Consider the following 922,746-nt stretch of genomic DNA (forward strand, 5'->3'; position numbering starts at 1 on the left):
AGATGGGGATTAACGCTGAGGTGATGATAGCGGAAACACCTCATGAAGAGCGTCAACTCATGATTCATCGCTTTGAAACGGGCGCAACGAAAATCATCGTCAGTGTGGGCGTACTGGTAGCTGGTTTTGACAGTGATGTTCGCTGCGTTATCTATGCCCGGCCAACTAAAAGTGAAATCCGTTGGTTACAAGCGCTTGGGCGTGGCTTGCGTACTGCACCGGGTAAAGAGTCTTGCCTTGTTTTCGATCACAGTGGCACTGTTCACCGCTTGGGCTTCCCTGACTCCATCGAGTACAACGAACTGCCCTCCAAAAGCGACGGAATGAAAGACAGCGCCAGTCGTGAGACTGAGGAACGCACTGAAAAACTCCCCAAAGAATGCACCGAGTGTCATTTCATGAAGCCTGCGGGTGTATATGTCTGCCCGAAATGTGGATTTAAGCCACTGGCAGGGCAGGACGTGGAGACCGACACCCAGCGCGGACTGAAAAAGTTAGGTAAGGGTAAGCGGGGGTTCACCCAATCTGACAAGCAAGCGTGGTGGAGTCAGATCAAGTTCTATCAGCGTCAGCGTACATCAATGGGTAAGCCTGTCAGCGATGGCTGGTGCTCACACACCTTCCACGACAAGTTTAGCGAATGGCCTAATGGCTTGAGTGATTTCCCGATGGAGATAACCCCCGAGGTCAGCAACTTCATTAAACATAAGCGCATCGCTTTTGCTAAAGGCAGAGAGAAATCTCAGCCACCCCCTCAACAGCGTCATGACGTCAATGCCGACACCACCATGTCGTTGATTAATGCCAAAAATCAGCTTGAAGATATACGTCAAAGTTTAAGGAAAGCAGTATGAAAACAACAGAAGCGTCAAGAGGCCGGTGGGCTGAAATTTTTGAGTATTTTGGCTTACCACCCATCACAGGCAAAAACCATTTTAAGGGAGAGTGTCCGGTATGCGGTGCTCGTGGCAAGTTCCGCATTGATGACCGCGACGGGGTGGGAACATGGATTTGTATCTGTGACAGTGGCGACGGTATGAAGCTGCTTAATCTGACGCAGGGTAAATCATTTTCAGCACTGTGTGCCGAAGTGGATCAGTTGATTGGCAATAACTACCGTCATGTCAGCATCCCCGTCACCAGTTCAGCAGCGAAACAGCGGCAGCGAGTCATTAGTAAGTTTTCAAAGCTGGTGGGCTTACGTGGCACGACGGGGGCAGATTATTTGCGTCAGCGTGGTATTAGCCGTCTTCCGGTTGAAGCTGTCAGGTTTTGCGATAAACAGCGACATGCAGGGCGGGTATATCAGGCGCTTTATTCTTTGGCTACAGATGATAAGGGTGAACTCTGTTACCTACATCAGACCCTGCTTGATGGAGATAAAAAAGCCAATATCGGTGATAGCGCCAAGCGACTTAAGTCACTTCAGGAACAGAACTACCTCGATCACACCCGCTCAGTAGCGATACGTATGTTTCCAGTCGCTTCCACATTGGGGATTGCAGAAGGGATAGAAACAGCTCTGTCCTGCTATCAAGTTTACGGGGTCAATACATGGTCAGTCATTAATGCTGGATTCATGGAGAAATTCAGGGTGCCGGCAGGCGTCAAACACCTCATTATTTTTGCTGATATGGATAAACATTCAGCCACCGGACAGGCAGCGGCCTTTAATTGCGCCACCGCCAATCTCAGAGCAAAAAATGACCTGATATCTGTTAGCGTACGCTGGCCCGATAATGATGATTTCAATGACATGTTAATGAATGGTGATCAAGTTCGTGAGCAGATCTACACAAAGAGGGCGGCATAGTGAAACTAGAATCAGCAATGAAACAGTTCAGCGCCAAGAGCCAGATGATTACCGATTCTTCCCGCGCGACCTCTTCCGATTCGCTTAAGGGACCGGATTTAGCCGCTGCAATGGGAATGGTTGAGGCTCGTGCCAGTTTCGGCATGGCTGCATATCTTGGCAAGGTGGGTATTAGCAAAGAGGACAAGGTAAGAACCGTTGAACAGCTTACACAGTTCGCCATGAAGAATGCCCCGAAACATGTTGGTAAAGCATCAGGCCGCCGAATGGCTCAATGCATGGTTATTCTGGCTAAATTTGCCTACGAGGAATACAGCAGTTCAGCCGCGGCCACTACCACATGCAAATGTTGCGGTGGGCGTCGATTTATCACTGTCACTCGGGATGTTGTTACTTACCCTGGTTACATCGGTGCAGATGGCGAAGAAAAGATATCCCCGACCATCAAAAATGAACAAGTGCGGGAGTTGTGCCAATCCTGTAACGGTAAGGGTGCTATTTCTATTCGCTGCCGCTGTAATGGTACCGGTAAAGTGCGTGACCTTGAGAAATCCAAACGGCTTGGCGCGCCAGTAGAGAAAGAGTGTGAACGCTGCTCAGGAATTGGATACAAACGGACACCCTCAACAACAGCTTACAGAGCGATTACAGCGTTACTTCCAGAACTCACCCAATCATCTTGGTCGCGTAATTGGAAGCCGTTCTATGCGTCGTTGGTGGCTAAATGTGACATTGAAGAGAGTTATGCAGAAGATGAGTTCCAGCGGATTACACGATAACGACATGATTGTGACTAATGGCGACAAGTTTTTAATATATCGCTTGCATTTTGCATAAAGTTGGCGTAATTTCTCTAAATCATGGGCGTTTCTGTAGATGAGCGCCAAGGAAAATTATCAAGACCTCGCTTCGGCGGGGTTTTTTGTTTCAGTATTCACTGCTAGTTGGGTATACTAATTGCGAGGTATGCTCAGATTAATATGTTGGTACGCACTATCGATTATTAAAAAACTGAGCATATTTCACTTGTACGCAGTGACAGCCGGGAAAGACCGGCAACTATTCAAGCCCTTGAGTTAATTGCTCACGGATTTATGGTTTTGTGAGTCATGCCCACTGTAAAGGTAGTTATGTTTAAGGTTTGTTTATAATTGCAATGTAAATTATTCAGTGCTGTGATAGCTACCTTGGTGCAAGGATTGCATTATCATTGATACGGTTGCAGGGTTAACTATCACAGCCCCGAATTTTAAAGCCTCGGTTAATCGCCGGGGCTTTTTCATTTCTACATTCGCATGGGTATCACTGAATAACGGGTTCATAGCCCAATCTATTCGGGCCGCTGCTGTAAACAGTGGTAGGTGCTCAGTCGAATGTGGTGAATGCGCATGCTAAAGCGCCGCAATACTGGAGATGAAGTGACCGTGCAGGCTGGCAAAACTCCAGCAGACGGCCTGCAAGGGAGAGTGTAAAACCACTCCCCGATACACGGAGTAGCGCAGTGAGAATCTGACATATCCGAGATTAGCGCCGGACACCACATACCAACTTTTAAGGCTCACTTCGGTGGGCCTTTTTTATTTCCACTACACACCCAGCCCATATGGGGAGGGGGAGATATGAAGATGCATAACAACCCTGACCTTATGGACATCATCACCAAATGGATAGCCGCACATCGTCTCGAATTGGGCTATGGCGGTATCGCTGGGATTATTGCTTGGTTACGTGGGCGGTATAACGAGAAACCGTGGCGTAGATGCTTTCTCGATGCGCTGATGTGTGCCGCGATTGCGTTTGCAGTGCGGGACGTTCTTGATTTTTTCGGGTTATCGACAGACCTCGCCTATATATCGAGCGTCATTATTGGTTATCTCGGTACAGATTACTTATCCAGCTTATTTAAATGGAAGGTAACAGGCAGGCCGATTGAAGAAGGGAAGGGCAATGACAAGTAATTTCAGGTTCAGTCAGCGCAGTGAGAACAACCTCAAAGGCATTAATCCAAACTTATTAAAGGTAGTTCGCCGTGCGCTAGAGATTTCAGCCGTCGATTTCAGCGTGATTGAAGGACTGCGCACAGTAGAACGGCAAAAGGAGCTGGTGGCCATTGGCAAGAGTCAGACCATGAACAGCCGCCATATCTCTGGTAATGCGGTAGACCTATTCCCCGTAGGTGGTGACTGGAATAACTATAAGTGCTGGTTGCCGGTACTGGATGCCATGCACCGCGCTGGTAAAGAGTTAGGCGTTAAGCTGCGTTTCGGTATTACGTGGACAGATAGCCCGAATGATAAGCCCGCTAAGTTTCTGGATGCGCCTCATATTGAGATACCCGCATGAAAGAAACCCTATTGAGATTGATAGCCATCGTACTGACGATTTCAGTTTTAGTCGGTGGCGGGTACTGGTGGGGTAGCGATAGCAAAGATACGGAGTGGTCCCTAAAGTGGACTAGGCGGGATAAGTCAGACCTAGAGTCACAGCTAGCCGCTAAAAAGAGCGCTGAAGAGAAAGAGGCTCAACTTCAAGCCGCACAATCAGCCGGATTAAAAGCATATCAACAAGGGGTAGCAGATGCTGAGAACAAAGCAAAAGGCACTATTGCTGCTTACCGTGCTGGCAATATCAAGCTGCAAAAGCGCTTCGAGTGTCTCTCCGCTTCAGTTGGGGATATGTCCGTTACTCCCGCCAGTGGACAGCTCACTGATGCAGCCAGAGATTGCGGATTTTCAGACGCAGATGTCGGATTTCTTATTTCAATCGCTGAACGAGCCGACAAGCTAGTTGAGAAGGTCACCGCACTGCAGAAGGTAGTCACTGACGACCGGTTAATCATCAACAGCACCCCACATCAATAGCGCTGGGTTGTCGCAGTCCAAAGGTATTAGCCCTGACGTAGTACCTCTCTATCGAGCGTACCCTTGGAATCAAAAACAACCAATACACCCTGTAGTCGGGCATTGGCGGCAACATCAGCCGTTGTAGGCGAAGCGATGTGACAGTCGGAGAGACGACCTGTATTGCAGCAGTCATTCAATGAGTGATTGCGACAATACACGATAAGTAATGCTACCACCTGTTTCCCGCCGCTCACCCTGAGCATTAACAGGCTGGTGGCATTTTATTTAATTCTGAAATCGGCGATTGGCCAGCGAGAAAAACAGCACAAACACGCTGTATTGGTATCGAGTGGGCTTCGAAATATGCCGGTCTATATTTTACCCACCAGCAGGAAACTCTAAATGAATACGATTGAGATTAAAGTTAAAGTTAACGTTGATACGGCACCATTAGATAGCTTGATTACCAAGTTAGAGCGGGCTGTTGAGCTACAAAAGCAGTTAACGCCGAAGAGCAAGCCCAGATCACTCATATCCATTAGTGTTGAGCCTGCGCCGTTTGGTGTTGTTGTTAGCTGGAGTGAGTGGTGGCCTGGGGCTGCAAGGGTTCGCGTATACAGTAAATGCCTCCGTGGTGATGAAACAGTAGAGACGTGTAGCTGGCCCGTATCGAACTCACAGCAGAGCTATTTAATTAATGGGTTAGCGGCTGGTCAAAGTATTGAATGCCATGTGCGCTTCTATGATAACGATGGTAAGGAAATCTTCCGCAGCGACACAGTAACGGGCAAGGCTAGCTCTGATGCTAGTGAAATCCTTAATGCAGTTCCCACTGGCGGCTATGTCGGTAACAGCAAAACATACTCGCTCCGTACTGGCATTCATATTGATAGCTTTATATTGGGTGGATCAGTTTGTGCCTCAAAGATTGAAACCTCTCTGGCTTCCATTAAAGAGCTTCAGGATAACGTTGCGGCGATTATCGCTACTGCGATTGAGAATCAGCAATACATTGAGCGTGTAAACCATCAGCGCGAGAAAGACTTTGTTGCTCTATCAAAAGCTGTGCGGTCAGTAGAGGAAAGTATCAGCCTACTCATTCATCAGGTAACCCATGAAAGAGCCAAGGGTATACGGTAGCCGATGGGCTAAGGCTCGGGCGGCTTTCCTACGTGATAATCCCCTGTGTGTGATGTGCCAACAACAGGGACGGATAGAAGCCGCCACAGTTGTTGACCACATCGAGCCGCATCGACTCAAAGAAGCCTTGATGTTAGGTAACATAGTGCAGATAGCCAAGTCTCAGAAACTATTCTGGGATAGAAAGAACTGGCAAGCCATCTGCATCCCACACCACGACTCAACTAAACAGCGCATGGAGAAAAGCGGCGTTGTTATCGGTTGTGACACGAACGGTATACCCATAGACCCCAACTCACATTGGAATAAATCATGACGCAAGACCAACAAACGCTACTGATGTTCAAGGGGTTGATTGCCTCACTTCCTGCTGAAACTCAGACCCAAGTTAAAGAAGTTGAGAAGAAGCTGCGAGCTGTCTTGGCTGATTACCCTGAGGGTGTGGCAACAGTCGCTTTCGGTCTGATTGGCGCTGAACTTCAGATGGGTGAAACCGAAATCATCAATAAATGACACGAATTCTCATCTGAAAAGGGGGAGGGGGGAGGTCAAAACTTCACAGCTTTGGACCTAAAAGACCGCTCATAGACCTTTCATTTAACGCTAACCCGATTTTTTCAGTTTTATTAGGTAATTGAAATGGCAGAAAAACGAACCCGCTCGGACAGTTCGACCGCAGCGCTTCAGGCCATGAAAAATGCCAGTGAGGACACCATCCCTCCACCGGCGCATGCTGGTCTGGAGAAAAAAGCCGAACCATTTTGGCATGACAATATTCGCTCAAAAGCCCTCGACAGCTGGACGCCAGCCGATCTGCTTGCCGCCGCTGAACTGGCGAACAATCAGCTCTATGCGATTGAACTTCGTAAGGCGTTAAAGCGTGAAGAGCGCAAACGAGGTGAGGAGCGCGACGAGGGGTTGATAAAAGATTACCGCAAACAGATTGTTGAATTACAGCGGACAATCTTGGCCCAGCGCCGTGATCTTCAAATCCATTCTCATGCGACGAATGGTGAAAGTCGCGACCAAAAGAAACGCAATCAGAACGATCAGAACGCTCGAAAGACTGCCAATCAACACAGCGAAGAGGAAAATAACCTCATCGCCTTTCCCAAACACGGATAATTCATTATGACGCGAGGTGAGCGTGTTATAGCGTTCATTGAACGCTATTGCATTGTGCCAGAGGGTAAACTTGTTGGTCAGCCCATGCGGTTAGACCCGTTTCAGAAAGATTTCATTCTGGATACTTACGATAATCCTGCTGGCACTGATATGGCGATCCTCAGTATCGCCCGTAAGAACGGAAAAACAGGCCTGATTGCTGGCATTATGCTGGCTCATTTGGTAGGGCCGGAAGCGGTTCAAAACTCGCAGATAGTGAGTGGTGCATTAAGCCGTGAACAGGCATCAATTGTTTTCGAGTTGGCTGTGAAGATGGTTAACCTTGGGCCTGAGCTAAAAGATATTGTTCATATCACGCCAAGTGGTAAAAAACTTATCGGACTCCCCTGCAATGTCATTTACAAAGCCTTGTCTGCTGAAGGTAAAACCACTCACGGACTGTCACCTATCCTCGCAATACTGGATGAAACGGGACAGGTTAGGGGTTCACAGGATGATTTTATTGATGCAATTACGACCGCACAGGGAGCGCACGAAAATCCGCTATTAATTGTGATCAGCACTCAAGCGGCAAATGATGCTGACTTACTGAGTATCTGGATTGATGACGCTCAGAAATCGAAAGACCCGCATATCGTTTGTCATGTTTACGAAGCGCCAAAGGATGCTGATATCAGTAAACGTGAGACTTGGCTTGCAGCCAATCCTGCACTTGGAACGTTTCGATCAGAAAAAGACATGGCACGTCAGTCTGAAAAAGCAGGACGGATGCCAAGTTTTGAGAACACCTACCGCAACCTGAATCTTAATCAGCGTGTTTCGACCGTATCACCGTTCATCTCCCGAAGTGTTTGGGAATCCTGCGGTGCCAAACCACAGTCTATTACTGGCGAGTGTTATGCCGGTTTGGATATGTCAGAAAGTAAGGACTTAACCGCTTTTGTCATTATAGGACAATCAGCCGATGGGCTTTGGAACGTTTATCCGTACTTCTGGACGCCTGAAGCGACATTGAAAGACCGGTCGAAAAAAGACCGAGTACCCTATGACGTGTGGGCCAAACAGGGATGGCTCAGGACTACACCAGGATCATTCGTTGATTATGACTTCGTGGTTAAAGATATCGCTGAAATCATCAGTGATTTTGATATCAGTGCGATAGCCTTTGACCGCTGGCGCATTGAGATCCTTAAAAAAGCGGCAGACCTCATTGGCCTGACATTGCCGCTGGTGCAGTTCGGGCAAGGGTTTAAGGATATGGCCCCCGCACTGGATACGCTCGAAGCTGCTTTGTTGAATGGAAAAATGCGCCACGGCATGCACCCAGTGCTGACCATGTGTGCCGGTAATGCAGTAGTGGTTAAAGACGCCGCTTCTAACCGAAAGATAGACAAGGCGAAAGCAACAGGCCGCATGGATGGCATGGTAGCACTCGCAATGGCAACCGGTGCTGCTGGTGGGGATGTGGCTGAAGATAATGGCGACATTGACGATTTTCTTAATAAACCGTTGAGCATGTGATGGCAGATAAAACTAATTACAGTATTGACCTGCGAACCAATAACGGTTGGTGGGCGCGCGCTCAGTCGTGGTTTGTGGGCGGGCGCTTGGTTACGCCAGATCAAGGATCGCAGACAGGGCCAGTATCAGCAGGCGGTTCTGTAGGTGATTCCGTTATCACCGATGAACGGGTGCTGCAAATCTCAACCGCATGGCGTTGTGTCAATCTCATCTCTTCCTTAACCGCTTGCCTCCCGTTAGATGTATTCGAAACAGACGGAAGCGGCAATAGAAGCAAGGTTGGATTAGATAACCCACTGGCTCGTTTGCTCCGTTATTCCCCTAACCAGTATATGACCGCTCAGGAATTTCGTGAGGCCATGACCATGCAGCTGTGTTTTTATGGCAATGCGTATGCGTTGATTGAGCGAAACGCATTAGGGGATGTTATCAGCCTGATGCCGCTTAATGCGGTGAATATGGACGTCAAACTGGTTGGGAAGCGGATCGTGTATCGCTACAAGCGCGACAGCGAATATGCTGATTTTGCTCAGAAAGAAATCTTTCATCTCAAAGGTTTCGGCTTTAACGGGCTGGTGGGAATGTCACCAATTGCTTTTGCGACCAAAACAGCTGGGGTTGCAGTGGCAATGGAAGACCAGCAGCGTGAGTTCTACGCGAACGGGGCCAAATCTCCAAAAATCCTTTCAACAGGTGAACGTATTTTAAGTGCGGAGCAACGGGCGCAAACAGAAGAAAACTTCAAAGAGATAGCCGGTGGACCGGTTAAAAAACGGCTATGGATACTCGAAGCGGGTTTTCAGGCTCATGATATCGGTGTTAGCCCACAGGATGCGGAGACGATGGCCTCGCGTAAGTTTCAGGTCAGCGAGATTGCGCGGTTCTTTGGTGTTCCACCGCATTTGGTTGGAGATGTTGAGAAGTCAACCAGCTGGGGGACAGGGATAGAGCAACAGAATCTCGGCTTCCTCCAATATACCCTGTCACCGTATTTAACCCGATGGGAGCAATCTCTCTGGCGCTGGATAGTGAACCCCGACGATATCGATAAATTTCATGCAGAGCATAATCTTGATGGGCTGCTGCGCGGGGATTCTGCTGCTCGAGCCACCTTTATGACCACCTTGGTTAATAGTGGACAGCGGACTGTGAACGAAATGCGGCGATTGGATAATCTGCCTCCATTGGAGGGGGGAGACGTCGCCACCCGGCAATCTCAAAACATCCCCATCACCGAATTAGCCAATCCGAGCCTCGCCAAAAGCGGGGCTTAGTTATTTATAGGGGTCGCCAATGTTAGGTATACAAAAAACACTCGCCTTTGATCAGGCAGAAATCAAATTTAGTGGCGATGGCACTCAAGGCATTTTTGAGGGCTATGCCTCGGTGTTCAATAACACTGACTCAGACGGTGACATCATTTTGCCGGGAGCCTTTAAAAACGTGCTGGCAGGACAGTCTCGCAAGGTTTCGATGTTCTATAACCATCGTACTTGGGAGCTTCCAGTCGGTAAATGGGAGCAAATTGAAGAAGACAGCAAAGGGCTACTGGTGCGTGGTCAGTTGACGCCGGGCCACAGTGGAGCAGAAGACCTTAAAGCTGCGATGAAACACGGCACCGTTGAGGGTATGTCTGTCGGTTTTAGTGCGTCAAAAGACGATTACAGCATCGGCACATCCGGACGCATTTTTAAGAATGTGACGGCTTTGCGCGAAATCAGTATTTGTACCTTTCCCGCTAACGAGCTGGCAGGGGTGTCATCCCTGAAAAGCCTTGAAGGTGTGGAAAGTATCAGGGATGCGGAACACTGGCTGAGGGATTCAGTTGGCCTTTCCAAATCAGAAGCACAGGGCTTTATTGCCCGTATTAAGTCCGCAGTTCGGAGTGAGTCCGAAGGCGCTGACAGAGATATTTCCGCGCTTGTCGAGCGCATCAAGTCTTTCCCACTCCAATTAGGAAAATAACATGACCGAATTAGCCGAAATTCAGAAAGCGATTGAAGATTCTCACAAAAACGTTTCAGAACTCTTCGCCGCGCAAAAGCAGGAAATTGAAACGACTGGCAAGGTATCCAAGCAGCTGCAAGATGATTTAATCAAAGTGCAGGACGAGCTGAAAAAATCCGGTACCCGCCTGTTTGATCTGGAACAGAAATTATCTGCAGGGCCAGAAAATCCGGGTGAGAAAAAATCATTCGCTGAACGTGCATCAGAAGAGTTGGTGAAATCGTGGAATGGCAGCACTGGCAGCTTTGAAGCCAAAACCTTTAACAAGTCGTTGGGTAGCTCTGCCGCCTCAGCGGGTGCGTTAATCCAACCCATGCAAGTGCCGGGCATCATTATGCCGGGTCTACGCCGTTTGGTTATCCGTGATCTGCTGGCTCAAGGTCGTATTTCCAGTAATTCACTGGAGTATGTGCGTGAAGAACTTTTCACCAATAACGCGGCGCCTGTTGCTGAGAAAGCACTGAAACCTGAGTCTGATATCACGTTCAGTAAGCAGACGGCCAATGTTAAAACCGTGGCGCACTGGATTCAGGCATCTCGTCAGGTGATGGACGACGCGCCAATGTTGCAATCCTATGTGAACGATCGCCTGATGTATGGGTTGGCACTCAAAGAGGAATACCAACTGCTAAATGGTGATGGCACAGGCGACAATTTGGAAGGCATTAACCTCGTAGCCACCGATTATGACACTGCATTGAACGTGACTGGTGATACCCGTGCTGATCTGATTGCTCACGCTATTTTCCAAGTGACTGAGTCAGAATTTAGTGCCTCCGGTATTATTCTGAACCCGCGTGACTGGCATGGAATTGCCTTGCTGAAAGATAACGAAGGCCGTTATATCTTCGGCGGGCCACAAGCATTCACCAGTAATGTGATGTGGGGTTTACCGGTCATTCCAACCCGCGCACAGGATCAGGGTACGTTCACTGTGGGCGGTTTTGATATGGCCTCTCAAGTGTGGGACCGCATGGATGCCAGCATCGAGGTGAGCCGCGAAGACCGTGACAACTTCGTTAAAAACATGCTGACCATCTTGTGTGAAGAACGACTGGCGCTGGCGCATTACCGGCCGACTGCACTGATTAAAGGTGCTTTTTAGCCTGCGGTCGCAGGTAAATCCAGCAAGTAACCGGGAGGGGGCGGCTTGTCCGCCCTGATTGGCAATGACCATAACTGTCACTGACGTTGTGCCAATTGATGAGCTGCGGGAGCATATCGAGTTTGATGGAACTGACCGCGATAAGATGATCACCCGCTATGCTCAGGGGGCGCTGGATTACTGTATCAAATGGTGCGATGAGCCTGCATGGACAAAGGCTGAGGACATTCCCGCGCCAGTAATTAATGCCATGTTGCTTGTTTTTGCAGATCAGTTCGAGCATCGACTTTCACAGACTGAAGTACAGTTGTACACGAATGCGAGCGCAGAAAACCTGATGTGGTTTTACCGTAACTGGAGCAATAAGGCGGGAGGTGAACCCTAATGGAACCCGGACGATTCAGGCACCGAATAACATTACAGGTATTCAGAGAGGTTGGTCGGTTAGACTCGGGGCAACCAGATCAGCAGTGGGTTGATGTTGCAACTGTATCCGCTGAAGTCAAAGCCATTTCAGGTCGTGAGCTAATAGCCTCAAGTGCTGAATTGTCGGAGGCAACGGTCAGGATTTGGATGCGTTATAGACCTGATGTTGATACGGCCGCTCGCATCCTTTTCCGTGGCGACATTCATGATATCCAGGCTGTATTACCTGATGCTCGTTTTACCCGTTTAGAGCTGCTGTGTAAACAGGGGGTAAAACGTGATTGATACACATCTCGATTTCTCCGGCATGCTGGATCTGGACAAAGAGCTTGAATTACTCAGTAAAGCCGAAAGCCGTACCGTACTGCGGCAGGCTGTTCGTGCGGGAGCTGCTGTTATTAAAACGGAGGCCCAAAACCGCGCGCCAGAACGTACCGGAAAACTAAAACGCAATATCATTATTGCCAACGGTAAAGGGAGTGCGACCGAAGCAACCGCCGGTATTCGGGTCAGGGGGGCAAATCCTTCAGGCACCAATAGCGACAACACCAAAAAAGCGATCAACAGGAACAATTCATTCTATTGGCGCTTTCTTGAGCTTGGCACGTCAAAGTTCCCCGCCGTTCCTTTTATCCGCCCAGCATTTGACTCTAAAGCCGACGCCGCTGCACAGGCTGCGATTGACCGTGCAATACAGGCTATTGACGAGGTATTAGCAAAATGACCGAGGCTGATATTTACCCCCTGATCAAACATTTGGCTGGCGGGCAGGTATATCCTTACGTTGCCCCACAAAAAACTGATGGCAGTGGCCCGGCAATATCCCCGCCGTGGGTGGTTTTCATTCTGCCATCCAGCATGACTGATGATGTGTTGGATGGTCAGGCTGCCACAGCATCGATGCTTCAAATTGATGTCTATGCCAGAACCATTGACGAGGCCCGCGCCATTCGCCGTGAGGTGAGGGCGCTTATTAAACCGCTTTCGCCCGTTCAGATGAATGAGATCACAGATTTCGAACCGGATACCTCCCTTTTCCGCGCCCTGCTTGAAGTTCAGGTGTGGGAATAACCCTCAAAGAAAGTTACCAGCCGCCTACGGGCGGTTTTTTTATGTCTGGAGAAAAATATGACCAGTATTTATGAAAAAACGCAGGGCACGAAAATTTATGTTTCTGCTGGTGTGACTACTCAACCGTTGCCGACTGGATCTGTTGTGTGGTTGTCAGCGGCTTGCGCCACCAAAGAGATCAGCTTTACCGGTGGACAAAAGGCGGATATCGACGTCACAACTCTGTGCTCAGAAGAACAGGAAATGACGAATGGTTTGCCTGCGCCGTCAGAAATGACCATTTCGCGCAACTGGAGTCCGGATGAGGAGGCGCAATACTCGCTCTATGAAGCCTACGAAACCGATACTATGCGATCTATCAAGGTCGTCTTCCCCAGCGGCAATGGTTATGCCTATCTTGCTGAAGTGCGTCAGAACAGTTGGAGTGCTGGCACCTCGGGTGTGGTATCCGCATCATTCACACTGCGCATCAAAGGTAAACCGGTTCGTATTGCCGCTACTGATGTTCCTGTTACCAGCGTCACGCTAAATAAATCGAATGTTGCTATCGAAGTTGGTGATACCGGTGTGTTAATCCCGACATTTTTACCGGCTAATGCCACCAATAAAACAGGTACTTTCATTTCGTCAGCGCCTGCCATTGTGAGCGTCGATCCGGTGACCGGTCAGTATGAAGGTCTGGACGATGGCGCTGCAATTGTCACCTTTACTGCGGCAGATGGTGGTTTTACCGCAACATGTAATTTTACTGTTACTGAGGCTGCATAATCATGACTAAAAAGGATTTGCGATCACTGGCTATTGCGCCCCGCGCAGGGTTTCGACACAAAACAGTGGTCGTTCCTGAATGGGATGGTGCCACGGTGATATTACGTGAAGCCTCTTCGGGTGCCTGGCTACGTTGGCGAGAGGTTGCGGTAAAAGGCGAGGCGAACCCAGATGAAACGGTAAAAGCCTCGATTGAGGACCAGATCACCAACAATATTCTCTCCGATGTCACATTGTTTGTTGACGTGCTGCTTGATGAGAGTGGTCTACAGGCGTTTTCCAATGAAGATGTTCGCCTTGTCGCTGAAAGTTATGGGCCGGTGCATGCTCGCTTGCTCAAAGAAGCGCTCGACCTCAGTAAGCAGGATATTGAAACTGCTGAAAAAAAGTAAACACGCCGGGCATGTCCTTTCTCATGATGTTGGCATTGCGACTGGGGCGAACCCTGCATGAACTTGAAACCACAATGACAGCGCGTGAGTTGGCTATGTGGATTGAGTTTGATGCTGGCAGCCCTATTGGGGATCGGCGTGGGGATATTCATGCGGCACAAATAGCCAGTGCGGTATATCGGTCGCAGGGCGGTAACGTCAGTCTTGAAGATTTATTGCTGCAATGGAAAGAGCCTGAAGAGACAGAGGAAGACAGTACCGCCTTGGAGTCTTTCTTTGAATCCCTCATAACCTAACCCGCTTCGGCGGGTTTTTTACTTTACTGGTGTTGATATGGCATTGCGCGAACTGATCGTTAAAATCACGGCTAACTCGTCCTCTTATCAAGCGGAGATGGCCCGCGCCTCACGTATGGGGAGTGAGTATTATAAAACCATGGAGGGCGGTTCGCGCAAGGCGGAAGCAGCTACACGCCAGAGTAAGCGTGCATTAGCTGAACTTAATAGCGAACTGGTCACCGTGAAAGAGTCGGCCAGCGGCATGGTGGGGATGTTTGCCGGGGCATTTGCAGTAGGTAGTCTGATCAGTACAGCAGACCAATACGGACAAATTTCATCCCGAATCAAAATGGCGACCGGCTCACAGGAAGAATATAACAGCGTTCAGCAGCGCTTGATGGAGATCAGCGACCGCACGTATAAAAGTATCGAGGAGCAATCCGAGCTATATATACGCAGTGCTAACTCAATGAAGGAACTTGGCTTCTCCACGGCCAGTACGATTGATTTTATCGATTCAATTTCCAGCGCATTAACCATTAACGCCGCCAGCGCTGAAAAGGGCGAAAGCGCGATTAATGCACTGTCTAAATCCATGGTAAATGGCAAGGTGGCAGGTGATCAGTGGCATGCCGTCATGGAGATTATGCCGACCGTTATTGGTGATATTGCCCGTTATTTGGGGACCACTGAGCTTGAAGTGAAAAAACTTGGCGCGGCTGGAAAGTTATCAATGGATACTTTTTCCAAGGCGGTGATCGCTGCAAAAGACCGTAATGCCGAACTTGCCGAGGCTATGCCGACAACGGTCGGGGATGCCATCACTAAACTGTCAAACCATTGGAAAGCCTATATTGGTGATGCCAATAGTGCAATGGGTGTGACGGCGGCGATCTCCGGCGTGATTGGTACCGCTGCGGATAATATCGATGTGCTTGTTGCAGCCGGTACCGGCTTAGTGGGACTTGGATTAGCGCGTTATTTCGGTGGGTTGGCCAGTAGCGTTACCAGTGCAACCGGCAATCTCATTACGGCAACACGCTCACAACTTGCTCTGGCTGCGGCGCAGGTTGAAGGTGTTCAGGCGTCATTGTTACAGATCCGGACAGAGCGAGAATCGGCAGTTGCCGCACAGCGTTCGTTGGTCGCTCAGTTACAGTTGGCTCAAACCGAAAAGGCCCGAGCAACCATTCGTGCACAACTGGCGGTTAACTCTGCTGCAGTAGCCGCCGCATCCCGCGCAGAAGCGGCAGCAACGGATGCCCTTACCGAAGCACAAAAACGGTTGAATGTTGCCTCCGGACTGGCGAGTAAGGCGCTGGGCTTAATTGGTGGTCCCGTTGGGGCCGCTATGCTGGCTGCTGGCGCAGTTTATTATTTCTATGAAAAATCAGAACAAGCCAAACGTTCAGCGACAGAGTTAGCGGGGGGCGTGGGTGGACTGATTGATAAAATGCGGGAAATGGGGAATGTTCAGTTAGCGGCAGAGATCGGCAAGCTGAATAACTCATTACCGGCGCTCTCTTCTGTAGTTGCTGATGCGCAAAAGAATTACGACAAAGCGACAGAAGCCGTTGAGAGAAATCGCCGTCAAATTTATTTGTGGGGGGAAGGTTCAACCATTGGGAAGCAAGCCAATGAAGAATTGAATATCTCTCTGAATAATCAGGCGATAGCACTCAAAGAATTGACGGATGCGCAGGACAATAAAAGCCGCGCGGTCAATGGGGCTAATGTTCTGAGTGCTCAGTTAAATGATACGCTTAAGCAGGGTGTCGGCATCCTCAAGGTGGAGCAGTTGGAGCTGGGTGTGGCCGCTGGAATAATGGCTCACTTTTCCAACTCTATCAATGTCGCTACCCAAGCCAAAACCGCCTTTAACTCAACCAGTCTCATTCTTCCTGTCAGCGAAGAGCTTAAAAACGCGCAAAAAGTGCAGGATGATAAGCTAGCGATATTAAAGTTGTCGGGCAGGGCGCAAGCGACAGAAATCGCCAGACAAGAAGCTGAACGGCTCAAAATTACTGATCCGACCGAGGTATCTAAATTCGTCAGTGGCGAACTCAGAAACTACGATCAGTCTGAGCAGAACAAGGCAGATGAACAAGCTAAAAGCAAAGCGGCCAGTGCAACAAAAACGGCTGAAAGTGCAACAAAAGCCTATGAACAAGCCATTGCCAATCTGAATAAAGAAATTCAGGTTGAGTCAGTTCGACTCAAACAAGGTGAAGCTGCAGCGTCATTATTTGCCGCATCAATTGAAACCGGCGCGAAATATACTGATGGCCAACGCGCTGAACTGGAACGGCTGAATAAAACCCTCGCAGAGTCAAAGCAGCGCTGGGAAGATCATAATGCAGCGATTGCGTCAGACCCTTACCGCAGCGCCGCTGAGTCACAACGTCAGGCACAGGAGCAGCTACAACGGCAGATTGCCGGGGGTGAGATACAAAGCGCCGAGGAACTTTCCCGCCGTAAACAACAGATCCACACGGACTATCTGACGGCGCTGGCCGACGCTAACCAACGTTACGCCGTCAGTGCCAATGATGAGTTAGCCGGTAACGTCGATCCGGTGCAAAACCTCAGTAACCAACTGGCAAAGCGTCAGGCGCTTATTGAGACTTATGCGGCGGCAGGCGTTATCACTGAGCAGCGAAAAAATCAGCTTATTCTTGCTTCCGAGACGGAAACCCGCGAACAGCAGTATCAAGCATCTTTGCAATTATTCGCCTCACAAGGTGACCTGCAACGCATGGCCGTTGATCTGTTTCAGGACTCACAAGACCGGCTCACTAATATGCTGACTGGTTTAGTGAATAAAACTCAAACAACTAAAGAAGCGTTGTCGAATTTATTCGCGTCATTGTCTCAATCGATTATCAAAAACCTTGTTGATATGGGAGCGCAAGCCTTTGTCACTAGTTCGATCATGCAGACGATTACGGGCGTCTCTGGTGGGTTGTTAGGTGGATTTATGGGAGGCGCAAGCAGCGCGGCAGGGTCTGCCAGTAATGCATTCTCGGGTGGCGCTTATAGCGGGTTGTCATTTAATGCCAAAGGCGGCGTTTATGATTCACCTAGCTTGAGCGCCTATAGCGGTCAGGTTGTCAGTTCACCGACCTTTTTTGCGTTTGCAAAAGGGGCTGGCGTCATGGGCGAAGCGGGGCCAGAGGCGATTATGCCGCTTACTCGTTCCGCTGATGGCTCGCTCGGTGTAAGGGCGGTCAGTAGCAATATGCCGATTAGTTCTTCCGGTGGTTCAGCCGCGCCACAGGTTTATATCACCATCGATGGCAACGGCAACACCTCCACACAAAGCAGCCAAGGCATGGAGCAGTGGGGCAGCGATATTGGGCGATTTGTTGAAGTCAAATATCGTGAATTGTTGGAGAAAGATCTTGGACAGCGTGGTGCAATCACAAATGCCATTCAAGGAGGTAGATAGTGATTAAAACGTTCACATTTTGCCCTCGCGTAGATGCTACAGCTCAAACTCAATTTCGAACTAGGGAAATACAGTTTGGCGATGGCTATATCCAGCGCGCCGGTGATGGGATAAACACCAAGTCAACGGAATGGACACTTCAGTTTATTGGGGATTGGAACTACATCAAGCCAATCCTCGATTTTCTGGATGAACATCAGGGACACACCGCTTTTGAATGGACTAACCCCATGGGCGAGCTTGGCCTTTATGTTTGCAAGGCATATGACCCGACAGCAAAAGGTAAAAACTCAGCCGGAAAACCGATGTTTCAGCTCAATGTTCCCCTCGAAATTGCTTATCATCCGTAAGGTTTAATATGGGTATAAAACACGATTATCAAACGCTGGACCCCGGCAACGAGGTTTGGCTTTATGCGGTTGATTGCACAGCCTTTAATGGTCCTGAACTCTTTTTTCATAACCATAAAATACCGTACACCTCCCAAGAATTACGAGCGGCAAATGGGGATATAACCAAGCTTCCTGTTAAATCTATCTGGTGGCAAGGGGTTGAGTATCTACCTTGGCCGGTAGAGTTGACGGGAATAGAAATCTCTGGAGACGGAACGGCCCCCAGACCTTCACTCAAAGTAGGAAATATCGACGGCACAATTAGTGCGATGTGCCTTGCATATCAAGATCTGGCACAGGCCAAAATTAAGGTACACAAAACCTTTTCTCATTATCTTGATGCCCGAAATTTTTTAGAGGGCAACCCGTCAGCTAGTCCCGATGATGAAACCCTTTATGTCTACTTCATCGACCGCAAATCTGGAGAGGGACCTGATGGTATCCAGTTCGATTTATCCGGCCCTTACAATTTACAAGGGATTAAAATTCCCCGAGAGCAAATTCAAGGAAGCGTTTGCCGTCATTGTATGCGCGGTTGGTATCGAACGGGGCGAGGCTGCGACTATGCTGGATCGCTATATTTTGATGAAGATGATAATCCAACGGATGATCCGAGTCGTGACGAATGCAGTGGATCACTTCGGGCCTGCAAACTACGCCATGGCGCTGAACCTTTGCCTTATGGCGCCGAGCCAGGTTCATCACTCTTAAGGAGATAAGCATGCAGAAGAAAACCCATTCAGCGATTTTTGCGCATGCTGAAAAAGACTACCCCCGCGAGGCTTGTGGTTTAATTTGTCGCAATGGCCGAACGGAAAAATACTTTCCGTGCCGCAATCAAGCCACTGAGCCAAATGATAATTTCATTTTGCATCCGAAAGACTACGCCACCGCCGAGGATTGGGGGAATATCACCCATATTGTTCATAGTCACCCTGATGCAACAACCCAGCCCAGCAATGTTGATCATGCCCAGTGTGACATGTCCGAATTACCCTGGGTTATTGTCAGTTGGCCGGAAGGTGATTTACGAATAGTTGAGCCGGTTATAGGGCCGCGTCCACTCGAGGGACGTCCGTTCGTGCATGGTGTGTGGGACTGCTTCAGTATTATTCGCGACTGGTTCAAGTTGGAGCGAGATATTGATCTCCCCAACTTTGAGCGCTCACCGTGCTGGTGGGAATCCGGTACCGAAAATTTGTACATGGATAATTACAACAGTGCGGGTTTTGTGGAGGTTGGCGGCGAGTTATTACTTGGTGATGTTATTATTATGCAAGTAAGCGCTCCAGTCCCGAACCATGCAGCAATCTATATTGGCGATGGCATGATGATCCATCACATGTATGGACACTTAAGCAAGCGGGTGCCGTATGGCGGGTATTATCAAGATCGCACTACGGTTAAGTTGCGACATAAGTCACTAATGGTATGATTGTTAACAATGAGCTAATCGGAAGTTGGGATAGATTGTCATTGGAGACCTTTATATGCGTTTTTTTATTCTTTTATTATTCATTTTTGGTGTTGTTGGATGTAACGAAGACAAGGATGCTCCATTTGGGTATAAATGGGGCATTACACCCTATTCAGTACAGTCTAAAGGTGCTGCCATATATTCTGAGTCAGAAGAGAAAAATGGAATTATTGTCTCATTTACATCAACAGTTCCTGAAGGTGGTTTTAAGGATGGTTTCTATCGACATTACTTTAAGAATAAAAGATTAAATAAGATAGTATTTAACACTTATGACATTCAGGGTGACAAGTCTAATGGTATATCTAAATATGAATCATTAAAAAAAGAATTGATTGAAAAATATGGGGAGCCAGTAAATACAAGTGAATATGTGTCTAGTGATAGATTTAATTTCTACCCATGCATTATAAATATAAATTGCGGTTCTTGGACGTCCAACTTCGCAACCAAAGATTATAATATAAAATTATATCTTGGGATGGCTAACCAAGGAAATACTTATGGCGAAAATAGAGATAAGGGCAGCGTTTATATAGAATATACTGAAAATTAATAGTAAGTATTTAACACTAAAGCCCGCATTCGCGGGTTTTCTGTTTTATGGGGCATGAAAATGCGTAGAAAAATAGAATTAAGTGGGATTTTAGGCAAAAAGTTTGGTCGGGAGTATAACTGGGAGGTATCAAGCCCAGCAGAGGCAATACAAGCCTTAAGGTTACAAATTAAAGGTTTTAAGCAATTCCTATTAGACAGTGAATCAAGAGGGCTTACATTTGCTGTTTTTAATGGCAAGCGCAATATTGATGAAAATGAATTATCCCTTGGTGGGAATGCCCCCATCCGAATAGTGCCTGTTTATATCGGTAGCAAGAAGGCTGGACTGTTTCAAACGATATTGGGTGCAGTACTCATTGCTGCAACCTTTTGGAACCCAACGGCGGCTTTAATGTCTGCTGGATTTGCCAAAGGTATGTTAATGGCTGGTGCATCAATGGCGCTTGGCGGGGTTGTGCAAATGTTATCACCGCAACAGGGCGGGCTGGCAACTCGACAATCAGCAGAGAACACCCCAAGCTATGCATTTGGTGGGCCTGTGAACACAGTGGCGCAAGGAAACCCGATTCCGATTGGTTACGGCGAGCGAATTATCGGCGGTCCAAAGGTTTCAGCCGGTATCTATACCGAAGATCAAATGTAACTACTAACTTTAATATTGAACCGCCTCCGGGCGGTTTTTTTTCGCCTGGAGAAAAGTATGTCGGCAATTGTGGGTAAAAAGGCGGGTAGTTCAGACAGCCACACTCCGGTTGAATCACCAGATTCATTAATCGCTACTTCTTTTGCAAAAATGTTGCTGGTATTGGGCCATGGTGAGTGGGTTGGTGGGCTTGATAATACCCGAATTTTTCTTGATGGCACTCCCATTGGTAATGCTGATGGTAGCGTCAACTTCCCTGGTGTGCAGTGGGAGTTTCGCCCTGGGACTCAGCATCAAACTTATATTCAGGGAATGCCAGATGTTCAAAATGATATCGCTGTCGGTATTGAGCTGAAATATGAAACTCCTTGGGTTAAGGCAATCACCAATACTGACCTCTCTGCCGTGCGTGTTCGCCTGTCATGGCCAGCATTGCAACAACAATTGGATAATGGCGATATTGTTGGATACCGAGTTGAGTATGCGATTGATTTAGCAACCGGTGGTGGGGCTTACAATGAGGTTTTGCGGTCTGCTGTTGATGGTAAATCAACAACGGGGTACCCACGCTCTCACCGTATTGATTTACCTACTTCAACAGAGGGTTGGCAGCTTCGTGTCCGGAGGATAACACCAAATACGACAAATACAGCCCGGGTTGCCGATCGGATGTTGGTTGATGCCATCGTCGAAATTGTTGATGCAAAATTGCGCTACCCGAATCTGGCGTTGTTGTATATCCAGTTTGATGCAAAACAGTTCCAGAACATCCCGACAATAACGTGCAAGCCGAAGATGGACATAATTCGAGTTCCATCAAATTATGATCCTATTAACAGAACTTATTCCGGCGTTTGGGATGGCACATTTAAATGGGCATGGACCAATAACCCAGCTTGGATTTTTTATGACCTTTGCATTAATGAGGAATACGGATTAGGGCAATGGATAAAGGCCAACAATCTTTCCACTTCAAAATGGGAACTGTACGAGATAGCAAAATATTGTGATCAGCTTGTCCCTGACGGTCGCGGCGGTACCGAGCCTCGCCACTTATGTGATGTTTATATCCAAGGGCAAGAAGATGCAATTAACGTTCTGAGTGACATCATTAGTATATTTTCTGGCATGTTCTATTGGGCTGGCGGCGAAATCAGAGCGCTGGCCGATATGAGCCGTCCAGTTGATATGGTTTACTCTCGCGCTAATGTGAAAGATGGTTTTCAGTATAGCTCTGCCAGTGAGCGAACCCATTACAGCCAAGCTATGGTGTCATACTCAAACCCTGACAACCGTTATCAGGATGATATTGAACCTGTCGTCGCTCGGTCTCTGGTTAGGCGATACGGTACTTTAAACGCAGATATAACAGCCATAGGTTGCACACGTCGAAGCGAAGCCATTCGCCGAGGTAAGTGGGTTCTCTATACCAATGAAAAGGATAGGGCGGTTTCGTTCACAGTGGGGCTTGAGGGTCGCATTCCCTTGCCAGGTTGGGTTGTTGGGGTTGCCGATCAGCTATTGGCTGGGCGGGTGCTTGGAGGGCGCATAAGTAGCGCCGTCGGTCGCAATGTTACTCTTGACCGCAAACCTGACGCTAAGGCTGGGGATCGTCTTATTGTTAACCTTCCGAGTGGGGTGGCGCAAGCCAGAACGGTGCAATCGGTTAATGATAGAGTGGTCACTGTTAGCGTGGCTTATAGTGAGTTACCTGCTGCCGAATGCGTCTGGAGTGTTGACGCCGATGATCTGGCTGTACAGCTTTATCGTGTGGTCGGCATTAAAGACGCATCAAGCGATAAAGAAATAGCCTATGAAATTAATGCTATTGAATATGATGAAAATAAATGGGCCAAGATTGAAAGCGGCGCAATTATTGAAGATCGCCCGATCAGTGTTATTCCGCCTGGCGTCCAACCCCCACCAAAAAACATCGAGATAACCAGTTTCTCTGCGATTGCTCAGGGGCTTGCTGTTACTACGCTACATGTCGAATGGGATGCTGCCGAAAGTGCAATTGCTTACGAGGCAGAGTGGCGGCGCGATAACGGTAATTGGATCGCTGCCCCGCGCACGTCTACACGCAGCTTTGATGTGACGGGTATTTACGCTGGGCGTTATCAGTGCAGGGTTCGCGCCATTAATGCCGCTGAAATATCCAGTATATGGGCCAACGCCACTGAAACAGCCTTAAACGGTAAAGAGGGGAATCCTCCCATGCCTGCTGGCTTTGCGGCGACCGGCATTCTCTTTGGTATTACCTTGAGCTGGGGTTATCCGGAAGGGGCTGAAGATGCGCTAAAAACAGAGATTGAATATAGCCTGTCTGCTGATGGTACTGATGCGATGCTGCTGAGTGACGTGCCGCACCCGCAACGGAACTACACGATGCAAGGCTTAAGAGCAGGGCAAGTCTTCTGGTTCCGTGCTCGAATAGTTGATAAATCAGGTAATCAGTCGCCATGGATAGACTGGGTTCGCGGCATGTCCAGTACAGACACAAGTTCGATCCTTGAGTTTGTGGGCGATGAGTTCATTACAAACACCGTTGCCGGGCAGCAACTACTTAACGACGACTTCATGAATGCTGAGGCTATTCTTGAAACAGCCAACGCCAATAACGCCAGTATTCGCCAGCAATGGGCGCACTATGGGGAGAATAAAGCGGGGATTGTTGAGATATGGACCACTCAGGCTGATGCGGCTAGAGCATTTGCAGAATATCAGTTGGTAGTTACCGCAACATTTGAAGATCAGACAGCGGCTATTGGTCAAAAAATGACGGCAGTTGTTGATGCTGATGGCGCAAGTGCTACATACAGCTTACGAGCAGGGCTTAACTATAACGGTCAGTTTGTCAGTGCAGGTATGGTCATTGGTGCTGAGTTTATTAATGGTGTGGCGAAAGCATCGATTGGATTTAATGCCGATAGTTTTATTCTCTTAAGTGGACCCGAAGGTAATAAATTCTCTCCATGGGCTGTCGTAAATGGACAGACGTTTATTAATGATGGATTTATTCAAAATGGCTCAATAACTAATGCCAAAATCGGTCAGTATATAATGTCTGACAATTACGTGATGGGAATGCTGGGCTGGAAAATAGATAAACTCGGTAACGCTGAATTTAATAACGTCACAGTTAGAGGAACAGTATACGCGACAGCAGGTAAATTCAGCGGAACGATTGAAAGTAATGACGGCTATTTCGGTGGAACTGTATATGCTAATAAAATCATTGGCGATGTGGTTCAGGGCGTTCATTTAAAAGGATATGTAACAAATACAGGCATGTCGGCAGGTGCATCATCAGATAGAGTCCCTAGCGGTGTATTGTGGACGGTATTTTCATTTGATTCTGCAAATTTTGAGAGAGTGCTGATTATTAACGGAGATGTTACGTGGGGGAACATCTACTCTGGAAACGATTTAAATCTACTAATAAATGGCGTGATCGTCCAAAGTTTCATTACAGGCGGGGCGTCAACCCCAGCAACAACAGTGGGCGGCGTTTCATTCAGAGTCCCTGCAACTGTCTTGGGTGGGATGGATGTTGTAAGCATTCGATACAATAACTTTGGCGGCGGGAGTTCAAATGTCACCCCATTGTTTAATGCCACGGTGTTAGTGTGCAAGAAAGGAAGTGCTGGTGTTCTTGTTGGACCTAATAATATCCCCGCTTAATAAACTACCTCATAACCTGTGACGGACGCCTGTGTTATTTCGGTGTTCTAATTTAATTAAATATCATAAATGATAGGGATCACTATGATTGGTGCTTGGTATAGAACTGGGACAATTACAGCCCCATCCGGTCAGAACGTTATTACCGGTTCTGGAACTCAATGGGCTAACAATGTCATGGGTGTTGCTATTGGACAGGCATTGTATGTCACCAGATCCGATGGAAATACATTGGTTTATGAAATATTGGCTGTAGACAGTGATACTAAAATTAGAATTAATGGAAATATTGTTGATTCTTTGACTAATTCAAATTATGCAATTCATACATCTGTTTCTAATTCATATTCTGCATTAGCGCGTGAGTCATCAGCTCAATTAGGATTTTATCAACAGTTGTTTAAAGATTGGCAAAATATAACAACCAGTACTGGCGATGTCACTATTATTGCGCCAGATGGTTCAATTGTAGTTATTCCGTCACTTAATCAAATGAGCGCAGACATAGACAATAAATTGTCCCTTGATGGTGGGACGATGACCGGCCCGATGGTCTTGTCTGGTGATGGTACTACAGCTAAAAGCCCAGCATCTATGGCTCAATTAACGGGGGTGGTTGGTAGTGCTGCTAGCGCTATATTAAATTTCCCCGCCGCTGGTCTCGCGACGGGTATGTTCACTGCCGATGAAGTAGTAGTAGGAGACGCCGCAGGTCTAACTTATAGACTTAGGGGTGTGAGTGCGGGTATTAATATTTCAACAGTTGGCGCGGGAGGGATGGATACAGGAACCCCTCCCACAGATGGATTTGTTGCTATTTATGTTATGTACAATCCAACAACAAAAGCACGAGTTATGTTGGCACGGAATACAACAGGCTCTGTTGCGCCTCTTATATATTCAGGGGCAAATGCTCCAGCGGGTTACACAGCTTCTGCTTTAGTCAGTGTATGGCCCTTGTTAGGTGTTCGCTTCCGGCAAGGCTGGCAAAGGGATAGGCGTATTAATTTCCCCCCAATCACTATTTCTAGCGGAACCATACCCGTCACCTACCAGGCGATAGACTTATCAACCATATGTCCCAAGAATGCTAAAACTGCATTAGTGGAGGGTACGGCCAACGCAGGCGGTGGGGGTGCAAGCACCTCATTTGTTGTTTCAACAGATGCATCAGCAACAGGGAGGATTAGATTTCAAAATAATTCAGCAGTATGTATAGGCACGGGAGATGTATTGATTGGGGCCAATAACACTACTTATTTTACTGTAGGTGCATCGCCTGTCCAAGGCACCTGGGCACTGGTGGTGTCTGGTTATACATTCTAGGGGGTTTATATGGTAAATGTCATTTTTGAAGATGAAACACACGCCGTTATTAAGATGTACTTCGAAATCGCCCCCACTCCGGGTTTTTATCTCAACATGGGAACCGTAGAGGTGGATGACCCCCGTTGGTATGTATTTTTTTATAAGTTTGATGATTTTATGCGAGAGGGCTGGCCAGAACCAACATATGTTCCATCTATTGAGGGTGAGGATATTCTTGCAGAAGACGTAAATTAGAAATACAAAACCGGGCTTAATTGCCCGGTTAGTAAACTTATTTAGTTTTAATATCACAATCAGTATTAAAAGTTATATTTAACTCCTAACATCACCGCAGTATCGCTATAACCTTTGTTGCCGATCTGCTGGCCAACATTACCCCAAAGGTTGACGTTCTTATTCATTTGACCTTCAACACCCACTTTCAACTCACCGATATTTGCAGCACCATCCTGCTTCACTGTTACATTATCCATTGTTGTGCCAAAGTCTTTAGTATTATGGATCCAGTTTGCTTCAATAAACGGCTGGAATACACGGTCTTTGCCTTTATCCTGATCGCTGTAGCCGTTCATAAAGGCTTTTACACCCAGGCGGGTCTGAATATTACCATCACCTTCTCCAGACACATTCGTTCCGTTGGCTTCTTTATGGTCGTCAGCTTTCACACCCATCCAGGTAACTTGCGCCTTAGGTTGAATGAAGTAGGCGGCATTCTTAGCGGCATTTTCACCCACTTTAAAGGTATAACCACTTTCGACAGAAGCTGTTACCCCTTTGGATTTGTATTCTTCAGCAGCTAAGTTCTGGCCTTCAACGGTATTGTTGAACCAGCTGTATTGCACCCAACTGTCAACGTATAGTCCAGCTTTATCTTCGTTGTTCGCGTACCAAGTCCCATATACACCGGTACTATAGCCGTCGGTTGACCCTTTAGCGTTGTAGCCGGATGCCCGTGAAACAGTGGTACTTTTGCTATTACCATACCCAGCCATAACACCCAGATGGAAGCGGTCCGTTGTATTGCTGCTCCATTGAGCTATATCACCGCCCAATTGCACGACATAACGATTAGCCTGTGTACTCAGTTGGCCTGATGTATCACGAGAGCGGTTGTGACCACCTTCGTTACGCAACCACAGGCTGGTTAATTTATGTTCACCGGTCAATGCGTCGATATACTGTGTTTCACCCATGCGGTCATTAAGGTTCGTCACGAACATGTTATTGACTGCAGCCAGGTTAGCTGCATAATTGCTCGCTTCAGGACGTTTGATCATTAATGATGGGTCAACTGGGTCAACTGGGTCAACTGGGTCAACTGGGTCAACTGGGTCAACTGGGTCAACTGGGTCAACTGGGTCAACTGGGTCAACTGGGTCAACTGGGTCAACTGGATCAACTGGGTCAACTGGGTCAACTGGGTCAACTGGGTCAACTGGATCAACTGGGTCAACTGGGTCAACTGGGTCAACTGGGTCAACTGGAATAACTGGGTCAATTGGATCAACTGGAATAACTGTACTTGTCAGGTACCAATTATTTGCATTTGTTCCGACACCACGCGCCAGAGAGTAATCATAGGCGCCAGCAACAATACGTCCTTGTTTAACAAACTCACCGTTCGACAGCCCATTGACTTCAATCAGCTCAATGCCATTCAATGTTGCTGCACCACTGCCACCCAAGTTAGTCACACCCACGCGAGTTGTACCCGAAGTATTGCCGTTAACGACTAATTTATCAGTAGCCGAGGTGTCATTATTCAGTACTGAGTTAAAATTGAGCAAACCATCATTGCCGATGTAATCGCCTGATACTGTCAATACAGTACCTGGTGCACCGTTAAGGCTTACAGTACCGCTGTTGTTCAGACTGTTCAGTGTTTGGTCAAAACCAGCTAAATCCAGTAGCCCCGCTGTATCGACGATATAGTCAGAATCCGCACTGAAACTGCTTGCCGCACCTGCCTTTAAAGTACCCCCATTAACAGTTGTGGTGCCGCTGTAATTATTTATACCATCTAGTACAGTTGTACCGTTGTAAACTGCCACTTTACCACTGCCAGCAATGGCAGAATTAAACTGATAATCAGTATCAATATGGTTAAAGACAATTGAGCTATCACCGCTCCCTAAGGTAATAAGTGGTGTATTAATATAACCGGCTAATGACGCAGTATAATTAGCTGCGCTACCAATATTCAGTACTCCGATTGAAGTTGCATCTTTAGCAATGGTTAAATTATCGGTTTGAACAGTCCCACTGTTATTAATAGTCAGTGAGGCGTTACCGCCAAACTCCCCAAAACGAATATCACCTGTATTAACCCAATTGGAGTTAACACCAGTGACCAAAACGTCACCTTTTGAGCCAGCGGTATAGCCGACATAGCTACCAGAACTACTGAGACTCCCGCCATCGGAGACGACGACAGAGCCATTCCCACTGTTACCAATAACCAAGCTGTTAGCGTTGTGCCAAGAAGAATCTGTACCTGAGATATTTACTCGGCCAGTGGCATCTTTCCCTGCACCAACATAACCAAAACTATCAGTTACAACGCCACCATTAGTGATATTTAGAGTACTATTAGAACCTACTGATGCGTAAAACGAACCAATTTGCAGGGTCTCGGCATTATCCCAACGAGAGTCGGTGCCGGTAATTTCTACCACTCCGATAGAGTCGTTAATATTCCCGCTTTGACTGGTTACTACACCACCATCAGAAACTACCATGGTGGCAGGGCCATTTGTTCCTATATCAAGTAAAGTACCCACTTGCCAGCGGGAACCTGCACCGTTCACTTCTACATAACCGGTTGAAGTCGTTCCTGCCGCAACGCTTGCTTTCGTTGCCGTGGTAACAACGCCGCCATTGGTGATTTTAAGACTGCCATCACCTTCATGGCCGATGAACATACGATTACCGGCATTCCAGATTGAGCCTAGACCTGTGACTTCAACGCTACCGGTTGAACCTGGGCGATACGCAATATCAGCATCATTTTGGTTAGTGACTACAGCACCATCGGTAATTCGCATCATGCCATTACTGTCATTTTCGCCACCAATGCGTAACTCACCGCCGTTGATTAATTGTGAATCAGTTCCACTGACTTCAAGATAACCAACAGCCCCAACACCAAAACCAACATGTGTCGCGTTAACAGGGTTATTTACAACTCCTCCATCCGCTATCAGTAATGTGCCGTTACCGTTATAACCAACAAAGAGCACCCCGTTATTTATCCACTTAGAGTCAGAGCCAGTAATAACTACCTCACCGGTAGCTGTAGAACTATAACCAATATAGCTCCATAGCCCAGCGGCTACATTTCCGCTGGTTAACGTTCCACCACTTCCGCTGTTCAACGGTCCACCATTGAAAATATCCATAGCACCAAATGACGTATTACCAATTATTATTACCCCTGGAATATCCCAGTCAGGTAAGTCGGGTATTACATCACCTGTAAAACCGATGTCAGCATAAGAAGTTGTAGTACTAATCGCAGATATAATAGTTAAGGCGATACAAGATAATTTGTAGTTAAATTTTTTCATTTTAAGTAATGGCCCAGATATAAAATATGATAAAAAGAATAAGTTTATTAATATGAATTCTCGTTTACTTTTTAAAATACACATGAGCATCAAATTTATTACTGCAACGATAATTCATGAACTCACGATAACGTGATTTAGGTCAAAAAATAATCAGATACTAGGGTTGGTTTTGTAGGAATATTCCTGTTTTTCGTTTAAGTATCTAAATTTCCGTATCCAAATAATCAGTTTAAAATAATATTAATAATTGTATTAAGTTTTCATCAATGTGGTTGGCATCATAGAACAGATTCATTGCTCCACAAATACTGGGGGGATATCGGGGAGGGAGTAGCCGGTAGGTAACCGGTCAGATAGAAGGTGTTAAGCCTGAAACCAGTCATCCGCACTTTCCCACGTTTCCTGCAAAATCTCCTGAATCACTTCTTTGTCGTGAGGCAGCCCACCGAATACAGTTAACCCGTCCATACCTGCCAATCTTATTGTAGCCTCAGCCTCTGGATAGCGACGCTTTACGCGATCATTAAACTCGATAGCTAGAGCGGATAGAGCGCCGGCGGGTAATTTCTTGGTTTTATCAACGGTCACTTCGATACGTAGCATGATTTTTACTCCCACATTAATGCACTGGTTTTTTATACAGCACTTTGAGTGGGGAGTTCAATCTGTTTTTACGAACACCAGCCGATAAGATACTAAATATTTACTTCTTCATTTCGCCACTCATCCTTTTATAATGCCCACGCTGACAGGTATACTCAACTTTTAGCAGTGAACAATAAACCGGATAATGAGCCGGATAAAACAAATGGGATTTAAAATGAAAAAACATTTAAATCAATCATTTATGATGTTTAATGCGTATTTCGCTGCGGAATAGATCATGGATTGGTTCACTCTTGGTCCTGGGGTTTTGGGGATACTATTTTTAGTCTCTTTAATGGCCGGATTTATTGATTCCATTGCCGGTGGTGGTGGGTTACTTACCGTCCCGGCATTGTTGGCAGTGGGGCTACCGCCTGCGCAAGTTTTGGCGACCAATAAATTGCAATCTGTCGGTGGATCATTCTCCGCTAGCCTTTATTTTATCCGCCGTGGAGCGGTGAATCTAAAGGATCAGCGGCTGACCATCGCACTCACCGTGGTTGGGTCAATGTTGGGGGCTATTTTGGTCCAACATATGCGCGCTGATCTTTTGCGCCAAATTCTGCCCTTGTTGGTCATTGGTATTGGTGTCTATTTTCTGGTGACACCAAAACTCGGTGAAGTTGACCAACAGCGCCGTTTGTCCGCGTGGCCATTTGCCTTGATAGCGGGTGGCGGTGTCGGCTTTTATGATGGTTTCTTCGGCCCAGGAGCCGGCTCATTTTATGCTTTGGCCTTTGTGACCCTGTGTGGCTTTAATCTGGCAAAATCGACTGCTCACGCTAAAGTACTCAATTTCACCTCCAATGTGGGCAGCCTGATATTTTTTATCGTCGGCGGCAAAGTGGTGTGGAGTATCGGGATGGTGATGCTGGTCGGGCAAGTGTTGGGTGCTCGCCTTGGGGCGCACATGGTTCTGACTAAAGGGCAGAAATTAATTCGTCCAATGATTGTCGTAGTGTCATTTATCATGAGCTGTAAGTTGCTTTATGACAGCCACGGCGCTGAGATTAGTTCTTGGTTAGGATTACACGTTTTCGCATAACTTTAAGGTATCGGGGCAAGGGTAAAGTGATAAATCCTTGTCGATACCGCTCTGACGGACCCCAGCATGACCCATGATTATCAGCAATTAATCGGCATTTTTAATACCTGTTTTAGTGATGAATATAATACGCAGTTGGTAAAGGGCGATGATGAACCCATCTACCTGCCAGCCGATGAACAATTTCCTTATCATCGGGTGATTTTCGCCCATGGCTATTATGCCAGTGCGATGCATGAAATCTCTCATTGGTGTATTGCCGGTGAAGAGCGGCGCAAGCAAATAGATTTTGGCTACTGGTATTGCCCTGATGGGCGTGATGCATTAACCCAGAGCCAGTTTGAGGTAGTCGAGATCAAACCACAGGCACTGGAGTGGATGTTCTGCGTTGCGGCGGGTTTCCCTTTCAATGTCAGTTGCGACAATCTGGAAGGCGATTGTGAACCTGATCGGATAACATTCCAGCGTAAAGTACGTGAACAAGTACTATGGCATCTCGAAAATGGAATATCCCCACGACCTGCGGGCTTTATTCAGGCGCTACAATCGTTTTACAATACGCCGCCGCTGGCACCAGAACTTTTCCCTTACCCGGAAGATTTAGTTTAAACATATCCTTTGCATTTGAAGCCACGAGGTCACTAACCCGTGAGGTCAATTGCGTTGAATACAGAACATAGAATTTACACCCAATAGATTTCAAACCACAGACAGGTGGCAAAGGCGTTCATCTTAATGAGCTGATTCAAGTCAGTTATGCAGGTGATCGAGAGCCGTCAACACGGTGGTGGTTTGAAATATGTGGGTTATTAAGGAAAAGTGATGATCGCAGATTTCGAAACGCACATTTTAGCGCAAATTGACGACATGGTAGAGCACGCCAGTGATGATGATCTCTTTGCGGGTGGCTATTTACGTGGTCATCTGACACTAGCAGTGGCGGAATCCGAAGAGCACGGCGAGACTTCAGCCGAGCAGTTGCATGCACGTGTGCAGCATAGTCTGGACAAGGCTATCAAAGCCGGTGAATTGTCTCCGCCGGATCAGGTGTTAGTTTTGGGGTTGTGGGATCGCTTGCTCGAGCAAGCCCAAAATCCCCTTCGTCCTTGAAGCCGCAGGGGCGTTAGCGGCGTTCACTTACCCGAATCACTTACTCATGTTTGCCTCAGAAGCTGCCGGTGCACGATGCTGCACTGGCCTGCCTTTCAGTAATTTTCGAACCCAGAAACGGTTAGGGTTGAGGGCGGCGAGTGTCGTGGCATCTAACGGCAGCGGCTCACCAAACATTTGTGCTGCCAAAATTTCAGCGACCAATGGGGCGCTGCATAACCCGCGTGATCCCAAGGCCCCGGCCATAAACAGATCTGGATAAACGGGGGCAACATCCACCGGTTCTCCCTGCTTTATTTGCTGTTGTAAATCCTGATACTGCTCTAGTGTTGCAGCATAGTCTGGCACTGCTCCCACCATAGGCAAATGGTCACGGATAGCACACCGCACACCACAGCGAGCCTGATTATCACTAATATCAACCTGCAGCGGCCAGCTCACTTCTGGCAGGCAGCGTAACAGACGATCCCGATTTTCTTGCTGCTCAGTGGCGCGAAAATCGGTGGTGACATCGCCGCGTTGATAGCTGGCACCTATGCAGTGATGCTGGTTGGCCGGATTCACCGGCGTCAGGTAGCCGTCATAGCAAAGCACTTGCTGCAACTGACTCAGCACCGGGGTTGTGGGAATGTGTGAAACCTGCCCACGCACCGCAGACAGTGGCAGATGGCGTGTTTGTTCCCAATCGGCCAGGCGATGACCGGTCGCAAGCACAACCGTGGCGTGCTGTTTGGTTTCTCGTGGCGGCTGGAAGTGTAACTGCCATTGTCCATTAACACGTTCTAATTGAGATAATTCATGCTGATAATGGCAAGCCATGCCATTTTGTTGTGCTAGCACCATCAGCGCGAGGGTGAGGTCTGATGGGCAAAGCCAGCCCCCCGCCGGATAGTGAATGCCATCATGAGCGCAATCCAATCCAGCCAGAGCACTGAGTTGTTCCCGACTCATGGCTTGGGCTAGTGGCTTTGGCCAGTCTATCTGTAGCATTTTATCTATCTTGCCACGGCTTTTGTCGTCAAACGCCAATTGACTGACGCCGCACCATTGATGGTCAAAACTCACGCCTTGCTCAACGAACTGATCGTATTGGCGGCGAGCAAAGGTAAAGGCGCTGGTAAAAAAGGTTTCTAGCGCATCACTTTTACCGTTCAGTAGTGGGTAGAGCGCACCTTGGCGATTGCCTGACGCCCCTTGTGCAGGTTGTGCATCCGCGCAGTAAAGCGTTACTTTGGCGCCACGGCGCAGCAGTGCCAATGCCGTCAACGCACTGACAATCCCACCACCAATAATAGCGACATCATCACAATGGCTTGCCGCAGGGCGGTGATACCAAGGTAGTGATGGGGATGTGTGGTTCTGTAGCCGCGCGCCCGTCAGCATTTCACGTTTTTGCCCGAAGCCTTTGATTTTCGCCACCTCAAACCCGGCTTGTTGCAATCCACGGCGTACAAATCCGGCGGCAGTAAAGGTGGAAAATGTTCCTCCGGGTCTTGCCATTCGCGCCATTGAATTGAACAGCGTGTCATTCCACATATCTGGATTTTTCGAAGGGGCAAAACCATCAAGAAACCAGGCATCCACTTGATTGTTGAGACTGGCATCTAACTGTGGCAGCAGAGTATTGACATCACCAAACCACAAATCCAGCGTGATGGTACCCTCTGCCAATAATATACGGTGGCATCCAGCCAGTGGCAGTGGCCACTGTGCGCGGAGCTGTTCAGCAAACGTGGCTAATTCAGGCCAGCGGCTATGGGCCGCCAGTAAATCAGTGACCTGAAGCGGGTATTTTTCAAAGCTAATATAGTGCAATCGCTGGAGTTGGGCTGTTGGTTGTTGTTGTCTGAATTGAGCAAAATCGCGCCATAATGTTAGAAAATTCAACCCAGTACCGAAGCCTGTTTCGGCAAAAATGCAGTTTGGGCGTGGGTGCTGAATAAAGCGCTCAGGAAAGCCATTTCCCTTAAGAAAAACGTAGTGAGTTTCTTCCAACCCATCTTCATTAGAAAAATAGATGTCATCAAACTGTTCCGATACAGGTGTACCTTGTTCATTCCAGCTCAATGTTGCCGTTTGGATTGGGGAATTACTCACGTTTAAAGACTCGTATCTCAAGGGGTGGGGCGATTCTAACTATGTGACCCGCCTCGTGCAAATCGGAAAATTATCTGGGTATATTACGCTGATCGGACTTGTTCGGCGTACAACTGTACGCTAAAGTGCGTTGCAAAATCCCGAATGTAAAATAAGTGGAAGAGGTATTGAATGAAGCGTGCAGTAATTACTGGCTTGGGTATTGTCTCCAGCATTGGTAATAACCAGCAGGAAGTTCTGGCGTCTTTGCAAGAAGGCCGCTCTGGCATTACTTTCGCCCAGGAATTTAAAGACGCAGGTATGCGCAGTCATGTATGGGGCGATGTAAAACTCGCATCAGAGCCAAAAGACCTTATTGACCGCAAAGTGCTGCGTTTTATGAGCGATGCCTCCATTTATGCATATCTTGCGATGCAAGAAGCGATTGCAGATTCTGGTTTGGCTGATGAGCAGGTATCTAATTTCCGCAGTGGGTTGGTTGTGGGTTCCGGTGGTGGTTCACCGCGCAATCAGGTTGCTGGTTCTGACGCAATGCGCACTCCGCGTGGCTTAAAAGGCGTCGGTCCTTATATGGTGACCAAAGCGATGGCATCCGGTGTCTCCGCATGTCTGGCGACGCCATTTAAAATCAAAGGTGTTAACTATTCCATTAGCTCCGCGTGCGCAACCTCAGCACATTGTATTGGCCATGCATTGGAATTGATCCAACTGGGCAAACAAGATGTTGTTTTCGCTGGCGGCGGTGAAGAACTGTGCTGGGAAATGGCCTGTGAGTTCGATGCAATGGGCGCTTTGTCTACTAAATACAATGAAACGCCAGCAAAAGCGTCTCGTACTTACGATAAAGACCGTGATGGTTTTGTTATCGCAGGTGGTGGCGGTATGGTGGTTGTTGAAGAACTTGAGCATGCGCTAGCGCGTGGTGCACATATCTATGCTGAGATTGTTGGCTACGGCGCAACGTCTGACGGTGCCGATATGGTGGCGCCATCAGGTGAAGGTGCAGTGCGTTGCATGAAGATGGCAATGGAAGGTGTCGACACCCCAATCGACTATATGAACGTACACGGCACATCTACACCGGTAGGTGATGTGAAAGAGCTGGGTGCCATTCGTGAAGTGTTTGGCAATAACACACCCGCTATCTCTTCAACGAAAGCCATGACCGGTCACTCTTTAGGGGCCGCAGGTGTTCACGAAGCTATCTTCAGCCTATTGATGGTTGAGCACGGCTTTATTGCACCAAGCATCAATATTGAAAATTTGGACGAGCAGGCTGAGGGGATGAATATCATCACCGAGACAACAAAACGTGAACTGACCACTGTGATGTCTAACAGCTTTGGTTTCGGCGGGACTAACGCCACATTGGTTATGCGTAAATATCAGAAATAAGGTCAGGAGCAGTTATATCTGCTGATTGATACTTAATAATAAGGCCCACGAGAGATCGTGGGCTTTTTTATTCGCTATAAAATAAACACTATTCCCAAAAAAGAGTGCAATAGTTAGGTAATTGACCCTTTTTTATCAATTTCGTCTTTTTCTATAAAAGAGTGCTGGTTGATCACTTGTTATTCATAAAAATATCTTATACTAAATAACCGAAATAGATAACAACACAGAAAATAGGTGATTGAATACTAACGTATTAGCGTAAATTAACGTTGTTTTGAATGAATTTATACTCTTTTAAAGTCAAATTTTAAGTTAAAAAATCCTTGCCTGCCCAAAAACGTTAATTCACAATATTAAAACAATAATTAAACAAATCTATTTTTTGCTTTTTAATATACTCACACAGCAGGGTAGTTCAATGAGCGATAATCAAAGTGATCAGAAGGTGAAGATTGCCGATTTAAATGAGCGCGTTGTTCATGAAATTCTTGAAGTGATAAGTGATGGTATCTGGGATTGGAATGCAAACAGTGGTTTTGTTTATCGTAATACGGGTTGGTATGAAATGCTGGGTTATCCTGCCCATGCCTTTGAAAATACAGTGCATACATGGGAGAAAATTATCCATCCAGAAGATTTCGAAAGGGTAATGTACCAGTTCGATGCCTATATTAATAATCAAGCCGAAAGATATCAGACAGAATATCGCTGTAGGACGCATGACGGCAGCTATATCTGGATTGAGGATCGTGGCAAAGTGGTTGAACGTAATCGCGATGGTTCAGTATCAAGAATGATCGGTGCTCATCGGAATATTCATGATAGAAAACATCTTCTTGAAAAATTGGAATTAAAAAATAAATCTCTGGAAGCATTAGTTGAAGAAAGAACCGCCGAATTACGCGAAATCAATTTCCAACTTAAGCAGCAGTTAGATATCAAAAAGATTCTCTCCGAAACGGATGTATTAACTTCCGCTGCAAATCGTTATTTGTTGGAAAAAGTACTCAAGCATGAATATCACCGAGCAAAGCGTTTTTGCCAACCGCTGTCATTACTCTCGTTAGATTTAGATAATTTTAAATCTATTAATGACAGATACGGCCATTCTACCGGGGATTTAGCCCTGACACATATTGTTGACATAATTAGGAATAATATTAGAGAGGTTGACATTTTAGGCCGCTGGGGAGGGGATGAATTTATGATTGTTTTACCCAACACACAATTAGCAGAGGCGAAAGGTATTGCAGAGAAAATCCGAAAATTAATTGAGATGATGCCGGTGGAAGGCAATATAAATGTGACAATGAGCCTGGGTGTGGTTGAATTGGAGCCAAATGAGGCGCAGGAGCAATTATTACTTCGTGTCGACAGAATGCTTTATAACTCAAAAGCCTCCGGCAAAAATATTATCAGTGGTTAATGCTGCTGATTTTTGCCGCCGTTTTACAGCGGCATAGTTTTAGATAATATTTATTCAAACTTCAGGGCATACTCTGCGGCAGCGTTGGCATGTATTGCCGTGGTATCAAATACCGGAACATGGGCATCTTGTGCATGCACCAGCAGGGTAATTTCGGTGCAACCAAAGATTATGCCTTGCGCACCTTGCTCCTCTAATTTCCCCATAATGCGGCGATATTCTTGGCGGGAAGTGTCATTGATGGTGCCCAGACATAGCTCTTCATAAATAATACGATTAACAATTTCTCGATCAGCGCTATCTGGTGTAATGACATCAATACTATGTTGTTGTGTTAAACGACCACGATAGAAATCTTGCTCCATGGTATAGCGGGTGCCCAGTAGACCAATTTTGCTTAACCCTTGTCGCTTAATTTGTGCCGCCGTGGCGTCAGCAATATGCAGTAACGGTAATCCGCAGGCAGCCTCAATATCATCTGCCACTTTGTGCATGGTATTGGTACACACCACAATAATGTCAGCTCCCGCACGTTTTAATGATACTGCAGCATTAGACAATACTTGCGCTGCGGTTTGCCAATCACCTTTAGCTTGAAGCTGTTCGATTTCATGAAAATCCACACTGTAGAGAATAATCTTGGCGCTATGCAATCCACCTAATTGTTCTTTAACGTGCTGGTTAATCATACGGTAATAGGGGATGGTTGATTCCCAGCTCATTCCGCCAATTAGGCCTAAAATTTTCATCATTATTATTCCTATCAAGTGATCCATGGCAAGCGAGGGCATTATTTCACGCGGATATCAAGATAACAGCCAGAGATACGCTAAGACAACCAGGTCTTATAATTGCTGGATAGGATTCTTTTGAGATGATATTGCCTCAGGATAACCGCCGAAGCGGCTACCCTGAGTGTGTATGGTTGGTTAGAACCAAGCCTCCCACATTGCCCCGATGTTGAAGGAATCCAGACGAGTATCTTCTGTGTCCGTGGTGGTCGCGGTATGTTTGTTATCGACTTCGCCGCCAGTGACATAGAAGCGCAACATTGGTCTGAAATCAGCCCCCATATCGATGGAGACGTTCTGAGACAGTGTCAGTTTCCAGCCTCTGTTATCGCCGCCAGTATCGTAATCTACCCGTTGATAGCCCGCTTCAAGCCAAGTGGAGTGAACATCATTCCAGAAATGCATCGGGCGGATAATGACACCATAGTTGCGGCGATTATCCTCGCTGTGGTTGCTTCTATCGTAATCATGGAATGCGGCGAGATAGGTGACAGAGGTTTGCGGCGTGAACTTATAAGTCCCCTCGACGCTGGTATAAACTGTGCGAAGATCGCTAGTTTTGTTGTAAACGCTGTTATCCGAGTTGTCTGAATAACGAGTCACCCATTTATTTTCAATGTTTTGGCCGGTATGGCTGAGTACTACCGCCGTTTGCCATGCTTTCAGTTTTTCTTCGCTTTCGATGGCTTTAGAATCAAAACCATAGTTGGTATACAGCTCAAAATTGACTGGCCCAAATTTCACACCATGGATTTTAGATGTCAGAGCATAGTGGCCATTATCACCGGTTCCTGAGCCACCGGTACAAGTAATACGCGATGGGTTGGACTGATCCGCGACGACTTGTGGGCTACAAGATTGTACTGAACCGACCGCTGCAGCATCGAGCTGAAGCACACCCAGATCCAGATTTTTAATCCCGGCACCTTGCCCATCATGGGTCATCCAAAAGTAGTCGTTGATGCCTTGTTGTGGACGCTGATGGAAATCACGACCAGCCCATAAATAGGCGTTAGGCTGAGATTCAAACAAGTTAGTGACGCCAGCGTAGGCTTTTTTCAGGTTAACTTCATCACCCCAGTGATCAAGCATGACCACCACATCCCATAGCGCGCCGTTATTACCTTTAAAGGCTTTAGAAAGTTGGAATTCCCCACCATTGCCTTCATTCCCCAAACGACCAATAGCTGAAGAACCATTATATGAGCCATCGACACCTATGTATTTCTGGTCACCGGCTTGGAAATGCGCGCCATAACGTGCATAAGCATTGAATTTTAGACCATAAGGAATTTCTGTCTCTGGTGAGGGTTTGATTGCTGACGTATCAACGACATCGACATTCTTTTTTTGTACCAGAGTGGTATCTATCTTTTCCTGACGTTCTGCCAGTGCTTTTTCTACAGCTTGAGCAACAATTTGATTTAATTGCTCAGGGGTAATTGTTTGTGCTGCTGTTTGTGTCGTTCCTTGTGCAAATACGGAAATAGGGCAAAGCGCGGCGATAACCGCCATTGTTAATGGAAGCTGTTTAAATATTTTCATCGCTATCTCAATTTAATAAGTTATTATTTAGATAATAATTATCCCGCTCGGATAGGACAGGATAATCATGCCATCACCAAAATAAGGTTTTTATAATGTAATTTTATTGAGCTTAATTTAAATTCTTCGCGTAATAATCTCTCCGTTCAAGATGGATAATATTTTTCTATTTGCGAATGTAATATTAACGCTGATAAAGATGGATAATTTCTTCCGATAATTCCCGTGCTAATAAAGATGTCATTAAATGGTCTTGAGCATGAACCATAATTAATGTCATCGGCTGCCGGGCTTCCCCCGCATCCTGCTCAATTAGCTTTGTCTGCATATGGTGTGCCTGACGAGCAAAGTCGTCAGCCTCTAGCAATAAGCTTTTGGCGCGGTCAATGTCACCTTTACGCGCAGCTTGCAGTGCTTCAAAACAAAGGCTGCGCGACTGCCCAGCATTAACAATAATTTCCATTACTGCTTCTTCTAATTCAATCATTATTCATTCCTGCATTAATCAAAGCCATTATTCTCAGCGGTAGCGGTAAACCATTCTCCGCTTTTTTTGACAGTACGCTTTTGGCTGGCTAAATCTAATTGAATAAAGCCATAACGATTTTTATAACCATTGCACCAAGACCAGTTATCAATAAAAGTCCACATATGGTAGCCAAGACAATTACAGCCTTCGCTAATTCCTTTGTGTAGCCATTTTAAATGGTCAGAAATAAAATCTATTCGGTACTGATCGTTAATTTTACCATCCTGTAAAAAACGCTCTTCGTTCTCAACACCCATGCCATTCTCAGAAATAAAGCAGCGTGGGTTGCCATAATTAAGACGTAAATTAGTCAGAATGTCATAAATACCCGCTTCATAAATCTCCCAACCACGGTAAGGATTCATTTTGCGTCCGGGCATTTCGTAAGCATCAAATAACCATTCGGGCATAAAAGGAGCTTGCGGATTGACTGCACTGTCGCGGCATTTTACTCGCCGTGGCTGATAGTAATTGATACCCAGTAAGTCAATTCTCCCTTCAGCAATTAGCGCCTTATCTCCTTGCTGACGTATTGGCATCTGATCGTAATCGCACAGTAAATCGATCAATTCCTGTGGATATTCACCGCGTAATGCGGGATCAAGAAAACTACGGTTAAACAATAAGTCTGCATATTCCGCTGCTTTTAAATCAGCTGGGTTCTGCGAACGTGGGTATGAGGGCGTCAGATTCAGCACAATGCCAATCTCACCTTCATAATGGCCTGCACGATAAGCCTTGACGGCTGTCGCATGAGCCAACACGGTGTGGTACGCCACGGTTGCTGCGCGTCTGAAATCCACCACGTTAGGGTAATGGAAGTCATACAAATAGCCGCCTTCCACAGGAACGATTGGCTCATTGAACGTGAACCAATATTTAACCCGGTCGCCAAAGAGTTCAAAGCAGACTTGGGCGTAACGCTTCCAGGCATCGATTACTTCACGATTTTCCCAGCCACCGATCTCCTGCATTGCCATTGGCATATCGAAATGGAACAAGGTAATAAATGGCGTAATACCTTGGGCCAATAGTTCATCGATCACCTGATTATAAAAGGTCACAGCCTCTGGATTAATCTCTCCGACCCCATTGGGGATCAGCCGTGACCAACTTATCGATGTACGAAAACTGTTGTGATTGAGTTGCTTGAGCAACGCGATATCCTGTCGCCAGTTGCGATAGAATGTCGATGTGTCATTTGGGCCAATCTGCTGGTGAAAGCGTGTGGGTTGGCTGGCAAACCAGGCATCCCAAGTCGTGGGGCTTTTACCCCCCTGTAGACTTTCACCTTCTGTTTGCAGCGCTGAACTGGCACTGCCCCACCAGAAGTTATCTGGAAATTGGTATTTCATGGTCTTGTCTCTTGTTGTTATCAGTTGCTACGGGCAGTTTCAGAAAGTGACGGGGCAGTATTCAGATTTTTTTCCCCTTCAGTTTTTACCAGTGAACGCTCATAAGCACGCAGGAATGGCAGATAGATAAGTGCCGAAACCATCATACAGACCAGACACATCACCACAGGGCTAAAGGCCCAGTTCGCTGCCCAAGATGCGCCGATAGGTGCTGGTGTCGTCCAGGGTGTCAGGGAAACGACTTGTGCAAGCCAGCCAAATTTGGTGGCGGTATAGGCCAGAACAGCATTGATCATCGGTACGGCAATAAATGGGATGAACATTATTGGGTTCATAATGATTGGCGCACCAAACAAAATGGGTTCATTAATGTTGAAGAAGCTGGGTACAACACCTAATTTGCCAATCGTGCGTAAGTGAGTAACCTTGCTACGCAGCAACAGGAAAGCCAGTGGTAATGTAGAACCCACGCCACCGATGAGCAGATAGTGATCCCAGAAACCTTGTAAGTAGATATGCGGTAAGGTTGCCCCAACGGCAAGTGCTGCTTGGTTTGCTGCCAGATTGGTCATCCAGAACGGACTCATAATACCGGTGACAATCAGCGAGCCGTGAATACCTGAAAACCAGAAAATCTGGCACAGCAATACTGAAAGCAACATCGCTGGCAAGGAGTCTGATGCAGACACCAATGGCGCCAGTAAATGCATAATAGCTTCTGGAATAATCATGCCGGTTTGCGATTCAATGAATAAATTCAGTGGATGCAATGTGGCAATAATGACCAATACAGGGATCAGAATTTCAAAAGAACGTGCTACACCGGTAGGCACCTCTTTTGGCAGACGAATCGTAATATTGTGTTGTTTCAGTGCGGCATAAACACGCGTGGAATAAATTGCTGTAATTAACGCAGTAAAGATCCCCTGACCAGAAAGATACTGGGTAGAGATTTTGCCATCAGCATAAGGGGCGGCAACCAGCAGGAATGCCATAAATGCCAGTAGCCCTGTCATGACCGGATCAAGATTAAATTGCCTCCCTAAGCTTGCGCCAATCCCTACCGAAATGAAGAATGTCATCACCCCCATGCTCAGATTAAATGGCAACATTAATTGTTCGCGATATGTCTGAGAGAAGTCCAGCCATGCCCGAGCGAATCCCATTGTGGTATCGGCAGAAAATGGTGGGAAAATAAACACCAGCATAAATGAACCGATGATCATAAAAGGCAGTGCAGCGGTAAAGCCATCGCGGATAGCAATAACATATTTTTGCTGTCCCAGACGTCCTGCAAACGGCGTAATAGTTTGCTCAATAGCAGCAACCATTGATTGATATAAAGAACTCATGTGAATACCTTCTTAGTGAGTCGCTTCAATGAGCGACAGAGCATAGTCCAGGACTTTATCGGCACGCTGCATTCCGTAGTCCATCATATCGATGGGTTGAACGGGAATACCGTGAACAGCCGCCTTTTCTGACAGCATTCCTAACATGTATTTCACTTGCGGCCCAAGCAGAACTACCTGATAGCGTGGGAACTGAATATCAAATTCAGAGACACCAAACGCATCAATTTCTACCGGGATACCTTTTTCTTCAGCCACGATCCGCATTTTTCTCACCAGCATGCTGGTGGACATTCCAGCGGAGCAACACAACATGATCTTGAACATCTACAACCATCCTCAAAAGATAAAAAAGCATTGCGAAAAACGTGGTAACACTCTTTTTATGACATTTTGACATCTTACGGAAACCGTTTTCCATTTCGAAAAAGCGGTTGTTTCGCGAATGATTGGACATCTTACGGAAACCGTTTTCCATTCGAAATGAGTGGAACTGTGATAGCCATCAAAGTCCAGTGTGTATAGGGATTATTTATTTGATGGACATCACAGCTTTGGAGGTTGGATAACTATTTTGGATCGTGATGGAAATTCGGTTTCCATGCTAAATGGAAACGATTATACTCAAGGCTGGTGTCATCGATAGGACAGAGCTGTATTTAGGAATGACAGGCAAGGACTTCAGCCTGCTAGGAGAGAATCATGTCTACAATCAACGATGTATCACGTTTAGCTGGGGTTTCTAAAGCCACAGTATCACGGGTGTTGAGTGGTTCGCGCGGCGTTAAGGAAGCTAGCCGCCTGGCCGTATTAAAAGCGGTAGAGGAGCTGAATTATCGGCCAAATGTTATCGCGCAATCATTATTAAGTCAGTCAACAGGCTGCATTGGCGTTATTTGCGCACAAGAAAATATTAACCAAACGACAGGTTATTTGTACGCACTTGAAAAACACCTCAGTCAGCATCAAAAGCATTTACTGTTGCGCTTTGCCAACAACAAAGCTGAAGTCATGCAGGCACTTGATGAGCTGACCTGTGGGCTGTGTGATGACGTACTCATTATTGGTGCACGTTTCCCTCTTAATCTCTCAGATGAGAGCATCATTCTCGTCGATTGCATGGATACCGACGCTGCGAACAGTATCCAATTTGACCACGCCTTTGCCGCAGAAACTGCCTGCAATTATTTGATAAAACAAGGCAGAAGAAAAATTGCTTTAATTAACCCTGACACTAGCGGTTATGTGGACGATGTGCTGTTAGGGTACAAGCGCGCGCTAGAAAATAACTTTTTGCCTTTTAATCGCGACCTGATTTTTATGGATTCATCCTCTTCATCGGTTGCGTTGCAAGTTTTGCTTAATAGCAGCGCGACGCTGAATTTTAATGCTTTGCTGGTGGCGGATGAACAGGAAGCTCAAAGTGTTATCCCACAACTTCAAGCGTTTAATAAATCGGTTCCCGATGACATCATGGTCTTTAGTCTGGCCGGTTCATTACATTATCCGGGAATCCCGACGATTCCGGCAATTGAATATTCGATGGACGCCATGGCCGCGAAAATAGTGACATGGCTTAATGAGAAAACCCAAGATGTACTGGGTTCTTATGCGTTACGCGGTGATTTGATTATTCCAGATATGCCCGGTAGAAAATAATGGCTGGCTTGTCGGGGTTTCATTCGTTTGATAAAAACCTACCCAGCAGAGAATAGCACTAGCACTGATTAACCATCAGTGCCGACTGGGGATAACCATCTAAATCTGTGGTAATACCAAGATTCATCGACAAAAAAATCAATTGGTCGACCTGACATAATAAGTGGATCTGTGATGAGACTCCGCTTTTACCTCCCCCCTGCGTCTATTATCTCTGTTGTAACAAATCTGTAGCAATCGAAAGTCTATTGACGACTTAAACCACCAACGGATGATGGAGTTTGGGATGATAAAAATAAAGACGGCGTACGCCCTGACCTTATTAGCAACTCTCTTACCTGCTTCAGCCAATCTTGTGGCTCAAGATAAGGTCGTGGCTCAGGATAAGAACGGTCATTATAAACTTGAACAGGTTTTAGTCATGAGCCGCCATGGGATACGTGCGCCCTTGGTGAATTATGGCGATATGCTCTCCAGTGCCACCCCGGATAAATGGCCTGAATGGAGTACACCTGGTGGTTACCTGACACCCAAAGGGGCCGAACTTGAGGCGATGATGGGGGGATATTTCCGCCAGTGGTTGGCAGAAACCAAATTACTCAAATCGACCGGATGCCCGACACCAACCACGGTATTTACCTACGCCAACAGCTTGCCAAGAACCATTGATACCGCACAGCATTTCTTATTTGGCGCTTTCCCCGGATGTAATGTTCCAGTTACCCACCAAAAAGAAATCGGTAAGATGGATCCTGTCTTTAACCCGATTATTACTTTAGATGTTACCCCTGAATTTAAAGAAAAAGCGTTGGCTTCAATTAATCAACATGCAGGGCCGGGTGGGGTAGAGGGGTTGAACAAACGTTTACAGCCAAATTACGATTTACTGTCTAACATCCTAGATTATAAAAATTCACCAGCATGTCTAGTCGATAAGAAATGTGACTGGAGCATGCAGCCGACTGAAATTGTATTAGTACAAAATAAAGAACCGGGCATTACTGGCCCACTGAAATTAGGGACTGGTGCCTCTGATGCTTTCATGCTGCAATATTATGAAGGCTTCCCGGCGAAAGATGTGGCTTGGGGGCGGATTCAGTCATCTGAAGAGTGGCGTAAATTAATCGATATCAAGAACCTCTACCATGAAACTTTATTTGGCTCTCCTGCTATCGCAGATAATGCCGCCGAGAAATTAGTGGGCTTTATTAGCTCTGCTCTTGATCCTCAGGGTGAGAAAACCCCGAATGAATTAGCCGCGCAAAAAGCGAAGTTTGCAGTATTGGTTGGGCATGACTCCAATATTGCTTCATTACTCGCAGCACTTAAAACCAAAGAATACCAACTGCCTGATCAATACGAGAGAACCCCGATCAGTGGCAAAGTGGTCTTTGAGCGTTGGAAAGATATTAAACAAAATAAAGATCTGATGAAGATTGAGTATATTTATCTGTCGACCGAGCAAATTCGTCATAAAACACCGTTGTCACTTCAGGCACCACCAAAACGTGTCACGTTGGAAATCGAAGGCTGCCCGATTGATGCGAAAGGATTTTGCTCAATGGATGATTTTAGAAAAGCAGTGAAACAAAATACTCAGATCTAGTTTGAAGCGGCTGAATCTTGAGTTTGGCCGTTGACAGATAATGGGGCTGGCATAAAACGATCGGCTGCGCTAACGTGACCTTTCTTTGTCAGCCCTGTTATTTGTAGATTTCCTGATGACATTATTCGCAACGACTCATCGTGCAGTAAAAACAGTATTCAGACCTTTTCTGAAAGACCGCCTGCTGCATATTTTAGTGATACTGGGTATTGGTCTTACGGCCATGATGCCAGCCAAAATTAGCGCCTTTCCACAGTTTATTGACTGGACCACCATTGTGACGTTGTTGGGGTTAATGCTGCTGACAAAAGGGGTTGAAGTCAGTGGCTACTTTGATTTTATTGGTCGCAAGATAATTAATGCGTTACATACTGAACGGCATCTGGCGCTATTTTTAGTCTTGTCTGCGGCGGTATTGTCTTCTTTCCTGACGAATGATGTCGCGCTGTTTATCATTGTTCCCCTGATTCTGACATTGAAGAAAATATCGTCTTTACCCGTTTCCCGTCTGATTATTTTCTCTGCATTGGCCGTGAATGCGGGCTCGTTGTTAACGCCTATCGGTAATCCGCAAAATATTCTGTTATGGAGCCGTTCCGAACTCTCTTTTATTGGCTTTACTCACCAGATGGCCCCTTTGGCAGCAGCTATTTTGCTCACACTCTTGGCGGTGACCTGGTGGCGTTTCCCCGCGCGAAAAATTGTTAAGCAAAGTTCTAGCCCGATTTACCCTTACCAATTCCGCCTATTGCTAAGTTGTTTGGCGCTATATGTAATTTTTATTGTCTGTGTCGATTTGGGGTTGGCAAGTTATGGATTATTCATTGTATTTGCGGGCTTATTGTTATTGGCGCGGCGAGTTTTATTAGCAATAGATTGGAGTTTGATAGTGGTCTTTATGGCCATGTTTATTGATGTTCGCCTACTGACCGAGTTACCTGCTTTGCAGTCATTGTTTGGTGAAATCAAAACTTTGTCTACGGCGGCGGCCTATATATTAGGTATTGGTTTATCCCAACTGATTAGCAATGTTCCGGCCACAATCTTATTGCTGAATTATCTTCCTTCCAGTGCATTGGTCGCCTATGCCGTGAATATCGGTGGCTTTGGTTTTGCTTTGGGTTCGATGGCGAATTTAATTGCGCTGAGAATGGCGGGAGAACCCGCGATTTGGTTGAAATTCCACGCCTATTCACTGCCCTTTTTATTCTGGAGTGCACTGGTTGGTTGGGGGCTATTGGCACTGTAAAATGAGTGGCTCAGATAAAGATAGCCTGAGCCAGTAATCTACGGGTAGCGGCTAATTAAAGAAAAATAGCCAATAAAAATACCATCACAATTATCAGCGTTACAAAAGCCAGTGATGGTTTTTGCAACAAAGGTTGTAATGATTGTGGCAGTGCGGCAATAAGCGGGTTAATGATTGGCTGAAGACTTTGTTGATCTTCAGCCAAGCGCTGGGCGGTATTGGCTCGGTCTAATCTGGCCGCAAATAGCACGTTAATAATGTCGTTCAATTGCGCCTGTGTCAGCGGTGTTGTTGAGCTGGCTTGAAAGCGATTCTGTGTGTAATCAATTAATAACTGCTGCTCTTGCGCATCGGCGGGCTGTTTCAGTACGGTTTGCAGATTCACTAACGTGGGGGCTGTTTGCTGGCTAAGGGCAACTTTGGCCTGTAAAAACTGGCTGAGTATCTGAAAATGGCGTGCGGGTAGCGGGTCATGACTTTTCACACTCACCAAATCAAATAGGGCTTGCCATATTTTGGCTGGTTGCTCCCCAGTAGCGGCACTGAGTTTAGCCACCAGTGATTGAATATGTTGCTGCTCTGCCGGGAGCAACGGTCTGTCAGTTATCGTCGTTAATTGCGGTTGCGGAATATTTAGCGTGCCAGATTGCAGTAATACCAAAACTTGTTGTAATTCGGTATGACTTAACTGGCTTAATACCGTATGACCAAATTGCTGGCGAATAAAATCACTGACTGCTTGCCGGTTATTACCCTGAGGTAGTAACTCGGTCAACTGCTGACGTAGTTGCTGATTGGCGTGATTTTCCTGAGCCTGCGACAACCGGGTTTGCAGTAATTGCTCGGCGGGTTGGAAGTGGCGAGCCAATAAATCACTGGTGCTGCTGAGAGATAAATCATGGCGTAGTGCAGCCCAGATTTCGGCTGATTTTATTGGGCTAAGGGCCATAATTCGTACAATCAGTTTTTCCAGCGTTGTACGCTGTGCAGGAGTTAGTGCCTGATCTTCCACTTGACCCGGAGAGGGCATTTTGGGCAGTGCAACATTGCGATCAGTGGCAATAGGTACACTTGGGCCGTTCAAAGGTTGCATATAACCTGTCCTTCGCAGTGGAGGAGATTTATCGGTGGCCCGGTATGAGATCCAAGCAGTTGGTATAATACCTGTAAATGTGAGCAACCAATATATTCTTATTAGGTTTGAATGAATGTCCTGCCCAAAAATGTATTGGTTTCGTTTGGTTAAGAAGAGATACATAACGCGCTAACCACCGAACAGATTCCCCGTCCGGGTCGCTCACAAGCCGAAACCAGATTCAAAACATTTTCAGCTAAAACCTAAATTGAACCTTTTTGCTGACTATTGTTTACCAACCAACCATTGATAATGGAAATTATATCGTTAAGATGATGCCTAATAACTGAATGAGATTATTAAGTATCAATAATGTTTAAACGACAACGCGCGGCAAAGTGGTTCCTCTGTCTGGCTTGCCTGGTCATACTGGTTTGTATGACTCAGCGCATCGCTAGCTTGCACGCGTTGGAAAAAAATCTTCTCCCGACATCATCGTCACAAGTGGTTACCACTGATGCTGATGAAGCACCAACACCTTGTGAATTGAGTGCCAAATCTTTACTGGCTTCACCGCCGGTTCTGTTTGAATTAGCGATTTTCTCGCTGGGTTTATTGCTGCTATTGCTTGTCCCTATTATCCCCACCAGTATGCGGTTCCCACCGCCCAGAGTCATATCACCCAGTGGTTTGAGGGTGCATCTGCGATTGTGTATTTTCCGGGAATAACCCAACTCTTTGAATAACTCTAGCTCGCGAAGTGCGGTTTTCATTTATCAGCCATTTTTATAAAAACCGTACTGTGCGAATAATCATAGCGACACAATGTGTGGCTGTGCTTAATTTATTCATGGAGAGATTAAATGCGCAATTTAAGCAAAACAGCGCTGTTTTGTCTGTTGCTGCTGTGGATGCCCACCCTTTGGGCTGCAGACAGTGGTTGGTTGGTCCGTCCACAAAATGACCATGCTAAGGTTCAAATTCGTGCCGAGCCTTCTGCTGATGATAAAACCCGTATGTTATTGAGTGTCCAACTGGAAAAAGGTTGGAAAACCTATTGGCGTTCACCGGGAGAGGGAGGTATTGCCCCTGTCATCGCTTGGGCAACGCCACTTGAGTCCGTTAAATGGTACTGGCCTGTGCCACAACGTTTTGATGTGTCTGGGATTTCAACTCAGGGGTATCATGAGCAGGTAATATTGCCGATCGTTATTTCTGGTCAGGTTCCCAAAATCTTAAGCGGTGTTTTGACTCTGTCGACTTGTAGCAATGTCTGTATTTTGACTGACTACCCGTTTAGCGTTGACCTCTCCTCTGCGGTCAGTGGTGAAGAGCAGCAGCAATTCGAACATGATTTTGCCCAGGCGATGGGGCAGGTGCCGATTGCTAACGCATTGACTCAGCAGATTCAGGCGGGTTTTAGTCACAGTGAAGTGCAAATTCTTGCTCATCGTGATGAAGGTTGGCAGCAGCCGGAACTGTTCTTCGATACGCTCGACGATGTGGATCTCGGCAAGCCGATAGTGAGTGTGCAAGGTGCCCAGTTATCAGTGCGAGTACCCGCCACCGATGGTTGGGGAGAGGGCTCCGCCGATCTGAACGGAAAGTCACTGACTATGGTGATTACCGATGAAGGACTAGCGCAAGAAGCCACGGTGACAGTTGGGCCAGCATTAGCGTTACCCCAATCCTCAACCACGTTTTGGTCTTGGGTGTTGATGGCACTTGTGGGCGGATTGATCCTCAATCTGATGCCCTGTGTGCTGCCAGTATTGGCGATGAAACTTGGCTCTATTTTGCAAACAGAGCACCAAACTCGCCGTCAGGTGCGCTGGCAGTTTCTAGCCTCGAGCGCCGGGATCGTCACTTCATTTTGGCTGCTGGCGTTATTGATGAGTGCTTTGCGCCTAGGCAACCATGCCCTTGGCTGGGGAATTCAGTTCCAAAGCCCGTGGTTTATCGGTTTTATGGTGCTGGTTACTGCGATCTTTACCGCCAATCTATTCGGTCTGTTCGAAATTCACCTCTCTTCATCACTGAACACGCGAATTGCTACGCCCCGTGTTGAGAAACCGGGGGCGCACGGTATGGCCGGTCATTTTGGACAGGGTGTACTGGCGACATTGTTGGCTACACCGTGCTCCGCGCCATTCCTCGGCACTGCAGTGGCTTTTGCACTGGCGGCCCCGTTACCCGCACTGTGGGGGATTTTTACAGCTCTCGGCGTGGGAATGAGTCTGCCGTGGCTGGCTGTTGCGGCATGGCCCAAACTGGCGCTATGCCTACCGCGTCCCGGCCGTTGGATGAATCATCTACGTATTGGGATGGGAGTGCTGATGTTGGCATCCAGCCTATGGTTATTGAGCCTAATGACGAGTCATGTTGGCCTGCAAACCGTGATGGTTATTGCTGGAATATTATTATTGGCCCTGTTACTGGCCATTGGCTGGCGTTATGGCATTCGAATTGCTGCTATCGTCAGTTTAATCGGGGTGTTGCTTGTCGGGGGCTTGTTGCTGGTGGGGTCATTGACGGCTGATTTATGGCGTAAACCTCTACATGACAATATCCCGTGGCAGCCATTAACGGAGTCCGCCATTAAACAGGCTTTGGCCGAGCATAAACGTGTGTTTGTCGATGTCACCGCAGATTGGTGCGTGACGTGCAAAGTGAACAAAATTCACGTGCTGATGCGCGATGATGTACAGCTTGCTTTGCAAGCGCCTGATGTAGTAGCACTGCGCGGGGACTGGACTCGGCCTTCTGCCGAAATCACTGAATTTTTACGCAGCCGCGGCAGTGTCGCCATTCCGTTCAATCAAATTTATGGGCCACAACAACCACAGGGCATCGTGCTTTCCCCTCTGCTGGATCGTGATGTGTTATTAAAAGTATTGGCCGACGCTAAAGGAAATGAAAAATGAGAATATTAACTGTATTGCTGTTTGTCCTATTTTCGACGCCATTGTGGGCGGCGGCACCTTTTACCCCAGAACAAGAGGGGCGGATTAAAGAGCTGATTCGTGAAACGTTGATAGCGAATCCCGATATTCTGGCGCAATCGGTCGATGCTTGGCAGCAACAGGCGAATGAGGCTCAGGGGCAACAACTGAACCAATTTATCGAGACCAATAAACACGCTCTGTATCAAGACCCCGGTAGCCCACGATTTGGGGCCGCAGTACCACAGCTCACCTTGGTTTCGTTTACGGATTACAACTGTCCTTTCTGCAAAACATTTGATCCGTTGCTGGAAAAATTAGTGAAAGAGTATCCGCAGGTTGCTGTGGTGATTAAACCCTTGCCATTTAAAGGTGAAAGTTCAGTGACCAGCGCACGATTGGCACTGACCCTATGGCAGCAGCATCCAGATCAGTTTCTGGCTTTTCATCAGCGTTTGATGGCGAAAAAAGGGTTCCATGATGCTAGCAGCATTGCTGCGGCACAGAAAAAAACCGGCGTGACGCCTGTGGAGCCGAGTGAGCAAAGTTTGAATGTGTTGCGCACTAACCTGAAACTGGCTGATCAGTTAGGTATTCAGGGCACTCCTGCCACCTTAATTGGCAACCAAATGGTGCCGGGAGCGATTTCATACTCGCAATTAGAGGAAATCGTTAAGCAACAACTGGCGCAGGCCAGTCAATGAGCCGTTTAAAGCGCTGGGGTAAAGAGTTAGTTATTTTATTGCTCGTGGTAGCCGCTATTTCATTTGGTATGGATTGGCTGCGCAGTCCACAGGCCCCTGCAGACTGGCCAGATAGCACGTTGCATACCTTAGCGGGGAAGCCGGTTTCCCTGCAAGAGATGAGTCAGGAAAAACCTTTGCTTATCTATTTCTGGGCGACATGGTGTGGCGTGTGTAAATTCACTACCCCCAGTGTTAATCAGTTGGTGCAAGAAGGGGAGAATGTCCTGACTGTCGCCTTACGTTCTGGTGATGCGCCGCAGGTAGAGCGTTGGCTGAGTAAAAAAGGCTATCAACTGCCAGTGATTAATGATCCACAAGGCCAGTTGTCGGCACAGTGGCAAATTAATGTCACTCCAACCGTGGTTATCCTCTATCAAGGGAAAATGGTGCAGCACACCAGCGGTTGGACGAGTTATTGGGGAATGAAACTGCGTCTGTGGCTATCAACGCTTGGTACTTAAAAGCGCAGTTAACTCTCCAATGTTTCAATGAGATAGTGACAGCCCGGCCCCTTATGCCGGGCTTTTTTGTGCCTGACACTGGCGGATTGCAGTACTCAGACGGCTGATTCCTTGAGTTATCAGTTCGGGTGAATTAGCAGCGAAATTTAAGCGCAGGCTGAATTCGCCATAGGACTCTTGGGAATAAAATCCACCGCCTTTAGCGAAAGTGACTCCCGCTTGCCATGCCAGTGGCATTAAACGTGAAATTGGCGCATTTTTAGGCAGTTGCAGCCAGATAAATAACCCACCATCTGGGATCTCAAACGTACAATCTGGCGGTAATGTGTGTGTGAGTGCCTCGGTCATGGCATCACGGTGTTGGCGGTACAAACGGCAGGCTCGGCGCAGCTGTTTGTCATAACGGCCAACAGTAACAAAAGCATCCAGCGCCCGCTGGATCAAATTTGAACTGGTAAAACTATCGACATGTTTCAAACGCGCGAGTTGCGTGTAGTGGGGTTGATCCGCCACCAAATAACCAATCCGCATACTTGGCAACAGCATTTTTGAAAATGTACTGACATAGATAACCTCGCCTGGCGCTGCGAGTGAACGTAGTGATGGCAACTTTTTCCCGCTGTAACGCAGGTCCCCCACATAGTCATCTTCCAGAATGACCACCCCAGCAGTTCTGGCTATCTGCAATAGTTGGTGGCGACGGGGTTCACTCATACAGCGGCCAGTGGGATTGTTAAAGTTGGGGATGCAATAGAGAAGTTTGGGTTGGTACTTGTCCAGCAAGCTGGGTAGAGTTTCGAGTTTCATCCCCTGTGAGTCACTGGGCAACGCCACTATATTCACTTTATGCAGGCGAAACAGAGCGAGTGCTTCTGCATAGGTGGGCTCTTCGACTAGAACAGTATCACCGGGGGCCAGCAATGATTGACTCACTAGACTGATGGCGTGTTGTGAACCATTCGTTATCAGCAATTGCTCTGGCCGAGTGGGGATCCCCTGCGCAGAAAGAATGCGGCTGAGGGTATCGCGCAATGGGTAATAGCCACAGTAATCGCCGTAACTGAATGCTTCTTCAGCATGGCGGCGCAATATGGATTGCAGGATCTGGCGAAACTCATCCAGTGGGAAAATCTTCGGGCTGCCAATTCCGGCGGCAAAATTAATCGTATTCGGTGGTAAAGGGATATCAGCATAACCGTCCAACCGCGAAGTCACGGTGGTAAAACGGTCGAGAGGAAATTCATCTTGTACGCGCGCAAGCGGCTGACTGGGCGGTGGCGGAAGATGACGGACATAAGCACCGCTACCACGCCGCTGCTGTAAAAAGCCTTTGGCGGCGAGTTCGGCGTAAGCACTATCAACCGTCAGACGACTCACCGACAACTCAGCGGCCAGCGTGCGAGTGGAGGGCAATTTATCACCGTCAGCAAACACGCCACTGAGGATAGCCCGGCGCAATGCTTCTTCAATTTGTAGATACAGCGGAATGTCTTGTTGACGGTCTAAAGGGATGTGCATGCGATAACGGCCTAAAGTGGCTCATGTCAGAAAAGATGTTTTCACTATACCCCTTGTTAACAAGGCTTCAAGCTAGAAAAAGTGGCCTGCATCAATCTGTAGAGAAGTGGCTCTGGTCGCCTAAAAACGCCAGCGTAGAATGATATTCATTAATTGATGTTGTGAATCCAATGAGGCAGCGATGGCAATACCGGCGGGGTTACCCCCATCTATGATGGGTTCGCCATTGGCGGGCCGTGTTTTTTTTACCGGTAAACGACAAGGTTATGCGCTGGCGATTATCAGTGCCGTATTATTAGGTTTTACCGGGATAATCATCCGCATCCTGACTGCACATTATCATTTGCCCACCTCTGTTTTGGCTTTTTGGCGAGCCGCATTAGTGGCGGCGGTATTATTGCCTATTTTACTCATCATCAGACCGCAGTGGGCCAAACTGCGCCGTGATCAAGTGAAGTTCTATCTCTCATATGGCTTATTGTTGGCGGTATTTAATGGGTTATGGACAGAATCTGTCGCCTTAAACGGAGCATCGATATCCACCATTTTGGTGTATTGTTCGGTGGGGTTTACTGTTTTTCTTGGGTGGATTTTTTATAACGAATATATGGGATGGCGTGAACTGCTGGTGATTATCATCAGTTTATCGGGCTGTTTTCTGGTCAGCGATGGTGTAAATATTACCGCAGCGGACTTTAATTTTATCGGTCTGTTTATTGGGCTAGCATCGGGAGTCGGCTATAGCTTTTATACCTTAGCGGGGAGAATTGCCACTGATCGTCGCTATCCGGTGTGGAATACTATTTTGTATGTATTTGGTTTTTCCGCTGGCTATCAGCTGATATTTAATCAGCTCTTGTTGTGGTTTCCGGTTCAGGGGCTACAGCAAATGGTCGGGGATCTGTTTTTCTTATCTCATGGCGCACAGGGGATTCAATGGTCTGGCTGGTGGCTATTGCTGATTCTAGCCGCAGGCCCGACATTATTGGGGTTTGGTCTGTTTAATCTCAGCTTGAAGACATTACCGCTGGCGGTTGCCAGTCTATTATTAACGCTAGAGTTAGTGTTCACTGCCGTGATTGCTTATTTTCTGCTGGGCGAAGTGTTGTCGACATCGCAATTGCTGGGGAGTGCATTGGTATTATTGGGAGTATTCATGTTGCATAGAAAAGATCATGTGCAGGTGGGCGTTGAGATAGCGGCGGATAATAAGGCCACTATCTCATCTTGATAGTTTATTGGGCCGCTTTCCTGCGCAGTGGGGTGCGCAAACGTTGAGCCAAAATGACCCCGGCTAAGGTAATGCCGCCGCCAATCAGGTGATAGCTGTGCAATTGCTCATGCAAGAAGGTTACGGCGATGACTGCGGTAAATACCGGCGTCAGGTTCATAAATATTGATGCGGTGTTTGCTCCTAAACGCATCACACCGTGAATCCATAAATAGGGCGCAATAATAGACGCAGGAATACCAGCAAATAAGACCAACGGAATATTCTGTGCGGTTAATTGCACATCCGGTGCCAGTAGGAAATTAGGCAACAGCAGCACCACACCAAAGGCGATTTGCATATAAAGCGATTGCCAATTAGGTAACTGAATCGCCCAGCGTTTTGTTAACACGCCGTACAAGGCATAGGATGCCGAGGCTCCAAACATCATCAGTTCACCCTTACCAATACCTTGATGCAGTAATTGTGCTGGATCACCAGCACTGACCAGCCACACTAATCCCCCTAATGACAACACACTGCCCAGAGCAATCCCGACAGTGGGGGCGACGCGTAACAGGAAAATGCTGATAAGCACCGTCAATAATGGGATTAATGAGCTAAGGATCCCCATAAACAGGGCGCTGACACTGTGGGCGGCGTAATAAGCCAGACTTTGGTAAAGCACCATGCCCAGCAATCCCAAAATCATCAGCTTCCACCAATAGACGCGAATTGCTTGCCAGTTACGGATAACCCCCAGCAGTAAAAATGGCGTTAAGGTCAGGAATGCCAGTACCCAGCGATAGAAAGAGATCGCTGCCGGGTCAATAGCTGTGGCTGATATCTTGCTGACAACGGCATTGATTGACCAAATAATCACTGCGAATAAGGGGAACAACACATTCATGCTAATAATTCTCATCAATATACTTATGTGATGTAGTCTACAGTTGTCTGATTTATTCTATATACTGATAACCAGACAATAATTGCTGTGATTAGGACAATTTCAGCCAGCAGATGAGTGACCACGAGAGTATTGACGATGAAAAAACCTGATTTCCCGATGGTTGCTGCCACCGCCCCGCAGAATTTGTCCTTTCGCTGCGAGATATACAATGCCAATACGGAGTTTCTGCCGCACAGTCACACATACGGGCAGTTGATATGTGTCAAATCAGGTGTGTTGGCAATGAATATTGGCGGACAGCGTTTCTTGGCTCCCCCTGAGTTCAGTGTCTGGGTACCCGCAGGGGTGGAACATTCCAGTTATAATCGCAAACCGATGCATTTTCGCGCCATTGATATTGCGCTGGCGTTCTGTAATGGGCTACCGGCATCGGCTTGCCTACTGAATGTCAGCCCAATTTTTAATGCCATTGTTGAGGATTGCTTCGCTCGGGGTTTATTGATGCCGGAGAGTGAGCAAGATATGCGTTTAGCGCATGTGCTGATTGACCAACTTAATCAATCCCCGGTGCAGCGCACCTATCTGCCGACCTCGCAGGATAAGCTGTTATCGCCGGTGCTGATGGCTCTGGAGCGCTGCCCGGCAGATAACACCTCATTGGCGCTTTGGGCTAAACGTGTCTACACCACCGAACGAACACTATCACGCCGTTGCCAGCAAGAGTTGGGAATGGCATTTAGTGAATGGCGACAGCGGCTGCGATTCTTACACGCCATCTCTTTGTTGGAGCAGGGAAAAACAGTACAAAGCGTGGCGCTGGATGTTGGTTATAGCTCGGCATCGGCCTTTATTGCCATGTTTCAGCAGATTTCAGGTACTACACCCGAACGTTATCGAAGAACCTGAAACACCGCATTTTTTGGGTATATACTAGGTCCCCCTGTTTTGTAGGGCAGTAAGCTGCCGGAGAACAACGTGAAGATTCTGGTTGATGAGAATATGCCGTACGCGGAAACGCTATTTCAACGGTTAGGTGATGTGCAGGCAGTGCCGGGGCGACCTATCCCCCTTGATGCACTGGCGAGCGCAGATGCACTGATGGTGCGCTCGGTAACCAAAGTGAACGAGGCATTACTGCAAGGCACCTCAATTGGTTTTGTGGGTACGGCCACCGCCGGTACTGACCATGTCGACGATAACTGGTTACGGCAACAGGGTATCGGCTTCTCCGCCGCACCGGGTTGTAACGCTATTGCGGTGGTGGAATATGTCTTTTCCGCTTTGATGATGATGGCCGAACGTGATGGTTTCCAACTGCGTGATAAAACCGTTGGGATTATTGGGGTTGGCAATGTTGGTTCGCGGCTGAATACTCGCTTGCAAGCCCTTGGCGTTCGGACTTTATTATGTGATCCACCACGAGCCGATCGGGGCGATAATGAAACCTTCTGGCCGCTGGAAAAACTGGTGCGCGAAGCAGATGTTCTCACTTTCCATACACCGTTGAATAAGACTGGGGTCTATCAAAGTCTGCATATGGCTGATGAAGCGTTACTGGCAGCCCTGCCGGATGGACGTATTCTGATTAATGCCTGCCGTGGTGCTGTAGTCGATAACGCTGCCTTACTCCGTGTTCTGGAAAAAGGAAAAAAACTCAGTGTGGTATTAGATGTATGGGAGCCTGAACCAGAGTTATCTTTACCGCTATTGGCGCGTGTTGATATTGGTACACCCCATATCGCCGGATATACGCTGGAGGGCAAAGCACGTGGTACAACTCAGGTATTTGAAGCGTTTAGTCAGCATCTGGGGCAGCCGCAATCGGTAGATCTTGCGACTCTTTTACCACAGCCAGAATTCAGCCAACTGCAACTTAATGGCGAGCTGGATGAAGGCAAATTAAAACGATTGATGCACTTAGTGTATGATGTGCGCCGCGATGATGCGCCGCTGCGCCGTGTTGCTGGCCTGCCGGGCGAGTTTGATCGCCTGCGTAAGCACTATCAGGAACGTCGCGAATGGTCATCACTTTGCGTGCAGTGTGACAACGCGGCCAGCGCAGAGCTATTACAGAAATTAGGGTTTACCGCTCAGTTACGTTAACTCGCTATATAAATTAATCGTTATTGAATATCAGGCGGTATTTTACCGCCTTTGTCTTATCAATCATTAGTGGAGAAAACCAACATGTCTGACGGCTGGAATATTGCTCTGTTAGGAGCTACGGGCGCAGTAGGTGAAGCTTTGCTGGAGCTATTAAGTGAGCGCCAGTTCCCGGTTGGTGAATTGTATCCTCTGGCCAGTGAGCGCAGTGCCGGCGCAACCGTGCGCTTCAATGGTAAAAGTTTGCTGGTCGAAAATGTCGCTGAATTTGATTGGTCTCAAGCACAGTTGGCTTTCTTTGTCGCCGGCCGTGAAGCCTCCGCGCAATATGCTGAAGAGGCAGGAAATGCGGGCTGTTTAGTTATCGACAGCAGCGGCTTCTTCGCCATGGAACACGATGTGCCGTTGGTGGTGCCGAGTGTGAACCCGCAAGTGCTGGCAGATTATCGCAATCGCAATATTGTTGCCGTAGCCGATAGCCTGACCAGCCAGTTACTGACGGCCATTAAGCCATTGACAGAACAGGCTGGTTTATCTCGCCTGCATGTTACTGCGCTGATTTCTGCTTCAGCCCATGGCAAAGCGGCGGTGGATGATCTCGCTGGGCAAAGTGCCAAATTGCTCAATGGTATCCCTGCCGAGCCGGGGATCTTCGCTAAGCAACTGGCTTTTAACGTGCTGCCGCTGCTGGCAGATGAAGAGGGCAGTGTACGTGAAGAGCGCCGTCTGGTGGACCAGGTACGTAAGGTCTTGCAAGATGAAGGTTTGCCAATCTCAGTGAGCTGTATTCAGTCACCGGTATTTTATGGTCAGGCACAGGTGGTTCATCTGGAGGCATTACGACCAATTTCTGCGGAGGAAGCCCGCAGCGAACTTGAAGATTGTGAAGATATTCAGTTATCTGACGAAGATGACTACCCCACTCAGGTCAGCGATGCCTCCGGCAGTGATGTTCTGAGCATTGGTTGTGTCCGCAATGATTATGGTATTCCCGAGGTGTTGCAGTTCTGGTCAGTCGCGGACAACATTCGCTTTGGTGGTGCATTGATGGCGATTGAAACGGCGGAGCGCCTGTTGCAGGAGCAACTATACTGATGTCCGAACTTGAGTTGGCCCAGCAAGACAATACCGTGGCTGAAGCTGTCGGTATAAAGATTGCGCTGGGTATTGAATACAATGGTAGCCGCTATTTTGGCTGGCAGCGGCAACAAGAAGTTGCCAGCGTGCAGGGGTGTCTCGAAGCCGCGTTATCAAAAGTTGCCAATGAACCTATTGGCGTCTTTTGTGCTGGGCGGACAGATGCCGGTGTGCATGCGACCGGGCAGGTGGTGCATTTTGTCACCACGGCGATGCGTAAAGATGCCGCATGGACTATGGGGGTCAACAGCCATTTACCACCAGATATTGCGGTGCGTTGGGTAAAAACAGTTGATGATGATTTTCATGCCCGCTTTAGTGCGACAGCTCGCCGCTACCGCTACATTATTTTTAATCATCGCTATCGTCCGGCCGTTTTGGCGCAAGGGGTCACCCATTGTTATATGCCGTTGGATGCTGAAAAAATGGAGCAAGCGGCCCAATGCCTACTCGGCGAAAATGATTTTACCTCGTTTCGTGCAGTGCAGTGCCAATCGCGTACACCATGGAGAAATGTAAAACATGTCAAAGTTACCCGACATGGCGCGTATATCGTGGTAGATATCAAGGCCAACGCTTTTGTCCATCATATGGTGCGTAATATTGTCGGTAGCCTGATCGAGGTGGGTTGTGGCAATCAAGATGTGACTTGGATGGCCGAGCTGTTGGCGCTTAAAGATAGAACACGTGCGGCAGCAACCGCGAAAGCAGAAGGGTTGTATTTGGTCTCAGTTGACTATCCCGAACACTTTGCTTTACCAAAAGCACCGATGGGGCCACTTTTTTTAGCGGATGACTGATAGAAAAAGTGAATATGAGTTTGGCTGGCAATAATTTGGGGCTAAGGAATACCTAAGAAAGTTCAGTTAAACTCGCCCAATCAAAAATTAGGTTTAGCGACTTACCGAGAGTATTTATGGAATTTATACGTTTCGTTATTGATTTTATTTTGCATATTGATGTTCATCTGGCGGAGTTGGTGTCGCAATATGGGGTTTGGGTTTATGGCATTTTATTCCTGATTTTATTCTGTGAAACCGGTCTGGTGGTCACACCATTCTTGCCGGGGGATTCTTTGCTGTTTGTGGCCGGTGCGTTGGCCTCTTTACCTTCCAATGATATCAATGTGCACATTATGGTTGCTCTGATGGTCACTGCGGCCATTTTAGGGGATGCCATTAACTACGCTATTGGTCGGGTATTTGGCGAAAAACTATTCAGTAATCCGGACTCCAAAATATTCCGTCGTAGTTATCTGGATAAAACCCATCAGTTTTATGAAAAACACGGTGGTAAAGCGATTATCTTGGCCCGATTTGTCCCGATCATTCGTACTTTTGCGCCATTTGTGGCCGGTATGGGGAAAATGTCCTATCGGCATTTTGCCGCGTATAACGTGATTGGGGCATTGGTATGGGTACTGTTATTCACTTATGCTGGTTACCTCTTTGGTAATGTGCCTATCGTGCAGAACAATCTGAAATTGCTGATTGTCGTTATTATTGTGGTGTCAATTTTGCCCGGTGTATTCGAGGTTTGGCGTCATCGGCGTGCAGCGGCACGTCAGAAAAATCAGTAAAAACGTTACCTAAGCCGAGGGTTCGACCAGTTTTTTATCTACACTGTCGAGCCAATATGGTTTAATGAGTGACATTTATGGTCTGTTCCTGCGGACAACCTGAGTATGAGTGCCTTGGTTACGCTGTACCAACGTGTATCTTAGGCATTTTTTATTGGGGTGTTTTCAGGGAGATGGTTAAAGCATGAACAGCGGACTGGCAACAGCCAGGTTCAAACAGAAAGGTCATCGATGAGCTGGATTGAACGAATTCTCAACAAAAGCAATATCTCACAAACCCGTAAAGCGAGTATTCCTGAAGGGGTGTGGACAAAATGCGACAGTTGCGGTCAGGTACTTTATCGTGCCGAATTAGAGCGCAATCTGGAAGTGTGTCCTAAGTGCGATCACCACATGCGTATGTCAGCCCGTGCGCGGTTACATATGCTGCTGGATGCAGGTAGTGAAGTTGAATTGGGTAGCGAGCTGGAGCCGAAGGACATCCTGAAATTCAAGGATTCCAAAAAGTATAAAGACCGGCTTTCTGCTGCGCAAAAAGAGACAGGCGAGAAAGATGCGCTGGTTGCCATGAAAGGAACCTTGCAGGGGATGCCTATTGTTGCTGCTTCATTTGAATTTGCCTTTATGGGCGGTTCAATGGCATCAGTCGTCGGTGCCCGCTTTGTGCGCGCGGTAGAACAGGCATTGGAAGATAATTGCCCACTGGTATGTTTCTCCTCCAGCGGCGGTGCTCGTATGCAGGAGGCATTAATGTCTCTGATGCAGATGGCAAAAACCAGTGCTGCTTTGGCGAAAATGCAAGAGCGTGGCTTGCCGTATATCTCCGTTCTGACGGATCCAACCATGGGCGGTGTTTCCGCCAGTTTGGCAATGTTGGGCGATATCAATATCGCGGAACCTAAAGCGCTGATTGGTTTTGCTGGCCCGCGTGTTATTGAGCAAACGGTACGTGAAAAACTGCCGCCGGGCTTCCAGCGCAGTGAGTTCTTGATTGAAAAAGGTGCTATCGACATGATAGTTCGCCGTCCGGTTATGCGTCAGACGCTGGCCAGCATCTTGTCTAAATTGACTCATCAGCCACAGCCAAGTGTGGTTGAGGCCAAGGCTGATGCAGCGACGACTGATAATCAGGCCGATGCCTGATTAACCCAACGGGCACCTCCTGATAAGGTGGTGCCCGGTATCGTAGCTTGAGCTTTATAGCTTTAAGTCAGAGAAAAAAAGGCCAGTGACGGGACTCATGAACAATCATCTCATTCCCCAAGCCACGTCGCCTTTGGCCGCGTGGCTTGACTATCTTGAGCGTTTGCATTCTCAACCAATCGAGTTGGGTCTGGAACGTGTAAAGCAGGTTGCAGAGCGTCTGGATTTGCTTAAGCCAGCCCCTACAGTATTCACCATTGCCGGCACGAATGGCAAAGGCACCACTTGTTGTACCCTTGAGTCGATTTTACTTGCCGCGGGTCTGCGGGTCGGGGTTTACAGCTCACCTCATCTTTTGCGTTATACCGAACGTGTTCGTATTCAGGGGAAAGAACTCTCTGAAGCGCAGCACTGCCACTCTTTTGCCCAAATTGAAGCTGGACGTAGCAATATCTCATTGACTTACTTTGAGTTTGGCACGTTATCAGCACTGCAATTATTTAAGCAGGCTAAGCTTGACGTGGTTATCTTAGAAGTTGGGCTGGGTGGGCGGCTGGATGCGACCAATATTGTCGATTCTGATGTTGCGGCGGTTACCAGCATTGCAATTGATCACACCGACTGGCTTGGATTCGATAGAGAGAGTATTGGTCGTGAAAAAGCCGGTGTGTTCCGTAGTGGAAAACCAGCCATCGTTGGCGAGCCAGACATGCCTCAGTCTATTGCTGATGTGGCCGCAACATTAGGTGCAAAACTGTATCAACGCGATAAAGCGTGGCAGTTCAGCCAGAACAATCAGAACTGGAGTTGGCAGTGTGATGACCGCCAATGGCAAAATTTACCGTTACCTAATGTGCCTTTAGCCAATGCGGCGACGGCACTGGCGGTGCTGCATTATTCTGGATTATCACTGAGCGAAGATGCTATCCGCCAAGGCTTATTGGCAGCCAGTTTGCCGGGGCGTTTTCAGATAGTGAGTGAACAACCGCGGTTGATTTTGGATGTGGCTCATAACCCTCATGCGGCACGATACCTAACGGACAGGCTAGCTCAACTGCCAAAACAGGGCAAAGTGCGGGCGGTCATCGGGATGCTATCAGATAAAGATATTGCGGGTACGCTGGCGTGTTTATCTGAGCAAGTTGATGAGTGGTATTGTGCGCCATTGGAAGGTCCGCGTGGGGCCAGTGCAGAGCAGTTAGCTGAACATCTGGCACAGTCACGTCAGTTTAGTGATGTAGAAACAGCGTGGCGTCAGGCCATGCAAGATGCCGGACCACGGGATGTGGTCATTGTCTGTGGCTCTTTCCACACTGTTGCTCATGTGATGGCTGCATTGAATCTGTGACAGCGTTGAGTTTGTAAAGACATTGAAGGAGAGCGAGTGGCAAGTAAGTTTCAGAACCGTTTAGTCGGGACCATCATTCTGGTGGCCTTGGGCGTGATTGTGCTGCCGGGGCTACTGGATGGTAAAAAAAAGCATTATGAGGATGAGTTTGCTGCCATTCCCTTAGTGCCAAAACCCGGTGACAGCCAAGAGATTGATGCGGTTCCACCGGTCAGTCAACCCCTGCCTATTGCGCCGCCAGAAGGTGCTGCGCAAGCTGTGGGTATTCCTAAAGATGATTCCGTTTCTCAAGCTGCGAATGATGCCGGTAACTTACCCTCTGAACCCACAATCGTAGCGCCACCGGTAATACAAAGTAAGCCGGTTGAGGTGAAACCTGTTGAGCGAAAACCGGTCGAAACTAAGCCGGTTGAAACTAAACCGGTAGAAAGTCGACCTGTTGAAACCAAGCCCACTCCTGTTGAGAAAAAACCGCAGGAAGTGAAGCCAGAGATCAAACCGCCGGCTGAAGAAAAAGCGCCAGTAGGGCAGGCGTATGTCGTCCAACTCGGTGCACTGAAAAATGCGGCTAAAGTGAATGAAATTGTCGCGACACTGCGTCTGTCGGGCCATCGGGCATTTACGGTGCCAGCGACACCTGTTCAGGGTCAGATTACTCGGTTATATGTCGGGCCGGATGCGTCAAAACAGAAATTGCAATCGGCTTTGCCAGAGCTTAATTCATTAAGCGGCTTGAGTGGACAGGTTAGGCCTTATAGTACCGGGCGTTAAAGTTTGTCCAAGGGTTAAGATATCAGGGTGTACAGGGTTCTAGCGGCTTCTTGGTGCGGCGATGGTTATTTTTAAGTCACCGCACTTTAAGCGCCTATCCCATTAGGGTTGTTTTATTTGCCATTTTGAACCTGAGCAGTGTTCAGAATCCTCACGTACTTCGTGTACGCTCCGGTTCTTGCGCGCTGTTTGTGTTCAAACTGACCGCAACAATCACACCTACTGGGATAAGCTTTCATTTTCGCGGGTAAGAATTCCTCTACGCAAACGTTTTCTTTTTCTGTTAGAATTCGCCGCGAACAGGATGCAGCGGCGATTTCGTCATTGGAATAGTCATGGTCTGGATTGATTACGTCATTATAGGGATTATCGGATTTTCTGCTTTAGTTAGCTTAATCCGGGGTTTTGTCCGTGAAGCATTGTCACTTGTAACATGGGGATGTGCGTTTTTTGTTGCCAGCCATTTTTACACTTACCTTGCTGTCTACTTCACTCGCTTTGAGGATGAGGTGGTACGCAACGGAATTGCCATCGGCATTTTGTTCATCGCGACATTGATTGTCGGGGCTATTGTTAACTATGTGATTGGTTCATTGGTTGAGCGTACTGGGTTATCAGGAACTGACCGGGTGCTGGGGATCTGTTTTGGCGCGCTGCGAGGTGTTCTGATAGTCTCTGCCATGTTGTTCTTTCTGGATACGTTTACTGGCTTTTCGCAGAGTGTCGACTGGAAGCAGTCACAATTAATCCCGCAGTTCAGTTATATCATCAGGTGGTTCTTTGACTACCTGCAGAGCACGTCGAGTTTCTTACCGAATCAATTACCGATTCGGAGCGGCTTATGAGGAAAAGACAACATGTGCGGTATTGTCGGTATCGCCGGTTTTGCACCGGTAAACCAGTCGATTTATGATGCGTTGACGGTGCTTCAGCACCGAGGCCAGGATGCTGCAGGCATCGTTACCATTGATGCCCATAATGGGTTCCGGCTGCGTAAAGCAAACGGCTTGGTGAAGGATGTATTTGAAACCCGGCATATGCTGCGTTTACAGGGGAATATGGGTATTGGCCATGTTCGCTACCCAACGGCAGGCAGTTCCAGTGCTTCCGAGGCTCAGCCTTTCTACGTTAACTCACCGTTTGGTATCACTCTGGCCCATAACGGGAATCTGACTAACGCTCACCAGCTGAGAAAGAAATTATTCGAAGTTTCTCGCCGTCATGTGAACACCACTTCTGACTCAGAAATTCTGCTGAATATTTTTGCCAGTGAATTGGACCGTTTCCAACATTATCCGTTGGAATCAGATAACATTTTCGCCGCTGTTGCTGCGACGCACCAATTAATTCGTGGGGCATATGCTTGTGTCGCGATGATTATCGGCCACGGTATGGTCGCGTTCCGTGACCCTAACGGTATTCGCCCACTGGTGATTGGTAAGCGCACTTTAGCTGATGGTCGCAATGAATACATGGTTGCGTCTGAAAGTGTGGCATTGGATACCCTTGGCTTCGAATTCCTGCGCGATGTTGCTCCGGGCGAAGCGGTGTATATCACCGAAAAAGGCCAGTTGTTCACCCGCCAGTGTGCTGAAAATCCGAAATACAATCCGTGCTTGTTTGAGTATGTTTATTTTGCCCGTCCAGACTCCTTTATGGACAAGATTTCGGTTTACAGTGCGCGTGTGCGCATGGGCCAGAAATTGGGGGCGAAAATTGCCAAGCAATGGGAAGATCTGGACATTGATGTCGTGATCCCTATCCCAGAAACCTCCTGCGATATCGCGCTGGAAATCGCCCGCATCTTGGATAAACCGTATCGCCAGGGGTTTGTGAAAAACCGCTATGTAGGCCGGACCTTCATCATGCCGGGCCAGCAAGAACGCCGTAAATCTGTACGCCGTAAACTGAATGCCAACCGTGCAGAATTCCGCGATAAGAATGTGTTATTGGTGGATGACTCTATTGTGCGTGGTACTACGTCGGAACAGATCGTCGAGATGGCGCGTGATGCAGGGGCGAAGAAGGTTTATTTTGCGTCTGCAGCTCCTGAAATTCGCTTCCCGAATGTGTATGGCATCGACATGCCAAGTGTTAATGAATTGATTGCCCACGGCCGTGAAGTCGACGAGATTCGCCAGTTGATTGGCGCTGATGCGCTGATTTTCCAAGATCTTACTGACCTTATCGAGGCTGTACGTGAAGATAACCCTGATATTGCTCAGTTTGAGTGCTCAGTCTTTAATGGCGTTTACGTGACTAAAGATGTGGATCAGAGCTATCTGGAGTATTTGGAGTCATTACGTAACGATGATGCGCAAGCATTACGTAATCATAATGAAGCAGAAAATCTTGAGATGCATAACGAGGGTTAATATCCTCCTCCATCTTTCAAGGTATAGATGAATCAAAAAGGTGCAACTTGCGTTCAGGCGCGGTGCACCTTTTTTGTTTTTACATAGGACGTTGCAATTCTTAGCAGATAATCACCTAAGACAGTCAATTGGCCTCATTTCTGGTTATACTGTGGATAATTTGTTATCCGTCATTTGGTTGAGGCAGTTCCCATGAAACGACTTATTATTGGTATCAGTGGTGCCAGCGGTGCTATTTATGGCGTTCGGTTATTACAGGTACTGCAACATGTCGAGGGCGTGGAAACCCATTTAATTCTCAGTCATGCCGCGCGTCAAACATTGGCGCTTGAAACGGCGTTCAGTGTCAAAGATGTACAGGCATTGGCGGATGTTGTGCATGATTCTCGTGATATAGCCGCGTGCATCTCCTCGGGATCGTTCAAGACCAGCGGTATGGTTATTTTACCCTGCTCAATCAAAACATTATCTGGCATTGTCCATAGCTATACGGATGGTTTACTGACGCGCGCGGCGGATGTGATATTGAAAGAACGCCGCCCATTAGTTTTGTGTGTGCGTGAAACACCACTGCATCTAGGGCATTTACGCCTGATGGTACAAGCCGCTGAATTGGGGGCGGTGATTATGCCACCTATGCCCGCGTTTTATCACCAACCACAAAGTATTCAAGATATTGTCGATCAGACGGTGAACCGGATTATCGATCAATTCGATATTGAACTGCCTAAAGATCTCTTTATTCGCTGGCAAGGTTCGAATTAACATTATTTCCCTTAATTGATACATTTGTGCAACATCGCACTGAAATGGAGCGGATCATGCACCATAATGATCCTGTTTCAGAACGCGTGCTGTTGCATGGCATTCGCATTCAGTTTCTGTTAACAACCAGATGCCTGCATTTAGTGGCTTTCATGCTAAGAAAACGGCCATAAAATTTGCTTTTCTTCCCAGTGATTACTGGCACGATTACTGCAAATTGATTTATGAACGCTCTGGGTAATACAGAAAACTAACGCGCTTTGTGGCATCGAAAATCAATTTGAGGGTTATGTATGAATAAGAAGATTTTGGTTCTGCCTTTAGTATTAGCATTAGCTGCCGCCAGCAGTGCTTTTGCCGCTATTCCGAAAGATATCAAAATTGGTACAGATCCAACTTATGAACCATTTGAATCTAAAAATGCCAGTGGTCAGTTAGTCGGTTTTGATATCGATATAGCCAAAGAATTATGCAACCGAATTGATACTAAATGTACTTTTGTTGAAAGTGACTTCGATGCATTAATCCCATCGCTGAAAGCTAAAAAAATTGATGCCATTATCTCCTCGCTCTCCATCACAGAAAAACGTCAAAAAGAGATTGCCTTTACTGACAAACTCTACGCGGCTAATGCCCGTTTGATCGCCACAAAAGACAGCAAGATTGAGCCAACGTTGGTTGCCTTAAAAGGCAAACGTGTTGGAGTCTTACAAGGTTCTACTCAAGAAGCATTTGCGAATGCGGAATGGCAGCCAAAAGGTATTGATGTCGTAGCCTATCAAAATCAGGATTTGATTTATGCGGACTTAGCCTCTGGCCGTATTGATGCTGCCTTCCAAGATGAAGTTGCCGGCAGTGAAGGTTTTCTGAAACAAGAAGCCGGTAAAGGTTATGCCTTCGCCGGTCCGTCAGTAAAAAATGATCAATTCTTTGGTGTAGGCACCGGTATGGGTTTGCGCAAAGATGATACAGAGCTGAAAGCAGCCTTGGATAAAGCCTTTGCTGAAATGCGCCAAGATGGCACTTACGACAAACTCGCGAAAAAATATTTCGACTTTGATGTTTACGGCGGTTAATCCCATTTGCCGCTATGGCCTCAGCCTATTCAGGCTGGGGCCAACACAGAGCAATTAACCAGACTCCTTACTCAGTAAAACAGGATAACCCAGATGCTGGATGGATATTCGAAACTGATATTTGAAGGTGCGCTGGTGACGCTGGAGTTAGCACTGTGCTCAGTGTTGCTATCAGTGATTATCGGCTTGATTGGTGCCGGTGGAAAATTGTCATCAAACCGGTTGTTATCTGGCCTGTTTGAGTGCTACACCACGCTGATTCGCGGCGTACCTGATTTAGTCTTGATGCTGCTTATCTTTTACGGTTTGCAGATAACCCTCAATAGCATTACCGAATCACTTGGTTTTGCACAAATCAATATTGACCCTCTTTCTGCCGGGATTATTACGCTCGGTTTTATTTATGGGGCTTATTTCACCGAAACTTTTCGTGGCGCTTATATGGCTGTTCCTGCTGGCCAAATTGAAGCGGCAAGAGCATTTGGTTTTAATTCCAGCCAGATTTTCCGCAGAATCATGTTTCCGGCCATGATGCGCTATGCATTACCGGGGATTGGTAATAACTGGCAAGTGATCCTCAAGGCGACGGCATTGGTCTCTATTTTGGGATTGAATGATGTGGTCAAAGCCACACAATTGGCAGGAAAGGGCACTTATCAACCCTTCTTTTTCGCTTTGGTGGCCGGTGTGGTTTATTTGATTTTCACCACGGTCTCTAATGGTGTTTTGCTATGGTTGGAACGGCGCTATTCCCATGGGGTGAAGAGGGCTGAACTATGATTGATATTATTCATCAGTATTGGCAAGCCCTGCTCTGGAGTGATGGTTACCGGTTTACCGGGCTGTCCGTGACGTTATGGTTGTTAATTTCTTCTGTTGTAATGGGGGGATTACTGGCTATTCCATTGGCGGTGGCACGCGTCGCAGAACGGCGATGGATTCGTTTACCGGTCTGGATCTTTACTTATATCTTTCGTGGTACGCCGCTCTATGTACAATTATTGGTGTTCTATTCTGGTGTGTATAGTTTAGAGATTATCCGAGGAAATGATCTGCTTAATGCCTTTTTCCGTAGCGGATTAAACTGCACAATTTTAGCGCTGACATTGAATACCTGTGCTTATACGACCGAGATTTTTGCGGGGGCTATTCGTTCTGTTCCCCACGGTGAAATTGAGGCGGCCAGAGCATATGGTTTTTCACGATTTAAAATGTATCGCTGTATTATTTTACCTTCAGCACTGCGTATTGCTTTACCGGCCTACAGTAATGAAGTTATTTTAATGCTGCATTCCACCGCACTGGCTTTTACTGCCACGGTGCCGGATATACTGAAAATAGCGCGCGATATTAACGCCGCAACTTATCAGCCGTTTTATGCTTTTGGTATTGCTGCCGTACTTTATCTGATTATCTCCTTTACGCTAATTAGCCTGTTCCGCCAGGCAGAGAAACGTTGGCTGGCACATATAAAACCTCAGGCATCGCATTAAGTATGGAGAGACCATGACTGACACACTAGAAACTAAAATAGCTGAAACTAAGCTGTCTGTGACGGAATTGCATAAGCACTATGGTGAACATGAGGTTTTAAAGGGGGTTTCACTTTCAGCTAAAGCTGGCGATGTCATCTCCATTATTGGGTCGTCCGGCTCGGGAAAAAGTACTTTTTTACGTTGCATCAACTTTCTTGAGAAACCTAGCGAAGGGTCGATTAGCGTTAATAATCAGGATATTCGTTTAGTTCGGGATAAAGACGGGCAATTAAAAGTCTTTGATAAAAAAGAACTGCAATTATTGCGCACCCGACTGACGATGGTATTCCAGCATTTTAATTTGTGGAGCCATATGACGGTGCTGGAAAATGTTATGGAGGCACCGGTCCAAGTCTTGGGGCTGAGTAAGTCTGTGGCAAAAGAGCGTGCTATTCGCTATTTGGATAAAGTGGGTATTGATGAACGTGCTCGCGCTAAATATCCGGTACATCTTTCAGGCGGCCAGCAGCAACGTGTTTCTATCGCACGGGCATTAGCGATGGAGCCGGATGTACTACTGTTTGATGAGCCGACTTCTGCACTGGACCCTGAACTGGTGGGTGAAGTTTTGCGTATTATGCAAAAACTGGCAGAAGAGGGGAAAACCATGGTGGTAGTGACCCATGAAATGGAGTTTGCGCGCCATGTCTCCAGCCATGTTATTTTCTTGCATAAAGGTGTTATTGAAGAAGAGGGGCCGCCAGCCGAGCTTTTTGGTAATCCCAAAAGTGCTCGCCTACAGCAGTTCCTGTCTGGTGCACTGAAGTAACAATTTATTCCCATCATCTTTCAAGCAACAGTGATGTTTACTGCCATCAGACACCCAAGCCATTGAGTTATCTCAACGCCTTGGGTGCATTCTGTTGCCGCTTGGCTGCAACTCGAAATGTATCGGGAAGGGCGGGATAACTCGCAGAGCTATCCCCCAGGCTTTTTCAGTACATTACGCAAAGCATCTTCTAGTTCGAAATAGCGAAAGGCAAAACCGGCTTCTTCTAGCCGTTTCGGTACTGCCCGTTGCCCTCCTAGCACTAAGGCAGCGGATTCCCCCAATAATAAGCGAATGGCTGCTGCCGGAGTACGAATCACCGCAGGGCGATCCAGCACGTCTGCCAGTGTGGCAATAAATTGTTCATTATGGACGGGATAAGGTGAAACCATATTAAACGGACCACTCAGTCCCTCTGTGGTCAGTAAATAATGGATACCGTGAACCATATCATCAATATGTATCCATGGCAGATATTGGCGACCATCCCCAATTGGCCCCCCCAATCCTAAGCGTAATAGCGGCACCATTTTCGCTAATGCACCGCCATGAGGGGCTAATACTATCCCGGTACGCAGTAGGCAGACGCGGGTGTTAGTGCTTTGGGCGGCCAGAGCGAGGCTTTCCCAACGTTCACAGAGTTGGTGAGTAAACTCATCATGTGGCACCTCATCTTCGGTGACCAATGCTTGCCCTTGATCGCCATAAAATCCAACTGCGGACCCTGAAATAAACACCGCCGGCGGCTGGCGGCTGGCTTTAATTAACGTCGCTAATTTCTCGGTTATCTGCCAGCGACTTTGACACAGAATCTCCTTCTGCTGTGCCGTCCAGCGCTTTTCCGCTATAGGTTCACCCGCCAGATTAATCACTGCATCAAAATCGTCGAGGTCATACTTATCATCAAGAGTTGACCAGCAGGTGACTTGTGAACCCAGTACTTCAGTAGCCCGCTGCGGATTTCGGGTTAGCGCGGTTATTTGGTGGCCTTGCGATAAAAGGAACGCGCTGAGACTACGCCCGATGAGTCCTGTAGCTCCAGTGATTAAAATACGCATCGCCAATCTCCGTTTATGCCTTTCTTACTTCAGTGTTATTGTCGTCATGTCTGCCTATCAGCATCTCTTTTAGCATAGGTGATTCTGTGCTCTTCTCATACGATGATGAGCACATCCTGAGTTAATTTTTATCCAGATAAGCCCTCTTCAGACCCGTTAGTCGTGGAGCAATACAGTGCCTATATGTTGTCAGCAACATCATTTGAGAAAATAAAAAAATAATAGCTAAACAAATCATCTGATCTGTCCGATTAATACAGTGTTAAGCGCTCAGGTATTACCAGTTAAAACACCGCGTTGTCTTATTGCTGTTGAGCGCTAACAAAGGTTATAAGCCAGACAAGACGACTTTTAAAACACTGAATTTGTGATTTTCTGCTAGAGTGAACATACACATCTGAATAGAAAATAGGCGGTCAGTCTTTTCGCCTTGTGACGTTGGATGTTTTATAAATAAATATTAGGTGTTTTATAAAAACTCACGGCGGCTTATAAATCCTCCAGCTGAGGTCAAGTTGTGATCTCATTGTTGTCCATACACTTTTCCAGGTGCGCATGAAGCTAAACATCGAAGTTAACTGTACTTATGTGTGTGAACCTATACACAGGCAAGACGGTAGCTTATTAGCCGTTGAGCTATTAAGCCGATTTTCAGCTAAATCGGTCGATTTAGCCATCGATGTCGAACAGTTTATTAAAGAATTGGATATCGGCGGAAAGACTGATTTATTCCATGACCAATTACGCGCGGTCAAAGCTTATAGCGATTGGTTTATCACGAACAATGTTTTGCTCTCTATTAATATCGATTTTGACTTGGCCAGTGTGATTGTTACTGATGATTCAACCCGTCAAATGCTGGACGAAATGCCTTTTTTACGGCTAGAAATCATGGAGACTTTCTCCAATTTATCTGATGGGATGAATAATCCATTACTCCGTGAATTGGCTGGGCGATACCCGTTATGGCTTGATGATCTAGGGAGTGGCGGCTCTACTTTAAATGCAGTAACGGCCAATATTTTTGAGTATGTGAAAATTGATAAGCATTTCTTCTGGCAGCACAATAAGCATACTTTTCCTATCCTGATAAATAACATTAAGAAATATTGCCTCGGAGTGATTGTTGTCGGCGTAGAAAATCAGGATGAGTCAGAACAACTTAAAGGCAGTAATATTGATGCCATGCAAGGATATCTATTCAATCAGCTCACACTGGAAGAACTGGCATCCCGACCTCTATTATAGCGCCGCCCCCTCATTGGAATTTGCATCATGCTGACATTATTCTGTAATGTCGGCGTTGCTTTTTACGATAAAATTTTCTTATGGCAGATAGTGTTTTTTATCGGATTAATCCGACGGATTGGATGATAGAATACGGCCACATTTAGCTTTCATTAAGTGTTATGACTACATGTTAGGTCTGACTTATTGAGGAAAACGATACCATGAAGTTAATGTTTGCTTCTGATCTGCATGGGTCGCTGCCTGCCACTGAAAAGGTGTTGGAGATCTTTGAACGTAGTCAGGCGCAGTGGTTAGTGCTGTTGGGTGACTTGCTCAACCACGGGCCACGTAATGCATTACCGGCAGGTTATCAGCCAGCGGCAGTAGCAGAATGCCTTAATCCCTATAAAAATAAGATTATCGCTGTGCGCGGCAATTGCGACAGTGAAGTCGACCAGATGTTATTACAATTTCCGATGATGGCTGGTTGGCAGCAGATTATTATGTCGGAAACGCGCTTATTTTTGACGCATGGTCACCTTTATCATCCCGCTGCACTTCCTCCGTTGCGTCATGGGGATGTCTTGGTTTATGGTCATACTCATCTGCCTCAGGCGCAGTGGCAGGATGAGGTAATATGTTTCAATCCCGGTTCCGTCAGTATCCCCAAAGGAGGGTATCCAGCAAGTTATGGCATGTTGGATGAGGGTGTTTTACAGGTTCTGACCCTACAAAATGATGAGCCTGTTGTTCAGTTGGCTTTGCGCCCTTAGCTGATAAAAGTGAATCAATATAAATACTTATAATGTTGTTTTTGAAAAACACTGTTGATTAACAATTGCGCGCATCTAAATGCGCCCAGATAGAAGGTTTCAGAGGATGGTGGAGCAAAATCCAGCAGCAGTCATCGAGTGGGTTGATATTGTTGATGAGCAAAATGATGTTATTGCTCAATCCAGTCGTCAACAAATGAGAGCTCAACGACTACGCCACCGTGCTACCTATATTGTGGTGCACGATGGAATGGGCAAAATTCTGGTACAACGCCGCACTGAGGGTAAAGATTTCTATCCCGGGAAACTGGATGCAACCGCCGGTGGTGTCGTGCAAAGTGGTGAAAACTACCTTGAATCCGCCCGGCGCGAAGCGGAAGAAGAGCTAGGTATTGCCGGTGTGCCTTTTGCCGAACATGGCCAGTTTTACTTTGAAGAAGAGTGCTGTCGTGTGTGGGGGGCTTTGTTTAGCTGCGTCTCTCATGGCCCATTTGCATTACAAGCGGAAGAGATAGATGAAGTTCGCTGGATGCTGCCAGAAGAAATCACCGCTCGTTGTGATGAATTCACTCCCGACTCTCTGAAAGCCCTGTCACTGTGGCTAACACGCAATAATGAGCAGGATTACGGAAAAATCACACCACGCGAAGATTAATCCCTATCAGCCATAAAAAAGCCCCTTTCCAGGGGCTTTTCTCTTTCTTGTTTCTATCTTACTGATTATCTAACAATAATACCCAGTAAAATACCCAAAGCACCGAAGTCAGCATCACTGAATGTGGTGTTGGCGAAACCGATGTCACCCAGCACTGGCAGCAGGAACACTGGCAGGAAGGTAATTAACAGACCTTGTGCGAATGCACCCAGAATAGCGCCGCGACGCCCGCCCGTTGCATTACCGAACACCCCAGCAGCAGCACCAACGAAGAAGTGAGGCACAACACCTGGGATAATCACGGTCATGTTCATCAAATACAGCGCAAACATCCCGATAAGGCCTGCGGCAAAGCTGCTCAGGAAGCCAACCAATACAGCATTAGGTGCGTAAGGGAAGACAACTGGGCAATCCAGAGCCGGTTTAGCATTAGGCACTAACTTGTCTGAAATCCCTTTAAATGCAGGAACAATCTCGGCAATAACCATACGCACACCTTGCAAGATGATGTATACACCTGCGGCGAAAGTAATGGATTGCATCAGTGAGAACATGAACCAGTTTTTACCACCGCTGAGGCTCTTCACCACTTCCGGCCCAGCAAACAGGCAGGTTACGATGAAAATAATGCACATGGTAAAAGAGATTGCGACGGGGGTATCACGCAAGAACAGCAGACTTTTTGGCACATTCATGTCTTCAGTCGAATGTTCTTTATTACCAAACTTACTGCCGATAAAACCCGCTAAGACATAAGACAGGGTAGAGAAGTGGCCGATTGCCACGTCATCAGAACCAGTCACCTTTTTCATATAAGGGTGGGCGATGGCAGGGAAGAACACCATTGCAACCCCAACGACCAGCGAACCGATAACAATCAGTGTTACACCACTAATCCCAGCGGTTGCAAGAATTACGGCGACCATCATCGACATAAACAGCGTGTGGTGCCCTGTCAGGAAGATAAATTTCCACGGCGTAAAGCGGGCAATCAGGATATTGATAACCATAGCGAAGAACATAATCATCGCCATTTCTTTACCGAAACTCTTCTGTGCGACGGACACAATGGCTTCGTTATTGGGGACGACGCCCTGAATACCGAAAGCATGTTGGAAGATATTGGCAAAATCACCCAAAGACGATACGACCAGACCTGCACCAGCACCTAAAATCACAAAACCCATGATGGTTTTTACGGTGCCCTTGATGCATTCCGTGACTGGTTTTTTCTGTGCAATCAAGCCGATTAAAGCGATGAGACCCACCAGCACTGCCGGTTCGGAAAGAACATCACTCATTAAAAAGCGGAAGAAATCCATGCCAGCCTCCAGTTACAAAGCGCCTAATTCAGTTAATGCCACAGACAAACGTTCTTTCATGGCTTTTTTATCAATCATGTTGTCTAAAGCAACAATTTTTCCACCGACGGCCTGAGCAATGAGCTGCTCGGCAATATCGTTGGTGCCGATGAAAATATCACTGGGTGTTCCTTTAGCCGAACCCAAGTCAACATGATCAACCTCAGCACTGACCGCCAATTCCTTCAGGATATTTTTGATGCTGATTTCCATCATCAGGCTGGTGCCTAGGCCGTTACCGCAAACCACTGTAATTTTCATTTTTTTCCCCTTAAAATTATTATCCGAACCTAATGTTTTGATTAATAACGCGCAATAACGGACAAAATATCCTGCTGCGTTTTAGCATTAAGCAAGGCGGCCACATCGTTATCGTTATCGAACAACTGAGCGAGTTGAGAAATAGCCTCGATATGGCTCGTACTGTCTGTTGCACTCAACACGATGAGCAGTTTGACCGGATCATTACCTTCTGCGTTGAACGTGACGCCCTCGGTAATAACGGTTAATGCCAGAGCGAGTTTATTCGCCCCTTCTTCTGGGCGGGCATGCGGCATAGCAATCCCCGGCCCGACAACATAGTAAGGGCCAATGGCCTCATGGGAGCGATAAATCGCCTCGACATACCGGGCTTCAATCGCGCCATTATCAATTAACGGTTGGCATGAAATCGCGATGGCATCACGCCAATCTTTTGCCTGGGTGACGACTTGAATGACGTCTGGCGTTAACAGTGTTTTTAACATGATATATATGACTCCCGATGACTGTTAACGTGAGAGTAGATAGTTATCACTGTTATTAATGTGATGAATATCTCAATTGATAGCGCTACCTGATAGCGCTATCAAAATTTGTGATAGCGCTATCATTTGTCGCATCCGGTCCTTTAGCTATCTCGTAATAAGCCATATACAATGCAATGAATTGTCGATGTGAATACGGAATGGTTTGTTGTCGGCAGGCAAGACATTTTAATTAGGCAGGAATTCAGCATGGAAAAAACGCGCAAGCGCCGCAATACCGGGCGGGTCACGCTATCTGATGTGGCGAATTACGCCGGGGTAGGGTCGATGACTGTTTCCAGAGCGCTGCGAACGCCGGAGCAGGTGTCAGACAAACTACGTGAGAAAATAGAACAAGCGGTTGAAAAACTTGGCTATATCCCTAACCGTGCCGCAGGGGCATTAGCATCCGGTCACAGCGATACTGTCGCCGTCTTAATTCCCTCTCTCACTGACAAAGCCAGCTCTCGCTTTATGCAGGCGCTGCAACAGATTTTGAATAAGAATGAGTTCCAACTCTTATTAGGTTGTCACGAATATAATCAGCGTAAAGAAGCTGAAATACTGATGACATTGCTGCAAAGCAATCCGGCGGCAGTAGTGATTTTTGGTTCGCAGTTGGCGGATAAAACTTATCAACTGCTTGAGCGAGCGAACATCCCCACAGTGAATGTGGTTGGGTCTTATTTCAAAGGGGCAAAAATTACTCTTGAAGCGGCTTTTTTTGAGTCAGCCTATGAATTGAGCCGCCATTTGCTGGAGCGGGGTTACCATAATATTGGGTTTATTGGCGCACATATGGATAACCGTTTGCAGCGTCAGCAATTAAATGGCTGGCATAAAGCGATGCTTGAGCATTACAAAAATGGGGATCAAACTGTCACAACGCCAGAGAGTGCCAGTTTGCAGTTTGGCCGTTATGCGCTGACCGAAATACTCCAGCGCCAACCTGAATTGGATGCCGTGATATGTAGCCACGAAGATATTGCCCTTGGTGTGTTATTTGAATGTCAGCGGCGGTTGTTGAAAATCCCCAGTGGTATTGCAGTGGCGTGTTTAGACGGTTCAGACAGCTGTGATCAGACTCACCCAACGCTCACGTCCATGCGTATTGATTACAAAAAGATGGGTAAGGAAGCGGGTAAGATGCTGATTGATATGCTAGATAATGATGACGATGAGATAGATGAACCTCTCAATCAGAGCTTCAACTATAAGTTTGAACCACGACAAAGTACCTGACATGCAGAATCATGAGGTGATAAGTCGATAACCAAATAAAAACGCCAGCACAAGGCTGGCGTTTTTTATATGATTTAACCCGAAGATTAAGACGCGTCAGCTTGTGCTGATTGAATGGCGGTCAATGCCACGGTATAGACGATATCGTCTACCAACGCACCACGGGACAAGTCGTTAACTGGCTTACGCATGCCTTGCAGCATCGGCCCGATAGAGATCAGGTCGGCAGAACGCTGTACCGCTTTATAGGTGGTGTTACCGGTATTCAAGTCAGGGAAGATGAACACTGTTGCTTTACCCGCAACGGGTGAGTTAGGCGCTTTGGATTGAGCCACGTCTGCCATGATTGCCGCATCATACTGCAATGGACCATCGATTATCAGATCTGGGCGTTTTTCCTGTGCCAAACGTGTTGCTTCGCGGACTTTTTCCACATCGCTACCTGCACCAGAATTACCGGTGGAGTAAGAGATCATCGCCACACGCGGTTCGATACCGAATGCTGCGGCAGAATCAGCAGACTGGATAGCGATTTCTGACAGTTGTTCAGCTGTTGGGTCTGGGTTAATCGCGCAGTCGCCGTAAACCAGAACCTGATCAGGCAGCAACATGAAGAACACAGAAGAAACCAGCGAACTGCCCGGTGCGGTTTTGATCAACTGCAACGGTGGGCGGATAGTGTTTGCGGTGGTGTGAACAGCACCTGATACCAGACCGTCAACTTCGCCTTTTTCTAACATCAACGTACCGAGAACTACGTTGTCTTCCAACTGCTCACGAGCAACCACTTCGGTCATGCCTTTGCTCTTGCGCAGTTCAACCAGACGCGGAACATATTGCTCACGTACAGCAACCGGATCGATGATTTCAACGCCTTTACCCAGCTCGACGCCTTGAGCCGCAGCAACGCGTTGGATCTCTTCTGGATTACCTAACAGCACGCAAGTGGCAATGCCACGTTCGGCACAGATAGAAGCCGCTTTCACGGTACGTGGTTCGTCGCCTTCTGGCAGTACGATACGTTTGCCCGCTTTACGCGCCAATTCCGTCAGCTCGTAACGGAATGCTGGAGGAGACAGGCGACGTGAACGTTCAGAGGTGGCAGTCAGAGAGTCAATCCACTCGCTGCTGATATGGCTGGCAACATAGTTTTGCAGCTTCTCAACACGCTCATGGTCATCAGCTGGAACTTCCAGGTTGAAACTTTGCAGGCTCAAAGAGGTCTGCCAAGTATTCGTGTCTACCATAAAGACTGGCAGGCCAGTTTGGAAGGCACGTTCACACAAGCGTTTAATTGGCTCATCGATGGCGTAGCCGCCGGTCAGCAAAATTGCGCCGATTTCAACGCCATTCATCGCTGCCAGACAAGCAGACACCAACACATCTGGACGGTCTGCGGAAGTGACTAGCAGAGAACCCGGACGGAAGTGTTCCAACATGTGCGGGATGCTACGGGCGCAGAACGTCACAGATTTAACGCGGCGAGTTTTGATATCACCTTCGTTAATAATGCGTGCGTTCAAATGTTTGCACATATCGATTGCACGGGTGGCAATCAGCTCGAAGCTCCAAGGCACACAGCCTAGAACAGGCAGCGGGCTATTGGCAAACAGTTGTTTTGGATCGATTTTTGCCACACTGGCCTTGGTTGAATCATCAAAGATTTCAGACAGGTCAGGGCGAGTACGGCCTTGCTCATCCACCGGGGCATTCAGTTTATTAATGATAACGCCGGTGATGTTTTTGTTTTTGCTGCCACCAAAGCTGGAACGTGCTAGTTCGATACGCTCTTTCAATTGATCCGGTGAATCATTACCCAATGAAATTACAAACACGATTTCAGCGTTCAGGGTTTTGGCGATTTCATAGTTCAGGGCATTAGCAAACTGATGTTTGCGAGTTGGCACTAAACCTTCAACCAGAACCACTTCAGCATCTTTGGTATTTTCGTGATAACGGGCAACAATTTCTTCCATCAACACGTCTTGCTGATTAGAACTCAGCAACGCTTCCACATGACTCATATTCAGTGGTTCAGCAGCAGTGATGCTGGAGTTCGCGCGAATGATCGTGGTGGTTTGATCAGGTGCATCGTTACCAGCACGTGGCTGGGCGATTGGCTTGAATACGCTCAAGCGTACACCTTTTTGTTCCATGGAGCGGATGACACCCAAGCTGACGCTGGTTAAACCAACGCTGGTGCCGGTAGGGATCAACATTATTGTACGGGACACGGCTAAACCTCTTTACGGTTTTATACCCGCCATCTTTCGAGTTGCAGAGTTGTTGGCTGCCATCATTCACCCAAGTCATTGCATTATCTCAACGCCTTGAGTTCATTCTGTTGCCGTCTATCTACAACTCGAAATCTATGGGGTATATATACCAGTCATACTTCAAGTTGCATGTGGGTTGGCTACGTTCAATAACCCGAATCACATACTGGAGTAAGTGATTCGGGATGAGTACGTTCGCTACCTGCTTGCAACACCAAATTCTTTGGATATATAAGTATAAAGAATAATTACGCGGTCAGACGAGAGGCGTCTTGCGCGATAACCAGCTCTTCGTTGGTCGGGATAACCAGAGCCAAGCGGCTGCCATCTTTGGTGATGGTGCCAGACTTACCAAAGCGTGCTGCCAGATTGCGTTCATGATCAATCTCAAAGCCCAGCAGTGCCAGTTTGTCCAAGGTCAGTTCACGCACCATTGCGGCGTTTTCACCAATACCACCCGTGAAGACAACCGCATCCAGACGGCCATCCATCAGTGCAGTATAAGCACCGATATATTTAGCCAGACGGTGGCAGAACACATCCATTGCACGGCGTGCATCTGCTTTGGTTTCATAGTTGTCTTCAACATAACGGCAGTCACTGGTGACTTCGGTCAGGCCCAGCAGGCCAGATTCTTTGGTCAATAGCTTGTTGATTTGATCAACGCTCATCCCCATAGAATCATGCAGGTGGAAAATGATTGCCGGGTCAATATCACCACTACGGGTACCCATAACCAGACCTTCCAGTGGCGTCAGCCCCATAGAAGTATCGACACATTTACCGTTACGAACCGCAGTGACAGAACCACCATTGCCCAAATGGCAAGTGATGACGTTCAGTTCTTCCAATGGTTTGTTCAGGACTTTGGCGGCTTCTTGGCTCACATAGAAGTGGCTAGTACCGTGTGCGCCATAGCGGCGAATACCATGTTCTTTATATAAGTTGTACGGCAGGGCGTAGAGATATGACTCTTCCGGCATAGTCTGGTGGAAGGCAGTATCGAACACTGCAACATTTTTATTAGCCAGATTCGGGAAGGATTTCAATGCTTCAGCGATACCGATCAGGTGTGCTGGGTTATGCAGTGGTGCAAACGGGATGGAATCTTTGATACCCTGAATAACTTCTTCGGTAACAATTGCTGATGCAGTGAATTTCTCGCCGCCATGAACGATGCGGTGACCGATAGCGGTCAGTTGAGCGGAAAGCTCTGGTTTTTGTGCCAGAATAGTATTAACAATGAAATTCAGTGCTTCGCTGTGTGCTGCACCAGCACCCAATGCGGCTTCGTGTTTACCACCATCCATTTTCCATTTGAGGCGAGCCTCTGGTAGGTGGAAGCATTCGGCTAAACCTGAGAGGTGTTCTTCACCGTTGGTTGCGTCGATGATTGCGAATTTCAGGGAAGAGCTACCGCAGTTAAGAACCAGTACTAGCTTACTCGACATGGAAGTACCTATTTATAGTCGTGTTTGGTATTTGTTTTTGTCTACTCGATACCAATAGTAGCGGAAGGACAAAAACAGCGAAAAACACGTGGTTAATAAAACGTCAATCTGTCCAAAAGCGTAGCGCATATTGGCGTCGACATTAATGATTAACATCATGCGATAGCAAAAAAGGCATGATGATGAAAAAATCGCTGATAAAACGTTAATGCCTGGTGGTAAAAACCTGTGCGATTTAACAAAATTGATTTAAATGCTGCGAAAAGTTGACATATTTAGTGTCATCTTCTATGCGGCCAAAAGGCCGGACTAGGATACCGATAGCGCCGCCTAAAAACAAAATATATTTAACAGACTAATTTTTAGTTTGTGGATTACAAAAAAATTTTTAATTTTTGCTTGTGAAGTTGAGGTGAGTCATGACAACAAAACCCTCTGATACCGTAAGTTGGTTTCAGATACTGAAGCTGGGCCAGCGCTATATGAAAACTTGGCCGGCGGATAAACGCCTAGCACCGGTGTTTCCAGAGAATCGTGTGTCGACGGCGACGCGTTTTGGCATTCGTTTTATGCCGCCGTTGGCCATCTTTACGCTGACTTGGCAAATAGCCCTAGGGGGCCAATTAGGGCCAGCCATTGCCACTGCACTTTTTGCCTGCAGTTTACCGATGCAAGGATTGTGGTGGTTAGGTAAACGTGCAATTACGCCGTTGCCGCCGACGTTATTGCAGTGGTTCCATGATGTACGGAACAAACTGGCAGAAGCCGGGCAAGCGGTGGCACCGATTGAACAGACACCGACTTACCAGTCGCTTGCCGATGTATTGAAACGCGCCTTTAAACAGTTGGATAAAACGTTTCTCGATGACTTGTAAAACACATTGAGGGCTGATGCGTTTTTTGATGCTCATCGTGGCATGATAGAGGAAGAGATACCGGGGCTTTGTTTGCTGCCGGGGCTTTTTGTGGATCTGTTAACAGCAGCGCAAAATCCCCTGTCAAATCAAAGTATGGCCCCACTCTGTATGCGATGATTTCCTCATTATTGATGTCTTAGGAGTGTAGTGATGGATATGACCAACGCCCAACGACTGATTCTGTCGAATCAGTACAAAATGATGACCATGCTGGATCCGGAAAACGCTGAACGCTATCGCCGACTACAAACTATCGTCGAGCGTGGTTTTGGTTTGCAGATGCGTGAACTGGACCGCGACTTTGGTGAGATGAGCGAAGAGACTTGCCGTACCATCATTAATATCATGGAGATGCATCACGCTTTGCAAGTCTCCTGTGGCAACCTAAAAGACAAACAAGACTTGGATGAGCGCCGCATTGCGTTCCTGGGTTTTGATGCCGCGACGGAATCCCGCTATCTAAGTTATGTGCGTTTTATGGTCAATACGGAAGGGCGCTATACCCACTTTGATTCAGGAACACATGGCTTTAATTCCCAAACTCCTATGTGGGATAAATACCAACGTATGCTGGCTATCTGGCAGTCATGCCCACGCCAGTATCATTTGAGTGCTGTTGAGATTTCGCAAATTATCAATGCTTGATTGGGCGTGATGGTTGGGTGATTGAATATATCCTCCGGGGTATAAATTGGTTTATTGATGAGGATGTGCTTGTGGAGTGTAAAGGTTTTCTTTTTGATTTGGACGGGACTCTGGTTGATTCATTACCTGCTGTTGAACGAGCCTGGATTGGCTGGGCGCAAGGCCGCGGCGTAGATCCATCAGAAGTTCTTGAATTTATCCATGGCAAACAAGCAATTACCTCTCTTCGCCATTTTATGCCAGGTGCAAATGATGCTGAACTTCAGGCAGAGTTTTTGGCATTAGAGCACATTGAAGCCAATGACACTGACGGAGTGACTGCGTTGCCGGGGGCTGTGTCACTGCTGGAACGACTTAACCGTTTGTCTATCCCGTGGGCTATTGTAACCTCAGGTTCAGTCCCCGTGGCTTCAGCTCGTCGTGCTGCGGGCCATCTACCGGAACCTAAAGTGTTTGTGACTGCTGAACAGGTTAAGCATGGCAAACCTATGCCTGATGCCTATCTGTTGGGAGCCGAACGTTTAGGGTTGGCTCCTGCCGACTGTATTGTGGTGGAAGACGCGCCCGCTGGGATTTTGTCCGGGCTGGCGGCAGGCTGCCAAGTGATTGCCGTGAATGCGCCTGCTGACACGCCAAAACTTGACCAAGTCGATTTGGTTCTCAGTTCACTTGAGCAAATTGCCGTTGACGCCACAGCAAATGGCGCAGTTGTTCGTGTTATTAATTAACCACTTTTTCTCGCTTTGATTGAGAGCGCCTTATGGCGCTCTTTTGCTGTGATAAATATAGCGCAGAGATAAATTTTTCAGAAAAAATATAATTTATGCGATTGCGGGATGGTAACCGCATAAATTTACAGCCATTATTGATCTCAAACAGCGGTATTGACTTCATTTAATGCTTTACTACGAGAGTCGGATACTCCCTCTTCACTTTCTGCCAACGAGGCCATTTTGAACAGCGAACTATTGTGGGTGTTGACGCTACTTCTGATAGCTATTGTGCTGTTTACTACCAATAAATTACGAATGGATGTTGTGGCGTTATTGGTCATTATTGCCTTCGTCATGAGTGGCACGTTGTCATTAGGGGAAGCCACTAGCGGGTTTAGCGATCCTAACGTGATATTGATTGCAGCCTTGTTTGTGATTGGTGAGGGGTTAGTGAGAACCGGCGTGGCCTATCAGGTCGGTGATTGGTTGGTGAAAGTGGCCGGTCACAGTGAAACCAAAATGCTGGCGCTTTTGATGGTGACAGTGGCAGGGCTTGGGGCCTTTATGAGTTCGACTGGGGTCGTCGCAATTTTTATCCCGGTAGTCCTGAGTGTGGCTAGCCGGATGAAGATTTCTCCGGGGCGGTTGATGATGCCGTTGAGTTTTGCCGGGCTTATTAGCGGCATGATGACGTTGGTTGCGACCCCGCCCAACATGGTTGTTAACAGTGAATTATTGCGAGAAGGCATCAAGGGGTTTGGCTTCTTTGGCGTCACACCGATTGGCCTTATCATCTTGCTGATGGGCGTTGGTTATATGTTAGTCGCCCGGCGTTGGCTGGGCGGTACACCGGCGAGTTCAGAAAAAGAGCAGCAATGGAAGCGCCGTACTTTCCGTGATCTGATTCGCGACTATAAACTGACGGGGCGCGCGCGCCGTCTGGCAATCCGCCATGATTCCCCCTTAATTGGCCGTTCTCTGGATGAACTTCATTTGCGCTCTCGCTATGGCGCGAACGTGGTCGGGATTGAGCGCTGGAAGCGTTTTCGTCGGGTTATGGTGAGCGCGACGGGTTCATCGGAACTGCGCGAAAACGATGTATTGCTGATAGATATGTCAGACAGTGGCATGGATTTACGTGAATTCTGCACTGATCAAATGTTAGAGCCGATGGTACTGCGGGGTGAGTATTTCTCTGAGCAGTCACGTAACGTTGGGATGGCTGAGGTATCGCTGATCCCTGACTCTACCTTGCTAGGAAAGAGTTTACGCGAAATGACTTTTCGAACGCGCTATGGCTTAAATGTGGTGGGCATTCGTCGCAACGGTAAGGTATTGGAAGGCAAACTGGTTGACGACAAATTGCAGTTTGGCGATATCTTGCTGGTGATTGGCGACTGGAAATTGATTCGCCAGTTACAGCAAAAAACGCGTGATTTCATCGTACTGAATTTGCCTGCAGAAGTTGACGAAGTGGCTCCGGCAATCTCACAAGCCCCGCATGCTTTATTTTGTCTGGCATTGATGGTGGCGATGATGTTGACCGACGAAGTCCCGAATGTGATTGCAGCGCTGGTGGCGTGTTTGCTGATGGGGCAGTTCCGTTGCATTGATATGGACAGTGCTTACCGTTCAATCCATTGGCCGAGTTTGATTTTGATTATCGGGATGATGCCCTTTGCACAAGCGCTACAGAAAACCGGAGGGGTGGATTTAATCGTCCGTGGTTTAATGGATGTTGCTGGTGGAATGGGGCCGCGGGTAATGTTGCTGTGCTTATTTGTATTGTGCGCCACCATTGGGTTATTTATTTCCAATACGGCCACCGCGGTATTGATGGCACCCATTGCAATTGCTGCCGCCCGCGAAATGTCAGTTTCTCCGTATCCCTTCGCAATGATTATTGGCATCGCGGCATCTGCCGCCTTTATGACGCCGGTTTCATCCCCAGTCAATACGCTGGTATTAGGCCCCGGTGGTTATAAATTTGGTGATTTTATCCGAATGGGGGTGCCGTTTACTTTTCTGGTGATGATTGTGAGTGTGATGGTGGTACCGCTGTTATTCCCATTTTAGCTTTTGTTATTGGCGCAACAAGGGCTAACCGCCGACTTGTCGCGCCAATAACACTGGAGCACGTAGGTTTCAATCCAGCGAGTCGAGGCTAATTTCATCCAGCGATAGGCTAAAGCTGGGGACAAATACTTCCATGAAGTAATCCATTTCTGGGCTTTGGCGCATCGCGAGCGTTTTCTCCAATCGCGCTTTAGCTTGAATAAATTCATTATTGCCCGCGGATAACTCCTCCAGACATTTAAGATAAGCGCAAAGGGCATCAGCCTGTTTAACCAGTGCTTTTTCCTCTTCACTGTAATAATGCTCATCCAGTAGACAGCGAAAATCGTGTTGTAACTCTTTTGGTAACATTTCGATCAGTTTTTGCTGTGCAACTTTCTCTATCTTTTTGTATTCATGGGCAATCTGAGGATTGTAATACTTGATAGGGGTGGGCAAATCGCCAGTTATCACTTCACTGGCATCGTGATACATCGCCAGCAAGGCAATTCGGTCGGCGTTAAGATTGCCATTAAATTTACGATTCTTAATGATAGCCAGTGCATGAGCGACAAAAGCCACCTGCAAACTGTGTTCAGAAACATTCTCTGTGCGGACATTGCGCATCAGTGGCCAACGGTTGATCAGTTTCAGGCGGGATAGGTGAGCGAAGAAGTGACTCATAGTGTTCTCTCTTTATCTTTGCAAATGCAGGTCTGCAGGTAGTTTATCAGAGTCGTTATTGAGTATGGGATCTGGTTTTAGTTGATATTGGTTCTGGTGAATAAGTTCAGTTGTGTGAGAATGGATTAGGTTTCGGTTGATATTCATTCAGTGGTCACTTGTTCTTCGAAGCCTGCCATCCTTGTCGGTAATATTCCTGATTGCGCTCAACATCAAAAAAGAAATTCAAAACCAAGAAACATGGCTTTGACCTGAGTGTTTAAAAGCACATTTGAACAGGAGTGAATCGACCGGTCCGTCAGCGAAACGATGAGCCGAGGGCTATCCACGAAGTGGGCTAACGATACGTGCGCAAGCGCGGGGATGACAGAAGGGGTCACACGCTTGTGACCCCTTTGGCGGCTGAGGTGACGGGGATTAAGTTGCCGTTGATCTCATGTCAACCGAACCGATCACCTGAACGATTACCAACCGGACTTGGTAGGCTAAATGAATATCAACCAAACTGAATTTCATTTATCTCGACCAACCCCATAAAACTTACTGGTGGTATGTCTCCAAGAACCGCCCCAACTTCCTCACGGCCATCTCCAACTCATCCACACGGGGAAGCGTTACAATCCGCACATGGTCCGGGTACGGCCAATTAAATGCACTGCCTTGTACCAGCAATACTTTCTCTTGCAACAGCAAGTCCAGCACCATCTTCTGGTCATCATGCAGATTAAATTTCTTGGCATCAATACGCGGGAACATATAGAGCGCGCCCTGAGGTTTCACGCAGGAAACCCCCGGGATTTCATTGATCAGCTCCCAAGCGCGGTCGCGTTGTTCATACAAACGCCCACCCGGCTGAATAAACTCGCTGATGCTTTGATAGCCACCCAATGCAGTTTGAATCGCGTGTTGCATTGGTACGTTGGCGCACAACCGCATCGAGGCCAACATTTCTAAGCCTTCGATATAACCTTTGGCGTGCTTCTTCGGCCCATTCAGTACCATCCAGCCTTGACGGAATCCCGCAACACGATAAGTCTTGGACAAACCATTGAATGTCACGGTCAGTAAATCTGGCGCCAGAGCGGCAATAGAATGATGCTGGGCTTCGTCATATAAAATCTTATCGTAGATCTCATCGGCGAAAATAATCAGGTCATTCTGACGAGCGATTTCGACAATCTCCAACAGCAGTTCTTTGCTGTAAACCGCGCCAGTTGGGTTGTTTGGGTTGATAATCACTATCCCACGAGTTCGTGGCGTGATTTTACTGCGGATATCATCCAAATCAGGGAACCAACCTGATTCTTCATCACACATATAATGCACAGCTTTACCGCTTGAAAGCGACACAGCCGCTGTCCATAAAGGGTAATCTGGGGCTGGCACCAACATTTCATCGCCAAGATTGAGCAATGCTTGCATGGATTGCACGATCAACTCAGAAACGCCATTCCCAATGTAGATATCCTCTACCGTCAGATCGCGCATATCGCGAGCCTGATAGTGCTGCATAATGGCTTTGCGCGCCGAAAACAGGCCTTTGGAGTCGCAATAGCCTTGTGCAGTCGGCAAATTACGGATCACATCCACCAGAATTTCATCCGGTGCATCGAAACCAAACGGGGCTGGGTTGCCGATGTTTAGTTTCAGAACCTTGTTACCTTCTTCTTCAAGACGCTTAGCTTCTTTTAGCACTGGTCCACGAATGTCATAACAGACGTTGTCCAGTTTGCTGGATTTCTCAATGGGGGACATAAAAAATTGAGCCTTTTGCTGGTAAAAGCGTGTCCTCAGCGTGGAACACTGCAAGGTGTTCAATGTACTCCGACGCCGTAGGTTTTTGAAGTTATATGCATATCTTTAGTGCAAAAGTCTGACGAGTGTAAAGAAGAGGGGGCGACACGGGGCTTTTTACTGTTTATCCCTCTTCGGTATATCTGATTGATGAGTTTATCTGAAGTTTTATTCTGATTGATTTCAACAGACATAACTGTAAACAAAATAAAGTTTCTACTGAGACTTTAAGCATTCTCTTTTGAGCGGAGATTTACCCATATAGTGAGTGTGGATACATCATTTTTCTGTGTTGTCGCGATAAGGATCTTAATTCAACAATTTATATCATCATACATATTTAGATTGGGTAAAAAAGAGAGAATTTGTAAATAGGAAAACTATTAAGGATTATTAATGTTAACATTGCGATTCTTTACTAATTCTTAGGCCTTACTGATTGAATTAACTCAATTGGATTAGAATTGAGGGCGAAGATATATTGATATTTTTTAATATTTTTCAACTTTTGCACCTTGCCTATTTAATTAAAATAGAGTGGCTACTTTTTATAAAAGCAGCAAAGAATCAGGGTTACTAAAGAAAAAAATCTTCATTTATCGAAGATTTAGCGTATTTTTATGACCTAATTCACAAACAAATACAGAGTTACACCAATAGTTTTTTTTAAAAAGAGATAGCGGTAACGAAATATAAGTAAATTTTTTGCCCTACTCTAATGAGTGGGGTACTGTCATACTTAGCGTTGTCCCTTATTGATAGCGCTGATACTTAAACACCAGGGTAGTTTGTAATTAGAATTCAAAAAAGTGAAGAATACACTATGACAAATGCAAATCGTCCGATAATTAATCTCGACCTCGATCTGCTTAGAACCTTTGTAGCTGTTGCTGACTTGAATACTTTTGCCTCTGCTGCTGCAGCGGTTTGTCGAACTCAGTCAGCAGTTAGCCAACAAATGCAACGGTTAGAACAGTTAGTCGGTAAGGAGTTATTTGCCCGTCATGGGCGTAACAAATTACTTACTGAACATGGTCTCCAGTTACTTGGCTATGCCAGAAAAATCTTGCGTTTCAACGATGAAGCTTGTACGTCACTGATGTACAGTAATATAGAAGGGTCACTTATTATCGGCGCATCGGATGATACTGCCGATACGCTGCTACCTTTCTTATTAAATCGAGTAGCGACGCTTTATCCTCGGCTGGCAATTGATGTGCGGGTGAAACGTAGCCCACTCATCGCTGACATGCTGAGTCAAGGCGAAGTGGATCTGGCCATTACCACGGCTAAGGTCGACACTCATCCTCATGTGATCTTAAGAACATCACCTACGCTTTGGTATTGTTCCGCCGACTACCAGTTCCAGTCTGGTGAATCAGTACCGTTAGTGGTGATGGACGAGCCTAGCCCGTTCCGCGATATGGCAATAGAACATCTGACCAGAGCGGGTATCGCATGGCGAATCGCCTATGTCGCTTCTTCACTTTCTGCCATTCGGGCAGCGGTGAGGGCGGGGCTAGGTGTGACCGCCAGACCAATAGAAATGATGAGTCCTGACTTGCGTGTATTGGGTGAGACAGAAGGGTTACCCCGCCTGCCTGAAACGCATTATTCGCTTTGTAAAGACAACCAGTGTGGCAATGAATTGGCGCTCGCCATCTTCGATGCTATGCAAACCGGCCATCAACATGGGTTGCAGTCTGGCTCGGATTTAATACTGGATTCTGATTATTTAATAGACGATCAAAGCTAAGTATTTAGGTTATAAAAGCATCATAAGCCCCTTGTTTTAGGGGCTTTTTTATTTTTATTTTTGACTAAATATTCATTTTCACTGATTTCAGTTTAATTTTGCATTCAACTCGTCGTTTTGATTCACTTATAGATGTTTATCTCGATAAGTTTACCGTCGATAAACCAGATTAACTTAATGGTTAATATCTATTTTATTATTAGCATTATATTTTTTATTAAAACATCGTTTCATTTATTTTAAATACTAAATAGCAACTTTTCATACCAAATATTTATGAAATAACACTCAAAACGTGTTCTGGATCAAAAAAATACCCCTAGCTAGTGAGTGGAAGAACCGGTTATTCCTGAGACAATGGTATAGTTAAAGATGACTATCCAAGTTGGTTTATATGTGTATGTTCTGGCTTAACAAATTACTGACTCGATTTAGCTTTATGAGTCGCACCAAATGTTAAGTAAGATCGTGCGTTTGTAAATTAATCTGTTGTTACTTTTGTCAAAGTTGACAAAAGGTTACTGAAAGGAGTAAAAAGCCCACAGTAAAACACTGGCTAAACAGTTGTAAAGACAGTGTGTTTTGTGTGGTTTTTATCCTTCCCTTTGAATCGATGTGGTGCGCTAACTGCCAGTACAAGAGCAGGATGTCCGACGCCACTTTTGATGAGTAAGCAATGAGTATGTCAACAACCACTGAAGTTATCGCTCATCATTGGGCGTTCGCTGTATTCCTGATCGGCGCTATCGGGCTGTGCGGTTTGATGCTGCTAGGTGCGTTCTTTCTGGGTGGGAGAGCTCGGGCCCGCGCCAAAAACGTCCCCTATGAGTCGGGTATTGACTCGGTAGGTTCTGCGCGCATGCGTCTGTCTGCCAAGTTCTACCTGGTCGCCATGTTCTTCGTTATTTTCGATGTTGAAGCCTTATACCTGTATGCGTGGTCAATCTCTATCCGTGAGAGTGGCTGGGTCGGCTTTATCGAAGCAACCATTTTCATTTTGGTGCTTTTGGCTGGTTTGGTTTATCTGGTGCGCATCGGCGCTCTGGACTGGACTCCTGCGCGTTCTAGTCGTCGCGTGAGTAAACCGAGCATAGTCAAATACGCCAGCAGTCATCCGCAAGCGCAAGATAATCGCCAATAATTAATATAGCGAGGCATTAACATGGACTATACGCTCACCCGCATAGACCCTAACGGTGAGAACGACCGTTACCCCCTGCAAACTCAGGAAACCGTCAGCGGCGATCCTCTCGAGCAACATGTCCACCGTAGTGTTTACATGGGTAAACTTGAGACCGCCATGCATGACATGGTGAACTGGGGGCGTAAGAACTCTCTTTGGCCGTATAACTTCGGTCTTTCCTGCTGTTATGTGGAGATGGTGACATCATTCACTGCTGTACACGACGTGGCACGTTTCGGGGCCGAAGTATTACGCGCCTCACCGCGTCAGGCCGATTTCATGGTTGTGGCCGGTACTTGTTTTACCAAAATGGCTCCGGTTATTCAGCGTCTGTATGAACAAATGCTGGAACCTAAATGGGTTATCTCTATGGGCGCCTGTGCCAACTCCGGCGGCATGTACGATATCTATTCCGTAGTACAAGGCGTGGATAAATTCCTACCGGTAGACGTGTATATTCCTGGTTGCCCACCGCGTCCGGAAGCTTATATGCAAGCTTTGCTGCTGTTGCAGGAATCTATCGGTAAAGAGCGCCGTCCTCTCTCTTGGGTTGTGGGTGATCAAGGTGTTTACCGCGCCAATATGCAACCAGAAAGAGAACGTAAGCATGCTGAACGAATTGCAGTAACTAACCTGCGTACTCCTGACGAGATCTAAGCTGACTATTTCTACGGGAATAGTCGCGTAAGATTTTGGTACGTAAGTGATTTGTTTTTGGATAGAACCGTTTTCTTCCAGAACATGTGTGCGGCAAAAGACCACAAAATGACACATTCAGTGTGGTGAAAAAACAGTGTGGTGAATAAATAATGACCGATTTAACGACGTCCGACAGCACCCAGCCTGCGTGGCAGACCCGAGATCATCTTGATGATCCGGTGATTGGTGAACTGTCGAACCGTTTTGGGCCTGAGGCCCTTGTTGTTCAGGCTACCCGTACCGGGATGCCCGTGGTATGGATCAAGCGTGAACAATTACTGGAAGTAATGTCGTTCCTGAGAAAACAACCGAAGCCGTATGTCATGCTGTTTGATTTGCATGGTGTTGATGAGCGCCTTCGTACTCACCGCCAGGGCCTCCCTGCTGCGGATTTTTCTGTTTTCTATCATCTGATTTCCATTGAGCGTAACCGTGACATCATGCTGAAAGTGGCACTGTCTGAAAAAGACATGCATGTGCCCACAGCAACCAAGATTTTCCCTAATGCCAACTGGTATGAGCGTGAAACTTGGGAAATGTTCGGTATTACCTTTGATGGTCACCCGCACCTGACGCGCATCATGATGCCGCAGAGCTGGGAAGGTCACCCGCTGCGTAAAGATTACCCCGCGCGTGCCACGGAATTCGATCCCTTTGTGCTGACCAAGCAGAAAGAAGATCTGGAAATGGAATCACTGACCTTCAAACCCGAAGATTGGGGCATGAAGCGCGGAACCGAAAACGAGGACTTCATGTTCTTGAACCTCGGCCCGAACCACCCCTCTTCACACGGTGCGTTCCGTATCGTGTTGCAGCTTGATGGTGAAGAGATTATCGACTGCGTGCCAGATGTGGGTTACCACCACCGTGGCGCGGAGAAGATGGGCGAACGCCAATCTTGGCACAGCTACATTCCTTATACCGATCGTATCGAATACCTTGGCGGTTGTGTGAACGAAATGCCTTATGTGCTGGCAGTGGAAAAACTGGCTGGTATTGAGGTTCCGGATCGCGTCAAAACCATCCGAGTGATGTTGTCTGAACTTTTCCGCATCAACAGCCACTTGTTGTACATCAGTACCTTCATCCAAGACGTTGGTGCCATGACACCGGTGTTCTTCGCCTTTACCGACCGGCAGAAAGTGTATGACTTGGTGGAAGCTATCACTGGTTTCCGTATGCATCCGGCCTGGTTCCGCATTGGTGGTGTCGCGCACGATCTCCCACGTGGTTGGGAACGTCTACTGCGTGACTTCCTTGACTGGATGCCAAAACGCCTTGATTCCTACGTCAAAGCCGCATTACAGAACAGCATCCTAAAAGGGCGTTCTATTGGTGTGGCGGCTTATAATTCTAAAGAAGCGTTGGAATGGGGTGTGACCGGTGCTGGCCTGCGTGCGACAGGTGTTGAATTTGACGTGCGTAAATGGCGTCCGTATTCCGGTTATGAAAACTTTGATTTTGAAGTGCCAATCGGTAACAACGGCGACTGTTATGACCGCGTGATGCTGAAAGTGGAAGAGTTGCGTCAAAGCCTGCGCATTCTGGAGCAATGTTATAAAAACATGCCAGAAGGACCATTTAAGGCTGACCATCCACTGACAACGCCACCACCGAAAGAACGTACGCTGCAACATATCGAAACGCTGATCACTCACTTCCTGCAAGTTTCATGGGGTCCAGTGATGCCAGCTAACGAATCATTCCAGATGGTTGAAGCGACCAAAGGGATCAACAGCTACTATCTGACCAGTGATGCCAGCACCATGAGTTATCGCACCCGGATACGTACACCAAGCTATGCCCATTTGCAGCAGATCCCATCGGTTATCCGTGGCAGCTTGGTATCTGACTTGATCGTCTATCTGGGCAGTATCGATTTTGTAATGTCTGATGTGGACCGCTAATTATGAGTGATCAAAAAGAGACTCAGGTAAATAACGAAAGCCAAAATGTGGCGAACCTGGCAGTCAATGCGGCTGAACCGGCGACCACAACTGACGTTTTCGAATTGAGTGCTGAAGAACGTGATGCTATCGAACATGAGAAGCACCATTACGAAGATGCCCGCGCCGCGTCAATCGAAGCACTAAAAATTGTGCAGAAGAAACGGGGCTGGGTACCGGATGGTGCGATTCATGCTATTGCTGATGTGTTGGGTATCCCAGCCAGTGATGTTGAGGGTGTGGCGACATTTTACAGCCAGATCTTCCGCCAACCCGTTGGGCGTCATGTGATCCGTTACTGTGACAGCGTGGTGTGCCACATCACAGGTTATCAGGGGATTCAGGCTGCGATTTCGAAAAAACTCAGTATTCAACCGGGGCAGACGACTTTTGATGGCCGCTTTACATTGCTGCCGACCTGCTGTCTGGGTAACTGTGATCGTGGCCCGACGATGATGATCGACGACGATACCCACAGCTACTTGAAACCTGAAGATATTGAAAAGTTACTGGAGCAATATCCATGACCATGACTTCAGGTTTTACCAAAGAGATCGTCCGTACCCCGGAAATGCACCCGCTGACTTGGCGTTTGCGTGATGACAAACAACCCGTGTGGCTGGATGAATATCGCAGCAAAACCGGGTACCAAGGTGCTGAAAAAGCCTTAAAAGGCATGGCACCACCTGATGTTGTTAGCTTGGTCAAAGACGCTGGCCTGAAAGGGCGTGGCGGTGCTGGCTTCTCCACGGGTTTGAAGTGGAGTCTGATGCCAAAAGACGAAAGCATGAATATTCGGTATTTGCTGTGTAATGCCGATGAGATGGAGCCTGGCACCTATAAAGACCGCTTGCTGATGGAGCAATTGCCTCATCTGTTGGTGGAAGGGATGCTGATCAGTGCCTTCGCGCTGAAAGCCTACCGTGGCTACATTTTCCTGCGTGGCGAATACATTGAAGCCGCTGCTAACCTGCGTCGTGCCATTGCTGAGGCTAACGAAGCGGGTTTGCTGGGCAAAAATATCATGGGCAGCGGTTTTGATTTCGAGCTGATTGTCCATACCGGTGCTGGCCGTTACATCTGCGGTGAAGAAACCGCGTTGATTAACTCGCTAGAAGGTCGTCGAGCTAACCCTCGTTCTAAACCACCTTTCCCTGCATCTTCTGGTGTTTGGGGCAAACCGACTTGCGTGAATAACGTGGAGACGCTGTGTAACGTCCCCGCCATTCTTGAGCATGGTGTTGAGTGGTACCAAGGGATCACTGCCGGTAAAAGTAACGATGCCGGTACTAAACTGATGGGCTTCTCTGGCCGGGTGAAAAATCCAGGTCTGTGGGAACTGCCGTTTGGTATCACTGCCCGTGAAATTCTAGAAGATTATGCGGGCGGTATGCGCGATGGTTTGAAATTCAAAGCTTGGCAGCCAGGTGGTGCAGGGACTGACTTCCTGACCGCCGACCATTTAGATTTGCCGATGGATTTCGAGAATATTGCTAAAGCAGGCAGCCGTTTAGGAACTGCACTGGCGATGGCGGTAGACCACGAAATTGGTATGGTCCCGCTGGTGCGCAATTTGGAAGAGTTTTTCGCCCGTGAATCTTGTGGCTGGTGTACACCTTGCCGCGATGGTTTGCCATGGAGCGTGAAGATCCTGCGTGCACTGGAGCGCGGCGAAGGTCAGCCGGGCGACATCGAGACGCTGGAGCAACTGTGCCGCTTCTTGGGGCCGGGAAAAACCTTCTGTGCTCACGCGCCGGGCGCGGTAGAACCACTACAAAGTGCGATCAAATATTTCCGGGAAGAATTCGAAGCCGGGATCGCCGCTAAAGACTATGGCAACACCCGAGCCATAAGTGGTATTCAACCGAACAACTTGCTGAAGCAGCGCTGGTGACACCTTGGCTCACATGAGATGCATTAAATGTGGCGTCTCGGTGTGCCAGATAAGAAAGTTTTTATAATTAATGCCTGAACATAACCCAATAATTTGCGTGGCGGCCAACGTCGCAGCAACGTAAAGGACAAGGATTATTTCAGGCCACTTGGAAGCATGCTGATATGGCTACGATTCATGTAGACGGCAAAGAATACGACGTAAACGGGGCCGACAACCTGTTACAAGCTTGTCTCTCCCTTGGACTCGATATTCCTTATTTTTGCTGGCATCCGGCGCTGGGAAGCGTCGGCGCTTGCCGCCAATGTGCGGTAAAGCAATACCAAAATGCAGACGACACCCGTGGGCGTTTGGTGATGTCCTGTATGACCCCGGCTACCGATGGAACCTTTATTTCCATTGATGACGGCGAAGCCAAAGCGTTCCGTGAGAGTGTGGTTGAATGGTTGATGACTAACCACCCACATGATTGCCCGGTCTGTGAAGAGGGAGGGAACTGTCATTTGCAAGATATGACAGTGATGACCGGTCACAGTTTCCGCCGTTATCGCTTTAGCAAACGGACGCACCAAAATCAGGATCTCGGCCCGTTCATCTCACATGAAATGAACCGCTGTATCGCCTGTTATCGCTGTGTGCGTTACTACAAAGATTACGCTGATGGCACAGATTTCGGTGTCTACGGCGCGCACGATAACGTCTATTTTGGTCGTACCGAGAGTGGCACGCTGGAAAGCGAGTTCTCAGGTAACTTGGTCGAAGTGTGCCCGACAGGTGTCTTCACCGACAAAACTCACTCCGAGCGTTATAACCGTAAGTGGGATATGCAGTTCGCGCCAAGTATCTGCCAGCAGTGCAGCGTGGGTTGCAATACCAGCCCAGGTGAACGTTATGGTGAATTGCGTCGCATTGAAAACCGCTACAACGGTACGGTAAACCACTACTTTATGTGTGACCGTGGCCGCTTTGGTTATGGCTATGTCAACCGCAAGGACCGCCCACGTCAGCCACAGCAATTGCGTGGCAATGACTGGATCCACCTGAACGCGGAACAAGCGATGCAAGGTGCGGCGGATATTCTGCGTCAGGCGAAGAAAACCATCGGTATTGGTTCACCGCGCGCCAGTTTGGAAAGTAACTTTGCGTTGCGTGAATTGGTGGGGGCTGAAAACTTCTACACCGGGATCGCCGCAGGTGAACAACAACGCCTACAACTGATGCTGAAAGTGCTGCGTGAGGGCGGTATTTACACGCCTGCATTACGCGAAATTGAAAGTTACGATGCCGTGCTGATTCTGGGTGAAGATTTGACCCAGACAGGCGCACGCATCGCCTTGTCTGTCCGTCAGGCAGTGAAAGGCAAAGCGCGTGAAATGGCCGCTGCACAAAAAGTGGCTGACTGGCAAATTGCCGCCATTATGAACATTGGTCAGCATGCCAAACACCCACTGTTTATCACCAACGTTGATAACACCCGCATGGATGATATTGCGGCATGGAATTATCGTGCACCAGTGGATGATCAAGCTCGCCTAGGCTTTGCTATTGCCCATGCGCTGGATGAATCCGCACCTGCGGTTGATGACCTGTCAAAAGATCTGAAAGGTAAAGTGGATATCATCGTACAGGCGCTGGCCGGTGCGAAGAAACCACTGATTATTACCGGTAGCAGTGCGGGTAGCGATGCCATTATTGAAGCGGCAGCCAACGTGGCGAAAGCGTTGAAAGTCCGTGGTTCTGATGTGGGCATCACCTTTGTTGCCAGTGCTGCCAACAGCATGGGTCTGTCAATGATCGGTGGCGGTTCACTGGATCAAGCGCTGGAATTGTTGACTCAAGGTGATGCGGACAGCGTTATCGTGATGGAAAACGACCTGTATCGCCACGCAGCAAAAGACAAAGTCGATGCTGCATTGGAGAAAACAGCCAATCTGATTGTGGTCGATCACCAGCGCACGGCGATTATGGATAAAGCCGATTTGATTCTGTCTGCGGCCAGTTTTGCAGAAAGCGACGGAACATTGGTCAATCAGGAAGGTCGCGCTCAGCGCTTCTTCCAAGTGTATGACCCGACTTACTATGATGATCCGAAAAAACCTGAAAACCGCAGCATTATGCTGGAGAGCTGGCGTTGGTTGCATTCCCTGCACTCAACTTATACCAGCCGCCATGTGGACTGGACTCAGCTTGACCACGTGATTCAAGCTTGTGTGGCTGCATTGCCGCAGTTAGCCGGTATTGTTGATGCCGCACCCGATGCCACATTCCGCATTCGTGGTCAGAAACTGGCACGATCGCCGATTCGTTACAGTGGTCGTACTGCTATGCGCGCAGATATTAGTGTGCATGAACCGCGTCAGCCACAAGATATCGACACGCCGTTTGCCTTCTCAATGGAAGGGAACAACAGCCCACTGGCGGATCGTCAGCAGATTCCATTTGCTTGGGCACCAGGTTGGAACTCACCGCAAGCATGGAACAAATTCCAGGCAGAAGTGGGTGGCAATTTGCGCTTTGGCGATCCCGGTGTCCGCCTGATTGAAGCGGGGGAGGGAACGCTCGGTTACTTTGATTCAGTTCCTGCGGCCTTTACCGCCCATGCTCAAAGCTGGCAGATAGCACCTTACTACCACCTGTTTGGTAGTGAAGAGATGTCTCAGCGTTCAGATGTGATTCAACAACGGATGCCTGCACCTTACGTGATGGTCAATCCGGCTGATGCTGCCACACTCGGGGTTAATCTCGGTACGCTGGTGGAGTTCAACTGCGCGGGTCAGACTCTGCGCCTGCCAGTACGTCTGAGTGAAACCTTGGCTCAAGGTCAGGTCGGCTTGCCGCTTGGCTTACCGGGCATTCCACCAATTATGGTGGGTGCGCGTGTTGAGAATCTGCGGGAGGCAGTACTATGAGCTGGTTTACCCCTGAATTGATTGAGATTTTAATCTCTGTCCTGAAAGCGGTAGTGATTCTGTTGGTGGTAGTGACTTGCGGCGCATTTATGAGCTTTGGCGAGCGCCGCCTGCTAGGCCTATTCCAAAACCGTTACGGGCCAAACCGTGTTGGTTGGGGCGGGTCATTGCAGCTGGTTGCTGACATGATCAAAATGTTCTTCAAAGAAGACTGGGTACCGCGCTTCTCTGACCGGGCCATCTTTACCTTGGCACCGGTTATCGCCTTTACCTCACTGCTGCTCTCTTTTGCTATTGTCCCAGTCAGCCCGACTTGGGCGGTTGCAGACCTGAATATCGGTATTTTGTTCTTCCTGATGATGGCGGGGCTGGCGGTATACGCCGTGCTGTTCGCCGGTTGGTCCAGTAATAACAAGTATTCTCTGTTAGGGGCGATGCGTGCATCTGCACAAACCCTGAGCTACGAAGTGTTTCTCGGCTTATCGCTGATGGGTGTCGTGGCACAAGCAGGCTCGTTCAATATGCAGGATATTGTTAACTCTCAGGAGCACGTCTGGAATGTTATCCCGCAATTCTTTGGCTTTGTGACCTTTGCCATTGCGGGTGTTGCAGTCTGTCACCGTCATCCCTTTGACCAGCCAGAAGCTGAACAAGAACTGGCCGATGGTTACCACATTGAATATTCCGGGATGAAATTCGGTCTGTTCTTCGTCGGTGAATACATCGGTATCGTGACCGTCTCTGCTCTGATAGTCACCTTGTTCTTCGGTGGTTGGCAAGGTCCGTTCTTGCCGCCATTTATCTGGTTTGCGCTGAAAACGGCTTTCTTCATGGTGATGTTCATTCTGATCCGTGCATCCTTGCCGCGCCCACGTTATGACCAAGTGATGTCATTCGGCTGGAAAGTTTGCCTGCCGTTGACCCTGCTGAATCTGCTGGCGACAGCCGCGGTCATTTTGTACAACGCTCAATAAGGGGTGAATGAACCATGACGTTGAAAGAGTTAGTGGTTGGTTTCGGCACCCAAGTGCGCAGCCTGTGGATGATTGGCCTTCATGCCTTCCACAAGCGCGAAACCCAAATGTATCCAGAAGAACCGGTGTACCTGCCACCGCGCTACCGTGGTCGAATTGTGCTGACGCGCGATCCCGATGGTGAAGAGCGCTGTGTTGCCTGTAACCTGTGTGCTGTTGCTTGTCCGGTTGGCTGTATTTCATTGCAGAAAGCCGAACACAAAGATGGCCGTTGGTATCCGGAGTTCTTCCGTGTCAACTTCTCCCGCTGCATTTTCTGTGGTCTGTGTGAAGAGGCTTGCCCAACGACCGCTATCCAGCTTACGCCGGATTTCGAAATGGGTGAATTCAAACGCCAGGATCTGGTGTATGAGAAAGAAGATCTGTTGATCTCGGGGCCGGGTAAATATCCGGAATATAACTTCTACCGGATGTCCGGTATGGCGATTGATGGCAAGCAGAAAGGCGAAGCCGAAAATGAAGCCAAACCGATCGACGTTAAAGGTCTGATGCCTTAGGAGCCAGCTTCCATGGAATTTGCATTTTATATTGCAGCATTGGTGGCAGTGGTGGCGACTATTCGCGTTATCACTCATACCAACCCGGTACATGCGCTGCTGTACCTGATTATCTCCCTGCTGGCTATTTCGGCAGTGTTCTTCTCGCTGGGGGCTTACTTCGCCGGTGCGTTGGAAATCATCGTGTACGCCGGTGCCATTATGGTGCTGTTCGTGTTCGTGGTGATGATGCTCAACCTTGGCAATGTCGAACAACAAGAGCGCGACTGGCTGAAACCAAGCTTGTGGATTGGTCCTGGTTTATTGGCCTTGGTGCTGTTATCAGTGCTGATTTACGCCATTAGTTCAGTCAGTGACTCGGGTATCAGCGGTGAAATGGTGGATGCCAAAGCCGTCGGTATTAGCTTGTTTGGCCCTTATGTGCTGGCCGTTGAGCTGGCTTCAATGCTATTGCTGGCAGGGCTGGTGGTTGCCTTCCATATCGGGCGTGAACATAAGCCGGGTGAAGTGCTAGGTGCCAGTGAATCAGCGAAAAGAAAAACGGAGGAACAAGCATGATCCCTCTACAACATGGCCTGATTTTGGCGGCCATTCTGTTTGTGCTGGGGCTGACAGGGTTGCTGATTCGTCGCAACCTGCTGTTTATGCTGATAAGCCTTGAAGTGATGATCAACGCAGCGGCGCTCGCCTTTGTTGTGGCGGGCAGTTATTGGGGTCAGGCTGACGGTCAGGTGATGTATATCCTGGCGATCACACTGGCAGCAGCGGAGGCCAGTATTGGTCTGGCATTGCTGTTACAGCTGTATCGTCGCCGTCATACTCTGAATATCGACACAGTCAGTGAGATGCGCGGATGAACCTATTATATTTAACAATTCTGCTGCCACTGCTGGGCTTCTTGCTGTTGGCATTCTCCCGTGGGCGTTGGTCTGAAAACACCTCCGCCACTGTCGGGGTTGGCTCTATTGGTCTGACGGCGCTGGTGACTCTGTATGTCGCAGTGGATTTCCTGAGCCAAAAGGCAACCGGGGTACAAGTGTTTAACCAAACACTGTGGAACTGGATGTCTGTTGGTACGTTCAACATTCCGCTGACGCTGACACTAGACGGCTTGTCACTGACTATGTTGTCTGTGGTCACTGGAGTGGGCTTCCTGATCCACATGTACGCCTCTTGGTATATGCGTGGGGAAGAGGGCTACTCACGCTTCTTCGCTTACACCAACCTGTTTATCGCCAGTATGGTGGTCTTGGTGTTGGCGGATAACCTGATGCTGATGTATTTGGGTTGGGAAGGGGTAGGGCTGTGCAGTTACTTGCTGATTGGTTTCTACTATACCAATCCGGCTAACGGTGCAGCAGCGATGAAAGCCTTTATCGTGACCCGTGTCGGTGACGTGTTCTTGGCCATCGCCTTGTTTATCCTTTACCAAGAACTGGGTACGTTGAACATTCGTGAGCTGATGGTATTAGCACCGCAGAAACTGGAAATGGGCTCCACCGCCATTACTTGGGCGACGCTAATGTTATTGGGTGGCGCAGTGGGTAAATCGGCGCAGTTGCCGTTACAAACTTGGTTGGCGGATGCGATGGCGGGTCCAACACCGGTTTCCGCTCTTATCCATGCGGCAACCATGGTTACCGCTGGGGTCTATCTGATTGCCCGTACTCACGGCCTGTTCCTGATGGCACCGGAAGTTCTGCATCTGGTAGGGATTATTGGGGCGGTTACCCTAGTGTTGGCAGGTTTTGCCGCCTTGGTACAAACCGATATCAAACGGGTCTTGGCCTATTCCACCATGAGCCAGATTGGCTACATGTTCTTGGCGCTGGGCGTTCAGGCGTGGGATGCGGCGATTTTCCACCTGATGACCCATGCTTTCTTCAAAGCCTTACTGTTCCTCTCTTCCGGTTCAGTCATTCTGGCCTGTCACCACGAACAAAATATCTTCAAAATGGGCGGTCTGCGTAAGACTATCCCGTTGGTTTATATCTGCTTCCTGGTGGGTGGTGCAGCGCTGGCAGCATTGCCAATCGTCACCGCAGGCTTCTACAGTAAAGACGAAATTCTGTGGGGCGCATTGGCCAGTGGCCATATCAATCTGATGGTTGCAGGCTTGGTTGGGGCATTCCTCACCGCGCTGTATACCTTCCGTATGATTTTCATTGTGTTCCACGGCGAGCCAAAAACCAAAGCGCATCCGGTCAAAGGGATCACCCATAGCTTGCCGCTGATTGTGTTGCTGGTGCTGTCAACATTTGTTGGTGCGCTGATAACACCACCACTGGCGGGCGTATTGCCAGAGCTTCACTTCGGTGAAGAGGGCAAAATGCCGCTGGAGATCTTCTCTGGCGTACTGGTTGTGGTAGGCATTGCACTGGCGGCGGTACTGTATCTGGGCAAACGTCAGTGGGTAAACAGCATTGCGCAAAGTGCACCGGGCCGCTTCTTTACGGTCTGGTGGTTCCATGCGTGGGGTTTCGACTGGCTGTACCACAACGTATTTGTTCGCCCGTATCTGTGGATTGCAAGACTGTTGCAACGTGATCCGCTGAACTCACTGATGAATACCCCAGCGATACTTTCGCGCTGGAGTAATCGCGGTCTGACCGTCAGTGAAAATGGACAGGTGCGTTGGTATGTCGCGTCTATGGGTTTGGGTGCAGTCGTTGTACTGGCTCTGTTGCTTTTCGTTTAATTAGGGACACAAAACGCCATGCTATTACCTTGGCTAATTCTTATCCCCTTTATCGGCGGCTTACTGTCTTGGCAGTGTGAGCGCTTCGGTACTAGAGTACCGCGCTGGATAGCGCTACTCGCGATGGGGCTGACATTGGTGCTCTCTCTGCAACTGTGGGTGCAGGGCAGCTATTCACTGATTAATCCGGCGGGTATCCCGCAGTGGCAATCAGAATTCACCTTGCCGTGGATCCCACGGTTCGGCATTGCTTTCCATCTGGCTTTAGATGGGTTGTCACTGCTGATGGTCGTGTTGACCGGCCTACTGGGTGTGCTGGCTATCCTCTGTTCGTGGCGTGAAATTCAGCGCAATCAGGGGTTCTTCTACCTGAATCTGTTGTGGATTCTGGGTGGGGTTATCGGCGTGTTCCTTGCCATCGACATGTTCCTGTTCTTCTTCTTCTGGGAAATGATGTTGGTGCCGATGTACTTCCTGATTGCCTTGTGGGGTCACAAAGCATCGGATGGTAAAACGCGCATCGCGGCAGCGACCAAGTTCTTCATCTATACCCAGGCCAGTGGCCTGATTATGTTGATTGCCATTTTGGGGTTGGTGTTTGTGCACTACAACGCCACCGGCATCTGGACATTCAACTACGAAGACCTGCTGAAAACGCCGATGTCCCACAATGTGGAATATCTGCTGATGCTAGGCTTCTTTATCGCTTTCGCGGTAAAAATGCCTGTGGTGCCATTACACGGTTGGTTACCCGATGCGCATAGTCAGGCACCGACAGCAGGTTCTGTCGACTTGGCTGGGATTTTGCTGAAAACCGCCGCTTATGGTTTGCTGCGTTTCAGCTTGCCATTGTTCCCAAATGCCTCTGCTGAATTTGCCCCTATCGCCATGTGGTTGGGTGTTGTCGGTATCTTCTATGGCGCATGGATGGCATTCTGCCAGACGGATATCAAACGTCTGATTGCTTATACCAGCGTATCGCACATGGGCTTTGTCCTGATTGCCATTTATACCGGCAGCCAACTGGCCTACCAAGGTGCGGTTATCCAGATGATTGCTCACGGTCTTTCTGCCGCGGGTATGTTCATCATTTGTGGTCAGCTATACGAGCGCCTGCATACACGTGATATGCGCCAAATGGGCGGCCTGTGGGGTCGAATCAAATATTTGCCTGCGCTGTCGTTGTTCTTCGCGGTAGCCACTTTGGGGATGCCGGGCACCGGTAACTTCGTGGGTGAATTTATGATCCTGTTCGGCAGCTTCCAAGTCGTTCCAGTTATCACGGTTATCTCGACTTTCGGGCTGGTTTTTGCTTCGGTTTACTCGCTGATTATGATGCAGCGTGCTTATTACGGCGCGCCAAAATCACAAGAAGCATTACCGGGCATGAGTGCAAGGGAACTGTCCATCATCCTGCTGTTAGTGGTGTTGTTAGTCTTGCTGGGGGTTTACCCGCAGCCAATTCTCGACACTTCACATGCTGCGATGAGTAATGTACAGCAGTGGTTCTCAGCTTCATCTATTCCAACAACAAGGCCGTAATTCGCCATGACAATAACTCCTCAACAACTGATCGCAATGCTACCGCTGTTGATCGTCGGATTGACGGTGGTGGTTGTGATGCTGTCCATTGCGTGGCGACGCGATCACTTTATTAACGCCACTCTGACGGTTATCGGGCTTAACCTGGCACTGCTGTCACTCTACTTTGTCGGTCAAGTCGGGCCGATGGATGTCACGCCGCTGATGCGGGTTGACGGCTATTCGATGTTTTACACAGGGCTGGTAATTGTTGCCAGTCTGGCAACCAGTACCTTTGCTTATCCGTGGCTTAATGGCTACCCAGATAACCGCGAAGAGTTCTATCTACTGGTGCTGATCGCAGCCATGGGCGGCATTCTGTTAGCCAGTGCTAATCATCTGGCCTCGCTGTTCTTGGGTATCGAACTGATCTCCTTGCCGCTGTTTGGTCTGATTGGTTATGCCTATCGCCAGAAGCGTTCGCTGGAAGCCAGTATCAAATACATGCTGCTGTCGGCGGCAGCCTCTTCATTCCTGCTGTTCGGGATGGCGCTGCTGTATGCAGAATCCGGTAGTCTGTCTTTCGCCGGTTTGGGCAAAAGCCTGAGTGACTCGGTTATCCATCAGCCGCTGATTCTGGCCGGCCTAGGAATGATGATTGTCGGCCTCGGCTTTAAATTGTCACTGGTGCCATTCCAACTTTGGACGCCAGATGTGTATCAGGGCGCACCAGCTCCGGTATCGACCTTCTTGGCAACAGCCAGTAAGATTGCCATTTTTGCCGTCGTGATGCGCTTGTTCCTGTATGCGCCAGCGGCTGACAGTGAAGCGGTCCGTTTGGTGCTTTCACTGATTGCGGTGGCATCGATTCTGTTCGGTAACCTGATGGCAATCAGCCAGACCAATATCAAGCGTCTGCTAGGCTACTCCTCAATTGCGCATCTTGGCTATTTGTTGATTGCGCTGGTGGCAGTCCAAACCCACCAGTTAGCACTGGAAACAGTGGGTGTGTATCTGGCGGGTTACTTGTTCAGCAGCTTGGGGGCTTTCGGTGTGGTCAGCTTGATGTCCAGTCCGTACAAAGGCCCGGATGCTGAGTCGCTGTTCTCCTATCGCGGGTTGTTCTGGCATAAGCCAATCCTGTCTGCAGTGATGACCGTGATGATGCTGTCACTGGCCGGGATCCCAATGACTCTGGGCTTTATCGGTAAGTTCTTTGTCGTCGCAATGGGTGTCAGTGCAAACTTATGGTGGCTGACCGGTGCGGTGGTATTGGGCAGCGCTATTGGCCTATATTACTACCTGCGTGTCACTGTTAGTTTGTACCTTAGCGCGCCAGAAACATTGGTTCGCGACACACCAAACAACTGGGCACTGACAGCCGGTGGTGTAGTGGTACTGATTTCCGCGATTTTGGTACTGGTGTTGGGTATTTATCCACAACCGTTGATTACACTGGTTCAAATGGCCCAGCCGCTGATGTAACTGTGCGCTGAAGCCAAACAAAACCCTCTGTGAGTTTCGACTGACAGGGGGTTTTTCTTTTATAGGCTATTAAGATTATTTCAAGTTATTCAGATTTTTTCGCGACTCAAGCCATAAAAGTACAAGAATGGTATTTGAGATAAAAATCACATTAAATATGAAATTAAATTATTTGTGTCATTATTAATGTGATTTAAATCGATAAATTATGACCTAAACTCAGGTAAACTGCGCGGCTTTCATCCAATGAACGTTTTGTCTCACTCTTTTGCGCGGGTACACACTGATGAACATTATTCTGATGATTGCCATTACCACTGGCATTCTCTCGGGTATTTGGGGCTGGGTTGCGGTCAGCTTGGGGCTTATCAGTTGGGCGGGTTTTCTTGGTTGCACCGCGTATTTCGCTTGCCCGCAAGGGGGGCTGAGAGGGTTGCTTATCACGTTGCTCACCTGCATGAGCGGTGTGTTCTGGGCGATGATGATTATTCAGGGCAGCGCATTGCAACCTGAATGGACCATACTTGGATATATGTTGACAGGCATTGTGGCATTTTTGATGTGTATTCAGGCGTGCCAGCAGTGGTTATCGTTTGTCCCCGGCACGTTTATCGGTGCCTGCGCCACCTTTGCAGGCAATGGGGATTGGAAATTAGTGGTGGCTTCATTGTTAGTCGGAGCCGTGTTTGGTTATGCCATGAAAAATAGCGGGTTATGGCTGGCCGCTAGACGGAGTCGTCCGGGGAAAGAGGCTTCTTTATCACCCTCGGCGGACACAAAATAAGAGATGAAATTTGGCTAACTGGCTGATTCGGTTGTCAGTGCCCCATCGCTTATGGTGCCACGCATGAAGCTATGCGTTTTAACAACCGAACGGTCATTTCGCTACAACTCAAATGACATCACAGCAGATGATGAGCAACCTTAACCACCAGCTTGCGTAGTGGGGTAATTTCGGCCAATGTTCCCATTGGACGATGCAATTCACCGGGGAACAAAATCGCGATATCTCCGGGGGCCAGAGTTAGCAGGGTTTCTGTGGTGATCCCTTCAAATAAGCCATAATCTCGCTCAGTATCAAAATCCATTGTCGGACGCTGGCCCTGAGTGGTGGGGGAAGCACCAATCACTTCATTACCTTCCAGCAGAATATGAATATCAATGTAATAATGATGTAATTCAGGGGGTTGTTCATACAATGGCTTAGTTGTAGCAATAATATGATTGAGATAAATCTCCCGACCTTCAATATCGCGTTCACCGGCAGGCAAATTGGCTAAATCCAGTTTGTTGATTGCTGCCAGTGTACGACGGATAGCCTCAGGGTAGAGTGGGTTATTCACTGCGTTTTTCAGTTCATCAAGTATCATAATAATTCCTATATTCTTACATCAGCATTGTTTTTATATCAGCATGGTACTGGAGGAGCTTAAGCGCAGTGGCTCACCTTGCTTTCTTGTTTTAACGCGGTGATGCAGTGTTCAACCACACCGACAATGTCAGGCGAAATATCAATGGCAACCACATCAGGCTCGCGAGCATCGGGTACTTCGAGTGTTGCAAACTGGCTTTTTAACAGGCTTTCCGGCATAAAATGTCCAGCCCGCTGCTGCATTCTGTGCAATACCAAATCGTAATCGCCAGTCAACCACAAAAAACGAATCCCCTGATTACCTTCGCGCAGACGGTCGCGATACTGCTTTTTCAATGCCGAGCACACGAGAAAACCCACTTCATTTTTTTGTTGCAGGCTATAGGCCACATCGCTTAGCCGTTCCAGCCAAGGCCCACGGTCTTGATCATTCAGAGGCTGGCCTGATGCCATTTTTTGAATGTTGGCGCGTGGGTGCAAATCATCGCCATCAATAAATTTGGCATTCAATTTTTGCGCCAACGCCTGCCCGACACAGGATTTTCCCGTGCCGGAGACGCCCATGACAATAATGCATTTACCGGACATAACTTCCCTCAGTACCTATCAGACTGCAACCAGCATGCCGCCATCGACAAACAGCAGGTGACCATTAACAAAATCAGAGGCTTTTGAAGAGAGATACACCGCCGCACCAATCAACTCTTCTGGATCACCCCAACGGGCCGCTGGAGTCCGTTTGCACAGCCAATCAGTGAAGGCTTTATCATCCACCAGTGCTTTCGTCATCTCTGTTTTGAAATAACCCGGAGCGATCCCGTTGACCTGAATGTTATATCGGGCTAGCTCGACACACATTCCACGAGTCAACATTTTGACTGCCCCTTTAGAGGCGGCATACGGGGTGATAGTGTCTCGGCCTAGTTCACTTTGCATCGAGCAAATATTAATAATCTTGCCGCGTTGGCGCTGAACCATATAACGAGAGACCGCTTGTGAAACCAAAAATACAGATTTTTGGTTTACGGCAATAACGTCATCCCAATCTTTTTCTGGGAATTCAGTAAAAGCATGGCGGCGTTGAATACCCGCATTATTAATTAAAACATCAATAGTACCAATGCGACTTTCTATTTGTGTAATAGCCTCATTCACTGCATCATGGTCAGTCACATTAAATGCTGCTGCATGAGCAATAACCCCCTCGTTACGTAATTCAGCCACCGCTTTTTCTGCACGTTCAGCGGTAATATCATTAATAATAATTTCGGCTCCAAATTCAGCGAGTCCTTTTGCCAATAAAAATCCAATACCTTGTGCCGAACCGGTAATTAATACTCTGCGTTTTTCTAAAGAAAACAAATTTTTCATAATAAATTCCTGATGGCGTTAATTAAACGTCATATACAATAAGTATTGTTGCCGAATAAAAATAGTGGCCGATTAACTGTTATTAATATAAAAATAGTCAATTGGCTGCTTGAAAACATATGCCTATCAGACCGTTTTTCACTTTAGTAAACTGTGATGCAGATCACTTTAAATCATGTTACAGCAGCCTGTTACCGCTAACGTGAGCAATATCGCCTTCATGAGGAGAAAATAACGCTATCCGCACGGAGTTTACTCACATGGGGAGATAGTTACAGATTAACTTATTGATAATAAAATAACTTAATAATAGAGCTCTTGGCTGTTATGCCATTTTTAACCCGTAACATGCTTTTCATTATCCGCACTAACAGTGCATAATCATTTCACTCTTCCCGCACTCTTGTTCCAGGTATATGCCATGAAAAACCAGCGTGTTACGTTACAGGATATCGCGTTACTTGCAGGCGTGACCAAAATGACTGTCAGCCGCTACTTACGCACGCCGGAAAAAGTGGCTCCAGAGACCGGTGAGCGTATTGCTCAGGTGATGACAGAAGTCAATTACAGTGCTGATTCTGACGGGGAAACCAGCCTTAATCAAAAGACTCCGCGTATTGGCATTTTAGTGCCTTCCTTTAATAACCAGATTTTCTCCGATCTACTGGCTGGAATTGAATCAGTGACGGCGGCCAGCGGCTACCAAACGCTCGTGGTTAACTATAACTACAATAAAGAACGTGAAGAGGAGCAGATAATTAATCTGCTGTCTTGCCAAATTTCAGGGATGATTTTGACTGACTCTGAACATACATTACGGGCTGATAAGTATTTGAATGCCGCAGAACTTCCGGTAGCGCAAGTGATGGATTTGGAACCTCAGTTCGACCGTATTACGGTGGGGTTTAATAATTATCAGGCCGCTTATGACATGACAGCAACGCTGCTGGCCAGTGGGAAACAGAATATTGTCTACTTTGGTTCCATGTCTGATGTACGAGATCGCAAACGTTATCAAGGATATAGCCAAGCAATGAGTGATGCCGGTTTCTCGCCTTTGCATATTACACCGAACAAAGTTTCTTCAGTCTCTATTGGGGCTGGTATGTTGGCATTGGCACGGCAAATGTATCCGCAGGTCGATGCAATTTTTTGCACTAATGATGATATGGCGGTTGGCGTGTTACAGGAATGCTTAAAATTGGGCATCGCAGTACCAGCAGAAATGGCAATCTCTGGCTTTCATGGCTTGGATATTGGTCAGGCAACCACGCCAGTATTGGCCAGTGTCACGACGCCGCGTTTTGAAATGGGTAAAGTTGCCGCTGAAATATTGATTAAGAAAATCAAAAAAATACCGACAATTGAACAGGTTGACCTTCATTATCGTATCTCACTCGGTGGGACTATCTAAGATCTCCACGGCCATTCGAAAGCCGCGTTCTACAGCGACTCACTATTATTGTGCTACGTAAACAGTGAGTCGCTTCCAGTGATTTCCCCATCATCAGGCTATCTCTCGCCATAACAAACAGTGCCAACCGATAACATTTTGGTTAAGGCATTACATGACTTATTAACGCGTATTTGATTAGCTGAAACAATTCAGCCTTGGCAATGATAAGTCGGTCACGTTACCGGTAACATGTTTTCTTAACATGATTTACAGTGACCCACATCACAAAATAAAACATTGAAAACAGGTCTCATAACGATATTCGCTGAATGGCTCAATCATCCGATGATTACCTGTCGCCATTCTGGTTTTTGATTTATTGACATAATCAGGTACTCGTAATGAAAAACAGCAAACAAGCCGTATTGATCATCGCTCCAGTAATGGACTATTTAACGCAGAAGCTGGAACAAAATTTTACGGTTCATAAACTTTTCCAGATGACTGATCCCACTGAATTTCTGGCAGAGCAGGGCAAGAATATCAAAGGCATTGTGACCCGCGGTGATATCGGTGTAACCAACGAAGTGCTGGCGTTATTACCCGAAGTACAGATTATCTCAATATTCGGTGTGGGCACGGACGCAGTGGATCTGGATATGACGCGTGAGCGCAATATCATTGTGACCACAACGCCGGGTGTACTGACTGACGATGTGGCTGACACCGCGCTAGGACTGATTATTGCCACCTCTCGCCGTTTATGTCAGGCCGATAAATTCCTGCGTGCCGGGCAGTGGCCACACAGCAGCCTACCACTCTCCTCTAAAGTGACCGGCAAGCGTTTGGGGATCTTCGGGATGGGGCGCATAGGCCAAGCGATTGCCCGCCGTGCCGTGGGTTTCGATATGCAAATTGCTTATACCGACACGGTGCACATCGAGAGTTTGCCCTACCAATATGTGCCAGACTTAATGAGTCTTGCCCAGCAAAGCGATATTCTGGTCGTTGCTATTTCAGGCGGGAAAGACAGCGCCGGTCTGGTGAATAAAACCACTTTTGCTGTGATGCCAAATCATGCGCTGCTGATCAATATTGCTCGCGGCAGTATGGTTAATCAGGATGATTTAATTCATGCATTGCAACAGCAAGAAATTGGTGGTGCTGGTTTGGATGTCTTTGCAGATGAACCTAATGTGCCTCAGGCCTTAATTGAAATGGATAACGTTGTGTTACTGCCGCATATTGCCAGCGCCACGACAGAAACTCGAATTCAAATGAGTGATATTGTCTTCTCTAATATTCTTGCTCACTTCTCGGGTGAAAAAGCGCCAACGGCCATCGTTTATAAATAAATTAAATAGTCATCATAATAAAAATATTTCGTGAAATTTAATTAACAGCAGCAAATATTATTATTTGCTTTCGCCCTACCTTGCACCTTTATTCTTGGTGCAGGGTAATACTTTGCTATTATCATAAGGCGTATATATATGGACAGCAAGATCCCTAATGCCCGTTGGTTCCGCGTTATTGTTCCAATAATGATTGCTTGTATTATTTCTTTTATGGACCGGGTCAATATTAGTTTTGCCCTACCGGGCGGTATGGAAAGCGATCTGGCTATTACCAGCCAAATGGCCGGTTTAGCGGGCGGTATTTTCTTTATTGGTTATTTATTTTTACAAGTACCCGGCGGCCGTATTGCCGTTCATGGTAGTGGCAGAAAATTCATTGCTTATTCTCTTGCTGTCTGGGCAGTTGTATCGATTCTGACGGGTTTTGTCACTAACCATTATCAATTGTTATTCCTGCGCTTTGTTCTGGGGGTTTCTGAGGGCGGCATGTTGCCGGTGGTATTGACCATGGTCAGTAACTGGTTCCCAGAACGTGAGATTGGTCGCGCGAATGCTTTCGTGATGATGTTTGCCCCGATAGGAGGCATGTTCACCGCTCCGCTATCTGGCTTTATCATTAATGCACTCGATTGGCGTTGGTTGTTCTTTTTGGAAGGGTCACTATCAGCCGTGGTGCTGGTGATGTGGTGGTTTGTTATCAGTGACCGGCCAGAAGAGGCCAAATGGTTGTCCGCCAAAGAACGTGATTATTTGGTCACAGAGCTGGCGCGGGAGCGTGCTGAACGGATGCTGGATACGCCAGTAACTAACGCCCCACTCAAAGCTGTTTTCCTCAATAGAGGTTTGATGAAGTTGGTCGCACTAAACTTTTTTTATCAGACAGGGGATTATGGCTACACCTTGTGGTTACCCACTATTTTAAAGAATCTGACTGGCGGCAATATGGCCTCCGTGGGTGTTCTGGCGATTTTGCCTTTTATTGCGACTACCGCCGGTATTTACGTCATCTCTGCGTTGTCGGATAAAACCGGGAAACGCCGCCTGTTGATTATGATTTCCCTGTTTTGTTTTGCCGCGGGTCTGGTGACATCGGTGATTTTCCGTCACAACGTACTGGTCTCGTATTTGGCGTTAGTGGTGTGTGGTTTCTTCCTTAAAGCAGCAACGAGTCCATTCTGGTCAATTCCGGGGCGCATTGCGATACCTGAAGTGGCGGGGGGCGCGCGTGGTGTGATTAACGGGTTAGGTAATCTGGGCGGATTCTGCGGCCCGTATTTGGTGGGGGTGATGATTTTCTTCTACGGCCAAAGTGCGGCAGTTTGCATGTTAGCTGGCTCCTTGATTATTGCCGGGCTGATTACGCTTACCTTGCCAAAAGAGTGTGACGTTGAAGTCACCACCAAGGGAACAGGAATGGCTGACAAAAACTTAGCCAAAGCCAAACGCGCTTAAGCCAGATAGGCGGTATCGATGGGAGATAACCCAGCCGCCGCTCATCACCGGAGAATCTCATGAACTTACAGCAGCAACTCACCCACTGCCAACAGCACCAACAGCTTTTGCAGTTGACGCATTTCAATCATGAAACAGCTTGGCAGTTAGGTGAAAAAATCAAGCAGCAGGCCGAACGGCAAGGTGTGGCTCTGGCTATCAATATCACCGTGAACGGGCAAACATTATTCAGTTACGCCATGCCAGGCACCACTGCTGAAAACAGTGACTGGCTACGGCGCAAACGCCATATGGTGGAGTTACTGGGTATCAGTTCTTATGCCGCCGGGTTAATGCTGCAACAGCGCCAGACCTCGCTGGAAGCGCGTTATGGTGTCAGTTTGCGAGATTACGCCGCGTTAGGTGGTGGATACCCACTACAGGTTAGACAGGCCGGTATTATCGGCAGCGTTAATGTTTCCGGCGCGCCACATCTGGATGATCACAATTTGCTGTTGCTGGTATTGGCGGATTTTATCGGCCTCCCTGCGGGCAGTATTGAACTTTTGGCTCCCTTGAGTGAATAAGGAATGGCGATGAACCCGACTCTCATCCGCGTCACGCAGCGTATTACTGCGCGTTCTGCGGCGACTCGCACGGCCTATTTGCAACGCATTAGTGCAGCAAAGGGGAATACCGTTCACCGTTCGCAACTAGCCTGTGGCAATTTGGCTCATGGTTTTGCTGCCTGCCAACCTGATGATAAAACCGCATTGAAAAATATGGTACGTAGCGATATTGCCATTATTACTTCCTATAACGATATGCTGTCCGCCCATCAGCCTTATGAGCATTACCCACAACAATTGAAAGAGGCACTGCATGATGTCGGTGCGGTCGGGCAGGTTGCGGGGGGAGTTCCCGCTATGTGTGACGGAGTGACACAAGGGCAAGATGGCATGGAGCTGTCACTGATGAGCCGTGATGTCATTGCCATGTCTGCGGCAATTGGCCTGTCTCACAACATGTTCGATGGGGCTTTGTATCTTGGGGTATGTGACAAAATTGTGCCGGGGTTACTGATGGCTGCTTTGTCATTTGGCCATTTACCGGCGGTTTTTGTTCCTGCGGGGCCAATGAGCAGTGGTTTATCTAATAAAGAGAAAGTGCGGGTACGCCAACTGTATGCCGAGGGTAAAGTTGACAGACATGCATTGTTGGAAGCGGAAGCCGCCTCTTATCACAGCGCTGGCACTTGCACATTTTATGGCACCGCCAACTCGAATCAGATGGTAATGGAAGTGATGGGGCTGCACTTACCCGGTTCTTCATTTATTCAGCCTAATACGCCACTGCGTGATGCTTTGACCGCGGCGGCGGCGCGTCAGGTCACGCGTTTGACACAAATTAGCGGCAACTATCTACCAGTTGGCCAGTTAGTGGATGAAAAAGTGGTAGTGAATGGCATCGTGGCACTGCTGGCCACTGGTGGCTCGACCAATCACACCATGCATCTGGTGGCGATGGCGCGCATGGCAGGCATTATCATTAATTGGGATGACTTTTCCGAACTGTCAGAAGTGACCCCGCAGCTATGTCGCATTTACCCGAATGGCCCGGCAGATATTAACTATTTTCAGGCTGCGGGGGGAGTGGCATTGCTGGTAAGAGAGCTACTGCAAGGTGGTTTGCTGCACGAAGATGTCCATACGGTGGCTGGGTTTGGTTTACAGCGTTACACCCAAGAACCCTATCTGGCAAAGGGGGAACTGCAATGGCGCAGCGGGCCTGTGCGGTCACTGGATGATCAGGTTATTGCCCATTTGGCTCAGCCTTTCTCGCCACATGGGGGGACCAAAGTATTAAGTGGCAATTTGGGGCGTGCGGTGATGAAAACGTCAGCAGTGCCTCATGCGCATCAAATTATCGAAGGGCCTGCGGTGGTATTTGAAAACCAGCACGACGTCGGGCCAGCATTTGAATCTGGTGAGTTGAACCGCGACTGTGTGGTGGTCGTACGTTATCAAGGGCCACGAGCCATTGGAATGCCGGAGTTACATAAGTTGATGCCGCCACTGGGCGTATTATTGGATCGCGGTTTTAAAGTGGCGCTGGTCACCGATGGCCGTTTATCTGGTGCATCAGGCAAAGTCCCCTCGGCAATTCATGTGACGCCAGAAGCTTATTGCGGTGGTTTACTGGCAAAAATCCGCAACGGCGATCGGGTTCGGGTGGATGGTGTTAGCGGTGAACTTTCATTGTTAGTCGATGAAACCGAATTGGCCAGCCGCCCTGTGGAACGGCCAGATATCTCGGCTTTCCATGCCGGAGCTGGGCGAGAATTATTTGGTGCGTTGCGAGAGCAATTTACCGGGGCAGAGCAGGGGGCATGTAGTGTTTATGGTTGATTTGGGTGATTTGGTTCAGTCGACATGAGATTAGTGGCGACGGAGGTGCCCACAAACTCATCATCAATCCGAACTCATCCCCGCCCCTCCCCAGATAGACTATCCTTATAGGATGCTCTTTTTTCAATCATGGAGAACGCATATGAACCGAGATAGAGAACAGCAAACTTCACTGGATGATGATTTGACCATGTTGACGGATACATTGGAAGAGGTGCTGCGGGCCTCGGGTGATGCTGCCGATGAAAGTTATCAGGAAATCAAAGCGCGGGCGGAGAAAGCCTTAAAGGAGGTTCAATACCGTTTGAGTGGCCGCAGTGAATGCTATATCAAACGGGCAAAAGCGCTGGCGTGCTGTACCGACGATTATGTCCGCGAAAAACCGTGGTGCAGTGTGGGAATCGGCGCCACAGTAGGGTTGGTTATAGGGCTATTGCTCGCCCGCCGCTAGAGTGTTTTCTCTGTGTATTTCGCTCACCACTATCCCATGCTAAGGGTAGGTGTACTCCTGCCCTTAGCCCCCATTAAGAGGTAAAGATTTGTGCCGATATCAAATATTAGTGTGATAACGAACAATAACTTTTCAATCTGACTTTTTTTATTATTCATGGCCCGTATAATCCCACTCTTTCTGTTGATTTGCCGAGGTGGTCGTGAAGCAACTTTCTGGTTTGTTAGGTGAATTACGGCAAAAGTTGCGTGCCGGTTTCCCTGACCAGGCCGGTATTCGGCAAATTATCTTGCCCGCGCCGGGACAAGTGGGAAACCAATTATTGGAGTGGTTAGCTGCTCAGTGCCATTTCCCTCAATTTTATTGGCACCACCGTGAAGGCCATGAAGAGGCTGCTGTCTGTGGCCAAACCCGGCAGTTTAATGATGTGCAATCCGCTGATCAGTTTATTCAACAGCACAGTGCTACCATCGGGCTGCGAGTCTGGGGTTTGAATGCATTTGAGCCAGTCACTCTTGCTGCCTCTGGTGCTGATAGCCTTCATTCTGAAGCTCAAGGCACACAAACCAGCTTTCTGTTTTTACCGCGTATTGAAATATTGCGCCGCGGCAATAACACGCATTTGACCCTTAACCTGGTCAGTGATTCCTCCCTACAGCAAGATGCCTTGCGTGCTATCACCTTTATTGACCAACTACTTGCCGCTAAACCGCTCCCCGCACTGGATACCGTGGTTGAACAGGCCAGCCATATGCCGGAATACCCGCAATGGAGCCGCTTGATTCAGCAAGCTCTGGGCAGTATTGAGCAACAAAAAATGGAAAAAGTGGTTCTGGCGCGGGCGACTCGCTTGCGGCTGGACAAACCGCTCTCCTGTCCGGCTTTTATGGCCGCCAGCCGTCAGGTTAATCACCACTGTTTTCATTATCTGTTGCGCTTTGATGCATCACGGGCATTTTTAGGCTCCAGCCCGGAGCGCTTATATCTGCGCCAACTTTGCCATTTGGAAACCGAAGCCTTGGCGGGGACGGTGTCAAATGATGAAGATACTGGCCAAGCTACTGAATTAGCTCATTGGCTGATGAGTGATGAAAAAAATCAGCGCGAAAATTTACTGGTAGTCGATGATATTTGTCAGCGTCTACAAGGTGGGGTTGAAGCGGTGGATGTGATGCCACCAGAGATTATTCGATTACGCAAAGTACAGCATTTGCGCCGCCGCATTCATGCGCAGCTTAATCAGGCCAGTGATACCGATTGCTTGCAACGATTGCAACCCACCGCGGCGGTGGCGGGGTTACCACGGAATATCGCTCGGCAGTTTATTGCCGAAAACGAACCCTTTTCCCGTGGCTGGTATGCGGGGTCGGCCGGCTATCTTTCACTCAAGCAGAGTGAGTTCAGCGTCACCCTGCGTTCGGCATGGGTGGAGGAGCAATGGCTGCATCTGTATGCCGGAGCCGGTATCGTGGCGGGTTCTGACCCAGAGCAAGAGTGGCAAGAAATTAACAATAAATCCGCTGGATTACGCACGTTGCTGGTTAATCAATCACGCGATAATGATGAATAAAATACGGTAATTAACCGCACTTGTTATGTGGGCGGATTGTGACCCCCATGCCGCAGGTGTAAACTGTTAAACTCGGCAAAACTAAACCACATGTGTGGTATAGGTCGGTAAAATTTTAACCATTAATCAGTCACTCCGGGCTATTTCAAAGGGCAATGTTTGTTTTTCATGCCGATTATCGGGATCGCAGTGTCTGTTAACTGACTTTTGGGCGAATCATGTCGACAAGCGTTTTTAACCGTCGTTGGGCGGCATTACTACTGGAGGCGTTGACGCGCCACGGTGTACGTCATATTTGTATTGCGCCAGGCTCCCGTTCGACACCGTTAACCTTGGCGGCTGCCGCGAATTCATCCTTGGTGTGCCATACCCATTTTGACGAGCGCGGTTTGGGGCATCTGGCGTTGGGGTTGGCGAAAGCCGCCAACGAACCCGTTGCCGTGATAGTTACATCAGGTACTGCTGCTGCCAACCTCTATCCCGCCTTAATTGAGGCCGGGCTGACAGGGGAGCGCCTAGTATTACTGACCGCCGATCGCCCACCAGAGTTGATTGATTGCGGTGCCAACCAAGCGATTCGCCAACAAGGGCTGTTTGCCAGCCATCCTCAGGTCACACTGAATCTGCCTCGACCCACACCGGATATTCCGGCCCGTTGGCTGGTATCGACGCTCGATAGCGCCATGGCGCAATTGCATCATGGTGGCCTACATATTAACTGCCCATTTGCGGAACCGCTCTATGGCGGTGACGACCAACACTATGCTGACTGGTCTGGCGCGTTAGGTGACTGGTGGCAGGATTGCCATCCGTGGCTGCGTCAATCGCGCAATTTGCCGCAAATAGAACAAGCTGACTGGTTTTCATGGCGGCAAAAACGTGGTGTTGTCATTGCCGGGCGTATGACCGCTGAAGAAGGGCGGCAAGTTGCTGAATGGGCTGAACTGTTGGGTTGGCCATTGATTGGTGATGTACTTTCGCAAACGGGCCAACCGTTGCCTTGTGCTGACCTGTGGCTGGGGCATCCGGGAGCGCAACGCGTGCTTGCGCAGGCGCAGATAGTTCTACAATTTGGTAGCAGCTTAACGGGCAAGCGCCTGCTGCAATGGCAAGAACAGTGTCAGCCGCAGGAGTATTGGCTGGTGGACACCTTACCGGGCCGCCTTGATCCAGCTAACCATCGTGGGCGTAGAATTATTTCGCCAGTGAATAAGTGGTTGGAACAGCATCCTGCACAGCGCCGAACCCCGTGGGCTGCGGAACTTATTCTGTTGTCGAAAAATGCCCATGCCTATGTAGCAAAAGCGCTGAATGACCAGTTTAGTGAAGCGGCAGTGGCGCATCTACTGGCTGAACTTTTACCAGAAAACGGTCAGCTTTTTGTGGGTAACAGCTTAATTGTCCGCTTGATTGATGCTTTGGGGCAATTGCCGGTGGGGTATCCGGTTTACAGTAATCGGGGAGCCAGTGGCATTGATGGTTTGCTATCGACCGCTGCGGGTGTTCAGCGCGCAACGGCCAAACCGACACTGGCGATTGTCGGGGATTTATCGGCTTTATACGATCTCAATGCGCTGGCGTTGTTACGCCAAAGTTCAGCGCCAATGGTGCTGCTGGTGGTCAATAATAATGGCGGGCAGATTTTCTCCCTGCTTCCGACTCCTGAAGCTGATCGCCAGCGTTTTTACTGTATGCCGCAGAATGTGAATTTTGAACATGCCGCCGCCATGTTTGGCTTGGGTTATGCCCGGCCGGAGAGCATGTTGATGCTTCAGCAGCAGGTAGAGCAATGTTGGCTGCGCGGTGGTGTGACACTGATTGAAATCGTCGTGCCGCCAAGTCAGGGTGCCGAAACGTTGCAACAACTGGTGCAACAGGTGGCCCAATTATGACGTTGGCTTGCCGTAAGCTCGATCCACACCCTGATTCGTCTACGCGGCAACATAGTGGACCATGGTTAGTGTGGCTGCATGGTTTACTGGGCAGTGGTGAAGATTGGCTACCCGTCGCTGAATTGTGCGGCGATTATCCCTCACTGCTTGTCGATTTGCCGGGGCACGGTAAATCAACTGCCGTGAAGACTCGCGGTTTTGCTGATATCAGCCAGCAGCTAGCCGAAACATTGCAGGCTTATGGTATTCGCGAATATTGGCTGGCAGGCTACTCTTTAGGCGGCAGGATTGCGATGTACCACGCCTGCAATGGTCACCATCAAGGGTTGCTGGGGCTACTGGTAGAAGGCGGAAACCTCGGGTTGGAAAGTGATGAACTACGAGCGCAGCGCTTGCAGCACGATAGACAATGGGCGCAGCGTTTTCGTCACGAACCTTTGCCACAAGTCTTGGCCGATTGGTATCAACAGGATGTTTTTGCTGATTTAGATTCACAACAGCGGACGCAATTGGTGTCACTGCGTGCGGCCAATCAGGGACCTGCAGTGGCAGACATGTTGGAGGCAACCTCACTAGGGCATCAACCTTGGTTGTTACCGGCCTTGCAACGGCTCAGCGTTCCCTACACTTATCTGTGTGGCTCGCGCGACCAAAAATTCCAGCAGTTGGCACATCAATATCAGTTGCCATTACGTACACTGGCCCGCGCTGGGCATAATGCGCATCGGGCAAATCCCGGCGCTTTTGCGGCGCAGGTACTTTCATTTTTGTCACAGTCTTCATTTTTGTCCCTCTCCCGATAAAGGAATGCTAACTATGCTGTATCCGAGCGAAGAACAACTGTACGCCGCCATCGAGTGGCATGAATGCTCCGCCGGGTTTGAAGATATTCGTTATCACAAATCCAGCGATGGGATCGCTAAAATAACCATTAACCGTCCTCAAGTGCGTAATGCATTTCGCCCGTTAACGGTGAAAGAGATGATCCAAGCGCTGGCAGATGCCCGCTATGATGACAGTATCGGGGTGATCATTCTGACCGGTGAGGGTGAGAAAGCCTTCTGTTCTGGCGGTGATCAGAAAGTCCGTGGTGACTACGGCGGTTATCAAGATAACAGCGGTGTTCATCACTTGAATGTGTTGGATTTCCAGCGTCAGATCCGTACCTGTCCGAAACCCGTTGTTGCAATGGTAGCCGGTTATTCTATTGGCGGTGGGCATGTATTGCATATGATGTGTGACCTGACCATTGCCGCAGATAACGCTATTTTCGGCCAAACAGGTCCCAAAGTCGGCTCATTCGACGGCGGTTGGGGAGCGGCGTATATGGCTCGTATCGTCGGCCAGAAAAAAGCGCGCGAAATCTGGTTCCTGTGCCGTCAATATGATGCCAAGCAGGCGCTGGATATGGGGCTGGTTAATACCGTGGTCCCGTTGGCTGAGTTAGAAAAAGAAACTGTACGCTGGTGTCGTGAAATGCTGGAAAACAGCCCAATGGCACTGCGTTGTCTGAAAGCAGCATTGAATGCTGACTGCGATGGTCAGGCTGGTCTGCAAGAGCTGGCGGGTAACGCCACTATGTTGTTCTATATGACCGATGAAGGCCAAGAGGGGCGTAATGCATTTAATGAGAAACGCCAACCAGACTTCAGCAAATTCAAGCGTAATCCATAATGCGCGCGGCCACGCTTTACCGCTATAGCATCCCGATGGACGCTGGGGTGATACTGCGCAATCAGCGGTTGAAAAGCCGCGATGGGTTATTGGTGAAGTTGCAGCAAGGTGAACAGACAGGTTGGGGCGAAATTGCCCCCTTACCGGAGTTCAGTCAGGAAACGTTGGCGCAAGCGCAAGCACAAGCCACCTGTTGGCTACAAAACTGGGTGGCGGGTGAGGCCCCTTTGCTTGGTGCATTGCCATCCGTGGCTTTTGGCCTCAGTTGCGCGCAAGCCGAGCTTGAGCAATCCTTGCCAATGGCGGCAAACTACCACAAAGCGCCACTTTGTACGGGAGACCCTGACGAGCTGTTCGCTGTGCTAGAAGCACTGCCCGGTGAGAAAGTTGCCAAGGTGAAAGTCGGGCTGTATGAAGCGGTGCGCGACGGCATGATTGTCAATGTGCTGCTGGAAGCTTTGCCTGACTTAACTCTGCGACTGGATGCTAACCGCAGTTGGACCCGAGCGAAAGCCGATGGGTTTGCCAAATATGTGAACCCTGAACTGCGCTCACGTATTGCTTTCTTGGAAGAACCCTGTAAAACCCGCGCCGAATCCCGCGAATTTGCCCGTGATACGGGGATTGCTATCGCTTGGGACGAAAGTGTCCGTGAGGCGGATTTTCAGGTGGAAGCCGAGCCTGGGGTGGCGGCGATTGTTATCAAGCCGACGCTGGTGGGCAGTATTGCACGTTGCCAGCAATTGGTGCAGCAAGCGCATCAGGCGGGGCTGGTGGCAGTGATCAGCTCCAGTATCGAATCCAGTCTGGGGTTGACGCAATTGGCGCGATTGGCGCATTGGTTGACACCAACCACCCTTCCGGGGCTGGATACGCTGGATTTGATGCAAGCGCAGTTAATACGCCAATGGCCTGAGAGCCGCTTGCCGCTAGTGACCGCAGACCAACTGGACGTGCTATGGCACAGCTAAAGGACTGGCCTTGGCAACATTGGGCTAATCTGCGACCTCAGGCAACAGCGCTGCACGTAGGGTCACAACTGATCAGTTGGCAGCAGTGGGTTACTGATCTTGATAACCTGACGTCCAGTTTTCAGCGGCAAGGTGTGACTCCCGGTAGCACTATTGTGCTACGGGGCAAAAATAGTTATTCATTGCTGCTGGCCTATTTGGCGGCGTTGCAGTGCGCTGCTCGGGTTTTACCGCTGAATCCTCAATTACCTGCGCCACTGCTGACTCAACTGCTGCCACAGCTCGATATCGATTTCATGCTGAATCTGGCGGATCCATTACCTGCGTCATTAACCTTTCTTCCACTAAATCTCAGTACCGAAAACGCTGCGCCAGAGGCGGTGATATGGGATAGCCAGCGGCTGGCAACCATGACATTAACCTCTGGTTCTTCAGGCTTGCCTAAGGCGGCGGTACATACGCTCGCGGCCCACTTGGCCAGTGCTGATGGCGTATTGCAACTGATGAATTTCGCCGCGAATGACAGTTGGTTGCTCTCATTACCACTGTTTCATGTTTCAGGGCAGGGGATTGTCTGGCGCTGGTTAAGGGCTGGGGCTACGTTGGTGGTGCAAACGGACGTAACATTATTGGATGCGTTGAATGGGTGTAGCCATGCATCGTTGGTGCCAACTCAACTTTGGCGTCTGCTCGATGCTGCCGACGGTCATCTGAGTTTGAAAGAGGTGCTGCTAGGGGGAGCGAATATTCCAACCGAGCTAACCGAACAAGCGGAAGCTCGTGGTATTCGCTGCTGGTGTGGATATGGCCTGACAGAAGCTGCCTCGACGGTGTGCGCCAAGCGCGCTAATGGCATGCCGGGTGTCGGGGTCGCCCTTGCAGGGCGGCAAGTGAAGTTGGTCGAGGAGGAGGTCTGGGTCAAAGCCGATTGTCTGGCTGCTGGTTATTGGCAACAGGGGCAGTTACGGCCGATTACCGATGGTGAGGGTTGGTTTCATACCCGTGATCGTGGCGTTTGGCAAAAAGGGGAACTGCGGATCCTTGGGCGGCTGGACAATGTATTTTTCAGCGGTGGTGAGGGCGTGCAGCCAGAGGATATCGAACGCATTTTGGCGCAGTACCCCGGTATACAACAAGCATTTATCCTCCCCGTCGAGGATGCTGAGTTTGGTCACCGCCCGATAGCCGTGATTGACAGCGAGGTGGCCGTGGATGAACTTGCGCTCGCAAAGTGGCTTGCGCCACAGCTCGCCGTCTTTCAGCGTCCGGTGGCTTTTTATCGCTTACCGGATGCGTTAAAAAACGGCGGGATTAAGGTTTCTCGGCGGTTGCTAACGGAGTATTTTGAGAAAATACACCCTGCGTAATGTGAAACCGCAGGGGATCAAACTTAGTTAAAGGTGATGAGCATTTCAGCCGAGGCAGTCACGTCACCATTTTGCAATTCGCTACCGCCTGAGCATATTCGCCATGTCACCTGATTGTTCATATTCAGACTGGACTGAGCACTGGTGATGCGGCCAATTTTGAGCGGCGTATTATCAAAAGGGATGGCAAAGTAAAAACCCCTCAAAAGAGGGGTTTTAAATAAATGTCTTAATTTAATCCCAGCGCTTTCTTCACGCCATTACCGTAATCAGGGTGAACCTTAGTAAACAGGTCTACCTGACGGCGTTGGATCTCTTCAGGAACTTGTGAAAGCTCCCCGGCAATCCGAGCAAACATCCGCTGATGTTCTTCTTCACTGAGCAGATTGAATAGCGCTCGTGGTTGTGAGTAATAATCGTCATCTTCGCGGTGATTCCAATGATCAGCGGCCCCTTCCAAAGTTAATGGCGGTTCGCTGAAATCAGGTTGCTCTTGGAACAAACCAAAACTGTTTGGCTCGTAAGTTGCCGTATTACCACTGTTACCATCAACACGCATTGCACCATCACGATGGTAATTGTGGAATGGGCATTTAGCACTGTTCACTGGGATCTGATGATGATTAACCCCTAAACGATAACGCGCCGCATCACCGTAAGAGAACAAACGGCCTTGCAACATGCGATCTGGTGAGAAACTCACCCCGGGCACTACGTTAGCTGGGTTGAAGGAGGCTTGCTCAACTTCAGCGAAGTAGTTTTCTGGGTTGCGGTTCAACTCGAAGAAACCAACATCAATTAATGGGTAGTCACCGTGTGGCCAGACTTTGGTCAGGTCAAACGGATTATATGGGGTTTGTGATGCTTCATGCTCTGGCATCACCTGAATCTGTAATTTCCAACGTGGGAAGTCACCACGTTCAATCGCCTCATACAGGTCACGCTGAGAGCTTTCTCTGTCTGTGCCAACCAGTTTTTCAGCTTCATCATCCATAAGATTTTCAATGCCTTGCTCGCAGCGGAAATGGAATTTAACCCAAAAACGCTCATTCTTGGCATTGATAAAACTAAAGGTATGGCTACCGAACCCGTGCATATGGCGATAGGATCTTGGTAAGCCACGGTCACTGAAGTCGATGGTGAGCTGGTGCAGAGACTCAGGGAGTTGGGAGAAGAAGTCCCACTTGTAAATCGGGTTACGCAGGTTAGTGCGCGGGTCGCGTTTTACAACATGGTTGAGGTCGGGGAATTTTAGCGGATCACGCAAGTAGAATACGGGGGTATCGTTACCGACTAAATCCCAGTTACCTTCTTCAGTGTAATATTTCATGGCGAAACCACGAATATCACGTTCAGCATCAGCAGCACCGCGTTCGCCTGCAACGGTTGAGAAGCGAACAAACATTTCGGTTTGCTTACCAATCTCGGAGAAAATTTTTGCTCGCGTATATTGGGTAATGTCGTGGGTCACCGTAAAAGTACCGTAAGCACCAGAACCTTTAGCGTGCATGCGGCGCTCTGGGATCACTTCGCGATCGAAATGAGCCAGCTTCTCTAAGAACCACACATCTTGCAGTAGCATCGGGCCACGTCGGCCAGCAGTCACAACATTATTATTATCAACAACGGGAGCACCTGCTGCAGTCGTTAAACCTTTCTTTTTGCTCATCATTTTCTCCAGTATGGCTGTTGAATTGATTGCTTTTTCGGGTATTTAAAGCATTACATCGCGTCAAAAGTCTAATTGACAAGATAATAACTTAAACAACATCAGGGATTTATTCTTTGATCTCCACACTAGTTGTAGCCGTATTGCTGATATTCAGCAAATAGGTACGCCTTATCATTATCATCGCTAGCATAAAACATATTAATGACATGATTATTGACAATCATTTGAAATACTGTGGTATTTAATCGGTTTTTCCGTGTGTTTATGGTTTTTTTTTCGGTTAAACTCGAGGCAGGAAAAACCTGTTAGCCAGAGTTTGCTCATGGGTAACATGACGAATAATGAGAGAGAAATATGAATAAGCATTTAATTGCCTGTGCTGCCAGCCTGTTGTTTGTTACAGGTTCCGCCAGTGCGGTAAGTTTTAACGCTGAAACTGGGCGTCATTACACCAATTTAGGGTTTGGTCTTGGTACTAACACCGGCGGGTTGGCTATCAGTGGCAACTGGGCGCGTAGTGATCATGATGGTGATGTTTATGGTATGGGGCTGGGTTTTAATTTGCCGATTGGTCCAATGATGGCAACTGTTGGCGGGAAAGGCATTTATATGTCGCCGGAAGAGGGGAGCAATGGCGGCGCAGTAGCGATTGGCGGTGGGCTAACTTATCCAATCAACAAGTCATTTACTTTATACGGTGAAGGTTATTTCGCCCCTGAAGAGTTGACCAGCGGCATGAAATCCTACAGTGAAGCCAATGGTGGCTTGCGCTGGAGTGTCTTCCGCCCACTGACTGTTGATGTTGGCTATCGTTATATCAATATGGAAGGTAAAGAAGGCCATCGGGATAATCGCCTAGCGGATGGGGTGTATATCGGTGCGGGCTTAAACTTCTAATTCCCCTACGCCCTTGACGCTACAGCGTTGTTGGCTGCATTCGCTCACCCGAATCACTGACAGGTGTCAGCTCATCGGGATTTACTCGTTTGCCGCCTTGCTGTAGCGCCAATGGCTGTGGGTTGCAGTCGGCTACTGCGCGTCATCACGTACATTGCGCTGTGCCCGCCTCCGCAGTGCGCGACGTATACACTGCGGGGACTCCGCGCTGGGCGTACTCAATTGACCCAGCTCGCTACGCCTTACGGGGTGCAGTTACACTTACCCAACAGCGGGTAGTGCGCCAGTGACAATCCCGACTTGAATTCCAATGACCACAACCCCACAAGCAAATACCGCTGCGAGTGCCGGTTTCCCGCCCCATACGCGATAACTTCCTTGATGAATCTTACGTGCTTTCCACGCCAACATGGCAGGCAGAATTAATGCTAATACCGATAATGCGACAGCGGCAAAACCTAAGGCCATAATAAAACCACGTGGATAAAACAGAGCGAACAGCAGCGGCGGTACAAAGGTAATTGCGCCAGTTTGCAGGCGGCCTCGTACTGAATTACGGCGTTTAAACAAATCCGCCAGATAATCAAACAGCCCCAATGCAACCCCTAGGAATGAGGTCGCCAGTGCCAAATCGGCAAACAGATGGACGGCCAACTCGACATGAGGGGAGGCCACCACATCACGCACGGCTTGTAATAAGCCATTCAACCCAGCTTGCTGTGCCAAAATACCAACGAAGGTATGAGACGAAATGGACCCTAGCGTGGTCAACTGCCAGAAAATATAAGCAATAAGTGGGATTGCACTGCCGATAATAAATACCCAACGCAGTTTACGAATATTGCCACCCATATAATTGACAATACTGGGTACGCTGCCATGAAAACCAAATGAAGTGAAAATGACCGGAATAGCTGAAAGAGCCAGCCCTTGTTCCAATGGCAACGTCAATAAATTGGTTTTCTCTATATGCGGCATCATCAATGCCAACATTACAATCAGGAAGATAATTTTAGCGCTGAACAAGATGCGGTTAAATAAGTCAACGGAGTGGGTTCCGATACAGACCACACCACCGGCAATCAGTGTAAACAGCAATACGCCAAGTGAAGTTGGAAACGAATGTTGAGTCCACTGACTAATGCTGGTGGCCAGCAACTCACCAGCGCCACTAATATAGGCGGCGGTCAGTGCATACATCAGAAACATCATGCTAAAACCGGTGAGCCACTGCCCTCGATGACCGAGATAACGTTTAGCCAAAGTCCCCAGCCCAGTATCTGCCGCTTCGTGCTGGTACACTTCAACCAAAAGTAATGCGGTGTAACACATTAATAACCAAAGAGAAATTAATAATGCGAGGGTGACGCCAAAGCCCACTCCCGCAGCAGCCAGTGGCATAGCCAGCATACCTGCACCAATGGTGGTGCCAGCAACGATAAATATACTGCCCAGGGTGCGATTCTTCACGCTTTCCTCTATTACATAACAATTTATTGGAATTATTGAGTGCAGCAGGGTAGTAGATTGGCTTATTTGTGTCAAATCGTCGTTACGCGGCATGTAAACATATGATTACATGTGTAGAATAAAGCGAAATGGATATATTGATTACGTCTATTCCCAATAGATTCTCTGATGTAGGAAGGCGATAAACGAGAACACCCTAATGAGTTAATTCAATCGGGTGGCCGAGAGCAATCAACACTCCTGTATCTTGAAAGATGAAGAGTATATTTATTGCCGCCGCGGGAAATGATTGTGTTTGAGTGATGGGATTCATAAAGTACATCTGCAACTCGAAACCGACTGGGTGGGGCATGGGGTTGAACGGAGAAAAAAATGATTAGAGTTGAGATGTTGAGTACCGGGGATGAAGTGCTGCATGGGCAAATTATTGATACCAATGCTGCATGGTTAGCAGATTACTTATTTAATCAGGGATTGCCCATTAGCAGTAGAGAAACTGTCGGTGATTCACTCTCAGCGCTTATTGAGGTATTCACCGAGCGCAGTCAGGTTGCGGATGTCTTGATTGTTAACGGCGGGCTGGGGCCGACGAGTGATGACTTGAGTGCTTTGGCCGCTGCACGGGCTGCCGGAACGGAGTTGATCGAACACCCAGAGTGGATTGCACGAATGGAGGCTTTCTTTAAAGAGCGCGGCAGAGTGATGTCGTCGACTAACCGTAAGCAAGCGCACATTCCGGCCAATGCAGAAATGTTAGATAACCCGGTCGGAACTGCCTGTGGTTTCGCACTGCAGCTAAATAAGTGCTGGATGTTTTTCACCCCCGGTGTGCCATCAGAATTTAAGGTGATGGTTGAGCAGCAGATTATGCCGCGTTTGCGTCAACATTTTGATGTGGCGGAGCCTCCATTGTGTTTACGAATGACCACCTTTGGCCGCTCAGAAAGTGATTTAGCGCTGGAGTTAGACCCTTTGCCACTCCCTGAGGGGGCTGTGCTGGGTTATCGCTCATCTGCACCTATTATTGAATTGAAGTTAACGGGGCCTGCCTCGCAGCGCACAGCGATGGAACAGGTGTGGCAACAGGTTAGAGCGGTAACTGGCGATAGCACGATATTTGAAGGTACTCAGGGGTTACCGGCATTACTAGCCGAGCAGTTAACACAGCGTGGTTTGTTGCTGGCCGTCAGTGAACAATTTACTGGTGGATTGATGCACTGGCAATTGCAGAGCGCGAACGCGTCATTGGCGGGGGGCGAGTTGTTGCCAGCCCATTGTCAGGAATCCTTACCCGAAGTCGCGAGCCGTGCTCAGTCACTCTCTATGCTGTGTGGTGCGCAGGTAGTGCTGGCTGTCAGTGCAATGCAAAATGATTGTCTTAGTGTTGCGCTGCACACCTCTGATGGGACTTTTGCCCAGACAGTGCGTTATCAGGCGAGCCGACATAGTTTACGAATTCGTCAGGAAAGCAGCGCTATGCTGGCATTGGACATGCTGCGGCGTTGGCTGAAAGGTAGCCCAGTCTGCGGCCAACACGGTTGGCTTGAAGTGGTTGAGATTTTGTAGTTAATTTTCAATTAATAGATATATCTCTAAATAAGTAAAAGGCGCATCATTTAAATGCGCTTTTTATTTAAATATGGCATATGAGTAATATATTAATCCATAAAGTGTTATTGTTAATTTAATTGTATTCCCACCTTAATATAACTCTATTTGTTTCTTGTTTGATTCTCATTTTAGATCTAGATTTTTGTTTTAACAAATGAGGTCTCTAATGAAATTACTCTATATAAAATATGCATATTTAAAATTAGTTCGTCATTTATTTTTAATTTGTATTTTGTTTTTAATAATATCGCCGCTAAGTTTGGCGGATAACCGACCGGGGTTTGTCTGTGGGAAATTTAATGGTCATGTGATGGAAGTCCCGAACAGCTATATTATTTACTGGGCGGAATATGAGGGAAAAAGCTCTTTTGAACCAGGTTTTAGCAAAAATAAAAAAGGTTGTGATGCTAATTTTACCTCTCTACCAATGATAACCGGTTGGCCAGATATGCAGCCCGGAAATAAGTTGCAATGGTATGAAAAGGGGGAAGAGTTTGGGGGTTTAAGAATCAGTGTTGAGCCGATGAGACGACCTGATACTGATATCACCTATATGCGTGATTTCTATTTGGAAAAACGTAAGAATAAAATATTTGATCCGGTTATTTATCTTGACGAATTAGGGCTTTTTTTTGTCAAGAAAACCGAAAAATTAAATAGATTTCCTCCAGTGGAAAAAAATGACCCTTATCGGTTTGATGAAGATATTGATGGTTATTACTGGTCAGAAGTTAATGGCCGTGTGCCGGTAGTATTTAACTGCCTTTGGCTCCCTTTAAGCAAAAGATATTATATCTGTGATACCACTTTTGTCATGCCAGAAATAGGTGCACGTGTTGAAGTGACTTTTACTGTGGAAAAATTACCGCAATGGAAAGCCATCGTGAGCCGTACCCAGCAGTTTCTTTTATCGCATATTAAACATTAAGGAAGATAATTATGTTGCAACAAAATAGAAATTCAAGTGAATTACAACTCAATACCGCTGATTTGGCTCGTGCCAGAGAAATATTAGAAGCCCATAAGGAGAGTAAAGACCCCAGTCCGATGTATGATTTTTTGGCTGCTTATGGTGATTGCTATGCTAATTTGGCTAATGGGGTAGTAAAAGAGAACTCCCTTGCCGGCAAGGTGGCAATTAATCACCTAGTAAGTGTTGCTACTAATTATGGTAAACCGTTGACTGAAGTTCAGCTTAAAGATCTTCGTTTTGATTTAGCGAACGAATATCTCAATATACTGGATAATAGATTAAAGGCCAGTAACGGGACTATTTATGGCAATATTGACCATAAGCAAGCATCCTTATTACATAAACGTGTTTTTAATCAATATGAATTACCCGACAAAGCATGGACGTTAGATGCCGTTTTTAAGACTCTAGATGAAAAAGAACACGTATCTTATTGGGGGCAAGTGCTGAATGCGGCGGGCAACCCAGCAGAAGAACTTAAACTCTCTTTTATTACTTATAAAGAGATGGTGTATTACTCGACATTTGCTTCGGAGGACATCAAAACAATCGCTCGTGAATGGTTTACCACTGTTGATTCTCCTCCTAACTATGGAACAATAACAAAAGGCACCATCAACCAGCTATTTAACCCCCCCACCGAAGACGCGCTGGTTTCCCCCCCGCAGTGCAATACTGACATCAGCATTACCCCCAGCCCGCAAGCCGTTCAGCGTGTTATCGATGAGGATCAAGTTCGGCGGGATGTCTCCAACGGCTATCTGGTGAATAAACCCACCCACAGTTTCTCCTTTACTGACGCCACCTTAGATAACACGGATTTTACCTCCGTGCAGATGGGGGGAATGGCATCGGGTGGTATTCGCCCTGGGGAGATTCAGTTAGACCCCAATGTGCAGCCCAACCGCTATTTATCTGAATATTACCTTGAGCGCCCTGCCTATATGTTGCCGGAAACCGGCTTATTTGATGCCGCGACACTCAATGGCCTGTCGGCGCAAACCACAATCAATACCTACGTTGATCCACTGCTGCTGGATTTAAGTGGTCGCGGCGTGGCCATGACGGGAATTGAGAATGGAGTGCTGTTTGATATCGATAACAGTGGCACCCTAAAACGTACCGGCTGGGTTGGGCGGTCGACCGGTATATTGGTTGTCGATAATGGCAGTGGAAGAATTGACAATATGAGTCAGATGTATTCGGAATATTATGGTGGCGTGGCGGGTGTGAATGGTCTGCCAGGAGAAAAACGTTATAGCGATGGTTTTGCCGCTTTGGCCAGTGATGATGCTGATGGCAGTGGCATTATTGATAGGCGGGATCCTATCTGGTCAAAATTGCGTATTTGGCAAGATGTATCCCATAACGGCAAAGTTGATCCCGGTGAGTTAAAAACACTGGATGAATGGCAAATTTCTCAAATAAAAGTCGAGTCCATCCCGGTCAAGAATCACACCCGTAATGGTCATCGGGTAATGGCATACGGTATTTTTGCCATGAATGGTCAGCGACGCGAAATGTTATCCGTGAATTTTGCCAGTTCCCCAGTCAATCACCGTATGACCCAACGAGATGATTATGGCGTGTTTATTCGTTCTGATAGCGGTGATTCAACGACGACAGCCTATGCCCAGCTCACTGATCGCGCCATGGTGTTATCTGCCGAAGATTTGAGTGTCGATAATATTTATGGCAGTCATTCAGGCGAGGTTTTAAAAGCCAGTGCCAAAGGCAGTTGGTTGGTGGGGCGCGGTGGCAGTAATCGCTATATTGGGAATACCGGTGACGATGTTTTTGTTATCAGTGCCAGCGATGATCCGGCTGATATTGCTGGGAATGGTGGCCGTGATACGGTGCTAATTGTCGGTAATGAAGGGGTGGCACTGAATATGGCACGCAGCGGCATCACCATTGCTCAAGAGGGAGACGGCGACGATATTATTGTCAGTGGTGGACATAGCAGCGTCTTTATTAAAGGGGGGCGTGGAAATAGTCTACTGGTCGGGGGCGGTGGTAATGATGTGTTGGCCGGTGGCCGTGGAAAAAATAAGATAGTCGGGGGCAGTGGCAAAGCGGTTATCTATTCGGGGCCACAGGGCGATATTATTTATGCCGCAGAGCAGGGCAGTATTATTTACGCCGGTGGCGGTGAAGACCGTATTTATGGCAATAAAGGGCATGATGTTATTGAGGCCGGTCAAGGGGATGCATGGGTTGACGGTGGTGGCGGTATTAATGTGGTGGTATTGCATGGCACGCATGATGAATATCTTATTAGCCGAACGGCACAGGGTTTCCAGGTTGCCGATAAAGTGGCGGGTCGAGATGGCACTCTGACACTGAAAAATATCCAAAAGATTAATTTTTCGGATATTTCAGCCATTGATTTAAATACGCATAATAGTATTCCGGTTGATGATGCTGTGACACTCACCGCATCTGGTGAACCGCTTAAACGCAACCGGGTGATAACGCTTCGTGCTCGCGATTTACTCGCCAATGATATTAATTTTAACTCGGGGCGTCATTACATATTTCTGCAGTGAGTGATGCTATTGGTGGCAGAGTTTTCCTGAATGCGACGGATAGCAGCATCCAGTTCATTCCCGATAGAAAATTTACGGGCATGATGAGTTTTAAATATAAAGTGATGAGTGCAGCAGGGGATGCTGCTATTTCTGTGGTGGACTTAGCTCATGGTGAGGAGGCAATAAAAAGGGCAACCGTGAGCCTATTAACTTCCGATCTTCCCACGGATCCACAAGCGGCCAAACAATACTACTTAAGTGAGATCGATGTATTCCCAGTCTGGCAAGATTATACCGGTAAAGGTATTCGGATTGGGCAGTTTGAACCCGGCGGTGAGTTTGCCACGGGGCCGGAAATTTTTGATATTCAACATCCCGATTTAGCCGCTAATGTCTCCCCTACTTGGCTGGATACACAGACGAAAACGGGAACACTACCGGCGGATATCTCTCATCATGCCACCCGAGTGGCGGGTGTTATGGTGGCGGCAAGAAACGATATGGGTGGAGTGGGTGTCGCTTATGACGCCCAGCTAGGTGGCCATTATCTGAGTAATAATGGTCATGACCTGACCACGCTAGGCAAGATGTCCAGCTATGATGTGGTTAACCATAGCTGGGGATTCAAAAATGAATTTGCCTTGAGTCATTCCCCTGGTGGGGGGGTTAATCTCCCCAATACCCTCAATACCACCGTGCACTATGTTGCGGCCAATGGCCGTGGAGGATTAGGCACGATTATTGTGACGGCGGGCGGTAACCAACGTGAACAAGGGGGGAGTGCACAAGGGTCATTAATGAGTAATACCCGCTTTGGTATTCAAGTAGGCGCCATCAATGCTAAGGCCGATCTCTCTACACTGAAAACTCACTCACAGCCTTTCTCTAATCCGGGGGCCAGCCTATTGGTCTCAGCACCCGGTAGCCATGTCCTCTCCAGCAGTCTCCAGATTAAAACAGAACGCGGTGCGGTGTTTGGCGCGAAATACAGCACCGAACAAGGAACCAGTTTTGCCGCCCCGATTGTCTCTGGTGTTGCTGCATTGATGTTGCAGGCCAATCCTAATCTGGGCTATCGCGATGTGCAGCAGATCCTTGCGGTGTCGGCACGCGGGGTTAATGACAGGAATACCCAGTGGTATATTAATGGAGCCAATGATTGGAATGGGGGTGGGATGCATGTCAGTCATGATTATGGTTTTGGTCAGGTCGATGCGCGGGCGGCGGTACGTCTGGCTGAAAGTTGGGTGAGTCAACAGACTGATGCTAATCAACAGAAGATGGAGAGACATTATCAGTACGTGATGCAAAAACAGCTCTCTGCTGGTGGATTGGATACTTCATCGGTCACTTTGGCAAGTGGCTTGAATGTCGAGCAGGTCGAAGTGGATTTCAGTGCTAATGTGGCGCGCTTGGGGGATTTGACAGTGAAATTAGTCTCGCCCAGTGGCAGCGAAAGTATTTTGCTAGACCGGGCGGGGAAAAAAACGGGAAATGATGCGGATGAGACCGATACCGGTAGCGCTCTGTCAGGTGATTTCAACTATACATTTATGTCTACACATCACCGCAGCGAGGATTCTGCCGGGCAGTGGCGATTAGATGTTAAAAATGCCCAAGAGGGTTTGCCCATCAGGTTAAACAGTTGGTCTCTACGACTCTTTGGCCGCGAGGTGAATATGGATAAAACCTATTTTTACACCGATGAGTTTGCCGCTCTGGCGGCACAACAGCCCACACGGATGATGCTTGGTGATACTGACAGGTTGGCTGGTGGTCGTCATACGCTGAATGCCGCAGCGATGTCAGCGGATGTAAGGATAAATTTAGCCACGGGCGAGGCGAATCTTGCTGGCACGGCGCTGACTATTCGCTCACCACAAACATTGCATAATTTGCTCAGTGGTGATGGGAATGATGTGTTAACTGCGGGGGCGCATCATAGTTTGCTTGATGGCGGACGAGGAAGAAACACTTTGGTGGGTGGGGCGGGTAAAGAGATATTTGTGGTGCGTAAACGTGTCGGTGGCCATGACAATATTGTTAATTTTGAGGCAAACAAAGGTGAGGTTATTCACTTAGTCGGCTTTGCAGATAAAAGATTCAGTGAGTTGCAATTAAGGCAGTTGAGAAATGATGTTCAGATTCAACTGACTGATAATCAAACCATCACTATCAAGAATCGACAGAAAGCGACATTACAGGCGCAACATTTTAATTTTCAAAGTACCTTTTCGCCCCCCGCCAGTTATTTCGATAGCCAGATTACGATGGATACACCATCCGTGCGTGTACCATCGGGGATTATGCTAAATGGCGGTGGGGGTGGTGTCAGCTTACGCACTGATAATCAAGGTAAAATGGTGGCTTCATTAGCGGGAAAAGTTTATCAGCGGGAAAATGCTGAACCCAGTATTTTCGTTCTGGTTTCTCAAGAGGGACAATCAGATTATAGAAATTCAGTCCGAGGATTTCGGCATGGTATTGATAAAATTGATGTAAGTGCGGTTGGTATCCAGAATTTCAGTGAATTAACGGTGACTAAGCGCAACTCTATGGTTATTAATGGGTTGGCCATTATTCAAGGTGTCAATGTCCATTCAGCGGTGCCGGCAAAGGAAAGCATTCACCTGATGTATCTGGATGGGTTGGATGTTGAGCAACTTAGCGCTAACGATTTTATTTTTGCCGACGCCGAGCCAATGCTGGCGGATGCCCCTTTTAATGATGACGACATGGCTCGTTTGATTGATGTGACGCCCTATTTTGATAGGGTTGTACGTGAATATGAACCTCTCTATTCCCCACCTAAAATAGTGCAATTCCTATCTCATGCATTGAGCGCCAGCAGTTTTTAAACGCGGGTTTATTATGATCAAGATGACTTTTTTTAATACCCACTCAACTGAATGGGTATTTTTAATTTCAACGAAGGCAAGTGGTTGTTATTTCACCTGCGCATTTCTGACGTCGTCGCCTGCTTCCCAAATCCGGTATTTCACATCGACCCCTTGCGGAACATAAACCACAATAGGCAGTCGGCTGTTATAGCGTTGCATTCCGGCATCGCCCAGATTAGCGGCCACAAATTGTGGGCGGCGAGTATTATCTGGGCATGCCATCATGGTTGAAGCCGGTTCTGAGATTTTATCCATTACCAGATAATCAAATCCCCAACCTGACAACGTTCTGGTTTCCAGATTGCCGCCGAGCATATGGCGGTTACAGTCCACTTCAATCGTTTTGCCGATCAACAATTCAACTTTAAAACGGCTTTCATCTTCTTGTGGATCAAGGAAAATTACCTGGCGGCTCATGCCTTTTTCAGCTTGTGGATAAGGCGCAATCTTCTCTAACGGTTGTTGCCGATCAAGTGGCTGCTCTGTCGCGGCAAAAGTGCTGATTGATGCTGCCATTAACAGGCTGGTTATTGCGATTGACACTATTTTCATCTTTTGTCCCTATGGTTTGTCAGGTAATACCGGGTGCAAAATATCATACAACCGAGCATCTGATTATAGGTGAAATCCTAACTTTCTAAATGAGGAATAAGCCAAGCTTATGTTTTGAAGGCAATATCTTAGAGGATATGGCTAGAGTTCGATTTCAATATCGCCTTTGGGTTGACAGCAGCAGGGCAGAATTTCATCGGTTTGAATAAAGGCCAGCGGTTGCTGTTGATAGCAGACCTCGCCCTTGAGTAATCGCAAGCGGCAAGAACCACAATAACCGGACCGGCATTGGTATTCGATTTGAACTTGATGGTATTCGAGCGTTTCCAATAAATTGCGGCTATTGGCAGGGCGGTTAAGTTGAGCACCGGTGGTGCTCAACGTCACAGTGTTCCCCACATCGAGCTCACTGACTCGAAATTTGTTGGGTAGAGACTTCATGGCTTACAGCTCGAAATCACTCAGGTCATCAGCACTGACTTCTGAATCAATCTGACCGACCAAATAAGAGCTGACTTCAACTTCCTGCGGCGCAACTTGCACGTTATCAGAAACTAACCAAGAGTTGATCCATGGAATTGGATTGGTGCGAATAGCAAATGGCACACCGAGACCCACGGCTTGCATGCGAATATTAGTAATATATTCAACATACTGGCACAAAATATCTTTATTCAGACCAATCATGGAGCCGTCACGGAACAGATATTCGGCCCACTCTTTCTCTTGTTCTGCGGCTTTCACAAACAGTTCATAACACTCTTTCTGACACTCTTGCGCAATCTCAGCCATTTCTGGATCGTCTTCACCTGAGCGCATCAAATTCAAGATATGCTGGGTGCCTGTCAAATGCAGGGCTTCATCGCGCGCAATCATTTTGATGATTTTCGCATTGCCTTCCATCAGTTCGCGCTCTGCAAAGGCAAAGGAGCAGGCGAAACTGACATAAAAACGAATCGCTTCCAGTGCATTCACGCTCATCAAACACAGATAAAGCTGTTTTTTCAGCTCACGTAAACTGACCACCACGGTTTTACCGTTGACTTGGTGAGTGCCTTCCCCCAGCAAATGGTAATAGCTGGTCATCTCAATCAGATCGTCATAATACGCCGAGATATCTTTTGCGCGTTTAAGGATCTCTTCGTTGGTCACGATATCATCGAAAACAATCGCTGGGTCGTTAACGATATTGCGGATGATATGGGTGTATGAACGTGAGTGAATGGTTTCAGAGAATGACCAAGTTTCAACCCAGGTTTCCAACTCAGGAATAGAGATCAGGGGTAATAGGGCAATATTCGGACTGCGCCCCTGAATGGAATCCAGCAAGGTTTGGTATTTCAAATTGCTGATGAAAATGTGTTTTTCGTGTTCTGGCAGGTTCTGATAATCAATACGATCACGGGAGACGTCAATCTCTTCCGGGCGCCAGAAGAACGACAGTTGTTTCTCAATCAGTTTTTCGAAAATAGCGTGTTTTTGCTGATCGAAGCGCGCTACGTTGACGGATTGACCAAAGAACATCGGTTCGAGTAACTGGTTGTTTTTATTTTGCGAAAAAGTGGTATAGGCCATGATTTCCTCAGGGAACAGCAAAGGGCAAATGAAGAGAGGCCCGCAACATTCTGTATTCAGCGACAAAATGAATCATCCCCCAGTGGGCGCATGAGCATGCGCGGACTGGGGGAGGGCCTGAACTAAAAATCAGATCTTACATGCACCGCCTTCACAGTCATCATCACCCGGCTGACTTTGAATATCTTCCTGCACATCATCAGCACCATCACGGGTGTTTTGATAGTAAAGGGTTTTTACGCCAAATTTGTACGTTGTCAGCAAATCTTTCAGCAACTGCTTCATCGGCACTTTGCCTGATGGGAAGCGAGTCGGGTCGTAATTAGTGTTGGCTGAAATTGCCTGATCGACGAATTTCTGCATCAAACCGACCAACTGCAAGTAACCGTCGTTATTTGGCATATCCCACAGCAGTTCGTAAGCCTCTTTCAGGCGCTCATATTCAGGAACCACTTGGCGCAAAATGCCATCTTTCGAGGCTTTAATACTGACATATCCCCGCGGCGGTTCAATGCCATTGGTGGCATTGGAAATTTGTGAAGATGTCTCTGAAGGCATTAATGCCGACAATGTAGAGTTACGCAGCCCAAAGGTCTGAATATCCTTACGCAGCGTTTCCCAATCGTAATGCAGGGGTTCGTCACTGATGGTATCCAAATCTTTTTTGTAGGTATCAATCGGCAAAATACCCTGTGAATAGGTGGTTTCGTTGAACCATGGGCAAGCACCTTGTTCACGAGCCAGCGCATTTGAGGCTTTCAGCAAATAATACTGAATAGCTTCAAAAGTGCGGTGAGTCAGATTGTTGGCACTGCCATCGGAATAACGAACACCATGCTTCGCCAGATAATAAGCAAAGTTAATGACACCAATACCCAAGGTGCGACGGCCCATAGCACCGCGCTGTGCTGCAGCAATCGGGTAATCTTGATAGTCCAACAGGGCATCTAGCGCGCGGACGGCCAGCACGGCCAAGTCTTCTAAGTCATCAAGGCTGTCAATGGCACCTAAGTTGAACGCCGACAAGGTACACAGCGCGATTTCGCCATTTTCATCGTTGATGTCATTGAGCGGTTTCGTTGGCAATGCAATTTCTAAACACAGGTTTGACTGGCGCACCGGCGCAATTTTCGGGTCAAACGGGCTGTGGGTATTGCAGTGATCCACGTTCTGAATATAAATACGGCCAGTAGAAGCACGTTCTTGCATCATCAGAGAGAATAACTCGACGGCTTTTACTCGCTGCTTACGGATGCTGTCATCTTGCTCATACTTGACATAAAGGCGCTCAAATTCATCCTGATCGGCGAAGAACGCATCATACAGGCCCGGAACATCCGATGGACTGAACAGAGTGATATCTTCACCTTTCAATAGGCGCTGATACATCAGTTTGTTGATTTGTACGCCGTAGTCCATATGGCGGACGCGGTTGCCTTCAACGCCACGGTTGTTTTTCAGAACCAGCAGGCTCTCAACTTCCAGATGCCACATTGGGTAGAACAAGGTGGCTGCACCACCACGTACACCGCCTTGTGAGCAGGATTTTACTGCGGTCTGGAAGTGTTTGTAGAACGGAATACACCCGGTATGGAATGCTTCACCGCCACGGATTGGGCTACCTAAAGCACGGATCCGGCCAGCATTGATACCAATACCCGCACGTTGTGACACATATTTCACAATGGCGCTGGAGGTGGCATTAATAGAATCCAAACTGTCACCACACTCAATTAACACGCAAGAGCTGAACTGGCGGGTTGGCGTACGCACACCGGACATAATCGGTGTTGGCAGCGAGATTTTAAAGGTCGAAATTGCATCATAGAAACGCTTGATGTAATCCAGACGAGTTTCACGTGGGTAGCCAGAGAACAAGCAAGCAGAAACCAGAATGTACAGGAATTGGGCACTTTCATAGATCTCGCCGCTGACGCGGTTCTGCACCAGATATTTACCTTCTAACTGCTTAACCGCAGCGTAGGAGAAGTTCATATCGCGCCAATGGTCGATGAAAGTGTCCATCTGTTCGAATTCTTCTGCGGTGTAATCTTCCAGCAGGTGTTTGTCGTACTTACCCATTTCCACCATCTTCGTCACATGGGCGAATAATTTTGGTGGTTCAAACTGACCGTAAGCTTTTTTACGCAGGTGGAAAATGGCCAGACGGGCGGCCAGATACTGATAATCCGGTGCATCGCGTGAAATAAGATCGGCGGCAGCTTTGATGATCGTTTCATGGATATCGGCAGTTTTAATGCCATCATAAAACTGAATATGTGAACGCAATTCTACTTGAGATACTGAGACGTTATGTAAACCTTCCGCGGCCCAGTCGATGACCCGGTGGATTTTATCCAAATTGATGCGTTCTTTGCTGCCATCGCGTTTAGTAACAAGTAGGCTTTGGTTCATGTGTTCGTGACCTTTGTTCCCCTGACTTTATGCCCATACAGCACAAATTTACGTTCTCCATGATTGCAATAATCATTGAGGGCGTAGTGTATTGTTCAGTATGTAAACACAATATATAGGGGGTGGGTAGTGGATAGATAACAAGATAGTGAGTATTGAGACTTTTGGCAAGTGAACAAGATCGATGAATTGTGTGGATAACTTGGGGGTGAATTGTTACGAAACCCTCACAGACACCGCCATTGCTGGGGCTTACCTTCCCTTCACCTAGGGGATAAGATTTTACTGAAAATCTTAAAAATTTGATCGTTTGCCGTTTTATTAAACATTATAAAAAAGTGGCATAACTTATCGCTTTTATTGTTTAAAAAAACGGTTTCTGCCCGATATTTCGATTGACGGCGTATAAAGCAACAAATTGGTGCGGTCAGTCACAAAAAATGCCCACATTAAGTGCAACCACCGGCCAAGGAGCGACCAAATGCGCTCGCTCCTTGAGTGAAATAATGACCGTTTTATAAGTCATCCCGTTGAGTATGCACCATATAATTCACGTCAACGTTGCGACCGAGCTTGAAATGGTCTGTTATCGGGTTGTAATGCAGCCCAATAATGTGGCGTTCGCGCAGAGGCGTTTGGTCAACCCAACCAATCAGTTCTGATGGGCGGATAAACTTTTTCGAGTCATGCGTGCCTTTCGGGACCATTTTCAGAACGTATTCCGCACCGACAACCGCCATTAACCAAGATTTGGTATTGCGGTTAATGGTTGAAAAGAAAACATGGCCACCAGGTTTGACTAACTGTGCACAAGCACGAATAACAGAAGCAGGGTCAGGTACGTGTTCGAGCATTTCCATGCAAGTGACAACATCGTAATGTTGCGGGTGTTTTTGCGCGTGGCTTTCGACTGTTTCCTGCACATAATCCAGTTTAATACCGGTTTCCAACGCATGCAGGCGGGCGACCTGTAAGGGTTCATAACCCATATCCAACCCGGTCACTTGTGCTCCTTCACGCGCCATGCTTTCCGCCAGAATGCCACCACCACAGCCTACATCCAGCACTTTCTTATCGAAAATACCGCCTGAGCGCTGCAAAATATAATCAAGGCGCAAAGGATTGATGCGGTGGAGAGGCTTGAATTCACCCTCTAAATCCCACCAACGAGAGGCAACTGCCTCAAACTTAGCGATTTCTTGTTCATCAACATTATGATGGGGGGCTTGGGTATCAGCACGCATGATGGAATCTCACTGTTATGTTTCTTTGCGCGGATTATACATGTTCCCCATCAATTGGCGCAGTTTTGTGTCCGAGACTTAAGCGCAATGACGTTTCTCTTGAACGTAATGTAGTTTCGCCAAAATCAGGGTTTTGTGATATAGTTTCGTACCTTTAAATCCGGTAATTAGTAGAGGGATAGCGGCTCAATGAGCGACCTTGCCAGAGAAATAACACCGGTCAACATCGAGGAAGAGCTGAAAAGCTCCTATCTGGATTATGCGATGTCCGTTATTGTCGGACGTGCTTTGCCAGATGTCCGGGATGGACTGAAACCGGTTCACCGTCGCGTACTGTATGCGATGAATGTACTGGGTAATGACTGGAATAAACCATACAAAAAATCGGCCCGTGTAGTTGGGGACGTTATCGGTAAATATCACCCGCATGGTGACAGCGCGGTCTACGACACAATTGTGCGTATGGCCCAGCCGTTTTCACTGCGCTATATGCTGGTGGATGGGCAGGGTAACTTCGGTTCCGTTGACGGCGACTCCGCCGCAGCGATGCGTTATACCGAAATCCGTATGTCTAAAATTGCTCACGAGTTGTTAGCGGATTTAGAAAAAGACACCGTTGACTTCGTGCCTAACTATGATGGTACGGAACAAATCCCAGCAGTCATGCCGACCCGAATCCCTAACCTGTTGGTTAATGGTTCGTCTGGTATTGCCGTCGGGATGGCAACCAATATTCCGCCACATAACCTTTCTGAGGTTATTGATGGCTGCTTGGCCTATATCGAAGATGAAAACATCAGCATTGAAGGGCTGATGGAATATATTCCGGGGCCAGACTTCCCAACCGCTGCGATTATTAATGGTCGTCGCGGTATTGAAGAAGCTTATCGTACTGGCCGTGGCAAGGTGTATATCCGCGCTCGTGCTGAAGTCGAAGCTGACGCAAAAACAGGCCGCGAAACGATTGTTGTTCACGAGATTCCTTATCAGGTGAACAAGGCGCGGTTGATTGAAAAAATCGCCGAGCTGGTTAAAGAAAAACGCGTAGAAGGCATCAGTGCGTTGCGTGATGAGTCTGATAAAGACGGCATGCGTATCGTGATTGAAATCAAACGTGATGCGGTAGGGGAAGTGGTTCTGAACAACCTCTATTCTCTGACGCAATTGCAGGTGACTTTCGGTATCAATATGGTGGCTCTGTCGCAAGGGCAGCCTAAATTACTTAACCTGAAAGACATTCTGGTTGCCTTTGTTCGTCACCGCCGTGAAGTGGTGACACGCCGGACTATCTTTGAACTGCGTAAAGCACGTGACCGCGCGCATATCCTTGAAGCACTGGCAATTGCTCTGGCTAACATCGATCCAATTATCGAGTTGATTCGCCGTGCAGCAACCCCAGCGGAAGCGAAGGCTGGCCTGATTGCCAATCCTTGGGAATTAGGTAACGTTGCAGCCATGTTAGAACGTGCCGGTGATGATGCTGCCCGCCCTGAATGGCTGGAAGCTGAGTTCGGTATTCGTGACGGCAAGTATTACCTCACCGAGCAGCAAGCTCAGGCGATTTTGGATCTGCGTTTGCAGAAACTGACCGGTCTGGAGCATGAAAAACTGCTGGATGAGTATAAAGAGCTGCTGACCTTAATTGGCGAGTTGATCTTTATTCTGGAGAACCCAGAGCGCTTGATGGAAGTGATCCGCGAAGAGTTAGTGGCTATTAAAGAGCAATATAATGATGCTCGTCGCACTGAAATCACAGCGAATACCTCTGACATCAATATTGAAGACCTGATTAATCAGGAAGATGTGGTTGTGACATTGTCCCATCAGGGTTATGTCAAATATCAGCCGTTGAGTGATTACGAAGCTCAACGTCGTGGTGGCAAGGGTAAATCGGCAGCACGTATCAAAGAAGAAGACTTCATTGATCGCCTACTGGTCGCCAACACCCACGATACAATCTTATGCTTCTCTAGCCGTGGTCGTCTCTACTGGATGAAGGTGTACCAGTTACCGGAAGCCAGTCGTGGTGCACGTGGTCGCCCGATCGTCAACTTATTGCCGCTTGAGCCGAATGAGCGTATTACCGCTATTCTGCCGGTTCGGGAATATGAAGAAGGTCGTCACATCTTTATGGCGACCGCCAGTGGAACCGTGAAGAAGACAGCATTGACTGAATTTAGTCGCCCACGCAGCGCCGGTATTATTGCCGTCAATCTGAATGAGGGTGATGAGCTGATTGGTGTGGATCTGACCGATGGCAGCAATGAAGTTATGCTGTTCTCCGCACAGGGTAAAGTGGTTCGCTTCCCAGAAACACAGGTTCGCTCAATGGGTCGTACTGCAACTGGTGTTCGCGGTATCAACCTCAATGGCGATGATCGGGTTATTTCTCTGATTATCCCGCGTGGTGATGGCGAAATCCTGACGGTAACTGAAAATGGTTACGGTAAGCGTACCGCAGTGGAAGAATATCCAACGAAGTCTCGTGCGACTCAAGGGGTTATCTCCATTAAAGTCAGTGAACGTAATGGTAAAGTGGTGGGTGCCGTCCAAGTGACACCGACTGACCAAATCATGATGATCACTGATGCAGGTACACTGGTGCGTACGCGTGTCTCTGAAGTGAGTATCGTGGGCCGTAATACTCAGGGTGTGACACTGATCCGTACTGCTGAAGATGAGCATGTGGTTGGTCTGCAACGTGTAGCGGAGCCAGAAGAGGATGATGACATCCTTGATGGCGAATCATTGGAAGGTGAAGAGGGCAGCGAAAACGCCGCACTGAATACACCAGAAGAAGATGATGCTGCCGACGAAGCAGAAGACGATAATGCATAATATGCAGTAATCAATAAAAGCCAGCTTACGAGCTGGCTTTTTTATGGGTTATGGGTAGTGTATTCTGTTACTCACACTGCCTGTCCGGCGATGCTTTCACCATGGTATCAGATTGAAATATCTCTCTTCATTTCGCACGACACTGAAAATATCCCGCTACCTGTTCCGGGTATTGGCCGTCATGTTATGGTCGCTGGGTGCATTGCTGACAACCTTTTATATCCTGAACATCCTTAATGAGAAAAAATCTGATATTCGTCAGGAATATAATACTAACTTTGAACAAGCACAGAGCTATATCAGGCACTCATCCGATATTATTCGTGATATCAAGTATATGGCGGAAAATCGGTTAAACCAAAATGCAGCGAGCAGTGACATCGCGGCTGGCGCATTTATCAAAAATAAAACAGTACCAAAGTATTACCCTCTCAATTCACAGGCTGATTGTGCTGCGCTTAATTCATCCCGCCACTCGTCATTAGATTCTCTCAGCAATCTCATCTTGTACTGGAAAGAGAATTTCGCCGCAGCCTATGATCTTAATCGGATATTTTTTATTGGCAGTGACACCATGTGTATGGTGGATTTCGATATTCGTAATACTCCGATGGATCAGGAGAGTTTACTTAAATCACTGAATGAACATATTTTAAAATATCGTGAAGCAAACAATCAGGATAAAGATAGCACGCTGTATTGGATAGTTCCGGGTGTGCGCCCTGAAATTGGTACGCTATATGTTCTCAGCCCGATTTATGTTGGTAATAAATTAGAAGCTTTAGTGGGGACTGAGCAAACTATTCGGCTGGAAGATTTTATCTCTTCAGGGCCGCTGCCGGTTGGGGTGACATTACTCAATCAGAATAATGAACCAGTTTTGCAACTGGCTACTGGCGAGCGTTCTGCTTCTATGCTGGATAATTACCCTGATTCGCCCTCTTATTTCGGCTATGTTGATGATTATAATTATCTTATTCTGAAAAAGAACTTGCTGCCATCCCCGCTCAGTATTACCTATTCTTTACCTGTTAAAACCATTATCGAGATATTTAAGCTATTAATTTTTAATGCATTATTATTGAATACGCTTTCTGCGGTGGTGATATTTACGTTGGCCTGGTTATTTGAGCGAAAAATGTTCCACCCGGCCGAAGATAATGCGTTAAGGCTGGAAGAGCACGAGCAATTTAACCGTAAAATTGTGGCTTCTGCGCCGGTAGGTATTTCTATCCTGCGCATAAGCGATGGCACCAATATTCTCAGTAATGAATTGGCACATAACTATATTAACTTGCTGACAAATGAAGATCGTGAGCGAATTACGCGCATTATTTGTGAGCAGCAAGCGAACTTTGTTGATGTGATGACCAGCAATAATAATAATCTGCAAATCAGCTTTGTTCATTCGCGTTACCGTAATGAAGATGTGGCCATTTGTGTGTTAGTGGATGTCAGTTCGCGAGTGAAGATGGAAGAGTCACTGCAAGAGATGGCGGCCGCGGCAGAGCAGGCCAGTCAATCTAAATCGATGTTTTTAGCAACTGTCAGTCATGAGTTGCGGACCCCACTGTATGGTATTATCGGCAATCTCGATTTGTTGCAAACCAAAGAGTTACCTCAGGGCGTTGACCGATTGGTCACAGCGATGAATAACTCATCGGGTTTGCTCCTTAAAATCATTAGCGATATTCTCGATTTCTCCAAAATAGAATCGGAACAACTGAAAATTGAGCCAAGCGAGTTTTCAACTGTAGAGGTGATAACTCATATTACGGCGAACTATTTGCCGCTGGTGGTGAAAAAGCGCTTAGGTTTGTACTGTTTCATTGAACCAGATGTTCCTCGCCTGATGCTGGGCGATGCAGTTCGACTGCAACAAGTAATTTCTAACTTATTGAATAATGCTATTAAATTTACTGATACAGGCTGCATCATCTTGCAGGTGCGGGTCCGCGGCGACTATCTGGAATTCCGGGTGCGGGATACCGGTGTAGGCATTAATGCACGCGAGATAAATCAGTTATTTGATCCTTTCTTCCAGGTGGGAACAGGGGTACAGCGCCATTTCCAAGGCACGGGGTTAGGTCTGGCTATCTGCGAGAAATTAGTCAACTTAATGGATGGGGATGTGGAGGTCGTTTCTGAACTGGGGATGGGCAGTATTTTTGCCATTCGCATACCGCTGTATCAAGCGAAAAATACGGTATTGCCGCAAAGTGATCGTTGGCAAGGGAAAGTATTGTGGTTGGATATTCGTAATACCCGCCTTGAAAGCTATTTACTTGATCTATTGAGCCATTTTGGTGCCACAATTCAGCGTTATAGCAATGAGCAAACCCTGCAAGACCAGGTGCTTATTTGTGATTATCTGCCACAAGTCAGCGCACCTTTATCAACATGGATACAGCTATCCATCGAGCATATTGGTTTGCCGCAAGAGACACGCCCAGGCTATTGGTTGCTGAGTACCTCTACTCTGCTGGAAATCATCCCATTGTTGGACCAAATATTGCTGGAACAGCCCTTGGTTGAGGGAGCTCCATTGCAATTATCCTCGCCGAAAGTGAATCAGGATGATAATGCTGATTTACAAATATTGGTTGTGGATGACCATCCGATCAACCGTCGGTTACTGGCTGACCAACTGACAACATTGGGTTACCGAGTGATAACGGCAAATGACGGGCTGGATGCACTGGCTGTGTTGAGTGCCAATAACGTTGATATCGTGCTAACTGACGTTAATATGCCAAATATGGATGGTTACCGATTAACACAGCGCTTACGGCAACTGAATCATCATTTCCCGGTCATTGGTGTTACGGCTAATGCATTAGCTGAAGGCAAACAGCGCTGTATTGAGGCAGGAATGGATAACTGCCTCTCTAAACCCGTTACTTTAGATACCTTGCGTCAAATGTTGCGTTATTACGGCGATAAGGTGAGGCGAGCACGTTAAACCCGGTAAATCAGAAACGATATAGATATAAGTTCAGGGATAAAGTTAATTGATGAATTGATAATATGAATGGAATCGGGAAAGAAATAAATAAACCCGTGGTGTTGTGAATAACACCACGGGTTTAGGAACAAAAGTTATTCTTTATCTTGGCCGATAGTTACGGATGAAAGATAATTTAACAGGGCAATATCATTATCAACGCCCAGTTTCAGCATCGCCGATTTCTTCTGACTACTGATAGTTTTAATGCTGCGATTCAGTTTTCTGGCAATTTCGGTGACCAGAAAACCTTCAGCAAATAGCCGTAACACTTCACTTTCTTTCGGGGATAAGCGTTTATCACCGTAGCCATTTGCGCTGATTTTTTCCAGTAATTTAGCGACACTTTCAGGCGTGAATTTCTTCCCTTTCTGTAGTGCAGCTAACGCCTTAGGTAAATCAGCAGGCGCGCCTTGTTTTAATACAATCCCATCAATATCCAAGTCCAAAACGGAACTGAGAATAGCGGGGTTATTATTCATTGTTAGTACAATTATGGCTAAGTCTGGGTAATGCCGTTTTATATATTTTATCAATGTGATGCCATCACCGTACTTATCTCCAGGCATGGAGAGGTCGGTAATTAGCACATTGGCATCAAGTTTAGACAAACTGTTAATAAGCGCTGTGGAGTCTTCAAACTCTCCGACAACGTTTACCCATTCAATTTGCTCAAGCGACTTTCGGATGCCAAACAACACAATTGGATGGTCATCAGCAATAATTACATTAAGGTTGTTCATGGTTATGGGTTACCTTGCTGCAACAGTCTGGTGACGAAAGAATCAATTTGACTGATGCTATTTTCGATCTTCAACCGATCGCCATCTGCGATATGCTGTTCTAGTGTTTCACATAGCTGTTTGCCGAGAAGCAGGTTCAACATAGCAAATACGCCTTTCAGTCGATGTGCGGTCTGCGAAAGCGATATGAAATCATGTTGCTGAAGTTCAGTATACAGTTTCTTCAGATCTACCGGTACTGTCTCAACAAATAAGGAATAATAGTCACTGGATTTAAGTTGTTGCTCGTATGCACTTATATCATCATCAGCAATAGATTCAGACACTTCAGAGGATTCATCTGATAGGATTCGCTGCTCAATTAATAATAATACGGCATCAATGACTGCACTTCCTAAATTATAATTTACCCGAATATAATTATCCTGCAACTGCTGCAAACCCACCTCATCAGAGGCTAGCAATAAGGTAAAGTTATCATAGTGTTGCGGGTTATCCGTTACTGTCACGTCGTAGTCTCTTCCCGGCAGACGGTCATCCACAATAATGCAGTTAGCGCCGAACGAATTCAATAATGTTGTGATGATGGAGCGAACTTCTTCTGACGTTATATCTAATAATGCCGTGACTCCGTCCAATAACTTCTCTTGCTCCTCCTGTTGATCATTTTCTACGTCAATTGTAACTCGAATAGTATAACGAGTACCTATATCAACTTTGCTACGAATTTCTAATTGACCGTTTAATTTTTTACATAATTGGTTACATAAAAAGAATGTTAGCCCTGAGCTGTGATTGTATCTGTCGACCAATGTCTGGCTGAGGAAAGGGTAATTAAGATTACTGATCTCTTCATCAGAAATGCCTACACCGGTATCAATTATCTGAATGATGAGTTGTTCCGGATGCTCTGGTTCATGGTCAACATTCAGGGTGATTTTGCCGTAAGCCGTCGTAATAACCGAATAATGCAGCAGTAGAGAAAGTATTTTACGTAATACTTTTTCATCACCGATGTAGTTTTGGTCAATATTAACGCGATAGTGATTAAATAGAGTTAACCCTTTTTGGTTAATTGCCGGGAGCATATCGAGTAGAAGTTCATCAATTAATGCTGACAGCGAGAAGCGATGTTCCTCCGGTTGCCAGTCTTGTGTTTCCAGACGCGTCAGTAGGGTAATGTTATCAATCAGTTCAATGACAGCGTCAGATTGTGCAATTAATTTAGCTGTCAGGGTATGCCGCAGCTCATCATCAGTAGTGTGCTGTAACTCTTTGGCTATCTGATTGAGGTGACTGACCGGTTGGTTTAGTTCAATCCCTAAATTATGCAGCATTAGTTTCCGCGCTTGCAGGCTCTTATCATATTCGCGCCTTGCCTGTTGCAGCCTTTTGTTGACTAACACTTCTTTGTCTTGATCATGAAGCAGGAAAAGATAAGTTTCCGGTGAAATCTTACTGTGGAACATGCGAATTTCGTAAACTTCATTGTTCACTGTTCCCTGAATCACACCATGGTGCTGCTCCGCCATATGGGCAATTTTTTGCAGATTAAGGTGTGGCATCAGATTATCGGCTATCTGGTTGCTGGCAATAACCGCGTTATTGCTGAAATTATAAACCAGCAATCCTTGTGGCAGGCTGGTAATAATTTCCTGACTCAACGATTTTTGCGTTTCCAATTGCTCAACCATGTCCGCACTGGGGTAAACAAATTGGCGGCGAATAAAATAGATACCCAAAATAGCCAATGACAGCAGTAATAGGTTGGTTAGGATCAGCCAGAAATTGTTCTTCAATAAATCAATCGCCAGCACACTGATAGGAACCCGATAAACAATTTTAAGGGTGGCGTTCGCTAGGGGAGCGGAGAACTCAAGCCAGTAGCCATTAAGTGTCACGCTAGCGGTGGTGATATCCTCTGGTGTCATCCCCTCATTGATTGGCGTTTTATCCTGTTGCAACAAGAAGTTGGCGCGCGCCATATTAGGGGGAATTAAATCATTAATCGGTAAGTCAAAAGCGATCACGGTGGCCAGATGACCGGGGTGATTAAAGGTGGTTCTCAGCGTAAAATAGTAGGCGTTCTGAAAGCGTAATTTTCGTAGTGGTGAGAAACTTTCTCTTTCATCTAGCGTATTGGCTTGCTGGAGCATCTCCGCGCGCCGCGATTCTGCCGCTGCCGTCAAATAACTTTCTTTAAAGCGCGATGTGACTTCTTTCAGCGCCTGTGTCGTGATGAGCGTTAGGCTATTATCTTGACCATTAAGATAATACATGGAGTAAGTATCATTCTGTGACCCCCAGTGGCTGTCGAGATACTCAGACAACCGCAATGTCATAGGGAGTGTCAGGGGTTCGTGATTGCCAAAAATGACGGCATCCGTTTTTCTGCGCGGTTTTTCAATATAGTAAATATCAGGGCGCAAGCGGACTTCTTGGACATTCAGCATGCTCTTCTCAGACATGCTCGGATTATTGGCTAAATCATATATCTGATAGGTATGGTAGCGGTAATCATCAATACGTTGTTGCAACCCAGTGGCTATGGCGGTTAAGGCGTGCTTTTTATCCGTCAGGTAAGCATTGGTATAGTTATAGCCATACAGCCCAATGGTGATGAGCAACAATACGATAAACAGCCAGAAGCAGCGGGTAATGTTGGCTGAACTGGTAGATAACGAGTTATTTTGCATAAAGGTAATGCATATTCCTTGGTTAGCGCGTCACGGCTCTGGCGCTGGCGGTAACGGTCAGTAACAACAGTGCCACACAGCCAAAAGCGACTGATAAATTACTGAGTTGGGCAACAAAGCCAATTGCCGCTGGGCCTGCCAGAATCCCGGCATATCCGATAGTCGTGATGGAGGCGACAGCTAAATTGGCTGGCATCACGGTCTGGTTACCGGCTGCGGTGAACAAGATAGGCACCACGTTTGATGCGCCCAACCCCACGAGCATAAAGCCAATCAGGGCAGCAAGTGCGCTATCAACACTGATTGCCGTGATAATCCCGATCGCTGCACACAGACTTCCCCCTAATAATACCTTGTATCGGCCTAATCCGTTGACAATCCGATCACCATTTAAACGGCCCAGTGTCATAGCTATGGCAAATACGGCATACCCCATACCCGCCTGTGATGGCTCCATACCACGTAATGTTGTTAAGAAGACCGCACTCCAGTCGAGCATGGAGCCTTCAGCCAGAAACATAACAAAGCATAAGAAGCCGATGAACATCACCCAGCCACGGGGTAAAACAAAGAGCGGGCCGTCATGGGGTTCACCGCTGCCTTGCAATAGGTTTTTGTTGGCAGCTAACAACAGGATAATCATTAATACGACGGTCGCAATAATGGCCGCTAAAGGACTCAGCCCTAGCCACAGTAAAGCACTGACGCCGCCCGCCCCGGCAATCCCGCCGACACTGAATAGCCCATGAAATCCCGACATCATTGCTCGGCCGCTGGCCTTTTCGACAATGACTGCCTGAATGTTCATGGCGACATCTATTATGCCCATCGCGGCCCCGAAGACTAAGAGGGCGATAGCCATCGTGACTGGGGTATTCATCAATGCAAGCAAGGGCAAATCGAGGCAGAGTACCGCACCTGCCAGTAAAATGACGGCCCGACACCCCCATTTTGCTGTCAGCACGCCCGTCAGGGGCATGGCGAGCATTGAACCGACACCAATACACAACAGCAGTAAGCCAAGAGAAGCATCATTAAGGCCAATACGCTCCTTAGCAAAAGGCACTAACGGCGCCCACGCGGCCATCCCTAATCCGGCAATAAAAAAAGCTAGCCGAGTAGAGACTTGCTGTGCAACACCGAGCTGCAATGTTTGTTGGAGTGTTTTGGTGGTCATGAGGTATCGGATCTGCGATTGGTATGAATAATAAATATAGACAGACGTTTCTATCACAAAGCGAAATGCCGGTCGAAGGGATTTATCTGGAATAGCATAATACTTGCCGCCTTTCCTTGGTGATTGGCCTATTTCACTCACAAGTAGGTTAAATATTGCACAGATAAAGGGTTGGATTCATATTCTGCAATAAATCTAAACTATCCTATGGTGATAATGAGACTTTGTTGCAAAAATGTAATCTTTATTGATTAATTTTGCTTATAGTTATGGATTGCGCTTAGTTGCACCTATTTTGACTGATACTGGTAATGACATTTTCAGCTGAAACGATTAATTTTTAATTTTATCAAGTAGTTAACTTGATTGTTTTTTGCTTTATCTCTTAGTGCTAGCCTGATTTTTATCATTTCAATTATTTATGATTGTAAATTAAATGAAAAATTTAATTGTACAGTCATGAAATATCTACTTATATCTAAAGAGTGGCTCGCCAACTTATTGTTCGAGATCACATTAAAAAATATGTATAAAAAAAGAGATGTGCAGATCACGCTGATTTTTTGCTGTTGTTAACCACACCAGAAACAAGCTCAAACCCTCTTTATTGAGGTGTTTATATACCCTCCAGCGTCCGACTTATCCGGGGAACCCCCGGATATGTTCTTACGTGGAGATACCGTCTTGCTTGATTTTTGAGGTTATCCATGGCGAATTCAGTAGCGGGTTCAGTTGATATTATTTCGCGGCAGAATGGGGCGCTTATCTCTGAGGTTGCAGGCAACCAAGCTGTTGTCACGCTGAACGGATTGAGTATCGTCCGTATCCATGGCACGGCAGAAAGTGTAGCGAGCTATGAGCGTCAGGGTAGTGATCTGATTTTGCGCATGAAAGACGGTACAACCGTCCGCTATCAGAATTTTTTTATCACCGACGGTGAAGGGCATTACAGTGAATTGGTGTTTGATGATGGCGTCAACCCGCCTGTTCATGCCAGTTTCCCTGCAGCTATGGGCGCTGCTGCTTTCGGCGATGCCATATTGGTACCGCAATTTACCGCAATTGATGGGGTGGCCGGTCTGGCCCTAAGCGGCAGTAGTAGCTCCGCTGGGCTATTGGCCGGATCATTGGGTTTTCTGGCGATCGCCGGCGGTATCGGTATTGCCGCATCGCATAGCAGTAACAACAATAGTGGCAGTGCGGGGGGGAATAATGGCGGTAATATTGAGCCACCGACAGGCAATCCCAACCCAAATCCCAACCCAAATCCCAACCCTGACCCCGACCCCGTCGTGACATTGAAAGTGAATCCGTTGACCGGTGATAACCGTCTTAATGGCAGTGAAATCACTATCAGCCAAACCTTGAGTGGTACAACAACCGGTGTCGCTGCTGGGCAATTGGTCAATATCACGATTAACGGTACGACCTATACTGCGAAAGTGGCTGCTGATGGATCCTGGCATGTTTCGCTTCCCGCCTCGGTGTTGCAAGGATTACATGACGGTAGCTATAACGTGGTGGTCACTGTCAGCAATGGCAGTGGCCAGACGGCGGAGCAAACTATCACGGTGGTGGTGGATACCACCGCCCCCACACTGACAATTTCACCTGTCGCGGGTGATGGCATTATCAACGCCGCCGAAACCAAAGCGACCGTCGCCATTAGTGGGACGTCTACTGCCATTGGTGCCACCGTTTCCGTTGTTTTCAATGGCAAAACCTATACGGGTACGGTACAGAGTGACGGCAGTTGGAGTGTCAATGTTCCAGCGAGCGCACTCGTTGGGTTGGCGGACGGCTCACAATCCATCTCTGCCACGGTAACGAATAGTGCAGGCAACAGTGCCAGTGCCTCTGGGCATGTCATCATTGATGCCGACCCTGCCAACCTCCCTAATTTGGCGATAAACGACTTTGCTGTAGATAATCACCTTAACGGGGCAGAGCAAAAAGTTAGTCAGACATTGAGCGGCACAACCAGCCATGTTGAGGCTGGCCGATTAGTCCTCATCACATTGAATAATAAAACCTATACTGCCACTGTTGGGGCTGATGGTAAGTGGAGCACTCAGATTCCGGCCGCAGATTTGGCGATGATTGCCAATGGTACCGCCACTATTCATGCTCAGGTTACGGATATCGCCGGTAACCCGGCCAGTAAAGACAGCAATATCCTCGTCGATAGCACCCAAGGTGGTTTGGGTATCAATACCGTTGCGGGCGATAACCTTATTAATGCCATTGAAGCACAAAATGACCTCACCGTAACCGGCACGTCAGCAGGCTTGGCACTAGGCACACAGGTTACCGTCACGTTAAATGGCATACTTTATACCGACTTTGTTGATGCGGATGGCAACTGGAGTGTGCTTATTCCTAAAGGGGATTTAGCGAACCTGCTTGATGGTTCAGTAACATTAACGGTTAAGGCCACCGGTGTGCCAGACAGCACCTTGCCACTCGGTATTTACATCCATAGCTTACCCGTCGTTACCATTAATCAGCCTTTTGGTGATGGGAATCTCAATGGTGCTGAAGTCAATTCAAGCCAAACAGTCACGGGGTCAACGGGGGTTACGGGAGCGGGGCAGACCGTTTCGGTGAGCTTTAACGGTGTGACTTATCAGGCAATAGTCGATATTAATGGCAGTTGGTCATTAGTTTTACCCACTGCAGCCCTACAGGCATTGGGCCAAGGGAACCTGCCGCTGGTGGTGACGGTCAGCGATGCCGCAGGTAATAGTGATAGCAAGCCGTTGGTGGTGAATGTCGATACACAGGCACCGACACTGGTGGTCAACCCTGTGGCCGGTGACGGCATCATTAACGCGGTTGAAGCCGCCGCAGTGATAACACTCAGTGGGCGCAGTTCTGAGATAGGCGGCACAGTCATCATCACTTATGCAGGGAAAACCTACACCGCCGCCGTCTTGCCAAATGGTTCTTGGGCGGTTGATATTCCGGCCGGCGATCTCTTTGCCACTGCCGATGGGCGCTACCCATTCAACGCGACTATCGCTGACGCCGCGGGTAATACCACCACCGTTACGTCGACCGTCACTCTGGATGCTAATCCTGCTCATTTGCCAACGCTGACCATCAATCGCTTTGCAGGTAATGATATTTTGGATGGTGCAGAACAGCGGATTGACCAGATAATCAGTGGGCTAACCACGAATGTGGAAGCGGGTCGTGTAGTGTCCATCATACTGAATGGCAAAACATACACCGCGACGGTTGCGGCGGATGGCAGTTGGAGTGCCAAGGTCAGCGCGGCAGATTTATCCCTTCTGGCGAATGGTAGCACCAGTATTACGGCGACCGTTACAGACGTGAGCGGTAATTCTGCCGTAGGGACTCATAACATTGTTGTCGATAATAATTCGTCGGGACTCGGTATTAACCTGATCACGGGCGATAACCTGATTAATGCAGCAGAAGCGGCGGCTGGGGTGACGGTCAGTGGGACCTCGTCCAATGTGAATGCCGGGCAAACCGTGACCTTGATGCTGAATGGCAAAACTTATACTGCCACAGTCGGGGTGGGCGGTAACTGGAGTACCCAGATTCCTGCAGGCGATCTGGCCCAGCTAGCGGATGGCACTGCGGCGTTATCAGCCTCGGTTATGGATGCCGCTGGTAACATCATCAACAGCACAACGACGCTGGGGATTTATACCCATACCTCTCCGGTTGCCAGTCTGACACTGCCTTTTGGTGATGGCACGCTCAACAGTGCGGAAGCCGCACTGGGGCAAACATTAAGTGGGAGCACCGGCATCACGGGCAGTGGTCAGCACGTCAGTGTGAAACTTGGCGGTGTGACCTATTCGGCGACCGTCGCGACGGATGGCAGTTGGTTACTCGTGTTGCCCGCCAATGTGCTCCAAGGCTTGGGGCAAGGCAACCAGCCACTGGTGATCACCGCCAGTGATGCTGCTGGCAATAGCAATACGCTGAGCACCCAATTTAACGTGGATACTCAAGCTCCGGGTCTGTCTGTTTCACCGATTGCGACGGATAACATCATTAATGGCGCAGAAGCAGCGACAGGTATTTCAGTCAATGGCAGCAGCACAGAAATAGGTGCCATTGTGAAAGTGACCATTGGCGGCCAGACCTATACCGGAGTGGTGCAAACCAATGGTAGCTGGAACATCACTATTCCTGCAGGGGCACTGTCGTCTCTCAGCGATGGGACCTACGTGGTCAGTACACAGGTGCAGGATGTGGCCGGTAATAGCACAACAGTGACACAAAATGTCACGCTGGATGCCGATCCGCTCAATTTACCTAGCCTGACGATTAATACTTTCGCCGGAAATAATATTCTTGATGGGGCTGAACAGTTAGTCAGTCAGGCTGTCAGCGGTAGCACCACAGGGATAGAAGCTGGGCGGGTGATCACCATTTCGCTTAATGGCCGAAACTATACAGCAACAGTGGACTCTTCGGGTAATTGGAGTACCCGCATTCCTGCCGCTGATCTGGCGTTGCTAACCAATGGCATGACGAATATTACGGCAACAGTTAGTGATATGAATGGCAATGCGGCCAGTGGTAGCCACAGTATTATCATCAACAATGCCCAGAGCGGAATTGGGATAAGCCTGATAGCGGGCGACAATCAGATCAATGCGCAAGAGGCCGCGGCAGGTGTCACGGTTAACGGTACCTCCAGCAACCTCAATCCTAACCAGATAATTACCCTGACACTGAATGGTAAAACCTACATTACTGTTACTGGCGCGGGGGGAAGTTGGAGCCTGAATTTACCTGCGGGTGATTTGGCGCTACTCGCGGATGGCAAAGCCACATTGACCGCCACCGCCACTGACAGCGCGGGCAACACTGTCTCGACCAGCAGTGAGTTGGGTATTTATATCCATAATTTACCCGCCCCGATAACCAACCTACCTTTTGGCGATGGCACGCTGACAAAAGGCGAAGCGGGCATCAGCCAGAGCTTAAATGGTTCCACGGGGATTTCTGGGGCCGGGCAGACAGTAACGGTGACGGTGGGCGGCAAAACGTATCCGGCATTAGTCGGCAGTGACGGTCAATGGTCACTGACGTTACCCAGTTCGGTATTGCAGGGGCTGGCGCAAGGTGGGCAGTCCATCACGGTGCAAGTAACCGATGCAGCCGGTAATACCAATAGCAAGGTGACGGCGATTACGGTCGACACGTTGGCACCTGAATTGTCCGTCGGACCGATCGCCGGTGACGGTGTGATCAATGCCAGTGAAGCTGCAGCAAACATCCCGGTATTTGGCACCTCCAATGAAGTAGGGGCCACTGTTAATGTGGTCATTAATGGGCAAACTTACAGTACCACGGTGGGGCCTTCCGGCAGTTGGAGTGTGGATATTCCGGCTAATACCCTGAATTTATTGGCGGATGGATCCTACCCCATTAGCATTTCGATTCAAGACAGTGTTGGCAATACTACCACTCAGGTTAGCAATGTGACGCTGGCAACGCAGTCACTTCCTGCACCAACACTGAGTACACCGTTTGCTGATGGATACCTGAACGCAGCAGAAGTCACGACCAACCAAACATTAACTGGCTCCACAGGTGTCAGTGGTGCAGGGCAAAAAGTGGTGGTAACGGTGGGTGGCGTGGAACACCAACTGGTGGCCGATAATAACGGCAATTGGCAATTAACCTTAGCACCGTCTGAATTGCAAAATCTGCCTAATGGCAATCTGACTATTATAGTCACTGCGACGGACAGCGCCGGTAACAGTAATACGTTCACCGGCAATGCCACAGTAGATAAAATCGCACCGGATTTGGTGGTAGATCCCATCAGCACCGACAACATTGTCAATGCCACTGAAGCTCTAAGCACCGTCAATATCACCGGCAGTACGCCACTGTCAGAAGTGGGGCAAACGGTCTCTGTGGTGCTTAATGGCATAACCTACACCGGTTTGGTTCAACCGAACGGCAGTTGGAGCATTCCACTGAGTAGTGCCTTGCTGCAAAGCCTAGCAGACGGTAGTTATCCGATTAGCGTCACGCTCAGTGATAGCGCTGGCAACCAAAAGACCGTCGGTAGCACGCTGATCATTGATGCTGATACCACTCGTTTACCGACGGTCACTATCAGCACCATTTCCGGCGATAATTTCATTAACCGGAATGAATATTCACAAGATGCGCTGATCAAAGGGGTTTCTACTCATGTGGAAGCCGGGCGCACTGTCACTGTTACCCTTAATGGTAAGAGCTACAGCGGCCAAGTACAAAGTGACGGCAGTTGGCAAGTGACCGTCCCTGCCGCCGATGTGAGTCAATTGCCTGAGGGGGCATCCACCGCGCAAGCGACGGTGACGGACTTGGGGGGGAACCCTGCGAGTACCAGTCATCAGGTGACGGTGATAGCCTCTCTTGCTGACCAACCGTCGTTAACGGTTGCCACGGTCACCAGCGATGACATTATCAATTATCAGGAAAGTCAGTCAGCACTGACCATTCATGGCAATAGCCTGCATGTACAAGCCGGGCAAACGGTGACCGTGGGTTTACACGGTAAGTTCTATCAGGCGCAGGTGCAGGCGGACGGCAGTTGGAGTGTCTCCGTTCCTGCCGTGGATGTGCAGGCGCTGCCACAGGGTAACAACGTCATTACCGCCACGGTTAATGATGTCGCGCAAAACCCGGCTAGCACCACCCACAATGTCACGGTAGATACGCAAGCCCCAGTTCTCACCGTCGATGTGCAAACCAACCTCGATAATGTTTTAAATCTGGCCGATGCCTTGCTGGGTGTGGTAGTGAAAGGAACTTGCACCGGAGATGCCGGGTTGACGGTGACCGTCACACTGAATGGTCATGACTATAAGACGACAGTGCAAAGTGATGGCAGTTGGAGCTTAACCATTCCGTCGGCTGACTTATTGCTGTTGGGGGATGGCCCGCTGGCTGGCGGGATTAATGTCAGTGTGACCGACACTGCGGGTAATGAAAGTCACAATGTCACGAGCATCACGGTCGCTATCCACGATGTTCCGACACTGACATTAGCGCCCTTATTTGCTGATAACATTTTGAGTGTGGGCGAGATAGGAGCGAATGCCACCTTGACCGGCAGTTGCAGCAATCTGGCGATTGGCACGGCGGTAGTGGTGTCCATTAATGGTAAAAATTACCCCGGTAGTGTGACGTCAGCCGGTGTCTGGTCGGTGAATATTAGCGCCACAGAGTTGCAAGGCTTGGCTGATGGAATGACGAAAGTAACCGTCAGCGCCACTGATGCCGATTCGGGAAACGTCGCTTCAGCCAGCACTAACCTCGATATCTTAATCCATAATGTGCCAAATATTACCCTGCCAACATTACCGTTTGGCGATGGCTATCTGAATAAATTAGAAGCGGCCACCAGCCAAATTTTGACGGGAAATACCGGAGCCACAGGGAGTGGACAGATCATCACACTGAAAATTGATGGCGTAACCTACCCAGCGACTGTCGCTGCTGATGGGACGTGGGTCTGTGCTCTGCCTGCGGGGGCATTAAGTTTGTTAGCTGATGGGTCACACACGATTTCGGTCACGGTCACCGACCGGGTGGGTAATAGCGATACGGAGTCCGTTAACTTCAATTCTCAATTGATAATTAGCCCAACCCCAACGCTGGATACTGGGCCGATCATCGACGGTTATCTCAATGCGGTGGAAGCGGCCGCCGGTGGAATCTTAACTGGGACCACCGGGATTGTGGGCGATACGCGACAGCAGGTCACCGTCTATATTAATGGCACCGGTTACGCGGCAATCGTCACGGAAGATGGCAAATGGACATTGGCTTTGACCCCCGCCGTGCTGCAAGCCCTGCCGGAGGGGACATGGAGTGTGGCTGTCACCTCGAAGGATGCGGCGGGTAATAGCGGCACCTTGACGGGGCAGGTTGAGGTGATAACCCATGATTTACCCCAGCCAACACTGACATTGCCGTTTGGCGATGGGGTGCTGAACCATGCGGAAGCTCTGCTTGGGCAGACATTGAGTGGTAGCACGGGCGTTGTGGGTAGCGGGCAGAGTGTGGCTATTTTTATTGATGGTAAGTTGATCAATACCATTACTGCTGACCCTGATGGCAGTTGGAGTTTGCCGCTACTATCGGGGGTATTAACCCTGCTAGGGGCGGGGTCACATACGATTGGTGTTACCGTCACTGATCGTGGCGGGAACGTGGTGGATATTCTGCCAAATCAGCCCATCACCTTTATTTCTCAGCAGTTGTTGCCACAGCCCACAATCAATCTTCCTTCCTTTGGCGATAGCATTAATATTGCTGAAGCTGGGGCGGTGACCACGATCAGCGGCAAAACCGGAATTTCGGGGAATAACCAGAATGTGCAGCTGAAAATCGATGTGGGTGGAATCATCTATATCGGCCAAGTGAACTCGCTGACTGGGGACTGGACAGTTACTATCCCATCAGGGGCGCTAAATAGTCTGGTTAATGGCGCGCACCAAATCAATGTCACTGTGACTGACTCCGCCGGAAACAGCAATACTGGCTCATTGGGCTTTGACAGCTTCTTGACACTGCCACAGCCGACCATTAACACACCTCCCTTTGGTGCAGTGCTGAATCTGAGTGAAGCGGGGGTTGATCAAATATTGACAGGCACCACGGGTTTGCTGAACACGGCCCAAACTGTGAAAGTGACTCTCAATGGCAAGCAATATGATGCGAATGTGAATATCACCACGGGGGTATGGTCTGTCACGGTGCCAACGGCAGATTTAAAACTCATTCCTGATGGCTCACCCGCTATTCAAGTGGATGTACTTGATGGCGGTGGAAACAGTGGCAGCCACTCACTCAATATTGGTGTACAGACACACACGTTGCCAACAGTCACCATCGATACTCCACTTTTTGGTCCTGTTTTGGACTTCCTAGAAAGTAAAGTGCCCCAGATTATCAGCGGCACCACCACCAATATGGCTATTGGCAGCCAAGTCAATATCACCTTTGGTGGCCTTAATCTCACGGCCACAGTGGGGGCTAATGGTGCGTGGTCAACCACAGTGAGCAGTGCTCAGTTGGGGAGTTTGGCACCCGGAAATGTAACGATCAATGCGTCAGTCACCGACAGTGTGGGTAATGAGGGCCATACCCTCAATCCAATTAACGTTGATGTGAATATCATTGTTCCTCCGGTGGTGCTGACTATCGACCCTATCAACACCAATAATATTATCAATGAGCTAAGTGATCCGCTGACCATCACGATTGGCGGTAAAGTGACCAATGCGCTGGGTGACAACGTTATTCTCAAAATCGATGGTGTCACCGTCGGTTTGCCGATCGCCATCGCGGTTGACGGGAGTTGGTCAGTCACCTTGCCCAAAATCACTTTCCCCGATGGAAATTATCAAATTACAGCATCATTGGAACTTGGTACTGCCTCTGAACAGGTCGGGCTGCTGGTTGACCGTGTTCCTCCCACCTTGACGGTAGAGCCATTTGCCATCAACAACACATTAGATGCGCTGGAATCTAAAGTGCCACAACAGGTCAGTGGTACAGCTTCAGTTGACGATATTGGCCGCACGGTAACGGTGACGCTAAACGGTAAAAATTACTCGGCGGTAGTTGTAAGTGCAGGTCTAGGTGCAACATGGAGTGTCACTATTCCAGTGGTCGATTTGCAGGCGCTACCCCAAGGCAATAATACCCTGACGGCGACACTGGCCGACCTGGCAGGAAACCGTGCCAATATCACGCCGATTACTGTTTTGGTTGATACGGTGCCAACACTGATCACCTTGGACGTCAGTGCGCCCATCCTTAACAACAATATCCTTGGTTCAATATTGTCTGGGACAGCGTTGGGATCCGAAGGGCAAACCTTAAGCCTGACCCTGGGGAGCACGACACTCACCACACTGGTAGGAAATGACGGTAAATGGAGCATCAAGGTGCTGCCACAGAACCTCTCAGGAATTGCGGATGGCCCATTGGTGGTGGGCTTGAGTGTGACGGATACTGCCGGTAACCCAAGCGGCAGCAATGTGACAGTGAATATTGCGCTCAATAAAGGACTGTCACTGGCGGTTGACCCACTCTTTAACGGTGGCTATCTCAACGCGGCTGGCGCGTTGCTGGATCAAACGTTATCGGGCACGGCACAAAATGCTGGGTTGGGTGCCAAGGTGAAACTCACCATTAATGGTGTCGAACTGACGGCTGATGTGGGGGCTAATGGCAAATGGTCACTGACGCTACCAACGGCACAACTGAGTCAATTAGCCGATGGCCCACTGTCATTGGCGCTCACCATAGTTGATGCTAATAATAATGTGGTTCAGGTGAATCCCGCACCAGTGTTGAATGTGCTGACACACAATCTGCCAACGTTTGGCTTATTAGACCCACTGTTTGGTGCCGATGGCATTCTTAATGCGGTGGAAGCGACGACAGCTCAAACACTGAGTGGGGTGATAAATAATGTCGCCGTTGGAACAACGGTTACTGTGACCATCGGAACTCAAATATTGACCACGCAAGTACAGGCTGGTGGTGTGTGGCATGTTGACTTGCTGCCGTCCCTGCTTGGTGGTCTGCAAGACGGTAGCTTGCAGGTCAATATTTCGGTCAAAGATGTGGCAGGTAACATCGTCAATACCCAAGTTGGGGCTACTGTTCTTATCCATAATCTGCCGCAGGTTAGTCTTAATCCAATCTTTGGTGATGGCATCCTCAATGCGGCTGATTTGCTGCTCAATCAAACCATCAGTGGTACGGTTAAGAATTTGCCCGCAGGGGCGAAAGTCACTATCAAACTGGGGACGGTTTCGCTAGAGGCCACGGTCAATGCGGACGGGACTTTCAGTGTACCAGTTGACGCTCTCACACTGAATGGGCTGCTGGCAGGTACGCTCAATGTTACAGCTTCGGTGGAGGATTCTGCGAAGAACACTAGCACAGTGACTGGCTCATTACTGGTAGATGTGACCCCACCGGTTATCGCGTTAAATCCTATCTTTGGTGACGGAAAGCTCAGTCTGGCCGACACTGCCATTGCGCAAATAATTAGTGGCACCGTCAGTGGAGTGACAACCGGAACACAGGTGAGTGTCACGCTAGGAGGGAAAACCTTCTTTGGCACCACCGCCGCAAATGGCAGTTTCACGATCACCTTGCAACCTGCGGATTTGACTGCACTGCTAAATGGTAACCTCAAGGTGGACGTCTTTATCACTGATCAGGCGGGCAACACTGCAAGCGCATCGGGCAACGTTAATGTCATTATCAACAATGTACCTAAACTGGTGCTGGACCCTATTTTTGGTGACGGGCTGCTGAGTATTCTGGATAGTCAAACCGTGCAAATCATTAGTGGGACGGTGCTCAATGGCACGGTTGGTGCGCAGGTACAGGTTCAAGTGGGCGCGTATCAACTGGTGGCAATCGTCGGGGTTGGGGGCGCTTGGATTGCATCAGTTCCGCCCATCATATTAAGCGGACTATTGGATGGCAACCAAACTATCAGTGCATCGTTGGTTGATGGGGCCGGCAATACCACCAGCGCCAATGGATTAGTCAATGTCCTGATTCATGCCCAGCCTACGCTGTCAGTCAATCCTATTTTTGGTGATGGCATTCTCAGTGTGGCAGATTTACTGGTAGCGCAGACCATCAGCGGCACCACCACCAATGTGGCGTTGGGCACCCAAGTCAATATTGCCCTCAATGGCAAAACCTACACTGCCACGGTAGGGGCCGGAGGCAATTGGAGTGTGCTGGTCCAGCCGATTGATTTAAAAGCAATGCTGACAGACGGTAACTTGACACTCACCGCCGGATTGCAAGATGCGGTGGGCAACCCTGCCTCCAGCACTGGCATTCTGAATGTTATCGCCAATGGCTTACCGACACTGACACTGGACCCTATTTTTGGTGACGGTTTGCTCAATGTGGCTGATGCACTTTTGACCCAAACTATCAGCGGTCATAGTACATTCGCCGCCGGTTCTACGGTAAATGTGACTGTCGGTAATTTGACACTGAATACCACCGTCAAAACCGATGGTTCGTGGAGTATTCCCGTTTCACCATTGATGTTAGCCGGCCTGCTTGATGGCAGTTTTACGGCCAGTGCCAGTCTGACTAATGCCGCCGGGCATAGCACCTCAGCCAGTGCACCGGTCACTGTCGGTATCACTTTACCAACGATCACACTAAACCCATTCTTTGCCACTGATCACTATCTCAGCGGTGCGGAGTCGACAGCGGCACAAGTGATCTCAGGAACCAGTACTCATGCTGTTGGTTCGCAAATTAAGGTGACAATTGGCGGGACAACGCTTCTCGGCGTCGTGGGCAGTGATGGCAGTTGGAGTGTGCCTATTACCCCGTCAGCTCTGACGGGGTTGTTGGACGGTTCGGCCAAAATAGGTGTTTCAATCACTGATACCGTCGGCAATCAGGTTGCGGTGAACACCGATTTCACGGTGAAAACCCATGCCCTGCCATTATTGGGAGTCGATGTATTAGGCAATGTGGGCAACTTGGTATTACTGCCGATCAACGGATTAACCGTTTCTGGTTCCAGCGTAAATGTGCTGCCCAATACTAAAGTCAAAGTGGTTTTGCTGGGGCAATCCCTTGAGGGCACCGTTGATAGCACCGGGCACTGGAGTGTCAAATTCTATGGATCTTTCCTCGGGGCGCTGAATGTTGTCAGCATCCTAACCACCACTGTGGCGGTCTCGGTCACAGATGAAGCCGGTAACTACAAAGAGATATCGGTTGGTTTGCTCTCAGGTTCGGGTATTCAACTGCTGTCGGCTGATAGCGATATTCAAGCGACCAGCATGATGGTCACTCCAGATACCCAAGCTGCGCATACCGCCGGTGTCGAGAGCCAGACCGTTAACACTTCGACGGCTAGTGACACTTCGGCAGACTCAACAGCAGCGCAATCCGCGTCAGCTCAAACACAATCCATGGTCGTCGAACCACTGGCTGAACCTATCGACAGCATGCTGTCCACCACGGTGACGGAGGGGGGCTATACCATCGGCGGAATTACGCTGAATCTGGCCGATGGTGTGGTGATGTCTGGTGAAGCGCTGACCGGGAGCAGTGGCGCAGATATTTTCACTGTCAATTCACTGAATTTTAGCCATATCGATGGCGGTTTAGGAATGGATACTTTGCTGTTAGGTGGGACGCATCAGGTTCTAGACTTGACCAGTCTGGGGCTAAAAGTGGAGCACATCGAAGTCATAGATTTGGGGCAAAGCGGCACCAACAGCATCCGGTTGGATTTGCACGACGCATTAACACTGACCGATAAACCGCAAGATGACTTGTTGATCAAAGGGGCTGAAGGTGGTCAGGTCACCCTCAGCAATACGCCCGAGGGGGTCTGGAGCAGTGTAGGGCAACGCAACGTTGATGGGCAGGCGTTTGACGTTTACCACAATTCCTCTCTGGATAGCAGCAACACATTGGGAGATGTGTTGGTTCAACATGGCTTACAGGTGCATTTGGTGTGAAACCATGGATGAGATTAAGAACAAAAAAGCCCCATAAAATAGGATCGGCACAGGAGTTTGTCGGCGATGAAAAGAAAAATAAGGTGCTTAACTCGCCGGGATATTCCCGGCGCATTATGGGCGGTGACGATGTTAATGGCCGTGGGGACGCCGCCGGTATGGGCGGCAGAAACCCCACCAGTGGCAGTTTTTAACTGGCAGGCGGCCCCCAGTGAGGAGCAATTGGCCCAACTGAGTTTGCGTGAGGCCATTTTGCGGGCATTTGCCCGTAACCCGCAAATTGCGCAAGCGGCGGCGCAAATAAAAGTGGGGCAAGGTGATTTGGATGTCGCTGAAAGTGGCTGGTATCCGCAGATTTCCCTACAGGGAACGACGGGAAAATCGCACCAAACAGATTCCGCTGGCAGTCTGAATAACAATGCTTCTGCCGGGATCCAATTGAGTCAATTGTTGTATGACTTTGGTAAAACGGGCGGCAGCATTGATGAACAACAAGCCTTGTCAGATGCCTATCGCTATGAACTGTTTAACACCATGACTGCGGTGGGGTTGAGTACGGTTCAGGCGTATTTGCAAGTTAAACGCTATCAGGCATTAAGTGTGGTGGCGCGCAGCAATATTGCGTCACTGGAGAAAGTCAAAGAAACCGCCCAGCTCAGGGCTGATGCCGGCCTGAGTTCACAATCAGATGTGTTACAAGCAGAAACCCGAATCGCTGGCATGGTGGCGACGCTGGAGCAATATCGCGCGCAGCAGCGCTCGGCTCAGGCGCAACTGACAGTGCTAACCGGGGTGGTCTCCGATAACTTACCCGATCTGCCTAAAGATCTGCTCAAGCAAAAAGTCACGCTCAATGCCATTCCCTATGATGCCAGCAGTGCAGTACGCAGCGCCGAGGCAAAACAGCAGGCCGCAATGCAGCGGGTGCGGCAAAGTCAGGCACAACACTGGCCGACCTTAAAGATTCAGGCGGGCCGAACTCGCTATGAAAATGATTCACGCTCTTACTGGGATGATCAGGTGCAACTGGCAGTCGAAGCACCGGTTTATCAAGGAGGCGCGGTGAGCGCTAAAGTACGCGCGGCAGAAGGTGCGCGGGCGGCGGCACAAGCGGAAGTTGAAAAAGCCAAACTGGATGTGAATCAAAAAGCCGCGATGGCGTACGCCGACATGATTGGTGCCATCCAACGTCAACAAGCGGGAGAACAGCAATTGGAAAGTGCCCGCCATACCCGCAGTGTTTATCAGGATGAATATAAGTTAAGCAAACGTAGCTTAAATGACCTGCTGAGTGTTGAGCAAGATGTGTTGCAGGCCGACTCAATGCGGCTGATGGCGCTGTATGACGGCTGGGATGCGACAGCACGCTATGCCTCGGCTGTCGATAACTTGGTGGACATGCTGGGTATTGATCGGGTCGCTCAGAGTGGTGAAAGGTTGCCGACGCTCTGAAAACGCCCAAACACCCCCGTCCATTGACGGGCGGTTTCGGGTTTAACTGACCGCAAATGCGCACGCGACAGAGGTAACATGACGACGCAATCTACGCCAACAGAAGTCTGGATAACAGCAATGGCGAGAGTTGCCAGCCGCTATGGCAAGCCCGCTGATGTTAACTTTCTTGCCCAGCAAATGCGCTGGTTTGAGCAATTAAGTGGCTTACGCCAACTGGAACGACTCAGTGGTCTGCTGGGGTTGCAGGTCAATGTGATGCCATTGAAAAAAGTACGCTGGCGCAACGAGTTGTTGCCAGTGTTGCTGGAGCTGGAACCGGGCAGCGTAGCTGTTTTAGAGCACATGGGCGATGACGATTTAGTGAGCTATTGGCTCAGTGAAGGGGGGGACGTGGTGCGGGAGGCGAGCTTGCAAGAATTGCTGGCACGCAGCCAAGGTCAGGTGGTGATGGTGGGAATGGCCAATCGGGGCCGTGATAAACGGATTGACGAATTTGTCGGGCCGTATCGTAAACACTGGTTTTGGCAAAATTTCCGTGGAGCGGGGCGTAAAATTGCCGAAATCTCTCTCGCGTCGGTACTGGGTAATGTGCTGGCGTTGGGCGGCATCCTGTTTTCAATGCAAGTCTACGATCGGGTGATTCCAGCTCAGTCATACGCCACGTTGTGGGTGCTGTTCTTTGGTGTGTTACTGGCGGCATTTATGGAATATGTCATTCGCCTAACCCGGACGCAGATCTCTGATTTAATGGGCAAAAAAATTGACCTCAATGTGTCGTCGATGCTGTTTGTCCGCGCTATGGCTATTAAAAATGAAGCACGGCCTAAATCGACGGGGTCGTTTATTTCCCAATTGCGCGAAATCGATCAAGTTCGAGAGTTGCTGACGTCCACGACAGTAGGGGCCGCGGCCGATATGCCTTTTGTGCTGCTGTTTCTGGCCATTATGGCGTTTATGGGAGGGCCATTGGTGGTCATTCCGCTGTTAGCAATCCCGTTGATTGTTATCCCCGGCTTATTAATTCAATTCCCACTGGCAAAGTTGGCGAAAGAAGGGATGCGTGAAGGGGCGTTACGCAATGCCATCTTGGTCGAAACCATTGAGGGGATTGAAGACATTAAAGCGTTACAGGCCGAGCCTTATTTCCAGCGCCAATGGGAGCAAACCCACGAGGTAAGTGCGGCGGTTGGGATGAAGCAGCGGCTGTGGGGGGCGCGCCTTACCGGCTGGGCCTCAACGGTTTCACAATTGACCTATGCCGGAATGTTGGTGTTTGGCACCTATTTGGTGCTGGCTGGAGAGATAACCACCGGTACGTTGGTCGCCAGCAGCTTGCTCTCCTCAAGAACCATTGCGCCGTTAATGCAATTGACGATGGTGTTCTCGCGTTGGCAACATGCGAAAAGTGCCATGACCGGCTTGAATGAATTACTCAAAAAACCGTTGGATCGCCCTGAAGAGGGTGAGCTGGCTCATTGCCCGATACTCAATGGTCACTATCAACTGCGGAATGTGCAGTACACCTATGATGAGGAAAAAGGGCAAAACGTGGTTGCCATTAGTTCACTGGAGATAAAGCCCGGTGAGAAAGTGGCGATCCTTGGCAAAGTAGGGGCCGGTAAATCCACTTTACTGAAGTTGCTAGCCGGCCAGGCTAGTGCGACCCAAGGCAAAGTGGTCATTGATGGTGTTGATATCAAACGCATTGAACCGGCGGATCTACGCCGCCAACTGGGTTTTTTATCGCAAGATTCCCGCCTGTTCTTTGGTTCATTACGACAAAACCTAATGCTGGGGCACCCTCATGCGACCGAACAGGAAATGATTCAAGCGCTGCGCATCAGTGGCGCAATCACTATGGTGCAGCAAGATGCGGCTTGCCTTGACCGGATTATTAATGAAGGTGGGAAGGGGTTATCGGGGGGGCAGCGGCAAATGGTATTACTGAGCCGCATGATTTTGCGTAATCCACAAGTAGTGTTGATGGATGAACCGACAGCATCAATGGATGAACAACTGGAAGATTATGTTATTCGCCAAATGCGCACTTGGTTAGATGGACGCATGTTGGTACTGGTGACTCATAGACCCGCATTACTAAAATTAGTGGACCGCATCATTGTCATGGACAACGGCCATGTCGTGGCTGATGGCCCACGAGACCATATCCTTAATGCGATGGCCAATAAATCTCAACAAGGTGCAGCCTAACAGGAGTTGGTCATGAGCAATTTAAGCCTACAACAAGAAAGGGCACAGCAGGAACGGCGCATGTCGGCCATTGTGTGGCTCATGTTGGTGGGGATGATAGTCATGTTTCTCTGGGCCTATTTCGCCATTCTGGATGAAGTTACGGTTGGCACCGGGAAAGTGACACCGTCGAGTCGTGCACAGCTAATAGAGAGTCTGGATGGCGGTATCATCAATGAGTTGCTGGTCCATGAAGGAGCTATCATCAATAAAGGGCAAATACTGGCCCGCCTCGATCCCACGCGTTTTCAATCTAATTATGGTGAGGCTGCCGCCAGAGTGCGGACGTTACGGGCCTCCGCTGAACGCTTACGGGCCGAACTTACTGGCGCGGCGCTGGTTTTCAGTGTCGATACCTTGAAAGAGCCGGAGTTGGTGGCGAGAGAGACTCAGTTTTACTTATCTCGGCGGCAAAACCTCAATGAGACGGTTAGCAATTTACAGCAGTCACTCAAGCTGGTGCAGCAGGAATTACGCATGACGGAACCTTTGGTGGCTAAAGGGGCAGCCAGTCAGGTCGAGGTGATTAGGCTACAGCGGCAAGTCAGTGATCTGCGAGGTAAAATTGACGAGGCTCGCAATCAGTATGCCGTCAGAGCTAGAGAGGAGCAGTTGAAAAACAATGCTGATTTGGATGCACAATTGCAGGTGGTCTCCGGCAAACAGGATCAGCTCACTCGAACGACACTGATCTCTCCTGTACGTGGGATCGTAAAAGATATTCAGGTTTCGACGGTCGGTGGGGTACTGCAACCCGGCGGTAAACTGATGGAAATCGTACCGATTGAAGAACAATTGTTGATCGAAACGCGTATTAACCCTCGTGATATTGCTTATATTCGGCCCGGGTTACCCGCTACAGTAAAAATCACGGCTTATGATTCATCAATCTACGGCAATCTGGAGGGCGTGGTAGAAACGGTTTCGCCGGATACCCTGCAAGATGAGGTCAAACGGGACCAGTTTTACTATCGTATCTACGTTCGTACTAATCGGGCTGAGTTGACCAATAAAGCTGGTAAATCGTTTCCTATATTACCGGGAATGGTTGCCAGCGTAGAAATTAAAACGGGTCAGAAAACAGTTTTAGATTACCTAATAAAACCGCTAAATAAAGTGAAGGAATCATTGCGGGAGCGCTAATATTACTGTTCATTATTTATCACTATGCGCCTTTTACTCTCAGGGCTGAAGAGTGTTTATTGGCGTAAAAAGATGAAGTTATGCAGTTAAATAATTGATTGATCATTAACCTATCAGGCTAATTATTAGTCTGTGATTATTGAGCTATTCGTGCTTAAATATAAATACGAAACTATATACGTAACCTATTATTTCATTTTGGAAATATACCAGCCACTATAAATATACTTTACTATATATATTGCAGGAAATAAAAAAGCCGGTCAATTGACCGGCCGTAACACTAACGAATTATCTGGCTGCGTAAGCCACAATGTAGGTAATAGTAAAATAATGATGATAGCGGATTTATTATAGCCTCTGTTTTTCGAATGTCACTTGTCAATTTGGTGCGGTTTGTATTTGTCTACATATCTTTGATTTTATTATAAAAATAATTATTTTTGATTATGCGTGCTCTATTTTTAAGTATTTTTTGTTTTTGTGAAAGTTCGCTCTCATTTACATTTTGAAATGCTTTTTGGTCATATGAAACATTATTCGAGACTTGGTAGCATTTTCTGTATAGATTAATCCTAATCTTATTACCACAATAGAATCACCCCATTGGGATTATATGCTCGCAAGAGCAGTGGCATAGTTAGATCTAATAATTAGAGGATAATAACGATGAAACTTCGAGTTCTTTCCCTGCTTGTTCCGGCCTTATTAGTCGCAGGTAGTGCAGGCGCGGCTGAAATTTACAACAAAGACGGTAATAAACTGGATCTGTACGGTAAAGTCGATGGTTTGCATTATTTTTCTGATGATAAGAGCAAGGATGGCGACCAGTCTTACATGCGTTTTGGTCTGAAAGGCGAAACTCAGATCAGCGACCAACTGACCGGTTACGGCCAGTGGGAATATCAGGCGAATCTAAACAAAGCAGAAAGCCAAGACCAAGATAACTTTACTCGTATTGGCTTCGCTGGTTTGAAATTCGCTGATTACGGTTCTTTTGATTATGGTCGTAACTATGGTGTGCTTTACGACGTAACTTCATGGACCGACGTACTGCCAGAGTTTGGTGGTGATACTTACGGTGCGGATAACTTCCTGTCACAGCGTGGTAATGGCATTGCGACTTACCGTAACAGCAACTTCTTTGGTCTGGTTGATGGTCTGAACTTCGCACTGCAATACCAAGGCAAGAACGGCAGCGGTACTGAAACCAACAATGGCCGTGATGTACAAGGCCAGAATGGTGACGGCTACGGTATGTCCGTATCTTACGACCTGGGCTGGGGTGTGAGTGCATCGGCTGCCATGGCAAGCTCTAAACGTACCGATGATCAAAATAACCTGGCATTTGGTCATGGCGATCGCGCTGATGCCTATACCGGTGGTCTGAAATATGATGCGAACAATGTTTATCTGGCGGCAACTTATGCCCAGACTTACAACTTGACTCGCTTCGGTAAGTTCAACAGCGATCCTACTGCAATTTCCGGTTTTGCTAACAAAGCGCAAAACATTGAATTAGTCGCTCAGTATCAGTTTGATTTCGGTCTGCGCCCATCTGTAGCTTACCTGCAATCTAAAGGTAAAGACTTGGGTAACGGCTATAGCGACCAGGATCTGGTGAAATATGTTGATGTCGGTGCAACTTACTTCTTCAACAAAAACATGTCCACCTATGTTGATTACAAAATCAACCTGCTGGACGAAAATGACTTCACCAAAAAAGCGGGTATCAACACTGATGATATCGTAGCGGTTGGTTTGGTTTACCAGTTCTAATCCTGCTAGCAGGATAGGTTCTGATAAAACGCGGTCATTTGGCCGCGTTTTTTTGTTTTTGTTAGTGCGTAAACCGAGTTGTCGCCTAAGCTAAAATAGGTGTGTTTTTGACCGGAGTGACTTTTTTTGACCAGTTTTGGCGTGAAGTTTAACCAAACGAATCGAATTTCAATTTTTTCTGAATGAAACACTAGACATATCATTACGCTATAGATGATAATGCCGCCCATTGGAAGGATGGCCGAGTGGTTTAAGGCAACGGTCTTGAAAACCGTCGACTGTAACAGGTCCTAGAGTTCGAATCTCTATCCTTCCGCCAAATTACGCCGGCATAGCTCAGTTGGTAGAGCAACTGACTTGTAATCAGTAGGTCCCGAGTTCGACTCTTGGTGCCGGCACCAATTAAAAGCCCGTTATCTGAATAAGATAACGGGCTTTTTGCTTTCTGACTGATGATGATCGGCGGCAGTTTTTAGCTCCGCCGCCGATGGTATTAGCCGTTCTTCGCTAGCTGAGCAACCAGTTGATTGACGCCATCGCTCATATTGGTGAACCTGGTCAATTGGGTGCGGGTGACCACCACAAAGACGCCAATATTCTTCTCAGGTATCATCGCCATGTAGGTAATAAATCCGCCACCCCCGCCGGTTTTTTGCATGATGCCAGGCAGCTCAGCATTGGGGGCCATGTAAACCCAGCCTAAACCTAACGCATCGGCCTGACCGGCAACATCCATCCCTTTCAATGAAACTAAGTCGCGGCGCTGGAAATACATGGCTTGTTCACGTTTAGCTGAATTCTTGCGTGCATTCTTATCTGAAGATAAAAATTGTTGCATCCACCGCTGCATATCTTCCGGTGTTGAGTAAACCCCACCGCTACCCGCTGCCGCAGTGGTGTTCTCACAGCGGCTGCTGCCAACACCGACCATCAGACGGCTGCATTGCTCCGCTGTTGGGGTGAGGGTGGTGTTACGCATTCCTAGTGGAGCGGTGATTTTATCGCGCAATAAGCTGGTATAAGGTTTTCCTGACGCCCGTGATAGCGCATCAGCCAGCAAATCGTAGGCTAAATTGGAGTAAGCCGCTTTGACTCCGGGCGGAACAGTCACCGTGGCCTGTTTCAGCCATTGCCAGCGGTTATCCTTAGTTGGCCAGGTAAACACCGGCCTTTTTTGCGGGCCACCCGGTTGCTCACGTGGCAGGCCGCTGGTGTGGCTGGCTAGATTCAGCAGGGTAATTGGCTGTTTCGTATTATAAGCCGGAACCTTGGCCCCACTCGGCGCATATTTTCGCAGCGGGTCGGTCAATTTTACTGTGCCATCTTCGGCCAGTTTAACCATCACCTCACTGGTCATTAGCTTAGTGATGGAGGCAATACGAATTAATGAGTCTGGTCGCGGGCGAAGATTGTTACCGGGTTTGGTTTCGCCAAAACTCCGGTTGACCACTTGGTTATTATCAATCACCACCAGTGCCATACCCATGGCTCCGCTGTTATAGAAAATATGTTCGGCGTATTGGTCAACAACTTGTGATGTCAAAAGTGCCGTATCGGCGTAGCTGTGCATAGGTATCGTCAATAGCGCGGCAGACAGCAGTGAAGCAGAGAGATGTTTCAGCAATCGTTTATCCATGTTCAAAAAACTAAATAAGTGGTCGTGGACTTATAGTAATCGGATATTTGTATAAAACATGCTGAAATTTTCAGGTAGACGAATAATTTACATTACAGGGGGAGGCATTACCCGGAGGGATAAAAAAACCGCATCAAGGAGGCCGATGCGGTTTGATATGATTACCAGAGTGAATTAACTCTCAGTCACTGGTTTAGGAACGACATTTGTGGACTCTTTCATACCAAGAGGGTTGTTGCCCCAGCATTGTTCATATTTCCAGCCAGTAAGTTCTTCCGCCACGGCGCGGGCATGAGCCGGGATATCTGCCATGGCACCGCCACCTTTAATTCGCTCAATTTCTTCCAGCAGGATTTTGTGATTCTTGCGGTCGAGTTTCATCTGTGTGGTGTAGTAAATTGCCACCAAGGCCAAGGCAATGACACCGATGGCGAACACACCGACAATCGCTTGTACCGCAACTTCTGGCTGGCTCGATTGCCCGGAAACAAAACCAAAGCGACTTAATGTCCACCCCATGGCGAAGACGATAACTGAACGCACCATTTTACCCGCGAAAGTCATGGCACCTGCGTAGATACCTTCACGGCGACGGCCTGTTAATACTTCATCTACATCAGCCAGGAAAGTGTAAACCGTCCATGGAATATAGTAGATACCGCCGGTACTTAGGCCAAAAACAGCGGTAATACAGAACAGCACAATCACGGTCGTAGTTTGAGACCAGCCGGTAAAATAGAGTGCGGCATAGGCGATAACACTGACAATAACCACTTGCAGCGCAATACGGAATGGGCGAGCAAAACCCATTTTGACGCAGATGCCAATAAAGACCGCGGTTGAAATCAACTGCATGATTGAGCTGAAGCTATTGAGTTGAGAAACCAGCGCCGCGTCTTGGCCCAAGCCAAAAATAATGAAGTAGGTAAATGCGGAAGCGAATAGCCATTCAGCGCCGAAACCAAACAGGTACATCCCCAGATGTTTACGGAAAATACGCAGATGGAAAGTCGATGCCATATCCACACACAGCTTTTTCAATGCTTGACCTAAGCTGCTGGTGGTCTCTCTAACCACTTCACTGGCAGGACGCTCCCAAGATGAACTATAAAGCCAGATCATCGCGCAGCACATAATGAGACCATAAGCGATACCGGTATAGAGGAATGGTGTTGCCGAATCTTTACCGTAAATAGCAATAAACTGGCCGGGAATAAAGGCGGCCAAAAAGTTTGCAACTTTGCCAAAAATAGCTTTGGAACCGGTTAGTTTTGAGCGTTTAGCAAAATCGGTTGTCATCTCGGTTGCCAATGTTTCATAAGGCACCATGATAGACGTGTAAATGAGTTCAAACAGCGCGTAGGTCAGCAGGTAATACCAGAAACCAAAGCCGCTCATCCATAGCATTGGATAAACCAAGACCAGGGGGATCCCTAGCAAAATAAAGAAGCGACGACGACCAAATATACGGCCAAGGCGTGTGTTGTAAAAGTTATCAGTGATATAACCCATGACCGGGTTACTGATGGCATCGAGAATACTGGCGATTGAAAAGATAGTGGCCGCTTCGACGACAGACAGTCCGCAAAAGGTGGTATAGAAATACATTAACCAGGCACCGCTAATTGCTAATGCCCCACTTCCCAATAAGTTGGCGCTCCCATACGCCAACGTATGTCTTGTTGTTATAGCTTTACTCATTTTTACCACCACCTCAAATTAAAACAATGTTTCATTAATAATGGATAAGCGTTTTCTTTATAAAGGTATGGTGTTCATAAAAATGAGTGGTCGATCACGAAAAAGGGTTTTGTGGCCTGAAAAAGCGCGTATTACAGTAAAAAATTGATATGAATCAAATTAGTGGATAGAGGAAATATTCGGCAAAAAAACAAAATATCCATAAGAATACGAATAAGCGATAATGCACGCTTACGGCAATCATCACCGTGACAAAGGTGGCAAGATTTTAATCAATAGTCTGAAATATCAGCAGTAGTGAAGGATGTAAGATGGCGAAGAAAAACCCGTATTATGATGCCAGTAAGCCACACCACACTGAGTTTGGATTTCAGAATCTGGAACCCGTCATCCACCATCCACAGGATTTAAAACGCTGGCGCGAAGAGCGTAAACGTCAGTCACTACCCAAACCCCCGCAACAAGGCTATGCGCAGTTTGTTGCTGACTGGTGGCAATCGGCAGATTTCAGCGGCCAGCAAGATGCCTTATGGTGGTTGGGTCATGCCTCTCTATTGTTACGTGTCGCGGGGAAAACGGTATTGTTTGACCCGGTACTGTCTTGTCGTGCTTCCCCTCTCAATTTTTACGGGCCTGCGCGCAGAACTCCGGCACCCGCCAGTGTGAAGGAATTACCGCATATTGATGTTGTCGTTATTTCCCACAACCATTACGACCATCTGGATGTCACGACGATTACCCAACTCATTCGTCGCTTCCCCGAGGTGATTTTTTTGGCACCACTCGGGCTAAAAAGTTGGTTCGTGCACCATGGAGCTAAACATGTCCATGAGTTAGATTGGTGGGATAAGCATCAGGCCGCTGAATTTGAGTTTCATTGTGTTCCTGCGCGCCATTGGAGCATGCGCACGCCGTGGGATCGGAATCAAAGTTTGTGGTCGGGTTGGGTCGTTAAGCGCGATGAGATTAACTTCTATTTCACCGGTGATACTGGTTATTGTCAGCAACTGCTAGCAATCGGTGAAAGGTTAGGGCCATTTAATTATGCGGCCCTCCCCATTGGCGCTTATGCTCCACGTTGGTTTATGAATGCACAGCATATGGATCCGCAGCAATCAGTACATTTATTTGCGCAATTACAGCAGCCGATAACAGTCCCAATTCATTGGGGGGTTTTTGAATTGGCTGATGAATCTCTGGATGAGCCGCCACAACAATTGAAAATGGCCTTAACTGAAGCAGGTATTCCACAAGATAATTTTGTACCCATTAAGATTGGTGCATGCATCGTGCTGGAATAGGGGAATTTCAGCGGGCTGATGATAGCCCGCTGAAACTACAGGTCTGATGGACTAGATTTTGAATTGGTTCACCGCCCCAGTTAAATCTGCCGCCTGGGCCTGTAGCGCTGCAGATGCTGCGGTTGATTCCTGTACCAGTGCGGCATTTTGTTGCACCATGGTATCCAATTGCGCGACCGCGCTATTGATCTCATGAATGCCACGCATTTGCTCATCAGCGGCATTAGTGATTTCTGACATAATGGTGGTGACGTCAGATACGCTACCGACAATTTCGGTCATGGTGTTGCTGGCCTGACGGACTTGACCAGAACCTGAAGCTACGCTGCTGACAGTTGATTCAATCAATGTTTTAATTTCTTTTGCTGCTTGCGCACTGCGTTGCGCCAGTGTGCGAACTTCCCCTGCCACGACGGCAAAACCTCTGCCTTGCTCACCTGCGCGTGCCGCTTCTACAGCGGCATTCAGCGCCAATATGTTGGTTTGGAATGCAATACCGTCAATGACACTGGTGATGTCGCCAATTTTGCCAGATGCGGCCTCAATCGATTCCATGGTTGTGATTACTTTCGCAATAACATCCCCTCCGCGAGAGGCATCATTTGCAGCAGAGAGCACTGCGGTATTGGCTTGCCTTGCCGCACTGGCTGACTGAGCCACAGTTGCCGAGATTTGTTCTAATGCGGCTGAGGTTTGTTGCAAACTGGCGGCCGCTGATTCTGTTCGACCTGACAAATCCTGATTACCTGCTGCTATTTCATTGGCTGCAATCCGTACCGACTCGCTAGTGTCACGAATTTGCGCCATAACCGCACTGAGTTTGTCGGCAAAGTTGTTGAATGAAAGGGCTATCTTGGCCACTTCATCACGGCCTTCTATTGGCAAACGCTGAGTTAAATCTTCGGTGCCGGAACTGATTGCATCCATGGCTTTGTGCACATGGGTCAGGGGAGCTAATGCACGCTGAGTAATCAGACCAATGATAACCGTCGCTATCAAAATAATAACAACTAAAGTGACCAAAGATGTTGTCAGCAATGAGCGCATGCCCGCCGTGGCTTGAGCTTTGTCCAATGCGACAACGGTAAACCACTGAGTACCTGGGACGGCTTGTGCCAGTAGCAACTTACTGCTGTCGCCAATATCGACAGTCATGGGCTTCGTTGCCGTCAACAGTGCGTTCAAGTCCAGTGAGGGGGCAATTTCACTTAAGGGTTTCAGGGTTAGTTGTGCATCTTGATGCGCGATGATTGTGCCATCGGCATCAATTAACATGCCGAAGCTATCATCAGTCGGGTGTATCGATTTTACATTAGCAATCACACTATCCATGGTGACATCGGCAGCCAATACCCCTTTAACATGTCCATCTTGATTAATCGGCAATGCAAAAGTGACCACCAGCTGGTTGGTTCCCGCATCGACATAAGGGGGAGTGACCACGGGTTTGCCTGCTTTCACTGCTTGTAAATACCAAGGTCGGCCAGTGGGGTCGTAATCTGCGGGAATACCATCAGGGTTAGAAAAGATAGCTGTCTTATTGGCGTAACCAATATAAACGTTAATGAAGTTACCGGCGGCGGCAACTTGGCGTAGTGCGGTCGTTGGGTCTGCTGCCAGTGCGCTGTCTTTCAGTGACACAATCATTTGGGTTTTAGATGCAACCCAATCTGCAATTCCTACACCATGACTCGCTGTTACCGCAGTGAGGGTATTATCAATGGCACGACTATTGTATTTGTTAGCAACTGAATAGTTAAAGTAAGTGTTAATGGCCAAAGAACCCGCCACGATGAAGATACAGGCAGCCAAGATACGTGAACGAATAGAATCAAGCATAGAGCGTCCTAAATAGAAGGGAAGGCATGATTCAAGTAACGGCGTGGTTTAGAAAAACTTGAGCTGAGTCACGGTTACAAAGTGTAATTTATGCACCATTGTTAATTATTTTTTATGTGATGGTGACAATATAGAAGGATTTTGTTGATGTTAATTTCTAATAAAAACATTAACTTGATCGTTTTTTGATCTTGAAGGTATTGCGTTGACACGGGGTAAAGTTGAAAAAAATAGGGAGATAAAAATAAAGATTAGCACCAATCCGTAAGCATAAAGGAGGCAGGATTGATGCTGAATATGTGTAGTTATACTCTTTCAGAAAGATTAAAACGTATACTGCAAACCGACACTAATACTTTGATTTTGATGAGATATTCCCGAACCTTCAGAGAATTTGGCTGAAGCACCCGTGGTGCGGTCAAGTATTTGTGTGCCCCCTTTCCCTTCGGAGTAGCGGTTCCAGGCGGCTTCAATCAATAATTTAGTGTTGTTAGTGATGTAATAACCAGCATTAATAACAATGCCGTAATAACGTGATTTTTTGCTGCTATCTTTGAATGAAAGATTGCGTAAGTAATGCTCATCATGACCTTGAGCATTAACCCATCGGCTATATTTCACTAAGGTATTAAATTCGTAATCCTGGTAGCGATAATGACTCGCTAACCCGACATAGGGCATATCAAATTTTTGTTTATAACCGAGACCTGCAACTTCATCAGGTTGCGGTTTTGTATAATTGCTGTGCCCACCATATGCTGTCCAACTATTATTATACCGCTGGTAACCATACATTAAGGAAATTCGGTAATTATGTTGCTGTAAAAACCAAAACTTAGCATTGACGTCCATTTCATTGGCATAATTTAAGTTGCTTTTTTCATGGTGGGACCAATGAGACCATTGGGTTTGTTTTGAATTAAGCCAATCATAATCATCCATCAACCCATGACTGGATGTTAATGTACTCCAGCCTCTAGCACTCAATGTCAATCGAGATAAAAAATCCCATGAGATCTCAGCTTTAATAATAGGTGTGTTTTTTGCCTTCCAATCTAGTTGGCTTAATTTACGACCATTACCTGGCACATTGTAAACAAATTCACGAGATTCTGAATTTAATAAACCTAGTGAGGTACTGACAATAACATTATTTGTGATATGACTTTGCTGGTTTGCGGCGGCAGTATGGCTCGCCAGCAGTAATGCTAATGTACAAACACTTTCTTTAGTGATTAGCGTGATTTTCATTATTAACCTTTACTCTGTTTACGTTTCTGTAAGGAAACCTAATATCGATAAAGTATTAATTTTTTAAAATAAAGATTAAAAGAAAATCAAAAAAATTAATTTATCACTAAATAATGTCTCTAGGATAATAAAGAATATCACTGAGTCAGTTTAACAGATTTTAATTTTCTCAGAATTCACTGACTAACCACTCATCTGCCTCATCAAACATTTCTTCAACTAAGCGGTTGAGTACTGATTTCTCTTGTTTACTCGCATCCGTGTTGATGCCGTTAGCCTGCATTGGTTTGACCCTAACGTCGGCATCTGGAAATACTTGATGCACTCGCTTGGTTAGTTCGGTCTTAATCATTTCATTCGCATTGGCAAGGCCAGCAACATTACGTTTGTCGTAGATTAGTTCAACTCGCATGGGTTCTTTCCTGAGTAAATAATACTGTTTTAATATACAGTATTTTAAGTGTGAGGCAATAGGATTTTAGTCATTTTAGCGAGAGAACAAGCTAACTTTCTGTTTAATGAGTGGTTTTTGTTATTGAAAAATAACCGCAGGTGATTTATTGGATAATAACTGGCGGTTATTTTTTTTGTGTGAATTTATCTGCTTGTTTATATAGATAATTTAAATTTTTTGCCGTGAGAGTGCGTTCTCAAAAATAGATGCTTTTGGCTAATCTATTTCCAACCAGCGGGCATCAACGACGACGCCAAGGATCTTACAGTTACCATTAAGTTCGATTAAACGGTAGGCTGGATTCAATGGTTTCAAGTACTTAACGCCAGCATCAACAATTAATTTCTTAAATGTGGCTTCGTTGTCATCTGTTAATTTGGCAACAACAAAATTACCCGGCATCGGTTCTTTTTCTGGGTCGATGAGGATAATCATGCCTTCTGGAAAGCTGATGCCCGACGGTGAGGTCATGGAATCGCCTTTGACACTCAACCAAAAGGCACTGTCATGCGCATTCTTGGTCGACTCTGGCCAAATTTCAATATCACGCAGGGTATAAGGCTCTATTGCTTCATACCAATTACCCGCGCTGATCCAACTGATCAGTGGGTAACTGTTGGCGACAGAGCCTACCGGTTTGTCATTTAGCCCACCGCGAGTCGGGATCGATAGGCTCTCGGCCATCTTTGCCAGCTCTTTTGCCAATGAGGGGCTAAAGCTACTGATAGGCTCATTCAGTACTTTCGCGAAAGCAGCAGCGTTGGTCACATTGAGCGGATTGATGCCGTTCAAGAATTGGTTGACGGCACTTTGCCCCACGCCCAATTCGTGCGCAACAGACTCTTGGGATATACCCAGTGCTTTTTTCTTGGCATTAAACAGCTCTTTCAGCCGTTTAGCGTCGTCTAACTGTTCTGGCGTCAGTGGCTTCTTTTTCATGAGTCAATTTTATTACCGTTAGCAATAATATCCAATCACCTGCGGTATTGACTATAAAATCACTTGCGGTAATAATCAATCAAAATATATAAGAGAAACGCATAGAATCGCATCGGTAACAGGCACTCTCTGCAGTGCTACAAGCCTACGCGATGTGAGTTGCTCTGGTTATCACAAGAAGACGGCGGCCTTATTTACCGGTGGTTTCCGTTGTTGAACAATTGATAGGTTGAGGTGTCACCGTGTGGCCCCGCCTTTGTGGAGTAGCTATATATGAGTTCAATCAACAGTCCGCAAGCCGGAAACACCAGCCAGAAGAACCAGGGCATAAGAGACATTCAATTAGTACTTGCCCGCTGGGGTGTGTGGGCAAGATGCAGCTCAGGGCTGGATTATTCCTCCATCGCTGCCGGTTTCAAAGGCCTGCTTCCTGATACTTCGAAAAGCAAAGCATCCTGTTGTGATGATGATGGTTTAGTGGTGGATGGTTGTGTTGCTAGGCTAAAACAATATCGGCCAGAAGAATATGAATTAATTATCCGTCATTATGTTCTTAATCAATCAAAACGGGCGATTGCACGCCAGCAAAAAAGAGATGAAAAGCTGGTAAGGATTAATATGCAAATGGCGGAGGGTTTTGTTGATGGTTGTCTGGCAATGTTGAATGTGAAATTAGAAATGGATCCGTTGATCGAAAACTTACATATTTATGAAAAAACATTAACGCGGTCCGCGAAAAGTGTATTAGTCTGAAATGAGTGGTTAGTCGGTTACGTAAGACTAATTATTTGAAATCCTGCTTTGGCAGGATTTTTTTGTTTTTGTATTTTCTATTTTTAATGAAAGAAAATAAAATTAAAAATAATTAAAAAAAGCTAACGCGGTCCCAAAAAGTATATTAGTCTGATACCACTGCTTGATTACATACTGATTAACTAACAGGAAATCCCCGCAATGTCGGGGCTTTCCTGTTTCTGTTGATTATATATGCCGGTGGGTCAGGGAGGGAGGTTATAAATGAATGAACAAAATCAACTACCCTATTGGTGGACAGGCGCACTGGCATTATTCTCGGCTCTGAGTTTACAGGATTACATCTTTATTCTCGGCACGGTAATTAGCGTCATATTCACCATCAAAACGTATTACGTCAATCTGCGTGAAAAGGACGCAATAATTAAAGAGGAACAGCGCAGAACTGAGATTTTACGTGATTTTCTGAAAAACAAAACAGCCGAGAATATTCCAGCCGCTATTGCAGTATGCAATGACGCATTAAATAAGATGGAGAGTTGAGATGACGCCAGCATTGCGTAACAAAATAGTTGGTGCGATCGCTGGCGGTGCAATTGCTATTGCGAGTGTTCTACTTGGTGGGCATGAGGGGGTCGAGGGCCGTCAATACCGTGCTTATTATGATGTTGCGGGGGTGTTGACGGTGTGCGATGGGCACACTGGCAAAGACATTATTCGCCATAAACAGTACAGCGACCAGGAATGTGATGCATTGCTGCAACAGGACTTACTGCCAGTAAAGCAGCGGGTAGATAGTGCAGTGCATGTCCCTTTGGGGGATTACACCCGTGCTGCACTCTATTCCTTTACCTACAACGTCGGCAGCACCGCATTTATCAATTCAACCTTATTAAAGAAATTGAATAGCGGAGATATTGCTGGCGCATGCGACGAATTACGGCGCTGGATCATGGCAGGGGGAAAACGTTGGCAGGGCTTGGTCAATCGCCGCGAGATTGAACGTGAACTCTGTTTGATGCCGCCGCAAATCACTAATAGCACGCAGGAGAGTAAATGAAGACGCGAATCGTCACGGCGGTAGCGCTGCTGTTATTGCTGCTCGGTCTGATGGCAAATGCTGTTCGCCTGAGTGCTAAACAGCGGCAAGTATATGCAGAGCTGCAAGCCCAGCAAGTAGTGAATCAAACGCTAGGGAACATCATCGATGCCTATCAGTTAAACGATGCGGCGAATCGAGCCGCTGTTGCCAGACAGTTGGAAAGTGAAAGGACGTTACGACATGAAACTGAAGATCGTCTCAAGCGTTTTGCGGCTGCGGCAGCAACTGATAGTTGCGCTGCTCACCGTATGCCTGAGTCTGGTATTAACATCTTGCGCGAATAAACCCGGCACAATTTTAGCCAAAACTCCGGTGCTACTACCACCAGAGTCGGCAATGACGGAATGTGAAATTCCCGAATTTACCGGTTCAACATGGGGGGACAGTGCGCTCTATGCTCTGGCCCTGAAACGGGAATTGCGCATCTGTAAAGGGCGGTTAGATGAAATTATCTCTTGGCGTGCAACCCTTCGCCCTTGAAGTCTTCGGTACGTTAGCGGCGAGAATTCACTTGAATGACTTCTTGCGCTGAGTGGTTTACAGCGGATCTGCGGCTCGAATGACGTTGGGTCTCGTTAACGTTTTATCCCCTACGGGCAACTATTTATCAGGAGAATAATCATGGCATGGATTGATATCGGAATATGTACTTTTTGTCAGGTGGAATCATGAATGCAACTCAAATCAGGCAACTGGCCGCCGCCGCGTTAGTGGGAAAAACGGATGCTGAAGGCAGAGTCTATTCAACTGACGCATGGCCAGTCACCACGTATCCGGCCATTTTGTTGCAAACGCCGATGGAAGTTAAAGAGTCCATTGGTCGGCATGCGCCGCAGTTTAAGACCATGACGACCTTGCGAATCAGTGGACATATCCAACTGAGCGAGGCGATAAATCGGGTCACTGAAGCAGCATCCGCGCTTGAACGTTTGTGTGAGCAAATTCAACGTGCGGTTATCAACAGTTATGAGCTGACTCGTCAGATTCAGCAATTCGCCAAGGTGCGCACCACCATGGGCATCGACACTAGCAGTGAGCAGCATTTTGCTGAAGTTAAAATGGAGTTGGATCTTGAATATTACCAAGGGCCGGAGGATTTCTTCCCGCTGGAAACTACCCCATTGGAGGGCATTGACGTCACTCTTTCTATGCCCGATGGCACCACAGATCCGCTGATCGCCATTACCTTCCCGGAGTAACTCTATGTTCGTAAAACCTACGGCTGGCCGCGCGGTGCGCGATCCGGTCAAGGGCACCTTTTTGCCTAAATTCGGTACTGAGGTTCCTGATAACGCATTTTGGCATCGTCGCATTCAAGACGGTGATGTGGTGCAGATAACCGCTAAATCAGTGGTGTCTGCATTTGAAGTATCAACAATGGAGAGTACAAAACTATGAGCATTCCTTTCACTAATATCCCAAGTAATCTGCGCACGCCGCTGTTTTTTGCAGAGTTTGATAACTCTCAAGCCAACACGGCGAGCACTACCCAGCGCACATTGATTATTGGACAAACATTATCGGAAAGCACTTTGCCCGCCAATGTTCCGGTACTGGTTTCATCCACAGCGACGGTTGCTGGTTTGGCGGGAGCCGGCTCGATGTTGCATGGGCAAATGGCGGCCTATCTGGCAAACGACACGGCGGGTGAAATCTATCTGCTTTCCCTGAGTGAAACTGATGCCATGGTGGCAGCCACCGGTAAAATCACTGTGACTACGCCCGCTTCGGCGACGGGAGTGATTTCGCTCTACATCGGCGGTATTCGGGTACAAACCACTGTCGTGGCGACGGATGATGTGGCCACGGTTGCTGCGGCACTGGCTGCGGCAATTGAGAGTCAGCCTGAATTGCCAGTGACGGTTGTTCATACCGAGGAGCAGGCATCTGAAGGGGGCGTTATCGTCTTAGCGGCAAAGAACAAAGGTGCGCATGGCAATAACATTGACTTGCGTCTGAACTATCTTGGCAGCGCTGGTGGGGAAGCAACACCAGAGAGTTTGATGCTAACGATGACCCCAATGGCCGGTGGCGCAGGGGCGCCAGAGCTGGCGAGTGGTTTGGCGAATTTACAGGATCGCACCTTTGATTTCATCATCAACCCCTACACCGATACAGCGTCATTGGATGCTATTCAATCTTTCCTTTCCGATAGCACGGGGCGCTGGAGCTATAGCCAACAACTGTATGGGCACAGTTTCGCCGCGCAATCTGGCACCTATGGTCAACTGACGGCTGCCGGAGAACTACGTAATGATCAGCATGCTTCACTGTTGGGTGTTCATCACTCACCGACACCGGCCTACATTTGGTCGGCGGCTTATGTGGGCGCTATTGCACAAAGTCTGCGCAATGATCCAGGTCGCCCACTGCAAACACTGGCTATCAGCGGCGTCTTGGCGCCACCATTGTCCAGCCGTTTCACGCTGACGGAACGTAATAACTTACTGCACAGCGGTATTTCCACGGTGACAGTGGCGGATGACGGCAAGGTTCAAGTGGAAAATATCATCACGACTTATCAGACCAATAAATACGGTACTGAAGATGATAGTTACCTGCAAATCGAAACTTTGTTCTTACTGATGTTTGTCACCCGTTATCTGCGCACGCAAGTAACCTCTAAGTTTGCTCGCATGAAGTTGGCCGCCGATGGCACCCGTTTTGCTCCGGGTTCGGCCATTATTGCTCCGAATGTGATCCGCGCTGAACTGATTGCCCAGTATCAAACATTGGAATTTAACGGCTACGTGCAGGATGCCAAAGGTTTCGCTCGTGGGTTGATTGTTGAGAAAAACGCCAGTAATCCGAATCGAGTTGATGTGCTGTGGACTGGGGTGCTGATTAACCAACTGCGTATTTTTGCAGTACTTAATCAATTCCGCCTGCAAGCGGCTGTTTAACTCTCAACATTTTAACAATAAATAAGGAAATAAATTATGAGCGATTCTTCAAACCGTCTGGCGGGTACTGCCTATGTCACTGTTGATGGCATTACGATTATGGTAGCTGGTCAGTTCAAATACAGCCCATCAAAAGTGAAACGCGAAACCGTGATGGGGATGGATGGCATTCATGGCTATAAAGAAACCGTGGTTGCACCGTCAATTTCTTGCACTATCCGCGACAGCGGCGGTGTTTCCATCAGTGACTTCAATGACCAAACTAATGTCAATATCGTGTGTGAATTAGCTAATGGCAAAACCATTATCGGCAGTGGTATGTGGTCGGTTAGTACTTTGGTGGTGGATAGCACCGAAGGTACAGTTGATGTCAGTTGGGAAGGCGGTTCGGTGACGGAGAACTAAGATGGCTGAATTGGATCGCAGTAAAACCATTTCGCTAGTGAAACCCATCTCGCACGAGGCCACTAAGACCACCTATGAGGTGGTCGAACTCAGCGAGCCGACGTTATTGCAAGTGCAGCAATTTTACGATGAGCAAACCAAAACCGGCTCGCTCAGTGGTATGGGATTGTTGATTGCATTGGTGTCTGGGGTGCCGCGTGAAGCTATCAAAAAGATGGCTTTTACCGACTACAAAGCTTGCGAGGTCTACATGATGGGTTTTTTAGCCTACTCCCCAATGGGGGACGATGGCGCGAAATAATCGCTGACGTCACTTACTACTATAGCTGGGGGCCGGGCGATGCCTGGTCCCTGACCTACAGTAAATTAATGTGGTGGTGTCAGCAGGCCGAGCGGATTAATAAAATTAAGGCTGGCAAAAATGGCTGATAAAAACAGTATTGATGGGATTCCACCTTTGGACGATATCGCTGGGGGTAAAATACCGGCGTATAAAAAAATTCCGGGGGCCATGGTTAAGGCTTATAAGCTTGCTAATGGTGTACATACAGCCTATACCATTAGTTCTGAATTATTAGGCTTAATAAATAAAGGTGCAAGTAATGCACTCATTGTTAACAATGCAGCTCAAGGTGTTGGAGTGCCTGTTGAACAGTTCGGTGATGTTACTGGTGCCATGAGAATTCGTGGTGTTGATAATATTGAGGCCATCAAATCCACACAGAAACTATATAAAAGGCTCAATGATATAGCTTGGGGCCATAATAAGCCGGCATCTGAATTATTCACTAAGCATAAAATCGATATTATCCTCAATGATAATGGCACCGTTGATGCTCCTAAAACGATGACAAATTATGCTACTGCTTATGCACCATTGTCACCAAGAGATAAGAGCGAATTAGATAATGTCATTGAGTTCGACAGTAATGAAATGCTATTGCCACGTGAAGGCACTGATCTTAACTCTTTATTTACTCGAGTTAAAACTTTCGGACTTGATGTCGATCCTGAATATAACAAAAAAGCAGTCACTTTGGAGCATGAAAAAACCACACTAAAAGCGGCTAAAGAGGGATGGTTGCAGCAGTTTAATAACAATGTAACTAGCCCATTTTTATTTGATGATATTCTTGCAAATATAACAGGCCGGTTTGCTGATTTAATCGCTTATGACTTTGATGAAAGCTCATTTATTACAAACTGGATGAATATAGATGGCTATAATTTATTAAAGAAACAACAAGCACAGAGTGATCCTGATTTTCTAGATAAACTTAATACGTATGAGCTTTTCATGCTTAACTTTCCTGGAATATCAGGCAGTGTTAAGAAAAAAATGCATGAACACGAAGCTTTAAAGAAAAATACGCAAAGAATAGGCTCGCCAGTAGCTGATAGTACTATTAGTCAAACTCCTTATCCACAGGCTAATCTTAATCAGCAAGTAGAACGATTTAATCAGAGTATTGATGATATTTGGATGAGTGATAACAGCCAAGTTAGTGATTCTGATATACGTGATACTTATTCGATAGAGCCAGCTACATCACCCAACGACAATATCGTCAGTCATGTTACCAATATATCGCCTATTTATTCTGAGGCGACGGGGGGCTTTAATGCTGATGTGATTGCCGATGTTATTGCGACTGCTATGCAGAATAACCGAGTGGAGATCGAACTGACACTTATTGATAGCCGGACGGGTGAAACGTCAGAGATTCAGGCGCAGGGAGGCGGGCGGATTAGCTACGCCATGGTCATGCCAATGTAATTACGCGAGTCATTTCCCTTCCTTTCTGTCATCACCCGCTTCGGCGGGTTTTTGCTTTTCTATCGTAAGAATCCTAAACAGGAGAACGCAATGTCACTTATCGGCGATACCTTATCCACGCTACTCGGTGGCGGTGATGACAACTGGCAATGGTCGGATCATCTACATCAAGCCTCGTTTCGCGGTGTACCTTTTGTCATCAATAAAAGTGTTGATACTTTTGGCCGGCGTCAGGCGGTGCACAGTTACCCTTATCGTGATACCAGCTATATCGAAGATCTCGGCCGTAGCGCTCGGAGCATTGTGCTAACGGGATTTCTGGTGCAAAACAGCCAGATTTATACCGCGCCAGATGTGATGACTCAGCGTGATTCATTGATTGCTGCATGTGAAATGCAAGGGCCGGGGACGTTAGTACACCCAACTCTCGGCGAAATGGCCGTCAGTGTGAGTGAATTGCAGATTGATGAGAATACCGCCGCTGGGCGGATATTTTCATTCACTATAAAGGCGCATGAATCCGGCTTACGCGCTTTCGCCATCACTGGTGCGGCAGAGATGGGGGCATCAATCCAATCTTCCTGGCTGGGTTTGAGTGCCAAAGCGGTTGCCGGTTTTATTGCCACAGTAAAGGGTGAGATGCGCTCTGCGACTCAGGCGATAAAAACGCTGAAAAATACGGCGGCATTTTGGGGGAGGATGGTAACAAGCACCGCCAATGAGGCCAGCAATTTGGGAAATGCGTTACGCTCAACCTTCGGTAGCAAGCGGTATGGCCGCTATCACCACGGCACCGTGGGGGGCAGCAGTTCAGGGGCGACACAAACTGTCAATTTGACAAGTGATACTGCGGACCTCGCACTCTTGGTATCGCAGCGGCTGGCATTAGCGGTTGAAGGGCAGTCGGCAGTTAATTTTGCAGTAAATGACTTGCTTGATGCCAATAGCATTGATGCCCATGCCAGTAAGCTGTTGGCGCTGGTGAATGCATTGCAAAACAGCGGTGTCAGTATCTTAGATGTGATTCGCATGATGGAAATATTGGCAACAATGCAAGACGACACCTTTCGTGCCAATGAAAGTGAGGCGGCAGTTGCCGATGCCAGTCATCAATTAATGGCGACATTGTGTGCTGGGGGGATGGTTTATGCTGCAGCGCAATATCAGCCGGAAAGCTATGACGATGCGGTGACCATTTTAGGACGGGTGTGTGAAGTCATTGATAACCGAGCGCTGGCTGCTGCCGATAGTGGAAATGATGATGTATACCGTTCACTGATGTTGATGCGGGAATCCATTGTGTTGCGTTTGCAACAAGCAGGAGCGAATTTATCGCGGGTTGGCGATGTAAGTTTTACTCGTGCGCTGCCTGCTTTGATGCTGGCAAATCGGTTGTATCAAGATGCTTCTCGCGCAGAGGCGTTAGTGAAAATGGCCAATCCTATTCATCCGGCATTTATGCCCATTAGATTTAAGGCATTGAACCTATGAATGATGAATGGGTAAACGATGACTTAACACTAGAAGTGGGCGGCAGGGCAATCACCGGCTGGAGTAAAATTCAGGTCACCAGAGGCATTGAAACGTTACCCAGTAGTTTTGAACTGTCATTGATGGATCGCTATCCCGGCAGTGAAGGACTGCAATGGATAAACCCCGGAGATCCCTGTGTGGTCAAACTGGGCAACGATGCCGTCTTGACCGGCTATATCGACAGCTGGGATAGCACCATCACGGCCACCAGTCGTGAGGTTACTGCGAAGGGGCGGAGCAAGTGTCAGGATTTGGTCGATTGCTCTGCGCAATGGCCCAACAGCGTAATCAGTCAGTCCACGGTATTGCAAATTGCACAAAAATTGGCCGATCCTTATGGCATTAAGGTGACCTCTGACGTTACCGATTTGGTGGTAGTGCCGAAATTCACCCTTAACTGGGGAGAAACCGCGCAGGCGGTCATTGAGCATGCAACCCGCTGGGCAGCACTGCTCTATTACGACCAACCAGATGGCAATTTATACCTCACTCGTGTCGGTACATGTAAAGCGGCTAGTGGCGTAGAACAGGGAGTCAATATTCTGAGTGCAAACCTGCATACGGATATTAATCAACGTTTTATTGACTACACCGGTGTAACCCTGTCGAGCAATACTGTCGCCCGCCGTTCTGCTTCGGGCGGCAATAACACCTCGGCTTTGGTGAAAAAGCAGGATACACAACTGGCTGAACAGTTTCCCACCCGTTATCGAAACAAAATAGTTATCGTCGAAAGCACCATGGACTCACCCGATTTGGTGAGAAATAGCCTCGATTGGAGCATCAACCGCAATAATGGCCGCTCTAAAGCCCTTAAGGTGCAAGTTGATAGCTGGCGCGATCGCGAGCACCGACTCTGGGAGACCAACTCACTGATTCCTATCTCCATTCCAGCTTTGGGGCTAAAAGATGAGTTATGGCTGTTGTCGGAGGTGATTTATCTAAAAGACGCTAAGGGCACAGTGGCAACTATGACGCTGATGCCCCCAGAGGCTTTTGCTCTTCAGCCCTACAAAATCAAATGAAACAGGGGGTTATATGCATGATGTCAGTGGACAATTCTCGACTCTATACCGACAGATAAAAATGCTGTTGGGGATCGGGCGAGCCGCTACCTTTGATGACAGTGAGGGGGTACAAACCGTGCAGTATCAGACCTCACTGGAAGTTCACAGTGACACACCACGGCTAGCTGAATTCGGCTTTTCGTCAGGATTACCGGCGGGTAGTGATGTGGTGATGGGGTTTCTGGGGGGCGATCGCTCCAGCGGTATGATCATTGCCTCTAATCATCCCTCTTACCGGCATAGAGAATTAAACTCCGGGGAAACAGTGATTTACTCTCAATGGGGGCAGTTTATCAAATTGACGGAAAGTGGGGTAATCATTGAGGCCAATAATCAGCCAGTGATCGTGAATAACGCTACTGACGTGACGGTAAATGCATCGGTAAAAGTGAGGCTAAATACCCCGCTATTAGAAGTGAGTGGCGATATTGTGGATAACGCAGGCAGTAATACCACGACACTTAAAACCTTGCGAGATACCTATAACAGCCACAATCATCAACTCAAAAACGTACAGTCGGGTAGTGCAACACTCACCAGTGAGGCACCCGCTAAGGTGGTGCGATGACAACGGATATTAAAACAGTTTGGGATGTCGATGCCTCTCTGGGGGATTGGCGGACAGGCCATGGTGGATTGCTAGAGGGGGATGATCTGCATACTGCCATTTTGTTGAGTTTATTCACCGATCGCCTAGCTCGGGTTGATGATGATATCGATGGCGATGATCGTCGGGGCTGGTGGGGGGACAGTGATGCGGTATCCGCGATAGGTTCGCGACTTTGGTTATTACGGCGACAAAAACTGACCACCCAGATTGCCATCAAAGCGGAGGACTATGCGCGGGAAGCGTTGGCATGGCTGATCGAGGATGCCGTTGTGGCTGTAATCACCGTTCGCGCACAAATCATGTACCCCAACACATTGTTGCTTGCTATTGCGTACCAGCAACCAGACAAAACTCAATCTTCAGTTAAATTTTCATGGGTATGGGAGGAATAATTCATGCCATTTAATCGACCCACCTTAAGCGAATTACGGCAACGAAATCAGTCCTATATGCAATCGGAACTGAAAACGGGTGGTAATTTATTGCGTTTTTCTAATATTGGCGTGATCAGTGACGCAGATGCCGGAATGGCACATCTGCATTACGGTTATCTTGATTATATTGCCCGGCAAGCGACCCCCTACAATGCGAGCGATGAATATCTTGCGGCCTGGGCGGCACTAAAAGATGTGTTTCGCAAAGCAGCGAATCCAGCCAATTGTACTGATGTGCGTTTCGGTGGTCTTGCCGGGCGGGTCATTCCTGCCGGGCGGCGTCTTAATCGGGCTGATGGCTATCAGTATCAACTCGATAATGCCGTGACGATCGCCGCTGATGGCAACGCAATCGGTAGAATTACCGCGATTTTACCTAGCCCACTGGAGGATGCGACAGGCGGTGGCAACCGAGGGAACAGTGCAGCAGGAACCGTGTTGACACTCGATATTGCTATTGAGGGGGTGCAAGCTACTGCTACAGCACTGAGTAAAATCACCGGGGGGGCAGACATTGAATCTGAAGATGCCTTTCGCTCGCGAATGTTATTGGCTTACCAAAACATTCCGCAAGGCGGTAATGACACAGACTATCAATCTTGGGCATTGGCAGCACCGGGAGTGACGCGATGCTGGGTTAAACGGCGCTTGATGGGGGCCGGCACAGTCGGAGTCTATATCATGTGTGATGATAATGATTACGCTGGCTTCCCGCAGGGCAGTGACGGCATTTCTTCACTCGAACAGTGGGGGGCCGTCAAAGCCACGGGAGATCAGAGGCGGGTAGCCGATGCTATTTATCCGCAGCAACCCATTATTGCCTTGGTATATGTCTGCGCTCCCATCGCACAACCCATTGATTTCGTCTTCAGCGGCATTTCTCATGTAGATGGCACCACCACGGCCGCCATCAATGCCGCGATCGACGAGGTTTTTTTCGCTGAGGGCGAGCCCGGTGGCAAAATTCTGTGGTCATCACTGTTGTTGGCCATTGGGGAAGTCCCTGGCACTGGGGGGTTTATTATGCAATCTCCGGCAGCCAATATTGAGCTGCAAACCGGTAAACTCCCCATTAGGGGTACAGTGAGCTACTTATGAGCCGCTATTCTGTCAGTGAATATACTGAAGCTTTGCAGGCATTAATGCCAATGGGTTTGGTTTGGCCACGACGATCTGATGGGGTGCAAACTGAAGTTTTACGGGCATTAGCCAGTGCTTATCGGCGCAGTGATGAAGATGCACAAGATTTGTTATCTGGCGCTTTTCCGGCAACCGCTACGGCGATGTTGCCGGAGTGGGAAGCGGCCTTGGGGCTACCGGATCTGTGCGCCATCGGTGAAGTCGATAGCATGATCCAACGCCAGCGTGCCGTGGTGTCTAAATTGTTTGGTATGGGGGGGCAGTCAGCGGCTTATTTTATTCGAGTCGCAAAAGCCCTGGGTTATTCCATTACGGTCACTCAATATCGGCAAGCTTGTGCAGGAATGGCAGTTTGTCATGATGCACTTAACGGCGAAGAGTGGCCCTTTACTTGGCTCATTACCGCGCCGGAAACCACCATCCATTATGCTCAATGTGGCTTAACTTATTGCAGCGACCCTCTGCGTTCATGGGGTAATAAACAACTTGAATGCAGATTAGCGGTATTAAATCCGTCTCATACAAATTTGAAGTTCGGCTATACCCTTATGACTTGATGCTTCAGCGCCGCTAGCTGCAACACCAATTCATTCGGATATATATCAGTTAATTAATTATCGATACAGATCGCTTTCACTAGTGAGGATTTTCTATGCAAAAAATTGGCGATATTCCTAATACGCGCGCCGACAACAATGGCGAATTTACCGACGGCAATGTTGCTGCCGGTGTTCCCCCAACGATATTACCGGCTGAATGGTTTAATACCATTCAACGTGAATTGATTAATGTTTTGATCTCCGCAGGTATTGAACCTGATAGCGATAAGTTTGATCAAGTAGCAACCGCCGTCACTAAATTAATCACTGACGGTGGATTTTTAAAAACAGCGAATAACCTTTCGGAGATTAAAAATGCCGGGGCCGCAGCGGTTGCTACTGCTCTCGCAAACCTTGGTTTGGGGACTGCGGCAACCAAAAATGTCGGAACCGGTGCGGGACAAATACCCGATATGAGCGCGTGGTCATTTGTCAAAAATGCCGATAGCAGCAAGTGGACGCTGACCTTACCCAACGGTTTTTTACTGCAAAAATGTACGGTGGTCACTCCCGGCCCATCAGCAACGATTAACGCTGTCTGGTTAACCCCATTTCCGATTGAGTGTTTAGGCGTTTGGGGGATGGATGGTTCATCCGGTACTGCGGATTTGTCATCATCGGCCGCAGGTTCTCTACCTGTCGGACGGGTTTACGCCGTCGGCTCAACCAATACTTATGCCCCTGTCGGCGGCTATGGCGGCATTGATATCTACGCAATAGGACATTAACCATGAAATATTATTTTTCACCCGCCACACTTGGTCTGTACCGTGAAGAAATGAAACCGCGCTATATTGCGGCCGAGTCATGGCCCAGTGATGCAATAGAAGTCACGCAGGATATTTATGACCAATACACCAATGCAGCCCCAGCAGGGAAAGAAATCGGCATCGATAACGCCCAGCCTTGTTGGGTGGATATTCAAATTCCACCGCTAACCCCCGACCAGCTAGCGGCAAAAGCTCGCTCTCACCGTGATAATTTTATTATTGCCACCGATCCCATGATGGTCAGTGATTACTCGATTGGCGACACGCCATTGACTGAGGCACAACGTTCCGAATTAACCACGATCCGCGCAGCATATCGCGCATGGCCGAGGCAGGAAGGCTGGCCGCTGATTGAGTTGCCCGAACTTCCACAATGGCTGTTGATTGAAGCGGTAAATCAAGGTTATCGCGTGCCCGCATGGCCGCCGGAAGTGTAAACACAAATTGGCTTAATTAGACAATAAAACCGGGCTTAATTGCCCGGTATCCCGTCAATTGGTTATTATCTCTATTCCCCCGATAAAACCCTTATCAATCTTCATCAATCCCCTCGTGACGCTCCTCATTTCATGCTAAATTCCCATATCTTAAGCCATTACATCGTTTTTCGGGGACCAGTATGTTTACCTATCAAGAAATATCTTCGTTAAACGAACTGGAACTGATTGTCTATAACTACATCATAAAAAATACTGACAAAGTGATGTATATGACTATCAGGGAACTCGCCGATTCTGCTGGTGTTTCCACTACCACCGTTTTGCGTTTTTGCAAAAAAATGAATTGTGATGGTTACTCTGAATTCCGCGTGCGTTTTAAACTGTATTTAGAGCATGACGAAAAACCACCGATTAGTTTTGGTATCAGTGAAATAATTAACTATTTTAAAAGTATCAATAATAGTGAATTTGATGAACTACTTGATCTGGCTGCAGCACAAATAGCACAAACACGGAGAATTATTTTTGTTGGGATAGGCACATCTGGTGCATTAGGTAAATATAGTGCTCGATTCTTTTCTAATATTGGTAAATACAGTACATACATTGATGATCCTTATTACCCGATTAATAGTGATATGTATCAGGATGCGATTGCCATCATACTCTCCGTTTCTGGAGAGACCGAAGAAATTATCCGTATTGCTAATCAGTTCAGTTTGCAAAACTGTAAGATTATCAGCCTGACCAATAGTGATAATTCAACATTGGCTAAGATGGCTGATTTAAATATCTCTTATCATATGCCACCTATTGTATTAGAAGGTCATTATAATATTACTACCCAAATACCTGTGTTGTATATTATTGAAACCATAGGTAAGAAACTCCCTCCGCTAATGAATGAAAAAACGCCATAAAACAAGGTGTTTTTTATATGTTACATATTCCAAGTCACGACTTTTGTTATATCGTGACTTCAATTCTCTTTTTGTTAAACTTCAGTCTTAATCGACCAAAAATATTAATAATAAATCGCTAATACTCTGTTTATCTTATACTCAGTATCCTTGACAGGAGATTAATAATGGCAATTGATTACTCATTAACCGCTCAAGAAATTATTAAATATATCGGCGGTGATAATAATGTGATTACCGTCACACATTGTGCGACGCGTTTACGTTTTATATTGAAAGATAATAAAGCGGTCGATAAAGAAAAATTAAATCGTGTTAAGGGTGTTATTACCGTTATCGAAGCTGGCGGGCAAATGCAGGTGGTGATTGGTAATCATGTCGGTGATGCCTACAAACATGTCACTAACCTGATTAATATAGATGAAAGTGCAGCTGTTGCTGCACCGAAAGTCGGTATTATTAGTCGTTTGATGGATATTATTTCCAGTATTTTTGCACCTTTCCTTTATCCGTTAGCGGCCTGCGGTATTTTGCAGGGGATTATTTCTTTCCTTGCAGCCATTGGTTGGATGGATGCTGCTAGTGGTACTTATCGTATTTTGAACTTTGTCTCTTGGACTGGGTTCACTTTCCTGCCAGTGATGGTGGCCTTTACCGCGGCAAAAAAATTCAATGTGAATCCGTTTACTGCTGTGATTACAGCCTGTGCGCTGATCAGCCCAGATTACATGAATATGCTGACAGCCAATAAGATAGTTACTGTCAATTCAGCGGATCCTGCGGTTCAACAATTAATGCATGAAGCCGTGAATAACCCACAAGTTGCTCAAATTTTGAATACTATTGCAGGTATCCCTTTGTCTTCACCGACACTGGATTTCTTCGGTATTCCTGTGCAATACCTGAGCTATACCGCCTCGGTTATTCCGATTATCTTGATGGTTTGGGCTATGTCTTATGTGCAGCGCTTTTTTGAACGTGTCCTGCCGATGGTTGTGCGTAACCTGTTCACTCCAATGTTCTGTATTGCCATTATGGTGCCATTAACCCTGCTGGTTTTCGGCCCAGTAGGTAATTTGATTGGTGGCGCTATCGGTGGTGTATACAACACGCTTTATAACCTTAGTCCCGCAGTTGCCGGGTTTATGGTAGGTGCATTTTGGCAACCCTTGGTCACGTTAGGGGTTCATTGGGGTATCACGCCGGTGACAGTAGGTAACTACGCAACCCTGGGTTATGACACTTTCACTGGTCTACAAGCTTCTGCTGTCTTCGCTATGGCCGGCGCTATGTTTGGGGTCTACTTAAAAACGCGAAACAGCGAAATGAAAGGTATTTCTCTGTCGGCGGGGATTACCGCTTTATTCGGTATTACCGAGCCGGCTATTTATGGTGTGGCATTGCGACTGAAAAAACCGTTCCTGTGCAGTTGTGCCGCGGGCGGAATTGGTGGGGCTATCGCCGGAAGTTTTAATGCGGTGTCGTGGAGCTACTGTTTGCCGGGTATTGCCGTGCTGCCCGTCTTCTTTAAAGAAGGGCATATGACCCAATTCTTGGGTTTCTTAATATCAATCACTGTCGCTTTCGTATTGGGTGCTGTGTTCACTTGGCTGGTTGGCTTTACCGATGAGGTTGAGAGTGTAGAGGAAAAAGCATCATCGTCACCTATTACTCAGGCGCAAATGAATCAGGGTTAAAATAGCCTTAATGTTTAGGCGGGCGACCCCCGTCATTGAATTTTATTTTCAGGGTGGGTACTTGCCTACCGCACTATGGGAGAAAGTTATGAATTACAAACAATTACCGAAGGATTTCTTATGGGGTGGCGCAGTCGCAGCACATCAGGTTGAAGGTGGCTGGGATAAGGGGGGTAAAGGGGTAAGTATCGCCGATGTACTTTCCGGCGGCGCGCACGGCGTTGACCGTGTGATGACGGATGGTGTGCTAGAAGGCTATCGCTATCCGAACCATGAAGCCGTTGATTTCTATGGTCATTACAAAGAAGACATCGCATTGTTTGCTGAGATGGGCTTCAAATGTTTTCGTACTTCCATTGCTTGGACACGCATTTTCCCTAAGGGTGATGAGTTACAACCGAATGAAGCGGGCCTGCAATTTTACGACGATATGTTTGATGAGCTGCTGAAATACGGCATCGAACCGGTTATTACTTTGTCGCACTTCGAAATGCCATGGCACTTGGTTAAAGAATACGGTGGCTGGAAAAACCGCAAAGTGGTCGACTTCTTCGTTAGGTTTAGTGAAGTGGTCATGGAGCGTTATAAAAGCAAAGTTAAGTATTGGATGACGTTCAACGAGATTAACAATCAGCGCAACTGGAAATACCCATTATTTGGCTATTGCTGCTCTGGCGTGGTGTTCACTGAACAAGAAAATCCAGAAGAAACAATGTACCAAGTGCTGCATCACCAGTTTGTTGCCAGTGCTAAAGTGGTCAAATTGGGTCATGCAATTAACCCTGAATTCAAAATCGGCTGCATGGTTGCCATGGTGCCGCTATACCCATTCTCTTGCCACCCTGACGACATGATGTATTCCGTGGAAGCTATGCGTGAGCGTTATCTATTCGGTGACGTCCATATGCGTGGTTATTACCCTTCATATATTCTCAATGAATGGGAACGTCGTGGTTTTACTATCCATATGGAAGAGGGCGATCTCGAAGTGCTGCGTGAGGGGTGTGCTGACTATATGGGGCTGAGTTATTATATGAGCAATGCAGTTTCGGCGACCAATCCCGGCAGCGGTAACTCATTGTCTGGTTTTGAGGGCAGTGTGCCAAATCCACACGTTAAAGCCTCTGACTGGGGATGGCAGATTGATCCCGTCGGCTTACGTTATTCACTCAGCGTATTGTATGAGCGTTATCAAAAACCGCTATTTATTGTCGAAAATGGCTTTGGTGCTATCGACAAAGTGGGCGATGACGGCATGGTTCACGATGATTATCGCATTGCTTATCTTAAAGCGCATATTGAGCAGATGAAAAAAGCAGTGTTTGAAGACGGTGTCGACTTAATGGGCTACACCCCGTGGGGTTGTATCGATTGCGTGTCATTCACGACTGGTGAATACAGTAAACGTTATGGTTTTATCTATGTAGACAAAAATGATGATGGCACTGGTACGATGGCGCGTTCGCGAAAACTGAGTTTCGACTGGTATAAAAAAGTCATCGAGACCAACGGCGAAGAACTTTAACGTTACTCAACTCTAGGTTTATAGCAGGTCATCAGGGCAAGGTCGCGTGCTATCGAGCGACCTTCTACCCCGACGTTCAGTTCCTATCACACAAACAAAAAAACCAACCCTAACAGGTTGGTTTTCTTTAGGTATTTTGGTCGGCATGAAAGGATTTGAACCTTCGACCCCCGACACCCCATGACGGTGCGCTACCAGGCTGCGCTACATGCCGATACAGTGGCATTTATACTACATTTTACAGTGACTAATGCAATACCGGATAAAAACGTTTGCCGTTTTTTTAAGCACGTAATGCCCGAATTTTAGAGCTAGTTCGCAATAAAACGTTTTATATCCGTCAGTACTTGCAGTAGCAGTGGGAGCTGCGGCTTTTCATCTTTAATTTCATTGCCTTGCTCATCATAAGTACGGTATTGGCCATTACTATCTAACACAATCGTTTGTGTCGGTGTTGTAATCACTAACATTCCGTTATCACCCGTAGCAACCCAGTTATGATGACGTCGCGCGGCAAATAGATCTTCACCTTGTGAATAATCCTCCGATGCCGTCTTAACATGCAATAACCGTTGCATCAGTGTCGTCATAATATCTTCGTGGTTAGTGAGCTTGTTCACCGTCTGTGCTGGCGTACCTGGCCAATGGACAATCAGTGGGACTTGCAACTGTTGACGATTAAAACTGCTACCCGCCCCCCAATTATCATTACCGTAATCATTAAATTCGACACCATGTGCAGCAGTGATAATAACCACGGTTTTATCGAGTTGGCCACGCTGTTTCAGGGTGTCCAGAATCGTTGCAATCTGCTGATCCACATCTTGTGCGCCCGCCTTATAGTGACGGACAAAGTTGTTCGGTGATGCAATTTTCTCACCCTTGATAGGATCTTGTGCTTCAGCGGCCCCATTCAGATTAATGTATGAGAACCATGGCGCATTACTGGTCAAGGTTGACAACCATTGTTGCCATTGCGCCGTAGTCTCGCTGTCAGTCTGTTCTGTGGGAGCCGGTAAGGTGAAATCGGACAACAGGGCTTGGCGGTAAAGTGGCGATGCAAAGCCATCGGACGAGAACAGGCCAAACTGGTAACCTTGCGCACTCAATGCCGTAATGAATGCCGAGGGTTTCCGGGCAGAGAGAACACCGTCCAGATAAGTTGGGGATATGCCATAAAACAGGCCAAATAAACCGGTATCTTGGCGATTACCCGAACTGTAATGTCGGTCAAACTGAATATTCGAGTGACTAAACTCGGCCAATGCTGGCATATCTTTTTGCAGGCTATCGACACGAATTCCATCAACGACAATTAACAGCAGATTATAGCCACTGCCTTTATCGCTAAAAGTCATTGGGCTGAGAGGATATTCAACCGTCAGCGCGTCTGGATTCCCCTGCTCGACTAAGCGCCTCTGATATTCCTGTTGGTCAAGCAGACCATGTTTCTCTAGGAATTTACGGGCCGTCATCGGATATGAAAGTGGTAAGTTGGCGCGTTGCATGCTGATCGGGCGATAGAAGTTTGCATCAGCCCAGATATACATCAAATGTGAGGCAAAGAATGCGGAAATAAACACCGCAACCAATGGTTTAACAAAGCGCTGCCGGTTGAGACTGCGCAATTTTTGCCATGCCCAAGTACCGAAAAGCATCTCGACCAGAAAAATAACTGGCACGGCAATAAACATCAATTGCCAATCACGCGCCAACTCAGTTTGGTCTGGGTTAATCACTAATTCCCAAACGACAGCATTAAGGTGTAAGTGGAAACGAGTGAAAACCTCTGTATCTACTAATAATAGCGTTAAACCCGCCGTCGCAAAGGCAGCTGAAAGGAAACGCAGCAGCCGCTGCGACATCACCACAAAGGTCAGTGGGAATATCACCAATAAATAGGCAGCAAAAACGATAAAACTAAAATGCCCGAGCCAGCTGACAAGGGCATAGATACGGCCAATCAGCGATGAGGGCCAATCGGAAACAAACAAATAGCGGCTACCCAGCACCAGGCTGAACAGGATGTTAAACAAGGCGAACCAGTGCCCCCAGCTGATCATCTGGGAGACTTTTTCACGATAGCGCTGACGATTTGTCACCATATTGAGATTGCAGTCTTGGCCGATAAATTAATGAGCTTTATCTTCACGTACTGAAGCTTGAAGGGCCTCAGCGAAAGAACGCGCCAATACTTTGCGTTGCGCGGGGGCAATGCTGGTATTGATCAGATTTGTTACCATATTCCCCAAAACCATTAAAGAAAGGTCGGTTGGGGTACGGTGTTTTTCCAGTACGCTGACCAATTCAGATAGCAATTGTTCAACGTGTTCGTCGCTATAACGGGATGATTGTGGCATAAAAATTGTGCTCAACACCTGACAAAGTCCCATATCTTACCGTATAGAGACGCGCTTTTCCGCTATTTTATAGCATTAAGAATCATTAGCCATTAATTGAGGGACGCGATAGCTTTTGGGTTGCAGCTCTCAGGCATCAGTGATTGAATACGCCCCTAGCCAAAAGGAGTATTTATCATGAGTCTGGATATTGACCAGATAGCCTTACATCAGCTTATCAAGCGTGATGAGCAAACGCTTGATGTGGTGTTGCGCGATTCACTGTTACCAACCAATGCTGTAGTCGAAGAAATGATGGCCGAGCTGCATCGGGTTTACAGTGCCAAAAGCAAAGCTTACGGGCTGTTTAATGAGCAAAGTGAGTTAGCTGAAGCACTGAAACGAAGCCGTAAGGGTGATGAAGACTTCCTCAGCTTTAGTCGCGCAGCAACCGGGCGTTTACGTGATGAGTTAGCGAAATATCCGTTTGCTGAAGGTGGTGTGGTGCTGTTTTGCCAATACCGCTACTTGGCTGTGGAATATTTGCTGATCTCGGTGTTGAGCAGTTGCAATAGTATGCGAGTGAATGAGCAGCTTGATCTGAGTACCACCCATTATCTCGATATCAATCGTGCTGATATCGTGGCCCGTATCGATTTGACAGAGTGGGAAAATAATCCAGAGTCAACCCGCTATTTGACCTTCCTGAAAGGGCGGGTTGGGCGCAAAGTATCTGACTTCTTTATGGATTTCCTGTCTGCGTCTGAGGGGCTGGATACTAAAGCACAAAACCGTGGTTTATTGCAGGCGGTTGACGACTATTGTGCAGATGCAGAGCTTGGCAAAAATGAGCGTCAGGCATACCGCCAGCAGGTGTATAGCTACTGTAATGAGCAGTTGCAGGCGGGTGAAGAGATTGCTTTGCAGGAGCTTGCACAAGAATTACCTAAGTTGGGCGAAAAGGATTTCCAGCAATTTTCTGTCGAGCAAGGTTATGCACTGGAAGAGAGCTTCCCAGCGGATCGCGGAACACTGCGTCAGTTGACCAAATTTGCCGGTAGCGGTGGTGGGTTGAGTATCAATTTTGACGCATTGTTGCTGGGGGAACGTATTTTCTGGGATCCCGCGACAGATACATTGACTATCAGAGGCACGCCACCAAACCTGCGAGATCAGTTGCAGCGTAATGCGGGCAAGAAGTGACTGTATTGTATCAGTAAAATGTTTAGCCAATAAAAAACGCCGCATAAGCGGCGTTTTTTATTTCGGCGTCCCGAATATCGAAAGCGACGCGATTAAACGCGAACGAAGTCGATATGAGTCAGTTTTGGCTTGAAAGCGTGACGCTGAACAGCCTGTACTTTAACTTTGGTTTCTTTACCGTCAACAACCAGAGTCAGTACTGAATCATAAAAGCCCGGTTTCAATTCAAGGTTCTTGGTGGTGTCATGATCAAGTTCAATAGCGATTGCTGCTTCTGAACCACCGTAAATGATTGCCGGAAATTTATTTGCTGCACGCAGGCGGCGGCTCGCACCCTTACCCTGGTCTTTACGTACTTCTACATTGATAGTGGTCATTTGGTTTTCTCTTAAAGAAAATTTACCCTGCTACAGGCGACCCAGCAACAGGTTCGATAGTCGGCTTTGATCGGGTAAACCCAGAGCAAAGCGGGCGATATTCTAGCGAAGTCTCAGCCAGACAGCAAACAATACCGCATATAACCTGCGTTCTTGGCGCTACAGCGGTGTTGGCTGCATTCTCTCGCCCGAATCACTTACTGATGTAAGCTCATCGGGACTCTTTCACTTGCCGCCTTGCTGTAACGCCAATAACTGGGTTATCTGCTTCGCATGGCGCTACAGCGGTGTTGGCTACATTCTCTCGCCCGAATCACTTACTGATGTAAGCTCATCGGGACTCTTTCACTTTCGCTTGGCGCTACAGCGTGTTGGTTGTATGTGTTAAGCCAACGAGTCTGCTTTTCTAAAACGCCCCTGATAATCAAATATCTTTTCTCGAATTTGCCACCATTGTCCACGGCGCCGGGCGACAACAAAATCTGGATAACGCAATAGTGCTTGTTGAGCAATAATATCTGCTGCGGTTTGCCATTTTAGTGTAATTCCCGGCGCTCGTTGATGGGGGCGTAGGAAAATTTGCTCAAAAGCCATCCGCTGTGCTGGTGTGGTTAACCGAAAACGTTCGCTGGTATTGGTGCCATCTTCGTCGTAATAGGTCATTTTTAGCCATTCGCCCTTTGCATCATGCCCAGACTCCAGACTCATGCCGCCACAGCGCAGTACTAATGCGTCTTTCAATTTCAATGCGGCTTTTAGCATATCGTCGGGGTCTACCAGCACTTCCTGACACTGATGACAGCGGCGCGCAGCAATATCATTTTCAGCCCCACAATAAGGACAGGATTTAAAGCGGAAGCGGTAGTCACATTGCGCTCTGCTACCGCTGTCATCCTCAAACCAGCCCTGACAGCGGCGGCCAAAGTGTTCGATAATTTTGCCTGACGCGGTGCATTTCCCCCAAAAAATATTGGCAAAACCACAGTCCGGGCAAAAAACTTGCACGGGTTGGCTATCGCTATGGGGTTTACTGGTGCCAACTTCGGGTGTGAAAAGATCATGGGGATTACCCGCATAATCTAGAATCAAACAGTCTTTTTTGCCCGGAAAGAGTCGCAAGCCACGTCCGACAATTTGTTGATATAAGCTGACTGATTCCGTCGGGCGAAGAATGGCAATTAAATCAACATGAGGAGCATCAAAACCGGTCGTCAATACAGCAACATTCACCAAGTAGTGTAATTGTTGTGCTTTAAAGGCGGTAATTAATGCATCGCGTTCCGCAGGGGGTGTCCCGGCACTGATCAGCGCCGCTTCACCCTGAGGCAGTAATCCGTAGACCTCTTTGGCGTGTTCGACGGTGGCGGCAAAAATCATCACTCCACGGCGCTGGGCGGCATATTCAATTATTTGGCTAACAATATGTGGGGTGATTCTTTGCTGCTGTTTAAGTTCACGGTCTAAATCTGCTTCACGGAACATCCCGTCACTGTTGCTGGTCAGGCGGCTGAAATCGTATTGCACTACCGGCATATCTAACCGCTCTGGGGGCACCAGAAAACCGTGTTTGATCATATAGCGCAGGGGTAATTCATAAATACAATCGCGGAACAGTGATTTTCCATCACCGCGCGTAATGCCGTGATAATGGAATTGATAAATCCACCCCTTGCCCAGACGATAAGGTGTGGCTGTCAGCCCCAACAGCCGCAGGCGCGGGTTGGTGCTGCGTAAATGTTGAATAATTTGCTGATATTGGCTGTCATCTTCGTCACTGATGCGATGGCATTCATCAATAATTAACAATGAAAAAGCACTATCAAATAGGGAAAGATTTCGCGCGACTGATTGCACGCTCCCAAACACAACTTTCCCTTCACTTTGGCGTTGCTGTAAACCCGCGGCGAAAATATCAGCTTCTAAACCGTAGGCACAGTATTTGGCATGATTTTGCGCAACCAATTCTTTGACATGCGCCAGCACCAGAACGCGGCCACGAGCCAGCTTTGCCAGTTCGGCAATGACCAGACTTTTACCTGCCCCGGTAGGCAAAACAATCAGAGCGGGTTCGGCATGTCGACGAAAATGGGCAAGGGTGGCATCCACCGCCTCTTGCTGATAAGGGCGTAATGTAAATGCCATTACAGGTTATGGCCGTTGGCGGAAGACATCATTCGCAACACTCTTTTACCGGATATAAACAACATTTCTCTCTACCCGTAGTGAAAAAATTTCTACTCTCTATTATGCCGATTGGCGGGGCTGGGGCGATAACTGAATTTTACCACGATGCAGTTTCTAAATAAGGGGCTGGTTGCAACTGTTTCTAGGATGATATGACAACCGCCGCTATACTGGTGGATTAGGTTGGTTAGACAGCGAATAATTTTCCTCTATATAACTTTACGGCTTCATTCATTCCACACCGTATAATTCCCCTCATTTTTCAAGATGTAGGCGTGATTACGGTATCGTGCCTGTCACGGGCACGACTATACAACAGGCAAAGTAGATTCAATGCGATTGGACAAGTTTTTATCTCAGCAATTAGGTGTCAGCCGGGCGTTGGTCGCGCGCGAGCTACGGGCAAAGCGAGTTACCATTGATGGTGAAGTGGTTAAAAGTGGTGCCATTAAGCTAACCCCAGAGCAGGACGTGAGATTTGATGGCAACCCATTACAACAAATGGTTGGTCCACGTTACTTTATGCTGAACAAGCCACAAGGCTACGTGTGCTCAACCGACGATCCGGATCATCCTACGGTGCTATATTTCCTTGATGAACCTGTGGCATACAAACTTCATGCTGCCGGTCGGTTAGACATTGATACTACAGGGTTGGTACTGATGACCGACGATGGTCAGTGGTCACACCGTATCACCTCGCCGCGCCACCATTGTGAAAAAACCTATCTGGTGACATTGGAACATCCACTGGCCGATGATACGGCGCAGCAATTTGCTGACGGCGTACAACTGCATAACGAAAAATCCCTGACCAAACCGGCACTGCTTGAAGTTATCGAGCCGCAGTTGGTGCGTCTGACCATCAGCGAAGGGCGTTATCATCAGGTTAAACGGATGTTCGCGGCCGTCGGAAATAGGGTAGTAGAACTGCACCGTGAGCGAATTGGTGAAATCAGGCTCGATGATGATTTGGCACCTGGCGAGTATCGCCCACTAACGGCAGAAGAGATTGCGAGTGTCGGCGCACCACATCTGTAAGTGATTTTTCTATTGCAGCGTGGGCGAATGGTTTCCACGCTGTTTTGCCGTTGATATAACCGACTACAGGTTATTGAAGGAGTTATTGAACGTGCTTGCCAGTAATCAAGAAGAGAAAAATCGGACATCCCACTTTGGCTTAATCTTTATCCTGGGCTTGTTGTCGATGCTGATGCCGCTGGCGATTGATATGTATCTTCCCGCCATGCCCACGATTGCCCAAGAGTTTGGTGTAGAGAGTGGTTCGGTGCAGATGACCTTAAGCGCATACGTGCTGGGATTTGCTATCGGGCAGATGTTCTATGGGCCAATGGCCGATAGCCTTGGGCGCAAGCCGGTCATTTTCTGGGGGACGCTAATCTTCGCGCTTGCCGGGATGGCTTGTGCTATGGCGCAATCGATTGAACAATTAATTAACATGCGTTTCCTGCATGGTTTGTCGGCAGCCGCCGCGAGTGTGGTGATTAATGCCTTGATGCGAGACATGTTCACCAAAGACGATTTCTCCCGCATGATGTCTTTTGTGGTTTTGGTGATGACTATCGCACCGCTCTTGGCACCCATCATTGGCGGGGCGTTGCTGGTGTGGTTTAGCTGGCATGCTATCTTCTGGACTATGGCGGGTGCTGCGTTGGTGGCCGCGATATTGGTTTCACTGTTTATCAAAGAAACTTTGCCGCAAGAAAAACGACAGCGGTTTCACTTGCGTACCACTATTGGCAATTTCGCCACTTTATTCCGTCATAAGCGGGTCCTGAGCTACATGCTAGCCAGCGGCTTCTCTTTTGCTGGGATGTTCTCATTCCTGAGTGCCGGTCCTTTTGTCTATATCGATTTAAACGGCGTTTCTCCGCAGAACTTTGGTTATTATTTCGCGCTGAATATTGTCTTTCTATTCTTGATGACACTGATTAACAGCCGCAATGTTCGCCGCTTCGGAGCATTGAAAATGTTCCGCTTTGGTATGTTGGTGCAACTTGTTATGGGAATCTGGTTGCTGGTGGTTTGTGCTACCGGCTTGGGGTTCTGGGCACTGGTATTGGGTGTAGCGGCTTATGTTGGCTGTATCGCGATGATCACCTCGAATGCCATGGCTGTTATCTTGGATGATTTCCCGCATATGGCAGGTACGGCCTCTTCTCTGGCCGGGACTTTGCGCTTTGGTATCGGCGCGATTGTGGGAACGTTGTTGTCGATGGCACCATCGCGTAGTGCCTGGCCTATGGTCAGCTCAATGGCATTTTGTATTATTGTCGCCATGCTGTTTTATCTTTATGCCAGCCGCCCTCATAAAGATGCGGTGAAATAATTCATACTTAGGCATGAGAGGAGGTGCTCGAACCTCTTCTTATGTCTTTTATGAGTCACTAGCCATTAATTAACATCATGCTTAAATCCTTCCTCTGCTTCCCTTCACTTTGTTAAATATCGCTCTAATTGCCACGAAAAAGCAGCAGATTCTTGCGCTTCATCAACATAATAAGCATGCATATCATTATTCATTGCATAGTTATGCTTGGCACCATATTGTTAACTTTTTGAGCAATATTATAAAAACATCTAAATTGTTGCGACGTAATTTTTATCTGTTATTTCTTCGCGTAAAAAGGTGACGGATATCAGTGAATGTATATATTTATCAATTAATTAATTGAACTTTATTCGCAGGGTATGACGCTGATTTGTTCCTGAAATGTAAAATATTGGCTGGTATTAGGTAACGTGTTTGCAAGAAAAATGGTTGAGATAGCCGCCATAAAGGTATAAATATAACGAAAAATGGGATCTAAATCCCAAACCGGCAGTCTCGGGCTTGGCACTGATGACTGAATCAAGGTTGAAAACAGCACAAAAGTAGCATTGTTGGTTTTTAGTTTCTAAATTGTTATCAATGTTGTGTTTTGATGAGGTTTGAATCAAGCACAATACCAACTTAGCGGCTATAACTTTAGTGAGTGTGAGTCATTGTGGTGCTTTTATGGTTTTTTGATTTTTTATTTTAACTAGGAAAAATACGTGAATAATATCCAACTTTCGGTAGTACATCGTCTGCCGCAAAGTTACCGTTGGTTATCTGGTTTCATCGGCGTCAAAGTTGAGCCGATACCACTGACGGCGATAGACGATACCAATAATGACCTTATGGGGCTGAAATTACTCAGCCACGATGGCACACATGCGCAAATTATCATGCAGCGGCTCCATCTCTCGTTACAAGAGATACAAGTGGATTCCGCCATTGTTGAATGGGAAGGCGAGCCTTGCTTGTTTGTCCATAATCAAGATGAAAGTGCCACTATGTGCCGTCTGAAAGATGTGGGTGTTGCTATTGCTGAAACGATGACGGCGCTCTATCCCTTCTGACGTGCGATCGCGTTCGTCAGCGCTACTCGTCAGTTATCCATGCTGGCGCTTTTTTATGTCTTGATTCCCGATCTTCATCAAACTAGTCTGCAAATTGCAGCAATTGCTGAGTATATTGCTGTTTGGGCGCAGCAAATATCGCCCGACAATCACCTTGCTCCACGACTTCGCCTTGCTTTAACACAATCACCTGATGGCAAAGTGAGCGTACAACTTGTAAGTCATGGCTGATAAACAGATAACTGAGCTGGTAGCGTTGTTGAAGGGATTTCAGTAAAGCCAAAATTTGCGCCTGTACTGATTTATCCAATGATGAGGTTGGCTCATCGAGGATCAGCAACTGAGGTTGCAGAATGAGTGCTCGCGCAATGGCAATACGCTGGCGCTGCCCGCCTGAGAACTCTGTCGGGTAGCGATAACGGCTCACCGGATCCAACCCAACTTCTTCCATAGCTTTGATCACTCGCTGTTCGCGATGTGTGGCGCTGAGTTTCTGATGCACCTCCAGCCCTTCAGCAATAATCTGCTGAACATTCAAGCGAGGGTTAAGTGCTGAGTATGGGTCCTGAAACACCACTTGAATGCGGCTACGATAGGGCAGCATTTGCTTTGGTGAAAAATTGTGTAGCGGTTGACCACTAAACCAAATCTCGCCTTGGGAGGGCAGTAAGCGCAGCAATGCCAACCCGGTGGTGCTTTTCCCTGAGCCTGACTCACCCACCAACCCTAAACTTTCGCCGGGTTTTAAATCAAAACTGAGATCTTTCAGCGCATAGTGATGAGCGACGGTGCGGCGTAATAAACCTCGCTTGATGGGAAAAGCCACTTGCAACCCTTTAACTTCAAGCAAGGGTTGCAAGTTGGTGTTCAGCGGTAATGGGTCACCTTGTGGCTCGGCATCCAATAGCTGGCGAGTATAAGGATGCTGTGGTGTGCTAAATAGAGCCTGACGACTATTTTGCTCAACAACGCGTCCTTCACGCATCACCGCCACGTTGTCTGCTAACCGGCGCACAATATTCAGGTTATGAGTGATAAACAGTAAACTCATCCCCATTTCTTGCTTTAACTCTTTCAGCAAACTCAAAATTTGAGCTTGCACCGAGACATCCAGCGCCGTCGTTGGTTCATCGGCAATCAATAACTTGGGTTGCGTCAAGACCGCCATCGCAATCATCACTCGCTGGCGTTCGCCCCCGGAGAGTTGATGTGGGAAATCGGCTAATCTGCTTTTGGCATGACGAATCCCCACCCGATCAAGACACTGAATAATCTCAGTTCGAGCCACTTCCTGACGCATACCCCGATGCAGCGACAGCACTTCTGCCAGCTGTTTCTCAATGGTATGTAATGGGTTTAATGAGACCATCGGCTCTTGAAAAATCATTGAAATCTGGTCACCGCGAATACGGCGTAATGTTGGTTCATCAGCGTGTAACAATGATGTTCCCGCAAACAGAATATCGCCGGTTGGGTAAACGACGGGGGGCGAGGGCAGTAGACGTAAAATAGACAGAGCTGTGACACTCTTGCCAGAGCCGGACTCCCCGACCAAAGCCAGTGTTTCACCGGTTTCTATCTGTAATGACAGTTCGCTGACAACTTGACGATCAACACCGGCTTGGCGAAATGCAACACTGAGATTTTGAATATCCAGAAGTGGGGAGGTCGCCATATCAGTACACCTTACTTGGGTCAAAGGCGTCACGTACCGCTTCGCCGATAAAAATCAACAGAGATAACAGCACGGCCAATACCAAAAATGCAGTGATCCCAAGCCAGGGCGCCTGAAGGTTATTCTTACCTTCCAGCAGCAGTCCGCCTAGTGAGGGAGAACCCATTGGTAGGCCAAAACCGAGGAAATCGAGTGAGGTAAGGGTGGTGATTGAGCCACATAGAATGAAAGGCAAAAACGTCAGTGTGGCGACCATGGCGTTAGGCAGCATATGACGTGACATAATCACTCGGTCACGCACTCCCATGGCCCGCGCCGCGCGGATATAGTCATAATTTCGCGTGCGCAAAAATTCTGCACGAACGACACCGACTAACCCCATCCAGCCGAATATTACGGTAATGGCCAATAACCACCAGAAATTTGGCTGCACAATACTGGACAGTAAAATCACTAAAAACAGTGTTGGCATACCGGACCAGACTTCAATAAAGCGCTGGCCCCACAGGTCAACCCGGCCACCGTAATAGCCTTGGACCGCGCCCGCGCAGATACCAATGACGCTGGAGAATAGCGTCAGAGTCAGGCCAAATAGCAGCGAGATACGAAATCCATAAATGACTTTAGCCAACACATCACCGCCGGTGCTGTCCGTACCCAATAAATTGGTGCGGCTGGGAGGTGAGGGGAAGGGAACATCAGTGGCAAAATTAATGGTGTTATTGCTAAAACGGATAGGTGCCCAGATAGCCCAGCCATTTTCTTTAATTCTGGCCAGCACATAAGGGTCTTGGTAATCGGCTGCCGTGGTTAAAATACCGCCAAAGGTTGATTCGCTGTAATTGGTCATAAAGGGCATATAGATTCGCCCCTGATAGTTCACCAGCAGTGGTTTATCATTGGCGATAAACTCGGCAAATAGACTGATAATAAACAGTGTCAGGAAAATCCACAGTGACCAGTAGCCACGGCGGTTTTGACGAAATCGCGCCCATCGGGCCTGATTAATTGCACTCAGCCGTATCATTATTGGCGGCCCTCAAAATCAATCCGTGGATCAACCAGGGTATAGGTGATATCGCTGAGAATGTTTAGCAACAAACCAATCAGAGTGAAAATATAAAGGGTGCCAAACATCACCGGATAATCGCGCTGCAAGGTAGCGTCATAACCTAACAATCCTAAGCCATTAAGCGAAAACATCACTTCTATCAGGAGTGAACCGGTGAAGAACATGCTGATAAAGGTGGCAGGGAAACCGGCTATCACCAACAACATGGCATTACGGAATACATGACGATACAGAATTTTTTCTTCGGGCAGCCCTTTGGCGCGGGCAGTGACAACATATTGTTTGCGTATTTCGTCGAGGAATGAGTTTTTAGTCAGCATAGTCAATGTAGCGAAGCCACCAATCACTGTCGCCAATACCGGCAAGGTGATATGCCACAGATAGTCCGTTATCTTGCTATACCACGGCAGTGTGTCCCAGTTGCTAGACACCAGTCCACGCAGTGGGAATAAATCGAAATAGCTGCCACCCGAAAACAGCACAACCAGCAAAATAGCGAACAAGAAAGAGGGGATGGCATAGCCAATAATAATTAAGGTGCTGCTCCAAGTATCAAATGCCGTACCATTTCGGACCGCTTTTTTGATTCCTAGCGGAATGGAGACCATATAAATTATCAGTGTGCTCCATAGCCCGAGGGAGATAGATACCGGTAGGCTATGTTTAATTAATGACATGACAGATTCGCCGCGGAACAGGCTGTCACCAAAATCAAAACGCACATAGCTCCATAGCATGTCGAAATAGCGCTGATGTAGCGGTTTGTCGAAACCAAAACGTTGTTTAATTTCGGCAATGACTTCCGGGTCTAATCCGCGTGAGCCGCGATAGTTACTATCACCCACTTGCGCGGCATTTAGGCCAACTTTTGCGCCTCCTAAGCCCGCATCACCGCCACCAGTGCTATAACTGCTGGAATGACCCAGTTCAATGTTGGCGATGGCCTGATCAACCGGGCCTCCAGGGGCGATTTGCACAATAAAAAAGTTAATAGTAATAATCGCCCACAACGTGGGAATGACCAGCAACAGCCGTCGTAACAGATATGCGCCCACAACAGCCCCCTAGTGACGTTCTGCTGGCAGGCGAGCTGCCTTATTGACATCAAACCACCAGCTATCAAACCCTAGCGAATAAGTGGGGCGTTCCGCAGGCGTTGAGAATTTATCCCAATAAGCAAAGCGGGCATGATTGGAGTACCACATCGGAATCATCAAATAGTTCCAGGTCAACACGCGATCAAGCGCTCGGCCTAGAGACTGTAAAGCCTCCGGCTGTTCTTGATGTTTAATAATCTGTTCGATTAAGTGATCAATCGCGGGATCTTTAATACCCGGTGCGTTGTAGCTGGAATCAATATAAGCCGAGCCCCACAAGATTTGTAAGTCTGGGCTAGGGTAAGGGAAGGCCCTGTAAACCGTCGGGATCATATCGTAATCCCGGCTACGCAGGCGGTTAACAAATTGAGAGCTGTCAACCTCGCGGATATTCATGGTGATACCCAATCGCTGCAAATTATGTTTGAACGGTTGGACATACTGGAAATTGCTGCCGCTAAGTAACAGCAATTCAAACTCAAAAGGTTTACCGGTTTCGCTGTTAACCAATCGTTGATTTTTAACTTCCCAACCCGCTTCACTCAGTAATTCACGTGCTTTTAATAGATTATCCCGCGAGTCACCACTGCCGTCAGTTTGTGGTGGCTGATATATTTGCGTGAAGACTTCTGGCGGTATTTTGCCTTTGAGTGGGGCTAACCAAGCTAATTCCGCGCTGTCTGGATAACCTTTTGCGGCATATTCAGTATTCTGGAAGAAGCTATTTGTGCGCTGATAACTATTGAAATAAAAGGCTTTATTCATCCAGTCAAAGTCAAAGGCCAGAGTCAGTGCTTCACGGACTCGCCGATCGCTAAAAATTGGGCGCTGGACATTAAATGCTAACCAGCGAGTATTTTGCGCCGAATTATCGAGGATATCCTGTTTGACGATATAGTTTTTTGCGAAGTTACCGCCCACATATTGCGTGGCCCAACTTTTTGGCGAAGTTTCTTCGCGGAAATCGAACGCACCGGCTTTAAAAGCTTCCAGTGCGACTTTATCGTCTAAATAGTAATCATATCGAATGGTATCAAAATTATACTGGCCGCGATTGACTGGCAAGTTAGCTGCCCAATAATCTCTGACTCGCTCGTAGGTAATAAACTGGCCCATTTTATATTTACCAATACGATAAGGACCACTGCTGACAGGTGGTTTACTCAACGGGTCACTGAGTTTATGGTCTTTCCAAAAATGCTCGGGCATGACAGGTAAGCCAAACAGGCCCAGCATTTTATCTTTATTAGGTTCCGGGAATTCAAAACGCACAGTTAGGCGAGAAATAGCTTTAACTTGTACACCTTTATAGACAATACGAAATTGTGGTACGCCTTCCGTCATAAACTTATTGAAAGTAAACGCCACATCCCGCGCAGTAATTGGGGCACCATCATGGAAACGTGCACGGGGGTTAATATCCACTTCAATCCAGTGAAAGTCGGGAGCAAAACGCGCTGATTCAGCAATTAAAGGGTAATAGCTGCCAATCTCGTCATCTGATGTAGTAAATAGCGAGTCATACAGCCGCTCAGTACGTATGGCCGCGTTACCACGCAATGCATAACGGTTAAAGTTATCAAAGGTGCCAATAGCAGACAGCGTGATGTTACCGCCTTTAGGGGCCGCAGGATTAACATAATCAAAATGGCTAAAATCTGATGAGTATTTAGGTTCGCCCAGGATGGCAAAAGAGCTGCCTTCTTTAATTGTTTCGGCCTGTAAGCCAAAACTGAGGGTTGCAAGCATCAAGGCAGCAAGTAGGCGTAACAACATATTGGTGATTATCTCCTGCCGTTATTCAGATAGTCATACTCTTAGATAAAATTACCAGTTTGCAGGGGTAAAGCAAACATTAAGGCGACGCGTTTTTGTTACGAATTCTTTTTCTTACAAAACTCGATTAAATCCTCAACAGACAATGGCTTGCTAAGTAAATAACCCTGTAAGAAGTTAACCCCATGCTGTGTTAAATACTGGAGTTGTTGTTCTGTTTCGACGCCTTCGGCAACGGTTTCAATATTGAGTTTGTGCGCTAGCATTAATACTGCATCCAATACCGGTGCCGCAACAGTATTAATACCGATTGTGCTGACAAAACCACGATCAATTTTAATATAGTCTAGAGTAAAACGTTCTAAATAGATCAGCGCACTGTGTCCCGTGCCAAAGTCATCAACAGCAATTTGTATTCCTTGGGAACGCAACCAGTCAAATTGCTTAATCGCCAATTCTTCTTCCACCATACCGCGCTCGGTAATCTCAAATATAGGGGCAAAGATGTCGGTATTTAATTGCTGCAACATGTGTGAGACATCTTTACGGAAGTCATCATCAGCAAGGTGAATAGGTGAAATATTAAAGGCCAATTTTGTTCCAACAGAAACATGACTTTCTATTAATTTACTGTCTTTGATGATTAACTCAAATAAATGCCGGGTTAGTGGTTGAATCAAATGTTGAGCTTCAGCATAGGGAATAAAAAGATCAGGGGAGATTCGCCCTTCAATGGGGTGCTTCCACCGGATCAATGCCTCCAAGCCACGTAATGAACGATCCTGTGAGCTAAATGCCGGTTGATACTCCACAAAGAATTCACCACGCCGAATACCGCGTAAAATTTCAGCTTCAGCACTTTGACTGGCAATCAAAATATAATATGCCAGTATCCCCACCAAACCTGAAAGTAACAGTCCGCCTAATAGGGTCATGCGAATATCATCCGCTGTGAGGCTGGAGTGATAAATCAATATTTTAATTGGGTAACCGGGTAATTGCACTTCACGCGAAGCCTTGGTGGGTAGCTGGCTAACGGGGATGACTTTAGAGTCAAGAGTGGTTACGGCCAAATCATCAATCACAATCGCTAAATCGTTAACTTGGTTTTCAGCGTAATTTAATAATAAATAAGGATGTAATGTTAATTCCAGTGTTGCCAATACTCCGGAGTTACCACGACCGGCTTCACGAAGCCATACGCCAATTGCCGGTTTACTTGGCATCATAGGCGTACCTTGTTGGATTTTAAAATCCAAAGGCTGGGATGTAATGCAGAGCTGGCTTGTTCACATGTTTTTGTACTCAGCGGGATAAGCTGAGACATGGTTGTCGTCAGTTCATTAAGGAACTGGGACGAATAAGAGATAATATGATCGCTTTGTGTTGTTAATTTTCGTTCGCTACTGCGATAAAGTAATGACAACGTAATAATAACGAAACAAATAAAGAAGCAGAGTGCGAGGATGACACTTTTTTTTACAAGATGACGACGGGATAGAATATTGCGGGAGAACGCACTGTTTGAACTCATGTTACGTCGCCCCTCAGCATGATAAAAGTGTAATGAGTATAAGTAAGTTAGTAGCGCAGCGCTACCGGTTTGCTAGGGAGTATTATTGGTATTAATAAGCTTATCGATTTGAATTTCATCCAATATAAAGAAAACATGCTCTCTAAATGCATCAAATACGTAAAACAAGCAGACTTAATTTGTACCGATGTATTTTAGGGATATATCAGTAAAACAAACTTTCAGCTTATTAACCTAATCGACTTAATTTTCGAAAGGAGAATCGTTGGTTAATATGCCTTAGTACCAGAAAAATCTCGGTTAAGCGGAGCGAATTTTACACAGAAAATTCTTGAATTTCGCGGTTCTTAAAAAAAAAGGACATTTCCTACAATCAAACAGGAAAAGGGGTTAGAAAGGAAGGCCTACCCAAAATCGGTTAGAGACGTATAAATAATAAAAAACGCCACCAGAAGGTAGCGTTTCATCGTTTCGTTTGGTATCTCGGACAACAGGAATAAAAATCTGCTAGCTGCGCGAACCGCTACTTAGCACTCGGCGCCCATCGCGATAACGCTTATTCCAATAATCTTCATTTAGGCTCGATATTGTCACGCCGACGCTGGTCGAAGCATGAACAAATTTATCGTTACCTAGATAGATACCCACATGGCGACCTGTCGAACCAGCTCTGAACAGCACTAAATCGCCGGGGCGCAACTTGGTACGTTGGATTTTCTTGCCAAGATCCTGCTGCTCAGATGTTGAGCGTGGCAAATCCATTCCAAATTGTTCACGGAAAGTCGTTTGTACAAATGCGGAACAATCAATACCGCGTTTGGTGCTACCGCCTAAACGATAACGAACCCCTTTCCACCCTGCATACTGTTCTAAAATTTTCGACTTGACGTCAACGTTGCGCACCATCGCTTCGAATTCATCCTGAGAGGCTTGCAGTAAAAGCCCATCTTTGTCATTAACTGCACGCATCTCAGTTTGCGTATTTAAGTTCGAAGTCTGTGGTGTAGTACACGCGGATAACATGACCGCTGCTGCAACCGCAGGAATGACCCGCAGAATATATCTCATAATAGGTTGAGACTTGACCATTGTTGTTGTTTTCCCTTGCTGTCCTTACGACGGATGTCGCTACCAAAATGCCAAACGAATCGAGATTATTGATTGTGGTCTGATCAGACAATCACTTAACCAAATAAATGTGCGGGAACGCACAATATTAATCAGGACAGTGATGGAATAGCGATATCCGAGCACAAACGCTTTTGAGATTACCGTAATGGTTAATAAAAGGCGAGCGCTTTTATAACCATTATTTTACTAAATGTTAATGCAGCATGAAATTTGATATTAAAACGCGGATAGCTGAATTTGTAACCATTTGGTAATAACAATGAGGGGGATAAGCGAATAGCGATTAGGGCAAAAAATAAGCTTTTTTGCCCTAACATTAAGGCGATGATGGATTAATGGTCTTTTGAACCGGGTAAATTTCGGTTAATGACATCAATTATTTTGTCACTGAGTGGTGTGAGCAAAACCCAGCTTGCCCCAACCAGAACAACGGCAAGAGAACCAACAGCAATATCGGTAAACCAATGCGCACCAATCATGACTCGCGGCATTGAAAAAATGACCACAATCAACAGAGCGATGGCAAATGCACCACGAGAAAAATAGCGCAACATAAAGCAGGCAAATATCATCAGCATCATGCCGTGGTCACCAGGAAAACTGTCGCTAGAGGCATCTTTGGTCGGAATGCCCGTCAATTCACTGACGCGATTGATATTCTCAAAAGTCAGTGTCGGGCTAGGATGAGAAACCGGTAGCAGATGACCTAGCTGGTTGAGGATAACCGCAGTTAACAACATCACCACCCCTGTGACGATTAACCGACGGCGACCTGTGGGGGGTTCCTTAATATAGAAGTACAAGTACAGCAGGCCCATGCACATCAGGGAAATAGCGTCAAAACCTCGATTGTTGGTGATAGCCACCAAGTGTAAAAATGGGGGGCTGGACAGCAAGTGTTGGTTAAAATAGAAGAATATTGCAGAATCTATTTTGAACCAGAAACCGTGGTTTACTGGGATATACCAGGAAAAAAATAGAGCAATTCCAAGCAAGTTGAGCAGTAGTATTGTCGGTAAATTACGACGGGTCATGCGATGGCCTATACATAAATTGTGTAACGAACAAAAATCGGGGCATATTATACCCCTTTAGTTAACCTAATATTCAGTAATTGATGCTGTAGTGCATTCCAATCAGCTTCATTTGCACTAATGAGTTCGATTCGGCTATCCAACGGGGGAATTTGGCGCGTTTCTATTTGCAAGTCATTACCTTGGCGATTAATTACCAAGGTTCCCTCGGCAATACGCATCACGCCTTTTACTCGCTCCACTGGGTTCAATCGTACCCATTCCAATAAGGGAACTGTATCAAATACGGTATCGGCATTAAATACCCAGCCACAACTCAGATAACCTTGACCCTTATTCAGCGCCCGACGCCAAGGCTCAGTTCCTTTTAAACTTAATGCTGCCAGCCCTTTTTGACGTGTTGAACTGTGATGATGTGCCCCATCGGGCAATTCATTATTATTACTATGGGATATATCGAGTAGGGCAACATCAATTTCACCCTGTTCAGCATAATAGAGAGGGCGTGATGGTGATTGTTGCTCATGCCATTGTTGTAGTGCGTTGTAATCTGTGGCGCTGTAAGTATCTTGTTTATTTGCCACAAGGATATCAGCCGCCGCCAGTTGGTCACGGAAATTCTCATTGCTGGTATAACGATCATCACTTAGCTGGCGCGCATCAAGTAAGGTTACCGTGGCTCGCAGATCAATCCATGGCTGATAAATATCTGAAGTCAAAAGGGATAGGATTTGTTTTGGGTGACCCAATCCAGTTGGCTCGATAAGTAAACGATCGGGTTTTGCCTGTTGTAGCAACATATTCAAGCCAACTTGCATGGGCAAGCCATTTACGCAGCACATGCACCCACCGGGTATTTCTTTTAATACCGCGCCACTGTCTGCTAATAGAGCACCATCAATACCTATTTCGCCAAATTCATTGACCAGAACCGCCCATTTTTCGTTCTCTGGTTTTTGTGCCAATAAATGTCTAATTGTAGTGGTTTTTCCACATCCCAAAAAGCCGGTAATCAAGTTGGTTCTTGTCATATGGATCTCCGCGATGAAAATTTTTTTTTAATTAGCTATTAAGTTAATCCCATTTTAGCCGTTGTTATTAGAAGAGGATATAACAACAAGCAGGCTAATTATTGAACGAAAAAAGTCCAAATTAAGAGTATTTCCTAGGAAATTTCAGAACCGCGCCTAATGGCGGCCCTCGGAGAAGAAATATAATGAGCTTATTCCGGGGATTTTATTGAGTTATGGAAAGAGTAGAGCAATAAAAAATGCTCTACCGTTACCATTACTCGCGCTGAAATCCTCTATCTTTAAAATGACAGATATGAGAGTCGAGGTGATTATGAACAATTATCGAGTACTAATTATCTTAGCGATAATGTTTTCATGGACAATATCTTTTACTGCAAGTAGTGCGCAATCAAACCTGTCTGCTTCAGGAACAATTACATTTTCTGGAGCCATTGTAGACAGTCCATGTGATACTGCATTCGTGGGCCAAACGATAACAACCCGCTGTTATCGTAATGGTGAAACACTGACTCAGCGACAAACACTCTCACGTAATATGCCTCTGACATCCCGATTGCCAGGGAATTTAGCTTCTTCTCATCTGGAATGGCTGAATCCACAACGTAATCTGGGAATTTTAACCGTCACTTATCTTTAATATTTCAGACCGCATTATTAATTTCTGTAAATACACATCGCTGTAGAAAAGAATATCTATAAACACGGTTTATCATAATGATAAGCCGTGTTAGCTCGTTGCATATTTTGGCGTCAAGACACTATATGACCACAATGAAATTGTGTGACCACATGGTATACTTAGTGCCAATCAGACACCCCTTTGGTCAGGCCAATTTGGTATTATCAACGCCAATGCTTGATATAGGAACTTAAGGTTATGCGGTTATATCAGGAAGTGGGCAGTCAGTTACGTGCAGCGATTGTCAGTGGTCAGTATCATGTCGGTGACCGTTTACCGCCAGAGCGAGACATTGCTGAAAATTTCAGTGTCAGTCGCAGTGTGGTGCGAGAAGCACTGATTATGCTGGAACTGGAAAAATTGGTGGAAGTGCGCAAAGGCTCCGGTGTTTACGTGGTCAATGTACCCGATATGCTTGTAAATGGAGAGTCAGCTGTTTCAACTGACAGCGGTTATGGCCCATTTGAACTGCTACAAGCCCGCCAATTGCTGGAAAGTGAAGTGGCTGCTTTCGCTGCTATGCAGGCCACTAAGGCCGATATTATCAAAATGCGTGAGGCCATCGAGCAGGAAAAACGGGCATTAGAAGCCGGGGCTGTGGATGAAAGCGCGGATGAACTGTTCCACTGTCTGCTGGCGCAATCGACACAAAATAGCGTGTTGGCCAATATGGTTGCAGAAGCTTGGCAGGCACGAAAAACCAGCGCAATGTGGCTCGGTGCTCACGGTCATACTGTTGATTTCAGCTATCGTTGGCAATGGTTGGAAGATCATCAAAAAATCCTGCAAGCCGTGTTACGACGTGATAGTAAAGCCGCCAAGCAAGCCATGTGGCAGCATTTGGAAAATGTTAAAATGAAATTACTGGAACTTTCTGATGCTGACCATCCTGACTTCGATGGCTATTTGTTTGAGTCGGCACCTTATCAGCTTGAAGAATAGAACGTCTTTGATAAATGTATTGGCTGAATGACGAAGAATGCTCATCCAGCCATTACGCAACAATGAAATTAAGCCTGTTCTGCCAAACGTTTCACACTCTCTTTCGCGCCAAATTGTTGCAGGCTGAGATAGGCTTCGGTTACCGCTTGGACGAAAGCGTGCTGCTGTGGCAAGGATTCACCAAACAAGGCTTTCAGTGACAGTAAACTCTGTACTCTGGCCACGCCATCTTCGCTGTTGGCCACACATTTCTTAAAGCTGTCAACCATTGGGTCACGGATATCAATAACCTGGCCATTATCATCGACACCACTGACATAACGCATCCAACCTGCAATACCTAATGCCAAACAGCGGTAGTTGCCGCCATGCTGTAAGTGCCAGCGCACGGAATCCAGCATCCGCTGCGGTAATTTTTGGCTGCCGTCCATGGCAATCTGCCATGTGCGGTGTTTCAGTGACGGATTGCTGTAACGTTCGATGAGTTGATCGGCGTAGGCATTAAGGTCAACACCGGTGACGCGCAGGGTTGGCGCTTGTTCATCTATCATCAAGCGGCGGGCAGTAATACGGTAATTATCATCAGCCATACAATCATTAATATGCGGGTAACCGGCCAGATAACCCAGATAAGCGAGGTAGGAATGGCTGCCGTTTAACATGCGCAGTTTCATTTCTTCAAAAGGCAATACGTCATCCACCAACTGGGCCCCAGCAATTTGCCAGTCAGGGCGGCCAGCGACAAATTTGTCTTCAACAACCCATTGAATAAATGGCTCACAGGCAATACCGCATGGGTCAACGACACCTAATTCGTCGGCAATCTCTTGCAAGGTTTCGGAAGTGGCTGCAGGCACAATGCGGTCGACCATGGTGTTAGGGAAGGTCACATTCTGGCTAATCCAATTAGCCAGCTCAGGATCACGGGCAGTGGCTAAACCCAGAACTGCATTTTTCACGATATGACCATTTTCTGGGATATTATCGCAGGAAAGCACGGTAAAGGGTGGCAGGCCGCGCAGACGACGTAACCGAAGGGCTTCAACCAATACACCCGGTGCAGAAGTTGGGGCATCAGGTATTGCCAGATCAGCACGGACAAACTCATTTTGCAGGTCCAATTGGCCGGTGCCAGGTTCGATGCAATAACCTTTCTCTGTGATGGTCAGCGAGACAATCGCCACTTGCGGTTCGGCCAATTTCTCTAATACTTGCATGATGCCATCTAGCCGGGCATGTAGTGACTCACAGACAGAACCGACAATAATTGCTTGATTACTTTGCGCCCCTTTTTCCAAGACAGAGAAAAGATGGTCTTGCTGACGCAAATTTTGAATCAATACGTCGCCACCCAATAAGCTGACTTCGCAGATACCCCAGTCTCCACCTTGTTTATTCAATACCCGGTCAGTGAGGAGTGCCTGATGGGCACGATGAAATGCGCCAAAACCAATGTGAACAATGCGACTTTTTAGCGCAGTCCTATCATAAGTCGGCAACTGTACGGTTGAGGGGAGGGGGCTGTTAGCTATGGTGTTCATACGTGGCTCCAAAATCATTCACCCCACAGTAGCTGCAAGGGGCTGACGTAAAAGGTGGCAAATAAAAAGTTGTTAGACCAGTTTTGGTGAGCCATCTGTAGGAAAAAAGCCACACCATCGTGATCATTTTCTTTTGCTCGTTGCCATGAATATCGGCTTGCAGTGTAAAGCCATATGACAGAAAATAAAATTGGTAAGTCCAATATTGATAATATTCGTGAAGTGGATCAACCAATGAGGTTTTGCTTTTTGACACTTAGCCCTGAAAGAGTAAGGATAAAGCTGAGTGATACCTCTTGGAAATCTGTATAACAGCATTTTTAGCACACCTGAATAGTTTACATAGAAGGTAAAAAAATAAATGGAACAAACATGGCGTTGGTATGGCCCGAATGATCCGGTGTCCTTAGATGATATCCGTCAGGCTGGCGCAACTGGGGTAGTGACCGCGTTACACCATATCCCGAATGGCGAAGTTTGGCCGGTGAGTGAAATCGAAAAGCGTCAGGCTGAATTGGCGGCGAAAGGTTTGGTCTGGTCGGTCGTGGAAAGCGTGCCGATTCATGAAGAGATTAAAACGCACAGCGGTAACTATCAGCAACATATCGATAATTACAAGCAAACGCTGCGCAATTTGGCTGCCTGCGGTATTGATACCGTGTGCTACAACTTTATGCCAATACTGGACTGGACACGTACTGATCTGGAATATCAATTACCGGATGGTTCCAAAGCATTACGTTTTGACCAAATCGCGTTTGCCACTTTCGAATTGCACATCCTCAAGCGCCCTGGTGCAGAGAATGATTACACGGCTGAAGAGCGTGCGCAGGCGGCAGATTATTTCAAAGCCATGACTGAAGCGGATATTGCCAAGCTAACGGGTAATATTATTGCCGGTTTACCGGGCGCTGAAGAGGGTTACACGCTGGATCAATTCCGTGCCCGTCTGGCTGAATATGATGGTATTGATAAAGCGCAGTTGCGTGAAAATATGGCCTATTTCCTGCGCGAGATAATTCCGGTTGCTGAACAGGTCGGTTTGCGTATGGCGGTACACCCGGATGATCCACCGCGTCCAATTCTGGGCCTACCGCGTATCGTTTCAACGATTGAAGATATGCAGTGGCTGAAAGAGACCGTCGATAGCATTCACAATGGTTTTACCATGTGTACCGGTTCTTATGGCGTACGTGCTGACAATGATTTAGTGAAGATGATCGAAACTTTCGGTGATCGCATTCACTTCACGCATCTGCGTTCAACCTGTCGTGAAGGGAATCCAAAAACCTTCCATGAAGGCGGTCATTTGCAGGGTGATGTCGACATGTACTCCGTCGTTAAAGCTATTTTGACCGAAGAACAACGTCGTCAGGCGGCGGGTGATATGCGTCCGATCCCGATGCGACCAGACCATGGTCATCAGATGCTGGATGATTTGCAAAAGAAAACCAATCCGGGCTATTCCGCCATTGGCCGCCTGAAAGGGTTGGCAGAGGTTCGTGGCGTGGAGTTGGCGCTGAAGCGGGCGTTTTTCCCTGAGCTAAAATAGTATCCATACCCGTCATCTTTCATGTTACAGCGGTGTTTTAGGATGAAAAAGCAAAAGGGCCGAGAAATCGGCCCTTTATTGTAGGTATACCCAATAGATTTCGCGATACAGGAAGGCGGCAAACGAACTCATCCCGATGAGCTTACATGAGTAAGTGATTCGGGTGAGTAAGAGCAGTCAACACACCTGTAACGTGAAAGATGATGGGGATATTATTCGGCGCGTCCCATATAGCGACGTTCTGCAATATGAATACGGATCTTCTCACCAGGGCTGATATATTCTGGCACCTGAATGGATAGGCCGGTACTCATCACCGCCGGTTTGTTACGGGCACTGGCTGATGCGCCTTTGATGCTCGGTGCGGTATCAACAATTTCCATATCAACCGTTTGTGGCAATTCCAATGCCAGCAACTGACCGTCCATTGTCAAAACTTGCATCCCCGGCATACCGCCTTCAGGAATAAACAGCAACTCTTCTTCAATTTGTTCTTTTTTGAAGTTGTAAGGCGTGAAATCTTCATCATCCATAAAGACGTATTCGTCGCCATCGATGTATGAGAAATTCACTGAGCGGCGGGTTAGCGTGATGGTATCGAGGATTTCATCACCTTTAAAACGCTCTTCAACTTTCAAACCTGTACGTACGTCAGAAAAACGCATTTTATACAGTGTACTTGCGCCACGGGCACTTGGGCTTTGCACATCAATATCTTTCACCAGCAATAATTTGCCGTTGAGGTTGACCGCCATACCCCGTTTTATTTCGTTCGCTCTTGCCATTTATTAACCGCCAATCAGAATTGAAGATAAGTTGCGACAAGTTACTCGTGCCGTGTGTTTCAGGCAAGCAGATAGCGCAAAAAAGAGTGAGATTTTCGGTATCAAACTGGCCTTATGCAAACACCGGCAACAGGCCGAATAATGCCGCAATATGAGCCACCGCATTGATCAGACCAAATAAGATAATAAAGCCAATCATAAGACGGCCACCCGGAGCTTGATAACCGGCCTGTGGGAAGCGTTTACGGCTGGCGCGTGCCATCAACGCAGGAACAATGACGGCCCAAATGGTGGCCGCTAACCCGGCAAAGCCAATCGCATAAAGAAAGCCATTCGGGAACAGCAGAGCACCGACGGTCGGCGGTACAAACGTGATTAATGCAGATTTAGTGCGCCCACGACGATCATCGGCAAACTTAAAGAAGTCGGCAATATAATCGAATAACCCCAGAGACACACCGAGGAATGAGCTGGCCAATGCCATATAAGAGAAGGCGTTGAGGAGTTGGCTGGTGATCTGGCTGGCCGAGACCGTATCCATCTGTTTCAGCAAACTACCAATATTACCGCCATCAGCAATCACTTGTTTGAATGCATCCCGGGCAATATTGCCCTGAATGGCGTACTGCCACAGGATATAAATGACTAAGGCAATCAAGGTACCATACAGCAAGCTCTGCACGACAGCTTTGCCGTCCTTGTGGTAATACTTTACCAGCCCCGGCACGTTACCGTGATAACCAAACGATGTCAGCAAATAGGGTAGCGCTGCCAAGGCATAAGGTAAATAGCTGGCATTACTGTCAGTTTGGTTGAATAGAACCGCACTTTCTACATGGCTAAACATATCACCGATGGACATGACAAATGTGATGACCATCCCACCGATTAATATCGTACTTAAGCGATCCACTGCTCGAGTGGATAACCAAACAATAAACGCCACCAGTAAAGCAAAAATAAAGCCCGCACCGGTCTGACCAATCCCCACGGTATTTTGCAATGTATGGGTAATGATTGAACCACCAGCAGAGATATAGGCGTAGGTCAGAATATAGAGAACAAAGGTGATCGATAGCCCATTGATTGAGCTCCAAACCTTACCAAGCAGGTCTTGCACCATGGTGTGGAAACTGGCACCTGTTGGGTAATTTAAGTTGGCTTCCAAAATCATCAAACCCGAAATCAGCATGCAGGCCCAAGTATAAATCAGCAGTGCCACTGAGCCGCTAAACCATACACCGGCTGTCACGATTGGGATTGAGAACATCCCAGCGCCCACAGCGGTGCCAGCAACGATCATGGCTCCCCCCAGAACGGAAGGTCGTGATAGGGATTGGGCTAGGTCTGTTGACATCTGTCACTCCGCATTTCTTTCGTGCTTGATGTTGCAGGGGCTGATGGCCCTGTTGCAACGTCAATAACGTTGGATATTGATAATAGGTTAATTGTTCTTTTGTACTAGCCTAATGGTACGGGGTGACGCTGACGCTGTAAACAGATGAATATGCTTACGGGGTTCATTTGGTTAGTGATTAGTCTGGTCATTAGAATTAATGCTGATTAAATATCGTACAAAACTATCTGAGACACAGGCGGTTGACTGCCATCATTCACTTAATTCATTGAGCTATCTCAACGCCTTGAGTTCATATCATTACCACCTACTTGCAGTTCGAAACTTATAGATTTTCAGGTCGTTCCAGTTAAAAACAGACATAACGTGCACAATGAAAAGACAAAAGCTGTGGACGGCGTCAGCTATTCAGCCATTAATCAAGGATAGTGCTGGTAGTTGATGAGGGCGGTTGCTATTGTCCGCTGTTATTCCACCAGCCTACAGGAGCCTGCTGATGGACTGTCGCTCAGATTGCGGTGCCTGCTGTATTGCTCCTTCGATTTCCAGCCCGATCCCTGGTATGCCTTTAGGCAAACCAGCCAACACTCGTTGCCTGCATTTGGATGATGCCATGCGTTGCGGTATTTTCCATTCGCCTTCCCGTCCGGCGGTCTGTGCCAGTCTGCAAGCGTTACGCGAGATGTGTTTTGATACTCGCGACCAAGCTCTGGTGTATTTGATTCAACTGGAAACGGATACCGCGCCTTAAAGACAGTTGAGGGTAATCCTCAACTGTTGTCGAATGATACAGCGCTGTTTCTTAGTCAAAGATGGCGTAAAACTGCTGATTTAACCATAAATTAATAGCATGGCGGCTGGCTTCAAAATGTGGCTCGGGCAATTCTCGCGGGTCACACCATATCCATTGCTGACATTTATCAGGTTCTTTCAGCTCTGGCTGTCCACCGGGGTGCTGCGCCTGCAAACAGACAGAAACGGTGTGTTTACCTTCTGCACGCCAGGTTGCAAGATTATTACACAATGCCACGACATGCATTTCATTGATATATAAGCCAGTTTCCTCGAGGATTTCTCGTTGAGCGGCTTGCTCAAAAGACTCTCCAGCCTCCATGTGTCCACCGGGAATAGACCAATAAGGCGCGTGCTGACCACAGCGTTTGCCCAGTAAGACTTCGCCTTGTTGATTGACGATAATGACGCCCACACCGACCACTACAGACATCGTATTAACTCCTTTATAATGTGCGTCAGCAACTATCAGCCATGGATGCTATTTTGCTGCTGATACAAACTCATTCACCATGAAAATGTGCGGAATGTCAAAAAATCATCAAGAATAAAAGCAGAAAACTTGCATATATTCTTAGTCGGAAACACACTCCTTGAAACGTTTCAGCGTTATCTCGTCACCAGATGATAAAGGGTAACGCTCCTTTTTCTCATTGAAGCTGAAACGATTCAATTTCAGCAAGAGAGGAGACATAATGTTCCAGTTATCAACTAAAGATATCCATCTGGCTGCACAAGCAGACAGCAAAAACGAAGCGATCACCCAAGTGGCCGCCGCGCTGACTCAAGCCGGGTGTGTTGCCGCCGGGTATGTCGATGGTATGTTAGCCCGTGAGCAACAAACTTCGACCTATCTGGGTAATGGCATTGCCATTCCACATGGTACTACTGATACCCGTGATCTGGTACTGAACACCGGCGTACAAGTTTTCCAATTCCCGCAGGGCATTGCGTGGGGCGAAGATCAAACGGCTTATATTGTTATCGGGATTGCCGCGCGTTCTGATGAGCATTTGGCATTATTGCGCCAGTTAACACATGTATTAAGTGATGATGCCGTCGCTGCGCAGTTAGCAAAAACTACTTCAGCTGAAGAGCTGCGCAGTTTGCTGATGGGTGAGCAAAAAGCAGCTGAATTCCATTTTGATACCTCACTTATCGCGCTTGACGTTGCCGCAGACAACTTGATCACACTGCAAGCGCTGAATGCGGGTCGTTTACAGCAAATCGGGGCAGTCGATGCTCGCTTTGTCAGTGATGTCATTACCCGTGAACCGCTGAACCTAGGGCAGGGTATCTGGTTGAGTGACAGTACTGAAGGCAATTTGGTCAGTGCCGCTACTGTCAGTCGCCCAGCGACTGCATTTGAGCATAACGGAGAAAAAGTAGCGTTGCTGCTGACATTGTCCGTTGCCGATGACCAACCTCTCTCCGTGTTGAATTATTTAAGCGACCTGTTACTGGCGAAAAAAGCTGACGCGTTGCTGAACGCTGATGCGGCAGCACTGTTGGCATTGCTGACCAGTGAGTATGTCGAGCAAAACGAAGTATTGAGCGCTGAGTTTGTTATCCGTAATGACCATGGATTACATGCGCGCCCAGGGACGATTTTAGTCAATACAATCAAACAGTTTACCAGTGAAATCACCGTGACCAATTTGGACGGCACCGGTAAACCCGCTAATGGACGTAGTCTGATGAAAGTTGTGGCTTTAGGGGTTAAAAAAGGGAATCGCCTGCGCTTTACCGCGAGCGGTGAAGACGCACAAGCAGCACTGGATGCGATTGGTGAAGCTATCGCCGCCGGTTTAGGTGAGGGGGCAGCATGAGCAGAAGAGTTGCAACTATCACACTAAACCCGGCTTACGATCTGGTCGGTTTTTGCCCGGAAATTGAACGTGGCGAAGTGAATTTGGTGAAAACGGCCGGTCTGCATGCCGCGGGTAAAGGCATCAATGTCGCCAAAGTACTGAAAGACCTTGGTATTGATGTCACGGTCGGCGGTTTCCTCGGTAAAGATAACCAAGATGGCTTCCAACTGTTGTTTAGCGAGCTGGGTATTGCCAACCGTTTTCAAGTGGTGCCGGGCCGCACTCGCATAAACGTCAAACTGACTGAAAAAGATGGCGAAGTGACTGACTTTAACTTCTCTGGTTTTGAAGTCACTAAGCCGGATTGGGATCGCTTTGTAACCGACTCATTGAGCTGGTTGGGGCAATTCGACATGGTTGCCGTTAGTGGCAGTCTGCCTGCGGGCGTTGATCCTGATGCATTTACTGATTGGATGACGCGGTTACGTTCCCATTGTCCATGCATTATTTTCGACAGCAGCCGTGAAGCGCTGGTTGCGGGGCTGAAAGCATCACCGTGGTTGGTAAAACCCAATCGCCGTGAGCTGGAAATCTGGGCCGGTCGCCCATTACCTGAATTGGGTGATGTGGTGGATGCCGCGCACGCACTGCGTGATCAGGGAATTGCCCATGTGGTGATTTCTCTTGGCGCGGAAGGGGCACTCTGGGTCAATGCCTCTGGGGCATGGTTAGCAAAACCGCCTGCTTGTGAAGTGGTCAGCACCGTGGGTGCCGGCGACTCCATGGTGGGGGGCTTGATCTATGGGTTGCTGATGCGCGAATCCAGCGAACATACGCTGCGTTTGGCAACCGCTGTCGCCGCTTTGGCTGTCAGTCAGAGCAATGTGGGTATTACGGATCGCCCGCAGTTGGCAGCCATGATGGCGAAAGTTGACCTGAAACCCTTTAATTGATCTCCGGAGGCGAAATGAAAACGCTACTAATAATAGACAGTTCGCTCGGGCAGGCCAGAGGCCACCTTGCGACACTGATGTTGGGTGCTGCGGCGGCAAAAGCAGGACTGAGCTGGGTAGACAAAGCCGCTGATGCCGAGTTGGTGATTGTCGCAGGGCAATCAATCCCAGCTGACGCTGCGCTGAACGGCAAAAAAGTGTATCTCGGTGATGTGGAAAAAGCGGTTCGTGACCCGGAAGGTTTTCTGGCGCACGCGATTGCGCAGGCAAAACCTTATCAGGCGACTGCAACAGCAGCACCTGCGGCCTCAGTGACAACTGGCCCTAAACGGATTGTGGCGATTACCGCCTGCCCAACCGGCGTGGCGCATACTTTTATGGCGGCAGAAGCCATTGAAAGTGAAGCAAAAAAACGTGGCTGGTGGGTGAAAGTTGAAACACGCGGTTCCGTTGGTGCGGGCAATGCTATCACTCCGGAAGAAGTGGCAGCCGCAGATTTAGTGATTGTGGCCGCGGATATCGAAGTGGATCTGGATAAGTTCGCCGGTAAACCGATGTATCGTACTACTACAGGTCTGGCACTGAAGAAGACCGCGCAAGAGCTGGATAAATCCTTGGTAGAAGCTGAAGTCTATCAGCCAAAAACCGGCAGTAGCACTGGGGTGAAGAAAGCAGAGACTGGCGGCCCGTATCGCCACTTGCTGACGGGTGTGTCTTATATGTTGCCGATGGTGGTTGCTGGTGGCTTGTGTATTGCACTGTCATTCGTGTTTGGTATCAAAGCGTTTGAAGTGAAAGGCACTTTAGCTGCGGCCTTGATGCAAATCGGTGGCGGTTCAGCCTTTGCCTTGATGGTGCCGGTATTGGCAGGTTTCATCGCCTTCTCCATTGCTGACCGTCCGGGTCTAACTCCAGGTTTAATTGGCGGTATGCTCGCTGTTAGCACTGGGGCGGGCTTCCTTGGGGGCATTATTGCCGGTTTCCTTGCCGGTTATGTAGCAAAAGCTATCAGCACCAAGCTGCACTTGCCGCAAAGTATGGAAGCGCTTAAGCCGATACTGATTATCCCGCTGGTCGCTAGCTTGATTGTTGGTTTGGTGATGATTTATGTAGTCGGTACGCCGGTGGCAAAAATCATGACAGGCCTGACTAACTGGCTGCAATCTATGGGTACTGCGAATGCGGTACTGCTGGGGGCCATTTTGGGCGCAATGATGTGTACCGATATGGGCGGGCCGGTGAACAAAGCTGCTTATGCTTTTGGTGTGGCACTGCTGAGTTCGTCAGTTTATGCACCGATGGCGGCCATCATGGCGGCGGGGATGGTTCCACCGTTGGCGATGGGGCTGGCAACACTGCTGGCGCGTAATAAGTTCGACAAAGGCGAGCAAGAAGGGGGCAAAGCGGCGCTGGTACTGGGCCTGTGCTTTATCTCTGAAGGGGCGATTCCATTCGCGGCTCGTGATCCAATGCGTGTCTTGCCGTGCTGTATCGCCGGTGGCGCACTGACGGGTGCTCTGTCTATGGCATTCGGTGCACAACTGATGGCACCACACGGTGGTCTGTTCGTGCTGCTGATCCCGGGCGCAATTCACCCAGTCCTACTGTATCTGGTGGCCATTATCGCCGGTACAGTATTGGCCGGTGGCCTGTATGCGCTGCTAAAACGCCCTGATGCTGCGGTTGCGAAAATCGCTTAATCACGTGCTCAAGTTGTATTACCCAATAAAAACCGGCCTCAAGTGCCGGTTTTTTTATGCTGACTCAAGATGATACGGTTAAGCTTCAGCTTGTGATTTCAGCCAAGCTATCTCTTCTGCCCAGATATCTGGATTCACGGTTTCCAGAATCAGCGGAATATTGTCAAAACGCGAGTCGCGCATAATATAGCTGAACACTGTTTTACCAATATTGCCTTCACCTAAGCTGTGGTGGCGGTCAACACGGCTGTTAAATTCACTTTTGGCATCATTAAGATGCATGCCACGTAGATATTGGAAACCGACGATATCGCCCAGTTCAGCAAAAGTATGCTGACAATCGGCTTCGGTCCGTAAATCATAACCGGCAGCAAAAGCATGGCAGGTGTCAATACAAACGCCAACGCGGCTTTTATCTTCTACACCGGCAATGATGGCGGCCAGATGCTCAAACTTAAAACCGAGATTACTGCCCTGACCCGCGGTGTTCTCAATGACGGCCGTTACCCCTTCAGTTGCGTCCAGCGCAATATTGATAGATTCAGCGATGCGGGCCAGACATTTGTCTTCATCAATTTGTAGCAAGTGGCTACCAGGGTGGAAGTTCAGTAATGACAACCCCAGTTGCTGGCAACGTGCCATTTCATCGATAAAAGCGTCACGGGATTTTTCCAGTGCTTCGGTCACCGGGTGACCAAGGTTAATCAGATAACTGTCATGAGGCAGGATCTGGGCTGAGGTATAACCGTACTGTTCGCAAGCCTGCTTGAATTTCTCAATAACATCATCTGCGAGCGGCGCGGCGCGCCATTGACGCTGATTTTTGGTAAACAGGGCAAAGGCAGTGGCCTCAAGTTCGTGCGCCCGAATCACAGCCTGATCGACCCCCCCTGCTGCGCTAACATGTGCACCGACAAATTTCATTCCATTCTCCTTTGATAACCCGGTCATTATGGCATTGATAGCGGCATGATTGAATGGGATAAACTGCGGAGAAAGAAAAGGGCTGCCAATGCAGCCCTTGAATCAATGCGCTATGCCGCGAGATGCTGAACCAGCAAGTTGATGCCAGTACCGCCGATCAGCAACCAAGCAAATAGCATGAAAGCCAGCAACAGTGGTTTGATCCCCGCCTGACGTATGGAGCCGATATGAGTGGTTAATCCCAGCGCCGCCATCGCCATCGCCAGCAAGATGGTATCCAGTACAATCAGGTGGTTGACCCATGCCGCTGGCAACAAGTTAAGTGAGTTGAAACCGGCCATCAGAATAAATATCACCGCAAACCACGGAATGGTGATGGCACTTTTCTCACGTTTTTCTCCGGGGGCCTTCGTGCCATTACGGCCTAAATAAGCTGAAAGCAACAGCAAAAACGGAGCCAGCATCATCACGCGGATCATTTTGGTGATAACCGCCGCATTTTCAGCATCAGGCCCCATCGCGTGACCTGCCGCTACCACCTGTGCTACTTCATGAATAGTCGAACCAGCAAAAATACCAAAGGTTTCCTGAGTCAATGGCAACCATTGATAATGCAGGTTCAACTGATACAGCCACGGGTAGATAAAAATAGCCAGCGTCCCGAAAATGACCACTGTCGCGACAGCAACCGCCACTTTACTGGCATCGGCTTTCAGTACTGGCTCAGTGGCCATAATGGCCGCCGCACCACAAATACTGCTACCAGCACCAATCAGCATGACGGTTTGCTGGTCCAGACCAAATAGGCGTTTACCCAACCAGCACGCCAGCACGAAAGTCGAGCTTAAGGTTAAAAGGTCGATAATCATGCCAGTAGCTCCGACATCAGCAACTTGCTGAAAAGTCAGCCGGAAACCGTACAAAATGATCCCCAGCCGCAGCAAATGCTGTTTGGCGAGCAGCACCCCATCAGCACAGACCGGTTGTGCCCATGGATACAGCGTGTTACCCACCACGATGCCGAATAAAATAGCCAGAGTCAGTGCCCCCAGCCCCATGTTGATAAACCACGGCATATCACCCACTTTAAGTGCTGCCCCTGTAATCACACCGGTCAACACCAAGCCCGGTATATAGCGGGTTAGGGCAAACTGCTGTGGTTGGGAGAGTCCTTTAGTTTGAGAAGTCGCCATGTTATCTCCTGTGTCCCGTAAAGATTGCGCACAGTTTACCTGCTCACGATATAATAGATAAATTCATTATATCTTTATAATCAATCTATATAAGTGGTAAGTCTATTTGAAAACGATAAGAAAAACGGGTGATGCTATTGATGATGCAGGCCAGGACCCAATATGTCCGCTTAGTGTTGGCGTTATTGTCCTGTCGCCTCACTCACCTCAGGGACGGGCTGGTCATAGGTATACGGGGGCGAGTCACCGAAATAACAACCCTCATCTATATCTCCGGATGGAAGTGTGCAGGCAATAGCACATTCACTCGGCTCTCCTCCATCTTCTATACAAGCATTTGCAGACAGCGGAATAATTAATGAAAGCAGTAAGTATTTAATAGGATTATTCATGAGAAACACCTCAATAAATTAAATATATCCACAGAATGAAGATGTGATAAATTCAAGAGGAATACTCATTTCCATGTTAATTAATAATGTTTATACCTAATATATACAATGAGTTACCACATCAAAGAAAGAATATGACGATAAAGCTCACAGCGCAATGAACTAATACTGGTATTAATGGGACTAAAGCATCGGAATAACCTGCAGGTGGTGGATGAGACTTGCGGGGAAAACGGGTAATTATGCTACAGTGGTAACATTAAATAGGCGATATAAGGTTTTAGTATGAAAAAAGGAAAACCAGAAAAGTCGCTTTGGGTGATATTAGTCATTGCACCACTTATTTATTTATTGATTCCACCTTATATAGTCGCTTATTTTTTCAAATTATATAACTTGAACCCTTTCCATATTGCGTTGCTACCACATTTTAATCCGTTTAAGACTGAGCGCGGTATTCCACTCTCGTATGTATTTAGTTATCTTTTAATTATGTGGTTGATTTTTAACGTGGTTATTAGTGTGATTTTTGGGATTATTTATCGTATCTTCTTTCACTCAGATGACGATGACTAGTATTTTTACTGTTTAATTTCATCCCTGATAACCTCCCGATTTTACTCAAAGGTGTTAGTCTTATACGGTAATTGAGACTATATAATCTGTTCGTCAACTCCATAGTCACTGATGAACAGAGTGATAATAGCGTCCTCCATTTTTTACGACAGAGACCGTTATGCACATAACCTTACGTCAACTTGAAGTCTTTACTGAGGTGCTAAAAAGCGGCTCCACAACCCAAGCATCGGTTGTGCTCGCGCTTTCACAATCGGCAGTCAGCGCAGCGTTGGCGGATTTGGAAGGGCAATTAGGAGTGCAACTTTTCGATAGGGTCGGTAAGCGTTTAGTGACCAATGAACATGGGCGGCTGCTTTACCCCAAAGCGCGTGCGCTTCTTGATCAATCCATTGAAATAGAACAACTTTTCCTACAGGATTTAGGTGCCTTACGTATTGCTGCCAGTAGCACTATTGGCAATTATATGTTACCGGGCATGATTGCCAAATACCGACGTGATTTCCCCGGCACGCCGCTGGAGCTGAATATCGGCAACACTCAGGATGTGATTGAAGCGGTTGCTGATTTTCGCGGTGATCTTGGTCTGATTGAAGGGCCGTGCCATATGCCTGAATTATTGACACAGGCTTGGCAGCGAGATGAATTGGTGGTGTTTGCAGCACCGGACAATCCGTTATGCCACAGGATGCTGACTTTGGATGAGTTAGCCAATGCAGCGTGGATCCTACGTGAGCGGGGATCAGGTACACGTGAAGTGCTTGACCATTTACTACTGGCGAAATTACCCCATTTTAAACTCGTCATGGAGCTGGGTAACTCAGAGGCCATTAAACGGGCGGTGCGTTACGGCATGGGGATCAGCTGTTTGTCACGTCGGGTCATTGCCGATCAACTCGCCAGTGGGGAACTGGTCGTGCTTAACATTCCTTTGCCGCCACTTTTTCGCACGCTATACCTGATTCATCATCGGCAAAAACATATCTCCAACGCCTTGCAACGTTTCCTCAGTTATTGCCAAGAAGAGACGTGAATTGGCGGGTTTTCGTACAAGCGTATTAGCCGCATCATAGAGAGAGTTTTAAGTGTTTTACACCAGTTAAAAGGGGGATTGTGGCTTGAATACCCTGTTGCCATGAGATTCTTCTGACAATCGAGCTTTTGCTAATAATAGGGTTGGGATCATGAAGGTATCTTATATCAGCGCATTGTTACTCACAGAGCCGGTGGGATTTGTTACAATCCCGCCTCATTTTTAAGGGCGGATTAGGGTAAGAATGACTCAGCAACATACTAAAATCCCAGCGCAGCAGGGTGCACAGCGCTTACGCCGGGAGCTTAAATCACGGCATTTAGCCATGATTGCAATCGGTGGTTCAATTGGTACTGGTCTATTTGTGGCCTCAGGGGCGACAGTATCACAGGCAGGCCCAGGTGGAGCATTGCTCTCCTATGCATTGATTGGCCTGATGGTCTATTTCTTGATGACCAGCCTCGGTGAATTGGCGGCGTTCATGCCGGTATCGGGTTCATTCTCGACTTACGGTTCAAAATACGTTGAGGAAGGATTTGGCTTCGCCCTCGGCTGGAACTACTGGTACAACTGGGCGGTAACTATTGCCGTTGACTTGGTTGCTGCACAGCTAGTGATGAATTACTGGTTCCCTGAGACTCCCGGCTGGATTTGGAGTGCGTTATTCCTCGGCCTGATGTTTTTACTGAACTGGATATCAGTTAAAGGTTTTGGTGAAGCGGAATACTGGTTCTCACTGATTAAAGTAACCACCGTTATCATCTTTATCATCGTGGGTGTGATGATGATAAGCGGCATCATGAAAGGCGGCGAGAGCGCAGGTTGGCACAACTGGACTATCGGTGACGCACCGTTTGCAGGGGGATTCTCCGCAATGATTGGTGTGGCAATGATTGTCGGGTTCTCTTTCCAAGGGACGGAACTCATCGGGATTGCGGCAGGTGAGTCAAAAGATCCGGGCAAAAATATTCCCCGTGCAGTGCGTAAGGTGTTCTGGCGTATTTTGCTGTTCTATATCTTCGCTATCCTGATTATCAGCCTGATCATTCCTTATACCGACCCAAGTCTGTTGCGTAACGATGTTAAAGACATCAGCGTCAGCCCGTTCACTTTGGTCTTCCAGAATGCAGGTCTGTTGTCAGCGGCAGCAGTGATGAATGCGGTTATTCTGACAGCAGTATTATCGGCGGGTAACTCCGGAATGTATGCTTCGACCCGTATGCTGTTTACGCTGGCGTCAGAAGGTAAAGCTCCGCGTATTTTCGCCAAACTTTCTAGCGGCGGCGTACCGCGCAATGCGCTATATGCGACGACTGTTGTAGCAGGGTTGTGCTTCTTAAGTTCCATGTTTGGTAATCAAACAGTCTATCTGTGGTTGCTGAATACCTCAGGGATGACGGGCTTTATTGCTTGGTTGGGTATTGCTATCAGCCACTACCGTTTCCGTCGTGGTTATATGATGCAAGGCCGTGATTTGAATGACTTACCCTATCAGTCGGGTTTCTTCCCGTTAGGGCCGATTTTTGCTTTTGTGCTGTGTTTGATCATTACTTTGGGTCAGAACTATCAAGCATTCCTGCAAGATCGCATCGACTGGTATGGGGTGACTGCAACTTATATCGGTATTCCATTGTTCTTGGTGATTTGGTTCGGCTATAAGCTGACTCGTGGTACTAAGGTCATTAAATACAAAGAGATGGAATTCCCGAAATGGCGTGATGAAAGTCATGATGATCAAGAACCGAAAAAAGCGGTACTGATTTCTGACTAACATAAAGAACCAATAAAGAGTAGGGCGATAATCTTATCGCCCTTTTTTTATGCCCCAAATAGGTGTTTTCTTCATCTTCTTCCGCAAAAAATTTCACTGATTTTGCCATATTTCCCTCATAACATCATGGGTAAAATGCGCCTCATTGATTAAATGATTTTACAAAATAAGCAGTTACATAGAATTATAGCAAATCAGTTATAGTAATCTTATTGATAAGTATTATCGTTTGCTTTATTGTTAGCGGCAATTGATAAGAAAGTGTAAGGGCGCTGGATATCCTGAATCTGCAAAAGGTTCTGCCGATAACCCCATCATCTCTATGACGCCCGCAGCAGGTAGCAGACATAAATGAGTATAACCACTGAACCCATGGCAAAAACACCGCAGCAAACTGATGTCAGCGTTATGGGAAGTTATAAGAATATTGTACGTCACCGTTTGCTCATTATGGGTGTTTTGGTGTTGGCAATTGTCGGTTGTTTGTTGCTGGACTTCACTATGGGGCCGTCGGGCCTCACATTGTCGTCGTTGTGGCAGACACTTATTGATCCGGCCAGTGCCGATGCAGGAACTCGGGTGATTGTTTGGGATATTCGCTTACCTTATGCCTTGATGGCCGTGGTGATTGGTTTATCGCTCGGGCTTGCTGGGGCGGAAATGCAGACCATCTTGAATAACCCGCTGGCGAGCCCCTTTACTTTGGGTGTTTCCTCTGCGGCGGCCTTTGGTGCGGCGTTAGCGATTGTGTCAGGGATTGGCATTCCGGGTGTGCCTGATCAGTGGTTTATCTCTGTAAATGCGTTTATTTTTGCCCTGTTTGCTGCACTGATGCTCGATGGGATTACGCGCTGGACGCGGGTCGCGACCTCTGGTGTGGTGCTGTTCGGCATCGCACTGGTCTTTACCTTCAATGCGCTGGTCTCGATGATGCAGTTCATTGCCAGTGAAGATACGCTGCAAGGCTTGGTATTTTGGACGATGGGCAGTCTGGCGCGGGCATCATGGGCCAAACTTGGTATCATGTTGGTGGTGTTCGCCCTGATGCTGCCATTGTCGATGATGAGTTCGTGGAAACTAACCGCATTGCGTTTAGGTGAAGACCGAGCCATCAGTTTTGGTATCGATGTTCGTCGCTTGCGCTTGGGAACTTTGCTGCGTATCAGCATGTTATCAGCACTGGCCGTGGCGTTTGTCGGGCCGATTGGTTTTATCGGTCTGGTCGCCCCGCATATTGCCCGCATGATGTTTGGCGAAGATCACCGTTTTTATCTGCCTGCCAGTGCTTTGATTGGCGCACTGGTGCTGTCCATGGCATCGATTGCGTCGAAAAACCTGATCCCCGGCGTCATTATTCCGGTTGGGATTGTAACCTCGCTGGTGGGGGTGCCGTTCTTCCTAAGTATTATTTTGCGCCATAGGGGGAATGTATGACTGCTGGCTTATGTATTGAACACTTTAATGCGGGTTACCCGAAACGCCCGGTGATTCAAGATTTAACCGTGCCATTGTTACCGCGCGGCAAAATCACGGTATTGCTCGGACCGAATGGCAGTGGCAAGTCCACCTTACTGCGTGCATTAGCGGGTTTAAATCGCGCCCAAGGCCAATTGTGGCTAGAGGGTAATGATCTGATGCAGATGCCGTTTGCCCAGCGGGCAGAAAAAGTGGTGTATTTGCCGCAATCCTTGCCAGCCGGAGTCCATCTGCATGTGCTGGAGTCGATTATCGTGGCCCAGCGCGCCTCTGGTGGGCGCAGCAATGCCAGTAGCGAAGCCGAAGTGATGGCACTGCTGGAGCAATTGGGTATTGCTCATCTGGCACTCAGCTATCTGGATCAACTTTCTGGTGGTCAGAAGCAGTTAGTGGGGTTAGCACAATCCCTTATTCGCCAACCATCGCTGCTATTGCTTGATGAACCGCTCAGTGCGCTAGATCTTAACTATCAATTTCATGTGATGGATCTGGTGCGTAAGGAAACCCGTAAACGCAATATTATTACCGTGGTTGTGGTTCATGACATCAATATTGCTCTACGCCACGGTGACCATGTACTGATGCTGCAAAACGGCACACTGATTGCCGATGGTTTACCGGAAGAGGTGATTACGCCACAAAGTTTGGCCAAAGTGTATGGCGTGAAAGGGCGTATTGAGCGGTGTTCACAAGGAACATCACAAGTATTAATTGATGGGTTAGTGACTGAACCCACAATATAAGTCAGTTATTTTGATGCCTTATTCTTACGGTGGGTAATAGCATCGTGATGTAAGGCATATATTTGAGAAGTCATTGGTTTAATAAAACAATAATTATGTATTAAGCAGAAATCGTTGGAAGCGCTATTTCTGCTTTGGTGAGCTATTGCCGGTTTTTATAAAAATAATATTTATCACCTGCCCGTCAGGCGGCATCGCCACAGGCAAAAAGAACCTGATGGAAAGGCTCTGAGTAAATTATATCTCATGGAGAACGTACAATGGCGAAGGCCAATAAGAGTTTTAGGAAAACTAATGCTGCGGCATGGGTGATAGCGACAATTGTTTCATCTCAGGCATATGCAGCTGAAACCAATACCACGACAACAGACACCATGGTAGTAACTGCGTCGGGCTTCCAACAACGTATTCAAGATTCAGCGGCGTCTATTTCTGTTGTGACTCGCGAACAAATTGAGAATAAAGCATATCGTGATATTACCGATGCGCTGAAAGATGTTCCGGGTGTAGTAGTCACTGGTGGTGGGAGCCACAGTGATATCAGCATCCGTGGTATGGCGGCGAAATACACGCTGATTCTGGTGGATGGCAAACGCGTTGATACTCGTGGTACACGACCAAACAGCGATGGTTCCGGTATCGAACAGGGCTGGTTGCCACCACTAGCAGCGATTGAACGCATTGAAGTCGTCCGTGGCCCAATGTCCTCTTTATACGGCTCAGATGCGATGGGCGGGGTGATTAACGTTATTACCCGTAAAGTGGGTAAAGAGTGGCACGGTACGGTGCGTGCTGATGCCACATTGCAGGAAGATTCTAAATCTGGTGATATTTATCAGACCAATGCTTATGCCTCTGGCCCATTAATTGACGGTTTACTGGGATTAAAAGTCAGCGGCCTACTTTCTCATCGTAGTGAAGATAGAATTGTCGATGGTTATAATGAACAGCGCTTAAGAAATGGTGCGGCGACATTTACTCTGACCCCCGATGATAAGAACGAATTTGATTTTGATATTGGCCATTATGTGCAAGACCGAAATTCAACTGCCGGACGTTCAGTGGCATTAAACGGTAAAAGCAGTGATGTGCAATATGACCGCAATAATTATGCTGTGACTCATCACGGTTATTATGATTTCGGTAATTCAACCAGCTATGTTCAGCGTGACGAAACTCGTAACCCATCGCGTGAAATGAAAAGCGTCGATAATGTCTTTAATAGCCAAACCTCATTCTTATTTGATAGCCACACATTAATTCTGGGCGGCCAATATCGCTACGAGGAATTATATGATGAGGGCAATCAACTTGCCTCCGCCAGTGATTTGACTAAATTAACACGCTGGAGTTGGGCCTTGTTTGCCGAAGATGAATGGCAGATGACCAATGATTTTGCCCTGACCGGCGGTATCCGTATGGATCAGGATGAAAACTATGGCACTCACTGGACACCGCGTTTATACGGCGTTTGGCATCTGGCAGAGCAATGGACATTAAAAGGTGGTGTCTCCGGCGGTTATCGTTCACCTGATTTACGTCAGGCAACTGAAAACTGGGGGCAAATCACCGGTGGTGGCCGTGGTGATCCGGCAATCATTGTCGGTAATGCTAACCTGAAACCAGAAAGAAGCCTTAGCCAAGAAATTGGCATTCTCTGGGATGATCAGGAAGGTATGAATGCGGGCGTAACACTATTTAATACTGATTTTAAAGATAAAATCACCGAAGTTCGTCGTTGTACAGATACTACCGGTAACGCGTCTGGTCAGTGCATGATCAACGGTACACCGTATAAGTTTATCAGTGATCGCACCAACGTCGATAAAGCCATGACCCGCGGCGTGGAAGCAACTTTCGGCTGGGATATCAATAAAGAGTGGTCCCTGACCTCCAACTACACCTTCACTCAATCTGAACAGAAGAGTGGGCAGTTCTCTGGCCAGCCATTGAACCAGATGCCAAAGCATATGTTGAACGGCACACTGAACTGGCAAGCCAGTGAAGAACTGGCCACCTGGATTCGGGCTAACTATCGCGGCAAAACCTCGGAATATCTTGACCGTACCAGCATGGGCACCCAAACCCCGTCTTATACATTTGTTGATATCGGGGCAAACTACCGACTGACAAAAGAGTTCCGTCTCATGGGCGGCGTCTACAACGTGTTAGATAAACGTGTGGATATTGAAGTTAACGATAAAGTTCTGGATGGGCGTCGTTATATGGTTGGGGCGAGCTATGATTTCTAAATCCCCTTTGTCCTTGGCGCCGCAGGGGTGTTAGCTGCGCTTACTCACCCGAATCACTGACTTGAGTCAGCTCATCGGGATGTGTTCGCTGGCTGCCTTCCTGCAACACCAATGACGTCGGGGATGGGTTTTGTCCTTGGCGCCGCAGGGGTGTTAGCTGCGCTTACTCACCCGAATCACTGACTTGAGTCAGCTCATCGGGAATGGGGTTTTTCCTTGAAATGTCAGGGGTTAGCTATATTAGTTGACCCCTGTTTTCTTGATTAGCTCAGGCCAATATCAATGACTTTCTTGAATGCTGCTCTTTGGGTCAGGTCATAATACCAGCGCTGTAAATGGGGTAATTCTGGGCGCTCGATAGCCAGATTAAACCAAGCATAAGCCAGACATCCCAACGGAATATCGCCAATCCCGAACTTATCACCAGAAAGAAAATTCTGTTGGCTAAGGGCTGCATCCGCAATTGCCATTAAGGTATTGAGCTGCTTAATGCCTTGAGCGATTTTTGCTTTATCTTGTCGTTCTGGTGCCGTGCGTACTAATCCAATAAACACGGCTTTAAACGGCTCCACGACACTGGTCGACGCCCAATCCATCCATTTCTCTGCGCTGGCACGTACCTGCGCATCTGCTAAGTAAAGGGCATTTTCCCCATATTGCGCCGCCAGATAGCGCACAATGGTATTGGACTCCCACAGAATGAAGTTATCATCTTGCAGGCAGGGAATCAGACCATTTGGGTTCAATGCGCGGTACTCTGGTGAGCTAAGGTCGCTATATTGACCGCCAGCATCCGTACGCTCATAGCTAAGGCCCAACTCTTCCAGACACCACAACACTTTTTTGACATTGGTCGAATTATTCCGACCCCACACCTTCAGCATATAAATCCCCTTGAGTTAATTTAGCGCCGTTGCCAATGATGAATTTCCCAGTCATGTAAAATGGCTAAGTCCACCAATTCTGTTCCCGGATTGATGACGGTGGCGCGATCGACATATTCCAGCAACGGTTTGTCATTGATTGAATCGCTGTAACCATAAGTGCGTTGGAAAGCTAATTGGGGCGACTCTGCAAGCCACTGTTTCAGCCGCTCGACTTTACCTTCGCGATACGTCAGGGTGCCATAGGTCTTACCCGTGTAACGGCTGTTTTCCACTTCCACGCCGATAGACAGTGCTGCATTGGCGGAAAAATGCCGTGCAATGGGGGTGACTAAATGCTCACCTGTGGCTGAAATAATCACAATATAATCGCCACGATCACGGTGCCAGCTCAGTAATTTTCTGGCTTGAGGATAAATACGGGGCAGGATATCGCGCTCAATAAAACGCTCAACCCAACCCGCTACTTCCAATTGGTGCTTCCCCACCAAGGGCGACAAGGTCGATTCCATATAACAGGACATTGACAGGCTCCCCTGATAATACTGTTTCATTAAATATTGTTCTTGTTCTGCCAGCTCTACGGGAGCAAGCCCCTCATTAACCAGCCAGCGCAACCATAGGCCAGAGCTGTCATCGCTGATCAGCGTTTCATCAAGATCAAACAGGGCCAAATCCATTAAGCCACCTCTGGGTTGATAAATCGAATGAAGTGAAACCTAACAGTGCTTGTGCTGGACATCAGTAAATTCCTCACCGGAATAACGAGCATCAATGATTAACCTAATACTTTCTCCCTAAATAGGGAAGTTAAGCAGGTTAGTGAATCATTAAGACAACATTGTGAACGAGCCGATGTTAATGCGGATAATGATGAAAGAAATAACATAGAACGGATTGATATTGGTGCGTCGATAAAATTCGGTGTTAATTGTTTTATATCGTTTGGGTATAGATTGTTAAATATCTAGTCTGAAACGCTCTTAAAATGACTTTTTACCGCCACAGCTCAGGAGCTAGTTATGCTGATTATTCGTTTGTATGGTTGTCCAGTTTTCATTGGTTCTGAGCAAAAAAAGCAGCCAACTGAACATTCTGGAGTCAAAAATGAGCCACCAACCCTTAAGCAATCCACTATTTGTTAATCAATCAGCAACGAGTACGGCAGCCACTAACGCATTACCGTTATTGGATATTTCATTACTCAACGGCAGCGAAACTGAACGTCAGGAATTTTTAACGGCTCTACGCCATGCCGCTCGAGATATTGGATTCTTTTATCTTACCGGGCATGGAATTGACCCCGCGTTATTACAGCAAATTCAAACCCTCTCACGTGAATTCTTTGCGTTGCCAGATGAAGAAAAATTGGCGGTGGCGATGGTGCACTCCCCCCATTTCCGCGGCTACAACCGTGCGGCATCTGAACTCACTCGTGGCCAACCCGATTGGCGCGAACAGTTTGATATTGGTGCTGAACGAACCCCATTACCCCACAACTCAAGCACCCCAAGTTGGGCGCGACTACAAGGGCCAAACCAGTGGCCTGAGGCGTTGCCTGCGTTAAAGCCCGCATTACTGCAATGGCAGAGAGAGATGACCGGTATGGCACTGCGGCTATTACGCGCTTTCGCTTTGGCTTTGGACTTGGATGAAAACGCCTTTGACGAGTTGTATGGCGACAAGCCGAATGAACACATCAAACTTATTCGTTATCCAGGGCGAGAAACCACTCAAAGTGGGCAAGGTGTTGGCGCGCATAAAGACTCGGGTTTCCTCAGTTTCTTATTGCAAGACCAACAACGCGGTTTACAGGTTGAAGTCGAAGAGGGGCATTGGATTGATGCTGTTCCGCAAGAAGGGACTTTTGTTGTCAATATTGGCGAGTTATTGGAATTGGCCAGTGACGGCTATTTGCGCGCCACAGTCCACCGCGTAGAAACCCCACCCGCAGGGACGGACCGTTTGTCTATCGCTTTTTTCCTTGGGGCGCGTCTCGATGCGGTGGTGCCGCTATATCAGTTGCCTGCATCGTTGGCGGCACAAGCTCGTGGGCCTGCCAGTGACCCACAAAATCCACTGTTTCGTGACGTCGGGTTTAATTATCTCAAAGGGCGTTTGCGCTCGCATCCAGATGTTGCCGCGCGCTATTACCCTGAAACCCTTGGTTCTTAACACTAACCTAATGACCTTAGGTTAATTAATGATAAAAAATTTATTGTTGGGATGATGATGATGACTAAAACACCTGTTTCCGGCTGGGTACGTACTGCACTACTGACTGCATTGGTATCAACATTGACATTATCAGCGCAGGCTGCTGAAGCACTGCGGGTTGCCGCTGATCCGGTTCCTCATGCAGAAATTCTGCAATTTATCCAAAAACTGGATCCGTCGTTAAATCTGAAAGTCATAGAGATCCCAAATGGGGTGAACTCTAATGAATTGTTAGCGCACGGTGATGTGGACGCCAACTACTTTCAGCATGTCCCTTATCTGCACTCTCAAGAGCAAGCGCTAGGACAAAAATTTGCTGTTGCCGCGACGGTGCATATTGAGCCACTTGGGGTCTATTCCCATAAACATAAAACTTTTGCGGATGTACCAGAAAATGGCACCGTAGCGGTGCCCAATAACGTCACTAACCTCAGCCGTGCACTCTATTTATTGCAAGATCAGGGGCTGATTACCTTGAAACCGGGCTTTACCGATCCGGCGAAAAACCAGGCAACACCCAAAGATATCGCCAGTAATCCGAAGCAGTTAAAAATTCTGGAAATTGAATCACCGCAGATTCCACGCTCACTCGATGATGTTGATTTAGCTGTAATTAATGGCAACTATGCACTGGAAGCAGGTTTGAATCCGGCAAAAGATGCATTGGGGTTGGAGAAGGCGGCAGGAAATCCATACGCCAATATTTTGGTGACTACGCCATCGTTGGCCAATGATCCGCGAATCAAACAATTGGCAAAAGATTTGCAATCTCCGGAAGTGGCAAAATTTATCACGGATAAGTACGCCGGCTCGGTCATTCCAGTGGCAGGCATTAAATCATGATTAGCATCGAACGCCTGAGTAAAACCTATCCACAAGGAGGGCTACCGATGGTGGCCTTGGAGGAGGTCTCACTTGAGATCCCGACCGGCTCGGTGTTCGGTATTATTGGCCGTAGTGGGGCAGGGAAAAGCACCTTGATCCGTTGCCTTAATCTACTGGAACGGCCCACTTCGGGCCGTATTCAGGTTGATGGCCGTGAGCTAACCGCATTGTCTGATAGCCAATTGCGTTTGCAGCGACAGAATATCGGTATGATTTTCCAGAATTTCCACTTACTTCATTCACGTAACGTATGGGATAACGTCGCTGTTGGCTTAGAAATTATTGGCATGCCGAAAGCACAGCGGCAAAAACGAGTGGCTGAGTTATTAGACCTAGTGGGGTTGAGTGACAAAGCTCGCGCCTTCCCTTCGCAATTATCCGGTGGGCAAAAGCAGCGAGTCGGCATTGCCAGAGCGTTGGCGGCCAAACCCTCTTATTTGTTATCCGATGAAGCGACCAGTGCGCTGGATCCAGAAACTACCGCCTCGATACTGGCGCTGCTCAGTGATATTAACCGCCAGTTGGGGTTAACCATTGTGCTGATCACCCATGAGTTGGATGTGGTGAAATCCATCTGCGATAACGCAGCGTTACTTGAGCGTGGGCGGGTGGCTGAAACCGGTGTCATCGCAGATTTGTTGGCATCGCCTCACTCCCGTTTAGGGCGCTCATTACTACCGGCACGTGGCCCGGTGTCAGTCTCTGGTTTGCCAGTGGCAGAACTGACTTTTTTCGATACGCTATCGGCTTCGCCAGTCCTCAGTGAATTGGCTCAGCAACATGCTGTGGGGGTGACTTTGCTTGGTGGTGGCGTGGAATCGATTGGCGGTCAGCGGGTAGGGCGCTTGCAAGTTGATTTCAGCCACCCAGACGGCGGGTTGAACTTGACGGAAGTCCTGCAATTTCTTAATGAACGGGGTGTGAGGGCTGAACTGATATGAACAACACAATGAGTTGGCAGGATCTGCTAGCACTGGTGGCCAATGCAACGGGGGAAACCCTATACATGGTGGTCATTGCTACCTTTTTCACTGTATTGATTGGTTTACCCTTGGGCGTTTTATTATTTGTCTCGCGCCCTAATGGCGTGTTGCCAGCGCCCCGGCTAAATACCTTGATAGGTGCCATCGTCAATTTAGGACGATCGATGCCGTTTGTGGTGTTACTCATTGCATTAATTCCTATTACGCGATGGATTATCGGCACGACATTAGGCAGCACCGCCGCCATTGTCCCCATCACGTTGGGGGCGATTCCCTTTTTTGCCCGTGTGGTTGAAGCCGCGCTGGATGAAGTGGATAAAGGGCGTATTGAGGCCATTCTATCCATGGGCGGATCGGCGCGGCATGTGATCCAAAAAGTTTTATTACCAGAGGCGTTACCGGCGCTGTTAGCCGGGATAACCTTAACTGTCGTCATGCTGGTGGGGTTCTCGTCAATGGCGGGAGTCATTGGTGGTGGCGGTTTGGGTGATTTGGCGATTCGTTATGGTTATCAGCGATTTAATAATGAAGTGATGGTCGCGACGTTAATCATATTGGTGATTCTTGTTCAGGGTGTCCAAAGTTTGGGGGATAAGTGGGTCAGGTCACTGGCCCATCGGCGCTAAGGTTCTCACCTTATATTATTGATTTACCCCCACGCCTATTCGAGCGCTGTATGTGGCGTCTCTCGATGAGTTCCGAGATACGGGCCATTTCTTACGTATATTGGCAGATTCTGAAACACAACAATCAAGGGGAAAATTAGTTTTCGAAGAGGGCGGACATGTTTGGCAACGGACGGTGTTGTGTGCATTACCGTGGTTTTTGGGTAGGAGTGCGCTCTCCTACCCGATTGAAAATTAGCTGTTTAATGCCTGTGCCAAATCGGTAATCAAATCTTCTGTATCTTCAATGCCAATAGATAAGCGCAGTAACTGCGGAGTAATGCCGTGTTTGAGTCGAGTTTCTAATGGAATTGAAGCATGCGTCATACTGTAGGGCTGGCTGATTAAGCTCTCGACACCACCCAGACTTTCAGCCAGCGTAAACAGATGTGAGCGCTTAATCACTGCACGAGCAAAGGTATCATCGCCTTTCAACCGGACTGAAATCATGCCACCAAAACCGGCCATCTGTTTGGTGGCCAGCGCATGTTGTGGGTGACTTTTCAATCCCGGATAATACACATTTTCCACTTGTGGTTGTTGTTCAAGCCACTCAGCGATGCGTTGAGCACTCTGATTGTGTCGCGCCATTCGTAAAGCCAGCGTGCGTAAGCCGCGCAAGGTCAGGAAGCTACTGAAGGGGTCTAGAATGCCTCCCACGGCATTGTGTAAAAAGCCCAATTGTTCTGCCAGTTCAGGGTTATTTCCTACCGCAGCAACACCTGCAACCACATCAGAATGACCATTAAGGTATTTGGTGGCTGAATGCACCACAATATCAAAGCCCAACTCTAGCGGGCGCTGAATGTATGGTGAGGCAAAGGTATTATCCGCGACACTGATCAGGCGATGTTTTTGGGCAATTGCAGCAATGGCGGCCAAATCCGCCAGTTTTAATAATGGATTGGTTGGGGTCTCCACCCAGATCATTTTGGTATCAGGTAAAATGGCTTGCTCCAGTGCTGCTGTATCCGCTGGAGAAACATAGGTTACCCGCAAACCCGCGGTGCGGCTGCGGACTTTCTCCAGTAGGCGATAAGTCCCACCATATAAGTCATCAACGGCAATGATATGACTGCCTTGATCCAGTAGTTCCAGAACAGTTGAACACGCAGCCAGCCCTGAGGCGAAAGCGTAACCTCGCGTGCCACCCTCCAATTCTGCAATAGCTTGTTCCAGCGCAGTTCGCGTGGGATTACCACTACGAGAATATTCATATCCGGTGTGTTCGCCGGGGGCGGGTTGCGCAAAAGTCGATGTCGCATAAATGGCGGGCATCACCGCACCCGTGCTGTCAGGGGTATAACCGGCGTGGACGGTTAATGTGTCGAACTTTGCCATAGTAAAAATCCTTAATAAGAGAAGATTAAGCCAGCTTTTGACGCCAGGTATTCAGGACATCGGTACGAGTAATCAGACCAAGGAAACGGTTGCCATCAAGCACTACCGCGACATGCCCATCATTGAAGGTGGTCAGGAGCGAGTGGTAATCCGCCTCTTTTTGCAGCGTGTTAACCTGACGTGTCATCGCGGTACTGACCGGTAATTTAAAGTGGTCGGCATCGGCTTGAACTGCATTCAGCAGATCCCACTCATCAATCAGCCCAACGACTTTTTCACCGTCTAATACCGGTAACTGTGAGATGTCATAGAGGCGCATTCGGGCATGGGCGATGGCCAGAGTGTCTTCTGGTGTGACCGAGACGGTCGCCCCATCTTGATGGCTATAAGTGATGTAATCGCGCAAATCTCCATGCTGAGGTTTGCTTAATAATCCCTGTTCCAGTAGCCAGTAATCGTTGAACATTTTCGACAGATATTTATTCCCGCTATCGCAGACAAAGGTCACTACCCGTTTTGGTGTAGTTTGTTCACGGCAATAGCGTAATGCTGCAGCCAGCAAAGTGCCGGTTGACGATCCTGCCAGCACCCCTTCTTCACGCAGTAAAGTTCTCGCGGTGCTGAATGCCTCAGCATCATCAATTTGATAAGCTTTTTTCACCTGAGAGAAATTACTGAGCGGTGGGATGAAATCCTCGCCAATACCTTCAACCAACCAGCTTCCGGCATCATTAATCTGTGAGCTGCCGACATAATCAGCCAGAATAGAACCCGCGGGGTCAGCTAATACAAACTCTGTCGTGGGTGAAATATCGGCAAAGTATTGGCTTAGCCCACTCAATGTGCCGCTTGAGCCTACGCCCACCACAATGGCGTCAATATCTTCCCCCATCTGCTGCCATAGCTCTGGACCAGTGGATGTCCGGTGGGCCGCTGGGTTTGCCGGATTATTGAATTGATCGATGTAGAAAGCGCCGGGAGTCTCTTGAGCCAGGCGTAGAGCATAATCCTGATAATAAGCTGGGTGACCTTTACCGACATCTGAGCGGGTTAGCAGCACTTGCGCGCCTAATGCCCGTAAATGGAAAATTTTCTCCTGGCTCATCTTATCCGGCACCACCAAGACCAGTTTATAGCCTTTGAGTGCCGCAACCAGTGCTAGCCCAAGACCGGTATTGCCCGCAGTCGCTTCAATAATGGTGCCACCAGATTGCAGCAGGCCATCTCGTTCCGCTTGTTCAATCATCGAGAGGGCGACCCGGTCTTTAATCGAACCTCCTGGGTTTTGATTTTCCAATTTGACAAACAGTTGGCACGGGCCGGTATCAAAGCGAGTCAGCTCCAGAAGAGGGGTGTGGCCGATAAGGTCAAGCACCGAGCGAGGGATAGCCATGATTTTCTCCAGCAAAAATATGAGTTAACAGAGTGAGTTCGATTAACAACCTATGGCGGGATAATAGCGCTGGCAGCTTAGGCACTAAAAAGAACAAATAACCCTCTTATATTCCTTTTTGGAATATATTTGTTTGTTTTTAGATGTTTAGGTGCTTAAACGTAAAGACGTTTAGATAGGGAGATGGTTAGCCGTATGGCCATCACTAGGTGGTGAAAAAGTGCATCTTTACAAAACAAAACGTAAAACTACGCCCAATTGACTCAGCAATGGGATAAATTTAGAAAAGGTGCTGAAGTATGACTAAGCTAATATTTCAGTATCAGTGAAAAGACGTTACTTTTTCGCTAATTGGACTGTGGTTTGTTCTGTGGGCACCACATATTTCCGATTATTTGCAAGGATACTCTGGCGATCTCATGATGAAATTTACCCTCCCGTTTAAGATAAAAAAGTTTACTTTCAGTGCCGGATTATTGCTTTTGGTACTGCCTGCGGCCCATGCGGCTGATGACCCGGCACCTCCTGCGGTAGATGCCAAAGCGTATGTGTTGATGGATTACAACAGCGGCAAAGTGCTGGCTGAGGGTAACAGTGATCAGCGTCTCGATCCGGCCAGCTTGACGAAAATTATGTCCAGCTATGTGATTGGGCAGGCGATTAAAGCCGGTAAAGTGCATCCGGATGATTTAGTGACGGTTGGGAAAGATGCCTGGGCTACAGGTAACCCGGCGTTGCGCGGTTCTTCGCTGATGTTTTTGAAACCGGGCGATCAGGTGAAATTATCTGATTTGAACAAAGGCATTGTGATTCAGTCAGGTAACGATGCCAGCATCGCGTTGGCCGATTATATTGCCGGGAGTCAGGATAGTTTTGTTGGCTTGATGAATAATTACGCCAAAGCGCTGGGTTTGACTAATACCCATTTTATGACTGTTCATGGCCTTGATGCGCCGGGGCAGTACAGTACCGCGAGTGACATGGCCGTGCTGGGGCAAGCCTTGATTCGCGATGTGCCTGAAGAATATGCGTTGCACAAAGAGAAAGAATTCACCTTCAACAAGATTCGCCAAATTAACCGTAACCGTCTGTTATGGAGCACTAATCTCAACGTTGATGGGATGAAAACCGGTTTCACGTCTGGGGCAGGGCACAATCTAGTGGCTTCAGCAACCGACGGGCCGATGCGGTTAATCTCCGTCGTGCTGGGTGCTCCCAGCGATAGAGTCCGTTTCAGTGAAAGTGAGAAACTCCTGACTTGGGGATTTCGTTTCTATGAAACCGTGGTACCCATTAAAGCCACCAAGCCTTTCGTAACGCAGAAAGTCTGGTTTGGCGATACGGGGCAAGCAGAGCTGGGTGTTGCGCAAGACGCAGCGATCACTATCCCCAAAGGGCAGATGAAAAACCTGAAGGCCAGTTATAAGTTGGATCAAACTGAACTGCGCGCACCATTGGCGAAACATCAGGTAGTCGGTACCATCGATTTTCAGCTGAATGGCAAAACGATTGATCAGCGCCCGCTGGTGGTATTGAACGAAGTCAAAGAGGGAGGCTTCTTTAGCCGTATTTGGGACTTCGTGATGATGAAACTCAGTCAGTGGTTCGGTGCAGTATTAGGTTAGTTTTACCCATTGATGACTCAAAAAGGGGCGACATAGTTGTCGCCCTTTATTGTTGAAGCCGCAGAGAGTTAGTTACACGCCACTATCTTGATTGCCAAGCCACCACGAGACGTCTCGCGGTATTTTGAATTCATGTCTTTGCCGGTTTCATACATGGTTTCGATGACTTTATCCAGACAAACACTCGGTTCACTGGTCCGGCGCAGCGCCATACGGGCTGAGTTGACGGCTTGTACGGCAGAAATGGCATTTCGTTCAATGCATGGAACCTGAACTTGCCCTGCCACCGGATCGCAGGTCAGGCCGAGGTTATGTTCCATGGCGATTTCAGCGGCAATGCAGACCTGAGCAGGGCTGCCACCCATTAATTCAGCCAGTCCAGCTGCGGCCATTGAACAGGCAACCCCTACTTCTCCCTGACATCCCACCTCTGCGCCAGAAATGGATGCATTCATTTTATACAGTGCACCAATAACCCCAGACACCAAGAAATAGCGACTGTAGGAATTCTCATTCACTGGGCGAATGAATTTATCGTAGTAAGCCAAAACAGCCGGGATAATACCGCAAGCCCCATTTGTTGGTGCCGTCACGACTCGCCCGCCTGCGGCATTTTCTTCGTTAACGGCCAAAGCGTACATATTGATCCAATCCACCACCATCATCGGATCGGCATTATGTTTATCTGTCGTGACCAACATACGGCGCAGTGCCGCAGCACGGCGAGGAACTTTCATTGGGCCGGGTAAGAGGCCCTCAGTATTAATACCGCGCTCAATACCTGCACGCATCACATCCCAAATCGCCGCAAAGTGAGCACTTATCTCGGCTTTACTGTGTAAAGCCAGCTCATTTTGCATCACTAAACCGGATAGTGACAACCCAGTATCTTTACAGTGTTTTTGTAAGTCACGGGCAGAATTGAATGGGTAGGGCACAGAAACCGCATGGGTATCTTGCTGGCCAAAATGCGCCTCATCGACAATAAACCCGCCGCCGATGGAGTAGTAAGTTTTACTGAAAATACACTCATCACCTGCATGTGCGCTGATGGTCATGCCATTTTCATGTAACGGCAAGTTGGTTTCATGGAAATTCATTCCGCCCTTTGCAGGGAAATCAACTTCATGAGCACCATTGGCGAGTAACAGGCGCTCGCGCGATTCTACATCGCGGATAAATCCGGGGATTGCATCAATATCAACAGTATCGGGCAGATTCCCTGCCAGCCCCATGATAATGGCAATATCGGTATGGTGACCTTTACCGGTAAGGGACAAAGAACCATAAACATCAACAGTGATTCGGGTGACAGCGGAAAGATGCCCTAAAGCGATTAAATCATCGGTGAACAACTTCCCGGCCTTCATGGGGCCGACGGTATGGGAGCTGGAAGGACCAATACCAATCTTAAAAATGTCAAAAACGCTGACCATATATTCGCCTCCTTCATGTTAAAGGCGTTATACCCGTATTGGGTAATATTATTAAAATGCTTACATTGCCGTGGAGTAGAAAGCCGGCGCGGACGCACCGGCTTTTGAAACGAATGACAACAACGGATGACGATAACAAGCTGGCCGTGGAAGTTGGCCAGCGTCAGCATCATTAACCGAACAGGCTGTACAAGATTGCTGAGATAGCAATGAGGCCCATAATAACCACGAATACGTTGCTGATGTGACCGCTGTACTTACGCATCGCTGGAACTTTATGGATGGCATACATTGGCATCAGGAACAGCAGCATCGCGATGATTGGGCCACCCAGTGTTTCAATCATGCCCAGAATACTTGGGTTTAAGGTAGCAACAATCCAGGTTGTTACTAGCATGAACAGCGCAGTAATGCGGTTTAGTTTGTCATGATTGATGGTTTTGCCTTTGCTACGCAGAGACTTGATCATCATGCCGTTAAAGCCTTCACGGGCGCCCAGATAGTGGCCCAGGAAAGATTTAGTGATGGCGATAAAGGCAATCACTGGCGCCATGTAGGCAATCATTGGGGTGTTAAAGTGGTTAGCCAAGTAAGACAGAATAGAGATGTTCTGGCTTTTTGCTTCAGCCAAATCGGCTGGAGACAGGCTCAATACGCAGCTGAATACGAAGAACATCACCGTAACAACCATCATGATGTGAGCAAAGGCTAAAATGCGAGAGCATTTTTTCTCAGCATCAACGCCGTATTCTTCACGTTTTGCTACCGCAAAAGCAGAGATGATTGGGGAGTGGTTGAATGAGAACACCATCACTGGAATGACTAGCCACAATGTCATCCACAGGCCACTGCCCGTACCGTTGCCGTCCATTGATACATGTTCGAATATTGCGCCTGACCAGTTAGGGATCAGGTAGACCGCCAACAACATCAATACAGCAACAAACGGGAAGACCAGAATACTCATTGCTTTCACAATGGCATGCTCACCAAAACGCACGATTGTCATCAAGCCGATAATCAAGATCAGCGACAGAATGGCACGCGGCGGAGAGGGGAGATGCATCTGGTGCGTGATGAAGCTATCAACAGTGTTGGTAATAGCCACACTGTAGACCAGCAAAATAGGGTAGATAGCGAAGAAGTAAAGCAGCGTAATCAGTTTGCCCGCGCCTTTACCAAAATGTTCTTCAACCACTTCAGTGATGTCTTCGCCAGGATTTTTCCCTGACAGCACAAAGCGACATAGACCACGGTGTGCGTAGAAAGTCATCGGGAAGGCAATAATCGCCATAACGATAAGCGGCAGAAGACCGCCGATACCCGCATTGATTGGCAGGAACAAGACACCTGCCCCGATTGCTGTGCCGTACAAACCCAACATCCACATGGTGTCACTTTTGCGCCATGTGCTTGTTGAAACTTTTCCCGTTGAGGCAATAGTGCCTGTTTGAGTAGTGTCCATGAAAAATCTCCATAGTGAACACGTTAATTTAAAATTAAGAGCCGAAAGTTAGGTGCCTGTAATGCCTTATTTGGCGACATCATCAGGCGAAAAATTCAGTCAAAACGATTTGTTTAAAATGTGTGCCCTGGTTATTGCGTTGGTGCCGTAGCCGTGCATTATATCTAAAAGTAAAAGTGCAAAATTTAACCGATATTAAGAGCGTCAATTCGCTTTATCGGATATTTTTGTTGTTCTAATGAGAACTCTAGTTTTTGCTGGCGGCAAGATAGCGATTTGTAGTGAAAACTACCGTGATCCTGCTCTCAAATGCTCAATAAAATCGTTCTTTATCACTTGTTGCGAATTTATGGCTGATTGTTATGTGAATGTTTATAATTCATCACTAAAAATAATAAAAATATCCATCTCTATAGTGATTAATAAATAAACAATTCATTTTTTATCCCCCGACTTCTTGCGGGGCAATATATTTTAACCATACGAATGAATCTAGTGAAAATCAGTTTTTTCACTGATTTATTGATGAATATCATTAATATAGAATAATGATTTAAATTTAACTTATTGATATCTATCTGTTTTTTATTTTTGTCTGCTTATTGATGAAACTAAGGTTGGAGAGGGGTAGAAACCGTTAAATAAGACCTAAAATGAAAGTTTTGCTATGAAATAAAAATAAGTCAGCGCGTGATTATTGGCAGCTTATACTTTATTTGTCATATAAATTTTTGCTGTTGGTAATTTGTCTGACAATAAAATAACGCTATTCTTTTACTCGAATGCATTAAAAGAATACAAAATGTTAAATTAATTTACTTTATGTTCGGGTTGCGCTGAAAAGCTAATTTCATAATGAAATTGTGTTTTAAAATTTTTATAGATTACAAATGGCATTTGGCCTCAATTAATATAAGGTTATTAGCTATGACTTATCTTGCTTAAATATAATACAGTTTTTAGATAATGCGCGGTTAACATTACCCACTCATAATTTACTGCGCTAAGATTTTTGCTATGTAATCAAGGCTAACACGCTTGATTAACTGCATAACGGGCATAGGGCTGCATCATAGGCAATATATCCGTGTAGTGAAGTAAGATGCGCATAAAACACGCATCTCTATCAGTAATGGGAGTCGTCAGTGGGGAGGGGGCGAGCTTAACGGTGAGTTATAATACCGTGCTGTGAAAAGAACTGACTGAATTCATCGTCCGGTTGTCGGTCAGTGACTAACTCATCAAAGAGTGTTAAATCACCAATTCTGGCGGGTTTCATCTTGCCAAATTTACTGTGGTCAGCGACCAGGATTTTATATTGGGATTTGGCTATGGCTTTCTGCTTCAATGGTAGTTCGTCGAAGTTGAAACAGGTGGCACCATACTCAACAGAAACACCCGCAGCGGAGATAAAAGCCTTGTTCGGGCAGACATTGTCCAGCTCATTGTGCTGGCTAATCGGGGTGAAAATATAGTTATTGGGCTTGAACTCACCACCGCACAAGATAACTTTGCAATTGGGTTTATCTTGTAGTGAAAGGAACGTGTTAAGGGAGTAACAAATGGCAGTAAATGACAGTTCTTCGTCTATTTCATCAATAATAGAAGGAATGGTGGTGCCGCAGTCAAAAAAAACCGTATCATTTTCCGCAATAAGACGGGCTGCCAGTTGGCCGATTCGGCGTTTTTCTTCCACCTGTTTGGCCTGTTGATCCGAAACAAAATAGTTATTGGCGTTATTGCTTTTGGGATCCATCACCACATAACCGCCCAGTAAAATAACGGCAGTAGGCTCGGCGCTGAGATCTCGCCGAATTGTCATTTCAGAAACACGCAACAAATTGGCTGCGTCTTTTAGATGGATTTTGTCGGAACGCTTAAGGGCCTGAGTTAGTTTATTGATTCGTTCAGCACGGCGAGTTTCCATAAGCTATCCCTGACAAGTTATTTTCAACGCCATGTATTATAAGCGATTTTTTGAAATGCAGTTTTGATGCGTGGTTGCAAAACAAAATAATGCAAAATAGACACAGCAATAAGTCAGCCCGGTAATCACCGGGCTGACAATAATTTAGTAACTTGATGCGGACACTGATTGGCCTGAAACGATAGCCACGCCAGAACTGGTACCAATTCGTGTCGCCCCAGCCTTAATCATAGTTTCAGCTGTTGCTCGGTCACGAACAGCACCCGATGCCTTAACCCCCATCACTGGGCCTACTGCGGCACGCATCAATTTTACATGTTCTTCTTTAGCGCCACCGGTACTAAAACCTGTTGAGGTTTTAACAAAGGCAACGTCAAGTTCACGACATATTTCACAAACTTGCACGATTTGTTCGTCGCTAAGCAAGCAAGTTTCTAATATTACCTTCAACGGTGTGGAGGCGCAATTATCGCGCACGGCCTTGATGTCAGCTTTAACAGCATCAATCTTACCGCTTTTTAACCAACCAACATTGATAACCATATCAATCTCTTGCGCACCGGCTTTGATAGCTGCCTGTGCTTCAAAGGCTTTGGCTTCGGTCAGCCCCGCCCCCAGAGGGAAACCAATAACTGAGCAGACTTTTACCGGGCTACCCGCTAATTGCTGTACCGCCAATGGAACGTATCCCGAGTTAACGCACACAGTATAAAAATGATGCTGTTTTGCTTCGTCACATAGCTTAATAATTTGTGCTTCAGTGGCGTCCATTGCCAGTAGAGTATGGTCAATGTAAGTCGCGTAATTGATCGTCATGATTATTATCCTTTGTTCATCTGTAAGTTAGTTCTGTTGTTATAATAATAACATTTTGAATGAAAAACAAAGATAATTATCACAATTTAAGCTGTTTTAGATTTTATTTTGTTATTTTAATAACATTTATTTTGATAAAATGAGCCAAGCATACATTCAGATTTAAATGTAATTAATTGATTTTAAGTTATTTTAAATGTCTGTCGAGCGATGAGAAAAGACATTGCCGGTCCTTTAGTTGACCGACAATGTAAAATAAATAACTTGAGAGGACGCTAGCTTCTGACCCACCCGCGGCTGATAGGTAAGGAAAAGCTCATGTGATAAAGGCGTTTCATGCCATTTGAGATAGCTTCTCCGAATAAATTCCACACCAACTGGGCGAACAGGCAGCCGACGATCCCGAGTAAAAAGGCCCCGACCATATCTAGTGGCCAATGGACACCCAGATAAACTCGTGACCAAGCAATTGCGATAGCCACACTCATCATCGTGATGGCAGACCAGAGTTTGTGCCAAAAAACAAAAGCTAAGGCAAAGGTAAAAATAGCGGTGCCGTGGTCACTGGGAAAAGAACTGTCCGGAGCGTGTGGCATGAAGTTGTAGCCGAAACCGACGACAAAAGGTCTGTCATGAGGGATCAACATGCCAATGCATGCGGCTGAGAGCATAGAGAATGCAAGTGCAATGGCGGCTTTGGTAACCATAGTACGCTGTATATCCATAGTCTCTTTCGGCCCCCACAACCAAAGTCCTACCAATAAAACGGGGATAATCATAATGACGTCACGCGCGATAAAAGTCGCCATAGAAATTAGCCATGCTGGGGATGCAGGGGTTGCATTTATCATGGAAAAGAAAAAATAATTCATCTGTTCTATCATTTTGTACCTTTATCACGGTTGTAATAACCGCTAATTATCCAAAACCCTGTTAACTGACTGAGCCATACCCACCAACCAGCCCACAGGTTGTGCGTTAGAAAATGTGCCCCTCGCATGATCTGACCAAACCCCATCAGCATGCCAAGACCGACACCGACAAACCAACACAGTGTGGCCAGACGTGGTCGCTCAGGGTAAAACAAGAAAAACAATGCCATGACTGCAAAACCGCTAGATGCGTGACCACCGGGGAAGCAATGACCGGGGCCTGCACCGACCGGGGCTGTTCCCATCAGTACATAACTGAAAGATTTACCGCCATATTCCACTAAATCCCAAGGGCAAGAGTGTGCACTGGTGGCTTTTAAGATGCCGACGACTAACGGGCCAACACCGAGTAGCAACATGGTGGTTATCAAACGCCCATTGCGACGATAAATTCCCCATAGCAATGTGACAATAGCCGCGCTGATAATGGCCTGCTTCAGTAACCGGTGATTCAGCAAATCGAGCCAGACATTATTCTCCCATGGAAAATTCTGACCAACCGGATCAAACCAGTAATTGCTAATAAGCCAATCCAACTGCTCATTGCGGGAAAGCCAGAGAAACAGCAATCCACTGATCAACAGACCAAAAACCTGCCAAAAATAAAAGGATAACGGCAATGAGTAAAGGGAGTTTGTCCTAATTATTGGTGCCGTTGAGGTATTATTTAATATCGACGTCACTACGTCAGATTGGGCGGTGGATTTGTTGGTCTTCACGAAATAACCTGAAGCAGAAGTAATGATGTGGGTACTGTAATAATGTTGCCTTAAGAAAGCCTTAAGAGCGAATAGGGAAAGGGAAAGTGGGGGCGCTTGAATTTCAGACAAGAAAAAACCCGATTAGTCTTGAACCTAAGAAGGCGGGACTATCGGGCTCCTCAATATGGGGACATCAAAGAAAAGCAGTGGCATTAATTCAGACCCCAACCTGGTAAGAAAGTTCTGGTCAAATGAAAAAAGTATAAAATAATGTTTAGCTTTCCCCTAAATGCACCTTTTTATGTGTTAGTTATGTGTTAGCCCAATATGCCCGGCCAGACAATCACGATTAACGAGCCTGCTAATGTCAACAGTACGTTCGCGATGGCATAAGTTCCTGCGTAACCCAGAGCTGGGATATTACTGCGGGCGGTGTCGCTGATGATATCCATCGCCGGGGCACAGGTACGTGCGCCCATGATTGCGCCAAAAAGCAGGGCGCGGTTCATGCGCAATACATAAGCACCAAAGATGAAGCAGATAACCACCGGCACTAAGCTGACTATCAGGCCGGAAATCAACATTTGCCCACCGACAGCGCCCAAGCTGCTGTTTATACCGCCACCCGCACTTAGCCCGACTCCCGCCATAAAGACCATTAGCCCGAATTCTTTCACCATATTAAGCGCCCCTTGCGGGATATAGCCAAAAGTGGGGTGATTAGCACGTAAAAATCCAAGCATGATGCCGGCCATGAGCAGGCCAGCCGCGTTACCAATACCGAAACTGAAATTACTGAATTGGAAGGTAATCAGGCCAATCATTAATCCCAAAATAAAAAATGCGCAGAAGGCCAGCAAGTCGGTAACTTGGCTGTGAATGGAGATGAAGCCGATTTTTTCCGCCACACTTTTTACCCGGCGAGCGTCACCACTGACTTGTAATACATCGCCTTTATTCAACACCACATTGTCATCAATCGGCATTTCAATCTGGCTGCGGATCACACGGTTAAGGAAGCAACCGTGGTCAGTCAGTTTTAAATGGCTAAGTCTTTTACCGACGGCATTACTGTTTTTGACCACAATTTCTTCGGTCACAATGCGCATGTCCAACAGGTCACGGTCAAAGACTTCTTTACCATTGCGAAAGCTCGGATCAAGGCGTGAGTGGGCATCTGGATAACCAACCAGCGAGATTTCATCACCCACTTGCAGTACCGCATCACCATCGGGGTTTGCCAGAATGCCATTGCGGCGAATACGTTCTATATAGCAACCCGTTTGACGATAGATCCCTAATTCACGGAGGTTTTTGCCATCAGCCCAAGCCACTAATTCCGGGCCAACCCGGTAGGCGCGAATAACGGGTAAATAAACTTTACGTTGGCTATCGGTATCAAGACCACGCTCACGAGCAATTTGCTGGGCGCTGGTGGGTAAGTCTTGGTGCTGAAGTTTTGGCAGATAACGCGCACCTAAAATCAGGCTGACCAGCCCGATAAGATAAGTCAGGGCATAACCCAAACTCAGATTGTCTTGAGCATGTTGCAGTGCTGGGTTATTGGCGATGGTATGGCGCAAAGTATCACCCGCCCCCACCAACACCGGGGTTGATGTCATGGAGCCTGCGAGCATCCCGGCGGTTAGACCGATATCCCAGCCAAATAGTTTGCCCAGACCGAGGGCCAAAATCATGGCGCTGCCAACCATGACTAAAGCAAGCATCAGGTAGTTTTTGCCGTCACGGAAGAAAATGGAGAAAAAGTTTGGACCGGCTTCAACGCCGACACAAAAAATAAACAGCATAAAGCCCAGATTCAGTGCTTCTGTATTAATGGTGAAATGCTGTTGTCCAAGCAACAGTGATACCACCAGCACACCGATGGCGTTGCCTAATTGGATAGGGCCGAGCCGCAGTTTTCCTAGGCATAATCCCAGCGCTAAAACTACGAATAACAGCAAGATGTAGTTGCCGTTTAACAAATTTGCGACGTTTATATTCACGAGTATGACTTTCTATTTTGCCCGGATGATGATTTACGATGCACACGCCCCTGAGTGAATGCCAGAGCGACACATATCTTTAAATTCAAAAGTTTTATCGCCAACCAAGAGATAAATATAGGCGACAGCGGGGTTATTCTAATCGGTCTGTTACGAGACAGCCAGTAGTAAGCAGAAAGTTTGGCACAGCCAGATAATTATGCTTGGCTATTTAACCGCCGCGGGCAGATATGCTGTCAATAAAGGGTAGGGGGGCAATAGTGGGGAAATGTTTTACTGTATCGGCTGTCATGGCCGCAATAAAAAAGGGTGTAAAAACACCCTTTATCGGTTCAGACTCGCCAAAATTGACGATAACCCTAATATGGGTATAGATAATTTCGGCTTTTTGCCCGTCAGATTACTGGAATAGGCTCAGATTTTGTTTAGCATAGGCTTCAAAATCAGTACAACCGCCAATGTGTTTTTCATCAATAAAGATTTGTGGCACGGTTTCTACTGGTTTACCAACAGTCTTTTCCAGATCCGCTTTAGTGATACCTTCCGCATGAATATCGATATAGCGGAATTTAAAATCGTCACGTTCAGTTTCCAGTTTCTCTGCCAGTTCTTTGGCACGAACACAGTAAGGACATCCAGGACGCCCGAAAATCACAGCAAACATGTAAAACTCCTTGATTAAATTGAGATAATCACTTCGCCAACAGTTACTGATATATTCAACTGTTAAATGACTTCTAGCGTATTACTCACTCTCACTGGGGTCTACTATGCCCTTTGGCGCAGTGAAAAAAAAGCAGGAATTGCCTGTTATTCTGATTAATCCTACCTATTTGCATCTCGATACTGTTACAAATAGTGGGTATTCAATACACTGGATAAAAGTTGGTACAGAGCTTATCGGAGGTAAAGATGCGCTCGTTAGGAGATATGCCCCGGATTGTGATTATTTCAGAAGCATTGGGGATGCTGTTACTGGTTGTGGCCTATTTGAGTATTAATGACTATTTGTCATTACCAGGCTCAATGGGAACACCGGCGGTTGCCGTGGCGATGATTTTTATCGGAATTGGCCTAATGCTGCCGGCTGCCGCTTATATTGTTTGGCGCGTTGCCAGTGGTTTTGGCCCGCTATTAGGCAGTGCGGATAGAATATCAAAGCCGCAATCCAAGAAAGAGTTAGATGAAGCACGAATCAAAAAGGAAAACAAATCAGAGTAAGGCCATATTGGTCTGTAGTGGGGAGCAAATTAGTCGGGATTGAAGTAGCGCTGTCGGTCAATATTCCGTAAGCTATGGCACTTTTCGTATTGTGAGAATCGTGAGGTAGGTAGTTATGGATTCACTCATCGTCCCGGATTTAGCCTTATTACGGCGTTGGCTGGATCAACTCGGTATCTCATTTTTTGAGTGCGATTCCTGCCAGGCGCTGCATTTGCCGCATATGCAAAATTTTGATGGCGTGTTTGATGCCAAAATCGATTTGGTTGATAACGTCATTTTGTTCTCGGCATTGGCTGAAGTCCGGCCAACTGCATTGATTCCACTCGTGGCGGATCTTAGCCAAATCAACGCCAGTTCGCTGACTGTGAAAGCCTTTATTGATATTCAAGATGATAATCTGCCGAAACTGATTGTCTGCCAGTCATTGACCGTTGAAGTTGGCGTAACTCTCGCTCAATTTGGCTATTTTATGCAACAGAGCGAAGAGCAGATTTCCATGATTATTCTGGAAGCGCGTAGCAATGATTTACTGTTCATTGGGAACGGTGATGATGATGAGCAGCCACAAACCGCTACAGCATACCCCGTTATTCATTAATTTATCCCCATATCAATATTCAGAGTGCTGCTGGTAACCAGTGGCACACTGCCATTCTCCCTGTAAACCATAAGATATTCTGCTTTTTACCCTCCTTTGCCAGATATTTATCGCCGTTTATGCCGTTAGTGGCGCATTACATAGATAAAATATGCATAAAAAATCGATAAAAGGCGTTTTTTACCCTAGAGTCTGGTGCAGATTGCGAAGTGCGGTTATGCTGCTGTTTCTGCAAAGGGCATAATATTTCCCACAAAATTTGTGATTGTTATTGTTAGGCTCATAATCACTCACCGTGCATAGTCATGCATCGGTATTTGTGGTAATCGCGCTCGGCAGGACAACGGTGTTGTATCCCCTCGGGTACAAATTTAGCGTACGACCTCACCCCCTATTTTGGAGGAGTTAACGGATGTTCACCCAACGTAAAAAGTGGTTATCGGGTGTTACTGCTGGCCTGTTAATGGCCGCGTCCGTCTCAGCATCCGCTGAGGAAAAAACACTGCACGTTTACAACTGGTCTGATTATATCGCGCCGGACACGCTGGCTAATTTCCAAAAAGAGACCGGCATTAAGGTTGTCTATGATGTGTTTGACTCCAACGAGGTGTTGGAAGGTAAGTTGATGGCAGGGAGTACCGGGTTTGACTTGGTGGTGCCATCAGCCAGTTTCCTTGAACGCCAATTGTCTGCTGGTGTATTTAAGCCGCTCGATAAAAGTAAATTACCTAATGACAAAAATCTCGATCCCGAACTGTTGGCTCTGGTCAGCAAGCATGATCCTGAGAACAAATTCGCTATCCCTTATTTGTGGGCAACGACAGGTATTGGCTATAACGTAGAAAAAGTAAAAGCAGCACTGGGGACTGATGCGCCGGTAAACAGTTGGGATTTGGTACTGAAACCTGAAAATCTTGAAAAACTGAAAAGTTGTGGCGTCTCTTTCCTTGATGCCCCGAGTGAGATTTTTGCTACGGTACTCAATTATCTGGGCAAAGATCCAAACAGTATTCAAGCTGCGGATTACACCGGCCCTGCCACTGATTTACTGCTGAAGTTGCGACCGAATATCCGCTATTTCCACTCGTCACAATATATTAATGATTTGGCCAATGGTGATATCTGTGTTGCGGTAGGTTGGGCTGGTGATGTTATGCAAGCCTCTAACCGCGCTAAAGAAGCTAAAAATGGGGTCAATGTGGCTTACAGCATTCCAAAGGAAGGGGCATTGGCTTTCTTTGATGTGTTTGCGATGCCATCGGATGCTAAAAATCAGGATGAAGCTTATCAGTTCTTGAATTATCTGATGCGCCCTGATGTGATTGCGAATATCAGTAACCACGTATTCTATGCCAATGCCAACAAAGCGGCGACTCCGTTGGTGAACGCAGAAGTGCGTGATAATCCGGGCATTTACCCGCCAGCAGATGTGCGCGCGAAAATGTTTACACTAAAAGTACAAGAGCCGAAGATTGATCGTGTAATCACCCGGGCTTGGACCAAAGTGAAAAGCGGTAAATAAGCCGATGGTGTGAATCAGTCATCTGGCGATGGCTGTTAACCCATTGATAAAAAGTAAAATAGACCATGGTAGGAACAGGGAGTATATCTTCCTGTTCCTGTTTTTTATTGTGCCGCACCTTGAATGCGGCCTGTTCTGCTTTTACGGAGAGCACGCTGAGTGAATGATGTAATTCCCCGCCCGCAGCCAAAATCTCAGAAGGTGTTTACCCCCTTGCTGGAGATTCGTAATTTAACCAAATCATTTGATGGTCAGGCTGCGGTAGATGATGTCAATTTGACCATCTATAAAGGTGAGATTTTTGCGCTGTTGGGGGCGTCAGGCTGTGGGAAATCCACCCTGTTGCGTATGCTGGCCGGTTTTGAGCAGCCGACTCAGGGGCAAATAGTTCTTGATGGGCAGGATTTATCGCACGTACCGCCTTATCAGCGCCCAATCAACATGATGTTTCAGTCTTATGCACTATTCCCACATATGACTGTTGAGCAAAATATCGCGTTTGGTTTGAAGCAGGATAAATTACCGACTGATGAAATTAAAAGCCGGGTAGCAGAGATGCTAACACTGGTGCACATGCAAGAGTTTGCCAAACGTAAACCGCACCAGTTATCTGGTGGTCAGCGCCAGCGAGTGGCTTTGGCGCGCAGTCTGGCCAAACGGCCAAAGCTGCTGCTGTTGGATGAGCCAATGGGGGCATTAGATAAAAAGCTGCGCGACCGCATGCAACTGGAAGTTGTGGATATTCTGGAGCGGGTAGGCGCGACTTGCGTCATGGTGACCCATGATCAGGAAGAAGCGATGACCATGGCTGGGCGCATTGCCATTATGAATCGTGGCAAGTTTGTACAAATTGGCGAACCTGAAGAGATTTATGAGCATCCAAACAGCAGATTCAGTGCTGAATTTATCGGCTCGGTGAATGTGTTTGAAGGCGTGCTAAAAGAACGTATGGATGAGGCGCTGATCATTGATAGCCCCGGTTTACGCCATCCGTTAAAAGTGGATTCTGATGCTTCGGTGGTTGACGGTGTCCCGGTCTTCGTTGCACTGCGCCCTGAAAAGGTCATGCTGTGTGAGCAGGTGCCGGAAGATGGGTGTAACTTTGCGGTGGGTGAAGTGGTGCATATTGCCTATCTGGGTGATTTGTCTATCTACCACGTAAAACTACACAGTGGGCAGATGCTCAGCGCGCAACTCCAGAATGGCCACCGTTACCGTAAAGGGATGCCAACCTGGGGTGATGAAGTGCAACTTTGCTGGGATGCTGATAGCTGCGTGGTGTTGGGAGCTTAATATTGTGATACCAGAATCTACCCGTGGAGCCGCAGAGCCACCGGCCCGAACCGTCGGGCCACTCAAGGCGCTGATACAACGTTTCCAGATGTTGCATGGCCGCAAGGTGGTCATTGCGATGCCTTATTTGTGGCTATTCCTGCTGTTTATGTTGCCATTTCTGATTGTGTTTAAAATCAGTCTAGCGGAAATGGCGCGTGCAGTTCCTCCTTATACTGATCTGGTGACCTGGCTTGACGGTAAGTTGGATATCTCGCTCAATTTGGGCAACTATCTGCAACTGCTTGATGATCCACTGTACATCGATGCCTACTTGCAATCACTCCAAGTGGCGGCGGTGTCGACGCTGTGCTGTTTGATTATTGGTTATCCATTGGCTTGGGCGATCGCCCACAGTAAATCATCCACACGCAATATCTTATTGTTGCTGGTTATCCTGCCATCATGGACATCATTCCTGATTCGGGTTTATGCCTGGATGGGCATTTTGAAAAATAACGGCATTCTAAACAACTTCCTGATGTGGGCTGGAGTTATTGATCAACCATTGGTCATTCTGCATACCAATTTGGCGGTATACATTGGTGTGGTCTATTCCTATCTGCCTTTTATGGTATTGCCTATCTATACCGCATTGACCCGGCTGGATTACTCATTGGTTGAAGCCGCGCTGGACTTAGGGGCCAAACCATTTAAAACCTTTGTCAGTGTGATTGTGCCGTTGACCAAAGGTGGGATAGTGGCCGGATCTATGCTGGTCTTTATTCCAGCCGTCGGTGAGTTTGTTATTCCTGAACTGCTCGGAGGGCCAGATAGCATCATGATTGGCCGTATTTTGTGGCAGGAATTCTTCAATAACCGCGACTGGCCGGTGGCCTCTGCGGTCGCGACTGTCATGCTGGTATTGCTGATTGCGCCAATACTCTGGTTCCATAAGCACCAGAATAAAGAGATAGGAGGCTCGGTATGAATAACCTGCCGGAAGTGCGTTCGGTTTGGCGCCGGGCTATTTTGATTGTCGGCTATACATTCTTGTATGCACCAATGCTGATGTTGGTTATCTACTCATTTAACAGTTCAAAGCTAGTCACTGTATGGGCGGGGTGGTCAACACGTTGGTATACCGAGCTTTTTAATGACTCGGCGATGATATCAGCCGTCGGATTAAGTCTAACTATCGCAGCGGCCTCTGCCACGATGGCGGTGGTACTGGGGACGATAGCCGCAGTCGTTATGGTGCGTTTCGGGCGTTTTCGAGGATCCACTGGTTTTGCTTTTATGCTGACAGCCCCACTGGTGATGCCCGATGTTATCACCGGCTTGTCTCTATTATTGCTGTTCGTGGCGATGGGCCACGCGATTGGCTGGCCAGCGGAACGCGGGATGTTCACTATCTGGTTGGCTCATGTGACTTTCTGTACCGCCTATGTGACGGTGGTGATTAGCTCTCGTTTGCGCGAGTTGGACCGCTCAATTGAAGAAGCCGCAATGGATCTAGGGGCGACACCATTGAAAGTCTTTTTTGTGATTACTGTACCGATGATAGCGCCGGCGTTAATTTCCGGTTGGTTGTTAGCCTTTACTTTATCACTGGATGATTTGGTCATCGCCAGTTTCGTGGCCGGGCCGGGGGCGACAACCTTGCCGATGCTGGTGTTCTCCAGTGTCCGTATGGGGGTTAACCCAGAAATAAATGCGCTGGCGACGCTTATCTTACTGGTGGTTGGGATTATCGGCTTAATTGCGTGGTGGTTTATGTCTCGTTCGGAAAAACAGCGGTTACGCGAATTACGTAAAGCTGCCCGTAGCTGATTAGCCTGAAAACTGTTAGTCTTTCATCATCTTCTGACGCCGTGTAAAAACGGCGTTATTGTCAGGGATAACATTAGGTTGCAAAACCCTAACAGGGAGACAGACAGGGCAATATGAGATCGTTATTTTCATCCCCAGCGTTTTCATCTGCAGCCACCACTCCTGTGCCGGTATTAATTGCCGGAACGGCCATTATTGCTACCCGTATTCTCGGGGTATTGTTGTTAGTTGCCGAACTGGGTTGGCGTGGTACTGGCAGCTTTATTCATGAAAGCCTGCAAAGCTGGGATTCTGGTCTGGTCTTTGTTATCAGTATATTACTGCTGCTACTGGAAATTGTGTGTGGCGTTGCGGTGTGTCTGCGGCAAAACTGGGCGCGTTGGTTTTATCTGGTTTGCCAATTACTTGTCATTATCTATTTGTTAATGGTCTCACTGGATTGGTTAACGTTGGATGTGGATGTTTTCCGCGTTGATGGGGATACCAGCGCTGAAATTTTGCATAGTCTGCTGTTACAGAAAATCCCGGATGCAGTGATTATCGGTTTGTTATTTTTCCCTTGGCACCGCTATTCCCGCGCGTCAAAATGAGTGTTTAGCGTTACACAGTGCTACAATCCGTTCCCACCAACAGCCTCGGCTGAAAATTATTCAACGTCTCAGATTATAACGGTTAATTATTAATGCATTGCGCACAGTATACGGCGGGTCGCTGCCGTTCCTGTCAGTGGCTGGAGAAACCTTATTCTCAGCAACTGGCCGACAAACAACATCATTTGGACAGCTTATTATCCGGTCACGCCGTAGCTCAATGGCTTGAGCCGGTTTTTGGTCGTGAAAGTGCTTTTCGTAATAAAGCGAAAATGGTGGTCAGTGGCAGTGTCGAGCGCCCGCTATTGGGGATGTTGCATCGTGACGGTAGTGCCGTTGATTTATGCGATTGTCCACTTTATCCAGCCAGTTTCGCCCCCGTTTTTACGGTGCTTAAAACCTTTATCGCCCGCGCGGGGTTGACGCCCTATAACGTTGCCCGTAAGCGCGGTGAGCTGAAATTCCTGCTATTGACTGAAAGTACGTATAGCGGTGAGTTAATGCTGCGCTTTGTGTTGCGCTCTGAAACGAAATTGGCGCAACTGCGGGCGGCTTTGCCGTGGTTGCAGCAACAATTGCCTCAACTGGCGGTTATCTCGGCCAATATTCAGCCAGTCCATATGGCGATTTTGGAAGGAGAGCAAGAGATTGCATTAACGGAGCAGCAGGCGCTACCGGAGTTATTCAATCAAGTGCCGCTATTTATCCGCCCACAAAGTTTTTTCCAGACCAACCCGCAGATGGCAGCCTCACTGTATGCCACAGCGCGCCAATGGGTGCGTGAGCTAAATATTGAGAGCATGTGGGATTTATTCTGTGGGGTAGGAGGCTTTGGTTTGCACTGTGCTGATGCCACCACTCGGTTGACGGGCATCGAAATTAGTGCCGAGGCCATTGCCTGTGCACAGCAGTCAGCGAATCATTTGGGGCTAAAGAATGTCAATTTTGCCGCGCTCGATTCAACCCGTTTTGCAACCAGTGAGGCTCAAGTGCCCCAGTTGGTTTTGGTCAACCCGCCGCGCCGAGGAATTGGTACTGAATTGTGCTGTTATCTCAGCCAGATGGCACCTAAATTTATTCTCTATTCAAGCTGTAATGCACAAACGATGGTAAAAGATATTGGCCAGTTAACGGATTATCGTATTGAACGGGTTCAGTTGTTCGATATGTTCCCGCACACCAGCCATTATGAAGTGCTGACCCTACTGGCCTTTCGCCCTTAAAGCCGCAGGAGGAGCTGTGCTCACTTACCCGAATCACTTACCTGAGTAAGTTTTACGGGATAAGTTCGCTGGCCACCTACCTGCAACACCAATGACGTTGGATAAGTGTTTCAAAAGAGGAATCAGTTAGGGAACCATTTATCATTGATGGCTTTATACGTCCCATCTGCTTTCACTGCATCAATTGCTTTATTCAATTTTTCTAACAACACGGTGTTATCAGGGCGCACGGCGATACCCAAGCCAGTACCGAAGTATTGCGGATCCGTCACATGCTCACCCACGGACGCCAGATTCGGGTTGGTTTTCAGCCACTCATTTACAACGGCTGTGTCACCGAACACCCCATCAATACGGCCATTTTTCAGATCGATAATCGCATTTTGGTAGCTGTCATAAGCCACTGTTTGAATTTTAGGGTGCTTATCTTGCAAGTATTTCTGATGCGTGGTGCCATTTTCCATACCGATCTTTTTACCTTTCAGGTCAGCAATAGAACTGAATTTACCTTTCGTAGCGATGACAATGGCAGAGTTAGCATAGTAAGGCTGGGTAAATGCCACTTGCTTGCTACGTTCAGGCGTGATGTCCATACCGGAAATCACGGCATCGTAACGTTTGAATTTAAGCGCCGGAATCAAACTATCAAAAGCCTGATTGGTGAAAGTACAGTTGGCTTCCATCTGTTTGCATAATGCTTTTGCCAAATCCATATCGAATCCGACAATTTCGTTATCGGCACCGATAGATTCGAAAGGAGGGTAGGTTGCTGACGCGGCAAAACGGATGGTGTCTGCGGCAGTTGCGCTAAAAACCATACCACTTAAGATTGATGCCAATAGTAACTTTTTCATGCTTAAACTCCTGTCTGAATTTTTTTAATAGAATAGGCTGTTAGTTATTGATTTTATTATTTCTGGTGATGCTTTATCGCGATTTATTCGGATGATTGATGGTATTTACATTGCCATTTTATGAATTTATATGCAAGTAATGTGATTAAAAATTTAGTTTTTATTTTTGTGATAAAAGAAGAGGGAGATATTTTGATGGATATTCATTTAGGTGTTCGGTTCGGTTGTTAAAGCTCTACTGCTCACTTAATCTCGGATGAACCAACCGCCAAAGGGTGTGAGCGCACACCCTTGTGGAATCCCACGCTTGCGCGAAATATTGCCCTGCGGGTAAACCTCCGGCGTCTCTCGGGCTTAACGAGCCAGCGCGATGGGCATCATGGCCCGCTCACTCTACCCGCTATCCTTGTCGGCAATATTCCTGATTGAGCTTAACAACAAAGTCCAAAAACCCTGGTTTGTAGGTTTCGATGTTAAAAGCACATTTGAGCAGCCGAGTGACGAGATCAGGCAAGGAAAATGGGCAGGACGCCCGTTTTAGGCGCCGCGCGGAGGGGCCCGCGTAAAGCCGTCTGCCAGCCGAAACGATGAATGAGAGGACCCACGGAGTGGGTTAGCGATACGTGCGTAGGCGCAGGATTGTCAAGGGTGTGCGCCAACACACCCTTAACCGGTTGAGGCGATGGAGATTAGGTGAGCAGTAAAACTTTAACAACCGAGCTGAGCACCTAGTTCAAGCAAAACCATGAGGAAAAGCGCCCCACTAATTACGCCGCTCAAATGCCAATGCTCTGCGCTCCACCAACCGCATCAACAAGGTCAGTAAACCATTTACACACAGGTAAACTATCCCCGCCGCGCCAAATACCATCACGTCATAGGTCCGGCCATACATCAATTGGCTGTAACCCATAACTTCCATCAATGTGATGGTGTAAGCCAGTGAGGTACTTTTGAACACCAAGACCACTTCGTTGGAATAGGAGGATAATGCGCGCTTAAAGGCGAAGGGCAGCAAAATACGCAATGATTGTGCCTTCGACATCCCCAGTGCTTCACAGGATTGCCACTGACCCGCAGGAATGGCTCGGACAGCACCATAGAACAACTGAGTTGTATAGGCCGCGCTGTTCAATGCCAACGCAATCATTGCACACAGCCATGGTTGCGATAGCAGACTCCATAACCACGGATATTCACGGATAGCGGGGAATTGCCCTGGTCCGTAGTAGATCAAAAAGATCTGCACCAGCAACGGAGTGCCAGTGAACAGCGTGATATAAATTTTGACCAGCGGTGTGATGATGGGGGTTTTTAGTGTCAGCACAATGGTAAATAGCAGCGACAACACTAAAGCCACCAACAAGGAGGCGATGGTCAACGTCAGACTGGTGTGCAGCCCTTTGAGGATCTCGGGTAAATATTCCAGCATCAGGATGCGCTCCGTTCGAAACGGGTGGTACGAAGCTCAATCCATTTGAGCACATACTGACTCAGCAGGGTCACCACCAGATAGATCGCCGCGGCAATCATATACCAAGTGAAAGGTTCCTGAGTTCGGGTGGCAATGCTTTTGGTTTGCAGCATTAAGTCATTGACACTGATCAGCGACACTAATGCGGTATCTTTGAGCAGCACCAGCCATTGGTTGCCTAAGCCGGGTAAGGCATGACGCCACATCTGCGGCATGATCAGACGGAAGAAAATAGCCGCCTGACTTAATCCCAGCGCCTGGCCTGATTCCCATTGCCCAACGGGCACCGCTTTCAGAGCGCCGCGTAAGGTTTGTGAAGCATAAGCCGAATAAAGCAGGGCTAAGGCGATAACACCGCACAAGAACGGACTGACCTCGAAATCATCGATATTGAGCTTAATAGGTAGCTCAAACAGGTAGAGATTTAGAGTGAAGCCGTCAGATAGCATCATCAAGAGCTGAGAGGAGCCAAAATAGATAAACAGGACCACCAGTATCTCTGGTAGCCCGCGCAAAATGGTAACCCAGCCGGTGGTCAGGTAGCTGACCACTTTCCAACGCGATGATTCACAGACGGCAAACAGCATCGCCAGAACCAGACCGAGGGCTAGGGCACAAACGGCAAGGCCGACGGTCATGCCGGCGGCGCTTGCTAAAGGTTGAAATTCATTCATGGGTGCTTAAATTACTGCTGGAACCATTTTTTGTAGATTGTCTGATAGGTGCCATCTGCTTTAACTTTCGCCAGTGCAGCATCTAACTTACCCTGTAATTCGGTGTTGTTTTGACGAACCGCAATACCTAAACCAGTACCGAAATAGTTAGCGTCAGTCACTTTGTCACCCACCGCAACCAGTTGGTCATTCTGCTTAAGCCACTCATTGACCACGGCAGTATCACCAAACACAGCATCCAGACGGCCATTTTTCAGATCAAGAATGGCATTCTGATAGCTGTCATAAGGCACTGCGGTAATTTCAGGGTGTTTCTCCATCAAGAATTTCTGATGAGTGGAACCATTTTGCATACCTACGCGCTTGCCTTTCAGCGCAGCCATGTCAGCAACTTTGCCTTTCTCTGCAATAAACAGTGCGGAGTTTTCATAGTAAGGTTGGGTGAAAGCCACTTGTTTTTGGCGCTCTGGGGTGATGTCCATCCCAGAGATAACCGCATCAAAACGTTTGAATTTCAGGCTTGGGATCAAGCTGTCAAAGGCTTGATTGGTAAAAGTACATTCGGCTTGCATCTCTTTACACAGCGCATTAGCCAGATCGATATCAAAGCCCTGCATTTTATTATTAGCATCAATAAATTCGAATGGCGGGTAAGTTGCTTCAGCAGCGAAACGGATAGTTTCAGCGGCAGAGGCAGACAAACTGATACTGGCGAGGACTGCAGCAATTATTAATTTTTTCATCGCAAATTCCCAAATAGATATCAATGTGACAGATAGCTGGCAAAAGCTTCAGTTGTTGGTTGTGTAAAGTGGCTGGCATCGCCTTGTTCCACTACGTGACCATTTTCCATATAAACCACGCGGCTGGCCGTTTTGCGGGCTACTTCCACCTCATGGGTAACAATCACCTGAGTGATGCCCGTTCCGGCCAATTCACGGATGATACTGACGATTTGCGCGGTAATTTCTGGGTCAAGTGCCGCGGTGGGTTCGTCAAAAAGCAAAACCTGTGGCTCCATCATCAATGCACGGGCAATCGCCACACGCTGTTGCTGACCACCAGAAAGGTGCAAGGGGAAGCGATCGGCAAAATCAGTCAAACGCAGACGCGTCAGTAACTTTTGCGCACGTGCCATGGCTTCATCTTTTGACAAACCCAGCACACGGCAGGGGGCTTCAATCAGATTTTGTACCACTGACAGATGCGGCCAAAGATTATATTGCTGGAAGACCATACCTACATTCTGACGCAATTCGCGAATAGCTTTTGCGCCCGGAGCTTGAGTAAAGTCGAAGTGATTTCCAGCGATCTGCAAGGTGCCTGAACGAGGCATTTCCAGCAGATTAAGGACTCGCAGCAATGAGCTTTTACCGGCGCCACTTGGCCCTAATAGCACTAAGGTCTCGCCCGCAGGGCAATCCAATGTAATGTCGAACAGCGCCTGATGCACGCCGTAGTAACAGTTAATTCCGTTAAGTTGAATACTCATGCGCCAAATCTGAATAGCCAATGATGCGGTGAATGGTAACTTCCGCGGCATACTTATGCAATCTTTGTGCGTTAAAATTTATTAATAACCCGTGTTACAGCGGTATGGCAGCATAACATTTGGATTTGAATGCTATCCAAGGGAATTTGTCATGCGATGAATAAATCTGACAGAGTATCCGCAGTGTGGGCTAAAAAATAACCAAAATAAGTTTATTCTTATAAATCAATACGTACCGGTTTGATGGAATAAAACCGGTACAATTTTATGTTCGTTATCTTTTAAGCGGCGGAGGTTTATCGATCACCCAAAAGTTGGCGCAAGCTGCTGGCTGGGGCAGAGACGCCCATAAAGCGGATATCATCAACAACCCAGCATGTTCCCTCGCGGATCATCAACACTTCATCTTGCCATGCTACCGATTTCCCGCCTGCGGTTTGATGGGTCAAATTGACGCGTAACGGAATATTCCGGGCATCGGTATTGGGAATGGTTGAGGCGCTGGCAACCTCAGCGCTGGTGCTACCTTCACGCAGGCTGGTAAATATATCGCCATTAATGGTTTGTGTTGGATTCGCTTGGCCGGATGTGCGATGACTCGCTTGTTTTCTGACCGTTTGAATTCTTTCGTAGAGTGCTTGACTCAGATAAGGGCGGAATTGAGCAGATAAATTATCATCAGGTAAACCATTTAGATGCCCAATTTGCTGAATGCGTAGATCATAGAATTTTTGTGCTACCTGATCGGGCCCGCCTTCAACGCAAGGTGCGCTGCGGCTGCTGATATCCTTAAATGCCGGAGAGACGGTGTTGGTACAGGCGCTAAGTAAAACAGCGAGGGGAAGAATTAGGGCAATACTTTTCTTTTTCATATAAGGACCTTAAGTGAAAGAATCTATTATGAAAGTGATTGTAGTATATACCCAAAGAATGTGGAGTTGCAGCCCGGCAGCATGAATGGCAAATCAGCATCAACTTCAGTAACGATGGTTGCTATCAACCGCGCAATTTACCGTGTTCTCTTAGCCAGCGGGCAGTGCGAATAATGCCTTCGTCTAACGATACTATTGGGCGATAACCTAATTCCAACTCCGCACGGTGGGTGTCCAGTGTCAGATCAAAATTGAGTTTGGCGACACCATAATGTGTCAGTATCGGCTCTTTTTTTGCTTTGTTTCCCAGCTTCTCCATCGCTCTGGCCATGATATCCATCATAGGATAAGGCACGGACCGGATACGGCAGGTCATCTGTAACTCTTCCAGCAGATGTTGCACGATAGTGCGTAGAGGGCGGGGTTGTTGATTGGTAATATTATAGGCTCGACCGGACAAGGTCTCTTGGCTTTGGGTTGCTCGCCACATGGCATGTACTGCATTTTCCAGATAAGTCATATCCACCAATGCATCGCCACCACGGGGCAGCAGCAGAGTGCCATAATACTTAATCATTTGTAGCAAGCGTGGGAGCATCACGGTGTCATGGGGGCCGAACAAACCTTGCGGACGCAAAATAGTGAAATGGGTCTGCGGATTGGACAGCGCCAATTGCTGAATAACTTCTTCTCCAGCCGCTTTACTGCGTGCAAAATCATTGGCAAAACGCGCCGGACGGAAATCTTCCAGAATATTACGATGATGATGGTAATCGAAATAAATGGCTGGCGAGGAAACATGAATGAAATTCTCGACACCATAAGCCGCAGCCCATTCACCCAAGCGGCGTGTAGCGCGGACGTTTGCCAATTCAAAAGCCTGCTCTGTGCCCCACGGTGAGGTGAAACTGGAACAGTGCCATAATGTATCGACACCCGCCAACATGGCTTTTGCCTGTGAAGAAACCAAATTCGTCAGGTCTGCGTGAATAAATTCAGCGCCCATTTTTGTCAATAATGCGCCCATCGCCGAGTTGTTGCCGGTGGCGATGACTTTGATGCCCTGACGACGGAGATATTCAACGGCATTTCGGCCTAACCCGCAGGTTGCACCGGTAACCAATACCTTCATAACGAATTCGGTTCCCACCAAGAATCAGAATGCTAGAGCTTCGAATTATTCGCCCAGCAAATAAGATGCCATTCTTCCGTGAAATGATGCGCTATGCAATCAGAAACGACTTATACCTTTCATCTTTCAAGTCACCGGGGGGGGTTGGCTGCTCTCGCTCACCCGAATCACTGACTGATGTAAACTCATCGGGATTAATGAACCTCATCCTTGAGGCGCATCCTGCTGACTCGCGCAGGCGCTGCTCAAATCGGTTCCCGACCGATTTGTTTCTCCTTTGCCGCCTACCTGTATCTTGGAATCTATTGGGTATGCTTGTCATTCTTTGAACTGGGCAGAGCGCGACTTTCTTGGTTTTTTTCGCGGTCATATTGTTCGGCTAAGGTCGTGATTCGTTTGGCCATACCCCGGAAAATAAATAGGTGCGCTGGCATCATCACAAACCAATACAGTAATCCGTTAAAACCGGCCGGATGCCACCATGCCCGGACATCAAAACTCCGACGCCCACCCAATTCTTTGATAGTAAATGTCAAACGCCCTAAACCCGGTGCTTTCATGCCGAACATCATCGCTAATTGACGTAAGGGTTTTAGCGTAATCACTTTCCAGCCATCAATCAGGTCACCCAATTCCAGTGTTTCTCGATCCGGGCGGCCATAGACAACGCCGCCGCCAGCAATATCATCCATCCAGGCTCGGATTTTCCAGAGTGGATTACCATAGAAATAGCCCTCTTTGCCGCCAATTTGTTGTACCACATGCCACAGTGCTTCACTGGATGCGGTGGTATAGAGTTGGCAGCCGGCCTGTTTAGGATAAAAACCATAACCCGGCCGCCAGCGAGCACGCGCCTCAGGGTCATATCCCCAATCAGGTGAATCTACGACTTCATCCTCACGACGCAATGTCTCTTTGACTGCATCGTCAAACCGGATGAGTTGTTGGGGGATAAGCGCCTGTAACGCTTGGCCGTCAGCCGGTAAATCGTGGTTCAGTCCTTCAATCAATGCACTGGCAATCGAGGTGGGTACAGAGGTGATCATGCTGATGAAGTAGACTGAGATAAAACGGGTTGGCAATGGAATAGGGACCAGCCAGCGCCGTTTACCACTGATGGCAATAAAGCGCTCAAATAGGGTCTGATAGCTAATATATTCCGGCCCAGCAACATCAAAAATACGGTTTTCGGGGGCCGGATGATTGAGTAATTCGGTTAAGTACACCAGCAAGTTTTCCAGCGCAACTGGGGATGATTTTGAACGCACCCAGCGCGGAGGCGTCAGGATGGGCAAGTTGTAAACCATATCGCGCATCACCTCAAAGGCGGCAGAGCCAGGGCCGACGATGATACTGGCGCGCAGTTCTGTCACGGGGATACCGCTTTGACGCAGCAAGTCGCCGGTCAGTTTACGGGCAATCAGATGAGCGGAGCTATTATCATCCGGCTGCAATGCGCCCAAATAAATGATCTGCTTTACCGAAGAGGATGCGTCGGCTAGATGTTGTTGAAGCGCTGTTTTCACATTGTTGGCAGCAATACGTTCCTGCTCAATCAAATCTTGTCCGTCTCCCATGCCATGCACTAGATAGTAAATAACATCAATATCTTGCAAGGCGGCACTGAGGGTTGCGGGTTGATAAAGGTCAACAAAGCGGCAATCAACACCTAGCCATGGTTGCTCTTTCAGCCACTCAATACGGCGTGCAGCAGCAACGACATGGTGCCCTTGCTGACTGAGTCTGGGCACCAGATGTTGGCCGATATAGCCACTAGCACCTAGCACTAATATCCGTTGTGGCGTCATGAGCGCTGCTCGGCCAAAAATTCGCGCCACAATGCAACCACTTTTTCCAGATCTGCACGACTGATATTGATGTGAGTAATCATCCGAGTGATAGGGGCTGCGCTGATTAATACGCCACGTTCGCGCATCCAAGGGCCAAGTTTGGTAGCGAAATCGGCAGATTGCTTAATATACAGCACGTTAGTTTGTGCTCCGGGGGCCACAATTTCGACATCCAATGCGCGCAATTGCTGCTCTAGCCAGAGCGCATTATCGTGGTCATCTTTGAGCCGGGCGACGTTATGTTCCAATGCGTATAACCCCGCAGCCGCTAGAATGCCGGCCTGCCGCATGCCACCGCCGGTCATTTTGCGCCAGCGACGGGCACGATGAATATATTCAGCACTGCCGCACAGCAGGGAACCAACAGGTGTTCCCAAGCCCTTGGAAAGACAAATGGTTAGCGTGTCGCAATATTGGCTGATTTCACTCAGTGGAACATTCAATGCTACAGCAGCATTAAATATACGTGCGCCATCAATGTGCAGCGCGAGTTTCTTTTCACGAGTCAATGCCCAAGCTTGCTGCAAATAACTGAGTGGCAAGACTTTACCACTGTGGGTATTTTCCAAACTTAACAGCCGAGTTTGGGCAAAATGAATATCATCGGGTTTGATAGCTGCCAGAACCTTGTCCAAAGGCAGTGTGCCGTCATCATTGGCATCAATAGGTTGCGGCTGGATGCTGCCGAGAACTGCAGCTCCACCCGCTTCATATAAGTAGTTATGCGCCTTTTGGCCAACAATATACTCTTCTCCGCGCTGACAATGAGTGAGCAGCGCCACCAGATTTGCTTGGGTGCCGGTCGGCAAAAATAATGCCGCTTCTTTACCGGATAACCGCGCAGCTTCTGCCTCCAAAGCATTCACCGTTGGGTCATCACCATATACATCATCACCCACTTCGGCATTGGCCATAGCATTGCGCATCTCAGCGCTTGGTTGCGTTACTGTGTCACTACGTAAATCAATCAGCATAATTTTCTCACGGGCTAGATAAAGAAAAGAGTTGTTTCATCATAGCGAGAATATTGAAACAAAAAAGCCTACTCACACGTTATTTGTTTTAAATAACAGATTACGTCTGAGAGTCCGGTTTATTTGCTGATTTTATTCTGTTTTTTATTTAATTGCGTGTGCGATAGCCAGCGCTGTATTCAGTCGCCCTAGCGGCTTGCCTTCTTTATTCGTAAAAAATTGCTGTTCCAGCGCGTTGGCATCCATCTCATCAAGCAGTTTTAGATGATGGCTATTTAGGAAAGTCTCCAGATGTTCTTTCTCTATACCAAAAATCCAATGTTCACCAATATTTCTTAACCCTTCAAAGACTTCTATTGAACCATATGAGGTGTTATCTCCGGTGAGGACATCGGAATAAACATAGTCGAAGATAATTTCACTGCCAGTGGGGGCATATGAGCTAATCGCAGAGAAAATACTCTCCACAGTGTCAGGGGGTAAATACATGATTAACCCCTCAAGAAGAAACAGGTGTTTTTCTCCTGCTCGATTTGGAAATTCCTGCAAAATTTCAGCCAAATTTCTCTGATTAAAATCAGTGGGGATATAGCGCAGGTTTGGTGGAGTGGGGATACTAAGCTCTTGTAACTTTGCTATTTTATTCTTTTGCGATACTGGATGGTCAAATTCATAAACACAGCTTTGTTGTAGCTGGTTCTGAAATCTGATCACTCTGGAATCAAAACCGGCACCAAGAATAAAGATATTGGCAAACTCACTGGCATGTAATTGAAAAAATTCATCTATATATTTTGTTCGGCTAATTAAAAATTCATAACTGCCTGCCGGTATCTGTGGCGAAAGAATATTGCCTGGCATCAAGAATGATTTTTGTGTCATTGAAAAAAATGAGGTTAAGGAGTGTGAGATTAATAATGATATATAGTCATCTGTTTTGTATCCTTCCCTTTTTTCGCCATAAGATTTTGCTCTGAGTATGCAAATTAGCTCCGCGGAGGGCGAGAAATCTGACATAGTGTTTTTTGCCATTTTATTTATCCCCGAGAAAGATTCGATTGTATTGTGATTTTACGCCGCACATGATTGATATAAAACAGCCTCATGCACCAGCTCAATTTTCATCTGTATGCAATATGAAAACTGTTAGCTGAGGGAGAAAAATACAATCATTATTTGCCAATGATATCGGTATAAAGCCGATATCATTGGCCGGAAAGACAAAGAAGATATTTTATGAATTGGCGTGTCGGCACTTAACGCAGCCAGTTAGTTTTTGCCAACTCGACCACCTCATCACCTCGGCCATTAATGATTGCCCTAAGCATGTAAAGGCTGAATCCTTTGGCTTGCTCAAATTTGATTTGTGGTGGCATTGATAGCTCTTGCTTGGCGGTGACAACGTCCACTAAGACTGGCCCCGGATGGGCAAAAGCGCTCTCCAGTGCGGCATCTAATTCAGAGGCTTTTTCTACCCGGATCCCTTTGATGCCCGCAGCATTAGCAATGGCGGCAAAGTCTGGGTTATGTAAGTCAGTGCCATCGGTTAGATAGCCCCCGGCTTTCATCTCCATTGCTACAAAGCCCAGTACACTGTTATTAAATACCACAATTTTTACCGGCAATTTTAGTTGCGCCAAGGTGAGGAAATCCCCCATCAGCATGGTGAATCCGCCATCACCACACAGAGCAACCACTTGTCTATTGAGGTCGGTGGCTTGTGCTCCAATAGCTTGTGGCATGGCATTGGCCATTGAACCGTGATTAAACGATCCGAGTAAGCGCCGTTTGCCGTTCATTTCCAGATAACGGGCAGCCCACACCGTGGGAGTGCCAACATCGCAAGTAAAAATGGCATCATCAGTGGCATGGCGGCTGATTTGTTGTGCCAGATATTGTGGGTGAATGGGTTGATTGTCATTAGCTGTTGCCAGCCCATCGAGATCTTTACGGGTGGTGCGATAGTGCTCCAGCGCTTTGGTCAAAAATGTGTTATCACTTTTAGCTTCCAACTGGGGCAATAGGGCACCCAGCGTCGTTTTGATGTCACCAACCAGAGCCATATTGACCGGGCAGTGAGCCCCGATACTCCCCGGGTTGATGTCAATCTGGATGATATTTGCGTTGGTTGGGTAAAATGCGCGATAGGGGAATTGTGTTCCCAGCAACACCAAGGTCTCGGCATTGATCATGGCGTGATAGCCAGAGGAGAAACCAATCAGGCCGGTCATTCCCACGCTGTAGGGATTATCCCATTCAATATGTTCTTTGCCGCGCAGGGCATGCACCACAGGCGCTTGAAGCATTTCAGCTAATTTCACCACTTCATCGTGGGCATCGGCACAACCACTGCCGCACATCAAAGTGATGTTTTTCGCCTTGTTCAATGTCTGTGCCAAAATATTCAACTCGCTCATTGGCGGCTGAACTAGCGGTAATTTAGGTGTTTGCCACACCACGGCGGCATCCTCTGGTGCAGCTTGCAACGCTACATCACCGGGTAACACAATCACTGAAACCCCTCGATTAAGGATGGCTTTACGCATGGCAATTTCCAGCACTCGGGGTAATTGTTCTGGGTTGGAGACCAATTCACAGTAGTGACTGCATTCGCGGAACAGTTCTTGCGGGTGGGTTTCTTGAAAATAGCCGCTACCAATTTCGCTGGAGGGAATGTGTGCGGCGATAGCCAGAACCGGGACATGGTTGCGATGGCAATCAAACAAGCCATTAATCAGATGCAGGTTGCCAGGGCCACAGGACCCCGCACATACGGCCAGTTGCCCGGTGAGTTGCGCTTCAGCGCCAGCAGCGAAAGCAGCAACTTCTTCATGGCGAGTGCCCAGCCATTCAATCGTGCCCATGCGGTGCAGGCTATCACTCAAGCCATTGAGTGAATCCCCGGTTACCCCCCAAATTCGCTTAACGCCAGCTTGTTCCAACGTTTTTGCGACCAGTGTTGCCACAGTTTGCTTCATTGTTGTTCCCTCAAGGATTAATGGCGAGTCATTATTCTATGAGGTCAAAGTATGGCGCGTTTAACAATATTTGCCCCATTAATGGTAGAGAGAGACCGCGATGGGGCAGTTAAAAATAGACTTTAGGCCAGTTGAATATCCCCTTGTAACTGACAACTGCAAGCCAAAACATAGCCTTGGGAAATCTCTTCTGGCGTTAATGTCATGGTGCTGGTCGTGGTATATTCGCCATGTAGAATGCGCGTTTTGCACGAACCACAAACACCGGCACGACAAGCTGCCATCACTGGGACTTTGTGCTGCTCCAGCGCAAATAGGAGCGACGCGCCGACTGGAACTTTCACGCTGCGCAGCGGGTGGCTGATGGTCATTGTCAATTCATTGCTGGTATCAATCGCCTCATCAGTGGGGCGGAATTGCTCTTTCTGAAAATGATCACTGGGAACCGACTGTTCGCGACAATATTGCTCGACCCAATCCATATAGGGAGCAGGCCCGCATGTCATGACGCGACGGCGGGCAATGTCTGGGGCAACTTGTTGCATAACCTGCGCATTGATTCGCCCGGCAATAAACCCAGCAGTGGCTTCTGACTCAGCCATTAATGTGAGTTGTAATTGCTGTGGATAGTGTTGCAATAGTCTTTGCCATTCATCTGCAAAAATGACATCCGCAGGTGTTCGGACATTAAAAATCACCCGGATATCAGCTTGCGCGCGTCGGGCTAACAAGTCGCGACACATCGACATGACAGGAGTGACACCGCACCCAGCGGCGAGCATCAGATAATGGTCGTCATCAAAATGGGCGCAAGTAAATTCACCTTGAGCATCTGACAGCCACAGATAATCCCCCTCATTGACCTGTTGAGTCAGCCAGCGGGAACCTTTTCCGTCGGCCAGACAGCGCACTGTTAATTGGATAAAGGGACTTAAACCGGGAGTAGAAGAAAGCGTATAAGCCCGCAGAGTCTCATCACTGTTACAGATGCTGACTAAGGCATACTGCCCCGGCAAATAGGGGTAAAAATCATGATTAATTAAGTGCAAGCTCCAGACATCGGGGGTTTCTTGCACGATAGAATGGACTTGCATGCGATTTGGGCAGAGGGGCGTTGGGCAATCGGTTGGGATAAAATCGGTCATCGGGGCCTCACAACGAATCTGGATAATAGGCAAAAAAAACAGTAAAAAACCATGAGTAAAAGCCCGGTCAGAGATAAGAAATGCATTAACCGGGCAGGTTGTTTTCGGCTTACTGGCCCAAAATCTCGTTCATATCCTGTTCTACGGTAGTGATTGGCCGCATACCAAATTTCTCATAGAGAATGGCCATCAGATTGTCGGTCAGGAATCCCGGCGCAGTTGGACCGGTATAGATATTTTTTACGCCCAATGACAATAAGGTCAGTAGAATAACAATGGCTTTTTGTTCAAACCAAGACAGCACCAAGCTTAGTGGCAGGTCATTGACGGTACAACCTAGTTTTTCTGACAGCTTCACTGCCAGCATAATCGCTGAATAGGCATCGTTACATTGACCGACATCCAGTAAGCGCGGCAATCCTTCCAACGTCCCAAAATCCAGTTTGTTGAAGCGATATTTGCCACAAGCCAGAGTCATGATGATGCAGTCTTGCGGTACACTGCGGGCAAAGTCAGTGAAGTAACTGCGCTCTGTGCGACTACCATCACATCCGCCGACCAAAAACACGTGGCGTAATTTTTTACTCGCAACCAAATCAATGACAGTGTCGGCAGCATTCAGTAGTGTTTGGCGACCAAAGCCCACCGTAATCAGATGTTCTAGCTCATTGTATGGGAAACCCGCCATGCTTTGTGCTTGTTCAATCACGGGTGCAAAATCCTCACCTTCCAAATGATTGACACCTGGCCAGCCAACGATACTACGTGTCCAGATGCGGTCGCCATAATGGCCCACATTCGGGTCAATGATACAGTTGGATGTCATCAAGATAGGGCCGGGGAATTTGGCAAATTCCGTCTGCTGATTCTGCCAACCGCTGCCGTAGTTACCCACTAAATGCGGGTAGCGCTTCAATTCTGGATAACCGTGGGCGGGCAACATTTCACCGTGGGTGTAAATATTCACTCCGGTTCCCTGTGTCTGCTCCAGTAGCATTTGTAAGTCTTTGAGGTCATGGCCGGAAATCAGAATGGCTTTACCGGCAACTGGGCGCACGTTAACAGACGTTGGCTGTGGATCACCGTAAGCTTGGGTTTCACCACGGTCTAAAATAGCCATGACATTGAAGTTCATTTTGCCAATACCCATGGCGTTATTGAGCAGGGTATCGACATCACGTGGCTGTGTGCCCAACCACGCCATATAGGCATGGTATTGGGCATAAATTTGTTCATCATACTGGCCCAGCACATGTGCGTGCTCCATGTAGGCCGCCGCTCCCTTCAGACCATACAAACACAGCATCCGCAAACCATGAATATCATCACCAACATCGGCTTTGTCACTGTTCAGCGCAAATTGTTGTGATTGTTGTAGCAGGGTAGGAATGTCGTCTGACTGCAATTGCAGTTCGGCCAGCGGATGATCGACAGTGATGGTGCTATCGAGCAGGCGGCAACGGATAGCCAGTGACTGGCGTAATAGAATGGCTTCTTTGGCATAACCGATGATGCGGTCAGAATCAAAGTTTACATTGGTTAAGGTTGAGAAAAAGGCTCTGGGTGCAAAGCTATCAATTTGATGGTCAACAATACCAAGCTCGCGGGCTGTCAGTGCCCACGCTGAAAGCCCTTGTAGTACGGCAACCAATAAATCTTGTAAATCAGAGGTTTCGGCGGTTTTTCCGCACATACCCTGCGCATAAGAGCAGCCATTGCCCGCAGGTGTTCGGATGGTTTGTTCACATTGCACACAGAACATAATTGTTTTTCCTTTTAAAGTTGCATTTGTAATGCGTGTTTAAAAGCATAGATGCGCTATGGAGGTTTAAAAAGGCTTTTCTTATGCAACTTTAACTTGTTTTGATTTGGCGCAACTTTTGCTGCGAATGAGAATTTATTCAGTTTTGATGGGAATGTAGCGCAGTGAGCCAAGAGACCCTCTGCGCAACAGGAAGATTAAGAGGAAAAGAAAGCAATCAAGACAGGAGCCAGCAAACTCAGTAAGAAGCCGTGTACGATAGCTGCGGGAACCATTTCTATACCACCACTGCGCTGTAATACCGGCAGAGTAAAGTCCATTGAGGTCGCACCACACAAGCCCAGTGCTGTGGAGCGACTACGGCGTACCAAGGTTGGAATCAGCATAATAGCCACTAATTCGCGGGCCAAATCGTTGAAGAATGCGGCACTTCCAATTACTGGGCCGAATGTGTCGGTTAATAAAATACCTGACAATGAATACCAGCCAAAGCCAGAAGCCATAGCCAATCCAGTTTTAATTGGTAACCCCATCAAGACTGCGGCGAGTACACCGCCAGCTAATGCACTGACCGCCACCACAAACGCTACAATGGTGCCTCGGCGGTTTAAGACAATTTGGCGTAAAGTCATGCCACTGTTACGTAATTGAATGCCCACTAAAAAGAGCAGGAAGATCAACGCCAATTCGCTACCCTGCGCGGCAAACTGCAACCATGCCCATTGGGTCAACCCCAGCAGAAAACCAACAATGACCACACCGCACAGTTTTAATGATTCCAACGCCATATGCAGACGTGACGGTAACGCTTCCTGACGATGCGTGTTTTTCCAAGGAGTTTTGCGTTCAAGTAAAAACAGGGCGAATAAATTGGCGCAAAAAATACACAGAAAAAAGACGCTGGTATATTGGAAAATAAGCAGCAAGTTAGCGCTGAGATTTTCCAGAAATGCCAGGCTGATGCCCATAAAAAATAAAATAACGTAGACCATCCAGCTCAATAAGCGGTTGATCAACTGAATTAATGATTTGCGGCTAAGTGGGATCAGATAACCAATAATTAACGGCAAAAGAATGATTAGCAATCCTGAATACACGAGTTATACCGTCCTATACCGCTTTTCATTGAGGCTTACTGAAATGCCAATGACTTTGGGTATTATTTGCAGATGAATAATGGGCTGTGGCGCAATAAGCTATCTAAAATCAGGGAAAGAGTAAAGCAACACCGGTTGCCGTGGTACTTGACCTATAAGGTTTTTTTGTTTCAGATAATCAGGTAATAGATTAAGCCCGCTATCTGATAATATCAGTATGAATACATTCGCACCGGAGGCGTAGCATGTATCTTGAACGTGTCGATATTGTTGGTTTTCGCGGAATTAATCGCATTTCATTGAATCTTGATGATAATACAGTGCTCATCGGTGAGAATGCCTGGGGCAAATCCAGCTTATTAGACGCCTTAACATTACTGTTGTCCCCCGAACCTCAACTTTATCATTTCACCTCGCAGGATTTTTATCACCCAGCGGGCGATGAAAGTGCCAAAGAACGTCATTTACAAATTATCTTCACGTTTTGCGAAAAAGATATTGGTCACTGGCGAGCCCCCCGTTATCGCCAGTTAGCGCCGCTATGGATAAAAAACGACGATGGTTTACATCGTATTTATTATCGTATCGAGGGGGAGTTGGCGGACGACGACACGGTGTGCACTTGGCGTAGTTTCCTCGACTTAGAAGGGCAACCACTCGCTTTGCACGATATTGAAAAATTGGCGCGGGGAGTGATTCGTATTCATCCCGTATTGCGATTGCGGGATGCGCGTTTTATCCGTCGTCTACGCAATACCGCTGCTGAAAATAATCGTGAACCTGATAAGGCCGCATTGAATCAACAATTGGATCAGTTGAGTCGCGAGTTAGTGCGTAATCCACAGAAACTGACGAATTCTGAGCTGCGCCAAGGGTTGGAAGCGATGCGCCAGCTGCTGGAGCACTACTTTGCCGAGCAGGGGTCGCAGTCAGCAAATTTGCGTAATCATCGCTATCGTCCGCAGCCGGAGCGTGAGGCTTGGCTCGCTCTCGATAGTATTAATCGCATGGTCGCGGAGCCAAATAGCCGCAGTATGCGATTAATTCTACTGGGAATGTTTTCAACATTGCTGCAAGCAAAGGGGCCGTTAAGCCTTGACCCACATGCTCGACCACTGCTGCTGGTAGAAGACCCTGAAACCCGTTTACATCCGATTATGCTGTCTGTTGCTTGGGGGCTGCTCAGTCAACTTCCTCTGCAACGCATCACCACCACCAACTCAGGTGAGTTAATCTCATTAGTGCCAATCGAGAGTATTTGTCGGTTGGTCCGTGAGTCTTCTAAAGTTGCCACTTACCGTCTTGGCCCACGAGGAATGAGTTCTGAAGATAGCCGCCGCATCGCTTTCCATATTCGTTTTAACCGCCCTTCAGCACTGTTTGCTCGTTGTTGGCTACTGGTTGAAGGTGAAACAGAAATTTGGTTACTCAATGAATTAGCACGCCAGTGTGGTTATCACTTTGAAGCTGAGGGGGTCAAAGTTATTGAATTTGCACAGAGTGGTTTGCGCCCATTGTTGAAATTTGCCAACAGGATGGGAATACAGTGGCATGTTCTGACTGATGGTGATGATGCGGGTAAAAAGTATGCCGCGACGGTACGGAATATGGCGGATGATGGCCGTGACCATGAACGTGATCGCTTGACGATATTACCGGCACCCGATATGGAGCACTTTTTGTATCGCGAAGGTTTTGACGGGGTGTATCACCGGATCTCCGGCATTCCGGATAATGCCAAAATGCAGCCACGTAGGGTGATTGAGAAAGCGATTCATCGCACGTCCAAGCCAGATTTAGCCATTGAGGTTGCCAGCCAAGCGCGGGACTGGGGGGTAGAGTCGATCCCCCCGTTACTGAAAAAAATGTTTTCTCGTGTGGTGTGGTTAGCGCGCGGACGTGCTGATTAGCGGGAATGTAGGCGGTCTGAGTTTAGTTGCGGGTAAAATGCGCGCTCAGACCGCTCTCAAGCTGTTCAAGCAACTGATAACGGCGGCGATATTCGGCACGTTTTTTACTGGCAATATCTTCAATCGGCTTACGTGCAATTCTGGCCGGTAAGCGGAAATGACCATCCGTGCACTGTGTTCCACCCAGAGAAATCCAGAAATTATCGTAATCTGCGTGCAATTTATCTTTTTTCTTCGCCCGGTAACGCCAGTTTTGATAAATATGAGTGGCATTTCCTACAGCGATAATATTAGTTATTCCCATCAATTCAGCCAAACAGCCAGTGGCCTCCAAAACTAAACGTTTAGGGAATAAGCCGTAACAAGCTTTAGTGCTGGTTTGAATTTCGCTGTGCGGGGTTCCATTATCTGCGCCCTGTAACCCACCAATAAATAAAGTTTTTTGATTTTGATAATAAAAGAGACTGAACGTCAGCAGTGCCAGTGTTTGCTGTTGCTCATTGGCGAGCATCAGCGTAATTTCGCCTTCTTTATTGAGTTTCGGAAAACAGCCCAAATAAAGAGAATACTTTTCATCATTTTTGCCCGTTAACTCTGCCAGTTTATAAGGCAAGTAATGCAAATAGTTATGACGTAATGATTCAGGCATACATTGATTCATCAGCTGGAAATGATCCTGTAGTACCCCAAGTTTCTGGCGGTTATTAAGTGTATTGGCCAGATACGGACGATGTAATTTACAAGGCAAATCAGGTTGAGCGCGTAGTATGCTGTTGAGAAGAGGCTGCTTCACCAAAACACCGAGGAAGTTAAAGGTCAACCTTGGGCAGATTAAGGCCCGAGCAATAAATTTAAGCCGAAACTGTAATTCTTTCCATGAACCACCGAGTGCTTGATGACCTTTGAATAGCAATGTAATTAACCCCCAACGGTTAATATTGTTAGGGATTAATGCGGTATTGTTAATGTTATGCATGATGAAATCCGTTATATCAATATATTTCCAGCGACATTGAAACAAACAGGAACTAAACGGAGTCTCAATGCATCTTAGATTTCACCTGTTGCTCTATGGGCATTGATATCTGGTTTAGCTAAATGAGAATTTCCGATGCTATTTTCAGCGGATTAGTTATTTCAATTTAAGGAAGGTAATTGCTTTGATGCAGTTAAGTAGAAGTCAGCGCCGATGGTTTATCGCAATTGCTGCGTTAGTTATCGGTGGCTTTTTCATTATTAGGCACCTAATGGCGCCTGCACCGGTTCAATTTCAAACCGTAAAAGTGGCTAATCGTGACCTGCAACAAAATGTACTGGCAACCGGTAAACTTGATGCTGTGCGTAAAGTCGATGTTGGTGCGCAGGTCAGCGGACAGTTAGAAAAACTGTATGTGGAAATTGGCGATCAAGTTAAGCAAGGGCAATTGCTAGCGATGATTGACCCACAGCAGGCGCAAAACCAAATTAAAGAAGTGGAAGCCACATTGCAGGATTTGAATGCACAGTTAGGGCAGGCGAAAGCCGAGATGCAACTGGCTGCAGTGACACTGCGTCGCCAACAAGACTTAGCGAAATTACAGGTGGTTTCACGTCAAGACTTGGATCAAGCAACCACGACTCTGGCGGTGAAAAAGGCGCAAGTTGAGACTATCAATGCGCAGATTAACAAAGCTAAGGCCAGTCTGGATACCGCCAACATTAATCTGGACTACACCAAGATTTCGGCTCCAATGGATGGTGATGTGGTGCAAATCACAACCTTACAAGGCCAAACTGTGATTGCCGCGCAACAAGCACCCAATATTCTGACGCTGGCAGATATGAGCACTATGCTAGTGAATGCACAAGTTTCAGAGGCTGACGTTATTCACCTCAAACCGGGAATGAAAGCGTCTTTCACCGTACTGGGCGATCCTGGGAAACGCTTTGATGGGGTATTAAAAGACATTCAACCTACACCAGAAAAAGTGAATGATGCCATTTTCTATTCAGCGCGTTTTGAAGTACCGAATCCGGATCGATTATTGCGCCTGCAAATGACTGCGCAGGTATCAATTCAGTTAGCGAATATTCCGCAAGCGATGGTTATCCCGTTGTCAGCGCTAGGGGATGAGTTGGGGACTAATCGCTATCAGGTCGCGGTACTGAAAGATGGCAAGGAAGAAAAACGCGAAGTGACCATTGGCATCCGTAATAACGTCGATGCGCAGGTGGTTTCGGGCTTGAAAGTGGGTGAGGATGTCATTGTGAGCCGCGGCGGGGCGGAGGAAGCATAATGTCGGCATTGCTTGAACTAAAAGGCATCCGTCGTAGCTATCAGTCCGGCGAAGAAACCGTTGATGTTTTACAGGATGTCTCACTTACTATCCATGCTGGCGAGCTGGTAGCTATCATTGGTGCTTCCGGTTCAGGTAAATCGACACTGATGAACATTCTTGGCTGTTTGGATAAGCCGAGTGCCGGTGTTTACCGTGTCGCCGGCCAAGATGTTGCGGCATTAGATAATGATGCGCTGGCGGCATTGCGTCGTGAGCATTTTGGTTTTATTTTCCAGCGCTACCATCTGCTGCCTCACTTGAGTGCCGCTCATAATGTGGAAGTCCCTGCTGTTTATGCTGGTTTGGGCAAAAATGAACGCCGTGAACGGGCGACCATGTTATTAACCCGCTTGGGGTTAGGCGAACGTGTTGGTTATCAGCCTAATCAACTCTCTGGTGGGCAACAGCAGCGAGTCAGTATTGCCCGTGCATTGATGAACGGCGGGCAGGTGATTTTGGCTGATGAACCGACTGGGGCACTGGATAGCCATTCCAGTGTCGAAGTCATGGCTATCCTGAAACAGCTACAACAGCAAGGGCACACGGTAATTATCGTGACCCATGATCCGAATGTTGCTGCTCAGGCGGAGCGGATTATTGAAATCAAAGATGGCCGCATTATGGCCGACTCTGGTTCGAAAGCAGCGCAAACAGTCACCACGTCGGAAGCTATCAGCCTGACGCCACCAGCACCATCATGGCAACAATTAGCCGGTCGTTTCCGTGAGGCGCTATTGATGGCCTGGCGTGCAATGTCAGCCAACAAAATGCGTACTGCGCTGACGATGCTGGGCATCATTATCGGGATTGCATCTGTCGTCTCCATCTTGGTCGTTGGTGATGCGGCGAAACAGTTGGTATTGGCAGATATTCGGGCAATTGGCACTAATACGATTGATGTCTATCCGGGCAAAGATTTTGGTGATGACGACCCCAGTACCCGGCAAGCGCTGGTCCACGATGATATGACTGCATTGAAAGCGCAAGCTTATGTCAGTGCCGTATCCCCGACTATCGCCGGTAGTATGCGGCTGCGGTATGGCAATATTGATGTGGCGGCCAGCGTCTCCGGGGTTAGCGAACAGTATTTTCGAGTGTATGGTATGAAACTCGAACAAGGAACGGCCATCACCCGTGAGCAGGTTGAACGCCAATCGCAAGTCGTGGTCATTGACCGTAATACTCAGCGCCGCTTGTTTCCGCATCTTAAAGAGGTGGTCGGACAGGTCATATTGATTGGCAATATGCCTGCAACGGTTGTGGGGGTGGTGGAGGAAAAGCAATCCATGTTTGGTAGCAGTAAAGCGCTGAGAGTATGGGTTCCTTATAGCACCATGGCGAGTCGCTTGATGGGCCGTTCCTATTTTGACTCGATCACTATTCGCATCAAAGAGGGCTATAGCAGCAAAGAGGCCGAACAGCAGTTGGTCAGGTTATTGACTATGCGCCATGGTAAGAAAGATATCTTCACCTACAACATGGATAGCTTGCTGCAAACCGCGGAGAAAACCACTCGAACCATGCAACTGTTTCTGACATTGGTGGCAGTGATTTCGCTGGTGGTTGGTGGGATTGGTGTCATGAATATTATGCTAGTGTCGGTAACGGAGCGTACCCGTGAAATAGGTATTCGTATGGCCGTAGGCGCGCGTTCCAGTGATGTTATGCAGCAATTTTTAATTGAGGCGATCTTGGTTTGTCTGGTCGGTGGGGCGCTCGGTATTTCACTCTCCTTTGCTATTGGTTTGGTTGTGGAAATGTTTTTACCTAACTGGCAAATTGCTTTCCCTCCAATGGCATTATTCAGTGCTTTCCTGTGCTCAACGGTAATAGGGGTAGTGTTTGGCTATCTACCGGCCCGCAGTGCTGCACGGTTAAATCCTATTGATGCATTAGCACGTGAATAATTGACATTGAGTCAAGGGTTGATATTAGCGACGTTGGCCGCATAATAGGAAAGTAATAAAGAAAAATGCCAGTCATTGTTGGCTGGCATTTTGAACAGATGTTTGAATGGTTATCGATGTAAGATAGCAACAAATCGCCTTGGCAATACCTTTGGCACCAGCGTGTTTTAGGTGATGGTATGCTTGAGATAAACAGGCAGAGAAGTGCGCGGTGTCAGGCCAATGCAGCGAGTTCCTGCGGTACAGCTTCTTGCAATACCACCTCTAACCCGATTGGAACAATGAGGCTGGCATGGTTTCCTTTTGGTCCCTGATGGACATCAAAGTTAACCATCTGACCTGCTTTTAACGTTCGGTAGCCATCCATCTGGATAGTTGAATAGTGAGCGAAGATATCTTCGCCGCCGCCCTCAGGGCAAATAAAGCCAAAACCTTTGGCATTGTTGAACCATTTAACAGTACCCGTCTCCATACTTCTACGTTCCTCGCAAGGCTATTCTAGTTCGAGATGAGGTAATCACTGGTTAAAGTGAGCGCGAATTGGTTAAAACTCCAACAGCTCACGAAAATACACTCTAGTGGAAATGGCCTTAACGTCAAGGGGGCGGCTTTTGTCTTACTGAGGCAGTTCTTCAAAGTTTGATGTAGCTAACGCTATTGTACTTATTTGGATACAATTTAACCGTTTTTAATGCGAATACACCAACTTCTTTCTCTGGCGGCGTTATGGCATAAGTGATGTTAAAATAATAATAGATATCTGCATGAAATGGTCTTATAACCGGAGTGAGATGTTGCTCCTGTATGGTTCAGTGAAATGATGGGCAGGCAATGGGCAAGAACAACGACTGGCTGAATTTTGAACATTTAGTCAAAGATAAACAAATCGAGGCGCTCAAACCGCCGTCTATGTATAAAGTTATACTAAACAACGACGATTACACACCGATGGAATTTGTGATTGACGTTCTGCAAAAGTTCTTTTCTTATGATATTGAACGTGCAACACAACTGATGCTCAATGTGCATTACCAAGGAAAGGCGATTTGTGGTGTTTTTACTGCCGAGGTGGCAGAGACCAAAGTCGCACATGTAAATCAATACGCCAGGGAGAACGAGCATCCGTTGCTTTGTACGCTGGAAAAAGCCTGATTAAGGCAATTATTGGGAGGTGCCTATGCTCAATCAAGAACTTGAACTCAGTCTCAATATGGCTTTCGCCAGAGCGCGCGAGCACAGACACGAGTTTATGACCGTGGAGCACCTACTGCTGGCATTGCTAAGCAATCCAGCCGCGCGGGAAGCGTTGGAAGCGTGTTCAGTTGACTTGGTGGCATTACGCCAAGAACTGGAAGCGTTTATCGAACAAACCACACCGACATTACCTGTGAGTGAAGAAGAGCGCGACACCCAGCCGACGCTCAGTTTCCAGCGCGTGTTACAGCGTGCGGTTTTCCACGTCCAGTCATCAGGGCGCAATGAAGTCTCTGGTGCCAACGTGCTGGTCGCCATCTTCAGTGAACAAGAGTCTCAGGCGGCCTATCTGCTACGTAAGCATGATGTCAGCCGTCTGGATGTAGTGAACTTTATTTCCCACGGCGCCCGTAAGGACGAACCGGGTCAAGCACCGAATGCAGAAAATCCGGTGAATGAAGAACAGGCAGGAGGGGAAGACCGTATGGAAAACTTCACCACCAATCTGAATCAACTGGCCCGCGTTGGCGGCATTGACCCGCTTATTGGTCGCGACAAAGAACTAGAACGCACCATTCAGGTATTGTGCCGTCGTCGTAAAAATAATCCGCTGTTGGTGGGGGAGTCTGGCGTCGGTAAAACGGCTATTGCGGAAGGTCTAGCCTGGCGAATAGTGCAGGGCGATGTTCCTGAAGTCATGTCAGAGTGCACATTATATTCATTAGATATAGGTTCTCTGCTCGCCGGTACTAAATATCGTGGTGATTTTGAAAAACGCTTTAAGGCGCTGCTGAAGCAGTTGGAAAATGACAAAGATAGCATCCTATTTATCGATGAAATTCACACCATTATCGGGGCGGGTGCTGCTTCAGGTGGGCAGGTCGATGCTGCTAACTTAATCAAACCACTGTTATCCAGTGGCAAGATCCGGGTTATTGGCTCTACGACCTACCAGGAGTTCAGCAATATCTTCGAAAAAGATCGTGCGTTGGCGCGACGTTTCCAGAAAATTGACATTACTGAACCAACACCGGAAGAAACTGTTCAGATTATCAATGGCTTGAAACCAAAATATGAAGCGCATCATGATGTGCGTTATACCGCGAAAGCAATACGTGCAGCGGTGGAGCTGTCGGTTAAATATATCAATGACCGCCACCTACCAGATAAAGCAATTGACGTAATTGATGAGGCAGGGGCGCGTAGCCGTCTGATGCCGGTAAATAAGCGTAAGAAAACGGTCAATGTGTCGGATATTGAATCCGTGGTTGCCCGTATCGCCCGTATACCGGAAAAAACGGTATCTGCGAGTGATCGCGATGTACTGAAAAATCTGAGCGACCGTCTGAATATGTTGGTATTCGGTCAGGACAAGGCCATTGAGGCACTGTCAGAGGCCATCAAGATGAGTCGTGCAGGGTTGGGCCATGAGCATAAGCCTGTTGGTTCTTTCCTGTTTGCTGGTCCAACTGGGGTCGGTAAAACGGAAGTCACGGTGCAATTGGCGAAAGCACTGGATATCGAACTGCTGCGCTTTGATATGTCAGAATATATGGAGCGTCATACGGTTAGCCGCCTGATTGGTGCACCTCCAGGCTATGTTGGCTACGACCAAGGCGGTCTATTAACCGATGCGGTCATAAAACATCCGCATGCTGTTCTGTTGTTGGATGAAATTGAGAAAGCGCATCCAGATGTGTTTAATCTGTTATTGCAGGTGATGGATAACGGCACACTGACGGATAACAATGGTCGTAAAGCTGATTTCCGTAATGTCATTCTGGTAATGACCACCAATGCCGGTGTGCGGGAAACACAGCGCACCTCTATTGGTTTTAAACAACAGGACAACAGCACTGACGCGCTGGAAGAGATCAAAAAAGTGTTTACGCCGGAGTTCCGTAACCGGTTGGATAACATTATTTGGTTCAACCACTTGTCACCGGCCGTAATCCAGCAAGTCGTCGATAAATTTATCGTTGAATTGCAGGCGCAATTAGATGCTAAAGGTGTGTCGCTGGAAGTCAGCGAAGAAGCACGCAATTGGCTGTCTGATAAAGGTTATGACAAGGCAATGGGCGCACGACCAATGGCGCGGGTCATTCAGGAAAACCTGAAAAAACCGCTGGCAAACGAGTTACTGTTTGGTTCTCTAGTTGATGGTGGTTCGGTCACCGTTGGGCTGGATAAAGAGAAACAGCAACTGGCTTATGAGTTTCAGAGCGCACAGAAACGCAAAACTGAAGGTGCGGTTCACTAAGGTCAGTCAGTAGCTAATACTGTAATAGTTTGATATTCAGAAAAATAAAGGGCGATAAGCTAATTTAGCTATCGCCCTTTTTATTTTTTTGCACATTTTGCTTTTGTTTGTTCGATAAATAAGTTTTGCGATGAATGGATCGCATCAAACCGACAAATAAAAGAAAACGCAAAACGCCCTTGCCATGATAGGAAGGGCGCCGGAGGGGGACTACATCCTCAGAGCTCGCGAGTCGGCGACTTGCGACAGATTAGCCGATTAACGGCTACGGAAGACAATGCGGCCTTTGCTCAGGTCGTACGGGGTCAGCTCTACAGTGACTTTGTCACCCGTCAGGATGCGGATATAGTTTTTACGCATTTTACCGGAGATATGAGCGGTTACCACGTGCCCGTTTTCCAATTCAACACGGAACATGGTGTTCGGCAGCGTATCAAGAACGGTGCCCTGCATTTCAATATTGTCTTCTTTGGCCATCGAATCCTCTAGGTGTAACTACCTTAGTTTTTAACCGGCAAGATAATGCCGAAAAACCCACATTATGTAAAGAAGTGTTGGCGGTCATCGCACCATTTCCGCAAAATTAGTCTGCCGGTAAGAGGGGGATAAAGCCTAATGTGGGGTTCTTTATCAGTGGTTGAGCTTTACTGCATCGCGGATGAAACATTCAACGATTGCGGTAACCAGCATTCAGCCGGTAGTGGACTAAACTGGAGTTGACTCAACTGCTGCAAAAAAAAGTTGCGTGGGATCTCAATCGCACCCAGCGACGCAGTGTGAGCGTTGAGGACCTGACAGTCAATCAGTTCTCCACCATGATGGGTAAAATGATGACAAAAAACCATTAATGCGCTTTTTGACGCATTGTCAGCACGGCTAAACATGGATTCACCGCAAAACAGAGAACCGACAGCAATCCCATACAAACCGCCAACCAGTTCATTTTCCAACCAAACCTCAACTGAATGGGCATGACCCAAAGCATGAAGTTGACTATAAGCTCGCTGTACATCTTCACCAATCCAAGTTCCCTCATCGCGTTGAGAAGCACAGGCGCGGATGACATCTTCAAAAGCATGATTGAGTGTAAAACGATAAGGACAACGGCGCAGAAAGCGCCTCATGCTTCGACTAATATGTAAATCTTCAGGAAACAACACCGCCCGAGGGTCAGGCGACCACCATAAAATCATCTCACCTGGACTGAACCAAGGGAAAATCCCTCGTTGGTACGCTGCCAGTAAGCGAGGTGCAGATAAATCCCCGCCAAGAGCTAATAGCCCGTTGGGTTCGCGCAGAGCCAGCTCAGGGGAGGGGAACACGAATGATTGAGATGAAAGCTGTGTGATGCGCATAAATCCCCTTGGTGACGTTTACAGGCCCATATCCTTCGCGTTTGGCGTGGCAGATATTAGCTTGCTATCTGCCACGTCATAAGGTTGGATTTAATCATCAATGACAGACAATACTGCTTTGGTTTCAGCAGCTTTACTTAATATTAGCTACAAATTTGTTGATTATCTGCCTGTGTTCCATTGGTGATCACACATCACCTTTGTCTCAGTGCCGTTGATGGAATTGGTAATAGCGCCCTTTGTTCTGCAACAAGCTTTGATGATCACCTTGCTCAACGATTTTTCCACCATCCATCACGCAGATTCGATCCATATACTCCAGACCGTGTAAGCGATGAGTTACAATGATTAGGCTTTTTTCCTGACAATGCTGACGCAATAGCGACAAAATCTGTTGCTCGGTTTCCGCATCCAAACCTTCAGTTGGCTCGTCAAGTAGTAAAAGTGGCGCTGGATGGAGCAGTGCACGGGCAATACCTAGCCTCCGCTGTTCACCACCAGACAATGGACGTCCGCCATCACCCATCCAGGCATTTAGCCCCTCGCTGTTATCCAGCAAGTTCGCTAAACCAACTTGCTGCAATACCACCTTTAGTTGCGCATCAGACGCATCTGGGCAGGCCAGTAGTAGGTTTTCGCGCAAGGTGCTGCTGAATATATGCACCCGTTGACTGACCACCGTCATCATCCGACGCAATGTAGCTTCATCATAGCTGGCTAAAGGTTTCCCATTCAGTGTGATTTTGCCCTTATTGGCATCCCAAGCCCGTGTTAATAGCTGTAATAATGTGGACTTGCCGCAACCCGTACGGCCTAATAGTGCAATATGCTCTCCTGCGGTCACTGACAGCGATATGTTCTGTAAAACAGCTAAGGGTTGCTGTGGATAGGTAAAACTCAACCCTGTCACTTCTAGCGCCACCTGTGAGCCTGGCTCAGGGCCACGAGTAGGGAATGTCACTTCCGGTTTTTGTTCCATTAACTGACCAACACGAGTTGCGGAGGCAATGACTTGCCCCAAGTGTTGGAACGCGCCCGCTACGGGTAGTAGAGCTTCAAATGCCGCTAAAGAAGTAAAGACAAATAAGGCCAGCAATGCATCTGGTTGGCTATTTCCACCGATCCCTGCCGCAGCCAACCATAACATCAGTGTTACTGTCAGACCTGAGGCCAGAATCATTAATGCTTGTGCTAAACCTGCCAGAGAAGCCTGCTGCTTTTGGCGGCCCATCCAACGTTGTTCAATATCTTCTAATGAAACACGAAAGCGATGTAATGCACCAAAAACTAACAACTCAGCCTGACCCTGTAGCCACGAGGTCAGTTGTGAACGATAAAGCCCGCGTAAATCAGTCAAATCGTGGCCAATAGGCCGACCTGCACGATAGAAAACCAGCGGAACTAACAATAATAACCCAAGAAGAATGGTACCCAGAGTCAGGGCCAGATTGACATCCAGATAACTCAGACCAAAAGTCACAGCAGCGATGATGACAATGGCGGCAACCAGCGGTGATATCACCCGTAGATAGAGATGATCGAGTGTATCAACATCGGCGACTAAGCGATTCAGTAGCTCACTTTGGCGAAAACGAGCAATACCGGCAGGGGATAGCGGTAGGATCTTCTGGAATGCAAATACCCGTAGATGCGCCAATACACGGAATGTGGCGTCATGGCTGACAACTCGCTCGGCATAGCGGCCCGCAGTGCGAGTTATTGCAGCCCCACGCACGCCAGCTGCTGGTAGTAGATAGTTAAACGTATATAACCCTGCGGGACCTGCAATGGCTGTTCCCGCTAGAAACCAACCCGATAGCGTGAGTAAACCTATACTGGCGAGCAGGGTAATAATAGCCAGCACTATACCCAGACAAATCAGGAACCAATGACGACGATACAGCGCCAAAAAAGGAAGAAGTACGCGCATAATTAAAGCTCCTCACTGCGATGGGACAACAGATTGGCAAACGAACCGGCAGATTGACTTAAACTGGAGTAATCACCTTGTTGAACCAAAAGGCCACTATCCATGACCCAGATTTGATCATATCCCACTGTATCTTCCAACTGATGGGTGACCAACAGCGTGGTTTGCTGGCGTGAAGCTTCCTCTAATGCTTTCATGACCAATTGTTCACTGTGGGCATCCAGACTGGCAGTAGGTTCGTCCAGTAACAATAAACGGCATGGATTGAGCAGTGCTCTGGCAACGGCAACCCGTTGGGCTTGCCCAACAGAAAGTCGAGCAGAGTGGTCGCCTACTTCCGTATCCAATCCTTGCGGCAATTCATTGAGAAACTCATTGATGTACGCACGTTCAACCGCTGACTGTAATTGACGGCTATCAGCATCAGGCTGGCCCAGCAAAATATTGGTCATTAGCGTTTGTTCAGGTAAGTGCGGGTTTTGGCCGACCCAACTCAATTGGTTTCGCCAAGCTTGTGGATTCAGTTCGCGTAGTTCTACTCCGTTGACTTTTAGCGAGCCACGGTAGGGTAAAAAACCCAGAAGCAGATTTAGTAATGAGCTTTTGCCGGCGCCACTTAGGCCAACAATAGCAACGCGCTTGCCCGCAGGTAGAGAGAAGGTGAGTGGCCCGGCCAAATGAGCACCTGTTGGTGCCAATATCTCTAATTCATCAGCTTCAAGAGCGATGGCATCGGTGCCATTTAGCACTTTGTCACCTTGGCCGATAGCTTCGCTCTCACTGCTCAAAAACGTCACTAGGGATTCAGCAGCCCCAACGGCTTGTGCTTTAGCATGATAAAACGTGCCTAAATCTCGCAAAGGCTGGAAGAATTCAGGCGCTAATATCAGTACCAGAAAACCGGCAAACAGAGTCACGCCAAGACCATAACTACCGAAATTCAATTCCCCCAAATAAGAAAAACCAAAATAAACGGCGACGACAGCAATGGATATGGCGGCGAAAAACTCCAAGACGGCGGAGGAGAGGAATGCCATCCGCAACACTTCCATCGTACGACGACGGAAATCTTCTGAAGAGTCACGGATTTGATCGGTTTCTGCTTTAGCGCGGTTAAATAGTCGCAGAGTGTCTAAGCCACGTAAGCGGTCAAGGAAGTTGCCACTTAGGCGAGCCAGTGCGACAAAGTTACGTCGGTTGGCATCTGCCGCGCCCATACCGACCAGCGCCATAAATAGTGGGATCAGGGGGGCGGTGACAAATAAGATTAAACCTGCTGCCCAGTTAATTGGGAAGACAGCGATCAGAATGAGCACTGGAATAAAAACAGCTAAATACATCTGCGGCAGATAGCGAGAATAGTAATCTTGCATATCTTCAATTTGTTCCAAAATAATTGTCGCCCAGCTGCCAGCGGGTTTGCCTTTAACCCAAGCAGGGCCGAGTTGTTCTAAGCGGTCTAGTACTATTTTGCGGATTTGTTGCCGCACTTTCATGCCACAAATAAACCCTACTCGTTCGCGTAACCAACTGATCACGGCACGTACGGCAAAAGTTCCTGCCAGCATCCCAAAATCGGCAGTTAATGCCGCACGGGGTACTTTGTCAATAATCAAAGATTGTAGCAAGGTGGCGAGTAACCATGCTTGGGCGATGATCAATAACCCGCTGAAGAGGCCAAGTAACATGGACAGGCGGAGCCAACGTTGCGCGGGGGCGCTTTGTCTTTTCAGCCAACGAATCAACTCATACTGTCGTGTTTTATTCATCGGGCAATTTTTTCTGCACAGAGTACTGGAAAATATCAAAAAGTGTTTGTCACCATTGAAGGTGGTACACCAGCGAGGGGCAATATTACCTCGTCATGTCATGAGGTGAAACCATAATGGTCGTGATAGTTGCCGCATTAGCGAATATCAATAATTTGCTGTTTTTCATTGACATGAGCACGTACAAAAATAAAGGGTAAAAACAGAAAGTAAAACGGGCAGCTCACATATCTGTCAGCTGCCCGCTTGTATTTGGCTAAACAGTGATGCCAATAGTGTTATTTATCGTTGACTAACCCATCCAGATAGCGCTCGGCATCTAGTGCGGCCATACAGCCTGTCCCAGCAGAGGTGATGGCCTGACGGTAAATATGGTCCATGACATCGCCAGCAGCGAAGACCCCTGGAATAGAGGTCTGTGTAGCATTACCTTGAATGCCGGACTGCACTTTGATGTAGCCATTTTCCAGTGCTAATTGATCGCCAAAAATAGCAGTATTAGGGCTATGGCCAATCGCAATGAACACACCGGCAACCGCCAACTCTTCGGTCTCGTTACCTTTGGTTGATTTCAAACGCACACCGGTTACACCCATTTCATCACCCAGCACTTCATCTAACGTACGGTCAGTGTGCAGTACGATGTTACCGTTTTTTACTTTTTCCATTAGACGGTCAATCAGAATTTTTTCTGAACGGAAGCTATCACGACGGTGAATTAGATGAACTTCAGCAGCGATATTTGCCAAATACAGAGCTTCTTCAACGGCGGTATTACCCCCACCAACAACGGCTACTTTCTGGTTACGGTAGAAGAAACCATCACAAGTTGCGCAGGCGGAAACCCCTTTCCCTTTGAACGCTTCCTCTGATTCCATGCCCAAATAGCGTGCAGATGCACCTGTTGCAATAATCAGTGCATCACAGGTGTATTCCGCGCCATCACCAAACAGGCGGAATGGGCGATTTTGCAAGTCAACTTTGTTGATATGGTCGAATACGATTTCTGTATCGAATTTTTCTGCATGCGCATGCATCCGTTCCATCAGTGCTGGACCAGTAAGACCTTCAGGATCACCCGGCCAGTTTTCTACGTCGGTGGTGGTGGTCAATTGACCGCCTTTCTCCATTCCGGTAATCAATACAGGTTTCAGATTGGCGCGTGCTGCATAAACAGCTGCGGTATAACCCGCAGGGCCAGAACCTAAAATAATCAATTTGCTATGTTTAGCCGTGCTCATGAATACCTCTTTCCCACAATGGCGGATAATGTTAGCGATTGTAGGGAAAATTGATCATTAAAAAAAGCAGACAAAAATGTTGTTAGCGATTTGTTTAATAGGTAATGCCTATTTAATAAACTAAATGTATTAAGAATCGGCAGTTAGCCAGTAAAAGAATTAGAGTGGGTCCCAAATTCGACCAAAATTGATTTTTACGTTATGGGTAAAAAAGGACTAAAAGCCCTTAACCCCATAAAAGATGTGGCTTGCAAGCCAATAGAACCTTAAAACACTCGGAATTACGATCTGTCTAATTGCACCATTTTATAGCAAATAAACGGTGAAAAAATAGGTTGGGGGAGGGGACTGCGATTTTAATTCTGGCACGTTCCACTGATTTAACTTCTTTTACTTTGACAATCGGCTGTGCATTTGCGAAAACATCATAGGAAGAAGAAATTATCTGCGCGCCATAGTTTCAGATTTGGTGTCAGTGATGCCAAGCGAAAACCCTGGAATGTTTTCGATTAATACTGGATGGCATGTGGAGTATATTCACGAATAACTGCAGGGGGATTTTTTGCAGTTGGTTGTGATGCGCTATCTCTTCCTCAACGCTAATAATCATCGAGTACCTCGCATACAGTTGGACAGACAGGGTGTGAGATAACAACGTATTGATATATTTGCATAAAACAGGCTGCGGGTCGTTGTTTGCAGCATGCTCTGAATTTATTGACGTTAGAGTATGTCGCAGACTCAAGGAAATTAAGAGAGACTATAAGATGATAGATAATAAAAAACGCCCGGGGAAAGAGCTTGATCGTATAGATCGTAACATCCTGAATGAATTACAAAAGGATGGGCGCATTTCTAACGTCGAGCTTTCAAAACGAGTAGGGTTGTCACCAACACCATGTTTGGAACGGGTTCGCCGCTTAGAGCGTCAGGGCTTCATTCATGGCTACACCGCACTGCTTAATCCACAGTATTTGGATGCATCATTGCTGGTTATCGTTGAGATTACTCTGAATCGTGGCGCTCCGGATGTGTTTGAGCAATTTAACGTCGCTGTAAAAAATCTTGAGGAAATTCAAGAGTGTCACCTGGTTTCCGGTGATTTCGACTATTTGTTGAAAACCCGAGTACCTGATATGTCTGCTTACCGTAAATTACTCGGTGAGACCTTGCTTCGCCTACCGGGCGTTAACGACACCCGTACCTACGTGGTCATGGAAGAAGTGAAGCAGAGTAACCGTTTAGTTATTCAAACGCGGTAAACAGGCAGGTGCAAAACCTGAGTAATTTGGTTACACTCCTGTTTATTCATACAGTTTCAACGCCGGGAGGGTTCTCGGCGTTGTCACTCATACTAATCAACAGGAACCTGGAGAGCCTTTCTTGAGCCAGGAATATACAGAAGATAAAGAAGTTACTCTGAAAAAACTCAGCAGCGGGCGCCGCTTGCTTGAAGCTGTTTTGATTGTAGTAACGCTATTGGCAGCCTACCTGATGGCCGCGCTGCTCAGTTTTAATCCTTCGGACCCGAGTTGGTCCCAAACCTCATGGCACGAACCAATCCATAACCTTGGTGGGAGTGTGGGTGCCTGGATGGCTGATACGCTATTCTTCACTTTTGGCGTTCTGGCTTACGCCATTCCTGCCATTATGGTGATGTTGTGTTGGGCGGCATTCCGCCAGCGTGATACCAGTGAACATGTCGATTACTTTGCGCTTTCATTACGTCTAATCGGTACATTGGCGTTGATCTTAACGTCATGCGGATTGGCGGCATTAAATATTGATGATCTTTATTACTTTGCCTCAGGTGGAGTCATCGGCAGTTTATTCAGTAATGCGATGCTGCCTTGGTTCAACGGTGTTGGTGCGACGCTGACGTTGCTCTGTATTTGGGCTGTTGGTTTGACACTCTTCACTGGTTGGTCATGGTTGGTTATTGCTGAAAAAATTGGCGGGGTAGTTTTAGGGTCATTGACCTTTATGACAAATCGCTCACGTCGTGAAGAACGCTACGACGATGAGGATGATTATCCAGCTGATGAAGCCAATACTGCAGAACAAAATACGGATGCAGTATCGAATAAAACCGTGGCGGCAGGTGTGGCGTCAACAGTACTGGCTGCAAATCCTGCTCTGGCAGATGATGATGACGTTTTATTCTCAGCTCCGTCGGTTACAGACAAATTGGCTGATACACAGCCGATTGATGGTGGCGCGCCGGCCAAAATTGAAGATAATTATGATCCTTTATTGAGTTCATTACGTGCGACTGATCATGGTGACCTACCTCCTCTGTCTGCGGCATCTACAGAGGGGCCAGTTGAGCCAGTTATCAGCACTAGCGTGGGGCATAGTCATAATACAGTGCCAGCGACTGATAATGAGATACCGACACCACCACTCTATTCTTTTGAAATTCCAGCAGAAGCGATATCTCCAGTACCCACCCATGTTGCACCAGCAGAGCGTCTGGAGCCACAACTGGGGGAATGGGATAAGCCTGCAAGTTCTACCAGCCATTCACCATTTGATTTTTCAGCGGCACAACGGCATAGCGATCAGGTAGAAAGTACACCTCATATTAATCCAGGGCTGGCTACTGATGATGAGCTAACCTCCTTAGGATCAATAAATCGTCCTGTGTCTACCTCTGAAATCGTGGCGGCAAGTGCTGCTGCCGCGACATTTATGCCCGCATTTACGGCAACCAGTGATAGCAGTTCTCAGATTAAACAAGGCATAGGACCTGAGTTGCCTCGGCCTAATCCTGTTCGTATTCCAACGCGACGTGAACTGGCATCCTACGGTATAAAATTGCCATCTCAACGGATGGCCGAGCAGGAACAGCGTGAACAGCGCGAAGAGGGTACTCAAAATCCGTCTTCAGTTACTGGTTCTCAATTTGATGCAGGTGTTGTATCTGAAGATGATGATGCATTGCAGCAGGCAATCTTACGCAAAGCCTTTGCAGAACAACAATCTGAGCGCTATGGGCAAGTTTCAGACTCGGGCGTTAACACGGTCTCAGCACCTGAACCTGAAGATGAACAAGCGTTGCAAGAAGCAGCATTGCGTGAGGCTTTTGCTGCACAACAGCAACATCGTTATGACGCTATTCATAGCGGAAATAACAGCGCTCAAAGTACGGTAATTGAAAATACGCAAGCTGAAGAGATGCAGTTGGTTGATACGAATAGTGCTTTCACTTTTTCACCAGTGGCTGATCTTGTGGATGATAGCCCGCGTGAGCCACTGTTTACGCTTTCGCCTTATGTTGAGGAAGCCACGTCGCCAGCAGCAACTCAAGGCGCTTTTGCACCTCATGATGTTAAGCAGGCGCCCGCCTACCAGTCGTCAGCAGGGCATCAATCTCATTCAGGACAATCAATACCGGCTCAGTCGACTGCACCAGTACAGCCGGTTTCACCAGTACAACCCGCACCAGCGATGGATAGTTTGATTCATCCATTCCTGATGCGTAATGACCAACCGTTGATTAAACCTACGACGCCATTGCCTACTCTTGATCTTCTTTCTTCTCCTCCAGCGGAGGAAGAGCCAGTCGATATGTTCGCATTGGAGCAAACTGCTCGTTTGGTTGAGGCGCGGTTAGGAGATTATCGGGTAAAAGCCGAAGTCGTTGGCATTTCTCCGGGGCCAGTTATTACCCGTTTTGAGCTGGATTTGGCACCAGGTGTTAAAGCTTCGCGCATTTCTAACCTGTCCCGCGATTTAGCACGTTCTCTATCTGCTATTGCCGTACGAGTAGTCGAAGTTATTCCGGGTAAACCTTATGTTGGCCTTGAACTGCCAAACAAACACCGTCAGACCGTGTACCTACGCGAAGTGCTGGATTGCGCCAAATTCCGCGATAACCCTTCACCTTTAGCTATCGTGTTAGGCAAAGATATTGCCGGGCAACCTGTGGTAGCCGATCTGGCTAAAATGCCTCATTTGCTAGTGGCGGGTACGACTGGCTCTGGGAAATCGGTTGGGGTGAACGCCATGATCCTCAGCATCTTGTATAAAGCCACCCCAGACGATGTGCGCTTTATCATGATTGACCCGAAAATGCTGGAACTGTCTGTGTATGAGGGTATTCCTCATCTGTTAACCGAAGTTGTAACAGATATGAAGGATGCGGCGAATGCATTGCGCTGGTGTGTCGGTGAAATGGAACGGCGCTATAAACTGATGTCTGCATTGGGCGTACGTAATCTTGCGGGATATAACGAACGAGTTGCTCAAGCTGAAGCGATGGGGCGGCCAATTCCAGACCCATTCTGGAAGCCATCCGATAGTATGGATATCTCTCCGCCAATGTTGGTAAAACTGCCTTACATCGTAGTGATGGTGGATGAGTTTGCTGACTTGATGATGACAGTGGGCAAAAAAGTTGAAGAGCTTATTGCGCGTTTGGCGCAGAAAGCTCGTGCTGCTGGTATTCATCTGGTATTGGCAACTCAGCGTCCATCAGTAGACGTCATTACGGGATTGATTAAAGCTAATATTCCGACCCGTATTGCCTTCACCGTGTCCAGTAAAATTGACTCACGGACTATCCTCGATCAAGGCGGCGCCGAGTCACTACTGGGAATGGGGGATATGCTCTATATGGCACCTAACTCGTCGATTCCAGTGCGTGTCCATGGTGCCTTTGTCCGGGATCAGGAAGTTCATGCCGTAGTTAATGATTGGAAAGCGCGCGGTCGTCCTCAATATATCGAAAGTATTCTCAGTGGGGGGGATGAGGGCGAAGGCGGTAGCCTTGGGCTGGATAGCGATGAAGAGTTGGATCCACTATTTGACCAAGCCGTCAGTTTTGTACTGGAGAAACGCCGTGCGTCTATCTCTGGCGTTCAGCGCCAATTCCGTATCGGTTACAACCGTGCTGCACGTATCATTGAGCAGATGGAGGCTCAACAGATTGTGAGTACGCCGGGTCATAATGGTAATCGTGAGGTTCTGGCGCCACCGCCACATGAGTAATATCTGGTTTTGAAGCAGTGAACATAAACAGGGCCGCTTTGCGGCCCTTGTGCAAAGAAGCGTAAACCCCGTATTTATCAGATTAATATGCTAACGCGAAAGCAATGCTTCAGCTAAAGTGCATAGGTCTGTCGAAATAGGTTTGTAGTATGTATTCAGTTTGCTCGCCATAGACTTAAATGGCGCATAGCGTGAGAATATACTTGCTTACTGAATTCGCCTTTGTGGCAGCCCTGTAAGGGGGCAATGAATCTTATAAGGTATGTAGAATAATGAAAAAACTGCTTGTTGCTTGCTGTCTGTTGTCGGGTTTAATTTCGGGTTCGGTTCTGGCCGATGCCAGTACCGATTTGCAAAGTCGCTTGAGCAAAGTGAACAGTTTCCATGCTAATTTCTCACAGAATGTCACCAGCGCAGATGGTACTGCGGTACAAGAAGGTGAGGGAGAGTTGTGGGTAAAACGACCAAATCTGTTTAACTGGCACATGACGTCTCCAGACGAGAGCGTCCTGATTTCTGATGGTGAAACACTGTGGTTCTACAACCCGTTTGTTGAGCAGGCGACGGCGACTTGGCTGAAAAATGCGACAGGAAATACACCTTTCATGCTGATCACCCGCAATAACCCGGATGATTGGAAGCAATACAATGTGAAACAGAAAGGTGATGATTTCGAACTGACGCCAAAGAGTGCTAGCGGCAATCTCAAGCAATTTGCTATCACGGTGACACCAACAGGCACCATCAAAAGTTTTACGGCGGTTGAACAAGACGGGCAACGCAGTGCGTATACACTAAAAGGTCAGCAAAACAGTTCAGCGGATGCCAGCAAATTTAAATTTACCCTACCAAAAGGCGTGACGCTGGACGACCAGCGGCAGTGAGGTTTGCGTGAGTAATATGTCCCTCGACTTTTCCCAGAATGAGTTTCAGCCACTGGCCGCGCGTATGCGGCCTTTGACGCTAGAACAATATATTGGTCAGCAACATTTGCTGGCCCCGGGTAAACCGTTACCGCGGGCAATCGTTGCCGGGCAATTACACTCGATGATCCTCTGGGGGCCGCCAGGAACCGGCAAAACGACATTGGCCGAAATTATTGGTCGTTACGGTCAGGCAGATGTTGAGCGTATTTCTGCGGTGACCTCCGGTATTAAAGAAATTCGTGAAGCGATTGAACGTGCACGGCAAAATCGGGATGCGGGTCGGCGAACTATTTTGTTTGTCGATGAAGTCCATCGCTTCAATAAAAGCCAGCAAGATGCCTTTTTACCCCACATTGAAGACGGCACTATCACCTTTATTGGTGCCACCACGGAAAACCCTTCGTTTGAACTGAACTCGGCTTTACTCTCCAGAGCGCGAGTCTATTTACTCAAAGCATTAACTGCCGCCGATATCGAAAAGGTTATCGATCAGGCAATGTCCGATAGCAGCCGTGGTTATGGCGGACAAAATATAAAGTTACCCGCTGAAACTCGCCGTATGATGTCTGAACTGGTGGGAGGGGATGCTCGCCGAGCATTAAACAGCCTTGAGATGATGGCAGATATGGCAGAAATAGATGCCAATGGGGTGCGAGTGTTAACCCCTGATTTGCTAAAAGAGGTTTCTGGTGAGCGTAGTGCCCGCTTTGATAATAAAGGTGATCGGTATTACGATCTTATCTCGGCAGTGCACAAATCTATTCGTGGTTCAGCCCCGGACGCGGCCCTATATTGGTATGCGCGCATTATCACAGCCGGTGGTGACCCACTCTATGTTGCGCGACGTTTGTTGGCGATTGCTTCGGAAGATATTGGCAATGCAGACCCTCGTGCTATGCAAGTGGCTATCTCTGCTTGGGATTGTTTTACTCGTGTCGGTCCGGCAGAAGGTGAACGAGCAATTGCTCAAGCGATTGTTTATCTGGCGTGTGCGCCGAAAAGTAACGCTGTTTATACCGCATTTAAAGCAGCCATGCAGGATGCGCGTGATAAACCTGACTTCGATGTGCCAGAACATCTGCGCAATGCCCCAACTAAGTTAATGAAAGAAATGGGTCTGGGTGCCGAGTACCGTTATGCCCATGATGAACAGCACGCTTATGCTGCGGGTGAGAACTACTTCCCTCCAGAAATGGCTGCCACTCGCTACTACTTACCGTCATCCCGAGGTCTGGAAGGTAAAATTGGTGAAAAGCTGGCATGGTTGGCTGAACAGGATCAAAATAGCCCGATAAAACGCTACCGCTAGCCTTGCTGTTGCGGTAAGGTTAGCGCTATAAGTACTTTGTAAGCGACTGTTTATACCGCTTACGTCGTTAATTTCTCCTTTCATAACTATTTATCAATAACTACAAGCACAGGACTAGCATGCTCGATCCCAATATGCTGCGCAATGAGCTAGACGCAGTTGCCGAAAAACTGGCTCGCAGAGGTTTTAAACTTGATGTTGAGATGTTGCGCCAACAAGAAGAGCGCCGCAAAGTTTTACAGGTTGAAACAGAAAGTCTGCAGGCAGAACGTAACTCTCGATCGAAAATGATTGGCGCGGCCAAAGCACGTGGCGAAGATATCGAGCCATTACGCCTGGAAGTGAATGCGTTGGGTGAAAAGCTCGATGCAGCTAAGGCTGAGCTAGATAAATTACAAAACGAAATTCGCGATTTGGCATTGTCTATTCCTAACCTGCCAGATGATTCTGTTCCTATGGGCAGAGATGAAAATGACAACGTTGAAGTCAGCCGCTGGGGTGAACCACGCAAGTATGATTTTGAAGTGAGAGATCATGTTTCTCTGGGTGAAATGGCCGGTGGTCTTGATTTCGCTGCTGCCGTGAAGCTGACAGGTGCCCGTTTTGTGGTGATGAAAGGGCAAATTGCTCGCATGCACCGCGCATTAGCACAATTCATGCTGGATCTGCACACTGAAAAACACGGTTATCTCGAAACCTATGTCCCTTATTTGGTTAACCATGCGACGTTGTACGGAACAGGTCAGTTGCCTAAGTTTGGTGGTGATTTATTCCACACCAAACCATTGGAAGAAGAGTCAGATAGCAGCAACTATGCATTGATTCCTACGGCTGAAGTACCTGTGACCAACTTGGTGCGTGATGAGATTCTGGAAGAGGAATCTCTGCCATTGAAAATGACCGCTCATACACCGTGCTTCCGTTCTGAAGCCGGTTCCTATGGCCGTGATACTCGTGGCTTAATTCGTATGCATCAGTTCGACAAAGTCGAAATGGTACAAATCACGCGCCCAGAAGATTCAATGGCGGCACTGGAAGAACTGACGGGTCATGCCGAGAAAGTTCTGCAATTGTTGGAATTACCTTACCGTAAAGTATTGCTGTGTACTGGCGATATGGGCTTTGGCTCCAGCAAAACTTACGATTTGGAAGTATGGTTACCCGCGCAAAATACGTACCGCGAAATCTCTTCATGTTCCAACATGTGGGATTTCCAAGCGCGCCGTATGCAAGCTCGCTGCCGTAATAAAACGGATAGAAAAACCCGTTTGGTTCATACACTGAATGGTTCTGGCTTGGCAGTAGGGCGTACGTTGGTTGCCGTGCTGGAAAACTACCAGCAGGCTGATGGCCGTATCCAAGTTCCCGACGTTTTACGCCCTTATATGGGTGGGTTAGAATTTATTGGTTAATAAAAACAGAGGGTATTTTGCCCGGTTTTTGTTACCACGCTAAAAGCGCCTTCGGGCGCTTTTTCTTTTTGGATAGCTGTCAGCGTGCTGATTCAGGAGGATTGATATCGATGGAACAACATATTGTGCTATCCCCTATTGAGAGGTAATTGACTTTTTTATCGCCAGTGGCATGATGCGCTCACTTCCATCATCCCGACGGTTTCTGTCTTATTATGTCCGCATATTCTCGCCCGGTGCTGCTTTTGCTCTGTGGGCTTTTGCTGTTTACGATTTCTATCGCGGTTTTAAATACATTGGTTCCCCTCTGGTTATCTCATCAACAGTTGCCAACCTGGCAAGTGGGGATGGTTAGCTCATCATATTTTACCGGAAATCTTGTTGGGACATTGATTGCTGGGCGGTTGATTCAACAGCTCGGATTTAATCGCAGCTATCACTACTCCTGCATTTTATTTGCTGTCGCGACCTGCGGGCTGATGTTGTCAGTCGATTTTTGGAGCTGGTTAGGATGGCGCTTTTTTGCTGGTGTTGCCTGCGCGCTGATTTGGGTGATTGTCGAAAGTGCATTGCTGCGCAGCGGTACATTAACCAATCGTGGTCAACTGCTAGCAGCTTACATGATGGTTTATTATTTGGGGACTGTAACCGGGCAACTACTCTTGGGTGTGGTTTCAACACAATTGCTGAATGTTATTCCTTGGGTCAGTGCGTTGGTCATCACGGCAATGCTGCCACTGTTATTTGCCCATTTCTCGCATCAAGGTAGTAGTGAGTCATCGCATGTTGCCGTTTGGCCAATGCTAAAACGCCGTAGCGCGCGTCTGGGCATTAATGGCTGCATTATCTCAGGTGTGTTGTTGGGGTCGCTCTATGGGCTGCTCCCGCTGTATTTATCACATCAGGGAATGAGTGATGCGAGCGTCGGGTGGTGGATGGCACTGCTGGTCAGCTCTGGCATTATCGGGCAGTGGCCAATAGGCAAAATGGCGGATCGCTATGGCCGTTTATTGGTGCTGCGGATTCAAGTGTTTGTCGTCATTCTTGGCAGTGTCGCTATTTTGGGTAACTACGCACTGGCGCCAGCACTGTTTATTCTAGGGTGCGCTGGTTTTACGCTTTATCCCGTGGCAATGGCGTGGGCGTGTGAAAAAGCCAGCGCTGATGAGTTGGTGGCGATGAATCAGGCTTTACTGATGAGTTATACCATCGGCAGCTTGGCCGGGCCGACGATGACCTCACTGCTGATGCAGCGCTATTCAGATAATTTATTGTTTGTGATGATTGCGGGTGTGGCGCTAGTGTACTTAATGATGTTACTGCGCAAACCTGACCAACAACACACGCCTTTTGCGGCAGTGTAGTGGAAAAAAAATGCCGCCTGCGGGTTAATCCAGCGGCGGCATAACTTCAATGATATCTTTAATTGAGTATCAATAGATCACTTTGTGACCATAACTTTCCAGAATACCTTTTACTCTATCCATGATTTCCTTGGAAGGCGGTTTAACACCATCCAACTTGTATTCTTCGCCCATGGCAACCCATTTATGCTTACCCAGTTCGTGGTAAGGCAGTAATTCGATTTTCTCAATATTGGTCATGTTCTGGGTAAACTCACCCAGCATATGGGCTGATTTGTCATCATCTGACCACCCCGGTACAACCACATAACGAATCCAGGTTTTCTGGTTACGCTTTGCCAAATAACGAGCAAATTCCAGTGTCCGGTGATTGGAGACGCCGACCAGATTTTGATGCACGCTGTCATCCATCTGTTTTAAATCCAGCATGACTAAATCTGTGGCATCCAATAATTCATCAATAACTGGGTCATAACGACGCACGAAGCCATTGGTATCTAGGCAAGTATGAATGCCTTCTTCATGACAGGCGCGGAACCAATCACGTACAAATTCGGCCTGCAAGATAGCTTCGCCACCAGAAGCCGTTACACCACCACCGGAAGCATTCATAAAGTGGCGATAGGTGATGGCTTCTTTGACTAATTCTTCAACGGTAACTTCTTTACCGCCGTGGGTGTCCCAAGTATCACGGTTATGGCAATACAGGCAACGCATCAAGCAGCCCTGGAAGAATACGATAAATCGGATGCCAGGGCCGTCAACGGTGCCACAGGATTCGAATGAGTGAATACGACCAAGTACTGGTTTGGTAGCCCCCTCTGTGGCGGGGGTTTCCGTTGTAATACAATCTATTATCTTGTTCATAAAGTTCCAGTTAGTGCCATTTGGTTCTGAATGGTGGACATTATATGGACATTCCATTTATGGGATTCAGTGCTACCGCATCTTGCAAAAAGTCAGGTGCAAAGTGCGCATACGTCATCGTTTGTTGTATTGTGGAGTGTCCTAAAATTCGTTGTAGTGTAATAATATTACCTCCATTCATCATAAAATGCGTTGCGAAAGTGTGCCTCAATATGTGCAATGCCTGACCGTGAGGGATGTCAGGTTTCATTTCCCTTAGTATTCTACGGGTTTTAGTATAGTTTGACTTGAATAGTTCCTCAGAAATAGGAACAGATCGCCGCTTGCCGTTCTTAGTTTTCATAAAAGTAACCATGTTATTAAATACATGTTCACCTTTCAGAGCTGAAACCTCACCCTACCGCGCACCAGTAGCCAGGCAAACTAAAGCCACTTTCCGATCATCATCCTCTAATAACCCCAGCAGTTTGGGTAATTCATCGGATGACAGAAACGCCATTTCTGATTCAGGTTCTTTCAGCTTCTTAATCCCGCTAAATGGGTTTTGACAGTGATATTCACCCGCGTTAATTAGCTTGGTGAATAGCCCCATCAAGACAGAACACTCACGGTTAATGCTCGATGTCTTAAGCCCTGTATTTAGCAAGTGAACCCGATAGTCTGTGATGGTTTTTTTTGTCAGTTGGTCGGCCCTGATAACCCCCATTGCGGCTAATTTTTTCATCGTGGCAATTAGCCGGCCTTTCTCAACCTCCCCGCGTGTATGGCTCTTACCGTGATATATCCACCACAGATCAAGTAACTCAGTTAATTTTCTACGGTCTGCGGGTTTCTCTAGAAGAATAAACGCAACGACGCGCAAAGCCAGACGCCGCAAGGGTTTGCGCCAAATGGCTGGGAAATTTTCATACTGTAAAAATGAGTACGAAATTTACAACGGTCACTGGCGTGAATCACGTCGTTAAGAGAAGGGAAGTTATCAGGTAAAAGACTGATATGAGAAGTTTAGCTTGTGGCTATAGTTAGATTCTGGGCTTTAATTTAAGGAACTCTATATGCATTTTGGCGTTAATTCATGTCTCTGTACTTCAACTCAAAGTTTGGTATCAGATGTTGATAAACCATATAAACAGCAAAAATTACCTGAACACAATATTTCCTCAGGCGGTTATGTTACGACTAGTAGCACAGTTCGAGCATCAGAAATTAAGCCATTGGTTTCGAGCATCCATCCCAAAACAAGAATGAGTGAGAGTGAGTATTTAGAGTACAAAGAAATGATGAAAAATTTGGGGTGTCTGCAGGAAAAAAAAGTCTCATTTAAAGAGCCAGATGACTCTTCTAGTAAGAAATTAGTAATTTCCACAGATTACGATATTCCAAGAGAGCATCCAATATCCGCGGATTATGATATTCCGAGAAAACATCCAATATCCACAGATTACGACATTCCAAGAAAATACCCGATATCCGCAAATTACGACATTCCGAGAAAATAGCGAATGTCCTTAAATTAAAAAAGTCCCGCAAGCGGGACTTCTTTTGTCGACATGGTCAATATGTGGACGAGACCTGAAATTAATCCTTTAATTTCAACTTGTTAACCTTGTTTAAAAGTCACCAAGTACTGACATAGCAGGATTTCTCCAATGCTGGATGAATAAAGGCCCCACTAAAGTGGAGCCTTTAAGTTTATGCCATTTTACTGCAGCAGGGAATTATATCGACTGTGTAAAGGTACGAGTAATCACATCCTGCTGTTGTTCTTTGGTCAGTGAGTTAAAACGAACAGCGTAACCTGATACACGGATTGTCAACTGCGGATATTTTTCCGGGTTTTCCATCGCGTCTAACAGCATTTCGCGGTTCATTACGTTCACGTTCAGGTGTTGACCACCTTCAATGGACGACTCGTGATGGAAGTAACCATCCATCAGACCTGCCAGGTTAGCTTTACGAACTTCATCGTCTTTACCCAGCGCGTTTGGCACGATAGAGAAGGTATAAGAAATACCATCTTTCGCATAAGCAAACGGCAGTTTAGCAACAGAGGTCAGAGAGGCAACAGCACCTTTCTGGTCACGGCCGTGCATTGGGTTAGCACCTGGACCGAATGGAGCACCAGCACGGCGACCATCTGGGGTGTTACCTGTTTTCTTACCATAAACCACGTTAGAGGTGATGGTCAGCACAGACTGAGTTGCTACGGCACCACGGTAAGTACGCAGCTTCTGAATTTTCTTCATGAAGCGCTCAACCAGGTCACAAGCAATATCATCAACGCGTGAGTCGTTGTTACCAAACTGTGGATACTCGCCTTCGATGTTGAAGTCGATAGCCAAGCCATCAGCATCACGGATGGTGCTTACTTTGGCATATTTGATAGCAGACAGGGAGTCAGCAGCAACAGACAGACCTGCAATACCACACGCCATAGTACGGTAAACATCACGGTCATGCAGTGCCATCAGCGCAGCTTCATAGCTGTACTTGTCATGCATGTAGTGAATGATGTTCAGCGAGGTAACGTATTGTTTAGCCAGCCAATCCATAAAGTGGTCCATGCGGTCCATGACTTTGTCATAGTCCAGCACGTCGTCCATCATTGGCGCTTCTTTCGGACCAACCTGAATTTTCAGTTTTTCGTCAACGCCACCGTTGATTGCGTACAACATGGTTTTCGCCAAGTTTGCACGAGCACCGAAGAACTGCATTTGTTTACCGACAATCATCGGGCTAACACAACACGCGATGGCATAGTCATCGTTGTTGAAGTCAGGGCGCATCAGGTCATCGTTTTCATACTGTACAGATGAAGTATCGATAGACACTTTAGCGGCAAATTTTTTGAAATTCAGTGGCAGTTTTTCTGACCACAGGATGGTCATATTCGGCTCTGGAGAAGGCCCCATGGTGTACAGGGTATTCAGGAAGCGGAAGCTGGTTTTAGTCACCAGAGTACGGCCATCAACGCCCATACCTGCCAGAGACTCAGTTGCCCAGATTGGGTCACCAGAGAACAGCTCATCATACTCAGGCGTACGCAGGAAGCGAACCATACGCAGTTTCATAACCAAATGGTCAATCAGTTCTTGCGCTTCTTCTTCAGTCAGTTTGCCTTCTTTCATGTCGCGTTCAATGTACACGTCAAGGAAAGTAGACACGCGACCGAAGGACATTGCAGCACCGTTCTGAGATTTAACCGCAGCCAGATAGCCGAAGTAAGTCCACTGTACAGCTTCACGTGCGTTAGTCGCAGGACCGGAGATATCACAACCATATTTGGCTGCCATTTCTTTGATCTGAGCCAGAGCACGATGCTGTTCAGCAATTTCTTCGCGCAGCTGGATAGTCATTTCCAGATCTTTACCGTTTTCCAGGTCATCCTGTAAAGAGTTGAACTGAGCCAGTTTGTCTTTCATCAGGAAGTCGATACCGTAAACGGCTACGCGACGATAGTCACCGATGATACGGCCACGGCCATAAGCATCTGGCAGACCAGTCAGTACACCAGACTTACGGCAGTTCAGGATATCTTTGGTATAAACGTCGAACACACCTTGGTTATGCGTTTTACGGTATTCGGTGAAGACTTTTTTCAGTTGCGGGTCAAGTTCACGGCCGTAAACTTTGCAAGAGCCTTCTACCATTTTGATGCCGCCGAATGGAATCAGGGCACGTTTCAATGGTTTTTCAGTCTGCAAACCAACGATGGTTTCCAGATCTTTGTTGATGTAGCCAGCATCATGGGAAATGATGGTTGAAGCTACGTCGGTATCAAAATCAACTGGCGCATGGGTGCGGTTTTCCAGTTTGATACCTTCCATAACCATGTCCCACAACTTGGTGGTCGCTTCGGTAGGGCCGGCAAGGAATGACTCATCGCCTTCATAAGGAGTGTAGTTTTTCTGGATGAAGTCACGAACGTTGACTTCATTCTGCCAATCGCCTTTGGTAAAACCCTGCCATGCTTTGGCCAATTTTTCATTAAGTTCGGTCATAATGCATCTACCTTTTAATGTGAATTTCTTCGAAAACCGTGTGCGGCCACTCAGTGTTGCTGGTCACCGCGCAGATAAATTACCCAGTAAGTCAAACCTACCAATAATCCGCCGCCAATGATGTTACCGATAGTGACGGGGATCAGGTTATCAATAATAAAGTTACTTACGGTTAAGTGAGCAAATTGCTCAGGTGCAGCTCCTATGGATTGCCAAAATTCAGGCGAAGCGAAGTTTTTAATCACAATACCCATAGGAATCATAAACATATTTGCGATGCTATGCTCAAAGCCGCTGGCAACAAACATTCCCACCGGTAAAATCATCGCGAACATCTTGTCCATTATGGTACGGCCGGAGTAACTCATCCACACCGCAAGGCAGACCATCAAGTTAGCCAAAATACCCAAGCAGATGGCTTCAATAAAAGTATGGTGCAATTTATGGTCGGCGGTTTGTAAAACATTCAAACCCCATTGACCATTGGCCACCATATATTGACCTGCAAACCAAATAAGGCACACAAAGAATAGTGCACCGACTAGGTTCCCAATATAGACATTAACCCAGTTGCATCCCAGTTGGCGCCAAGTAATTCGGCCACTGGCTTTGGCGACAGTTGTGAGTACAGTCGAAGTGAAAAGATCACCACCACATACCACTACTAACATTAGCCCCAGGGAGAAACAAATACCACCCACTAACTTGGCAAAGCCGAAAGGCACGCCCGCAGTACCGGTAGTCGCAGTAATATAAAAAACAAACGCAATTGAAATAAACACACCAGCAGTAATCGCTAAATAAAAGGTTTTTAGCGGATGCTTGGTGGCTTTATAGACACCGGCATCTTCGGCTACTTTAGCCATTGCCGCAGGTAATAATGCATCGAAGGGGTTGTCAGCTTTCACACTAACTCTCTCTTAAGGGTTAATAAAGCACAACGAGATACTAGCAAAGCAGTATAGCGTGAAAATTGATATGGATCATATTGCGCGAGTTTAGTTCGCTATAAAACACTACAAAATGTGTGTCTAATGAAGTTAAGTTGTTGATTTTTAAAGTGAAAAAATATTTTAAGATTTACAAAAAATTTTGATTGCTCTGTTTTAAAGCCGTTGGAAACGTTAATTAAAAGGAGTATTTGTAGCTATTTTTATTTTTCGCCATCATTAAAAATTAACGCTTTATTCACCTTTGCAGCTATTTTATCTGAATGACAAATAATGTTTGTTTAAAGGTGCTATTTCCACTCAACGTGGCGTCAGAAAATAACGTTTTTTTATGACAAAAACAATTATTGCTTTTGGTTATTTGTATTTATTTTCATCAGGAATAATTGCAAAAATTAAATAGAGGGGGAACGTGCCGTGAAAGGGAAAAGTAAAGCGACAATTGCCGCTTTACTTGAAGGGTGTTTATTCGCCTTTAGACCAATAGCGGCGTTTAGCCGCTTGTAATTTGGCATAGGCACCCAACAGGGCTTGATGCGCAGGGAGGGCTTTCAGCTCTTCATCAACACTGAATAAACCATTAAAGCGCACTTCACCGACGAGTGCTGCTGAGGCTGTCTCTACAGCTTCCTGACCATACATCTTCACAAAGGCGCTGTGATATTGCACAGGATCACGATCTGGCTCTTGGGTCAGCAACAGTAAGGTTTGCAGGCAACGGTAATAATTGGCCTGTTTTGCAGTGAAGACCGAAGAGTTGAAATCTTGTGTCCATTCTACCCAAATCAGCGCTTGTTCCAAATCACCGCCCGCCAGTGCCAGCATAGATTTCAGTTCACCGACACGCAGGGTATACCAGCCGTTATCTTTGCCAGAGGCGATGCCGAGCAGTTCACGCACCCGCGCGAAATCATCCAAACCGTCGTCGTCCAATTTCTGAATGAGTTCCAGATACTGCTCTGGCTGCCAGTCACTGTCCGGTAGCGCTAGAATTGTGTCGCGCAGATGTACACCCATAGTGTTGTTTGCCATTAACAAGTCTTCGGCAGGATAAATATCTGACATCCCCGGTACCAGAATTCGGCAAGCATAAACACCAAGATGTTCATAATCAGCGATATACACCTCAGCGTCTTCTTGCTTAAAGATGTCCATCAACGTTGCGAACTCTTCTTCGGTAGTGCCTTTAAAGCTCCAATCAACAAACGGATAGTCAGCCTCTTCTTTAAACATATCCCAACTGATCAGGCCGCTTGAATCAATAAAATGCGTTTCCAGATTGGTATGTTCAGCGACTTCTTCATCGTCAAAGGTTGGTGCAGTAAAGACATCCAAATCTTTCAGGCTGCGGCCTTGTAATAACTCAGTCACGGTACGTTCAAGGGCAACACCAAAGTCAGGGTGTGAGCCGAATGAAGCAAAACAGGTGCCATTTGATGGGTTAAACAGCACCACACAAATGACTGGGTAAGCACCACCTAATGACGCATCGTAAGAGAGGATTGGGAAACCTTCTTCTTCCAGTTTGGCAATGGCCTCTACGACGCCTGGATAGCGATTGAGCACCTCAACTGGGATTTCTGGCAAGCTGATTGATTCCGCGATAATGCGATTTTTTACCGAGCGTTCAAACACTTCTGATAATGCCTGCACACGAGCCTCATTGGCGGTATTCCCGGCAGACATGCCGTTTGATACATACAGATTGCCGATAATATTCATAGGAATATAGACGGTTTCTAAATCTGACTGGCGAGTGAAAGGCAGTGAGCAGATTCCTCGTTTGGCATTACCCGACTGCAAATCCACCAGATCACTGGCAAGCAACTCTTGCTCTGGATCGTAAAACGCCAACAGGCGCTCATCCAAAATACCTTCTGGCAGTAAGTCATCTTCAGGGATTGGGAACCATTTCTCGTTCGGATAATGAACGAAATCGCCCTCTGCAATGCCTTTGCCCAGATAGAAATCGGCGAAGAAATAGTTTGTTGATAAACGCTCGAAATATTCCCCCAAGGCCGAAGCCAGTGCCGCTTTCTTGCTGGCACCTTTGCCATTGGTAAAACACAGCGGGCAGTCACGATCGCGGATATGTACCGACCAAACGTGAGGAACCGGGTTCAGCCAGGAGGCTTCTTCAATATTAAAACCGAGGTCGCTCAGTTTTTGCTGAAAGCGGGAGATGGAGTCTTCCAGCGCGGCGTCTTTGCCGGGAATAAAGGTTTGAGTCATTGTCTTCACTTTTTGGCGGTACTAAAAACGCGCAATCATACGGGGTTTTGGTTAATAGCTCCACGTATTCCTAAAGCACAGTAAATGTCACAGTTTTTATATGGATATTCCGGATAATTCACTAGCTTATAAATAATGGAGTCATAATATGAAATCTATAAAGCTAACTGTCTTAGCCGGAATCTTAGCAGGGATCAGCGGTTCGGCCTTTGCTCTACCTAATATAACCTTGTTGGCAACTGGGGGAACTATTGCCGGTGGCGGTGATTCAGCGACCAAATCTAACTATACTGCCGGAAAACTGGGGGTTGATGCTCTGGTCAATGCCGTGCCAGAAATGAAAAAACTCGCCAATATTCAAGGTGAGCAAGTGGTGAATATCGGTTCTCAAGATATGAATGATGAAGTCTGGCTGAAGTTGGCGAAAAAAATTAATACAGACTGTGCCAAAACTGATGGATTCGTAATTACTCATGGTACTGATACACTTGAAGAAACTGCGTATTTTCTCGATTTAACCGTCAATTGTGATAAACCTGTGGTGATGGTTGGGGCGATGCGCCCGGCAACCGCTCTTGGCGCTGATGGCCCGTTGAATCTCTACAATGCTGTCGTTGTCGCCAGTGATACCAATTCGGCTAAACGCGGTGTGCTGGTTGCCATGAATGACCAAGTGCTGACTGGCCGTGATGTGATGAAAACCAATACCACCTCGGTACAAACCTTCCAATCCCCGAACACTGGCCCGCAGGGCTATATCTATGATGGCAAGGTCAATTATTTGTATCAGCCAACACCAAGACAACCTGCTTTTGATATCAGCAAGTTGGATACCTTACCGAAAGTCGGCATTATCTATAACTATGCCAATGCATCTGATTTACCTGCTAAGGCATTGATTAGCGATGGATATCAGGGAATTGTCAGTGCCGGTGTCGGCAACGGAAACCTTTACCATACTGTGTTTGATACATTAGCAACGGCGGCACATAACGGCGTTACCGTGGTGCGATCATCTCGAGTGCCAACAGGCTCTACCACGGAAGATGCCGAAATTGACGATACCAAATATGGCTTTGTTGCTTCCGGTTCACTCAATCCACAAAAAGCACGGGTATTGTTACAACTGGCATTAACACAAACGCAAAAACCACAAGAAATCCAAAAGTTATTCCATACATACTGATTTAATTCATCTTTAGCGGAGGCTTCGGCCTCCGTCTATTTTTTATTACCTGTAATCTGAAATTAAAAACGCAAATACTTTCTGCCAGCTACCTTTAATAAATATCAGGCAAGGATTTGTGGATCTTTTTAGACAGCAGGAAAACAATAAATGAAAACGTTCGATTTCAACCGGATGGCTTTGGATAAATTCCCTATCGAATTTTTAGCCGAGGTGGGTATCCGATGTTTATTTACCTTTGTCTTAGTATTCTTATTTCTTAAATTGAGCGGCCGCCGGGGTGTGCGGCAGATGTCACTATTTGAAGTCGTGATTATTCTGACACTCGGTTCCGCGGCAGGTGACGTCACCTTTTATGAAGATGTCCCTATGCTGCCGGTTGTTATGGTCTTTATCAGCATTATGATTATGTACCGCTTATCCACTTTCTTGATGTCACGCAGCGAAAAAATACAACAATGGATGGAAGGTAAACCATTGATTATTGTAAATGACGGTGTGTTTGCTTGGGAAAGTATGCAGCAGGAAAATATTACTCATGATGAGTTTTTTATGGAATTGCGCCAGCAAGGCGTAGAACACTTGGGTCAGGTGCGGTTGGCGATTCTAGAAGTCAATGGTGCTATTAGCGTCTTTTTCTTCACTAATGAACAGGTTAAACCCGGGTTGCCTGTTCTACCAAAATGTTGTGTTAAGTCATTTAATACCATAAAGAAAAGTGGTGAATATGCCTGTAGCCAATGTAGCCTCATTATTACATTATCAGCGGGTTCACACGCCACCTGCCAACGGTGCGGTCACCACCACTGGGTAGAGGCTTTGCACCATCAACGGGCAAAATGAGTTATCTATTGTGCTGTAAGAGTATAGTGGGGCTACTTTTGGTGAATAATTTCAAATTAATGACAAGATAACGCACAGCATGCTGAGGCCGATGCTGAGAGTTTCTCCCTCACCAGTGAATAACCGTTGCAGCAGGCTGACTCGGATGATAAAACCGAGGGATGGGTTATGACGATGGCAATCTTAGTTAAGTGTGGTGAGGGGAAATGACACAGGTTTATAATTTTAGTGCAGGGCCTGCAATGCTGCCGGTTGAAGTTTTACGTCGTGCAGAACAGGAATTACGTAACTGGCATGGGCTGGGTACGTCGGTCATGGAAATTAGTCATCGTAGCAAAGAGTTTATGCAGGTGGCTGAAGAGGCAGAAAAAGATCTGCGCGATTTGATGCAGATCCCTGCTAATTATAAAGTGTTATTTTGCCACGGCGGTGCACGCGCACAGTTTGCGGCGGTTCCACTGAACTTGCTCGGTGACAACAATACCGCTGATTATATTGACGGCGGTTATTGGGCGCACAGTGCCATTAACGAAGCACAAAAATATTGCACACCAAATGTCATTAATGTGAAAACTGATGATAATGGCGTGGTTGGCATTCAATCAATGAAACAATGGAAGTTGAGTGAGAATGCGGCCTTTGTGCATTATTGCCCAAATGAAACCATTGATGGTCTTGCTATCGATGAAGAACCTGACTTTGGGAACAAAGTCGTGGTTGCTGACTACTCATCATCTATCCTTTCTCGCCCGATTGATGTTAGCCGTTATGGTGTTATTTATGCCGGCGCCCAGAAAAATATCGGCCCAGCAGGGCTGACAGTGGTTATCGTGCGTGAAGATTTGCTGGGCAAGGCCCGTAAGGAACTGCCATCAATTCTTGATTATAAGGTTTTGGCAGACAACGATTCGATGTTCAACACCCCACCAACTTTCGCTTGGTATCTCTCAGGTTTGGTCTTTAAATGGCTGAAAGAGCAGGGTGGTTTGGCTGAAATGGAAAAACGCAATCAGGCCAAAGCAGAGTTACTGTACAGCGCTATTGACCGCACCGGTTTCTACCGCAATCAGATTGCTGCTGCTAACCGCTCGCGAATGAATGTGCCGTTCCAAATGAAAGATGCTTCGCTAGACAAACTCTTCTTAAGTGAAGCTGAAGCTCAAGGGCTGCAAGCATTAAAAGGCCACCGGGTAGCGGGGGGAATGCGCGCTTCTATTTATAACGCTATGCCAATTGAAGGTGTTAAAGCATTAACAGATTTTATGGCTGATTTTGAACGCCGCCATGGTTGATCTCTGTACGCGGATATTTATCTGCACCAGTTTATTCATCGCCATGATTTAAATAATTATTTTTTTCAGTAACAATAATGTATCAGTAACAACAGCCCCGTCCTGTGCGGGGCTGTTGCTCATAAAAGACTGGAGAGTGTTTTTCCCATGCTGGAATCCCTGACTTTACAACCCATTGCCCTGATTAATGGCACCGTTAATTTACCTGGTTCTAAAAGTGTTTCTAACCGTGCACTTCTTCTGGCAGCGTTGGCTGAGGGGACGACCCAGCTAAGCAACTTATTAGACAGTGATGACATCCGCCATATGCTCAATGCCCTTGAAGCATTAGGCGTAAAATTCCGCCTTTCTGCTGACCGTACCCGTTGTGAAGTGGATGGCCTTGGCGGCAAATTGGTCGCTGAGCAGCCATTGGAGCTGTTTTTGGGCAATGCTGGAACGGCAATGCGCCCCTTGGCGGCAGCTTTGTGTTTGGGGCATAGCGATATTATTTTGACCGGTGAGCCGCGAATGAAAGAGCGACCAATTGGTCATTTAGTCGATGCATTACGTCAGGGCGGTGCACAAATTGATTATCTTGAACAAGAAAACTACCCGCCATTACGCTTACGCGGTGGTTTCCGTGGTGGCAAGCTGACGGTAGATGGCAGTGTTTCCAGCCAATTCCTGACGGCATTATTGATGACGGCTCCACTTGCTGAACAAGATACTGATATTCAGATTCAAGGGGAGTTAGTTTCCAAACCTTATATCGACATTACCCTGCATTTGATGAAAGCTTTTGGTGTTGATGTCGTGCACGAAAATTACCAAGTCTTCCATATTAAAGGCGGCCAGACTTATCGTACGCCGGGGACTTATCTCGTCGAGGGGGACGCATCATCTGCCTCCTACTTCTTGGCGGCGGCGGCGATTAAAGGTGGCACTGTGCGAGTTACCGGTATTGGTAAGAAAAGTGTGCAGGGTGATACCAAATTTGCCGATGTGCTGGAAAAAATGGGGGCTAAAGTGAGCTGGGGCGATGACTATATCGAATGTAGCCGTGGTGAATTACACGGCATTGATATGGACATGAACCATATCCCTGATGCAGCGATGACCATTGCAACCACCGCATTATTTGCCGACGGCCCGACAGTTATTCGCAATATTTATAACTGGCGAGTCAAAGAAACGGACCGTTTATCCGCGATGGCGACAGAGTTAAGAAAAGTCGGTGCCGAAGTGGAAGAGGGGCAGGATTATATTCGCGTTGTCCCTCCTGCGCAGTTAATTGCAGCAGAAATAGGGACTTACAATGATCACCGTATGGCGATGTGTTTCTCTTTGGTGGCGTTGTCCGATACTCCGGTCACGATTCTGGATCCTAAATGTACCGCCAAAACTTTCCCAGATTATTTTGAACAACTGGGCCGTTTGAGCCAGTAATGCAAATTTGCTACTGACATAATTTAGTTGTGGAAATGGGTGCCAATCGGCGCCCATTTTTATGTGATAAAGGTCAGCTGCAAACAAGTAATCGCTGGTCTTTGCCCCTGACGTGTTGGCTCGCAAATTAACAAAAGATAAATATTTTTACTGTCTATCTTCCCCATCTCCTCTACACTTTCGCTACAGCCTATGGTTTTATTTTCAGCAACTAAACCACGGTAGGGTAACAGTTCACTCCGATGCAGCGTATAATACTGCTCCTGTGTTTGCCCTGTCGGGTAGACAAGAGGTTTTGCCTACCGAAAGGAGAGATAAATGACGGCGTCAGCCCCGGTGATAACCGTTGATGGACCAAGTGGTGCAGGTAAAGGGACGCTTTGTAAAGCACTGGCTGAATCGCTGGGCTGGAATTTGCTTGATTCTGGTGCGATTTACCGTGTTTTGGCTTTGGCAGCGCTGCATCACCACGTTGATATCAGCACCGAAGAGGCACTCGTTCCACTAGCTGCACATCTCGATGTTCGTTTTGTCTCACAGAATGGGCAGTTAAAAGTGATTTTGGAAGGTGAGGATGTCAGTAATGAAATCCGCACTGAAACTGTAGGTAACACAGCGTCGCAGGCTGCAGCTTTCCCGCGAGTGCGTGAAGCATTATTGCGCCGGCAGCGAGCATTTCGCGAGGCGCCAGGCTTGATTGCTGATGGCCGCGATATGGGTACAGTGGTCTTTCCTGATGCACCAGTGAAAATATTTCTTGATGCAAGTTCGCAAGAACGTGCACACAGGCGCATGCTACAGTTGCAGGAAAAGGGGTTTAATGTTAACTTTGAACGTCTTTTGTCCGAGATACAGGAGCGGGATGACCGTGATCGTAATCGGGCTATTGCTCCTTTAGTCCCTGCGGCAGATGCATTGGTACTGGATTCAACCAGTATGTCCATCGAGCAGGTGATTGAACAAGCACTGGTTTACGCCCAAAGAATTCTAGCGTTGCCGTTAAAAAAATAACGACAATGCCGTCCGTTCTGAGCTCTCAACGATTTATTTTTTAATTAAAATTATTTTTGATGAGCACTTTAACCTTGCTGCAAGGATGTGTGGCGAGGCATGTGAAACAACCCCATCCGGCGGGATGCTAGATGGACGTTAAACTTAAGAATCCTGAAGATTATTAACATGACAGAATCTTTTGCTCAACTCTTTGAAGAATCCCTGAAAACAATTGAAACACGTCCGGGCTCTATCGTCCGTGGTGTTGTTGTTTCTATCGATAAAGATATCGTACTGGTTGACGCCGGTCTGAAATCTGAGTCAGCAATTCCAGCAGAACAGTTCAAGAACGCGCAAGGTGAACTGGAAATTCAAGTTGGTGACGAAGTTGACGTTGCTCTGGACGCTGTTGAAGACGGCTTCGGTGAAACTCTGCTGTCCCGTGAAAAAGCTAAGCGTCACGAAGCTTGGATCACGCTGGAAAAAGCTTACGAAGAAGCTGAAACCGTTACTGGTGTGATCAACGGCAAAGTGAAGGGCGGCTTTACAGTCGAACTGAACGGCATCCGTGCGTTCTTGCCTGGTTCACTGGTTGATGTGCGTCCAGTTCGCGATACTCTGCATCTGGAAGGCAAAGAGCTTGAGTTCAAAGTCATCAAGCTGGATCAGAAACGCAACAACGTCGTTGTTTCTCGTCGTGCAGTTATCGAATCCGAGAACAGCGCTGAGCGTGATCAATTGCTGGAAAACCTGCAAGAAGGCATGGAAGTTAAGGGTATCGTTAAGAACCTGACTGACTACGGTGCATTCGTTGATCTGGGTGGCGTTGATGGCTTGCTGCACATTACTGACATGGCTTGGAAACGTGTTAAACACCCAAGCGAAATCGTCAATGTGGGCGACGAAATCACTGTTAAAGTTCTGAAATTCGACCGCGAACGTACTCGTGTATCCCTTGGCTTGAAACAGCTGGGCGAAGATCCATGGGTTGCTATCGCTAAACGTTACCCAGAAGGCACTAAGCTGACTGGTCGTGTAACTAACCTGACTGATTACGGTTGCTTCGTAGAAATCGAAGAAGGCGTTGAAGGTCTGGTACACGTTTCAGAAATGGATTGGACCAACAAAAACATTCACCCGTCTAAAGTTGTTAACGTTGGCGACGTAGTGGAAGTTATGGTTCTGGACATCGATGAAGAACGTCGTCGTATTTCTCTGGGCCTGAAACAGTGCAAATCTAACCCATGGCAGCTGTTTGCAGAAACCCACAACAAAAACGACCGCGTTGAAGGTAAAATCAAGTCTATCACTGACTTCGGTATCTTCATCGGCCTGGACGGCGGTATCGACGGCCTGGTTCACCTGTCTGACATCTCCTGGAACGTTGCAGGCGAAGAAGCAGTTCGTGAATATAAGAAAGGCGACGAAATCGCAGCTGTGGTTCTGCAAGTAGATGCAGAACGTGAGCGTATCTCTCTGGGTGTGAAACAACTTGCAGAAGATCCATTCAATAACTACCTGTCTGTAAACAAGAAAGGTGCTATTGTTACTGGTAAAGTCACTGCAGTTGACGCCAAAGGTGCTACAGTTGAATTGGCAGGCGGCGTAGAAGGTTATCTGCGTGCTTCCGAAGCAACTCGCGATCGCGTTGAAGATGCAACGTTGGTTCTGAACGTCGGTGATGAAGTTGAAGCCAAATATACTGGCGTTGACCGTAAAAACCGCGTAATCAGCCTGTCTGTTCGTGCTAAAGACGAAGCTGATGAGAAAGATGCTATTGCTACAGTTAACAACAAGCCAGAAGAAGGTAACTTCTCTAGCGCAATGGCAGAAGCGTTCAAAGCTGCAAAAGGCGAGTAATAACGGGGGGCGGTCTTTCCGCCCCTATACGGTAGTTTAGCTGCAAAGCTTGGAGGTAATATGACCAAGTCTGAACTTATTGAAAGACTTGCTGGCCAGCAATCTCACATACCGGCGAAAGTCGTTGAGGATGCAGTGAAAGAAATGCTTGAACATATGGCTGGAACACTAGCTGAAGGTGAGCGCATTGAGATCCGAGGATTTGGCAGTTTTTCTCTTCACTACCGTGCTCCGCGTGTTGGCCGCAATCCAAAGACTGGCGATAAAGTTGATTTGGATGGTAAGTACGTTCCGCACTTTAAGCCAGGCAAAGAACTGCGCGATCGCGCTAATATCTACGGTTAAGCTGTTTACGGCTTACCGCGTTATTATTTATACCCAAAGTGCTTGGAGCGATTGTTCCAAGTAAAATAGGTATAACGCTGATACGAAACGGTGCCTTTAACGGCACCGTTTTTATTTTGCACCTCATTTCTTCATTTTTTATGTATCCACCACTCCAGAACGTACTTTCCTTTCAATAATGCCCGCTCGTTTTAGAGGCATCCCGCATTTCCATGATTAATTTTGCAACAAGATAAAGCGGTTCGCGAACCCACTCTAAATGCCTGTTTTTAATGCTGGCTGTATTCCCTCGCTCCATAGAAAATCAGCATCTTACTTACGAAGTAACGGATGGCAATGATGCTATCTGGTAATAATAAAATGGACGGTCTCATATCACTTTATCAATTGATCATGCCGCTACGGCGATAGTTGTCGGGTTACTCCCTCTCATGTTTTTGCCTCAACTGCCAGGGACTATCACCATTAGCACACTCCTGCTCTTGGCTGCATTGCTATGGACCCGCAGTCATCTCTATTGTCAGTGCCTTACGCTGGCCCTAATTAGCTTCGTTTGGGGCAGTTGGCACGGAGACAGGGTATTGAAGCAAATTGCTCAGTTGACTCAAAGGGAGTTACACGTTGTTGGAATAATAAAAAGCCCGCGCTTGGCAGAAATAGAAAGCAATCAGGTGCTATTAGATATTCAGCAAGTTAATGGGCAGCGAGTCTTTCCACCGATGACTGTGATGATTAAGTGGCAAAAGAACCTCGCATATTGTGCCGGTCAGCGGTGGAACTTGCAGCTAAAGATGCGGGGCGTGCACAGTTTACTTAATGAGGGTGGCTTTGATAGCCAGCGCTGGGCGGTAGCTAATCGTCGCCCATTACAAGGACGAATGATTCATGCTCAATTACTTGACGCACGCTGTAATCTTCGCCAACAGGCAATTCAGACGATCGAACAGCAGCTTGAACCCTATGAGCAACGAAAAGTATTGCTGGCGCTGGCTTTTGGGGAGCGGCGGCAAACAGAGACTCAATTCTGGGCGCTATTACGTGATACGGGCACGGCACACCTCATGGCCATTTCTGGTTTGCACATTGCCATGGCTGCGTTATTCGGTGGGGCAGTGGCGCGCTGTGTACAATTTTTCCTTCCTGTGAGTTGGATCCGACCATTGTTCCCTCTGTTGGTTGGCTGGCTTATTGCAATGGTCTATGTCTGGCTGGCGGGCGCGAATCCACCTGCGGTTAGAGCTGCTATTGCCTTAACACTATGGCTGTTGCTCAGATTGATGGGGATATCGTGTAGTGCATGGCAAGTGTGGTTGTGGGCGTTGGCACTCATTTTACTGAGTGACCCACTTGCCGTCCTTTCCGACAGTTTCTGGCTCTCCTGCCTGGCGGTCTTTAGCTTGATATGTTGGTTCTATTGGATGCCGCTTTCACCCTGTTTTAAAAGAGGCTGGCGTGGAGGGGTTATCCGCTGCTTACATTTGCAATTGGGCATGATGTTATTGTTGATGCCGATACAAATCGTTCTTTTTCATGGCATCAGCTTATTTTCAATACCCGCGAATCTCTGGGCAGTTCCTCTGGTTTCTTTGGTTACAGTCCCTTGTGTCTTGTTGGCATTGGCTTTTGCACTATTTCCGGCTATTGCTACTGTGTTTTGGTCTTTGGCCAATGTATCGCTAACTGCTGTATTTTTACCTCTTAATTATTTGAGTTCAGGGTGGTTTTATACTGGTGCCGCATTTGTCGCTTTGGGGGCTGGCGGCTGGCTAGCAATGCTTATTTGGCGCTTTCAATGGTGGCGTAGCTATCCCATTGGGATAATAGTCCTTTGCGTAAATGTGGCACTGTTCATTCAGCGGCGTGATGAATATCTCTGGCGCGTTGATATGCTGGATGTTGGACACGGTCTGGCGGTGGTGATTGAGCGAGGAGGAAAGGCAATCATATTTGATACAGGCAACCGCTGGGCTACCGGCAGCATGGCATCAATGGTTGTTCTACCTTATTTACGTTGGCGTGGTATTACCGTCGAGCAAATTATCCTTAGCCATGACCATCAGGATCATACTGGCGGGTTGATCGAGCTTCAGTCTGCTTTTCCTCTGGCTACAGTCCGAGCTTCATTCCCTTTAAAGAATGTCATCAATGCATTGCCTTGCAAGAAAGGAGAAGTATGGCAGTGGCAAGGCTTAAATTTCGAGGTTTTATGGCCTATGACACAAGTGGCTAATGCACAAAATGATTATTCATGTGTTATTCGCATTGATGATGGTCAGTACAGTTTATTGCTGACGGGGGATCTGGAAATGAAGGGTGAACATGAATTAGTTAAACTTTTTCGGGGAAAATTAGCATCCACAGTGCTACAGGTTCCCCACCATGGCAGCAACTCATCTTCAACTGCGCCCTTTCTGCGGGCGGTGAAACCAGAATTGGCATTTACTTCTGTTGCACGCTATAACCAATGGCACCTGCCCGCCAGAAAAGTCCTGAAACGTTATCAAAAAAATAGCATTATCTGGCGTGATACTGCGGTCTCAGGGCAACTAAGTGTGCATTTTTACAGCGATAGTTGGCAAATTAATGGCTATCGAGAACAATTAATGCCACGTTGGTATCACCAGCAATTTGGCGTTGGAGGTCATAATGAGTAGAATGGGCCGCTATTTCTTCTGGTGCTGGTATTTGCATGATGAATGATAAAGATCTATCCACTTGGCAGACGTTCCGTCGCCTCTGGCCAATGATCTCTCCTTTTAAGACCGGTCTTGTAGTTGCGGCGATAGCATTAATCCTTAATGCCGCCAGTGACACGTTTATGCTGTCATTACTGAAACCATTGTTAGACGATGGTTTTGGTAAAGCTAACAGCTCAATTTTAAAATGGATGCCTCTGGCCGTAATTGGTCTGATGGTTGTTCGTGGTGTGACCGGCTTTATTTCAAGCTATTGCATCTCATGGGTCTCTGGCAAGGTCGTGATGCATATTCGTCGCCGCCTATTCAGCCATATGATGGGAATGCCGGTGTCCTTTTTTGACCAGCAATCGACCGGTACTCTGTTATCACGTATTACTTATGACTCGGAGCAAGTTGCTGCATCTTCTTCTGGTGCACTGGTCACCGTCGTGCGGGAAGGGGCCTCGATTATCGGCTTGTTCATCATGATGTTTTATTACAGTTGGCAGCTGTCGCTGATTTTAATTGTCATCGCACCGATTGTGTCGGTCTCTATCCGATTGGTTTCTAAGCGTTTTCGTAATATCAGTAAAAACATGCAAAGCACCATGGGGGAAGTGACGACCAGTGCAGAGCAAATGCTGAAAGGGCACAAAGAAGTTTTGATCTTTGGTGGGCAGAAAGTTGAAACCGAGCGCTTTGAAGCGGTCAGTAATCGTATGCGTCAGCAAGGAATGAAACTGGTTTCTGCCTCTTCCATCTCAGACCCGATCATTCAGTTGATTGCCTCTTTTGCCTTGGCATTTGTGCTCTATGCGGCAAGTTTCCCCAGCGTAATGGAAACGCTAACGGCGGGGACGATTACTGTCGTGTTCTCAGCCATGATTGCTCTGATGCGTCCATTGAAGTCATTGACCAACGTGAACGCGCAATTCCAGCGTGGTATGGCGGCTTGCCAGACGCTATTTACTATTCTGGATATGGAGCAGGAAAAAGATGATGGCAAATTGGAAGTGGAGCGCGCTAAAGGCGATATAGAATTCCGTCACGTGACGTTCTACTACCCTGGCAAAGATACCCCTGCATTGAACGATATCAATATGCACCTCGAAGCGGGTAAAACCGTAGCATTGGTCGGGCGTTCTGGTTCTGGGAAATCGACAATCGCCAATCTACTGACGCGTTTTTATGATGTAAGTGAAGGCAGTATTTTGATGGATGGTCATGACTTGCGTGAGTATCGGTTGGGTTCGTTACGTAATCAGGTCGCGTTGGTTTCGCAAAATGTTCATCTATTCAACGATACAGTTGCCAATAACATCGCTTATGCACGCGATGAGCATTACAGCCGTGCAGAAATCGAAGAAGCAGCCCGAATGGCTTATGCGATGGACTTTATCAATAAAATGGAAAATGGCTTGGACACAGTCATTGGTGAGAATGGTGTCATGCTTTCTGGTGGTCAGCGCCAGCGTATTGCCATTGCGCGTGCTTTATTGCGTGATTGCCCAATATTGATCCTGGATGAAGCCACTTCGGCGTTGGATACTGAATCTGAGCGGGCAATTCAATCCGCATTGGATGAGTTACAAAAGAACCGAACTTCATTGGTTATTGCCCATCGCTTATCCACCATTGAAAAAGCCGATGAGATTCTGGTTATTGAAGATGGCCGTATTGTTGAACGTGGTGTGCATGCCGAATTGTTGGCGAAAAAGGGCGCTTATGCCCAACTTAACCGTATGCAGTTTGGCCAATGATTGAACGTATCTGGTCTGGGAAATCGTGGCTGTATTTATTGCTGCTACCGCTATCCTGGCTATATGGTGCAATCACTTGGCTAATCCGAACCAGCTATACACTGGGGCTGCGCTCAAGTTGGCGCGCTCCAGTGCCAGTTATCATTGTGGGCAATCTTACTGCTGGGGGGAATGGTAAAACTCCGGTGGTTATCTGGTTGGTGGAACACTTACAATCACGGGGCTACCATGTTGGTGTAGTGTCTCGCGGTTATGGTGGCAAGTCAGATGTGTACCCGTTGTTGCTCTCCAATGAAATAACCACTGCACAGGCCGGTGATGAACCCGTGTTGATTTTTCAGCGCACCGGTGCGCCAGTTGCTGTCTCGCCAACACGTTCTGAAGCGGTCAAAGCCTTACTGAAAAATCACAAGCTGGATTTCATTATTACCGATGATGGTTTACAACATTACGCGCTACAGCGTGATTTTGAGCTAGTGGTGATTGATGGTGTGCGCCGCTTTGGTAACGGCTGGTGGCTTCCTGCGGGGCCAATGCGGGAACGGGCCGGGCGATTGCACAGCGTGGATGCGGTGATAACCAATGGCGGTGTTGCAGCCACCGGCGAAATACCCATGCAGTTAGTCGCACGGGAGGCTGTCAATTTGGTCACAGGCGAGCGCCTTTCGGCACAGCAGTTACGGCATGTCGTTGCTATGGCCGGAATTGGCCACCCGCCGCGTTTTTTTGCCACGTTGAAGCAGTTGGGCATTGAGCCAAAAAATGAATATGCCTTTGCAGATCATCAAGATTATTCATTAGCTCAACTTAGCCCACTCACATCAGGGCCACAAATTTTGCTGATGACCGAAAAAGATGCTGTCAAATGCCGTGCTTTTGCTCAACCTAATTGGTGGTATCTACCTGTAGATGCACAGTTGCCACTGGATCAGGCTGAACAATTGCTACTGAAAATTCAGGCTCTCTCCCGTCATTCGTCGTAATTCAATTTATAAACCCAGTGACGCACGTTTCAGCGCTTTTGCACATGCTGCTAGCGAGCGCTGCTGAGTTTGTTCGTACAATTGCAGTTCATCAATGACTTCAACGCCCAAATCACGTTGAAAATCCTGCTGGTTGGAATGTCCAGCAAAGTGACTTTGCCCTTTATCCCCTAAATTGGATTGGAAAATCCCCGCAGCACTGACTGGTAAAAAATCCTCGTAAACCAAAGGCTCATATCGAATGAACTCGGCGTGGATTAATTCATCCAAGGTTAAATTTTGGATGGATACCGCAGCAACACTGAGACTTTTCTCTGTGGGAAAATAACGGAAAAAGGCGAGTTTTTCTGCTCGCATCGTCGGATAATCATCAGGAAACTGGCGAAACTGCTCGCTGAGAATAGCGCTATATTGCTCAGCATTTTTCTCATTCGCTGGAACCTGTAGTTGATCCTGTGCGGCCTGCAATAAACAGTCATATAGAGCACGTCCTTTCGCCGTCAGTGCGGCACCACGCTGTTCTATCTCTCCGAAACGGGCGGTGTGGTGCCCTTGAACTAACAGCCCATCGGTAGAGACGAAGGCGACTTTTTCTTCCAATGCCTTAAAACTGGTTTGTCGCAACAGTATTGGGCAATGACGTGGCGGTGGGCCTTCGATCACGGCTTTTGGAGTAATGTTATGTTCCGGCATCGCCGTTTGCACGGCATCTATATTCAGTGTCCGTGGGGTCAGGTGATTAATATGTGGCCCCTTAAAAGCGACGACATCAGCAATTAGGCGATGTTGATCATGCAGTTGCTGATAAACCTCGACACTGACTGTAGCCTGATTATGCCAGCGGAATATCTCCAACGCTTGGGTGATAAAATCAGTCGCGTCATCATCAGTTAGCCCACCTGCTGTTTCATTTTTGACAATTAATTCGATAACACGCGAGGTGAAAATGTTTCGTTTAGCAAGAATATCAGCAGCTTGCTGCCTCAGTTCAGATTGTTCTATTAACTCTAGGCGCAACAGTGAGGTGAAAATTCTAAATGGACAGGCTTGCAGTGAGGCCTCATGTATGGCGCGAAATGCTGTGGAGTGAACAGGCACACCTGCGGGGGCCAGATCATAATAGCCCACGGGGACCATACCCATGACAGCAAACAAGCGACGTAAGGTGGCAAGTTCGGCAGCCGTTCCTACCCGGATAGCACCATGCCGCTCCATACCAAGCCGCTCGATTTCCCCGGTTTGGCGTAAATGGCGAGTCAGTTCGGGTTGTTGCTCCATGTTGTGATTGTTAATGTCAGCAACCAATTGCAATAAGGTGCCGTACAGTGGGACTTCGGTCTGATACATGTCGGACATGGCACGAGAGAATCTGGCACGGATTTCATCGGGATGAACAAATGGTTGGTGAGTCATAATCAGATTGCTCCTGTAGCCTGGTTATCGCGTCTGTTAAACGTGCATATTCAAATTTTATTTTAGGTTGATATTGGTAAATTGGAGGGTAAGCAGCGGAGAATATTGAATTTTTATGCGTAGCATCTCATTGATGCTGCCCTGTGATACATATTCCCAGATAAAATGGTTGCATGGTGGTATGTTTTATGAGTAAATAGCCGTCGGCCTGTGATACAGACCTATTTATGTGTAAGAGTGTACGAGAGTAAAGCAAAGCAGTTCCTCCCAAGACGTTATCTTCTGATGCCGCTTCAAAGACGAACCTCCTAGTATCTCCGATAAGTAACTCCCATAAGTAATGTTTCTGATGCAGACCCGCTATCTTGATAGCGTAGAGTGCCTTATGGCAGATTTATTAGTATTTGTATTTGATAGTAAAGGTAAAAGTTATGTCTAAGAAAACTGGTCAGGTTAAGTGGTTCAACGAAGCTAAAGGTTTTGGTTTTATTGAGCAACATGATGGCGGTAAAGATGTGTTTGTTCACTTCTCTGCAATCGCAACTGATGGTTTCAAAACTTTGGCTGAAGGCCAACGTGTTGAGTACACCATCCAAGACAGCCCGCGCGGGCCGGCTGCTGCAAACGTTGTTGCTCTGTAATTCAGAACGATAATGTTTGAATAATCTTGGAAACCGATGATGATACTGATGTGTTAATCATCTATCCGGATAACAAAATTCTAAAACCCGCATATATGCGGGTTTTTTCATAAAATCAAGCTCATAGAGGTTTAATCAGAAAACTTTAGGATGGGCAACTGCATCTAAACAATAAATAAAAATGAGTTGTTAGGATGCCCAGTAAAAGGAAATTTATTATGACGTTAAAAATGGGTCGAGTGAAATGGTTCAACCAGTCCGAAGGCTACGGTTTCATTTCTCCGCATGATGGTAGCTTGGATGTGTATGTCAGCAAGACAGCCATTGCCAACACCAAAAATAAATCACTGAGTGAAGGGCAGCACGTTGAATTCTCTACTTATCGTAGTATTCATGGGCCGTCAGCCGCTGATGTGATCGCTTTCTAAGAAAACGGCTACCCAAGGGTAGCCGTTTTTACTCTTCTTACTTGACGTCGTAGCGCCAATTATTTTGAGTTGTTTCGCCTCTATTCGACTTATTTTCGTCGCTGGGCTGTTTTGCAGGTGCTTCTATTTGTATTTTTGCGGCTTAGTTGCTGAAGTTAGCAAACAGCGCAATAATTTTATGGAATACTTTCATTTCTTACTCGATGTACATAATTGTGTGATGTCAGTCACAAAATAATACTCTTCGATATTCAACATATCAATAACAAAACCAACATTTATCACTCCAATTGCAGAGAGTATTTACTTATATTAATGCTGATTAACATAACTGCTTGTTATTAATCGCTGATGCTCATGACGGCGTCGGCGTTGTTACCCTGCAACAGCAGTTATGGTATCCTCGACCACTTTCCCGCTGGCTAAACTCCATTTTGGAGGATGTATGGATCACCGTTTACTCGAAATCGTTGCCTGCCCGGTCTGCAACGGCAAGTTATACTTCAATAAAGAAAATCTTGAACTGGTGTGTAAAGCAGATAACCTGGCTTACCCAGTGCGTGATGGTATTCCGGTCTTGCTAGAGAACGAAGCTCGCCCACTGTCAATTGATGAGAAGCACGCATGAGTTTCATTGCTATAATTCCCGCCCGCTATGCCTCAACCCGTCTACCCGGTAAGCCACTGGCTGATATTGCTGGCAAACCGATGGTTGTTCATGTGATGGAGCAAGCGTTGGCGTCAGGTGCCACTCGGGTGATTGTGGCAACAGACCATCCAGATGTCGTGAAAGCGGTTGAGGCTGCCGGGGGCGAAGTCTGTCTGACCCGTGCTGATCATCAGTCTGGTACCGAGCGTTTAGCGGAAGTCATTGAGCGTTATGGTTTTGCCGATGATGACATTATTGTCAATGTGCAGGGTGATGAGCCACTGGTTCCTCCAGTGATTATTCGTCAGGTCGCTGATAATCTGGCGGCCTCTAGCGCGGGTATGGCCACTTTAGCTGTGCCAATTGAAAGCAGTGAAGAAGCCTTTAATCCTAATGCAGTCAAAGTGGTAATGGATGCTCAGGGTTATGCGCTCTATTTCTCGCGCGCGACCATCCCATGGGAAAGAGAGCGTTTTGCTCAATCCAAAGAAACCATTGGTGATTGTTTCTTACGCCACATTGGCATCTATGCTTATCGCGCCGGTTTTATTCGCCGTTATGTTAATTGGGCACCCAGTAAACTTGAGCAAATAGAGTTATTAGAGCAACTTCGTGTGCTGTGGTACGGTGAAAAAATCCACGTTGCAGTGGCAAAAGCTGTACCCGCAGTGGGGGTTGATACTCAAGAAGATTTGGACCGCGTTCGGACGATTATGCTCAACCAGCCATCCTAGCGAGAGCGACACACGCCAGTCTTAATTGAGGCTGGCATTGTCATTTTCCGCCGATCGTTCGATTTTTATTGTGGATGTTATTTGATCTGCATTCTAGAAATATCCCGCCCAGCATCCCATTATAAAGAATCATTTCCAGATAATCGGACAAAGCCTTATGGAACAGCTGAAAGCTGAATTAAGTGTAGTGATTGGGGAATCGATCACTCGCCTTGAACGCATCAGCGAACAACCTTATGCCCACTTGTATGCGATGTATAACCAACAGGGGCAGGCTATCCCATTATTAGCAAAAAGTTATGTCTGTCAGGGGATTGCACAGCAAGAGGCTTATAAATTGTCGATGCTGTCGCGTGAGGGCGATATCCGCTTACCGACCGTGTACGGCTTGGTCATGACCCATCAATCCCCATATAAAGAAATTCTTCTAATGGAGCGCTTGCGTGGCGTTTCAGTGGAAGCACCAACTCGGACGGGAGAGCGTTGGGATGCTCTGATGGATCAGATAGTGGAAGGGGTATTAGCCTGGCACCGAATTGACAGCCATGGTTGCGTTGGCAATGTTGATAGCACACAGGAAAATGATTGGTTCAGTTGGTATCAGCAGCGAGTCGAAGTGCTGTGGGCCACGCTGTCTAATATGAATTCCCCAGTCATGACCCTAGAAGACCGCGCGGTGCTTTATCGTGCTCGAGCGTCCTTAAGTTCACTTTTTGTTGGTTTTGACGACAGCTCTGTGTTGGTTCATGGCAATTTGACATTACGCAGTATGCTGAAAGATGCGCGCAGCGACCAGTTACTGGCGATGCTTAATCCTGGCCCCATTCTTTGGGCACCGCGTGAATATGATCTTTTCCGCCTCAGTGAAGAAGGGATGCCGAGTCAGCTATTTTACCGTTATCTCAATAAAGCACCGGTTTCTGAATCCTTTGTTGCCCGTCGTTGGCTTTATACCCTTTGGGAATTGGTCTCTCGCTTTATTCATACGGGCAATTTGGATCGGACTTTATTTGATAGTGCGGCCCGGCAACTTTTACCTTGGTTAGATTAAATACCCCTGAACTTGTCATCTAAAATCTATTGGGTATAGCTCTGCCTCTATGCTCAATTTTCCGGAGCATGATTTTCAGTTAATTTTTGCCATATCAATCCCAATGTCTCATACCAGGCCCGTTCTGAATGCCCTAAATAAATAGCGGCTGGAATGGCACGCTCCCAACTATGCAGTGGCGTAGTAATGGCCAATTGATTGGCGGGCGCCGGGATTGGGTGTAAACCTTTGGCTTCAAAGAATTTTATGGCTCGCGGTAGGTGACTGGCAGAAGTGACTAATAAAAATGGCTTATCACCGACCACGTTGGCAACAGCGGAGGCTTCTTCCGCTGTGTCTTTCGGCTGCTCTAACGCAATAATATCCTCCATCGGAACGCCCAAACTTTCTGCCACCTGCGCTGCTGTTTTGGCACTACTTTGGCTGTTGGGGCCTGCACCGCCGGTAAATATCATTTTCGTATTGGGGTGCGCGCGATAAAGCCTGATGCCTTCTGTTACCCGCGGCAAACTATTCGAGAATAAATTGGCACTGGGTGCCCAATTCGGATTAAACGTGTAGCCGCCACCGAGGACAACAATGTAATCTACGGGGTCGTTGCCGTGATAAGTGGCGTAGTGTTTTTCTAATGGCAATAGCAGGCGATCTGCGACAGGTTGCAGGCTAATAAGCAATAATACCAGCCAACTTAATGCAAAAAGCGTTTTGCCGCTTTTCTGCCAACGGGTAAACCACAATAAGATTAATGCCAGCCCCATAAGTATAAGCACTAAGGGTAGGGGCATTAATAAGCCGCCAACAAACTTTTTTAGGGTAAAAAGCATAAAAACAGAGACCTTTTGGCTGAAAAAACGGCATTTGGTGATGATTACGGGCCAAGAAGATTTATTCTAAGTCAGGCTGTGCCAAAATAGCAGGTTGGTAGTTATTCTTTTTGCTGTAGCCATTGATTTGCACGTCTCTATCAAGGCCGGTAAATCAATAGTTATATTGATGATGGTGGAACAGTTATCCATGCAGGATCGCAATTTCGATGATATTGCCGAGAAGTTCTCCCGCAATATCTACGGCACGACGAAAGGAATGATTCGTCAGGCGGTAGTTTGGCAAGATATCACCGGGCTGTTAGCGCAGTTACCGCAACGGCCGTTACGGATTTTAGATGCGGGTGGCGGTGAAGGGCATATGGCTTGCCAATTAGCGGCATTGGGCCATCAGGTTCTATTATGTGACTTGTCCGCTGAGATGATTCAGCGAGCAAAAGTGGCCGCCGAGGAAAAAGGTGTGAGCCACAACATGCAATTTGTACAAAGTGCGGCACAAGACATCACACAACATTTAGAACAGCCAGTTGATCTGATATTGTTTCATGCGGTTTTAGAATGGATTGCAGAGCCTCAACAAGTTCTGCAAATACTTTGTAATGTATTAAATCCAGGTGGCGCGCTTTCATTAATGTTTTTCAATGCCAATGGGCTGGTGATGCGTAATGCGGTATTAGGTAACTTTCAGTTGGCAATACCGGGCGTCAAAAGGCGCCGACAGCGCTCGCTGTCACCGCAATATCCTCTGGACCCACCGGTTGTATATGGCTGGCTTGAGCAAATGGGTTTATCCATTAGTGGTAAGACAGGAGTCCGGGTGTTTCACGATTACATGAAGAATAAACAGCAACAAGTTGATGAGTTTGCTGAATTATTGGAGCTGGAACAGCGCTATTGCCGGCAGGAACCCTTTATCAGTTTGGGGCGCTATGTGCATGTCTCTGCGTTCAAGCCGAATCTGAAGGACCCATTATGAGTGAATTTTCCCAGACAGTACCCGAACTGGTCGCCTGGGCGCGAAAAAATGATTTTTCGATTACTCTGCCAACGGAGCGTCTGGCCTTTCTTATGGCGATTGCCACCTTAAACGGTGAGCGGCTGGACGGCGAAATGAGCGAAGGGGAGTTGGTTGATGCATTTCGTCACGTCAGTAAAGGTTTTGAACAGACGAGCGAAACCGTGGCAGTGCGTGCCAATAATGCCATCAATGACATGGTGCGCCAGCGTTTACTGAACCGCTTTACCAGTGAAATGGCCGACGGTAATGCTATTTACCGCCTGACGCCATTGGGCATTGGTATTACAGATTATTATATCCGCCAGCGTGAGTTCTCGACTCTACGGCTATCAATGCAGTTATCGATTGTGGCACAAGAGCTGCAACGCGCAGCAGAGGCAGCAGAAGAGGGCGGCGATGAATTCCACTGGCATCGCAACGTCTTCGCCCCACTGAAATATTCAGTTGCTGAAATTTTTGACAGCATTGATATGACGCAGCGTTTGATGGATGAGCAGCAACATAGCGTGAAAGAAGATATTGCCGCGCTGCTTAATCAAGACTGGCGTGCTGCCATTGCCAGCTGCGAAATGTTGCTATCAGAAACCTCCGGCACTCTGCGAGAGCTGCAAGACACGTTAGAAGCGGCGGGTGATAAACTTCAGGCGAATTTATTGCGCATTCAGGAAGCCACCATCGGCAATGCGGGGCTGGATCTGGTTGATAAACTGGTGTTTGACCTGCAAAGCAAACTTGACCGTATTATCAGTTGGGGTCAGCAGGCGATTGATCTGTGGATTGGCTATGACCGCCACGTACACAAGTTTATCCGTACTGCAATTGATATGGATAAAAATCGGGTATTTGCCCAGCGCTTGCGCCAATCAGTACAGAACTATTTTGATAGCCCTTGGACCCTCACCTACGCTAACGCCGATCGCTTGCTAGATATGCGCGATGAAGAGCTGGCGCTGCGCAGTGAAGAGGTCACAGGGGAGCTGCCACCGGATCTGGAATTTGAAGAGTTTAATGAAATCCGTGAGCAGTTAGCCGCCATGATTGAGCAGGCATTGCTGGTTTATCAAGAGCAGAAATTGCCGCTTAATCTGGGGGAAGTGATGCGCGATTACCTCGCGCAATATCCGCGTGCTCGTCATTTTGACGTGGCTCGTATCCTGGTCGACCAGGCAGTTCGCCTTGGTGTGGCCGAAGCCGATTTCTCAGGGTTACCAGCCGAATGGTTGGCAATCAATGATTACGGAGCCAAGGTGCAGGCACATGTCATCAACAAATATTGAAGTAGTAATGCCGGTTAAACTGGCTCAGGCATTGGCCAACTCACTGTTTCCGGCGCTCGACAGTCAATTGCGTGCTGGCCGCCATATTGGTATTGATGAGCTGGATAATCATGCTTTCCTGATGGATTTTCAGGAGCAACTGGAAGAATTTTATACCCGCTATAACGTGGAATTAATCCGTGCTCCGGAGGGTTTCTTCTATCTGCGTCCGCGCTCTACCACTCTTATCCCACGCTCGGTGTTATCTGAGCTGGATATGATGGTTGGCAAAATTCTCTGTTATCTGTATCTCAGCCCAGAGCGCTTGGCCCATGAAGGGATTTTCGCGCAGCATGAGCTATACGAAGAGCTGTTGAGTCTGGCCGATGAGAGCAAATTGCTGAAGTTCGTTAACCAGCGCTCAACCGGTTCAGATTTGGATAAGCAGAAGTTGCAGGAAAAAGTACGAACGTCACTCAACCGGCTACGGCGCTTGGGGATGATCTATTTTATGGGCAATGACAGTAGCAAATTTCGCATCACTGAGGCGGTGTTCCGCTTTGGTGCTGATGTACGCAGCGGTGATGATCCACGTGAAGCCCAGTTACGTATGATCCGTGATGGAGAAGCCATGGCGGTAGAGAACAGTCTGTCACTCCATGATGAAAGTGATGAAAACGATATCACCATGGGCAATGCAGCGGACAGTGCAGAGGATGAACAGGAATGATTGAACGCGGAAAGTTTCGCTCACTGACCTTGGTTAACTGGAATGGCTTTTTCGCCCGGACATTCGATCTTGATGAGTTAGTCACCACTTTATCTGGCGGTAATGGTGCAGGTAAATCCACCACCATGGCCGCTTTCGTCACGGCATTAATTCCTGACCTGACGTTGCTGCATTTTCGTAACACCACAGAAGCCGGAGCCACCAGTGGTTCCCGCGATAAAGGTTTGCACGGTAAGTTGCGTGCAGGGGTGTGCTACTCAACACTCGATGTGGTCAATTCTCGCCATCAGCGCGTGGTAGTTGGCGTGCGCCTGCAACAAGTTGCCGGGCGTGATCGAAAAGTTGATATCAAGCCGTTCACCATTCAAGGATTGCCAACCGCGATTCAGCCGACTGAAATTCTTACTGAAGTTGTGGGTGAACGTCAGGCGCGCGTGTTGTCTTTACAAGAGCTGAAAGAGCGCGTTGAAGAGATGGAAGGGGTGCAGTTTAAGCAGTTTAACTCCATCACTGATTACCACTCGCTGATGTTTGATTTAGGGGTGATTCCGAAGCGTTTGCGCTCTTCGGCTGATCGCAGCAAGTTCTACCGTTTGATTGAAGCGTCATTGTACGGCGGTATCTCCAGCGCCATTACCCGCTCATTGCGCGATTATTTATTGCCAGAAAATAGCGGAGTACGAAAAGCCTTCCAAGACATGGAAGCGGCGCTGCGTGAAAACCGCATGACCCTTGAGGCGATTCGTGTCACCCAATCTGACCGTGACCTGTTTAAGCACCTGATCTCAGAGGCGACGTCTTATGTTGCGGCTGACTATATGCGCCATGCTAATGAGCGGCGTATTCACCTTGATGATGCTTTAGTACTGCGTCGTGATTTGCTGGCGAGCCGCAAGCAACTGGTGACCGAGCAGTATCGGCATGTCGAAATGTCCCGTGAGTTGGCGGAGCAAAGTGGGGCAGAATCTGATCTTGAGACCGACTACCAAGCTGCCAGTGATCACTTGAGTCTGGTGCAAACCGCGATGCGCCAGCAGGAAAAAATCGAACGCTATCAAAGTGATTTGGAAGAGCTGACTTACCGACTGGAAGAGCAAAACGAAGTCGTTGCCGAGTCAAGTGAGCAGCAAGCTGATAATGAAGCGCGGGCCGAAGCTGCCGAGCTGGAAGTGGATGAACTGAAAAGTCAGTTGGCTGATTATCAGCAAGCGCTGGATGTGCAACAGACGCGAGCTATTCAATATCAGCAAGCATTGCAGGCTTTGGATCGCGCGCGCGCGTTGTGTCAGTTGCCGGAGTTAACCGCAGATAATGCTGAAGAGTGGTTGGAAACTTTCCAGGCCAAAGAGCAGGAAGCGACCGAGTCTTTATTGCAGCTCGAACAAAAACTGAGTGTTGCCGATGCCGCACACAGCCAATTTGAGCAAGCTTATCAGTTGGTGGTTGCGATTGCCGGTCAGGTCAGTCGTAGCGAAGCTTGGCAGACCGCCCGTGAATTATTACGTGACTGGCCATCCCAGCAACATTTGGCCGAACGTGTCCAACCATTGCGCATGCGCCTATCCGAGCTGGAACAGCGCTTGCGTGCCCAGCAGGATGCTGAGCGTTTATTGCAAGAGTTTTGCAAGCGTCAAGGGCAGAACTATCAACCAGAAGAGTTGGAAGAGTTACAGCGTGAGCTGGAATCACAGGTTGAAGAGCTTTCTCTTAGCGTCAGCGATGCCGGCGAACGGCGCATGGAAATGCGTCAGGAACTGGAACAGCTGAAACTGAAAATTCAGGAACTGACGGCGCGAGCCCCCGTTTGGCTGGCAGCGCAGGATGCCTTGAGCCAACTGAGTGAGCAAAGCGGTGAAGCGCTGGAAGACAGCCGTCAGGTCACCGAATACATGCAGCAGTTGCTGGAGCGCGAACGCGAAACCACGGTTGAACGTGATGAAGTAGCGGCAACCAAGCGCGCCATTGATGCGCAGATCGAGCGTTTGAGTCAACCAAGTGGTGCTGAAGATCCACGGATGATTGCGTTAGCCGAGCGTTTTGGCGGCGTATTGCTCTCTGAGATTTATGACGATGTGACTATCGATGATGCGCCATACTTCTCCGCATTATATGGTCCATCACGCCACGGTATTGTGGTACCAGACCTGTCATTGGTGCGTGATCAATTGCTGGGGTTGGAAGATTGTCCAGAAGATCTCTATCTCATCGAGGGGGATCCACAGTCATTTGATGACAGTGTTTTTGCCGTTGAAGAGCATGAAAAAGCGGTCGTGGTGAAAATTGCGGATCGCCAATGGCGATATTCCCGCTACCCGGAAGTGCCCCTGTTTGGCCGTGCGGCCCGTGAAAATCGCCTGGAGTCGCTGTATCAAGAGCGCGATAGCTTGGCAGAACGTTACGCGACGTTGTCATTTGATGTGCAAAAAACGCAGCGTTTACATCAAGCATTCAGCCGTTTTATAGGTTCCCATCTGGCGGTGGCATTTGATTCAGATCCCGAAGCTGAAATTCGCTTGCTGAATACTCGCCGTGGTGAAATTGAGCGAGCGCTGAGTGCGCACGAAGACCAAAATCAGCAGCAACGTCAACAGTTCGAACAGGCCAAAGAGGGGATTTCAGCCCTTAACCGATTGATACCGCTGGTTTCATTGCTGCTTGATGATACGTTAGCCGACCGTGTTGAAGAAATTACGGAAGAGTTAACCGAAGCACAAGAAGCGGCTCGGCATATTCAGAAACACGGCGCTTCTCTGACCAAACTGGAACCCTTGTTGGCGGTGCTGCAAAGTGATCCGCAGCAACATGAACAATTACAAGAAAACTATGTGCTGGCACAAAACAGCCAACGTCAGGCGAAACAGCAAGCTTTTGCCCTGACGGAGGTGGTTCAGCGCCGCGCGCACTTTAGCTATACCGACTCTGCGGGCATGCTGACGGAGAACTCTGATCTTAACGATAAATTGCGACAGCGTTTAGAGCAGGCTGAAGCCGAGCGTACTCGCGCCCGCGAGCAGTTACGTCAGTATCAGGCTCAGTTCACTCAGTACAATCAAGTGTTAGCGTCATTGAAAAGTTCCTATGACGCCAAGCGCGACATGCTCAAAGAGTTGAGTCAAGAGCTGGTGGATATTGGTGTTCAGGCTGATGCGAATGCGGAAGCCCGCGCCCGTGCTCGCCGTGATGAATTACATGCTGCATTGAGTACCAACCGTTCGCGTCGTAATCAGTTGGAAAAACAACTGACGTTCTGTGAAGCCGAGATGGACAGCTTGCAGAAAAAACTGCGTAAGTTGGAGCGAGATTATCATCAGATTCGCGAGCAAGTGGTGAATGCTAAAGCAGGCTGGTGTGCCGTGATGCGGATGGTGAAAGATAATGGTGTTGAGCGCCGTTTACATCGCCGCGAATTGGCTTATATGGATGGTGACGAGCTACGTTCGATGTCGGATAAGGCGTTGGGGGCACTGCGTTTGGCTGTGGCCGATAACGAACATCTGCGTGATGTGCTGCGGTTGTCGGAAGACCCTAAACGACCTGAACGGAAAATTCAGTTCTATATCGCGGTGTATCAGCATCTGCGTGAGCGAATTCGGCAGGATATTATCCGCACCGATGATCCGGTTGAAGCCATTGAACAGATGGAAATTGAGCTGGGTCGTCTGACGGAAGAATTGACCGCCCGTGAGCAGAAACTGGCGATCAGTTCAAAAAGTGTGTCGAATATCATCCGTAAAACCATTCAGCGCGAACAGAACCGCATCCGTATGCTCAATCAGGGCTTACAAGCGGTGTCATTCGGTCAGGTGAAGAGTGTGCGGTTGAATGTGAATGTGCGCGAAGCCCACGCCACCCTGCTTGATGTGTTATCTGAGCAACAAGAACAGCATCAGGATTTGTTTAACAGTAATCGGCTGACCTTCTCTGAAGCACTTGCAAAACTGTATCAGCGCCTGAATCCACAAATGGATATGGGGCAACGTTTGCCACAAACCATCGGTGAAGAGTTATTGGATTATCGTAACTATCTGGAGCTGGAGGTTGAGGTTTACCGGGGTGCAGATGGTTGGTTGCGAGCTGAGAGTGGGGCATTATCAACTGGTGAAGCTATCGGTACGGGGATGTCTATTCTGGTGATGGTTGTTCAGAGTTGGGAAGAAGAGTCTCGTCGTTTACGTGGCAAAGATATTTCTCCTTGCCGCTTACTGTTCCTCGATGAAGCGGCGCGTCTGGATGCGAAGTCTATCGCGACATTATTTGAGCTGTGCGAGCGGTTGGAAATGCAATTAATTATTGCTGCGCCGGAAAATATTAGTCCGGAAAAAGGGACAACCTACAAGTTGGTGCGAAAAGTCTTCCAAAATCATGAGCATGTACATGTGGTCGGTTTACGTGGTTTTGCGAACGAAATACCAACACTGCCATCGAAGCCCGTTGAGCAACAGCAGCCTGGTTAATTATCAATCAGCAAAGACGTAATAATAATTTATTCCCTTTAATGGCCGCTAAGCGGCCATTTTTTATTTGCTATCACATTTGAGGGTTATATTTTATAACCAGAGGAAATCTGTTAGCGTAACGTAAATGGCTAAATTTATAATATTGGTCACTCAGTGGCATTTCTGTTTGTATAATATGGTTAATACCCAATAATAGGAGGTATTGCCGTCAACGAACAAATCGTGCTGGGTGGGTACCCGTCAGCCACTCGGGCAAGAAAGCCGCTAGCATGCTGCGACTTCAGGGAAGAAAGGTAACGACAGACTATGACGTACTTAGACAAGCATACCGGGGGCATAGAATGTCGCTAAAGAAAAGAAATACGCAACGTACATTCGCGTTATATTGCGCTTTAATTTGTAGCGTGATGCCAATATTGACTGCATCAGCGACTGCGCCAGTCATGTCTATAGATTCATCTTCAGCATTGTCAACGTCGCCGCAAAGTATGACGGTCGCACAAAGCCGTTCTCAGCTTTTGGCGACGCTGCCGAAAAACGTCACTCCGCACTATTTTTCTGAGTTAGCGGTACTTTATGCCGCTAATCAAATGCAGCCCATGTGGCAAGATAGAACGGCTGTTCAGCATTTTCAGCAACAATTGGCGGAAGTGGCGCTCTCCGGTATTCAACCGCAATTTATGCAATGGGTGAAATGGCTCAGTGATCCTGACATTACTGGCATGGCTCGTGATGTCATTCTCTCCGATGCGATGTTGGGATATTTACACTTTATCTCAGGCGTCGGGGCCAACGGCAGTGTCTGGCTATATAGCAATGTGCCGTACAAAATGGCGATGCCGCCGGCCACAATTTTAAATCGTTGGCAACAAGCAGTACACGAAGGAACCACTGCACCTTATCTGGCGTCACTGGCTCCCCAACATCCGCAATATGAAAAAATGCATCAGGCATTGAAGCAGATGCTGGCTGACCGTCGCCCATGGCCACAAATGACCAATGGTCCGAGTTTGCGCCCAGGTCAGCTTAGTGACGATATTCCTGCTTTGCGAGAAATTCTTGACCGAACTGGCATGCTGAATCCTGTGGCATCAGCGCCAGTGAAAGCCCCAGAAGTTATCCCGGCCGATAATCCTGCGGTTGCGGCAGTCAATGATGATCTCTCGGTTGATGAAGAGAAAAGTCGCGCCCAAGCGCATAGTCTGGTGGTTAGCCCATCGGCAGCTCCTGTCGCTGACGTTCCGGTGACTGAGGGCGTGGTTGCTCCTGCATCGACAGCTCTGACATCTACTGCCACAGTGACTGATAATGTCTACACACCAGAGTTGATGGAAGCCGTTAAACGTTTTCAACGATGGCATGGGCTGAGTGATGATGGTGTTATCGGCGTCCGTACTCGCGAATGGCTGAATGTTTCTCCACAAATGCGAGCCACGTTATTGGCACTGAATATTCAGCGCTTACGCATTTTGCCGGGACGAGTGGATAACGGCATTATGGTTAACATCCCAAATTATTCTCTGAATTATTATAAGAATGGTACAGAGGTGCTTTCATCCCGCGTGATTGTTGGCCGCCCAAGCCGCAAAACACCGCTGATGAGTAGCGCATTGAATAATGTAGTGGTTAATCCGCCGTGGAACGTGCCGACGTCTTTGGTGCGTCAGGATATCGTGCCGAAAGCGCGTTATGATTCCAGTTATTTCCAGCGCCATGGCTATACCGTGTTGTCTGGTTGGAGTAATGATGCTGAAGTTGTTGACCCGTCAATGATTGACTGGAGCATGATTTCACCGAACAACTTCCCATATCGTCTGCGTCAGGCGCCAGGTGCTAGCAATTCATTGGGGCGATTCAAGTTCAATATGCCAAGCTCTGATGCTATCTATCTGCATGATACGCCGAACCATGGTCTGTTCCAGAAAGATATCCGTGCACTGAGTTCAGGTTGTGTGCGAGTGAATAAAGCTTCTGATTTAGCCAATATGCTGTTGCAAGATGCGGGCTGGAATGATGCGCGAGTTTCATCGACCTTAAAACAGGGAGATACCACTTATGTCAACATTCGCCAGCGTATCCCGGTGCAATTGTATTACCTAACGGCGTGGGTTGCTGATGATGGTAAACCGCAGTTTAGAACAGATATTTACAATTATGATATGACGGTGAGATCAGGTTCACAAATCTCCCAACAGGCTGAACTTTTGCTGCAATAAATGCAGTAAAACTCAATAACTAATGGTCTCAATATCGGGTTGTCTTGTGGGCGCTCAACAGTGAGCGTCCTCTTCCCTAAACTAAACGCACAGTGAATGCGTGCCGAATGCGGGTTGACTGGTTTTCCGTAGGCGGTTATGGTTCGGGACGGCACATTATATAGTGCTTACTTTTGACATTCTTGCCGGGTATTAACAGAGATCATGGATAAAATTGATAATTATCGCCGTAAATGGCTAACGTTAGGCGGGGCGGCGTTGGGTATATCGCTGCTTCCGGGGCAAGCATTCGCTACCCTCTCTACTCCTCGTCCACGTATCTTGACCCTGAATAACCTGAATACAGGTGAGTCCATAAAAGCCGAATTTTTTGACGGTCGAAGCTATAACAAAGATGAACTTTCCCGCTTAAACCATCTATTCCGCGACTATCGGGCCAATAAAGTTAAAACTATCGATCCTCGCTTGTTCGACCAACTCTACCGTTTGCAAGGTCTTCTCGGAACAACTAAACCGGTACAGCTTATTTCAGGCTATCGCTCACTTGATACGAATAATGAACTGCGCGAACGTAGCCGGGGAGTGGCTAAACACAGTTTCCATACTCAAGGGCGAGCGATGGATTTTCATATTGAAGGTATTCAATTGAGTAATATCCGCAAAGCGGCATTAAAAATGCGCGCAGGTGGTGTAGGATATTACCCTCGCAGTAATTTTGTGCATATTGATACTGGGCCGACACGAACCTGGTAAGACGCATTTTTCTGCCAATGCTTTGAGTTTATGGGTTATGGCATTGGGGTTGGAGCTTTATGAAATATCAAATTATTCCGGTGACGGCTTTTAGCCAAAATTGCACTCTCATCTGGTGTGAAGCAACAGGGCAGGCTGCACTTGTGGATCCTGGTGGTGAGGCGACTAAAATCATTGCTGAGGTTGAGCGTCAGGGTGTTAAGGTGAGTCAGATTCTACTGACTCACGGTCATCTGGATCATGTGGGCGCTGCTGCTGAATTAGCCGCACATTTCCAAGCCCCTATTTATGGTCCAGAGAAAGAAGACACTTTTTGGCTAGAAGGCCTACCTGCACAGAGCCGAATGTTTGGTTTAAGCGAATGTGAAGCTTTCACTCCGACTCGCTGGCTGGAAGAGGGTGATAAAATCACGGTGGGTAACATCGAATTATCAGTGTTGCATTGCCCTGGACATACGCCAGGACATATCGTTTTTGTTGATCAACAAGACCGGCTTGCATTGGTGGGAGATGTTATTTTTAATGGTGGTGTTGGGCGCAGTGATTTTCCACGTGGCGATCATCAACAACTGATTAACTCTATCCGGACCAAATTGTTACCTTTGGGAGATGACATGGCCTTTATTCCGGGGCATGGCCCGATGTCTACATTAGGTCACGAACGGCAAACCAATCCATTTATACGTGAAGAACCCGCAATTTGGTGATACGCAGAGTTAATTTTATACTCAACGTTATTGAATAGTAGAAGGGCACCGTCAGGTGCCTTTTTTGCGTTATATTTAATGTTAGCGATTACAGTATTTTGTGAACCAATGATCAGCTATTCGTTGGCGCTACGAACATAATGGCGATTACCATTAGGTCAATATGATGCCTATCCACAGCAAGGCGTAACACAACAACATAAAAGAAATAACTGATATTAACTCGGCATCGTTAGTTGTTGCCGCTTTGAGTTCGTCGTATTACGAGTGCTTTCAATGGAACCTACTATGCCATTTCGTCGTTTCAGACCTAATAAGTTACTGTCCCGGCTCGGCTTTTCTTGCATGGTTTTATTACTATTTCTACTGTTAGGCGCTGTCGTGATTTACGGGCAGACAAAAGCCAATATGCATCAGGATGCTGAGGCCAAGTTATTGCAGGGTAGAGCGCGCTTTGATCAGATATTTAATAACTTACAGCATGCCGCTATTCAGGTCGAAACTGGATTAGGGAAACCCTGCTTACAAGTTGTGCAGAATTTACGCGATCAAGTCGTAATGATTCCGGATGTTCGTTCTGTTTCTTTAGCGAAAGGCACTACGATTTATTGTTCATCTATATATGGCCCGCTCGCGACATCTTTTCATTTAGATGTGTTTATTGATGGGCAATTAGAATTAATGTCGGGTAATGATGTTACCCCTGATCGCGCTTTGATGGTTTACCGACAAGAGCGGGGTGATTACAGCATTTTGGTTGCAGTTGATGGTTATTACTTGCGAAGTATTTTGAATCTCTTAAGTAACGATATTGAGTTGCGACTGAAAGTCGGCAATAAATGGATGGATTCTGCTGGGGTGGTCCATTCAAGTAACCCGACAAATGGAGGCGAGCCTCTATATCTGGCTTCAGAAAAATATGCCTACTCATTAAGTACGACACTCTCACATCAACAATATTTAAATTATGCTTGGCAATATGCACGAGGCAGTTTAATTTTCTTTGTGCTAGTGAGCGTTGGTTCCGCGGTGCTTACTTTTTGGTTATCCGGTAGAGCTGCATCACCTACATTGGTATTAAGGCACGCATTAGAAAATAACGAATTTATTCCCTATATGCAGCCGATTGTTTCCGGCAAAGACCAATGCTGGGTGGGCTGTGAAGTATTAATGCGTTGGCAACACCCACGTCAGGGGCTTATTCAGCCGAATAAGTTTATTCCGATGGCTGAAGACAATGGACTCATTGTGCCGATGACTCGCTCAATTATGCAGCAAGTGAGTGCAAAATTTGCACCTTATGTGAATCAATTACCTGAAGGTTTCCACTTTGGCTTTAATATTAGTGCTAGTCATTGCCGCGATTTAAGTTTGGTAGATGATTGTCGAAACTTTATTCAGGCTTTTGGTGGCAATAAGATTAATATCACGCTGGAATTAACTGAGCGTAAATTGATTATTGCAGATGAAACCACTGACAGATTATTTGCAGAATTGCATGCTTTAGGGGTTTTTATTGCCATTGATGATTTTGGTACTGGGCATTCGAGTCTGACTTATTTGCAAAAATTTAAAGTCGATTTTATAAAAATTGACCAAAGTTTTGTTGGGATGATTGGTTCAGATGCTCTGTCGAGCCACATTGTGGGAAATGTTATCGATCTAGCTACTCGGCTGGGGTTGCAAACCATTGCCGAAGGAGTGGAAAACGATACCCAAATGCGTTACTTGCAAGCCCATAAGGTGGATTATCTACAAGGTTATATGTACGGACGACCAATGCCAATGGCAGAATTTGCCAAATATATGTTCCATTAAGATTTTTTGTACTGATATATAAAACAAAGGGTGCCTAAGGCACCCTTTTTACAATCAGTCACGGAGTTTTATTAGAGCACAGCAACGATAGCTTCACACAGTGGAGCCATATTGTCTGGTGTCATGCCGGCAACGTTAACACGGCCAGAGTTTACGGCGTAAACAGCAAACTCATTGCGCAGACGCAGAACTTGTTCTTTGGTTAGACCGCTGAACGAGAACATGCCGTTCTGGTTAATGATAAAGCTAAAATCTTGCTGAGCGCCTTTTTCCTGCAAGGTATTAACAAACAACTGACGCATGCGGTGAATACGCTGGCGCATATCAGTCAGTTCTTGTTCCCAAATTGCGCGTAGCGCAGGGGTGCTGAGTATAGTCGCAACCACAGAAGCACCATGGGCTGGTGGGTTGGAATAGTTAGCACGGATAACGGCTTTAACCTGACTAAAAGCAATATCTGCCACTTCGCTGTTCGCGGCAACGACGGTACATGCCCCAACACGCTCATTGTACAGGCCGAAGTTTTTAGAATAAGAACTGCACACGATCAGTTCTTGATGCTTGGCGGCAAAAATACGTAGGCCCTGAGCATCTTCTTCTAAACCTTTGGCAAAACCTTGATAGGCAAAGTCAAACAGTGGCAACCAACCTTTCGCCACAGACAGTTCAGCCAATTGGCTCCACTGGGCCTCTGTCGGGTCTATCCCTGTTGGGTTATGGCAGCAGCCATGGAACAACACTACGTCGCCTGCTTGCGCTTCTGACAGGCTATTTAATAAGCCATCGAAGTCCAGTGCATGGTTTGCTGCGTCATAATAGGCATATTCAACCACTTCTAATCCGGCTGCAGCGAAGATGTTTTTATGGTTTGGCCAGCTTGGATTGCTGACCCAGACACGTTTGGCGCTGGTTTGGTGGGCAATAAAGTCAGCAGCGATACGTAATCCGCCAGTCCCACCCGGGGTTTGAGCCGTACGCGCACGTTTATCAGTAATGATGGCGCTATTAGCACCGAATAACAGTTCCTGAGTGCAGCTAGCGAAAACGGGCAGGCCATCAATACCCAGATAGTTTTTAGTAACTTCATTTTCCAGCAAATACTGCTCAGCTTTTTTTACGCTGGTCAGCACCGGCGTCTTCCCGGTTTCGTCTTTGTAGACACCGATCCCCAGGTTGATTTTATTAGGGCGGTCATCCGCGCGGAAAATATCGGTCAGGCCCAGAATTGGGTCCGCAGGTGCAGCAGTGATTTTTTCAAACATGTCAGAGGCTTCCATGGCTTAGCGTTAAGCAAACAGAACCCTCAGGGTAGCGCCAGTTGCGGTCTTTGCCAACCGTTTGCGAGAAAAAGAAATGAATGTTGTGAGGCAGGAGGATTCAGGGTGAAAAATCGGCACAATAGGCCAATCTACAGCGGAATATCCCTATATTGGCGATGGGATAAAACAAAAAGACAGAGCCGAGGCTCTGTCTTTTTTAACTTACTTCAGCAGGTAAACTGCATGATTAAGTCTGACTTAGAACTGGTAAACCAAGCCAACACCAACAACGTCATCAGTGTTCAGACCGTTAGCAACGGTAAACTTGTCTTCGTCCAGCAAGTTGATTTTGTAATCAACATAGGTAGACATGTTTTTGTTGAAGTAGTAGTAAGTACCAACAGAAACATATTTCAACAGGTCATGGTTAGTATCTGTGTTGTTGTTCAGATCCTTACCTTTGGACTGAACGTAGCCCAGAGATGGACGCAGACCGAAGTCGAACTGGTACTGTGCAGTGATTTCAATATCACGAGTTTTGTTCGCGATAGCGTCGTTACCGAACGGAGTCAAGTTCTGAGTTTCTGCATACATTGCTGCCAAGTATACGTTGTTAGCGTCGTATTTAGCACCAACGTTCCATGCTTGAGCTTTATCACCTTCAGCAACATACAGATTACTCAGGTGAGCATTTTTCTGAGCAGTGGTACGGTTAGCTGTAGAGTAACCAGCACCGAAGCTTACGCCGTAACCGATGTCATAAGTAGAAGACAGACCGAAGCCATCGCCGTTCTGAGTAGTCAACAGACCATCACGGCCATTTTCGTTTTTGCCTTGGTATTGCAGGGCAAAGTTCAGGCCGTCAACCAGACCGAAGAAGTTGGTGTTACGGTAAGTCGCCAGACCAGTAGAACGACCAGTCATGTAGTTGTCAGAGTTGGAGATTGAATCACCACCGAACACTGGCAGCATGTCAGTCCATGCGTTGACATCATAGATAACGCCGTAGTTACGGCCGTAGTCGAATGAACCGAACTCAGCAAATTTCAGACCAGCGAAGCCCAGACGAGTTTTGTTGCCATCAGCGCCTTGAGATTCAGCGTTGTTAGCCTGAATGTTGTATTCCCACTGGCCGTAACCGGTCAGTTGGTCAGTAATTTGGGTTTCACCTTTGAAGCCGAAACGAACATAAGATTCGTCGCCGTCTTGTTTAGCGTTATCAGAGAACTGGTGACGCGCGTCAACTTTACCGTACAGGTCAAGTTTGTTGCCGTCTTTGTTGTAGATTTCTGCTGCATTAGCCGCGCCAGCCACTAACAATGCTGGGATTACTACTGCAAGAATATTGCGCTTCATCATTATTATTACCCTCATTGGTGTTATTCGGACACCTGCCACTGCCGCCAATAATTTTTTTGGAACTATTGTTGAGAGTTTGGTGTCGTCTGTGTCTGAACGCAGTGTTCCATTCACAGGCCCTATAATCCACACCGAAAATGCTACCAATTACCAGAATATGTTTCATTGGGATACTATGTGTTACAAAATGTAAATATCAGGGAACTTTGTGACTTGGATCGAACTTTGAAAAATGAAAAAAGCCAGCAGGGCTGGCTTTTTTTTATACAAAAAGACAATTATTTTCTAAATGACAAACTTAGAAACTGGCATTTCTTGGTGTGCGTGGGAATGGAATGACATCCCGAACGTTTTGAACTCCTGTTACATATGAGATCAAGCGCTCAAATCCAAGGCCAAAACCTGAATGTGGCACAGTGCCGTAGCGACGCAGATCACGATACCACCAATAATCTTCTTTATTGAGGCCCATTTCCGCCAGACGGGCATCCAACACATCTAAACGTTCTTCACGCTGTGAACCACCGATGATTTCACCAATACCTGGAGCAAGAACATCCATTGCTGCCACGGTTTTACCATCTTCATTCATACGCATATAGAAAGCTTTAATGTCTTTCGGGTAGTTTTTAACCACCACCGGTGCTTTAAAGTGTTTCTCAGCCAAATAGCGCTCATGTTCAGAGGACAAATCAATGCCCCAAGACACGTCGTTCTCAAATTTCTGGCCGGATGCCAGCAAGATTTCAATGGCGTCGGTATAGTCAACTTGAGCAAAGTCAGAGGTGACAAAGCGCTGCAAGCGATCGACAGCATCTTTATCGACGCGCTCGGCAAAGAATTTCATATCATCGGCACGTTCGTTTAGCACAGCCTGGAAAACGTACTTCAGCATTTTCTCGGCCAAACCGGCAACGTCATCTAATGAAGCGAAAGCAACTTCAGGTTCGACCATCCAGAATTCAGCCAAATGACGACTGGTGTTGGAGTTTTCCGCACGGAAAGTTGGGCCAAAAGTGTAAACTTTTGATAACGCGCTGGCGTAGGTTTCGCCGTTCAACTGGCCAGATACAGTCAGGAAGGCTTCTTTACCGAAGAAATCCTCGCTGAAATCAACTGCACCCGACTCTGTGCGTGGCAAGTTTTCCAGATCCAATGTAGATACACGGAACATTTCACCAGCCCCTTCAGTGTCTGAAGCGGTGATCAATGGGGTAGAAACCCAGAAATAACCATTCTCATCGAAGAAACGATGGATGGCTTGCGCCAAAGTATGGCGAACACGTGCAACGGCACCGATCAGGTTGGTACGTGGGCGCAAATGTGCAACTTCACGTAAATATTCGATGCTGTGACGTTTAGCGGCCATAGGGTAGGTATCGGGATCATCCACCCAACCGACCACTTTGATAGCCGTTGCCTGAATCTCAAAACTTTGGCCTTCACCCGGTGATGCAACCACGGTTCCGGTCACTTCAACGGAACAGCCGGTAGTCAGGTGCAGCACTTCATCCTGATAATTCGGCAAAGTATTATTCACGACGGCCTGTAACGGGTCAAAGCAGGAACCGTCATAAACGGCAACGAAGGAGATACCCGCTTTAGAATCTCTCCGGGTACGCACCCAACCGCGTACGGTGACTTCACTGTCAACCGCAGCACGGCCTTGCAGTACGTCGACTACAGGCACTACGCTCATAGATTTCTCTCTTTAATAGTTAGCCCTTTGCACTTGAAGCGACAGGGAGGGTTAGCAGCCTACCTGTTGCGCCAATGACTTTGGGTATAAAAATAGTGAATAACCCAACAAAATGGGGATATTGCTATGTTACTTGTGGCAGGGCAGGACACAAGTAGAAATCACCAGATCAGTGCAACATTTCTGTCGTTAGCTTAAATAAAGACGGCATAAATCGAAGTGAAGTTTAATCGAAGGGAAAGTTGCGGGTGGAAAGTGTCTGTATTTGGGATAGTCGGATAATATTAACCCGACTATCCCTCAACGTATTGGCAGTATATTAGCTGGCTTTTTTAACCAAGGGCAGGGCAAAGGCTTCACGCAATTCAGCTACAAAAGCGGGATCCTGACAAATAGTTTTACCTGGGCTGTCAGAAAGTTTAGCGACTGGCTTATCGTTGCACTCAACCAACTTAATCACAATATTAAGTGGTTTCACTCCTGGGATATCACAGGTGAGCCGCGTGCCAATCCCAAAGACTAATTTAATCCGCTGGTAGAAATGGCGATACAGCGATAGTGCCTTTTCCAAGTCCAAATTATCCGAGAACACCAATGTTTTGCTCATAGGGTCAATGCCCAGTTTTTCATAATGAGCAATGGCTTTTTCACCCCACTCAACAGGATCACCTGAATCGTGTCGCAAACCCTGATAACGATTAGCGAACTCTTCACCAAAATCGCGCAGAAATGCATCCATGGTTATGCAGTCGGTTAATGCGACCCCAAGTTGACTGGGATACTCATCTAACCAAACTTGTAGCGCGACGCGCTGGCTGTTAGCCAGAACCGGGCTTATCTGTTGGTGAGCCTGAAACCATTCATGGGCCTGAGTGCCAACCGGCGCTAAAGCCAACTCGCGTGCTAAATCATAATTACTGGTTCCGACCAGATAGGGGAACTCATCTTTCAAGCTGCTGACAATCGCATTTTGTATCTCGCGAGAGAAACGACGGCGAGTACCAAAATCCATCAACTTAAAATGAGTAATGTCGATATCGGCACTGAGTGCTTTAAATTGCTGCAATTTGTGGCGTAATTGCTCGACAGCCTGGGCTGGCGTGACATGCACAGAGCGACGGCGATGTACTATTTCGCTGATAACCGCCAGTAATGGTACTTCCCATAGAATCGTTTCACACCATAGCCCGGTAATACGAATATCTAATTTTCCCTCTTTATCCGATACGGTGACTTGCTCAGGGTTAAAACGGAAATCCCGTAACCAGCTCAGGTAGTCATCTTGGAAGAAAGGTAAGCCCGAGAGATAGGTAAACTCGTCATCAGACAGCGCCAATTGGCTCATCAGCGTTATTTGATGGCGTATCTCGTCGGCATATTCGCCCAGCAACTCATCACCACGGCAGCGAAATTCCGCGGCAACGGTAATATGGCGATAACGATGGAACACTGCTTGTTGCATATGAAGCTTATAAGCATCTGTATCAAGCAATGAAGTCAAAATCGGTGAGGCGTCTTGGGTCATGGCGCTATACAGCATCCTCGTAGGAGCATTTTCCACAGTCGGCATAATCTAAAAGTCGCAGGAGTATACCGGTATTATCCTGTTATTGAAGCCTCATCACACCATAAATGCTAATCAGAGGTCTAGGATTAAACGTGCCATTATCCGCCAAGTGACTCTTTTCTTAAATGAGCAGTGCGATAAAAGCTAATTTTTTAGGCAGTTAGATGAAGCAAAGAAATATATTGTCTTAAAAAAGATAGGGTTATTAGCTTGATCCGCATGGGTTATCAACTAGGTTTTTTTCACAGTTGTGATACATTGAAAAACTATCTGAGTCTGGGGCAAAGCCGCTAACTGCATGGCTTTTTACTGAGCGATATTCTCTGTCATTCCGCGCTTCTGAGCCTAAACAATCATAACGGCAGACTGGATAACCATATTCACTGATGACGTCAAAAGGGTTTTTATGACACAACAGCCGCAAGCTAAATACCGTCACGATTATAAATCGCCGGATTACACCATTACCGATATCGATCTGGACTTCGCGCTAGATGCGCAGAAAACGACAGTAACGGCGGTCAGTAAAGTTAAACGTCAGGGAGTAGACGGAGCACCGCTGGTCCTCAATGGTGAAGATCTCACGTTAATCAGTATCAGCGTAGATGGGCAAGCATGGCCTCATTATCAGCTACAAGATAATTCGCTAGTGATTGAACAGCTGCCAGCGCATTTCACACTGACAATTATTAATGATATTCATCCGGCGAAAAACAGTGCGTTGGAAGGGTTATATTTATCCGGTGAGGCATTGTGTACACAATGCGAAGCTGAAGGTTTCCGTCATATTACCTATTATTTAGACCGCCCAGATGTGCTGGCTCGTTTTACGACACGCATCGTTGCGGATAAATCGCTTTATCCATATTTACTCTCTAACGGTAACCCGGTGGGGAAAGGCATTTTAGACGATGGTCGCCATTGGATTAAGTGGGAAGACCCATTCCCAAAACCTTGCTATCTATTTGCGCTAGTGGCCGGTGATTTTGATGTCCTACGTGATAAATTTATTACTCGTTCTGGCCGCGAAGTTGCTCTGGAGCTTTTTGTTGACCGTGGTAATTTGGATCGTGCCGATTGGGCAATGACCTCGTTGAAGAATGCCATGAAATGGGATGAAACCCGTTTTGGCCTAGAATACGACCTCGACATCTATATGATTGTGGCGGTTGATTTCTTCAATATGGGTGCAATGGAAAATAAAGGGCTGAATGTATTTAATTCAAAATATGTTTTGGCAAAGGCTGAAACAGCGACAGATAAAGATTATCTGAATATCGAAGCTGTTATTGGTCATGAGTATTTCCATAATTGGACTGGTAACCGTGTGACTTGCCGAGATTGGTTCCAGTTAAGTCTGAAAGAAGGGTTAACCGTATTTCGTGATCAGGAGTTTAGTTCTGATTTAGGTTCACGCTCTGTTAACCGCATTGAGAATGTGCGGGTCATGCGTGCAGCACAGTTTGCAGAAGATGCCAGCCCGATGGCTCATGCCATTCGCCCGGATAAAGTGATTGAAATGAACAACTTCTACACTTTAACGGTGTATGAGAAGGGTTCAGAAGTTATCCGCATGATGCATACATTATTGGGTGAGCAGCAATTCCAAGCGGGTATGCAGCTCTATTTTGAACGCCATGACGGCAGCGCGGCCACCTGTGATGATTTTGTGCAGGCAATGGAGGATGCTTCGAATGTTGACCTGTCTCTATTCCGTCGCTGGTATAGCCAATCGGGCACGCCAATACTGACCGTTCGTGATGATTATGATGCCGAAAAGCAGCAATATCATTTACACGTGAGTCAAAAAACATTACCAACCGCTGATCAGCCGGAAAAGTTGCCACTGCATATTCCATTGGATATTGAGTTATATGACAGCAAAGGTAATGTGATTGCACTACAGCGAAATGGTTTGCCGGTGCATCATGTGTTGAATGTGACGGAAGCTGAACAGACCTTTACCTTTGATAATGTTGAGCACCCACCGATTCCTTCTTTATTGCGTGAGTTTTCCGCGCCGGTCAAATTGGATTATACCTACAGTGACCAGCAACTGACGTTCCTGATGCAGCATGCGCGCAATGAATTTTCTCGTTGGGATGCGGCACAAAGTTTGCTGGCAACCTATATCAAACTCAATGTTGCCAAATACCAACAGAAACAACCATTGAGCTTACCGAGTCACGTGGCAGATGCTTTCCGCGCAATATTACTTGATGAAAATCTTGATCCGGCTTTAGCTGCACAGATCCTGACATTGCCATCGGAAAATGAAATTGCGGAGCTGTTTACCATTATTGATCCGCAGGCGATCAGCGCAGTACATGAAGCGATAACCCGCTGTCTGGCGAATGAATTGTCTGATGAGCTGTTGGCTGTTTACGTGGCGAATATAACGCCGGTCTATCGTATTGAACATGGCGATATTGCCAAGCGAGCACTGCGCAATACGTGCTTGAATTATTTGGCGTTTGGTGATGAAGACTTTGCTAACAAGCTGGTCTCTTCACAATATCATCAGGCTGATAATATGACGGACTCTCTGGCAGCCTTGGCCGCGGCTGTTGCTGCGCAGTTGCCATGCCGGGACGAATTACTGGCGGCCTTTGATGTCCGCTGGAACCATGATGGCTTGGTGATGGATAAATGGTTCGCACTGCAAGCAATGAGTCCTGCCGTGGATGTATTGGCGCAGGTGCGTGGGTTGCTGAAACATCCCGCCTTTAGTTTGAGTAATCCAAACCGTACTCGTTCACTGGTAGGTAGTTTTGCCTCCGGTAATCCAGCAGCTTTCCACGCAACAGATGGCAGCGGTTATCAATTCCTGGTGGAAATACTCAGTGACTTGAATACCCGTAATCCGCAAGTTGCTGCTCGCTTAATTGAGCCACTGATTCGCTTGAAACGCTACGACGCAGGGCGTCAAGCTTTGATGCGCCAGGCATTGGAACAACTCAAAGTACTGGAAAATCTATCCGGTGATTTGTTCGAGAAGATCACCAAAGCCTTAGCGGCATAAGATGTAGGCACATAAAAAAATAGAGGGCAGTGATGCCCTCTATTTTATGATTACCACGGCAGTTGATATCAATACTCTTTGCATGGCTTTACCTCGCAAACGTTTACTTTCCTGAAAGATGAATTTACCATTCCCGCATCAACGGCTTGTCATCGCTCGCTCAGGAGATTACATGTACTATCCTCTCGTCAAAAAAGCACTGTTTCAGCTTGATCCAGAACGTGCCCATGAGTTCACTTTCCGTCAGTTAAAACGAGTCACTGGCACTCCGCTTGAGTTTCTGGTTCGCCAGTCAGTGCCAACCAAAACGGTAAGCTGTATGGGATTGTCATTTAAAAACCCAGTGGGCCTGGCTGCGGGTCTGGATAAAGACGGCGAGTGTATTGATGCTTTAGGCGCTATGGGATTTGGTTTTATCGAAGTGGGGACTGTGACACCACGGCCACAATCAGGTAATGACAAGCCAAGACTCTTTAGGATCGTTGAAGCCGAAGGCTTGATCAACCGTATGGGATTTAATAACCACGGGGTTGATAACTTAATTGAAAACGTCAAGAAATCACATTTCGGCGGTATTTTAGGCATTAATATTGGTAAGAATAAAGATACTCCGGTAGAACAAGGTAAAGACGATTACTTGATTTGTATGGACAAAATATATCCTTACGCTGGATATATTGCGATTAATATCTCCTCACCTAATACACCGGGGTTACGCTCCTTACAGTATGGTGAAGCTCTGGATGATTTGTTAGCTGCAATTAAAAATAAACAAACTGAATTACACCAACGACATCATAAGTATGTTCCAGTAGCAGTAAAGATCGCCCCGGATCTTACTGAAGAAGAATTGATCCAAATAGCCGATAGTTTGGTTCGTCATAATATAGATGGTGTAATTGCTACTAATACAACTTTAGACCGTTCTCTCATTCAAGGTTTAAATTATTGCGAACAAGCCGGTGGTTTAAGCGGCCGTCCATTACAATTACACAGTACTGAAGTGATTCGTCGCTTATCACAAGAACTGCAAGGGCGTTTGCCTATTATCGGTGTGGGTGGAATTGACTCTGTTATTGCCGCCCGTGAAAAAATGGCTGCCGGTGCTTCATTGATTCAAATTTATTCCGGATTTATCTTCCGCGGACCAGGTTTGATTAAGAATATCGTTACTCATATCTAATTATTTATCTTCTTTACTTGTCTGGGGGTTTATTTATTCCCCCAGCTCGTCTATATTTTGTTCCATAGATTAAATATACACCAAAAACCTTATATGAATTTAGTCTCATTTGATGGGTGAAAACCCAGTCATTGAATCAATGATGTTGGCAGTATGGCGGGAAGGATAAAATATGCGGATTAAACCAGACGATAAATGGCGTTGGTATTTTGATACCGAACATGACCGACTTATGTTGGATTTAGCTAATGGTATGATATTTCGTTCGCGTTTCCCGTCAAAAATGCTCACTCCTGATGCTTTTGGTGAAGCTGCATTCTGTGTTGATGATGCTGCGCTCTATTTTGAATTCGAAGATCAATGTCGCCAAATTAAAATGGGCCATGAACAACGTTCAGAATTGATATTAAATGCTCTGGTTGCATTTCGCTTTTTAAAACCATTAATGCCTAAAAGCTGGTATTTTGCACAACAGACAAAAAACTGGGTGCCGCAAAATGCTGAACTGGCCGCAGTCAAAGTTTTGGACAGTGGTGAAGAAATTAGTTTGTTGGTGGTTGAATCTGGCGACTCTGCCAGTTTGTGCTTATTAGCACAGCCTCAGGTAATATTAGCTGGGCGTCAGCTAATATTGGGTGATGCAATAAAGATAATGAATGACCGTTTGTTGCCGCTAGTGATTGAAACCAGCTACATCGCACCAGCCTATGACCGGGCGATGTAATTCCTTTCATCTTTCAAGCCCAATGGCGTTGGCTGATTGTGTTATTAAGCTGTTTATTTGCCGCCGAGGGTAATATCCCCTTTGGGTATACAGCTACAGCAAAGAATCGTCCCATCATTACCGATAGCACTCTGTTTTAAAGGTGCGACCTCGCCATTGACCAAGGTAATTCTGCAACTACCGCATATCCCCGCCCGACAAGAATAGGGTATACGAATATTTTGCTGTTCTAATTGTTCCAACAATACTTGCTGATTATTACCGTTAAAACGGATACCGTTATATTCAATAGAGACAGTTTTCGATTGATCTTGTGGTGCTGCAAGGCTTTCAACCACGGCACCGGCACGGTATGGACGTGGCGGTTTGGTTGACAGAATTTCGACCTCATCCCCAACCCGAATAATACCGCTGTTTCTGGCCACCATATTCTGACCAAAATCAATATCACCATTTTCAGCGGTTCGGAATGTCTGTAAAGTCTGCAAAGGTTCGCCGGTAGGGTGTTTTCGTCCGCGTTCAACACTGACGGTCGTTAATACACAGCGGCTGCACGGTTTAACCAAATCAAAGGTAATATCACCCACTCGGATGACCTGCCAACCGTCTTCGGCAAATGCCGTAGCACCCGTCACCACTAAATTGGGCCGAAACTGTTCCAGCTTAATACTGCCAGGGCAACGTTGCTGTAATTCTTTAAACGATGCTTCATTGATCAGTAAATAAGGGAAGCCATCAGCAAAGGTGAGTGGAATTTCCGGCATCGGTTTTACCCGGCGGGTTAATTCTGGTCCAAGCCAGCGTAATTGGACTTCGCGCTGAAAATAGTCACTGAGCCAGTTGTTGATAGCGGCTGGAGCGATGAGCGCGGTAAAATGGTTCCCCCATACTTCAGTCGGTTCCGCATTGGCTAAAAAATCACTAAAGCGGATACTGGCACTCTCGCCATCGGGGGCAGTGAGATATAAACCATCTGGCATTAATGCCGGGGTAAACATGACCATCTTCGGATATTGGCGCGCAGTAATGAAAGTGCCATCCGGTTCGGTAATCATAAATGCGCGGTCAAAAGCCAGCCCACTGCTGCAAACTTGAGCATGAGAAAGCTGCAAGCCGCGCATGGATTTCACTGGATGAACATAAAGTCGGGAGAGGGTAATCACCATTATCTCCGTGCGAGTATTAAATTAGAGGGAGCAACTTTATGACAAGCTGCTGGGATTAGCTATAATGCGCAACAATTTTCTTTTTGGTGATAGTGCGATATGAACTCTCTGTTTGCCAGCACGGCGCGTGGACTGGAAGAACTGTTAAAAAGCGAACTCGAAGCGCTGGGCGCTCACGACTGTAAAATAGTACAGGGTGGGGTACATTTTCAGGGCGACGATCGACTCATGTACCAAAGCCTGTTGTGGAGCCGTTTGGCTTCGCGCATCTTGTTACCGCTTAACGAATTCAAAGTTTACAGTGATTTAGACTTGTACCTTGGTGTACAGGCAATTGATTGGCCGTCAATTTTTGGTGTGGATAAAACATTTGCCGTGCATTTTAGTGGCGTCAATGACGAGATCCGCAACAGTCAGTACGGGGCATTAAAAGTCAAAGATGCCATCGTCGATAGCTTTACTCGTAAATTGGAACAGCGCCCAACAGTGGCCAAACAGCAACCTGATATTCGGGTCAACGTATTCCTGCAACGAGAAATGGCCAGTGTGGCACTCGATCTGAGTGGCGAAGGCCTGCATCAGCGCGGTTACCGTGATCTGACAGGGCAGGCACCATTGAAAGAGAATCTGGCAGCGGCCATTATTTTGCGTTCTGGCTGGCAGTCAGGCACGCCAATGGTTGACCCAATGTGTGGCTCCGGCACGTTACTAATTGAAGCGGCAATGATGGCTTCTGATCGTGCGCCGGGCCTGCATCGGGAACATTGGGGCTTTACGGCTTGGAGCGCCTTTAACGAGGAACTCTGGCGTGAATTGACTACTGAAGCACAAGTGCGCGCTCGCCGCGGTTTACAAGAGACTACATCGCGTTTCTTTGGCTCAGATATTGACCGGCGAGTCATTGAAATGGCTCGGGCCAATGCCCGCCGTGCTGGGGTGTCAGAACTGATTACCTTTAATGCGAACGATGTCAGTAAACTAGTTAATCCATTACCAGAAGGGCCGGTAGGTACGGTTATCAGTAACCCACCTTACGGTGAACGGTTGGAAAGTGAACCGGCATTGATTGCCCTGCATAATATGCTGGGCCGCATCATGAAAAGTGCATTCGGTGGCTGGCGTTTATCACTGTTCAGTGCGTCACCTGAATTGCTAAGTTGTTTGCAATTACGTGCAGAGCGCGAATTCAAAGCCAAAAATGGCCCGCTTGATTGTGTGCAGAAAAACTATCAGTTGGCCGCGAACCCACAAGGTGCCGCGGGGGTTCAGGTCGCTGAAGATTATGCTAACCGTCTGCGCAAGAATGTGAAAAAGCTGGATAAGTGGGCGAAACAGCAGGGTATCGAATGTTATCGCTTATATGATGCTGATTTACCAGACTATAACGTCGCCGTCGATCGTTATGGCAGCAAAGTCGTGGTACAGGAATATGCCCCGCCGAAAACCATTGACGCGCAAAAAGCACGTCAACGCTTGTTTGATGTGATTAATGCCACTCTGGCGGTGTTGAATCTGCCGTCAAATCAATTGGTACTGAAAACACGAGAACGCCAAAAGGGTAAAAGCCAATATGAAAAATTGGCTCAGAAGGGTGAATTCCTGTTGGTGAATGAATATAACGCCAAACTGTGGGTCAACCTGACTGATTATCTTGATACAGGCTTATTCCTCGATCACCGCATTGCGCGTCAAATGTTGGGCAAAATGAGTAAGGGTAAAGATTTCCTTAACCTGTTTGCTTATACCGGAACTGCAAGTGTTCATGCAGGGCTGGGAGGCGCGCGCAGTACGACCACGGTCGATATGTCACGGACTTATTTGGAGTGGGCAGAGAAAAACCTGCGGGTGAATGGCTTAACGGGCCAGCAACACCGTTTGATCCAAGCTGATTGCCTGTCTTGGCTCAGTAACACGGATGAGCAATTCGATGTGATCTTTATCGATCCGCCGACGTTCTCCAACTCCAAGCGTATGGAAACCACCTTTGATGTGCAGCGCGATCATGTCGTGCTGATGAAAGAACTTAAACGGTTACTGCGTCGTCAGGGGACCATCATGTTCTCTAACAACAAGCGCGGTTTCCAGATGGATTTGGCCGCTATAGAGGCGTTAGGGCTGGAAGCGAAAGAAATAACAGCACAGACGCAATCTGAAGACTTTGCCCGTAATCGTCAGATCCACAACTGCTGGCTGGTCACTCACAGCCGCGAGGAAAAGTAAAAACTATGTCGTTAATTAGCATGTCCGGTGCTTGGCTGTCGTTCAGCGATGCACCTTTATTAGATAATACTGAATTGCATATTGAGGCAAACGAACGCGTTTGTCTGGTGGGCCGTAATGGCGCGGGCAAATCCACCTTGCTGAAAATTCTGAGCAAAGAAGTGCCTTTGGATGATGGTCGCATCATTTATGAACAGGATTTGATTGTTGCCCGTTTACAGCAAGATCCACCGCGCAATGTCGCGGGCACAGTGTTTGATTTTGTGGCTGAAGGCGTGCAAGAACAGGCAGAGCATCTGAAAGCGTATCATGCAACACTGCATCAGGTTGAACTTGACCCGAGCGAAAAAAACCTTAATCGGCTGGCGGCCTTGCAGGAAATTTTGGATCATCAGGGATTATGGCAGCTAGACAGCCGTATTCAGGAAGTACTGGTTCAGTTAGGCTTGTCGGCTGATGCAGAACTTTCTTCTCTGTCAGGGGGTTGGTTGCGTAAAGCGGCATTAGGTCGCGCGTTGGTCAGCTCACCGAAAGTGTTACTGCTGGACGAACCGACTAACCATTTGGATATTGAAACTATCAACTGGTTGGAAGGCTTCTTGAAAGAATTCCAAGGCAGTATCGTCTTTATCTCCCATGACCGCTCCTTTATCCGCGCAATGGCCACTCGCATTGTCGATCTGGATCGTGGCAAATTAGTGTCATGGCCGGGTAACTACGAATTGTATCTGGCTAGCAAAGAAGAAGCGTTGCGGGTTGAAGAGCTGCAAAATGCCGAATTTGACCGCAAATTGGCGCAAGAAGAAGTATGGATTCGCCAAGGCATCAAAGCACGACGCACGCGTAACGAGGGTCGTGTTCGCGCCCTGAAAGCATTGCGGATGGAGCGTTCACAGCGCCGTGAAGTGATGGGCACGGCCAAGATGCAAGTGGAAGAGACCGTGCGCTCAGGCAAAATCGTCTTTGATCTGGAAAATGTTAATTATCAGGTCGATGGCAAAGTGCTGGTGAAAGATTTTACTGCTCAAGTACAGCGTGGCGATAAAATTGCGCTGGTGGGTCCAAACGGTTGCGGTAAAACCACCTTGCTGAAACTGATGCTCGGTCAGCTTAAAGCAGATAGCGGTAAAGTGCATTGCGGTACTAAGCTGGAAGTCGCCTATTTTGACCAGCATCGCGCAGAACTTGATCCAGAACGCACAGTGATGGATAACCTAGCGGAAGGTAAGCAGGAAGTGATGGTCAATGGCCGTTCACGCCATGTGTTGGGCTATCTGCAAGATTTCTTGTTCCACCCGAAACGCGCGATGACCCCAGTGAAAGCGTTATCTGGCGGTGAGCGTAACCGCCTGTTATTGGCAAAATTATTCCTTAAGCCAAGCAACTTATTGATCCTCGATGAACCGACCAACGATCTGGATGTAGAAACACTGGAACTGTTGGAAGAGATGGTCGATAGCTATCAGGGCACTGTATTGCTGGTCAGCCATGATCGCCAATTCGTTGATAACTCAGTAACTGAATGCTGGATCTTTGAAGGGAATGGTCAAATCAACAGCTTTGTCGGGGGCTATTATGATGCTCATCAACAACGCGCTGAAGCAAAACCTATTCGTCAGGTTGCCGCTAAAGCTGAAGAGACCAAAGCGACTGCGCCGGTAAAAAATACGACACCAGCGGCAAAACGCCCTGGCAAGTTGAGCTATAACCTGCAACGTGAGTTGGATCAATTGCCTCAGCAATTGGAAAAGCTGGAAAATGAAATCAGTGAGTTACAGGCTCAGGTCAGTCATACTGATTTCTTCTCTCGCCCACATGAAGAGACACAGCAGGTTTTAAAGGCACTCGCGGATGCTGAACAGGCATTAGAGGTCGCATTTAGTCGTTGGGAAGAGCTGGAAGCTCAGAAAAACGGTTAAAAATCTGTAATAGCCGTTCTGTCTGATGAGGTGCTGTGCAATATTATGTCTATTGTTATATTAGGCCCCCTGACAAAACGGCACTCAGCGATATGAGTACTACCCAATAAGATTTCCAAGTACAGGAAGGCGGCAAGCAAAAAAGTACCGATAAGCTGGCTGAGGTGAGCGATTCGGGTCAGTGAGTGCAGCAAATACACCTGTGCTTGGAAAGTTAAAGGGTATTGAGGAATGAGATATTGTGTTCTGTAATTCAGCCTGAACACTCCGGGCAGACAGGGAATGTGATCCTGTGCCGGCAGTGTGATATGTCAGTGGTCTTACCCTCACTGCCTTATGGTACTAAAGCGGTATGTCCGCGTTGCAAAACGACACTAACGGCGAGGTGGGATGAGCCACGTAAGCGCCCCGTCGGTTATGCTTTCAGTGCATTATTTATGCTACTGCTGGCAAATATGTTTCCCTTTGTCAGCATGCGAGTGGCGGGGATCACCAGCGAAATCACTTTGATCCAAATACCCAAAGTGATGGTGGCAGATGATTATGCCAGCATGGCGACGCTATTTATGGTGTTGGTGCAGTTAATACCGGCTTTTTGTATGGTGGCCATAATTCTGCTTTGCCTACGGGTGCGTATGCCGACGCGTTGGAAAACATTCATAGCAAAAATATTATTTCAATTTAAAGCTTGGTGCATGGTTGAGATTTTCCTCGCCGGTGTATTAGTGAGTTTTGTTAAATTGATGGCCTATGGCGATATTGGCGTTGGCAGCAGTTTTATCCCTTACTGTATATTCTGCGTGTTGCAAGTTCGTGCTTTTCAATGTATCGACCGACATTGGATGTGGCAGGATATCGCGCCCGCACCTGCATTACCTTACCCTCTTATTGCGGGGCGTACCGGGCTGCGTCAAGGTTTACGCTCCTGTTCGTGCTGCACGGCCATCTTGCCGCAATCCCAAGAACAGTGCCCACGCTGCCATAGTCATGGGCATGTCCGTCGTCGCAATAGCTTGCAATGGACAATGGCATTATTGACCACATCAATATTGCTATATATTCCTGCCAATCTAATGCCCATCATGATCACAGAAAGTTTAGGCAGCCAGATGGGATCCACCATTATGTCTGGGGTGATTTTCCTATGGAGTGAGGGCTCTTATCCGGTGGCGTTGGTGATTTTTATTGCCAGTATCATGGTACCGTCCTTGAAAATGCTCGCGATCGGTTGGCTATGCTGGGATGCAAAAGGTAAAGGCAAAACAGACACTGAACGAATGCATTTTATTTATGAAGTCGTCGAATTTGTTGGCCGTTGGTCAATGATTGATGTCTTTGTTATTGCTGTGCTTTCATCATTAGTTCGTATCGGGCAACTGATGAGTATCTACCCGGCGATTGGTGCACTACTATTTGCAATGGTAGTGATCCTGACCATGTTTGCTGCATTAACCTTTGATCCCCGGTTAACCTGGGATCGAATAAGTGAAACAACCCAAGAAGGAGCCGCAAGGTGACGGACAATAATCCCAGCCAAGGTGTGGCAGAAATAGAAAAAATCAAGCGATGGTCCCCGGTGTGGATAATCCCTATTGTGACTGTGCTGATTGGTGCATGGATACTGTTTTATCATTTTAGCCATCAGGGACCTCAGGTGGTAATGACCACGTTGAATGCTGAAGGCATCGAAGCGGGTAAAACAAAAATAAAAAGCCGTAGTGTGGATATTGGTATCGTTGAACAGGTCACTCTGAGCGAAGATCTTAACCATGTTATCGTACAAGCGCGGCTGAATTCAGGCATGAAGAATTTGCTGCACAGCGACACCGTTTTCTGGGTGGTTAAACCACAAATTGGCCGTGAAGGTATTTCTGGTTTAGGGACGCTGCTCTCTGGTGCCTATATCGAACTGCAGCCGGGTGGTAAAGGCAAGGCATTAGATAAATTCACATTACTTGACTCCCCCCCACTTGCAGCTCCTGATGCAAAAGGGCTGCGCATCATACTCGACAGCGAACAAGCGGGGCAGTTGAATGCCGGGGATCCGGTACTGTTCCGTGGTTATCGAGTCGGTTCAGTGGAAACCAGTACTTTTGATGCTAAATTGCGCCTGATGCGTTATCAGCTCTTTATTGGCGCACCTTATGACAGCTTAGTGACGACCAATGTTCGCTTTTGGAAAGACAGTGGCGTGGCCGTCGACCTCTCCTCGCAAGGAATGCGGGTAGAAATGGCATCGCTGGCAACATTATTCAGCGGTGGTGTCAGTTTTGATGTCCCGGATGGTCTGGAGCTCGGTAAGCCTATCACTCAAGAAAAACCGGAATTTAAACTGTTTGATGACCGCAGCAGTATTCAAAACTCTCTGTACACTGAACATGAAGATTTCTTGTTATTCTTTTCTGATTCTGTTCGTGGCTTGCAGGCGGGCGCACCCGTTGAGTTCCGAGGGATCCGTGTCGGTACTGTGGGTGAAGTTCCCTTCTTTGCCGAGGGGATGAGGCAGCGTGTTGATAATGATTTCCGTATCCCAGTGCTTATTCGTATTGAGCCAGGCCGTTTCCGTAATGATTTAGGACCGGATGCCAATTTCGAACAAACATTGAAAGCAGCGAAAGAGCGTGGCCTGCGTGCATCCTTGAAATCAGGAAACTTGCTGACTGGCGCGTTGTTCATCGATCTGGATTTCTACCCAGATGCTAAACCGTGGAAAGGGCCTTTGGAAGTCGTGGGTTATCCATTACTGCCAACCGTCAGCGGTGGTTTAGCGCAAATTCAGCAGAAACTGACGCAAACGTTAGATAAAATCAATAATTTGCCGTTGACGCCAATGCTTAATGAAGTCACCAAAACACTGGTCGAAAGTCAGAAAACGATGCATGAAACTCAGAAAACGCTAGAGTCACTGACTGCGATTACCTCCAGTCCGGCCATGCAAGACCTACCAAAAGATCTGCAAAAGACGTTGAATGAGTTGAATCGCAGCATGAAAGGCTTCCAACCAGGATCACCGGCATACAATAAAATGGTGGGTGATATGCAGCGGCTAGATCAGGTCCTGCGTGAATTACAACCGGTATTACGGACGTTGAATGAAAAGAGCAACGCGCTAGTATTTGAAGCGGCGGGAAGTCAGGATCCTCAGCCTAAGAAGGCCAAAAAATGATGAAATGGATGGCAGTTATCGCCGCGCTATTACTTAGCGCATGCAGCAGCGAACCGAGCAAGACGTACTATCAATTGCCCGCGCTGAGTGCACCCGCAACAGCAAGTAGCAGTGTTGCATCACGGCAATTATGGATTGAGCATGTCGGTGTTGCTGATTATCTTGCTGCAGCGGGAGTGGTGTATCAAACCAACGATGTGCAGTATGTGATAGCCAGTAACAACCTTTGGGCCAGCCCACTGGATCAGCAATTGCAGCAAACGTTGGTGACAAATCTGAGCAGTGCGTTGCCGGGGTGGTTGGTGTCTTCACAACCCCTTGATAGCGATCAGGATGTTCTCAATGTGACTGTCACTGGTTTTCATGGCCGCTACGATGGGCGCGCTATCATCCGCGGTGTCTGGATACTAAAACATCAGGGCCAACTGATTAAGCAGCCATTCGATTTAGAGCTAAAACAGAGCGAAGATGGTTATGATGCGCTTATTCGCACTCTGGCTCAGGGGTGGCAACAGGAAGCTAAGACGATTGCCGCTCGTTTACAACAAGTTAAATAATATTTTGTTCTAAATCGGTCTAACCCTCTTTCATTGATAATAATGAATTTATCGTGAAAGAGGGTTGTCAATAAATATCAAGTAGTTACCTTCGTTCATCTCAAATCAATCACTTAGCTAATTCTGCGTGCCTAGCTCACAAATGTGACATTGGCGTGAATATTGCGCATTGCTTTTCTGTTTCCTAAGGTCTATCACTTAATTGTGACTGCACATAAAGTGGTCACTGTTTTCTTTCCACCAGACAGAAAGATGAGGGAAACGAGGCATGAAGAGACAGAAAAGAGATCGCTTGGAAAGGGCGTTGTCACGTGGGTACCAAGCAGGTATTTCTGGGCGTTCAAGGGAAATTTGCCCTTACCAAGCTTTAGACGCCAGATCACATTGGTTAGGAGGTTGGCGACAAGCCATGGAGGACAGGGCTGTGACCGCTTAAGCGGCTCTCTGTCAGACTGAGGGAACACCTCCGCTTTATGCGCATATCGCGGAGGTTGTTAATCGTACTTACCAGCGTTTCAGTAGTATGCTCGCATTGACCCCACCGAAACCAAAACCATTGGAAAGCGCATAAGTGATTTCACGGGCTTGAGCGTGGCCCGACACCACATTGAGTCCATGAGCCGCAGGATCCAGATTTTCCAAATTCAGCGTTGCTGGAACAATTTGATCCCGTAATGCCAAGACTGTAAAAATAGTTTCCAGCCCGCCTGCCGCCCCCAGTAAATGTCCTGTCGCTGATTTTGTAGATGTAATCGCTAAAGTCGCATTCTCGCCAAACAAGTGCTTAATCGCATTGATTTCGCCAAGATCACCAACCGGGGTTGACGTTGCATGTGCATTGAGATGCTGAACCTGTGCTGGTTCAATGCCTGCCTGACGCAATGCAATTTTCATCGCACGATAGGCACCATCACCATCTTCTGCGCCCGAAGTCATATGGTAAGCATCGGCACTGGTACCGTAACCGACAATTTCGGCCAACGGTTGTGCACCACGAGCCAAAGCATGCTCTAGTGCTTCAATAATCAGCAGGCCAGCACCTTCGCCCATTACAAATCCATCACGCGCACTATCAAAGGGGCGAGAGGCTTTCTCTGGTGCGTCATTAGAGCCTGTTGATAAGGCTCGAGCCGCGGCAAAACCGGCCAGACTGACCTTATCAATCGCGGCTTCAGCACCACCACATAGCGCAATATCTGCTTCATTATTGCGAATCATCCGCACCGCATCGCCAATCGCTTGAACACCTGCCGCACAGGCCGTCACCGGGGCACCAATCGGCCCTTTAAAATGATGCTTGATAGAGACATGGCCAGCGGCCAAATTCACCAGAAATGAGGGCACAGTGAAAGGCGATAGCCGTTTTGGCCCGCGGCTATCAGTGGTGCGAACCGCATGTGCGATGGAAGGAAATCCACCAATACCCGAGCCAATGACTGTCGCCGTGCGCTCTTGCTTCTCTAAATCATCGGCTTGCCAACCCGCATGAGCAATAGCCTCATCTGCCGCAGCCATTGCAAACTCAATGAAACGATCCATTTTCTTCTGGTCTTTTGGTGCAACAGCTTTATCGGGATCGAAGCCAGCATCAGGATCTTCTGCAAGGGTAGGGACTTGCCCACCAATTTTTGCCGGCAAATCGTCAACAATTTCATCTGGTAGAACACGGATACCTGATTGCCCCGCCAGCAGACGTTGCCAAACTATCTCAGTACCACAGCCTAATGGGGAAACTACTCCCATGCCTGTAATTACTACACGACGTGTATTCATCATTTTTCCTTTTGAGACTTAATTGAATGAGAGGGGTATCTGGCATCCGCTGATCGTTTGTCCTGCATCAGTGCCAACCGTTTATTAATTATATCGCTCCTGACGGAGCCTGCCGCGAGGGTGACATTTTGTGCGTGGATAGGTTGTCGGCTCGCGTTGTCCAGCAGGATAGGTTCCACAGGAACACCTGTGCGGCTATCTGCGAGCATCGCCACAGTTCCTTCTGGGGCAAAATGCTGATTCCCCCAGTGAAATAATGCGGCAATGACCGGGAAGAAATCATTACCACGTTCAGTCAGCAGATACTCATAACGAATAGGGCGAGTATGGTAGAGGCGTTTTTCAAGGATGCCGCTTTCCACCAAATACTTTAAGCGACGAGTTAGGATGGTCGGAGAAAGTTGTAAACTTTGCTGGAATTCATCAAATCGAGTTAGTCCCTGAAAGGCATCTCGAATGATCAGTATGCTCCACCACTCTCCCACTCGTTCTAGTGCACGGGCAACTGGACAGGGCATGTCTTGTAGGCGAGTTCTTTGCATACCACTCCTCGAATGATGGCATATCACGGGCTGCTACCAACAAGTCACTACATTTATTGTAGTCACTTGCGGTAAAAAAAATGCCATTGGCATCATGATAACAATGCAGGGGATTTAACTGCCCCTGCATCAGAATAACGGATAAAAAGATTAGAAAGCGTTAGTGTCTTTAAACAGGCCTACTTTCAAGTCGGTAGCGGTATAAATCACTTTGCCATCCACTAATACTTCGCCATCAGCAACACCCATAATCAATTTACGCATAATCACGCGTTTAAAATTAATACGATATGTCACTTTCTTGGCGTCAGGCAGTACCTGACCAGTAAACTTCACTTCACCGACACCCAAGGCGCGGCCTTTGCCTTCGCCACCCAGCCAGCCAAGATAGAAACCAACTAACTGCCACATGGCATCAAGGCCCAGACAGCCGGGCATTACTGGATCGCCGATAAAATGGCAACCGAAGAACCATAGATCTGGATTAATATCCAGTTCCGCTTCCACATAACCTTTGTTATAGAGGCCGCCGTCTTCTGTCATTTTAACGACACGGTCCATCATTAACATATTGCCTGCCGGCAATGGTGGCCCGCCAGCACCAAACAGTTCGCCACGGCCTGATGCTTCAAGGTCTTCTTTCGTATAGGATTCGCGTTTATCTACCATGTTCTCAGTAAGCCTTATTTTAATGAAGTGCGCAGAATAGCGTACAGCTGTACGCCGAGCAAGTCCGATCAGCCCTGGTTGAACCAGTTCAGCCAACGTAGTGGCCATGGCCAACGGTGCCTGTCCTGCGGATTTACTTGTGAGATTCGCTCTTGAATTATACCTAACAAGCTGGGTTGTTGCTCATCGGCATAAATCACACCCGTTAACAACGGTAATGCTTCAGCGGCTGTATCCACAGCCCACAAATGGAATTGACCGTTCTGCACCGCATCAACCACTGCTTGATTCAAACACAAATGACGGACATTCGTTGTGGGTAAGATAACCCCTTGATTACCCGTTAGTCCACGGCGTTGGCAAGCCTCGAAGAAACCTTCGATCTTTTCATTCACACCACCAATAGGTTGTACATTACCAAATTGGTCGACCGAACCTGTCACGGCGATTTGTTGATTGATTGGCTGCTGTGAAAGGGCACTGATCAGGGCACAAAGCTCTGCCAGCGATGCACTATCGCCATCAACCTCACCATAGGATTGTTCAAAAACAATAGAGGCTGAGAAGGGGAGCGGCTGATCAAGCTCCAATTCTGAAATCAAGAAGGCTTGCATAATCATCATGCCTTTAGCATGAATATTGCCGCCCAGTTCTGCTTTCCGCTCCACATCAACGAATTCGCCGTCACCTAAATGGACGACGCAACTGATACGTGCGGGTTCGCCAAAGGCATAAGGATGCCCAGGATATTCCAATACTGACAGACCATTAATTTGACCAACAACTTGCCCTTCGGTCTCGACCAGTATTTGCCCCAGCTCAATCTCATCTTGCATCCGTTCGGCAAGGTAGCTATTGCGCCAATCGCGGGCATTCTGTGCAGTCTCGAGCGCATTAGCAGTGATGATGTCTTCTTCAGTATAAAGCGCTGCTTCAGCAAGTATGCGAGTTAGCCACTGTGGACACAATGGCAGGCTACCCTGATCACCGCTATAACGCACCGCTTGCCGAAAGAGCACAGGCCAAGCATCGGCAGATAATGACGGCAACTGTTTTTGCTGCAACAGTGTATTGATGTAACCACACCATAAAGTCATGCCATCAATATCGACCAGCGGTAGTTCAACTTCGAACTCGCCATAAATGGCCAACTCACCCAACTCGGGTTCCATGTCATGGAAGTCGCCTAGTCCTAAGCGGTCACCCACAAGGATCAGGCGTAAATCGAGTGGCATAGAGGGAATATGCACAGGCAGAGGGCGGGTTTCATCCGGTGACAGCCAGTCAAAGCGTTGCTGAACAATCATCTGCTTTAGCCGTAGCCACATTAATGGCTGCGCCTGCAGTGAACGCACCGACAAGATCAATATGCCGCCATTAGCCTGGTGAACCAAACCGGGTTGTAGACTGATTTGATCTTTATGCCACCTGACACAACCAAATAGCTGTTCTGGCTCGACCCACTCCTGATAGAGACAGCGTGAGATAGCCGCAAACGGCTCGTCACCACGCTGTGCTGGTTGCCAAGTGACTTGGTGACCATGCACCTGATAATCACCGCCAAACAGGGCAGCGGCCTCAGGTTGCAGCTCTTTAACAGCTTGGGCGATCAATGCCAAGTACTCAGTACTTTCCTGTGCTTTGATCAGCATAAAACGCGGTTTAAATTGTGGATGACAGAATAATGTCATGCCATTTTCTAACCGGGGTTGAATTGCCGCGAAAGGAACAGGTTCCAACTGGGAGGCAGTAGCAAATAACGCTTCATATGGCGTTGTGTTCGGCAGCAGTGACTGCCATTCAAGTCTGTTATTGGTCAAAGTGATAGATGCAATCGTCAAAAAGGGAAAGTGCGATTATACAAGAATAAAGCAGACTGCATATACGTAGAGTGGTAGTTGATGGTAAGGAGTAAGATATCGACAGTGTTCCGTACAAAAAATAAACGAATCATGTGCTTTTAGTAGGGTGAAATTCTGTGTAAAGCTGTTATGCTTGCGTTAAGTTACACGGTCACTAAAGAGCTCACGATGAAATATCAACAACTGGAAAATCTGGAAAGCGGTTGGAAATGGGCATATTTGGTAAAAAAACACCGTGAAGGTGAGGCCATTACCCGCCATATCGAAAATAGTGCAGCGCAGGAAGCTGTCGACCAGCTGCTGAAGCTTGAAAATGAGCCGGTAAAAGTGCTGGAATGGATTGAAACCCACATGAATATGCAACTGGCCAATAGGATGAAGCAGACGATCCGTGCCAGACGCAAGCGACATTTTAATGCAGAACATCAGCATACCCGCAAGAAATCAATCGATTTAGAGTTTTTGGTATGGCAACGTTTAGCGGCCCTTGCCCGACGTCGCGGTATCACTCTGTCAGAGACGGTAGTTCAGCTAATTGAAGATGCTGAACGCAAAGAGAAGTATGAAAGTAAAATGTCATCCTTGAAACAGGACTTACAGGATATTCTTGGTAAGGAGATTTAATCCGTTTCGGTATGACTGAATATTAAGATCATTGAGACACCACGATTAAGAGATTAAAAAATCCGGCATGATCGAATTTAGCTGAATAATTTTTTTAGAATTAGATGATAAAAAAAAACCCCGCAAAGCGGGGTTTTTTATGAAAGCCGTAAACTTAAGCCTGTGGCTGAGTTACAACTTCTTTGTAGCCTTTAACTTCGATCTCTACGCGACGATCTGGTGCCAAGCACTCGATCAGAGCAGCACGTGGTTTCACGTTGTCACAGGTGTTGCCTGTAACTGGGTTTGCTTGACCTTCACCGCGTGCGGTGATTTTGTCAGCAGGGATACCTTTAGAAACCAGGTAGTCACGCACGCTGTCAGCACGACGCTGAGACAGAGCTAAGTTAGGAGCTGGTTGACCGATACGGTCAGCAAAGCCCAGAACAACTACAGAACCGTCTTTAGGATCGATAGAGCTCAGCTGTGAATACAGTTGGTCCAGAGCTTGCTGGCCTTCTGGTTTCAGAGTTGACTTGTTGAAAGCGAACAGCACGTCTGATTTCAGAGTGAAGCGCTTAGTGTCAACAACTGGAGCTGGAGCTGGAGCTGGAGCTACTGGAGCTACTGCATCGTCCTGACCGAAACGGTAAGAAACACCTACGCTCAGCATGCCGTTGTCTGGACGAGCACCAACGGTACCTTTATCACCGATGTTGCTAACCCATTGGTATTCCATACGAGTAGCCCAGTTTTTGGTCCACGCGTATTCAGCACCCAGAGCTACCAGTGGAGATACACCGGTGTCATGGTTGCTAGAACGTGCGCCAGAAGTCGCGTCAAACGCGCTTGAGTCTACACGCCAAACCAGACCACCCAGACGGGTGTACAGGTCCAAGTCCTGAGCAATTGGGTAGCTCAGTTTAGCAGCCAGCTGAACGCCTTGTGCTTTAAAGTCGCCGTTACGAACGTCGCCTTTGTAAGGCATACGGCCAAGCCAGTCGTATCCCATTTCAAAGCCCAGGTATTGGTTGGCTTGGTAACCCAAGAACGCACCAGCACCTAATTGGTCTTTATGGGTAGGACCGTCGTTGCCAAGGTCGCCATAGATACCGCCAGTGCCAGTATCTTGATACTGGGACCAGCCCAGTTTACCACCGGTGTACCAGGTGTTATCTTTCGGTGCGGCTTGCGCTACTGTAGCGAAACCAGCCAGTGCCACTGCTAATGCGATAGCTGTCTTTTTCATTTTACGCCTCGTTATCATCCAAATAGGCAATGAGCTTTAAAAGCTAAGCCCTTGGTTAAAATTCTTCGTCAAGGTATTCGCGCTCCCGTTAATCACGCTGCCAGTATAATTTGGCGTTTTAGAGCAACCTTGGCGATGTAAAGTCTACAACGTGGCGAGAAAGTTACAAGTGTGATGTGATAAACCGCCTGAAAAAAAAACGAAATTGTGCATAATCTTTAACGATTTAGCGGTAAAAGGCAGCTTTTTCTAGACGTTATTTTTTGCTGTAAGCCGCATTCTGACTCGCTTTATGCCGATTTTGCAGGAGTAAGCGCTAAATATTGTAAAAATTCATGGGATAAATCCTAAATTTACTTAATGATACAAAGAAGAATGAATTTTTAACGTTGCGCACTGTCCTTGATTCGATTTTGTGTCATCCAAAGGATGCATCACAAACCCATAAGCATTCCCTAACTTTGCTGCCAAACGTAATCGGATACGATCATTTTCTGACAACTCCGGTAGCCAACCAAGAACGACACTATAATTTCCCGTCAACAAGGCTTTTTCCATCGCATCGACTGTTGATAATGGATTTATCTGCCTTACCTGAACGATTTTGCTCGCGGGCAAACCAGATTGCTGTATCCATGAACGGCTTAATTTTTGTTGTGGTGTTAACCATAGGAGCCACCGTGATTGCTTGCCTAATTGTTGTAATAGAGGAAGCAATAGCTGGGTTACCGCAGGCTGGTTTTCACTGTACACAAGTTCACTGATAAGGCCACTATCTGTTGGTGCATCAACTCGCTCCTGCGTATTTCCGGTAAGAAGAGAATGATAATTAGCATGATAAGGTTTTAGTGATTGAGTACGCATTATGAACCTCGCCTGTAGTGTGCTGTATGCATATACAGTAGTCACTGTTTATTCGAAGATCAACTAAATTTTTACAAGGCGCTTCGCATTATTGCGATGTAAATGGGCGCAAAACCATTTTGTGTTTGGCTCGGTTAGCTATATTGCGTATTTTTTAATTAGTTGTTCCTCTTACACTTATTGCAACAAAACAGGGACGATAGGTCAGATTTTTACTAAAGGAGTAGTAATGAAATACGTATCAGAAAACATGATAAGGCGGGCGCAATCTCGTTTTGATTTTTTAGGTCAAATCGCTGCTCGCTCACAATTTGGCGGTTATGGCCTACTAGCCAACGGTATTATGTTTGCTGTGGTCTCGGAGGGGGAACTTTATTTACGAGCGAATGACCAGATTGAATACCGCTTTCGCCTCAGAGGAATGGCCAATCTTGTGTATGCCAAACGTGGGCTTCCTGTTTTACTGCGTTATTATTGGGTAGATACAATATTGTGGGATGATGACCTCGTTCTGCGTAATTTTGTCTGGCAGGCCCATCAAGGCGCCAAAACCGAGGTTCTCAGTAAGAATAGTTCCTCTATTCGTTTGAAAGACTTGCCCAATATCAGTGCTAGCCTCGAACGGCTCTTATGGAAAGCAGGGATTACAAGTGCGGATGAGTTGCGCCTTGAGGGGGCTAAACGCTGTTACCTTAAATTGCGTACTTTAAGGCGCTCACTCGGGGTGAATGTTTTGCTGGCTTTAGCGGGGGCAATCAGTGGCCATCACTCTGCTGTGCTGCCACTGATGATGCGCAGTGAGCTTATCGAATGGTTTGAGATACATATTCGTTCCCCCAAGGCGGCACAATACGAGGCAGCATAGCGATGGTCCATAGATAGAAAATGGCCCGAGATGTTAGTGTGTTGGTGGTTGACCAATACGTTTATTAAGCTCGCTAAGTTCAGGCAACAGTTCCAGCAATAGGCCAATTTGTTGTAAAACCAATTGGTCTATGCTTTCCGGCTCAGGATTGCAATTTTGTAGCCGGGTAGATAAACCCGTCAGCACTCGCGCCATTTGGGTGCTGTCAGGTTGTTCTTGCTCCAGTGAACCTTCGATATAGCAAATCGCATCATTGAGTAGGTTCAGTGTGTCGGCGTTACTCAGCTTTTCACGATGAGCACCCAAAGCCGATATATAACTTAGCATGGTGTGGTTTAGGCAAAGCAACCGAAATGCTGCTTCATGAGTCTCTTTGTCGTTTTGCGGCTCCGCTGACATATTTGAAATAACGGATGCGAGTTCTGCATCACAATTGTGTGCGTCACGACGGGCGATACGGTAGGTAAGGCTATTATCTTTGCCTTGATGATATTGCACTAAAATAGCATCGAGGTAACGGCAGTTTGCATTCAGTGTTTTATGCACAACCGCAGGGAGATGGCGGAATTTCCAGTCCGGCCAGATATAGCTTACGGCGACCCATGCGATTGCACAGCCGAGCAGCGTGTCAAACACACGTGGAGCGGCGACCTCGAATCCTTCTCCTAAAAGGTTAAAACACAATAAGACCAGCAAAGTAATAAACATCGTTGCATGGGCATACTGAACATTGCGAAAAGCAAAAAACAGCACCCCACTGATAACTATCAAGATTAATTGCCCCTCAATTGAAGGCACAAAATAAAGGATAGGTAACCCGATAAGTATGCCTGCGAGGGTGCCAACAATACGCCGGGTTAGGCGGCTACGTGTTGCGTTGTAGTTTGGTTGGCAGACAAAAAGACTGGTTAATAGGATCCAGTAGCCATGGCGCATACCAGTCAGTTGAATAAATGCGTATCCGACACAAAGCACGACTGACATGCGTATGGCATGACGGAAAAGCGCAGATTGTGGCGTCAGATGGCGGCTGATACGCAGCTTAATATCACTCCACCCGGTGAGACGATCATCAGATAAGCGACTCTCAGACTGCGGGCCTTCAGCTAATACTTGCTCCGATTCAATCCCTGCCAGTTGCGCATCAATGGCGCGTAAGTTTTTTAGTAACAGTGATAAAGCCTTCACTTGTGGCACATTCTCATTTTGAGCCAACTCTCTGGCTAACGCAGCATCTAAGAATGTAAAAGCACGCTCAAAACGCGGGTCATGCTGGTATTTTTGGCGCATCAAAATGGATTGGGACAGCTGCATACACGCTCTGGCTTGCATGCTGAGGAGGCGCTGAAAGCGGAACAAAACATCGCTATAGCGGAATTTTTCCCGAAGTAGCTGATATTGAACATGCGATGAACTGGCACGCTCATGAATATCTTGCGCAACAAAATAATAATGAAGAGTTCGCCTGGTTTCGCGTTGCCCGCGGTCACCTTTCAGACGTGAAACCAGAGATATTCTGGCCTGATTCAATGTTGATAGCAGAATGCCGTTTGCCATTGCTACATCAATCAGTGGCTGATCCACATCAGATTCAATATCAGGATCAAATAGGTTGGCTTTGGCTTCCAGATAGTGAGAGAGCTGCTGATAGCAACGAGCGAGGTTATCTTGCAAGGGCCGAATGGGGAAAATAAGATGCCCGCACAAGGTCAGAAGATTATACCAAACAGCCCCCAGTATCAGTAACAGAGGCTGCTGATACCAGATATGGTACATCGAAGTACCCAACATGGTGTAAATGGCAATTAATAATGCACCAAAGGCTATTGTTGCATAACGTTGCCCTAAGGCTCCCAACAGGATAAAACCGCAGGTCGATAGGGTGAGCCCAAGGGCAAAGAACCATGGGTAAGGGAACAACAGCTCAATAGAGGCTGATGCAACAAAAAAGCAAATTAAGGTGATGAATAAATTACGTAACCGCCCAGCTAGGCGGTCATCGAGATCAGTCAGTGCTGCAGCGACAACACCCAACGTTAAGGGAATGGTCAGTTTAGGCTGATCAATCCACCATGGCACCGCCGTTACTCCTACTAATGCGATAAAAATCCGAACATGATAGAGCAGGCTGCTGTTGTAGACATAACGGCGTAAACCAGTAACGAAAGTGAGCACAAAAAACCTCTAAAAACAGAAAATTCAGCGTTGCTGATACTGGCGCTGGGCGTTGGCTATTCTTGCCTGTTGTGCCATTTCTACAGAAACGACACGTCGACCCACCGGCCATAACGCAATAGCTGCGATTTTAAAATTGGCGATACCGACCGGAATGCCAATGATGGTTATACATTGCACAATCCCGGTTGCAATATGTGATAAACACAGCCACCAACCAAATAAAATAAACCAAACGATATTCAGTAGAGAACCGCCTGCGGATAACAGAGGATTACTTTTTTCTGGGTATAATTCATTGACATGGATCGCCTCATTACCATAAGGCAGAAATGATAACTTAGTAATCTCCCAGCAAGAGCGGGTTAATGGTAAGGTGAAAATCAGGATAACACTGACCACTGTTGCTAATAGCCAGCCTAATGTGGTGAAGAAACCACCTAAAACAAAGTTAAGAATATTGAGTACAGTACGCATAGTGATTAATCTGCCTAGCTGAATAAAAAAACCGCAATGCGGATGAATAATAACAGGTGCTATCTATTCTATAGAGATAGCGCAAGTTAGTTTCTTTAAACAACTATCGGATACCTGTTGTTTAAACTCAATTATTATATTTACACTCCTATATGTTATTTCAATTCACTTAATACGAGTTATGGCGCGCAGATATGGAACTTAAAGCGACATCTTTTGGCAAGCATTTGGCTCAACACCCCTATAATCGGGTGCGTCTGCTCAATGCTGGCATCGAAGTATGCGGTGATAAACATCAATACCTGATTCCTTTTAATCAGTTGGTCAGTATCCAATGTAAACGCGGTATCGTCTGGGGCGAGATGGAATTTGAATTACCAAACCAGCAAGTAGTCCGTTTACATGGCACTGAATGGCAGGAAACTCAGCGTTTTTACCATCACTTACTGGGCATCTGGCAGCAATGGAGTGAGGAGATGAGCCAGGTTTGTGTTGACGTTTTGCATAAACAAGTCGAATCAATCAAGCGAATTGAACATCAGGATAAATGGTTTAAACGCAGTGAATTAGGTCAGGTACAAGCATCCATTCGCGAGGCTTTTGCATCACTACCCATGCCGGTTCAGCGTTTAACTGAATTCGAGTCTTGTCGCGCCGATTACGAACTCTGTTTGCGCTGGTTGCAGCAGGGTAACCGCAGTGTTGATAGCCGCAATCAACAATGGACCCTCCGCATGTTGGAGGAGTATCAAGATTTCTTCCAAAGTGTAGAAACTTCTCCGCTGAATGAGTCGCAAAGCCGCGCTGTAGTGAATGGTGAAGATTCAGTATTAGTCTTGGCGGGGGCGGGAAGTGGCAAAACATCAGTGCTCGTTGCTCGTGCCGGTTGGCTATTGCGCCGTAATGAAGCATTGCCAGAACAAATTTTACTGCTGGCTTTTGGTCGTCAGGCGGCTGATGAAATGAACAGCCGCATCAAACAACGTCTGGCGGTAGAGGATATTCAGGCCAAAACTTTCCATGCTCTTGCTTTGCAGATAATCCAACAAGGCAGCCGTAAAACACCCGTGATCAGTAAGCTTGAGTCTGATAGTCAGGCCAGAAGAGCATTGTTGATCAAAAATTGGCAACAACAGTGCAGTGAGAAAAAAGCCCAAGCGAAAGGGTGGCGCGAGTGGTTAACTGATGAGCTGGAATGGGATGTTGATGAGGGCAATTTTTGGCAGGATAAACGATTGGCGGCCCGGCTAGCAGGGCGGCTTGAGCGCTGGTTAGGGTTGATGCGCATGCATGGAGGGAGTCAGGCTGAAATGATAGAGCAGGCTGATGAAGAAGTGCGTGATCTTTTCCAAAAGCGTATACGGCTAATGGCACCTTTATTGAAAGCATGGAAAACAGCCCTGAAAGAAGAAGGGGCTGTTGATTTTTCCGGATTGATTCATCAGGCCGTTAATTTGCTGGATAAAGGGCGTTTTGTTAGCCCGTGGAAGCATATTTTGGTTGACGAGTTTCAAGATATTTCACCACAACGCGCGATGTTACTTACGGCTTTACGCAAACAAAATAAACAAACCTGCTTATTTGCCGTTGGTGATGATTGGCAGGCTATTTACCGCTTCAGTGGCGCAGAACTTTCTCTCACGACCGCCTTTAACCATAATTTTGGTGAGGGTGCGGAATGCGCACTGGATACGACTTACCGTTTTAATGATCGTATTGGTGAAGTGGCTAACCAGTTTATTCAGCAGAATCCCTATCAACTGAAAAAGCCGCTAAACAGCTTGAGTAAAGGAAATAAAAAGTCAGTCGTTATTCTGCCAAGCGAGCAGCTAGAAGCTCTGCTGGATAAATTTAGTGGTTTTGTTAAAGATGATGAGCGTGTACTTATTTTGGCGCGATATCACCATTTGCGGCCAGAAATCTTACAAAAAGCGGAGACTCGCTGGCCAAAATTATCCATTGATTTTATGACGATTCATGCCAGCAAAGGACAACAGGCTGACTATGTGATTATTGTTGGCTTGCACGAGGGAAATGACGGTTTTCCCGCGGTAGCGCGCGAGTCAATTTTGGAAGATGTTTTGCTGCCCGCTCCAGAGGATTTCCCTGATGCAGAGGAACGGCGGTTACTTTATGTGGCAATGACGCGAGCAAAAAATCAAGTCTGGTTACTGCAAGACACAGCCAACCCCTCTATTTTCGTGCGCCAGCTTAGTGAGCTAGGTGTACCGACTCTGCGTAAACCGTAATAGACTTAACTGTTACACATCGATAATGAAACCCGGTGCCATAAACACCGGGCTTCATATTTATTTCAGTCGTTGCTGTAAATAGCGATCATAATCAGGGATGGCAATAGTCACTTCACCGCTAAACAAAGCTGAACCAATTAAGAAATCGGCAGTAGAGCGGTTAGTCGCGACGGGAATGTTCCAAACCGTTGCCAGACGCAGTAAGGCTTTGACATCAGGGTCATGTGGAACGGCATTAAGTGGATCCCAGAAGAAAATCAAAATATCAATTTTCTTCTCAGATATCAGAGCGCCCACTTCTTGGTCTCCGCCCATCGGACCACTGAGTAAACAGTGAACATCAATACCTGTTGCATTCTGCACCAGATTCCCCGTTGTGCCAGTTGCATAAAGTTCGTGCTGAGATAATAGATCTCTGTTCTCCATCACCCATTCGAGCAGTGATTTTTTGCAGTGATCATGGGAAACAAGGGCAATATGCTTACGTGCCGCAATAGTGCGGGTAGTGAGTTCCATCAAGATATCCTTCAATAAATGCCAGCGGTTTGCTGACAGATTACTGAAATGGCAATTTTGTGCATAGTAGTAGCGCAAAGAAATGCGAAGAAACAAGCATAACCTGATGTTTAAGAACGACCTTGATGTTGTAAGGCTATTTCGTGGGTGGGTTTTTGGCCCATAAAAGGAAACGTTTTTGAGTTTCTTTGTCTGCTTGTAGGAACCAGTATTGCAACATCTGCTCTGCGACATTCTCACCCTGCAGATTAGTTTTTTGCGCAGCATTCGTCCCGGCCACGGGAATAGTGGTTCCTGGCACGGCACTCACTGGCGAGGGCGGGATGGTGGCAAAAGAGGGGACTGAAGCACTGAATTGCCCGACATTATAGGTTGCCATCGCTGTTTCAAGTGTTGTGGCAGTATTGAGATTATCCTGATGCAATATGTCGTGGCGTACAGATAGTGGGCGACCATTATCGCCGATAAGCTGATATACCGGGTTTTTGGAGAATTTATGTCCATCGTGTTCTGTTTCAATCGTCGGTAATTTTATGGCCACGGAACGCACATTACGGGTATTGAATGCCACGACTAATGGTGGGGAGGCATACAGTATCTTCGGATCCGCTGGCAGTGGTTTTGCAACTTTAAACAAGATTTGGTGCTGACCACTGTTAAGCTCTAGGCTATCAGCACCTTTGAGCAAAGAACCCGACATATTCTTTCCATCGACCACCAACAGGTCAATTTCCGGCGCGAGTTTTAAGGTCGTGGCTAGAGCTGAAGCACTACAGCAAACGGCCAAAATCCCTGCGACCACCAGACCAAATTTCATGTGTTACTCCTGAAGGTGTTATCTGCATACATTGTCAGATCAGCTAGATTATGTGTCAAAGTCTTTCCGGCTGCCCATATTTATTTACGTTTTGAAATATTCAGTATAAAGAAGTCGCTTTTATCCTAATGAATTCTAAAGATAAAAAGGATAATCTAACAGCGATTACTTCTCTATCTATTAAACCAAATCAATTAGGCAGCATTTATCATCGTTTTTTCGCATGATGCTAGGGAGTCGCCTAATATTTGTAAATCCATCCGGATGCAAATGGACTAAAAACCTTCTTTTAGCGCATCAGAGGAACTGAAAAATGCACGATAAAGACATTGCCGACATACTCCAACAGGTAAAAACAATCGCACTGGTGGGGGCGAGTGATAAACCATCCCGGCCTAGTTATGGTGTGATGGCTTATTTGTTACAACAGGGATATCAGGTGATACCCGTTAGCCCTAAACTGGCGGGAACGTCGTTGCTGGGTCAGCAAGTATATGCTGAGTTAGCCGATATTCCACATCCCATTGATATGGTAGATGTCTTTCGTAATGCGGAGGCGGCATATGGTGTTGCACAGGATGCGATTGCGATAGGAGCCAAGGTACTTTGGCTACAAATTGGGGTTATTAACGAATTGGCAGCCACATTGGCAGCAGATGCTGGGCTAAAGGTGGTTATGGACCGTTGCCCTAAAATTGAAATCCCACGGCTGGGGTTAGAGAAAGCGTAATATTTTCTATTCTCGATAAGCTAAATTTTGGTGATAAAAAACCCGGCACGATAGCCGGGTTTGATTGATGAGTCTCAGACTTAGTTGCGCAGACGCGGAGCCTGTAGTTGATGACGAATAGACGCGGCCAATTCATCCAATGAAGGCTGCTCCGGATGAGCATCCATATCTTCGTAAGTCAGTTGTGCTTCAGCCAGATAGGTGTGTACCGGTTGCCCCTCATCATCCTCAATGACCACATGATACCAAGGTGATGAACGCAACATATCGTTGTTTGCTACCTCATCAGGTTCCGGTGGCTCAAGAGAATATTCAGGATCGATATCAATCACCACACCCAAATAGCCATGTAGGCTATGGCGAACCTGCTGCCCAATACCGAATTTGCTGGCGATCATGATAACCTCCTGAGAAACATTACTCTGCCTTCTATATGAGGGCAGTGTAGGGCATTTCAAGTCACATTATCCGACACGCAAACCCTTTCAGGTATAAACCTTCTGGATATGTCGCGATAACAGGGTGATCCGCTGCCTGACGGAACTGCTCTATAAATTGTATATCATGGCCTGCATCTAACGCAGCGTCAGCCAAAATTTTCTGGAACAAATCAGTTGGCATTAAGCCTGAGCAGGAGAAACTTAACAAGATCCCACCAGGGCGTAACAGTTGTATTGCGAGCATATTGATATCTTTATAGCCGCGACAAGCACTGGCCAACTGGCTTTTGTTTTCCACAAATTTCGGTGGATCCATGATAATCATGTCAAACTTTTCCCCTTGTGCGCGGTAATTGCGCAGCAATTGGAAGACATCATCACGAATAAATTCGGCTTTGCTTAAATCTAATTGGTTTAGTTCAACGTTTTGCTGGGCAATATCCAGTACCGATTGTGAAGTATCAACACTGATAACTTGTTTGCAATTCCCCATGAGTGCAGCGACCGCAAAGGCGCCGGTGTAGGAGAAACAGTTAAGAACGCGGCGGCCATCAGCGTAATTACGCGCCGCAAGGCGGCTATCTCGTTGGTCCAAATAAAAACCAGTTTTATGCCCCTGCTGAATATCAACCAGCAATTGCATGCCATTTTCGGTAATTGGCAGCAGTGCCGGAGGCATTTCACCATAAACGGTGCCTTGCGTCAGTGGTAAGCCTTCTTTTTTACGCACCGAAACATCTGAGCGGTCGTAAATAGAGCATTCTGGGTAGCATTTTTGCAATGCGCTGACCAGCGCTGCACGTTGATATTCAGCGCCTGCTGACAATAATTGCAGCACCAGAAAGTTCTGGAAGCGGTCAATGGTGATACCCGGCAAGCCATCTGATTCACCTGCAATTAAGCGATAGCCATTCAAACCATCACGTTGTGCCAACCAATCCCGCCAATTTTGTGCTTGCTGTAGACGGCGAACAAAGAATTCGCTATCGATAACTTCATCTTGTTGGAACGTCCAAACTCGTGCCAGAATTTGTGATTCAGGCGAGTAGGCGGCACGGGCCAGCCATTTTCCTTGGCTATCAAGAATATCGATGGTTTCACCGGGAAGCGCATTGCCTTCAATGCGTTGAACCGCCCCAGAGAAGATCCATGGATGGCGACGAAGTAAGGATTTTTCACGTCCTTTGGCAAGAATCAGGCGTACGGTCATAATTAGGTTGCTGCCAGCTAGGTAAAAAAGAGCGGTATTGTCGGAGTATGAGCCGGAAAATGCAAATTATCACGTAGATAAGGAATCGATATGCCAAAAGTATGTACTGCGGCCTATGTTTACGGAATCGTTCAAGGTGTCGGTTTTCGCTATAGCACTCAACGACAGGCACTGGAACTGGGAGTAACGGGGTATGCTAAAAATTGTGATGATGGCAGCGTGGAAGTCGTGGCTTGTGGCGAGCAGCAAGCCGTTGAACGTTTGATGGAATGGATTAAGCAGGGCGGGCCGCGAGGTGCGCGCGTGGAGCGTTTGCTGACTGAGCCGTATCCTCCCACGCAGTTTGAGACATTTAAAATTCGTTATTAACTTGAGTGCAATGCCAGAGCAAGAATTGCCACTTGTGGCCAGTTAAATGCATTTCACTGGTTTTGGTAAGCCTGCAATTTTTGTTGCTTGTTTTGCTGGCCCTTTAGGGAATAAGCGGTATAGATACCGGCTGTTACCTTTTTCTTCGCCATATTTTTGTGCCATAGCTTTAACCAGCATACGTATGGCCGGAGATGTATTGAACTCTTGATAAAAAGCACGCACAAAACGCACCACTTCCCAATGTGGCTCAGTGAGTGCAATACCTTCTTGTTCAGCGAGTAGGGGGGCTAAAGCCTCGCTCCAGTCCGCACTGTTTTTTAGATACCCTTGTGCGTCGGTTTCAATTACCCGACCTTCAAACTCCAACATACGACCTCGGTGATTCAATGAAGGGAACGGTGGCTAATTTAGCAAAAAATGGGCGATTCCCCAAAGGAGTCTGTGCTTTTCCTGTGTGAGATTTTATTGATGCCATCGAAAGGTAGGGGTGTTGTACAGTGAATCACCAGTGATGACGATTAATTCAGCATTTGATAATCAGGTGGCGGCTTTTTGGGCAATTAATCACAAACAGGCTTTACAAGCGGCGGTGCTCTGTTTATAGTTCGGCTCGTTGCGGAGGGGTGGCCGAGTGGCTGAAGGCAACGGTCTTGAAAACCGTCGACGGGAAACCGTTCGAGAGTTCGAATCTCTCCTCCTCCGCCATCACTTCTCTTTATCCTTCTGTTTTCTCAGCACCACTCCCCTCACACATAATTAAAACGACGTCCGTTTATAGAGACGGTATTGCGGATGCCAGAAATGCTTGGTGATAGCCGTTTTCAACATTTCATCCGGAATTTCAACAGCAACTTGTGCGAGTTGTGCCTCTTTAGCAACGCGATAAGCAATAGCCTGTGTAACTTGTTGGATATCTTTAATGTCCGGTAGCAATGGACCATCGCCATCTCGTGCCCGTGGTGAGAACTCCGCCAGCGTTCGGCTTGCTGCCATCAACATACTCTCTGTTACACGCCGCGCCTGACTGGCAATGACACCAAGCCCTATGCCAGGGAAAATATAGACGTTATTACACTGGGCAATAGGGTAGAGCTTCTCTTTATAGTTGACGGGTTCGAACGGGCTGCCAGTCGCGATAATGGCATTACCGTCCGTCCAGCGGAGAATATCTTCCGGGCGCGCTTCCATGCGCGAGGTAGGGTTAGACAGCGGCATAATGATCGGCTTGTGGCAGTGGCAATACATCGCTCGAATAACTTCTTCGCTAAATAATCCCGGTTGACCCGTAACCCCAATGAGCACGGTAGGTTTGACGTTCTGGATAACATCAAGGAATGTGCAGTTTTCGCCTTGATTGTCCCAACTTGCCAAGTTTGAACGTGGTTGTGCCAAATGGTGCTGAAAAGGCGCAAGATGGGTCTGATCGTCGGTTAACAGGCCAAAACGGTCGACCATATAGATATTGGCGCGCGCTTGTGCGTCGGTTAAACCTTCTGACACCATTTGTGCCACGATATGCTCAGCAATACCGCATCCGGCAGAGCCTGCACCAAGGAAGACCACTCGCTGATCCCGTAGCTGATGTTGAGCTGCGCGGCAGGCGGCTATCAAGGTGCCAAGTGTGACAGCTGCTGTCCCCTGAATATCATCATTAAAACAGCAGATCTCATCCCGATAGCGGTTTAGCAGGGGAATAGCCGTGTGTTGGGCAAAATCTTCAAACTGTAATAATACGTTGGGCCAGCGGCGCTTAACGGCGCTGATAAACATATCGACAAATTCAAAATACTCATCGGCGGTAATTCGTGGATGACGCCAGCCCATATACAGCGGGTCATTGAGTAATTGGGAATTGTTGGTTCCCACATCAAGTAAAATAGGCAATGTCTGAGCCGGGCTGATGCCACCACATACGGTATATAAAGACAATTTGCCAATGGGGATCCCCATCCCACCAATGCCTTGATCTCCAAGGCCAAGAATACGTTCACCGTCAGTTACCACAATAACTTTAATATTCTGCTTAGTTGCATTATGCAAAATATCATCGAGCATATGCCTATCAGGCCAAGAGATAAAAAGCCCTCTGGCTCGGCGGTAAATATCAGAGAAATGCTCACAGGCATGGCCAACAACTGGGGTATAAATGATCGGCATCATTTCAGAAATATGTTTGCCGACCAGATGATAAAATAGTGTCTCGTTGGTATCTTGGATATTGCGCAGATATATATGGCGAGCAATATCGGACTTGATGTCGAGAAATTGCTGGTAGGCCCGCTGCGACTGTTCTTCGATGGTTTCTACCGCGGCGGGTAGCAGCCCATGCAAATTAAACGTTTCCCGTTCATGGCGGGTGAATCCACTCCCCTTATTTAAAAGGGGAGAATCCATCAATAATGTGCCCGTGTACGGAATATAGAGTGAATCTTTGCTTTCTTCATGGAACATATTAAATATCCAAATACCAACGATGATGAAGAGTCTTAGGTCTAGAACAGCAGGTAGTTAGTTACCATCATGGTGATGATACCGCCGAGTGCCGGAATAAGTGTTCGCCTCACAATCATAAACGGAGAACATTCACCCGCCTTGCTGACCGCGATGATGATACCGGCAACTGGGGAGATAGAGCGCCCCATTCCTGCCATTAACTGCATCGGCAGAATCATGCTGACAGCTTCTTGACCAAACTTGCTGGCGATAGAAGGGGCCATCCCGGAGAAAGAGAAGAAGGCGGCGACACCAGAGCCGGTTAATACTGCGGTCACACCCACCAACAGTGTCATCAGAACGGTCATACTGGCGAAGCCAAAGCCGGCGTTTTGTACTGACACCAGCAAGTAGTCTATCGCACCGATTTTCTGCATCCCTTGTGCGTAGATATCAGCACAAACCAGTAACGAAACGATGCTGGTAAACATGCCCCCCATACCTTTGAAGAAGACCTGAACCCCTTTACAACAGGCGCGGAAATCACGTTTCACCAGAAGGTCACAAACAAACGCCGTCAACGTACCGATAATCATGGCAGTGACCACGTCTATTTTTATGGTATCAACGAACAGTGGGCTGAATATCAGCACTAGTGCAACCGGGAAAATAGGTAATAGTGCGTAGAAAGTAGGCACTTTCTCCTCGTCGGCCGTTTCGACGTTATTCACCTCTTGAACGACGACCGTGTGGCCATCTTTCTTGTCATAGTATTTAGCAGTAAAGAAGACTAAGACTGACACGACTATCATAACGCCAACCGCCACCGGCATCTGATAATGGGCAAAGTAGATGGCCGTTTCCATACCTGCATGTTTTGCTGCGAGGTTAGCTGTACCCACTGCAGGGCCGAGATCCATAAAGGCACAAAGACCAATCATGGATGCTGCCGCAGCTTTACTGACACCTAAGCGCACTAGCACCGGGAAGAAAGTCACCAACAATAACATGGCTAATCCGGCGGCACTGGAGATAGCCACGTGTAGCAGCTGTGCGCAAATATAACCCAGAGCCAGAATGAGGTAAGGTGCTTTAATCAGCTGCAGAGGGCGAATGCAGACATTTACCATGGCATTTGAGGCTTTAATATGGTCCATATAGCTAGCAAAACCGCCGGCTGCCATGATAATCAAACCGATACCAGCCACTTGAGTGGAGAGTGAATTTTTTGCAAAGGCAAAAATATCAACCCAAACAGAACCTGTTGACTTCGCTTTATCGTATAAAATGCTATGGTCTGGGTAAAAAATAGCGGTGATAGTCAGTAAAGAAATACCGGCCAGCAGCAACACCGTTTGAGGTTGATAATTCTTAATGATTAACCATGCAGCAATGATAGTAATCACTATTGCGATTATAAATGCAATCATGAGATGAGCCCTTTTTATTTGTTTTCCCGAGTGGAAAAACCACTGTTAAATAAAACTTTACAGATATATCTCAGGCGGGAACGGTTAATCTGTATGCCTGCTTATAATGTTGTCATAGTAGAAGTAAGCAACCGTTGGCAGAATGAGAAAATAGTTTTCTCACAGTAATTTGTGCGCAGTGTCTCATAACTTGAAATTCTTTGTTACATCGATTAATGATTTCATTTTACCTGTAGTTTGCATGATCATTAACAATGATATTCTTTCAGAAATATATTTATATGTCAGTGAGTCAAATTGGATGTCAAGAGGCAATAATGGATGAAAATTAATAATTTGTTGACACTTGAGAAATATATTTCACAAACAATACAATTAAATTCATTAACAGAATCGGAATGTCGCCTAGATGCTTATATTCAAGGGCATTTTAATGAATTACCTTTTCATGGCATTGTCGATCTCGCGCGTAATGCAATGGTGAGTAAAGCCACGGTCGGGCGTTTTTTAAATAAGTTGGGGTTCACAGGGTATTCATCTTTCAGGCGCGAGCTGGAAAAGGCCCTGTCACAGCAGAAACTGGTCCCCCCCTTTGAGCTGGTTTCTCGTGCTCAAGAGAAAACCAACATCACCACAGCAGAGATTGTTTCTGAGTTTAATAAAAATGTGACCATGTTGTTTGATAGCTTCAAGGATAATATTGATATTGAGAGTCTGGATCAGTTTATCAGCCTTATTTTGGACACCGATAGGCATCTCTATGTTATTGGCCCTTCTTCGTCTCATGCGATGGCGAAACATTTCACCACACTGGTTAAATATTTTAGGGATAAGGTGACACTTCTCTCTGTCGATGTCGGTGATTTACCGAAAGCTTTGCTGAATATATCCAGTAAAGATGTTTTGATCACTTTCTCCTATTATCGATTTAACCGTGTTGTCATTCGTGTGACGGAGTGGTTTCGTAAGAAAGATGCAGTAGTGGTACTGATAACTAATTCAGAATCAAATCCTTATGGTAAATTCTGTAATCTGCAGTTTGTGTTGCCAAGCGATGTACAGTCGGTATTTAAAAGCAGAATTATCAGTTTCTTTTTTGTCGAGTTAGTTCTGCATTTGGCATATGAAAAAGGGGAGGGTGAAGGAAATTTTGAGCAGTTGGAAGAGCTATTTGTCTTTTTTGAACTCTTTTCACCCCTACCTAAGTAAGGGGGTTAAGATTTCCCCCGAGGGATATTCTCAGGGGCATCTTTAGTATTAAATCAATTGGTTGACGGTATTTCTTTATTCGTGGCATCAAAAAATGCCACCGTCTCTTCTATCAGCGCGTCATTACAGCCAAGATAAGAAGATGGATCACAAGCGGCAATAATCTCTTCTTCTGTTAAGAACTCGCGAATTTGAGCATTACCGAGCACTAATTGCAGCAAGTCTTGGGTGCCATCTGCCTCTTTTAATAACGCTTTCATTATGTTGTATCCCTGATCCCGGCCAATTTTATCAGCCAGTTTCATTGATACGGACTCTGACATAATGAAATATTTCGATGTATTGAAATTGTCATTCATTTTTTGCTTATCAACCACCAGATGAGTGATAAGGCGACAAGCGCGATCAAGGCTGGTGGAAAGACTGAGCGCCGATTCAGGTAGCAGCGTCCAATTGAGTACCCGCATTGAGGCGGCTCGCACATCTTGCTGGTCAAGCAAGTTGGTCGCACCTGAGGCATACATCCAACCCATACGGGACAAGGTTTGGATCATATTACTGGCCCGAGGGTTTGTTTTGTGCGGCATGGTACTGGAGCCACCACCACCTTCACCTTCTCTGACTTCGCCAAAAGCGGGCCTGCCCATCGTTTCCACATCATTGGCTATTCGGCACAGGGTGCCGTGTACCAAGGCAAAAAACTGCACGACTTGGACCACATTATCTTGGCTGGCATTCATCATGCCCACTGGTGAAGATAATCCCAGCGATTTCATTAGATTATCTCGAGTCTCCATCCCGTGATGACCTACGGAGGCAAGGTTTCCTACTGCGCCACCAAATAGACCGGTAATGGCAGTTGGATAGAGATTATCAAGGCGATGAATGTGGCGAGTTAGCTCACTCAGATAACTGCTGACCTGCAACCCCCAAGTGGTGGCAGAGGCATCCACAGAATTGGTTCTGGCGACCATGACTGTGTTTTTATGTTCCAGCGCCATGGTTTTCAGGCACTCTCCCAGCTCAATCAACTGACGGCGCAGCAATAGCAATGTCTCTTTCATACGCATGGCTAGCGCAGAATCTAATAAATCCTGCGTGGTACATCCCCAATGGAGATATTTTTTTACCAGCGGTGTGCCAGCATCAGTGATTTGGTCAACCAGCGGTTTTATCGCCATTCCAACTGAACGGGTTTCTGCTGCTAATCGCGGCCAATCAATCTCTAACGATTGGCAAGTCGCGACGATCTCTTCAGCCGCTGGTGTCGGAATTATCTCTAATTCTGCTTGTACGCGGGCTACCGCCATTTCAAATGCCAGCCAGCAGCGAATTAAATTCTCATCAGACCAAATCTGTTTCATTTCCGGGTGAGTAAACAAGGACGAATACAGTTCCGAATCAAATACTGAACTATGACTACCTCGCATTATTGACTCCAAAATAAGTAGATGAACGATATCAGTGAGTTGGTTCTATTTATATCTGTTTACTGGCTGAAAGTCTGGTCTAATTTCTTGATGATAAAAATGAGAATATGAATTTCCCTTCTGTTACCTCCATTTTATTACTGAAAACGTGACAAACTTAACACAAAAGTAATATTGCTAACTTTTTGTATAATACAAAGAATGGAGAATTACTTAACTTTTATTTATCACTTATTAAATTTGACGGTGAAATTATGTTTTGAATTAGATTTGATTAATGTTTTGGGCGGAATATCACGTTTTAAAATGAGAAAGAAATATTCCCATACCCCACATTGCTTTTTGATATTAATAATTTCCACGATAAAAAATATTTTTATCTTCTTATCAGTTGAATTTTCTGACTGGGGTGCTCTACACGTTTTTAATTATAGGTAAAATATGAAAATTAAAATAATGCCGATTATTGTTTTAACCTGTATGAGTTCATCTGCATTAGCGATGAACGTCTATAAAGATAATGAAACGACGCTGGATATATATGGGCGTTTGGAATATCAGTTTGCACATGGTGATACTTCATTCGCTGGAGATGATGTGCGAAATCAACTGGGCGGGCGCATAGGTATCTATGTTACTCGTGATCTTCCATTGCTTGAAGATACTAAAATTATTGGTCGTCTGGAATGGCAGGTGAGAACCGAGAAAAACGATAATAAAACCAAGGATAAAGATCTGGATGCTCGTTATGCCTGGCTCGGTGTGTCTCATGCGCGCTATGGTGACTTAATTGGTGGACGTACTCAGAACCCGCTGTATCAGGTGATGAGAATGACTGACAAATATAAAAACTTTACGCCAAATGTTTATAACTACGGTATTAGCACAATTGATACTTCATTCCAATATAACCGTCAGGACGCCACTCTTCAGTGGAATGGTCAATTTGACGGGCACCAAATTCAGGCCGCCTACGTCGCAGGTAACGGTAACAGCGACAATGAAGGGCTTGATAACGGCATGATGATTAGTTATCGCAAAATGATTAAGGTGGGTGATCTAAAAATAACACCAGCCGTCGCTGTCAGTGAGTTTACACGTAAAGAAAACCCGCAGAAAAAAACCACCGATGGCCGTAAGAAACATCAACAAATAATGGGCGGATTACAGCTTGATTACGATGCCATGTCTTTAGCGATAACGGCTGGTAAGCTCTCCATCGAACGTGATGACAAGCCAGACAACGATTATTTCAGTTTTGATTCAGTGGCCTCATATCAGTTTAAACATATTAAAATTCTGGGGGGATATAGCTTCTTGGATGAAGACGGCAAAGATATTTACGAAAAAGAGGGCTGGAGAGCAGAAGCACAGTTAACCGTGGCTAAAAATGCTTATCTATCGCTGACCTATGACAGAGTACTGGCCAATAACAACCTCAAAATTAACGATGACGCCGTTATTCTTGGGTTACGCTACGACTTCTGAGGATAAAAATAATGAAGAAAATAATGTTGCTGCTGGCATGTGGATTAATCACGATGGCCAGTGCTCAGGCTGATACGCTTATTGCGCCACAGCCTCAAGCTAAAATGGACGGAGAAAGAAAAACATTCGCGCTCTACGGTAATTCATACATGCATTACAACAACCATGTGAATACCCGGTTGCGTGATTTAAGCCGTTCATTACTGCCTGATCAAGCGAAAGACTATATGTTCCGAGGAATTACCATTTCCAGTGGGCAATTAGGGTGGCATGTTCCTAACCTGAATTTCCAGAATTCTCTTCGCAAATGGGATGTGGTTATTCTACAGGGTAACTCTATGGAGCCTATTTCAGCCAAAGCCGAGTCACGCCAGTATTTTACTGATTCAGCCCAAACAATGGCGGATACCGCTCATCAAGCCGGATCTAAAGTTGTCTATTTCATGACATGGGCCAATAAGGATAAAAAGGAGCAAACGGACAAGTTGGCGAAAGCCTATATTGATATTGCCAGTAAAACAGGAGGTTACGTTGCTCCAATCGGTTTAGCGTTTAGCCGTGCAATCGAACTTCATCCAGAGATAGATTTGTACCACAGTGATGGTAATCACCCCTCTTTGGCGGGCACTTATCTGGCTGCCAGTGTGCTGTTTGCCACCATTTATGATCAATCCCCAGTGGGGGGCGCGCTGCCGGTAGACAGCGACATGACAGAACAGACCGCTCGTGCTTTACAACAGGTTGCTTGGGATACCGTGACGCAGTTCCGCCAACAAGGAAAATAAGTTTTTCCCGCCACACCCTCTTGAAATATCTCCCTTATCGATATCCGTTAAGGGAGATATTTTTTTTAGGGTTGGGCGACCCCATCAGACAGTATTGTCATCACCTACCTCTAAAGAGGTATATTGTTGATTTTATGAAATATTTGATCGATGGAGTGAGTTTTTTTTGAGCTAGTTCATAAAAGCGAATACCCACACAATAATTGTTTGATCTAAAACAAGCATTCTCATTACTACAAATAATTTGCAGAAAATCCCCCTTACTATCTCCACAACCCCACAGGGTGATATCCGTCATGGGGGTCTATTGACCGAATGCGTTTCATCCTATTGCGGGTCTAAAAATATAAAAATAACTGTCTGGTGCGGACATTGGCAGCGTCCGGTATGGAAAAATACACTGGAGTACATATTGTGAGCAAATTTATAAGGCAGATGTCGGTAGGGATATTGGCTTTTTTCGTTCTGGGCGGGGTATGGACTTTGTCGGCTGCGCCAACGCCGCCGATTGAGGCCCGTAATGATAAATTCGCCGAGCAACATGTGGATCAATTCACCTCTTGGCTGAAAACCAAAGAGAGTGGACCACGAGAAGATGCTTTGGCGGAAGATCCCAATCTGGTCATTCTATGGGCGGGTTATCCTTTCGCGAAAGACTATAACAAACCTCGTGGGCATGCTTTTGCCGTTACCGATGTGCGCGAAACCTTGCGAACCGCTGCGCCAAAAACTGCAGAAGATGGCCCATTACCCATGGCATGCTGGAGCTGTAAAAGCCCAGATGTTGCACGCTTGATCAATGAACAAGGCGAGGACGGGTATTTTAAAGGGACGTGGGCTAGAGGGGGGCCGGAAGTGGTCAACCAACTCGGTTGTGCTGATTGTCATGATACCGCGTCGGCTGATTTTGCTGCGGGGAAACCGGCACTGGTGTTATCACGCCCTTATACCGAGCGCGCCCTGCAATCTATCAATAAACCGTTTGAGCATGCCAGCCGTTTAGACCAGCAATCCATGGTCTGTAGCCAGTGCCATGTTGAATATCACTTTGCCGGTAAAGATAAAGCAGTGAAATTCCCATGGGATAAAGGCACCGATGTGGAGTCCATGGAGAAATATTACGATGAAATTGCGTTCTCCGATTGGATTCATCCACTCTCGAAAACACCGATGTTAAAAGCCCAGCATCCAGAGTATGAAACTTGGCGTGCGGGTATCCACGGTAAAAATAATGTTACCTGCATCGATTGTCACATGCCGAAAATCCAAAACGCAGCAGGCAAAATGTATACCGACCATCAAATCCGCAATCCATTTGATAGCTTCGAGACCACTTGTGTTAACTGCCATACCCAAGACAAAAAAACCTTGCAGGATATTGTGGCCGAACGTAAAGCCAGCATTCAGGAGCTGAAACTGAATGTTGAGAAGCAGTTGGTTCATGCGCATTACGAAGCGAAAGCGGCTTGGGATGCTGGGGCGACTGAGCAGGAAATGCAGCCGATTATGCAAGATATTCGTCACGCGCAATGGCGTTGGGATTATGCCATCGCCTCTCACGGCATCCATATGCATGCACCAGATGTTGGCCTGAGGGTGCTCGGCGGGGCGTTGAATAAAGCGGCCGATGCCCGCACCAAGCTAGCACGTTTACTTGCCACCAAAGGGATTAGCCACGAAATTCCACTGCCAGACATTTCCACCAAACTCAATGCGCAAAAAGCCTTGGGGATGGATATGGACAAGTTGAACAGTGAGAAGCAGGAGTTTCTGCAAAAAGTGGTGCCTGCTTGGGATGAGCAAGCCAAAAAAGCGGGCCGTTTGAGCCAGTAAGAGGCGTTCCGGTGTGGTGAGAACGCCAGCCGGAGCTATTCCAGGGACAAACTGGCTCCAGTGTGGGGCCATAGCAAAGGTGGAATAACTATGCGCGTTTTACGTTCATTCTGTCACGCAGTGTTGCTGACAGTGTTGGCCTTGTATCAGTTGCCGGCACTTGCCACAACACAGGCTGATACGCTGAAAGCAACCGACTCGCGTCATGTTGTTGAGCCGCAGCGTAATCCGGATGCTGCTTGCGTCCAATGCCATAAAGAGCAAAAAGATGAGCTGCACGGCAAGCATGCCAGCGCCATAAATCCGAACACACAATTAGCGGTTACCTGTACTAACTGCCATGGTAAAGCATCGATTTTGCACCGTAATGGCGTCAAAGATGTGATGCGCTTTAACAGCGATATGTTGAATGCGGATAAGGCAATGTACAGCGTATCGCAACAAAACAGTGTTTGTATGAGTTGTCACCAACCTGAGAAATTGCGTGAAGCTTTCTGGCCACATGATGTGCATATGCTGAAGCTTTCCTGTGTCAGTTGTCATCAGTTGCACCCGAAAACCGATCCAATGCATGGTTTGGATGATAAAGGGCGGGTCAAAATCTGTGTGGATTGTCACCGCCGCCAGCAGGAGCTGATACCGAAGGACGCGCCATGAATACGAATCGTCGTCATTTTATCGTTGGTATGGGGGCGCTGATTTTCATGACGGGTTCATCCAGTCGTTCGCTGGCTGTCAGTGGCACTATTGATGGCGTCCGTTACGGCATGTTGCATGACGAAACCCTCTGTATTGGTTGCACGGCATGTATGGATGCCTGCCGTGAAGTTAATCATGTGCCGGACGGAGTCTCGCGCTTAAGCATTATTCGCAGCCAACCCATTGGCGAGTTTCCGGCGGTGAAATATCAATTCTATCGCCACTCTTGCCAACATTGTGATAAAGCACCGTGCGTGGACGTGTGCCCAACAGGTGCATCATACCGTGACAAGGAGACCGGGATTGTCGATGTTGATCCTGATCTTTGTGTCGGGTGCCAGTACTGTATTGCGGCTTGCCCGTATCGGGTGCGTTTTATCCATCCAGTGACGAAGACCGCCGACAAATGTGATTTTTGCCGGAAAACCAATCTCAAGCAAGGCAAGCAACCGGCTTGCGTGCTGTCGTGCCCAACCAAAGCACTGATTTTTGGCAATCTGGATGACCCTAACAGTGAGTTGGTGAAGCTGTTACATCAACGCACCGTCTATCGCGCCAAGCTACATCTGGGAACACAACCGAAGCTATATCGAGTTCCTTTCCAGTACGGGGAGATAACCGGATGAATCCTGAACTGAATACGCCATTTCATTTTGACTCACTCGTCTGGGATTGGCCGATCGCCATCTATCTGTTTTTGATAGGCGTTTCTGCTGGCATGGTTGTGGTAAGCCTGCTGGTTAAGCAGCGTGTATTGGGGGACGATGCTCCACAGAGCGGGCTGCTTAAGTCCACGGCGATTATCGCGCCACTGGCGGTTATCTTGGGCCTATTTATCTTGATTCTGCACCTCACTCGACCTTGGACGTTCTGGAAACTGATGTTTTTCTACAGCACCAGTTCAGTGATGTCGCTGGGGGTCATGCTGTTTCAGCTTTATATGGTGGTGCTTTTGGTCTGGCTGGCGGTGATATTTCGTCATTGGTTAACGGCTTTACTACAGCCTTATCGAAAATTAGTGTGGGTCGGTACGTTGCTTCACCGGTTGGCCCCGATTGAACGCAAACTCGAACCGGTGATGATGTTTCTGGCCGTAGCGCTGGGTGCTTATACCGGTTTTCTGCTATCCGCATTGAAGAGCTATCCATTACTGAATAATCCGGTCTTGCCGGTGTTATTTCTATTCTCGGGTGTCTCTTCTGGTATCGCCGCAATGGTGCTGTGCTCGGTCACTTTTTTCAAAGAGCCTCCCCACAGCCCAGCCTTGGCTTTTGTGCATCGGTTGGAGAAACCGGTGGTCTGGCTGGAGCTGTTTCTGTTGCTGGCATTCTTCACGGGGCTTTGGTTCGGTGGCGGTCAAAAAGAAGTGGCTGTGACGGTGGCACTCGGTGGCGGTTTCTGGGCATTGATGTTCTGGTTTGGGGTGATAGGTTGCGGCATGGTGCTGCCAATGGCGTTAAACCGCTATTGCAGCCATAACGTACGACATCGGGTTTCATTCTTACTCGCCGTTTCTGGCCTGAGTTTGTTCGGGGTCTTTATATTACGCTTTTTCATTCTTTATGCCGGTCAGATGACGGTCGTGTGATGTGATAGGAAAAATTCAGTGGCGAGTAAAATGGCATGATAGGTGAGTTGGGGCTGTTGTCACTGCTGGCAGCGACGTCATTGGCGCTATTGCTCGGTTGTGTGCCCTTTATTGCTTTACATGGGCGGCGGCTACCTTTGCTGTGTTGGTTGCCGTCGCTCAGCTATGGCATCACTTTATTTATCGCACTAACCCTATTGGCACTGGGGTGGTGCTTTGTCACTGATGACTTTTCGGTGCTGTATGTTGCGCAGCATAATAATAGTCAGCTTCCGTTGTTTTATAAGATTGCAGCCATTTGGGGTGGGCATGAAGGCTCCATGTTGTTTTTGTTGTTTGTATTGAGTGTGTGGAGCAGTGTACTGACGGTGTTTCGTCGCCACTATCCACTGCGTTTTGTGGCCCGCGCCCTCGGTGTTATGGGTTGGCTGCTGGTTATTTTGAGCCTGTTTATCCTCTTTTTCTCTAATCCATTTGAGCGATTGTTTCCCACTCTGGCCGAGGGGCGCGACTTGAACCCCATGTTGCAAGATCTCGCGCTAATATTTCATCCCCCCTTGTTGTATCTGGGCTATAGCGGCTTTGCTATCAGTTTTGCTTTTGCTATGGCGACTTTGCTGGAGGGGAGTTATGGTCAAAATACGGCGCACTATAGTCGCCCGTGGGTACTGGCGTCTTGGTGCTTACTGACTGCGGGCATTTTGTTAGGTGCGTGGTGGGCGTACAGTGAATTGGGCTGGGGCGGCTGGTGGTTCTGGGATCCGGTCGAAAATGCTTCGCTATTACCTTGGCTGACCGCCTCGGCATTACTGCATGTGTTAGCTATCAGCGCGCGTCGTGGTTTGTATCATCAGTGGGGAATTTTGCTGTCATTGGTGACTTTCCAACTCTGTTTGTTAGGAACTTTTATCGTTCGCTCAGGGGTGTTGACCTCAGTGCATGCTTTTGCTGTTGATGCTGCTCGAGGGGAGGCTTTACTGGCATTATTTGGCACTGTAACACTGATTTCATTGACATTATTTGCCTTGCGCGTGCGCGGAAATCCTCGTCGTGCCGATTTTAACGTGTTCTCATTGGAAACACTGTTACTGGCAGCGCTGGTGTTATTGGGGATTGCGGCTATCACTGTGCTGATTGGTACACTATATCCGTTGATTTTCAGTGCATTAGGGCTGGGAACATTATCCGTTGGTGCGCCATATTTTAACCAGACACTGACACCTTTTGTCCTGCTAATGTTGTTATTGATGGGGTGGGCACCTTTTGCTCATTGGCAGCAAAGCCCCAAAACAGACTACTGGCGTCTTATGGTTCCTGCATTATTAGCGCTCAGTGGTGGATTACTCAGTTCGGGGTTGTTGAGCCAAACTTGGCATCCGGGAATGATTCCGGGTGTAGCCTTAGCTCTCTGGGCATTGTCCGCCCCTCTTTTTGCACCTCAGATACGTTGGCGTTCATGGCTGATACATGGTGGCGTTGCCGTCAGTTTGTTGGGGATGCTGTTTGCCGCATATTACTCGGTGGAGCAGGGCAGTCGCCTTTCTCCTGGTCGTCAGGCTACGTTGGCGGGATATCAATTTACATATCATGAAACGGAGCTATTAGTTGGCCCAAACTATACCAGTGAACGGGCGCTCATCACGGTAAGCCATGAAGGACAACCCATAGCGACGCTACGCCCTGAACGGCGACACTACAGTGTACGAGAAATGTTGATGATTGAACCTGCTATTGTCAGTGGCCCATTGGCTGATTTTTATGCGGTTTTAGGCGACAGCCTCGGGCGTGGGGAGTACAGCGTGCGTTTGTATCATAAACCGCTGGTGAGTTGGATTTGGGGGGGCACTTTGATGATGGTCTTCGGGGGATTACTGGCGCTATGGCATCGAACCCGCGGCTCCCATGAAAGTAAGGAGGTCAAATGAAACAACGGTGGCCTTGGTTGATTGTTCCTCTGCTGGGTTTGATTTTAGGTATTGTGCTTTACAGTGGCTTAAGCCGAGATCCGCATCGCATTGAGTTAGCAGAGCAAAATCTGCCTTTCCCGGCTTTTTCATTATCTGAATTAGAGCAGCCAACACAAAAACTCACCCGGGAGCAACTGCTGGGTAAGGTGACCGTGATTAATGTCTGGGCCAGTTGGTGCCCTAGCTGTCAGCAAGAAATGGCGGCATTGGCCCAGATTTCCAGCAGGCTACATGGCGTGCAGTTCTATGGATTGAACTACCGCGACTCTCGTCAAGCAGCATTGAATACTCTTCAGCGCTATGGCAATCCTTACCAAAAGAGCTTGTATGACCCGCAAGGGACGTTAGCCTTGGCAATGGGGGTCTATGGTACGCCTGAAACCTGGCTAATTGATGCCAATGGCCTTATTCGCCAGCGCTATGCAGGAGTGATGACGCAAGAGATATGGCAGCAGCAGTTTATGCCGCTATTGGCGCAATCAGCAACGACAGGAGCACCATGAAAACCTTTTTGCTGATGCTATCTCTGCTATTTTCAGCCGGGGTTTCGGCAGATTTAGTGGACACTTATCATTTTAGCTCGCCACAAAATCAACAGCGGGCATTAGCGTTGGCCAAAGAACTGCGCTGCCCGCAGTGTCAAAATCAGAACTTGCTGGAGTCAACCTCACCGATTGCACAAGATTTGCGCGTAGAGGTTTATCAACTGGTAGAGGCCGGGCACAGTTCTGAAGAGATAGTGGCCCAGATGACTCAGCGCTATGGTGACTTTGTTCTTTATCGACCTCCACTGAGAGGGGCAACGCTGGTGCTGTGGTTTGGGCCTGGCGTGCTACTAGTCTGCGTCTTGGGGGGTGTCGTGTGGCGAGTCAGGCGCCGAGCTCGCTCACCTTCGCGAGGGGCACACTAATGATACTGGCTGCCGGTCTGGCAATATTTTTACTTCTCATTCTGATGGGCCTTTGGTGGCCTTGGTTGGTGCAATATGGTCGTTTGAGTTGGCGCTGGCCTTTAGGCTTTAGTCTGTTGGTACTCCTGCTTATTCTGCTGGGATATCAACAGTTAGGACATTACACGGCGGTACAGCAGGAGGCTTTGCGTCAACAAGAAGCCAAGCGGCTGAATACGATGCTGGACAAACAGAGCAATGACCCAGCGCTATTTCGGTTACAGCAACGCATCCGTCAGGAACCCGATAAGGGAGAGTTGTGGTTCAGTTTGGCGCAATATTATTTATATCGTAATGAGTTTGAGGATGCGCTGATTGCGCTGCAACAAGCTGAACGTTTGCAGGGAGCCAGTGCGGCATTAGATGCGGCGCGGGCGACCATATTTTATTACCAGTCAGGGCAGAGAATGACTGGCGATGTGGCCTATTGGTTAGAGCGGGCGTTGGCAAAAGATCCTTTGCAATATACCGCGCTGATGCTGCAAGCCAACGACGGTTTTACCCATGCCCGTTATGGTGAAGCCATCGCTATTTGGCAGCGGCTCCTTGAGAGTGATAACCCAGAGATTGACCGCGCGATGATAATCCGTGCCATCACCTTAGCGCAGATCATGCAGCAAACACCTTAGTTCCTCCTCGCGTTTAACCCAAATAATAGGCAAAAAAAACCCTTACCAATCTCATTTGGTAAGGGATGCCAATTCGGCCAACACCAGGGAAACATTATAACCGTTTATTTATCATACGATTAATTTGTGTTAGTGACATGACTTAAGTCAACTTTATCTAGATTACATTAATATGTTTAATGTTTATATGTCATTAAAGAATATTTTTTACGAACAGGTGCAGTTGAAGCCATAAGATGGGTTGCTAACACGCATGCGCGTGATGAAAACGGTAAAATAATTGTTGAAAAGTCGTACACATTGGTGAGTTTTGTGGCGATGAATTGACGGAATTTTCACCGGTATGGGGGGAGCACTTTAGGAGGAGATGGTCGCCATCTGAATGTAAAAGCATCCAGATGGCGGGGTAAAACCTGGTATTGGCGAAAATATATTCTTTGCAGACTAACTTTCTGAGCGCCAGTGCGCTAAGATATTAGTTCTATTATATTGAAAACTAATTCTGTAAAGCAAAAACAGTTTAATTAACATAGGGCTATAATAATAGCTAGCCTTAAGTCCAGCTTACAAAACTAACCTTTGGTCTAGGTTTTTTTTAGTTTATCGAATAAGCGAATTTTATATAAGAAATGTCTGTGTGGGGATTCTATACTGTATTTTCTATTGAAAACAATGTGATAAAAATGTATTGTTACATTATGCATTGGGTGAATTTGGTCTGTTATGATAATTGATTATTTTGATAATGAAAGTATTAATGAAGACATAAAAAACTATATTCAAAGAAGAATAAAGTCTTATGGTGATCTCCGCTACTCTTATTTAGTTATAAATAAGAAAACACCTTTGCATCCTACTATTATTTCTAACTACCCATTAGATTGGGTGAAAAAATACAAAAAGAATAGTTATCATCTTATTGATCCTGTTATCTTGACCGCGAAAGACAAAATTTCCCCTTTTGCATGGGATGACAACTCCGTTATTAATAAAAAATCAACAGACTCAGCCGTGTTTAAGTTGGCTAGAGAGTATAATATTGTTAATGGCTATACTTTTGTGCTTCACGACAATAGTAATAATATGGCAACATTAAACATTTCTAATGGCAGTGATGACAGCATATTCTTTGATGAACTTATTGAAATAAATAAAGAAAAAATTCAAATGCTGCTCATTTTTACACATGAAAAAATGTTAGGTCTTTATCATAATAATGATGAAAAGAATCAGCCGTGTAATAATAAAATTGAGAGAGACATATTTTCCCCTAGAGAAAATGAAATTCTGTATTGGGCTAGCGTGGGTAAAACTTACTCTGAAATCTCAATAATATTAGGTATAAAAAGAAGTACAGTTAAGTTCCACATTGGCAATGTGGTCAGAAAACTAGGTGTTTTAAATGCCAAGCATGCAATAAGACTTGGCATTGAGTTAAAGCTAATTAAATCTATTTAACAATGTCGGGCACGACCAGAGGCCAATTTTCAAGAGTACGGGGTTCTATTTTATGAATTCTCCGTATTTTATTTATTAGCTTTTGTTGACTATCAATATCAACACCAAGGTGTAAAAGGTAAATAACCTCATTCTTCTCCGATTCACCTTGGTTTAGCACTGTGATATTCCAGCCAGAGCGTTTCAGCAAGACAAACATTCCTCGACTGACGACAGTGAGAATCCCTTTATATCCATGATCTTTTGCATAATTGACCATGGCTAAAAAAAGTATCGTACTCAGAGAACTATTATTACCCACCATATCTCTGGCTAATGCTTTCTCCACAAAAAAACGACTGGACTCGATAAACCCATCAATAGGCAGATCGACATCCGAAAAATAAGGAGAGAATGGCCCTGTTATCATTGTTGGGTGTTTCATTTCAATAAATCGAACACTACAAACAATGGTGTTATCTATTGTTCCCAATATATAGTTGGTATTCTCATCATCATATTGGTCGCTTTCTTTGCCATCAATGCAGGTCACTTTCCAATCGAGCCGATCTTTGAATGTTATTTTTCTGAGTGAAAAGACCTCGTCCAGCTTTCTTTCCGGCATATTATTAAAGTTTACGTTAAAGAGTTTTAACATAATAAAAACCAAAGTTATTTAGTTAAAACAACATCGTACACGATCTTTGATTGTTAGTGCAAACATTGCGCGACGCGACCTACCCGCCTAAATGGTAAATAAATGTCCACATGGCTGTACACATATTGTGCAAACCGCACTGAGACCTGTGAGGGTTTTAGGCCAATCATGGGCAATTGATGCGAAGCAACGGTAGGGTTGTGATCTTTTTAGGGAAAAGGTGACATCAGACAGGACTTTTTAATGAGAAATGGTTATAACGAAACAATGTTTCATTTCATGATTGAAAAGGATGTTGACGTGGACAGTAGTCCTCCGCTTTTTACGAATAAAAAATTTGTTTTTCTCGTCGCAACATTCTGTTGCTTGCTTTGGGGGAGCGCCTATCCGGCCATTAAGAATGGTTATGCGCTATTTCATATTGCTCCAGATGATATTCCAAGCAAAATGGTTTTCGCGGGTTATCGTTTTTTATTGGCCGGGATTGTGCTGCTCATTTTTGCAATTGCCAGTGGTAAGGCAATTGGGCGCCTTAGAAAAGGCCAGTATAAGCAGATTGCTATTTTGGGGTTAACTCAGACAGCTTTGCAGTATGTTTTTTTCTATATTGGCTTGGCATACACCACGGGTGTAAAAGGGTCAATTATGAATGCAACTGGCACATTTTTCAGTGTGCTATTAGCTCATTACATTTATAAAAATGACCGACTGACATTCAATAAAATTATTGGGTGCGCATTAGGTTTTGCCGGTGTCATGGTGGTTAATTTCGGCTCCGACTTGATGGACTTCAATTTTTCGCTGATGGGGGAAGGCAGTGTGGTCTTGGCCGCATTCATTCTTTCAGCAGCCAGTATCTACGGTAAACGTATTTCGCAAACCATGGATACGACTGTGATGACAGGCTATCAATTGGCGATTGGCGGGCTGGTATTGACGGTTGGCGGTTATCTCTTTGGCGGTAACTTAAGTGGATTTGGATGGCAGGCATTATTGTTACTGGCATATCTGGTGCTGTTATCGTCAGCGGCTTTTGCATTATGGAGTCTACTGCTCAAATATAACCGAGTTGGTATGGTTGCCCCATTCAACTTCCTTATCCCCGTATCCGGAGCTGTACTGTCGGCCATTTTCCTGAACGAAAGTATTCTCGAGTGGAAAAATGCTATCGCCTTAGTATTGGTCTGTGTGGGGATTATTTTGGTTAACCGCATTAAGCCGAGCAGAGTGTAACTTTTTGCCACAAAACGATTGTTTAAAATGAGAGCATTCCTCACCATTTTTGTCACTACAGCACTACACTAATAAGTCACTGCCAGCAATTATTGCTAGTGATAACTATCTGGCCTCTGCATCACAATGATTGTGTTCAGGGGCTTTAACGAGGGCAAAATCATGTTGATTCAGCCTTATTTATTTTTTAATGGTGACTGTGAAAACGCCGTTAAGTTTTATGCCGAGCAATTGGGCGGCGATGTGGTTGCGATGATGCGTTATAAAGATATTCCTGATCCCGAAAGTTGCCCACCCGGTACTAATCCTGAGTCCATCATGCATGCCCGCTTACAAGTGGGTAGTAATGTGATCATGGCGTCTGATGGTTGTGCAAGTGACGGTGACAGCCCACATAAGGGCTATTCACTCTCAATTAATGTGACCGATATGGATAAAGGCGAAGCGCTATTCAACGGTTTATCTGAAGGAGGGCAAGTGATTATGCCATTTGGCGCAACATTCTGGGCTAAGGGCTTTGGGATGCTGACGGATAAATTTGGGGTCGGCTGGATGATTAATGTTGAGTGACAGATTATGCTGGCATGCCGTGTAATCAGCTACGGCATGCCAGAGTCGCAGTGTGAGAATCAGGCTTTATCCGTCACTATCTTCACCCCAACCCGACTGACGCGATCAGACTCCATTTCGGCAATGGTCCAAGTTAATCCATCCCACTCAATCTGATCACCGATAACCGGTTCGCCGCCAAAGAGATAAAGCACAAATTGGCCGAGGGTTTGTTGCTTATCGACACCGGGCTCCAGATTGAGGCCATAAATCTGAGAGATGTCATGAAGCTTTGCATCAGCATCGAGAATAAAATCACCAAAGAAGCGCTCGTCCAATTGAATGCTGGGGGATTGGCTAAACAGTTTCCCCAGAGCAGGTAGATGATGCTCCTGACCAATGACACACAAGATATCGCCTTCTTTCAGGCGGGTACTGCCATTTGGGTGTAACAGATCCTTTCCTCGAAATAGTGCGGCAATTCGGGTTTCCTCCGGCATTTTTAAATCACGCAAGGCAGCACCAATGCACCACTTGTCGGAGCTGAGTTGGTAAATAAATTGCTCCCACTGATTATTCTTATCAATGTCTAAACCAATACGCGCCACCGGAGCCAGTGCTGGGGGGACCACCAATTTTGTCTTACGCGCAGCGAACGACAGGCTGGTACCTTGCAATAATAGCGAGACCAACACGACAAAAAAGGCGACATTGAAGAATAAATTCGCATTGGGAATACCCGCCATCATCGGGAATACGGCCAAAATAACCGGTACTGCACCACGTAGGCCAACCCATGAAATAAAGATGCGTTCCCGCAGATTAAAACTTGGGAAGGGCAGTAAGCCGATAAACACCGACAGGGGGCGGGCGAACAGAATCATCCACAATGAAAGGATCAGCGCCGGGATGGCAATTGGCAGCAATTCACTTGGGTTAAGTAACAACCCCAATACGACGAACATTCCAATTTGACTGAGCCATGCCAACCCATCGAAGGTTTGCAAAATGCCTGCGCGGTTGCGAATTGGGCGGTTACCTAACAACAAGCCACAGAGGTAGACCGCCAAAATGCCACTACCATTCATGGCCGTGGCGAGTGAGAAGACTAAAATCCCGCCGCTGACGGCCAATAATGGGTATAAGCCACTTGGCAGCTCAATACGATTAATGAGCAACAGCAGCAGCCCACCGCCGCCTAGCCCAATAAAAATCCCCAAGCCAAATTGCTGTATTAAGTGGACCAGGAACATCCAACTGAGGCTGGTTTCACCGGCGGAGATCATGGCGATCAGAGTAATGGTTAAAAAGACTGCCATCGGATCGTTGCTACCCGATTCAATCTCCAGCGTTGCACTGACGCGCTCATTCAGACCTTTACCCCCTAATAGCGAGAAGACTGCGGCGGCATCAGTGGAACCTATAATCGCACCAATTAATAAACCCTGAATAATATCTAAATCAAATAACCACGCGGCGGCTAAACCGGTCAGCCCCGCCGTAATTAACACACCGACGGTTGCCAACGAAAGGGCGGGCCACAGTGCAACACGGAATGATGACGCTCGAGTGCGCATTCCGCCATCCAGCAGGATAACGGCTAACGCCAAGTTACTGACCAGATAGGCGGCAGGATAATTATTAAAAGCAATACCGCCAATGCCGTCGGTGCCCGCCAACATGCCAATACCGAGGAAGATAACCAAAATAGGAATACCTAACCGGGAAGAGAGTGAGCTTAATAAAATACTGGCTCCCACCAGCACTGCGCCGATCAAAAAAAGGCTATTGATAGTGATGGCGTCCAAGGTGGGAGGTCTCCTGAGATAAATATAACGAAATGAAAGGGGGCGAAATTATTATACACAGATTTGCTGGAATCTATGGGTAGATATGACCCAATTCAATGGGTTATTGAGGCAGAAACAGCAATGATTTTGGTCATAGGACGAGAAAAAAACAAAACTGTACAAATAAGAGGCAGGTCGCTCACCTTTAATCGCCCGCGGGGAATCAAGGGTGAGCGTTGTATAACAACTAGTCGCGCTTGATCGTTGCCAAAGCTCTTCGCAGGGCTTCAGCCGTCACGAGTTTTTCCTGTTCAGGAAGATTATCGGTTGAAAATTGTGAGAGTTCTGTAATTAAGACACTGCGATCTTTACCGGTGATCGCGCTATCCAGTGCACCGCTAAGACGGCTAATGAGGGCCAGTAGAGTACCGAACTGCGCAGTATCCGATGTGGGATTATTCTCAATAGATTCTTGCTTATTCATCACAATTCCTCTTTTTTTTGTCACTGCAAGTGAAACAAATCCTGCTAGGAATCAACAGGATAACTACTCTAAAAACAGAGCGCACAGTGAGGCATTTACCATCCCGCATCAACATGATGGCCTGACAGTGTAGCGGTTTTATGACCAAAACGGTATGCAGATAACTCAATCACTTAGCAATAACATTATTCGTTTGAATAATACTTTGATTACGCCGTTTGCTGCTGGGGCTTGCCAGAAAACAAGAATTTCAGCAATGGAATACGGCGATGAACCTCATATAAAGCAAACGAAATTAGGCAAACAAAGACCATACCAAGTATGAAACCCAGAGCGTTATTGTCAATTTGTGGCGTGATAAATGCTCCATAAACCAAGGTTAATGGGTGATGCACCAGATAAATGAAGAGGGAGGCGTTAACCAGATAAGTGATACGGGGGGAAGGGTAGTTGAGCAACCGATGCCCAAGAGAATAGACAACGTTGGTCATGGTAACCCCCATTAATGCCTTAATAATAAGATCCAGCTCAAAGGCAAAAAACTCAGAAGTATTAATATGTTGGTTTAGATAGTAGGCACCAAACAATAGCACGGAGGCGACTAATGCGCCGGGCGAAAACGTGAGAAATACCTGTTTAAGTGGGGGATAGATAAAACTGTAGGCACCCAGAAGAAAGAAAGGCAGATAAAAAAGTGTCTCCATAACAACGAAATTGAAAACACTATTAAAGAGAATTTCAGGGTTAAGAAGAAATATTATTCTCCGCACTACTGAATAAACAAACACAAATAGAAACAATGATAGTGAGATTTTTCCTATATTATTCATTCCTTTTATCAAAGCAGGAATTGCGTGTTTTTTATTCTTCATTTTCTGAAACAGATAAAAGCACAGCCCCGTGAGTAATGCGAGAGTTAACAAAAACCATAAGTGTGAAACAACTTCCCAAATAGCAATATTTATTTTTTGATAAATTGTAAATGAGTTCCAATCTTGTAATTTATTAGTGTAATTCTTGAGTAAGAAAAACTGCGGTATAGTAATCAACGGAATAGCGGTAACTAACGGAATAACCACACGTTCTAGGCGGACCTGAAGCCAGCGCTGGCGCTCATAGCGCTGATATAGCATGAACGAAAAATAGCCTGAAATAACAAAAAATACCTGCATACGAAAGGCGTGAATGAAATCGTTCAGGAAGGTAAATGTCAGCGAGGGATGACCGCTGTTAACGGCCCAATGATTGCTGGAGTATATAAGAGAAAGATGAAAAGGAATGCCGAGTAACATCAAATAGGCGCGAATGGCGTCTAAAAAGTACTCCCGTTGGTTAGTATTTTTTTTCATACTTATTCGCTAGTTGTTATCTGAATTAGAATAACCTATCTGATTTTGCCCAGACTTTTTCTTTATAGTAAATATTCATTGTTAACTATATACGTTATCAATGGATCAGGACGACGAGAAACACTACTATAAGGGTTAATAATTTTCCATAGCGTATTTTAGCCTAGCTTGTTAGGCTTATGGCTTAGCCACAGGTTTACACAATGAGCGGGCAGTATAACTCCAGACATAACAATAATCTGGATTTATCTACCTAGTCTGCGGGATAAACCGTCAATAATTTGGCTATTGTGATTTAGGGGGAGATGTGGGAGTTAATATTTTGTCGGACGCAAATAGAATGTCAAAAGGGTTACGCGCGAACAGCGCCAGATGGTTGGGAGTGACTCTCCTGCTGTCATTATTCACTTCTCAGGCAATGGCTTTCTCGTTAGATGATGTCGCTAAACAAGCTCAGGCTCTGGCGGGTAAAAGTTTCGAAGCACCAAAAAGTAATCTTCCATCGCAATTTCGTGAAATGAAATTTGCCGATTATCAGCAGATTCAGTTTAACCATGACAAGTCATATTGGACCAAACTGGATACGCCATTTAAGTTAGAGTTTTATCATCAGGGGATGTATTTCGACACCCCGGTGCAGATTAATGAAGTCACGGCAACCAGTGTTAAGCCCATCAGTTATAGTCCCGATTATTTTAACTTCGGCTCAGTCAAACATGATCCTGAGTCCGTGAAGAATTTGGGTTTTGCTGGGTTTAAAGTGCTTTATCCCATTAATAAAGCGGATAAAAAAGATGAAATCGTCAGTATGCTGGGTGCCAGCTATTTTCGTGTGATTGGTAAAGGTCAGGTATATGGTCTTTCTGCTCGCGGGTTGGCGATTGATACCGCATTGGCCTCTGGCGAGGAATTCCCACGTTTTCGTGAGTTCTGGATTGAGAGACCTAAACCGAATGATAAACATTTGGTTATCTTCGCGTTACTGGACTCACCACGAGCTACCGGCGCTTACCGTTTTGTCATTTATCCGGGGCGCGATACCACCATTGATGTGCAGGCTAAAGTCTTCTTGCGCGATAAAGTCGAGAAGCTGGGGATTGCCCCCTTAACCAGTATGTTCCTGTTTGGCCCAAGCCAACCGTCTGCGGTATTGAACTATCGCCCGGCATTGCATGACTCCAATGGTCTTTCTATTCATGCTGGCAATGGTGAATGGATTTGGCGACCACTGAACAATCCTAAGCATTTGTCGGTCAGTACCTATACGGTAGAGAATCCTAAAGGATTTGGTCTGCTGCAACGTGGTCGTGAATTCTCACAATATGAGGATTTAGACGATCGTTATGATTTACGCCCAAGTGCTTGGGTGGAACCGCGTGGCGATTGGGGCAAAGGGAAAGTGGAACTGGTGGAAATCCCTACAGCGGATGAAACCAACGATAACATCGTGGCGTTCTGGACCCCTGATGTGTTGCCCGATGCCAAAACATCGCTGGATCTGAATTACCGTCTGCATTTTACTCGTGATGAAGAGAAATTACATTCATCGGATATTGCCTACGTGAAACAGACTCTGCGCTCAACGGGGGATGTGAAACAGTCAAATCTGATTCGTCAACCTGATGGTAGCGTCGCTTTCTTGGTTGATTTTGTCGGCCCAGTGTTGAAATCACTTGATGAAAATGCACCGCTGTCTTCGCAGGTCAGTATTGATGAGAACGGTGAATTAATTGAAAATTCAGTCCGTTATAATCCTGTCACTAAAGGCTGGCGTTTGACACTGCGGCTGAAAGTTAAGGATGCCAAAAAACCGATAGAGATGCGCGCAGCGCTGGTTAACGGCGATAAAACCCTGACTGAAACCTGGAGCTATCAGCTACCTGCCGATGAATAAGTCAAATCAATCCCCCGTACAGGATTACATTGCGGACTTGCCCCTGACTGCGCAGCAGCTGGGGGCGTTGCGTGATGCTTTACCTGAGGATGTGCTACTGGCCAGCACGCCAGATGCTATACCACGTGTGCATCAACAATTGGCCGCCAACATCTCTGATCCGGTGGCTTTCAGTGAGCAAGACAGTGCGTTGGCCTCTGTCAATGCGCGCTTGCAAGCCGCATGGCCAGATGCACTGAATGATGGCAAATTATTGGCGCGAGACGCAGAAGGGCGCACGGTTATTCATGCCATGCCGCCCATTAAACGTACCAGTATGGCGCCGCAGGCATGGCGCACCAATCCGGTTGGGCGTTTTTGGGATTCGTTGCTGGGCCGCAGTCCTGTTTCACGAGCACAAACTCACGAAGAAGCCGCCGCTGAGAAAAAATGGCGTAGTGTAGGTTCATTGCGGCGCTATATCTTGCTGATACTGATTGTGCTGCAAACCACCATCGCCACCAGCTATATGAAGACTATTTTGCCGTATCAGGGCTGGGCATTAATCGATCCTTTTGAGATCTGGCAACAGAACTGGCAGGTTTCGGTGATGCAATTACTCCCTTATTTACTGCAAACGGGCATTCTTATTCTGTTCGCTGTGCTGTTCTGCTGGGTTTCTGCGGGTTTCTGGACCGCGCTGATGGGGTTCCTGCAATTACTGATTGGCAAAGATAAATACAGCATCTCTTCCACCATTAAAGGGGATGAGGCGTTAAATCCGGCGCACCGAACGGCGCTGATTATGCCTATTTGTAATGAAGACGTGGAACGCGTCTTCGCTGGGCTGCGGGCAACCTATGAGTCAGTGGCTGCGACCGGGCAACTTGAGCACTTCGATATTTATGTCTTAAGTGACAGTTATGACCCTGATATCTGTGTGGCAGAACAGAAAGCCTGGCTGGAATTGTGCCGTGATGTTGATGGTCATGGCCGTATTTTCTATCGCCGTCGTCGGCGTCGGGTGAAACGTAAAAGTGGCAATATTGATGACTTCTGCCGCCGTTGGGGCGGTCAATATAGCTATATGGTGATTCTGGATGCTGACAGCGTGATGAGCGGTGGATGCCTAACGGGATTGGTGTGTTTAATGGAAGCCAATCCTAATGCCGGGATCATTCAGTCTGCTCCGAAAGCATCCGGAATGGATACGTTGTATGCCCGTATCCAACAATTTGCGACCCGAGTTTATGGCCCACTGTTTACTGCTGGCTTGCATTACTGGCAGTTAGGCGAGTCTCATTATTGGGGCCATAACGCCATTATCAGAGTCAAACCTTTCATTGAGCATTGCGCATTAGCGCCATTGCCGGGGGAAGGCTCGTTCGCCGGTGCTATTTTGTCTCATGATTTTGTCGAAGCAGCCTTAATGCGCCGTGCTGGATGGGGAGTCTGGATAGCTTATGACTTACCGGGCAGCTATGAGGAATTGCCACCTAACTTGCTCGATGAATTAAAACGTGATCGCCGCTGGTGCCACGGTAACTTGATGAACTTCAGGTTGTTTTTGGTTAAAGGCATGCATCCGGTTCATCGGGCGGTGTTCCTCACCGGCGTCATGTCTTATTTGTCTGCACCGCTGTGGTTTATGTTCTTGGTGCTGTGTACCGCGCTGCAAGCGGTGCATACCTTGATGGAGCCGCAATATTTCCTGCAACCGCGCCAACTCTTCCCGGTTTGGCCTCAATGGCGGCCAGAGCTGGCAATTGGTTTATTCTCTACCACCTTGGTCTTGCTGTTCTTGCCCAAGTTACTCAGTATCATTTTGATCTGGGCCAAAGGTTCGAAAGAGTACGGTGGGGCAATACGTCTGTTGCTGTCGATGTTGTCTGAAATGCTGTTCTCCGTGCTATTGGCACCGGTACGGATGCTATTCCATACGGTATTTGTGGTCAGCGCTTTCCTGGGCTGGTCGGTGCAATGGAATTCACCACAACGTGATGATGATGCGACCCCCTGGAGTGAAGCCATGGTGCGTCACGGGCCACAACTGTTACTGGGGTTAATTTGGGCGGGCGGTGTGGCGTGGTTGGATCTGCGTTTCCTGTGGTGGTTATCGCCGATTGTCTTCTCGCTGATTCTCTCACCAGTGGTCTCGGTGCTCTCTAGCCGCCGTACTTTGGGGCTGGCCAGTAAACGGGTTAAGTTGTTCTTGATCCCGGAAGAATACAGTCCGCCACGGGAGTTGGTGGCGACGGAAGAGTATCTGAAGCTAAATCATCAGCGCGCGCTCAGTCAGGGTTTCTTCTACGCCGTGATGAACCCATCGTATAACGCATTGGTCAGTGCCATGGCAACTGCACGGCATCATACTCGTGCAATTATTGAGCAAGTTCGTGTCGAGCGGGTGACTGCCGCGCTGGAAGCCGGACCGGAAAAACTGGGTAAACTGCAACGTCTGGAGCTGCTCAGTGATCCTGTCCTGATGTCTCGCCTACACCAGCAAGTCTGGCAACAGCCGGAACAGTATCGAGTCTGGAACGGATATTATCGCCAACTGGCGCACAATATGCGGGCATTCCCTGTCGCGAAATCTTCGTAATCTTAAATATAAAGCGGGCATACATTTTGTATTGCCCGTTTTTTTAAGGCTTATTAAGTGGTTTTTTAACACTTTCCGCACGGTATCTTAACATGCCGCTATGATAAACTGCATTCCGCCCTGAATTTCAAAGAGCTTATTGCTCGATCGCCAATAGTGTAAATTCCATGCCCAAACCAACAAATACCTTAGTCGCTATGATACGAGTTTTCATGCTGGGGGCCGGTATCATGCTGCTATCTGGCTGTGGCAGCATTATCAGCCGTACGGTGCCGGGGCAGGGGCATGGACATCAATATTATCCCGGCGTGCAATGGGATATGCGCGACGGGCCATGGAAATATGTCACGGTGATTGATGTGCCCTTATCAATGATTGTTGATACTTTTATGCTCCCCATCGATGCCCACCACGGCCCATACGAATAAAAATAGGTGATATATGATACCCGCCATGCCGCCTGTAACTGATTTGCCGGTATTACCACAAAATGCAGTAATGCGTGTTGCCAGACCGACAGATAATCTTGATGTTATCAGTGAGATGTATTGCAGTGGTTTGGGGTTTACCCGGCTTGGTAGTTTTTATGACCATCAAGGATTCGATGGCATCATTCTCGGCCATCCACACCACGCTTATCATTTAGAGTTTACGCATCATCGTGGGGTAGAGGTTGGGCGAGCCCCCACGGCGGATAACTTATTGGTTTTTTATATCCCTGATGAGGATGTGTGGACTCGTCAGTGTCAACAAATGTTATGCGCAGGTTTTAGCACTGTAGCGTCCTACAATCCTTATTGGGATGTGAACGGCAAAACTTTTGAAGACGTCGATGGCTATCGGGTTGTATTGCAACAACGGGAATGGCCGTTATAGCGTATTAATCAAAAACCCGCCAAACAAGGGGCGGGTTTTTGAATCAAGCTTGGTTGATCAATGAGTCTCAGGCGGTCTGTTGGCCCTGAGTATTGTTCATCAAGCGGCGAATAGGCACGATAAGCAAGATAAGCACTGCAGCACAGATAACCAAGGCAATTGAGCAGCGTGCAAACAAGGTTGGCAGCATATCAAGTTGATCAGCTTTAACCTGACCACCAATTAAGCCTGCAGCCAGATTACCCAGTGAACTGGCACAGAACCACAGCCCCATGACCTGACCACGCATTCTGTCTGGAGCCAGTAATGTCATCGTCGCCAGCCCAATAGGGCTTAAGCACAATTCACCCAGCGTCAGCAGCAAAATACTCATCACTAGCCACAACGGTGAAACCCCTTCACCACCACTGCTAAGCACATGCTGTGCAGCAACCATCATCACGCCAAAACCGGCAGCGGCACATAAGATACCGATGACGAATTTAGTAATACTGCTCGGTTGAATGTTTTTCTTCGCCAATGCAGGCCATGCCCAGCTGAATACCGGCGCTAATAGAATGATAAACAGGGCATTTATGGATTGGAACCAGACTGTTGGAATTTCAAAGTTCATAACAGTACGGTTGGTATAGTCATTAGCAAACAGGTTAAATGACGTTGGTTTCTGTTCAAACGCAGACCAGAAGAATGCCGCTGACACCAACAGAATAAAGCACACCAGCAGACGGGCGCGGTCTTTACGGTTCATATTGGCAAAAGCGAACAAATAGATGAAATAGAGAGTCACCGAGGCGGCGATAACATACACCAGTAAACTAGCAACTAACACCGGGTTAATCGGAATAATACCTTGTGAAATTAAAGCAATTATCACCACGATGCCCGCTAAAATAGCGGTAACCCACTTGCCAACACCTTGGCGTTGGACTGTCGGTTTATTCCAACTTGAATCTAGGCCGACTTCAGCGTCATAACGCTTCATTGCCGGGATAGCAAAACCACGGAAGATAAGCAGGGCCACCAACATACCTATCCCGCCGATACCAAAACCCCAGTGCCAGCCATGGGAGCGTAGCAGCCAACCCGAGATCAGTGGCGCAATAAACGACCCCATATTGATACCCATATAAAACAGTGAAAAGCCACCGTCACGACGGGCATCGCCCGGTTTGTAGAGAGTACCGACCATGACTGAGATACAGGTTTTGAATAAACCCGTACCGAGAACAATAAACACTAAACCAATAAAGAATAGATTGTTACCAAAGAAGGCGGATAGGGCAATCGACAAATGGCCCAAGGCAATCAGGATGGAACCATACCAAACTGCGCGTTGTTGCCCAAGCCAGTTGTCAGCCAGCCAGCCGCCCGGTAATGCAGCCAGATACATACTCCCGGCAAAAATCCCGACAATAGCCGACGCTTGTTCACGGGGCAGGCCCATACCGCCATCAAAAACAGTGGCGGCCATAAATAAAATTAAGAGGGGACGAATGCCGTAAAACGAGAAGCGTTCCCACATTTCAGAAAGAAACAATCCGCTGAGCGGGTAAGGATGGCCAAAGAACGTTCGACCGCCTTGGTTGTTAATCGTGGTTTGCATAAAGTCTTCCCATAGAATCGCTGTAAAATGAGCGAATAAGCCATCGTCGAATGTTACCTTTTTGGTGTTGCGACCAACTCTTAGGCTTAACACTCGTTATAGTAGAATTTAACGCAATAATAACGTCATTTTTTAATTTACATCGGGGTTATAGCGTATTTTTAGATGAAATGTCGATACGTCACGCATATCTCAGGGTTATGTTTCTGTCTTAAGGTGAATTTTGGCACAAAAAGTGGCCTAATTTCTTTGTGATGAGTGACTTATTAATTATATTTATCAATAAGTTAAAATAAATACTGATGGTTTTACTGATTATACTGAAAATTTTTAGCTGTCTTGCGGTTGTTGAACCTCTCGTTGGCGCGCTTTTGAGGGCTGACGTTGTAAACACCAGTAAGAGTATATGGCGTTAAATAGCACAACGACCGCCGTGACACAAAAGACGGCGCGAAAGCCATAGCTGGCAGAAACGGCAGCACCCAAAAGTGGTCCACTGACATTCCCGACATCGCGAAATGATTGGTTATAGCTAAAGATTCTACCGGCGACCTGATTAGTACAATTATAAATTAATAATGTTTGTACTGCGGGAAGTAATGCGCCATCTGTTGCACCTAATAAAAAGCGCAAAATACCCAATTGCAGCGGGGTCTGAACAAAAGCCATTGGGATCAGAATTAGCACTGACAGTGCCAACATTGCAATCAGGATTCGCTCCGGGCCAATTTTATCGCCGAGTTTCCCTAAACGAGGTGCACTCATTAGCGCGGCGACACCGGGCACCGAGGCAATCATGCCGCTGACAAACGCTAGATTATGAATATCTCCTGCGAGTTCCCGGACATACAGCGTAAGAATCGGCGCAATAGACCCGGTTGCAATCTGGATAATCATGGTTGTGACAAACAGGCTGAGAATTAACTTGGGATTTTTTAGCGAGTTAAACACCTGCCGCCCGTTGAGCATATCTTTTTTCAACACTGGGGCAAATTGCTCTTTGACACACAGCCAAGTCATGGCGAAGCAGGCGAACAAAACTCCCGCAGTAATAAAGAAGACGGGCCGCAAACCATAACTATCTGCCAGTAACCCGCCAATCAACGGCCCAATTAATGCACCACTGACCCCGCCAGTGGAAAGTGTACCCAATGCCCAGCCACTTCTATTACGTGGGACTTGAGTGGCAATAAGCGCATTGGCATTGGGAATAAAACCCCCCAACAATCCCAACAGTGCGCGTAGCGCCAAAAACTGCCAGATATTCTGTGCCATCCCCATCAGCACCATCACAATCCCCATGCCGAGTGCAGAGCGCAGCAGCATGATTTTACGGCCTTTACGGTCAGCAAGGCTGCCCCAAAACGGCGCTGCAATGGCAGAAAACAGGAACGTGATACTGAAAACTAAACCGGACCACATGTTGAGTGACTGGTGACCGCTCACACCCAACTCTTCCACATACAGTGGCAAGAAAGGCATGATCAAACTAAATGCCGCGCCGGTGAGAAAACAGCCTAACCAGGTGACAAAAAGGTTTCTTTTCCAGTTAACAGGTTGTGGGGCCGAGGTCATAAATTACCGATTAAGCAAGTGATTGCTTTGTGTCTCTTTATTCGTCGATAGGGGCGTTTGAAGGGGCAACAAAGCACAAGAAAAAACAGTTAGCTTGATAAGTATGCGCCCATAATGCATTTACATCAATGAGATGAATATGAGTTTTTATTAAAGTGGAATGAAGGTTTGAAAAGGTGAAATATGCTTATTCAGTTGGGGAATAACAGAATTTGGCGCGGTAATCTGAATGTTATATTTGATGCAGATGAAAGACAGAAAAAAGCCACCCGCTAGTTGGAGTGGCTCAGTATCATATCAATTATTAGCGCGGATTCTTAGCGATAGGCTTCATTTTTGGTCACGGAATAACGACCACTGCCCAGCAACATAATGGCGACGCCACCCAAGAAGTACATGGCTTCGTTTTCCAAACCCCAAGCCCCCACCTGAGTCAGAGTAAAGAATTTACCCGTACCAACCATTAAAACGGCAACCAACAGATTGACTGCGTAAATAAAAGCGGCAGGGCGGGTAAACAGACCAAGAATAATCAGAAGTGGGGTAATAATCTCGCCAATGTAAACGCCATAAGCGACAAAACCGGGAATTCCCTGAGCCTGTAAAGACTCCGCTATCCAACTGGTGCCGTGCTGAATTTTTGCCACACCATGGAATAACATCAAAATACCAAACGTAAGACGTAATAACAGTTTGCCGCCGTCCGGATGGTTAGTTAACCGCGTGAACCAGAGATTAAGTGTTGCTAGCATGTGTATATCCTTATCAAGAAAAAATAACCAGATAATAACTAGGATTAATTATTTGCATTATCAGTCAGATAAATACTATGTTTCTAGCGGATAAAACTGACAGATTGTATCAAAAAAATTGATATAAACTAATTCTCATTATCATCTGTAATATCTTTTTCGACTATATTATGCCCATGACTTCTGGGCATTAGGATAGTTACTCATACAGCGAAGGCGCACCTTCGGGCCGAGTTTTAAAGCGACGGTGTAGCCACATATATTGATCCGTAGCACGAACAATCTCTTTTTCCACCACTTTATTCATAAAGGCTGCGGCTTCAACTTCATTATCCAGTGGGAAGTTCTCCACCGCGGGCTGTAAAATCAGTTGGTAACCTTTGCCATCAGGTAATCGACGGGGAGTAAAAGGAATAATCGCGGGTTTCCCCATACGTACCAGCAGATAAGTCCCGGTGGTGGTGGCCGCTTGCTCAACGGCGAACAATGGCACAAATACACTGCTGCGTGGACCGTAGTCATGATCCGGTGCATACCAGATAATCTCGCCTTGCTTAAGGCTGCGGATCATCCCTTTCAGATCCCTGCGGTCTAGCATGGCTTTATTTGACCGCATCCGGCCCCATGTCTGCATCCAATCCATGGCTTTATTATCGTGCGGGCGATAGACGCCAATGCCGGGGTTATAGATGCCAAAAATACGGGCGCCCAGTTCCAGCGTCAGGAAATGCAAGCCAATCAACAATACCCCTTTACCCTCATCACGCGCTCGTTGGATATGCTCCAGCCCACTAACACTGCACCAGCGCTGAATGCGCCAATCTGGCCAAAACCATGCCATGCCCGTTTCAAATAGCCCCATACCGACCGATTCAAAATTCTTAACCAGCAGTTCATCACGCTCAGTTTGAGGCATATCGGGAAAGCACAACTCGAGATTACGTTGGGTAATTCGCTTGCGTCGTTTGAGAAAACGCATGGAAAAACGCCCAAGAGAAGTTCCCATGGTGTAAATAACCGGATAGGGGAGTAGCACCAGCAAGTAGAGAATACCGAGGCCGAGCCAAGTCAGCCAATAACGTGGGTGCAGTAGTGAACGATCAAAAGAAGGAACTTGCATATCTGTTCTCAGCGTCATTGTAATTCATTTAGACAGGTGACTATTTATTTCCGAAGATTCAGTCCTGTACCAATCTGTTCATCTGTCGTTTTAAGGTAGACTATTGTGGCATTTTTAGGGGCTTACAGGAAAAAAGACCGCACCAAAAAACCATTTTCACTCTTTTTTGTTGAATATTTCATCAGTCAACTCAAGGGTGTGATTATTCTTTAACCCGTGCTGATTGGGCTATTTTATCGGATTTAGCATGCAGACTAACTCAGCTAAACTATTGGCTGCCATTTTTTCCATCACTTTAGCCCGGTGGACTTCCACTGTTCTGACCGAAACACAGGCTTTGTCGGCAATTTCGCGATTAATCAATCCTTGCATAACCCACTGAGCAATCATCTGTTCTCTGGGCGTCAAAGAAGCATAGCGTTGTTGCACCTGTCGATTGTTCATCAGTTGATCCGATTGCACAAAACCCCGTTGCAGTGCTGCCATTAAGGGTGTCGTGGCCACGGGTTTTTGTAAGAAATCAACCGCCCCCCACTTCATTTGTTCAACAGCCTGTGGCACATCGCCATGGGCGGTAAGGAATATCACCGCCAACGTGCTGTTTAGCTGACGCATTTGGGCATAAACCTGAGTGCCATCAAGCAACGGCATGCGAATATCTAGCAATAATACGCCCGATAAATATAAATCAGCTTGTGCCAGAAATTCTTCACCGCCATGCCACACTTTGACTTTGTAGCCGAGGCTCTCCAGTAAAAAACGGCAGGCATCAGTGACAGCGATATCGTCATCAACCAGATGAATCAGTGACAAAAGTAAGCTCCTTGCTTGGGTTTATAGATAATGTCAGGGTGACTAGCACCCCCAGGTGGCCATTGGGGGATTGGTGGTTACGCAATGAAAGACTTCCGCCCTGACTGTTTATCAGCCGTTGGCAAATGACCAATCCCAGGCCAAGGCCATCACTTTTGGTCGAGCGGAAAGGGGCAAAGGGCTGATTGAGCTGTTCCGCGGTTAAGCCCCCGGCATCATCTTGTAATGTCAGTGTCACCCGGTCTGTTTGTTGATGGGCATTTAACCATAACTGGCTGGCCCCAGCTTGTAAGCTGTTAGTTATCAGATTACACAACACTTGCTCCAGTAATGTAGGGGGCAAGCGTAAGTCGATATGTGGATCGATATCGGTGTGAAGTTGACAAGGGGGTTGGTGCTGTTCGGCCTGCAATAATTGCCACAGGTGCATCAGCAGTTGATCCAGCGGCTGGTTTGTCGTGATGTTATTGGTCACCTGCACCTGCGTGGGTTTTTTCCCCACCCATAGACGCAAATTGGCAATAGTATCGGCCCCGCGCTGGGCCTGTTGGCTGATGTGCCCCAAAATGGGTAGTAACGGATGGTCATCTTGCTCTCGTTGCAGGCGAATGGCGCAGCCATCGGCGTAGTGTTGAATGGCACTGAGGGGCTGATTCAGCTCATGGGCAAATCCAGACGCCATTTCCCCTAAAATACTCAACCGTTGGGCTTGCTCCAGAGCGCTTTCTCTGATGCGAAGTTGCTGGTGCAACTGCTCTAACTGGCGACTGCGGCGACGGACTAAAAAGGCAACCCAAATATGATTGGCACCCAGCAACAGTAAAACCACGGCAATAGCGGCAAGCAATAATCGGTGCTGCTGCGCCCAATCTAGAATTTGCTGCCCAAAATGCGGTTGTTGTGGGTGTTGATTCACCGCGCGCAACAGGTTTTCTACCTGATTGGTTGACGAGGGCGCTCCCCACTGTGGGGCTTTATTGTTTGCCGGGGTGAGCAACGTGCGTGTCACATTATCAGCGAGTTCATCAGGGACGTGCGCTAACGCAGCAAATGACCAGTTTGGGTATAGCTCAGTACTGGTCAGGCAGGGAATGGTCGATTGCTTTGCTAATAATGGCCGAAAATCGCGGGCATGAACCAACCCTTCTGCTTGCATATCTTCCAACAAACAGGTGGGAACGATGGCGGCAGAAATGGCATGGTCGCGCAGGAGATAAATTAACGCATCAACGGGGAAACCGGTGAAATGCAATTGAAAATCTTGTTCAGGCTGTAGCCCCATATCACGCAACGCTTTGTATCCCAATAAGTAACCGCCAAAGGCTTCGGCGGAAACTGCGCCAACGTGTTTGTCGATAAGCGCCTGCGGCGAGTGAATATCACTGTCTGCGCGCACTAAAATCACACTGCCAATCACATTGCGACTGGTGCCATCCGGTTCATGACTTGAACGTAAAGACACTAACCAACGCAGAGGATAGTGATTATCAATTTGTACATATTGCGCCGGATTGGTGAGCAAAAAATCAATACGATTTTGCGCCACGGCGTTTTTCATTGCCGGTAAATCCAGCGGTAATAATTGAAAATGCTGCTCCGGCAATTGCTGATTCAGGCTATCAACCAAGGGTTGCCAATGCGTCTGTGCTTGGGCATCGCCACGTAATGCCAACACGCCAATCGTCCAATCTCGGGCATGGGCATTAGAAACACACAACCACAGCATTATCGCCAGTACCCTGAAGTTCATGATGTTCCTTTTTATGATCCCGATCGCAGTGCTCAATTGTCCTGGATCAAGTCCCTAAAGGGAATGTGGAAAACCACAATAGGGCTTCTGTTTGTCAATTTCTACAATCCTTATCACCAAGAAGATTCTTATTAAAAAGATGAGAAGAAAAATGGATCAAGGGAAAAGAGCATTTTTACAGCGGCTGGGTGTTTTAACCGCAGGCGCTGCACTGGTACCACTGGCAGATGCTGGCTGGCAGATGGAGCCGGTGCGAAAACACGGCGATATTAACCGGCGTTATGCCATGTTAATTGATTTACGACGCTGCATTGGCTGCCAGGCTTGCACCGTCAGTTGCGCTATTGAAAATCAACTGCCGCAAGGCCAGTTCCGTACCACGGTCAATCAATACCAAATTGCCCTATCTGGGGCTGACAGTGTGACTAACGTGTTGCTGCCTCGCCTGTGTAACCACTGTGATAACCCGCCTTGTGTGCCCGTTTGCCCAGTGCAAGCAACCTATCAGCGCCAAGACGGCATAGTGGTCATCGATAATACACGTTGTGTCGGTTGCGCCTATTGTGTGCAGGCTTGCCCTTATGAGGCCCGATTTATCAATCACAGCACCCAAACAGCGGATAAATGCACATTCTGTGTTCATCGTCTTGATGCTGGTTTATTGCCAGCTTGCGTAGAGTCTTGTGTTGGCGGTGCGCGAATTATTGGTGATTTACGTGATGGCAACAGCACATTGCGCAAAATGCTGCTAGAGCATGCTGTCGATATCAAGGTGTTAAAACCGGAGCAAGGTACTCACCCACAGGTGTTTTATCTCGGATTAGACGAGATATTTACCCGGCCATTACAGGGCCAACCCGCACTTTGGCAGGAGGTACATGCATGATCCGCGAAATGTTAGCCCGACCACAGGACATTGCTTGGCTGCCTTGGGCCGTGCAGTATTTTTTCTTTATTGGATTGGCGTGTGGTGCGGTGTTATTTGCCGGCGGGCAACGAATGTTTTCCCGCCGCAAGGGATTATCTCCGCAACAAAGCCAATTGGAGTTTTCCGCGCTGATGCTGGCAGTGACAGCAGTTGTCGTTGCTCCACTGGCGCTTAATGCGGATCTTCATCAACCGGCCCGAGTTTGGCATTTTTATGCACACTTTACGCCGTGGTCGTGGATGTCATGGGGTTCTCTCTTTTTACCGCTGTTTAGTCTCTGTGTTGTAGGCTATTTTTTGGCGCTAATTTATAGCCGCTTGAAAGCCAGACCCTTGCCGCGGTTATTGAAAGGGTTAGCCTTCCTTTGTGCGCTTTCCGCCATCAGCATTTTGCTTTACACCGGTCGTGAGGTGTCGGTGTTACGCGCCCAGCCGCTGTGGTTCAGTCTATGGTTGCCACTGTTTATTTTCCTCACGGCATGTCAGGCCATCCCTTCTTTATTGGCTATATGGCTATGGCGTGAGCCGCAATATCAACCGTTATTGGCACGTTGGCAGTTCATCAATTTAGTCCTACTGGCCTTGGTCACTTTGTTGTGGGCCAGCGGAGATAACCTGTCGGCACAGGCTTTGCGCCAATGGGCTGCCCAGTCTGTGACTATGGCGGCTTTCCCTGTGGTGCTGTGGCTGATGTTGTTGGGATTGTCCCTCTTTATGTGGAAGAAAACATTACCCATTAGTGTTGTGGTGCTACAGGTGGCGGTAGCCCTGACACTGTGCTGGTCAGTACGGTGGTTATTACTGATGCAGACACAAACATTGCCTAAATACAACGTGCTCACCAACCCTTATTCCCTGCCTCTTGGCAGCGAGGGATTGCTGGCAATTATTGGTACTTTCGGATTATGGATAGCAGCAATCATTACAATCCGCGAAAGTGTCAGATGGCTTGAACTGAAAGTATCAGGCGCAAACAGAGTTGAAGGGGAAAGACATCATGGCTAAGTCTACGCGGCGTCAATGGTTAAAAGGCGGTCTGGCCTTGGGGGGCGTGTTGGCATTCGGAGCCAGCTACCACGACGTGGCGCGTAAAACACTGGCCGGGCTGGTGGATGGCAGTGCCGGAAAACTCACTCTCGACCCTATCAGTGGGAATGCGTTGCCACCTGAAGGGCAAGTTGGGCCACAGTGGCGGGCCAATCCACAACAGGCGGTATCGATGACGCAATGTTTTGGTTGCTGGACACTGTGCGGCTTACGAGTGCGGGTCGATACCCAACAAAATAAGATCTTGCGTATTGCTGGCAATCCTTATCATCCATTATCCCATGATCATCACTTTCCTTATCAGTTGCCGCTAAGTGAAGCCTTACAGCGTTTAGGTGGCGAGCAGGGGTTGGCTGGACGTTCGACTGCTTGTGCTCGTGGCGCAACCCTGTTGGAAGGTGTCGATAGCCCTTATCGTATTACTGAACCGATGAAGCGAGTTGGGCCACGAGGCAGTGGTCAATGGCAGCGAATCAGCTTTGAGCAACTCGTCACCGAGGTGACGGAAGGCGGTGATTTATTCGGCGAAGGGCCTGTGGAAGGGCTGCGGGCAATTCGCGATTTAGTCACCCCCATTGATGCCAAACAACCGTCACTTGGGCCGAAAGCCAATCAGTTGTTGGTTACCAATGCCGGTGATGATGGGCGCGATGCTTTTATCCGGCGCTTTGCCAATCAGGCCTTTGGCACGAAAAATTTGGGTAGCCACGGGGCATATTGTGGGCTGGCATATCGTGCTGGCTCTGGCGCACTGATGGGGGATTTAGATAAAAACGCCCATGTTAAACCGGATTGGGATAACGTACGTTTTGCGCTGTTTCTCGGCACGTCCCCGGCACAATCGGGCAATCCGTTTAAACGTCAGGGCCGCCAGTTAGCCAATGCTCGTCAGCGTGATGACTTTAATTATGTGGTGGTTGCACCCGCTTTACCACTCACCACCACACTAGCCAATCAGCATAATCGCTGGGTGCCAGTATTGCCTGGTACGGATGCTGCTCTGGCGATGGGGATGATCCACTGGATTATCGAACAAAAACGTTTTAATCACGATTATTTGGCGGTGCCCGGTGAAACGGCCATGAAAGCCGCCAGCGAGCGCAGTTGGACGAATGCCAGCCACTTGGTCATCACCACTGAATCTCATCCGTTAGCAGGGCAGTTTCTGCGTGCTAGCCAGTTAAATGGTCAGCCAGTGGCACAGGAAGAAGAAAGTCCGGTGTTAGTGCAAGTGGCGGATGGCTCATTGCAGCCAGCCCCGCAGGCGCTTGAGGCGGAGCTATTTGTGACTCGGCAGGTCACTTTGCATGATGGGCAGCAGGTTCAAGTTCAATCGGGTATGACGTGCCTCCAGCAAGCTGCTACACGTTTCTCACTGGCGCAATACAGCCAGCAATGTGGCGTGCCGGAGGCCACCATTATTGGTTTGGCGCGCGAATTCACCGCCTATCAGCGTCAGGCTGCGGTGATTTCTCATGGTGGGATGATGGGCGGCAATGGGTTTTATACCACTTGGGCTGTCATGATGCTGAACGCGATGATTGGCAACTTGAACCTGAAGGGCGGAGTCTCAGTTGGCGGTGGTAAATTTGATGGTTTTGCTGATGGGCCGCGTTATCAGCTAGCCACCTTCAGCGGGATGGTGAAGCCAAAGGGGTTACCATTATCGCGCAGCAAGCAGCCTTATGAACAGTCGGAAGAGTATCAGCAAAAAATTCAGCAGGGCCAACCGGGCTATCCCGCTCGTGGACCATGGTATCCCTTTGTCGGTGGGCAGTTAACTGAGCAATTAGCTCCCGCTCTGGCCGGTTATCCGTATCCGTTAAAAGCCTGGATAAGCCACATGACTAATCCACTGTACGGGGTCGCGGGGCTACGTCATTTGATCGAAGAAAAACTACAAGATCCACATCAGTTACCCCTGTTCATCGCCATCGATGCTTTTATGAATGAAACAACAGCCCTGGCTGATTATATTGTCCCGGATACTCACAATTTTGAGAGTTGGGGATTCAGCGCACCTTGGGCTGGAGTGCTAGTGAAAGCCAGTACCGCTCGCTGGCCGGTGGTGGAATCACGCACTGCCCGCACTGCGCAGGGCGAACCGGTCGCCATGGAAAGCTTCCTAATTGCTGTTGCTAAGGCATTACAACTGCCGGGGTTTGGCCCCAATGCGATGCAAGATAGTCAGGGCAATGATTTACCGCTGGACCGAGCGGAAGACTATTACTTACGGGCCGCAGCCAATATTGCTTATGGTGGCGAAAAGCCGCTGCCTCCGGCAGAAGATGACGAGCTGAGATTAACCGGCGTTGATCGTTTATGGCCTGCTTTACAACAGAGTTTACACGCTGATGAACAGCGTCGCGTGGCCTACTTATTGGCGCGCGGCGGGCGTTTTGCCCCTTACGAGAAAAGTTGGAATGGCGATGCGACTGGGCCACAGTGGAAAAAGCCGCTACAAATTTGGAATGAGGATGTAGCGAAACATCACCATGCCATTACGGGTGAGCGTTATAGCGGTTGCCCGACGTGGTATCCCCCACGTCTGGCTAATGGATCGGATGTCTTTGAACATTATCCGGCAGCGGATTGGCCACTGCGCTTGATGTCATTTAAATCCCATCTGATGAGCAGTTCTACAGCGATGATTGAACGCTTGCGGGCAGTTAAATCAACCAATCTGGTGGCGATTAACCCCATCGACGCTCATCGCTATGGTGTCCAACACGGTGATATTGTGCAGTTGACGACGCCGGGAGGGCAGATGGCGGTGCAGGTTAGCCTTTTGGATGGTGTTATGCCGGGGGTAGTGGCGATTGAGCATGGTTATGGACATCGTGAGATGGGGGCCAGAACACATTCACTGGATGGCATTATGATGGCGGCAGACCCGCGAATCGGCGAAGGTACTAATCTGAATGATTTAGGTTTTACTGATCCTACGCGAGAAATCCCCAATACGTGGTTGGATTGGGTAAGTGGTGCGGCTGTCCGGCAGGGATTACCGGCGAAACTGCAATTGATAAGTTAACACGCAAAAGAACCTATCAGGCTAATGAATAAATCCCTCGTTATTTAAGAGGGATTTATTATTTCTGAATTGGGATATTTTCAGTGTATAAATTAGGGATATAAATCATTACGGAAAAACAAACGATGTCAGTCGCGAAACTCAGTGCGAGTTTACTGCTTGCTGGTGGCCTGTTGGGCTACGTTGGTGCCTATTGGCAGAGTAAATTATTACTGATTACGGCTGCCATTGCCCTGTTGGCCGGTATTGTGGCATCCGGTTTTACCGATCGCGACATCGCGGGCAATAGTTGTCGCCGCCGGTGATTTAAAGGTGCTGTGGCGGCCAATAAAGGGGGCCACACTATGCACAATCATTCCTACCACCACCAAACCTATTCCCAACAATGATAACCCCGTTGGTAACGGTGCAGCCAGCCACAGCATCTCGCCGAGCAAAGCAAACAGCACCTCACCGGATTGGGTTGCTTCTACCGCTGCCAGTTTCGAGTAGTCTTTTTTCACCAGATTAGTCGCTGCAAAAAACAGCAATGTGGCAATAACGCCGGAAAATAAGGCCACTAACAAGGATTGATTGATTTGCATCTGTGATGGCCAGCCGGTCTGTGACCAGCCGTAGTACGATAGCAGCAACCAAAAAGGCAAGCTGGCGAGTGTCATATTGAGCACCCGTTGCAAGGTATCCACATCGCCTTGGCAGATATCCATCATTTTGCGGTTACCTAATGGATACATAAACGCTGCCAATGTGACGGGCAAAATACACCATAAAGCTTGCTGTAGGCTCAGAGCTTGCGCATGCTGCCACTGCATCAGTACCACACCAAGTAAAATTAATAATGACCAGCGCAACCCTTTAAAGGGTATCTTCCCCCGTACCTGCTGAGTGCCATCAGGCGTTGATATTGGTTGTTTAAATAGAGGGATCAGCAAAGAACCCGCAATGATGGTAATTTGCCATGAACCGGCGACCAGCCAACCCTCGCCATAAGCCCCTGCCAGACTGAGTGGGGCATAAAACAGACCGAAACCCACCGTACTCCACAGCAGATAGCCGGACCAATATTGGCGTAAGTGGCGCAAACTTTGCGCTAACTGGCCGCGCAGCAATACCAATAACAACAGCATCGGTGCCATAAAAATAAAACGCAGTGTGGCGCTCCAAACCCAGTTTCCCCCACCGAGATCCATGGCGCGATTAAGAATAAAAGTAAAAGCAAAAAAGAAAGAGGCTGCCAGACCATAACAAATCGCGCGCATTATCTTCACTCATTAGCGCTGAAAGGAATAAAACAGGAATATCGATAATTGCCGTTGGCGTCAAGTCTTACGCCACGGTCAAAAGCGCTAAAGATGTGCCGTGGCGGTGTTTCGGGTATGATATGCGCCGCACGGGGTGACCGGTGCCAAAATATCAGTTCTATTGCGCGATGACTTGCTATGGTTAGCTATCGAATGGCTGACGTAACCCATTGAGCAGTAAATAACTATTTTACAGTAACCTCTCTGAAAAACAGGAAAGTACACCATGCCAGTGTTACATAACCGAATTTCTAATGAGGAACTTAAAGCGCGCATGTTGGCTGAAACCGAACCGCGTACCACAGTTTCTTTTTATAAATATTTTACCTTGGAAGATGCGAAAGCCTTCCGCGACAGCCTCTATAGCCAATTTGTCAAACTCGGAGTATTTGGCCGGGTTTATGTGGCTAAAGAGGGGATAAACGCGCAAATCAGCGTGCCAGCCAATCGCTATGACGAATTTAAAGTCGCGCTATTTGCCTCTCATCCGGCGTTGGACCAAGTGCGGCTGAACGTGGCACATGAAGATGATGGTAAGTCATTTTGGGTACTGCGGATGAAAGTTCGCGAGCGTATCGTGGCTGACGGTATCGATGATGACAGTTTTGACCCCAGCAATGTCGGGCATTACCTGAAAGCGGATCAGGTTAATCAGATGATTGATGACCCTGATACTTTATTTGTCGATATGCGCAATCACTATGAATACGAAGTGGGCCATTTTGAAAACGCGATAGAAGTGCCTTCAGATACTTTCCGCGAGCAACTGCCGATGGCGGTTGATATGCTGCAACATGACAAAGATAAGAATATTGTTATGTATTGCACTGGCGGGATTCGCTGTGAGAAAGCCAGCGCCTATATGCTGCACAATGGCTTTAAAAACGTTTATCACGTTGAAGGTGGAATTATCGAATATGCTCGCAAAGCCAAAGAACAAGGGTTACCGCTGAAATTTATCGGTAAAAACTTTGTTTTTGATGAGCGTATGGGGGAGCGGATCTCTGAGGATGTCATTGCACATTGCCATCAGTGTGGAACGCCAAGTGATACTCATACCAACTGTAAAAATGATGGTTGTCATTTGCTGTTTATCCAGTGCCCGAGTTGTGCGGAAAAATTCGAAGGTTGTTGTAGCCAGATTTGCCAGGAAGAATTGAAATTGCCGCAGGAAGAACAACGTTCTCGGCGGGCAGGGCGTGAAAATGGCATTAAGATTTTTAATAAGTCGAAGGGATTACTGCAAACAACGATGCATATTCCAGTGCCGGGTAATAGCCCAGATAAGAAGTAATCATACCTAAAGTTTTTGGTATTGCAGCGAACACTGCTACAACTTCAGGTTGAAAAGAAATACATCACTTAACCTGCTGGTGGTGCTATTAAAATAAGACGTTGTCGGTTATTTTATCCGGTAGCGTCTTTTTTTTGCCATTTTGAGCGGTGGCAGTTCTAATACAAGGATTAATAATGACAACACCTGGGGTAAGTAGCCAAGGTTTACGGTTAGTTGCAATGTTGGCAATGCTGGTCGTGATTATGGCTGGGATTAAGGCCGCATCACCTATTGTCGTTCTATTTTTATTGGCAATTTTTCTCGCTATCGTATTGAACCCTCTAGTTAAATTACTAGAGAAAATAAAAATCCCTCGAACCTTGGCTATTGTTTTACTGGTCACCATTATTGTTTTACTCATGGCATTACTCTTTAGCCGCTTAGGTTCTTCATTAAATGAATTTGCCCGTTCAATACCGCAATACCGCGGCATGATGCTCGAGAAAATGCGCGACCTACAAGAATTCGCGATGCGTTTTAATATTGAGTTTTCTGTGGATGACATTATGAAGCATGTCGATCCCAGTATGGCTATGAACTTTATTACCCGCCTACTGAGCCACTTGTCTGGCGCGATGGCCAGTACTTTCCTGTTGTTGATGACTGTCGTCTTCATGTTATTTGAAGTGGAGCGCCTGCCTTATAAAATGCAGTTGATGTTTGATAACCCCGAACAAGGGAATGCGGTTCTTAAAAAAGCACTGAATGGCGTAACGCATTATCTGGTGATTAAAACCATTATAAGTATCGCGACGGGGATTGTTATTTGGTTATTTCTGGCGGCAATGGGGGTAAGGTTTGCTTTCTTGTGGGGGTTATTGGCTTTTGTCCTGAATTACATTCCCAACATTGGCTCAGTCTTGGCGGCCATACCACCGATTATTCAGGCTTTATTGTTTAACGGCTTTGCCGATGCCTTTGCTGTAACCGGTGGTTATATTTTGATTAACCTGATCGGTGGCAATATCATTGACCCTCGAATGATGGGGCGAGGCTTGGGCTTATCAACGCTGGTGGTGTTTTTGTCATTAATTTTCTGGGGCTGGTTATTGGGACCTATCGGCATGTTGCTTTCAGTGCCGCTAACCATTATTGCTAAAATTGCCCTTGAGTTAACGCCTGCGGGTTATAAATTTGCGGTGCTGTTGAGTGATGGCAAACCGACCAAAATTGAGTCTGATAAGGCTGGTTGATGGCGTGATTTAAAACTGAAGAGGGCCACAGAATCTTATATCTGCTGGCCCGACCTAAAACGTCGGAAGCTATGAATGGAAATTAATAGAAAAAGAAATAAATATCGAGTGCTAACAGAATCAACCATAAGCAGATATAGAGTATCAGATGCTCCCGTACATTATTGATAACTATTGAGAGCAATTTATTTAACATACTCACTGCCTGTGGTTAAAAATGTCACTCATTATAAGGGGTTTTAATATTGTAAACAATAAGCTGACAGATGAAATGATCACATTTTAAAATGATAAAATAACGCATGAGATAATATATGTTGGCAGGGGATTGAAAAAATTGGCTGCGAGGTCATACTTAAGAAATAAGTGAAATGTAACCGATCCTTTAACGAAAAAAAATTTAACGCTATTTTTCCGGTTACATTATTTATAGCTAAAATTCACACTCTATTTTTTTATGAAAGCTAATGCTTGCTAGACAATATTTTACCTAGACTAGAGTGTCGGCTAATATAAATATTTAAAAACATTATAAATAAAACATAGCTCTAGGCGGTTTCTGACTTTTATTTTCTCAGTAATATGACGTTTATGCGAATAAACAGTGCTGTCACTGATGTTCAACTTTCTGGCTATGCGATAATTGGGCATCTCAGTCATCCAATAGCACATGACTTTGTGTTCTTGTGGACTAAACAACGATGAAGCGCACGCAGGGTTTAGATTATCTATATCATCTGAAAAGTCAGATAGCATTTTTAATAGTTTAGGTAAATGCCTCTTCGCCAAGATTGATACTGAGTCAGTTAAAGGGATAGGCGTTTCACTAAATGGATATGATGCATCCAGATAAATATAAACTTTTGCCTGACTACAGCAACTGAGAAATTGCTCTAATAAGGGACAATGTCCACCGAATCGACAATATTGCGTTAGATTAACAATGATTATCTCGGGATTAAAATCATGAATAGCCAATGTTGCCTGTTTAACAGTAGGCACATCCATTAAATTAAGAGATATTGAGTTGTTTAAATAGGTATTTACCCCAGAGCGGGTATAAAAGCATTCGTCGATAATTAGTATTTTCATGTGACATACATCCTTGTCTAACAGCAACCATGCCTGATTGCATACAAGGAGTAAGTTAATCCTCTGATGACTAAGACGTCAATTCGGGATTTACGAAGTTTTTTTACGGATTTTACGAATAAAGAACTGACAATGACTGTAGTTTAAGTATTTCATACTAAAGAGGAAATGTCAGCATAATGAATGAAATGCCGATGACTTATTTAAAGTATAAATAATCATCGGCAGGCATTATGGCGGATTACAGGTACTTTCTAATGCGACTAATCAGCAAAACGAGATAATGAAAAGGCCGAAATGTCGATAGGTGACGGTTTATTTTGTGCGAACAGCGCCGCGATTTCACCAAGAGCGGTTGCAAATTTAAACCCATGACCACTTAACCCTGTCACAACCATAATGTTGGCGTTGTCAGGCAAGGTATCGATAATAAAATCTTCGTCAGGGCTCATGTCATAGCTGCATGCAGCACCGTGTAGACAAACCCCCACACCAGGCAAGAAATTACGTAAAAAGCTAAAGACTTCGGTGCCATCCTCAGCATAACTGCCGAAAGGTTTTCGTTGTGCGGCAGACTCAATAGGCTGTCCACCATTATGTTTACCGAGTTTCAGTTCATCATTTTGTGAGGGAAAACCGTAGTAATGGATATGGTCCGGTGTTTCTACCGTGAATGCCGGGAAATGGTTGTTCTCACTGTAGCGGCCATCGGCATGATACCAAGAAAAGACTTTTCGGACGGCAGTCACTGGCAGTTCTGGTAGCAATTCCTTGACCCAAGTTCCCGCGGTGACAACGACCTTATGGGCACTGTAAGTCCCGTCTATGGTCACCACATCAACACCGCCATCGAATGGCTCAATCGCCGTGACGGGGCAGTTGAATAGAATGCCGCAACCCGCTTCAGTCACCGCTTTTATCAGTGTTTTTATCGCCAGCTCGGAGCGCAAAAAACCAGCTTGGGGTTCGAACACACCAATATAATTATCCGGTAGGGTAAAAACGGGCCATTTTTCACGGACCTGCGCCGCATTTAATGTTTCTACTGGCAAATTATATTGTTGAGCGCTGTGCTGCGCATTTTGCAGGAAAGTTGAATCATCAGGCCCTAAATTCAGTACACCACAGGCTTGAAATAATTTTTCGTCTGTTTGGACTGAGAGTTGGTTCCACAGTGCTTGAGCACGTAATACTAAGGGAACATATTTCTCACCCTCGCCATATGCATGGCGAATGATTCTGGTATCACCATGGTGGCTCCCCGTCTGGTGTGGAGGCATGGCACTATCAACCATCAACACCTTTAACCCTGCTTGTGAGGCGTAATATCCAGCGGCAGAGCCAACAGAGCCGCTACCAATAACAATTAAGTCGTAATCCATATTTTGCACCTTGGGGACTATCACCGTTGACCTAATATAACTCTCTCTGGTTAGTAGGTCATTTTGAACCTAACAATAACCAAAATGATTTAAATTAAAGCTAGCAAGTCGCAATAAAAATTAAAACGCTAGTAATAGCACGGGAGTTAGAGGAGAAAAAGCGATGTTATCCCTATTAGGAGAGGAGCGCTTAATAAAAAGGCACCAAGTGATATTCACGGGTGCCTTTTTACAACGCTGGGAATTAATAAGTGGAAAAAATTAATGCTTACGATGATCAAGATCTTGATATTCTGATGACTCAATTTTAGCAATGCCTGCTTCTAAGATATTTATTAATTGGCGTGCAACATCAGTCGTCAGCCAGAGTGTTCTATCAACGAGTGCATCTTCTGGCGGTTGATCCATGGAAGACAGGTAATGAAGACGTATCATCATCGCGTCATATGCATCTACTGTGCTGATATCCCAACCTACGAGCGGGTGAGTCTGGATAACTTCATCATTTCTGTCCATAAAGACCCCTTATATAGTAGTTACTGACTGGAGTGACTAACGAGGATCAATGCGGCTCATTACTGAGTGAGCTTTTTTAGTATACGCAACCGCTGATGAATGTGGAGATTATCCACAGATCTTTACAAATTATTTATTTATCGATGATTAATTAATCAAGTATCGACAAAGACTAATATGGGGATGGAGATAAACAATTTAAAGGTACATATAAAAAAGCCGAGGAGCGACTCCCCGGCAAAAACAGCATTACCGTGGGTTACTCCGCATCGAACCAGTCGTCAGCGCTTTCCCATATTTCTTGTAATATTTCAGAGATCAGATCTTTATCTGTTTTAGCTCCGCCTAAAACAGAAAGATTATTGGCACCAGCATAACGAACTTGTACTGCGGTGGTTGTGTCCGGGAATTTATTATTCAGCCGTTTGCTCAATTCATGGGTTAGTGCTTCGATAGCACCAGCGGGTAATGGATTTTTTTTATCAATACTGACTTCAACACGCATATTTGGCCCTCCGAATATTTATACTGTTTATTTATACAGTATAAATATTCAGGCCGCAACTAGACGAGAGAAAAAGTTTTGACTGTAGAGAAAAGGCTTCTCTACAGTGTGTTATCACGCTTTAACAGACCAATTGATGGTTTGGCCCGCAAGGAAAGGAATAACAGATTCATTTCCTAATGGGATGTCTTCTGGCTGTTGGAACGGAGCCCGGACTAGCTCAACGAAGTCTTCGTTAACAGGCAAGTTATAGAAGTGTGGACCATTTAAGGAACAGAATGCTTCCAGATGCTGTAATGCTTTCATCTCTTCAAACACCGTTGCGTAAGCAGGGAGTGCAGATGGTGCGTTGAAGACGCCAGCACAGCCGCATGATGACTCTTTGCGATGTTTGGCATGAGGGGCTGAGTCTGTACCAAGGAAGAAACGGTCAGACCCGCTAGCGACTGCTTGGCGCAAAGCTTCCTGATGAGTACTGCGTTTCAGTATTGGTAGGCAAAATAGGTGAGGGCGGATGCCACCGACCAGCATATGGTTACGGTTAAACATCAGATGCTGTGGGGTAATTGTCGCCCCAAGGAAACGATTGCCTGCCAACACATACTCAGCCGCGTCTTTGGTCGTAATATGTTCAAAGACAATTTTCAGTTCTGGGAAATGGCGACGAATCGGTTCCAGAATTTGATCAATAAAGCGAGCTTCACGATCAAAGATATCGACGGCGGCGTCTGTGACTTCACCGTGAATTAATAGTGGCATACCTATCTTCTGCATTTGTTCAAACAGAGGATAAATGGCTGGAATGTCTGATACACCGTGAGTTGAGTTAGTGGTGGCATTGGCGGGGTATAGTTTGGCGGCAGTAAATACGCCTTCGGCAAAACCACGAGTTAGTTCGTTGACATCCAGTGTATTGGTTAAATAGCACGTCATCAAAGGCGTGAATTTATGGCCTTTAGGTGTTGCCGCCAAAATACGTTCCCGGTAAGCAATCGCGCTCTCAACTGTCGTAATCGGTGGCGTCAGATTGGGCATCACGATGGCGCGAGCGAATACCTCGGAAGTATAGGGGAGCACGGTACTGAGCATTTCGTCATCACGCAAGTGAATATGCCAGTCATCTGGGCGGCGAATTTTCAGGATGTTAGGTTGTGCAGTCATTCAACTAGCTCCGCAGTCATGATGAGGTATTGGGATTTTTATGCTGTTACTGGCGGGGTCTAAGGATAAGCGGAAAGTGCTCAGGATGCATCTGATTGTTAGGGTTAAGTTGAAAACAATGCAAAAAGGGCATCTTATAGAGAGGCTCGGGATAAAATTGCCCGATAGGGTGAGCGATTGATTAGCATGCAAATGTGCTGATTGAATGTATAACATGGGAGAATAACTATGGAAGTCCGTGTCATCGCCAGCTTAGTGGCAAAACCAGAATTTATCGCTGAAGTTAAAGCGGCAGTTCATCAAGTGATAGAACCAAGCCGTGAGGAAAAGGGGAATCTGCAATATGATCTCCATGCTGAAAGTGATCAGCAGGGTTCTTTTGTGTTTTTCGAGCGCTGGGCATCTGATGATGCATTGGAAAAACACAATAAAACTGAGCATTTTAAGGAGTTTGTTAAATCGATAGAGGGCAAGCTGGAAAGCCTTGATATAAAAAAAGTTAAGCAGATTGCCTGATAAATACGAAATAAAAAACCCGCCATATGGCGGGTTTTTGCACTTTAGGGGGTGAACAATATCGCTATTATTCGACCGATTGCGGTTTTGTTGCTGGAGCCGTTGCCTGAGTAGCTGCAGCATGACCACCGGCAGAACCTTTACCTGCGAAATCAAAGGCTGGGCGTTCCCAATGGCCTTGACTTGGTGCTGCAGGAGCATAATCAGGTGCTGGTGCTTTAGTCATTGGTGCTGAAGCATAGTGTTTGAATACTACGCCTTCAGGATGAGCAACTATCGGTTGTTGAGGTGCAGCAACAGGTTCAGCCACGGTCGTTTCTTCAACGACAGCTTCAGTGATTGCCGGTGCTTCTTCAACCGTGTTTTCTTCAGCAGCAGGAGTGATGACTGGCTCTTCAACTGTGGTCTCTTCAACTACGCCTTCTTCAAGCGTTGTATTTTCAACGACAGTCTCTTCAGTTACAGCGTCTTCGACAGCCTCAGTAACGTCATCGGCCACAGATTCGACAGCGGTAGGCGCTGGTTCAACGGTGACGGCGGTTTCAGCCTCAGGTGCAATATCGGCAACCGGAGCCACTGTTTCAGCGACAGTTTCTGTAGCAATAGTATCTTCAACCGCAATGGCTTGCGCTACTGGCTCTACCGCCGGTTCGGTGATAACAACAGGTGTCGGAGCAATCACTGGCGCACGGCCAGGAACGGCTGCAGCTGAAGATGAAGAACCACCAGGCCTATGCTGTGGTGCTGGTGTCGGTGCCGGCACTTCAGCCACCGTAACAACCGGTGCAACAACAGGGGCAGCAATCAGCGGCGCTGCAACAACGGCGGCAGGTGCTTCAGCGACGACAGCCACTTCTTGCTCGTGATCAACGTTTACTGGCAGTTGCTCTTCAACCGGATTTTCCACAAAGGCTTGTTCCATCGGTTGAGCCACCGGATAACGCACCCACACTTTGCCTGATGCCATTTCTGGAGAGGCAAAAGCACCGGCCAGAGGCATGGCAGATTGTGTTGGATAACGCTCATCACGATAGCGACGACGGCGCTGACCACTGACGCGCAGGTGGCGAGGTGAACGACGAGAGCGACGTGGCATGCCATTTTCATTGCTGGCATTACGGTCATTCGTTGCGTCCTCATCAGCCTGAACACTGCTGGCCTGCGGTAATAATTTCACTTCTTCCTGCACTACTGGAACGGCAATGTTAACCGCCGGTTCGCTGGCAGGATTTTCCAAGACATTCAGCTCATCATTGGCAGATTGAATACGTACTTTCTGATTCAACTGGCGACGTTGACGGCGTTGCATGACCTGTTGACGTTCTTCTTGCTCTGGTTGCGCTTCTTCTACAACACTGACTGGTGCTGCATCAACCTTAGCTTTAACATCCTGTGGTGCCTGGCGTTTATCATCTTGACGACGACGCTGGCGATCGCCACGACGTTGCGGCTGCTCTTCACGCTGCGCTTTATCCGCGTCAACAACATCAGATTGCGCTTGTGGCGCAGCTGCTTGCTGAGTCGGGCGCTTGTTCCGGCGTTGATCTTCACGGCCTTCGCGATTGGTATTGTCACGGCCAGAGTTAGAGTTATCACGGGTGCTGTTATCACGACCATTATTATCGCGACCTTCACGTGGAGTGCGGTCATTGCGATCTTTACGGCCATTGTTCTGGCGACGAGGATTACGACGATCGTTACGACGATTTTCGTTAGTTTCAGTTTTTTCAACTTCAACCGGCTTAACTTCCACTTCTTCAGAACCGCCGAAAATACTTTTCAGACCACTGAACAGGCGGCTAAAGAAGCCGGGTTGAGCCGTTGTCGTTGGTGTCGCGGTTTGCGGGGCAACTGTTGGCTTAACCGCCGCAGCAGGTGCTGTTTCTGGCGGCACTTCAGTCGGCAGAGAGAATGTCGCCAACGCAGGTTGTTCTGGGCGTTTGCGCTCAATGGTGGCTTCTTCCAGTGGCTGTGCCATTTCTGCTTCATGCAGTTGTGGCAGCAAGTAACTGAGGGAAGGAACCTCTTCACCTTTACGTACACGGAGCACCGAGTAATGCGGCGTTTGCATCTGATCGTTTGGTACGATCACCGCACGCACACCACCTTGGCGTTTTTCGATAGCATTAACGGATTCACGTTTCTCGTTCAACAAGTACGAGGCAATCTGTACCGGCACAATCGCGTGAACTTCATGGGTGTTTTCTTTCAGCGCTTCTTCTTCAATCAAACGCAGAATAGAAAGTGACAGGGATTCGTTGTCACGTACAGTCCCTGTACCGCTACAGCGTGGGCACACATGGTGGCTTGACTCGCCCAGTGATGGGCTGAGGCGCTGGCGGGACATCTCCAGTAAACCGAAGCGAGAAATACGACCAATTTGAATACGCGCCCGGTCTTGGCGAACGGCATCACGTAAGCGGTTTTCGACTTCACGCTGATGGCGCACCGGTGTCATATCGATAAAGTCGATGACAATCAAACCACCCAAGTCACGTAAACGTAACTGACGGGCAATTTCATCAGCGGCTTCAAGGTTAGTATTGAACGCGGTTTCTTCGATATCACCACCACGAGTTGCTCGCGCGGAGTTGATATCAATCGCGGTCAAGGCTTCAGTGGTGTCGATAACGATGGAGCCACCGGAAGGTAGACGCACTTCACGTTGGAATGCAGATTCTATCTGTGACTCAATCTGGTAGTGGCTGAATAATGGAATTTCACCACTATACAATTTGATTTTGCTACTGAAATCCGGACGACCAAGTGCTGCAATATGCTCTTTAGCCAGTTCGAGAACTTTAGGGTTATCGATCAGGATTTCGCCAATGTCTGGGCGCAGATAATCACGGAAAGCACGGACAATCACGTTACTTTCCTGATGAATCAAGAATGGCGCAGGGCGACCTTCAGCGGCTTTTTTAATCGCATCCCAGTGCTTAAGACGGAATGATAAGTCCCATTGCAGCGCATCAGCAGATTTACCAACACCCGCGGTACGCACAATCAGACCCATACCATCAGGTAATTGCAGGGAGGATAGCGCTTCTTTCAGTTCAGTACGGTCATCACCTTCGATACGGCGTGAAATACCACCGGCACGTGGGTTGTTTGGCATCAGAACTAAATAACTACCGGCCAGACTGATAAACGTCGTTAGTGCGGCACCTTTATTACCGCGTTCTTCTTTATCAACCTGAACAATAACTTCTTGGCCTTCCCGCAGGACATCTTTGATGTTCGGGCGGCCATGAGAGGAATAATTACTAGGGAAATATTCGCGAGAAATTTCTTTTAATGGGAGGAAACCATGTCGTTCAGCGCCGTAATCAACAAAAGCGGCTTCCAGACTGGGTTCGATTCGGGTGATTTTGCCTTTGTAAATATTCGCTTTTTTCTGTTCATGACCTGGGCTTTCAATATCCAAATCATACAGCCGCTGTCCATCTACAAGGGCAACACGCAACTCTTCTTGCTGAGTTGCGTTAATCAACATTCTTTTCATCTTTAACTTACTCGTTATTTTTACATTGTCATTAGAACTGCGGGCAAAATAACCTCATGGCCGGGTAGACCGATGGCCCCGAGTCTTCTAGCAAAGTCGTCAACCTCACGGTTGTCGCCTGCATAGGGGCGCATTATTTCGGTAAGCCTGTGTTTCTTTCTGAAAAACAGCGCTTTTATATAAAGGGTAGCTTCTGAATATAAGACAACAGAGCCTTACCCATTTGCCGGCCAAGCTGCAACCCGCAGCCCGCTAATTGCTTGATTTCACATTACGTCTTACGCCATTGCTGCGTTTTTGTGTGATCAGGCAAAGTTTTATTATTCCACAAGTCTCTTGGTCTAACGAGAATCAACGCAGAATTAATCACATTATTCCATTGCTGACACTGATATAGCAAGATGACTTTAGCTGTCTACGTAAAGATTCTTTTACTGTTTTCACAGTGTTGGCGGCTATCGTTGTCTTATTAAACAATAAATGCACGCAAACGTTATCTTTAAATAGCCAGATTGACAGTTAAGCACATAAAAAGGGGTGGCGCTAATTCCTCGGTGTATTTAGAATCGCGCCCCATGAAAACGAATAATCCAGCAGTACAATTAATCACCATTTCTGCCGACGAAGCCGGTCAGCGGATCGATAACTTTTTGCTCACTAAATTGAAAGGTGTGCCAAAGAGTATGATCTACCGAATCGTTCGCAAAGGTGAGGTTCGCGTCAATAAAGGGCGTATTAAGCCAGAATATAAATTGGCTGACGGTGATGTGGTACGCGTGCCACCGGTACGTGTTGCAGAACGTGAAGAGGTTCAGGTATCAGCTAAACTTGATAAAGTTGCAGCGCTGGCCGAGTGTATTTTATTTGAAGATGATTATCTGTTAGTGCTGAATAAACCTTCAGGCACTGCGGTGCATGGCGGCAGTGGTTTGAGTTTTGGTGTTATTGAAGCGTTGCGGGCGCTGCGACCTGAAGCGCGTTTCCTCGAGTTGGTGCATCGCCTTGACCGTGATACTTCCGGCGTCTTGTTGGTTGCCAAAAAACGTTCGGCATTGCGTTCTTTGCATGAGCAGCTGCGACTGAAAGGGATGCAGAAAGATTATTTAGCGTTAGTACGGGGTCAGTGGCAGTCCCATTGCAAAGCGGTGCAAGCACCTTTGCTGAAAAATATTATGCAAAGTGGCGAGCGCATGGTGAAAGTCAGCAGTGAAGGTAAACCATCAGAAACGCGCTTTAAAATTGAAGAGCGCTTTGAGCACGCAACTCTGGTTAAAGCCAGCCCGATTACGGGGCGAACGCACCAGATTCGTGTTCACGCACTGCATGCCGGTCACCCTATTGCTTTCGATGATCGCTACGGAGATCGCGAGTTTGACCAGCTGTTACAAGGAACGGGATTACATCGTTTGTTCCTGCATGCCGCGGCCTTACGTTTTGAACACCCGAACACGGGTGAAACCATGCGTATCGAAGCCCCATTAGATAATCAGCTACGCCATTGTTTGCAGGTTTTGCGTAAGAAAGCGGCAGTGTAACGCTTTTATTTCAAAAGTAATGGATTCACCCCTTGCTCGATTAACATTTGGGTGAGGGCGATTAATGGCAGGCCGATGAGTGTATTTGGGTCGCGGCCTGATAACCTGTCAAATAATGTAATACCCAAACCTTCACTTTTAAAACTGCCCGCACAATTCCACGGCTGTTCCCGCACTAAATAATTTTCTATTTCTTCTTTACTTAGCGTGCGGAAATAAACATCAAATGTTTCGCAAAGGCAATCATGGGTCTTTGTTGCCGTATTTAGCAGCGCCAGCCCAGTATAAAAAGTGACGCATTGACCACTGGCTTGTGCTAATTGCGCTACTGCGTTGGCATGATTGTGCGGTTTTCCAACGATGTTCCCATTGATTACGCAGACTTGGTCGGAGCCAATAATGAGATGCTGTGGGTAGCGAGTGGCCAGTGCCTCGGCTTTTGCTCGTGCTAACCGTTGTACCAGATCACTAGCAGCTTCTGCCGGCAATGGCGTTTCATCGGTCTGCGGTGCATCAGCAATAAAGGGTAATTGCAGCTTTTCAAGTAGTGCACGACGGTATGATGAGGTTGAGGCAAGAACCAGTTGCTGCATAATATTTTCCATAAATCGTAGCGTAATTTAATCAGGCATTTTAAACTGTGTTCCGCTTCGGAAGCGAATATTGGTGAAAGGTGCGGTAAAATGGCCTTTTTCTTTGACTCTATGTCGTTACAAAGTTAATATGCGCGCCCTATGCAAAAGGTAAAATTACCCCTAACCATTGATGCGGTTCGTACCGCTCAGAAACGTTTAGATTACGCAGGTATCTATTCACCTGAGCAGGTTACACGTGTAGCCGACTCAGTGGTCAGTGTGGACAGCGATGTCGTGGCCTCATTATCGTTTAATATCGATAATCAGCGTCTGGCGGTTATTACAGGTCATGCGGACGTCGATGTAACGTTGATGTGTCAGCGCTGTGGTAACACGTTTGCACACCATGTTCATACAACGTATTGTTTTAGCCCGATCGTCAATGATGAGCAGGCTGAAGCATTACCGGAAGCGTACGAGCCGATCGAAGTCGACGAATTTGGCGAAGTTGATCTGCTGGCAATGATTGAAGACGAAATTATTCTTTCACTGCCTGTCGTTCCGGTACATGATTCTGAACACTGTGAAGTGTCCGAGGCGGACATGGTATTTGGCAAACTGCCTGAAGAGGCGGAGAAACCTAATCCATTTGCCGTATTAGCCAGTTTAAAGAAAGTAATTAAGGAGTAAGGTCAATGGCCGTACAACAGAACAAACCAACTCGTTCCAAACGTGGCATGCGCCGTTCACACGATGCGCTGACCACTGCCACTCTGTCTGTGGACAAAACTTCCGGTGAAACTCACCTGCGTCACCACATCACAGCCGACGGTTTCTACCGCGGCCGCAAGGTTATCGGCTGAGTAGTACTTGCTAATCTTTAGCAAGGCGATACCTTGACTTGTCTAACCCTAGTGTTAGATGCAATGGGTGGGGACTTCGGTCCCTGCGTCACAGTGCCTGCTTCATTGCAGGCACTGGCCTCTAATCCAAAGCTTAAACTCCTGCTGGTCGGGAACCCCGACACCATCACTCCGTTACTTGTTAATGCCGATCCTTTGTTGCTGGAAAGGTTACAGGTAATCCCCGCTGAGCATGTTATTGCTAGCGATGCTAAACCTTCACAAGCTATTCGTGCCAGCCGTGGTACGTCCATGCGTATAGCATTGGAGCTGGTTAAAAACGGTGATGCCGCAGCCTGTGTCAGCGCAGGAAATACCGGAGCACTGATGGGGTTGGCGAAGTTGATGATCAAGCCACTAGATGGAATAGAGCGCCCAGCGTTGATGACCGTTATCCCAAATCAGCAACGCAGTAAGACTGTGGTACTGGATTTAGGGGCCAACGTTGAATGTGATAGCACGATGTTGGTGCAATTTGCCGTCATGGGTTCGGTGATGGCAGAAGAAGTTGTTGGGATAACAAACCCCCGTGTTGCTTTGCTGAATATCGGTGAAGAGGAAACCAAGGGGCTGGATAATATCCGCGAAGCCGCCGCAGTATTAAAAAATACACCGGCGATCAACTATATTGGTTATCTGGAAGGCAATGATTTGCTGACTGGCAAAACTGACGTCATGGTTTGTGACGGCTTCGTGGGTAACGTCACTCTAAAGACCATGGAAGGTGTGATAAGAATGTTCTTGTCATTGCTCAAATCATCGGGCGATGGCGGTAAACAATCCTGGTGGCTTAAACTCATTGGGCGTTGGCTGCAAAAACGCGTGGCGAAGCGGTTCGGTCATTTGAACCCCGACCAGTATAATGGCGCATGTCTGTTAGGATTACGGGGCATCGTAATCAAGAGCCACGGCGCGGCAAATCAACGTGCATTTGCCGTCGCAATCGAACAGGCTGTGCAGGCGGTGCAGCGGCAAGTCCCTCAGCGGATTGCCGCGCGCCTTGAAGCGGTATTACCCAAGAGTGACTGATCGTACATGTATACTAAGATTCTCGGTACGGGGAGTTATCTGCCCGTACAAGTGCGCAGTAATGCTGATTTAGAAAAAATGGTGGATACCTCAGACGAGTGGATTGTGACTCGGACAGGTATTCGTGAGCGTCGTATTGCTGGCTTGGATGAAACCGTTGCTACCATGGGTTTCCACGCAGCTGAAAAAGCGCTGGAAATGGCCGGTATTGATAAGAACGATATCGGGTTGATTATCGTTGCGACCACCTCTTCAAGTCATGCTTTCCCAAGCTCGGCTTGTCAGGTGCAGCAAATGCTGGGCATAAAAGATGCAGCTTCTTTTGATTTAGCTGCAGCTTGTGCCGGTTTTACCTACGCACTGAGTGTTGCTGATCAGTACGTTAAAAATGGTGCGGTTAAGCATGCAATCGTCATTGGCTCAGATGTGCTTTCCCGTGCGCTGAATCCAGAAGACCGTGGCACAATTATTCTGTTTGGTGATGGGGCGGGTGCAGTCGTATTGGGCGCATCTGAAGAGCAGGGGATTATTTCGACCCATTTGCATGCTGATGGTCGTTATGGCGAATTGCTGGCGTTACCGTATCAGGATCGCCAACAGCAAGACCAACCAGCCTATGTCACGATGGCGGGTAATGAAGTGTTTAAAGTTGCGGTGACGGAACTTGCCCACATCGTGGACGAGACATTGCAGGCCAATAATCTGGATCGCTCGGCGCTAGATTGGCTGGTGCCGCATCAGGCTAATCTGCGTATTATCAGCGCAACGGCTAAAAAATTAGGCATGGGGATGGATAAAGTGGTGATCACACTTGATCGCCATGGCAACACCTCTGCGGCATCTGTACCTGCGGCGTTAGACGAAGCGGTAAGAGATGGGCGTATTCAACGTGGGCAGTTAGTGCTGCTGGAAGCGTTTGGCGGCGGCTTTACCTGGGGCTCTGCGCTGGTTCGTTTTTGATTTAACAAAACCTATTTTGGTTTAACAGGAAAGTAGAATGTCAAAATTTGCTTTTGTTTTTCCAGGCCAGGGTTCTCAATCCCTTGGCATGCTGGCTGATTTAGCTGCGCAATTCCCGATTGTAGAAGAGACCTTCAATGAAGCCTCCTCGGTTCTGGGTTACTCACTCTGGCAATTGGTGCAACAAGGCCCAGTTGAAGAATTGAATAAAACCTGGCAGACACAGCCAGCCTTGCTGACTGCATCCGTCGCTATCTGGCGTGTTTGGCAACATCAAGGCGGTAAACTGCCTGCGATGATGGCAGGCCATAGTTTGGGTGAATATTCAGCGCTGGTATGTGCAGGCGTTCTGGATTTCAAACAGGCAGTTAGTCTGGTTGAGTTACGTGGCAAGCTCATGCAGGAAGCTGTACCTGAAGGTACGGGCGCAATGTATGCCATTATTGGCCTCGATAACGAGTCTATTGCTAAAGCGTGTGAAGAATCCGCGCAAGGGCAAGTTGTGTCTCCGGTCAACTTTAACTCACCAGGTCAGGTTGTGATTGCCGGTAATAAAGAGGCAGTAGAACGTGCGGGTGCTGCTTGTAAAGCTGCTGGTGCAAAACGCGCATTGCCTTTACCGGTCAGTGTGCCATCTCATTGCGCGCTGATGAAACCTGCAGCCGATAAGTTGGCTGTTGCACTGGAAAATATTGAATTCCAAGCACCGTTATTCCCGGTAGTGAACAACGTCGATGTGAAAATTGAAGTGTCTCCAGAGGCTATCCGTAGCGCGCTGGTGCGTCAGTTGTATAACCCGGTACGTTGGACTGAAAGTGTTGAATTTATCGCAGCAGAAGGCGTTGAGCTGCTGTTAGAGGTTGGGCCAGGTAAAGTCTTGACTGGCTTAACCAAGCGTATTGTTGATACGTTAGCTGCGGCACCCGTAAACGATGTTGCCACACTGACCAACGCGCTTGAAAACTAAGAAAGAGGGTAACATGAGCTTCGAAGGAAAAATTGCGCTGGTAACTGGCGCTAGCCGCGGTATCGGCCGTGCGATTGCAGAATTATTGGCTGAACGTGGTGCCCGTGTTATTGGTACGGCGACCAGTGAAAAGGGCGCAGAAGCAATTAGCGCCTATCTGGGTGAGCAGGGCAAAGGTTTAATGCTGAATGTCGTAGATCCCGCGTCAATCGAGTCAGTTTTGGCAACGATTCGTGCGGAATTTGGAGAAGTCGACATTTTAGTGAATAATGCAGGTATTACGCGTGATAACCTGCTGATGCGTATGAAGGATGAAGAGTGGCAAGATATTATTGACACTGATCTGACTTCCGTATTCCGCCTGTCAAAAGCGGTAATGCGCGCTATGATGAAAAAGCGGTTTGGGCGTATCATCACCATTGGGTCTGTAGTTGGGACAATGGGCAATGCAGGGCAGGTTAACTACGCGGCAGCTAAAGCGGGTCTGATTGGTTTTAGCAAGTCTTTGGCGCGTGAGGTTGCTTCACGTGGCATTACTGTCAACGTTGTGGCACCTGGCTTTATTGAGACGGACATGACGACGGCGTTGACAGATGATCAACGCGCAGGCATTTTAGCCCAGGTTCCAGCTAACCGGCTTGGGCAAGCAAAAGAAATCGCCAGCGCTGTTGCATTTTTAGCCTCTGACGAGGCCAGCTACATCTCTGGTGAAACATTACATGTCAATGGCGGCATGTATATGATTTAAAAATCACGAAAGTATTTGCGTTATTTGAGGTGAAAACCGCAAAATAGCGTAAAATCGTGGTTTGACCAGCCTAGATTTAGTTGCATCTTTTTCAACATTTTATACACTACGAAAACCATCGCGAAAGCGAGTTTTGATAGGAAATTTAAGAGTATGAGCACTATCGAAGAACGCGTTAAGAAAATCATCGTTGAACAACTGGGTGTTAAAGAAGACGAAGTGAAGAACAGCGCTTCTTTCGTTGAAGATCTTGGCGCGGATTCTCTGGACACCGTTGAGCTGGTAATGGCTCTGGAAGAAGAATTTGATACTGAGATTCCAGACGAAGAAGCAGAGAAAATCACTACTGTTCAGGCAGCTATTGATTTTATCAACGCTAACCAGCAGTAAGCGTACATGCTTTAAGTTTAGATAGTTAGGCGGTCACTCGACCGCCTAAGTTTTTTTTGTCCTAAGTGTTATTTTCCCTCCTTGGAGGACAACCGTGTCTAAGCGTCGAGTTGTTGTGACTGGACTGGGCATGTTGTCTCCTGTCGGTAATACAGTCGAATCCACATGGAAAGCTGTTCTTGCCGGGCAGAGTGGCATCAGCCTGATCGACCATTTCGATACTAGTGCCTATGCAACGCGATTTGCTGGCTTAGTAAAAGATTTTAATTGTGAAGAGTACATTTCGCGTAAAGATGCACGCAAAATGGATGCTTTCATACAGTACGGTGTCGCTGCGGGCATGCAAGCTATGCAAGACTCCGGGCTTGAAGTAACAGAAGCCAATGCTTCACGTATCGGTGCCGCGATTGGTTCCGGTATTGGTGGCTTGGGTCTGATTGAAGAAAACCACACCTCGCTGGTGAACGGTGGGCCACGCAAAATCAGCCCATTCTTCGTGCCTTCAACCATTGTTAACATGATTGCCGGCCATCTGACCATTATGTATGGTCTGCGTGGGCCAAGCATCTCTATTGCCACGGCATGTACTTCTGGTGTGCACAACATCGGTCACGCAGCTCGTATCATTGCTTACAATGATGCTGATGTTATGGTGGCGGGTGGGGCTGAAAAGGCCAGTACGCCACTCGGTGTCGGCGGTTTTGGTGCTGCTCGCGCATTATCGACTCGCAACGAGAATCCACAGGCGGCAAGTCGCCCTTGGGATAAAGACCGTGACGGTTTCGTGCTGGGTGATGGCGCAGGTATGATGGTGCTGGAAGAGTACGAACACGCGAAAAAACGTGGTGCAAAAATCTATGCTGAAGTTGTTGGGTTCGGTATGAGCAGCGATGCTTATCACATGACCTCGCCACCGGAAGATGGTTCTGGCGCAGCTCTGGCAATGGTAAATGCATTACGTGACGCGGGTGTGAGCACATCGCAAATCGGCTATATCAATGCCCATGGCACATCAACTCCTGCTGGCGATAAAGCCGAAACGCAGGCAGTTAAGTCTGTATTTGGTGAAGATGCCTATAAAGTGATGGTCAGTTCCACCAAATCCATGACTGGGCATTTGTTAGGTGCAGCAGGTGCAGTCGAGTCTATCTTTACTGTGTTAGCTCTGCGAGATCAGGCCATTCCTGCAACTATCAATCTGGATAATCCAGATGAAGGTTGTGATTTGGACTTTGTTCCGCATGACGCTCGGCAGGTAAAAGATATGGAATACACCCTGTGTAACTCCTTTGGCTTCGGTGGTACTAACGGTTCTTTGGTTTTCCGCAAGGTATAACCTGTACTGTGTAATGCCAACGGCTAAAAAGACCCGGTTCTCCGGGTCTTTTATTAAGTGCGCTACGCATTATTCATAACATCCCGCCATAAAAATTGTCTTAAAATAGCTATTGGCTTAAATCTGATACTGTACCCATTCCATTTAAAGAGAATCTGAATGTTCTGGATTAATGGCATTGAACAAAGTTTGATTTCAGCTTCAGACCGCTCTGTTCAGTTTGGTGATGGCTGCTTTACCACCGCAAGAGTCTCTGATGGTCGTGTTGTCTGGCTTGATAAACACATATCGCGCTTACAGCAGGCCACTAAGCGGCTATTCATGCCCACTGTAAATTGGAGTGCCCTGACCAAGGAAATGGTTGAAGCGGCAAGTCATACTGAAGATGGTGTGCTGAAGGTGATTATCAGCCGGGGAACTGGAGGGCGTGGTTACAGTGGTACCGCATGCCAACACCCGACACGAATTATGTCTCTCAGCGACTATCCGGTTCAATATGATAGTTGGCGTGAGCGCGGGATCTCGCTGGCACTGAGCCCGATATGCTTGGCGCGAAGTCAATTGCTGGCAGGTGTTAAGCATCTGAATCGACTAGAACAAGTCTTGATTCGTGCGCATCTTGAACAGACAGATGCGGATGAGGCGCTGGTGCTTGACACTGAAGGCATGCTGGTGGAATGCTGTGCGGCTAATTTATTCTGGCGTAAAGGTGATAAGATTTTTACTCCGGACCTGAGCCAATCAGGTGTTGATGGCATTATGCGCCAAAACATTATAGCGTGTTTGGCTGCGCGGGGCAGGCACGTCGCAATTGTGGCGCAACCGGTGAGTGTGCTGGCTGATGTCGATGAGGTCATTGTGTGTAACGCACTGATGCCGCTACTGCCGGTGAGCCGTGCCAATGAGTGGGTTTATCACTCGCGGCAGTTGTTTGATTTTCTCAATCAACATTGCTGTGATGTATGAATGACAGTGTTTATGACGACCTTTAATGTGAAGATGGCCGCCCGATGAAAATAAAAAGCACCAGAGCGTTAATCCTGTTTGTTGTTATCTGTTTAGGGTTGCTGCTATTGGGTTACCAGAGAGTACAAGAGTTCGCGGACCAGCCGTTGGCTATTCAGCAAGAAACCCTTTTTAAACTGCCAGCGGGAACGGGGCGGGTTGGATTGGAGAATTTACTGCAACGCGACCATCTGATTAAAAGCACTCGCTGGTTCCCGTGGCTTCTGCGCCTGGAGCCTGAGCTGGCTCAGTTTAAAGCCGGAACTTACCGCTTTACCCCCGGTATGACCGTGCGCGGTATGCTAGAACTGCTCGCCAGCGGTAAGGAAGCACAATTTACAGTACGCTTTGTTGAAGGCAAGCGGCTACGCGATTGGCTGGATGAATTACAGCAATCAAAATATATAAAGCATGTGTTAGACGGTAAAAGTGATGCTGAAATCGCAGTCTTGCTGGGATTGAACGACACTGAACACCCTGAAGGGTGGCTCTACCCTGATACTTACTCATACACTGCTGGCACCACCGATTTGGCATTGCTCAAACGCGCCCATGCAAAAATGGAAAAAACGGTTGATGAAATTTGGCAAGGGCGAGACAAGTCGTTGCCGTACAAGACCCCCAGCGAGCTGGTTACCATGGCGTCAATCATTGAAAAAGAAACAGCGGTAAATGAAGAAAGAACCAAAGTCGCCTCGGTCTTTATCAACCGCTTGCGCATTGGGATGCGCCTGCAGACCGATCCGACGGTAATTTATGGTATGGGTGACAAGTATAATGGCAACATTAGTCGTAAAGACTTAGATACCCCGACGCCTTATAATACTTACACTATTTCCGGCTTACCGCCGACGCCGATTGCTATGCCGGGGCTGGCATCGTTAACTGCGGCTGCGCATCCGGCCAAAACGCCTTATCTGTACTTTGTAGCCGACGGCAAGGGCGGTCATACCTTTACCACTAATTTAGCCAGTCATAACCAAGCGGTACGGGTTTATCGCCAATCGCTAAAGGATAAAAATGAACAGTAAATTTATCGTTATTGAAGGGCTTGAAGGGGCAGGGAAAACCACCGCCAGAGATACAGTGGTTGCCACATTACGTGCCCAAGGGATTAACGATATTGTCTTTACCCGCGAGCCGGGGGGGACGCCACTGGCGGAAAAGCTACGTGATTTAATTAAGCAAGGCATTGATGGTGAAGTCCTGACGGATAAAGCTGAAGTACTGATGTTGTATGCAGCCCGCGTACAATTGGTTGAAAATGTGATTAAACCGGCACTGGCTCAAGGGTGTTGGGTGGTCGGTGACCGCCATGATTTATCATCACAGGCTTATCAGGGGGGAGGTCGAGGGATTGATAGTCAACTCATGGCCTCATTACGTGACACAGTATTGGGTGAGTTTCGCCCCGATTTGACTCTGTATTTGGATCTACCACCGGTTGTTGGCCTAGCGCGTGCCCGTGCCCGTGGTGAGTTAGATCGTATTGAACAAGAGTCATTGGCTTTTTTTGAGCGTACTCGTGCACGCTATCTTGAATTAGCTGCCGCAGACTCCAGCATCAAAACTATTGATGCCTCCCAACCTCTGGAGCAGGTTAGTGACGCTATCAGCCAGGCACTTAAGCAATGGTTGGCACATCTGGAAACGGCATAATGAAATGGTATCCATGGCTGACCGCGCCTTATCGTCAATGGGTAGGGCAGCAGATTGCCGAGCGTGGTCATCATGCATTATTGCTACATTCTTTGCCCGGAAATGGTGAAGAGGCGTTGATTTATGGCATTAGCCGCTGGTTGATGTGTCAACAACGTCAGGGCGAGAAAAGCTGCGGTGAATGCCACAGTTGCCGGTTGATGTTGGCGGGTAATCATCCTGACTGGCATGTGCTGGCACCCGAAAAAGGCAAAAGTAGCATCGGCGTTGAACTGGTACGCCAGCAAATTGAAAAACTTTATTCTCATGCCCAGCAAGGCGGCGCAAAAGTCGTCTGGCTCCCTCATGCTGAATTGCTGACCGATGCAGCAGCGAATGCTTTGCTGAAAACGTTAGAAGAACCACCAGAGAAAACCTATTTCCTGCTGGATTGTCATCAGCCCGCCAGTTTATTAGCTACCTTGCGCAGCCGTTGCTTTTACTGGCACTTGGCTTGCCCTGATACCGTGTTGAGTCTGCAATGGCTTAATCGACAGATTCAGGCTGAACCGGTCTCAATGCTCGCCGCTCTAAAATTGAGTGAAGGTGCGCCGTTGGCGGCAGAACGTTTGTTGCAACCGGATAACTGGGCTATCAGAACTTCTCTGTGCAGCGTACTGAGCAACGCACTGCACAGTACGGATTTACTGTCGTTGTTACTACCACTTAATCATGATGACGCGCCAGAACGTTTACAATGGCTCTCCTCGTTGGTGTTGGATGCTTTGAAGTGGCAACAAGGTGCAGGGGAGTTTGCCGTCAATCAGGATCAATTGCCGCTGGTGCAACAGTTGGCGCAAATGGCGACCACACCGGTATTGCTTCAATCAGCAAAAGCGCTGAGTCATTGCCGCCATCAATTATTATCTGTGGTCGGTGTTAATCGTGAATTATTACTCACCGAGCTACTGCTCAATTGGGAAACGGCCCTGACGACAGGCGCTTATTCCTCCTCATCCTCATTAGATATCTAGAAAACTTGGATTATTATGTTGTTAGTCGATTCTCACTGTCATCTTGATAGCCTTGATTACCAAACGCTGCACAGCAGTGTTGATGATGTATTGGCCAAAGCGAATGCGCGAGGTGTCGGTTTTGTGCTGGCGGTAGCCACGACATTGCCGGGCTTTTCGGCCATGACATCCCTCATCGGAGAGCGGAAGAATGTCGCATTTTCCTGTGGTGTTCACCCGCTGAACCTTGATGGTGGCTATGATTTTCAGCAACTTGAACATTTGGCGGCAGCAGATAATGTGGTTGCAATGGGCGAGACTGGGCTGGATTACTTCTATCAGAAAGACAATATCCCGCTACAACAAGCCTCTTTTCGCGAGCACATACGTATTGGTCGTAAATTAAATAAGCCAGTGATTGTGCACACCCGCGATGCTCGTGAAGACACATTGGCCATTTTGCGCGAAGAGCAGGCGCAAGACTGCGGTGGCGTTTTACATTGCTTTACAGAAGATAAAGCGACTGCAGCCACTTTGTTAGACTTAGGTTTCTATATCTCTTTCTCAGGGATCCTCACATTTCGCAATGCCGAACAATTGCGCGATGTTGCCCGTTATGTGCCGCTGGACAGATTACTTGTTGAAACGGATTCACCTTATCTGGCTCCCGTCCCTCATCGTGGTAAAGAGAATCAGCCAGCCTATGTCCGTGATGTTGCAGAGTATATGGCGGTACTGAAAGGCGTGAGTTTGGCATCATTGGCTCAGGCCACCACAGATAACTTCTGCCGGTTGTTTCATCTGGAATCATCGAACCTCTCCAGTGATTTGCCCCAACTTCCTTAATAATACTTTTTTTTAAGCTCGTAATTAATCGCCGAAACGAGTAATGTTCTCACCCGATTTATTGGGTGAGGGCAGGTCTTGTTGACGTTTTTTTACAAAAAATGCGCGATTTGAACCAAATTAGGCGCTTTCTTGAAAGAAACGTGACTGCCATCAAACATTAAGCAGGCTATTTATTTTACTCTTCGTAAAAATTAAAAGGGTGCTTTAGACACCCTTATTCGCAAAGGCTTACTCCCCCCTTTGTAACGCCAATAAACGCGAGAAAAAGCAGAAAAAAGCACTATTACTCAGGAGCTCACTCAACTATGTTTAAGAACGCATTTGCAAACCTACAAAAGGTAGGTAAATCGCTAATGCTACCGGTATCCGTTTTACCCATCGCAGGTATTCTGCTGGGTGTCGGTTCCGCGAATTTTAGCTGGCTACCATCGGTAGTCTCTCACGTAATGGCAGAAGCGGGCGGTTCCGTTTTTGCTAACATGGCATTAATCTTTGCTATTGGCGTTGCACTTGGCTTTACCAATAACGACGGTGTGTCCGCGTTAGCGGCAGTTGTTGCTTATGGCATCATGGTGAAAACCATGGCTGTTGTCGCACCGCTGGTCTTGCATTTGCCAGCAGAAGAAATTGCTGCCAAGCATTTAGCGGATACCGGGGTACTGGGTGGGATTATTGCAGGTGCAATAGCCGCTTATATGTTTAACCGCTTCTACCGTATTCAGCTACCTGAATATTTGGGCTTCTTTGCGGGTAAACGCTTCGTTCCGATTATCTCTGGTTTTACCGCGATCTTTGTGGGCGTGATTCTGTCATTCGTATGGCCGCCTATCGGTACTGCGATCCAGACATTCTCTCAGTGGGCTGCTTATCAGAACTCAGTCGTTGCCTTTGGTATTTACGGCGTTGTTGAACGTGCGCTAGTTCCATTCGGTCTGCACCATATCTGGAACGTACCATTCCAAATGCAAATTGGTGAATACACCAATGCGGCAGGTCAGGTATTCCACGGCGATATTCCACGCTATATGGCGGGTGACCCAACTGCGGGTAAATTGTCTGGCGGCTTCCTGTTCAAAATGTACGGCTTACCTGCAGCTGCGATTGCAATTTGGCACTCCGCTAAACCGGAAAACCGGGCAAAAGTGGGCGGGATCATGATCTCCGCAGCACTGACCTCATTCTTAACCGGTATTACCGAGCCAATCGAATTCTCCTTCATGTTCGTGGCGCCAATCTTGTATGTTATCCATGCAATTCTGGCTGGTCTGGCATTCCCAATCTGTATCCTGCTTGGGATGCGTGACGGTACCAGCTTCTCCCACGGCTTGATTGACTTCGTCGTCCTGAGCGGTAATAGCAGCCGTATTTGGCTGTTCCCTCTGGTGGGTATCTGCTACGGTCTGGTGTACTACACCATCTTCCGTGTGCTGATTGCTAAACTGGATCTGAAAACACCAGGCCGTGAAGACAACGCGACTGAACAAACTGTACAGGGCAGCACCGAAATGTCAGCTGCACTGGTCGAAGCGTTCGGCGGTAAAGAAAACATCACTAACCTGGATGCTTGTATCACTCGTCTGCGCGTCAGCGTGGCGGATGTTTCCAAGGTTGACCAAGCGGGTCTGAAGAAATTGGGTGCTGCGGGTGTTGTGGTTGCAGGCTCAGGCGTTCAAGCCATCTTCGGGACTAAATCTGATAACCTGAAAACAGATATGGACGAGTACATCCGTAACCATTAATTCAGGTCAGGGGAGTGCAAAAGGGAGGCGAAAGCCTCCCTTTTTTTGTGCTCAGAAAATTTCAATAATTCTTAAGAACGCTATATTTCTCTACGAGTTCTTAAATTTCTTGATGAATATTTTTTGTGCGGGAAAATCGATTAGTAAGGCAAATTTATCAAGAAAGTTTTTCCCGATTAGCCCATCTGTATCCATCTGATTAAATGTTCCGTCTAACAGAACTGCTTTAAAATTAATTTCCTTGGTGCCCATTTCATTAAGTTGGAAATCTGATGCGACACATCCTTCATGTTTCATCCCCGTCATGACTTCTTGGCAGGATATGCTAACAAACGGGTTTTTAATTCTTTCTTTCCAAAATACAGAGACGGTTGCGCCAGTATCAACCACCATGTTGTATTCTTTTAAATTCTTCAACACGTTGATTGCAATCCCTTCTTGCGTCATTCGTAACGGCAGTGAGATCCATCCATCAGCCATATTAATGCCTAACGCTTGGGTAGTATCAGCAACCGACAGCCGCTGATTTTTGTAATCAATAAGCACCGCCTTTTCCTTGAATAAATCCAACCCAATCATCATGGTATGAGGAATGATGCTATCTGATGTGAGAGGCATTCCTCGAGGGGTAGCCAATGATATTCCTTTCACATCCTTAAATGTCATGCCATTAATCGAAAGTTGTGGAATATGGAATTTATCGTTTAAAAATATTTTCCCTGTCAAGTCAGTCGTGCGCTGTTTACCGGGTTCTGGTATTAAGCCGGGAAGTTGCGCCATGACATCCTTGAATAAATGTAGGGCAATGGTGGCGCCAGTATCGATCATAAAAGTTTGTCGCATGCCGTTGATTTCAACATTGACCACTGGTACTGAAGTGTCATCCCATTCAAAAGGCATATGCATGACCGAGTCGGCAGTGTGAGCTGCGGGAGCCGCCAGTGAAAATACGGAGAATAAGAGGCTAATTATCATCGTTCTGATATATTTATTGGATAAAAAAAGCATGAGGATTATCCTTTTCCATTTCAACATTTTTGCTGAGATCAAATACCCTATCCGCCATGGCAATCATTGTTGGGCGGTGGGCGATAAAAACCCGGGTTATGTTCAACGCACGTATCGAATCATTAATTCGAGTTTCGTTGTCGATATCCAAGTCACTGGTTGCTTCGTCAAGAAATAATATTCGTGGGCGTTTATATAAAGCTCGAGCCAGAGAGATACGTTGGCGCTGCCCACCGGATAGAGTGTTCCCCATGTCGCCGACCATCGTTTCATACTTCATTGGCATGGCTTCAATCTCAGAATGAATTGATGCCATGCGAGCACATTCAAATACCCATTCATTTTCAGGATGAATATCAAATGAACTGATGTTATCAAGCAAGGATCCGGCAAAGAGCCTATCCTCTTGTAATACATAGGCAATGCTTTTACGGTAGACGCCTAAACCCAATCGTTGTACATCTACGCCATCTAATAAAATAGAGCCACTTTCCTGAGGCGCTAAACCCCCCATTATTTTAAGGAGGGTTGATTTACCGCAACCCGATGGCCCGATTATGGCAATGCTTTCCCCGGCCTTGATAGACAGAAACACATTTTCAAATACGGCGGGTTCACCGTCGCCATAGCGATAACTCAGGCCCTTAACTTCAATGTCGCCAGCAATGGTATTGGGCGTAGCCACATTTTTCTCACCTATTTCAAGCTCTGGAAGGGCAAGCGCGACGTCGGAGAGACGCTCACTGTGCATATCAATCAAACGTAGTTTGATAATAGAATCAATGACTCGTATGGCTCGAGTGATGTACATATCCGAATAAATCAAGAAAGCAAACAGCATGCCTGTAGTCGCCGTGCCTTCACCGATCAGTTTAGCTCCTAACCATAATGTTATCGCCGAGGACAAGCCGATTAACAAAAGACCTATAGTCTGTGTCGCCAGATCTATTTTAAAAAGGTAGGCTTTGGCATTAGCTTCATCGATAACTAAATTGAGCCAATCAGATCGCCGACGTTCAACTAGATCAAAGATTTTGACGCACGCGATTCCGCGAATGGTTTCGAGGAAATGCGACTGTTGTTTAGCTTCGTGAGCAATAGCTTCCAGATTGGCAGAACGATAGGCACCAAAAAGAAAGAATTTGATGGCAGCATAGAGAACGGATATCAATACAACAATGACTACGAGCTGGCCATTATAGGCCCACATCAGAAAGAACAGCCCAATGATCACCACAATATCCAGCAGCGATGCCACCATTTCCGCGGTAAAAGCATCTTGCACAACTGACAGCGAGTTAAAGCGTGAACTGACATCACCAATATGGCGCTTTTCGAAATAGGACACAGGTAATCGGATCAAATGACTAAAAAGTCCAGAGTTCCATTGGATGCCCAATGTGTATTTAACAGAGATAACCGCCCAAGCTCGAACTAGGCTGAACAAGGCTCTAAAGAGCAATAAAGCAATAATTCCCCAAGTTATCAGTGATACCAAATCAATATCGCCAGACTTTAACACCATATCGATAGTGAATTGAGCTGCCATCGGTACGACCATAGCAAGAAGTTCGATGCATAGCGAAAGGGTTAATACTTGGGTTAAAGCCCGTGGCAACCCTGATACATTTTTGAACATATCCAGCAGCCGAATGGTTTTTTTTTCAGTCCGGCGCTGAAAATTCTGATTAGGCCAAACTTCAAGTGCGATACCGGTAAAATGCTGGGATAACTCAGTAAAAGAAATTCGGCGTTCACCTTTGGCTGGGTCTAGGATGATGGCTCCGTGGCGAGAAAATTTTTTCAGTACCACAAAGTGGTTAAATGACCAATGCAGGATACAGGGGGTTCTTAGCTGATGAGCGCTGTCCATATCAGCCTGCACGGGACGCGAACCTAAGGATAAGCGATCGGCAAGCACGATAAGATTCCGCAAACTCATCCCTTTCAGCGACACTTGAAAGTGTTTACGCAGGGCATGGAGATCCATGTTAAGACCATAATAGCTTGCAATCATCGCCATACAGGCCAGCCCGCACTCTGTTGCCTCGGTTTGCATCACTAGTGGCAAGCGTTGTCGGAGAGGAGAAAAGTAACTTTTCATGCGGCATCTCTCGGCTTACTTTGAGTGGTGATATGACTATTTTTGAGGGGAAAAAGTAACCATTGGTAGAGTGGTCGTTTCCTGATGAAGATATCAGTTTCAACACCGATTCCTGGACGTAGAGGATAGGTTTTCCCTGCCAGAAGTACCCCGTTATTTTTAGGACTCACTCGCACTTGGAAATACCGCAGTGGCAACTGACGAGCCTACCCTCTATTTACATCTAAGTTTTGCTCGATTGAGGTAGCCGAAATTGACTTTACTGTGCCGCTATATTGCCCAAACCATTGGTAGGGGTAGGCGTCGAAGCGCAATCTTACTGACTGGCCCTCACGTAATTCACCGATAGCTTCGGCAGTGGCAAAAATCTCCACTTCGGCGTGCCCCGATGCTGGTACAACACTTGCCAATTCTTGGGTTGCCTGAACAGTGTGGCCGGTTAATCCTGTAATACCGGTTAATGTGCCAGTAATAGGCGATGTTACATGCAATTCTCGTCGCTCTTCAACCGATACTAAATCTTGGTCCAACCGTGCAGTCTGCCGGAGTAACATCTCTAGTGAGGACTCAACCTCGTTGCGAATTACTGCTAGCCTAGCTTTGATGCTGATAATTTCCCCCTGTAGTTTCACCTTTTCTCGTTGGAAGGCAGCAAGCTGAATTGAGGCATTGTAATACTCGGAGCGGCGGCTCATATGTTCTGTTTCAAGGGCTATCCCTTTGTGAACTAATCTCTTGAAGTGCTCTGCTTTTTTCAGTAACCATGATGTTTGTTGTGCTGATTGAGTAAGCAAACCATTCATTTTTTGCAGTTCAACTTCTTTATTTTTTAGGTTCTGGGCAAGAAAGCTTTTCTCGGTATCTGCTGCCGCTGATTTGAGTTTTATTTCTCGCTCAATGGTGGCTTTCTGAGATTTTAATGATGAAGTTATTTGATGTTTTGTGCCGCCATTCGCTGTTTGCGTTTCCATGTTCACGATAAAAATCACCTCCCCTGCACGAACCATTTTCCCCTCCGCAGCGAAGCTGCTGACAATAACTCCATCATGAGAGGGGGTTATTCGCGCCACGGCAGGGTGGTGAATAACGGTACCGGTCAGAGTGACTCTTTGCGTGTAATCACCTACGACCAAAAATGCAATGAGGCCGATAATAAGCGCCAGTGCGAGCATGACCCAAATAGACGCGCCAACAGGGGTAATGACTTGCGGGCTACCTAGCCAATGATGAAAACTATGTTCTATAGCTTCCGGTCTGAAAATAGGGTGTCTATTAATCAATTTGAAGGCGCTCCTTCACCATGTATCCAGTTATTGGCAAATTGATGTCATAATACGTTCTTCCTTGATGCCCATATTCAGTAGATGGGCAGATGCGCGGCTTAGAAAACTTCTTATGGAATAACAATAAACGGACTTGTGCTTAAAGCGCTCTTCAGATGAAAATCGATTGACTAAACGCCCACCGGTACAGATGTTTTCCCAAATACAACCTTTACATTCGTTTGGCAGGCATTGTCCAATGGAAGAATATTCTTGGGCTTGTGGACTATTTAATACATCAGACAGATTGATTTCAGAAATATGGCCAATAGTATTGAATATTCGGTCTGATGTTGATCGTAAGGTATCATCCACACGTATAGAGCCATCTGAGCTGACAGTAAAGGCATATACCCCAGTGATATTTGATGACTGCCCTAAAATACCAATATTTTTTACACCGAGTAGGCTGGCAAAGTGCGTTTGGAAGTGGCGAACAAATATCTTGGGATTATTGTCCTTCACCCACTCATCCAACGCCTCATTGAGAAATCGACCAATTCCGATAGGATCAATATTCACATCGTTGTAAGAGTCATCAGGTATTAGAAAATCAAAACCGTAAACACCCAAATCGTCAACGAAGTGTCGATAGATTTCAGCGTCGTTTGCCTGAGCATTAGCGACACACAAAATTCCAGGGGCGGAGGGGAGCCTACCTTGTTGATAAGCACTTTGAAGCAGACGGAGGCCACGAACAGTGCCTTCATAAGTGCTACGCCCTTTGGTGTCTAGGCGATGACGATCATTAATATGTTTAGGGCCGTCAATTGAGAGACTGACATTCACTGAATACTTTTCGAATAACGATATCCATTCATCGTCAATAAGTATGCCGTTGGTTTGCAATGCGAGCCTGATATTTGAGCCACAATAGTTACCTGAAATTAATTGAATACACATATTGGCGAAGTGTTCTTTTTTCATTAGTAGTGGTTCTCCACCATGAAAATCAATTTGTAAAGTATCAATCTCATACTCCAAACAGGCTCGTTGTAAAAAATTGGCTAGATGACCAATGTTTTTATTGGAAATTCTAGCTGGATTGTTATCAGCATCTGAATTTCCTTTGTTAAATACATAGCAATAATCACAATTTATATTACAGCGCTCACTTATTTTTAAGATTATTTCAAAATGTTTAATCCTTTTTTTTGTTAGTAAATGACCCATACCTCTACACTCCTTCCAGAAATTGAAATTCTGGACTGTAAAGCAAGTTAAATAGGGGCCACCAATTGGTAGCCCCGTCGTTTAGCATTTAAATCTAAAAGCTTCTAGACCAGTTTAAGAACGCATTTACCCAGCCACCAGCGATCTGATCAAGGAGATCATCAGCGAGATGTTGAGGTTGATTTTTTTTAGCTTTATTGGTGCCAATTGCAGTTTTAGTTTCAGTGATTTCTTTTTTTAAACGAGACATAGTGTACTCCTCCATTGATTACTTATGCCAAGAAATCATTTCTTGGTTTAGTCCATTAAGGAAAGTATTTCTTGTTATTATTTATTTTAAGCTATGAATTTATTTTAATTATGTATGTTTAATGTTGTAATTTAATAACCAATACTCTTACTTCCCTTGAAGAGTAAATACCATTCAACCATGATCGCCGTCAAGAAATAATAACGAGCTTTCGCCCTGGTTAACGGCTGTTGCTAAAGGTCGTTGTTAAATCATAAAGTTAATTTTACGCGTTAGTTTAAATGATATTTTTAAATGGAACTTAAATTAAATATTTATATAAAACCACTCGCTATCTTCTGCAATATTAATATTTGCTCTTAATTGATTCTACCTTGTTAATATCAGTCATTGTTATTCTGGCTCTAGCCAAGTGGTTTGGAAATCAAACCAACCGAGGTTATTCAAGTGAGCACCTTGGGCTTGCTCGGGGGCTTTGAGGCGCATCCAGTGGTGGAATAATGGCTGCAACCAGCCAGTGGCAATGACATCTCTGATCAATTGTTCGACGTTGAGGGATTGGTTGCGCCAATCATTGAGGTAGGCTTGTAAACGATCTTCATCACCACCAGTGATGGATTGGCGCAGTAATGGGGAACCCAATAACCAAGCCGCGACATTCCACTCTTCGGGAATAGCAAAATTGACTGTCCCCAACCACAAATCAACATTCGCATCACCGCTGGCCCAAGTGGTGTAATCAAGCTCGGATGCTTCCAGACGGATGCCTTGTGTCGCCAGAATGTGCGTCATTTCCGTCACTAACATGGCATATTCTGGGTGTTGTGCATGATAAGCCAGCGTCAGTACCGGCATTTCATCGGGAGTAACGGGAGGAGTAGTGAAAGGAGAGCATTTATCCCCGGAATCAATGCCGTGAAACCATGTGGGTAACACACTACTCGCAGGGACCCAGAAAGGACGAATAGGGTCAATTAAACGTTGAATGAGATTATAGGGATTGAGGGTTTCTCGTAACCAGCAGCGCTGCTTAATGCTACGCCAGTGTGGCGAGCGGCTATCACACAGTAAAAAGTATCCGCCTCGCTCCAGAAACATTTCTTGCGTTGCATCGGATGGTTTACCGGTCAGGCCAGCAGCAAAACCAGAGACATAATCAATATCACTGATACTGGAACTCAGCCAAGTCGCACTTTGGATATTCGCTATGCTCAGTTGCTCTGATAATGCCTGTGGGGAGGTACTTGGCTGACGGGCTAGATCAGGAAAGATAAGGACTTCAACTTCGTCTAACAGACCACGAAAACCAAAATAGTGGTCAAAAGATTTCATCTGCAAATGCCAGTCATCGTTTTCGGCGACCCGATAGGGGCCGGTTCCTACAGGGTGCTTGGCAAAATCTGGTTGTGAAACAGAGTCTTCAGGCAAAATCAGTGCGCTATGATGGGCCAGCAATAAGGGAAGCTGAGAATCTGGCTGATTAAGCTCAATAACCACCCCCAGCAACCCATGTTGACTAACTTGGCGGATATGTGAAAACAGAGGCAGCTTGGCGCAGCGGGTTAATGAGCTGACGACATCACGGCTGGAAAGCTCTCGTCCATCGTGGAACTGCACCGCAGGGCGTAAATAAAAGCGCCAGTGCAGAGGGGCTAATCTACGCCAACGATGAGCTAAATCTGTCGTTACCTCACCGGTTTCCTCGTCTATTCGCGTCAGTCCATTAAAAATCTGCCGTACTAAATGCCGTTCGGAGCGACGCAGTGGCGTGCCGGGACAAAGGTTTGGCATGGTTCGATAGTAAGGGATACGTAATGCTTGATAGTCATCCCGCACCCGATATCCCAGCTTAGTTCGCAGCAACGGAGTGATAAGCTGTTTATCTTTTCCGAGTAGTGCAATAGCGCCATTAAAATCACCCGCATCAAGCAACTGTTCCGCTTTTTCGATCAATAATTGATGAGTGTTCCGCAATAGTTGCAGATGTGACCGACGGCCACGACCAGCTTCCGCCTGCCAGATTAACCAGCCAGCTTGCTGCATTTGAACTAATAATGTCCGCATGTGGCGCTTGGAACAACTGAGTTTATCGGCGAGTTCTTGCAATGTAATCTCAACCGGCTGTACACCGACCAGGTTCAATAATCGTAAATATTGTTGTTCAAGGCGTCGGCTGGTCATAAAAGAGGAACTCAATTGACGAAAAGTCAGCAGTTTTTAATATCATCTTTTTAGCCGATAATTTTTATCACAGCAAGCTTAATTATTTAAGGTGAGATGATGACCCGATATTTAAACAAAGACACCAAGGTGTGTATTTCTTTGGCTGCTAGACCCAGTAATTTTGGCACTCGTTTCCACAATTTTTTGTACGATGCCCTGGATCTCGACTATCTGTATAAAGCCTTTACCACGACAGATCTGACAGCGGCAATTGGTGGGGTGAGGGCGCTAGGATTTCGTGGTTGTGCCATCTCAATGCCATTCAAAGAGGCGGTTATCCCGATGGTGGATGAGATGGATCCATCAGCCGCAGCAATTAATTCAGTTAATACCTTGGTTAATACGGATGGATATCTGAAAGCGTACAACACCGACTATATCGCTATTGCGAAACTGCTCCAGACCTATCAGGTATCACCCAACAAAGTTTTTGCTTTGCGCGGCAGTGGTGGAATGGCGAAGGCGGTGGCTTTTGCGCTGAAAAATGCCGGTTTTAAACAGGGATTTATTATCGCGACCAATGAAAAGACCGGTAAGCAACTTGCTGAACAATCTGGCTACATCTATCAGCCTGATATGCAAGGTGTGCAGGCCGATATGCTTATTAACGCTACCCCTGTGGGCATGGCTGGTGGCAAAGATGCCGACAACATGGCTTTTACCCAGAGCGAAGTCAATCAAGCGGAGGTTATTTTTGATGTTGTGGCACTGCCCGCCATTACGCCATTAATAAGCGATGCCAAAGCACAAAATAAAACGGTAATTACTGGTGCTGAAGTCTTTGCTATTCAGGCAGTTGAGCAATTTGTGTTGTATACCGGTATTCGTCCGGATCAGGCTTTGTTTGAAAAAGCAGCGGCTTATGCCCGTGGCTGATGATTGAGGTTGAAATCAATAGAAATTGTCGCTCATACTACGCATTCCCTATTTTTATCATGATCAAGGAAATGCGTTATGGCCGAAGAAACGATTTTCAGCAAAATTATCCGCCGTGAAATTCCTGCCGACGTGGTTTACCAAGATGAGCTGGTCACCGCGTTTCGTGATATCGCCCCGCAGGCACCCACCCATATCTTAATCATTCCCAACATTCTTATTCCAACTGTGAATGATGTCACGGTAGAACACGAGGCAACACTAGGCCGAATGATCACCGTGGCTGCTAAACTTGCAGAGCAAGAAGGTATTGCTGAAGATGGCTATCGCCTCATTATCAACTGCAATCGCCATGCTGGGCAGGTGGTCTACCATATCCATATGCATTTGGTTGGTGGTCGTGAGCTAGGCCCTTTGTTGTCTCATGAATAACGACATTTAACTGAGGTAAGCCTATGCGCCGCACAAAGGCGTTTTTATTACCGGTGATTGCGTGCGTGAGCATAGCAACGTTGCTGGGGTGTAGCAGCCCGAAAGGGATTGCGGTGAATAAACAGCAAACTGTAGTAATGGATTCGTCGGTACTGACTGCGGGCATTTTGGCCTCACAGCCAGCAGTCTCAACATCCTCAGGTGATAATGTTGCACGTTCGGTTCTTACCAACAGTCAGAATAAGCCGATAAAAATAAACTACCGCTTTTATTGGTATGATGCGCAGGGCTTGGATGTTCCGCCGCTGGAAGCGCCGCGCTCGATTGTTATTGCACCAGATAATGATGTTAATATTCAATCAGTTAATAATAATTTTAATGCGCAGAGTGCGCGCCTACATCTATTTTTATAACCGCTAGATTTTTATACCCGAAGAATTGGCGTTGCAGATAGCCAGTAAGTGAACGCCCTGCAATGTCAGGAAGAAGGGGATATAATCGTGCCGTTGGAGTGAAACAATGAAAAGGTATTTATCTGTGGCTCTGGCAGCCTTAGTGCTGACGGGGTGTATCACGCGCCCCCCTGTTGAGCCAACAACGCCACCTGTCACTATCGAACCGGTGACTCCGCCCGTCATTGAGACACCCCCCCCTGTAGACACTGTGCCACAGCCACCCAAGATGCAGCAGTCGATTGACTGGACTGCCAGTGTCGAGCCTTTAGTTGCCCAAATGGTTAATAGCAATGATGTGGCCAATGGCAGCATATTGCTGCTTGATAGCGTCAAAAATAACACCAATGGTGCGCTACAAACGGCAAAGGCCACCTCGGCATTGCACCAAGTGCTGACATCCAATAAAAAGTTTGTCTTGATCTCGCCACAGCAGTTGGCAGTTGCCAAACAAACATTGGGATTATCGGAAGAAGATAGCCTAGGTTCGCGTAGCAAAGCGATTGGTCTGGCTCGTTATGTCAGCGCTCAATATGTGCTGTACAGCGATGTGAGTGGTGATGTGAAATCACCGACTATCGAAATGCAATTGATGCAAGTGCAAACTGGCGAAATCATCTGGTCAGGTAATGGCCCAGTCAAGCGTTGATCCCTCGCTGTATGCGTTGATAGAAAGCATTCATCCGGCGGTGAAAATCGCCGATTGTCAAATTAGTCCGGTGTCTGGCCTGACCGGCGAGAGTTGGCGTATTTCTCACCGGTCAAATACCGCCCCGAATATTGACTGGCTGGCGCGCGAACAGTCAGTGCAGAAAACGCAGTTGGGTGTGAACCGGAGACAAGAGCGTAAGTTGCTGCGACATGTGGCCAATTGCCATGTATCACCAACAGTTATTGCAGCCAACCCACGGTGGTTGGTGGTCAATTGGCTTGAAGGTGACGTTGTCACTCAAGAGCAATTCATTGAATTATCAGATAATGGTCAGTTGTCGCTATTACTGGCTCGCTTGCACCATTTGCCCGCTAGTGGCTATCGTCTGGATTTGCGCACCCAGCTCATGCGTTATGGTTGCCTGATTGATTCGCGGCGTCGTTCGCCGGAATGGCTGCGCCTTCACCATCATTTTATCCGCAGTCCATTACCACAACCGGTGAAACTCGCACCTCTGCATATGGACATTCATCCCGGGAATCTCTTAGACACCCCAACGGGGCTGAAATTAATTGATTGGGAATATGCCGCGGATGGTGATATTGCACTTGATATTGCCGCGTTGTTTTGTGGGAATGGTTGGTCAGTGCAACAGCAGCAAACTTTTTTACAGCACTATTGCCGCTGTGAGCAGGGTTATCATGACATTGAGCGCCTATCGCGCCAGATACTGCGCTGGATGTCATGGATTGATTATCTGATGCTGATGTGGTTTGAAGTGCGCTGGCAGCAGACTGGGAACAGTGAATTTTTACAATGGGCTGCGCCGCTGCGTCAGCGATTTAATCTGTCTTTCTGATGTTAAAAATAAAATTTATGGAGTTGCCGTGGGTCCAGTGATGTTAGACGTTGCCAGCTACGAGCTGGATGCTGAAGAACGCGAAATTTTAAAACACCCGCTGGTGGGCGGTTTGATTTTATTTAGCCGTAATTTTCATGATGCCGAACAGCTACGTGAGTTAGTTCGCCAAATTAGGGCGGCATCTCATGAGCGTCTGGTGGTGGCCGTTGATCAGGAAGGTGGCAGAGTCCAACGTTTTCGTGAGGGTTTTACTCGCCTACCCGCGGCTCAGTCGTTTGCAACTATTAATGATGCAGCGACGGCGGCTCAATTGGCGCAAGAGGCGGGGTGGTTGATGGCGGCTGAAATGATATCTATGGATATCGACATTAGTTTTGCCCCGGTATTGGATATTGGTCATGTCAGTGCAGCCATCGGTGAGCGTTCATTTCACAGTGACCCGCAGCAGGCGCTGAATATGGCTGAGTGTTTTATCCGAGGGATGCACAGTGCTGGCATGAAAACCACAGGCAAACACTTCCCAGGTCATGGTGCAGTGACGGCAGACTCACATAAAGAAACGCCACGTGATAATCGACCACTGGCAGAAATCCGTACTCATGATATGGTTATATTTCGCGAACTGATTGCACGAGGATTACTTGATGCCATTATGCCGGCGCATGTGATTTATACTGAAGCAGATGCGCGGCCTGCCAGTGGTTCATCCTACTGGCTGCAAAACATACTGCGTCAAGAGTTAGGATTCGATGGCATCATTTTCTCCGATGATTTATCGATGGAAGGTGCTGCAATCATGGGCAGTTATGCCGAGCGTGGGCAAGCCTCTTTGGATGCGGGCTGCGATATGATTCTGGTGTGTAATAACCGCAAGGGCGCGGTAAGTGTGCTAGATAACCTGTCTCCGGTCAAAGCAGACCAAGTGGCGCGCTTGTATCATTCTGGGCAGTTCAGCCGCCAAGTGTTGATGGCATCATCGCGTTGGCAGCAGGCGAATAAGGCATTAACAGCACTCAGTGAGCGTTGGGATGCGCATAAACAAATGTCGTAGCGAGGATAAATATGATCGTCTATTTACATGGTTTTGATTCCAACAGCCCGGGTAATCATGAGAAAGTCCTGCAACTGCAATTTATCGACCCGGATGTGCGTTTTATCAGTTACAGCACATTGCATCCGCGCCATGACATGCAGCATTTACTGAAAGAAGTTGATAAAGCCATCCAGCAGGGTGGCGATGCTAAGTCGCTGATTTGCGGTGTGGGTTTAGGTGGTTTTTGGGCTGAACGTATTGGTTTCCTGTGTGGGATCCGTCAGGTGGCTTTCAATCCAAACCTTTATCCGCAGGACAATATGAGCGGTAAAATTGATCGCCCCGAAGAGTATGTCGATATCGCCAGTAAGTGTATTACTGATTTTCGTGAGAAAAATCGCGATCGCTGTTTGGTTGTACTCTCACGTCATGATGAAATGCTCGATAGCCAACGGACAGCCGGTGATTTGCATCCTTATTATGAAATTGTCTGGGATGATAAACAGACACACAAGTTTAAGGATCTTTCTCCTCATCTGCAGCGAATCAAGGCGTTTAAAACACTCGGTTAGTCAACGCAGAGTGGGTCAACAATTCACAATCAAACGGACTTTTTGTTAATGATTGGTTAATTGTAGTGCGGCGTAGACTTTATGACTTGGCTTGAAAAAAGGTAGCAATAGACTTTTTTCAGGCCATTTTTATGACTTAAAGCGCTAGAATGGTTTTTTATTCCACATCAAATAGAAAAATCGCAAACTGTGACTAAGTGCTAACTATTTGAATCCTCTTCCAGAAAAATTCTCTCTGCTGCCACTTTAATCAAAAAAAGTTGATATATATCAATTTTGGTATGACCAAATAACCCTGCATGATATTCTGACAGCAGATTATTGAATTAGCATCAGCGAACCCTATGTTATCTAAGGATATTATTAGTTTACCCTTAGCTAACAATTGGTTCACATTTAGGGGGTCATTTTGACAACGCCGAAGAAAAAAATCGTTATTATTGGTGGTGGTGCTGGCGGTCTTGAGCTGGCAACCAGTCTGGGTCACAAGCTGGGCCGTAGCAAAAAAGCCGAGATCGTTTTAGTGGATCGTAACCATAGTCACTTGTGGAAGCCGTTGTTACATGAAGTGGCCACCGGCTCTCTGGATGATGGTGTTGATGCACTGAGCTATCTTGCTCATGCCCGTAACCACTATTTTAATTTCCAATTGGGTTCTTTGACCGATATTAATCGTGAAACCAAAACCCTTAGTTTGGCTGAAATTTGCGACGAACATGGCGATGTGCTGGTGACGCAACGTGAATTGACCTATGACATTCTGGTGATGGCGCTGGGCAGTACCTCGAATGATTTTGGGACGCCGGGTGTAAAAGAGCACTGTATCTTCCTTGATAACCCACATCAGGCACACCGCTTCCATAATGAGATGCTTAACCTATTCCTGAAATATTCAGCGCAACCGGGTGAAAAGGGCAAAGTTAATATCGCCATCGTCGGCGGTGGGGCCACTGGTGTTGAGCTGTCTGCCGAACTGCACAATGCAGTGAAACAGTTGCATAGCTACGGTTTTGAGGGCTTGGACAATCAGGCGCTGAATGTCACGCTAGTTGAGGCAGGTGAACGTATTTTACCAGCCTTGCCACCGCGTATTTCAGCGGCTGCTCATCAGGAACTGATTAAACTGGGTGTTCGTGTATTGACCAAAACCATGGTGACCAGCGCAGATGAGAAAGGCCTGAATACCAAAGAGGGTGAGTTCATCAATGCTGATCTGATGGTGTGGGCGGCGGGTATCAAAGCGCCAGACTTTATGAAAGATATCGCTGGGCTGGAAACCAACCGCATTAATCAATTGGTGGTTGAGCCGACCCTGCAAACAACCCGTGATCCGAATATTTTTGCGATTGGTGATTGTGCTTCTTGCCCACAACCAAGTGGTGGTTTCGTACCACCGCGTGCGCAATCTGCACATCAGATGGCTAGCCGCTGCTACAGCAACATTCTGGCCTTGCTCAATGATCAGCCGCTGAAACCTTATATTTATAAGGATCACGGTTCACTGGTTTCACTGTCGAAATTCAGTACCGTCGGTAGCTTGATGGGTAACCTGATGCGCGGTTCAATGATGGTAGAAGGGCGTGTCGCCCGTGTTGTCTATATCTCACTGTATCGTATGCATCAGGTGGCATTGCATGGTTATACTAAGACCGGCTTGATGATGTTAGTGGGCGGGATTAATCGGGTTATTCGGCCACGATTAAAGCTCCATTAATGACTTTTATTATTCGATACCCAAATAATTCGAGTTGCAGGAAGGCGGTAAACAAGAGAAGCCCGATGGGCTGACGGTGGTCAGTGATTCGGGTTATTGAGCGTAACTAACGCACATGCAACTTGAAGTATGACAGGTAAACAAGCCGCTACCATTGTTGATGGTGGCGGCTTTTACGTTTATCAGCGCACGGAAAGCTAAAGTCATTCGCACGTAATGCTAAATTTTCAGCATAAAACTCCGCAATAACAAATCTCAGCAGTCGGATTACTCCTAAACACATTCATTCACACCTATTATCTGGGTGTTTAGTCCATTTGTCTTATTGCTAGGTCAAAGTAGATTGTGCAGACTCACATGTGTTTACAGACGGCAAGTCATGCACGCCGTATTCCGGAAATAAGAGGCAATCCCTCAACTGCCGGACGCTGTCAGATTTTCATTTTTTACCTTGGAATTCTGGGGCATAAGATGCGTGGTAACACTTTCAGGAGGATTTCCTGTGAACAAATCAATGTTAGCAGGTGTGGGTATCGGTATTGCGGCTGCTCTGGGAATTGCCGCTGTCGCGAGTATGAATGTCTTCTCTGGCGCACCGCAATATGCACAAGTTCTTACTGCGACACCGATTAAAGAGACGATTAAAACACCTCGTCAGGAATGTCGTAATGTGACCGTCACGCACCGTAAGCCGGTTCAGGATGAGCATCAGATAGCCGGTTCGGTTTTGGGTGCCGTGGCTGGTGGGGTGCTGGGCCATCAGGTTGGCGGAGGTCGAGGTAAAGATATTGCTACGGTTGCTGGCGCATTGGCGGGCGGATACGCCGGTAATCGCGTCCAAAGTAATATGCAAGAGGGTGATACTTACACAACAACTCAGCAACGTTGCCAAACTGTTTACGATAAGTCACAGAAAATGTTGGGATATGACGTAACCTACAAAATTGGTGATCAGCAGGGAAAAATTCGCATGGATCGTGATCCAGGCACGCAGATTCCAATCGATAAAAATGGTCAACTGATACTGAATAACCGAGCATAATACAAAATCTGTTGTCCAAAACCTTGAATTAAGAACCCGTGTTTAGTGTTAATTCTGATCGTTTAACGTGCTTGATAAGCGAGTGGCATTAGCATTAACACGGGTTTCTCTTTGCTGAAACCCGTGTTAATGAGCTTATTGAGCCACGCGATGTTGAGCAAAAGCGGCTAACAGTTCACTGATAAATTTCAGCCGCTGTGTCCGATCACTCAAGTCCTGCATAAACTTCAGTTTGGTTGGCCCTTCTAATCGGTATATCTGTGGTTGGCGCTGTAACAAACCAATCAAATAAACCGGATCCACTTTGTTTTTGTCACCAAACTCGATGAAACCACCGCGCTCATTACCTTCAATGCGCTTGATACCTAACGACTGAGCTTGTTGGCGCAACTGTGCAGTATGGAGTAGGTAACGGGCCGCATCCGGCAGTTTGCCAAAGCGGTCGATAAGCTCAACTTTTAACTCGTAAAGCTCGGTTTCATTACGTGCACTAGCAATACGCTTATAGAACGAAAGACGGACATTCACATCTGGAATAAAGTCTTCTGGCAGTAAAACCGGCATGCGCATTTCAATTTCGGTTTGATTGCTGGTCAAATCTTCCAGCGATGGCTCCCGGCCTTCTTTCAGTGCGTCAACCGCGCTTTCCAGTAGCTCCATATACAGTGAGAAACCAATAGTGGTCATCTGGCCACTTTGATCTTCGCCTAATAGCTCGCCGGCACCACGAATCTCCAAATCATGGGTCGCTAATGCAAAGCCGGCACCAAGATCTTCCAGTGATGCAATGGCCTCTAACCGTTTTTTGGCATCGGTGGTCATCGCTTTTGGGTTCGGAGTGAGCAGGTAAGCATAGGCTTGATGATGAGAGCGCCCGACTCGGCCTCGTAATTGATGTAACTGCGCCAGACCAAAATGATCAGCTCGTTCGATGATAATGGTATTGGCACTAGGAATATCAATCCCAGTTTCGATAATCGTAGTGCAGACCAGAACGTTAAAGCGCTGATGATGGAAATCATTCATCACTCGTTCAAGGTCTCGCTCACGCATCTGGCCGTGGCCGATGGCAATGCGCGCCTCGGGGACTAACTCTGCCAGCCGTTGTGCGGCTTTTTCGATATTTTCCACATCATTATAGAGATAATAAACTTGCCCGCCACGCAGAACCTCACGCAGAATCGCCTCTCGCACCACTAAGCTGTCGTACTCACGAACAAAGGTTTTTACTGCCAGGCGGCGTGCCGGTGGCGTGGCAATAATCGACAAGTCGCGCATGCCGCTCATCGCCATATTCAGTGTGCGCGGGATAGGCGTGGCAGTCAGCGTCAAGATATCCACATCGGCGCGCATGGCTTTGATTCGTTCTTTATGGCGAACCCCGAAGCGGTGTTCTTCATCAACAATCAATAGGCCAAGATCTTGCCAACGAAGGTCACTTTGCAGCAATTTATGGGTGCCGATAATAATATCGACTTTCCCTTCGGCGGCTTGCTCCAGAATCACTTGTTGCTCTTTGGCGCTACGGAAACGGGACATCATTTCTATCCGTACCGGCCAGGTTGCAAAGCGGTCACGGAAGTTGTCAAAATGCTGTTGGGCGAGCAGGGTGGTCGGTACCAATACCGCAACTTGTTTATTATTCGCCACTGCAAGGAAGGCCGCTCGCATGGCGACTTCGGTTTTACCAAAGCCCACATCGCCACACACCAAGCGATCCATCGCTAATGGTTGACACATATCGCTGATAACGGCATTAATTGCCTGTTCTTGATCCGGTGTCGTCTCAAAAGGGAAACTTTGGCAGAATAACTGGTATTGCTCACGATCGAGTTTAAATTTAAAACCAGATTTAGCCGCACGTTGCGCATAGATGTCCAGCAGCTCTGCTGCCACGTCGCGTACTTTTTCTGCCGCTTTTTGGCGTGCTCGACTCCAGGCATCGCCGCCTAGTTTATGCAGTGGCGCATTCTCATCGGCCCCGCCAGAATAACGGCTAATCAGATGTAATGAGGATACTGGGACATACAGCTTATCTTCGCCAGCATAGGTCAATATTAGGTATTCAGCTTTGATGCCGCCAGCTTCAAGTGTGGTCAAACCCAAATAGCGGCCAACACCGTGTTCTAGATGAACCACTGGCTGACCGGGGCGCAGCTCTGCCAAGTTGCGGATCAGCGTGTCAGTATTAATCGTCCGGCGATTATCCTGACGGCGGCGGCTGACGCGCTCGCCCAATAAATCACTTTCACAAATCAGCGCTAACTGTTTATCGGTATCAAGAAAACCGCGTTCAGCAGCACCAATCATCAGATAATGACCAGGAGCCTTGGCTTGAGATAGCTGGGCTATCAGCGTTGGGCTGATTTTTATTCGTGCCAGTAGGTCTTGCAGTGTTTCACGCCGGCCTTCACTTTCAACCGAGAACACAATACTGCCGCTGAATGACTCAATAAAACGCCGCAGATTATCCAACGGGGACTTTTGCTGGGCCTGCACGGCTAAATCAGGTAATGCCTGATAATCCAAGTTGGTATTAGCGGTTTTGGCTGGCAATACATCCGTCTTAAACTGCACGCGTGGCCAAGATTTTAGCTCACTAAAGAGTGAATCAACGCGCAACCACAGAGTTTCAGGTGCAAGTAATGGCCGCATTGGGTCAATGCGGCGGCTTTCAAAACGTTGGTTAACATCCAGCCAAAAACGTTCTGCTGAGTGCTCCAGATCGCCGGTATTAATCAGTAAGGTATTTTCAGGTAAATAGCTAAAGAGTGTCGGCAATGGCTTGCTGAAAAACAATGGCTGCCAGTATTCAATACCCGCAGGCCAGATGCCTTTACTCACTTGCTGATAAATATGTTCAGCATCGCGACGAACGTCAAATTGCTCGCGCCACTGGCTACGGAACAGCTCTATCGCAGTTTTGTCTATCGGGAATTCATGGGCGGGCAGTAAGTTTATCTGCTCAACTTCCGACAGTGTGCGCTGTGAATCAACATCGAATACACGCAGGCTATCAATATCATCATCAAAAAAATCAATTCGATACGGTTCTTCGCTGCCCATCGGGTAGAGATCTAGCAGTGCCCCACGAGTGGCAAACTCACCGTGTTCCATCACCTGATCAACACTGCGGTATCCTGCTTGCTCAAGTTGTGCACGCAACTTATCGCGTGACAGATGCTGGCCCTTTTTCATGACCAACGCGTGACCATGCAGGAATTCATGCGGGCAAACCCGTTGCATCAGGGTATTAATTGGAAGAATAATAACGCCGCGTTCCATCGATGGAAGATGATACAAGCAAGAAAGACGGGCTGAGATGATATCCTGATGAGGCGAGAAGCTGTCGTAAGGCAGAGTTTCCCAATCAGAGAGGGTGCTCACTGGGCGCGGAGAGAATTGTTGAATCTCATCACGCAGGCGCAGTGCCGTTTGCATGTCAGGGGTAATTAACATTACCGGGCCATCATGGCGCTCAATGATTTCTGCGCATTCGACTGCACAAGCCGATCCGGTCAACTGGCCTAACTGACGTGTATCGCCACGCCGTGTCGGTAATGAATAACGATGTTGTTGGGACATAAGCAGTTAAACAGTCTCTTCTATGTGGTTTACCTTTCGTCCTTGACGCCGCAGGGATGCTTGATAGCGACCAACCTGCAACACCAATCACTGGGGTATCATTGACCCGAGTTTCAATATCAGCATAATTCTCGGCGGCTATCCTAGCACGTGCGAGGGGATAGCCACAGATTGGTGCTCTGATTTGGAATAAAAGCCGGAGATATAGACGGTTAATGGTTCCATAAAGCGGTTGTACCCTTTATTATCCTCGATCACTTTGCTTTAGCAACAGGATCTAAACAGATTTCATGTATCAACCTGTCGCACTATTTATTGGCCTGCGTTATATGCGCGGGCGTGCATCTGACCGTTTTGGTCGGTTTGTCTCGTGGCTTTCTACCATTGGCATTACGCTGGGCGTGATGGCATTAATTACAGTGTTGTCTGTGATGAATGGTTTTGAGCGCGATTTGCAGAATAATATTTTGGGGCTGATGCCACAGGCGCTGATCACCACGCCACAAGGTTCTCTCGACCCAAACAAAATTCCTGCTTCAACATTGAAATCATTGGTGGGAGTCACTGATGTTGTGCCCTTGACCACGGCGGATGTGGTGTTACAAAGTGCACATAATTTAGCCGCTGGCGTCATGCTGGGCGTTGATCCAGAACAGCATGAACCGCTAGCAGACTATTTGGTCAATGTGAAACTAAAGGATTTGCAGCCGGGAAGCTACAATATGATTCTCGGTGAGAAACTGGCGGGTCAATTGGGGGTTAAACGGGGTGAGACATTGCGCTTAATGGTGCCGAGTGCCAGCCAGTTTACTCCGATGGGCCGCATTCCCAGTCAGCGCCTGTTTAATATTATCGGGACATTTGCCGCAGACAGTGAAGTTGATGGTTACCAAATGTTGGTTAATCAACAGGATGCGTCGCGGCTGATGCGCTATCCCGCAGGTAATATTACCGGTTGGCGTTTATTCCTTTCTCAGCCACTGAGCGTTGATAGCTTGAGCCAGCAGACTTTGCCGGAAGGCACGGTGTGGAAAGATTGGCGTGAGCGCAAAGGCGAGCTTTTCCAAGCCGTGAGGATGGAGAAAAATATGATGGGGCTGCTGCTGAGTCTTATCATCGCTGTCGCGGCCTTTAATATTATTACCTCGCTAGGCCTGTTAGTCATGGAAAAACAGGGCGAAGTCGCTATTTTGCAAACTCAGGGGTTAAGTCGCCGCCAAATCATGTTGGTGTTTATGGTGCAGGGGGCTACTGCTGGGGTCATTGGCGCGTTGCTTGGTGCTGGGTTAGGTATTTTACTGGCCAGCCAATTGAATACCCTAATTCCGGTTCTCGGTATATTGATTGATGGTGCCACATTACCGGTTGAGATTAACCCTGTTCAGGTCATTGTTATTGCTCTGGTAGCAATGGCGATAGCTTTGCTGTCTACGCTTTACCCTTCCTGGCGCGCTGCCGCCGCACAACCTGCTGAGGCTTTACGCTATGAGTAACCATCCTTTATTACAGTGTTTAAACCTGTGCAAACGCTATCAGGAGGGCCAACTACATACCGATGTATTGCGCAATGTGTCGTTTACTATCGAAGCTGGCGAGCTGATGGCAATTGTTGGTAGTTCTGGTTCGGGCAAAAGTACCTTATTGCACCTGCTGGGGGGGTTGGATTCCCCTACCTCTGGCGAGGTTATTTATCAAGGGCGCTCACTAAACCAGCTTTCTTCTACTGCAAAGGCAGAGTTACGTAATCGAGAATTAGGTTTTATCTATCAATTCCACCATTTACTGCCCGATTTTACCGCGTTGGAAAATGTCGCCATGCCACTGTTAATTGGTGGCGCTAAACCGAGTGAAGCGCAAGAAAAAGCGCGCGCTATGTTAGCAGCGGTTGGTTTGGAAAAACGCAGTAAACACCGTCCATCAGAATTATCGGGCGGGGAACGTCAACGAGTCGCTATCGCGCGTTCATTAGTCAATGACCCCTCTTTGGTTCTGGCCGATGAACCGACGGGCAACCTCGATCAGCGTAATGCCGATAGCATCTTTAATTTGCTGGGTGAACTGAATGTTCGCCAAGGGACAGCATTTTTAGTGGTGACTCATGATTTACATTTGGCTAAGCGAATGAGTCGCCAGTTAGAAATGCGTGATGGTCAGCTACAGCAGCACTTGACGTTGGTGGGGGCAGAGTAATGGGCGTTTCGCCACTGTCACTGTTAATCGGTTTGCGTTTTAGCCGTGGCCGCCGCCGCGGCGGTATGGTGTCGTTAATCTCGGTCATTTCAACACTGGGTATTGCTTTGGGTGTTGCGGTATTGATCGTCGGTTTAAGTGCAATGAATGGTTTCGAACGTGAGCTAAAAAACCGTATTTTGGCCGTCGTACCCCACGGTGAGATTGCTGTGGTTAATCAACCGTTCAGCGGCTGGCCCCAAACCTTGCAGCGCATTGAAAAAGTTCCCGGCATTGTGGCAGCGGCACCTTATATCAATTTTACGGGCTTGATTGAAAACGCGACGCAATTGCGTGCAGTATCAGTCAAAGGTGTTGACCCACAGGCAGAGTCGCGTCTGAGTGCATTGCCAGGTTTTGTGCTTGACCATGCTTGGGATAATTTCAAAGCGGGTCAGCAGCAGATTATTTTGGGTAAAGGTCTGGCAGAGGCTTTGGGGGTCAAGCAGGGATCATGGCTGACAGTGATGATTCCCAATAGCGATCCTGAGAATAAATTGCTGCAAGCTAAGCGCATTCGTTTACAGGTCGCTGGCATTTTTGAATTGAGTGGGCAGTTAGATCATAGTCTGGCATTAGTGCCATTAGCAGATGCTCAACAATATTTAGATATGGGTGACAGTGTCACTGGTATAGCCATAAAAGTTGATGACGTCTACAACGCGAACAAACTGGTACGCAGTGCTGGTGAAGTCACGAATGCCTATGTGTACATCAGTAGCTGGATTGGTACTTATGGCTATATGTACCGAGATATCCAAATGATCCGTACAATCATGTACTTAGCTATGATACTCGTGATTGGCGTCGCCAGTTTTAATATTGTGTCCACGCTGGTCATGGCGGTTAAAGATAAAAGTAGCGATATTGCGGTACTTCGTACGCTCGGGGCCAAAGATGGCCTGATCCGCGCGATTTTTATCTGGTATGGCTTGCTGGCCGGTCTTATCGGTAGTGTCAGTGGGGCGGTGGTGGGCGTGATAGTCTCTTTGCAATTGACCAACATTATTCGTGGGTTAGAAAAGTTGATCGGGCATCAATTTTTATCAGGCGATATCTACTTCATTGACTTTTTACCGTCAGAATTGCACTGGTTTGATGTGGCCTGCGTGTTGGCAACTGCGCTGGTATTGAGTTTGATTGCCAGTTGGTATCCTGCTCGCCGAGCCAGCCGTATTGATCCGGCACGGGTACTGAGTGGGCAATAGATTTCATCTTTAATAAGGGCAAACTTATGTATTACGGTTTTGATATGGGCGGCACCAAAATTGAGCTAGGTGTTTTTGATGCCAACCTGCAAAGAATCTGGCATAAGCGAGTCCCTACACCGCGTGAAGATTATCAGCAATTACTCCAAACATTACAGGACTTGACGCTGGAAGCAGACGGATATTGTAAAGTGCGGGGCAGTGTAGGTATTGGCATTCCCGGCTTACCCAACGCAGATGATGGAACGGTGTTCACCGCCAATGTTCCTGCGGCAATGGGGCAATCGTTGCAGGGCGATCTTTCGCAACGGATTGGGCGTGAAGTTAAAATTGATAATGACGCTAACTGCTTTGCACTATCTGAAGCTTGGGATCCTGAGTTTCGCCACTATCCCACCGTCTTGGGTTTGATTCTGGGTACGGGTGTTGGCGGTGGGCTTATTGTCAATGGCAGTATTGTTGGTGGACGTAATCATATTACGGGTGAATTCGGCCATTTTCGTCTACCGGTAGATGCACTGGATATTTTGGGGGCTGATATTCCGCGAGTGCCCTGCGGTTGTGGTCATCATGGCTGCATTGAAAATTATATTTCTGGGCGTGGTTTTGAATGGATGTACAAACATTTCAATCAACAATCCTTGCCAGCCGTAGAGATTATTGCTCACTATAATGCGGGTGAATCTAAGGCTGTGGCGCATGTCGAACGCTTTATGGATGTGCTGGCGGTGTGTCTGGGCAATTTGCTGACAATGCTTGATCCCCATTTAGTGGTGATTGGCGGTGGGTTATCAAACTTCGAACAGATCTATCAGGAACTGCCAAAACGTTTGCCGCAGCATTTATTACGTGTAGCCCGATTGCCACGCATTGAAAAAGCGCGTTATGGTGATGCAGGTGGCGTGCGTGGCGCTGCGTTTTTGCATCTATCTAAATAATATAATGACAATATCCAAACGTTGAGTTGAAAGGGTATCAAAAAAGGAAAAAGTTATGCGCATTCGCCATCGGCTATGTCGGTTTCGCAAGAATAAGCATTTGCGGCATCAACGTTTTCGCTCCCGCATTTTTCATCGAGACAGTGCGGTAACATCTGAAATGAAGAAACCGTTTGTGGTGGTTCTTACTGGTGCCGGTATTTCGGCAGAATCCGGTATTCGAACTTTTCGTGCTGCTGATGGTTTGTGGGAAGAGCATCAGGTGGAAGATGTGGCCACGCCTGAAGGGTATCGTCGGGATCCTGAGCTAGTTCAGTCTTTTTATAATGCGCGCCGCCGCCAGCTACAGCAGCCGGAGATTGCACCAAATGCTGCCCATTTCGCACTGGCTGATTTGGAAGCAGTGCTAGGTGATAATTTTGTGCTAGTGACACAAAACATTGATAACTTGCATGAAAGAGCCGGTAGTAAGCGAGTTATTCACATGCATGGTGAGTTACTGAAAGTGCGTTGCACGCAGTCTGGTCAAGTGTTGGACTGGCCTGGCGACCTCAGTCCTGAGGAACGTTGCCATTGTTGTCAATTCCCTTCGCCGCTTCGGCCACATATTGTGTGGTTTGGTGAGATGCCAATGGGAATGGATGAAATTTACAAGGCACTGGCTGAGGCTGACTTCTTTATTTCGATTGGAACCTCCGGCCACGTTTATCCTGCTGCTGGGTTTGTTCATGAGTCAAGTTTGCATGGCGCTCATACTGTCGAGTTGAATCTGGAACCCAGTCAGGTGGAAAGTCAGTTTGATGAAAAACATTATGGTTTAGCCAGTAAAGTGGTGCCGGAATATGTGCGTGAGTTTCTCACCACGCGGGGGGAGAATCGTCAGGGCGATTAATTTATCCTGCTTAATTGGCATATTTAAGTCAGGTTGATGTATAAATAAGCAATATCCTCTGTCGGTTGATGAATAAATCACCCGGCAGAGTTTTCTGCATTGCACCTTATTATTCTGGCTTAAGTTTGTCTAAAGCTGACCTGACGCAATATTTGATCATGATCACTTCCCCATAATGATATTCACTATTATGAGGGTGGGAACCATGGACAAATTACTCGACCGCTTTTTCAACTATGTTTCTTTTGATACACAAGCAAAAGCCAATGTAAAATCCGTGCCGAGCACTGAAGGGCAGCGTAAGCTTGCTCAGGCGTTACAACATGAGTTACAGGCGTTGGGCTTTTCTCAGGTTAGCTTGAGCGACCATGGCTGCGTAATGGCAACTTTGCCTGCCAATGTTGCCTGGCCGGTCCCCACCATTGGCTTTATTGCCCATCTTGATACCTCTCCCGATTTCTCGGGTAAAAATGTTAATCCACAGATTGTTGAAAACTATCGTGGTGGCGACATTGCCTTGGGAATGGGGGATGAAGTGCTGTCTCCAGTCATGTTCCCAGTGCTACATCAGTTACTTGGACACACTTTAATTACCACTGACGGTAAAACGTTACTGGGTGCCGATGATAAAGCCGGTATTGCCGAGATTATTACCGCGATGGTGCGCCTAAAGCACAGTCATGTCCCTCATGGGAATATCCGCATTGCATTTACGCCAGATGAAGAAGTGGGGAAAGGTGCGCGTTTCTTCAATGTGGAGGAGTTTGATGCTCAGTGGGCCTATACCGTAGATGGCGGTGGCGTCGGTGAGCTGGAATTTGAAAACTTTAATGCGGCATCAGTGACAATAAAAATTGTGGGGAATAATGTTCATCCCGGCACAGCCAAAGGGGTTATGGTGAATGCGTTATCATTGGCAACCCGTTTCCATCAGGAATTACCGGTAGATGAAACCCCAGAATGTACCGAAGGCTATGACGGTTTTTATCATCTACAAAGTATTAAAGGTACTGTTGAGCGTGCAGAAATGCACTACATTGTGCGAGATTTTAGCCGTGATGGTTTTGAAGCACGCAAGAAAAATATGGTCGATATCGCCAAGCGGGTAGGTAAAGGTTTACACCGAGACTGCTATATCGAAATCGTTATGGATGATAGTTATTACAATATGCGTGAGCATATCATTAAGCACCCGCATATTATTGAACTGGCGCAGCAGGCGATGCGCGATTGTGATATTACGCCAATTATGAAGCCGATCCGCGGTGGCACTGATGGTGCACAGTTGTCTTTCATGGGGCTACCTTGCCCGAATATCTTTACTGGCGGTTATAACTACCATGGTAAACATGAGTTTATTACGCTGGAGGGGATGGAGAAAGCAGTTGCGGTTATCATGCGAATTGCCGAACTGACCGCTAGACGAGCCAAAGATGCATGAGATTAGTTGTGTAATTAAAAACGCCCCGTTTATCGGGGCGTTTTACATCGTAAGCTGGAGATATTAGTCGTTAAAATACCAATAACCACTATTCACTAACGCAGTTAACATTGCCAAGAATGAAGGGTCTTCCAGCGCGTCACCGAGTTTTTCTGCATCAACACTGAAGTGCTGGCACAGTGCATCTGCTGCCTGGAAATGTGGTGTGTCAATTAACTCACCGTTAACGAAGCATTGGTTGCCAATGCGCAGCACACGAAGACCACTAAGTCGTTGTAATTCTTCACCTTGCAAGAGTAATTGATATACATCTCCAGCCGGATATGGTGGCTCAGGTGGTGCAAGGTCCAATTCATGGCGAGATTGAGAAATAAATTCACCAAACCAGCTTTGGAAATCTTCTGGTTGTTGGACTAACTCCAACATCATCGTCCGTAGTTTATCGACCTCTTGTGACTTAATTTCTGCTGGGTGTTCCCGCAATTGCAAATCAGGATCGCTGTAGCGGTAGCTGCCTAGCTCACGAGAAAGCACATAGTCGGCAAAACCACTGACCAGTTCTCGTGCATTAGGTGCACGGAAACCAACCGAATAATTCAACGCATTTTCAAGCGCATAGCCTTCATGTGGAAAACCTGGTGGGATATAGAGAATGTCACCCGGCTCCATTTCTTCATCAATAATGGCATCGAAAGGCCCTACTTGCAGCAAATCGGGGTGTGGACAATGCTGCTTCATTTCTGTTTTTTCGCCGACTCGCCAGCGACGACGGCCAGTACCTTGAATAATAAAGACATCATACTGGTCAAAGTGTGGGCCAACACCACCACCAGGTACTGAGAAGGAGACCATTAAATCATCCATGCGCCAGTCTGACAGAGGGCGGAATGGGCGCATTAATGCGGCGGCAGGCTCATGCCAGTGATCAACTGCTTGCACGAGAAGAGACCAGTTGGTTTCACCTAAATGATCAAAGCTCTCAAATGGACCATGACTGACTTGCCAGCGACCCTCCTCATGACTAACCAGACGGCTATCTACTTCATTCTCCATCGCCAAGCCAGCCAGTTCATCAGGCGAAAGTGGGTCAATAAAGTTTTTAAAGCCACGTTTGAGGATAACAGGGCGTTTCTGCCAATAGCGTTGCAGAAAATCAGGCCAGTCGAGATCGAGTTGGTAATCCATGTTTATTCCAGATAGGGGTGAGCTTGCCAGTGATTATAACGGATGCCAGCCAACAGTATCAGGGGCTGACAGGCAAATTTTATTAATCAGTGTGATAATCATGTTGCTGGCCAAAAGTCACCATCATTCTGGCACCGCCCAAAGGACTTTCAGTGATGGTTATCTTACCTTGATACTGTTCAATAATTTCTGCGGCAACAGATAGCCCAAGCCCTTGCCCTGGACGTAAAGTATCGACGCGCTGGCCTCGTTGAAAGATTAACTGTCGTTTACTTTCGGGAATACCCGGTCCATCGTCGTCAACGACAATGGTAAGTTGTTTTTCAGAGTGCAGGGCGGTTATCTCGACGAATTCGAGGCAGTACTTGCAAGCATTTTCCAGTACATTTCCCATGACTTCCATGAAGTCATTTTGCTCACCAAGGAAAGTCACCTCGGGTGAGATATCCAGTGTAAGTACTACGCCTTTGCGCTGATAAACCTTATTTAGTGCACTGCATAGGCTGTCTAGCAGCGCGGGCACAGAGTGAATTTCACGAATGAGGACATTATGTTCGGAACGCATACTAGCACGGTGTAGGTAATAGCCAATCTGCTGAGAAATACGGCTTATCTGCTCAAGCATGATAGGTTCTACTTCTTCAATGGTGGTCTGTTTACCGGTACGTAAAGAGCGAAGCGTTGTTTGTAACACTGCTAGTGGGGTTTTGAGGCTATGAGTTAGGTCTGACAGTGTTGTGCGGTACTTGGTATAACGTTGGCGTTCATTTGTGAGCAGAATATTGAGATTTCGCACTAAACTTTGCAATTCACGCGGTGGATTCTCATCTAACTGTTCACGCTCGCCTTTTTCTAACTGACTTATCTGACTGACGAGAGCTTTAATTGGCCTGAGGCTCCAATATGCGGCTAACCACAGTAATGGTAATACTAACAATAAGTTAGCCAGTAGGACGTAGCTGAACCAGTTCCAAACCAAGTCTGAACGTTGTAATTCCTGTGGAATGGTATCGACGACCACAATAGTCAGTTGTGGTAAGCGGGACGTTGCTGGATAAGTATTAACCGAAACAGTGTGGGTTAATGCGCTGCTGTCGGTGTCATCGTATTTTTTTAGCTGATCTTGGGCCTTGGGATTATCCCCTAGCATCATACTGCTGATATGAGTTCCAGTATCAAGCTCGTGAATGCCCGGTTTTTGCAACCAGCTTTTTTCGATGTGAGATTCAAGTTCAGGTACATGGCGTTGACGCCATAGGATATTGCCATCTTTATCGTAAATCAGAACCTGTGTGGGAATGTTCAGTTCGAGTTCTGGGGGGACCGAGATGCTGAGTTTATTGTTATGCCACTGAGCCAGACTGAAAAACAGATTACTTTCACTGCGATGCGCACTAAAAGTATTTTTTTGAAAGCTGACAATATAACCCACTACAGCGACCATACCATAAGATAGCGACAGCGCTAAAATGACACCGGCTGTCGCCATAAGAAAACGTGCACGAAGGGAGAATGGTTTGCTATTTTTTCTGAACATGGTGTCTAGTTGGCGTCAAAACGGTATCCCTGACCACGGATGGTCATAATCACTTCGCCTTCATGTTCTGCTTGCAGTTTTTTACGCAAACGGCCCATTAATACATCAATAGTATGACTTTCACGCAGCTCGGCATCCGGATACAGTTGCAGCATTAATGTATCTTTGCTGACCACTTTACCAGCATTGCGAATAAGCGTTTCAATAATGGTGTACTCGAAAGCTGTCAGTTTAATTTGTTGCTGATTAACGCACAGTTCTCTGCGAGAGAGATCAATCTGAAAAGGAGGGAATTCAATAACTTGTGATGCGAGGCCAATATTACGTCGCATCAAAGCCTGTATCCGTGCGATGACTTCCTCCAGATGAAAAGGCTTGGTCACGTAATCATCTGCACCGGCTTCTAGTACCGCGACTTTATCTTGCCAACTTTCCCTTGCGGTCAACACTAGAATGGGTAGGTTTGTCTGATGGCTACGCCAGCGGCGGATAAGACTCAATCCATCTTCACCCGGTAAGCCAAGATCGATAATTGCGATATCAGGAGCATGTTCCTGCAAGAAATAGTCTGCCTCTTTGGCATCTTCTGCAGCATCAACTTGATGGCCCATTTCACGCATTTGCACCGTAAGATGGTGACGCAACAAAGCATTATCTTCAACAACCAGAACCCGCATACCACATTCCTCGATATTCGTTAGTCGGGTAATTTAATATTACCCGACAAGTCAAAATTAAAACAGTGACTTAGAAGTTATAACGTAAACCTACTTGCATTGCCTGATCGTTCACTTTCCAATTATGGTAGGTATAACCGACTTCAGCAGCAAGATTTTGTGTTAGCGAATAATCTGTCATGACTCGTGCTTCATGGAATGCACGGCCATCATAGTTCGCTAAACGGTAGGCAACATCCAGACCAATATCCTGTGATAACTTGCTTTTAATTCCGACTTCACCGGTAGCGCTATTATACGTATTAGTCTTTTTACCATCTTTGCTGGCATCAAATACCATTGCGTGGCGACTGCCACCCACTAAGGTATAAAAATCAACATTAGGAGAGAAAGCAAAATGGTAGCCCAGGCCAAGGACGGCTTCGGCAAGCCCACGATCATTATTGGCAATGCTGCTGATGCGAGCATCAATAAATAGATCATTATCAAAACCATAACCGCCGTTCAGGTAAAGCCCACCCATGTCGCGTTTGCCGATATGGCTGTAATTACTTTGGTCAAATTGCTTGTCGAAACGCGAATTGCTGCTGATGGAACCGTATTGCAACCCACCTGCTACGTAGGTGTAATCAGCCGCCATTGTGGCAGTACAGGTACCCATCAGGGCAACGGAAAGTAGTGTTTGCTTCAACATAAAAATAATAGCTCCTGCGGTTGTAACGTCCTTTTGACATTGCCGATATTATCAATGATAACGGCTAAACCGGGGCTAAACAGGGGCAGTACGTAAAGGAATAGGAAAAGAGAGGGGATACACAGGTGACATTGATCTGCCACCTGTGTTTAAGATTACAACATTACTTCAGTTCATCGACCATCGTTGTGGCACGACCAATATAATTGGCTGGGGTCATTGCCTTTAAGCGAGTCTTCTCTACTTCTGGCAAAGCCAAGCTATCGATAAATGCCTGCATACCTGCGGCATCGACACGTTTTCCACGCGTCAACTCCTTCAGTTTTTCATAAGGTTTTTCAATGCCATAGCGACGCATTACTGTTTGGATTGGTTCAGCCAGAACTTCCCAGTTATGATCCAATTCTTCCAACAGGTGCGCTTCGTTGACTTCCAGCTTGCTAATACCTTTCATGGTTGCCTGATAGGCAATCACGGCATAACCCAGACCCACACCTAAATTACGCAGCACAGTGGAGTCAGTCAGGTCACGCTGCCAGCGTGAAACCGGCAATTTACTGGCCAAATGACCGAGTACTGCATTTGATAACCCAAGATTGCCCTCGGAGTTTTCGAAGTCGATTGGGTTTACTTTGTGCGGCATAGTACTTGAACCAATTTCACCAGCGATAGTTTTTTGCTTAAAGTGATTCAGTGCAATGTAGCCCCAGATATCACGATCAAAATCGATCAAAATGGTATTGAAACGAGCAACACAATCAAACAATTCAGCTATGTAGTCGTGAGGTTCGATTTGTGTCGTGTATGGGTTCCAGTTGATCCCAAGTGATGTCACAAAACTTTCACTGAACTGATGCCAATCAACTTCAGGATAAGCAACAATATGAGCGTTATAGTTACCTACAGCGCCGTTGATTTTCCCTAAGATTTCTACTTGCGACAACTGGTGGAACTGGCGTTCCATGCGGTAAGCGACGTTCGCCAGTTCTTTACCAATAGTGGATGGTGTTGCGGGTTGACCGTGAGTTCGGGACAGCAGTGGTAAGTCGCGGTACTGATGTGCCAGCGCTTTAATTGAATCAATAATCTGACGCCACATCGGTAATACCACATCCTGACGCGCGGTTTGCAACATGAGGGCGTGGGACAGGTTATTGATATCTTCTGACGTACATGCGAAGTGAATAAATTCTGATACGGCGTGCAGTGCCGGGATGCTTTCTACTTTTTCTTTTAAGAAGTATTCAACCGCTTTCACATCGTGATTAGTGGTGCGTTCAATGGTTTTAATGCGTTGCGCATCTTGCTCATTGAATTCTTGCACGATCTTATCAAGGTAAGCGTTTGCGTTTGCATCAAAAGCGGGAACTTCTTTGATTTCTGCACAGGCGGCCAGTTTTTGCAGCCAACGTACTTCGACCTGCACACGGAATTTCAGCAAACCAAATTCGCTGAAGATTGGGCGCAGTGCGCTGACTTTGTCGCCGTAGCGTCCATCAATCGGGGAAACGGCGGTCAGTGAGGATAATTCCATCGGTGGCAACTCCTGAGATCAGATTTCAATTATGAGCAAGAATACTCTGCGCCTGTTTAAACAGACGATTTCGCGAGAACATTAACTGCAAACGGCTTCCGCCGACTTGTTGCCAAAGCACGGCAGAACGGATACCCGCCAGCAGGGCAGCACGGACTTTTGCCTGCACCAATGTGCTTTGTAAAATAGCAGGTGAACCTGTCACCTGAATGCGCGGGCCAAGCGGGCTGATGACATCAGTATAAATCGCCGCCAGCGAACTCATCATGGTTTCGGATTCAAGATCGAAATGTGCCAACTGGCGATCAAGCTGACTAATACGATCTCCTAAGGTATTCATGGCTGACTTGTTGGCATGGAGCTTTCTTTCCAGCACCATCAAACTTAGGGTATAACGAGTGAGTTCAGCAGCCGGCCCCTGACGGTTGGCGTTTAAGACACTTTGCAATGTTTCCAATCCCATTTTCAGAGACTGTTCGTTTCCACCATATACCGCCAAGGTTGAAGGCGGATTGGTTTGTAGCAGCCCGCCCAGTACCGTGTTCAATGCATCATTATCGCATTGGCCTTCATGAGCCAATTGCTGTACTAAGCGAGCAGACTGGCAGATCCCCGCCAGTGCTAACGTAATATCGTAATAATTTTTCGCCACGATCACTCCTGTAAACGTTCTGATGACTGATTTAGTTGATTACCGAGTCGGTCAGTGGATAACGCGCTTCAATGATACCACCACCAAGACAGACCTCACCTTGGTAGAAGACCGCAGACTGTCCCGGCGTGACCGCCGCAACGGGGTCATCAAACCGAACCTCAACGCGATCGTCATCCAGTGGCGTCACGGTGCAAGGAATGTCTTGTTGACGATAACGGGTTTTCACTACACAGCGGAAAGCCGCCGTGACCGGTTCTCTGTCAACCCAATGTAGCTGTTGGGCAATTAGGCCAACAGACATTAAACGTGGATGTTCATGCCCTTGAGCAACCAACAAAATGTTATTAGCCACGTCTTTGTCTACGACATACCACGGGTCATCACCACCGTCTTTAGTACCACCGATGCCTAAACCTTTACGCTGGCCTAGCGTGTGGTACATCAAGCCCTGATGTTCACCCATATGCTGACCATCTACAGTCATAATTGGGCCGGGTTGAGCTGGCAGATAGCGCCCCAGGAAATCCCGGAATTTGCGCTCACCAATAAAGCAGATGCCGGTGGAATCTTTTTTCTTCGCGGTAACGAGTTCTAATTGTTCAGCGATGCGGCGAACTTCTGGTTTCTCTAACTCGCCCACAGGGAACAAACTTTGGGCGAGTTGTTCGTGGCTCAAAGTATAAAGGAAGTAACTTTGATCTTTATTGCCATCTAAACCGCGCAACAAGCGGCTTTTACCATTCACGTCTTGGCGACGAACATAATGGCCGGTAGCAATGTAGTCTGCGCCCAAGTCTTCGGCTGCAAACTCAAGGAAAGCTTTAAATTTAATTTCTTTATTGCACAGAATATCGGGGTTGGGAGTGCGCCCAGCTTTATATTCTGCCAGGAACAGTTCAAACACATTATCCCAGTATTCTGCTGCAAAATTGACGGTGTGCAACTCCATGCCCAGTTTGTCACATACTGCTTGAGCATCGGCCAGATCGGTCGCTGCTGAACAATACTCTTCGTCATCATCCTCTTCCCAGTTCTTCATGAACAAACCAGCAACTTGGTAACCCTGTTGCTGGAGCAGGTAGGCGGAAACGGAAGAATCAACACCGCCGGACATACCGACGATGACTTTTTTCTGGCTGTTATCTGACATGGGAGTCTCACTAACTTAAACGCCGGGTGTGCCAAATACGGATTATCCGTATTACATTGCGCGGCAAACAAAGCATTATAAAAACAAGCGCCGGATTTTATCACGTTGGTTGTCTGCGCGCATCGCAGAATCGGTGCTTTGGCCAAATTACCTGAGTAAATCAAATCTGTCTTTTATAAAGGCCAATTAAATGTGCCAACTAGATCAAGGGAATAACGCTCTGGTTGCTGGTAACAGCGGATACTTTCCGCAACCAAAGGGGAGCGTAAGTTAGGCGCCTGTAATATTTCATCGGCGGTGAGCCACAGACAACAATCAATATCGCTGTCATGCGGTTTGGTCGGCAATTGATCTGCCAATTCTACGACAAAAGCGAAACGTAAAAATGGTGTTTTGTCCGGCGCTAACCATTGATGCATGCGCAGAAAAGATTGTGGGATAGCACGAATGCCAGTTTCTTCCCACAGTTCTCTCTCTGCGGCTTGCAGTAAAGTCTCATCTGCTTCCAAATGACCAGCAGGCTGATTCCATAATTTTTTCCCATTAATCGTCTCTTCGACCACTAAAAACTTCCCTTGAGCATGTACAACACAAGCGACAGTTACGTGCGGCTTAAACATGGTTTATCTCCTTCCATTCGCCGGGCTGTAGGTTGCCAAGGCTCAAATTTCCCATACTAAAACGTATCAGGCGCAGAGTTGGGAAGCCAACATGGGCTGTCATTCTGCGAACTTGTCGGTTACGGCCTTCAAAAAGTGTGATCTTTACCCAAGTTGTCGGAATATTTTTACGCTCCCGGATAGGTGGATTTCGTGGCCACAACCACTCTGGCTCATCAACCAACTCAGCCCCGGCAGGTAAAGTAGGGCCATCTTTTAGGGTTATTCCCCGTCGGAGTTGAGCCAACGCATCATCTCCAGGTACGCCTTCTACTTGGACGAAATAGACTTTCCCGGTTTTCTGCGCGGGCTGGGTGAGTTTGGCTTGTAATTTTCCATCGTTGGTTAATACCAGCAAACCTTCACTATCACGATCAAGCCGACCAGCGGCATAAACATCATTAAAGGGGATAAATTCCTTCAATGTTGTGCGCCCGGACTCATCAGTAAATTGAGGTAATACGTCAAAAGGCTTGTTGAATAACAGTACTCTCCGCGGGGCGATAGGCTTCCCCGACTTAGCCGGAGTCTTGGTGCTGAATCGGTTAACGTTGTGATTTTTAACAGAGAATTTATTCATGATTATTGCGATTCCGAATGATTAGCGCATTATACCTCAATCCGTTTCGGATTGGCGTGGAACGAATATTCAAGTAGTATTGACACGAATCTTACAAGGCATTAACAAAATTGCGCTGAAGGAGAGGTTGATGGAAAGCAAAGTAGTTGTTCCGGCAGAAGGTAAGAAAATTACTGTCGATGCTCAGGGTAAACTGGTTGTTCCGCATAATCCGATCATTCCATTTATTGAAGGTGACGGCATTGGTGTTGATGTGACTCCAGCCATGATCAACGTGGTGGATGCTGCGGTTAAGAAAGCCTATAAAGGTGAGCGTAAAATCTCCTGGATGGAAATCTACACCGGCGAGAAATCAACACATGTTTATGGTAAAGATGTTTGGTTGCCAGAAGAAACATTGGATCTGATTCGTGATTACCGTGTGGCAATTAAAGGCCCGCTAACCACGCCAGTGGGTGGTGGTATTCGTTCTCTGAATGTGGCTTTGCGTCAACAACTCGACCTGTATGTGTGCCTGCGCCCAGTTCGTTATTACGAAGGGACTCCTAGCCCGGTAAAACATCCTGAATTGACTAACATGGTGATTTTCCGCGAAAACGCAGAAGATATCTATGCGGGCATTGAATGGAAAGCCGGTTCACCAGAAGCTGAGAAAGTCATCAAGTTCCTGCGTGAAGAGATGGGCGTGAAGAAAATTCGCTTCCCTGAGCAATGTGGTATTGGTGTAAAACCTTGCTCGGAAGAAGGGACTAAACGTTTGGTACGTGCAGCGATTGGGTACGCTATTACCAATGATCGTGAATCAGTCACTCTGGTTCATAAAGGCAACATTATGAAATTCACCGAAGGCGCATTCAAAGACTGGGGTTACCAGTTAGCGCGCGAGGAATTTGGTGGTGAGCTGATCGATGGTGGTCCTTGGGTTAAAATCAAAAACCCAAACAATGGCAAAGATATCATTGTGAAAGACGTCATTGCTGATGCTTTCTTGCAACAGATCCTGCTGCGTCCTGCTGAATATGATGTTATTGCCTGTATGAACCTGAACGGCGATTACATTTCTGATGCATTAGCTGCACAAGTCGGCGGTATTGGTATTGCCCCAGGCGCCAACATTGGTGACGAGTGTGCTTTGTTTGAAGCCACACACGGCACTGCGCCAAAATATGCGGGTCAGGATAAAGTGAACCCTGGCTCAATTATTCTGTCCGCAGAAATGATGCTGCGTCACATGGGCTGGTTCGAAGCGGCTGATTTAATTATCAAAGGCACCGAAGGCGCAATTCAGGCCAAGACCGTGACTTACGATTTCGAACGTCTGATGGACGGCGCTAAACTGTTGAAATGCAGTGAATTCGGCGACGCCATTATTGACCACATGTAATTCTGCTGTTGATGTCATATCTCACGGGGGCTTCGGCTTCCGTGAGTTTTTAGTACCCGTTTCAACTCTTCTGCAAAACGCTGCTCCAAAATAATCACGTCCTGCTGGTGGTGTTGTTATTCAGTCTTCAAAGATGAAAAACTAAAATGATCAGTCATTTGTTACTCATATCCAGTCATCGTTGACACAATAATGTGAAGAAAATATTTGACTGATCAGGTTAACTCTTTATCCTTTACCGCAAAGTTATTCGGCATATATCTGCTTTCTACTCGCATTGAGTTGATTTAATCATTAGTTTCCAAGAAATTATAAAAATTTATTTTTATTTTCTCTCTTAAAACAGAGGCTTATATTGTGACAAAGGATGTAGAAATCGTTAAAGCACGGCATCCGTTAGATAAGCAGCACATCAAACTGACTTATGTAACTCATTTTTATTGTAATCAGGGGAATATGGATTCGGTAGAGTCCTTGTTGAAGGAATATGAATCTTATCCTGACGATATTAAGGATGCTGTAGAATTTGTCATCGTCGATGATTGCTCACCATTAGAGTATGAAGTAAAAGATTACGATTTGAATTTCACGTGGTTGAGAATCACCACAGATATCCAGTGGAATCAGGCTGGCTCCCGTAATCTTGGGGTGACTTATGCAAAATCAGATAAGATTATCATCACTGATTTAGATTGCCTGCTGCCTGAAGACACGATGCGCTATCTGGTTAATGCTGGTAATCCTGGGCGTTCACTGTATCGTATTTACCGTACAGATGAAGAAACAGGGAAAGCCTATCGTGGTCATCCTAATTTGTTCTTCATGTCCAGAGCACGTTTCTTTAGGCTTTATGGTTACGACGAAGAGTTCGCTGGCCACTATGGTTCGGAAGATTATCGTTTTGTAAAATTCCATAAAGATCACGGTACTACACCGCGTTATCTGCCAAAGAAATATCGATGCATTGAACGTAATGTTGATAGGAAGAAAAGCTACCATTCACTGGATCGTGACTTGACGTATAACGCGCCGATTGATGACCGGAAGAAAAGTGAAATTGCCCGCTTTGGTGCAGAATATGGCCACAGCAGAATTTTCCTTAACTTTAATTGGGAAATCAAAAAAGTGCATTCACGTCCACCGACAGTACCTGCGCGTAAGGTGTGGTGGCGACCACTATGGTGGTTCCGTTATCTGTTCCGTTCACTCGCGGCATAACGAAATACCGGGTAAAATATCCCATCGCTAACTATTATCAACGAGTTGGCGATGTCATCGCTTGAGGCTGCGACACTTGGTTAACCCAAGTCAGGCAGCCTCTATTGTTTATTCATCTGAAGTGAGTGACTTATGATTTCTCCTGCTTCTTTGCCTGGTTCACCACCGGCGCATCGATATGTTGGCATGTTCTCTTGTGCAACTGCATTTCTACTAGGTATTGGTCTACCCACTTCTAATTTTATAATGAACTTGTCGATGGTATTGGCCGTCATCTGTTTGCTGTTGAGCCGAGATACCCGCTATGTGAAAGTTTTGGCAAAAAATCCGCTGATTTGGCTACCTGCCCTCATGGTGGTATTACTGGCGATCTCTTTGCTCTGGCATCACAATCTGTACGGCAAGGTGATGGTCAGTAAGTATTCTAAGTTGCTGTATATCCTGCCATTAGCTATGTTTTTTGTCCTTTCTCGCACATTAGTCGGTTATTTTGCCAAAGGGTTTTTATTGGCAAATGCCGTTATTCTGGCGGCGAGTTTGTGGGTAGGGGTCTTGCATATGCCGCTAGGTCATATTGATCCACTGAATCCATCTGTATTTAAACTACAAATTACACATAACTTCTTTATGGCACTGGCAGCAGTGATATGGCTTTCACTGGCATTCAAAAACCAAGGGCTTAAACGTTGGGGCTATGCCCTGTTAGTGTGTTTGGCTGTCTATAATATTGTGTTTATGGTGCAGGGCAGAACGGGTTATGTTGCGTTAGCGGCAACGTTTGGGGTATGGGGGCTATTATCGCTATCAACCCGCCAGCGCTTAGGAATGGTTGTTTGTGCCTTGGTCATCGGGGTTATTGTGCTAATAGTACCAAACCGGGCGGTTGATCGGTTGCAGAAAGGTGTGACTGAGATTCAATCTTGCCTGACGGTGAGTGAGGGCAGTGCGGATGAGTCATGTGACTCTTCAATGGGGTTACGGACTGCATTCGCGCTTGAGTCGATCAAGCTGATAGAGAAAGCACCTATTCTAGGGCATGGTGCCGGAGGTTTTTGGTACAAAAATAATGAGGCCGGTTTTTATAGCATCAACCCACATAATGAATATCTGATGCAGACCGTTCAGTCAGGAATTGTCGGTTTAGCTTTATTCTTGGGATGGATGTGGTGCTTTTTCCGCTCGGCTTGGCGTTTGCCTACCCACATTAGAAATGTGTTGATTGCTTTGCTTAGTGGTTATCTGGCTTGTCATCTGTTTAACTCCTTTTTACTGGACTCTTCAGAAGGTCACTTATTTATCATTCTTACGGCGATTGTTGCCAGTTACTCGGTGTTACCGCCCAAAGAACAGCCAGAAACAAGGCAATCAGAATAAAGTTACTGGTAGAGTGAAACCAAGAGTTAATTAAATCAACAGGTGCACAGTGTGGCACCTGTTTTTTATCAGTCAATTTGCTGTTTCTGCGGGTAAGCTAAAGCCTAAGCTGTTGTATCCCTCGTTGAAACCAAATAACTCCAAGAATTCATAAGCTGTTGAATACATATGATAGGGTGAGAAGAACATCCAGACAAAAAGTGATAATAAAACCATAATGGCAAGCAGTAAGATTTTATCCAGCAGCACTTTTCCTCCTTATAGTATTTAAGCCAATAAACCTTATCAGACTGGCGATGATATTGAATACGCTTCATACAATGACGATAACGCAAAACTTATAAAAATTCATGGATCAAAATGAGCTTTTTACCATTATGACGATGAAACCCTATTCAACCCGCCATTTTAGGCACTTTTTGTAGTTGATAGATAATTAGCAAACCCTCTTTCCTTGGTAATATACAACTCCCTTCTGAGTAGTTTATTTTCGTGAAATACATCACATAAAATACTTGTTAACGTTAACATTAGTGATTAACATCACATATTCAATCCAGTCGCTCTTCTCAAAATTAAAAGTTAACGTTAACAATAGACGTAAATCTCCAACAGGACATCGCCATGAGACATTCTGCCCGCAATCAATATCTGATTTTAAGTGGCTTATTGTTTACGTTCTTTTTTACCTGGTCGTCGGCCTTCTCTTTGTTCTCTATCTGGCTCAATCAATATGTAGGGCTAAAAGGAACAGAAACGGGTGCAACTTTTTCGGCTATCGCCTTAACGGCATTGTGTGCTCAACCGCTATATGGAGTGGTGCAAGATAAGTTAGGGCTGAAAAAACATCTTTTATGGGCCATTGGTATTTTGCTGCTGATCAGTGGCCCTTTTTTTATTTATGTTTATGCCCCTTTATTACGGGTCAATACGCTGGCTGGCGCGGTTGTCGGCGGCTTATATATAGGAATGACGTTCTTCGCCGGTATTGGCGCTCTGGAATCTTATACTGAGCGAGTGAGCCGAATTAGTGGATTTGAGTTCGGCAAAGCTCGGATGTGGGGGTCATTAGGGTGGGCGGGGGCAACCTTCTTTGCTGGTATGTTATTTAATATCAATCCTAATATTAACTTTTGGATGGCCTCAGCATCCGCAACACTGTTTTTACTGTTGTTGTGGCGTTTGCATGAAGTAAAAGCGGATGCGATGGGGCAGTTGGAATATGGCAAAAGCAGTGCCTTAACACTGGGTGACACATTGTCATTATTCCGAATGCCGCGCTTCTGGGCGCTGCTGGTGTTTGTCACGGGCGTGAGTGTTTATAACGTTTATGATCAGCAATTCCCTGTTTATTTCTCCTCGCTATTTGCTAACCCACGGCACGGCAATGAGATGTACGGCTTCCTTAATTCGTTACAGGTATTCCTAGAGGCCGGGGGAATGTTTCTTGCTCCTTTCTTGGTTAACCGTATTGGCGCTAAAAAAGGTTTGCTGCTGAGTGGATTAATCATGGCGATGCGCATATTTGGCTCTGGACTGGCACAGGATGCAATCACCATTTCACTGATGAAACTGTTACATGCGGTTGAATTACCTATCCTGCTGATCGCTATCTTTAAGTATATTGCCGCCAATTTCGATCCGCGTTTGTCAGCCACGCTTTATCTGGTGGGCTTCCAATTTATCACCCAAGTCTGTGCTAGCGTATTTTCACCGCTGGCAGGCAAAAGCTATGACCAGATAGGCTTTGCTGATACCTACATGATCATGGGGGGAATTGTTCTTGGATTAACCGTAATTTCCTGTTTTATGCTGCGCGATGAGTCGCGTACCGATGACCCTTCTCTACAATTAACGACCAAGTGAGTCACGATGAATCCATTAATTGAGCGGGCAAATGATGCGCTGCAAACTCTAGCTTCCCAAGTGGACCTGAATTTTTATCCACATATTCATTTGGCTCCCCCGGCTGGTTGGATGAATGATCCGAATGGGCTGATTTTTTACAATGGGCAGTATCACGCATTCTATCAACACCATCCTTATGATGAGAATTGGGGGCCGATGCATTGGGGGCATGCCACCAGTCGCGACATGCTCAGTTGGCAGCATCAGCCTATTGCTTTGGCCCCCGGAGATGCGTGGGATAAAGATGGCTGTTTTTCCGGCTGTGCTGTGGAGGAGGATGGCATTCTTAGTCTTATCTACACCGGACATGTTTGGCTCAAGGGGGAGGGTGATGATAGTGCTATTCACGAAGTGCAATGCCTAGCCACCAGTCAGGATGGCGTCCATTTTGAAAAACAAGGTGTTGTGCTTACACCGCCTGAAGGCATCATGCATTTTCGTGACCCCAAAGTATGGTTTGAAGAGGGCTGCTGGTGGATGGTGGTCGGGGCGCGTGATGCACAAGATCACGGACAAGTGTTGTTATACCGCGGCAGTTCACTGCGTCAGTGGCAATTTATTCAGGTGTTGGCGCGGGCAGATGACCGCATGGGGTATATGTGGGAGTGCCCAGATTTCTTCTCATTAGGTCATGAGCGAATTTTGATGTTTTCACCACAGGGCCTGATGGCGAAAGGTTACAATAATCGGAATCTGTTCCAGAGCGGGATATTACGTGGTCAGTGGCAACCGGGGGCTGATTTTATCCCCTCGCAACCCTTTACCGAGCTTGATCACGGCCATGATTTTTATGCTCCACAATCCTTGCTTACTGCTGATGGGCGGCGAGTAATTATTGGCTGGATGGATATGTGGAAATCCTCAATGCCGACGAAAGCAGATAATTGGTGTGGCTGTCTGAGCTTACCGCGAGAATTAAGTCTTGATCCTCAAGGGCAGTTATTGATGCAACCAATCCGAGAGGTGGAAGCATTAAGGTTGCCTGGACAATCAATTGCGCCGATGGCATTAGCGCAGCAGCAACAGCTTTTGAATGAGCATTGCCGCTGCTTGGAACTGCAAGTAGATTGGGACATTGCTGCCAGCGACGCGGAGAAATACGGTTTACATCTGGGGGAGACTCAGGGCACGGGTGGCAGAGCCTCTGTCTATGTGGATAATCAGGCGAGTCGGTTGATATTAGAGCGACATTATCCGCAGCACGGCTTAACGGGATATCGCAGTGTGCCATTACCTGAGTCAGGAATATTGTCATTACGAGTCTTTATTGATAGCTCTTCGTTAGAAGTTTTCATCAATGATGGACTGGCCTGCATGAGCAGCCGTATTTATCCGGCTGAACATGAGCGTTGTTTGTCACTGTTTGCTGAGAATGGTCAGGCACAATTGCTACGTGGCCAACTGTGGCCGTTAATGACGCGCTAACTATCCATTATCTGTTTTAAATCAGATGGATGCCCGCTCCAATAGTGGGCAAGATAACCGCCGTATTAAGCGTGATTCACGCCCTTCAATCAAGTGAAGGGCTGCTTCCCGCCCAATATCATAATGAGGAAGTTGCACTGTGGTCAGAGGGGGCAAGAATAGCTCGCCAATGCCGACCATATTGTCATAACCGACCACGGCAACCTGCTGTGGGATAGTAATGCCTTTGGCGAGCAGTACTTGGTAAGCCAGAAAAGCAATGCGGTCGTTACCACAAATAAGCACATCGAAATCAGGCTTACCGTCAGGGCAGTTGCGGTCTAGCAGTGAAATAACATCCTGATAATGTTCATCCCCCCAAGCTAAGTGATGCTGGCGCAACTGCGCCATTGGCAATGCAGACTCTTGCCAGGCTTTTTCCGCGCCCGCTCGCCGGGCCTTTCCGGCCAGCGTGCATTCGGGGAGATAGATGCATAATGGTCGCTGATACCCACGACGCAACACTAATTTCATCGCCTGATATTGACCATCAAAGTCATCAGGAATGTAGCTGGGAATGGAGTGCTTTTCACTGACACAATTGGCCAGCACAATATTTTTATCCTGCAATCGGTCGGGGATGGTGACTTGTCGCAACCCCATTGACGTAAAAATGATGCCATCCGGGCGTTGAGCCAGCAGTTGATTCACTGCCCGCTCACTGTCTTCCTGCGAGGTCAAATTAACCAGAAAACTATTCCAGCCAAATTCACGAGCAGTGAGTTCAATGGACAGTAATATTTCAACTGAAAAGGGGGTGGTGGCGGTGTCCCAAGCCAGCACGGCCAGAGTGGAGGTCTTGGTTGTATTGCCGCGCATTTTTCGCGCTGAGAAATCAGGGACATAATTGAGTGCTTCTATGGCCTGCATCACGCGCTGATAGGTTTCTGGGCGCAGTTGTTCCGGGTTATTGATTGCCCGCGAAACTGTCATTAATGAAACTGACGCCAAGTGTGCTACTTCTTTCAGCGAAGCCATATCTTCCTCAGTGGGTCGTGTTGCCGCTTTCATCAGTTGATTATCGTGTTCTTGTCGGCGTTGATCAACCGGCCAAGTTGCTATCTTTAGTTGGTTTATGGCGATGGAAATTTGCCGCGGGCGCGACCAATAAAAAGCCCTCAATGGGTGAGGGCTGGAGACTAACGGTTGGCTTTATCATCAGCCTCATCGAGCAGGCCATTAGCTATTTTGCTGGCATCAAGATAACGGGAGGTATTCAAAATGCCGTTTAGAGTCTCTCGGACACTAAAGAGAAATTGATCGTTATCTGACTCATTAGCACATTCAACCATTAATGCGACAAGCAAAGCTTCATGGGCGATCAAATGATCTTCACCAGGTAAGTTTGCACCGGTTTCACCTTGCGTAGCGCGAACAGATGTTTGATTAAGTGATGACATAAAACTCCTTATTTAATAATTGAATAACCTCTCACCCACTATAGCGGGGTTTCTGTTTATTGCTATGACAGATAAGCGTTCTACCATCACGCCCATAACAGATAAGGTGTTGGCTGCACAAATCTCCTAAATTTATTCACATTATTTCAATGAGATATTATTTAAAGCATATCTTTATTTGGTTGGGCGATAAATGCGTACCGCACCTGTCAGGCGTACAGTGCGATGAGCCAACTCTTCTGCCGCCCCGGCATATTGCTCGACCATAGCGGCATTCTGATGCGTCATTTGATCCAACTGGCCTATTGATTGACTAATTTGACCCAATGCCTGCGTTTGCTCATGAGTTGAGATGCTGATTTCGCTGATCAACGTGGACACCTGACCGGCTTGTTTGACGATATTATCCATGGTGGCTCCGGCATTTTGGACCAGTGCGCTACCATCGCGTACTCGCTCTACGCTGGTTTCGATGAGGTGTTTAATCTCTTTGGCCGCAGTAGAGGAGCGCTGTGCTAAATGCCGAACTTCACTGGCCACCACGGCGAATCCCCGACCTTGCTCACCGGCTCTGGCGGCTTCAACTGCTGCATTGAGTGCCAAGATATTGGTTTGGAAAGCGATACCTTCAATTACGCTGATGATATCGACAATACGATGACTGGAGTCATTAATTGTCCCCATAGTTTCAATCACTTGATGCATTAGCTCACTACCTTGCTCCGCTGCGTGGCTACTCATCGCCGCCAACGAGGTTGTTTCGTTTGCTGTGTTCGCACTATTTTGGACAGTAGCAACGAGTTGTTCAGTGGCACTGACAATATGCTGTAGATTAGCAGTTGCTTGTTCTGTCCTGACTTTTAACTCACGGTTTCCGGCGGCGATTTCACGGCTAGCGGTATTAATACCATCAACCTGGCCAGCAACATCATCGGTTAGAGAACGAAGATTGAGACCCAGTTGATTAACGCTACGCATTAAATAACCAATTTCATCAACACGGTTTAGCTGCACATAATCCCCGGCCTGCCCGGATGAGACATCTTGCGCTTGCTGTAAAATTGCGGCTATCGGGTGTGCAACCTGACGCCCCAGCCAAAATGACGTGATGATGCTGCCAGCAAGGGCCACGACACCTATGGTCATTAATGGCCCCCCCGTTACACCGGTGATACCAGCTGCGACAGTCGGCAGCAATGCTGCACCCAATATGGCACTGCGTAAACGCCAACGCAGCGGCAGAGTTTGGAATAGTGAGAGTAAAGAGAGCCAACCGGTACGAACAATTAATCCGCGATATAGCGCGATACGGCGTTGCTTCGCCTTCCCAGAATTAAAATCAACATACAGCGCTTCGGCTTGTTTAATTTCTTCACGGGTTGGTGCAATTCGCACTGAAATATAACCGGTTAAACGACCATTGTGCCGCAAGGGGGTGGCATTGGCGCGGACCCAGTAATAGTCTCCATTTTTACGGCGATTCTTCACCAGCGAAGACCAAGATAACCCATCATTTAGGGTTTGCCACATATCGGCAAATGCGCCAGGCGGCATGTCCGGATGACGCACAATATTATGAGGTTGCCCCAACAAGTCATGATATTCAAAACCACTGGCACGAACAAAGGCCGCATTGGCATAAGTGATATTTCCATGAATATCGGTAGTAGATTGCAAGGTGGTATCACTTCCAATGGGATACTCCTGCCGACTGACAGGCTTGTTGACTCTCATAATAACCTCAGTAAATGGGGGGAGTTCCCTGAAAACAGGTCAATACAATAATTACTTACGGTCATCGGCATTCTTAGATAAAACTTTATACTTTTATTTGTTACATTATTTGTTCCCTCCAAAGGTGCTATTTATTAATCGATTTGCACTTTTTTGGGGCGTTAAATTTAATTTTGAAGTGATTTGATAGATTGAATTTATTATTTAAACTTAACTTTTACTTTGTTTTTTTAATGGCTTATTTGTTATAAAACCCTTTTAATACAGTAATTTATTTTATTTCTATTTGTTGCGAATGTGATTTATTGATGAGAACTTTAAATGGATAACCATACTCAGTAATATTCCCCAGTCATTTTGATAAAATATGTTTATTTTTTGCTTAAAAGTTACATGACATGATGCTTGTTGGGGCGTTAACTTATGGCATTTGTTAATTGTGACGGTAATAATAATTATTTGTTACAGCTATAGATGGTGTTGTTCTGAGTAATATTAATTAGGAATAAAAAATCCCCGCGAGTGCGGGGTGATGAAACGTTAAAATGGATACCGAATACAATTTACTGGGAATCAAAGGTATTGTGGCTTTTCTTCAAACCTTCGATTTTCATCAGAAAGTGATAGATAGGGGCTAGACGCCTAAAGTCCTTGCTCAATATATCGACCAATTGTGCAGAAAATAATGCATCCATATCTCTATGATGGCTAATTAATGCCCATGATTTTTTGTTGTACCATGCCGCGAGTGCCGGTGGTTGCTCTTTAATCAGTGGTCGTTTATAGCTTTCCCCTTCAATTGAGAAGTTTGGATGGATACATTCAGCAATTTTGAGGAAGCTAGCGGGATCGCGGACTAATTGTTGACGAAAAAGATCCATTGTTGCGCGTGAAGCACTGTAATAGCCAAGCCCATAGCGCCACCAATCGGGGCCAAACTCAAAAAAGTAGGTGGGGGCGTCAGTCCAGTTTTTACGCGAACGTTTAAATGTCAGCCACAGATTATTGCGATAGAGAGACTTATCCCGAGAAAAACGGGTATCCCGATTCATGCGGGAAATTGTCTTGCCAATGGCAGGGCGAACTTCGAATAACTCATCAATAATCAGCATGTCAGAGCTTAAGTCAGTCACCAGTTTTCGCATGGGTTGCAGAAGATGCTCATCATAAATATCACGATGTTCCTCAAACCACTCCTTGGTGTTGTTCTGACTAATCAGTTGCAAAAATGTAAGCCCATCCTGAGTAAAACCGGTAAATCCACCCATAATATTCTTCCTCTCTGCTCCAGTCAGACTGAGCTTATACTCATCAGTTAGTGGGGTTTTCCACGATAAACGAGGGTTCTACTCTACACATTTAGCCACCCTATCTTATGACTGCTATCGGATAATCTTTGACTCGAGTGGTATACGCTGGTGATAACATTCCACGTTTCATTTGCCATTCTTGATTAATTCCTTGCCCGGCAAAGGCGATCTTACATTCAGATTGATTAATTTTGTCGATTGTTGCCATCAATTGTTCACTATGAACACGCGGTTTGCTTTCATCAAACAGACCCAATTGTACGATTCCTTGGCTCGAAAAGTCGCCCAAGATAATTCCTGCTTTCAGGTAACGATGACCGGGCCGCCAAATGGCTGCCAGGCATTTCAGGGCTGCGGCAATAATGTCCCGTGAATCCAGCGTTGGAAAGGTGAGGTGGGTACTGGCAATATTACTGTAATACACCTCATTAGGTGCAAAGGGGCTGGTCTTGATAAAAGTGGAAACATGACAGCAATACTGATGCTCTTTTCGCAGCTTTTCTGCGGCTTTTTCGGCATAGCTGCAAACTGCCTCATGTAGGTTTTGATATTCAGTAATTCGCGCACTAAATGAGCGTGAACAGATTATTTGTTGCTTTGTGGGGGCAAATTCCGCCACCATCAAGCAAGTTTCTCCGCGTAATTCTCTAACTGTTCGTTCCAACACGACACTAAAGTTTTTACGAATCAAAGAAGTATTGGCTTCGGACAGTTGAAGTGCAGAGGTTATCCCCATCATCTCAAGTTTTTTTGCCGTACGCTGACCCACTCCCCATACGTCGCTGACTGACATCAGCGCCAATAATTTGCGTTGTCGTACAGGGTTAGATAAATCAACAACACCGCCTGTTTTACGCCATAGCTTGGCTGCATGATTTGCCAGTTTGGCTAATGTTTTGCTGGGGGCAATGCCAACACCAACATGTAAACCAGTCAATTTTCGGACCTGATCACGTACATATTGCCCAAATTCTTCCAGCACAATTGAATGCTGTACACCTTTAAGATTAAGAAAAGCCTCGTCGATTGAGTAAATTTCAATACCGGGAGACAACTGCTCAAGAATAGTCATCACTCGAGCAGACATATCGCTGTAGAGTGCGTAATTGCTGCTGAACGCAATGACATTGTGCTGACGCATGAATGGTTGAATCTTAAAATAGGGTGCACCCATTGGGATGCCTACAGCCTTGGCCTCTCGGTTACGTGCAATGACACATCCATCGTTATTAGATAATACGACGACAGGGCATCCATACAAATCGGGTCGGAATACCGTTTCGCAACTGGCATAAAATGAATTCACATCCACTAAAGCAAACATTATCTTAACTTATTGATACTAAATGTAATTATACCAAAAATAATCAACTCTTCATCCCCTTCACAGAGTATCAAGGGCAGTGACCCAGCATTAAGTGCTTCAAGGCGAGGGGTCGGCCGTAAGTAAAGGCGCTTAATACTGAATTCCCCACCGATAGTGGCGATGACCACATCTCCGTGTTTTGCTTGCAAACTGCGGTCTATCACTAATATTGCGCCATGGTGAATACCCGCCTCACTCAGAGATTCACCCTCGGCAGTCATAAAGAACGTGGCTGCTGGGTGTAAGACACAATGCTCATTGAGATCGATTCCTTTCTCAATATAGTCTTGCGCAGCATGACCAAACGCACTCATAAAGCCTCCGAAATTACTCGCCATGTACTGTTTATATATACAGTGTATGGCGAGATTGAAGAGCTGAAAAGCCCTGAGATTCGGTTGTCATCCAGCGTATTGATTTGTAAGAAAAGAAAGTTATTGAATGATGAGATGGGGCAAACACCACCACGATGGCTGATAACGCGATGCCGATAACATTTAATTATAATTAATAGCTAAATAATTACTTTTGTCTGTAGGTATCGCTCATTAATTCCACTATTGTTAATCGCGTTCTCATATCTGTGTTATCTATAAATTATCTGTCTGACTCAGGGCTGCAGCATTGTTTATCGCTCCATAATTCTCGGTATTATCATGTATACAAAGGATAAAGAATGAAATTAGAAACGTTATCTATTCATGCTGGTTATTCGCCGGATCCAACGACCAAAGCTGTTGCGGTGCCTATTTATCAAACCTCTTCTTTTGCCTTTGATGATACCCAGCATGGGGCTGATTTATTTGATTTAAAAGTGGCAGGTAATATTTACTCGCGCATCATGAACCCAACCAATGATGTACTGGAACAGCGTGTCGCCGCTCTGGAGGGCGGAATTGCTGCTCTGGCGGTGGCATCAGGAATGGCGGCCATTACTTATGCGATTCAAACCATTGCTGAAGCTGGGGATAATATCGTGTCGGTGGCCAAGTTATACGGTGGGACATATAACTTACTGGCTCACACCTTGCCGCGTTATGGCATCGAAACCCGTTTTGCTGACCATGATGATATTGAAACATTGGAATCCTTAATTGATGATCGGACAAAGGCGGTTTTTTGTGAATCAATTGGTAATCCAGCGGGCAATATTGTTGATTTGAAGACGTTGGCTGATGCAGCCCATCGTCATGGTGTGCCGCTAATTGTTGATAATACCGTTGCGACGCCTATTCTTTGCCGGCCATTTGAGCATGGTGCGGATGTTGTGGTTCATTCCTTAACTAAATACATTGGCGGTCATGGTTCCAGTATTGGCGGCATTGTGGTGGATTCCGGGAAATTCCCTTGGTCACAATATCCAGACCGTTTTGCGCAATTGAATACACCGGATCCGTCCTATCACGGTGTGACTTATACCGAGCAATTTGGTGCCGCCGCTTATATTGGACGTTGCCGGGTTGTCCCGCTACGTAATACTGGCGCGGCGTTATCGCCGTTTAATGCATTCTTGATTTTGCAGGGGCTGGAAACCTTGGCACTGCGCATGGAGCGTCATACGGAAAATGCGCTGAAAGTTGCCCATTACTTAAAAAATCATCCGCAAGTCAGTTGGGTTAAATATGCGGGCTTACCCGACCATCCGGAGCATGAATTAGCGCAACGCTATTTTGGTGGTAAACCGGCAGCAATATTATCATTTGGTATTCATGGTGGTCAGGAAGCGGGTGGGCGGTTTATTGATGCGCTGAATTTAATTGTGCGGTTGGTGAATATTGGTGATGCCAAATCTTTAGCTTGTCACCCAGCCTCCACCACACACCGTCAGCTTAATGATGAAGAACTTATCAAGGCGGGTGTACCGCGGGATATGGTGAGGTTGTCGATCGGCATCGAGCATATTGACGATATTCTGAATGACCTTGCTCAGGCACTGGACGCGGCTAAATCCTAAGTGATAGATATGACCGGTTACTTGAGCGTGACCGGTCATCATGATGATGGCAATATTTAACGTGCGGCCAGTGTGGCGGCAATCACCTTGGTATAAGGCGTGGTTGGGCGACCAATAAGTTTGCTCAATGTGTGGCTGTCATCAAATAACCCACCTTTAGCCGCTCCCGCATCAGAATCGGCCAGCAAACCTGCGAATCCATCGGGTAAGCCCGCGCCAATCAGCGCTTGTTTAAAATCGGTTTCTGACAAATCTTGATAGACCACGGGTTTGCCTGATTGGCGCGCAATTTCTGCTGAGAACTCAGCCAATGTATAGCTGTCATCACCGGCTAATTCGTAAACTTTGCCAGCGTGATTTTCTTGAGTCAGTACTGCCGCGGCAGCCTGCGCATAATCTTCACGTGTAGCAGAGGCGATCCGCCCATCCCCTACAGCACCGATAAACACACCGTGTACTAAGGCGGGGGCAATGCTGGCGGCGTAGTTCTCGGTGTACCAGCCATTACGTAATAGCACCACAGGCAGACCAGACTCCCGTAACAACGTTTCTGTGGCGCGATGTTCTTCGCCTAATCCGAGCGAACTTTTATCAGCATGTAATAAGCTGGTATAGGCCAACAGTTTGACCTTTGCGCGCTTAGCGGCTTCGATCACCGCTGTGTGTTGAGCCACACGCTGACCCACTTCACTCGAGGAAATTAACAGCAGCTTATCAACTCCTTCAAAGGCCGTATCTAAGGTTGCAGGTTGACCATAATCGGCTTTGCGCACCTGAACTCCTAACGCAGCCAAATCGCTGGCTTTTTCAGGGCTACGGACGGCAGCAATAATTTCACTGGCTGGGACTTTTTTCAGTAATGCGTCAATAACAAGGCGGCCTAATTGGCCGGTAGCACCGGTGACTGCGATCATTGAGAAGCTCCAAATTATGTCTTATGGGAAAGGTGATGTGCTGTTTCTAAGAAATAAACGATGTTATTCGTTAAAAAAACTGCCCTTAAGATCATCATATGCAATATACTAACTTTAAGTAAGTACGTACCAAAAGGTTAGTATGAAAATAATGGAGTCGCAAAATTTAAGCAGCAATATTTCGTTTCCGGAACAAGTTCGGCGCGGCGAGTTGCTCAATGCCAAGTGTCCGTCAAGAGAAGTCCTCAAGCGTATCACTAGCCGTTGGGGCGTCTTGATACTGATTGCTCTAAGTAATGAAACCCTGCGCTTTAGTGCGTTGAGGCGCAAAATTGGTGGCGTTAGTGAAAAAATGCTGGCACAGACGCTCCAACACCTTGAAGAAGACGGTTTTATTGACCGCATTGCTTATCCGGTCGTACCGCCTCATGTGGAATATAAGTTGACGCCATTGGGAAAAGAAGTTCAAGAAAAGGTCGAGGGGCTGGCTCTTTGGCTTGAGGATAATCTGCATCGCATTATGGAACAGCGTCAGCAACGGGCGGCGTTATCCTCTGAAGATACTGAGTCGCTGTAGGCCATGGTATCAACCATGGCCGCTATTATGGTGAGTTATTAACAGCATTACAGTGTTTTTAATGCTTCAACTGACTCAATGGCCATGGACGGAATAAACTCAACGACCTCATAATGAGCCACTGCATTAAACGGATCTTCAGCCAATATCTTATCCAATTCTTCGCGAGCAATACTTTTTGCCAGAATAATCCCCCCTGTACGTGGCACTTTCCGGCCTGACGCAATAAAGGCACCTTGCGCATAATATTTTTTTAGCCACTCTTTATGGCTTTCTGTAAGGGGTTCAACAACGTCGATTGGTTGGTGGTAAGTTAGGGTGATGACAAACATGCGTTATTCCTCTGGGTTTACCCTTGGTTTTTGCAGCCTATTTGCAGTGCCGATGACTTTGGGTGTATTTGGAGTGTATTCAAGATAACGCCTTGAGCTATCACTGGCATCCTGAAAATTCTAAATTCTTCGTTTCTATCCCAAGCTTGGGCTGAGATATCTAAATTTTGTATATGAAAAGCAATAATGTTTATTTCATTTATTGCGTAGTTCAGCGTTTACTCATAGTCAGTCCACCCCATGAGATAAATAAGCAGAGGCGAAAATGGCTAAGATAGCGGCATGGTTTACCGGCTTTTCCCTGTGGTCATCAATACCGGCTCAAGAGGCAGAAAATGCCGCTCCTCAAGCTGATGGCGCGCATTTGCTAGAAACAATAAATGCTATTGGTGGGCTATATGGCATTGAATTTATTCATCATTAAATTACTTTTTTATTGAAAAACTAACAGTTAAAACGATATTGCTAATAAGACAGATAATCTTCTGATCGAAAATTTTAATTTATTTCTCACCAGGTAAATACACATGAAACTGACAAAAGCTTTATCCCTGAGCGGGATATTGAGTGCATCGCTATTGTTAAATACAGCCCTGTCATTTAATGCGGCGGCTGCGAGTTTATTAGATAAAGCCAAAAATAACGAGGTGTTGATTGCGGGGATTGCTAATGAGCAACCTTATGGTTATATCGGCACGGATGGCAAGGTGACCGGGGCTAATGTGGAAGTCCTGCGTGCCGTGTTGAAGCCGCTAGGAATTACCCAGATAGAAACCCCGATTGTTGATTTTGGTGCATTAGTCCCCGGTTTAGCCGCCAAGCGATTTGATGTCATTGGTGCCGGGTTATTTATTAATCCGGCGCGCTGCAAAGTGATTGGTTTCTCTAATCCGGTGACACGTTCGGGCGGAGCCTTTATTGTGAAAAAAGGTAATCCACTGAATTTACACAGTCTGAAAGATGTGGCGGCCAATAATAAAGCTCGCCTTGGTACACAAAATGGTACTAATCAAATCACGGAAGCGAAAGACAGTGGTATTGCTGCAGGTAATGTGGTGCTGTTTGATAAAGACACCGAAGCATTAGCGGCTCTGAAAGCCAATCGTGTCGATGCGGTGTATTTCCCTGACGCTGAAATCATCAGTTTATTGAAAAAATCAAATGACCCGGCAGTTGAGCGCGCGCTGCCTTTCGAGCAAATTCCTGATGCACATGGCAAGCCTAGCTACAACTTCCATGCGTTTGGTTTACCGCACAATGACCCCGCCTTTACTCAAGCATTTAATGCTGAATTAGCGAAATTACGCACTTCAGGAGAGTTACTGAAAATCCTGCAAAAATATGGCTATACCGAAAATGAACTGCCACCAATAGACGTTCAAGCCAGCCAAATTTGTGAGCCACAGGCATAGTTTTCAGAAATAGTTTTCGCTGAGATGTATAGGTTATTTATGTCAAAAAATTTAGTCAGTCCATCATATTCAAAGCATGTCGTAGGGCAGACTGGGACATTGAGCTGGGGAATGTTGTCTTTCGCTCACCCAACGCTGGCCACACTAGAATTACCCTATTTTGATATTGAGGCCCCACAAGCGGGGCCTTCACTTGCCATTATCGCTGGAATGCATCCGAATGAAGTATCGGCCATGGAAGCAGCCTTGCGCTTAAAAGACTATTTTGCTGAAAAGTTGGTGCGTGGCTCAGTAAGCATTTTACCGGTGCTGAATATGCCCGGTTTGTATTTGCATTCTGAGTTTGTCTGTCCAGAAGATAATAAAAATATTAACTTCCTTTCCCCCGGTTCCCCGCAAGGGAGCTTCAGTGAAGTTTTGATTGATGCGGTGCTGAATAGTTGGGCGAAAGAGGCGGCGGTATTTATTGATTTGCATGGCGGTGATTTGCGCGAGGATGTTGCCAAATTTGTTATGTGCCAGCGGGTTGGCAATGATGAGTTTGACAATATTACCACCTCATTGGCTCATCAATTTGATGCTGATGCGATTGTGGAGTTTGCGGTGGATCAAACCAATAATCGAGGGAGAGCGACTAATGAATTGCCGTGGTTGGGGCGTCATGCAGTGATGTCTGAGGGCGGGGCAAATGGCATTCTTGATGAGGAAAATACGCAATTTCATTTTAATGGTGTAGCCAATATTGCCCGCCAGTTAGGGCTGACGTCAGACCCTGTCGCAGTGCGGATACGGCGCAATAGGGTGGTTGATAATTTCGCTAAAGTTGAAGCTCCCTTCAGTGGTCGCTGGTATCTGGACATCGTCGCCGGAGAGCAAGTGAGTCGAGGGCAACGCCTTGGCGTGATTAAAAATTTGTACGGTGAATGGGTAGCTGATGTGATAGCGCCTTTTTCTGGCCTGATATTGATGATAGTGAATCATAACATCGTCAATCAGGGTGAATGGTTGATAAGCCTGGCTCCGACACCGTCCGAGCGAGGGGAGTAGGTTAGCGTACACTGAGTTAACATTATGGAATTGAGCAATATACCGTTTGTGGTCGGTGAGCTGGCTCACGGGGCATGGGTCACTGTGCAAATTACTTTATTATCCGCCGTATTGGCTTTGGTGCTCTCGTTTGTTTTTGCTTTATTGCGCCTTTCCCCTTTGCGGTCCGTGCGGTTGATAACCGGCGCCTGTATTGAGTTTTTACGCGGTACCTCAGCACTGGTACAACTGTTTTATCTGTTTTTTATTTTGCCTTTGTTTGGCATCAGTATTAGCCCGATGGCTACAGCGGTGATTGGTCTCGGGCTTAACTTTTCTTCTTTTGGTGCTGAAATTGTTCGCAGCGCTATCGTCAATGTTAGCCAAGGGCAGCGTGATGCTTTGCAAGCGCTCGACTTTCCACCGCTGATGGCTTTTCGTCGCATTATTCTGCCGCAGGCATTGCCTTTTATGCTGCCACCATTGGGTAATTTACTTGTGGAGCTGCTGAAGTCTACCTCACTGGTTTCTTTAATTACGCTCAGTGATTTGACCTTTGCCGGGGCCTCACTGATTACGACGCTCGGTGACCAGACGCTGATCTGGAGCATAGTGCTGCTGTGCTATTTTGCCATGGCATGGCCATTGACCCGTCTGGTGGCATATTACGAACGGCATCATACTCGCTACCGTCAGGTCGGGAATCTTTAGTGCTATTGGGCTGGTGATGAGTTTTGTAGGGAAATAGCTATGGATTTTGATTTCGCGTTTGCCTGGTCAATCTTGCCGGATTTATTGCCCGGTTTGCTGGTGACTTTTGAGGTGGTGCTGGCCGGTTTTATCGTGGCAACTCTGCTGGGAATGCTGGTGGCTGTGCTGCTGCAACTCCCTTCACGCATCCTCACCGCCGTGTGCCGGGCGTATGTCTCATTTTTTCGCAACACTCCGCTGTTGGTACAACTCTATTTTCTATTTTTTGCCTTACCACTCAGTGGATTAACACTACCTGCGATAGTCACCGGCGTGGTCGGTATGGGGCTTTATTATGGTGCCTATATTGCCGAAGCATTCCGTGGTGCTATCAACGGTGTACCACAAGGGCAGTGGGAAGCGGCTCGTGCGCTCGATTTTTCGCCCGTGACGCAGTGGACGCGCATCATTTTACCGCAGGCCTTGAAACCGATGCTGCCGGTGCTGGGGAATTACCTGATTGGTATGTTTAAAGAAACGCCTTTACTGGCGGTGATTACTATCCCGGAATTGTTTCAGGCAGCAAAACAGGTTGCTGGCCTGACTTACCGCTATAACGAGCCATACACTTTAATGGCGATACTGTTCCTACTTATTAGTTTACCAACCTCCTTATTGTTTAGTTATCTGGAAAGGCGGCGTGCACATGTTTGAATCTTCGATAACTTCACCGACTCAGATCACATTATCGCAAGTGGTGAAGAACTATGGCGAAACACGGGTGTTAGACCACCTTGATTTATCGATTCCAGCAGGGCAAAAAGTAGCGTTGATAGGCCCCAGTGGCTCCGGGAAATCAACCATATTGCGGCTGATTAAGGGGTTGGAAACTTTTACCTCCGGGCAGATAACTGTTGAGGGCGTGCCGGTCAAAGCGAATAGGCGTTCATTATTCCAACGCCGCCTACCAGTGAGTCATGTGGTTGGCATGGTATTTCAGCACTTTAACTTATTCCCGCATCTCACTGTTGAGCAAAATATTACGGAAGCTCCGCAGCGAGTTCTAAATGTAGAAGCCGAGGAGGCGAGGGCGCGCGCTCACCATTACTTGCAACTGGTTGGACTGGCGCATAAAGCTAATGCCTGGCCAGCCACTTTATCGGGTGGGCAGCAGCAGCGAGTGGCGATTGCCCGCGCTTTGGCAATGCGCCCTAAAGTGATGTTATTCGACGAGGTGACGTCGGCACTGGATCCCGAACTGGTCAGCGAGGTTTTAGGTGTCATTCGCCACATTGCCCATGAGCAGCAAATGACCATGTTATTGGTGACACATGAAATGAATTTTGCCCGTGATGTGGCGGATAGGGTGATTTTTATGGAGCAAGGCAAAATTGTGGATGACGGTGTGCCGCAGGATATTTTAGTGACGCCGCGTCATGCTCGAACCCGACAATTTCTCAATCTTTTGAATGATCGCTGAGTATGGTCGAATAGAGATTGGCAATATGAATGAGCGTAATTTACTTTTTATTCAATATGTTAATAACAGACTTTGATGATGAATATAGGGATAAGTTATCTCAGCGGCTGGCGTGGTTATGTGGATTTTGATGGGCGGGCAGAGGACAATCTGCCCGCTTTTCTATTACAACGTGACACCACTTTTGAAAATGGCCAGTTCGCGAAAGTCATTCACTTCATTACGCGCTCGCTGACCATTGGCAATAGCCACAATGAGATCAATAAACTCTGCCAGTAACTCCTCCATATTTACCCCATGAATAAGCTGACCCGCATCGAAATCGATCCAATGCGGTTTTTGCATCGCCAGTTCAGTGTTGGTAGCCAGTTTAACGGTAGGAACAAAACCACCATAAGGTGTCCCACGGCCCGTACTGAACAGCACCATATGGCAACCTGCACCAGCGAGCGCACTGGTGGCGACGGCGTCATTACCGGGAGCACTAAGCAGATTCAATCCCGGTGTTTTCAGTCTTTCTGCATATTTCAGCACATCAACCACCTGACTTTGCCCCGCCTTTTGGGTGCATCCCAGAGATTTTTCCTCCAATGTGGTAATGCCGCCCGCTTTGTTTCCTGGTGAGGGGTTTTCATAAATTGGCTGGTGGTGGTCAATGAAATATTGCTTAAATTCATTGACCATACTGACTGTTTTATCAAAGGTGGTGATATCGCGACAGCGACTCATCAAAATACGTTCTGCCCCAAACATCTCTGGCACCTCTGTCAGCACCGAGGTACCGCCATGAGAAATGATGTAATCTGAGAACCGCCCCAGCAGTGGGTTGGCTGTAATACCCGATAACCCATCAGAACCACCGCATTCCAGACCAAATTTCAGCTCCCCGAGATGGCCAGTAACGCGTTTATCATCGCGTATCGTCTCATACAGCATCTGAAGTTGCGCCACGCCAGCGGCCACTTCATCCCCTTGTTGCTGACAAACCATAAACCTCACCCGCTGTTCATCAACAGGGCCAAGAGTTTCGCGAAAGGCATCAACCTGATTATTTTCACATCCCAAGCCTACCACCAGTACTGCGCCTGCATTAGGATGTCGCACCATATTTTGCAGCATCGTGCGTGTGTTCTGGTGATCGTCACCGAGTTGTGAGCAACCAAATGGATGGCTAAAAAGATAAACGCCATCAATGTCTAATGCGTTGTTGTTAGCACGTAAGAAACGTTGCTGAATTTGTCTGGCAATTCCATTGACACAACCTACGGTCGGAATGATCCATAATTCATTTCGGATGGCGACATCACCTTCACTCCGCCGGTAAATTTGTACTTCGCGACAGGCCATTTGGGGCGGTAATATCGCCACTTCTGGCTGATAGCGGTACTTATCTAGGTCACTCAGATTGGTTTTAGCATTCTGCGAGTGTATATGTTCGCCAGTGGTAATATCACGGATTGCATGTCCAATCGGCAGGCCATACTTAATGATATTTTGCCCACAACGGATAGGTTGTAAGGCAAACTTATGCCCGCGACTCACTGCTTGAGGCAGCGTAATGACGCCGCCACGCACTTCATGCTGCGAGCCTGCATCCAGTGCACAAAGCGCGACGGCGACATTATCAAGCGGGTGTATTCTTATTGTTTTTTGCATATGTATCGGCTTCTGTGTGCGGGACTCAGCTGTATGCGGCTAATGCTGCCCGCATCCCTATACGCTCAATAGTGAGTAACTGTTCGGTAATTTGATCAGTCAGATGAGACGTCTGATTAAGGTCCTGGTCCCAATGAGAGCTATCGGCTAACACCTGTTGCACCAGATCTCTCATCGTCAATGATCCCTCTTCGACACCCTGCCAAAGTGAGGCAAAGCGGCTTATCCAGTGGTCATCATCCTGTAATGGGTAGCTCTCTTCCCCCCGTTTTCCACGGTAAAACATCAACAATGCGGCAAAGGCAAAGCTCAATCGTGGCGGCAGCGCGCCATTATTTTGTTGGTTGGCTAATAATTGCGGCAAAATACGTGTACGGAATTTGGTCATACCGTTAAGGGCTATCGATAACAACTGGTGCTGAATGAACGGATTACGAAAACGGCTTAATACTGCTTGGGCAAATGTCTGTAACTCATCGCCGGGTAAGTCCAATACCGGGATAATCTCTTCATTTATGAGCTGTGTGACAAATTGACTGATTTGCGGATCGGTCATCGCTTCACCGACAGTATTTAATCCTGCAAGGTAGGCGACGGGGACTAATGCAGTGTGCGCACCATTGAGAATGGCGACTTTACGCTCTTTGTAAGGTTTAATATCATCAACAATACGAATATTTAGCGGGTATTTATCCAAACGTAACTCTTGTGCCAATGACTGTGGCCCCTGAATAACAAACAGATAAAAGTGTTCGGCGGTATCAAGAAAAGTATCGTGATAACCGAGTTGGTGTTCCAATGCAGCCGCTTCATCACGGGGGTAGCCGGTCACAATACGATCCACGAGTGTTGAGCAGAATATATTGTGTTGCACCAGCCATTGGCTGAAAGTTTCGCCGAGTTGCCACTGTTGTGCATAACGTAAAACCAGTTTTAGTAAAGCTTCTCCGTTATAGTCGATCAGCTCGCATGGTAATAATACCCATCCCTTATCCGCTGCACCGGCAAAGTGAGTAAAGCGCTCATACATCAGACGGGTTAATTTCGCAGGGTAACTGGCCGCAGGGGTATCACTGAATTGATCCTCTGGCGAATAACTGATGCCTGCTTCGGTGGTATTGGAGAAGACCCAACGAATATTTTCATCATGGGCGAGGGCCAGATAGCTCTCGAAATCTTGATAAATATTGATTTCACGATTAACCGAGCGAATAATTCGCGCATCACTGACTTTTTCACCTTGTCCATTCAGACCACGAATGATTGTGGTGTACAACCCTTCCTGAGTGTTGAGCGACGGGGGAAAGTCACTGTTAATTGGGCGAATGACCACCACTCCGGCATCAAGGTCAGTGTGCTCATTCAACAAATCTAATTGCCAATCAACAAAGGCACGCAGAAAGTTGCCCTCACCAAATTGAATGATCTTATCCGGGTGCTGGCGGCCAGGAAATGCCTGGCGATTTAACGTTAACATAGTGCTATATCCTTAAAATATGGAGTATCAGAACTGAATGACACCTTTGATAAGATCTTTATTGTTCACGATTTGCTGTTCATAGATATTGGCCAATGTGTTGAATTCAAACCGATGAGTCAGGATCATGTCGGCTGATAGCTTACCTGCGGCCATTAATCTTCCTACTTTGGCAAAGTCTTCAAATGTGGCATTTCGGCTGCCCATCATGGTGGTTTCTTTCTTATGGAAATCAGGGTCAGGGAAGCTAAGGTCTCCCTTAAATAAACCGACAAATACGATACTGCCGCCATGACGAATAAAATTGACGGTGTTATTCATTGCGCGTTGGTTGCCAGTGGCATCAATAACTTTCAGTGGCAACATGCCAGAAAATTGCTGACGTAAGCGTGGTTCAAACGCAGAGTCACTTGGATCTAATGCTCGGATATCTAATAGATTCTCCACATGTTCACGGCGTTGTATGCTGGTATCCGCCATCACGACATGAGCCCCGTCAGCCTGTGCAATTGCCGCCACTCCCAACCCTATAGGGCCAGCACCTACCACCAAAACATGTTCATCTGGATGAACATCGGCCCGACGCACGGCATGGGCGCTGATAGCAAAAGGCTCAATCAGTGCAGCAGAGACAGGGTCAACATCGTCAACAATCAATAAATTGCTGGTCGGGACACATAAATACTCACTAAATCCCCCATCCTGATGGACGCCGATAACTGAAATATTCTCGCAGCAATTTGTTTTTCCACTCAAACAGGAATTACAGTGATGGCAAGCAACATAAGGAATAACAGCCACACGTTGCCCAGCATTTATATTATGAACATTGCTACCTAGCTTAATTATTTCCCCACAAATTTCATGGCCTAATACTCGCGGATAACTAAAAAAGGGTTGATTTCCAGCCCAAGCATGTATATCCGTACCACAAATGCCGACGTTTAAAACTTTTATTAGAGCTTCATTGTCTTTAGGGCTGGGTAATTCTCGTTGTTGATAAATTAGCTTAGTGGGTTCTTCACAAAGTAATATTTTCATCGTATTTATATTTCTCATAACGGGGGCCTCTTGATAGATGGACTCTTTATTAAATAAAAAAACGCTCCCCAGATGAATCAATGCTGTTATTTGTGAACTAGTGCTGACTATTCAGCTTTAAATTAGTTTTAAATGAATAAAAAACCTCAGGAGCCATGATGAGCAGAACCCAAAACCTTCGCCATAATGTGATAAATCAGGTCATCGATGGGATAAGTAAGGGGCATATTTTGTCTCCGTTACCCTCCCAAGCAGCGTTAGCCGAAATGTATAACATCAGCCGGACTACCGTGAATCACACTCTGAGTTATTTGTATGAGCGAGGGGTGTTAGAAAAAGTGAATGGCAATTATCTTATTGTGCGAGAACCTAATGAAATGGATGGTTTTGACAGTGTTAGCCAGCCCATTGAAGAACAAACCATTATCTTTGAACGTGCATTCTTCCATATGATTAATCAGAGGAAATTACGTGCTGGCGATAATTTCTCAGAGTTACAGTTAGCAAGAGAGGCGATGGTTAGCCCGATTGTAGTACGCGAATTTTTGCTGCGTTTTTGCCGCTACAATTTGATAGAAAGTGTTCGTCGTGGGCAGTGGCGGATGAAAAAGTTTGATAAGAACTATGCCGAAAAATTATTCGAATTGAGAGAAATGCTTGAGACACACGCACTTAATCGTTTTATGAATCTCCCGGCGGATGATGAACGTTGGTTAAAGGCTAAAGAGCTGCTAGGGCGCCACCGGCAGTTACGTGAGACCATCGGTGATAACTACCGAACCTTTTCCCAACTTGACCAAGCCTTTCATACGCTTATTTTATCTGCAGCTGACAATCCCTTTTTTAACCAGTCTCTTGAAATCATATCAGTGATATTTCACTTTCATTATCAATGGGATGAGTCGGATTTGAAACAAAGAAATATTGTCGCTACTGAGGAACATATGGCCATATTGAGTGCCTTGATTTGTCGTAATGACCTCAATGCTATGCGTGAATTGCGCCAACATTTGGACACGGCAAAACAATCGATGATGCATTCAATCAGCCAATATACAGATTGATGCTGTTTTGAAAAAAAGTATAAGAAGCGAGCAAGTAAAGATCCTATATTATTGATATAAAATGATAAATTAAAATAACAGGTGATTTATTATCTCTTTTATGAAAATTAAAAACCGATAAAAAACACGTTAAAAGCAGATTAAAAACAGCAAAATAGTAGTTACCGCACGAATCTGTCATAAAAAAGATGAAGTGGATATTTATCTCTCTATCCTCAAAATCAATTGATTGACATTGTTATTATCGAAATCCGAGAAGGAGAATTAAATGATACCTCAAATTTAGTGACTCTCAGGTATTATAAAAAGTGAGCTTTCTGTATGAGTTCATTATTAATTACATTAAATTGTAATGTAATTTTGGTGCGCGAATAAAATTATTGTACAGGATTAATAATCTATCCACTGAATTCGTATGAATTAATCTTGCTGAAAACAGTAAAGATACCCGGTATCAATATCGATAAATTACTCTACCAGGGAATATTTTTCGATACACGTACGTCTTTAATGTGTTGGCAGTATGCAATGACTGATTTTTAAACCGAGGAATAAAATGAAAAGCAAAATTATTAATATTGAAGTAAAAGATATTCGTTTTCCTACTTCTAAAAATCTGGATGGCTCTGATGCCATGAATGCCATATCTGATTATTCGGCAACTTATGTCACGTTGAGAACAGATGCGAATGATGATTTGGTGGGAAATGGTCTTACTTTTACGATTGGTCGTGGTAACGAACTGTGTGTACAAGCGGTAAAATCGCTGGCTGCTCTGTTTGTTCAAGACCGTTATCTGGAAGATATCACGGCTAATTTTGGTCGTTATTGGCATGAGTTGGTGGCTGGGGATTGTCAGCTACGCTGGGTTGGCCCGGAAAAAGGGGTTATCCATCTGGCCACTGCGGCGATCATTAATGCGATTTGGGATCTGTGGGCGAAAAAAGAAGGCAAACCGGTGTGGAAATTGCTGGCGGACATGTCGCCAGAACAATTGGTTAATTGTGTCGATTTCACTTATCTGACCGATGTGCTGACACCAGAAGAAGCCATTACCATGCTGCGCAAAGTCTCTACTACTAAAGCTCAGCGTGAAGAGGAGATGCTGCGTGATGGTTTCCCTGGTTACACTACCGCGGCGGGTTGGTTGGGGTATTCCGAAGAGAAAATGCGGACTCTAGCACGCCAAGCAGTGGCGGATGGTTGGACACATTTGAAGCAAAAAGTGGGGGCGGATATTGAGCAAGATATTCGCCGTGCCACCATTCTTCGAGAAGAACTCGGTTGGGATTACAAATTAATGATGGATGCCAACCAAATTTGGGATGTCGATCAGGCAGTGGAGAACATGCGCCGTCTGGCAGCATTTGATCCTTGGTGGATTGAGGAACCCACCAGCCCGGATGATATTTTAGGCCATGCGGCAATCCGTCAACGTATAGCCCCGATTGGCGTGGCAACTGGCGAGCATGCGCATAATCGAGTTATGTTCAAGCAGATGTTTCAGGCCGGCAGTCTTGATTTCTGCCAATTAGATCCTGCTCGGTTGGGGGGGCTAAATGAAGTCTTAGCTGTATTATTATTGGCCGCAAAATTTAATATTCCTGTTTGCCCACATGGGGGAGGGGTTGGTTTATGCCAATATTCCCAGAATATTGTTTTATTCGACTATATCGCTGTATCAGCATCATTAGATAAAAGAGTGCTGGAATATGTTGACCACTTACATGAAAACTTTATTGAGCCAATCACCATTAATCGTGGGCGTTATATGCCACCCAAATTACCGGGTTATAGCGTAACGATGAAAGAGGCATCGCTGGCGCGATTCGAGTATCCCCATGGCGAAGAGTGGCGTGACTGAGTAAATTGCCTTTTATAACAATTTGTTATGTTTTTATAAAGGGCCGCTTTGTCATCATAAAAATGATTGAGGAGTGGGAAAATGTCACCGAACGATAAAAGTGAAATACTATCGTCAGCGATAAAAAAGTCAGTCAGAAGATTATTACCCTTTCTAGCCATGATGTATATCATGGCGTATCTTGACCGAGCTAATATTGGTTTCGCGAAAGATACTTTTCAGCTAGATACAGGGTTAAGTAATGCAGCATATGCCTTTGGTGCCGGTATATTCTTTATTGGTTATGCCATATTCGAAGTGCCAAGTAATATATTTATGTTTAAATATGGTGCTCGTATTTGGCTAGCGCGAATTATGGTTACCTGGGGGGCTATTTCATCCCTCATGATGTTTGTGAATTCAGAAGTCAGCTTCTATGTACTGCGTTTTTTACTTGGCGCATGTGAGGCCGGTTTTATGCCTGGTGTCATGCTATATCTAACATTCTGGTTCCCGATTAATGTGCGTGCCAAAGTTGCCGGGTTCTTTTGGTTTGGGCCACCATTAGCATTTATTCTTGGTGGGCCGTTGTCGGGCGGGTTGTTATCAATGCACGGTGCATTTGGTTTACACGGTTGGCAAATTATGTTTCTGATCACTGGGTTGCTAACAATTTTGGTCGGGATTTGGGCTTATTTCTATCTTGATGATCGGCCCTCAGATGAACGTTGTACGTGGTTGACCAAACCAGAGCGAGACGTACTATGTGAAACTATGGCAACGGAAGAACACGACAAACTTCATCACGGACCAAAGAGTATTTTACAAGCATTATTTGATCCGAAAGTGCTTTTCCTATGTCTGATTGCTTTCACTATTCAGGTTGGCTCTTACGGAATTGCGTTCTTCCTGCCAACACAAGTGGCCAATATTTTAGGGACAAAAGTTGGGTTCTTAGTAGGTGTGGTGACCGGTATTCCATGGTTATGTGCATTAATTGCCGCTTACTATATTCCGCATTTCTCAACAGTTATTCGTGAACGTCGTTGGGTCGCATCGCTCACCTTATTAGCGGGGGCTGCCGGGGTTGCAGGTTCAGCAATGTTGGCAGGAACACCATTACTAGCCTTTATTGCTCTGTGCATTGGTTGTGCCGGTTTACTGGCAGTACAGCCAATATTCTGGACATTCCCTACCGGTTATTTAGGTGGTGCGGCGGCAGCATCGGGTATTGCATTGATTAACTCATTGGCAAACTTGGGCGGATTTGTGGCACCTAATATCCGGGTCTGGGCAGAGAGTGCATTTAATTCGTCAGTCGCAGGTTTGTATTTATTAGGGGCTATCGCCTTGGTTGGATCCGTAATGATTCTGGCGGTTTATCGGTTAGGTATTGGTAAACAGGAAGAGAGAAATAGTGTTGCTTCAGTCAGTAATAGTCAAAAAGCGTCACAGTTATAAGCGGATTGTTTGTTGAGATAAAATGCACCTCAGAGTTTGGGGTGCATTTTTATTAATAAAATTTGAATAAGACGTTATCCCAATGATGGTCGCTTAAACCAAGATTGCACCATGCCCGGTCGAGAGAACATCACCAAGTTACCCAGTAGGATAAGGATCAAACCAATAATGGCATTGAGATGCCAATGATAACCCTCATAGAAGGTTGAGATGGTCAGCGCGACTAAAGGAAATAACAATGTGCTGTAGGCGGCACCACTGGCTCCGATGCGGCCAATTAAGCTGAAATAGGCGGCAAAGGCAATAACAGAACCAAAGATGGCTAGATACAGTAATGAGCCGAGGTAACGTGGCGTGAGTTCGATAGTGAAAGAGTGATGCTGAAACAAGCTGAACAGCCCCATTAATACAGCCCCGTAAGTCATTGCGTAGGCATTGGTTGACAGAATATCTAGTCCACGACGCTGATGGCGGCTGCTTATCATGTTACCCAGTGAAAACCCGTAGGTTCCCAACAGGCTCAGACCAATTCCTTTAAGTAACTCTGGCGCAATTTGTGTTGCGGTTAAGTCGTGCCAGAACAACGAGATAATGCCCGTCATCCCGAGAATACTGGCCGGTAGCAGATTCGGACTGAGCCGTTGACGGAAGAAAATCATGCCATTAATGGCATTAAATAAAACCGCCATCGAGAAAATAACGGACTCCAAACCGCTGCTGATATAAGCCGCGGCATGATAAAAACAGTAAAAGTTAAAAGCGAAAACACAAAATCCCTGCGCAATGCAAAAAAGGTGGTCACCCAGAGCGAGATGGCGTAAGCGCCGGGCAAGCAGTAAAAAGATCATCATGACACCAGCCGCTAAAGCAAACCGATAAAATATTGATACTGTAATGGCAACACTTCCTTGCTGTTGCAGGGTTATTGCAATCCATGTTGTGCCCCAAATCACGACAACCAACAAATAAAGCAGCATGTTCATGGCGGTTTCTCATTATTTTTGAAAAACATGAGTATCAATCATACAAGGAGAGCCTGCTTTCATTAGATTGCTGTGAATTGCAAAATCTTGCGCATTTCTGAGATAAATAGCTGGAAAACATGGTTTGCATTACACCAAGCCATTAAACTGGTGGCGTCAGTTTTAACCACAGGAAGTCAGTGTGATGTTACAACGGTATCAGGCCTTTGAAACCCTTAAAGAACATAAAGCTCGCTTGCATGATTGCGTGCAACTTGGTTCGGGTATTCAACTGGCGGCCTGGTCTAATCGTGATGATTGCGTGACTCAAGAAAGCCCAGATCATCACACGTTGAGTCTCTATGTTGCCGACGGTTATGAGTGCTATCACAAAACACGAGGTGGGTGGAAAAACGGTGGTGGGCCAGATCGTTTTTGTCTTATGCCCAAGGGCAGTCTATCTAGCTGGGATGTGCGCGATGATTTGTCATTTGTGCATTTATATTGCACTGATGAACATTTACGGCAATTAGCAGAACAGATTTGGGAAAGAAGCCCACAATCTATTCAGGTGGATGAACGCATTTTCGCAGAAGACCCGCAAATAACGCTGTTATATCGCCAGTTTTTACTGAACTGTCATTGGCAAGAACAAGCGAATCATTTGGCTCTCAGCAGTGCAACCACCTTACTGATGACTCATCTGCTGAAGAATTATACCCAGTTGCAGTGGGCAATTCCTGCCATTCGAGGTGGTTTAGCGCCAGTCGTGTTAAAGCGGGTCAGGGAATACATAGATGCCCATCTATCTCGGCAATTGCTATTGTCAGATCTTGCTGAACAGGCGGGCTTGAGTGAATTCCATTTTGCACGGATGTTCAAACAAAGCACTGGATTAGCGCCACATCAGTTTGTGCTAAAGGTTCGCTTAAGTCATGCAGAGCAACTAGTAAAGTTCAGTTCGATGCCGCTTATCCATATCGCTTTGGCGTGTGGCTTTAGTTCGGCCAGTCACTTTAGCAACTGTTTTAAAGCGGCTTATGGTTTGACTCCCTCAATTATGCGGCAAAATAAATCCTAGATGCCTCTCATTACGGAGAAAGGCTATTGCAAGCTAGAGAGGGCAGCTTAAATCGCCTTCTGGGCAGTTGAGGAAGGATTTTAATAGTGCGGTACGCTCTTTGGTTTTTTGGGTTAAACAAGCAGAAATAATCATTGGGTGTACTGAGCCACCTTCAGTGGCTGATGATTGGAAGGTACAGTCGGCGTCACGGTATTTTATCCACGTTAGTTGCGCGCTTTTCAGTAATGGCCTCTGGGCCACCGATGTTTTGGCTAAAACGTCTTGGTAAATTCGATTAAGTTCTGCATCTGCTTTCTTATAATCTGAATTTGCGCACTGATTCATATCCAGTTGCGTGACGGCACTTTTACAATCAATCGCTAAAGCCTGATTGATGGGTAATACCAGCAATGATGCCAATAAAATTATTTTTAACATACTTATCCCTCGAAAATAATAATAGCCCCACACAATGAATACGGGGCTAATAATGATATTACACTGATAGTTTGATGGTTATCACCATTCCTTTTTCACATCTGTGACTTTCTTATCCGGTGATTTCTTGCAAGAGTCAATTATTTTTGGCGTATAAACAGTATCTATTTCTTGAAAATCGACATTATCCCCTTTCTTGTACTGAGTATCCTCATTGAGGATCCAGAAAGCAACGGGTGTCATACTTTTAGGATTAAGATCTAGAAATTCTTTGCAGGTCATATCTTTTGGCGTTGTGGGGGAGGATGCCGCAAATGCGGATGTTATTATTGCCAGTAGAGCAGTTACAATAATAATGCTAGGGAACGTTTTATAAAGCATAATTATGTCCTTATTTGTTTGTTATCTTGAGGCTGATACTGCTGATGTATTCGGATGAGATTATCTCGCCATTTAGCATGAGCGATAAAGTAATATCTTGCCAGTATGGAATGCAAAATTAATCATGGCAGGGGAAATAAAGTTTTTTATTATTAAATTTACTTTTGCTATGTGTCTGATTTTTATGAGGTGACTCTAAGTTATTTTTTAACTTAGCGTGATTTTATTAAATGTAGCAATACAAATTATATCCAGTTAAATGTATTATATTGCTATTTTTTTGGAGGTGAGAGTAGGTAAATAAAGCCATCCTTGGCTAAAGTTAGGATCTATTATAAATAATGCCTAAATAGGCAAATACTAGAGTTTAGTCCCTGATTTTTTTATCCTCAGGGGGTGGACAGTGATGTTTGCTATCATGAGGTGGCTGTCCCTTTGGTGGGTGGTTTTTATCATGCTCTTTGGGTGGCGGTAAGGGATGGCCATTCTTATCTTTTGGGGGCTCAGGTGGGCGCTTACAGGTCTCGCTAGGTTGTTTATTAATAGATTGTTTATCAACTGATTCCTTATTAACAGGTTGTTCTGCAAAACTGGTGGTGGCATTTAATAACAATGCTGTCGACAAGAAAATCATGAGTAATGTCTTCATTAGAGCTCCAATGGTTCAACAATAATCCGCATTACCATGGCGGATTATTGTTTCAGGTTTCTTGGCAATATTTGTAATGATTTTATTAAGTTGAATGTCATTCGTTATCAAATAGGGCCGACCTTCAGTACAGATCTACACTGATCCAGTGGCGTATGTTATAGTTAGCCATGTTATTATTGGTTTTTTCAAGTATTTTCATTATATTTCAATGAGTTGTTTTTAGGCTTTAAATAATAGGTGATTTATCTTTATGTCTTTATTTTCTTTTTGTCATAACTACCTGAGGTCTTTTGCCAAGAAAGTATTGGACCAGCATCAAAAAGGTAATCCAGTGAAGAGAGAGAATGGGGAAAATGAATTATCTAATCTTCAACTGGATGTCTTGCTGAATGCTGAAAAGCAGGTTGCAATCATTACTACTGACTTAGATAACCGCATTACTATATTTAATGTAGGTGCGGAAAGAATGTTTGGTTATTCTAAGGATCTAGTCTTGGGGTATCCTATATCTAATATATTATATATTCCAGAAAAAGGTGATGCCCAAGCTGAGTTGGATTATTTATTACATAACCGGCGTGATGCCAGTGAATGGTGTTATCAACGTAAAGATGGAAAACGTTTCTGGGGAGCGCTCAGTGTCCATGAAATAATGTCAGACACAGACCAAGTCGTTGGTTACATTAGTGTTATATCTGATATTTCAGATAGAAAGTCTTTGCTCATGAAACTGGAGGAAAGCAAGCAACTGCTAGATAGATTAACTAAAAATATACCAGCAATGATCTATGCTTATTATTTAAATACAGAGGGTGAGTCCTATTTTAAATATTGTAGTGAAGGCGTGCGTAAAATATTTGATCTATCTCCTGAGGATGTTTTGTACGTCCCCAGAGAAAAGAACCCGTTATTTAGTCGTATTCATGCCGACGATCTAGATGCACTAAAACAGGCAATTGTCACATCACGGCAAAATATGTCGGTTTGGCACTGTGATTTTCGAGTTGTGCTACCCGAGAAAGGAACACATTGGCTGCATGGCGAATCTTTTCCTACTCGGCAAGACGATGGATCTGTTATGTGGTATGGCTCATTTTTTGATATCACAGAACTCAAACAGTCTGAATCAATCTTAAAGGCATTGTCACAAACTGATGTATTGACGGGGGTAGCAAATCGTCGTCACTTTGATTTTCTTTATCAGCGGACTTGGAAGAAGCATCGCATTGAGGGAGGTGCGCTATCTGTCTTGATGATTGATTTCGATAACTTTAAAAGCTTCAACGATCTCTATGGGCACGCGATGGGCGATGTTTGTCTGAAGAGCATTGTCGAGACATTATCAAAATCTATTCGTGGTGGATCAGATATTCTGGCCCGTTATGGCGGTGAGGAGTTTATCGTCTTGCTGGCACCGAGCACTCTCGTGGATGCGACGGCAGTTGCGGAACGTATGCGTCATTCTATTGAAGAGTTGGATATTCCTCATGGTATGTCTCCACAGGGGCGAGTGACTATCAGTGTTGGTGTGGCATCTGTCTCTGAACCCGGTGATCACCTTTCAGCGACAGATTTATCGAATGCAGCAGATAAAGCACTGTACCAAGCGAAGACTGCGGGGAAAAACCGAGTAGAGTCCATAGCATTGAGTTGATGTAGACGGATTGATATAAAACATCGGAGTTGGATGATATGGGGCAGGGAGAGAATATTGCTGCCCCACAATATGCTGTCTATAACAAAAATGAAAATTTAATTACTCCTCCGCTTGATCTAATTTCTGAGATGGAAGTTAAAAAAGGAGTGATTGTATGTCTAAAGGAGTGAATAAATTCAAACCTATTAATGCCATTATTTTAATATTAAATATATCATTAATAAATCCGATTCAGGCAGATGATAAAATAGTCTACAAATCCATATACAATATCAAACATGGTGCTTTAATATATAGCAATGGCAGTCATGGGACTTATAGTAATAATTATCTCAATCGTAGAAATAATGATAGAGAAAGTAGTTATCTTTGGGGTGACTATGCCCACACTTTTTCAGGTAATTGGAAACAAACACCTAACTGGGGGATTTTATACCAACCAGATGGAACGATTTCCTTTGTTAATCAATACTCTGGACTATGTCTTCAGCATTATGGGAGAAATTATCAGATAGTAGAAGGGCCTTGTACATCAAATCACAAAAAACAGAAAGTTAACTTTCAACTTATTAGCACGGGTGCCATGCTCATAAAGTTCGCGCATAATGGTGAATGTATTTATATGTATTCTGGTACATCATATTACTCTATATACAGTGATGTTTGCGATCAAACAGACAAGCGTTTTTATTGGGCTATCATCCCAGCGCTCATCCCTTAGAACAAAAATAAAATCGGAGGGAATATGAAAAAATTATTTAAAGGGATTTTTTATAGCCTTTCAATCCTGTGTATGGCTGCTCAAGCTGATATTACAGATTATAAATTAGCCTCTTGGAATATGTAGGGGGCACAAAGTGGTCATGGTAGCCATTCCAAATGGGTGACCAGCATCATGGGAATGCTTACCACTCATGGCATGGATATTATTTCTTTGCAGGAAACCGGAGCTGCGCCCCCCACCGCTATTGTTTTACCTGTATTGACGGGCCAGCATTCTGAGATAGAAAGAAGAATACCTCGAACAGATGTACAAGTCGCAGTGACATCACTTCCAGGTGGGAGTGACACAGTAATAAATCCCAGTCGTCGAGGGGTAGCAAGCCATATGGTGCAAGAATATCTATGGAATGTCGGTACCACTAGACGCCCGAATGATTTTTATATTTACCACTTTGATCGTGGCCGAAGTGGTGCCGCATCGCGCATTAATTTGGCTATTGTCTCTCGCGCTCGAGCAGAGGAAATCATTATTGTGCCACCCATGGCCAGTGGGAATAACACCAGGCCAACATTGGGCATTCGTCTTGGCAATGACTATTTTTTTAGCATACATGCTGAGGCCAGAAGCAATAATGAAGCACCACAAATTGTACAATTTATAAATAATTACATGACATCAACAGTGCAAGGGGCTCGGCCAGAAGCGAGTTGGATTGTGATGGGGGATTACAATCGTACTCCTGATCAATTAACCGCTGCTCTTGATACCTTAAGCCCTGCATTGACGGGCCAATATCAGATAATTTCCCCCAATCAGATGACGCAACAGTCAAATAGAACAATAGATTATGCTGTGATGGGAAGATTACCCCAAGCGAATAACGCGGGCGCATTGGTCACGGTGCCCTTAATTGCTGCCTTACTGACCTATGCGTCTGATCATATGGCGGTGCGATATTTGCTGAAATGAGGGGGAGGGTAAAGTGGGTAAGTGAAATCGCGAGTGGGAGCATTTCACTTACCTTTTGATATTCAAATATTACGTAGAGATGGACTATAGCTGACGTTAGTAAGGGTCCTGAGCTTCACGCAGGCGTTCTTGCTCTTCCTCGATCACCGCTTTGATCTCCTCTAATACGCCATCAACATCGACAGTTTGCGTACTTTCAGCAAATTCACCGGTCAACGGAGTTTCGGGGTGAAGTTTGCCATCTTCATAAAGCGCCCACATCTCTTTGGCATATTTACGATTGAGTAATTCGGGGGCATATTGACCATAGTAGTGCGTCATATTTGCCACATCGCGCTCTAGCATGGATTTGGCGTGATTGTTGGCAGCGGCATTGACCGCCTGTGGTAGGTCGATAATGACCGGACCATCTTTATCGATTAACACGTTAAATTCTGATAAGTCGCCATGAACCAAGCCGGCGCACAACATCCGAACGACATAGCGGATCATGATGGCGTGATCGATCAAGGCTTGCTCTTTGCTAAATGGGACATCACTAAGTCGCGGAGCTGCTAGCCCATCCTCATCAGTGACCAACTCCATGAGTAAGACACCATCAAGACAGGCATAGGGTTGTGGTACACGAACATCGGCATTGGCTAACAGGTATAAGGCATCGACCTCAGCAGTTTGCCAGGTTTCTTCTTGCTGTTTTCGGCCAAATTTAGAGCCTTTTGCCATGGCGCGAGCATCACGACTATTACGTACCTTCCGGCCTTCCTGATATTGAACTGCTTGCTTGAAGTTGCGGTTTTCAGCTTCTTTGTAGACTTTAGCGCAGCGAATATCTTGCCCACACCGGACAACGTAAACATCGGCTTCTTTGCCACTTTTTAAACGACGGATGACTTCGTCAACCAAGCCGTCATCAACCAGCGGTTGGATTCGTTTTGGAATTTTCATGGCGTCCTTGTACCCTATTTAAGCCCGCGATGGAATGGTTTTGGCTGAATTTTCCTCCAGTTTACCATTCGGGTCCATCTGCGGGTGGGTTTTTACTGAGTATCAGGCAGCACTAAACTGGGCATTATGCAATTTAGCATAGGCCCCTTTACGGGCGAGCAATTCGTGATGATCACCTTGTTCTACAATACCTTCTTTATCGACCACAATGATGCGGTCAGCATTTTGTATGGTGGCTAGGCGGTGAGCGATAACGAGAGTGGTACGCCCATGAGATAATTCAGTCAATGCCAATTGAATGGCTTGTTCTGTGGCGGTATCCAGCGCAGATGTTGCTTCGTCCAAAATTAAAATAGGCGGATTTTTTAGGAAGATACGCGCAATAGATAACCGCTGTTTCTGACCACCAGATAATTTTACGCCACGCTCACCGACCACGGTATCTAGGCCATCTGGCAGGCTTTCAATCAATTCATCAAGCCGAGCTTGTCGTGCCGCTGCCATGATTTCGTCATCACTGGCATCCAGCTTGCCATAGGCGATATTCTCACGGATAGACCCGCCGAATAAGAATACATCTTGTTGAACAATACCGATGTTATTACGCAGTGACTGTTGGGTCATATCACGAATATTGATGCCATCTATGGTGATTGTACCGTCATCAAGTTCATAGAAACGGGGTAATAATGAACATAGTGTGGTTTTACCTGCACCTGATGGCCCAACGAATGCCACCGTTTCACCCGCACGAATTTGCAAATTCAAATCAGTAAAAATTTTATTCTGTGGTGAGTAACCAAAACTGACATTTTGGTAACAAATATCACCGTGTAGGTGACCGACAGGGCGCGCATCTGGCTTATCAACAATATCAGGCAGCGTATCAATCAATTGAGTGAATCGTTTGAAGCCGGCAATTCCTTTCGGATAACTTTCCAATACAGACGTGATTTTGGCCACCGGGCGGAAAAAAACTTCAACTAATAGCAGGAAGCCCACAAACCCCCCATAGCTCAATTGGTCATGAACCACATACCAAGTACCAACCACCATCACAATCAATTGTACCAAACGAGTACTCAGGTAACTCATGGTCATGCTGGTGGTCATGATGCGGTAAGCCCGCAATTTAGTGGTGCGGTAATCTTCGTTATCTTTTGCGAATAATTTCTTTTCATGCGTTTCGTTAGCGAAAGCTTTTACGACACGAATCCCACCAATACTCTCTTCAATGCGGGCATTAAAGTTACCGACTTGACCAAATAACCTGCGCCAGGTGTCCGTCATTTGTGCACCATAGCGACTGACCAAATAGGTCATAAACGGCACAATAATGATTGTGAGCATGGCCAGTGGCAGATGTACCGATGCCATCAGAATAAAAGCACCAATGAAGGTCATAACGGCAATAAAAAGATCTTCTGGGCCGTGATGGGCAATTTCCCCAACTTCTTCAAGATCTTTTGTGACATGTGTAATGATATGACCGGTTTTCACATTATCGTAATAGCTAAATGATAACTTTTGGAGATGACTGAACGCTTGGCGGCGCATATCGGTTTCGATGCCGACGCCGAGTGCATGGCCCCAATAGTTGACTATTGCCATTAGCGCTGTATTGAGCAGATAAATGAGTAATAAACCGGTAGCCGCCCAAACTATCAACACCCAGTCCTGATTGGGGAGTAGCTTATCAATGAATAGCTTGACGGCCATCGGGAAGCTCAGTTCCAACAATCCAGCCAAAATGGCACAACCAAAATCCAGATAGAAAAGCCCTTTGTACGGAGCGTAATAAGAAAAGAAGCGGCGGAGCATTGAGACATCCTTACAATTACAGAGGAAAAAAGGTACAAATATTAAAAAAGCTATCGGCAGCATTATAAATGTAAATGGTTCTTAATAGCATTTATTTCACCAGTTATTGGTAGCTAATAGAATTCCCATCTGCGGAAATGGCATTGTTACAAAGATAATATCGAGTCTTGTTAATAAAAATCATCATAAGGAGCATGACCATGAAGTTAACACTCACTGACGCCCCAACAAATGAAGATGTTGCGGATATCATTGCGGGGCTGAAAGCATTTAACCGCAATTTTGTTGGTGATCATGCTCGAAAACCGCTAGCGGTGTTTATTACCGACGAGCAAGGTGAAAAGTTGGGTGGGATTACGGGCTACACATTAGGCAATTACTTAAGTATCGAATTATTATGGGTATCAGACGTATTACGCCATTCAGGGGCGGGTAGTAAACTGATATATGCTGCTGAACAGGAGGCTGTACAACGAGGGTGCCGGTTTGCCCAAGTCGATACATTCAGTTTTCAAGCTCGACCTTTTTATGAAAAACAGGGCTATCAATTGAAAATGACGCTAGAAAATGTCGTAGGCGAGTATCATCGTTATTATTTAACGAAAAATCTGATGAGTTAAATTGTGCATTAAATAAGCTTGTATGGTTTTAATTTTAACAATACACAGCCTTATCTCCAATCGGTTGAGCTTTAGTATCCTTCCTCCTAACAATGCACCAGATCATTACGGGCAGTACTGCGTGCATTATTTGTCTTGCTATACTCAATTTATGAATATTCAACTTTTGATACCAACTCACGTTTTCACTGAATATCATCTATAGGACTTAGTCTTTCATTAGGTTAATCTGTTTTATCTGGGATTAATCGATACAAATGGAAATGAATATGGCGGCCTCATCAAATAAGAAATTGTCCCTGTGGTCATTAACGTCACTCGTTGTTGGTTCAATGATAGGTGCCGGTATTTTCTCTTTACCCGCGACATTTGGTCGCGCAACCGGCGGCTTTGGTGCCCTGATTGCTTGGGTCATTGCTGGTGGGGGAATGCTGACTCTGGCCTTTGTTTTTCAAACATTGGCGCAGCGCAAACCTGACTTAGATTCTGGTGTTTATATTTATGCAAAAACCGGGTTTGGTGATTATGCCGGTTTTGCTTCAGCAATTGGCTTTTGGGCTGGGGCATGTATCGGCAGTGTGTCTTATTTTGTATTGATTAAATCGACGCTCGGCGCATTTTTCCCATTATTTGGTGATGGGAATACACTCTCTGCGGTATTAATAGCTTCGTTAATCTTATGGAGCTTCCACTTTATGGTATTGCGGGGGATCAAAGAAGCGGCGGCGATTAATACTATTGCTACTTTTGCTAAAGTTATTCCGATATTTATATTTATCATTGTATTGGCGTTTGCATTTCACACCGATACTTTTGCTTTAAACTTTTGGGGGACTCAGTCTTTAGGGGCTGTCGGTGACCTCTCCCACCTGGATGATTATGGCTATACCGGCCATGCGGCCTTAGAAATAACCGCAGGATCCGATAGCTTGTTTTCGCAAGTACGTAGCACGATGCTAGTCACAGTCTTTGTTTTTGTCGGCATTGAAGGCGCGAGCGTTTATTCCCGCTACGCTAAAGAACGTAAACATGTTGGTATCGCGACGGTGTTAGGCTTCATTGGTGTTCTATGTTTGTTAGTTTTGGTCACGATGCTTTCATATGGTGTGCTACTTCGTCCAGAACTCGCCGCGTTACGTCAGCCATCGATGGCTGGGGTGTTAGAGCACATTGTTGGCCGCTGGGGCGCGATATTTATTAGTATCGGGCTGATTATTTCTGTGATGGGGGCTTATCTGTCATGGACACTGCTGGCCGCTGAAGCACTGTATAGTGCGGCGAAAAGCGATATTATGCCGAGCATATTTACTACTGAGAATAAGCGTGGTGTGCCGTCAGCTGCGGTTTGGATGTCTAATATTTTTATCCAATTATTCTTAATCATTACACTCTTTACTGAGTATGCATTCCAACTTGCTCTAGAGTTAACCAGCTCGCTGGTGTTGATTCCTTACCTGCTGGTTGCGGCCTATGGGTTGAAATTGGCTTGGACTCGAGAAACTTACCCGACTGATTCGATAGACCACAAGAAAGATTTAATTTTTGCTTTGATAGCCACGTTATACGCCATATTGATGGTTTATGCTGGGGGCTTAAAATACATATTATTATCGGCTGTGATATACGGTCCCGGAACGTTATTGTTTATAATTGCTAAACGTGAACAGAAAAAACCAATATTCTCTTCTTTTGAGAAATGTCTCTTTGCTGTAGCACTCATCGCCGCTCTCGTCGCACTCTACAGCTTGGCGACAGGGATTATTTCAGTGTGATAAGATTACGTTATTAAGTGCAGGCCGGTAGGGTGTAAAGAAACCCGAATATCACATGCAATACATTATCGACTTTAATGTGTTGGGGCAATGCCCTTATTTTTACAATGGTTGGGCTTGATCTATAACACAGACTACGACAGGATCGCGTTGGAATAACCTATTATCAGGTAGGTGTTGGTAGGTTTTTCAATAAAACGGTATCCAATAAAAGACGCGGTTTTTCTTATGCAGGGTCACGGCTGGTGTGTTTTACCAGTAGGTATTGCTTTGAAAAAACGACAAAATATTACCCAGAATAGTGATTATTCTTCGGGAATTGGCGATGCACAATTTGCGCTCGTGGTTTTACTTACAACATCATGTTTACTGATTGCAATTACGTTGATTGTGATCCTATGGTTAATCTAGGGTGCCATAGAAATTAGGGAGAATGTATGGATAAGGGTTTGTTTGATGACAATAAAGTTATTGCATTGATTGGTTTGCTATTGGCCGCACTTATTGTGGTTAGCACCATGTTTGTGATGACCTATATGGCGGACCGCCAACGTAACGAAGTGCAAACCATCGATGTGCAAAACTGCTACAAGAAAACCTGAGAACTTTATTCACCTGATAGAAACCAATACTCAGGCGAATAGTGCCATTGTGGATGTCATGCTAGCTTTTGGTGAATAGCATGTAAGGGTAAGGCAATATTAAGGTCAATATCGGTATTTTGCCTGAAATCATAAGGGGTTATGCCGTAACGTTTTCTGAACATATAAGTAAAGTGGGACTGTGAGCCAAAGCCAAAATCCAACGCAATGTCAAAAATGGTGCTATCACTGCTTCTAAGCTGATAAACCGCCCCAGCTAAACGTCTTTCCCGGATGTATTTACCTAACGATATCCCCGTTACTTCTTTAAATATTTTCTGCATATGCCAAAGAGAGTAGCCAGAGTATGTGGCTAACTCTTCAAGATAGATGACCCGGCCCAGATGGGTTTCGACCCATTTACTGAGGGCGCAGACTAACGCGAGATGATTTTCTTGTGACATTATTTAGTCTGTTTTTTCTGGTTAGGAGTAGTGCAGTATACACAAGTTGAATCTAACAACACAAAACACCAAATTGGCCTCTATCGACAGAAATGTTCCCAAAAGACTTTTCAGCGCGTGTTTGCAAAAGAAATTTCAGCTGCCATAGTAATAAGGGTAGTGTCGTCCAAATAGGAAATATCTCAAGGATAAAAGGTTTAGTTTGGAAAAATAGAAATTAAAAATGATGAGGTGATCGCATGTTGATAACAGTGATTATGACTCTGATAGCGGTTGTGGGTGTAACCGTCTTTCTCAAGATGCCAGTAATGGTTCTGCATAAAGGTAAAGGCGCAGGAGGTGATGAATTGTGAGGTTAGGAATATTGTGACCGGTGTATATAAAATGACTTCTTCTTCGAGCCAGGTAATTGATAACTATCATACCTGGTTTTTTTATACCTAATTTTTATGCGCGTGCATGACACTGTGGGCTAAAGAAATATTTCAACGGGCGTGATATCCTTGCGCGATATTTTTGTGAAGGAATTATTCATGTCTGAAATGTTCACTAATGACCAAGAGTTGGTCTCTGATCTTGTTGCTTGCCAATTGGTTATCAAACAAATCCTAGATGTGATCGATATTATCGCACCAACAGAAGTGCGGGATAAGATGTCACATCAACTTAAATCGATTGATTTTTCTACTCATCCTGCTGGGGCTGATCCGGTCACTAAGAGAGCTATTGAGAAAGCCATTGCATTGATTGATATGAAATTCACGCAAAAATAGCGGGTATCAAGGCTTTGGTAGGGTTTATGGCAGTGATAAGGCGCTATAAGTGATGGAAGGCGGGTTGATAGCGAACCCGCAAACCGATTATTCGAATATGTTGTTGCCTATCTTTTTGATTAAAGGGCAATGGCTAACACCAATGATGCCATTTTCACCGTTTATAAATTGAGCAGTGGTTATTGTTCTGGCAGTGAGATATTTACACTGTAAACCTATGCCTGCTGCGTTCTTCTCACTGCCAATAAGTACGCCATAACCAGAAAAAAGTAGACCGAGGTATATGATTGCTGCGACCAGAAAAAGCCTGAATAGACTCATGTAATCACCTCTTGTAATTAGTTTTACTTATTTTGTCGTGAGTATATTTAATAGTTTAACTTGTAATGATGAGTGGGTTAATAGTAAAAATCCTAAATCATTTTGATTTATAGGGTAAGCAATGAGTCAAAATTTTGTTCTAACATGATAACAAACACGAGTAATTACATCTTGGCTATAAATGGTTGATGTTTAATACAGTATAATTCAAGAAAAATGTTAAATAAGGTGCCCGATTTGAACATAAAAAAACTTGTTGCAGCGGTAGGGATCATCGCCGTTTGTTGCTTGTTTTATCTATTAGCCCTTGATAGCTATTGTGACCAAGGGGGGAGTTTCTCGACCGGTATTTGTACTATTACGTCGATTATTCCATGGTAAGGATAACCTATTACTTTTATATATAATAACATTTAATAACTATTACTATAAGTTATCGTCATTAATCGTTAATAGCCTACATGGATTTACCTATGTTGTGGGCGGAGTGATAAGATACTCTCTTCGCCACACATGCAACATGTATAGGGTAGTCAATGTTAGATACAAATATGGGCGCACTGGGTGCCATTCCAATCGCTTTATCACTGTTTACTGTCATTTTTTTCTTGATAGTTTGGTTCTTTTTGAGCCGTGCCAGTGTGCGAGCCAATGAACAGGTCCGCTTGTTACAAGACATTGTCGAACAGCAAAGGCAACAAACAGAATTGCTCAAAGCGTTGTTGGAAAACGCCACAGGCGTGAGTGATGGGCAAAGTGATAGCGATATTGTCTCTCCGCTTGATTTTAAGGGCTTTATACCAGAGAGGTAAACTTCTCTTAATTCTGGCACCCCCAGCAGGGGGGGCAGATGATTGCTACTGCCTGTGGGCGATATGTTGCTTTTCTCGCCCACACCTTTCTCTCTTTGCTCTCTGTCCCCTTAGATTTTCTCCTCTCGGTAAGCAACAACAAACTTTGTTGACTGTCATGAATTTGTCTTAATTTCGCCGTAATGTAGCCAGAACTTTTCAGGAGAACGGTGATTCGGATGATTAAATGGTATGAAGAAAGTGACAGCGAGGTGAACAGAAGCATTGCGTTACTTACCGGTGAAGACCCAGATAAGTGGTATCCCTATGGTGGTATTAAAGGTAAGGATTACTGCAAAAACCCTTCCGATGCATGGCCTATCATTTGCGCCAATAAAATTGGTATCTACTCCCCAGAAATTAATGATAATAATCAGTGGAATGCCAAGATCACCAATCCACAAGGCGAATGGCAAGCCTACAGCCAAAGTCCATTACGTGCGGCAATGATCTGTTATTTGCTCAGTCGAGAAGCGTAATCAGCGGCGTTGATAATTTTCAGCAAAATATGCCGCAAGCGCTCAGTGACAGGAATCACAAACGGTAAGCGTTTTTTAACTACTTTCGCGGAGCTGATGATGAAACGTATCATTAAAGGCGATTCAAACTTATCGCATCTGGTCATTGCGCATGCCGCCATTGACTGCCACCAGAAATCCTATGGAGAGCGGCGGCAGGGCTGGCCTTCAACTTACCTTATCCGTTATAAAAATAATCGTGTTGCAGTGGAAGTTGTCACACGGCGCCAGTCATACGTGGCGACACTCATGATTGGTGCGCGTAATTTGAGTAAACTCTGTGGTATTTCTGCGCTACACCCCTGAGATGGGGTAAGAGTTCATCAATAAACTGGCAACCTTATATAACGTAAGTTGATGGATTCTTGTCCAATTGTCAGCTAACCACCTTTATCCTTGATGCAATCTGGTTTAAGTGTTAAAAAACCGCCGCAGATTCATTTACGAAAGGCGCTGTTTACCACGCCAGTGTGTAACAGGTGCGGCAGAGGATAGGATGGAACAGCAGTTGCAGGACTCAACACTAAAACGTGGTTTAAAAAATCGTCATATTCAACTTATTGCTCTGGGTGGAGCGATTGGTACAGGGCTATTCCTAGGGATAGCACAAACCATTAAGATGGCTGGCCCCTCAGTTATACTGGGTTATGCCATCGGCGGTTTTATCGCATTTCTTATTATGCGCCAGTTGGGCGAAATGGTAGTTGAGGAGCCAGTTGCGGGGTCATTCAGCCATTTTGCTTATAAATATTGGGGCGATTTTGCGGGCTTCCTATCTGGCTGGAACTACTGGGCCATGTTTATCCTAGTCGGTATGGCAGAATTGACTGCAGTCGGTATCTATATTCAATATTGGTGGCCAGAAATACCCACTTGGGTATCAGCTGCAGTATTTTTTGTTCTGATAAATGCGATCAATCTAGTTAACGTACGTATGTATGGTGAAACCGAATTCTGGTTCGCTATCATTAAAGTGGTTGCCATCATTGGTATGATTGTGTTCGGGGCCTATTTGCTGGCATCTGGGTCCGGTGGACCAAATGCTTCTGTTACTAACCTCTGGGCGCAAGGGGGCTTTATGCCTCATGGCTTGACTGGGTTAGTCATGGCAATGGCCGTAATTATGTTTTCTTTCGGCGGGCTGGAAATGGTGGGTATCACCGCAGCAGAAGCCGAGGATCCTCATCACAGCATTCCTAAAGCGACCAATCAGGTTGTCTATCGTATCCTTATTTTTTATATCGGCTCATTAGCCGTGCTGCTTTCCCTTTACCCATGGGGCAAGGTTGTCGAAGGTGGCAGTCCTTTTGTCATGATTTTTCATGCATTGGACAGTAATCTGGTGGCGACAATTCTGAACGTGGTGGTTTTGACCGCAGCGCTATCTGTGTACAACAGTGGTGTTTATTGTAATAGCCGTATGCTCTTTGGTTTGGCATCGCAAGGGAACGCGCCCAAGGTGCTAACCAAGGTGAACAAGCGTGGTGTGCCAATTTTGTCGATTGCTCTTTCGGCGCTAGCGACTTCGGCAGGGGTGGTGATTAACTATGTGATGCCAGGCAAAGCTTTTGAGTTGCTGATGGCGTTGGTGGTATCAACGTTAGTCATCAACTGGGTTATGATTTGTTTAGCTCATTTGAAGTTTAGGGCTGCAAAGGTACAAGAAGGCATCGAACCCCGCTTCAAAGCGTTATGGTATCCCTATGGCAACTATCTGTGTCTGGTGTTTCTGGCATTGATCTTGGTTATCATGTACCTCACTGACGGCATTCAGATCTCCGTGCTAATGATGCCTGTCTGGATAGCACTATTATGGTGCGGTTTTATGCTGACTCGCCGTAGAGATAAGAGTAATCAGACACAAGCCAATGATTCAAACGCGGCCTGATTTGGTTACTGTGTGATGCTAAATAGCCGGGCATTAATACTGCCCGGCTATTTAGTTGTTTGGAATGACTTTCTAAATGTTATCTATTGTTTAAATTCCCAACAATAAATAAAGTTGAGATCGAATACCTATAATAGGTTATAGCTGTCATCTCATTTGGCGCCAATCAAAGTTAATTGAGACTAATTCCTAATAACAAATATAACCACTTTAGCAATATGGTTAAAAAATGTTGGAATAGTCTGAATTAGAATTGCCACCGCATCCAAGTAAACAAGACATTACCATTATTATAAGTGCCGGGAATATAGGTGGTTTGCAGAGCAAACCTATTATATTCAATAGAGAGCAGTGGCAGGGGTAATGGAATTGGAATGTAATGATATTCATGACGTGCGGTAATACTGGCGGTAAAGCCGATACCAAAACGCCAACCGTCCATTTCTCCAGGTATCCACATTTTTTGATAGCCGTAACCTATAATCGGCTCAATTTCATTATGTGAGTCCATGAACGCCATCGCATACACTGCATGCCAGTTGTTATCTTCATCATAGCGATACTTGCCATAGCCGAGACCCCAAGGCCGCTCATTGTAGGACTCTATCTTGTCATCATCATAGGTCCAGCGGTTATGCCAAGTATTCAGCGGGATGTACAGCTCTTGATTAGGAGAGTCCCAAGTGAGGGATATGTTATTCACCAAACGTTGCCATAGGCTGTCATTGCGGGCAGACAGTGCAGTTTTGTTTTCTATTGAGGATTTGGTTGATGGACTTTTGTCATCGGCAAGTGCTATTGAAGCCTGACTCAACCACAGACCACTACACAACACGGCCTTGATAATATGTTTGTAATTCATGGAATAACTCTCTGATGCTGATAAGGTGAAATAAGATTTCTTGGCATCAGATAATCTTTGTACCTATCAAAACTAATGACGAATAAAACATTATTTATAATAAAGCAGAGGGTATAACCCTAAACCTAAACGATTCTATAACGAGCAACTAAAATAGTGTTTTCAACTGCGCGCCAGAATAATTAAATTTTAATTCCTGAGCATCAAGAAATGTCTCAATCTGTTTTCTATAGCACAAATTGTTGACGTTTTTCGTTAGATTTTATCGCCGTAAACTGACTAAAAAAGTGTAATTGTCAGTATATTTATACAGATTAAATAAAACAAAAATGCACTTTCCTGGTGCGTTTTTTCCAAAATGACTAAATTAATGCACCTATATGACACAATAAAGTGTGATTGGATTTATGTGGTTTTCTCTCGCTGGATTTTTATTTAAATCTATTTTTCTCATTAGAAACTAGGCCAGCTATGGCGAACTGAGTGGTTATTTTTTCATCTCTGATGCGAATGGAAAAATAAGATATTTATGTATTTCTTATGCGAATAACGCAATGAACATAACCTGAGGTTAAGTAAGGAGTTAGTTTGGTGGGTTTCACGTGAGAGAGCAGCGGTGTTAGCTGGCCTCGGGACCAAAACAGAAGCCGGCATAAATTTAATTATTATATATTTAATGCTAATAAATTTTATACCAATGCACTTTTTTATCATCAGTTTGAGCTGGAAACCACAAGAGTTTCACGTAAGCAGCATTATAAAAAGTGTTAGCTTAAATGTTAAAAACCAGTAAGAAAGCGGGGCGGGATAGTATAAAAAAATAGAGCAGAAAATACGATGACCTTCAACAAATTTTGGCATATTTACGCATTCTTTATGCGCAACCGTTTCAAATATGTGCGACAGGTTCACCCTTGATTAAAAATGGCTTGCCATCGAATACAGAGTATGTGATAACGCATATGGGTAAAACGAGGTACAGTTCTGTATATGTGTGGCATTTTCAGTAAAGAAGTTCTGAGTAAAGACGTTAGCGTTGAATACCGCTTCTCTGCCGATCCTTATCTTAGTGCCTCAAGCAGTAACGACTCTAGTTTGTCTATGTAAACGCCCACGGGCGAGTTAAACAATCCAAAGGAAATACTCAAGATGGCAAAGATCAAAGGTCAAGTTAAGTGGTTCAACGAGTCTAAAGGTTTCGGTTTCATCACTCCAGCTGACGGCAGCAAAGATGTGTTCGTACACTTCTCTGCAATCCAGGGTAATGGCTTCAAAACCCTGGCTGAAGGCCAGAACGTAGAGTTCGAAATCCAAGACGGTCAGAAAGGTCCGTCTGCAGTAAACGTTACTGCAATCTAATCAGCTCTTTTGCTGTTAAAAACCCGCCTTTGTGCGGGTTTTTTCGTTTCTGTGGTCTGAGAAATCGGCGCACTAAGGCAAAATAATTAAGCCGGAATACTGATTGCGGCCCTTAATTCCCGGATGGGCAGGGTCAATGGCCTGTCGTTGAGTGGTGCGCCGAAAGCTGGTGTATTTGAAATGGGGCTGGTTATCATCCTCGCCATGGGGTGTGGTCGTGCATATGGTGCAACTCCCGACACGATCAACATGACTAATACCCGCACCACGCAATTGGTACTCAGCAATCGCCGTGAGGTTGAGGTGGCGAAAGTAAGGTGAGATGACATTTTTTGCCAACGGTAGTTCGCGAATAAACCGTTCGGCCAATTCTTCATTCACTTCATAACAACAAGCGTGGGCGGCTGGCCCTATCGCGGCGACCCAATTCGCAGGGTCATCATCACAGGCAATGCGCTCAACCATGTTTAAGATGATGCCATCTAGCAATCCACGCCAACCGGCATGAACCACAGCAATACCTTTTCCTTGCCGTTGACTGAAGATAACCGGCAGACAGTCTGCGGTCAGCACGGTTAATAAAATACCAGCCTGAGTGGTATAGAGGCCATCGGCTTCGCCGCACTCTTGCCCCGGCTCTGTCACATCGATAATCGTTGTGCCATGAACCTGTTTTTTATTCGCTTGGGTCATCTGATAGGGTTGCAGACAGTCCGGTAATAGGGCGGATTTATTGCCAAAACCATGACAGATTGTGGTGATACGGCTGAATTGGGGGGAAAAATCAGTCATTGGACTTACCTAATGAAAAATAAAGTACGCCATTTAGTGTAAGCCGTTTTTTAACTTATTGACCAGCCACCTTTTCTTTTAAATTGTCGTTAGCGAATTGTTGCAAAATAACGCATCTTGTATCACTGTTTTGGCACCTATTGACGTGGGGTATAGGGTTTAATGGCAGCTATAACTCATGCACTTCTTTAGGATTGAACTCTGTGATATCTAAACCCAAAAATGACGCTCACAACTTTATTCAATGGCGCTTTGGCTTGCTGTGTAGTTGTATTTTACTGTCATTTTTAGGGCTAATTGTTCGAGTTGCCTGGTTGCAAGTTATCGAACCGGCCCCACTGGTAAAAGAAGAAGATATGCGCTCAGTGCGGGTGGTGGCCACACCCAATACGCGTGGAATGATTACTGACCGCAATGGGCATCCGTTAGCTGTCAGTGTACCGGTTGAGGCTATCTGGGCTGATCCGAAATCGGTATTAGAGAAGGGGGGAGTGGGCGTTTCTGTGCGTTGGCAGGCATTGGCTCAGGAACTCAATATGCCACTGGATCAGTTGAATGGCCGTATCAGGCAGAATCCCAATGCACGTTTCGTCTATCTTGCCAGACAGGTGGAGCCTGATGTTGCTGAATATATCCAACGGCTGAAATTACCCGGTATTGCCATCAAAGAGGAATCAAGGCGTTTTTATCCTTCTGGTGATGTTGCGGCCAATCTTGTGGGTTTTACCAATATTGATGATCAAGGTATTGAGGGGGTCGAAAAGAGTTTTAACTCACTGCTTAGTGGCACAGCAGGCAGTCGAGTGGTACGCAAAGACAGATTTGGTCGGGTAGTGGAAGATATTTCGTCTACAGATAGTCACCCCGGACAAAATGTTGAACTCAGTATTGATGAACGGCTACAGGCGGAAACATCACATGCGCTGACCAATGCCGTGATGTTCAATAAAGCAGACTCCGGCTCTGCCGTGGTGATTGATATCAATACAGGCGAAGTGTTGGCGATGGCAAATTATCCGACTTTCAACCCGAACAATCGCGCATCAACACCGGAGGAAAATTTTCGTAACCGGGCCATCAGCGATATTTTTGAACCGGGCTCGACAGTTAAACCTATGGTGGTTATGACGGCATTACAGCGCCACTTGGTGAAACCTGACTCTGTGCTAGATACCCACCCTTATATATTAAGCGGACATCAAATTAAAGATGTGGGTTTTTACCCTGCGCTGTCGCTCACGGGCGTTTTACAAAAATCGAGTGATGTGGGTGTCTCTCGTCTGGCGCTGGCTATGCCGGCTTCGGCACTTATGGAAACTTATACCTCATTTGGCTTGGGGGAACCCACTCAGTTGGGGCTGACGGGAGAGAGCCGTGGATTGATGTCGCATCGCCAGCGCTGGAGTGATTTAGACCGTGCAACGTTCTCTTTTGGCTATGGTTTGATGGTGACACCACTGCAATTGGCGCGAGTCTACGCCACTATTGGCAGCTTCGGTATTTATCGGCCCTTGTCGATTACTAAAGTTGACCCGCCAGTGTTGGGGCAGCGGGTATTCCCCGAGGTGTTGGTGCAACAGGTTGAACATATGATGGAGAGTGTGGCATTGCCCGGTGGTGGGGGGGTGAAAGCGGCGGTGCGTGGATATCGAGTGGCGGTCAAAACCGGGACTGCCAAGAAGATTGGGCCCAATGGTCAATATATCGATAAATATGTGGCGTACACTGCGGGGGTGGCTCCAGCCAGTCAGCCTCGCTTCGCATTGGTGGTGATGATTAATAATCCCCAAGGTGGAAAATACTACGGTGGTGCGGTTTCAGCTCCGGTATTTAGTGACATTATGGGGCAAATTTTACGAACCATGAATGTTGAGCCTGATGCCATTCCTGTTGGGGGAGTTCGACACAGCTAATCTTCCGTGAATTCACCATGTTAAACCGCGGCTTGCATCAGTACCGGGGCTTCTTTAGACTAACTCCGCGTCTGCCGGTGACTCTGGCGGTTATTTATCTGTTATCTGGAACTCAACCATGTCTTATCTGTGTCCCCTTTGTCATCAGGCCATGCAGCAAAGTCCGCAACAGTGGCGTTGCAGCAATAATCATCAGTTTGATTGTGCCAAAGAGGGCTACGTCAATTTAATGCCGGTACAGCATAAGGGATCAAAACAGCCCGGGGACAGCCCAGAGATGATGCAAGCGCGTCGGGCATTTCTTGATGCAGGTTATTATCAGCCTTTGCAGCAGCGTATCTGTGAGATTCTAGATACGGCACTCCCTCTGGATGCTGCCATGTTACTTGATATCGGTTGTGGCGAGGGGTATTACACTGCTGAGGTTGCAAACCGACTCAATCGGCAGCGCCAAGTATCCGTATTTGGATTAGATGTCGCTAAAGTGGCCGTAAGATATGGAGCAAAACGTTACCCACAGGTGAATTTTTGTGTGGCCTCTAGTCACCGGTTGCCCTTTGCTAATCAGGCGCTTGACGCCGTATTACGTATTTATGCACCTTGCAAGGCCGCCGAGCTGGCACGTACTGTCAAGCCCGGTGGTATTGTGGTGACAGTAGCCCCTGGCCCACGCCATCTGTACCAGTTAAAAGCACTGATCTATGCCCAAGTACAACTCCATGACGATAACCAAGAGTATCTAGATGGATTTGAGTTAGTCAGTCGTGAAGAATTGGGCTATGAGATGAAGTTAACGGGTAAACAGGGTTTTAATTTATTGCAGATGACGCCTTTTGCCTGGCGTGCCTCCATTGACACGGGGCAAGAGCTGGCGGCGCGACAATCTTTTATCTGTGAAACAGACTTTGTTATCGCTCTGCATCGTCGTAAAGAAGAACCTGCTATCGAGAGTAATTCGGTAGCGGAAAGTTAGACTTATCTGTGCCTGCTTGGCCCGTTAGATTTTGGGCCACAGGTATATATAAATTGATATTCGCTATATAATTATTTTTGAATACCACAATGAAACGCCCCTAAGGGAAATATTATTATGGTGATAATAGTATGTGATTATTCCCTGGTGTAGGATTACTTATTAACTTAAGTCAAATTTGTAGTGTGTTATTTTTATAGCGATATTAATTTATTTTAGGTCCAGATTTCGCCAAGTTCTTCCGCCGGATTCAGTCACTAGAATCGAGGGGATAAAGCGTATCTGTTCTGCAACTTTTAGCGCTAAATCAGCGACTTCCTGTTTGTTAAGTATGCCACTGCCGTAATTGAACTCTCCCTCCGGTAATTTATAAACTTTTTCTCTGCCGATAAGACGGGTAAATCCTGCATCAATCATTTTTTTATTCAGAGTCTCGTAATCGCCTTCCACTGCATTATGCAAAACGACACTGACCGTAAAGTACGGCATATCTATTTTTCCAATCAGTCATGTGATGATATTTATATATCATATCGCTGTTCACGATATTTTGACCGGTGTCTAATTGCGAGAAATGAGGTGAGAATCACCTTGATAAGTTAGTGGGCATACGGTGAGGCCCAAATGTTTTATTGCGTAACTAATACAACTCGGCGGTGAGAAATTTCTTGGTTACGATAAAGAATCATAGGCTTTGCTGAGATCAGGTTTATTACACAACTGATCCTATTTTTTTACTCATCAAAAAATAATCCCCTTGAAATGCAGAAATGCTTGCATCAACTGATGTTATCAGGATAATTCCGAATCTTTATAATAAGCATTCTCATTAGTGGCTGTTTTGCAAAATTCAGGGGCATCAATACGATGAATAATACAATTTCTATCCGCGTGAATCAGAAACGGCATGCACCGCGTCTGTTGTGCGTTATGATTGGTGCTGCACTCGGCACTTTATCTGCATCTTCATGGGCTGCAACGACAACAGCTGATGCAGCTGAAAACGTAAAAAAAACCAGCACAGTGGCAGACACGGCGAAGGTTGATGAAAGCCAAAAAACCGACACCATCACAGTTGTCGGGACGCAAGATACTTTCCGCGCGGGTGGTAATGACTTAATTCCAACTTATCTGGATGGTCAGGTAGCGAATGGTGGCCGTATTGGCTTCCTCGGGCAGCAAGATGCCCGTAACGTACCATTTAACGTTATCAGCTATACCTCCAAAATGATCGAAGATCAGCAAGCAAATTCCATTGCTGATGTTGTCAAAAATGATGCTTCAGTCCAGAACGTTCGTGGCTATGGCAACCCATCACAAAACTACCGTATTCGTGGCTATAACCTCGATGGCGATGATATCTCATTTGGTGGTTTGTTCGGTGTTTTACCTCGTCAGATCGTTTCAACTAGCATGGTTGAGCGGGTAGAAGTGTTTAAAGGTGCTAACGCCTTTATTAACGGCATCTCGCCAAGTGGTAGTGGTGTAGGCGGGATGATTAACCTAGAACCTAAACGTGCGGGTGATACGCCGCTGACTCGTGTTAGCGTGGATTATGGTTCATCTTCACAAGTGGGCGGTGCGCTGGATGTTGGGCGTCGCTATGGTGATGACGATCAATTCGGTGTGCGGGTGAACGTATTACATCGTGAAGGTGAGAGCGCCATTCACGACCAGAAAGAGCGTACTACGGCTGTATCGACTGGCTTGGATTATCGTGGTGATCGGGCTCGTACGTCACTGGATGTCGGTTATCAGAAGCAAACAATCCATCATATGCGTACCGATGTTGCTATTGGTGGCGCAACCGTTATTCCTGAACCGCCATCCTCGACCTTGAACTATGGTCAGTCGTGGGTGTATACCGATCTGGAGACCACCTTCGGTATGTTGCGCAGTGAATATGATGTCAGCCAAGATTGGACGGTATATGGTTCCATTGGGGCCAGCCACAATGAAGAAACTGGCCAATATGGTTCACCGACACTGACAAGTGCCAATAACGGCGATGCCACTATTTCTCGACTGTATGTTCCTTATGCATCCGATTCTATTGCAGGTCTGGGTGGGATTCGTGGTCACTTTGATACCGGCTTTATTACTCATAAAGTGAACTTGGGCTATGCTGCTAACTATCGTACAGCCAAGTCAGCTTGGAATATGTCGAACCCTGTTAATACCAATATTTATAATCCGGGCGTCATTGATTTCCCACCGACTGCGTATAGCAGCACCAGCCAAGACCCACAACTGAATAGTCAGGTGCGAGCTTCAGGTTTTTCATTGTCTGATACCTTATCCATGATGGATGATAAGTTGATCGTGATGTTGGGGGTTCGTCGTCAGGAAGTCACTATTCGTAACTTTGACAGTGGAGTGCCAAACAGCGCTGGGTCATTGGATGCAATGAAGGTCACGCCTATCTACGGCATTATGGTGAAGCCGTGGGAGAAAGTGTCTCTGTACGCTAACCATATTGAAGCCCTCGGTCCGGGTAAGTCAGCCCCCTTTACTTATAGCAATGCGAGTGGTGTAACGACAACCGTAGCTAACGCCGGTCAAATCCCAGGGATTGTTCATTCAAAACAAAATGAGATTGGTGTGAAGTTTGATAACCAGCGTTACGGCGGTACATTGGCGCTGTTCGAAATCACTCGCCCAACGGGGACAGTTGATCCAGAGACTAGCATCTATGGCTTCTACGGCGAACAACGCAACCGGGGTATTGAACTGAATGTGTTTGGTGAACCGGTCTTTGGTACTCGTCTGCTAGGGAGTGCAACGTGGTTGGATCCTAAACTGACCAAAACCCAAAGTGGTGCCAACAACGGTAATGATGCAGTGGGTGTGGCCCGTTATCAGTTAGTGTTTGGCGGCGAATATGATATCCCTGCTGTTGAAGGCTTAACCGCGGCCGGCACTGTGGTGCGTTCAGGTTCTCAGTATGCTAACGAAGCCAATACGCTGAAATTGAAGCCGTGGACCCGTTTGGATCTGGGCGTGCGTTACACCATGCCGATGAAAGACACCACTCTGACATGGCGTGCGAATGTTGAGAACGTCACCAATGAGCGCTATTGGGAATCTGTGGAAGATACTGGGACATATATCTATCAGGGCGATCCACGCGCGCTGAAGTTGTCAGTCTCGATGGACTTCTAATCAGCAACAGATAACCACCCAGCTGATGGGTATTTCAACAATAAAAAACCCCGCCATTCTTGATGAGTGCGGGGTTTATTTTTAGCTTTTGCGACTGACCGCTGCCGTTCGCTTTATTTTATGATGAGAATAAAATAGCCACTATCAGGCTGCGATGCGGTAAATATGTTCGTAAAGAATATTAAAGCCGATGGCGATGAGTACGATGCCACCAGCAATTTCAGCGCGTTTACCCAGTAGTGGGCCAATATAACGACCAATTAGCATACCGAGTGTCGCCATAATCATTGTGGCTAAACCAATAGCCATCGCGGTATGAACGATGTTCACTTGCAAGAACGCCAGACCAACACCAATGGCCATAGCATCAAGGCTGGTGGCAATGGCCGTCATCACTAAGACCCAGAAACTGTGGCTACGCATTTTTTCGGTTTCTTCGACTTGCTGTTTTGCGCCTTCAAAAATCATGCGGCACCCAAGAATGAACAGCAGGCTAAAAGCGATCCAGTGATCCCATTCCAAAATGTATTGACTGGCAAATAGACCTATACCCCAACCAATAAGTGGGGTAATCGCTTCTATCACACCAAAGATAAGACCGGTGCGTAGTGCTTCTCTAAAACGGGGTTTATGTAGACTGGCGCCTTTACCAATAGATGCCGCAAAAGCATCCATAGACATCGCAAAAGCAAGAACAAGAGTTGCAGATAGATTCATAGAAATAGTCTCGGCCGGGCGGCTCCATATACACGTAACCCACCCCCAACCTAACGACGGAGCTACGTGTCTATGGTCTCGCCAACCTTACCTGGCTGCCCGCACCACGTTCCAGAAACAGAACGAGTATGTTGATACGGGCGTTTCTATAATATGAATATATTAATTAAATATATCGTATAGAAACCGGCTACTCCCCATGAACGGCGCAACCTTAACATATAAATTCCAGTATGGACAACCCCAAAGATAATATGCCAACTTAGTCATATTGATAATGATTTTCATTATCGAGATTATAGTGGAAAATAGCACATATAAGCATCAAGAATGGTGTGGAAATAAGCGGTAAAGGGGAAGGGGATGATGTCGGGAAATTAATCAATTAATTAAAAGATTAACTTCCCGCGGAACTGGGTTTATGCTTGATTTTCAATGAAAAAATTATAAATCTTTTCTAAATCATCTAATTGCTTGACCTGAATAAGTAATCTGCGCTGCTCTAACTCAATCACTAAAATTCCATCTTCAGATAAATTCATGCTTTTTATTCGATTATATTCAATAAAAGCATTAGCGTAGAAGAACCCTGTATTTTTAAACAACAATTTAGGCCAACGGATATAAGAGATATAAACCGCCACTAACGCTAAACCCACTAATAAATAGGTGGTTAAAGGTGCGCCATTCGCCATGACATTATTGTAAATAAGGATTGCAATTAACCCGACAAAAATTGCGCAGTCGATTTTGTTTTTACGTTTCAGATGAATTTGTAGCCGGGTTTTGCCTTTCATCATATTCATGATGAATTCATCGTAGATGGCATAAGCCAGCAGCAGGGCAATAAAAACAATTAAGACAAGATCAGTAACCGACATGCAATAACTCCTGTATACCCGTCATCGTTCACATTTCAGGTGTGTTGGCCGTGCTCGTTCGTCCAGAGTATCGGTTATCGGGTTGAACGATTTTACCGTCTTCCTGCACGTTGAAATTTATAGAGTATAGGATGAGGTTTTATCAAAAATAAATAACCGGGAGCAAGCTCCCGGTTTGAGTTGAATCTACGACCAATCCCGGTTTACAGCCCCAGGAAGCCAATCCAGTAGCCGAAGATACCGATGGCGAAGAAGCCCATAATGATCCACAGTGCGTTAACTTTACGACGTAGTAGCCACATACAGCCGAAGGTTAACAGCAATGGTACCAAGCCAGGCATCAACTGATCCAAGATGGTTTGTACCGTTGTGACGGTCGTTTCGCCATTTTGGTTGGTTATCCTGGACACCACGACCGGTATGTTGACGTGTGTCCACTTGTTAACCAAGGCCCCCATGACAAACAGGCCGAGGATAGACGCCCCTTCCGTCAGTTTTTGCAGGAGACCACCGTCCATATCGCTAACGATATTGACACCTTTTGAATAGCCGTAGGCCACACCGTAGTAACGGGTCAGCAAGCGTACAACGTTAAACAGTACAAAGAACAGCAATGGACCCAGTAAGCTACCGCTCATTGCGATACCCGCACCGAGGGCGGCAAATACCGGACGTACAGTCCCCCAGAAAATAGGGTCACCAACGCCGGCCAAAGGCCCCATCAGACCAACTTTGATACCGTTAATTGCCGCATCATCAATTTCTGCACCATTGGCTTTCTGCTCTTCCATCGCCAGTGTTACACCCAAAATCGGGGCTGCAACGAAAGGTTGGGTATTGAAGAATTCCAAATGGCGTTTAATTGCCTGCTTACGCTCTTCCGAGTTCTCTGGGTACAAACGACGGATCGCTGGCACCATAGAGAAACAGAAACCTAGCGCCTGCATACGTTCGAAGTTCCACGACCCTTGGAAGAGGTTAGAGCGGAGAAACACACCGCGAATATCTGCGGGCGTGAGTTTCTTTTCACCTGTTGTTGCCGTAGTAACAGTTGTTGTATCAACCATTTCTCTCACCTTTTCCTAGTCTAATTCGTTATCAAGATCGTTATTGGCCGGGCCAGACTGCACGACAACCTGAGACTTGTTGTATTTCGGGCTGAGCTGGATATAAAGAACGGCCATAACCACACCAATAACACCCAGTGCCACCAGGTTGAAGTTAGTAAATGCGGCAGTAACGAAACCTAAATAGAAGAATGGCATCAGGTAGCCAGCACGCATCATGTTGATAACCATGGCGTAACCTACTACGACGATCATACCACCGGCGATATTCAGGCCACTGGTAACCACTTCAGGAATCGAGCTGAGCATCATCTGAACTTCAGATGTGCCTACAGACAGAGCAACGATCAATGCAGGAATCGCAATACGCATTGCTTGCAAGAACAGCGCAGAGATGTGAATCCAGGTGATTGCGCGTAGGCTGCCTCGTTCGGCTGCGCCATCAGCGGCATGCTGGAAAGCAACGGTAATGGTACGTACGATAATGGTTAATACCTGACCAGCGGCTGCCAATGGAATCGCCAGTGCGATACCCGCACCAATGTCTTGACCGCCAGCAATGACCAGAATGGTAGAAATAATCGATGCCAGAGCCGCATCTGGTGCCACTGCGGCCCCGATGTTCATCCAACCAAGTGCGATCATTTCCAAAGTACCACCGATGATGATACCGGTTTTCATATCACCCAGAACCAGACCGATTAAGGTACAGGCGACGAGAGGGCGGTGAAATTGGAACTCATCCAGGATGGATCCCATCCCGGCGATACAGGCAACAATAAATATCAGCACAATCTGAAGAGTTGTGATCTCCATTGTACTTCTCCTATGACCAAAAAAGCTGAGTAAAAATAACCGTGTTCCAAAACAGAACAGGGCATAACTTTGCTACGTAGTTTTACTAAAGCTATTTATTAAGTTTGCTAATTAAGTCCATCATTTTGAGCCGGCTGTCCGAAGACACTTTTCGAACTTCCAGCTCAATACCACGAGCATTTAATTTATTAAAAGCTTCAATATCTTTTTCATCAACGGAGACCGCATTGTTCACCTGGGTTTTACCCTGACGGAATGCCATACCACCGATATTGACTGACTTAATATCCACGCCACCCTCAACCAAACGCACAACGTCTGTTGGGTTGGTAAAGAGCAACATCACCCGATCATTGGCATATTTCGGGTTGTTATAAACGCGGATAGCTTTTTCAACATCAACTACGTGCGCAGTCACGCCCGGAGGAGCAACTTGTGTCAGCAGTGTTTTACGCATTTTATCGGCGGCAACTTCATCACTGACGACAATAATGCGTTTTACGTTAGTTTCTTTGGTCCAACGAGTAGCGACCTGACCATGGATTAAGCGATCATCAATACGCGCCAGCCCGATCTTCATATGATCATTCGGGCCTAAAGCAACGGCAGGAGCCTTGGCTTTTGGCGCAGGAGCAGTTTGTTGCGTCTCGGGCTTATCACTCTTCACTTCAGGCGCTTTCAGTGCTTTCACGCCTTCACGACCGGTTTCTACTGCGACTGCAACCAATTCGGCAAATGATGGGTTATCATCACGGGCCATAAAGGTTTCAGCCAGCATCGGAATGTTAACCCCGGTGACGACCTCATAGTTCTCTTTATCGATAGCAATTCGACTGGCAGCGTTAAACGGACTACCACCCCAGGTATCAACCAGGAATAGCACACCTTTACTGGTATCTAGTCCGGTCAATTTACCGTTGTATTTCTCAATCAACGTTTCGGCATTCTCACCTGGGACGAAATCGATATAAGCGACGTTATCTTGCTCGCCTAAAATCATTTCAGCTGTTTTCAGCAGTTGTTCTGCCGCAGCCCCATGTGTGCCGATGATAATAGCTATACTCACTCGCTACCCCCTCTGTTAACTCAGAATTGAGTTCTCGCACGTAACAGTAAAACCAGTTTTCCCCAACAACATTTCAGTACGTAATTTCAGTACACATTGAATCTATTATGATAGTCACAATGTCAGCGTACTGCTGACGTTTTATTCACAACAGCAATGAATCGATTCAGGTACATACCGCAATGTGTTGGATGTGATTTATTTTAGTCAGTGAAAAAATAAATTATGTGACGATGCTCATTTATTGGGACATGTTATGAATCATTTTGCTCATTTGGATAATATTTAGACACATAGATGAACAAGATTGATGTGTTTGCCTCTAACTCACTCATCACAGTATGATTGTTGTGCTTGGAATTTGTGCAATTTGCATAAATTTTGACAGGTGGGCTATTTGGGGTGAGGAAAATTTTTAGTGATAAAAAAATAGCAGCATAGTTGATAGTGAATCGTCATTTCATGCCATAGAAGGTTATCGTCGACCAGATAACAAATCAGACTATGCTGACAAAAAAATTCCTGATAAAGTTAGCGGCTCGATTAATTGTCAGGAGTTAAGGGCCTCAGCTCTCCCTATGGACTGTCACCGAAGTTACTGTTTCTCTAGTGTTAATACCCAGCCAGTGGGTTTAAATCTGGTTATCCAATCACGCACTGTTGCTGCGTTTAATCTCACCCGATCTTTCTGCGTATCTATACTGACAACCGTGCAGCGGCGTTTTGCTGCGTCTGTTGCAGGTCGCACATCATCTGAATCGTGTTCTTATTATCGGAGTCTGACATGGAATTTCTAATGGACCCCTCAATCTGGGCAGGGTTACTTACGTTGGTGGTACTGGAAATTGTTCTGGGTATCGATAACCTGGTGTTCATTGCGATACTAGCCGATAAACTGCCGCCTAAACAAAGAGATAAAGCTCGAATTATCGGCCTGTCTCTGGCACTGATCATGCGTTTAGGCTTGCTGTCGGTCATTTCCTGGATGGTCACACTGACGACGCCGCTCTTTAGCCTCGGCAGTTTCAGTTTCTCCGGGCGTGATCTGATTTTGCTGGTGGGGGGGCTATTTTTGCTATTCAAAGCCACCACAGAGCTACATGAACGGCTGGAGGGTAACCAGCACGATGACAGTACGAATCGCGGCTATGCCAGTTTCTGGGCTGTCGTTGCGCAGATAGTCGTACTTGATGCCGTCTTCTCCCTCGATGCGGTGATTACTGCGGTGGGGATGGTCAATGACTTAGCCATCATGATGACTGCGGTTGTGATTGCCATGGGCGTGATGCTATTGGCATCCAAATCACTGACTAACTTTGTGAATGCGCATCCGACCGTTGTCGTGCTGTGCCTGAGCTTCTTGCTAATGATTGGCTTGAGCCTGATTGCCGAAGGTTTTGGTTTCCACATTCCAAAAGGCTATCTGTACGCTGCAATCGGATTCTCTATTCTGATTGAGCTGTTTAACCAAATCGCACGGCGCAACTTTATTAAGCATGAATCTCGTTTGCCAAGACGTCAGCGTACGGCAGAGGCGATTATTCGTCTTATGGGTGGGCGTGCACAGCAGGAACCACAAAATGGTGACCCGCAGTTGGCATTACCGACAGAGGCTTTTGCTGAAGAAGAACGCTATATGATCAGTGGTGTGCTGACGTTAGCATCACGTTCACTGCGCAGTGTAATGACGCCACGTACTGAAATTTCGTGGGTAGACTGCCATCGTTCACAAGAAGAGATCCGCGAACAGTTATTGGATACACCACACAGTTTGTTCCCGGTATGCCGTGACTCACTGGATCAAATCATCGGTGTGGTTCGTGCCAAAGATCTGTTGGTGGCAATTGAACGTGGTGAGTCTATTTGTGAGTTCGCCGCGGCGACACCGCCAATAGTGGTGCCAGATACCATGGACGTAATTAATCTACTGGGTGTATTGCGAAAAGCAAAAGGCCGCTTAGTGGTGGTTAATGACGAATTCGGTGTGGTACAGGGGCTGGTGACACCGTTGGACGTACTAGAAGCGATCGCCGGTGAATTCCCTGACGAAGATGAAACACCGGACATTATTGTTGATGGTGATGGTTGGTTGGTGAAAGGGGGGGCAGATTTGCACTCGCTGGAACAAGCGCTGGATTGTCAGGAGTTGGTAAGCCCAACGGCTGACTATGCTTCACTTGCTGGGATGCTGCTGTCTCATTCAGGTCATATGCCGACGGTAGGCGATGTGATTGAATTGCATAACTTGCGCTTCGAGATTATGGAAGTGTCAGACTACCGCATTGAGCTGGTACGTATCACCAAACTGCATAATGAGCTGGAAGAGTAAACCGCTAACAGCGTCAAATGAAAAGGGGAGCTTCGGCTCCCCTTTTTTGATGGCGAATTTTGCCACTAAAAGAAATTAATTACATTGCACTTTAATAGCCAAACCGCCGCGAGAAGTCTCGCGATATTTGGCATTCATATCTTTACCTGTCTCAAACATCGTTTCGATAACTTTGTCCAGCGAAACCCGCGGCTCGCTGGTGCGGCGCATCGCCATACGTGCAGAGTTAATCGCTTTAACCGAGGCAATGGCATTGCGTTCAATACAAGGAACTTGCACCTGACCCGCTACTGGGTCGCACGTCAGTCCCAAATTGTGCTCCATGCCAATTTCAGCAGCGATACATACCTGCACCGGGCTTGCACCCAGTAACTCGGCCAAACCTGCCGCCGCCATAGAACAAGCCACACCGACTTCGCCCTGACAACCCACTTCTGCACCGGAAATTGACGCATTCATCTTATACAAAATGCCAATCGCCCCTGATGACAGGAAGTAACGAATAAAGATTTCCGGGGTCACTGGTTCAATAAAATGATCATAATAGGCTAATACCGCAGGGACGATACCGCAGGCTCCGTTCGTAGGTGCGGTTACCACACGCCCCCCGGCTGCATTTTCTTCGTTGACCGCCAGCGCGAACATATTGACCCAATCAATAACATTCATTGGATCGCTGGACAGTTTATCCGAAGAGACCAATAGACGTCGCAATGCGGAAGCACGGCGGGGAACCCGCAGCGGTCCAGGTAACACGCCTTCGGTATTCAGGCCGCGATCAATACAAGCACGCATAGTCTGCCAAATCGCAGTGAAGTAGGATTCAATATCTTCTTTGCTGTGCATTGCCAGCTCATTCTGCATCACCATACCGGAGATAGACATACCGGTTTGCTCGCAGTTTGCCAGAATTTCTGCCGCAGAATTAAATGGATAGGGGACGCTAACGGCATTGACTGCCGCTTTACCAAAATGCTCTTCATCGACAATAAAACCACCGCCGATTGAATAATAGGTTTTGCTCAGGACTTTCTCATCCCCAGCAAAGGCGTGGATTTGCATGCCATTCTCATGCAGCGGCAGATTATCACTGCGGAAGACCATCCCGCCCTCACGAGGGAAATCAACTTCATGCAAGCCATTGGCTAGCATCAGTTTCTGGCGTAACTCTACATCACGAATAAAAGCAGGAATGCTGTCGATATCAACGGTGTCTGGCATGTTGCCAGCCAGACCCATAATAATGGCGATATCAGTGTGGTGACCTTTCCCGGTCAGTGACAGTGAGCCGTAAACATCGACGGCGACACGCGTGACCGATGGCATCAACCCTTGAGTCACCAGCAAATCGGCAAACTCTTTACCGGCTTTCATTGGACCCACAGTGTGTGAGCTGGACGGGCCAATACCAATCTTGAACATGTCAAAAACGCTAATCACGCTAAAACTCCTTAACAAAGCTTTTTGTTATTCCCAGTACACATGTTTATGGCTGAGAATATTTGTATTAAGTATAAGAGCTCTGTGGAAAGCAGCAGGTTACTTCGGTTAAGTATTGCTACCACAAGCCCTGTTAATTTGGGTCCTACTGGTGTTAGCCGCACCTAATTGATGCCGCAACAGTGATATATCGCTACCAATTTATTGTTATCACTATCAGGCTTTAACCTTACATTTTTAGTGGTTTATAGTGATGAAAGATATTTTACAGATATTTCATAACGCTGACAGGCCAGTTTACAGTTTTTTTAAAATGGTTGTGCAGAGAAAGTAGAGTAAAAATCGATATGATGGGGTGATAGGGATCGCTTTATGCTGCAATTCAGACTTTTTAGCGCAGAGGCTGTGAAGTTTGTCACTCATTACCCATACTAAGTATCTGGCTTTAATGTCAAATACTGACCTGCTGTGCCAAGCGACGAATAATCGCGGCAGTCAAACCCCAGATGAATTGGCTTTCATACCATGAAAGATAGATCCGATGATTGATTCCTCCTCTATGGATATCCAGCGAATAGTAGCGAGATAAACTTAGGGCCTCATGCAAGGGAATCTCAAACAGCCCGGCGACTTCATCTTCATTGCCATGAAAGGCAATATTATCAGGAACTAAACCGACGATAGGTGTGACCTGATAGCCACTGGAGCTATCCAGTGGTGCCAATTGACCCAACACATGTACAGCCGCAGAGGGAATGGCAACTTCCTCTTGTGCTTCACGCAGCGCAGTGGCAATTAACGAGCTATCTTGTGGGTCTGCTTTACCACCGGGGAAAGCGACTTGCCCCGCATGCTTGCGCAAGTGGTCTGAACGTTTTGTCAGCAATAAGGTGGGTTCAGGTCGGCAAATAATCGGAATTAATACTGCCGCATGGCGGCTATGGGCGGAAAAGATACCCGGTTGCGGCTGTTGCAGTTGGAATCGACTAATAAACTCAGCCAGTGGTTTACCAACAATTGATTTATTTATAAGTAATTTATTCATAGCAGATTGATTCACAAACAAGTCACTCACGGAATAGCTCACTCATTAATTATATATTTTCCAGTTGAGGTAATATGCGAGCGATTTTATCAAATGTTTCCTGATATTCAGCCTGTTCCTGACTATCAGCCACAATGCCCCCGCCAGCAGAGCAATATATTTTGCCGTTTTCTGTTAGCAGGGTGCGGATAGTAATATTGGTATCCATTGTGCCGCAGCAACTAATATAGCCAATGTTACCGCAATAGGCATTACGACGCTGCGGTTCTAATTGTTCGATGATCTCCATCGCGCGGATTTTAGGCGCTCCGGTTATCGACCCGCCCGGGAAACAGGCCCGAAGCAAATCTGTTGCTGTCGATGCGGCGGGCAGTGTCGCGGTAATAGTGCTGACCAAGTGATGCACCGCCGGGAAAGGCTCGACCACGAATAGCTCTGGAACACGCACCGTGCCGGGTTGGGCGACGCGGCCAATATCATTGCGCAAGAGGTCAACTATCATCAGATTTTCCGCGCGATCTTTTGTCGAATTTGCTAATCGCTCCGCTTGTAAACGGTCCTGCTCAGGGTCATTCAAGCGTGGCAGCGTACCTTTAATCGGGCGGGTCTGAATCTGACGGTTCTCCAGCCATAAAAAGCGCTCTGGCGAGACACTCAATATAGCGTTGTGTGGCAGGCGAAGAAAAGCCGAAAAAGGGGCTCTATTACTGCGACTTAATGATAGGAAAGCTTGCCATTCATCACCCTGATATTTTGCACTGAATCTTTGAGCCAAATTGATTTGATAGCAGTCGCCACTGTGCAGGTATTCTTGAATTTGACGGAATCTATCACCATATTGCTCGCGCGACATGTTGGCTTGCCACTGACTGGTCAATTTGAAAGGCGTGGAGGCGATAGGAGCTTTCTGCTGCTGTAACCACTGAAGGCGCTGTTCAGCATCACCGTGGCAGACCAAAGTCAGTTTCTGCAAATGATGGTCGGCAATTATTGCCCAGTCATACAAGCCGACAGCCATATCGGGCAACGCGATATCTTGCTCTGCCAATTGAGGTAATTTCTCGACCCGGCGCCCGAGGTCGTAACCAAATAGCCCCAATGCCCCCCCCAAAAAAGGCAAGTCAGGGTGAGGAGGTATTGAGGGAGAGAATTTATCCAGTTGTTGCTGTAGTAAAGAAAATGGATCGTCAAGAGAGAATTCCGACCCTTGCGCACTAACAATTTCTGTTTGCTGGCCGCGAGTCGTCAGGGTTACCCGTGGGTCGGCAACCAAAATATCAAAACGATTATGGGTGTGTTCAGCAAATCCAGAATGCAATAGCATGGCCCAAGCTTGATGGGCGAGCGGCGCAAATTGCTGGAGTAGGGCATCAGGCTGATAGGGTAAGATTTTGCAGGTCAGGGATTTCACACTCATGAGTCACTATTCTTTTCTTTCGGGTCGCGGTTAGACGGTGGCGAAATTGCATGTTCGCAACACGCGGTGCGGAAGATTAACATAAATTATCACAATATTTGGTGTCAGTTTACTTGGGGCAGGCAATTCACCTGAACTAAGAATAAACAGGTATACTTAATCAATTATATGTAGGAGATAAATCAATGTTAGCGGGTATGCCTTCACTTTCTCATGAGGAACAGCAAGAAGCTGTCGAACGTATTCACCAATTCATGTCGGAAGGGATGAGCAGTGGTGAGGCGATTGCCTTGGTGGCCGCCGAAATCCGTGAACGGCATCAGAACGATCCACAAGCCATGCCTATCTTTGAAGACACTGACTTTGATGACCATGGTGAGTCAGATTATCGCCGTGATGATGAACCGGATGCTGACGAAATAGAAGACCACTACGAGGGGTAGCCCCTTGCAGGATGCCTTTAAACCCGCCGTACTGGCGGGTTTATTTATGGAGTTAATAATTATTTCCCACTCACAATGACAGCGGCTGCACTCTGCTTCGCCACTTCAATCGCGGTATCAATGTCATCAGCTACCGCCAATGCCACACCTAAACGCCGCTTACCCGCAATCTCTGGTTTACCAAATAGGCGAATTTGCGTATCACCTACCAAGGCAGTTTCCAGCCCATGGTAAGCAATATTCTGGCTGGTTAGTTCAGGTAAAATGACGGCTGATGCCGCCGCGCCATACTGGCGGATAGTGCCGATCGGCAGACCGAGAAATGCGCGGACATGCAAAGCAAATTCAGACATGTTTTGCGAAATTAATGTCACCATTCCGGTATCATGTGGTCGCGGTGAAACTTCGCTGAAAATCACCTCATCGCCACACACAAACAGTTCTACGCCAAATAGCCCGTAACCGCCCAGTGCCTTCACTACGCGTGAAGCGATATCTTTTGCTTGCGCCAGCGCGGTTTCGCTCATCATCTGTGGTTGCCAGGATTCACGATAATCGCCATCTTCTTGGCGGTGGCCAATAGGCGCACAGAAATGAATACCATCAACGGCACTGATGGTCAGCAGGGTAATTTCGAAATCAAAGCGGACCAAACCTTCAACAATGACTCTGCCTCCACCGGCCCGGCCACCTTGTTGCGCATAATCCCACGCAGATTGAAGTTGCTCCTCACGGCGGATCAGACTCTGGCCTTTGCCTGAAGAACTCATGACTGGCTTAACAATGCACGGGTAGCCAATGTCATTAACTGCTTGGCGGAATGCACTTTCAGTATCGGCAAATTGGTAACTTGAGGTGGGTAATTGCAGCGTTTCTGCCGCCAGGCGGCGAATACCTTCGCGGTTCATGGTCAGGCGAGTGGCTTGCGCACAAGGCACGACGTGCTGCCCCAAACTCTCTAATTCAACCAGCATATCGGTGGCGATAGCTTCAATTTCGGGCACGATATAGTGTGGTTTTTCCTGTTCGACCAACTGTTTTAGCGCTGTACCATCCAACATATTAATCACATGGCTGCGATGGGCGACATGCATCGCGGGCGCATCGGCATAGCGATCAACGGCAATTACTTCCAGCCCCAATCTCTGGCATTCAATCGCCACTTCTTTACCCAGCTCACCAGAGCCTAGCAACATGACACGGGTGGCGTTTGGACGCAGAGCGGTTCCAATAGTCAGCATAGTTAGATACCTACATCAGTGGGAAAATTTTACCGGCGTAGTATAGGGTAAAACCGCGACGAAAACGATTGCGTATTCAGTGTGTCACAGTATAGTTCCGGCAATGGCTCCATCTCTGGTATTATCGCGCCAAAATCTTGCGCTTGCCTTCAGGCCATCGCTGCCATTCCATCCAGTTATAAGAGTTACTGCCGTGAGCACAACTTCCTTTTCTTCCTTGACGCTGCCAACTGAGCAGTTGTCCAATCTTAATGAACTTGGCTATACCGAGATGACACCGGTACAAGCCGCAGCACTACCGGCAATCCTCAGTGGGCAGGATGTTCGGGCAAAAGCCAAAACCGGCAGTGGTAAAACTGCGGCATTCGGCATTGGTTTACTCGACAAAATTGCGGTGGGTGAGTTCGTGACTCAGGCGCTAGTTTTGTGTCCTACCCGCGAATTAGCCGACCAAGTCAGCAAAGAATTACGCCGTTTAGCTCGTTTTACCCAGAATATTAAAATCCTGACGTTGTGTGGTGGCCAGCCTATGGGTCATCAACTCGATTCTCTGGTTCATGCTCCGCATATTGTGGTAGGAACACCGGGGCGTATTCAGGAACATTTACGAAAGAAAACACTGGTGCTTGATGAGCTTAAGATTTTGGTCTTGGATGAAGCCGACCGCATGCTGGATATGGGCTTTACCGATGCCATTGACGATGTCATTGCCTACACCCCGCCACAGCGCCAAACTTTATTGTTCTCTGCCACTTATCCGGCCGGTATTGAACAAATCAGCGCACGGGTTCAGCGCCAGCCATTGAATGTTGAAGTTGATGATGGCGATGAAGCACCAGCCATTGAGCAGGTCTTTTTCGAAACCACCCGCGAAAAACGCTTACCACTGTTGATTTCAGTCCTTAGTCACTACCAACCCGAGTCTTGCGTGGTGTTTTGTAACACGAAGAAAGATTGCCAAAGTGTGTATGAGGCTTTGGAATCACGTGGTATCAGTGTGTTGGCCTTGCATGGCGATTTAGAGCAACGTGACCGTGATCAAGTATTGGTGCGCTTCTCTAATCGTAGTTGCCGGGTTTTAGTCGCTACGGATGTTGCGGCCCGCGGCTTGGACATTAAAGATTTGGCTCTGGTGGTTAACTTCGAGTTGGCATTTGATCCCGAAGTTCACGTACATCGCATTGGTCGTACCGGGCGAGCAGGAATGAGCGGTCTGGCAGTGAGCCTGTGCACACCACAAGAAATGGCTCGAGCCCATGCGATTGAAGATTATCTGCAAATCAAACTGAAATGGACGCCAGCGGAGCAGGTGAGTCGCAGTGCCAATACTTTGCTTGAACCTGAAATGGTCACGCTGTGCATCGATGGCGGGCGTAAAGCTAAAATTCGCCCAGGAGATATTCTCGGGGCATTAACCGGAGATGCCGGTCTGACTGCGGCGGATGTCGGTAAAATCGACATGTTCCCTGTTCATGCTTATGTGGCCATTCGTAAAGCATGCGCCAAACGCGCATTGGCGCAGTTACAGCAAGGTAAAATCAAAGGCAAAAACTGCAAAGCCCGGTTATTAAAATAATCACAGTGGGGCGATGGTGGTTGCATCGCTCCAAATAATTACATTATACTGTGTTTATATACAGTTATCTGTAAGAAAAAAGGACCCGTATCAATGGCCGTTGAAATAAAATTCGTCGTGGTAAGACAGGGTGAGGAAAAAATGACTTTCACAACCAAAAAAGAAGCCGATGCCTACGATAAAATGCTGGATTTGGCTGACAATTTGTCTGAATGGTTGTCGCAGGCTCCTTTAACGCTCGAAGAAGAGCAACGTGAAGCATTAGGTTTCTTCCTTGCAGAAAACAAAGACGCATTGGGGCAAATTTTACGCGGTGCCAATCCGGTCGTGTCTACAGACGGGCAAGCGAAAATCAAAGCTGAAAAGAATGCCGCTGATAAAAAATCCAAACCTGAAGAAAATCAAGCTGCTTAATCTGCCAACTTTCAGCAGAAAGTGGAAAAGGGATCTAAAATGAATCGTGAAATCACCTTCTTTCGCCGGTTTGAGGCGGATATTCTGGCTGATCGTAAAACGATCACTATCCGGGATAGCAGTGAGTCCGATTTCCGCTCAGGTGAAATCCTGCGTGTATGTCGTAATGAAGATGGCGTATTTTTCTGTCATATCGTGGTCAAGTCCGTCACGCCAATCACATTGGATGCACTGTCTGAACGCCATGCTGAACAAGAAAATATGTCGTTGGATGAACTGAAAAAAGTGATTAAGGATATCTATCCCGGTTTGGAACAGTTTTACGTGATTGAATTTACACGGTGTTAATTCAGTAATATTAACTCTGTAACCTACCTTTCAGTCATCGTTCCTGCCATAGGATGGAGATAATAATATGTGGAGGAATGATGAGAAAGACAGGACTCGCTTTGATATTGGCCACGGCATTGGCAGGGATTACCCACAGTGTACAAGCCCAAGAGCCACGGGTAGCAAAAGTACCTGCTTGTCCGGGTTTAAACCAATCTCAGGTCGCAACACAGGTTAAACGGGACTTTTTGCAAAACCGGATAACGCGTTGGGAAGCCGATAAAAAGCAATTGGGCACTGATAGCCCGGTGGTTTGGATTAGTGCAGTTGACATTACAGGTAAAGATGATGTCTGGCAGGTTCCATTGACCGCCCGTGGTAATAAAGGCGATAAAACGTATCAAGTGGTGCTCGATTGCAAGGCCGGCTCTATTATTTACAATGGGCCTCAATAACTGTTATTAAATAAAATGACGCTTTGCAACAGGCGTGGGTGATAATTTTCCTGCGCCTGTTGATATCCCCTTCATTAAAAATGCTTTCACACCTTTTAAATATCTTATTTATCATTTATTTGATTCAATTTAACTAATTTATCGGCATAGGCGAATGCTTGGCATTAGCAAGTAATCATGTCACTCTCGCGATAACGAACACAGATGGACAACTCAACGAAAATGACCAAACCTCCAAAGGCAGAAAAACGTCCTTATCCAATGACAATACACGGTGACACCCGTACAGATAACTATTATTGGCTACGTGATGATGAGCGTACCGATGCTGATGTTCTGAGCTATTTACAAGCGGAAAACGATTTTACTGAGACGGTTTTACAACCACAGCAGCCATTACGTGAAACCTTGTATCAGGAGATGGTTTCTCGTATTCCGCCACAGGAAGAGTCCGTTCCCTATATTCGCAATGGCTACCGTTACCAAACTCGTTTCGAGCCGGGTAATGAATACGCTATCTATGTACGCCAACCCGTTTGGGCTGATAGCAGTTGGGAAACATTGCTAGACGGAAACCAGCGTGCCGCAGACAGTGAGTTTTACACTTTGGGTGGCTTGGATGTTAGCCCGGATAATCAATTACTGGCTGTTGCTGAGGATTTCTTATCACGACGCCAATATGACATTCGAGTCAAGCAGCTACAAAGTGATACTTGGCACGAAGAGGTGATCAGCAATACGTCAGGTAGTTTTGAGTGGGCGAATGACTCAAAAACGCTGTACTACGTGCGTAAACATGAAAAAACATTATTGCCCTACCAGGTTTATCGCCATGTGGTGGGAACGGATCCTAAGTCGGATCAATTGGTTTATCAGGAAGCTGATGACACATTCTATGTTGGTTTAGAAAAAACCACCTCTGAGCGCTTTATCGTTATTCATCTGAGCAGCACCACCACATCTGAAATCTTATTGCTGGATGCTGATCAGCCTGAAGCGCTACCTCAAATGTTCGCGCCTCGGCGTAAAGATCATGAATACGGTTTAGACCACTATAAGCAGCATTTTTACATCCGCTCAAATAAAGATGGCAAGAATTTTGGGTTATACAAAATGGCCGAAGAGGGGCCGGTACAATCTGATTTTGCTGATGAATCACGGTGGGAATCCCTTATTGCACCCAGAACGGATGTTATGTTGGAGGGGTTTAGCTTATTCCGCGACTGGTTGGTGGTGGAAGAACGTAGCGAAGGGCTAACGCATTTGCGACAAATTCATTGGGTCACGAATGAAGAGAAGTCCATTACTTTTGATGATCCAACTTATGTGACTTGGCTGGCGTATAACCCGGAACCCGAAACGGAATTGCTACGCTATGGTTATTCATCCATGACCACACCAAGCTCAATGTATGAGCTGAATATGGACACGGGTGCCCGTCAGTTACTTAAGCAGCAAGAAGTGAAGAATTTCACACCGGAAAAATATCGCAGTGAGCGAATTTGGGTCACCGCATCGGATGGTGTAAAAGTCCCAGTCTCTTTAGTTTATCACCGCGATCACTTTATTTCTGGGCGTAATCCGCTGTTGGTCTACGGCTATGGTTCATATGGTAGCAGTATGGATCCCGCATTCAGTGGCAGTCGTTTGAGCCTATTGGATCGTGGTTTTGTCTTTGCACTGGCCCACATTCGAGGGGGCGGTGAACTGGGGCAACAATGGTATGAAGATGGAAAACTGCTCAATAAGTTGAATACATTTAATGATTTTATTGATGTGACTAAAACCTTGGTCGCGAAAGGTTATGGTGATGCTAAGCGTGTCTTCGCGATGGGGGGGAGCGCGGGGGGCCTATTGATGGGGGCGATTATTAATCAGGCCCCAGAATTATATAAAGGTATTGTCGCGCAGGTGCCATTTGTTGATGTGGTCACGACTATGCTGGATGAATCTATCCCTTTGACGACGGGGGAATATGATGAATGGGGCAACCCGAATGATCAGGCTTATTATGATTACATTAAGCAATATAGCCCATACGATCAGGTTAAGGCCCAAGACTATCCGCACATGCTGGTCACCACAGGTTTGCATGATTCCCAAGTTCAATATTGGGAGCCTGCCAAATGGGTTGCCAAGCTCCGTGAAATGAAGACTGATGACCATTTGTTGTTGCTTCACACCGATATGGATTCAGGGCATGGTGGTAAATCTGGGCGCTTTAAAGCCTATGAAGATATCGCTTTGGAATATGCATTCATTCTTTCCTTGGCATAATTGCATACAGGATATTACGCCAGATAATGCGTCAGTGTGTGGCGCATATCAGGAGTAAGGTCAGAGATTGATGCTAGCATCCAGCGTAGATAGTCCGGGTCTTGCCGGGCTATCTGCTCAATACTTTTTCCCCGATATTTTCCGAACTTAAATGTCTGCAACAATAATGGTTGCTGTGTTAGTTCCACCATCTGCTCGGCACTCCAACTAGAGTCTTGCATAATCCGTTGCAATAACGCGGCAGTGACATAACAGTCATATAGAGCCCGGTGCGGATACAAATTATCGGGCACAGAAACATTCAGGCGCAAAGCATAACGCAGATATTGATTACTGTGCTTTATATCAGGGTAAAGCATACGAGCCAGCTTAAGCGTACAAATCCATTGTCCCCCCATCTCAGGTAACACACCTCGGTCGAAAGGGGCATTGTGAGCAACATAATAGGGGCTGTCTTGATATTTTCTCACAGCCACGGCAATTCGAGGTTTGCCTTCGACCATATCTTCAGTGATATGGTGAATGACCATGGCATCAATACTGATTGGTCTATCTGGGCTAACCAAATCACTCATCGGATTGCGCAATACACCATCAACCACATCGATAGAGGCGATTTCGACAATACCGCCCTCTAAGCCGCAAGTTTCAGTATCGATAACACGAAAATACATATTTCCCCCGTAATTCTTAAAGATTAGTAATAAAAAACCCGCCGTTCGTGGCGGGTTGACTGACGAGATGAAAAGTCCGTTATTCTGCGCTGGTGGAAGATGACTTCTTAGCGCGTTTCTCAGCTTTTTTCTCAGCCGGTGTTTTTAGTGGTTTTTTCTTCGCGTTCTTTTTGCTGTCCATTCCCTTACTCATGGCTTGCCTCTCTTTACCTTAGGTTAGGTTGGTACGCCCATCTATTAACCACCTTCTGAGGGGGAGTTGCAAGGGAAGAAAACATCAATATGCTTAATGTATTGTTTAGCAAGAGTATTATTAAGTCTTAATATTCCTTGTTACTGTTTACTCTTCATTATTTTTGCGACGTGGATCCTGAAAAGGCATTGAGATATGGCGTAATTATCACCAGTTGGTGGAATTAATGGACTGATTGGCGTAAATGTCATGTTTTATCGTTGACCCTGCGTGCTGTATAGGCTTTGATAACTTTAATGTCTTAACAAACATGGAAACATAATGGAACAGTTACGTGGGCTTTATCCAGCGTATGAACCTTACGACAGTGGGTTACTAGACACGGGTGATGGTCATCAGATTTACTGGGAACTCTGTGGCAACCCTGAGGGTAAACCTGCGGTATTTATTCATGGTGGGCCTGGTGGAGGAATAGCACCTTACCATCGGCAACTTTTCGACCCCAAAAAGTACAAAGTATTGCTGTTTGATCAACGCGGATGCGGGCGTTCAAAACCCCATGCCAGCCTAGATAATAATACGACCTGGCATTTGGTCGATGATATTGAACGGCTGCGTAAAATGGCTGGTGTAGATAAATGGCTAATCTTTGGAGGGTCTTGGGGATCGACCTTAGCATTAGCTTATGGCGAAACACATCCGAACCGGGTCAGTGAGATGGTGTTGCGTGGGATATTCACTCTGCGCAAAAAAGAGCTGTATTGGTATTATCAGGATGGCGCTTCACGTTTCTTCCCAGACAAATGGCAACGTGTGCTCTCTATTTTGTCGCCAGAAGAGCAGGGGGATGTAACGGCTGCTTATCGTAAGCGATTGACCTCTCCTGATAAAGCGGTGCAACTGGAAGCGGCTAAGATTTGGAGTCTGTGGGAGGGTGAGACCGTCACGTTATTACCAACCAGAAGTTCAGCTTCGTTTGGTGAAGATGATTTTGCCTTAGCTTTTGCCCGCATTGAAAATCACTATTTCACTCATTTGGGCTTTTTGGACAGTGATAATCAGCTCTTGGATAATGTGACACGCATTCTTCATATTCCCGCGGTTATTATCCATGGCCGATATGATATGGCATGCCAGCCACAAAATGCGTGGGATTTAGCGCAAGCTTGGCCGGAAGCTGAATTGCATATCGTTGAAGGTGCTGGGCACTCATTTGATGAACCGGGGATCTTGCATCAGTTGATTTTAGCAACAGATAAATTTGCCCGTAAGTCTTAATGTTTTCTCTGATTAACTCCCGCATACAGTTTGCGGGAGTCTTTTGCTCATGACTTCATTTTGGGTTCATACGGCAAACGTGAGAATTTAATTGATTCACTGCGATAATGCGTTAACCGCTGTAAAAAATAGTCGCGCAGCTCATCTGGCTGTTCCCTTGCAACCATTTCCGGAATCACTGGCATGTTGTAGCGCTCTTTAAATGCGACGCCTGAAGCCGCCAGATCAACATTCATTTTCGCCGTTTCTTCATCAGAAAGCTCTGCCAGATTATACCCCATTGTTTTCTCCATATCGGGCTGTGGGATGCCTATGGCGCAAAAGGTAATGCAGAGCGCATCGATTGGCAAGTGTCAGGCATGACTAAACAATTTTTGCTGATGGCCATTTTATAGAGATAATATTAATTTTCAGATAAAGAGGTTAGTGCTTATTTGAACTTTATTTCAAATAAGAATCATTCTTTTTAGTATTACAATCTGTAATTTTAATGACTATTATAAGAATTACCAAATATTTAATTTTCAATAATTTCAATTTAAAAACAATGGGTTAAATATTTATCATTTATTAATGTGAATAGGGTGTTCTTATTTTGTTTTTATCTTGGCATAATGCGCCGAGTGAATAGTGACTTACCTGCATTATAAAAACTATGAAATTATTATGTTGAAAAAAGAAATGGCGCAAAAGCTCAATGAGCAGCTGAATCTAGAATTTTACTCAGCTAATCTTTATCTGCAGATGAGTGCTTGGTGCAGCGATAAAGGGTTTGAAGGTGCAGCCGCCTTTTTAAAAGAGCATTCTCAAGAAGAGATGCAGCATATGCAGCGCCTTTTTGAATACCTCAGTGGAACTGGCTCTATGCCGGTTTTGGGAACCATCAGCGCACCACCTATTGATTTTGCGTCACTGGCCGATGTATTCAAACTGACATATGAACATGAGCAACTGATTACCACTCAAATTAATGAGCTTGCTCATGTTGCGATGACAACTCACGATTACTCCACATTCAATTTCCTACAATGGTATGTTGCTGAACAGCATGAAGAAGAAAAACTGTTCAAATCTATTCTGGATAAATTAGCGTTGGTGGGTAATAGCGGCAATTCACTGTTCTTCGTCGATAAAGATTTGAAGACAATGGCTGCTCAGAGCCACGTTCAGGCTTAATTCTTGATTTAATAGACACAGGCCGAATATTTGCCGCAGTTTCTGATTCCTTACCAGTGGAACCCGACGCTGCGGTTTTTCATTTTAATCCGGTGTTCACGCCTTTTTATCTTATTGTTTCGCGCTAATACTCTCTTGTTTAGTTATGGTTTCTCGACTTGCCATACTCAAATCGTTATCATTTGCATTCATAATAAAAGTACGTGAGCTTAATCACCGCTCAACTATTGGTGATATTTCAATCACCGTTCAGAATTTGGCGTTTTATTTTGTGCCCTACCTCACAGGTAGTGCAATTGACTGGAAGTGATAGGGGTTCGTGCTGCCAATATAGGATATGGTTGGTAGCAGACTGATTCTTCTCCCCATCGATTAAGGGACATTATGTTTATTCGCAAAGTACGTTCTTCTTGCCGTATGCTTTCGGCACTTATTGTGTTGTTTGTGGGGTTATCAAGCCAGCAAGCGCTAGCCCATGCGCATCTGAAAATCGAGTCACCAGCTGCCGATACCACAATTGGTTCAGCGCCGGAATCCCTGACACTCGGGTTCTCGGAAGGTATTGAATTGAATTTCAGTGGTGTGAAAGTGACCGGCCCAGATAATAATGTGGTAAAAACCGGTGAGCTAAAACTGGATCCTGTCAATAATACGCAATTGATTCTGCCTATTGATCATGCATTAAAAGCAGGAAAATATAATGTTTCATGGCATGTCGTGTCTGTTGATGGTCATAAAACCAAAGGCACATACAGCTTCACAGTGAAATAACATGTCTCTGGCGACTCTATTCGTTCTGTGTCGCTTCCTGCATTTTTTGGCGGTGATGTTGATGTTTGGCATCAGCATCTTCACCGCCTTATTAGCGCCAGATAGTTTCTCTTCGACACTAAAAAATCGTTTATCCCCCTTGCTTATCTTCAGCACCTTTTTGGGGCTGATTTCCGCTATTGGGCTTCTTGCTATTCAGGCGGGGATGATGGGTGATGGCTGGTCTGATACCTACAAGTTGAGTGTCTGGTGGGCGGTATTTAATACCCGCTTTGGCCAGATATGGCAGTGGCACCTCGGTTTATCTCTCTTGAGCATGTGGCTCGTATTACTTGGCTCTACTCGTATTTACTCTCGGCTAATGGTCGGTTGTTCAACGGTATTACTGGCCAGTTTGGCGTTCACCGGACACGCGGCAATGCATGATGGTGCTTTGGGGGGGATTCATCAAATCAATCAAATCATACATTTGTTGAGTGCGGGTTACTGGCTGGGGTGTCTACCGCCACTTTTAATTTGTCTTGCTTATACACAGCATAGTGATGTTAAACGTGAAGCTATCACTACGCTGATTCGTTTTTCAAGCTGGGGACATTTAGCGGTGATTTTGGTCTTAGCAACGGGGATAATTAACAGCATTATTATGCTGCGAGAGACGGCATTAGCGCTGACGTCTGTTTATCAGAAGCTCTTACTAAGCAAAGTGTTATTAGTCTTATTGATGATTGTTGTCGCACTGATTAACCGCTATCTCATTGTTCCTATGCTGCGACAATTGCCGGTGAAAGCTCATAGCTGGCTGGTTGTTAACAGTTGTGCTGAAATCATCCTTGGAGCAGGAGTGTTGCTGCTGGTGAGTATTTTCGCAACAATGGCACCGGTATAGTGCAGCTATAGATTCAGCAGTGCATCCACTGAGCTTGCATCGACTCCTTAGTATGAGAGAAAATCAGAACAATCAGTTAATTAAGGGTATTTATGATGAAGAGTTTTGTGCTGACACTATCGCTACTCATGTTATCGGTTAACGCTATGGCTGCCGGGAAGATTATTACGGTCAGTAAGTTTGAATTTGGCAAACAATGGGCATTTACTCGGGAAGAAGTGATGTTGGAATGCCGCGCCGGTGGTGCCTTATTTGTGATAAACCCCAGTACATTGGCGCAATACCCGCTAAATGATATTGCAACAGAGCAGATGAAGTCCGGTCATGTTTTGGCGAAGCCACTCGATGTTTTATTATTGGATGACAGTGAGAAGCCAGGCCAAAAGATGAGCCTAGAACCCTTCCAGCAACGCGCCATGACGTTATGCCAAAAATAGGCTGAGAACATGGGGGCTATGAACATTAGCTTATATTTAACAGATAATTAAATATGCCTAATGTGAAGATTGATTTTCTATCATCTCAATTAGTTTGCAACCGTTATTAATTACTTCTGCTGCTAAGTTGGCGAAACACATGTACTCGACTACGCTTAAGGAGTACGGCTGAATAAGCCTACGTTAATGCCAACTTTTAGCGCACGGCTCTCTCCCAAGAGCCATTTCCCTAGACCGAATATAGGAATCGTATTCGGTCTTTTTTTAATGTGTTGATTTATATGGTTTTTTCTCTCTTCGTCCGAAAATGTCCGAAATTTGTCCGAAATCTTGATATCCGGCCTAAATTTCTACCCACTCATTTTTACGTGAATCAAGGTATACATTCGTCATTTTCATCGACTTGTGGCCGAGTAATTTCTGAGCAAATTCTTTACTGTATTCTGCCTCATAGAGCCGTGAGGCCAGGCTGCGAATTTCATGAAAGCTGCGAGGGGATATTTCATAAACTAGATCGGTAGCCTTCAATGCTTTAACAAATGCTTTAGTGAGTGAGTCGGCATTTAATGCCCCCGGTTCTCTGCCTGAACTTTTACTAGACGAACTGATGAGATATTCACTTTTACTGTTGCTCATGCATTTTTCTATGACGTCTCCAACTGTGGTACTCATTATTTCCAACCGAAGTGATAGCGATATAGCTATTTGCATCTTGGTTTTACTCTGGACTACCCAAAGTTTGCCGTCATGAACATCGCTTCTTTTTAATTGCCGCACATCGTCACGGCGCTGGCCGGTAATCAGCGCCAGTGCCAGGCCGAGTTGAACCCATTTCTGTTGTTGACTGGCAGCCTCGTAAATCTTGCAAAAAGTTGCATAGTCGAGCCGTTCCCGCTTAACTTTTGGTGAGGGCGTGCGCGTTGCTTGTACTGGGTTAACGAGAGCGGGATATATCACTAAAGTTTGTTATGGATTTAAGCACGCCCAAGCACAGATTCAATATTACTTATCCTAAATTAATTATAAAAATGGATGTTTAGGTTCTTTTAATCGTATTTAATGCCCATGCTTCAATTTTCATTAATTTCAATTGGTTATTATATTTTATAATAACGTAACGTCATGTAATTAATGTTTTGGGATTTCAATCACGGAAGGTTAATATTTAGTTCCATTAGTTGATATGCGACGGGTTGGGCTGTAATTTATCTGCAAATAAAATTTTTTAAGATAATCATGAGCAATAAACCAGCCGAGCAACAATTCTTTTGGGTTAATCACAAACAAACATTCAAAATTGCGCGTAAAGAGGGATTTATCTGGGCCCCTCGTCGAGCAAAGGACGGAAAACCGAGAGCAGCATACGATACGCTGCAATTGGTCAACCCTGGTGACGTAATATTTTCCTATGCATCCACTAAAATAGGTGCAGTCGGTGTTGCTAAGTCCAATTGCTATGATGCTATGCAACCTCCTGCCTTTGATAGCTTTTGGGACGACCAAGGGTGGAAGGTTGATGTAGATTTTACAATGTTAAATACTCCTATCTTGCCAAAGGAACATCTCGGGGAAATTGCTCCATTATTACCTGAAACTCATTCACCGATAAAACCGCTTAATGGCAATGGTAATGAGATGTACTTGTCAAAAATCAGCCCTGAGCTCGGCCATTTACTGTTAAAACTATGCCAATTAATCAGTTTAATACAAAAAAAAGATACTTCTGATTATAAAGAAATTGAAAAGGATATCGCTGAAATCAAGGCTCATAAACTTGGAGACCCCACCACGGTAGAACGATTGATTCAGGCTCGAATGGGGCAAGGTTTATTCCGGCAAAATGTGCTGGCCCTCTATCCTCAATGCCCTGTTACAGGTGTATCTATGCCTGAGTTGCTTAGGGCTAGTCACATTAAACCTTGGCGAGAGAGTACTGATGAAGAGCGATTGGACCCTTATAATGGATTAATGCTAGCCCCACATGTAGATGTATTGTTTGATCATAGATTAATTAGTTTCATGGATGATGGGAGTATTGTTATTAAGAATGATCCAAAGATATACGAAGTTGTCCATGCACTTAATGTACCCACTGATGTAAAAATCCATATTTATGAAAAGGCTAAAGTATATTTGGCTTGGCATAGAGAGAAGTTACTAGGGTATAGAAAATAAATAAATTCACTTTACTAGTTGGAAATGTAGTTAATAATGTAATTCCCGGTAGTACATGGAAGGATTTATTATTAATTCTCAAAAAAAGTGTATGATGTGGCAGGAGTAAAAAACTGAATTCAAATCATAGATTTGGATAGTTATACTTCCTAGCTAGAGTATTAGATTAAAAATGTACTGTTTACAGTGCTTACATGATCCTAATCATTCGGTTCCCTGAATGAAGTGTTATGTTGTTTATTGAAGTTGCTAAATGCCTTCATTCAAATACATACCTTCTTTCGGAGATTGATTATGTCGGTCATAAACCCTACTACGTTCGACTATTTTTTACGCCATCTATCACAAGTTGCACAAGATAAAAAAGTTGTTCCATACAATGAGTTGGAAAATGCTTTTGGACTAAGCCATAACATGGTCGGAGAGTATGCCGGGGCTGTTGGGAAGTTCTGCATGGATAATAATTATCCACTTCTTAATGCATTAATAATAAACATTACAGATTGTGCCCCATCCGACGGTTTCCATGTTTGGTGCTTGGAAGCTGATGTTGGTGATTCACGTTATCCTTATACAAATTTATCGTGGGGAGAAATGATCTCCGCATGTTGGCGTTTTTTTCACGTTACGTCTTCCAGAACCAAGCAAGTTCAGAATTTTTCAGGTATGACTCCAGTGCATAAGTCTTGGGCAGAAAAATATATTCAGTAATAAGTAATCTCACATCATTGTCGTATTTTAAGCCCTGTATTCGCAGGGTTTTGTGTTTTATCCCACCAATTAATGACTACACACTCATGCTTATGAGTGGCTGCTTTGGTGTACTTGGTTCGCTGTTTTTTTATGGCTTTCACTTTTTTACTCAATGCTGGTGTGAAAATTTAAGATAGGCGTTATGGCTATAAACCGGATGGTGAGTGATGGCGCCGATAAAAACCAAACTCAACGGCGCAGTTTTGGGTTTAGTTATAGCTCGCGCGCCAGCATCAGTCAGTTTCTTGATAAAAAAGAGGGTAACAGGCTGGTGGCTTATCCCGATAGGAAGAATATTTGGACTATTTGCGGTGGTGCCAGGCGAGTTGATGGCAAACCCGTAGCGAAAGGGTGAACGTAATCACCTAATAGCCGGTTTTGCACTATTAGCTGACGGCCATATTTCTAATGCCTTAATAAAAACGCCGTCAGGCCTGTCAGAGGTCATACACTTTATTTCTTCTGAAACTCTCGTACCGCGTGCAATCCCGCCAGTGAAAAACGCTTAAAATGCTCGGTCAGTACCGTGGTTTGCATAGCGGCAATTTCGCGGACCGGACCGGGGATTCTATTACCTGCCACTATTAGCATCATGCAGGGGGCGACAACACTTATCATGCAGGGTAACAACGCTGGGTCATTTTCACTTATACCCGCAGCTTCACTGACAATTTTTTTCACCGACTGAATTTTTCCCATACCTTCGTTGTTCACAAAGTCTGACAGCTGTACTGAGGGGGCGAGTAATTCCCGTGCAAATACCCGCCCATGCCAGCTATTTCCTTCATTTAACTTTGAGATAAACATTTCTAGGAACATTCCCAGCTTTTCTTCCGCCTGCAGATTGCTCGCAGCCAGCGTCGCAAGCTTTTCACCGTCCAGATAGTGTCTGTGCGCCCGCGATAGAACGGCCAGATACATACCATCCCGACCACCAAAGTGATAGTTGATAGTCGCTAAATCAACCTGTGCTGAGCTGGCAATCGCCTTATTCGTGGTTTTGGCAAGCCCTTGTTCGGCGATGAGTTCGCCCGCGGCTTCCAGAATTCTTTCCCGGGTGAGTTCACCATCACTACGACGTGCTCGGTTCATAAATCAATCCAGCGTTGAGAATTTTTTTGCGATTGACTTTATACTCTCATAAATTAAGTTTAAATTAAATTTAAACTAAGGGTGTGTCGTGAGCTGCAATGGAAGGAATTCGTCGTGATGAACAAGAAGATAATAGCCGGCGTGGTGGTGGCCGCCTTGGTGGTTGTGGGCATAGCTGTCTGGCTGAATGGACGTAACAATGATGATAAAAATCAACTGACTTTGCATGGAAATGTGGATATTCGGCAGGTCTCTCTGGCTTTCGAAGAAAGTGGTAGGATCAGCGCGTTAATGGTTGACGAAGGGGATAGCGTGTCGGCGGGCCAAGTGGTGGCTATGCTCGATACTCATGCTCTGAAGATTCAGGAGAAGCAGGCTCAGGCGCGGTTGGATGCAGAAAAGCAAACTGTACGGGAACAGCAATCTGGCGCACGGCCAGAGGAAATCGCTCAGGTAAAGGCGCAACTGGCTTCAGCTCAGGCTCAACTGATCAAGGCCAATGAAGATCTCTCACGCATCCAGCGCATCGCCTCCAGTACAGGGGGAAGGGGCATCAGTAAACAAGAGCTGGATACTGCCAAAAATAACCAAAGTGTTGCCCAAGCTAACGTTAAAGAACGTCAGGCTAGCCTTGAACTGATGGTAAAAGGTGTCCGTACTGAGCAACGAGAAGCGGCCATTGCACAGGTAAAAGCGTTGGAGGCCGACCTTGAGTTACTTCGCTACCGGATTTCACAGGCTGAGTTACGTTCTCCGGTAGATGCCATTGTCAGGGCTAGACTTCAGGAGCCCGGAGATATGACTAGCCCCCAAAAGGCGGTTTATACCTTGGCGCTGACAGAGCCGAAATGGGTACGAGTCTGGGTTAGCGAAAGCGACTTAGGCCGAGTTAAATCTGGTATGGCAGCGCAGGTTGTCACTGACTCTTTCCCTGACAAACCGGTATCCGGCAAAGTAGGTTATATCTCATCGGTTGCTGAATTTACGCCGAAATCTGTTCAAACTGAAGAACTCAGAACTAATCTGGTCTATGAGGTGCGTATTGTTGTCAGTGACCCTGATAACGTCTTGAGGATGGGGCAACCCGCCACTGTCAACATCAATACGGCTTCCGTCAACAGTGGAAACTGACAGAGTGAGTAATCATTATGTCGTTATCGCTCAGGATCTTGTGCGGCTCTTCCCCGGGGCAACAAAAACCGCGGCAGAAGTCCGGGCAGTCGATAATCTGACGATGAATATTCGCGCTGGAGAACTGACGGCGCTCGTCGGTCCAGATGGCGCAGGAAAAACCACCTTTCAGCGGCTCATTGCCGGGCTGTATGCGCCTTCTTCCGGCAGTCTTACTGTATTGGGTACCGATGTCAGCATCGATCCGCAGGCAGTACAAAACCGCATCAGTTACATGCCTCAACGTTTCGGGTTATATGAAGATTTGAGTGTTCAAGAGAATCTCGATCTGTACGCCGATCTGCATGGTGTCGACCAGCAAACTCGCAAAGAACGATTCGATAAACTTTTGTCTATCACTGACCTTACCCGTTTTACCGCCCGGCCAGCAGGCAAACTCTCTGGAGGTATGAAGCAGAAGTTGGGCTTGGCCTGCACGCTGGTGCGCTCGCCAGACTTGCTGCTGCTTGATGAGCCCAGTGTGGGGGTTGATCCTTTGTCACGCAGGGATCTGTGGAAAATCATTGAGCAACTGGTCCAAGATGAAAAACTGAGCGTGATTATAAGCACAGCATACATGGATGAAGCGGAGCGCTGCGCTCAAGTGTATGTCATGTATCAGGGCAAAATTCTCGCTCAGGGCACTCCTGACGCATTGCGTAGCAAAGCTGAAGGTCTGACATGGCAAGCGATACCAACAATAGGGATGAGAGCCCGGAGTTTGCAGGCAAGTCTGCTGGAAAATCGACAGCAAATCATTGATGCCGTGCCTAAAGGGGATGCAGTTCGTTTTATCAGCCAATCGGGCAGCGATGATACTCTTGCCCGCAAGATACATGCCACGCGCCGTGAGGCCGAGCTAGAAGATGGCTTCATGGTTTTGCTTCACCAAGCTCAACATCAGGATAAAAAGACAGTTTCTCAGCCCGTCAAAGCCGATATGGTTTCCCGCCAGGATAACTCTGGTGACGAGGGAAAACCGGTCATTGTTGTCCGTGATCTGGTCCGTCAGTTTGGCGATTTTACTGCTGTAGCCAGCACTTCTTTTGATGTCAATCGGGGGGAGATCTTTGGTCTGCTCGGGCCAAATGGGGCAGGAAAAACCACCACCTTCAGAATGCTTTGTGGGCTATTGCCTGCAACCAGTGGTCATCTTGAAGTTGCCGGAATGAATCTGCGAACGGCAAGGGCCAAAGCGCGAGCGCGGATCGGCTACGTTTCGCAAAAGTTCGCCTTATACGGCAACCTGTCTGTGCGCGAGAATTTAACGTTTTTCGGCGGGGCCTACGGTCTGTCTGGTAAACATTTGACGCAGCAAATAGAGACATCTCTTGCCCAGTTTGACCTTGATCCTAATGCTATTAGCGGCGAACTCCCCGGTGGGTTTAAGCAGCGTTTATCGATGGCGGCGGCTTTACTACATGAACCCGAAATCGTCTTTCTGGATGAACCCACCAGTGGGATTGACCCACTAGCAAGGCGCGCTTTCTGGTACACGATTGGTGAGCTGGCCAACAAGGGCATCACGGTTATCGTGACCACACATTTTATGGAAGAGGCTGAATACTGTGACCGCATCGCGATTCAGGATGCGGGAAAGATGTTGGCGCTCGGCACCCCTCGTGAAGTACGTCAGCAGGCTGGACTGGAACATGCGGCAGATATGAATACGGCCTTTATTGCGATTGTCGAGAATGCCCGCGCCCAGAATCATAAAGCGGAGGCACAACGATGAAACGCTCCACCTTCATGAGCCGATTGGTCTCGTTGACCCGTAAAGAAACACGCCAGTTGCTACGGGATAAAAGTAACCTTGCTGTGGGGCTTCTTCTGCCTGTTGTTTTGATTCTGTTATTTGGCTACGGGCTGTCGTTTGATTTGTCGAACGCCAGAATTGCAGTGGTACAGGAACAGCGTACGCCACAGTCTTGGCAGATTGTCACCGCATTACAAGGCAGCCGTTATCTTACTGTTGAAGAATATGCCAGCTTAAATGCTGCTCAGAATGCGCTGCGCAAAGGAGAAACTGATGCAATTCTGCGTATTCCTTCAGATTTTGCTCAGCGCCTGACAGCAGGAAATGCGCAGGTCCAGCTTTTATTGAATGGCGCATCGACCAGCGTCGCCAGTGCGGCGCAGGCTTATGTTACCGGGGCGCTGGCAACTCAGGCGGCCATTGTTGCTGACCGTGGCGGGAACGCCATCAACACCGGCAGCGTCATTGTTGAGCAACGTATGTGGTTTAACGAATCCGGTAATAGTACCTGGTTTATCGTTCCGGGCTTGGTGGTGCTGATTCTGACGCTGATTGGTGCATTTCTGACCGGGTTGCTGATCGCACGCGAACGCGAACGCGGCACGCTCGAAGCGCTCTTTGTGACACCCGTACGCCCGCTTGAAATGGTGTTGGCGAAACTCGCGCCCTATATGGTCCTCGGTGCAATAGACTTGGTTATTTGCCTACTGGCTGCACATTATTTGTTTGAGGTTCCGGTCCGCGGCTCCCTTTGGGCCATTGCAGTTTCTTCTCTGCTTTATCTTCTGGTTTCTCTGGGGTTGGGGCTGACTATCTCTGGTTTTGCCCCCGGGCAGTTTTTGGCCAGCCAAGTTGCACTTATCGCCAGTTTTATGCCTGCCATGATGCTTTCCGGATTCGTTTTCGATATCCGCAACTTACCGGTTGTTATTCAGGTGATAAGCCAAATCCTACCCGCCACGCATTTTATGTCGCTTATCAAAACACTGTTTCTCGGGGGCGATAACTGGACGATGTTTTTTAAAGAGTGCGGGATTTTATTGTTTTACGCTCTGGTGCTGATAAACGCCTCGCGTATTTCTCTGCGCAAACGACTGAGATAACCGCTGATGAATACCATGACCCTCTGGCTACGTCATATCAGTTTTCTTATTCATAAGGAGATTTTGGCGATCCTGAAAGAGCCGGCAAATCGGGTGATTCTTTTTGCGCCCGCATTCTTGCAGGCGCTGTTGTTTGGCTATGCTGCGACTTATGATGTCAACCACGTGGATTATGCCGTGCTTGACCAAAGCCGGGGGCAGGCATCCACGGAGCTGCTGGCTCATCTAGATGGCACCGGAGTTTTTAACCGTACGGCAACTCTGACGTCGGCTTCACAGATACAGGATGTTGTGCTGGCAGGTGGTGCTTTGTTAGTCCTGACCTTCCCGGCTGATTTTGAGGATAAACTCAACCGAGGAGAGTCCTCTCCATTACAGATGATTCTGGATGGGCGCAATTCCTCAACCGCAGGTGCTGCAGCCAGTTATGTCAGTGCGGTAGTCGCCGATTTTAATCAACGTAAAACGGGCAACAAACCCGCAATCTCGGTGGAAACCCGCGCGTGGTATAACCCCAATCTGGAATCGCGCTGGGGGCTGATGCCGACGTTAATTGCGGCATTAAGTATGATGCAAACTTTATTGCTTTCCGCTCTGTCCGTTGCCCGCGAGCGTGAGCAGGGAACATTTGATCAGTTGCTGGTCACGCCTTTCACGCCGATGCAGTTACTGATTGGTAAGGCATTGCCTTCGATTATGGTGGGGCTGGTCCAGTCGACCATTATTTTGCTGATTATTCTGTTCTGGTTCCGTATTCCCATGAATGGTTCGATAACACTGCTGTATCTCGGCTTGGTCAGTTTTAACATTGCTGCCGTTGGGATCGGCCTGTCGATATCTGCTGTTTCAATCAATATGCAGCAAGCGATGCTTTACACCTTCCTGCTGATGATGCCGCTAATGTTGTTATCCGGCATGCTGACACCAGTGCAGACTATGCCCGCTATTCTCGACACCCTGACCTACGCCAATCCGCTGCGATTCGCCATCGATCTGGTTAGAAGAGTCTATCTGGAAGGTGCCGGATTTATGGATATCGCGTTTAATTTTATTCCGATGCTGGTGATGTCTGCCATCACACTGCCATTGGCCGCATGGCTTTTTCGTAACCGACTTTACTGATACAGGTATCCTGATGAAACGCCGTTTTTCTTGTGTTTTTGGTAATAAATTACCAGTCCTAGTGACATTAATGGCTATCGCTGTGCTGAATGGATGCACCGTGGGGCCTGACTATCAAAAGCCAAAAACAGATGCGCCTGCTGACTGGACAACTTGGCGCAGTGGCGATGCTTCACTTCATGCGGTGAACGGGGTGGAAGTGATGGTCGACCACCAGTGGTGGAAGCGTTACAACGATCCGGTACTCGACAGTCTGGTCAATCGGGCACTGTTGGCCAGCCCTGATATCAAAACTGCAGCGCTGCGCTTCTCCAGCGCTCGCGCTCAGTACCGCATCACTGCGTCATCTCAGACACCTGATATTAACGCCACTGGCAAAGTCAGCCGCGAGCAACTGAGTGAAAATAGCCCTTCTACACGGGCACTTAAGGAGGTGTTACCACAGCCCGATGAGCTGATTGACTTAATGACTGAGCCTTATACTTGGTATCAGGCGGGTCTGGATTTCTCATGGGAAATCGATCTTTGGGGTCATGTTCGCAGAGCTATAGAAGCCTCCGATGCCGACATGTCCTCACAACAGGCGATGTTGGAGCTTGCTCGGCTCAGTATCATCGGCGACGTGGTGAATAATTACTACAACCTCAGGGGTATCCAGCAGCAAATAGCGCTGGCTAAAGAGGATGTGCAGGCGATGGAAGAACGTCTGTCTCTTATCCGAGCCAGAACAGACGGTGGTGAGCTGGATTATACCGATTTCGAAAGGCAACAAAGTGAACTGGCAGCCACCCGAGCCAACTTGATTGAACTCCAACAGCAGGAGGGCGTCGCGATGAACCAGCTATTACTGCTGTTGGGGGAGCATCCCGGAGCATTGCAGCAGGAGTTAGCATTCAAACCCAATTTATTGACCCCGCATACTCTACCGCCACTAAATTTAGGTATTCCATCCGAAGTCGCCCTGAATCGCCCGGATATTCGTGCTGCCGAAGCTCGTCTACATGCTGCTACCGCCAGAATTGGGGTCGCGGAGGCGGAGTTGTACCCGAGCATTACGTTGGGTGCCCATCTCGGTTTTGATTCTTATAGTGAAAACAACTTTGCCGAATGGGGGAGCCGTTCCTGGTCGGTAGGCCCGAGTCTAAATCTGCCGTTGTTTGACCAAGGTCGCCGCAAAGCTACCGTTGTTTTGCGTGAGACTGATCAGCAGCAGGCTGCTGTCGATTTTCATAAAACTGTACTGAAAGCATGGCAAGAAATTGATGATGCGCTTAGTCGATACGCAGCCGCGCAGCAAAAGCTGACTGAACAGGAACAACGTGAGAAAAGCGCCAGAGAGGCAATGTCTCTGATTCAGGCGCGTTACGACGGCGGGCTGACAAGCTTTATCAATGTACTCGACAGCCAGCGAAGCTACATTCAGGCCCGACAATCACTGGCAATGAGCCAGCGTGATTTAAAAACGGCGTGGGCTGCGGTTAACCGCTCAGTGGGTAACTATCCGCGCTGAGTAATTTAAGACGAAAATTTGACACAAGTTTTGATAGAGCAGACTGATGCACCGTATGTTAGGGCTGTTTATCGTTGGCATCACGTTGCATTTGCGCTAAGAAGGGCGATTCACCGGGAGTTTTATAGAGGTGTTTACCGAGGCGCTGAATTGTCAAACGAGCTTTATGCGTAGCGATCCCTTTGTTGGCAGAATAAGTATGCCGGAAGATCTCTAAATATGAATGGCTTGATTCTGCGGGATACTGGCAATGACAAAGCTGCAGCGAGGTTATCGCTGCATCATCAACAGTTAAGCTAATGCCCTATTTGTAACAGCGGTAAGCCGTTGGGGAATATTAATGCATGGTCTGCGTCGGTCTGACGACTATCTCGTTTACATCCACATTATCCGGCTGCTCAATAACATAGCGTACCGCGCGGCCAATAGCATCTGGTTGTAGTGCAATGGCACGGTAGCTTTTCATCGCTTCAGCGGCTGTCGGATCAGTGATGCTGTCGGCCAGTTCACTTTCGACGACCCCAGGATGTACACAGGTTACCCGTAGCTGACTATTTTCCTGACGTAAGCCATCGGAAATTGCTCGTACCGCAAACTTCGTGGCACAGTAGACCGCTGCGGTTGGTGACACCGTCAAAGCCCCGACTGAGGCAATATTAATGATATGTCCTGAGGAGCGCTCCAGCATCGACGGTAATACTGCAGCAATACCATAAAGCACCCCTTTAATATTCACATCGACCATTTGATCCCACTCATCCACTTTAAGCGAGGCCATGAGCGATAGCGGCATGATACCAGCATTATTGATTATGACATCTATGCGGCCCCATTTTTCCAGTGCGAAGGTAGCAAACTGCTCCACTGAGCTACGGCGAGTCACGTCTAATGCATGTATCTCGACTATTGCTCCGTTAAAACGTAGCTCCTCAGCCAGCGCGGCTAAACGTTCTTCGCGACGGGCGCCCAATAGCAGTACAGCATTAGTTTTTGCCAGCTCGCGCGCGATTCCGGCACCAATGCCGCTAGATGCTCCGGTAATTAAGATCACTTTATGAGTCATACATCTCTCCTGTTTACATTGTGCTGGTGATCTTACGCCGGCAGGACTATAAAGATAATCCGCTCATTACTTAATAGGCTGGTAACGGTGGCTAACCAATGACAGTTGATAAGAACGCGCTTGAGGTATTTGTTATCGTGGCGCAGACACGTAATTTTCGGATAGCGGCAGAGCGGTTAGGGGTGACTCGCTCAGCAATCAGCCAAACGTTACGTCGATTGGAAGATCGACTGAACATTTCACTGATGCAGCGAACAACACGCAGTATCAACCTGACCGAAGCAGGGAAACGACTCTATGCTGACGCCGCTCCCGCCATTGAACAATTGAATTGTGCAGCGACAGATATCGCGGACCAGATGGCGGAGCCGCGTGGTCAGTTACGGCTGGCAATCTCCTCGATTGCGGAGAGAATAATTGGCGGAAAGCTACTGGCGGACTTTATCTCCGCTTATCCGCATGTCGAACTGGACATTACTATCACTGATGAAGAGTTCGATATCGTTGAGCAGGGTTATGATGCTGGTGTGCGACTTGGGGAGGTCATCGGACAGGACATGATTGCGGTGCCTGTTTCAACCATGCAGCGGCAGGTTGCCGTGGCATCCCCAGCCTATATTGCGCAACATGGCATTCCGCAGCACCCGAACGAGCTTATCCATCATCGCTGTATTGGCTGGCGAAAATGCCCAGGAGTTTCGCCCTATCGCTGGGAGTTTGACGATAAGGGCCGTGATTTTAATGTGAACGTCAATCCCCAGCTCACCACTAACGATATGGGCGTGATGATCCGTACCGTATGCGCTGGAGGGGGGATTAGCTTTGGTATGGCAGAAACTTTTCAACCTTACATTGAGCGCGGTGAACTGATGACGTTATTAGATGAGTGGTTACCGACATTCCCCGGTTTTTATCTCTACTTCTCCAGTCGGAAAAATCTGGCACCAAAACTCAGAGCGTTTATTGATCATGTGAAGATGTGATGGTTGTGTTGTTTGGCGTGCCACACTTTGATAGATATACCGAAGGTCGTTATTGTGACTAATACAAATAGGAATCAAAAATGGTCAATCTTGCTAACACGAAAGGTAACAACACTACTGGTGTGCATATGCTTCAGCGCGACAAGAACGGAGGTTTCCGGATCCGTACTAGTCCAGATAGTTTAAAACGCTTCACTTCCGTGGATGTGCGTCCAGAACATCGTGGTTGGTTCAAAGGGAAAAACGAAATTTACGGTTCAGAACCTTACAATACGATTGAAGATGGCGCTGTAGCGCTTTGTGCGTTCATTGAAAAGGTGTGTGGTGTTCCATGTGTGTGGGAACCGGCGAAAGAAAATAGCGCAACACTCGATGCGGGCATTATTAGTTGAGCGGTGTCTTCACACTTAAGCCACACAGCGTTCAGATCCTGCAATCTGGTACAGCCTTAAAGATTACAGGTATAATCCCACAAATTATTCAACTGGTTTAGAAACGAAGATGACAAAACTCACGCTACAAGAGCAGATGCTCAAAGCTGGATTAGTGACCAGCAAAAAAATGGCCAAAGTCCAACGAACGGCTAAAAAATCACGAGTTCAGGCTCGTGAGGCGAGAGAAGCAGTGGAAGAAAATAAAAAGGCACAACTTGAGCGTGATAGACAGCTAAGCGAACAACAAAAACAAGCTGCTTTATCTAAAGAATATAAAGCGCAGGTGAAGCAACTCATTGAAATGAACAAAATCGACATTTCAAAAGGCGATATAGGTTTTAACTTCACTGATAATAATTTAATTAAAAAAATAGTTGTGGATAAGGTGACTCAAGATCAGTTAATTAGCGGTCGTCTTGCTATTGCTCGTTTGGTGGTTGGTAACAGCGGTGAGAGTGAATACGCTATTATTCCCGCAAGCGTAGCCGATAAAATTGCGCAGCGAGATGCGAACAGTATTGTATTAAATAGTGCGCTGAGTCAGGAAGAGCAAGATGAAGAAGATCCGTATGCTGATTTTAAAGTACCCGATGATCTGATGTGGTAATTAACGTTTTGCCAATATTGATAAATGAAAGGCCCCTCGGGGTTTTTCATTCAGATTTTATGTTCAGCCAGTTTGTGGATAACACAGGGTTATTCTGAGTAGATACTTTGGTATTCAGAACGGACTGGCATTATGGGTTCTGATCCACTCTTTGCTCACGGGATGAACAAAATGTAGCTCACTGGCGTGCAACATCAGGCGCGGAGCTTGTTCGGTGCCTGGCAGTAGGAGACCACCATACAGGTCGCAGCCCAAAATAGGATGGCCCAACTGCTGGCAGTGGATACGAAGTTGGTGCGTACGTCCGGTCTCTGGAGTGAGTTCTACCCGCGTCAATGGTAGTAACGTCCCTTCGTCTAATTCATGATAAAAGCGCTCAATAACTCGGTAGCTGGAGCGCGCCGGTTTCCCATGGGTTGCACAAATCGACATCAGCGGAAACAGCGCCGGATCTTTGCTAATCGCTGCATCTATCATCCCTTCGTTGTTAGCCAGATGCCCGCAGAGCAGTGCCCTGTACACTTTAGTCACTGTGCGTTGGCTGAACTGCTGGCAGAGGGCGGCATTTATAGTCTTATTGCGGGCAATCACCATTAGCCCCGAAGTACCGAAATCAAGGCGGTGGACTAGGGTACAATCGGGAAAAACCTTTACCAGCCGATGATGCACCGAATCGAGATTTTGCGGGTTTTTCCCCGAGAGACTGAGCAGCCCTGTGGGTTTATTGATAAGCACGAGGTGATCGTCCTGATAGAGAGTCTCGATCTTGTCATGACACGGTGGAGCAATAAAGGTATCGATAATCTTAGACATCAGGCGACCCAGATGGAGAGCGGGAGCGGATGATAACGAATTTTAAGCCGGCTGGCGAATTTAGCTATTGGCTTAATGGGGCTGTTGGTGGCGATTAACGAATTTTATATCGAGTCATAGTGCTGATATATAAATATGATCAAATAAGAAGAATATTCCATGCAGGATGCACCATTGCAAAGAAACCTTGCCATTTCGACGAGATTTCTTTGTTAAGGTGAATCGCTCACTTTGGGTTATAGGCGCTATTAACGCACAACCAGAACGGAGCATTTGGCATGACGAACTACCGCTGCTGCATTTGAGCCCAGTAAATAAGTCATGATGCCGGGGCGGTGGGAAGCAATAACAATTAAGTCAGCTTTGACGACATCGGCAACTCTCAGTATTTCGTCTTTGGGGGAACCTGAGGTAATGTGTTTTTTGACTCGATCTTCAGGGATATCAAACTTAGCAATGAGTTCGGAAAGTTTTAATAATGCCTCATTTTTGATCTGCTCTTGATCTGGGGCTTCTCCTGAATAGGCGAGACCCAAAGAGGCATAATAGGGAAACGTTGGAATGACTGTCAGGAAATGAACATGAGCGACATCAGTAATATTTGCTTGTGCTTCAACATGTGCAATAACTTGTGAAGTGAACTCAGGATCTGAGATGTCCACAGGTACCAAAATAGAGTGATACATACATCCTCCTATTTGTTTTATGTCCCGCTGTAATTATAACCATTAATCTCAACGTCATTGTAGTGTTTTTAATGTGGTTTTAATCAGAACAGAGAGAGTAGTAAGGCAACCGGCAAGCTCAAAGGCCAAGTTATACCGATAAGAAGTGATGATATCAGCCTGATAGCCAAACTCTGATCACGGGTGAGAGGGAAGATGATGCAAGTTGCGGCAATAGCTCCAATCGCGTAAATGTAAAGAAGGACGACTCCGGTACTCATGGGGCAATTTTCCTTTTGTCCACGTTATTTGTTTATCATCTTCCAAAGAATTTGTATTTTCTCAAGGTAAGCAAAATCATGTGGCTGTATAAGGGTGAAACAGTCTAAATGTTACAGCTATTTAAGCGGGCCGTAAAACCTATGTAAAGGGTTAAATGCGAATAATGGTTATGTTCATACCTATTTACCCTCTTTCGATAAAAAAGTGAGCAAGTGAGTCAGAAAAATTGGTTTTCATATGGCTATCGTGCTTGCGCGCTCCCGTGGTTTCTGACAGAGATGGGAGGATAAAAAGAGGGGGGCAAACCTTGAGATAGCGTAATAAAATACGCACTAAAATTAATTTAATATATTTTTTATATTTCCACCTATTACATTATTTTTTGAGATATGGCGCATCGATAATATCTATTCATTTAATATTCGTTGAGTTACTCAATGTGAACTTTATTATCCTTATGGTTAATTAGGTTATTAATATGAAATTTATTACAGCAATATTGATTATTTCAGCACCCGTGTTTTCATTATCAATGCAGATAAATGAACCTATTGCTGTACCTGCAATAACAAGAGTTTCTGAAGCGGTATGTAATCGTAATTATGTTAACAAAGAGTATATTGCGTGCATAAAGTTAGTAGATTCATCTCTGCTTAAAGCGTATTGGGCAGGGAAAATGAATGTTTTCTGTCAGTCTAAATTTAATGATCAACCCTCTAAAGAAAAGCAATGTATCACCATCATGATGATATCAAATGCTCTGGATGAGATGGGCAGTCATTATCTTGAAGAATAAATAAACGATAGAAATAGTGGGGGCCGCTGAGGCGGCCTTTTTAAATTTATCTGCCGGATAATATAGTTAACATTAGTACATAACTTTACTCTGACTAACTACTGAAAGTGGGCAAAACTCTGTTCGCCGATGAGTAAGAGGGCGATGACAATCATAATAATCCCTGAAAATTGGCTCACTCGCCGGGCAGCGCTTGGGCGTGTTCGCAGAACTATTTTTGAACCGATCCCTACGAGAGAATAAACCACACCACAATTGATAATATGCGCAATTCCCATCACTCCTATCTGGATAGCGATTGGCCATGTCGCACTTTGATTTGTGAATTGCGGAACAAGTGCCAGAAAAAGGAGCAGTGCCTTTGGGTTCATTCCACTGATACCGAAGCCCCGAAGCAGTGTAGTCGAGTAACTTCCCGATGACCGTTCATTGTCAGTGGCTGGAACGGGAGGATCCCGTAGAACATGAATACCAAGCCACAAAAGATAGGCGGCACCGAGATATGTCAGCACGACAAGGACGACGGGAGCACTGGTAACAAGTACACCGACACCTGCAGCTACGACGACAGTAATTGCAAGATAGCCGATTAGCATGCCAGTCACAGCAGGAAACAGTGCTCTGTTTCTCAGCCCCGAAGAGATGGCAAAAGCCCAGTCTGCGCCAGGCGTAATGACCAGAGAAAACGACACAATCCAGAATGCCACTAACATATTAGTTTCCAATTAATCACCACCAAAACTCATAAGAATAATGAGATGAATAATATCAGTGGGTTACTGAAAGGTGCTTTTAATATCTTGCCTAAAATAGCCAAATTAAGGGAGAATATACCTCATGGATAAACTAGATCGAAAAATTCTTGCTGAACTACAAAAAGATGGGCGACTTTCTGTCACCGATCTAGGCAAACGTGTTGGTTTGAGCTTATCACCCTGCCACCGCCGAGTCAGGGCGCTTGAGGATGCGGGTGTTATTACTGGATATCGGGCAAGTATTGCACCAGAGGCTGTGGGGTTGAACTTCTCTGCTATTGTATTTGCCTCTCTTCGGGAAAGTAGCCGTGACAACGTGCGGGCTTTCGAAGATGCTTTAGTGGATATTCCAGAGATAGTTCAGGCGCAGCGTCTTTTCGGTGAACCCGATTACATGCTTCATATCGTCACACAAGATATTACGACGTTTCAAAAGCTGTATGACAGCACATTGTCAGCATTGCCAAGCGTTCTCAAACTCAAATCGACGCTTGTGATGAGAGATATTATCCATAATAGGCCTTTGGCGCTGTAATTTGGGCCTGACTTCAATGTGTCTAAAGGTGTCATTAGGATATTTAATCGCTATTACAAGATGTTGCCCGCAGTAATAGCTTAATAGGATTCTATATGTGGTGAGGCGATAGAATCCTGAGATGACAGGGGACTAAGAGTGAATAATTCTGTGTTTCTCAAGTACACCTTTATTGTCAAATAAGAAAAGTACTCTTCCTCCTTCTCCATTTTGGCATATAAGACCATCTGCATTTGTCTTGTCGGTGATACCTTGGCAGGTCATATACCCGTGGTGTCAGCAACCCTTTCTGGCAATAAACATTCTTGTATGCATTCCATAAAGACTCTCATTGCCGGGCTGACAAATTTACCCGCATGATGGGCGCACAATGCGGTGATGGTTAGCGGACTCTCTGAAAAATGAAGTTCTTGTAGTTCGCCAGACTGAAGTTCTTTTTCAACCGTAAAACGAGGTAAGAAAGTGACGCCCAAGTTGCTAGCGACACATCGTTTAATACTTTCGATACTCCATAGCTCTATAGTGTTTTCGAGTGTAATACCACGCTGACGTAATGTGCTTTCAAAAATTTGGCGAAAAATGCACTGAGTTTCATTAATAATGAAGCTCACCGGTAAATGCTGATTTGGCTGGGTAAAATCCATACCATTAAGTAATGGTGATGCGACAAGAACCAAATCTTGCTTTCCAAAACTCGTCATATGCAGTGCGTCGTCATTACCTACACGATAAAAAACACCTAAATCTGCCTCATCCGCCAGTAATGCATCACGTATGACATAGCAGTTTAGTGATTGCAGAGATAAACGAACTTTCGGTGCTTTCATTTTAAAGCGCTGTAATACTTGCGGCATTTTATATGCCAGCAATGTTTCCCCTGTAGCAACCCGCAGTTCTCCTGTTGGCTCTGCGTCCTGCTGCGCGGCTTGACGTATACCTGCCATAACGCGGGTGAGTTCATATACATGAGGCATCAGGTTTTTTCCCGCCTCAGTGAGCAGCATGCGGCGGCCAATTTTTTCAAACAATTGCATTGAAAGCTCTTGTTCTAGTTGTTGAATATGAAAGGTTACCGTTGATTGTGTACAGCACAGCTTCCTTGAAGCACGCATAAAAGAACCTTCTTCCACGACTGTTTTTAGCGTAATGAAACGGCGTAAATCCATGGGCTGTCACCTTAATCAATCGAAATTATCGAATTGATGATATCAAAACATTCGTTTTTTTGATTCTTTCGAATGAGATAAAGTCTAAAAAAAATTTTGGAGAAGACAAGTGACATCAGCCATTGTTAGTGCGTTTTTGACTTATACGCTTATTACAGCCATGACTCCTGGACCTAATAATATTCTCGCACTGAGTTCGGTTAATCAGTATGGGTTGAGAAAAAGCACTCGGGTTTTGGCAGGAATGAGTGCCGGTTTTTTAATTATCATGCTGTTGTGTGCTGCTTTTACTTTCACACTGATTAGCATTCTGCCCTCAATCAGTCAGTGGCTCAGTTGGGCCGGGGCGGCATATGTGCTTTGGTTGGCCTGGCATATTGTTATTAGTGAACCCTCGTCATCAAATACGGAAGCAAAGCCTTTGAGTTTTTGGGTGAGCTTCTGGCTTCAATTTGCCAATGTAAAAATTATTTTGTACGGCATTACAGCGTTATCTACTTTCGTATTGCCCCATACGCACAATGTTATTTGGGTTCTCATTGTTAGTCTCCTGCTGGCCATTATCGGCATTATAGGTAATTTATGTTGGGCTTTAGCAGGGCATCTCTTTCAGACACTGTTCCAGCAACACGGTAAAACAGTCAACCTGATCCTTGCCGCGGCATTAATTTATTGTGCGATACGAATGTTTGTTTAAATCTTACTGAGTCGAATAAGCCCCAGCCTGTCGTGACATAATTTCATGATTTCCTCACTCAGATGGGTGGGGGAGTCTGATATACTGACGAGATATTTTTAGTAACAGTTTGAAGTTATTGTTTTAATCACTTCTCGAAATTAGTTTGGGGCAAAGTACGTGAGTGTGAATTCTACGGTTTTATCTTCCCGACATACGTTCAGTTATGCCCCTTTTCGGAATTTATTTTTTGCCCGCTTACTGACCGTTTTAGGTAATGGCATCGCCCCTATTGCGCTAGCTTTTGCGGTGCTGGATATCGGGGGAAGTGCAACCGATTTAGGGCTGGTTGTTGCCGCACGGTCTATTTTTAACGTTGCCTTTCTATTGATCGGCGGCGTGCTTGCGGATCGCTATTCTCGAAGTGTTGTTCTATTGTCATCCTCCATCATTGCTGCATTATCCCAAGGCGTTGTTGCTTGGCTTGTGCTTGATGGTGCGGCAACGGTGATGTGGTTGGCGCTGCTGGGGGCTGTCAATGGTGCGGCTGCGGGTATTGCGCTACCGGCCTCCTCTGCGATGGTTCCACAAACCGTGCCCACACGTCACCTTCGACAAGCCAACGCTTTTATCCAATTGGGTATTTATGCGGGAACGGTAATTGGTGCTTCTCTTGGTGGCATTTTAACAAGTGCGGTTGGGCCAGGCTGGGGATTGGCTATTGACGCACTGGGATTTGCTGCGGCTGCACCACTTTATATGTTGATCCGTATTGACTCAACGAAACCGAGTGAATCACACACGAATATCTTGCAAGACTTACGAGATGGCTGGCAGGAGTTCATTTCTCGTGCTTGGGTGTGGGCTATTGTCGCTCAGTTCACCATTGTGAATGCCGCTTTTAGCGGGGTGGTGATGGTGCTTGGACCTATCGTTGCTGATGCTTCATTTGGGCGAACGGGGTGGGGGATGATTGTTGCTACGCAAAGTCTTGGTTTGATTGCCGGTTCTTTTATTGCGCTTCGATGGCGTCCGCGACGTGACCTATTTATTGGTGTCATGCTGATTGCCCTTTGTGCTATCCCGATTGCGCTTCTCAGCATGATTTCTTCAACTCCCATTCTGATGGGGGCATTTTTCATTGCTGGGGTTGGTTTTGGGCAGTTTGGCGTGGTTTGGGCCCATTCTCTACAAACTCATATTCCGCCAGAGAGATTGGCGCGAGTTTATGCTTATGATGCTATGGGGTCATTCGTCGCTATTCCTCTTGGGGAAATTGCCGCAGGTCCCCTGGCGATGCATTATGGTACTTCTACTGTTTTGTTTGTGTCAGCTATTGCTGTCGTTATAGCAACGGTTGCAGCCAGTTTCACTCCAGCGATTAGACAACTTGATAATTCGCCCCAAGTGAAGCCACATATTTAGCGCTGATTAAGTATATATATTGTTAAATATTATATTCTCTAGGCATTAATATTTGAGAATCGTACGATAAATAATAATAATTACTATTTTCACTACGTGATAACTTCAGAATTTCATAACGGGTGTTTAAATCTGTAAATCATCTATTCATTGATGCATTATACCAATCTGGTCATAGAGTTAAGTGTTATCATCTGTGTGTTTAATGACCATTTTAGGATATCTAGAGTTCTGCACGATAACTTTGTATGTATTTTGATCGATATACGCTATGGTTTAAAAAATAACAATGCTGTTTGAATTAAATTCAATTAAATCAACATGTTGATTTTTATTTGTTAAGAAATAAGTGTATTTATATTACTATATTGAGATAAGTAGATGATTTTAATTTAACACTTTCCTATGTATTTATAGGAAATTTCATATATAAGTGTAGGTGAAATCCATTAAATAAGATGATTTTTCCCCCTTAAAAGCAGAAAAGTATTATTTTATTATTTTCGGGTTATAACATAATACGCTACTAAAACAATCTTAACCGTTATTAACACTTATCTTTCAAATTACAGTCGACATATAATTTTGCGTAATGGGTGGTAGAGTGAAGTAATGCTCTAATTAATCACTACAGATTGGACCAAAGATCTTTTATGTGTCCATTTACTAGTGAATTTGATCGCGTATACTCCGGATCATAGTTATTGAGGTCGGTTATAAGGATATTTGGAATTCTAATGCACTAAACACAAGATTCATTTGTTTATAATATTAGTTACCCCCGCATTTCTCATATCTATAAATGATATTTAAGATATCGTTTGTGCTTACTTGGCAACATTAATTTTTTTTAAAATTGATTGAGTTTTTTGAAAAACTCATTGAACTGACCTTATTGTTCAGCAGCGATAAATAAATATCTAATGGTTATTGTGAGGCGACTCACGATCGGATTGACACACAATAGTATTGAGTTATTTAACTCATGCATTTATTAATTAGTGGAATTACAAATGAAAAACTTAGCTATTATTGCCTCAGTCGTTGCTGCATTCGTTGGTGTTAGCACCGCTCAAGCTGCATCTACCGGAACTATCAACTTTACAGGCGAATTAACAGCGTCTACCTGTAATGTATCCGTAGATGGGCAGGGTGCAGATGCAACCGTCGTACTGCCTACTGTCAGTACGAGTCAATTGGCTTCAGCGGACCAAGTAGCAGGTAATACCGGCTTTAATATGGCCCTGAGCAATTGCACCGGTGCACTTAAAACAGTTTCTGCTTTCTTTGAAGCGGGTTCGAGTGTCGATATCGTTACTGGTCACTTGAAAAATGTCAGTGGTTCTGCAGGCCAGGTCAGTCTTGAATTACTGGATGGGTCTAACATGACTCCGATCAAGGCGGGTGATACCAGCCAGGCAACGAACACCACGTATATTGATGCATCGTCTGGCTCTGCAACACTGCCGTATGCTGTTCAATATTATGCTAACGGTGAAACCACACCAGGTACTGTTATCAGCAACGTTGTCTACTCTATCCAATACAAATAAGTATTAACAAGTAAAACTGAAATTTAAAGGGCAGATATCTGCCCTTTTTGACTATAAGAACTAAAATTGAATTATGCACTCATTCATTAAGTGTTGAGGTTGTTATGACCAGAACTCACCGTATTTTATTCACAGCCTTTTCAGCTTTGTTATTGATTTTATTGGTTGGACGTTCTGTCCAAGCCAGTGTAGTGATCAGTGGTACTCGGGTTATTTACCCAGAGAACCAAAAAGAAGTCACTGTAAAAGTCAGTAATATGGGGAAAGGTCCAGTGGTAGTACAAAGCTGGATCGATAGTGGTGATGTCAATGCTCGCCCAGAAACATTAAAAGTACCTTTTGTACTTACTCCTCCAATTAATCGAGTCGAACCGAATAAAAGTCAGACACTGCGAATCAGTTATACCGGTGCGACGTTACCAAAAGATAAAGAATCTGTTTTTTGGCTTAATGTATTAGAAATACCGGCTAAGGCCGATGCGGGCAGTAACCAAAATTATTTACAGATGGCTTATCGCTCACGTATTAAATTATTTTTCCGTCCTCAAGGGTTAACTGGTAATCCGAATGAGGCTGCAAAATCATTAGTTTGGACGAAAGCCCCCGGTGGACTTAAAGTCACTAACCCAACACCTTTCCATGTTTCTCTGGTGACGGTGGCAGTTAATGCTGGTGGGAAGAGATCCCAAGTTGAAGGACAAATGATCAGCCCTAAAGATTCGCTAACATTTGCATTGCCGGGAAACAGTTCAGGCTCCACTGTTGATATTGAATTTGTTAATGACTATGGCGCACTTAATAAATTGAGTCAGGCTATCAAACCTTGATATATGCTTTTATATTAAATGATAAGAGCATCAGCAGATGACCGCGTTTATATCGTGGGTGTCAGAATATGAATATACTCTACGGAATAAATGAATAATGAAACGTTCTGCAATGCTTTCTTCTGCGGATCTGCCAGATCATGTTTATTTTTTGTCTCCTTTGGCGGTGGCGCTTATTTTAGCGTTTTTGTCGCCTGTGGTTTTTGCTGCCGATAATCCTGAAGAAACTGAAACTAAAGTCACCCCTAATGCTAATAAATCACAAGTTGCTGAATTTGATAGTGCATTTCTCAATACTGCCCATAGTGGTGCAGGCGTTGATTTAAGCCGTTTTTCGACCGGTAACAACGTCCTGCCAGGGGTATACCGTGCCGATATTTATTTAAACAATACGCTTATTGGTAATGAGAATGTGGAATTTAAGGCCCATGATGATAAAAGTACCTATGCCTGTTTATCTTCATCCCTTATTGCCAGTCTTAATCTCAAGCCAGAAGCGTTGCCATCAACATCATTGGCACCACTGAAAAAAGAGGGGGGTTGTGTTGACCTTCAAACACTGATCCCTGATGCCTCAGTGACCTTTGATAGTGGTGAACAACATCTGAATATTGTTATTCCGCAGGCGCTGTTATTGCGCACCGCACGCGGCACGGTAAGCCCTGCATTGTGGGACAGCGGCGTGACTTCAGGGATGTTGGGTTATTCACTCAATGGTTATAGCAGTTCATCAAACGGGCAGCGGTTTAACTCAGCTTTTGCGGGAGTTAATGCCGGGCTGAATTTGGGCGCATGGTATTTTCGTCATAATGGGTCGTATAACTGGCAAGAAAATGGCGAGAGTGAGTACACCAGCATTAACAGTTATGTGCAACGGGATATTCCGGCGGCGCAAGGGCGTGTTCTGTTGGGGGAGTCCAATACACCCGGGCAGTTATTTGACACGGTGCCATTTACCGGTGTGCAATTTAGTACTGATGACCGCATGTTGCCGGAGTCTTTGCGCGGTTATGCGCCAGAAGTTCGCGGCATTGCGCGAACCAATGCACTGGTGACCATCCGCCAGAGTGGACAAGTGTTATATGAAACCACCGTCTCTCCGGGCGAATTTATTATTGATGACCTCTATCCAACCGGCTATGGCGGCAATCTGGATGTGACTGTGCGTGAAGCCGATGGTAGCACGCAGAATTTTCAGGTGCCTTTTGCGGCGGTGGCGCAGTTACTTCGTCCCGGTTCGCAGCGCTACAGCTTGACCGCCGGTAAAGTCCGCAACGATTCGTTGTCTTTTACCCCAGGATTTTATCAAGGAACTTATCAACGTGGTTTAAATAACCGTTTTACCGGTTATACCGGCGTACAAGCCAGTGATGACTATTATGCCCTTCAACTAGGGACGGCGTTTAGTACCCCAATTGGCGCAGTCGCCTTTGATGTAACACAAGCCAATACCCATCTGCGGGAAGGAACAGAAAGTGGCCAGAGTTATCAGGTCAGTTACAGCAAGGTTGTCACTGAAACCAACAGTAATCTGAGTATTGCGGCGCACCGCTTTGCGACTCAGGGTTATCTGGATTTTTCCACGGCGATGCAAACGATGGATGCTGAACGTCAAGGCTACGATGCAGACCGCATTTATCGGGCTAAAAATCGCCTAACTGTGACTGCGGCTCAGGGATTACCGGAAGGCTGGGGCCAGATGTATATCAGTGGTTCAGTACAGGATTATTGGAATAAAGATGGCAGTGACCAACAGTATCAGATGGGTTACAGCAACAGCTATAAAAGCATGACCTATGGACTCAGTATTAACCGTAGCCGCACCGGCATGGGGGATATGCAGAATACCTATCTGGTTAGTATGAGCTTCCCATTAGGGCGTAATGATCAGCGGAATGTGCCGCAGATGCGTCTGGAAATGAACCGTAATGGTGAGGGGAGTTGGGGTGAGCAGGCGACAGTTTCAGGCAGTGCCGGTGAACAAAGCCAGTTCAGCTATGGTGCGACAGCCATGAACAGTAACGGTGGTTCGGGTGCCAGTGGCAGTGTAAATGGTCAATATCGAGGGGCTAGAGCTACCAGCATGGCATCTTATGGCGGTGGGAGTAGTTACCAGAGTGGCTCCGTCGGTATTTCCGGCAGCGTAATTGCTCACCCCGGCGGGGTTACGTTAACGCCATATAGCAGTGAAACTTTTGCCGTGGTGGAAGCGAAAGGTGCTGAGGGCGCTGAAGTATCGTCTTACTCTGGAGTAAAAATAGACTCACGGGGCTATGCGGTGGTGCCGTATCTGAATGCGTATCAAATGAATGAAATTACTATCGACCCCAAAGGCACTTCTTATGACGTTGAACTGGAGTCGACCAGCCAGAAAGTTGCACCCCATGCGGGCGCGGTGGTGATGGTGAAATATAACAGTACGACAGGCTATCCAATATTGGTCAATGCCACGCAGTCTGATGGTGAGCCAGTGCCGTTTGGCGCGGATGTGTTGGATATGAAAGGCCATGTTGTGGGTTCTGTCGGACAAGGCGGGCAGATTTATGCGCGAGTCAGTGAAGAGCGCGGGCGTTTGCAAGTGAATTGGGGTGAGGGGGCAGGGCAACAATGCTATCTCAGCTACATTTTGCCACCACAACAGCCGAATACAAAAATCACTGGAATGATGCAGTTTACCTCGACGTGTGTGCCTCAAGGGCAGCTATAAATCAAATTCCGCTGCCATGCTGGAGAACATCATATGAAATTATTAATAAAAAGAATGACTCAAATAGTGGGGGCGCTACTGTTGGCTGCCATGAGTTACAGTGCTTGGGCAGCAGTGGTATGTTCTGTTGGCCCCGGACTTCCCCGCACTGATACGGTTCAATTGTCTCCTGCCAATATTTCTGCGGGGGCGGATATTCCTGTGGGGACCGTTATCTATCAAGGCCGATGGGTGACGCCTTCTACTGGCACAGCAGTCATGATCTGCCTGTCTCCGGTGGATACCTCTATGTGGTACAACATTGCCTGGAGCATTGAAAGTGCACCTTTACCGCTTTCCAGTTGGGCTGGTAGCCCCTTCGGAGGAGCGGTATATCAAACCAATATCCCCGGAATTGGTATTGCCATATCTCGTAACAATAACAGCGATGCCGCCATTTTGGGCCAACCCAATTATCAGCATCCTAACGACACCGAAAATTTGGTGACCGGAGGTTCCTATGAACCCCCTCTGGGGACTCGAACCCTTTATGTCACATTGATTAAAACGGGCACGATTGCACCGGGGAACTATACACTGAATGCATCCAGCCTCCCGACCGCCAGCATTTCTATCACCAACCCGATATCTCATGCTGCGACAGCAGGGCTGCCTATCAAGGTTTATACCATTCAGTTTCAGGGACAGTTGAATATCTCGACACAAACCTGTACCACACCCGATGTGGATGTCTATTTGGGTAAATTTGAAAAAAGCCAATATTTCACTGGAATAAACTCGACCACACCTTGGATAGATTCTTCGATTAAATTGACTAATTGCCCCACGTTCTACGGTTTTTACAACGCTGCAAATAACACATTAATGTTTGATTACAGTACCGGACAAGGGAGTGTGGCTAATTCAACCAATAATAGTATTGGTGTACGTTTAACGCCCGTGACTAGCATTATTGATTCCACCAATGGGATCATTGGGTTGGATTCGTCGCTTCCAGATGCGGCATCAGGTGTGGGAATACAAATTGGGTGGGGAACCCCTCCATCAGTGTTGTTTGATTTATCGCAAGAAAAATCCTTATCACTCCCTAAAGATGGCAGTACTACCATCAATGTCCCCTTGTCAGCACGCTATATTCAAACTAGCACAACGGTCACACCGGGCAAAGCAAACGCGAAAGTTGTATTTCTCATCAATTATTATTAATAATACCCTCTCAGGAAAAAACCTGAGGGGGTATTCTATTGATATTTCATGCAGATAATTCACTTTAATATAGATAAACTCTCATCGTTGTGTTATTTCCAATGCTGGCGATAGATTATAACGTTTAGGAGATAGGGCGATGGGAACAGTATTGGCGCTGTTGGGATTAATTTTAGGCGCTTGGGCAGTACGTAGCATTTGTATTAAACAGCAAAGTACTGAAAAGAAGATTGGGAAATCTATTTTTGCCGGTTGGTACTTCCTGACTGCGGGTGGGATTGGGGGAACGGAAGAAGATAAGATTCCTCTGGTGGTAGTCGCGATGCTGATTGGCGCTGCTGTCGTCCTTTATTCTAATCATGTCTATAAAGTGCACAACGAGCAACAATGAATATACCGCCCTGAAGATGCGGCGGTGCATAAATAGATCAATATAAGATGATAATCCTAGTCATGCAGGTTTTGGTCATAACCTGCGCTGAAAAATTTTACAGTAAGCCGACTCTCTCCACCTGAAAAGAATTCGCTCGTTAATGCTTTATCCAGACCATATTCACGACAAAGAAGACCGGCTTGGTATGCCGCTTGATTTTCATCCCCTGTGCTTTCTGCGAGATGGTAGGCATACCCCAACACAAAGCCACGTTTATAGTCGGAACAGAATTTAGCAATCTCAGTTGCGGGTTTTGTATATTCAGCTTTTAATCCGGCCATCAGCCCCTTGCCAAAGTGATTGTCCATAGTGTCCTCCTTATCGTTATATTTGTAATTATATAACGATAAGTAACACAGTGAACATACTCAAAAGTATCTACCAGTACATTACTGGTACAAATATCATCGGCTACAGAATGTTTACTCGGCGGGATCGTTATTCAAGTGAAGCATCACTTGCATCCAGGCCATTTGCGTTTCTTTCCCCAGCTTCTGGAATACCTGTCGCAGTTGCTGCATTTGGGTATTTGTTAATTGTGACTCCAGTTTTTTACCCGCTGGGGAGAGCGATAGTTGCCGCACACGTTGATCATGTTCAGCCGTTGTGACCGTAATTAGCCCCATTTTAACCAATTGCTTTAAGGGACCATTGAGCGCTTGCTTGCTGATTTTCAAAATTCCCAATAGTGCATTGATGGCAATATCAGGATTTTGCCCAACAAAGTACAAAATACGGTGATGAACCCGTCCTAATCCCTGTTCTGCCAATAATTTATCGGGCAGTTCGGTAAAGGAACGGTAACCAAAATAGAATTGTTCGATAGCTTGATGAAGTGATAGGTCTTCCTGTTGTGGATATTTCTTAGTGGTTGCCATCGGATTTTTATCACAAATAAAAAATAATTAGGTCAATAGTATTGACGTAACTGGGAGTCCATTTTATTTTCCATAAAGGTCAAATAGGTTGACCTTTATGGAAGGACTGCCATGAATAAGACTGTAGTAAGCCAGAATAATCGATTTTCCTCACGGCTGCACGATCTTCACCCATCACCTATACGGGAAATTCTCTCTGTTATTGATAGACCTGGCATGATTTCATTTGCTGGTGGACTACCTGCAATAGAAAGTTTCCCGCATCTCCATCTTGAGGGAATGCCTCAATCGATGTTGCAATACGGAGCCAGTGAAGGGGAGAGTGAACTACGCGAGCGAATTGCACAGAATTTGTGTGGGCGTGGTTTATCTTGCAGTCAGGAACAAGTACTGATTATTTCAGGTTCACAACAAGGGATTGATCTGGTCGCCAAGTTGTTTATCGATGCAGGAACACCTGTTGCAGTGGAGTCACCCACTTATTTGGCCGCATTACAAGTGTTCCGTTTTTTTGGAGCGCAGTTTGTTGCCTATGATTCGGCTCAACCTGATATAAATAAACTTAAAATAGAAAAGCCCGCTTTTGCCTACAGTATTCCCACATTTCAGAACCCAAGTGGTCATTGCCTCAGTCTTAATCAGCGTACAACTTTAGCGAAAGTATGTGATGAGCTGATGCTACCTCTTTTTGAAGACGATCCTTACAGTGACTTGGTTTATGATCCTTGCGAGAGAAAGCCGGTATGTGCCTTACTCCAGCACGCATCATGGATTTATCAGGGATCATTTTCCAAAAGCTTATCTCCAGGATTTCGACTAGGCTATTTGGTCGCTTCGCCTGAGTTAATTCCTTACTTGACACGATTAAAACAGGCTGCGGATTTGCATAGTAGCCGAATCAGCCAATGGCTGGTATTACAGCAACTAGGTGATCCTAATTACTCCAATCAGATGGGTGCATTGGCGGCTTATTACAAAAAACGCCGTGATTCCTTCGAAATATCCTTACAACGGTATTTCGGTTCTCTTGCGTCTTGGGATAAACCAGCAGGGGGATTATTTTTCTGGTTGAAGCTAAATCGCTGCATAGATACTCGCGAGCTATTACCGAAAGCACTTGAAAGTAATATTGCGTTTATGCCGGGTGAGCCATTCTTCCCTCATTCTTCAACTGGATGTGGCCAGCTACGGCTTAATTTTAGTCATGCTACTGCCGAGCAGGCGGATATAGGTTTGCAGAAACTGGCTAATTTAGTGAGAGAGAATTCATAATATAAGCGGTGTTCATCGTAGAAACAGGGTGCCCGTAAATTTATGGACACCCTGTTTTTTCATCATTTGCCGAAACACTGAGTTAACCTAATTGAGTAAACATCGGTAATAATAAAGACAACTTGATCACGATAGCATTGGCTATATCCAAGAAGAAAGCGCCGACCATCGGAACAATTAAAAATGCAATATGGGATGGCCCGAAACGATCTGTTATTGCCTGCATATTGGCAATTGCGGTGGGTGTTGCTCCTAGCCCTAAACCACAATGCCCAGCAGCAAGAACAGCGGCATCATAATTTTTCCCCATTACCCGATAAGTGACAAATATTGCGTACAAGGCCATTAGCAGGGTTTGTACCAATAAAATAGCCAGCATAGGTAAGGCTAAAGATGCTAACTCCCACAGTTTTAAACTCATCAAAGCGATTGCGAGGAAAAGAGAAAGACTCACGTTACCCACGATAGACACCGCGCGGTCAAAAACCTGATAAAACCCAGTATAGGTGAGTATATTGCTAAGAATAACCCCAACAAACAGGACATAAACAAAGATGGGTAATTCAAATACCGATCCTGCAAGCCATTTCTTAATATAACCCCCGATCATCAAACAAATAGTAATCATAGCGATGGTTTCAATTAAGACCAGTGCGGTGATCATTCGTCCAGATTGAGGTTTTTCGAATGTTGTTGGTTGCAAGGTATCCTCTGGTCTACCATTGGGGGTCGCTGAATGTTTAATCAAATAAAGAGCGACAGGGCCGGCTATCAATCCCCCTAATACCAAGCCGAATGTGGCACATGCCATGGCGACTTCAGTGGCATTTATTAAACCATAATTATCAACAAATACACTGCTCCAGGCGGCGCCAGTACCATGCCCACCCGATAATGTAATCGTCCCTACCAGTAATCCCATTAACGGTTCCAGCCCCAACATTTTAGCCATGCCGATACCAACCGTATTTTGTAATAACAATAAACCAATAACGATGATGATAAATTTAACTAAGACTTTGCCCCCAGCTCTTAAACTGGCCAAATTTGCGTTAAGTCCAATAGAAGCAAAGAAGGTTAGCATTAAGGGATCACGTAATGATGAATCAAAACTGGCTTCCCAACCTGTTGTCTGATGAATAAGAAGAAGAATTAATGCAACTAATAGACCGCCAGCGATAGGGTCTGGAATTGCATATTTTTGCAATAAAGGAATGTGCTGAACACATTGCCTCCCAAGCAATAGAACCAGACTTGCAGCAACGAGTGTGCCATAGGCATCAAATTGGGTCATTTTGACATCCCCTCTATAAAAGAAACGACCGCTATTTACGTTATTTTTTATGTACGTTCAAAGGCCATATATAGGAGGATTCATTGCCACGCTCCAAACAACAATAGGGTGGGTAACTTATGAGAGTAATGAGGCTATAACTCAAGTTTGATGGCTATCATTTATTTGCAAACCAGTCATCATGGACACTTTATTAAAGCGTAGCATTACTTTGCGCTTCATTGTCCTGAAAGTCATAATTTTTATTCATAACATATTGTTTACACAATAAAGAATACAGTCCGCGTGAGAGTGGGGGATTAGAAAAAATATACTGGGTTGGAGACATGTTTATCATTCACTGCAAGATGAGTTAGATAACGGAGGAATGAGGATGTTAAATTAGAGCAATAAAATCCTAAAGATATCAGTAAGATTTATCACGGTAGACTTCACCACAAAGTAATACGACGTCAGGTCTTCTTTCATGAAGACGCGCCGCGACAGCCATACATTCATGGCGTGTTGCATAGATATCATCAGTTACGGGCAGGGCCTCGCAAGCATCCATTCCGCAGGTACTTACCAATAAAACAAATCCTATGAGCATATATTCTCCTTATTTATAGGATTTATATGAGTATAGCTTATTTATCACAAAGAATGTTGTCTCGTTTTTTATCTAAGCAATAGTGGAATCCATTATCTAGTTGAGTGTTAACCAAATTTTGTAATGACAACACCGATCATGATAATGGCGCTGGCGATAAGACGTAATGCTGAGGGTTTCTCTTTTAGCATCCAGATAGAAATAACCATGGCGAACAGTACGCTAGTCTCGCGTAGCGCAGCGACTAACGCGATGGGGGTGCTCTTCATTGCCCAGATGACAATACCGTATGCAAGTAACTGCATTGCTCCACCGATAATCCCCTGACGCCAATGTTGTTGGATTTCACGAAAAACCCTATTACGATGCATTACCCAAAGCAGGGCAAACATGGCTATACCATTACACATAAATAGCCAAAGAATATAGCTGAGGGGTTCAATGCTGGCACGGCTCCCTGCACCATCGGAAAGTGTATAACAGGCAGTAAATGTCGCAGTAATAAGGGCATAAACTATCGATTTTAAATCAAGCTTTTTAGGGCCATGGCGACCATCAAATGTCATCATAATAACCCCTGAAACCAGAATGACTGCACCCAATAAGGCCATTGCTCGTGGAATTTCTGACAAAATTAACCACGAGAGTAGCGCACTTAATAGCGGTGCTACGCCACGGGCAATGGGATAGATTTGACCAAATTCGGCTTGTTCGTAAGCTTTGCTCAGAAATAGGCAATAACCAGTATGAAAAGCAACAGAGAGCAGTAACCATGGGAGTGCACTGAGGGAGGGAATGCCAACAAAAAAAACACCAAAAAATGAAATGACACCAGAGAATATGGCCATCAATGAAATAGCCACCAAACGATCACTACCGAATTTGACTAATGCATTCCAGCTGGCATGCAGCAGTGCCGCCCCTAAGACTGCAATAAAAATTTCGCTGCTCATCCTATCTCCTTATTTAGGCAGCATAGTTTACCGCAACTGTATTTAATTTCACGTGTGCAGAGCATAAAACGTGTGAATGATATTTATTCCGTGTAATCACTAATTGAGTTTTCTTTATCATTGAAAATAAATGAAATTATTAATTTAATACTTTATGAAGAGTAATAGTTAATTAGGATATATCTTGGATGATCTAAATGGACTAAAAAGAATATAGTTGGATATAATTTATAAGCAATAAATCACTATCAAACCAGTGTCTGGCGAATACGTTAAGACATATATACTAAATTTTATTCTGGGGTATCTATCTTGTTAAAGAAAAGTATTTTTTTATTATTTGCGATGGTAATTGCTCTTACCGGTTGTTCTGAAACTGAGCCAACAGGCACAAAAGTTTTTGGGGGTAAGGCTTATATTGAGATGCCTGCTGAATTCACATTAATGTCTAAGGAAATGTTGGCGTCTAAATATCCTCAGGCTAATGCCCCGCAAGAAGCTTATTCTGTTGAAAACGGCAGTGTATCTTTTGCATTCAGCGATACCAGCAATGCAATACCTGAAGGTAAGCTCGGTGATGTTGTTAATATGATGAAAAAGCAATTCGCTGCATTTAAACCTACTCTGGAAGAGAAGGATGTTGATGGGCGTAAAGCTTATATCCTGAGCATGGATACACCGGTTCCAGATGGTACAGTTAAGAATGTGATGTTACTCACAACAATTAACGGGAATTTAGCTATTGCTACATTTAATAGCACTGAGGCTTTAGCGGATAAATATATGGAAGTTGGTAAGAATGCACTGCTTTCATTAAAATTTAAGAAATAATTACAAGCAAGTCTGGCTGCTTCTCGCCTAAATAGATAAGCAGTAATAAAGGTTGCCATCAGTACTATGGCAATCTTTATCTTTCCGCGTTGAGTTTTATTGCATGCGTTAGATAGGTACTGTGTCGCTGCGACTTCCTAAAATAGCCATAAATTGGCATGATATAGGCATGTTGGATTTTTAGGATGAGTGATGAAACAGTTTCCATTTGATAAACGTTATGAGATTGAAGATGCTAGCGGCACTGTTGGATACTATATCGATGGTGATGAGTATATCCGTGGTCAGGATGGTATTCCTGGCTATCGCATCGCGGGTTATGAGGTGTTTGAACATAATGCAGAGGCTAAATTGGCCGGTTTCCTTGAAGGGAAACATATAACGACACCTGATGCAGATATTTTGTTGACGATTTTAGATGATCCCGAATCTATAGATTAAGCTTCAACGTATCAACCTCGGTTGTGTGAGAGGAGCTGCGATATAAAGATAACGCAGCTTCCAACCGAGAAAATAAGATGTATTTGTCTATCATTAATTTTTTATAAAAGGTGCTATTCAGCCAGCATAAAACCGATTAACGTAAATCTGCCAATAATAATCAGTCGGAGCCACAATGAGCCATCAAACCATAACATTGTACAGCGATGCGGATTTTTTTAGTCCTTATGTGATGTCTGTTTTTGTGTCTCTGACAGAAAAGGCACTTCCATTCACATTAAGCCCCATTGATCTGTCTGCTGGCGAGAATATGAAGGCGGAATTTAGTCAGATCTCGGTGACTCGTCGAGTACCGACATTGGTGATTAATGATTTTCAATTATCTGAATCCTCGGCAATTTCCGAATATTTAGAAGATCGCTTCTCTTCACCGGAATACGCACGAATTTATCCACAAGACAGGCAAGAGCGTGCTAAGGCCCGCGAAATTCAGGCTTGGTTACGTAGTGATTTTATGCCCATTCGTACAGAACGTCCTACTGAAGTCGTTTTTGCCGGATTGAAATTCCCCCCGCTATCAGACAGTGGTCAACAGTCAGCGAATAAGCTTATTTCTGGGCTGGAGCGCATGCTGGCCGATGGAAGAAAATATCTCTTTAGCGAATGGTGTATTGCCGATACCGATTTGGCGCTGATGCTTAACCGACTTGCACTCAATGGTGATGCACTGCCGGAATACCTGCGCAAGTATGCGAGCTATCAATGGCAGCGACCGTCAGTGCAGCAATGGCGCATATTGTCACAAAATTAATCTCCCATGAAGAATGTGATTGAAATTGATACTGCACGTCTGTGTCTGCGGCAATGGTGTCTTTCTGACAGGGCCCCTTTTGCTGCGTTGAATGCTGATAAGCGAGTGATGGAATTCTTCCCGACAACGCTAACCCGCTCGGAAAGTGATGCAATGGCTGATCGTTGTCAGCAATTGATTGCGCAGCGAGGATGGGGGTTGTGGGCTGTTGAGCTTAAAGCGACAGGGCAATTTGTGGGGGCATTGGGATTACATATCCCCACGGCTAAATTACCGTTTTCACCTTGTGTCGAGATAGGTTGGCGTCTGGCTTATTCATTCTGGGGGCAAGGTTTAGCAACAGAGGCAGCATTTGCGGCATTAGCAGTTGGTTTTGAACAATTGAAGCTGGCGGAGATAGTCTCATTTACGGCGTTAATCAATTTACGCTCACAAGCGGTCATGAAACGAATCGGTATGGCGCGAGTACCGGGAAGTTTTCCACATCCCAATGTCAACTCAGATAGCCCATTAAGTGAGCACTGTTGGTATCGTATATCACGAGAACAATGGTATGACCGATAGTATGGCTGGGTGAGATGACGGCGAGAATTATATCAGTTGGGTCAGTTATCGGTGGGTTACATCAGATCAAGTAGTGGGAGTGATCCATCAACAACAGCGGCAGTGATATAAATAATAAAAAGTGAATAGAGAAAGAAATTGCTGATCATTTGACACCTCGGTTACCGACAGGGGAAAACTTTTGGTCATGACAAAGCAATTACACTATAGCACGCTAATTGAATAAAAAGTGCACAATAAATGAATAACTAATGAAGATTATGTTGCAATATTGTGACGCGAGAGGCCTTTTTAAAGCATATTGGTCGTGAATAGGCCAAATCTTGATGCGAGAAAGTATTAAAATTAAGCTGAATTGGAGTGAGAGTCTGCGGAGAAGAAATTCATAAATCTATAGCTTTATCAATCCATTAGCGTAAATTGAAAACAATTTAAGCAGCATATGAGCAGAGAAGGAGTAATTGTGCTACACTATGCGACCGATAATCAAGGATAAAACATGAAAAAAGTCTCAATCATTGCTCAGTGCTTAATAAACGCTAAGAGTTTCAGTGAGATGTCTGAAGCTGAATCCTCGATAAAAAAGGTGTTCAACGACAGTTATGCCGATCACTCTTTTGATGAATGGAATACCGATGTCTCAACGTTGAGCGCTAACCGTATTATCAGCCTGGTTGCTGGTGCTTCCAAGGTTCGGGTCAGAGGGTTGATCCAAGAATTATGGAATCACTGATCCCAGACTACGGTTTTTCAATAACCTGCCTACCACTTCACTACGCCAAGCATGCATGTCATGCTGCGTGGTGAATGTTTTTCCTCATCTCCTTCTACTCTCTGCGTGTTTCTTTCCAATTTCTCCTGCAAAACCGGTTATTTTCAACAAGTGAAATCTGATCCGACACAGATAATCTGAGTAACGCTGACTATGCCACGGTTTAGTTCTGGTGGTTAACGTAATCTAGTAGGGTTGTACAACAGAGGGACGAGTTATGTCATTTCTTGATAACGTCAGAAAGTGGGTTAGCCGTGATAAAGTCAAAATCAAGTGCCCGGATTGTGGCGAGACTTCTGAACAGAGCACAGAAAAGGTACAGAAAAACAAAGCATTAGTTTGCACAAGATGTGGCTGCTTATTTTTGCCCAAAGACAAACACGAGTAGCGGCACAATCAGCCAAAGATCATGGCTGCCCATCGCAGCAGCATTAATGCACCACAGATGCAAAGTAACACCAAAATCATCTTCCAATGCTTTGTATGCAAGCGCTTGGTCACCATAGGGTCCCTATTTTTATCTCAACATGGCAGTTTGACTTGAGACTGCATGACGACGTTTATTTGTTTACCGCAACTTGGGTATAGTAGCGAAAATTTATATTGATGCGAGAGTTAGTTTATAGCGATAAAGTGTAATATGCGTTGCATCAATAAGATTACAAATAGGAATAATGAGACCATGGCGACAATTCCACAAAAATATGAAAACGCAGAGCGTTGGGCTTTTGGTGATACTGAAAAAGTGGCAGATGATTTATTGGCACTGGTCCTGAATGGCACGAAAACAGCGACCTGTGCGGCATTAGATGAAGATGGCGTTCCCCAGGCTGGGGATGTGTTTGTGGTAGTAAATGGCCGCAATGAACCAGCATGTGCTGTCGAATTGACGGATGTGGAGCTGAAAACCTTTGATCAAGTTGATGAGGCTCATGCTTTAGCTGAAGGTGAGGGCGATCGGACGCTGGCATACTGGCGCAAAACACAACAGCGTTTTTTCGAGGAGTACGATATGTTTTCCCCGGATATGATGCTCATTTGCATGCAATTCAAAGTGCTGGAAAAGTTCTGATAACGTATTTTTGCTGACTAGGCTTCTCATTTGGCAGCACCATCAGCGAGTAAAAGAAGATGCCGTCACTCATAAGGTTTAGCTATGGGTTGACGGATCTTCTGAAGGTGCAATCAGGTTACCCTCATTATCCAGGCATCCTGATGTCGGTCATAATGCTTCTTATATAGCAGCCGATCTTTACCGTCTAATGTTGCTGGAATACTGGTTTGCTCATCCCACCCATCGAGTTGCATACACAATTCAGGATCCGATTTGCAAGGGATACTGAGCGTATTTTCACCCTTAGCCTGAGGGGCGGATAACACGGCGTCATCAACTTCAAAATCTCGGATTTTCACCACAGTTTTTCCCATAAAGACTCCTGTCTACTCAGTGGTATGAGGTATGACCAGATTGGTCGCCTTATTGAGAATAGCTGAGCTAGAAAAAAGTGCCAGACGTTGCCGGTAAAAAATTGTCGCAAATTTTAGCTGGGGAGTTCAGCCAAGTTAAATTGGTTGCGTCCGTTCTTTTTCGAGTAATAAAGTGCCTGATCTGCCGCCAACATTAAGTCAGCTTGATCAGTAATGTGGGTGTGATCATGGGCTTGGTATACGGTAACGCCAAGGCTAATGGTCACTTTACGGAATTTACTGTCGCTGTGCTTAATCCCCATCGCGCGGATTGACTGCAAGATATGCTCAGCCACCAGACTGGCACCCTTTTTATCGGTATCTGGCAAAATAGCCGCAAATTCTTCTCCGCCGTAGCGAGCCACGATATCGGTGCTGCGTTTTAATGATTTGCGTAATGCTCTGGCCACCAAACGCAGACAGGCATCGCCAGAGATATGACCATAACAATCATTGAAATTCTTAAAATAATCGATATCAATCATTAAGACTGCCAATGGAGAGTCTGAACGTCTCGCACGCATAAATTCATGAGCCAGAACTTTTTTGAATTCCCGTCGATTGGGTAATTTTGTTAGCGAATCGGTTCTCGCTTGGATCTCCAAGCGGCGATTTGCCTTAATTAACTTAAGTTCCAGTAGCTTACGCTCATGTATATCTTCGGCTGTTCCATACCAACACAAGACATTACCCTGTTCATCTACGCTGGGGACTGCACGGATACGCATCCAATTCCAGCCTTTCTCCACATGACAAAAGCGAATTTCAACGTCGAGTGGTTCCTTCGTTTGAAGCGAGTGTTCCCAGCTTATCAGTGTAGGATGGCGATCATCGGTATGAATAGTGCGGAGCCATTTATCCGCCAATGCTTCTTCACGGGTGAGCCCGGTAATTTTTTCAAAGCGGGAACTGACATGCGTAATCATGCCGTCGGGGGATGCCGTCCAGGGAATTTGCGGGTTTAGTTCGACCATATTGCGATAATGCTGCTGGCTACTGCGCAGTTTTTCTTCCATCTCTTTCAGCGGCGAGATATCAATCATAGCAACAGATAGGCCACTGACCTGACCTGTGGGATATCTGGCGGCTTTCATTCGCATGAAGAAAACACGTTTTTTATCCGGCATCTGAAATTCTGCATCAGGAATGCTATCGTCACAATACGCCTTTAATAGGGCATTTTGCACAATAGGAACAATACTGGGTAAAAAATCAGCCACTTTGCGCCCATTGATCTCTACTGTATTTTTACCGAGCAATTGAGCAAGATAATCATTTACTGTCAGGTAACGTAGTGTCGTGTCAATGAAGCACAGCCCTGCTGGGGCATTGGCATAAATTGATTCCAGCTCAAATAATCGCCGGCCGGCATCATAAGTCAAATTGCTCAGATTACGGTCAATACCCCGATAACCTTTGAACTCGCCATTATCATCAAACAGCGGGATCCCACTGGTTTCAAGCAAGACTTCACTACCATCTGCGCGAATACTGCGGTTTTGTAATCCAGCGAAAGGAATGCGTGCCGCGGCAATCTCAGCAAATATCTTTCCTACCCGACTGGCCTCATCTTTAGGCATAAAATCAAACGGGGTTTTACCGATCACTTCCTGAGGAAGGCGGCCCAATAGCTCGACAGATTTTGCTGATGAGAAGGTATAACAACCCGCAGCATCAACTTCCCAAATCCAATCTGAATTGTTTTCGATGATGTCCCGTAAGCTGTTCATTTCCTTCAACAGAGCAATGTCAGCTGGTTTTTCCCGATTATCATAATCAGTCATGTTTAATCGCGGCTTTCCTTAGGTAGAGTTCTGTCGGCTAATATTTAAGCCCGCAGATTGTATAACAGGGATAGATTTAGTACAGCTCAATCGGAATATTCTTATCTACTAATTATTTCTTCATTTCTACTTCGCTGAGAAATAAGACGAAAATAGAAATAGTTAATTTCACTGTTTTGCCAATGTATTCCTTGGTCAAAATTAGCTGTTAATACTCAAGCACCAGACTCACATTATCCTGATAGTTACCCGGAGTGCGTTGATTCTGATTAGGATTAATGACCGCATGAAAAGGAACTAATTGTTGCGCGCCAGTGCCCGTGCCAGGCTGCATTGAGGTTGCATTCCATAACGTGGTCCCTGCGGTATTTTGGTAAAGCTGATATTGCAAATAGTCAGTGACAGTTGAGGAGGTCAGTTTCATTTGCCGCCAATTTGCCAACGGGTTATCACCGGCAGTAACGTAGGTGTTAAAGGTCGATCCTTTGGTGCAGGTGAGCGTAATATTTTGACTGATAGGATTAAATTGCCCTACCAAGGCAAAACTGCCGAAGTTTACATCTTGAGCACTGTTAATCGCGCAATTCTTGCTGACCACGAGAGTCACCGTCACGGTAGACACGTCGGTTCCGATGCCGGTTCCCGACCATGTTCCCCCGATACAGATCCCTGCAGCGGCGACTTTGCAGATATTATAACTCCAGGCCAGATTGATGACGTCAGTATAAGTCCCTGCGCTGATATTGACATTAATCGCACCATTGGTGCCGGTTCGAATATAAATGGGTAGGTTGGCACTAATTCCGCCCAGACCGACGAGCAGTAAATTTGAGCTGCTATAGTCTAATACTCCATTGATACCCAATGCTGGGCTAAATGTTCCATTGCGATATATAGAATAGGGGATAAGGTCACCCGCAGCATTTTTCAACATAAGGTTATTGGTTGTGCTGACGATTCTTGCTGTCAATGCATAGGTGGATAATAAGCTAACCCCCAATCCGCTGCAGGCCATGGGCGTTGCACCTTGTGCATTGACGGTCGTGGTATTCGCCGCAACAGAAGAACTGGGTGGCAGGGTAACTGTACCGGGTGAGAATGTGCAGGAATCCGCCTGAGCCGGAGGCGCAATAAAACACAGCAGGATTATCAGCAAAGTGATAAAGCCGGCGAAGGTACTGCGGTGGCCTATTGCAAATTTATGGTGTATCACTTTGCCTCCGTTATGTTATTTCCACTCATAGACACGTCACTGTGCCGATATCTTGTATCCCCGCACGGGCTTTCTGTGTGAAGTGTACATAGCAACTCCCGCCATTATCCGCGCGGGTTATTTTCAGTTTATTTTGTGGCTTGATTTGCTCGATATAAGCGATGCCATCCCAGCCAACATAACTGGTGGGTTTGACATCAGAATTGAATATAGGGCTGCCTTTAGGTAACTCTTTACCCGATATATCAATGATATGTAGTGTCGCTGCGGTCACTTGTTCCAATGGGAAGTCGATTAAATATCCGCTGCGTTCACGGATGGCCAAGCGGCGCTCCACTTCAGGCATCGAGACATCTGCTGGTAGGCTCATAGGGTCAATCTGAAATTTCGCTTGGTAATAAGAGGTGACATTCGGAATTAATAGATAGCCATCGTCGTCAGTTGTGCCGATGAGTTGATTTTCATAACTGACAGGAATTTGGCCAAAACCATGAGTAGAAACCAGTGCAAATGCATCATTAATCGTATTACTGGCATAAATTCCCCGATTCATCATCACCACTGAACCACTGACTTCCCCCCAAGTACGGTAATCATTGTCACTACCATAGACGCCGACCCGACTTTCCATCATCCGAGTCCGCCAGATAAGGTCTGCCTGTTGGTAGCTACTGTTTTCACCGGAGCCATTGGCATAAGCCATATTCCAGCCAAACCCGCCATTGGTCGGGGTGGAGCGGCTATAGTTGACTCTCTGACTCCAGACGTTATTGGCATCACGCATGCTGCTGATGCTACCAGCACCCCAATCGCCGAGGGGGATACTGAAGACCATCTGTGCGTTATAGCCTTTCGTGCCAAGCTCACGGTTGACCGAGAGATAAAAGCTGGTATTACCAAAAACGGTGGTGCTGTAGCTTAGGTTGACCAGACGGGTTCGCTCTCCTAGTGCATCCTGAACATCAAAATAGCCGGAGCCAATAGACCCATATGCCCCCAACCCCAGACTGCCGGTGATTTGGTCAGTGCGGCGGCTGGGCCGATACGCGCTTTTATAATTTGCCAAGTCTCCATAATCTTCACTACGTGTGATGCGTTGAGCATTTAGGCTAAAAAAAGCATTGCTATAGCTGTAACCGAATGAATACTGATTGCCACGCCCACCATATCGCTGGGAGGGCAGTAAGGTGGCGGAATCAGCATTGAGGTTCGTAGGGGCGACGCCACTTCCCAACACATCGTCACCTGCGTGACTGAGACTGTAAGATCCGTTTAGCACACCGTAATTGCCAGCTCTCAGGCTGATACCGCCACCCGCCACATTCAGTTGTTTGGCGATATCCGTCCGGCCTTCGAGTGTCAGCCAAGAGGTGGCGCCGTAGCGGAGCACGCCGGTGGCCACAGGGTCGCCATAATCAGCAGAGCGAATCCCATAGTTTTGGCGCAACATGCCACTTGACACACTAAAATCCCATAAGCCGGGTTTTAACAGATCACTGGCAACATAAAAGGGAATAGAGGTACTGACTTGCCGCCCCAATGCATCGGTGGTGACCACCGTAGCTTGTCCTGCACCGTTGATTCGAGGGCCGTTATCTATCACGAAAGGTCCGGGATTAACCGTGGTCGATTGCATGCGAAAGTTATCAATATAGAGGTCGACGGTGCTGGGAATTGCGGCTTGGCCGGCAAATTGAGGCAGCGGGTAGGTTACCAAGTCTGGGCGAATGGCGAAATTGCGTGATATCTGGATTCCGCCAAGACGTACTGAGCTGCTCCACGCCAGAGAACCGGTTATCAGATCCCCCGCGGTGTAACTCAACATATGATTTTCATCATTTGACCGCCACTGGGTATCGTAGCGAACGTACCCTTTATCGACGGTCACGTTGTCCGTGTCTGTCAGATTGGTGCGGTAGATACCGGTGTTGCTGATGACACCAAAACGGTCAAATAGGCGCTGTTCTGTCCACGCTGAAACGTTGCTCGGCTGGCTATTATTGTCGCCTTGGTTGGCGTAGACATCGTAGTTAAATAACAGACCAAGGCTACTCTGAGCCAGATTAAAATCCTCTGGTGTACTGGCATTGACTCGTTGCTGAGGGAGCCATTCGCTGGGGATATCAATGAGTAATCGCTGGCTATCCCCTTGATAGGCGACTTTTACTTTATCCATAGCATCAATTGCGATTTCTGGCGTATTCGATTGTGGCGTGGGTAAGCCAACGGCATTCAATTGTTCAGGCGTCAGATAATAATGCCCACCACGAAATATCACGGGTACTGCCTCGCCAAAGTTACGGCCATTGACTACCAATTCAAGATAGAGTGTGGTGTCCGGCATCACAGCGGCAGATGGCGGAGGTGGCAAATCATCCCCCCTTACCGTTAGTGGTATTAAAATGGGGGATATCATTGAGGCATACATCAATGTCAAAAAAGGTGACAGCCTGATTTTGATTATCATCCCAACCTTATGTTCCTGTTTATTAATGCATTAGCCATGCATCAACCAATAGATATTCTTAAATCAGAACAGGCTATTGATGAGGAATAACGACAGGTTTGGCATGACTGTTTACTAACGCGGTTAGTTGTCCTGCGTTAGCCGGTGTGGGGATTTGAAAGTACATTTCACTCCCCGGCAGCACATAACCCATCAGCCCCTTATTGAGACTTTTATTTTGCAAATTGACCTGAGATATTCGTGCGTGCGTGTGTCCTTGATTGCGGATAGCCAACCACTGTTTACCGCTATCTGACGTGAGTTTGTAACTGAGATTCAGAGGGAAGAATGACGCCGGATTATTTGCATCTTCAGATTTTAAACCTTCACCATAGATAAATAGCGGGATGGAGTAACGCATCTGAAACTTCAGCCCCATATTCAGAGAGGGGGTGGGGGTGTCATCGGCATCTTTACGCGGAATCTCATCAATCAGCACGCGGAATGCCTGTTCCTGCCCTGCGGGGACTTGTGTATTTTTAATCAGACGAATCAGTTGACGTTTGCCCGGTAAAATAGTGGCAACGGGTGGGCTGGCAAGGATAGCAGACTGATGACTGTAATCATCCACCCCTTCTTTTTGTTGCCACCCTAATACTCGGATTTGCATATAAACTGGCTGACTATCTTTATTCTCCAACCACAGCGCAGTGGCTTTCTCGCTATTATTTATCACCGGATCAATCGGCCAAATAAGTACCGAAGAGGCGGCATAAAGAGAGCCACTGGTTAATGCAGTTGCCAGTACAACCATCGATGAGAGCGATGTTAATTTGGTCATGGTGAACTCCTTGTCGATAAGTACTCACATTAAATAAATGGCAATCTAATAAGTGATGGTCACTAATAGCGTATCGGTATAATTCCCTGCGGTGGGCAGTGTGCTACTGGCAAACAACTGCGCATATAAAACAATTTGTTGCAGCGTGCTGTTGCCACTAATGATTTGTGTTGCCCCGCCATTACTACCATCGCCCCAAATAATACTGCGGGCGCTGTCTTGGAATATTTGATAGGACAGATATTCACCAGTGCTGCTATTAAGTAACCGTCGGCCAGAGGCAATGTTGCCAGCGGTATTCGCACCGCTATTGAGCGCCAATGTTAGGCTAGGCGTGCCGCTACACTGAATAACGATTGAACCAGCATTCTGGCTGGATACGATATTAATCGGCGTAGCGAGGGACGATACATTGCCAAAATTCAGCGTGCCAAAACTGCTGCTATCTGCGGTGCCACTCCCTAAAATACAACCGGGTAATATGGTTGCTTTTACAGTAAAGGGGCTGCTCAATGTGTCTCCATAGCTTCCTGCCACGGGTAAACCCAACACCGCGAGTAGCAATAATTGAGTTAGGGTGGGATAGAAACAGCGCTGTGCCATATTGCTGCCTCCCTACCAATTGACCGTAACTTGAATGGTATCGGTGTAAACACCCACCGCAGGTGTGCTTTGTATGGGAATTAACCCATAGACGGGGAGGGTGACTGTTTGACCAGTGGCCACTTGTGAAACGCCCACAACATTATCCCAAATATGGCTATGTGCCGCGTCGGTATACAGGTTGTAATTCACATGTTGGCTTGCTGGCCCACCTGCCAGATAGCGGTTACTGACGTTGCCGCTTTGCCCTGCACTGAGTAGCACGGTAAAGCTGGTGTTTTTACTGCATTGTACCGAGATGGCCCCAGTGTTGGCCTGACCGGTAACGGCTATCGGGATATTGAGCACGCTGGCTTGTCCGAAGTTTAATGTACCAAAGCTGGTGGATCCTCCGACGACCGTCCCTGCGATACAGGTGGGTAATAGAGTGGCACTGACCGTAATATTGGCAGTTTTTGACACAGCGTAAGCCGGGTAAGCTCGCAGTAACAGCAGACCGACGAGTAGCCATAAAAAGGCCACTTTATCGTCGATTATCAACGAACGACCCGGAGTCATATCCAAAGTCATGCCACTACCAAGTGACAGTCACATTGACTGTATCGATATAGGTGCTGACGGTGGGGGTGGCCTGTGTCGGGACTTCACTGTAGATAGTCAGAGGGATAGGTGTGCTGATAGCCGTGGCGGTGCCAGTGAGAAGGTCCGAACCTGTAGTTCCCCATGCCTGACTGTAACCACTGTCTTTATATAAATTATAGCTTACATACTCGGTCGTTCCGCCTAACAAGCGACGCTGATTAACCAACGCATGTGCGCCATTGTCTATTCCGATACTGTAAGCGGTATTGGCACTACAGTATAAATTCAACGCACCAGCCCCAGTGCTGCTATAGGGGACTCTTATTCGGGTATTCAGCGTAGACACTGTACCAAAGTTCACCGTACCTAAATTTGTCAGTCCGCCAGCCGCGGTGCCATCATTGATATAGCACCCGCTGATAATCGTTAATGTGGCGTTCAACGTTCCTGTTGCCGTGCCTGCACTTTCCACTGGCGGAGCAGACTGTAATAAAACCATTGCACCTAGAATAAGTAAGGGTTTCTTCATTATTGCTTCCTTAATCATATAATATGCAGCCAGCTAATCTAGAACTGAGTTGCGCCAATAACGTAGCGCAATCGATATTTATGATACTAATCATTAAAAATTCTAGACATTTAAGTAATAGCAGCAAGATTCAGAAAGTGTCCAACATTAATTAAAAATTTACTTATCCATCTCATATTTATCATTTATTACTAATTTCGCTGGAATAAATCCGATAATGATATAATCCATACATTCAAGGTAAATTTATGTTTAAGGGGCTGTAACCTTTGATCTGAATCCATTCAGCCAAGAAATATATAATGGCGATTCGTTGCAGAGCTGTCCCTATTGTTTAAATTTATTTTTCATATGGATTACCGCTATTCCTAAAGCTATGAGAGCAAATAGCGTGGCGACCTTATACGTAAATTGCATTCCACGAGTCATATCTATGGCGGTTGCTAACACCCGATTCTGTGGAGCAGAGGCGAAGGAGAAAATAGCCCCCATGACAGATGCTCCTGTAATCAGCCCCAGATTACGTGAAAGGTTTAACATGCCAGAGGCCACGCCCCGTTGTTCGGCACTCACTGATTGAATAATTAGGGTGTTGTTGGCCGTCTGAAAGAGAGCGTAACTTGCAGTAATTAGGCAGGCTGGTATGAGGTAACCCAAAATGCCGACGGTAGGCGTGACGATTGATAACACCATAGCGCCGCAAGTTAGCCCCGTCAGCCCAAGTGTCACCATAATGTTGGCACCTAATTTATCGACCAAATACCCGGCGGGTATACCACTCAGTGCCGCAACCAGCGGGCCAGCAGACATTACCAACCCAACCCATTGTGTCCCTAAACCTAATGCTGATGTTAGATAGAACGGTCCAACAATAAGTGTGGTCATCATGATGGTGGTGACTAATGTACTCATGATTAGCCCATTGCGCAGTACAGTGTGGTGCAGCATCGTTGTCTGAATGAGGGGAAATGCAGCTCTCTTTTCGGCCCAGCGAAATAACCCGGCGCCAGCCACCGCCCCGATGAGTAGCGCAAAATTCAATAGATTGAATGTGCCGTGCCCCAGTGTCATTGAAAGCGCGTATAGCGCGAGAGTCAATCCTAACAACAGCATGCCTAAAGGGTCTAAACCAGACGGCGGTCTACTGGAAGGCGTGCTGCTTTTTGGCAAATAACGTGATGCCAACCACAGAGCTAAAAGCCCGAAAGGAAGGGTTGTCAGGAATATGGACTGCCAGCCAAACCCAGCAATTAACATGCCGCCGAGCGATGGCCCAAGCGCAGTGCCGATGGCCGATACCGTACCGAGCATGCCCATTGTGCGCCCAATTTTATCCTGAGCGACTGTTTCACCCACCAACGCCAATGTGAGTGTCATCATTGCCGCAGCTCCCAATCCTTGTAGGATGCGAGCGGTAATTAATACTCCGAGCGTAGGAGCCAATGCGCAACCCAGAGATGCCAGCGAGAATACGCCGATTCCGATTTTTAGCAGCAAGCGCTTGTCGATGATATCTCCAAGACGGCCAATGCTAATGGCTGATGTGGTGATGGCCAGTAAATAAGCCAAAACTACCCACTGCACATGTTGAAAAGAGGCATTAAAAGCTTGGGTTAATGTGGGTAATCCAACATTGGCAATACTGGTGGCTAATGATGAAAGCAGCATTGGTAAAGAGAGACTGATAACGGTCTTTTGTAGACCCGTATTTTCGGCGCTGTGTAAATTTGTGCTATTGGTGTCGATTTTCATTAGGGGTTGCTCCTGAAAGACCTAGGCAGGAGACTATTTCATTGTTAGATAGGGCGGAAGACGCACCAGTTGCAGTTTATTCATGCGTTAAACGCCATGTCATATAAGTGTGTGCTAAAGTCAGAGCATGACAAAACCTGATCTCAACTTATTAATCACACTCAATGTGCTGCTTGCAGAGGGCAGTGTGGCGCGTGCAGCCCAGCGCTTAGGGCTGAGTCCTTCTGCGATGAGCCGCGCGTTAGCAAGGTTACGAAAGACAACAGGCGATCCTTTGTTGGTCAGGGCCGGGCGCTCATTGGTTGCAACCCCCAGAGCGCTTGAGTTACGTGAACAGGTCAGTCAGTTGGTGCAAGACGCCACATCGGTACTGCGCCCAGCGGAGAAACTGGACCTTACCCAGTTAACCCGTGTTTTTACATTAAGGACCAGCGATGGGTTTGTCGAAAATTTTGGGGCCGCACTATTAGCGCGAATTCACCAAGATGCCGCGGGTGTGCAGTTACGATTTATGCAAAAACTGAATAAAGACAGTGCATTACTCCGTGATGGCATCGTCGATTTAGAAACCGGTGTTGTCGGCTCTTCAGCGAGTCCTGAACTACGCACCCGAGCGCTCTTTCGTGACGGTTTTATTGGTGTTGTCAGGGCGGGGCACCCCTTAATTGATAAAGAGATAACGCCTGAAGGCTATGCAACTCAACGGCATATTATTATTTCGCGGCGTCAGGGCCATAAGGGGCCGATTGACGATGCATTACACTTATTGGGGCTGGAGAGACATGGGGTGACGTATGTTGATGGCATATCAACGGCGTTGGCGTTAGTGAGAGGTTCCGACTTAGTGGCAACGGTTCCTAAACGGCATACCCTGAATTTACGTGATGGTCTGTACAGCTTTCCGCTGCCTCTCACCCTCCCTTCGATTACCGTCTCTATGTTATGGCACCCACGAATGGATGCCGACCTTGCTCATCGGTGGCTACGTCAGTGTGTGTTAGACGTTTGTGGGAATGATACTCAGGGCCAGATATACGGCCCTGAGTAACCCTCTGAGCTAGAAGCGTGGTATCGCGGTTCCCCAATTTCGCCAGTCTTTAGGTTCTTCGGCGTTCAGTAAGAAGTGTTGATTCACGCTGGCTTTCGGGGCCAGTGGCGTGGAAGGAGGAGTGGCAAAAGCAATCCCACCACGGATGAATTGCTGGAAGGTGCCACTTTTTACCACTCCGCCCGTCAGGCCAAACTCAAGGTTATAGCCCGATGCCAGCCAGAAAACGGTATTCTGCCGTACCAACTGCTGGAACTTTTGGCTGATGCGTAAAGAGACTTGTACCCGATCAGACATCGCTCCCAGATTAAAGCCAGTGACCGTGCCTACTTCAAGCCCCCGGAACAATACCGGCGTGCCAATTTGTAGTGATCCTGCTTCTGCGGTATCAAGAATAATGCTCAACCCATCAAGATAGCGGGAGTCAGTAATCGTAGCTGTTTGCAACTCAAAGGTTCGCAATACTCCACCTTTACCGGGCTCAACATTAATGTAGGGCTGGAACAAGGTATCGAGATTATTGACCCCTGCGGCAGAGATCTCTGGTGAAACTATGGAGAAGCGCGTCCCAGCACGGGCAAAACTTTGCACATATTCAGGGTAGAGCACTGCTTTAGCTAACACTTCATTGCGCTCAGGTGCCAGTTTTAGTGATTCAACCTGACCAATATTGATGCCCAGATAGCGAATTGGCATCCCTGTTGCCAGTTTGCTGGCATCGAAGGTGCGCAATACAATCTGGCTACCAACAGCGCGTGCCGCGGTTTCGTTACTATAAAGCGTTCGTTTAGCGCCTTTGTCCAGTGTGACACCTTCAAGATTATCGAAGCTGATCGCACCTTTTAATGCTCGATTCAGAGGCGAGGCTTGCACGGTCAGTCCGCTGCCGTTCAACTGCACTTTCGCCCCACCTTCAGCCCAGAAAATACTCTTATCAGTGAGCAGGTTGCGATACGCCGGCTGGATGTAAACATCCACCTCAAACTCATTGGCTTTCGGTCTGATGCGAGTAATTTCACCGACTTGAAACTTACGATACAGCACGACAGAACCGGCTTGGACATCTGGCAAGCTGCTCGCAGTTAAGGAGAGAGTGGTGGCTGGGCCATTGCCTAAAATCCCATCAGTGGCTTTATCCACACTGCTGTAGAGCGGATACTGGCTCAGAGGCTCGCCTTTACTGCCCGGCAGAATCAAAATACCGCCATCAACCCACTCCTGTGCGCTGGCTCCTTGCACTTCAATGCCGTCAATCCCCAGTTTCACATCAATACGGCTGTTCACCACAAATTTACTGTCTTTATGCACCAAATCCCGGTATTTCGCTTCAATGGCAGCGGTAAAACTGACGCCAGTAGCAGACAACTCACGGGTTAGCACCTGACCAATTTTAATGCCATGCAAGGAGATAGGCTGACCCACATCGATACCGTAGCTTTGTGGCGCGGTTAAATGTAACTCCAGTACATTAGGTTGCTGTAGCAGACTCTTACTGCTGGGCAGGACAGTAAAACGTTGCTGCGGCTCGCCTTCTCCGGGGATAAGTTCTAAAGTATTGCCGGTCAACAGCGTGCTGAGATTGGTATCATTAAGACTAATGCGGGGGCTATTCATTTCGATACGCGTACCAGCCCGCATTAAATCAACCACCGAGGGGTCAATGGTCAGCTCACCAACAACTTTGCTATCAGGCTGGAGCGTCATTTTGGTCAGCGTACCCACTTGCAAACCTTGGTAAATTAACGGCGTGCGGCCTTCACTCAAATTATTGCCGCTCGGAAGATCCAGTGTGATGGCCACCCCCCGTTGACTGTGTGCCAAATCAGAATAAAGCTGGAAAGGTCGGTCTGGTTTCGCATCTTGGCTGTTCTGTGGGGAGTCAAAGGCAATAGCACCATTCACCAATGCCGCCAGGCTTTCCATTTGCACAGAGACACCACTCAAGCTGAAATCGCCTTTGAAACCGGACACATTCCAAAAGCGAGTATCATTTTTGACTAGCTTGGCAAAACGGCGATCAATCAGTACGTCAATGACCACGCCGCTATTATCAGGCGCAATATTGTAATCATAGACTTTACCCACTGGAATTTTACGGTAGTAGACCAGTGAGCCATTGTTGAGGGAACCCAAATCTGGCGCATGTAAGTGAATCATCAACTCACCGGTATTCATACGAAATTTTGGTTGGGTATCTAATGCTGTAAAGTGGTTTTGGGGCTTACCTTCACCCGGCATCATTCCGATATAGTTACCGCCTACCAATGCGTCCAACCCTGAAACACCTGCTAGCGAGGCTTTGGGGGTGACCAGCCAAAACTGTGTGCCTTCACGCAGTGAATCTTCCATATCATTTTTGATACTGGCGGTGACTTTAATGTTACGTAGGTCATCATCCAGACTGATGGATTGCACCATCCCGACTTCGACACCTTGATAACGAATAGGGGTACGCCCAGCCACAATCCCGGCGGCAGATTGAAAATCAATCGTGACCTCGGTGCCACGCTCTTGCCAATTGTTGTAAACCAGCCAACCGGCGATCAGCAGTGCAATAAAAGGCAGCAACCAGAACGGCGATATCCGGCGTTTGTGTTTAATTTGTGCCTCAGTCGGTGTACTCGGCGTTTCCTGTTGCATGTGCATCCCAAATCAATCGGCTATCCAGCCACTCAACAGCAAGGATAGTCAAAATAACCGCAGACCCAAAGTAGAAGGCTGCAGGCCCCATCGTGAAGGAAAGAAGCTGATCACGATTAATCAGCGACATCATTAGCGCAATAACAAAGAGATCCAGCATCGACCAGCGGCCAATCCAAGTAATAAGACGCAACAATCGCATGCGGGTTTTCAGGCTGTGCTGTGTTTTCAGATGGATACTGAGCAGCAATGTTATTAAGACAATAACTTTAGTAAACGGCACCAATACACTGGCAATAAAAACAACCGCCGCGATAGGCAGGTTCCCCGATGACGCCAGTGAAACCACGCCAGAGAAAATAGTATCCTCCAGACGAGTGCCATTGGCGTAAACAATGGATATTGGCAACAAGTTCGCCGGCAGCAGCAGGACGATCGAGGCAATTAATGCCGCCCACGTTTTTTGGATACTGTGGCGACGCCGATGACGTAACGGGGTATGGCAACGTGGGCAGCGGCCCAGCGCGTCGGGATGCCCAGTATAGTGGCAAGACAGGCAAACGCGCAGTGTCTCTCTCGGGCCTGGGGGCTGCTCTTGGGGGTAAAATCGCTCCCATAGCTGCTCCAGATTCAAGTGCACGAGTGCCAGAATACTGAGCAAGGTGAGTGTCAGATAAGCGATTAACCCCGTACCGGCCATCACGTCAGCGTATTCTTTAACTTTAATACAGGCCACCACCATACCAATCAGATAGATATCCAGCATGACCCACTCTTTTAGCCGCTCCAACATCAATAATATGGGGCGCAGATTCATGCCAATCCGGCTACCAATGCGCAAATAGAGAATTGAGATGGTGAGAGTGATAGGGGCGCCCAGAATACAAAAAGCCACCATACTGGCTGTGATGGGGTCCCCTTGGCGGCTCATCTGCCAAATACCTTCCAGTAAACTGGCATCAATGCGAGTTCCAAGCAGACGGATAGTAATAAGTGGCTCGGTAAACGCAAATGGCATCAATAACAGCATGGCAACCGCAATGGCGGTTAGGCGGGTCAGTGACCAATCGCGCCCACTGGCAATTTTTGCACTGCAACGTGGGCAATACGCGGTTTGCCTGCCATTGAGTGGTGGCAAGGTAAACAGCGCATCACACTCGCAGCATCGTTGAACCCGTGCAGTGGATAAGGGGCGTTGAATCGCATGTATCTTCATCGTGTAGAACCCTGACACCGACACCGGTTTATAAAGAATAGCGCGGATGGTAGCAGAGCAATCACTCAAAACAAGGGGCAAAAAGGGTCAAACTGCCAATGTTGCTAACTCTTTTGCTTCATTAGCGCGGAATAACCTTGTCGGCAGGCGCATTTAATGATTATTTTATATAAGCTACGCATAACTATTGCCTCTGGCTATCCTTAGGTTTCTAACGGTCATTACATGAAAAAAGCAGAATTCTACGCGGAATTAAAACGTGACTTGAGTGCTCTGATTGCGGGTGAAACCAATTTCATCGCCACATTGGCCAATACCAGCGCCTTACTTTATGAACGCCTTGAGGGGTTAAATTGGGCGGGTTTCTACTTGCTCGATGGTCATCAATTGGTGCTCGGTCCTTTTCAGGGGAAAATCGCTTGTGTGCGCATTCCTGTCGGGAAAGGCGTCTGTGGGACGGCGGTGGCAGAAAACCGCGTTCAGCGAGTCGGTGATGTGCATGCATTCCCCGGACATATTGCTTGTGACACGGCCAGCAATGCTGAAATTGTGCTGCCAATCACGGTTCAGGGGAAAGTTATCGGCGTTTTGGATATCGACAGCATAGTTTATGATCGCTTTGATAAAGACGACGAATTGGGCTTAATCTCAGTTGTGGCGGGGCTTTGCGAGCATCTTGAGCTTTGTGACAGTACAAAATATGTTACACAGACTGCAAGTTGATATACGGATAACGTGGCAATTGCTGATAGCGTCATTATAATGACGCCTGTTCATGCCTGCGGCTTGTTGGCAACCCGTTGTAATCAGGAAATTTCATGGAAAATCAACCTAAGTTGAACAGTAGTAAAGAAGTCATAGCCTTTTTGGCTGAGCGGTTCCCGCTATGTTTTACCGCCGAAGGCGAAGCACGTCCATTAAAGATCGGTATTTTTCAAGATCTGGTCGAACGTGTTCAGGGGGAAGAGAATTTAAGCAAAACGCAATTGCGTTCTGCGCTGCGTCTCTACACCTCAAGCTGGCGCTATCTTTATGGGATCAAAGTCGGAGCTGAGCGTGTTGATTTGGATGGCAACCCTTGTGGTGTGCTGGAAGAACAGCATGTTGAACATGCCCGTAAACAGCTGGAAGAGGCGAAAGCCCGTGTTCAAGCACAACGTGCTGAACAACAAGCTAAAAAGCGCGAAGCTGCCATTGCTGCGGGTGAAACCCCAGAGCCACGTCGCCCACGTCCGGCAGGTAAAAAACCTGCACCGCGTCGTGAAGCGGGTGCGGCTGTGGAAAACCGCAAGCCTCGTCAGTCACCTCGCCCGCAACAAGCTCGGCCACCTCGTCCACAGGCTGAGGAAAACCAGCCACGCCCTGTGCCGGTCACAGATATCTCTAAACTGCAAATTGGTCAAGAAATCAAAGTCAGAGCAGGTAAGAGTGCGATGGACGCAACCGTATTAGAAATCGCTAAAGATGGCGTACGGGTGCAGCTATCTTCCGGTCTGGCGATGATTGTGCGCGCAGAACACTTGCAGTTCTGATACGGAGGCCAACCTAGGCATGAACAATTTTGTCAGACTAACAGCAATCGCAGGCTTGTTACTGGCGGGGATGAGTTACGCGGCCGATACAACGTATCGTATTGATCAACTTCCTCAACTGCGTCAGGAACCAGAGCATGCAACCGTGAGTGAGCGCGTAACATCGCGCTTCACTCGCTCTCACTATCGTCAGTTTGCATTGGACGATCAGTTTTCCGCCAAAATATTTGATCGCTTCCTCAACATGCTGGATTACAGCCATAACGTGTTGTTGGCATCAGATGTGGCTCAGTTCGCGGATAAAAAACATTCGCTGGACGATGAATTAAAATCAGGTCAGCTAGATACACCGTTTGCATTATTCAATTTGGCGCAAAAACGCCGTTTTGAGCGCTATCAATATGCGTTGTCAGTGTTGGACAGACCAATGGTCTTTACCGGCAATGACACCATTGATATTGACCGCAGCAAAGCCCCGTGGCCGACCAGCGAAGCCGAGCTAAATAAGCTTTGGGACGCAAAAGTTAAATACGATCAGCTTAATTTGAAGCTAACCGGTAAAACGGATAAAGAAATCAAAGAAACGCTGACAAAGCGCTATCAGGCAGCCATCAAACGTTTGACGCAAAGTAATAGCGAAGATGTCTTCCAACTGATCATGAATGCGTTTGCCCACGAAATTGACCCGCATACTAACTATTTATCCCCACGTAATACTGAACAGTTCAATACTGAGATGAGCTTGTCTCTGGAAGGTATTGGTGCTGTCCTGCAAATGGATGATGATTACACATTAATCAACTCCATGGTTCCAGGTGGTCCAGCGGCGAAAAGTAAAACTATTGCGGTGGGTGATCGGGTGATTGGTGTCGGTCAGACCGGTAAACCAATGGTTGATGTCATTGGCTGGCGTCTGGACGATGTTGTCGCCTTAATCAAAGGACCGAAGGGCAGTAAAGTGCGTCTGGAAATCTTACCTGCCGGTAAAGGGACCAAGCCACGCACGGTGACACTGACCCGTGAGCGCATTCGTCTGGAAGACCGTGCAGTGAAAATGTCGGTGAAAACCATCGGTAAAGAGCGCGTCGGCGTACTGGATATTCCGGGTTTCTATGTTGGCCTGACGGAAGACGTTAAGGTGCAATTACAGAAGCTGGAAAAACAGAATGTCAGCAGCATTATCATTGACTTACGTAGCAATGGTGGTGGAGCACTGACCGAGGCGGTTTCGTTGTCTGGTTTGTTTATTCCAAGTGGTCCAGTGGTTCAGGTGCGGGATAACAACGGCAAAGTGCGCGAAGACAGTGATACCGACGGTGTAGTGTACTACAAAGGCCCGCTCGTGGTTTTAGTTGACCGCTACAGTGCATCTGCTTCTGAAATCTTTGCTGCGGCAATGCAAGACTATGGGCGTGCATTGATTGTCGGGGAGCCAACTTTCGGCAAAGGCACGGTTCAACAGTATCGTTCGCTGAATCGTATTTACGATCAGATGCTACGTCCTGAATGGCCGGCATTGGGTTCTTTGCAATACACCATTCAGAAATTCTATCGGGTTGATGGTGGCAGTACTCAACGTAAAGGGGTCACTCCAGATATTGTGATGCCTACAGGTGTAGATCCGGCAGAAACAGGTGAAAGTTTCGAAGATAATGCCTTGCCTTGGGATAGCATCAATGCAGCCAGTTATACCAAAACGGGTGATTTGAAACCTATTGAGTCTGAGTTGCTCAAATCTCATGCTGCGCGTATTGCCGCAGATCCTGAGTTTCAACATATCCAACAGGATATTGAGCGATATAAAGCACTGAAAGATAAGAAAAACATTATTTCTCTTAATTATGCACAACGTGAAAAAGAGAATCATGATGATGATGCTACGCGTTTGAACCGCTTGAATGAACGCTTCAAACGTGAAGGGAAAAAGCCACTGAAGTCATTGGAGGATTTGCCAAAAGACTATCAGGAACCTGACCCTTATCTGGATGAAACTGTGCATATCGCGCTGGATTTAGCTCATAAAGAAAAAGCGCAACCGCAAGTGGAGCCTCAATTGGCAACAGCGACAGCAACACCAGTGAAGTAGTTTCAGGTGTGAAGAATCATCCGGGCTCAATAGAGTCCGGATTTTTTTTACTTTTTTTCCATGACAAGGCGGAAAGATTGGCGAAAAAATAGCTTGATATGTAATAAAAAGTATCCAAATTTGTAAAGTTATGTTGATTTACTCTGTTAGAACTTAACAAGCCTTGAAAATTTATCAGATGCCCATACGATCAGCATATCTCAGTAGAATTTGGCTAAGTCATCATTCATGTTTATGGCTAGTTTGACTTAAATGCCGTGTCGATTTAATAAGATCGTCAATTAACACAATAAGGAAATAAATTTCTATGATGCGTATCGCTCTGTTCCTTCTCACCAACCTGGCCGTTATGTTGGTGTTCGGGTTGGTACTTAGCCTGACAGGTATTCAGTCCAGCAGTGTGCAAGGGCTGATGATTATGGCCGGTCTGTTTGGTTTCGGCGGCGCATTCGTTTCGTTGCTGATGTCCAAATGGATGGCTCTGCGTTCTGTGGGTGGCGAAGTTATTGAACAACCCCGTAACGAAACTGAGCGCTGGTTGCTAGAAACTGTTCGTCGTCAGTCTCAGCAGGCAGGCATTGCCATGCCACAAGTAGCTATTTATCAGGCACCGGATATCAACGCTTTTGCGACTGGCGCTCGCCGCGATGCTTCCTTGGTTGCGGTCAGTACTGGCCTGCTGCAAAACATGAGCCGCGATGAAGCTGAAGCTGTTATTGCCCATGAAATTAGTCATGTGGCCAATGGTGATATGGTCACCATGACCTTGATTCAAGGGATTGTGAACACCTTTGTTATCTTCATTTCACGTCTGATTGCACAAGTCGCTGCCGGCTTCTTGTCTGGTGATCGTGATAATGAGGGGAGTAGTTCTGGCAATCCGATGGTTTACTTTGCGGTATCAATGGTATTGGAGTTAGTGTTCGGTATCCTTGCTAGCATTATCACCATGTGGTTCTCGCGTCATCGCGAATTCCATGCCGATGCAGGTTCAGCAAGATTGGTTGGTCGTGAGAAAATGATTGCCGCATTGCAACGTTTGAAAACCAGTTATGAGCCGCAAGAGGCGGGCAGTATGATGGCCTTCTGCATTAACGGTAAATCTAAATCTTTCAGTGAGTTGTTTATGTCACATCCACCGTTGGATAAACGTATTGAAGCTCTGCGTTCTGGTCAATATCTGAAATAACCTACATGCCGGTAGAGCAATAATACTATTAAAGGAGAGTCTCGCGAGAGGCTCTCCTTTACGTTATAGCTGTTCCCCCCAGATTCAGGGCTATAGGTTTGATACGTCAAACATATCCCACTATTCTTCGTCTTTATTTCCTTCAAATTCAAAGTGCCAATTCATAATCTGCGTACTCGCTCTGGCGCTAAAATTAAGATTTTCATCATTATATATAATGAAAAATAAGATGGAGGTAATGGAAAATCATATCATGACGATTGTATCTCTCCATCATTGAATGGAAAAATACGCTTTATTATCCTTACGCCATAATACGTTATTAAGAAAAATGTCATCACCATGCAAGAAGCTGTGCTAAATCTAAATTCCTTAATCATTATATTTCGCTAACACTCAATAAGTAACATTACTTTATATGGATTAATTATGAAAAAACTCATGTCATCATCACTATTATTAATAGTCGGTATTTTAGGTATTCATGCATCTTATGCGGCAACAATTAATATGTGGCGGGAGCCAGTCCCAAAAGTGAAGGAAGGGAAGTATTACAGTGTGATTGTTGATCGTGGCGAACTGCAAAAAGCCGTCAAAGACTCCAACAATGAATATGTTTTTTCTGAGCAAGGAGCTGGAGTCAAGCCGCTGGTACTGATTGGCACTGCGGCTGAAGTCACAGAGTTTTTGTTAAACAATGAAACCAGCGGAATTGAAAATCATATTATTGAACTGCCCGATATTTACATGGGTATCGCTCCTTATGTTATCAAGGAGAGGTTCACCGGATTATTTCCTCTAAACGATCTGTTGATAGCTTCTGTTGAGCAGGTACAAAAATTTTTACCTTTTGGTAAAATTATTACTGACACAGCAGGTATTCCTAGTGATCTCAAAAGTTTGTATGAGGCATTGCATAAGTTAGACACCAAGCAAAAGGAAAACGGGGAAATACTGTATGTGAAATTCAGTTATTTACCCGAGGAGGGAATGAGTCACATTGGAAGAAAAACGATTAGCTTCGGGAAAGTATTAAAACTAATACAAAATAAAATATAAGAATACTAATTTAATGAATATAACAAGGATATTAATATCAGTTAAGTTAGATTGCATTTTACAACATAAAGAATAAAAATTAGTCATGTTCGAAAATAAAAAAGCCCCATCAGAATGGGGCAATCTCATCATCAGTAATTTAACTACGTTTTTGGCTCACGCGAAGCAAACTGACCAACGCAGCAATGCTGGCAAAGCACCCCGCTAAGACCAGTGATGCATGGGTTCCGCTGGTGGAAAACAGATTAAACATCAGCGCAACTAGCGCAGCCCCTGTAGTTTGTCCCAATAGTCTTGCTGTACCCAACATGCCGCTGGCACCACCACTGCGCTGTTGGGGTGCTGCGGAAATAATGGTGTGGTTATTAGGTGACTGAAATAGGCCAAAGCCAGCGCCACACAGCACCATCCGCCAGATAATATCTATGTCACTGGGGTCGGCAGGTAAAATCGCTAATAGGAATAAACCACTGGCAAAAACAGCCAGCCCGATCCCACCCAGTAACCCGGCATGATAACGCTCAACTAAACGCCCGGCGATGGGCGCAACAACCATGGTGGCGAGTGGCCATGGTGTTAGTAGCAGTCCGGTGGCGACTTCATCACGGCCCAATACGCTTTGTAAGAAGAAGGGCAACGAAACCATCGCCAGCATTTGTGCGGTGAATGAACAAATTGATGATCCTATTGAGAGTGCAAAAATAGGAATACGGAGTAAGTCCACCGGCAACAAAGGGAAAGACTGGTTAAGTTGGCGGCGCACAAAGAAGAAGCCGATAAACAGTAACGCAATGACTTCGGCAGCAATCAGTGTCGGGCTTTGTCCTTGAGCAAAACCGCTGATAGCCGTGATCAGTAAGCCAAATGTCAGCGCATTCATTATGCAACTGGTGACATCGAAGCGATTACCATTACTTTTCATATTATTGGCAGGCAAATACTTCATGCCCAGCCCCCATGCCAGTAATCCTATGGGCACGTTAACTGCAAACAACCACTGCCAGGATGCAACGGATAATATCGCGGAGGCGATAGTTGGCCCGGCTGCAGCAGAAACTGCCACAATCAATGAGTTAATACCAATCCCCCGACCCAACTGCGCCCGAGGATAAATAATACGAATCAGAGCGGTATTAACACTCATCAATGCCGCAGCGCCAAGCCCTTGCAGTACTCGGGCAAATGTTAGCGTCCATAACGAGTCTGACAGAGCGCAAAAGAGTGAGGTCACGCTGAATACCAGTAAGCCGGCCTGATAGACCCGCCGATAACCAATGATATCGCCCAGAGAAGCCATGGAAAGCAAAGATACAGTAATTGCCAGCTGATAAGCATTCACTACCCAGATAGATGTCGCTGGGCTGGCATTGAGGTCGCGGGCGATGGTTGGCAATGCGACGTTAGCAATAGTGCCGTCCAGCACTGCAATGGTAATACCTAAAGCAATGACCAGTATTGCTGCATAGCGCTGAGGAACCGGCATTCCATCTGTTGCTGATGGGTTCATAGGTTTTATCTGTAAAAATAATAAGGTAGGGGATTTTTTCTATGCTAACGATTATTGCGCTTGAATGCATCCCTGAGATTTGGGTTATTTGTAACCTAGGATATAGAAGCTCCTTTCCAAACCAGATTAACCGCCTGATAAGGTCAGTAATTTGTGTAAATCAGTAAAAACAGAACCATGATCACGGAAAAATGAAACATCGTTTCTATAATGTGAGATAGTATTAGCCGAACAGGCTCCCCCCAGTGGGCAAATTTTAATTCTCTGATGATTTTAAGGACTTTCCGGATGGCCAAAGGTAAACAAATCCCCCTGACATTTGATACTTATCAGGATGCCTCTACTGGTGCACAAGTGACTCGTCTGACGCCTCCAGATGTTACTTGCCACCGTAACTATTTCTATCAAAAATGTTTCACCCGTGATGGCAGCAAGTTGTTGTTTGGCGGTGCTTTTGATGGTCCGTGGAATTACTACTTGTTGGACCTTAATACTCAGGTGGCAACACAACTGACAGAAGGGCGTGGCGACAATACTTTTGGTGGTTTCTTGTCACCTGATGATGATGCGCTGTTTTATGTCAAAGATGGCCGTAATCTAATGCGTGTTGATTTGGCCTCTTTGGAAGAGAACGTGGTTTATCAGGTTCCAGAAGAATGGGTCGGGTACGGCACTTGGGTAGCAAACTCAGATTGCACCAAACTTGTGGGGATTGAAATTAAACGTGAAGATTGGCAGCCATTGACTGACTGGAAGAAATTCCACGAATTCTATTTCACTAAACCGTGCTGCCGTCTGATGCGTGTTGATCTGAAAACTGGCGAGTCAACGGTGATTTTACAAGAAAACCAGTGGCTTGGTCATCCAATCTATCGCCCATACGATGACAATACGGTCGCTTTCTGCCACGAAGGCCCGCATGATTTGGTTGATGCTCGTATGTGGCTAATCAATGAAGATGGCACCAATATGCGTAAGGTAAAAACTCACGCAGAAGGCGAGAGTTGCACCCATGAATTCTGGGTGCCAGATGGTTCAGCCTTGGTGTATGTTTCTTACATGAAAGGCAGCACAGATCGCTTTATTTGCAGTGCTGATCCAGAAACGTTAGAGAACCGCCAATTAACTTCTATGCCAGCGTGTTCCCATCTTATGAGTAATTATGATGGCACTCTGATGGTTGGTGACGGTTCTGATGCCCCAGTCGATGTCCAAGATGACAGTGGCTATAAGATTGAAAATGATCCTTTCTTGTATGTCTTCAACATGAAGAACGGTACTCAACATCGGGTTGCGCGTCATGACACTTCATGGAAAGTATTCGAAGGTGACCGCCAGGTAACACATCCGCATCCTTCTTTTACTCCTGATGATAAACAAGTGCTGTTCACCTCGGATGTTCACGGTAAACCAGCATTATATTTGGCTACATTGCCTGAATCTGTCTGGAAATAGTTAAATTTTGCACTAGCCTCTTTCATGGAAAGAGGCTAATTTGCTGTCTGCAAGGCTTTTATCCGATTATTCACATTGGTTTATTGCACAGTCTCGCGACTTCCCTTTATAATAAAACCACTGTTCTATTTTTTTTAAAACGTATTGTTTTATGAAACACAGAAAACTGAGTAGGGTAACCAAAAAATGGCTATTGCAGATCTAGATAAACAACCCGACTCTGTTTCGTCGGTTCTGAAAGTTTTTGGCATCTTACAGGCATTGGGTGAAGAGCGGGAAATTGGTATTACCGAACTTTCTCAACGTGTAATGATGCCTAAGAGTACAGTGTACCGCTTCCTCCAGACCATGAAATCCTTGGGCTATGTTGCACAGGAAGGCGAATCAGAGAAATACTCCCTGACGTTGAAGTTGTTTGAGTTAGGGGCCAAAGCGTTACAGAATGTCGATTTGATTCGTAGCGCGGATATACAAATGCGTGAATTATCCAATGAAACTCGTGAAACTATTCACTTGGGTGCTTTGGATGAAGACAGCATCGTTTATATACATAAGATTGATTCTATGTATAACCTGCGGATGCATTCTCGTATTGGTCGTCGTAACCCACTGCACAGTACTGCAATTGGTAAAGTGTTGCTGGCATGGCGTGACCGAGCAGAAGTAGAAGAAATCTTGTCTCATATCGAATTCACCCGCAGTACTCAACATACTTTGGGCAGCGCAGCAGAACTGTTACCCGTGTTAGATCAGGTACGTGAGCAAGGCTTTGGTGAAGATATCGAAGAGCAAGAAGAAGGTTTACGTTGTATCGCTGTTCCTGTCTTCGACCGTTTCGGTGTCGTGATTGCGGGGTTAAGTATTTCATACCCAACATTACGTTTCTCTGAAGACAACAAGAGTGACATTGTAAAATCTTTACACCGCGCGGCACGTAATATTTCAGAACAGATGGGCTATCGCGATTATCCTTTCTAAGGAAATCTCTATTTAGGGTAAATACTGTATAATTATTGGATACGTGTAATCAGCTGTTAATTATAACTATTTATTCCTTTCCATCTTAAACGGCCCCTTTTTAGGGGCCGTTTTTTATTGGTTGGCGTATAACATCTTCGGCAGCGTTAGCATCTTCTCGTGCGTAAGTATTATTCGTGTTTATTAGTTATTATTTAAATGTACTGTTTACTGCCCATTTAATTTAGTTGAGTCACTATAACCGTGCTTAAGCATATTATAGGGAGAAGGATGATGAGGAAGTTATTAAGCGCGGGGCTATTATTACTGCTGGCGGGGTGTAGTAGCCCTTATAACGGCAAACCGCATAAATTGATCGACCGTGGCGAGTATAAAGTTGATACCAGTATGCCTTCAGTTGCTCAAAATGAGCGAGTGCGTTTTTTGGTGCTTCACTATACAGCGACAGATGATGCTACCTCGTTGAAAATACTCACACAGGGTGAAGTTAGCGCACATTATTTGGTCAAAACCCACCCTGACAGTATTGATGGTAAACCTATTGTATTGCAGCTGGTTCCTGAATCTCAGCGGGCGTGGCACGCAGGTGTTAGCAATTGGCACGGGCGCTCTAGCCTCAATGATACTTCGATAGGCATTGAAATCGTCAATAAGGGCTTCACAGAGAAGATGTTGGGTAGGGAGTGGTACCCATACAATGAATCACAGATTAAATTGATTGAGCGGCTAACGAAGGACATTGTTGAGCGTTATGGTATTGACCCAACAGATGTTGTAGCTCATAGCGATATTGCTCCTCTGAGAAAATCCGATCCCGGTCCGTTATTCCCATGGAAACGTTTGGCCCAACTTGGTGTGGGTGCCTGGCCAGATGACGCGACAGTCACAAAGTATATTGATGGCCGTAATAAGCAAGATAGTGCCTCAGTCAGTATTATTCAGCAGGCATTAGCTCGCTATGGTTATCAAATCCCACAAAGTGGCGAACTGGATAATGAAACGCAACAAGTCATCAAAGCATTCCAGATGCATTTTAGAGCGCAGGATTTCAGTGGAGTGCCTGATGTAGAAACAGAAGCCATTGCGTTAGCATTGGTTGAGAAATATCGTCCTTCGCGAACTTGAAAAAAGGGTGATAGTGGCCTCCATTTATTCGTTCCATTTACATAAATAAGCCCATCAGCGGCCAAAAATAAAAAAGCCAGTCATGAAGACTGGCTTTCTCTATATGACAATATCGCAGTGTTTATTGATGAGCTAAATCACCATCATCATCACTGTTAAGAATGTTTTTATCTGTTTGTTTCATTAATTGGCTGGTAATCGTACCGGCGGTCATCGAGCCACTGACGTTCAATGCCGTACGGCCCATATCAATCAATGGTTCAACAGAGATAAGTAATGCAACAAGTGTGACAGGCAACCCCAATGCTGGCAGCACAATCAGTGCTGCGAAAGTTGCACCACCGCCGACACCGGCAACCCCCGCGGAGCTAATGGTAACAATACCCACCAGTGTAGCAATCCATACCGGATCTAGCGGGTTAATGCCGACAGTCGGTGCGACCATAACAGCTAGCATCGCAGGATAAAGCCCGGCACAGCCATTTTGTCCGATAGTTGCACCAAAAGAGGCTGAGAAGCTGGCGATAGATTCAGGTACGCCCAAGCGGCGGGTTTGTGCTTCGACATTCAGCGGAATACTGGCAGCACTGGAACGGCTGGTAAAAGCGAACGTCAGCACAGGCCATACTTTGCGGAAGAATTTCAACGGATTAACACCGGTGAAAGACAATAGCACAGCATGCACAACAAACATGATGGCCAGACCGAGGTACGAGGCCACAACAAAGCTGCCTAGCTTGATAATGTCCTGAATATTAGAACCCGCAACCACTTTGGTCATTAATGCTAATACACCATAAGGGGTCAGTTTCATGACCAGACGCACGAGCTTCATCACCCAAGCTTGCAATGTATCGATAGCCACTTGTACGCGCTGACCTTTCGCTACATCATCTTTCAGCAATTGCAGGGATGCGATGCCTAAGAAAGTCGCAAAAATAACCACACTGATAATTGAGGTTGGGCTTGCCCCGGTTAAATCAGCAAATGGATTTTTGGGAATAAAGGACAGAATCAACTGAGGAACTGTCAGGTCAGTCACTTTACCAAGATAATTGCTTTCGATAGCACTTAATCGGGCCGACTCTTGTGTTCCTTGTACCAAACCATCGGCTGTTAAGCCAAAGAGATTAGTAACGAATACACCGACGAGCGCTGCTATCAATGTGGTAAACAGCAAGGTCCCAATGGTTAATACACTGATTTTGCCAAGCGAAGAGGCGTTATGTAGTTTAGAAACCGCACTTAAGATTGAGGCAAATACCAGCGGCATAACGATCATCTGCAGCAGTTGCACATAACCATTGCCGACGATATTGAACCAAGTGATAGATTCTTTCAGTACTGGATTTTCCGCACCATAAAACCATTGCAGCCCCAGACCAAATAACACGCCCAACCCTAGGCCTACCAAAACTTTTTTGGCCAGACTCCAATTTTTATGCCGGGTTTGTGCCAAGAGTAATAGCAGTGCCACAAAGAGCAGCACATTAATCACAAGCGGTAGGTTCATCCCCAAATCTCCAAATAATTATTTTAAATACTGGCTGCGCATTCTGTTTCTATTTTTATAGAAAACACAGTCAGGCACAGTCAATTGTGCAGCTAGCCGCGTATGGTAGCAGCTACTCTGTGACCTACTTATATCCAAAAAGAATTGTTTATAAATTTTTGCAATTATTTGTATGGAATGCATTCGTATTGGTTATTATTTGCCCATAAAAGTGTGATCACAGTCTAAAATTTTTCAATTGCTCCATATAGGATAGCAGTGGAATAGTGGTGTCGGTTTGCCAATAGATGGAAAAACAAACTAATAGCACGCATAGCACTCGTTCCAATTGATTACCTTTCTGCGGCCGCAAAACTGGAATAGAAAAACGCCAGCGACATGGCCATAAGAGAGGGACTCCCGCGGGTGTTATCATGTCTGCTAATAGGTGACTGAAATAACCAATAATCATTGCATGAAATGCGTCCGCTGGGACAATCCAGTCTCGTGAAATATCCATTTGAAATAGTGCAATACCGCCTACTACTGCCAGCAAACTATGTGTAAAGCCACGATGGCCAAATGCGCGAGCAATAGGCGTCGAGATCCACTTTAGCCTCTGGCCCAAGATTGATTTTGGATGATCAATATCGGGTAGCAGGGAAGTTAACAGGGCGCCAGGGATGATATGCCACCAATCGCCATGTGCCAGTTCAGGCGTAAGGCCGACTTTTTTGGCAAAAATAACGCAGGCGACAGAAAAAATAAGGTGTCCTTCCCCTGTCATACTTGAATTCCGAATCTGTAGCTGTTGATATATCCAGTATATGAGATTTATCTCGCTATAGATAGCCGTTACGCTGTAACTAAATGTCTCATTTTTCTCTGGTGATGAGTGGTCAATCCCACGTGGGTATTGAGCTGCGCAATGTTTGTTCTTTGGCGAAAATGTTGGGGCTGAATAATTCGGCACTACGCGATGCATTAGGGGGGGATGATGAGACTAAAAAAAGGGGAAAAGCGACTGGGAGTCAACTTTTCCCCAAAATAATACGGGTATGGGCATAATCTAACAAATAATGATGAGGGTACTACTCATAACGCCTGAATAATTAGAAGCTGTACTGCACACCTACACGGTAACGAGTTTGACGCTCGTCAGTTGTTTTGCTCCCTGCCACGTTGCCGATAGCAACATAAGGTTTCCAGTTTTTATCCCATTTGTAAGCCACTTTCAGATCATGGCTCCATTCTTCTTTCTCTTTGTTTGCCAGAATTTCGTCTTCGGATTTCTTGTAGTTCAATTCATATTCAGCTGAATAGTTTTTCAAGAAGTTATAGGCGAACAGCATAGTGAACTCATGGCCTTTTTCTGTATCTTTAGTCTGAGCTGGCTGGTTACGCTTGTAATATGGGCGATAACGCAGTGATGTTGAGAAATCATCAGTGAAGGAGACTTTACCACGCAGGTAAGGGCGGTAGTTGTTAGAGTCGGAAGAAGACTCTAATGAGAAACCTGGTTCCAATGAGAATGTTTTATTAAATTGGTAAACATAGCTGGCAACGACTTCAGTACCGTTACTGACTTGCTCATTGAATGGTTTATTCGGGGTAGTATCGGAGCTGTGCTGGCCCCATTTCCCTTCTAAAGATAGACCAAAACCATTAGCAAAGCGGTTGGAGATCAGTAAACGGTCTTTATGATCAGATTTACTGGTGTCTTTCATTTCATGCCGATAGTCAATAGTTGTTGCTACAGAGCTAAAACTAATTACAGATGCCACTGCCAGAGTCAGTAATTTAAATTTCATTTTTATATAATCCCAGGGTTATGGTTATTTAAATCAATTTTTATTAACAAATTTATAAAGAATCAACATACGATTGAAAAACAAGTTCACGAATAAAGAAACAACGTTTCATTTGTTGTGAATGCATATTCTATTTGTATTGATAAATAATTGTGTGATCCAGATCTTTGTTGTCGATTAATTTTTTAAACAAATATTAATTTGTGATGTCGGTCTAATTGGCTATTTTATTTTCATTCATATAACGAAATAACCCCGCCAAATTAATGGCAGGGTTTAATAGAAACTTAAATTAATTTAAACTAATTAATTAACGCATTGCGCGTTTCAGAATACGGTCACCTTGTTTATTAAAGTATTCTGCTGTTTCTTGTACGGTTTTCTGACCATAATCGATATATTGAATTGCATCACCGAACAGGGAAACAATTTGTGGGTCATCAAAGTATGGTGAAGTTGTCATTTTATGTGGCAACTCTAGCGCCATATTCAAACCCGCAACTGAAGGATCTTCATCTTTAATCACACCACTAGCACGCAATTGGGTTACAGCTGTTGCGCTCAATGGCACGCCACGCTCCAGACCTAATGCCTCAACCCCTTCTTTACTGTTCAATAAGAAGTTGATTAGCATCGCACTTTCTTTTGGATATTTAGTTGATTTACCAATTGAAAGCATTTGCGCTGGCTTGAAGAATAAACCGGCATCTTTCGCATCTGGCAACATTGGGTATGGGCCAAGAACCAGTTTTGCAGGTTTGGTCAAGTTATCGGAATACTTGGTTATTGTGGAGTTCCACATATAAGTACCCGCCCACTCACCATTAATCCATGGTTTCATTTCGTACATATTACTCTTGCCGAATGAAGCATAGTATTTAGTGGATGGCATAACATGACTATCTACCATGGTTTTATACATGGTAAAGAATTCAACCCATTGTTCTGGTGAGTAGGCAAATTTCTTACCTGCTTCATCAATGGTAGGAATGTTGTATTTTTGAGTCATATAAGAGCGGATGAGTGCTAATGTATCTTGGTGCTCTAATACCACTGGATAATATTGATCACCCAGTTTTTCTTTAAATACTTTACCGGCAGCAAGTAATTCATCCCAAGTTTTAGGATATTCTAAACCTGCTTTTGCCCATGTCGCATCATTAAAATAGAAGATACGTGCAGTCACAGAAATTGGAATACCGTTTAACTTGCCATTGACGGTAGTTTGTTGCAGTTCTTTCGGATCAAATTGCGCCAAATCTAATTGTTCTTTGACGTTAAACAAATTGTAGAAGCCAGTACCGTCTTTAGAGAAAATAGGTAGCCAGTTCCAGTTGGTTTGCATAACATCAGGCTCAGTACCGCCCGCAATTTGTGTTGTCAGACGAGATAAGTGACCATCCCAGCCGGTATACTCCGATTTAACATTAATATTCGGATGTTGTTTGTGAAATTCTTCGATCGCTTTCAAAGTTACCTGATGGCGGCCATTGCCCCCCCACCATGACATACGTAAATTCACTTCGTCCTGAGCGGCAAAAGCTTGGTGTGATAATAACGCCAGAGTGGATGCTATCAGCGTGTGTAAAATCGCTTTTTTCATTGGGTACTGCTCCTGTTAAAGAGAGATATTTTTTTCTGTTTTTGCATCAAAGATATGGCATTTATCCATATCAAACTGGAAATACACGGTGCGATTCAGACCATTTTCAATAATTGGTCGTGCTTCGTCAGACGGTAAGCGGCAGGTCAATTCAAAGTCGTCAACCTTGATATACATGAAGAATTCATGACCCATGTTTTCCACCCGCACCAATTCACCCTGTGAGTGATTGTCAGTAAACGGCTGCATAGACATGCTGACGAATTCAGGACGTACACCGAAGAACACTTTTTCTCCGGCGTGGGCGGCAACTTTAGCCTGCTGTCTTTCATTCAATACCAGGGTGTATTGGCCGACGGTCAGGCCAATTTTCCCGTCTTTTTCTACCAGCGTGCTCGGTTTAATATTCATTTCCGGCGCGCCGATAAAACCGGCAACAAACATATTGGTAGGGTAGTGATAGAGGTTATCCGGCGTATCCACTTGCATGATGTGGCCCAGCTTCATCACACAGATACGGTCACCCATGGTCATGGCTTCTGTTTGGTCATGAGTAACGTAAACAGTAGTCGCTGCTTTTCCGCTTTTTTTCAATTGCTTATGCAAATCAGAGATGCGAATACGCATTGATGCACGCAGTTTGGCATCCAGGTTTGATAACGGTTCATCGAACAAGAAGACATCTGGTTTTTTGACAATAGCGCGGCCTACAGCAACACGCTGTGCCTGACCACCAGACAGCTGACGCGGTAAGCGATCCAGTAAGTCTTCTAGTTCCAAAATCTTTGCAGCTTCAGCAACTTGTGTTTCAATTTGCTCTTTTGGCAGCTTGCTCAACTTCAGGCCAAAAGCCAGATTTTCTTTCACTGTCATGTGTGGGTATAACGCATAGTTCTGGAACACCATGGCAATACCACGAGATTTCGGTGCCAGATTATTCACAACCCGATCACCAATTCGTACTTCACCATCACTGATGGTTTCCAGGCCTGCCAACATACGCAGGGTAGTGGATTTAGCACAGCCAGATGGGCCAACAATCACCATAAATTCGCCATCATGGATTTTCAGATCAATGCCATGAACCGCGCGGAAACCGTTGGAGTAAACTTTGCCTAATTTGTTGAAAATAACTTCAGCCATGATAAATCCTCTATTAACCTTTAATTCCGCTGCTGGTTACGCCTTGAACGAAGTAGCGTTGAGCCAGGAAGAAAACAATGATGGACGGCAGAATGGAGATGCTTGCCATTGCCAGAATTTCGTTCCACGGTGCGCCTTCGGTCACGTCAATTGACATCTTCAGCGCCAATGCTATCGGGTACTTATCTACGCTGTAGACATAAATCAGTGGGCCGATAAAGTCGTTCATTGACCACATGAACTGGAACAGTGCCACAGAGATAATGGCTGGCTTCAAGATAGGCACGACCACATACCACAACACTTGGAAAGAGTTACATCCGTCGATTTGTGCTGCTTCTTCCATATCGCGTGGTACACCGCGCAAGAACTGAATAAGCATGAAGACGAAGAACCCTTGTGTTGCGAATGCCAGTGGCAGATACAATGGCATGTAACTATTCAGCATGCCCATTTCACGGAACATGATGTATTGCGGAATCAATAACACAGTGCTTGGCAGCAACATGGTGGTAATTAATGTTGCGAACCAGAATTTCTTCCAAGGGATCTCAAAGCGCGCAAAACCATACGCCACGATAGTCGAAGAGATAATGGTCAAAATAACTTTCGGAATAACAAACTTAAAGGTGTTAAGCATGTAATGACCGAAATTATATTCCGTACCTGTTCTCCAACCGTTAACAAAACCATCCCGTGTCGGATGCTCTGGCCATAATCCTAATGTGGTGAAAATTTCATTATTAGGTTTAAAGGCTGCAGAGAACATCCACAGCAACGGATAAAGCATCATCAGTCCGACAATAATCAACACAATATAGCGGATGGCAGCACTGACTTTCGCTTTACGTAATGTGCGGCTAATTTCCGCATCAGCAATATCCTGCGCCAGATCTAATTTTTTCTGGTTGGAATTTTGTACGTCAGTCATTTTTTCCTCCTTTATCGGCGGAGTAGAAGACCCAATATTTGGAAGATTTAAATGCAATGGAGGCAAAGAGGGCGACTACCAGGAATAATACCCAGGCCAGTGCAGCACCGTAGCCCATGTCAAAGTATTTAAACGCCGTATCATATATATAAAGCGAGAATAAATAGGTGTAATGGGTTGGCCCACCACCAGTAATGACATATGGCGCAGTAAACTCTTGGAATGCCTGAGTAGTTTGCATAATAAAGTTGAAGAAAATAACCGGCGTAATCAGTGGCACGGTAACTTTCATAAACATTTGCCACTTAGAGGCACCATCAATCATGGCCGCTTCATACTGTGACTGAGGAACGTTTTGCAATGCGGCCAAGAAGATGACCATGGCAGAACCAAACTGCCAAACACGCAGTAACGTGACAGATGTCAATGCCAGTGCTGGCTCTCCCAGCCAGTTGACTGGATCAAGTCCAAATACACCGATGAAACCATTCAGCAAGCCATCAATAGCAAACAAGGCACGCCACAAAACGGCAATTGCTACGCTACTGCCGAGAATTGATGGAATATAGAATGCGGTACGGAAGAAACCGATACCACGTAATTTAAAGTTCAGTACAAAAGCGATCCCCAGAGCAAATGCCAATTTTAATGGAATAGTAAGAAACACATAAGCGAAAGTTACGCCCATGGATTTCCAGAATAAATCATCTTCAAGAAACATATGACGGTAATTCTCGATCCCGTTGTAAACAGGAGGGTTCATTAAGTCATACTCAGTAAAACTGAGAAAGAAAGATGATACAAAGGGGAAAGCCGTAAATATTATCAACCCTAATATATAAGGTGATATATAGGCTAACCCCAGCATTCTGTTTTCATTCATAATGCTTACCTATTTTTAATAACATGAAAGATAAATAAAACTACTGATTCAAAAGCGACGGATAAATAAAATCGATATCATACAGAGTGCGGCTTTCCCCGTTCACCTGATAATCTCCATGGATGTAACCACCATTGGTAATAAATTGAGGTATTGCGGCCGACTTATTTTGCTTAGCAGCAATTAAGGTTAATAGTGCTAATGCAATTGGATTATCGATGCGGAAATAACGGTGCTCCGCTGACTCGACAAACAGACCGCGATGATAATGTTGTTTAAATAACTCATTTCCAGTTTGCCAAGCTAATTCAAATAATTGTGCGCATTGGCAATGTTCAGCCAGCTCGACTAGGGCCAGCAATAGATACGGTGTTGCAGTGGGCTTCTTACCTACCAGCAGTGTTGCACGTTGCTTTTGTTTGTTTAAATCAGCTAACTGCCAACGGTGCAGTAATACTGCAATCAAATCCAATAGTTCTTCATCATGGCTTAAGCGCCAGGCACGAACCAGTGGTAGTAAGTAATCGACGTCTAAGGCGAAAGGAGAAATGACAGTCCCCTTGGCACCATAATAGCCATCACGTTGTAAAACATAACCGCTCATGTCTTGTCCATCATTCCATAACGGGCGCAATGTATTGCTTTCGACGTCATAAGCGAAACGATAGTAATTTTTTAATCCATCAATAACCCACTGCATGACTTCAGCATCCGGCTGTTGGCGCAGAATATCCAACATCGCCAATGGGTTATCAATTAACAGTGGGCGCATATCGCGAAACAGGACATTAGCTTCACGTGCGATTTCACCAAACTCAGGGCCGAACTGGCGCTTGGCCCGGTCGCCATACCAAGATTGGGTCTGGTTATCATCTGTCGGTATTGGCCGGCGCTGCTGTGGCGAGCTGAATTGATAAACCGGTAAACCGGTTTCAGGATTACGGGCTAAAACATATTGGCGATATAAATGTTTACCCCAAGCAGCGGCAGCAAGGTCACCTGTATATTCGGCATATTTATAAGCCGTATAAATCAAATCTGTGCCAGCATTGACAAAAGTTAGCCCTTTAGTCTCAGGCAGTTGCGGTAATGCTTCTGGCTTAACCACATCATTGCGCATATGCGTGAAAACATGGGGATCACGTTTTTTGTCATAGCTACCGTGGCGACCCAGATCCAGTGCCTCCCAGTCTTCTACATGGGCGTGCCAAAAACCTTGGAAGAAATTAAGTGTTTTCTCACGGTCAACATTGGCCAGTAGATTGTAGTAGGGTAGGTGATGTTTCAGTTCATGCACTTGTGCTTTGGATTCTGGTCCTTCGGTTTTCAATGTATCCAGATTCAGAAAACGATGCCCACCCCAGTAAAACAATCCGCTTTGGTCATGAACGGCGTGCTGCATGAAATAGCTGGTTTGCACTCGTGCTTGTTGGTGATATTGCGGGTCTTGTGTGACCAAGCTGAGTGCATCTAAGGTTCGTAACCAGTTTTGTTGACTCGCAAAGTTAGATATCGGAGTATTACGGCCATCTGGGAATACCCAGACTACTGGTTGGTGGGTCAAAACATCAAAGCCATCGGCCATCAAAGGGGTAGGGTTTTGAGTGCTATGGCCAACAGACTGGACTAAATCAACATAGCTGCGTATAGCGCTGAGCCAGTTAATCATCATTGCGTCGCTGCCTTTAATGTTGCCTGCAAAATCCATCACCGTAACCCCATCATCTGAACATCAGCTCGGAACCGGTTTAAGGTTCCTTATAAATAGAAACATCGTTTCAATCCATTATATTTGTATTTACTGGCGAGTCATTGGGCGAATGACAAAAGTGTGATCGAAGTCGGAACGTTGTTTTGAATTTTTTATTTTTGCAGTTCTGGCGGGTTTTTTAAGCGAAATTTATTTGTTAACCATTTGATAAATAAGTAATAAAAAAGGCACAACTGAAGTTGTGCCTTAAGGTGATTTGAGTCTAAATATGGCGGATAACCGTCGAAAATAGACCTTAACTCAAATTAGTTAGGATTATATGTTTAGCGCGCCAACCAACCGCCATCAACTGCGATGGTGTAACCGCTAATATAATCAGATGCTTTTGATGCCAAGAAGACTACTGGACCTTTCAGGTCATCCGGTAAACCCCAACGGCCTGCCGGGATACGGTCAAGAATCTCTTTGCTGCGTTCTTCATCTTTACGCAACTGTTGCGTGTTATTCGTTGCCATATAACCTGGAGCAACAGCATTCACATTGATACCGTGTTTTGCCCATTCATTCGCTAACAAACGAGTAACACCCATCACTGCGCTTTTTGATGCAGTGTAAGAAGGGACACGGATACCGCCTTGGTAAGACAACATTGAGGCAACGTTGATGATTTTGCCGCCATGACCTTGTTTGATGAATTGTTTCGCAACAGCCTGAGACATAAAGAACACAGTCTTGATGTTAACGTTCATGACATCGTCCCAGTCCTTTTCGCTGAAGTTGATAGCATCTTCACGGCGAATGATACCGGCGTTGTTGACCAGAATATCGATTTGACCAAATTCCTTAACGGCGCGCTCTAATAAGGAAGGGATACCATCAATTTTGCTCAGGTCAGCAGTCAGGCTCAAAAAGCGGCGGCCTAATGCAGTCACTTTTTCGATAGTTTCAAGTGGCTCAACGATGTTTATACCAACGATATCGCAACCCGCTTCGGCTAAACCAATCGCCATACCTTGGCCCAAACCTGTGTCACAACCGGTAACCAGAGCAACTTTACCCTTTAACTCAAAGGAATCTAAGATCATAGCTAACATCTCTCTCTAGGCGGTCAAAGATTTACCGCGATTATAATATTGGGGAGAAAACCGCCCAAAAGACGGCTTTGGTAGGTGACGCTTAACGCTGTTTGCAAACATTTAGCGCAGTTCGCTTACGGCGATGTGGTCCATATCACCGAAGACTTGGTTTTCACCCACCATGCCCCAGATGAAGGTGTAACGTTTTGTGCCTACACCAGAATGGATAGACCAACTCGGTGAAATAACAGCCTGCTCGTTGTGAACCAACAAATGGCGCGTTTCTTGTGCCTGGCCCATCATGTGAAAGACTGCTGTTTCTTCGTCCATATCAAAGTAGAAATACACTTCCATGCGGCGATCATGGGTATGGCAAGGCATGGTATTCCAGAGATTACCGGGTGCCAGCTTGGTCAGGCCCATGGTCAATTGGCAGGTCTGCAACACATCAGGGACGATGTATTTATTGATAGTGCGACGATTGCTAGTAGCGTCATCACCCAAAGTTTGCGGTGAGGCCTCTGCCAGCGTAATTTTTTTATTTGGATATGTGGTATGTGCGGGAGCGCTGTTGTAATAAAACTTGGCGGGTTTTGCACCGTCGATACTGCTGAACTGCACTTCTTTTGCGCCTTTACCGACATATAAGGCTTCTTCATTACCTATTTCATAACACTGCCCATCAACACTGATAAGACCCGGTCCACCAATATTGATGACGCCTAGCTCACGCCGTTCCAGAAAGTAGCTAACACCTAATTGCTTACCCACTTCATCACCAATACTGACCGCCTTCGCGACTGGCAAAATACCGCCAATAATGATTCTGTCTATGTGGCTATAGGTCATGGTGTATTCATCTGCGACAAAAATCTTTTCAATCAGAAACTCACGGCGCAGACCTGCAGTATCAAGTTGTTTTGCGTGGTCACTGTGGATGCTTTGACGGACTTGCATGTAGGTGCCTCTCTTTCAGAACAATATCTTGGATGGGGATAGCCCAAGTCAGATAGCGGGCCAGATTCAGAAAGTTCGCATGAAATCTTAAATAGCGCAGACAACGTGCGTAGGTTTGATCCTGACCGAGTGTTTCTTTAATGCGATGATGATAGTATTTGCGGGAAGTTAATTCAATAAAAATGAAATGATGTTTTATTATTTTTTGAGGGATGTCATGATTTTTGGATTAATTATGTTCAAACTGCCGGATTTGCCCGTAGAATGAGCTGAATTCGGTGTGAAACTGTGACTACGCTACAGACAATTCTGCATAATAATGAGGAGAAATGATGAAGATGTTTTTTATTAATGACGAAGCGCCATGGGAAGAACTGGGCAACGGCATCAAGCGCAAGGTTATGACCTGGAGTGATGAGTTGATGATGGTTTGTGTTCACTTTGATAAAGGTGCCATTGGTACTGCACACAAACATGACATTCATGACCAGATTGCTTATGTCGCGGCAGGTAGCTTTGAAGTGGAAATTGAAGGGCAGAAACGTATTTTGAAAGCCGGGGATGCCTATCGTGCGGTTAAAAATGAAATGCACGGTGCGGTCTCACTGGAAGATAACAGTATTCTGATCGACACTTTTACCCCTAAGCGAGATGATTTCCTCTAAGAAAGACTTTGGGCGGCAGAGTTCAACCTCAGCCGCCTTATATTGTTATCATCGAATTGATCAAGAATGAGGTAAACCACTTCGAAATCTCATCGTGACCAACACTCCTTGTGATCAACACAGCCAGTTACGAGATATCCTCTTTACGTAATTGTTCTAACGAGTCTAATTGAATATCGGCTAATGCCCAGCGAGGGTCTGCGCGGTACTCTTCTGATGGAATAACGATAGAGCGCATACGTGCTGCTTTAGTCGCAATCATCCCATTCACTGAATCTTCTAGGGTGACGCAGTGCAACGGATCAACACCCAAGTCAGATGCGGCATTTAAATAGACTTCTGGATGCGGTTTGCTGTAGGGCAGGTATTCTGCGGAAACCAAGCGGTCAAAGTATTTTTCAATGCCTAATAAAGCCAAAACACGCTTTTGCATATGCAGTGGCGAAGCGGAGGCCAGCCCGATTTTCAGCCCTTGCTGACGACAAAGGTCTAAGGCGTATTCCACTCCTGGCAACACTGGACGTTTCTCTTCAACCAACTCTATCGCTCTGGCAATAATGAGTTTGCATACATCTGCTTGACTTGGCCCTTGCCAAGGCATGGCCTGATACCACATTTTTACCACTAAATCGATACGCAAGCCCAGCGTATCGGGCAGGGTATCTCGTGACGTAGTGTCCAGACCCAGTTTGGTAAAAATATCCAGTTCAGCCTGTAGCCATAAAGGCTCCGAATCAATGAGCAAGCCGTCCATATCGAAAATTGCGGCCTTAATTGTGTGCTGGGTCGCCATTTATCATCACTCCTGTTGGTTTTTAGCTACGGGTTTAACACTTTATCATTGGTTCATAATGATTGAACGGGGAGAACACTATTCTTTCTCTTTCTGACAATTTAATTTATTAACTTAATGATATTTCGTTGGATGAGCTAGGCTTGAATTTGGGCTAATCGTCAGTGATTCAATAAAAACTCTGCCCAAAAATGGGATGTAGCGGGTAAACTAAGGCCACATAAGTTGTGGTATTTACAAGGAGAAGTCATGACCTATCAACAGGCTGGGCGTGTCGCTGTTATCAAACGGATCGCCGGGTGGCTCGTTTTTATTCCAGCACTGCTGTCAACATTGATTTCAATTATCAATTTTGCCTATCAATATAGTCAAAAAAGTACCGGAATTAATGCGGTTATGCTGGATTTTATCCACGTCATGACCGATATGATCCGTTTTAATACGACTTTTCTGGATATCTTCTGGTTTAACTCACCCGTGCCGGATTTCGAACAGGGTTTTTCGGCCTCGAACATTATGTTCTTTATCATTTATATGCTTATCTTTGTGGGGTTGTCATTGCAGGCGTCAGGTGCCCGTATGTCACGGCAAGTGCGTCACATTCGTGAAGGCATTGAAGACCAAATGATTTTAGAGCAAGCAAAAGGCAGTGAAGGGCGTACTCGGGAACAGTTGGAAGAAAAGATAGTCTTACCGCACCACACAATATTTTTGCAGTTTTTTACCTTATACATTCTTCCATTAGTGATAGGTGTAGCAGGCTATTTTGTTATTAAGTTATTGGGCTTGATGGCGCAGGGATAACGTGGCTATCTGAATCTGATTAAAAGCATGAATAATAAATTGGCCCACAAATGAGGGCCTTTTTCTATTTATCATCATGATATATAAACAAATTAATCTCTTGAAAGAATTTTCTGACAATAGAGGTTCGATACTTATCTTGCTCTCACAATATTGAGCAACCAATTCCCTTATGCTGTCAGTCTCTTTTCTTTGTTATATCAGTCAAGTCATGAACGTTTTCATCTCTAAGAAGATGCGTAATTTTATTATTTTGGCTCAAACAAACAGCATGGCGAAAGCGGCTGAAAAGTTGCACATGACAGCCTCACCTTTTGGTAAAAGCATAGCGGCGTTAGAAGAACTGGTGGGATACTCACTCTTTACCCGTAATGAAAAAAGTATCAGCTTGAATAAAGCGGGACAGGAACTTTATCAAGAGTTATTTCCTATTTATCAACGGCTTTCGGCTATCGACAATACCATTGTCTCTATGTCGCATCGGCAGAAAAATATTGTGATTGGTATTGATAACACTTATCCCACGATAATTTTCGATCAGCTATTCAGTCTCAGTGACAAGTATGACGGTATTACCGCGCAGCCTTTTGAGTTTAGCGAAAACAGCGTCATCGATGACTTATTGGATCGTCGGGTAGATTTTATTATCTCCCCACAGCAAGCTTCACCGCGTGTGACACATATCGATAGCTTACAGACAACGGAGCTTCCTTTATTACGGCTCGGTTTTTTAGTCTCACGCCGCTTTGAAAATTGTCAGTCGCTCGAATTATTGAATACGCTGCCATGGTTACAAATGCGTTTTCAGAATCGGGCCAATTTTGAATCCTTGTTGGATGGGCATTTCCGATCTATTGGGATTAACCCAACCATCATTTATCGCCCTTACAGTTTTATGGCAAAAATTAGTGCAGTAGAGCAGGGGCAATTTCTTACTGTCGTCCCTCAATTTGCATACCGGCTAGTTAATCCAGCGAAGCTAAAATATTTTGATGCTCCGAATCAGCCCATGTATATGCGTGAGTATCTTTATTCGCTCAAAAATAATCACCATATTAAACAAGTCATGGGCTATATACATTCGGATCGTGATGGTGATTAAGGCGCTAACATTGAGCCGTACTCGAACAGATTTTGATGCAGTTGAAAGGCTTGCGTTAGATTGTGGTGCAAATGTCCCCCTTTAGCCTGCGCCAGATACTGGTGGAGGTAGTCACGGTACATGGGATGTGCGCAGTTATTGATGATAGCGACTGCGCGTTGCATGGGGGATAATCCACGCAAATCAGCAACCCCTTGTTCTGTGACGATCACTTTTACACTGTGCTCGCTGTGATCAACATGGGTACACATCGGGACGATGGTAGAGACTTTGCCGCCTTTGACAATCGACGGGGCCATAAAAATAGATAAATAGGCATTACGCTCAAAATCTGCGCTGCCACCAATACCGTTGACCAGTTCGGTGCCCGCAACATGGGTGGAGTTGGCGTGGCCGTAAATATCGAATTCCAGCCCCACATTGAGCGCAATGACACCAAGACGGCGAATGATCTCTGGATGGTTAGAGATTTCCTGTGGACGCAACACAATTCTGTTGGCGAAGAAATCCATGTTGTCATAGATTTTTTTTAATGAGGCGGAGGAGATAGTCAAGCTAGAGGCACTGACACCCAGCACTTTCTCTGTTTCGACCAGTTGGACAACCGACTCCTGCAATACCTCAGAATACATCATAAAGGGGGGGATCAGGGGGTTTTCACCTAAGCGCTTCATCACCGCATTATTGATATTTCCTACGCCGCTTTGTAGCGGAAGAAACTCCGGTGGGATGCGGCCTAACCTGAGTTCATTCAGTAAGAAATTGACTACATTGTCAGCTATTTGCTCACATAATGGATTTTCGCGATCAAGGCTGTTGCTGGCATCTGGCAATTCTGTTTCTACGATGCCAATCACTTTGCTGGGGTCTATCTGTACATAAGGTTCACCCACTTTATCTAATGTGTGATAGATGGGCAGAGTATTGCGCCGAGGTGGCGCACCGAGCATGATAATATCTGCCAGTTCTGCCACCCGTGGGCTGTGATAATGATTGAGTTCAATAATGATTTTTTTGGCTTTATGCAAAAAAGCTGGGGAATTACCAATGCCGCTGGTGAGATAGACTTTCCCATCGGCGGTGATTGCTGACGCTTCAATCACCGCCACATCAATATCACCAAAGAAACCATAATTGACCATTTGAGCGACTTCACTAAGGTGCAGATCAACAAAACTGACTGCCCCTTGGTTGATTTTCTCACGCAGTAACGAGGCTGTTTGATAAGGGGCACGCCAGGCGATAGCATCCGCTTGCGCCAGTTCATCATCGGCTTGAGCGCTGATTGATGCACCCGTTAACAAACGAATTTGAAACTCTTTTTGCTGTTGGTGTTGGGCTATTGCGCGTTTGGCGATGGCGGCAGGCAGCACCTTAGGCGCGCCCGCAGGGGTAAAACCGCTAAAAACCACCATATTTCCATGTTCAATACACTCGGCGGCAGTATCTGCGTTCATGATGCAAAATGACCGTTTCATAGAGAAATCCTTTATCTGATAAGGGTTAACGCCCAAGAAAGTTAGGTTTACGTTTCTCCATGAAAGCACTCATGCCTTCGTGATAATCATCGCTGTCGTAAACTGCACGCCGCATACCTTGGATGCGCTCAAATTCATCGGAATTCATGGTATGGGCTTCACCCAGAACACGGAGTTCCTCTTTAATGACGGCAATGGCCAGCGGAGCTTTTTCTGAAATGACATGGGCCAATTTGAGTGTGAAATCCTCCAGTTCGCTAGGTTCAACCACATGATTGAGAATACCCACCGATAGGGCACGCTGAGCGGTGATAGGCGCGGCGGTGAAAATCAGCTCTTTGACAATATGAAAACCAGCATCACGGATCAGGTTGTGGATACCAACCAAATTATAGGGCACCCCGAGATTGACGGGTGTCATTGAGAAAGTTGAGTTACTGCAGGCCACAATGATATCTGAACTCATGATCATCTCGAATGCACCGCCCCATACACTGCCTTCCACCATGGAAATGATTGGTTTAGGGTATTTTTGAATCACACGGGTAATTTGACGTAGTGGGTCATCATAGGAGAGAGGGTCACGCCGGCCAGTGGGTAATTCGTGGATATCATGCCCGGCTGAAAATACTTTGGAACCTTCCGCCGCACGCAAAATAATACAGCGAATATCGGTGTTATTAAGGTCATGTAGCGCCTGCATTAAATCATCCATAAAAACTTTGCTTAATGCATTTAGCTTGCGGGCATAGTTGAATTCAATAATGCCAACTCGATTGGCAATTAACACTTTGACATACTGATAAGACATGATTGTTTCCCTTTAACTGAAGATTTTTTGCGTAATAAAATCAGTGATAGCGCGAATCCCGGCTCGTGGTGAGATGTGGTTTTGCTGTAGCAGCGCTTCAATTTGCAGACAGTGTTGGTGCAAATCTGGGCGAGTAAACAGCGCTGCCAGCGCATTGGCTTCGGTTTGCTGACGAACCCAGCCTAAATTTTGCCGTTCACGTAAAGCAGCTAATTGCCCACTCGGTGCCATGACAGACCAAAAGGTTTCGACGGCTTGCCAAATATCACGAATACCGCGTTTTTCCAGAGCGCTACAGGTGAGGACGCGGGGCTGCCAGAGAGGGTGCTTGCGGCGGATAATATGTAGCGCGCTGTGGTACATATGGCGGGCAATATCGACATTTATATGGTTTTCGCCATCATCTTTATTGATGACAATAAAATCGGCCATTTCCATAATGCCCTTCTTGATGCCTTGCAGGTCATCACCAGCCCCGGCAATTTGTAGTGAAATAAAGCAATCCACCATGGCCGCGACTTCTGTTTCTGACTGGCCGACACCGACAGTTTCAACAATCACGATGTCGTAACCGGCTGCTTCACAGAGCAAAATCAATTCTCGGGTGGTTTGACTTATCCCCCCAAGATAGCCTCTTGAGGGAACCGGGCGCACGAAGGCATGCTCGGCACGAGACAAATTCAGCATGCGAGTTTTGTCACCCAAGATGCTGCCGCCACTGACCGGGCTGCTGGGGTCAACGGCAATTACGGCCACTTTATGCCCTTGTGACAATAGCTCTTCCCCCAGCGCTTCAAGAAAAGTGCTTTTCCCTGCACCGGGTGTCCCCGTCACTCCCAGGCGTTTGGCCTGCCCGGTATATGGCATGATGTGGTCTAGCAGTAAGGCGCTAAGTTCTTGGTGCTGGGGATGGCTGCTTTCTGCGAGTGTCATGGCTTGCGCCAATGCGGCCCGTTCGCCTTGGCGCAGGCGATGGATATAGTCGCCAAGATTGTCGATGTTAATCATGATGAGTACTGATGAGCTGTAAAACGTCACGTACACTGGCTAACATGGGGGTACCCGGCCCATAAATAGCCGCAACACCGCGTTCACGTAAGAAGGCATAATCTTGTGGTGGGATCACGCCTCCGGCAACGACGCAAATATCTTGCCGATGGTATTGGCGCAAAGCGTCAACTAATTCAGGAATCAATGTTTTATGGCCAGCCGCCAGTGAAGATGCACCGATGACGTGGACATCATTCTCGACAGCCAATCGGGCGATTTCATCTGGCGTCGAGAACATTGGGCTGAGATCAACATCAAAACCCAGATCAGAATAGGCACTGGCAATGACTTTAGCGCCCCGGTCGTGGCCATCTTGGCCCATCTTGGCAATCAGAATGCGTGGATGACGGCCATTCTCAGCGAGGAAGTGCTGCGTTTGTGCCAGTATTTGATCAAATTCTTGTGCGTCTTTTTCGCTTTGATGGTAACTGCGTGCAATGACGCCGGTGACACACTCGCTTGGCACCAAATAGCGATTAAATTCTATTTCCATGGCATCGGAAATTTCGCCTAATGTGGCCCGTAGCCGGGCGGCGTGCACGGCGGCTTCCAGCAAGTTTTCATTATGTCCTGCGGCATGGCGTAGATTGCTCAATGCTTGCTGTACAGCATCGTTATCTCGTTCAGCACGGATACGTTTTAATTGTGCAATTTGTTCATTGCGCACTTTAACATTATCAATTTCTAATACTGGGGTTTCAGTTTCTTTATCTAACTTATATTTGTTTACTCCAACAATGACGCGCTTGCCTTGGTCTATCAGTGATTGTTCGCCCGCTGACGCTTCTTCAATCATACGTTTGGGCAGCCCGACTTCGATAGCTTTTGCCATCCCCCCCACATCATCAATTTGCTTGATAATGGTTCGGGCCTGTTTGACCATTTGGTCTGTAAGCGATTCAACAAAATAAGAGCCAGCCAGTGGGTCAATGGTGCGGCAAATTTCTGATTCTTCTTGAATGATAATTTGCGTATTACGCGCAATACGTGCCGAAAAATCAGTTGGTAAGCCGAGCGCTTCGTCAAAGGCGTTGGTGTGCAAAGATTGCGTTCCACCAAGCGTTGCACCAAGGGCCTCGATGGTGGTGCGAATAATATTGTTGTAAGGATCTTGCTCAGTCAAACTCCAGCCGGAGGTTTGGCAGTGGGTGCGCAAGGCTAATGATTTAGGGTCGACAGCACCAAATTGACTGACTGCTTCACTCCAGAGATAGCGTGCAGCCCGTAACATGGCGATATTCATGAACAAGTCCATGCCAATGCCAAAGAAAAATGAGAGGCGGGGGGCAAAGTTATCAATATTTAAACCGGCATTCAGTGCCGCTTTGATGTACTCAATGCCGTCAGCGATGGTAAAAGCCACTTGCTGTACACAATTCGCCCCAGCTTCACCCATATGGTAGCCGCTGATGCTAATGGTGTTAAAGCGCGGCATATTTTTGGAACTCCAAGCGATAATGTCTGAAATAATGCGCATGGAGGGTTTGGGAGGGTAAATATAGGTATTACGGCACAGATACTCTTTTAATATGTCGTTCTGGATAGTGCCGGTCAGTTGTGCCGGGGTAACACCTTGCTCTTCAGCTGCGACAATATAAAACGCCATAATGGGTAATACAGCCCCATTCATCGTCATTGAGACCGACATTTTGTCTAGTGGGATTTGGTCGAACAAAACTTTCATATCTTCGACGCTATCAATCGCTACGCCTGCTTTACCTACATCGCCAGACACACGCGGATTATCGGAGTCATAACCTCGATGTGTTGCCAGATCAAACGCCACAGAAAGACCCTTTTGTCCTGCGGCCAAATTTTTACGATAAAAGGCATTTGACTCTTTAGCTGTTGAAAATCCAGCATATTGACGAATAGTCCAGGGCTGGGCCGCGTACATTGTAGCCCGCGGCCCTCTGACATAAGGGGCAATACCGGGGAGTGAGTCGGTAACCTCAAGTCCCTCAAGATCTCTGGCGGTATACAACGGTTTTACGGCGATACCTTCCGCGGTCCTGATGATTAAGTCTTCAACACTTTTACCGCGCCTACTGAGTTCTTTATTAGCGATGCTTTCCCATTCGCGAATATCCACCATTTGACATACTCCCAATTTTCAGCAATAGAATTCCTATCGAGGAGAGTCAATACTCCTCAACGAAGGCTCTTGATTTTATTTAAGTAAGCGCTTTTTCACGGGAATTGTCGCTGGCAAAAAAGAACAGGGTTGACTGTCATTATTCGACGGTAGGAATGCCTCTAATTTGTGGTTTGGTTCATACTTTTTTAGAAAAAGTCGATTTCATAACAAGATATTGGGACATAAAAAAGCACCCTGACTAGTTGGTCATCCAACTTTTGGGGTGCTATTTATTCCATATCAATTCAACCGGGCTGGCGCGCTTAAAATCTTTCCGGGTGTAATAACTGCTCGACGGCTTTCTGCGCATTAATCCAATGTTGCCCACCAAATAAATTACTGCGGTTCAATAAATAATAAAGTTGATAAATGGGTTGGCGCTCAATAAAACTGGCAGGAAGCGGCCAGACACTTTGGTAACCATCATAAATTTGAGCTGGCAAAGCAGGGTAGAGTGGCAACATGGAAAGGTCACATTCTCGATCTCCCCAATAACAGGCGGGATCAAAAATAACTGGTCCATTGGCACTGGCGGCGCAATTAGCTGGCCATAAGTCACCGTGTAATAAAGACGGTTGCGGCTGGTGGCTTTGTAACCGCTCTTGAACAAGATGAGTTATCTGGTCGATATCCCCAAATGACATGCCTTTTTCAGCTGCCAATTGTAATTGCCAACCGATACGTTGTTCAGCAAAGAATTGTGCCCAACGGCGTTGCCAACTATTTGGCTGCACCGTAGTGGCCAAGTCATTATCAAAATCCAGCCCGAATTGCAGTTGTTCACTCCATTGATGTAAATGTGCCAATTGTTGACCCAGACAATAAGCATTGTGTGCATCGAGTGGTTTTAATGGAATATATTCAAGTAGCAGAAAGCTGTAATCACGATCACTGCCGACACCATAAACTTCAGGCACCTGAACAGTTTTGCTGCGGGCTAATAAAGAGAGTTGGTCTGCCTCGGCGGTAAATATTGGCAGCATCTCACGGGTATCACATTTGACGAAAACCTCAGTGTCACCATAACTGAGACGCCAGGCCTCGTGAATATCTCCACCCGGCAATTCGGTTCTTTCCCGAATCTCTGCGGGGCCGAGATGTTCACCTAACAGACGATTCACTGCTTGCCACATGATTCACCCCCTATTAGCTACCCACCTGCAAATCTAGTTTCTTTAGGTATAGATCATTAGGTTAGCGTCTTTGTCCTGTTAAGGACAAGCGCTGATGCACAGGGATACCCGTGCCGGATCAAACAAACGACAGATTCTGTACTCATCCGTTACATATTATCGATAAAATTAATGAACAGTGGCGACGAAAGCAATCTTATAGGAAATAGGTCGAATGAATGACAAATCGTAATAAATAAGCCGTAAAGTATGAATACAATACGGCCTACAAATATACCCGCATTTTTAAGTTTATTAAAAATAGCGACTCAATTGATTATAGCAGCTTACCCTTTGGTGTGTTTTTTGCCCTATCATCCTTGGCTTTTACGGTTATTGGCCGACCTTTTACCGGTTTTATATGGTTGTAAATCAGAGCTACCACAAAGAATAATGCCTGAATGATGACAATGCAGGGGCCAGTCGCGCCATCAATATGGAAACTTATCAAAGTACCTAAAACACAGGCAGTGACGGAAACTAGGGTCGCAACCACTAACATCTGATCAAAACTGCGGCACACTAAAAAGGCAATGATGCCGGGAGCGATTAGCATGGCGATAACTAAAATAACCCCAACAGCCTGCAGTGAAGCAACGATAGTTAATGCCAACAGACACAGTAAGCCATAGTGCAGTAACTTCACTGGCAACCCAATGACGCGGGCATGATTTGGGTCAAAGCAGTACAACATAAAATCTTTGCGCTTGAGCAGCACCACCAATAGGGTAAAGCCAGCTATCCATAAGGTTTGCTTCAGTTCTGCCAGTGAAATGCCCAACATGTTACCGAATAAAATATGGCTGAGATGTTGGTCAGTATCCATGCGAGAAAACAGCACAAGGCCGAAGGCGAACATGCCAGAGAACACAATCCCCATCACGGTATCTTCTTTGACTCTACTGTTTTCTTTCAAATAACCGGTGGCAACGGCGCAAAAGATCCCAGAGACAAACGCACCAATCACCAATGGAATGCCAAGCCAAAAGGCCAACACTATCCCCGGTAAAACGGCATGGGAGATAGCATCACCCATCAACGACCAGCCTTTGAGTACCAGATAGCAAGACAAGACTGCGCACACCACGCCAGTCACGATAGCCGCGACAATTGCCCGTTGCATAAAGGGATAGGCAAAAGGTTCACTGACCAGACTGAACAATGCATTCATACATTATCCTCCGGGCGCGGGGCTATAGGATGACGGCGCTTTTGGCGAGTTTGATAACGAGTTGCCAGCAAACCGTGTTTAGGCGCGAAGAAAAAGGCCAGCAGGAATACCAGAGTTTGTAACGTCACAATCACGCCGCCCGTTGCACCATCAAGATAGAAGCTCAGGTAGGCACCAAAAGCACTGGTAAAAGCACCGATGCTGATAGCTATCACCAATAAACGGCTGAAACGGTCAGTCAGTAAATAGGCTGTTGCGCCCGGAGTCACTACCATGGCAATCACCAGTATTGCCCCAACGGTCTGTAAAGCAGCGACAGTGCAGGCACTTAATAGGGTGAAAAACAGAATCTTTAACTTTAGCGGTGATAGGCCTATCGACATGGCATGGCTTTCATCGAAAAATACGGCCAGTAAGTCTTTCCAAATCAGGCATAAAATCACAAAAGAAACCAAAATAATGATTTCGACCTGCAATACGTCTTCATCGGCTATACCCAAAATATTGCCGAAGATGATCGACTGCACGTTGACTGATGTTGGGTTGAGAGAAACAATTAAAAGCCCGACGGCAAAAAACGTAGAGAAAATAAAGCCGATAATGGCATCCTCACGCAGCCGGGTTACGTGACGAACCAACGTCATGGCTAATGCAGCAAGCATACCGGTAAAAAATGCCCCCGCGGCATAGGGTAGCCCAAGAGCATAAGCACCTGCCACGCCAGGAACGACGGAGTGCGAAAGTGCATCCCCCATCAGCGACCAGCCTTTGAGCATCAAATAAGCCGATAAGAAAGCGCAGACAGCACCCACTATCGCACTAACCCAAATGGCCTTGACCATGTAGTTGTAATTAAAGGGTTGCAGTAAAATGTCCAGCATCAGGAATTTTTCTCCTTCGACTGGCTTTGTGCCGGTGGGTCGTTTTTGGTATGACCATAAAAGACTGCAGGGCGCTCATCATCGGTGATGACCGTTACGGTTCGTGGGTCATTATCGTCATGCAGTGTGTTACCGGACAAGTTGATATGGCGCAGTACGCCACCAAAGGTGATTTCGAGGTTCTTTTGGGTAAACGTTGTTTCTGTTGGCCCCGCGGCTAGCACGGTTTGGTTAATCAAAATCACGTGGTCGCAAAATTCAGGCACACTGCCAAGATTATGTGTTGAAACCAAAATAAGGTGGCCTTCGTCACGCAGTGCGCGCAATAAATCAATAATGGCATTTTCTGTTTTGACGTCAACACCGGTAAATGGCTCATCCAGTAGTAGAACAGAACCCTGCTGGGCCAGCGCCCGTGCCAGAAACACGCGCTTTTTCTGCCCACCGGAAAGTTCGCCAATTTGACGTGACCGTAATGCGGTTAAACCGACTCTTTCGATAGCTTTATCAACGATAGCTTTATCTTCACGGCTTGGGATCCGCAGAAAATTCATTTTCCCGTAGCGGCCCATCATCACCACGTCTTCCACTAACACCGGGAAGTTCCAGTCTACATCCTCTGTTTGCGGAACATAGGCGATAGTATTTTGTTTCAATGCGTGGCTAATCGGCTTGTTGCTTAACTCTACTTTACCGACACTCGGTTTCACCAAGCCCATAATGCTTTTGAACAGAGTCGACTTGCCACTGCCATTCACGCCAACCAGTGCGCAGATAGTCCCACCAGTGAGAGAGAAGCTGGCGTCATAAATAGCAGTATGCCCATTGTTATAGGTGACAGTGACGTTATCCACTATCAGCTCTGGGCGGACAAAAACAGCATGGCTCATTGACCAAATCCTTTCGCGATAGTTTGCACTGTGGTGTTAATCAGGTCGATGTAGGTGGGAACCGGCCCAGTTTCATTCGATAAGGAATCAACATATAACACCCCACCATATTGCGCACCGGTTTCTTTGCTGACTTGTTTGGCCGGCTTATCAGAAATGGTGCTTTCGCTGAATATCACCGGGATTTTATTCGCGCGCATGGTATCAATGACACGACGAACTTGCTGCGGAGAACCTTGCTCTTCAGCATTGATTGGCCATAAGTAAACTTCTTTAAAACCATAATCTTTAGCTAGATAGCTGAAAGCCCCTTCACTGGTAACCAACCAACGTTGTTCTGCTGGGATGCGAGATAAGCGCTCACGAAGCGGGGCATCCAATGCGGCAATTTTTTCTGCATAGGCTTTAGCATTTTGATTATAGGTTTCAGCATGAGCGGGGTCGTGTTCTACCAATGCCTTACGAATGTTCTCAATATATATCAGTGCATTTGACGGTGACATCCAAGCATGCGGATTAGGAATGCCTTTATATGGCCCTTCACGGATAGGCAATGGTGCAATGCCATCGGTGACTACAGCAGAAGGGACATCTTTAATATTTTCAAAGAAACGCTCAAACCAACGCTCCAGATTCATGCCATTCCAGAGGATCAGATCGGCAGACTGGGCTTTCACAATGTCTCGTGGAGTTGGTTGATAGTCATGAATCTCGGCACCGGGTTTGGTTATTGACTCAACCACTGCGGCATCCCCGGCGACATTTTGCGCAATATCCTGAATAATTGTGAATGTTGTCACAATTTTGAATTTTTTATCGGGTTCGACAGATTTTTTTTCAGCCATCGCTGAAGTGCTAACTAATGATGAAATTGCAACAAGTATAAATAAAGCAATGGCGTGGAAAAAACGCGGTGTGAAAGGGCTCATGGGGTGCAGGTGAGGTATTTTTTGTTTAGTAAACATGGCGATGTTCTCTTTCTTTAAATGAAAATGATTATCAATATCATTAGCGATGAAGTCAAGCCTTGCCATACAATAAACTAAAACTTACCGATAGTTACCGAATATAGCCTGATCATTATGTTGATAATGGTCAAACTAGCCCAAAAAATCTATTTGGACGAGGTGACAACTTGTATATGCTACAAAACGGCTTAATAGCACGGGGAATACTGTGAATCCAAAAGTCGGTTGCCTAATGGCAATTTTATTGCTGGCGGGGTGTGCCAAACCAACCCCTCCACCGCAAGCAAATAATGGGTGGCTGAAGAATGCGCCACAAGGTGGTTTCCTTAATGCACCAAAAAGCAGCTCAGGTTCAAGTACAGTTGCGTATAGCGATGTAATTAAACAAGCGGCCAGCCATTATGGTGTTGATGAAACTTTAATTAAAGCCATTATCCAAGTGGAGTCTGGTTACAATCCTAATGTGGTGAGTACTTCAAATGCTGTGGGTTTAATGCAGATTAAAGCTTCTACCGCAGGCCGTGATGCGTACCGGATGAAAGGGCGCAATGGACAACCGAGTTCTGGCGAATTAAAAGATCCGGTGAAGAATATTGATATTGGCGCCGCTTATATCAATATTTTGCAAAACCAGCAGTTAGCGGGAATCAGTGACCCGCAGACTTTGCGTTATGCCACTATCGTTTCTTATGCTAATGGTGCGGGTGCCATGTTGCGGACATTCTCATCAGATAAACGTCTAGCAGTGAATAAAATAAATAGCCTTAGCCCGAACGAATTTTATCAGCATATACAGAAGAAACACCCAGCGGCACAAGCACCACGATATTTGTGGAAAGTGGATACTGCTTACCGAGCGATGTCAGAGTAATATTAAAACGCTAACCGATGTAGTCCATGGACGCTGTAACTTGTATTAATAAGTATAAACATCGGCTAGCGTTTCTTTCTTAGTTCTCGTTATTTGTCATGCTATCGGTGGGTGGTAGTTTGCAATAATATCCAGTACCCCATTAATAATAAATTGCACTCCCATGCACACTAATAAGAACCCCATCAGACGTGAAATCGCTTCAATGCCACCTTTTCCAACCCAGCGCATAATAGCTCCAGAGCTGAGTAGCGATCCCCACAAAATTAGCGATACACTTAGGAAAATCAGTACCGGTGCCACCGTAACAATCCACGGGCTGAATATAGCATGGCCTTTTACTGAGGCGGCGGAACTGATAATCATGGCAATGGTCCCCGGCCCCGCAGTGCTAGGCATAGCTAATGGCACGAAGGCAATATTAATAGATTTCCGCTTCTTTAAATCCTGTGATTTTGCTTCTAACTGAGTATCTTCAGCTGATTGCTGGGGGAAAAGCATACGAAAACCAATAAATGCCACAATCAGCCCGCCAGCAATTCGTAAACCGGGAATTGAGATACCGAAAGTACTCATAACGACCTGCCCGGCATAATAAGCAATGGTCATGATAAAGAAGACGTAGATTGATGCCATCTTTGACTGGTGATTGCGCTCTTCGCTAGTCATATTGCCGGATAAGCCGAGCAGTAGAGCAACTGTCGTTAATGGGTTTGCCAAAGGGAGGAGTAACACCAACCCTAAACCAATGGCTTTAAATAATTCGAAAATTTCATGCATCAATCTGGCTCCAAAAAATAACTTCAAACGTACCCGATGAAAAGAAAACCAATCAGGTAATTAGCCGCATAGGGTCAATATACCCATAGACGAAATGATTACTTGCCTTGCCACTCTACGCGATACGTTGGATAAAAGGCTATAGCCAAAAACATGAGTGTAGCTGCAGAGCCGTCATACTTTTGTTGATTCCTATCACTTGGAGAAGTCAGGGGGCGGCCATTTCAAGACCAAAAGGGATATGTGACGCAGATCAAATCTCTGACGGGCAACTGTTGGTTCAATACTTTAGATCCAGAATAATCATGTCAGCATCAATTTCTGTAAGGAATATGGCTTTGTGTATTTGTGATATTAGCGTTGAAGATGAATATATTCGCCAACCATTATCGGCTTCGGTTGCGTGGGTGCTTGATACACAAGCGGCACGAACCCGGGGTCGTTTGCGTTTTTTAAAACCTAAACGCGAAGCTCGTCCACGTTGGCGCTTAGCGCCACTCAAAGATACCTATGAGATTCGCTTTTATCCTAATCGCTTACCCGAACTCTGGTTTTTCAGTGCGGAAAATGCGTCTCGGAAACGGCTTTGATATCTCATTAACTCAGTGTGCTAGAAAAATTTATAGATTAAGTAACAACGAATAGAAAGCATGGTTCTATATCAAATGAATCATGTTTTGATTTGTGATGATGCTATTTTAACTCGGGGCCAGCATGGCATTTTCAGACTGTGAACGTAAGGCATTGTTGGCCGTAAAAGGGGTTGGTCCCACGGTGATTAAGCGACTGGAACAACTTGGTTTTACTTCATTGAGTCAACTAAGCCAGGCCGATATGAATGAGGTGGTCAGCAGCGCTGCCGCAATGGTGGGGTCAACATGTTGGAAAAACAGCCCTCAAGCGCGCTCGGCAATTCAAGCGGCAATAAATTTGGCTAAAACACATTCAATTGAGTGAATGCTTTTCAGCTATTAGCATTGTCAGTCAGTTCTCTTCTTTAACTATCTGTCTTATCTTGCACAGCACGTTTATTTTCTTGCGGCTTGGCGGAATAAGGCATTAATAGGTCATCCAGTATCTGCATTCTTTCCTCTATCGGAATATACAGCCAGCGCACAAACCAAGATGTTTTCTCAGAGCATTGTTGATGTGTTTGGCGAAAGTAAAGTTCGAGACCTGACAGAACCTCGGCGACTCTTTTCATCACATATCTCCCCTTTGTTGACCAGTGAACAAATCATAAACAACAAAATACGGAAGAAAAACGGATGGAATCTATTTTATTGTTCAGTATTTATCGCAAACCAGCTACAGCATTCATCTATGAGGGGATAACAGTGGGATGTTAATTTTGGTGTAAGAGGGGGACTGACCAAATAAAACGCCCCGACTGCGTAAACAATCGGGGCGGCGTTCCAGTAACCATTGCTACACGGAAACGGAAATTTATTATGGGCACTTCCTGTTGAAATAGCAATACACCCAGTGTTACTCAAAAGCAATAGATCATAATGTAAATCATTGTAGGCGGGGATATTTGCCTTTATGCGGCTGACACCGATGGTATGTATGATAAAATTCATTTGCTTCGCCAAAAGTGATATGTCAAAGAATTACCTCGGCGCTTTGGTTGTTTGTCTTTAGCTATTATCGAAATTTTCTAATTCTAAAACAGACACAATTTTAATTCTCAGTACGCGTTTTAGCGATTAGGAGCATGCTATGGTTGGGCCATTTATTAACAGCGCGGGGATAATTCTCGGCGGTATTGTTGGTGTCTTACTTGCCCGCCATGTACCCAAACGTTTGCAAGAGGGGCTGCCTGCAACATTCGCGTTGGCCTCAATTTCCATCGGCATCGTGATGGTTATAAAAGTGCATTTTATGCCAGCGGTGATTTTGGCATTGATTATCGGGACAGCAGTAGGAGAGTTATTGTCACTGGAGCAGGGTGTAAAATGGGGGGCAAATAAGACCCGCGGCTTATTAGAGCGAGTAATCCCATCGCGTAGTACACTGCCACCGCAAGAATTTGCACAAAGCTTCACGGCAATGATTGTACTGTTTTGTGCAAGCGGGCTAGGGGTGGTTGGTTCTTTAACTGAAGGGATCACCGGTGATTTTCAGCTGCTATTTGTAAAAGCCCTGATGGACTTTTTCACCGCACTCATTTTTTCTATCTCTCTGGGCATTGCGCTGGTGGCGATTGCTATTCCCCAATTGCTCATTCAGATTGCTTTGGTTTTGTTGGCAAAGCTTATTATGCCTTATATGGATGATATCGCCTTTGCTGATTTTTCGGCCTGTGGTGGGATTATTATGATTGCGGTGGGGTTACGAATTGCTCAGATTAAAATATTTGCGGTAGTGAATTTCTTGCCAGCGTTGTTGTTTGTCGTCCCTATATCTTATTTATGGCGCTATTTTATGGGGTGAGAATTTTAGTAAATAGTACTGTTCTCGTCTGAAACGGTGAACTTCTTTGCCAATATCTATCATCGAAGTAACCGTTTCAGTGTGGTGTAATGATATGTTTTTATTTTGATTATTTTTTATTTAGCCAATTTTTCGGCACAAAAACTTACCTTTAATCACGCCATCAAAAAAACGACCTTTTGAAACTACAGACATAAAATTCTGATGAACACGTTCAGGGACACCAAGATATTGATAAATACCTTGTTCACGGAACTGTATCTCCAGCATGCGATTTTCGGGATCATAACCAATCGACAAAATTCTGGAGGACGTAACAGGTTGTCGCTGCAATAGTTGACCCTCAGTTATACGGTGTTGATATCATGGTGATCGTAGAGCAATTTAAGCATGATAACTTTGTCGGCGATCATTATCACTGTTTAGTGCGAGTATCGCCGATGTATTTTCATGGGCACTTCATTTTATTCTGAACTGACGTCTGGTGATAGAGAAACCATGGTGCAGGGGAGTCGTGATAGTGTTTGTCATTGTATTAAGTAGTGATAATATGAGACCCCTTTGTGGCATGATCTATGTCACAAACTGAATTTTGCACACAGTTGCGGACCAATATAACAAACGTGGGTTAAATTGATGTCGCAACTTTTCGAAATTAAACAATAATTACGTCTTGCATGTGATCTGTCGTGTAAGCAATACCCTCAGTTTAACCCTGTTCCATCCTGTTTCAATCAAACGTGCTAATCCAGTGATTCTACTGTGTTACCTCCAACCACCCGTTTCAAACTGTTTCATCTCATACTTGTCTATGCCACGCAATTTGTGTACATATGAATGTACATAATGTGGAGATGTACACAGTGCTCAGTGATGCCAAACTCAGGAAGTTGTCAGGTAAGCCAATTCCTAAATTGATAGAGATGCCAGACAGTGGCGGACTATCAATCAGGATCACTCCTTTAGGGCTTGTCGTGTTTCAATATCGATACCGGTTTGGATCAAAGCCTAGAAGGATGACTCTTGGCTCTTATGATGACTTATCCCTGAAAGAAGCACGTGAAATGGTTCAAGAGGCCAAGCGCATTCTTTTATCTGGAAGGGACCCGATCACAGTTAAAGAAATGGAGCTGGAAAGCAAAGTTGCATCTGTTACGGTGTCACTTTGTATAAGTCACTGGTTAGAGAGCGCTCAAGCCAAGAGGTTGGTTAAGCTGGATTATTGGGATAGGGCTTTTTCACGGCACATAACCCCTTACGTCGGGGGGATGACGGTTGATGATATGGAGATATCCCACTGGCAACCTGTTTTTAAACGAATGCGTGAGAATGGCGCTGAGACCTTTGCAGGGATCATGCTTTCAAAATTGAAACAGGTATTCTCTTATGCGATCCGCACTGAGTACATAAAAGTAAATCCAGTGGTCAATCTCAGAGTTCAGGATGTCGGTCGTCCGGTTAAGGCCAGACGTCGTCACTTTAGCGATGAAGAGATTGGGTTATTTTGGAACACTCTAAATGCATCAACGATAACCCATCAAAACAAAATATTTATAAAGCTGCTTTTGCTAACAGCTTGCCGCGGTGTTGAGCTTAGAAAAGCAAAGAAATCAGAGTTTGATTTAAAAAATAGAACATGGATGGTTGTTGCAGAAAACTCTAAGACCCGTGAACCATTTGCAAGAGGATTATCAAAAGAAGCTGTGAAATTACTGGAAGAAGCATTTTCTCTTTATCCGGACTTCAAGCAGGTATTCCCTCCCGCCATTGTCCAAGAAGACCGGCCTATGTCTGCTGGCGTTCTGCTAAATATGGCAATGGTACTCAGTGCCGAAATGGGGGGTGAAAGTTGGGGAATGCATGACCTACGGCGCACTGCAAAAACTAAAATGAGCGAGTTAGGTGTTCTCCCTCACGTTTCAGAAAAAGTGCTAGGGCATAAGCTCGGTGGCGTACTGGCTGTTTATGACCAGCACGCTTATCTGAAAGAGCAGCAAGAGGCTGTAGATTTGCTTGTTGCGCATATCTACTCCTGCGTCGAGTCAATTAACCCCTGACAGCGGAAGAAACAAATCACATCACTGTACCGGTACTGATCGCCGCCTTTAATTGGATTTGTACCGGGTGCAGGGCTAGGAAACGGGGTTCCTTTTTCTCGCCACTCCTTTTTCTTGCGCCAGAATGTGGTGCGAGATATCCCGCCAAGTAATTGTTGAACTGTTTCTCTAGTGACCAGAATGGGCTGGACTCCCACAACAACATTAGTCATAGCTGGCCTCTTATCTCTTTATCAATCCCATCACCGGTTCCACTTAAACTGACCATTCAGTACTCCGATGGCGAAAAGAAGCCAAGCCAGCTTGTAGCCAAGTGGCTTTATCTTCTCGTAGTGGCGCAGGATGATAGGGCGGGTGATGGAGTCTTTGTTTGTGTTAGCCGGCAGAGCGGCTAAGGTGGTTTTAATTTCGTTGTTACAGTTCTTTGCAGCCGATTGGAGAGCGTTCTGTTTTTCTTCAGGAGTCACAACTCACCCCGCACCACTAAACGTATAAATCGTTGCTGCTATTGCGTATCCGATTATGCAAATCCAGAACAGGGTGCCGCTTGATATTTTTGGTAGTTTCATGCTGCTTTACTCCCGGTCAATATTTCCTGCCCAATCGCCTTTAGCTCATCGCGCTTAACCGTGGTGAACATGCAGCGAGGCTTGATGAATGGTCGCCAGATGAATAACAGCGAGCCCTTGTTATTGCCGTTGATTGGTTTGCCAGTGTCAGAGCGAATAAACGATATACGGCCATCGGTAATGAATCGCACCTCATCGACTGATTGCAGTGCTTGGCTAAACCAGCCGACAGATGAATCGGCCGGCACAAGCATCACAATTGGCTGGAGTTGTGCTTTGCATTGCTCGGCGGCCTTGCTTACCCAGGGTGAAATATCGGAATAGGGTGGATTGCACCAGATAGCCCCACAACTCTCCCATGCACTATTCAGTGCATCGCTTTGCTCTGTGATATATCGAGCGCACAGGGCGCTTTTCTGACTGGCTGCCGCATCAAGGTAAAAGCCAAACTCGATGTCTAGTGCGGTGAATATATCGGCGGGGGTCATCCATAAATCTTTCAGGTTGTCCGGTGTGTGGCTGCCGCCAAAGTCACTCATGCCGCCTCCATTATCTTTCTCACTTTCGCTTTCACTGACTTCACCGTTTTTACCGGAGTAGGCGGGACAACTTGCCGCGGCACCGGTCTATTTGATTTATCGCCGGTTCGTAGCCGCTGCTTTATTTTCATGTCCCACAAGTAGGCTTCTTTATGGTCACGTCCGTCATCAGGCGCGCGGGACACGGTTAGAATGAGTTCGCTGATATCGTCCATCAAGCCACCTCATTCGCTTGTTGGTTAAGCAGCCCAAACTTGACGATTTCCAGCACGCCAAGGATTTCACTGAAACCTATTTCACCGTCATACTTGTGAATAAGGTCATTAATACGGCCTGTTAATTCAGCAGGCAGCGGGAATTTACGCTCGACTGGGAGCATTTAAATAGGCATAGGGAATCTCCAGATAGTGAAATCCGTTTCTGTGAGTCCGTGGTTTGGTTAAAGCGCGTTAGCGATAGACTTCGCTACACATAAGCACAGCATCAGGCCGCCGCTCATGTATCAGCGTTGATATTTGTTGGCATTCAGATTGAGTAGGGTAGATGTCTTCTGTTACTGGTTGGGCGGTGCAGGTAAGGCATGAGGTGACGAGTAGAACGAAACCAATTAACATTAGCCCTCCACAGGTTTAGCTGCTGTGAACAATGGAATTACGTGAATACAATCATCTTCTGAATCTGCATAATCATTATAATTATTAGCCTCATCCTCCATGACTCCCTTGTCGCCGATGCAACATTCGCTATAATAAGCAATGCCGTTTTTATCAGCCCCTTTTTTAGAATCCCAGCCATGTGACTGAGGGCCGTCATTGTCATCTGACCAGCAGCGATTGTTATCCTCATTGCGACCGTCACCGCGCAACTCACAACGTAATTCCATGAAGATAGTCATCACTCATCCCCTTCAACCGGATAGCCAGCGGCAATAATCCGCTCAACAGCATGGGCGCGAGATAGGACCGTAGACAGGGACAACTTAACAGGCACAAGTAGCCGCGCCTCTGCTGCCTCTGCGCGTTGACCTTCTTTCGACCAGTCACGAAGCGCTGCCGCTGAAACTTGTTCGGCTGCATCACGCTGCTCAAGGTAATACTGTGCTAGCTTCTGTGCCGCTTCCAGCTTGGCTAGCAAGTTAGATATTTGAAGGTCACGCCAAGCCAACTCTACTGCGATTGCTGATTTGCTATGTAGCGCTTCTTTGGTCATAGCATGAACATGCACGCCGTAATGATTGGTACTCATAATCTCTTCAAGTCGATTTTCAGTGTCGTACTGCTTCAAGTCTTCAATATGCTTATCCATCATGCCTCCCTCTCGGATTTAATTTCTGCAATAATTTCAGCATCAAGAAAATCGTCTGGAATGATTACTGCATACTTGCCCGCCGACCACGAAAGAGGCCCACTCTTGCGAATGGCGGCATTGAGAGCGTCGAATGCCTCCTGAAGCTCTGAAGGTAATTCTCCATCGTCTGGCAGGCTGTCGCAGAAGAAATCGCTGCCATCAATTTCACTTGGGTAGTTTGGTTCGCAGATAACAAGCTCTAGTTCATGAGGAAGAACAAGGTGTTCCGTACAGTAATCTCTAAGGTCATCAGCATCGAAGAAGAACCGATCGTCACAATCGATAGTTAATGGCTCGCCTTGCCACGGTTTGCGTGGCATTGCTTGGAACTTTGCCTTCCGCTTTTCTGCGTGGCAAATATCACAATAGCTATTTACCGGATAAATTGGGTGCTCGGGGTTGTTATGGCACTTTCGGTGAGTTGATCCGGCGTACCGAGCCAAATCTTCGTTATTGCCGAAAAATCTACCGTCAGAGGAAGTCCAGCCAGTAACGGTTTTAATGCTTGCCGCTTCCGCCGAATCCATCAGTATTACTTTATCTTTTATGTTACTCATCAGTTGTCACCCCTCAGGCTGGCGGCGAGATTAACTGCTCGGAATAAAATTGATTTTATTATTCTGTAATGCGGAGTTGTTGTCCTGTAGTGACTAGCCAATAGGCCGAGTTCGTCAGAAAACGAATCAACACCCCACGCCTTTATCTCGTTAATCGCTGCGTCCGTGGCTGGAAAACTTAACTCTTCTGCGCAAGGAATAACCTCACCGTATATCCGGCTCATCGCGCAATCCCAGCCATATTGCATAGCGTCGTAGCGGTCGGTGATGCCTTTATCTTCAAGACCACAACCCATTCCCTCGCTGTGATATTGAGGTTCGTTATCAAGGTCGGTTACTGAGTTTATGATTTCCTTCATCACAGCATTCTCAGCAACCAGCGATTGACACTTTTTCTCTAGAACCGCGTAATCACTGAATCTCACAACATCAACGACAAAGCCGTCTTTCGGACTGGCGTCATGAATAAGACTGCTATCGAGTCCGTATACTTTTGCAGACATAGAAAGTCCTCAGCAGATTGACTGCCGGTTAAATTGGGGAGGGGATTAGGCTGCTTTTGGAATGGATAATGAGGTGCGTTTGCACATAACTGATTTCAGCGTCCTGCCAGTTAAGTTAGCTACTTTCTCGTCGGCATCCTTGCCAAGTAACTGCAATTCCGTTTCTGTCCATCGCCGAGCCGGTCGATTTGAAATTAGGGTGACATCCATGTCAGAAGCTTTTGAGTAAACAGACTGAATAGAGCGTTCAAGTTTTTCAGCTATCAGGCTGCCGGGCATATATCCAGCAACCTCCCTCATAAACTGCTCTTCATATCCTTCCCATGGTTCATAGGGTTTTGTCATAACAGTCTCACATTGGAACTTCTTCCATTTCAGCCTTGCGGATACCGTAAATGTCGGTGGCTTTTTCGAGTTGCTCATGGTGATCTGCAAGAACGCGCTGACTGTACTTGAAGAATTTATCCAACTCAGCAACTGATTTTGCATTGCTGGCGGCGGCAGTAAAATCAGAAAGCAGTGTGTCAGGAGAGCGCTCCTCGACCTTCGTAGACTCCAATTCTCCTTCGATAGGTTCCTGTTTTTTCGTATTAATCATCTTGTTCAGGTCAGCATTAGTGCGAGGCGTTACGTCACGCTCAGGTTTCGGCTTACCGTCCAACTCGTCAGTGGAATAGACGCCGAGAATAACCTCTGGGCAGTACAGGCGAGACCAGCGCTTAACTGCGAGATAGGCCAACTGTTGCTTGGGGTCGCTGGCCCATAAAGTGGAATTTCTTACTTGCGCCTGAGACAGTAGCAACTCAAGAACGCGTGGTTCATCCTCGCCTTTCATCGTGGCCCAAACTCTAATGCCCAAGCCTTTCTCATCAGCCAGCGTCCAGTCTGGTGCAATGTATTTGTTGCCTTTTGGGGATGTTTTCTCTGCGAACTTGCCGATCACGTTCTCCCACTGCCCGAACCAGTCATAATGGATCCGGTCTTTGGTGGGAGCCATTGCGTAAATCACCGCGTTAACTAGCTGTGCTTCATATCCAAGTGTTCCACTGACTACGTGAGTTTTCTGAGCAACTACAAACGGGTTCATTCCCCATTGAACGGCCTGCATCGCAACTGCCATGCAGTCAGCTTTATTACCGGCAAGATGCGCTGGGATTGTTGAGCGACCGCTTGCCATTAGAGTTGCAAAGTTTTGGATAGCCATTAAGTTTTGCGGGCTGAAAATAGCCACGTTCGCATTAGTGATGGACGGCTCATTACTTAGTTCGATATTGGCGATGTCAGTCATTGTTCTTTTTCCTTGCCCATGCCGGGCGGTAAATGGTTTCTACACCGCCCCATTCGTTGCTGAGTCGGCATTCGTGATAGGTCTGTAAATTTTTGCGATAAAGTTCGTGCCCGGCTGCAACATCGTCGGCATCAAGCTGGAATACCCGAGTCGGATATCTGCCACAGTCGATTGTTTCGCTAACGGCAAGAAAGATAAAAGTGGGGTATTCGTTGAAGTGATTAAGATAACCATCCCGGTACATGGCATCCTGCACGTGATACCGGAATTCTTCGATGTGGCGAGAGAAGCGATCCATGTCAGCGACTTTTTTCACATCGACGATAATTGGCTGACTTCGAAGAAACTTATCTGGGCGTATTCGGCACAGCTCTTCCGTTTCCTCATCTCGCCAGTAAATAGACGATTCGCAGTATCCTTCTGCTTCTAAAAAGTATCGCGCCGCCGGGTGAGCTAAGGCGCTTCCTCGCATTAATCCCAGCTTCCTGTGCTGTTCAAAATCCATGACAGTCTTCCCTGACTCTTCGCACTCTTTCAGAAAATCCTTTTCTGCTGCCTTGCCGTCAGTGGTTCGGCGATTAAACTCTGGTGCTTTGGTAAAGCGGTTATCAAACTCATCTGGCTCTAACAGTAGGCAGTGCAGGGCGGTGCCCATATCCAGTGCCTTGAGCTTCTCCGTATCTACTGGCGCTGTTTTCTTCCATGTGAGTATTGCGGGGTTAATAGCCACATCATCCAGTTGCGACTTACTGACTCCCGGCCCCGAGTGATAATCCTCGTTTGAAATATCTTGATAGTGGCCCGGCTCCATCATGCTGCCTCGTCGTGTTCAGCTAAGTGGCGCTGTATTTCCATTACACGCTGCCACTTTGCGTTATCAAGCAGAACGTTGTAGAGCGCGGTATCTAGTCCTTCGAAGTCGTACTCATCAACTAAAATACCGAAAGCCTCACGGTCAAAGTCAGGTAGTTGCTCAAAGACTTTAATCAGATTGCTGACCTTGAGTGCTTTCTCTTGCCGAGTGGCTACTCGTCCTGCCTGTTCCAATTCTTGCTCGCTCAATGAGCTGTAAAGCTTCCGTGCTTCGTTAATTTCTGCGTATGTCATAGCGGATTCCCCTTACTGCGTAGAAACTCGACTATCTTGTCCAACAAGCTCTTGCGAGGTGGAGGAGTGAAGCTGGCTGATGTAAGGCGGTAGGCCGGTGAATGCTGAATTTTGGTCAAATAGTTAGTAGAGCAGCCCGATGCGGTCTGCCCAGCAAATGCAAGTTGCATGGGATACTCCGGTTTAATGTTTAAAGGTTTGCTTCGTAAAAAGACTTAATAGCGGCTTCGAACTTTTTGAGGTCAAATGACCCAGCATCACCAGCCGAATCTGATTCAATCCAAATTATTCCGTCTGCATAATTCGAAATAGTGAAGTCACCAATTTTTACTGCTTTGGACTTTCCGCTATCAACTGATGGGTTTGTGTCTGTGTTGGTAAATAAAATACTCATGCTCATTTCCTTGTGTTTAGCCCACAGCAAAGCACCGACGATTGGCAGGCTTACTCTGGGGATTGGTGGGTGGGAAGGGTTAACCGGTTAGCTTAGAATTCCAGGATTCAATAGCGACAACTGGGGAGTCGAAAGTTACAGCGGCAATCCATCCACAACACTTCAGTTGGAATTTATTGAGGATGTATGGTTCCGGATTTACTCGACAACCGCGGTCCCACTCAAATGCTTTGATGATCGGTCTTTTTTTGCAGAATGGGCATTCATTAGCTTCTGGCAGGGATTCAAATAAGATATCAGGCACCGATTCATCATTCTCAGCCCACTGCAATTCACTAGGGACAGTCACCGAATACCCATCCCAGTAATCGAACTCAGGGGAAAGAACATCCTGATAACCAGCGCCGCGCAATCTGAATTTCTTTCTGGCTATAACGTTAATGCCCTTTGCTGCCCGGCTACTCATTCGCCATAGATAAACGCCAGCAGTTTCCGGCCTTCGTTCTGAGTAATTAATCCATTCCATATCTCACCCTCTCGCCTTAATCATTGCGTCTGCCATCTGGTAGGCTCTTCTGCCAAGTCATCGTTGCTGTACAATCTTTCAGGGTTAGCGCTCACACCCTGCATGTACTTGGCTGCAAAATAATCCCTGAGCGTCATTCCGGGGTCGCAATTCCCGCCAATGTCATTAAACGGAAATGCTAATCCGCCTGTTTTAATTGCCTCTGTCATACATCACCTCATCTAGTGGTCTTATTGCTGCCACCGGTTAAGTGGCAGGGGTAAGGTCACTGGGATGACTCTACATTCCAATAGCGCAAATATTGACGACTTGACCATGCCAGTTGAATGTAAAATTTACGGGCCACCGTTCCGCGCTCATGCCGAGTTGACTTAGCTCGATATTTTAAATAATCCGTTGCGCATTCATTTGCAAAAAGCTCTGGTGTAGTCATCATTCATTCCTCATTTACCTGCCAATAAAAAAGGCCACCTAAATGACCACATATAATTTGTGCTGGGATATTTAGCCACGCCCAGCCGTGTTTTCCCTGCTTTCCACAGTCAAAGGAAATTGATATGTTGGTTATTCCACAGTCAAAATAAGGAAATGGAAATGTCAGATAGATTAAGCCCGCTAAAATATCCAGACTACGCAGCTCACGAAGTGGTTATTGAGATGATAAAAGCAGGCAAAATTTCATACGCTAAAGATGCTATGGATGTTTTTACCCACGTTCTTGACCATTATCATGCTGAACGGAAGCGGGTTCTTGCTGAGAATACATCTCGATAAATGCCTCTCTTACCTCTCGAGCCAGTGTTTTAACTGGCTCTATTTGCTCATTCATTGCTACGCCTAACATTGAAAGCCTGTTCGAAAGTGTCTGAGCTGCTATCAACTGTACTTCACGTGGTAGTTCTACAAATATCATTCTCTTACCCCTTAACTATGTGGTGGGCTTCTTTGCGAACGTTACGGTTACCGTTTTCGTCGGCATAATCTTGAATCCACTTTTTGGCAATTCCGACCGCTTCAGAAAATGAGCAGTGATAATCAAGCTGAATCTGCTTCAGTACCTGCTCGAGTTTCTGCTCAGCTTCTTTATCTAACTCTTTACCCATACCTACCTCGCTGTTAGTGATTCTGACTTACGGAAGCCTGCTGCAAACTTAGCTACCTCAGGCAAACAACAATTGTTAATAGAGTCGTAAACCTTCGTTGTGTGAACCATGACTGCCAAATCTACGCGATTTACGGGCTTGCGGTTCAATCGCAGAGTAGGGCGCTTAACTTCGCGTGACTCTGGTTCTACGATGCCGTGTTGTGCGTTGTATGCTGCTGTGAGAGCCAAGCGCTTATCGTTACGGCGCTGTCTGGCGTTGTCATAACCTTGATGAGCCATGGTGTTACCTCCAGTTAATGAGCTTTGGTGATGGTGGCGTGTGATTAATTTCACGCTCGCTGCTTTTAGCTGAGTGGACACTTTCGCCTGAGACTCTAGGCTTGCTAGAAACGATTTCTTTCTCGCCTCTCCACTTGCTACCGGGTATCACCCGGAATCACCATCCCAAAACTCATTCGTTTTGGTTGTTTTGCACTTTTCAGCGCCGTTATCTTAAAGAACACTTCCTGTCGTACTTTTGGCTTCCTGCCGTGTTGATGGAATGATTATCACCATTAGTAATTCGATAGTCAACACTAATGGTGATAATAAATTACTAGTGGTGATTTTGATTTTGATTTTTAAGGTAATTTAATTTGAAAATAATTCAGACGTGACCCTTCGTACCTGGCTATCAGGCGTGAAAAGTGTGAGATGAGTTGTGTTTAAAGCGGGTAGGGTGGTGAGATTGTCAGATTACAGGCACAAAAAACCCGGCAGCGGGGCCGGGTTAGGTATTATTTTTTAGGCCTAGACCAAGGAAGTTCAATTGATTTTATTGAAGTATGTTTTAGAGTTGATTCAACAGTTAACTTCGTGGCTATTGATACGAAATTATCGAAGAACCAAGAATTTTTAGAGCACTCATCCTCAGTCATGTCTCTATCTGATTCAAAGTCAAAATACAACCGAAGGGCTATTTTAACTTTGAATGCCAAATCGTCTTCATCTTCCCCGTCTTCACTGTAGCCATTTATTGAGGGCGCTGCTTCTATTATAATTTCCCTGTTACCATCATCATCTGCATCTTGCAGTAACTTATAATGGTCGAATAAAACCCTAAACTTCCCACCCTCAGCATCTTTATACTCATTATATTCTGATGAGGTAACCTCGAAGCCTTTGAATATGATTTTATCAAGCATTAGTGATGCGTCCCTTTTTCTACTGTGCCAACCCATTTGGCTGATTCACTTGATCTTTTAACATAGCCAAATGCATCTCTAGACTCTTCAGAGCGTCGCTCAATATGAAAATGAAATTCTTTCTTACCAACCAACTTCTCTTCTATTGAGTTTTTAACTATTTCATTCAGCGAAATACCCGCATCTTTAGCCGCTAGATATGCTTTTTTATGAAGATCTTCACCAATTCTTATATTAAAAGAACCACTCATTGGCTTTTCTGGGGTTTTTCCCACAATAGCGCAAGTTTCAATGTAATCATCCACAGCCTCCTCAAAAGCAGATTTCAACCCAGGCAAATCAGCAGCTTCATATGTTACTAAGTCATTGATACATTCAATCTTTCCATAAAGAACCATATCTTCAATGGAAAATTCAATGCTACCATAGAATCCTTTATATTTCAGCATGTTACTCATGAGCTTCTAACTCTTCTAGCAAAATTTTAACTTCTTTGAGGACATAGGCCTTCTCAATGTTACCTGGATGTGGACAGTGAAGAGCCACTATGCGTTTATTTTCATTTATAAATTTTCTTTTTGAACCAGAGCCATTTAGTGTGCTGAACCCATACTGTTTCATTAGGGTGACTAACTCATCCCACGTAAAGTCTTTAGGTAGAGAGAAAAGCCTATCCCTAAGTTTTTTGCTCCTACTCAAGCAAAGTATATCCTTCAGACACAGTATAGCAACTGGAAAACAGGTGCAATATGTTAAACATTTTATATACGACGATCAAATTTATTTATCGCTGTATATAACTATTTGTATTAAATTAATTATTTACTTACTTTTACCCACCCCTCTATGGGCTAGCAGTGAAGATAAACGATAACACCTGGCTAACCCATTGAGCTATTCTCTCTGATGTGCGGTTGGCGTATAGGAGACCTATGATAGCTATCACAATCAGAATGATTGGAACTGCATAGTTTTTCATTTCGCCCCCTAAGTTATGGGCTAGCAGTGGGTTAGCTGAATGTCTCTTCGGGCCACTGAGCCTTAACTACCTTCCCGATGATCCGGCAGTTATCATTGCACTCAATGCTTTGGTAGCGAGGATTGGGGTTTAGAGGTTCCAGCCATGGCTTGCCATCCTCCCAAACGAATTTCTTGAATGTTACTTCGGTATCTCCATAGATACCGGCGACACAGAAGTCACCAGGGTCAACATCTTCTGCTGGGTCAACTAAGATCAACATACCTTCTGGAAAGCTCGGTTTGCTTCCTGGTGGTGCCGTCATGGAATGCCCAGAAACCTCCAGCCAAAATGAATCATTGCTCGCCTTTCTGGTCGTATCAACCCAGCATTTTGCGTCAGCCTCACGAAACGATCCTACCGCAGCGAATGCCCCCGCCTGAACTTCAGTAAGAAGCGGGTACGTATAACGCCTTACCTGATTTCCATTTTGGTCTACAGCCTCAAACATTTCGGCTATTTCTCTAGCTAACGAAGGGCTGAACTCATCAACTTTGATTCCTAGTGCCTTTGCAAATTGAGCTGCATGCGTCGCGTTTATAGCGTTAGAACCATTCAATAGTTGAGACACTCCGCTTTGGCCCATGCCCAGCTGCTCGGCCAGCGTTTCCTGCGAAAGGCCGAGGTCATTTTTTTTAGCTTCAAAGATTAACTTTAATCTTTCAGCGTCAGCTAACTGCTCGTTTGTTAAAGGCTTCTTTTTCATAGGCTAAATTTATCACCAATAGGAATATCCACCAATCACCATTAGTGTTGACAGTATCATTACTAACAGTGATAATTGATATTGATTCACAAGGAGACCTTTATGGAACGAATCCCGTTAGAAGAGTTTGTGTCCAGTAAAGGCCAAGAGAAGACGGCTGAAATTTTTGGCATTCGACAGAGTGCGATCAGCAAGGCTTTGGCCTTCGGACGGAATATTACGGTCATCATTCATGATGATGGTCGCGTGGAGGCTGAAGAATTGAAGCCATTCCCAAATAACAAACATTTAGCAGCTTAATCACCACCCGCTCATTAAATCCTCTGCGCTGAAAAGCGCCCATCAAAACTAAATCCCCAGATCATCGGGGAGGAACAACAACATCTAAATCACAAGGGAAGAGTACGCAATGGAACGTGCAAGTAACAGCAAGAGAATTATGGAAGTTGAATCTGAGCTACGAAGCCGAATGGCTATCAAGGGCCAGAGCAAGTTTGCGCGGGAGGCTGGCTGGGCCGAATCAAAGGTAAGCCGGTTGAACGTACATGATATGGCAGTGACGTTTGTTCTTCTGGAGAAGATATGGGAGACGAGCGTGATAAGGGAAATCGCAAGGCAGGCTGTGATTGCGGTGACCGGAAAGCAAAAAGCCCCTGCGCTAACAGAGGCTTCAGAACAGCAGATAACGATGTCGTTTTAACTGGACAAAACAACAGGAGTAATTATGAACGAGAAGCCAATACTTTTCAATTCCGAAATGGTCAATGCCATTCTCAGTGGTCGCAAAACGCAGACTCGCCGGATCATGAAGGTTCAGCCGTCCGAGCACTTTCACCCACAAACCATTCATAGAGCGATGGACTTCACGGCCCACTGGTACACACCGGGTGTTATAGACAAAGACGGTTATCTGCAACCCGCAAGAAAGGATGTGTTTGGCGTGGCTGATGAGGATGAAGGTTATACCTGTCCGCTGGGTGCGGTGGGCGATCAGTTATGGGTTCGCGAGACATTTGCTCTTCTTGGCAACGAGGATGGTGTTTGTGTCGATTGGCAAGACAATATGGTCAAAGGTGATGAGCAAGCGGCCGCCCGCATATACAAGGCTAGCTGCGAACAAAAACATGGTGATTACGGGCTGTATTCAATCCCTGATTCAGCCTATTGGAAGCCTAACACCTCAAACATGAAGTATGAGGGGTCGTGGCGACCATCAATCCACATGCCGCGCTGGGCATCACGTATCAACCTGCTAATCACCGGTGTTCGTGTTGAGCGGCTTAACACTATCAGCACTGGCGATGCTATGGCAGAGGGTTACCCAGCAGAACGTGAAGCTACTGGCGGCTCTCTGGATGCGTGGCTGTGGTTCCGTGAATTATGGGATGGAATTTATCCAGACAACACCTTTGAAGTTAATCCGTGGTGCTGGGTAATTGAGTTTGAGCGCATGGAGGCCAAATGAATAACTTAGAAAAATGGATGAATGAACCACCAACAGAAAAATTAATGGAATTTCCCGAAACATTCAAAGCAAATGGTTGGGTGTATATCCTCCAGAATGACTCCATGCCGGGAATATTTAAAGTTGGAATGACGACAACTCACCCTATCCAAAGAGCTAATGAATTATCACGAACAACAGGTGTGCCAACAAAATTTTCAGTTGTTGAAAGCTTTATATCTGTTTCACCTGAAAAGCACGAAAAAGAAATTCACAAAATTCTAGCTCGTCACAGAGTCAATGAAGACCGAGAGTTTTTTAAGTGTCCGATTGAAAAAATCATATCTGCTTGTCACTTAGTTATCCCTGACGGGGCAGCTAAAACAGTTAATGATTTAATAGAAAAATACAACCTGATTAGTTTTGAATCGCTCGGAAGAGTTGATGTTGCAGATCATTTTAGTGATTTTGGAATTAACGCATATGGCGGTAGAAATGAGCTTGTAATTCGCTTGGCAATGTTTGGCGCAGAACTTGTAAGGTACTTAACCAAGGATGGTGGCGCTGTAGTTTTCTTTGATAATCAATTTACCCTGCTTAAGCCGGAGGAAGACCATGAACTCTAATCTTCGGCGAGTGGACTTCATTAACAAGAAAGTAATTAGAGATGATTCAGGAGGTCATGTGGCCACCTTGGATGAAGGCTATTTTAGAGTTGCTTCAAGCATAGGAAAGCTTAAGCCAAAACTTAAACTTGCAGGGAGAGAGCATCAGGTATTCGACGCTGTTATTTATTGCACGTTCGGATGGAATAAGTCTGAGGATAAGGTCACCAACACATACATCGCCGATATGACCGAGTTGGACGATTCAGATGTAGCGGATGCACTTAAGATTTTAGCAGAAAGAAGAATCATCAACCTCAGGAAAGTTGGTGGCTTCAAGATTGTTAGCGTCAACGTCAATTTGGAGCAATGGGCGCTCAATAAACAACCAAAAAACACCACAAAAGCACCACCAAAAAAGTTGGGCGAAACCACCCATAATAATGGGCAAAAAAAGGTTTCAAATTGGGCGAAACCACCCGACACCCTAAACAGTCTTACCAAAGACAATATAAATACTAACCCCCTTAATCCCCCAAAGGGGAAAGTTAAAGGGTTCGATCCTCTCGCTGTAGAAATCCCTGAATGGCTTAACAAGCAATCTTGGATTGAATGGGTTAGCTACCGGTCACAATCGAAGAAACCAATCAAGTCGATGCTCACCGTTACCAAAGCGTTCAACCTCCTGAAAGAATGTTTTGACGAGGGGCACGACCCATCAGCCGTAATCGACGCCAGCATAGCCAACAGCTATCAAGGCCTATTCAAACCGAAGTATCCGATCAGCCAGCAGACTCAAGTCGTAAATAACCAGACCCACTGGAACGACAAAGAGGCATGGGAGAATGAGTTCATATGAGCAACTTAACTCGCATTATCGATAATCGTGATGGTTCTGCGCTGGCCCGCATGGTTGGATCTGCGCCAGAAGCCGTGAAGATGGTGAATCCCGAAGCTGAAAAGATGGTGGATGCACTATTCAAAAACTTGAAGCAGGTATTCCCTGCCGCCGTATCAACCACGTTTCGCAATCCCGCTGATGAAGTGGCTGCCAAACGTCAGTGGATCGCCGCCTTTGCTGAAAACGGTATTCGCAGTCGTGAGCAGTTATCCGCTGGTATGCAACATGCCCGAGCTAGTGAATCACCGTTCTGGCCGTCACCCGGTCAATTCATTGCATGGTGCAAGAAAGGTGCGCTGAAGGTGGCTGGACTGCCCGATGCGGATGAGCTTTATGACATGGTGATGGACTATGCCAAGCGTCGTGACATGTTCAGCAGTGCCGAAGCATTCCCCTGGCCCAGCAACCCAGCTTACTGGATGGTCACAAAGCTTTACTCACAGCAGCGAGTGCAGGGGCTATCTGAGCAGGACTTACGGAAACGTTGCGGCAAAGAGCTGGCTGATATGTCGAAGCGCATTGAAGCTGGTGAGCCGATCCCCGCGCCGGTAGTGCAAATCCCCAAACTTCACATACCGGTTAGTAACGAGAAGGCACTGGATCACATCGCTGAACTGCGAGCCAAGCTGAACATGACGAGGAAATCATGAACGCCTTGGGCCAATACATCAAACAGCAGATAGAGCAGCAAAGACGCCACGAACAAGACCTCCGCATTAAATTCCTAAGCCAGTTACCTGAAAACACCTTCCAAGCAATTTACGAAGAGTGCTTTGGCGCTGATGAAATCGATGATTGTTCAGGTGCAAGGTACAACGGAATTTACTACAGCGAGTGGGATATCTATTTTGCATCACATGAGCGTGACAGTGACGCGGAAGTGCTGCTGTAAATCAATTCGAGGAAATCATGATGGACATAACTAAATCGCAGTCTGACTTTGAAGTTTGGCTTAAATCGAAAATGCCAACGACTTACCGCCTTGCATTTGAGTGTAGAGACGATGACGAGTTAACCAACTTAGCTAAAGCGTCAGTGTTAGACATGCGGACGGCATGGAAAGCCAGCCGCGAAAGCATCGAGGTGGAGTTGCCAACGCAAGACGAATACGACGACCCTCTGTCGGCATACAACGCCATTAGCGACTGCAAAAAAATCCTCCGCACTGCCGGTATTCGAATCAAGGGAGAGAGTGAATGAGTGAACTAAGAAATTGGCTTGAAAGTGGTGATTACTTACCAAATGAGTTTCGGGACTTTCACGACCAAAAGGATTTGTTCAAAGCAATGCACTGGATTATCGAAAATGCTAACGAAAACGGAAATGCACGTGATGGTCATATCTACGTCGTCGATACCTTTCTTTGGTACATGGCAAGCAGGGGATACACCCTACAACGCTCAAGAAAGAAAATTAATTTCAAAGAAATATCAGATGATGTAATCCGATTTAAATCAGAAAGCATGAGAATTTTTGATGAAACATTAAGAACGGAGAAGGAGCCAAAACCATGAAAGCATTAGATAGTTTCACTGTAGAGAGACTGGAAGAGATTATCGCTGAGGAAGGGTATTCAGCAATGAGAACGCCAAAAAACGATGAAGTCCGAGCACTGGCAAGAATCGCGTTAGCTGCAAAGAGGGCTGAGCCTGTTTATCAGTATCAGTCAGGGGTATGCACGTTCGACGACATTGAATGGGTTTGGGATGACTGCGATAAAGGATTTTATGAACAATACGACCCCACCCGCCGCCGCATCGTCTACACCACCCCACAGTTGAACTCTCCGGAGATACCGGATGGTTGGACAAGCAGCGACCCTGCCAATGCAGCATTGGTGATGCTGGACAGAATTGACACGATTGACTCAGCTGATGATGGCAGGATTGAGGATATTAAATTAATAATCAGGCAGCTAGCCGCCGCGCCGGAGAAGCCGCTATGCCCGATGAAATATTAACTTGCCTGAATATTGGGCTGGCCTTGATAGGTTATTTCTACATCATTTTAAAATCAGTCCGATGGGCTGGCATTAATATCTGGAAGCAATGGGATAAGCGCAAGAAAGAAGAGCGAAAGCAGAAAGCCATTAACGAGCTGTACGACGCTTTCAATCTTGGTGAATTAACTGATAGTGACACGATGAAAGCAGTAACCAAAAACGGCTTAACCATCATGATGTTTCGGAAGTGACCAATGCAAATCGAAATGGTCAAGAATGCCGGTGGCGTTTTTGTTCCAGCGTTCGATCATGACTTACCAAGGTTAACCAAGTTCAAAAACGGCGAGATGTACACCGCCGACATTAAGCTAACTCGCAACCCTGCCTTCCATCGAAAGATGTTCTCCTTCTTCAACTTCTGCTTTGCTCACTGGGCAGCAGAGAGCGCCGGTTATGAATTCACAGACGAATATACCCAGAAAAAAGAATTCAGGAATAACCTGACTATTCTGGCTGGATTTTTTGACGTCGTGACAACCATCAAAGGCGAAACGAAGGTGAGGGCAAAGAGCTTGGCTTACGCGAACATGGAGCCTGACGAGTTCGAACGCTGCTACAACGCAATGATTAACGCCGCAATAAAACACCTGTTCGGTCGCACGACTAACCAGAACATTATCAACCAACTTTATAGCTACTTCTGAGGTGCTAATGACCGGAATAGCAGTGGCGCTTTACATGTTTGTCGCTGGCATTGTCTGCGAATTTACCAGCAATCAATTACTGCGAATGGGAAAGGCTAATGTGTATATCACATCGCTATTGGCCGGGCTTCTTTGGCCTTTGTTTATCGCATGGGCGCTGATATGGAGGATTGAACGTGAATGAGTCGATATGTCAGTTCAACACAAATCGCACTAGATAATCTCAAATTCAAAGTATCCCACCGAACCAAGCCAACCAAACAAGTCCCCGCCAGCGAAATACCCACATATGACGCTATCTATCCGTTATTAGCTAAACGCTGGCTAAGACTCAGGAGTAGAAAGAATGCTTGAACTACAGCGCTCAGTCTGCGCGTTCTGTTTCAAACCAATGACTGACGGCTCTATTTACGCTCATCAGAAATGTATTGATAAAGCAGCGAAGGAGAAAAGAGATGGTAATTGAAATTATTGCAGTTACTGCGCTGGGGATCTCCCTTATTCCGGCCGGACTACTCTCATACATCTGGTGGAGGATTATCCGTGGCTAATTTACGCAAAGAGGCTAAAGGCCGCGAGTGCCAAGTTAGGCTGCCGGGCATCTGTAACGGCAATAACGAAACCGTGGTGCTGGCCCACTATCGGCTATCGGGGATATGCGGCACTGGAATAAAGCCGCCTGACCTATTCGGCGCGTGGTGTTGCTCTGCTTGCCATGACGAGATAGACCGGCGTACGCACGTTATGGACATCGATAGTGCACATCTAGCTCACCTTGAGGGGATGGTTAGGACACAAGCAATCTTACTGTCGGAGAATAAGGTGAAGATATGACCGAGTATCACATAACTCCCATACCCAAGCCAAGGATGACGCAGAGTGATAAATGGAAGAAAAGACCACCAGTTCTACGATACCGAGCATTCTGCGATGAAGTAAGGCTAAATCGAATATCCCTCCCCGAATCACATTACCACGTAACTTTCGTAATCCCGATGCCACCAAGTTGGAGCAAAAAGAAGCGCTCTGAAATGGATGGAAAACCGCACCAAACCAAACCTGATAAAGACAACCTCGAAAAGGCGCTGCTTGACGCCATTTTTGAAGACGACTGTCGCATTTGGGATGGGAGGGTAACAAAGTTGTGGGGTGAGGCTGGGAAGATAATCATTCAGGAGATGGCAGCATGAGACTGGAATCAATAACGAAACACTTCTTCGCTAAATCTACCATGATCAGCGACTCTCCACGGGCAACGGCTTCTGATTCACTTACCGGCACCGATATCATGGCCGCGTTAGGGTTGGCAGACCTTAAAAGCGGTTTCGGGCTGGATTTGTTCTTGGCAAAGCAGGGGATCAGTAATCCGCATCGCGCCGTGGAAAGTCTCACTCAATATGCGCTGAAAGAATCCGTTAAGTACAAAGCAATCTCTAAGCTCGATGAGGATATTAAACAAAGCGTCGTGCAAACTCTCGCAAGATATGCGTTTGCAGATTATGCGAGGAGTGCGGCAAGCGTTCGCGAGTGTGAATGCTGTAAGGGGGAAGGGTTCACTGAGTCAGAGGTATTCACAACTAAAACGTCAATGCCACTATTCAACAGGGAGATCGTTAAAGGTTCCATTAGTTTTGGAATTGAGGGATTCCGGCCTTCCGAGTATGAAGTTCATAGGGATCTGCGTGAAAAACTAAAATTGCTATGTAAGCCGTGCGGCGGGAAAGGCGTGGTTTCAAATTCATGCCGGTGTAATGGGAAAGGCACTGTGGTGGACAAAGAGAAATCAGAACAACAGGGGATTCCGGTTTATAAAACCTGTGGGAAATGTTCAGGTCGTGGATATTCGCGGCTTAAGTTTTCTGACGTCTACGAGGCTATTAGAGAACACCTTCCTGAACTGGCATCCAGCACATGCTACGAGAGTTTTAAGCCGCTCTATGAGCTGCTGGTAACGAAATGCCTAATGGAAGAGGGCGTGGCTGATTCAATGCTTGCAAAAGTAACCCGATAGAACACGATGGGAGCATGATTGCCACGGATGGCGACATTATAAAAACAAAGTCTTGCATTTACCGGAAAAATGGACTAGATTCATCTCTAACGGTGGTAATTGCATCCGTTGAGTCGGTAAACAAGACTTTGCGGCGGCACTTGTTAACCATAGATACCGCCGAGTTGGTCACTTCGACTTAGGTCTGGAACTCCAACCGTTCTGGCTGAGAGGTCGGTAAAATTAGAAGCCTCGGTTAATCGCCGGGGCTTTTTGCATTCTACATTCGCATGGGTACTGGATTGGTTAATCCAATCGTTGTGAAACAGTATCCAGCCGAATGTGGAACTCTGAAAAGTTACAGGACGAAACGTGCGAGGCTAATACCCTCAGTTCCACATACCAACCTTTAAGGCTCACTTCGGTGGGCCTTTTTTATTTCCGGAGCCAGAACAATGAAAACTTATATCGCTGGCCCCATGACTGGCTTGCCTGATTTCAATCGGGCGGCATTCAATGCGGCAGCCAAAGAGATATCGGCATCTGGTCACGTCCCGCTGAATCCAGCAATTCTCCCTGACGGATTATCTCAACCTGACTACATGTGCATTTGCATGGCAATGCTGCAACGCGCCGATGCCATTTACATGCTGGGCGGGTGGCAATCAAGTGCAGGTGCTCGGGCTGAGTATGCTTTAGCTGAGAAGCTCGGTATGGAGATTATATTTCAGAACAACACGTTGAAATTTAGAATATTTTTCGGGACATGAGCATTGCTCGAATATTTGTACGAAAAGCCCCATTAAAATAATTTAGCCCGCCGCCAGCGCCAATCACCCTCAAACAAACTCCGTGTCTGAATGGATCACGGCGGCAGGGCTATTCCCTACACAACAGCATACGAACCCGACCAATCGCCGGGATTAATTTCCCCAATGGGGAGGCAGGATATGAAAATGCACAACTCCCCAGATGTATGGACGCTGATAGTGACGTGGGTAGCAGAGCACAGAGGTGAATTACTGAGCGCCTTAGTTGCTGCGATTATGGCTTTACTGCGCGGCTGGTACGCAGGTGGCGGCCGAACGCAGCGAATGCTCGATGCTGCGATGTGTTCAATCATTGCCTGGTTCCTGAAAGACATCCTTGTATTGCTCAGTATCGATCAGGGTTGGGCGATGGTATCAAGCGTCTTTATTGGTTACCTCGGCACTGACTATATCGGATCGGTGCTTAAGCGCATCGTTGGCAACAAGACAGGGGCTGGCAATGCAAATCAGTGATAACGGAATAAACAAACTTAAGGCCGAAGAGGGTGAAAAGCTCATCGGCTATAAAGATACTCGCGGCATCCCCACTGTTGGAGTTGGACACACTGGCGTAGTTGATGGAAAGCCAGTTGCTGTTGGCATGGTCATCACCAAAAACAAATCAACAGAGCTACTTCGTTCTGATTTGGCTTGGGTTGAAAAGTCCATCGCAACTAACGTGAAATCCCCCCTTACTCAGAACCAGTACGATGCACTGTGCAGCCTGATATTCAACATTGGGCCGACTGCATTCGCTAATTCTACCGTGCTGAAACGCCTTAATGCTGGCGACTACCAAGGGGCTGCCGACGCATTCCTGATGTGGAAGAAGGCTGGAAACAACCCGGATATATTACTACCGCGCCGCCAGCGAGAAAGGGCGCTGTTTCTATCATGAATCGCGTAACGGCAATACTCATTGCTGTGCTGGTCGCTTCACTGTTTGGACTGACTTACTACCACTACAGAGTGCAATCACTAAATCGCGATGTAGCTGAGTTAGCCACAGTAGCCAAGCAGCAACAAGCCACTCTCGACCAGATAGAAACCCAGCGCCAAGCCGTAGCGGCTATCGATATCAAATACACCAAGGAGTTGGCAGATGCCAAATCTGAAAACGAGCGCCTTCGTGCTGATATCGCTAATGGCACTAAGCGGTTGCAGCTCAACGCCACATGTACAAGTCCAGTGTCCAAAACCACCGGCCCCGCCAGCGTCCCTGATGATGCCAGCGCCAGACTTACTAACGCCGCTGAACGGGATTATCTCAGTCTCCGAGAGCGTATCGGCATTGCCACAACCCAAATAGCGGGGTTGCAGAGTTATATCCGCACCCAGTGTCTTAACTAGGGTGTCAAATCTGAAGTAAAAATAATATTACTAGATGCCATTAATGAGCTACAGAGGCTGCCAACAATGAAAAGCTACATCGGAACAAAACAGATTAACGCAACACCCATGACGCGTGAGCAATACAACAACATTCGAGGCTGGGCAGTACCCAGTGATGAAAACCCTGAAGACACAGGATATCTCGTTGAATACCCTGATTCAGCATCAAACTGTGAGGGGTATGCTGGATATATTTCATGGTCACCGCAGGCTGTATTTGAGAAGTCGTACATGCCGACGGATGGACTAACCTTTGGTCTTGCGCTAGATGCGGTAAATCTGGGTAAGCGTATCAGCCGCAAGGGATGGAATGGGAAGGGGCTTTACGTGTCTATTTGGCACTGCGATGAAATCAGTCACTCAATGTTACTGATATGCAACAATAATATTATGTCTACGTGGGTACCATCCAGTACTGACCTCATGGCTTTAGATTGGATGATTGTCGAGTAATGCAGCAATAAACACCCAATAGAGCCTCACTTCGGTGGGGCTTTTTTGTACCTGCAATATCTCCGCGCATTCACCGCGCATTTCAAACGAGAGTCTTTCAGAAAGCTGAGCCTGAGAATTGCCGCTATAAGGTGGCGACCTTCTCTCGGGCGGCATTCTGGTGAACAGGCTCATCTTTCTAAAAGGTAATCGCTATGAAGCATGCAATTAGCACGACAATAGATTTCGATTTTAAAAAATTCCTGGCAGTAGATGCCGGAGAGGTAATGACTGACACCATGCAAGTTGCTAAGGCTTTCAATAAGCGGCATGCAGACGTGTTACGAGCCGTGGACAGGATGCATTGCTCTGCTGAATTTCGCCAAACGCACTTTTGCGTTTCCGAGAAAATCAATGAGTTAGGGGTTTTTGATAAGAAGCAACGCTACTTCAGAATGGATTTTAGTGGGTTTGTGATGCTGGTAATGGGTTTCAATGGGCCAGCTGCTGCCACAGTGAAAGAGGCTTACATCAACGCATTTAATTGGATGACTGGTGAGCTTAAAAAATATCGAGAAGGTTATGAGGCTGAGCGCAATGCGGTGATGCTGGAATACATGAAAGAAAAAGATGTCGCTAGCATGTCAGGGCGGTTGCTAAATCGGTGGGGTAAAAAGACGAAGCCGAGATTAACCGCCCGTATTGAGCAGTTGGACAAAAACGGACAAGTTACCATTCCTGGGCTTACCGATAAGGCTGCGTGAAAACAAGCCCCCAAGATTGAGAGCCACTTTCACAACGGCTCTCAATCATTACAGGCATCCACTTTCAATGCCCTTATCTCACATAACAATAGAAACCCCTTGAGTAATAAAGCTTGCGCTTAATAGAGCTATGCCTATTTTTTGCATGATTTTTATTCTTTTATTTGCTCGAATGATTTTATTATTTTCATTTATTTCCTCTGTGCTTACAAAGTCAGACCCTTCCAGTGGAATAACAGAGTGACTGTAATAAAACATTATGGATGTGCCTAAAAAACCGAGGAAAACGGAAAAAAGCTGGAGGCATTTCGAAGTCATGAAACTTAGTTCCAGTTAGGGAAAAAATTAGCTTACGTTGTGAATGTTTAAAACCATAGGAATTTATTATGACCAAACCAGATTGGGAGGCCATCGAATCGGCATACCGAGCTGGCTTGATGTCTCTGCGTGAAATAGCCTCACAACACAGCATTAGTGAGGGGGCTATACGGAAGCGGGCAAAGCGTGATGACTGGTCGCGTGACCTATCTGCAAAGATAAAAGAACGTGCTGAAGATTTGGTACGCAAAGAAGAGGTACGCAAGCAGGTACGCACCGAAACGACACTTACCGAACGCGTACTCATTGAAGCTAGTGCCGAGGTTATTGCTAATGTTCGCATGGAACATCGCGGTGACATTCGCCGCGCCAGAGACATTACTAACACTTTATTCGATGAACTAGGTGCTGAGTGCGCCGATGTACCTTCCTTGGAAAAGCTTGGCGAGTTGATGTTTGATCCTGACGATAAAGGACAGGATAGATTGAATGAAATCTACCAGAAAATAATCAGCATGCCGGAGCGCGTAAAGTCGGTTAAAGCGCTTAGTGATGCCCTGAAAAACTTAATCAGTCTTGAGCGGCAAGCTTACAATCTTGACGAAGTAGCGAAAGACCCTGATGACCCACTCAAGAAAGACCTCAATACGACGGACATTGCGCGCCGTCTTGCATTTATCTTAACGCAATCAACGCGGGAGCAACAAAATGCCTGATATTTTAGTTTCATTGCACGGTAAGCGATTGGGCATTACAGCGCCTGATTCAAACGGTAAGTGCTCGCTTGTTCTGGACGGTGAGATTGTTGCTGGTGTTGGCGTCACGCTAACCATTCCCGCACCAACTTCATTAGTTCGCGGCGGCGTATTGCAACAAGCAACCATTACAGCACTAACTGATTCATCTGGTGGTACATCAGGCGGGAATACTGTTCCTGTGATTCCGGCGGCTACCGCCGCTACCACCGATGCAACAGCCGCATCATTAACATCTACCAATACCGCGTTAACTGCTGTCCGAAATGATGTGGCAACACTCGCCGCCCGCGTTAACGCTCTTCTTGCGTCAGATAAGGCTGCTGGAGTCATTGCTTAATCCCATTAGAGGTATCCATGTCTACAATCTCATTCGACGATGTACTCAATCGTCTTGTTGGGCTATCGCCTGAATCTTTAAGTCAGGTAGCCAAAGAGGTAATGAGCGCGACGGGAGATCAGATATGGATACCCAATCCTGGACCACAGACTGACGCCTATTACTGTGAGGCTGACGAGTTGTTTTACGGCGGGCAGGCTGGCGGTGGAAAGTCAGCACTGGTTAATGGATTAGCTGTAACTCAACACGAACGCACGTTAATACTTCGGCGCATTCGTGAAGACGCTAAGAAGTTGGCTGAAGCTGAGTTAATAGGCAAACTATTTGACGGTAGTCGTGATGGCTGGAATGGTTCAGACCTTATCTGGCGTAAAGATAAACAACTGGTTCAATTTGGTGGCTGCGAACTGGAGACAGACAAGCAGCGCTACAAAGGTGACCCACACGACCTGATTTGCTTTGATGAAATCACGGATTTTCTCGAATCTCAATATGAATTCATCACCATCTGGAACCGGTCAACAACAAAAGGACAGCGATGCAGAGTAGTTTGCACTGGCAACCCGCCAACCTCTGCCTCTGGACTATGGGTGATAAAACGCTGGGGTGCATGGCTTGACCCATCTCACCCTAATCCAGCAAAGCCAGGAGAGTTGCGCTGGTATATACGCAATGAAGCTGACGAAGAAGTGGGAGTTGATGGGCGAGGCCCTCATGGTAATGCGCCAGATGGTTCCCCGGTATTTGCAAAATCACGAACATTCATCCCTGCGAAACTTAGCGATAACCCAGACTTAGCGGCAGATGGTGAGTACTCCCGAATTCTTAACTCACTACCAAAAGAATTGCGTGACGCATACCGTGATGGACATTTCGCTGCTTCACTTCAAGATGAAGCATTTCAATGTATCCCTACGGCATGGGTTAAGGCCGCTATGTCACGCTGGAAGCCTCAGCCACCAGTAGGCGTAAATATGAGTGCTATCGGCGTCGACGTCGCTCAAGGCGGGAGTGATAACACGGTATTGGCTTCCCGATATGGTTCGTGGTTCGATAAAACTCAATCAGTGCCGGGAAAGGAAACTCCGTGCGGTTCTGATGTAGCTGGGCTGGTAATTTCAAAGCGCCGCAACAATGCAAAGGTCATCATTGATATTGGTGGCGGCTGGGGTGGTGATGCATATGCCCATCTGCGAGAAAATGGAGTTGATGCAGCCTCTTACATGGGCATTAAGTCGTCGCACAAGCGAACATCTGACAAGCTTCTCTCGTTCGCAAATATTCGCACTCAGGCTTACTGGCAATTTAGGGAAGTATTAAACCCTGACCAACCGGGAGGTTCTGATATTGCTCTACCTGATGATCCCAAGCTTCTCTCCGATCTAACAGCTCCAACTTATGAAGTTAAACGCGGTGCTAGCGGTGGTGTTATCCATCTCGAAGCAAAAGACAAGCTAGTTAAGCGGTTAGGTCGCTCACCTGATGATGGTGATGCCGTTGTGATGGCTTGGTCTGACGGAGAGAAGCAAGAAAACATCAGGGGTGGCTACAAGGTAAGGATTGGCACAGCGCCAAAGGTAAATTTAGGTCACTCATCCACGAAGAGGAAACGGTAATGGGCGGGATTGGAAAGTTTTTCTCCAGCGCACTTAGTTCAATTTTAAAGCCTGTTGGCGACATCCTCGGCGGTGGCACAGCAGATACAACAATCATTCAGCCAGCGGCAGAGGAAACAATGCCCATCGAAGATACAGAAGCGGTTACCCGCGCCAGACGACGCAAGACTGCGGAGCAACAACAGAGAAGTGGGCGAACCAGCACAATTTTAAGCGGCGGCAGTGACAAATTAGGTGGATAAATGGAAGCTCGCGCTCAACAATTAATTAAACAGGGTGATCACCTGTTCGGCAAAAAGTCACCAATTCTAAATTTGTGGCAAGAAATAGCAGAACAGTTCTACCCAGAGCGCGCCGACTTCACTGTTTGCCGTTCGCTCGGTACTGAGTTTGCAGATCACCTGATGACATCCTACCCAGTAATGGCTCGCCGTGACTTGGGTAACTCATTCGCCTCAATGCTTCGCCGTGATAAGTGGTTCAACTTAAACACTGGTGATGATGATTCAAATGACCACTCGGCCAAGGTATGGCTTGAGTGGGCCAGAGATGTACAGTTTAAAGCAATGTATGACCGCCGCACTCAGTTTGTGCGAGCCACTAAGGAAGCCGACCACGATTATGCAGCATTCGGCCAGTGCGCTATTAGCGTTGAGTTAAACAAGAATGCTGACGGGTTACTTTACCGCTGCTGGCATCTGCGCGATCTGGCTTGGGCTGAAAACTCAGAAGGCATTATTGATACCATTCATCGAAAGTGGAAGCCCACAGCAAGAGATTTAAAGGCTACGTTCGGGGATAAGGTTCATGCGAAAGTAAATGCCTCACTTGAAAGAGAGCCTTATCGGGAATTCGAGTGCCGCCACATTGTCGTGCCATCTGAAGAGTACGGCGACAAAAATGCAGCCCCTTATGTATCTGTCTACATTGACGTAGAGAATCAACACGTAATTGAAGAAATCCCAATATTTCACCGGATGTATGTTATCCCTCGCTGGCAAACTGTTGCTGGATCTCAATATGCTTACTCCCCAGCAACCATAGTTGCTTTGCCTGATGCTAGGTTAATTCAGTCAATCAGCAGGGTATTACTTGAGGCTGGAGAGAAAGCCGTTGATCCACCAATGGTGGCAAGTAGAGAAGTATTCCGTGATGATTTCAACTTAATGGCTGGCGGAATCACTTGGGCTGACATTGAAATGGATACTGACATTCGCAATGTGATTGCTGAATTTGGTAAGAACACATCATTGCCAGCAGGCATAAATATCCGCGATGACGTGCGTGAGATGATTTCTCAGGCGTTCTATCTGGATAAGTTAACGCTTCCATCAGTTCGCGAGATGACAGCGTATGAAGTCAGTCAGCGAGTTCAAGAGTACATCCGCCAAGCTCTTCCCATCTTTGCGCCAATCGAATACGAATACAGCGGCGACCTGTGCGAAATGTCATTCGATATTCTCATGCGTGGCGGCGCGTTTGGTTCTCCGATGGATATACCGGAATCACTACGTGGACAAGAGGTTAGGTTCACTTTCCAAAGTCCATTACAGGATGCCATCGGCAAAGAGAAGCAAGGGTTACTCCAGAATGCAGCTCAGATGCTTGGCGTTGCTGCGCAGATTGACCCAACAGTTGTGGCAGATGTGGACATTCGAGTTGCGTTCCGTGATGCAATGGATGGGTTCGGGGTGCCAGCCAAGTGGATGCGCAGCGAAGATGATGCTAACCAGCTAATTAATCAACAAGCACAACAACAGCAGGCGCAGGCAGCCGTTGAGGATGTTCAACAAGGCGCTAGTGTTATGCAGAACGTCGCAGCAGCAGCGCAAGCAGCGGAGGCAATTGGATGACGATACCACCTCCATATGAGCCTTATCCGTGGGCTGACAATCTACCATTCGTTTATGCGCTTAAAGCACTTCACGAAGGGGCCGCAACGGATACCCAGCAGAAACTAATCACTAAGGAATTGATGGCGCTAACCGGTTATTACGACCTGAGTTATCGACCTAACAGTGATAGAGATACGGCATTCGCGGAGGGTAAGCGGCATATTGGCGCCTCTATCGTGAAGATAATCAACTTACCCGCTGCTGTGATTGAACAATCAAAGCAGAGAAAAAATAAAAAATGACCCGCTTCGGCGGGTTTTTTATTGAGGCTTATACATGAATCTCTTTATGAATCTATCCCAATTTCGTGGCTACTGTAATGAATTAAGCACCGAGGGTGGTGACGGTGGTGGTGGCAACGCCACTGAAGTCACTACTGATACCACTGCGTCAGCTACCACTACTGAAACTACACCGCAACCAAGCACGTTAAACACTCCAGATAAAATGGCTCCGGCAGTAGTTGCGGAATTCCCTGAAGACTGGCGCGACAAATTAGCCGGTGATGATCAGAAGTACCGCAAACAGTTAGAACGCTACGCGTCACCTCAGGCTTTAGCAAAGGCCCACAAAGAGCTACAGAGCAAAGTTAGCTCAGGTGAATTGCTGAAGGCAGCGAAGTTACCAGAAAACCCAACAGCTGAAGAGCTATCAGCTTGGCGTAAGGATAACGACGTTCCTGAAAAGGCGACCGATTACCTAAGTGGCATGCCGTCAGGAGTAATCATTGGCGATGAAGATAAAGAGCGAGTTAGCTCTTTCATCGAAACCATGCATGGGAAGAATGTTCCCAAGGATGTTGTTCAGGCGGCCATCGAGTGGAATCAGAACAAGATTGAAACAGAGCGGCAAGAGATTTACGACCGAAACGCTGATCTGCAAGAGCAAACAGAAGAAGTCCTGCGTGCAGAGTGGGGGCCAGAGTTTAAGAGAAATATCAATCTGGTGAATGGCGTCATTGCTACGTTGCCAGAGGCAGCTCGTGATGTATTTGCTGGAGCTAAAGCACTCGATGGCACCGCGCTATTCAACAACCCAGACATTATGCGTTGGATGGTTGATATGGCTCGCAAGGTTAATCCAGTTGGAACCGTTGTTGCCGGCGCAACAAACATCAGTGCAGTAGATTCTGAACTTGAGCAAATTGAAAAGGTTATGAAAGACAACAGATCTGCTTACAACAAAGACACAAAAATGCAGGAACGCTATATGCAACTCCTGGAAGCAAAAGAGCGCTTCAATTCCTAACACCCAATCTTTTACACCAACGCGTAAAACGGCCCCATTCACCAGACAATCGGCCCCCATTCACTTGGGACACCCCTCTATTGTCTGAAGAAAGGACACCCCGTCGGAGCGACATATAACCCGATGAGGAAATTAAAATGGCGAATACCGCTTTCCAAACTATGTACAGCAATGAATTTATTGCTGGGTTTGAGCAGAATCAATCACTGGTTCGTCAAACTGTAACAACCGAAGGTGTTGTCAAGGGCAATCAGTTCGTATTTTTAGTAGCTGATTCTGGCGGCGCTACCGCTGTAACTCGTGGCGTTAATGGGCTGATCCCTGCTCGAGCAGATAACTTAAATCAACCGATTGCAACTATGGTTGAGTGGCATGACTTAGTTCGCAAAACTGGATTCAATATTTTTGCAAGTCAGGGTGATCAGCGTGCAATTATGCAGAGCACTACCATGGCTGTGCTTAACCGTAAAACCGACCAAGACATTATTGGTGAACTTACGGCAGCGACACAAACAACAGGTGCGGCAGCAACCATGTCGCTCGCGTTGGCAATGAAAGGAAAAGTAATTCTTGGTAATAACGAGGTGCCAGCAGATAACCAACTGTTTGCGTTGATTACTCCAGCAGCAGAAGCCTACTTGATGCAAACCAAAGAGTTTGGTTCTGTTGATTATGTGAACAACAAACCGTTTGCTGTAACTGACAGCTCTCTGAAGTCCTTCTCTTGGGCTGGTATTAACTGGATCGTCCATCCAAATCTGCCAGGCAAAGGCACAAATGCTGAAACCTGCTTCCTGTACCACCGCAATGCAATTGGTCATGGCATGGATATCAAAGGCCTGCAAACCGTCGTCGATTATGACAAAGAGCAGGATTATTCATTTGCTCGTGCAACTGCATACATGGGAGGCAAGCTTTTGCAAAACAAAGGTGTTGTCAAAATCATCCACGATGGTTCCGCTTTCGCTTAATAGGAGAAAAAAATGGCTTACTCAACAACTAACCCTCCAGCTCTGCTGCAAGACCGGGTTATGGGTGGCGGCGCAGAATGGTCATACATCTCCGCAGATGCGCGAGCAACAGTGGTAGGAACTGGTTATTTCAGCAATGGAAAGACGCTGGGCATGAAGCTAGGTGATGTCGTTAATGCCGTTGTCGATACTACTGGTGTGCTCACCGTGGCATCTGTTACAGCAGTTAACGCATCTACTGGAGCAGTAACAGTTACAGCTCTGGCTTAATTATCACACCCATTACAAGGGGCAGTAATGCCCCTATAAAAGGCTAATATGCACATTCTACCAACTCTCATAAAACCCGCTGAATACACGCGAACTGTATTTAGTGTGACAGCCACTCATGGTCAAACGATTGAAGATTTTAAAGATCCGGAATCGTGGGTTCATGTAACAAATATCCTATCCAAGCATGATCGCATTGAGGTTATTGCAGAGGATGGTTCTTTCTTTGCCGAAGGCATTGTGATTAAAGTCACTAAAATATCTGCATACATCCAATTCTTTACACATGTTGAACTAAACAGTGCGTCTGAATCTTCTGTTAAAAAAGAACTAGCATACAGCTGCGAATTCGCAGGCCCTCACAAATGGCGGGTCATTCGCACTTCTGATAAAGAGGTTGTTGAAAAAGGCATTGAAACTAAAGAAGACGCTCAGACTAAAGTCGATAAATTGAACGAATTAGGAGAATGAAATGCCAAGCCAGCTCAATGTTTATAACGATGCGTTGCGGCTGGTAGGAGAGCGGCAACTTACATCTCTGACCGAGAATAGAGAGCCACGAAGATTACTTGATGCTGTGTGGAACGGATCCCTGAAATATTGCCTTGAGCAAGGACAATGGAACTTCGCTATACGTTCCGTACGCGTCAATTACTCACCTTCAGTTGAGCCGCCATTTGGTTATCGAAGAGCCTTTAATAAGCCTGATGACTACGTTAGGACCGTGGCTTTTGCATCAGACCCATTCTTCAACAGCCCAATAATCCAGTATACCGACGAGGCTGGATTTTGGTTTTGCGATCTTGATGAGATATACATTCGTTATGTATCAAACGATGAAGCATTTGGTCTTGATACCTCTCTCTGGCCAGAGACATATAACAATTTTGTCGCTGCCTATTTAGCTCTGCAAATATCTCCACGATTAAAGAATGGGTCAGATCAAGATGCTTTGGCGCGTGAATACAAATCAGCAAAAACAGATGCTCTCACGAAAGATGCGCTGCAAGAACCCACTAAGATTTTCCCGTCAGGGCGGTGGGTTATGTCGAGGCAGGGCGGGTCAACAAGAGATTACCGTCGATAAGGAAGGAATAAATGCCAAGTAATAACATTCCGTTGCAGGCTTTTAACCGAGGCATTGTTTCAAAGCTTGCCCTTGCGAGAACTGACATTGACCGCATTGCTTTATCTGCTGAAGTGCAAACAAACTGGATGCCAAGAGTTCTTGGCTCAATGATGTTGCGCCCAGGGTTGCAGTATCTTGGACAAACTAGAAGCAATCTCAAGGCTAAGTTTTTAAAGTTTATATTTGCTACTGATGATACTGCGCTTATTGAGTTAACTAATGGGGCCATGCGTGTATGGGATGATGACTCGCTGGTTACGCGGACAGCGGTAACAACAACAATAACAAATGGCGGATTCAATTCAGACCTATCAGGCTGGACGGTAGCAGACGAATCAGGTGCGTCGACCGTGTGGTCTGAGTTTGGGGCTAGATTAAAGGGAACCGGATTTAACTCTGCAATTCTTAGGCAGCAAGTGACCGTGTCTGGCAGTAATGTTAATAAGCAACACTCTGTTCGTATTGTGGTGCCTAGAGAAGCTGTAACAATAAGGATTGGGTCAAGTGTCGGGGCTGATGATTATGTTTCTGAATCAACTTTAAGTGAAGGGACGCACTCCCTGGCATTTGTACCATCAGGTAATTTTCACATTCAATTCTCTAGTCGTGCCATTTATTCTCTATATGTTCGCTCTGTTGCTATAGAAGCAGCTGGGGTTATGTCCATCCCAACTCCCTGGACAGAAAGCGACCTTATTAATGTCCGTTACGACCAGAGTGGAGATGTTATTTTTGTTGCCTGTAAAGGAGTGCAGCAGCGAAAAATAGAGAGACGAAGCAATAACTCATGGTCGGTGGTTGTATATGCACCTGCTGATGGGCCATTCAAGATTGAGAATGTGACAAGCGTCAGGCTTTCAGCTAGTGCAATTTCAGGTGATATAACCGTAACATCATCATCTCCAATATTTAGGCCCTCTCACTCCGGTGCATTATTTAGGCTTGAGTCAACAGGGCAGGCAGCAGCTTCACTATTAAGTGGTGAAGGACAATTCACAGACCCAATAAGGGTTACTGGTATTGATGCCTCACGAAATCTCATTATCGTAAAAACAAGGTCAGGTGATGGCCCTTGGTCTGGGACGTTGACACTTCAGCGATCAGTAAGTGAGCCAGGTGCGTGGGTGGACGTAACAACTTATGATACTACTGATGGAACAATTACATATAACGACTCGCTGACTAATCAAATCATTTATTACCGGGTGGGATTTAAGGCGGGTAACTGGACTAGTGGGAGTATTAATGTTGCTTTACAGTTTTCTGGTGGTAGTCGGTCAGGTGTAGTTCGCATTACTAACGTGATGTCTGAAACATTGGTAGCGGCTAGCGTTCTATCTCAACTTGGTAGTACAAGCTCAACAGATCTATGGTCTGAAGGGGCGTGGTCTGGTAGAAGCGGATGGCCTACATCTGTTGCCCTTTATGAGGGGCGGCTGTGGTGGGCGGGGGGGAATGGTTTTTGGGGTAGTGTATCTGATGCATTTTCTTCATTTGATGGAGATACAGAGGGTGATTCAGGGCCAATCGCAGGGACGATAGGGTCAGGTCCGGTAGACACCGTTAACTGGTTGATGCCGTTGCTTCGGCTTATTCTTGGCACCCAAGGCGCTGAAGCTTCATTACGGTCATCATCGTTCGATGAGCCATTAACACCAACTAACTTCGGCATTAAATATCCATCCACTCAAGGTAGCTCTTCGGTTGCCGCACTTAAAGTTGATAGTAGTGCCATATTTGTACAACGCGGCGGTGCAAGGGTATTTGAACTGAACTATGACCCTGGTATTTACGACTACGCAAGTTCCGACATGATGAGCTTATGTCCGGAAGTTGGGCTTCCATCAATCATTGCTATCGGATCTCAGCGCCAGCCTGATACACGCATTCACTGCGTAAGGTCAGATGGAGTTGTTGCCGTGCAGGTGTTTGATAAGAATGAAGATGTTAAGTGTTGGGTGCTAGTTGAAACCGATGGGAGAGTAGAGGAAGTTATCTCTCTTCCTGGTGAAGTGGAAGATCAAGTTTATTACGTTGTAAACCGAAATGGCAATCGCTGCTTGGAGAAGTGGGCTCGCGAATCTGAATGCCGAGGTGGTCAGCTATGCAAGCTTGCTGATTCCTTCATTTCTTATAGTGGCCTCCCTGTCAATGAGTTATCGGGGTTAAATCATCTCGAAGGTCGAAGCGTTGTTGTCTGGGCTGATGGTTTTGATATTGGCGAACACATTGTCTCGTCTGGAAAAATAACCCTCCCTTCGGCCAGGAGCAATATCGTTGCTGGTCTTGGGTACAAGGCCAAATTCAAAAGTACAAAGCTTGCATACTCGGCAGGGATGGGTACCGCCCTTACTCAGCGAAAAAGGGTTACGCGAGTTGGACTTATTCTTGCCGATACTCACGCACAAGGCCTTCAGTTTGGCCCATCATTTGACTACTTAGACGATATGCCTCGCGATGAACGTGGTGCATATGTTCCTGATGGGAAAATATGGGATGAATATGATAATGACGCAATAGAGTTCCCTGGTGAATGGGATACGGATTCCCGCATTTGCATGCAAGCCTCTGCGCCACGGCCAGCAACAATATTAGCTGCGATTATAGGGCTAACCACCCATGACAAATAACATTAGACACGCCAATGAGAACGACATACGCAATTGGTATGGGCGAATTCCTGCAACTATGCGCGCAATCGTGATGGAAGTTGATGATGAGCCGAAAATGATATGTGGGGTGATGCATCAACCTGATCACTACATGGCATTCATGGACATGAAAGATGATGCCCAGCAATACCCAGTAGCAATTATGAAAGCATCCCGCCTGGCTGTGAAAGAGATATTCTCAAAATATCATCAGCCCATACTCGCGATTGAAAGTGATAAGCACGAGTCAGCAAATAGATTCCTCAAGCGGATGGGGTTTAAGCCCATAAATAAAAAGGTAATGGTATGGGAAGCTTATTCGGCGTCATAACTCAGGGTCTTGGATCTGTGCTTGGCGGATTTGGAGCAATTAACCAAGGTCGTCAGCAACAGAAGCAAGCTTATTCTGAAGCATCACAGCTAGACAGACAAGCCAGTAACACCCGCGCTCAATCTCAAGTACAGGCAATGGAAGATAGGCGTCAAGCTAGGTTAGCTGAGTCTCGCGCTTTAGCTGTTGGTGCTGCCTCCGGAGCTGCTGCTGATTCAACGTCATTCGTTAACAATATCTCTGACATGGAATCACAAGGCGAACTTAATGCCCTAACCTCCCTGTGGGGAGGTAATCAGCAAGGCAGTCAATTAAACAATCAGGCTGCCGTTAGGCGAGCTGAGGGTGACGCCGCGAAGAAAGCAGGAACGATTAACGCCATATCATCACTACTTCAGGCTGGCGGTTCTCTCTATGACCGATACGGTGGAGGTTCGTCGTCACCAAAGGCAGCAAAAATAAGCGCCGCTAAAGGCACTAAAAGTGTTTTCTAAGGATAAATAAATGGCTCGTATTCCTGATGCAAATGATATTGGCCGTCGCATCCCGGATGTGGCGCACGGAGTTGTTAGCGCAGACATAACTGCCCCATCAAGAGCGCTGCAAGGATTGGGGCAGTCACTTGAGCGTGTTGGCGGACAGATTCAGCAAAAGGAAGATCAGTTTAACTATGCTGAAGCGCAATCTAATTTCCTAAAAAAGAAGCTTGATATTATGGCATCTTTTGATGGTGACAATGATTATTCTACTTTTGGCGACCGATACAACGAGCAAATCAGCAAGGCCAGAGAAGAGTCTGCTGGCTTATTGCTGAGTAATTCAGATAAGCGTCTATTTGAGATTGAGTCAAACAATGACATTGCGCGCGGGTATGACCAAGTCCGTGGGCTGGCAAGAAATAAAGAGGTTGATTTTGGTCGGGCATCGCTTGACCAGACAATTACATCAAATCGTGAAGCAGCAATTAGCGCTAAAGATGAATCAACTCGGATGGGACTTATCAACGCCACTAACGATGCGATTATCGGTGCTCATAGTCGCGGCTACATCTCAGCAGAGCAGGCCCAGCAAATAAAGCAACGGTCAGCGGTAGACTATGCAACAGCATCAGTTTCATCGTTAACCCCACAAGAACAAGTCAGCGCGCTTAAATCTGGTGCTGGCATTGCAGCTTTAATCCCATTAGACACCAGAAAGAAGATGTTGGATCAGGCCGCATGGGATTCAGTAAACGAGCGCATTGGTAATGTGAAAATTTCGCTCATGAATCCAGAGGCGCTATCTGGCTTTAAAGTTGGTGATGCCATTAATTCGGATGATTTATTCTCTGCTGTTATTGGGCAAGAAAGTGGTGGGCGTCAATTTGGGCCTGATGGTCAACCACTTATATCAGAGAAAGGTGCTACCGGCATTGCTCAAGTGATGCCAGCTACAGGGCCGGAAGCCGCCGCGCTAGCAGGTTTGCCATGGGATCCCACTCGTCACCAGAACGATGCTAATTATAACGCTGCTCTTGGTAAGGCGTATCTCAACCAGCAGCTTAAAAAGTATGGCGGAAATCCTGTCTTAGCATTGGCAGCTTACAATGCCGGGCCTGGTAAAGTTGATGAGTGGATTGGCCGGTTTGGTGACCCCCGAAAAGGACAGATTACCGATGAGTCATTCGCAAATTCCATTCCGTATGCAGAAACGCAGAATTATGTTTCATCGGTACTGAGTAATGCCTCAAAACTAAGCGCTGCAAAATCTATCATCGATTCACCTGAGTTTTCTGATCTTGATGGGGCGCAGAAAACCAGAGCCATTGAACAGACTTATAACGTCATTGATACAGCCACTTCAGCGCAACGATTTAATATTCAGCAACGAATGCAGAACGATGTTGCCAGAGTGAATGCTGGACAATCAGTAGAAACACCAGTAACGATTTCTGACTTCACCTCCGCGCAACAACTTAATTCAACCCCTGCTGATCGCGCGCAAGCCTATCAACAGTTTAACCAATACCAGCAGACGCTAGCCCTGCAACCTGCATATCAGGCTGTTATTTCAAGTCCGGCTAATGTCGGCATGGAAACAGTTAATGGACTGATGCCTGCTACTGGCGAAGCTGACTTTGCTTTCAAACAGAAGCGTTATGCCGCAGTTGCACAGAAGTATCAGCAAGTTATAGCGGCAAGGGAGAAAGATCCCGGCGGATGGATGGTGCAAAATATTCCAACGGTAAGTGAGGCATATCAGAATTACCAAAGCGATCCGTCAACCGGTGCTCAGTTGGCTCATCAAGTCCTAATGGAGAAGCAGCGCCTAGGCATTAAAAACAAAGATGTGCTCCCTGACTCGTTGGTGAATGGAATTCTTCAGCAGATTGACAACAACAAAGAGCAGGATGTTGCTGTAATCCAGTCTCTTGGGCAGCAGTTCGGGCCATATTCACAGCAAGTTATGCAACAAGTTCAGAAGAAATCTGGACCAGTGCTTCAGGTCGTAATGGCGACTAATAACCCTCGTGCCGCCAATGCTCTTTGGCAAAATCGGGATGTGAAGACATCTGATTTACGTGGGTCTATCAATTCAGCGTCCAGTGGAGCTGCAGAAAGTGCTGATACTGAATGGGCGTCACAATCCAAAGACTTTTCAGCAACGATGGTTGGACAGCCTGGCGGCGTTCCTGTTTGGAATAACTTTAATGACCAGGGGCGCAGGCTTACCTATCTCAATATGCAGAAAGGCATGAGCGCTTCGGATGCGGCTTCACAGGCCTATCAGGATATTTTAGGCAGTCAGTACCAGACCAAGGGAACTTGGCGACTACCGGTTGCCGCTAATGCTGATATGAGTGATGTATCGGACGGTGTAGACACATTCATGAGCAAACTTAAACCAGCAGACATCACACCTTTACTTGGCGATCCGCGCCTAAGCAAAGAGGTTAACCAGCAGCAGAGTTTGAACCGCATCAAAGATAGCGCGGAATGGGTAACCAATGCAGATGAAACCGGTTTAATGCTCACTTTAAATGGGTTGATTGTTAGTGGTGCCGACGGAAACCCGGTTACAGCTAGCTTTGCTGATTTGGCTCAACTGGGTTCAACCAATCGTGGCTACTTCAATCAGCTATCAAAAGAAGTGAATAAACCGAGAACTTATACGCCGGGGCAGGAAGCAAAGGAATCTCAGGCTCGTAATGAGGAAACTGCGCGGCAACTTGGGCGACAAGGCACATCAGAAGCGCCATCTATGGCTGAGGGTATGAGGAATACAAATGCCAATCTATACCAGCGATCCGGGGCAGGGGATCAACCAGCCAATCAGTAATACCCCATCAAGCCTTGGTGATGCACTGGAGGCCTCGTTTGATTCAGGGCTCAGGGAGGGGCCTTTAGTTTCAGCAATTCGCTATGCTGAAGCTGACAATCTGGCTAACGACCCAAACTCAGAGATTGTAAGCAAGGCCGAAGCTGATGCGAAACTACGAGAATTGGGCGTTAAAAGCATTAATATTCCTGACTCTGGCGTAACAAAATCCTATCTTGACCATGTTAGCGAATCACGAAAAGAGTCATTAGCGAAGCAACAAATAGCTCAATCAGCCCCCTCTGGTTTTATTAATACCCCTCTTAACTTTATGGCAGGGCTTGCTGGCTCAATGGCTGACCCGGCAAACCTTGCTATTGGTTTGGTTCCGTTTGCTGGGCAGGCAAAGGCCGCGACAATGCTTGGACGAGTGGGAGAGCGATTCGTCCAGGGTGCCGCTATGGGCGCCGCTCAAACAGCAGTAACAATCCCATTCACAGCTCAAGCTGCGGCGGCAGAAGGTGAAGATTACTCTATGGCAAATGCGATGGAGAATATCTTCATGGGCACAGTTGGCGGCGGGATTATGCACGCTGGCGGCGGCGTTATTGCTGATATGGTTCGGGGGCGCAGGACTCAAGCGGCGACCACTCCCATTGATGCCGTAGAACGTCCAGCAATGAATGCTGAGTCATTTTTGACCCCTGAGTCACCAAGTCCAGTAGCGCGCCAATTCAATGAAAATGGAACGACGCCAATCCTGAGCGAAACCATCGCCAGAGATATGGATAGTTACGCACACAGTAAGGCATACGATGATGTCGTTCCTGACTACTTAGCCCAACAAGAGGCCACGGCTGCATTCCGTGTCGATAACATTGCTGACTTGAAAAATGAAATTGTCGATACGAATCGGGCTATAGATGTTATTGACCAGTCATTGCCTGAACGCACCTCCGCATACCAACAGCAGAGGATGAAGTTTAAAGATGCTCGCAATCAGGCTCTAAATGATATTGCCACTGAAAAAGAGGCTCTGCTATCAAGGCGTGGTGAGATTGAACAATCATTAGCATCTAACTCGAAATCAGAGGTGGCGCGAGGCGAAATAGCGTCAGTTAGGCGCGGTAAAATCCCCGACAATTTGAGAACTGCAATAAGTAATCGTGCTGATGAAATTCGGCAGTCTTTGCAATTAAACAACATCACTCAGGGAATTAAAAATGCCTCGCAGCGCATTGATGAGTCCCATTGGACGGTAAGGGAAAATGCTTTCCGTGCTGGGCTATCTCATATGATGCAAGGGAAAACGCCAGATTTAGAGCCGGTATTTAACCTGAGTGATCCTCAATTGAGGGATGCATCAATCGCTCAGATTCAACAGGGGCCAAGAGCTGATGCTGATATTTCGACAGTTAACGCTAGTCGTGATGCCGACGCGCACCTTGCTAGAGCCAATAGAGACAACGCTGACCTGGTTAATGCTCAAGAAGATCTCAATGCTGAAATGGAATTGGCAACCAACATGGTTAACGATATTGACTCGCCGGAGTTAAGAGGGGCCATTGAAGCGGCAGCCCGCGAAGCAAATGACGAAAGTATATTCAAAGGCCTTCAGGCCTATGCTACTTGCATGCTCAGGAGAATGTAATGGCTAACCAGTTTCTAACCGCGTGTGAGCAGGTAGTGAATAAGGCAGCCGGGCGAGAGCTTTCGGAAGGTGAAATGGAATCGCTGATTAACAACATGGAAACGACTGTTAAGCGTATCCGTGCTGAGAATGAAGGCATCTCACTTGAAGAGGCAGCACTACGGGCAGCCAATGAATTAGGCAACGAAGAAAAATTGGCTCGCGTCATTGAAGCCAGAAATAAGGCTATCAATACTCGCATTGCCGCCCAGCGATTAACCTTTATCCGTGATAGCTTCCCTGATCGGCCTGACATTGGACTATCAGCAATATTGGTAGGGCGAAATGAAGCCCGAACCGGCAGTCGTTCATCTGCCTCCAGTGAACAATTTCAGCTCCGTTCTAAGTATCTATCAGGGTTGAATCATGATTTGGATAAAGAAGGATTAATTAAATTTCTGGTCAGCGGCAGCAATGATACTGAAATCGCTGATGCTATGTGGCGTATTGGAAAGAATGAATCCACTGTCGGGATGACTAATGAGTCAGTGAAAATTGCTCAAATAATCACAAAGTGGCAGGAGTCAGCGCGCATTGATGCCAACCGTGCTGGCGCATGGGTTCGTAAAATGCCTGGGTATATCGCTCGGCAAGGCCACGACATGATGAAGATCCGCGCTGCTGGTTTTGATGTGTGGAGAAATGCGATTTTACCGAGGCTAGATAAAGCCACTTTTGATGGCGTTACCGATCAGAATGCTTTCCTGCAAAACGTTTATGACGGATTAGCCTCTGGTGTTCATCTCTCATCTGAAAAGCCAGATTGGATGAAGGGATTTAAGGGGAGTCAGAACGTTGCTAAAAAAGCCAGCCAAGAGCGGGTGCTTCATTTCACTGATGGCGTGGCATGGTCTGATTACAACAAGCAATTCGGCGTAGGTAGTTTGCGAGAAGCTATCTATGGTGGACTTGAAAGTTCTGCACGCAACACAGGCCTCATGAGAGTGCTTGGAACAAACCCAGAGAACATGCTTAATTATCTTGCAGACACTATCTCGGCAGATTTAAAAGGCAATGAGAAAGCGCTGAGGGCGTTCACTGATAGGCGTCGCAGCAACATTAAGAACGAAATGAAAGAGGTGACCGGTCAGACAAACATTCCTGGTTCAACCACTTTAGCAAGGTTCGGCTCGACTACCCGCGCCATCGACTCTACGATAAAGCTCGGCGGGGCTATGATCTCGTCATTCAATGACCTTGCAAGTAATGCCCTGGAGCTTAGGTATCAGGGTAAAAACTTCATGTCAGCGCTGAGTGAATCGCTCGCCGGCCGATTAAAGCGCTTTAAAACTGACGAACAGAAGCAGATTTTAAGCTCTCTTGGCGTCTATGCCGATAGTATGCGTGATGAAATACTTCAGCGATTCTCAGGTGACGTTACGCTCCCCGGTAAGGTTGCTAACTTACAGCGCCAGTTCTTTAAAGTGAACGGACTGAGTTGGTGGACTGACGCATCACGGAACACGACTGCAACGATGATATCCCACTGGCTTGCAGATAACTCTGCTACGCCACACGGAGCGCTAAACAGTAATCTTAAGCGCGCCTTAGATCTGCATGGTATCGGTGACGCTGAATGGTCAGTGTATCGGTCAATGGATTTGAAGGGCTCCGAAGGGCGCAAGTTCATGACGCCAGATGGGATTGATTCAATACCTGACGATATGATCGCCAAGTATGTTTCTGACAAAAACATCAAGGTTAATGAGCGAAGCATTGAGGCGGGGCGGGAAGAGTTAGCAGGTAAGCTACGTGGCTATATCCTTGACCGCGTAATGGTTGCAATGACTGAGCCGGGCGCGCGAACACGAGCCATGATGAAGCAAGGGACACAACCTGGTACAGTGGAAGGTGAGTTGCTCCGGTTTATTGGGCAGTATAAATCTTTTACCGCTTCATTCATGCAGCAGGCATTGGGGCGAGAAGTGTTCGGGCGTGGCTATACGCCAGTTCCGTTAGGGGAAAGCCGATGGGGTAATCTGCAAAGCGCTCTATTCAAAAGCGGAAAGGGTGAAATGCTTGGGCTGGCGCAGATGTTTTTATGGATGACCACATTCGGCTACCTGTCTATGCAAACCAAGCTGATGATTAAAGGTCAAACTCCACGGCCAGCAGACAGTAAAACATTCCTGGCGGCAGCGGCGCAAGGTGGAGGGTTGGGGTTGTTCGGTGACTTCTTATTTGGAGAGGTTAACCGGTTTGGGAGTGGGCCAATCACATCAATGGCGGGTCCGGTTGCGGGAAACCTAGATGACATAATTACTCTATTCCAAAAAACACGGTCTGGCGATGCTAAGGCTGGAGACGCTTTCCGCTTTGTAGTTGACCATACCCCATTCATTAACGTGTTCTGGGCCAGACCTATTATGAATTATCTGATCTTAAACCAGATACAGGAGTCATTATCTCCGGGGTCGCTGCATAGATTTGAGCAAAATGTTAGGAAGAATCAAGGAAACGATTTCTTAATTCCCCCGTCTCAGTTTATGCTTGGGAAGTGATAAGGAGTTAATAAATGAAAGGTATTATTGCCCATGTATTTCTTTCCATATGCCTTCTTTACCCATCGACTAAGGTTTTATTTTTCGATAAAAGCTATTTGTCTGGGGGGGATATTCTTTTCGTATCAATAGTATTCATTGCGGGGTTAATTTTAACAACGATGCTGCCCGCACATATAAAAGAATTACTTAAGCGCCCCCCTCTTAATTAACATCTAACCCGCTTCGGCGGGTTTTTTATTGCTCAAAAAAACTACCGCAGATTTGCTCTGTGGGGATTACGCACGCCAGGAGAAAATAAATGCCAGCAACACAAGAAGACCGTCTATATGGTTTGACAACCAGTGTCGCAGTGAAACCACCTGTATTAATTTCCGTTGCATATAACATTCCTACATATGGGGAGCAAACAATAAATTCGTCAACTATTAATGGCGATATAACAACAGTAACGACTCCAGGAATGCGAATATTATTAATGGGGCAAACCAACCCAATTGATAATGGTATCTGGGTGTCAGGTCCAGCGGCTTGGGCAAGGGCTCCAGACTTTGATGGCGCCCGTGATGCAGTTAATGGCACATTAGTATTTTCGACTATCGGAGAATGGTGGCAACTTGAGGCCACTGATCCTGTGCGAATTGGGTATTCACCTTTACGATTTAATCCATTTCCTCACGTTGGCTGTGCAAGGTTTGATACCGTCATGGCGGTAGCACTGTCCAATATTCCACCGGCAACTAATTTCTTAAATGTTATCGGATATTATACTGCTGGAGACGGTGGGGCAGCCAATTACAAGAAGGTAGATTCTGAGCCTGCTCACCCAGGGAAGATTCAGTCTGCTGACGGAGCTTGGTGGGAGTTTGTTGGTATTGAGATAAATCTTTACCAGACTGGATGCAAAGGTGACTCAACATCAGGTGTTACGGGATCAGGAACAGACGATACATTAAGTTTTATGAAAGCACGTGATGTAGCGTTAGCCCTCGATATTCCTGTAATTATCCCGGCATTACTCTCAACCAAAGCATTCCGATTAACTTCTATTATAACCCATTCAGGTGCAATTACTTACCTCGGAGTTGGTGCGAGTGTTACTTCGAGTTTAGTGCAAAGCTACCCAGATGGCGGGTCATGGTTATACCTTGATCATCTAGATAACGGTCTGCGTTTTAGAGACGAAGTTACACCCTCTAATAACGCTAGATTTGTTCGTATGTGTGGGTTAGGTATTGACCGTAATCAGGCAGCACCTGCCGTAGGTTGGGAACCCACTGCCGCGCAACACGACTTGCGTTTTGAGTATACAGCAGAGATAGAGGATATAACCTTCTTAAAATCAAGTAGAATGATTTTAATTAGGGGCTCTGGTAACTTACAATCCAAAGATGTTAAAGGGCAACCTTTATTAGTGGGGTATGAATGTGAACGTTCAGCGGATGTTCAGCGATGGGTTGGGAGCCACTTCTGGCCATATTGGTCACAAGATCTAAATGTTATTAATTACACGAAATTAAATACCTTATGTCACAAGATTCAGAGGGCTGATGGTCTGTTCATTGATAATGCGTTTGGTATTTTCTATAAGCGTGTGTTTTATGCAGCAGATGCGGTAGGTGCGGGTTCTGGTTTGGCAAACTTTCATCTACGCAATATGTATGCAGATGGCGGTGGCGGTGGCATTGAGATTAGTAGTAATAGTTATGCGGCTTATGGAACAATCGAGGGCTATCTGTGTAATTCTGATGTTGGAGGGAACTCGACAGAGGGGGCTGCATTCCGACTTAGTGGCACGGTCCCTTCTAATATCCAGCTTGGAATGCGGTCTAATCGATCTCCTGCCGAGGCTGTTTATGTTAGCGGCTCCGCACATCGAGTCTCACTGAGGGCCACTCTTTTAGCAGGATGGTCTTACGTTGCTACGAATCGTCATGCTATACACGTTACTGATGGTGCTAGAATCTTATTAGAAACCGCGCCAGAGCTGACTACAGGTAACGGCTTGTATTATAATATTGACGCAACTAGTTCTGTAACAATCCCGATGTCTTATTCGATAAGTAACAGCGCCAGATCCCCTCAAGGGTTTTATAGTACTCGCGTTACTATTGCCGATAACAGCGTAGCTGTTATACCTGCGCCCACTGGTGATTTCACCGCTAACATGCATATAACCCCTGTTTCAGCAGCTGGCGCGGGGAGCCCGGCAGGAAGTCTATGGTTACGTGCTACATCATCACCATCAGCGGTAATAATCAGTCTTAATACAACGACTAACGTAAGTGTAGTAACAGGAGTGCTAACTGGTAGTACCGGTACAGCTGGTAACCTCACAATCTCTGCAGCGAATACAAATAATTTCTATATCGAAAACAGAACAGGGTCACCTAAGACGTTTATTATAACGCTTCTTGGTAATTAGTTAGATGCTTTCCCTTTCAGCAATTACCTTAAACTCTTCTTCATATTCAAACTGACATGAAACAATTGGGCCATGGATTGGCTCAAACTTTGACACGCCATCCCACCACATCAAATCGCCGTCAATTATTACTTTCTTTGAGGCCCACTCAGGTGCGCCAGTAAAGCTCTCTTTATTTCCAGAGATAATGTTCCATTTCATGAGTATGTGTCCTTTGATGTGGTGGCGATAGGTTATGAGTTGATCAGTAAACATTCAAATTGGTTAGACAGATCAATGATTGTTTATTGATCGGTTAAAACGATCAATCTTGGTTGGCGTAGAATTTTGAAGCAGATGGTAATATTGACAGTGTGATTGTTGGCAGGGATGCCTGATGAGTTGGGCAGACATTCATGGGTGGATAAACCCATAATTGAGATGTTAGTATATTCCGTCCGTTATAGCGTCACACTATATGTGCAAAATGAGTTGTGTACATATGAGTGTACATATCAGGCAAAGTAAAGTCGGATAGCGCGTATAACATAATGATTTTAAGTAGTATTAAACTTTTGCATGTGATCTGTCGTGTGGGTCACCACTGTAGATAAGGAATTAGAATGCCCGTTATTACCCTTCCTGACGGTAGCCAGCGTCAATACGATCACGCCGTTTCTGTTCTTGATGTGGCTTTAGACATCGGCCCCGGTTTGGCAAAAGCCTGTATTGCTGGACGTGTTAATGGTGAACTGGTCGATGCCAGTGATCTGATCGAATCTGATGCGCAATTGGCCATTATCACCGCTAAAGATGCTGAGGGGCTGGAGATTCTCCGTCACTCATGTGCTCACCTTTTGGGGCACGCGATTAAGCAACTTTGGCCTGATACTAAGATGGCTATTGGCCCAGTTATCGACAACGGTTTCTATTATGATGTTGATATTGACCGTACCTTGACGCAGGAAGATTTGGATCTGCTAGAAAAGCGGATGCACGAACTTGCCGATAAAGATTACGATGTCATCAAGAAAAAAGTGAGCTGGCAAGAAGCCCGCGATACTTTTGCTGCTCGTGGTGAAGATTATAAAGTGGCTATTCTTGATGAGAATATCAGCCGCGATGATCATCCTGGTTTGTATCACCATGAAGAATACGTTGATATGTGCCGCGGCCCACATGTGCCTAATATGCGTTTCTGCCATCACTTTAAATTGCAGAAAACATCCGGCGCTTATTGGCGTGGTGACAGCAAAAATAAAATGCTGCAACGCATTTACGGCACGGCTTGGGGTGATAAAAAGCAACTGAATGCTTATCTGCAACGCTTGGAAGAAGCGGCCAAACGCGACCATCGTAAGATTGGTAAGCAATTGGACCTTTACCACATGCAGGAAGAAGCGCCTGGTATGGTGTTCTGGCATAACGACGGCTGGACTATCTTCCGTGAACTGGAAACTTTTGTGCGTATGAAGCTCAAAGAGTACCAGTATCAGGAAGTAAAAGGGCCGTTTATGATGGACCGCGTACTGTGGGAAAAAACCGGACATTGGGAAAACTATGCGGAGCATATGTTTACAACCTCTTCGGAAAACCGTGAGTACTGCATCAAGCCAATGAACTGCCCAGGACACGTACAGATCTTCAACCAAGGGTTGAAGTCATATCGTGACCTGCCATTACGTATGGCTGAGTTTGGTAGTTGTCACCGTAACGAGCCATCAGGTGCGCTGCACGGCTTAATGCGAGTGCGTGGCTTTACTCAGGACGATGCACACATCTTTTGTACCGAAGAGCAGGTTCGCGATGAAGTGAACAGCTGCATTAAGATGGTGTACGACATGTACAGCACTTTTGGCTTCGAAAAGATTGTGGTCAAGTTGTCCACGCGCCCTGAAAAACGTATTGGCAGTGACGATTTATGGACTCGTGCTGAGGAGGATTTAGCCGCGGCGTTGACTGAAAACGGTATTCCGTTTGATTATCAGCCGGGTGAAGGTGCCTTCTATGGACCGAAAATTGAATTTACCTTGCATGATTGTTTGGATCGTGCGTGGCAGTGTGGTACCGTACAGCTCGATTTCTCATTACCGGGCCGCTTAAGTGCGTCTTACATCGGCGAGAATAACGATCGTCAGGTGCCAGTAATGATTCACCGGGCTATTTTGGGGTCAATGGAGCGCTTCATCGGCATTTTAACCGAAGAATATGCAGGCTTCTTCCCAACTTGGTTAGCACCGGTACAAGTCGTGGTGATGAATATCACCGATAGCCAGTCTGATTATGTCCAACAAGTGACCAAAAAACTGCAAGATGCAGGGATTCGGGCAAAAGCGGACTTGAGAAATGAGAAGATTGGCTTTAAAATTCGTGAACATACGTTGCGTCGGGTTCCATATATGTTGGTCTGTGGCGATAAAGAGGTCGAATCAGGCAAGATTGCCGTTCGTACCCGCCGCGGAAAAGACTTGGGAAGCTTGGACGTCAACGTGGTCGTAGACCAGCTGCTAGCAGAAATTCGCAGCCGTAGTCTTCATCAACTGGAGGAATAAAGTATTAAAGGCGGAAAACGAGTTCAACCGGCGCGTCCTAATCGCATCAACAAAGAGATTCGCGCCACAGAAGTTCGCTTAACAGGCGTCGATGGTGAGCAGATTGGCATTGTCAGTCTGAATGAAGCTCTTGAAAAAGCTGAGGAAGCTGGTGTTGATTTAGTAGAAATCAGTCCGAATGCCGAGCCGCCGGTTTGCCGTATCATGGATTACGGCAAATTCCTCTATGAGAAGAGCAAGTCGACAAAAGAACAGAAGAAGAAGCAAAAAGTCATTCAGGTCAAGGAAATCAAATTCCGTCCTGGTACCGATGATGGCGACTATCAGGTCAAACTACGCAACCTGATTCGCTTTCTGGAAGATGGCGATAAAGCCAAAATCACTCTGCGATTCCGTGGACGTGAAATGGCGCACCAACAGATCGGCATGGAAGTTCTTAACCGTGTCAAAAAAGATCTGACTGAAGATTCTGATTTGGCCGTTGTGGAGTCTTTCCCGACTCGTATCGAAGGTCGTCAGATGATCATGGTGCTCGCACCTAAGAAGAGACAGTAAGGCATACAAGTAACAGGCTTCTTTGCGCTTGCGCAGCGGAAGTCTGTTCGCCTAGCTAGCTCGTTGTAATTAACAATGCGAAGTGGATATATTCAATGCCAAAAATTAAGACAGTACGCGGCGCCGCTAAGCGCTTCAAAAAGACCGCTAATGGTGGTTTTAAGCGTAAGCATGCTAACCTGCGTCATATTTTGACCAAAAAAGCTACTAAGCGTAAACGTCATTTACGTCCAAAAGGCCTGGTATCTAAGAACGATCTGGGTCTGGTCGTGGCATGTCTGCCGTACGCATAAGTAATTTTGGTTTGAATTAAGACGATAGGAGAAGTAAATGGCTCGCGTAAAACGTGGTGTGGTAGCACGTGCACGTCACAAAAAAATCTTAAAGCAGGCGAAAGGTTACTACGGTGCCCGTTCGCGCGTTTATCGTGTTGCTTTCCAGGCAGTAATCAAGGCAGGCCAATATGCCTACCGTGACCGCCGTCAACGGAAGCGTCAATTCCGCCAATTGTGGATTGCACGTATCAACGCAGCTGCTCGTCAGAATGGTCTGTCTTACAGCCGTTTCATCAATGGTCTGAAAAAGGCTTCTGTTGAAATCGACCGTAAGATTCTGGCTGACATCGCAGTATTCGATAAAGTGGCATTCTCTGCACTGGTCGAAAAAGCGAAAGTAGCTCTGGCGTAAGTCAGAATTGAAGAGGGAGCTTGTCTCCCTCTTTTAATCTTTATCTTCTTCGTAAGAAGGTCATCTCAATGATGCATGCAGTTACTTTTCGCTTCTTTTTTTACTTTAGCGCCTGATTTCAGGAGGCTTGCGCGTAAGAATAGAAACGAAAAATAGCGCCTAAGCCTCCCATAGTGGAGGCTTTTTTATTTGTGTTTTAGGGCGCTGTTCGACCCTTTAAGCTGGTATTACTCGTGGGCTATTTCGGAGTGTTGATTGAACCCAATTTTTTAGGTAATCCAGCAGATTTTTTGTCAACGTGTTGAATATTAGATTGTTAGTTATCAGGGTTGTATTAACAAATTTATATAGCTGCATTTCCACATAGTTATCAATTTCTATAACATTAATTTATATAACTACAAGCGGGCCATACCGGCCAGAGGAAGAGGAAACAATGCCACATCTCGCAGAGCTGGTTGCCAAAGCTAAAGCAGCCATAGAAGATGCCCAAGATGTTGCCGCGTTGGATTTGGTGCGCGTCGAATATTTAGGCAAAAAAGGCCATTTGACCCTTCAAATGACATCGCTGCGTGAGCTACCAGCAGAAGAGCGTCCAGCGGCTGGCGCTGTCATTAATCAGGCCAAACAAGAAGTACAAGAAGCACTTAATGCGCGTAAGGATAAGCTAGAATCAGCGATTCTGAATGCTCGATTAGCGGCAGAAACCATTGATGTCTCTTTGCCGGGGCGCCGTATGGAAAATGGTGGGTTGCATCCTGTAACCCGTACTATCGATCGTATCGAAACCTTCTTTGGTGAATTAGGCTTTTCCGTTGAGTCTGGCCCTGAAATTGAAGATGACTATCATAACTTTGATGCATTGAATATTCCGGCTCATCACCCAGCTCGCGCTGACCACGATACCTTCTGGTTTGATGCGACTCGCTTGTTGCGTACTCAGACATCAGGTGTGCAGATACGTACTATGCAAGGCCAACAGCCACCGATTCGGATTATCGTGCCAGGCCGTGTTTACCGTAACGATTATGACCAAACACACACACCAATGTTCCATCAAATGGAAGGGCTGATTGTTGACCGTGATATCAGCTTCACTAATTTGAAAGGGACGTTGCACGATTTCTTGCGTAACTTTTTTGAAGAAGACTTGCAAATTCGTTTCCGCCCATCATATTTCCCATTCACTGAACCTTCCGCTGAAGTGGATGTAATGGGGAAAAATGGTAAGTGGCTTGAAGTGTTGGGTTGCGGCATGGTACATCCAAATGTATTACGAAACGTAGGCATTGATCCTGAGGTTTATTCAGGGTTTGCATTTGGCATGGGAATGGAGCGCTTAACAATGTTACGTTACGGCGTCACCGATCTGCGTGCATTCTTCGAAAATGATCTGCGTTTCCTCAAACAGTTTAAGTAAGGCGGGAATATCTCATGAAATTCAGTGAACTTTGGTTACGCGAATGGGTAAACCCAGCCATTAGCAGTGATGATTTAGCCCATCAAATTACGATGGCCGGTTTAGAAGTTGATGGCATAGATGCTGTTGCTGGTGAATTTAATGGTGTCGTTGTCGGCCACGTTGTTGAATGTGGACAACATCCAAATGCAGATAAACTGCGTGTCACGAAAGTCGATGTAGGTGGTGACCGCTTGTTGGACATCGTGTGCGGTGCGCCTAATTGTCGCCAGGGTTTGAAAGTAGCGGTTGCGACTGTGGGTGCTGTGCTGCCGGGTGATTTCAAAATTAAAGCAGCGAAATTGCGCGGCGAACCATCAGAGGGCATGTTGTGCTCGTTCTCTGAGCTGGCTATTTCAGAAGATCACGACGGTATTATTGAGCTTCCTGCTGATGCGCCGATTGGCGTCGATCTGCGTGAATATTTGCAGTTGAACGACAAAACCATCGAAATTAGCGTCACGCCAAACCGTGCTGATTGCTTAGGTATTATTGGTGTTGCACGTGATGTTGCTGTGGTCAATCAGCTACCCCTCACCGAACCGGATATGAGTCCGGTTGCCGCATCTATTGCGGATACTTTCCCGATTCGCGTTGATGCGCCGCAAGCTTGCCCACGCTATCTGGGGCGAGTTGTTAAAGGTATTAACGTCAAGGCTGCGACACCATTATGGATGCGTGAAAAACTGCGTCGCTGTGGTATTCGCTCTATTGATCCCGTCGTGGATGTCACAAACTTCGTGTTGCTTGAGTTAGGCCAGCCGATGCATGCGTTTGATCTGGACCGTATCGACGGTGAGATTATTGTCCGCTTAGCGAGCGAAGGTGAAGAACTCACTCTACTGGATGGCACTAAAGCCAAATTAAACGCAGACACTCTGGTTATTGCCGATCAGCAAAAACCTTTGGCGATGGCCGGTATTTTCGGTGGTGAGCATTCAGGTGTTAACGAAGAAACCCGCAATGTATTGTTGGAGTCGGCATTCTTTAGCCCACTTTCAATCACAGGGCGCGCGCGTCGGCATGGTCTGCATACCGATGCTTCTCATCGTTATGAACGTGGTGTTGATCCCGCGTTACAACATAAAGCCATTGAACGTGCTACACGGTTATTAATTGATATCTGTGGCGGCGAAGCTGGCCCTGTCATTGATGTGACTGCAACGGCAGAATTGCCAAAACGTGCCACTATTACCTTGCGTCGTGAAAAGCTGGATCGTCTGATAGGGCACCATGTGCCTTCAGAGCAAGTCAGTGACATTCTGCGCCGCCTTGGCTGTCAGGTAACAGAACTCGGTCCTGATTGGCAGGCAGTAGCACCAAGCTGGCGTTTCGATATGGAAATCGAAGAGGATCTGGTAGAAGAAGTTGCACGTATCTACGGCTATAACAATATTCCAGATGTGCCTATTAAAGCTGACTTAGTGATGACGAAACATCGCGAAGCAGACTTACCACTTAAACGTGTTAAGACTGCGTTGGTCGATCGCGGCTATCAAGAAGCAATTACTTACAGTTTTGTTGACCCTAAAGTGCAGGCGCTATTGCACCCACAACAAGACGCATTAATTTTACCAAGCCCGATTTCGGTCGATATGTCTGCTATGCGGCTGTCATTGCTGACAGGTTTGCTGTCGGCGGTAGTTTACAACCAGAATCGCCAGCAATCTCGTTTACGGCTATTTGAAAGTGGTTTGCGCTTTGTGCCTGATACTACTGCAGATCTCGGGGTCCGACAGGATGTCATGCTAGCAGGCGTGATTGCAGGGCACCGTTATGAGGAACATTGGGATCTGGCGCGTCAGCCAATCGACTTCTATGATTTGAAGGGTGATCTGGAAGCAATTCTGGAACTTACCGGCAAATTATCTGATGTTCAGTTCCGTGCGCAAGCGCATCCTGCACTACATCCTGGGCAGAGTGCTGCAATTTATTTATCAGGGGAACACATTGGTTTCATTGGTGTAGTTCATCCTGAACTGGAACGTAAGCTGGATCTAAACGGCCGTACTGTGGTGTTTGAAGTTCAGTGGAACAAGCTTGCAGACCGCGCCGTGCCTCATGCTAGCGAGATTTCTCGCTTCCCGGCAAACCGTCGCGACATCGCTGTTGTGGTAGCTGAAAACGTTCCCGCAGAAGATATTTTGGCGGAGTGTAAGAAAGTTGGCGCAAATCAGGCAGTTGGCGTAAACTTGTTTGATGTGTACCGTGGCAAGGGCGTAGCAGAAGGCTATAAGAGTCTAGCTATTAGTCTGGTGTTGCAGGATACCGCCCGTACACTGGAAGAAGAGGAGATCGCCGCTACTGTCGCAAGATGTGTAGAGGCGTTAAAACAGCGATTCCAAGCATCCTTGAGGGATTGAACCTATGGCGCTTACTAAAGCTGAAATGTCAGAACATCTATTTGAAAAGCTAGGGCTTAGCAAACGAGATGCCAAAGATCTGGTTGAGTTATTCTTTGAAGAGGTACGTCGTGCTCTTGAGAATGGCGAACAGGTCAAACTGTCTGGCTTTGGCAATTTTGATCTGCGAGACAAGAACCAACGTCCGGGCCGTAATCCGAAGACGGGTGAGGACATTCCTATTACGGCGCGCCGTGTGGTGACTTTCCGTCCAGGGCAAAAGCTAAAAAGCCGGGTAGAGAGTGCCACTCCAAAAGAGTGAGTGTTTCCCGAACAAAAGGCCGCGCAAGCGGCCTTTTTCTTTGGTGTCGTTTGTCTCACTTTAATATGGTAGGAAAATTTAAGTGATGGGTACTCTGATTATTCTTCGAGTATAGGACCTGTGTGTCTAGAATCAATAATTGATATTTACCTTTCTGACTTACGGAAAAATACGATAACAGTTAGTCGTGAAATATTTTTTCGATTAAAAATTAAATTTTGTGATTTATAGAATAATAAAAAATTAGAAATTTCCTATTGAAATAAGGCGAGTACATGTTAGGCGCTTTTATTAAAGCGGCGAGTGATTATTATATTGCATACCAGAGCCTCTGTGATGACCACCTCCATGTCCACCGCCTGGTGGTGGGAGGAGACAGCAAGCCGAGAGTGAAAAGCTCAATAAGAGCACGCCTACTATTGATATTATCCGACGCATTATAATTTTCTCATATTAAAATTATATAGATATGAAAGGTAATTATAATTCAATATAAAAACCGCAGCTGTAAGTTCAGTGTTAAGACATGTTAGGAACAGTAGCAGGTAGTTATATCTAATAAGAAACGATTGTATGGATTTCGTAAATATTCTGAAATGAAATAGAAAATGGGAATTTATCTGATAGAAGCTGGTTATTTTCGCTGATATAAATTTATCAACTGTTAATAATATATTCGGATGTATATGAAAAAATATCTATTCCTACTGGGTGTTCTGTCATTAATGCCACTGATTGCGCAGGCAGATGTCTCACTTGATATTAATATCCCCGGTGTTAGTTTGCATTTAGGTGATCAAGATAACCGTGGCTACTACTGGGATGGCTATGATTGGCGTCCACCACAATGGTGGCATGAGCATCGTGGTGGTCATATTGGCGATCGCAATGAGCGTGGTTATTATTGGGATGGAGGCCGTTGGCAGCGCCCATCAGAACAGGATGGCCATAATCCATTTAAAGGCCAGAACCATGGGGAGCCGCAGCATAATAACCGTGATGACCAAAATCATTCACCACAGCACAATGATAATAATGGGCATGGTAAACCTGGCAATAATAATGGACAGGGAAACAGTGGTAAACAAGGCGGCCCAAATAATCATGGTGGGCAAAGTAACAATAGTGGCCGGGGAGGGCAGCAGGTTTATCCACCACAAAAAAATGGCTATCGCTGATATATTCGCCATTTTTTGATAGGTTGGGTGATGACAATCATGTTGCCATAACTCAATACTAATCAGGCATCACTTGTCATTGAATAAACGCTAATTTTGCCTTGAGAATCGGTGGCAAGATTAGCGTTTTCCATTAATAAAAAGTCATATTTTTCATGCAAATCTTTTCCAGATTACGTTAACATCCTAATCTCTGGGCCTAGTGGGTATCGATTACTGATTTTTATCAGGTATCTTAAGGTCAACCCTGAGCTCATCTCTGAGGATGTAATGCAGACCAGTCAATTATTTACCTCACTTCAGCAGCGACAGCAACAGCGTGATAGCCGCTACCTGAAGGGGTTGGTTGTCATATTGTTGTTAGCTCTGGTCATCAGTTTATGTGCCGGTGATATTTGGATTTGGCCTGCACAATGGGCCAGTGAAACAGGGCAATTATTTGTTTGGCAATTGCGTCTACCCAGGGCTTTGGCCGTCATGATGGTAGGAGCAAGTCTTGCCGTCTCAGGGGCCGTTATGCAGGCCTTATTTGAGAATCCATTGGCGGAACCGGGCCTGTTAGGTGTCGCTAATGGTGCAGGTGTTGCGCTGGTTATGGCGGTATTGCTTGGACATGGATTATTACCAATCTGGTTTTTAAGCACCTGCGCGATTGCCGGCGCTTTATTTATGACAGCCCTATTACTCGGTTTTGCCCGCCGGCGCTTATTAACCAATGCCCGCCTATTATTGGTTGGCGTTGCTTTGGGAATTGTATGCAGTGCCATTATGACGTGGGCGGTCTATTTCAGTACCAGCCTAGATTTACGACAATTAATGTATTGGATGATGGGCGGGTTTAGCGGTATTGACTGGCGGCAGCAGGGGTTAGTATTAGCACTCTTACCCATTGTGGTTTGGCTCTGTTGCCAAGGGCGCGTGCTCAACTTTATGTCTCTTGGAGAACAGCAAGCCAGACAATTAGGGATTCCTCTTCATTTATGGCGCAACTTATTAGTGCTCGCGATTGGTTTACTTGTGGGAATTAGTGTTGCTTTGGCGGGCGTCATTAGTTTTATCGGCTTGGTTATTCCCCATATTCTGCGGTTGACTGGTTTAACGGACCAACGTCGATTATTGACCGGATGTGCTTTAGCCGGCGGTGGAATATTGTTACTGGCTGATGTTGTGGCGCGCATTGCTTTATTCTCTGCAGAATTGCCGATTGGTGTTGTGACTGCGACATTAGGCTCGCCATTATTTATCTGGTTGCTGACAAGAGTGAAAAGTGTAAAGTGATCTGTCTTACGTCGATTTACACTCCGGCAGGTTTACCTGCTTATCATGCTGAATAAGGATTCTTCCTAAATGAGTCATTCAATTTACTCCATTCCATTGAAAACCATTGATAGTCAATCAGTTAAGCTGGAAAAGTATAAAGGTTCAGTTTTGTTAGTGGTCAATGTGGCTTCTCAGTGTGGATTAACCAAACAGTATGAAGGCTTGGAAAATCTGTATAAGACATACCAGCAGCAAGGTTTTGAGGTGCTGGGGTTCCCGAGTAACGAGTTCGCAGGGCAAGAGCCAGGCAGCGACGAAGAAATTCAGGCATTCTGTCGAGGGACATTTGGCGTCGATTTCCCAATGTTCAGCAAAATTGAAGTCAATGGCGCACAACGCCATCCTTTATATCAGCATTTAGTCGCGGCAAAGCCCGTCGCAGTGAAACCGGAAGGTAGCGAATTTTATCAACGTTTAGCGAGTAAGGGGCGTGAGCCAAAACACGAGGGTGATATTCTGTGGAATTTTGAAAAGTTTCTGATTAGCCGTGATGGTGTGGTGCTAGAGCGTTTTTCCCCAGATATGACCCCAGAAGACCCTATTTTAATCAATGCAATTACACACGCGTTAGCGGCTCACTAATTACGGATGAAAGATTTATTTTGATGTTATTGCAACTCAGCGAAGTGACTGTAGAAGCCCGTCTGGCGCCGTTCTCAACACAGGTGAATGCTGGGTTGCAAATTCATTTAATCGGCCCAAACGGTGCGGGGAAAAGCACGCTATTAGCCTCATTGGCTGGGTTGCTACCCGCGGGGGGAGACATTGTTCTGGCGGGGAAGTCATTATCCACTTATTCGGGTCATGAATTGGCGCGGTTGAGGGCTTATTTGTGTCAGCAGCAGTCTGCTCTGACAATGATGCCGGTTTTCCAATACCTTTCTCTTTATCAGCCTGCAGGTGTTACCCAAGACGCAGTAGCCGCGACAATTGGTTATCTGTGCAAAAGATTAAGATTAACTGATAAATTATCACGGATGCTATCTCAACTTTCCGGCGGAGAGTGGCAACGTGTACGTCTTGCTGCCATATTTTTGCAGGCTTGGCCCGATATCAATCCAGAGAGTAAATTGTTGTTGCTTGATGAGCCATACACGGGGCTGGATGTTGCACAAAAAGTGGCGTTGGATGGTTTGTTACGTGATTTTTGCTCTGCGGGGCGCAGCGCAATAATTAGTGCCCATGATCTGAACCATACTTTACAACAGGCTGACCAAGTTTGGTTGATGGCTCGAGGAAATATCCTTGCGCAAGGTAAGGCTAAGCAGGTAATGGAAATGAACCTTTTATCGGAGGTATTTGAAGTCGATTTTCAAATTCACAGCTTTAATCAGCAGAATTGGCTCATTACAAAGAATATTTAATAGTTACATTTTTTATTAACCTGCATCGATTTTATCAAATCAATATTCCTTATTTAGGATATTTTCGCTCATTATTATCATCTGCCCCTCTACAGCATATTTTGAGTAATAGAGTCAATTAAATCATTATCAAACCAATCCAGTCATCTGCGCTATTTGCTTGATTTTAATTGTAAATACAATTATTTCAATGTGAAGTTTTTGTGCGAAATATATCGATAAAAAAAGTCTATCTTAAGGTTTATTTAAGGTTGATGGACTACAGTTATTCCTAGAAAACTCGGAACCTATCTGAATAACGTTTAGATTTCGTTAACTTAGACGGGCATATAGTTGCCCAAAGTTTAAAGTACCCTAGGAATTTTTATTAATGCAGACTTTCTTGCCTTTTTCTCGCCCAGCAATTGGCGCCGATGAAATTAATGCGGTAGTCAATGTGCTAGGTTCTGGTTGGATTACTACTGGCCCACAGAATCAGCAGCTCGAGACTGATTTTTGTACGGCATTTGGATGCAAACATGCTATCGCTGTTTGCTCTGCAACTGCAGGGATGCATATTGCGCTGATGGCCTTAGGGATTGGTCCAGGCGATGAAGTTATTACACCGTCCCAGACGTGGGTTTCAACACTAAATATGATTGTGTTGCTGGGTGCTGAACCAGTGATGGTTGATGTTGATCGCGACACATTAATGGTTAACGCGGCTGATGTTGAAGCGGCAATCACTCCGAAAACCAAAGCAATTATTCCTGTTCATTATGCAGGGGCACCGTGTGACCTTAATGCGTTGCGCTTCATTGCCCAACAACGCGGTATTTCATTGATTGAAGATGCTGCCCATGCGGTGGGTACTCGCTATGGCGATGAATGGGTTGGTGAGAAGGGTACGGCTATTTTCTCTTTTCACGCTATCAAGAATATAACCTGCGCTGAGGGGGGAATAATTGCTACGGATGATGATGAATTTGCCGCCAAAGTTCGCCGCTTAAAGTTCCATGGCTTGGGTGTGGACGCTTTTGACCGCCAAATTCAAGGGCGTAGTCCACAGGCTGAAGTCATAGAGCCGGGTTATAAATACAACTTATCTGATATTCACGCGGCTATTGCGGTTGTGCAACTCCAACGGTTACCTGAAATCAACGCCCGCCGTCAAGCGTTGGTTGCGCACTATCATGCAGCCTTAATTGATTCCCCCTTACAGCCATTAGCTGTCCCTGATTATGCTCATCAGCATGCATGGCATCTTTTTATGGTGCGAGTTGATGAAGCGCGTTGTGGTATTGACCGAGATGTGCTGATGGAGCGGCTTAAAGAGTTTGGGATCGGTACGGGCCTGCATTTTCGTGCGGCACATACCCAAAAATACTATCGCGAACGCTATCCCACTTTGCACTTGCCTAATACCGAGTGGAATTCCGCCAGATTATGCACTTTGCCTCTTTTCCCCGACATGCTGGATAGCGATGTTGAGCGGGTAGTTGATGCATTAGCAACTATTATAGGGCCGCGCCGTGTCACAAAATGAACAAATCAAAAAAGTCTCTATTGTTATCCCTGTTTATAACGAGCAAGAGAGCTTACCCGCGTTAATAGAGAGAACGTTGGCTGCTTGTAAATTGCTGACCCAACCCTATGAAATTATTTTGGTTGATGACGGTAGCAGTGATAACTCCGCTGAATTATTGACGGCAGCGGCAAACGAACCCGGAAGTTGCATTATTGCCGTTTTGCTAAACCGTAATTATGGCCAGCACTCAGCCATTATGGCTGGATTCAATCAGGTCAATGGTGATTTGGTGATTACTCTTGATGCGGATCTGCAAAATCCGCCGGAAGAAATCCCACGGTTAGTGAGTGTTGCAGAAGAGGGCTATGACGTGGTGGGGACGGTGCGAGCCAACCGTCAAGACTCGCTATTTCGTAAAACTGCTTCCCGCATGATCAATTTGATGATTCAGCGCGCTACGGGGAAATCAATGGGCGACTATGGCTGTATGTTACGAGCCTATCGCCGTCATATTGTTGAAGCAATGTTACACTGTCACGAGCGCAGTACATTTATTCCCATCTTGGCGAACACCTTTGCCCGTCGCACAACCGAAATTACAGTTCATCACGCAGAGCGTGAGTTTGGTGATTCCAAATACAGCCTGATGAAGCTCATCAATCTGATGTATGACCTGATTACTTGTCTGACAACAACGCCACTGCGTTTATTAAGTCTGGTAGGCAGTGTTATTGCTCTTTCTGGTTTCACTTTTGCAGTGCTATTAGTGGTTTTGCGTTTGATATTTGGCCCTGAATGGGCGGGCGGTGGTGTCTTTACACTATTCGCTGTGTTGTTCATGTTCATCGGTGCCCAATTTGTTGGTATGGGGTTACTCGGAGAATATATCGGTCGTATTTATAACGATGTACGTGCGCGTCCTCGTTATTTCATACAGAAAGTGGTCGGCGTGGAGCAGACCGAAAATAATCAGGAAGTAGAAAAATGAAAGCGATTGTATTTGCCTATCATGATATTGGTTGTGTCGGTCTGAAAGCCTTGGTTGACGCTGGCTATGATATTCAGGCGGTATTTACCCATACTGACTCGCCCAATGAGAATCGCTTTTTCTCTTCAGTGGCCAGAGTTGCTGCCGATTTAGATCTCTCTGTCTATGCACCGGAAGATGTTAATCATCCATTATGGATTGAGAGGATTCAGCAATTACAGCCTGATATTATTTTCTCTTTTTATTATCGCAATATGCTCAGTGATGAAATACTGTCATCAGCTCCGCGTGGCGGTTTCAATTTGCATGGTTCCCTATTACCGAAATACCGTGGACGGGCACCTATTAACTGGGCACTGGTCAATGGAGAGAAAGAGACGGGCGTCACGCTTCATAAAATGGTAAAAAAAGCGGATGCTGGCGCGATTGTTGGACAGCATAAAGTTATTATCAGTGATGCTGATACAGCACTCACCTTGCATGCAAAAATGCGTGATGCTGCCGATGAACTGCTACGCGATCTCTTACCAAAGATGAACGATACGTCGTTGCAGTTGGTGCCACAAAAAGAATCTGAAGCCACTTATTTTGGTCGTCGTACCGCAGCCGATGGGGAAATTCCGTGGCAAAAATCCGCATCTGACATTAATAATTTAGTGCGTGCAGTAACCGAACCATATCCTGGTGCCTTTACTTATCTTGGGCAGCGCAAACTGATAGTTTGGCGTTCGCAGCCTCTGGATATCACACATGGGAAGGCTCCTGGTACTGTGTTATCAACCTCTCCACTGATTATTGCTTGTGGTGAAGGGGCGCTGGAGATCATCGCGGGACAAGGGGAGGCCGGTTTGTATGTTCAGGGCTGCCGTCTGGCACAGGATATGGGCATTGTCACTGATGTCCGTTTAGGTAATAAACCCAGCAAAACTCAGAAAAGGCGCACTCGAGTATTAATACTCGGTGTAAACGGTTTTATTGGGAACCATTTAACCGAGCGTTTATTACGTGATAATAATTATGACGTCTATGGTTTAGATATTGGCTCTGATGCTATCAGCCGCTTCTTGGGTAATCCTCGTTTCCATTTTGTCGAGGGTGATATCAGTATTCATTCCGAATGGATTGAATATCACATTAAGAAATGTGACGTTATTTTACCCTTGGTTGCTATTGCTACGCCGATTGAATATACCCGTAATCCGTTACGCGTATTTGAATTAGATTTTGAAGAAAATCTCAAGATTGTGCGTGATTGTGTTAAATACAATAAACGCATTATTTTCCCATCCACGTCTGAAGTTTATGGCATGTGTGATGATAAAGAATTTGATGAAGACAGTTCACGCCTAATTGTTGGGCCAATTAATAAGCAGCGTTGGATTTACTCAGTATCGAAGCAATTACTGGACCGCGTTATTTGGGCCTATGGCGCAAAAGAAAACCTCAAATTTACCTTATTCCGTCCATTTAACTGGATGGGGCCACGGTTAGATAATCTTGATGCTGCGCGTATTGGTAGCTCGCGCGCTATTACACAATTAATTTTAAATCTGGTTGAAGGTTCTCCAATTAAGCTCGTTGATGGTGGGGCGCAAAAACGCTGTTTTACGGATATTCATGATGGTATTGAGGCGTTATTCCGTATTATTGAAAACCGTGATGGTGTTTGTGACGGTCAAATAATCAATATTGGTAACCCAACCAATGAAGCCAGTATTCGCGAGTTGGCGGAAATGTTGCTAAGTAGTTTTGAAAAACATGAATTGCGTGACCATTTCCCGCCGTTTGCTGGATTTAAAGACATTGAAAGCAGTGCATATTACGGCAAAGGATATCAAGATGTTGAATATCGCACGCCAAGTATTCGTAATGCGCACCGTCTGTTGCACTGGCAGCCAGAAATTGCCTTGCAACAAACGGTTGCTGACACATTGGATTTCTTCCTACGTGGGGTAGTCCTCGAACAGCATGAAACCTCAAAGGACGAGCATCAAGTATGAAGCAAGTTGGTTTGAGAATTGATGTAGATACCTACCGGGGAACCAAGGAGGGCGTACCATCGTTGCTTACGGTATTGGATAAGTACGATATTAGTGCCAGCTTTTTCTTCAGTGTTGGTCCGGATAACATGGGGCGCCATTTGTGGCGCCTTTTCCGTCCTCGTTTCTTGTGGAAAATGCTGCGCTCGAATGCCGCCTCATTGTATGGCTGGGATATTTTGCTGGCGGGTACGGCCTGGCCGGGTAAAAGGATTGCGCAAGATTTTGGCCCACTGATGAAAGAAACTTTGCAGGCGGGGCATGAAGTTGGCTTGCACGCTTGGGATCATCAGGGCTGGCAAGCAAAAGTTGCGTCATGGTCAAAACAGCAACTGGCTGAACAGGTACAATTGGGGGTTGATGCATTACAACATAGCATTCAGCAACCAATTACTTGCTCAGCAGCTGCGGGTTGGCGTGCTGATGAACGTGTTTTAGCCATAAAACAGTCGTTTCCTTTCCTCTATAACAGTGACTGTCGTGGCACTCATCCTTTCCGCCCATTATTACCTGATGGCAACATTGGTACGGTACAAATCCCAGTGACTTTACCCACTTATGATGAAGTGGTGGGTAGCGAAGTTCGCGCTGAGGATTTTAATGATTTTATTATGAATGCCATATTGCATGACAGCGGAACACCGGTTTATACCATCCATGCTGAGGTTGAAGGGATGTCGCAAGCCGTAATGTTTGAACAATTATTGATTATGGCAAAGAAATACGAGATACAGTTTTGTCCCCTTGGGGCTCTATTGCCTGAAAATCCAGATTCACTGCCGGTGGGTAAAGTTATTCGGGCTGCTTTCCCGGGGCGAGAAGGCTGGTTGGGGTGTCAGTCAGATATAAAGGATGCGCAATGAGGCTGTTAAAAGGAAGTGGGGCAGCCCTACTGGCGTTGTTCTTTGCTTTAGTCTATTTATTACCTGTTAATAGCCGCCTACTGTGGCAACCGGATGAAACACGATATGCGGAAATTAGCCGGGAAATGCTGCAACGTGGCGACTGGATTGTGCCCCACCTATTGGGTATTCGCTATTTTGAAAAACCCATTGCGGGATATTGGTTTAATAATATTAGCCAGTGGATATTCGGCGACACTAACTTCGCCGTGCGATTTGGCTCAATTTTCAGTACGGCGTTGAGTGCAGTATTAGTTTATTGGCTAGCGACCTTATTGTGGCGCAACCGCTCAACATCAGTATTGGCGACGTTAATTTACCTCTCAATGTTGTTGGTATTTAGTATTGGTTCTTATGCTGTGCTAGACCCGATGATTTCATTGTGGCTAACTGCGTCGATGTTCTGTTTCTACCTCACTCTGCGAGCTGAAACCACGAAACAGAAAATAGAGGCTTACCTCTTGCTCGGTTTAGCTTGCGGTATGGGCTTTATGACTAAAGGTTTTCTGGCCTTGGCCGTGCCGGTTATTTCAGTCTTGCCGATTGTCATACAGCAAAAAAGGGTAAAAGAACTTATTATTTTTGGTCCGCTAGCGATAGTGAGTGCAGTAATAATCAGTTTGCCGTGGGCATTAGCCATTGCTCAACGGGAGCCAGATTTTTGGCATTACTTCTTCTGGGTTGAACATATTCAGCGGTTTGCAGAGAAAGATGCTCAGCATAAAGCCCCTATGTGGTATTACTTGCCAGTGCTGTGTTTGGGGGTATTACCGTGGTTGGGGTTATTACCAGGTGCCTTACTAAAAGGGTGGCGCGAGCGGGTGGCAAGACCTGAGTTATTCTTTTTACTCAGTTGGGTATTAATGCCATTGCTATTCTTCAGTGTGGCAAAAGGGAAGCTACCGACTTATATCCTGCCTTGCATGGCTCCGTTGTCCCTACTGATGGCCGCCTATGCAACGGACTGCGCCAATAATATGCGCATGCGCGCATTGAAGATTAACGGTGCAATAAATCTTATTTTTGGTTTGGTTTGTGCACTGGCGGTGTTGGTTATTGGTATGGGGCTGGTGGCGCATCTGGTTGCCTACGAACCGCACGAACATCTGAAAGTTATTCTGGCGACACTTGCTTTTGCTGGATGGGGGTTGGTGGGCTTTATAACATTGCGTAATAACGCCCGTCATTGGCGTTGGGCGGCAGCTAGCCCATTACTGTTTATATTGCTTGTAGGTTATCTCATTCCACAGCAAGTCATTGACTCCAAACAACCACAAAACTTTATCCAGCAAAATTTTGATGAGCTTAATAGTAGCCGTTACGTGTTGGCAGACAGTGTAGGTGTTGCCGCTGGACTTGCTTGGGAGTTAAAACGCAGTGATATTCTGATGTTCAATGAGAAAGGTGAACTGGCCTATGGGTTGAACTACACTGACAGCGGAAATAGGTACATCAATGAAACAGAATTCAGCGAATGGCTCGCCAATGCAAGGAAACAAGGAGATGTATCGCTGGTTGTGCAATTATCTCGTAATGAGGAACTTCCAACCTATTTACCGCCAGCGGACAAGGTTAATCTAATGAACCGTCTGGCACTTTTGTGGTATCAAAAAACACCATGATGAGTTATTTGCTATTAGTAATGGTCAGTTTATTGACCTGTGCTGGGCAATTATGTCAGAAACAAGCTGCGCAGTGTTGGGGGCTATCGCCAGAAAAGCGACGAGCGCCGACACTGCGTTGGTTAGCCTTGGCTGTGCTGTTCCTTGGTGTTGGGATGTTGTTGTGGTTAGGTTTATTACAACATCTGCCGCTGAGTGTGGCTTATCCCATGCTTAGTTTTAATTTCGTATTGGTGACCCTGGCCGCACAACTGGTTTATGGCGAGAAAGCGACGTCTCGGCATTGGTTGGGGATTGCTGCTATTATGTTTGGCATCCTATTGATTAGTTGGCACTTATGAAAGGTTATGGCTGGGGCTTAGGTAGTGTGGTCTTGGTGACTGTTGCCCAATTAATGTTGAAATGGGGCATGATGAATATGCCATTAATGTCATTGGCAGATATTAATGGGCAATTTTTAATACATCATCTGACACAGTTAATTGCCGTAATCTGTGGGTTGTTTGGTTATGCTTTATCTATGTTATGCTGGTTTTTTGCACTAAAATATTTACCACTTAATCGGGCTTATCCATTATTGAGCCTTAGTTATGCTTTGGTCTATTTAGCCGCCGTATTACTACCTTGGTACAATGAGCCAGTGACTTTATTAAAAACTATTGGGTCAGGTTTTATACTTTTGGGTATATGGTTGATACATACAAAACCGACAAAAAACGATTAAATATATTATCTCATTCATATAACTTGTTTTTTCCAAACTCGATAGCTAAATTAGCCATAATGATGTCTTTCATTAGCTTATTGTCTGGTGAATAGACCAAGCCTGACCTTTGGTGAATTATCGATGCGGATACGTTTCTGGATCTTTCTGATCAGTATGGTTCTTGCTGGCTGTAGCAGCCATGCCCCGACGCCAAGTGGCCACTTGTCAGATTCCATTGTGGTGGTCGCGAAACTCAATGAACAACTGCGCCAATGGGAAGGTACGCCATATCGTAATGGCGGACTGGATCAAAGTGGAGTTGATTGTTCTGGCTTTGTTTACCGCACATTCCGTGATCGTTTCGACATGCAACTGCCTCGCACGACAGTTGCGCAGACTACGCTAGGGACTGAAGTTTCCCGTGATGATTTGATGCCTGGTGATTTAGTTTTCTTTAAAACGGGTAGTGGACAAAATGGATTGCATGTTGGAATTTATGACACCAACGATGAATTCATTCACGCCTCTACGAGTAAAGGTGTTATTCGTTCATCGTTGGAAAATGTCTATTGGAAGCGGGTTTATTGGCAAGCGCGCCGTATCTAAATATGGTATTGAATCGATAGGCTGAACCTAAAACTATCTTTGTGGGTTATGTTATCTTAGTGGCTGCTTATTTTGGTTCGGAGCCGCGTTTATGTCATCCCTTCGGTTACTCATTTCTGACTCTTATGATCCCTGGTTTAATCTGGCAGTAGAAGAATGTATTTTCCGCCAAATGTCCCCAGATCAACGGGTGCTATTTTTGTGGAGAAATTCCAATACTGTGGTTATTGGACGAGCCCAGAATCCGTGGAAAGAGTGTAATACGCGGCGCATGGAACAAGACGGTGTAAAGTTGGCTCGACGCAGTAGCGGCGGCGGCGCGGTTTTCCATGACTTGGGGAATACCTGTTTTACTTTTATGGCCGGTAAACCTGAATACGATAAAACCATATCTACCCAAATCATTCTGAATGCCTTGGCCTCTTTGGGTGTTCAGGCCACAGCCTCTGGTCGCAATGATTTGGTGGTAGTTAAAGATGATGGTGAACGCAAGGTTTCTGGCTCTGCTTATAAAGAAACGAAAGACCGCGGTTTTCATCACGGCACATTATTACTCAATGCTGATCTTAACCGTCTGGCGGACTACCTTAACCCCGACCCCAAAAAATTACAGGCCAAAGGCATAACATCGGTACGTTCGCGGGTGACGAATTTGGTTGAGCTATTGCCTGGCATTGACCACGAGAAAATTTGTACAGCCATTGAGCAGGCTTTCTTCAATTATTATGATGAGACAGTTTCTGCAGAAGTTATCTCACCACAGGCATTACCCGACTTGCCCGGTTTCACGGAACAATTTGCTAAACAGAGTAGCTGGGAATGGAACTTTGGTCAGGCTCCGGCATTTAGCCATTTGGTCGATACTCGCTTTGTTTGGGGCGGAATTGAACTACATTTTGACGTTTTACATGGCGCAATTGACCGTTGCCAAATATTTACTGATAGCTTAAATCCAGCACCACTGGAGGCATTAGCTGAGCGTCTTCAAGGTGTGCCTTATCGAACTGATGCCATTACTACCACCTGCCAGCAGATAAGTGATGAGTTTCCTGAGTCGCAAGCTGAATTATTACAAGTTCGCCATTGGCTCACGGAGGTACTACGCTGATGTCTTCTTTTAATACTGATAAATCTGCGCCAAGATTTGAGGTTGATAATACGTCTGAGTTTGATAATGCTCTTCAATTTAACAGCAGCTATGGGCAGCAGTTGCCTGGTTTTTATACGCATTTGCAGCCAACACCGTTAAAAGGGGCGCGCTTGTTGTATCACAGCGAGCCATTGGCTCGGGAATTAGAACTTGATGCTAGTTGGTTTAGTGCACCGAAATCGGCGATCTGGGCCGGTGAGGCACTGTTACCTGGCATGGAACCGCTGGCGCAAGTTTATAGTGGGCATCAGTTTGGTGTTTGGGCAGGGCAGCTTGGTGATGGTCGCGGCATCTTGCTCGGAGAGCAGCAACTCAGCGACGGTCGCAGCATGGATTGGCATCTGAAAGGGGCAGGGTTAACGCCTTATTCCCGTATGGGAGATGGTCGGGCAGTATTGCGCTCTGTGGTTAGAGAGTTTTTAGCCTCTGAAGCATTGCATCATTTAGGCGTACCAACTAGCCGAGCACTGACAATCGTGACCAGTGACCATCCGGTTTATCGCGAGCAACCTGAGCGGGGAGCCATGCTATTGCGGGTGGCTGAGAGTCATGTGCGTTTTGGTCACTTCGAGCATTTTTACTACCGACAGCAACCGGCTCAAGTCAAACAGCTCGCCGACTATGTTATCGCACGGCACTGGCCGCAGTTTGTCGGACAAGCAGACGGCTACCTACTGTGGTTTACTGATGTCGTTAAGCGAACAGCCCGTCTAATGGCTCACTGGCAAACTATCGGTTTTGCGCATGGTGTAATGAATACCGATAATATGTCTATTCTTGGTATTACCATGGATTATGGCCCATTTGGTTTTCTTGATGATTATGCTCCCGGCTATATCTGTAACCATTCTGATCATCAAGGGCGCTATTCATTTGATAATCAACCGGCAGTTGCCCTATGGAACCTACATCGGCTGGGACAAGCATTGTCTGGTTTGATGACTGTGGAACAATTGCAAATGGCGCTGGAGGCCTATGAACCAGAGTTAATGGCGGTTTACGGCCAACAGATGCGAGCCAAATTAGGCTTCTCTCAAAGTGATACTCAGGATAACGAGTTATTGACTGGGTTACTGAGTCTGATGAGTAAAGAGGGGCGAGATTATACTCGTACATTCCGTTTGCTGAGTGACGTTGAAGTGAACTCCGCGCAATCATTATTACGTGATGATTTTATTGATAGAGCAAGCTTTGACAGTTGGTATCATCAATATCGCGCCCGTTTGCAACAAGAGCCTATTGATGATGCGCAGCGTCAGCAGTCGATGAAAGCGGCAAATCCTAATTATATATTACGTAACTATTTGGCTCAGTTGGCCATCGACCACGCTGAGAGGGATGATATCGAGCCATTGCAACGTTTACATTTGGCCTTGCAGCAGCCTTTTGCCGAACAACCAGAATTCAGTGAGTTGGCGCAATTACCGCCAGACTGGGGAAAACACTTGGAAATTTCCTGCTCCAGCTAATGAGACGGCTATAATGAGACAAATAACGGTGGTAGAGGTTCTCTCTACCACCGTTTCTCTTTATATTTTCTCGCTTAATTTAATTCTGCCGCAGTACGAAGTTGTTTGAGGATATCAGGTGTTTGTAAACCAAAACCCAATAATGCCATATCATCAAGCACCAATAACCGCTTTTGTTTACCAGCAGGTGTCAGTGCAATACCGGGTAAGCGCCAAACGTTTTCCGCACCATTAAGAGATTTTACGCCGTGGGTGGTGATAACTAACAAGTCTGGCGCACTGGCGATGATCCCCTCTTGTGATAAAGGGCGGTAACCACTAAATCCCTGAATGGCATTTTTAAGTCCCACAGCACTGAACATGCTATCGGCAGCGGTATTTAAACCCGCGGCTAACGGAGGAATCCCCGCGTGACTCATAACAAATAGCACTTTCACCGGCGAAGGAGTTGATACCACAGTGTCTAACTGTTGTTGATAATGTTGTATCAGCTGTTGGCCTTTTTCTTCTTTATTCAATGTGGTGGCAATCAATCGTATTTTATCAATTACACCTTCCGGTGATTTCTCCGCGGGAACATAGATAAGTTTAACTCCGAGATCGGCAATCTGTTTTAATGCCATCGAGGGGGAAGCTCGTGCTGTACTCAGAATCAGTGTAGGTTTGATGGCAAGAATACCTTCAATATTAAGTAGGCGCATATAGCCAACATCAGGGCGTGTTTTTAGCGCCTCAGGATTAAGGCTAGTACTGTCGCGCGCCACAATGTTATCACCTGCGCCCAGTGCGTAAGTGATCTCAGAGACATCGCCGCCAATTGTGACGATGCGCGGGGTGGCTGTGCAGTTTATTGAAGTAATGAATATGAGAGTAACAACAATCCATTTAGTCATTCAACGAACCAGATGCAGTCAATTGAGCCAGTTGCTGATGCCATTGATTTTGCTCTGGTTGGCCTTCTGAACGCTGACCAAAGACCTGTAAAATATGTTTTCCCTGACTATCAAGTAATTCTAAACTTGAGACAAATCCCTCTTTAGTCGGCTTGCGTGTTACCCAACTTTCAGCGATGGCACTAGCATTTATTTGTAAATGAAATCCTTGACTGAGCACCTGTATATCATAATTGCCAGAAGGGTTCTCATCCTGAGAAATTATAAATTGCTCAATAACACCGGTGAATATTTGCATGCATCCGTTATTGCCGACAAAGAGCATAATTTCATTTTGATTATTTTGCGCAGCCTTAACTATTTGCATCAAGGCACTGTTATCTACTCGATAAGCCAAGTCGTCACTGACGGCTCGAAACGCCTGTCTACGTGTGATTTTATTGCGTTTCAATAGCATAAAGAATTGATGGATATCATTCATTTTTCGCCATTCAGCATCAATAGTTGCGTTGTTGATGGGGGACTCGGTATAGGGTTCGACAGGGGCAGGTTGTAATATCAAGGGAGAATGAGTCGATGTATGAAATTGCGCGACCAAGGTATGCCAAGCATTGATGTTTGTTTCATTGCTACAATATATCTTATGGATTGCGTTACCTTGAAAATCAAAACACTGAATACTAAGTTGTTCACCTTGCGGGGTAGTTTCGCGCAAACTAAAAACAGTATTCCAGTGGCTGAAAAACAACCTTAAATCTAGTGCTCGGGGATTGAGAACCAAGCCCAGATGCCCATGTAAACGCAAATTCTGATATTCACCCATCAACGCATGTCTGGCATAGTGGTTCGCGGTGACTGAGCAAGTTCTCCCAACCTTCTCCAACTCGGTAAGTAATGTACTGGCGTCAATATTCAGGTGCTGTGCATCATTGCCAACGCGGGCATAGACTAACTCCGCCTCACTGACATTCAACATTTGCGCGATGTCACAAGCCTGCATTGTCGGGTTTTGTTGCTGAGTTGCTTGATAACGCTGAAATAATGGCATTTTCATCTATCCATTCCTTTTAATATTGTGCCGTCATCGTGATGATTTTTGCGGCAGGGTTCCATTAGGCCATTTCAGGATGGCGGGCTAAATGTGGGGCTATAGATAACTCGAGTGAAATATCACCACTGATAACTGACTAGAAATTTGGCATTACGCCCATCTTGGGGGATTTCTTGTGGCGAGTAATACTTTTTGTCAAAGGCATTACCCAGCACAACTGCTGCTGTGGCATTTTTGAATGTGCCTTGCCCGCGATAACTTAGGTAAATGTCATGTACGGCATAACCTGCTTGAGGTTTGTATGCACGATGAAGGAGGCTCAAGGCCCCATTTTTTTTCATGAACTTGGTGTTTTCAGCCATTGTCATGACCCAGCCGGTGCTAAAACCACTGTTAGCAATAGGGATATTTAGGTTACTGGTGACTGTGTCCGGGTTGATACTGTCAATAAAACGACGAGTATCAAGATTAATACCACGAGTACGGTTATAGGCCAGATCCCAGCTAAACAAGCTATTTTGATAGTTCAGTGAGACATCCCAGCCCCAGGTTTTGCTTCGAGGTATGTTGAGATAGACAGATTTTGAAAAAGAGACATCATTGGTAATACGGTCTTTGGCATCGATATGGAAGTAACTGGTTTTCAGTTGAAGTGTGTCACTGTCTGCCAATAAGTCGTCAAAATACAACCCAAAACCGGCTTCTCGAGTGACGTTAGTTTCGGATTTTAAATTAGGGTTGGGCCTCCAGTAGTTTCGCATAAAATGCTTTGAATCATTATAAAGTTCGGTCAGTGTAGGAGTACGGAAGGCCTGACTATAGGCACCAAATATCATCAGCCAGTCTGTGGGGGTGATTGTCACTGCACCTTGAGTTGATTGTTGCTTGGCTTCTCTATCAGCAAACCCTGATCGGCTATTTTCATAACGGTCAAAACGAGTGCCTACCCGTAAGGTGACTGGCAGGTCACGCATGGTCACTTCATTTTGTAACCAACCCGATGAAAATTGAATTGCAGCGGGTGGAAAGCTGCGGATAACCCCCTTTGGAATTTGTTTTTGATGATAAGTTTCAACACCGTAAGTCAAGAGATGTGATGCAGGGCTGTGCGAAAACAACAAGCTGCTATTTTCTAGCTTTAAGCCTTGGGTAATTTGCTTGCGACTACCGTAACCTTCGTTGCGTACATCGTCGTTGACATTGACCTCGGAAGTGTAGAGTTGGGTAGTCATATCCAGCCAACTCAGGTGCTGAGGGTGTAAACGATAAATTAGCTCAACATCACGTTGGATGGTCGAACGTTTCATCATTGGGCTTTTCAATGAGTCTGGCACGCTCTGGTTGGCCATTCTGGGTTCTAGCGCTCGGTTGTTGTAATAGCGCAGCGCGGTGGTCAGTGACTGGCTAAAAGAAAGGCGGGCAGTGCCCTTGAGCATCAGGCTATTAATGGCTTCATCATTGGGGGCATCGTAACCATTACTTTGGCGTATATTACCGACCTTGCGCGTATTTAGGGCAATAATGCCATCCAGATTCTCTGTACGACCAAAAGCAGACATCCCGACACCTAGGCTATGGTGAGCGCTTGCGCCATAACTACTGATGCGAAAACCGAGGTTTCTCTCTTTATCCAGTAAATCGGTTGGATTGACTGTTTGGTAGGCAATAACGCCCCCCATGGCACCACTACTCACGAGTGATGTTGATGGGCTACGGGTGATGCTCACTTGTTTGATGAGGGCGGGGTCAAGAAACGTACCATTGAAATGTGCACCGTTAATTCTTTGGCGAATACCATCAATTAATACCAATACCCCATATTGATCATAACCTCGGATGCTAACGTTCTGTCCGTTGGTTCGCCCTATGCCGGTAACACTGACTCCCGGTACATTCTTGAGCATTTCTGTCGCAGTGGTTGCAGTCTGTTTTTGCGGTTGTGAGGCATTAATGACGGTTAAAATGCTGGGGGTGTTAAAACTGTCCGTAGATGGTTTGACTCCTCTGACAATGAGGGGGGGATTATTCGGTTCCACTGTAGGGTTGGCTGCTGCAGTTGAAGATAGTGCTAAGGTCACGCTCAAGCAGCATGATGACAAACGGAAGAAATAAGGCACAAGCAACTCTCCATGTATTGTTTAATTTAATCAATGGATTGCTGGCTGCCTTCGTGGTGAATATTAGGTGGCTGGCGAAATGTTAATTTGAAATAAAGGACAACTAAAAGTCATTTAGTGAGTATGAGTTTTCCTGCTTTAGTTTGACGCAAATAGTAGAGTTGACCTTGGTGATTAATTGCTACAACGTCATGCTGCCCCAGTAGTTTTTGGCTGTTAATACATGAGCATAGCAAAAGAGATTCACTTTGATTTGAAGGGGTATCTACAGTTTGAGTTCGATAGGTTCTATTGTGCATAAGGTGATTTTATCAAGTATGTATTAGTATTTATTTGATAATGATTATCATATGCATTTGTGTGTTGCTTCAAGCTAAAACTCTATTAGTAACCATTTTAATGCCTTGTTTTTCATTAGACATTGGTGTTACACCTTCTTCAGAAGGAATTGATATGTCAAAACGGGGGTTAAGCGAATAGAAGTGGAAGAAGTATTGAATTCAGTGATTGAATAGCGATGTTGCTGGTGGAAGAATGCTACCCAAACACTGAATTGATGAACGCAAATTGAAATTAATTAAAGCGGCTACTGACAGCGTCGGCTAATAAGCTTAAGAGCTGCTCTGTATCTGCCCAGTTCAAACAAGGGTCAGTAATAGATTGCCCATAAGTCAGCGGCGTACCCGCAATAATTTTCTGTGTGCCTTCAACTAGGAAGCTCTCCGCCATGACACCCACAATCGCCGTGGATCCTGCGCGAATTTGCTGGCCGATATCTGCGGCAACTTCTAGCTGACGACGGTGCATCTTTTGGCAATTACCATGACTAAAATCCACCACCAGATGTTCAGGTAAATCAAATTCCCGCAAGCTATCACAGGCAGCAGCAATATCAGACGCACCATAATTAGGGGTCTTACCACCGCGCATAATAATATGTCCGTATGGGTTACCGCTGGTTTGGTAAATTGTCATTTGCCCCGTTTTGTCTGGTGATAAAAACATATGACTGGCTTGTGCAGCACGGATAGCATCAATTGCAATCCGGGTGTTTCCGTCAGTGCCGTTTTTGAAACCTACCGGGCAGGATAGGGCTGATGCCATTTCCCGGTGAATCTGGCTTTCTGTTGTCCGTGCGCCAATGGCGCCCCAGCTAATCAGGTCTGCAATATACTGACCGGTTACCATATCAAGGAATTCTGTAGCTGTTGGTAGCCCTAACTCATTGACGGCCAACAGCAGTCGCCGGGCCATTTCAATACCTTGATTGACTTTGCACGAACCATCAAGTTCAGGATCAGAGATCAACCCCTTCCAGCCAACCACGGTACGCGGTTTTTCGAAATAAGTACGCATGACGATTTCAAGGCGGTCTTGATAACGCTCACGTAAAACATTCAGCTTGGTTGCATAATCGATTGCGGCATCAAGGTCATGGATTGAGCAGGGACCTACAACAACCAGCAGGCGAGGGTCTTCACCGGTCAGTATTTTTTCAATTCGTTTACGTGACGCTGTCACGTTATCGGCTACCGCTGCCGAAATCGGTAACTTTTCTGCCAGTTGTTGTGGCGTGACTAAGCTATCGATGCGCGCGGTCCGCAGTTCATCAGTTTTGTGCATGAAGATTCTCTAAATCTGTTCTTCTCTACGGCAGGAATACCGGGAAGTGATGGCGATCACAATAAACCAAAACTAAATGAATTCAACCGCCATCATCATGATTCATAGAAATTCTGATGAAATAAACTGAAAATAATATCCTTGAGAAATATTTCCGATCAGAACATCCGGCGACTCATTCCTAAAATATCCAGAATTTTAGTGGAAATTTCTTCTACGGAGTAGTTGGTGGAGTTGAGATAGCGAATCTGATTTTTTCGGAACAATGCTTCCACTTCGCCGACCTCCATACGGCATTGGCGCAGTGAGGCATAGCGGCTGTTTTCACGCCGCTCTTCGCGAATGGCCGCCAGCCGTTCCGGATTAATGGTTAGGCCAAACAGCTTATGTTGAAAGGGTTTTAGTGCGGTGGGGAGCTGCAAATTGTCCATATCATCAGCGATAAAAGGATAGTTCGCCGCACGAATACCAAATTGCATGGCTAAGTACAGGCTGGTGGGGGTTTTGCCGCAGCGAGAAACGCCCAATAAAATCACCTGGGCTTGATCCAGATTGCGCAAAGAAATGCCGTCATCGTGGGCCAGAGCATAGTCGATGGCGGCAATGCGCGCATCGTATTTACCCAGATTACTTTCGGTTAAACCATGAGTACGATTGAGCACCGGTTGCGGAGAAACGCCCAGTTCGCCCTGAAGTGGAGCGACCAGCGCTTGTACGATGTCTTGGCAGAATCCTTCACTGTGTTGAATGAGTTCGCGGACTTCGGCACTGATTATCGAATAGAACACCAAGGGCCTAACTCCGGTTTCTCGATATATTTCATTGATTTTCTCGCAAACCTCTTGAGCGCGAGCCGCACTTTCCACAAAGGGTAGCGTATAAGTGGTTGCTTTAATGGGGAACTGAGATAAAACGGCATGGCCGAGGACTTCCGCAGTGATGGCGGTGCCATCCGAAATATAAAACACACTTCTTTCCACGCTGACTCCTGAATATTGACGGGCTGATTCATATCACTGGCTAACTGCTGATGGTGTAAGTTTAGCGTAGCCAGTGTGCCTGATTGGCCTTATCGGTAAAGTGTTTGCTGTCAGAATCACCTGAAAATAATTTTTCTTGTTGGGTTGATCGATTCACCTGTCCATGGGCTATGGATCATTGTGCTAGTCTGATTCTGGTGTTGCTGATTCGTCAGCCCCGAAAACCTCTTGTTGTACCCTACTGAATGTCCGTAATTGATGACATGTCCGTAACTAATGAAAATGTAAAAAGGATTGTTTCGATGTCCAACAATGGCCTAAATCTGTGTAATGTGCTTTGGTACAACCAGCTTGGCATGCACGATGTTGATCGGGTTGGCGGTAAGAATGCCTCCCTGGGTGAAATGATAACCAATCTGTCTGGGCTGGGTGTTTCGGTCCCCAATGGTTTTGCTACCACGGCTCAGGCGTTTAACGATTTTCTGGAGCAAAGCGGCGTCAACCAGCGTATCTACCAATTATTGGATCAAACCAATGTGGACGATATTGCGGCGTTAGCAAAAGCCGGCGCGCAGATTCGTCAATGGGTGATTGAGACGCCATTCCATCCTGAGTTCGAACAATCAATTCATGATGCTTATAAGCAGTTGGCTGAGGAACCAGAAGCTTCTTTTGCGGTTCGTTCTTCGGCAACGGCAGAAGATATGCCGGATGCTTCCTTTGCTGGTCAGCAGGAAACCTTCCTTAACGTGCAGGGAATTGATGCGGTGATGGTAGCCATCAAGCATGTATTCGCTTCACTGTTTAATGATCGGGCTATTTCTTACCGGGTGCATCAAGGGTACGACCACCGTGGCGTCGCATTGTCTGCGGGGGTACAGCGCATGGTGCGTTCCGACCTCGCGTCCTCGGGGGTTATGTTTACCATTGATACCGAGTCAGGTTTTGATCAAGTGGTCTTTATCACCGCAGCTCATGGTTTGGGGGAGATGGTGGTACAGGGTGCAGTGAATCCAGATGAATTCTATGTTCATAAGCCGACATTGCGTAATGGCAGACCTGCTATTGTGCGACGTAATATGGGTTCAAAAAAGATTCGTATGGTCTACGGTGAAAGTCAGGAGCATGGCAAACAAGTCCAAATCGAAGATGTGCCAGACGAGCAACGCAATCGTTTCGCTCTCAGTGATGATGAGGTTGAAGCACTGGCCCATCAAGCATTACTGATTGAAGAGCATTATGGCCGCCCGATGGATATCGAGTGGGCGAAAGACGGCCATACTGGCAAGCTGTTTATCGTGCAAGCGCGGCCAGAAACTGTGCGCTCCAACGAGCAGGTGATGGAACGCTACCAACTGAATAACCAAAGCAATGTGCTGGTCGAAGGCCGTGCTATCGGGCATCGTATTGGTGCGGGGCCGGTTAAAGTGATTCATGATATCAGCGAAATGGATCGCATTCAGGCTGGTGATGTTCTGGTTACAGACATGACTGATCCTGATTGGGAACCGATCATGAAGAAAGCATCAGCTATTGTGACCAACCGTGGTGGGAGAACCTGTCATGCGGCCATTATTGCTCGTGAATTAGGAATCCCCGCGGTAGTGGGTTGTGGCAATGCGACGGATATTTTGAAAGAAGGCCAAAATGTCACGGTTTCCTGCGCCGAAGGAGACACTGGCTACGTTTACCATGAGTTGCTCGATTTCTCGATTCAAAGCTCACAGGTAACAGAATTACCGGATTTGCCTTTGAAAATCATGATGAATGTGGGTAACCCAGACCGAGCTTTTGATTTTGCACGCCTGCCAAATGAAGGCGTCGGGTTGGCACGTCTGGAATTTATCATTAACCGCATGATTGGTGCGCATCCTAAAGCGTTGCTGGAGTTCGATACTCAGCCACCCGCTATTCAAGCCGAAATTAAGGCGCTGATGAATGGCTATGACGATCCGGTTGAGTTTTATGTGGGTCGCTTAACCGAAGGCATTTCTACGCTGGGCGCCGCATTTTGGCCTAAACGCGTGATTGTGCGCTTGTCTGATTTTAAATCTAACGAGTACGCCAATTTGGTGGGAGGGGAAGCTTATGAACCACACGAAGAGAACCCGATGTTGGGCTTTCGTGGGGCGGGGCGCTACGTTGCAGATAGCTTCCGTGATTGCTTCGCATTAGAGTGTGAAGCGGTTAAGCGGGTGCGTAATGACATGGGGCTGACTAACGTCGAAGTAATGGTTCCTTTCGTGCGAACCGTCGCGCAAGCCGAGGCAGTGGTTGCCGAGTTGGCGAAACAAGGGTTAAAGCGTGGCGAGAATGGCTTGAAGATCATTATGATGTGTGAAATCCCATCGAATGCTTTGCTGGCTGATCAATTCCTTGCTCACTTTGATGGTTTCTCCATTGGCTCCAATGATATGACCCAGTTAACGTTGGGGTTGGATCGCGATTCTGGTGTGGTTTCCGAGCTGTTTGATGAGCGTAACGAGGCAGTCAAGGCCCTGTTATCAATGGCGATTCAGGCGGCTAAACGACAAGGGAAATATGTCGGTATTTGTGGTCAAGGCCCATCTGATCATGAAGACTTTGCCTCATGGTTGATGGAGCAAGGGATCGATAGCTTGTCCCTGAATCCTGATACCGTAGTGCAAACCTGGTTAAGTTTGGCGCAACAAACTAAACATTGATCCGGGGTTATCCCTATACCGTGATACATTGATTAATCCGCAGCTTAGGTTGCGGATTTTTTCTATTACGCATAAATATCACAAGGGAGAGTGCATAATGCGGGGGCTTGATTTACAGAAGAAAAGGGAAATAAAAATCCGATAGAATGATAATTAAAAGGTAATAGTAAAAAAAAAAGCCCATCTTAGGTGATAGGCAAAGACTACACACAGCAATACGTATATTCGATTACAGATATTTAAATAAGCCATTATAAAATGAATTATTTAAATGCCATGATGGGGAAGTCATTAATACACCATAATAGTAAGTAAATTCCGCGAGTTAGTCATTGAGAATTGTCTGAATAAAAAAGAATAAATAAATACTTATAATGAAAGTAATTTCATCCGGTTATTAATAATCATCTTATTTAATAATTGATATAATTGGTTGTCAGAAATATAAATACGGGGAATTTAAAGAACCATTATTTATTTTTAATAGCGGATATTGCTGGATAATCGGGGGCCGGCAGCATAACTACTCAACCCCCTTGGATACTAAAGCTCTTCTAAATGCTTGGCGACTTCTTGAATACTCTCTTCTGGCTCAGGGGCTTCGCTGACCCAGGCAGCAGTCAGACGGTAGGAAATAGCCAATACGACCGGGCCAATAAACAGCCCAATCATACCAAATGACAGCAAACCACCAATAACACCCGATAGGATGAGAATCATGGGCATATCTGCTTCCATTCGAATCAAATAAGGCCGTAACACGTTATCCATTGTTCCAACGATACAACTCCATACTAATAAAATGGTGCCCCACGTTGAGTCGCCCGTCCAGTATACCCAAATGACAGCGGGGATCAGTATCAACAGTGGCCCAAGCTGGGCAACACAGCAGATAAACATTAATACCGTAAATAACGTGGCATATTGAATTCCAGCGATGGCCAGGCCAATACCACCAAGTATCGATTGAACCAATGCCGTGACCACGACGCCCAGAGCGACCGCACGAATCGCTTTAGCCGCCAGTACAACCACAGCATCACCGCGTTTATCTGCGGCCCGCACGGCAAAATGGCGGATAGCTAAACCCACCTGCTCACCATGGAAATAGAGCAAGATACTGAACAATAGCATCAGCGCCAGATGAATTAAGAAGTAGCCGACATGGGCTGCTTGTGCCACCAACCACGTTGCAGCCGCGCCAACATAAGGCTGAATTTTAGCGATAATGACATTGCCGCCCCCGGCTATCAAGTTATGCCAACCGCTATACAGCTTGTCACCCACCATTGGGATTGATTTCAACCACTCGACATCCGGCATGCGTAAATTAGATGGGGTGGAGGCCCATTGGATAAGAGGGCCACTGCTTTCAACCAGACTGCTCACTAGAAGGGCTATCGGGATAACGAACAGTAAAATCAGCAGAACCGTCATCACAATAGCGGCCAGCCAGCGCTTACCCCAAAGGAGTTTTTGCAGCCTTATTAGCAATGGCCAAGTGGCAATAACGACCATGCCAGCCCAGGCAAAGCCCATGACAAAGGGTTGTACCACCCAGAAACTGGCGATAATCATTATCATAATGAATATCACCCCAAACATCAGTTTAGGTAAATCGAAACGACGTAGCTGCGGGTAACTCATCTGTGGGTTCTCAGTTCGGAAATCATGGCAAGGTGGCCATTACACTGTTACTCATTAAATCTTGCCTTAATAAGATATTTGCGCCATCTCATTAAGCATCAGTAGTAATCATGGTGTATTTCCTCAGTTTTTAACAGAGACTCCAGGATTTTACATCCATGATTTTATCAAAAAAGGGCAATGTCCTTGGAATAATAGAAATCTGATAACGAAAAACGAGTTGAAATAATGTGGTTTCGGCTGAACTTGAGTGTTATTTGTGCAATATAAAATTTTGATACTCAATGGTTTATTGCCGTATTTATCCTTGGTCGATACCCATCACTTTCCCATCATTCTGAATTGACATAAATTATTCGACAAAGGTTGCTGCTACCGGATAATCTTTCAATGGACAGTCCTTAAAACAAACACACATATAGATAGGGTCACACTAATGATCCCACAGATTTCTCAGGCACCGGGTGTCGTTCAGTTGGTGCTGGATTTTTTGGATGCTTTGAAGCAAAACGGATTTACCGGCGATACTGCCACTGATTATGCCGATCGCCTGACAATGGCAACGGATAACAGTATTTACCAACTGCTACCCGATGCGGTGGTTTTTCCGCGTTCAACGGCGGACGTGGCGCTGATTTGCCGTTTAGCCGGGCAAGACAGTTTTAAATCATTGGTCTTTACGCCACGCGGCGGCGGAACAGGAACCAACGGTCAGGCGCTAAATACCGGTATTGTGGTGGATATGTCGCGTCACATGAACCGTATTTTGGACATTAACCCAGAGCAGGGGTGGGTAAAGGTTGAGGCAGGGGTCATTAAAGACCAGCTCAATCAATACCTGCGCCCATTGGGTTATTTTTTCTCGCCGGAATTATCAACCAGTAACCGTGCGACATTGGGCGGCATGATTAACACCGATGCCTCCGGTCAAGGGTCACTGGTCTACGGTAAAACATCTGATCATGTTTTGGGCTTGCGCGCCATTTTGCTTGGCGGTGAGATGCTGGACACTCGTGCCATGCCGACGTCACTGGCGGAAACGATTGCGCAGGAAGATTCCGTCACTGGTCGTATCTACCATACAGTGTTAAATCGTTGCCGTGACCAGCGGACGCTGATTCTAGACAAATTCCCCAAATTAAATCGCTTTCTCACTGGCTATGATTTGCGCCATGTTTTCAGTGATGATTTACAAACCTTTGACCTCACGCGGATTTTAACTGGAGCTGAAGGTACGTTGGCCTTTATTACCGAAGCCACGCTGGATATCACACCGCTACCTAAAGTTCGCCGTTTGGTGAATGTAAAATATGACTCTTTTGATTCCGCGTTGCGTAATGCCCCTTTCATGGTGGAAGCCAAAGCGCTCTCCGTCGAGACGGTGGATTCAAAAGTCCTTAATTTGGCGAAAGAGGATATTGTTTGGCACTCAGTCAAAGAACTCATTACTGACGTCCCCGATAAAGAGATGCTAGGGCTGAACATCGTCGAGTTCGCTGGCGATGATAAAACCTTGATCGACGCCCAAATGGAGGCACTTTGCCAGCGTTTGGATGATTTGATGTCCGCCCGAGAAGGCGGCGTGATTGGTTATCAGATTTGCAGCGATTTGGCTGGCATTGAGCGCATTTATGGCATGCGCAAAAAAGCCGTGGGTTTGCTCGGTAACAGTAAGGGACAGGCTAAGCCGATTCCATTTGCGGAAGACACCTGTGTGCCACCACAGCATTTAGCGGATTATATTGTTGAGTTCCGTCAATTGCTCGATAACCATAATTTGGCCTACGGCATGTTTGGTCATGTGGATGCAGGGGTGTTGCACGTGCGTCCGGCGCTAGATATGTGCGATCCACAGCAAGAAATGTTGATGAAGCAGATTTCTGACCAAGTGGTGGAATTGACTGCACGCTATGGTGGCTTGTTGTGGGGCGAGCACGGTAAAGGTTTTCGAGCAGAATACAGTCCTGCGTTTTTTGGCGAGGTACTTTACAGTGAACTACGGCGCATCAAATCGGCGTTTGACCCCGATAATCGTCTGAATCCAGGGAAGATTTGCTCACCGTTGGGCTGTGATGCGCCGATGATGAAAGTGGATACATCCGATAAGCGCGGCACGCTGGATCGGCGTATTCCGTTGGAGGTCAGAACTTCCTTCCGTGGTGCCATGGAGTGTAATGGTAATGGACTCTGCTTTAACTTTGATGCTCGCAGCCCAATGTGTCCGTCAATGAAAATAACAGGCGACCGTATCCATTCACCGAAAGGCCGAGCAACGTTGGTGCGCGAGTGGCTACGGCTATTATCTGACCAAGGTGTCGACCCCGTGGCGCTAGAAAAGGGGCTGGCGTCTCAGCGCCCAAGTTTGCGTGGATTGATTGAAAAAACCCGTAATACTTGGCATGCCCGTCAAGGCGATTATGACTTCTCTCACGAAGTTAAAGAGGCGATGTCGGGCTGTCTGGCGTGTAAAGCCTGCTCTACACAATGCCCAATAAAAATTGATGTGCCTGGCTTCCGCTCTCGTTTCCTCCAGTTGTATCACACTCGCTATCATCGACCGCTGCGTGACTATGTTGTTGCGGGGGTCGAAAGCTATGCTCCATTGATGGCGAAAACGCCAAAACTGTTTAATTTCTTCCTAAAACAACCTTGGGTCGGTGAGTTGAGCCGAAGAAGCATTGGTATGGTGGATTTACCGCTGCTTTCCAGCCCAACACTGAAGCAATCATTGTCTGGTCACTACGCCAGTACCATGACATTGGAGCAGTTGGAAACGTTACCTGTTGCTGAACGCAGCCAGCATGTGCTGATCGTGCAAGATCCCTTCACCAGCTATTATGATGCTCAGGTTGTGGCTGATTTTGTCCGGTTGGTGGAAAAGTTAGGCTTTAACCCCGTATTGCTGCCATTTTCACCCAATGGAAAAGCCCAACATATCAAAGGATTCCTGCAACGGTTTGCTAAAACAGCACGTAAAACGGCAGATTTCCTCAATCGTATCGCGTTGTTGGGCATACCTATGGTGGGAGTTGATCCGGCATTGGTGCTCTGTTATCGCGATGAATATAAAGAGATTCTGGGCGATAATCGGGGTGATTTTAATGTGCAATTGGTTCATGAATGGCTACAGGTGGCCTTGGTGGAACAACCAGAGCAACAACTGAGTGGTGAGTCTTGGTATCTGTTTGGTCATTGCACCGAAACCACAGCACTGCCGGCCAGTAGTCAGCATTGGGCATCGATATTCTCCCGTTACGGTGCCAAACTGGAAAACGTCAGTGTGGGATGTTGCGGAATGGCAGGAACTTACGGTCATGAAGCAAAAAACATCGAGAATTCACTGGGTATTTATGCACTGTCTTGGCAACAAGCATTACAAAAATTACCAGGGAAACGTTGCTTAGCGACCGGTTATTCTTGTCGTAGCCAGGTTAAGCGCGTTGAAGGTAATGGCTTACGCCACCCACTACAGGCTTTGCTTGAACTGGTTTAGTGTGTAGATCGTAGAGTCAGTGATTCGGGTAAAAGATAGCAGCTAACACTGCTGCAATTTCGAGTACAAGGGCTAAAGGGAGACAATCAATGCTGTGGAAACGTACCGCGACGCTGGAACAGCTAAACCAGCAAAGTCAGGACTGTATGGTTGGGCATCTGGGAATTGAGTTCACCCGATTCACAGATGATGAGTTGGAGGCCACGATGCCTGTCGATAAACGGACTACTCAACCTTTTGGCCTGCTTCATGGTGGTGCATCAGTGGTACTGGCCGAGTCGCTAGGATCAATGGCGGGCTATTTATGTACCGTTGAGGGGCAGCAAGTGGTGGGGTTAGAAATCAATGCTAATCATCTTAAGGCGGCTCGTTCTGGAAAAGTCCGAGGTTGTTGTCGTGCCATTCATGTTGGCCGTAGCCATCAGGTTTGGCAAATTGAGATTTTTGATGAACAAGGTCAGTTGTGTTGTACTTCCCGTTTAACCACCGCGGTATTAACACGGTAATCGTCAATAACCACACATAATACAAGTCATTATCCTACTCAGGGCCACTTAGCTGGCCTTGTGTCATTTAATCTTCCATCACGCTCCTCTCTCTCGCCTAATGGCAACTTTTGTTTATCCGATAAATGCGGCGAATCTCTATGATAGGTTTCCCCAGCGGGGGTTTTCAGCTAAAGTTAATGGAGAAATAGGTATTTTTTATGAATGTTTAAAAAACTCAGAGACTGACTGCGATTAGCCTTTGAGATAGCAAGGGATTCGAGTGTTGCTGTGGAAATTATTCTTTTATTTCATGGCGATAAAAGTGTTCTTGTTCTTCCCGACCTCTTCGGCCATCGCAGCATGTTCTCTTCGTTGCCGCCTCATACGGGGTTTAAACGACACTTTTCTTAATATCCCTGCAAAACAAACGGTTGAAGTGATAATTATTATCACTACCATTGTGAACAATCTGTGTTGATTCATCAATTATCAGCGAGAAAAAGGTAGGGCATATGCAACAGGAATCAGTCGGGACATTCTCACTCGACGACAATGTCTGGCAAGGCGTGACAATCACTGACAGCGCCGCCGCACAGATTACACGGCTCATGCAGCAAGACCCGGAAATAAAAGGGTTGCAGCTTGGCGTCAAGCAATCGGGTTGTGCTGGGTTTGCCTACGTAATGGACATGGCGAAGGAGCCTGCCAGCGACGCACTGGTTTTCGAACACGGTAGCGCCAGACTTTACGTGCCACTCAAAGCGATGCCATTTATCGACGGTACCGAGGTGGATTACGTCCGTGAAGGGCTAAATCAGATTTTCAAATTTAATAATCCTAAAGCTCAACATTCCTGCGGGTGTGGCGAGAGCTTTGGCGTTTGAGCGATGTAAACGAAATGACACGAAGCAATGTAGAAGTCCCAGATGATGTGCAGGCTTGGGTCAGCGATGGTCGCTATAAAGAAGGCTTTTTTACCCAGCTTGCTACAGACGAGTTGGCGAAAGGCATCAACGAAGATGTGATTCGCGCTATTTCAGCGAAACGCAATGAGCCTGAATGGATGCTGGAGTTTCGCCTCGGTGCTTATCGAAGTTGGTTGGAGATGGAAGAACCGCACTGGCTGAAAGCACACTACAAAAGTCTGGATTATCAAGATTATAGTTATTATTCAGCCCCGTCTTGTGGCAGTTGTGATGACAGCTGTGATTCGCAGCCCGGTGCGGTGCAGCAATCGTCAGCCGATGGCACGACATCGCAAGATATGTCGCAGCATAATATCAACGAATATCTCACCGCAGAGGTAGAGTCTGCCTTCGCCCAGCTTGGTGTCCCGGTACGAGAAGGGGCGGAAGTGGCGGTAGATGCTATTTTTGACTCGGTTTCTGTGGCGACCACGTATCGCGGGAAGCTCGCAGAGCAGGGCATTATTTTTTGTTCATTCGGTGAAGCCATTCAGGAATACCCCGAGTTGGTACGTCGATATCTGGGTTCTGTGGTCCCAGCCAAAGACAACTTTTTTGCTGCCCTCAACGCGGCAGTGGCCTCCGACGGTACTTTTGTTTATGTCCCCAAAGGGGTGCGCTGCCCCATGGAGTTATCAACTTACTTCCGCATTAATGCAGCTAAAACCGGTCAGTTTGAGCGCACTATTTTGATTGCAGACGAAGACAGCTATGTCAGCTATATCGAAGGGTGTTCTGCACCGGTGCGTGACAGTTATCAGCTACATGCCGCGGTGGTTGAAGTCATTTTGCATAAAAATGCAGAAGTGAAATATTCAACGGTTCAGAACTGGTTTGCTGGGGCAGATAGCACTGGCGGTATCCTCAACTTTGTGACTAAGCGGGCATTGTGTGAGGGCGCGGGTTCGAAAATGTCTTGGACCCAATCGGAAACCGGCTCTGCGATTACGTGGAAATATCCCAGTGTTATTTTGCAAGGGGATAACTCAATCGGTGAGTTTTTCTCGGTAGCACTGACCAACGGCCATCAGCAGGCCGATACCGGTACTAAGATGATCCATATTGGCAAAAACACTAAATCAACCATTATTGCCAAAGGGATCTCGGCGGGGCACAGCCAAAATACCTATCGAGGTTTAGTGAAAATTCTGCCAGGTGCAGAGAACGCGCGTAATTTCACTCAATGTGATTCTATGCTGATTGGCCCAGATTCTGGTGCGCATACTTTCCCGTATGTGGAAGTGCGTAATAATTCTGCGCAATTGGAGCACGAAGCAACAACCTCAAAAATTGGTGATGACCAACTGTTTTATTGCTTGCAGCGCGGCATCAGTGAAGACGATGCCATCTCAATGATCGTTAATGGTTTTTGTAAGGATGTATTCTCCGAATTACCACTGGAGTTTGCCGTCGAAGCACAAAAATTGTTAGCCATCAGCCTGGAACACAGTGTCGGTTAAGCGTTCGCTGCATATGTAAAGTTTTGCGCTTTTGCGCACCAAGGAAACCTATGTTAAGCATCAAGAATTTAAAAGTCAGTGTCGAAGGTAATGAGATTCTTAAAGGGTTAGATCTGGAGATCAAACCCGGTGAAGTGCATGCCATTATGGGGCCGAACGGCTCAGGAAAAAGTACCTTATCGGCAGCCTTGGCCGGGCGCGAAGAGTATGAAGTCACTGAAGGCAGCGTCACATTCAAGGGTAAAGATTTACTTGAGTTAGACCCAGAAGATCGTGCCGGTGAAGGTGTGTTTCTGGCCTTCCAATATCCGGTAGAAATCCCTGGTGTGAGTAACCATTTCTTCCTGCAAACTGCTGTCAATGCAGTGCGAAAATATCGCCAGCAGGAACCGCTAGATCGTTTTGATTTTTCAGATTTCATTGAAGAAAAAATTGAGTTACTCAAAATGCCTGCGGACTTGCTAACTCGTTCAGTTAACGTAGGTTTTTCCGGTGGCGAGAAAAAACGTAATGATATCTTGCAGATGGCAGCGCTGGAGCCTTCTTTATGCATTTTGGATGAAACCGATTCAGGTTTGGATATCGACGCACTCAAAATCGTCGCCAACGGGGTTAACTCGCTGCGTGATGAAAACCGCGCATTCATCATCGTGACCCATTACCAACGCATCCTTGATTATGTCAAACCCGACTTTGTTCATGTCTTATATCAGGGGCGAATCATCAAGTCTGGTGATTTCACATTGGTGAAACAGTTGGAGGAGCAAGGCTATGGCTGGCTTACCGACCAACAGTAATATGCTGGAGCAGCAACGTATTGATGCATTAAAGCATTTTGGCCAATTATTTAAGCAGCGCCAGAGTGGATACTCCGCAGATGCAACGGCGCATTGGCAACAGGTGCTACAATTGGGCTTTCCTACCGCTAAACACGAAGACTGGAAATACACGCCACTAGAGCGTTTATTCGCCCATGATTTCGGTTTTGCCCCTGCGCCGACGGTAACGCCCGCTCAGCGTGATGCCTTGTCTCTGGTGCAAGATGCTCACCGCTTAGTCTTTATTGATGGGCGATATTCCCCTGAATTAAGTGACGATGAATGTGGCCCGTATCAACTAACAAAAGAGATGGAAAATGCACAGTTCCCTGCGCCTATCCAGTCAGAAGTCTTTTTGCATTTGACTGAGAGTCTGGCACAGGAGGGGTTACATATCCGTTTGCCTGCGGGGAAACACAGCGACAAACCCCTTTATCTGCTGCATATCAGTTCGGGTAATGACTCTGGTTCGGTTAACACCAGCCATTACCGTCACCATCTGGCTATTGAGACAGCAGCACAGGCTGAGGTGATTGAACATTTTGTCAGTCTCAATGATCAACCACACTTTACCGGCGCACGGCTCACTATTGCCGTGGGTGACAATGCCGAGTTAAGTCACTGCAAATTGGCGTTTGAAACCCCACAAAGTTACCATTTTGCTCATAATGATTTAGTGTTAAGCCGTGATGCGCGCGCCAAAAGCGACAGTTTCTTACTTGGTGCGGGGCTGACTCGTCATAACACCAGTGCCCAGTTAAATGGCGAGGGGGCAACGTTATCGATTAATAGTCTATTACTGCCGATAGGGCGTGAAATTTGCGATACACGCACCTATCTGGAGCATAACAAAGGCTATTGTGAAAGCCGCCAATTGCACAAAACCATTGTTCGTGAACGGGGTAAAGCGGTCTTTAATGGCATGATTAAAGTGGCCCAACACGCGCTAAAAACTGACGGTCAGATGACCAACAATAACTTGCTGCTGAGTAGGTTGGCGGAAGTTGACACCAAGCCACAGTTGGAAATTTATGCCGATGACGTGAAGTGCAGCCACGGTGCTACAGTGGGGCGAATTGATGCAGAGCAGCTATTTTATCTGCAATCACGCGGTATCCATCAGGCTGATGCACAGCAAATGATCATTTTTGCATTTGCGGCTGAATTGACCGAAGCCATCCATAACGAAACTATCCGTAAAGTGGTCTTAGCGCGCATTGCTACACGATTGGCTGAGGAATCGTTATGAGTCTTTCTGTCGAACAGGTAAGAGCTGATTTCCCACTGCTTAACCGTCAGGTTAATGGGCAGCCGTTGGCATATTTGGACAGCGCTGCCAGTGCCCAAAAACCCCAAATCGTTATTGATCGGGAATTGAACTTTTATCGTGAGGGCTATGCGGCGGTTCATCGGGGGATTCATACCTTGAGTGCGCAAGCAACCGAACAGATGGAAGCAGTACGTAGTCAGGTAGCAGGGTTTATTAATGCCGCTTCTGCTGAAGAAATTGTTTTCGTCAAAGGCACGACAGAGGCCATCAATCTGGTGGCTAACAGCTATGGTCGCCGTGTATTGAAAGCGGGCGACAGCATTATTATTACCGAAATGGAGCATCACGCCAATATTGTGCCTTGGCAGATGCTGGCAACGGATCTTGGTGTTGACGTTCGGGTATGGCCGTTAACCGCAACAGGGGAGTTGGCGCTAAGCGCATTGGCGGGTTTGATTGATGAAACCACTCGGCTGTTGGCGATTACCCAAGTTTCCAATGTGCTGGGAACGGTTAATCCAATCAAAGAGATTGTCGCGCAGGCTAAAGCGGCAGGTTTGGTGGTATTGGTGGATGGTGCGCAAGCTATCATGCATCAGAGCGTCGATGTGCAAGATTTAGATTGTGACTTCTATGCCTTCTCAGGCCATAAGCTCTACGGGCCGTCTGGCATCGGCATCTTATATGGTAAGCAGGCATTATTAGCACAAATGCCACCATGGGAAGGTGGCGGCTCGATGATAAAAACCGTGAGCTTAACCCAAGGCACTACCTTTGCTGATGCACCGTGGCGTTTTGAAGCAGGCTCACCGAATACAGCCGGGATTATGGGGTTGGGAGCGGCAATCAGCTATGTGAATGAGTTGGGGCTGGAGCATATCCAACAATATGAACAGTCGCTGATACAGTATGCATTAGAACAACTTAGCCAGATTCAGAGCCTGGTAATCTATGGTCCGACAAAACGAGCCGGGGTTATTGCTTTCAATCTTGGGGTACACCATGCTTATGATGTGGGGAGTTTTCTCGATCAGTACGGTATTGCTATTCGTACCGGGCATCATTGTGCGATGCCGCTAATGGCGTACTATCAGGTGCCAAGCATGTGTCGTGCGTCGTTGGCACTTTATAATACGCGCGAAGAAGTCGACCGGCTGGTCCGCGGGTTGCAACGTATCGAAAAGTTGCTGGGCTAAACACTGACAGTTCGCGACACAGCCCCCTAAAGCCGACTATCATTTTAAGCAGTCGGCTTTTATTTTGGCGTTTATTCTGTAATAGGAAGCATGTTATGGCGGGTTTGCCAGATAAAGATAAATTGATTCGGAATTTTTCCCGTTGCTTAAATTGGGAAGAGAAATACCTGTATGTGATCGAGTTGGGTGCACAGTTGCCGCCGTTAACTGAGCAACAGCGCCAACCAAAGAACCTTATCTCAGGTTGTCAAAGTCAGGTATGGATTGCCATGACCCTTTCCGGTGAAGGGCGAGTGATTTTTGCCGGAGACAGTGATGCCGCGATCGTTAAAGGTTTAGTCGCCGTGGTTTTTATTCTCTATCAGGGTTTAACTGTACAGCAGATCGTCGATTTAGATGTTCGGCCATTTTTTGCTGATTTAGCACTGAGTCAACATTTGACACCTTCGCGTTCCCAAGGGCTTGAAGCAATGATCCGTGCTATTCGAGCCAAAGCCGCAGCCTTGGCCACCAACTGATTTACGCCAACATTTCGTGCTTTATTCATCGGTGACTGAGCATTTTTGCGTCACGGGTCACAGTATTAAAATGGTGGAATTTCAGCAGGTTAAATCGGCCTCCCTGCTGGAAAAAGCAGAATAAATTACATTGTAACGCCTTGATTTTTAGCGATATAAATTGCCTTTATAATAAGGGCTGTTACTATATGGTGGCCTTATTATTGGCTGCTAAAATTAACGTAGATAGCCGAACCGAATTTTAAGAAGTGATGTAGGAACTAAGCATGAAACGTGCATTAACTTTGATTGGTATGTTATTCGCAACTTGTGTGGCGGGAAGTATCACCGCTGCCAATGCGACCGAGTATCCACTGCCACCTGCCAATAGCCGTCTGATTGGCGAAAATACGACGTATACCGTTCCAAATGATGGCCGTCCGCTTGAGGCTATTGCTGCTGATTACAAAATCGGCTTGTTGGGGATGCTGGAAGCAAACCCAGGTGCTGACCCGTATCTGCCATTACCGGGTTCAGTATTAACTATCCCGACTCAGATGTTGCTGCCTGATACCCCACGTGAAGGTATTGTCATCAACCTGGCCGAATTGCGCCTTTATTACTTCCCTAAAGGTCAGGACAAAGTTGTTGTATACCCTATCGGTATTGGCCAGTTAGGGCGTAACACCCCAACGATGACGACCTCTGTCAGCCAGAAAATCCCGAACCCAACCTGGACACCAACGGCGAACATCCGTAAGCACTATCTGGCTGAGGGGGTGACCTTACCAGCGGTAGTTCCTGCTGGCCCAGAAAACCCTATGGGTCTGTTTGCTATGCGTTTGGCTGCCGGTCGTGGTGAGTACTTGATCCATGGTACTAACGCTAACTTCGGTATTGGTATGCGAGTGAGCTCCGGCTGTATTCGTTTACGTCCGGATGACATTGAAGCGCTGTTTAAATCAGTACCTAAAGGTACTCGCGTACAAATCATCAATGAGCCGGTCAAATATTCTGTCGAGCCAGATGGCAAACGTTATGTGGAAGTTCATCAGCCGTTGTCTCGTGTAGACAGTGATGACCCGCAGACAATGCCAATTGCTATCAGCAGCAGCTTGCAGAAGTTTATCAACGATAGCCAGACTAATGCACAAGTGGTTCAGGAAGCGATTGTACGCCGCTCTGGTATGCCGGTCATCGTGACAGTAGGGGAAACTGCACCTATCGAAGCTCCGGCCGCTGTAGCGCCTCAGAGCGAGCCACAACCGCAAAATGAAGAGCAGCAGCCGGCAGAAGAAGCTATTCCTAAGCTGGTTCAGCCAGGCCCGGTTTACTCCGCCGCGAATTAATCTTCAGGCCACCTTTGCTGTGGTAGTCGCTTGTCTACCATGGCAAAGTTTCTAGCGTAACGTATTGTGAAGCATGTTGATGAGTGAGTAAAAAAGGAGAGAGGGCTTCAAGGAAGGTCACTATCAGAAACAGGTTTCTACGAAGTAAAAAAAATGGCGCACAATGTGCGCCATTTTTCATTCAGGAAGTAATATTACTTCTTGTAAGCGTGAGCTTGGTTGTCCAGACGTTGGTTAGCACGTGCTGCATCGTCTTTAGCTGCTTGAACGTCAGAACGGATTGCGTTCACGTCGTTGCTCAGTTGGTCAACTTTAGCGTTCAGAGTCTGAACGTCAGAAGACAGCTGATCGATTTTAGCATTGCTTGAACAACCAGCCAGCATAGTAGAAGCCAGAATTACCGCGCCCAGTACAAGTTTAGTACGATTCATTATTAACACCCTCTAGATTAAGTTAATCTCCATGTAGCGTTACAAGTATTACACAAAGTTTTTTCGAAAGAGAATAAATTTTTAGTATTAGAGGGGTTTATTTTGATCGTTCGCTCAAAGAAGCATCTTGTTTTAAAAAAAAGTTAAAAAAACGAGGCAAAACAGCCGGATTCTTTCAGATAAGTCTTACCCTGAAAAAGACTTTAGCGCTTTTAAGATAAAGTGGATTTTTGGGAAAGTTTATTTAGCGATGGTCTAAAAAGAAAACGCCGCTATTGAAAGCGGCGTTTTTAATTAATGTTCTGTCGTGCAGATTGAGATTATAAGACGTGCACGGAAGAGGTATTGGTTGTGCCGCTTGGAACTAATGCACCAGAAACCATAACAACAACGTCACCTTTCTGTGCCAGGCCGCTTGCCAACGCAGCTTCTTTACCGATGCGATAGAAATCATCTGTTGAAGCAATTTCGTTGACCAGCTGAGTGACAACACCTTTAGTCAGAATTAACTGGCGAGCAGTCGTCTCGTTGGTGGTCAGTGCCAAGATAGTCGCAGTCGGGAAGTATTTACGTACTGACTTAGCCGATTTACCGCCGCCAGTTGCCACAACAATGACTTTGGCTTCCAGTTTTTCTGCGGTTTCTACAGCGCCACGGCAAACTGCTTCAGTGATACGCATTTTGCGGTTGTCGTTCAGTGTTTCGATGCGGCTAGGCATGATACGGTCTGTACGCTCACAGATGGTCGCCATGATGGTAACAGACTCTAATGGGTACTTACCCTTAGCACTTTCACCAGACAGCATCACGGCATCTGTACCGTCCAAAATGGCGTTAGCAACGTCACCCGCTTCTGCACGGGTAGGGCGTGGGTTTTTGATCATGGAATCGAGCATTTGAGTTGCAGTAATAACAACTTTACGTGCGCGGTTACATTTCTCAATCATCATCTTCTGCGCGAAGATAACTTCTTCAACCGGGATCTCAACGCCGAGGTCACCACGAGCAACCATGATACCGTCAGAGGCTTCCAGGATTTCGTCGAAGTTATTCAGACCTTCCTGGTTTTCAATTTTGGAGATGATCTGGATGTGCTCGCCGCCGTGTGCTTTCAGGTGTTCGCGAATTTCCAAAACATCTGAACGTTTACGGATAAAGGACGCGGCAACGAAGTCCACACCTTGCTCACAACCAAAGATCAGGTCGGCTTTATCTTTTTCTGCTAATGCAGGCAGCTGGATAGAAACGCCTGGCAGGTTAACGCCTTTATTCTCGCCCAGGTCACCGTTGTTCAGTACTTTACATACCACGGTGCTCTCAGTGACTTCGGTCACTTCCATGCCAATCAAACCATCGTCAACCAGCACTGTGTTACCAATTTTCAGGTCAGCAGCAAAACCTGGATAGGTCACAGCCACAATGCTGTTGTTACCAATAACGCTCTGGTCAGTGGTGAAAGTGAAAGTTTGGCCGGCAACCAGCGCTGCGTCTTTACCGCCTTCCAGTTTCATGGTGCGGATTTCTGGGCCTTTGGTGTCCAGCAAGATACCGGCCTTCAGGCCAGTTTCTGCCATAACAGCACGGATGTTCTTGATACGCTGACCATGTTCTTCATAGTCACCGTGTGAAAAGTTTAAGCGCATAACGTTCATGCCAGCGTTCAGCAGTTTCGTCAGCATTTCTTTAGATTCGGTTTTTGGACCGATAGTACAAACAATTTTAGTCTTTTTCATGACGGATTTTTTCTACAAGTTGTGATGGATAAAAAGCGAAAGTTCCGTTACGTACTGCAACGGAGTGGGATCTGATTAGTGTCTGGTGTAGCGAAACGTGACCAAGAAGCAAAACATTACTAAGAATAGATGACAGTTGCGGAAGTTGAGCGGAAAACTTTAGCACGAGGCTAAACGCATGATCGGAATACGATGGCGTAAATGCGAGTTGTATTTTTTTAGCGTATCTACAGATCAAGATGCTGAAACCATTCAACTGAAACGACGGTTCGTATTATAGGCGGTAAGTCGCGGGAAATGAAATAGAAAACAGAAACTCATTGCCGTTTTTTATAAAAAGGGGGATTTTGTCGCGCAAACACTGAGAATAATGCTTAGTTTGTTGCGCAACTGCTGTGGTTTTTAACATTTATTGCGAACTTTTTAAAATAAATAGCGAAAGCATGGAAGCACGATAAGAGGTGATAACGATAGTGCCGCAATGCAATAGGGAGCAGTGAAATAACATTAGGAGGCAAGGTATTATTGCGAAGTGGTGCGTTCTAATGGACTCGAACCATCGACCCCCACCATGTCAAGGTGGTGCTCTAACCAACTGAGCTACGGACGCACATTGTACTCTTTATTTACAGTAATTCTGGTGTTGCGAAAACGATGTTTGGTGCGTCCGAATGGACTCGAACCATCGACCCCCACCATGTCAAGGTGGTGCTCTAACCAACTGAGCTACGGACGCACATTGTACTCTTTATTTACAGTAATTCTGGTGTTGCGAAAACGATGTTTGGTGCGTCCGAATGGACTCGAACCATCGACCCCCACCATGTCAAGGTGGTGCTCTAACCAACTGAGCTACGGACGCGCAATAACATCTATTTCTTACAGCGTGACTCTCTGCCATCAACACTGACAGCGGGGACGAATATTAACGAGCCGCCCGTCTGCTGGCAAGGGGAAAAACACAATATTCACCGCAAACTCACGTAATTGCTGCGCTTTTGCCCATTGCGCTGTTTTTTTCTCCATCTTTATGGCTTTGGTGGCGCGCTAATTGCGGGCGGGCAATTAGCGCCTGAAAATTTATGTCGTTAATGGGCCGCTTTTTGCAGGATAAACGCCGGTGACTGTTTTTGTAGCCAACGGATACGCAAGGCCATCAAAATTGCCGCTGACGTTAGGCCGATAACAAACCCTATCCAGAAACCACTTGGCCCCATAGCTGGGACGATATAATCCGTCAGCCCCAGCAAATAACCACTCGGTAGTCCGAGCAACCAATAGGCGGTAAAAGTGATAAAGAAGATTGAACGAGTATCTTTATACCCTCGTAACACGCCGCTGCCGATCACCTGCACAGCATCAGATAATTGGTAGATAGCTGCTAGCAGCATTAAGTGGGAAGCCATCATCACTACAGCAGGGGTTTTATTGTAGAGCAGGGCGATGTGCTCGCGGAAAATAACGGTAAATATTGCCGTCACGCAAGCTAACAATAAGCCCACTGCGATACTGGTATAGGCAGAGACTCGGGCTTGCTCAACAGACCCTTGGCCGAGCCGAAACCCGACACGAATCGTTGCCGCGACACTTAACGACATCGGCAGCATAAACATCAATGAGCTGAAGTTGAGAGCAATCTGGTGCCCAGCTACGGCAACAATACCCAGCGGAGAGACCAGTAAGGCAACCACCGCGAACAGCGTGACTTCGAAAAATAGTGCTAATGCAACCGGTAGCCCCAGAGCACCGAGGCGTTTCATTACTTGCCAGTCAGGTGCGGCAAAACCTTTTTCTAGTTTGATATCTTGCTGTGAGCGTGCGCGGCTGACATACCAACGCATCATCAGGAACATCACCCAGTAAACAGTTCCAGTTGCCACCCCGCAACCCACGCCCCCTAATGCGGGAGCACCAAACTTACCGTAGATGAAGATATAGTTAACCGGAATATTAACGAGCAAACCAATAAAGCCAATCACCATCCCAGGTTTGGTTTTGGATAACCCTTCGCACTGATTACGCAGAACTTGGAAAAACAGGTAGCCGGGCGCTCCCCACATAATAGCGTGCAGGAATCTCACTGCTTTATCGGCTAGCACTGGATCAATATTATGCATTTGCTTAATAACGTGGTCGCTATTATAGAGCACCACCATAATAAGCAGGGAAACACATAATGCCAGCCAAAAACCTTGTCTAACTTGATGCGCGATTTGGCTACGTCGACCGGAGCCGTTGAGTTGAGCCACGGTTGGCGTCAGGGCCAAAAGTAATCCATGGCCAAATAAAATCGCAGGTAACCAAATAGAGGTCCCAACTGCCACTGCGGCCATATCCGTTGCACTCACAGAACCCGCCATGATGGTATCCACGACACCCATGGCAGTTTGAGACAATTGCGCGATGACAACAGGAATAGCGAGAGCCAATAAGCTACGCGCTTCTATAATATACTTCTGCACGTATGCACCTTTCTAATTAATACCCTTTTTCAAATTACTGGTGTGCGGTCCGCACGCACTGACCCGGATGACTGACCTGTGCCCGCTCACCGAGATGCGCTTGTTTGCCGCCTGCCTGTACTTTGAAATCAATTGAGTATACTGAGACGACTTATCGAGAGATAAATAAAAATAGCGGGAAAGCGATATAGGATTGTACCTGCTCGCCAAGCTTAAGCAATCTTTGTCATTAAAAATCCCGGAAGTGCCTTTTTCATTTAAGTGGTTTGGTTTTCCTGACCTTATGAGGCAAAATCAGGGCAAAGCATTTTCTTTTTATAGATAACAGATAAGAGGCATGGCGTATGTTTACTGGTATTGTTCAAGGCACCGCGCCAGTGGTTGCCATCGAGGAAAAATCCAACTTCCGTACCCATGTGGTGGAAATGCCAAGCGAGCTATTGCCAGAGTTAGCTTTAGGTGCTTCTGTCGCCCACAATGGCTGCTGTCTAACCGTGACAGAAGTTAATGGAAATCGGGTCAGTTTTGATTTAATGAAAGAGACGCTGCGCATTACTAATCTTGGCGATATTAAAGAGGGAGATGTTGTTAATTTGGAGCGGGCTGCTAAATTCAGTGATGAAATTGGTGGGCACCTTATGTCCGGCCATATTATGTGCACTGCGGAAATAGCCAAGATTTACACCTCAGAAAATAATCGTCAGATTTGGTTTCGCATGCCGAGCGACGATTTAATGAAATATGTGCTACATAAAGGTTTCATCGGTATTGATGGTATCAGTCTGACCATTGGTGAGGTTGTCGGTAACCGTTTTTGTGTCCATTTAATTCCGGAAACGTTGGCGCGTACCACATTGGGTAAAAAACGTTTAGGGCACAGAGTAAATATAGAGATAGACCCACAAACACAGGCAGTAGTGGATACGGTCGAACGGGTTCTGGCACAGCGTGATATTGCTCATGCAGCAGCGGCGGCTGAAAAAGCTATTCGGGGATAACACCGAATAAAATAAGGCAGGGGGCTGATGCCCGCTGCCTTGGTTACTTAATGCTTTAAAGCATCAACGAGGAACCCGAATACCACCTTCTACCCCATTGGGGCTAAATAACACCTGCCATAATTGAATGTCTCTAGCACGGAATGCGCCAGCACAAGCATTCAGATAATAGCTAAACATCCTTTCAAATCGTGGAGAGTAATTCTCTGCCAAACTTGGCCATGCTGCTTGAAAACGCTCATACCATGCCATTAACGTCCGGTCATAATCTGCACCAAAATTATGCCAATCCTCCATAATGAAATAAGGTTCACTGGCTTGGGCTATATGCCTTACTGACGGTAGACAGCCATTAGGGAAGATATATTTATTGATCCACGGATCAATGCTCAAATCAGTGCGATTAGCACCGATGGTGTGCAACAAGAATAAACCATCAGGTTTTAAATTACGGTTTACCACCTCGAAATAGGTGTGATAATTCTTCGGTCCAACATGTTCGAACATCCCAACAGAAACGATGCGATCGAATTGTTCATTCAAGTCACGATAATCTTGCAGCAAAATAGTGACATCCAACCCTTCACAGCGTTTTTGGGCCAATTTTTGCTGCTCTGCTGAGATAGTGACACCGGAAACCGATACACCGAAATGCCGGGCAGCATAGGCGGCAAGCCCACCCCAGCCACAGCCGATATCGAGCAATTTCATTCCCGGAGCCAATTGCAGCTTCTCGCAAATCATCTGCAATTTATTTTCTTGCGCTTGCTCAAGTGTTGTGGCGTTTTTCCAGTAACCGCAAGAGTATTGCATATTAGGGTCGAGCATAAGGCTAAAGAGGTCATTACCGAGATCGTAATGTTCTTTACCGACAATCCAGGCTCTTTTCTTTGATTGCAAATTGATAATGCGTGCAGCGGCAATTCGTAAAGTATCTTTGAGATGGTGTGGAAGTTGGTTTTCTAGGCCCGCTCTGAGAACTCGCTGGAAGAAAATATCCAGGCGGTCACATTCCCACCAGCCGTCCATATAACTCTCACCTAATGCCAAAGATCCTTCTTGTAATACCCGTTTAAAAAAGTCTGGGTTATTAACTCTAATGTCGAAGGGGCGTGAGCCATTGATTTCAATATCAGCCCGGTTTAGCATTTCTTGTACAATGCGAAACCACGGATTTTCTTGAATACTCTGGTCTTCTATACAGGATGAACTCATAGCTTCTCCATCACTTTCTTCTGACTTATGACCCGCGCAAATTGTCTTATGCGCTGATACATACCAATGAGGTTGTCGTGACCTTGGTGTCTGATGTCCTTGGCGGACATACCCACGGTATTTGAAGTTGCAATGGTCTTGCAGCTCCCATTACTTTGGGTAAAAGAGGAAGATTAAGAAGAAACCCTAATAACACGCTAAGTTAGGGTAACTCATCCATAAGAGTAAATGTGACGCAATCCACGCGCACAGAAAGTGCTTAAGATAATACTTTTTTTTAATGGTACTGTTATCGGTTAAATCGAGTATAGGCTCGCCGGGACGCTTTCTCAATAATAAATCGTTCCCGGCTTGCATGTTCGTTAGTGACTATTTTTATTAGTAATAATGACTCAGTGTGAATATTTTCTTCTTACTTATCATTCGGCTGCTGCCACGTTGGTGTAGCAACACCTTTAATCTTTGCATTCGCACTCACTGCCAAGTGTCTCTCTTGACCTAAAGCGTAGCAATAAATGCCATAACCTAGGGCCGCCAAAAGCACGGTTGAAAGCATCACTGTGACTGTGGCCAATAAGGGTTGGCTGATATAAGCCGAAACCATCATGCTGGCGACAAAACACAAACCGAGCTGAAGGGTATTTTGTAGCGCTGCTGCCTTTCCTGTATTCGCCGGAAAAGGGGTTAAAGCATTTGCTACGATAATAGGGTAGCAGGCACCATTCACTAGCGCCATTAAGCAGAAGGGAATAAGTAAGGTTGTTAATGTCGGAGTCGTTAATGTGGCGATCAGATAGAGTGCTATCATGCTAGCGGCGTAACCACTTAGCAACCAAGGCAACAGTGTATTGCCTTTCATCCGTGTTAGTGCACTACGGCAACCAAAACCACCCAGCAGAAAAGCTAATGTTTGTGGAACATAACTCAAACCTATCGCGTTTGGGCTATACCCCATATCTCCCAGAATAAAGGGTGACCCGGTCAACCAAGCAAAAAAACCTGCGCTACATGCCGCAAAAATCATCACGTTTCCGCTAAAGACCGGTGATTTCAGCAACTGCCAGAAACTAATGGCACTTTTATTTTGTGCTGCCTTATCAGAGGTGGTTTTTTTCCGCTCTTTCAGCAAGGCGGTCGGGATTAGCAATAGAAGTGTCACGGCCAATAACACGACAAAAATTGACCGCCAACTAAAGTGGTTTAAGAGCCATGCACCGAGCAACGGGGCTAGAGCAGGAGACAACGCCACTAAAGGCATAATAGTGGCAAAAACCCGGTTGGCTTTACCGTCCCGATAGCGGTCGATGACTAATGCTTGCCAGCTAACAGCGGCAGAACAGATGCCGACGGCTTGGATAAAACGCAGCACCAATAACTGGGTTGCGGTTTCAACCCACAAAATCCCCAAACAACCAATAGCAAAAAGCCCCAACCCGGCGAGTAACACAGGTTTACGACCCAGTTTATCGGAAATTGGCCCCCAGATAAGTTGAGCGATGGCGAAACCGGCGAGAAAGATACTTAGGCTGGCACTAATGGAGCCGGCAGAGGTTTGCAGTTCTTGCTGCATAGCGCCAAAGGCAGGCAAATACATATCTGTAGCCAGATAGCCCAACATGCTCAAACCAGCCAGATAGAACATGAAACTTGATGACGTCTTCATTCTTTATTTCTCTTTATCATATTTTTTGCAGGTAATTTGCTGTTTTTAGAAATTTTATCATTAGGGATTTATTGCGGGGGCATTCTATACGGCGCGATATTCTGTTGTGAACCGGTAATATTTGCGACATGCTATCAAAAAAATTGATAGCAAACGATTGAGTGAAAAGAGGCAGAAAAAATGTGGTCGGAATATGCGTTGGATGTGGTTGATGCCGTAGCTCGTACGGGGAGCTTCAGTGCAGCCGCCCAAGAATTGCACCGTGTGCCGTCTGCGGTGAGTTATACCGTACGCCAACTGGAAGAGTGGTTGGCAGTTCCGTTGTTTGAACGGCGCCACAGAGACGTGGAGTTGACCCCTGCGGGGCTGGTTTTTATTAAAGAAGCTCGAGATGTTATCAAAAAAATGAATGACACACGCCGTCAGTGCCAGCAAGTGGCGAATGGCTGGCGTGGCCAACTCAATATTGTGGTGGATAAAATAGTCAAACCGCAGCGGAGCCGCCACTTAGTATTAGATTTTTATCGTCATTTCCCTGATGTTGAGTTGCGGGTACGCTATGAAGTGTTTAATGGCGTCTGGGATGCGCTGGTGGATGGGCAGGCTGATATGGCTATTGGTGCAACACGTGCAATCCCGGTGAGAGGGCGGTTTGTGTTTCGTGATATGGGATTCTTGTCATGGCTCTGTGTGGTCAGCATTGACCATCCTCTTGCTCGTTTGACAGGGTCACTGAGTGACGATCAATTACGGCCTTACCCCTCGTTGTGTTTAGAAGACACGGCGAGAAACCTGCCAAAACGGGACACCTGGACGTTGGATAATCAACAGCGATTGGTGGCACCGGATTGGATGACCGGAATTGATTGTTTGTGTGAAGGATTGTGCATTGGCATGGTGCCTGCTCATATGGTGTCGCCTTTGATTGCGCAAGGAAAGTTGACGGTATTAACGTTGGCGGAGCCACTTCCCGATAGCCCATGCTGTTTAACTTGGGAGCAGAATAACCATTCTCCCGCTTTGGCTTGGCTGCTAGATTATTTGGGTGACAGTGTCACGCTAAATGACGAGTGGCTAAGAGACGATAATGCGCAGTTTGGCGAGGGAGTTGAGCAGTAGTGGCCGGTGGCATTGAAAGCTACCGGCCAAAGAGGGTTAACGGCGGTAGTCGCGGTATGGACCGTCAGCCACAGAACGGCGTTCGACCAATTTTGGATGCACCTCAATGGTCTGCGGATCTTCGCGTTTGCTGACAATACGATCCAACAACATGGCAAAGGCAGTTTCACCTAATCGCTCTTTGGGTTGGTGAATCGTTGTGAGCGCTGGCGAGAAATAGCGGGCATTACGCACGTTATCATACCCGATCACCGAAATATCTTGCGGCACTCGCAAGCCCAGTTCATCAGCTGCGCATATTGCGCCCATGGCCATAATATCTCCACCACAGAATACGGCGGTAGGGCGATGTTTTTGCGTTAGAATCTGATGCATGGCTTTATAGCCCGATTCGGGTTCAAAATCGCCCTGGACCACCCACTCATCACGCAGCGTGATGTTGGCCTCCTCTAAAGCTTTCAGAAAACCTTGATGGCGGCCCCCGCCGGTATTTCGCGACAGTTGGCCGGGGATGGCTCCAATATCACGATGACCGCGCTCAATCAGATAACGGCCTGCTAAATAGCCGCCTTCAAATGCATTATCAATGATTGAATCGGTAAAATCACCGCGCGCAGTGCCCCAATCCATCACCACCATGGGGATATTGCGATAATCTTCCAGCATCCCTAATAGTTGTTCTGGATATTCAGAACACATTACTAATAGGCCATCGACACGTTTTTGCGCCAGCATGGCCAGATACGCTTTTTGCTTATCCAGATTATTATGAGAGTTACATAAAATCAGGGTATAGCCCTTGCTATAACAGCTATTTTCAACCGCTTCGATCACTTCAGCAAAATAGGGCGCTTCACTGGATGTTGCCAGCAAACCAATTGACTTTGTGTGATTGACTTTCAAACTGCGAGCCACAGCACTGGGCGAATAATGCAATTCTTTAATTGCCGCCCACACGGCAGCCTTGGTGTTTTCGGCGACGAAACGAGTTTTATTGATCACGTGCGAAACGGTGGTGGTGGACACACCCGCATGTTTGGCCACATCTTTAATCGTTGCCATAAAAAAATAACTCCTAAGCTTACCTGTTACAGCAGGTAAGTATTATGTTAATCGTTTGCCTGCATGACTCGAAAACCGCTCAGACAGAAACATGATAGTAGGCTGGATAGTTGAATCCGCTGATTGTCTGAGAGTATTTATTGGACGTTATTAGTCGGTATGCAGTTATGAACTGCGAATTTTGTCTGATCTGGAGGAAAAGGGGAAGAGCTAATCAATGTTATAAAGTGCGTAATGAGCACAAGATTTTTTTTCCTAACTGTGGGAAAATAATTTAACGCACTAATTATGTGCCTTTTCCCTACTAAAACTAACCGGCTGAGGAGTATTTATGGATACCAATCTGAAAATGTCGCTGATTACGACTGTTGGCGCGCTGGCGATGATTATTGTCTTTAGCTTCGTGGCGGTCATGAATTAATTAAACCGCTTGCCGGTGTGAAGTGCTAAGTAGGGCGGATAATTCCGCCCTTAATTATTTTTACAATATCAGGCTAAATTCTTCTCGACGAAGGACCAGTTAACCAGTGCCCAGAAGTTCTCCAGATATTTTGGTCGTGCGTTGCGATAATCGATGTAATAGGCGTGTTCCCACACATCAACAGTCAACAATGGTTTATCAGCAGTTGTCAGTGGCGTGGCAGCATTTGATGTGCTGACAATTGCCAGCTTACCATCTGCTTTTTTTACCAGCCATGTCCAGCCTGCGCCAAAATTTTTCACTGCCGCATCAGTAAACTGCGCCTTAAATTCAGCAAAAGAACCAAACGATTGATTAATGGCATCCGCCACTTTGCCGGTCGGTTCACCGCCACCATTAGGGGATAGGCAATGCCAGTAAAAGGTGTGGTTCCAGACTTGGGCCGCATTATTAAAGATACCGCCACTGGAAGTTTTCACGATCTCTTCCAACGTCTTACCAGCAAATTCAGTATCTTTAATCAGATTATTGAGGTTAACCACATAGGTGTTGTGGTGCTTACCGTAATGGTATTCCAGGGTTTCAGCCGAAATATGCGGTTCTAGCGCATTTTGTGCATAAGGTAATGCAGGTAATTCAAAAGACATAGCTCTCTCCTTTCGGGGTTGCTCAGGGTGTTTGCTCCTCAAATCCGATCATTAGCAGTAGCCATGATGTGGCGAAGAGCGGTAAAAACGTAATTGTTATACTTTTGTTGTGGGTATTAATCTTAACAACTTTCGGCAGGAATGACAGAAATAACCACACTCTTGAATGGGTGATTGCACGAAAGTTAAACACATTATGTAATGTGATTGATGAGGGCACAAAGATGTGGACACCCGATAGATTTACCGGGTGTCAGCGAAAAAGTTAGCGGATGGTTTTGGGGGTCACTACACGCCGCGCCCCTACATAATGATCTTGCCAGTAGTCGTTATTCATCATGCTGATACGGATTTCTTCACCTGTCCGTGGGGACTGAATGAACTTGCCATTACCTAAATAAACACCAACATGATCCGCTACACCGCGATTAGCAATATTGAAGAACACCAAATCGCCACTTTCTAATTCTGCGCGCTTAACCGGTGCAGCATCACGCAAGTGATACATTTCATTGGCAGTACGAGGCATTTTTATTCTGATGACATCTTTGTAGGCGTAATAAATTAGGCCACTGCAATCAAAACCCGTATTAGGGGAGGAGCCACCCCAGCGATAAGGTTTACCGACTTGTTTCATCAGTTTACTCATGGCGGTCTGCTTGGCGTGTTGGTAGCGCTTTTTATGTGCGGGGCTGAGTTTTATCTTATTATTTGCGGCTAATTCCGTACCTGCTTTACCTTGTGCTTTATTTCTATGTCGGCCATAGGCGACTTTTTCTGTTTTTTTGACCGCCACTTTTTTTATGGTTGCGGTTTTAATGTTTGTTTTTTTGCTTGCAGTGACTTTATTACCGGACGGTTTACTGACTTCTTGTGTTTTCTTCTTGGCAGTTTTGCCAGTGGAAGCCGCTATTTTCTTTTTATCATTATTGGTTGCTGTTTTATTCTCGCTATTTTTGTTGGCGGTAGTTTTATTGTTAGCAACTTTGGCTTTCTTTATGCTTTTATCTGCTTTACGTTTTTTACGATCATCAGGGCTGGCTTGACTCACTTGGCCCTTCTTTTGCTCAGCAGAGACGTGAGCCTGCGGCGACGCATGCGCCAGATTTAGAAATAGCTGGGTAAACAGCAGCACAAACAGCGTAAGTAATAAACGCATAATAACGCTACCAACCTTGGCCCTGAGATGAATATGAAGAGTCACAGTATTGCCGAAACTCCGGATATAAAAAAGCAGAGAGCTATGGGTTTTTAATCGATATTGTGAGAAAACGTTAATGGCATCGCAATTGTTGTTTTTTCACGCGTCAAATGGCCTTAAATCAACCATACGTCAACGAGTTAACTGCCACGTATTTCAGACATCCCATACAGAAGATAATAATGAAGTGATGGGATCAAAAATGTTATTATAAATGCACATATTTGTAGCTGACAATATAACCATTTAGATACAGAGTAAAGCCCCTGCAAAAGATGGCGTTTTATTCCTGTCGTGACAGTCGCTACAATGGGCTGTACGCAATAATTAAATTGAGTAATAAGTATTGTAGCCACAGGGCTTGAGGAAGCAAGAAATGACGACGATTGATAAAATTCAGCGCCAGATAGCGGAAAACCCAATCCTGCTTTATATGAAGGGTTCACCTAAGCTGCCAAACTGCGGTTTCTCTGCTCAGGCTGTGCAGGCGTTATCCGCGTGCGGCGAACGTTTTGCTTACGTTGATATTCTGCAAAACCCAGACATTCGCGCTGAACTGCCAAAATATGCCAATTGGCCAACATTCCCGCAACTGTGGGTTGATGGTGAATTGGTTGGCGGTTGCGATATTCTGATGGAAATGTATCAGCGCGGCGAACTGCAACAGTTACTGAAAGAAACTGCTGATAAATACCGTTCGGAAGAAGAAAAACCAACGGCAGAGTAATGTGTTACGGGTGAATGCAGCAATAAAAAAGGTGGCTTGTCGGCCACCTTTTTTTATCGAAAAATATCTACCTATCTGTAGAGTTACTCTGATTCGCCCGCAGGTACTGGCCAGCCACCCAGTTTTTTCCAACGATTGACCAACTCACAGAATAATTTTGCGGTTTGCATGGTGTCGTATAGGGCGGAGTGTGCCTGGCTGCTATCAAACGGGATGCCTGCAGTTAGACAGGCTTTTGCCAGCACGGTTTGCCCCAGCACAAGCCCACTCAGGGCTGCGGTGTCAAACGTGGCGAAAGGATGGAACGGATTGCGCTTCAGACTGGCGCGCTCGGCCGCTGCCATGACAAAGCTGTGATCAAAATGGGCGTTATGCGCGACAATAATTGCCCGATTACAGCCTTGGTCTTTCAAACCCTTACGTACCGCTTTGAAAATGGCATGCAAAGCATCATATTCACTGACTGCACCACGCAAAGGATTGGTGGGGTCTATTCCGTTAAATGCCAATGCTTCGGGCTGTAAATTAGCACCTTCAAACGGTTCTACGTGAAAATGCAATGTTTCATCAGGCAACAACCAGCCATCCTTGTTCATCTGCAAGGTGACGGCGGCAATTTCTAACAATGCGTCAGTTTTAGCATTAAAACCGGCAGTTTCCACATCAATTACTACTGGGTAATACCCACGAAAACGGCCACTCAGGGCGTTAAGGTCACTTTTATCTGCCATCAGTTTCTTATCTTCATCGAATTCAGCGCGCATTATGTCAAATTTTGGCGCGAGATGCAGGGGGATATCGCGATGAGAAAAAGGCACCTTACCGGTGCCTTTCAGTTAATCAGTTTCCGAGGCCGTGTCCGGCACTCTTATTCTCGATTAACTCGATTTTGTAGCCGTCGGGATCTTCAACAAATGCAATGACAGTATTACCGCCTTTGACGGGGCCTGCTTCGCGAGTCACTTTGCCACCCGCACGACGAATTTGATCGCAAGTAGCGGCAACATCGTCCACACCCAGCGCCAAGTGACCGAATGCTGTCCCCATCTCGTAGCTGTCTACACCCCAGTTATAAGTCAGTTCGATAACTGAACCTTCGCTCTCGTCGCTGTAACCGACGAATGCCAGCGAGTATTTATACTCAGTATTTTCGCTGGTACGTAATAAACGCATCCCTAATACTTTGGTGTAGAAATCAATAGAGCGTTGCAGGTCCCCGACACGGATCATGGTATGGAGTAAGCGCATTTACAAAGCCCCTTATAATCAATAAGTTAAATTCACAAGTAATGATAAATCAAAACTAATTTATTATCATATAGCAATATTGCCATACTCACTACCCTGACAATCTTTTACAGCTAAAAAACAAAACAGCCAGTGAGAGTGTTAATCTAACTGGCTGTTAGTTATCAGTTTAAATCAGTTAACGATTACAGTGTTGGGTAGTCGGTGTAGCCCTTAGCACCACCACCGTAGAAAGTCTCACCATCAGGCTCGTTCAGTGGTGCATTTTGTTGTAGGCGAGCCACTAAATCAGGGTTGGCAATATAGCTACGACCAAAAGCAACAGCATCAATAAAGCCTTTCTCTATCAGATTTTCGGCTTTTTCTGCTGTATATGCGCCAGCACCGACAATCACACCATTGAAACGGGCACGCACGGCATCGCGGAATGCATCTGAGTAAGGCTTACCACCGGCCCAATCTGGCTCGGAAATGTGTAGATAAGCAATGTGACGTTTATTGAGTTCGTCAATCAGATATAGTGCTGCCTCTTCTTGATCCTCACCGTTATCCAGACCATTGAACGGGCCGAGTGGTGAGATTCGAATACCAATATGTTCCGCTCCCCATTCAGCGGCAGTGGCATCAACCACTTCCAGAGTCAGACGGGTACGGTTTTCAATGCTGCCACCGTATTGGTCGGTACGCTGGTTTGAGGCTGGCGACATAAATTGATGCAGTAAGTAGCCATGAGCGGCATGCAGTTCTACATAGTCAAATCCTGCCTCACGAGCATTGGCAGTTGCCTGACGGAAATCATTGATGATGCCAGGAATTTCTTCGGTTTCCAGTGCGCGTGGAGTCGAGCAGGGAACACGTACCCAAGCACCGTTTTCATCACGTACGGTGGTACGGGTATCGGCGGCAATAGCCGAGGGGGCGATGGGGGCTTGTTGGCCCGGTTGCAGGCTGTTATGTGAAATACGACCCACATGCCATAACTGTACGGCAATGTGTCCACCTTCTTCATGCACTGCTTGAGTGATTTCTTTCCACGCGTTTAACTGCTCTTGCGTGTGTAACCCCGGAGCACCGGCATAGCCTTTCGCTTGGAAAGAAACCTGAGTGGCTTCAGTAATAATCAAACCAGCGCTGGCCCGTTGACGATAGTATTCAGCCATCAAAGGGGTTGGGATATCACCCGGCTCGATACTGCGTAAGCGAGTCAGTGGTGCCATAAATACGCGATTTGGCAAAGTGAGCGCGCCAACTTTCAAAGGGGAGAACAGTTTAGCAGTTGTCATGGTGCGTCCTATATTAATAGACCAGTCAACTAGTGACTGGGTAAATCCTGAATATAAAATAAATACATTTCAAGATCATTGGGTTATTAGCTTATTAAGCAGGTTGCAAAATCAGTTCGATACTTTCCAGCGCACAAGTCAGCGGAGCAACCGATCGTTTCACTTTGGCGCGTAGCGAAGCACCAAGCCATAAGGCATAGAGTGTTTCCGCTGTTGCAGCAGGGGAAAGCGTAATGCGTAGCGAGCCTTCTTCAATACCGGCTTCGATGGCATCTTGCAAACGACCAATCACGCGAGCAGTACCCATATCCAGCGCATGGCGCATAGGTTCGGATAAATCACTCACTTCGGCTGAAAGTTTAACCGCCAGACAAGCATTGTGGCATTCACTGCCACAATAGTTAGCAATAGCTTGAGCAAAATAGTGCAGTAAATGGTGACGCTTATCCCCTTGTGAGCCGGTTAGTAGGCTCTCCATCTGCGCGTCATAACGATCAAAATAACGCTGTAGCATCGCCTCACCGAAAACTTCCTTTGAACGGAAATAATGATAAAACGAGCCTTTGGGGATACCCGCGGTTGTCAATAACAAACTGAGTCCCATGCCATTAAAACCAAGGCGTAGGCTAAGGCTCTCACCAGTTGCTAATAAATGCTCGCGGGTGTCTACATGTGTGTGCTGTATTTTGTTCATGCTCAGAAGCGTAATAGACCGATCGGTCTAGGTCAAGAAAAAAATGCCAGCAGAGGAGCATGCTGGCATCAATATTAAACGTTATCAATGGTTTAAACGCACTTCCTATTTACTGATTTGGCATGCGACATTTTTGTAGTAAATCCATTTCAGACTGATATTCAGTAGTTTGAATATTCAGCATGCCCAATATCGTGTGGAAGAGATTGTCATGGGACACCTCATCATGCTGCGCGCTGTCGGAGAGGCATTGGCGGTTAATGCCATAGTTTTTTGTGTATTCAGGAGACAACCACATTAAGAAAGGTATGTGTGTTTGTTGACTAGGAGCGAACATATAAGGTGTGCCATGCAAATACATGCCATTTTCGCCCAAAGACTCGCCATGATCAGAGAGATAGACCAGTGCAGTATTAAACTTATTGTTGTGTTGTTGCAGTAACTTAATGGTGCTATCCAACATCGCATCGGTATAAAGAATAGAATTGTCGTAGGTATTCACCAGCTCTTGTGGAGTGCAATCCTGAATTTGGTTGCTATCACAGGTTGGGGAAAATTGGCGTATCTCTGGGGAAGAACGGCGGTAATAAGCCGGACCATGACTGCCCATTTGGTGCAATACAATGACTGCATCACCTTGTAGCCCATTGATATAATTATCCAACTTGTAGAGTAAGGCGTTATCTAAGCAGACGCCATTCTCACAATCGGTCGTCAATTGCAGTTGAGTCACGTCTTGGTGTGGGACACGATCACAGGCACCTTTACAGCCACCATCATTTTCCCGCCACAAAACATTCAACCCAGCACGCGCCAAAATATCCATTAAACCTTCCTGATGACTGGCTAGGGTTGCATCATAATTTTTGCGCGGCATATTCGAAAACATGCAAGGTACGGAAACCGCAGTTTCGGTTCCACATGAAGATGCCTTTTCAAAGTAGGTCACATTTTGTTTTTGCAAACGTGGATTGGTCTCACGTCCGTAGCCACCCAGTGAGAAGTTCTCCGCCCTGGCTGTTTCGCCTACAACTAAAATAACCAGCGTTTTCTTTTGTTGCCCACTAATGAGTGGGCCTTTGTGAGCATCTTCGCCTATCGTTACCAATGCCATATTACTGGCAAAATATTTATGTTTCGCAAACTGAATACTGCCGCTGACGAAGTTGGACGGTGTTAGCATTTTAACGATGCTTTTATTGTTACGAATCAATGAGGCGTAATCTTTATAAAATAACGCCGCGACCAAAAGAATAATGAGGGCAGATATCAGAATATTTGCCGCGCGCAGCCCCAGCATATACCACCACGGACGGGCAGCACGAATATGCACAAAACAGATAACAATTGCGGGGAGAATGCCTAAAACCAGCAGCCATACCGCCATGCGCGGAGTGAAAAGGGCGGTGGCTTCTTGTGAGTTAGTCTCAAAAGCATTTTGCATCATGTTGGCGTCAATCACGGCGCCGTAGCTGAACATGAAATAATTCGCAGCCGCACTTCCTAGTAGGAATACGATAATGATGGGTTTTCGTAGCAAGGGGACAGCCAGCAAGCTAAAAATGATATTGAGTGCGCAGAAGATAACGAGCGGAATAGTCGCGGCAAAAAAATAACTGTCACTGCTATCAAAGTGAATCAAAGACCAGGCTTTATGGATAAACAGCGCATTTTGAAAGAGTGTAAAAAACAGTGCGCTAGCCAGAATAAAAACCAATCCGTTACACCGTAACTTATATCGTGCATTCATTGTGAAAATAAGACCCTACAGTTCACTAATTGCCGAAATGGTATCGAATGAAACTTAAGAAAACCTTAGCGGTTGAGCGCAGGGTGAAACTGCGGGGAAGGAATTTTCGTGTTGGTAGGAATAGGAGCTTGCCAGCGGCGGTGAAGCAGTCTTCAATTAGGGTATCAACATCAGGAGGCAGAGTGTCTCAGCAACTTGAGTTTTTTGACATCCCTAGCCCGTGCCGCGGTATCTGCCAAACAGATGACCGTGGCTTTTGCCGTGGTTGTATGCGCAGCCGGGAAGAGCGCTTTAATTGGATGAAACTGAGTGACCCGCAAAAGCGGGATGTCCTGCGTCTGTGTCGCCAACGTCTGTTGCGCTTACAGCGCGCTAACAAACAGCCAGACGAACCGCTACCGGAACAACCGTCTTTATTCTAATGCTTCCCAGAATTTTTTAACGTTTCGGGCGATTTCACCTTTCTGATGCCTATTGACCTTGAATTCCTTGTTCAGGGAGGATGATCCTTTTTGTTGGTTGTGTATGCTTGTGAACAAATAAACAAATGAGGTAGCTAATAATGGATACACGTAGCCAACTGGCTCCGCTAGGGCCTGAATTTTCCCGTATGATTTGCGGTTATTGGCGCCTGATGGAATGGGGAATGACGCCTCAAGAATTGTTGGCCTTCATTGAGCAACATATTGAGTTGGGTATCACCACTGCTGATCATGCGGACATTTACGGTGGTTATCAATGCGAACAGGCATTTGGGCAAGCTTTGCGTCTTAAACCGTCATTGCGTAGTCAACTGGAGTTAGTGAGTAAATGTGGTATTGCCACCACAGCTAAACCAGAACATGCGCTGGGGCACTATATTACTGATCGTTCACATATTATTGAAAGCGCTGAACAATCGCTGGCTCACATGCACACCGATTACCTTGATTTATTGCTGATTCATCGTCCTGATCCCCTGATGGATGCTGATGAAGTTGCTGAGGCATTCACCCAACTGCACAAAAGCGGCAAAGTAAAACATTTTGGTGTTTCAAACTTTAGCCCTGCACAATTCAGTTTGCTGCAATCACGCCTGCCATTCTCATTGGTCACCAATCAGGTGGAAATTTCGCCACTGCACCAACCCGCGATTGTTGATGGCACACTTGATGCTTGCCAGCAGCTCCGTATTAAACCAATGGCATGGTCTTGTTTGGGCGGCGGCCGCTTGTTTAGTGACCCGGAATTCCAGACATTACGTGATGAATTACAGACAGTGGCGCAAGAAATGGGTGCTGACAGCATTGAGCAAGTGGTCTATGCGTGGGTTCTGCGTCTGCCATCTGCACCATTACCGATAATCGGCTCTGGCAAAATTGAGCGGGTCAAGGCGGCATGGGCATCACTGTCTTTGACGATGACTCGCCAGCAATGGTTCCGTATTCGTCGTGCAGCTTTGGGCTATGATGTGCCTTGAGTCTTTCCTCTGCGCCAGCACTCTTTAGGCTGGCGCGGTTTTGCTTTCCTCTCCCGGTACAGCCAATTGGAGCTGCGTTAATGAGCAGTAGAGCCGCCAGATAAGCCCGGCTAGCTCCCGGCCTGAAGCATCAGGATATTGGCCTAAAATCGCACTCATCCGCTGTAACTCTTGCAACGTCGCTTGCAAAGACGCGGGTTGAACACCTTTCTCTGTCATACACCCTTTTAAACAGTGAATACAGACATCACGCACGGCTGATAATGGTGCAGACGTTGTTTGCCAATCACGCAGTTGCCAGACTACATGGCTGCAATTGAGCAGCACCATCCCCCAACGAAGTAACCACAAGCGAGCGGGTTGATCTTTGCTGAGATTAAGCTGATTTATACGATGATAGATCAGTGACTCGAATTGATTTTGGTTTTGCTGTGGTCGGCTACTGAGTTGATCGATAAAGTCACGGCGTAATACGCGGATAATACGTCGACTTTTGCGCTTGTCAGAGCTGGGGCGCAGAACCTGGAATGCAACACCGGCCAACATCACGCCGACCAATTTACCAATATTATCATTCAGAAATTCTTGATAGTCATAGCTAGGAGGGTTGGTAACACTCAGGAAAGAACCCATAAATACAATAAGTTGTCCCCACAGTGAGGCATACGTCGGGTGCTGGAGCTTCATCATTTGCATGGTGATTAAGATAGGGAATAGCAGGGCAGCAAATTGCCAAAAATCATCCATCTGCACCATCACACCAAATTTCAGAATAAAGCAGCTTATCGAGAGCAAAACGATGGCTTTCAATAGGGTCGCGATGCTGTCGGTGGGCGACGGCGTTGCGGAGTAGAGCACGCAGCTTACCGCCGCTAATGCGAGCGCCGCGCTGCCAGAGCTCCATTGCGTATTTATCCAGAACGCGCAGCCGATAACGATACAAACGAAGGTTCTCAGGCCATTGTAGGCAGCTTCATAGGTATCGGTATGGCGGGCTAAAGCGGTCACCGGTGGCGGCGATAGGACCCCGTCCTCAGGTTCTCTATCCAGTTGTGCCAGCCAACGATTAACCTGTAAATATAACCAACAAAAATGCCGTAATCGTAACCAGAAAGCATGATGACGATAATCAAACTCATCATGTGGAGCGATTTGTTGCAGTATTTTGGCAAGTTGGTATTTATCACAGTCTGGCTGTTGCATGGCCGTCAGTAATTGGGTCAGGACGGTGGCCAGATTTTCTGGCGGTGATGGCCAGTTAACTAACATACGGCGCAAGCTGGTAATTACACTGGTGATACGTAACTGACGATGCAGAATAAAGTTCAATACATTATTTTGTCGCCGCAGACGGTAATGGCTCCAAAAGGCTTGAATCCGCAGCAGGTTCATGGTGAGAATTTGACCTATCAGCCCTTCGTGTGAGGTGCGAATCTGCGGGGTAAGTTCGGTTTGCCACAATAATTCGGCATGTTCCAGCAAGCGCGATTGCATTCGACGTAATGATGTGAGTAATGCCTCACCATCCGAAGTGCTCGGCAGCAACATCATCATCAGCCCACCACAGAGAATACCGGTAATGACCTCACAAACCCGAGCTTGGGCAATATCAAATATTTGCTGTGTATCTGTAGTATTGACGGTTGAAAAGGCAATAATGGCGGTGGTGTAGCCAGCTAAAGCAAAAGCATAAGAAACGTTATTCTGATAATGGTTTGAGACAAAAGTACATAAGCCAATCCAGGTGGCAATCACAAAGGTAAACAACCAAGGGTCGTTCAAGCAATGGCCTGCGATCACCAATGAAGCCGCGGCACCAATAAGGCTACCAATAACTCGGCCAATACTCTTACTGATAACACCGCCGACGGTTGGGAAACTGACCACTGCGGCCGAAGTCATAGCCCAATAGGGTTCATCTAAATTCAGAGCAAACGCAATCCACAACGATAAACACATCGCCAGCGAATTACGCAGAGCATAACGCCACTGACTTGCATTAGCTTTACCCCAAGGCGTTTGTTGCCATGAAGGGAAAGTGAGCCGCATGAGTTACTGCACCAAGGAAATTGTACAGGTGGTCCCGGCGATCAACGTGACATCGGCAGGAACATCCAACAATTTAATGCGCACGGGAACGCGTTGTGCCAAGCGCACCCACGGAACATTGGGCTTCACATCAACCAAAAGATCACCGCCCGTATCGACACTTTGATCATAAATTGCGCGACCAATGCTCTCTACCACTCCGCGTAAAGGAATGTTGCCATTATACAGAACAATTTTGGCTTCATTACCTTCTCTAATGTGTCGCAGTTTAGTTTCCTCGAAATACCCCATCACATAGAATGAGTCGGTATCGATTAGCGCGACTAAAGGAGTACCGGCGGTCGCATAGTTACCAACGCGGGTCTGAAGGTTGGTGATATATCCATTGGCAGGGGCATAAATTCGGGTTTTGCTAAGGTTCCATTTCGCTTGTTCAAGATTGGCCAATGCCCCTTGATAAGCGGCTTTCATACTCTCTGCGGTTAAATTGGCAATATCAAGGTCTTCGCCAGAAATGATATTTTTTGGCAAGTTGCGCCGGCGCTCGGCTTCGTGATTGGCTTTAGCCAATTCAGCCTGGGCCCTGATTAATGCGGCTTGCGCATTATCCAGCGCCAACTGATAGGGTTGCGGGTCAATCACAAATAATAAGCTACCCGAGGTTACCAACTGGTTATCATGAACTAATATTTTAACCAATCTGCCAGAGACTTCAGGGGTGATGCTGACTAATTCCGCCCGAACTTTGCCATCGCGAGTCCAGGGAGACTGCATATAATAATTCCACATCCACCAACCAGCACACAGTGCGAGGGCGAATACGATGACTGAGGTGAAATATTTAAAAGACTGATTATTCATATCAATTTACCAACTGGCTAATATCCATAAAGAAACACTGACTGCAATGACAAAAATGGACAGATCCATTAATATTGGATGCCAGATATCGCCAGAGTAGATCCAATTCCGCAGCACATGATGGATCAATAGCCATAACACCAAACCTAGCATAACTGCCTTAAATATCGGCGGGAAATAGATTGAGGTGCCTAAAACCAAGTCTGAAAGTGGGGCATTTGCGGATAATATTGATACATACATAAGGTTAATCCCTAAGAGGTAATTTTAGTAAATACATCATTTTTGCTAAAGGATTCCTTGTATTTATTGCTATTGTCTTAGCATCGACGGTATATATACATTTGTGTTTTTAATGTTAATTACCCAAAATAGACTGGACTCTGGTAGTTATGCTAGCACGCTAAATAAAAGGAGGGGCAATTGGAATCGACATTAGGATCTGATTTAGCACGATTAGTTCGCGTTTGGCGCGCACTTATCGACCATCGGTTGAAGCCGCTGGAACTGACCCAAACGCATTGGGTTACCTTGCATAACATTAATCGTTTACCACCTGAGCAATCACAGATTCAACTGGCAAAAGCGATTGGTATCGAACAACCATCATTGGTTAGAACCTTAGATCAACTGGAGGAGAAAGGTTTAATCACGCGTCACACCTGCGCAAATGATCGACGTGCAAAGAGAATAAAACTGACGGAACAGTCTTCACCGATAATAGAGCAGGTTGATGGAGTCATCTGTTCCACTCGCAAAGAAATTCTTGGGGGAATATCACCCGATGAAATTAAATTGCTAACTGGTTTGATTGATAAGCTCGAGAGAAATATTATTCAATTACAAAGCAAGTAATAATTAGATGTTACGCTTCTATTCACAGCAGAAAGAACATTTTTAGTTACCAGAACAAGTCAGGGTTCGCAATGAACCCTGACTTTTAATTATGAGTCACCCGGTGAGGTGATTAGCGCGGGCTTACAGTCACAGTGCTGCCACTGCTAGCAAGCATGACACGCTGACCAACACTAAAGCGAGTTGGACCTTGTTTCTGAACAACCAAAATGGTTGTGCCATCGTCTTTACGGACTTCTAGTTGCACGCCATCAGTGCGGTTCATTGCACCTTGAACACCTTGTCCAGCCATACCACCAGCGACAGCGCCTGCTGCGGTTGCCAAGCTACGACCTGTACCACCGCCGACAGTATTCCCAAGGAAGCCACCTAATACCGCACCACCGATAGCGCCCATAACATTGTTTTCATCGCCGCCTTGGATAGTCACAGGACGAACAGAGAGCAAAGTACCGTAAGTCACTGTCTGTACTTGTTTGGCTTGCGAAGCGCTGAAGACATCGCCAGACAACGTATTGTTGTTGGCACAGCCAGTCAGGGTGACTGCGGCAATAGCAACGGCGATTAATGGCTTGATCATAAAAACTCCTATTAAAAATGCATAACCGTATTACGGTTCAGTATGCCGGGGATATCCAAATCCAGTCCATTGACGGCCTAGTATTTGCATAAAGTATGGCTTACCCAAATATTTATTTCACTACTTAACTGATTTTTGACTATGTGCTTAATTTTTCAACCACACCAATGGATTCGCAGCTTAGCGGTTTACACTTCAACCAATATTAAACGGTGGTTTAACTTTCTTAAAGAAAGAAATATCACTGACGTAAATGAAAATGTAAGAACGAGCCACTTTTATGTGACCCTTATTGCAAATAAAACGCATTCTTTAAGACATGCCCCTATGGCGGTATACACTTAAAAAAGTATATCTTTTCATGGTGTTATTTTTATCATTCTGACTTGGCTCACGGTAAGTCTTGTTGCTATTTTGTCCCTTAAAGGGAAATAAGGTCATTGCTATGAAATCAGGCCGTTTTATTGGAGTGATGTCAGGAACCAGCCTGGATGGAATTGATGTCGTACTGGCCGCTATTGATGAGCGGATGGTGGCACAACAGGCCAGTTATTGTCACCCGATGCCAGTGCAGTTGAAAAAAGATATTCTTGGTATGTGTCAAGGCCAGTCAACCACGCTATCGGCCGTTGGCAGACTTGATGCCCAACTTGGCATCTTATTTGCTGAAGCAGTACTGGCGCTGCTGGCCAACGAGGGGTTGACCGCGCAAGACATCACGGCGATTGGCTGTCATGGGCAAACCGTATGGCATGAGCCACTGGGGGAGCCTGCTTTTACCATGCAACTGGGCGATAATAATCGCATTGCTGCAATGACAAAAATTGCCACTGTTGGGGATTTCCGTCGCCGAGATATGGCCTATGGTGGGCAGGGCGCGCCTTTAGTCCCCGCCTTCCACCATGCCTTATTAGCCCACCCCACAGAGCGGCGCATGGTCTTGAATATTGGTGGTATTGCGAATTTATCGATGCTGTTACCAGATTTGCCAGTACGCGGTTTTGACACCGGGCCGGGTAATATGTTGATGGATGCTTGGATCTGGCGTAATCGCGCGTTGCCTTATGACGAAGACGCCGCTTGGGCCTCATCTGGTCAGGTTAATCGGTCACTGCTCGAGCTGATGTACAGCGACCCCTATTTTGCCTTGTCGGCTCCGAAAAGTACTGGGCGCGAGTATTTCAATGCCGGGTGGTTAGATAAGCAACTGGCTAAAATCCCGGGGATAAAACCTGAAGATGTGCAAGCGACGCTGGCTGAATTAACGGCAGTATCCATAGCCGAGCAAGTTCAATTAGCGGGAGGCTGCGATCGTTTGTTGGTCTGTGGCGGTGGTGCGCGCAACCCATTGGTGATGTCGCGGATGTCGGCTTTGCTGCCTGGCACCGAAGTGTGCGTGACGGATGATTTTGGTGTCAGCGGTGATGATATGGAAGCGCTGGCATTTGCCTGGTTGGCATTTCGTACCTTATCAGGAAAAACTGGCAATTTACCTTCAGTGACTGGGGCCAGTTGTGAGACCATTTTAGGAGCAGTCTATCCTGTATCGTCATGGTGAGGGTGTTAAGCTGCCATAGTTTAAGGCAGCTTATCCACTCAATGAGGACGATATGATGAAACGCTTTCTTGGTATGACAGCGGGTGTAACCGCAGTATTGATGCTGGCCGGATGTAACTTGGTACAGCCGAAGAATGAGACGTTGCACTATCAATGTGGCACGACCAAGCTGACGGTTATGCAGGACAACAAACACGATAAAGTCAGCTTGGTTTTGGATGGCAACCAACTGACGTTGCCGCAAGTGCGCGCCGCATCTGGTGCTAAATACAGTGATGGTCACTATACATTCTGGTCGAAAGGAAACAGTGCTTTTGTTGAGCGTGATGACAAAATCATTATCAATGACTGTGTTTTGATCAAGTAATCTAGTCGTTGCCGGCTCAGGGTGATTGTGATTCTGCACCAGCACGGGCAGAATGATAATCACTGCTTTCCTGCGCGTTATAGAGCTTATATGACTGACAATAATGAATTTGATGTTGCAGATTTGCGCCGTGAATATACTCGCGGCGGTCTACGTCGTAGCGATCTAACTGAAAACCCCTTGGAATTATTTGAACGCTGGCTAAAACAAGCCTGTGAAGCTCGTCTACCGGATCCCACGGCAATGTGTGTGGCGACGGTAGATGCCAGCGGCCAGCCTTACCAGCGTATCGTGCTACTGAAACACTATGATGATAAGGGGATGGTGTTTTATACCAACTTAGGTAGTCGTAAAGCACAGCAATTAGCTGAAAACCCACATATCAGCTTGTTATTCCCTTGGCATATGTTGGACAGGCAAGTCATTTTCCTCGGTAAAGCTGAACGGCTTTCCTCCCTTGAGGTGCTGAAGTATTTCAGCTCCCGCCCTAAAGATAGCCAGATTGGTGCGTGGGTATCCCAGCAATCTTCTCGAATTTCAGCCCGTGGCGTGCTGGAAAGTAAATTTCTCGAACTAAAACAAAAATTTCAGCATGGCGATGTCCCTCTGCCCAGTTTTTGGGGGGGATTTCGCGTCAAATTTGATTCTGTCGAGTTTTGGCAAGGCGGGGAACATCGCCTGCATGACCGTTTTATTTATCAACGGGATGCGGATGTATGGAAAATTGACCGTTTAGCCCCTTGAGAACGACGAAATAATTGTGGTTAAACCTAGCGCTCGTCCCACGAGCGCTTTATTCTATACCTTCCTTGAGCACCCCTCGTAAAATACAATTTTTGTACCAGACAATGTTTGTCACAGAGAATTTTTGTAGCAGACAATGTTTCGTAAAAGACAATGGAGTCGTTGATGACCAGCAGCAACCTGATTAAACAATTGCAAGAGCGGGGCCTCGTTGCCCAGGTGACGGATGAAGACGCGTTAGCAGAGAGACTGGCGCAAGGGCCAATTTCACTGTATTGCGGTTTCGACCCTACCGCAGACAGCTTGCATTTGGGCCATCTGGTTCCGTTGTTATGCCTTAAACGTTTCCAGTTGGCGGGGCATCGTCCGGTTGCCTTGGTGGGCGGCGCTACCGGTATGATTGGTGATCCAAGTTTCAAAGCCAGCGAACGTAAGCTGAATACCGAAGATACCGTCAACGAGTGGGTTGAAAAAATTCGCCGACAGGTTTCGCCATTCCTGGATTTTGATTGCGGTGAAAACAGCGCAATTGCTGCGAATAACTATGATTGGTTTGGTGGCATGAATGTGCTGACTTTCCTGCGTGACATTGGCAAGCACTTCTCTGTGAATCAGATGATTAATAAAGAAGCGGTGAAACAGCGCTTGAACCGTGATGACAGTGGTATTTCATTCACTGAGTTCTCATACAATTTATTACAAGCATATGATTTTGCCTGCTTGAATAAAGCTTACGGTGTTGCACTGCAAATCGGTGGTTCAGACCAATGGGGCAATATCACCTCAGGTATCGATTTGACTCGCCGTCTTCACCAACAACAGGTTTACGGCCTGACGGTGCCATTGATAACTAAAGCAGATGGTACCAAGTTTGGTAAGACCGAAGGTGGCGCGGTGTGGCTTGATCCTAAGAAAACCAGCCCTTACAAATTCTATCAGTTCTGGATCAATACTGCAGATGCTGACGTATATCGCTTCCTAAAATTCTTTACTTTCATGAGCATGGAAGAGATCAATGCGTTGGAAGAAGAAGATAAAAATAGTGGCAAAGCACCGCGAGCGCAGTATGTGTTGGCAGAGAATGTAACCGGCATGGTGCATGGCGCGGAAGGCCTCGCAGCAGCGAAACGTATCACTGATAGCTTGTTCTCCGGCAATCTACACGACATGACTGAAGCTGACTTTGCTCAGTTGGCACAAGATGGTATGCCAACCATCGAATTGAACCGCGATGCTGATTTACAGCAAGCGCTGGTAAATGCCGAGTTGGTTCCTTCCCGTGGTCAGGCTCGTACCATGATTAACTCGAATGCGGTGGCCATCAATGGTGAGAAGCAATCAGACCCAGAATATGCTTTCACTGATGCTGACCGTCTATTTGGCCGTTACACATTATTGCGCCGTGGCAAAAAACATTATTGCCTGATTAGCTGGTTATAAGAATGAAATAAGATAAGGGGCAGAAATGTCCCTTATTTTTTTATAAGCGCCCTTAACTTTAGGCCGTACCAATGAAAAATATACTTTCGATTCAGTCACACGTTGTTTTTGGCCATGCAGGGAATAGTGCTGCTGAATTTCCTATGCGCCGGATGGGAGTTAACGTCTGGCCGTTGAATACTGTTCAGTTTTCAAATCATACCCAATATGGTCACTGGACCGGGTGTGTGATGCCCGCCAGTCATCTGACCGACATTGTGCAAGGCATTGCCGATATTGATCGGCTGAAAGATTGTGATGCGGTATTGAGTGGCTATATTGGCTCCCCCGAACAAGGGGACCATATTCTGGCCGCCGTGGCGCGGGTAAAACAGGCCAATCCAAAGGCTTGGTATTTTTGTGATCCCGTGATGGGGCACCCCGAGAAAGGCTGCATCGTCGCCCCCGGTGTTGCCGAATTCTTCTGCAAAGAAGCGTTGCCAGCCAGCGATATTATTGCGCCTAATCTGCTTGAATTAGAGCAACTCAGTGGTGTGCGGGTCGAAAATGTTGATCAGGCGGTTAAGGTGGCACGTGAACTTTGTGCTAAAGGGCCGAAAATTGTTTTGGTTAAGCACCTCAGCCGCGCCGGTTATCATGCCGACTGTTTTGAGATGTTATTGGTAACGGCTGATGAAGCCTGGCATATCAGCCGCCCGCTGGTGGACTTTGGTGCGCGCCAACCCGTGGGTGTCGGTGATTTGACCAGTGGCTTACTGCTGGTCAATCTGTTGAAAGGCGAGCCTTTAGATAAAGCTCTGGAGCATGTGACTGCCGCGGTATATGAAGTGATGCTGAAAACTCAGATGATGGGCGAGTATGAACTTCAGGTGGTTGCAGCACAGGATGCTATTGTTAGCCCATCCTGCCAATTCACTGCCAATCCTCTTAGTGTTTGATGTCGCTGGGGTCGAGTGAACTAAGCGTCAGCAAATTCGTTCAGTTCGCGCCTGCGATAACACCAAATCTAAGCTGCCATTTATATCAAGCGCCCTTTTAATAAGGGCGCTGTTATCACCTACAGTTTTATTTCTTTGGGTCTTCTGCCGCTAAAGCCGCTTTTACTGCAGGGCGTTCAGCCACATGAGCCATATATTGGTCTAAATGGCTGCGCTGTTTAATATCCAGTTTCAGTGCATTTGCCCAGCGGGTAACGGTAAATAGATAAGCATCAGCCACACTGAATTTTGTGCCCAGCAGATACTTATGCTGCGCTAATACGCTGTCTACATAACTGAATTGCTTATCCAGCCGTTCACGCGCGATAGCTTTATACTCGTCAGGCGTTTTAGGGTTAAACAGAGGGCTGAAACCTTTATGCAGTTCCGTCGCAATGAAGTTTAACCACTCGATGGCATGATAACGGGAAAGGGTGCCTGGAGGAGCTATCAGGTGGCGATCAGGCTTTTGATCTGCCAGATATTGCACGATAGCAACACCTTCAGTTAATAGGCTGCCATCATCGAGCAGTAGTGCGGGGACTTGTCCTTTTGGGTTGATGCTTAAATAGTCTTTACCCGTTTCAGTTACTTTGGTGGCCAGATCGACACTTTCAATACTAAAATCTAATCCTGCTTCACGTAATACGATATGTGGAGATAAAGAACAGGCGCCGGGTTTATAGAACAATTTCATCACAAACTCCTTGAGTTTCGCATTGAAAGGAAAACGCTTCCTTAATCCTAAGGCAGACGAGAGAAAAATGCAGCTAGTGGCGTAATATAATTGTGTGGAAAGCGAGAGTGGTATAGAAGCTAACGTGGTGTAAGAAATAAAGTATCAGGTTACGGCGGAGAATATTTCCCCGCCATAGGTTATCCATGACAGTTATTTTCTGTCAGTAGAAATCAGTTACCGTGGTGGGCGAGTGCTGATAGATGCAGACCAGCTAAAAGTGGTGGTGCTTGGTGCTGTTTTTTTGGTTTTTCTTTCGACGCGGGTTAATTTGGCGATTTGTTCTCTGGCGTTCATTATTTTTTCTATGGCTTCGTCTTTAACTTTGTTTTGTTCTGAATTGGTTAATGCTCTTCCTAAATTGATTCTGGCTTTATCAAGTTGTGTTTTGACGTCACGTTGCTCACTTTCGGTCATTTCTTTTAATGTCAGCTTTTTCATTTTTTTTGCCTTGTTTGCATCAGTCCTACACAGTGTACAACCTTATTCAGCGCGGGGATGTAAGAGATTGCGATCTGGGCGACATTAATCACGATAAAAGCCTGTTAGCCATTTCCAAATGAGGAAACGAACGCCGCTCTGCGGAATATCCGACAAAGCGGCGTTGTCGTGTCGAGAAGATGATGTGTATTAGAGCAATCGCGAGCCGTAGCCCCACAGCAAGACGGTTAGACCAAGGAGTAACTCTAATACCAACACACCGATGGCAAATGTGGAGCCAGAAAAGATAAAACCTTCCTGCCGGTCAATATTCAGGAAGGTTGGAATTCCTAGATACATCAAATAACCGGAATAGCATAGGGCGACGATACCAACGAATAGACACAGCCAGATGATGGGGTAGAGCGCCACTATACCGGCTAAAAATAGAGGGGTTGCAGCATAACCGGCGAATAAAGTACAACTTTGCCAACTGGGGCGGCTTTCATAGCGGCGAGCCATCCAGTAAATCACGCGCCCCATCAGGGCGACAGCAGCCAGAATTAGCACATAGAAAATAATGGCGGAATAGAGCGCGGTAAAGGGGGACAACTTGATGGTCTGTCCATCACCAAAATTCCAGCCTACCTGAGTGGTGCCGATAAAAGCACAAATCACCGGAATAGCCGCCATCAATAGAACATGATGAGCGTATAAGTGCTGAATACTTTCGCCCTCACGTTTGATCTGCTGCAATTCCTGACTGGGATGGGTCAGAAGCCCCCAAACATGGTTGATCATACGTCACCTCCTTGCCCGCCATCGACCGCAGATAACAGACAAATATCATCCTCATGGATTTACAGGATGGGGTTGAACACCACACGGCCTAAGATCAGTATAGTTTGTTTTTTGTTCACCCATAATGTGATGGTGTTCACGTTGAATTCAGGCGCAGTGGTATCACTGATGTAAATGCATAAGATAACTTATCAGCTTTGATGCAGATTTTAATCACGGGAGCAGCACATGGGGATTCAGGGAAATGATAGTCGGATCGACAATATAGAATTTGCCGTCAGTGATATTGCCCGGTCGAAAGATTTTTATGGCGGGGTCTTCAATTGGAAATTTACCGATTACGGGCCAAGATATTGTGAATTTACAGATGGTCGACTGACAGGGGGCTTGACCACGCTGAGTGAAGTTCAACCTAATGGTGGGCCGCTAATTATTCTGTATGCCGATAATTTGGAACAGACACAACAACGTCTGGAAGAGGCCGGGGCGACGATAGTGCTGCCCATTTTCGCTTTCCCGGGGGGGCGACGTTTCCACTTTACTGATCCAGATGGTTATCAGTTGGCGGTATGGTCAGATAACTAGTCAATCAAAGAGTATTCTAAAAAGAAAAACCGCCAATAAATGGCGGTTTTTTATGTCAGACAGTCGTCATATGCTCGTTATGCCGCAGTGGCAGGTGTAGCTTTTTTGCTGTCGCTTGGTGCTAATGTCATGCGGTACAGTTTTGGTGCAGTCAGCATCATCAGTACGGCGATGATGGCGGTGACAATACCAATTTGCATAAACACATGGCTGTAGATAGCCAGTGATGCATGAGCGTCAGTGATATCACTTGGTACCGCAGTTAATGCAGCGACTTTACCTGCGATCAGGGCTGCAGCCGCAGTGGTCAGGAACCATGACCCCATGATGAAGCCCATTAAACGCTGAGGAACCAACTGTGCGACCATCGCCAGACCCAGACCTGAAATCATCAACTCGCCAATACTTTGTAATGCGTAGCTCAAAATCAGCCAGTTAACGGAGACAATACCGTGTTCGTTGGCGAAGCTGGCACCCCATGGTAAGACCAAGAATGCTGCAGAGCAGAGCACCATGCCGAAAGCAAACTTATGCGGCATCGGTAGGCGGTCGCCCATTTTGTTATAGATTGCAGCCAAAATCGGGCTGGCAACCATGATCCAGAATGGGTTCAGTGCCTGATATTGTTCTGGTTCAAAGGCAATGCCAAAGATTGAATGTTCCACGTTGTGGATAGCAAAGAAGTTCAGTGAAGTTGGCATCTGGCTGTACAGCACAAAGAATACCACCGCTTCTAACATCAACAGGAAGGCTACAATCATTCTGCGGCGCGCAGTCCCATGCAGAGAGAACGTTTCTTTGGCAAAGATAAAGATAATACCTAGAGAAACCAGCGCCAGCGCCCAACGTGCAACGATTTGGTTATGCAACAACCAGCTAGACAGGGTAACCAGCGCGACAACACCGACCAGAACCATCAGCAATTTCTTAAACTGTAATGGTGCAAAGTCAGGTTTAGAACCTTGGTTTTTCACCCATTTACGGCAGAACCAGAAGTTCACCAAGGTAATCAGCATCCCGACAACGCTCAGAGAGAACGCGACACTCCAGCCATATTTTGCGGCTAACCATGGTGTTGCCAGCATAGAGAAGAACGAACCGATATTGACGGACATATAGTACATAGTGAATGCACCGTCCAAACGCGGATCATCTTTGTTATAGCAGGTTGAGAGCAGGGAGGATGGGTTCGCTTTGAACAAACCATTACCAACTGCAATGGTCGCCATACCCAGATAAACCCAGAAAATGTCATGGCCTGAATAGGCTATCATGGCATAACCGACAGCCAGAGTGAGTGCACCAAGCACGATGACGCGTTTCGCACCGAGAACTTTATCACCTAACCAGCCGCCGATGGCAACAAAGCCATACACCAAGGCGCTGAAAGAAGAGAATAAGGTGATGGAATCGGCTTCGCTCATCCCGAGCATTTTTACCAGATAAACGGCCATGATCCCTTGTAGGCCGTAGTAACCAAAGCGCTCCCAAAGCTCTATCGAGAAGATCAGGTAAAACGCTTTCGGTTGTTTGAAAGCATTCATACTGATGCTTTCAGGTTGCTCACTGTTTGGTGGTTGTTGACTGTTGTTTGCTGTTGACACGGGGGACCTCTGTTTTCACTACCTGTCATAAATGACAGGAAATACAAAAGTGAATGCCATAACGGCATCCTTTTGCGTTGTTATAAGATGTTTAGCGGCGGTTAATGTTCACTATCTTTGTCAACGAGACAAGGGTTTTGTAATGTTCTGTTACATATATCTTAGTCATCAGAATATAACCATGTTGCAAATGTTATGCAGTATTAACGTTTATGTTTTAGCGATTTGGCGAATTTTTGTTTTGATTAAATGCTGAACTGATTTTATTTAGTGATATATTCTGCTATTTCGTTAATTTACGGTTCATATGGTTATCTGTATGTGAATAACCAAACCAATATTGTGATTATATGGAAAACTCTGAAATTATCCAAAATTAGGTTGAATGTTAACCAGTAGAAAATCTGTATTGAATAGCAAACTGAGACTCGGCTCAAAGAGTTGTGTAAATTTTTCGGCGAAAAAAGCCAATAAGGTAAAAACATGTGGCGCAAGTGCGGTGATATACTGCCTGCCATGATGAAAAACTGAGTATCTGTATGGATATCAAACAACTTATCTATCTGTGCAATCTAGAGCGCGAACGGCATTTTGGCCGTGCGGCTGAGGCCAGTTTTGTCAGCCAACCCACATTGTCAATGCGTTTGAAAAATCTGGAACGCGAGTTGGGGGTTGCATTGATCAATCGCGGTAATAACTTTGAAGGATTTACTGCTGAAGGTGAGCGAGTTTTGGCTTGGGCAAGAGAGATTGTTTCTGTCTATCAAGGATTAAAGCTGGAAGTTGAGTCACTTAAAAATGGGCTGAATGGTACGCTGCGTATTGGCGTCGTACCACAATGCAGCATTTCACTAGCTCGGTTGCTGAAAAATGCCAGTGAACGCTACCCCCATCTGGACTTTCGGGTTGCCGTATTAAGTGCAGATCAATTACTGGAGGCCCTGACGGGTCACTCAGTTGATGTGGGCATTGGTTTTTTTGAACTTAACACGCTCAATGAATTACATTTTCAGGCGCAACCATTAGTTGATAGAGGGATTGATGTCGTTTTTCATCCAGACCATTTCCCTGAATTGATCGGAACTGAACCGCTGACATTAGCGCAAACGGCAGCATTACCGCTCTGCCTGACGGAACCAAGTCGATACTTCCGCCGTTATCTGGACAACCATTTTCGCGACGCTGATTTGCCGTTGCACGTTAGGATGGAAAGCACCTCTATTTTTCAGTTGCTGCAAGGCATTTTTGTCGGATTAGGCTGTGGTTTATTCCCTCAAGGGAGTTTGCTGGACGCGATGTCTCCTGCGCTACAGCGGCGGCCAGTCGATATCCCTAAAATGAACCGACATGCTGCGGTAGTGGTGGCTGAACCAGGGCGGGTGACACCACTGGCCCAGCATTTCTTTGATGTGGCCAAAGAGTGGCTGTCCACCCACGAAGTTTAATGGCCGAGTTGATGGTCGGTAAGCCTTTAATCGACGTGGCCGAGTGTTTGCCTCAGGCGGTTAGCCCATCCTGCCGCCGCCGTGTTGAAGAGGAGACTAAGCACTTGATTATAATTGATACCAAGTGTCAATAACGGGCTAAGATGCTGATAGCTAAAGCGCTCCGGTGCGCGGGTCAATTCGGCAGCAACCGAAATCAGTGAGTGGGTAACTGTCCCTGATGATTGTGCAGCCAGCGCGCCATCAACATCCACCTGCAGCGCGGCTAATAACGGTGCATTTCCGGCAATTTGTTGCAGTTTCTGCTGATGTTGGGCCTGACAGTACCGACTGCCATTGATACGGGCACTGACCAATGAGACCCACTCCAGCCCACCAGTGAGAGCAGCATCGGATAGCTCTCGCTGTGAGTGATATAGCTGGAGGGCCATCTCGCGATAGGCAGGTAAACTTTGCTGATGATATGCTAACAATTGTTCCAGCGTCAGTTCCGCATCATCAAGCTCTTCTTCTGTTAAGGTCGTATTTTCTTCCCATCCGGGTAACCAGCCTTGCCATATGGCGTTCGCGTTGGGTAACTGAACGGCTATGGCGTCGTCCATTCGCGGGAAGCCGGGTAACATGACGGTCGGATAACCCGCCAGTGCAGAAACTCCCGCCACGACTCGTGCCTGATAGCCTATAAAGCCAATTATCTGCGATAAAACAATAATATCGGTGTGCGTTAAACCTACATCGGCCAACTGTTGCAGCGCATGTTGATCGATCAGTGTCGGCTGACTGGCAAGCTGGCGGGCATATTGGGTGATTTGTGTTAGCCGCATATTACTTTCCCGTGATGCATCCGGGCTAGGGAGTGGGGTAAGGCGCTCAGCATAGTGGCTACATAATCGCTGAACCCCCGTAACTTGTGCGACAGTTAATGCGCTACTCAAGCGGTCATAGAGTGAAAAGGTACTGTTATGGTCTGGTTCAACAATCGTTGGAAAAAGCGCGTGATACATGGCCTCTGAAGCCAATAATATAGGGGTATGGTGCGTGAATGCGTCATCAAATGTGTCTGGCATACCGGCTACACACCCAAGTAGAAAAATACCCTTTTCGGGGACGTTTTCAGCCGGTAGCGAATAGTCGAGGTTACTACTATTCACTGCTCCACTTGCGTCAGCAATTTGTGCTGCAACGATCTCCAGACTGCCGCTGCGCTGAGTCTCATGATACCAATGGGCATTATCGTGGCGTCTAAATTGCACCATAGTGACCTCCGTTAAGGGCAGCAACACATCAAAGTGAAAGGTAACGATGAGTTAATTACCGTAGCCTGATAGGCCAGATGCGAATGATTGATTAACGCGGTATCAAATGAGGAGCAATACAAAGTGCGAGGTATCAACATCGGCAAGATATCCTGTCGTTTTATGGAATGAACACAGTGGATATCATTGCTGATTGGCATGGCGAGATAAAATAATGTTAAACCATAATCCATAACCAAAAGTAATAACATATTATTATATATAACAAAAATGTTGTTACGTTAGCGAATAATTGATTATAGAAATTGGCGTGACAGAGAAGATCCGCGATGGGCAACTCGCGGATGAGAAAGAGATATTTTGTGCAGTAGATTAGCTCGGTATCAACGGCTATTCTGGTTTTTTCAGGTTTAATTCATTCATTGCTGCAATACTGAAACCGCCATCTACATGCAGGATTTCGCCCGTAATACCGGCGGCTAAATCAGAACACAAAAATGCAGCGGGGTTACCAACATCCTCAATAGTGACGGTGCGACGGATCGGCGTCACGGCTTCACAATGTGCCAGCATCTTGCGGAAACTATCAATGCCAGAGGCTGCCAGTGTGCGAATTGGCCCGGCAGAGATGCCGTTGACACGGATACCTTCCGGGCCGAGAGCATTCGCCATATAACGCACGTTGGCTTCCAAAGACGCTTTTGCTAAACCCATTACGTTATAGTTTGGAATGGCGCGTTCAGCACCCAAATAGGTCAGAGTCAGCAGGGCAGAATTCGGGTTAAGCATAGCTCGACAGGCTTTCGCCATAGCAACAAAACTGTAGGAGCTAATGTCATGCGCAATACCAAAACCTTCGCGGGTGACGGCATCAACATAATCGCCTTTTAACTGGTCAGCCGGCGCAAAACCGATGGAGTGTACGAAGCCATCAAATTTCGGCCAAGATTGGCCTAAATCAGTAAATAATTGCGCGATACTTTCATCTTGTGCGACGTCACAGGGGAAGATCAGTTTAGAGCCTAAGGCCGCAGCAAATTCTTCAACACGGCCTTTTAATTTGTCATTTTGGTATGTGAAGGCCAGTTCGGCCCCCTCACGATGCATGGCTTGCGCGATACCATAGGCAATGGACAATTTGCTGGCGACACCTGTTATCAAAATGCGTTTGCCGGTAAGAAAACCCATATTAATTATCCTTTTATGTCAGTTATCCAGACGAGTCATGGTTTCTGTCTCTGGTCGAGATTTTTCAACATGCGATATGTGTCAACACAGTAGCGATAGCATTAAAAGTTACCCGTGTCCCGGCGCCAAGCATCTGCGGTTAATGCTTCGCCAAAATGGCTGGAAATCAATCGCTTGGTGAGGTCGTGCAGTGGGGCGGCCAACACTTCTGCGGTACTGCCACGCTCCACCACTTCTCCTTCATGCATCACAATCACCTGGTCACTGATATGTTTCATCATCCCCAGATGCTGAGTCACATAAATGTAAGAGATGCCGTGCTTTTCCTGTAGCTCTAACATCAGATTAATAATCTGTGAGCGCATGGACATATCCAGTGATGCTAGCGCTTCATCAGCAACGATGACTTTAGGTTGCAGTATTAATGCTCGCGCCAGTGCAATACGCTGTTTCTGCCCGGAGGCTAACATATGTGGGTAGTAATTTGCGTGATCGGGTAACAACCCCACTTGCCGTAATGTCTGGTAGATGCGTTGCTCGCGTGCTGCGGCATCTAAATCGGTATTCAGCTTTAGTGGGGCATCCAGCAATTGGCCGATACGTTGGCGCGGATTCAGTGAGGTGCTGGGATCTTGGAAAATCATGCGAATGCGCTGGCTACGATAAGCGTAGTCGCCGTAGACCAGACGGTGGTCATCAATTAATAATTCGCCTTGAGTGGGTTCAATCATGCCAGACAGCATTTTGGCTAAAGTGGATTTACCTGAACCGTTTTCGCCAATCACGGCCAGTGTTTGCCCCTCACGCAGAGTAAAGCTGACCGATTTAACGGCTTCAACATGTTGACGACGGAATAACCCCGTACGATAGCGGAAGGTTTTGCTCAGGTTACGGACTTCGAGCAGGGTCTCAGCCATTATTGCTCCTCCAAGTTTAAGGGGAAGTGGCAGGCAAAGGCATGATTTTTAACCGATCGTAAGCGTGGTGTTTCAATACAGGTTTTCTGTGCATAAGGGCAGCGAGGCCCCAGACGGCAGCCGACCGGCAAATGTTCCAGTGATGGAATCGCCCCCGGTAAAGTATTCAGCCGGCTTTTATGGGGTAAAGAACGGCCAAAATCGGGCATCGCGCGGATCAGCGCTTGAGTATAGGGGTGGTGTGGGGAGGCCAGCAGCTCCTCGCAAACGGCACTTTCTACAGTTTGGCCACAATACAGCACATTGACCCGTGTCGCCCATTTACTCATCATCTGCAAATCATGGCTGATCAGCAAAATAGTGGTGTTGTTGTTTTGGTTCAGTCGGGCCAGCAGGCGGAAAATTTGCGCCTGAGTGGTCGGTTCCATTGCATTGGTCGGTTCATCAGCGATCAGTAGTCGTGGCTGGTTTGCCAAGGCGATCGCTATCATCACTTTCTGGCATTCCCCTTCAGTCAGTTCATAAGGGTAGCTGCGCATAATATCTTTGTGGTCTTTGATACCCACACGGTGTAACAACTCAATAGCTCGACGTTGACGCCAATGAAATCGTTGCCACCAGCGGCCTTTGTAAGTCCAGCCGGGAATAGCTTGCAACAGTTGCCGACCAATACTCTCAGAAGGGTCCAGACAAGATTGCGGCTCCTGAAATATCATTGAGATATTATGGCCGATCACTTTACGCCGCTCGCGTGGCGTTAATTGCAGCAGATCAATGTCATCAAAGCGAAAACGGTCAGCTGTGATGCGCCAGTTATCTTTGCTGACCCCACAAATGGCCTTGGCAATCAAACTTTTACCCGATCCGGATTCACCCACTAAACCACGAACTTCCCCCTCCGTCAGCGTAATGCTAATACGGTCAACCGCTTTTACCATTCCCTCGGAGGTCATAAATTCGATGGTGAGGTTACGAATATCAAGTAATGGCATTATTCCACCCCCGCATTGATTGCTCGGCGCATCCCATCACCCAATAGATTTACCAGTAGCACACTGACCAAAATAGCCCCACCGGGGAGCATGACTGTCCACGGCGCAACATAGACTAAATCCAGTGAATCACCCAACATTGCTCCCCATTCGGGAGAGGGTAATTGCGCCCCAAGATCAAGAAAGCCTAAAGCAGCGATATCCAAAATGGCCATTGATAATGCACGGGTAAATTCTGTCACGAGTACGGCGGCGATATTAGGGAAAATGGCATAGGCCAAAATATGAGGTGTGGAAGCACCGTCCAAACGAGCAGCAATCACATACTCTTTATCTAACTCATCATGCACTGCGCTATAAATAGTTCGAACCATTCGGGGCAGCAGCGCCAGCCACACGGCAAACATAGCATGCTCTAAACTTGGCCCGACAAAGGCCACGACGATGATGGCGAGCAGCAATGAGGGAATGGAGAGCAATGTATCGAGTACGTGATTAAGAATGGCTGAACGAAAACCATGAGTGATACCGGCAAAAACACCGAGCACTACACCACACAGTGCGGCTGCAAGAGTGACCAACAGCGCGGAGCCATACGTTGATGCCGTTCCTGCCAATAAACGGCTTAAAATATCTCGACCTAAATCATCAGTGCCGAGGAAGAAAGAGACATTGCCATAACGCGACCAAGAGGGCGGGAGCAATTGATAACCCAAAAATTGTTGGTCGAGAGCATAAGGCGCTAATGTGCTACCCAGTACACACAGCAATAGTAAGCCGAGGACGCCGTAAAAACCCACCATCGCCAGGCCATCAGAATAGAAAAGCCGCCAAGTATAGAGCAACGGGCTGGGCATTTTCTTCTCGCGGTAGACATTATCGAAGGGCATACCATTCCTTATGCTTTAACGGCGTCATCATTGCGCCCAGAATATCTGACAGTACGTTAATGACGATGACCAACGAACCGACCACCATCACACCCGCTGAGATTGCGGCGTAATCTTGCTGACGAATGGCATTAATCAGCCAGCGGCCCAACCCCGGCCAGTTAAAGACCACTTCGGTTATCATCGCCAGCGTCAGCATGGTTGAAAACTGTAGCCCTAATTTAGGAATAATAGGTGGCAGCGCATTATGCAGCACATGGCGACGAATAATAGTAAACCGTGATAAGCCACGGGTGGCCGCGGCTTTAATATAGTTTTGCCCGATAACATCATCGGTGCTGGTGCGCATCAAGCGGATAACTTCAGTTGTGGGGGCGACGGCCAGCGCAGTGATAGGCAAAATCATATGCTGAAGTGCGCTTATCATCATCTCTTTACGATAAGGTGAGGGTGATAACCATGCGTCAACCAACGCCAGCCCAGTGACAGGTTTCACCTGATATAACAGATCAAAACGGCCCGAGACGGGCAACCAGCCTAAATGCAACGAAAAGAACAACATCAGCAACAGAGCTAGCCAAAATACCGGGATTGAGAAGCCGAGCAATGCAATGGAGCTGATCGCGATATCGGCAAACTTACCGCGCATCACACCAGCAATAATCCCTAATGGGATACCAACAAATAGCGCCAGCGTAAAGGCTAAAACACACAGTTCCATGGTGGCAGGAAAAGCTTCGCGCAATTGCTCGCTGATCGGTTGGCCATTAATGCTGGAAACGCCAAAGTCCCACTGAAATAGGCTACTGAAATAAAAACGGTAGGCATCCAACAGTGCAGCACCATTTAGCGGTGCGTGAGGGGTAAAGTAGCTCAGGCTAAAACTGACCAGTGATAGCATAAACAAGGTTATCACCAGCAGTAATAAGCGCCGTAAGGTGAAGATGATCATGGCTTTTTGCCCTCATCGCTCTCGCGGAACACGCCAGCAAAAGAAGAATTGCCAAACGGGCTTAATACCAAACCTTTAATATCATAGCGGTAAGCCTGTAGCCGTAAGGATGATGCCAGTGGTAGCAGAGGTAATTGCTGCTCCAGAATGCGTTGAGCTTGCTGATAATATTCAATACGTGCCGATAATTGCTGGGAACGTAATGCTTTTTGCAGCAACTCATCAAATTCTGGATCACACCAGTGAGCATAGTTTGTTTGCGAACGAATTGCTGCACAGCTTAATAATGGTCGGAAGAAACTGTCGGGATCGTTACTGTCGGTTGACCAGCCAGAGAGCGTCAGATCGTGATTCATTTCCATCAGACGTGCTTCCTGGAAGCGTCCTTCGACGGGCACAATATTTACGGTAATCCCAACTTGCGCTAAATCCGCTTGTATTAACTCCGCCGTTTTTAACGGGCTGGGGTTATAGGATTGCGATGCTGTAGGCACCCATAAGTTGAGTTGTAGCTTAGTAATCCCCAACTCTTTGAGTATCTCTTTGGCTTTTTCCGGATTATATTCAGTGACTTGAGCTTGGTTGTCGTAAGCCCATGATGCTCTTGGCAAAATAGAGGCTGCGGTCTCCGCCGTGCCGTAATAAATTGATTGCATCAATCGCTGATTATTAATAGATAAAGCAATAGCCTGCCGTACTCGCGGATTATTTAGCGGAGGTTTGCGGGTATTGAACGCCAGATAGGCCACGTTCATGCCTGGGCGCAGTGTCAGCCGTAAGCGTGGATCATCACGTAAAATAGATAACTGGCTGGCTGCCGGATAAGCCAATACATCGCACTCGCCGGTCAGTAATTTAGATAGACGGCCAGTACCGCCAGCCCCCAGATCAATCACCACCTGAGGCATGCGTGGCAAGCCTTTCCAATAATCGCTATTTCTGAACAGGCGGATATATTGCCCAGAACGGTATTCGTTCAACAAGAACGGGCCGGTGCCAACAGGTTCACGGTCAATTTGTTCTTGGCGACCCTTTTGAGTTAAAACGTCAGCATACTCGGCAGAAAGTACCGGTGCATAATGTGTCGCCAGATGCCAAAGGAAGGAAGCGTCAGGAGCTTTTAGTTTAAATTCAACGGTATAGTCATCCAGTTTTTTGACGCTCTGGACCGCATCAGCAAATTGTAAACTATCAAAATAGGGATACTCCCCGCCGTTGACATCATGGTAAGGGTGATGTGAATCAAATACACGCTGGAAACTGAATACCACATCATCGGCATTCATCATCCGGGTGGGTTTGAACCAGTCAGTGGTCTGGAATGGGACATCTTTACGTAAATGAAAACGGTAAGTGGCACCGTTATCCAGCACTTGCCAACTTTCCGCTAATTCAGGGATGAGCCGATAAGTATAAGGGTCGACATCCAACAAACGGTCATAAAGTTGGGCGGCCAGTGTGTCGATGGTTAATCCGCTGCTCGCCATCTGCGGGTTAAAGGTATTAAGTATCCCGCTGACACAATAGACAAAACCGCGCTGACGGATATCCGGCAGTGGTTGAGTAGGTTCGGCGGCTGGGGCAGGTTGTGCCAGCGCCGGAGTCGCAAGACAAGCCAGCGACAGCATCCAAATCAGTAAAGCACGCATAAACGCTTTCGCAGTAAGTAAGCAATACTCTTAGTGTACCGTAATCTGGCACGCCCCCCAATCCATTGAGCAAAACAACTCTTTATTGCGCAGAACATCAGCGCACTTTGCTGGTTATTGCAGCAACTCACTGGAGTAACCAGTAAATTATTGTTTATTCACTAAGAAATGATGGCGCAATTAGCCGCATGAGGGGATCTCGGCCAGAAATGCACATAATTCCAACAGAATTAGTATGGAAATGAGAAAAATTCTCAACAAAGTGTTTGCAACTGCTATTGATAACCATTATCATCACTTTGCTCTTCAGGACAAAGCCAGTTGTTTCAGGCTTTTGACAGAAAAGCACGACATTGCTCACATTGCTTCCAGTGTTTTTTTAAGCCAGCTCGGGTGCTGGCTTTTTTTTTGCCTGCAACTATGTCCCTTCATATAATCCATTAAGGTTGCTCTCTATCCCCCGTCAGCATGGCATGCTTTTTTAGCATGCCGCGTAATTGATGGTAGGTTAGCCCCAGCAAATCCGCCGCCTTACGTTGATTAAATCGTGCCTGTTCAAGGGCATGCTTTAGCATCTGTTGTTCACTGTGATGTAACCATTGTTTAAGGTTGAGAGGGAGTGCGGGCAGGGTTGATAATGGTGCCGCTGCCATATCGACATTGTGGTTTTCGGCCATCGCGGTTTTCGTAGTCAGCCGGGGGGCAAAAGGATTAATAATAATATTATCCAGCGGCTGATTGCTGTCCCCATGGCGATAGACTGAACGTTCGACCACATTTTTAAGTTCACGTACATTGCCGGGCCATGGGTATTCCAATAGCTGCGATTTCGCCAGTGGTGTAAAACCGGGGAAAAGTGGCAAACCTAGCTCCCGGCACATCTGAATGGCAAAGTGTTCCGCCAGCAACATGATGTCTTGCTGTCGCTCACGTAAAGGGGGCAACTGCACCACATCAAAGGCGAGGCGGTCGAGTAAATCGGCGCGGAATTTTCCGGCAGCAGCTAAAGCGGGTAAATTGTCATTGGTCGCACACACAAGTCGAACATCGACTTGCAGTGGTTGACTGCCACCGACACGTTCTAAATGACCATACTCAATGACGCGCAGTAACTTTTCCTGCACTAACATGGGCGCAGTGGCCAATTCATCTAAAAACAGCGTGCCGCCGTCGGCTCGTTCAAAACGGCCCAGATGGCGCTTTTGTGCCCCGGTGAAAGCACCCGCTTCATGACCAAACAGTTCAGAATCGAGTAAATTTTCATTCAGTGCGGCGCAGTTAAGTGAAATGAACGGCCCCTGCCAACGGTCAGATAAGTAGTGCAAACGGTGAGCAATCAGCTCTTTACCGGTTCCCCGCTCACCAATCACCAATACGGGCTTATTCAGTTTTGCCAGCCCAGAAACTTGCTCCAGCACTTCAACAAACGAGTTTGCTTCACCTAACAGGTTTTCTACTTGCTCATTCATGATGAGATTCGCCAATAGTTGGTTAAAGTAATCACTCTACATTTTATCTCAAAACAAGCAAAAATATTTTTTTGTTATTTTTCAGTGCATTAAGTTTTATGAAAAGTTGGCACGACTCTTGATTATAGTTATCCCAAGAATGTGATGTGTTATTCCACAAAGCTATCGGAATGGATATAACCAGACGCCGGTATATCAAAGAGCCAATAAGTTAAAAGAGGATGTAAATTATGGGTATTTTTTCTCGTTTCGCCGATATCGTGAACGCCAACATCAATACATTACTGGATAAAGCTGAAGATCCGCAGAAATTGGTGCGGCTGATGATTCAGGAAATGGAAGATACGCTGGTTGAGATCCGCTCAACATCAGCCCGTGCGTTGGCAGAGAAAAAGCAGCTGCTACGCCGCATTGAAAACAGCGAAAGCTTGCAGCAAGAATGGCAGGATAAAGCCGAGCTGGCTCTGCGCAAAGATAAAGAAGACTTAGCTCGTGCGGCACTGATTGAAAAACAGAAGGTCGCGGACCTGATTAAAGTGCTGACGGGTGAAATGGCTGCTGTAGAAGAGACCCTAGAGCGCATGAAGCAGGAAATCACGGAGTTAGAAAGTAAACTGACTGAAACGCGCGCGAGACAGCAAGCATTGACCTTGCGTCATCAGGCCGCTGCATCATCCCGTGATGTCCGCCGTCAGCTTGATAGTGGCAAGTTAGATGAGGCCATGGCACGTTTTGAGCAGTTTGAACGCCGCATTGACCACATGGAAGCAGAAGCTGAAACTGTGGGTGTTGGTAAACAAAAGTCGTTAGACAGTCAATTTGCCGAACTGAAAGCTGATGATGAAATTAGCAAGCAACTGGCTGCGCTGAAAGCGAAAATGAATTCAGCTGAGTAAGTTTTTATAATGCTATCGGGCCGCCAGGAAAAGGCGGCCTGCAATGATAAAAATGCGGAAACCCGCTATCAAGATGATTAAGGGGAATGAATGAGTATCCTGTTTCTTGCCATACCGCTGACGATTTTTGTGTTGTTTGTTGCACCGATTTGGTTATGGCTGCATTACAGCAATCGCCAGCAAAGTGGTGCTCAACTTAGCCATCAGGATATGCAGCGCTTATCACAGTTAACGGATGATGCCCGCCGGATGCGTGAACGTATCCAGACATTGGAAGAAATTCTTGATGCGCAGCACCCTGATTGGAGGCAGTCATAATGGGCGATATTTTTAAAAATAATGTGTTGAGTAGCAAAAAACTGTACCGAGTGCCTGAAGAGGGCATGATCAAAGGGGTCTGTGCAGGTCTGGCACACTATTTTGATATTCCGGTGCGATTGATCCGTGTGATGGTGGTGCTATCACTCTTTTTTGGCCTGTTCGTGTTTACCATTGTGGCCTATATCGTACTGACTTTTATGCTGGAACCGGCTCCCGCAGCCAGTTTCAGCGAACATCATGAAGCAACACCAAGGCAGTTACTGGATCAACTTGAATATGAATTGGGGGCGGGAGAGCAGCGTTTGCGCCAAGTTGAACGCTATGTGACCTCCGAGACATTTGGTGTACGGAGTCGCTTTCGTCAGTTGTAATGTAATCCAATGAGTTAGCCTGCCGGAGAGTATCAATATGAACAATCATTCTGCTCGCACCCGTGCAGGTGTAGTATTAACGACAATAGTTAAGATTATTTTTACTGTTGCATTAACCTATGGCCCCGCCGGTGCCGCAGGTCTGATAGTAAAAAATGTCAGCCGCAAACCCCTGCGCTGGTTGCTGTTGATGATGCTGGAACCCATGCTAAAACGGGCAATGGGGGCAGCCGCGGGTCAATTTGCCAAGGAGAAGCATGAAACGACTGCAAAATGAGATTACTTCATTGGTTAACCGCGGGATGGATCGCCACCTGCGGTTAGCGGTAACCGGCCTGAGCCGTAGCGGGAAAACCGCATTTATTACATCTTTAGTGAATCAATTGCTTCATGTCCACAGTGGTGCTCGTTTGCCGCTGTTTTCTGCTGTGCGCGAAGAGCGGTTACTGGGTGTTAAGCGCGTGCCGCAACGTGATCTGGGTATTCAGCGTTTTACTTACGATGAAGGTTTAGCCTCGCTCTATGGGACGCCACCCAATTGGCCAACACCGACGCGGGGGGTTAGCGAAATTCGCTTAGCTTTGCGGTTTCGTTCCGGTGATTCGCTTTTGCGCCATTTCAAGGAAACATCGACACTGTATCTAGAAATTGTCGATTACCCGGGTGAATGGTTGTTAGATTTACCTATGTTGGAGCAGGACTATTTAAGTTGGTCGCGCCAGATGGCGGGGTTGCTACAAGGGGACCGTGTTCAGTGGGCCGAACCTTGGCTGACACTGTGCAAACAGTGTGATCCATTAGCGCCAGCTGATGAGAATCAGCTGGCTGCTATTGCTCAGGCTTATACCGATTATCTGATTCGTTGCAAAAATGAAGGACTGCATTTTATTCAGCCGGGGCGTTTTGTGTTGCCCGGAGATATGGCAGGCGCGCCAGCTTTACAGTTTTTCCCGTGGCCTGATGTTAATGATTTGGGGGAGTCACGGCTGGCACAGGCGGATAAACACTCGAATATAGGGATGTTACGCGCCCGCTTTAACTATTATTGCAACTCAGTAGTGAAAGGCTTCTATAAAGAGCATTTTGTCCGCTTTGATCGGCAAATAGTGTTGGTAGATTGTCTGCAACCGCTAAACAGTGGGCCGCAAGCATTTAACGATATGCGTTTGGCGTTGACACAATTGATGCAGAGTTTCCATTACGGAAAGCGCACATTGTTCCGCCGCTTATTCTCCCCCTGTATTGATAAGCTGATGTTTGCCGCCACCAAAGCGGATCACGTGACAGCGGATCAGCATGCCAATTTGGTTTCCTTATTACAGCAATTGGTACAGGAAGCGTGGCAAAATGCGGCGTTTGAAGGTATTAGCATGGATTGTGTTGGGCTGGCCTCAGTACAAGCTACGGAAAGTGGCATTGTTGAAAGTCATGGGCAGAAAATACCCGCATTGCGAGGGCATCGCTTGAGTGATGGGGCGCCATTGACGGTCTTCCCCGGTGATGTACCCGCTCGCTTGCCGGGAGCGGCTTTTTGGCAGCAGCAAGGATTCCATTTTGATGAATTCCGTCCACAGGCCGTCAATGTGGACAGCCCATTGCCACATATTCGCCTCGATGCGGTGATGGAATTCTTATTGGGAGATAAATTGCGATGAGCGAGCCTTTAAAACCACGGATCGATTTTGAACAACCTCTGCAACCGCTGGATGAACCGGTATTAAAAGCTGCACAGGATTTCAGCCAACAAGCGGCCGAGAACTTCTATCCTGCAGCTCCAGAACTGGATGCGGAAAATGAAGAGGGTCGGGTCGAGGGGTTAGTGAACGCAGCGCTGAAACCGAAACGCAGCTTGTGGCGTAAAATGGTGACCGCAGGCGTGGCACTTTTTGGTGTCAGTGTGCTCGCGCAATCAGTGCAATGGGTTAATCAGGCTTGGCAGCAACAAGATTGGATTGCATTAGGTGCAACGACCGCTGGTGGATTGATCGTTCTGGCGGGGGTAGGTTCGGTCGTGACGGAGTGGCGGCGTTTATACCGCTTGCGGCAACGGGCTGAAGAGCGAGACATCGCGCGGGAACTGTTAGTTAGCCACGGCATTGGACAGGGACGCGCGTTTTGTGAAAAATTAGCGCGTCAGGCGGGGCTGGATCAAGGGCACCCGGCGTTACAGCGCTGGCAAGCCTCGCTACATGAAACCCATAATGATCGGGAAGTTGTTGAACTCTATGCCAAGCTGGTGCAACCATCATTGGATAATCAAGCTAGGGCGGAAATAAGCCGTTATGCGGCAGAATCCGCATTAATGATAGCGGTCAGCCCATTGGCACTGGTAGATATGGCTTTTATCGCTTGGCGGAATATTCGCCTGATTAATCGTATTGCTGCTTTGTATGGTATTGAGCTGGGATATTTTAGCCGTATTCGTTTGTTCCGTTTGGTGCTGCTGAACATTGCCTTTGCCGGGGCCTCAGAATTGGTTCGGGAAGTGGGCATGGATTGGCTATCACAAGATTTGGCTGCGCGGTTATCCGCTCGTGCTGCACAAGGTATTGGTGCTGGCTTACTGACGGCGCGGTTAGGTATTAAAGCGATGGAGTTATGCCGCCCGTTACCGTGGTTGGGTGATGACAAACCGAAATTAGGTGATTTTCGTCGGCAGTTAATCAGCCAGTTAAAGAATACGTTGCCAAAGAAAGATAAGCTCAATCAGTCGTGAGGAGCCATTCTTTGGCATAGGCATTATTTCAGGCGGGGATCAAAGGCAAAAGAGAGGGGCTTGACGCTGTTCAAACACGCTTGAAAATCTTTATGCCGGGGGTTGATCAGCAAATTATTTTCTGATGGCACCAGTGTGGAGGGAACCAGTAATCCAAGTGATGTTTCTGATTCCAGCCACTCGGTGCCGATATCCATCGTAGCGGCTGGCGCGGGATCACTGCGCCAATCTGTCGGCCAATCTTGTGGTTGCAACAGCATAATGTTGCTGTCATCAACGTCCATCTGAAATAATTCGAATTCACTCAGTGTTGAGCTGTCTTGGATATGCACTAAGGTTTCCAGCATGGCCAGAGATACACTGCTGGCCAAATAGATAGCGGCATGCCCTTTATGATTCCAACGACCCCCATAAATATCTGCACCATAGCCGGTCCAGGTTGATGCAAGATAGTGGCGCATCACAATGCGGTAGGACATCATAAAGATTGGCCTGTCAGGCGGTATTTCATCGTACGCTTACCCCTTTAAACTACGTTTCCCTGTAATGGGTGGTTGAAGATTCATTTCCTTTTGGCTTTCAGCTACGAAAATACGCCATGCTCTAATCGCCCAATTAAATCACAAACTTCCAATGCGCCGGTTTCGGTTTCCAGCAGAGAGTCCGGGCTGCGGTGACCAAGACCCTTAATCGGGGTAGACATCCAAGTGATGGCTTTGCCTTTATCTCCCCCAAACAGATCGACTGCGGCATCCATGACACGGACGAAACGGGCGATTCGCTCGCTCTCTTCTGGTGTAAAACGGCCATCATGCGTGCGTCTACGGGTTAGACTACGGCTGGGAATACCGGTCGCGCGCAATATCTCTGCTTTAGGTATGGAGGCCCAAACATGGATGCTGTCGATGACATCAACAGAGAATCCCATTTTGATACTGTCGACCAATACAGTGCCACGGCTGGCGGGTAAGCCAATCTCACGCCATAGCGCGCCTGTTTTGGTCGCTGGGGCAGGGTGATATGTTCTCATGTAACCTCCTCGGTCAATTGGCTACATCCACTATAGCCACTTGGCCGATATAAAGCAAAGTGTCACTTGTCATTGACGAAGATATTGGCGCGACTAGGCATTATATTATTCTGAATTATTAATACTAAAACTAATAAGTCGCTGTATATAGTAATGATTGGCGTTGATGATCATGCCTTTCTGTGCTTTATCGAGGAAAAAAAACAGCAAAAAGCCGATTCCTGTCAACTTTTGCTGACAGACTGCTTCATCAGCGCGGGGGGACAGGGTATTATCTTTAACAGATATTCCGCACCTGCCATAGATAAGGTCGATACTGATGCGCTTGGAAGTTTTTTGCGAAGACCGACTCGGTCTCACCAGAGAGTTACTCGATCTCTTGGTTTTACGCAGCATTGATTTACGGGGGATCGAAATTGATCCGATTGGTCGCATTTACCTGAATTTCTCCCAACTGGACTTCAGCGTATTTAGTGCATTGATGATGGATATTCGGCGTATTGAAGGTGTTACTGACGTCCGAACTGTCTCCTTTATGCCATCAGAACGTGAACACCGTTCATTGCGGGCGTTGCTTGAGTCCATGCCTGAGCCAGTATTTTCCATCGATTTGAAAGGTAATCTTGAGTTAGCTAACCCAGCTGCTCGCGAACTTTTTTCCCTCAATGAAGAGAAAGTTCGCCACAAAACAGCAGGCAGCCTACTTGGGGGGTATAATTTCGCCAGGTGGTTTGATGGGGGAGAGACTGCCCCTCATACTGAACGGGTGTTGATCAATAATCAGGATTACCTGATGGAGATCACGCCGATTCAGCTTGAAGATGAAAATCAACAGAATCAAACCGTGGGGGCCGTGGTAATGCTGAAGTCTACCGCCCGCATGGGAAAACAACTGCAAATCTTATCGATTAATGATGATACTGAATTTAAGCAGATTGTTGCGACCAGCGCGAAAATGCGCCATGTTCTTGATCAAGCTCGGAAATTAGCAATGCTGGATGCCCCCTTGTTATTAGTGGGCGAAACTGGCACGGGTAAGGATCTATTAGCACGAGCTTGTCATCTGCGTAGCCCTCGAGGAAAAATGCCGTTTCTCGGTCTCAACTGTGCATCAATGCCTGATGATGTCGTTGAAAGTGAATTATTTGGCTATGCCGCAGGGGCTTATCCGAATGCCATTGAGGGCAAAAAAGGTTTCTTTGAACAAGCCAATGGTGGCTCGGTTCTCTTGGATGAAATCGGCGAAATGTCGCCTCGCATGCAGATAAAACTGTTACGTTTCCTTAATGATGGTACTTTCCGCCGTGTTGGGGAAGAGCATGAAGTGCATGTTGATGTGCGGGTTATCTGTGCGACTCAAAAGAATTTGGTGGAGTTGGTTCAACGCGGGGAATTTCGCGAGGATTTATACTATCGCCTCAATGTGTTGACGATCACTTTGCCGCCGCTACGAGAGCGTCAGGCCGATATTATGCCACTGACCTCGCTGTTCGTTGCCCGTTTCTCTGACGAACAAGGTGTACCTCGTCCGAAGTTGGCTCCTGAACTCAGCAACTTCCTGACCAGTTATGGCTGGCCCGGTAATGTGCGGCAGCTTAAAAATGCTATCTACCGTGCTTTGACTCAGCTAGAAGGGTTTGAACTGCGACCACAGGACATCATTTTACCGGAATTTGAGGTTGAAGCGGCTCTAGGGGATGAAGTGCTCGATGGTTCACTTGATGACATCAGTAAACGGTTTGAACGTTCAGTTTTAACGCGCCTTTATCGTAATTATCCAAGTACTCGTAAACTGGCCAAGCGGCTGGGTGTCTCCCACACGGCTATTGCTAATAAGCTGCGTGAATATGGCTTAAGTAGTAAGCGGGTAGCCAATGATGAAAATGAAGACGAATAAGTGATTAACGCAAGCGATGCGGCTGAAGTGTCGTGTCAGAAAAGCTAACGTTGGCGGCGATAAAAAACGGCTGTACCCGATGGGACAGCCGTTTGCGTCTTCATGAAAAGCGGAAGTTTGCGGTTATTTCAACGATGCCAGAGCAGCATCATAATTTGGTTCGGTCGTGATTTCGTTAACCAACTCACTGTAGATAACATTATCTTGACCATCCAGAACCACTACAGCGCGTGCGGTCAAACCGGCTAATGGGCCTTCAGTGATGGCTACGCCGTATGCTTGTTTGAATTCAGCACCACGTAATGTTGACAGTGTAATAACGTTGCTCAGACCTTCAGCACCGCAAAAACGTGATTGAGCAAATGGCAGGTCAGAGGAGATACAAAGAACGACGGTGTTCTCAAGTTCGCCAGCCAGTTGATTGAATTTACGTACGGATGCGGCGCACACGCCGGTATCGATACTTGGGAAGATGTTCAGAACCTTACGTTTACCAATGAAGCTGCTCAGTGCAACATCAGATAAATCTTTCGCGACTAATGTAAAATCTTTAGCTTTATCACCGGGTTGCGGGAGTTGACCTGCAACGGTCACTGGATTGCCTTGGAAATGTACTGTCTGTGTCATTATTTGATCCCTTTTACAGATGTGTAACACGAAGTTCAGTTTAAGGTAACAATGGCGGCTTGGATATGAGAAATTTGCCAAATAATTGAGATTTTACTGACGTCGGGTTCTGACACCTGACGTTAACGCCTGAATTCTATCGAGGACCCCTAATGAGAACCATGCGTTGTTATCCTGAGGCTTGGCCTCTACATTCTGCGTTTGTTATCTCCCGCGGAAGCCGTACTGAAGCCAAAGTTGTGGTTGTCGAAATTGAAGAAGGGGGAATCCGCGCATTTGGTGAATGTACGCCATATCCTCATTATGGAGAAAGTGAATCTTCTGTGATGGCGCAGTTGGCTTTGGTGGTGAGTGCCATCGAATATGGTGTGTCGCGCGAAGCTCTACAGCAGTTATTGCCCGCCGGTGCGGCAAGAAACGCAGTGGATTGTGCGTTGTGGCAGTTGGAATGCTTACAGAATCGGCAAACTCTGTGGCAGAGGACTCAAATCCCTGCGGTTTCTCATATATCCATGGCTCAGACAGTCAGTATTGGCACCCCGGAAGCGATGGCTTATAGCGCAAGTGCGCTGGCACGTTTGGGAGCTAACCTATTAAAAATAAAGCTCGATGATCATCTTATTGCCGAGCGTTTGGTGGCAATCCGCAGCGCCGTGCCAGATGTGACATTAATTGTCGATGCTAATGAAGCCTGGCAACCAGAAGGTTTGGCGGCGCGTTGTCAGTTACTGGCTGACTTAGGTGTAGCAATGCTTGAGCAGCCTCTGCCGGCAGGGATGGATGATTCTTTGCAGAATTTTATTCATCCGCTGCCTATTTGTGCTGATGAGAGTTGTCATACGCGAGCTGACTTAGCCGGTCTGGTTGGCCGCTACGACATGGTTAACATCAAACTGGATAAAAGTGGCGGATTAACCGAGGCACTATTATTGGCCGAGCAGGCAAAATCACTGGGATTTGCCATTATGCTCGGTTGTATGTTGTGCACGTCACGGGCTGTCCGCGCGGCATTGCCACTGGCGCCTGGGGCGCGTTTTGTTGACCTCGATGGCCCAACATGGTTGGAACGCGATGTCGACGAGGGTCTGCACTTCGCCACGGGGGCTATCGATTTGTCGGTTTAATCTGCCAATGTCAGTAAATCAATCAATGCGTTTAGGTAACATTCACTGGCTTCATCTGCCGAAATCGCGGGTAACTCGGCAGTAATACAAGGCAGTTCGCGCTCGGCACACCAACTTCCAAATGAACCCGGTGTGGCGTAACCCACACTGGTGACAAGCGGTAATGCGAAGTTTAGTGCAAGCCGTTCGCCCAATGCCGAGCTATCAGGGTCTTCGATACAAGCCAATGGCTCATGGAATGAAACAACCCAGCGGGGCGATAACTGCGTAATTAATGTGCATAACGCTTGTGTCTCAGGCTCGGATCCTGCGTGCTCTCCTGTTGATAGCACCACATCACGTGCATTCGCAGCACTGTTCCAGCGATATACCGTCTCCCCACCTTGCCAATTTTGAGTCGGGAAATTGCGGTTAAGATCAACGCCATTAGCATTTGCCCTCAACCCCAGTTGGCAACCATCAGGGTTAACTGCCAAGATAACATGGTGGCGCTGCTGCTGTGGTGAGATGCTGCGTAACGCACAAGAGAGCGCAACAATTGCCGCACTTTCATCACCATGAGTCCCTGCAATAATCAGCCCGGTGTCAATCGACGGATGAGGGGCAGGGAAATAAAGCAGTGGCGCACCCAATAGAGACTGGCCGTAATGTTGCCCTAGGGTCAGCAGTTTTCCCCGTGCTGGGCGGGGGCGATATAGGTTCATAGTATTTTCTGTTATTCCAAATACAGTCATATTAGATTTAACATAGCATCTAACATTATTACTTTGAATCAATAAGATAAGTTATTTTGTGGTAGACAAGATAATGATTCTAAGAAAAATGAGGGGTATATGGCGATTTGATTGTCATGGTAGGTACTGGATGCATTCGAAACGATTCGATATTTACCGTCGTCATGATGGTACTTAATCTGCTAGTTTATGGTTATTCGATTTTTTACTTTCGCTGAAATGGAACAACAACGAAAAGGTTAATCAATTATGCGCTATTTCCGTTATGCATTGTGTGCCGCATTGGTTGGCACAGCGCTGGGCGCGGCAAATGCTGCTGATGTCCCTGCGGGCACCGTACTGGCTGAAAAACAAGAAATTGTTCGTCATATTAAAGATGAACCTGCCTCTCTTGATCCGATGAAGGCCGTAGGATTAATAGAGGCGCAGGTTGCCCGAGATTTGTTCGAAGGGTTGGTTAATCAAGATGCGCATGGTCAGATAATCCCGGGGGTTGCGACTAAATGGCAAACTGCCGATAACCAAACCTATATATTCACGTTGCGTAAAGATGCGAAATGGTCCAATGGCGACCCAGTGACCGCACAGGATTTTGTTTATAGCTGGCGTCGTTTAGTCGATCCTAAAAGTTTATCTCCCTTTGCTTGGTTTGCCGAGCTAGCAGGGATGGAGAATGCACAGCAGATTATTGAAGGGAAAATGCCACCGGAGACTTTGGGTGTCAGTGCCGTTAATGATTACACACTTAAAGTAAAACTCAGTAAACCCGTTCCATATTTCCCAAGTCTGACAGCAAATTTCAGTTTATTTCCCGTACCTTCCTCGGTAGTTGAAAAATATGGCAGTGACTGGACAAAAGTAGGGAATCTGGTTGGGAACGGTGCATTTAAATTACAAGACCGAGTGGTAAATGAAAAATTAGTATTAGTCCCTAATGAACATTATTGGGATCATGCTCGAACCGTGCTAACAAAAGTGACATTCATTCCAATTAATCAGGAAGCGAATGCGACTAAGCGCTATCAGGCGGGTGATATCGATATAACAGAATCTTTCCCGAAGAATCTGTATCAGAAGCTATTAAAAGATATCCCTGATCAAGTGTATACACCTGACCAATTAGGAACTTACTATTACGCATTTAATACACAGCGCGCACCGACCAATGATGTACGGGTGCGTAAAGCGTTATCTTATGCAATCGATCGAAAAGTGATTGCTGAAAAAGTGTTAGGTACTGGGGAAAAGCCAGCTTATCACTTTACGCCTGATGTCACTGCTGGTTACCATCCGGTCGCAAATTTATTACAGCAACAAGATCAGGATGAATTAAATGCGCAAGCCAAGGCGTTGTTGCATGCCGCAGGATATGGCCCTGATAAACCGCTAAAATTATCACTGCTATACAATACGTCGGATAATAATCAGAAATTAGCTATTGCTATAGCGTCAATGTGGAAGAAGACATTGGGTGTTGATGTCAAAATGATTAATCAAGAGTGGAAGACCTATATTGATAGCCGCAACACCGGAAATTTTGATGTTGTCCGTGCGTCATGGGTTGGGGATTACAATGAACCCTCTACCTTCCTTTCACTGCTGACATCGACTCACAGCGGCAATATTGCCAAATTTACTAATGAAAATTATGACCGTTTACTCAGTGAAGCAGGGAAACAAACCAACCCTAAAGCATTAAGTGATGATTATAATAAAGCTGAACAGATTATTGCAGAGCAAGTGCCAATTGCCCCAATATATCAATTTACCAATGGGCGTTTAATTAAACCATGGGTGAAAGGCTACCCTATCACTAACCCTGAAGATGTGGCATATAGCCAGATGCTGTATATTATTAAGCACTAGTCATATCGTTTTGTGATGAATTGATAATAGAATACCGCCGGTATCACCGGCGGATTTTAGTTGTTAACATCGAACTGCGCATATTAAAAAATAGGTTATGTTGTATTTCGCCGTTTTGGCACAATGGCTGATATGGAAATCATGAAACCACTCAATGATGCGACTATCAATGGGAAAATAAACGCATCTGATGACCTCAATGGATTTTTTATATCGATAATAATCACAAAAAAGAATGAACTGGTCGCGAAAGTTGATGATGAATACAGCTCATTAAGTTTATATTGCAAATTTTCTAATGAAAATGGCGGTGTCTTTTTTGAAATGCAATCCCAGATAATGTGTATCAACATATAAGAAATACAGATAATACAGTAAAACTTAGTCAACTCATCTGTTGTTTGTGGTGAGTACCAGTGGGAAGAAAGTGGTTCCAATTTAGTTCACCAAAACTTGTCTCAGATAGACACCCGCAATAAGTGCGCCTCCAATGGCTGCAAATGTCAATGCGAGGGAAGCAGTGACCGTTAATGTGGGCACTAAAAATGACAAACCGCCGGTCAGTGCAAACCCAGCCCCTGCGCCACCAATTAATGCTTTCATTAACGTAATGAAGCTGATTTCCATAATCAATATTCCTTGAATATACAACGTGGTAACTGCACAAAATTGTACATCAAAGTCCGCATTACTCCCGCTGACTTTATCCTTATGCATCCTTAAGCCAGTCGTTGAATATCAATGCTTTTATACTAAACCTCATGACAAATAAATTGAGTGACTACAAGAAAATCATTCACGATGCTGCCTGTGATTTTATTGGCGATTGAGGCTATCCGAGTTCACCACCTTTAAAGATAAGGTTGCTAGCGCTACACTGAGCTAATTGCATGATAAATGCCGAAATAGAGGATGTTGTCGTGGATGTAGTCGAAGGAAAAGCACTTCAGGTTTCTGATGCCGTTTATGCCTATCAGCTTGATGGTAAAGGGGGGGTGACATCAATCAGCACTGATGCCATTGCCACTGCGGAGCAGCCTTGTTGGTTGCATCTGGATTACACACATCCAGAAAGTGCGGCCTGGCTGCAAAATACGCCGTTACTTCCCGAAGTTGTTCGTGACGGCCTTGCCGGTGAAAGTGTTCGCCCCAAGGTAACTCGCTTGGGTGATGGCACGATGATAACGTTGCGCGGGATTAACTTTAACAACGATGCCCGGCCTGATCAGCTAGTCACTATTCGGGTTTATATGACAGATAAACTGATTATCTCAACCCGACATCGCAAGGTGTACTCCATCGATGATGTGCTGAATGATTTGCAAAGTGGCACAGGCCCAACAGACAGCGGCAATTGGCTGGTGGAAATTGTCGATGGTCTGACCGACCACACCAGCGAGTTTATTGAAGATTTGCATGACAAGATTATCGATCTTGAAGACGACCTGCTGGAGCAAAAAATCCCCCAGCGTGGGCAGATGGCACTGCTACGTAAACAATTGATTGTACTGCGCCGCTATATGGCACCTCAACGCGATGTTTTTTCCCGCTTGGCCAGTGAGCGCTTGCCGTGGATGAATGACGATGACCGGCGTCGTATGCAAGAAATCTCAGAGAGACTGGGGCGCGGTTTAGAGGATTTAGACGCCAGCATTGCGCGTACAGCGGTTTTGTCCGACGAGATTAGCTCATTAATGGCGGACGCAATGAACCGAAGAACTTATACCATGTCACTTTTAGCCATGGTGTTTTTACCCACTACGTTTTTGACCGGATTATTTGGCGTTAACCTTGGGGGAATTCCGGGGAATACTGATTCCTTTGGTTTTGCGACGTTTTGTATGATGTTGGTGGTTTTGGTGCTCGGTGTTGCCTGGGGGTTAAAGCGCAGTAAATGGCTCTAATGGGTAAGAAGACGACGAGGAAAAGAGTATGCCAGATGGGGGGCTAATCACTGCAAAATTGAGCCATATCAAGATTTGACGGTTATGACTCAGGCATTATCACTTTGCAGGTGAATGCAACGTCAAGCGATGGGCGTTGCGCTCCATATTTGTAATACTTTTATTTTGAATTACTGCATAGCACATAATTGTTACGATGCCGATGTTGTTTCAACATCGGCATTTTTTTATACATTTTTTGTGTACAAACAAGCAATAAGACCCAAAAACGATTCGCCTCGTCACTATCCTATGGCAAGGCGATATCAGTTAGCCGCTTATTTTATTTCTAGCACATCAAGACGAACCAACGGCTGCTTTTCACTCTCTTCATCATCTTCAGGTTGCCAGCCAACGGGTTGCAGTGGTAACTCTTCACGGTCAAAAGCCAAATCACCACCATCCACAATGTCGCTGTCATGAGTAATGCTTTTAAAATCAAATAATTTATGGTCATTCAAATGCGAAGGTACAACATTTTGCATTGCACTAAACATGGTTTCGATGCGCCCCGGATATTGTTTATCCCAGTCCCGTAACATGTCTTTAATCACCTGACGTTGCAGATTTGGCTGAGAGCCGCACAGGTTACAAGGAATTATCGGGTACTCTCTGGCAACGGCAAAACGTTCAATATCTTTTTCACGGCAGTAGGCTAGTGGGCGGATCACTACATGTTTGCCATCATCACTCATCAGCTTTGGCGGCATGCCCTTTAATTTCCCGCCATAAAACATGTTCAGAAACAGTGTCTGCAAAATATCATCGCGATGGTGACCTAACGCTATTTTTGTTGCCCCAAGTTCGCTGGCGGTGCGGTACAAAATGCCACGGCGCAGGCGTGAACACAGTGAGCAAGTGGTTTTCCCTTCAGGGATAATGTCTTTCACTATCCCGTAGGTATTTTCTTCAACAATTTTGTACTCTACACCTTGCTTATCCAGATACGCTGGCAGGATATCTTCAGGGAAACCCGGCTGTTTCTGATCGAGATTTACAGCAATCAAGGTGAAGTTAATTGGCGCGCTTTTTTGCAGGTTTTGCAAAATATCGAGCATGGTATAACTGTCTTTACCGCCCGACAGGCAGACCATGACACGGTCACCTTCTTCAATCATATTAAAATCGGCAATCGCCTGACCCACGTTACGGCGCAGACGCTTTTGCAATTTGTTCAAATTGTATTGTTCTTTTTGATTAACCACTTGTTTCTCTTGCATTTGTTCGTGACTCATATCCAATTAGGAGCATAACGGGGCATTGTTGCGCACAAGTTTATCATTCAATAAGTGCATGTATTAGTATTTTAATTTATACGTGACTCATTTTGAGTGAGATATTGAGTGATGACTTATACGAAACCATTTGAATTGACTACTGTTATTAATAATTATCTCACCATCAATATCAACAAAGTCCGTAACGGTCCATATTATTGAAATGAAATCCGCACTATATTAGATGTTGCTATATGTATCGTGCCGAATAAATTAAATACTGAATTTGCGCTAAGTTTTCATCTAATTTAATACGGTGGTATTTCAACGTTGGGGTGGTGCGCAATAGAATAAGGTACAAAATAAAAAGCCAGTCAGTAGGGCACTGGCTGGCTGTGGAGTTAACGCATTAACCTCATCTACTATTCTGCGGAAGTTTTCTCCGTTTTGCCCGCAAGCAGGCTCAAGAAGTCATAGCGTTTTTTCAGGTCTTGTTCGGCCGCAGCATACAGTTGTGCCGCCACCTCAGGTTCTTGGGTGTTAAGCCGACGGAAGCGTTGCTCATTAAGCAATGTGGTCGTTAAGTTACTGCTTGGTGGGCGAGAGTCCAGTGCTAAAGCAGCTTTCCCTTCATCTGCACGGCGCGGATCGAAGCGGTACAGTGGCCAGAAACCGGTGGCAGTTAATTGTTTCATTTGATCATGGCTGTAGGCCAGATCATAGCCATGTTCTTCGCAAGGGCTGTAAGCAATAATCAGAGATGGGCCAGGATAGGCCTCGGCTTCCTGAATGGCTTTCACCGTCTGATTCAACTGTGCGCCTAATGAAATTTGCGCCACATACACATGACCGTACATCATCATGCTGACGCCCAAATCTTTGCGCGCTTTACGCTTACCGTGTTCGCCAAATTTGGTCACAGCGCCCAGAGGCGTCGCTTTAGATTGCTGGCCACCGGTGTTGGAGTAACACTGAGTGTCGAGTACCAGCACATTGACGTTTTCGGTCAGACTCAATACGTGGTCAAGCCCACCAAAACCGATGTCATAAGCCCAGCCATCACCGCCAATCAACCAGATAGATTTATCCACCAGATAATCAGCATCAGTGGCTAATTGCAGGGCATCATCTCCCGGGATTTCGCGTAATAACTGACGTAGTTGTGTGACCTGTTCGCGACGTACTTCTGGTGTTGCTTCTTGCTCAAGTAATTCGCTCACCAAATCTTGCGGGAGTTGAGGTGCCAGTTGATTGATCAAACGAATGATCCGTTGACGATGTTGATCGACCGTCAGACGAAAGCCCAAACCGAATTCAGCATTATCCTCGAATAGCGAGTTAGCCCATGCAGGGCCACGGCCATCGGCATTGGTGGTATAAGGCGTGGTGGGGAGGTTGCCGCCATAGATTGAAGAGCATCCAGTGGCATTGGCAATTAACAAGCGGTCGCCATATAACTGGGTCAGCAATTTAATATACGGGGTTTCACCACAGCCGGAACAGGCACCCGAGTACTCAAACAGTGGCGAAATAAGCTGCGAAGTTCGGATATCGATGCGTTCCATTTGGGTTTTATCGATTTCTGGCAATTTCAGGAAGAAATCATAGTGTGCTTTCTCTTCCTCCAAATGCTCCAGTCGCGGTTTCATGTTAATCGCTTTGATTTCTGGATGTTGACGATCTTTTGCCGGACAAACTTCATAGCACAGATTGCACCCGGTACAATCCTCTGGTGCGACTTGCAGCACATATTTCTGACCACGCATATCGCGGGCTTTAACATCCAGCGATTGCAAGCTATCAGGTGCCCCCGACATCGCCTCTGGTTGTACTACTTTGGCACGAATGGCCGAGTGCGGGCATGCAGCGACACAGTGGTTGCATTGAGTACAGAGATCAGGCTGCCAAATAGGAATATCTTCAGCAATGTTACGTTTTTCCCACTGTGTCGTCCCCACCGGCCAAGTACCATCCGGCGGAAATGCGGAGACAGGCAAAGCATCCCCTAAACCAGCCAACATCGTGGCGGTGACGGTTTTAACGAAGTTTGGTGCGAGATCAGAGACGATCGGTGGGCGCATCGGGCTATTTTCATTAATGGGTTGCAGTGGAATTTCCACTAACGCATCCAAAGTGGCGTCAAGTGCCTGCCAGTTGCGAGCCACAATCTCTGGCCCTTTATTACTGTAACTGCGGTCAATCGCAGCCCGTAGTTGCTCTTGCGCCATCGCCGTTGGCAATATTTGTGTCAGATGGAAGAAGGCCATTTGCATGACGGTGTTGATACGCGCACCTAACTTGCACTCGCGCGCAATTTTCGCCGCATTAATCACAAACAGGCGAGCTCCACGCTGATGCAAAACTGCTTGAACTTCCTGTGGCAGGCGCTGCCACATTTCATCTGCACTAAAAGGAGTATTAATTAGAAAGATACCGCCGGGTTTTAGGCGTTCAGCCATCTGGTAGGTATCGATAAACTGCAACTGGTGGCAGCCAACAAAATCGGCATGGCTGACCAGATAGGCTGAGTTAATGGGTGTCTCGCTGACACGCAAATGTGAGACCGTCAGGCCACCGGCCTTTTTGGAGTCATAAACAAAATAGCCCTGTGCATACAGCGAGGTGCTGTTACCAATTATCTTGATATTATTCTTTGTTGCAGAGACCGAGCCATCACTGCCCAGGCCATAGAATAGGGCTTCCAATGTGGCGCGTTGCTCAATTTTCTCGTCAGTCAACGGTAATGATAAGCCAGTGACATCGTCAAAAATGCCCACAGTAAAGCGCGGACGTGGCTGATCTTGCGACAATTCGCGGAACACAGCCAATGCACAATCTGGGCCAAACTCTTTGGAAGATAGCCCATAGCGGCCACCGATAACTTTGGGCAATGTCGCGCGTTCGCCACGGCTATAAGCCTCTGCCAGTGCAGTCATCACATCAAGATAGAGTGGTTCGGCCAGTGCGCCCGGCTCTTTGGTGCGATCCAGCACAGCAATGCTAATCACAGATTGAGGTAGGACACTCAGCAGATGGGTGGCGGAGAAGGGCCGGAATAACCGAACTTTCAGCATGCCCACTTTCTCACCACGGGTTAGCAGGCTATCAATGACTTCTTCACAAGTCCCTATTGCTGAACCCATCAAGATAATAACGCGTTCAGCCTGCGGGTGACCGTAATATTCAAATGGCTTATATTCACGCCCAGTTGCTTCGGCAAACGCTTGCATCGCATCAGCAACATGTTGATAAGTATCGTTATACCAAGGGTTGGTCGCCTCACGAGATTGGAAATAAGTATCAGGATTGGCTGAGGTGCCCCGAACCACAGGATGATCAGGGGAAAGGGCTCGGCTGCGGTGGTCGTCTATCGCTTTTTGTGGCAGTAACTGACGCAGAGTGTCATCACTTAGCGAGACAATTTTATTGATCTCATGAGAGGTGCGAAAACCATCAAAGAAATGAATAAATGGAATACGGCTATTGAGTGTTGCCATCTGAGAAATGAGGGCAAAATCTTGCGCTTCCTGCACACTGCTAGCACAAAGCATTGCACAGCCGGTTTGACGAACCGCCATAACATCGGAGTGGTCGCCAAAAATAGACAGCGCATGGGTGGCGATGGTCCGGGCGGCAACATGAAGAACAAAAGGTGTCAGTTCGCCAGCCAGCTTATACAGCGTTGGGATCATCAACAGCAATCCCTGCGATGAAGTAAAGGAGGTCGATAGCGCTCCGGTTTGTAGTGCACCATGTACGGTAGCAATCGCACCGCCTTCAGACTGCATTTCAATCACACGAGGGACATCCCCCCAGATATTGACTTTGCCATCACCAGACCACGCATCTGCTTGCTCGGCCATGGTGGAGCTTGGCGTGATAGGGTAGATAGCAATAACTTCACTGGCACGATAGGCCACAGAAGCGACAGCACTGTTACCGTCAGTAGTAATCATTAATTTGTACCTTCACATTGCTTGTCATGCAGAGAATCGTGCCTTTCTGCATATTGAAATTTATTGGGTATATCTGGCTATTTGAACTAATAATGAAATTCTAGCAGAGAGTATTTTTGCCAGTTATCGCATTTGTGTGACGGTGGGTATCTCATACTATGCAGAAAATAAGGAATCTCATTGGTCTGGGGGTATATCACCGTCATCAGATAATAATTATTACAATTAGAAAACTATTTATGATTGTAATTAGATGTCGCGGGCAACCAAGCTGGACAATTAATGCACTTAGATTAAGTTTATTTGTGAAATAATTGTGAAGTGGAAATAGATTTAATGAACATTTAATCACTGACGGGCATAATGTCGACCCAATACTGAAATATGAGAGTGATAATGAGTGGTTTCATGTATTTAATGATGGCAATCGTGGCTGAAGTTGTGGCAACGACAATGTTAAAAGCCTCTGATGGTTTTACCCGTTTGGTGCCCTCTATTGTGGTCGTGATTGGCTACGCTATCGCATTTTGGGGATTATCACAGGTCGTAAAAACCATGCCATTGGGGATTGCTTATGCGATTTGGTCGGGGCTGGGGATTGTCTTAGTATCAGTTGCTGCCACATTTATGTATCAGCAAAAGCTGGATTGGGCCGCAATTGTCGGTATGACGTTGATTATTGCCGGAGTATTGGTCATTAATTTGTTGTCAAAAACGCCGATGCATTAATCCTCTATGGCAGATGCGGGAGCAGTTATCTGATTTCCGCGTTATCGCAGCTAAAACGATAACGCGGTGTAAGTCTTGGGACGGGTGGATAGGATTGCGGTTATTTAATATCTAATCGATGTATTCCTTCGATAGCCAATAATGTCTCATAAATCTTGTCCAAACTTTTTCTTGGTGACAATGTCACTTCCATTGTTAATTCACAGTCTGTTTCATTCTCATCGCGTTTCTGTGTTACTGAAAGATTCATTGGTCGTAAACGCAGTTTTTCTAGGGCGACCAGAATGCGCGGTACACTCTGCGGTAATAATGTAATAGCAATATAATGATGCTGACCAAGCAGCCGGTTACTTAACTGGCGGAAGATTTCCAACACCACCAGCGTCATTAAGGTGCCATAAATCCCAATCTCGTACAGGCCGCTACCAATCACCAGACCAATTGCGGCGGTAACCCACATCCCCGCAGCGGTTGTTAGCCCCTTAACCATCTGTTTTTGAATCATAATGGTCCCGGCACCCAGAAAGCCCATACCACTAACAACTTGTGCTGCGACACGGCTAGGGTCAAAACTGACATGTTCTAACGTCAATAAATCCTCAAAACCATATTTAGACACAATCATAAACATGGCACTCCCAATACCCACCAATATATGTGTACGCAATCCTGCTTCTTTAGAACGCAACTGTCGTTCTATACCTATTAACCCACCGAGCGCTCCGGCTAAGGCAATTCGTAGTAGTAAATCCGTGATCATGATTATTCCTGTTTTATTTTTATGCAGACAATAGGTATTTGATTTTTAATATAATCAATATTGATTTGAATATTGTCATCACAGGCGAGTGCTGGAGTATTACGATAATTTGGCGACTTGCTGTGAACGACGCTAAATTAAATTATTGCATTTATGCTTATTTGTGTTGTGTTTTAATTATAACAGATATTATATAACGCTATATAACTCTCATGTTGGAACAAAAGAATGAAAGCATTATCTTGGTTTGTTGGCGGCGCTGTGTTCTTTTTAGCCGCTTGTAGCAGCAATGATCCAACAGATACCGCGAATTACGATGCTTATGAGCCGGTGCAGCAGGGCACCAGTGCCAATGTTCATCATAATCTCGATATGTCTAATCCCGCAGCAGTAAATTGTGCCAATGTGGGCGGTGTATTAACGATTGCCAAACAACTTAGTGGTGGCAGTATCGGGATGTGTCAATTACCTGATGGTAAGCGTTGTGAAGAGTGGGCATTAATGCGTGGTGCTTGTCCGGCACGCTAAAAAGCGATAGAGGGTTCATAAGAACACCCTATCGCTTATGCGTTAATAGATTATTGAGCGGTAATTATATTCGGGCATTGTTCGCCCTTTATCAATTGCTCAATATTCTGCATTGTTGTAGCAGAAATGCTGGTCAACGCTTCTTCGGTCAAGAATGCTTGGTGACCCGTAAATAACACATTGTGGCATGAAGAGAGACGGCGGAAAACGTCATCCTGAATCACGTCATTAGATTTGTCTTCAAAGAACAAATTGCGCTCGTTTTCATAAACGTCCAGACCGAGTGAGCCAATTTTTTGCTGCTTCAAGGCGTCGATTGCTGCCGTTGAATCAATCAAGCCACCGCGACTGGTATTGATGATCATCACACCGTCTTTCATTTGATCAAATGCTTGTTTATTGAGCAAGTGATGGTTTTCTGGCGTCATCGGGCAGTGCAGAGAAATCACATCAGATTCGGCATACAAAGTTTTAAGATCGACATATTCAGCACCCAATTCCAATGCTTGTGCACTTGGATAGGGGTCAAAAGCCAGCAGACGCATCCCAAAGCCTTTCAGAATCCGCATGGTCGCCACGCCAATTTTACCGGTGCCGATAATCCCCGCCGTGCGGTTATGCATATTGAAGCCAATCAGACCTTCCAGCGAGAAGTTGGCATCACGAGTACGCTGATAAGCACGATGAATTCGACGGTTAAGGCTCATCATCATACCCACGGTATGTTCAGCCACCGCTTCTGGCGAGTACGCTGGGACACGAACGACTTGAATACCCAATTCTTTGGCCGCGTCCAAATCAACATTATTAAAGCCAGCACAGCGTAGCGCCAGAATCGTAACACCCGCTTCTTTCAATTCTGTTAATGTCTCACGGCAAGCATCATCGTTGACGAAAATACAGACCGCTTCACAACCCGCAGCCATTTTTGCTGTTTTGGGGGTCAACAGAAAATCGAAAAACTCTAATTCAAAGCCAAAATCTTTGTTGACCAATTCGAGGTATTTGCGGTCATACTGTTTAGTGCTGTAAACGGCTAATTTCATCATGAATACTCCGCTAAAATATTGTGATCAATCTAACAGATTTGAATAAATCATACAATTTGCGACAATAATAAGTTCAATAAGGCTTGTAACATTCTCATGCCAATGAGGTAAGGTTTTTATTCCGTTTTTCAATGGCAACAGGTCTATTCGGGCTACAAGGTTAGCTATATTGATTATGGTATCTCGCGGCAGTTTAGGCTGCAGTGATTAAAGCACACCGGAAATCATGGTGGGTATAAAACAAGGCAAGTCATGGCTAAATGCGCAAAAATAGTGGGTTGGTTGTTATTAATCAGCGCAGTGTCTCTGATGATACTCTGGAAAACTCTACCGCAGTGGTTACCGAAAGTTGCACATTTTTGGCTGCCTGCGGGTAGTCAGCTCATTTTAACCCACCCTCCGGTCTGGAAAGCCCGGGCCTTGCTAATCCCACAACTGCGCTATCAAGTGCAAGACTGCACCCTCGCGAATGTTGACCAATTGAGTATAGGTTATCATCAAGACCGCTGGCAGCTTGGGGCAAATCAGGTTGCTTTGGATACAGCTTGTTTGAGCCAATTGCCCCGTAGCGACGAGAGTGCCCCGCAAGATTTGGCGTACTGGCAACAGCAGTTATCCATGCTGGATGTGAATATCGCCAATCTGCAAATCACGCCGTGGCAGCAATATGCGGGTAAATTGACGCTGACCTCACCGGATAAGCAGAAGCTGATTCAAGAACTGCATTATCAAGGCCAACAATTGCGCTTTTCTGCCACTCTGGACCAAGCACAACAGCTTAGTGTGCATCAACTCTCTATTGCGGTGCCCGGTACACCACAACCCTTCGAACTGAGCGGGAAAATCAAAATTCCATTATCAATGGATGATTGGCCTGAGCAGGGTGCACTCAATGGAATACTGACAACGGGGTATTTGTCTAAACCCCTCTTGCTGAATTTAAGCTGGCAACAACAACAGGGTGTTTTGACATTAACTGAGCGGGGTGATGATTCGCCACTTGCTCGTCTACCGTGGCACGTTTCACCCAACAGTATTCAGATTACAGGGGGGCAATGGCAATGGCCGTATACCCTGCAACCGTTAAGTGGTGGCATTAATCTTACTTTGCATGACTGGGATCAGGGGTTAGACCAAACATTGATTGATGCTCGCATTAATGTGATTACCTCAGGGGCTAGTGGTAAAGGCAATGCTGTCCTGACCTTGGGGCCGGGTAACTTGAGCCTGACAAACAGTGATTTAAAGTTCCAGCTAAGTGGGCAGGCTAATTTGGAAAGGATGGTGCTAAATGCCACCATCCCAGGTTTACTTAGCGGTTCGGTACTCAATCCGACGTGGGTACTGCATCCTGGCGCGCTACTACGTGCTCATGGCAATGTCACCCCAGAATTGCGTATCAGAGATGCTCGTTGGCCTTTAGCTGGCGTTAAGGTGACCGCCGCAGGTGTGACGGGCCGCCTGCAGGCGATTGTGGATGCGCAGGACAGTTATTGGGGTAACTTCAATGTCCACCTTGATGGGCGAGCGCAAGAATTTTGGCCAGACAAAGGGGATTGGCAGTGGCGGTATTGGGGGAATGGCCGCCTACCACCACTGGCGGCGCGTTGGGATATGGGGGGGCATGGGCGTTGGCAGGGGTCACTGATAACAGTGGAGAAACTGTCGACCGGTTTTGACCGTCTGGAGTATGGTGTTGCTAAGGTGGAGGCACCGCGGCTCACCTTAGTGAAGCCACTGAGCTGGCAGCGTGACCATCATCATCCAGCCTTCATTGCCGGATTTGAACTGAGTGCTAAAAAAGTGGCGTTTAGTGATGGTGGAGGCTATCTGCCACCAACAGTATTATCACTGCAATTCAATGGGCGAGACCCCGACAGTTTCTTGTGGCAAGGAAAATTACAGGCTCAGGCGATCGGGCCAATATCACTTAACGGTCGCTGGGATGGTGAGCGGTTACGTGGTGAAGGCTGGTGGCCAAAACAGTCACTAACTGTATTCCAACCACTTATCTCACCTGATTTGGGTATTAAGCTGCGTGATGGGGAACTGTATGCTCAGGCCGCTTTTTCCGCAGCCCGAGAGCAAGGATTTAAAGCGGGCGGACACTGGGTAGTGAAACATGGTGGGATGTGGCTGAAAGACGGTGAAATGAGCGGGCTGGATTTCGTTATGTCGTACCGTTTACAGGATAGTCACTGGCAGCTAGGGGCGAAAGAGCCGGTGACGTTACGCATCGCCTCAGTCACTAATTTGTTTGAAATGCAAAACATTACCGCCAATCTGCAAGGGACCTTCCCTTATTCAGAAAAAGCCCCATTGACCTTAAGCAACGTGGGTATGGATATTCTAAAAGGCCACTTAAGTTTATCTGCATTACGTATACCGCAACATGATGCTGCCGTGTTGAAATTAACCGGCATTGACTTAAGTGAGCTGTTTACTGTGCTCAAGCCCAAGCAATTTGCCATGTCGGGTAAAGTGAACGGCGAGTTGCCTTTGTATCTCAATAACCCGCAGTGGTTGGTGCATAATGGCTGGATTGCTAATGATGGGATGGTGACGCTGCGTCTGGATCAGGAGCTGGCAAACTCAATTAGTGAGAGCAACTTTGTCGCCGGAGCGGCGATTGACTGGTTGCGCTATATGGAGATTTACCAATCTTATGCCACCGTGAATTTGGATAACTTAGGGGAATTAACATTACTTTCAAAGATTCATGGTGTAAATACGCAGAAAAACTCAAAACGAGAGATAGTATTAAATTATCGACACGAGGAAAATGTGTTCCAACTCTGGCGTAGTCTGAGGTTTGGTGACAATTTACAAGAATGGTTACAGCAAACTATCTCGTTACAACCAAACATTTCGTTAAAACCAACAGTAATACCTGCGAGGGCGAAGGAATGAAGATCTTAACATGGGAACGTATCGCCATAGTGCTGGGTATTTTTCTGCTCAGTGGTTGTTTACGCCTTGAGGTAGCGACGCCTGAAAAACCTATCACGATTAATATGAACGTCAAGATTGAGCATGAAATCCAGATCCGAGTGGATAAAGATGTGGAAAATTTGCTTAAAAATCAATCCAATTTATTCTAAGGAGCCATAATGAAAAAGAATACTTCAAGTTGGATTGGTGGCAAGCAACGTTGGTTCAAGGCGATATTGAGTGGCGTTGTGTTAAGCACCAGTTTGCTGTTTAGCATGGGGGCTTTTGCACTCACCTTAGAGCAGGCAAAGCAGCAGGGCCGAGTGGGTGAAACACTCAATGGGTATTTGGCCCCAGTGAAAAAAGATGCTGAAACGCTGGCGTTGGTGGAGCAAATCAATATCGCCAGAACCGAAAAATATCAGGAAGTGGCGCAGAGAAATCATATTTCAATTGAGGATGTAGCCAAGGTGGCGGGGCAAAAATTGGTTGCTCGCGCGGGGCCTGGGGAATATGTGCGTGGTATTAACGGGCAGTGGATAAAACGTTGACGATAGCTTCAAGTTGATAAAAAGCGCCCGTTTTATACGGGCGTTTTTTTATGGCAAAAGTGATCAGTTCCAACACAACATAACGGTTTAACGTTCAGCTTGTAAGCTGGCTGCTGCGGGATGCCCGCTGAGGCTATTGAGCGTCTCTTTGCGGTAATAGGTATCTTCGTGGCCCGGTTGTTCGACTTTGACAATCAGGGTCAGCACTGCAGCAATCAAGTAGAGGGCAGTATAGACCCACACGACACCGACGATATCGAAGAAGGGTAGCACCAGTGATGCTATGGCGGGAGCGGCAAAATTACTCAGTCCCGCAGACAGGTTATAAATCGAAATAGCCGCACCTTTGTGTTCTGGCTCCAACACGGGGAAGACGGCGGTCATGGGGACGAAGGCTGCAACAGTGATGCCTAACATGACCGCAGGGATCAGTGCGGCCCAGAAATTATGCCCGAAGTGAACGGGAATATAGTAGAACGCCAGGCTGGAAAGGGCACAGCCAATGCAACCAAACCAACGCACTTGCCGCATCCAACCAATTTTTTCCCCTAAAATCCCCCACATAATATTGGTGAATATGGTCACGAAGAAGAATACCGCCCAGATTTGCAGCCATTCGGACATGGTAAAACCGAGACGACCAACAAACAGGATGGGCATGATAACGGCGAAACCAAACAGCGATAACGTGTTGATGATGCGGATCAGGCAAGATAAGAAAATATTTTTATTGGTAAATAAAATTGTTACTGCCCGCGACAATTCTTTTATTTTCTCTTTATTGGAAAGTGCAGCTTTCGGGCTGGCAGTGCCAACATTACGCAGCAATATCAATGCCATCATGCCACCCATCGTGACCCAAACAATGGCAAACCACAGAGTGCCTGTTTCGCCAATCATTGGGATGGTGAAGCTAGGCAAATAGCTGCCAACTACGCCAATCCCGATAGAATACATTGCCCAGAACCATCCCATGGCAGAAGAGAGCTGTTGCTTGGGGACGTTTTGCACGATAAGCATGACAAACGAATAAATAAACAGTGGATAAGCCAGACCACGAATACCGTAAAACAGCAGCATCAGCGGGTAGCTTTTGATGCCTAGGCCAAACACCATAAACAGGCAATGCATCACCACCCAAAGGATAAAACCAATCCGCATGGCGCGCTGCGGCGTAATGATTTCGGCCACTACACCAGAGCTCCAAGCCGCTATTGCGGCGGCTAAGCCATAAATAGTAAACACAAAAGCCGATTGGGCTGGGGAAAAGCCCATATCGGTAATATGTTTAGATAAAAAGGCCATTTCAAAACCATCGCCGCTCATAAAAATGGCAATGGCAATGTAACCCCAGAACAAATTCATCGGCAAACCAAACCAATGGGTAGGTTTTTTTTGCATGGCAAGTTCCTTTGGCGCATGAGCGCTAGCTTATTGTTTATAAGTACATTGAGTTTGTAGGGACAGCGAATCTGTATTTACTTTGATAATGATTGGCGTAGTTGCCTTTGCTGTTGATAGAGCAATCGGTAGCGTTCAAGGCGGACGAATAAGGCATCCTGCCGGTTAATGTCAGGCACAAACCGCTGATCGACTTGCGGTTTAGTGCACACTCGCTCTTCATTACCGCCAGCCGCCAGCCAGCCTAAACGTGCTGCGCCTAAAGCCCCGCCAGCCTCACCGCCACTGTGAGTAACAATCGGTAAGTTAAGGGTGTCCGCCATCAGTTGCCCCCACCATGCACTGCGAGCACCGCCTCCAATCAGAGAGGCTTGAGTTAACTGAGTGCCTGCGTCTTGCAATACTTTCAAGCCATCGGCGATACCGAAAGTGACGCCCTCAAGCACCGCATACCCGAGTGCGGCACGATCGGTTGCATGGGTCATGCCATGGAATGCCCCAGTGGCTAAAGGATCGTTATGGGGGGTACGTTCACCGGACAGATATGGCAGGAAAATCGGTGCGAGTCGTTGCTCTGCTCGGCTCAATTGGGCTATCTCTGACAGCAGAGTGGTTTCATTGGTCCCCAGCAACTGGCATAACCAGCGCAGGGCGCTGGCTGCCGTTAACATCACGCTCATTTGATGCCAACGATGTGGCAACGCATGACAAAAGGCATGCACGGCAGATTGCGGATTCGGACGGTAGCAATCATTGACGGCGAACAATACTCCAGATGTACCTAAGGAGATAAAACCATCACCAGGATTGATAGCGCCAATCCCAACAGCACTGGCTGCGTTATCGCCGCCACCGCCCGCAATGACCACGTTATCAGATAAGCCCCACTCACGGGCAATATCAGATTTCAGATAGCCGCTAGGCTCATTCCCCTCAATTAATCGCGGCATCATATCGCGTGACAGCCCGCAAGCTGCCAGCAAGGTGTCAGACCAGTCTCGTTTGGCCACATCTAGCCACAATGTACCGGCTGAGTCGGACATGTCGCTGACTTTGTCGTCACTCATCATCCAGCGCAGATAATCTTTGGGCAGGAGAACGGTTGCCAGTTGAGAGAAAATTTCAGGTTCATGACGAGCAACCCACAGCAGCTTCGGTGCGGTAAAACCGGGCATCGCCAGATTGCCAGCAATTTGATGTAACTGTGGCGCATTGCGAGTCAGCTCTTCACACTCTCGTGCGCAGCGAGCGTCATTCCACAAAATAGCTGGGCGTAAAATGCGATCTTCTCGGTTGAGCAAGACCGCACCGTGCATTTGTCCTGACAGACCAATCGCAAGAATCTCTCCCCAGCGCTGCGGTATTTTATGCCGAAGGCGACCAATCACGCGTTGCGTGGCTTGCCACCAATCTATCGGATTTTGCTCTGACCATAGCGGATGCGGGCGCTGAACAGTGAGAGGTTCGCCCTCACTGGCCATAATTTGCCCTTGGTCATCAATAACCATGGCTTTAATTTCTGATGTGCCCAAATCAAGTCCCAGATACATAGCCACTCCTTGTCGATGATTAACGGTTAGCTAAAACCCAGGCATTTACCCGGTCAATGGATTGACGTAACAGTTGTTCAAACTGACTGTCGCTGGCGAGCGGGCCAAACAGTTTGCTGTCACGGGCAAACAAACCGACCGGGTCAGTTGATTGGAACATGGCGTGAACGGCAGACGCATCCAAAATGCCATCTTGGTATTCATATGGCAGAGTGCCTTGATGCCAACTTTCCATAAAGACAAAGAACAGGGCGGGTAACATGGCTGTCGCTGCGGGTTGACTGCCACGCTGATAGCACTCGATTAATGTTGGTGTAATGAATCCCGGGATTTTGGAGAAACCATCGGCAGCGACGCGTTGGTTAGTGTCGCGGATATACGGGTTACTGAAACGGTCCAATACGACATCACGATAATTGGCTAAATCTAAGGGGCTGGGTGACAGTGATGGGATCACGTCCTGAGTGACATAGTCATAAGCCATCTGGCGAATAGCGTCAGTTTGAGTGCTTTCATGAATATAATTTTGCCCGATCAAGGTTCCTGCCCAGGCGATACAGCTGTGGCTGGCATTGAGAATACGAATTTTTGCTTCTTCGTAGGGTAGGACAGACTCCACCATTTCGACGCCAACGTTCTCAAGTGCTGGGCGTCCAGCAATAAAATCATCTTCAATCACCCACTGGATGAATGATTCACCCATCACTGGGACTTTATCGGCAAAACCGGTTTGCTCCAGCACCCGCGGGGCGATGTCGGCGGAAGGACGGGGGGTAATGCGGTCAACCATGGTATTTGGGCTACGAGTTTGACTGCTGGCCCAACTGAGCAAACTCTGCTGATCGCGTAGGGCAAGAAACTCCAGCAGACAATGGCGGAAGCGTTCACCATTATGGCGCAGGTTATCACAGTTGAGCAGCGTTACCGGGCCACACTGTTTCTGTTGGCGTTGCAGTAAAATACGGCTAATGGCCCCGTAAATCGTCCGGCAATCCCCTTTGAGATCCGCCTGAATATCGGCATTATCTTGCTGTAAATTAAATTGATTATCTAAGTAGTAGCCACTTTCTGTCACGGTAAAAGAAATAACGCGGGTTTCTGGCTGGCTACCTTGTTCAACCAGATGGTTGAGTTCTTTATCCCAAGGAATGATGTTACGCAGTGATGTGATTTTCTCGTACTGACGCTCACCGGCAGGAGTGACAGTTTCCAATACGTACTCGCCCTTTTGGGCCTGAAGTGCTGCAAGTAAGGGGGCGGCATCATCACGAATATTCGCCAGTGCAATAGACCAGCGGTTATCACCCATAGCCAGCAAGCGGTGCAGATACCAAGCCTGATGGGCGCGATGGAAAGAGCCAGCACCAATATGTAGCCACACAGCAGGGGATGAGTTCAGCTCAGTGTTCATTATGTGTTCTCCGCAATCACAGTAGGCATTAATATAAAATTGAGCATAAGCCCTTTTATTGGGCATTTGCTCTGATTGCGTTAGGTTAGTGTAACTTTTGCCCTTTAGATGGGCTTTAGCTCACATAATTGACAGCAGAGGTAAAAATCTGACAAAGAGCAGCGTAAAATGATTAACATGATGACTTCACACGCAGATACCCACGCAGATAATCCCATGCATAAAAGTGATAAAAAATTGGATCAAGCGGCCAGAGCGGCTTGGATGTATTACGTTGCCGGGCAGACTCAACATGAAATTGCTGACGCACTGGGGGTTTCACGCCAAGTCGCACAGCGGCTGGTGGCTTGTGCGATTGATAATGGCTTGGTCAATGTCAGCATTGCTCATCCCGTTGGTCGCTGTATGGCTTTGGCTGATCAATTGCAAAAACAGTATGGTTTGCATCAGTGCCATGTGGTCCCCAGCTTAGGGATGGACAGCGCGGGGATTCAGCGGGCGATTGCCGTAGTCGGAGCGGAGGTGATGGCGCAATTTCTGCGACAAGAGCAACCGCTGGTCATTGGCGTGGGGTCAGGGCGTAGCCTGAAAGCCGCCATTGATGAGTTGCCAGATTTTGAGCGCCCACAGCACAGTTGTGTTTCACTTATCGGGGCAATTGCCTCGGATGGTTCTTGTACTCGTTATGACGTCCCACTGTGGATGGCCGAGAAAACACAAGGTCGCTATTTTATTTTGCCTGCACCGCTGTTTGCCGATAGTGCGGCTGATCGCGACTTGTGGTGCAACCACCGTATTTATCGCACAGTGACAGAAAAAGCCGCCCTGGCCGATGTCACCTTTATCGGTATTGGCTCCATGGGGTATCACTGTCCGCTGCACAAAGATGGTTTTATCTCTGAGCAGGATGTGGATGTGCTGATGGCATCAAATGTGGTGGCAGAAATGTTAGGCAATTTTATCGATATCAAGGGTCAGCGTGTTAGTTACGAATTAGATAGTCGTTTAACCAGCGTCAGCCTGCGTATTCAGCCAGAAAAACCGGTAATTGCCATCGCGGGAGGCAAGGAGAAACACAATGCTATTAAAGCAGCGCTGAGTGGTCATTGGGTAAATGGGTTGGTGACCGATGAAGAGAGCGCAATGGCATTGTTGGCTGAGGTATGAGATTTCAGGACATAAAAAAGCACGCCCGAAAGCGTGCAATTCTTAACATTGGGTAAAACGAGGGTAATACAAGGTTACTTCAGTCGTGCATTAACGGAGACACCCGTCAGTGCGCGAAAGTTATCCACTAAGCGCTAACAACCTGAGTCAATAACTCTTTGGCATCGGCTTGGGCTTTAGTTGCCACTTCAGGACCATAAGCGATACCTTCAGCGAACACGAACTCAACATCGGTTATCCCGATAAAGCCTAAGAACAGACGCAGGTAAGGGACCACCAGATCAGTTGGGGTATCTTTGTGAATCCCACCACGGCTGGTCAGAATAATGGCACGTTTGCCGGTAATCAGACCTTCAGGGCCTTTTTCGGTGTAACGGAAAGTTACGCCAGCACGAGCAATCAGGTCAAAATAGTTCTTCAACTGTGTCGGGATGTTGAAGTTGTACATCGGTGCGGCCATAACAATCACGTCATTGGCCTGCAATTGGGCAATCAGTTCATCAGACAGCGCCAGAGCTTCTTGTTGACGTGGTGTCAGTGTTGCATCTGAAGGGCGCAAAGCACCAACCAGCTCGCCATCTAATACCGGAATCGGTTGAGCTGCCAGATCACGTACCGTGATTTCATCATCAGGGTGAGCGGCTTGCCATTGTTCAACAAAAAAATCAGCCAGTTGGTTAGACTGTGAATAAGTTGCCAGGATGCTTGATTTCAGGACCAGAACTTTGCTCATCGTAATTCCTTAAAAGGTAACAGAGACTTAGGCGATACGCCCTTTCAATGGAATACACTTTATTGATCTTTTTCTATCAGTGATAGCGCAATATTTTGCGTTCTTTGTTCGATTTTATTGAATGATGATAATCAGATAGCCAATATCGGCTGGGTTACGGCGCAAACTCTGACTGTGTTACCATATTAGGCAAGATTTATATCACTAAAAGCTATGGGTTACTCACCGCCTGTTCGTCGGTAAAAAATGACTACCTATTAATAAAAAATATCGGCTAATCAATTTCATAGCATAAAATCATTGGGCTGAAACCGTCGGTGGCAGCCGCATCGTAACAAGGAACACTGAACGTGAAATCTTCACTCGCAGCATTATCTTCCCAACTCGGTGAGTTGATGCTTCGTGACCAACAGCGCATGCGGCGTCGGCTGCAAGGCGCACGAAAAGTCAATAATCCTGAGGCCATCGAGGCCATTTCTCGCGAAATCGAAACTGAAATAGCCACTGCGATGCAGCGTGTTATCAGCCGTCGAGCAGCCTGTCCAGCGATCACTTATCCCGAAAACTTACCCGTCAGCCAGAAGAAACAAGATATTTATAATGCCATTCGTGACCATCAAGTTGTTATCGTCGCGGGGGAAACGGGATCGGGTAAAACCACACAGTTGCCAAAGATCTGCTTGGAGTTGGGGCGCGGTGTCAAAGGTGTGATTGGCCATACTCAGCCGCGGCGTTTGGCAGCTCGAACAGTGGCAAACCGTATTGCTGATGAGCTAGATACCCCCCTTGGCGGCTGTGTTGGTTATAAAGTCCGTTTTAATGATCAGGTGGGTGAGAACACGCTGGTTAAGTTAATGACCGACGGTATTTTGCTGGCCGAAATCCAGCAAGATCGCCTGCTGATGCAATATGACACCTTAATTATTGATGAGGCGCATGAGCGCAGCCTAAATATCGATTTCATTTTAGGATACTTGCGTGAGTTATTACCAAAACGCCCTGATTTAAAAGTCATTATTACCTCCGCAACTATCGATCCGCAGCGTTTCTCCAAGCACTTCAACAATGCACCGATTATTGAAGTGTCTGGTCGCACTTATCCCGTGGAAGTGCGTTATCGCCCTATAGTGGATGATGCCGACGACGTTGAGCGGGATCAACTTCAGGCTATTTTCGATGCTGTCGATGAGTTAGGACGTGAAAGCCCCGGTGATATTCTGATCTTTATGAGCGGTGAACGTGAAATTCGTGACACCGCCGACGCGCTAATAAAACAAAATTTACCGCATACCGAGGTACTGCCACTTTACGCCCGCCTATCAAATAGCGAGCAAAATAGAGTGTTTCAGTCCCATCACGGACGGCGAATTGTGCTGGCGACGAACGTTGCGGAAACGTCACTGACAGTACCCGGGATCAAATATGTTATCGATCCCGGTACGGCCCGTATTAGCCGCTACAGTTTTCGTACCAAGGTGCAGCGGCTACCGATTGAGCCGGTTTCTCAAGCCTCGGCTAATCAACGTAAAGGTCGCTGTGGCCGTGTCTCTGACGGTATTTGTATTCGTCTTTATTCTGAGCAGGATTTCCTTTCACGCCCTGAATTTACCGATCCTGAGATTCTACGTACTAACTTGGCGTCAGTTATTCTGCAAATGACCTCACTGGGTCTGGGCGATATTGCGGCATTTCCATTTGTTGAAGCCCCAGATAAACGCAATATTCAAGATGGCGTGCGGTTGCTGGAAGAGTTGGGCGCGATACAGACTGCGAGTAATGGTCATCAGCAATTAACACCGTTGGGTCGTCAATTGGCGCAACTGCCTGTCGATCCACGGCTAGCCCGCATGGTACTTGAAGCGCAGAAGAGTGGTAGTGTGCGGGAGTTAATGATCATCACTTCGGCTCTGTCCATTCAGGATCCACGCGAACGCCCGATGGACAAACAACAGGCCTCAGATGAAAAACATCGTCGTTTTGCCGATAAAGACTCTGATTTCCTCGCGTTTGTGAACTTGTGGGATTACCTGAAAGAGCAACAAAAAGAGCTGTCTTCAGCGCAGTTTCGTAAATTGTGTCGCAGTGATTTCTTGAATTATCTGCGGGTACGCGAATGGCAGGATATTTATACCCAGCTACGTCAGGTTGTGAAAGAACTGGGGATCCCGGTTAACAGCGTGGCGGCCGATTATCGTAGCGTACATACAGCAATACTGACCGGGCTATTATCCCATATTGGCCAGAAAGATGTGGATAAACAAGAGTATACCGGCGCACGGAATGCGCGATTTGCTATTTTCCCTGGCTCAGGTTTATTCAAAAAACCACCCAAGTGGTGCATGGTGGCAGAATTAGTTGAAACCAGCCGTTTATGGGGCCGTATTGCTGCACGTATTGAACCCGAGTGGATTGAACCTTTAGCACAGCATTTGGTTAAACATCACTATAGCGATCCACATTGGGAGAAAGCGCAAGGAGCGGTGATGGCCAGCGAGAAAGTGACCCTATTCGGGTTGCCAGTGGTGGTTGACCGCAAAATAAATTATGGCCCGATCGATCCGCCGCTTTGCCGTGAATTGTTCATCCGCCACGGATTGGTCGAAGGGGATTGGCAAACACGCCATGCTTTCTTCCGAGCCAATTTAAAGTTACTGGCTGAAGTCGAAGAGCTGGAGCATAAATCTCGCCGCCGCGATATTCTGGTTGATGATGAGACACTGTTTAACTTCTATGATCAGCGCATTGGTCGTGATGTTATTTCTGCTCGTCATTTTGATAGCTGGTGGAAGAAAACTAGTCAAACCCAGCCAGAATTGTTGAATTTTGAAAAAACCATGCTGATTAAGGATGGTGCGAACAAAGTGAGTCCGCTGGATTACCCGAATTTTTGGTATCAAGGCTCGCTGAAACTGCGGCTTTCCTATCAATTTGAACCGGGTACTGATGCTGATGGGGTGACGGTACATATTCCATTGCCTATTTTAAATCAGGTTCAAGAGCAGGGCTTCGATTGGCAAATCCCAGGAATTCGCCGTGAATTGGTGATAGCACTGATCAAGTCATTACCAAAACCAGTTCGGCGAAATTTTGTCCCCGCACCAAATTATGCCGAAGCATTCCTGGCCCGTGCTACGCCACTGGAAACCGGTCTGTTGGATGCCTTAGAGCGCGAGTTAAGGCGCATGACGGGCGTGACGGTGTCACGTGAAAGTTGGCAGTGGGAACAAGTCCCCGATCATCTGAAAATGACGTTCCGCGTGGTAGATGATAAGAACCGGACACTCCGCGAAGGAAAAGATCTGGCCGCGTTGAAATTGCAGTTACAAGACAAAGTTCAGGAAACGCTCTCTGCTGTTGCTGATGATGGCATTGAACAAAGTGGTCTACACATCTGGAGTTTTGGTTCTTTGCCTGAGTGCTATGAACAGCGCCGTGGTGGGTACGAAGTAAAAGCCTACCCAGCATTGGTGGACGAAAAAGACAGTGTCGCCATTCGCTTGTTTGATACAGAATCTCAGCAGCAACAAGCGATGTGGCAGGGGACTCGACGTCTATTGCTATTGAATATTCCATCTCCAATTAAGTATTTACATGAAAAGCTGCCGAATAAATCCAAGCTCGGTCTCTATTTTAATACTTATGGCAAAGTGATGGATTTGATTGATGATTGCATCGCTTGTGGGGTCGATAAGCTCGTGGCCCAATATGGTGGTCCAGTCTGGCAAGAGGCAGATTTTGCCCGTTTACAAGAAAAAGTTCGTGCTGAACTGAATGAAACGGTTGTTGATATTGCCAAGCAAGTTGAGCAGATCCTTACTACAGTCTTCAGTATTAATAAGCGACTGAAAGGCCGGGTAGATATCTCGCAGGCCTTAGCACTCTCAGACATCAAAGCACAACTTAGCGGCCTAATTTACCGTGGTTTTGTGACCAATAACGGCTGGAAACGTTTGCCGGATACGCTACGTTATTTGCAGGCGATTGAACGACGAATGGAAAAGTTGGCAGTCGACCCACACCGCGATCGCGCGCAAATGCAGCGAGTGGAGCATGTACAGCAGATGTGGCAACAATGGCTTAATAAATTGCCACCGAAACGCCAGCAAGATGATGATGTTAAAGATGTTCGTTGGATGATTGAGGAACTGCGTGTCAGCTTATTTGCCCAGCAATTAGGCACACCGTATCCCATTTCCGACAAGCGTATTTTACAAACCATGGAACAGCTTTCTGCCTAATTAATAATGTCTCCGCGCTTGATGCTGAATGGCATTGGGCGCGGAGTTTTTATTTGGATTTTTTGACCACTTTATTCGCCAATACTTTTAACCGGTCTTTTATAGCAGTCACGGCTAATGCACGGTTATCTGCGAGATAACGGTCCTTGGCGGCAGGAGCTGAACTTTGAATGGCAATCAGAGACCAATTATCGCCCTTTTTCAAGAGTAAAGGAGATCCACTATCTCCGGGGAGCGTGTCACACTGATGGGAAAGTACGCCTTGCTGCGCCCAGCCGGTAACCAGACAATTCTCATGGCTGTAGAGCGAATCTAAGTGATCAAGAGGATAACCTGCTTGCGTTATTTTACGGTTATTTTGTTTCAGCACCTGTGTCAGCTCATTTGCGGCACCACTCCACAGTGGCAACGGTTTTATTGGGATTGGTTTGGTATTAGTTAATCGAATAAGTGCAAAATCATATGCTGCAGCAGCAGGCGGCACTATCCAGCCTTCACCATCCGGTTTCAGTTTCTTGCCTAACTTAGCTTCAACCAGTGTTTCTAAGTCAGTCACTTGATATTTCCAATGGCCATTATGCGAAACAAACCTCAGGGCTACCGCATGATCAATTTTACCCGGAGGCGTCAGAACACAGTGGCCGGCAGTGAGCGCTAGGTGAGGGGATATTAAGGTTGCGGTACAAAGGTTGCCGCTGGCGGTCTCAACCTGTCCTATGGCTTGCCATGGCCAGTCAGCACTATCGGATACCGCGGTGCGATCATCTTTACCAAAAAACAGTGTAGTTTGATCAGCAATACTGTTGTCAGCATTTGGTGTGTCAGTCTGCGAAAGGGCAAGAGCGCTAGAAAGAGGGAATAGACTCAATAGTAATAATGAAGATAAACGCATAAATAGTTAACCTTGCCTTTATTTACTGACCAAGAGGTTATTTATGAACATACCCAATAACGACGAATTAAATGACTCATCACGAGTTCTACTATTGCTAACTATAGACATTATTAGTCAGAGGGTATGTTGTCAGTAATTGATATTTCAATAATTTTTACGCGACTTAAGCCGCTTGCTCTATAAATAAAAAAATAATGTGATCAGACCGCAAATAACCAATGTACCTAGAGTTATTTCGAATAAATAACGGCGCAGCATTTTCAGCACTCCTGATAAAAAACACCCGGTAAACCGGGTGTTGAGTCAATCAGCTGTTACAGTCAATCGTGGAGAGCTGGCTTCAGCTTTATCGCGTTAAATGCTACTGCTATTTTACGGCAGGTACGGCTGCCGGAGCCGATTTGCTGTGTGTCGCTTTTTTATGGTGTTTATGGGCGGCTTGAGCTTTCTGTACTGGTGCCGCTTTATCCATTTTTTTCATCGAATCGGATTTCATCGATTTTTTAGCTTTTTTATGGTGCATAGTTTTAGCTGGTGCACTGTGGGCTGCTGGCGCAGATGCCATTGGTGCGGCAGGTGGTGCAACGGTATCTGCGGCGAATGCGACAGAAGAGATCCCCAAAGTTGCAGCAACAATCAGAGCTAATACTGTTTTCATGATTTATTCCTCAGTGTTCTGTTTGTCAATCGGCCCCGTTGGGTCGTTGTAAAAAGAGTAGAGGAAATGATAAATGTCTTCCGTGAGTCATTGGTTTCGGCTTGTAACCGATTGTACAGAGTTGATTGCTATCAGTAATCGACGGCTCAAGTGATCAATGCGACTTGTCAAAAACCTATTTTTAGTTACAACATACAGTAGTATTTATGCCAACAAGGTGCTCTCTATCATTACGTGCAAAGCTGAAATTAAACTGACATTTTGGCTTACTAGCAAAATACTGCCACTCAAGGCGAGGGCAGCATTTTACATTGTACTTTGGGCTGAGATGAATATTACAGATAACGTTGTTCTAGATGCTGGCGGAAAAAGCGCGGATTAAGCGGTTCTCCCGTCGCTTTGGTGATCAACTCCGCAGTCGAATAACGGCTGCCATGTTGCCAGATATTTTGCTGCAACCAAGTGAATAGGGCACTCAGGTCGCCGTTGGCAATATTCTTGTCTAATTCTGGGATGGCGTTACGAGCCGTTTGGAAGAGTTGGGCTGCGTACATGGCACCTAATGTATAGGTTGGGAAATAGCCAAAAGCACCATCTGTCCAGTGAATGTCTTGCATACATCCATTACGATAATTACCTTCGGTGTTAATTCCGAGGTATTGCTGCATTTTTTCATTCCAGAGGGTAGGAATATCATCGACTTCAATCTCGCCACTTATTAACGCTTTTTCAATCTCATAGCGCAAAATGACGTGAGCAGGGTAACTGACCTCATCAGCATCAACTCGAATAAAGCCGGTTTTAACACGTTGATTTAACGCAATGAAATTATTTTCCTCGAAGGCTGCCTGCTCCCCAAATTGGTGTATAACTTGCGGCCGAATGACGTGCAAAAATTCTTTACTGCGCGCTAATTGCATCTCAAACAATAAACTTTGTGATTCGTGAATGGCCGTTGAGCGTGCATGCGATATTGGTTGACCCAACCATTCACGCGGTAAGTTTTGTTCATAACGAGCATGCCCAGTTTCATGCACAATGCCCATTAATGAGCTGAGAAATTCTTGCTCATTATAGCGGGTTGTGATGCGTACATCTTGAGGCACACCGCCGCAGAATGGATGAACACTGACATCAACACGCCCGCCGTCAAAATCAAAGCCCAGCACTTTCATGACACTCAAACCTAATTGACGCTGTTTTTCTACATCAAATGGCCCTTGTGGTATGAGGCAAGGCTCGTTCGCTTGTTTGGTGGTCACTTTTTGCAGCAATGTAGGTAGCCATTGTTTGAGGTCACCAAAAATACGATCCAGATCGGCGCTGTTTGTCCCCGGCTCGTATAAGTTGAGCAAGGCGTCATAGCGGGAGGTACCTGCCGCTCGAGCACGAATTGATGCTTCTTCGCGACTGAGTTTGACCACTTCTCGCAGATTTTCTGCAAATCCGTTCCAGTCATTGGCGATACGTTGTTGACGCCAGGCATGCTCGCATTTGGCTCCAGCAAGTGATTTAGCCTCAACCAACGCTTCTGGTAGCAACACCGAATTATTGTAATGACGACGCATTTCGCGCAAATTCGCCAGCTCAATCTCGTTGAGACTTTCTTGCTCGGCTTGTGTGAGCCATTCACCCACCTGTTTAGCCGTTAGAATCTGATGTTGTAGTACATTCAGTTCAGCCATGGCCTCGGAACGCGCAAGGTTCCCTTTTGCTGGCATCATGGTCTGCATATCCCATCCCGCAATAGCGGATAAATGCTCGAAGCGAGAAAGGCGAGTGAAGGTGGTGCGCAGGTGCTGATAGGCAGTCGTCATAGAACACTCCATAAAATCTGATATGCCAACGTGTTTTTATTGGTGGCTGTTTATAGGACTAGATTATTTGGCACTATCTGGGTCAGTGGATACCACATAAAGCGTTTTTACTGGCCAACAAAATCGGAAGCTGGCTCCTCCCAGTGAACTGGCATCGACAGAGATACTCCCTTGATATGCCTGTGCGATGGAGTGAACAATCGCTAATCCCAAGCCGCATCCCCCTGTTGCACGATCTCGGCTGGGATCAAGGCGCACAAAGGGTTCAAAAATACGGGTTCGCTCATCCAATGGAATGCCTGGGCCGTCATCTTCAACTTGCAAACACGCATTATCACCATCGAACCACAACCCGATACGCAGCCGTTTAGTGGAATAACGTAGCGCATTGTTGACCAGGTTATCCAAAACTCGTTCCATTAAACGCAAGTCAACAGCGCCAAAATCTCCGCGATGAGGGATATCAAGTTCAATCTCACGCTCACTATGAATCAAGCGCATATCCATAACTTTCGTGGTTAACCAACCCGGTAGATCTATGGGTTCCAGATTAAGGGAAACCTGCGGGCGATCCAGACGAGCATAGGTGAGAAGTTCGTCAATCAAGGCTTCTAACTGACCAATATCATGATTTAACGCTTGTTGTTCACTTTCTGTCAGATTATCGCTCATGGCTAAACGATAACGTAAGCGAACTAGTGGGGTCCGCAACTCATGAGCAATGCCGTCAATAAGGAGTTTTTTGCTAACAATCAATGTGCTGATGTTGTCAGCCATCTGATTAAAGGCGACTCCCAAGCGGCTCAAACTGGATGTAGGATCAAAATGTGTTCGCTCATCAAGGTGCCCAGCCCCTAGGCGTTGGGCTGCATTTTCCAACTTAAGCAAATCTTTCCAATGAGGGCGCATCCAGAGAAATACAGGTAAAGCCAAAGACATACCAATCAGAATGAGTAAGGCCAGATCAAGCAAACGCATTTGATGTAGATAAAACAGATAGGGGACCGGACCGACAGCAAGAACATAGTGACTACGCGGTATCCGTTGCAGGAAGGTGTATTCATCATCTAAAGCGATAATTTCACCTGCTCGCAGGCGTTTATTTAATCGCTCACCAAGGTCTCGTTTATCTAGTGGCTCAATATGCAATTGAAAAGAAAGATTTAAATCTAATGTGGCAATGGTTTTGTTCCAGTCCTTTAGCGGGATTTCACGTAGCTCGCTGCGCATGAGAGATAGCGAACTTTTCATTAAGTCATCTAATGACTGTCGGCCTGCACGTTCGGCTGTGACTTTATAAACCAGTCCGACCAACATCGCCATTACCAAAAAGCAGACGAATAGCAATAGGAAAAACTGAATAAATAGTTTCCTCATTGCTGCACAAACTCCCAAGCATTGGGCGCAAATAGATAGCCTTTATTGCGTACTGTCTTGATACGGAAAGGCTCGAGGGCATTGTCATAGAGTTTGCGGCGCAAGCGCGAAATTGCGACATCGATACTGCGGTCCATCCCGTCATAACTGACACCACGCAAGTTTTTTAATAGCGCTTCTCGATCCATAATGACTCCAGCATGTGTTGCCAGTTCCCACAGCAGATCGAAATCTGAAGTTGATAAGGTAATCTCTTCATCACTTAGATTAACTTGTCGATTAACTGGGTCGATGCACAGTAAGCCAAAATGAATTGCGTTATGACCTGTGAGTGGGGGGCTGATGGTTTCTTTGGTCTGCTGTTGATTATGTTGACGTAGATGTAAACGCAAACGCGCTAACAATACCGCCGGCGGGGTGGTTTTCAGGATATAGTCGTTCGCGCCCATCTCTAAAGAGAGAATATGGTTCATATCACTGTCTAGAGAAGTTAACAGCACGATCGGGCCTTCATAGCGGGGCCGCAGATCACGACAAAGCGTCATCCCATCTTTTCCCGGCAGCATGATATCAAGCAACACTAAGTCAGGTTGCTGATGTTCAATAACAGCTTGCGCGGTATCACCACGTGGCTCAACAAACACATCAATGTCATGTTTGCCAAGATAGGCTGCTATCAGTTTCCCGACCTCCGGGTCGTCTTCAACAAAAACAATTTTGGTCATGTTTTTCAGTTTTTAAAAATGCCGGAATTCAGCATAGCGCGCTGTTGTCAGCAATACTATGCATGTTACTTATTCTGTTTGTCATTAATGCCAATGACTGATTGCTAGACAACGGGCAAATTATTTCATTATATTAATGAAAGTGATTATATCGTCATCTCTATTTAGTTGCGTCCATCGTTTATATATCAATATCTGTGGTTAATGAATAGCTGTATCGATCAACTGAGGACTGAGGGATGAGTGGCGAACACATTGGTGTGCCAGCACAGAGCGAAAAAGTCTGCTTCGATTACACGGAATTTCTGGCCGCGTCGTGCAAAAAGCGGTGGAGTTTTCTTGATGCCATTTATGGTGTTATGCCCATTTTTGGTATGGTTGTAAAAACACAGGCTGAATTAGAGAACACCCCCCAAGAGCGGCTTACTGCCTTGGCATTACAGGTATTATCCACTCAGCTCAGTGACGAAACGAATATTATTCGATTGATTAAATTGGCCGAGCAACAGGGGATAACTGCGTTAGATATTCAGCTACCTTATCCTTTGGAAACGGCACAGCTTGGTGAGATTAAGCAAAGATTTCCGCTTTCAATGGGATTAAGTCAGAAGGGCGAATGTTTATCTGTAGATATATTAGGCACGGAAAACCATGAGCTATTTTAAGACCATGCTCGTATGGGCAAACAGGTTTAACCGGCCTGCCCATGAGAATTATTAACATCAACGCGCCAGGGCACTCAATGCATAACGAGCCAAGTTGCTGGAATGGTAGCCATTAATACCAGACAGATTGCCGCACGTTCCACAGTATTGAGTAATCGAAGCCCTTCATGCCCTTTTCGTGCATAAATAAACACCAATAAACCCGGCGCATATAAGAGGGCAGATAACAGCAAATACAGCAAGCCGGCGGCATAAATCAGCCACAAGCCATATAGACAAGCTCCACTCGCCGCCACAATTAACCGCCAGTCCTGACGTTTTATCGCTACCTTGAATAAGAATGCGCCAACCAAAAAGTAAGGCACTAGAATCATTTCAGATGCAATTGTGAGCAACGTATTGTAGTTGCTGCCTGTTAGCCAGATAAGAATCAGTGCCACTTGTACGGCGCTGTTTGTCAGCCACAGTGATTTTGCTGGGGAATTGTGCTTATTTTGCTGTCGGAACATTTTAGGAAATGCACCATGGTTCGCGGCAACCATCGGGACTTCAGCGGCCATAATGGTCCAGCTAAGATATGCACCACAAACAGAAATAATCAGCCCAGTAGCAATAATCACTTCACCCCAAGGCCCGATCATCTCAACCATAATGCCAGCCATCGATGGGTTACGCATGTCGGCCAATTCGGCACGGGGTACCACACCGAGCGACAATAATGTAATCAATAGATAAACGCACAAAGCAGAAACCACCGCCAGCATGGTGGCCCGACCAACATCTTTTTTATTGCGTGCTCTAGCAGAAACTACCACCGCCCCCTCAACACCAATAAAGACCCAAAGAGTGATAAGCATCGTGTCTTTTACTTGCTGCCAAACCGGGGTGTGCAGAGCGATACCAGTGAAATCAAAACGGAAAGTGTCGAGGCTGAAAGCAAGCCCCGCCAGAACAATAAAACCGCCAATGGGGAGCAGTTTTGCCAGCGTTGCGGCCAGATTAATGCTGGCGGCAGTCTGTACGCCACGCAATACTAGGCAATGCACTAACCACAGCAGAAAAGAGGCACCCAGTAGCGCCTGCCAAGTATTACCTTCGCCAAAGATAATGCTGCCCGATTTATCGGTAAAGAAGCTCAATGCGGCGAACACAATCACTAAATAAGAGACATTGGCAATCACGGCGCACAACCAGTAGCCCCAGGCGGAGAAAAACCCGATGAGATCACCAAATCCCTCTTTGGCATAGGTGAATATCCCACCATCTAGATCCGGGCGTAGACGGGTTAGTAGTAACATCGCAAACGCCAGGAAAATAATCCCCACGCCGGTAATACTCCAGCCAATAAGTAATGCCGCCGGGCTGGCAACTTCAGCCATATTTTGCGGCAAGCTGAAGACACCTGCGCCTAGCATTGAGCTAAGAACCAGCGCAGTTAGCGCAGTCAGGCCGAGTTTTCTTTCCAATTGTGAATCCTGGTTTTTAGAATATTAATGAGTGGCTACTGGCTATTAAGCAGCATTATATGAGGCTAATTCATCGAGAATTGACAGATAATAGCCCTAAAATTTTCGGGAGATTTTACGGAGTGAGGGGCAATCATGCAATGATTGGTTATGCGATTTAGATAAAAAATTATTCAATCAGTATGAGTAAAAGGATGTTGTAATGAGGGTCAATAACAAAAGGGCAGCTCATGGCTGCCCTTACGCTGAATATTTAAACAATCTTATTTGAACAGATCTGCGCTAACACTCAAGTTACCGCCACTTTTGTTCTGCCATTGGCGAGTCACATGGTAATACTTCGCACCTTTCGCCGCGGCACGTTTAGCGACTTCGTGAGAAACGTCCGTCATGCTGTTGTAGTGACCAGTAAAGCTAATAGAATCGAACGGCACCATCTGTGCAGCCGTGGTGTTATTCAATTCCTGAATTTGAGTACCATCAGGCAGAGTTACAGTGTAACGCTTACCTGTTGATGATTGGGTCTCAAAGAAACGGCCAACATCAGCACTTGGTGTGCCGGAAGAAGCAACACCTGGAATTTCTACGTTAGCCGCGGCTGCGCCACCGGCGGCAAGAGCCGCACGACCTGCATCAGAATCAGCAGGGATAACATCTGGGCTTTGTACTACACGTTTAGCGGCGTCTTCTTTATAGATATAAGCCGTCACAAACTGATTGCCACCTTGGTTTGCATCTACCTGACGAACGATGAAGAAAGAGTATGCACCTTTCTCTTTGGCCGCTTTGGAGATAGCTTCACTGATATCAGGCTGGCTACGGAAGAAACCACTGACAGACACGGTGTCATAAGGTTGCAGGGTGTAGGCTTCAGTCTTAGGTAATTCTTTAACACCATTAAAGACGCGATACTGGGTATCTTTGCTCACTTCCGGTGCATCATTATGATAAACATCGGCCGTTACACGCCAGTTGCCGCCATTGTTGTTGCTGTTGATATCTTGGATATAGAAGGAGTCGGCGCCTAATTTGTCAGCACGGCGGGATACCGCATCAGCTGCTTCATTGATTGCATTAAACCGGCCAGTAATAGTAATGCGATCAAAGGGCTTGATGGCTGCTGCTTGCTCTGGTGCGAGTTCTTTTGCCGCTTGTGCAGCAGAAAGCGCGGTGAGTGATAGCAATGCCGATGCGATGATCGTGTATTTCAGCTTCATAAAAAATCCTTTCGCCTTGCGCATTAACGTTGATACGTGCGGAACAATTGATGTGTAACAGACTAGCAGATGATTATTACATGTAATAATGGCGAGTGTCTCCGCAATTTATATGACTTAGCATGTGAATTATGAAGTTTAGCCTAGAGTTACTTTACATTAAGAATGGTAATAAGCTTTACGAATAATAGCTTTAACGTCATAAGTGCGGATTATTTACATTTTGCTAACCTGAAACCGCGCCGTTACTGAGTTGCGTGATTTTGATAACGCTCATTATTTTGGCGCAAAGTTGCAGGACAAGCCGCTAGTAAATAATATTTTTATAGTGAATTATACAGAGTTCTTTCCGCTTGCCAGTTTTAGTGCAAAAACTGCATTTGCAGCACACACAGATATGGATCATCGGTCACATTTTCAGTAGGTTATAGGGAGCTATAGCGAAGCAGGTTTTGCCCGTGGCTCGGTAGAACCGAGACTCACCCTAGAATAATTGAAATTGTAGGGTATATAGGCAGGATGACAATACTCATCATCAAAGACAGGTAAAAAGGGAACATTATGCGTATTGGTGTACCAAGAGAGCGGTTGGCCAATGAAGCCCGTGTTGCAGCAACGCCGAAAACGGTGGAACAATTGCTGAAATTAGGCTTCACCGTGGCGATTGAAAGCGGAGCTGGCCATTTAGCCAGTTTTGACGATGCGGCGTACCAGGAAGCGGGTGCCACCATTACGGATACCACCGATGTGTGGCAATCCGATCTTATTCTCAAAGTGAATTCCCCCCTTGAGGATGAAATTGCTCTGATGCGTGCGGGGAGCACTTTAGTCAGCTTTATCTGGCCGGCTCAGAACCCTGAATTACTGCAAAAGCTGGCAGAGCGTCAAGTCACTGTATTAGCAATGGATTCTGTACCACGTATCTCGCGTGCGCAATCCATGGATGCACTTAGCTCAATGGCTAACATTGCAGGTTATCGCGCCATTGTTGAAGCCGCACATGAATTTGGCCGTTTCTTCACCGGGCAAATTACTGCCGCAGGTAAAGTGCCACCGGCAAAAGTGGTGATCATCGGGGCTGGTGTCGCCGGGCTGGCTGCCATCGGTGCCGCGGGGAGTCTAGGGGCGATTGTTCGTGCTTTTGACACCCGTCCGGAAGTAAAAGAACAAGTCCAAAGTATGGGCGCTGAATTCCTTGAACTCGATTTTGAAGAGGAAGCAGGCAGCGGTGATGGCTACGCAAAAGTGATGTCTGAAGCTTTCATCAAAGCCGAGATGGAACTGTTTGCAGCGCAAGCGGCTGAAGTCGATATTATCGTCACAACGGCATTGATTCCTGGCAAACCTGCGCCACGTTTGATCACCAAAGAGATGGTGGCATCAATGAAATCAGGTAGCGTGATTGTCGATTTAGCCGCGCAAACCGGAGGGAACTGTGAACTCACCGTTGCTGATAAAGTCACAGTCACAGAGAATGGCGTGAAAATCATCGGCTACACTGACTTACCAAGCCGTTTACCAACTCAATCCTCCCAGCTTTATGGTACGAACCTGGTTAACTTGCTGAAATTACTCTGCAAAGAGAAAAATGGCGAGATTGATATTGATTTCGAAGATACCGTGATTCGTGGCGTTACCGTAGTGAAAACCGGTGAAATTACTTGGCCTGCACCACCTATTCAAGTATCAGCACAACCTCAAGCGGCTAAAGCTGCACCACTGGTGAAAGAAGAGGCTAAACCATCATCGCCGTGGCCGAAATATATCATTATGGCACTGGCGATTGTGTTGTTTGGTTGGTTAGCGAATGTTGCTCCGAAAGAGTTTTTATCCCACTTTACGGTTTTTGCATTGGCGTGTGTGGTTGGATACTACGTCGTGTGGAATGTCAGTCATGCACTGCATACCCCTTTGATGTCAGTAACTAACGCCATTTCAGGTATTATTGTGGTTGGTGCATTGTTGCAGATTGGTCATGGCGGCTGGGTGAGCTTCTTATCCTTTATTGCCGTGCTGATCGCCAGTATCAACATTTTTGGTGGCTTTACCGTCACCCAGCGCATGCTGAAAATGTTCCGTAAAAATTAAGCTTATATAAAACTAGGTTTATATAAAAATGTTGATAAAAACAATGTCATACAAAAATGAAGGGGTAACTGATGTCTAGTGGTCTCGTTACAGCTGCGTACATAGTTGCTGCGATTTTATTTATTTTCAGTTTGGCTGGGCTGTCGCGCCACGAAACATCCAAACAAGGTAATACTTTCGGTATCACCGGTATGGCCATCGCACTTATTGCGACCATTCTGGGGCCTGACTCAGGTAACGTTGCCTGGATTATCATTGCCATGGTGATTGGTGGGGCAATTGGTATTTATCTGGCGAAGAAAGTCGAAATGACTGAAATGCCAGAGTTGGTGGCGATTCTGCACAGCTTCGTGGGCTTGGCGGCAGTCCTGGTTGGCTTTAACAGCTATCTGGATCATGGCTCTGAAGTCATGGATGCCGTGATGGTGAATATCCACCTGACAGAGGTGTTCCTCGGTATCTTTATCGGTGCGGTAACATTTACTGGCTCTATTGTTGCCTTCGGTAAATTACGCGGAATTATTTCATCCAAGCCGCTGATGTTGCCACAACGCCATAAGTTGAATTTGGTCGCGCTGATTGTTTCATTCCTGCTGATGATTCTGTTCGTCAAAACCGACAGCGTGGCCCTTCAAGTGGTCGCACTGTTATTGATGACGTTAATTGCGCTGGGCTTCGGCTGGCATCTGGTGGCGTCTATTGGCGGTGCAGACATGCCGGTTGTGGTTTCGATGCTGAACTCATACTCTGGTTGGGCTGCAGCCGCCGCTGGTTTTATGTTGAGCAACGACCTGTTGATCGTCACCGGGGCATTAGTCGGTTCTTCCGGTGCCATTCTGTCGTACATCATGTGTAAAGCGATGAACCGCTCATTTATCAGCGTTATCGCTGGCGGCTTTGGTACTGACGGTTCTTCTACCGGTGATGCTGAAGAGATGGGTGAATACCGCGAAACTACTGCGGAGGAAGTGGCCGAGCTGTTGAAAAACTCAAGTTCAGTTATTATCACCCCTGGCTATGGTATGGCGGTAGCGCAAGCACAGTATCCGGTGGCGGAAATCACTGCAAAATTACAAGCTCGTGGGGTCAAAGTTCGCTTTGGTATTCACCCGGTAGCGGGGCGCTTGCCTGGTCATATGAACGTGTTATTGGCTGAAGCAAAAGTACCCTACGACGTGGTGCTGGAAATGGACGAAATCAATGATGATTTCCCAAGTACTGATGTCGTGTTGGTGATTGGTGCCAACGATACTGTCAACCCAGCCGCGCTTGAAGATCCGCGTAGCCCGATTGCAGGGATGCCAGTGTTGGAAGTGTGGAAAGCGCAAAGCGTTATCGCTTTTAAACGCTCAATGAACACCGGCTATGCTGGCGTGCAGAATCCGTTATTCTTCAAAGACAATACTCAGATGTTGTTTGGCGATGCGAAAGATAGCGTTGAAGCTATTTTACGCGCGTTGTAATCGTTAACGCGATAACTGAAAAGGGCCACTGATGTGGCCCTTCTTTTTTGGAGTAAACATGAACATCAAGTGAAAGGGCGGTTACTCTACATCCTCTTGATCTTCATCACTTTCAATTGGACATGTGAATCCTTCCGGCTTAATTGCCAACAAATCACATTTTAGATGGTCGATCACATGTTCTGTCGTGTTACCAATAAAGGCGGCAGATAATCCAGTGCGGCCCAATGTCCCCAGAACCACCACTCCCGCACGTAAGTGCTCAGCCAGATCGGGAATAACCTCTTCAGGTAACCCTTTCTCCACATGGGTGAATTTTTCATCAATACCAAACTGCTGACGTAATGCTTTCATGGCCACCAAATGCTGACCACGAATAGCATCGTTATAAACGCTCGGGTCAAAATCAGGCAATTCAATGGCGATATTAATCGGAGTTACTGGATAGGCGCTAATCAAGTGAACTTGAGTTTGGTTAACATGTTCGGCCAACTCTTGGGTTTCTTTCACTAGGCGTAAATTAAGTGGGTCATGTAATGGGTCTTCGCTAGAGAGGTTGACTGCGACCAATGCTGTCCCGCCCTCCGGCCAAGGTTGGTCTTTAACCATCCAAACCGGGCACGGACATTTACGTAATAGATGCCAATCAGTTGGTGTGAAAATAATAGATTCTAGACGATCGTGTTGATGTGCCATTTTCAGCAGCAAATCGTGCTTGAACTTCAACACTTCCTGAATAATAGCTTCGTAGGGTTTGTTGTGCCACACCACTTTTATTTCTATAGGGACGCCAGCATCAAGGTAAAACCGACACTGTTCGCCTATCCATGCTGAACGCTGGCTGATAACCCCTTTGCGCATAGCCGTACGCTCATCAGGAGATAGCAGGGTGGTCATGTCATAGGACAAGTCATAAATAGCTAAAAATGCTTTAATTGTGCCGCCATTGCGCTGCACAAGATAAACTGCACGTCTTAATGCAGGCTGATCATCCTGATTGGGGTCAATAGCCACCAGAATATTCTGATACTTTGCCATAGAGTCTCCTTACAACCGTGAATTAACAGTATGTTAGTTAAAGAGTAAACCATGAAAGTCAAAGAGGACAGGGAGAGCGCTAATCAGACCAATAAATAAGAGTTATCCTCTGAAGTATTTACTGGTCTGATATTCGGTTTAAAGACTGGGTCTTGGATTACCCGCTAGCTGTGCCAGCGCTTCGGTATTCTCGATAGTGATATACTTGCCTTTCACACTCAGAATATCGCTTTTCTGGAAACGGCCCAATAGGCGGCTAATGGTTTCTACTGTTAGACCTAAATAATTGCCGATATCGCCGCGCGTCATAGTTAGACGAAACTCGCGTGGGGAGAAACCACGCTGTGCAAAGCGGCGGGAAAGATTATAAATAAAGGCAGCCAGACGCTCTTCTGCATTCTTTTTAGAAAGCAGTAAGATCATGTCTTGATCACCTTTTATCTCGCCACTCATTAATCGCATCATCTGCTGGCGCAGATTTGGCATTTTGCCAGATAAGTCATCCAGTGTGTCAAACGGGATTTCGCACACCATGGATGTTTCCAAGGCTTGCGCAAAACTTGGGTGTTGTAAATTACTGATAGCATCAAAGCCGACTAAGTCGCCAGCCAAATGAAAACCGGTAATCTGCTCATCACCTTCTTCGGTAATGGTATAACTTTTAATGGTCCCGGAACGGATGGCATACAGGGATTTAAGTTCATCACCTGCTTTAAACAGCGCCTGTCCTTTCTGAATAGGTTTTTTCCTTTCAATGATATTGTCGAGCTGGTCCAGCTCATTTTCATTTAAGGTAAACGGAATACAGAGCTGGCTAATACTGCAATCCTGACAGTGAATTGCACAACCACCAGACTGGATACGTCGGATTACGCGTTTTTCCGGGATCATAGGGTATTCCCATTAATATTGATATGCGTCAATTTTAACATCTTTTCTTGCTTCTGATAAGAGTAAGAATAGTTAGCGTGCTAAAAGATAACCCTCGTGCATTAATAGCCACCGTTTTCGCTCTACACCACCAGCATAACCCGTCAATGCGCCTTGCTGGCCAATCACCCTGTGACAGGGGACAACAATAGAAATTGGGTTTAAGCCATTCGCCATCCCAACCGCTCGCGAAGCAGTTGGACGATGAATACGTTTTGCTAACTCGCCATAGGTAATCGTCTGACCGCAAGGGATTTTTCGCAGTTGCTCCCAGACCTGACGCTGAAAATCAGTGCCGGCAGTCTTCACTGGCAACGTGTCAATAATACTAAGCTCACCGGCAAAATAGCGTTGCATACTTTCACTTAACCCACCGGGATTACGTTTTTCAACCAACGTAAAGCTATTTTTGCCGTAATGATTGTGCAGTAATTTCATCAGACGGTCGTAATGATCGGTCCAATCAATAGCGCGTAGCCGGTGCTCCTCATCTGCAATTAGCAACAGTTCACCTTGCGGGGTTGCCATCCTATCAATCAAAAACGTTTCCATAAGTTTCCGCTACCTTGCTGCCATTGGTTGATGAAAAGAGAGGTTGATGAAAATTTTAGCGGTAATTATTGCATGAAAGATAGCATCGATAGATCACAATCCCGGTATGAAAGCAAAAAACTGTTCTTATTGCGGCATCAATCGCATAACGCAGAGCGTTTAGTTATAAGGTTGAGGTGGGCGAAGCGGGTATTAGCCGCTAGGATGAGAGTTTGTTAAACAGACTTCATAGACAGTATTGTTTGTGAAACCCACTCCTAATCAGGTGCTCAATTCATGTCGAATACGATTTCGTATCCTTTATTACGCGATGGCGATCCTCAGGCTGCCGTCATTGAAAACCCCGAGAGTTGCTCACCTTTTATTCTGCTAGCTGACCATGCAGGGCAACGTATCCCAACTCAGCTAGGCGATTTGGGTTTACCCGCAGGAGAGATTGACCGTCATATTGGTTGGGATATTGGATCATTAGCGACTGCGCAGTTACTCAGTCAGTATCTTGATGCGACATTAATTCACCAACGTTATTCGCGTTTAGTTATTGATTGTAACCGCACACCGGGTATTGCCAGTTCTATCCCCGAAATCTCGGAACATACACGAATTGTACGCAATATAGGTGTTACCGTAGAAGAAGCACAAGCCCGTCGAATTGAAGTCTTCCAGCCATATCATGATTTGATTACACAGACACTTGATAGACGCCGTGATAGCGGTCAGCCCAGTGTTATTATCTCCATGCACAGTTTTACACCATCATTTAAAAACAGTGACCGCCCTTGGCAAATTGGCACTTTATTTAACCGCAATCCAGATTTTGCTTTGCAATTAGTTGCATTGTTACAACAAGATAGTTCATTGCATGTCGGTATTAATGAACCTTATGCGATGACGGATGCCACCGATTTTACGTTGCCATTCCACGCCGAACAGCGGCAATTGCCCTATGTGGGGATTGAAATTCGCCAAGATCTTATTACTGAGCACGATGGTCAGAAAGCGTGGGCTCGCCGTCTAGCACAATTGTTACCGCAAGTTTTAGCGAATATTGGGTACTCAAAATAAATGGCTGGCTCATTTATTTCCCCGGAAATATCTGTTTTGTGCTAATCATCAAGCTGGATTTATGACGGGTAACCATTAATTCGTTATTATCGATCTTAATCGTCATGTTTAGTTTATAACACTCATAATAGTAAGGTTGATAATCACGTGGAATCCAAACCTGCGCGTATCCTGATTAGTGCCTGTCTCATGGGGAAACCCGTCCGTTATAATGGCAGAGCTCTGTCTGTCCATGATGAAATTATCCAGCGTTGGCAGGATGAAGGGCGGCTAGTGTTGGCTTGTCCTGAATTAGCAGCAGGAATGCCTGTACCACGTCCCCCGGCTGAAATTCAACAGGGCAATGGTGAAGCTGTGTTGCAAGGCCAGGCGCGGGTGATTGAACAGTGGGGCAATGATGTTAGCCGGGAGTTTCTACAAGGCGCTTATCAAGCATTAGACGTTGCACAAAAACACCACTGTCTCTTGGCCGTGTTGACTGAAGGTAGTCCATCGTGTGGCAGTAGTCGCATTTATGATGGCCATTTTAGTGGAACGCAACGCACTGGTCCGGGGGTAACTACTGCATTATTACGCCGCCACGGAATCATGGTTTTCAGCCATCTTCAACTTGAACAGGCTGATGATTTTTTGCGAAGCCGTTCACAAATCAAGGTCGAAAATTAATCAAATGTCATAAAATCACGCTATACTGTATAAATGAACAGTATCTGTAACATCGTATCTTTAGTCACTTAATTTTTATTGAAACCATTAAGTCGAGGTCGCGATATGACATTCAAGATAGTTGAAAAACAACCGCAGCAGATCGTCAGCATCCGGGTCGTAGGCCCGTATCATGAGACTATTCCCCGGGGCTTTGAGCAACTTTCATCACTTTATACGCAGCACCAAATTCCAGGTAAAGATTGGCTAGCACTTTACTGGGATAACCCAGATACCAACCCTCCGGCTCAATTGCGAGCTGATGTCTCATTGTCCGTCGCTGATGATTATGTCTTGCCCGCACAACTCAGTGGTCAACTACAATTACAAGTGATCCCCGGTGGTTTATATGCCGTGTATCACACCCGAGTAATAGATGATGATTACGCTAAAGCATGGGGTGAATTATATAACCAGCATCTGCCCCAAAGTGGGTATCGGTCAGTTGAAGGTGCGTGTTATGAGGTTTACCTCAATGACGGCATGACTGATGGCTATTTTGATATTGATATTTATCAGTCAGTCGAGAAAGCACAATAATACATCACGGCAGTCAGGTTAATCCGTTCGGCTGCCATGATTTAAACCACAATCAATTTGTATATGACAGGTCGAGGCATTCATATCTCGGTCACAAGAAACAATTGCTTTAACCAGTCACTGAAAATACGTACTCGTGGTGAAAGTTGGCGGCTATGAGGATATAGAAAAGAGACTGGCATGGGAGGTGGAGCATATTCTGGCAATATCTCAACCAACGTACCAGCCATTAAGTCTGGCTCAAGGTGATAGCGCGGTACTTGGATAATCCCAAGCCCTAGCCGGGCAGCAGCCACGAAACTTTCTGCGCCACTGACTGATAGCACTGTCGGTAACTTTACTTGATGAACTTCAGGTGTTGAGTGAGTTATCGAGAGCTGAAGCGAATGATCTTTTTCGGCGACAGGCAGCATTATAGCGCCAGTTACAAACTCTAACGGCATCAAACTGCCTGTTGCGCTGGAGCGAAAACCAACCATCTGATGCCCGGCAAGTTCATTCAGCGTATTGGGTGTGCCATGCTGTTGCAAATAACGTGGTGCAGCACAGGTGACTTGCGGCAATAGGGCCACTCGGCGGGCAACCATATCGCTGTCTTGTAAGTTGCCGACACGTAACACCCCGTCAATACCTTCGCGAATTAAATCAACCAGTCGGTCACCTTCACTGATAAATAATTCAATATCCGGGTATCGAGCAATAAAATCAGGTAATTGTGGCAGAACAAAATGGCGCGCCAGAGTCCCTTGTACATCTATTCTCAGCAAACCTCGAGGCTTCGCATTGGCAAAGGCCATTTCAGCATCTTCAATATCAGCAATAATTCGCAGGCAGCGCTGATAGTAAGCTTCCCCATCCAGTGTTGGGCTGACATGCCGGGTTGTTCGTTGCAATAGGCGGACATTTAAGCGTTTTTCAAGTTGTTTTACTGCGTCTGTCACTGTAGATCGTGGCAAATTTAAATCTTGGGCTGTTTGGGTAAAACTGCGCTGCTCTACTATTCTGATAAACACGCGCATTGCCTCTATTCTGTCCACTTTATTGTTCGCTTTATTCGGATAGTGTTATCGAATAATAGTGGATTATCCGAATAGACAAAAGTGGCATTCTTTGTTGACTCATGTCATTGGCAATAACTCTCTTTCAGGCGCACTGCCAACGAACGTGGATGAACAATTAAACTCACTTTTAGGGGAAGATTATGACGAATACAACTCAGCCCGTCGCCATTATCACGGGGGCCTCTCGAGGGATTGGCGCTGCAATCGCAGAGCGTTTAGCACAAGATGGCTTTGCTGTGCTTATAAATTATTCACGAGCTGACGATGAAGCCGAGGCATTGGTGCGCAAAATTCAACAAGCGGGAGGATATGCACTGGCAGCAAAAGGGGATATCAGTGACTCTGCCGCGGTGGCGCAACTATTTGCTAAAGCAGAAACGGCTTTTGGTGGGGTTGATGTCTTAGTCAATAATGCCGGAATTATGTCTCTCAGTACAATTGCTGATAGTGATGATGAACACTTTGATCACCTCATTGCGATTAATTTAAAAGGAAGTTTTAACGGGATGCGTGAAGCCGCGAAACGGCTCAGAGAGGGAGGGCACATTGTTAATTTCTCAACCAGTGTGGTGGGTTTGAAACTGGAAAAATATGCGGTTTATGCCGCCACTAAAGCGGCGGTTGAAACGATGACGGCCATTCTGGCTAAAGAGTTACGAGGCCGAAATATTACGGTCAATGCGGTAGCTCCTGGGCCAACAGCTACGGATCTATTCTTGGATGGTAAATCGCCAGAACTGATTGAAAAAATGGCTAAAATGGCACCATTAGAAAGATTAGGAACCCCAGAAGATATCGCCGCAGCAGTGGCATTTTTGGTTGGCAAGGATGGCCGTTGGATCAATGGGCAAGTTTTGCGTGCCAATGGGGGGCTAATTTAACGCTACTTTGTCGTTTGGCAGCGAAAGGGCTGAGAATAATCTTGAAAGATAAGGGTTAATAATTCATTGCGATTGTCATAAAAGCGTCATTCGCCTGTTCTAGTATCCGTTGTAACCAATAAATACAAATTGTATTACTGTTTTACAACAAGGAATTCTACTCATGCAGAATCGCGTATCCACTTTGTCCGGCATAGCCTTATCCGCCTTGATCTTAAGCAGTTCAATATTCGTGCCTAATGCGGTTGCCGCCGCCACAGGTTTATATGATCGCAGTGCTCACGGCGATGTCACGCAATTTGGCGGAGCTCGCCGTTTGACGAGTGATCAAACTCAGGCACTTCGCGACTCGTTATCCAATAAGACGGTAAAAAATGTCATTTTACTGATTGGCGACGGTATGGGTGATTCAGAAATTACCTCAGCACGTAATTATGCGATGGGGGCGGGCGGATTCTTCAAAGGCATTGATGCTCTACCACTCACTGGACAATACACTCACTATTCATTAGATAAAAAAACACAGAAACCCGATTATGTCACTGACTCGGCTGCTTCAGCGACGGCTTGGTCTTCCGGTGTCAAAACCTATAATGGCGCGCTGGGTGTTGATGTTTTTGGTAAAGATCACGTCACTATTTTAGAGCTAGCTAAAAAAGCAGGTAAAGCGACTGGAAATGTGTCAACGGCTGAATTACAAGATGCCACACCAGCGGCACAGTTTGCGCATGTCACAGGGCGTAAATGCTACGGTCCAGAAGAAACCAGTGAAAAATGCGGTACTAATGCGCTGGAAAACGGCGGCCGAGGTTCTATTACTGAGCAAATGATTGAAGGACGCGCTGATGTCACCTTAGGCGGTGGCTCAAAATCATTCAGCCAACTCGCTAAAGCCGGTGAATGGAAAGATAAATCCTTGCGTGATCAAGCTGTAGCACGCGGTTATGTGATTGTTGAAAATCTTAATGACTTGAACGCAATCAACCAAGCAGACCAACAAAAACCGCTATTAGGGCTATTTAGCTCAGGTAATATGCCTGTGCGTTGGCAGGGGCCAAAAGCCTCTTACCACGGCAATGTTGATAAACCGCCTGTCGTTTGTGAAAACAATGCTGAACGTACTAAAGATATTCCAACACTGGCGGTCATGACGGAAAAAGCCATTGATTTGCTCAAAACCAATAAAAATGGTTTCTTCTTGCAAGTCGAGGGAGCATCCATTGATAAGCAAGATCACGCCGCTAACCCGTGTGGCCAATTTGGCGAAACAGTTGATCTAGACGAAGCAGTACAAAAAGCATTGGAATTCGCCCGTGCAGATGGCAACACTTTAGTTATCGTAACGGCAGACCATGCACATTCCAGCCAAATTATCGAAGCCGATGCGAAAGCACCCGGCCTGACTCAGGCATTAACGACAAAAGATGGTGCGGTAATGGCTATCAGTTACGGTAATTCTGAAGATGATTCTCAAGGCCATACTGGTACACAGCTGCGTATAGCCGCTTACGGGCCACATGCGGCAAATGTTGTGGGTTTAACAGATCAAACGGACCTGTTCTTTACCATGCGTGATGCTATGGCGATTAAATAATATGGCGATTAAATAAGTTTCCTCACTTTCTGCAGAATCATCCCGGTGCTGTCTTGGCCGGGATTTTTATTGCTGTTGTCCCATCAACATTCCTTTTCCCGTCGATATCCTCCATTCACATTATCGCTGCTTACCAGTTGTTATAATAATAACATTTATGACTGCCTGGTTAAGGCCTAGTGGAATTAACTCCCTTTCAATGCTGCGATCATTGTCACATACATAACATTTATCGCCTGATAATGTTATTGCATTAACATTAAACGATAAAAAAAGTATAAAGGAAGGGACAATGGATATCGCAGTCATTGGTTCGAACATGGTTGATTTAATCACCTACATTGATGAAATGCCGCAAGTTGGGGAAACATTAGAGGCCCCGGATTTTGAAATTGGGTGTGGTGGGAAAGGGGCTAATCAGGCGGTAGCAGCAGCCAGATTAGGTGCTAACGTTATGATGGTCACTCGTGTGGGTGATGATCTTTTTGCTGAAAATACGATACAAAATCTGCAAAAAGCTGGGGTAGATACTCAATATGTGCAAACAGTTGCAGGAACCTCCAGTGGTGTAGCGCCAATTTTTGTCGATAAATCGTCACAAAATCGCATTCTAATTATCAAAGGGGCGAATAATCACTTGTTACCAGCAGATATAGATGCTGCTGCCGATGCCTTAAAAGCCTGCCAATTAATCATACTGCAACTCGAAATACCGCTGGAAACTGTCTACGCCGCCATTGATTTTGCTCGTCAGCACCATATCAAAGTCATTCTTAATCCTGCACCTGCGTCTAAAGCTCTCGATATTGGCTATGCCTGTCAGTGTGAATTCTTTATGCCGAATGAAACTGAACTCGCTATTTTGACCGGAATGCCCGTAGACAGCCTTGATAATATTTATCGGGCAGGGCGCAGCTTACTTGATAAAGGTTTGCATAATCTAATCATTACCTTGGGTCACCGAGGTTCATTATGGATGCACGGTGAAGAAATTCATCATGTGCCCCCAGTGAGTGTCCACGCCATCGATACTAGCGGTGCTGGCGATGCATTCATTGGGTGTTTTGCTCATGAATATGTTCAACACGGAAATGTATTAAAAGCGATGGAAATCGCTTCTGCTTTTGCAGCATACAGTGTCACTGGCAAAGGAACACAACGTTCTTACCCTGACGCGTCGCAATTTATTGATTTTTTAAATACCCTACACCAAGGAAAATAAAATGCGCCTGAATACCGTTCAATTGCCAGATGGCTATTTAAATAAAACACCTCTGTTCCAATTTATTTTACTCTCATGCTTATTCCCGCTTTGGGGATGCGCAGCCAGCCTGAATGATATTTTAATTACCCAATTCAAAAGTGTTTTTGCACTTAGTGATTTTGCGAGTGCATTGGTTCAAAGTGCGTTCTACGGTGGCTATTTCCTGATTGCAATCCCCGCATCATTAGTTATTAAAAGAAGTAGTTATAAAGTGGCCATCTTGATTGGGTTAACACTTTATATTGTTGGCTGTACGTTGTTTTATCCAGCGTCCCACATGGCAACTTACACTATGTTTCTGGCGGCTATTTTTGCCATTGCCATTGGACTAAGTTTCCTTGAAACTGCGGCGAATACCTACAGCTCAATGATTGGTCATAAAGATTATGCCACTCTACGCCTTAATATCAGCCAGACGTTTTATCCTATTGGCGCATTGATGGGAATTGTTTTAGGGAAGTATCTGGTATTCCAAGAGGGTGATAGTTTACAAACTCAAATGGCATCGATGACACCGGAACAGATCCATGAATTTCGTCTTAGTATGTTAGAACATACATTAGAGCCATATAAATACCTGATTTTTGTTTTATTACTGGTAATGTTGTTGTTTATTGTTACTCGTTATCCCCATTGTAAACCTCAGGGTGACAGTAATAAAAAAGTTGCTCAACCTTCATTAAAAGAGACGCTGAAATATCTGGCAGGGAACAGCCGTTTCAAAAAAGGGATTGTGGCTCAATTCCTCTATGTTGGTATGCAAGTTGCTGTATGGTCTTTTACCATCCGTCTGGCGTTGAATCTTGGTGCATCTAATGAACGAGATGCCTCAAATTTTATGATCTACAGCTTTATTTGTTTCTTCATCGGTAAGTTTGTCGCCAATTTCCTGATGACCCGTTTTAAAGCCGAGAAAGTATTAATTGCCTATTCCATCTTGGGGGTGTTAACCCTGTTATATGTGGTCTGTGTACCTAACTTTACGGCTGTTTATGCAGCAGTGTTTGTTAGTGTGTTATTTGGACCGTGCTGGGCCACTATCTATGCGGGTACTTTGGATACAGTAGACAACAAATATACCGAAGTTGCAGGAGCCATTATTGTTATGTCAATTGTTGGTGCTGCGGTAGTTCCTGCGTTACAGGGCTTTGTTTCTGACCATTTGGGTTCAATGCAGCACGCTTTCTTTGTCTCTTTATTGTGTTTCGCCTATGTCGGTTTCTATTTCTGGGGTGAGCTGCGCAATAAACAGCGGACAAATGCGGCAACATTGGCAAATAACGAATCCTAGTTAAGCGGGGGAGTATTTATAATGATCGCTAAAATAGCGCTGTTTCGCGAACAATTCAGTCGCCATGAGCAGGAAATCTTCCGTTGCGACAACTTTACCGTGACCAGTTTTAAGTATGCATCTGGTATTGAAGCATTAAAAATAACCAACTCCCGGGGTTATGTGACAATTTTACCTTACTATGGTCAGATGATTTGGGATGCAGAGTTTGATGGCCATAATCTGAAAATGGATAACATGTTTTCTCAGCCCAAGCGGGGAGAGAATATTGTGGACACCTACGGTTGTTTTGCTTTCCATTCAGGTTTACGTCGCAATGGTTGCCCTTCACCGGAAGATGATCACGTTCTGCATGGAGAAATGCCCTGTGCTGAGATGGATTATGCTTGGTTACTTATTGATGGCGATCAACTGGCATTGGCGGGCAGTGTGGAATATGTAAAAGGATTTGGTGATCACTATTGCGCCCAACCGTTAGTAAGACTGAAAGCGGGTAGTACGCAGTTTGATATAGAAATGAATGTCACCAACTTGGCCAGTGTCCCAATGCCTCTCCAATATATGTGTCATATGAATTACACCTATATTCCCGGAGCTACATTCCGCCAAAACTTACCGGGATCAGCCTTAAAATTACGTGAGACGGTTCCTGCTCATGTTCGCCCTACACCGCAATGGTTGGAATACACCCAACAATTACGGGATCGTCCGGCAGGGTTAACGGATTTAAATGAGCCGGAGTTTTATGATCCGGAGATTGTTTTCTTTGCTGATGATTTATCACAATACGTTGATGAAGCCGAGTTCTTTATGTTGGCCCCACAAGGACATCGTTTTGTAACTCGTTTTTCAACGACGCAATTTAATTATGGTACTCGCTGGATCCTATATAATGGCGATCAAAAAGTGGCCGCATTTATTTTACCGGCGACTTGCCGCCCTGAAGGGTATTTAGCTGCAAAAGAAAAGGGTACGTTATTGATGTTGGCACCGGGAGAAACTCGCCATTTTAGTGTGACAACCGGGGTTGTTTAAGACGGATATTTTCTGCTTGGCGGGCCGTGTATCCGTCAAGCAGAAATAAGTTTATTCGTAATGCCAGATAAAAGTTAGATACGCCCATAGAAAGTCATTCGGGCAGTTTCAGATAATGAAATATTTGGCTGGGCATTATACGCCAACACTACCAGCATGCGGGTGATATCACCTTGGGTTGGCGTCACTCGATGAATTGCATTTCTACCTCTAAATAGCACTAAGTCACCAGGTTCAATCTGTAATGTTTTAGGGGTAATTTGGTGATTGAGCAACTTTTCTACCCCGGCATAATTCATTTCACCTTTATCTGCATCTCTCATCTCTTCTATATATTCAAAAACACCTCCCGCCTGAGGTTTTTGAACTAATAAGGTGATGGCAAATGACGAGTTATCAAAATGCCAGCCCAACTCTTGACCTTGACTGGCATAGTGCAAATTAATGGAAGAGAGCGAGTCAGCATAGGGGTAGAGCTGTTCTTCATTTAATACGGCACATAGAAAATCTTGAAAAGCGTTAGCGGTATATAAGGTTCTGAGCGCTGAATTTGCAGGAATTTGTTCGTCAGTAATACAACCTTTTGATGACGTTACCAGTCGATTTCTGGGATGGTCAGTGGGAAAATTTGCATCAGTTTTTGTCAGATAAACATTGTGTTGATTCGCGGCATAATAAGCCAAGTGCTGATTCTCAACTCCCTCTTGCTTAATGCTACCTAGGGCCAGCGGTAATAAAAAATCCGATAAGACTAATGCGCCGTAAGTTTCTAAGGTGTTTTTACATTGCGCGACGAATGTCACATCATTGATGGGATGGGTGGTCATATTAATGATTTCAGCGAGTTTCTGCATATATCCCCACAGTCATGCTAAATGTTGCTTGGTTTATCTTTCTAACGGTATAGGATTACGTGTAACTGGAATAACAATAAAACGTTACTGATAAGTTAAGTTTGGCTATCGATAACGACACAGTAAGATGGGTAAGGAAGCGATGAATGAACAGTCATAAAGCAGTTCGCTTACCGAAATTAACCACTATTTTAGCCTTTGAAACCGCAGCCAAGACAGGTAGCCTGGCTAGTGCGGCAGAGCATTTGTCATTAACGCCTGCGGCCATTAGTCAGCAAATTCGCCAGTTAGAGCAGCACTTGGGGCTTCAACTTTTTACCCGATCAAAATCTGGTGTGGCGTTGACCCCGCAAGGCAGTGCTTATTTAGCTTATGTACAGCAAGCTTTTGAAACATTGCGTATGGCACAACACAGTATTGAGCGTGATAAAGGCGATTTATCACTGAATATCTTTGCATTACCTGCACTGGCTAGCCGTTGGCTCAATCCTCATCTTAAACAATGGCTGTCGCAACATCCTGATATTGATATCCATATTCATGCAACGCATTCAGCAGTAGATTTCAATCGGACCTCTGCTGATTTTTATTTGGCCTTTGGTGACGAACATTATCCTCAGCAAGAAAAAAAGAGGTTATTTCAAGATTGTGTTTTCCCCGTCGCCAGCCCAAATTTATTAATCACTCCGTGGTCAGAGGGGAAGCACAAGATTAATTACCCGATGATTCATGTTGATTGGGGTAAAGAAGGGCAGTTTCTGCCCGACTGGCATGAGTGGTTGCTGTCCGCTAAATGGGCGCACTGCGTGCCAAATCGTGGGCCAATTTACAATCTAACCTCAATGGCGATTGACTCAGCCATCGCAGGCAATGGCATTTTGCTAGGGCAGCAACATTTGATTGAGAAAGAATTAGCAGAGGGTCGTTTAATTCAATTATCGCAACACAAACTGCCCGTCACTAAACCTTATTATTTAATTTACCCTAAGCGCACGTTGGACAAACCTAAAGCCGTAGAATTTATCCAGTGGATCCTGAGTCTTTGCTAGCTGAATGCATAATCAACTGGCATAATTGATCTATTGCATACTCAGTTCGGTAATAGTGCGGAGCTGATAGTATTTAAAATAAAACGCGACTTATTATTTAACCGATAAATTTAGCTTAAGTCTAATTTATTGGCTTCCTTTGTGGTTTTTACACCATTTTATTTATGTAAAAAGCGGTGTAAAAGAATTATTTATTAAAAATTGCCATTAAAGGCAGAATAAAAAATACTATTTTAAGATAGGGGCATATAAACCATCGTGGCTAAGAGAAAATCTACCGGTACTGGCTGGGTTATCCTACTGATCGTTGTTTTAGGGCTGATAACAGGTATCCCAAGAGAGGCGTGGATTGCACTAAGTGCAGCTATCTTATGTATGTACTTTGTCTGGCAAAATCTCAAAGGTGCCAAGACCCACACCGTCCCATCTATCAACACTGATATGCAAAAAACTGCGACGATACCTGATCTGGGTGATTATCCAATGACACCTACGCAATTAGATCCAGAACATTCTGTTGCAGCTGATGAATCAACTAAAAACCCACAAGTGGATGAGGACAAAAAACCCAAACCCAAGCACTCTGATGCATCCCGAGGTTCTTTAGCCCGAGCTTCTTGGCTCCGCCCCGGAGAACTGGCGGTAGTGGCTGGAATCAATTTACCCGATGGTATGGTTTACATCGGTAATAAATACAAAAGTAACCGTACCGGTGCTGAACCGGCATTTATTAATCCCTCCATGGAGGTTGCAACAGAAGATGTCGATATTTCATTGCCGCTGATCGACAGTGCGCCGGATTATTCGACTTGTTCACCAGAGGCGAGAAAAGCCTATTTGCAATGGTTATCGGAGGGACGTAAATCCCCAACGGCTGATATTGGCTATGTGTTCTTATTTTTCTATGGGCTAGAGCATCGCGTACTTATTGATGCAGCTATAGATCCCGTGGCCAAAAAAGAACTCCCCGTTATCGAAACTGAAATTAATCGTCTGCTAAATATTTATGGCAAAAATAATGCATTCAATCATTATGCGCAGAACTTATTAGTTTATATATCCAGAGTGAATATAGATGAGAAACTCTATCTATCACCCCCTCCTGTCACACGTGAAGCCTCGACCGAACTTCCTCTGGCGCTCTTGGTTGGGTTAGGGCAATTGGCTATAGACCAGAAACCTTTGCCCGCGGCATGGGCACTTGCTTGGGGGGAAGCGGATCCTGCCATCAATCAGAATATTTCGATGGCTCATTGCGCAGAGGCTTTTGCCACATTGTTCCAACAGCGATATCAAGAACAGTATGGTGAGGGTTTCCTATTACCGATTAATAAAACTAAGTTACAGATATTTTATCGCCCAGCCTCTGCGGGTTTAATGGGGCAAGAGTTTTTCCAGCAGATAGCTGACCTACCCAATGTCGCTGTGTGTAAGGCTCACCGCGATAAACTTCGGACAATATTTGAAGCCTGTCAGCAAGATCTCGATATCTATAACCGTTTTGCCAGTGTCAATCCTAAGAAGAAAATGTCGTTGGAAGGGCAGTTATTAATGCCAATGATATTGTGGTCTAAGGAATTAAAAACCGAGCTGGAAAGTATTAAGACTAGAGTGGGTTATGGTTTGCTGATGGTGACATTAGCTGAATTATTTACTCAACTCAGCACGGCCTGCGGTACTAAGCCATTAGAGCGTTTATCACGCAGCCATGTGATGGCGTTGACCTATGCATTGGCTTCCTTGCAAGTGGGGGTTGAGCCTGATGTAAGGGCTGATAACCGTACGCCAGTATTACAAGATACTGTCGCGTTATTCCCTATTGAATCGTTGGTTGCCGAGTCAGCCACTTTTGATATTTACCGTGTGACCATGCTTGCAGTGGAACTGGCCTGTGCTGCGGTGATGATCGATGGCCGTATTGGGGAACCTGAATCCATCATACTCACCCGGCATATTGATGCTTGGGGCTTTTTAAGTCCAGGTCAACGTATGCGGCTAAAAGCCTATCTACAACCGGGGATTCGCAAAAGTAATACGTTGTTGGCGCTCAAAAATAATCTGGAACCACTTTCAATAGAGAATCGTCGCGTTATTGCTCGTTTTCTGGCTCACCTCATTCAAGTCGAGGGGACAATAACGCCGCAAGAAGTGAAATTTCTTGAGCGGGTATACCAGCGCTTTGCTCTGGATAGCAAATTGGTTTATTCCGACCTAGATAGCCGCGCGACCCCAATGACATTAAGCCTGCCATCTCCAGCCACTGAGATTATTACTGATGCCGACCGGGTAAATCTGCTGAAAAAAGAAAGCCAAGAATTGGTCAAATTACTTGAAAATCTGTTTGTCATAGAAACAGCCATTGTTCCAACCCCGGAAGAAATTAATCCGCAATCAATGGCTGCAGTCACCACTCAGTTACCGGATAGTATTAAGACATTCTTGAAGTTGCTTATTTCTCGGGATTCATGGGAACGGGATAAATTAGCCGATATTGCGGCAGATATGGAGGTAAAACTTGACGATGCTATGGTTGAAATCAACCGGAAAATATTAGCAGCATTTGATGTACCACTGATCACGGGAGAGGCGACACTGACGATTAATCGTGAGATATCAGCTGCACTACTTGCTTGAGTCAATGCACAATAATCGCTACCATAACGCGCCTAATAATGTCTGAGAGATAAGAGTAATGAAATACCAATGGATACTGTTCGATGCGGACGAAACATTATTTCACTTTGATGCCTATGAGGGGTTAAAGCTGATGTTTTCACGTTTTAACGTGGATTTCTCCGTACAGGATTTCGACCATTATCAATTGGTTAATAAGCCGCTGTGGGTTGACTATCAAGATGGGAAAATATCAGCGACTGAATTACAGAATACCCGTTTTGAGATGTGGGCTGAAAAGTTGGGTGTTGCCGCTACGCGACTGAACAGTGAGTTTCTAATCGCTATGGCCGATATCTGTTCATTGTTACCCGGTGCACGCGAATTGGTGGACGCACTGAGCGGTAAAGTTAATATGGGCATTATTACGAATGGTTTTACTGAGTTGCAAACTGTACGTTTGGAACGCACAGGGTTAAAAAATGTTTTTTCCCCACTGATTATTTCTGAACAAGTGGGGGCAGCCAAACCCGATGTCGCAATATTCGAACATGCTTTCAATTTAATGAATAATCCTGCGAAAGAAAATATTTTGATGGTAGGCGATAACCTTCATTCTGATATTCAAGGGGGAATCAATGCCGGTATTGATACCTGCTGGCTTAATATGCATGGCGCTATTGCAGATAATAACATTGCGCCTCGTTACCAGGTTAGTTCACTGGCAGAACTACAAAAATTATTATTAGCATAATTTATTCATATTTAAATAGAGAATGCCGTTAACGATATATTTTCGATAACGGCATTTTTATTTGTCTACTCGCTTATCTATGCCTGTAGAATAATAAAAAAATTATATTATCCCTGATGCGGCATTAATGATGGCGTTCCGGCAAAGGCGGGCTTGTTGCTCTGAAGTGCCTGCTCATCTTGGCTGATGCTGCCACTATTCGCTGCCCAAACACCTTCTTGTGTTTTGGTCATGGTCTGATGTTGTGAATTCAAGTCCTGACCAACGGCTGCAATGTGTGTGCTTTCAGTTCCACCACTGTTATCGGCCCAAGGGATCTGTGAGTCCACCGCTTGGGCAATATGACTACTGGCTACAGTGATGATGGCAATGACGAGAGCATATTTGAATTGAGTGTTCATATTATACCTGCATATTTCGTAGCAAATACGTTGTCTGCCATAGGGCAGAATCCTCTCACTCAGGCGAATAATTGTCGGGGGAGATACCAGTCAAGTTTATGCGGGTACCGTGCTCTTGATTTAGCTGCGAGTGCGGTATGTTGCGATGTTGTATATTAAAATGTAATTTATTTTGACGTATTGTAATGCAATGCGTATTTCTTAGTCGCAATCTAATCGGCACTTTAGTTATTAGCCTCTTTATCTTTACTAACACCACCGCCAAAAGCGGCAGTATTAGTCTTAAAGATGCGGTCAACTTGAATGTATCAACGTTGATTAGCGACCAAATCTTCTACTTGATCAAAAATAGGCATTTCAGGACCAAAACGCTGAACCTGAAGTACATCCTCTAATTTCTCAAGCTGGCTTATCATTTGTAGCAGGCGCTGATCATCCCACACCTGTAACCAAATACGGCTTTCTTCACCGCCTGCGAGCGGCATACATAGAATCCCTTCTACGTTGAATGCGCGACGAGCAAATAAACCGCAGATGTGGGACATAACGCCAGGGTGGTTGCGTACAGTGAGCAAAAGTGTCACCCATGCAGAAGTGGGTGGGGTTATTGCTTGCTGAGTTGCTATCTGTTGATTTGTCATATTACTCACCTCCAATCATATCGATATTTGCCGCGCCCGGAGGCACCATCGGATATACTTTTTCATCTACATCAATTAGCGCGTGGATCAGAACTGGGCCTGGACGGTTTAAAGCTTCATGCAATGCAGCGTAAGGATTATTTGCAGTATTGAGATCACAGGTTGAGAAACCAAACCCTTCAGCAATATGAATAAAATTAGTGCGATAAGGATAGTCAGCAGCAAAAATTCGTTTACCGAAGAACAACTCCTGTTGTTGATGGACCAATCCTAATGATTGGTTATTCATCAAAATAATCTTAACGTTCAGTTGCTCTTCTGCCGCCGTCGCCATTTCCTGAATATTCATCATCAAACTGCCATCACCGGAGAAACACACCACTTTAGCCTCTGGTTTTGCCAGTGCTGCGCCAATAGCCGCGGGCAGGCCAAAGCCCATAGTGCCGAGTCCACCAGAGGTTAACCATTGGCGTGGTCGGTGCAGGGGATAAGCTTGCGCAACCCACATTTGATGCTGACCCACATCGGTGGTGATGATAGTGTCGTCATCCAATGCTTCGGCGGCGGCACGAATCAAACCATAGTGGCACAGCGGATTTCCGCTATTGGGTTGATTAAATGGAAATTCACGCTGCATGTCACTGACTGTTGCACGCCATTCACTGCGAGTTTGGGTATCTACCAAGGGTAACAAATGGGTTAATACCTGCTTAATATCTGCATTCATCGCCAGATGTGGGCGGCGGATTTTGCCCAGTTCGGCCGGATCGATATCGATATGAATAATGCTGGCATCCGGGCAAAACTGCTCGGCTTTTCCGATGGCACGATCATCAAATCTGGCCCCCAACACAATCAATAAGTCTGCTTGTTGCATAATTAAGTTGGTCGAGCGTGCTGCATGCATTCCCAACATTCCTAAGGATAGTGGGTGGTCAACTGGCATAGTGCCTAGCGCCATTAATGTCATGGTGGTTGGTAAACCGGCTTGTTCCGCCAACTGTATTGCTTGTTGATGAGCTTCAGAACTCACGATCCCGCCACCCAGATAAAGTACCGGTCGGATGGCACGATTAATCATTTGAGCTGCCTGTGCAATAGCCACTGGATCAATTGGACAAGGCGAATCTGCCATTCCTGGTTCGGGCAGGCTATCAAGCTCAATCGTGGCTGTTTGTACATCTTTCGGAATATCAATCCATACTGGACCGGGGCGGCCAGACTGCGCAATACGAAATGCCGCTGGGATCACGCGAGCCAGTTCGCTGATATCACGAACTAAATAGTTATGTTTGGTTATAGGAATCGACATACCGTAGGTATCAACTTCTTGAAAAGCATCAGTGCCAATCATGGACGACGAAACTTGGCCGGTAATGCAAACCAGTGGAATTGAGTCAAGCTTGGCATCAGCAATCGCTGTCACCAGATTCGTCGCACCGGGGCCACTGGAAGCTAAGCAAACAGCAGTTTGCCCCGTTGCCCGGGCCATGCCTTGAGCCATAAAACCAGCACCTTGCTCATGTCGCGCCAATACATGGCGAATCGTGCGACTTTGCCCCAGAGCATCATACAGCGGTAATGCGGCCCCACCGGGGATGCCTGCAACTGTGGTTATGCCTTGCTGTTCCAGCAAGCGAACTATTAATTGGGCGCCTGTATAACGCATGGTTATATCCTTCATCAGGGCCGGCGGCTATCAGAGTGGGGCAAAAAAGAAACCCCGCTCGGCTGGCGCCGGCGGGGTTTGGGAATCTTTCTGGATTCGGTACCCGTTACGGCGCGCTGCCGACCACCACCACCACGCGCACGACGACTACCGCGTCAACATGCGCGGTGTTTAGTAGGGCGAAATGAGTAGTGGAATAGTTCACGGGATATCTCATCAATAAGTGTAATAAGCTTTAAGAGATAAACACGATTAGGTTAAAGGTACAAGTGGGGGAAGCAATAAGAATGCAAAAATCCAAGATTGATCACAGAGTTACCCGATGGCGAGCTATTCATAATCAAATTAACAATAGTTTAACTTTTTGAAAAACAAGAGGATTTATAAAATTATCGGGATATTTATGTGTCGATGTTTTATTAAACCAAGTTAATGTTGGCACCCTCAAAATTAAGACAATTTAATGGAATGTGCTTTTGTTGATGCTCTGTTTAAAACTTGAATACTAGAGTAGCAATTCTTGGCGTGTATGGAATGATAAATAGCAGAGGGATCTTATGCATAAATCTTTATCTTTAGTTTTCATTGCAGTATTAGTGGGTTGCGGTAATAGTTCCCATAAAACAATAGATATTGATAATTACACAGAAAAACGTATTAATTATATTATCGAAACTCAAGTAAAGACTGCCAATAGTGGTAATTCTGGAGAGGTGATCAATAAAGTCTCAGCCGAGTTTCTAGGGACACCTTATAAAGCGAATACGCTGATCGGCTCTTCGACTGAACCTGAAAAATTGGTTATAGACTTCAGAGGGCTGGATTGTTTTACCTATCTTGACTATGTTAATTCACTGCGTAAGTCGACAGACCGTGCTAGCTTTGTTCAGCAACTTGTCGGGACGCGTTATATTAATAAGGATATTAGTTACAAAAATCGAAAGCATTTCTTTACTGATTGGTCGCACAGAAAACCATTAAATGCGCAAGACGTCACAGCTAAAATCAGTTCTCATGCAGTTACCGTGACTAAGTACCTGAATCAAAAAGGAGATGGTGGTGAGTTTATCCCTACGTTGGGTATAATGAAACGCGATGTGACGTATATTCCTGCCGAGTTTATCGATAATAACGTTATACATAATTTAAAGACTGGCGATTACATCGGTATTTATACCAATATTAAAGGGTTGGATGTAACGCATACTGGTATTTTTATTATGACACCTAATGGACCTATGCTCCGCAATGCTTCTTCATTAAAAAAGAATATGAAGGTTGTTGACTCACCTTTTATTGACTATGTAAAAAACACACCGGGTATCGTTGTGCTTAGGGCCTTGTAAGGCAATGATTTAAATAATTTTATAACCAATGAGGCCTGAATTAATAAAACAAGAGTTTATTAATTAAAATATATAAAATGATATTGATGCCACAAGGAGAGCACTATGTATCAGATTGATTATAATAGTTATCGCTCCGTTAAAGGTTTTAATTTTCGAGTTAGATTCTTAGTCATGCATTATACCGCAGAGAAATTTTCGGGTGCTGTGACCTCTTTAACGGGGAATCAAGTCAGCGCTCATTATCTGGTTCCGGATATGAAGGATGAAAGTTATATCCACGCTGGGTTTAAGAACATAAAAATATTTAATCTGGTCGATGAAAATGCGCGAGCATGGCATGCAGGGAAGAGTAGCTGGGCAGGACGTACTAATATTAATGACACCTCGATTGGGATTGAGATTGTTAACTTGGCAACGGAAAAGGAAGGTATCTTCCATTTCCCGCCTTATCCGGCAGAACAAATAGCGGCAGTCAAACAACTTGCTAGTAATATTTTACAACGTTACCCCGATATTATTCCGGTAAATGTGGTGGCACATTCTGATATCGCACCGACAAGAAAAAGTGATCCCGGCCCGATGTTCCCTTGGCAAGAACTATATGAAGAAGGAATTGGGGCTTGGTATGATAATGAAACTAAAGAGGAGTATACACAGCAATTTGTGTCCTATGGATTACCAACAAGAGCTGAACTTCTGAGCCGGTTCAGTATATATGGCTATGATATTTCATTTGCTAACAGTGAGGCCGGTTATAAATATCTGGTACGAGCATTTCAAATGCATTTTCGACCAGAGAATTACAATGGTTATATTGATATCGAAACGGCTGCAATATTATATGCTTTGGTAAAAAAATACTTCCACTCGGTTTAACGGCTGGATGTCTGTTTAATGCCTAATAACGACTCACTCCCAACAATCACGTGGGAGTGAGTCGTATTTTTACGCTTTTATTTGCTTTATTATAGCGGTCAGTTGTTCACGATGCTGCACACTGATTTCGTTGCTGGCAGAGTAACCCTCATTGTGAATAATCATTTCGCCCAAACCAACTAACCAGTCATAGATATAAAATGCAGTATTGTTGGTTGGGATGGTTGTCAATTTTGTTAACCGTTGCGATGCACCTAAAGGAGAAACCGATTTAGGAGGTTGAGTAAAAATCTTATAACCTCGATTAATGCGACTATCTGGGCGCTGCTCCTCACTTTTTTGCAAGAATCCTAGCCAAGCAACAAAGTCCCCCAGAACCGTTAACGCACGGGAGACTTGGCGATCAGCTTTGGTTTCACGATGCAAACCGACTTGTTCATTGTCGGCTAACATGCTGACGAGTTGCCCGACGATATCCAACCGGATGCTGGCAGTGATAAGTTCGGCAACCAGTAGCTCGAGAGTTGGTTTATTGATGCCCAGTAATGCGATCAGTGATCCATTGTCTGGCAGTTTTCGTAGATGATTGATCCAGTAGCGCTGCACATTCGCGGCATACTCAGCTTCATAATCACCGCCTGAAGGCCCCGCAGGAGTTAATGATTGTTCAAATGATATAGGTTTATCGCTGAACAAATCGATATCAATGCCAATACTGAATGGCTCGGTATTGGCTGTGGGAGCCGTCAGTTCAGTCGTACGTTTTTTCTGTTGTAAATATAAACCACGCAGTTCATCACGAGTGGGCAACAAACGCTCAAGTAGTTCGCCATGTAGCCCGGTACGGGTTTGCAGCGCTTTAAGTAATATTTCTGCAATATGCTGTTTTTGTTGTGATTCACTGGTCTCTGATTGAGACCAACCGGCCAACAAGTTCTCGATCAACTCCCGCTGTAATTCATAAAGCTGCTCGGTAATACGCTCGGTTTTGATATCACGACGAATTTCTTGTGCGAGGTAAGCCTGCATTCGCTCAATTCCGCGAGGATCCAGTGCCAACATGGTGCCCCAGCTGTCGCCGGGGTTGCCAACAAAACGTTGCACCGCTTCGTCATAATTTTTAACGCCCTCTGAGCCAATACGCTGATCAAAGGGGGTGAGAGCCCAGATAAGCCCCGGGTTTCGACGTGAACGTACTTGTGTATTTTCCCCTTGAGATTGCTTAACCCAATAATCCAATGCCTTACCCACGCTTTTGACTTCATCACGTTTGCTTGCAGCATTACAGACCAACAGCAAGTTTATTTGTTGTTTATCGGTATAACGCTCAAGCAAATACATATTTTTGGCATGTGATAGCCAAGGCGCCAGTGGGTAAGTTGGGGGTTCAGACTGTGTTGTGGTGCCTAAGATGTCGCCAACATCAGGGAAGTCCAACAAGTCGACTGATTCAAATCCTTTTTCTGATGCGGTTATAGACAAAGGAATTTGTAACTCAACCGATAAGAAAGTTAACTCAGCAAGTGACAATGTCACTAAATCACCAGTAACGTTATCGGTTAAAGGCAGCACTTGGACTTGGCTATCTGTGGGGGTGTTTAGGGCATCTAATGTTGCCACATTCATGATGCCATTGGCGGGCAGCAGCATATCATCCACTAATACACTCAGTGGAGCCAGCAACTGTGTCGCATTTTCCACATGTTGCAATGTATAAGCAAAATGAAGGTAAGCCTCTGTTAGCGGTTGAGATTCTGCCCACAACAAAGAGAATAAACAGGCGCGATCATCAATACTTAAATAAGGGGCAATCTCTACAGCCAGTGGCCAAAAATGTGCCTCCAGCGCTTTCTGGCGAGGGGCATCATGGCGAGAAAGATAATCCCAAAGCCCAATGACATCATCTCGGGTTATACCGGGGCTGATCGCCGGTTGTTTGCGCATTATTATTTGCTGTAAATGGTCACGTATATGCTGTTCATCCAGCGAGTTTCCATGCATTTCTTGGCGTCGAGTTTGCGATTGGTTCTCCAGCAGGAAGGTGCTCGCCACTATTTTAACAATATCGGCTTCATTGAGCAGTGAAAGCTGTACCGGATGGTTTTCGCAATGAGCCATTGTAGGCATGTTCTTCGTTTGATGGCTAAAGCGAGTGACCAGACCGCAGGCTTGATATCCGGGTTTAATTTGTTGCCAGAAATCAAGGACTTTCCCGGCAAGAGTGATTTCTAGTCGCCCATGTTCATCAGCCACTAATGCTGAAATGAGGTGTTGTTTCCCCGCCGATGATTGGCCAAAAAAACCGATGCTCATCGCCTTTAATACTGCTTGTGCCAAGTTATGTGCTTTATTGCGATGGCGATGCAGTTTAATCGCTAATTGATCGGCTTCAATATCCAGTCGCATGGCATGTTGGCGCGTATTGTTAATCCAGTCAAAAGTCTGATCAATACCTTGAGCCAGTTGCTGAAGCTGATTATTGAGCTGTTGGTTGGTCAATGATTTCATTTTCTAAATACGCTCCCACTATCAATCCAATAATGGGTTGATGCTGAACCCTTGCTGGCTAAGGTATTTAATTTGAGACGCAGATGATGTAATGGAACTCGGCTGCCATCGTGTAGTATCGCGTCAGCAATTTCAAAACGCTCTGGAGCACTATTTTTATCAATAAAAGGCTTATCACCTTTGACCAGTTTTAATTTGACGTGCAACTGACTATCTCCGGCAACTTTGCGCGCCAGTTCTTGGTCAACAATTGATAAGGTATAAAGCGGAGAGGCGGGCCAACGATCATTGTCAAGTTGACGGAACCCTAGGCATAGTGCGCCTCTCACTTGGACACGGGCCTCTGATGGCAACGTAAAACTTGGGCTATCAAGATCAATATCACGATAACAGACATTCTCATCTGTCAGGGTGTCGCTGTTATCGAGCATGCCAAGATAGCGGATGGTCGAGTAAGGTTGAAAATCGCCAGCTTTAAAGTAAAAACCCGCCAGCCGTAAATCGAGTGCCAATAAACACAGCATCGCACCGACTGCTGCGGTGGATTTCGGATTATCAATACGCCCCTGTTTATTAAACGGATACCAATCATTGGTATGGTATCCATCCAGTGAAAGGATACGATTATTGGGCAAGGGTTGCAGATGACGGAACAAAGCCTGAATACCGGGGAAGCGCGAAGGGCGGCCAGTCAGCAAGAGTACATCGCAGCTATAGAGTGATACCACTTCAGATAGCGATCGCAGATTTTGCGTAATACTCATTCGATTGGATAAAAACTCACCGTGTAATTTGCTTAATTTTAAGACCAACGGTACTTGCAGAATATCAAACTCACCAGCATCGGCAGGTAACTCACGTTGAACTTCACTGTTAATGTATTCCAATACTTTGGACGTTGGGGGTTGGGATAACAGTTCCCCGAAACTGGCGTCGATCTCCGCATTGGTCTCAAGCGGATCAAATTGTTCATAAGCTTCTAGAATTGCTCGACCGACTGGCATAAATATCTGCAATGTTGTTTGCTGGCGCAAGGCTGATTGCCCGTCCATTCGACCATCATTGCCGAACAATTTATCCATCAGAATATCAACGTTGGAGACAGCGGCTTTTTTAAGCCGAGCTTGAAGTGCAGGTAAAATATAGAGCTGGATAACATCCAGTAAAATATCATCCCCGGCGACTTTAAATCCTTCACGGAACAACAGGCGTGGGCTGATTTTGACATTATTTCCAATGCCATCATCCAACCAATATTGCGTGATGGCCAGATCAGTCGTGCCGCCCCCAATATCTATTGAGGCAATACGTAAGGTTTTCCCGGCGCTTTCTCCTGCTTCGAGCTGCTTATCGGGCCGCGCTTGACTGGCAAAGAAAGCTGCCGTTCGCCCACCGAAATTCATTTGAGTTTCGTTATACAGATATACCATTTGGCCACAAGTAGCTTCATCCCACTCCATCTGGACATTCGGAACGGGGACGAGGCTTTTAGCGTGGTCTTGCTCAGTCACAAAGTTATCATCTGTTGGATGCCAGCCCATGGATTTCCACACCAAAGCAATGGCTTCGTTCATTCTTCGGCGGAAAATCTCGCGTTCTGGTTTTGGCATCGCAGAGGGAAGCGTCAGGATAATCGCGCGTAATTGTCGTGGCGAATTGGCATGTGTCATTTTCAACCGCTGTGCCGCGCTGTTTATCTGCATCAACGCCTGTGCAAGTAGCTCAGATAACATAAATGTCATCAATGAACTGCGGCTATAGTGTGGTGAAAATACCGGTAATCGTTCGTCTAGGGGGATGCTATACAGTGGTTGTCCATCATCGTTGACTAGACTGGTCAATGGCTGTGCGGCAGCCAGCGGTTCATGCGTTTGCTCTGTCTGTGTTTCGTTGAATCGCCAACCAGGGGGGTAGGCCTCCTCATCCCAAAGATAACGACGTGGGCTGGAGATCCCAGTAGAACCTTCAGTGCCCAAACGGTGTAGCGCCATCCGGCTGGCTTCGGTGCCAACCCGAGTTATTGCGGGCCAGATAAAAGCATCATCACGGCCACTCTCAACCGAAAAATTCTGTTTGCCAAATTTCGCTTGCGCGAATTCCACCCGACTCTCAAATAATTCGTTATACAGATAATGAGGCTCACTCAAATCACGTATTTGCAATTCGTAAGTTTGTTTCAGACCATCACTTTCATCGGCATGATCTTCTACTAAAATACCGCAGGTATGAGAATTACCCACATCAAGAATAAGATCAACATTAACGGCGGGTTCTTGCAGTGTGCTGCTATTCATTTTTATTTCCGGCACACAAACTTGGTTACCCAGTAATTCGAGCAGGTTAAGATAATGGGCCTGATATTCAAATTCACGCAGCGATGCACTGATATGTCGAGCCGTGCGCTCTTCTTGCTCTGACGCTTGCTGAATAAAAACTTCACGCAACCAGCCATCTACCCACGTTAAGTCAAGGAACTCGGCTAATTCTTCGTTTTGGTAGGCAAGGGCAAAACTCAACCCAGTTTTGATGTCATTTTCATTGGGGGCCAGAGATTCATTAGCATGGCCTTCAGGATACACCTTGGTATCAAAGGCCAAAGTTATCCGCAGCGTATTACCATCTTGATCAGGGCTATCCGAGACTAAAATTTGCATTCTGGCCCAGTTATCCGGCCCATTAATAAAGGTGCGTGGCGGATTAAAACGTAAGAAAGGTAAGGGTAGCCAAATTTTATTTAACAGCTTCAGTGATTGTTCCAACGGGAAGCTAAATTCGGGTTTTACAATCTCAGGAGCCGCTCCCGGCACCATGAGGGAATATTTGCCATTATGCTCATTGTAATTCAGGCGTAGCAGGGGGCCATTGGCACTTTTACGCACAAACTTATTTGGCAGTTCAGTGTTTAACTCAGGTTTTAACGCGAAATCCAAAAACTGAATACCACTATTTTGAATGAGCGTGATTTTCTGTTTATAGTCAGTGATTGTTGCCAGCATAATATTATTTAGTCTCACGCTTCATCGTCATGGGAAGGGTCGTATTCGCATCATAACGGCCTTTGCAATCCGCAATACCGGTAACACCTTGCTTACAAACCAGCTCTGGCATTTTATATTTGGACCCATCACTGCACTGCGCCCGATAGCGGCTGTTAATCACCAAATTACCTGACTTCATCAGCCCGGTAGTAATATTGGCGCGGCAAGTGACGTTATCGCCGTGGGTTATTTTTGCTGTGCCTTTCCCGTTTTTGATTTGATATTTCAAACTAGGTGCTTTACCCGTATGGGCGGCTTTAATATCAGGGCTAACGCGCCAATTGCCATTCAGGAATGCTGTTGAGCCAACTTTAACGGCATCGGAAGGTAATATCAGCGCCCCTTTGCTCAGTGCTTCGGTGATTACCGGAGCAACGCTAGGCTCGCTAGGAACAGGTGCAGGGGCGACAATAGTGGCATTACCTAGAGGGAGCTGCGGTTCAATAGCCGGTTGTGTGATTGTCACTGCTGGTGCGATAGGTTTCGGTTCAATTTCTTGAATTTGCGCTATTTTATCTTCAGCCACGCCCGGTTTGGTTGCAATAACCGCCGGTTTAACTTCAGCGATGGCCTTCTCTGGCATTCCTCCACTGAATTGCACAATTAATGCAATGATCAGTGCCAGAACAGGTAATCCCCAGCTTAATCGCAGCCAGCGAGCCGATTTTTTGGCTGGCAGAACTGTTGGCGCGAGTTCTGCCTCTGGGGTTGGTGGTATGGTTGATACCACATCAGTTTGAGGGGATAACTCAACCGCCGTGATAATCGGGGGAGCGACAGGGGCGGTGGCTGTTGGCGGTGGTGCAATCAGGGGCGCGAAAGCCGGCTCATTGATTTCTGCCGTTTCACGTAAACAGTCAAGTGGGTCAGTGCGCGTTTTCTTATCCTGGCTGACAAACCCCCAGAAAGTCATCACTGGCTTGCCCGCCACCAGATAAACATGGTTCTGGTCGGGAAACTGCATGGCTTTGGCCAGCAACACACCAAATAAACGTTGGGCGGCTTTGTCTGACTGTTGTGCGCGTTGGCATAGTTCATTAACACTGGTCAGGCACGCTGACAGGTGTTTAATCGCAGCTTTACGCTCAGTGGTACTGGCGGCTATCCAAGAGGTGACTTTACCTTCACTAGGCGCATACCAGTCAATACGGTCTCCTCGTTCATTGACCTGAGGAATAGCCAAACAATCAGCGATAGCCTGCTGTTTTTTAAGGCGCAATGCTTCTCTAATCTGAAGTGCAGAAGCATAGATCGGTTGCCCGTTTTCGCCTAACGCCAGAATATCGTCCAAACTACCACTGCGTAAAAATGATTTTGCCACGCAAAAGAGACCTTTGTAATGAAACTTAAGGCAGAAAATAAAGTGTTATCTGCGACAACCTATACTTTAGGTGGGAGGTAGGGGAATCAAACGGCGGAATAAGTGGCAAAATGTCTCGTTGTTTACAGAAAAAGTGTCTGTAGGCCGTTGGTTTAGGAAAGAGTGAGGGGTAATTGATGAATTTTTACCGCGATTATCCCTTAGGACGTTTTTGTGTTCACTTATTAGGTAGCGATGAATGAGCATTATTGAGTAAGCTCTAACCAATGTCACTGGAACCCATTTTGAAAGGAGATATTTTGAATCAATCACAAGCCACAACTCATCTCTCGGCCATTGAAGCAATAGAGAGATTGGAGACGTTATATGAGTCGGCGCTTGCGGCATTGCGTGATGCGATCAGCGCCTATATTCGTGATGGTTCTTTGCCTGATGTGGGTGACCGGGCCAAAGGGTTATTCTCATATCCACAAATCAGTGTTAGTTGGGATGGGCAGTTTCGCGATCTTCAGCGCACGCGTGCTTACGGGCGCTTCTCACGTACGGGACAATACAGCACCACTATCACGCGGCCTTCCTTGTTCAAAGCCTATTTAACTGAGCAACTTACATTACTTGAACATGAATATGGTGCAGTGTTTGAAGTGACAGCGTCACAACAAGAGATGCCGTATCCCTTTGTTATCGACGGTTCCGACCTGATTCTCGATCGTTCAATGACTGCTGGGCTGGCTCAACATTTCCCAACCACCGATTTAGCGATGATTGGCGATGGTATCACCGATGGCATTGATACCCTTACCGCAGACTACCCGCTATCGCATTTTGATGCGCTACGTACCGATTTTTCACTGGCTCGACTCAAGCACTATACCGGCACCCCGGCAGAACATATTCAGCCCTATATTCTGTTCACCAATTACAGTCGTTATGTTGATGAGTTTGTCCGTTGGGCTTGTGAGCAAATTCTGGATCCGACTAGCCCTTATCAAGCGTTGTCCTGCGCCGGTGGCACATACATTACGGCTGAAAATGCAGATCCTGAAAAGACCACCTCCGATCTGGCGTGGAAAAAGCATCAAATGCCGGCTTATCATTTAGTGGCTGAAAGCGGTCATGGCATTACGCTGGTGAATATTGGTGTTGGACCGTCAAACGCCAAAACCATTTGTGACCATCTGGCGGTGTTGCGACCTCATGCCTGGCTGATGATAGGGCACTGTGGTGGTTTGCGTGAAAGTCAGGCGATTGGTGACTATGTGCTGGCGCATGCTTATTTACGTGATGACCATGTTCTTGACGCGGTGTTGCCACCGGATATTCCGATCCCAAGTATCGCTGAAGTGCAGCGAGCACTCTATGATGCCACCAAAGCTGTGAGTGGTATGCCGGGAGTTGAAGTTAAACAACGGTTGCGGACGGGAACCGTGGTGACCTCGGATGACCGTAACTGGGAGCTACGTTTTTCTGCTTCTGCACTGCGATTTAGCTTAAGCCGTGCTGTGGCGGTCGATATGGAAAGCGCCACGATTGCCGCTCAAGGTTATCGTTTCCGTGTACCTTATGGCACCTTACTGTGTGTTTCCGACAAACCATTACACGGTGAAATCAAGCTACCGGGTCAAGCCAATCACTTCTACGAAGGTGCCATTTCTGAACATCTGCAAATAGGCATTCGGGCGATAGATTTACTGCGTGCCGAAGGTGATCAACTGCATTCTCGCAAATTACGCACTTTTAACGAGCCGCCATTCCGCTAATCTCATCACCTAATAACTGGCATTGCATCCCATTCATTGATGTTTTGTCAGTTATTTACCCATAATCATCTGAATAAAATTATCACGCACCAAATTCGGCATCGCATTATTCCAAGCGATGCCGACAGGCCAACGGAGGTTATTGCCGCTCAGTGAAATAATGTTGATAGTAGGTGGCGCGATATGCACGACACTCTGTGGCAATAGCGCTACACCGATACCGGCAATCACCAACGCGAGTATGGTCTGGATATCTTCCACTTCTTGTACCAAAGGAGCATCAATCTGATTTGATTGCAAAAATTGGTCAATCTGTGCATTTAACCCACGTCCACGTTCGGTATATAAACGCAGTAACGGCAGTTCTTTTAGCCACACATCAAAGGGGAGTGCTTTATCTTGGGGCACGATCAGCACCAGATGGTCTTCAAATAAAGGATGGAAATGTAGCGGCGTCTTGTAGGGCATCCGAACAAAACCGACATGCAGTTCACCCGTACTTAATAATGCATATTGCTGGGTTGAGGGGATATCCTCCAATGTCATCATGATAGCCGGGTATTGTTGTCTGAATGCCGCGATGTAGTTCGGTGCTGTATAGAAAGTTGATAAACCAAAACCTACCGATATAAACCCTTCAACGCCTTTCGCCACTCGTGCAGCGTATTGCAAAAAGGACTCAGATTGGTTGACCACTTTTTCTGCTTCCGAGAGTAATTGTTGCCCGCTCGGCGTCAGCTGTGCCCCTCGACGCCCGCGAGAGAAAAGAGGCAGGTTAAGCAGAGATTCCAATACGTTAATCTGCTTGGTCAATGCCGGTTGAGTGATACAAAGAGCCTGCGCCGCTTCACCATAGTTGCCTTTTCGGGCGAGTATCACAAAAGCCTTTAGCAATTTGATATTCACAGTTCCATTCCTATTGGTAATCGATAATAGAAAATCATTCATTATAAAGTTATCAATACGGCTGCTGTAATACCAATGATAAACATCAGCAGCAACTCGCTTTGGAGGTTCATGTGACAAAATCACAATTGATAACAGCAGCAACAGTGCAGTTCCAGCATCAGGCCAACAACAAGCAATATAATCTGTTGGTTATTGAAAAATTTATCGAGCAGGCCGCGCTGCAAAACATCAAGATATTGGCTTTTCCAGAGATGTGCATTACTGGCTATTGGCACGTGCCAAAATTGACGGCAGCACAAGTCACCGCGCTGAGTGAGACTATTGAAAGTAGCCCATCCATAGCATTAGTCCGCGCATTAGCGATGAAACATCAAATGCTCATTGGCGTCGGCCTGATAGAGCAGTCAGATGATGGGCGACTTTACAATGCTTATGTCGCCTGCATGCCGGATGGATCTTTTCATACCCACCGCAAGCTCCATGCTTTCGAACATCCCGCGATCAGTAGTGGTGATACTTACACGGTTTTTGATACACCATGGGGCGTCAAGGTTGGGATACTTATTTGTTGGGATAATAATCTGGTGGAAAATGTTCGCGCCACAACCTTACTGGGGGCGGACATATTATTAGCGCCGCACCAGACCGGCGGGACACATTCGCGTAGTCCATACGGTATGAAACCCATTCCGCGTGATCTCTGGGATCAACGCATTGAAAGAAAAGAAGAAATGAGTGCTGCTATTCGTGGAGTCAATGGCAGAGAGTGGTTAATGCGCTGGCTACCTGCTCGAGCACATGATAATGGCCTATTTATTCTGTTCAGTAATGGGATAGGGGCAGATGATGATGAGGTCCGTACCGGAAATGCCATGATACTGGATCCGTATGGTCGCATTATCAATGAGACCGGAGAAGCTGCGAACGTGCTGGTGAGCGCTGAGCTGGACCTTTCGTTAATCCCACTGAGTACCGGGCGTCGTTGGATCTATGGTCGCCGCCCAGAGTTGTACACTATTTTGACTGAGCGGCAAGGTTATGAGCGGGATGCCATTACTGCGCGTTTTTCTGATGAAGTGACCAATCTGAAAAACGTATAAACAGAGATTGGGCAGGGGCGAACAGTTCCTGCCTAGCGGCGAACACCAGTGCCAATACTAATACTGGATATGCCGCTTGAGCCGCCACTCACACCCACATGACCGGTATTTGCACAACCAATCAGCAGTAGTGCAATCATCATTATGATTAACTTTTTCATTCACATTCCTTGGTTCGCAGGTGTGTTATTCGCGTGGAAGCTGGGGCGAAAGCGTTCACACCTCTGATACTACCTACATTAATTATATCAAATTATGATTAATGTTGATCGGGAGCCAAAAAGGCGTTGAATTGTGGCGTCATTATCGCGCTGAAACCGGTGTCAGTTTTGCTCACCAGATACACAGCCAACCCTTTCTCTTGTGCCAGTTTCAGCGCTTTTTCTGGCCCTAACACCATCAGTCCGGTATCCCAGCCATCGGCTTCCAACGCGGTTGTGGCAATCACCGTGGCAGATACCAGTTTATGGGTGATTGGCCGGCCTGTAGCGGGGTCTAAAACATGGGAATAACGTTGCCCGCTTTGCTCAAAGTAGTTTCGATAACTGCCAGAGGTGCTGATGCTGTAGCCTTGCAGATTGACCAGCGCTTGCACGGCATTTTCTTTATCTGTCGGTTTCTGAATCGCTACTCGCCATGGTCGTCCTTGGCCATTAACACCACGAGAGGAAACGGCCCCCCCCACCGAGACCAAATAGTTGGTAATTCCGTGTCGCATCATCAGATTAACCAATTGGTCAACACCGTAGCCTTCTCCCAGAGTCGATAAGTCGACATATAAATCAGGGCGATCTTTTTGCAGCCATTCACCGCGATTATCGCTGATCAGTTTTAGATGCTGCAATCCCACTTGCTTAAGTGCGTTATCTATCTGATATTGAGTGGGTATTTTAGTTGGCTGTTTCTCTGGACCAAATCCCCATAAATTGACCAACGGACCAACAGTGATATTCATCGCACCATGAGTATCTTGGCCAATGCGCAGCGCCTGCAAAATAATATCTGCCATACCACGTGGAATAGGTTGTGCTTCAGTGCCACGATATTGGTTAAAGCGGGAAAGCACGGAGGTATCGCGATATGTCGAAATGTCATTATTGGCTTGCTCTAGCAGCGCATCGATTTCTTGTTGCAGCTGCTGTTGACTTTGGGGTATTTCGCCACTGATCTTAACGCTATAGAAGGTCCCCATAGTTTTACCTTCAATATCCATTTGTGGCCGAGTGTCAACATCGTCACAAGCGGTCATTAGGCCGAGAGCCAAACTCAATAATAAACCTTTGGTAAAAAGGTGGGCCACTGAGGAATCCTTGCAAGAAAATAGCGAAAGTGGGGATTATATGCTTTTCATCTAACAGCGGAATAGGTTGTCATTATTGTCATATACAGCGTAAATGTATAGTGACGCCGGACTGATTCAACCTGATTGGTGGCAGCATCTGTTTAATAATCAGATCAATACTTTCGCTCCATCAATCAAGAGAGTCCCTATGCACTTTACTCAAGCCATTGCCAGACTTCCTGCTGACACCTGTGGCCGCGGCCAGACGACATCCACGTTGGGCGCACCTGATATTGCGGTAACAGGCAGCCAATTTTTGGCCTATGTGGATACGTTGCTCCGTCTCGGCTTGAAAGTGACTATTTTGCCTGCGGCGCCAGCCTTTCCCGATGCACACTTTGTGGAAGATACCGCAGTCGTCATGCCAGAACTGGCAGTGATAACACACCCCGGTGCGCCAAGCCGTCAGGGGGAAGTGGATACCATTGAGCCATTGTTCACAGATCGCCCGGTGTTTCGCATGAGTACACGTGGTCACCTTGATGGTGGTGATGTGTTGTTGGTGGATAAACAGTTTTTCATCGGGTTAACGTCTCGTACTGATGAAGCAGGAATCAGCGAGTTTACGTCAGCAGTCGAGCGCTATGGCTATCGAGTGACCACCATTGAGGTCAGTGCGGGGCTGCATTTGAAATCTATTGTGAACTACGTCGGTCGCAACACGCTATTACTGACCGAGGATTACCAACAGCATCCAGCCTTTACCCGCTTTAATACCCTTGTTATTCCCGAGGCAGAGTCTTATGCCGGGAATACCTTATGGATCAATGACACGCTGATTACACCGCGCGGTTATCCGATGACATTGGCACAAATTGAAACGCTAGGAATGCCCATTGTGCAACTTGATACCAGCGAATTTAAAAAGATGGATGGCGGGTTAACCTGTCTCTCACTTCGTTTTTAACGGTTTTTCACCCCTCACTGTGGGTCATTTCCCGCATTTTGCCAATACCGGATCCTTAACTATGAAAAAGACATTAGCTGCATTACTGACTGGCCTGATACTTTCCGCTCCCGTTGCGGCGCAGACTATTGATACCATCAGTTTTGGTGTCGATGGGGGATATCCACCTTTTGATGTGTTATCACCCAACGGGGAGATCACCGGTTTTGATATCGATATCGCAAATGCTTTGTGTGAAAATTTGCATGCCAAATGTGTTTTCGTCAAACAACCGTTTGAAAGCATGATTGCGGCCCTGAATGCGCGTAAATTTGATGCCATTATTGCGTCCCTCAGCATTACAGATGAGCGCAAAAAAGAAGTGGATTTCACTGACCGCTATTACCGTAGTGCAGCGCAGTTAGTCGCACGTAAAGGCAGCCCACTGTCGCCGGATGTTGCCGGCCTGAAAGGGAAAACAGTAGGGGTGCAAACAGGTTCTATCCATGAGACCTATGCCAAAAAGCACTGGGGTGGGCAGGGAGTGAAAATCGTCTCTTATGCGAATCAGGATAATGTTTATTTAGACTTGATGTCTGGGCGCATCAATGCCTCACTGCAAGATAATATTCAAGCCGCCAGTAGCTTTATTGATACGCCACGTGGACAGAAATTTGCCTTTGCCGGCCCTGTCATCCAAGACGAAACCATCTCTACTGATGTCGGCATTGCTGTTGGCAAAGATAATCCGGCATTGCGCGACGCACTCAATGGGGCAATTAAGGCTATTCGCGCCGATGGCACCTATGATGCTATACAGAAAAAGTATTTTAGTTTCGATATCTACGGTAGCTAATTTTTTCGCTGACCGGGGGCTTGTTTCCCTCGGTGGCCGTTTTACAGCATAGGGAGGCCGATAATGGTAACAGACTATTTGCCGTTACTGGCACAAGGAGCGGGGCTATCGCTGTGCGTTATGCTGCTATCACTGGCAGTCGCGCTGGTGCTAGGGCTTATCAATGCGGTTATCAAACTGTTTGGCCCGCGTTGGTTGCGATGGATATCAACCGGGTACACCACATTGGTGCGCGGTATTCCTGAACTGGTGATTATGCTGTTGCTATTTTTTGGCGGCGAAATGCTGGTTAATGGGTTCCTTGGGTTATTAGGTTTGGGGCCAGTTCGGTTTAATACCTTTGTCTCTGGTGTGCTGGCGATTGGCATTGTGTTTGGTGCCTATTACACAGAAACTTTTCGCGGGGCATTTCAGACTGTGGATCGTGGTCAGTTAGAAGCCGCGGTGGCCTACGGGATGCGGCCTGCTCAAGTATTTCGACGTATTATGCTGCCGCAAATGCTCAGTTTTGCCATCCCCGGGATTAACAATAACTGGCTGGGTTTGATGAAAGCCTCGGCATTGATCTCTATTCTTGGGCTAGAAGATATGGTGTGGCTGGCTGAACAGGCAGGGCGCGCGACCCAAAAACCGTTCTTGTTCTACTTTCTGGTGGCGATGATTTATATGGTCATTACCGCACTATCCAGTTGGGGTTTTAGCCTACTATCACGGCGCTATGCACTCTCGACCTCGACGGCGAGGGCGCGCGGATGAATCTGCAAACAGTGCTGGAAGCCGTGCCGACATTTCTCTATAGCGACGGCTCTGATGTGACCGGGCTTGCCATGACGGCCAAACTGTTTTTACTGTCGGTGTTCCCCGGTTTATTATTGGCACTTTTCATGGCTATTGGGCAAGCATTTGGCCCACGGCCTCTCGCGTGGCTTATTCGCAGCATAACCTATTTCTTTCGCAGCACGCCGCTCTATCTGCAATTGATGCTGATTTACTACGGCCTTTCGCAGTTTGATATTGTGCAGTTGGGGTGGCAGGATGACCAACCCTTCTGGTTGCTGTTCCGCGATGCCACCTTTTGCGCCGTGCTCGCCTTGGTGCTGAATACCAGTGCTTATGTTGCCGAACTATTGGCTGGCATGATGGTGACATTCCCGCGCCAGGAGTGGGTGGCTGGCGAAGCATTTGGTATGACGCAGTGGCAAATCATTCGCCGATTAGTCCTACCCGCAACCTTGCGTCGTGGTATTCCTGCGCTGAATAATGAAATGGTCTTTCTGCTGCATGCGACCTCCCTTGCCAGCACGGTCACACTGTTAGATATCACTGGCGTCGCCCGAGCTTTCTATGCTGCCACTTACTCGCCGTTTATTCCGTTTTTGATGGCCGCAGCACTTTATTTGTTGTGTACTTTTATGCTGATTTTCTTGTTTTCACGTGCGGAACGGCGCTGGTTAGCATTTGCCCGTCACGACTAAAGGTACGGGCAAGCCAAGTTTAGGCGCGTTTTATCGCTTGTAGCTCGGTGATGGTGACGATTTTATCGACGCGGAATTTCTTGCTGGTCAGCCAAGTATCAGCCAGTAGCCGGTAGTGTTCCATGTTGCGACAACCAATACGAACCAGAAAATCGAAGCTGCCGCCAACCAGCCAGCAGTCCAACACTTCAGGTGTTTTGCGCACTTCTTGCTCAAAGGCCGCCTGAGAGTGGCCGTGGTCGGCCAAGGCTATTTGCGCTTGAATAACAAAGGCGTGTTCAGGTTCTGGCAGTTCAATAATGGCACTGTAACCGCGAATAATACCGGCGCGCTCCAATAATCGAACTCGCTCCAGGCAGGGGCGAGCAGTCAGATTGACCTGTTCAGACAGCTTCTGATAAGAGATACGGCCATCCTGGCTCAGGATTTCAAGGATTTTTTTGTCAATTCGGTCAAGCCGGGCTTTCTTTTCCACAGATAGGACGTCCAATGAAAATCAATCATTATAAGTTACCTGAACATGCCCTAAGTGGGCAGCGTCAATTAACCAGTTTTCATTTTGGCCAGCCGGGGGTGGGTGAAAAAATTTACCTACAGGCTGGTCTGCATGCCGATGAACTTCCCGGAATGCTGGTATTACATTATCTTAAAAGATTACTAAGCCAGGCGGAACGGCGAGCAGAAATTCAGAGCGAAATAATTATTGTACCCATCGCTAACCCGGTAGGGATGGCGCAAGTGCTGCTTAACAGCGGAATCGGCCGTTTTGATTTGGTCAGTGGGCGTAATTTTAATCGTGATTTTCCCGATTTAGCCAAGTTGACTCAACCGAGGTTGGGGCAATATACCGTCAGCCAAACCCCCTCTCAAAGGCTGCAACAAATTCGTGGCGCGATGCTCGAGATACTACACGATTTACCTGCAATCAGTGAAGTTGATGCATTGCGCCAACATTTGCTGATGTTAGCCTGTGATGCTGATTTGGTGCTGGATCTGCATTGTGATGATAGCGCCATTCTACATTTATATGCTGATCCCGCTTGGCGTGAGCCAGTCGAGACACTCGCCCGTTTTTTGCATATCGACACTGTGCTGTTATCACAAGACAGTGGCGGCGGCTCTTTTGATGAAGCTTGTGGTTTGCCGTGGCATCGTTTGACAGCACAATATCCAGACCTCGCACCAGCTTGTATGGCGGTGACGGTAGAATTGCGCGGGCAGCAAGATGTCAGCCATGCACTGGCCAGTGCAGATGCTGAACGTATTTATCACTATTTGCAGCATCGCGGGGCCATTGCCGCCGATAAGCCGGATATCCCGCAGCGCGATGTCGTTATGTTGCCGTTTTCCGCAGGCGAAATTGTCACTGCTCCAGCCAGTGGCCTGTTGCTGTTATTACGCCAGCCCGGTGAATGGGTAGAAAAAGAAGATGTGGTGGCTGAAATCATTGACCCGATCACGGATACTGTCAAAGCCGTGCGAGCGAAGGCAGGGGGGATAATCTATGCCAGCCGGCGTGCACCTTTTGTCACGTTGGGGGCGGAAGTGATGAAGATTGCCGGGAAAACTCCCTTTGTAGGCGGTGGGGAGTTAGCATCTTGAGCTTGCAGGCTCAATTCACCGTGCTTTCTGTGTTGTATTTTTTCTTGGGCTAGCTATAATTTAGCCGGCTAAATAAAATGATGCAAATACGATGAATTATAAAGCAAGGGATCTTCCCACCCGTGAAGTTCTGGCCCGTGTTCAGCGCCAAGAGAACCTTGGCAGCGACGTTTCGGGTGTGGACTTAGTTCTCAATCTCATTACTACCGCAGATTTAATTCGATCAAATATTTATGATCGCCTAGCCCAAGACTATGACATCTCAGAAGGTAAATTCATTCTATTAATGTCGCTCTACGGTGAAGGTGAAACCGCAGCCAGCGAGTTGGCGTCTAGAATTGGAGTTGCGCCTGCAACGGTTTCCGTGATGGTCAAACGCATGCTTACCGCGCCTGAACCTTTGATTACCATGACTAGAACACTGGCAGATGGCCGCTCCCGCTTAATTGCGTTAAGTCCCGCAGGCCGTCGACTCATTAAAGAAGCGTTACCGGGTCACTTTAATGCCATTCACTCTTTTGCCGAGGTCCTTGATGACCAAGAACGCGAAACTCTGATTTCAATGTTACAAAAATTACTGCGAAAAAAACCATAAATATTCGGGGCTTACCTACCGTGGCCTTTTTTTAATCATATACTTAGTCGGCTAAATAAATTGAAACCAGAACAAAATAATGCATCAAAACCGATACTAAAAACCGCAGTGACCTTTTTGGGCCTGCTCATCCTAGGTTCAAGTCTTATCTATTTCGGATCAAGGAATGATGCGGTATCTGTGGCACAAAATCTAAAATCAGGGGTGCTGACAGCCGACAACGTTAACATCGCCTTTGAGAATGTGGGTGGAAAACTCATCACGCGGCAAGTTCAAGAATCTCAGCGGGTGAAAAAGGGCGATATCCTGATGGTTCTGGATGATAGGGATAGCAATATCGCCCTTGATCGTCTTAAAGCGGTTATCCGCTCGCAAGAAGCGCTTATCCGTCAGGAAGAATCGGCCATCCGAATTGCCAGCAATGAAACTCAATTAACGGAGGTTTCTTCCTGGCGGAAAATAGAGGAAATCCAAGCCACCTTAAGTGCTGCTCGTGCCAGTGAAAACCTTGCTCGCACCGACTTTAACCGTATTGCAAAATTGCATAACACCGGCAGTGTTTCGCAATCCATGCTGGATACAGCGAGCAGCGCGTTAACCACGACACATTCGGCGGTGGTACAGGCAGAGCGTCAGTTAGCGTCAGCGATGATTGGCACCACACCAGCACAAATAAAAAATCTCGCAGATAAGGCCAGTGCTCAGGGCATGACACTTCAGGCAATTGCCAACTCGCGTGAATCAATCAAAAACCGGCAAAATGTACTGGACCAACTCTTAGCTCAGTTGGATCAATCTCAGGCGGAGCTGAGGCAATTGGAAATTAACCATCAGCGCCTGACATTGACCGCACCAGAGGCGGGTAAAGTGCTTAAGCTCCTTTATGAGTCAGGAGAAATGGTTCCCGCGGGCGCACCTGCTGTACTGTTGGAGACCGATCGCCAATACGTTGATATTTATGTCAATGAAAACAGTGTTGGCGCATATTCGCCCGGCACAATCGTGACAGCCAAGGTGCCGGCACTGGATACTCAGGTTAACGGCATTGTGCGTTTTGCCAGCGCAGCGGCCTCTTTTGCCGATTTACGTATGACTAGGGAACGTGGTCAGGCGGATTTAACTTCCTATCAGGTACGGATTTACACCGAAGAAAAGCCACAGTTGCTCACCGGAATGACGCTTGAGGTGAATGATGCAAAACATCGTTAAATCCATGTACGACGAGGTGGCTGCAATGATGTCCGGGCATGTTATGCCTTACCACAAGGTGGCTATCGTGGTTGCGGGTGTCATTGCATTGCTGTTTTCACTGGTGTTTTCTCACTCAACAGTATTTGAAGGTAAAATTGCCGTCATCGATCTTGATGCTTCTCAGTATTCGGCTGAATTAATTCAGAAGATAAATACGTCTTCCTATATTGAAGTCACTCAGATATTACGGACGCCAGTAAACCCTGAAATATTGACGGCACATGATCGCAATATTGGCGTGCTTTATATTCCCAAAGGGTTAGAAAAAAGCCTGAAAACGGGCGATAAAACCGTGCGTCTGGGTTATTTTGCTGACCACAGTAATTCAGCGCAAAATGCCGAGGTACTGCAAAATCTTAATGAATACATTCCAGAACTTGGCGCAGAGATTGGCGCGCTGCGTATCTCTTCATTGGGGCTTGGACGAGAGGGCACTGAGGCGGCGCTAAGCCCAATGCAGCTTAAAAATCGACATCTTTTTAACCCGACGAATACCGCCACTAACTCAACCAGCATCGCATTTGTGTATTTTTTCTCTTCATTGTTCTATGGGCTGGCAACACTGATGGTGGTAGGGCGATTGAAAGTCACGGGAGCTTGGAAGACGGCGATATTTAACCGAGGGCCTTTGGCATTAATGTGTCGAATGGTGCCTTATGCTTTTTTTTACACCACCGGCATTACGGTTGTTAGCGCTTTGTTGGTGCTTTTTGGCCAACTGAGATTTGACGGTAACTATTTTGCGTATGTTCCGACTATCTTCATGACGGGGCTGGCTTTCGGTTGGTTGGCATTGATTCTTTCCTGGTCAACGCAACACCCAGGAGAAGGGGCTAGCCTGATGACTTTTCTTGTTCCTCCGGGGTTTATTATGGGCGGTGCAACCATGGCGGTTGGTTTCCTGCCGCTTTGGGCCTATTACCTCAGCTATGCTTTCCCGCTCGTGTGGCAATACCGTTTTTATCGTGACTTTGCTCTGCGGGGGCAAACGCTGGCGCAAATGCTACCAACCTATGGGGCTTATGTAATCTTTTTGACGGTGATTGCTTTTGTGCTGCTGTTACTCTTCTATCGAACGAAAAGAATGCTTGAAAACGGCTAAGTACCGAAGAGGATATCCGTATCCTCTTCATCTATTTACACACTATAAACGGTCAAAATCTGATGCATCATGGCGTTCCGGTAACTGTTCTTCTGGTGCGCCCCAAGTGCGATTAACAATACGACCACGTTGTACCGCAGGCCGCTTGGCAATGGCCTCAGTCCAGCGAATTAGATGGGTATAGGACTTCACATCCAGAAACTCCCCAGCGTCATATTGCAAGCCTAAAACCAGATTGCCGTACCATGGCCAGATAGCGATATCGGCAATTGAATACTCATCACCAGCAATATATTCGTGTGTTTCCAACTGCGTGTTGAGCAAATCAAGCTGGCGCTTCGCTTCCATAGTAAAACGGTCGATAGCGTATTCAATCTTCACTGGCGCATAGTGATAGAAATGACCAAATCCTCCCCCTAGATAAGGCGCTGCGCCCTGTAACCAGAACAGCCAGTTCAGCGCTTCCGTTCTACCAGCATGGGATTTTGGTAAGAAATGACCAAATTTATCCGCCAAATAAAGCAAAATGGCCCCTGACTCAAACACCCTGACGGGCGGGGTAGTTGAATGGTCCATCAAGGCTGGGATCTTCGAATTGGGATTGACGGCAACAAAACCACTTGAGAATTGATCACCTTCACCGATACGAATCAAATGGGCATCATATTCGGCCCCTTTTTCCCCTAACGCCAGCAACTCTTCCAACAGAATAGTCACTTTCTGGCCATTCGGTGTCGCCAATGAATAGAGTTGTAAAGGATGCTTGCCAACAGGGAGTTCTGCTTCATATCGAGCACCGGCCGTTGGACGATTGATTTTGGACCATACACCACCGCTGGCACTGTTTTCCGTCCAGACTTTCGGTGGCTGATATTCGTTATCTTTCATCATGATTACCTTATTTGAGAATGAATACGAACTTAATAATACTCAGAGTGATTATGCACCAATCGTTCCCTATTGATAGAGAATAACGGGGATAATATTTCTGTCATTCAGGCTCCCTATAGTGAGGTGGCTTTTAACCTTTGGGCAATAACAATAATTAGGGAACTTAACATGAAAATGACCACATTTAGGTTGGCACTACTGGCAAGCCATATTACGTTCAGTACCTCTTTATGGGCAGCACAAGCGGTTGAAGTGCCGGCTACACTTGCTGGGCATGCCGTTTTACCTGTGAAATCCGTTGTCGCAGCACCGCAAGATGCGCCCAACGATTTACAAGAAAGTGGCAAATACACCCGAGGTCAACGAGTCACGACGTTAGGCTCAGTGGCGGGTAAATCAGCTGATCGCCTCACTGGCATCGGGCTACCCATTCGTGGTCAACCCCTACAAGGACATTCCGGCATAAAGCACATGCCAGACGGCACTTATTGGGTACTAACTGATAACGGATTTGGCAGTAAAGCCAACTCGCCGGATGCTATGTTGTACCTCAATCACTACAATATTGATTTCAAAAATGGCAGTGTCACACCGTTGCAAACCCTGTTTTTACACGACCCGGATAAAAACGTTCCTTTTCATATCGTCAACGAAAGCACCGAAAAACGTTATCTGACCGGTAGTGATTTTGACCCCGAAAGTTTCCAGTTTGCCGATGATGCCCTATGGATTGGCGATGAATTCGGCCCGTACCTGATTAAGGCTGATTTGAATGGTAAAGTGCTGGCCGTCTTCGAGACACAGGTTGACGGTAAGGTAGTGAAGTCACCAGACAATCCCACACTTACATTACCCGGTGCCCCAGATGCTAAACAGAACTTCCAGGTAGCACGCTCAAAAGGGTTTGAAGGAATGGCCGCATCGCCTGATGGCAGCAAGTTATACCCTATACTGGAAGGGGCACTGTGGGACGGCGACAAGTTTGAGAATATTGACGGTAAACGCTACCTGCGTGTGCTGGAGTTTGATGTAAAACAGCAGAAATGGACAGGGCGCAGTTGGCAATATGTCCTGGAGGATAACCAGAATGCTATTGGCGATTTCAATATGATTGACACTACGCATGGGCTAGTTATCGAACGCGACAATGGTGAGGGTACGGCGGACAAAGCTTGTGTAGCTGGCGCACCGACAGACAATTGCTTTAGCCAAACGGCCAAGTTCAAACGCGTATACAAAATTGCATTTTCGGAGGATAACGTCGGGAAACCGGTCGATAAAGTTGCTTATATTGATTTACTGAACATTCAAGATCCACAACATCTGGCGCGTAAGCCCCTAAATAACGGTGTGCTGACATTCCCATTCTTCACCATTGAAAATGTTGATGTCGTCGATGGCACTCATATTATTGTCGGTAATGATAATAACTTTCCGTTCTCCTCCAGCCGCCAACCCAATGAGGCCGACGATAACGAATTTATTCTGCTGGATGTGAAACAGTTACTGGGCCAATAACCGCAAAAAAGTTAGCTGACCCAATGTCTTTATATTGTGGGAAGCATGATGTCGTTTAAACTGACATCATGCTTCATACAGCACCGTTGAGACTTCCGCGACTTGTCGTTTTAGGATATTGAGCGTTTTCGAAAGTACGCTTTCTTGTTCTTTGAACCAGCCATCTTTATCGGGCAGGGAGGTGGCAAGCCGCCAAGACTCTTCTTTTTCCAATGCGGCCAATTCACGCAGCATCGCATCAATTTGATGTCGAACTTCATTAATTTTACGCCGCAGCCGCTCAAGATCATCAATAAGGTCACTGGACATCAGTGGCTCAAGCCCTTGCTTTAGGTTCTCCAGCAACTGATGAATGGCAGAGAAATCACCTCGTTGACGAGCTTGGTTGAGTTGTACCATGAGCTGATGGGCTTTCTCTTTAAATTCATCCGCCACTAAATCAGGGTGACAAAGCCGACTGGCTTGCCGCCATAAACGTTTCAATTCTTGGCGCTGATCAGCTGAGAGTTTCTGGTTATTATCGTGTCGCTGTTCAGCATCATTTTGCTGCTCTTGATAGCTCTCATATTTCTCTTTTGCTTCTTCGCGGGCTTTGCGCGTTGACTCAGTGTTTCGCGTGTTAAAGCCATTTTCCAACTCTTTAATCTCAGCCAGAAGTGCTGTCACAAGCGCCGTTTGTTGCTGAATTTGTTCTCGTATTTCAACGGTTTCGCTGGAAATAGCGGAAAGGTCTAACCAACGTTGTTTTAACGAGGCAAGTTCATCAATAGCCTGGGCGATGTATTGTTGGCAATGGCGATAATCGCGCTCCCGACGGCGCGCTTCGGCTTCCGCTTTTCGCAACGTGCTCTCCGCCAATTGCTTACGCAAATGGAGAATTTGCTTCATTAATGGGCCTAGGCGAACAAGGTAGAGGTCGTTAAAATCATCCAGTAACTGAATACGCTCATTACGTTTATCGATTAACTCGCGTAATTGCTCTTCTAGCGCTTTTAATTCTAATTTACAGGCCGCCAACTCCAGATCTTGCCACTCGGTTACCGCTTGTTTATTTCCCAACCACGCGGAAATAGCCTCTAGCGCGGCGGAAAATTTACCTTGCTCAATGGACATGGCAATAAAGACAAGTACAGCATCCTGAGTTTCACTTTTAAGATAAGGAAGTTGGTGTCGGATTATTTCGTCATCTTCAAGCTCAATGGCGCTTTTAATGATCTCCAGCCGTTTAATGAGTTTTTTCATAAATACCGGATTTACTGATAGCGTAAGCAGAATACCTACATACTAAACAACGGCTTCCCATTGTTCCAGATGAATAAGGGCTGATTTATGCCGGATGGTGAGATAGATATTCCGGCATGAGCGATAAATCACATTCGGTTCAGGGAATGGAGAGTCGAGTGGCCCATAATTGGCTAAAGGCAATCCAAGAACGTAGCGTCGGTGAGATAAACTTGCTTTTATGATAACAAAGCGTGAGTTTACGATAAAAACGATGCTCGGTTTCAAGTTGAACAAAATGCCCTTTATAGAATGGTTGTGCGAGTATTCTGTTCGAGATAAATGTAATGCCTAAATTATTTCTTACACACGAGAGAATGGCATCAAAGGCATTAAGCGAAAGGGATACATGCGGATTATGTAAATGTAATGCAAGTTGATTATCGAAAAAAGCCCGGCTGCTAGAACCACGTTCACGTAGAATCCAGCTTTCCTGATTCAATGTTTCATAAGACACTATTTTCTCTTTGGCCAGTGGGTGATTCTTACTCACAATAATCACCATCTCATCTTCCATCCAAGGCTCACAAATGAGATTGGGTTCTGTTGTCGGCCCTTCCAATAGGGCAACGTCAATCTCGAAACTATTCAACATACCACCAATTTCTTGTGTATTTGCGATGACCGATTGAGGTAGCCAGCCATATTTGTTCTCAAACTTGGTCAACATATCTGGCAATACATAGCTGCCAATAGTTTTAGTACAGCCTAAATTAAGATGAATATCATGTGATTTTTCATCAAACAGTTGCTCAACGCCTTGTACACGCGCTAATAGCTCATCCGCCACAGGCAGCAGCTTTTTTCCTTCATGATTGATAATTAATCGCGCATGTTGCCTATCAAATAGACGAATACCTAGCTGATTTTCTAATTCAGCTAGAGTTTGGGAGACAGCGCCTTTGGTCATAAATATTGAATCCGCGGCAAGTGTCATACTGCCATGGCGCACGATAGACACAAAAACGGAAAGCTGCTTAAAAGTAATATTCATCGTTTAGTTTTTCTAAACCTGTTGTAATTAATAACTCGATTTTTTAAATGATACCTTATCGCTATAATTTTTGCCGTAGATAGAGATGAAAAATCGAGGTAATAACGTGTTGAGATATATGCATCACAAAGTTCGGGGATTGCCGACGCCAGTTGCGGGGTTAGCTTTAGGGATTGCCAGCTTAGGTTTGTGTTTAGAAAATGCTTTACCCCTTGAAGGAGCAGGGCAAAACGTCGGAGCTTTGATTGCAGCAGGTCTGCTGTGTGTGATGATTATGCGTTTTATTCTTCATCCCGATACCCTACATCAGGATATTAAACACCCCGTAGTGGGCAGTATTGTTCCAACCTTTGCAATGGCCGCCATGGTTGTGTCTAAAGCACTGGGTAATTTCTCCCCGACAGCGGGTGAAGTGCTTTGGTTGGGGGCGGTTATTGTGCACTTAATTGCACTGGTGCTTTTCATTTATCATCGAGCACAAGAGCCTAACTTACACCATATGGTACCGAGCTGGTTTATACCGCCTGTCGGTATTATTGTGGCAGATGTGATGTGCCCCAGTGACGCATTTCATAGTTTTGCATTGATTTTGCTAGCTATTGGTATGGTAAGTTATCTGCTGATGTTGCCTATGATGATTTATCGTTTCATGTTTCGTAATGAAGTCCCCGATGCAGCAAAACCAACAATTGCCATCATGGCCGCACCTGCCAGTCTATCATTAGCCGGATATCTCACTGTGGTTAAAGAGCCCTCTTTATTGCTCTGTGCCATATTGCTGGGGATTGCCTTGCTAATGACATTAGTGATTTATTGTGCTTTCTTCCGCCTAATGCGGCTGCCTTTTAGCCCCGGTTATGCTGCTTTTACTTTCCCGATGGCTATCGGTGCGACAGCACTCTATAAAATGGCCAATCTGGTAGGACAATATCCACAGGCAATTGAATACGCTCAACAGTTGCATAGAATCGCGACGTTAGAAGCTGTAGTAGCAACATTAGTCATTAGTTATGTCTCAGTACGATTTATTCATAATTATTTAATACCCAGCAAATTAACTCGTTACCATCAAACAACGAAATAAATGGATGGTGATTAAGGATTAGAATCATGGAGAAGTCTAGCCAAGCCGCAATAATTCCTGCTATCGCTTTAGTGCTATTTTTAGTCTGTTTTGTATGGGCGCTATTTTTGTAGTCTTATCTATTTTCATAATAATTATATAGTCTATTGAAACCACTAATATAGGATTTTAATATGAATACTGTTATAGAAAAAAGAGGGGTAATCGTTGATATTAGCTACACTATCGACCATCAGAAAAGGACAATTTCGCTTTGTAAAGAATTCACCAATAAAGAAGTTCTGTTTAATTTTTTAGGTGAATTAGATCAAAAAGCAAGAAGAATCACTACTGAAATGCATCGATGCAAAATCTCCTACAAGATTCAAGAAGTAAAAAATAATTTTATATTAGATGCACAATTCCAATTTGCCTGCCCGACTGAAGCGCTGATTTTTGAAGCAAAAATAAATCATGATGTCTTCCTTTCACCAACAAGCAATGGTTACTACTCGAGGTAACTCTGTGGCTAAAGATAAGTTTATTACTCAAAGCTTTCCAGATGTCCTATGTTGGATTGAAAAGAATATTCACCGCGGAATAAAGTCTACCGACGTTATTGTCATTACGGGATATTCTCGTTCTTACTTCTTGCGTGAATTTCAAATAGTCATCGGAATCAGTTTATCTCAATACATTAGAGAGAAAAGGTTAAGAATTTCAGCAAGTAAACTCATATGGACCAACTTGAAAGTCAGTGAGATTAGTGAAGGAATGGGATTCCCAAGTCAAAGTACATTCTGCCAGACATTTAAAACATACTTTAATATGTCGCCAAGCGAGTATCGCTATAATTCAAAAGCTCTATAAATAACCCAGCGGGTGTTATCTATATAGAATTCGTCTAATTGCTATTCTTGTATATCGGAATATGGTTAATAAAATGAAAAGACAATTTAAAGAAAAAGTCGTGCTATCGACATTTCCTGAAATAAGGGAATGGATATCAAATAAAATAGAAAATGGGAAGAGGGTAGCAGCATCCGATGTTGTCTCTATTTCCGGTTATTCACGCTCTTACTTCTTGAGGGAATTTGATTACCATCATCAAATATCAGTATCGAAATATATTAAACGTGAACGTTTATACCATGCACTTAATAAAGTTTTGGAATTAAAAAATAGCAATACAACATTAAAAGAAATTAGCATGACACTAGGTTTTCCAAGTCAAAGCTCCTTCTCTAGAGCATTTAAGTCTTACTTTGGTGTATCTCCATCAAAATATGTACTCATAAATGCTCTTATGGATTATTGAGTAAACTGAATGAATTATGTTGTTGAGAATGAAAGAGAGGATGAATAATGAGTTCGACTTGCATTGATTCAGAATTAAAACAAGATCACTGGTACAGAATTACGGCGGAAATGCTGAGTCAGGCAAGGATCGCAATAAATGGAAACCGACCACAGGATATTCGAGTTAACAACCCAAAGTTTTTCAAGCGGGTATTACAAGAAGGTTCTCTTGGATTAGGTGAGAGCTATATGGATGGTTGGTGGGAATGCGATCGCTTAGATATTTTTTTCCAATCTATTTTAGCGGCCGAACTTGATACTCAACTCCCTAAGCGCCTCAGTGATATCATCCGCATCGCTTCCGCGCGTCTCTTTAACTTTCAAACACGTAAGCGTGCCTGGATCGTAGGTAAAGAACACTATGATTTAGGCAATGATTTATTTAGCCGTATGCTCGACCCCTATATGCAATATTCCTGCGCGTATTGGGATCGAGCTGAAACCTTAGAGCAGGCCCAACAAGCTAAATTGCGGATGATTTGCGAAAAGTTACAGCTCAAACCCGGCATGACGTTACTCGATATAGGCTGTGGTTGGGGCGGTCTATCTGCATTTGCAGCCAAAGAATACGGTGTATCTGTGAAGGGAATAACGATTTCGGTCGAACAACAGATAATGGCGCAGGAACGCTGTAAGGGATTAGATGTACAAATTCGGCTGCAAGATTATCGTGATCTTAATGAGCAATTTGATCGCATTGTTTCTGTGGGGATGTTTGAACATGTTGGCCCGAAGAACTATCGCACTTATTTTGAGGTTGCATCTCGCAGCCTCAAACCAGAGGGCTTATTCTTGTTGCACACCATCGGCTCCAATCAAACAGACCTTAATGTCGATCCTTGGATAAACAAATATATTTTCCCCAATGGATGTTTGCCATCGATAACACAAATTGCCTCCATGAGTGAGGGGCTATTTGTATTAGAAGATTGGCATAATTTTGGAGCTGATTATGACCGCACGCTGATGGCTTGGTTCGATACATTCCAGCAGAGTTGGCCAGAGATTAAAAGTAACTATGACGACCGCTTTTATCGCATGTTTACTTATTATCTCAACGCCTGTGCCGGCGCTTTTCGTGCGAGAAACATCCAACTTTGGCAAGTGTTACTTAGCCCTAAAGGTGTTGAGGGCGGAATTCGGGTATCTCGTTGATGACTAAAGAATTAAATTATCATTGTTAGGCGCTTAATTAACTCTAACTTCAAACAATTTAATGACGAATGTAGATGCATCTACGTGAATTCTCGCCCACTAAGACCCTGCAAGAAGTGCAGAATTCACGTAGCGCAAGCCATGATTAAATTCACAACCCTCTGAAGAATAGGGGAGATATGGTACGTTACCCCCATACAATTTTTGAATGCAGGAGTAATGATGAAAAGAGAGACACTCTTCAATTATGCACGGGAACATTTCAACTCAGATCCAGAATACCTATGGAGTAAGTTTCCAAGTTATGCCGTGCTCCGTCATCATGACGGCAAAAAATGGTTCGGTATTGTGATGAACGTACCAGGCACGAAACTGGGACTGAAGACAGAGAATAAAATCGATGTACTGGAGGTCAAAGTTAGACCTGAGTTCATTGGGTCATTACGGCAAAAAGAGGGGATTTTACCTGCTTATCATATGAACAAAGAACACTGGGTCAGCGTGCTTCTTTCTGGTCCGTTATCTTCAGAGGCGATTTACGACTTGCTTACTGAAAGTCATGATCTGACTGCCTGAACGCTATGTCGTAATGGTGGGCTGAACATGTCATTGTTCATCTGATGATGACTGAGTAAGAGAGTAGAAAGCGACAGTCCCGGGGCTTCAATTCAATTTAACATAATATACATTATGCGCACCAAGATAAAGATAGGCAGAATGTCGAGTTTTAACCTTTATCATGACAAGTTCATTAATTTGAGCTTGGTTGGTCTACTAACCATAACGATGTCTTTCTCTCATCAATTCAATCTAACAATAACCACTCAAGAGTCTGCAATAATCCGAAATACATAAGGCCGACTGGATAAAACCAATTATAGGAACAATACTTAATACGGTTCCATATGGTTCTTAGCTATCTTTATGAGAGGAATATTATGAAATTATTGAAAACAATGACAATGTTAGCTGTTCTGGGTGCGTTTTCTTCTGGTGCAATATCAGCAGAACTGTTGACTAAAGAAGATCTCAATGCAAACCCTAGTCAGTATGAGAAAATTGGGAATATTGTTACTTCCAATGAATTGGCACCAATGGATGCTCGAGAAGAGTTATCAAAAAAAGCAGATGAACTGGGTGGCGATTATTACGTAATTACATCAGCGAATACTGATAATAAGATCCATGCCACTGCCGATGTGTATAAGAAAAAGTAATCATTTTCAGTGGTCCTTATTGAATAACCTTTCTACAGACCCCCGCGGAATGCTCACCGGGGGTCTGAATATATTCAACGATTTCCCCGATTATTTGTGACACCGTCACCCTCCTCTACTATTTAATCTTACCTGAATCCGGTATGCTCAAAATATCTCATAAAATATTCCGGATTTGAAACATGATTCCAGTGTTTGGATGGTTCTATTTATTTCCATTAAAATCAATTAATTATCAGCATTTGCTCAGGTGTTTATTATGAGCCACTCAGCACTACGCAGTTCGGCGCTGCCACTATTAGTCGCTGGTGCTTTCTTCATGGAAAATCTTGATGGGACGGTCATCGTTACGGCCATGCCGCAGATGGCCTCAGCATTTGCCGTGCATCCTATTGATATGAATATTGGTATTTCAGCCTATATTCTCACGCTGACGGTTTTTATTCCTGCCAGTGGTTGGATTGCTAATCGCTTTGGCGCCCGTAATATCTTTGCGGCTGCTATGGTGATCTTCACTTTAGCATCAGTGCTTTGTGCTTTAAGTACCAATCTGATGGAGTTTACGGGCGCGCGTATATTACAAGGATTTGGTGGCGCTATGATGGTGCCTGTTGGCCGCTTGATTGTCTTGCGTAATACAGCTAAAGCAGATTTGATTAAAGCCATCGCCACAATTACCTGGCCGGGACTGGTGGCACCTATTCTTGGGCCACCAGTAGGTGGTTTTATTACTACCTATGCCTCCTGGCACTGGATTTTTATTTTAAATGTCCCGCTGGGAATTATTGGATTGTGGTTGGCTTGGCGGCTTATTCCGCAGGAGTCACCTCAGAAAGAGACACCATTTGATACTCTCGGCTTTTTATTAACGGGTTCAGCTTGTTTCGGCTTGATGTTCGGTTTGGAGCTGTTTAATCATCAAAGTTTCTCGCGTTTAGTCCCTCTGTTTTGTATTGCAGGTAGCCTGATGCTCGGTGCTTGTGCTGTCTATCATGCAAAACGCCAGGCTTTCCCATTAATTGACTTGTGGGCTTTGCAGATAAAAAGTTACAGCGTCACAGTCTGGGGTGGTGGTCTATTCCGCATGGCGATTGGTGCAGTGCCATTTTTACTGCCTCTGTTGTTCCAGATTGGTTTTGGATTAAGCGCCTTCAGTGCTGGTTTACTGGTGTTAGCCGTTTTTGCCGGTAATCTTGCCATGAAACCTTTTACCTCAGCTATTCTGTATCGCTTTCGTTTCCGCCCGACACTGCTTGTCAATGGCTTGCTAAATGCTGCCACTATCTTTGCCTGTGCACTAATCACACCAGACACTCCTAACACGCTAATTATAATGCTACTTTTTGTTAGCGGACTGACGCGTTCCATGCAATTTACGGCACTTAATACATTAGCATTTTCTGAAGTACCACCACCCAAAATGGCCGGTGCCAACACACTGTCCAATATGGCCCAACAACTAGCAATCGGCTTGGGTATTGCGATTGGCGCATTGGCGTTACGGATTGCTGAGTGGTTCCATCCTTATCGGGCGGGAATGATCCCACTGGAAAATTTCCAGATAGCGTTTGTGGTTATTGGTGTGGTCGCATTACTATCGGTAGTAGATACATTGGCGCTTAGCCGGGATGCAGGCGACGAAGTGCGTAAGAAACCTATCAGACGCGGAAAGACAACATAGGGCTATCGTGGTGGCTTTCAAATCCATGAGTGTGTTAATCCATATCAATTATATTGTTGGCAACGGAAAATAAGGAATGCATATGATCGTTTTCGTCACTGGCGCGACCTCCGGTTTTGGTGAGGCTATCGCTCGCAAATTTATTCACGAAGGTCATCAAGTTATCGCGACTGGCCGTCGTCAGGAACGGCTGGATGAGTTAAAAGCTGAACTGGGTGATAAGCTGCATACGGTACGTTTAGATGTAAGAAATCGCGCTGCGATTCAACAAGTTATTGAGGATCTTCCTGCTGGTCTGAGAAACATTGATGTGCTGGTGAATAATGCGGGTCTGGCATTGGGGCTGGAACCGGCTCACAAGGCCAATGTTGAAGATTGGGATACAATGATTGACACCAATACCAAAGGTTTGGTGAATATGACTCGCGCCTTATTGCCTGCAATGGTGGCGCGAAATGTCGGCCATGTTATTAACATTGGATCTACTGCGGCCAACTGGCCTTACGCTGGCGGCAATGTTTACGGTGCAACCAAGGCCTTTGTTAAACAATTTAGCCTAGGACTACGTGCCGACTTACACGGAACTCATATCCGTGTGACGGACATCGAACCAGGTATGGTGGGCGGCACTGAATTTTCAGCTGTTCGATTTAAAGGTGATGACGAAAAGGTTGATAAAACCTACAGTGGCGCTAACCCGCTAACACCTGAAGATGTTGCCGAAGCGGTTTATTGGGTAGCAACCCTGCCTCCTCGCGTTAATATCAACTCACTGGAAATGATGCCAGTCAGTCAGTCCTTTGCTGGATTGAGTATTCACCGCGAAGGTTAATTTGGCAAAGAACAAAGTGGCGGCGGTATCACCACCCCGCCCTTAATTGACTCGCCACCCCGCGACAATAATCAGCATGCCAGTCAACGCGACTCCTGCACCAATCCAATCGAATGCAGAAAGTTTCACGCCATCAACAACACGCAACCAAATTAATGCTGTCGCAACATAAACCCCGCCATATGCGGCATAAACGCGCCCACTTGCTGCGGGATGTAATGTCAATAACCAGACAAATATCGCTAAACTGGCCGCTGCGGGTAACAATAACCAAATTGTGCCGCCCTTGCGCAACCATAAATAAGGCAAGAAACAGCCAATAATCTCAGCTAATGCGGTGACAAAAAATAGCAACGATGTTTTTAACACGGTCAGATCTCTTTGTTGTCCTGCCAATGAGTTACAGCCTAAACAACAATAAAAAGTAACATTTAGTCACTCTACAGATCCTAAACAAGATTGTCGCTAGCTAGTGTATAGACCATGAGCAATGATATAATTTCTCTATCCGCTGATAGCGTGTCATTAATTATATGTGATTTAACATCACCGACTCATAAAGGACTTAAGACGATGAAGATAAATAGCCTGCCACGCTTGATCCGTGCTTTTTTACCCATAGCAGCGCTTGCATTGCCGCTCACTTGGCAAACACCTGCATTGGCACAATCGGCAACGTGTACTCAAGGCAGCACCTGCGTGTCTGTCGGTGGGAACAATGACCCAATGTCAAAAGAACAGGCACGCCAAAGTCAGCAACAATGGGATGATACCCATCGTCTACGCAATAAAGTGAATAACCGAGTAGAAAAGAATTTTGATAAATACGATCGTGCTGAAGATGCGAAAGATAACTGTCAGCGTAGCGAAAACTTGAACGCCTATTGGGAACCCAATACCCAACGTTGCTTGGATCGTTTGTCCGGTCGCCAGATTAATCCGTAATTGATGGCAATGACTCAGATTTACTTGAGGTTAAGTGAGTCTGGGCTATCCTTTAGGTACAGTTTAAGAATCAATACGTTAGGCAAGCTATTCATCCACATAAGGATTTTATGATGAAAAAAACGCTTATTATCAGCACATTGCTACTCTCTCTAGCGCCATTAGCTGCTTTAGCATCTTGTGAAAGTGTAAAAGCAGAGATCACGCAGAAAATCATTAGCAATGGCGTGCCCGAATCTGGTTTTAAATTGGAGATTGTTCCCAATGATCAGGTGCAACAAGCCGGTGGGCAAGTTGTAGGGCATTGCGAAAATGATACTCAGAAAATTGTTTATACCCGCATAACCGACGGCGAGTAATTTCTTCGTCCTTATCCGGGCGTGGGCGTACCTTGGGGTGCGCCCTTTTGTTTTAACAATGATGAAAATATGGGGTTTGCCTCAATATGTCCGGCAGTTTTGTTAAATGAAACGACCCGCTCATCTGTATTACTACCGAGTCATGCTGCGCCGGCTGCTGATCGCCATTATGCTCGGCATGATGTCTGCGCTGATCGTGTGGTTATTCCATCAAGCCATGTTGGGGTTAGAGTGGTTATTATTCGCCCGAACTGATGGAAGTCTGGTCGCTGCCGCCTCTTCTATTACTGGCTGGCGGCGAGCTTTGACTCCGGCATTGGGCGGTTTAGCTGCCGGCTCCTTACTGTGGGCATACCAACGTTACCAACATCGAAAGCCCAGTGCCCCAACCGATTATATGGAAGCCATTGAAACAGGCGATGGCCGATTAGATGTTTCTGCTAGTTTGGTTAAGTCGCTGGCCTCTTTATTGGTGGTATCCAGTGGTAGCGCCATTGGTCGAGAAGGTGCGATGGTGCTCTTGGCCGCTTTATTTGCCTCTGTTTTTGCTCAGCGCTACGCCAAACCGAAAGAGTGGAAACTTTGGGTAGCCTGCGGTGCCGCAGCCGGGATGGCCAGTGCTTATCATGCCCCTCTGGCAGGCAGTCTGTTTATTGCAGAAATTTTGTTTGGCACCTTAATGTTGGCATCTCTTGGCCCGGTGGTTATCGCTGCGGTCAGTGCACTACTGACCACGAATCTGCTGCACGGTGGTCAAGATACGCTTTATCAAGTGCAAGCGCTGCCATCCCCTTGGCCAATACAATATTTAGTCATGGGATTGTTAGGATTATTAGCCGGTTTTTGTGGGCCACTATTTCTTAGAGGCATGAGCGCCAGTGGGCATGCATTTCGTTCATTGAATTTATCCCCGCCATTACAACTTGCTCTTGGGGGAATTATTGTTGGGCTACTCTCTCTTATTTTTCCTGAGGTTTGGGGAAATGGCTACAGTGTCGTACAGTCATTTTTGACCACGCCACCCGGTGTTTTACTTATTGGCGGCATACTGATATGCAAACTAATGGCGGTGTTAGCGAGCAGTGGCTCGGGCGCACCGGGCGGGGTTTTTACCCCGACACTGTTTGTCGGGGCCGCGTTGGGAATGTTGTGTGGACAGATGTTAGCTTGGTGGCCAGTGTTGGGCGACAACATCGCCGTACTTATGGCATTGACCGGTATGGCAACTTTGTTGGCCGCTACCACTCATGCTCCCATAATGGCCGCATTAATGGTTTGTGAAATGACGGGCGAATACACCCTACTCCCTGGGCTACTTTTAGCCTGCGTTATTTCGACAACAATAGCACGCTGGTTGCGCCCTATCTCTGTCTATCATTCGCGCTAAAATAAGCTGATAATAGCCAAAGCTAACGGAAATAATTAATTTAACCAACAGTAACGCTATGGCGATAAATATATTATCTATTTATTGCTGTCAGATCTAAATATTGTGCCAGTGGTTTTTGTTCTGGATGTTGCAGATAAGGCAATTGCCCTAACTGTGGTGCCGGTAAACGTTCTCGTAGCATCGCGATTGTTTCAGCATAATGCGCCAGCCCCGGATTAATACGATTAGCGACCCAACCTAATAAAGGTAATCCATCATTGATGATGGCTTGTGCTGTTAATAACGCATGATTGATACAACCTAATTTAATACCTACCACTAAAATAACCGGTAATTGTTCTTGTATTACCCAATCAGAATAAAAGCGTTGGTCATTCATCATGACTTTCCAACCACCGCAACCCTCGACCACAACAGCATCTGCTTTATCAGATAATTGCTGTAGCCCTTGTGTCATTCTGTCGTAATTAATCAATGTATCCGTGCATGCATGGATAACATCGCTAGCCAGAGGATATGGGTTAACATCCTGATAATCAACGTCAATTGAAGATGAATTCTGTAAAATCAACGCATCCTGATTACGCAATCCATCAGGTGTTTCTTTACTTTCTGTCGCGACCGGCTTATAGCCCACTGCTGTTCTGTCATTTTGACTCAAGGCCTGAAGTAAGGCCCGTGACACTATGGTTTTACCAACAGCAGTGTCGGTCCCCGTCACAAATACACGCGTTAACATAACAATACTCCGCAATCTAGCCTCTTCGACTCACGTCTTTTCGCATAACATTAGCGAAATTGGCAACATGGATAAAAGTCTAGGCGAAGCTAGCAATTGACAGCTTGCGTTAGCGCAATGTTTTACCGAACTGAGGAAGGTTTTTAACGGATGACATCAAATAATGTAGAGAAATACACTGCAGGTACTCACTAATAATTAACTCTTAATTATTAGTGAGTACCTTATCCTTGCAGTAATTTCACCAGTAATGAGCCGTTATATAATGCTTCTTTTACTAATGCAGCACCCGGCATTGTTCCTTGATTAAAGAAGGCTGTCGGCTCAACAAGGATATTTTCGCTGTAAGCAGGTAATGCTTGTTGGCGAATACAAGATGCGATTGCCGGATGTAGAATAGACGCTGCTTTATTTAGTGGTGAACCCACTAAAATTTTTTCTGGGTTAAATAAATTGACCATTATGGCAATAATTCGCCCAACACTGTGACCGACACCCAAAATAATATCTTTCGCTAATTGGTCGCCAGCTAAAGCGGCATCACATAAAGACTCAACATTTAAAGGCGAACCGTGTAATAACGAGCTCATCGAGCCATTTAATCGCTGTTGTGCAATTTCCAGCATATTTTCAATACTGGCGACAGTTTCAAGGCAACCATGATTACCGCAATAACAGCGTTTACCATAAGGATCGACTTGGGTATGGCCAATTTCAACCACACTGCGGCTACCCGCATGCAATACTCGCCCAGCGGCAATAACGCCGGCCCCGACATTATGATCAATCACCACCTGAATAACATTTTGGCAACCACGCGAGGCACCATACAGCGCTTCGGCCATCGTCCAGGCACAAATATCATGTTGCAGGTAAACAGGTAATCCCGTTCGTTGCTCAAGCGCTGGCCCAAGCAGCATTTCGTCTACGTCATAAAACGGCATTTTATGCACAACACCGGCAGGCGCATCAATAATGCCTGGCATGGTAATTGCGATTGCAGTCAGTCTCTCAAGTTTTTCCTGATGACGAATAAAGAATTGATCGACTTCGCTAAGAATACGGCTAAGGAGGGGTTCCGGATGGCAATCAGGCAGTGGAATTTGGTCTTCGACCACTAATTTACTGCTCAGATCACGCAGCGCGAGAGTAATAGACCCGCGACTAATACGCCCAGAGACATAGTGCCAAGCTTCAGTATCAAGGACTAAACCAATGGCTGGCCGCCCGCGGCTACCCACATCTTGATATTCAGTCTCTTTGACCAGATGAGCTTCAACCAGTTCACGCACAATTTTTGTGATACTGGCGGGGGCCAGTTGCGCCCTCTTAGACAGTTCAATGCGGGATATCGGGCCGAACAAATCAATCAGCCGATAAACGGCCCCTGCATTGGTCTGCTTGATTTGATCAATATGCCCAGGCTGTCCATCCGTTATCACTAAACCGGCTCCTTCTCTGCCACCGAGTATTTTTCGCGCTTCTAAATAAAGATTATCGGCTATGTTGGGGCTTTTAGCATATGGCGTCAACTATTTGATTAGTTATGTGATTTACTGCACATAATCACCGATTTTCTTGCACGCGATGATGGTTATTTATACGAAGTCAGGCCAGAGAGATCTGCAACCATCAGGCGAATCAATGCTTCTGCCGGCGCGGTCACAGGCCGATGCTTATGGTTAACCAGCCATACTTCGGTGGTGGCGCTTTCTTCGGCTAGAGGCAAATATTTCACTCCATCCACTTTTACTCGAGTAAATGATGCTGGCAAGATTGAAACCCCTAGACCTGAAGAGACTAAGCCGACAATTGTCATCGCCTCCCCAACCTCTTGAGTAATATAAGGCGTGATGCCGGCACGCGCTAACAACGTGAGAATTTCATCATATAAAGCCGTGCCTACTTCCCGAGCAAAAAAAACAAAAGGCTGCTCGGCCAATGAGTGGTATTTGATGCTGGGTAATGCAGCGAGCGGGTGCTCTTTGTGGACAACGGCAACCAAAGGTTCGCGCAGCAGCAAACGGTATTGTAGAGCATCCGGTAAGCGAGTATTGCGCATTACACCAAGATCAAGTCGTCCATCCAACAACGGCTCAATTTGCTGTTTGGTGTTAACCTCCTGCATTTTAATATGCACTTGTGGATGTAATTGGCGAAAAGCACGTAAATTTTTCGACACTGTACTGATAAAAGGAGCAGATGACGTAAAGCCGATGGTCAATTCACCGGATTCACCACGATGTAGGCGTGCGGCCTTTTCTGATGCGGTATTCACTTGAGCCAGAATTTGGTAAGACTCTTTCAAAAACAGCTCGCCTGCTTGGGTTAGACTGACGTTACGGTTATTACGTGCGAACAACCGGGCGCCAATTTGCTCCTCCAGAATTTGAATCTGTTGGCTTAGGGGGGGTTGTGAAATGCGCAAACGCTCCGCAGCTCTTCCAAAGTGCAACTCTTCTGCTACCGCAATGAAATAACGTAAGTGCCTGAGTTCTATGCTCATCCAACCCCATTAATACTTTAAACGTCTTATTTTTAATAATTAATATATTAGACAAAAAACTTAGCTATTTCTATGATCTTGCTATTGAAGCAGATCGTTATGATTTTGATTAAGGAAATACCGTGACCACCTCTTTGCGCCCTACGGATACCTTAGGGCCGACTCTTGCAGCAAATGATGATGCCACTACGTTAGTGGCTGAATCAAAAGTCTCTCGTTTAACTAAACGCCCTTATATTCAACGCGGTACACCAGAGTTTATTCGCGTCACATTCGCTTTTTTTTCAGCCGGACTTGCCACTTTTGCCCTGCTCTATTGCGTCCAACCGATTTTGCCACTGCTATCGCAGGATTTTAATATTTCACCTGCGGGCAGCAGTTTATCGCTTTCAACCGCAACCGGGATGTTGGCTTTTGGCTTAATGTTTACTGGCCCTCTATCTGATGCCGTTGGGCGAAAGTCAGTCATGGTCGTCGCATTGATGTTGGCCGCTATCTGCACGTTAATTTGTTCATTTATGACGAGTTGGCATGGCATTTTGTTCATGCGGGCATTGATTGGCTTGTCCCTCAGCGGCGTGGCGGCCGTGGCAATGACCTACCTCAGTGAGGAAATTCACCCAAGCTTTGTGGCTCTTTCTATGGGGTTGTATATCAGCGGTAACTCCATTGGTGGTATGAGTGGCCGTTTGGTCACCGGGGTTCTGAGTGATTTCTTCTCGTGGCGTATCGCACTGGCGGTGATTGGCTTGTTTGCCTTAGCTGCTGCTTGTATGTTTTGGCGCATTCTTCCCGCGTCGAAACATTTCAGGCCCACATCATTACGGCCTCGCACTTTAGTGATCAATTTCAAGTTGCACTGGCGCGATTCAGGTTTGCCATTGCTGTTTGCCGAAGGTTTTTTGATCATGGGCAGCTTTGTGACTTTATTTAATTACATTGGTTATCGTTTGCTGTCACCGCCGTATTATCTCAGCCAAGCCGTAGTCGGTTTATTATCGATTGTTTATCTAACAGGTTCTTATAGTTCACCCAAAGCGGGCGCGTTAACCAGTCGCTATGGTCGTGGACCAGTATTAATGGCATCAATCGGTATGATGCTGATTGGGGTGATAATGACGGGGTTCTCACCCGTCATTACGATCTTAATTGGCATGATGATCTTTACTGCTGGTTTTTTCGCCGCCCACTCGGTTGCCAGTAGCTGGATTGGGCGACGCGCCCGCCGTGCGAAAGCGCAAGCCTCATCACTATATTTATTTTGTTATTATGCCGGTTCGAGTGTTGCAGGAACATTAGGCGGTATTTTTTGGCTTAATTTAGGGTGGACTGGGGTCGTTGGGTTTATCGCCATCTTGTTACTGCTGGCCTTGTATGTCGGTCAACGATTGCGCAAATTGCCCGAAGCGGCAAAAATTTAAACTTTAATTATCTATTTGACATCAAACTAGAATTTGACGTTCTCTCAATTATGTACTTATTATTAATAGGAAACTTAATACCACGAGTGACTGCGTAAAGTATTTAGGGAATTTTTTTACGATAAATGCTTCCTTAATTTATTCGATTTCAGGAGAACGTATGACAGCTCATTTTTTGACGCTTTGGGATATTCTGGCAACCACATTTTCAATTTTCTTCTTTATTGCCTACTTACTGATCTTGTTTCAGGTTATTTCTGACCTTTTCAGAGACCATGAGCTAGGTGGTTTTTATAAAGCCTTATGGATTATATTTTTACTGTTTATACCGTTACTTACCTCCCTTGTGTATCTTATCACTCGCGGAAAAGGCATGGCGCAGCGTTATCGCGCATCGGTCCAGAAGTCGGTCGCAGACACGAATGAGTATATTCGCCATGTTGCAGGTAAATCACCGGCTGAACAGATTGCTGACGCCAAAAAATTATTGGACGAAGGCACAATTACTGAAAGTGAGTACCAGCAGCTGAAAGCCAAAGCCTTGGCCTAATTTATCATTATTCAAAGATATAAAGGCTGAATGCCAGTGAACCTGCCATTTGGCCTTTTTTATTATTTTCCCTACGCCATAAAAAGCAGGTTTCAGCTTTTCCGTCATCACATCTATAATGCCGTTTCCTCCTTTAATTGCGAGATTCAGGAATGAAACACTCACCGCTGCGGCGTTCGCTATTATTAGCCGGTATTACCCTTCCCTTAACCCATTTTGCCCTACCTGCTTGGGCCACGCCCCCCGAGTCATTGGACAAACAGTTGGCTGAACTCGAACGGAAATCAAATGGCCTTCTCGGTATTGCGATGATTAATACGGCCAATGGACGGAAAATTCAGTATCGTGGTACTCAGCGTTTCCCATTCTGTAGCACATTTAAATTTATGCTAGCTGCTGCTGTATTGGGCCAAAGCCAATCTCAGCCTAATCTGCTCAATAAACACATCAAATATCATGAAAGTGATTTATTGTCCTATGCGCCCATCACGCGTAAAAATCTGGCTCAAGGTATGTCTGTCTCAGAATTATGTGCAGCAACCATCCAATATAGTGATAACACTGCCGCCAATTTATTAATCAAAGAACTCGGTGGAATAGCTGCGGTGAATGAATTTGCCCGTAGTATCGGCGATCACACATTCAGATTGGATCGCCTCGAGCCTGATTTAAATACGGCCCTGCCAAATGATCCTCGCGATACAACCACTCCCGCAGCAATGGCCGCCAGTCTGAATAAATTAGTGTTGGGAGATGCTCTGCCCGCCGCACAACGAGAGCAGTTAGCCATATGGCTAAAAGGGAATACCACTGGAGGGGAAACTATTCGTGCTGGAGCGCCAGCTGACTGGATTGTTGGTGATAAAACTGGTGGTGGCGATTATGGCACCACTAATGATATTGCGGTGCTCTGGCCACCAACAGGCGCCCCTATTATTTTAGTCATTTATTTTACGCAACGAGAAAAAGACGCGAAACCGCGCCGCGATGTGTTGGCAGAGGCAACTAAAATGGTCTTGTCTCACCTTTCTTGATGACCCTAGCGGGTATTAACACCCGCTATCTTAAGCACCTGTATGACTGTTATCTTTTTGCATATTCCCAATATTTCACGACAACGCTAGGCTTTCAGATGTCTTTTTTTATTAATATAAATACTGTATGTTGTAACTAAAATAAGATTTATGAAAAAAAATGATGAATAAATATGATTTGATAGACCGGCTAAATAACCGATTCTCTTCTCTGGAGATAGAATTACAGCAACTCCACCAGCAGCTTGCAGAATTACCCTTGCTCGCAGCGCGCGTTTTCTCTCTCCCCGAAATAGAAAAAGGCACTGAACATCAGCCTATTGAACAAATCTCTGTCGACACCACGATAGGAAATAAGGCAAGAGACTTAGCACTGCAACATTATCAACGCCTGTTTATTCATCACCAAGGGCAGAATATCAGTAGCAAAGCTGCCGTCCGTCTACCCGGCGTACTCTGTCTCTCCGTCACGGATGATCAATTAAGTGAATGCCAACAGACCATATATCAAATTAATCAATTAAAAGCTGAATTAGAACATCTCATTACCGTCGAATCAGGCCTGCCGAGTGAGCAGCGTTTTGAATTTGTGCACACTCATTTACATGGGCTAATAACACTAAACACTTATCGCACTATTACGCCGCTCATTAACCCCAGTTCGGTACGCTTTGGTTGGGCCAATAAACATATTATTAAGAATGTCACTCGCGAAGAAGTACTGGTGCAGTTAAATAAAAGCCTGAATGCTGGACGTGCAGTTCCCCCTTTTAGTCGTGAACAATGGATGGAATTAGTCAGTCTGGAAATTAATGATGTGCAACGTCTGCCCGAGAATACGCGCTTGAAGATCAAGCGGCCGGTAAAAGTACAACCCATAGCACGAGTCTGGTATCAAGAGCAGCAGAAACAAGTACAACACCCCTGCCCTATGCCATTAATAGCATTCTGTCAGGTTGAGTCGGCGTTGGAATTACCTAAGTTAGGTGAGTTAACTGACTATGATGCCAACCATATTAAACATAAATATAAACCTGACGCTAAACCATTACGTCTGTTAGTTCCACGATTGCACTTATATGTTGAAGCTGATAAATAAACGCCGAGAATCAATCTCGGCGCCAATCTCACGAGCGTAAGAAAATTACTTCATGCTACCAACCATGTCTTCCGGCTTGACCCATTCATCGAACTGCTCGCTCGTCAAATAGCCTAACTTTAACGCGGCGGCCTTCAATGTCAGCCCCTCTTTATGAGCTTTCTTCGCTATCTCCGCTGCTTTGTCATAACCAATATGAGTATTCAGTGCAGTGACCAACATCAACGACTCATTCAGCAGTTGCGTAATGCGGTCACGATTGGGCTCAATCCCTACCGCACAATGTTCATTAAAGCCCCGCATACCATCAGCTAGTAAACGAATTGATTGTAGGAAGTTATGAATGACTAACGGGCGGAACACGTTCAATTCAAAGTTGCCAGATGCCCCACCAATATTAACAGCCACATCGTTACCCATAACCTGAGCGCATAACATGGTCATAGCTTCGCATTGTGTCGGATTGACTTTACCCGGCATGATCGAGCTACCAGGTTCATTTTCAGGGATCGAAATCTCGCCAATACCGCAACGCGGGCCAGAGGATAGCCAACGCACATCATTAGCAATTTTCATCAGTGATGCCGCTAAACCTTTCAATGCCCCATGACCATGAACAAGTGCATCACAAGTGGCTAATGACTCAAATTTATTCGGCGCAGTGACAAAGGGTTGATGAGTTAATGCAGCAATTTCATTAGCCACACGTACTGCGTACTCAGGATGTGTATTCAACCCAGTCCCGACAGCGGTTCCGCCAAGAGCTAACTCACAGAGATGAGGAATTGTTGCCTCAATATGTTTCGCGCTATGGGATAGCATGGCGACCCAACCAGAAATCTCCTGCCCCAACGTCAGCGGTGTTGCGTCTTGCAAATGCGTCCGCCCAATTTTCACAATATCGCGATAGGCTTCAGCTTTATCCGTCAGTGTCTGCTGCAATATTTTTAGTTCTGGCAGCAGATTTTCTCGTAACCCGATAACAGCGGCAACGTGCATTGCTGTTGGAAATACATCATTTGAACTTTGACTTTTATTAACATCATCATTGGGGTGAACCAAACGATGATTGCCCCGCTCACCGCCTAACAGTTCACTGGCACGGTTTGCTAATACCTCATTCATGTTCATATTAGTCTGAGTGCCAGACCCTGTCTGCCAGATAGACAGCGGAAACTCGCTAGGATGGCAGTCATCCAATACTTCATCAGCGGCTCGCATAATCGCTTTGGCCCGATCCGCAGGCAGCAATCCTAAATCCATATTAACCTGTGCTGCAGCCCTCTTAGTCAGCGCCAGAGCATGAATCAGCGCAGTCGGCATTTTTTCTTGCGAGATGCGGAAATGCTCTAGTGAACGCTGAGTTTGCGCGCCCCATAATTGCTTTGCCGGCACATCGATAGGCCCCATAGAGTCTTTTTCACTGCGGGTGGTTGCCATCACTGTCTCCTTAGCACTTAGAACAATAGATTGAGGTAAGCCATGTCTGCGTCATTGGCAGCATGGCACTATAATGATGGCATATTTAGCATGACATTTATGCGATTGATTCGTATTTCCATCATTTCGTGTTCACTGCCAGCTTGGCTAATTGCATTACCACTTGCAACCCCTCAGGCCCCATTGTTTACTAAGGGACTATTTTATTAGGGCGCTTGCCTTTTCAAGGCAGTGAGTTTGCGCTGATGAGTGCACGAATCTCATTAAGTCCACGACAAACGGCAGAAAGTAACCATGCAAAAGATGAAAAATGCAGTACAAAACTATGCTTGGGGCAGCACCAATGCACTTACAGAGCTTTATGGCATAGCCAATCCGCAAGGGAAGCCTATGGCGGAATTGTGGATGGGAGCACACCCAAAAAGCAGTTCTGAAGTTGCAGATGCAAGCGGTCAATGGCATTCATTGCGTGATGTGATTGAACAAAATCCCGATGCGAATTTAGGCCCCGATGTCTACAAACGTTTCGGTGAGTTACCGTTTCTGTTCAAAGTTCTTTGTGCCGCGCAGCCTCTATCCATCCAAGTTCATCCAAGTAAAGCGGCTGCAGAAATTGGCTTTGCCAAAGAAAATCAGGCAGGTATTCCGCTGGATGCCGCCGAACGAAATTATAAGGATGCCAACCATAAACCCGAGCTGGTTTATGCCCTGACACCTTTTCAGGCCATGAATGGTTTCCGCACACTAGATGATATAGAAACATTGCTACAACCACTGGCATCCGCACACCCTGATATCGCAGCATTTCTACGTGAACCAGATACCGAACATTTAGCGACACTGTTTGCCAGTTTGTTGAGCATGGCGGGTGAGCCCAAAACGCGCGCCCTTGGCATCCTAAAAGCGGCACTGAATAATCAATTGGGCGAGCCTTGGGATACCATCCGTAGCATTTCGCGTTTCTACCCAGATGATAGTGGTTTGTTCTCCCCACTGCTGTTAAACGTGGTGACACTGCAACCTGGCGAAGCCATGTTTTTATATGCCGAGACACCGCATGCCTATTTGGACGGGGTAGCGTTGGAAGTGATGGCGAACTCAGATAATGTCTTACGCGCTGGCTTGACACCTAAATTTATCGACATCCCTGAGCTAATGGCAAATCTGCAATTTATGCCTAAACCTGCGAATACTCTGCTTACTACGCCGCAACAACGAGGTAACGAGTTAGTTTTCCCGATCCCCGTGGAGGATTTTGCTTTTTCCCTACATACCTTAACGTCGGAGCCACAAGTTTTGGCGCAACATAGTGCCGCGATTGTATTTTGTGTTCAAGGTCAGGCCGTATTGAAAAAACAACAACAGGAAATCACGTTACTACCGGGTGAATCCTGTTTTATTCCAGCCAATGAATCCCCTGTCACGGTGCAAGGCACGGGTTCGATTGCACGTGTCTATAACGCAGACTGAACGAAGTCATTCATTTTGTTGTCTATTGCTGGCATTTTGTTGCCTTGATAGATAGATTTCGGTGCCGCAACAGAAATGTTGCGCACCAGAATCGATTTTTGAGTTCAGGATCGCTGTTGTCGTAGGCCAAATAGTTATTCATCGCAATAATATTTGTGTAAGTTTAATCTAAGCCTATATTATTTTGGGGAGTGCTGTTTTTAGGCGCTCTCTTTGGTGTTATTAAATAAGTGACTCGTTACCGCGTTCAACATAGTGAATTTGGTGTATTAGAAAAGGATGAACAGAACAATGAAAAAATCGTTAGTGGCTGTCAGCGTCATTGTCGTACTTGGCGCAGCATGGACTGGAGCCTCGTGGTATACCGGCAAACTGATTGAACAACGTATGGGCGAATTGGTTAACAATGCAAATGGTCAGATCAGAACCTTGTTACCAAAAGCTGGAGTCAAACTCGCTTACACCGATTACCAGCGTGGTCTGTTCCGTAGTCAGGTTCGTTATGTGTTACAAGCAGATAGCAGTGTGGCAGGCGAAAAAGCGTTAAAAGACGGCGATGAAGTGGCTTTCATCGAAACTATTGATCACGGCCCATTCCCGCTCGCGCAGTTAAAGAAATTCAATCTGATCCCAAGCATGGCATCGGTTCATACTGAACTTGCCAATACCCCAGCATTGAAGAAACTGTTTGAAGTGACTAAGGGCAAATCACCGTTTACTGCGGATTCCCGTATTTCATACGGCGGCGACACCTCGTCCGCGATTACCTTCATTCCTATTGATTATCAGCAAAATACCACCACCATGAAATTCTCTGGTGCGCAAATTGATGCAGATGTTTCCCGCGATATGCGCGATGTGAAAATGAGTGGGACCAGTGACAGCCTCGTTTTCACTAGCAAAAATCAGTGGGATCAATTGGAGCAATTTACGCTGCAAGGTCTGGCACTGAAAAGTGACAGCAATGTAGGTAAATTCGATTTAAGCATTGGTGATCAGCAGCTTGGCATCAAGCAAATGAGTTTCAGTATTGATGGCAAAGAAACGGCAACACTGGTGGGCTTTAACCTAAATACCCAGTTAGGCGAAACCGATAAAGATTTAAACGGTAAGCTGACTTACACACTGGACGCCTTAAAAATTCAGGATAATGACTTTGGTTCCGGCAAGCTGGTCTTCACATTCGATCATTTGGATGGTCAAGGTCTGAAGCAATTCACCAATGCTTATAATCAACAAGTGATGAAGGCATTCCAGGCCGGTGAAAATCTAGATCCTGATGTTTATCAACAGCAAATGGCAGAGATATTGATTGCTAATATCCCAAGTTTGCTGAAAGGCAACCCAACGATGAGCATTGCACCACTGAGTTGGAAAAATGCCAAAGGGGAAAGTACCTTCACTCTGAATATCGCGTTGACTGACCCAGCACAAGCTAAGGCAAGTGATGAGCCACTGTTAGCGCAGTCGGTGAAAAAAGTGGATGCCGCACTGACAATCCCGATGCCGATGGCAACCGAAATGACAACCCAAGCAGCCCGCCTGCAAGGGTACAGCCCGGAAGAAGCCCAGAAGTTGGCACAACAGCAAGTGCAAGGCATTGCTGCCATGGGCCAGATGTTTAAACTGACAACAACCAAAGATGATGTTATCAGCAGCACGATCCAATATGCTGATAATCAAGTGAATTTGAATGGTCAGAAAATGTCGCTGCAAGAATTTGTCGGTTTGTTTGGTATGTTTGGTGGCGAACCCGCTGAAGAAGATACCGGTGCAGAACCTGAAGATGTCCCGGCAGTGCCCGTTGCGCCTAAACAGTAACCGCCTAAAGTCAAATGCAAAACGGGGCCTGATGGCTCCGTTTTTTTTGGCTGCTTCTCATCTGCTATTCACCATCGACACCATCGATCATTGAGATCACGCCGAGCCCCTACGGATCAACACTGGCGGTAATATAACGTTTTGCAGTTGCAGATCGACGCCCGCGATACGCTGAAGTAACCGCTGGCCTGCACTGTAGCCAATCTCTCTGGCAGAGCTGGTGATAAAGGTTAAAGGCGGCTCAGTGAGTTCAGCTTCCGGCACATCGCCAAAGCCAATCAAAGCGACTTGTTGATCGAGATAAGTATCAACCCCGGCGCTGCCAATTGTCCGACCGGTGCGCAAAATACCAAAATAAGCCCCTAGCGCGACGGATGCCTGATGACAAACAATGGCGCTGACATTAGGGTGATGGCGCAACAAATCTTCTGCTGCATCGGCCGCCGCTTGTTGATAACTATCACACTCCACCACCCATTCCGACCGAAATGGCAACCCATATTGCACTAATGTGGCGCAAAAGCCCCCCAGCCGCTCTGCTCGGGTTAACGAATGAGAATGCCCCCCCAAATAGGCAATTTGTCGATGACCACGGTCAATGAGAAACTCGGTCGCCATTTTGGCGGCTTGCATATTGTCTGGGCGTACCACATCCACACCATCCAAGACATTTGATCGAGCGGCGCAAATTAATGGAATATCATGCTCGGCGGCTTTTTCTTGTAGCCCCATTTCCCGTTTAGCACCACCACCGAGCACCAAACCATCAACCCCTTGATCAATGAGTGTATCAAAACACCTTAGCAACCCTTTGCCCTCGCGACCACTCTGGGTCAGAAACAACACTTTGCCCTCTGCCTCAATTGCCTGACTCAATCCCGCCGTCATTTCAGCATAAAAAGGATCGCCAATATCACGGACGATCAAGCCAATCACCCCTGATTCCCCACCTCGCAGTTGTGCTGCCTGACGGTTACGGACGTAACCTAACTGCTCAATGGCCTGATTAACTCGGTCAGCCGTCGCCGGCGAAATACGTCCTTTGCCACTGATAGCAAGCGAAACAGTCGCGACTGAGACGCCAGCAAATTTGGCCACATCGGTAATTGTCGTTTTTTTAATTGTCATAACCGCTGATAAGCATTGTTAACTTAGTCTGGTAAATCTTCGTGCTTCAGCACAAAGCCCAATATATCTGGATAAATGTTACACCCACAGCACTCAATTCATCCTACAAAACAAGCCAAGTTAAACGTTTAATCTGATGATTTACTCTAATACAAAAATAGGATCAGTAATTGTGACTTGCCGCTCATATTATCTGGGTTAAACGTTTTATCTTGTTTAACCTCCAGACAGGGAGGCGGGATCGTCGCCATTATCATTAACAAATTGTCGCCAACGGTTTTTCAACATCACTGTTTTATACATCAGGTATTTTAAGTACAGGAGTCACTATGTCAGCGGTAAAAAAACAAAAAATTACGCTGTGGGAGTTTTTCCAGAGTTTGGGTAAAACCTTCATGCTACCGGTCGCCCTGCTTTCCTTTTGCGGGATCATGCTGGGTATCGGCAGTTCACTCAGCAGCAGAGACGTCATCACGCTATTGCCGTTCATTGGTCATCCTGCCTTCCAACTATTATTTACCTGGATGAGTAAAGTTGGTTCGTTTGCCTTTAGCTTCTTACCGGTCATGTTTGCCATTGCTATCCCGTTGGGGATGGCGCGTGAAAATAAAGGTGTTGCCGCTTTCTCCGGTTTTGTTGGTTTTGCGGTCTTAAATCTGGCAACCAACTTTTACCTCACCACCAGCGGTGTGTTGCCTACAACCGATCCGTTGGTGCTGAAAACCCATAATATTCAAAATATTTTGGGTATTCAGTCCATCGATACCGGTATTTTGGGGGCTGTGATTGTCGGGATTATTGTTTACCTGCTTCATGAGCGTTTCAATACCATTCGCCTACCGGATGCATTAGCGTTCTTCGGCGGTACGCGCTTTGTTCCTATCGTGACGACAGTGGTTCTCGGGTTAGTCGGTTTATTGATCCCACTGATCTGGCCATGGTTTGCTGCCGGTATTAATGGACTGGGCCGTCTGATTAATGGTGCTGGAATGTTTGGTCCGATGATCTTCGGCAGTGGCGAGCGTTTATTACTGCCATTCGGCTTACATCACATATTGGTAGCACTGATTCGCTTTACTGAAGCAGGTGGCACCATGGATGTTTGCGGCCACAGTGTCAGCGGTGCTTTAACCATCTTCCAAGCACAACTTTCTTGCCCAACGACTACTGGTTTTTCTGAAAGCGCTACTCGCTTCCTGTCACAAGGTAAAATGCCGGCCTTCCTAGGAGGGTTACCGGGTGCAGCACTGGCTATGTATCACTGTGCTAAACCAGAAAACCGTCATAAAATTAAAGGGTTATTAATTTCAGGTGTTGTTGCTTGTGTTATCGGCGGTACCACAGAACCCATTGAGTTCTTGTTCCTGTTTGTGGCGCCATTCCTGTATTTGATTCATGCCATCCTGACCGGTCTGGGCTTTACCGTCATGGCATTGCTGGGAGTCACCATCGGCAATACCGATGGCAATATTATTGATTTCGTGGTGTTTGGTATTCTGCATGGCACCGCAACCAAATGGTACTGGGTGCCAGTGGTGGCGGGGATCTGGTTTGTTGCTTATTACATGATCTTCCGTTTTGCTATTCAACACTTCAATATCAAGACACCGGGACGTGAGAATGAAACTGTCGCCAGTAGCAATGCAGAAAAAACGGTCAGTGGTACTGTGACGGGTAAATCCGGCTACAACTCCCCTGCTATCTTAACGGCACTTGGGGGCGCTGATAATATTGTCTCACTCGATAACTGTATCACTCGCTTGCGGATGTCGGTTAAAGATATGAGCCTGGTCAATAAAGACGCGCTGAAAGCCAACCGGGCAATTGGCGTTATTCAACTCAATGACCACAACCTTCAAGTTGTTATTGGTCCGCAAGTGCAATCGGTGAAAGATGAATTAGACTCACTGATAGGAAATGGACAATTTGCCACGTCCTAAATCGATAACCCGCTAGGCTACGACCTACTTAAAAATCGAGACCCAAGTCCTTGATATTGCCGCTGACAACCGGACGACATCAGGGACAACGGGTCTATTTGATAAGCGAGATGCTGATGTTTGATTTCTCCACCCCTGTCGATCGCCACGGCACTTGGTGTACCCAGTGGGACTATATTGCTGACCGATTTGGTGCCGCAGATTTGTTGCCGTTTACTATCTCAGATATGGATTTCCCTACCGCACCGGTTATTTTACATGCATTGAATAAGCGTATTGAACACGGCGTACTCGGATATAGTCGTTGGCAGCATGAAGATTTTCTGGGATCGGTTCGTCATTGGTATCAGCAACGTTTTCATTGCCATATCGATACCTCGATGGCGGTTTATGGCCCATCGGTTATCTATATGGTGGCCCAACTGATTCGCTGCTGGTCAGCGCCCAGCGATTTCGTCGTTACCCATACCCCCGCTTATGACGCCTTCTACAAAGTGATCTTGGGTAATCAACGTCAATTATTGAGCTGCCCACTGCATAAAGTCGATAACCAGTGGCAATGTGATATGGCCCATCTAGAAGCCTTGCTGGCACGCCCACAGACCAAAATCTTGCTGCTGTGTAGCCCGCATAACCCCACAGGAAAAGTCTGGACCCCTGAAGAATTGACACATATGGCAGAGTTATGCGAACGCCATCAGGTCAAAGTTATTAGTGATGAGATTCATATGGACATGACATGGAATGATCAAGTCCATACACCGTGGAGTCAGGTTGGCCAAACACCTTGGGCTTTACTGACCTCGGGATCCAAGACATTTAATATTCCGGCGCTAACAGGGGCTTACGGTTTTATCAGTGACACTGAGACCCGAGACATCTATACCCAGATGTTAAAGGGTCGCGACGGCCTCTCTTCTCCGGCGGTGCTGGCGATCGTCGCACATATCGCCGCTTACCAACAGGCAGAACCTTGGTTGGATGAATTGCGCAGTTATCTGCAAGCCAATCTGGCTTATGTCGCTCAACGGTTAAATGAAGCCTTTCCAGTATTGAACTGGCAACCGCCGCAAGCGACCTATTTGGCATGGATAGATTTACGACCATTAAATATTGACGATCATCAATTACAAGATGTTCTGATCGAGCAAGAAAAAGTCGCCATTATGCCCGGATTCACTTATGGCGAAGAAGGCCGTGGCTTCCTACGCCTCAATGTCGGCTGCCCCCGCAGTAAAGTTGAGTCGGGTATGGATAAGTTAATTAGCGGTATCCAGTTTTTACAGGGGAAATAACAGCACTTAACCCAAAGACTATTCTTGCGCGCCACTCAATCCCAGAGTGGCGTTTTATTCGCCTTTCTGAATCATCCCTGCTGAAAATTTAAATAAAAGATATACTACTGAATCACCTAATTTGGACTGAATCAGTTTATATGCAGTGGGTCAGCAAATGAAAAAGAAAGAATTTATTGCTCAGGACTTATTGAGCAAAATGTACCAATATGGTGAAGATTTACCGGAGAAATTACCGCCAGAACGCCAGTTAGCTGAAGAGTATGGTGTGTCACGTTTTACTATTCGTAAGGCATTGGAAAAACTGGCAGCGATTGGTGCAGTGCATATGGTGCAAGGTGCGGGGATCTTCATCAATCCCGGGGTTGGTAGCAATCCGTTAGTGTATAACTCAATCACAGAGAAAAAATTCAACCAAATCAGCTTCCGCCTGATTAGCCTCCATAAACGCCGTCCAAACAATGAAGAGCAACAAATATTTAATCTTACTGTGGATGATTTTATTTGGGCATTTTCACGCTTACGTTATATCGATAATCGCAGAGTTCAAATTGAGAGTTCCCGCATGCCGGTGTCAGCATTCCCTGATTTAACCCCCAAGGTCATCGAAAGCTCCATACAGCAATATATTCTCAGTAAAGGCTATCACCTGTCTCATTCATTAACCCATTATCAGGCGATCAACATCAATAAAGAGCAAGCAGAATTACTCGGATGCAAGAAAGGTATTGCCGCCATGCATATCCTTAATCGAGGGATTTTGCAGGACGGCAGTGTATATACCTTCAGTGATATCGTCGATATAGACTATTCCTGTACCTATATTATTCCCTTCAATCAGGACAACCTGAAATTTCGACAAAGTTAAGTTTGGCGTAGTTAAAAATATATCATGGTCATTTAAGGTGTATGAATGGTGCCATTTGGCAACCGGCTTTGCGTCCATTCATGAGGTCGATAAACAACAGGGAATTCAGTCGCTAATTTAGCATCAAAATCAACACCAATCCCTGCTTGTTCTATTGGATAAAAATACCCTGACTCCGGAACCACAGCCCCGGGAAAAACATGAGTGGTATTGGCCGGATAGGCAACAAATTCCTGAATGGCCGCATTGTGCAGGTAAATATTCAGATGCGTATTAACCGCTGCACCAATGGGGGTCATATCTGGAGGACAATGCCAGGCAAGCCGGACGCCGAAGTTTTGGCAGAAACTACCCAGTTTCAGTGCCGGAGTAATCCCACCAATCTGCGAAACATGGCAGCGCAGGAAATCGATCCGGCGGTGAATAATCAGATCTTTCCATTCTGCAGGGTTATTAAACAGCTCGCCCGTCGCGAGTGGTACTGCAGTTTGATTGCGTATTTGCTCCAGCCACTCATTCTGATTTGGCGGTAAAATGTCTTCAATATAGTAAGGTCGGAAGGCTTCCAACTGTTTAGCAAATTGTACTGCTTGCTGTGGGAATAGACGCTCATGGACGTCATGTAATATATGAAATTGATTACCATACTTTTCGCGTAAAGCCTTAAACATCGCCAGCGTATTATCCATATATTGGTCTTGGTCATAATATGCCCCCGCCGTTGGCTCACGAGTGGTATGTATATCCTCAGAATTTCCACCATAGAAACCCAACTGACAGCGAATATGCCGGTATCCCTGCGCTAATAATTCATCCACCTCATGGTAAAGCCCTTCTAACGTATCGCTGGCGGCGTGGCTATACACCGCAATAGCATCTTTCGATTTGCCACCAAAAAGCTGATACAGCGGCATGTCAGCTAACTTGCCTTTAATATCCCACAGCGCCATATCAATGCCTGCGATAGCATTGTTAATCACCGGGCCATTGCGCCAATAAGCATTGACCATCATCATCTGCCATAAATCTTCAATATTATTGGCATCACGCCCCAGTAATAATGGCCGCAGATATTCATCCACCATCACTTTAACCGCCAAAGGACGCTGCTGAAATGTGGCACAACCCAACCCAACAACCCCTTTATTAGTTTCAATTTTAACCACCACCAAATTATGGCGATCAGGGCGAGTTATTTGACATTCAATGCCTGTGATTAATGTGGGTTGCATGCAAAGCTCCTTTACAGCACTCAAGTAACCACTCATCCGAACGGGTTACAAGCTATGCGAAAATAAATAAATTCTTATGAAGTATTTGCTGATTTCACCTTATTTCACGGGGCGTTGTAAACCTTAAATTTAAATGTTTTTTTTGGTCTGTAATTCAAGCTATTTGTCATAAAAAACCATACCAATTTACTAAAAACCCCCTTAATCAAGCTCAATACACCGAATAATGTGACCTAGGGCATGATTTATTGGTTTGTTTTTAACATTGAGTAAAACTATTATCTTTCGCAGTTAATAAAAATAATTATTCCGGTGCGAGGGTTTTATGGGCAGGACTGAGGCATGTCAATTAATAATAAAATTGGTTGGTGGGCAGAAAAACATAAATAAAGTCTGGCACTGTATGACGCGCCTGCGTTTTGATTTAATTGATGATAGTC

General features: G+C 46.6%; 846 protein-coding genes, 7 tRNA genes, 1 other RNA gene, 5 pseudogenes, 1 riboswitch and 1 other annotated feature (2 of these 861 running past the window's edge). Of the genes and pseudogenes, 509 read left to right on the forward strand and 350 right to left on the reverse strand.

Annotated features, from left to right (window positions below):
• From ACIOG0_RS07045 to ACIOG0_RS07070, 6 genes are all read left to right on the forward strand, one after another.
• On the forward strand, window positions 1–854 hold the 3' portion of the coding sequence (locus ACIOG0_RS07045; RefSeq protein ID WP_404704990.1) for a DEAD/DEAH box helicase. The gene continues 769 nt to the left of window position 1, outside the view; the window shows 854 of its 1,623 coding nt (coding positions 770–1,623); the start codon falls outside the window, past its left edge; it ends in the stop codon at window positions 852–854.
• On the forward strand, window positions 851–1,813 hold the full coding sequence (locus tag ACIOG0_RS07050) for a toprim domain-containing protein (RefSeq protein WP_049606728.1): 963 nt from the start codon (window positions 851–853) through the stop codon (window positions 1,811–1,813). The genes ACIOG0_RS07045 and ACIOG0_RS07050 overlap by 4 nt, the downstream gene beginning before the upstream one ends.
• A complete protein-coding gene (locus ACIOG0_RS07055) occupies window positions 1,813–2,592 on the forward strand; it encodes an antitermination protein (RefSeq protein ID WP_049606727.1) in 780 nt (259 codons plus the stop codon). The genes ACIOG0_RS07050 and ACIOG0_RS07055 overlap by 1 nt, the downstream gene beginning before the upstream one ends.
• 840 nt (window positions 2,593–3,432) lie before the next feature.
• On the forward strand, window positions 3,433–3,771 hold the full coding sequence (locus tag ACIOG0_RS07060) for a phage holin, lambda family (RefSeq protein ID WP_049606723.1): 339 nt from the start codon (window positions 3,433–3,435) through the stop codon (window positions 3,769–3,771).
• A complete protein-coding gene (locus ACIOG0_RS07065) occupies window positions 3,761–4,156 on the forward strand; it encodes a M15 family metallopeptidase (RefSeq protein WP_049606722.1) in 396 nt (131 codons plus the stop codon). The genes ACIOG0_RS07060 and ACIOG0_RS07065 overlap by 11 nt, the downstream gene beginning before the upstream one ends.
• 11 nt (window positions 4,157–4,167) lie before the next feature.
• Entirely contained in the window at window positions 4,168–4,674 is a 507-nt protein-coding gene (locus ACIOG0_RS07070) for a DUF2514 family protein (protein ID WP_404704991.1), read from the forward strand.
• A gap of 26 nt (window positions 4,675–4,700) precedes the next feature.
• Here ACIOG0_RS07070 and ACIOG0_RS07075 read toward each other — a convergent pair whose 3' ends face one another.
• Window positions 4,701–4,892: a hypothetical protein gene (locus ACIOG0_RS07075; protein ID WP_145579661.1), complete on the reverse strand. Its 192-nt coding sequence runs from the start codon at window positions 4,890–4,892 to the stop codon at window positions 4,701–4,703.
• Between the two features lie 166 nt (window positions 4,893–5,058).
• On the opposite strand from ACIOG0_RS07075, the gene ACIOG0_RS07080 reads away from it, so the two are divergent.
• The 25 genes and pseudogenes from ACIOG0_RS07080 to ACIOG0_RS07200 all read left to right on the forward strand — a co-directional run bounded on the left by ACIOG0_RS07080 (window position 5,059) and on the right by ACIOG0_RS07200 (window position 26,254).
• Window positions 5,059–5,796 (forward strand): hypothetical protein, encoded by a 738-nt coding sequence (locus ACIOG0_RS07080; RefSeq protein ID WP_049606719.1) that lies wholly within the window; start codon window positions 5,059–5,061, stop codon window positions 5,794–5,796.
• On the forward strand, window positions 5,771–6,112 hold the full coding sequence (locus tag ACIOG0_RS07085; protein WP_049606716.1) for an HNH endonuclease signature motif containing protein: 342 nt from the start codon (window positions 5,771–5,773) through the stop codon (window positions 6,110–6,112). Before ACIOG0_RS07080 ends, ACIOG0_RS07085 begins: the two co-directional genes overlap by 26 nt.
• Window positions 6,109–6,309 carry a hypothetical protein gene (locus tag ACIOG0_RS07090; protein ID WP_049606714.1) on the forward strand — a complete coding sequence of 67 codons (201 nt, stop codon included), beginning with the start codon at window positions 6,109–6,111 and terminating at the stop codon, window positions 6,307–6,309. The genes ACIOG0_RS07085 and ACIOG0_RS07090 overlap by 4 nt, the downstream gene beginning before the upstream one ends.
• A gap of 126 nt (window positions 6,310–6,435) precedes the next feature.
• Window positions 6,436–6,921, forward strand: coding sequence for a terminase (locus ACIOG0_RS07095; RefSeq protein WP_404704992.1), 486 nt, complete (start codon window positions 6,436–6,438; stop codon window positions 6,919–6,921).
• A gap of 6 nt (window positions 6,922–6,927) precedes the next feature.
• On the forward strand, window positions 6,928–8,442 hold the full coding sequence (locus ACIOG0_RS07100; protein WP_049606709.1) for a terminase large subunit: 1,515 nt from the start codon (window positions 6,928–6,930) through the stop codon (window positions 8,440–8,442).
• Window positions 8,442–9,716: a phage portal protein gene (locus tag ACIOG0_RS07105; RefSeq protein WP_404704993.1), complete on the forward strand. Its 1,275-nt coding sequence runs from the start codon at window positions 8,442–8,444 to the stop codon at window positions 9,714–9,716. Before ACIOG0_RS07100 ends, ACIOG0_RS07105 begins: the two co-directional genes overlap by 1 nt.
• A gap of 19 nt (window positions 9,717–9,735) precedes the next feature.
• Window positions 9,736–10,407: an HK97 family phage prohead protease gene (locus tag ACIOG0_RS07110; RefSeq protein WP_128450930.1), complete on the forward strand. Its 672-nt coding sequence runs from the start codon at window positions 9,736–9,738 to the stop codon at window positions 10,405–10,407.
• Between the two features lies 1 nt (window position 10,408).
• Window positions 10,409–11,554 carry a phage major capsid protein gene (locus ACIOG0_RS07115; protein WP_404704994.1) on the forward strand — a complete coding sequence of 382 codons (1,146 nt, stop codon included), beginning with the start codon at window positions 10,409–10,411 and terminating at the stop codon, window positions 11,552–11,554.
• A gap of 64 nt (window positions 11,555–11,618) precedes the next feature.
• A complete protein-coding gene (locus ACIOG0_RS07120) occupies window positions 11,619–11,939 on the forward strand; it encodes a head-tail connector protein (protein WP_080358027.1) in 321 nt (106 codons plus the stop codon).
• The gene (locus ACIOG0_RS07125) at window positions 11,939–12,265 is read left to right on the forward strand and encodes a phage head closure protein (RefSeq protein WP_049606702.1); all 327 of its coding nucleotides are present in this window, start codon (window positions 11,939–11,941) and stop codon (window positions 12,263–12,265) included. Before ACIOG0_RS07120 ends, ACIOG0_RS07125 begins: the two co-directional genes overlap by 1 nt.
• The gene (locus ACIOG0_RS07130) at window positions 12,258–12,704 is read left to right on the forward strand and encodes an HK97-gp10 family putative phage morphogenesis protein (RefSeq protein ID WP_049606700.1); all 447 of its coding nucleotides are present in this window, start codon (window positions 12,258–12,260) and stop codon (window positions 12,702–12,704) included. Before ACIOG0_RS07125 ends, ACIOG0_RS07130 begins: the two co-directional genes overlap by 8 nt.
• A complete protein-coding gene (locus ACIOG0_RS07135) occupies window positions 12,701–13,051 on the forward strand; it encodes a DUF3168 domain-containing protein (RefSeq protein WP_049606698.1) in 351 nt (116 codons plus the stop codon). Before ACIOG0_RS07130 ends, ACIOG0_RS07135 begins: the two co-directional genes overlap by 4 nt.
• A gap of 57 nt (window positions 13,052–13,108) precedes the next feature.
• A pseudogene (locus tag ACIOG0_RS07140) lies at window positions 13,109–13,543 on the forward strand (phage tail protein); the annotation flags it as partial.
• Window positions 13,541–13,819: an Ig-like domain-containing protein gene (locus tag ACIOG0_RS07145; protein ID WP_319004245.1), complete on the forward strand. Its 279-nt coding sequence runs from the start codon at window positions 13,541–13,543 to the stop codon at window positions 13,817–13,819. The pseudogene ACIOG0_RS07140 and the gene ACIOG0_RS07145, both read left to right, overlap by 3 nt.
• A 2-nt stretch (window positions 13,820–13,821) precedes the next feature.
• Window positions 13,822–14,211, forward strand: a complete 390-nt coding sequence (locus tag ACIOG0_RS07150; RefSeq protein WP_049606693.1) for a phage tail assembly chaperone — start codon at window positions 13,822–13,824, stop codon at window positions 14,209–14,211.
• Between the two features lie 23 nt (window positions 14,212–14,234).
• On the forward strand, window positions 14,235–14,507 hold the full coding sequence (locus ACIOG0_RS07155) for a DUF4035 domain-containing protein (protein ID WP_049606691.1): 273 nt from the start codon (window positions 14,235–14,237) through the stop codon (window positions 14,505–14,507).
• Window positions 14,508–14,544: 37 nt separating this feature from the next.
• On the forward strand, window positions 14,545–17,937 hold the full coding sequence (locus ACIOG0_RS07160) for a tape measure protein (RefSeq protein WP_404704995.1): 3,393 nt from the start codon (window positions 14,545–14,547) through the stop codon (window positions 17,935–17,937).
• A complete protein-coding gene (locus tag ACIOG0_RS07165; RefSeq protein ID WP_404704996.1) occupies window positions 17,937–18,287 on the forward strand; it encodes a phage tail protein in 351 nt (116 codons plus the stop codon). The genes ACIOG0_RS07160 and ACIOG0_RS07165 overlap by 1 nt, the downstream gene beginning before the upstream one ends.
• Before the next feature lie 8 nt (window positions 18,288–18,295).
• Window positions 18,296–19,048, forward strand: a complete 753-nt coding sequence (locus tag ACIOG0_RS07170; protein WP_050076457.1) for a phage minor tail protein L — start codon at window positions 18,296–18,298, stop codon at window positions 19,046–19,048.
• A gap of 2 nt (window positions 19,049–19,050) precedes the next feature.
• Window positions 19,051–19,764 carry a C40 family peptidase gene (locus tag ACIOG0_RS07175; protein ID WP_050076456.1) on the forward strand — a complete coding sequence of 238 codons (714 nt, stop codon included), beginning with the start codon at window positions 19,051–19,053 and terminating at the stop codon, window positions 19,762–19,764.
• A gap of 55 nt (window positions 19,765–19,819) precedes the next feature.
• Entirely contained in the window at window positions 19,820–20,362 is a 543-nt protein-coding gene (locus tag ACIOG0_RS07180; RefSeq protein ID WP_050076453.1) for a hypothetical protein, read from the forward strand.
• A 54-nt stretch (window positions 20,363–20,416) separates the two neighbouring features.
• Complete coding sequence (locus ACIOG0_RS07185; protein ID WP_404704997.1) at window positions 20,417–21,007, forward strand: tail assembly protein; 591 nt, start codon at window positions 20,417–20,419, stop codon at window positions 21,005–21,007.
• 57 nt (window positions 21,008–21,064) lie between these two features.
• Window positions 21,065–24,691, forward strand: coding sequence for a phage tail tip protein (locus ACIOG0_RS07190; RefSeq protein WP_404704998.1), 3,627 nt, complete (start codon window positions 21,065–21,067; stop codon window positions 24,689–24,691).
• Window positions 24,692–24,775: 84 nt separating this feature from the next.
• Complete coding sequence (locus ACIOG0_RS07195; RefSeq protein ID WP_080990618.1) at window positions 24,776–26,017, forward strand: hypothetical protein; 1,242 nt, start codon at window positions 24,776–24,778, stop codon at window positions 26,015–26,017.
• 9 nt (window positions 26,018–26,026) lie between these two features.
• A complete protein-coding gene (locus ACIOG0_RS07200; protein WP_050295277.1) occupies window positions 26,027–26,254 on the forward strand; it encodes a hypothetical protein in 228 nt (75 codons plus the stop codon).
• Between the two features lie 65 nt (window positions 26,255–26,319).
• Here the strand turns inward: ACIOG0_RS07200 and ACIOG0_RS07205 are convergent, their stop codons facing one another.
• Both ACIOG0_RS07205 and ACIOG0_RS07210 read right to left on the reverse strand, forming a co-directional pair.
• Complete coding sequence (locus ACIOG0_RS07205) at window positions 26,320–29,586, reverse strand: autotransporter outer membrane beta-barrel domain-containing protein (RefSeq protein WP_404704999.1); 3,267 nt, start codon at window positions 29,584–29,586, stop codon at window positions 26,320–26,322.
• Window positions 29,587–29,952: 366 nt separating this feature from the next.
• Entirely contained in the window at window positions 29,953–30,192 is a 240-nt protein-coding gene (locus ACIOG0_RS07210) for a DinI-like family protein (RefSeq protein WP_404705000.1), read from the reverse strand.
• A gap of 280 nt (window positions 30,193–30,472) precedes the next feature.
• Here ACIOG0_RS07210 and ACIOG0_RS07215 point away from each other — a divergent pair, with 280 nt between their 5' ends.
• The 3 genes from ACIOG0_RS07215 (at window position 30,473) to ACIOG0_RS07225 (ending at window position 32,389) form a co-directional block, all read left to right on the forward strand.
• Window positions 30,473–31,279 carry a sulfite exporter TauE/SafE family protein gene (locus tag ACIOG0_RS07215; RefSeq protein ID WP_050101557.1) on the forward strand — a complete coding sequence of 269 codons (807 nt, stop codon included), beginning with the start codon at window positions 30,473–30,475 and terminating at the stop codon, window positions 31,277–31,279.
• A gap of 66 nt (window positions 31,280–31,345) precedes the next feature.
• On the forward strand, window positions 31,346–31,888 hold the full coding sequence (locus tag ACIOG0_RS07220; protein WP_050101559.1) for an elongation factor P hydroxylase: 543 nt from the start codon (window positions 31,346–31,348) through the stop codon (window positions 31,886–31,888).
• A 213-nt stretch (window positions 31,889–32,101) separates the two neighbouring features.
• Entirely contained in the window at window positions 32,102–32,389 is a 288-nt protein-coding gene (locus tag ACIOG0_RS07225) for a YfcL family protein (protein ID WP_050101560.1), read from the forward strand.
• A 36-nt stretch (window positions 32,390–32,425) separates the two neighbouring features.
• On the opposite strand, the gene mnmC is transcribed toward ACIOG0_RS07225, so the two are convergent.
• Window positions 32,426–34,486 carry a bifunctional tRNA (5-methylaminomethyl-2-thiouridine)(34)-methyltransferase MnmD/FAD-dependent 5-carboxymethylaminomethyl-2-thiouridine(34) oxidoreductase MnmC gene (gene mnmC / locus ACIOG0_RS07230; protein WP_128450920.1) on the reverse strand — a complete coding sequence of 687 codons (2,061 nt, stop codon included), beginning with the start codon at window positions 34,484–34,486 and terminating at the stop codon, window positions 32,426–32,428.
• Window positions 34,487–34,657: 171 nt separating this feature from the next.
• Between mnmC and fabB the strand changes: the two genes are divergently transcribed.
• Window positions 34,658–35,881, forward strand: coding sequence for a beta-ketoacyl-ACP synthase I (fabB, locus tag ACIOG0_RS07235; protein WP_128450919.1), 1,224 nt, complete (start codon window positions 34,658–34,660; stop codon window positions 35,879–35,881).
• Between the two features lie 421 nt (window positions 35,882–36,302).
• Window positions 36,303–37,310 (forward strand): sensor domain-containing diguanylate cyclase, encoded by a 1,008-nt coding sequence (locus tag ACIOG0_RS07240; RefSeq protein ID WP_050096853.1) that lies wholly within the window; start codon window positions 36,303–36,305, stop codon window positions 37,308–37,310.
• A 50-nt stretch (window positions 37,311–37,360) separates the two neighbouring features.
• On the opposite strand, the gene ACIOG0_RS07245 is transcribed toward ACIOG0_RS07240, so the two are convergent.
• The 6 genes from ACIOG0_RS07245 to ACIOG0_RS07270 all read right to left on the reverse strand — a co-directional run bounded on the left by ACIOG0_RS07245 (window position 37,361) and on the right by ACIOG0_RS07270 (window position 43,209).
• Entirely contained in the window at window positions 37,361–38,059 is a 699-nt protein-coding gene (locus ACIOG0_RS07245; protein WP_164908314.1) for an aspartate/glutamate racemase family protein, read from the reverse strand.
• Between the two features lie 180 nt (window positions 38,060–38,239).
• Window positions 38,240–39,646 (reverse strand): carbohydrate porin, encoded by a 1,407-nt coding sequence (locus ACIOG0_RS07250; RefSeq protein ID WP_128450917.1) that lies wholly within the window; start codon window positions 39,644–39,646, stop codon window positions 38,240–38,242.
• Between the two features lie 184 nt (window positions 39,647–39,830).
• Window positions 39,831–40,133, reverse strand: a complete 303-nt coding sequence (locus tag ACIOG0_RS07255; protein ID WP_050096856.1) for a PTS lactose/cellobiose transporter subunit IIA — start codon at window positions 40,131–40,133, stop codon at window positions 39,831–39,833.
• Between the two features lie 14 nt (window positions 40,134–40,147).
• Window positions 40,148–41,530, reverse strand: coding sequence for a glycoside hydrolase family 1 protein (locus ACIOG0_RS07260; RefSeq protein ID WP_050096857.1), 1,383 nt, complete (start codon window positions 41,528–41,530; stop codon window positions 40,148–40,150).
• A gap of 20 nt (window positions 41,531–41,550) precedes the next feature.
• Complete coding sequence (locus ACIOG0_RS07265) at window positions 41,551–42,882, reverse strand: PTS sugar transporter subunit IIC (protein ID WP_050096858.1); 1,332 nt, start codon at window positions 42,880–42,882, stop codon at window positions 41,551–41,553.
• 12 nt (window positions 42,883–42,894) lie between these two features.
• On the reverse strand, window positions 42,895–43,209 hold the full coding sequence (locus ACIOG0_RS07270; protein WP_050096859.1) for a PTS sugar transporter subunit IIB: 315 nt from the start codon (window positions 43,207–43,209) through the stop codon (window positions 42,895–42,897).
• Window positions 43,210–43,584: 375 nt separating this feature from the next.
• On the opposite strand from ACIOG0_RS07270, the gene ACIOG0_RS07275 reads away from it, so the two are divergent.
• From ACIOG0_RS07275 to ACIOG0_RS07285, 3 genes are all read left to right on the forward strand, one after another.
• On the forward strand, window positions 43,585–44,541 hold the full coding sequence (locus ACIOG0_RS07275) for a LacI family DNA-binding transcriptional regulator (RefSeq protein ID WP_050096860.1): 957 nt from the start codon (window positions 43,585–43,587) through the stop codon (window positions 44,539–44,541).
• A gap of 286 nt (window positions 44,542–44,827) precedes the next feature.
• Window positions 44,828–46,147 (forward strand): bifunctional glucose-1-phosphatase/inositol phosphatase, encoded by a 1,320-nt coding sequence (gene agp / locus ACIOG0_RS07280; RefSeq protein ID WP_050096861.1) that lies wholly within the window; start codon window positions 44,828–44,830, stop codon window positions 46,145–46,147.
• Window positions 46,148–46,262: 115 nt separating this feature from the next.
• Complete coding sequence (locus ACIOG0_RS07285; protein ID WP_050096862.1) at window positions 46,263–47,396, forward strand: SLC13 family permease; 1,134 nt, start codon at window positions 46,263–46,265, stop codon at window positions 47,394–47,396.
• Window positions 47,397–47,451: 55 nt separating this feature from the next.
• Here ACIOG0_RS07285 and flk read toward each other — a convergent pair whose 3' ends face one another.
• Entirely contained in the window at window positions 47,452–48,489 is a 1,038-nt protein-coding gene (gene flk / locus ACIOG0_RS07290) for a flagella biosynthesis regulator Flk (RefSeq protein WP_050096863.1), read from the reverse strand.
• A gap of 354 nt (window positions 48,490–48,843) precedes the next feature.
• Between flk and ACIOG0_RS07295 the strand changes: the two genes are divergently transcribed.
• The 4 genes from ACIOG0_RS07295 to ACIOG0_RS07310 all read left to right on the forward strand — a co-directional run bounded on the left by ACIOG0_RS07295 (window position 48,844) and on the right by ACIOG0_RS07310 (window position 52,620).
• On the forward strand, window positions 48,844–49,200 hold the full coding sequence (locus tag ACIOG0_RS07295; RefSeq protein WP_128450916.1) for a copper resistance protein: 357 nt from the start codon (window positions 48,844–48,846) through the stop codon (window positions 49,198–49,200).
• A 134-nt stretch (window positions 49,201–49,334) separates the two neighbouring features.
• Window positions 49,335–51,395 (forward strand): protein-disulfide reductase DsbD, encoded by a 2,061-nt coding sequence (locus ACIOG0_RS07300; RefSeq protein ID WP_128450915.1) that lies wholly within the window; start codon window positions 49,335–49,337, stop codon window positions 51,393–51,395.
• Window positions 51,392–52,117 (forward strand): DsbA family protein, encoded by a 726-nt coding sequence (locus ACIOG0_RS07305; RefSeq protein WP_050096866.1) that lies wholly within the window; start codon window positions 51,392–51,394, stop codon window positions 52,115–52,117. The genes ACIOG0_RS07300 and ACIOG0_RS07305 overlap by 4 nt, the downstream gene beginning before the upstream one ends.
• Window positions 52,114–52,620, forward strand: a complete 507-nt coding sequence (locus ACIOG0_RS07310) for a protein disulfide oxidoreductase (RefSeq protein ID WP_128450914.1) — start codon at window positions 52,114–52,116, stop codon at window positions 52,618–52,620. Before ACIOG0_RS07305 ends, ACIOG0_RS07310 begins: the two co-directional genes overlap by 4 nt.
• A 51-nt stretch (window positions 52,621–52,671) precedes the next feature.
• Here the strand turns inward: ACIOG0_RS07310 and ACIOG0_RS07315 are convergent, their stop codons facing one another.
• Window positions 52,672–54,138 (reverse strand): PLP-dependent aminotransferase family protein, encoded by a 1,467-nt coding sequence (locus ACIOG0_RS07315; RefSeq protein WP_050140342.1) that lies wholly within the window; start codon window positions 54,136–54,138, stop codon window positions 52,672–52,674.
• Between the two features lie 181 nt (window positions 54,139–54,319).
• On the opposite strand from ACIOG0_RS07315, the gene ACIOG0_RS07320 reads away from it, so the two are divergent.
• Window positions 54,320–55,369 (forward strand): DMT family transporter, encoded by a 1,050-nt coding sequence (locus ACIOG0_RS07320; protein WP_128450913.1) that lies wholly within the window; start codon window positions 54,320–54,322, stop codon window positions 55,367–55,369.
• A 4-nt stretch (window positions 55,370–55,373) separates the two neighbouring features.
• On the opposite strand, the gene ACIOG0_RS07325 is transcribed toward ACIOG0_RS07320, so the two are convergent.
• The gene (locus ACIOG0_RS07325) at window positions 55,374–56,258 is read right to left on the reverse strand and encodes a DMT family transporter (protein WP_050140343.1); all 885 of its coding nucleotides are present in this window, start codon (window positions 56,256–56,258) and stop codon (window positions 55,374–55,376) included.
• A gap of 138 nt (window positions 56,259–56,396) precedes the next feature.
• On the opposite strand from ACIOG0_RS07325, the gene ACIOG0_RS07330 reads away from it, so the two are divergent.
• The 15 genes from ACIOG0_RS07330 to hisP all read left to right on the forward strand — a co-directional run bounded on the left by ACIOG0_RS07330 (window position 56,397) and on the right by hisP (window position 70,862).
• The gene (locus ACIOG0_RS07330; protein WP_050140344.1) at window positions 56,397–57,167 is read left to right on the forward strand and encodes a helix-turn-helix domain-containing protein; all 771 of its coding nucleotides are present in this window, start codon (window positions 56,397–56,399) and stop codon (window positions 57,165–57,167) included.
• Window positions 57,168–57,236: 69 nt separating this feature from the next.
• Window positions 57,237–58,364 (forward strand): 4-phosphoerythronate dehydrogenase PdxB, encoded by a 1,128-nt coding sequence (gene pdxB / locus ACIOG0_RS07335; RefSeq protein WP_050096872.1) that lies wholly within the window; start codon window positions 57,237–57,239, stop codon window positions 58,362–58,364.
• A gap of 84 nt (window positions 58,365–58,448) precedes the next feature.
• Window positions 58,449–59,459, forward strand: coding sequence for an aspartate-semialdehyde dehydrogenase (locus tag ACIOG0_RS07340; RefSeq protein ID WP_128450911.1), 1,011 nt, complete (start codon window positions 58,449–58,451; stop codon window positions 59,457–59,459).
• Window positions 59,459–60,301 (forward strand): tRNA pseudouridine(38-40) synthase TruA, encoded by an 843-nt coding sequence (truA, locus tag ACIOG0_RS07345; RefSeq protein WP_050140347.1) that lies wholly within the window; start codon window positions 59,459–59,461, stop codon window positions 60,299–60,301. The genes ACIOG0_RS07340 and truA overlap by 1 nt, the downstream gene beginning before the upstream one ends.
• 116 nt (window positions 60,302–60,417) lie before the next feature.
• Window positions 60,418–61,080, forward strand: coding sequence for a DedA family protein (locus tag ACIOG0_RS07350; RefSeq protein WP_050096875.1), 663 nt, complete (start codon window positions 60,418–60,420; stop codon window positions 61,078–61,080).
• Window positions 61,081–61,311: 231 nt separating this feature from the next.
• Entirely contained in the window at window positions 61,312–62,223 is a 912-nt protein-coding gene (gene accD, locus ACIOG0_RS07355; RefSeq protein ID WP_050096876.1) for an acetyl-CoA carboxylase, carboxyltransferase subunit beta, read from the forward strand.
• Between the two features lie 97 nt (window positions 62,224–62,320).
• Entirely contained in the window at window positions 62,321–63,571 is a 1,251-nt protein-coding gene (gene folC / locus ACIOG0_RS07360; protein ID WP_050096877.1) for a bifunctional tetrahydrofolate synthase/dihydrofolate synthase, read from the forward strand.
• A 36-nt stretch (window positions 63,572–63,607) separates the two neighbouring features.
• Window positions 63,608–64,342 (forward strand): cell division protein DedD, encoded by a 735-nt coding sequence (dedD, locus tag ACIOG0_RS07365; RefSeq protein ID WP_050096878.1) that lies wholly within the window; start codon window positions 63,608–63,610, stop codon window positions 64,340–64,342.
• Window positions 64,343–64,677: 335 nt separating this feature from the next.
• Window positions 64,678–65,187, forward strand: a complete 510-nt coding sequence (gene cvpA, locus ACIOG0_RS07370) for a colicin V production protein (RefSeq protein ID WP_004708846.1) — start codon at window positions 64,678–64,680, stop codon at window positions 65,185–65,187.
• A 12-nt stretch (window positions 65,188–65,199) separates the two neighbouring features.
• Window positions 65,200–66,717, forward strand: coding sequence for an amidophosphoribosyltransferase (gene purF, locus ACIOG0_RS07375; protein WP_050096879.1), 1,518 nt, complete (start codon window positions 65,200–65,202; stop codon window positions 66,715–66,717).
• Between the two features lie 192 nt (window positions 66,718–66,909).
• Window positions 66,910–67,482, forward strand: coding sequence for a UbiX family flavin prenyltransferase (locus ACIOG0_RS07380; protein ID WP_050096880.1), 573 nt, complete (start codon window positions 66,910–66,912; stop codon window positions 67,480–67,482).
• A 293-nt stretch (window positions 67,483–67,775) separates the two neighbouring features.
• On the forward strand, window positions 67,776–68,558 hold the full coding sequence (gene argT / locus ACIOG0_RS07385) for a lysine/arginine/ornithine ABC transporter substrate-binding protein ArgT (protein ID WP_050096881.1): 783 nt from the start codon (window positions 67,776–67,778) through the stop codon (window positions 68,556–68,558).
• Between the two features lie 93 nt (window positions 68,559–68,651).
• Window positions 68,652–69,338: a histidine ABC transporter permease HisQ gene (locus tag ACIOG0_RS07390; protein WP_050096882.1), complete on the forward strand. Its 687-nt coding sequence runs from the start codon at window positions 68,652–68,654 to the stop codon at window positions 69,336–69,338.
• Entirely contained in the window at window positions 69,335–70,051 is a 717-nt protein-coding gene (locus ACIOG0_RS07395; protein WP_050096883.1) for an ABC transporter permease, read from the forward strand. The genes ACIOG0_RS07390 and ACIOG0_RS07395 overlap by 4 nt, the downstream gene beginning before the upstream one ends.
• A 13-nt stretch (window positions 70,052–70,064) precedes the next feature.
• Complete coding sequence (gene hisP / locus ACIOG0_RS07400) at window positions 70,065–70,862, forward strand: histidine ABC transporter ATP-binding protein HisP (RefSeq protein WP_072086433.1); 798 nt, start codon at window positions 70,065–70,067, stop codon at window positions 70,860–70,862.
• A gap of 149 nt (window positions 70,863–71,011) precedes the next feature.
• Here hisP and ACIOG0_RS07405 read toward each other — a convergent pair whose 3' ends face one another.
• Entirely contained in the window at window positions 71,012–71,920 is a 909-nt protein-coding gene (locus ACIOG0_RS07405) for a TIGR01777 family oxidoreductase (RefSeq protein ID WP_050096884.1), read from the reverse strand.
• 555 nt (window positions 71,921–72,475) lie between these two features.
• Between ACIOG0_RS07405 and ACIOG0_RS07410 the strand changes: the two genes are divergently transcribed.
• From ACIOG0_RS07410 to yfcD, 3 genes are all read left to right on the forward strand, one after another.
• A complete protein-coding gene (locus ACIOG0_RS07410; protein ID WP_050096885.1) occupies window positions 72,476–73,168 on the forward strand; it encodes an EAL domain-containing protein in 693 nt (230 codons plus the stop codon).
• 203 nt (window positions 73,169–73,371) lie between these two features.
• Complete coding sequence (gene yfcE / locus ACIOG0_RS07415; RefSeq protein ID WP_050096886.1) at window positions 73,372–73,923, forward strand: phosphodiesterase; 552 nt, start codon at window positions 73,372–73,374, stop codon at window positions 73,921–73,923.
• Window positions 73,924–74,029: 106 nt separating this feature from the next.
• Window positions 74,030–74,578, forward strand: coding sequence for an NUDIX hydrolase YfcD (gene yfcD / locus ACIOG0_RS07420; RefSeq protein WP_050096887.1), 549 nt, complete (start codon window positions 74,030–74,032; stop codon window positions 74,576–74,578).
• A 65-nt stretch (window positions 74,579–74,643) separates the two neighbouring features.
• On the opposite strand, the gene ACIOG0_RS07425 is transcribed toward yfcD, so the two are convergent.
• Genes ACIOG0_RS07425 through ACIOG0_RS07435 form a run of 3 tightly spaced genes read right to left on the reverse strand, consistent with a single transcriptional unit; the run spans window position 74,644 to window position 76,685 of the window.
• Entirely contained in the window at window positions 74,644–75,900 is a 1,257-nt protein-coding gene (locus tag ACIOG0_RS07425) for a PTS ascorbate transporter subunit IIC (protein ID WP_005277900.1), read from the reverse strand.
• Between the two features lie 12 nt (window positions 75,901–75,912).
• Complete coding sequence (locus ACIOG0_RS07430; RefSeq protein WP_050096888.1) at window positions 75,913–76,200, reverse strand: PTS sugar transporter subunit IIB; 288 nt, start codon at window positions 76,198–76,200, stop codon at window positions 75,913–75,915.
• A 41-nt stretch (window positions 76,201–76,241) separates the two neighbouring features.
• Entirely contained in the window at window positions 76,242–76,685 is a 444-nt protein-coding gene (locus ACIOG0_RS07435) for a PTS sugar transporter subunit IIA (protein ID WP_050096889.1), read from the reverse strand.
• A 249-nt stretch (window positions 76,686–76,934) separates the two neighbouring features.
• On the opposite strand from ACIOG0_RS07435, the gene ACIOG0_RS07440 reads away from it, so the two are divergent.
• Window positions 76,935–77,966: a LacI family DNA-binding transcriptional regulator gene (locus ACIOG0_RS07440; RefSeq protein ID WP_050096890.1), complete on the forward strand. Its 1,032-nt coding sequence runs from the start codon at window positions 76,935–76,937 to the stop codon at window positions 77,964–77,966.
• 86 nt (window positions 77,967–78,052) lie between these two features.
• On the opposite strand, the gene pta is transcribed toward ACIOG0_RS07440, so the two are convergent.
• Window positions 78,053–80,185, reverse strand: coding sequence for a phosphate acetyltransferase (gene pta, locus ACIOG0_RS07445; protein ID WP_050096891.1), 2,133 nt, complete (start codon window positions 80,183–80,185; stop codon window positions 78,053–78,055).
• A 305-nt stretch (window positions 80,186–80,490) separates the two neighbouring features.
• A complete protein-coding gene (gene ackA, locus ACIOG0_RS07450) occupies window positions 80,491–81,693 on the reverse strand; it encodes an acetate kinase (RefSeq protein ID WP_050140352.1) in 1,203 nt (400 codons plus the stop codon).
• Between the two features lie 419 nt (window positions 81,694–82,112).
• Here ackA and yfbV point away from each other — a divergent pair, with 419 nt between their 5' ends.
• The 4 genes from yfbV (at window position 82,113) to ACIOG0_RS07470 (ending at window position 86,044) form a co-directional block, all read left to right on the forward strand.
• On the forward strand, window positions 82,113–82,568 hold the full coding sequence (yfbV, locus tag ACIOG0_RS07455; protein ID WP_050096893.1) for a terminus macrodomain insulation protein YfbV: 456 nt from the start codon (window positions 82,113–82,115) through the stop codon (window positions 82,566–82,568).
• 192 nt (window positions 82,569–82,760) lie between these two features.
• On the forward strand, window positions 82,761–83,255 hold the full coding sequence (locus tag ACIOG0_RS07460) for a YfbU family protein (protein ID WP_050096894.1): 495 nt from the start codon (window positions 82,761–82,763) through the stop codon (window positions 83,253–83,255).
• A gap of 71 nt (window positions 83,256–83,326) precedes the next feature.
• Window positions 83,327–83,983 carry a sugar phosphatase gene (locus ACIOG0_RS07465; protein ID WP_050097731.1) on the forward strand — a complete coding sequence of 219 codons (657 nt, stop codon included), beginning with the start codon at window positions 83,327–83,329 and terminating at the stop codon, window positions 83,981–83,983.
• Between the two features lie 225 nt (window positions 83,984–84,208).
• The gene (locus tag ACIOG0_RS07470) at window positions 84,209–86,044 is read left to right on the forward strand and encodes an SLC13 family permease (protein ID WP_050096895.1); all 1,836 of its coding nucleotides are present in this window, start codon (window positions 84,209–84,211) and stop codon (window positions 86,042–86,044) included.
• A gap of 69 nt (window positions 86,045–86,113) precedes the next feature.
• On the opposite strand, the gene yfbR is transcribed toward ACIOG0_RS07470, so the two are convergent.
• Window positions 86,114–86,707 (reverse strand): 5'-deoxynucleotidase, encoded by a 594-nt coding sequence (gene yfbR / locus ACIOG0_RS07475; protein ID WP_050096896.1) that lies wholly within the window; start codon window positions 86,705–86,707, stop codon window positions 86,114–86,116.
• A 540-nt stretch (window positions 86,708–87,247) separates the two neighbouring features.
• Entirely contained in the window at window positions 87,248–88,462 is a 1,215-nt protein-coding gene (locus ACIOG0_RS07480; RefSeq protein ID WP_050096897.1) for a pyridoxal phosphate-dependent aminotransferase, read from the reverse strand.
• 862 nt (window positions 88,463–89,324) lie between these two features.
• Between ACIOG0_RS07480 and rovM the strand changes: the two genes are divergently transcribed.
• From rovM to ACIOG0_RS07555, 15 genes are all read left to right on the forward strand, one after another.
• Complete coding sequence (gene rovM, locus ACIOG0_RS07485; RefSeq protein ID WP_050096898.1) at window positions 89,325–90,257, forward strand: virulence transcriptional regulator RovM; 933 nt, start codon at window positions 89,325–89,327, stop codon at window positions 90,255–90,257.
• 676 nt (window positions 90,258–90,933) lie between these two features.
• Window positions 90,934–91,398 carry an NADH-quinone oxidoreductase subunit NuoA gene (gene nuoA / locus ACIOG0_RS07490; RefSeq protein WP_050096899.1) on the forward strand — a complete coding sequence of 155 codons (465 nt, stop codon included), beginning with the start codon at window positions 90,934–90,936 and terminating at the stop codon, window positions 91,396–91,398.
• A 21-nt stretch (window positions 91,399–91,419) separates the two neighbouring features.
• On the forward strand, window positions 91,420–92,097 hold the full coding sequence (locus ACIOG0_RS07495) for an NADH-quinone oxidoreductase subunit B family protein (RefSeq protein ID WP_050096900.1): 678 nt from the start codon (window positions 91,420–91,422) through the stop codon (window positions 92,095–92,097).
• Window positions 92,098–92,249: 152 nt separating this feature from the next.
• Complete coding sequence (gene nuoC, locus ACIOG0_RS07500) at window positions 92,250–94,046, forward strand: NADH-quinone oxidoreductase subunit C/D (RefSeq protein ID WP_050096901.1); 1,797 nt, start codon at window positions 92,250–92,252, stop codon at window positions 94,044–94,046.
• A gap of 2 nt (window positions 94,047–94,048) precedes the next feature.
• Window positions 94,049–94,612, forward strand: a complete 564-nt coding sequence (gene nuoE / locus ACIOG0_RS07505) for an NADH-quinone oxidoreductase subunit NuoE (protein WP_050140354.1) — start codon at window positions 94,049–94,051, stop codon at window positions 94,610–94,612.
• Complete coding sequence (gene nuoF / locus ACIOG0_RS07510) at window positions 94,609–95,979, forward strand: NADH-quinone oxidoreductase subunit NuoF (protein ID WP_050096903.1); 1,371 nt, start codon at window positions 94,609–94,611, stop codon at window positions 95,977–95,979. Before nuoE ends, nuoF begins: the two co-directional genes overlap by 4 nt.
• Before the next feature lie 164 nt (window positions 95,980–96,143).
• Complete coding sequence (nuoG, locus tag ACIOG0_RS07515; RefSeq protein ID WP_050096904.1) at window positions 96,144–98,888, forward strand: NADH-quinone oxidoreductase subunit NuoG; 2,745 nt, start codon at window positions 96,144–96,146, stop codon at window positions 98,886–98,888.
• A complete protein-coding gene (gene nuoH, locus ACIOG0_RS07520; protein WP_005159221.1) occupies window positions 98,885–99,862 on the forward strand; it encodes an NADH-quinone oxidoreductase subunit NuoH in 978 nt (325 codons plus the stop codon). The genes nuoG and nuoH overlap by 4 nt, the downstream gene beginning before the upstream one ends.
• Window positions 99,863–99,876: 14 nt before the next feature.
• Window positions 99,877–100,419 (forward strand): NADH-quinone oxidoreductase subunit NuoI, encoded by a 543-nt coding sequence (gene nuoI / locus ACIOG0_RS07525; RefSeq protein ID WP_050096905.1) that lies wholly within the window; start codon window positions 99,877–99,879, stop codon window positions 100,417–100,419.
• Between the two features lie 12 nt (window positions 100,420–100,431).
• Entirely contained in the window at window positions 100,432–100,977 is a 546-nt protein-coding gene (nuoJ, locus tag ACIOG0_RS07530) for an NADH-quinone oxidoreductase subunit J (RefSeq protein WP_050096906.1), read from the forward strand.
• Complete coding sequence (nuoK, locus tag ACIOG0_RS07535) at window positions 100,974–101,276, forward strand: NADH-quinone oxidoreductase subunit NuoK (RefSeq protein WP_032815102.1); 303 nt, start codon at window positions 100,974–100,976, stop codon at window positions 101,274–101,276. The genes nuoJ and nuoK overlap by 4 nt, the downstream gene beginning before the upstream one ends.
• Window positions 101,273–103,117: an NADH-quinone oxidoreductase subunit L gene (gene nuoL / locus ACIOG0_RS07540; RefSeq protein ID WP_050096907.1), complete on the forward strand. Its 1,845-nt coding sequence runs from the start codon at window positions 101,273–101,275 to the stop codon at window positions 103,115–103,117. The genes nuoK and nuoL overlap by 4 nt, the downstream gene beginning before the upstream one ends.
• Before the next feature lie 18 nt (window positions 103,118–103,135).
• A complete protein-coding gene (gene nuoM / locus ACIOG0_RS07545) occupies window positions 103,136–104,659 on the forward strand; it encodes an NADH-quinone oxidoreductase subunit M (RefSeq protein WP_050096908.1) in 1,524 nt (507 codons plus the stop codon).
• Window positions 104,660–104,665: 6 nt separating this feature from the next.
• Window positions 104,666–106,123: an NADH-quinone oxidoreductase subunit NuoN gene (nuoN, locus tag ACIOG0_RS07550; protein WP_050096909.1), complete on the forward strand. Its 1,458-nt coding sequence runs from the start codon at window positions 104,666–104,668 to the stop codon at window positions 106,121–106,123.
• A 286-nt stretch (window positions 106,124–106,409) separates the two neighbouring features.
• Window positions 106,410–106,907 (forward strand): DUF1097 domain-containing protein, encoded by a 498-nt coding sequence (locus ACIOG0_RS07555; RefSeq protein ID WP_128450910.1) that lies wholly within the window; start codon window positions 106,410–106,412, stop codon window positions 106,905–106,907.
• A gap of 118 nt (window positions 106,908–107,025) precedes the next feature.
• Here the strand turns inward: ACIOG0_RS07555 and ACIOG0_RS07560 are convergent, their stop codons facing one another.
• The 3 genes from ACIOG0_RS07560 to idnO are packed head-to-tail and all read right to left on the reverse strand — an operon-like array spanning window position 107,026 to window position 108,866.
• A complete protein-coding gene (locus tag ACIOG0_RS07560; RefSeq protein WP_128450909.1) occupies window positions 107,026–107,493 on the reverse strand; it encodes a YhcH/YjgK/YiaL family protein in 468 nt (155 codons plus the stop codon).
• Between the two features lie 59 nt (window positions 107,494–107,552).
• A complete protein-coding gene (locus ACIOG0_RS07565) occupies window positions 107,553–108,083 on the reverse strand; it encodes a gluconokinase (protein ID WP_050096912.1) in 531 nt (176 codons plus the stop codon).
• Window positions 108,084–108,101: 18 nt separating this feature from the next.
• Window positions 108,102–108,866, reverse strand: coding sequence for a gluconate 5-dehydrogenase (idnO, locus tag ACIOG0_RS07570; protein WP_128450908.1), 765 nt, complete (start codon window positions 108,864–108,866; stop codon window positions 108,102–108,104).
• Between the two features lie 421 nt (window positions 108,867–109,287).
• Here idnO and ACIOG0_RS07575 point away from each other — a divergent pair, with 421 nt between their 5' ends.
• The 12 genes from ACIOG0_RS07575 (at window position 109,288) to menE (ending at window position 123,384) form a co-directional block, all read left to right on the forward strand.
• Complete coding sequence (locus ACIOG0_RS07575) at window positions 109,288–110,280, forward strand: substrate-binding domain-containing protein (RefSeq protein WP_050096914.1); 993 nt, start codon at window positions 109,288–109,290, stop codon at window positions 110,278–110,280.
• A gap of 383 nt (window positions 110,281–110,663) precedes the next feature.
• Window positions 110,664–111,617, forward strand: a complete 954-nt coding sequence (locus tag ACIOG0_RS07580) for a 2-hydroxyacid dehydrogenase (RefSeq protein WP_050096915.1) — start codon at window positions 110,664–110,666, stop codon at window positions 111,615–111,617.
• 138 nt (window positions 111,618–111,755) lie between these two features.
• The gene (locus tag ACIOG0_RS07585) at window positions 111,756–113,072 is read left to right on the forward strand and encodes an MFS transporter (RefSeq protein WP_050096916.1); all 1,317 of its coding nucleotides are present in this window, start codon (window positions 111,756–111,758) and stop codon (window positions 113,070–113,072) included.
• 59 nt (window positions 113,073–113,131) lie between these two features.
• Window positions 113,132–113,638 (forward strand): heme-degrading domain-containing protein, encoded by a 507-nt coding sequence (locus ACIOG0_RS07590; RefSeq protein WP_050096917.1) that lies wholly within the window; start codon window positions 113,132–113,134, stop codon window positions 113,636–113,638.
• A gap of 9 nt (window positions 113,639–113,647) precedes the next feature.
• Window positions 113,648–115,459, forward strand: coding sequence for a phosphogluconate dehydratase (gene edd, locus ACIOG0_RS07595; protein ID WP_050140360.1), 1,812 nt, complete (start codon window positions 113,648–113,650; stop codon window positions 115,457–115,459).
• Window positions 115,460–115,601: 142 nt separating this feature from the next.
• A complete protein-coding gene (locus ACIOG0_RS07600; protein ID WP_050096919.1) occupies window positions 115,602–115,910 on the forward strand; it encodes a DUF883 domain-containing protein in 309 nt (102 codons plus the stop codon).
• A gap of 202 nt (window positions 115,911–116,112) precedes the next feature.
• Window positions 116,113–117,480 (forward strand): isochorismate synthase MenF, encoded by a 1,368-nt coding sequence (gene menF / locus ACIOG0_RS07605; RefSeq protein ID WP_050096920.1) that lies wholly within the window; start codon window positions 116,113–116,115, stop codon window positions 117,478–117,480.
• A gap of 218 nt (window positions 117,481–117,698) precedes the next feature.
• Window positions 117,699–119,372 (forward strand): 2-succinyl-5-enolpyruvyl-6-hydroxy-3-cyclohexene-1-carboxylic-acid synthase, encoded by a 1,674-nt coding sequence (menD, locus tag ACIOG0_RS07610; protein WP_050096921.1) that lies wholly within the window; start codon window positions 117,699–117,701, stop codon window positions 119,370–119,372.
• Window positions 119,366–120,175 carry a 2-succinyl-6-hydroxy-2,4-cyclohexadiene-1-carboxylate synthase gene (gene menH, locus ACIOG0_RS07615; protein WP_128450906.1) on the forward strand — a complete coding sequence of 270 codons (810 nt, stop codon included), beginning with the start codon at window positions 119,366–119,368 and terminating at the stop codon, window positions 120,173–120,175. Before menD ends, menH begins: the two co-directional genes overlap by 7 nt.
• 13 nt (window positions 120,176–120,188) lie before the next feature.
• On the forward strand, window positions 120,189–121,046 hold the full coding sequence (gene menB, locus ACIOG0_RS07620; RefSeq protein WP_050096923.1) for a 1,4-dihydroxy-2-naphthoyl-CoA synthase: 858 nt from the start codon (window positions 120,189–120,191) through the stop codon (window positions 121,044–121,046).
• Entirely contained in the window at window positions 121,046–122,017 is a 972-nt protein-coding gene (gene menC, locus ACIOG0_RS07625; RefSeq protein ID WP_050096924.1) for an o-succinylbenzoate synthase, read from the forward strand. Before menB ends, menC begins: the two co-directional genes overlap by 1 nt.
• Window positions 122,005–123,384 carry an o-succinylbenzoate--CoA ligase gene (menE, locus tag ACIOG0_RS07630; protein ID WP_050096925.1) on the forward strand — a complete coding sequence of 460 codons (1,380 nt, stop codon included), beginning with the start codon at window positions 122,005–122,007 and terminating at the stop codon, window positions 123,382–123,384. The genes menC and menE overlap by 13 nt, the downstream gene beginning before the upstream one ends.
• Before the next feature lie 229 nt (window positions 123,385–123,613).
• On the opposite strand, the gene ACIOG0_RS07635 is transcribed toward menE, so the two are convergent.
• Window positions 123,614–125,053, reverse strand: coding sequence for a catalase (locus tag ACIOG0_RS07635; RefSeq protein ID WP_050096926.1), 1,440 nt, complete (start codon window positions 125,051–125,053; stop codon window positions 123,614–123,616).
• 357 nt (window positions 125,054–125,410) lie between these two features.
• Between ACIOG0_RS07635 and ACIOG0_RS07640 the strand changes: the two genes are divergently transcribed.
• On the forward strand, window positions 125,411–125,953 hold the full coding sequence (locus ACIOG0_RS07640; protein ID WP_050096927.1) for a YfaZ family protein: 543 nt from the start codon (window positions 125,411–125,413) through the stop codon (window positions 125,951–125,953).
• A 261-nt stretch (window positions 125,954–126,214) separates the two neighbouring features.
• Here ACIOG0_RS07640 and tyrP read toward each other — a convergent pair whose 3' ends face one another.
• Window positions 126,215–127,423: a tyrosine transporter TyrP gene (gene tyrP, locus ACIOG0_RS07645; protein WP_050096928.1), complete on the reverse strand. Its 1,209-nt coding sequence runs from the start codon at window positions 127,421–127,423 to the stop codon at window positions 126,215–126,217.
• 372 nt (window positions 127,424–127,795) lie between these two features.
• Between tyrP and ACIOG0_RS07650 the strand changes: the two genes are divergently transcribed.
• From ACIOG0_RS07650 to ACIOG0_RS07660, 3 genes and pseudogenes are all read left to right on the forward strand, one after another.
• Window positions 127,796–128,989: a nicotinamide mononucleotide deamidase-related protein YfaY gene (locus ACIOG0_RS07650; RefSeq protein ID WP_050140367.1), complete on the forward strand. Its 1,194-nt coding sequence runs from the start codon at window positions 127,796–127,798 to the stop codon at window positions 128,987–128,989.
• Window positions 128,990–129,200: 211 nt separating this feature from the next.
• Window positions 129,201–129,962: a hypothetical protein gene (locus ACIOG0_RS07655; RefSeq protein WP_050295297.1), complete on the forward strand. Its 762-nt coding sequence runs from the start codon at window positions 129,201–129,203 to the stop codon at window positions 129,960–129,962.
• Between the two features lie 11 nt (window positions 129,963–129,973).
• A pseudogene (locus ACIOG0_RS07660) lies at window positions 129,974–135,396 on the forward strand (S8 family serine peptidase).
• Between the two features lie 87 nt (window positions 135,397–135,483).
• On the opposite strand, the gene eco reads toward ACIOG0_RS07660, so the two are convergent.
• The 5 genes from eco to ubiG form a co-directional block, all read right to left on the reverse strand.
• Window positions 135,484–135,990, reverse strand: a complete 507-nt coding sequence (gene eco, locus ACIOG0_RS07665) for a serine protease inhibitor ecotin (RefSeq protein ID WP_050140369.1) — start codon at window positions 135,988–135,990, stop codon at window positions 135,484–135,486.
• Window positions 135,991–136,131: 141 nt separating this feature from the next.
• Complete coding sequence (gene yfaE / locus ACIOG0_RS07670; protein WP_050096933.1) at window positions 136,132–136,431, reverse strand: class I ribonucleotide reductase maintenance protein YfaE; 300 nt, start codon at window positions 136,429–136,431, stop codon at window positions 136,132–136,134.
• 3 nt (window positions 136,432–136,434) lie between these two features.
• Window positions 136,435–137,565 (reverse strand): class Ia ribonucleoside-diphosphate reductase subunit beta, encoded by a 1,131-nt coding sequence (gene nrdB / locus ACIOG0_RS07675; RefSeq protein WP_050096934.1) that lies wholly within the window; start codon window positions 137,563–137,565, stop codon window positions 136,435–136,437.
• A 129-nt stretch (window positions 137,566–137,694) separates the two neighbouring features.
• On the reverse strand, window positions 137,695–139,980 hold the full coding sequence (gene nrdA / locus ACIOG0_RS07680; RefSeq protein ID WP_050096935.1) for a class 1a ribonucleoside-diphosphate reductase subunit alpha: 2,286 nt from the start codon (window positions 139,978–139,980) through the stop codon (window positions 137,695–137,697).
• A gap of 515 nt (window positions 139,981–140,495) precedes the next feature.
• Window positions 140,496–141,224, reverse strand: coding sequence for a bifunctional 2-polyprenyl-6-hydroxyphenol methylase/3-demethylubiquinol 3-O-methyltransferase UbiG (ubiG, locus tag ACIOG0_RS07685; protein WP_050096936.1), 729 nt, complete (start codon window positions 141,222–141,224; stop codon window positions 140,496–140,498).
• A gap of 189 nt (window positions 141,225–141,413) precedes the next feature.
• Here ubiG and gyrA point away from each other — a divergent pair, with 189 nt between their 5' ends.
• Both gyrA and rcsC read left to right on the forward strand, forming a co-directional pair.
• Window positions 141,414–144,062 carry a DNA topoisomerase (ATP-hydrolyzing) subunit A gene (gyrA, locus tag ACIOG0_RS07690; RefSeq protein WP_050096937.1) on the forward strand — a complete coding sequence of 883 codons (2,649 nt, stop codon included), beginning with the start codon at window positions 141,414–141,416 and terminating at the stop codon, window positions 144,060–144,062.
• Window positions 144,063–144,174: 112 nt separating this feature from the next.
• Window positions 144,175–147,024: a two-component system sensor histidine kinase RcsC gene (gene rcsC, locus ACIOG0_RS07695; RefSeq protein WP_050096938.1), complete on the forward strand. Its 2,850-nt coding sequence runs from the start codon at window positions 144,175–144,177 to the stop codon at window positions 147,022–147,024.
• 137 nt (window positions 147,025–147,161) lie between these two features.
• Here the strand turns inward: rcsC and rcsB are convergent, their stop codons facing one another.
• Genes rcsB through ACIOG0_RS07710 form a run of 3 tightly spaced genes read right to left on the reverse strand, consistent with a single transcriptional unit; the run spans window position 147,162 to window position 151,682 of the window.
• A complete protein-coding gene (gene rcsB / locus ACIOG0_RS07700; protein WP_004708702.1) occupies window positions 147,162–147,809 on the reverse strand; it encodes a response regulator transcription factor RcsB in 648 nt (215 codons plus the stop codon).
• Window positions 147,810–147,811: 2 nt separating this feature from the next.
• Window positions 147,812–150,505, reverse strand: coding sequence for a phosphotransferase RcsD (gene rcsD / locus ACIOG0_RS07705; RefSeq protein WP_050096939.1), 2,694 nt, complete (start codon window positions 150,503–150,505; stop codon window positions 147,812–147,814).
• Between the two features lie 22 nt (window positions 150,506–150,527).
• The gene (locus tag ACIOG0_RS07710; RefSeq protein WP_128450904.1) at window positions 150,528–151,682 is read right to left on the reverse strand and encodes an MFS transporter; all 1,155 of its coding nucleotides are present in this window, start codon (window positions 151,680–151,682) and stop codon (window positions 150,528–150,530) included.
• Between the two features lie 707 nt (window positions 151,683–152,389).
• Between ACIOG0_RS07710 and ACIOG0_RS07715 the strand changes: the two genes are divergently transcribed.
• The 7 genes from ACIOG0_RS07715 to ACIOG0_RS07745 all read left to right on the forward strand — a co-directional run bounded on the left by ACIOG0_RS07715 (window position 152,390) and on the right by ACIOG0_RS07745 (window position 172,242).
• Window positions 152,390–165,214, forward strand: a complete 12,825-nt coding sequence (locus ACIOG0_RS07715) for an Ig-like domain-containing protein (RefSeq protein ID WP_404705001.1) — start codon at window positions 152,390–152,392, stop codon at window positions 165,212–165,214.
• Window positions 165,215–165,343: 129 nt separating this feature from the next.
• Window positions 165,344–166,666, forward strand: a complete 1,323-nt coding sequence (locus tag ACIOG0_RS07720; RefSeq protein ID WP_080985748.1) for a TolC family outer membrane protein — start codon at window positions 165,344–165,346, stop codon at window positions 166,664–166,666.
• A 78-nt stretch (window positions 166,667–166,744) separates the two neighbouring features.
• The gene (locus tag ACIOG0_RS07725; protein WP_072086440.1) at window positions 166,745–168,880 is read left to right on the forward strand and encodes a type I secretion system permease/ATPase; all 2,136 of its coding nucleotides are present in this window, start codon (window positions 166,745–166,747) and stop codon (window positions 168,878–168,880) included.
• A 12-nt stretch (window positions 168,881–168,892) separates the two neighbouring features.
• On the forward strand, window positions 168,893–170,062 hold the full coding sequence (locus ACIOG0_RS07730; protein ID WP_050140418.1) for an HlyD family efflux transporter periplasmic adaptor subunit: 1,170 nt from the start codon (window positions 168,893–168,895) through the stop codon (window positions 170,060–170,062).
• A gap of 669 nt (window positions 170,063–170,731) precedes the next feature.
• On the forward strand, window positions 170,732–171,841 hold the full coding sequence (locus ACIOG0_RS07735; protein WP_050096945.1) for a porin OmpC: 1,110 nt from the start codon (window positions 170,732–170,734) through the stop codon (window positions 171,839–171,841).
• Between the two features lie 231 nt (window positions 171,842–172,072).
• Window positions 172,073–172,160, forward strand: a tRNA-Ser gene (locus tag ACIOG0_RS07740).
• Between the two features lie 6 nt (window positions 172,161–172,166).
• A tRNA-Thr gene (locus tag ACIOG0_RS07745) sits at window positions 172,167–172,242 on the forward strand.
• A 92-nt stretch (window positions 172,243–172,334) separates the two neighbouring features.
• Here the strand turns inward: ACIOG0_RS07745 and ampH are convergent.
• Window positions 172,335–173,477, reverse strand: a complete 1,143-nt coding sequence (ampH, locus tag ACIOG0_RS07750; RefSeq protein ID WP_050295301.1) for a D-alanyl-D-alanine-carboxypeptidase/endopeptidase AmpH — start codon at window positions 173,475–173,477, stop codon at window positions 172,335–172,337.
• Window positions 173,478–173,651: 174 nt separating this feature from the next.
• On the reverse strand, window positions 173,652–175,178 hold the full coding sequence (locus tag ACIOG0_RS07755) for an MFS transporter (RefSeq protein WP_050096948.1): 1,527 nt from the start codon (window positions 175,176–175,178) through the stop codon (window positions 173,652–173,654).
• A 311-nt stretch (window positions 175,179–175,489) separates the two neighbouring features.
• On the opposite strand from ACIOG0_RS07755, the gene ACIOG0_RS07760 reads away from it, so the two are divergent.
• On the forward strand, window positions 175,490–176,479 hold the full coding sequence (locus ACIOG0_RS07760) for an MBL fold metallo-hydrolase (protein ID WP_164908306.1): 990 nt from the start codon (window positions 175,490–175,492) through the stop codon (window positions 176,477–176,479).
• A gap of 51 nt (window positions 176,480–176,530) precedes the next feature.
• On the opposite strand, the gene ACIOG0_RS07765 is transcribed toward ACIOG0_RS07760, so the two are convergent.
• From ACIOG0_RS07765 to ACIOG0_RS07780, 4 genes are all read right to left on the reverse strand, one after another.
• Entirely contained in the window at window positions 176,531–178,318 is a 1,788-nt protein-coding gene (locus ACIOG0_RS07765; protein ID WP_128450901.1) for a methyl-accepting chemotaxis protein, read from the reverse strand.
• A gap of 324 nt (window positions 178,319–178,642) precedes the next feature.
• Window positions 178,643–179,569: an omptin family outer membrane protease gene (locus tag ACIOG0_RS07770; protein ID WP_050096951.1), complete on the reverse strand. Its 927-nt coding sequence runs from the start codon at window positions 179,567–179,569 to the stop codon at window positions 178,643–178,645.
• 169 nt (window positions 179,570–179,738) lie between these two features.
• A complete protein-coding gene (locus tag ACIOG0_RS07775; protein ID WP_050096952.1) occupies window positions 179,739–179,981 on the reverse strand; it encodes a DinI-like family protein in 243 nt (80 codons plus the stop codon).
• A gap of 258 nt (window positions 179,982–180,239) precedes the next feature.
• On the reverse strand, window positions 180,240–180,962 hold the full coding sequence (locus ACIOG0_RS07780) for a LexA family transcriptional regulator (protein ID WP_050096953.1): 723 nt from the start codon (window positions 180,960–180,962) through the stop codon (window positions 180,240–180,242).
• A 327-nt stretch (window positions 180,963–181,289) separates the two neighbouring features.
• Between ACIOG0_RS07780 and ACIOG0_RS07785 the strand changes: the two genes are divergently transcribed.
• From ACIOG0_RS07785 to ACIOG0_RS07890, 22 genes and pseudogenes are all read left to right on the forward strand, one after another.
• The gene (locus tag ACIOG0_RS07785; protein WP_260653986.1) at window positions 181,290–181,715 is read left to right on the forward strand and encodes an antiterminator Q family protein; all 426 of its coding nucleotides are present in this window, start codon (window positions 181,290–181,292) and stop codon (window positions 181,713–181,715) included.
• Window positions 181,716–181,979: 264 nt separating this feature from the next.
• Window positions 181,980–182,258 (forward strand): hypothetical protein, encoded by a 279-nt coding sequence (locus ACIOG0_RS07790; RefSeq protein ID WP_128450900.1) that lies wholly within the window; start codon window positions 181,980–181,982, stop codon window positions 182,256–182,258.
• Window position 182,259: 1 nt separating this feature from the next.
• The gene (locus tag ACIOG0_RS07795; RefSeq protein ID WP_050140426.1) at window positions 182,260–182,775 is read left to right on the forward strand and encodes a lysozyme; all 516 of its coding nucleotides are present in this window, start codon (window positions 182,260–182,262) and stop codon (window positions 182,773–182,775) included.
• Window positions 182,772–183,101, forward strand: coding sequence for a DUF2570 domain-containing protein (locus ACIOG0_RS07800; RefSeq protein WP_128450899.1), 330 nt, complete (start codon window positions 182,772–182,774; stop codon window positions 183,099–183,101). Before ACIOG0_RS07795 ends, ACIOG0_RS07800 begins: the two co-directional genes overlap by 4 nt.
• Window positions 183,102–183,153: 52 nt before the next feature.
• Complete coding sequence (locus tag ACIOG0_RS07805) at window positions 183,154–183,297, forward strand: hypothetical protein (RefSeq protein ID WP_164908305.1); 144 nt, start codon at window positions 183,154–183,156, stop codon at window positions 183,295–183,297.
• Window positions 183,298–183,485: 188 nt separating this feature from the next.
• Window positions 183,486–184,016: a hypothetical protein gene (locus ACIOG0_RS07810; RefSeq protein WP_050096958.1), complete on the forward strand. Its 531-nt coding sequence runs from the start codon at window positions 183,486–183,488 to the stop codon at window positions 184,014–184,016.
• Window positions 184,017–184,020: 4 nt separating this feature from the next.
• Window positions 184,021–184,215 carry a DUF2635 domain-containing protein gene (locus tag ACIOG0_RS07815; protein ID WP_050140427.1) on the forward strand — a complete coding sequence of 65 codons (195 nt, stop codon included), beginning with the start codon at window positions 184,021–184,023 and terminating at the stop codon, window positions 184,213–184,215.
• On the forward strand, window positions 184,212–185,720 hold the full coding sequence (locus ACIOG0_RS07820) for a phage tail sheath subtilisin-like domain-containing protein (RefSeq protein ID WP_128450897.1): 1,509 nt from the start codon (window positions 184,212–184,214) through the stop codon (window positions 185,718–185,720). The genes ACIOG0_RS07815 and ACIOG0_RS07820 overlap by 4 nt, the downstream gene beginning before the upstream one ends.
• A 36-nt stretch (window positions 185,721–185,756) precedes the next feature.
• Window positions 185,757–186,125 (forward strand): phage tail tube protein, encoded by a 369-nt coding sequence (locus ACIOG0_RS07825; RefSeq protein ID WP_004708659.1) that lies wholly within the window; start codon window positions 185,757–185,759, stop codon window positions 186,123–186,125.
• 1 nt (window position 186,126) lies between these two features.
• A complete protein-coding gene (locus tag ACIOG0_RS07830) occupies window positions 186,127–186,426 on the forward strand; it encodes a phage tail assembly protein (RefSeq protein ID WP_050096961.1) in 300 nt (99 codons plus the stop codon).
• Window positions 186,427–186,546: 120 nt separating this feature from the next.
• Complete coding sequence (locus ACIOG0_RS07835; protein WP_128450896.1) at window positions 186,547–187,902, forward strand: hypothetical protein; 1,356 nt, start codon at window positions 186,547–186,549, stop codon at window positions 187,900–187,902.
• A gap of 90 nt (window positions 187,903–187,992) precedes the next feature.
• Window positions 187,993–189,393, forward strand: coding sequence for a DNA circularization protein (locus ACIOG0_RS07840; RefSeq protein WP_128450895.1), 1,401 nt, complete (start codon window positions 187,993–187,995; stop codon window positions 189,391–189,393).
• Window positions 189,390–190,460, forward strand: coding sequence for a phage baseplate assembly protein (locus ACIOG0_RS07845; protein WP_050096964.1), 1,071 nt, complete (start codon window positions 189,390–189,392; stop codon window positions 190,458–190,460). Before ACIOG0_RS07840 ends, ACIOG0_RS07845 begins: the two co-directional genes overlap by 4 nt.
• A gap of 13 nt (window positions 190,461–190,473) precedes the next feature.
• Entirely contained in the window at window positions 190,474–191,070 is a 597-nt protein-coding gene (locus ACIOG0_RS07850; RefSeq protein WP_050295305.1) for a phage baseplate assembly protein, read from the forward strand.
• On the forward strand, window positions 191,067–191,504 hold the full coding sequence (locus ACIOG0_RS07855) for a phage GP46 family protein (RefSeq protein ID WP_050096966.1): 438 nt from the start codon (window positions 191,067–191,069) through the stop codon (window positions 191,502–191,504). Before ACIOG0_RS07850 ends, ACIOG0_RS07855 begins: the two co-directional genes overlap by 4 nt.
• Window positions 191,505–191,507: 3 nt before the next feature.
• Window positions 191,508–192,644 carry a baseplate J/gp47 family protein gene (locus ACIOG0_RS07860; RefSeq protein WP_050140432.1) on the forward strand — a complete coding sequence of 379 codons (1,137 nt, stop codon included), beginning with the start codon at window positions 191,508–191,510 and terminating at the stop codon, window positions 192,642–192,644.
• Window positions 192,641–193,243, forward strand: coding sequence for a YmfQ family protein (locus ACIOG0_RS07865; RefSeq protein ID WP_050096968.1), 603 nt, complete (start codon window positions 192,641–192,643; stop codon window positions 193,241–193,243). Before ACIOG0_RS07860 ends, ACIOG0_RS07865 begins: the two co-directional genes overlap by 4 nt.
• Window positions 193,244–193,338: 95 nt before the next feature.
• Window positions 193,339–193,674: pseudogene (locus tag ACIOG0_RS07870) on the forward strand (phage tail protein); the annotation flags it as partial.
• Between the two features lie 341 nt (window positions 193,675–194,015).
• Window positions 194,016–194,492: a phage tail assembly chaperone gene (locus ACIOG0_RS07875; RefSeq protein WP_050096970.1), complete on the forward strand. Its 477-nt coding sequence runs from the start codon at window positions 194,016–194,018 to the stop codon at window positions 194,490–194,492.
• A gap of 182 nt (window positions 194,493–194,674) precedes the next feature.
• The gene (locus ACIOG0_RS07880; RefSeq protein ID WP_050096971.1) at window positions 194,675–195,415 is read left to right on the forward strand and encodes a MurR/RpiR family transcriptional regulator; all 741 of its coding nucleotides are present in this window, start codon (window positions 194,675–194,677) and stop codon (window positions 195,413–195,415) included.
• Window positions 195,416–195,582: 167 nt separating this feature from the next.
• Entirely contained in the window at window positions 195,583–197,112 is a 1,530-nt protein-coding gene (locus ACIOG0_RS07885) for a PTS transporter subunit EIIC (protein WP_050096972.1), read from the forward strand.
• 88 nt (window positions 197,113–197,200) lie between these two features.
• Window positions 197,201–198,637, forward strand: a complete 1,437-nt coding sequence (locus tag ACIOG0_RS07890) for a 6-phospho-beta-glucosidase (RefSeq protein ID WP_128450894.1) — start codon at window positions 197,201–197,203, stop codon at window positions 198,635–198,637.
• 137 nt (window positions 198,638–198,774) lie between these two features.
• On the opposite strand, the gene ACIOG0_RS07895 is transcribed toward ACIOG0_RS07890, so the two are convergent.
• From ACIOG0_RS07895 to ACIOG0_RS07905, 3 genes are all read right to left on the reverse strand, one after another.
• Window positions 198,775–198,851, reverse strand: a tRNA-Pro gene (locus ACIOG0_RS07895).
• Window positions 198,852–198,948: 97 nt separating this feature from the next.
• Window positions 198,949–200,742, reverse strand: a complete 1,794-nt coding sequence (yejM, locus tag ACIOG0_RS07900) for an LPS biosynthesis-modulating metalloenzyme YejM (RefSeq protein WP_050097030.1) — start codon at window positions 200,740–200,742, stop codon at window positions 198,949–198,951.
• Window positions 200,743–200,769: 27 nt separating this feature from the next.
• Window positions 200,770–200,997: a YejL family protein gene (locus ACIOG0_RS07905; RefSeq protein WP_002208836.1), complete on the reverse strand. Its 228-nt coding sequence runs from the start codon at window positions 200,995–200,997 to the stop codon at window positions 200,770–200,772.
• Window positions 200,998–201,174: 177 nt separating this feature from the next.
• Between ACIOG0_RS07905 and yejK the strand changes: the two genes are divergently transcribed.
• Entirely contained in the window at window positions 201,175–202,179 is a 1,005-nt protein-coding gene (gene yejK, locus ACIOG0_RS07910; protein WP_050140436.1) for a nucleoid-associated protein YejK, read from the forward strand.
• A 92-nt stretch (window positions 202,180–202,271) separates the two neighbouring features.
• Here yejK and rplY read toward each other — a convergent pair whose 3' ends face one another.
• Together rplY and ACIOG0_RS07920 are read right to left on the reverse strand one after the other, a co-directional pair.
• Window positions 202,272–202,556, reverse strand: a complete 285-nt coding sequence (gene rplY / locus ACIOG0_RS07915) for a 50S ribosomal protein L25 (RefSeq protein WP_050097032.1) — start codon at window positions 202,554–202,556, stop codon at window positions 202,272–202,274.
• A gap of 384 nt (window positions 202,557–202,940) precedes the next feature.
• Complete coding sequence (locus ACIOG0_RS07920; RefSeq protein WP_128450893.1) at window positions 202,941–204,698, reverse strand: DEAD/DEAH box helicase; 1,758 nt, start codon at window positions 204,696–204,698, stop codon at window positions 202,941–202,943.
• A gap of 375 nt (window positions 204,699–205,073) precedes the next feature.
• Here ACIOG0_RS07920 and rsuA point away from each other — a divergent pair, with 375 nt between their 5' ends.
• The 3 genes from rsuA (at window position 205,074) to ACIOG0_RS07935 (ending at window position 208,145) form a co-directional block, all read left to right on the forward strand.
• Window positions 205,074–205,781 (forward strand): 16S rRNA pseudouridine(516) synthase RsuA, encoded by a 708-nt coding sequence (rsuA, locus tag ACIOG0_RS07925; protein WP_050097034.1) that lies wholly within the window; start codon window positions 205,074–205,076, stop codon window positions 205,779–205,781.
• A gap of 91 nt (window positions 205,782–205,872) precedes the next feature.
• Window positions 205,873–207,090, forward strand: coding sequence for a Bcr/CflA family multidrug efflux MFS transporter (locus ACIOG0_RS07930; protein WP_050097035.1), 1,218 nt, complete (start codon window positions 205,873–205,875; stop codon window positions 207,088–207,090).
• Between the two features lie 707 nt (window positions 207,091–207,797).
• The gene (locus tag ACIOG0_RS07935) at window positions 207,798–208,145 is read left to right on the forward strand and encodes a YejG family protein (protein ID WP_050097036.1); all 348 of its coding nucleotides are present in this window, start codon (window positions 207,798–207,800) and stop codon (window positions 208,143–208,145) included.
• Between the two features lie 82 nt (window positions 208,146–208,227).
• Here the strand turns inward: ACIOG0_RS07935 and yejF are convergent, their stop codons facing one another.
• The 8 genes and pseudogenes from yejF to ACIOG0_RS07975 form a co-directional block, all read right to left on the reverse strand.
• Window positions 208,228–209,820 carry a microcin C ABC transporter ATP-binding protein YejF gene (yejF, locus tag ACIOG0_RS07940; RefSeq protein WP_050097037.1) on the reverse strand — a complete coding sequence of 531 codons (1,593 nt, stop codon included), beginning with the start codon at window positions 209,818–209,820 and terminating at the stop codon, window positions 208,228–208,230.
• Between the two features lies 1 nt (window position 209,821).
• Window positions 209,822–210,847: an ABC transporter permease gene (locus ACIOG0_RS07945; RefSeq protein WP_050097038.1), complete on the reverse strand. Its 1,026-nt coding sequence runs from the start codon at window positions 210,845–210,847 to the stop codon at window positions 209,822–209,824.
• On the reverse strand, window positions 210,847–211,947 hold the full coding sequence (locus ACIOG0_RS07950; protein WP_050139774.1) for a microcin C ABC transporter permease YejB: 1,101 nt from the start codon (window positions 211,945–211,947) through the stop codon (window positions 210,847–210,849). The genes ACIOG0_RS07945 and ACIOG0_RS07950 overlap by 1 nt, the downstream gene beginning before the upstream one ends.
• Window positions 211,948–211,956: 9 nt before the next feature.
• Window positions 211,957–213,765, reverse strand: coding sequence for an extracellular solute-binding protein (locus tag ACIOG0_RS07955; RefSeq protein WP_128450891.1), 1,809 nt, complete (start codon window positions 213,763–213,765; stop codon window positions 211,957–211,959).
• 98 nt (window positions 213,766–213,863) lie between these two features.
• Window positions 213,864–215,191 (reverse strand): annotated as a pseudogene (locus tag ACIOG0_RS07960) (cyclic di-GMP phosphodiesterase).
• A gap of 615 nt (window positions 215,192–215,806) precedes the next feature.
• Window positions 215,807–216,388, reverse strand: a complete 582-nt coding sequence (gene mepS, locus ACIOG0_RS07965; RefSeq protein WP_050097042.1) for a bifunctional murein DD-endopeptidase/murein LD-carboxypeptidase — start codon at window positions 216,386–216,388, stop codon at window positions 215,807–215,809.
• Between the two features lie 374 nt (window positions 216,389–216,762).
• On the reverse strand, window positions 216,763–217,464 hold the full coding sequence (locus ACIOG0_RS07970) for a phosphatase PAP2 family protein (RefSeq protein ID WP_050097043.1): 702 nt from the start codon (window positions 217,462–217,464) through the stop codon (window positions 216,763–216,765).
• A gap of 47 nt (window positions 217,465–217,511) precedes the next feature.
• On the reverse strand, window positions 217,512–218,495 hold the full coding sequence (locus ACIOG0_RS07975) for a GTP-binding protein (protein WP_050097044.1): 984 nt from the start codon (window positions 218,493–218,495) through the stop codon (window positions 217,512–217,514).
• A gap of 313 nt (window positions 218,496–218,808) precedes the next feature.
• On the opposite strand from ACIOG0_RS07975, the gene ACIOG0_RS07980 reads away from it, so the two are divergent.
• Both ACIOG0_RS07980 and ACIOG0_RS07985 read left to right on the forward strand, forming a co-directional pair.
• Window positions 218,809–219,135: a type 1 fimbrial protein gene (locus ACIOG0_RS07980; protein ID WP_128450965.1), complete on the forward strand. Its 327-nt coding sequence runs from the start codon at window positions 218,809–218,811 to the stop codon at window positions 219,133–219,135.
• Window positions 219,136–219,375: 240 nt separating this feature from the next.
• The gene (locus ACIOG0_RS07985; RefSeq protein WP_050295310.1) at window positions 219,376–220,119 is read left to right on the forward strand and encodes a GntR family transcriptional regulator; all 744 of its coding nucleotides are present in this window, start codon (window positions 219,376–219,378) and stop codon (window positions 220,117–220,119) included.
• 68 nt (window positions 220,120–220,187) lie between these two features.
• On the opposite strand, the gene ACIOG0_RS07990 is transcribed toward ACIOG0_RS07985, so the two are convergent.
• Window positions 220,188–221,660 carry a mannitol dehydrogenase family protein gene (locus tag ACIOG0_RS07990; protein ID WP_050139804.1) on the reverse strand — a complete coding sequence of 491 codons (1,473 nt, stop codon included), beginning with the start codon at window positions 221,658–221,660 and terminating at the stop codon, window positions 220,188–220,190.
• Between the two features lie 361 nt (window positions 221,661–222,021).
• On the opposite strand from ACIOG0_RS07990, the gene uxuA reads away from it, so the two are divergent.
• Entirely contained in the window at window positions 222,022–223,212 is a 1,191-nt protein-coding gene (uxuA, locus tag ACIOG0_RS07995; RefSeq protein WP_128450890.1) for a mannonate dehydratase, read from the forward strand.
• Window positions 223,213–223,424: 212 nt separating this feature from the next.
• Here the strand turns inward: uxuA and yeiP are convergent, their stop codons facing one another.
• Window positions 223,425–223,997, reverse strand: coding sequence for an elongation factor P-like protein YeiP (gene yeiP / locus ACIOG0_RS08000; protein ID WP_005193072.1), 573 nt, complete (start codon window positions 223,995–223,997; stop codon window positions 223,425–223,427).
• Window positions 223,998–224,109: 112 nt separating this feature from the next.
• Window positions 224,110–225,354, reverse strand: coding sequence for a tryptophan permease (gene mtr, locus ACIOG0_RS08005; protein WP_050097049.1), 1,245 nt, complete (start codon window positions 225,352–225,354; stop codon window positions 224,110–224,112).
• Between the two features lie 496 nt (window positions 225,355–225,850).
• Here mtr and ACIOG0_RS08010 point away from each other — a divergent pair, with 496 nt between their 5' ends.
• Window positions 225,851–226,105: a YkgJ family cysteine cluster protein gene (locus ACIOG0_RS08010; protein WP_050097050.1), complete on the forward strand. Its 255-nt coding sequence runs from the start codon at window positions 225,851–225,853 to the stop codon at window positions 226,103–226,105.
• 51 nt (window positions 226,106–226,156) lie between these two features.
• Here the strand turns inward: ACIOG0_RS08010 and ACIOG0_RS08015 are convergent, their stop codons facing one another.
• Window positions 226,157–226,579 carry an NUDIX hydrolase gene (locus tag ACIOG0_RS08015; protein ID WP_128450888.1) on the reverse strand — a complete coding sequence of 141 codons (423 nt, stop codon included), beginning with the start codon at window positions 226,577–226,579 and terminating at the stop codon, window positions 226,157–226,159.
• 262 nt (window positions 226,580–226,841) lie between these two features.
• Between ACIOG0_RS08015 and fruB the strand changes: the two genes are divergently transcribed.
• The 3 genes from fruB to fruA are packed head-to-tail and all read left to right on the forward strand — an operon-like array spanning window position 226,842 to window position 230,610.
• Complete coding sequence (gene fruB / locus ACIOG0_RS08020; RefSeq protein ID WP_050295311.1) at window positions 226,842–227,975, forward strand: fused PTS fructose transporter subunit IIA/HPr protein; 1,134 nt, start codon at window positions 226,842–226,844, stop codon at window positions 227,973–227,975.
• Window positions 227,972–228,910: a 1-phosphofructokinase gene (gene fruK / locus ACIOG0_RS08025; RefSeq protein ID WP_050097053.1), complete on the forward strand. Its 939-nt coding sequence runs from the start codon at window positions 227,972–227,974 to the stop codon at window positions 228,908–228,910. Before fruB ends, fruK begins: the two co-directional genes overlap by 4 nt.
• 14 nt (window positions 228,911–228,924) lie before the next feature.
• Entirely contained in the window at window positions 228,925–230,610 is a 1,686-nt protein-coding gene (fruA, locus tag ACIOG0_RS08030; protein WP_128450887.1) for a PTS fructose transporter subunit IIBC, read from the forward strand.
• Window positions 230,611–230,688: 78 nt separating this feature from the next.
• Here fruA and nfo read toward each other — a convergent pair whose 3' ends face one another.
• From nfo to ACIOG0_RS08045, 3 genes are all read right to left on the reverse strand, one after another.
• Window positions 230,689–231,534, reverse strand: a complete 846-nt coding sequence (gene nfo / locus ACIOG0_RS08035; protein WP_050097055.1) for a deoxyribonuclease IV — start codon at window positions 231,532–231,534, stop codon at window positions 230,689–230,691.
• A gap of 110 nt (window positions 231,535–231,644) precedes the next feature.
• A complete protein-coding gene (locus tag ACIOG0_RS08040) occupies window positions 231,645–232,727 on the reverse strand; it encodes a YeiH family protein (protein WP_050097056.1) in 1,083 nt (360 codons plus the stop codon).
• Between the two features lie 182 nt (window positions 232,728–232,909).
• The gene (locus tag ACIOG0_RS08045; RefSeq protein ID WP_128450884.1) at window positions 232,910–233,119 is read right to left on the reverse strand and encodes a hypothetical protein; all 210 of its coding nucleotides are present in this window, start codon (window positions 233,117–233,119) and stop codon (window positions 232,910–232,912) included.
• 285 nt (window positions 233,120–233,404) lie between these two features.
• Here ACIOG0_RS08045 and ACIOG0_RS08050 point away from each other — a divergent pair, with 285 nt between their 5' ends.
• From ACIOG0_RS08050 to ACIOG0_RS08075, 6 genes are all read left to right on the forward strand, one after another.
• A complete protein-coding gene (locus ACIOG0_RS08050; protein ID WP_050097057.1) occupies window positions 233,405–233,695 on the forward strand; it encodes a hypothetical protein in 291 nt (96 codons plus the stop codon).
• Between the two features lie 160 nt (window positions 233,696–233,855).
• On the forward strand, window positions 233,856–234,728 hold the full coding sequence (yieE, locus tag ACIOG0_RS08055; RefSeq protein WP_050097058.1) for a DNA-binding transcriptional regulator YeiE: 873 nt from the start codon (window positions 233,856–233,858) through the stop codon (window positions 234,726–234,728).
• Window positions 234,729–234,972: 244 nt separating this feature from the next.
• Window positions 234,973–236,499 (forward strand): amino acid permease, encoded by a 1,527-nt coding sequence (locus ACIOG0_RS08060; RefSeq protein ID WP_050097059.1) that lies wholly within the window; start codon window positions 234,973–234,975, stop codon window positions 236,497–236,499.
• 351 nt (window positions 236,500–236,850) lie between these two features.
• Complete coding sequence (locus ACIOG0_RS08065) at window positions 236,851–237,933, forward strand: iron ABC transporter permease (protein WP_050139761.1); 1,083 nt, start codon at window positions 236,851–236,853, stop codon at window positions 237,931–237,933.
• Window positions 237,930–238,718: an ABC transporter ATP-binding protein gene (locus ACIOG0_RS08070; RefSeq protein WP_050139760.1), complete on the forward strand. Its 789-nt coding sequence runs from the start codon at window positions 237,930–237,932 to the stop codon at window positions 238,716–238,718. Before ACIOG0_RS08065 ends, ACIOG0_RS08070 begins: the two co-directional genes overlap by 4 nt.
• Window positions 238,719–238,978: 260 nt before the next feature.
• The gene (locus tag ACIOG0_RS08075) at window positions 238,979–240,970 is read left to right on the forward strand and encodes a ligand-gated channel protein (RefSeq protein ID WP_050097062.1); all 1,992 of its coding nucleotides are present in this window, start codon (window positions 238,979–238,981) and stop codon (window positions 240,968–240,970) included.
• 263 nt (window positions 240,971–241,233) lie between these two features.
• Here ACIOG0_RS08075 and ACIOG0_RS08080 read toward each other — a convergent pair whose 3' ends face one another.
• Window positions 241,234–241,854, reverse strand: coding sequence for a glutathione S-transferase family protein (locus tag ACIOG0_RS08080; protein ID WP_050097063.1), 621 nt, complete (start codon window positions 241,852–241,854; stop codon window positions 241,234–241,236).
• A 20-nt stretch (window positions 241,855–241,874) separates the two neighbouring features.
• Window positions 241,875–242,534 carry an HAD family phosphatase gene (locus ACIOG0_RS08085; protein ID WP_050139759.1) on the reverse strand — a complete coding sequence of 220 codons (660 nt, stop codon included), beginning with the start codon at window positions 242,532–242,534 and terminating at the stop codon, window positions 241,875–241,877.
• A gap of 427 nt (window positions 242,535–242,961) precedes the next feature.
• Between ACIOG0_RS08085 and ACIOG0_RS08090 the strand changes: the two genes are divergently transcribed.
• The 4 genes from ACIOG0_RS08090 to ACIOG0_RS08105 are packed head-to-tail and all read left to right on the forward strand — an operon-like array spanning window position 242,962 to window position 246,565.
• On the forward strand, window positions 242,962–244,029 hold the full coding sequence (locus tag ACIOG0_RS08090; protein WP_050097733.1) for an isopenicillin N synthase family oxygenase: 1,068 nt from the start codon (window positions 242,962–242,964) through the stop codon (window positions 244,027–244,029).
• A gap of 60 nt (window positions 244,030–244,089) precedes the next feature.
• On the forward strand, window positions 244,090–244,914 hold the full coding sequence (locus tag ACIOG0_RS08095) for a MetQ/NlpA family ABC transporter substrate-binding protein (RefSeq protein ID WP_050097734.1): 825 nt from the start codon (window positions 244,090–244,092) through the stop codon (window positions 244,912–244,914).
• The gene (locus tag ACIOG0_RS08100) at window positions 244,911–245,897 is read left to right on the forward strand and encodes a methionine ABC transporter ATP-binding protein (RefSeq protein ID WP_050139758.1); all 987 of its coding nucleotides are present in this window, start codon (window positions 244,911–244,913) and stop codon (window positions 245,895–245,897) included. Before ACIOG0_RS08095 ends, ACIOG0_RS08100 begins: the two co-directional genes overlap by 4 nt.
• Window positions 245,894–246,565 carry a methionine ABC transporter permease gene (locus ACIOG0_RS08105; protein WP_050097066.1) on the forward strand — a complete coding sequence of 224 codons (672 nt, stop codon included), beginning with the start codon at window positions 245,894–245,896 and terminating at the stop codon, window positions 246,563–246,565. Before ACIOG0_RS08100 ends, ACIOG0_RS08105 begins: the two co-directional genes overlap by 4 nt.
• Window positions 246,566–246,799: 234 nt before the next feature.
• Here the strand turns inward: ACIOG0_RS08105 and ACIOG0_RS08110 are convergent, their stop codons facing one another.
• Both ACIOG0_RS08110 and ACIOG0_RS08115 read right to left on the reverse strand, forming a co-directional pair.
• Window positions 246,800–247,945 (reverse strand): PLP-dependent aspartate aminotransferase family protein, encoded by a 1,146-nt coding sequence (locus ACIOG0_RS08110; RefSeq protein ID WP_050097067.1) that lies wholly within the window; start codon window positions 247,943–247,945, stop codon window positions 246,800–246,802.
• Between the two features lie 25 nt (window positions 247,946–247,970).
• Window positions 247,971–249,338: a cystathionine beta-synthase gene (locus ACIOG0_RS08115; protein ID WP_050097068.1), complete on the reverse strand. Its 1,368-nt coding sequence runs from the start codon at window positions 249,336–249,338 to the stop codon at window positions 247,971–247,973.
• Between the two features lie 419 nt (window positions 249,339–249,757).
• Between ACIOG0_RS08115 and ACIOG0_RS08120 the strand changes: the two genes are divergently transcribed.
• The gene (locus ACIOG0_RS08120; protein ID WP_050097069.1) at window positions 249,758–250,963 is read left to right on the forward strand and encodes a serine hydrolase; all 1,206 of its coding nucleotides are present in this window, start codon (window positions 249,758–249,760) and stop codon (window positions 250,961–250,963) included.
• Between the two features lie 68 nt (window positions 250,964–251,031).
• Here ACIOG0_RS08120 and ACIOG0_RS08125 read toward each other — a convergent pair whose 3' ends face one another.
• From ACIOG0_RS08125 to ACIOG0_RS08160, 8 genes are all read right to left on the reverse strand, one after another.
• Entirely contained in the window at window positions 251,032–252,399 is a 1,368-nt protein-coding gene (locus ACIOG0_RS08125) for an L-serine ammonia-lyase (protein WP_050097070.1), read from the reverse strand.
• Window positions 252,400–252,571: 172 nt separating this feature from the next.
• On the reverse strand, window positions 252,572–253,864 hold the full coding sequence (locus ACIOG0_RS08130; protein WP_050097071.1) for an HAAAP family serine/threonine permease: 1,293 nt from the start codon (window positions 253,862–253,864) through the stop codon (window positions 252,572–252,574).
• A gap of 1,162 nt (window positions 253,865–255,026) precedes the next feature.
• Complete coding sequence (deoR, locus tag ACIOG0_RS08135; protein WP_050097072.1) at window positions 255,027–255,791, reverse strand: DNA-binding transcriptional repressor DeoR; 765 nt, start codon at window positions 255,789–255,791, stop codon at window positions 255,027–255,029.
• A gap of 144 nt (window positions 255,792–255,935) precedes the next feature.
• On the reverse strand, window positions 255,936–256,607 hold the full coding sequence (gene deoC, locus ACIOG0_RS08140) for a deoxyribose-phosphate aldolase (RefSeq protein ID WP_050097073.1): 672 nt from the start codon (window positions 256,605–256,607) through the stop codon (window positions 255,936–255,938).
• 275 nt (window positions 256,608–256,882) lie between these two features.
• Complete coding sequence (gene ybjG, locus ACIOG0_RS08145) at window positions 256,883–257,488, reverse strand: undecaprenyl-diphosphate phosphatase (RefSeq protein WP_164908311.1); 606 nt, start codon at window positions 257,486–257,488, stop codon at window positions 256,883–256,885.
• Entirely contained in the window at window positions 257,488–258,159 is a 672-nt protein-coding gene (locus ACIOG0_RS08150; protein WP_050295312.1) for a phosphatase PAP2 family protein, read from the reverse strand. Before ACIOG0_RS08150 ends, ybjG begins: the two co-directional genes overlap by 1 nt.
• A gap of 398 nt (window positions 258,160–258,557) precedes the next feature.
• Window positions 258,558–260,246 (reverse strand): aspartate:alanine antiporter, encoded by a 1,689-nt coding sequence (locus ACIOG0_RS08155; protein WP_050077825.1) that lies wholly within the window; start codon window positions 260,244–260,246, stop codon window positions 258,558–258,560.
• Window positions 260,247–260,646: 400 nt separating this feature from the next.
• Window positions 260,647–260,910, reverse strand: coding sequence for a GrxA family glutaredoxin (locus ACIOG0_RS08160; protein ID WP_004710767.1), 264 nt, complete (start codon window positions 260,908–260,910; stop codon window positions 260,647–260,649).
• Window positions 260,911–261,158: 248 nt separating this feature from the next.
• Between ACIOG0_RS08160 and ACIOG0_RS08165 the strand changes: the two genes are divergently transcribed.
• From ACIOG0_RS08165 to rlmC, 8 genes are all read left to right on the forward strand, one after another.
• Window positions 261,159–261,467, forward strand: coding sequence for a YbjC family protein (locus ACIOG0_RS08165; RefSeq protein ID WP_050097076.1), 309 nt, complete (start codon window positions 261,159–261,161; stop codon window positions 261,465–261,467).
• Between the two features lie 115 nt (window positions 261,468–261,582).
• Window positions 261,583–262,068, forward strand: a complete 486-nt coding sequence (locus tag ACIOG0_RS08170) for a YbjN domain-containing protein (protein ID WP_050097077.1) — start codon at window positions 261,583–261,585, stop codon at window positions 262,066–262,068.
• 412 nt (window positions 262,069–262,480) lie between these two features.
• Complete coding sequence (gene potF, locus ACIOG0_RS08175; protein WP_050295314.1) at window positions 262,481–263,590, forward strand: spermidine/putrescine ABC transporter substrate-binding protein PotF; 1,110 nt, start codon at window positions 262,481–262,483, stop codon at window positions 263,588–263,590.
• 159 nt (window positions 263,591–263,749) lie between these two features.
• Window positions 263,750–264,883, forward strand: a complete 1,134-nt coding sequence (gene potG / locus ACIOG0_RS08180) for a putrescine ABC transporter ATP-binding subunit PotG (RefSeq protein ID WP_050097079.1) — start codon at window positions 263,750–263,752, stop codon at window positions 264,881–264,883.
• A gap of 4 nt (window positions 264,884–264,887) precedes the next feature.
• Window positions 264,888–265,853, forward strand: a complete 966-nt coding sequence (potH, locus tag ACIOG0_RS08185) for a putrescine ABC transporter permease PotH (RefSeq protein WP_050097735.1) — start codon at window positions 264,888–264,890, stop codon at window positions 265,851–265,853.
• A complete protein-coding gene (gene potI, locus ACIOG0_RS08190; RefSeq protein WP_050295315.1) occupies window positions 265,850–266,695 on the forward strand; it encodes a putrescine ABC transporter permease PotI in 846 nt (281 codons plus the stop codon). Before potH ends, potI begins: the two co-directional genes overlap by 4 nt.
• Window positions 266,696–266,808: 113 nt before the next feature.
• On the forward strand, window positions 266,809–267,285 hold the full coding sequence (locus tag ACIOG0_RS08195) for a YbjO family protein (protein ID WP_050097081.1): 477 nt from the start codon (window positions 266,809–266,811) through the stop codon (window positions 267,283–267,285).
• A 92-nt stretch (window positions 267,286–267,377) separates the two neighbouring features.
• Window positions 267,378–268,508: a 23S rRNA (uracil(747)-C(5))-methyltransferase RlmC gene (gene rlmC / locus ACIOG0_RS08200; protein ID WP_128450880.1), complete on the forward strand. Its 1,131-nt coding sequence runs from the start codon at window positions 267,378–267,380 to the stop codon at window positions 268,506–268,508.
• Between the two features lie 122 nt (window positions 268,509–268,630).
• Here rlmC and ACIOG0_RS08205 read toward each other — a convergent pair whose 3' ends face one another.
• The 14 genes from ACIOG0_RS08205 to ACIOG0_RS08270 form a co-directional block, all read right to left on the reverse strand.
• Entirely contained in the window at window positions 268,631–269,362 is a 732-nt protein-coding gene (locus ACIOG0_RS08205) for an arginine ABC transporter substrate-binding protein (RefSeq protein WP_404705002.1), read from the reverse strand.
• 763 nt (window positions 269,363–270,125) lie between these two features.
• Window positions 270,126–270,794 (reverse strand): arginine ABC transporter permease ArtM, encoded by a 669-nt coding sequence (gene artM, locus ACIOG0_RS08210; protein WP_050097084.1) that lies wholly within the window; start codon window positions 270,792–270,794, stop codon window positions 270,126–270,128.
• Window positions 270,794–271,510, reverse strand: a complete 717-nt coding sequence (gene artQ, locus ACIOG0_RS08215) for an arginine ABC transporter permease ArtQ (RefSeq protein ID WP_050097085.1) — start codon at window positions 271,508–271,510, stop codon at window positions 270,794–270,796. The genes artM and artQ overlap by 1 nt, the downstream gene beginning before the upstream one ends.
• 11 nt (window positions 271,511–271,521) lie before the next feature.
• The gene (artJ, locus tag ACIOG0_RS08220) at window positions 271,522–272,253 is read right to left on the reverse strand and encodes an arginine ABC transporter substrate-binding protein (protein ID WP_050097086.1); all 732 of its coding nucleotides are present in this window, start codon (window positions 272,251–272,253) and stop codon (window positions 271,522–271,524) included.
• A gap of 20 nt (window positions 272,254–272,273) precedes the next feature.
• Complete coding sequence (artP, locus tag ACIOG0_RS08225; RefSeq protein WP_042839384.1) at window positions 272,274–273,002, reverse strand: arginine ABC transporter ATP-binding protein ArtP; 729 nt, start codon at window positions 273,000–273,002, stop codon at window positions 272,274–272,276.
• Between the two features lie 296 nt (window positions 273,003–273,298).
• Window positions 273,299–273,874 (reverse strand): lipoprotein, encoded by a 576-nt coding sequence (locus ACIOG0_RS08230; RefSeq protein ID WP_050139716.1) that lies wholly within the window; start codon window positions 273,872–273,874, stop codon window positions 273,299–273,301.
• Between the two features lie 124 nt (window positions 273,875–273,998).
• Window positions 273,999–275,006 carry an NAD(P)-dependent oxidoreductase gene (locus ACIOG0_RS08235; protein ID WP_128450879.1) on the reverse strand — a complete coding sequence of 336 codons (1,008 nt, stop codon included), beginning with the start codon at window positions 275,004–275,006 and terminating at the stop codon, window positions 273,999–274,001.
• A gap of 302 nt (window positions 275,007–275,308) precedes the next feature.
• Window positions 275,309–276,814 carry a DUF2867 domain-containing protein gene (locus tag ACIOG0_RS08240; RefSeq protein WP_128450964.1) on the reverse strand — a complete coding sequence of 502 codons (1,506 nt, stop codon included), beginning with the start codon at window positions 276,812–276,814 and terminating at the stop codon, window positions 275,309–275,311.
• Window positions 276,811–277,830, reverse strand: coding sequence for a low-specificity L-threonine aldolase (gene ltaE, locus ACIOG0_RS08245; protein ID WP_050139714.1), 1,020 nt, complete (start codon window positions 277,828–277,830; stop codon window positions 276,811–276,813). The genes ACIOG0_RS08240 and ltaE overlap by 4 nt, the downstream gene beginning before the upstream one ends.
• Window positions 277,831–277,974: 144 nt before the next feature.
• Entirely contained in the window at window positions 277,975–278,862 is an 888-nt protein-coding gene (locus ACIOG0_RS08250) for an SAM-dependent methyltransferase (protein ID WP_128450878.1), read from the reverse strand.
• A gap of 224 nt (window positions 278,863–279,086) precedes the next feature.
• Window positions 279,087–280,808 carry a ubiquinone-dependent pyruvate dehydrogenase gene (gene poxB, locus ACIOG0_RS08255; RefSeq protein WP_050097092.1) on the reverse strand — a complete coding sequence of 574 codons (1,722 nt, stop codon included), beginning with the start codon at window positions 280,806–280,808 and terminating at the stop codon, window positions 279,087–279,089.
• A 122-nt stretch (window positions 280,809–280,930) separates the two neighbouring features.
• The gene (gene hcr, locus ACIOG0_RS08260) at window positions 280,931–281,953 is read right to left on the reverse strand and encodes an NADH oxidoreductase (RefSeq protein ID WP_145582017.1); all 1,023 of its coding nucleotides are present in this window, start codon (window positions 281,951–281,953) and stop codon (window positions 280,931–280,933) included.
• Window positions 281,954–282,062: 109 nt separating this feature from the next.
• Window positions 282,063–283,715: a hydroxylamine reductase gene (gene hcp / locus ACIOG0_RS08265; RefSeq protein ID WP_050097094.1), complete on the reverse strand. Its 1,653-nt coding sequence runs from the start codon at window positions 283,713–283,715 to the stop codon at window positions 282,063–282,065.
• Between the two features lie 197 nt (window positions 283,716–283,912).
• A complete protein-coding gene (locus ACIOG0_RS08270; RefSeq protein WP_050097095.1) occupies window positions 283,913–284,812 on the reverse strand; it encodes a lysine exporter LysO family protein in 900 nt (299 codons plus the stop codon).
• Window positions 284,813–285,057: 245 nt separating this feature from the next.
• On the opposite strand from ACIOG0_RS08270, the gene ACIOG0_RS08275 reads away from it, so the two are divergent.
• Window positions 285,058–286,722, forward strand: coding sequence for an ATP-dependent endonuclease (locus tag ACIOG0_RS08275; RefSeq protein WP_050097096.1), 1,665 nt, complete (start codon window positions 285,058–285,060; stop codon window positions 286,720–286,722).
• Window positions 286,723–286,744: 22 nt separating this feature from the next.
• On the opposite strand, the gene ACIOG0_RS08280 is transcribed toward ACIOG0_RS08275, so the two are convergent.
• Window positions 286,745–287,698, reverse strand: coding sequence for a VirK/YbjX family protein (locus ACIOG0_RS08280; RefSeq protein WP_128450876.1), 954 nt, complete (start codon window positions 287,696–287,698; stop codon window positions 286,745–286,747).
• Window positions 287,699–287,885: 187 nt separating this feature from the next.
• Here ACIOG0_RS08280 and macA point away from each other — a divergent pair, with 187 nt between their 5' ends.
• A complete protein-coding gene (macA, locus tag ACIOG0_RS08285) occupies window positions 287,886–288,998 on the forward strand; it encodes a macrolide transporter subunit MacA (RefSeq protein ID WP_050097098.1) in 1,113 nt (370 codons plus the stop codon).
• On the forward strand, window positions 288,998–290,947 hold the full coding sequence (gene macB / locus ACIOG0_RS08290) for a macrolide ABC transporter ATP-binding protein/permease MacB (RefSeq protein WP_050097099.1): 1,950 nt from the start codon (window positions 288,998–289,000) through the stop codon (window positions 290,945–290,947). Before macA ends, macB begins: the two co-directional genes overlap by 1 nt.
• Before the next feature lie 214 nt (window positions 290,948–291,161).
• Here macB and cspD read toward each other — a convergent pair whose 3' ends face one another.
• Window positions 291,162–291,419 carry a cold shock-like protein CspD gene (cspD, locus tag ACIOG0_RS08295; RefSeq protein ID WP_050097100.1) on the reverse strand — a complete coding sequence of 86 codons (258 nt, stop codon included), beginning with the start codon at window positions 291,417–291,419 and terminating at the stop codon, window positions 291,162–291,164.
• 359 nt (window positions 291,420–291,778) lie between these two features.
• Between cspD and clpS the strand changes: the two genes are divergently transcribed.
• On the forward strand, window positions 291,779–292,099 hold the full coding sequence (gene clpS, locus ACIOG0_RS08300; protein WP_004389612.1) for an ATP-dependent Clp protease adapter ClpS: 321 nt from the start codon (window positions 291,779–291,781) through the stop codon (window positions 292,097–292,099).
• Between the two features lie 25 nt (window positions 292,100–292,124).
• Window positions 292,125–294,401, forward strand: coding sequence for an ATP-dependent Clp protease ATP-binding subunit ClpA (gene clpA / locus ACIOG0_RS08305; RefSeq protein ID WP_050097101.1), 2,277 nt, complete (start codon window positions 292,125–292,127; stop codon window positions 294,399–294,401).
• Between the two features lie 258 nt (window positions 294,402–294,659).
• Here the strand turns inward: clpA and infA are convergent, their stop codons facing one another.
• From infA to trxB, 5 genes are all read right to left on the reverse strand, one after another.
• Window positions 294,660–294,878, reverse strand: coding sequence for a translation initiation factor IF-1 (infA, locus tag ACIOG0_RS08310; protein ID WP_002211347.1), 219 nt, complete (start codon window positions 294,876–294,878; stop codon window positions 294,660–294,662).
• A 167-nt stretch (window positions 294,879–295,045) separates the two neighbouring features.
• Window positions 295,046–295,756, reverse strand: coding sequence for a leucyl/phenylalanyl-tRNA--protein transferase (aat, locus tag ACIOG0_RS08315; protein ID WP_050097102.1), 711 nt, complete (start codon window positions 295,754–295,756; stop codon window positions 295,046–295,048).
• Between the two features lie 205 nt (window positions 295,757–295,961).
• Window positions 295,962–297,686 (reverse strand): heme ABC transporter ATP-binding protein/permease CydC, encoded by a 1,725-nt coding sequence (gene cydC / locus ACIOG0_RS08320; RefSeq protein WP_128450875.1) that lies wholly within the window; start codon window positions 297,684–297,686, stop codon window positions 295,962–295,964.
• Window positions 297,687–297,688: 2 nt separating this feature from the next.
• A complete protein-coding gene (gene cydD / locus ACIOG0_RS08325) occupies window positions 297,689–299,455 on the reverse strand; it encodes a heme ABC transporter permease/ATP-binding protein CydD (protein ID WP_050097104.1) in 1,767 nt (588 codons plus the stop codon).
• Between the two features lie 278 nt (window positions 299,456–299,733).
• Window positions 299,734–300,696: a thioredoxin-disulfide reductase gene (trxB, locus tag ACIOG0_RS08330; RefSeq protein WP_050139709.1), complete on the reverse strand. Its 963-nt coding sequence runs from the start codon at window positions 300,694–300,696 to the stop codon at window positions 299,734–299,736.
• Window positions 300,697–301,463: 767 nt separating this feature from the next.
• Between trxB and lrp the strand changes: the two genes are divergently transcribed.
• From lrp to ACIOG0_RS08360, 6 genes are all read left to right on the forward strand, one after another.
• On the forward strand, window positions 301,464–301,958 hold the full coding sequence (gene lrp / locus ACIOG0_RS08335; RefSeq protein WP_050097106.1) for a leucine-responsive transcriptional regulator Lrp: 495 nt from the start codon (window positions 301,464–301,466) through the stop codon (window positions 301,956–301,958).
• Between the two features lie 121 nt (window positions 301,959–302,079).
• A complete protein-coding gene (locus ACIOG0_RS08340) occupies window positions 302,080–305,688 on the forward strand; it encodes a DNA translocase FtsK (RefSeq protein WP_050097107.1) in 3,609 nt (1,202 codons plus the stop codon).
• 272 nt (window positions 305,689–305,960) lie between these two features.
• Complete coding sequence (lolA, locus tag ACIOG0_RS08345) at window positions 305,961–306,572, forward strand: outer membrane lipoprotein chaperone LolA (RefSeq protein WP_050097108.1); 612 nt, start codon at window positions 305,961–305,963, stop codon at window positions 306,570–306,572.
• A gap of 7 nt (window positions 306,573–306,579) precedes the next feature.
• Window positions 306,580–307,923, forward strand: a complete 1,344-nt coding sequence (locus tag ACIOG0_RS08350) for a replication-associated recombination protein A (protein WP_050097109.1) — start codon at window positions 306,580–306,582, stop codon at window positions 307,921–307,923.
• Between the two features lie 119 nt (window positions 307,924–308,042).
• Complete coding sequence (gene serS, locus ACIOG0_RS08355) at window positions 308,043–309,335, forward strand: serine--tRNA ligase (RefSeq protein ID WP_050097110.1); 1,293 nt, start codon at window positions 308,043–308,045, stop codon at window positions 309,333–309,335.
• 215 nt (window positions 309,336–309,550) lie between these two features.
• Entirely contained in the window at window positions 309,551–310,699 is a 1,149-nt protein-coding gene (locus tag ACIOG0_RS08360) for an MFS transporter (RefSeq protein ID WP_050097111.1), read from the forward strand.
• A 69-nt stretch (window positions 310,700–310,768) separates the two neighbouring features.
• Here ACIOG0_RS08360 and pflA read toward each other — a convergent pair whose 3' ends face one another.
• The 3 genes from pflA to ACIOG0_RS08375 are packed head-to-tail and all read right to left on the reverse strand — an operon-like array spanning window position 310,769 to window position 312,443.
• Complete coding sequence (gene pflA / locus ACIOG0_RS08365) at window positions 310,769–311,566, reverse strand: pyruvate formate lyase 1-activating protein (protein WP_072087663.1); 798 nt, start codon at window positions 311,564–311,566, stop codon at window positions 310,769–310,771.
• Between the two features lie 40 nt (window positions 311,567–311,606).
• The gene (locus tag ACIOG0_RS08370; RefSeq protein ID WP_050097112.1) at window positions 311,607–311,921 is read right to left on the reverse strand and encodes a tyrosine-type recombinase/integrase; all 315 of its coding nucleotides are present in this window, start codon (window positions 311,919–311,921) and stop codon (window positions 311,607–311,609) included.
• Window positions 311,922–311,963: 42 nt separating this feature from the next.
• A complete protein-coding gene (locus ACIOG0_RS08375) occupies window positions 311,964–312,443 on the reverse strand; it encodes a hypothetical protein (RefSeq protein ID WP_235895331.1) in 480 nt (159 codons plus the stop codon).
• Between the two features lie 178 nt (window positions 312,444–312,621).
• Here ACIOG0_RS08375 and ACIOG0_RS08380 point away from each other — a divergent pair, with 178 nt between their 5' ends.
• Window positions 312,622–313,065: a hypothetical protein gene (locus ACIOG0_RS08380; RefSeq protein WP_128450873.1), complete on the forward strand. Its 444-nt coding sequence runs from the start codon at window positions 312,622–312,624 to the stop codon at window positions 313,063–313,065.
• A gap of 219 nt (window positions 313,066–313,284) precedes the next feature.
• Here the strand turns inward: ACIOG0_RS08380 and pflB are convergent, their stop codons facing one another.
• From pflB to ycaO, 3 genes are all read right to left on the reverse strand, one after another.
• On the reverse strand, window positions 313,285–315,567 hold the full coding sequence (pflB, locus tag ACIOG0_RS08385) for a formate C-acetyltransferase (RefSeq protein WP_050097115.1): 2,283 nt from the start codon (window positions 315,565–315,567) through the stop codon (window positions 313,285–313,287).
• Between the two features lie 50 nt (window positions 315,568–315,617).
• Window positions 315,618–316,475, reverse strand: a complete 858-nt coding sequence (gene focA, locus ACIOG0_RS08390; protein ID WP_050097116.1) for a formate transporter FocA — start codon at window positions 316,473–316,475, stop codon at window positions 315,618–315,620.
• Window positions 316,476–316,982: 507 nt separating this feature from the next.
• Complete coding sequence (gene ycaO, locus ACIOG0_RS08395; protein ID WP_128450872.1) at window positions 316,983–318,749, reverse strand: 30S ribosomal protein S12 methylthiotransferase accessory factor YcaO; 1,767 nt, start codon at window positions 318,747–318,749, stop codon at window positions 316,983–316,985.
• Window positions 318,750–318,897: 148 nt separating this feature from the next.
• Here ycaO and ansB point away from each other — a divergent pair, with 148 nt between their 5' ends.
• The 10 genes from ansB (at window position 318,898) to lpxK (ending at window position 332,117) form a co-directional block, all read left to right on the forward strand.
• Complete coding sequence (gene ansB / locus ACIOG0_RS08400; RefSeq protein WP_050097118.1) at window positions 318,898–319,935, forward strand: L-asparaginase 2; 1,038 nt, start codon at window positions 318,898–318,900, stop codon at window positions 319,933–319,935.
• 150 nt (window positions 319,936–320,085) lie between these two features.
• Window positions 320,086–320,778, forward strand: coding sequence for a DUF421 domain-containing protein (locus ACIOG0_RS08405; RefSeq protein ID WP_050295323.1), 693 nt, complete (start codon window positions 320,086–320,088; stop codon window positions 320,776–320,778).
• A gap of 206 nt (window positions 320,779–320,984) precedes the next feature.
• Window positions 320,985–322,070: a 3-phosphoserine/phosphohydroxythreonine transaminase gene (gene serC, locus ACIOG0_RS08410; protein ID WP_050097120.1), complete on the forward strand. Its 1,086-nt coding sequence runs from the start codon at window positions 320,985–320,987 to the stop codon at window positions 322,068–322,070.
• A gap of 147 nt (window positions 322,071–322,217) precedes the next feature.
• Window positions 322,218–323,498 carry a 3-phosphoshikimate 1-carboxyvinyltransferase gene (gene aroA / locus ACIOG0_RS08415; RefSeq protein WP_050097121.1) on the forward strand — a complete coding sequence of 427 codons (1,281 nt, stop codon included), beginning with the start codon at window positions 322,218–322,220 and terminating at the stop codon, window positions 323,496–323,498.
• A gap of 318 nt (window positions 323,499–323,816) precedes the next feature.
• Complete coding sequence (gene cmk, locus ACIOG0_RS08420) at window positions 323,817–324,509, forward strand: (d)CMP kinase (RefSeq protein WP_050097122.1); 693 nt, start codon at window positions 323,817–323,819, stop codon at window positions 324,507–324,509.
• 168 nt (window positions 324,510–324,677) lie between these two features.
• Window positions 324,678–326,351 (forward strand): 30S ribosomal protein S1, encoded by a 1,674-nt coding sequence (rpsA, locus tag ACIOG0_RS08425; protein WP_050097123.1) that lies wholly within the window; start codon window positions 324,678–324,680, stop codon window positions 326,349–326,351.
• Between the two features lie 60 nt (window positions 326,352–326,411).
• On the forward strand, window positions 326,412–326,696 hold the full coding sequence (ihfB, locus tag ACIOG0_RS08430; protein ID WP_050097124.1) for an integration host factor subunit beta: 285 nt from the start codon (window positions 326,412–326,414) through the stop codon (window positions 326,694–326,696).
• Between the two features lie 431 nt (window positions 326,697–327,127).
• Window positions 327,128–329,350 (forward strand): ComEC family protein, encoded by a 2,223-nt coding sequence (locus ACIOG0_RS08435; protein ID WP_235895330.1) that lies wholly within the window; start codon window positions 327,128–327,130, stop codon window positions 329,348–329,350.
• A gap of 35 nt (window positions 329,351–329,385) precedes the next feature.
• Complete coding sequence (msbA, locus tag ACIOG0_RS08440) at window positions 329,386–331,134, forward strand: lipid A ABC transporter ATP-binding protein/permease MsbA (protein ID WP_050097126.1); 1,749 nt, start codon at window positions 329,386–329,388, stop codon at window positions 331,132–331,134.
• On the forward strand, window positions 331,131–332,117 hold the full coding sequence (gene lpxK / locus ACIOG0_RS08445; RefSeq protein ID WP_050097127.1) for a tetraacyldisaccharide 4'-kinase: 987 nt from the start codon (window positions 331,131–331,133) through the stop codon (window positions 332,115–332,117). The genes msbA and lpxK overlap by 4 nt, the downstream gene beginning before the upstream one ends.
• A 6-nt stretch (window positions 332,118–332,123) precedes the next feature.
• Here the strand turns inward: lpxK and ACIOG0_RS08450 are convergent, their stop codons facing one another.
• Window positions 332,124–333,530: a VOC family protein gene (locus ACIOG0_RS08450; RefSeq protein ID WP_128450870.1), complete on the reverse strand. Its 1,407-nt coding sequence runs from the start codon at window positions 333,528–333,530 to the stop codon at window positions 332,124–332,126.
• Between the two features lie 431 nt (window positions 333,531–333,961).
• Between ACIOG0_RS08450 and ACIOG0_RS08455 the strand changes: the two genes are divergently transcribed.
• From ACIOG0_RS08455 to ACIOG0_RS08475, 5 genes are all read left to right on the forward strand, one after another.
• Entirely contained in the window at window positions 333,962–334,171 is a 210-nt protein-coding gene (locus ACIOG0_RS08455) for a cold shock domain-containing protein (protein WP_005159934.1), read from the forward strand.
• Between the two features lie 218 nt (window positions 334,172–334,389).
• The gene (locus ACIOG0_RS08460) at window positions 334,390–334,599 is read left to right on the forward strand and encodes a cold-shock protein (protein WP_025378781.1); all 210 of its coding nucleotides are present in this window, start codon (window positions 334,390–334,392) and stop codon (window positions 334,597–334,599) included.
• 445 nt (window positions 334,600–335,044) lie between these two features.
• On the forward strand, window positions 335,045–335,227 hold the full coding sequence (locus ACIOG0_RS08465; protein WP_004700032.1) for a Trm112 family protein: 183 nt from the start codon (window positions 335,045–335,047) through the stop codon (window positions 335,225–335,227).
• Window positions 335,224–335,982, forward strand: coding sequence for a 3-deoxy-manno-octulosonate cytidylyltransferase (kdsB, locus tag ACIOG0_RS08470; RefSeq protein WP_128450869.1), 759 nt, complete (start codon window positions 335,224–335,226; stop codon window positions 335,980–335,982). The genes ACIOG0_RS08465 and kdsB overlap by 4 nt, the downstream gene beginning before the upstream one ends.
• A 157-nt stretch (window positions 335,983–336,139) precedes the next feature.
• Window positions 336,140–337,033 (forward strand): YcbJ family phosphotransferase, encoded by an 894-nt coding sequence (locus ACIOG0_RS08475; protein WP_050097130.1) that lies wholly within the window; start codon window positions 336,140–336,142, stop codon window positions 337,031–337,033.
• Between the two features lie 53 nt (window positions 337,034–337,086).
• Here ACIOG0_RS08475 and elyC read toward each other — a convergent pair whose 3' ends face one another.
• Window positions 337,087–337,857 carry an envelope biogenesis factor ElyC gene (elyC, locus tag ACIOG0_RS08480; RefSeq protein ID WP_050139698.1) on the reverse strand — a complete coding sequence of 257 codons (771 nt, stop codon included), beginning with the start codon at window positions 337,855–337,857 and terminating at the stop codon, window positions 337,087–337,089.
• Window positions 337,858–338,047: 190 nt separating this feature from the next.
• On the opposite strand from elyC, the gene cmoM reads away from it, so the two are divergent.
• From cmoM to ACIOG0_RS08520, 8 genes are all read left to right on the forward strand, one after another.
• Window positions 338,048–338,833, forward strand: coding sequence for a tRNA uridine 5-oxyacetic acid(34) methyltransferase CmoM (gene cmoM, locus ACIOG0_RS08485; RefSeq protein ID WP_050097132.1), 786 nt, complete (start codon window positions 338,048–338,050; stop codon window positions 338,831–338,833).
• Window positions 338,830–340,152, forward strand: a complete 1,323-nt coding sequence (gene mukF, locus ACIOG0_RS08490) for a chromosome partition protein MukF (protein WP_050139697.1) — start codon at window positions 338,830–338,832, stop codon at window positions 340,150–340,152. The genes cmoM and mukF overlap by 4 nt, the downstream gene beginning before the upstream one ends.
• The gene (mukE, locus tag ACIOG0_RS08495) at window positions 340,133–340,861 is read left to right on the forward strand and encodes a chromosome partition protein MukE (protein WP_050097134.1); all 729 of its coding nucleotides are present in this window, start codon (window positions 340,133–340,135) and stop codon (window positions 340,859–340,861) included. Before mukF ends, mukE begins: the two co-directional genes overlap by 20 nt.
• Window positions 340,858–345,315: a chromosome partition protein MukB gene (mukB, locus tag ACIOG0_RS08500; protein ID WP_050139696.1), complete on the forward strand. Its 4,458-nt coding sequence runs from the start codon at window positions 340,858–340,860 to the stop codon at window positions 345,313–345,315. The genes mukE and mukB overlap by 4 nt, the downstream gene beginning before the upstream one ends.
• Before the next feature lie 344 nt (window positions 345,316–345,659).
• Window positions 345,660–347,534 (forward strand): L,D-transpeptidase, encoded by a 1,875-nt coding sequence (gene ldtD, locus ACIOG0_RS08505; protein ID WP_050097136.1) that lies wholly within the window; start codon window positions 345,660–345,662, stop codon window positions 347,532–347,534.
• Between the two features lie 204 nt (window positions 347,535–347,738).
• Window positions 347,739–348,287, forward strand: a complete 549-nt coding sequence (locus ACIOG0_RS08510; RefSeq protein ID WP_050097137.1) for a YcbK family protein — start codon at window positions 347,739–347,741, stop codon at window positions 348,285–348,287.
• 59 nt (window positions 348,288–348,346) lie between these two features.
• A complete protein-coding gene (locus ACIOG0_RS08515; protein ID WP_050097138.1) occupies window positions 348,347–348,994 on the forward strand; it encodes an MBL fold metallo-hydrolase in 648 nt (215 codons plus the stop codon).
• A 288-nt stretch (window positions 348,995–349,282) separates the two neighbouring features.
• Complete coding sequence (locus ACIOG0_RS08520; protein ID WP_050097139.1) at window positions 349,283–350,812, forward strand: cyclic diguanylate phosphodiesterase; 1,530 nt, start codon at window positions 349,283–349,285, stop codon at window positions 350,810–350,812.
• Window positions 350,813–350,883: 71 nt separating this feature from the next.
• On the opposite strand, the gene ACIOG0_RS08525 is transcribed toward ACIOG0_RS08520, so the two are convergent.
• The 4 genes from ACIOG0_RS08525 to pncB form a co-directional block, all read right to left on the reverse strand.
• Complete coding sequence (locus ACIOG0_RS08525; RefSeq protein ID WP_050097140.1) at window positions 350,884–352,074, reverse strand: amino acid aminotransferase; 1,191 nt, start codon at window positions 352,072–352,074, stop codon at window positions 350,884–350,886.
• Between the two features lie 255 nt (window positions 352,075–352,329).
• Entirely contained in the window at window positions 352,330–353,427 is a 1,098-nt protein-coding gene (ompF, locus tag ACIOG0_RS08530) for a porin OmpF (protein ID WP_164908309.1), read from the reverse strand.
• A gap of 301 nt (window positions 353,428–353,728) precedes the next feature.
• Complete coding sequence (asnS, locus tag ACIOG0_RS08535) at window positions 353,729–355,129, reverse strand: asparagine--tRNA ligase (RefSeq protein ID WP_050097142.1); 1,401 nt, start codon at window positions 355,127–355,129, stop codon at window positions 353,729–353,731.
• A gap of 319 nt (window positions 355,130–355,448) precedes the next feature.
• On the reverse strand, window positions 355,449–356,654 hold the full coding sequence (pncB, locus tag ACIOG0_RS08540; RefSeq protein ID WP_128450868.1) for a nicotinate phosphoribosyltransferase: 1,206 nt from the start codon (window positions 356,652–356,654) through the stop codon (window positions 355,449–355,451).
• 448 nt (window positions 356,655–357,102) lie between these two features.
• Between pncB and pepN the strand changes: the two genes are divergently transcribed.
• The 3 genes from pepN to ACIOG0_RS08555 all read left to right on the forward strand — a co-directional run bounded on the left by pepN (window position 357,103) and on the right by ACIOG0_RS08555 (window position 361,625).
• Window positions 357,103–359,718 carry an aminopeptidase N gene (gene pepN, locus ACIOG0_RS08545; protein WP_050097144.1) on the forward strand — a complete coding sequence of 872 codons (2,616 nt, stop codon included), beginning with the start codon at window positions 357,103–357,105 and terminating at the stop codon, window positions 359,716–359,718.
• Between the two features lie 172 nt (window positions 359,719–359,890).
• Window positions 359,891–360,901, forward strand: coding sequence for a quinone-dependent dihydroorotate dehydrogenase (pyrD, locus tag ACIOG0_RS08550; protein ID WP_050097145.1), 1,011 nt, complete (start codon window positions 359,891–359,893; stop codon window positions 360,899–360,901).
• Between the two features lie 172 nt (window positions 360,902–361,073).
• Complete coding sequence (locus ACIOG0_RS08555) at window positions 361,074–361,625, forward strand: cell division protein ZapC (RefSeq protein WP_050097146.1); 552 nt, start codon at window positions 361,074–361,076, stop codon at window positions 361,623–361,625.
• 53 nt (window positions 361,626–361,678) lie between these two features.
• Here the strand turns inward: ACIOG0_RS08555 and ACIOG0_RS08560 are convergent, their stop codons facing one another.
• Complete coding sequence (locus tag ACIOG0_RS08560; RefSeq protein ID WP_128450867.1) at window positions 361,679–362,791, reverse strand: YcbX family protein; 1,113 nt, start codon at window positions 362,789–362,791, stop codon at window positions 361,679–361,681.
• Window positions 362,792–362,890: 99 nt separating this feature from the next.
• Between ACIOG0_RS08560 and rlmKL the strand changes: the two genes are divergently transcribed.
• From rlmKL to rmf, 6 genes and pseudogenes are all read left to right on the forward strand, one after another.
• The gene (gene rlmKL, locus ACIOG0_RS08565) at window positions 362,891–365,011 is read left to right on the forward strand and encodes a bifunctional 23S rRNA (guanine(2069)-N(7))-methyltransferase RlmK/23S rRNA (guanine(2445)-N(2))-methyltransferase RlmL (protein ID WP_050097147.1); all 2,121 of its coding nucleotides are present in this window, start codon (window positions 362,891–362,893) and stop codon (window positions 365,009–365,011) included.
• A gap of 5 nt (window positions 365,012–365,016) precedes the next feature.
• Window positions 365,017–366,930: an ABC transporter ATP-binding protein gene (locus ACIOG0_RS08570; protein WP_050139694.1), complete on the forward strand. Its 1,914-nt coding sequence runs from the start codon at window positions 365,017–365,019 to the stop codon at window positions 366,928–366,930.
• Between the two features lie 239 nt (window positions 366,931–367,169).
• Window positions 367,170–368,457 (forward strand): annotated as a pseudogene (gene pqiA / locus ACIOG0_RS08575) (membrane integrity-associated transporter subunit PqiA).
• Window positions 368,444–370,096: an intermembrane transport protein PqiB gene (gene pqiB, locus ACIOG0_RS08580; RefSeq protein ID WP_050097149.1), complete on the forward strand. Its 1,653-nt coding sequence runs from the start codon at window positions 368,444–368,446 to the stop codon at window positions 370,094–370,096. The pseudogene pqiA and the gene pqiB overlap by 14 nt, the downstream one beginning before the upstream one ends.
• Window positions 370,093–370,653 carry a membrane integrity-associated transporter subunit PqiC gene (gene pqiC, locus ACIOG0_RS08585; RefSeq protein ID WP_050097150.1) on the forward strand — a complete coding sequence of 187 codons (561 nt, stop codon included), beginning with the start codon at window positions 370,093–370,095 and terminating at the stop codon, window positions 370,651–370,653. Before pqiB ends, pqiC begins: the two co-directional genes overlap by 4 nt.
• A 268-nt stretch (window positions 370,654–370,921) precedes the next feature.
• Window positions 370,922–371,089, forward strand: a complete 168-nt coding sequence (gene rmf / locus ACIOG0_RS08590; RefSeq protein WP_005170911.1) for a ribosome modulation factor — start codon at window positions 370,922–370,924, stop codon at window positions 371,087–371,089.
• 68 nt (window positions 371,090–371,157) lie between these two features.
• Here the strand turns inward: rmf and fabF (ACIOG0_RS08595) are convergent, their stop codons facing one another.
• The 4 genes from fabF (ACIOG0_RS08595) to ACIOG0_RS08610 form a co-directional block, all read right to left on the reverse strand.
• Window positions 371,158–372,426: a beta-ketoacyl-ACP synthase II gene (gene fabF, locus ACIOG0_RS08595; protein WP_050097151.1), complete on the reverse strand. Its 1,269-nt coding sequence runs from the start codon at window positions 372,424–372,426 to the stop codon at window positions 371,158–371,160.
• Window positions 372,426–372,968 (reverse strand): helix-turn-helix domain-containing protein, encoded by a 543-nt coding sequence (locus ACIOG0_RS08600; protein WP_050097152.1) that lies wholly within the window; start codon window positions 372,966–372,968, stop codon window positions 372,426–372,428. Before ACIOG0_RS08600 ends, fabF (ACIOG0_RS08595) begins: the two co-directional genes overlap by 1 nt.
• 150 nt (window positions 372,969–373,118) lie before the next feature.
• Window positions 373,119–373,637: a bifunctional 3-hydroxydecanoyl-ACP dehydratase/trans-2-decenoyl-ACP isomerase gene (gene fabA / locus ACIOG0_RS08605; protein WP_050097738.1), complete on the reverse strand. Its 519-nt coding sequence runs from the start codon at window positions 373,635–373,637 to the stop codon at window positions 373,119–373,121.
• Between the two features lie 68 nt (window positions 373,638–373,705).
• On the reverse strand, window positions 373,706–375,457 hold the full coding sequence (locus ACIOG0_RS08610) for a Lon protease family protein (protein ID WP_164908302.1): 1,752 nt from the start codon (window positions 375,455–375,457) through the stop codon (window positions 373,706–373,708).
• A 210-nt stretch (window positions 375,458–375,667) separates the two neighbouring features.
• On the opposite strand from ACIOG0_RS08610, the gene matP reads away from it, so the two are divergent.
• Window positions 375,668–376,123: a macrodomain Ter protein MatP gene (gene matP / locus ACIOG0_RS08615; RefSeq protein ID WP_050097154.1), complete on the forward strand. Its 456-nt coding sequence runs from the start codon at window positions 375,668–375,670 to the stop codon at window positions 376,121–376,123.
• Between the two features lie 154 nt (window positions 376,124–376,277).
• Here matP and ompA read toward each other — a convergent pair whose 3' ends face one another.
• Complete coding sequence (ompA, locus tag ACIOG0_RS08620) at window positions 376,278–377,351, reverse strand: porin OmpA (protein WP_050097155.1); 1,074 nt, start codon at window positions 377,349–377,351, stop codon at window positions 376,278–376,280.
• Window positions 377,352–377,708: 357 nt separating this feature from the next.
• On the reverse strand, window positions 377,709–378,215 hold the full coding sequence (sulA, locus tag ACIOG0_RS08625) for an SOS-induced cell division inhibitor SulA (RefSeq protein ID WP_050097156.1): 507 nt from the start codon (window positions 378,213–378,215) through the stop codon (window positions 377,709–377,711).
• 229 nt (window positions 378,216–378,444) lie between these two features.
• Here sulA and ACIOG0_RS08630 point away from each other — a divergent pair, with 229 nt between their 5' ends.
• Window positions 378,445–379,080, forward strand: coding sequence for a TfoX/Sxy family DNA transformation protein (locus ACIOG0_RS08630; protein WP_050097157.1), 636 nt, complete (start codon window positions 378,445–378,447; stop codon window positions 379,078–379,080).
• 33 nt (window positions 379,081–379,113) lie between these two features.
• Here ACIOG0_RS08630 and yccS read toward each other — a convergent pair whose 3' ends face one another.
• Together yccS and ACIOG0_RS08640 are read right to left on the reverse strand one after the other, a co-directional pair.
• Complete coding sequence (gene yccS / locus ACIOG0_RS08635) at window positions 379,114–381,255, reverse strand: YccS family putative transporter (protein ID WP_128450864.1); 2,142 nt, start codon at window positions 381,253–381,255, stop codon at window positions 379,114–379,116.
• Between the two features lie 24 nt (window positions 381,256–381,279).
• Window positions 381,280–381,732, reverse strand: a complete 453-nt coding sequence (locus ACIOG0_RS08640; RefSeq protein WP_004709948.1) for a YccF domain-containing protein — start codon at window positions 381,730–381,732, stop codon at window positions 381,280–381,282.
• A gap of 194 nt (window positions 381,733–381,926) precedes the next feature.
• Between ACIOG0_RS08640 and helD the strand changes: the two genes are divergently transcribed.
• Window positions 381,927–383,981, forward strand: coding sequence for a DNA helicase IV (gene helD / locus ACIOG0_RS08645; protein ID WP_128450863.1), 2,055 nt, complete (start codon window positions 381,927–381,929; stop codon window positions 383,979–383,981).
• A 60-nt stretch (window positions 383,982–384,041) separates the two neighbouring features.
• Here helD and ACIOG0_RS08650 read toward each other — a convergent pair whose 3' ends face one another.
• Both ACIOG0_RS08650 and ACIOG0_RS08655 read right to left on the reverse strand, forming a co-directional pair.
• Window positions 384,042–384,500 (reverse strand): methylglyoxal synthase, encoded by a 459-nt coding sequence (locus ACIOG0_RS08650; RefSeq protein WP_050097160.1) that lies wholly within the window; start codon window positions 384,498–384,500, stop codon window positions 384,042–384,044.
• Window positions 384,501–384,636: 136 nt separating this feature from the next.
• Window positions 384,637–385,317: a DUF2057 family protein gene (locus ACIOG0_RS08655; protein ID WP_050097161.1), complete on the reverse strand. Its 681-nt coding sequence runs from the start codon at window positions 385,315–385,317 to the stop codon at window positions 384,637–384,639.
• 313 nt (window positions 385,318–385,630) lie between these two features.
• On the opposite strand from ACIOG0_RS08655, the gene ACIOG0_RS08660 reads away from it, so the two are divergent.
• On the forward strand, window positions 385,631–386,047 hold the full coding sequence (locus ACIOG0_RS08660) for a CoA-binding protein (RefSeq protein WP_050097162.1): 417 nt from the start codon (window positions 385,631–385,633) through the stop codon (window positions 386,045–386,047).
• 80 nt (window positions 386,048–386,127) lie between these two features.
• Here the strand turns inward: ACIOG0_RS08660 and hspQ are convergent, their stop codons facing one another.
• Both hspQ and rlmI read right to left on the reverse strand, forming a co-directional pair.
• On the reverse strand, window positions 386,128–386,445 hold the full coding sequence (gene hspQ / locus ACIOG0_RS08665) for a heat shock protein HspQ (RefSeq protein WP_050097163.1): 318 nt from the start codon (window positions 386,443–386,445) through the stop codon (window positions 386,128–386,130).
• Window positions 386,446–386,506: 61 nt separating this feature from the next.
• The gene (gene rlmI / locus ACIOG0_RS08670; RefSeq protein WP_128450862.1) at window positions 386,507–387,697 is read right to left on the reverse strand and encodes a 23S rRNA (cytosine(1962)-C(5))-methyltransferase RlmI; all 1,191 of its coding nucleotides are present in this window, start codon (window positions 387,695–387,697) and stop codon (window positions 386,507–386,509) included.
• A gap of 90 nt (window positions 387,698–387,787) precedes the next feature.
• On the opposite strand from rlmI, the gene yccX reads away from it, so the two are divergent.
• Window positions 387,788–388,066 carry an acylphosphatase gene (gene yccX / locus ACIOG0_RS08675; protein ID WP_050097165.1) on the forward strand — a complete coding sequence of 93 codons (279 nt, stop codon included), beginning with the start codon at window positions 387,788–387,790 and terminating at the stop codon, window positions 388,064–388,066.
• Between the two features lie 42 nt (window positions 388,067–388,108).
• Here the strand turns inward: yccX and tusE are convergent, their stop codons facing one another.
• Window positions 388,109–388,438, reverse strand: a complete 330-nt coding sequence (gene tusE, locus ACIOG0_RS08680) for a sulfurtransferase TusE (RefSeq protein ID WP_050097166.1) — start codon at window positions 388,436–388,438, stop codon at window positions 388,109–388,111.
• Window positions 388,439–388,686: 248 nt separating this feature from the next.
• Between tusE and ACIOG0_RS08685 the strand changes: the two genes are divergently transcribed.
• Window positions 388,687–388,774, forward strand: a tRNA-Ser gene (locus ACIOG0_RS08685).
• 51 nt (window positions 388,775–388,825) lie between these two features.
• Here the strand turns inward: ACIOG0_RS08685 and ACIOG0_RS08690 are convergent.
• Both ACIOG0_RS08690 and dcuC read right to left on the reverse strand, forming a co-directional pair.
• A complete protein-coding gene (locus ACIOG0_RS08690) occupies window positions 388,826–390,520 on the reverse strand; it encodes an NAD-dependent malic enzyme (RefSeq protein ID WP_050097167.1) in 1,695 nt (564 codons plus the stop codon).
• A 41-nt stretch (window positions 390,521–390,561) separates the two neighbouring features.
• Entirely contained in the window at window positions 390,562–391,932 is a 1,371-nt protein-coding gene (gene dcuC, locus ACIOG0_RS08695) for a C4-dicarboxylate transporter DcuC (protein ID WP_050097168.1), read from the reverse strand.
• Window positions 391,933–392,253: 321 nt separating this feature from the next.
• Here dcuC and ACIOG0_RS08700 point away from each other — a divergent pair, with 321 nt between their 5' ends.
• The gene (locus ACIOG0_RS08700) at window positions 392,254–393,141 is read left to right on the forward strand and encodes a MurR/RpiR family transcriptional regulator (protein ID WP_050097169.1); all 888 of its coding nucleotides are present in this window, start codon (window positions 392,254–392,256) and stop codon (window positions 393,139–393,141) included.
• Window positions 393,142–393,194: 53 nt separating this feature from the next.
• Here ACIOG0_RS08700 and ACIOG0_RS08705 read toward each other — a convergent pair whose 3' ends face one another.
• The gene (locus ACIOG0_RS08705; protein WP_050097170.1) at window positions 393,195–394,571 is read right to left on the reverse strand and encodes an adenylosuccinate lyase family protein; all 1,377 of its coding nucleotides are present in this window, start codon (window positions 394,569–394,571) and stop codon (window positions 393,195–393,197) included.
• 441 nt (window positions 394,572–395,012) lie between these two features.
• On the opposite strand from ACIOG0_RS08705, the gene ACIOG0_RS08710 reads away from it, so the two are divergent.
• From ACIOG0_RS08710 to ACIOG0_RS08760, 11 genes are all read left to right on the forward strand, one after another.
• Window positions 395,013–396,059 carry a porin gene (locus ACIOG0_RS08710; protein ID WP_404705003.1) on the forward strand — a complete coding sequence of 349 codons (1,047 nt, stop codon included), beginning with the start codon at window positions 395,013–395,015 and terminating at the stop codon, window positions 396,057–396,059.
• Between the two features lie 11 nt (window positions 396,060–396,070).
• Window positions 396,071–396,844, forward strand: coding sequence for a DUF4886 domain-containing protein (locus tag ACIOG0_RS08715; RefSeq protein WP_050097172.1), 774 nt, complete (start codon window positions 396,071–396,073; stop codon window positions 396,842–396,844).
• A 435-nt stretch (window positions 396,845–397,279) separates the two neighbouring features.
• On the forward strand, window positions 397,280–398,677 hold the full coding sequence (gene nrfA, locus ACIOG0_RS08720) for an ammonia-forming nitrite reductase cytochrome c552 subunit (protein WP_050097173.1): 1,398 nt from the start codon (window positions 397,280–397,282) through the stop codon (window positions 398,675–398,677).
• Window positions 398,678–398,767: 90 nt separating this feature from the next.
• Window positions 398,768–399,334, forward strand: a complete 567-nt coding sequence (gene nrfB / locus ACIOG0_RS08725) for a cytochrome c nitrite reductase pentaheme subunit (RefSeq protein ID WP_050097174.1) — start codon at window positions 398,768–398,770, stop codon at window positions 399,332–399,334.
• Window positions 399,331–400,002: a cytochrome c nitrite reductase Fe-S protein gene (gene nrfC / locus ACIOG0_RS08730; RefSeq protein WP_128450861.1), complete on the forward strand. Its 672-nt coding sequence runs from the start codon at window positions 399,331–399,333 to the stop codon at window positions 400,000–400,002. Before nrfB ends, nrfC begins: the two co-directional genes overlap by 4 nt.
• A complete protein-coding gene (gene nrfD, locus ACIOG0_RS08735; protein WP_050097176.1) occupies window positions 399,999–400,964 on the forward strand; it encodes a cytochrome c nitrite reductase subunit NrfD in 966 nt (321 codons plus the stop codon). Before nrfC ends, nrfD begins: the two co-directional genes overlap by 4 nt.
• A gap of 35 nt (window positions 400,965–400,999) precedes the next feature.
• On the forward strand, window positions 401,000–402,889 hold the full coding sequence (locus tag ACIOG0_RS08740; protein ID WP_128450860.1) for a heme lyase CcmF/NrfE family subunit: 1,890 nt from the start codon (window positions 401,000–401,002) through the stop codon (window positions 402,887–402,889).
• Entirely contained in the window at window positions 402,886–403,434 is a 549-nt protein-coding gene (locus ACIOG0_RS08745) for a DsbE family thiol:disulfide interchange protein (protein WP_050139684.1), read from the forward strand. Before ACIOG0_RS08740 ends, ACIOG0_RS08745 begins: the two co-directional genes overlap by 4 nt.
• Window positions 403,431–403,841, forward strand: a complete 411-nt coding sequence (gene nrfF, locus ACIOG0_RS08750) for a heme lyase NrfEFG subunit NrfF (protein ID WP_050097179.1) — start codon at window positions 403,431–403,433, stop codon at window positions 403,839–403,841. Before ACIOG0_RS08745 ends, nrfF begins: the two co-directional genes overlap by 4 nt.
• Window positions 403,841–404,509, forward strand: a complete 669-nt coding sequence (locus ACIOG0_RS08755; RefSeq protein ID WP_050097180.1) for a cytochrome C heme lyase — start codon at window positions 403,841–403,843, stop codon at window positions 404,507–404,509. The genes nrfF and ACIOG0_RS08755 overlap by 1 nt, the downstream gene beginning before the upstream one ends.
• A 723-nt stretch (window positions 404,510–405,232) precedes the next feature.
• Window positions 405,233–405,967 carry a LuxR family transcriptional regulator gene (locus tag ACIOG0_RS08760; protein WP_050097181.1) on the forward strand — a complete coding sequence of 245 codons (735 nt, stop codon included), beginning with the start codon at window positions 405,233–405,235 and terminating at the stop codon, window positions 405,965–405,967.
• On the opposite strand, the gene ACIOG0_RS08765 is transcribed toward ACIOG0_RS08760, so the two are convergent.
• Complete coding sequence (locus ACIOG0_RS08765) at window positions 405,960–406,604, reverse strand: acyl-homoserine-lactone synthase (protein WP_050139683.1); 645 nt, start codon at window positions 406,602–406,604, stop codon at window positions 405,960–405,962. The two genes, ACIOG0_RS08760 and ACIOG0_RS08765, sit on opposite strands and share 8 nt — an antisense overlap.
• A 300-nt stretch (window positions 406,605–406,904) precedes the next feature.
• On the opposite strand from ACIOG0_RS08765, the gene ACIOG0_RS08770 reads away from it, so the two are divergent.
• On the forward strand, window positions 406,905–407,837 hold the full coding sequence (locus tag ACIOG0_RS08770) for a DMT family transporter (protein ID WP_050097739.1): 933 nt from the start codon (window positions 406,905–406,907) through the stop codon (window positions 407,835–407,837).
• Window positions 407,838–407,999: 162 nt separating this feature from the next.
• Complete coding sequence (locus tag ACIOG0_RS08775) at window positions 408,000–408,407, forward strand: VOC family protein (protein WP_050097183.1); 408 nt, start codon at window positions 408,000–408,002, stop codon at window positions 408,405–408,407.
• A gap of 59 nt (window positions 408,408–408,466) precedes the next feature.
• On the opposite strand, the gene ACIOG0_RS08780 is transcribed toward ACIOG0_RS08775, so the two are convergent.
• The 3 genes from ACIOG0_RS08780 to mdoC form a co-directional block, all read right to left on the reverse strand.
• Complete coding sequence (locus ACIOG0_RS08780; protein ID WP_050097184.1) at window positions 408,467–410,194, reverse strand: potassium/proton antiporter; 1,728 nt, start codon at window positions 410,192–410,194, stop codon at window positions 408,467–408,469.
• A gap of 229 nt (window positions 410,195–410,423) precedes the next feature.
• The gene (locus ACIOG0_RS08785; protein ID WP_050097185.1) at window positions 410,424–410,660 is read right to left on the reverse strand and encodes a hypothetical protein; all 237 of its coding nucleotides are present in this window, start codon (window positions 410,658–410,660) and stop codon (window positions 410,424–410,426) included.
• A gap of 209 nt (window positions 410,661–410,869) precedes the next feature.
• Complete coding sequence (gene mdoC, locus ACIOG0_RS08790) at window positions 410,870–412,009, reverse strand: glucans biosynthesis protein MdoC (protein WP_050097186.1); 1,140 nt, start codon at window positions 412,007–412,009, stop codon at window positions 410,870–410,872.
• A 340-nt stretch (window positions 412,010–412,349) separates the two neighbouring features.
• Here mdoC and ACIOG0_RS08795 point away from each other — a divergent pair, with 340 nt between their 5' ends.
• The 4 genes from ACIOG0_RS08795 to ACIOG0_RS08810 all read left to right on the forward strand — a co-directional run bounded on the left by ACIOG0_RS08795 (window position 412,350) and on the right by ACIOG0_RS08810 (window position 417,360).
• On the forward strand, window positions 412,350–413,903 hold the full coding sequence (locus tag ACIOG0_RS08795) for a glucan biosynthesis protein G (protein ID WP_050097187.1): 1,554 nt from the start codon (window positions 412,350–412,352) through the stop codon (window positions 413,901–413,903).
• Entirely contained in the window at window positions 413,896–416,484 is a 2,589-nt protein-coding gene (mdoH, locus tag ACIOG0_RS08800) for a glucans biosynthesis glucosyltransferase MdoH (protein WP_404705004.1), read from the forward strand. The genes ACIOG0_RS08795 and mdoH overlap by 8 nt, the downstream gene beginning before the upstream one ends.
• 167 nt (window positions 416,485–416,651) lie before the next feature.
• The gene (locus ACIOG0_RS08805) at window positions 416,652–416,912 is read left to right on the forward strand and encodes a YceK/YidQ family lipoprotein (RefSeq protein ID WP_072086452.1); all 261 of its coding nucleotides are present in this window, start codon (window positions 416,652–416,654) and stop codon (window positions 416,910–416,912) included.
• Between the two features lie 25 nt (window positions 416,913–416,937).
• Complete coding sequence (locus tag ACIOG0_RS08810; protein ID WP_230678309.1) at window positions 416,938–417,360, forward strand: VOC family protein; 423 nt, start codon at window positions 416,938–416,940, stop codon at window positions 417,358–417,360.
• Between the two features lie 67 nt (window positions 417,361–417,427).
• Here ACIOG0_RS08810 and ACIOG0_RS08815 read toward each other — a convergent pair whose 3' ends face one another.
• From ACIOG0_RS08815 to ttrS, 6 genes are all read right to left on the reverse strand, one after another.
• Window positions 417,428–418,963, reverse strand: coding sequence for a peptide MFS transporter (locus ACIOG0_RS08815; protein ID WP_050097189.1), 1,536 nt, complete (start codon window positions 418,961–418,963; stop codon window positions 417,428–417,430).
• A gap of 330 nt (window positions 418,964–419,293) precedes the next feature.
• Entirely contained in the window at window positions 419,294–420,538 is a 1,245-nt protein-coding gene (mdtG, locus tag ACIOG0_RS08820; RefSeq protein WP_050097190.1) for a multidrug efflux MFS transporter MdtG, read from the reverse strand.
• Between the two features lie 317 nt (window positions 420,539–420,855).
• On the reverse strand, window positions 420,856–421,290 hold the full coding sequence (locus ACIOG0_RS08825; RefSeq protein WP_050097191.1) for a DoxX family protein: 435 nt from the start codon (window positions 421,288–421,290) through the stop codon (window positions 420,856–420,858).
• 199 nt (window positions 421,291–421,489) lie between these two features.
• On the reverse strand, window positions 421,490–422,410 hold the full coding sequence (locus ACIOG0_RS08830) for a Kdo(2)-lipid IV(A) acyltransferase (RefSeq protein ID WP_050097742.1): 921 nt from the start codon (window positions 422,408–422,410) through the stop codon (window positions 421,490–421,492).
• A gap of 228 nt (window positions 422,411–422,638) precedes the next feature.
• On the reverse strand, window positions 422,639–423,223 hold the full coding sequence (ttrR, locus tag ACIOG0_RS08835) for a tetrathionate respiration response regulator TtrR (protein ID WP_050097192.1): 585 nt from the start codon (window positions 423,221–423,223) through the stop codon (window positions 422,639–422,641).
• Complete coding sequence (gene ttrS, locus ACIOG0_RS08840; RefSeq protein WP_128450857.1) at window positions 423,201–424,973, reverse strand: tetrathionate respiration histidine kinase TtrS; 1,773 nt, start codon at window positions 424,971–424,973, stop codon at window positions 423,201–423,203. The genes ttrR and ttrS overlap by 23 nt, the downstream gene beginning before the upstream one ends.
• A gap of 151 nt (window positions 424,974–425,124) precedes the next feature.
• Here ttrS and ttrB point away from each other — a divergent pair, with 151 nt between their 5' ends.
• Genes ttrB through ttrA form a run of 3 tightly spaced genes read left to right on the forward strand, consistent with a single transcriptional unit; the run spans window position 425,125 to window position 429,981 of the window.
• Window positions 425,125–425,859: a tetrathionate reductase subunit TtrB gene (gene ttrB, locus ACIOG0_RS08845; RefSeq protein WP_050097194.1), complete on the forward strand. Its 735-nt coding sequence runs from the start codon at window positions 425,125–425,127 to the stop codon at window positions 425,857–425,859.
• Complete coding sequence (gene ttrC / locus ACIOG0_RS08850) at window positions 425,856–426,905, forward strand: tetrathionate reductase subunit TtrC (RefSeq protein ID WP_128450856.1); 1,050 nt, start codon at window positions 425,856–425,858, stop codon at window positions 426,903–426,905. The genes ttrB and ttrC overlap by 4 nt, the downstream gene beginning before the upstream one ends.
• Window positions 426,898–429,981, forward strand: coding sequence for a tetrathionate reductase subunit TtrA (ttrA, locus tag ACIOG0_RS08855; RefSeq protein ID WP_128450855.1), 3,084 nt, complete (start codon window positions 426,898–426,900; stop codon window positions 429,979–429,981). Before ttrC ends, ttrA begins: the two co-directional genes overlap by 8 nt.
• Before the next feature lie 209 nt (window positions 429,982–430,190).
• Here ttrA and ACIOG0_RS08860 read toward each other — a convergent pair whose 3' ends face one another.
• Window positions 430,191–431,240, reverse strand: coding sequence for a multidrug resistance efflux transporter family protein (locus ACIOG0_RS08860; RefSeq protein WP_404705005.1), 1,050 nt, complete (start codon window positions 431,238–431,240; stop codon window positions 430,191–430,193).
• Between the two features lie 268 nt (window positions 431,241–431,508).
• Between ACIOG0_RS08860 and ACIOG0_RS08865 the strand changes: the two genes are divergently transcribed.
• Window positions 431,509–432,576, forward strand: coding sequence for a rhodanese-related sulfurtransferase (locus ACIOG0_RS08865; protein WP_050097197.1), 1,068 nt, complete (start codon window positions 431,509–431,511; stop codon window positions 432,574–432,576).
• A 176-nt stretch (window positions 432,577–432,752) separates the two neighbouring features.
• Window positions 432,753–433,811 carry an AI-2E family transporter gene (locus tag ACIOG0_RS08870; RefSeq protein ID WP_404705006.1) on the forward strand — a complete coding sequence of 353 codons (1,059 nt, stop codon included), beginning with the start codon at window positions 432,753–432,755 and terminating at the stop codon, window positions 433,809–433,811.
• Window positions 433,812–433,893: 82 nt separating this feature from the next.
• Here ACIOG0_RS08870 and ACIOG0_RS08875 read toward each other — a convergent pair whose 3' ends face one another.
• The 6 genes from ACIOG0_RS08875 to pyrC form a co-directional block, all read right to left on the reverse strand.
• A complete protein-coding gene (locus ACIOG0_RS08875) occupies window positions 433,894–434,007 on the reverse strand; it encodes a DUF2770 family protein (protein ID WP_071988901.1) in 114 nt (37 codons plus the stop codon).
• Window positions 434,008–434,318: 311 nt separating this feature from the next.
• Window positions 434,319–434,903 carry a LuxR C-terminal-related transcriptional regulator gene (locus tag ACIOG0_RS08880; RefSeq protein ID WP_050097199.1) on the reverse strand — a complete coding sequence of 195 codons (585 nt, stop codon included), beginning with the start codon at window positions 434,901–434,903 and terminating at the stop codon, window positions 434,319–434,321.
• Between the two features lie 263 nt (window positions 434,904–435,166).
• Entirely contained in the window at window positions 435,167–436,285 is a 1,119-nt protein-coding gene (gene solA, locus ACIOG0_RS08885) for an N-methyl-L-tryptophan oxidase (protein ID WP_050097200.1), read from the reverse strand.
• 261 nt (window positions 436,286–436,546) lie between these two features.
• A complete protein-coding gene (gene bssS, locus ACIOG0_RS08890) occupies window positions 436,547–436,801 on the reverse strand; it encodes a biofilm formation regulator BssS (RefSeq protein ID WP_050097201.1) in 255 nt (84 codons plus the stop codon).
• 259 nt (window positions 436,802–437,060) lie between these two features.
• On the reverse strand, window positions 437,061–437,306 hold the full coding sequence (gene dinI / locus ACIOG0_RS08895) for a DNA damage-inducible protein I (RefSeq protein WP_050097202.1): 246 nt from the start codon (window positions 437,304–437,306) through the stop codon (window positions 437,061–437,063).
• A gap of 114 nt (window positions 437,307–437,420) precedes the next feature.
• Complete coding sequence (gene pyrC / locus ACIOG0_RS08900) at window positions 437,421–438,467, reverse strand: dihydroorotase (RefSeq protein WP_050097203.1); 1,047 nt, start codon at window positions 438,465–438,467, stop codon at window positions 437,421–437,423.
• Between the two features lie 228 nt (window positions 438,468–438,695).
• On the opposite strand from pyrC, the gene ACIOG0_RS08905 reads away from it, so the two are divergent.
• Window positions 438,696–438,983: a putative quinol monooxygenase gene (locus ACIOG0_RS08905; RefSeq protein ID WP_050097204.1), complete on the forward strand. Its 288-nt coding sequence runs from the start codon at window positions 438,696–438,698 to the stop codon at window positions 438,981–438,983.
• Between the two features lie 67 nt (window positions 438,984–439,050).
• Here ACIOG0_RS08905 and rne read toward each other — a convergent pair whose 3' ends face one another.
• The gene (gene rne / locus ACIOG0_RS08910; protein WP_128450854.1) at window positions 439,051–442,488 is read right to left on the reverse strand and encodes a ribonuclease E; all 3,438 of its coding nucleotides are present in this window, start codon (window positions 442,486–442,488) and stop codon (window positions 439,051–439,053) included.
• Between the two features lie 575 nt (window positions 442,489–443,063).
• Here rne and rluC point away from each other — a divergent pair.
• Window positions 443,064–444,023, forward strand: coding sequence for a 23S rRNA pseudouridine(955/2504/2580) synthase RluC (gene rluC, locus ACIOG0_RS08915; RefSeq protein ID WP_050097206.1), 960 nt, complete (start codon window positions 443,064–443,066; stop codon window positions 444,021–444,023).
• A gap of 5 nt (window positions 444,024–444,028) precedes the next feature.
• Here the strand turns inward: rluC and ACIOG0_RS08920 are convergent, their stop codons facing one another.
• Window positions 444,029–444,616, reverse strand: a complete 588-nt coding sequence (locus ACIOG0_RS08920) for a nucleoside triphosphate pyrophosphatase (RefSeq protein WP_050097207.1) — start codon at window positions 444,614–444,616, stop codon at window positions 444,029–444,031.
• Window positions 444,617–444,757: 141 nt separating this feature from the next.
• Between ACIOG0_RS08920 and yceD the strand changes: the two genes are divergently transcribed.
• From yceD to ptsG, 14 genes are all read left to right on the forward strand, one after another.
• Window positions 444,758–445,288, forward strand: a complete 531-nt coding sequence (gene yceD / locus ACIOG0_RS08925) for a 23S rRNA accumulation protein YceD (protein WP_004709643.1) — start codon at window positions 444,758–444,760, stop codon at window positions 445,286–445,288.
• Window positions 445,289–445,293: 5 nt separating this feature from the next.
• Complete coding sequence (gene rpmF, locus ACIOG0_RS08930) at window positions 445,294–445,461, forward strand: 50S ribosomal protein L32 (RefSeq protein WP_002210931.1); 168 nt, start codon at window positions 445,294–445,296, stop codon at window positions 445,459–445,461.
• Window positions 445,462–445,494: 33 nt separating this feature from the next.
• Window positions 445,495–446,529 (forward strand): phosphate acyltransferase PlsX, encoded by a 1,035-nt coding sequence (gene plsX / locus ACIOG0_RS08935; RefSeq protein WP_072086454.1) that lies wholly within the window; start codon window positions 445,495–445,497, stop codon window positions 446,527–446,529.
• 6 nt (window positions 446,530–446,535) lie between these two features.
• Window positions 446,536–447,489 (forward strand): beta-ketoacyl-ACP synthase III, encoded by a 954-nt coding sequence (locus ACIOG0_RS08940; RefSeq protein WP_050097208.1) that lies wholly within the window; start codon window positions 446,536–446,538, stop codon window positions 447,487–447,489.
• 37 nt (window positions 447,490–447,526) lie between these two features.
• Entirely contained in the window at window positions 447,527–448,456 is a 930-nt protein-coding gene (gene fabD, locus ACIOG0_RS08945) for an ACP S-malonyltransferase (RefSeq protein ID WP_050139674.1), read from the forward strand.
• A 13-nt stretch (window positions 448,457–448,469) separates the two neighbouring features.
• The gene (gene fabG / locus ACIOG0_RS08950; RefSeq protein ID WP_004713222.1) at window positions 448,470–449,204 is read left to right on the forward strand and encodes a 3-oxoacyl-ACP reductase FabG; all 735 of its coding nucleotides are present in this window, start codon (window positions 448,470–448,472) and stop codon (window positions 449,202–449,204) included.
• A 153-nt stretch (window positions 449,205–449,357) separates the two neighbouring features.
• Window positions 449,358–449,594 (forward strand): acyl carrier protein, encoded by a 237-nt coding sequence (gene acpP, locus ACIOG0_RS08955; protein WP_002220787.1) that lies wholly within the window; start codon window positions 449,358–449,360, stop codon window positions 449,592–449,594.
• A gap of 94 nt (window positions 449,595–449,688) precedes the next feature.
• Window positions 449,689–450,930 carry a beta-ketoacyl-ACP synthase II gene (gene fabF / locus ACIOG0_RS08960; RefSeq protein ID WP_072086455.1) on the forward strand — a complete coding sequence of 414 codons (1,242 nt, stop codon included), beginning with the start codon at window positions 449,689–449,691 and terminating at the stop codon, window positions 450,928–450,930.
• A gap of 159 nt (window positions 450,931–451,089) precedes the next feature.
• The gene (pabC, locus tag ACIOG0_RS08965; protein ID WP_050097211.1) at window positions 451,090–451,896 is read left to right on the forward strand and encodes an aminodeoxychorismate lyase; all 807 of its coding nucleotides are present in this window, start codon (window positions 451,090–451,092) and stop codon (window positions 451,894–451,896) included.
• 44 nt (window positions 451,897–451,940) lie between these two features.
• A complete protein-coding gene (gene mltG, locus ACIOG0_RS08970; RefSeq protein ID WP_050097212.1) occupies window positions 451,941–452,966 on the forward strand; it encodes an endolytic transglycosylase MltG in 1,026 nt (341 codons plus the stop codon).
• Window positions 452,956–453,594, forward strand: coding sequence for a dTMP kinase (gene tmk, locus ACIOG0_RS08975; RefSeq protein ID WP_050097213.1), 639 nt, complete (start codon window positions 452,956–452,958; stop codon window positions 453,592–453,594). Before mltG ends, tmk begins: the two co-directional genes overlap by 11 nt.
• Window positions 453,594–454,607, forward strand: a complete 1,014-nt coding sequence (holB, locus tag ACIOG0_RS08980; protein WP_128450852.1) for a DNA polymerase III subunit delta' — start codon at window positions 453,594–453,596, stop codon at window positions 454,605–454,607. Before tmk ends, holB begins: the two co-directional genes overlap by 1 nt.
• A gap of 15 nt (window positions 454,608–454,622) precedes the next feature.
• Window positions 454,623–455,432 (forward strand): metal-dependent hydrolase, encoded by an 810-nt coding sequence (locus ACIOG0_RS08985; protein ID WP_050097215.1) that lies wholly within the window; start codon window positions 454,623–454,625, stop codon window positions 455,430–455,432.
• Window positions 455,433–455,740: 308 nt separating this feature from the next.
• Window positions 455,741–457,174 (forward strand): PTS glucose transporter subunit IIBC, encoded by a 1,434-nt coding sequence (gene ptsG, locus ACIOG0_RS08990; protein WP_050295343.1) that lies wholly within the window; start codon window positions 455,741–455,743, stop codon window positions 457,172–457,174.
• A gap of 90 nt (window positions 457,175–457,264) precedes the next feature.
• Here the strand turns inward: ptsG and ACIOG0_RS08995 are convergent, their stop codons facing one another.
• The 6 genes from ACIOG0_RS08995 to ACIOG0_RS09020 all read right to left on the reverse strand — a co-directional run bounded on the left by ACIOG0_RS08995 (window position 457,265) and on the right by ACIOG0_RS09020 (window position 465,212).
• Window positions 457,265–458,182 (reverse strand): aspartyl protease family protein, encoded by a 918-nt coding sequence (locus ACIOG0_RS08995; protein WP_050097257.1) that lies wholly within the window; start codon window positions 458,180–458,182, stop codon window positions 457,265–457,267.
• Complete coding sequence (locus tag ACIOG0_RS09000) at window positions 458,163–460,286, reverse strand: peptidase domain-containing ABC transporter (RefSeq protein WP_128450851.1); 2,124 nt, start codon at window positions 460,284–460,286, stop codon at window positions 458,163–458,165. The genes ACIOG0_RS08995 and ACIOG0_RS09000 overlap by 20 nt, the downstream gene beginning before the upstream one ends.
• 206 nt (window positions 460,287–460,492) lie before the next feature.
• Entirely contained in the window at window positions 460,493–461,458 is a 966-nt protein-coding gene (locus tag ACIOG0_RS09005) for an HlyD family secretion protein (protein WP_235895313.1), read from the reverse strand.
• Between the two features lie 138 nt (window positions 461,459–461,596).
• Window positions 461,597–462,781, reverse strand: coding sequence for a cyclophane-forming radical SAM/SPASM peptide maturase XyeB (gene xyeB, locus ACIOG0_RS09010; RefSeq protein WP_128450850.1), 1,185 nt, complete (start codon window positions 462,779–462,781; stop codon window positions 461,597–461,599).
• Between the two features lie 94 nt (window positions 462,782–462,875).
• The gene (gene xyeA, locus ACIOG0_RS09015; RefSeq protein ID WP_074006888.1) at window positions 462,876–463,031 is read right to left on the reverse strand and encodes a XyeA family cyclophane-containing RiPP triceptide; all 156 of its coding nucleotides are present in this window, start codon (window positions 463,029–463,031) and stop codon (window positions 462,876–462,878) included.
• 393 nt (window positions 463,032–463,424) lie between these two features.
• On the reverse strand, window positions 463,425–465,212 hold the full coding sequence (locus tag ACIOG0_RS09020; protein ID WP_128450849.1) for an SgrR family transcriptional regulator: 1,788 nt from the start codon (window positions 465,210–465,212) through the stop codon (window positions 463,425–463,427).
• Between the two features lie 99 nt (window positions 465,213–465,311).
• Here ACIOG0_RS09020 and ACIOG0_RS09025 point away from each other — a divergent pair, with 99 nt between their 5' ends.
• From ACIOG0_RS09025 to ACIOG0_RS09065, 9 genes are all read left to right on the forward strand, one after another.
• Window positions 465,312–466,130, forward strand: a complete 819-nt coding sequence (locus ACIOG0_RS09025) for a shikimate 5-dehydrogenase (RefSeq protein ID WP_128450848.1) — start codon at window positions 465,312–465,314, stop codon at window positions 466,128–466,130.
• 78 nt (window positions 466,131–466,208) lie between these two features.
• Window positions 466,209–466,562, forward strand: a complete 354-nt coding sequence (hinT, locus tag ACIOG0_RS09030; protein ID WP_050097266.1) for a purine nucleoside phosphoramidase — start codon at window positions 466,209–466,211, stop codon at window positions 466,560–466,562.
• 23 nt (window positions 466,563–466,585) lie between these two features.
• Window positions 466,586–466,975: a YcfL family protein gene (locus ACIOG0_RS09035; RefSeq protein WP_128450847.1), complete on the forward strand. Its 390-nt coding sequence runs from the start codon at window positions 466,586–466,588 to the stop codon at window positions 466,973–466,975.
• A gap of 106 nt (window positions 466,976–467,081) precedes the next feature.
• Complete coding sequence (lpoB, locus tag ACIOG0_RS09040) at window positions 467,082–467,663, forward strand: penicillin-binding protein activator LpoB (protein ID WP_050097268.1); 582 nt, start codon at window positions 467,082–467,084, stop codon at window positions 467,661–467,663.
• Window positions 467,644–468,525: a thiamine kinase gene (gene thiK / locus ACIOG0_RS09045; protein WP_050097269.1), complete on the forward strand. Its 882-nt coding sequence runs from the start codon at window positions 467,644–467,646 to the stop codon at window positions 468,523–468,525. Before lpoB ends, thiK begins: the two co-directional genes overlap by 20 nt.
• 28 nt (window positions 468,526–468,553) lie before the next feature.
• Complete coding sequence (gene nagZ / locus ACIOG0_RS09050) at window positions 468,554–469,579, forward strand: beta-N-acetylhexosaminidase (protein ID WP_128450846.1); 1,026 nt, start codon at window positions 468,554–468,556, stop codon at window positions 469,577–469,579.
• Between the two features lie 11 nt (window positions 469,580–469,590).
• A complete protein-coding gene (ycfP, locus tag ACIOG0_RS09055; RefSeq protein WP_050097271.1) occupies window positions 469,591–470,133 on the forward strand; it encodes an alpha/beta hydrolase YcfP in 543 nt (180 codons plus the stop codon).
• 409 nt (window positions 470,134–470,542) lie between these two features.
• Window positions 470,543–471,847, forward strand: coding sequence for an NAD(P)/FAD-dependent oxidoreductase (locus ACIOG0_RS09060; RefSeq protein ID WP_050097272.1), 1,305 nt, complete (start codon window positions 470,543–470,545; stop codon window positions 471,845–471,847).
• Between the two features lie 502 nt (window positions 471,848–472,349).
• A complete protein-coding gene (locus ACIOG0_RS09065) occupies window positions 472,350–472,889 on the forward strand; it encodes a glycine zipper 2TM domain-containing protein (RefSeq protein WP_050097273.1) in 540 nt (179 codons plus the stop codon).
• A gap of 135 nt (window positions 472,890–473,024) precedes the next feature.
• Here the strand turns inward: ACIOG0_RS09065 and mfd are convergent, their stop codons facing one another.
• The gene (gene mfd, locus ACIOG0_RS09070) at window positions 473,025–476,474 is read right to left on the reverse strand and encodes a transcription-repair coupling factor (protein ID WP_145581850.1); all 3,450 of its coding nucleotides are present in this window, start codon (window positions 476,472–476,474) and stop codon (window positions 473,025–473,027) included.
• A 290-nt stretch (window positions 476,475–476,764) separates the two neighbouring features.
• On the opposite strand from mfd, the gene lolC reads away from it, so the two are divergent.
• From lolC to pepT, 6 genes are all read left to right on the forward strand, one after another.
• Window positions 476,765–477,967, forward strand: coding sequence for a lipoprotein-releasing ABC transporter permease subunit LolC (lolC, locus tag ACIOG0_RS09075; protein ID WP_050097276.1), 1,203 nt, complete (start codon window positions 476,765–476,767; stop codon window positions 477,965–477,967).
• Window positions 477,960–478,664 carry a lipoprotein-releasing ABC transporter ATP-binding protein LolD gene (gene lolD / locus ACIOG0_RS09080; RefSeq protein ID WP_050097278.1) on the forward strand — a complete coding sequence of 235 codons (705 nt, stop codon included), beginning with the start codon at window positions 477,960–477,962 and terminating at the stop codon, window positions 478,662–478,664. The genes lolC and lolD overlap by 8 nt, the downstream gene beginning before the upstream one ends.
• On the forward strand, window positions 478,664–479,911 hold the full coding sequence (lolE, locus tag ACIOG0_RS09085; protein WP_128450844.1) for a lipoprotein-releasing ABC transporter permease subunit LolE: 1,248 nt from the start codon (window positions 478,664–478,666) through the stop codon (window positions 479,909–479,911). Before lolD ends, lolE begins: the two co-directional genes overlap by 1 nt.
• Before the next feature lie 26 nt (window positions 479,912–479,937).
• The gene (nagK, locus tag ACIOG0_RS09090; RefSeq protein ID WP_050139663.1) at window positions 479,938–480,849 is read left to right on the forward strand and encodes an N-acetylglucosamine kinase; all 912 of its coding nucleotides are present in this window, start codon (window positions 479,938–479,940) and stop codon (window positions 480,847–480,849) included.
• Between the two features lie 55 nt (window positions 480,850–480,904).
• A complete protein-coding gene (gene cobB, locus ACIOG0_RS09095; protein ID WP_050097283.1) occupies window positions 480,905–481,741 on the forward strand; it encodes a Sir2 family NAD+-dependent deacetylase in 837 nt (278 codons plus the stop codon).
• Between the two features lie 205 nt (window positions 481,742–481,946).
• Window positions 481,947–483,182, forward strand: a complete 1,236-nt coding sequence (gene pepT, locus ACIOG0_RS09100) for a peptidase T (RefSeq protein ID WP_128450842.1) — start codon at window positions 481,947–481,949, stop codon at window positions 483,180–483,182.
• Between the two features lie 63 nt (window positions 483,183–483,245).
• Here the strand turns inward: pepT and ACIOG0_RS09105 are convergent, their stop codons facing one another.
• From ACIOG0_RS09105 to rluE, 9 genes are all read right to left on the reverse strand, one after another.
• Window positions 483,246–484,367, reverse strand: coding sequence for a cupin domain-containing protein (locus ACIOG0_RS09105; protein ID WP_050097286.1), 1,122 nt, complete (start codon window positions 484,365–484,367; stop codon window positions 483,246–483,248).
• An 82-nt stretch (window positions 484,368–484,449) separates the two neighbouring features.
• Window positions 484,450–485,904 (reverse strand): two-component system sensor histidine kinase PhoQ, encoded by a 1,455-nt coding sequence (phoQ, locus tag ACIOG0_RS09110; protein WP_050097288.1) that lies wholly within the window; start codon window positions 485,902–485,904, stop codon window positions 484,450–484,452.
• Window positions 485,905–485,909: 5 nt separating this feature from the next.
• Window positions 485,910–486,581 carry a two-component system response regulator PhoP gene (phoP, locus tag ACIOG0_RS09115; RefSeq protein WP_050097289.1) on the reverse strand — a complete coding sequence of 224 codons (672 nt, stop codon included), beginning with the start codon at window positions 486,579–486,581 and terminating at the stop codon, window positions 485,910–485,912.
• Window positions 486,582–486,651: 70 nt separating this feature from the next.
• Window positions 486,652–487,275, reverse strand: coding sequence for an outer membrane beta-barrel protein (locus ACIOG0_RS09120; protein ID WP_050139661.1), 624 nt, complete (start codon window positions 487,273–487,275; stop codon window positions 486,652–486,654).
• A gap of 163 nt (window positions 487,276–487,438) precedes the next feature.
• Window positions 487,439–488,809 (reverse strand): adenylosuccinate lyase, encoded by a 1,371-nt coding sequence (purB, locus tag ACIOG0_RS09125; protein ID WP_050139660.1) that lies wholly within the window; start codon window positions 488,807–488,809, stop codon window positions 487,439–487,441.
• Between the two features lie 25 nt (window positions 488,810–488,834).
• Window positions 488,835–489,461 (reverse strand): high frequency lysogenization protein HflD, encoded by a 627-nt coding sequence (gene hflD / locus ACIOG0_RS09130; protein WP_050097294.1) that lies wholly within the window; start codon window positions 489,459–489,461, stop codon window positions 488,835–488,837.
• A gap of 31 nt (window positions 489,462–489,492) precedes the next feature.
• Window positions 489,493–490,614, reverse strand: coding sequence for a tRNA 2-thiouridine(34) synthase MnmA (gene mnmA / locus ACIOG0_RS09135; protein WP_050097295.1), 1,122 nt, complete (start codon window positions 490,612–490,614; stop codon window positions 489,493–489,495).
• Between the two features lie 173 nt (window positions 490,615–490,787).
• Window positions 490,788–491,234 (reverse strand): NUDIX hydrolase, encoded by a 447-nt coding sequence (locus ACIOG0_RS09140; protein WP_050097297.1) that lies wholly within the window; start codon window positions 491,232–491,234, stop codon window positions 490,788–490,790.
• A complete protein-coding gene (gene rluE / locus ACIOG0_RS09145) occupies window positions 491,227–491,853 on the reverse strand; it encodes a 23S rRNA pseudouridine(2457) synthase RluE (protein WP_050097299.1) in 627 nt (208 codons plus the stop codon). Before rluE ends, ACIOG0_RS09140 begins: the two co-directional genes overlap by 8 nt.
• Before the next feature lie 130 nt (window positions 491,854–491,983).
• Here rluE and icd point away from each other — a divergent pair, with 130 nt between their 5' ends.
• From icd to ACIOG0_RS09160, 3 genes are all read left to right on the forward strand, one after another.
• Entirely contained in the window at window positions 491,984–493,237 is a 1,254-nt protein-coding gene (icd, locus tag ACIOG0_RS09150) for an NADP-dependent isocitrate dehydrogenase (protein ID WP_128450841.1), read from the forward strand.
• A 357-nt stretch (window positions 493,238–493,594) separates the two neighbouring features.
• A complete protein-coding gene (locus tag ACIOG0_RS09155; protein ID WP_050097302.1) occupies window positions 493,595–494,455 on the forward strand; it encodes a glycosyltransferase family A protein in 861 nt (286 codons plus the stop codon).
• Between the two features lie 150 nt (window positions 494,456–494,605).
• Window positions 494,606–495,829: an O-antigen ligase gene (locus tag ACIOG0_RS09160; RefSeq protein WP_072086497.1), complete on the forward strand. Its 1,224-nt coding sequence runs from the start codon at window positions 494,606–494,608 to the stop codon at window positions 495,827–495,829.
• Window positions 495,830–495,901: 72 nt separating this feature from the next.
• Here ACIOG0_RS09160 and ACIOG0_RS09165 read toward each other — a convergent pair whose 3' ends face one another.
• Complete coding sequence (locus tag ACIOG0_RS09165; protein ID WP_164908301.1) at window positions 495,902–496,078, reverse strand: hypothetical protein; 177 nt, start codon at window positions 496,076–496,078, stop codon at window positions 495,902–495,904.
• 375 nt (window positions 496,079–496,453) lie between these two features.
• Between ACIOG0_RS09165 and ACIOG0_RS09170 the strand changes: the two genes are divergently transcribed.
• Entirely contained in the window at window positions 496,454–497,695 is a 1,242-nt protein-coding gene (locus ACIOG0_RS09170) for an MFS transporter (RefSeq protein ID WP_050097305.1), read from the forward strand.
• Between the two features lie 6 nt (window positions 497,696–497,701).
• Entirely contained in the window at window positions 497,702–499,162 is a 1,461-nt protein-coding gene (locus ACIOG0_RS09175) for a glycoside hydrolase family 32 protein (protein WP_128450840.1), read from the forward strand.
• 21 nt (window positions 499,163–499,183) lie between these two features.
• Here the strand turns inward: ACIOG0_RS09175 and ACIOG0_RS09180 are convergent, their stop codons facing one another.
• The 6 genes from ACIOG0_RS09180 to umuD form a co-directional block, all read right to left on the reverse strand.
• Window positions 499,184–500,179 carry a LacI family DNA-binding transcriptional regulator gene (locus ACIOG0_RS09180; RefSeq protein WP_050097748.1) on the reverse strand — a complete coding sequence of 332 codons (996 nt, stop codon included), beginning with the start codon at window positions 500,177–500,179 and terminating at the stop codon, window positions 499,184–499,186.
• Between the two features lie 161 nt (window positions 500,180–500,340).
• Window positions 500,341–500,601 (reverse strand): hypothetical protein, encoded by a 261-nt coding sequence (locus tag ACIOG0_RS09185; RefSeq protein WP_050097308.1) that lies wholly within the window; start codon window positions 500,599–500,601, stop codon window positions 500,341–500,343.
• A gap of 174 nt (window positions 500,602–500,775) precedes the next feature.
• Window positions 500,776–502,335, reverse strand: a complete 1,560-nt coding sequence (locus tag ACIOG0_RS09190) for a PAS domain-containing methyl-accepting chemotaxis protein (RefSeq protein WP_050097310.1) — start codon at window positions 502,333–502,335, stop codon at window positions 500,776–500,778.
• A 563-nt stretch (window positions 502,336–502,898) separates the two neighbouring features.
• Entirely contained in the window at window positions 502,899–503,603 is a 705-nt protein-coding gene (locus ACIOG0_RS09195) for a DUF2461 domain-containing protein (protein ID WP_050097311.1), read from the reverse strand.
• Between the two features lie 100 nt (window positions 503,604–503,703).
• Window positions 503,704–504,969 carry a translesion error-prone DNA polymerase V subunit UmuC gene (gene umuC / locus ACIOG0_RS09200; RefSeq protein ID WP_128450839.1) on the reverse strand — a complete coding sequence of 422 codons (1,266 nt, stop codon included), beginning with the start codon at window positions 504,967–504,969 and terminating at the stop codon, window positions 503,704–503,706.
• A complete protein-coding gene (umuD, locus tag ACIOG0_RS09205; RefSeq protein WP_128450838.1) occupies window positions 504,969–505,325 on the reverse strand; it encodes a translesion error-prone DNA polymerase V autoproteolytic subunit in 357 nt (118 codons plus the stop codon). The genes umuC and umuD overlap by 1 nt, the downstream gene beginning before the upstream one ends.
• A 362-nt stretch (window positions 505,326–505,687) precedes the next feature.
• On the opposite strand from umuD, the gene ACIOG0_RS09210 reads away from it, so the two are divergent.
• Entirely contained in the window at window positions 505,688–506,965 is a 1,278-nt protein-coding gene (locus tag ACIOG0_RS09210) for a bifunctional O-acetylhomoserine aminocarboxypropyltransferase/cysteine synthase (RefSeq protein ID WP_050097319.1), read from the forward strand.
• Between the two features lie 56 nt (window positions 506,966–507,021).
• On the opposite strand, the gene ACIOG0_RS09215 is transcribed toward ACIOG0_RS09210, so the two are convergent.
• On the reverse strand, window positions 507,022–507,879 hold the full coding sequence (locus tag ACIOG0_RS09215) for an SDR family oxidoreductase (RefSeq protein WP_050139654.1): 858 nt from the start codon (window positions 507,877–507,879) through the stop codon (window positions 507,022–507,024).
• Between the two features lie 142 nt (window positions 507,880–508,021).
• Here ACIOG0_RS09215 and ACIOG0_RS09220 point away from each other — a divergent pair, with 142 nt between their 5' ends.
• Window positions 508,022–508,456, forward strand: coding sequence for a helix-turn-helix domain-containing protein (locus ACIOG0_RS09220; RefSeq protein WP_128450837.1), 435 nt, complete (start codon window positions 508,022–508,024; stop codon window positions 508,454–508,456).
• A 47-nt stretch (window positions 508,457–508,503) separates the two neighbouring features.
• On the opposite strand, the gene ACIOG0_RS09225 is transcribed toward ACIOG0_RS09220, so the two are convergent.
• Window positions 508,504–508,788: a YciI family protein gene (locus ACIOG0_RS09225; RefSeq protein ID WP_050097323.1), complete on the reverse strand. Its 285-nt coding sequence runs from the start codon at window positions 508,786–508,788 to the stop codon at window positions 508,504–508,506.
• Window positions 508,789–509,053: 265 nt separating this feature from the next.
• Here ACIOG0_RS09225 and ACIOG0_RS09230 point away from each other — a divergent pair, with 265 nt between their 5' ends.
• The 6 genes from ACIOG0_RS09230 (at window position 509,054) to ACIOG0_RS09255 (ending at window position 513,396) form a co-directional block, all read left to right on the forward strand.
• Window positions 509,054–509,212 (forward strand): hypothetical protein, encoded by a 159-nt coding sequence (locus ACIOG0_RS09230; protein ID WP_164908300.1) that lies wholly within the window; start codon window positions 509,054–509,056, stop codon window positions 509,210–509,212.
• 103 nt (window positions 509,213–509,315) lie between these two features.
• Entirely contained in the window at window positions 509,316–510,200 is an 885-nt protein-coding gene (gene ehuB / locus ACIOG0_RS09235) for an ectoine/hydroxyectoine ABC transporter substrate-binding protein EhuB (protein ID WP_050097324.1), read from the forward strand.
• 39 nt (window positions 510,201–510,239) lie between these two features.
• Entirely contained in the window at window positions 510,240–511,247 is a 1,008-nt protein-coding gene (locus ACIOG0_RS09240) for a succinylglutamate desuccinylase/aspartoacylase family protein (protein WP_230678311.1), read from the forward strand.
• Window positions 511,248–511,271: 24 nt separating this feature from the next.
• Window positions 511,272–511,937, forward strand: a complete 666-nt coding sequence (gene ehuC / locus ACIOG0_RS09245) for an ectoine/hydroxyectoine ABC transporter permease subunit EhuC (RefSeq protein WP_050097326.1) — start codon at window positions 511,272–511,274, stop codon at window positions 511,935–511,937.
• 39 nt (window positions 511,938–511,976) lie between these two features.
• On the forward strand, window positions 511,977–512,630 hold the full coding sequence (gene ehuD, locus ACIOG0_RS09250; RefSeq protein ID WP_050097328.1) for an ectoine/hydroxyectoine ABC transporter permease subunit EhuD: 654 nt from the start codon (window positions 511,977–511,979) through the stop codon (window positions 512,628–512,630).
• The gene (locus ACIOG0_RS09255) at window positions 512,623–513,396 is read left to right on the forward strand and encodes an amino acid ABC transporter ATP-binding protein (protein ID WP_050097329.1); all 774 of its coding nucleotides are present in this window, start codon (window positions 512,623–512,625) and stop codon (window positions 513,394–513,396) included. Before ehuD ends, ACIOG0_RS09255 begins: the two co-directional genes overlap by 8 nt.
• Window positions 513,397–513,561: 165 nt before the next feature.
• Here ACIOG0_RS09255 and ACIOG0_RS09260 read toward each other — a convergent pair whose 3' ends face one another.
• From ACIOG0_RS09260 to ACIOG0_RS09270, 3 genes are read right to left on the reverse strand one after another with little or no spacing between them, the layout of a single operon-like run.
• Window positions 513,562–515,052 (reverse strand): UxaA family hydrolase, encoded by a 1,491-nt coding sequence (locus tag ACIOG0_RS09260; RefSeq protein ID WP_050139653.1) that lies wholly within the window; start codon window positions 515,050–515,052, stop codon window positions 513,562–513,564.
• A gap of 25 nt (window positions 515,053–515,077) precedes the next feature.
• Window positions 515,078–516,529: a tagaturonate reductase gene (locus ACIOG0_RS09265; RefSeq protein WP_050295355.1), complete on the reverse strand. Its 1,452-nt coding sequence runs from the start codon at window positions 516,527–516,529 to the stop codon at window positions 515,078–515,080.
• A 27-nt stretch (window positions 516,530–516,556) separates the two neighbouring features.
• On the reverse strand, window positions 516,557–517,579 hold the full coding sequence (locus ACIOG0_RS09270; protein ID WP_050139788.1) for a zinc-binding alcohol dehydrogenase family protein: 1,023 nt from the start codon (window positions 517,577–517,579) through the stop codon (window positions 516,557–516,559).
• A 149-nt stretch (window positions 517,580–517,728) separates the two neighbouring features.
• On the opposite strand from ACIOG0_RS09270, the gene ACIOG0_RS09275 reads away from it, so the two are divergent.
• From ACIOG0_RS09275 to ACIOG0_RS09285, 3 genes are all read left to right on the forward strand, one after another.
• Complete coding sequence (locus tag ACIOG0_RS09275) at window positions 517,729–518,634, forward strand: GntR family transcriptional regulator (RefSeq protein ID WP_050097333.1); 906 nt, start codon at window positions 517,729–517,731, stop codon at window positions 518,632–518,634.
• 556 nt (window positions 518,635–519,190) lie between these two features.
• Window positions 519,191–520,498 (forward strand): enolase C-terminal domain-like protein, encoded by a 1,308-nt coding sequence (locus ACIOG0_RS09280; RefSeq protein WP_050097334.1) that lies wholly within the window; start codon window positions 519,191–519,193, stop codon window positions 520,496–520,498.
• 81 nt (window positions 520,499–520,579) lie between these two features.
• Complete coding sequence (locus ACIOG0_RS09285) at window positions 520,580–521,938, forward strand: MFS transporter (protein ID WP_050097336.1); 1,359 nt, start codon at window positions 520,580–520,582, stop codon at window positions 521,936–521,938.
• A gap of 74 nt (window positions 521,939–522,012) precedes the next feature.
• Here ACIOG0_RS09285 and ACIOG0_RS09290 read toward each other — a convergent pair whose 3' ends face one another.
• Window positions 522,013–522,921, reverse strand: a complete 909-nt coding sequence (locus ACIOG0_RS09290) for a DMT family transporter (protein ID WP_050097337.1) — start codon at window positions 522,919–522,921, stop codon at window positions 522,013–522,015.
• 184 nt (window positions 522,922–523,105) lie between these two features.
• On the opposite strand from ACIOG0_RS09290, the gene ACIOG0_RS09295 reads away from it, so the two are divergent.
• A complete protein-coding gene (locus ACIOG0_RS09295) occupies window positions 523,106–523,981 on the forward strand; it encodes a helix-turn-helix domain-containing protein (RefSeq protein ID WP_050097338.1) in 876 nt (291 codons plus the stop codon).
• 33 nt (window positions 523,982–524,014) lie between these two features.
• On the opposite strand, the gene ACIOG0_RS09300 is transcribed toward ACIOG0_RS09295, so the two are convergent.
• The 3 genes from ACIOG0_RS09300 to ACIOG0_RS09310 all read right to left on the reverse strand — a co-directional run bounded on the left by ACIOG0_RS09300 (window position 524,015) and on the right by ACIOG0_RS09310 (window position 525,431).
• Entirely contained in the window at window positions 524,015–524,401 is a 387-nt protein-coding gene (locus ACIOG0_RS09300) for a lysozyme inhibitor LprI family protein (RefSeq protein ID WP_050097339.1), read from the reverse strand.
• Between the two features lie 81 nt (window positions 524,402–524,482).
• Complete coding sequence (hdeB, locus tag ACIOG0_RS09305; RefSeq protein ID WP_050139649.1) at window positions 524,483–524,782, reverse strand: acid-activated periplasmic chaperone HdeB; 300 nt, start codon at window positions 524,780–524,782, stop codon at window positions 524,483–524,485.
• Window positions 524,783–525,149: 367 nt separating this feature from the next.
• A complete protein-coding gene (locus ACIOG0_RS09310) occupies window positions 525,150–525,431 on the reverse strand; it encodes a hypothetical protein (protein ID WP_128450836.1) in 282 nt (93 codons plus the stop codon).
• Window positions 525,432–525,684: 253 nt separating this feature from the next.
• On the opposite strand from ACIOG0_RS09310, the gene ACIOG0_RS09315 reads away from it, so the two are divergent.
• The 3 genes from ACIOG0_RS09315 to ACIOG0_RS09325 all read left to right on the forward strand — a co-directional run bounded on the left by ACIOG0_RS09315 (window position 525,685) and on the right by ACIOG0_RS09325 (window position 528,784).
• Entirely contained in the window at window positions 525,685–527,088 is a 1,404-nt protein-coding gene (locus ACIOG0_RS09315) for a diguanylate cyclase (RefSeq protein ID WP_404705007.1), read from the forward strand.
• A 157-nt stretch (window positions 527,089–527,245) separates the two neighbouring features.
• Window positions 527,246–527,812, forward strand: coding sequence for a hypothetical protein (locus ACIOG0_RS09320; protein WP_050097343.1), 567 nt, complete (start codon window positions 527,246–527,248; stop codon window positions 527,810–527,812).
• Between the two features lie 174 nt (window positions 527,813–527,986).
• The gene (locus tag ACIOG0_RS09325) at window positions 527,987–528,784 is read left to right on the forward strand and encodes an endonuclease/exonuclease/phosphatase family protein (RefSeq protein WP_235895339.1); all 798 of its coding nucleotides are present in this window, start codon (window positions 527,987–527,989) and stop codon (window positions 528,782–528,784) included.
• A 96-nt stretch (window positions 528,785–528,880) separates the two neighbouring features.
• Here ACIOG0_RS09325 and ACIOG0_RS09330 read toward each other — a convergent pair whose 3' ends face one another.
• The gene (locus tag ACIOG0_RS09330) at window positions 528,881–529,729 is read right to left on the reverse strand and encodes a PA4780 family RIO1-like protein kinase (RefSeq protein ID WP_050097346.1); all 849 of its coding nucleotides are present in this window, start codon (window positions 529,727–529,729) and stop codon (window positions 528,881–528,883) included.
• Between the two features lie 102 nt (window positions 529,730–529,831).
• Complete coding sequence (locus tag ACIOG0_RS09335) at window positions 529,832–531,550, reverse strand: ABC transporter ATP-binding protein (protein ID WP_050097347.1); 1,719 nt, start codon at window positions 531,548–531,550, stop codon at window positions 529,832–529,834.
• 200 nt (window positions 531,551–531,750) lie between these two features.
• Here ACIOG0_RS09335 and ACIOG0_RS09340 point away from each other — a divergent pair, with 200 nt between their 5' ends.
• The 4 genes from ACIOG0_RS09340 to ACIOG0_RS09355 all read left to right on the forward strand — a co-directional run bounded on the left by ACIOG0_RS09340 (window position 531,751) and on the right by ACIOG0_RS09355 (window position 534,544).
• Complete coding sequence (locus tag ACIOG0_RS09340; protein ID WP_050097348.1) at window positions 531,751–532,170, forward strand: GNAT family N-acetyltransferase; 420 nt, start codon at window positions 531,751–531,753, stop codon at window positions 532,168–532,170.
• A 269-nt stretch (window positions 532,171–532,439) separates the two neighbouring features.
• Window positions 532,440–533,942, forward strand: coding sequence for an amino acid permease (locus ACIOG0_RS09345; RefSeq protein WP_050097350.1), 1,503 nt, complete (start codon window positions 532,440–532,442; stop codon window positions 533,940–533,942).
• A 228-nt stretch (window positions 533,943–534,170) separates the two neighbouring features.
• Window positions 534,171–534,353, forward strand: a complete 183-nt coding sequence (locus ACIOG0_RS09350) for a hypothetical protein (RefSeq protein ID WP_050097351.1) — start codon at window positions 534,171–534,173, stop codon at window positions 534,351–534,353.
• A gap of 26 nt (window positions 534,354–534,379) precedes the next feature.
• A complete protein-coding gene (locus ACIOG0_RS09355; protein WP_050097352.1) occupies window positions 534,380–534,544 on the forward strand; it encodes a hypothetical protein in 165 nt (54 codons plus the stop codon).
• A 56-nt stretch (window positions 534,545–534,600) separates the two neighbouring features.
• Here the strand turns inward: ACIOG0_RS09355 and ACIOG0_RS09360 are convergent, their stop codons facing one another.
• A complete protein-coding gene (locus ACIOG0_RS09360; RefSeq protein WP_050097353.1) occupies window positions 534,601–534,987 on the reverse strand; it encodes a helix-turn-helix domain-containing protein in 387 nt (128 codons plus the stop codon).
• Between the two features lie 533 nt (window positions 534,988–535,520).
• Here ACIOG0_RS09360 and ACIOG0_RS09365 point away from each other — a divergent pair.
• The gene (locus tag ACIOG0_RS09365) at window positions 535,521–535,760 is read left to right on the forward strand and encodes a DUF2766 family protein (protein ID WP_050097354.1); all 240 of its coding nucleotides are present in this window, start codon (window positions 535,521–535,523) and stop codon (window positions 535,758–535,760) included.
• A gap of 87 nt (window positions 535,761–535,847) precedes the next feature.
• Here ACIOG0_RS09365 and ACIOG0_RS09370 read toward each other — a convergent pair whose 3' ends face one another.
• A complete protein-coding gene (locus ACIOG0_RS09370) occupies window positions 535,848–536,081 on the reverse strand; it encodes a YobH family protein (RefSeq protein WP_050097356.1) in 234 nt (77 codons plus the stop codon).
• Window positions 536,082–536,318: 237 nt separating this feature from the next.
• On the opposite strand from ACIOG0_RS09370, the gene ACIOG0_RS09375 reads away from it, so the two are divergent.
• From ACIOG0_RS09375 to ACIOG0_RS09395, 5 genes are all read left to right on the forward strand, one after another.
• The gene (locus ACIOG0_RS09375; protein ID WP_072086501.1) at window positions 536,319–536,462 is read left to right on the forward strand and encodes a PhoP/PhoQ regulator MgrB; all 144 of its coding nucleotides are present in this window, start codon (window positions 536,319–536,321) and stop codon (window positions 536,460–536,462) included.
• 155 nt (window positions 536,463–536,617) lie between these two features.
• The gene (locus ACIOG0_RS09380; protein ID WP_050097357.1) at window positions 536,618–536,893 is read left to right on the forward strand and encodes a YebO family protein; all 276 of its coding nucleotides are present in this window, start codon (window positions 536,618–536,620) and stop codon (window positions 536,891–536,893) included.
• Window positions 536,894–537,111: 218 nt separating this feature from the next.
• Entirely contained in the window at window positions 537,112–537,411 is a 300-nt protein-coding gene (locus tag ACIOG0_RS09385) for a phage protein NinX family protein (protein WP_050097359.1), read from the forward strand.
• 99 nt (window positions 537,412–537,510) lie between these two features.
• The gene (locus tag ACIOG0_RS09390; protein WP_050097360.1) at window positions 537,511–537,756 is read left to right on the forward strand and encodes a DUF4060 family protein; all 246 of its coding nucleotides are present in this window, start codon (window positions 537,511–537,513) and stop codon (window positions 537,754–537,756) included.
• A gap of 190 nt (window positions 537,757–537,946) precedes the next feature.
• Entirely contained in the window at window positions 537,947–539,338 is a 1,392-nt protein-coding gene (locus ACIOG0_RS09395; protein ID WP_050097362.1) for an amino acid permease, read from the forward strand.
• 247 nt (window positions 539,339–539,585) lie between these two features.
• Here the strand turns inward: ACIOG0_RS09395 and pagP are convergent, their stop codons facing one another.
• Window positions 539,586–540,200, reverse strand: a complete 615-nt coding sequence (gene pagP / locus ACIOG0_RS09400) for a lipid IV(A) palmitoyltransferase PagP (RefSeq protein ID WP_128450835.1) — start codon at window positions 540,198–540,200, stop codon at window positions 539,586–539,588.
• A 990-nt stretch (window positions 540,201–541,190) separates the two neighbouring features.
• On the opposite strand from pagP, the gene ACIOG0_RS09405 reads away from it, so the two are divergent.
• Window positions 541,191–541,307 carry a DUF2627 domain-containing protein gene (locus ACIOG0_RS09405; RefSeq protein ID WP_002211058.1) on the forward strand — a complete coding sequence of 39 codons (117 nt, stop codon included), beginning with the start codon at window positions 541,191–541,193 and terminating at the stop codon, window positions 541,305–541,307.
• 42 nt (window positions 541,308–541,349) lie between these two features.
• Complete coding sequence (gene cspE / locus ACIOG0_RS09410; protein ID WP_002221949.1) at window positions 541,350–541,559, forward strand: transcription antiterminator/RNA stability regulator CspE; 210 nt, start codon at window positions 541,350–541,352, stop codon at window positions 541,557–541,559.
• A gap of 72 nt (window positions 541,560–541,631) precedes the next feature.
• On the opposite strand, the gene pgeF is transcribed toward cspE, so the two are convergent.
• On the reverse strand, window positions 541,632–542,351 hold the full coding sequence (gene pgeF, locus ACIOG0_RS09415; protein ID WP_128450834.1) for a peptidoglycan editing factor PgeF: 720 nt from the start codon (window positions 542,349–542,351) through the stop codon (window positions 541,632–541,634).
• A gap of 203 nt (window positions 542,352–542,554) precedes the next feature.
• On the opposite strand from pgeF, the gene ftsI reads away from it, so the two are divergent.
• Entirely contained in the window at window positions 542,555–544,264 is a 1,710-nt protein-coding gene (gene ftsI / locus ACIOG0_RS09420; RefSeq protein WP_128450833.1) for a peptidoglycan glycosyltransferase FtsI, read from the forward strand.
• A gap of 118 nt (window positions 544,265–544,382) precedes the next feature.
• Window positions 544,383–545,237: a 23S rRNA (guanine(745)-N(1))-methyltransferase gene (rlmA, locus tag ACIOG0_RS09425; RefSeq protein ID WP_050097369.1), complete on the forward strand. Its 855-nt coding sequence runs from the start codon at window positions 544,383–544,385 to the stop codon at window positions 545,235–545,237.
• A gap of 210 nt (window positions 545,238–545,447) precedes the next feature.
• Here the strand turns inward: rlmA and ACIOG0_RS09430 are convergent, their stop codons facing one another.
• On the reverse strand, window positions 545,448–545,726 hold the full coding sequence (locus ACIOG0_RS09430) for a hypothetical protein (protein ID WP_050097370.1): 279 nt from the start codon (window positions 545,724–545,726) through the stop codon (window positions 545,448–545,450).
• A 378-nt stretch (window positions 545,727–546,104) separates the two neighbouring features.
• On the opposite strand from ACIOG0_RS09430, the gene ACIOG0_RS09435 reads away from it, so the two are divergent.
• On the forward strand, window positions 546,105–548,399 hold the full coding sequence (locus ACIOG0_RS09435; protein WP_050097372.1) for a TonB-dependent siderophore receptor: 2,295 nt from the start codon (window positions 546,105–546,107) through the stop codon (window positions 548,397–548,399).
• Window positions 548,400–548,543: 144 nt separating this feature from the next.
• Here the strand turns inward: ACIOG0_RS09435 and mntP are convergent, their stop codons facing one another.
• The 5 genes from mntP to manX form a co-directional block, all read right to left on the reverse strand.
• Window positions 548,544–549,116: a manganese efflux pump MntP gene (gene mntP / locus ACIOG0_RS09440; protein ID WP_050097373.1), complete on the reverse strand. Its 573-nt coding sequence runs from the start codon at window positions 549,114–549,116 to the stop codon at window positions 548,544–548,546.
• Between the two features lie 10 nt (window positions 549,117–549,126).
• A riboswitch (yybP-ykoY riboswitch) is annotated at window positions 549,127–549,327 on the reverse strand.
• 208 nt (window positions 549,328–549,535) lie between these two features.
• Window positions 549,536–549,997: a DUF986 family protein gene (locus ACIOG0_RS09445; RefSeq protein WP_050097374.1), complete on the reverse strand. Its 462-nt coding sequence runs from the start codon at window positions 549,995–549,997 to the stop codon at window positions 549,536–549,538.
• Between the two features lie 203 nt (window positions 549,998–550,200).
• Window positions 550,201–551,064: a PTS mannose transporter subunit IID gene (locus ACIOG0_RS09450; RefSeq protein WP_050097375.1), complete on the reverse strand. Its 864-nt coding sequence runs from the start codon at window positions 551,062–551,064 to the stop codon at window positions 550,201–550,203.
• Window positions 551,065–551,079: 15 nt separating this feature from the next.
• Complete coding sequence (locus ACIOG0_RS09455; RefSeq protein ID WP_050097377.1) at window positions 551,080–551,880, reverse strand: PTS mannose/fructose/sorbose transporter subunit IIC; 801 nt, start codon at window positions 551,878–551,880, stop codon at window positions 551,080–551,082.
• A 91-nt stretch (window positions 551,881–551,971) separates the two neighbouring features.
• Complete coding sequence (gene manX, locus ACIOG0_RS09460; RefSeq protein ID WP_050097378.1) at window positions 551,972–552,946, reverse strand: PTS mannose transporter subunit IIAB; 975 nt, start codon at window positions 552,944–552,946, stop codon at window positions 551,972–551,974.
• A 784-nt stretch (window positions 552,947–553,730) separates the two neighbouring features.
• Here manX and ACIOG0_RS09465 point away from each other — a divergent pair.
• Entirely contained in the window at window positions 553,731–555,275 is a 1,545-nt protein-coding gene (locus tag ACIOG0_RS09465) for a TerC family protein (protein WP_050097379.1), read from the forward strand.
• Window positions 555,276–555,350: 75 nt separating this feature from the next.
• On the opposite strand, the gene ACIOG0_RS09470 is transcribed toward ACIOG0_RS09465, so the two are convergent.
• From ACIOG0_RS09470 to pabB, 3 genes are all read right to left on the reverse strand, one after another.
• Window positions 555,351–556,715 carry an L-serine ammonia-lyase gene (locus ACIOG0_RS09470; RefSeq protein ID WP_128450831.1) on the reverse strand — a complete coding sequence of 455 codons (1,365 nt, stop codon included), beginning with the start codon at window positions 556,713–556,715 and terminating at the stop codon, window positions 555,351–555,353.
• Between the two features lie 451 nt (window positions 556,716–557,166).
• The gene (locus ACIOG0_RS09475; protein ID WP_050097751.1) at window positions 557,167–557,760 is read right to left on the reverse strand and encodes a CoA pyrophosphatase; all 594 of its coding nucleotides are present in this window, start codon (window positions 557,758–557,760) and stop codon (window positions 557,167–557,169) included.
• 49 nt (window positions 557,761–557,809) lie between these two features.
• Window positions 557,810–559,177: an aminodeoxychorismate synthase component 1 gene (gene pabB, locus ACIOG0_RS09480; protein WP_050097381.1), complete on the reverse strand. Its 1,368-nt coding sequence runs from the start codon at window positions 559,175–559,177 to the stop codon at window positions 557,810–557,812.
• 185 nt (window positions 559,178–559,362) lie between these two features.
• On the opposite strand from pabB, the gene ACIOG0_RS09485 reads away from it, so the two are divergent.
• Entirely contained in the window at window positions 559,363–559,620 is a 258-nt protein-coding gene (locus ACIOG0_RS09485; protein WP_050097382.1) for a YoaH family protein, read from the forward strand.
• A gap of 59 nt (window positions 559,621–559,679) precedes the next feature.
• Here the strand turns inward: ACIOG0_RS09485 and purT are convergent, their stop codons facing one another.
• On the reverse strand, window positions 559,680–560,861 hold the full coding sequence (gene purT, locus ACIOG0_RS09490; RefSeq protein WP_050295365.1) for a formate-dependent phosphoribosylglycinamide formyltransferase: 1,182 nt from the start codon (window positions 560,859–560,861) through the stop codon (window positions 559,680–559,682).
• 193 nt (window positions 560,862–561,054) lie between these two features.
• Here purT and dbpA point away from each other — a divergent pair, with 193 nt between their 5' ends.
• The 5 genes from dbpA to ACIOG0_RS09515 all read left to right on the forward strand — a co-directional run bounded on the left by dbpA (window position 561,055) and on the right by ACIOG0_RS09515 (window position 565,913).
• Complete coding sequence (gene dbpA, locus ACIOG0_RS09495; protein ID WP_050097384.1) at window positions 561,055–562,437, forward strand: ATP-dependent RNA helicase DbpA; 1,383 nt, start codon at window positions 561,055–561,057, stop codon at window positions 562,435–562,437.
• A 93-nt stretch (window positions 562,438–562,530) separates the two neighbouring features.
• The gene (locus ACIOG0_RS09500) at window positions 562,531–562,851 is read left to right on the forward strand and encodes a YebG family protein (RefSeq protein WP_050097385.1); all 321 of its coding nucleotides are present in this window, start codon (window positions 562,531–562,533) and stop codon (window positions 562,849–562,851) included.
• 39 nt (window positions 562,852–562,890) lie between these two features.
• Window positions 562,891–563,199, forward strand: coding sequence for a N(4)-acetylcytidine aminohydrolase (gene yqfB / locus ACIOG0_RS09505; protein ID WP_128450830.1), 309 nt, complete (start codon window positions 562,891–562,893; stop codon window positions 563,197–563,199).
• An 80-nt stretch (window positions 563,200–563,279) separates the two neighbouring features.
• Window positions 563,280–563,636, forward strand: a complete 357-nt coding sequence (yebF, locus tag ACIOG0_RS09510) for a protein YebF (protein WP_164908299.1) — start codon at window positions 563,280–563,282, stop codon at window positions 563,634–563,636.
• Between the two features lie 222 nt (window positions 563,637–563,858).
• Window positions 563,859–565,913 (forward strand): S9 family peptidase, encoded by a 2,055-nt coding sequence (locus tag ACIOG0_RS09515; protein WP_050139636.1) that lies wholly within the window; start codon window positions 563,859–563,861, stop codon window positions 565,911–565,913.
• 14 nt (window positions 565,914–565,927) lie between these two features.
• Here the strand turns inward: ACIOG0_RS09515 and exoX are convergent, their stop codons facing one another.
• A complete protein-coding gene (gene exoX, locus ACIOG0_RS09520; RefSeq protein ID WP_050097389.1) occupies window positions 565,928–566,587 on the reverse strand; it encodes an exodeoxyribonuclease X in 660 nt (219 codons plus the stop codon).
• Window positions 566,588–567,101: 514 nt separating this feature from the next.
• On the opposite strand from exoX, the gene pip reads away from it, so the two are divergent.
• Window positions 567,102–568,058 (forward strand): prolyl aminopeptidase, encoded by a 957-nt coding sequence (pip, locus tag ACIOG0_RS09525; RefSeq protein WP_050097390.1) that lies wholly within the window; start codon window positions 567,102–567,104, stop codon window positions 568,056–568,058.
• Window positions 568,059–568,105: 47 nt separating this feature from the next.
• Here the strand turns inward: pip and ACIOG0_RS09530 are convergent, their stop codons facing one another.
• Entirely contained in the window at window positions 568,106–568,339 is a 234-nt protein-coding gene (locus tag ACIOG0_RS09530) for a DNA polymerase III subunit theta (RefSeq protein WP_050097391.1), read from the reverse strand.
• A 385-nt stretch (window positions 568,340–568,724) separates the two neighbouring features.
• Here ACIOG0_RS09530 and ftnA point away from each other — a divergent pair, with 385 nt between their 5' ends.
• From ftnA to ACIOG0_RS09550, 4 genes are all read left to right on the forward strand, one after another.
• Window positions 568,725–569,234: a non-heme ferritin gene (gene ftnA, locus ACIOG0_RS09535; protein ID WP_050097392.1), complete on the forward strand. Its 510-nt coding sequence runs from the start codon at window positions 568,725–568,727 to the stop codon at window positions 569,232–569,234.
• Between the two features lie 384 nt (window positions 569,235–569,618).
• Window positions 569,619–570,005: a CopC domain-containing protein YobA gene (gene yobA, locus ACIOG0_RS09540; RefSeq protein WP_050097393.1), complete on the forward strand. Its 387-nt coding sequence runs from the start codon at window positions 569,619–569,621 to the stop codon at window positions 570,003–570,005.
• A gap of 1 nt (window position 570,006) precedes the next feature.
• Complete coding sequence (gene copD, locus ACIOG0_RS09545; protein ID WP_050097394.1) at window positions 570,007–570,891, forward strand: copper homeostasis membrane protein CopD; 885 nt, start codon at window positions 570,007–570,009, stop codon at window positions 570,889–570,891.
• A gap of 95 nt (window positions 570,892–570,986) precedes the next feature.
• Window positions 570,987–571,328, forward strand: coding sequence for a YebY family protein (locus ACIOG0_RS09550; RefSeq protein ID WP_050139634.1), 342 nt, complete (start codon window positions 570,987–570,989; stop codon window positions 571,326–571,328).
• 342 nt (window positions 571,329–571,670) lie between these two features.
• Here ACIOG0_RS09550 and ACIOG0_RS09555 read toward each other — a convergent pair whose 3' ends face one another.
• Window positions 571,671–572,285 (reverse strand): tyrosine-type recombinase/integrase, encoded by a 615-nt coding sequence (locus ACIOG0_RS09555; protein ID WP_128450828.1) that lies wholly within the window; start codon window positions 572,283–572,285, stop codon window positions 571,671–571,673.
• Window positions 572,286–572,564: 279 nt separating this feature from the next.
• Between ACIOG0_RS09555 and ACIOG0_RS09560 the strand changes: the two genes are divergently transcribed.
• The 3 genes from ACIOG0_RS09560 to ACIOG0_RS09570 all read left to right on the forward strand — a co-directional run bounded on the left by ACIOG0_RS09560 (window position 572,565) and on the right by ACIOG0_RS09570 (window position 574,611).
• On the forward strand, window positions 572,565–573,503 hold the full coding sequence (locus ACIOG0_RS09560; protein WP_128450827.1) for an HNH endonuclease: 939 nt from the start codon (window positions 572,565–572,567) through the stop codon (window positions 573,501–573,503).
• A gap of 294 nt (window positions 573,504–573,797) precedes the next feature.
• Window positions 573,798–574,214: a hypothetical protein gene (locus tag ACIOG0_RS09565; protein WP_050097398.1), complete on the forward strand. Its 417-nt coding sequence runs from the start codon at window positions 573,798–573,800 to the stop codon at window positions 574,212–574,214.
• Between the two features lie 184 nt (window positions 574,215–574,398).
• Window positions 574,399–574,611 (forward strand): hypothetical protein, encoded by a 213-nt coding sequence (locus tag ACIOG0_RS09570; protein WP_235895338.1) that lies wholly within the window; start codon window positions 574,399–574,401, stop codon window positions 574,609–574,611.
• Between the two features lie 98 nt (window positions 574,612–574,709).
• Here ACIOG0_RS09570 and ACIOG0_RS09575 read toward each other — a convergent pair whose 3' ends face one another.
• A complete protein-coding gene (locus ACIOG0_RS09575; RefSeq protein WP_050097399.1) occupies window positions 574,710–575,348 on the reverse strand; it encodes a TetR/AcrR family transcriptional regulator in 639 nt (212 codons plus the stop codon).
• 117 nt (window positions 575,349–575,465) lie between these two features.
• Here ACIOG0_RS09575 and ACIOG0_RS09580 point away from each other — a divergent pair, with 117 nt between their 5' ends.
• Genes ACIOG0_RS09580 through ACIOG0_RS09600 form a run of 5 tightly spaced genes read left to right on the forward strand, consistent with a single transcriptional unit; the run spans window position 575,466 to window position 582,009 of the window.
• Complete coding sequence (locus ACIOG0_RS09580) at window positions 575,466–576,479, forward strand: HlyD family efflux transporter periplasmic adaptor subunit (protein WP_128450826.1); 1,014 nt, start codon at window positions 575,466–575,468, stop codon at window positions 576,477–576,479.
• A gap of 4 nt (window positions 576,480–576,483) precedes the next feature.
• On the forward strand, window positions 576,484–578,253 hold the full coding sequence (locus ACIOG0_RS09585) for an ATP-binding cassette domain-containing protein (protein WP_050097401.1): 1,770 nt from the start codon (window positions 576,484–576,486) through the stop codon (window positions 578,251–578,253).
• Window positions 578,250–579,377: an ABC transporter permease gene (locus ACIOG0_RS09590; protein WP_128450825.1), complete on the forward strand. Its 1,128-nt coding sequence runs from the start codon at window positions 578,250–578,252 to the stop codon at window positions 579,375–579,377. Before ACIOG0_RS09585 ends, ACIOG0_RS09590 begins: the two co-directional genes overlap by 4 nt.
• Window positions 579,378–579,383: 6 nt before the next feature.
• Window positions 579,384–580,499, forward strand: coding sequence for an ABC transporter permease (locus ACIOG0_RS09595; RefSeq protein WP_050097403.1), 1,116 nt, complete (start codon window positions 579,384–579,386; stop codon window positions 580,497–580,499).
• Between the two features lie 13 nt (window positions 580,500–580,512).
• Window positions 580,513–582,009: an efflux transporter outer membrane subunit gene (locus tag ACIOG0_RS09600; protein ID WP_145582055.1), complete on the forward strand. Its 1,497-nt coding sequence runs from the start codon at window positions 580,513–580,515 to the stop codon at window positions 582,007–582,009.
• Between the two features lie 337 nt (window positions 582,010–582,346).
• Here ACIOG0_RS09600 and ACIOG0_RS09605 read toward each other — a convergent pair whose 3' ends face one another.
• Window positions 582,347–583,072, reverse strand: coding sequence for an SDR family oxidoreductase (locus ACIOG0_RS09605; protein WP_050097405.1), 726 nt, complete (start codon window positions 583,070–583,072; stop codon window positions 582,347–582,349).
• A gap of 98 nt (window positions 583,073–583,170) precedes the next feature.
• Between ACIOG0_RS09605 and ACIOG0_RS09610 the strand changes: the two genes are divergently transcribed.
• From ACIOG0_RS09610 to ACIOG0_RS09620, 3 genes are all read left to right on the forward strand, one after another.
• Window positions 583,171–584,055 carry a LysR family transcriptional regulator gene (locus ACIOG0_RS09610; protein ID WP_050097406.1) on the forward strand — a complete coding sequence of 295 codons (885 nt, stop codon included), beginning with the start codon at window positions 583,171–583,173 and terminating at the stop codon, window positions 584,053–584,055.
• Window positions 584,056–584,135: 80 nt separating this feature from the next.
• A complete protein-coding gene (locus tag ACIOG0_RS09615) occupies window positions 584,136–584,447 on the forward strand; it encodes a hypothetical protein (RefSeq protein WP_050139625.1) in 312 nt (103 codons plus the stop codon).
• Window positions 584,448–584,556: 109 nt separating this feature from the next.
• Window positions 584,557–585,096, forward strand: a complete 540-nt coding sequence (locus ACIOG0_RS09620) for a DUF2058 domain-containing protein (protein ID WP_050097408.1) — start codon at window positions 584,557–584,559, stop codon at window positions 585,094–585,096.
• A gap of 114 nt (window positions 585,097–585,210) precedes the next feature.
• Here ACIOG0_RS09620 and ACIOG0_RS09625 read toward each other — a convergent pair whose 3' ends face one another.
• From ACIOG0_RS09625 to ACIOG0_RS09635, 3 genes are all read right to left on the reverse strand, one after another.
• Complete coding sequence (locus tag ACIOG0_RS09625; RefSeq protein WP_128450823.1) at window positions 585,211–585,909, reverse strand: RluA family pseudouridine synthase; 699 nt, start codon at window positions 585,907–585,909, stop codon at window positions 585,211–585,213.
• 248 nt (window positions 585,910–586,157) lie between these two features.
• On the reverse strand, window positions 586,158–586,595 hold the full coding sequence (gene uspF, locus ACIOG0_RS09630) for a universal stress protein UspF (protein WP_050097410.1): 438 nt from the start codon (window positions 586,593–586,595) through the stop codon (window positions 586,158–586,160).
• A gap of 83 nt (window positions 586,596–586,678) precedes the next feature.
• Window positions 586,679–586,855: a GhoT/OrtT family toxin gene (locus tag ACIOG0_RS09635; RefSeq protein ID WP_050097412.1), complete on the reverse strand. Its 177-nt coding sequence runs from the start codon at window positions 586,853–586,855 to the stop codon at window positions 586,679–586,681.
• A gap of 479 nt (window positions 586,856–587,334) precedes the next feature.
• On the opposite strand from ACIOG0_RS09635, the gene ACIOG0_RS09640 reads away from it, so the two are divergent.
• Complete coding sequence (locus ACIOG0_RS09640; protein WP_050097421.1) at window positions 587,335–587,652, forward strand: hypothetical protein; 318 nt, start codon at window positions 587,335–587,337, stop codon at window positions 587,650–587,652.
• A gap of 98 nt (window positions 587,653–587,750) precedes the next feature.
• Here ACIOG0_RS09640 and ACIOG0_RS09645 read toward each other — a convergent pair whose 3' ends face one another.
• Window positions 587,751–588,365 carry a LysE family translocator gene (locus tag ACIOG0_RS09645; RefSeq protein WP_050097428.1) on the reverse strand — a complete coding sequence of 205 codons (615 nt, stop codon included), beginning with the start codon at window positions 588,363–588,365 and terminating at the stop codon, window positions 587,751–587,753.
• A 124-nt stretch (window positions 588,366–588,489) separates the two neighbouring features.
• On the opposite strand from ACIOG0_RS09645, the gene ACIOG0_RS09650 reads away from it, so the two are divergent.
• Window positions 588,490–588,942 (forward strand): Lrp/AsnC family transcriptional regulator, encoded by a 453-nt coding sequence (locus ACIOG0_RS09650; protein WP_050097431.1) that lies wholly within the window; start codon window positions 588,490–588,492, stop codon window positions 588,940–588,942.
• 260 nt (window positions 588,943–589,202) lie between these two features.
• Here ACIOG0_RS09650 and ACIOG0_RS09655 read toward each other — a convergent pair whose 3' ends face one another.
• Window positions 589,203–590,108: a LysR family transcriptional regulator gene (locus tag ACIOG0_RS09655; RefSeq protein WP_050097433.1), complete on the reverse strand. Its 906-nt coding sequence runs from the start codon at window positions 590,106–590,108 to the stop codon at window positions 589,203–589,205.
• A gap of 109 nt (window positions 590,109–590,217) precedes the next feature.
• Here ACIOG0_RS09655 and eamB point away from each other — a divergent pair, with 109 nt between their 5' ends.
• The 7 genes from eamB to ACIOG0_RS09690 all read left to right on the forward strand — a co-directional run bounded on the left by eamB (window position 590,218) and on the right by ACIOG0_RS09690 (window position 598,893).
• Complete coding sequence (gene eamB, locus ACIOG0_RS09660) at window positions 590,218–590,805, forward strand: cysteine/O-acetylserine transporter (RefSeq protein ID WP_050097434.1); 588 nt, start codon at window positions 590,218–590,220, stop codon at window positions 590,803–590,805.
• A gap of 159 nt (window positions 590,806–590,964) precedes the next feature.
• Complete coding sequence (locus tag ACIOG0_RS09665; RefSeq protein ID WP_145582035.1) at window positions 590,965–592,209, forward strand: MFS transporter; 1,245 nt, start codon at window positions 590,965–590,967, stop codon at window positions 592,207–592,209.
• Between the two features lie 1,013 nt (window positions 592,210–593,222).
• Complete coding sequence (locus ACIOG0_RS09670; RefSeq protein WP_050097438.1) at window positions 593,223–593,762, forward strand: fimbrial protein; 540 nt, start codon at window positions 593,223–593,225, stop codon at window positions 593,760–593,762.
• A 104-nt stretch (window positions 593,763–593,866) separates the two neighbouring features.
• Complete coding sequence (locus ACIOG0_RS09675; protein ID WP_050097439.1) at window positions 593,867–594,589, forward strand: molecular chaperone; 723 nt, start codon at window positions 593,867–593,869, stop codon at window positions 594,587–594,589.
• A gap of 97 nt (window positions 594,590–594,686) precedes the next feature.
• On the forward strand, window positions 594,687–597,296 hold the full coding sequence (locus ACIOG0_RS09680) for a fimbria/pilus outer membrane usher protein (RefSeq protein WP_050139623.1): 2,610 nt from the start codon (window positions 594,687–594,689) through the stop codon (window positions 597,294–597,296).
• A 33-nt stretch (window positions 597,297–597,329) separates the two neighbouring features.
• Window positions 597,330–598,502, forward strand: coding sequence for a fimbrial protein (locus ACIOG0_RS09685; protein WP_050097443.1), 1,173 nt, complete (start codon window positions 597,330–597,332; stop codon window positions 598,500–598,502).
• Window positions 598,503–598,641: 139 nt separating this feature from the next.
• Window positions 598,642–598,893 (forward strand): hypothetical protein, encoded by a 252-nt coding sequence (locus ACIOG0_RS09690; RefSeq protein WP_164908297.1) that lies wholly within the window; start codon window positions 598,642–598,644, stop codon window positions 598,891–598,893.
• Window positions 598,894–598,949: 56 nt separating this feature from the next.
• Here the strand turns inward: ACIOG0_RS09690 and ACIOG0_RS09695 are convergent, their stop codons facing one another.
• Window positions 598,950–599,243 (reverse strand): DUF2623 family protein, encoded by a 294-nt coding sequence (locus tag ACIOG0_RS09695; RefSeq protein WP_050097447.1) that lies wholly within the window; start codon window positions 599,241–599,243, stop codon window positions 598,950–598,952.
• A 114-nt stretch (window positions 599,244–599,357) separates the two neighbouring features.
• Window positions 599,358–599,813 (reverse strand): MarR family winged helix-turn-helix transcriptional regulator, encoded by a 456-nt coding sequence (locus tag ACIOG0_RS09700; protein WP_128450821.1) that lies wholly within the window; start codon window positions 599,811–599,813, stop codon window positions 599,358–599,360.
• Window positions 599,814–600,029: 216 nt separating this feature from the next.
• Here ACIOG0_RS09700 and ACIOG0_RS09705 point away from each other — a divergent pair, with 216 nt between their 5' ends.
• The gene (locus tag ACIOG0_RS09705; protein WP_404705046.1) at window positions 600,030–601,085 is read left to right on the forward strand and encodes a PLP-dependent aminotransferase family protein; all 1,056 of its coding nucleotides are present in this window, start codon (window positions 600,030–600,032) and stop codon (window positions 601,083–601,085) included.
• Between the two features lie 82 nt (window positions 601,086–601,167).
• Here ACIOG0_RS09705 and gltS read toward each other — a convergent pair whose 3' ends face one another.
• The 3 genes from gltS to ACIOG0_RS09720 form a co-directional block, all read right to left on the reverse strand.
• Window positions 601,168–602,379, reverse strand: a complete 1,212-nt coding sequence (gene gltS / locus ACIOG0_RS09710) for a sodium/glutamate symporter (protein ID WP_050097453.1) — start codon at window positions 602,377–602,379, stop codon at window positions 601,168–601,170.
• Window positions 602,380–602,785: 406 nt separating this feature from the next.
• A complete protein-coding gene (locus ACIOG0_RS09715) occupies window positions 602,786–602,968 on the reverse strand; it encodes a hypothetical protein (RefSeq protein WP_050097455.1) in 183 nt (60 codons plus the stop codon).
• Window positions 602,969–603,075: 107 nt separating this feature from the next.
• A complete protein-coding gene (locus ACIOG0_RS09720; RefSeq protein WP_128450819.1) occupies window positions 603,076–603,921 on the reverse strand; it encodes a DMT family transporter in 846 nt (281 codons plus the stop codon).
• Window positions 603,922–604,233: 312 nt separating this feature from the next.
• Here ACIOG0_RS09720 and ACIOG0_RS09725 point away from each other — a divergent pair, with 312 nt between their 5' ends.
• The 6 genes from ACIOG0_RS09725 (at window position 604,234) to ACIOG0_RS09750 (ending at window position 607,728) form a co-directional block, all read left to right on the forward strand.
• Window positions 604,234–604,752 carry a hypothetical protein gene (locus ACIOG0_RS09725; RefSeq protein WP_128450818.1) on the forward strand — a complete coding sequence of 173 codons (519 nt, stop codon included), beginning with the start codon at window positions 604,234–604,236 and terminating at the stop codon, window positions 604,750–604,752.
• 192 nt (window positions 604,753–604,944) lie between these two features.
• Window positions 604,945–605,193: a hypothetical protein gene (locus ACIOG0_RS09730; protein WP_050097460.1), complete on the forward strand. Its 249-nt coding sequence runs from the start codon at window positions 604,945–604,947 to the stop codon at window positions 605,191–605,193.
• A 175-nt stretch (window positions 605,194–605,368) separates the two neighbouring features.
• Entirely contained in the window at window positions 605,369–606,004 is a 636-nt protein-coding gene (gene yfcF, locus ACIOG0_RS09735; protein ID WP_050139618.1) for a glutathione transferase, read from the forward strand.
• 6 nt (window positions 606,005–606,010) lie between these two features.
• Window positions 606,011–606,568 (forward strand): GNAT family N-acetyltransferase, encoded by a 558-nt coding sequence (locus ACIOG0_RS09740; protein WP_050097464.1) that lies wholly within the window; start codon window positions 606,011–606,013, stop codon window positions 606,566–606,568.
• 499 nt (window positions 606,569–607,067) lie between these two features.
• Complete coding sequence (locus tag ACIOG0_RS09745) at window positions 607,068–607,301, forward strand: hypothetical protein (RefSeq protein WP_005272441.1); 234 nt, start codon at window positions 607,068–607,070, stop codon at window positions 607,299–607,301.
• A gap of 256 nt (window positions 607,302–607,557) precedes the next feature.
• The gene (locus ACIOG0_RS09750; protein WP_217450619.1) at window positions 607,558–607,728 is read left to right on the forward strand and encodes a YnfU family zinc-binding protein; all 171 of its coding nucleotides are present in this window, start codon (window positions 607,558–607,560) and stop codon (window positions 607,726–607,728) included.
• 8 nt (window positions 607,729–607,736) lie between these two features.
• On the opposite strand, the gene yniD is transcribed toward ACIOG0_RS09750, so the two are convergent.
• On the reverse strand, window positions 607,737–607,844 hold the full coding sequence (gene yniD / locus ACIOG0_RS09755; RefSeq protein ID WP_087770237.1) for a small membrane protein YniD: 108 nt from the start codon (window positions 607,842–607,844) through the stop codon (window positions 607,737–607,739).
• A 178-nt stretch (window positions 607,845–608,022) separates the two neighbouring features.
• Here yniD and ACIOG0_RS09760 point away from each other — a divergent pair, with 178 nt between their 5' ends.
• On the forward strand, window positions 608,023–608,412 hold the full coding sequence (locus tag ACIOG0_RS09760) for an ASCH domain-containing protein (protein WP_050097466.1): 390 nt from the start codon (window positions 608,023–608,025) through the stop codon (window positions 608,410–608,412).
• A 113-nt stretch (window positions 608,413–608,525) separates the two neighbouring features.
• Here the strand turns inward: ACIOG0_RS09760 and ACIOG0_RS09765 are convergent, their stop codons facing one another.
• The 9 genes from ACIOG0_RS09765 to ACIOG0_RS09805 all read right to left on the reverse strand — a co-directional run bounded on the left by ACIOG0_RS09765 (window position 608,526) and on the right by ACIOG0_RS09805 (window position 618,557).
• Window positions 608,526–608,768 carry a DUF1480 family protein gene (locus ACIOG0_RS09765; RefSeq protein WP_050097468.1) on the reverse strand — a complete coding sequence of 81 codons (243 nt, stop codon included), beginning with the start codon at window positions 608,766–608,768 and terminating at the stop codon, window positions 608,526–608,528.
• A gap of 113 nt (window positions 608,769–608,881) precedes the next feature.
• Window positions 608,882–610,591, reverse strand: a complete 1,710-nt coding sequence (locus ACIOG0_RS09770; protein WP_050097470.1) for a sensor domain-containing diguanylate cyclase — start codon at window positions 610,589–610,591, stop codon at window positions 608,882–608,884.
• A gap of 208 nt (window positions 610,592–610,799) precedes the next feature.
• On the reverse strand, window positions 610,800–611,804 hold the full coding sequence (locus ACIOG0_RS09775) for a spore coat protein U domain-containing protein (RefSeq protein ID WP_050097472.1): 1,005 nt from the start codon (window positions 611,802–611,804) through the stop codon (window positions 610,800–610,802).
• Window positions 611,805–611,829: 25 nt separating this feature from the next.
• Entirely contained in the window at window positions 611,830–614,271 is a 2,442-nt protein-coding gene (locus ACIOG0_RS09780; RefSeq protein WP_128450817.1) for a fimbria/pilus outer membrane usher protein, read from the reverse strand.
• A 73-nt stretch (window positions 614,272–614,344) separates the two neighbouring features.
• Window positions 614,345–615,091, reverse strand: coding sequence for a molecular chaperone (locus tag ACIOG0_RS09785; RefSeq protein WP_050139617.1), 747 nt, complete (start codon window positions 615,089–615,091; stop codon window positions 614,345–614,347).
• Between the two features lie 45 nt (window positions 615,092–615,136).
• Window positions 615,137–615,694, reverse strand: a complete 558-nt coding sequence (locus ACIOG0_RS09790; protein WP_050295379.1) for a spore coat U domain-containing protein — start codon at window positions 615,692–615,694, stop codon at window positions 615,137–615,139.
• 12 nt (window positions 615,695–615,706) lie between these two features.
• Complete coding sequence (locus tag ACIOG0_RS09795; protein ID WP_050295380.1) at window positions 615,707–616,264, reverse strand: spore coat U domain-containing protein; 558 nt, start codon at window positions 616,262–616,264, stop codon at window positions 615,707–615,709.
• Window positions 616,265–616,268: 4 nt separating this feature from the next.
• The gene (locus ACIOG0_RS09800) at window positions 616,269–616,805 is read right to left on the reverse strand and encodes a spore coat U domain-containing protein (protein ID WP_050097481.1); all 537 of its coding nucleotides are present in this window, start codon (window positions 616,803–616,805) and stop codon (window positions 616,269–616,271) included.
• A gap of 327 nt (window positions 616,806–617,132) precedes the next feature.
• A complete protein-coding gene (locus ACIOG0_RS09805) occupies window positions 617,133–618,557 on the reverse strand; it encodes an MFS transporter (RefSeq protein ID WP_128450816.1) in 1,425 nt (474 codons plus the stop codon).
• A gap of 127 nt (window positions 618,558–618,684) precedes the next feature.
• On the opposite strand from ACIOG0_RS09805, the gene ACIOG0_RS09810 reads away from it, so the two are divergent.
• The gene (locus tag ACIOG0_RS09810; RefSeq protein ID WP_050097484.1) at window positions 618,685–619,605 is read left to right on the forward strand and encodes a LysR family transcriptional regulator; all 921 of its coding nucleotides are present in this window, start codon (window positions 618,685–618,687) and stop codon (window positions 619,603–619,605) included.
• A gap of 9 nt (window positions 619,606–619,614) precedes the next feature.
• Here the strand turns inward: ACIOG0_RS09810 and ACIOG0_RS09815 are convergent, their stop codons facing one another.
• The gene (locus ACIOG0_RS09815; RefSeq protein ID WP_050097486.1) at window positions 619,615–622,245 is read right to left on the reverse strand and encodes a PqiB family protein; all 2,631 of its coding nucleotides are present in this window, start codon (window positions 622,243–622,245) and stop codon (window positions 619,615–619,617) included.
• A complete protein-coding gene (yebS, locus tag ACIOG0_RS09820) occupies window positions 622,214–623,461 on the reverse strand; it encodes a membrane integrity lipid transport subunit YebS (RefSeq protein WP_050097488.1) in 1,248 nt (415 codons plus the stop codon). Before yebS ends, ACIOG0_RS09815 begins: the two co-directional genes overlap by 32 nt.
• A gap of 225 nt (window positions 623,462–623,686) precedes the next feature.
• Between yebS and ACIOG0_RS09825 the strand changes: the two genes are divergently transcribed.
• The 5 genes from ACIOG0_RS09825 to ACIOG0_RS09845 all read left to right on the forward strand — a co-directional run bounded on the left by ACIOG0_RS09825 (window position 623,687) and on the right by ACIOG0_RS09845 (window position 629,327).
• On the forward strand, window positions 623,687–624,184 hold the full coding sequence (locus ACIOG0_RS09825; RefSeq protein ID WP_128450815.1) for a GAF domain-containing protein: 498 nt from the start codon (window positions 623,687–623,689) through the stop codon (window positions 624,182–624,184).
• 95 nt (window positions 624,185–624,279) lie between these two features.
• Complete coding sequence (gene proQ, locus ACIOG0_RS09830; protein ID WP_050097492.1) at window positions 624,280–624,993, forward strand: RNA chaperone ProQ; 714 nt, start codon at window positions 624,280–624,282, stop codon at window positions 624,991–624,993.
• Window positions 624,994–625,012: 19 nt separating this feature from the next.
• Entirely contained in the window at window positions 625,013–627,079 is a 2,067-nt protein-coding gene (gene prc / locus ACIOG0_RS09835; RefSeq protein ID WP_050097494.1) for a carboxy terminal-processing peptidase, read from the forward strand.
• A gap of 307 nt (window positions 627,080–627,386) precedes the next feature.
• Window positions 627,387–628,268 (forward strand): protease HtpX, encoded by an 882-nt coding sequence (gene htpX / locus ACIOG0_RS09840; protein WP_050097497.1) that lies wholly within the window; start codon window positions 627,387–627,389, stop codon window positions 628,266–628,268.
• A 429-nt stretch (window positions 628,269–628,697) separates the two neighbouring features.
• Entirely contained in the window at window positions 628,698–629,327 is a 630-nt protein-coding gene (locus tag ACIOG0_RS09845; protein ID WP_404705008.1) for a hypothetical protein, read from the forward strand.
• A gap of 139 nt (window positions 629,328–629,466) precedes the next feature.
• Here the strand turns inward: ACIOG0_RS09845 and ACIOG0_RS09850 are convergent, their stop codons facing one another.
• A complete protein-coding gene (locus tag ACIOG0_RS09850; protein WP_050097501.1) occupies window positions 629,467–630,834 on the reverse strand; it encodes an MFS transporter in 1,368 nt (455 codons plus the stop codon).
• 288 nt (window positions 630,835–631,122) lie between these two features.
• Between ACIOG0_RS09850 and ogl the strand changes: the two genes are divergently transcribed.
• From ogl to ACIOG0_RS09865, 3 genes are all read left to right on the forward strand, one after another.
• Window positions 631,123–632,289: an oligogalacturonate lyase gene (ogl, locus tag ACIOG0_RS09855; RefSeq protein ID WP_050097503.1), complete on the forward strand. Its 1,167-nt coding sequence runs from the start codon at window positions 631,123–631,125 to the stop codon at window positions 632,287–632,289.
• Between the two features lie 186 nt (window positions 632,290–632,475).
• Entirely contained in the window at window positions 632,476–633,267 is a 792-nt protein-coding gene (kdgR, locus tag ACIOG0_RS09860) for a DNA-binding transcriptional regulator KdgR (RefSeq protein WP_050097504.1), read from the forward strand.
• A 273-nt stretch (window positions 633,268–633,540) separates the two neighbouring features.
• Entirely contained in the window at window positions 633,541–634,392 is an 852-nt protein-coding gene (locus ACIOG0_RS09865; RefSeq protein WP_050097505.1) for an N-acetylmuramoyl-L-alanine amidase, read from the forward strand.
• Between the two features lie 121 nt (window positions 634,393–634,513).
• Here the strand turns inward: ACIOG0_RS09865 and ACIOG0_RS09870 are convergent, their stop codons facing one another.
• The 10 genes from ACIOG0_RS09870 to kduI form a co-directional block, all read right to left on the reverse strand.
• Window positions 634,514–635,905: an L-cystine transporter gene (locus ACIOG0_RS09870; protein WP_050097507.1), complete on the reverse strand. Its 1,392-nt coding sequence runs from the start codon at window positions 635,903–635,905 to the stop codon at window positions 634,514–634,516.
• Window positions 635,906–636,122: 217 nt separating this feature from the next.
• On the reverse strand, window positions 636,123–636,671 hold the full coding sequence (locus ACIOG0_RS09875; RefSeq protein ID WP_050097510.1) for a metal-dependent hydrolase: 549 nt from the start codon (window positions 636,669–636,671) through the stop codon (window positions 636,123–636,125).
• A gap of 325 nt (window positions 636,672–636,996) precedes the next feature.
• Complete coding sequence (locus ACIOG0_RS09880) at window positions 636,997–637,695, reverse strand: oligogalacturonate-specific porin KdgM family protein (RefSeq protein ID WP_128450814.1); 699 nt, start codon at window positions 637,693–637,695, stop codon at window positions 636,997–636,999.
• A gap of 310 nt (window positions 637,696–638,005) precedes the next feature.
• The gene (locus ACIOG0_RS09885) at window positions 638,006–639,298 is read right to left on the reverse strand and encodes an ABC transporter substrate-binding protein (RefSeq protein ID WP_050097515.1); all 1,293 of its coding nucleotides are present in this window, start codon (window positions 639,296–639,298) and stop codon (window positions 638,006–638,008) included.
• Between the two features lie 15 nt (window positions 639,299–639,313).
• Complete coding sequence (locus tag ACIOG0_RS09890; RefSeq protein WP_050097516.1) at window positions 639,314–640,441, reverse strand: ABC transporter ATP-binding protein; 1,128 nt, start codon at window positions 640,439–640,441, stop codon at window positions 639,314–639,316.
• A 13-nt stretch (window positions 640,442–640,454) separates the two neighbouring features.
• Entirely contained in the window at window positions 640,455–641,372 is a 918-nt protein-coding gene (locus ACIOG0_RS09895) for a carbohydrate ABC transporter permease (RefSeq protein ID WP_050097519.1), read from the reverse strand.
• Complete coding sequence (locus ACIOG0_RS09900; RefSeq protein WP_050097521.1) at window positions 641,365–642,255, reverse strand: carbohydrate ABC transporter permease; 891 nt, start codon at window positions 642,253–642,255, stop codon at window positions 641,365–641,367. The genes ACIOG0_RS09895 and ACIOG0_RS09900 overlap by 8 nt, the downstream gene beginning before the upstream one ends.
• Window positions 642,256–642,295: 40 nt before the next feature.
• Window positions 642,296–643,963 carry a pectate lyase gene (locus ACIOG0_RS09905; RefSeq protein WP_050097524.1) on the reverse strand — a complete coding sequence of 556 codons (1,668 nt, stop codon included), beginning with the start codon at window positions 643,961–643,963 and terminating at the stop codon, window positions 642,296–642,298.
• 326 nt (window positions 643,964–644,289) lie between these two features.
• On the reverse strand, window positions 644,290–645,051 hold the full coding sequence (gene kduD, locus ACIOG0_RS09910; protein WP_004706534.1) for a 2-dehydro-3-deoxy-D-gluconate 5-dehydrogenase KduD: 762 nt from the start codon (window positions 645,049–645,051) through the stop codon (window positions 644,290–644,292).
• Between the two features lie 111 nt (window positions 645,052–645,162).
• Window positions 645,163–645,999 (reverse strand): 5-dehydro-4-deoxy-D-glucuronate isomerase, encoded by an 837-nt coding sequence (gene kduI / locus ACIOG0_RS09915; RefSeq protein WP_128450813.1) that lies wholly within the window; start codon window positions 645,997–645,999, stop codon window positions 645,163–645,165.
• Between the two features lie 332 nt (window positions 646,000–646,331).
• Between kduI and ACIOG0_RS09920 the strand changes: the two genes are divergently transcribed.
• Window positions 646,332–646,664 carry a cupin domain-containing protein gene (locus tag ACIOG0_RS09920; RefSeq protein ID WP_032815897.1) on the forward strand — a complete coding sequence of 111 codons (333 nt, stop codon included), beginning with the start codon at window positions 646,332–646,334 and terminating at the stop codon, window positions 646,662–646,664.
• Window positions 646,665–646,791: 127 nt separating this feature from the next.
• On the opposite strand, the gene hxpB is transcribed toward ACIOG0_RS09920, so the two are convergent.
• On the reverse strand, window positions 646,792–647,457 hold the full coding sequence (gene hxpB / locus ACIOG0_RS09925; protein ID WP_050097528.1) for a hexitol phosphatase HxpB: 666 nt from the start codon (window positions 647,455–647,457) through the stop codon (window positions 646,792–646,794).
• 249 nt (window positions 647,458–647,706) lie between these two features.
• Here hxpB and ACIOG0_RS09930 point away from each other — a divergent pair, with 249 nt between their 5' ends.
• Both ACIOG0_RS09930 and ACIOG0_RS09935 read left to right on the forward strand, forming a co-directional pair.
• Complete coding sequence (locus ACIOG0_RS09930) at window positions 647,707–648,261, forward strand: YniB family protein (protein WP_050097529.1); 555 nt, start codon at window positions 647,707–647,709, stop codon at window positions 648,259–648,261.
• Between the two features lie 211 nt (window positions 648,262–648,472).
• Complete coding sequence (locus tag ACIOG0_RS09935) at window positions 648,473–649,363, forward strand: LysR family transcriptional regulator SrsR (RefSeq protein WP_050097752.1); 891 nt, start codon at window positions 648,473–648,475, stop codon at window positions 649,361–649,363.
• Here ACIOG0_RS09935 and ACIOG0_RS09940 read toward each other — a convergent pair.
• The 9 genes from ACIOG0_RS09940 to yfeA all read right to left on the reverse strand — a co-directional run bounded on the left by ACIOG0_RS09940 (window position 649,360) and on the right by yfeA (window position 659,918).
• Window positions 649,360–650,841 (reverse strand): succinate CoA transferase, encoded by a 1,482-nt coding sequence (locus tag ACIOG0_RS09940; protein WP_050097530.1) that lies wholly within the window; start codon window positions 650,839–650,841, stop codon window positions 649,360–649,362. The two genes, ACIOG0_RS09935 and ACIOG0_RS09940, sit on opposite strands and share 4 nt — an antisense overlap.
• A 25-nt stretch (window positions 650,842–650,866) precedes the next feature.
• Window positions 650,867–651,652 (reverse strand): methylmalonyl-CoA decarboxylase, encoded by a 786-nt coding sequence (gene scpB / locus ACIOG0_RS09945; protein WP_050097531.1) that lies wholly within the window; start codon window positions 651,650–651,652, stop codon window positions 650,867–650,869.
• A 12-nt stretch (window positions 651,653–651,664) separates the two neighbouring features.
• Window positions 651,665–652,660, reverse strand: a complete 996-nt coding sequence (meaB, locus tag ACIOG0_RS09950; protein WP_050097532.1) for a methylmalonyl Co-A mutase-associated GTPase MeaB — start codon at window positions 652,658–652,660, stop codon at window positions 651,665–651,667.
• The gene (gene scpA, locus ACIOG0_RS09955; protein ID WP_050295385.1) at window positions 652,653–654,797 is read right to left on the reverse strand and encodes a methylmalonyl-CoA mutase; all 2,145 of its coding nucleotides are present in this window, start codon (window positions 654,795–654,797) and stop codon (window positions 652,653–652,655) included. Before scpA ends, meaB begins: the two co-directional genes overlap by 8 nt.
• Window positions 654,798–655,102: 305 nt before the next feature.
• Window positions 655,103–655,972, reverse strand: a complete 870-nt coding sequence (locus ACIOG0_RS09960) for a fructosamine kinase family protein (RefSeq protein ID WP_050097534.1) — start codon at window positions 655,970–655,972, stop codon at window positions 655,103–655,105.
• Window positions 655,973–656,288: 316 nt separating this feature from the next.
• Window positions 656,289–657,182, reverse strand: coding sequence for an iron/manganese ABC transporter permease subunit YfeD (gene yfeD / locus ACIOG0_RS09965; RefSeq protein WP_050097535.1), 894 nt, complete (start codon window positions 657,180–657,182; stop codon window positions 656,289–656,291).
• Window positions 657,179–658,063 (reverse strand): iron/manganese ABC transporter permease subunit YfeC, encoded by an 885-nt coding sequence (yfeC, locus tag ACIOG0_RS09970; protein ID WP_050097536.1) that lies wholly within the window; start codon window positions 658,061–658,063, stop codon window positions 657,179–657,181. The genes yfeD and yfeC overlap by 4 nt, the downstream gene beginning before the upstream one ends.
• Window positions 658,063–658,953 carry an iron/manganese ABC transporter ATP-binding protein YfeB gene (gene yfeB / locus ACIOG0_RS09975; RefSeq protein WP_050097537.1) on the reverse strand — a complete coding sequence of 297 codons (891 nt, stop codon included), beginning with the start codon at window positions 658,951–658,953 and terminating at the stop codon, window positions 658,063–658,065. Before yfeB ends, yfeC begins: the two co-directional genes overlap by 1 nt.
• Entirely contained in the window at window positions 658,950–659,918 is a 969-nt protein-coding gene (gene yfeA / locus ACIOG0_RS09980; protein ID WP_050097538.1) for an iron/manganese ABC transporter substrate-binding protein YfeA, read from the reverse strand. Before yfeA ends, yfeB begins: the two co-directional genes overlap by 4 nt.
• Before the next feature lie 211 nt (window positions 659,919–660,129).
• Between yfeA and ACIOG0_RS09985 the strand changes: the two genes are divergently transcribed.
• Window positions 660,130–660,792, forward strand: a complete 663-nt coding sequence (locus tag ACIOG0_RS09985) for a transglycosylase SLT domain-containing protein (RefSeq protein WP_050097539.1) — start codon at window positions 660,130–660,132, stop codon at window positions 660,790–660,792.
• Window positions 660,793–660,888: 96 nt separating this feature from the next.
• Here ACIOG0_RS09985 and ACIOG0_RS09990 read toward each other — a convergent pair whose 3' ends face one another.
• The gene (locus tag ACIOG0_RS09990; RefSeq protein ID WP_128450811.1) at window positions 660,889–661,572 is read right to left on the reverse strand and encodes a MarC family NAAT transporter; all 684 of its coding nucleotides are present in this window, start codon (window positions 661,570–661,572) and stop codon (window positions 660,889–660,891) included.
• A 338-nt stretch (window positions 661,573–661,910) separates the two neighbouring features.
• Between ACIOG0_RS09990 and ACIOG0_RS09995 the strand changes: the two genes are divergently transcribed.
• Window positions 661,911–662,162, forward strand: a complete 252-nt coding sequence (locus ACIOG0_RS09995; RefSeq protein ID WP_050097753.1) for a hypothetical protein — start codon at window positions 661,911–661,913, stop codon at window positions 662,160–662,162.
• A gap of 124 nt (window positions 662,163–662,286) precedes the next feature.
• A complete protein-coding gene (locus ACIOG0_RS10000) occupies window positions 662,287–662,529 on the forward strand; it encodes a Pathogenicity locus (protein WP_050097541.1) in 243 nt (80 codons plus the stop codon).
• Between the two features lie 40 nt (window positions 662,530–662,569).
• On the opposite strand, the gene ACIOG0_RS10005 is transcribed toward ACIOG0_RS10000, so the two are convergent.
• Entirely contained in the window at window positions 662,570–662,776 is a 207-nt protein-coding gene (locus tag ACIOG0_RS10005; RefSeq protein ID WP_050097542.1) for a hypothetical protein, read from the reverse strand.
• A 518-nt stretch (window positions 662,777–663,294) separates the two neighbouring features.
• Between ACIOG0_RS10005 and ACIOG0_RS10010 the strand changes: the two genes are divergently transcribed.
• Window positions 663,295–664,008: a DUF554 domain-containing protein gene (locus ACIOG0_RS10010; RefSeq protein WP_128450810.1), complete on the forward strand. Its 714-nt coding sequence runs from the start codon at window positions 663,295–663,297 to the stop codon at window positions 664,006–664,008.
• A gap of 120 nt (window positions 664,009–664,128) precedes the next feature.
• Here ACIOG0_RS10010 and ACIOG0_RS10015 read toward each other — a convergent pair whose 3' ends face one another.
• Window positions 664,129–664,341 (reverse strand): KTSC domain-containing protein, encoded by a 213-nt coding sequence (locus ACIOG0_RS10015; RefSeq protein ID WP_005161573.1) that lies wholly within the window; start codon window positions 664,339–664,341, stop codon window positions 664,129–664,131.
• Between the two features lie 521 nt (window positions 664,342–664,862).
• Here ACIOG0_RS10015 and ACIOG0_RS10020 point away from each other — a divergent pair.
• The gene (locus ACIOG0_RS10020) at window positions 664,863–666,065 is read left to right on the forward strand and encodes a site-specific integrase (RefSeq protein ID WP_206615972.1); all 1,203 of its coding nucleotides are present in this window, start codon (window positions 664,863–664,865) and stop codon (window positions 666,063–666,065) included.
• Here ACIOG0_RS10020 and ACIOG0_RS10025 read toward each other — a convergent pair.
• The 16 genes from ACIOG0_RS10025 to ACIOG0_RS10100 form a co-directional block, all read right to left on the reverse strand.
• Window positions 666,035–666,277, reverse strand: a complete 243-nt coding sequence (locus ACIOG0_RS10025) for a hypothetical protein (protein ID WP_074006886.1) — start codon at window positions 666,275–666,277, stop codon at window positions 666,035–666,037. The two genes, ACIOG0_RS10020 and ACIOG0_RS10025, sit on opposite strands and share 31 nt — an antisense overlap.
• Window positions 666,278–666,307: 30 nt before the next feature.
• Entirely contained in the window at window positions 666,308–666,532 is a 225-nt protein-coding gene (locus tag ACIOG0_RS10030) for a hypothetical protein (protein ID WP_128450808.1), read from the reverse strand.
• Between the two features lie 98 nt (window positions 666,533–666,630).
• Window positions 666,631–667,173: a phage N-6-adenine-methyltransferase gene (locus ACIOG0_RS10035; protein ID WP_128450807.1), complete on the reverse strand. Its 543-nt coding sequence runs from the start codon at window positions 667,171–667,173 to the stop codon at window positions 666,631–666,633.
• Window positions 667,170–667,388, reverse strand: coding sequence for a hypothetical protein (locus tag ACIOG0_RS10040; RefSeq protein ID WP_404705009.1), 219 nt, complete (start codon window positions 667,386–667,388; stop codon window positions 667,170–667,172). Before ACIOG0_RS10040 ends, ACIOG0_RS10035 begins: the two co-directional genes overlap by 4 nt.
• Window positions 667,388–667,552 carry a hypothetical protein gene (locus ACIOG0_RS10045; protein ID WP_404704944.1) on the reverse strand — a complete coding sequence of 55 codons (165 nt, stop codon included), beginning with the start codon at window positions 667,550–667,552 and terminating at the stop codon, window positions 667,388–667,390. The genes ACIOG0_RS10040 and ACIOG0_RS10045 overlap by 1 nt, the downstream gene beginning before the upstream one ends.
• A 234-nt stretch (window positions 667,553–667,786) precedes the next feature.
• Entirely contained in the window at window positions 667,787–668,068 is a 282-nt protein-coding gene (locus tag ACIOG0_RS10050; RefSeq protein WP_404704945.1) for a hypothetical protein, read from the reverse strand.
• Entirely contained in the window at window positions 668,068–668,478 is a 411-nt protein-coding gene (locus ACIOG0_RS10055; protein WP_050101182.1) for a hypothetical protein, read from the reverse strand. The genes ACIOG0_RS10050 and ACIOG0_RS10055 overlap by 1 nt, the downstream gene beginning before the upstream one ends.
• Window positions 668,478–669,077 carry a hypothetical protein gene (locus ACIOG0_RS10060; protein ID WP_050101183.1) on the reverse strand — a complete coding sequence of 200 codons (600 nt, stop codon included), beginning with the start codon at window positions 669,075–669,077 and terminating at the stop codon, window positions 668,478–668,480. The genes ACIOG0_RS10055 and ACIOG0_RS10060 overlap by 1 nt, the downstream gene beginning before the upstream one ends.
• Entirely contained in the window at window positions 669,077–669,580 is a 504-nt protein-coding gene (locus ACIOG0_RS10065) for a hypothetical protein (protein WP_050101184.1), read from the reverse strand. Before ACIOG0_RS10065 ends, ACIOG0_RS10060 begins: the two co-directional genes overlap by 1 nt.
• 45 nt (window positions 669,581–669,625) lie before the next feature.
• Window positions 669,626–669,925: a hypothetical protein gene (locus ACIOG0_RS10070; protein ID WP_050101185.1), complete on the reverse strand. Its 300-nt coding sequence runs from the start codon at window positions 669,923–669,925 to the stop codon at window positions 669,626–669,628.
• Window positions 669,926–669,932: 7 nt separating this feature from the next.
• Window positions 669,933–670,868: a RecT family recombinase gene (locus tag ACIOG0_RS10075; RefSeq protein ID WP_050101186.1), complete on the reverse strand. Its 936-nt coding sequence runs from the start codon at window positions 670,866–670,868 to the stop codon at window positions 669,933–669,935.
• Entirely contained in the window at window positions 670,861–671,679 is an 819-nt protein-coding gene (locus tag ACIOG0_RS10080; RefSeq protein WP_050101187.1) for a PD-(D/E)XK nuclease-like domain-containing protein, read from the reverse strand. The genes ACIOG0_RS10075 and ACIOG0_RS10080 overlap by 8 nt, the downstream gene beginning before the upstream one ends.
• Window positions 671,679–671,975 (reverse strand): hypothetical protein, encoded by a 297-nt coding sequence (locus ACIOG0_RS10085; RefSeq protein ID WP_050101188.1) that lies wholly within the window; start codon window positions 671,973–671,975, stop codon window positions 671,679–671,681. Before ACIOG0_RS10085 ends, ACIOG0_RS10080 begins: the two co-directional genes overlap by 1 nt.
• Window positions 671,972–672,145, reverse strand: coding sequence for a hypothetical protein (locus ACIOG0_RS10090; RefSeq protein WP_219649669.1), 174 nt, complete (start codon window positions 672,143–672,145; stop codon window positions 671,972–671,974). The genes ACIOG0_RS10085 and ACIOG0_RS10090 overlap by 4 nt, the downstream gene beginning before the upstream one ends.
• A 20-nt stretch (window positions 672,146–672,165) precedes the next feature.
• Complete coding sequence (locus ACIOG0_RS10095; RefSeq protein ID WP_050296504.1) at window positions 672,166–672,369, reverse strand: hypothetical protein; 204 nt, start codon at window positions 672,367–672,369, stop codon at window positions 672,166–672,168.
• Window positions 672,370–672,448: 79 nt separating this feature from the next.
• On the reverse strand, window positions 672,449–672,895 hold the full coding sequence (locus tag ACIOG0_RS10100; RefSeq protein ID WP_145503996.1) for a hypothetical protein: 447 nt from the start codon (window positions 672,893–672,895) through the stop codon (window positions 672,449–672,451).
• Window positions 672,896–673,489: 594 nt separating this feature from the next.
• On the opposite strand from ACIOG0_RS10100, the gene ACIOG0_RS10105 reads away from it, so the two are divergent.
• Complete coding sequence (locus ACIOG0_RS10105; protein ID WP_072083845.1) at window positions 673,490–673,669, forward strand: hypothetical protein; 180 nt, start codon at window positions 673,490–673,492, stop codon at window positions 673,667–673,669.
• 143 nt (window positions 673,670–673,812) lie between these two features.
• Here the strand turns inward: ACIOG0_RS10105 and ACIOG0_RS10110 are convergent, their stop codons facing one another.
• The 6 genes from ACIOG0_RS10110 to ACIOG0_RS10135 form a co-directional block, all read right to left on the reverse strand.
• On the reverse strand, window positions 673,813–673,998 hold the full coding sequence (locus ACIOG0_RS10110; protein WP_404705010.1) for a hypothetical protein: 186 nt from the start codon (window positions 673,996–673,998) through the stop codon (window positions 673,813–673,815).
• Between the two features lie 2 nt (window positions 673,999–674,000).
• Window positions 674,001–674,333: a hypothetical protein gene (locus tag ACIOG0_RS10115; protein WP_404705011.1), complete on the reverse strand. Its 333-nt coding sequence runs from the start codon at window positions 674,331–674,333 to the stop codon at window positions 674,001–674,003.
• A 443-nt stretch (window positions 674,334–674,776) separates the two neighbouring features.
• Window positions 674,777–675,184, reverse strand: a complete 408-nt coding sequence (locus ACIOG0_RS10120; protein WP_057643885.1) for a hypothetical protein — start codon at window positions 675,182–675,184, stop codon at window positions 674,777–674,779.
• The gene (locus ACIOG0_RS10125) at window positions 675,184–675,642 is read right to left on the reverse strand and encodes a type II toxin-antitoxin system HicB family antitoxin (protein ID WP_128451995.1); all 459 of its coding nucleotides are present in this window, start codon (window positions 675,640–675,642) and stop codon (window positions 675,184–675,186) included. The genes ACIOG0_RS10120 and ACIOG0_RS10125 overlap by 1 nt, the downstream gene beginning before the upstream one ends.
• Window positions 675,635–675,805: a type II toxin-antitoxin system HicA family toxin gene (locus tag ACIOG0_RS10130; protein WP_404705047.1), complete on the reverse strand. Its 171-nt coding sequence runs from the start codon at window positions 675,803–675,805 to the stop codon at window positions 675,635–675,637. Before ACIOG0_RS10130 ends, ACIOG0_RS10125 begins: the two co-directional genes overlap by 8 nt.
• A 389-nt stretch (window positions 675,806–676,194) precedes the next feature.
• The gene (locus ACIOG0_RS10135; RefSeq protein ID WP_049615506.1) at window positions 676,195–676,908 is read right to left on the reverse strand and encodes a LexA family transcriptional regulator; all 714 of its coding nucleotides are present in this window, start codon (window positions 676,906–676,908) and stop codon (window positions 676,195–676,197) included.
• 102 nt (window positions 676,909–677,010) lie between these two features.
• Between ACIOG0_RS10135 and ACIOG0_RS10140 the strand changes: the two genes are divergently transcribed.
• The 21 genes from ACIOG0_RS10140 to ACIOG0_RS10240 all read left to right on the forward strand — a co-directional run bounded on the left by ACIOG0_RS10140 (window position 677,011) and on the right by ACIOG0_RS10240 (window position 687,891).
• The gene (locus ACIOG0_RS10140) at window positions 677,011–677,208 is read left to right on the forward strand and encodes a Cro/CI family transcriptional regulator (protein ID WP_049615505.1); all 198 of its coding nucleotides are present in this window, start codon (window positions 677,011–677,013) and stop codon (window positions 677,206–677,208) included.
• 109 nt (window positions 677,209–677,317) lie between these two features.
• Window positions 677,318–677,608: a CII family transcriptional regulator gene (locus tag ACIOG0_RS10145; RefSeq protein ID WP_050081232.1), complete on the forward strand. Its 291-nt coding sequence runs from the start codon at window positions 677,318–677,320 to the stop codon at window positions 677,606–677,608.
• A 24-nt stretch (window positions 677,609–677,632) separates the two neighbouring features.
• The gene (locus tag ACIOG0_RS10150; protein ID WP_404705012.1) at window positions 677,633–678,373 is read left to right on the forward strand and encodes a hypothetical protein; all 741 of its coding nucleotides are present in this window, start codon (window positions 677,633–677,635) and stop codon (window positions 678,371–678,373) included.
• On the forward strand, window positions 678,370–678,978 hold the full coding sequence (locus ACIOG0_RS10155) for a GIY-YIG nuclease family protein (protein WP_050319630.1): 609 nt from the start codon (window positions 678,370–678,372) through the stop codon (window positions 678,976–678,978). The genes ACIOG0_RS10150 and ACIOG0_RS10155 overlap by 4 nt, the downstream gene beginning before the upstream one ends.
• Window positions 678,968–679,816, forward strand: a complete 849-nt coding sequence (locus ACIOG0_RS10160) for a replication protein (RefSeq protein WP_050319629.1) — start codon at window positions 678,968–678,970, stop codon at window positions 679,814–679,816. Before ACIOG0_RS10155 ends, ACIOG0_RS10160 begins: the two co-directional genes overlap by 11 nt.
• Window positions 679,813–680,508: a replication protein P gene (locus tag ACIOG0_RS10165; RefSeq protein ID WP_050319628.1), complete on the forward strand. Its 696-nt coding sequence runs from the start codon at window positions 679,813–679,815 to the stop codon at window positions 680,506–680,508. The genes ACIOG0_RS10160 and ACIOG0_RS10165 overlap by 4 nt, the downstream gene beginning before the upstream one ends.
• Window positions 680,505–680,750 (forward strand): hypothetical protein, encoded by a 246-nt coding sequence (locus ACIOG0_RS10170; protein WP_050319627.1) that lies wholly within the window; start codon window positions 680,505–680,507, stop codon window positions 680,748–680,750. Before ACIOG0_RS10165 ends, ACIOG0_RS10170 begins: the two co-directional genes overlap by 4 nt.
• Window positions 680,751–680,767: 17 nt before the next feature.
• Window positions 680,768–681,058 (forward strand): hypothetical protein, encoded by a 291-nt coding sequence (locus ACIOG0_RS10175; RefSeq protein WP_404705013.1) that lies wholly within the window; start codon window positions 680,768–680,770, stop codon window positions 681,056–681,058.
• Window positions 681,055–681,372 carry a hypothetical protein gene (locus tag ACIOG0_RS10180; RefSeq protein ID WP_050101202.1) on the forward strand — a complete coding sequence of 106 codons (318 nt, stop codon included), beginning with the start codon at window positions 681,055–681,057 and terminating at the stop codon, window positions 681,370–681,372. The genes ACIOG0_RS10175 and ACIOG0_RS10180 overlap by 4 nt, the downstream gene beginning before the upstream one ends.
• Complete coding sequence (locus ACIOG0_RS10185; RefSeq protein WP_404705014.1) at window positions 681,369–681,818, forward strand: hypothetical protein; 450 nt, start codon at window positions 681,369–681,371, stop codon at window positions 681,816–681,818. The genes ACIOG0_RS10180 and ACIOG0_RS10185 overlap by 4 nt, the downstream gene beginning before the upstream one ends.
• Complete coding sequence (locus tag ACIOG0_RS10190) at window positions 681,800–682,051, forward strand: DUF4752 family protein (RefSeq protein ID WP_404705015.1); 252 nt, start codon at window positions 681,800–681,802, stop codon at window positions 682,049–682,051. Before ACIOG0_RS10185 ends, ACIOG0_RS10190 begins: the two co-directional genes overlap by 19 nt.
• Before the next feature lie 3 nt (window positions 682,052–682,054).
• Window positions 682,055–682,504, forward strand: a complete 450-nt coding sequence (locus tag ACIOG0_RS10195; RefSeq protein ID WP_404705016.1) for a DUF1367 family protein — start codon at window positions 682,055–682,057, stop codon at window positions 682,502–682,504.
• Between the two features lie 543 nt (window positions 682,505–683,047).
• On the forward strand, window positions 683,048–683,338 hold the full coding sequence (locus tag ACIOG0_RS10200; RefSeq protein ID WP_087770214.1) for a DUF1364 domain-containing protein: 291 nt from the start codon (window positions 683,048–683,050) through the stop codon (window positions 683,336–683,338).
• Entirely contained in the window at window positions 683,335–683,694 is a 360-nt protein-coding gene (locus ACIOG0_RS10205) for a RusA family crossover junction endodeoxyribonuclease (RefSeq protein WP_050127253.1), read from the forward strand. Before ACIOG0_RS10200 ends, ACIOG0_RS10205 begins: the two co-directional genes overlap by 4 nt.
• Entirely contained in the window at window positions 683,691–684,515 is an 825-nt protein-coding gene (locus tag ACIOG0_RS10210; protein ID WP_404705017.1) for an antitermination protein, read from the forward strand. Before ACIOG0_RS10205 ends, ACIOG0_RS10210 begins: the two co-directional genes overlap by 4 nt.
• A gap of 434 nt (window positions 684,516–684,949) precedes the next feature.
• Window positions 684,950–685,264, forward strand: a complete 315-nt coding sequence (locus tag ACIOG0_RS10215) for a DUF4406 domain-containing protein (RefSeq protein ID WP_087770216.1) — start codon at window positions 684,950–684,952, stop codon at window positions 685,262–685,264.
• A 186-nt stretch (window positions 685,265–685,450) separates the two neighbouring features.
• Window positions 685,451–685,777 (forward strand): phage holin, lambda family, encoded by a 327-nt coding sequence (locus ACIOG0_RS10220; RefSeq protein WP_235896629.1) that lies wholly within the window; start codon window positions 685,451–685,453, stop codon window positions 685,775–685,777.
• Complete coding sequence (locus tag ACIOG0_RS10225) at window positions 685,764–686,201, forward strand: lysozyme (protein WP_404705018.1); 438 nt, start codon at window positions 685,764–685,766, stop codon at window positions 686,199–686,201. Before ACIOG0_RS10220 ends, ACIOG0_RS10225 begins: the two co-directional genes overlap by 14 nt.
• Window positions 686,198–686,653, forward strand: coding sequence for a lysis protein (locus ACIOG0_RS10230; RefSeq protein ID WP_404705019.1), 456 nt, complete (start codon window positions 686,198–686,200; stop codon window positions 686,651–686,653). Before ACIOG0_RS10225 ends, ACIOG0_RS10230 begins: the two co-directional genes overlap by 4 nt.
• A 66-nt stretch (window positions 686,654–686,719) precedes the next feature.
• The gene (locus ACIOG0_RS10235; RefSeq protein ID WP_050134056.1) at window positions 686,720–687,148 is read left to right on the forward strand and encodes a DUF2829 domain-containing protein; all 429 of its coding nucleotides are present in this window, start codon (window positions 686,720–686,722) and stop codon (window positions 687,146–687,148) included.
• A 194-nt stretch (window positions 687,149–687,342) separates the two neighbouring features.
• Window positions 687,343–687,891 (forward strand): Rha family transcriptional regulator, encoded by a 549-nt coding sequence (locus ACIOG0_RS10240; RefSeq protein WP_087770218.1) that lies wholly within the window; start codon window positions 687,343–687,345, stop codon window positions 687,889–687,891.
• A gap of 78 nt (window positions 687,892–687,969) precedes the next feature.
• On the opposite strand, the gene ACIOG0_RS10245 is transcribed toward ACIOG0_RS10240, so the two are convergent.
• Window positions 687,970–688,149, reverse strand: a complete 180-nt coding sequence (locus ACIOG0_RS10245; RefSeq protein ID WP_404705020.1) for a hypothetical protein — start codon at window positions 688,147–688,149, stop codon at window positions 687,970–687,972.
• Window positions 688,150–688,277: 128 nt separating this feature from the next.
• On the opposite strand from ACIOG0_RS10245, the gene ACIOG0_RS10250 reads away from it, so the two are divergent.
• The 19 genes from ACIOG0_RS10250 (at window position 688,278) to ACIOG0_RS10340 (ending at window position 709,328) form a co-directional block, all read left to right on the forward strand.
• Window positions 688,278–688,925 carry a hypothetical protein gene (locus ACIOG0_RS10250; protein WP_404705021.1) on the forward strand — a complete coding sequence of 216 codons (648 nt, stop codon included), beginning with the start codon at window positions 688,278–688,280 and terminating at the stop codon, window positions 688,923–688,925.
• Window positions 688,918–689,304, forward strand: a complete 387-nt coding sequence (locus ACIOG0_RS10255) for a hypothetical protein (protein ID WP_404705022.1) — start codon at window positions 688,918–688,920, stop codon at window positions 689,302–689,304. The genes ACIOG0_RS10250 and ACIOG0_RS10255 overlap by 8 nt, the downstream gene beginning before the upstream one ends.
• 17 nt (window positions 689,305–689,321) lie before the next feature.
• On the forward strand, window positions 689,322–690,920 hold the full coding sequence (locus ACIOG0_RS10260; RefSeq protein WP_404705023.1) for a terminase: 1,599 nt from the start codon (window positions 689,322–689,324) through the stop codon (window positions 690,918–690,920).
• Window positions 690,920–691,162: a hypothetical protein gene (locus tag ACIOG0_RS10265; RefSeq protein WP_404705024.1), complete on the forward strand. Its 243-nt coding sequence runs from the start codon at window positions 690,920–690,922 to the stop codon at window positions 691,160–691,162. The genes ACIOG0_RS10260 and ACIOG0_RS10265 overlap by 1 nt, the downstream gene beginning before the upstream one ends.
• Window positions 691,163–692,773, forward strand: a complete 1,611-nt coding sequence (locus ACIOG0_RS10270; RefSeq protein WP_404705025.1) for a portal protein — start codon at window positions 691,163–691,165, stop codon at window positions 692,771–692,773. It begins immediately after the preceding gene.
• Window positions 692,770–693,057 carry a hypothetical protein gene (locus ACIOG0_RS10275; protein ID WP_404705026.1) on the forward strand — a complete coding sequence of 96 codons (288 nt, stop codon included), beginning with the start codon at window positions 692,770–692,772 and terminating at the stop codon, window positions 693,055–693,057. The genes ACIOG0_RS10270 and ACIOG0_RS10275 overlap by 4 nt, the downstream gene beginning before the upstream one ends.
• A gap of 46 nt (window positions 693,058–693,103) precedes the next feature.
• Window positions 693,104–694,063 carry a hypothetical protein gene (locus tag ACIOG0_RS10280; RefSeq protein ID WP_404705027.1) on the forward strand — a complete coding sequence of 320 codons (960 nt, stop codon included), beginning with the start codon at window positions 693,104–693,106 and terminating at the stop codon, window positions 694,061–694,063.
• Between the two features lie 137 nt (window positions 694,064–694,200).
• Window positions 694,201–695,034, forward strand: a complete 834-nt coding sequence (locus ACIOG0_RS10285) for a phage capsid protein (RefSeq protein ID WP_404705028.1) — start codon at window positions 694,201–694,203, stop codon at window positions 695,032–695,034.
• A gap of 12 nt (window positions 695,035–695,046) precedes the next feature.
• A complete protein-coding gene (locus ACIOG0_RS10290) occupies window positions 695,047–695,304 on the forward strand; it encodes a hypothetical protein (RefSeq protein WP_404705029.1) in 258 nt (85 codons plus the stop codon).
• A gap of 48 nt (window positions 695,305–695,352) precedes the next feature.
• Entirely contained in the window at window positions 695,353–695,775 is a 423-nt protein-coding gene (locus ACIOG0_RS10295; protein WP_404705030.1) for a hypothetical protein, read from the forward strand.
• 1 nt (window position 695,776) lies between these two features.
• On the forward strand, window positions 695,777–696,391 hold the full coding sequence (locus ACIOG0_RS10300) for a hypothetical protein (protein ID WP_404705031.1): 615 nt from the start codon (window positions 695,777–695,779) through the stop codon (window positions 696,389–696,391).
• An 11-nt stretch (window positions 696,392–696,402) separates the two neighbouring features.
• The gene (locus ACIOG0_RS10305; RefSeq protein WP_404705032.1) at window positions 696,403–699,063 is read left to right on the forward strand and encodes a hypothetical protein; all 2,661 of its coding nucleotides are present in this window, start codon (window positions 696,403–696,405) and stop codon (window positions 699,061–699,063) included.
• Window positions 699,053–699,415 carry a hypothetical protein gene (locus ACIOG0_RS10310; RefSeq protein ID WP_404705033.1) on the forward strand — a complete coding sequence of 121 codons (363 nt, stop codon included), beginning with the start codon at window positions 699,053–699,055 and terminating at the stop codon, window positions 699,413–699,415. Before ACIOG0_RS10305 ends, ACIOG0_RS10310 begins: the two co-directional genes overlap by 11 nt.
• Window positions 699,391–699,909, forward strand: a complete 519-nt coding sequence (locus ACIOG0_RS10315; protein WP_404705034.1) for a hypothetical protein — start codon at window positions 699,391–699,393, stop codon at window positions 699,907–699,909. The genes ACIOG0_RS10310 and ACIOG0_RS10315 overlap by 25 nt, the downstream gene beginning before the upstream one ends.
• A 10-nt stretch (window positions 699,910–699,919) precedes the next feature.
• Window positions 699,920–702,733 (forward strand): transglycosylase SLT domain-containing protein, encoded by a 2,814-nt coding sequence (locus ACIOG0_RS10320; protein ID WP_404705035.1) that lies wholly within the window; start codon window positions 699,920–699,922, stop codon window positions 702,731–702,733.
• Window positions 702,681–704,363 carry a hypothetical protein gene (locus ACIOG0_RS10325; protein WP_404705036.1) on the forward strand — a complete coding sequence of 561 codons (1,683 nt, stop codon included), beginning with the start codon at window positions 702,681–702,683 and terminating at the stop codon, window positions 704,361–704,363. The genes ACIOG0_RS10320 and ACIOG0_RS10325 overlap by 53 nt, the downstream gene beginning before the upstream one ends.
• Window positions 704,363–706,903: a hypothetical protein gene (locus ACIOG0_RS10330; RefSeq protein WP_227732328.1), complete on the forward strand. Its 2,541-nt coding sequence runs from the start codon at window positions 704,363–704,365 to the stop codon at window positions 706,901–706,903. The genes ACIOG0_RS10325 and ACIOG0_RS10330 overlap by 1 nt, the downstream gene beginning before the upstream one ends.
• A 14-nt stretch (window positions 706,904–706,917) precedes the next feature.
• Window positions 706,918–707,115 carry a hypothetical protein gene (locus ACIOG0_RS10335; protein ID WP_227732329.1) on the forward strand — a complete coding sequence of 66 codons (198 nt, stop codon included), beginning with the start codon at window positions 706,918–706,920 and terminating at the stop codon, window positions 707,113–707,115.
• Between the two features lie 89 nt (window positions 707,116–707,204).
• On the forward strand, window positions 707,205–709,328 hold the full coding sequence (locus tag ACIOG0_RS10340) for a hypothetical protein (RefSeq protein WP_404705037.1): 2,124 nt from the start codon (window positions 707,205–707,207) through the stop codon (window positions 709,326–709,328).
• Here ACIOG0_RS10340 and ACIOG0_RS10345 read toward each other — a convergent pair whose 3' ends face one another.
• Window positions 709,329–709,529 (reverse strand): hypothetical protein, encoded by a 201-nt coding sequence (locus tag ACIOG0_RS10345; RefSeq protein WP_404705038.1) that lies wholly within the window; start codon window positions 709,527–709,529, stop codon window positions 709,329–709,331.
• 401 nt (window positions 709,530–709,930) lie between these two features.
• On the opposite strand from ACIOG0_RS10345, the gene thrS reads away from it, so the two are divergent.
• The 22 genes from thrS to ACIOG0_RS10455 all read left to right on the forward strand — a co-directional run bounded on the left by thrS (window position 709,931) and on the right by ACIOG0_RS10455 (window position 732,075).
• Window positions 709,931–711,859 (forward strand): threonine--tRNA ligase, encoded by a 1,929-nt coding sequence (gene thrS / locus ACIOG0_RS10350; RefSeq protein ID WP_050097544.1) that lies wholly within the window; start codon window positions 709,931–709,933, stop codon window positions 711,857–711,859.
• Between the two features lie 3 nt (window positions 711,860–711,862).
• On the forward strand, window positions 711,863–712,414 hold the full coding sequence (gene infC, locus ACIOG0_RS10355; RefSeq protein ID WP_011816226.1) for a translation initiation factor IF-3: 552 nt from the start codon (window positions 711,863–711,865) through the stop codon (window positions 712,412–712,414).
• A gap of 95 nt (window positions 712,415–712,509) precedes the next feature.
• Window positions 712,510–712,707: a 50S ribosomal protein L35 gene (rpmI, locus tag ACIOG0_RS10360; protein ID WP_002211834.1), complete on the forward strand. Its 198-nt coding sequence runs from the start codon at window positions 712,510–712,512 to the stop codon at window positions 712,705–712,707.
• Between the two features lie 37 nt (window positions 712,708–712,744).
• Window positions 712,745–713,101 (forward strand): 50S ribosomal protein L20, encoded by a 357-nt coding sequence (gene rplT / locus ACIOG0_RS10365; protein ID WP_004706556.1) that lies wholly within the window; start codon window positions 712,745–712,747, stop codon window positions 713,099–713,101.
• Between the two features lie 67 nt (window positions 713,102–713,168).
• Window positions 713,169–713,291 (forward strand) — a sequence feature (Phe leader region).
• The gene (pheM, locus tag ACIOG0_RS10370) at window positions 713,173–713,217 is read left to right on the forward strand and encodes a pheST operon leader peptide PheM (protein ID WP_223300610.1); all 45 of its coding nucleotides are present in this window, start codon (window positions 713,173–713,175) and stop codon (window positions 713,215–713,217) included. It overlaps the preceding feature by 45 nt.
• Window positions 713,292–713,537: 246 nt before the next feature.
• Window positions 713,538–714,521, forward strand: coding sequence for a phenylalanine--tRNA ligase subunit alpha (pheS, locus tag ACIOG0_RS10375; RefSeq protein WP_050097545.1), 984 nt, complete (start codon window positions 713,538–713,540; stop codon window positions 714,519–714,521).
• 14 nt (window positions 714,522–714,535) lie between these two features.
• On the forward strand, window positions 714,536–716,923 hold the full coding sequence (gene pheT / locus ACIOG0_RS10380; protein ID WP_050139595.1) for a phenylalanine--tRNA ligase subunit beta: 2,388 nt from the start codon (window positions 714,536–714,538) through the stop codon (window positions 716,921–716,923).
• Between the two features lie 4 nt (window positions 716,924–716,927).
• On the forward strand, window positions 716,928–717,224 hold the full coding sequence (gene ihfA, locus ACIOG0_RS10385) for an integration host factor subunit alpha (RefSeq protein WP_002211830.1): 297 nt from the start codon (window positions 716,928–716,930) through the stop codon (window positions 717,222–717,224).
• 686 nt (window positions 717,225–717,910) lie between these two features.
• Window positions 717,911–718,402: a DUF2502 domain-containing protein gene (locus ACIOG0_RS10390; protein ID WP_050097547.1), complete on the forward strand. Its 492-nt coding sequence runs from the start codon at window positions 717,911–717,913 to the stop codon at window positions 718,400–718,402.
• Window positions 718,403–718,672: 270 nt separating this feature from the next.
• Window positions 718,673–719,680, forward strand: a complete 1,008-nt coding sequence (btuC, locus tag ACIOG0_RS10395; protein WP_050097548.1) for a vitamin B12 ABC transporter permease BtuC — start codon at window positions 718,673–718,675, stop codon at window positions 719,678–719,680.
• Between the two features lie 69 nt (window positions 719,681–719,749).
• Entirely contained in the window at window positions 719,750–720,304 is a 555-nt protein-coding gene (locus ACIOG0_RS10400; RefSeq protein ID WP_050097549.1) for a glutathione peroxidase, read from the forward strand.
• A gap of 23 nt (window positions 720,305–720,327) precedes the next feature.
• Window positions 720,328–721,086: a vitamin B12 ABC transporter ATP-binding protein BtuD gene (btuD, locus tag ACIOG0_RS10405; protein ID WP_164908420.1), complete on the forward strand. Its 759-nt coding sequence runs from the start codon at window positions 720,328–720,330 to the stop codon at window positions 721,084–721,086.
• A 370-nt stretch (window positions 721,087–721,456) separates the two neighbouring features.
• Complete coding sequence (arnB, locus tag ACIOG0_RS10410) at window positions 721,457–722,611, forward strand: UDP-4-amino-4-deoxy-L-arabinose aminotransferase (RefSeq protein WP_050097551.1); 1,155 nt, start codon at window positions 721,457–721,459, stop codon at window positions 722,609–722,611.
• Window positions 722,598–723,581 (forward strand): undecaprenyl-phosphate 4-deoxy-4-formamido-L-arabinose transferase, encoded by a 984-nt coding sequence (gene arnC, locus ACIOG0_RS10415; RefSeq protein ID WP_128451702.1) that lies wholly within the window; start codon window positions 722,598–722,600, stop codon window positions 723,579–723,581. Before arnB ends, arnC begins: the two co-directional genes overlap by 14 nt.
• Window positions 723,578–725,581 carry a bifunctional UDP-4-amino-4-deoxy-L-arabinose formyltransferase/UDP-glucuronic acid oxidase ArnA gene (arnA, locus tag ACIOG0_RS10420; protein ID WP_128451701.1) on the forward strand — a complete coding sequence of 668 codons (2,004 nt, stop codon included), beginning with the start codon at window positions 723,578–723,580 and terminating at the stop codon, window positions 725,579–725,581. Before arnC ends, arnA begins: the two co-directional genes overlap by 4 nt.
• Window positions 725,578–726,483, forward strand: coding sequence for a 4-deoxy-4-formamido-L-arabinose-phosphoundecaprenol deformylase (gene arnD, locus ACIOG0_RS10425; RefSeq protein ID WP_050097554.1), 906 nt, complete (start codon window positions 725,578–725,580; stop codon window positions 726,481–726,483). The genes arnA and arnD overlap by 4 nt, the downstream gene beginning before the upstream one ends.
• Window positions 726,480–728,144, forward strand: a complete 1,665-nt coding sequence (gene arnT / locus ACIOG0_RS10430; protein WP_050296268.1) for a lipid IV(A) 4-amino-4-deoxy-L-arabinosyltransferase — start codon at window positions 726,480–726,482, stop codon at window positions 728,142–728,144. Before arnD ends, arnT begins: the two co-directional genes overlap by 4 nt.
• On the forward strand, window positions 728,141–728,485 hold the full coding sequence (arnE, locus tag ACIOG0_RS10435; protein WP_050097556.1) for a 4-amino-4-deoxy-L-arabinose-phosphoundecaprenol flippase subunit ArnE: 345 nt from the start codon (window positions 728,141–728,143) through the stop codon (window positions 728,483–728,485). The genes arnT and arnE overlap by 4 nt, the downstream gene beginning before the upstream one ends.
• On the forward strand, window positions 728,482–728,868 hold the full coding sequence (gene arnF, locus ACIOG0_RS10440) for a 4-amino-4-deoxy-L-arabinose-phosphoundecaprenol flippase subunit ArnF (RefSeq protein WP_050097557.1): 387 nt from the start codon (window positions 728,482–728,484) through the stop codon (window positions 728,866–728,868). Before arnE ends, arnF begins: the two co-directional genes overlap by 4 nt.
• Window positions 728,869–728,991: 123 nt before the next feature.
• Complete coding sequence (locus ACIOG0_RS10445; protein WP_050097558.1) at window positions 728,992–729,456, forward strand: NlpC/P60 family protein; 465 nt, start codon at window positions 728,992–728,994, stop codon at window positions 729,454–729,456.
• 91 nt (window positions 729,457–729,547) lie between these two features.
• Window positions 729,548–730,564: a lipoate--protein ligase A gene (locus ACIOG0_RS10450; RefSeq protein WP_050097559.1), complete on the forward strand. Its 1,017-nt coding sequence runs from the start codon at window positions 729,548–729,550 to the stop codon at window positions 730,562–730,564.
• Entirely contained in the window at window positions 730,564–732,075 is a 1,512-nt protein-coding gene (locus ACIOG0_RS10455; RefSeq protein ID WP_128451700.1) for a protein adenylyltransferase SelO, read from the forward strand. The genes ACIOG0_RS10450 and ACIOG0_RS10455 overlap by 1 nt, the downstream gene beginning before the upstream one ends.
• A 74-nt stretch (window positions 732,076–732,149) precedes the next feature.
• On the opposite strand, the gene ACIOG0_RS10460 is transcribed toward ACIOG0_RS10455, so the two are convergent.
• The 6 genes from ACIOG0_RS10460 to ACIOG0_RS10485 form a co-directional block, all read right to left on the reverse strand.
• A complete protein-coding gene (locus ACIOG0_RS10460; RefSeq protein ID WP_050296266.1) occupies window positions 732,150–732,968 on the reverse strand; it encodes a hemin ABC transporter substrate-binding protein in 819 nt (272 codons plus the stop codon).
• Window positions 732,961–734,022 (reverse strand): hemin-degrading factor, encoded by a 1,062-nt coding sequence (locus ACIOG0_RS10465; protein WP_050097562.1) that lies wholly within the window; start codon window positions 734,020–734,022, stop codon window positions 732,961–732,963. The genes ACIOG0_RS10460 and ACIOG0_RS10465 overlap by 8 nt, the downstream gene beginning before the upstream one ends.
• 116 nt (window positions 734,023–734,138) lie before the next feature.
• Entirely contained in the window at window positions 734,139–736,136 is a 1,998-nt protein-coding gene (locus tag ACIOG0_RS10470; RefSeq protein WP_145582059.1) for a TonB-dependent hemoglobin/transferrin/lactoferrin family receptor, read from the reverse strand.
• Between the two features lie 110 nt (window positions 736,137–736,246).
• On the reverse strand, window positions 736,247–736,435 hold the full coding sequence (hemP, locus tag ACIOG0_RS10475; protein ID WP_072086471.1) for a hemin uptake protein HemP: 189 nt from the start codon (window positions 736,433–736,435) through the stop codon (window positions 736,247–736,249).
• Window positions 736,436–736,709: 274 nt separating this feature from the next.
• Window positions 736,710–737,759, reverse strand: a complete 1,050-nt coding sequence (locus tag ACIOG0_RS10480; protein WP_050097564.1) for a 3-deoxy-7-phosphoheptulonate synthase — start codon at window positions 737,757–737,759, stop codon at window positions 736,710–736,712.
• Window positions 737,760–737,917: 158 nt separating this feature from the next.
• On the reverse strand, window positions 737,918–738,739 hold the full coding sequence (locus ACIOG0_RS10485; RefSeq protein ID WP_128451698.1) for a pyruvate, water dikinase regulatory protein: 822 nt from the start codon (window positions 738,737–738,739) through the stop codon (window positions 737,918–737,920).
• Window positions 738,740–739,041: 302 nt separating this feature from the next.
• On the opposite strand from ACIOG0_RS10485, the gene ppsA reads away from it, so the two are divergent.
• Entirely contained in the window at window positions 739,042–741,423 is a 2,382-nt protein-coding gene (gene ppsA / locus ACIOG0_RS10490; RefSeq protein ID WP_128451697.1) for a phosphoenolpyruvate synthase, read from the forward strand.
• A 168-nt stretch (window positions 741,424–741,591) separates the two neighbouring features.
• Here the strand turns inward: ppsA and rprA are convergent.
• Together rprA and ydiK are read right to left on the reverse strand one after the other, a co-directional pair.
• Window positions 741,592–741,700: antisense sRNA RprA (gene rprA / locus ACIOG0_RS10495), an RNA gene on the reverse strand.
• A 266-nt stretch (window positions 741,701–741,966) separates the two neighbouring features.
• Window positions 741,967–743,070, reverse strand: coding sequence for an AI-2E family transporter YdiK (gene ydiK / locus ACIOG0_RS10500; RefSeq protein WP_050097567.1), 1,104 nt, complete (start codon window positions 743,068–743,070; stop codon window positions 741,967–741,969).
• 436 nt (window positions 743,071–743,506) lie between these two features.
• Between ydiK and ACIOG0_RS10505 the strand changes: the two genes are divergently transcribed.
• The 9 genes from ACIOG0_RS10505 (at window position 743,507) to ACIOG0_RS10545 (ending at window position 754,606) form a co-directional block, all read left to right on the forward strand.
• Entirely contained in the window at window positions 743,507–746,563 is a 3,057-nt protein-coding gene (locus tag ACIOG0_RS10505) for an FAD-binding and (Fe-S)-binding domain-containing protein (RefSeq protein ID WP_050097568.1), read from the forward strand.
• An 89-nt stretch (window positions 746,564–746,652) separates the two neighbouring features.
• Window positions 746,653–747,069, forward strand: coding sequence for a hotdog fold thioesterase (locus ACIOG0_RS10510; protein ID WP_050296261.1), 417 nt, complete (start codon window positions 746,653–746,655; stop codon window positions 747,067–747,069).
• A gap of 494 nt (window positions 747,070–747,563) precedes the next feature.
• Complete coding sequence (gene sufA, locus ACIOG0_RS10515; RefSeq protein WP_050097570.1) at window positions 747,564–747,935, forward strand: Fe-S cluster assembly scaffold SufA; 372 nt, start codon at window positions 747,564–747,566, stop codon at window positions 747,933–747,935.
• 14 nt (window positions 747,936–747,949) lie between these two features.
• Entirely contained in the window at window positions 747,950–749,476 is a 1,527-nt protein-coding gene (sufB, locus tag ACIOG0_RS10520; protein ID WP_050139582.1) for a Fe-S cluster assembly protein SufB, read from the forward strand.
• Between the two features lie 50 nt (window positions 749,477–749,526).
• Window positions 749,527–750,273 carry a Fe-S cluster assembly ATPase SufC gene (sufC, locus tag ACIOG0_RS10525; protein ID WP_050097572.1) on the forward strand — a complete coding sequence of 249 codons (747 nt, stop codon included), beginning with the start codon at window positions 749,527–749,529 and terminating at the stop codon, window positions 750,271–750,273.
• A complete protein-coding gene (gene sufD, locus ACIOG0_RS10530) occupies window positions 750,248–751,543 on the forward strand; it encodes a Fe-S cluster assembly protein SufD (RefSeq protein WP_128451696.1) in 1,296 nt (431 codons plus the stop codon). Before sufC ends, sufD begins: the two co-directional genes overlap by 26 nt.
• Window positions 751,540–752,760 carry a cysteine desulfurase SufS gene (gene sufS, locus ACIOG0_RS10535; RefSeq protein ID WP_050097574.1) on the forward strand — a complete coding sequence of 407 codons (1,221 nt, stop codon included), beginning with the start codon at window positions 751,540–751,542 and terminating at the stop codon, window positions 752,758–752,760. Before sufD ends, sufS begins: the two co-directional genes overlap by 4 nt.
• 95 nt (window positions 752,761–752,855) lie before the next feature.
• Window positions 752,856–753,278: a cysteine desulfuration protein SufE gene (gene sufE / locus ACIOG0_RS10540; protein ID WP_050097575.1), complete on the forward strand. Its 423-nt coding sequence runs from the start codon at window positions 752,856–752,858 to the stop codon at window positions 753,276–753,278.
• 266 nt (window positions 753,279–753,544) lie between these two features.
• On the forward strand, window positions 753,545–754,606 hold the full coding sequence (locus ACIOG0_RS10545) for a L,D-transpeptidase family protein (RefSeq protein WP_050097576.1): 1,062 nt from the start codon (window positions 753,545–753,547) through the stop codon (window positions 754,604–754,606).
• Between the two features lie 194 nt (window positions 754,607–754,800).
• On the opposite strand, the gene ACIOG0_RS10550 is transcribed toward ACIOG0_RS10545, so the two are convergent.
• The 6 genes from ACIOG0_RS10550 to ACIOG0_RS10575 all read right to left on the reverse strand — a co-directional run bounded on the left by ACIOG0_RS10550 (window position 754,801) and on the right by ACIOG0_RS10575 (window position 759,232).
• Window positions 754,801–755,037 (reverse strand): major outer membrane lipoprotein, encoded by a 237-nt coding sequence (locus ACIOG0_RS10550; RefSeq protein ID WP_005165631.1) that lies wholly within the window; start codon window positions 755,035–755,037, stop codon window positions 754,801–754,803.
• Between the two features lie 320 nt (window positions 755,038–755,357).
• Window positions 755,358–756,770, reverse strand: coding sequence for a pyruvate kinase PykF (gene pykF, locus ACIOG0_RS10555; RefSeq protein ID WP_050097577.1), 1,413 nt, complete (start codon window positions 756,768–756,770; stop codon window positions 755,358–755,360).
• 533 nt (window positions 756,771–757,303) lie between these two features.
• Window positions 757,304–757,380: transfer RNA gene (locus ACIOG0_RS10560), tRNA-Val, on the reverse strand.
• A 49-nt stretch (window positions 757,381–757,429) separates the two neighbouring features.
• A tRNA-Val gene (locus ACIOG0_RS10565) sits at window positions 757,430–757,506 on the reverse strand.
• A 49-nt stretch (window positions 757,507–757,555) separates the two neighbouring features.
• Window positions 757,556–757,632, reverse strand: a tRNA-Val gene (locus ACIOG0_RS10570).
• Window positions 757,633–757,858: 226 nt separating this feature from the next.
• Window positions 757,859–759,232, reverse strand: a complete 1,374-nt coding sequence (locus ACIOG0_RS10575; RefSeq protein WP_050097578.1) for an MATE family efflux transporter — start codon at window positions 759,230–759,232, stop codon at window positions 757,859–757,861.
• A gap of 344 nt (window positions 759,233–759,576) precedes the next feature.
• On the opposite strand from ACIOG0_RS10575, the gene ACIOG0_RS10580 reads away from it, so the two are divergent.
• Complete coding sequence (locus tag ACIOG0_RS10580; RefSeq protein WP_050097579.1) at window positions 759,577–760,230, forward strand: riboflavin synthase; 654 nt, start codon at window positions 759,577–759,579, stop codon at window positions 760,228–760,230.
• A 63-nt stretch (window positions 760,231–760,293) separates the two neighbouring features.
• On the opposite strand, the gene cfa (ACIOG0_RS10585) is transcribed toward ACIOG0_RS10580, so the two are convergent.
• Together cfa (ACIOG0_RS10585) and punC are read right to left on the reverse strand one after the other, a co-directional pair.
• On the reverse strand, window positions 760,294–761,445 hold the full coding sequence (gene cfa / locus ACIOG0_RS10585) for a cyclopropane fatty acyl phospholipid synthase (protein WP_050139579.1): 1,152 nt from the start codon (window positions 761,443–761,445) through the stop codon (window positions 760,294–760,296).
• Window positions 761,446–761,857: 412 nt separating this feature from the next.
• Window positions 761,858–763,108 carry a purine nucleoside transporter PunC gene (gene punC, locus ACIOG0_RS10590; RefSeq protein WP_235895336.1) on the reverse strand — a complete coding sequence of 417 codons (1,251 nt, stop codon included), beginning with the start codon at window positions 763,106–763,108 and terminating at the stop codon, window positions 761,858–761,860.
• A 180-nt stretch (window positions 763,109–763,288) separates the two neighbouring features.
• Here punC and punR point away from each other — a divergent pair, with 180 nt between their 5' ends.
• Window positions 763,289–764,227, forward strand: a complete 939-nt coding sequence (punR, locus tag ACIOG0_RS10595) for a DNA-binding transcriptional activator PunR (RefSeq protein ID WP_145582041.1) — start codon at window positions 763,289–763,291, stop codon at window positions 764,225–764,227.
• 36 nt (window positions 764,228–764,263) lie between these two features.
• On the opposite strand, the gene purR is transcribed toward punR, so the two are convergent.
• Window positions 764,264–765,289: an HTH-type transcriptional repressor PurR gene (gene purR / locus ACIOG0_RS10600; RefSeq protein WP_050097583.1), complete on the reverse strand. Its 1,026-nt coding sequence runs from the start codon at window positions 765,287–765,289 to the stop codon at window positions 764,264–764,266.
• 331 nt (window positions 765,290–765,620) lie between these two features.
• Here purR and ACIOG0_RS10605 point away from each other — a divergent pair, with 331 nt between their 5' ends.
• A complete protein-coding gene (locus ACIOG0_RS10605; protein ID WP_019079325.1) occupies window positions 765,621–765,710 on the forward strand; it encodes a YnhF family membrane protein in 90 nt (29 codons plus the stop codon).
• A 68-nt stretch (window positions 765,711–765,778) separates the two neighbouring features.
• On the opposite strand, the gene sodB is transcribed toward ACIOG0_RS10605, so the two are convergent.
• Both sodB and ACIOG0_RS10615 read right to left on the reverse strand, forming a co-directional pair.
• A complete protein-coding gene (gene sodB / locus ACIOG0_RS10610; RefSeq protein WP_050097584.1) occupies window positions 765,779–766,357 on the reverse strand; it encodes a superoxide dismutase [Fe] in 579 nt (192 codons plus the stop codon).
• A 265-nt stretch (window positions 766,358–766,622) separates the two neighbouring features.
• A complete protein-coding gene (locus ACIOG0_RS10615) occupies window positions 766,623–767,516 on the reverse strand; it encodes a C40 family peptidase (protein WP_050139578.1) in 894 nt (297 codons plus the stop codon).
• 418 nt (window positions 767,517–767,934) lie between these two features.
• Between ACIOG0_RS10615 and ACIOG0_RS10620 the strand changes: the two genes are divergently transcribed.
• The gene (locus ACIOG0_RS10620) at window positions 767,935–768,285 is read left to right on the forward strand and encodes a Grx4 family monothiol glutaredoxin (RefSeq protein WP_050097586.1); all 351 of its coding nucleotides are present in this window, start codon (window positions 767,935–767,937) and stop codon (window positions 768,283–768,285) included.
• Between the two features lie 83 nt (window positions 768,286–768,368).
• Here ACIOG0_RS10620 and rnt read toward each other — a convergent pair whose 3' ends face one another.
• The 5 genes from rnt to eptA all read right to left on the reverse strand — a co-directional run bounded on the left by rnt (window position 768,369) and on the right by eptA (window position 773,260).
• Window positions 768,369–769,049: a ribonuclease T gene (gene rnt, locus ACIOG0_RS10625; protein ID WP_050097754.1), complete on the reverse strand. Its 681-nt coding sequence runs from the start codon at window positions 769,047–769,049 to the stop codon at window positions 768,369–768,371.
• 76 nt (window positions 769,050–769,125) lie between these two features.
• Complete coding sequence (gene gloA, locus ACIOG0_RS10630) at window positions 769,126–769,533, reverse strand: lactoylglutathione lyase (RefSeq protein ID WP_050097587.1); 408 nt, start codon at window positions 769,531–769,533, stop codon at window positions 769,126–769,128.
• 185 nt (window positions 769,534–769,718) lie between these two features.
• Window positions 769,719–770,816 carry an alkene reductase gene (locus ACIOG0_RS10635; protein WP_128451693.1) on the reverse strand — a complete coding sequence of 366 codons (1,098 nt, stop codon included), beginning with the start codon at window positions 770,814–770,816 and terminating at the stop codon, window positions 769,719–769,721.
• Between the two features lie 94 nt (window positions 770,817–770,910).
• Window positions 770,911–771,510, reverse strand: coding sequence for a TetR/AcrR family transcriptional regulator (locus ACIOG0_RS10640; RefSeq protein WP_050097589.1), 600 nt, complete (start codon window positions 771,508–771,510; stop codon window positions 770,911–770,913).
• Between the two features lie 109 nt (window positions 771,511–771,619).
• Window positions 771,620–773,260, reverse strand: a complete 1,641-nt coding sequence (gene eptA, locus ACIOG0_RS10645) for a phosphoethanolamine transferase EptA (protein ID WP_050296259.1) — start codon at window positions 773,258–773,260, stop codon at window positions 771,620–771,622.
• A gap of 182 nt (window positions 773,261–773,442) precedes the next feature.
• Between eptA and ACIOG0_RS10650 the strand changes: the two genes are divergently transcribed.
• Window positions 773,443–773,682, forward strand: a complete 240-nt coding sequence (locus ACIOG0_RS10650) for a DUF1289 domain-containing protein (RefSeq protein ID WP_050097591.1) — start codon at window positions 773,443–773,445, stop codon at window positions 773,680–773,682.
• A 140-nt stretch (window positions 773,683–773,822) separates the two neighbouring features.
• Complete coding sequence (locus ACIOG0_RS10655; protein WP_050097592.1) at window positions 773,823–774,719, forward strand: aldo/keto reductase family oxidoreductase; 897 nt, start codon at window positions 773,823–773,825, stop codon at window positions 774,717–774,719.
• A gap of 24 nt (window positions 774,720–774,743) precedes the next feature.
• On the opposite strand, the gene ACIOG0_RS10660 is transcribed toward ACIOG0_RS10655, so the two are convergent.
• From ACIOG0_RS10660 to ACIOG0_RS10670, 3 genes are read right to left on the reverse strand one after another with little or no spacing between them, the layout of a single operon-like run.
• Window positions 774,744–776,768 carry an FUSC family protein gene (locus ACIOG0_RS10660; protein WP_050097593.1) on the reverse strand — a complete coding sequence of 675 codons (2,025 nt, stop codon included), beginning with the start codon at window positions 776,766–776,768 and terminating at the stop codon, window positions 774,744–774,746.
• A 3-nt stretch (window positions 776,769–776,771) separates the two neighbouring features.
• The gene (locus ACIOG0_RS10665; protein ID WP_050097594.1) at window positions 776,772–777,629 is read right to left on the reverse strand and encodes an HlyD family secretion protein; all 858 of its coding nucleotides are present in this window, start codon (window positions 777,627–777,629) and stop codon (window positions 776,772–776,774) included.
• Window positions 777,630–777,635: 6 nt separating this feature from the next.
• Entirely contained in the window at window positions 777,636–777,872 is a 237-nt protein-coding gene (locus ACIOG0_RS10670) for a DUF1656 domain-containing protein (RefSeq protein WP_128451692.1), read from the reverse strand.
• 180 nt (window positions 777,873–778,052) lie between these two features.
• On the opposite strand from ACIOG0_RS10670, the gene rovA reads away from it, so the two are divergent.
• Entirely contained in the window at window positions 778,053–778,484 is a 432-nt protein-coding gene (gene rovA / locus ACIOG0_RS10675; protein WP_050097596.1) for a virulence master transcriptional regulator RovA, read from the forward strand.
• A 112-nt stretch (window positions 778,485–778,596) separates the two neighbouring features.
• On the opposite strand, the gene ACIOG0_RS10680 is transcribed toward rovA, so the two are convergent.
• Window positions 778,597–779,064 (reverse strand): glycine zipper 2TM domain-containing protein, encoded by a 468-nt coding sequence (locus tag ACIOG0_RS10680; protein WP_050097597.1) that lies wholly within the window; start codon window positions 779,062–779,064, stop codon window positions 778,597–778,599.
• A gap of 445 nt (window positions 779,065–779,509) precedes the next feature.
• Here ACIOG0_RS10680 and anmK point away from each other — a divergent pair, with 445 nt between their 5' ends.
• From anmK to pdxY, 5 genes are all read left to right on the forward strand, one after another.
• Window positions 779,510–780,622, forward strand: coding sequence for an anhydro-N-acetylmuramic acid kinase (anmK, locus tag ACIOG0_RS10685; protein ID WP_050097598.1), 1,113 nt, complete (start codon window positions 779,510–779,512; stop codon window positions 780,620–780,622).
• A 55-nt stretch (window positions 780,623–780,677) separates the two neighbouring features.
• Window positions 780,678–780,989, forward strand: a complete 312-nt coding sequence (locus tag ACIOG0_RS10690; RefSeq protein WP_050097755.1) for an MliC family protein — start codon at window positions 780,678–780,680, stop codon at window positions 780,987–780,989.
• A gap of 90 nt (window positions 780,990–781,079) precedes the next feature.
• Window positions 781,080–781,733, forward strand: coding sequence for a pyridoxamine 5'-phosphate oxidase (pdxH, locus tag ACIOG0_RS10695; RefSeq protein WP_050097599.1), 654 nt, complete (start codon window positions 781,080–781,082; stop codon window positions 781,731–781,733).
• 165 nt (window positions 781,734–781,898) lie between these two features.
• Window positions 781,899–783,173 (forward strand): tyrosine--tRNA ligase, encoded by a 1,275-nt coding sequence (tyrS, locus tag ACIOG0_RS10700; RefSeq protein WP_128451691.1) that lies wholly within the window; start codon window positions 781,899–781,901, stop codon window positions 783,171–783,173.
• Between the two features lie 71 nt (window positions 783,174–783,244).
• Entirely contained in the window at window positions 783,245–784,111 is an 867-nt protein-coding gene (pdxY, locus tag ACIOG0_RS10705; RefSeq protein ID WP_128451690.1) for a pyridoxal kinase PdxY, read from the forward strand.
• Window positions 784,112–784,238: 127 nt separating this feature from the next.
• Here pdxY and gstA read toward each other — a convergent pair whose 3' ends face one another.
• From gstA to ACIOG0_RS10720, 3 genes are all read right to left on the reverse strand, one after another.
• On the reverse strand, window positions 784,239–784,847 hold the full coding sequence (gstA, locus tag ACIOG0_RS10710; protein WP_050097602.1) for a glutathione transferase GstA: 609 nt from the start codon (window positions 784,845–784,847) through the stop codon (window positions 784,239–784,241).
• A gap of 216 nt (window positions 784,848–785,063) precedes the next feature.
• Window positions 785,064–785,327 (reverse strand): DUF3811 domain-containing protein, encoded by a 264-nt coding sequence (locus tag ACIOG0_RS10715; protein WP_004706625.1) that lies wholly within the window; start codon window positions 785,325–785,327, stop codon window positions 785,064–785,066.
• Window positions 785,328–785,516: 189 nt separating this feature from the next.
• Window positions 785,517–786,107, reverse strand: coding sequence for a Yip1 family protein (locus ACIOG0_RS10720; protein WP_072087773.1), 591 nt, complete (start codon window positions 786,105–786,107; stop codon window positions 785,517–785,519).
• Window positions 786,108–786,335: 228 nt separating this feature from the next.
• On the opposite strand from ACIOG0_RS10720, the gene ACIOG0_RS10725 reads away from it, so the two are divergent.
• Entirely contained in the window at window positions 786,336–786,692 is a 357-nt protein-coding gene (locus ACIOG0_RS10725) for a VOC family protein (protein ID WP_050097603.1), read from the forward strand.
• A 77-nt stretch (window positions 786,693–786,769) separates the two neighbouring features.
• Here ACIOG0_RS10725 and dtpA read toward each other — a convergent pair whose 3' ends face one another.
• Window positions 786,770–788,296: a dipeptide/tripeptide permease DtpA gene (dtpA, locus tag ACIOG0_RS10730; RefSeq protein ID WP_050097604.1), complete on the reverse strand. Its 1,527-nt coding sequence runs from the start codon at window positions 788,294–788,296 to the stop codon at window positions 786,770–786,772.
• Window positions 788,297–788,835: 539 nt separating this feature from the next.
• On the opposite strand from dtpA, the gene ACIOG0_RS10735 reads away from it, so the two are divergent.
• On the forward strand, window positions 788,836–789,741 hold the full coding sequence (locus ACIOG0_RS10735) for a LysR family transcriptional regulator (RefSeq protein ID WP_050097605.1): 906 nt from the start codon (window positions 788,836–788,838) through the stop codon (window positions 789,739–789,741).
• 26 nt (window positions 789,742–789,767) lie between these two features.
• Here ACIOG0_RS10735 and ACIOG0_RS10740 read toward each other — a convergent pair whose 3' ends face one another.
• The 8 genes from ACIOG0_RS10740 to pspF all read right to left on the reverse strand — a co-directional run bounded on the left by ACIOG0_RS10740 (window position 789,768) and on the right by pspF (window position 799,054).
• Window positions 789,768–790,997 carry a CMD domain-containing protein gene (locus ACIOG0_RS10740; RefSeq protein ID WP_128451689.1) on the reverse strand — a complete coding sequence of 410 codons (1,230 nt, stop codon included), beginning with the start codon at window positions 790,995–790,997 and terminating at the stop codon, window positions 789,768–789,770.
• Between the two features lie 390 nt (window positions 790,998–791,387).
• Window positions 791,388–792,185: an enoyl-ACP reductase FabI gene (gene fabI / locus ACIOG0_RS10745; protein ID WP_050097607.1), complete on the reverse strand. Its 798-nt coding sequence runs from the start codon at window positions 792,183–792,185 to the stop codon at window positions 791,388–791,390.
• A gap of 101 nt (window positions 792,186–792,286) precedes the next feature.
• Window positions 792,287–793,102, reverse strand: coding sequence for a putrescine export ABC transporter ATP-binding protein SapF (sapF, locus tag ACIOG0_RS10750; protein ID WP_050097608.1), 816 nt, complete (start codon window positions 793,100–793,102; stop codon window positions 792,287–792,289).
• The gene (gene sapD / locus ACIOG0_RS10755) at window positions 793,102–794,094 is read right to left on the reverse strand and encodes a putrescine export ABC transporter ATP-binding protein SapD (RefSeq protein ID WP_050097609.1); all 993 of its coding nucleotides are present in this window, start codon (window positions 794,092–794,094) and stop codon (window positions 793,102–793,104) included. Before sapD ends, sapF begins: the two co-directional genes overlap by 1 nt.
• Entirely contained in the window at window positions 794,094–794,984 is an 891-nt protein-coding gene (gene sapC / locus ACIOG0_RS10760) for a putrescine export ABC transporter permease SapC (RefSeq protein ID WP_050097610.1), read from the reverse strand. The genes sapD and sapC overlap by 1 nt, the downstream gene beginning before the upstream one ends.
• On the reverse strand, window positions 794,971–795,936 hold the full coding sequence (gene sapB / locus ACIOG0_RS10765; protein WP_050139570.1) for a putrescine export ABC transporter permease SapB: 966 nt from the start codon (window positions 795,934–795,936) through the stop codon (window positions 794,971–794,973). The genes sapC and sapB overlap by 14 nt, the downstream gene beginning before the upstream one ends.
• Complete coding sequence (gene sapA, locus ACIOG0_RS10770; RefSeq protein WP_050097612.1) at window positions 795,933–797,585, reverse strand: ABC transporter substrate-binding protein SapA; 1,653 nt, start codon at window positions 797,583–797,585, stop codon at window positions 795,933–795,935. The genes sapB and sapA overlap by 4 nt, the downstream gene beginning before the upstream one ends.
• Window positions 797,586–798,025: 440 nt before the next feature.
• Complete coding sequence (gene pspF / locus ACIOG0_RS10775; protein ID WP_050097613.1) at window positions 798,026–799,054, reverse strand: phage shock protein operon transcriptional activator; 1,029 nt, start codon at window positions 799,052–799,054, stop codon at window positions 798,026–798,028.
• A gap of 230 nt (window positions 799,055–799,284) precedes the next feature.
• Between pspF and pspA the strand changes: the two genes are divergently transcribed.
• From pspA to ACIOG0_RS10805, 6 genes are all read left to right on the forward strand, one after another.
• The gene (gene pspA, locus ACIOG0_RS10780; protein ID WP_050097614.1) at window positions 799,285–799,950 is read left to right on the forward strand and encodes a phage shock protein PspA; all 666 of its coding nucleotides are present in this window, start codon (window positions 799,285–799,287) and stop codon (window positions 799,948–799,950) included.
• Between the two features lie 90 nt (window positions 799,951–800,040).
• Window positions 800,041–800,268 (forward strand): envelope stress response membrane protein PspB, encoded by a 228-nt coding sequence (gene pspB, locus ACIOG0_RS10785; protein ID WP_032910193.1) that lies wholly within the window; start codon window positions 800,041–800,043, stop codon window positions 800,266–800,268.
• Entirely contained in the window at window positions 800,268–800,642 is a 375-nt protein-coding gene (pspC, locus tag ACIOG0_RS10790) for an envelope stress response membrane protein PspC (RefSeq protein ID WP_050097615.1), read from the forward strand. The genes pspB and pspC overlap by 1 nt, the downstream gene beginning before the upstream one ends.
• A gap of 37 nt (window positions 800,643–800,679) precedes the next feature.
• Entirely contained in the window at window positions 800,680–800,919 is a 240-nt protein-coding gene (gene pspD, locus ACIOG0_RS10795) for a phage shock protein PspD (RefSeq protein WP_050097616.1), read from the forward strand.
• Complete coding sequence (locus tag ACIOG0_RS10800; RefSeq protein WP_050139569.1) at window positions 800,900–802,297, forward strand: YcjX family protein; 1,398 nt, start codon at window positions 800,900–800,902, stop codon at window positions 802,295–802,297. Before pspD ends, ACIOG0_RS10800 begins: the two co-directional genes overlap by 20 nt.
• The gene (locus tag ACIOG0_RS10805) at window positions 802,294–803,358 is read left to right on the forward strand and encodes a YcjF family protein (protein ID WP_050097618.1); all 1,065 of its coding nucleotides are present in this window, start codon (window positions 802,294–802,296) and stop codon (window positions 803,356–803,358) included. The genes ACIOG0_RS10800 and ACIOG0_RS10805 overlap by 4 nt, the downstream gene beginning before the upstream one ends.
• A gap of 23 nt (window positions 803,359–803,381) precedes the next feature.
• Here the strand turns inward: ACIOG0_RS10805 and ACIOG0_RS10810 are convergent, their stop codons facing one another.
• Together ACIOG0_RS10810 and xre are read right to left on the reverse strand one after the other, a co-directional pair.
• Window positions 803,382–803,840: an RES family NAD+ phosphorylase gene (locus ACIOG0_RS10810; RefSeq protein ID WP_128451686.1), complete on the reverse strand. Its 459-nt coding sequence runs from the start codon at window positions 803,838–803,840 to the stop codon at window positions 803,382–803,384.
• Between the two features lie 101 nt (window positions 803,841–803,941).
• Window positions 803,942–804,388, reverse strand: coding sequence for a type II toxin-antitoxin system antitoxin Xre (gene xre / locus ACIOG0_RS10815; protein ID WP_050097620.1), 447 nt, complete (start codon window positions 804,386–804,388; stop codon window positions 803,942–803,944).
• A 319-nt stretch (window positions 804,389–804,707) separates the two neighbouring features.
• Between xre and tyrR the strand changes: the two genes are divergently transcribed.
• Complete coding sequence (tyrR, locus tag ACIOG0_RS10820) at window positions 804,708–806,285, forward strand: transcriptional regulator TyrR (protein WP_050139565.1); 1,578 nt, start codon at window positions 804,708–804,710, stop codon at window positions 806,283–806,285.
• Between the two features lie 123 nt (window positions 806,286–806,408).
• Here the strand turns inward: tyrR and tpx are convergent, their stop codons facing one another.
• A complete protein-coding gene (tpx, locus tag ACIOG0_RS10825; protein WP_050097622.1) occupies window positions 806,409–806,912 on the reverse strand; it encodes a thiol peroxidase in 504 nt (167 codons plus the stop codon).
• A gap of 152 nt (window positions 806,913–807,064) precedes the next feature.
• On the opposite strand from tpx, the gene ycjG reads away from it, so the two are divergent.
• Window positions 807,065–808,036 carry an L-Ala-D/L-Glu epimerase gene (gene ycjG / locus ACIOG0_RS10830; protein WP_050139564.1) on the forward strand — a complete coding sequence of 324 codons (972 nt, stop codon included), beginning with the start codon at window positions 807,065–807,067 and terminating at the stop codon, window positions 808,034–808,036.
• On the opposite strand, the gene mpaA is transcribed toward ycjG, so the two are convergent.
• Complete coding sequence (mpaA, locus tag ACIOG0_RS10835) at window positions 808,033–808,740, reverse strand: murein tripeptide amidase MpaA (protein ID WP_050097624.1); 708 nt, start codon at window positions 808,738–808,740, stop codon at window positions 808,033–808,035. The two genes, ycjG and mpaA, sit on opposite strands and share 4 nt — an antisense overlap.
• A gap of 279 nt (window positions 808,741–809,019) precedes the next feature.
• Between mpaA and ACIOG0_RS10840 the strand changes: the two genes are divergently transcribed.
• Window positions 809,020–810,636: an ABC transporter substrate-binding protein gene (locus tag ACIOG0_RS10840; protein WP_050097625.1), complete on the forward strand. Its 1,617-nt coding sequence runs from the start codon at window positions 809,020–809,022 to the stop codon at window positions 810,634–810,636.
• A 438-nt stretch (window positions 810,637–811,074) separates the two neighbouring features.
• Here ACIOG0_RS10840 and ACIOG0_RS10845 read toward each other — a convergent pair whose 3' ends face one another.
• Complete coding sequence (locus ACIOG0_RS10845; protein WP_050097758.1) at window positions 811,075–811,263, reverse strand: hypothetical protein; 189 nt, start codon at window positions 811,261–811,263, stop codon at window positions 811,075–811,077.
• A 293-nt stretch (window positions 811,264–811,556) separates the two neighbouring features.
• Here ACIOG0_RS10845 and zntB point away from each other — a divergent pair, with 293 nt between their 5' ends.
• Window positions 811,557–812,540: a zinc transporter ZntB gene (zntB, locus tag ACIOG0_RS10850; RefSeq protein WP_050097759.1), complete on the forward strand. Its 984-nt coding sequence runs from the start codon at window positions 811,557–811,559 to the stop codon at window positions 812,538–812,540.
• A 317-nt stretch (window positions 812,541–812,857) separates the two neighbouring features.
• Here zntB and ttcA read toward each other — a convergent pair whose 3' ends face one another.
• Together ttcA and nifJ are read right to left on the reverse strand one after the other, a co-directional pair.
• Entirely contained in the window at window positions 812,858–813,799 is a 942-nt protein-coding gene (ttcA, locus tag ACIOG0_RS10855) for a tRNA 2-thiocytidine(32) synthetase TtcA (RefSeq protein WP_050097627.1), read from the reverse strand.
• 419 nt (window positions 813,800–814,218) lie between these two features.
• Window positions 814,219–817,752, reverse strand: coding sequence for a pyruvate:ferredoxin (flavodoxin) oxidoreductase (nifJ, locus tag ACIOG0_RS10860; RefSeq protein ID WP_128451685.1), 3,534 nt, complete (start codon window positions 817,750–817,752; stop codon window positions 814,219–814,221).
• Between the two features lie 396 nt (window positions 817,753–818,148).
• Here nifJ and ACIOG0_RS10865 point away from each other — a divergent pair, with 396 nt between their 5' ends.
• Window positions 818,149–818,481, forward strand: a complete 333-nt coding sequence (locus ACIOG0_RS10865; RefSeq protein ID WP_050097629.1) for a multidrug efflux SMR transporter — start codon at window positions 818,149–818,151, stop codon at window positions 818,479–818,481.
• Between the two features lie 100 nt (window positions 818,482–818,581).
• Here the strand turns inward: ACIOG0_RS10865 and ACIOG0_RS10870 are convergent, their stop codons facing one another.
• Window positions 818,582–819,241, reverse strand: a complete 660-nt coding sequence (locus ACIOG0_RS10870; RefSeq protein WP_050097630.1) for an MgtC/SapB family protein — start codon at window positions 819,239–819,241, stop codon at window positions 818,582–818,584.
• 228 nt (window positions 819,242–819,469) lie between these two features.
• Here ACIOG0_RS10870 and ACIOG0_RS10875 point away from each other — a divergent pair, with 228 nt between their 5' ends.
• Window positions 819,470–819,769 (forward strand): DUF333 domain-containing protein, encoded by a 300-nt coding sequence (locus tag ACIOG0_RS10875; protein WP_128451684.1) that lies wholly within the window; start codon window positions 819,470–819,472, stop codon window positions 819,767–819,769.
• 50 nt (window positions 819,770–819,819) lie between these two features.
• On the opposite strand, the gene ACIOG0_RS10880 is transcribed toward ACIOG0_RS10875, so the two are convergent.
• Window positions 819,820–820,815: a 2-hydroxyacid dehydrogenase gene (locus ACIOG0_RS10880; RefSeq protein WP_050097760.1), complete on the reverse strand. Its 996-nt coding sequence runs from the start codon at window positions 820,813–820,815 to the stop codon at window positions 819,820–819,822.
• Between the two features lie 255 nt (window positions 820,816–821,070).
• Between ACIOG0_RS10880 and ACIOG0_RS10885 the strand changes: the two genes are divergently transcribed.
• Genes ACIOG0_RS10885 through ACIOG0_RS10895 form a run of 3 tightly spaced genes read left to right on the forward strand, consistent with a single transcriptional unit; the run spans window position 821,071 to window position 824,300 of the window.
• On the forward strand, window positions 821,071–823,728 hold the full coding sequence (locus ACIOG0_RS10885) for a YdbH family protein (protein WP_050097632.1): 2,658 nt from the start codon (window positions 821,071–821,073) through the stop codon (window positions 823,726–823,728).
• On the forward strand, window positions 823,725–823,919 hold the full coding sequence (locus tag ACIOG0_RS10890; RefSeq protein ID WP_050097633.1) for a YnbE family lipoprotein: 195 nt from the start codon (window positions 823,725–823,727) through the stop codon (window positions 823,917–823,919). The genes ACIOG0_RS10885 and ACIOG0_RS10890 overlap by 4 nt, the downstream gene beginning before the upstream one ends.
• A gap of 9 nt (window positions 823,920–823,928) precedes the next feature.
• A complete protein-coding gene (locus tag ACIOG0_RS10895; RefSeq protein WP_050097634.1) occupies window positions 823,929–824,300 on the forward strand; it encodes a YdbL family protein in 372 nt (123 codons plus the stop codon).
• A gap of 87 nt (window positions 824,301–824,387) precedes the next feature.
• Here ACIOG0_RS10895 and ACIOG0_RS10900 read toward each other — a convergent pair whose 3' ends face one another.
• From ACIOG0_RS10900 to dalD, 3 genes are all read right to left on the reverse strand, one after another.
• Window positions 824,388–825,701 (reverse strand): MFS transporter, encoded by a 1,314-nt coding sequence (locus ACIOG0_RS10900; RefSeq protein ID WP_050097635.1) that lies wholly within the window; start codon window positions 825,699–825,701, stop codon window positions 824,388–824,390.
• A 77-nt stretch (window positions 825,702–825,778) separates the two neighbouring features.
• Entirely contained in the window at window positions 825,779–827,251 is a 1,473-nt protein-coding gene (gene xylB, locus ACIOG0_RS10905; protein ID WP_050139561.1) for a xylulokinase, read from the reverse strand.
• 19 nt (window positions 827,252–827,270) lie between these two features.
• Entirely contained in the window at window positions 827,271–828,662 is a 1,392-nt protein-coding gene (gene dalD / locus ACIOG0_RS10910) for a D-arabinitol 4-dehydrogenase (RefSeq protein WP_050097637.1), read from the reverse strand.
• A 216-nt stretch (window positions 828,663–828,878) separates the two neighbouring features.
• On the opposite strand from dalD, the gene ACIOG0_RS10915 reads away from it, so the two are divergent.
• Window positions 828,879–829,829, forward strand: coding sequence for a sugar-binding transcriptional regulator (locus ACIOG0_RS10915; RefSeq protein WP_050097761.1), 951 nt, complete (start codon window positions 828,879–828,881; stop codon window positions 829,827–829,829).
• A 127-nt stretch (window positions 829,830–829,956) separates the two neighbouring features.
• Here ACIOG0_RS10915 and azoR read toward each other — a convergent pair whose 3' ends face one another.
• Entirely contained in the window at window positions 829,957–830,562 is a 606-nt protein-coding gene (gene azoR / locus ACIOG0_RS10920) for an FMN-dependent NADH-azoreductase (protein ID WP_050139559.1), read from the reverse strand.
• A gap of 350 nt (window positions 830,563–830,912) precedes the next feature.
• On the opposite strand from azoR, the gene hrpA reads away from it, so the two are divergent.
• Window positions 830,913–834,800 carry an ATP-dependent RNA helicase HrpA gene (gene hrpA / locus ACIOG0_RS10925; RefSeq protein WP_404705039.1) on the forward strand — a complete coding sequence of 1,296 codons (3,888 nt, stop codon included), beginning with the start codon at window positions 830,913–830,915 and terminating at the stop codon, window positions 834,798–834,800.
• Between the two features lie 49 nt (window positions 834,801–834,849).
• Here hrpA and ACIOG0_RS10930 read toward each other — a convergent pair whose 3' ends face one another.
• From ACIOG0_RS10930 to rstA, 5 genes are all read right to left on the reverse strand, one after another.
• Complete coding sequence (locus ACIOG0_RS10930; protein WP_050097639.1) at window positions 834,850–835,692, reverse strand: serine protease; 843 nt, start codon at window positions 835,690–835,692, stop codon at window positions 834,850–834,852.
• A 370-nt stretch (window positions 835,693–836,062) separates the two neighbouring features.
• Window positions 836,063–836,353 (reverse strand): acid resistance repetitive basic protein Asr, encoded by a 291-nt coding sequence (asr, locus tag ACIOG0_RS10935; protein WP_050097640.1) that lies wholly within the window; start codon window positions 836,351–836,353, stop codon window positions 836,063–836,065.
• Between the two features lie 335 nt (window positions 836,354–836,688).
• Window positions 836,689–838,170 (reverse strand): carboxypeptidase M32, encoded by a 1,482-nt coding sequence (locus ACIOG0_RS10940; protein ID WP_186372044.1) that lies wholly within the window; start codon window positions 838,168–838,170, stop codon window positions 836,689–836,691.
• A gap of 63 nt (window positions 838,171–838,233) precedes the next feature.
• A complete protein-coding gene (gene rstB, locus ACIOG0_RS10945) occupies window positions 838,234–839,547 on the reverse strand; it encodes a two-component system sensor histidine kinase RstB (RefSeq protein ID WP_050097642.1) in 1,314 nt (437 codons plus the stop codon).
• Window positions 839,544–840,272 (reverse strand): two-component system response regulator RstA, encoded by a 729-nt coding sequence (rstA, locus tag ACIOG0_RS10950; protein WP_050097643.1) that lies wholly within the window; start codon window positions 840,270–840,272, stop codon window positions 839,544–839,546. Before rstA ends, rstB begins: the two co-directional genes overlap by 4 nt.
• A gap of 239 nt (window positions 840,273–840,511) precedes the next feature.
• On the opposite strand from rstA, the gene ACIOG0_RS10955 reads away from it, so the two are divergent.
• Entirely contained in the window at window positions 840,512–840,937 is a 426-nt protein-coding gene (locus ACIOG0_RS10955) for a hypothetical protein (protein ID WP_050139555.1), read from the forward strand.
• Between the two features lie 74 nt (window positions 840,938–841,011).
• On the opposite strand, the gene ACIOG0_RS10960 is transcribed toward ACIOG0_RS10955, so the two are convergent.
• Together ACIOG0_RS10960 and ydgH are read right to left on the reverse strand one after the other, a co-directional pair.
• Window positions 841,012–842,403 (reverse strand): amino acid permease, encoded by a 1,392-nt coding sequence (locus ACIOG0_RS10960; protein ID WP_128451682.1) that lies wholly within the window; start codon window positions 842,401–842,403, stop codon window positions 841,012–841,014.
• 263 nt (window positions 842,404–842,666) lie between these two features.
• Window positions 842,667–843,620 carry a DUF1471 family protein YdgH gene (ydgH, locus tag ACIOG0_RS10965; RefSeq protein ID WP_050097646.1) on the reverse strand — a complete coding sequence of 318 codons (954 nt, stop codon included), beginning with the start codon at window positions 843,618–843,620 and terminating at the stop codon, window positions 842,667–842,669.
• Between the two features lie 561 nt (window positions 843,621–844,181).
• Between ydgH and pntA the strand changes: the two genes are divergently transcribed.
• Window positions 844,182–845,708 carry a Re/Si-specific NAD(P)(+) transhydrogenase subunit alpha gene (gene pntA / locus ACIOG0_RS10970; RefSeq protein WP_050097648.1) on the forward strand — a complete coding sequence of 509 codons (1,527 nt, stop codon included), beginning with the start codon at window positions 844,182–844,184 and terminating at the stop codon, window positions 845,706–845,708.
• A gap of 71 nt (window positions 845,709–845,779) precedes the next feature.
• Window positions 845,780–847,171 carry a Re/Si-specific NAD(P)(+) transhydrogenase subunit beta gene (pntB, locus tag ACIOG0_RS10975; protein ID WP_050139554.1) on the forward strand — a complete coding sequence of 464 codons (1,392 nt, stop codon included), beginning with the start codon at window positions 845,780–845,782 and terminating at the stop codon, window positions 847,169–847,171.
• An 81-nt stretch (window positions 847,172–847,252) separates the two neighbouring features.
• Here pntB and uspE read toward each other — a convergent pair whose 3' ends face one another.
• The 3 genes from uspE to ogt all read right to left on the reverse strand — a co-directional run bounded on the left by uspE (window position 847,253) and on the right by ogt (window position 849,691).
• A complete protein-coding gene (gene uspE, locus ACIOG0_RS10980) occupies window positions 847,253–848,209 on the reverse strand; it encodes a universal stress protein UspE (RefSeq protein WP_050097650.1) in 957 nt (318 codons plus the stop codon).
• Between the two features lie 138 nt (window positions 848,210–848,347).
• Window positions 848,348–849,100, reverse strand: a complete 753-nt coding sequence (locus ACIOG0_RS10985) for an FNR family transcription factor (RefSeq protein WP_050097651.1) — start codon at window positions 849,098–849,100, stop codon at window positions 848,348–848,350.
• A gap of 72 nt (window positions 849,101–849,172) precedes the next feature.
• Window positions 849,173–849,691 carry a methylated-DNA--[protein]-cysteine S-methyltransferase gene (gene ogt / locus ACIOG0_RS10990; protein ID WP_050139552.1) on the reverse strand — a complete coding sequence of 173 codons (519 nt, stop codon included), beginning with the start codon at window positions 849,689–849,691 and terminating at the stop codon, window positions 849,173–849,175.
• A 276-nt stretch (window positions 849,692–849,967) separates the two neighbouring features.
• On the opposite strand from ogt, the gene ACIOG0_RS10995 reads away from it, so the two are divergent.
• The 3 genes from ACIOG0_RS10995 (at window position 849,968) to sbmC (ending at window position 852,001) form a co-directional block, all read left to right on the forward strand.
• On the forward strand, window positions 849,968–850,756 hold the full coding sequence (locus ACIOG0_RS10995) for an N-formylglutamate amidohydrolase (protein ID WP_050097652.1): 789 nt from the start codon (window positions 849,968–849,970) through the stop codon (window positions 850,754–850,756).
• Between the two features lie 147 nt (window positions 850,757–850,903).
• On the forward strand, window positions 850,904–851,422 hold the full coding sequence (locus ACIOG0_RS11000; RefSeq protein ID WP_050097653.1) for a DUF523 domain-containing protein: 519 nt from the start codon (window positions 850,904–850,906) through the stop codon (window positions 851,420–851,422).
• A gap of 105 nt (window positions 851,423–851,527) precedes the next feature.
• A complete protein-coding gene (sbmC, locus tag ACIOG0_RS11005) occupies window positions 851,528–852,001 on the forward strand; it encodes a DNA gyrase inhibitor SbmC (protein WP_050139550.1) in 474 nt (157 codons plus the stop codon).
• A gap of 80 nt (window positions 852,002–852,081) precedes the next feature.
• On the opposite strand, the gene ACIOG0_RS11010 is transcribed toward sbmC, so the two are convergent.
• Window positions 852,082–853,038, reverse strand: coding sequence for a LysR family transcriptional regulator (locus tag ACIOG0_RS11010; protein WP_128451681.1), 957 nt, complete (start codon window positions 853,036–853,038; stop codon window positions 852,082–852,084).
• A gap of 164 nt (window positions 853,039–853,202) precedes the next feature.
• Here ACIOG0_RS11010 and ACIOG0_RS11015 point away from each other — a divergent pair, with 164 nt between their 5' ends.
• The 5 genes from ACIOG0_RS11015 to ACIOG0_RS11035 all read left to right on the forward strand — a co-directional run bounded on the left by ACIOG0_RS11015 (window position 853,203) and on the right by ACIOG0_RS11035 (window position 859,127).
• Window positions 853,203–853,943, forward strand: a complete 741-nt coding sequence (locus tag ACIOG0_RS11015) for an SDR family oxidoreductase (protein WP_050097656.1) — start codon at window positions 853,203–853,205, stop codon at window positions 853,941–853,943.
• 163 nt (window positions 853,944–854,106) lie between these two features.
• Window positions 854,107–855,537, forward strand: coding sequence for an alkaline phosphatase (gene phoA / locus ACIOG0_RS11020; protein ID WP_050097657.1), 1,431 nt, complete (start codon window positions 854,107–854,109; stop codon window positions 855,535–855,537).
• A gap of 292 nt (window positions 855,538–855,829) precedes the next feature.
• Window positions 855,830–856,759 (forward strand): ribokinase, encoded by a 930-nt coding sequence (gene rbsK, locus ACIOG0_RS11025; RefSeq protein ID WP_050097658.1) that lies wholly within the window; start codon window positions 855,830–855,832, stop codon window positions 856,757–856,759.
• 1 nt (window position 856,760) lies between these two features.
• Window positions 856,761–858,092: an L-fucose:H+ symporter permease gene (gene fucP / locus ACIOG0_RS11030; RefSeq protein ID WP_050097659.1), complete on the forward strand. Its 1,332-nt coding sequence runs from the start codon at window positions 856,761–856,763 to the stop codon at window positions 858,090–858,092.
• 21 nt (window positions 858,093–858,113) lie between these two features.
• A complete protein-coding gene (locus tag ACIOG0_RS11035; RefSeq protein WP_050097660.1) occupies window positions 858,114–859,127 on the forward strand; it encodes an aldose 1-epimerase family protein in 1,014 nt (337 codons plus the stop codon).
• A gap of 74 nt (window positions 859,128–859,201) precedes the next feature.
• On the opposite strand, the gene ACIOG0_RS11040 is transcribed toward ACIOG0_RS11035, so the two are convergent.
• Window positions 859,202–859,981, reverse strand: coding sequence for a 2OG-Fe(II) oxygenase (locus ACIOG0_RS11040; RefSeq protein WP_050097661.1), 780 nt, complete (start codon window positions 859,979–859,981; stop codon window positions 859,202–859,204).
• Between the two features lie 146 nt (window positions 859,982–860,127).
• Here ACIOG0_RS11040 and ACIOG0_RS11045 point away from each other — a divergent pair, with 146 nt between their 5' ends.
• The 3 genes from ACIOG0_RS11045 to yjjG all read left to right on the forward strand — a co-directional run bounded on the left by ACIOG0_RS11045 (window position 860,128) and on the right by yjjG (window position 864,397).
• A complete protein-coding gene (locus tag ACIOG0_RS11045) occupies window positions 860,128–861,030 on the forward strand; it encodes a LysR substrate-binding domain-containing protein (RefSeq protein WP_050140648.1) in 903 nt (300 codons plus the stop codon).
• A 258-nt stretch (window positions 861,031–861,288) separates the two neighbouring features.
• A complete protein-coding gene (locus ACIOG0_RS11050) occupies window positions 861,289–863,664 on the forward strand; it encodes a TerB N-terminal domain-containing protein (RefSeq protein ID WP_128451680.1) in 2,376 nt (791 codons plus the stop codon).
• A 58-nt stretch (window positions 863,665–863,722) separates the two neighbouring features.
• Complete coding sequence (yjjG, locus tag ACIOG0_RS11055; protein WP_128451679.1) at window positions 863,723–864,397, forward strand: pyrimidine 5'-nucleotidase; 675 nt, start codon at window positions 863,723–863,725, stop codon at window positions 864,395–864,397.
• A gap of 107 nt (window positions 864,398–864,504) precedes the next feature.
• On the opposite strand, the gene ACIOG0_RS11060 is transcribed toward yjjG, so the two are convergent.
• The 4 genes from ACIOG0_RS11060 to ivbL form a co-directional block, all read right to left on the reverse strand.
• Window positions 864,505–864,798, reverse strand: a complete 294-nt coding sequence (locus tag ACIOG0_RS11060; RefSeq protein ID WP_050097665.1) for a hypothetical protein — start codon at window positions 864,796–864,798, stop codon at window positions 864,505–864,507.
• A gap of 308 nt (window positions 864,799–865,106) precedes the next feature.
• The gene (gene ilvN, locus ACIOG0_RS11065; RefSeq protein ID WP_050140645.1) at window positions 865,107–865,439 is read right to left on the reverse strand and encodes an acetolactate synthase small subunit; all 333 of its coding nucleotides are present in this window, start codon (window positions 865,437–865,439) and stop codon (window positions 865,107–865,109) included.
• A 1-nt stretch (window position 865,440) separates the two neighbouring features.
• On the reverse strand, window positions 865,441–867,108 hold the full coding sequence (gene ilvB / locus ACIOG0_RS11070; RefSeq protein ID WP_050097667.1) for an acetolactate synthase large subunit: 1,668 nt from the start codon (window positions 867,106–867,108) through the stop codon (window positions 865,441–865,443).
• A 106-nt stretch (window positions 867,109–867,214) separates the two neighbouring features.
• A complete protein-coding gene (ivbL, locus tag ACIOG0_RS11075; protein ID WP_072086476.1) occupies window positions 867,215–867,325 on the reverse strand; it encodes an ilvB operon leader peptide IvbL in 111 nt (36 codons plus the stop codon).
• A gap of 340 nt (window positions 867,326–867,665) precedes the next feature.
• Here ivbL and ACIOG0_RS11080 point away from each other — a divergent pair, with 340 nt between their 5' ends.
• On the forward strand, window positions 867,666–868,454 hold the full coding sequence (locus ACIOG0_RS11080) for a DUF1460 domain-containing protein (protein WP_050097668.1): 789 nt from the start codon (window positions 867,666–867,668) through the stop codon (window positions 868,452–868,454).
• A gap of 105 nt (window positions 868,455–868,559) precedes the next feature.
• The gene (locus ACIOG0_RS11085; RefSeq protein ID WP_050097669.1) at window positions 868,560–869,333 is read left to right on the forward strand and encodes an N-acetylmuramoyl-L-alanine amidase; all 774 of its coding nucleotides are present in this window, start codon (window positions 868,560–868,562) and stop codon (window positions 869,331–869,333) included.
• A gap of 69 nt (window positions 869,334–869,402) precedes the next feature.
• On the opposite strand, the gene ACIOG0_RS11090 is transcribed toward ACIOG0_RS11085, so the two are convergent.
• From ACIOG0_RS11090 to ACIOG0_RS11100, 3 genes are read right to left on the reverse strand one after another with little or no spacing between them, the layout of a single operon-like run.
• Window positions 869,403–871,841: a putative virulence factor gene (locus ACIOG0_RS11090; protein ID WP_128451558.1), complete on the reverse strand. Its 2,439-nt coding sequence runs from the start codon at window positions 871,839–871,841 to the stop codon at window positions 869,403–869,405.
• Window positions 871,838–874,837: a virulence factor SrfB gene (locus ACIOG0_RS11095; RefSeq protein WP_128451563.1), complete on the reverse strand. Its 3,000-nt coding sequence runs from the start codon at window positions 874,835–874,837 to the stop codon at window positions 871,838–871,840. The genes ACIOG0_RS11090 and ACIOG0_RS11095 overlap by 4 nt, the downstream gene beginning before the upstream one ends.
• A gap of 4 nt (window positions 874,838–874,841) precedes the next feature.
• Entirely contained in the window at window positions 874,842–876,200 is a 1,359-nt protein-coding gene (locus tag ACIOG0_RS11100; RefSeq protein ID WP_164908380.1) for an SrfA family protein, read from the reverse strand.
• A 299-nt stretch (window positions 876,201–876,499) separates the two neighbouring features.
• On the opposite strand from ACIOG0_RS11100, the gene ACIOG0_RS11105 reads away from it, so the two are divergent.
• On the forward strand, window positions 876,500–877,960 hold the full coding sequence (locus ACIOG0_RS11105) for an AMP nucleosidase (protein WP_050097763.1): 1,461 nt from the start codon (window positions 876,500–876,502) through the stop codon (window positions 877,958–877,960).
• Window positions 877,961–878,011: 51 nt separating this feature from the next.
• Here the strand turns inward: ACIOG0_RS11105 and ACIOG0_RS11110 are convergent, their stop codons facing one another.
• Window positions 878,012–878,866: a LysR family transcriptional regulator gene (locus ACIOG0_RS11110; RefSeq protein ID WP_128451557.1), complete on the reverse strand. Its 855-nt coding sequence runs from the start codon at window positions 878,864–878,866 to the stop codon at window positions 878,012–878,014.
• A 113-nt stretch (window positions 878,867–878,979) separates the two neighbouring features.
• Here ACIOG0_RS11110 and ACIOG0_RS11115 point away from each other — a divergent pair, with 113 nt between their 5' ends.
• Entirely contained in the window at window positions 878,980–879,969 is a 990-nt protein-coding gene (locus tag ACIOG0_RS11115; protein WP_050140639.1) for a nitrilase family protein, read from the forward strand.
• Between the two features lie 32 nt (window positions 879,970–880,001).
• On the opposite strand, the gene ACIOG0_RS11120 is transcribed toward ACIOG0_RS11115, so the two are convergent.
• Entirely contained in the window at window positions 880,002–880,130 is a 129-nt protein-coding gene (locus ACIOG0_RS11120; RefSeq protein ID WP_260653987.1) for a hypothetical protein, read from the reverse strand.
• 98 nt (window positions 880,131–880,228) lie between these two features.
• The gene (gene apbE, locus ACIOG0_RS11125; RefSeq protein ID WP_072087756.1) at window positions 880,229–881,269 is read right to left on the reverse strand and encodes an FAD:protein FMN transferase ApbE; all 1,041 of its coding nucleotides are present in this window, start codon (window positions 881,267–881,269) and stop codon (window positions 880,229–880,231) included.
• 190 nt (window positions 881,270–881,459) lie between these two features.
• Here apbE and ACIOG0_RS11130 point away from each other — a divergent pair, with 190 nt between their 5' ends.
• The 4 genes from ACIOG0_RS11130 to ACIOG0_RS11145 all read left to right on the forward strand — a co-directional run bounded on the left by ACIOG0_RS11130 (window position 881,460) and on the right by ACIOG0_RS11145 (window position 884,528).
• Window positions 881,460–882,218: a dimethylarginine dimethylaminohydrolase family protein gene (locus ACIOG0_RS11130; protein ID WP_050097765.1), complete on the forward strand. Its 759-nt coding sequence runs from the start codon at window positions 881,460–881,462 to the stop codon at window positions 882,216–882,218.
• 61 nt (window positions 882,219–882,279) lie between these two features.
• Window positions 882,280–883,053 carry an ABC transporter substrate-binding protein gene (locus ACIOG0_RS11135; protein ID WP_050097675.1) on the forward strand — a complete coding sequence of 258 codons (774 nt, stop codon included), beginning with the start codon at window positions 882,280–882,282 and terminating at the stop codon, window positions 883,051–883,053.
• Window positions 883,054–883,116: 63 nt separating this feature from the next.
• On the forward strand, window positions 883,117–883,809 hold the full coding sequence (locus ACIOG0_RS11140; RefSeq protein WP_050097676.1) for an ABC transporter permease: 693 nt from the start codon (window positions 883,117–883,119) through the stop codon (window positions 883,807–883,809).
• Window positions 883,806–884,528, forward strand: coding sequence for an ABC transporter permease (locus ACIOG0_RS11145; protein ID WP_128451556.1), 723 nt, complete (start codon window positions 883,806–883,808; stop codon window positions 884,526–884,528). The genes ACIOG0_RS11140 and ACIOG0_RS11145 overlap by 4 nt, the downstream gene beginning before the upstream one ends.
• Window positions 884,529–884,547: 19 nt before the next feature.
• Here ACIOG0_RS11145 and ACIOG0_RS11150 read toward each other — a convergent pair whose 3' ends face one another.
• The gene (locus ACIOG0_RS11150) at window positions 884,548–885,003 is read right to left on the reverse strand and encodes an Lrp/AsnC family transcriptional regulator (RefSeq protein WP_050097678.1); all 456 of its coding nucleotides are present in this window, start codon (window positions 885,001–885,003) and stop codon (window positions 884,548–884,550) included.
• A 14-nt stretch (window positions 885,004–885,017) separates the two neighbouring features.
• Here ACIOG0_RS11150 and ACIOG0_RS11155 point away from each other — a divergent pair, with 14 nt between their 5' ends.
• The 4 genes from ACIOG0_RS11155 (at window position 885,018) to ACIOG0_RS11170 (ending at window position 889,078) form a co-directional block, all read left to right on the forward strand.
• Window positions 885,018–886,130, forward strand: a complete 1,113-nt coding sequence (locus ACIOG0_RS11155; RefSeq protein WP_128451555.1) for a succinylglutamate desuccinylase/aspartoacylase family protein — start codon at window positions 885,018–885,020, stop codon at window positions 886,128–886,130.
• 91 nt (window positions 886,131–886,221) lie between these two features.
• A complete protein-coding gene (locus tag ACIOG0_RS11160) occupies window positions 886,222–886,725 on the forward strand; it encodes a MarR family winged helix-turn-helix transcriptional regulator (RefSeq protein WP_050097680.1) in 504 nt (167 codons plus the stop codon).
• 180 nt (window positions 886,726–886,905) lie between these two features.
• Window positions 886,906–887,934, forward strand: a complete 1,029-nt coding sequence (locus tag ACIOG0_RS11165) for an HlyD family secretion protein (RefSeq protein WP_050097681.1) — start codon at window positions 886,906–886,908, stop codon at window positions 887,932–887,934.
• A complete protein-coding gene (locus ACIOG0_RS11170; RefSeq protein WP_050140637.1) occupies window positions 887,918–889,078 on the forward strand; it encodes an ABC transporter permease in 1,161 nt (386 codons plus the stop codon). Before ACIOG0_RS11165 ends, ACIOG0_RS11170 begins: the two co-directional genes overlap by 17 nt.
• A gap of 42 nt (window positions 889,079–889,120) precedes the next feature.
• Here ACIOG0_RS11170 and yghU read toward each other — a convergent pair whose 3' ends face one another.
• Complete coding sequence (yghU, locus tag ACIOG0_RS11175) at window positions 889,121–889,966, reverse strand: glutathione-dependent disulfide-bond oxidoreductase (protein WP_050140636.1); 846 nt, start codon at window positions 889,964–889,966, stop codon at window positions 889,121–889,123.
• 171 nt (window positions 889,967–890,137) lie between these two features.
• Between yghU and ACIOG0_RS11180 the strand changes: the two genes are divergently transcribed.
• Complete coding sequence (locus ACIOG0_RS11180) at window positions 890,138–891,487, forward strand: esterase-like activity of phytase family protein (RefSeq protein WP_050296163.1); 1,350 nt, start codon at window positions 890,138–890,140, stop codon at window positions 891,485–891,487.
• A 66-nt stretch (window positions 891,488–891,553) separates the two neighbouring features.
• Here ACIOG0_RS11180 and ACIOG0_RS11185 read toward each other — a convergent pair whose 3' ends face one another.
• Both ACIOG0_RS11185 and ACIOG0_RS11190 read right to left on the reverse strand, forming a co-directional pair.
• Window positions 891,554–892,729, reverse strand: coding sequence for a DNA repair protein (locus ACIOG0_RS11185; protein ID WP_128451553.1), 1,176 nt, complete (start codon window positions 892,727–892,729; stop codon window positions 891,554–891,556).
• Between the two features lie 139 nt (window positions 892,730–892,868).
• The gene (locus tag ACIOG0_RS11190; RefSeq protein ID WP_050097686.1) at window positions 892,869–893,762 is read right to left on the reverse strand and encodes a LysR substrate-binding domain-containing protein; all 894 of its coding nucleotides are present in this window, start codon (window positions 893,760–893,762) and stop codon (window positions 892,869–892,871) included.
• A gap of 106 nt (window positions 893,763–893,868) precedes the next feature.
• Between ACIOG0_RS11190 and ACIOG0_RS11195 the strand changes: the two genes are divergently transcribed.
• The 9 genes from ACIOG0_RS11195 (at window position 893,869) to ydfG (ending at window position 901,069) form a co-directional block, all read left to right on the forward strand.
• On the forward strand, window positions 893,869–894,846 hold the full coding sequence (locus tag ACIOG0_RS11195; protein WP_174846806.1) for a TDT family transporter: 978 nt from the start codon (window positions 893,869–893,871) through the stop codon (window positions 894,844–894,846).
• Window positions 894,847–895,019: 173 nt separating this feature from the next.
• Entirely contained in the window at window positions 895,020–895,346 is a 327-nt protein-coding gene (locus tag ACIOG0_RS11200; protein ID WP_050097688.1) for a DUF406 family protein, read from the forward strand.
• Between the two features lie 4 nt (window positions 895,347–895,350).
• The gene (locus ACIOG0_RS11205) at window positions 895,351–895,695 is read left to right on the forward strand and encodes a helix-turn-helix transcriptional regulator (protein ID WP_072087755.1); all 345 of its coding nucleotides are present in this window, start codon (window positions 895,351–895,353) and stop codon (window positions 895,693–895,695) included.
• 73 nt (window positions 895,696–895,768) lie between these two features.
• Complete coding sequence (locus ACIOG0_RS11210) at window positions 895,769–896,143, forward strand: helix-turn-helix transcriptional regulator (protein ID WP_050296160.1); 375 nt, start codon at window positions 895,769–895,771, stop codon at window positions 896,141–896,143.
• A 47-nt stretch (window positions 896,144–896,190) separates the two neighbouring features.
• Complete coding sequence (gene cfa, locus ACIOG0_RS11215) at window positions 896,191–897,339, forward strand: cyclopropane fatty acyl phospholipid synthase (protein WP_404704839.1); 1,149 nt, start codon at window positions 896,191–896,193, stop codon at window positions 897,337–897,339.
• 222 nt (window positions 897,340–897,561) lie between these two features.
• Complete coding sequence (locus ACIOG0_RS11220; RefSeq protein WP_128451551.1) at window positions 897,562–897,915, forward strand: MmcQ/YjbR family DNA-binding protein; 354 nt, start codon at window positions 897,562–897,564, stop codon at window positions 897,913–897,915.
• Window positions 897,916–898,277: 362 nt separating this feature from the next.
• On the forward strand, window positions 898,278–898,556 hold the full coding sequence (gene yahO, locus ACIOG0_RS11225) for a DUF1471 family periplasmic protein YahO (protein ID WP_050097691.1): 279 nt from the start codon (window positions 898,278–898,280) through the stop codon (window positions 898,554–898,556).
• Between the two features lie 259 nt (window positions 898,557–898,815).
• Complete coding sequence (locus tag ACIOG0_RS11230; RefSeq protein ID WP_050140634.1) at window positions 898,816–900,237, forward strand: MFS transporter; 1,422 nt, start codon at window positions 898,816–898,818, stop codon at window positions 900,235–900,237.
• A gap of 82 nt (window positions 900,238–900,319) precedes the next feature.
• The gene (gene ydfG, locus ACIOG0_RS11235) at window positions 900,320–901,069 is read left to right on the forward strand and encodes a bifunctional NADP-dependent 3-hydroxy acid dehydrogenase/3-hydroxypropionate dehydrogenase YdfG (RefSeq protein ID WP_050097693.1); all 750 of its coding nucleotides are present in this window, start codon (window positions 900,320–900,322) and stop codon (window positions 901,067–901,069) included.
• A gap of 42 nt (window positions 901,070–901,111) precedes the next feature.
• On the opposite strand, the gene ACIOG0_RS11240 is transcribed toward ydfG, so the two are convergent.
• A complete protein-coding gene (locus ACIOG0_RS11240) occupies window positions 901,112–901,438 on the reverse strand; it encodes a YnfA family protein (RefSeq protein ID WP_050097694.1) in 327 nt (108 codons plus the stop codon).
• Between the two features lie 204 nt (window positions 901,439–901,642).
• Here ACIOG0_RS11240 and ACIOG0_RS11245 point away from each other — a divergent pair, with 204 nt between their 5' ends.
• The 3 genes from ACIOG0_RS11245 to clcB all read left to right on the forward strand — a co-directional run bounded on the left by ACIOG0_RS11245 (window position 901,643) and on the right by clcB (window position 903,760).
• A complete protein-coding gene (locus ACIOG0_RS11245) occupies window positions 901,643–902,014 on the forward strand; it encodes a DUF1283 family protein (RefSeq protein ID WP_050097695.1) in 372 nt (123 codons plus the stop codon).
• 113 nt (window positions 902,015–902,127) lie between these two features.
• Entirely contained in the window at window positions 902,128–902,373 is a 246-nt protein-coding gene (locus ACIOG0_RS11250; protein ID WP_050097696.1) for a DUF1161 domain-containing protein, read from the forward strand.
• 106 nt (window positions 902,374–902,479) lie between these two features.
• On the forward strand, window positions 902,480–903,760 hold the full coding sequence (gene clcB, locus ACIOG0_RS11255; protein WP_050097697.1) for a voltage-gated ClC-type chloride channel ClcB: 1,281 nt from the start codon (window positions 902,480–902,482) through the stop codon (window positions 903,758–903,760).
• 73 nt (window positions 903,761–903,833) lie between these two features.
• On the opposite strand, the gene bioD is transcribed toward clcB, so the two are convergent.
• From bioD to ACIOG0_RS11270, 3 genes are all read right to left on the reverse strand, one after another.
• On the reverse strand, window positions 903,834–904,502 hold the full coding sequence (gene bioD / locus ACIOG0_RS11260) for a dethiobiotin synthase (protein ID WP_050097698.1): 669 nt from the start codon (window positions 904,500–904,502) through the stop codon (window positions 903,834–903,836).
• Window positions 904,503–904,726: 224 nt separating this feature from the next.
• Entirely contained in the window at window positions 904,727–905,944 is a 1,218-nt protein-coding gene (mlc, locus tag ACIOG0_RS11265) for an ROK family transcriptional regulator Mlc (protein WP_050097699.1), read from the reverse strand.
• A 152-nt stretch (window positions 905,945–906,096) separates the two neighbouring features.
• Entirely contained in the window at window positions 906,097–907,008 is a 912-nt protein-coding gene (locus ACIOG0_RS11270) for a LysR family transcriptional regulator (protein ID WP_050296158.1), read from the reverse strand.
• 122 nt (window positions 907,009–907,130) lie between these two features.
• Between ACIOG0_RS11270 and ACIOG0_RS11275 the strand changes: the two genes are divergently transcribed.
• The 4 genes from ACIOG0_RS11275 (at window position 907,131) to tus (ending at window position 911,112) form a co-directional block, all read left to right on the forward strand.
• Window positions 907,131–908,429 (forward strand): MFS transporter, encoded by a 1,299-nt coding sequence (locus ACIOG0_RS11275; protein ID WP_050097701.1) that lies wholly within the window; start codon window positions 907,131–907,133, stop codon window positions 908,427–908,429.
• Between the two features lie 160 nt (window positions 908,430–908,589).
• Window positions 908,590–908,979: an SHOCT domain-containing protein gene (locus ACIOG0_RS11280; RefSeq protein ID WP_050097702.1), complete on the forward strand. Its 390-nt coding sequence runs from the start codon at window positions 908,590–908,592 to the stop codon at window positions 908,977–908,979.
• Window positions 908,980–909,131: 152 nt separating this feature from the next.
• The gene (bla, locus tag ACIOG0_RS11285) at window positions 909,132–910,013 is read left to right on the forward strand and encodes a class A beta-lactamase (protein ID WP_128451549.1); all 882 of its coding nucleotides are present in this window, start codon (window positions 909,132–909,134) and stop codon (window positions 910,011–910,013) included.
• 163 nt (window positions 910,014–910,176) lie between these two features.
• Window positions 910,177–911,112, forward strand: coding sequence for a DNA replication terminus site-binding protein (gene tus / locus ACIOG0_RS11290; protein WP_050097766.1), 936 nt, complete (start codon window positions 910,177–910,179; stop codon window positions 911,110–911,112).
• A 45-nt stretch (window positions 911,113–911,157) separates the two neighbouring features.
• On the opposite strand, the gene fumC is transcribed toward tus, so the two are convergent.
• Window positions 911,158–912,552: a class II fumarate hydratase gene (fumC, locus tag ACIOG0_RS11295; RefSeq protein ID WP_050140629.1), complete on the reverse strand. Its 1,395-nt coding sequence runs from the start codon at window positions 912,550–912,552 to the stop codon at window positions 911,158–911,160.
• Window positions 912,553–912,846: 294 nt separating this feature from the next.
• Between fumC and manA the strand changes: the two genes are divergently transcribed.
• Window positions 912,847–914,022, forward strand: a complete 1,176-nt coding sequence (gene manA / locus ACIOG0_RS11300) for a mannose-6-phosphate isomerase (RefSeq protein ID WP_128451548.1) — start codon at window positions 912,847–912,849, stop codon at window positions 914,020–914,022.
• A 291-nt stretch (window positions 914,023–914,313) separates the two neighbouring features.
• Window positions 914,314–915,843 (forward strand): YdgA family protein, encoded by a 1,530-nt coding sequence (locus ACIOG0_RS11305; protein ID WP_128451547.1) that lies wholly within the window; start codon window positions 914,314–914,316, stop codon window positions 915,841–915,843.
• Window positions 915,844–915,939: 96 nt separating this feature from the next.
• Here ACIOG0_RS11305 and ACIOG0_RS11310 read toward each other — a convergent pair whose 3' ends face one another.
• On the reverse strand, window positions 915,940–916,971 hold the full coding sequence (locus tag ACIOG0_RS11310) for a Mal regulon transcriptional regulator MalI (RefSeq protein ID WP_050097707.1): 1,032 nt from the start codon (window positions 916,969–916,971) through the stop codon (window positions 915,940–915,942).
• Window positions 916,972–917,300: 329 nt separating this feature from the next.
• Here ACIOG0_RS11310 and malX point away from each other — a divergent pair, with 329 nt between their 5' ends.
• The 3 genes from malX to ACIOG0_RS11325 all read left to right on the forward strand — a co-directional run bounded on the left by malX (window position 917,301) and on the right by ACIOG0_RS11325 (window position 921,074).
• On the forward strand, window positions 917,301–918,911 hold the full coding sequence (malX, locus tag ACIOG0_RS11315) for a maltose/glucose-specific PTS transporter subunit IIBC (protein WP_050097708.1): 1,611 nt from the start codon (window positions 917,301–917,303) through the stop codon (window positions 918,909–918,911).
• A 116-nt stretch (window positions 918,912–919,027) separates the two neighbouring features.
• Window positions 919,028–920,206 (forward strand): MalY/PatB family protein, encoded by a 1,179-nt coding sequence (locus ACIOG0_RS11320; RefSeq protein WP_050097767.1) that lies wholly within the window; start codon window positions 919,028–919,030, stop codon window positions 920,204–920,206.
• Window positions 920,207–920,363: 157 nt separating this feature from the next.
• A complete protein-coding gene (locus tag ACIOG0_RS11325; RefSeq protein WP_128451546.1) occupies window positions 920,364–921,074 on the forward strand; it encodes a GntR family transcriptional regulator in 711 nt (236 codons plus the stop codon).
• Window positions 921,075–921,106: 32 nt separating this feature from the next.
• Here the strand turns inward: ACIOG0_RS11325 and ACIOG0_RS11330 are convergent, their stop codons facing one another.
• A complete protein-coding gene (locus tag ACIOG0_RS11330; RefSeq protein WP_128451545.1) occupies window positions 921,107–922,306 on the reverse strand; it encodes an enolase C-terminal domain-like protein in 1,200 nt (399 codons plus the stop codon).
• A gap of 325 nt (window positions 922,307–922,631) precedes the next feature.
• On the opposite strand from ACIOG0_RS11330, the gene ACIOG0_RS11335 reads away from it, so the two are divergent.
• Window positions 922,632–922,746 carry the beginning of a PTS transporter subunit EIIC gene (locus ACIOG0_RS11335; RefSeq protein WP_050140625.1) on the forward strand. 1,274 nt of this gene lie beyond the right edge of the window, so the window shows 115 of its 1,389 coding nt (coding positions 1–115); the start codon lies at window positions 922,632–922,634; its stop codon lies beyond the right edge, outside the window.

It is taken from the genome of Yersinia vastinensis (assembly GCF_044905075.1).
GTDB classification, from domain to species: domain Bacteria; phylum Pseudomonadota; class Gammaproteobacteria; order Enterobacterales; family Enterobacteriaceae; genus Yersinia; species Yersinia vastinensis.

What these genes read in the sequence shown, in the direction of transcription:
- ACIOG0_RS07050 (WP_049606728.1), top strand. Translation starts at nt 851, where the DNA reads ATGAAAACAACAGAAGCGTCAAGAGGCCGGTGGGCTGAAATTTTTGAG.
- ACIOG0_RS07060 (WP_049606723.1), top strand. Translation starts at nt 3,433, where the DNA reads ATGAAGATGCATAACAACCCTGACCTTATGGACATCATCACCAAATGG.
- ACIOG0_RS07065 (WP_049606722.1), top strand. Translation starts at nt 3,761, where the DNA reads ATGACAAGTAATTTCAGGTTCAGTCAGCGCAGTGAGAACAACCTCAAA.
- ACIOG0_RS07080 (WP_049606719.1), top strand. Translation starts at nt 5,059, where the DNA reads ATGAATACGATTGAGATTAAAGTTAAAGTTAACGTTGATACGGCACCA.
- ACIOG0_RS07085 (WP_049606716.1), top strand. Translation starts at nt 5,771, where the DNA reads ATGAAAGAGCCAAGGGTATACGGTAGCCGATGGGCTAAGGCTCGGGCG.
- ACIOG0_RS07090 (WP_049606714.1), top strand. Translation starts at nt 6,109, where the DNA reads ATGACGCAAGACCAACAAACGCTACTGATGTTCAAGGGGTTGATTGCC.
- ACIOG0_RS07095 (WP_404704992.1), top strand. Translation starts at nt 6,436, where the DNA reads ATGGCAGAAAAACGAACCCGCTCGGACAGTTCGACCGCAGCGCTTCAG.
- ACIOG0_RS07100 (WP_049606709.1), top strand. Translation starts at nt 6,928, where the DNA reads ATGACGCGAGGTGAGCGTGTTATAGCGTTCATTGAACGCTATTGCATT.
- ACIOG0_RS07105 (WP_404704993.1), top strand. Translation starts at nt 8,442, where the DNA reads ATGGCAGATAAAACTAATTACAGTATTGACCTGCGAACCAATAACGGT.
- ACIOG0_RS07110 (WP_128450930.1), top strand. Translation starts at nt 9,736, where the DNA reads ATGTTAGGTATACAAAAAACACTCGCCTTTGATCAGGCAGAAATCAAA.
- ACIOG0_RS07115 (WP_404704994.1), top strand. Translation starts at nt 10,409, where the DNA reads ATGACCGAATTAGCCGAAATTCAGAAAGCGATTGAAGATTCTCACAAA.
- ACIOG0_RS07120 (WP_080358027.1), top strand. Translation starts at nt 11,619, where the DNA reads ATGACCATAACTGTCACTGACGTTGTGCCAATTGATGAGCTGCGGGAG.
- ACIOG0_RS07125 (WP_049606702.1), top strand. Translation starts at nt 11,939, where the DNA reads ATGGAACCCGGACGATTCAGGCACCGAATAACATTACAGGTATTCAGA.
- ACIOG0_RS07135 (WP_049606698.1), top strand. Translation starts at nt 12,701, where the DNA reads ATGACCGAGGCTGATATTTACCCCCTGATCAAACATTTGGCTGGCGGG.
- ACIOG0_RS07150 (WP_049606693.1), top strand. Translation starts at nt 13,822, where the DNA reads ATGACTAAAAAGGATTTGCGATCACTGGCTATTGCGCCCCGCGCAGGG.
- ACIOG0_RS07155 (WP_049606691.1), top strand. Translation starts at nt 14,235, where the DNA reads ATGATGTTGGCATTGCGACTGGGGCGAACCCTGCATGAACTTGAAACC.
- ACIOG0_RS07160 (WP_404704995.1), top strand. Translation starts at nt 14,545, where the DNA reads ATGGCATTGCGCGAACTGATCGTTAAAATCACGGCTAACTCGTCCTCT.
- ACIOG0_RS07170 (WP_050076457.1), top strand. Translation starts at nt 18,296, where the DNA reads ATGGGTATAAAACACGATTATCAAACGCTGGACCCCGGCAACGAGGTT.
- ACIOG0_RS07175 (WP_050076456.1), top strand. Translation starts at nt 19,051, where the DNA reads ATGCAGAAGAAAACCCATTCAGCGATTTTTGCGCATGCTGAAAAAGAC.
- ACIOG0_RS07180 (WP_050076453.1), top strand. Translation starts at nt 19,820, where the DNA reads ATGCGTTTTTTTATTCTTTTATTATTCATTTTTGGTGTTGTTGGATGT.
- ACIOG0_RS07185 (WP_404704997.1), top strand. Translation starts at nt 20,417, where the DNA reads ATGAAAATGCGTAGAAAAATAGAATTAAGTGGGATTTTAGGCAAAAAG.
- ACIOG0_RS07190 (WP_404704998.1), top strand. Translation starts at nt 21,065, where the DNA reads ATGTCGGCAATTGTGGGTAAAAAGGCGGGTAGTTCAGACAGCCACACT.
- ACIOG0_RS07195 (WP_080990618.1), top strand. Translation starts at nt 24,776, where the DNA reads ATGATTGGTGCTTGGTATAGAACTGGGACAATTACAGCCCCATCCGGT.
- ACIOG0_RS07200 (WP_050295277.1), top strand. Translation starts at nt 26,027, where the DNA reads ATGGTAAATGTCATTTTTGAAGATGAAACACACGCCGTTATTAAGATG.
- ACIOG0_RS07205 (WP_404704999.1), bottom strand. Translation starts at nt 29,586, where the DNA reads ATGAAAAAATTTAACTACAAATTATCTTGTATCGCCTTAACTATTATA.
- ACIOG0_RS07210 (WP_404705000.1), bottom strand. Translation starts at nt 30,192, where the DNA reads ATGCTACGTATCGAAGTGACCGTTGATAAAACCAAGAAATTACCCGCC.
- ACIOG0_RS07215 (WP_050101557.1), top strand. Translation starts at nt 30,473, where the DNA reads ATGGATTGGTTCACTCTTGGTCCTGGGGTTTTGGGGATACTATTTTTA.
- ACIOG0_RS07220 (WP_050101559.1), top strand. Translation starts at nt 31,346, where the DNA reads ATGACCCATGATTATCAGCAATTAATCGGCATTTTTAATACCTGTTTT.
- ACIOG0_RS07225 (WP_050101560.1), top strand. Translation starts at nt 32,102, where the DNA reads ATGATCGCAGATTTCGAAACGCACATTTTAGCGCAAATTGACGACATG.
- fabB (WP_128450919.1), top strand. Translation starts at nt 34,658, where the DNA reads ATGAAGCGTGCAGTAATTACTGGCTTGGGTATTGTCTCCAGCATTGGT.
- ACIOG0_RS07240 (WP_050096853.1), top strand. Translation starts at nt 36,303, where the DNA reads ATGAGCGATAATCAAAGTGATCAGAAGGTGAAGATTGCCGATTTAAAT.
- ACIOG0_RS07245 (WP_164908314.1), bottom strand. Translation starts at nt 38,059, where the DNA reads ATGAAAATTTTAGGCCTAATTGGCGGAATGAGCTGGGAATCAACCATC.
- ACIOG0_RS07250 (WP_128450917.1), bottom strand. Translation starts at nt 39,646, where the DNA reads ATGAAAATATTTAAACAGCTTCCATTAACAATGGCGGTTATCGCCGCG.
- ACIOG0_RS07255 (WP_050096856.1), bottom strand. Translation starts at nt 40,133, where the DNA reads ATGATTGAATTAGAAGAAGCAGTAATGGAAATTATTGTTAATGCTGGG.
- ACIOG0_RS07260 (WP_050096857.1), bottom strand. Translation starts at nt 41,530, where the DNA reads ATGAAATACCAATTTCCAGATAACTTCTGGTGGGGCAGTGCCAGTTCA.
- ACIOG0_RS07265 (WP_050096858.1), bottom strand. Translation starts at nt 42,882, where the DNA reads ATGAGTTCTTTATATCAATCAATGGTTGCTGCTATTGAGCAAACTATT.
- ACIOG0_RS07270 (WP_050096859.1), bottom strand. Translation starts at nt 43,209, where the DNA reads ATGTTCAAGATCATGTTGTGTTGCTCCGCTGGAATGTCCACCAGCATG.
- ACIOG0_RS07275 (WP_050096860.1), top strand. Translation starts at nt 43,585, where the DNA reads ATGTCTACAATCAACGATGTATCACGTTTAGCTGGGGTTTCTAAAGCC.
- agp (WP_050096861.1), top strand. Translation starts at nt 44,828, where the DNA reads ATGATAAAAATAAAGACGGCGTACGCCCTGACCTTATTAGCAACTCTC.
- ACIOG0_RS07285 (WP_050096862.1), top strand. Translation starts at nt 46,263, where the DNA reads ATGACATTATTCGCAACGACTCATCGTGCAGTAAAAACAGTATTCAGA.
- flk (WP_050096863.1), bottom strand. Translation starts at nt 48,489, where the DNA reads ATGCAACCTTTGAACGGCCCAAGTGTACCTATTGCCACTGATCGCAAT.
- ACIOG0_RS07295 (WP_128450916.1), top strand. Translation starts at nt 48,844, where the DNA reads ATGTTTAAACGACAACGCGCGGCAAAGTGGTTCCTCTGTCTGGCTTGC.
- ACIOG0_RS07300 (WP_128450915.1), top strand. Translation starts at nt 49,335, where the DNA reads ATGCGCAATTTAAGCAAAACAGCGCTGTTTTGTCTGTTGCTGCTGTGG.
- ACIOG0_RS07305 (WP_050096866.1), top strand. Translation starts at nt 51,392, where the DNA reads ATGAGAATATTAACTGTATTGCTGTTTGTCCTATTTTCGACGCCATTG.
- ACIOG0_RS07310 (WP_128450914.1), top strand. Translation starts at nt 52,114, where the DNA reads ATGAGCCGTTTAAAGCGCTGGGGTAAAGAGTTAGTTATTTTATTGCTC.
- ACIOG0_RS07315 (WP_050140342.1), bottom strand. Translation starts at nt 54,138, where the DNA reads ATGCACATCCCTTTAGACCGTCAACAAGACATTCCGCTGTATCTACAA.
- ACIOG0_RS07320 (WP_128450913.1), top strand. Translation starts at nt 54,320, where the DNA reads ATGGCAATACCGGCGGGGTTACCCCCATCTATGATGGGTTCGCCATTG.
- ACIOG0_RS07325 (WP_050140343.1), bottom strand. Translation starts at nt 56,258, where the DNA reads ATGAATGTGTTGTTCCCCTTATTCGCAGTGATTATTTGGTCAATCAAT.
- ACIOG0_RS07330 (WP_050140344.1), top strand. Translation starts at nt 56,397, where the DNA reads ATGAAAAAACCTGATTTCCCGATGGTTGCTGCCACCGCCCCGCAGAAT.
- ACIOG0_RS07340 (WP_128450911.1), top strand. Translation starts at nt 58,449, where the DNA reads ATGTCTGACGGCTGGAATATTGCTCTGTTAGGAGCTACGGGCGCAGTA.
- truA (WP_050140347.1), top strand. Translation starts at nt 59,459, where the DNA reads ATGTCCGAACTTGAGTTGGCCCAGCAAGACAATACCGTGGCTGAAGCT.
- ACIOG0_RS07350 (WP_050096875.1), top strand. Translation starts at nt 60,418, where the DNA reads ATGGAATTTATACGTTTCGTTATTGATTTTATTTTGCATATTGATGTT.
- accD (WP_050096876.1), top strand. Translation starts at nt 61,312, where the DNA reads ATGAGCTGGATTGAACGAATTCTCAACAAAAGCAATATCTCACAAACC.
- folC (WP_050096877.1), top strand. Translation starts at nt 62,321, where the DNA reads ATGAACAATCATCTCATTCCCCAAGCCACGTCGCCTTTGGCCGCGTGG.
- cvpA (WP_004708846.1), top strand. Translation starts at nt 64,678, where the DNA reads ATGGTCTGGATTGATTACGTCATTATAGGGATTATCGGATTTTCTGCT.
- purF (WP_050096879.1), top strand. Translation starts at nt 65,200, where the DNA reads ATGTGCGGTATTGTCGGTATCGCCGGTTTTGCACCGGTAAACCAGTCG.
- ACIOG0_RS07380 (WP_050096880.1), top strand. Translation starts at nt 66,910, where the DNA reads ATGAAACGACTTATTATTGGTATCAGTGGTGCCAGCGGTGCTATTTAT.
- argT (WP_050096881.1), top strand. Translation starts at nt 67,776, where the DNA reads ATGAATAAGAAGATTTTGGTTCTGCCTTTAGTATTAGCATTAGCTGCC.
- ACIOG0_RS07390 (WP_050096882.1), top strand. Translation starts at nt 68,652, where the DNA reads ATGCTGGATGGATATTCGAAACTGATATTTGAAGGTGCGCTGGTGACG.
- ACIOG0_RS07395 (WP_050096883.1), top strand. Translation starts at nt 69,335, where the DNA reads ATGATTGATATTATTCATCAGTATTGGCAAGCCCTGCTCTGGAGTGAT.
- hisP (WP_072086433.1), top strand. Translation starts at nt 70,065, where the DNA reads ATGACTGACACACTAGAAACTAAAATAGCTGAAACTAAGCTGTCTGTG.
- ACIOG0_RS07405 (WP_050096884.1), bottom strand. Translation starts at nt 71,920, where the DNA reads ATGCGTATTTTAATCACTGGAGCTACAGGACTCATCGGGCGTAGTCTC.
- ACIOG0_RS07410 (WP_050096885.1), top strand. Translation starts at nt 72,476, where the DNA reads ATGAAGCTAAACATCGAAGTTAACTGTACTTATGTGTGTGAACCTATA.
- yfcE (WP_050096886.1), top strand. Translation starts at nt 73,372, where the DNA reads ATGAAGTTAATGTTTGCTTCTGATCTGCATGGGTCGCTGCCTGCCACT.
- yfcD (WP_050096887.1), top strand. Translation starts at nt 74,030, where the DNA reads ATGGTGGAGCAAAATCCAGCAGCAGTCATCGAGTGGGTTGATATTGTT.
- ACIOG0_RS07425 (WP_005277900.1), bottom strand. Translation starts at nt 75,900, where the DNA reads ATGGATTTCTTCCGCTTTTTAATGAGTGATGTTCTTTCCGAACCGGCA.
- ACIOG0_RS07430 (WP_050096888.1), bottom strand. Translation starts at nt 76,200, where the DNA reads ATGAAAATTACAGTGGTTTGCGGTAACGGCCTAGGCACCAGCCTGATG.
- ACIOG0_RS07435 (WP_050096889.1), bottom strand. Translation starts at nt 76,685, where the DNA reads ATGTTAAAAACACTGTTAACGCCAGACGTCATTCAAGTCGTCACCCAG.
- ACIOG0_RS07440 (WP_050096890.1), top strand. Translation starts at nt 76,935, where the DNA reads ATGGAAAAAACGCGCAAGCGCCGCAATACCGGGCGGGTCACGCTATCT.
- pta (WP_050096891.1), bottom strand. Translation starts at nt 80,185, where the DNA reads ATGTTGATCCCTACCGGCACCAGCGTTGGTTTAACCAGCGTCAGCTTG.
- ackA (WP_050140352.1), bottom strand. Translation starts at nt 81,693, where the DNA reads ATGTCGAGTAAGCTAGTACTGGTTCTTAACTGCGGTAGCTCTTCCCTG.
- yfbV (WP_050096893.1), top strand. Translation starts at nt 82,113, where the DNA reads ATGACAACAAAACCCTCTGATACCGTAAGTTGGTTTCAGATACTGAAG.
- ACIOG0_RS07460 (WP_050096894.1), top strand. Translation starts at nt 82,761, where the DNA reads ATGGATATGACCAACGCCCAACGACTGATTCTGTCGAATCAGTACAAA.
- yfbR (WP_050096896.1), bottom strand. Translation starts at nt 86,707, where the DNA reads ATGAGTCACTTCTTCGCTCACCTATCCCGCCTGAAACTGATCAACCGT.
- ACIOG0_RS07480 (WP_050096897.1), bottom strand. Translation starts at nt 88,462, where the DNA reads ATGTCCCCCATTGAGAAATCCAGCAAACTGGACAACGTCTGTTATGAC.
- rovM (WP_050096898.1), top strand. Translation starts at nt 89,325, where the DNA reads ATGACAAATGCAAATCGTCCGATAATTAATCTCGACCTCGATCTGCTT.
- nuoA (WP_050096899.1), top strand. Translation starts at nt 90,934, where the DNA reads ATGAGTATGTCAACAACCACTGAAGTTATCGCTCATCATTGGGCGTTC.
- ACIOG0_RS07495 (WP_050096900.1), top strand. Translation starts at nt 91,420, where the DNA reads ATGGACTATACGCTCACCCGCATAGACCCTAACGGTGAGAACGACCGT.
- nuoC (WP_050096901.1), top strand. Translation starts at nt 92,250, where the DNA reads ATGACCGATTTAACGACGTCCGACAGCACCCAGCCTGCGTGGCAGACC.
- nuoE (WP_050140354.1), top strand. Translation starts at nt 94,049, where the DNA reads ATGAGTGATCAAAAAGAGACTCAGGTAAATAACGAAAGCCAAAATGTG.
- nuoF (WP_050096903.1), top strand. Translation starts at nt 94,609, where the DNA reads ATGACCATGACTTCAGGTTTTACCAAAGAGATCGTCCGTACCCCGGAA.
- nuoG (WP_050096904.1), top strand. Translation starts at nt 96,144, where the DNA reads ATGGCTACGATTCATGTAGACGGCAAAGAATACGACGTAAACGGGGCC.
- nuoH (WP_005159221.1), top strand. Translation starts at nt 98,885, where the DNA reads ATGAGCTGGTTTACCCCTGAATTGATTGAGATTTTAATCTCTGTCCTG.
- nuoI (WP_050096905.1), top strand. Translation starts at nt 99,877, where the DNA reads ATGACGTTGAAAGAGTTAGTGGTTGGTTTCGGCACCCAAGTGCGCAGC.
- nuoJ (WP_050096906.1), top strand. Translation starts at nt 100,432, where the DNA reads ATGGAATTTGCATTTTATATTGCAGCATTGGTGGCAGTGGTGGCGACT.
- nuoK (WP_032815102.1), top strand. Translation starts at nt 100,974, where the DNA reads ATGATCCCTCTACAACATGGCCTGATTTTGGCGGCCATTCTGTTTGTG.
- nuoL (WP_050096907.1), top strand. Translation starts at nt 101,273, where the DNA reads ATGAACCTATTATATTTAACAATTCTGCTGCCACTGCTGGGCTTCTTG.
- nuoM (WP_050096908.1), top strand. Translation starts at nt 103,136, where the DNA reads ATGCTATTACCTTGGCTAATTCTTATCCCCTTTATCGGCGGCTTACTG.
- nuoN (WP_050096909.1), top strand. Translation starts at nt 104,666, where the DNA reads ATGACAATAACTCCTCAACAACTGATCGCAATGCTACCGCTGTTGATC.
- ACIOG0_RS07555 (WP_128450910.1), top strand. Translation starts at nt 106,410, where the DNA reads ATGAACATTATTCTGATGATTGCCATTACCACTGGCATTCTCTCGGGT.
- ACIOG0_RS07560 (WP_128450909.1), bottom strand. Translation starts at nt 107,493, where the DNA reads ATGATACTTGATGAACTGAAAAACGCAGTGAATAACCCACTCTACCCT.
- ACIOG0_RS07565 (WP_050096912.1), bottom strand. Translation starts at nt 108,083, where the DNA reads ATGTCCGGTAAATGCATTATTGTCATGGGCGTCTCCGGCACGGGAAAA.
- idnO (WP_128450908.1), bottom strand. Translation starts at nt 108,866, where the DNA reads ATGAAAAATTTGTTTTCTTTAGAAAAACGCAGAGTATTAATTACCGGT.
- ACIOG0_RS07575 (WP_050096914.1), top strand. Translation starts at nt 109,288, where the DNA reads ATGAAAAACCAGCGTGTTACGTTACAGGATATCGCGTTACTTGCAGGC.
- ACIOG0_RS07580 (WP_050096915.1), top strand. Translation starts at nt 110,664, where the DNA reads ATGAAAAACAGCAAACAAGCCGTATTGATCATCGCTCCAGTAATGGAC.
- ACIOG0_RS07585 (WP_050096916.1), top strand. Translation starts at nt 111,756, where the DNA reads ATGGACAGCAAGATCCCTAATGCCCGTTGGTTCCGCGTTATTGTTCCA.
- ACIOG0_RS07590 (WP_050096917.1), top strand. Translation starts at nt 113,132, where the DNA reads ATGAACTTACAGCAGCAACTCACCCACTGCCAACAGCACCAACAGCTT.
- edd (WP_050140360.1), top strand. Translation starts at nt 113,648, where the DNA reads ATGAACCCGACTCTCATCCGCGTCACGCAGCGTATTACTGCGCGTTCT.
- ACIOG0_RS07600 (WP_050096919.1), top strand. Translation starts at nt 115,602, where the DNA reads ATGAACCGAGATAGAGAACAGCAAACTTCACTGGATGATGATTTGACC.
- menD (WP_050096921.1), top strand. Translation starts at nt 117,699, where the DNA reads ATGTCGACAAGCGTTTTTAACCGTCGTTGGGCGGCATTACTACTGGAG.
- menB (WP_050096923.1), top strand. Translation starts at nt 120,189, where the DNA reads ATGCTGTATCCGAGCGAAGAACAACTGTACGCCGCCATCGAGTGGCAT.
- menC (WP_050096924.1), top strand. Translation starts at nt 121,046, where the DNA reads ATGCGCGCGGCCACGCTTTACCGCTATAGCATCCCGATGGACGCTGGG.
- menE (WP_050096925.1), top strand. Translation starts at nt 122,005, where the DNA reads ATGGCACAGCTAAAGGACTGGCCTTGGCAACATTGGGCTAATCTGCGA.
- ACIOG0_RS07635 (WP_050096926.1), bottom strand. Translation starts at nt 125,053, where the DNA reads ATGAGCAAAAAGAAAGGTTTAACGACTGCAGCAGGTGCTCCCGTTGTT.
- ACIOG0_RS07640 (WP_050096927.1), top strand. Translation starts at nt 125,411, where the DNA reads ATGAATAAGCATTTAATTGCCTGTGCTGCCAGCCTGTTGTTTGTTACA.
- ACIOG0_RS07650 (WP_050140367.1), top strand. Translation starts at nt 127,796, where the DNA reads ATGATTAGAGTTGAGATGTTGAGTACCGGGGATGAAGTGCTGCATGGG.
- ACIOG0_RS07655 (WP_050295297.1), top strand. Translation starts at nt 129,201, where the DNA reads ATGAAATTACTCTATATAAAATATGCATATTTAAAATTAGTTCGTCAT.
- eco (WP_050140369.1), bottom strand. Translation starts at nt 135,990, where the DNA reads ATGAAAATAGTGTCAATCGCAATAACCAGCCTGTTAATGGCAGCATCA.
- yfaE (WP_050096933.1), bottom strand. Translation starts at nt 136,431, where the DNA reads ATGAAGTCTCTACCCAACAAATTTCGAGTCAGTGAGCTCGATGTGGGG.
- nrdB (WP_050096934.1), bottom strand. Translation starts at nt 137,565, where the DNA reads ATGGCCTATACCACTTTTTCGCAAAATAAAAACAACCAGTTACTCGAA.
- nrdA (WP_050096935.1), bottom strand. Translation starts at nt 139,980, where the DNA reads ATGAACCAAAGCCTACTTGTTACTAAACGCGATGGCAGCAAAGAACGC.
- ubiG (WP_050096936.1), bottom strand. Translation starts at nt 141,224, where the DNA reads ATGCGTGCTGATACCCAAGCCCCCCATCATAATGTTGATGAACAAGAA.
- gyrA (WP_050096937.1), top strand. Translation starts at nt 141,414, where the DNA reads ATGAGCGACCTTGCCAGAGAAATAACACCGGTCAACATCGAGGAAGAG.
- rcsB (WP_004708702.1), bottom strand. Translation starts at nt 147,809, where the DNA reads ATGAACAACCTTAATGTAATTATTGCTGATGACCATCCAATTGTGTTG.
- rcsD (WP_050096939.1), bottom strand. Translation starts at nt 150,505, where the DNA reads ATGCAAAATAACTCGTTATCTACCAGTTCAGCCAACATTACCCGCTGC.
- ACIOG0_RS07710 (WP_128450904.1), bottom strand. Translation starts at nt 151,682, where the DNA reads ATGACCACCAAAACACTCCAACAAACATTGCAGCTCGGTGTTGCACAG.
- ACIOG0_RS07715 (WP_404705001.1), top strand. Translation starts at nt 152,390, where the DNA reads ATGGCGAATTCAGTAGCGGGTTCAGTTGATATTATTTCGCGGCAGAAT.
- ACIOG0_RS07720 (WP_080985748.1), top strand. Translation starts at nt 165,344, where the DNA reads ATGTTAATGGCCGTGGGGACGCCGCCGGTATGGGCGGCAGAAACCCCA.
- ACIOG0_RS07725 (WP_072086440.1), top strand. Translation starts at nt 166,745, where the DNA reads ATGACGACGCAATCTACGCCAACAGAAGTCTGGATAACAGCAATGGCG.
- ACIOG0_RS07730 (WP_050140418.1), top strand. Translation starts at nt 168,893, where the DNA reads ATGAGCAATTTAAGCCTACAACAAGAAAGGGCACAGCAGGAACGGCGC.
- ACIOG0_RS07735 (WP_050096945.1), top strand. Translation starts at nt 170,732, where the DNA reads ATGAAACTTCGAGTTCTTTCCCTGCTTGTTCCGGCCTTATTAGTCGCA.
- ampH (WP_050295301.1), bottom strand. Translation starts at nt 173,477, where the DNA reads ATGGATAAACGATTGCTGAAACATCTCTCTGCTTCACTGCTGTCTGCC.
- ACIOG0_RS07755 (WP_050096948.1), bottom strand. Translation starts at nt 175,178, where the DNA reads ATGAGTAAAGCTATAACAACAAGACATACGTTGGCGTATGGGAGCGCC.
- ACIOG0_RS07760 (WP_164908306.1), top strand. Translation starts at nt 175,490, where the DNA reads ATGGCGAAGAAAAACCCGTATTATGATGCCAGTAAGCCACACCACACT.
- ACIOG0_RS07765 (WP_128450901.1), bottom strand. Translation starts at nt 178,318, where the DNA reads ATGCTTGATTCTATTCGTTCACGTATCTTGGCTGCCTGTATCTTCATC.
- ACIOG0_RS07770 (WP_050096951.1), bottom strand. Translation starts at nt 179,569, where the DNA reads ATGAAAATCACGCTAATCACTAAAGAAAGTGTTTGTACATTAGCATTA.
- ACIOG0_RS07775 (WP_050096952.1), bottom strand. Translation starts at nt 179,981, where the DNA reads ATGCGAGTTGAACTAATCTACGACAAACGTAATGTTGCTGGCCTTGCC.
- ACIOG0_RS07780 (WP_050096953.1), bottom strand. Translation starts at nt 180,962, where the DNA reads ATGAAAAAGAAGCCACTGACGCCAGAACAGTTAGACGACGCTAAACGG.
- ACIOG0_RS07790 (WP_128450900.1), top strand. Translation starts at nt 181,980, where the DNA reads ATGAATGAACAAAATCAACTACCCTATTGGTGGACAGGCGCACTGGCA.
- ACIOG0_RS07795 (WP_050140426.1), top strand. Translation starts at nt 182,260, where the DNA reads ATGACGCCAGCATTGCGTAACAAAATAGTTGGTGCGATCGCTGGCGGT.
- ACIOG0_RS07800 (WP_128450899.1), top strand. Translation starts at nt 182,772, where the DNA reads ATGAAGACGCGAATCGTCACGGCGGTAGCGCTGCTGTTATTGCTGCTC.
- ACIOG0_RS07805 (WP_164908305.1), top strand. Translation starts at nt 183,154, where the DNA reads ATGACGGAATGTGAAATTCCCGAATTTACCGGTTCAACATGGGGGGAC.
- ACIOG0_RS07810 (WP_050096958.1), top strand. Translation starts at nt 183,486, where the DNA reads ATGAATGCAACTCAAATCAGGCAACTGGCCGCCGCCGCGTTAGTGGGA.
- ACIOG0_RS07815 (WP_050140427.1), top strand. Translation starts at nt 184,021, where the DNA reads ATGTTCGTAAAACCTACGGCTGGCCGCGCGGTGCGCGATCCGGTCAAG.
- ACIOG0_RS07820 (WP_128450897.1), top strand. Translation starts at nt 184,212, where the DNA reads ATGAGCATTCCTTTCACTAATATCCCAAGTAATCTGCGCACGCCGCTG.
- ACIOG0_RS07825 (WP_004708659.1), top strand. Translation starts at nt 185,757, where the DNA reads ATGAGCGATTCTTCAAACCGTCTGGCGGGTACTGCCTATGTCACTGTT.
- ACIOG0_RS07830 (WP_050096961.1), top strand. Translation starts at nt 186,127, where the DNA reads ATGGCTGAATTGGATCGCAGTAAAACCATTTCGCTAGTGAAACCCATC.
- ACIOG0_RS07835 (WP_128450896.1), top strand. Translation starts at nt 186,547, where the DNA reads ATGGCTGATAAAAACAGTATTGATGGGATTCCACCTTTGGACGATATC.
- ACIOG0_RS07840 (WP_128450895.1), top strand. Translation starts at nt 187,993, where the DNA reads ATGTCACTTATCGGCGATACCTTATCCACGCTACTCGGTGGCGGTGAT.
- ACIOG0_RS07845 (WP_050096964.1), top strand. Translation starts at nt 189,390, where the DNA reads ATGAATGATGAATGGGTAAACGATGACTTAACACTAGAAGTGGGCGGC.
- ACIOG0_RS07850 (WP_050295305.1), top strand. Translation starts at nt 190,474, where the DNA reads ATGCATGATGTCAGTGGACAATTCTCGACTCTATACCGACAGATAAAA.
- ACIOG0_RS07855 (WP_050096966.1), top strand. Translation starts at nt 191,067, where the DNA reads ATGACAACGGATATTAAAACAGTTTGGGATGTCGATGCCTCTCTGGGG.
- ACIOG0_RS07860 (WP_050140432.1), top strand. Translation starts at nt 191,508, where the DNA reads ATGCCATTTAATCGACCCACCTTAAGCGAATTACGGCAACGAAATCAG.
- ACIOG0_RS07865 (WP_050096968.1), top strand. Translation starts at nt 192,641, where the DNA reads ATGAGCCGCTATTCTGTCAGTGAATATACTGAAGCTTTGCAGGCATTA.
- ACIOG0_RS07875 (WP_050096970.1), top strand. Translation starts at nt 194,016, where the DNA reads ATGAAATATTATTTTTCACCCGCCACACTTGGTCTGTACCGTGAAGAA.
- ACIOG0_RS07880 (WP_050096971.1), top strand. Translation starts at nt 194,675, where the DNA reads ATGTTTACCTATCAAGAAATATCTTCGTTAAACGAACTGGAACTGATT.
- ACIOG0_RS07885 (WP_050096972.1), top strand. Translation starts at nt 195,583, where the DNA reads ATGGCAATTGATTACTCATTAACCGCTCAAGAAATTATTAAATATATC.
- ACIOG0_RS07890 (WP_128450894.1), top strand. Translation starts at nt 197,201, where the DNA reads ATGAATTACAAACAATTACCGAAGGATTTCTTATGGGGTGGCGCAGTC.
- yejM (WP_050097030.1), bottom strand. Translation starts at nt 200,742, where the DNA reads ATGGTGACAAATCGTCAGCGCTATCGTGAAAAAGTCTCCCAGATGATC.
- ACIOG0_RS07905 (WP_002208836.1), bottom strand. Translation starts at nt 200,997, where the DNA reads ATGCCACAATCATCCCGTTATAGCGACGAACACGTTGAACAATTGCTA.
- yejK (WP_050140436.1), top strand. Translation starts at nt 201,175, where the DNA reads ATGAGTCTGGATATTGACCAGATAGCCTTACATCAGCTTATCAAGCGT.
- rplY (WP_050097032.1), bottom strand. Translation starts at nt 202,556, where the DNA reads ATGACCACTATCAATGTAGAAGTACGTAAAGACCAGGGTAAGGGTGCG.
- ACIOG0_RS07920 (WP_128450893.1), bottom strand. Translation starts at nt 204,698, where the DNA reads ATGGCATTTACATTACGCCCTTATCAGCAAGAGGCGGTGGATGCCACC.
- rsuA (WP_050097034.1), top strand. Translation starts at nt 205,074, where the DNA reads ATGCGATTGGACAAGTTTTTATCTCAGCAATTAGGTGTCAGCCGGGCG.
- yejF (WP_050097037.1), bottom strand. Translation starts at nt 209,820, where the DNA reads ATGGCGACCTCCCCACTTCTGGATATTCAAAATCTCAGTGTTGCATTT.
- ACIOG0_RS07945 (WP_050097038.1), bottom strand. Translation starts at nt 210,847, where the DNA reads ATGATACGGCTGAGTGCAATTAATCAGGCCCGATGGGCGCGATTTCGT.
- ACIOG0_RS07955 (WP_128450891.1), bottom strand. Translation starts at nt 213,765, where the DNA reads ATGTTGTTACGCCTACTTGCTGCCTTGATGCTTGCAACCCTCAGTTTT.
- mepS (WP_050097042.1), bottom strand. Translation starts at nt 216,388, where the DNA reads ATGGTCAAGTCTCAACCTATTATGAGATATATTCTGCGGGTCATTCCT.
- ACIOG0_RS07970 (WP_050097043.1), bottom strand. Translation starts at nt 217,464, where the DNA reads ATGACCCGTCGTAATTTACCGACAATACTACTGCTCAACTTGCTTGGA.
- ACIOG0_RS07975 (WP_050097044.1), bottom strand. Translation starts at nt 218,495, where the DNA reads ATGACAAGAACCAACTTGATTACCGGCTTTTTGGGATGTGGAAAAACC.
- ACIOG0_RS07980 (WP_128450965.1), top strand. Translation starts at nt 218,809, where the DNA reads ATGAACAATTATCGAGTACTAATTATCTTAGCGATAATGTTTTCATGG.
- ACIOG0_RS07985 (WP_050295310.1), top strand. Translation starts at nt 219,376, where the DNA reads ATGCGGTTATATCAGGAAGTGGGCAGTCAGTTACGTGCAGCGATTGTC.
- ACIOG0_RS07990 (WP_050139804.1), bottom strand. Translation starts at nt 221,660, where the DNA reads ATGAACACCATAGCTAACAGCCCCCTCCCCTCAACCGTACAGTTGCCG.
- uxuA (WP_128450890.1), top strand. Translation starts at nt 222,022, where the DNA reads ATGGAACAAACATGGCGTTGGTATGGCCCGAATGATCCGGTGTCCTTA.
- yeiP (WP_005193072.1), bottom strand. Translation starts at nt 223,997, where the DNA reads ATGGCAAGAGCGAACGAAATAAAACGGGGTATGGCGGTCAACCTCAAC.
- mtr (WP_050097049.1), bottom strand. Translation starts at nt 225,354, where the DNA reads ATGTCAACAGACCTAGCCCAATCCCTATCACGACCTTCCGTTCTGGGG.
- ACIOG0_RS08010 (WP_050097050.1), top strand. Translation starts at nt 225,851, where the DNA reads ATGGACTGTCGCTCAGATTGCGGTGCCTGCTGTATTGCTCCTTCGATT.
- ACIOG0_RS08015 (WP_128450888.1), bottom strand. Translation starts at nt 226,579, where the DNA reads ATGTCTGTAGTGGTCGGTGTGGGCGTCATTATCGTCAATCAACAAGGC.
- fruB (WP_050295311.1), top strand. Translation starts at nt 226,842, where the DNA reads ATGTTCCAGTTATCAACTAAAGATATCCATCTGGCTGCACAAGCAGAC.
- fruK (WP_050097053.1), top strand. Translation starts at nt 227,972, where the DNA reads ATGAGCAGAAGAGTTGCAACTATCACACTAAACCCGGCTTACGATCTG.
- fruA (WP_128450887.1), top strand. Translation starts at nt 228,925, where the DNA reads ATGAAAACGCTACTAATAATAGACAGTTCGCTCGGGCAGGCCAGAGGC.
- nfo (WP_050097055.1), bottom strand. Translation starts at nt 231,534, where the DNA reads ATGAAATTTGTCGGTGCACATGTTAGCGCAGCAGGGGGGGTCGATCAG.
- ACIOG0_RS08040 (WP_050097056.1), bottom strand. Translation starts at nt 232,727, where the DNA reads ATGGCGACTTCTCAAACTAAAGGACTCTCCCAACCACAGCAGTTTGCC.
- ACIOG0_RS08045 (WP_128450884.1), bottom strand. Translation starts at nt 233,119, where the DNA reads ATGAATAATCCTATTAAATACTTACTGCTTTCATTAATTATTCCGCTG.
- ACIOG0_RS08050 (WP_050097057.1), top strand. Translation starts at nt 233,405, where the DNA reads ATGAAAAAAGGAAAACCAGAAAAGTCGCTTTGGGTGATATTAGTCATT.
- yieE (WP_050097058.1), top strand. Translation starts at nt 233,856, where the DNA reads ATGCACATAACCTTACGTCAACTTGAAGTCTTTACTGAGGTGCTAAAA.
- ACIOG0_RS08060 (WP_050097059.1), top strand. Translation starts at nt 234,973, where the DNA reads ATGACTCAGCAACATACTAAAATCCCAGCGCAGCAGGGTGCACAGCGC.
- ACIOG0_RS08065 (WP_050139761.1), top strand. Translation starts at nt 236,851, where the DNA reads ATGAGTATAACCACTGAACCCATGGCAAAAACACCGCAGCAAACTGAT.
- ACIOG0_RS08070 (WP_050139760.1), top strand. Translation starts at nt 237,930, where the DNA reads ATGACTGCTGGCTTATGTATTGAACACTTTAATGCGGGTTACCCGAAA.
- ACIOG0_RS08075 (WP_050097062.1), top strand. Translation starts at nt 238,979, where the DNA reads ATGGCGAAGGCCAATAAGAGTTTTAGGAAAACTAATGCTGCGGCATGG.
- ACIOG0_RS08080 (WP_050097063.1), bottom strand. Translation starts at nt 241,854, where the DNA reads ATGCTGAAGGTGTGGGGTCGGAATAATTCGACCAATGTCAAAAAAGTG.
- ACIOG0_RS08085 (WP_050139759.1), bottom strand. Translation starts at nt 242,534, where the DNA reads ATGGATTTGGCCCTGTTTGATCTTGATGAAACGCTGATCAGCGATGAC.
- ACIOG0_RS08090 (WP_050097733.1), top strand. Translation starts at nt 242,962, where the DNA reads ATGAGCCACCAACCCTTAAGCAATCCACTATTTGTTAATCAATCAGCA.
- ACIOG0_RS08095 (WP_050097734.1), top strand. Translation starts at nt 244,090, where the DNA reads ATGACTAAAACACCTGTTTCCGGCTGGGTACGTACTGCACTACTGACT.
- ACIOG0_RS08100 (WP_050139758.1), top strand. Translation starts at nt 244,911, where the DNA reads ATGATTAGCATCGAACGCCTGAGTAAAACCTATCCACAAGGAGGGCTA.
- ACIOG0_RS08105 (WP_050097066.1), top strand. Translation starts at nt 245,894, where the DNA reads ATGAACAACACAATGAGTTGGCAGGATCTGCTAGCACTGGTGGCCAAT.
- ACIOG0_RS08110 (WP_050097067.1), bottom strand. Translation starts at nt 247,945, where the DNA reads ATGGCAAAGTTCGACACATTAACCGTCCACGCCGGTTATACCCCTGAC.
- ACIOG0_RS08115 (WP_050097068.1), bottom strand. Translation starts at nt 249,338, where the DNA reads ATGGCTATCCCTCGCTCGGTGCTTGACCTTATCGGCCACACCCCTCTT.
- ACIOG0_RS08120 (WP_050097069.1), top strand. Translation starts at nt 249,758, where the DNA reads ATGATGAAATTTACCCTCCCGTTTAAGATAAAAAAGTTTACTTTCAGT.
- ACIOG0_RS08125 (WP_050097070.1), bottom strand. Translation starts at nt 252,399, where the DNA reads ATGGTCAGCGTTTTTGACATTTTTAAGATTGGTATTGGTCCTTCCAGC.
- ACIOG0_RS08130 (WP_050097071.1), bottom strand. Translation starts at nt 253,864, where the DNA reads ATGGACACTACTCAAACAGGCACTATTGCCTCAACGGGAAAAGTTTCA.
- deoR (WP_050097072.1), bottom strand. Translation starts at nt 255,791, where the DNA reads ATGGAAACTCGCCGTGCTGAACGAATCAATAAACTAACTCAGGCCCTT.
- deoC (WP_050097073.1), bottom strand. Translation starts at nt 256,607, where the DNA reads ATGACGATCAATTACGCGACTTACATTGACCATACTCTACTGGCAATG.
- ACIOG0_RS08160 (WP_004710767.1), bottom strand. Translation starts at nt 260,910, where the DNA reads ATGTTTGCTGTGATTTTCGGGCGTCCTGGATGTCCTTACTGTGTTCGT.
- ACIOG0_RS08165 (WP_050097076.1), top strand. Translation starts at nt 261,159, where the DNA reads ATGCGCTCGTTAGGAGATATGCCCCGGATTGTGATTATTTCAGAAGCA.
- ACIOG0_RS08170 (WP_050097077.1), top strand. Translation starts at nt 261,583, where the DNA reads ATGGATTCACTCATCGTCCCGGATTTAGCCTTATTACGGCGTTGGCTG.
- potF (WP_050295314.1), top strand. Translation starts at nt 262,481, where the DNA reads ATGTTCACCCAACGTAAAAAGTGGTTATCGGGTGTTACTGCTGGCCTG.
- potI (WP_050295315.1), top strand. Translation starts at nt 265,850, where the DNA reads ATGAATAACCTGCCGGAAGTGCGTTCGGTTTGGCGCCGGGCTATTTTG.
- ACIOG0_RS08195 (WP_050097081.1), top strand. Translation starts at nt 266,809, where the DNA reads ATGAGATCGTTATTTTCATCCCCAGCGTTTTCATCTGCAGCCACCACT.
- rlmC (WP_128450880.1), top strand. Translation starts at nt 267,378, where the DNA reads ATGCATTGCGCACAGTATACGGCGGGTCGCTGCCGTTCCTGTCAGTGG.
- ACIOG0_RS08205 (WP_404705002.1), bottom strand. Translation starts at nt 269,362, where the DNA reads ATGAAAAAGTTACTATTGGCATCAATCTTAAGTGGTATGGTTTTTAGC.
- artM (WP_050097084.1), bottom strand. Translation starts at nt 270,794, where the DNA reads ATGCTGGAATATTTACCCGAGATCCTCAAAGGGCTGCACACCAGTCTG.
- artQ (WP_050097085.1), bottom strand. Translation starts at nt 271,510, where the DNA reads ATGAATGAATTTCAACCTTTAGCAAGCGCCGCCGGCATGACCGTCGGC.
- artJ (WP_050097086.1), bottom strand. Translation starts at nt 272,253, where the DNA reads ATGAAAAAATTAATAATTGCTGCAGTCCTCGCCAGTATCAGTTTGTCT.
- artP (WP_042839384.1), bottom strand. Translation starts at nt 273,002, where the DNA reads ATGAGTATTCAACTTAACGGAATTAACTGTTACTACGGCGTGCATCAG.
- ACIOG0_RS08230 (WP_050139716.1), bottom strand. Translation starts at nt 273,874, where the DNA reads ATGAAAAAGAAAAGTATTGCCCTAATTCTTCCCCTCGCTGTTTTACTT.
- ACIOG0_RS08235 (WP_128450879.1), bottom strand. Translation starts at nt 275,006, where the DNA reads ATGAAGGTATTGGTTACCGGTGCAACCTGCGGGTTAGGCCGAAATGCC.
- ACIOG0_RS08240 (WP_128450964.1), bottom strand. Translation starts at nt 276,814, where the DNA reads ATGACGCCACAACGGATATTAGTGCTAGGTGCTAGTGGCTATATCGGC.
- ltaE (WP_050139714.1), bottom strand. Translation starts at nt 277,830, where the DNA reads ATGCTGATTGATTTACGTAGTGACACAGTAACGCAACCAAGCGCTGAG.
- ACIOG0_RS08250 (WP_128450878.1), bottom strand. Translation starts at nt 278,862, where the DNA reads ATGGCAAAAAACACTATGTCAGATTTCTCGCCCTCCGCGGAGCTAATT.
- poxB (WP_050097092.1), bottom strand. Translation starts at nt 280,808, where the DNA reads ATGAAGCAAACTGTGGCAACACTGGTCGCAAAAACGTTGGAACAAGCT.
- hcr (WP_145582017.1), bottom strand. Translation starts at nt 281,953, where the DNA reads ATGACCGATTTTATCCCAACCGATTGCCCAACGCCCCTCTGCCCAAAT.
- hcp (WP_050097094.1), bottom strand. Translation starts at nt 283,715, where the DNA reads ATGTTCTGTGTGCAATGTGAACAAACCATCCGAACACCTGCGGGCAAT.
- ACIOG0_RS08275 (WP_050097096.1), top strand. Translation starts at nt 285,058, where the DNA reads ATGTATCTTGAACGTGTCGATATTGTTGGTTTTCGCGGAATTAATCGC.
- ACIOG0_RS08280 (WP_128450876.1), bottom strand. Translation starts at nt 287,698, where the DNA reads ATGCATAACATTAACAATACCGCATTAATCCCTAACAATATTAACCGT.
- macA (WP_050097098.1), top strand. Translation starts at nt 287,886, where the DNA reads ATGCAGTTAAGTAGAAGTCAGCGCCGATGGTTTATCGCAATTGCTGCG.
- macB (WP_050097099.1), top strand. Translation starts at nt 288,998, where the DNA reads ATGTCGGCATTGCTTGAACTAAAAGGCATCCGTCGTAGCTATCAGTCC.
- cspD (WP_050097100.1), bottom strand. Translation starts at nt 291,419, where the DNA reads ATGGAGACGGGTACTGTTAAATGGTTCAACAATGCCAAAGGTTTTGGC.
- clpS (WP_004389612.1), top strand. Translation starts at nt 291,779, where the DNA reads ATGGGCAAGAACAACGACTGGCTGAATTTTGAACATTTAGTCAAAGAT.
- clpA (WP_050097101.1), top strand. Translation starts at nt 292,125, where the DNA reads ATGCTCAATCAAGAACTTGAACTCAGTCTCAATATGGCTTTCGCCAGA.
- infA (WP_002211347.1), bottom strand. Translation starts at nt 294,878, where the DNA reads ATGGCCAAAGAAGACAATATTGAAATGCAGGGCACCGTTCTTGATACG.
- aat (WP_050097102.1), bottom strand. Translation starts at nt 295,756, where the DNA reads ATGCGCATCACACAGCTTTCATCTCAATCATTCGTGTTCCCCTCCCCT.
- cydC (WP_128450875.1), bottom strand. Translation starts at nt 297,686, where the DNA reads ATGCGCGTACTTCTTCCTTTTTTGGCGCTGTATCGTCGTCATTGGTTC.
- cydD (WP_050097104.1), bottom strand. Translation starts at nt 299,455, where the DNA reads ATGAATAAAACACGACAGTATGAGTTGATTCGTTGGCTGAAAAGACAA.
- trxB (WP_050139709.1), bottom strand. Translation starts at nt 300,696, where the DNA reads ATGAGCACGGCTAAACATAGCAAATTGATTATTTTAGGTTCTGGCCCT.
- lrp (WP_050097106.1), top strand. Translation starts at nt 301,464, where the DNA reads ATGATAGATAATAAAAAACGCCCGGGGAAAGAGCTTGATCGTATAGAT.
- lolA (WP_050097108.1), top strand. Translation starts at nt 305,961, where the DNA reads ATGAAAAAACTGCTTGTTGCTTGCTGTCTGTTGTCGGGTTTAATTTCG.
- serS (WP_050097110.1), top strand. Translation starts at nt 308,043, where the DNA reads ATGCTCGATCCCAATATGCTGCGCAATGAGCTAGACGCAGTTGCCGAA.
- ACIOG0_RS08360 (WP_050097111.1), top strand. Translation starts at nt 309,551, where the DNA reads ATGTCCGCATATTCTCGCCCGGTGCTGCTTTTGCTCTGTGGGCTTTTG.
- pflA (WP_072087663.1), bottom strand. Translation starts at nt 311,566, where the DNA reads ATGAACAAGATAATAGATTGTATTACAACGGAAACCCCCGCCACAGAG.
- ACIOG0_RS08370 (WP_050097112.1), bottom strand. Translation starts at nt 311,921, where the DNA reads ATGGTTACTTTTATGAAAACTAAGAACGGCAAGCGGCGATCTGTTCCT.
- ACIOG0_RS08380 (WP_128450873.1), top strand. Translation starts at nt 312,622, where the DNA reads ATGCATTTTGGCGTTAATTCATGTCTCTGTACTTCAACTCAAAGTTTG.
- pflB (WP_050097115.1), bottom strand. Translation starts at nt 315,567, where the DNA reads ATGACCGAACTTAATGAAAAATTGGCCAAAGCATGGCAGGGTTTTACC.
- ycaO (WP_128450872.1), bottom strand. Translation starts at nt 318,749, where the DNA reads ATGACTCAAACCTTTATTCCCGGCAAAGACGCCGCGCTGGAAGACTCC.
- ansB (WP_050097118.1), top strand. Translation starts at nt 318,898, where the DNA reads ATGAAATCTATAAAGCTAACTGTCTTAGCCGGAATCTTAGCAGGGATC.
- ACIOG0_RS08405 (WP_050295323.1), top strand. Translation starts at nt 320,086, where the DNA reads ATGAAAACGTTCGATTTCAACCGGATGGCTTTGGATAAATTCCCTATC.
- serC (WP_050097120.1), top strand. Translation starts at nt 320,985, where the DNA reads ATGACACAGGTTTATAATTTTAGTGCAGGGCCTGCAATGCTGCCGGTT.
- aroA (WP_050097121.1), top strand. Translation starts at nt 322,218, where the DNA reads ATGCTGGAATCCCTGACTTTACAACCCATTGCCCTGATTAATGGCACC.
- cmk (WP_050097122.1), top strand. Translation starts at nt 323,817, where the DNA reads ATGACGGCGTCAGCCCCGGTGATAACCGTTGATGGACCAAGTGGTGCA.
- rpsA (WP_050097123.1), top strand. Translation starts at nt 324,678, where the DNA reads ATGACAGAATCTTTTGCTCAACTCTTTGAAGAATCCCTGAAAACAATT.
- ihfB (WP_050097124.1), top strand. Translation starts at nt 326,412, where the DNA reads ATGACCAAGTCTGAACTTATTGAAAGACTTGCTGGCCAGCAATCTCAC.
- ACIOG0_RS08435 (WP_235895330.1), top strand. Translation starts at nt 327,128, where the DNA reads ATGTTTTTGCCTCAACTGCCAGGGACTATCACCATTAGCACACTCCTG.
- msbA (WP_050097126.1), top strand. Translation starts at nt 329,386, where the DNA reads ATGATGAATGATAAAGATCTATCCACTTGGCAGACGTTCCGTCGCCTC.
- lpxK (WP_050097127.1), top strand. Translation starts at nt 331,131, where the DNA reads ATGATTGAACGTATCTGGTCTGGGAAATCGTGGCTGTATTTATTGCTG.
- ACIOG0_RS08450 (WP_128450870.1), bottom strand. Translation starts at nt 333,530, where the DNA reads ATGACTCACCAACCATTTGTTCATCCCGATGAAATCCGTGCCAGATTC.
- ACIOG0_RS08455 (WP_005159934.1), top strand. Translation starts at nt 333,962, where the DNA reads ATGTCTAAGAAAACTGGTCAGGTTAAGTGGTTCAACGAAGCTAAAGGT.
- ACIOG0_RS08460 (WP_025378781.1), top strand. Translation starts at nt 334,390, where the DNA reads ATGACGTTAAAAATGGGTCGAGTGAAATGGTTCAACCAGTCCGAAGGC.
- ACIOG0_RS08465 (WP_004700032.1), top strand. Translation starts at nt 335,045, where the DNA reads ATGGATCACCGTTTACTCGAAATCGTTGCCTGCCCGGTCTGCAACGGC.
- kdsB (WP_128450869.1), top strand. Translation starts at nt 335,224, where the DNA reads ATGAGTTTCATTGCTATAATTCCCGCCCGCTATGCCTCAACCCGTCTA.
- ACIOG0_RS08475 (WP_050097130.1), top strand. Translation starts at nt 336,140, where the DNA reads ATGGAACAGCTGAAAGCTGAATTAAGTGTAGTGATTGGGGAATCGATC.
- elyC (WP_050139698.1), bottom strand. Translation starts at nt 337,857, where the DNA reads ATGCTTTTTACCCTAAAAAAGTTTGTTGGCGGCTTATTAATGCCCCTA.
- cmoM (WP_050097132.1), top strand. Translation starts at nt 338,048, where the DNA reads ATGCAGGATCGCAATTTCGATGATATTGCCGAGAAGTTCTCCCGCAAT.
- mukF (WP_050139697.1), top strand. Translation starts at nt 338,830, where the DNA reads ATGAGTGAATTTTCCCAGACAGTACCCGAACTGGTCGCCTGGGCGCGA.
- mukE (WP_050097134.1), top strand. Translation starts at nt 340,133, where the DNA reads ATGTCATCAACAAATATTGAAGTAGTAATGCCGGTTAAACTGGCTCAG.
- mukB (WP_050139696.1), top strand. Translation starts at nt 340,858, where the DNA reads ATGATTGAACGCGGAAAGTTTCGCTCACTGACCTTGGTTAACTGGAAT.
- ldtD (WP_050097136.1), top strand. Translation starts at nt 345,660, where the DNA reads ATGTCGCTAAAGAAAAGAAATACGCAACGTACATTCGCGTTATATTGC.
- ACIOG0_RS08510 (WP_050097137.1), top strand. Translation starts at nt 347,739, where the DNA reads ATGGATAAAATTGATAATTATCGCCGTAAATGGCTAACGTTAGGCGGG.
- ACIOG0_RS08515 (WP_050097138.1), top strand. Translation starts at nt 348,347, where the DNA reads ATGAAATATCAAATTATTCCGGTGACGGCTTTTAGCCAAAATTGCACT.
- ACIOG0_RS08520 (WP_050097139.1), top strand. Translation starts at nt 349,283, where the DNA reads ATGCCATTTCGTCGTTTCAGACCTAATAAGTTACTGTCCCGGCTCGGC.
- ACIOG0_RS08525 (WP_050097140.1), bottom strand. Translation starts at nt 352,074, where the DNA reads ATGTTTGAAAAAATCACTGCTGCACCTGCGGACCCAATTCTGGGCCTG.
- ompF (WP_164908309.1), bottom strand. Translation starts at nt 353,427, where the DNA reads ATGAAGCGCAATATTCTTGCAGTAGTAATCCCAGCATTGTTAGTGGCT.
- asnS (WP_050097142.1), bottom strand. Translation starts at nt 355,129, where the DNA reads ATGAGCGTAGTGCCTGTAGTCGACGTACTGCAAGGCCGTGCTGCGGTT.
- pncB (WP_128450868.1), bottom strand. Translation starts at nt 356,654, where the DNA reads ATGACCCAAGACGCCTCACCGATTTTGACTTCATTGCTTGATACAGAT.
- pepN (WP_050097144.1), top strand. Translation starts at nt 357,103, where the DNA reads ATGACACAACAGCCGCAAGCTAAATACCGTCACGATTATAAATCGCCG.
- pyrD (WP_050097145.1), top strand. Translation starts at nt 359,891, where the DNA reads ATGTACTATCCTCTCGTCAAAAAAGCACTGTTTCAGCTTGATCCAGAA.
- ACIOG0_RS08555 (WP_050097146.1), top strand. Translation starts at nt 361,074, where the DNA reads ATGCGGATTAAACCAGACGATAAATGGCGTTGGTATTTTGATACCGAA.
- ACIOG0_RS08560 (WP_128450867.1), bottom strand. Translation starts at nt 362,791, where the DNA reads ATGGTGATTACCCTCTCCCGACTTTATGTTCATCCAGTGAAATCCATG.
- rlmKL (WP_050097147.1), top strand. Translation starts at nt 362,891, where the DNA reads ATGAACTCTCTGTTTGCCAGCACGGCGCGTGGACTGGAAGAACTGTTA.
- ACIOG0_RS08570 (WP_050139694.1), top strand. Translation starts at nt 365,017, where the DNA reads ATGTCGTTAATTAGCATGTCCGGTGCTTGGCTGTCGTTCAGCGATGCA.
- pqiC (WP_050097150.1), top strand. Translation starts at nt 370,093, where the DNA reads ATGATGAAATGGATGGCAGTTATCGCCGCGCTATTACTTAGCGCATGC.
- rmf (WP_005170911.1), top strand. Translation starts at nt 370,922, where the DNA reads ATGAAGAGACAGAAAAGAGATCGCTTGGAAAGGGCGTTGTCACGTGGG.
- fabF (WP_050097151.1), bottom strand. Translation starts at nt 372,426, where the DNA reads ATGAATACACGTCGTGTAGTAATTACAGGCATGGGAGTAGTTTCCCCA.
- ACIOG0_RS08600 (WP_050097152.1), bottom strand. Translation starts at nt 372,968, where the DNA reads ATGCAAAGAACTCGCCTACAAGACATGCCCTGTCCAGTTGCCCGTGCA.
- fabA (WP_050097738.1), bottom strand. Translation starts at nt 373,637, where the DNA reads ATGGTAGATAAACGCGAATCCTATACGAAAGAAGACCTTGAAGCATCA.
- matP (WP_050097154.1), top strand. Translation starts at nt 375,668, where the DNA reads ATGAAATATCAACAACTGGAAAATCTGGAAAGCGGTTGGAAATGGGCA.
- ompA (WP_050097155.1), bottom strand. Translation starts at nt 377,351, where the DNA reads ATGAAAAAGACAGCTATCGCATTAGCAGTGGCACTGGCTGGTTTCGCT.
- sulA (WP_050097156.1), bottom strand. Translation starts at nt 378,215, where the DNA reads ATGCGTACTCAATCACTAAAACCTTATCATGCTAATTATCATTCTCTT.
- ACIOG0_RS08630 (WP_050097157.1), top strand. Translation starts at nt 378,445, where the DNA reads ATGAAATACGTATCAGAAAACATGATAAGGCGGGCGCAATCTCGTTTT.
- ACIOG0_RS08640 (WP_004709948.1), bottom strand. Translation starts at nt 381,732, where the DNA reads ATGCGTACTGTACTCAATATTCTTAACTTTGTTTTAGGTGGTTTCTTC.
- helD (WP_128450863.1), top strand. Translation starts at nt 381,927, where the DNA reads ATGGAACTTAAAGCGACATCTTTTGGCAAGCATTTGGCTCAACACCCC.
- ACIOG0_RS08650 (WP_050097160.1), bottom strand. Translation starts at nt 384,500, where the DNA reads ATGGAACTCACTACCCGCACTATTGCGGCACGTAAGCATATTGCCCTT.
- ACIOG0_RS08655 (WP_050097161.1), bottom strand. Translation starts at nt 385,317, where the DNA reads ATGAAATTTGGTCTGGTGGTCGCAGGGATTTTGGCCGTTTGCTGTAGT.
- ACIOG0_RS08660 (WP_050097162.1), top strand. Translation starts at nt 385,631, where the DNA reads ATGCACGATAAAGACATTGCCGACATACTCCAACAGGTAAAAACAATC.
- hspQ (WP_050097163.1), bottom strand. Translation starts at nt 386,445, where the DNA reads ATGATCGCCAGCAAATTCGGTATTGGGCAGCAGGTTCGCCATAGCCTA.
- rlmI (WP_128450862.1), bottom strand. Translation starts at nt 387,697, where the DNA reads ATGACCGTACGCCTGATTCTTGCCAAAGGACGTGAAAAATCCTTACTT.
- yccX (WP_050097165.1), top strand. Translation starts at nt 387,788, where the DNA reads ATGCCAAAAGTATGTACTGCGGCCTATGTTTACGGAATCGTTCAAGGT.
- tusE (WP_050097166.1), bottom strand. Translation starts at nt 388,438, where the DNA reads ATGTTGGAGTTTGAAGGTCGGGTAATTGAAACCGACGCACAAGGGTAT.
- ACIOG0_RS08690 (WP_050097167.1), bottom strand. Translation starts at nt 390,520, where the DNA reads ATGTTCCATGAAGAAAGCAAAGATTCACTCTATATTCCGTACACGGGC.
- dcuC (WP_050097168.1), bottom strand. Translation starts at nt 391,932, where the DNA reads ATGATTGCATTTATAATCGCAATAGTGATTACTATCATTGCTGCATGG.
- ACIOG0_RS08700 (WP_050097169.1), top strand. Translation starts at nt 392,254, where the DNA reads ATGAAAATTAATAATTTGTTGACACTTGAGAAATATATTTCACAAACA.
- ACIOG0_RS08705 (WP_050097170.1), bottom strand. Translation starts at nt 394,571, where the DNA reads ATGCGAGGTAGTCATAGTTCAGTATTTGATTCGGAACTGTATTCGTCC.
- ACIOG0_RS08710 (WP_404705003.1), top strand. Translation starts at nt 395,013, where the DNA reads ATGAAAATTAAAATAATGCCGATTATTGTTTTAACCTGTATGAGTTCA.
- ACIOG0_RS08715 (WP_050097172.1), top strand. Translation starts at nt 396,071, where the DNA reads ATGAAGAAAATAATGTTGCTGCTGGCATGTGGATTAATCACGATGGCC.
- nrfA (WP_050097173.1), top strand. Translation starts at nt 397,280, where the DNA reads ATGTCGGTAGGGATATTGGCTTTTTTCGTTCTGGGCGGGGTATGGACT.
- nrfB (WP_050097174.1), top strand. Translation starts at nt 398,768, where the DNA reads ATGCGCGTTTTACGTTCATTCTGTCACGCAGTGTTGCTGACAGTGTTG.
- nrfC (WP_128450861.1), top strand. Translation starts at nt 399,331, where the DNA reads ATGAATACGAATCGTCGTCATTTTATCGTTGGTATGGGGGCGCTGATT.
- nrfD (WP_050097176.1), top strand. Translation starts at nt 399,999, where the DNA reads ATGAATCCTGAACTGAATACGCCATTTCATTTTGACTCACTCGTCTGG.
- ACIOG0_RS08740 (WP_128450860.1), top strand. Translation starts at nt 401,000, where the DNA reads ATGATAGGTGAGTTGGGGCTGTTGTCACTGCTGGCAGCGACGTCATTG.
- ACIOG0_RS08745 (WP_050139684.1), top strand. Translation starts at nt 402,886, where the DNA reads ATGAAACAACGGTGGCCTTGGTTGATTGTTCCTCTGCTGGGTTTGATT.
- nrfF (WP_050097179.1), top strand. Translation starts at nt 403,431, where the DNA reads ATGAAAACCTTTTTGCTGATGCTATCTCTGCTATTTTCAGCCGGGGTT.
- ACIOG0_RS08755 (WP_050097180.1), top strand. Translation starts at nt 403,841, where the DNA reads ATGATACTGGCTGCCGGTCTGGCAATATTTTTACTTCTCATTCTGATG.
- ACIOG0_RS08760 (WP_050097181.1), top strand. Translation starts at nt 405,233, where the DNA reads ATGATAATTGATTATTTTGATAATGAAAGTATTAATGAAGACATAAAA.
- ACIOG0_RS08765 (WP_050139683.1), bottom strand. Translation starts at nt 406,604, where the DNA reads ATGTTAAAACTCTTTAACGTAAACTTTAATAATATGCCGGAAAGAAAG.
- ACIOG0_RS08775 (WP_050097183.1), top strand. Translation starts at nt 408,000, where the DNA reads ATGTTGATTCAGCCTTATTTATTTTTTAATGGTGACTGTGAAAACGCC.
- ACIOG0_RS08785 (WP_050097185.1), bottom strand. Translation starts at nt 410,660, where the DNA reads ATGAATAAGCAAGAATCTATTGAGAATAATCCCACATCGGATACTGCG.
- mdoC (WP_050097186.1), bottom strand. Translation starts at nt 412,009, where the DNA reads ATGAAAAAAAATACTAACCAACGGGAGTACTTTTTAGACGCCATTCGC.
- ACIOG0_RS08795 (WP_050097187.1), top strand. Translation starts at nt 412,350, where the DNA reads ATGTCAAAAGGGTTACGCGCGAACAGCGCCAGATGGTTGGGAGTGACT.
- mdoH (WP_404705004.1), top strand. Translation starts at nt 413,896, where the DNA reads ATGAATAAGTCAAATCAATCCCCCGTACAGGATTACATTGCGGACTTG.
- ACIOG0_RS08805 (WP_072086452.1), top strand. Translation starts at nt 416,652, where the DNA reads ATGCCCAAACCAACAAATACCTTAGTCGCTATGATACGAGTTTTCATG.
- ACIOG0_RS08810 (WP_230678309.1), top strand. Translation starts at nt 416,938, where the DNA reads ATGCCGCCTGTAACTGATTTGCCGGTATTACCACAAAATGCAGTAATG.
- ACIOG0_RS08815 (WP_050097189.1), bottom strand. Translation starts at nt 418,963, where the DNA reads ATGCAAACCACGATTAACAACCAAGGCGGTCGAACGTTCTTTGGCCAT.
- mdtG (WP_050097190.1), bottom strand. Translation starts at nt 420,538, where the DNA reads ATGACCTCGGCCCCACAACCTGTTAACTGGAAAAGAAACCTTTTTGTC.
- ACIOG0_RS08825 (WP_050097191.1), bottom strand. Translation starts at nt 421,290, where the DNA reads ATGCTAGCAACACTTAATCTCTGGTTCACGCGGTTAACTAACCATCCG.
- ACIOG0_RS08830 (WP_050097742.1), bottom strand. Translation starts at nt 422,410, where the DNA reads ATGCAAGTTCCTTCTTTTGATCGTTCACTACTGCACCCACGTTATTGG.
- ttrS (WP_128450857.1), bottom strand. Translation starts at nt 424,973, where the DNA reads ATGAACTTCAGGGTACTGGCGATAATGCTGTGGTTGTGTGTTTCTAAT.
- ttrB (WP_050097194.1), top strand. Translation starts at nt 425,125, where the DNA reads ATGGATCAAGGGAAAAGAGCATTTTTACAGCGGCTGGGTGTTTTAACC.
- ttrC (WP_128450856.1), top strand. Translation starts at nt 425,856, where the DNA reads ATGATCCGCGAAATGTTAGCCCGACCACAGGACATTGCTTGGCTGCCT.
- ttrA (WP_128450855.1), top strand. Translation starts at nt 426,898, where the DNA reads ATGGCTAAGTCTACGCGGCGTCAATGGTTAAAAGGCGGTCTGGCCTTG.
- ACIOG0_RS08860 (WP_404705005.1), bottom strand. Translation starts at nt 431,240, where the DNA reads ATGCGCGCGATTTGTTATGGTCTGGCAGCCTCTTTCTTTTTTGCTTTT.
- ACIOG0_RS08865 (WP_050097197.1), top strand. Translation starts at nt 431,509, where the DNA reads ATGCCAGTGTTACATAACCGAATTTCTAATGAGGAACTTAAAGCGCGC.
- ACIOG0_RS08870 (WP_404705006.1), top strand. Translation starts at nt 432,753, where the DNA reads ATGACAACACCTGGGGTAAGTAGCCAAGGTTTACGGTTAGTTGCAATG.
- ACIOG0_RS08875 (WP_071988901.1), bottom strand. Translation starts at nt 434,007, where the DNA reads ATGTTAAATAAATTGCTCTCAATAGTTATCAATAATGTACGGGAGCAT.
- ACIOG0_RS08880 (WP_050097199.1), bottom strand. Translation starts at nt 434,903, where the DNA reads ATGAAAATACTAATTATCGACGAATGCTTTTATACCCGCTCTGGGGTA.
- solA (WP_050097200.1), bottom strand. Translation starts at nt 436,285, where the DNA reads ATGGATTACGACTTAATTGTTATTGGTAGCGGCTCTGTTGGCTCTGCC.
- bssS (WP_050097201.1), bottom strand. Translation starts at nt 436,801, where the DNA reads ATGGACAGAAATGATGAAGTTATCCAGACTCACCCGCTCGTAGGTTGG.
- dinI (WP_050097202.1), bottom strand. Translation starts at nt 437,306, where the DNA reads ATGCGTGTTGAAGTCAGTATTGATAAAAAAAATCCATTACCCGCTGGT.
- pyrC (WP_050097203.1), bottom strand. Translation starts at nt 438,467, where the DNA reads ATGACTGCACAACCTAACATCCTGAAAATTCGCCGCCCAGATGACTGG.
- ACIOG0_RS08905 (WP_050097204.1), top strand. Translation starts at nt 438,696, where the DNA reads ATGGAAGTCCGTGTCATCGCCAGCTTAGTGGCAAAACCAGAATTTATC.
- rne (WP_128450854.1), bottom strand. Translation starts at nt 442,488, where the DNA reads ATGAAAAGAATGTTGATTAACGCAACTCAGCAAGAAGAGTTGCGTGTT.
- rluC (WP_050097206.1), top strand. Translation starts at nt 443,064, where the DNA reads ATGAAAACGAATAATCCAGCAGTACAATTAATCACCATTTCTGCCGAC.
- ACIOG0_RS08920 (WP_050097207.1), bottom strand. Translation starts at nt 444,616, where the DNA reads ATGCAGCAACTGGTTCTTGCCTCAACCTCATCATACCGTCGTGCACTA.
- yceD (WP_004709643.1), top strand. Translation starts at nt 444,758, where the DNA reads ATGCAAAAGGTAAAATTACCCCTAACCATTGATGCGGTTCGTACCGCT.
- rpmF (WP_002210931.1), top strand. Translation starts at nt 445,294, where the DNA reads ATGGCCGTACAACAGAACAAACCAACTCGTTCCAAACGTGGCATGCGC.
- ACIOG0_RS08940 (WP_050097208.1), top strand. Translation starts at nt 446,536, where the DNA reads ATGTATACTAAGATTCTCGGTACGGGGAGTTATCTGCCCGTACAAGTG.
- fabD (WP_050139674.1), top strand. Translation starts at nt 447,527, where the DNA reads ATGTCAAAATTTGCTTTTGTTTTTCCAGGCCAGGGTTCTCAATCCCTT.
- fabG (WP_004713222.1), top strand. Translation starts at nt 448,470, where the DNA reads ATGAGCTTCGAAGGAAAAATTGCGCTGGTAACTGGCGCTAGCCGCGGT.
- acpP (WP_002220787.1), top strand. Translation starts at nt 449,358, where the DNA reads ATGAGCACTATCGAAGAACGCGTTAAGAAAATCATCGTTGAACAACTG.
- pabC (WP_050097211.1), top strand. Translation starts at nt 451,090, where the DNA reads ATGTTCTGGATTAATGGCATTGAACAAAGTTTGATTTCAGCTTCAGAC.
- mltG (WP_050097212.1), top strand. Translation starts at nt 451,941, where the DNA reads ATGAAAATAAAAAGCACCAGAGCGTTAATCCTGTTTGTTGTTATCTGT.
- tmk (WP_050097213.1), top strand. Translation starts at nt 452,956, where the DNA reads ATGAACAGTAAATTTATCGTTATTGAAGGGCTTGAAGGGGCAGGGAAA.
- holB (WP_128450852.1), top strand. Translation starts at nt 453,594, where the DNA reads ATGAAATGGTATCCATGGCTGACCGCGCCTTATCGTCAATGGGTAGGG.
- ACIOG0_RS08985 (WP_050097215.1), top strand. Translation starts at nt 454,623, where the DNA reads ATGTTGTTAGTCGATTCTCACTGTCATCTTGATAGCCTTGATTACCAA.
- ptsG (WP_050295343.1), top strand. Translation starts at nt 455,741, where the DNA reads ATGTTTAAGAACGCATTTGCAAACCTACAAAAGGTAGGTAAATCGCTA.
- ACIOG0_RS08995 (WP_050097257.1), bottom strand. Translation starts at nt 458,182, where the DNA reads ATGCTTTTTTTATCCAATAAATATATCAGAACGATGATAATTAGCCTC.
- ACIOG0_RS09000 (WP_128450851.1), bottom strand. Translation starts at nt 460,286, where the DNA reads ATGAAAAGTTACTTTTCTCCTCTCCGACAACGCTTGCCACTAGTGATG.
- ACIOG0_RS09005 (WP_235895313.1), bottom strand. Translation starts at nt 461,458, where the DNA reads ATGCTCGCACTGGCGCTTATTATCGGCCTCATTGCATTTTTGGTCGTA.
- xyeB (WP_128450850.1), bottom strand. Translation starts at nt 462,781, where the DNA reads ATGGGTCATTTACTAACAAAAAAAAGGATTAAACATTTTGAAATAATC.
- xyeA (WP_074006888.1), bottom strand. Translation starts at nt 463,031, where the DNA reads ATGTCTCGTTTAAAAAAAGAAATCACTGAAACTAAAACTGCAATTGGC.
- ACIOG0_RS09020 (WP_128450849.1), bottom strand. Translation starts at nt 465,212, where the DNA reads ATGACCAGCCGACGCCTTGAACAACAATATTTACGATTATTGAACCTG.
- ACIOG0_RS09025 (WP_128450848.1), top strand. Translation starts at nt 465,312, where the DNA reads ATGACCCGATATTTAAACAAAGACACCAAGGTGTGTATTTCTTTGGCT.
- hinT (WP_050097266.1), top strand. Translation starts at nt 466,209, where the DNA reads ATGGCCGAAGAAACGATTTTCAGCAAAATTATCCGCCGTGAAATTCCT.
- ACIOG0_RS09035 (WP_128450847.1), top strand. Translation starts at nt 466,586, where the DNA reads ATGCGCCGCACAAAGGCGTTTTTATTACCGGTGATTGCGTGCGTGAGC.
- lpoB (WP_050097268.1), top strand. Translation starts at nt 467,082, where the DNA reads ATGAAAAGGTATTTATCTGTGGCTCTGGCAGCCTTAGTGCTGACGGGG.
- thiK (WP_050097269.1), top strand. Translation starts at nt 467,644, where the DNA reads ATGGCCCAGTCAAGCGTTGATCCCTCGCTGTATGCGTTGATAGAAAGC.
- ycfP (WP_050097271.1), top strand. Translation starts at nt 469,591, where the DNA reads ATGATCGTCTATTTACATGGTTTTGATTCCAACAGCCCGGGTAATCAT.
- mfd (WP_145581850.1), bottom strand. Translation starts at nt 476,474, where the DNA reads ATGTCCCAACAACATCGTTATTCATTACCGACACGGCGTGGCGATACA.
- lolC (WP_050097276.1), top strand. Translation starts at nt 476,765, where the DNA reads ATGTATCAACCTGTCGCACTATTTATTGGCCTGCGTTATATGCGCGGG.
- lolD (WP_050097278.1), top strand. Translation starts at nt 477,960, where the DNA reads ATGAGTAACCATCCTTTATTACAGTGTTTAAACCTGTGCAAACGCTAT.
- lolE (WP_128450844.1), top strand. Translation starts at nt 478,664, where the DNA reads ATGGGCGTTTCGCCACTGTCACTGTTAATCGGTTTGCGTTTTAGCCGT.
- nagK (WP_050139663.1), top strand. Translation starts at nt 479,938, where the DNA reads ATGTATTACGGTTTTGATATGGGCGGCACCAAAATTGAGCTAGGTGTT.
- cobB (WP_050097283.1), top strand. Translation starts at nt 480,905, where the DNA reads ATGCGCATTCGCCATCGGCTATGTCGGTTTCGCAAGAATAAGCATTTG.
- pepT (WP_128450842.1), top strand. Translation starts at nt 481,947, where the DNA reads ATGGACAAATTACTCGACCGCTTTTTCAACTATGTTTCTTTTGATACA.
- ACIOG0_RS09105 (WP_050097286.1), bottom strand. Translation starts at nt 484,367, where the DNA reads ATGGATTACCAACTCGATCTCGACTGGCCTGATTTTCTGCAACGCTAT.
- phoQ (WP_050097288.1), bottom strand. Translation starts at nt 485,904, where the DNA reads ATGTTCAGAAAAAATAGCAAACCATTCTCCCTTCGTGCACGTTTTCTT.
- phoP (WP_050097289.1), bottom strand. Translation starts at nt 486,581, where the DNA reads ATGCGGGTTCTGGTTGTTGAAGATAATGCTTTGTTGCGTCACCATCTT.
- ACIOG0_RS09120 (WP_050139661.1), bottom strand. Translation starts at nt 487,275, where the DNA reads ATGTTGAAGCAAACACTACTTTCCGTTGCCCTGATGGGTACCTGTACT.
- purB (WP_050139660.1), bottom strand. Translation starts at nt 488,809, where the DNA reads ATGGAATTATCCTCACTGACCGCCGTTTCCCCGATTGATGGACGCTAC.
- mnmA (WP_050097295.1), bottom strand. Translation starts at nt 490,614, where the DNA reads ATGTCAGATAACAGCCAGAAAAAAGTCATCGTCGGTATGTCCGGCGGT.
- ACIOG0_RS09140 (WP_050097297.1), bottom strand. Translation starts at nt 491,234, where the DNA reads ATGTTTAAGCCGCACGTAACTGTCGCTTGTGTTGTACATGCTCAAGGG.
- rluE (WP_050097299.1), bottom strand. Translation starts at nt 491,853, where the DNA reads ATGAATAAATTCTCTGTTAAAAATCACAACGTTAACCGATTCAGCACC.
- icd (WP_128450841.1), top strand. Translation starts at nt 491,984, where the DNA reads ATGGAAAGCAAAGTAGTTGTTCCGGCAGAAGGTAAGAAAATTACTGTC.
- ACIOG0_RS09170 (WP_050097305.1), top strand. Translation starts at nt 496,454, where the DNA reads ATGAGACATTCTGCCCGCAATCAATATCTGATTTTAAGTGGCTTATTG.
- ACIOG0_RS09175 (WP_128450840.1), top strand. Translation starts at nt 497,702, where the DNA reads ATGAATCCATTAATTGAGCGGGCAAATGATGCGCTGCAAACTCTAGCT.
- ACIOG0_RS09180 (WP_050097748.1), bottom strand. Translation starts at nt 500,179, where the DNA reads ATGGCTTCGCTGAAAGAAGTAGCACACTTGGCGTCAGTTTCATTAATG.
- ACIOG0_RS09185 (WP_050097308.1), bottom strand. Translation starts at nt 500,601, where the DNA reads ATGTCATCACTTAATCAAACATCTGTTCGCGCTACGCAAGGTGAAACC.
- ACIOG0_RS09190 (WP_050097310.1), bottom strand. Translation starts at nt 502,335, where the DNA reads ATGAGAGTCAACAAGCCTGTCAGTCGGCAGGAGTATCCCATTGGAAGT.
- ACIOG0_RS09195 (WP_050097311.1), bottom strand. Translation starts at nt 503,603, where the DNA reads ATGGGTGGATTTACCGGTTTTACTCAGGATGGGCTTACATTTTTGCAA.
- umuC (WP_128450839.1), bottom strand. Translation starts at nt 504,969, where the DNA reads ATGTTTGCTTTAGTGGATGTGAATTCATTTTATGCCAGTTGCGAAACG.
- umuD (WP_128450838.1), bottom strand. Translation starts at nt 505,325, where the DNA reads ATGAGTGCGTTTGGTCATGCTGCGCAAGACTATATTGAGAAAGGAATC.
- ACIOG0_RS09210 (WP_050097319.1), top strand. Translation starts at nt 505,688, where the DNA reads ATGAAATTAGAAACGTTATCTATTCATGCTGGTTATTCGCCGGATCCA.
- ACIOG0_RS09215 (WP_050139654.1), bottom strand. Translation starts at nt 507,879, where the DNA reads ATGATCGCAGTCACCGGTGCTACCGGCCAATTAGGCCGCCTTGTTATT.
- ACIOG0_RS09220 (WP_128450837.1), top strand. Translation starts at nt 508,022, where the DNA reads ATGAAAATAATGGAGTCGCAAAATTTAAGCAGCAATATTTCGTTTCCG.
- ACIOG0_RS09225 (WP_050097323.1), bottom strand. Translation starts at nt 508,788, where the DNA reads ATGTTTGTCATCACCCTAACTTACCACCAACCAATCGACGTTGTTGAA.
- ACIOG0_RS09230 (WP_164908300.1), top strand. Translation starts at nt 509,054, where the DNA reads ATGGCTAAGATAGCGGCATGGTTTACCGGCTTTTCCCTGTGGTCATCA.
- ehuB (WP_050097324.1), top strand. Translation starts at nt 509,316, where the DNA reads ATGAAACTGACAAAAGCTTTATCCCTGAGCGGGATATTGAGTGCATCG.
- ACIOG0_RS09240 (WP_230678311.1), top strand. Translation starts at nt 510,240, where the DNA reads ATGTCAAAAAATTTAGTCAGTCCATCATATTCAAAGCATGTCGTAGGG.
- ehuC (WP_050097326.1), top strand. Translation starts at nt 511,272, where the DNA reads ATGGAATTGAGCAATATACCGTTTGTGGTCGGTGAGCTGGCTCACGGG.
- ehuD (WP_050097328.1), top strand. Translation starts at nt 511,977, where the DNA reads ATGGATTTTGATTTCGCGTTTGCCTGGTCAATCTTGCCGGATTTATTG.
- ACIOG0_RS09255 (WP_050097329.1), top strand. Translation starts at nt 512,623, where the DNA reads ATGTTTGAATCTTCGATAACTTCACCGACTCAGATCACATTATCGCAA.
- ACIOG0_RS09260 (WP_050139653.1), bottom strand. Translation starts at nt 515,052, where the DNA reads ATGCAAAAAACAATAAGAATACACCCGCTTGATAATGTCGCCGTCGCG.
- ACIOG0_RS09265 (WP_050295355.1), bottom strand. Translation starts at nt 516,529, where the DNA reads ATGTTAACGTTAAATCGCCAGGCATTTCCTGGCCGCCAGCACCCGGAT.
- ACIOG0_RS09275 (WP_050097333.1), top strand. Translation starts at nt 517,729, where the DNA reads ATGAGCAGAACCCAAAACCTTCGCCATAATGTGATAAATCAGGTCATC.
- ACIOG0_RS09280 (WP_050097334.1), top strand. Translation starts at nt 519,191, where the DNA reads ATGAAAAGCAAAATTATTAATATTGAAGTAAAAGATATTCGTTTTCCT.
- ACIOG0_RS09285 (WP_050097336.1), top strand. Translation starts at nt 520,580, where the DNA reads ATGTCACCGAACGATAAAAGTGAAATACTATCGTCAGCGATAAAAAAG.
- ACIOG0_RS09290 (WP_050097337.1), bottom strand. Translation starts at nt 522,921, where the DNA reads ATGAACATGCTGCTTTATTTGTTGGTTGTCGTGATTTGGGGCACAACA.
- ACIOG0_RS09295 (WP_050097338.1), top strand. Translation starts at nt 523,106, where the DNA reads ATGTTACAACGGTATCAGGCCTTTGAAACCCTTAAAGAACATAAAGCT.
- ACIOG0_RS09300 (WP_050097339.1), bottom strand. Translation starts at nt 524,401, where the DNA reads ATGTTAAAAATAATTTTATTGGCATCATTGCTGGTATTACCCATCAAT.
- hdeB (WP_050139649.1), bottom strand. Translation starts at nt 524,782, where the DNA reads ATGCTTTATAAAACGTTCCCTAGCATTATTATTGTAACTGCTCTACTG.
- ACIOG0_RS09310 (WP_128450836.1), bottom strand. Translation starts at nt 525,431, where the DNA reads ATGAAGACATTACTCATGATTTTCTTGTCGACAGCATTGTTATTAAAT.
- ACIOG0_RS09315 (WP_404705007.1), top strand. Translation starts at nt 525,685, where the DNA reads ATGTCTTTATTTTCTTTTTGTCATAACTACCTGAGGTCTTTTGCCAAG.
- ACIOG0_RS09320 (WP_050097343.1), top strand. Translation starts at nt 527,246, where the DNA reads ATGTCTAAAGGAGTGAATAAATTCAAACCTATTAATGCCATTATTTTA.
- ACIOG0_RS09325 (WP_235895339.1), top strand. Translation starts at nt 527,987, where the DNA reads ATGGGAATGCTTACCACTCATGGCATGGATATTATTTCTTTGCAGGAA.
- ACIOG0_RS09330 (WP_050097346.1), bottom strand. Translation starts at nt 529,729, where the DNA reads ATGAAAATTCCAAAACGAATCCAACCGCTGGTTGATGACGGCTTGGTT.
- ACIOG0_RS09335 (WP_050097347.1), bottom strand. Translation starts at nt 531,550, where the DNA reads ATGCTCCGCCGCTTCTTTTCTTATTACGCTCCGTACAAAGGGCTTTTC.
- ACIOG0_RS09340 (WP_050097348.1), top strand. Translation starts at nt 531,751, where the DNA reads ATGAAGTTAACACTCACTGACGCCCCAACAAATGAAGATGTTGCGGAT.
- ACIOG0_RS09345 (WP_050097350.1), top strand. Translation starts at nt 532,440, where the DNA reads ATGGCGGCCTCATCAAATAAGAAATTGTCCCTGTGGTCATTAACGTCA.
- ACIOG0_RS09350 (WP_050097351.1), top strand. Translation starts at nt 534,171, where the DNA reads ATGCAGGGTCACGGCTGGTGTGTTTTACCAGTAGGTATTGCTTTGAAA.
- ACIOG0_RS09355 (WP_050097352.1), top strand. Translation starts at nt 534,380, where the DNA reads ATGGATAAGGGTTTGTTTGATGACAATAAAGTTATTGCATTGATTGGT.
- ACIOG0_RS09360 (WP_050097353.1), bottom strand. Translation starts at nt 534,987, where the DNA reads ATGTCACAAGAAAATCATCTCGCGTTAGTCTGCGCCCTCAGTAAATGG.
- ACIOG0_RS09365 (WP_050097354.1), top strand. Translation starts at nt 535,521, where the DNA reads ATGTCTGAAATGTTCACTAATGACCAAGAGTTGGTCTCTGATCTTGTT.
- ACIOG0_RS09370 (WP_050097356.1), bottom strand. Translation starts at nt 536,081, where the DNA reads ATGAGTCTATTCAGGCTTTTTCTGGTCGCAGCAATCATATACCTCGGT.
- ACIOG0_RS09380 (WP_050097357.1), top strand. Translation starts at nt 536,618, where the DNA reads ATGTTAGATACAAATATGGGCGCACTGGGTGCCATTCCAATCGCTTTA.
- ACIOG0_RS09385 (WP_050097359.1), top strand. Translation starts at nt 537,112, where the DNA reads ATGATTAAATGGTATGAAGAAAGTGACAGCGAGGTGAACAGAAGCATT.
- ACIOG0_RS09390 (WP_050097360.1), top strand. Translation starts at nt 537,511, where the DNA reads ATGAAACGTATCATTAAAGGCGATTCAAACTTATCGCATCTGGTCATT.
- ACIOG0_RS09395 (WP_050097362.1), top strand. Translation starts at nt 537,947, where the DNA reads ATGGAACAGCAGTTGCAGGACTCAACACTAAAACGTGGTTTAAAAAAT.
- pagP (WP_128450835.1), bottom strand. Translation starts at nt 540,200, where the DNA reads ATGAATTACAAACATATTATCAAGGCCGTGTTGTGTAGTGGTCTGTGG.
- ACIOG0_RS09405 (WP_002211058.1), top strand. Translation starts at nt 541,191, where the DNA reads ATGTGTGGCATTTTCAGTAAAGAAGTTCTGAGTAAAGACGTTAGCGTT.
- cspE (WP_002221949.1), top strand. Translation starts at nt 541,350, where the DNA reads ATGGCAAAGATCAAAGGTCAAGTTAAGTGGTTCAACGAGTCTAAAGGT.
- pgeF (WP_128450834.1), bottom strand. Translation starts at nt 542,351, where the DNA reads ATGACTGATTTTTCCCCCCAATTCAGCCGTATCACCACAATCTGTCAT.
- rlmA (WP_050097369.1), top strand. Translation starts at nt 544,383, where the DNA reads ATGTCTTATCTGTGTCCCCTTTGTCATCAGGCCATGCAGCAAAGTCCG.
- ACIOG0_RS09430 (WP_050097370.1), bottom strand. Translation starts at nt 545,726, where the DNA reads ATGCCGTACTTTACGGTCAGTGTCGTTTTGCATAATGCAGTGGAAGGC.
- ACIOG0_RS09435 (WP_050097372.1), top strand. Translation starts at nt 546,105, where the DNA reads ATGAATAATACAATTTCTATCCGCGTGAATCAGAAACGGCATGCACCG.
- mntP (WP_050097373.1), bottom strand. Translation starts at nt 549,116, where the DNA reads ATGAATCTATCTGCAACTCTTGTTCTTGCTTTTGCGATGTCTATGGAT.
- ACIOG0_RS09445 (WP_050097374.1), bottom strand. Translation starts at nt 549,997, where the DNA reads ATGTCGGTTACTGATCTTGTCTTAATTGTTTTTATTGCCCTGCTGCTG.
- ACIOG0_RS09450 (WP_050097375.1), bottom strand. Translation starts at nt 551,064, where the DNA reads ATGGTTGATACAACAACTGTTACTACGGCAACAACAGGTGAAAAGAAA.
- ACIOG0_RS09455 (WP_050097377.1), bottom strand. Translation starts at nt 551,880, where the DNA reads ATGGAGATCACAACTCTTCAGATTGTGCTGATATTTATTGTTGCCTGT.
- ACIOG0_RS09465 (WP_050097379.1), top strand. Translation starts at nt 553,731, where the DNA reads ATGGAATTTCTAATGGACCCCTCAATCTGGGCAGGGTTACTTACGTTG.
- ACIOG0_RS09475 (WP_050097751.1), bottom strand. Translation starts at nt 557,760, where the DNA reads ATGAATAAATTACTTATAAATAAATCAATTGTTGGTAAACCACTGGCT.
- pabB (WP_050097381.1), bottom strand. Translation starts at nt 559,177, where the DNA reads ATGAGTGTGAAATCCCTGACCTGCAAAATCTTACCCTATCAGCCTGAT.
- ACIOG0_RS09485 (WP_050097382.1), top strand. Translation starts at nt 559,363, where the DNA reads ATGTTAGCGGGTATGCCTTCACTTTCTCATGAGGAACAGCAAGAAGCT.
- purT (WP_050295365.1), bottom strand. Translation starts at nt 560,861, where the DNA reads ATGCTGACTATTGGAACCGCTCTGCGTCCAAACGCCACCCGTGTCATG.
- ACIOG0_RS09500 (WP_050097385.1), top strand. Translation starts at nt 562,531, where the DNA reads ATGGCCGTTGAAATAAAATTCGTCGTGGTAAGACAGGGTGAGGAAAAA.
- yqfB (WP_128450830.1), top strand. Translation starts at nt 562,891, where the DNA reads ATGAATCGTGAAATCACCTTCTTTCGCCGGTTTGAGGCGGATATTCTG.
- yebF (WP_164908299.1), top strand. Translation starts at nt 563,280, where the DNA reads ATGAGAAAGACAGGACTCGCTTTGATATTGGCCACGGCATTGGCAGGG.
- ACIOG0_RS09515 (WP_050139636.1), top strand. Translation starts at nt 563,859, where the DNA reads ATGACCAAACCTCCAAAGGCAGAAAAACGTCCTTATCCAATGACAATA.
- exoX (WP_050097389.1), bottom strand. Translation starts at nt 566,587, where the DNA reads ATGTATTTTCGTGTTATCGATACTGAAACTTGCGGCTTAGAGGGCGGT.
- pip (WP_050097390.1), top strand. Translation starts at nt 567,102, where the DNA reads ATGGAACAGTTACGTGGGCTTTATCCAGCGTATGAACCTTACGACAGT.
- ACIOG0_RS09530 (WP_050097391.1), bottom strand. Translation starts at nt 568,339, where the DNA reads ATGGGGTATAATCTGGCAGAGCTTTCTGATGAAGAAACGGCGAAAATG.
- ftnA (WP_050097392.1), top strand. Translation starts at nt 568,725, where the DNA reads ATGTTGAAAAAAGAAATGGCGCAAAAGCTCAATGAGCAGCTGAATCTA.
- yobA (WP_050097393.1), top strand. Translation starts at nt 569,619, where the DNA reads ATGTTTATTCGCAAAGTACGTTCTTCTTGCCGTATGCTTTCGGCACTT.
- copD (WP_050097394.1), top strand. Translation starts at nt 570,007, where the DNA reads ATGTCTCTGGCGACTCTATTCGTTCTGTGTCGCTTCCTGCATTTTTTG.
- ACIOG0_RS09550 (WP_050139634.1), top strand. Translation starts at nt 570,987, where the DNA reads ATGAAGAGTTTTGTGCTGACACTATCGCTACTCATGTTATCGGTTAAC.
- ACIOG0_RS09560 (WP_128450827.1), top strand. Translation starts at nt 572,565, where the DNA reads ATGAGCAATAAACCAGCCGAGCAACAATTCTTTTGGGTTAATCACAAA.
- ACIOG0_RS09565 (WP_050097398.1), top strand. Translation starts at nt 573,798, where the DNA reads ATGTCGGTCATAAACCCTACTACGTTCGACTATTTTTTACGCCATCTA.
- ACIOG0_RS09570 (WP_235895338.1), top strand. Translation starts at nt 574,399, where the DNA reads ATGGCTATAAACCGGATGGTGAGTGATGGCGCCGATAAAAACCAAACT.
- ACIOG0_RS09575 (WP_050097399.1), bottom strand. Translation starts at nt 575,348, where the DNA reads ATGAACCGAGCACGTCGTAGTGATGGTGAACTCACCCGGGAAAGAATT.
- ACIOG0_RS09580 (WP_128450826.1), top strand. Translation starts at nt 575,466, where the DNA reads ATGAACAAGAAGATAATAGCCGGCGTGGTGGTGGCCGCCTTGGTGGTT.
- ACIOG0_RS09590 (WP_128450825.1), top strand. Translation starts at nt 578,250, where the DNA reads ATGAAACGCTCCACCTTCATGAGCCGATTGGTCTCGTTGACCCGTAAA.
- ACIOG0_RS09595 (WP_050097403.1), top strand. Translation starts at nt 579,384, where the DNA reads ATGAATACCATGACCCTCTGGCTACGTCATATCAGTTTTCTTATTCAT.
- ACIOG0_RS09600 (WP_145582055.1), top strand. Translation starts at nt 580,513, where the DNA reads ATGAAACGCCGTTTTTCTTGTGTTTTTGGTAATAAATTACCAGTCCTA.
- ACIOG0_RS09605 (WP_050097405.1), bottom strand. Translation starts at nt 583,072, where the DNA reads ATGACTCATAAAGTGATCTTAATTACCGGAGCATCTAGCGGCATTGGT.
- ACIOG0_RS09610 (WP_050097406.1), top strand. Translation starts at nt 583,171, where the DNA reads ATGACAGTTGATAAGAACGCGCTTGAGGTATTTGTTATCGTGGCGCAG.
- ACIOG0_RS09615 (WP_050139625.1), top strand. Translation starts at nt 584,136, where the DNA reads ATGGTCAATCTTGCTAACACGAAAGGTAACAACACTACTGGTGTGCAT.
- ACIOG0_RS09620 (WP_050097408.1), top strand. Translation starts at nt 584,557, where the DNA reads ATGACAAAACTCACGCTACAAGAGCAGATGCTCAAAGCTGGATTAGTG.
- ACIOG0_RS09625 (WP_128450823.1), bottom strand. Translation starts at nt 585,909, where the DNA reads ATGTCTAAGATTATCGATACCTTTATTGCTCCACCGTGTCATGACAAG.
- uspF (WP_050097410.1), bottom strand. Translation starts at nt 586,595, where the DNA reads ATGTATCACTCTATTTTGGTACCTGTGGACATCTCAGATCCTGAGTTC.
- ACIOG0_RS09635 (WP_050097412.1), bottom strand. Translation starts at nt 586,855, where the DNA reads ATGAGTACCGGAGTCGTCCTTCTTTACATTTACGCGATTGGAGCTATT.
- ACIOG0_RS09640 (WP_050097421.1), top strand. Translation starts at nt 587,335, where the DNA reads ATGAAATTTATTACAGCAATATTGATTATTTCAGCACCCGTGTTTTCA.
- ACIOG0_RS09645 (WP_050097428.1), bottom strand. Translation starts at nt 588,365, where the DNA reads ATGTTAGTGGCATTCTGGATTGTGTCGTTTTCTCTGGTCATTACGCCT.
- ACIOG0_RS09650 (WP_050097431.1), top strand. Translation starts at nt 588,490, where the DNA reads ATGGATAAACTAGATCGAAAAATTCTTGCTGAACTACAAAAAGATGGG.
- ACIOG0_RS09655 (WP_050097433.1), bottom strand. Translation starts at nt 590,108, where the DNA reads ATGGATTTACGCCGTTTCATTACGCTAAAAACAGTCGTGGAAGAAGGT.
- ACIOG0_RS09670 (WP_050097438.1), top strand. Translation starts at nt 593,223, where the DNA reads ATGAAAAACTTAGCTATTATTGCCTCAGTCGTTGCTGCATTCGTTGGT.
- ACIOG0_RS09675 (WP_050097439.1), top strand. Translation starts at nt 593,867, where the DNA reads ATGACCAGAACTCACCGTATTTTATTCACAGCCTTTTCAGCTTTGTTA.
- ACIOG0_RS09680 (WP_050139623.1), top strand. Translation starts at nt 594,687, where the DNA reads ATGAAACGTTCTGCAATGCTTTCTTCTGCGGATCTGCCAGATCATGTT.
- ACIOG0_RS09685 (WP_050097443.1), top strand. Translation starts at nt 597,330, where the DNA reads ATGAAATTATTAATAAAAAGAATGACTCAAATAGTGGGGGCGCTACTG.
- ACIOG0_RS09690 (WP_164908297.1), top strand. Translation starts at nt 598,642, where the DNA reads ATGGGAACAGTATTGGCGCTGTTGGGATTAATTTTAGGCGCTTGGGCA.
- ACIOG0_RS09695 (WP_050097447.1), bottom strand. Translation starts at nt 599,243, where the DNA reads ATGGACAATCACTTTGGCAAGGGGCTGATGGCCGGATTAAAAGCTGAA.
- ACIOG0_RS09700 (WP_128450821.1), bottom strand. Translation starts at nt 599,813, where the DNA reads ATGGCAACCACTAAGAAATATCCACAACAGGAAGACCTATCACTTCAT.
- ACIOG0_RS09705 (WP_404705046.1), top strand. Translation starts at nt 600,030, where the DNA reads ATGATTTCATTTGCTGGTGGACTACCTGCAATAGAAAGTTTCCCGCAT.
- gltS (WP_050097453.1), bottom strand. Translation starts at nt 602,379, where the DNA reads ATGACCCAATTTGATGCCTATGGCACACTCGTTGCTGCAAGTCTGGTT.
- ACIOG0_RS09715 (WP_050097455.1), bottom strand. Translation starts at nt 602,968, where the DNA reads ATGCTCATAGGATTTGTTTTATTGGTAAGTACCTGCGGAATGGATGCT.
- ACIOG0_RS09720 (WP_128450819.1), bottom strand. Translation starts at nt 603,921, where the DNA reads ATGAGCAGCGAAATTTTTATTGCAGTCTTAGGGGCGGCACTGCTGCAT.
- ACIOG0_RS09730 (WP_050097460.1), top strand. Translation starts at nt 604,945, where the DNA reads ATGAAACAGTTTCCATTTGATAAACGTTATGAGATTGAAGATGCTAGC.
- yfcF (WP_050139618.1), top strand. Translation starts at nt 605,369, where the DNA reads ATGAGCCATCAAACCATAACATTGTACAGCGATGCGGATTTTTTTAGT.
- ACIOG0_RS09740 (WP_050097464.1), top strand. Translation starts at nt 606,011, where the DNA reads ATGAAGAATGTGATTGAAATTGATACTGCACGTCTGTGTCTGCGGCAA.
- ACIOG0_RS09745 (WP_005272441.1), top strand. Translation starts at nt 607,068, where the DNA reads ATGAAAAAAGTCTCAATCATTGCTCAGTGCTTAATAAACGCTAAGAGT.
- ACIOG0_RS09750 (WP_217450619.1), top strand. Translation starts at nt 607,558, where the DNA reads ATGTCATTTCTTGATAACGTCAGAAAGTGGGTTAGCCGTGATAAAGTC.
- yniD (WP_087770237.1), bottom strand. Translation starts at nt 607,844, where the DNA reads ATGGTGACCAAGCGCTTGCATACAAAGCATTGGAAGATGATTTTGGTG.
- ACIOG0_RS09760 (WP_050097466.1), top strand. Translation starts at nt 608,023, where the DNA reads ATGGCGACAATTCCACAAAAATATGAAAACGCAGAGCGTTGGGCTTTT.
- ACIOG0_RS09765 (WP_050097468.1), bottom strand. Translation starts at nt 608,768, where the DNA reads ATGGGAAAAACTGTGGTGAAAATCCGAGATTTTGAAGTTGATGACGCC.
- ACIOG0_RS09770 (WP_050097470.1), bottom strand. Translation starts at nt 610,591, where the DNA reads ATGACTGATTATGATAATCGGGAAAAACCAGCTGACATTGCTCTGTTG.
- ACIOG0_RS09780 (WP_128450817.1), bottom strand. Translation starts at nt 614,271, where the DNA reads ATGATAATCAAAATCAGGCTGTCACCTTTTTTGACATTGATGTATGCC.
- ACIOG0_RS09785 (WP_050139617.1), bottom strand. Translation starts at nt 615,091, where the DNA reads ATGACCAAATTAACATCGCTCTCATCGATGGTTGTACTGGCAACTGCA.
- ACIOG0_RS09790 (WP_050295379.1), bottom strand. Translation starts at nt 615,694, where the DNA reads ATGGCACAGCGCTGTTTCTATCCCACCCTAACTCAATTATTGCTACTC.
- ACIOG0_RS09795 (WP_050295380.1), bottom strand. Translation starts at nt 616,264, where the DNA reads ATGACTTTGGATATGACTCCGGGTCGTTCGTTGATAATCGACGATAAA.
- ACIOG0_RS09800 (WP_050097481.1), bottom strand. Translation starts at nt 616,805, where the DNA reads ATGAAGAAACCCTTACTTATTCTAGGTGCAATGGTTTTATTACAGTCT.
- ACIOG0_RS09805 (WP_128450816.1), bottom strand. Translation starts at nt 618,557, where the DNA reads ATGAAAATCGACACCAATAGCACAAATTTACACAGCGCCGAAAATACG.
- ACIOG0_RS09810 (WP_050097484.1), top strand. Translation starts at nt 618,685, where the DNA reads ATGACAAAACCTGATCTCAACTTATTAATCACACTCAATGTGCTGCTT.
- ACIOG0_RS09815 (WP_050097486.1), bottom strand. Translation starts at nt 622,245, where the DNA reads ATGCAACAGGAAACGCCGAGTACACCGACTGAGGCACAAATTAAACAC.
- yebS (WP_050097488.1), bottom strand. Translation starts at nt 623,461, where the DNA reads ATGAAGATACATGCGATTCAACGCCCCTTATCCACTGCACGGGTTCAA.
- ACIOG0_RS09825 (WP_128450815.1), top strand. Translation starts at nt 623,687, where the DNA reads ATGAAAAAAGCAGAATTCTACGCGGAATTAAAACGTGACTTGAGTGCT.
- proQ (WP_050097492.1), top strand. Translation starts at nt 624,280, where the DNA reads ATGGAAAATCAACCTAAGTTGAACAGTAGTAAAGAAGTCATAGCCTTT.
- prc (WP_050097494.1), top strand. Translation starts at nt 625,013, where the DNA reads ATGAACAATTTTGTCAGACTAACAGCAATCGCAGGCTTGTTACTGGCG.
- htpX (WP_050097497.1), top strand. Translation starts at nt 627,387, where the DNA reads ATGATGCGTATCGCTCTGTTCCTTCTCACCAACCTGGCCGTTATGTTG.
- ACIOG0_RS09845 (WP_404705008.1), top strand. Translation starts at nt 628,698, where the DNA reads ATGAAAAAACTCATGTCATCATCACTATTATTAATAGTCGGTATTTTA.
- ACIOG0_RS09850 (WP_050097501.1), bottom strand. Translation starts at nt 630,834, where the DNA reads ATGAACCCATCAGCAACAGATGGAATGCCGGTTCCTCAGCGCTATGCA.
- ogl (WP_050097503.1), top strand. Translation starts at nt 631,123, where the DNA reads ATGGCCAAAGGTAAACAAATCCCCCTGACATTTGATACTTATCAGGAT.
- kdgR (WP_050097504.1), top strand. Translation starts at nt 632,476, where the DNA reads ATGGCTATTGCAGATCTAGATAAACAACCCGACTCTGTTTCGTCGGTT.
- ACIOG0_RS09865 (WP_050097505.1), top strand. Translation starts at nt 633,541, where the DNA reads ATGAGGAAGTTATTAAGCGCGGGGCTATTATTACTGCTGGCGGGGTGT.
- ACIOG0_RS09870 (WP_050097507.1), bottom strand. Translation starts at nt 635,905, where the DNA reads ATGAACCTACCGCTTGTGATTAATGTGCTGCTCTTTGTGGCACTGCTA.
- ACIOG0_RS09875 (WP_050097510.1), bottom strand. Translation starts at nt 636,671, where the DNA reads ATGACAGGGGAAGGACACCTTATTTTTTCTGTCGCCTGCGTTATTTTT.
- ACIOG0_RS09880 (WP_128450814.1), bottom strand. Translation starts at nt 637,695, where the DNA reads ATGAAATTTAAATTACTGACTCTGGCAGTGGCATCTGTAATTAGTTTT.
- ACIOG0_RS09885 (WP_050097515.1), bottom strand. Translation starts at nt 639,298, where the DNA reads ATGAAAAAAGCGATTTTACACACGCTGATAGCATCCACTCTGGCGTTA.
- ACIOG0_RS09890 (WP_050097516.1), bottom strand. Translation starts at nt 640,441, where the DNA reads ATGGCTGAAGTTATTTTCAACAAATTAGGCAAAGTTTACTCCAACGGT.
- ACIOG0_RS09895 (WP_050097519.1), bottom strand. Translation starts at nt 641,372, where the DNA reads ATGACTGACGTACAAAATTCCAACCAGAAAAAATTAGATCTGGCGCAG.
- ACIOG0_RS09900 (WP_050097521.1), bottom strand. Translation starts at nt 642,255, where the DNA reads ATGAATGAAAACAGAATGCTGGGGTTAGCCTATATATCACCTTATATA.
- ACIOG0_RS09905 (WP_050097524.1), bottom strand. Translation starts at nt 643,963, where the DNA reads ATGGATTTTGCAGGCAACATTAAAGGCAGCGACGCAATGATGATTAAC.
- kduD (WP_004706534.1), bottom strand. Translation starts at nt 645,051, where the DNA reads ATGATCTTAGATTCCTTTGAGTTAAAGGGTAAAGTTGCTCTGGTTACC.
- kduI (WP_128450813.1), bottom strand. Translation starts at nt 645,999, where the DNA reads ATGCAAGTCCGTCAAAGCATCCACAGTGACCACGCAAAACAACTTGAT.
- ACIOG0_RS09920 (WP_032815897.1), top strand. Translation starts at nt 646,332, where the DNA reads ATGAAGATGTTTTTTATTAATGACGAAGCGCCATGGGAAGAACTGGGC.
- hxpB (WP_050097528.1), bottom strand. Translation starts at nt 647,457, where the DNA reads ATGGCGACCCAGCACACAATTAAGGCCGCAATTTTCGATATGGACGGC.
- ACIOG0_RS09930 (WP_050097529.1), top strand. Translation starts at nt 647,707, where the DNA reads ATGACCTATCAACAGGCTGGGCGTGTCGCTGTTATCAAACGGATCGCC.
- ACIOG0_RS09935 (WP_050097752.1), top strand. Translation starts at nt 648,473, where the DNA reads ATGAACGTTTTCATCTCTAAGAAGATGCGTAATTTTATTATTTTGGCT.
- ACIOG0_RS09940 (WP_050097530.1), bottom strand. Translation starts at nt 650,841, where the DNA reads ATGAAACGGTCATTTTGCATCATGAACGCAGATACTGCCGCCGAGTGT.
- scpB (WP_050097531.1), bottom strand. Translation starts at nt 651,652, where the DNA reads ATGTCTTATCAGTATGTCAAAGTGTTAATTGCCAATCGAGTTGGCATT.
- meaB (WP_050097532.1), bottom strand. Translation starts at nt 652,660, where the DNA reads ATGATTAACATCGACAATCTTGGCGACTATATCCATCGCCTGCGCCAA.
- scpA (WP_050295385.1), bottom strand. Translation starts at nt 654,797, where the DNA reads ATGGTGGATATTCGCGAATGGGAAAGCATCGCTAATAAAGAACTCAGT.
- ACIOG0_RS09960 (WP_050097534.1), bottom strand. Translation starts at nt 655,972, where the DNA reads ATGTGGCAAGCAGTGAATCGTCTGTTAGGTGAACATCTCGGCCCCGCA.
- yfeD (WP_050097535.1), bottom strand. Translation starts at nt 657,182, where the DNA reads ATGAATGCATTGTTCAGTCTGGTCAGTGAACCTTTTGCCTATCCCTTT.
- yfeC (WP_050097536.1), bottom strand. Translation starts at nt 658,063, where the DNA reads ATGCTGGACATTTTACTGCAACCCTTTAATTACAACTACATGGTCAAG.
- yfeB (WP_050097537.1), bottom strand. Translation starts at nt 658,953, where the DNA reads ATGAGCCATGCTGTTTTTGTCCGCCCAGAGCTGATAGTGGATAACGTC.
- yfeA (WP_050097538.1), bottom strand. Translation starts at nt 659,918, where the DNA reads ATGTTTACTAAACAAAAAATACCTCACCTGCACCCCATGAGCCCTTTC.
- ACIOG0_RS09990 (WP_128450811.1), bottom strand. Translation starts at nt 661,572, where the DNA reads ATGCATGAAATTTTCGAATTATTTAAAGCCATTGGTTTAGGGTTGGTG.
- ACIOG0_RS10000 (WP_050097541.1), top strand. Translation starts at nt 662,287, where the DNA reads ATGGCATTTTCAGACTGTGAACGTAAGGCATTGTTGGCCGTAAAAGGG.
- ACIOG0_RS10005 (WP_050097542.1), bottom strand. Translation starts at nt 662,776, where the DNA reads ATGAAAAGAGTCGCCGAGGTTCTGTCAGGTCTCGAACTTTACTTTCGC.
- ACIOG0_RS10010 (WP_128450810.1), top strand. Translation starts at nt 663,295, where the DNA reads ATGGTTGGGCCATTTATTAACAGCGCGGGGATAATTCTCGGCGGTATT.
- ACIOG0_RS10020 (WP_206615972.1), top strand. Translation starts at nt 664,863, where the DNA reads ATGTACACAGTGCTCAGTGATGCCAAACTCAGGAAGTTGTCAGGTAAG.
- ACIOG0_RS10025 (WP_074006886.1), bottom strand. Translation starts at nt 666,277, where the DNA reads ATGACTAATGTTGTTGTGGGAGTCCAGCCCATTCTGGTCACTAGAGAA.
- ACIOG0_RS10035 (WP_128450807.1), bottom strand. Translation starts at nt 667,173, where the DNA reads ATGAGTGACTTTGGCGGCAGCCACACACCGGACAACCTGAAAGATTTA.
- ACIOG0_RS10040 (WP_404705009.1), bottom strand. Translation starts at nt 667,388, where the DNA reads ATGGACGATATCAGCGAACTCATTCTAACCGTGTCCCGCGCGCCTGAT.
- ACIOG0_RS10045 (WP_404704944.1), bottom strand. Translation starts at nt 667,552, where the DNA reads ATGCTCCCAGTCGAGCGTAAATTCCCGCTGCCTGCTGAATTAACAGGC.
- ACIOG0_RS10050 (WP_404704945.1), bottom strand. Translation starts at nt 668,068, where the DNA reads ATGACTATCTTCATGGAATTACGTTGTGAGTTGCGCGGTGACGGTCGC.
- ACIOG0_RS10055 (WP_050101182.1), bottom strand. Translation starts at nt 668,478, where the DNA reads ATGGATAAGCATATTGAAGACTTGAAGCAGTACGACACTGAAAATCGA.
- ACIOG0_RS10060 (WP_050101183.1), bottom strand. Translation starts at nt 669,077, where the DNA reads ATGAGTAACATAAAAGATAAAGTAATACTGATGGATTCGGCGGAAGCG.
- ACIOG0_RS10065 (WP_050101184.1), bottom strand. Translation starts at nt 669,580, where the DNA reads ATGTCTGCAAAAGTATACGGACTCGATAGCAGTCTTATTCATGACGCC.
- ACIOG0_RS10070 (WP_050101185.1), bottom strand. Translation starts at nt 669,925, where the DNA reads ATGACAAAACCCTATGAACCATGGGAAGGATATGAAGAGCAGTTTATG.
- ACIOG0_RS10075 (WP_050101186.1), bottom strand. Translation starts at nt 670,868, where the DNA reads ATGACTGACATCGCCAATATCGAACTAAGTAATGAGCCGTCCATCACT.
- ACIOG0_RS10080 (WP_050101187.1), bottom strand. Translation starts at nt 671,679, where the DNA reads ATGGAGCCGGGCCACTATCAAGATATTTCAAACGAGGATTATCACTCG.
- ACIOG0_RS10085 (WP_050101188.1), bottom strand. Translation starts at nt 671,975, where the DNA reads ATGACATACGCAGAAATTAACGAAGCACGGAAGCTTTACAGCTCATTG.
- ACIOG0_RS10090 (WP_219649669.1), bottom strand. Translation starts at nt 672,145, where the DNA reads ATGCAACTTGCATTTGCTGGGCAGACCGCATCGGGCTGCTCTACTAAC.
- ACIOG0_RS10095 (WP_050296504.1), bottom strand. Translation starts at nt 672,369, where the DNA reads ATGAGTATTTTATTTACCAACACAGACACAAACCCATCAGTTGATAGC.
- ACIOG0_RS10100 (WP_145503996.1), bottom strand. Translation starts at nt 672,895, where the DNA reads ATGGAATGGATTAATTACTCAGAACGAAGGCCGGAAACTGCTGGCGTT.
- ACIOG0_RS10105 (WP_072083845.1), top strand. Translation starts at nt 673,490, where the DNA reads ATGTCAGATAGATTAAGCCCGCTAAAATATCCAGACTACGCAGCTCAC.
- ACIOG0_RS10110 (WP_404705010.1), bottom strand. Translation starts at nt 673,998, where the DNA reads ATGGGTAAAGAGTTAGATAAAGAAGCTGAGCAGAAACTCGAGCAGGTA.
- ACIOG0_RS10120 (WP_057643885.1), bottom strand. Translation starts at nt 675,184, where the DNA reads ATGCTTGATAAAATCATATTCAAAGGCTTCGAGGTTACCTCATCAGAA.
- ACIOG0_RS10125 (WP_128451995.1), bottom strand. Translation starts at nt 675,642, where the DNA reads ATGAGTAACATGCTGAAATATAAAGGATTCTATGGTAGCATTGAATTT.
- ACIOG0_RS10130 (WP_404705047.1), bottom strand. Translation starts at nt 675,805, where the DNA reads ATGAAACAGTATGGGTTCAGCACACTAAATGGCTCTGGTTCAAAAAGA.
- ACIOG0_RS10135 (WP_049615506.1), bottom strand. Translation starts at nt 676,908, where the DNA reads ATGAAAAAGAAGCCTTTAACAAACGAGCAGTTAGCTGACGCTGAAAGA.
- ACIOG0_RS10140 (WP_049615505.1), top strand. Translation starts at nt 677,011, where the DNA reads ATGGAACGAATCCCGTTAGAAGAGTTTGTGTCCAGTAAAGGCCAAGAG.
- ACIOG0_RS10145 (WP_050081232.1), top strand. Translation starts at nt 677,318, where the DNA reads ATGGAACGTGCAAGTAACAGCAAGAGAATTATGGAAGTTGAATCTGAG.
- ACIOG0_RS10150 (WP_404705012.1), top strand. Translation starts at nt 677,633, where the DNA reads ATGAACGAGAAGCCAATACTTTTCAATTCCGAAATGGTCAATGCCATT.
- ACIOG0_RS10155 (WP_050319630.1), top strand. Translation starts at nt 678,370, where the DNA reads ATGAATAACTTAGAAAAATGGATGAATGAACCACCAACAGAAAAATTA.
- ACIOG0_RS10160 (WP_050319629.1), top strand. Translation starts at nt 678,968, where the DNA reads ATGAACTCTAATCTTCGGCGAGTGGACTTCATTAACAAGAAAGTAATT.
- ACIOG0_RS10165 (WP_050319628.1), top strand. Translation starts at nt 679,813, where the DNA reads ATGAGCAACTTAACTCGCATTATCGATAATCGTGATGGTTCTGCGCTG.
- ACIOG0_RS10170 (WP_050319627.1), top strand. Translation starts at nt 680,505, where the DNA reads ATGAACGCCTTGGGCCAATACATCAAACAGCAGATAGAGCAGCAAAGA.
- ACIOG0_RS10175 (WP_404705013.1), top strand. Translation starts at nt 680,768, where the DNA reads ATGATGGACATAACTAAATCGCAGTCTGACTTTGAAGTTTGGCTTAAA.
- ACIOG0_RS10180 (WP_050101202.1), top strand. Translation starts at nt 681,055, where the DNA reads ATGAGTGAACTAAGAAATTGGCTTGAAAGTGGTGATTACTTACCAAAT.
- ACIOG0_RS10185 (WP_404705014.1), top strand. Translation starts at nt 681,369, where the DNA reads ATGAAAGCATTAGATAGTTTCACTGTAGAGAGACTGGAAGAGATTATC.
- ACIOG0_RS10190 (WP_404705015.1), top strand. Translation starts at nt 681,800, where the DNA reads ATGCCCGATGAAATATTAACTTGCCTGAATATTGGGCTGGCCTTGATA.
- ACIOG0_RS10195 (WP_404705016.1), top strand. Translation starts at nt 682,055, where the DNA reads ATGCAAATCGAAATGGTCAAGAATGCCGGTGGCGTTTTTGTTCCAGCG.
- ACIOG0_RS10205 (WP_050127253.1), top strand. Translation starts at nt 683,335, where the DNA reads ATGACCGAGTATCACATAACTCCCATACCCAAGCCAAGGATGACGCAG.
- ACIOG0_RS10210 (WP_404705017.1), top strand. Translation starts at nt 683,691, where the DNA reads ATGAGACTGGAATCAATAACGAAACACTTCTTCGCTAAATCTACCATG.
- ACIOG0_RS10215 (WP_087770216.1), top strand. Translation starts at nt 684,950, where the DNA reads ATGAAAACTTATATCGCTGGCCCCATGACTGGCTTGCCTGATTTCAAT.
- ACIOG0_RS10220 (WP_235896629.1), top strand. Translation starts at nt 685,451, where the DNA reads ATGCACAACTCCCCAGATGTATGGACGCTGATAGTGACGTGGGTAGCA.
- ACIOG0_RS10225 (WP_404705018.1), top strand. Translation starts at nt 685,764, where the DNA reads ATGCAAATCAGTGATAACGGAATAAACAAACTTAAGGCCGAAGAGGGT.
- ACIOG0_RS10230 (WP_404705019.1), top strand. Translation starts at nt 686,198, where the DNA reads ATGAATCGCGTAACGGCAATACTCATTGCTGTGCTGGTCGCTTCACTG.
- ACIOG0_RS10235 (WP_050134056.1), top strand. Translation starts at nt 686,720, where the DNA reads ATGAAAAGCTACATCGGAACAAAACAGATTAACGCAACACCCATGACG.
- ACIOG0_RS10240 (WP_087770218.1), top strand. Translation starts at nt 687,343, where the DNA reads ATGAAGCATGCAATTAGCACGACAATAGATTTCGATTTTAAAAAATTC.
- ACIOG0_RS10245 (WP_404705020.1), bottom strand. Translation starts at nt 688,149, where the DNA reads ATGTTTTATTACAGTCACTCTGTTATTCCACTGGAAGGGTCTGACTTT.
- ACIOG0_RS10250 (WP_404705021.1), top strand. Translation starts at nt 688,278, where the DNA reads ATGACCAAACCAGATTGGGAGGCCATCGAATCGGCATACCGAGCTGGC.
- ACIOG0_RS10255 (WP_404705022.1), top strand. Translation starts at nt 688,918, where the DNA reads ATGCCTGATATTTTAGTTTCATTGCACGGTAAGCGATTGGGCATTACA.
- ACIOG0_RS10260 (WP_404705023.1), top strand. Translation starts at nt 689,322, where the DNA reads ATGTCTACAATCTCATTCGACGATGTACTCAATCGTCTTGTTGGGCTA.
- ACIOG0_RS10265 (WP_404705024.1), top strand. Translation starts at nt 690,920, where the DNA reads ATGGGCGGGATTGGAAAGTTTTTCTCCAGCGCACTTAGTTCAATTTTA.
- ACIOG0_RS10270 (WP_404705025.1), top strand. Translation starts at nt 691,163, where the DNA reads ATGGAAGCTCGCGCTCAACAATTAATTAAACAGGGTGATCACCTGTTC.
- ACIOG0_RS10275 (WP_404705026.1), top strand. Translation starts at nt 692,770, where the DNA reads ATGACGATACCACCTCCATATGAGCCTTATCCGTGGGCTGACAATCTA.
- ACIOG0_RS10280 (WP_404705027.1), top strand. Translation starts at nt 693,104, where the DNA reads ATGAATCTATCCCAATTTCGTGGCTACTGTAATGAATTAAGCACCGAG.
- ACIOG0_RS10285 (WP_404705028.1), top strand. Translation starts at nt 694,201, where the DNA reads ATGGCGAATACCGCTTTCCAAACTATGTACAGCAATGAATTTATTGCT.
- ACIOG0_RS10290 (WP_404705029.1), top strand. Translation starts at nt 695,047, where the DNA reads ATGGCTTACTCAACAACTAACCCTCCAGCTCTGCTGCAAGACCGGGTT.
- ACIOG0_RS10295 (WP_404705030.1), top strand. Translation starts at nt 695,353, where the DNA reads ATGCACATTCTACCAACTCTCATAAAACCCGCTGAATACACGCGAACT.
- ACIOG0_RS10300 (WP_404705031.1), top strand. Translation starts at nt 695,777, where the DNA reads ATGCCAAGCCAGCTCAATGTTTATAACGATGCGTTGCGGCTGGTAGGA.
- ACIOG0_RS10305 (WP_404705032.1), top strand. Translation starts at nt 696,403, where the DNA reads ATGCCAAGTAATAACATTCCGTTGCAGGCTTTTAACCGAGGCATTGTT.
- ACIOG0_RS10310 (WP_404705033.1), top strand. Translation starts at nt 699,053, where the DNA reads ATGACAAATAACATTAGACACGCCAATGAGAACGACATACGCAATTGG.
- ACIOG0_RS10315 (WP_404705034.1), top strand. Translation starts at nt 699,391, where the DNA reads ATGGGAAGCTTATTCGGCGTCATAACTCAGGGTCTTGGATCTGTGCTT.
- ACIOG0_RS10320 (WP_404705035.1), top strand. Translation starts at nt 699,920, where the DNA reads ATGGCTCGTATTCCTGATGCAAATGATATTGGCCGTCGCATCCCGGAT.
- ACIOG0_RS10325 (WP_404705036.1), top strand. Translation starts at nt 702,681, where the DNA reads ATGCCAATCTATACCAGCGATCCGGGGCAGGGGATCAACCAGCCAATC.
- ACIOG0_RS10330 (WP_227732328.1), top strand. Translation starts at nt 704,363, where the DNA reads ATGGCTAACCAGTTTCTAACCGCGTGTGAGCAGGTAGTGAATAAGGCA.
- ACIOG0_RS10335 (WP_227732329.1), top strand. Translation starts at nt 706,918, where the DNA reads ATGAAAGGTATTATTGCCCATGTATTTCTTTCCATATGCCTTCTTTAC.
- ACIOG0_RS10340 (WP_404705037.1), top strand. Translation starts at nt 707,205, where the DNA reads ATGCCAGCAACACAAGAAGACCGTCTATATGGTTTGACAACCAGTGTC.
- ACIOG0_RS10345 (WP_404705038.1), bottom strand. Translation starts at nt 709,529, where the DNA reads ATGAAATGGAACATTATCTCTGGAAATAAAGAGAGCTTTACTGGCGCA.
- thrS (WP_050097544.1), top strand. Translation starts at nt 709,931, where the DNA reads ATGCCCGTTATTACCCTTCCTGACGGTAGCCAGCGTCAATACGATCAC.
- rpmI (WP_002211834.1), top strand. Translation starts at nt 712,510, where the DNA reads ATGCCAAAAATTAAGACAGTACGCGGCGCCGCTAAGCGCTTCAAAAAG.
- rplT (WP_004706556.1), top strand. Translation starts at nt 712,745, where the DNA reads ATGGCTCGCGTAAAACGTGGTGTGGTAGCACGTGCACGTCACAAAAAA.
- pheS (WP_050097545.1), top strand. Translation starts at nt 713,538, where the DNA reads ATGCCACATCTCGCAGAGCTGGTTGCCAAAGCTAAAGCAGCCATAGAA.
- pheT (WP_050139595.1), top strand. Translation starts at nt 714,536, where the DNA reads ATGAAATTCAGTGAACTTTGGTTACGCGAATGGGTAAACCCAGCCATT.
- ihfA (WP_002211830.1), top strand. Translation starts at nt 716,928, where the DNA reads ATGGCGCTTACTAAAGCTGAAATGTCAGAACATCTATTTGAAAAGCTA.
- ACIOG0_RS10390 (WP_050097547.1), top strand. Translation starts at nt 717,911, where the DNA reads ATGAAAAAATATCTATTCCTACTGGGTGTTCTGTCATTAATGCCACTG.
- btuC (WP_050097548.1), top strand. Translation starts at nt 718,673, where the DNA reads ATGCAGACCAGTCAATTATTTACCTCACTTCAGCAGCGACAGCAACAG.
- ACIOG0_RS10400 (WP_050097549.1), top strand. Translation starts at nt 719,750, where the DNA reads ATGAGTCATTCAATTTACTCCATTCCATTGAAAACCATTGATAGTCAA.
- btuD (WP_164908420.1), top strand. Translation starts at nt 720,328, where the DNA reads ATGTTATTGCAACTCAGCGAAGTGACTGTAGAAGCCCGTCTGGCGCCG.
- arnB (WP_050097551.1), top strand. Translation starts at nt 721,457, where the DNA reads ATGCAGACTTTCTTGCCTTTTTCTCGCCCAGCAATTGGCGCCGATGAA.
- arnA (WP_128451701.1), top strand. Translation starts at nt 723,578, where the DNA reads ATGAAAGCGATTGTATTTGCCTATCATGATATTGGTTGTGTCGGTCTG.
- arnD (WP_050097554.1), top strand. Translation starts at nt 725,578, where the DNA reads ATGAAGCAAGTTGGTTTGAGAATTGATGTAGATACCTACCGGGGAACC.
- arnT (WP_050296268.1), top strand. Translation starts at nt 726,480, where the DNA reads ATGAGGCTGTTAAAAGGAAGTGGGGCAGCCCTACTGGCGTTGTTCTTT.
- arnE (WP_050097556.1), top strand. Translation starts at nt 728,141, where the DNA reads ATGATGAGTTATTTGCTATTAGTAATGGTCAGTTTATTGACCTGTGCT.
- arnF (WP_050097557.1), top strand. Translation starts at nt 728,482, where the DNA reads ATGAAAGGTTATGGCTGGGGCTTAGGTAGTGTGGTCTTGGTGACTGTT.
- ACIOG0_RS10445 (WP_050097558.1), top strand. Translation starts at nt 728,992, where the DNA reads ATGCGGATACGTTTCTGGATCTTTCTGATCAGTATGGTTCTTGCTGGC.
- ACIOG0_RS10450 (WP_050097559.1), top strand. Translation starts at nt 729,548, where the DNA reads ATGTCATCCCTTCGGTTACTCATTTCTGACTCTTATGATCCCTGGTTT.
- ACIOG0_RS10455 (WP_128451700.1), top strand. Translation starts at nt 730,564, where the DNA reads ATGTCTTCTTTTAATACTGATAAATCTGCGCCAAGATTTGAGGTTGAT.
- ACIOG0_RS10460 (WP_050296266.1), bottom strand. Translation starts at nt 732,968, where the DNA reads ATGACTAAATGGATTGTTGTTACTCTCATATTCATTACTTCAATAAAC.
- ACIOG0_RS10465 (WP_050097562.1), bottom strand. Translation starts at nt 734,022, where the DNA reads ATGAAAATGCCATTATTTCAGCGTTATCAAGCAACTCAGCAACAAAAC.
- hemP (WP_072086471.1), bottom strand. Translation starts at nt 736,435, where the DNA reads ATGCACAATAGAACCTATCGAACTCAAACTGTAGATACCCCTTCAAAT.
- ACIOG0_RS10480 (WP_050097564.1), bottom strand. Translation starts at nt 737,759, where the DNA reads ATGCACAAAACTGATGAACTGCGGACCGCGCGCATCGATAGCTTAGTC.
- ppsA (WP_128451697.1), top strand. Translation starts at nt 739,042, where the DNA reads ATGTCCAACAATGGCCTAAATCTGTGTAATGTGCTTTGGTACAACCAG.
- ydiK (WP_050097567.1), bottom strand. Translation starts at nt 743,070, where the DNA reads ATGAGTTACCCGCAGCTACGTCGTTTCGATTTACCTAAACTGATGTTT.
- ACIOG0_RS10505 (WP_050097568.1), top strand. Translation starts at nt 743,507, where the DNA reads ATGATCCCACAGATTTCTCAGGCACCGGGTGTCGTTCAGTTGGTGCTG.
- ACIOG0_RS10510 (WP_050296261.1), top strand. Translation starts at nt 746,653, where the DNA reads ATGCTGTGGAAACGTACCGCGACGCTGGAACAGCTAAACCAGCAAAGT.
- sufA (WP_050097570.1), top strand. Translation starts at nt 747,564, where the DNA reads ATGCAACAGGAATCAGTCGGGACATTCTCACTCGACGACAATGTCTGG.
- sufB (WP_050139582.1), top strand. Translation starts at nt 747,950, where the DNA reads ATGACACGAAGCAATGTAGAAGTCCCAGATGATGTGCAGGCTTGGGTC.
- sufC (WP_050097572.1), top strand. Translation starts at nt 749,527, where the DNA reads ATGTTAAGCATCAAGAATTTAAAAGTCAGTGTCGAAGGTAATGAGATT.
- sufD (WP_128451696.1), top strand. Translation starts at nt 750,248, where the DNA reads ATGGCTGGCTTACCGACCAACAGTAATATGCTGGAGCAGCAACGTATT.
- sufS (WP_050097574.1), top strand. Translation starts at nt 751,540, where the DNA reads ATGAGTCTTTCTGTCGAACAGGTAAGAGCTGATTTCCCACTGCTTAAC.
- sufE (WP_050097575.1), top strand. Translation starts at nt 752,856, where the DNA reads ATGGCGGGTTTGCCAGATAAAGATAAATTGATTCGGAATTTTTCCCGT.
- ACIOG0_RS10545 (WP_050097576.1), top strand. Translation starts at nt 753,545, where the DNA reads ATGAAACGTGCATTAACTTTGATTGGTATGTTATTCGCAACTTGTGTG.
- ACIOG0_RS10550 (WP_005165631.1), bottom strand. Translation starts at nt 755,037, where the DNA reads ATGAATCGTACTAAACTTGTACTGGGCGCGGTAATTCTGGCTTCTACT.
- pykF (WP_050097577.1), bottom strand. Translation starts at nt 756,770, where the DNA reads ATGAAAAAGACTAAAATTGTTTGTACTATCGGTCCAAAAACCGAATCT.
- ACIOG0_RS10580 (WP_050097579.1), top strand. Translation starts at nt 759,577, where the DNA reads ATGTTTACTGGTATTGTTCAAGGCACCGCGCCAGTGGTTGCCATCGAG.
- cfa (WP_050139579.1), bottom strand. Translation starts at nt 761,445, where the DNA reads ATGAGTTCATCCTGTATAGAAGACCAGAGTATTCAAGAAAATCCGTGG.
- punC (WP_235895336.1), bottom strand. Translation starts at nt 763,108, where the DNA reads ATGAAGACGTCATCAAGTTTCATGTTCTATCTGGCTGGTTTGAGCATG.
- punR (WP_145582041.1), top strand. Translation starts at nt 763,289, where the DNA reads ATGTGGTCGGAATATGCGTTGGATGTGGTTGATGCCGTAGCTCGTACG.
- purR (WP_050097583.1), bottom strand. Translation starts at nt 765,289, where the DNA reads ATGGCAACGATTAAAGATGTGGCCAAACATGCGGGTGTGTCCACCACC.
- ACIOG0_RS10605 (WP_019079325.1), top strand. Translation starts at nt 765,621, where the DNA reads ATGGATACCAATCTGAAAATGTCGCTGATTACGACTGTTGGCGCGCTG.
- sodB (WP_050097584.1), bottom strand. Translation starts at nt 766,357, where the DNA reads ATGTCTTTTGAATTACCTGCATTACCTTATGCACAAAATGCGCTAGAA.
- ACIOG0_RS10615 (WP_050139578.1), bottom strand. Translation starts at nt 767,516, where the DNA reads ATGCGTTTATTACTTACGCTGTTTGTGCTGCTGTTTACCCAGCTATTT.
- ACIOG0_RS10620 (WP_050097586.1), top strand. Translation starts at nt 767,935, where the DNA reads ATGACGACGATTGATAAAATTCAGCGCCAGATAGCGGAAAACCCAATC.
- rnt (WP_050097754.1), bottom strand. Translation starts at nt 769,049, where the DNA reads ATGCGCGCTGAATTCGATGAAGATAAGAAACTGATGGCAGATAAAAGT.
- gloA (WP_050097587.1), bottom strand. Translation starts at nt 769,533, where the DNA reads ATGCGCTTACTCCATACCATGATCCGTGTCGGGGACCTGCAACGCTCT.
- ACIOG0_RS10635 (WP_128451693.1), bottom strand. Translation starts at nt 770,816, where the DNA reads ATGACAACTGCTAAACTGTTCTCCCCTTTGAAAGTTGGCGCGCTCACT.
- ACIOG0_RS10640 (WP_050097589.1), bottom strand. Translation starts at nt 771,510, where the DNA reads ATGAACAAAATACAGCACACACATGTAGACACCCGCGAGCATTTATTA.
- eptA (WP_050296259.1), bottom strand. Translation starts at nt 773,260, where the DNA reads ATGAATGCACGATATAAGTTACGGTGTAACGGATTGGTTTTTATTCTG.
- ACIOG0_RS10655 (WP_050097592.1), top strand. Translation starts at nt 773,823, where the DNA reads ATGGATACACGTAGCCAACTGGCTCCGCTAGGGCCTGAATTTTCCCGT.
- ACIOG0_RS10660 (WP_050097593.1), bottom strand. Translation starts at nt 776,768, where the DNA reads ATGCGGCTCACTTTCCCTTCATGGCAACAAACGCCTTGGGGTAAAGCT.
- ACIOG0_RS10665 (WP_050097594.1), bottom strand. Translation starts at nt 777,629, where the DNA reads ATGAATAATCAGTCTTTTAAATATTTCACCTCAGTCATCGTATTCGCC.
- ACIOG0_RS10670 (WP_128451692.1), bottom strand. Translation starts at nt 777,872, where the DNA reads ATGTATGTATCAATATTATCCGCAAATGCCCCACTTTCAGACTTGGTT.
- ACIOG0_RS10680 (WP_050097597.1), bottom strand. Translation starts at nt 779,064, where the DNA reads ATGATCAAGCCATTAATCGCCGTTGCTATTGCCGCAGTCACCCTGACT.
- anmK (WP_050097598.1), top strand. Translation starts at nt 779,510, where the DNA reads ATGAAATCAGGCCGTTTTATTGGAGTGATGTCAGGAACCAGCCTGGAT.
- ACIOG0_RS10690 (WP_050097755.1), top strand. Translation starts at nt 780,678, where the DNA reads ATGAAACGCTTTCTTGGTATGACAGCGGGTGTAACCGCAGTATTGATG.
- pdxH (WP_050097599.1), top strand. Translation starts at nt 781,080, where the DNA reads ATGACTGACAATAATGAATTTGATGTTGCAGATTTGCGCCGTGAATAT.
- tyrS (WP_128451691.1), top strand. Translation starts at nt 781,899, where the DNA reads ATGACCAGCAGCAACCTGATTAAACAATTGCAAGAGCGGGGCCTCGTT.
- pdxY (WP_128451690.1), top strand. Translation starts at nt 783,245, where the DNA reads ATGAAAAATATACTTTCGATTCAGTCACACGTTGTTTTTGGCCATGCA.
- gstA (WP_050097602.1), bottom strand. Translation starts at nt 784,847, where the DNA reads ATGAAATTGTTCTATAAACCCGGCGCCTGTTCTTTATCTCCACATATC.
- ACIOG0_RS10715 (WP_004706625.1), bottom strand. Translation starts at nt 785,327, where the DNA reads ATGAAAAAGCTGACATTAAAAGAAATGACCGAAAGTGAGCAACGTGAC.
- ACIOG0_RS10720 (WP_072087773.1), bottom strand. Translation starts at nt 786,107, where the DNA reads ATGATCAACCATGTTTGGGGGCTTCTGACCCATCCCAGTCAGGAATTG.
- ACIOG0_RS10725 (WP_050097603.1), top strand. Translation starts at nt 786,336, where the DNA reads ATGGGGATTCAGGGAAATGATAGTCGGATCGACAATATAGAATTTGCC.
- ACIOG0_RS10735 (WP_050097605.1), top strand. Translation starts at nt 788,836, where the DNA reads ATGGATATCAAACAACTTATCTATCTGTGCAATCTAGAGCGCGAACGG.
- ACIOG0_RS10740 (WP_128451689.1), bottom strand. Translation starts at nt 790,997, where the DNA reads ATGGTGCAATTTAGACGCCACGATAATGCCCATTGGTATCATGAGACT.
- fabI (WP_050097607.1), bottom strand. Translation starts at nt 792,185, where the DNA reads ATGGGTTTTCTTACCGGCAAACGCATTTTGATAACAGGTGTCGCCAGC.
- sapF (WP_050097608.1), bottom strand. Translation starts at nt 793,102, where the DNA reads ATGGCTGAGACCCTGCTCGAAGTCCGTAACCTGAGCAAAACCTTCCGC.
- sapD (WP_050097609.1), bottom strand. Translation starts at nt 794,094, where the DNA reads ATGCCATTACTTGATATTCGTAACCTCACCATCGAATTTATGACCTCC.
- sapC (WP_050097610.1), bottom strand. Translation starts at nt 794,984, where the DNA reads ATGCCCTTCGATAATGTCTACCGCGAGAAGAAAATGCCCAGCCCGTTG.
- sapB (WP_050139570.1), bottom strand. Translation starts at nt 795,936, where the DNA reads ATGATCATCTTCACCTTACGGCGCTTATTACTGCTGGTGATAACCTTG.
- sapA (WP_050097612.1), bottom strand. Translation starts at nt 797,585, where the DNA reads ATGCGTGCTTTACTGATTTGGATGCTGTCGCTGGCTTGTCTTGCGACT.
- pspF (WP_050097613.1), bottom strand. Translation starts at nt 799,054, where the DNA reads ATGAATGAGCAAGTAGAAAACCTGTTAGGTGAAGCAAACTCGTTTGTT.
- pspA (WP_050097614.1), top strand. Translation starts at nt 799,285, where the DNA reads ATGGGTATTTTTTCTCGTTTCGCCGATATCGTGAACGCCAACATCAAT.
- pspB (WP_032910193.1), top strand. Translation starts at nt 800,041, where the DNA reads ATGAGTATCCTGTTTCTTGCCATACCGCTGACGATTTTTGTGTTGTTT.
- pspC (WP_050097615.1), top strand. Translation starts at nt 800,268, where the DNA reads ATGGGCGATATTTTTAAAAATAATGTGTTGAGTAGCAAAAAACTGTAC.
- pspD (WP_050097616.1), top strand. Translation starts at nt 800,680, where the DNA reads ATGAACAATCATTCTGCTCGCACCCGTGCAGGTGTAGTATTAACGACA.
- ACIOG0_RS10800 (WP_050139569.1), top strand. Translation starts at nt 800,900, where the DNA reads ATGAAACGACTGCAAAATGAGATTACTTCATTGGTTAACCGCGGGATG.
- ACIOG0_RS10805 (WP_050097618.1), top strand. Translation starts at nt 802,294, where the DNA reads ATGAGCGAGCCTTTAAAACCACGGATCGATTTTGAACAACCTCTGCAA.
- ACIOG0_RS10810 (WP_128451686.1), bottom strand. Translation starts at nt 803,840, where the DNA reads ATGATGTCCTACCGCATTGTGATGCGCCACTATCTTGCATCAACCTGG.
- xre (WP_050097620.1), bottom strand. Translation starts at nt 804,388, where the DNA reads ATGAGAACATATCACCCTGCCCCAGCGACCAAAACAGGCGCGCTATGG.
- tyrR (WP_050139565.1), top strand. Translation starts at nt 804,708, where the DNA reads ATGCGCTTGGAAGTTTTTTGCGAAGACCGACTCGGTCTCACCAGAGAG.
- tpx (WP_050097622.1), bottom strand. Translation starts at nt 806,912, where the DNA reads ATGACACAGACAGTACATTTCCAAGGCAATCCAGTGACCGTTGCAGGT.
- ycjG (WP_050139564.1), top strand. Translation starts at nt 807,065, where the DNA reads ATGAGAACCATGCGTTGTTATCCTGAGGCTTGGCCTCTACATTCTGCG.
- mpaA (WP_050097624.1), bottom strand. Translation starts at nt 808,740, where the DNA reads ATGAACCTATATCGCCCCCGCCCAGCACGGGGAAAACTGCTGACCCTA.
- ACIOG0_RS10840 (WP_050097625.1), top strand. Translation starts at nt 809,020, where the DNA reads ATGCGCTATTTCCGTTATGCATTGTGTGCCGCATTGGTTGGCACAGCG.
- ACIOG0_RS10845 (WP_050097758.1), bottom strand. Translation starts at nt 811,263, where the DNA reads ATGGAAATCAGCTTCATTACGTTAATGAAAGCATTAATTGGTGGCGCA.
- ttcA (WP_050097627.1), bottom strand. Translation starts at nt 813,799, where the DNA reads ATGCAAGAGAAACAAGTGGTTAATCAAAAAGAACAATACAATTTGAAC.
- nifJ (WP_128451685.1), bottom strand. Translation starts at nt 817,752, where the DNA reads ATGATTACTACTGACGGTAACAGTGCTGTCGCTTCTGTGGCCTATCGT.
- ACIOG0_RS10865 (WP_050097629.1), top strand. Translation starts at nt 818,149, where the DNA reads ATGAGTGGTTTCATGTATTTAATGATGGCAATCGTGGCTGAAGTTGTG.
- ACIOG0_RS10870 (WP_050097630.1), bottom strand. Translation starts at nt 819,241, where the DNA reads ATGATCACGGATTTACTACTACGAATTGCCTTAGCCGGAGCGCTCGGT.
- ACIOG0_RS10875 (WP_128451684.1), top strand. Translation starts at nt 819,470, where the DNA reads ATGAAAGCATTATCTTGGTTTGTTGGCGGCGCTGTGTTCTTTTTAGCC.
- ACIOG0_RS10880 (WP_050097760.1), bottom strand. Translation starts at nt 820,815, where the DNA reads ATGAAATTAGCCGTTTACAGCACTAAACAGTATGACCGCAAATACCTC.
- ACIOG0_RS10885 (WP_050097632.1), top strand. Translation starts at nt 821,071, where the DNA reads ATGGCTAAATGCGCAAAAATAGTGGGTTGGTTGTTATTAATCAGCGCA.
- ACIOG0_RS10890 (WP_050097633.1), top strand. Translation starts at nt 823,725, where the DNA reads ATGAAGATCTTAACATGGGAACGTATCGCCATAGTGCTGGGTATTTTT.
- ACIOG0_RS10895 (WP_050097634.1), top strand. Translation starts at nt 823,929, where the DNA reads ATGAAAAAGAATACTTCAAGTTGGATTGGTGGCAAGCAACGTTGGTTC.
- ACIOG0_RS10900 (WP_050097635.1), bottom strand. Translation starts at nt 825,701, where the DNA reads ATGCAAAAAAAACCTACCCATTGGTTTGGTTTGCCGATGAATTTGTTC.
- xylB (WP_050139561.1), bottom strand. Translation starts at nt 827,251, where the DNA reads ATGTATCTGGGACTTGATTTGGGCACATCAGAAATTAAAGCCATGGTT.
- dalD (WP_050097637.1), bottom strand. Translation starts at nt 828,662, where the DNA reads ATGAACACTGAGCTGAACTCATCCCCTGCTGTGTGGCTACATATTGGT.
- ACIOG0_RS10915 (WP_050097761.1), top strand. Translation starts at nt 828,879, where the DNA reads ATGCATAAAAGTGATAAAAAATTGGATCAAGCGGCCAGAGCGGCTTGG.
- azoR (WP_050139559.1), bottom strand. Translation starts at nt 830,562, where the DNA reads ATGAGCAAAGTTCTGGTCCTGAAATCAAGCATCCTGGCAACTTATTCA.
- ACIOG0_RS10930 (WP_050097639.1), bottom strand. Translation starts at nt 835,692, where the DNA reads ATGCGTTTATCTTCATTATTACTATTGAGTCTATTCCCTCTTTCTAGC.
- asr (WP_050097640.1), bottom strand. Translation starts at nt 836,353, where the DNA reads ATGAAAACAGTATTAGCTCTGATTGTTGCTGCAACTTTGGGGATCTCT.
- ACIOG0_RS10940 (WP_186372044.1), bottom strand. Translation starts at nt 838,170, where the DNA reads ATGACGACTGCCTATCAGCACCTGCGCACCACCTTCACTCGCCTTTCT.
- rstB (WP_050097642.1), bottom strand. Translation starts at nt 839,547, where the DNA reads ATGAGGAAACTATTTATTCAGTTTTTCCTATTGCTATTCGTCTGCTTT.
- rstA (WP_050097643.1), bottom strand. Translation starts at nt 840,272, where the DNA reads ATGACCAAAATTGTTTTTGTTGAAGACGACCCGGAGGTCGGGAAACTG.
- ACIOG0_RS10955 (WP_050139555.1), top strand. Translation starts at nt 840,512, where the DNA reads ATGAGTGGCGAACACATTGGTGTGCCAGCACAGAGCGAAAAAGTCTGC.
- ydgH (WP_050097646.1), bottom strand. Translation starts at nt 843,620, where the DNA reads ATGAAGCTGAAATACACGATCATCGCATCGGCATTGCTATCACTCACC.
- pntA (WP_050097648.1), top strand. Translation starts at nt 844,182, where the DNA reads ATGCGTATTGGTGTACCAAGAGAGCGGTTGGCCAATGAAGCCCGTGTT.
- pntB (WP_050139554.1), top strand. Translation starts at nt 845,780, where the DNA reads ATGTCTAGTGGTCTCGTTACAGCTGCGTACATAGTTGCTGCGATTTTA.
- uspE (WP_050097650.1), bottom strand. Translation starts at nt 848,209, where the DNA reads ATGGCAAAGTATCAGAATATTCTGGTGGCTATTGACCCCAATCAGGAT.
- ACIOG0_RS10985 (WP_050097651.1), bottom strand. Translation starts at nt 849,100, where the DNA reads ATGATCCCGGAAAAACGCGTAATCCGACGTATCCAGTCTGGTGGTTGT.
- ogt (WP_050139552.1), bottom strand. Translation starts at nt 849,691, where the DNA reads ATGGAAACGTTTTTGATTGATAGGATGGCAACCCCGCAAGGTGAACTG.
- ACIOG0_RS10995 (WP_050097652.1), top strand. Translation starts at nt 849,968, where the DNA reads ATGTCGAATACGATTTCGTATCCTTTATTACGCGATGGCGATCCTCAG.
- sbmC (WP_050139550.1), top strand. Translation starts at nt 851,528, where the DNA reads ATGACATTCAAGATAGTTGAAAAACAACCGCAGCAGATCGTCAGCATC.
- ACIOG0_RS11015 (WP_050097656.1), top strand. Translation starts at nt 853,203, where the DNA reads ATGACGAATACAACTCAGCCCGTCGCCATTATCACGGGGGCCTCTCGA.
- phoA (WP_050097657.1), top strand. Translation starts at nt 854,107, where the DNA reads ATGCAGAATCGCGTATCCACTTTGTCCGGCATAGCCTTATCCGCCTTG.
- rbsK (WP_050097658.1), top strand. Translation starts at nt 855,830, where the DNA reads ATGGATATCGCAGTCATTGGTTCGAACATGGTTGATTTAATCACCTAC.
- fucP (WP_050097659.1), top strand. Translation starts at nt 856,761, where the DNA reads ATGCGCCTGAATACCGTTCAATTGCCAGATGGCTATTTAAATAAAACA.
- ACIOG0_RS11035 (WP_050097660.1), top strand. Translation starts at nt 858,114, where the DNA reads ATGATCGCTAAAATAGCGCTGTTTCGCGAACAATTCAGTCGCCATGAG.
- ACIOG0_RS11040 (WP_050097661.1), bottom strand. Translation starts at nt 859,981, where the DNA reads ATGCAGAAACTCGCTGAAATCATTAATATGACCACCCATCCCATCAAT.
- ACIOG0_RS11045 (WP_050140648.1), top strand. Translation starts at nt 860,128, where the DNA reads ATGAACAGTCATAAAGCAGTTCGCTTACCGAAATTAACCACTATTTTA.
- yjjG (WP_128451679.1), top strand. Translation starts at nt 863,723, where the DNA reads ATGAAATACCAATGGATACTGTTCGATGCGGACGAAACATTATTTCAC.
- ACIOG0_RS11060 (WP_050097665.1), bottom strand. Translation starts at nt 864,798, where the DNA reads ATGAACACTCAATTCAAATATGCTCTCGTCATTGCCATCATCACTGTA.
- ilvN (WP_050140645.1), bottom strand. Translation starts at nt 865,439, where the DNA reads ATGACAAATCAACAGATAGCAACTCAGCAAGCAATAACCCCACCCACT.
- ilvB (WP_050097667.1), bottom strand. Translation starts at nt 867,108, where the DNA reads ATGCGTTATACAGGCGCCCAATTAATAGTTCGCTTGCTGGAACAGCAA.
- ivbL (WP_072086476.1), bottom strand. Translation starts at nt 867,325, where the DNA reads ATGAGATATCCCGTGAACTATTCCACTACTCATTTCGCCCTACTAAAC.
- ACIOG0_RS11080 (WP_050097668.1), top strand. Translation starts at nt 867,666, where the DNA reads ATGCATAAATCTTTATCTTTAGTTTTCATTGCAGTATTAGTGGGTTGC.
- ACIOG0_RS11085 (WP_050097669.1), top strand. Translation starts at nt 868,560, where the DNA reads ATGTATCAGATTGATTATAATAGTTATCGCTCCGTTAAAGGTTTTAAT.
- ACIOG0_RS11090 (WP_128451558.1), bottom strand. Translation starts at nt 871,841, where the DNA reads ATGAAATCATTGACCAACCAACAGCTCAATAATCAGCTTCAGCAACTG.
- ACIOG0_RS11095 (WP_128451563.1), bottom strand. Translation starts at nt 874,837, where the DNA reads ATGCTGGCAACAATCACTGACTATAAACAGAAAATCACGCTCATTCAA.
- ACIOG0_RS11120 (WP_260653987.1), bottom strand. Translation starts at nt 880,130, where the DNA reads ATGAAAAAGTTAATCATAATGATGATTGCACTACTGCTGATTGGTTGT.
- ACIOG0_RS11130 (WP_050097765.1), top strand. Translation starts at nt 881,460, where the DNA reads ATGCACTTTACTCAAGCCATTGCCAGACTTCCTGCTGACACCTGTGGC.
- ACIOG0_RS11135 (WP_050097675.1), top strand. Translation starts at nt 882,280, where the DNA reads ATGAAAAAGACATTAGCTGCATTACTGACTGGCCTGATACTTTCCGCT.
- ACIOG0_RS11140 (WP_050097676.1), top strand. Translation starts at nt 883,117, where the DNA reads ATGGTAACAGACTATTTGCCGTTACTGGCACAAGGAGCGGGGCTATCG.
- ACIOG0_RS11145 (WP_128451556.1), top strand. Translation starts at nt 883,806, where the DNA reads ATGAATCTGCAAACAGTGCTGGAAGCCGTGCCGACATTTCTCTATAGC.
- ACIOG0_RS11155 (WP_128451555.1), top strand. Translation starts at nt 885,018, where the DNA reads ATGAAAATCAATCATTATAAGTTACCTGAACATGCCCTAAGTGGGCAG.
- ACIOG0_RS11160 (WP_050097680.1), top strand. Translation starts at nt 886,222, where the DNA reads ATGAATTATAAAGCAAGGGATCTTCCCACCCGTGAAGTTCTGGCCCGT.
- ACIOG0_RS11170 (WP_050140637.1), top strand. Translation starts at nt 887,918, where the DNA reads ATGCAAAACATCGTTAAATCCATGTACGACGAGGTGGCTGCAATGATG.
- yghU (WP_050140636.1), bottom strand. Translation starts at nt 889,966, where the DNA reads ATGAAAGATAACGAATATCAGCCACCGAAAGTCTGGACGGAAAACAGT.
- ACIOG0_RS11180 (WP_050296163.1), top strand. Translation starts at nt 890,138, where the DNA reads ATGAAAATGACCACATTTAGGTTGGCACTACTGGCAAGCCATATTACG.
- ACIOG0_RS11185 (WP_128451553.1), bottom strand. Translation starts at nt 892,729, where the DNA reads ATGAAAAAACTCATTAAACGGCTGGAGATCATTAAAAGCGCCATTGAG.
- ACIOG0_RS11190 (WP_050097686.1), bottom strand. Translation starts at nt 893,762, where the DNA reads ATGAATATTACTTTTAAGCAGCTTTCCGTTTTTGTGTCTATCGTGCGC.
- ACIOG0_RS11200 (WP_050097688.1), top strand. Translation starts at nt 895,020, where the DNA reads ATGAATACTGTTATAGAAAAAAGAGGGGTAATCGTTGATATTAGCTAC.
- ACIOG0_RS11210 (WP_050296160.1), top strand. Translation starts at nt 895,769, where the DNA reads ATGAAAAGACAATTTAAAGAAAAAGTCGTGCTATCGACATTTCCTGAA.
- cfa (WP_404704839.1), top strand. Translation starts at nt 896,191, where the DNA reads ATGAGTTCGACTTGCATTGATTCAGAATTAAAACAAGATCACTGGTAC.
- ACIOG0_RS11220 (WP_128451551.1), top strand. Translation starts at nt 897,562, where the DNA reads ATGAAAAGAGAGACACTCTTCAATTATGCACGGGAACATTTCAACTCA.
- yahO (WP_050097691.1), top strand. Translation starts at nt 898,278, where the DNA reads ATGAAATTATTGAAAACAATGACAATGTTAGCTGTTCTGGGTGCGTTT.
- ACIOG0_RS11230 (WP_050140634.1), top strand. Translation starts at nt 898,816, where the DNA reads ATGAGCCACTCAGCACTACGCAGTTCGGCGCTGCCACTATTAGTCGCT.
- ydfG (WP_050097693.1), top strand. Translation starts at nt 900,320, where the DNA reads ATGATCGTTTTCGTCACTGGCGCGACCTCCGGTTTTGGTGAGGCTATC.
- ACIOG0_RS11245 (WP_050097695.1), top strand. Translation starts at nt 901,643, where the DNA reads ATGAAGATAAATAGCCTGCCACGCTTGATCCGTGCTTTTTTACCCATA.
- ACIOG0_RS11250 (WP_050097696.1), top strand. Translation starts at nt 902,128, where the DNA reads ATGAAAAAAACGCTTATTATCAGCACATTGCTACTCTCTCTAGCGCCA.
- clcB (WP_050097697.1), top strand. Translation starts at nt 902,480, where the DNA reads ATGAAACGACCCGCTCATCTGTATTACTACCGAGTCATGCTGCGCCGG.
- bioD (WP_050097698.1), bottom strand. Translation starts at nt 904,502, where the DNA reads ATGTTAACGCGTGTATTTGTGACGGGGACCGACACTGCTGTTGGTAAA.
- ACIOG0_RS11270 (WP_050296158.1), bottom strand. Translation starts at nt 907,008, where the DNA reads ATGAGCATAGAACTCAGGCACTTACGTTATTTCATTGCGGTAGCAGAA.
- ACIOG0_RS11280 (WP_050097702.1), top strand. Translation starts at nt 908,590, where the DNA reads ATGACAGCTCATTTTTTGACGCTTTGGGATATTCTGGCAACCACATTT.
- bla (WP_128451549.1), top strand. Translation starts at nt 909,132, where the DNA reads ATGAAACACTCACCGCTGCGGCGTTCGCTATTATTAGCCGGTATTACC.
- tus (WP_050097766.1), top strand. Translation starts at nt 910,177, where the DNA reads ATGAATAAATATGATTTGATAGACCGGCTAAATAACCGATTCTCTTCT.
- fumC (WP_050140629.1), bottom strand. Translation starts at nt 912,552, where the DNA reads ATGGCAACCACCCGCAGTGAAAAAGACTCTATGGGGCCTATCGATGTG.
- manA (WP_128451548.1), top strand. Translation starts at nt 912,847, where the DNA reads ATGCAAAAGATGAAAAATGCAGTACAAAACTATGCTTGGGGCAGCACC.
- ACIOG0_RS11305 (WP_128451547.1), top strand. Translation starts at nt 914,314, where the DNA reads ATGAAAAAATCGTTAGTGGCTGTCAGCGTCATTGTCGTACTTGGCGCA.
- ACIOG0_RS11310 (WP_050097707.1), bottom strand. Translation starts at nt 916,971, where the DNA reads ATGACAATTAAAAAAACGACAATTACCGATGTGGCCAAATTTGCTGGC.
- malX (WP_050097708.1), top strand. Translation starts at nt 917,301, where the DNA reads ATGTCAGCGGTAAAAAAACAAAAAATTACGCTGTGGGAGTTTTTCCAG.
- ACIOG0_RS11320 (WP_050097767.1), top strand. Translation starts at nt 919,028, where the DNA reads ATGTTTGATTTCTCCACCCCTGTCGATCGCCACGGCACTTGGTGTACC.
- ACIOG0_RS11325 (WP_128451546.1), top strand. Translation starts at nt 920,364, where the DNA reads ATGAAAAAGAAAGAATTTATTGCTCAGGACTTATTGAGCAAAATGTAC.
- ACIOG0_RS11330 (WP_128451545.1), bottom strand. Translation starts at nt 922,306, where the DNA reads ATGCAACCCACATTAATCACAGGCATTGAATGTCAAATAACTCGCCCT.